Annotated in this window: 858 protein-coding genes, 14 tRNA genes, 1 other RNA gene, 19 pseudogenes and 4 riboswitches (2 of these 896 running past the window's edge); of the genes and pseudogenes, 357 read left to right on the top strand and 535 right to left on the bottom strand. The window is 72.9% G+C overall.

Annotation, left to right across the window (positions count from 1 at the left end):
* Positions 1–967, bottom strand: partial view of a peptide chain release factor 2 gene (gene prfB, locus ACQP0T_RS05115; protein ID WP_433871527.1) — the 5' portion only. 140 nt of this gene lie to the left of the window's left edge; the window shows 967 of its 1,107 coding nt (coding positions 1–967); it begins with the start codon at positions 965–967; its stop codon lies beyond the left edge, outside the window.
* A gap of 89 nt (positions 968–1,056) precedes the next feature.
* Complete coding sequence (locus ACQP0T_RS05110) at positions 1,057–1,554, bottom strand: PadR family transcriptional regulator (RefSeq protein ID WP_345364359.1); 498 nt, start codon at positions 1,552–1,554, stop codon at positions 1,057–1,059.
* A 321-nt stretch (positions 1,555–1,875) separates the two neighbouring features.
* On the opposite strand from ACQP0T_RS05110, the gene ACQP0T_RS05105 reads away from it, so the two are divergent.
* Positions 1,876–2,094, top strand: coding sequence for a hypothetical protein (locus ACQP0T_RS05105; RefSeq protein ID WP_345364357.1), 219 nt, complete (start codon positions 1,876–1,878; stop codon positions 2,092–2,094).
* Positions 2,095–2,361: 267 nt separating this feature from the next.
* On the opposite strand, the gene ACQP0T_RS05100 is transcribed toward ACQP0T_RS05105, so the two are convergent.
* The 3 genes from ACQP0T_RS05100 to ACQP0T_RS05090 form a co-directional block, all read right to left on the bottom strand.
* Positions 2,362–2,438, bottom strand: a tRNA-Met gene (locus ACQP0T_RS05100).
* 176 nt (positions 2,439–2,614) lie between these two features.
* A tRNA-Met gene (locus ACQP0T_RS05095) sits at positions 2,615–2,691 on the bottom strand.
* 153 nt (positions 2,692–2,844) lie between these two features.
* Positions 2,845–5,751, bottom strand: a complete 2,907-nt coding sequence (locus ACQP0T_RS05090) for a UPF0182 family protein (RefSeq protein WP_433871526.1) — start codon at positions 5,749–5,751, stop codon at positions 2,845–2,847.
* A gap of 198 nt (positions 5,752–5,949) precedes the next feature.
* On the opposite strand from ACQP0T_RS05090, the gene ACQP0T_RS05085 reads away from it, so the two are divergent.
* Entirely contained in the window at positions 5,950–6,483 is a 534-nt protein-coding gene (locus tag ACQP0T_RS05085; RefSeq protein WP_433871525.1) for a PPA1309 family protein, read from the top strand.
* Between the two features lie 34 nt (positions 6,484–6,517).
* On the opposite strand, the gene ACQP0T_RS05080 is transcribed toward ACQP0T_RS05085, so the two are convergent.
* The gene (locus ACQP0T_RS05080; protein ID WP_433871524.1) at positions 6,518–7,543 is read right to left on the bottom strand and encodes a YlbL family protein; all 1,026 of its coding nucleotides are present in this window, start codon (positions 7,541–7,543) and stop codon (positions 6,518–6,520) included.
* Positions 7,544–7,649: 106 nt separating this feature from the next.
* Between ACQP0T_RS05080 and ACQP0T_RS05075 the strand changes: the two genes are divergently transcribed.
* Complete coding sequence (locus ACQP0T_RS05075) at positions 7,650–9,035, top strand: zinc-dependent metalloprotease (RefSeq protein WP_433871523.1); 1,386 nt, start codon at positions 7,650–7,652, stop codon at positions 9,033–9,035.
* 162 nt (positions 9,036–9,197) lie between these two features.
* On the opposite strand, the gene ACQP0T_RS05070 is transcribed toward ACQP0T_RS05075, so the two are convergent.
* Positions 9,198–9,737, bottom strand: coding sequence for a M48 metallopeptidase family protein (locus ACQP0T_RS05070; RefSeq protein WP_433871522.1), 540 nt, complete (start codon positions 9,735–9,737; stop codon positions 9,198–9,200).
* Positions 9,738–9,932: 195 nt separating this feature from the next.
* Here ACQP0T_RS05070 and ACQP0T_RS05065 point away from each other — a divergent pair, with 195 nt between their 5' ends.
* Positions 9,933–10,082 carry a DUF5679 domain-containing protein gene (locus tag ACQP0T_RS05065; RefSeq protein ID WP_010693945.1) on the top strand — a complete coding sequence of 50 codons (150 nt, stop codon included), beginning with the start codon at positions 9,933–9,935 and terminating at the stop codon, positions 10,080–10,082.
* A gap of 157 nt (positions 10,083–10,239) precedes the next feature.
* Positions 10,240–11,550, top strand: a complete 1,311-nt coding sequence (locus tag ACQP0T_RS05060) for an ABC1 kinase family protein (protein WP_433871521.1) — start codon at positions 10,240–10,242, stop codon at positions 11,548–11,550.
* 188 nt (positions 11,551–11,738) lie between these two features.
* On the opposite strand, the gene ACQP0T_RS05055 is transcribed toward ACQP0T_RS05060, so the two are convergent.
* From ACQP0T_RS05055 to ACQP0T_RS04995, 13 genes are all read right to left on the bottom strand, one after another.
* On the bottom strand, positions 11,739–12,611 hold the full coding sequence (locus ACQP0T_RS05055) for a class I SAM-dependent methyltransferase (protein ID WP_433871520.1): 873 nt from the start codon (positions 12,609–12,611) through the stop codon (positions 11,739–11,741).
* Positions 12,612–12,670: 59 nt separating this feature from the next.
* Positions 12,671–12,883: a hypothetical protein gene (locus ACQP0T_RS05050; RefSeq protein ID WP_433871519.1), complete on the bottom strand. Its 213-nt coding sequence runs from the start codon at positions 12,881–12,883 to the stop codon at positions 12,671–12,673.
* Positions 12,880–13,257 carry a WhiB family transcriptional regulator gene (locus tag ACQP0T_RS05045; protein ID WP_433871518.1) on the bottom strand — a complete coding sequence of 126 codons (378 nt, stop codon included), beginning with the start codon at positions 13,255–13,257 and terminating at the stop codon, positions 12,880–12,882. Before ACQP0T_RS05045 ends, ACQP0T_RS05050 begins: the two co-directional genes overlap by 4 nt.
* Before the next feature lie 129 nt (positions 13,258–13,386).
* On the bottom strand, positions 13,387–13,575 hold the full coding sequence (locus ACQP0T_RS05040) for a hypothetical protein (protein WP_345364338.1): 189 nt from the start codon (positions 13,573–13,575) through the stop codon (positions 13,387–13,389).
* Between the two features lie 314 nt (positions 13,576–13,889).
* Complete coding sequence (locus ACQP0T_RS05035; protein WP_433871517.1) at positions 13,890–15,968, bottom strand: ATP-dependent DNA helicase UvrD2; 2,079 nt, start codon at positions 15,966–15,968, stop codon at positions 13,890–13,892.
* 159 nt (positions 15,969–16,127) lie between these two features.
* The gene (nudC, locus tag ACQP0T_RS05030) at positions 16,128–17,054 is read right to left on the bottom strand and encodes an NAD(+) diphosphatase (RefSeq protein WP_433871516.1); all 927 of its coding nucleotides are present in this window, start codon (positions 17,052–17,054) and stop codon (positions 16,128–16,130) included.
* Positions 17,055–17,070: 16 nt separating this feature from the next.
* On the bottom strand, positions 17,071–18,438 hold the full coding sequence (locus tag ACQP0T_RS05025) for a M16 family metallopeptidase (protein WP_433871515.1): 1,368 nt from the start codon (positions 18,436–18,438) through the stop codon (positions 17,071–17,073).
* Positions 18,435–19,742, bottom strand: coding sequence for a M16 family metallopeptidase (locus tag ACQP0T_RS05020; protein ID WP_433871514.1), 1,308 nt, complete (start codon positions 19,740–19,742; stop codon positions 18,435–18,437). Before ACQP0T_RS05020 ends, ACQP0T_RS05025 begins: the two co-directional genes overlap by 4 nt.
* A 92-nt stretch (positions 19,743–19,834) precedes the next feature.
* Positions 19,835–20,647, bottom strand: coding sequence for an ESX secretion-associated protein EspG (locus tag ACQP0T_RS05015; RefSeq protein ID WP_345364326.1), 813 nt, complete (start codon positions 20,645–20,647; stop codon positions 19,835–19,837).
* Between the two features lie 22 nt (positions 20,648–20,669).
* Complete coding sequence (locus ACQP0T_RS05010; RefSeq protein ID WP_433873600.1) at positions 20,670–22,142, bottom strand: PPE domain-containing protein; 1,473 nt, start codon at positions 22,140–22,142, stop codon at positions 20,670–20,672.
* Positions 22,143–22,169: 27 nt separating this feature from the next.
* A complete protein-coding gene (locus ACQP0T_RS05005) occupies positions 22,170–22,328 on the bottom strand; it encodes a hypothetical protein (RefSeq protein WP_433871513.1) in 159 nt (52 codons plus the stop codon).
* A gap of 255 nt (positions 22,329–22,583) precedes the next feature.
* Complete coding sequence (locus ACQP0T_RS05000; protein WP_433871512.1) at positions 22,584–23,108, bottom strand: DUF3558 domain-containing protein; 525 nt, start codon at positions 23,106–23,108, stop codon at positions 22,584–22,586.
* Positions 23,105–23,524, bottom strand: coding sequence for a hypothetical protein (locus ACQP0T_RS04995; RefSeq protein ID WP_433871511.1), 420 nt, complete (start codon positions 23,522–23,524; stop codon positions 23,105–23,107). The genes ACQP0T_RS05000 and ACQP0T_RS04995 overlap by 4 nt, the downstream gene beginning before the upstream one ends.
* A 318-nt stretch (positions 23,525–23,842) precedes the next feature.
* Here ACQP0T_RS04995 and ACQP0T_RS04990 point away from each other — a divergent pair, with 318 nt between their 5' ends.
* A complete protein-coding gene (locus ACQP0T_RS04990; protein ID WP_433871510.1) occupies positions 23,843–24,937 on the top strand; it encodes a neutral zinc metallopeptidase in 1,095 nt (364 codons plus the stop codon).
* Between the two features lie 13 nt (positions 24,938–24,950).
* Here ACQP0T_RS04990 and ACQP0T_RS04985 read toward each other — a convergent pair whose 3' ends face one another.
* Positions 24,951–25,379, bottom strand: coding sequence for a hypothetical protein (locus ACQP0T_RS04985; RefSeq protein WP_433871509.1), 429 nt, complete (start codon positions 25,377–25,379; stop codon positions 24,951–24,953).
* Between the two features lie 58 nt (positions 25,380–25,437).
* Positions 25,438–26,547: a potassium channel family protein gene (locus tag ACQP0T_RS04980; protein WP_433871508.1), complete on the bottom strand. Its 1,110-nt coding sequence runs from the start codon at positions 26,545–26,547 to the stop codon at positions 25,438–25,440.
* A gap of 245 nt (positions 26,548–26,792) precedes the next feature.
* Between ACQP0T_RS04980 and ACQP0T_RS04975 the strand changes: the two genes are divergently transcribed.
* On the top strand, positions 26,793–27,326 hold the full coding sequence (locus ACQP0T_RS04975) for a hypothetical protein (RefSeq protein WP_433871507.1): 534 nt from the start codon (positions 26,793–26,795) through the stop codon (positions 27,324–27,326).
* A gap of 271 nt (positions 27,327–27,597) precedes the next feature.
* Here ACQP0T_RS04975 and ACQP0T_RS04970 read toward each other — a convergent pair whose 3' ends face one another.
* From ACQP0T_RS04970 to ACQP0T_RS04960, 3 genes are all read right to left on the bottom strand, one after another.
* Entirely contained in the window at positions 27,598–28,203 is a 606-nt protein-coding gene (locus ACQP0T_RS04970) for a hypothetical protein (RefSeq protein ID WP_433871506.1), read from the bottom strand.
* Between the two features lie 107 nt (positions 28,204–28,310).
* Positions 28,311–31,715, bottom strand: coding sequence for an ATP-dependent helicase (locus tag ACQP0T_RS04965; protein WP_433871505.1), 3,405 nt, complete (start codon positions 31,713–31,715; stop codon positions 28,311–28,313).
* Positions 31,712–34,882 (bottom strand): ATP-dependent helicase, encoded by a 3,171-nt coding sequence (locus ACQP0T_RS04960; RefSeq protein ID WP_433871504.1) that lies wholly within the window; start codon positions 34,880–34,882, stop codon positions 31,712–31,714. The genes ACQP0T_RS04965 and ACQP0T_RS04960 overlap by 4 nt, the downstream gene beginning before the upstream one ends.
* Positions 34,883–35,074: 192 nt before the next feature.
* Between ACQP0T_RS04960 and ACQP0T_RS04955 the strand changes: the two genes are divergently transcribed.
* Both ACQP0T_RS04955 and ACQP0T_RS04950 read left to right on the top strand, forming a co-directional pair.
* Complete coding sequence (locus ACQP0T_RS04955; RefSeq protein WP_433871503.1) at positions 35,075–36,043, top strand: chitinase; 969 nt, start codon at positions 35,075–35,077, stop codon at positions 36,041–36,043.
* A 151-nt stretch (positions 36,044–36,194) separates the two neighbouring features.
* Positions 36,195–36,482, top strand: a complete 288-nt coding sequence (locus ACQP0T_RS04950; protein ID WP_433871502.1) for an MGMT family protein — start codon at positions 36,195–36,197, stop codon at positions 36,480–36,482.
* On the opposite strand, the gene ACQP0T_RS04945 is transcribed toward ACQP0T_RS04950, so the two are convergent.
* The 6 genes from ACQP0T_RS04945 to ACQP0T_RS04920 all read right to left on the bottom strand — a co-directional run bounded on the left by ACQP0T_RS04945 (position 36,464) and on the right by ACQP0T_RS04920 (position 42,788).
* The gene (locus tag ACQP0T_RS04945; RefSeq protein WP_433871501.1) at positions 36,464–37,297 is read right to left on the bottom strand and encodes a uroporphyrinogen-III synthase; all 834 of its coding nucleotides are present in this window, start codon (positions 37,295–37,297) and stop codon (positions 36,464–36,466) included. The two genes, ACQP0T_RS04950 and ACQP0T_RS04945, sit on opposite strands and share 19 nt — an antisense overlap.
* A gap of 77 nt (positions 37,298–37,374) precedes the next feature.
* Positions 37,375–38,565: an erythromycin esterase family protein gene (locus ACQP0T_RS04940; protein ID WP_433871500.1), complete on the bottom strand. Its 1,191-nt coding sequence runs from the start codon at positions 38,563–38,565 to the stop codon at positions 37,375–37,377.
* A 3-nt stretch (positions 38,566–38,568) separates the two neighbouring features.
* Positions 38,569–39,366: a TIGR02569 family protein gene (locus ACQP0T_RS04935; RefSeq protein ID WP_433871499.1), complete on the bottom strand. Its 798-nt coding sequence runs from the start codon at positions 39,364–39,366 to the stop codon at positions 38,569–38,571.
* A 97-nt stretch (positions 39,367–39,463) separates the two neighbouring features.
* Positions 39,464–40,636: an adenylyltransferase/sulfurtransferase MoeZ gene (gene moeZ / locus ACQP0T_RS04930; protein WP_433871498.1), complete on the bottom strand. Its 1,173-nt coding sequence runs from the start codon at positions 40,634–40,636 to the stop codon at positions 39,464–39,466.
* A gap of 207 nt (positions 40,637–40,843) precedes the next feature.
* Positions 40,844–41,773, bottom strand: coding sequence for a DUF3152 domain-containing protein (locus ACQP0T_RS04925; RefSeq protein WP_433871497.1), 930 nt, complete (start codon positions 41,771–41,773; stop codon positions 40,844–40,846).
* Between the two features lie 145 nt (positions 41,774–41,918).
* A complete protein-coding gene (locus tag ACQP0T_RS04920; RefSeq protein ID WP_433871496.1) occupies positions 41,919–42,788 on the bottom strand; it encodes an alpha/beta fold hydrolase in 870 nt (289 codons plus the stop codon).
* 230 nt (positions 42,789–43,018) lie between these two features.
* Between ACQP0T_RS04920 and ACQP0T_RS04915 the strand changes: the two genes are divergently transcribed.
* Positions 43,019–43,636 carry a TetR/AcrR family transcriptional regulator gene (locus tag ACQP0T_RS04915; protein WP_345368069.1) on the top strand — a complete coding sequence of 206 codons (618 nt, stop codon included), beginning with the start codon at positions 43,019–43,021 and terminating at the stop codon, positions 43,634–43,636.
* Positions 43,637–43,739: 103 nt separating this feature from the next.
* On the opposite strand, the gene ACQP0T_RS04910 is transcribed toward ACQP0T_RS04915, so the two are convergent.
* The 3 genes from ACQP0T_RS04910 to ACQP0T_RS04900 form a co-directional block, all read right to left on the bottom strand.
* Positions 43,740–44,207, bottom strand: coding sequence for an Imm1 family immunity protein (locus tag ACQP0T_RS04910; RefSeq protein WP_433871495.1), 468 nt, complete (start codon positions 44,205–44,207; stop codon positions 43,740–43,742).
* Between the two features lie 248 nt (positions 44,208–44,455).
* On the bottom strand, positions 44,456–45,367 hold the full coding sequence (locus ACQP0T_RS04905; protein WP_433871494.1) for an alpha/beta fold hydrolase: 912 nt from the start codon (positions 45,365–45,367) through the stop codon (positions 44,456–44,458).
* Entirely contained in the window at positions 45,364–46,263 is a 900-nt protein-coding gene (locus ACQP0T_RS04900) for an AurF N-oxygenase family protein (RefSeq protein WP_433871493.1), read from the bottom strand. The genes ACQP0T_RS04905 and ACQP0T_RS04900 overlap by 4 nt, the downstream gene beginning before the upstream one ends.
* 98 nt (positions 46,264–46,361) lie before the next feature.
* On the opposite strand from ACQP0T_RS04900, the gene ACQP0T_RS04895 reads away from it, so the two are divergent.
* Complete coding sequence (locus tag ACQP0T_RS04895) at positions 46,362–47,102, top strand: TetR/AcrR family transcriptional regulator (protein ID WP_345356441.1); 741 nt, start codon at positions 46,362–46,364, stop codon at positions 47,100–47,102.
* A gap of 28 nt (positions 47,103–47,130) precedes the next feature.
* Positions 47,131–47,436, top strand: a complete 306-nt coding sequence (locus ACQP0T_RS04890; RefSeq protein ID WP_433871492.1) for a DUF4873 domain-containing protein — start codon at positions 47,131–47,133, stop codon at positions 47,434–47,436.
* Between the two features lie 45 nt (positions 47,437–47,481).
* On the opposite strand, the gene ACQP0T_RS04885 is transcribed toward ACQP0T_RS04890, so the two are convergent.
* Together ACQP0T_RS04885 and ACQP0T_RS04880 are read right to left on the bottom strand one after the other, a co-directional pair.
* Positions 47,482–47,706 (bottom strand): DUF3107 domain-containing protein, encoded by a 225-nt coding sequence (locus ACQP0T_RS04885; RefSeq protein WP_345356435.1) that lies wholly within the window; start codon positions 47,704–47,706, stop codon positions 47,482–47,484.
* A 71-nt stretch (positions 47,707–47,777) separates the two neighbouring features.
* The gene (locus ACQP0T_RS04880) at positions 47,778–48,455 is read right to left on the bottom strand and encodes a ferritin-like fold-containing protein (protein ID WP_345356432.1); all 678 of its coding nucleotides are present in this window, start codon (positions 48,453–48,455) and stop codon (positions 47,778–47,780) included.
* Positions 48,456–48,914: 459 nt separating this feature from the next.
* On the opposite strand from ACQP0T_RS04880, the gene ACQP0T_RS04875 reads away from it, so the two are divergent.
* Complete coding sequence (locus ACQP0T_RS04875) at positions 48,915–50,519, top strand: DEAD/DEAH box helicase (RefSeq protein WP_433873599.1); 1,605 nt, start codon at positions 48,915–48,917, stop codon at positions 50,517–50,519.
* A gap of 39 nt (positions 50,520–50,558) precedes the next feature.
* A complete protein-coding gene (locus ACQP0T_RS04870; RefSeq protein ID WP_433871491.1) occupies positions 50,559–51,782 on the top strand; it encodes an Rv3212 family protein in 1,224 nt (407 codons plus the stop codon).
* 13 nt (positions 51,783–51,795) lie between these two features.
* Here the strand turns inward: ACQP0T_RS04870 and ACQP0T_RS04865 are convergent, their stop codons facing one another.
* The 5 genes from ACQP0T_RS04865 to ACQP0T_RS04845 all read right to left on the bottom strand — a co-directional run bounded on the left by ACQP0T_RS04865 (position 51,796) and on the right by ACQP0T_RS04845 (position 54,868).
* Entirely contained in the window at positions 51,796–52,239 is a 444-nt protein-coding gene (locus ACQP0T_RS04865) for a hypothetical protein (protein ID WP_433871490.1), read from the bottom strand.
* Between the two features lie 35 nt (positions 52,240–52,274).
* On the bottom strand, positions 52,275–53,108 hold the full coding sequence (locus tag ACQP0T_RS04860) for a RecB family exonuclease (RefSeq protein ID WP_433871489.1): 834 nt from the start codon (positions 53,106–53,108) through the stop codon (positions 52,275–52,277).
* Positions 53,109–53,163: 55 nt separating this feature from the next.
* Positions 53,164–54,045, bottom strand: coding sequence for a PHP domain-containing protein (locus ACQP0T_RS04855; RefSeq protein WP_433873597.1), 882 nt, complete (start codon positions 54,043–54,045; stop codon positions 53,164–53,166).
* A gap of 65 nt (positions 54,046–54,110) precedes the next feature.
* Complete coding sequence (locus ACQP0T_RS04850; protein ID WP_433871488.1) at positions 54,111–54,680, bottom strand: PH domain-containing protein; 570 nt, start codon at positions 54,678–54,680, stop codon at positions 54,111–54,113.
* Positions 54,681–54,706: 26 nt separating this feature from the next.
* Positions 54,707–54,868: a hypothetical protein gene (locus tag ACQP0T_RS04845; RefSeq protein ID WP_345356414.1), complete on the bottom strand. Its 162-nt coding sequence runs from the start codon at positions 54,866–54,868 to the stop codon at positions 54,707–54,709.
* Between the two features lie 145 nt (positions 54,869–55,013).
* Between ACQP0T_RS04845 and ACQP0T_RS04840 the strand changes: the two genes are divergently transcribed.
* The 3 genes from ACQP0T_RS04840 to ACQP0T_RS04830 all read left to right on the top strand — a co-directional run bounded on the left by ACQP0T_RS04840 (position 55,014) and on the right by ACQP0T_RS04830 (position 57,239).
* On the top strand, positions 55,014–55,442 hold the full coding sequence (locus ACQP0T_RS04840) for an NUDIX hydrolase (protein ID WP_433871487.1): 429 nt from the start codon (positions 55,014–55,016) through the stop codon (positions 55,440–55,442).
* Between the two features lie 370 nt (positions 55,443–55,812).
* Positions 55,813–56,889 (top strand): magnesium/cobalt transporter CorA, encoded by a 1,077-nt coding sequence (gene corA, locus ACQP0T_RS04835; protein WP_433871486.1) that lies wholly within the window; start codon positions 55,813–55,815, stop codon positions 56,887–56,889.
* Positions 56,890–57,053: 164 nt separating this feature from the next.
* Complete coding sequence (locus ACQP0T_RS04830) at positions 57,054–57,239, top strand: hypothetical protein (protein ID WP_345356405.1); 186 nt, start codon at positions 57,054–57,056, stop codon at positions 57,237–57,239.
* Between the two features lie 346 nt (positions 57,240–57,585).
* On the opposite strand, the gene ACQP0T_RS04825 is transcribed toward ACQP0T_RS04830, so the two are convergent.
* Positions 57,586–58,623: an NlpC/P60 family protein gene (locus ACQP0T_RS04825; protein WP_433871485.1), complete on the bottom strand. Its 1,038-nt coding sequence runs from the start codon at positions 58,621–58,623 to the stop codon at positions 57,586–57,588.
* 106 nt (positions 58,624–58,729) lie between these two features.
* Between ACQP0T_RS04825 and ACQP0T_RS04820 the strand changes: the two genes are divergently transcribed.
* Genes ACQP0T_RS04820 through ACQP0T_RS04810 form a run of 3 tightly spaced genes read left to right on the top strand, consistent with a single transcriptional unit; the run spans position 58,730 to position 60,555 of the window.
* Positions 58,730–59,164 carry a hypothetical protein gene (locus ACQP0T_RS04820; protein WP_433871484.1) on the top strand — a complete coding sequence of 145 codons (435 nt, stop codon included), beginning with the start codon at positions 58,730–58,732 and terminating at the stop codon, positions 59,162–59,164.
* 30 nt (positions 59,165–59,194) lie between these two features.
* Entirely contained in the window at positions 59,195–59,560 is a 366-nt protein-coding gene (locus ACQP0T_RS04815; RefSeq protein WP_433871483.1) for a BlaI/MecI/CopY family transcriptional regulator, read from the top strand.
* Positions 59,557–60,555: a M56 family metallopeptidase gene (locus tag ACQP0T_RS04810; RefSeq protein ID WP_433871482.1), complete on the top strand. Its 999-nt coding sequence runs from the start codon at positions 59,557–59,559 to the stop codon at positions 60,553–60,555. Before ACQP0T_RS04815 ends, ACQP0T_RS04810 begins: the two co-directional genes overlap by 4 nt.
* Here the strand turns inward: ACQP0T_RS04810 and ACQP0T_RS04805 are convergent.
* The 10 genes from ACQP0T_RS04805 to ACQP0T_RS04760 all read right to left on the bottom strand — a co-directional run bounded on the left by ACQP0T_RS04805 (position 60,548) and on the right by ACQP0T_RS04760 (position 71,769).
* Positions 60,548–61,711, bottom strand: coding sequence for an ABC transporter ATP-binding protein (locus tag ACQP0T_RS04805; protein WP_433871481.1), 1,164 nt, complete (start codon positions 61,709–61,711; stop codon positions 60,548–60,550). The two genes, ACQP0T_RS04810 and ACQP0T_RS04805, sit on opposite strands and share 8 nt — an antisense overlap.
* Before the next feature lie 5 nt (positions 61,712–61,716).
* Positions 61,717–62,562, bottom strand: a complete 846-nt coding sequence (locus ACQP0T_RS04800) for a carbohydrate ABC transporter permease (RefSeq protein ID WP_433871480.1) — start codon at positions 62,560–62,562, stop codon at positions 61,717–61,719.
* Positions 62,562–63,455, bottom strand: coding sequence for a carbohydrate ABC transporter permease (locus ACQP0T_RS04795; RefSeq protein ID WP_433871479.1), 894 nt, complete (start codon positions 63,453–63,455; stop codon positions 62,562–62,564). Before ACQP0T_RS04795 ends, ACQP0T_RS04800 begins: the two co-directional genes overlap by 1 nt.
* Positions 63,455–64,699, bottom strand: coding sequence for an ABC transporter substrate-binding protein (locus ACQP0T_RS04790; RefSeq protein WP_433871478.1), 1,245 nt, complete (start codon positions 64,697–64,699; stop codon positions 63,455–63,457). Before ACQP0T_RS04790 ends, ACQP0T_RS04795 begins: the two co-directional genes overlap by 1 nt.
* Positions 64,700–65,114: 415 nt before the next feature.
* A complete protein-coding gene (locus tag ACQP0T_RS04785; protein WP_345356378.1) occupies positions 65,115–65,627 on the bottom strand; it encodes a general stress protein in 513 nt (170 codons plus the stop codon).
* 290 nt (positions 65,628–65,917) lie between these two features.
* Positions 65,918–66,046: a hypothetical protein gene (locus ACQP0T_RS04780; RefSeq protein ID WP_345356375.1), complete on the bottom strand. Its 129-nt coding sequence runs from the start codon at positions 66,044–66,046 to the stop codon at positions 65,918–65,920.
* 219 nt (positions 66,047–66,265) lie between these two features.
* Entirely contained in the window at positions 66,266–69,688 is a 3,423-nt protein-coding gene (locus ACQP0T_RS04775; RefSeq protein ID WP_433871477.1) for a patatin-like protein, read from the bottom strand.
* Between the two features lie 146 nt (positions 69,689–69,834).
* Positions 69,835–70,791 carry an HpcH/HpaI aldolase/citrate lyase family protein gene (locus ACQP0T_RS04770; protein WP_345356501.1) on the bottom strand — a complete coding sequence of 319 codons (957 nt, stop codon included), beginning with the start codon at positions 70,789–70,791 and terminating at the stop codon, positions 69,835–69,837.
* A gap of 98 nt (positions 70,792–70,889) precedes the next feature.
* A complete protein-coding gene (locus ACQP0T_RS04765) occupies positions 70,890–71,276 on the bottom strand; it encodes an NUDIX hydrolase (protein ID WP_345356369.1) in 387 nt (128 codons plus the stop codon).
* A 4-nt stretch (positions 71,277–71,280) separates the two neighbouring features.
* Positions 71,281–71,769, bottom strand: coding sequence for a MarR family winged helix-turn-helix transcriptional regulator (locus tag ACQP0T_RS04760; protein WP_345356366.1), 489 nt, complete (start codon positions 71,767–71,769; stop codon positions 71,281–71,283).
* A gap of 141 nt (positions 71,770–71,910) precedes the next feature.
* Between ACQP0T_RS04760 and ACQP0T_RS04755 the strand changes: the two genes are divergently transcribed.
* Positions 71,911–73,050, top strand: a complete 1,140-nt coding sequence (locus tag ACQP0T_RS04755; RefSeq protein WP_433871476.1) for an Mrp/NBP35 family ATP-binding protein — start codon at positions 71,911–71,913, stop codon at positions 73,048–73,050.
* Between the two features lie 270 nt (positions 73,051–73,320).
* On the opposite strand, the gene ACQP0T_RS04750 is transcribed toward ACQP0T_RS04755, so the two are convergent.
* A complete protein-coding gene (locus ACQP0T_RS04750) occupies positions 73,321–73,902 on the bottom strand; it encodes an O-methyltransferase (protein ID WP_433871475.1) in 582 nt (193 codons plus the stop codon).
* A 398-nt stretch (positions 73,903–74,300) separates the two neighbouring features.
* Here ACQP0T_RS04750 and sigE point away from each other — a divergent pair, with 398 nt between their 5' ends.
* The 4 genes from sigE (at position 74,301) to tatB (ending at position 78,312) form a co-directional block, all read left to right on the top strand.
* Positions 74,301–74,882 carry an RNA polymerase sigma factor SigE gene (sigE, locus tag ACQP0T_RS04745; RefSeq protein WP_345356498.1) on the top strand — a complete coding sequence of 194 codons (582 nt, stop codon included), beginning with the start codon at positions 74,301–74,303 and terminating at the stop codon, positions 74,880–74,882.
* Positions 74,879–75,661 carry a zf-HC2 domain-containing protein gene (locus ACQP0T_RS04740; protein ID WP_433871474.1) on the top strand — a complete coding sequence of 261 codons (783 nt, stop codon included), beginning with the start codon at positions 74,879–74,881 and terminating at the stop codon, positions 75,659–75,661. Before sigE ends, ACQP0T_RS04740 begins: the two co-directional genes overlap by 4 nt.
* Positions 75,662–75,789: 128 nt before the next feature.
* On the top strand, positions 75,790–77,460 hold the full coding sequence (locus tag ACQP0T_RS04735) for a S1C family serine protease (protein WP_433871473.1): 1,671 nt from the start codon (positions 75,790–75,792) through the stop codon (positions 77,458–77,460).
* A 474-nt stretch (positions 77,461–77,934) separates the two neighbouring features.
* Positions 77,935–78,312 (top strand): Sec-independent protein translocase protein TatB, encoded by a 378-nt coding sequence (gene tatB, locus ACQP0T_RS04730; RefSeq protein WP_433871472.1) that lies wholly within the window; start codon positions 77,935–77,937, stop codon positions 78,310–78,312.
* On the opposite strand, the gene ACQP0T_RS04725 is transcribed toward tatB, so the two are convergent.
* The gene (locus ACQP0T_RS04725) at positions 78,233–79,447 is read right to left on the bottom strand and encodes an MFS transporter (RefSeq protein WP_433871471.1); all 1,215 of its coding nucleotides are present in this window, start codon (positions 79,445–79,447) and stop codon (positions 78,233–78,235) included. The two genes, tatB and ACQP0T_RS04725, sit on opposite strands and share 80 nt — an antisense overlap.
* 95 nt (positions 79,448–79,542) lie before the next feature.
* Between ACQP0T_RS04725 and ACQP0T_RS04720 the strand changes: the two genes are divergently transcribed.
* Positions 79,543–80,463, top strand: coding sequence for a LysR family transcriptional regulator (locus ACQP0T_RS04720; RefSeq protein ID WP_433871470.1), 921 nt, complete (start codon positions 79,543–79,545; stop codon positions 80,461–80,463).
* Here the strand turns inward: ACQP0T_RS04720 and ACQP0T_RS04715 are convergent.
* Positions 80,453–81,966 (bottom strand): annotated as a pseudogene (locus ACQP0T_RS04715) (leucyl aminopeptidase family protein). The gene ACQP0T_RS04720 and the pseudogene ACQP0T_RS04715 sit on opposite strands and share 11 nt — an antisense overlap.
* Before the next feature lie 237 nt (positions 81,967–82,203).
* A complete protein-coding gene (locus ACQP0T_RS04710; protein ID WP_345356340.1) occupies positions 82,204–82,371 on the bottom strand; it encodes a DUF3117 domain-containing protein in 168 nt (55 codons plus the stop codon).
* A gap of 383 nt (positions 82,372–82,754) precedes the next feature.
* Here ACQP0T_RS04710 and ACQP0T_RS04705 point away from each other — a divergent pair, with 383 nt between their 5' ends.
* The gene (locus ACQP0T_RS04705; RefSeq protein ID WP_345356337.1) at positions 82,755–83,543 is read left to right on the top strand and encodes an enoyl-CoA hydratase-related protein; all 789 of its coding nucleotides are present in this window, start codon (positions 82,755–82,757) and stop codon (positions 83,541–83,543) included.
* Here ACQP0T_RS04705 and ACQP0T_RS04700 read toward each other — a convergent pair.
* The 4 genes from ACQP0T_RS04700 to ACQP0T_RS04685 all read right to left on the bottom strand — a co-directional run bounded on the left by ACQP0T_RS04700 (position 83,537) and on the right by ACQP0T_RS04685 (position 85,331).
* Positions 83,537–84,115, bottom strand: a complete 579-nt coding sequence (locus ACQP0T_RS04700) for a DNA-3-methyladenine glycosylase I (protein WP_433871469.1) — start codon at positions 84,113–84,115, stop codon at positions 83,537–83,539. The two genes, ACQP0T_RS04705 and ACQP0T_RS04700, sit on opposite strands and share 7 nt — an antisense overlap.
* The gene (locus tag ACQP0T_RS04695; RefSeq protein ID WP_433871468.1) at positions 84,108–84,557 is read right to left on the bottom strand and encodes an SRPBCC family protein; all 450 of its coding nucleotides are present in this window, start codon (positions 84,555–84,557) and stop codon (positions 84,108–84,110) included. Before ACQP0T_RS04695 ends, ACQP0T_RS04700 begins: the two co-directional genes overlap by 8 nt.
* 36 nt (positions 84,558–84,593) lie before the next feature.
* The gene (locus ACQP0T_RS04690; protein WP_345356328.1) at positions 84,594–84,926 is read right to left on the bottom strand and encodes a DivIVA domain-containing protein; all 333 of its coding nucleotides are present in this window, start codon (positions 84,924–84,926) and stop codon (positions 84,594–84,596) included.
* Positions 84,927–84,998: 72 nt separating this feature from the next.
* Entirely contained in the window at positions 84,999–85,331 is a 333-nt protein-coding gene (locus tag ACQP0T_RS04685) for a PadR family transcriptional regulator (RefSeq protein WP_345356325.1), read from the bottom strand.
* A gap of 229 nt (positions 85,332–85,560) precedes the next feature.
* Between ACQP0T_RS04685 and ACQP0T_RS04680 the strand changes: the two genes are divergently transcribed.
* A complete protein-coding gene (locus ACQP0T_RS04680) occupies positions 85,561–85,845 on the top strand; it encodes a hypothetical protein (protein WP_345356322.1) in 285 nt (94 codons plus the stop codon).
* A gap of 15 nt (positions 85,846–85,860) precedes the next feature.
* Here the strand turns inward: ACQP0T_RS04680 and ACQP0T_RS04675 are convergent, their stop codons facing one another.
* From ACQP0T_RS04675 to dapE, 3 genes are all read right to left on the bottom strand, one after another.
* Positions 85,861–86,418 carry a TIGR00730 family Rossman fold protein gene (locus ACQP0T_RS04675; protein WP_345356319.1) on the bottom strand — a complete coding sequence of 186 codons (558 nt, stop codon included), beginning with the start codon at positions 86,416–86,418 and terminating at the stop codon, positions 85,861–85,863.
* Positions 86,415–87,200 carry a TIGR00730 family Rossman fold protein gene (locus tag ACQP0T_RS04670; RefSeq protein WP_433871467.1) on the bottom strand — a complete coding sequence of 262 codons (786 nt, stop codon included), beginning with the start codon at positions 87,198–87,200 and terminating at the stop codon, positions 86,415–86,417. Before ACQP0T_RS04670 ends, ACQP0T_RS04675 begins: the two co-directional genes overlap by 4 nt.
* Before the next feature lie 250 nt (positions 87,201–87,450).
* Positions 87,451–88,527, bottom strand: coding sequence for a succinyl-diaminopimelate desuccinylase (gene dapE, locus ACQP0T_RS04665; protein WP_433871466.1), 1,077 nt, complete (start codon positions 88,525–88,527; stop codon positions 87,451–87,453).
* Between the two features lie 99 nt (positions 88,528–88,626).
* On the opposite strand from dapE, the gene ACQP0T_RS04660 reads away from it, so the two are divergent.
* Genes ACQP0T_RS04660 through dapD form a run of 5 tightly spaced genes read left to right on the top strand, consistent with a single transcriptional unit; the run spans position 88,627 to position 92,433 of the window.
* On the top strand, positions 88,627–88,938 hold the full coding sequence (locus ACQP0T_RS04660; protein WP_433871465.1) for a hypothetical protein: 312 nt from the start codon (positions 88,627–88,629) through the stop codon (positions 88,936–88,938).
* A 3-nt stretch (positions 88,939–88,941) separates the two neighbouring features.
* Complete coding sequence (locus tag ACQP0T_RS04655; protein WP_433871464.1) at positions 88,942–90,627, top strand: alpha/beta hydrolase; 1,686 nt, start codon at positions 88,942–88,944, stop codon at positions 90,625–90,627.
* Positions 90,624–91,079, top strand: a complete 456-nt coding sequence (locus tag ACQP0T_RS04650; RefSeq protein ID WP_433871463.1) for an LppA family lipoprotein — start codon at positions 90,624–90,626, stop codon at positions 91,077–91,079. Before ACQP0T_RS04655 ends, ACQP0T_RS04650 begins: the two co-directional genes overlap by 4 nt.
* The gene (locus ACQP0T_RS04645) at positions 91,076–91,399 is read left to right on the top strand and encodes a hypothetical protein (RefSeq protein WP_433871462.1); all 324 of its coding nucleotides are present in this window, start codon (positions 91,076–91,078) and stop codon (positions 91,397–91,399) included. The genes ACQP0T_RS04650 and ACQP0T_RS04645 overlap by 4 nt, the downstream gene beginning before the upstream one ends.
* Positions 91,400–91,443: 44 nt before the next feature.
* Positions 91,444–92,433, top strand: coding sequence for a 2,3,4,5-tetrahydropyridine-2,6-dicarboxylate N-succinyltransferase (dapD, locus tag ACQP0T_RS04640; RefSeq protein ID WP_345356300.1), 990 nt, complete (start codon positions 91,444–91,446; stop codon positions 92,431–92,433).
* 99 nt (positions 92,434–92,532) lie between these two features.
* On the opposite strand, the gene dapC is transcribed toward dapD, so the two are convergent.
* The 7 genes and pseudogenes from dapC to typA form a co-directional block, all read right to left on the bottom strand.
* A complete protein-coding gene (dapC, locus tag ACQP0T_RS04635) occupies positions 92,533–93,648 on the bottom strand; it encodes a succinyldiaminopimelate transaminase (protein WP_433871461.1) in 1,116 nt (371 codons plus the stop codon).
* On the bottom strand, positions 93,645–93,965 hold the full coding sequence (fdxA, locus tag ACQP0T_RS04630) for a ferredoxin (RefSeq protein ID WP_433871460.1): 321 nt from the start codon (positions 93,963–93,965) through the stop codon (positions 93,645–93,647). Before fdxA ends, dapC begins: the two co-directional genes overlap by 4 nt.
* 139 nt (positions 93,966–94,104) lie before the next feature.
* Positions 94,105–94,872 carry a hypothetical protein gene (locus ACQP0T_RS04625; protein ID WP_433871459.1) on the bottom strand — a complete coding sequence of 256 codons (768 nt, stop codon included), beginning with the start codon at positions 94,870–94,872 and terminating at the stop codon, positions 94,105–94,107.
* A gap of 4 nt (positions 94,873–94,876) precedes the next feature.
* Positions 94,877–95,242 (bottom strand): hypothetical protein, encoded by a 366-nt coding sequence (locus tag ACQP0T_RS04620; protein ID WP_433871458.1) that lies wholly within the window; start codon positions 95,240–95,242, stop codon positions 94,877–94,879.
* A complete protein-coding gene (gene mshB / locus ACQP0T_RS04615; RefSeq protein WP_345356280.1) occupies positions 95,239–96,150 on the bottom strand; it encodes an N-acetyl-1-D-myo-inositol-2-amino-2-deoxy-alpha-D-glucopyranoside deacetylase in 912 nt (303 codons plus the stop codon). The genes ACQP0T_RS04620 and mshB overlap by 4 nt, the downstream gene beginning before the upstream one ends.
* 234 nt (positions 96,151–96,384) lie before the next feature.
* Entirely contained in the window at positions 96,385–98,088 is a 1,704-nt protein-coding gene (locus tag ACQP0T_RS04610) for an ABC transporter family substrate-binding protein (protein WP_433871457.1), read from the bottom strand.
* 406 nt (positions 98,089–98,494) lie between these two features.
* A pseudogene (gene typA, locus ACQP0T_RS04605) lies at positions 98,495–100,410 on the bottom strand (translational GTPase TypA).
* Between the two features lie 285 nt (positions 100,411–100,695).
* On the opposite strand from typA, the gene ACQP0T_RS04600 reads away from it, so the two are divergent.
* Entirely contained in the window at positions 100,696–100,893 is a 198-nt protein-coding gene (locus tag ACQP0T_RS04600) for a hypothetical protein (protein ID WP_345356271.1), read from the top strand.
* Here ACQP0T_RS04600 and ACQP0T_RS04595 read toward each other — a convergent pair.
* From ACQP0T_RS04595 to ACQP0T_RS04585, 3 genes are all read right to left on the bottom strand, one after another.
* Entirely contained in the window at positions 100,890–101,210 is a 321-nt protein-coding gene (locus tag ACQP0T_RS04595; RefSeq protein WP_345356268.1) for a YciI family protein, read from the bottom strand. The genes ACQP0T_RS04600 and ACQP0T_RS04595 overlap by 4 nt on opposite strands.
* A 338-nt stretch (positions 101,211–101,548) precedes the next feature.
* Positions 101,549–102,388, bottom strand: coding sequence for an NUDIX domain-containing protein (locus ACQP0T_RS04590; RefSeq protein WP_433871456.1), 840 nt, complete (start codon positions 102,386–102,388; stop codon positions 101,549–101,551).
* Positions 102,389–102,486: 98 nt separating this feature from the next.
* Complete coding sequence (locus tag ACQP0T_RS04585) at positions 102,487–103,065, bottom strand: TetR/AcrR family transcriptional regulator (RefSeq protein ID WP_433871455.1); 579 nt, start codon at positions 103,063–103,065, stop codon at positions 102,487–102,489.
* Positions 103,066–103,206: 141 nt separating this feature from the next.
* Between ACQP0T_RS04585 and ACQP0T_RS04580 the strand changes: the two genes are divergently transcribed.
* Positions 103,207–104,166, top strand: a complete 960-nt coding sequence (locus ACQP0T_RS04580; protein ID WP_433871454.1) for an alpha/beta hydrolase family protein — start codon at positions 103,207–103,209, stop codon at positions 104,164–104,166.
* Between the two features lie 97 nt (positions 104,167–104,263).
* On the opposite strand, the gene ACQP0T_RS04575 is transcribed toward ACQP0T_RS04580, so the two are convergent.
* Both ACQP0T_RS04575 and ACQP0T_RS04570 read right to left on the bottom strand, forming a co-directional pair.
* A complete protein-coding gene (locus tag ACQP0T_RS04575) occupies positions 104,264–105,808 on the bottom strand; it encodes a GMC family oxidoreductase (RefSeq protein ID WP_433871453.1) in 1,545 nt (514 codons plus the stop codon).
* A gap of 307 nt (positions 105,809–106,115) precedes the next feature.
* Positions 106,116–107,663: a trypsin-like serine protease gene (locus ACQP0T_RS04570; protein WP_433871452.1), complete on the bottom strand. Its 1,548-nt coding sequence runs from the start codon at positions 107,661–107,663 to the stop codon at positions 106,116–106,118.
* A 403-nt stretch (positions 107,664–108,066) separates the two neighbouring features.
* Between ACQP0T_RS04570 and ACQP0T_RS04565 the strand changes: the two genes are divergently transcribed.
* Both ACQP0T_RS04565 and ACQP0T_RS04560 read left to right on the top strand, forming a co-directional pair.
* A complete protein-coding gene (locus tag ACQP0T_RS04565) occupies positions 108,067–109,437 on the top strand; it encodes an arylsulfotransferase family protein (protein ID WP_433871451.1) in 1,371 nt (456 codons plus the stop codon).
* Between the two features lie 97 nt (positions 109,438–109,534).
* Positions 109,535–110,923: a sulfatase family protein gene (locus ACQP0T_RS04560; protein WP_433871450.1), complete on the top strand. Its 1,389-nt coding sequence runs from the start codon at positions 109,535–109,537 to the stop codon at positions 110,921–110,923.
* 277 nt (positions 110,924–111,200) lie between these two features.
* On the opposite strand, the gene ACQP0T_RS04555 is transcribed toward ACQP0T_RS04560, so the two are convergent.
* On the bottom strand, positions 111,201–111,623 hold the full coding sequence (locus ACQP0T_RS04555; RefSeq protein WP_433871449.1) for a hypothetical protein: 423 nt from the start codon (positions 111,621–111,623) through the stop codon (positions 111,201–111,203).
* Between the two features lie 103 nt (positions 111,624–111,726).
* Here ACQP0T_RS04555 and ACQP0T_RS04550 point away from each other — a divergent pair, with 103 nt between their 5' ends.
* On the top strand, positions 111,727–112,038 hold the full coding sequence (locus ACQP0T_RS04550) for a hypothetical protein (RefSeq protein WP_433871448.1): 312 nt from the start codon (positions 111,727–111,729) through the stop codon (positions 112,036–112,038).
* A gap of 111 nt (positions 112,039–112,149) precedes the next feature.
* On the opposite strand, the gene ACQP0T_RS04545 is transcribed toward ACQP0T_RS04550, so the two are convergent.
* The 3 genes and pseudogenes from ACQP0T_RS04545 to ACQP0T_RS04535 form a co-directional block, all read right to left on the bottom strand.
* Positions 112,150–113,163 carry an ABC transporter ATP-binding protein gene (locus ACQP0T_RS04545; RefSeq protein WP_433873595.1) on the bottom strand — a complete coding sequence of 338 codons (1,014 nt, stop codon included), beginning with the start codon at positions 113,161–113,163 and terminating at the stop codon, positions 112,150–112,152.
* A 329-nt stretch (positions 113,164–113,492) separates the two neighbouring features.
* Positions 113,493–115,075 (bottom strand): annotated as a pseudogene (locus ACQP0T_RS04540) (ABC transporter permease).
* The gene (locus ACQP0T_RS04535) at positions 115,075–116,109 is read right to left on the bottom strand and encodes a thiamine ABC transporter substrate-binding protein (RefSeq protein ID WP_433871447.1); all 1,035 of its coding nucleotides are present in this window, start codon (positions 116,107–116,109) and stop codon (positions 115,075–115,077) included. The pseudogene ACQP0T_RS04540 and the gene ACQP0T_RS04535 overlap by 1 nt, the downstream one beginning before the upstream one ends.
* A gap of 28 nt (positions 116,110–116,137) precedes the next feature.
* Positions 116,138–116,247: riboswitch (TPP riboswitch) on the bottom strand.
* Positions 116,248–116,328: 81 nt separating this feature from the next.
* On the opposite strand from ACQP0T_RS04535, the gene ACQP0T_RS04530 reads away from it, so the two are divergent.
* Positions 116,329–116,622 (top strand): 4a-hydroxytetrahydrobiopterin dehydratase, encoded by a 294-nt coding sequence (locus ACQP0T_RS04530; protein ID WP_433871446.1) that lies wholly within the window; start codon positions 116,329–116,331, stop codon positions 116,620–116,622.
* Between the two features lie 235 nt (positions 116,623–116,857).
* Here the strand turns inward: ACQP0T_RS04530 and ACQP0T_RS04525 are convergent, their stop codons facing one another.
* Positions 116,858–117,814 carry an FAD-dependent oxidoreductase gene (locus ACQP0T_RS04525; RefSeq protein WP_433871445.1) on the bottom strand — a complete coding sequence of 319 codons (957 nt, stop codon included), beginning with the start codon at positions 117,812–117,814 and terminating at the stop codon, positions 116,858–116,860.
* 135 nt (positions 117,815–117,949) lie between these two features.
* Between ACQP0T_RS04525 and ACQP0T_RS04520 the strand changes: the two genes are divergently transcribed.
* Positions 117,950–118,699: a pyrimidine reductase family protein gene (locus ACQP0T_RS04520; protein WP_433871444.1), complete on the top strand. Its 750-nt coding sequence runs from the start codon at positions 117,950–117,952 to the stop codon at positions 118,697–118,699.
* Here ACQP0T_RS04520 and ACQP0T_RS04515 read toward each other — a convergent pair.
* Both ACQP0T_RS04515 and ACQP0T_RS04510 read right to left on the bottom strand, forming a co-directional pair.
* Positions 118,680–119,048, bottom strand: a complete 369-nt coding sequence (locus ACQP0T_RS04515) for a hypothetical protein (protein ID WP_433871443.1) — start codon at positions 119,046–119,048, stop codon at positions 118,680–118,682. The two genes, ACQP0T_RS04520 and ACQP0T_RS04515, sit on opposite strands and share 20 nt — an antisense overlap.
* A 17-nt stretch (positions 119,049–119,065) precedes the next feature.
* Complete coding sequence (locus tag ACQP0T_RS04510; protein ID WP_433871442.1) at positions 119,066–120,442, bottom strand: helix-turn-helix domain-containing protein; 1,377 nt, start codon at positions 120,440–120,442, stop codon at positions 119,066–119,068.
* Between the two features lie 159 nt (positions 120,443–120,601).
* On the opposite strand from ACQP0T_RS04510, the gene ACQP0T_RS04505 reads away from it, so the two are divergent.
* From ACQP0T_RS04505 to ACQP0T_RS04495, 3 genes are all read left to right on the top strand, one after another.
* Positions 120,602–121,003: a hypothetical protein gene (locus ACQP0T_RS04505; RefSeq protein ID WP_345356217.1), complete on the top strand. Its 402-nt coding sequence runs from the start codon at positions 120,602–120,604 to the stop codon at positions 121,001–121,003.
* A 46-nt stretch (positions 121,004–121,049) separates the two neighbouring features.
* Positions 121,050–121,619 (top strand): Uma2 family endonuclease, encoded by a 570-nt coding sequence (locus ACQP0T_RS04500; protein WP_433871441.1) that lies wholly within the window; start codon positions 121,050–121,052, stop codon positions 121,617–121,619.
* A gap of 71 nt (positions 121,620–121,690) precedes the next feature.
* Positions 121,691–121,834 carry a hypothetical protein gene (locus ACQP0T_RS04495; RefSeq protein WP_433871440.1) on the top strand — a complete coding sequence of 48 codons (144 nt, stop codon included), beginning with the start codon at positions 121,691–121,693 and terminating at the stop codon, positions 121,832–121,834.
* 97 nt (positions 121,835–121,931) lie between these two features.
* Here ACQP0T_RS04495 and ACQP0T_RS04490 read toward each other — a convergent pair whose 3' ends face one another.
* Entirely contained in the window at positions 121,932–122,213 is a 282-nt protein-coding gene (locus ACQP0T_RS04490; protein ID WP_433871439.1) for an AbrB/MazE/SpoVT family DNA-binding domain-containing protein, read from the bottom strand.
* Positions 122,214–122,336: 123 nt separating this feature from the next.
* On the opposite strand from ACQP0T_RS04490, the gene ACQP0T_RS04485 reads away from it, so the two are divergent.
* Together ACQP0T_RS04485 and ACQP0T_RS04480 are read left to right on the top strand one after the other, a co-directional pair.
* Positions 122,337–123,785, top strand: coding sequence for a glycosyltransferase family 39 protein (locus tag ACQP0T_RS04485; protein WP_433871438.1), 1,449 nt, complete (start codon positions 122,337–122,339; stop codon positions 123,783–123,785).
* A 92-nt stretch (positions 123,786–123,877) separates the two neighbouring features.
* Positions 123,878–124,114, top strand: a complete 237-nt coding sequence (locus ACQP0T_RS04480; protein ID WP_433871437.1) for a hypothetical protein — start codon at positions 123,878–123,880, stop codon at positions 124,112–124,114.
* Positions 124,115–124,430: 316 nt separating this feature from the next.
* On the opposite strand, the gene ychF is transcribed toward ACQP0T_RS04480, so the two are convergent.
* Both ychF and ACQP0T_RS04470 read right to left on the bottom strand, forming a co-directional pair.
* A complete protein-coding gene (gene ychF / locus ACQP0T_RS04475; RefSeq protein WP_433871436.1) occupies positions 124,431–125,510 on the bottom strand; it encodes a redox-regulated ATPase YchF in 1,080 nt (359 codons plus the stop codon).
* A gap of 131 nt (positions 125,511–125,641) precedes the next feature.
* Entirely contained in the window at positions 125,642–125,902 is a 261-nt protein-coding gene (locus ACQP0T_RS04470) for a hypothetical protein (protein WP_433871435.1), read from the bottom strand.
* 108 nt (positions 125,903–126,010) lie between these two features.
* Here ACQP0T_RS04470 and ACQP0T_RS04465 point away from each other — a divergent pair, with 108 nt between their 5' ends.
* Entirely contained in the window at positions 126,011–127,474 is a 1,464-nt protein-coding gene (locus ACQP0T_RS04465; RefSeq protein ID WP_433873594.1) for an AlkA N-terminal domain-containing protein, read from the top strand.
* Positions 127,471–127,974 carry a methylated-DNA--[protein]-cysteine S-methyltransferase gene (locus ACQP0T_RS04460; RefSeq protein WP_433871434.1) on the top strand — a complete coding sequence of 168 codons (504 nt, stop codon included), beginning with the start codon at positions 127,471–127,473 and terminating at the stop codon, positions 127,972–127,974. The genes ACQP0T_RS04465 and ACQP0T_RS04460 overlap by 4 nt, the downstream gene beginning before the upstream one ends.
* A 240-nt stretch (positions 127,975–128,214) precedes the next feature.
* Here ACQP0T_RS04460 and ACQP0T_RS04455 read toward each other — a convergent pair whose 3' ends face one another.
* From ACQP0T_RS04455 to ACQP0T_RS04445, 3 genes are all read right to left on the bottom strand, one after another.
* Entirely contained in the window at positions 128,215–128,577 is a 363-nt protein-coding gene (locus ACQP0T_RS04455; protein WP_433871433.1) for a DUF4440 domain-containing protein, read from the bottom strand.
* A gap of 144 nt (positions 128,578–128,721) precedes the next feature.
* Positions 128,722–131,664: an AAA family ATPase gene (locus ACQP0T_RS04450; protein WP_433871432.1), complete on the bottom strand. Its 2,943-nt coding sequence runs from the start codon at positions 131,662–131,664 to the stop codon at positions 128,722–128,724.
* Positions 131,661–132,839, bottom strand: coding sequence for an exonuclease SbcCD subunit D (locus tag ACQP0T_RS04445; RefSeq protein WP_433871431.1), 1,179 nt, complete (start codon positions 132,837–132,839; stop codon positions 131,661–131,663). The genes ACQP0T_RS04450 and ACQP0T_RS04445 overlap by 4 nt, the downstream gene beginning before the upstream one ends.
* Positions 132,840–132,978: 139 nt before the next feature.
* Between ACQP0T_RS04445 and ACQP0T_RS04440 the strand changes: the two are divergent.
* Positions 132,979–133,907, top strand: a pseudogene (locus ACQP0T_RS04440) (DNA recombination protein RmuC).
* Positions 133,908–134,157: 250 nt separating this feature from the next.
* Here ACQP0T_RS04440 and ACQP0T_RS04435 read toward each other — a convergent pair.
* From ACQP0T_RS04435 to ACQP0T_RS04425, 3 genes are all read right to left on the bottom strand, one after another.
* On the bottom strand, positions 134,158–135,087 hold the full coding sequence (locus ACQP0T_RS04435) for an alpha/beta hydrolase fold domain-containing protein (protein WP_433871430.1): 930 nt from the start codon (positions 135,085–135,087) through the stop codon (positions 134,158–134,160).
* Positions 135,088–135,354: 267 nt separating this feature from the next.
* A complete protein-coding gene (locus ACQP0T_RS04430) occupies positions 135,355–136,866 on the bottom strand; it encodes an FGGY-family carbohydrate kinase (protein ID WP_433871429.1) in 1,512 nt (503 codons plus the stop codon).
* Between the two features lie 36 nt (positions 136,867–136,902).
* The gene (locus ACQP0T_RS04425; protein ID WP_433871428.1) at positions 136,903–138,318 is read right to left on the bottom strand and encodes an L-fucose/L-arabinose isomerase family protein; all 1,416 of its coding nucleotides are present in this window, start codon (positions 138,316–138,318) and stop codon (positions 136,903–136,905) included.
* A 194-nt stretch (positions 138,319–138,512) separates the two neighbouring features.
* Here ACQP0T_RS04425 and ACQP0T_RS04420 point away from each other — a divergent pair, with 194 nt between their 5' ends.
* Positions 138,513–139,505 carry a LacI family DNA-binding transcriptional regulator gene (locus ACQP0T_RS04420; protein ID WP_433871427.1) on the top strand — a complete coding sequence of 331 codons (993 nt, stop codon included), beginning with the start codon at positions 138,513–138,515 and terminating at the stop codon, positions 139,503–139,505.
* Positions 139,506–139,539: 34 nt separating this feature from the next.
* Here ACQP0T_RS04420 and ACQP0T_RS04415 read toward each other — a convergent pair whose 3' ends face one another.
* The 4 genes from ACQP0T_RS04415 to ACQP0T_RS04400 all read right to left on the bottom strand — a co-directional run bounded on the left by ACQP0T_RS04415 (position 139,540) and on the right by ACQP0T_RS04400 (position 145,930).
* Positions 139,540–141,975, bottom strand: coding sequence for a DUF2961 domain-containing protein (locus tag ACQP0T_RS04415; RefSeq protein ID WP_433871426.1), 2,436 nt, complete (start codon positions 141,973–141,975; stop codon positions 139,540–139,542).
* A 339-nt stretch (positions 141,976–142,314) separates the two neighbouring features.
* Positions 142,315–143,319 carry a substrate-binding domain-containing protein gene (locus ACQP0T_RS04410; RefSeq protein WP_433871425.1) on the bottom strand — a complete coding sequence of 335 codons (1,005 nt, stop codon included), beginning with the start codon at positions 143,317–143,319 and terminating at the stop codon, positions 142,315–142,317.
* A 20-nt stretch (positions 143,320–143,339) separates the two neighbouring features.
* Positions 143,340–144,368, bottom strand: a complete 1,029-nt coding sequence (locus tag ACQP0T_RS04405; RefSeq protein ID WP_433871424.1) for an ABC transporter permease — start codon at positions 144,366–144,368, stop codon at positions 143,340–143,342.
* Positions 144,365–145,930 (bottom strand): sugar ABC transporter ATP-binding protein, encoded by a 1,566-nt coding sequence (locus ACQP0T_RS04400; RefSeq protein WP_433871423.1) that lies wholly within the window; start codon positions 145,928–145,930, stop codon positions 144,365–144,367. Before ACQP0T_RS04400 ends, ACQP0T_RS04405 begins: the two co-directional genes overlap by 4 nt.
* Before the next feature lie 231 nt (positions 145,931–146,161).
* Here ACQP0T_RS04400 and ACQP0T_RS04395 point away from each other — a divergent pair, with 231 nt between their 5' ends.
* On the top strand, positions 146,162–147,124 hold the full coding sequence (locus ACQP0T_RS04395; protein ID WP_433871422.1) for a DUF6542 domain-containing protein: 963 nt from the start codon (positions 146,162–146,164) through the stop codon (positions 147,122–147,124).
* A gap of 71 nt (positions 147,125–147,195) precedes the next feature.
* Here the strand turns inward: ACQP0T_RS04395 and ACQP0T_RS04390 are convergent, their stop codons facing one another.
* Complete coding sequence (locus ACQP0T_RS04390) at positions 147,196–148,212, bottom strand: 4-hydroxy-3-methylbut-2-enyl diphosphate reductase (RefSeq protein WP_433871421.1); 1,017 nt, start codon at positions 148,210–148,212, stop codon at positions 147,196–147,198.
* A gap of 218 nt (positions 148,213–148,430) precedes the next feature.
* Between ACQP0T_RS04390 and ACQP0T_RS04385 the strand changes: the two genes are divergently transcribed.
* The 4 genes from ACQP0T_RS04385 (at position 148,431) to ACQP0T_RS04370 (ending at position 151,005) form a co-directional block, all read left to right on the top strand.
* The gene (locus ACQP0T_RS04385) at positions 148,431–148,889 is read left to right on the top strand and encodes a lipid droplet-associated protein (protein WP_433871420.1); all 459 of its coding nucleotides are present in this window, start codon (positions 148,431–148,433) and stop codon (positions 148,887–148,889) included.
* A 28-nt stretch (positions 148,890–148,917) separates the two neighbouring features.
* Positions 148,918–150,147 carry an exodeoxyribonuclease VII large subunit gene (xseA, locus tag ACQP0T_RS04380; protein WP_433873592.1) on the top strand — a complete coding sequence of 410 codons (1,230 nt, stop codon included), beginning with the start codon at positions 148,918–148,920 and terminating at the stop codon, positions 150,145–150,147.
* A gap of 130 nt (positions 150,148–150,277) precedes the next feature.
* Positions 150,278–150,721, top strand: coding sequence for a hypothetical protein (locus ACQP0T_RS04375; RefSeq protein ID WP_433871419.1), 444 nt, complete (start codon positions 150,278–150,280; stop codon positions 150,719–150,721).
* Positions 150,722–150,762: 41 nt separating this feature from the next.
* Positions 150,763–151,005 carry an exodeoxyribonuclease VII small subunit gene (locus tag ACQP0T_RS04370; protein ID WP_433873590.1) on the top strand — a complete coding sequence of 81 codons (243 nt, stop codon included), beginning with the start codon at positions 150,763–150,765 and terminating at the stop codon, positions 151,003–151,005.
* A gap of 16 nt (positions 151,006–151,021) precedes the next feature.
* On the opposite strand, the gene ACQP0T_RS04365 is transcribed toward ACQP0T_RS04370, so the two are convergent.
* On the bottom strand, positions 151,022–151,615 hold the full coding sequence (locus ACQP0T_RS04365; protein WP_433871418.1) for a DUF4245 domain-containing protein: 594 nt from the start codon (positions 151,613–151,615) through the stop codon (positions 151,022–151,024).
* Positions 151,616–151,780: 165 nt separating this feature from the next.
* Between ACQP0T_RS04365 and glpX the strand changes: the two genes are divergently transcribed.
* Together glpX and ACQP0T_RS04355 are read left to right on the top strand one after the other, a co-directional pair.
* Positions 151,781–152,824 carry a class II fructose-bisphosphatase gene (gene glpX / locus ACQP0T_RS04360; protein WP_433871417.1) on the top strand — a complete coding sequence of 348 codons (1,044 nt, stop codon included), beginning with the start codon at positions 151,781–151,783 and terminating at the stop codon, positions 152,822–152,824.
* Between the two features lie 326 nt (positions 152,825–153,150).
* Entirely contained in the window at positions 153,151–153,897 is a 747-nt protein-coding gene (locus ACQP0T_RS04355) for a S1 family peptidase (protein ID WP_433871416.1), read from the top strand.
* A gap of 281 nt (positions 153,898–154,178) precedes the next feature.
* Here ACQP0T_RS04355 and ACQP0T_RS04350 read toward each other — a convergent pair whose 3' ends face one another.
* Positions 154,179–155,264, bottom strand: a complete 1,086-nt coding sequence (locus ACQP0T_RS04350; RefSeq protein ID WP_433871415.1) for a GNAT family N-acetyltransferase — start codon at positions 155,262–155,264, stop codon at positions 154,179–154,181.
* 410 nt (positions 155,265–155,674) lie between these two features.
* The gene (locus tag ACQP0T_RS04345) at positions 155,675–156,649 is read right to left on the bottom strand and encodes an NAD(P)/FAD-dependent oxidoreductase (protein WP_433871414.1); all 975 of its coding nucleotides are present in this window, start codon (positions 156,647–156,649) and stop codon (positions 155,675–155,677) included.
* Between the two features lie 175 nt (positions 156,650–156,824).
* Here ACQP0T_RS04345 and ACQP0T_RS04340 point away from each other — a divergent pair, with 175 nt between their 5' ends.
* The gene (locus ACQP0T_RS04340) at positions 156,825–157,598 is read left to right on the top strand and encodes a S1 family peptidase (protein WP_433871413.1); all 774 of its coding nucleotides are present in this window, start codon (positions 156,825–156,827) and stop codon (positions 157,596–157,598) included.
* Positions 157,599–157,819: 221 nt separating this feature from the next.
* Positions 157,820–159,214 carry a class II fumarate hydratase gene (locus ACQP0T_RS04335; RefSeq protein WP_433871412.1) on the top strand — a complete coding sequence of 465 codons (1,395 nt, stop codon included), beginning with the start codon at positions 157,820–157,822 and terminating at the stop codon, positions 159,212–159,214.
* Positions 159,215–159,350: 136 nt separating this feature from the next.
* On the opposite strand, the gene ACQP0T_RS04330 is transcribed toward ACQP0T_RS04335, so the two are convergent.
* Positions 159,351–159,803, bottom strand: a complete 453-nt coding sequence (locus ACQP0T_RS04330) for a DUF4442 domain-containing protein (RefSeq protein ID WP_433871411.1) — start codon at positions 159,801–159,803, stop codon at positions 159,351–159,353.
* 61 nt (positions 159,804–159,864) lie between these two features.
* On the opposite strand from ACQP0T_RS04330, the gene ACQP0T_RS04325 reads away from it, so the two are divergent.
* The 3 genes from ACQP0T_RS04325 to ACQP0T_RS04315 all read left to right on the top strand — a co-directional run bounded on the left by ACQP0T_RS04325 (position 159,865) and on the right by ACQP0T_RS04315 (position 163,308).
* Complete coding sequence (locus ACQP0T_RS04325; RefSeq protein ID WP_433871410.1) at positions 159,865–161,352, top strand: ATP-dependent DNA ligase; 1,488 nt, start codon at positions 159,865–159,867, stop codon at positions 161,350–161,352.
* Between the two features lie 12 nt (positions 161,353–161,364).
* Positions 161,365–161,784 carry a DUF4288 domain-containing protein gene (locus ACQP0T_RS04320; protein ID WP_345356106.1) on the top strand — a complete coding sequence of 140 codons (420 nt, stop codon included), beginning with the start codon at positions 161,365–161,367 and terminating at the stop codon, positions 161,782–161,784.
* A gap of 84 nt (positions 161,785–161,868) precedes the next feature.
* The gene (locus ACQP0T_RS04315; RefSeq protein ID WP_433871409.1) at positions 161,869–163,308 is read left to right on the top strand and encodes a GuaB1 family IMP dehydrogenase-related protein; all 1,440 of its coding nucleotides are present in this window, start codon (positions 161,869–161,871) and stop codon (positions 163,306–163,308) included.
* Between the two features lie 499 nt (positions 163,309–163,807).
* Here ACQP0T_RS04315 and ACQP0T_RS04310 read toward each other — a convergent pair whose 3' ends face one another.
* Positions 163,808–165,046, bottom strand: a complete 1,239-nt coding sequence (locus ACQP0T_RS04310) for a PhoH family protein (protein WP_433873588.1) — start codon at positions 165,044–165,046, stop codon at positions 163,808–163,810.
* A gap of 902 nt (positions 165,047–165,948) precedes the next feature.
* On the opposite strand from ACQP0T_RS04310, the gene ACQP0T_RS04305 reads away from it, so the two are divergent.
* Positions 165,949–166,197: a hypothetical protein gene (locus ACQP0T_RS04305; RefSeq protein ID WP_433871408.1), complete on the top strand. Its 249-nt coding sequence runs from the start codon at positions 165,949–165,951 to the stop codon at positions 166,195–166,197.
* Between the two features lie 310 nt (positions 166,198–166,507).
* A complete protein-coding gene (locus tag ACQP0T_RS04300) occupies positions 166,508–166,756 on the top strand; it encodes a hypothetical protein (RefSeq protein ID WP_433871407.1) in 249 nt (82 codons plus the stop codon).
* A 61-nt stretch (positions 166,757–166,817) separates the two neighbouring features.
* Here ACQP0T_RS04300 and ACQP0T_RS04295 read toward each other — a convergent pair whose 3' ends face one another.
* A complete protein-coding gene (locus tag ACQP0T_RS04295) occupies positions 166,818–167,594 on the bottom strand; it encodes an isoprenyl transferase (protein ID WP_433871406.1) in 777 nt (258 codons plus the stop codon).
* 108 nt (positions 167,595–167,702) lie between these two features.
* Between ACQP0T_RS04295 and trhA the strand changes: the two genes are divergently transcribed.
* Positions 167,703–168,380, top strand: a complete 678-nt coding sequence (gene trhA, locus ACQP0T_RS04290) for a PAQR family membrane homeostasis protein TrhA (RefSeq protein ID WP_369774539.1) — start codon at positions 167,703–167,705, stop codon at positions 168,378–168,380.
* 92 nt (positions 168,381–168,472) lie between these two features.
* Here the strand turns inward: trhA and ACQP0T_RS04285 are convergent, their stop codons facing one another.
* Positions 168,473–170,515 carry a thioredoxin domain-containing protein gene (locus ACQP0T_RS04285; protein WP_433871405.1) on the bottom strand — a complete coding sequence of 681 codons (2,043 nt, stop codon included), beginning with the start codon at positions 170,513–170,515 and terminating at the stop codon, positions 168,473–168,475.
* Positions 170,516–170,584: 69 nt separating this feature from the next.
* The gene (locus ACQP0T_RS04280) at positions 170,585–170,854 is read right to left on the bottom strand and encodes a helix-turn-helix transcriptional regulator (protein ID WP_345356089.1); all 270 of its coding nucleotides are present in this window, start codon (positions 170,852–170,854) and stop codon (positions 170,585–170,587) included.
* Between the two features lie 86 nt (positions 170,855–170,940).
* On the opposite strand from ACQP0T_RS04280, the gene map reads away from it, so the two are divergent.
* Positions 170,941–171,759, top strand: coding sequence for a type I methionyl aminopeptidase (map, locus tag ACQP0T_RS04275; protein ID WP_433871404.1), 819 nt, complete (start codon positions 170,941–170,943; stop codon positions 171,757–171,759).
* 58 nt (positions 171,760–171,817) lie between these two features.
* Here map and ACQP0T_RS04270 read toward each other — a convergent pair whose 3' ends face one another.
* Both ACQP0T_RS04270 and mca read right to left on the bottom strand, forming a co-directional pair.
* Entirely contained in the window at positions 171,818–172,159 is a 342-nt protein-coding gene (locus ACQP0T_RS04270) for a hypothetical protein (RefSeq protein ID WP_433871403.1), read from the bottom strand.
* Positions 172,156–173,037 carry a mycothiol conjugate amidase Mca gene (mca, locus tag ACQP0T_RS04265; protein ID WP_345356080.1) on the bottom strand — a complete coding sequence of 294 codons (882 nt, stop codon included), beginning with the start codon at positions 173,035–173,037 and terminating at the stop codon, positions 172,156–172,158. The genes ACQP0T_RS04270 and mca overlap by 4 nt, the downstream gene beginning before the upstream one ends.
* 238 nt (positions 173,038–173,275) lie before the next feature.
* On the opposite strand from mca, the gene ACQP0T_RS04260 reads away from it, so the two are divergent.
* Positions 173,276–173,716: a DUF4307 domain-containing protein gene (locus ACQP0T_RS04260; RefSeq protein WP_345356077.1), complete on the top strand. Its 441-nt coding sequence runs from the start codon at positions 173,276–173,278 to the stop codon at positions 173,714–173,716.
* 183 nt (positions 173,717–173,899) lie between these two features.
* Positions 173,900–174,388: a transcription elongation factor GreA gene (greA, locus tag ACQP0T_RS04255; protein WP_433871402.1), complete on the top strand. Its 489-nt coding sequence runs from the start codon at positions 173,900–173,902 to the stop codon at positions 174,386–174,388.
* Positions 174,389–174,769: 381 nt separating this feature from the next.
* Here the strand turns inward: greA and ACQP0T_RS04250 are convergent, their stop codons facing one another.
* Positions 174,770–175,258, bottom strand: a complete 489-nt coding sequence (locus tag ACQP0T_RS04250) for an Lrp/AsnC family transcriptional regulator (protein ID WP_433871401.1) — start codon at positions 175,256–175,258, stop codon at positions 174,770–174,772.
* Between the two features lie 197 nt (positions 175,259–175,455).
* On the opposite strand from ACQP0T_RS04250, the gene hppD reads away from it, so the two are divergent.
* Positions 175,456–176,601, top strand: coding sequence for a 4-hydroxyphenylpyruvate dioxygenase (hppD, locus tag ACQP0T_RS04245; RefSeq protein ID WP_345356480.1), 1,146 nt, complete (start codon positions 175,456–175,458; stop codon positions 176,599–176,601).
* Between the two features lie 99 nt (positions 176,602–176,700).
* Here the strand turns inward: hppD and ilvA are convergent, their stop codons facing one another.
* Entirely contained in the window at positions 176,701–177,912 is a 1,212-nt protein-coding gene (gene ilvA, locus ACQP0T_RS04240; protein ID WP_433871400.1) for a threonine ammonia-lyase, read from the bottom strand.
* 114 nt (positions 177,913–178,026) lie between these two features.
* On the opposite strand from ilvA, the gene ACQP0T_RS04235 reads away from it, so the two are divergent.
* Positions 178,027–178,278, top strand: coding sequence for a hypothetical protein (locus tag ACQP0T_RS04235; RefSeq protein WP_433871399.1), 252 nt, complete (start codon positions 178,027–178,029; stop codon positions 178,276–178,278).
* A gap of 108 nt (positions 178,279–178,386) precedes the next feature.
* Here the strand turns inward: ACQP0T_RS04235 and ACQP0T_RS04230 are convergent, their stop codons facing one another.
* The 3 genes from ACQP0T_RS04230 to ACQP0T_RS04220 form a co-directional block, all read right to left on the bottom strand.
* Complete coding sequence (locus tag ACQP0T_RS04230) at positions 178,387–179,526, bottom strand: cystathionine gamma-synthase (RefSeq protein ID WP_433871398.1); 1,140 nt, start codon at positions 179,524–179,526, stop codon at positions 178,387–178,389.
* 97 nt (positions 179,527–179,623) lie between these two features.
* Positions 179,624–180,907 carry a hypothetical protein gene (locus ACQP0T_RS04225; protein ID WP_433871397.1) on the bottom strand — a complete coding sequence of 428 codons (1,284 nt, stop codon included), beginning with the start codon at positions 180,905–180,907 and terminating at the stop codon, positions 179,624–179,626.
* 101 nt (positions 180,908–181,008) lie between these two features.
* On the bottom strand, positions 181,009–182,376 hold the full coding sequence (locus tag ACQP0T_RS04220) for a cystathionine beta-synthase (RefSeq protein WP_433871396.1): 1,368 nt from the start codon (positions 182,374–182,376) through the stop codon (positions 181,009–181,011).
* A gap of 252 nt (positions 182,377–182,628) precedes the next feature.
* Between ACQP0T_RS04220 and ACQP0T_RS04215 the strand changes: the two genes are divergently transcribed.
* Positions 182,629–183,555: an SGNH/GDSL hydrolase family protein gene (locus tag ACQP0T_RS04215; protein WP_433871395.1), complete on the top strand. Its 927-nt coding sequence runs from the start codon at positions 182,629–182,631 to the stop codon at positions 183,553–183,555.
* A 115-nt stretch (positions 183,556–183,670) separates the two neighbouring features.
* Positions 183,671–184,891: an acetyl-CoA C-acetyltransferase gene (locus ACQP0T_RS04210; protein WP_433871394.1), complete on the top strand. Its 1,221-nt coding sequence runs from the start codon at positions 183,671–183,673 to the stop codon at positions 184,889–184,891.
* Positions 184,892–185,724: 833 nt separating this feature from the next.
* On the opposite strand, the gene ACQP0T_RS04205 is transcribed toward ACQP0T_RS04210, so the two are convergent.
* Entirely contained in the window at positions 185,725–186,528 is an 804-nt protein-coding gene (locus ACQP0T_RS04205) for a Bax inhibitor-1/YccA family protein (RefSeq protein WP_433871393.1), read from the bottom strand.
* A 435-nt stretch (positions 186,529–186,963) separates the two neighbouring features.
* Here ACQP0T_RS04205 and ACQP0T_RS04200 point away from each other — a divergent pair, with 435 nt between their 5' ends.
* Both ACQP0T_RS04200 and ACQP0T_RS04195 read left to right on the top strand, forming a co-directional pair.
* Positions 186,964–188,349 carry an MSCRAMM family protein gene (locus tag ACQP0T_RS04200; protein ID WP_433871392.1) on the top strand — a complete coding sequence of 462 codons (1,386 nt, stop codon included), beginning with the start codon at positions 186,964–186,966 and terminating at the stop codon, positions 188,347–188,349.
* A complete protein-coding gene (locus tag ACQP0T_RS04195) occupies positions 188,346–188,996 on the top strand; it encodes a class F sortase (protein ID WP_433871391.1) in 651 nt (216 codons plus the stop codon). The genes ACQP0T_RS04200 and ACQP0T_RS04195 overlap by 4 nt, the downstream gene beginning before the upstream one ends.
* Before the next feature lie 51 nt (positions 188,997–189,047).
* Here ACQP0T_RS04195 and yidC read toward each other — a convergent pair whose 3' ends face one another.
* From yidC to ACQP0T_RS04175, 4 genes are all read right to left on the bottom strand, one after another.
* On the bottom strand, positions 189,048–190,097 hold the full coding sequence (yidC, locus tag ACQP0T_RS04190; protein ID WP_433871390.1) for a membrane protein insertase YidC: 1,050 nt from the start codon (positions 190,095–190,097) through the stop codon (positions 189,048–189,050).
* 188 nt (positions 190,098–190,285) lie between these two features.
* Complete coding sequence (locus ACQP0T_RS04185) at positions 190,286–191,032, bottom strand: hypothetical protein (protein WP_433871389.1); 747 nt, start codon at positions 191,030–191,032, stop codon at positions 190,286–190,288.
* Positions 191,033–191,490: 458 nt separating this feature from the next.
* Complete coding sequence (locus tag ACQP0T_RS04180; RefSeq protein WP_433871388.1) at positions 191,491–192,171, bottom strand: SAM-dependent methyltransferase; 681 nt, start codon at positions 192,169–192,171, stop codon at positions 191,491–191,493.
* Positions 192,129–192,272, bottom strand: coding sequence for a hypothetical protein (locus ACQP0T_RS04175; RefSeq protein WP_433871387.1), 144 nt, complete (start codon positions 192,270–192,272; stop codon positions 192,129–192,131). Before ACQP0T_RS04175 ends, ACQP0T_RS04180 begins: the two co-directional genes overlap by 43 nt.
* A 155-nt stretch (positions 192,273–192,427) precedes the next feature.
* On the opposite strand from ACQP0T_RS04175, the gene ACQP0T_RS04170 reads away from it, so the two are divergent.
* From ACQP0T_RS04170 to ACQP0T_RS04160, 3 genes are all read left to right on the top strand, one after another.
* Entirely contained in the window at positions 192,428–193,267 is an 840-nt protein-coding gene (locus ACQP0T_RS04170; protein WP_433871386.1) for a metal-dependent hydrolase, read from the top strand.
* Positions 193,268–193,446: 179 nt separating this feature from the next.
* Positions 193,447–194,541: a metallophosphoesterase family protein gene (locus ACQP0T_RS04165; protein WP_433871385.1), complete on the top strand. Its 1,095-nt coding sequence runs from the start codon at positions 193,447–193,449 to the stop codon at positions 194,539–194,541.
* Between the two features lie 301 nt (positions 194,542–194,842).
* Positions 194,843–195,331 (top strand): hypothetical protein, encoded by a 489-nt coding sequence (locus ACQP0T_RS04160; RefSeq protein WP_433871384.1) that lies wholly within the window; start codon positions 194,843–194,845, stop codon positions 195,329–195,331.
* A gap of 192 nt (positions 195,332–195,523) precedes the next feature.
* Here the strand turns inward: ACQP0T_RS04160 and ACQP0T_RS04155 are convergent.
* From ACQP0T_RS04155 to ACQP0T_RS04135, 5 genes are all read right to left on the bottom strand, one after another.
* A tRNA-Leu gene (locus ACQP0T_RS04155) sits at positions 195,524–195,600 on the bottom strand.
* 102 nt (positions 195,601–195,702) lie between these two features.
* Positions 195,703–196,782 (bottom strand): ATP-grasp domain-containing protein, encoded by a 1,080-nt coding sequence (locus ACQP0T_RS04150; protein ID WP_433871383.1) that lies wholly within the window; start codon positions 196,780–196,782, stop codon positions 195,703–195,705.
* 308 nt (positions 196,783–197,090) lie between these two features.
* Positions 197,091–198,413: an NAD(P)/FAD-dependent oxidoreductase gene (locus ACQP0T_RS04145; protein ID WP_433871382.1), complete on the bottom strand. Its 1,323-nt coding sequence runs from the start codon at positions 198,411–198,413 to the stop codon at positions 197,091–197,093.
* A 278-nt stretch (positions 198,414–198,691) separates the two neighbouring features.
* Complete coding sequence (locus ACQP0T_RS04140; protein WP_433871381.1) at positions 198,692–199,282, bottom strand: DUF4937 domain-containing protein; 591 nt, start codon at positions 199,280–199,282, stop codon at positions 198,692–198,694.
* A 66-nt stretch (positions 199,283–199,348) separates the two neighbouring features.
* Complete coding sequence (locus ACQP0T_RS04135; protein ID WP_433871380.1) at positions 199,349–199,564, bottom strand: hypothetical protein; 216 nt, start codon at positions 199,562–199,564, stop codon at positions 199,349–199,351.
* A gap of 32 nt (positions 199,565–199,596) precedes the next feature.
* On the opposite strand from ACQP0T_RS04135, the gene ACQP0T_RS04130 reads away from it, so the two are divergent.
* Positions 199,597–200,406 (top strand): ArsR/SmtB family transcription factor, encoded by an 810-nt coding sequence (locus ACQP0T_RS04130; RefSeq protein ID WP_433871379.1) that lies wholly within the window; start codon positions 199,597–199,599, stop codon positions 200,404–200,406.
* A 41-nt stretch (positions 200,407–200,447) separates the two neighbouring features.
* Here ACQP0T_RS04130 and ACQP0T_RS04125 read toward each other — a convergent pair whose 3' ends face one another.
* From ACQP0T_RS04125 to ACQP0T_RS04115, 3 genes are all read right to left on the bottom strand, one after another.
* Positions 200,448–200,852: a type II toxin-antitoxin system VapC family toxin gene (locus ACQP0T_RS04125; protein ID WP_433871378.1), complete on the bottom strand. Its 405-nt coding sequence runs from the start codon at positions 200,850–200,852 to the stop codon at positions 200,448–200,450.
* The gene (locus tag ACQP0T_RS04120) at positions 200,849–201,133 is read right to left on the bottom strand and encodes a FitA-like ribbon-helix-helix domain-containing protein (protein WP_433871377.1); all 285 of its coding nucleotides are present in this window, start codon (positions 201,131–201,133) and stop codon (positions 200,849–200,851) included. The genes ACQP0T_RS04125 and ACQP0T_RS04120 overlap by 4 nt, the downstream gene beginning before the upstream one ends.
* A gap of 124 nt (positions 201,134–201,257) precedes the next feature.
* Positions 201,258–202,022 carry a GNAT family N-acetyltransferase gene (locus ACQP0T_RS04115; RefSeq protein WP_433871376.1) on the bottom strand — a complete coding sequence of 255 codons (765 nt, stop codon included), beginning with the start codon at positions 202,020–202,022 and terminating at the stop codon, positions 201,258–201,260.
* 140 nt (positions 202,023–202,162) lie between these two features.
* On the opposite strand from ACQP0T_RS04115, the gene ACQP0T_RS04110 reads away from it, so the two are divergent.
* From ACQP0T_RS04110 to ACQP0T_RS04100, 3 genes are all read left to right on the top strand, one after another.
* On the top strand, positions 202,163–202,408 hold the full coding sequence (locus ACQP0T_RS04110; RefSeq protein ID WP_433871375.1) for a FitA-like ribbon-helix-helix domain-containing protein: 246 nt from the start codon (positions 202,163–202,165) through the stop codon (positions 202,406–202,408).
* On the top strand, positions 202,405–202,824 hold the full coding sequence (locus ACQP0T_RS04105; RefSeq protein WP_433871374.1) for a type II toxin-antitoxin system VapC family toxin: 420 nt from the start codon (positions 202,405–202,407) through the stop codon (positions 202,822–202,824). Before ACQP0T_RS04110 ends, ACQP0T_RS04105 begins: the two co-directional genes overlap by 4 nt.
* 249 nt (positions 202,825–203,073) lie before the next feature.
* Positions 203,074–203,550 carry a PIN domain-containing protein gene (locus ACQP0T_RS04100; RefSeq protein WP_433871373.1) on the top strand — a complete coding sequence of 159 codons (477 nt, stop codon included), beginning with the start codon at positions 203,074–203,076 and terminating at the stop codon, positions 203,548–203,550.
* On the opposite strand, the gene ACQP0T_RS04095 is transcribed toward ACQP0T_RS04100, so the two are convergent.
* Positions 203,531–204,316, bottom strand: coding sequence for an alpha/beta fold hydrolase (locus tag ACQP0T_RS04095; RefSeq protein WP_433871372.1), 786 nt, complete (start codon positions 204,314–204,316; stop codon positions 203,531–203,533). The two genes, ACQP0T_RS04100 and ACQP0T_RS04095, sit on opposite strands and share 20 nt — an antisense overlap.
* A 75-nt stretch (positions 204,317–204,391) precedes the next feature.
* Entirely contained in the window at positions 204,392–205,105 is a 714-nt protein-coding gene (locus ACQP0T_RS04090; protein ID WP_433873586.1) for a uracil-DNA glycosylase, read from the bottom strand.
* A gap of 101 nt (positions 205,106–205,206) precedes the next feature.
* On the opposite strand from ACQP0T_RS04090, the gene ACQP0T_RS04085 reads away from it, so the two are divergent.
* Complete coding sequence (locus ACQP0T_RS04085; RefSeq protein WP_433871371.1) at positions 205,207–206,691, top strand: S10 family peptidase; 1,485 nt, start codon at positions 205,207–205,209, stop codon at positions 206,689–206,691.
* A gap of 43 nt (positions 206,692–206,734) precedes the next feature.
* On the opposite strand, the gene ACQP0T_RS04080 is transcribed toward ACQP0T_RS04085, so the two are convergent.
* The gene (locus ACQP0T_RS04080; protein WP_433871370.1) at positions 206,735–207,664 is read right to left on the bottom strand and encodes a DMT family transporter; all 930 of its coding nucleotides are present in this window, start codon (positions 207,662–207,664) and stop codon (positions 206,735–206,737) included.
* An 80-nt stretch (positions 207,665–207,744) separates the two neighbouring features.
* A complete protein-coding gene (locus ACQP0T_RS04075; RefSeq protein ID WP_345355969.1) occupies positions 207,745–207,900 on the bottom strand; it encodes a hypothetical protein in 156 nt (51 codons plus the stop codon).
* 305 nt (positions 207,901–208,205) lie between these two features.
* On the opposite strand from ACQP0T_RS04075, the gene ACQP0T_RS04070 reads away from it, so the two are divergent.
* Positions 208,206–209,912, top strand: coding sequence for an amidohydrolase (locus tag ACQP0T_RS04070; protein ID WP_433871369.1), 1,707 nt, complete (start codon positions 208,206–208,208; stop codon positions 209,910–209,912).
* Positions 209,913–209,980: 68 nt separating this feature from the next.
* Here the strand turns inward: ACQP0T_RS04070 and ACQP0T_RS04065 are convergent, their stop codons facing one another.
* From ACQP0T_RS04065 to ACQP0T_RS04030, 8 genes are all read right to left on the bottom strand, one after another.
* Entirely contained in the window at positions 209,981–210,982 is a 1,002-nt protein-coding gene (locus ACQP0T_RS04065) for an ABC transporter ATP-binding protein (protein WP_433871368.1), read from the bottom strand.
* The gene (locus tag ACQP0T_RS04060; RefSeq protein ID WP_433871367.1) at positions 210,975–211,985 is read right to left on the bottom strand and encodes an ABC transporter ATP-binding protein; all 1,011 of its coding nucleotides are present in this window, start codon (positions 211,983–211,985) and stop codon (positions 210,975–210,977) included. The genes ACQP0T_RS04065 and ACQP0T_RS04060 overlap by 8 nt, the downstream gene beginning before the upstream one ends.
* An 11-nt stretch (positions 211,986–211,996) precedes the next feature.
* Entirely contained in the window at positions 211,997–212,953 is a 957-nt protein-coding gene (locus ACQP0T_RS04055) for an ABC transporter permease (RefSeq protein ID WP_433871366.1), read from the bottom strand.
* The gene (locus tag ACQP0T_RS04050; protein ID WP_345355957.1) at positions 212,946–213,872 is read right to left on the bottom strand and encodes an ABC transporter permease; all 927 of its coding nucleotides are present in this window, start codon (positions 213,870–213,872) and stop codon (positions 212,946–212,948) included. The genes ACQP0T_RS04055 and ACQP0T_RS04050 overlap by 8 nt, the downstream gene beginning before the upstream one ends.
* 65 nt (positions 213,873–213,937) lie before the next feature.
* The gene (locus ACQP0T_RS04045) at positions 213,938–215,572 is read right to left on the bottom strand and encodes a peptide ABC transporter substrate-binding protein (RefSeq protein ID WP_433871365.1); all 1,635 of its coding nucleotides are present in this window, start codon (positions 215,570–215,572) and stop codon (positions 213,938–213,940) included.
* A gap of 203 nt (positions 215,573–215,775) precedes the next feature.
* Positions 215,776–216,729 (bottom strand): exopolyphosphatase, encoded by a 954-nt coding sequence (locus tag ACQP0T_RS04040; RefSeq protein ID WP_433871364.1) that lies wholly within the window; start codon positions 216,727–216,729, stop codon positions 215,776–215,778.
* A 64-nt stretch (positions 216,730–216,793) separates the two neighbouring features.
* Positions 216,794–216,937: a hypothetical protein gene (locus tag ACQP0T_RS04035; RefSeq protein WP_433871363.1), complete on the bottom strand. Its 144-nt coding sequence runs from the start codon at positions 216,935–216,937 to the stop codon at positions 216,794–216,796.
* Complete coding sequence (locus ACQP0T_RS04030) at positions 216,931–218,154, bottom strand: lytic transglycosylase domain-containing protein (protein ID WP_433871362.1); 1,224 nt, start codon at positions 218,152–218,154, stop codon at positions 216,931–216,933. Before ACQP0T_RS04030 ends, ACQP0T_RS04035 begins: the two co-directional genes overlap by 7 nt.
* Before the next feature lie 213 nt (positions 218,155–218,367).
* Here ACQP0T_RS04030 and ACQP0T_RS04025 point away from each other — a divergent pair, with 213 nt between their 5' ends.
* Positions 218,368–220,014 carry an acyl-CoA dehydrogenase family protein gene (locus ACQP0T_RS04025; protein WP_433871361.1) on the top strand — a complete coding sequence of 549 codons (1,647 nt, stop codon included), beginning with the start codon at positions 218,368–218,370 and terminating at the stop codon, positions 220,012–220,014.
* 402 nt (positions 220,015–220,416) lie between these two features.
* On the opposite strand, the gene ACQP0T_RS04020 is transcribed toward ACQP0T_RS04025, so the two are convergent.
* Genes ACQP0T_RS04020 through eno form a run of 3 tightly spaced genes read right to left on the bottom strand, consistent with a single transcriptional unit; the run spans position 220,417 to position 222,752 of the window.
* Positions 220,417–220,923: a DUF501 domain-containing protein gene (locus ACQP0T_RS04020; RefSeq protein ID WP_433871360.1), complete on the bottom strand. Its 507-nt coding sequence runs from the start codon at positions 220,921–220,923 to the stop codon at positions 220,417–220,419.
* Between the two features lie 2 nt (positions 220,924–220,925).
* On the bottom strand, positions 220,926–221,462 hold the full coding sequence (locus tag ACQP0T_RS04015; RefSeq protein ID WP_433871359.1) for an FtsB family cell division protein: 537 nt from the start codon (positions 221,460–221,462) through the stop codon (positions 220,926–220,928).
* 3 nt (positions 221,463–221,465) lie between these two features.
* The gene (gene eno / locus ACQP0T_RS04010) at positions 221,466–222,752 is read right to left on the bottom strand and encodes a phosphopyruvate hydratase (protein WP_433871358.1); all 1,287 of its coding nucleotides are present in this window, start codon (positions 222,750–222,752) and stop codon (positions 221,466–221,468) included.
* A gap of 222 nt (positions 222,753–222,974) precedes the next feature.
* Here eno and ACQP0T_RS04005 point away from each other — a divergent pair, with 222 nt between their 5' ends.
* Positions 222,975–223,358, top strand: a complete 384-nt coding sequence (locus ACQP0T_RS04005) for a tetratricopeptide repeat protein (protein ID WP_433871357.1) — start codon at positions 222,975–222,977, stop codon at positions 223,356–223,358.
* A gap of 364 nt (positions 223,359–223,722) precedes the next feature.
* Here the strand turns inward: ACQP0T_RS04005 and ACQP0T_RS04000 are convergent, their stop codons facing one another.
* The 6 genes from ACQP0T_RS04000 to mfd all read right to left on the bottom strand — a co-directional run bounded on the left by ACQP0T_RS04000 (position 223,723) and on the right by mfd (position 233,049).
* Positions 223,723–224,538 carry a lytic murein transglycosylase gene (locus ACQP0T_RS04000; protein WP_433871356.1) on the bottom strand — a complete coding sequence of 272 codons (816 nt, stop codon included), beginning with the start codon at positions 224,536–224,538 and terminating at the stop codon, positions 223,723–223,725.
* Between the two features lie 36 nt (positions 224,539–224,574).
* Positions 224,575–225,363: a lytic murein transglycosylase gene (locus ACQP0T_RS03995; RefSeq protein ID WP_433871355.1), complete on the bottom strand. Its 789-nt coding sequence runs from the start codon at positions 225,361–225,363 to the stop codon at positions 224,575–224,577.
* A 103-nt stretch (positions 225,364–225,466) separates the two neighbouring features.
* Positions 225,467–226,489: a MazG family protein gene (locus ACQP0T_RS03990; protein WP_433871354.1), complete on the bottom strand. Its 1,023-nt coding sequence runs from the start codon at positions 226,487–226,489 to the stop codon at positions 225,467–225,469.
* 54 nt (positions 226,490–226,543) lie between these two features.
* Positions 226,544–227,458, bottom strand: coding sequence for a SurA N-terminal domain-containing protein (locus tag ACQP0T_RS03985; protein WP_433871353.1), 915 nt, complete (start codon positions 227,456–227,458; stop codon positions 226,544–226,546).
* Between the two features lie 72 nt (positions 227,459–227,530).
* Complete coding sequence (locus ACQP0T_RS03980; RefSeq protein WP_433871352.1) at positions 227,531–229,282, bottom strand: BCCT family transporter; 1,752 nt, start codon at positions 229,280–229,282, stop codon at positions 227,531–227,533.
* Positions 229,283–229,458: 176 nt separating this feature from the next.
* Positions 229,459–233,049, bottom strand: coding sequence for a transcription-repair coupling factor (gene mfd, locus ACQP0T_RS03975; protein WP_433871351.1), 3,591 nt, complete (start codon positions 233,047–233,049; stop codon positions 229,459–229,461).
* 135 nt (positions 233,050–233,184) lie between these two features.
* Between mfd and ACQP0T_RS03970 the strand changes: the two genes are divergently transcribed.
* On the top strand, positions 233,185–234,363 hold the full coding sequence (locus tag ACQP0T_RS03970; RefSeq protein ID WP_433871350.1) for a PQQ-dependent sugar dehydrogenase: 1,179 nt from the start codon (positions 233,185–233,187) through the stop codon (positions 234,361–234,363).
* A gap of 364 nt (positions 234,364–234,727) precedes the next feature.
* On the opposite strand, the gene ACQP0T_RS03965 is transcribed toward ACQP0T_RS03970, so the two are convergent.
* Together ACQP0T_RS03965 and ACQP0T_RS03960 are read right to left on the bottom strand one after the other, a co-directional pair.
* Positions 234,728–235,327 (bottom strand): TetR family transcriptional regulator, encoded by a 600-nt coding sequence (locus tag ACQP0T_RS03965; protein ID WP_433873585.1) that lies wholly within the window; start codon positions 235,325–235,327, stop codon positions 234,728–234,730.
* Between the two features lie 173 nt (positions 235,328–235,500).
* Positions 235,501–236,469, bottom strand: a complete 969-nt coding sequence (locus ACQP0T_RS03960) for an acyl-CoA desaturase (protein ID WP_433871349.1) — start codon at positions 236,467–236,469, stop codon at positions 235,501–235,503.
* A 418-nt stretch (positions 236,470–236,887) separates the two neighbouring features.
* Here ACQP0T_RS03960 and ACQP0T_RS03955 point away from each other — a divergent pair.
* From ACQP0T_RS03955 to ACQP0T_RS03940, 4 genes are all read left to right on the top strand, one after another.
* A tRNA-Gln gene (locus tag ACQP0T_RS03955) sits at positions 236,888–236,958 on the top strand.
* Positions 236,959–237,095: 137 nt separating this feature from the next.
* The gene (locus tag ACQP0T_RS03950; protein ID WP_433871348.1) at positions 237,096–238,772 is read left to right on the top strand and encodes a GGDEF domain-containing protein; all 1,677 of its coding nucleotides are present in this window, start codon (positions 237,096–237,098) and stop codon (positions 238,770–238,772) included.
* Between the two features lie 322 nt (positions 238,773–239,094).
* Positions 239,095–240,537, top strand: a complete 1,443-nt coding sequence (glmU, locus tag ACQP0T_RS03945; RefSeq protein WP_433873583.1) for a bifunctional UDP-N-acetylglucosamine diphosphorylase/glucosamine-1-phosphate N-acetyltransferase GlmU — start codon at positions 239,095–239,097, stop codon at positions 240,535–240,537.
* 11 nt (positions 240,538–240,548) lie between these two features.
* Positions 240,549–241,520 carry a ribose-phosphate diphosphokinase gene (locus tag ACQP0T_RS03940; RefSeq protein ID WP_345355910.1) on the top strand — a complete coding sequence of 324 codons (972 nt, stop codon included), beginning with the start codon at positions 240,549–240,551 and terminating at the stop codon, positions 241,518–241,520.
* A gap of 95 nt (positions 241,521–241,615) precedes the next feature.
* On the opposite strand, the gene ACQP0T_RS03935 is transcribed toward ACQP0T_RS03940, so the two are convergent.
* Complete coding sequence (locus ACQP0T_RS03935; protein WP_433871347.1) at positions 241,616–242,227, bottom strand: malonic semialdehyde reductase; 612 nt, start codon at positions 242,225–242,227, stop codon at positions 241,616–241,618.
* A 79-nt stretch (positions 242,228–242,306) separates the two neighbouring features.
* Positions 242,307–243,599, bottom strand: a complete 1,293-nt coding sequence (locus tag ACQP0T_RS03930; protein WP_433871346.1) for an Nramp family divalent metal transporter — start codon at positions 243,597–243,599, stop codon at positions 242,307–242,309.
* A 323-nt stretch (positions 243,600–243,922) separates the two neighbouring features.
* Between ACQP0T_RS03930 and ACQP0T_RS03925 the strand changes: the two genes are divergently transcribed.
* Positions 243,923–244,534 carry a 50S ribosomal protein L25/general stress protein Ctc gene (locus ACQP0T_RS03925; protein ID WP_433871345.1) on the top strand — a complete coding sequence of 204 codons (612 nt, stop codon included), beginning with the start codon at positions 243,923–243,925 and terminating at the stop codon, positions 244,532–244,534.
* 83 nt (positions 244,535–244,617) lie between these two features.
* Entirely contained in the window at positions 244,618–245,193 is a 576-nt protein-coding gene (gene pth / locus ACQP0T_RS03920; RefSeq protein WP_433871344.1) for an aminoacyl-tRNA hydrolase, read from the top strand.
* On the opposite strand, the gene ACQP0T_RS03915 is transcribed toward pth, so the two are convergent.
* The 14 genes from ACQP0T_RS03915 to metG form a co-directional block, all read right to left on the bottom strand.
* The gene (locus ACQP0T_RS03915) at positions 245,182–246,834 is read right to left on the bottom strand and encodes a fatty acyl-AMP ligase (protein ID WP_433871343.1); all 1,653 of its coding nucleotides are present in this window, start codon (positions 246,832–246,834) and stop codon (positions 245,182–245,184) included. The genes pth and ACQP0T_RS03915 overlap by 12 nt on opposite strands.
* A 480-nt stretch (positions 246,835–247,314) precedes the next feature.
* Entirely contained in the window at positions 247,315–248,181 is an 867-nt protein-coding gene (locus ACQP0T_RS03910; protein ID WP_433871342.1) for a proline iminopeptidase-family hydrolase, read from the bottom strand.
* A gap of 118 nt (positions 248,182–248,299) precedes the next feature.
* Positions 248,300–249,907 (bottom strand): ABC-F family ATP-binding cassette domain-containing protein, encoded by a 1,608-nt coding sequence (locus ACQP0T_RS03905; RefSeq protein ID WP_433871341.1) that lies wholly within the window; start codon positions 249,905–249,907, stop codon positions 248,300–248,302.
* Between the two features lie 623 nt (positions 249,908–250,530).
* Positions 250,531–252,309 (bottom strand): ABC-F family ATP-binding cassette domain-containing protein, encoded by a 1,779-nt coding sequence (locus ACQP0T_RS03900; RefSeq protein ID WP_433871340.1) that lies wholly within the window; start codon positions 252,307–252,309, stop codon positions 250,531–250,533.
* Between the two features lie 94 nt (positions 252,310–252,403).
* Complete coding sequence (locus ACQP0T_RS03895; protein ID WP_433871339.1) at positions 252,404–253,360, bottom strand: 4-(cytidine 5'-diphospho)-2-C-methyl-D-erythritol kinase; 957 nt, start codon at positions 253,358–253,360, stop codon at positions 252,404–252,406.
* A 148-nt stretch (positions 253,361–253,508) separates the two neighbouring features.
* Positions 253,509–254,324, bottom strand: coding sequence for a MetQ/NlpA family ABC transporter substrate-binding protein (locus ACQP0T_RS03890; protein WP_433871338.1), 816 nt, complete (start codon positions 254,322–254,324; stop codon positions 253,509–253,511).
* A gap of 75 nt (positions 254,325–254,399) precedes the next feature.
* Positions 254,400–255,083 carry a methionine ABC transporter permease gene (locus ACQP0T_RS03885; RefSeq protein WP_433871337.1) on the bottom strand — a complete coding sequence of 228 codons (684 nt, stop codon included), beginning with the start codon at positions 255,081–255,083 and terminating at the stop codon, positions 254,400–254,402.
* On the bottom strand, positions 255,080–256,099 hold the full coding sequence (locus tag ACQP0T_RS03880) for a methionine ABC transporter ATP-binding protein (RefSeq protein ID WP_433871336.1): 1,020 nt from the start codon (positions 256,097–256,099) through the stop codon (positions 255,080–255,082). Before ACQP0T_RS03880 ends, ACQP0T_RS03885 begins: the two co-directional genes overlap by 4 nt.
* 70 nt (positions 256,100–256,169) lie before the next feature.
* Positions 256,170–256,331, bottom strand: coding sequence for a hypothetical protein (locus ACQP0T_RS03875; protein ID WP_433871335.1), 162 nt, complete (start codon positions 256,329–256,331; stop codon positions 256,170–256,172).
* A gap of 4 nt (positions 256,332–256,335) precedes the next feature.
* Positions 256,336–256,425, bottom strand: a riboswitch (SAM riboswitch).
* Between the two features lie 174 nt (positions 256,426–256,599).
* Positions 256,600–257,454: a 16S rRNA (adenine(1518)-N(6)/adenine(1519)-N(6))-dimethyltransferase RsmA gene (rsmA, locus tag ACQP0T_RS03870; RefSeq protein WP_433871334.1), complete on the bottom strand. Its 855-nt coding sequence runs from the start codon at positions 257,452–257,454 to the stop codon at positions 256,600–256,602.
* A gap of 93 nt (positions 257,455–257,547) precedes the next feature.
* Positions 257,548–259,089 (bottom strand): transglycosylase family protein, encoded by a 1,542-nt coding sequence (locus ACQP0T_RS03865; RefSeq protein WP_433871333.1) that lies wholly within the window; start codon positions 259,087–259,089, stop codon positions 257,548–257,550.
* Positions 259,090–259,649: 560 nt separating this feature from the next.
* A complete protein-coding gene (locus tag ACQP0T_RS03860; protein WP_433871332.1) occupies positions 259,650–260,000 on the bottom strand; it encodes a transglycosylase family protein in 351 nt (116 codons plus the stop codon).
* A 162-nt stretch (positions 260,001–260,162) separates the two neighbouring features.
* The gene (locus ACQP0T_RS03855) at positions 260,163–260,999 is read right to left on the bottom strand and encodes a TatD family hydrolase (protein ID WP_433871331.1); all 837 of its coding nucleotides are present in this window, start codon (positions 260,997–260,999) and stop codon (positions 260,163–260,165) included.
* Positions 261,000–261,002: 3 nt separating this feature from the next.
* Entirely contained in the window at positions 261,003–262,796 is a 1,794-nt protein-coding gene (gene metG, locus ACQP0T_RS03850; protein WP_433871330.1) for a methionine--tRNA ligase, read from the bottom strand.
* Positions 262,797–262,961: 165 nt separating this feature from the next.
* Here metG and ACQP0T_RS03845 point away from each other — a divergent pair, with 165 nt between their 5' ends.
* The gene (locus ACQP0T_RS03845; protein WP_433871329.1) at positions 262,962–264,218 is read left to right on the top strand and encodes an aminodeoxychorismate synthase component I; all 1,257 of its coding nucleotides are present in this window, start codon (positions 262,962–262,964) and stop codon (positions 264,216–264,218) included.
* Between the two features lie 314 nt (positions 264,219–264,532).
* Here ACQP0T_RS03845 and rsmI read toward each other — a convergent pair whose 3' ends face one another.
* Entirely contained in the window at positions 264,533–265,390 is an 858-nt protein-coding gene (gene rsmI / locus ACQP0T_RS03840) for a 16S rRNA (cytidine(1402)-2'-O)-methyltransferase (protein ID WP_433871328.1), read from the bottom strand.
* A 74-nt stretch (positions 265,391–265,464) separates the two neighbouring features.
* Between rsmI and ACQP0T_RS03835 the strand changes: the two genes are divergently transcribed.
* Entirely contained in the window at positions 265,465–267,042 is a 1,578-nt protein-coding gene (locus ACQP0T_RS03835; RefSeq protein WP_433871327.1) for a dolichyl-phosphate-mannose--protein mannosyltransferase, read from the top strand.
* An 88-nt stretch (positions 267,043–267,130) separates the two neighbouring features.
* On the opposite strand, the gene ACQP0T_RS03830 is transcribed toward ACQP0T_RS03835, so the two are convergent.
* Both ACQP0T_RS03830 and ACQP0T_RS03825 read right to left on the bottom strand, forming a co-directional pair.
* On the bottom strand, positions 267,131–267,829 hold the full coding sequence (locus ACQP0T_RS03830; protein WP_433871326.1) for an ABC transporter permease: 699 nt from the start codon (positions 267,827–267,829) through the stop codon (positions 267,131–267,133).
* Positions 267,829–268,725, bottom strand: coding sequence for an ABC transporter ATP-binding protein (locus tag ACQP0T_RS03825; protein ID WP_433871325.1), 897 nt, complete (start codon positions 268,723–268,725; stop codon positions 267,829–267,831). The genes ACQP0T_RS03830 and ACQP0T_RS03825 overlap by 1 nt, the downstream gene beginning before the upstream one ends.
* A gap of 79 nt (positions 268,726–268,804) precedes the next feature.
* Between ACQP0T_RS03825 and ACQP0T_RS03820 the strand changes: the two genes are divergently transcribed.
* Positions 268,805–270,049 carry a sensor histidine kinase gene (locus tag ACQP0T_RS03820; protein ID WP_433871324.1) on the top strand — a complete coding sequence of 415 codons (1,245 nt, stop codon included), beginning with the start codon at positions 268,805–268,807 and terminating at the stop codon, positions 270,047–270,049.
* On the top strand, positions 270,046–270,639 hold the full coding sequence (locus ACQP0T_RS03815; protein ID WP_433871323.1) for a response regulator transcription factor: 594 nt from the start codon (positions 270,046–270,048) through the stop codon (positions 270,637–270,639). Before ACQP0T_RS03820 ends, ACQP0T_RS03815 begins: the two co-directional genes overlap by 4 nt.
* A 136-nt stretch (positions 270,640–270,775) precedes the next feature.
* Here the strand turns inward: ACQP0T_RS03815 and ACQP0T_RS03810 are convergent, their stop codons facing one another.
* The gene (locus ACQP0T_RS03810; RefSeq protein WP_433871322.1) at positions 270,776–271,318 is read right to left on the bottom strand and encodes a TetR/AcrR family transcriptional regulator; all 543 of its coding nucleotides are present in this window, start codon (positions 271,316–271,318) and stop codon (positions 270,776–270,778) included.
* 79 nt (positions 271,319–271,397) lie between these two features.
* Between ACQP0T_RS03810 and ACQP0T_RS03805 the strand changes: the two genes are divergently transcribed.
* Positions 271,398–272,900, top strand: coding sequence for an MFS transporter (locus ACQP0T_RS03805; RefSeq protein ID WP_433871321.1), 1,503 nt, complete (start codon positions 271,398–271,400; stop codon positions 272,898–272,900).
* Here ACQP0T_RS03805 and lat read toward each other — a convergent pair whose 3' ends face one another.
* Positions 272,901–274,253, bottom strand: a complete 1,353-nt coding sequence (gene lat / locus ACQP0T_RS03800) for an L-lysine 6-transaminase (protein WP_433871320.1) — start codon at positions 274,251–274,253, stop codon at positions 272,901–272,903.
* Positions 274,254–274,466: 213 nt separating this feature from the next.
* Here lat and ACQP0T_RS03795 point away from each other — a divergent pair, with 213 nt between their 5' ends.
* Complete coding sequence (locus ACQP0T_RS03795; protein WP_433871319.1) at positions 274,467–275,111, top strand: hypothetical protein; 645 nt, start codon at positions 274,467–274,469, stop codon at positions 275,109–275,111.
* Here ACQP0T_RS03795 and ACQP0T_RS03790 read toward each other — a convergent pair.
* Positions 275,074–275,421 (bottom strand): hypothetical protein, encoded by a 348-nt coding sequence (locus ACQP0T_RS03790; RefSeq protein WP_433871318.1) that lies wholly within the window; start codon positions 275,419–275,421, stop codon positions 275,074–275,076. The genes ACQP0T_RS03795 and ACQP0T_RS03790 overlap by 38 nt on opposite strands.
* Before the next feature lie 354 nt (positions 275,422–275,775).
* On the opposite strand from ACQP0T_RS03790, the gene ACQP0T_RS03785 reads away from it, so the two are divergent.
* The 5 genes from ACQP0T_RS03785 (at position 275,776) to ACQP0T_RS03765 (ending at position 281,124) form a co-directional block, all read left to right on the top strand.
* Positions 275,776–276,684 (top strand): LysR family transcriptional regulator, encoded by a 909-nt coding sequence (locus ACQP0T_RS03785; RefSeq protein ID WP_433871317.1) that lies wholly within the window; start codon positions 275,776–275,778, stop codon positions 276,682–276,684.
* A gap of 144 nt (positions 276,685–276,828) precedes the next feature.
* Positions 276,829–278,007 carry a CaiB/BaiF CoA transferase family protein gene (locus tag ACQP0T_RS03780; protein ID WP_433871316.1) on the top strand — a complete coding sequence of 393 codons (1,179 nt, stop codon included), beginning with the start codon at positions 276,829–276,831 and terminating at the stop codon, positions 278,005–278,007.
* Complete coding sequence (locus tag ACQP0T_RS03775) at positions 278,007–278,759, top strand: crotonase/enoyl-CoA hydratase family protein (RefSeq protein WP_433871315.1); 753 nt, start codon at positions 278,007–278,009, stop codon at positions 278,757–278,759. The genes ACQP0T_RS03780 and ACQP0T_RS03775 overlap by 1 nt, the downstream gene beginning before the upstream one ends.
* A 25-nt stretch (positions 278,760–278,784) precedes the next feature.
* Complete coding sequence (locus ACQP0T_RS03770) at positions 278,785–279,969, top strand: acyl-CoA dehydrogenase family protein (protein ID WP_433871314.1); 1,185 nt, start codon at positions 278,785–278,787, stop codon at positions 279,967–279,969.
* Between the two features lie 72 nt (positions 279,970–280,041).
* The gene (locus ACQP0T_RS03765; RefSeq protein ID WP_433871313.1) at positions 280,042–281,124 is read left to right on the top strand and encodes a sulfite oxidase; all 1,083 of its coding nucleotides are present in this window, start codon (positions 280,042–280,044) and stop codon (positions 281,122–281,124) included.
* Positions 281,125–281,407: 283 nt separating this feature from the next.
* Here the strand turns inward: ACQP0T_RS03765 and ACQP0T_RS03760 are convergent, their stop codons facing one another.
* From ACQP0T_RS03760 to ACQP0T_RS03740, 5 genes are all read right to left on the bottom strand, one after another.
* On the bottom strand, positions 281,408–282,259 hold the full coding sequence (locus ACQP0T_RS03760; protein ID WP_433871312.1) for a hypothetical protein: 852 nt from the start codon (positions 282,257–282,259) through the stop codon (positions 281,408–281,410).
* On the bottom strand, positions 282,256–282,426 hold the full coding sequence (locus ACQP0T_RS03755; RefSeq protein WP_433871311.1) for a hypothetical protein: 171 nt from the start codon (positions 282,424–282,426) through the stop codon (positions 282,256–282,258). The genes ACQP0T_RS03760 and ACQP0T_RS03755 overlap by 4 nt, the downstream gene beginning before the upstream one ends.
* Before the next feature lie 140 nt (positions 282,427–282,566).
* Positions 282,567–283,994: an alpha/beta hydrolase gene (locus tag ACQP0T_RS03750; RefSeq protein ID WP_433871310.1), complete on the bottom strand. Its 1,428-nt coding sequence runs from the start codon at positions 283,992–283,994 to the stop codon at positions 282,567–282,569.
* Positions 283,995–284,035: 41 nt separating this feature from the next.
* Entirely contained in the window at positions 284,036–284,749 is a 714-nt protein-coding gene (locus ACQP0T_RS03745) for an ABC transporter permease (RefSeq protein ID WP_433871309.1), read from the bottom strand.
* Between the two features lie 13 nt (positions 284,750–284,762).
* A complete protein-coding gene (locus ACQP0T_RS03740; RefSeq protein ID WP_433871308.1) occupies positions 284,763–285,647 on the bottom strand; it encodes an ABC transporter ATP-binding protein in 885 nt (294 codons plus the stop codon).
* 166 nt (positions 285,648–285,813) lie between these two features.
* Between ACQP0T_RS03740 and ACQP0T_RS03735 the strand changes: the two genes are divergently transcribed.
* Both ACQP0T_RS03735 and ACQP0T_RS03730 read left to right on the top strand, forming a co-directional pair.
* Positions 285,814–286,971 (top strand): sensor histidine kinase, encoded by a 1,158-nt coding sequence (locus ACQP0T_RS03735; RefSeq protein WP_433871307.1) that lies wholly within the window; start codon positions 285,814–285,816, stop codon positions 286,969–286,971.
* The gene (locus ACQP0T_RS03730; RefSeq protein WP_345355794.1) at positions 286,968–287,570 is read left to right on the top strand and encodes a response regulator transcription factor; all 603 of its coding nucleotides are present in this window, start codon (positions 286,968–286,970) and stop codon (positions 287,568–287,570) included. The genes ACQP0T_RS03735 and ACQP0T_RS03730 overlap by 4 nt, the downstream gene beginning before the upstream one ends.
* Before the next feature lie 9 nt (positions 287,571–287,579).
* Here ACQP0T_RS03730 and ACQP0T_RS03725 read toward each other — a convergent pair whose 3' ends face one another.
* Together ACQP0T_RS03725 and ACQP0T_RS03720 are read right to left on the bottom strand one after the other, a co-directional pair.
* A complete protein-coding gene (locus ACQP0T_RS03725; RefSeq protein WP_433871306.1) occupies positions 287,580–288,053 on the bottom strand; it encodes a LysE family translocator in 474 nt (157 codons plus the stop codon).
* A 59-nt stretch (positions 288,054–288,112) separates the two neighbouring features.
* Positions 288,113–288,718, bottom strand: a complete 606-nt coding sequence (locus ACQP0T_RS03720; RefSeq protein ID WP_433871305.1) for a TetR/AcrR family transcriptional regulator — start codon at positions 288,716–288,718, stop codon at positions 288,113–288,115.
* An 82-nt stretch (positions 288,719–288,800) separates the two neighbouring features.
* On the opposite strand from ACQP0T_RS03720, the gene ACQP0T_RS03715 reads away from it, so the two are divergent.
* The 3 genes and pseudogenes from ACQP0T_RS03715 to ACQP0T_RS03705 all read left to right on the top strand — a co-directional run.
* A complete protein-coding gene (locus tag ACQP0T_RS03715; RefSeq protein ID WP_433871304.1) occupies positions 288,801–289,970 on the top strand; it encodes a thiolase family protein in 1,170 nt (389 codons plus the stop codon).
* A gap of 20 nt (positions 289,971–289,990) precedes the next feature.
* Complete coding sequence (locus ACQP0T_RS03710; RefSeq protein ID WP_433871303.1) at positions 289,991–290,383, top strand: Zn-ribbon domain-containing OB-fold protein; 393 nt, start codon at positions 289,991–289,993, stop codon at positions 290,381–290,383.
* A gap of 40 nt (positions 290,384–290,423) precedes the next feature.
* Positions 290,424–290,672, top strand: a pseudogene (locus ACQP0T_RS03705) (CoA transferase); the annotation flags it as partial.
* A gap of 114 nt (positions 290,673–290,786) precedes the next feature.
* Here the strand turns inward: ACQP0T_RS03705 and ACQP0T_RS03700 are convergent.
* From ACQP0T_RS03700 to ACQP0T_RS03685, 4 genes are read right to left on the bottom strand one after another with little or no spacing between them, the layout of a single operon-like run.
* Complete coding sequence (locus ACQP0T_RS03700; RefSeq protein WP_433871302.1) at positions 290,787–291,266, bottom strand: hypothetical protein; 480 nt, start codon at positions 291,264–291,266, stop codon at positions 290,787–290,789.
* The gene (locus ACQP0T_RS03695; protein ID WP_433871301.1) at positions 291,263–292,708 is read right to left on the bottom strand and encodes an ATP-binding protein; all 1,446 of its coding nucleotides are present in this window, start codon (positions 292,706–292,708) and stop codon (positions 291,263–291,265) included. The genes ACQP0T_RS03700 and ACQP0T_RS03695 overlap by 4 nt, the downstream gene beginning before the upstream one ends.
* Positions 292,702–293,376 carry a response regulator gene (locus ACQP0T_RS03690; RefSeq protein WP_433871300.1) on the bottom strand — a complete coding sequence of 225 codons (675 nt, stop codon included), beginning with the start codon at positions 293,374–293,376 and terminating at the stop codon, positions 292,702–292,704. The genes ACQP0T_RS03695 and ACQP0T_RS03690 overlap by 7 nt, the downstream gene beginning before the upstream one ends.
* Before the next feature lie 11 nt (positions 293,377–293,387).
* Positions 293,388–293,789 carry a phosphatase PAP2 family protein gene (locus ACQP0T_RS03685; protein WP_433871299.1) on the bottom strand — a complete coding sequence of 134 codons (402 nt, stop codon included), beginning with the start codon at positions 293,787–293,789 and terminating at the stop codon, positions 293,388–293,390.
* Positions 293,790–294,195: 406 nt separating this feature from the next.
* On the opposite strand from ACQP0T_RS03685, the gene ACQP0T_RS03680 reads away from it, so the two are divergent.
* The 3 genes from ACQP0T_RS03680 (at position 294,196) to ACQP0T_RS03670 (ending at position 296,468) form a co-directional block, all read left to right on the top strand.
* Positions 294,196–294,627 carry a catalase-related domain-containing protein gene (locus ACQP0T_RS03680; RefSeq protein WP_433871298.1) on the top strand — a complete coding sequence of 144 codons (432 nt, stop codon included), beginning with the start codon at positions 294,196–294,198 and terminating at the stop codon, positions 294,625–294,627.
* On the top strand, positions 294,624–294,923 hold the full coding sequence (locus ACQP0T_RS03675) for a hypothetical protein (RefSeq protein WP_433871297.1): 300 nt from the start codon (positions 294,624–294,626) through the stop codon (positions 294,921–294,923). The genes ACQP0T_RS03680 and ACQP0T_RS03675 overlap by 4 nt, the downstream gene beginning before the upstream one ends.
* Positions 294,924–295,148: 225 nt before the next feature.
* Positions 295,149–296,468: a pyroglutamyl peptidase gene (locus tag ACQP0T_RS03670; RefSeq protein ID WP_433871296.1), complete on the top strand. Its 1,320-nt coding sequence runs from the start codon at positions 295,149–295,151 to the stop codon at positions 296,466–296,468.
* A 295-nt stretch (positions 296,469–296,763) separates the two neighbouring features.
* Here ACQP0T_RS03670 and ACQP0T_RS03665 read toward each other — a convergent pair.
* The 5 genes from ACQP0T_RS03665 to ACQP0T_RS03645 all read right to left on the bottom strand — a co-directional run bounded on the left by ACQP0T_RS03665 (position 296,764) and on the right by ACQP0T_RS03645 (position 300,744).
* Positions 296,764–296,836: transfer RNA gene (locus tag ACQP0T_RS03665), tRNA-Ala, on the bottom strand.
* A gap of 70 nt (positions 296,837–296,906) precedes the next feature.
* Positions 296,907–297,674 (bottom strand): divisome protein SepX/GlpR, encoded by a 768-nt coding sequence (gene sepX / locus ACQP0T_RS03660; RefSeq protein ID WP_433871295.1) that lies wholly within the window; start codon positions 297,672–297,674, stop codon positions 296,907–296,909.
* Positions 297,675–297,917: 243 nt separating this feature from the next.
* Positions 297,918–298,580: a GNAT family N-acetyltransferase gene (locus ACQP0T_RS03655; RefSeq protein WP_433871294.1), complete on the bottom strand. Its 663-nt coding sequence runs from the start codon at positions 298,578–298,580 to the stop codon at positions 297,918–297,920.
* Between the two features lie 4 nt (positions 298,581–298,584).
* Entirely contained in the window at positions 298,585–299,808 is a 1,224-nt protein-coding gene (glp, locus tag ACQP0T_RS03650; protein WP_433871293.1) for a molybdotransferase-like divisome protein Glp, read from the bottom strand.
* Between the two features lie 33 nt (positions 299,809–299,841).
* Positions 299,842–300,744 (bottom strand): UTP--glucose-1-phosphate uridylyltransferase, encoded by a 903-nt coding sequence (locus ACQP0T_RS03645; RefSeq protein ID WP_433871292.1) that lies wholly within the window; start codon positions 300,742–300,744, stop codon positions 299,842–299,844.
* A 35-nt stretch (positions 300,745–300,779) separates the two neighbouring features.
* Between ACQP0T_RS03645 and ACQP0T_RS03640 the strand changes: the two genes are divergently transcribed.
* Entirely contained in the window at positions 300,780–301,376 is a 597-nt protein-coding gene (locus ACQP0T_RS03640; RefSeq protein ID WP_433871291.1) for a 5-formyltetrahydrofolate cyclo-ligase, read from the top strand.
* A gap of 76 nt (positions 301,377–301,452) precedes the next feature.
* Positions 301,453–301,614, top strand: a pseudogene (locus tag ACQP0T_RS03635) (FmdB family zinc ribbon protein); the annotation flags it as partial.
* A 14-nt stretch (positions 301,615–301,628) separates the two neighbouring features.
* Here the strand turns inward: ACQP0T_RS03635 and ACQP0T_RS03630 are convergent.
* Positions 301,629–301,850, bottom strand: a complete 222-nt coding sequence (locus ACQP0T_RS03630; protein ID WP_433873890.1) for a hypothetical protein — start codon at positions 301,848–301,850, stop codon at positions 301,629–301,631.
* 195 nt (positions 301,851–302,045) lie between these two features.
* Between ACQP0T_RS03630 and ACQP0T_RS03625 the strand changes: the two genes are divergently transcribed.
* Both ACQP0T_RS03625 and mscL read left to right on the top strand, forming a co-directional pair.
* Positions 302,046–302,681 carry an SAF domain-containing protein gene (locus tag ACQP0T_RS03625; RefSeq protein ID WP_433871290.1) on the top strand — a complete coding sequence of 212 codons (636 nt, stop codon included), beginning with the start codon at positions 302,046–302,048 and terminating at the stop codon, positions 302,679–302,681.
* Positions 302,682–302,760: 79 nt separating this feature from the next.
* Positions 302,761–303,261: a large conductance mechanosensitive channel protein MscL gene (mscL, locus tag ACQP0T_RS03620; RefSeq protein WP_433871289.1), complete on the top strand. Its 501-nt coding sequence runs from the start codon at positions 302,761–302,763 to the stop codon at positions 303,259–303,261.
* 219 nt (positions 303,262–303,480) lie between these two features.
* Here the strand turns inward: mscL and ACQP0T_RS03615 are convergent, their stop codons facing one another.
* Together ACQP0T_RS03615 and ACQP0T_RS03610 are read right to left on the bottom strand one after the other, a co-directional pair.
* The gene (locus ACQP0T_RS03615) at positions 303,481–303,918 is read right to left on the bottom strand and encodes a VOC family protein (RefSeq protein WP_433871288.1); all 438 of its coding nucleotides are present in this window, start codon (positions 303,916–303,918) and stop codon (positions 303,481–303,483) included.
* A 105-nt stretch (positions 303,919–304,023) separates the two neighbouring features.
* Entirely contained in the window at positions 304,024–304,194 is a 171-nt protein-coding gene (locus ACQP0T_RS03610; RefSeq protein WP_433871287.1) for a hypothetical protein, read from the bottom strand.
* A 139-nt stretch (positions 304,195–304,333) separates the two neighbouring features.
* On the opposite strand from ACQP0T_RS03610, the gene ACQP0T_RS03605 reads away from it, so the two are divergent.
* Positions 304,334–304,567: an antitoxin gene (locus tag ACQP0T_RS03605; protein WP_433871286.1), complete on the top strand. Its 234-nt coding sequence runs from the start codon at positions 304,334–304,336 to the stop codon at positions 304,565–304,567.
* Between the two features lie 95 nt (positions 304,568–304,662).
* Here the strand turns inward: ACQP0T_RS03605 and ACQP0T_RS03600 are convergent, their stop codons facing one another.
* From ACQP0T_RS03600 to ACQP0T_RS03570, 7 genes are all read right to left on the bottom strand, one after another.
* Complete coding sequence (locus ACQP0T_RS03600) at positions 304,663–305,163, bottom strand: MogA/MoaB family molybdenum cofactor biosynthesis protein (RefSeq protein WP_345367151.1); 501 nt, start codon at positions 305,161–305,163, stop codon at positions 304,663–304,665.
* Between the two features lie 259 nt (positions 305,164–305,422).
* Positions 305,423–307,006: a trypsin-like peptidase domain-containing protein gene (locus ACQP0T_RS03595; RefSeq protein ID WP_433871285.1), complete on the bottom strand. Its 1,584-nt coding sequence runs from the start codon at positions 307,004–307,006 to the stop codon at positions 305,423–305,425.
* A gap of 72 nt (positions 307,007–307,078) precedes the next feature.
* Complete coding sequence (galT, locus tag ACQP0T_RS03590) at positions 307,079–308,152, bottom strand: galactose-1-phosphate uridylyltransferase (RefSeq protein WP_433871284.1); 1,074 nt, start codon at positions 308,150–308,152, stop codon at positions 307,079–307,081.
* Complete coding sequence (locus ACQP0T_RS03585; protein WP_433871283.1) at positions 308,149–308,940, bottom strand: DeoR/GlpR family DNA-binding transcription regulator; 792 nt, start codon at positions 308,938–308,940, stop codon at positions 308,149–308,151. Before ACQP0T_RS03585 ends, galT begins: the two co-directional genes overlap by 4 nt.
* Before the next feature lie 172 nt (positions 308,941–309,112).
* Positions 309,113–310,564: a HAMP domain-containing sensor histidine kinase gene (locus ACQP0T_RS03580; protein WP_433871282.1), complete on the bottom strand. Its 1,452-nt coding sequence runs from the start codon at positions 310,562–310,564 to the stop codon at positions 309,113–309,115.
* Positions 310,561–311,250 (bottom strand): response regulator transcription factor, encoded by a 690-nt coding sequence (locus ACQP0T_RS03575; protein WP_433871281.1) that lies wholly within the window; start codon positions 311,248–311,250, stop codon positions 310,561–310,563. The genes ACQP0T_RS03580 and ACQP0T_RS03575 overlap by 4 nt, the downstream gene beginning before the upstream one ends.
* Positions 311,251–311,322: 72 nt before the next feature.
* Positions 311,323–311,586 (bottom strand): type B 50S ribosomal protein L31, encoded by a 264-nt coding sequence (locus tag ACQP0T_RS03570; protein WP_345367163.1) that lies wholly within the window; start codon positions 311,584–311,586, stop codon positions 311,323–311,325.
* A gap of 171 nt (positions 311,587–311,757) precedes the next feature.
* On the opposite strand from ACQP0T_RS03570, the gene bluB reads away from it, so the two are divergent.
* The 3 genes from bluB to ACQP0T_RS03555 all read left to right on the top strand — a co-directional run bounded on the left by bluB (position 311,758) and on the right by ACQP0T_RS03555 (position 315,210).
* A complete protein-coding gene (bluB, locus tag ACQP0T_RS03565; protein ID WP_433871280.1) occupies positions 311,758–312,414 on the top strand; it encodes a 5,6-dimethylbenzimidazole synthase in 657 nt (218 codons plus the stop codon).
* Between the two features lie 30 nt (positions 312,415–312,444).
* Positions 312,445–313,929, top strand: coding sequence for a diguanylate cyclase (locus ACQP0T_RS03560; protein WP_433871279.1), 1,485 nt, complete (start codon positions 312,445–312,447; stop codon positions 313,927–313,929).
* 150 nt (positions 313,930–314,079) lie between these two features.
* Positions 314,080–315,210, top strand: coding sequence for a hypothetical protein (locus ACQP0T_RS03555; protein WP_433871278.1), 1,131 nt, complete (start codon positions 314,080–314,082; stop codon positions 315,208–315,210).
* Here ACQP0T_RS03555 and ACQP0T_RS03550 read toward each other — a convergent pair.
* Complete coding sequence (locus ACQP0T_RS03550; RefSeq protein ID WP_433871277.1) at positions 315,200–317,275, bottom strand: NB-ARC domain-containing protein; 2,076 nt, start codon at positions 317,273–317,275, stop codon at positions 315,200–315,202. The genes ACQP0T_RS03555 and ACQP0T_RS03550 overlap by 11 nt on opposite strands.
* A gap of 140 nt (positions 317,276–317,415) precedes the next feature.
* On the opposite strand from ACQP0T_RS03550, the gene ACQP0T_RS03545 reads away from it, so the two are divergent.
* Positions 317,416–317,488: transfer RNA gene (locus tag ACQP0T_RS03545), tRNA-Arg, on the top strand.
* A 113-nt stretch (positions 317,489–317,601) separates the two neighbouring features.
* Here the strand turns inward: ACQP0T_RS03545 and ACQP0T_RS03540 are convergent.
* Together ACQP0T_RS03540 and ACQP0T_RS03535 are read right to left on the bottom strand one after the other, a co-directional pair.
* A complete protein-coding gene (locus ACQP0T_RS03540) occupies positions 317,602–319,689 on the bottom strand; it encodes a putative bifunctional diguanylate cyclase/phosphodiesterase (protein ID WP_433871276.1) in 2,088 nt (695 codons plus the stop codon).
* Between the two features lie 761 nt (positions 319,690–320,450).
* Positions 320,451–320,825, bottom strand: coding sequence for a cupin domain-containing protein (locus tag ACQP0T_RS03535; RefSeq protein ID WP_433871275.1), 375 nt, complete (start codon positions 320,823–320,825; stop codon positions 320,451–320,453).
* Positions 320,826–321,096: 271 nt separating this feature from the next.
* Between ACQP0T_RS03535 and ACQP0T_RS03530 the strand changes: the two genes are divergently transcribed.
* Positions 321,097–322,674 carry an alkaline phosphatase D family protein gene (locus ACQP0T_RS03530; RefSeq protein ID WP_433871274.1) on the top strand — a complete coding sequence of 526 codons (1,578 nt, stop codon included), beginning with the start codon at positions 321,097–321,099 and terminating at the stop codon, positions 322,672–322,674.
* Between the two features lie 52 nt (positions 322,675–322,726).
* Here the strand turns inward: ACQP0T_RS03530 and ACQP0T_RS03525 are convergent, their stop codons facing one another.
* The 9 genes from ACQP0T_RS03525 to ACQP0T_RS03485 all read right to left on the bottom strand — a co-directional run bounded on the left by ACQP0T_RS03525 (position 322,727) and on the right by ACQP0T_RS03485 (position 335,210).
* Positions 322,727–324,610, bottom strand: coding sequence for an FAD/NAD(P)-binding protein (locus ACQP0T_RS03525; RefSeq protein ID WP_433871273.1), 1,884 nt, complete (start codon positions 324,608–324,610; stop codon positions 322,727–322,729).
* Entirely contained in the window at positions 324,607–325,908 is a 1,302-nt protein-coding gene (locus ACQP0T_RS03520) for a cytochrome P450 (RefSeq protein WP_433871272.1), read from the bottom strand. Before ACQP0T_RS03520 ends, ACQP0T_RS03525 begins: the two co-directional genes overlap by 4 nt.
* Positions 325,905–326,837, bottom strand: coding sequence for an ACP S-malonyltransferase (locus tag ACQP0T_RS03515; protein WP_433871271.1), 933 nt, complete (start codon positions 326,835–326,837; stop codon positions 325,905–325,907). Before ACQP0T_RS03515 ends, ACQP0T_RS03520 begins: the two co-directional genes overlap by 4 nt.
* A gap of 38 nt (positions 326,838–326,875) precedes the next feature.
* On the bottom strand, positions 326,876–327,871 hold the full coding sequence (locus ACQP0T_RS03510) for a DUF4429 domain-containing protein (protein WP_433871270.1): 996 nt from the start codon (positions 327,869–327,871) through the stop codon (positions 326,876–326,878).
* A 117-nt stretch (positions 327,872–327,988) separates the two neighbouring features.
* Positions 327,989–328,189 (bottom strand): hypothetical protein, encoded by a 201-nt coding sequence (locus tag ACQP0T_RS03505; protein ID WP_345367196.1) that lies wholly within the window; start codon positions 328,187–328,189, stop codon positions 327,989–327,991.
* Between the two features lie 148 nt (positions 328,190–328,337).
* The gene (locus ACQP0T_RS03500; protein ID WP_433871269.1) at positions 328,338–329,858 is read right to left on the bottom strand and encodes an MFS transporter; all 1,521 of its coding nucleotides are present in this window, start codon (positions 329,856–329,858) and stop codon (positions 328,338–328,340) included.
* A 3-nt stretch (positions 329,859–329,861) separates the two neighbouring features.
* A complete protein-coding gene (locus ACQP0T_RS03495) occupies positions 329,862–331,337 on the bottom strand; it encodes an MFS transporter (RefSeq protein ID WP_433873581.1) in 1,476 nt (491 codons plus the stop codon).
* Positions 331,338–331,894: 557 nt separating this feature from the next.
* Positions 331,895–334,531 (bottom strand): class III lanthionine synthetase LanKC, encoded by a 2,637-nt coding sequence (gene lanKC, locus ACQP0T_RS03490; RefSeq protein ID WP_433871268.1) that lies wholly within the window; start codon positions 334,529–334,531, stop codon positions 331,895–331,897.
* 28 nt (positions 334,532–334,559) lie between these two features.
* Positions 334,560–335,210, bottom strand: coding sequence for a GNAT family N-acetyltransferase (locus tag ACQP0T_RS03485; protein WP_433871267.1), 651 nt, complete (start codon positions 335,208–335,210; stop codon positions 334,560–334,562).
* Positions 335,211–335,947: 737 nt separating this feature from the next.
* Between ACQP0T_RS03485 and ACQP0T_RS03480 the strand changes: the two genes are divergently transcribed.
* The 9 genes and pseudogenes from ACQP0T_RS03480 (at position 335,948) to ACQP0T_RS03440 (ending at position 347,288) form a co-directional block, all read left to right on the top strand.
* Positions 335,948–336,904, top strand: a complete 957-nt coding sequence (locus tag ACQP0T_RS03480) for a ribonucleotide-diphosphate reductase subunit beta (RefSeq protein WP_433871266.1) — start codon at positions 335,948–335,950, stop codon at positions 336,902–336,904.
* 54 nt (positions 336,905–336,958) lie between these two features.
* Positions 336,959–339,655 (top strand): aldehyde dehydrogenase family protein, encoded by a 2,697-nt coding sequence (locus ACQP0T_RS03475; protein ID WP_433871265.1) that lies wholly within the window; start codon positions 336,959–336,961, stop codon positions 339,653–339,655.
* Positions 339,648–341,255: pseudogene (locus ACQP0T_RS03470) on the top strand (thiamine pyrophosphate-binding protein); the annotation flags it as partial. The gene ACQP0T_RS03475 and the pseudogene ACQP0T_RS03470, both read left to right, overlap by 8 nt.
* A 100-nt stretch (positions 341,256–341,355) precedes the next feature.
* Positions 341,356–342,621, top strand: a complete 1,266-nt coding sequence (gene fabF / locus ACQP0T_RS03465) for a beta-ketoacyl-ACP synthase II (protein WP_433871264.1) — start codon at positions 341,356–341,358, stop codon at positions 342,619–342,621.
* A complete protein-coding gene (fabG, locus tag ACQP0T_RS03460; RefSeq protein ID WP_433871263.1) occupies positions 342,618–343,322 on the top strand; it encodes a 3-oxoacyl-ACP reductase FabG in 705 nt (234 codons plus the stop codon). Before fabF ends, fabG begins: the two co-directional genes overlap by 4 nt.
* 18 nt (positions 343,323–343,340) lie before the next feature.
* On the top strand, positions 343,341–344,105 hold the full coding sequence (gene fabI / locus ACQP0T_RS03455) for an enoyl-ACP reductase FabI (protein ID WP_433871262.1): 765 nt from the start codon (positions 343,341–343,343) through the stop codon (positions 344,103–344,105).
* A gap of 43 nt (positions 344,106–344,148) precedes the next feature.
* On the top strand, positions 344,149–345,279 hold the full coding sequence (locus ACQP0T_RS03450; protein WP_433871261.1) for a 50S ribosomal protein L11 methyltransferase: 1,131 nt from the start codon (positions 344,149–344,151) through the stop codon (positions 345,277–345,279).
* 107 nt (positions 345,280–345,386) lie between these two features.
* Positions 345,387–346,106, top strand: a complete 720-nt coding sequence (locus ACQP0T_RS03445; RefSeq protein ID WP_433871260.1) for a serine aminopeptidase domain-containing protein — start codon at positions 345,387–345,389, stop codon at positions 346,104–346,106.
* Between the two features lie 408 nt (positions 346,107–346,514).
* Complete coding sequence (locus ACQP0T_RS03440; protein WP_433871259.1) at positions 346,515–347,288, top strand: YoaK family protein; 774 nt, start codon at positions 346,515–346,517, stop codon at positions 347,286–347,288.
* A gap of 15 nt (positions 347,289–347,303) precedes the next feature.
* On the opposite strand, the gene ACQP0T_RS03435 is transcribed toward ACQP0T_RS03440, so the two are convergent.
* Positions 347,304–348,041 (bottom strand): alpha/beta hydrolase, encoded by a 738-nt coding sequence (locus tag ACQP0T_RS03435; protein ID WP_433871258.1) that lies wholly within the window; start codon positions 348,039–348,041, stop codon positions 347,304–347,306.
* Between the two features lie 29 nt (positions 348,042–348,070).
* On the opposite strand from ACQP0T_RS03435, the gene ACQP0T_RS03430 reads away from it, so the two are divergent.
* The gene (locus tag ACQP0T_RS03430) at positions 348,071–348,259 is read left to right on the top strand and encodes a hypothetical protein (protein WP_433871257.1); all 189 of its coding nucleotides are present in this window, start codon (positions 348,071–348,073) and stop codon (positions 348,257–348,259) included.
* 5 nt (positions 348,260–348,264) lie between these two features.
* Here ACQP0T_RS03430 and ACQP0T_RS03425 read toward each other — a convergent pair whose 3' ends face one another.
* Together ACQP0T_RS03425 and ACQP0T_RS03420 are read right to left on the bottom strand one after the other, a co-directional pair.
* Positions 348,265–348,444 carry a hypothetical protein gene (locus ACQP0T_RS03425; protein ID WP_433871256.1) on the bottom strand — a complete coding sequence of 60 codons (180 nt, stop codon included), beginning with the start codon at positions 348,442–348,444 and terminating at the stop codon, positions 348,265–348,267.
* Between the two features lie 13 nt (positions 348,445–348,457).
* Positions 348,458–349,321, bottom strand: coding sequence for an SAM-dependent methyltransferase (locus tag ACQP0T_RS03420; RefSeq protein ID WP_433871255.1), 864 nt, complete (start codon positions 349,319–349,321; stop codon positions 348,458–348,460).
* 191 nt (positions 349,322–349,512) lie between these two features.
* Here ACQP0T_RS03420 and ACQP0T_RS03415 point away from each other — a divergent pair, with 191 nt between their 5' ends.
* The gene (locus ACQP0T_RS03415) at positions 349,513–349,863 is read left to right on the top strand and encodes a hypothetical protein (protein ID WP_433871254.1); all 351 of its coding nucleotides are present in this window, start codon (positions 349,513–349,515) and stop codon (positions 349,861–349,863) included.
* Between the two features lie 36 nt (positions 349,864–349,899).
* Here the strand turns inward: ACQP0T_RS03415 and ACQP0T_RS03410 are convergent, their stop codons facing one another.
* A complete protein-coding gene (locus tag ACQP0T_RS03410) occupies positions 349,900–350,052 on the bottom strand; it encodes a hypothetical protein (RefSeq protein WP_433871253.1) in 153 nt (50 codons plus the stop codon).
* Here ACQP0T_RS03410 and ACQP0T_RS03405 point away from each other — a divergent pair.
* Entirely contained in the window at positions 350,051–350,227 is a 177-nt protein-coding gene (locus ACQP0T_RS03405) for a hypothetical protein (protein ID WP_433871252.1), read from the top strand. The genes ACQP0T_RS03410 and ACQP0T_RS03405 overlap by 2 nt on opposite strands.
* A gap of 46 nt (positions 350,228–350,273) precedes the next feature.
* Here the strand turns inward: ACQP0T_RS03405 and ACQP0T_RS03400 are convergent, their stop codons facing one another.
* Positions 350,274–350,834 (bottom strand): sigma-70 family RNA polymerase sigma factor, encoded by a 561-nt coding sequence (locus ACQP0T_RS03400; RefSeq protein ID WP_345367236.1) that lies wholly within the window; start codon positions 350,832–350,834, stop codon positions 350,274–350,276.
* A gap of 62 nt (positions 350,835–350,896) precedes the next feature.
* On the opposite strand from ACQP0T_RS03400, the gene ACQP0T_RS03395 reads away from it, so the two are divergent.
* Positions 350,897–351,616: a zf-HC2 domain-containing protein gene (locus tag ACQP0T_RS03395; protein ID WP_433871251.1), complete on the top strand. Its 720-nt coding sequence runs from the start codon at positions 350,897–350,899 to the stop codon at positions 351,614–351,616.
* Positions 351,617–351,653: 37 nt separating this feature from the next.
* On the opposite strand, the gene ACQP0T_RS03390 is transcribed toward ACQP0T_RS03395, so the two are convergent.
* From ACQP0T_RS03390 to ACQP0T_RS03380, 3 genes are all read right to left on the bottom strand, one after another.
* Entirely contained in the window at positions 351,654–352,274 is a 621-nt protein-coding gene (locus ACQP0T_RS03390; RefSeq protein WP_433871250.1) for a DUF5134 domain-containing protein, read from the bottom strand.
* Positions 352,271–353,641 carry a PepSY-associated TM helix domain-containing protein gene (locus ACQP0T_RS03385; protein ID WP_433871249.1) on the bottom strand — a complete coding sequence of 457 codons (1,371 nt, stop codon included), beginning with the start codon at positions 353,639–353,641 and terminating at the stop codon, positions 352,271–352,273. The genes ACQP0T_RS03390 and ACQP0T_RS03385 overlap by 4 nt, the downstream gene beginning before the upstream one ends.
* Positions 353,642–353,728: 87 nt before the next feature.
* Positions 353,729–354,820: an FAD-dependent oxidoreductase gene (locus ACQP0T_RS03380; protein ID WP_433871248.1), complete on the bottom strand. Its 1,092-nt coding sequence runs from the start codon at positions 354,818–354,820 to the stop codon at positions 353,729–353,731.
* Positions 354,821–354,931: 111 nt separating this feature from the next.
* Here ACQP0T_RS03380 and ACQP0T_RS03375 point away from each other — a divergent pair, with 111 nt between their 5' ends.
* Together ACQP0T_RS03375 and ACQP0T_RS03370 are read left to right on the top strand one after the other, a co-directional pair.
* Positions 354,932–355,438 carry a hypothetical protein gene (locus ACQP0T_RS03375; protein WP_433871247.1) on the top strand — a complete coding sequence of 169 codons (507 nt, stop codon included), beginning with the start codon at positions 354,932–354,934 and terminating at the stop codon, positions 355,436–355,438.
* Positions 355,439–355,520: 82 nt separating this feature from the next.
* Positions 355,521–356,726 (top strand): DUF418 domain-containing protein, encoded by a 1,206-nt coding sequence (locus ACQP0T_RS03370; protein ID WP_433871246.1) that lies wholly within the window; start codon positions 355,521–355,523, stop codon positions 356,724–356,726.
* 76 nt (positions 356,727–356,802) lie between these two features.
* Here ACQP0T_RS03370 and ACQP0T_RS03365 read toward each other — a convergent pair whose 3' ends face one another.
* The 9 genes from ACQP0T_RS03365 to ACQP0T_RS03325 all read right to left on the bottom strand — a co-directional run bounded on the left by ACQP0T_RS03365 (position 356,803) and on the right by ACQP0T_RS03325 (position 364,449).
* A complete protein-coding gene (locus ACQP0T_RS03365; RefSeq protein ID WP_433871245.1) occupies positions 356,803–358,179 on the bottom strand; it encodes an NADH-quinone oxidoreductase subunit N in 1,377 nt (458 codons plus the stop codon).
* Positions 358,176–358,988, bottom strand: coding sequence for a complex I subunit 4 family protein (locus ACQP0T_RS03360; protein WP_433871244.1), 813 nt, complete (start codon positions 358,986–358,988; stop codon positions 358,176–358,178). Before ACQP0T_RS03360 ends, ACQP0T_RS03365 begins: the two co-directional genes overlap by 4 nt.
* Complete coding sequence (locus tag ACQP0T_RS03355) at positions 358,907–359,632, bottom strand: proton-conducting transporter transmembrane domain-containing protein (protein ID WP_433871243.1); 726 nt, start codon at positions 359,630–359,632, stop codon at positions 358,907–358,909. The genes ACQP0T_RS03360 and ACQP0T_RS03355 overlap by 82 nt, the downstream gene beginning before the upstream one ends.
* Positions 359,626–361,395, bottom strand: coding sequence for a proton-conducting transporter transmembrane domain-containing protein (locus ACQP0T_RS03350; RefSeq protein ID WP_433871242.1), 1,770 nt, complete (start codon positions 361,393–361,395; stop codon positions 359,626–359,628). The genes ACQP0T_RS03355 and ACQP0T_RS03350 overlap by 7 nt, the downstream gene beginning before the upstream one ends.
* 2 nt (positions 361,396–361,397) lie before the next feature.
* Positions 361,398–361,703 (bottom strand): NADH-quinone oxidoreductase subunit NuoK, encoded by a 306-nt coding sequence (locus tag ACQP0T_RS03345; RefSeq protein ID WP_345367256.1) that lies wholly within the window; start codon positions 361,701–361,703, stop codon positions 361,398–361,400.
* The gene (locus ACQP0T_RS03340) at positions 361,700–362,230 is read right to left on the bottom strand and encodes an NADH-quinone oxidoreductase subunit J (RefSeq protein WP_433871241.1); all 531 of its coding nucleotides are present in this window, start codon (positions 362,228–362,230) and stop codon (positions 361,700–361,702) included. Before ACQP0T_RS03340 ends, ACQP0T_RS03345 begins: the two co-directional genes overlap by 4 nt.
* Complete coding sequence (locus ACQP0T_RS03335) at positions 362,230–363,018, bottom strand: NADH-quinone oxidoreductase subunit H (protein WP_433871240.1); 789 nt, start codon at positions 363,016–363,018, stop codon at positions 362,230–362,232. Before ACQP0T_RS03335 ends, ACQP0T_RS03340 begins: the two co-directional genes overlap by 1 nt.
* A gap of 97 nt (positions 363,019–363,115) precedes the next feature.
* Positions 363,116–364,108 (bottom strand): hypothetical protein, encoded by a 993-nt coding sequence (locus ACQP0T_RS03330; protein WP_433871239.1) that lies wholly within the window; start codon positions 364,106–364,108, stop codon positions 363,116–363,118.
* Positions 364,099–364,449 (bottom strand): NADH-quinone oxidoreductase subunit A, encoded by a 351-nt coding sequence (locus ACQP0T_RS03325; RefSeq protein WP_433871238.1) that lies wholly within the window; start codon positions 364,447–364,449, stop codon positions 364,099–364,101. Before ACQP0T_RS03325 ends, ACQP0T_RS03330 begins: the two co-directional genes overlap by 10 nt.
* Before the next feature lie 539 nt (positions 364,450–364,988).
* Here ACQP0T_RS03325 and ACQP0T_RS03320 point away from each other — a divergent pair.
* The 4 genes from ACQP0T_RS03320 to drmB are packed head-to-tail and all read left to right on the top strand — an operon-like array spanning position 364,989 to position 376,231.
* The gene (locus tag ACQP0T_RS03320) at positions 364,989–369,728 is read left to right on the top strand and encodes a sacsin N-terminal ATP-binding-like domain-containing protein (protein ID WP_433871237.1); all 4,740 of its coding nucleotides are present in this window, start codon (positions 364,989–364,991) and stop codon (positions 369,726–369,728) included.
* On the top strand, positions 369,725–371,242 hold the full coding sequence (locus ACQP0T_RS03315) for an NERD domain-containing protein (protein ID WP_433871236.1): 1,518 nt from the start codon (positions 369,725–369,727) through the stop codon (positions 371,240–371,242). Before ACQP0T_RS03320 ends, ACQP0T_RS03315 begins: the two co-directional genes overlap by 4 nt.
* Positions 371,243–371,268: 26 nt before the next feature.
* Positions 371,269–374,421, top strand: coding sequence for a helicase-related protein (locus ACQP0T_RS03310; RefSeq protein WP_433871235.1), 3,153 nt, complete (start codon positions 371,269–371,271; stop codon positions 374,419–374,421).
* Positions 374,402–376,231 carry a DrmB family protein gene (drmB, locus tag ACQP0T_RS03305; protein ID WP_433871234.1) on the top strand — a complete coding sequence of 610 codons (1,830 nt, stop codon included), beginning with the start codon at positions 374,402–374,404 and terminating at the stop codon, positions 376,229–376,231. The genes ACQP0T_RS03310 and drmB overlap by 20 nt, the downstream gene beginning before the upstream one ends.
* 173 nt (positions 376,232–376,404) lie before the next feature.
* Here the strand turns inward: drmB and ACQP0T_RS03300 are convergent, their stop codons facing one another.
* The 7 genes from ACQP0T_RS03300 to ACQP0T_RS03270 all read right to left on the bottom strand — a co-directional run bounded on the left by ACQP0T_RS03300 (position 376,405) and on the right by ACQP0T_RS03270 (position 383,336).
* Positions 376,405–377,544 carry a DNA cytosine methyltransferase gene (locus tag ACQP0T_RS03300; protein WP_433871233.1) on the bottom strand — a complete coding sequence of 380 codons (1,140 nt, stop codon included), beginning with the start codon at positions 377,542–377,544 and terminating at the stop codon, positions 376,405–376,407.
* A gap of 102 nt (positions 377,545–377,646) precedes the next feature.
* A complete protein-coding gene (locus tag ACQP0T_RS03295; RefSeq protein WP_433871232.1) occupies positions 377,647–378,075 on the bottom strand; it encodes a very short patch repair endonuclease in 429 nt (142 codons plus the stop codon).
* Between the two features lie 452 nt (positions 378,076–378,527).
* Positions 378,528–379,232, bottom strand: a complete 705-nt coding sequence (locus ACQP0T_RS03290; RefSeq protein ID WP_433871231.1) for a hypothetical protein — start codon at positions 379,230–379,232, stop codon at positions 378,528–378,530.
* A 10-nt stretch (positions 379,233–379,242) separates the two neighbouring features.
* Positions 379,243–380,001: a helix-turn-helix domain-containing protein gene (locus ACQP0T_RS03285; protein ID WP_433871230.1), complete on the bottom strand. Its 759-nt coding sequence runs from the start codon at positions 379,999–380,001 to the stop codon at positions 379,243–379,245.
* On the bottom strand, positions 379,998–380,957 hold the full coding sequence (locus ACQP0T_RS03280) for a nucleoside hydrolase (protein WP_433871229.1): 960 nt from the start codon (positions 380,955–380,957) through the stop codon (positions 379,998–380,000). The genes ACQP0T_RS03285 and ACQP0T_RS03280 overlap by 4 nt, the downstream gene beginning before the upstream one ends.
* A gap of 31 nt (positions 380,958–380,988) precedes the next feature.
* On the bottom strand, positions 380,989–381,531 hold the full coding sequence (locus ACQP0T_RS03275) for a hypothetical protein (protein ID WP_433871228.1): 543 nt from the start codon (positions 381,529–381,531) through the stop codon (positions 380,989–380,991).
* A complete protein-coding gene (locus ACQP0T_RS03270) occupies positions 381,528–383,336 on the bottom strand; it encodes a DEAD/DEAH box helicase (RefSeq protein WP_433871227.1) in 1,809 nt (602 codons plus the stop codon). The genes ACQP0T_RS03275 and ACQP0T_RS03270 overlap by 4 nt, the downstream gene beginning before the upstream one ends.
* 201 nt (positions 383,337–383,537) lie before the next feature.
* Here ACQP0T_RS03270 and ACQP0T_RS03265 point away from each other — a divergent pair, with 201 nt between their 5' ends.
* From ACQP0T_RS03265 to ACQP0T_RS03250, 4 genes are all read left to right on the top strand, one after another.
* Positions 383,538–383,810 (top strand): YiaA/YiaB family inner membrane protein, encoded by a 273-nt coding sequence (locus tag ACQP0T_RS03265; RefSeq protein ID WP_433871226.1) that lies wholly within the window; start codon positions 383,538–383,540, stop codon positions 383,808–383,810.
* Positions 383,811–384,048: 238 nt separating this feature from the next.
* Positions 384,049–384,156 (top strand): lasso RiPP family leader peptide-containing protein, encoded by a 108-nt coding sequence (locus ACQP0T_RS03260; protein WP_433871225.1) that lies wholly within the window; start codon positions 384,049–384,051, stop codon positions 384,154–384,156.
* Positions 384,157–384,264: 108 nt separating this feature from the next.
* Positions 384,265–384,375: a lasso RiPP family leader peptide-containing protein gene (locus tag ACQP0T_RS03255; protein WP_433871224.1), complete on the top strand. Its 111-nt coding sequence runs from the start codon at positions 384,265–384,267 to the stop codon at positions 384,373–384,375.
* 211 nt (positions 384,376–384,586) lie between these two features.
* Positions 384,587–384,691: a lasso RiPP family leader peptide-containing protein gene (locus ACQP0T_RS03250; RefSeq protein WP_433871223.1), complete on the top strand. Its 105-nt coding sequence runs from the start codon at positions 384,587–384,589 to the stop codon at positions 384,689–384,691.
* A 114-nt stretch (positions 384,692–384,805) separates the two neighbouring features.
* Here the strand turns inward: ACQP0T_RS03250 and ACQP0T_RS03245 are convergent, their stop codons facing one another.
* The 3 genes from ACQP0T_RS03245 to ACQP0T_RS03235 form a co-directional block, all read right to left on the bottom strand.
* Entirely contained in the window at positions 384,806–384,919 is a 114-nt protein-coding gene (locus tag ACQP0T_RS03245; protein ID WP_433871222.1) for a lasso RiPP family leader peptide-containing protein, read from the bottom strand.
* A gap of 272 nt (positions 384,920–385,191) precedes the next feature.
* Positions 385,192–385,545 (bottom strand): hypothetical protein, encoded by a 354-nt coding sequence (locus ACQP0T_RS03240; protein ID WP_433871221.1) that lies wholly within the window; start codon positions 385,543–385,545, stop codon positions 385,192–385,194.
* Positions 385,542–385,769 (bottom strand): zinc finger protein, encoded by a 228-nt coding sequence (locus tag ACQP0T_RS03235; protein WP_433871220.1) that lies wholly within the window; start codon positions 385,767–385,769, stop codon positions 385,542–385,544. Before ACQP0T_RS03235 ends, ACQP0T_RS03240 begins: the two co-directional genes overlap by 4 nt.
* 135 nt (positions 385,770–385,904) lie before the next feature.
* Here ACQP0T_RS03235 and ACQP0T_RS03230 point away from each other — a divergent pair, with 135 nt between their 5' ends.
* The 3 genes from ACQP0T_RS03230 (at position 385,905) to ACQP0T_RS03220 (ending at position 387,855) form a co-directional block, all read left to right on the top strand.
* Positions 385,905–386,747 (top strand): helix-turn-helix domain-containing protein, encoded by an 843-nt coding sequence (locus tag ACQP0T_RS03230; RefSeq protein WP_433871219.1) that lies wholly within the window; start codon positions 385,905–385,907, stop codon positions 386,745–386,747.
* A 15-nt stretch (positions 386,748–386,762) separates the two neighbouring features.
* The gene (locus tag ACQP0T_RS03225; RefSeq protein WP_433871218.1) at positions 386,763–386,960 is read left to right on the top strand and encodes a DUF397 domain-containing protein; all 198 of its coding nucleotides are present in this window, start codon (positions 386,763–386,765) and stop codon (positions 386,958–386,960) included.
* A gap of 169 nt (positions 386,961–387,129) precedes the next feature.
* Positions 387,130–387,855 (top strand): dienelactone hydrolase family protein, encoded by a 726-nt coding sequence (locus tag ACQP0T_RS03220; protein ID WP_433871217.1) that lies wholly within the window; start codon positions 387,130–387,132, stop codon positions 387,853–387,855.
* Between the two features lie 128 nt (positions 387,856–387,983).
* On the opposite strand, the gene ACQP0T_RS03215 is transcribed toward ACQP0T_RS03220, so the two are convergent.
* Entirely contained in the window at positions 387,984–388,715 is a 732-nt protein-coding gene (locus ACQP0T_RS03215; protein WP_345367299.1) for a decaprenylphospho-beta-D-erythro-pentofuranosid-2-ulose 2-reductase, read from the bottom strand.
* 538 nt (positions 388,716–389,253) lie between these two features.
* On the opposite strand from ACQP0T_RS03215, the gene ACQP0T_RS03210 reads away from it, so the two are divergent.
* Positions 389,254–390,066, top strand: a complete 813-nt coding sequence (locus ACQP0T_RS03210) for an SAM-dependent methyltransferase (protein WP_433871216.1) — start codon at positions 389,254–389,256, stop codon at positions 390,064–390,066.
* A gap of 48 nt (positions 390,067–390,114) precedes the next feature.
* On the opposite strand, the gene ACQP0T_RS03205 is transcribed toward ACQP0T_RS03210, so the two are convergent.
* The 4 genes from ACQP0T_RS03205 to ACQP0T_RS03190 all read right to left on the bottom strand — a co-directional run bounded on the left by ACQP0T_RS03205 (position 390,115) and on the right by ACQP0T_RS03190 (position 394,523).
* Positions 390,115–390,738, bottom strand: coding sequence for a GTP-binding protein (locus ACQP0T_RS03205; RefSeq protein ID WP_369774887.1), 624 nt, complete (start codon positions 390,736–390,738; stop codon positions 390,115–390,117).
* On the bottom strand, positions 390,719–391,186 hold the full coding sequence (locus ACQP0T_RS03200; RefSeq protein ID WP_345367305.1) for a DUF742 domain-containing protein: 468 nt from the start codon (positions 391,184–391,186) through the stop codon (positions 390,719–390,721). Before ACQP0T_RS03200 ends, ACQP0T_RS03205 begins: the two co-directional genes overlap by 20 nt.
* A 76-nt stretch (positions 391,187–391,262) precedes the next feature.
* Positions 391,263–391,682 (bottom strand): roadblock/LC7 domain-containing protein, encoded by a 420-nt coding sequence (locus tag ACQP0T_RS03195; RefSeq protein WP_345367307.1) that lies wholly within the window; start codon positions 391,680–391,682, stop codon positions 391,263–391,265.
* A 39-nt stretch (positions 391,683–391,721) separates the two neighbouring features.
* On the bottom strand, positions 391,722–394,523 hold the full coding sequence (locus tag ACQP0T_RS03190) for a nitrate- and nitrite sensing domain-containing protein (RefSeq protein WP_433871215.1): 2,802 nt from the start codon (positions 394,521–394,523) through the stop codon (positions 391,722–391,724).
* Positions 394,524–395,189: 666 nt separating this feature from the next.
* Here ACQP0T_RS03190 and ACQP0T_RS03185 point away from each other — a divergent pair.
* The 3 genes from ACQP0T_RS03185 (at position 395,190) to ACQP0T_RS03175 (ending at position 397,839) form a co-directional block, all read left to right on the top strand.
* On the top strand, positions 395,190–395,609 hold the full coding sequence (locus ACQP0T_RS03185; protein WP_345367311.1) for a DUF485 domain-containing protein: 420 nt from the start codon (positions 395,190–395,192) through the stop codon (positions 395,607–395,609).
* A complete protein-coding gene (locus tag ACQP0T_RS03180) occupies positions 395,606–397,198 on the top strand; it encodes a solute symporter family protein (RefSeq protein WP_433871214.1) in 1,593 nt (530 codons plus the stop codon). The genes ACQP0T_RS03185 and ACQP0T_RS03180 overlap by 4 nt, the downstream gene beginning before the upstream one ends.
* Positions 397,199–397,494: 296 nt before the next feature.
* Positions 397,495–397,839, top strand: coding sequence for a hypothetical protein (locus tag ACQP0T_RS03175; RefSeq protein WP_345367315.1), 345 nt, complete (start codon positions 397,495–397,497; stop codon positions 397,837–397,839).
* On the opposite strand, the gene ACQP0T_RS03170 is transcribed toward ACQP0T_RS03175, so the two are convergent.
* Together ACQP0T_RS03170 and ACQP0T_RS03165 are read right to left on the bottom strand one after the other, a co-directional pair.
* The gene (locus ACQP0T_RS03170) at positions 397,836–398,111 is read right to left on the bottom strand and encodes a YrhK family protein (RefSeq protein ID WP_433871213.1); all 276 of its coding nucleotides are present in this window, start codon (positions 398,109–398,111) and stop codon (positions 397,836–397,838) included. The genes ACQP0T_RS03175 and ACQP0T_RS03170 overlap by 4 nt on opposite strands.
* 61 nt (positions 398,112–398,172) lie before the next feature.
* On the bottom strand, positions 398,173–399,828 hold the full coding sequence (locus ACQP0T_RS03165; protein WP_433871212.1) for an FAD-binding dehydrogenase: 1,656 nt from the start codon (positions 399,826–399,828) through the stop codon (positions 398,173–398,175).
* A gap of 224 nt (positions 399,829–400,052) precedes the next feature.
* Here ACQP0T_RS03165 and ACQP0T_RS03160 point away from each other — a divergent pair, with 224 nt between their 5' ends.
* Complete coding sequence (locus ACQP0T_RS03160; protein WP_433871211.1) at positions 400,053–400,493, top strand: peptidase inhibitor family I36 protein; 441 nt, start codon at positions 400,053–400,055, stop codon at positions 400,491–400,493.
* A gap of 64 nt (positions 400,494–400,557) precedes the next feature.
* Here ACQP0T_RS03160 and ACQP0T_RS03155 read toward each other — a convergent pair whose 3' ends face one another.
* The 4 genes from ACQP0T_RS03155 to ACQP0T_RS03140 are packed head-to-tail and all read right to left on the bottom strand — an operon-like array spanning position 400,558 to position 405,497.
* Positions 400,558–402,222, bottom strand: a complete 1,665-nt coding sequence (locus ACQP0T_RS03155; RefSeq protein ID WP_433871210.1) for a glycosyltransferase family 4 protein — start codon at positions 402,220–402,222, stop codon at positions 400,558–400,560.
* Positions 402,219–403,322: an alpha/beta fold hydrolase gene (locus tag ACQP0T_RS03150; protein WP_433871209.1), complete on the bottom strand. Its 1,104-nt coding sequence runs from the start codon at positions 403,320–403,322 to the stop codon at positions 402,219–402,221. Before ACQP0T_RS03150 ends, ACQP0T_RS03155 begins: the two co-directional genes overlap by 4 nt.
* A gap of 1 nt (position 403,323) precedes the next feature.
* Positions 403,324–404,559, bottom strand: a complete 1,236-nt coding sequence (locus tag ACQP0T_RS03145; protein WP_433871208.1) for a glycosyltransferase — start codon at positions 404,557–404,559, stop codon at positions 403,324–403,326.
* On the bottom strand, positions 404,556–405,497 hold the full coding sequence (locus tag ACQP0T_RS03140) for a hypothetical protein (RefSeq protein ID WP_433871207.1): 942 nt from the start codon (positions 405,495–405,497) through the stop codon (positions 404,556–404,558). The genes ACQP0T_RS03145 and ACQP0T_RS03140 overlap by 4 nt, the downstream gene beginning before the upstream one ends.
* 829 nt (positions 405,498–406,326) lie before the next feature.
* Here ACQP0T_RS03140 and ACQP0T_RS03135 point away from each other — a divergent pair.
* Positions 406,327–407,358, top strand: coding sequence for a copper resistance D family protein (locus ACQP0T_RS03135; protein WP_433871206.1), 1,032 nt, complete (start codon positions 406,327–406,329; stop codon positions 407,356–407,358).
* A gap of 16 nt (positions 407,359–407,374) precedes the next feature.
* Here the strand turns inward: ACQP0T_RS03135 and ACQP0T_RS03130 are convergent, their stop codons facing one another.
* Positions 407,375–408,169 carry a GH25 family lysozyme gene (locus ACQP0T_RS03130; protein ID WP_345367333.1) on the bottom strand — a complete coding sequence of 265 codons (795 nt, stop codon included), beginning with the start codon at positions 408,167–408,169 and terminating at the stop codon, positions 407,375–407,377.
* 295 nt (positions 408,170–408,464) lie between these two features.
* Between ACQP0T_RS03130 and ACQP0T_RS03125 the strand changes: the two genes are divergently transcribed.
* From ACQP0T_RS03125 to ACQP0T_RS03090, 8 genes are all read left to right on the top strand, one after another.
* Entirely contained in the window at positions 408,465–409,133 is a 669-nt protein-coding gene (locus tag ACQP0T_RS03125; RefSeq protein ID WP_433871205.1) for a DUF4232 domain-containing protein, read from the top strand.
* A 66-nt stretch (positions 409,134–409,199) separates the two neighbouring features.
* Positions 409,200–410,003 (top strand): alpha/beta hydrolase, encoded by an 804-nt coding sequence (locus ACQP0T_RS03120; protein WP_433871204.1) that lies wholly within the window; start codon positions 409,200–409,202, stop codon positions 410,001–410,003.
* Between the two features lie 424 nt (positions 410,004–410,427).
* Complete coding sequence (locus tag ACQP0T_RS03115) at positions 410,428–410,772, top strand: PRC-barrel domain-containing protein (RefSeq protein ID WP_433871203.1); 345 nt, start codon at positions 410,428–410,430, stop codon at positions 410,770–410,772.
* Between the two features lie 56 nt (positions 410,773–410,828).
* The gene (locus ACQP0T_RS03110; protein ID WP_433871202.1) at positions 410,829–411,665 is read left to right on the top strand and encodes a hypothetical protein; all 837 of its coding nucleotides are present in this window, start codon (positions 410,829–410,831) and stop codon (positions 411,663–411,665) included.
* 103 nt (positions 411,666–411,768) lie between these two features.
* The gene (locus tag ACQP0T_RS03105) at positions 411,769–412,029 is read left to right on the top strand and encodes a hypothetical protein (protein ID WP_345367343.1); all 261 of its coding nucleotides are present in this window, start codon (positions 411,769–411,771) and stop codon (positions 412,027–412,029) included.
* Positions 412,030–412,032: 3 nt separating this feature from the next.
* Complete coding sequence (locus tag ACQP0T_RS03100; RefSeq protein WP_433871201.1) at positions 412,033–412,284, top strand: hypothetical protein; 252 nt, start codon at positions 412,033–412,035, stop codon at positions 412,282–412,284.
* A 97-nt stretch (positions 412,285–412,381) separates the two neighbouring features.
* Positions 412,382–415,144, top strand: a complete 2,763-nt coding sequence (locus ACQP0T_RS03095; protein WP_433871200.1) for an FtsK/SpoIIIE domain-containing protein — start codon at positions 412,382–412,384, stop codon at positions 415,142–415,144.
* Positions 415,137–415,511 carry a hypothetical protein gene (locus tag ACQP0T_RS03090; protein WP_433871199.1) on the top strand — a complete coding sequence of 125 codons (375 nt, stop codon included), beginning with the start codon at positions 415,137–415,139 and terminating at the stop codon, positions 415,509–415,511. Before ACQP0T_RS03095 ends, ACQP0T_RS03090 begins: the two co-directional genes overlap by 8 nt.
* A gap of 253 nt (positions 415,512–415,764) precedes the next feature.
* Here ACQP0T_RS03090 and ACQP0T_RS03085 read toward each other — a convergent pair whose 3' ends face one another.
* Both ACQP0T_RS03085 and ACQP0T_RS03080 read right to left on the bottom strand, forming a co-directional pair.
* Entirely contained in the window at positions 415,765–415,959 is a 195-nt protein-coding gene (locus ACQP0T_RS03085) for a DUF397 domain-containing protein (RefSeq protein WP_433871198.1), read from the bottom strand.
* Positions 415,956–416,807 carry a helix-turn-helix domain-containing protein gene (locus ACQP0T_RS03080; RefSeq protein WP_433871197.1) on the bottom strand — a complete coding sequence of 284 codons (852 nt, stop codon included), beginning with the start codon at positions 416,805–416,807 and terminating at the stop codon, positions 415,956–415,958. Before ACQP0T_RS03080 ends, ACQP0T_RS03085 begins: the two co-directional genes overlap by 4 nt.
* Before the next feature lie 191 nt (positions 416,808–416,998).
* On the opposite strand from ACQP0T_RS03080, the gene ACQP0T_RS03075 reads away from it, so the two are divergent.
* The 5 genes from ACQP0T_RS03075 (at position 416,999) to ACQP0T_RS03055 (ending at position 422,303) form a co-directional block, all read left to right on the top strand.
* Positions 416,999–417,733, top strand: coding sequence for a GNAT family N-acetyltransferase (locus ACQP0T_RS03075; protein ID WP_433871196.1), 735 nt, complete (start codon positions 416,999–417,001; stop codon positions 417,731–417,733).
* A gap of 249 nt (positions 417,734–417,982) precedes the next feature.
* On the top strand, positions 417,983–419,446 hold the full coding sequence (locus ACQP0T_RS03070; RefSeq protein WP_433873579.1) for an FAD-dependent oxidoreductase: 1,464 nt from the start codon (positions 417,983–417,985) through the stop codon (positions 419,444–419,446).
* An 87-nt stretch (positions 419,447–419,533) separates the two neighbouring features.
* On the top strand, positions 419,534–420,109 hold the full coding sequence (locus ACQP0T_RS03065; protein ID WP_433871195.1) for a hypothetical protein: 576 nt from the start codon (positions 419,534–419,536) through the stop codon (positions 420,107–420,109).
* Positions 420,110–420,189: 80 nt separating this feature from the next.
* Positions 420,190–421,131, top strand: a complete 942-nt coding sequence (locus tag ACQP0T_RS03060) for an ABC transporter ATP-binding protein (RefSeq protein ID WP_433871194.1) — start codon at positions 420,190–420,192, stop codon at positions 421,129–421,131.
* The gene (locus tag ACQP0T_RS03055; protein WP_433871193.1) at positions 421,128–422,303 is read left to right on the top strand and encodes an ABC transporter permease; all 1,176 of its coding nucleotides are present in this window, start codon (positions 421,128–421,130) and stop codon (positions 422,301–422,303) included. The genes ACQP0T_RS03060 and ACQP0T_RS03055 overlap by 4 nt, the downstream gene beginning before the upstream one ends.
* A gap of 182 nt (positions 422,304–422,485) precedes the next feature.
* Here ACQP0T_RS03055 and ACQP0T_RS03050 read toward each other — a convergent pair whose 3' ends face one another.
* From ACQP0T_RS03050 to ACQP0T_RS03040, 3 genes are all read right to left on the bottom strand, one after another.
* Entirely contained in the window at positions 422,486–423,790 is a 1,305-nt protein-coding gene (locus tag ACQP0T_RS03050; protein ID WP_345367365.1) for a citrate synthase, read from the bottom strand.
* A 374-nt stretch (positions 423,791–424,164) separates the two neighbouring features.
* Positions 424,165–425,088 carry a carbohydrate kinase family protein gene (locus ACQP0T_RS03045; RefSeq protein WP_433871192.1) on the bottom strand — a complete coding sequence of 308 codons (924 nt, stop codon included), beginning with the start codon at positions 425,086–425,088 and terminating at the stop codon, positions 424,165–424,167.
* Complete coding sequence (locus ACQP0T_RS03040) at positions 425,085–425,702, bottom strand: TetR/AcrR family transcriptional regulator (protein WP_433871191.1); 618 nt, start codon at positions 425,700–425,702, stop codon at positions 425,085–425,087. The genes ACQP0T_RS03045 and ACQP0T_RS03040 overlap by 4 nt, the downstream gene beginning before the upstream one ends.
* Positions 425,703–425,817: 115 nt before the next feature.
* Between ACQP0T_RS03040 and ACQP0T_RS03035 the strand changes: the two genes are divergently transcribed.
* Together ACQP0T_RS03035 and ACQP0T_RS03030 are read left to right on the top strand one after the other, a co-directional pair.
* Positions 425,818–426,963, top strand: coding sequence for an acyl-CoA dehydrogenase family protein (locus ACQP0T_RS03035; protein WP_433871190.1), 1,146 nt, complete (start codon positions 425,818–425,820; stop codon positions 426,961–426,963).
* A gap of 460 nt (positions 426,964–427,423) precedes the next feature.
* Positions 427,424–428,356: a LysR family transcriptional regulator gene (locus tag ACQP0T_RS03030; protein WP_433871189.1), complete on the top strand. Its 933-nt coding sequence runs from the start codon at positions 427,424–427,426 to the stop codon at positions 428,354–428,356.
* 259 nt (positions 428,357–428,615) lie between these two features.
* Here the strand turns inward: ACQP0T_RS03030 and ACQP0T_RS03025 are convergent, their stop codons facing one another.
* Entirely contained in the window at positions 428,616–429,185 is a 570-nt protein-coding gene (locus ACQP0T_RS03025) for a TetR/AcrR family transcriptional regulator (RefSeq protein ID WP_433871188.1), read from the bottom strand.
* A 105-nt stretch (positions 429,186–429,290) separates the two neighbouring features.
* On the opposite strand from ACQP0T_RS03025, the gene ACQP0T_RS03020 reads away from it, so the two are divergent.
* Positions 429,291–431,717 carry a beta-glucosidase family protein gene (locus ACQP0T_RS03020; protein WP_433871187.1) on the top strand — a complete coding sequence of 809 codons (2,427 nt, stop codon included), beginning with the start codon at positions 429,291–429,293 and terminating at the stop codon, positions 431,715–431,717.
* Positions 431,718–431,724: 7 nt separating this feature from the next.
* Here the strand turns inward: ACQP0T_RS03020 and ACQP0T_RS03015 are convergent, their stop codons facing one another.
* The 10 genes and pseudogenes from ACQP0T_RS03015 to ACQP0T_RS02970 all read right to left on the bottom strand — a co-directional run bounded on the left by ACQP0T_RS03015 (position 431,725) and on the right by ACQP0T_RS02970 (position 441,641).
* On the bottom strand, positions 431,725–432,639 hold the full coding sequence (locus tag ACQP0T_RS03015; protein WP_433871186.1) for an aldose 1-epimerase family protein: 915 nt from the start codon (positions 432,637–432,639) through the stop codon (positions 431,725–431,727).
* A gap of 45 nt (positions 432,640–432,684) precedes the next feature.
* Entirely contained in the window at positions 432,685–434,085 is a 1,401-nt protein-coding gene (locus tag ACQP0T_RS03010; RefSeq protein ID WP_433871185.1) for an APC family permease, read from the bottom strand.
* A 157-nt stretch (positions 434,086–434,242) separates the two neighbouring features.
* On the bottom strand, positions 434,243–435,547 hold the full coding sequence (locus tag ACQP0T_RS03005; RefSeq protein ID WP_433871184.1) for an MFS transporter: 1,305 nt from the start codon (positions 435,545–435,547) through the stop codon (positions 434,243–434,245).
* A 228-nt stretch (positions 435,548–435,775) separates the two neighbouring features.
* On the bottom strand, positions 435,776–436,429 hold the full coding sequence (gene pdxH / locus ACQP0T_RS03000) for a pyridoxamine 5'-phosphate oxidase (protein WP_433871183.1): 654 nt from the start codon (positions 436,427–436,429) through the stop codon (positions 435,776–435,778).
* A 210-nt stretch (positions 436,430–436,639) separates the two neighbouring features.
* Positions 436,640–437,407, bottom strand: coding sequence for an urease accessory protein UreD (locus ACQP0T_RS02995; protein ID WP_433871182.1), 768 nt, complete (start codon positions 437,405–437,407; stop codon positions 436,640–436,642).
* Positions 437,404–438,099, bottom strand: coding sequence for an urease accessory protein UreG (gene ureG / locus ACQP0T_RS02990; protein ID WP_433871181.1), 696 nt, complete (start codon positions 438,097–438,099; stop codon positions 437,404–437,406). Before ureG ends, ACQP0T_RS02995 begins: the two co-directional genes overlap by 4 nt.
* Positions 438,089–438,790, bottom strand: coding sequence for an urease accessory protein UreF (locus ACQP0T_RS02985; protein ID WP_345367393.1), 702 nt, complete (start codon positions 438,788–438,790; stop codon positions 438,089–438,091). Before ACQP0T_RS02985 ends, ureG begins: the two co-directional genes overlap by 11 nt.
* A gap of 381 nt (positions 438,791–439,171) precedes the next feature.
* Positions 439,172–440,895 (bottom strand): annotated as a pseudogene (locus ACQP0T_RS02980) (urease subunit alpha).
* Positions 440,892–441,260, bottom strand: coding sequence for an urease subunit beta (locus ACQP0T_RS02975; RefSeq protein ID WP_433871180.1), 369 nt, complete (start codon positions 441,258–441,260; stop codon positions 440,892–440,894). The pseudogene ACQP0T_RS02980 and the gene ACQP0T_RS02975 overlap by 4 nt, the downstream one beginning before the upstream one ends.
* A gap of 78 nt (positions 441,261–441,338) precedes the next feature.
* The gene (locus tag ACQP0T_RS02970; protein ID WP_345367399.1) at positions 441,339–441,641 is read right to left on the bottom strand and encodes an urease subunit gamma; all 303 of its coding nucleotides are present in this window, start codon (positions 441,639–441,641) and stop codon (positions 441,339–441,341) included.
* A 243-nt stretch (positions 441,642–441,884) separates the two neighbouring features.
* Here ACQP0T_RS02970 and ACQP0T_RS02965 point away from each other — a divergent pair.
* The 3 genes and pseudogenes from ACQP0T_RS02965 (at position 441,885) to sepH (ending at position 446,060) form a co-directional block, all read left to right on the top strand.
* Positions 441,885–442,993: pseudogene (locus tag ACQP0T_RS02965) on the top strand (citrate synthase 2).
* A gap of 567 nt (positions 442,994–443,560) precedes the next feature.
* The gene (serC, locus tag ACQP0T_RS02960; RefSeq protein ID WP_433871179.1) at positions 443,561–444,700 is read left to right on the top strand and encodes a phosphoserine transaminase; all 1,140 of its coding nucleotides are present in this window, start codon (positions 443,561–443,563) and stop codon (positions 444,698–444,700) included.
* A 439-nt stretch (positions 444,701–445,139) separates the two neighbouring features.
* Entirely contained in the window at positions 445,140–446,060 is a 921-nt protein-coding gene (gene sepH, locus ACQP0T_RS02955) for a septation protein SepH (protein WP_433871178.1), read from the top strand.
* 348 nt (positions 446,061–446,408) lie between these two features.
* Here sepH and ACQP0T_RS02950 read toward each other — a convergent pair whose 3' ends face one another.
* Positions 446,409–446,996: a DUF2537 domain-containing protein gene (locus ACQP0T_RS02950; RefSeq protein WP_433871177.1), complete on the bottom strand. Its 588-nt coding sequence runs from the start codon at positions 446,994–446,996 to the stop codon at positions 446,409–446,411.
* Positions 446,997–447,000: 4 nt separating this feature from the next.
* Positions 447,001–447,803, bottom strand: a pseudogene (locus ACQP0T_RS02945) (TrmH family RNA methyltransferase).
* 276 nt (positions 447,804–448,079) lie between these two features.
* Here ACQP0T_RS02945 and ACQP0T_RS02940 point away from each other — a divergent pair.
* The 3 genes from ACQP0T_RS02940 to ACQP0T_RS02930 all read left to right on the top strand — a co-directional run bounded on the left by ACQP0T_RS02940 (position 448,080) and on the right by ACQP0T_RS02930 (position 451,940).
* Positions 448,080–449,333 carry a multidrug effflux MFS transporter gene (locus ACQP0T_RS02940; protein WP_433871176.1) on the top strand — a complete coding sequence of 418 codons (1,254 nt, stop codon included), beginning with the start codon at positions 448,080–448,082 and terminating at the stop codon, positions 449,331–449,333.
* Positions 449,334–449,381: 48 nt separating this feature from the next.
* The gene (locus tag ACQP0T_RS02935) at positions 449,382–450,314 is read left to right on the top strand and encodes an aldo/keto reductase (RefSeq protein WP_433871175.1); all 933 of its coding nucleotides are present in this window, start codon (positions 449,382–449,384) and stop codon (positions 450,312–450,314) included.
* 129 nt (positions 450,315–450,443) lie between these two features.
* Positions 450,444–451,940, top strand: a complete 1,497-nt coding sequence (locus tag ACQP0T_RS02930; RefSeq protein ID WP_433871174.1) for a glutamate--cysteine ligase — start codon at positions 450,444–450,446, stop codon at positions 451,938–451,940.
* Positions 451,941–452,188: 248 nt separating this feature from the next.
* Here ACQP0T_RS02930 and ACQP0T_RS02925 read toward each other — a convergent pair whose 3' ends face one another.
* From ACQP0T_RS02925 to ACQP0T_RS02915, 3 genes are read right to left on the bottom strand one after another with little or no spacing between them, the layout of a single operon-like run.
* Entirely contained in the window at positions 452,189–452,947 is a 759-nt protein-coding gene (locus tag ACQP0T_RS02925) for an ABC transporter ATP-binding protein (RefSeq protein WP_433871173.1), read from the bottom strand.
* A complete protein-coding gene (locus ACQP0T_RS02920) occupies positions 452,944–453,966 on the bottom strand; it encodes a FecCD family ABC transporter permease (RefSeq protein ID WP_433871172.1) in 1,023 nt (340 codons plus the stop codon). Before ACQP0T_RS02920 ends, ACQP0T_RS02925 begins: the two co-directional genes overlap by 4 nt.
* Complete coding sequence (locus ACQP0T_RS02915) at positions 453,963–454,910, bottom strand: ABC transporter substrate-binding protein (protein WP_433871171.1); 948 nt, start codon at positions 454,908–454,910, stop codon at positions 453,963–453,965. The genes ACQP0T_RS02920 and ACQP0T_RS02915 overlap by 4 nt, the downstream gene beginning before the upstream one ends.
* Positions 454,911–455,294: 384 nt before the next feature.
* Between ACQP0T_RS02915 and ACQP0T_RS02910 the strand changes: the two genes are divergently transcribed.
* Entirely contained in the window at positions 455,295–455,921 is a 627-nt protein-coding gene (locus ACQP0T_RS02910) for a superoxide dismutase (protein WP_433871170.1), read from the top strand.
* 142 nt (positions 455,922–456,063) lie between these two features.
* Here ACQP0T_RS02910 and ACQP0T_RS02905 read toward each other — a convergent pair whose 3' ends face one another.
* A complete protein-coding gene (locus tag ACQP0T_RS02905; protein ID WP_433873577.1) occupies positions 456,064–457,323 on the bottom strand; it encodes an MFS transporter in 1,260 nt (419 codons plus the stop codon).
* A 42-nt stretch (positions 457,324–457,365) separates the two neighbouring features.
* Positions 457,366–457,794, bottom strand: coding sequence for a MarR family winged helix-turn-helix transcriptional regulator (locus tag ACQP0T_RS02900; protein WP_433871169.1), 429 nt, complete (start codon positions 457,792–457,794; stop codon positions 457,366–457,368).
* Positions 457,795–458,025: 231 nt separating this feature from the next.
* Here ACQP0T_RS02900 and ACQP0T_RS02895 point away from each other — a divergent pair, with 231 nt between their 5' ends.
* Complete coding sequence (locus ACQP0T_RS02895; protein ID WP_433871168.1) at positions 458,026–458,475, top strand: hypothetical protein; 450 nt, start codon at positions 458,026–458,028, stop codon at positions 458,473–458,475.
* A gap of 287 nt (positions 458,476–458,762) precedes the next feature.
* On the opposite strand, the gene ACQP0T_RS02890 is transcribed toward ACQP0T_RS02895, so the two are convergent.
* Entirely contained in the window at positions 458,763–460,226 is a 1,464-nt protein-coding gene (locus ACQP0T_RS02890) for an NCS2 family permease (protein WP_433871167.1), read from the bottom strand.
* 80 nt (positions 460,227–460,306) lie between these two features.
* Here ACQP0T_RS02890 and ACQP0T_RS02885 point away from each other — a divergent pair, with 80 nt between their 5' ends.
* The 4 genes from ACQP0T_RS02885 to ACQP0T_RS02870 all read left to right on the top strand — a co-directional run bounded on the left by ACQP0T_RS02885 (position 460,307) and on the right by ACQP0T_RS02870 (position 462,577).
* Complete coding sequence (locus ACQP0T_RS02885) at positions 460,307–460,603, top strand: DUF2530 domain-containing protein (RefSeq protein ID WP_345367431.1); 297 nt, start codon at positions 460,307–460,309, stop codon at positions 460,601–460,603.
* A 78-nt stretch (positions 460,604–460,681) separates the two neighbouring features.
* Positions 460,682–461,473 carry an ESX secretion-associated protein EspG gene (locus tag ACQP0T_RS02880; RefSeq protein WP_433871166.1) on the top strand — a complete coding sequence of 264 codons (792 nt, stop codon included), beginning with the start codon at positions 460,682–460,684 and terminating at the stop codon, positions 461,471–461,473.
* Between the two features lie 181 nt (positions 461,474–461,654).
* Positions 461,655–462,020: a hypothetical protein gene (locus ACQP0T_RS02875; protein WP_433871165.1), complete on the top strand. Its 366-nt coding sequence runs from the start codon at positions 461,655–461,657 to the stop codon at positions 462,018–462,020.
* A gap of 29 nt (positions 462,021–462,049) precedes the next feature.
* On the top strand, positions 462,050–462,577 hold the full coding sequence (locus tag ACQP0T_RS02870; protein ID WP_433871164.1) for a DUF3558 domain-containing protein: 528 nt from the start codon (positions 462,050–462,052) through the stop codon (positions 462,575–462,577).
* Positions 462,578–462,579: 2 nt separating this feature from the next.
* Here the strand turns inward: ACQP0T_RS02870 and ACQP0T_RS02865 are convergent, their stop codons facing one another.
* Positions 462,580–463,143, bottom strand: coding sequence for a hypothetical protein (locus ACQP0T_RS02865; protein ID WP_433871163.1), 564 nt, complete (start codon positions 463,141–463,143; stop codon positions 462,580–462,582).
* A 68-nt stretch (positions 463,144–463,211) separates the two neighbouring features.
* Between ACQP0T_RS02865 and ACQP0T_RS02860 the strand changes: the two genes are divergently transcribed.
* Positions 463,212–463,925 carry a hypothetical protein gene (locus ACQP0T_RS02860; protein ID WP_433871162.1) on the top strand — a complete coding sequence of 238 codons (714 nt, stop codon included), beginning with the start codon at positions 463,212–463,214 and terminating at the stop codon, positions 463,923–463,925.
* A 70-nt stretch (positions 463,926–463,995) separates the two neighbouring features.
* Here the strand turns inward: ACQP0T_RS02860 and ACQP0T_RS02855 are convergent, their stop codons facing one another.
* The 3 genes from ACQP0T_RS02855 to ACQP0T_RS02845 are packed head-to-tail and all read right to left on the bottom strand — an operon-like array spanning position 463,996 to position 464,726.
* Positions 463,996–464,196, bottom strand: a complete 201-nt coding sequence (locus ACQP0T_RS02855) for a hypothetical protein (protein ID WP_433871161.1) — start codon at positions 464,194–464,196, stop codon at positions 463,996–463,998.
* The gene (locus ACQP0T_RS02850) at positions 464,193–464,465 is read right to left on the bottom strand and encodes a hypothetical protein (protein WP_433871160.1); all 273 of its coding nucleotides are present in this window, start codon (positions 464,463–464,465) and stop codon (positions 464,193–464,195) included. Before ACQP0T_RS02850 ends, ACQP0T_RS02855 begins: the two co-directional genes overlap by 4 nt.
* A 30-nt stretch (positions 464,466–464,495) precedes the next feature.
* Positions 464,496–464,726, bottom strand: coding sequence for a zinc finger protein (locus ACQP0T_RS02845; RefSeq protein ID WP_433871159.1), 231 nt, complete (start codon positions 464,724–464,726; stop codon positions 464,496–464,498).
* 131 nt (positions 464,727–464,857) lie between these two features.
* Here ACQP0T_RS02845 and ACQP0T_RS02840 point away from each other — a divergent pair, with 131 nt between their 5' ends.
* Positions 464,858–465,709 (top strand): helix-turn-helix domain-containing protein, encoded by an 852-nt coding sequence (locus ACQP0T_RS02840; RefSeq protein ID WP_433871158.1) that lies wholly within the window; start codon positions 464,858–464,860, stop codon positions 465,707–465,709.
* A 12-nt stretch (positions 465,710–465,721) separates the two neighbouring features.
* Positions 465,722–465,904, top strand: coding sequence for a DUF397 domain-containing protein (locus tag ACQP0T_RS02835; protein WP_433871157.1), 183 nt, complete (start codon positions 465,722–465,724; stop codon positions 465,902–465,904).
* Here ACQP0T_RS02835 and ACQP0T_RS02830 read toward each other — a convergent pair.
* Positions 465,901–468,876 (bottom strand): sacsin N-terminal ATP-binding-like domain-containing protein, encoded by a 2,976-nt coding sequence (locus tag ACQP0T_RS02830; protein ID WP_433871156.1) that lies wholly within the window; start codon positions 468,874–468,876, stop codon positions 465,901–465,903. The genes ACQP0T_RS02835 and ACQP0T_RS02830 overlap by 4 nt on opposite strands.
* Positions 468,873–469,691, bottom strand: coding sequence for a DUF3027 domain-containing protein (locus tag ACQP0T_RS02825; protein ID WP_433871155.1), 819 nt, complete (start codon positions 469,689–469,691; stop codon positions 468,873–468,875). Before ACQP0T_RS02825 ends, ACQP0T_RS02830 begins: the two co-directional genes overlap by 4 nt.
* Positions 469,692–469,910: 219 nt before the next feature.
* On the opposite strand from ACQP0T_RS02825, the pseudogene ACQP0T_RS02820 reads away from it, so the two are divergent.
* Both ACQP0T_RS02820 and ACQP0T_RS02815 read left to right on the top strand, forming a co-directional pair.
* Positions 469,911–470,620: pseudogene (locus ACQP0T_RS02820) on the top strand (glutaminyl-peptide cyclotransferase).
* Positions 470,621–471,429: 809 nt separating this feature from the next.
* Positions 471,430–471,903: a DUF2771 family protein gene (locus ACQP0T_RS02815; protein WP_433871154.1), complete on the top strand. Its 474-nt coding sequence runs from the start codon at positions 471,430–471,432 to the stop codon at positions 471,901–471,903.
* A 425-nt stretch (positions 471,904–472,328) separates the two neighbouring features.
* Here ACQP0T_RS02815 and ACQP0T_RS02810 read toward each other — a convergent pair whose 3' ends face one another.
* A complete protein-coding gene (locus tag ACQP0T_RS02810) occupies positions 472,329–472,724 on the bottom strand; it encodes a cold-shock protein (protein ID WP_433871153.1) in 396 nt (131 codons plus the stop codon).
* Positions 472,725–473,052: 328 nt separating this feature from the next.
* Between ACQP0T_RS02810 and ACQP0T_RS02805 the strand changes: the two genes are divergently transcribed.
* The gene (locus ACQP0T_RS02805; protein ID WP_433871152.1) at positions 473,053–473,256 is read left to right on the top strand and encodes a hypothetical protein; all 204 of its coding nucleotides are present in this window, start codon (positions 473,053–473,055) and stop codon (positions 473,254–473,256) included.
* Between the two features lie 161 nt (positions 473,257–473,417).
* On the opposite strand, the gene ACQP0T_RS02800 is transcribed toward ACQP0T_RS02805, so the two are convergent.
* Positions 473,418–473,996, bottom strand: a complete 579-nt coding sequence (locus tag ACQP0T_RS02800; RefSeq protein ID WP_433873576.1) for an HAD family hydrolase — start codon at positions 473,994–473,996, stop codon at positions 473,418–473,420.
* A 203-nt stretch (positions 473,997–474,199) separates the two neighbouring features.
* Here ACQP0T_RS02800 and ACQP0T_RS02795 point away from each other — a divergent pair, with 203 nt between their 5' ends.
* Positions 474,200–475,171, top strand: coding sequence for a R2-like ligand-binding oxidase (locus ACQP0T_RS02795; RefSeq protein WP_345368116.1), 972 nt, complete (start codon positions 474,200–474,202; stop codon positions 475,169–475,171).
* Positions 475,172–475,174: 3 nt separating this feature from the next.
* Here ACQP0T_RS02795 and ACQP0T_RS02790 read toward each other — a convergent pair whose 3' ends face one another.
* Positions 475,175–475,465 (bottom strand): hypothetical protein, encoded by a 291-nt coding sequence (locus ACQP0T_RS02790; protein ID WP_345368117.1) that lies wholly within the window; start codon positions 475,463–475,465, stop codon positions 475,175–475,177.
* A gap of 320 nt (positions 475,466–475,785) precedes the next feature.
* Here ACQP0T_RS02790 and ACQP0T_RS02785 point away from each other — a divergent pair, with 320 nt between their 5' ends.
* The gene (locus ACQP0T_RS02785; protein WP_433871151.1) at positions 475,786–477,411 is read left to right on the top strand and encodes an AMP-binding protein; all 1,626 of its coding nucleotides are present in this window, start codon (positions 475,786–475,788) and stop codon (positions 477,409–477,411) included.
* Between the two features lie 306 nt (positions 477,412–477,717).
* Here ACQP0T_RS02785 and ACQP0T_RS02780 read toward each other — a convergent pair whose 3' ends face one another.
* From ACQP0T_RS02780 to ACQP0T_RS02755, 6 genes and pseudogenes are all read right to left on the bottom strand, one after another.
* Positions 477,718–478,482, bottom strand: a complete 765-nt coding sequence (locus ACQP0T_RS02780) for an HAD-IIA family hydrolase (protein WP_433873574.1) — start codon at positions 478,480–478,482, stop codon at positions 477,718–477,720.
* 26 nt (positions 478,483–478,508) lie between these two features.
* A complete protein-coding gene (locus ACQP0T_RS02775; protein ID WP_433873573.1) occupies positions 478,509–478,751 on the bottom strand; it encodes a TOBE domain-containing protein in 243 nt (80 codons plus the stop codon).
* Positions 478,752–479,114: 363 nt separating this feature from the next.
* Positions 479,115–479,540, bottom strand: a pseudogene (locus tag ACQP0T_RS02770) (ATP-binding cassette domain-containing protein); the annotation flags it as partial.
* 53 nt (positions 479,541–479,593) lie between these two features.
* Positions 479,594–480,382, bottom strand: coding sequence for an ABC transporter permease (locus ACQP0T_RS02765; RefSeq protein WP_433871150.1), 789 nt, complete (start codon positions 480,380–480,382; stop codon positions 479,594–479,596).
* A complete protein-coding gene (gene modA / locus ACQP0T_RS02760; protein ID WP_433873572.1) occupies positions 480,379–481,134 on the bottom strand; it encodes a molybdate ABC transporter substrate-binding protein in 756 nt (251 codons plus the stop codon). Before modA ends, ACQP0T_RS02765 begins: the two co-directional genes overlap by 4 nt.
* Entirely contained in the window at positions 481,134–481,535 is a 402-nt protein-coding gene (locus ACQP0T_RS02755) for a TOBE domain-containing protein (protein ID WP_433871149.1), read from the bottom strand. Before ACQP0T_RS02755 ends, modA begins: the two co-directional genes overlap by 1 nt.
* 140 nt (positions 481,536–481,675) lie before the next feature.
* Here ACQP0T_RS02755 and moaA point away from each other — a divergent pair, with 140 nt between their 5' ends.
* From moaA to ACQP0T_RS02740, 3 genes are all read left to right on the top strand, one after another.
* On the top strand, positions 481,676–482,728 hold the full coding sequence (moaA, locus tag ACQP0T_RS02750; protein WP_433871148.1) for a GTP 3',8-cyclase MoaA: 1,053 nt from the start codon (positions 481,676–481,678) through the stop codon (positions 482,726–482,728).
* A gap of 4 nt (positions 482,729–482,732) precedes the next feature.
* Entirely contained in the window at positions 482,733–483,026 is a 294-nt protein-coding gene (locus ACQP0T_RS02745) for a MoaD/ThiS family protein (RefSeq protein WP_433871147.1), read from the top strand.
* A gap of 722 nt (positions 483,027–483,748) precedes the next feature.
* Positions 483,749–483,909: riboswitch (cyclic di-AMP (ydaO/yuaA leader) on the top strand.
* Position 483,910: 1 nt separating this feature from the next.
* Positions 483,911–484,552 (top strand): transglycosylase family protein, encoded by a 642-nt coding sequence (locus tag ACQP0T_RS02740; RefSeq protein WP_433871146.1) that lies wholly within the window; start codon positions 483,911–483,913, stop codon positions 484,550–484,552.
* A gap of 171 nt (positions 484,553–484,723) precedes the next feature.
* Here ACQP0T_RS02740 and ACQP0T_RS02735 read toward each other — a convergent pair whose 3' ends face one another.
* The 4 genes from ACQP0T_RS02735 to ACQP0T_RS02720 form a co-directional block, all read right to left on the bottom strand.
* The gene (locus tag ACQP0T_RS02735) at positions 484,724–485,638 is read right to left on the bottom strand and encodes a molybdenum cofactor biosynthesis protein MoaE (protein ID WP_433871145.1); all 915 of its coding nucleotides are present in this window, start codon (positions 485,636–485,638) and stop codon (positions 484,724–484,726) included.
* Between the two features lie 84 nt (positions 485,639–485,722).
* Complete coding sequence (gene moaC / locus ACQP0T_RS02730; RefSeq protein WP_433871144.1) at positions 485,723–486,202, bottom strand: cyclic pyranopterin monophosphate synthase MoaC; 480 nt, start codon at positions 486,200–486,202, stop codon at positions 485,723–485,725.
* A gap of 438 nt (positions 486,203–486,640) precedes the next feature.
* Positions 486,641–488,095 carry an NAD-dependent malic enzyme gene (locus tag ACQP0T_RS02725; protein ID WP_433871143.1) on the bottom strand — a complete coding sequence of 485 codons (1,455 nt, stop codon included), beginning with the start codon at positions 488,093–488,095 and terminating at the stop codon, positions 486,641–486,643.
* Between the two features lie 212 nt (positions 488,096–488,307).
* On the bottom strand, positions 488,308–488,484 hold the full coding sequence (locus ACQP0T_RS02720) for a hypothetical protein (protein WP_433871142.1): 177 nt from the start codon (positions 488,482–488,484) through the stop codon (positions 488,308–488,310).
* A 248-nt stretch (positions 488,485–488,732) separates the two neighbouring features.
* Here ACQP0T_RS02720 and ACQP0T_RS02715 point away from each other — a divergent pair, with 248 nt between their 5' ends.
* Positions 488,733–490,979, top strand: a complete 2,247-nt coding sequence (locus ACQP0T_RS02715; protein WP_433871141.1) for a helicase-associated domain-containing protein — start codon at positions 488,733–488,735, stop codon at positions 490,977–490,979.
* 120 nt (positions 490,980–491,099) lie between these two features.
* On the opposite strand, the gene ACQP0T_RS02710 is transcribed toward ACQP0T_RS02715, so the two are convergent.
* The 4 genes from ACQP0T_RS02710 to ACQP0T_RS02695 are packed head-to-tail and all read right to left on the bottom strand — an operon-like array spanning position 491,100 to position 496,108.
* Entirely contained in the window at positions 491,100–491,684 is a 585-nt protein-coding gene (locus tag ACQP0T_RS02710; RefSeq protein ID WP_345368131.1) for a GTP-binding protein, read from the bottom strand.
* 10 nt (positions 491,685–491,694) lie between these two features.
* Positions 491,695–492,417: a DUF742 domain-containing protein gene (locus ACQP0T_RS02705; RefSeq protein ID WP_345368132.1), complete on the bottom strand. Its 723-nt coding sequence runs from the start codon at positions 492,415–492,417 to the stop codon at positions 491,695–491,697.
* Between the two features lie 32 nt (positions 492,418–492,449).
* Entirely contained in the window at positions 492,450–492,857 is a 408-nt protein-coding gene (locus ACQP0T_RS02700) for a roadblock/LC7 domain-containing protein (protein WP_345368221.1), read from the bottom strand.
* 20 nt (positions 492,858–492,877) lie between these two features.
* Positions 492,878–496,108, bottom strand: a complete 3,231-nt coding sequence (locus tag ACQP0T_RS02695) for a nitrate- and nitrite sensing domain-containing protein (RefSeq protein WP_433871140.1) — start codon at positions 496,106–496,108, stop codon at positions 492,878–492,880.
* 663 nt (positions 496,109–496,771) lie between these two features.
* Between ACQP0T_RS02695 and ACQP0T_RS02690 the strand changes: the two genes are divergently transcribed.
* From ACQP0T_RS02690 to ACQP0T_RS02675, 4 genes are read left to right on the top strand one after another with little or no spacing between them, the layout of a single operon-like run.
* Positions 496,772–497,785, top strand: coding sequence for an ABC transporter substrate-binding protein (locus tag ACQP0T_RS02690; protein ID WP_433871139.1), 1,014 nt, complete (start codon positions 496,772–496,774; stop codon positions 497,783–497,785).
* Positions 497,786–497,803: 18 nt separating this feature from the next.
* Positions 497,804–498,571: an ABC transporter permease gene (locus ACQP0T_RS02685; protein ID WP_345368135.1), complete on the top strand. Its 768-nt coding sequence runs from the start codon at positions 497,804–497,806 to the stop codon at positions 498,569–498,571.
* The gene (locus tag ACQP0T_RS02680; RefSeq protein ID WP_433871138.1) at positions 498,568–499,374 is read left to right on the top strand and encodes an ABC transporter permease; all 807 of its coding nucleotides are present in this window, start codon (positions 498,568–498,570) and stop codon (positions 499,372–499,374) included. The genes ACQP0T_RS02685 and ACQP0T_RS02680 overlap by 4 nt, the downstream gene beginning before the upstream one ends.
* A gap of 7 nt (positions 499,375–499,381) precedes the next feature.
* Positions 499,382–500,221 carry an ABC transporter ATP-binding protein gene (locus tag ACQP0T_RS02675; RefSeq protein ID WP_433871137.1) on the top strand — a complete coding sequence of 280 codons (840 nt, stop codon included), beginning with the start codon at positions 499,382–499,384 and terminating at the stop codon, positions 500,219–500,221.
* 72 nt (positions 500,222–500,293) lie between these two features.
* Here the strand turns inward: ACQP0T_RS02675 and mdlC are convergent, their stop codons facing one another.
* The 3 genes from mdlC to ACQP0T_RS02660 all read right to left on the bottom strand — a co-directional run bounded on the left by mdlC (position 500,294) and on the right by ACQP0T_RS02660 (position 503,263).
* Positions 500,294–501,889, bottom strand: a complete 1,596-nt coding sequence (gene mdlC, locus ACQP0T_RS02670; protein WP_433871136.1) for a benzoylformate decarboxylase — start codon at positions 501,887–501,889, stop codon at positions 500,294–500,296.
* Positions 501,890–502,008: 119 nt separating this feature from the next.
* The gene (locus tag ACQP0T_RS02665) at positions 502,009–502,383 is read right to left on the bottom strand and encodes a hypothetical protein (protein WP_433871135.1); all 375 of its coding nucleotides are present in this window, start codon (positions 502,381–502,383) and stop codon (positions 502,009–502,011) included.
* 211 nt (positions 502,384–502,594) lie between these two features.
* A complete protein-coding gene (locus ACQP0T_RS02660) occupies positions 502,595–503,263 on the bottom strand; it encodes an LppU/SCO3897 family protein (RefSeq protein WP_433871134.1) in 669 nt (222 codons plus the stop codon).
* 171 nt (positions 503,264–503,434) lie between these two features.
* Between ACQP0T_RS02660 and ACQP0T_RS02655 the strand changes: the two genes are divergently transcribed.
* The 3 genes from ACQP0T_RS02655 to ACQP0T_RS02645 all read left to right on the top strand — a co-directional run bounded on the left by ACQP0T_RS02655 (position 503,435) and on the right by ACQP0T_RS02645 (position 506,910).
* The gene (locus ACQP0T_RS02655; protein WP_433871133.1) at positions 503,435–505,096 is read left to right on the top strand and encodes a DNA repair helicase XPB; all 1,662 of its coding nucleotides are present in this window, start codon (positions 503,435–503,437) and stop codon (positions 505,094–505,096) included.
* Between the two features lie 201 nt (positions 505,097–505,297).
* Positions 505,298–505,891: a suppressor of fused domain protein gene (locus ACQP0T_RS02650; RefSeq protein WP_345368142.1), complete on the top strand. Its 594-nt coding sequence runs from the start codon at positions 505,298–505,300 to the stop codon at positions 505,889–505,891.
* A 26-nt stretch (positions 505,892–505,917) separates the two neighbouring features.
* Positions 505,918–506,910, top strand: a complete 993-nt coding sequence (locus ACQP0T_RS02645) for an o-succinylbenzoate synthase (protein WP_433871132.1) — start codon at positions 505,918–505,920, stop codon at positions 506,908–506,910.
* Positions 506,911–507,146: 236 nt separating this feature from the next.
* Here the strand turns inward: ACQP0T_RS02645 and ACQP0T_RS02640 are convergent, their stop codons facing one another.
* The 7 genes from ACQP0T_RS02640 to ACQP0T_RS02610 all read right to left on the bottom strand — a co-directional run bounded on the left by ACQP0T_RS02640 (position 507,147) and on the right by ACQP0T_RS02610 (position 515,492).
* Positions 507,147–507,911 (bottom strand): SRPBCC domain-containing protein, encoded by a 765-nt coding sequence (locus tag ACQP0T_RS02640; RefSeq protein WP_433871131.1) that lies wholly within the window; start codon positions 507,909–507,911, stop codon positions 507,147–507,149.
* 357 nt (positions 507,912–508,268) lie between these two features.
* Entirely contained in the window at positions 508,269–509,123 is an 855-nt protein-coding gene (locus ACQP0T_RS02635; RefSeq protein ID WP_433871130.1) for an FAD binding domain-containing protein, read from the bottom strand.
* A complete protein-coding gene (locus tag ACQP0T_RS02630; protein ID WP_433871129.1) occupies positions 509,120–511,546 on the bottom strand; it encodes a xanthine dehydrogenase family protein molybdopterin-binding subunit in 2,427 nt (808 codons plus the stop codon). Before ACQP0T_RS02630 ends, ACQP0T_RS02635 begins: the two co-directional genes overlap by 4 nt.
* Entirely contained in the window at positions 511,543–512,085 is a 543-nt protein-coding gene (locus ACQP0T_RS02625; RefSeq protein WP_433871128.1) for a (2Fe-2S)-binding protein, read from the bottom strand. The genes ACQP0T_RS02630 and ACQP0T_RS02625 overlap by 4 nt, the downstream gene beginning before the upstream one ends.
* Positions 512,086–512,175: 90 nt before the next feature.
* On the bottom strand, positions 512,176–513,294 hold the full coding sequence (locus ACQP0T_RS02620; protein ID WP_433871127.1) for an XdhC family protein: 1,119 nt from the start codon (positions 513,292–513,294) through the stop codon (positions 512,176–512,178).
* Positions 513,295–513,510: 216 nt separating this feature from the next.
* Positions 513,511–514,554, bottom strand: coding sequence for a vWA domain-containing protein (locus ACQP0T_RS02615; RefSeq protein WP_433873570.1), 1,044 nt, complete (start codon positions 514,552–514,554; stop codon positions 513,511–513,513).
* A 53-nt stretch (positions 514,555–514,607) separates the two neighbouring features.
* Positions 514,608–515,492 carry an AAA family ATPase gene (locus ACQP0T_RS02610; RefSeq protein ID WP_433871126.1) on the bottom strand — a complete coding sequence of 295 codons (885 nt, stop codon included), beginning with the start codon at positions 515,490–515,492 and terminating at the stop codon, positions 514,608–514,610.
* Between the two features lie 201 nt (positions 515,493–515,693).
* On the opposite strand from ACQP0T_RS02610, the gene ACQP0T_RS02605 reads away from it, so the two are divergent.
* Together ACQP0T_RS02605 and ACQP0T_RS02600 are read left to right on the top strand one after the other, a co-directional pair.
* On the top strand, positions 515,694–516,251 hold the full coding sequence (locus tag ACQP0T_RS02605; protein ID WP_345368150.1) for a suppressor of fused domain protein: 558 nt from the start codon (positions 515,694–515,696) through the stop codon (positions 516,249–516,251).
* A gap of 104 nt (positions 516,252–516,355) precedes the next feature.
* Complete coding sequence (locus tag ACQP0T_RS02600) at positions 516,356–516,574, top strand: PspC domain-containing protein (RefSeq protein WP_433871125.1); 219 nt, start codon at positions 516,356–516,358, stop codon at positions 516,572–516,574.
* A gap of 16 nt (positions 516,575–516,590) precedes the next feature.
* Here the strand turns inward: ACQP0T_RS02600 and ACQP0T_RS02595 are convergent, their stop codons facing one another.
* The 6 genes from ACQP0T_RS02595 to ACQP0T_RS02570 form a co-directional block, all read right to left on the bottom strand.
* Entirely contained in the window at positions 516,591–518,579 is a 1,989-nt protein-coding gene (locus tag ACQP0T_RS02595) for a beta-N-acetylhexosaminidase family protein (RefSeq protein WP_433871124.1), read from the bottom strand.
* A 67-nt stretch (positions 518,580–518,646) separates the two neighbouring features.
* Entirely contained in the window at positions 518,647–519,309 is a 663-nt protein-coding gene (locus ACQP0T_RS02590) for a copper homeostasis protein CutC (protein WP_433871123.1), read from the bottom strand.
* Positions 519,310–519,550: 241 nt separating this feature from the next.
* Positions 519,551–521,182, bottom strand: coding sequence for a chaperonin GroEL (gene groL / locus ACQP0T_RS02585; RefSeq protein ID WP_345368155.1), 1,632 nt, complete (start codon positions 521,180–521,182; stop codon positions 519,551–519,553).
* A 222-nt stretch (positions 521,183–521,404) separates the two neighbouring features.
* Complete coding sequence (locus tag ACQP0T_RS02580; RefSeq protein WP_433871122.1) at positions 521,405–522,733, bottom strand: serine/threonine protein kinase; 1,329 nt, start codon at positions 522,731–522,733, stop codon at positions 521,405–521,407.
* Positions 522,734–522,858: 125 nt separating this feature from the next.
* Positions 522,859–523,062: a cold-shock protein gene (locus tag ACQP0T_RS02575; protein ID WP_345368157.1), complete on the bottom strand. Its 204-nt coding sequence runs from the start codon at positions 523,060–523,062 to the stop codon at positions 522,859–522,861.
* Between the two features lie 197 nt (positions 523,063–523,259).
* Positions 523,260–523,943, bottom strand: coding sequence for a TIGR00266 family protein (locus tag ACQP0T_RS02570; protein ID WP_433871121.1), 684 nt, complete (start codon positions 523,941–523,943; stop codon positions 523,260–523,262).
* 89 nt (positions 523,944–524,032) lie between these two features.
* Here ACQP0T_RS02570 and moeA point away from each other — a divergent pair, with 89 nt between their 5' ends.
* The 5 genes from moeA (at position 524,033) to ACQP0T_RS02545 (ending at position 531,961) form a co-directional block, all read left to right on the top strand.
* On the top strand, positions 524,033–525,277 hold the full coding sequence (moeA, locus tag ACQP0T_RS02565; protein WP_433871120.1) for a molybdopterin molybdotransferase MoeA: 1,245 nt from the start codon (positions 524,033–524,035) through the stop codon (positions 525,275–525,277).
* Positions 525,278–525,339: 62 nt separating this feature from the next.
* On the top strand, positions 525,340–527,307 hold the full coding sequence (locus tag ACQP0T_RS02560; RefSeq protein ID WP_433871119.1) for a M48 family metallopeptidase: 1,968 nt from the start codon (positions 525,340–525,342) through the stop codon (positions 527,305–527,307).
* 759 nt (positions 527,308–528,066) lie between these two features.
* Entirely contained in the window at positions 528,067–528,786 is a 720-nt protein-coding gene (locus ACQP0T_RS02555) for a phosphatidylserine decarboxylase (protein ID WP_345368161.1), read from the top strand.
* Entirely contained in the window at positions 528,783–529,721 is a 939-nt protein-coding gene (gene pssA, locus ACQP0T_RS02550; protein WP_433871118.1) for a CDP-diacylglycerol--serine O-phosphatidyltransferase, read from the top strand. Before ACQP0T_RS02555 ends, pssA begins: the two co-directional genes overlap by 4 nt.
* 32 nt (positions 529,722–529,753) lie before the next feature.
* Positions 529,754–531,961: an AAA family ATPase gene (locus tag ACQP0T_RS02545; RefSeq protein ID WP_433871117.1), complete on the top strand. Its 2,208-nt coding sequence runs from the start codon at positions 529,754–529,756 to the stop codon at positions 531,959–531,961.
* 505 nt (positions 531,962–532,466) lie between these two features.
* Here the strand turns inward: ACQP0T_RS02545 and ACQP0T_RS02540 are convergent.
* On the bottom strand, positions 532,467–533,087 hold the full coding sequence (locus tag ACQP0T_RS02540; protein ID WP_433871116.1) for a LytR C-terminal domain-containing protein: 621 nt from the start codon (positions 533,085–533,087) through the stop codon (positions 532,467–532,469).
* Positions 533,087–533,362, bottom strand: coding sequence for a DUF3263 domain-containing protein (locus ACQP0T_RS02535; protein WP_345368223.1), 276 nt, complete (start codon positions 533,360–533,362; stop codon positions 533,087–533,089). The genes ACQP0T_RS02540 and ACQP0T_RS02535 overlap by 1 nt, the downstream gene beginning before the upstream one ends.
* Positions 533,363–533,701: 339 nt before the next feature.
* Here ACQP0T_RS02535 and ACQP0T_RS02530 point away from each other — a divergent pair, with 339 nt between their 5' ends.
* From ACQP0T_RS02530 to ACQP0T_RS02515, 4 genes are all read left to right on the top strand, one after another.
* The gene (locus tag ACQP0T_RS02530) at positions 533,702–534,280 is read left to right on the top strand and encodes a peptide deformylase (protein WP_433871115.1); all 579 of its coding nucleotides are present in this window, start codon (positions 533,702–533,704) and stop codon (positions 534,278–534,280) included.
* Between the two features lie 462 nt (positions 534,281–534,742).
* Entirely contained in the window at positions 534,743–536,248 is a 1,506-nt protein-coding gene (thiC, locus tag ACQP0T_RS02525) for a phosphomethylpyrimidine synthase ThiC (protein ID WP_433871114.1), read from the top strand.
* A 152-nt stretch (positions 536,249–536,400) separates the two neighbouring features.
* On the top strand, positions 536,401–537,249 hold the full coding sequence (gene thiD, locus ACQP0T_RS02520) for a bifunctional hydroxymethylpyrimidine kinase/phosphomethylpyrimidine kinase (protein WP_433871113.1): 849 nt from the start codon (positions 536,401–536,403) through the stop codon (positions 537,247–537,249).
* Positions 537,250–537,429: 180 nt separating this feature from the next.
* Entirely contained in the window at positions 537,430–539,415 is a 1,986-nt protein-coding gene (locus ACQP0T_RS02515; protein WP_433871112.1) for an FUSC family protein, read from the top strand.
* A 258-nt stretch (positions 539,416–539,673) separates the two neighbouring features.
* Here the strand turns inward: ACQP0T_RS02515 and ACQP0T_RS02510 are convergent, their stop codons facing one another.
* The 3 genes from ACQP0T_RS02510 to thiO all read right to left on the bottom strand — a co-directional run bounded on the left by ACQP0T_RS02510 (position 539,674) and on the right by thiO (position 541,746).
* Positions 539,674–540,432, bottom strand: coding sequence for a thiazole synthase (locus ACQP0T_RS02510; protein WP_433871111.1), 759 nt, complete (start codon positions 540,430–540,432; stop codon positions 539,674–539,676).
* Position 540,433: 1 nt separating this feature from the next.
* A complete protein-coding gene (gene thiS, locus ACQP0T_RS02505; protein ID WP_345368170.1) occupies positions 540,434–540,634 on the bottom strand; it encodes a sulfur carrier protein ThiS in 201 nt (66 codons plus the stop codon).
* Complete coding sequence (thiO, locus tag ACQP0T_RS02500; protein ID WP_433871110.1) at positions 540,622–541,746, bottom strand: glycine oxidase ThiO; 1,125 nt, start codon at positions 541,744–541,746, stop codon at positions 540,622–540,624. Before thiO ends, thiS begins: the two co-directional genes overlap by 13 nt.
* Positions 541,737–541,838: riboswitch (TPP riboswitch) on the bottom strand. It overlaps the preceding gene by 10 nt.
* Before the next feature lie 87 nt (positions 541,839–541,925).
* Here thiO and thiE point away from each other — a divergent pair.
* Positions 541,926–542,594 carry a thiamine phosphate synthase gene (thiE, locus tag ACQP0T_RS02495; protein WP_433871109.1) on the top strand — a complete coding sequence of 223 codons (669 nt, stop codon included), beginning with the start codon at positions 541,926–541,928 and terminating at the stop codon, positions 542,592–542,594.
* A gap of 156 nt (positions 542,595–542,750) precedes the next feature.
* On the opposite strand, the gene ACQP0T_RS02490 is transcribed toward thiE, so the two are convergent.
* The 4 genes from ACQP0T_RS02490 to ACQP0T_RS02475 all read right to left on the bottom strand — a co-directional run bounded on the left by ACQP0T_RS02490 (position 542,751) and on the right by ACQP0T_RS02475 (position 547,949).
* A complete protein-coding gene (locus ACQP0T_RS02490) occupies positions 542,751–543,893 on the bottom strand; it encodes a S1 family peptidase (RefSeq protein ID WP_433871108.1) in 1,143 nt (380 codons plus the stop codon).
* A gap of 356 nt (positions 543,894–544,249) precedes the next feature.
* Positions 544,250–545,374 carry a hypothetical protein gene (locus tag ACQP0T_RS02485; RefSeq protein WP_433871107.1) on the bottom strand — a complete coding sequence of 375 codons (1,125 nt, stop codon included), beginning with the start codon at positions 545,372–545,374 and terminating at the stop codon, positions 544,250–544,252.
* Positions 545,375–545,649: 275 nt separating this feature from the next.
* Complete coding sequence (locus tag ACQP0T_RS02480; protein ID WP_433871106.1) at positions 545,650–546,813, bottom strand: GDSL-type esterase/lipase family protein; 1,164 nt, start codon at positions 546,811–546,813, stop codon at positions 545,650–545,652.
* A gap of 380 nt (positions 546,814–547,193) precedes the next feature.
* Positions 547,194–547,949 carry a GntR family transcriptional regulator gene (locus ACQP0T_RS02475; protein ID WP_345368176.1) on the bottom strand — a complete coding sequence of 252 codons (756 nt, stop codon included), beginning with the start codon at positions 547,947–547,949 and terminating at the stop codon, positions 547,194–547,196.
* Between the two features lie 446 nt (positions 547,950–548,395).
* Here ACQP0T_RS02475 and ACQP0T_RS02470 point away from each other — a divergent pair, with 446 nt between their 5' ends.
* From ACQP0T_RS02470 to ACQP0T_RS02455, 4 genes are all read left to right on the top strand, one after another.
* Positions 548,396–549,556: an extracellular solute-binding protein gene (locus tag ACQP0T_RS02470; RefSeq protein ID WP_433871105.1), complete on the top strand. Its 1,161-nt coding sequence runs from the start codon at positions 548,396–548,398 to the stop codon at positions 549,554–549,556.
* An 82-nt stretch (positions 549,557–549,638) separates the two neighbouring features.
* Positions 549,639–550,511 carry a carbohydrate ABC transporter permease gene (locus tag ACQP0T_RS02465; protein ID WP_433873569.1) on the top strand — a complete coding sequence of 291 codons (873 nt, stop codon included), beginning with the start codon at positions 549,639–549,641 and terminating at the stop codon, positions 550,509–550,511.
* Positions 550,508–551,323 (top strand): carbohydrate ABC transporter permease, encoded by an 816-nt coding sequence (locus ACQP0T_RS02460; RefSeq protein WP_433871104.1) that lies wholly within the window; start codon positions 550,508–550,510, stop codon positions 551,321–551,323. The genes ACQP0T_RS02465 and ACQP0T_RS02460 overlap by 4 nt, the downstream gene beginning before the upstream one ends.
* A 43-nt stretch (positions 551,324–551,366) precedes the next feature.
* Complete coding sequence (locus ACQP0T_RS02455) at positions 551,367–552,407, top strand: SIS domain-containing protein (protein WP_433871103.1); 1,041 nt, start codon at positions 551,367–551,369, stop codon at positions 552,405–552,407.
* 226 nt (positions 552,408–552,633) lie between these two features.
* On the opposite strand, the gene ACQP0T_RS02450 is transcribed toward ACQP0T_RS02455, so the two are convergent.
* Complete coding sequence (locus ACQP0T_RS02450) at positions 552,634–553,473, bottom strand: amidohydrolase family protein (RefSeq protein WP_433871102.1); 840 nt, start codon at positions 553,471–553,473, stop codon at positions 552,634–552,636.
* Between the two features lie 69 nt (positions 553,474–553,542).
* Positions 553,543–554,289 (bottom strand): SDR family NAD(P)-dependent oxidoreductase, encoded by a 747-nt coding sequence (locus tag ACQP0T_RS02445; RefSeq protein WP_433871101.1) that lies wholly within the window; start codon positions 554,287–554,289, stop codon positions 553,543–553,545.
* 107 nt (positions 554,290–554,396) lie between these two features.
* Here ACQP0T_RS02445 and ACQP0T_RS02440 point away from each other — a divergent pair, with 107 nt between their 5' ends.
* Complete coding sequence (locus ACQP0T_RS02440; RefSeq protein WP_433871100.1) at positions 554,397–555,329, top strand: N-acetylglucosamine kinase; 933 nt, start codon at positions 554,397–554,399, stop codon at positions 555,327–555,329.
* Between the two features lie 93 nt (positions 555,330–555,422).
* Here ACQP0T_RS02440 and dapA read toward each other — a convergent pair whose 3' ends face one another.
* From dapA to ACQP0T_RS02420, 4 genes are all read right to left on the bottom strand, one after another.
* Entirely contained in the window at positions 555,423–556,265 is an 843-nt protein-coding gene (gene dapA, locus ACQP0T_RS02435; RefSeq protein ID WP_433871099.1) for a 4-hydroxy-tetrahydrodipicolinate synthase, read from the bottom strand.
* Between the two features lie 255 nt (positions 556,266–556,520).
* Positions 556,521–557,207 (bottom strand): DUF3159 domain-containing protein, encoded by a 687-nt coding sequence (locus ACQP0T_RS02430; RefSeq protein ID WP_433871098.1) that lies wholly within the window; start codon positions 557,205–557,207, stop codon positions 556,521–556,523.
* An 80-nt stretch (positions 557,208–557,287) separates the two neighbouring features.
* The gene (locus ACQP0T_RS02425; protein WP_433871097.1) at positions 557,288–558,013 is read right to left on the bottom strand and encodes an ESX secretion-associated protein EspG; all 726 of its coding nucleotides are present in this window, start codon (positions 558,011–558,013) and stop codon (positions 557,288–557,290) included.
* An 82-nt stretch (positions 558,014–558,095) separates the two neighbouring features.
* Positions 558,096–560,384 (bottom strand): hypothetical protein, encoded by a 2,289-nt coding sequence (locus ACQP0T_RS02420; protein ID WP_433871096.1) that lies wholly within the window; start codon positions 560,382–560,384, stop codon positions 558,096–558,098.
* Between the two features lie 710 nt (positions 560,385–561,094).
* On the opposite strand from ACQP0T_RS02420, the gene ACQP0T_RS02415 reads away from it, so the two are divergent.
* A complete protein-coding gene (locus ACQP0T_RS02415; RefSeq protein WP_433871095.1) occupies positions 561,095–561,871 on the top strand; it encodes an SGNH/GDSL hydrolase family protein in 777 nt (258 codons plus the stop codon).
* A 309-nt stretch (positions 561,872–562,180) separates the two neighbouring features.
* On the opposite strand, the gene ACQP0T_RS02410 is transcribed toward ACQP0T_RS02415, so the two are convergent.
* Entirely contained in the window at positions 562,181–565,033 is a 2,853-nt protein-coding gene (locus ACQP0T_RS02410) for a BTAD domain-containing putative transcriptional regulator (protein ID WP_433871094.1), read from the bottom strand.
* Between the two features lie 307 nt (positions 565,034–565,340).
* On the opposite strand from ACQP0T_RS02410, the gene ACQP0T_RS02405 reads away from it, so the two are divergent.
* The 3 genes from ACQP0T_RS02405 to ACQP0T_RS02395 all read left to right on the top strand — a co-directional run bounded on the left by ACQP0T_RS02405 (position 565,341) and on the right by ACQP0T_RS02395 (position 568,144).
* On the top strand, positions 565,341–566,384 hold the full coding sequence (locus tag ACQP0T_RS02405; protein WP_345368193.1) for an ADP-ribosylglycohydrolase family protein: 1,044 nt from the start codon (positions 565,341–565,343) through the stop codon (positions 566,382–566,384).
* Positions 566,385–566,636: 252 nt separating this feature from the next.
* Positions 566,637–567,737, top strand: a complete 1,101-nt coding sequence (locus ACQP0T_RS02400; RefSeq protein WP_433871093.1) for an alpha/beta fold hydrolase — start codon at positions 566,637–566,639, stop codon at positions 567,735–567,737.
* Entirely contained in the window at positions 567,734–568,144 is a 411-nt protein-coding gene (locus ACQP0T_RS02395; RefSeq protein WP_433871092.1) for an alpha/beta hydrolase, read from the top strand. Before ACQP0T_RS02400 ends, ACQP0T_RS02395 begins: the two co-directional genes overlap by 4 nt.
* 132 nt (positions 568,145–568,276) lie before the next feature.
* Here ACQP0T_RS02395 and ACQP0T_RS02390 read toward each other — a convergent pair whose 3' ends face one another.
* Entirely contained in the window at positions 568,277–568,483 is a 207-nt protein-coding gene (locus ACQP0T_RS02390; RefSeq protein WP_433871091.1) for a DUF397 domain-containing protein, read from the bottom strand.
* Between the two features lie 10 nt (positions 568,484–568,493).
* The gene (locus ACQP0T_RS02385; RefSeq protein ID WP_433871090.1) at positions 568,494–569,231 is read right to left on the bottom strand and encodes a DUF5753 domain-containing protein; all 738 of its coding nucleotides are present in this window, start codon (positions 569,229–569,231) and stop codon (positions 568,494–568,496) included.
* A 60-nt stretch (positions 569,232–569,291) separates the two neighbouring features.
* Between ACQP0T_RS02385 and ACQP0T_RS02380 the strand changes: the two genes are divergently transcribed.
* Both ACQP0T_RS02380 and ACQP0T_RS02375 read left to right on the top strand, forming a co-directional pair.
* Positions 569,292–570,893 carry a molybdopterin-dependent oxidoreductase gene (locus ACQP0T_RS02380; RefSeq protein WP_433871089.1) on the top strand — a complete coding sequence of 534 codons (1,602 nt, stop codon included), beginning with the start codon at positions 569,292–569,294 and terminating at the stop codon, positions 570,891–570,893.
* Positions 570,860–571,600, top strand: a complete 741-nt coding sequence (locus tag ACQP0T_RS02375) for a molybdopterin oxidoreductase family protein (RefSeq protein ID WP_433871088.1) — start codon at positions 570,860–570,862, stop codon at positions 571,598–571,600. Before ACQP0T_RS02380 ends, ACQP0T_RS02375 begins: the two co-directional genes overlap by 34 nt.
* Here the strand turns inward: ACQP0T_RS02375 and ACQP0T_RS02370 are convergent.
* Positions 571,555–571,800, bottom strand: coding sequence for a hypothetical protein (locus ACQP0T_RS02370; RefSeq protein WP_433871087.1), 246 nt, complete (start codon positions 571,798–571,800; stop codon positions 571,555–571,557). The genes ACQP0T_RS02375 and ACQP0T_RS02370 overlap by 46 nt on opposite strands.
* Before the next feature lie 35 nt (positions 571,801–571,835).
* Here ACQP0T_RS02370 and ACQP0T_RS02365 point away from each other — a divergent pair, with 35 nt between their 5' ends.
* Entirely contained in the window at positions 571,836–572,060 is a 225-nt protein-coding gene (locus ACQP0T_RS02365; RefSeq protein ID WP_433871086.1) for a hypothetical protein, read from the top strand.
* Positions 572,061–572,418: 358 nt separating this feature from the next.
* Here the strand turns inward: ACQP0T_RS02365 and thpD are convergent, their stop codons facing one another.
* From thpD to ACQP0T_RS02340, 5 genes are all read right to left on the bottom strand, one after another.
* Positions 572,419–573,321 carry an ectoine hydroxylase gene (gene thpD, locus ACQP0T_RS02360; RefSeq protein WP_433871085.1) on the bottom strand — a complete coding sequence of 301 codons (903 nt, stop codon included), beginning with the start codon at positions 573,319–573,321 and terminating at the stop codon, positions 572,419–572,421.
* A 185-nt stretch (positions 573,322–573,506) separates the two neighbouring features.
* Positions 573,507–573,914: an ectoine synthase gene (locus ACQP0T_RS02355; protein ID WP_433871084.1), complete on the bottom strand. Its 408-nt coding sequence runs from the start codon at positions 573,912–573,914 to the stop codon at positions 573,507–573,509.
* A gap of 67 nt (positions 573,915–573,981) precedes the next feature.
* Complete coding sequence (gene ectB, locus ACQP0T_RS02350; RefSeq protein ID WP_433871083.1) at positions 573,982–575,229, bottom strand: diaminobutyrate--2-oxoglutarate transaminase; 1,248 nt, start codon at positions 575,227–575,229, stop codon at positions 573,982–573,984.
* Between the two features lie 112 nt (positions 575,230–575,341).
* On the bottom strand, positions 575,342–575,821 hold the full coding sequence (ectA, locus tag ACQP0T_RS02345; RefSeq protein ID WP_369775648.1) for a diaminobutyrate acetyltransferase: 480 nt from the start codon (positions 575,819–575,821) through the stop codon (positions 575,342–575,344).
* 356 nt (positions 575,822–576,177) lie between these two features.
* Positions 576,178–576,918: a S1 family peptidase gene (locus ACQP0T_RS02340; protein WP_433871082.1), complete on the bottom strand. Its 741-nt coding sequence runs from the start codon at positions 576,916–576,918 to the stop codon at positions 576,178–576,180.
* A gap of 156 nt (positions 576,919–577,074) precedes the next feature.
* Between ACQP0T_RS02340 and ACQP0T_RS02335 the strand changes: the two genes are divergently transcribed.
* Complete coding sequence (locus ACQP0T_RS02335) at positions 577,075–577,824, top strand: VOC family protein (RefSeq protein ID WP_433871081.1); 750 nt, start codon at positions 577,075–577,077, stop codon at positions 577,822–577,824.
* Between the two features lie 251 nt (positions 577,825–578,075).
* On the opposite strand, the gene ACQP0T_RS02330 is transcribed toward ACQP0T_RS02335, so the two are convergent.
* The gene (locus tag ACQP0T_RS02330; RefSeq protein WP_345368209.1) at positions 578,076–578,378 is read right to left on the bottom strand and encodes a DUF3099 domain-containing protein; all 303 of its coding nucleotides are present in this window, start codon (positions 578,376–578,378) and stop codon (positions 578,076–578,078) included.
* 145 nt (positions 578,379–578,523) lie between these two features.
* Between ACQP0T_RS02330 and ACQP0T_RS02325 the strand changes: the two genes are divergently transcribed.
* A complete protein-coding gene (locus ACQP0T_RS02325; RefSeq protein WP_345368210.1) occupies positions 578,524–578,724 on the top strand; it encodes a hypothetical protein in 201 nt (66 codons plus the stop codon).
* Between the two features lie 19 nt (positions 578,725–578,743).
* On the opposite strand, the gene ACQP0T_RS02320 is transcribed toward ACQP0T_RS02325, so the two are convergent.
* On the bottom strand, positions 578,744–579,283 hold the full coding sequence (locus tag ACQP0T_RS02320; RefSeq protein ID WP_433871080.1) for a hypothetical protein: 540 nt from the start codon (positions 579,281–579,283) through the stop codon (positions 578,744–578,746).
* A 131-nt stretch (positions 579,284–579,414) separates the two neighbouring features.
* Here ACQP0T_RS02320 and ACQP0T_RS02315 point away from each other — a divergent pair, with 131 nt between their 5' ends.
* The 3 genes from ACQP0T_RS02315 to ACQP0T_RS02305 are packed head-to-tail and all read left to right on the top strand — an operon-like array spanning position 579,415 to position 580,845.
* Positions 579,415–579,720 carry a type VII secretion target gene (locus tag ACQP0T_RS02315; RefSeq protein WP_433871079.1) on the top strand — a complete coding sequence of 102 codons (306 nt, stop codon included), beginning with the start codon at positions 579,415–579,417 and terminating at the stop codon, positions 579,718–579,720.
* 17 nt (positions 579,721–579,737) lie between these two features.
* The gene (locus tag ACQP0T_RS02310) at positions 579,738–580,457 is read left to right on the top strand and encodes a hypothetical protein (RefSeq protein WP_433871078.1); all 720 of its coding nucleotides are present in this window, start codon (positions 579,738–579,740) and stop codon (positions 580,455–580,457) included.
* Positions 580,458–580,461: 4 nt separating this feature from the next.
* Positions 580,462–580,845, top strand: a complete 384-nt coding sequence (locus ACQP0T_RS02305) for a hypothetical protein (RefSeq protein ID WP_345368214.1) — start codon at positions 580,462–580,464, stop codon at positions 580,843–580,845.
* A 62-nt stretch (positions 580,846–580,907) separates the two neighbouring features.
* Here ACQP0T_RS02305 and ACQP0T_RS02300 read toward each other — a convergent pair.
* A tRNA-Thr gene (locus tag ACQP0T_RS02300) sits at positions 580,908–580,983 on the bottom strand.
* Between the two features lie 284 nt (positions 580,984–581,267).
* Here ACQP0T_RS02300 and ACQP0T_RS02295 point away from each other — a divergent pair.
* From ACQP0T_RS02295 to ACQP0T_RS02260, 8 genes are all read left to right on the top strand, one after another.
* Complete coding sequence (locus ACQP0T_RS02295) at positions 581,268–582,719, top strand: threonine/serine ThrE exporter family protein (protein ID WP_433871077.1); 1,452 nt, start codon at positions 581,268–581,270, stop codon at positions 582,717–582,719.
* Between the two features lie 216 nt (positions 582,720–582,935).
* Entirely contained in the window at positions 582,936–584,375 is a 1,440-nt protein-coding gene (locus ACQP0T_RS02290) for an alpha,alpha-trehalose-phosphate synthase (UDP-forming) (RefSeq protein ID WP_345368216.1), read from the top strand.
* 132 nt (positions 584,376–584,507) lie between these two features.
* On the top strand, positions 584,508–587,063 hold the full coding sequence (otsB, locus tag ACQP0T_RS02285) for a trehalose-phosphatase (RefSeq protein ID WP_433871076.1): 2,556 nt from the start codon (positions 584,508–584,510) through the stop codon (positions 587,061–587,063).
* Between the two features lie 507 nt (positions 587,064–587,570).
* Positions 587,571–588,191, top strand: a complete 621-nt coding sequence (locus tag ACQP0T_RS02280) for a DUF4178 domain-containing protein (protein ID WP_433871075.1) — start codon at positions 587,571–587,573, stop codon at positions 588,189–588,191.
* Positions 588,188–588,628, top strand: coding sequence for a DUF4247 domain-containing protein (locus tag ACQP0T_RS02275; protein ID WP_433871074.1), 441 nt, complete (start codon positions 588,188–588,190; stop codon positions 588,626–588,628). The genes ACQP0T_RS02280 and ACQP0T_RS02275 overlap by 4 nt, the downstream gene beginning before the upstream one ends.
* Positions 588,625–589,593: a hypothetical protein gene (locus ACQP0T_RS02270; protein WP_433871073.1), complete on the top strand. Its 969-nt coding sequence runs from the start codon at positions 588,625–588,627 to the stop codon at positions 589,591–589,593. Before ACQP0T_RS02275 ends, ACQP0T_RS02270 begins: the two co-directional genes overlap by 4 nt.
* Positions 589,594–589,635: 42 nt before the next feature.
* Positions 589,636–590,061 carry a DUF350 domain-containing protein gene (locus ACQP0T_RS02265; protein WP_345358804.1) on the top strand — a complete coding sequence of 142 codons (426 nt, stop codon included), beginning with the start codon at positions 589,636–589,638 and terminating at the stop codon, positions 590,059–590,061.
* 13 nt (positions 590,062–590,074) lie between these two features.
* Complete coding sequence (locus ACQP0T_RS02260) at positions 590,075–591,667, top strand: polyamine aminopropyltransferase (RefSeq protein WP_433871072.1); 1,593 nt, start codon at positions 590,075–590,077, stop codon at positions 591,665–591,667.
* Between the two features lie 105 nt (positions 591,668–591,772).
* On the opposite strand, the gene ACQP0T_RS02255 is transcribed toward ACQP0T_RS02260, so the two are convergent.
* Positions 591,773–592,873 (bottom strand): LacI family DNA-binding transcriptional regulator, encoded by a 1,101-nt coding sequence (locus tag ACQP0T_RS02255; protein ID WP_433871071.1) that lies wholly within the window; start codon positions 592,871–592,873, stop codon positions 591,773–591,775.
* A gap of 186 nt (positions 592,874–593,059) precedes the next feature.
* Between ACQP0T_RS02255 and ACQP0T_RS02250 the strand changes: the two genes are divergently transcribed.
* Positions 593,060–594,154: an ABC transporter ATP-binding protein gene (locus ACQP0T_RS02250; protein WP_433871070.1), complete on the top strand. Its 1,095-nt coding sequence runs from the start codon at positions 593,060–593,062 to the stop codon at positions 594,152–594,154.
* 71 nt (positions 594,155–594,225) lie between these two features.
* On the opposite strand, the gene ACQP0T_RS02245 is transcribed toward ACQP0T_RS02250, so the two are convergent.
* Entirely contained in the window at positions 594,226–594,966 is a 741-nt protein-coding gene (locus tag ACQP0T_RS02245) for a DedA family protein (protein ID WP_433871069.1), read from the bottom strand.
* Positions 594,967–595,264: 298 nt separating this feature from the next.
* Here ACQP0T_RS02245 and ACQP0T_RS02240 point away from each other — a divergent pair, with 298 nt between their 5' ends.
* Positions 595,265–596,254: an endonuclease/exonuclease/phosphatase family protein gene (locus tag ACQP0T_RS02240; protein WP_433871068.1), complete on the top strand. Its 990-nt coding sequence runs from the start codon at positions 595,265–595,267 to the stop codon at positions 596,252–596,254.
* On the opposite strand, the gene ACQP0T_RS02235 is transcribed toward ACQP0T_RS02240, so the two are convergent.
* From ACQP0T_RS02235 to ACQP0T_RS02210, 6 genes are all read right to left on the bottom strand, one after another.
* The gene (locus ACQP0T_RS02235) at positions 596,229–596,534 is read right to left on the bottom strand and encodes an antibiotic biosynthesis monooxygenase family protein (RefSeq protein ID WP_433871067.1); all 306 of its coding nucleotides are present in this window, start codon (positions 596,532–596,534) and stop codon (positions 596,229–596,231) included. The genes ACQP0T_RS02240 and ACQP0T_RS02235 overlap by 26 nt on opposite strands.
* Before the next feature lie 299 nt (positions 596,535–596,833).
* A complete protein-coding gene (locus tag ACQP0T_RS02230; protein ID WP_433871066.1) occupies positions 596,834–598,774 on the bottom strand; it encodes a YhgE/Pip family protein in 1,941 nt (646 codons plus the stop codon).
* Complete coding sequence (locus tag ACQP0T_RS02225) at positions 598,771–599,430, bottom strand: ATP-binding cassette domain-containing protein (RefSeq protein WP_433871065.1); 660 nt, start codon at positions 599,428–599,430, stop codon at positions 598,771–598,773. The genes ACQP0T_RS02230 and ACQP0T_RS02225 overlap by 4 nt, the downstream gene beginning before the upstream one ends.
* A 470-nt stretch (positions 599,431–599,900) precedes the next feature.
* Complete coding sequence (locus tag ACQP0T_RS02220; RefSeq protein WP_433871064.1) at positions 599,901–600,401, bottom strand: 2'-5' RNA ligase family protein; 501 nt, start codon at positions 600,399–600,401, stop codon at positions 599,901–599,903.
* Positions 600,401–601,300 (bottom strand): A/G-specific adenine glycosylase, encoded by a 900-nt coding sequence (locus tag ACQP0T_RS02215; RefSeq protein ID WP_433871063.1) that lies wholly within the window; start codon positions 601,298–601,300, stop codon positions 600,401–600,403. Before ACQP0T_RS02215 ends, ACQP0T_RS02220 begins: the two co-directional genes overlap by 1 nt.
* 38 nt (positions 601,301–601,338) lie before the next feature.
* Positions 601,339–601,815 (bottom strand): beta-class carbonic anhydrase, encoded by a 477-nt coding sequence (locus ACQP0T_RS02210; RefSeq protein WP_345358837.1) that lies wholly within the window; start codon positions 601,813–601,815, stop codon positions 601,339–601,341.
* A gap of 265 nt (positions 601,816–602,080) precedes the next feature.
* Here ACQP0T_RS02210 and ACQP0T_RS02205 point away from each other — a divergent pair, with 265 nt between their 5' ends.
* The gene (locus ACQP0T_RS02205; protein WP_433871062.1) at positions 602,081–602,680 is read left to right on the top strand and encodes a hypothetical protein; all 600 of its coding nucleotides are present in this window, start codon (positions 602,081–602,083) and stop codon (positions 602,678–602,680) included.
* On the opposite strand, the gene disA is transcribed toward ACQP0T_RS02205, so the two are convergent.
* From disA to ACQP0T_RS02190, 3 genes are all read right to left on the bottom strand, one after another.
* On the bottom strand, positions 602,671–603,735 hold the full coding sequence (gene disA / locus ACQP0T_RS02200) for a DNA integrity scanning diadenylate cyclase DisA (protein WP_433871061.1): 1,065 nt from the start codon (positions 603,733–603,735) through the stop codon (positions 602,671–602,673). The genes ACQP0T_RS02205 and disA overlap by 10 nt on opposite strands.
* Positions 603,732–605,117: a DNA repair protein RadA gene (radA, locus tag ACQP0T_RS02195; RefSeq protein ID WP_345358846.1), complete on the bottom strand. Its 1,386-nt coding sequence runs from the start codon at positions 605,115–605,117 to the stop codon at positions 603,732–603,734. The genes disA and radA overlap by 4 nt, the downstream gene beginning before the upstream one ends.
* Positions 605,118–605,434: 317 nt before the next feature.
* Positions 605,435–606,016, bottom strand: a complete 582-nt coding sequence (locus ACQP0T_RS02190) for a hypothetical protein (protein WP_433871060.1) — start codon at positions 606,014–606,016, stop codon at positions 605,435–605,437.
* A 275-nt stretch (positions 606,017–606,291) separates the two neighbouring features.
* Between ACQP0T_RS02190 and ACQP0T_RS02185 the strand changes: the two genes are divergently transcribed.
* From ACQP0T_RS02185 to ACQP0T_RS02150, 8 genes are all read left to right on the top strand, one after another.
* A complete protein-coding gene (locus ACQP0T_RS02185; protein ID WP_009947449.1) occupies positions 606,292–606,780 on the top strand; it encodes a CarD family transcriptional regulator in 489 nt (162 codons plus the stop codon).
* Between the two features lie 5 nt (positions 606,781–606,785).
* Entirely contained in the window at positions 606,786–607,475 is a 690-nt protein-coding gene (gene ispD, locus ACQP0T_RS02180; protein ID WP_433871059.1) for a 2-C-methyl-D-erythritol 4-phosphate cytidylyltransferase, read from the top strand.
* Positions 607,472–607,984 (top strand): 2-C-methyl-D-erythritol 2,4-cyclodiphosphate synthase, encoded by a 513-nt coding sequence (gene ispF, locus ACQP0T_RS02175; protein WP_433871058.1) that lies wholly within the window; start codon positions 607,472–607,474, stop codon positions 607,982–607,984. Before ispD ends, ispF begins: the two co-directional genes overlap by 4 nt.
* 64 nt (positions 607,985–608,048) lie before the next feature.
* Positions 608,049–608,246 carry a hypothetical protein gene (locus ACQP0T_RS02170; protein WP_433871057.1) on the top strand — a complete coding sequence of 66 codons (198 nt, stop codon included), beginning with the start codon at positions 608,049–608,051 and terminating at the stop codon, positions 608,244–608,246.
* 421 nt (positions 608,247–608,667) lie between these two features.
* Positions 608,668–609,351: an HAD family hydrolase gene (locus tag ACQP0T_RS02165; protein WP_433871056.1), complete on the top strand. Its 684-nt coding sequence runs from the start codon at positions 608,668–608,670 to the stop codon at positions 609,349–609,351.
* A 62-nt stretch (positions 609,352–609,413) separates the two neighbouring features.
* Complete coding sequence (cysS, locus tag ACQP0T_RS02160; RefSeq protein ID WP_433871055.1) at positions 609,414–610,805, top strand: cysteine--tRNA ligase; 1,392 nt, start codon at positions 609,414–609,416, stop codon at positions 610,803–610,805.
* A 2-nt stretch (positions 610,806–610,807) separates the two neighbouring features.
* On the top strand, positions 610,808–611,767 hold the full coding sequence (rlmB, locus tag ACQP0T_RS02155; RefSeq protein WP_433871054.1) for a 23S rRNA (guanosine(2251)-2'-O)-methyltransferase RlmB: 960 nt from the start codon (positions 610,808–610,810) through the stop codon (positions 611,765–611,767).
* 223 nt (positions 611,768–611,990) lie between these two features.
* Entirely contained in the window at positions 611,991–613,424 is a 1,434-nt protein-coding gene (locus ACQP0T_RS02150; protein WP_433871053.1) for an MBOAT family O-acyltransferase, read from the top strand.
* Positions 613,425–613,485: 61 nt separating this feature from the next.
* Here ACQP0T_RS02150 and ACQP0T_RS02145 read toward each other — a convergent pair whose 3' ends face one another.
* Genes ACQP0T_RS02145 through ACQP0T_RS02135 form a run of 3 tightly spaced genes read right to left on the bottom strand, consistent with a single transcriptional unit; the run spans position 613,486 to position 614,982 of the window.
* Positions 613,486–613,965, bottom strand: a complete 480-nt coding sequence (locus tag ACQP0T_RS02145; RefSeq protein ID WP_433871052.1) for a GNAT family N-acetyltransferase — start codon at positions 613,963–613,965, stop codon at positions 613,486–613,488.
* Positions 613,962–614,252, bottom strand: a complete 291-nt coding sequence (locus ACQP0T_RS02140) for a hypothetical protein (RefSeq protein WP_433871051.1) — start codon at positions 614,250–614,252, stop codon at positions 613,962–613,964. Before ACQP0T_RS02140 ends, ACQP0T_RS02145 begins: the two co-directional genes overlap by 4 nt.
* Positions 614,253–614,277: 25 nt before the next feature.
* Complete coding sequence (locus ACQP0T_RS02135; protein ID WP_433871050.1) at positions 614,278–614,982, bottom strand: GPP34 family phosphoprotein; 705 nt, start codon at positions 614,980–614,982, stop codon at positions 614,278–614,280.
* 202 nt (positions 614,983–615,184) lie between these two features.
* Here ACQP0T_RS02135 and ACQP0T_RS02130 point away from each other — a divergent pair, with 202 nt between their 5' ends.
* Entirely contained in the window at positions 615,185–615,322 is a 138-nt protein-coding gene (locus ACQP0T_RS02130) for a hypothetical protein (RefSeq protein ID WP_433871049.1), read from the top strand.
* Positions 615,323–615,827: 505 nt separating this feature from the next.
* The gene (locus ACQP0T_RS02125) at positions 615,828–617,102 is read left to right on the top strand and encodes an alginate O-acetyltransferase AlgX-related protein (RefSeq protein WP_433871048.1); all 1,275 of its coding nucleotides are present in this window, start codon (positions 615,828–615,830) and stop codon (positions 617,100–617,102) included.
* A 96-nt stretch (positions 617,103–617,198) separates the two neighbouring features.
* Here ACQP0T_RS02125 and ACQP0T_RS02120 read toward each other — a convergent pair whose 3' ends face one another.
* On the bottom strand, positions 617,199–617,378 hold the full coding sequence (locus ACQP0T_RS02120; protein WP_433871047.1) for a hypothetical protein: 180 nt from the start codon (positions 617,376–617,378) through the stop codon (positions 617,199–617,201).
* 111 nt (positions 617,379–617,489) lie between these two features.
* On the opposite strand from ACQP0T_RS02120, the gene ACQP0T_RS02115 reads away from it, so the two are divergent.
* Positions 617,490–618,005 carry a hypothetical protein gene (locus ACQP0T_RS02115; RefSeq protein WP_433871046.1) on the top strand — a complete coding sequence of 172 codons (516 nt, stop codon included), beginning with the start codon at positions 617,490–617,492 and terminating at the stop codon, positions 618,003–618,005.
* A 21-nt stretch (positions 618,006–618,026) separates the two neighbouring features.
* Here the strand turns inward: ACQP0T_RS02115 and ACQP0T_RS02110 are convergent, their stop codons facing one another.
* Genes ACQP0T_RS02110 through ACQP0T_RS02100 form a run of 3 tightly spaced genes read right to left on the bottom strand, consistent with a single transcriptional unit; the run spans position 618,027 to position 620,818 of the window.
* Positions 618,027–618,905, bottom strand: coding sequence for a metal ABC transporter permease (locus ACQP0T_RS02110; protein WP_345358896.1), 879 nt, complete (start codon positions 618,903–618,905; stop codon positions 618,027–618,029).
* Complete coding sequence (locus ACQP0T_RS02105; RefSeq protein WP_433871045.1) at positions 618,902–619,711, bottom strand: metal ABC transporter ATP-binding protein; 810 nt, start codon at positions 619,709–619,711, stop codon at positions 618,902–618,904. The genes ACQP0T_RS02110 and ACQP0T_RS02105 overlap by 4 nt, the downstream gene beginning before the upstream one ends.
* 3 nt (positions 619,712–619,714) lie before the next feature.
* A complete protein-coding gene (locus ACQP0T_RS02100) occupies positions 619,715–620,818 on the bottom strand; it encodes a metal ABC transporter solute-binding protein, Zn/Mn family (RefSeq protein WP_433871044.1) in 1,104 nt (367 codons plus the stop codon).
* Between the two features lie 919 nt (positions 620,819–621,737).
* On the opposite strand from ACQP0T_RS02100, the gene ACQP0T_RS02095 reads away from it, so the two are divergent.
* A complete protein-coding gene (locus ACQP0T_RS02095; RefSeq protein ID WP_433871043.1) occupies positions 621,738–622,100 on the top strand; it encodes a hypothetical protein in 363 nt (120 codons plus the stop codon).
* Between the two features lie 564 nt (positions 622,101–622,664).
* Here ACQP0T_RS02095 and ACQP0T_RS02090 read toward each other — a convergent pair.
* The 13 genes and pseudogenes from ACQP0T_RS02090 to ACQP0T_RS02030 form a co-directional block, all read right to left on the bottom strand.
* On the bottom strand, positions 622,665–625,217 hold the full coding sequence (locus ACQP0T_RS02090) for an ATP-dependent Clp protease ATP-binding subunit (protein ID WP_433871042.1): 2,553 nt from the start codon (positions 625,215–625,217) through the stop codon (positions 622,665–622,667).
* A gap of 242 nt (positions 625,218–625,459) precedes the next feature.
* A complete protein-coding gene (locus ACQP0T_RS02085) occupies positions 625,460–626,296 on the bottom strand; it encodes an ABC transporter ATP-binding protein (RefSeq protein ID WP_433871041.1) in 837 nt (278 codons plus the stop codon).
* Positions 626,293–627,372, bottom strand: coding sequence for a FecCD family ABC transporter permease (locus tag ACQP0T_RS02080; RefSeq protein ID WP_433871040.1), 1,080 nt, complete (start codon positions 627,370–627,372; stop codon positions 626,293–626,295). The genes ACQP0T_RS02085 and ACQP0T_RS02080 overlap by 4 nt, the downstream gene beginning before the upstream one ends.
* A pseudogene (locus tag ACQP0T_RS02075) lies at positions 627,369–628,435 on the bottom strand (FecCD family ABC transporter permease). The gene ACQP0T_RS02080 and the pseudogene ACQP0T_RS02075 overlap by 4 nt, the downstream one beginning before the upstream one ends.
* A gap of 190 nt (positions 628,436–628,625) precedes the next feature.
* A complete protein-coding gene (locus tag ACQP0T_RS02070) occupies positions 628,626–628,985 on the bottom strand; it encodes a histone-like nucleoid-structuring protein Lsr2 (RefSeq protein WP_433871039.1) in 360 nt (119 codons plus the stop codon).
* A 182-nt stretch (positions 628,986–629,167) separates the two neighbouring features.
* Entirely contained in the window at positions 629,168–630,679 is a 1,512-nt protein-coding gene (lysS, locus tag ACQP0T_RS02065; RefSeq protein WP_433871038.1) for a lysine--tRNA ligase, read from the bottom strand.
* 323 nt (positions 630,680–631,002) lie between these two features.
* Positions 631,003–631,782 (bottom strand): type III pantothenate kinase, encoded by a 780-nt coding sequence (locus tag ACQP0T_RS02060; RefSeq protein WP_433871037.1) that lies wholly within the window; start codon positions 631,780–631,782, stop codon positions 631,003–631,005.
* A gap of 10 nt (positions 631,783–631,792) precedes the next feature.
* A complete protein-coding gene (panD, locus tag ACQP0T_RS02055; RefSeq protein WP_345358929.1) occupies positions 631,793–632,248 on the bottom strand; it encodes an aspartate 1-decarboxylase in 456 nt (151 codons plus the stop codon).
* A gap of 130 nt (positions 632,249–632,378) precedes the next feature.
* Positions 632,379–633,284, bottom strand: coding sequence for a pantoate--beta-alanine ligase (gene panC / locus ACQP0T_RS02050; protein WP_433871036.1), 906 nt, complete (start codon positions 633,282–633,284; stop codon positions 632,379–632,381).
* On the bottom strand, positions 633,281–634,171 hold the full coding sequence (locus ACQP0T_RS02045; protein ID WP_433871035.1) for a Rossmann-like and DUF2520 domain-containing protein: 891 nt from the start codon (positions 634,169–634,171) through the stop codon (positions 633,281–633,283). The genes panC and ACQP0T_RS02045 overlap by 4 nt, the downstream gene beginning before the upstream one ends.
* Before the next feature lie 123 nt (positions 634,172–634,294).
* Positions 634,295–635,536, bottom strand: coding sequence for a PrsW family intramembrane metalloprotease (locus tag ACQP0T_RS02040; protein ID WP_433871034.1), 1,242 nt, complete (start codon positions 635,534–635,536; stop codon positions 634,295–634,297).
* 57 nt (positions 635,537–635,593) lie between these two features.
* Positions 635,594–636,511, bottom strand: a complete 918-nt coding sequence (locus tag ACQP0T_RS02035) for a DUF6779 domain-containing protein (protein ID WP_433871033.1) — start codon at positions 636,509–636,511, stop codon at positions 635,594–635,596.
* A gap of 111 nt (positions 636,512–636,622) precedes the next feature.
* On the bottom strand, positions 636,623–637,108 hold the full coding sequence (locus ACQP0T_RS02030) for a DUF3180 domain-containing protein (protein ID WP_433871032.1): 486 nt from the start codon (positions 637,106–637,108) through the stop codon (positions 636,623–636,625).
* 103 nt (positions 637,109–637,211) lie between these two features.
* On the opposite strand from ACQP0T_RS02030, the gene ACQP0T_RS02025 reads away from it, so the two are divergent.
* Positions 637,212–638,201 carry a MerR family transcriptional regulator gene (locus ACQP0T_RS02025; protein WP_433871031.1) on the top strand — a complete coding sequence of 330 codons (990 nt, stop codon included), beginning with the start codon at positions 637,212–637,214 and terminating at the stop codon, positions 638,199–638,201.
* 104 nt (positions 638,202–638,305) lie between these two features.
* On the opposite strand, the gene folK is transcribed toward ACQP0T_RS02025, so the two are convergent.
* The 9 genes from folK to dacB form a co-directional block, all read right to left on the bottom strand.
* Positions 638,306–638,800 (bottom strand): 2-amino-4-hydroxy-6-hydroxymethyldihydropteridine diphosphokinase, encoded by a 495-nt coding sequence (gene folK, locus ACQP0T_RS02020; RefSeq protein ID WP_433871030.1) that lies wholly within the window; start codon positions 638,798–638,800, stop codon positions 638,306–638,308.
* Between the two features lie 10 nt (positions 638,801–638,810).
* Positions 638,811–639,200 carry a dihydroneopterin aldolase gene (gene folB / locus ACQP0T_RS02015; protein WP_345358950.1) on the bottom strand — a complete coding sequence of 130 codons (390 nt, stop codon included), beginning with the start codon at positions 639,198–639,200 and terminating at the stop codon, positions 638,811–638,813.
* Between the two features lies 1 nt (position 639,201).
* On the bottom strand, positions 639,202–640,044 hold the full coding sequence (gene folP / locus ACQP0T_RS02010; RefSeq protein ID WP_433871029.1) for a dihydropteroate synthase: 843 nt from the start codon (positions 640,042–640,044) through the stop codon (positions 639,202–639,204).
* Positions 640,044–640,718, bottom strand: a complete 675-nt coding sequence (folE, locus tag ACQP0T_RS02005; protein WP_433871028.1) for a GTP cyclohydrolase I FolE — start codon at positions 640,716–640,718, stop codon at positions 640,044–640,046. Before folE ends, folP begins: the two co-directional genes overlap by 1 nt.
* Before the next feature lie 61 nt (positions 640,719–640,779).
* Positions 640,780–643,344, bottom strand: a complete 2,565-nt coding sequence (gene ftsH, locus ACQP0T_RS02000; protein ID WP_433871027.1) for an ATP-dependent zinc metalloprotease FtsH — start codon at positions 643,342–643,344, stop codon at positions 640,780–640,782.
* A gap of 546 nt (positions 643,345–643,890) precedes the next feature.
* Positions 643,891–644,448 carry a hypoxanthine phosphoribosyltransferase gene (gene hpt / locus ACQP0T_RS01995; RefSeq protein WP_433871026.1) on the bottom strand — a complete coding sequence of 186 codons (558 nt, stop codon included), beginning with the start codon at positions 644,446–644,448 and terminating at the stop codon, positions 643,891–643,893.
* Positions 644,449–644,491: 43 nt separating this feature from the next.
* Positions 644,492–645,466 (bottom strand): tRNA lysidine(34) synthetase TilS, encoded by a 975-nt coding sequence (gene tilS / locus ACQP0T_RS01990; protein ID WP_433871025.1) that lies wholly within the window; start codon positions 645,464–645,466, stop codon positions 644,492–644,494.
* Positions 645,467–645,509: 43 nt separating this feature from the next.
* The gene (locus ACQP0T_RS01985) at positions 645,510–646,622 is read right to left on the bottom strand and encodes a zinc-dependent metalloprotease (RefSeq protein WP_433871024.1); all 1,113 of its coding nucleotides are present in this window, start codon (positions 646,620–646,622) and stop codon (positions 645,510–645,512) included.
* Between the two features lie 40 nt (positions 646,623–646,662).
* Positions 646,663–650,184: a D-alanyl-D-alanine carboxypeptidase/D-alanyl-D-alanine endopeptidase gene (dacB, locus tag ACQP0T_RS01980; protein ID WP_433871023.1), complete on the bottom strand. Its 3,522-nt coding sequence runs from the start codon at positions 650,182–650,184 to the stop codon at positions 646,663–646,665.
* A gap of 146 nt (positions 650,185–650,330) precedes the next feature.
* On the opposite strand from dacB, the gene ACQP0T_RS01975 reads away from it, so the two are divergent.
* Positions 650,331–650,819, top strand: coding sequence for an inorganic diphosphatase (locus ACQP0T_RS01975; RefSeq protein ID WP_433871022.1), 489 nt, complete (start codon positions 650,331–650,333; stop codon positions 650,817–650,819).
* A 118-nt stretch (positions 650,820–650,937) separates the two neighbouring features.
* Here the strand turns inward: ACQP0T_RS01975 and ACQP0T_RS01970 are convergent, their stop codons facing one another.
* The 5 genes from ACQP0T_RS01970 to ACQP0T_RS01950 all read right to left on the bottom strand — a co-directional run bounded on the left by ACQP0T_RS01970 (position 650,938) and on the right by ACQP0T_RS01950 (position 654,166).
* Entirely contained in the window at positions 650,938–651,396 is a 459-nt protein-coding gene (locus ACQP0T_RS01970; protein WP_433871021.1) for a MarR family winged helix-turn-helix transcriptional regulator, read from the bottom strand.
* The gene (locus ACQP0T_RS01965; RefSeq protein ID WP_433871020.1) at positions 651,345–651,548 is read right to left on the bottom strand and encodes a hypothetical protein; all 204 of its coding nucleotides are present in this window, start codon (positions 651,546–651,548) and stop codon (positions 651,345–651,347) included. Before ACQP0T_RS01965 ends, ACQP0T_RS01970 begins: the two co-directional genes overlap by 52 nt.
* 201 nt (positions 651,549–651,749) lie before the next feature.
* Complete coding sequence (locus ACQP0T_RS01960; RefSeq protein WP_433871019.1) at positions 651,750–652,337, bottom strand: hypothetical protein; 588 nt, start codon at positions 652,335–652,337, stop codon at positions 651,750–651,752.
* A gap of 163 nt (positions 652,338–652,500) precedes the next feature.
* Positions 652,501–653,307, bottom strand: a complete 807-nt coding sequence (locus tag ACQP0T_RS01955) for a DUF4231 domain-containing protein (protein ID WP_345358986.1) — start codon at positions 653,305–653,307, stop codon at positions 652,501–652,503.
* 274 nt (positions 653,308–653,581) lie between these two features.
* Positions 653,582–654,166 carry a M23 family metallopeptidase gene (locus ACQP0T_RS01950; protein ID WP_433871018.1) on the bottom strand — a complete coding sequence of 195 codons (585 nt, stop codon included), beginning with the start codon at positions 654,164–654,166 and terminating at the stop codon, positions 653,582–653,584.
* A gap of 430 nt (positions 654,167–654,596) precedes the next feature.
* Between ACQP0T_RS01950 and ACQP0T_RS01945 the strand changes: the two genes are divergently transcribed.
* Positions 654,597–655,250: an isochorismatase family protein gene (locus ACQP0T_RS01945; RefSeq protein ID WP_433871017.1), complete on the top strand. Its 654-nt coding sequence runs from the start codon at positions 654,597–654,599 to the stop codon at positions 655,248–655,250.
* Here ACQP0T_RS01945 and ACQP0T_RS01940 read toward each other — a convergent pair.
* Positions 655,247–655,567: a nucleotide pyrophosphohydrolase gene (locus ACQP0T_RS01940; protein ID WP_433871016.1), complete on the bottom strand. Its 321-nt coding sequence runs from the start codon at positions 655,565–655,567 to the stop codon at positions 655,247–655,249. The two genes, ACQP0T_RS01945 and ACQP0T_RS01940, sit on opposite strands and share 4 nt — an antisense overlap.
* 253 nt (positions 655,568–655,820) lie before the next feature.
* On the opposite strand from ACQP0T_RS01940, the gene ACQP0T_RS01935 reads away from it, so the two are divergent.
* On the top strand, positions 655,821–656,207 hold the full coding sequence (locus ACQP0T_RS01935; RefSeq protein ID WP_433871015.1) for an Imm1 family immunity protein: 387 nt from the start codon (positions 655,821–655,823) through the stop codon (positions 656,205–656,207).
* Between the two features lie 142 nt (positions 656,208–656,349).
* Here ACQP0T_RS01935 and ACQP0T_RS01930 read toward each other — a convergent pair whose 3' ends face one another.
* The 3 genes from ACQP0T_RS01930 to ACQP0T_RS01920 form a co-directional block, all read right to left on the bottom strand.
* Positions 656,350–657,474 carry an LPXTG cell wall anchor domain-containing protein gene (locus ACQP0T_RS01930; RefSeq protein WP_433871014.1) on the bottom strand — a complete coding sequence of 375 codons (1,125 nt, stop codon included), beginning with the start codon at positions 657,472–657,474 and terminating at the stop codon, positions 656,350–656,352.
* Between the two features lie 113 nt (positions 657,475–657,587).
* Positions 657,588–659,189 (bottom strand): VWA domain-containing protein, encoded by a 1,602-nt coding sequence (locus tag ACQP0T_RS01925; RefSeq protein WP_433871013.1) that lies wholly within the window; start codon positions 659,187–659,189, stop codon positions 657,588–657,590.
* Complete coding sequence (locus ACQP0T_RS01920) at positions 659,176–660,258, bottom strand: hypothetical protein (RefSeq protein WP_433871012.1); 1,083 nt, start codon at positions 660,256–660,258, stop codon at positions 659,176–659,178. Before ACQP0T_RS01920 ends, ACQP0T_RS01925 begins: the two co-directional genes overlap by 14 nt.
* A gap of 213 nt (positions 660,259–660,471) precedes the next feature.
* Here ACQP0T_RS01920 and ACQP0T_RS01915 point away from each other — a divergent pair, with 213 nt between their 5' ends.
* Positions 660,472–660,948, top strand: a complete 477-nt coding sequence (locus tag ACQP0T_RS01915) for a hypothetical protein (protein WP_433871011.1) — start codon at positions 660,472–660,474, stop codon at positions 660,946–660,948.
* A gap of 141 nt (positions 660,949–661,089) precedes the next feature.
* Complete coding sequence (locus ACQP0T_RS01910; protein WP_433871010.1) at positions 661,090–661,200, top strand: lasso RiPP family leader peptide-containing protein; 111 nt, start codon at positions 661,090–661,092, stop codon at positions 661,198–661,200.
* Positions 661,201–661,364: 164 nt separating this feature from the next.
* Here the strand turns inward: ACQP0T_RS01910 and ACQP0T_RS01905 are convergent, their stop codons facing one another.
* From ACQP0T_RS01905 to ACQP0T_RS01895, 3 genes are all read right to left on the bottom strand, one after another.
* Entirely contained in the window at positions 661,365–661,619 is a 255-nt protein-coding gene (locus ACQP0T_RS01905) for a hypothetical protein (RefSeq protein ID WP_433871009.1), read from the bottom strand.
* 536 nt (positions 661,620–662,155) lie between these two features.
* On the bottom strand, positions 662,156–662,347 hold the full coding sequence (locus tag ACQP0T_RS01900) for a DUF397 domain-containing protein (protein WP_433871008.1): 192 nt from the start codon (positions 662,345–662,347) through the stop codon (positions 662,156–662,158).
* 240 nt (positions 662,348–662,587) lie between these two features.
* Positions 662,588–662,800, bottom strand: coding sequence for a DUF397 domain-containing protein (locus ACQP0T_RS01895; protein WP_433871007.1), 213 nt, complete (start codon positions 662,798–662,800; stop codon positions 662,588–662,590).
* 272 nt (positions 662,801–663,072) lie between these two features.
* Between ACQP0T_RS01895 and ACQP0T_RS01890 the strand changes: the two are divergent.
* Together ACQP0T_RS01890 and ACQP0T_RS01885 are read left to right on the top strand one after the other, a co-directional pair.
* Positions 663,073–664,221, top strand: a pseudogene (locus tag ACQP0T_RS01890) (IS30 family transposase); the annotation flags it as partial.
* A 52-nt stretch (positions 664,222–664,273) separates the two neighbouring features.
* Positions 664,274–664,369, top strand: a pseudogene (locus tag ACQP0T_RS01885) (IS5/IS1182 family transposase); the annotation flags it as partial.
* A 33-nt stretch (positions 664,370–664,402) separates the two neighbouring features.
* Here ACQP0T_RS01885 and ACQP0T_RS01880 read toward each other — a convergent pair.
* Both ACQP0T_RS01880 and ACQP0T_RS01875 read right to left on the bottom strand, forming a co-directional pair.
* A complete protein-coding gene (locus tag ACQP0T_RS01880) occupies positions 664,403–664,597 on the bottom strand; it encodes a DUF397 domain-containing protein (protein ID WP_433871006.1) in 195 nt (64 codons plus the stop codon).
* A complete protein-coding gene (locus ACQP0T_RS01875) occupies positions 664,594–665,079 on the bottom strand; it encodes a DUF5753 domain-containing protein (RefSeq protein WP_433871005.1) in 486 nt (161 codons plus the stop codon). The genes ACQP0T_RS01880 and ACQP0T_RS01875 overlap by 4 nt, the downstream gene beginning before the upstream one ends.
* An 89-nt stretch (positions 665,080–665,168) precedes the next feature.
* Here ACQP0T_RS01875 and ACQP0T_RS01870 point away from each other — a divergent pair, with 89 nt between their 5' ends.
* Positions 665,169–666,182 (top strand): DddA-like double-stranded DNA deaminase toxin, encoded by a 1,014-nt coding sequence (locus tag ACQP0T_RS01870; RefSeq protein ID WP_433871004.1) that lies wholly within the window; start codon positions 665,169–665,171, stop codon positions 666,180–666,182.
* The gene (locus ACQP0T_RS01865; RefSeq protein ID WP_433871003.1) at positions 666,179–666,637 is read left to right on the top strand and encodes an Imm1 family immunity protein; all 459 of its coding nucleotides are present in this window, start codon (positions 666,179–666,181) and stop codon (positions 666,635–666,637) included. Before ACQP0T_RS01870 ends, ACQP0T_RS01865 begins: the two co-directional genes overlap by 4 nt.
* A 78-nt stretch (positions 666,638–666,715) precedes the next feature.
* Here the strand turns inward: ACQP0T_RS01865 and ACQP0T_RS01860 are convergent, their stop codons facing one another.
* The 3 genes from ACQP0T_RS01860 to ACQP0T_RS01850 form a co-directional block, all read right to left on the bottom strand.
* Positions 666,716–666,829: a lasso RiPP family leader peptide-containing protein gene (locus ACQP0T_RS01860; RefSeq protein ID WP_433871002.1), complete on the bottom strand. Its 114-nt coding sequence runs from the start codon at positions 666,827–666,829 to the stop codon at positions 666,716–666,718.
* 81 nt (positions 666,830–666,910) lie between these two features.
* A complete protein-coding gene (locus ACQP0T_RS01855; RefSeq protein ID WP_433871001.1) occupies positions 666,911–667,024 on the bottom strand; it encodes a lasso RiPP family leader peptide-containing protein in 114 nt (37 codons plus the stop codon).
* Between the two features lie 320 nt (positions 667,025–667,344).
* Positions 667,345–667,418 (bottom strand) — tRNA-Thr (locus ACQP0T_RS01850).
* A gap of 127 nt (positions 667,419–667,545) precedes the next feature.
* On the opposite strand from ACQP0T_RS01850, the gene ACQP0T_RS01845 reads away from it, so the two are divergent.
* The gene (locus tag ACQP0T_RS01845) at positions 667,546–668,967 is read left to right on the top strand and encodes a hypothetical protein (protein ID WP_433871000.1); all 1,422 of its coding nucleotides are present in this window, start codon (positions 667,546–667,548) and stop codon (positions 668,965–668,967) included.
* Positions 668,968–669,101: 134 nt separating this feature from the next.
* Here ACQP0T_RS01845 and ACQP0T_RS01840 read toward each other — a convergent pair whose 3' ends face one another.
* The 6 genes from ACQP0T_RS01840 to ACQP0T_RS01815 form a co-directional block, all read right to left on the bottom strand.
* Positions 669,102–669,215 (bottom strand): lasso RiPP family leader peptide-containing protein, encoded by a 114-nt coding sequence (locus ACQP0T_RS01840; protein WP_433870999.1) that lies wholly within the window; start codon positions 669,213–669,215, stop codon positions 669,102–669,104.
* Between the two features lie 95 nt (positions 669,216–669,310).
* A complete protein-coding gene (locus ACQP0T_RS01835; RefSeq protein ID WP_433870998.1) occupies positions 669,311–670,513 on the bottom strand; it encodes a DNA polymerase III subunit delta' in 1,203 nt (400 codons plus the stop codon).
* A 254-nt stretch (positions 670,514–670,767) separates the two neighbouring features.
* The gene (topA, locus tag ACQP0T_RS01830) at positions 670,768–673,653 is read right to left on the bottom strand and encodes a type I DNA topoisomerase (protein ID WP_433870997.1); all 2,886 of its coding nucleotides are present in this window, start codon (positions 673,651–673,653) and stop codon (positions 670,768–670,770) included.
* Positions 673,654–673,949: 296 nt separating this feature from the next.
* Positions 673,950–674,444: a hypothetical protein gene (locus tag ACQP0T_RS01825; RefSeq protein ID WP_433870996.1), complete on the bottom strand. Its 495-nt coding sequence runs from the start codon at positions 674,442–674,444 to the stop codon at positions 673,950–673,952.
* 11 nt (positions 674,445–674,455) lie between these two features.
* On the bottom strand, positions 674,456–675,436 hold the full coding sequence (locus ACQP0T_RS01820) for a hypothetical protein (RefSeq protein WP_433870995.1): 981 nt from the start codon (positions 675,434–675,436) through the stop codon (positions 674,456–674,458).
* Between the two features lie 157 nt (positions 675,437–675,593).
* Entirely contained in the window at positions 675,594–677,897 is a 2,304-nt protein-coding gene (locus ACQP0T_RS01815) for a sodium-translocating pyrophosphatase (RefSeq protein WP_433873567.1), read from the bottom strand.
* 603 nt (positions 677,898–678,500) lie between these two features.
* On the opposite strand from ACQP0T_RS01815, the gene ACQP0T_RS01810 reads away from it, so the two are divergent.
* On the top strand, positions 678,501–680,831 hold the full coding sequence (locus tag ACQP0T_RS01810; protein WP_433873566.1) for a DEAD/DEAH box helicase: 2,331 nt from the start codon (positions 678,501–678,503) through the stop codon (positions 680,829–680,831).
* Positions 680,832–680,921: 90 nt separating this feature from the next.
* Here ACQP0T_RS01810 and ACQP0T_RS01805 read toward each other — a convergent pair whose 3' ends face one another.
* The 9 genes and pseudogenes from ACQP0T_RS01805 to ssd all read right to left on the bottom strand — a co-directional run bounded on the left by ACQP0T_RS01805 (position 680,922) and on the right by ssd (position 687,790).
* A complete protein-coding gene (locus tag ACQP0T_RS01805; RefSeq protein ID WP_433873888.1) occupies positions 680,922–681,107 on the bottom strand; it encodes a hypothetical protein in 186 nt (61 codons plus the stop codon).
* A 35-nt stretch (positions 681,108–681,142) separates the two neighbouring features.
* Positions 681,143–681,565: pseudogene (locus ACQP0T_RS01800) on the bottom strand (bifunctional DNA primase/polymerase); the annotation flags it as partial.
* Between the two features lie 260 nt (positions 681,566–681,825).
* Positions 681,826–682,173, bottom strand: a complete 348-nt coding sequence (locus ACQP0T_RS01795) for an Rv3654c family TadE-like protein (RefSeq protein WP_433870994.1) — start codon at positions 682,171–682,173, stop codon at positions 681,826–681,828.
* 170 nt (positions 682,174–682,343) lie between these two features.
* On the bottom strand, positions 682,344–682,916 hold the full coding sequence (locus ACQP0T_RS01790; RefSeq protein WP_433870993.1) for a TadE family type IV pilus minor pilin: 573 nt from the start codon (positions 682,914–682,916) through the stop codon (positions 682,344–682,346).
* Positions 682,916–683,278 (bottom strand): DUF4244 domain-containing protein, encoded by a 363-nt coding sequence (locus ACQP0T_RS01785; protein WP_433870992.1) that lies wholly within the window; start codon positions 683,276–683,278, stop codon positions 682,916–682,918. Before ACQP0T_RS01785 ends, ACQP0T_RS01790 begins: the two co-directional genes overlap by 1 nt.
* 714 nt (positions 683,279–683,992) lie before the next feature.
* Complete coding sequence (locus ACQP0T_RS01780; RefSeq protein ID WP_433870991.1) at positions 683,993–684,712, bottom strand: type II secretion system F family protein; 720 nt, start codon at positions 684,710–684,712, stop codon at positions 683,993–683,995.
* Positions 684,709–685,515 (bottom strand): type II secretion system F family protein, encoded by an 807-nt coding sequence (locus tag ACQP0T_RS01775; protein ID WP_433870990.1) that lies wholly within the window; start codon positions 685,513–685,515, stop codon positions 684,709–684,711. The genes ACQP0T_RS01780 and ACQP0T_RS01775 overlap by 4 nt, the downstream gene beginning before the upstream one ends.
* Positions 685,509–686,690 (bottom strand): TadA family conjugal transfer-associated ATPase, encoded by a 1,182-nt coding sequence (locus tag ACQP0T_RS01770; protein WP_433870989.1) that lies wholly within the window; start codon positions 686,688–686,690, stop codon positions 685,509–685,511. Before ACQP0T_RS01770 ends, ACQP0T_RS01775 begins: the two co-directional genes overlap by 7 nt.
* The gene (gene ssd / locus ACQP0T_RS01765; RefSeq protein ID WP_433870988.1) at positions 686,690–687,790 is read right to left on the bottom strand and encodes a septum site-determining protein Ssd; all 1,101 of its coding nucleotides are present in this window, start codon (positions 687,788–687,790) and stop codon (positions 686,690–686,692) included. The genes ACQP0T_RS01770 and ssd overlap by 1 nt, the downstream gene beginning before the upstream one ends.
* A gap of 386 nt (positions 687,791–688,176) precedes the next feature.
* Here ssd and ACQP0T_RS01760 point away from each other — a divergent pair, with 386 nt between their 5' ends.
* From ACQP0T_RS01760 to ACQP0T_RS01735, 6 genes are all read left to right on the top strand, one after another.
* The gene (locus ACQP0T_RS01760) at positions 688,177–689,016 is read left to right on the top strand and encodes an HAD family hydrolase (RefSeq protein ID WP_345359105.1); all 840 of its coding nucleotides are present in this window, start codon (positions 688,177–688,179) and stop codon (positions 689,014–689,016) included.
* Positions 689,017–689,457: 441 nt separating this feature from the next.
* The gene (locus tag ACQP0T_RS01755; protein ID WP_433870987.1) at positions 689,458–691,242 is read left to right on the top strand and encodes a glycoside hydrolase family 3 protein; all 1,785 of its coding nucleotides are present in this window, start codon (positions 689,458–689,460) and stop codon (positions 691,240–691,242) included.
* Positions 691,239–692,465, top strand: a complete 1,227-nt coding sequence (locus ACQP0T_RS01750) for an exo-beta-N-acetylmuramidase NamZ family protein (protein WP_433870986.1) — start codon at positions 691,239–691,241, stop codon at positions 692,463–692,465. Before ACQP0T_RS01755 ends, ACQP0T_RS01750 begins: the two co-directional genes overlap by 4 nt.
* A gap of 35 nt (positions 692,466–692,500) precedes the next feature.
* On the top strand, positions 692,501–694,213 hold the full coding sequence (locus ACQP0T_RS01745) for a serine hydrolase domain-containing protein (RefSeq protein ID WP_433870985.1): 1,713 nt from the start codon (positions 692,501–692,503) through the stop codon (positions 694,211–694,213).
* 266 nt (positions 694,214–694,479) lie between these two features.
* Entirely contained in the window at positions 694,480–695,397 is a 918-nt protein-coding gene (locus ACQP0T_RS01740; protein ID WP_433870984.1) for a MurR/RpiR family transcriptional regulator, read from the top strand.
* Positions 695,398–696,306, top strand: coding sequence for an N-acetylmuramic acid 6-phosphate etherase (locus ACQP0T_RS01735; protein WP_345359119.1), 909 nt, complete (start codon positions 695,398–695,400; stop codon positions 696,304–696,306).
* 101 nt (positions 696,307–696,407) lie between these two features.
* Here ACQP0T_RS01735 and ACQP0T_RS01730 read toward each other — a convergent pair whose 3' ends face one another.
* Both ACQP0T_RS01730 and ACQP0T_RS01725 read right to left on the bottom strand, forming a co-directional pair.
* Entirely contained in the window at positions 696,408–697,337 is a 930-nt protein-coding gene (locus ACQP0T_RS01730) for a nucleoside hydrolase (protein ID WP_433870983.1), read from the bottom strand.
* A gap of 1 nt (position 697,338) precedes the next feature.
* Positions 697,339–698,088 (bottom strand): oxidoreductase, encoded by a 750-nt coding sequence (locus ACQP0T_RS01725; protein WP_433870982.1) that lies wholly within the window; start codon positions 698,086–698,088, stop codon positions 697,339–697,341.
* 225 nt (positions 698,089–698,313) lie between these two features.
* Between ACQP0T_RS01725 and acs the strand changes: the two genes are divergently transcribed.
* The 3 genes from acs (at position 698,314) to ACQP0T_RS01710 (ending at position 702,223) form a co-directional block, all read left to right on the top strand.
* The gene (gene acs, locus ACQP0T_RS01720) at positions 698,314–700,296 is read left to right on the top strand and encodes an acetate--CoA ligase (protein ID WP_433870981.1); all 1,983 of its coding nucleotides are present in this window, start codon (positions 698,314–698,316) and stop codon (positions 700,294–700,296) included.
* A 147-nt stretch (positions 700,297–700,443) separates the two neighbouring features.
* Positions 700,444–701,643 carry a Na+/H+ antiporter NhaA gene (gene nhaA, locus ACQP0T_RS01715; protein ID WP_433870980.1) on the top strand — a complete coding sequence of 400 codons (1,200 nt, stop codon included), beginning with the start codon at positions 700,444–700,446 and terminating at the stop codon, positions 701,641–701,643.
* Between the two features lie 79 nt (positions 701,644–701,722).
* Positions 701,723–702,223, top strand: a complete 501-nt coding sequence (locus tag ACQP0T_RS01710) for a phage holin family protein (protein WP_345359131.1) — start codon at positions 701,723–701,725, stop codon at positions 702,221–702,223.
* 143 nt (positions 702,224–702,366) lie between these two features.
* Here the strand turns inward: ACQP0T_RS01710 and ACQP0T_RS01705 are convergent, their stop codons facing one another.
* From ACQP0T_RS01705 to nth, 4 genes are all read right to left on the bottom strand, one after another.
* Positions 702,367–703,551, bottom strand: a complete 1,185-nt coding sequence (locus tag ACQP0T_RS01705) for a MarP family serine protease (RefSeq protein ID WP_433870979.1) — start codon at positions 703,549–703,551, stop codon at positions 702,367–702,369.
* A gap of 107 nt (positions 703,552–703,658) precedes the next feature.
* Positions 703,659–704,342 carry an NUDIX hydrolase gene (locus tag ACQP0T_RS01700; RefSeq protein WP_433870978.1) on the bottom strand — a complete coding sequence of 228 codons (684 nt, stop codon included), beginning with the start codon at positions 704,340–704,342 and terminating at the stop codon, positions 703,659–703,661.
* Complete coding sequence (locus ACQP0T_RS01695) at positions 704,339–704,989, bottom strand: TlpA family protein disulfide reductase (RefSeq protein WP_433870977.1); 651 nt, start codon at positions 704,987–704,989, stop codon at positions 704,339–704,341. The genes ACQP0T_RS01700 and ACQP0T_RS01695 overlap by 4 nt, the downstream gene beginning before the upstream one ends.
* Positions 704,986–705,813: an endonuclease III gene (nth, locus tag ACQP0T_RS01690; RefSeq protein ID WP_433870976.1), complete on the bottom strand. Its 828-nt coding sequence runs from the start codon at positions 705,811–705,813 to the stop codon at positions 704,986–704,988. Before nth ends, ACQP0T_RS01695 begins: the two co-directional genes overlap by 4 nt.
* Before the next feature lie 112 nt (positions 705,814–705,925).
* Between nth and ACQP0T_RS01685 the strand changes: the two genes are divergently transcribed.
* The 5 genes from ACQP0T_RS01685 (at position 705,926) to dnaN (ending at position 710,252) form a co-directional block, all read left to right on the top strand.
* Positions 705,926–706,180, top strand: a complete 255-nt coding sequence (locus ACQP0T_RS01685; protein WP_029535541.1) for a hypothetical protein — start codon at positions 705,926–705,928, stop codon at positions 706,178–706,180.
* A gap of 94 nt (positions 706,181–706,274) precedes the next feature.
* Positions 706,275–706,949 (top strand): Crp/Fnr family transcriptional regulator, encoded by a 675-nt coding sequence (locus ACQP0T_RS01680; RefSeq protein ID WP_345359145.1) that lies wholly within the window; start codon positions 706,275–706,277, stop codon positions 706,947–706,949.
* A 318-nt stretch (positions 706,950–707,267) separates the two neighbouring features.
* The gene (locus ACQP0T_RS01675; protein WP_433870975.1) at positions 707,268–707,456 is read left to right on the top strand and encodes a hypothetical protein; all 189 of its coding nucleotides are present in this window, start codon (positions 707,268–707,270) and stop codon (positions 707,454–707,456) included.
* 394 nt (positions 707,457–707,850) lie between these two features.
* Complete coding sequence (locus ACQP0T_RS01670) at positions 707,851–709,086, top strand: MFS transporter (protein ID WP_433870974.1); 1,236 nt, start codon at positions 707,851–707,853, stop codon at positions 709,084–709,086.
* 83 nt (positions 709,087–709,169) lie between these two features.
* Complete coding sequence (gene dnaN, locus ACQP0T_RS01665; RefSeq protein ID WP_433870973.1) at positions 709,170–710,252, top strand: DNA polymerase III subunit beta; 1,083 nt, start codon at positions 709,170–709,172, stop codon at positions 710,250–710,252.
* Between the two features lie 224 nt (positions 710,253–710,476).
* Here dnaN and ACQP0T_RS01660 read toward each other — a convergent pair whose 3' ends face one another.
* Together ACQP0T_RS01660 and ACQP0T_RS01655 are read right to left on the bottom strand one after the other, a co-directional pair.
* Entirely contained in the window at positions 710,477–711,262 is a 786-nt protein-coding gene (locus ACQP0T_RS01660; RefSeq protein WP_433870972.1) for an MBL fold metallo-hydrolase, read from the bottom strand.
* Positions 711,262–712,107, bottom strand: a complete 846-nt coding sequence (locus ACQP0T_RS01655; RefSeq protein WP_433870971.1) for an NUDIX hydrolase — start codon at positions 712,105–712,107, stop codon at positions 711,262–711,264. Before ACQP0T_RS01655 ends, ACQP0T_RS01660 begins: the two co-directional genes overlap by 1 nt.
* Before the next feature lie 159 nt (positions 712,108–712,266).
* On the opposite strand from ACQP0T_RS01655, the gene ACQP0T_RS01650 reads away from it, so the two are divergent.
* Positions 712,267–713,247 (top strand): Gfo/Idh/MocA family protein, encoded by a 981-nt coding sequence (locus ACQP0T_RS01650; RefSeq protein ID WP_433870970.1) that lies wholly within the window; start codon positions 712,267–712,269, stop codon positions 713,245–713,247.
* Here the strand turns inward: ACQP0T_RS01650 and ACQP0T_RS01645 are convergent.
* From ACQP0T_RS01645 to ACQP0T_RS01630, 4 genes are all read right to left on the bottom strand, one after another.
* Positions 713,232–714,392 carry a hypothetical protein gene (locus ACQP0T_RS01645; RefSeq protein ID WP_433870969.1) on the bottom strand — a complete coding sequence of 387 codons (1,161 nt, stop codon included), beginning with the start codon at positions 714,390–714,392 and terminating at the stop codon, positions 713,232–713,234. The genes ACQP0T_RS01650 and ACQP0T_RS01645 overlap by 16 nt on opposite strands.
* 11 nt (positions 714,393–714,403) lie before the next feature.
* Complete coding sequence (locus ACQP0T_RS01640) at positions 714,404–715,006, bottom strand: hypothetical protein (RefSeq protein WP_433870968.1); 603 nt, start codon at positions 715,004–715,006, stop codon at positions 714,404–714,406.
* Positions 715,007–715,566: 560 nt separating this feature from the next.
* Positions 715,567–716,025, bottom strand: a complete 459-nt coding sequence (locus ACQP0T_RS01635) for a RidA family protein (RefSeq protein WP_345359172.1) — start codon at positions 716,023–716,025, stop codon at positions 715,567–715,569.
* A gap of 2 nt (positions 716,026–716,027) precedes the next feature.
* Entirely contained in the window at positions 716,028–716,186 is a 159-nt protein-coding gene (locus tag ACQP0T_RS01630; RefSeq protein WP_345359175.1) for a hypothetical protein, read from the bottom strand.
* Positions 716,187–716,281: 95 nt separating this feature from the next.
* Here ACQP0T_RS01630 and ACQP0T_RS01625 point away from each other — a divergent pair, with 95 nt between their 5' ends.
* Together ACQP0T_RS01625 and ACQP0T_RS01620 are read left to right on the top strand one after the other, a co-directional pair.
* A complete protein-coding gene (locus ACQP0T_RS01625; RefSeq protein ID WP_433870967.1) occupies positions 716,282–717,283 on the top strand; it encodes an ArsA-related P-loop ATPase in 1,002 nt (333 codons plus the stop codon).
* On the top strand, positions 717,280–718,413 hold the full coding sequence (locus ACQP0T_RS01620; protein ID WP_433870966.1) for an ArsA family ATPase: 1,134 nt from the start codon (positions 717,280–717,282) through the stop codon (positions 718,411–718,413). Before ACQP0T_RS01625 ends, ACQP0T_RS01620 begins: the two co-directional genes overlap by 4 nt.
* A gap of 72 nt (positions 718,414–718,485) precedes the next feature.
* Here ACQP0T_RS01620 and ACQP0T_RS01615 read toward each other — a convergent pair whose 3' ends face one another.
* Entirely contained in the window at positions 718,486–718,785 is a 300-nt protein-coding gene (locus ACQP0T_RS01615) for a WhiB family transcriptional regulator (RefSeq protein WP_433870965.1), read from the bottom strand.
* 318 nt (positions 718,786–719,103) lie between these two features.
* Here ACQP0T_RS01615 and ACQP0T_RS01610 point away from each other — a divergent pair, with 318 nt between their 5' ends.
* Positions 719,104–721,395: a penicillin-binding protein gene (locus ACQP0T_RS01610; RefSeq protein ID WP_433870964.1), complete on the top strand. Its 2,292-nt coding sequence runs from the start codon at positions 719,104–719,106 to the stop codon at positions 721,393–721,395.
* A 161-nt stretch (positions 721,396–721,556) separates the two neighbouring features.
* Complete coding sequence (locus ACQP0T_RS01605; RefSeq protein WP_433873565.1) at positions 721,557–722,333, top strand: siderophore-interacting protein; 777 nt, start codon at positions 721,557–721,559, stop codon at positions 722,331–722,333.
* Between the two features lie 353 nt (positions 722,334–722,686).
* Here the strand turns inward: ACQP0T_RS01605 and ACQP0T_RS01600 are convergent, their stop codons facing one another.
* On the bottom strand, positions 722,687–723,157 hold the full coding sequence (locus ACQP0T_RS01600; protein ID WP_345359190.1) for a GatB/YqeY domain-containing protein: 471 nt from the start codon (positions 723,155–723,157) through the stop codon (positions 722,687–722,689).
* A 64-nt stretch (positions 723,158–723,221) separates the two neighbouring features.
* On the opposite strand from ACQP0T_RS01600, the gene ACQP0T_RS01595 reads away from it, so the two are divergent.
* Positions 723,222–724,184: a metallophosphoesterase gene (locus ACQP0T_RS01595; RefSeq protein WP_433870963.1), complete on the top strand. Its 963-nt coding sequence runs from the start codon at positions 723,222–723,224 to the stop codon at positions 724,182–724,184.
* Between the two features lie 50 nt (positions 724,185–724,234).
* Positions 724,235–724,308, top strand: a tRNA-Pro gene (locus ACQP0T_RS01590).
* Positions 724,309–724,475: 167 nt separating this feature from the next.
* Here the strand turns inward: ACQP0T_RS01590 and ACQP0T_RS01585 are convergent.
* Together ACQP0T_RS01585 and ACQP0T_RS01580 are read right to left on the bottom strand one after the other, a co-directional pair.
* Positions 724,476–725,069, bottom strand: a complete 594-nt coding sequence (locus ACQP0T_RS01585) for a dihydrofolate reductase family protein (protein ID WP_433870962.1) — start codon at positions 725,067–725,069, stop codon at positions 724,476–724,478.
* A gap of 288 nt (positions 725,070–725,357) precedes the next feature.
* Complete coding sequence (locus tag ACQP0T_RS01580) at positions 725,358–726,218, bottom strand: mechanosensitive ion channel family protein (protein WP_433870961.1); 861 nt, start codon at positions 726,216–726,218, stop codon at positions 725,358–725,360.
* A 242-nt stretch (positions 726,219–726,460) separates the two neighbouring features.
* Between ACQP0T_RS01580 and ACQP0T_RS01575 the strand changes: the two genes are divergently transcribed.
* The 5 genes from ACQP0T_RS01575 (at position 726,461) to ACQP0T_RS01555 (ending at position 733,480) form a co-directional block, all read left to right on the top strand.
* The gene (locus tag ACQP0T_RS01575) at positions 726,461–726,667 is read left to right on the top strand and encodes a hypothetical protein (protein ID WP_433870960.1); all 207 of its coding nucleotides are present in this window, start codon (positions 726,461–726,463) and stop codon (positions 726,665–726,667) included.
* Positions 726,668–726,745: 78 nt separating this feature from the next.
* A complete protein-coding gene (locus ACQP0T_RS01570) occupies positions 726,746–728,587 on the top strand; it encodes a S9 family peptidase (RefSeq protein WP_433870959.1) in 1,842 nt (613 codons plus the stop codon).
* A gap of 286 nt (positions 728,588–728,873) precedes the next feature.
* Complete coding sequence (locus ACQP0T_RS01565) at positions 728,874–731,783, top strand: FAD-binding and (Fe-S)-binding domain-containing protein (RefSeq protein WP_433870958.1); 2,910 nt, start codon at positions 728,874–728,876, stop codon at positions 731,781–731,783.
* A gap of 96 nt (positions 731,784–731,879) precedes the next feature.
* On the top strand, positions 731,880–733,220 hold the full coding sequence (locus ACQP0T_RS01560) for a TRAP transporter large permease subunit (RefSeq protein ID WP_433870957.1): 1,341 nt from the start codon (positions 731,880–731,882) through the stop codon (positions 733,218–733,220).
* Between the two features lie 17 nt (positions 733,221–733,237).
* On the top strand, positions 733,238–733,480 hold the full coding sequence (locus tag ACQP0T_RS01555; RefSeq protein ID WP_433870956.1) for a hypothetical protein: 243 nt from the start codon (positions 733,238–733,240) through the stop codon (positions 733,478–733,480).
* Positions 733,481–733,491: 11 nt separating this feature from the next.
* Here the strand turns inward: ACQP0T_RS01555 and ACQP0T_RS01550 are convergent, their stop codons facing one another.
* Positions 733,492–734,235 carry a GntR family transcriptional regulator gene (locus ACQP0T_RS01550; protein ID WP_433870955.1) on the bottom strand — a complete coding sequence of 248 codons (744 nt, stop codon included), beginning with the start codon at positions 734,233–734,235 and terminating at the stop codon, positions 733,492–733,494.
* A gap of 145 nt (positions 734,236–734,380) precedes the next feature.
* On the opposite strand from ACQP0T_RS01550, the gene ACQP0T_RS01545 reads away from it, so the two are divergent.
* Entirely contained in the window at positions 734,381–735,487 is a 1,107-nt protein-coding gene (locus tag ACQP0T_RS01545; protein ID WP_433870954.1) for an NADH:flavin oxidoreductase/NADH oxidase, read from the top strand.
* A gap of 136 nt (positions 735,488–735,623) precedes the next feature.
* Here the strand turns inward: ACQP0T_RS01545 and ACQP0T_RS01540 are convergent, their stop codons facing one another.
* Positions 735,624–736,121 carry a Dps family protein gene (locus tag ACQP0T_RS01540; RefSeq protein WP_345359242.1) on the bottom strand — a complete coding sequence of 166 codons (498 nt, stop codon included), beginning with the start codon at positions 736,119–736,121 and terminating at the stop codon, positions 735,624–735,626.
* Between the two features lie 90 nt (positions 736,122–736,211).
* Positions 736,212–736,772: an NADPH-dependent FMN reductase gene (locus ACQP0T_RS01535; RefSeq protein WP_433870953.1), complete on the bottom strand. Its 561-nt coding sequence runs from the start codon at positions 736,770–736,772 to the stop codon at positions 736,212–736,214.
* A 162-nt stretch (positions 736,773–736,934) separates the two neighbouring features.
* Here ACQP0T_RS01535 and ACQP0T_RS01530 point away from each other — a divergent pair, with 162 nt between their 5' ends.
* Positions 736,935–737,996 carry an alpha/beta hydrolase gene (locus ACQP0T_RS01530; RefSeq protein ID WP_433870952.1) on the top strand — a complete coding sequence of 354 codons (1,062 nt, stop codon included), beginning with the start codon at positions 736,935–736,937 and terminating at the stop codon, positions 737,994–737,996.
* A gap of 232 nt (positions 737,997–738,228) precedes the next feature.
* On the opposite strand, the gene ACQP0T_RS01525 is transcribed toward ACQP0T_RS01530, so the two are convergent.
* Together ACQP0T_RS01525 and ACQP0T_RS01520 are read right to left on the bottom strand one after the other, a co-directional pair.
* Positions 738,229–740,676 (bottom strand): LuxR C-terminal-related transcriptional regulator, encoded by a 2,448-nt coding sequence (locus ACQP0T_RS01525; RefSeq protein ID WP_433870951.1) that lies wholly within the window; start codon positions 740,674–740,676, stop codon positions 738,229–738,231.
* 20 nt (positions 740,677–740,696) lie between these two features.
* Positions 740,697–742,058, bottom strand: a complete 1,362-nt coding sequence (locus ACQP0T_RS01520; RefSeq protein ID WP_433870950.1) for an Hsp70 family protein — start codon at positions 742,056–742,058, stop codon at positions 740,697–740,699.
* A gap of 280 nt (positions 742,059–742,338) precedes the next feature.
* Between ACQP0T_RS01520 and ACQP0T_RS01515 the strand changes: the two genes are divergently transcribed.
* From ACQP0T_RS01515 to ACQP0T_RS01505, 3 genes are all read left to right on the top strand, one after another.
* Positions 742,339–743,640, top strand: a complete 1,302-nt coding sequence (locus ACQP0T_RS01515; protein ID WP_433870949.1) for an IniB N-terminal domain-containing protein — start codon at positions 742,339–742,341, stop codon at positions 743,638–743,640.
* A 160-nt stretch (positions 743,641–743,800) separates the two neighbouring features.
* Complete coding sequence (locus ACQP0T_RS01510; RefSeq protein ID WP_433870948.1) at positions 743,801–745,612, top strand: dynamin family protein; 1,812 nt, start codon at positions 743,801–743,803, stop codon at positions 745,610–745,612.
* Positions 745,609–747,060: a dynamin family protein gene (locus ACQP0T_RS01505; protein WP_433870947.1), complete on the top strand. Its 1,452-nt coding sequence runs from the start codon at positions 745,609–745,611 to the stop codon at positions 747,058–747,060. The genes ACQP0T_RS01510 and ACQP0T_RS01505 overlap by 4 nt, the downstream gene beginning before the upstream one ends.
* 21 nt (positions 747,061–747,081) lie before the next feature.
* On the opposite strand, the gene ACQP0T_RS01500 is transcribed toward ACQP0T_RS01505, so the two are convergent.
* The gene (locus ACQP0T_RS01500; protein WP_433870946.1) at positions 747,082–748,221 is read right to left on the bottom strand and encodes a Clp protease N-terminal domain-containing protein; all 1,140 of its coding nucleotides are present in this window, start codon (positions 748,219–748,221) and stop codon (positions 747,082–747,084) included.
* A 279-nt stretch (positions 748,222–748,500) separates the two neighbouring features.
* Here ACQP0T_RS01500 and ACQP0T_RS01495 point away from each other — a divergent pair, with 279 nt between their 5' ends.
* Both ACQP0T_RS01495 and ACQP0T_RS01490 read left to right on the top strand, forming a co-directional pair.
* Positions 748,501–749,898: a sensor histidine kinase gene (locus ACQP0T_RS01495; RefSeq protein WP_433870945.1), complete on the top strand. Its 1,398-nt coding sequence runs from the start codon at positions 748,501–748,503 to the stop codon at positions 749,896–749,898.
* On the top strand, positions 749,895–750,548 hold the full coding sequence (locus tag ACQP0T_RS01490; RefSeq protein ID WP_433870944.1) for a response regulator: 654 nt from the start codon (positions 749,895–749,897) through the stop codon (positions 750,546–750,548). The genes ACQP0T_RS01495 and ACQP0T_RS01490 overlap by 4 nt, the downstream gene beginning before the upstream one ends.
* Before the next feature lie 460 nt (positions 750,549–751,008).
* Here ACQP0T_RS01490 and ACQP0T_RS01485 read toward each other — a convergent pair whose 3' ends face one another.
* From ACQP0T_RS01485 to ACQP0T_RS01475, 3 genes are all read right to left on the bottom strand, one after another.
* On the bottom strand, positions 751,009–752,454 hold the full coding sequence (locus ACQP0T_RS01485) for a catalase (RefSeq protein ID WP_345359275.1): 1,446 nt from the start codon (positions 752,452–752,454) through the stop codon (positions 751,009–751,011).
* Positions 752,451–752,939, bottom strand: a complete 489-nt coding sequence (locus tag ACQP0T_RS01480) for a Fur family transcriptional regulator (protein ID WP_345359278.1) — start codon at positions 752,937–752,939, stop codon at positions 752,451–752,453. Before ACQP0T_RS01480 ends, ACQP0T_RS01485 begins: the two co-directional genes overlap by 4 nt.
* 584 nt (positions 752,940–753,523) lie before the next feature.
* Positions 753,524–753,757, bottom strand: a complete 234-nt coding sequence (locus ACQP0T_RS01475) for a hypothetical protein (protein WP_433870943.1) — start codon at positions 753,755–753,757, stop codon at positions 753,524–753,526.
* A gap of 593 nt (positions 753,758–754,350) precedes the next feature.
* Between ACQP0T_RS01475 and ACQP0T_RS01470 the strand changes: the two genes are divergently transcribed.
* Positions 754,351–754,734, top strand: coding sequence for a hypothetical protein (locus tag ACQP0T_RS01470; protein ID WP_433870942.1), 384 nt, complete (start codon positions 754,351–754,353; stop codon positions 754,732–754,734).
* Positions 754,731–755,171, top strand: coding sequence for a hypothetical protein (locus ACQP0T_RS01465; RefSeq protein ID WP_433870941.1), 441 nt, complete (start codon positions 754,731–754,733; stop codon positions 755,169–755,171). Before ACQP0T_RS01470 ends, ACQP0T_RS01465 begins: the two co-directional genes overlap by 4 nt.
* 67 nt (positions 755,172–755,238) lie before the next feature.
* Here the strand turns inward: ACQP0T_RS01465 and ACQP0T_RS01460 are convergent, their stop codons facing one another.
* On the bottom strand, positions 755,239–756,708 hold the full coding sequence (locus ACQP0T_RS01460) for a gluconokinase (RefSeq protein ID WP_433870940.1): 1,470 nt from the start codon (positions 756,706–756,708) through the stop codon (positions 755,239–755,241).
* A gap of 229 nt (positions 756,709–756,937) precedes the next feature.
* Here ACQP0T_RS01460 and ACQP0T_RS01455 point away from each other — a divergent pair, with 229 nt between their 5' ends.
* On the top strand, positions 756,938–759,661 hold the full coding sequence (locus ACQP0T_RS01455; RefSeq protein WP_433870939.1) for a M48 family metalloprotease: 2,724 nt from the start codon (positions 756,938–756,940) through the stop codon (positions 759,659–759,661).
* Between the two features lie 5 nt (positions 759,662–759,666).
* Here ACQP0T_RS01455 and ACQP0T_RS01450 read toward each other — a convergent pair whose 3' ends face one another.
* The 3 genes from ACQP0T_RS01450 to ACQP0T_RS01440 form a co-directional block, all read right to left on the bottom strand.
* Entirely contained in the window at positions 759,667–760,182 is a 516-nt protein-coding gene (locus ACQP0T_RS01450; RefSeq protein ID WP_433870938.1) for a hypothetical protein, read from the bottom strand.
* 301 nt (positions 760,183–760,483) lie between these two features.
* On the bottom strand, positions 760,484–761,548 hold the full coding sequence (locus ACQP0T_RS01445) for an aspartate-semialdehyde dehydrogenase (protein WP_433870937.1): 1,065 nt from the start codon (positions 761,546–761,548) through the stop codon (positions 760,484–760,486).
* Complete coding sequence (locus tag ACQP0T_RS01440; RefSeq protein WP_433870936.1) at positions 761,548–762,813, bottom strand: aspartate kinase; 1,266 nt, start codon at positions 762,811–762,813, stop codon at positions 761,548–761,550. Before ACQP0T_RS01440 ends, ACQP0T_RS01445 begins: the two co-directional genes overlap by 1 nt.
* A 357-nt stretch (positions 762,814–763,170) precedes the next feature.
* Between ACQP0T_RS01440 and ACQP0T_RS01435 the strand changes: the two genes are divergently transcribed.
* The 3 genes from ACQP0T_RS01435 to ACQP0T_RS01425 all read left to right on the top strand — a co-directional run bounded on the left by ACQP0T_RS01435 (position 763,171) and on the right by ACQP0T_RS01425 (position 766,599).
* Positions 763,171–764,334, top strand: coding sequence for a mannosyltransferase family protein (locus ACQP0T_RS01435; RefSeq protein ID WP_433870935.1), 1,164 nt, complete (start codon positions 763,171–763,173; stop codon positions 764,332–764,334).
* Positions 764,335–764,719: 385 nt separating this feature from the next.
* Entirely contained in the window at positions 764,720–765,331 is a 612-nt protein-coding gene (locus ACQP0T_RS01430) for a nitroreductase family protein (protein WP_433870934.1), read from the top strand.
* 176 nt (positions 765,332–765,507) lie between these two features.
* The gene (locus ACQP0T_RS01425) at positions 765,508–766,599 is read left to right on the top strand and encodes an aminotransferase class V-fold PLP-dependent enzyme (protein WP_433870933.1); all 1,092 of its coding nucleotides are present in this window, start codon (positions 765,508–765,510) and stop codon (positions 766,597–766,599) included.
* On the opposite strand, the gene ACQP0T_RS01420 is transcribed toward ACQP0T_RS01425, so the two are convergent.
* The 5 genes from ACQP0T_RS01420 to ACQP0T_RS01400 all read right to left on the bottom strand — a co-directional run bounded on the left by ACQP0T_RS01420 (position 766,580) and on the right by ACQP0T_RS01400 (position 768,532).
* Positions 766,580–766,822, bottom strand: coding sequence for a hypothetical protein (locus tag ACQP0T_RS01420; protein WP_433870932.1), 243 nt, complete (start codon positions 766,820–766,822; stop codon positions 766,580–766,582). The genes ACQP0T_RS01425 and ACQP0T_RS01420 overlap by 20 nt on opposite strands.
* Positions 766,823–766,854: 32 nt before the next feature.
* Positions 766,855–767,010, bottom strand: coding sequence for a DUF6131 family protein (locus ACQP0T_RS01415; RefSeq protein WP_433870931.1), 156 nt, complete (start codon positions 767,008–767,010; stop codon positions 766,855–766,857).
* Positions 767,011–767,218: 208 nt separating this feature from the next.
* Complete coding sequence (locus tag ACQP0T_RS01410) at positions 767,219–767,788, bottom strand: hypothetical protein (protein ID WP_433870930.1); 570 nt, start codon at positions 767,786–767,788, stop codon at positions 767,219–767,221.
* Between the two features lie 108 nt (positions 767,789–767,896).
* Positions 767,897–768,217 (bottom strand): hypothetical protein, encoded by a 321-nt coding sequence (locus ACQP0T_RS01405; protein WP_433870929.1) that lies wholly within the window; start codon positions 768,215–768,217, stop codon positions 767,897–767,899.
* Between the two features lie 33 nt (positions 768,218–768,250).
* Positions 768,251–768,532 carry a hypothetical protein gene (locus ACQP0T_RS01400; RefSeq protein WP_345359337.1) on the bottom strand — a complete coding sequence of 94 codons (282 nt, stop codon included), beginning with the start codon at positions 768,530–768,532 and terminating at the stop codon, positions 768,251–768,253.
* Positions 768,533–768,801: 269 nt separating this feature from the next.
* On the opposite strand from ACQP0T_RS01400, the gene leuA reads away from it, so the two are divergent.
* Positions 768,802–770,595, top strand: coding sequence for a 2-isopropylmalate synthase (leuA, locus tag ACQP0T_RS01395; protein WP_433870928.1), 1,794 nt, complete (start codon positions 768,802–768,804; stop codon positions 770,593–770,595).
* A gap of 315 nt (positions 770,596–770,910) precedes the next feature.
* Here the strand turns inward: leuA and ACQP0T_RS01390 are convergent, their stop codons facing one another.
* On the bottom strand, positions 770,911–772,188 hold the full coding sequence (locus ACQP0T_RS01390) for an ATP-grasp domain-containing protein (protein ID WP_433870927.1): 1,278 nt from the start codon (positions 772,186–772,188) through the stop codon (positions 770,911–770,913).
* A gap of 620 nt (positions 772,189–772,808) precedes the next feature.
* Here ACQP0T_RS01390 and ACQP0T_RS01385 point away from each other — a divergent pair.
* Positions 772,809–773,060 (top strand): hypothetical protein, encoded by a 252-nt coding sequence (locus tag ACQP0T_RS01385; RefSeq protein WP_433870926.1) that lies wholly within the window; start codon positions 772,809–772,811, stop codon positions 773,058–773,060.
* Positions 773,061–773,104: 44 nt separating this feature from the next.
* On the opposite strand, the gene ACQP0T_RS01380 is transcribed toward ACQP0T_RS01385, so the two are convergent.
* Entirely contained in the window at positions 773,105–774,004 is a 900-nt protein-coding gene (locus ACQP0T_RS01380) for a LysR family transcriptional regulator (protein ID WP_345359349.1), read from the bottom strand.
* A 72-nt stretch (positions 774,005–774,076) separates the two neighbouring features.
* Between ACQP0T_RS01380 and ACQP0T_RS01375 the strand changes: the two genes are divergently transcribed.
* Positions 774,077–774,997: an EamA family transporter gene (locus ACQP0T_RS01375; RefSeq protein ID WP_433870925.1), complete on the top strand. Its 921-nt coding sequence runs from the start codon at positions 774,077–774,079 to the stop codon at positions 774,995–774,997.
* Here the strand turns inward: ACQP0T_RS01375 and ACQP0T_RS01370 are convergent.
* The 7 genes from ACQP0T_RS01370 to ACQP0T_RS01340 all read right to left on the bottom strand — a co-directional run bounded on the left by ACQP0T_RS01370 (position 774,994) and on the right by ACQP0T_RS01340 (position 781,632).
* Positions 774,994–775,125 (bottom strand): hypothetical protein, encoded by a 132-nt coding sequence (locus tag ACQP0T_RS01370; RefSeq protein ID WP_345359355.1) that lies wholly within the window; start codon positions 775,123–775,125, stop codon positions 774,994–774,996. The genes ACQP0T_RS01375 and ACQP0T_RS01370 overlap by 4 nt on opposite strands.
* A gap of 275 nt (positions 775,126–775,400) precedes the next feature.
* A complete protein-coding gene (locus ACQP0T_RS01365; protein ID WP_345359358.1) occupies positions 775,401–776,447 on the bottom strand; it encodes an ABC transporter ATP-binding protein in 1,047 nt (348 codons plus the stop codon).
* Positions 776,444–777,436 carry an ABC transporter ATP-binding protein gene (locus ACQP0T_RS01360; RefSeq protein ID WP_433870924.1) on the bottom strand — a complete coding sequence of 331 codons (993 nt, stop codon included), beginning with the start codon at positions 777,434–777,436 and terminating at the stop codon, positions 776,444–776,446. The genes ACQP0T_RS01365 and ACQP0T_RS01360 overlap by 4 nt, the downstream gene beginning before the upstream one ends.
* A gap of 13 nt (positions 777,437–777,449) precedes the next feature.
* The gene (locus tag ACQP0T_RS01355; protein WP_433870923.1) at positions 777,450–778,361 is read right to left on the bottom strand and encodes an ABC transporter permease; all 912 of its coding nucleotides are present in this window, start codon (positions 778,359–778,361) and stop codon (positions 777,450–777,452) included.
* Between the two features lie 4 nt (positions 778,362–778,365).
* Positions 778,366–779,376: an ABC transporter permease gene (locus ACQP0T_RS01350; protein WP_433870922.1), complete on the bottom strand. Its 1,011-nt coding sequence runs from the start codon at positions 779,374–779,376 to the stop codon at positions 778,366–778,368.
* 79 nt (positions 779,377–779,455) lie between these two features.
* Positions 779,456–781,141: an ABC transporter substrate-binding protein gene (locus tag ACQP0T_RS01345; RefSeq protein ID WP_433870921.1), complete on the bottom strand. Its 1,686-nt coding sequence runs from the start codon at positions 781,139–781,141 to the stop codon at positions 779,456–779,458.
* A gap of 278 nt (positions 781,142–781,419) precedes the next feature.
* Positions 781,420–781,632: a hypothetical protein gene (locus ACQP0T_RS01340; RefSeq protein WP_433870920.1), complete on the bottom strand. Its 213-nt coding sequence runs from the start codon at positions 781,630–781,632 to the stop codon at positions 781,420–781,422.
* A 2-nt stretch (positions 781,633–781,634) separates the two neighbouring features.
* On the opposite strand from ACQP0T_RS01340, the gene ACQP0T_RS01335 reads away from it, so the two are divergent.
* Together ACQP0T_RS01335 and ACQP0T_RS01330 are read left to right on the top strand one after the other, a co-directional pair.
* Positions 781,635–781,961: a Scr1 family TA system antitoxin-like transcriptional regulator gene (locus ACQP0T_RS01335; protein ID WP_433873564.1), complete on the top strand. Its 327-nt coding sequence runs from the start codon at positions 781,635–781,637 to the stop codon at positions 781,959–781,961.
* Between the two features lie 2 nt (positions 781,962–781,963).
* Positions 781,964–782,146 (top strand): DUF397 domain-containing protein, encoded by a 183-nt coding sequence (locus ACQP0T_RS01330; RefSeq protein ID WP_433873562.1) that lies wholly within the window; start codon positions 781,964–781,966, stop codon positions 782,144–782,146.
* A 47-nt stretch (positions 782,147–782,193) separates the two neighbouring features.
* On the opposite strand, the gene ACQP0T_RS01325 is transcribed toward ACQP0T_RS01330, so the two are convergent.
* The 3 genes from ACQP0T_RS01325 to ACQP0T_RS01315 are packed head-to-tail and all read right to left on the bottom strand — an operon-like array spanning position 782,194 to position 783,726.
* Complete coding sequence (locus tag ACQP0T_RS01325) at positions 782,194–782,769, bottom strand: uridine kinase family protein (RefSeq protein ID WP_433870919.1); 576 nt, start codon at positions 782,767–782,769, stop codon at positions 782,194–782,196.
* The gene (gene recR / locus ACQP0T_RS01320) at positions 782,766–783,362 is read right to left on the bottom strand and encodes a recombination mediator RecR (RefSeq protein WP_345359376.1); all 597 of its coding nucleotides are present in this window, start codon (positions 783,360–783,362) and stop codon (positions 782,766–782,768) included. Before recR ends, ACQP0T_RS01325 begins: the two co-directional genes overlap by 4 nt.
* A 7-nt stretch (positions 783,363–783,369) precedes the next feature.
* On the bottom strand, positions 783,370–783,726 hold the full coding sequence (locus ACQP0T_RS01315) for a YbaB/EbfC family nucleoid-associated protein (protein WP_433870918.1): 357 nt from the start codon (positions 783,724–783,726) through the stop codon (positions 783,370–783,372).
* 141 nt (positions 783,727–783,867) lie between these two features.
* On the opposite strand from ACQP0T_RS01315, the gene ACQP0T_RS01310 reads away from it, so the two are divergent.
* Positions 783,868–785,688, top strand: coding sequence for an alpha/beta fold hydrolase (locus ACQP0T_RS01310; protein WP_433870917.1), 1,821 nt, complete (start codon positions 783,868–783,870; stop codon positions 785,686–785,688).
* A 342-nt stretch (positions 785,689–786,030) separates the two neighbouring features.
* On the opposite strand, the gene ACQP0T_RS01305 is transcribed toward ACQP0T_RS01310, so the two are convergent.
* The 5 genes and pseudogenes from ACQP0T_RS01305 to ACQP0T_RS01285 all read right to left on the bottom strand — a co-directional run bounded on the left by ACQP0T_RS01305 (position 786,031) and on the right by ACQP0T_RS01285 (position 789,513).
* Positions 786,031–786,750, bottom strand: coding sequence for a hypothetical protein (locus ACQP0T_RS01305; RefSeq protein ID WP_433870916.1), 720 nt, complete (start codon positions 786,748–786,750; stop codon positions 786,031–786,033).
* 68 nt (positions 786,751–786,818) lie between these two features.
* A pseudogene (locus tag ACQP0T_RS01300) lies at positions 786,819–788,270 on the bottom strand (DNA polymerase III subunit gamma and tau); the annotation flags it as partial.
* Positions 788,271–788,386: 116 nt separating this feature from the next.
* An RNA gene (ffs, locus tag ACQP0T_RS01295) (signal recognition particle sRNA small type) lies at positions 788,387–788,481 on the bottom strand.
* A gap of 64 nt (positions 788,482–788,545) precedes the next feature.
* Positions 788,546–789,172: an HAAS signaling domain-containing protein gene (locus ACQP0T_RS01290; protein ID WP_433870915.1), complete on the bottom strand. Its 627-nt coding sequence runs from the start codon at positions 789,170–789,172 to the stop codon at positions 788,546–788,548.
* Positions 789,169–789,513, bottom strand: coding sequence for a PadR family transcriptional regulator (locus ACQP0T_RS01285; RefSeq protein ID WP_433870914.1), 345 nt, complete (start codon positions 789,511–789,513; stop codon positions 789,169–789,171). The genes ACQP0T_RS01290 and ACQP0T_RS01285 overlap by 4 nt, the downstream gene beginning before the upstream one ends.
* 313 nt (positions 789,514–789,826) lie before the next feature.
* Here ACQP0T_RS01285 and ACQP0T_RS01280 point away from each other — a divergent pair.
* Positions 789,827–789,912, top strand: a tRNA-Ser gene (locus ACQP0T_RS01280).
* Positions 789,913–789,971: 59 nt separating this feature from the next.
* Here ACQP0T_RS01280 and ACQP0T_RS01275 read toward each other — a convergent pair.
* From ACQP0T_RS01275 to ACQP0T_RS01260, 4 genes are all read right to left on the bottom strand, one after another.
* Positions 789,972–790,157 carry a hypothetical protein gene (locus ACQP0T_RS01275; protein ID WP_433870913.1) on the bottom strand — a complete coding sequence of 62 codons (186 nt, stop codon included), beginning with the start codon at positions 790,155–790,157 and terminating at the stop codon, positions 789,972–789,974.
* A gap of 317 nt (positions 790,158–790,474) precedes the next feature.
* A complete protein-coding gene (locus ACQP0T_RS01270) occupies positions 790,475–791,326 on the bottom strand; it encodes a lysophospholipid acyltransferase family protein (RefSeq protein WP_433870912.1) in 852 nt (283 codons plus the stop codon).
* Positions 791,323–792,150 carry a lysophospholipid acyltransferase family protein gene (locus tag ACQP0T_RS01265; protein ID WP_433870911.1) on the bottom strand — a complete coding sequence of 276 codons (828 nt, stop codon included), beginning with the start codon at positions 792,148–792,150 and terminating at the stop codon, positions 791,323–791,325. The genes ACQP0T_RS01270 and ACQP0T_RS01265 overlap by 4 nt, the downstream gene beginning before the upstream one ends.
* Entirely contained in the window at positions 792,147–793,004 is an 858-nt protein-coding gene (locus ACQP0T_RS01260) for a lysophospholipid acyltransferase family protein (RefSeq protein WP_433870910.1), read from the bottom strand. Before ACQP0T_RS01260 ends, ACQP0T_RS01265 begins: the two co-directional genes overlap by 4 nt.
* 364 nt (positions 793,005–793,368) lie before the next feature.
* Between ACQP0T_RS01260 and ACQP0T_RS01255 the strand changes: the two genes are divergently transcribed.
* Entirely contained in the window at positions 793,369–794,727 is a 1,359-nt protein-coding gene (locus tag ACQP0T_RS01255; RefSeq protein ID WP_433870909.1) for an SWIM zinc finger family protein, read from the top strand.
* The gene (locus tag ACQP0T_RS01250; RefSeq protein ID WP_433870908.1) at positions 794,724–797,399 is read left to right on the top strand and encodes a DUF6493 family protein; all 2,676 of its coding nucleotides are present in this window, start codon (positions 794,724–794,726) and stop codon (positions 797,397–797,399) included. Before ACQP0T_RS01255 ends, ACQP0T_RS01250 begins: the two co-directional genes overlap by 4 nt.
* A gap of 77 nt (positions 797,400–797,476) precedes the next feature.
* On the opposite strand, the gene nhaA (ACQP0T_RS01245) is transcribed toward ACQP0T_RS01250, so the two are convergent.
* The 3 genes from nhaA (ACQP0T_RS01245) to ACQP0T_RS01235 all read right to left on the bottom strand — a co-directional run bounded on the left by nhaA (ACQP0T_RS01245) (position 797,477) and on the right by ACQP0T_RS01235 (position 799,868).
* On the bottom strand, positions 797,477–798,694 hold the full coding sequence (nhaA, locus tag ACQP0T_RS01245) for a Na+/H+ antiporter NhaA (RefSeq protein WP_433870907.1): 1,218 nt from the start codon (positions 798,692–798,694) through the stop codon (positions 797,477–797,479).
* A 474-nt stretch (positions 798,695–799,168) separates the two neighbouring features.
* Positions 799,169–799,360, bottom strand: coding sequence for a hypothetical protein (locus ACQP0T_RS01240; protein ID WP_433870906.1), 192 nt, complete (start codon positions 799,358–799,360; stop codon positions 799,169–799,171).
* A 34-nt stretch (positions 799,361–799,394) separates the two neighbouring features.
* Positions 799,395–799,868 carry an NUDIX hydrolase gene (locus ACQP0T_RS01235; RefSeq protein ID WP_433870905.1) on the bottom strand — a complete coding sequence of 158 codons (474 nt, stop codon included), beginning with the start codon at positions 799,866–799,868 and terminating at the stop codon, positions 799,395–799,397.
* Between the two features lie 209 nt (positions 799,869–800,077).
* Here ACQP0T_RS01235 and ACQP0T_RS01230 point away from each other — a divergent pair, with 209 nt between their 5' ends.
* Both ACQP0T_RS01230 and ACQP0T_RS01225 read left to right on the top strand, forming a co-directional pair.
* Positions 800,078–800,824: an SAM-dependent methyltransferase gene (locus ACQP0T_RS01230; RefSeq protein WP_433870904.1), complete on the top strand. Its 747-nt coding sequence runs from the start codon at positions 800,078–800,080 to the stop codon at positions 800,822–800,824.
* A gap of 224 nt (positions 800,825–801,048) precedes the next feature.
* Positions 801,049–801,558 (top strand): hypothetical protein, encoded by a 510-nt coding sequence (locus tag ACQP0T_RS01225; protein WP_433870903.1) that lies wholly within the window; start codon positions 801,049–801,051, stop codon positions 801,556–801,558.
* A 121-nt stretch (positions 801,559–801,679) separates the two neighbouring features.
* Here ACQP0T_RS01225 and ACQP0T_RS01220 read toward each other — a convergent pair.
* From ACQP0T_RS01220 to ACQP0T_RS01205, 4 genes are all read right to left on the bottom strand, one after another.
* A tRNA-Ser gene (locus ACQP0T_RS01220) sits at positions 801,680–801,764 on the bottom strand.
* A gap of 43 nt (positions 801,765–801,807) precedes the next feature.
* On the bottom strand, positions 801,808–802,386 hold the full coding sequence (locus ACQP0T_RS01215; RefSeq protein ID WP_433870902.1) for an RNA polymerase sigma factor: 579 nt from the start codon (positions 802,384–802,386) through the stop codon (positions 801,808–801,810).
* 118 nt (positions 802,387–802,504) lie between these two features.
* Entirely contained in the window at positions 802,505–802,963 is a 459-nt protein-coding gene (locus ACQP0T_RS01210) for a nucleoside deaminase (RefSeq protein ID WP_345359435.1), read from the bottom strand.
* Complete coding sequence (locus ACQP0T_RS01205) at positions 802,960–803,448, bottom strand: tRNA adenosine deaminase-associated protein (protein ID WP_433870901.1); 489 nt, start codon at positions 803,446–803,448, stop codon at positions 802,960–802,962. Before ACQP0T_RS01205 ends, ACQP0T_RS01210 begins: the two co-directional genes overlap by 4 nt.
* Before the next feature lie 127 nt (positions 803,449–803,575).
* Here ACQP0T_RS01205 and ACQP0T_RS01200 point away from each other — a divergent pair, with 127 nt between their 5' ends.
* Complete coding sequence (locus ACQP0T_RS01200) at positions 803,576–804,547, top strand: prephenate dehydrogenase (RefSeq protein ID WP_433870900.1); 972 nt, start codon at positions 803,576–803,578, stop codon at positions 804,545–804,547.
* A 242-nt stretch (positions 804,548–804,789) separates the two neighbouring features.
* On the opposite strand, the gene ACQP0T_RS01195 is transcribed toward ACQP0T_RS01200, so the two are convergent.
* Complete coding sequence (locus tag ACQP0T_RS01195) at positions 804,790–805,026, bottom strand: antitoxin (RefSeq protein ID WP_433870899.1); 237 nt, start codon at positions 805,024–805,026, stop codon at positions 804,790–804,792.
* A gap of 192 nt (positions 805,027–805,218) precedes the next feature.
* Between ACQP0T_RS01195 and ACQP0T_RS01190 the strand changes: the two genes are divergently transcribed.
* Together ACQP0T_RS01190 and ACQP0T_RS01185 are read left to right on the top strand one after the other, a co-directional pair.
* A complete protein-coding gene (locus ACQP0T_RS01190) occupies positions 805,219–805,899 on the top strand; it encodes a TetR/AcrR family transcriptional regulator (protein ID WP_433870898.1) in 681 nt (226 codons plus the stop codon).
* Positions 805,900–805,931: 32 nt separating this feature from the next.
* Complete coding sequence (locus tag ACQP0T_RS01185; protein WP_433870897.1) at positions 805,932–807,113, top strand: cytochrome P450; 1,182 nt, start codon at positions 805,932–805,934, stop codon at positions 807,111–807,113.
* Here ACQP0T_RS01185 and ACQP0T_RS01180 read toward each other — a convergent pair.
* Positions 807,076–808,305, bottom strand: a complete 1,230-nt coding sequence (locus tag ACQP0T_RS01180) for an MFS transporter (protein WP_433870896.1) — start codon at positions 808,303–808,305, stop codon at positions 807,076–807,078. The two genes, ACQP0T_RS01185 and ACQP0T_RS01180, sit on opposite strands and share 38 nt — an antisense overlap.
* 479 nt (positions 808,306–808,784) lie before the next feature.
* Here ACQP0T_RS01180 and ACQP0T_RS01175 point away from each other — a divergent pair, with 479 nt between their 5' ends.
* Together ACQP0T_RS01175 and ACQP0T_RS01170 are read left to right on the top strand one after the other, a co-directional pair.
* Complete coding sequence (locus ACQP0T_RS01175) at positions 808,785–808,997, top strand: hypothetical protein (protein ID WP_433870895.1); 213 nt, start codon at positions 808,785–808,787, stop codon at positions 808,995–808,997.
* A gap of 135 nt (positions 808,998–809,132) precedes the next feature.
* Positions 809,133–809,333 (top strand): hypothetical protein, encoded by a 201-nt coding sequence (locus ACQP0T_RS01170; protein ID WP_345359460.1) that lies wholly within the window; start codon positions 809,133–809,135, stop codon positions 809,331–809,333.
* Positions 809,334–809,573: 240 nt separating this feature from the next.
* Here ACQP0T_RS01170 and ACQP0T_RS01165 read toward each other — a convergent pair whose 3' ends face one another.
* The 4 genes from ACQP0T_RS01165 to ACQP0T_RS01150 form a co-directional block, all read right to left on the bottom strand.
* Positions 809,574–810,368, bottom strand: a complete 795-nt coding sequence (locus tag ACQP0T_RS01165; RefSeq protein ID WP_433870894.1) for an SDR family NAD(P)-dependent oxidoreductase — start codon at positions 810,366–810,368, stop codon at positions 809,574–809,576.
* A gap of 51 nt (positions 810,369–810,419) precedes the next feature.
* Complete coding sequence (locus tag ACQP0T_RS01160) at positions 810,420–811,085, bottom strand: O-methyltransferase (protein WP_433870893.1); 666 nt, start codon at positions 811,083–811,085, stop codon at positions 810,420–810,422.
* A 259-nt stretch (positions 811,086–811,344) separates the two neighbouring features.
* A complete protein-coding gene (locus ACQP0T_RS01155; protein WP_433870892.1) occupies positions 811,345–812,049 on the bottom strand; it encodes an SRPBCC domain-containing protein in 705 nt (234 codons plus the stop codon).
* A gap of 39 nt (positions 812,050–812,088) precedes the next feature.
* Positions 812,089–813,882, bottom strand: coding sequence for an ABC transporter ATP-binding protein (locus ACQP0T_RS01150; RefSeq protein ID WP_433870891.1), 1,794 nt, complete (start codon positions 813,880–813,882; stop codon positions 812,089–812,091).
* A gap of 78 nt (positions 813,883–813,960) precedes the next feature.
* Here ACQP0T_RS01150 and ACQP0T_RS01145 point away from each other — a divergent pair, with 78 nt between their 5' ends.
* Positions 813,961–814,533, top strand: a complete 573-nt coding sequence (locus ACQP0T_RS01145) for a TetR/AcrR family transcriptional regulator (RefSeq protein ID WP_433870890.1) — start codon at positions 813,961–813,963, stop codon at positions 814,531–814,533.
* Between the two features lie 217 nt (positions 814,534–814,750).
* On the opposite strand, the gene ACQP0T_RS01140 is transcribed toward ACQP0T_RS01145, so the two are convergent.
* Complete coding sequence (locus ACQP0T_RS01140; RefSeq protein WP_433870889.1) at positions 814,751–815,578, bottom strand: alpha/beta fold hydrolase; 828 nt, start codon at positions 815,576–815,578, stop codon at positions 814,751–814,753.
* 321 nt (positions 815,579–815,899) lie between these two features.
* Between ACQP0T_RS01140 and ACQP0T_RS01135 the strand changes: the two genes are divergently transcribed.
* Together ACQP0T_RS01135 and ACQP0T_RS01130 are read left to right on the top strand one after the other, a co-directional pair.
* Complete coding sequence (locus ACQP0T_RS01135) at positions 815,900–816,184, top strand: hypothetical protein (protein ID WP_433870888.1); 285 nt, start codon at positions 815,900–815,902, stop codon at positions 816,182–816,184.
* A gap of 96 nt (positions 816,185–816,280) precedes the next feature.
* Positions 816,281–816,871: a TIGR03086 family metal-binding protein gene (locus tag ACQP0T_RS01130; RefSeq protein ID WP_433870887.1), complete on the top strand. Its 591-nt coding sequence runs from the start codon at positions 816,281–816,283 to the stop codon at positions 816,869–816,871.
* 145 nt (positions 816,872–817,016) lie between these two features.
* Here ACQP0T_RS01130 and ACQP0T_RS01125 read toward each other — a convergent pair whose 3' ends face one another.
* From ACQP0T_RS01125 to ACQP0T_RS01085, 9 genes are all read right to left on the bottom strand, one after another.
* A complete protein-coding gene (locus ACQP0T_RS01125; protein ID WP_433870886.1) occupies positions 817,017–817,616 on the bottom strand; it encodes a hypothetical protein in 600 nt (199 codons plus the stop codon).
* A 184-nt stretch (positions 817,617–817,800) separates the two neighbouring features.
* Positions 817,801–818,211 (bottom strand): SRPBCC family protein, encoded by a 411-nt coding sequence (locus ACQP0T_RS01120; protein ID WP_433873881.1) that lies wholly within the window; start codon positions 818,209–818,211, stop codon positions 817,801–817,803.
* Positions 818,211–818,525: an ArsR/SmtB family transcription factor gene (locus ACQP0T_RS01115; RefSeq protein ID WP_345359495.1), complete on the bottom strand. Its 315-nt coding sequence runs from the start codon at positions 818,523–818,525 to the stop codon at positions 818,211–818,213. Before ACQP0T_RS01115 ends, ACQP0T_RS01120 begins: the two co-directional genes overlap by 1 nt.
* A 65-nt stretch (positions 818,526–818,590) precedes the next feature.
* The gene (locus tag ACQP0T_RS01110; RefSeq protein WP_433870885.1) at positions 818,591–819,349 is read right to left on the bottom strand and encodes a methyltransferase domain-containing protein; all 759 of its coding nucleotides are present in this window, start codon (positions 819,347–819,349) and stop codon (positions 818,591–818,593) included.
* A gap of 38 nt (positions 819,350–819,387) precedes the next feature.
* Positions 819,388–820,131 (bottom strand): SDR family NAD(P)-dependent oxidoreductase, encoded by a 744-nt coding sequence (locus tag ACQP0T_RS01105; RefSeq protein ID WP_433870884.1) that lies wholly within the window; start codon positions 820,129–820,131, stop codon positions 819,388–819,390.
* Positions 820,132–820,293: 162 nt separating this feature from the next.
* Entirely contained in the window at positions 820,294–821,205 is a 912-nt protein-coding gene (locus tag ACQP0T_RS01100) for an Abi family protein (protein WP_433870883.1), read from the bottom strand.
* Positions 821,206–821,655: 450 nt separating this feature from the next.
* Positions 821,656–821,728: transfer RNA gene (locus ACQP0T_RS01095), tRNA-Arg, on the bottom strand.
* A gap of 43 nt (positions 821,729–821,771) precedes the next feature.
* Positions 821,772–821,861 (bottom strand) — tRNA-Ser (locus ACQP0T_RS01090).
* A gap of 106 nt (positions 821,862–821,967) precedes the next feature.
* The gene (locus ACQP0T_RS01085; RefSeq protein ID WP_433870882.1) at positions 821,968–822,657 is read right to left on the bottom strand and encodes a dienelactone hydrolase family protein; all 690 of its coding nucleotides are present in this window, start codon (positions 822,655–822,657) and stop codon (positions 821,968–821,970) included.
* A 196-nt stretch (positions 822,658–822,853) separates the two neighbouring features.
* On the opposite strand from ACQP0T_RS01085, the gene hisC reads away from it, so the two are divergent.
* Positions 822,854–823,906, top strand: a complete 1,053-nt coding sequence (gene hisC, locus ACQP0T_RS01080; protein WP_433870881.1) for a histidinol-phosphate transaminase — start codon at positions 822,854–822,856, stop codon at positions 823,904–823,906.
* A 385-nt stretch (positions 823,907–824,291) separates the two neighbouring features.
* Here the strand turns inward: hisC and ACQP0T_RS01075 are convergent, their stop codons facing one another.
* Positions 824,292–824,783: a hypothetical protein gene (locus ACQP0T_RS01075; protein WP_433870880.1), complete on the bottom strand. Its 492-nt coding sequence runs from the start codon at positions 824,781–824,783 to the stop codon at positions 824,292–824,294.
* A 59-nt stretch (positions 824,784–824,842) separates the two neighbouring features.
* Positions 824,843–825,610, bottom strand: a complete 768-nt coding sequence (locus ACQP0T_RS01070; protein ID WP_433870879.1) for a L,D-transpeptidase family protein — start codon at positions 825,608–825,610, stop codon at positions 824,843–824,845.
* Positions 825,611–825,933: 323 nt separating this feature from the next.
* Here ACQP0T_RS01070 and ACQP0T_RS01065 point away from each other — a divergent pair, with 323 nt between their 5' ends.
* Positions 825,934–826,629, top strand: coding sequence for a hypothetical protein (locus ACQP0T_RS01065; RefSeq protein ID WP_433870878.1), 696 nt, complete (start codon positions 825,934–825,936; stop codon positions 826,627–826,629).
* 29 nt (positions 826,630–826,658) lie between these two features.
* On the opposite strand, the gene ACQP0T_RS01060 is transcribed toward ACQP0T_RS01065, so the two are convergent.
* Entirely contained in the window at positions 826,659–828,122 is a 1,464-nt protein-coding gene (locus ACQP0T_RS01060) for an MFS transporter (protein WP_433870877.1), read from the bottom strand.
* 72 nt (positions 828,123–828,194) lie between these two features.
* Between ACQP0T_RS01060 and ACQP0T_RS01055 the strand changes: the two genes are divergently transcribed.
* Entirely contained in the window at positions 828,195–829,106 is a 912-nt protein-coding gene (locus ACQP0T_RS01055) for a LysR family transcriptional regulator (protein ID WP_433870876.1), read from the top strand.
* A 3-nt stretch (positions 829,107–829,109) separates the two neighbouring features.
* Here the strand turns inward: ACQP0T_RS01055 and ACQP0T_RS01050 are convergent, their stop codons facing one another.
* From ACQP0T_RS01050 to ACQP0T_RS01040, 3 genes are all read right to left on the bottom strand, one after another.
* Complete coding sequence (locus tag ACQP0T_RS01050; protein ID WP_433870875.1) at positions 829,110–829,955, bottom strand: hypothetical protein; 846 nt, start codon at positions 829,953–829,955, stop codon at positions 829,110–829,112.
* Between the two features lie 171 nt (positions 829,956–830,126).
* Entirely contained in the window at positions 830,127–830,972 is an 846-nt protein-coding gene (locus tag ACQP0T_RS01045; protein ID WP_433870874.1) for a lysostaphin resistance A-like protein, read from the bottom strand.
* Between the two features lie 28 nt (positions 830,973–831,000).
* Positions 831,001–831,885 carry an alpha/beta hydrolase family protein gene (locus ACQP0T_RS01040; protein ID WP_433870873.1) on the bottom strand — a complete coding sequence of 295 codons (885 nt, stop codon included), beginning with the start codon at positions 831,883–831,885 and terminating at the stop codon, positions 831,001–831,003.
* A gap of 65 nt (positions 831,886–831,950) precedes the next feature.
* Between ACQP0T_RS01040 and ACQP0T_RS01035 the strand changes: the two genes are divergently transcribed.
* Together ACQP0T_RS01035 and ACQP0T_RS01030 are read left to right on the top strand one after the other, a co-directional pair.
* Positions 831,951–832,481 (top strand): helix-turn-helix domain-containing protein, encoded by a 531-nt coding sequence (locus tag ACQP0T_RS01035; protein WP_433870872.1) that lies wholly within the window; start codon positions 831,951–831,953, stop codon positions 832,479–832,481.
* A 65-nt stretch (positions 832,482–832,546) separates the two neighbouring features.
* Complete coding sequence (locus tag ACQP0T_RS01030; RefSeq protein ID WP_433870871.1) at positions 832,547–833,164, top strand: cysteine hydrolase; 618 nt, start codon at positions 832,547–832,549, stop codon at positions 833,162–833,164.
* On the opposite strand, the gene ACQP0T_RS01025 is transcribed toward ACQP0T_RS01030, so the two are convergent.
* From ACQP0T_RS01025 to ACQP0T_RS01015, 3 genes are all read right to left on the bottom strand, one after another.
* Positions 833,154–833,423: a hypothetical protein gene (locus tag ACQP0T_RS01025; protein WP_433870870.1), complete on the bottom strand. Its 270-nt coding sequence runs from the start codon at positions 833,421–833,423 to the stop codon at positions 833,154–833,156. The two genes, ACQP0T_RS01030 and ACQP0T_RS01025, sit on opposite strands and share 11 nt — an antisense overlap.
* A gap of 148 nt (positions 833,424–833,571) precedes the next feature.
* Entirely contained in the window at positions 833,572–835,122 is a 1,551-nt protein-coding gene (locus ACQP0T_RS01020; protein ID WP_433870869.1) for a serine/threonine-protein kinase, read from the bottom strand.
* Between the two features lie 125 nt (positions 835,123–835,247).
* On the bottom strand, positions 835,248–835,628 hold the full coding sequence (locus ACQP0T_RS01015) for a hypothetical protein (protein WP_433870868.1): 381 nt from the start codon (positions 835,626–835,628) through the stop codon (positions 835,248–835,250).
* Between the two features lie 927 nt (positions 835,629–836,555).
* Between ACQP0T_RS01015 and ACQP0T_RS01010 the strand changes: the two genes are divergently transcribed.
* Positions 836,556–837,590: a VOC family protein gene (locus tag ACQP0T_RS01010; RefSeq protein ID WP_433870867.1), complete on the top strand. Its 1,035-nt coding sequence runs from the start codon at positions 836,556–836,558 to the stop codon at positions 837,588–837,590.
* A 301-nt stretch (positions 837,591–837,891) separates the two neighbouring features.
* Here the strand turns inward: ACQP0T_RS01010 and ACQP0T_RS01005 are convergent, their stop codons facing one another.
* From ACQP0T_RS01005 to ACQP0T_RS00985, 5 genes are all read right to left on the bottom strand, one after another.
* Positions 837,892–839,178, bottom strand: a complete 1,287-nt coding sequence (locus tag ACQP0T_RS01005; protein ID WP_433870866.1) for a glycosyltransferase family 87 protein — start codon at positions 839,176–839,178, stop codon at positions 837,892–837,894.
* Between the two features lie 377 nt (positions 839,179–839,555).
* On the bottom strand, positions 839,556–840,095 hold the full coding sequence (locus ACQP0T_RS01000) for a VanZ family protein (RefSeq protein WP_433870865.1): 540 nt from the start codon (positions 840,093–840,095) through the stop codon (positions 839,556–839,558).
* 571 nt (positions 840,096–840,666) lie between these two features.
* Positions 840,667–840,751, bottom strand: a tRNA-Ser gene (locus ACQP0T_RS00995).
* A gap of 45 nt (positions 840,752–840,796) precedes the next feature.
* Entirely contained in the window at positions 840,797–841,267 is a 471-nt protein-coding gene (locus ACQP0T_RS00990; protein ID WP_433870864.1) for a MarR family winged helix-turn-helix transcriptional regulator, read from the bottom strand.
* A gap of 19 nt (positions 841,268–841,286) precedes the next feature.
* Positions 841,287–841,562, bottom strand: a complete 276-nt coding sequence (locus tag ACQP0T_RS00985; protein ID WP_433870863.1) for a cold-shock protein — start codon at positions 841,560–841,562, stop codon at positions 841,287–841,289.
* A gap of 73 nt (positions 841,563–841,635) precedes the next feature.
* Between ACQP0T_RS00985 and ACQP0T_RS00980 the strand changes: the two genes are divergently transcribed.
* Together ACQP0T_RS00980 and ACQP0T_RS00975 are read left to right on the top strand one after the other, a co-directional pair.
* The gene (locus ACQP0T_RS00980) at positions 841,636–842,622 is read left to right on the top strand and encodes an ABC transporter ATP-binding protein (RefSeq protein ID WP_433870862.1); all 987 of its coding nucleotides are present in this window, start codon (positions 841,636–841,638) and stop codon (positions 842,620–842,622) included.
* Positions 842,619–843,389: an ABC transporter permease gene (locus tag ACQP0T_RS00975; RefSeq protein WP_433870861.1), complete on the top strand. Its 771-nt coding sequence runs from the start codon at positions 842,619–842,621 to the stop codon at positions 843,387–843,389. The genes ACQP0T_RS00980 and ACQP0T_RS00975 overlap by 4 nt, the downstream gene beginning before the upstream one ends.
* A 36-nt stretch (positions 843,390–843,425) precedes the next feature.
* On the opposite strand, the gene ACQP0T_RS00970 is transcribed toward ACQP0T_RS00975, so the two are convergent.
* The 11 genes and pseudogenes from ACQP0T_RS00970 to ACQP0T_RS00920 form a co-directional block, all read right to left on the bottom strand.
* A complete protein-coding gene (locus ACQP0T_RS00970) occupies positions 843,426–844,163 on the bottom strand; it encodes an AAA family ATPase (protein ID WP_433870860.1) in 738 nt (245 codons plus the stop codon).
* Between the two features lie 93 nt (positions 844,164–844,256).
* Positions 844,257–844,421 carry a hypothetical protein gene (locus tag ACQP0T_RS00965; protein ID WP_433870859.1) on the bottom strand — a complete coding sequence of 55 codons (165 nt, stop codon included), beginning with the start codon at positions 844,419–844,421 and terminating at the stop codon, positions 844,257–844,259.
* On the bottom strand, positions 844,418–844,582 hold the full coding sequence (locus tag ACQP0T_RS00960) for a hypothetical protein (RefSeq protein WP_345359655.1): 165 nt from the start codon (positions 844,580–844,582) through the stop codon (positions 844,418–844,420). Before ACQP0T_RS00960 ends, ACQP0T_RS00965 begins: the two co-directional genes overlap by 4 nt.
* A 98-nt stretch (positions 844,583–844,680) precedes the next feature.
* Positions 844,681–845,145 (bottom strand): Imm1 family immunity protein, encoded by a 465-nt coding sequence (locus tag ACQP0T_RS00955; RefSeq protein WP_433870858.1) that lies wholly within the window; start codon positions 845,143–845,145, stop codon positions 844,681–844,683.
* Between the two features lie 49 nt (positions 845,146–845,194).
* Positions 845,195–845,437 (bottom strand): annotated as a pseudogene (locus ACQP0T_RS00950) (DddA-like double-stranded DNA deaminase toxin); the annotation flags it as partial.
* Positions 845,434–845,802: a hypothetical protein gene (locus tag ACQP0T_RS00945; protein ID WP_433870857.1), complete on the bottom strand. Its 369-nt coding sequence runs from the start codon at positions 845,800–845,802 to the stop codon at positions 845,434–845,436. The pseudogene ACQP0T_RS00950 and the gene ACQP0T_RS00945, both read right to left, overlap by 4 nt.
* A gap of 92 nt (positions 845,803–845,894) precedes the next feature.
* Positions 845,895–846,197 carry a hypothetical protein gene (locus ACQP0T_RS00940; protein WP_433870856.1) on the bottom strand — a complete coding sequence of 101 codons (303 nt, stop codon included), beginning with the start codon at positions 846,195–846,197 and terminating at the stop codon, positions 845,895–845,897.
* A 173-nt stretch (positions 846,198–846,370) separates the two neighbouring features.
* Positions 846,371–846,568 (bottom strand): Imm1 family immunity protein, encoded by a 198-nt coding sequence (locus ACQP0T_RS00935; protein ID WP_433870855.1) that lies wholly within the window; start codon positions 846,566–846,568, stop codon positions 846,371–846,373.
* 442 nt (positions 846,569–847,010) lie between these two features.
* On the bottom strand, positions 847,011–847,520 hold the full coding sequence (locus ACQP0T_RS00930) for a hypothetical protein (protein ID WP_433870854.1): 510 nt from the start codon (positions 847,518–847,520) through the stop codon (positions 847,011–847,013).
* Complete coding sequence (locus ACQP0T_RS00925; RefSeq protein ID WP_433870853.1) at positions 847,517–847,729, bottom strand: hypothetical protein; 213 nt, start codon at positions 847,727–847,729, stop codon at positions 847,517–847,519. The genes ACQP0T_RS00930 and ACQP0T_RS00925 overlap by 4 nt, the downstream gene beginning before the upstream one ends.
* The gene (locus tag ACQP0T_RS00920) at positions 847,726–848,013 is read right to left on the bottom strand and encodes a zinc finger protein (RefSeq protein ID WP_433870852.1); all 288 of its coding nucleotides are present in this window, start codon (positions 848,011–848,013) and stop codon (positions 847,726–847,728) included. Before ACQP0T_RS00920 ends, ACQP0T_RS00925 begins: the two co-directional genes overlap by 4 nt.
* Positions 848,014–848,148: 135 nt before the next feature.
* Here ACQP0T_RS00920 and ACQP0T_RS00915 point away from each other — a divergent pair, with 135 nt between their 5' ends.
* Positions 848,149–849,231, top strand: coding sequence for a helix-turn-helix domain-containing protein (locus ACQP0T_RS00915; protein WP_433870851.1), 1,083 nt, complete (start codon positions 848,149–848,151; stop codon positions 849,229–849,231).
* A gap of 38 nt (positions 849,232–849,269) precedes the next feature.
* On the opposite strand, the gene ACQP0T_RS00910 is transcribed toward ACQP0T_RS00915, so the two are convergent.
* The 3 genes from ACQP0T_RS00910 to ACQP0T_RS00900 form a co-directional block, all read right to left on the bottom strand.
* A complete protein-coding gene (locus tag ACQP0T_RS00910; protein ID WP_345359685.1) occupies positions 849,270–849,527 on the bottom strand; it encodes a hypothetical protein in 258 nt (85 codons plus the stop codon).
* Between the two features lie 37 nt (positions 849,528–849,564).
* Positions 849,565–850,710 (bottom strand): endonuclease/exonuclease/phosphatase family protein, encoded by a 1,146-nt coding sequence (locus ACQP0T_RS00905; protein ID WP_433870850.1) that lies wholly within the window; start codon positions 850,708–850,710, stop codon positions 849,565–849,567.
* A gap of 167 nt (positions 850,711–850,877) precedes the next feature.
* Complete coding sequence (locus ACQP0T_RS00900; RefSeq protein WP_433870849.1) at positions 850,878–852,389, bottom strand: M28 family peptidase; 1,512 nt, start codon at positions 852,387–852,389, stop codon at positions 850,878–850,880.
* A 194-nt stretch (positions 852,390–852,583) separates the two neighbouring features.
* Here ACQP0T_RS00900 and ACQP0T_RS00895 point away from each other — a divergent pair, with 194 nt between their 5' ends.
* Positions 852,584–853,561: an NAD(P)H-quinone oxidoreductase gene (locus tag ACQP0T_RS00895; RefSeq protein WP_433870848.1), complete on the top strand. Its 978-nt coding sequence runs from the start codon at positions 852,584–852,586 to the stop codon at positions 853,559–853,561.
* A gap of 323 nt (positions 853,562–853,884) precedes the next feature.
* Here the strand turns inward: ACQP0T_RS00895 and ACQP0T_RS00890 are convergent, their stop codons facing one another.
* Complete coding sequence (locus ACQP0T_RS00890) at positions 853,885–855,084, bottom strand: cysteine desulfurase-like protein (RefSeq protein WP_433870847.1); 1,200 nt, start codon at positions 855,082–855,084, stop codon at positions 853,885–853,887.
* 139 nt (positions 855,085–855,223) lie between these two features.
* Between ACQP0T_RS00890 and ACQP0T_RS00885 the strand changes: the two genes are divergently transcribed.
* From ACQP0T_RS00885 to ACQP0T_RS00860, 6 genes are all read left to right on the top strand, one after another.
* Positions 855,224–855,736: a bacterial proteasome activator family protein gene (locus ACQP0T_RS00885; RefSeq protein ID WP_345359703.1), complete on the top strand. Its 513-nt coding sequence runs from the start codon at positions 855,224–855,226 to the stop codon at positions 855,734–855,736.
* A 152-nt stretch (positions 855,737–855,888) separates the two neighbouring features.
* Complete coding sequence (gene wzm / locus ACQP0T_RS00880; RefSeq protein ID WP_345359706.1) at positions 855,889–856,740, top strand: galactan export ABC transporter permease subunit Wzm/RfbD; 852 nt, start codon at positions 855,889–855,891, stop codon at positions 856,738–856,740.
* A gap of 20 nt (positions 856,741–856,760) precedes the next feature.
* Positions 856,761–857,579: a galactan export ABC transporter ATP-binding subunit Wzt/RfbE gene (wzt, locus tag ACQP0T_RS00875; protein WP_433870846.1), complete on the top strand. Its 819-nt coding sequence runs from the start codon at positions 856,761–856,763 to the stop codon at positions 857,577–857,579.
* Positions 857,576–858,490, top strand: a complete 915-nt coding sequence (gene glfT1, locus ACQP0T_RS00870) for a galactofuranosyltransferase GlfT1 (protein WP_433870845.1) — start codon at positions 857,576–857,578, stop codon at positions 858,488–858,490. Before wzt ends, glfT1 begins: the two co-directional genes overlap by 4 nt.
* A gap of 561 nt (positions 858,491–859,051) precedes the next feature.
* Positions 859,052–862,324, top strand: a complete 3,273-nt coding sequence (locus ACQP0T_RS00865; protein ID WP_433870844.1) for an arabinosyltransferase domain-containing protein — start codon at positions 859,052–859,054, stop codon at positions 862,322–862,324.
* A gap of 206 nt (positions 862,325–862,530) precedes the next feature.
* Positions 862,531–862,800, top strand: coding sequence for a hypothetical protein (locus ACQP0T_RS00860; protein ID WP_345359718.1), 270 nt, complete (start codon positions 862,531–862,533; stop codon positions 862,798–862,800).
* Positions 862,801–863,007: 207 nt separating this feature from the next.
* On the opposite strand, the gene ACQP0T_RS00855 is transcribed toward ACQP0T_RS00860, so the two are convergent.
* On the bottom strand, positions 863,008–863,445 hold the full coding sequence (locus ACQP0T_RS00855) for a GtrA family protein (protein ID WP_433870843.1): 438 nt from the start codon (positions 863,443–863,445) through the stop codon (positions 863,008–863,010).
* Between the two features lie 144 nt (positions 863,446–863,589).
* On the opposite strand from ACQP0T_RS00855, the gene ACQP0T_RS00850 reads away from it, so the two are divergent.
* From ACQP0T_RS00850 to ACQP0T_RS00835, 4 genes are all read left to right on the top strand, one after another.
* Entirely contained in the window at positions 863,590–864,954 is a 1,365-nt protein-coding gene (locus ACQP0T_RS00850; RefSeq protein ID WP_433870842.1) for an FAD-binding protein, read from the top strand.
* A complete protein-coding gene (locus ACQP0T_RS00845; RefSeq protein ID WP_433870841.1) occupies positions 864,951–866,309 on the top strand; it encodes an FAD-binding protein in 1,359 nt (452 codons plus the stop codon). Before ACQP0T_RS00850 ends, ACQP0T_RS00845 begins: the two co-directional genes overlap by 4 nt.
* On the top strand, positions 866,306–867,061 hold the full coding sequence (locus ACQP0T_RS00840; protein WP_345359730.1) for a decaprenylphospho-beta-D-erythro-pentofuranosid-2-ulose 2-reductase: 756 nt from the start codon (positions 866,306–866,308) through the stop codon (positions 867,059–867,061). Before ACQP0T_RS00845 ends, ACQP0T_RS00840 begins: the two co-directional genes overlap by 4 nt.
* A 276-nt stretch (positions 867,062–867,337) precedes the next feature.
* Positions 867,338–868,594 (top strand): hypothetical protein, encoded by a 1,257-nt coding sequence (locus tag ACQP0T_RS00835; RefSeq protein ID WP_433870840.1) that lies wholly within the window; start codon positions 867,338–867,340, stop codon positions 868,592–868,594.
* A 167-nt stretch (positions 868,595–868,761) separates the two neighbouring features.
* On the opposite strand, the gene ACQP0T_RS00830 is transcribed toward ACQP0T_RS00835, so the two are convergent.
* On the bottom strand, positions 868,762–870,270 hold the full coding sequence (locus ACQP0T_RS00830; RefSeq protein WP_433870839.1) for a hypothetical protein: 1,509 nt from the start codon (positions 870,268–870,270) through the stop codon (positions 868,762–868,764).
* A gap of 169 nt (positions 870,271–870,439) precedes the next feature.
* On the opposite strand from ACQP0T_RS00830, the gene ACQP0T_RS00825 reads away from it, so the two are divergent.
* From ACQP0T_RS00825 to ACQP0T_RS00810, 4 genes are all read left to right on the top strand, one after another.
* Positions 870,440–873,475 (top strand): arabinosyltransferase domain-containing protein, encoded by a 3,036-nt coding sequence (locus tag ACQP0T_RS00825; RefSeq protein ID WP_433870838.1) that lies wholly within the window; start codon positions 870,440–870,442, stop codon positions 873,473–873,475.
* A 120-nt stretch (positions 873,476–873,595) separates the two neighbouring features.
* Positions 873,596–874,603: a glycosyltransferase gene (locus ACQP0T_RS00820; RefSeq protein ID WP_433870837.1), complete on the top strand. Its 1,008-nt coding sequence runs from the start codon at positions 873,596–873,598 to the stop codon at positions 874,601–874,603.
* A complete protein-coding gene (locus tag ACQP0T_RS00815; RefSeq protein ID WP_433870836.1) occupies positions 874,590–874,979 on the top strand; it encodes a GtrA family protein in 390 nt (129 codons plus the stop codon). The genes ACQP0T_RS00820 and ACQP0T_RS00815 overlap by 14 nt, the downstream gene beginning before the upstream one ends.
* Positions 874,976–876,250, top strand: coding sequence for an NAD(P)/FAD-dependent oxidoreductase (locus ACQP0T_RS00810; RefSeq protein ID WP_433870835.1), 1,275 nt, complete (start codon positions 874,976–874,978; stop codon positions 876,248–876,250). Before ACQP0T_RS00815 ends, ACQP0T_RS00810 begins: the two co-directional genes overlap by 4 nt.
* 309 nt (positions 876,251–876,559) lie before the next feature.
* On the opposite strand, the gene ACQP0T_RS00805 is transcribed toward ACQP0T_RS00810, so the two are convergent.
* The 4 genes from ACQP0T_RS00805 to glf all read right to left on the bottom strand — a co-directional run bounded on the left by ACQP0T_RS00805 (position 876,560) and on the right by glf (position 881,624).
* Positions 876,560–877,519 (bottom strand): decaprenyl-phosphate phosphoribosyltransferase, encoded by a 960-nt coding sequence (locus tag ACQP0T_RS00805; protein WP_433873879.1) that lies wholly within the window; start codon positions 877,517–877,519, stop codon positions 876,560–876,562.
* A 280-nt stretch (positions 877,520–877,799) separates the two neighbouring features.
* Positions 877,800–878,384, bottom strand: a complete 585-nt coding sequence (locus tag ACQP0T_RS00800; RefSeq protein WP_433870834.1) for a phosphatase PAP2 family protein — start codon at positions 878,382–878,384, stop codon at positions 877,800–877,802.
* Between the two features lie 29 nt (positions 878,385–878,413).
* Positions 878,414–880,306: a glycosyltransferase gene (locus ACQP0T_RS00795; protein ID WP_433873877.1), complete on the bottom strand. Its 1,893-nt coding sequence runs from the start codon at positions 880,304–880,306 to the stop codon at positions 878,414–878,416.
* 127 nt (positions 880,307–880,433) lie between these two features.
* Positions 880,434–881,624 (bottom strand): UDP-galactopyranose mutase, encoded by a 1,191-nt coding sequence (glf, locus tag ACQP0T_RS00790; protein WP_433870833.1) that lies wholly within the window; start codon positions 881,622–881,624, stop codon positions 880,434–880,436.
* A gap of 339 nt (positions 881,625–881,963) precedes the next feature.
* Between glf and ACQP0T_RS00785 the strand changes: the two genes are divergently transcribed.
* Positions 881,964–883,190, top strand: coding sequence for a glycosyltransferase 87 family protein (locus tag ACQP0T_RS00785; RefSeq protein ID WP_433870832.1), 1,227 nt, complete (start codon positions 881,964–881,966; stop codon positions 883,188–883,190).
* Positions 883,191–883,394: 204 nt separating this feature from the next.
* A complete protein-coding gene (locus tag ACQP0T_RS00780) occupies positions 883,395–884,507 on the top strand; it encodes an N-acetylmuramoyl-L-alanine amidase (RefSeq protein ID WP_433870831.1) in 1,113 nt (370 codons plus the stop codon).
* A 1-nt stretch (position 884,508) separates the two neighbouring features.
* Here ACQP0T_RS00780 and ACQP0T_RS00775 read toward each other — a convergent pair whose 3' ends face one another.
* The gene (locus tag ACQP0T_RS00775) at positions 884,509–885,318 is read right to left on the bottom strand and encodes an HAD family hydrolase (protein ID WP_433870830.1); all 810 of its coding nucleotides are present in this window, start codon (positions 885,316–885,318) and stop codon (positions 884,509–884,511) included.
* A gap of 271 nt (positions 885,319–885,589) precedes the next feature.
* Between ACQP0T_RS00775 and ACQP0T_RS00770 the strand changes: the two genes are divergently transcribed.
* Entirely contained in the window at positions 885,590–886,462 is an 873-nt protein-coding gene (locus ACQP0T_RS00770; protein WP_433870829.1) for an LLM class flavin-dependent oxidoreductase, read from the top strand.
* A gap of 320 nt (positions 886,463–886,782) precedes the next feature.
* Here ACQP0T_RS00770 and ACQP0T_RS00765 read toward each other — a convergent pair whose 3' ends face one another.
* Positions 886,783–887,367: a helix-turn-helix domain-containing protein gene (locus ACQP0T_RS00765; protein ID WP_433870828.1), complete on the bottom strand. Its 585-nt coding sequence runs from the start codon at positions 887,365–887,367 to the stop codon at positions 886,783–886,785.
* 95 nt (positions 887,368–887,462) lie between these two features.
* On the opposite strand from ACQP0T_RS00765, the gene ACQP0T_RS00760 reads away from it, so the two are divergent.
* Complete coding sequence (locus ACQP0T_RS00760) at positions 887,463–888,128, top strand: endonuclease (protein WP_433870827.1); 666 nt, start codon at positions 887,463–887,465, stop codon at positions 888,126–888,128.
* Between the two features lie 283 nt (positions 888,129–888,411).
* On the opposite strand, the pseudogene serS reads toward ACQP0T_RS00760, so the two are convergent.
* The 3 genes and pseudogenes from serS to ACQP0T_RS00745 all read right to left on the bottom strand — a co-directional run bounded on the left by serS (position 888,412) and on the right by ACQP0T_RS00745 (position 891,892).
* Positions 888,412–889,673 (bottom strand): annotated as a pseudogene (gene serS / locus ACQP0T_RS00755) (serine--tRNA ligase).
* Positions 889,674–890,056: 383 nt separating this feature from the next.
* Complete coding sequence (locus ACQP0T_RS00750; RefSeq protein ID WP_433870826.1) at positions 890,057–891,223, bottom strand: glutathionylspermidine synthase family protein; 1,167 nt, start codon at positions 891,221–891,223, stop codon at positions 890,057–890,059.
* A gap of 3 nt (positions 891,224–891,226) precedes the next feature.
* A complete protein-coding gene (locus ACQP0T_RS00745; RefSeq protein WP_433870825.1) occupies positions 891,227–891,892 on the bottom strand; it encodes a hypothetical protein in 666 nt (221 codons plus the stop codon).
* A gap of 123 nt (positions 891,893–892,015) precedes the next feature.
* Between ACQP0T_RS00745 and ACQP0T_RS00740 the strand changes: the two genes are divergently transcribed.
* The gene (locus tag ACQP0T_RS00740) at positions 892,016–893,011 is read left to right on the top strand and encodes a septum formation family protein (RefSeq protein WP_433870824.1); all 996 of its coding nucleotides are present in this window, start codon (positions 892,016–892,018) and stop codon (positions 893,009–893,011) included.
* A 20-nt stretch (positions 893,012–893,031) separates the two neighbouring features.
* Entirely contained in the window at positions 893,032–893,382 is a 351-nt protein-coding gene (locus tag ACQP0T_RS00735) for a metallopeptidase family protein (RefSeq protein WP_433870823.1), read from the top strand.
* Between the two features lie 121 nt (positions 893,383–893,503).
* On the opposite strand, the gene ACQP0T_RS00730 is transcribed toward ACQP0T_RS00735, so the two are convergent.
* Together ACQP0T_RS00730 and pheA are read right to left on the bottom strand one after the other, a co-directional pair.
* Positions 893,504–894,139 (bottom strand): histidine phosphatase family protein, encoded by a 636-nt coding sequence (locus tag ACQP0T_RS00730; RefSeq protein WP_433870822.1) that lies wholly within the window; start codon positions 894,137–894,139, stop codon positions 893,504–893,506.
* Positions 894,136–895,053 carry a prephenate dehydratase gene (pheA, locus tag ACQP0T_RS00725; RefSeq protein ID WP_433870821.1) on the bottom strand — a complete coding sequence of 306 codons (918 nt, stop codon included), beginning with the start codon at positions 895,051–895,053 and terminating at the stop codon, positions 894,136–894,138. The genes ACQP0T_RS00730 and pheA overlap by 4 nt, the downstream gene beginning before the upstream one ends.
* A 198-nt stretch (positions 895,054–895,251) precedes the next feature.
* Here pheA and ACQP0T_RS00720 point away from each other — a divergent pair, with 198 nt between their 5' ends.
* From ACQP0T_RS00720 to ACQP0T_RS00700, 5 genes are all read left to right on the top strand, one after another.
* Positions 895,252–895,863, top strand: a complete 612-nt coding sequence (locus tag ACQP0T_RS00720) for a macro domain-containing protein (protein WP_433870820.1) — start codon at positions 895,252–895,254, stop codon at positions 895,861–895,863.
* A 159-nt stretch (positions 895,864–896,022) separates the two neighbouring features.
* A complete protein-coding gene (locus ACQP0T_RS00715) occupies positions 896,023–896,553 on the top strand; it encodes a DoxX family protein (protein WP_433870819.1) in 531 nt (176 codons plus the stop codon).
* Positions 896,554–896,602: 49 nt separating this feature from the next.
* Positions 896,603–897,244, top strand: a complete 642-nt coding sequence (locus ACQP0T_RS00710) for a response regulator (protein ID WP_433870818.1) — start codon at positions 896,603–896,605, stop codon at positions 897,242–897,244.
* Between the two features lie 161 nt (positions 897,245–897,405).
* Positions 897,406–897,744 carry a hypothetical protein gene (locus ACQP0T_RS00705; RefSeq protein WP_433870817.1) on the top strand — a complete coding sequence of 113 codons (339 nt, stop codon included), beginning with the start codon at positions 897,406–897,408 and terminating at the stop codon, positions 897,742–897,744.
* 16 nt (positions 897,745–897,760) lie between these two features.
* Positions 897,761–898,396, top strand: coding sequence for a class F sortase (locus ACQP0T_RS00700; RefSeq protein WP_433870816.1), 636 nt, complete (start codon positions 897,761–897,763; stop codon positions 898,394–898,396).
* Positions 898,397–898,399: 3 nt separating this feature from the next.
* On the opposite strand, the gene ACQP0T_RS00695 is transcribed toward ACQP0T_RS00700, so the two are convergent.
* Both ACQP0T_RS00695 and ACQP0T_RS00690 read right to left on the bottom strand, forming a co-directional pair.
* Positions 898,400–899,548: a GAF domain-containing protein gene (locus tag ACQP0T_RS00695; RefSeq protein ID WP_433870815.1), complete on the bottom strand. Its 1,149-nt coding sequence runs from the start codon at positions 899,546–899,548 to the stop codon at positions 898,400–898,402.
* Between the two features lie 314 nt (positions 899,549–899,862).
* Complete coding sequence (locus tag ACQP0T_RS00690; RefSeq protein ID WP_433870814.1) at positions 899,863–900,282, bottom strand: MarR family winged helix-turn-helix transcriptional regulator; 420 nt, start codon at positions 900,280–900,282, stop codon at positions 899,863–899,865.
* Between the two features lie 82 nt (positions 900,283–900,364).
* Here ACQP0T_RS00690 and ACQP0T_RS00685 point away from each other — a divergent pair, with 82 nt between their 5' ends.
* Positions 900,365–901,189, top strand: a complete 825-nt coding sequence (locus ACQP0T_RS00685; RefSeq protein ID WP_433870813.1) for an SDR family NAD(P)-dependent oxidoreductase — start codon at positions 900,365–900,367, stop codon at positions 901,187–901,189.
* A gap of 94 nt (positions 901,190–901,283) precedes the next feature.
* Here ACQP0T_RS00685 and ACQP0T_RS00680 read toward each other — a convergent pair whose 3' ends face one another.
* The 5 genes from ACQP0T_RS00680 to ACQP0T_RS00660 form a co-directional block, all read right to left on the bottom strand.
* Positions 901,284–902,126 carry a nucleotidyltransferase domain-containing protein gene (locus ACQP0T_RS00680; protein ID WP_433870812.1) on the bottom strand — a complete coding sequence of 281 codons (843 nt, stop codon included), beginning with the start codon at positions 902,124–902,126 and terminating at the stop codon, positions 901,284–901,286.
* A 156-nt stretch (positions 902,127–902,282) separates the two neighbouring features.
* Positions 902,283–902,396 (bottom strand): lasso RiPP family leader peptide-containing protein, encoded by a 114-nt coding sequence (locus ACQP0T_RS00675; RefSeq protein WP_433870811.1) that lies wholly within the window; start codon positions 902,394–902,396, stop codon positions 902,283–902,285.
* A gap of 78 nt (positions 902,397–902,474) precedes the next feature.
* Entirely contained in the window at positions 902,475–905,726 is a 3,252-nt protein-coding gene (gene cydD, locus ACQP0T_RS00670) for a thiol reductant ABC exporter subunit CydD (protein ID WP_433870810.1), read from the bottom strand.
* Entirely contained in the window at positions 905,723–906,733 is a 1,011-nt protein-coding gene (gene cydB / locus ACQP0T_RS00665) for a cytochrome d ubiquinol oxidase subunit II (RefSeq protein WP_433870809.1), read from the bottom strand. The genes cydD and cydB overlap by 4 nt, the downstream gene beginning before the upstream one ends.
* A 12-nt stretch (positions 906,734–906,745) precedes the next feature.
* On the bottom strand, positions 906,746–907,175 hold the 3' portion of the coding sequence (locus ACQP0T_RS00660) for a cytochrome ubiquinol oxidase subunit I (protein ID WP_433870808.1). Its footprint extends 1,070 nt past the window's final position; 430 of the gene's 1,500 nt are visible here — the last part of the coding sequence; the start codon falls outside the window, past its right edge; the stop codon is at positions 906,746–906,748.

The following is a 907,175-nucleotide window of genomic DNA, read 5'->3' as shown; positions in this document are numbered from 1 at the left end:
CGTAGGAGCGCATCTGGTTGCCCCAGCTCGACCCGCTGTCCTTGAGGGCGTCGAGCTCGGCGCGCTCCTCCTCGCGCTTGCGGGCCAGCAGCTTGGACTGCAGCACGCGCATCGCGGCGGCCTTGTTCTGGAGCTGCGACTTCTCGTTCTGGCAGGACACCACGATGCCGGTCGGGCCGTGCGTGATGCGCACCGCGGAGTCGGTGGTGTTCACGCTCTGCCCGCCCGGACCCGAGGAGCGGAACACGTCCACCCGGATGTCCTTCTCCGGGATCTCGACGTGGTCGGTCTCCTCGACGGAGGGCAGCACCTCGACCCCGGCGAAGGAGGTCTGCCTGCGGCCCTGGTTGTCGAACGGCGAGATCCGGACCAGCCGGTGGGTGCCCTGCTCGACCGACAGCGTCCCGTAGGCGTAGGGGGCGTTGACCCGGAAGGTGGCCGACTTGAGCCCCGCCTCCTCCGCGTAGGAGGTGTCGTAGACCTCGACGGCGTACTCGTGGCGCTCCGCCCAGCGCAGGTACATGCGCATCAGCATCTCGGCGAAGTCCGCGGCGTCCACCCCGCCCGCCTCGGCGCGGATGGTGATCATCGCCTCGCGGTCGTCGTAGTCGCCGGAGAGCAGGGTGCGGGTCTCCAGCGCGCCGAGGTCCTTGCGCAGCCGGTCGCGCTCCTCGTCGGCCTCGCTCAGGCCCGAGTCGTCGCCCTCCGCCTCGCTGAGCTCGTAGAGCACCTCGAGGTCCTCGACCCGCTGCCGGAGCTCGGTGACCCGGCGCAGGTCGGACTGCCGGTGCACGAGCTGGCTGCTGACCTTCTGCGCGTGCTCGACGTCGTCCCAGAGGTCGGGCTTGGCCGCCTCGGCCTCCAGGTCCGCGATCTTCGCGCGCAACGCGTCCACGTCCATCACGGCCTCGATGCCCTCGAGGGTGTTGGACAATTCCTTGAGCTCAGCGGCGACGTCGGGATTCACGGTGCTCAGCGTACTTCACCAGGTGCCGCCCGCGACGAGGACGGCACGCGCGGGCGATCGCGACCCCGCCGGGACCGCCCGCTCGCCGATCACTCGGGGATGGCGTCCAGCAGCTTGATGATGGCCCGGTTGTAGGCCACGGTGAAGTCGGCCGCCGCCTTCTCGTAGGGGTCGGTGGTGGCCTTGGCCCCGGTCCTGGCCTCGTCGAGCTTCACCGCATACTGGGCGCGCGCGGACTCCACCAGGTTCGCCCGCTGCTTCGGCGTCAGCGAACCCGAGTAGACCAGTCGCAGGATGAGCGGACTGCGGACGTTGTCCGGCCCCGGCTCGGTGTTCAGCCACGACTTGAAGGCGCGCTTGCCCGCAGCCGTGATCGCGTACTGCTGGCTGGAGCGCGGACCCTGCTTGCCGAGGCGCAGCAGTCCCTCGTCGGTCAGCGCCGGCAGCTCGCGGTACACCTGGCTGCGCGTCACGCTGAAGAACCCGCCGAAGCGCTCGGTGGCGGCAGCGACAAGCTGGCCACCGGTCTTCGGCCCTTCGTGCAGTAGCCCCAGCAGGGCTGCGGAGGTCGCATTCAGCTCGGTCACACCCCAACGGTGCCACGTCGGCGGAATGCTGTCCACAGTGGTCCGGGTTTCTGTCCACTGTGGTTGCAGTCGACTGGTCCGAGTGGACGAACGATTGGGCCATTGGCGCGAGGTCCGGCGGCAGGCGGTCGCGGAGCGTGTCCGGCCGGGGGTCCGAACACGGAGGGCGACCACCGGGCGACGACGTCGCCTGTCCGGGGGTTCTTCCGCGCGCGAAGAGGTGCTATCACGGGTTGGGGGCTGCCTCGACGGGCCCGTGCCACTGCACCCTGCACACGGGCCGACCGACCGGCGGCCCGCGTGCGAACAGGAGGTGCGAGCGTGCATCGCAGTTGGCTGCGGACCAAGCTCTCGGCGAGCAGGACGAAGGTATCCACGAAGGTCACCGCCCGGGCCAAGTCGTTGGTACCCGCGCAACTCGACGTCGAGACGGACGCGTGCATGGTGTGCGGCCGGTCGATGCGGCGGCACGGCGTGGTGCGCGGCGACGGACGGGTGTGCTCGCCCGGCTGCGCGCGCCGCTGGGCCGAAGGCCTCTGAAAGCGCAGCGCCGAAGGCCTCTGGAGCGCGGCACCGGAGGTCCCTGAAGCTCCTGCGCCGGAGGTCTCCGAGCGCCTGTCCCCCTAACGAGGTCCCGGACCGCAGGAGCCTGCCGCAGGCCGATGGTCCGGGACGTCCTCGCGGGGACCTGCTGAGCACCCGCGGCGGTGGCCCTGCGGTCGCGAGCCGCTCCGCGGACCGAAGGCAGGGACAGCACCCCTGAAAATGCGCAACGGCGGTGTGCCGGAAGCACACCGCCGTTGACGTTGGTAGCGGGGACAGGATTCGAACCTGCGACCTCTGGGTTATGAGCCCAGCGAGCTACCGAGCTGCTCCACCCCGCGCCGTGTTTTTCTGTTGTGCCGTGAACTCTACACGCCCGGCCGAGGCCCTTCGCAGGGGGGTCGGTTTCGGTGATCATCCCCGCTCGGCGGCCTCGTCACCGCCGCGCGGCCTGGCCGCCTGGGCCACCCCGGGAATGCGCAACGGCGGTGTGCCGGAAGCACACCGCCGTTGACGTTGGTAGCGGGGACAGGATTCGAACCTGCGACCTCTGGGTTATGAGCCCAGCGAGCTACCGAGCTGCTCCACCCCGCGCCGTGTTCTGCTGTTGTGCCACCACTCTAGCGAACCTAACCAGCCTAGTGCAAATCGCCTGGTCGCGGAAGGTGCGCGGCCGTCGACCACCCGAACGGCCGCAGGGCGGTGGTCGCCTCGCGACCACCGCCCTGGCACCTCCGCACCGGCCGGTCAGCCGCCCGCGGCGTTGAGCTCCTCGAAGCGGCGGATCGCCGCGTCGAGCTGCTGGTAGGCGGCGCCGAGATCGGCGAAGTTGCCGGACTGCTGGCCCTGCCGGACCCGCTCCAGCGCCGCGTCGATCTGCTCCACCGCCGCGGACATCTCCGGCGAGCCCTGCCCCGGGGGCTGCTGCCCGGGCGGCTGCTGCTGCCCCGGGTCCTCCGGCGGCTGCTGCGGTCGCTGGTTCGGATCCTGCGCTGCCTGCCCGGCGCCCTGGCCGAAGACCTCGTCCAGCGCGCCTTCCAGCGTCTCGTGGAAACCGACCCGGCCGCCGAAGGAGACCAGCACGCGGGCGAGCTGCGGGTACGACTCCGCCTCGTTGCGCTGGATGTAGATCGGCTCGACGTAGAGCAGACCGCCCGCCACCGGCAGCGTGAGCAGGTTCCCGAAGATCGCCGTCACGTTCGGGTTGTTGAACAGCGTCCGGTTCTCGGTGACCTCGGGTGTCGACTCCATCTGGTTCTGCACCTGGTTCGGACCCGGTGTCTGGGTGTTCGTCGGCAGTCTCAGCACCGTGAGGTCGCCGTAGTTCTGCGGGTCCGAGGACGCCGTCACCCAGGCCGCCAGGTTCTGCCGCCGCAGCGCGGTCAGCGCGCTGGTGATCTGGAACGTCGGCTGGTCCTGGCCCGGGGTCTGGGCGAGGACGTAGTACGGCGGCTGGTCGGCCGCCTCCGGCGCGCCGGGCCCGCCACCGCCGGTCGGGTCGCCGGGCACCTCCCAGAACGTCTGGTTGGAGAAGAAGTCACCCGGGTTGTCGACGTGGTACTCGGTGAGCAACTGGCGCTGCACCTTGAACAGGTCCTCCGGGTAGCGGAAGTGCTCGCGCAGCTCCGGGCTCACCGCGCTGGCCGGCTTCACCACCCCGGGGAAGACGCCCTGCCACGCCTTGAGCACCGGATCGTTCTCGTTCACCGCGTAGAGGTCCACGGTGCCGTCGTAGGCGTCGACGGTGGCCTTGACCGAGTTGCGGATGTAGTTGACCTGCTGGTTGGGCTGCCTGGCGACCCCGGTGAGGGAGTCGTTGGTGGCCTCGCCCAGCGAGGTCAGCTCCGAGTACGGGTAGTTGTTCAACGTGGTGTAGCCGTCGATGATCCACTTGATCCGGCCGTCGATCACCGCCGGGTACGGGTCGCCGTCGAGCTTCAGCCACGGCGCCACGTTCTGCACCCGCTCGCGCGGGTTGCGCTCGTAGATCAGCTTCGAGTTCTCCCCGATGACCCCGCTGAACAGGAAGTTCCGCTCGCCGTAGTAGGCGGCGAACACGGCCCGCTGGAAGAGGTTGCCGATCGGGACGCCGCCCTCACCGGTGTAGGTGTACTGCCGGGTGTCGGTGTCGTACTCGCGCGGCGCCTCGCCCGGCTCGCTGCCGACGATCGCGTAGTCCGAGACCAGTTCGCCGTAGTACACCCGGGGCTGCTCGACCGGGATCGCGCCCTGGCCGTTGTTGGCCACGTCGCTGATCTCGAAGACCGGGTAGCCGCCCTGGGAGGCCCCCTCGTCGAAGGTCGAGTCCACCCGGTCGGCGGGCGCGGCGATGAAGCCGTTGCCGTGGGTGTAGACGGTGTGCCGGTTCAGCCAGTTCTGCTGGTTGGCGGCCAGCCCGTCGGTGTTGATCTCGCGCAGCGCCACCAGGTAGTCCTGCAGCTGGCCGTTCTCGTCGCGGTAGCGGTCGACGTCCAGCTTCTCGGTGAAGCCGTAGAAGTTGTACTGCTGGGTGAGCTGGGTGAACGTGTCGGACAGCACGTTGGGGTCCAGCAGTCGGATGTTCGGGATGGTGCCCTTGTTGTCGGCGACCGCGGCGGGCGCCAGCTCGGTGCGGCCCGGGTAGTCGACGAAGTCGACCTTGTCGTCGTTGATCCCGAAGGCGTTCTTGGTCGCCTCCAGGTTCCGCTCGATCGACTGGGCCTCGCGCTGGTTGGCGTTCGGCCGAACCGAGAACTGCTCCATCAGCGCCGGCCACACCGCGCCGAGCACCACGCTGGACAGCACCAGCAGCACCGTCGCCAGCGCCGGGATCTGCAAGTTGCGGAAGAAGATCACCGCGAAGAACGCGATCGCGCAGAACACCGCGATGAACACCAGGATCAGCTTCGCGGGCATCACCGCGTTCAGATCGGTGTAGCTGGCACCGGTGAACAGGTTGCTCCGGTTCGACAGCAGCAGGTCGTACCGGTCGAAGAAGTAGTCGACCGCCTTGAGCAGCACGAACAGACCGGCCAGCACCGCGAGCTGGATCCGCGCGGCGGTGGAGAGCTGCCCGGAGCGCCCGGCCAGCCGGATGCCGCCGAAGATGTAGTGCACCACCAGCGCCCCGATGAAGGACACGGCCACCGCGACGAACGCCCAGGTCAGCAGGAAGCGGTAGAACGGGAGCTGGAAGGTGTAGAAGCTGATGTCGTTGCCGAACTCGGGGTCGGTCCGGCCGAACGGCACGCTGTTCACGAAGAGCTGGAAGGTCTGCCAGTCCGCCTGCGCGGCGAGGCCGGCGACCAGCCCGACGAGCACCGGTACGCCGATGGCGAACAGCCGGGAGCGCTCGGTGAGCACCGTCCGGTACCGCGCCAGCGGGTCCTCCGGCCCGCTGACCGGCACGAACACCGGCCGGGCCCGGTAGGCCAGCCACAGGCTGAGGGCGAGCACGCCGCCGACGAAGATCGCGGCCCCCGCGCCGAGCCCCAGCCGGGTCAGGATCTGGGTGGTGAACACCCCCCGGTACCCGACCTCTCCGAACCACAACCAGCTGACATAGGTGCCCAGCAGCCGTGATCCGGCGATCAGGGCGACCAGCACTATGCCGCCCAGGATCAGCAGGATTCGGCTTCGCCGGGACAGTTTCGGCATTCCGACCGGGGGCCGCATGGCCACAGCGCACGCTCCTGGTGACGTTCATCGGGCCTGGGCGGCCGTACCATCCCGGCAGCCCACGTGATGTTCAACTCTACGATGCCACCCGGAAGTTCCCGGAAGCGCCATCGCGAAATGGAAGAAGCGGACAAAGCCGCCCGGAATCATCCCTGGTCGTGGCGCCTGCACCGGTCCCGAGGCGCTGCTGGGAGCATGGCGCCCATGACAACGGAGAGCCCCGCGGAGCTGGTCGAAGCGCTGCCCGCCGCCGCCCGGGAGATCGAGGACTTCGCGCACACCGGCGGCTGGGACCAGCCGACCCAGGTGTTCGCCCTGGTCGCGACCGGCGACCTGCTGGCGGCCGAGCCGGGCCTGGCCGACCAGGTCGACCCCGACGCCCCGCTCACCCCCATCGCGCAGGAGTCGCTGCCGAGCGGGGACCTGGCCGAGGCGCTGGCCCAGCTCGAATGGCCGGACCAGGTCACCGGCTGCGCGCTGGTCCAGGAGATCGTGGTGCTGCCGCCGGAGGCCGAGGCCGGACTGCCCGACGACCCGGAGGCGGCGCGAACCGCGGCCGCGGAGCACCCGGACCGCCGGGAGGCCCGGCTGGTCGCGGCGGTGCTGCGCGGCGGCGGCGAGGCCTGCGCGATGCGGCTGCGCGGGACCGGCGACGGCGAGGACGACCTGGTCCAGGGCGCCGAGATCGCGCCCAACCTGCTGCACGCCCTGCACGCCACGTTCGACTGACCGCTGCCGCGCGAGGCCGGGTGCCGCCCGGGGGTCAGCAGCCGGCGGGCTGCTGACCGTTGCGCAGGGCCTCCAGGGCGGCCAGGGCCTCGTCGAGGGTGCCGACCTTGGCCAGCTGCAGGCCCTCGGGGGCCTGGGCCGCGGCCTCGGCGCAGTTGCCCGCCGGGACCAGGAAGGTGGTGGCCCCCGCCTCGCGGGCCTTGGTCATCTTGAACGGGATGCCGCCGATCGGGCCGACGTCGCCGGCGGCCGAGATCTCGCCGGTCCCGGCGACGAACCGGCCGCCGTTGAGCTCGCCGGGGGTGAGCTTGTCGATGATCGCCAGCGCGAACATCAGCCCGGCGGACGGACCGCCCACGTCGGCGAGCCGGATCCGCACGTCGAAGTCGACGTCCGCGCGCTCGGCGGCCGCCACCCCGAGGAAGCCCTGCTGGTCGCCGGTGGGGTTCTCGCCGAGCCGCGCGGTCACCGTCCGCGGCTGCTCGTCACCGCGCTGCACCTCGATCGGGACCTCGGTGCCGGGCGTGGTGCCGGTCAGCGCGGTCCGCAGCGCCGCCGCGTCCGGCACCGGCTTGCCGTTGGCCGACAGGACGCGGTCGCCCGGGGCGAGCAGGCCCTCGGCCGGGCTGCCCGGCACGATCCGGTCCACCACGACCTCGGTCGGGTAGCCCAGGTGGCTGAGCGCGGCGGTCTTGGCGACGGTCTGCGAATCGCTGAACGCGGCGGTGTTCTGCTGCTCGATCTCCTGCTCGGTCTTGTCCGGCGGGAAGTACAGCTCGCGGGGCGCCAGCGCGTAGCGACCGCTGACCCACAGCCCGAGCGCGCCGAACATCGACAGGTGGTCGGTCACCGACACCGTCGTCATGTTCAGGTGCCCGGCGGTGGGGTAGGTCCGCTCGCCTTCGACCGAGATCACCGGAGCGCCCCCGTCCGACCCCAAGGTGTTGAAGGTCGGGCCCGGGCCGAGCGCCACGTACGGCACCCGGACGAACGCACCGAGCAGCCCGAATGCGGCGACCAGTACGACACTCGTCAGCAGCGTCCACGTGCGGCGATTCACGAGGCGACAGCCTACGTGTTCGCCCTCGGCGATGTTGGGGCCGCCGGGGGCCGCCACCGGCCCGGACACCTTCAGCAGAGCGCCCCGGGCCGCGTACGGTGGTGTTATGACCAACTTGCCGTTCGGGTTCGGCCCGCAGGACCCCGACGACCCCGACAAGGGCAACTCGTCCGAGGGCGGCTCCGGGGACAAGCCCGGCTACGGATTCGGCGGCATGCCCGGACCCGGCGGCATGCCGAACTTCGACCTGGGCTCCCTCGGCCAGATGTTGACCCAGCTCGGCCAGGCCCTCAGCCACTCCGGGGCCGGTGGCGAAACGGGCCCGGTGAACTACGACCTGGCCAAGCAGCTCGCGGTGCAGCAGCTGCACTCCGGCAACCGCACCGAGCGCCCGAGCCAGGAGCAGGTGCGGGCGGTCGAGGACGCGGTCCGGCTCGCCGAGCTGTGGCTGGATCCCACCACGTCGCTGCCCGCCGGGGTGCGCTCGGTGCAGACCTGGTCGTCGGTGGACTGGGTGGAGAAGACGCTGCCGACCTGGCGACGGCTCTGCGACCCGGTCGCCCAGCGGATGTCCAACGCCTGGCTGGAGGCGCTGCCCGAGGAGGCCAAGCAGGCCGCCGGACCGCTGCTGTCGATGCTCGGCCAGATGGGCGGCATGACCTTCGGCTCGCAGCTCGGCAACAGCATGGCGCAGCTCGGCGGCGAGGTGCTGACCTCGACCGACGTCGGCCTGCCGCTGGCCCCGACGGGCACCGCGGCGCTGCTGCCCGCCAACATCGAGCGCTTCGTCGAGGGCCTGGACCGGCCGATCAGCGAGGCCACGGTGTTCCTGGCGGCCCGGGAGGCGGCGCACCACCGGTTGTTCACCCACGTGCCGTGGCTCGGGCAGCGCCTGCTGGCCACCGTCGAGGAGTACGCGCGCGGCATCCACGTCGACACCTCGGCGCTGGAGGAGCTCGCGGGCAAGGTCGACCCGACCAACCCCGAGTCGATGCAGGAGCTGATGGGCTCCGGGATGCTGGAGCCGAAGAACACGCCCGAGCAGCAGGCCGCGCTGAGCCGGCTGGAGACGCTGCTCGCCCTCGTCGAGGGCTGGGTGGACGTGGTCGTCGCGGACGCGATCGGCGAGCGGCTGCCCGGGGCGAACGCGCTCGGCGAGACCGTGCGGCGGCGCCGCGCCACCGGCGGGCCGGCCGAACAGACCTTCGCCACCCTCATCGGCCTCGAACTGCGCCCCCGGCGGATGCGCGACGCGGCGAACCTGTGGCGGCTGCTCACCGAGCGGCACGGCCTGGAGAGCCGCGACCGGGTCTGGGACCACCCGGACCTGCTGCCCGGCAGCGCCGACCTGGACGAGCCGCTGGACTTCGCCGACCGCTGGGAGTCGGGTTCGGCGGACCTGGACGACCCGATCGCCGCGATCCGCCGCGCGGAAGCCGACGAGCGGGCTCGCGGCGAGGAGGACGACCAGCGCCGCGACGACGAGAGCTGAGGCGAGCGGACCGCTGCCCGGCAGCGGTCGCCGGGTTCGCGGCGGCCCGTGGGCCGATCCCGGGTCTCGCGCCGGAGCGGTCGGCCCGTGCCTGCGCGCGCAGCTCGCACCGCCGCGTGGGTTCGGGCTCGACGGCGGGCCGCTGAGGGGCGCGCGGGGTGCTCAGTCCTCGTCCGCGTCCAAGGCGAGGTCGAGGTTGGCGGCGGCGGAGAGCCCTTCGAGGTAGCCGATGGCCCGCTCGGTCTTCGGGTAGCGCCGGACCCACTTCCAGAAGTCCGCGCCGTGGCCGGGGACCAGCAGGTGCGCCAGCTCGTGCACGAGCACGTAGTCCAACACCCATCCGGGTACATCTCGGAGGCGTCGGCTGACCCGGATCGTTCCCTCGCTCGGGGTGCACGACGCCCACCTCGTGCGCATCGGCGCCACCCACCGCACCCCGCTCGGTTCGGCCCGCCCGTCGAGGTACCGGGCGGCCAGTTCGCGGCACCGCCGCACCAGCGCCTCGTCCGACTCGCGGGCGGGTGAGCGGCGGCGCGTCTCGCTCCGCTGCAACCGGCTCAGCATGTCCGCCACCCAGCGCTTTTCCTCCGCGCGGGACATCCGGGCCGGGAGCAGGACGACGATCTTGTCACCGTCCCGGTAGGCGCTCACCGTCTGCCGACGTCGCTTGCTGCGGCGCACCTCGACCTGGGGTTCAGCCACGATTGGCGACCCTAGCGAGTCGGCCCGACATTGGGAGCCCCCTGTGATCCCCGCCTCAACGCGCGCGGGCTCCCGATGACTCCATTCGGCCCAACTCGCGGTGATCTCAATGCCTGCATATGCCGTAGGCCACAGGTACCGTTCCCCACGCCCACCCGGAGTAGGTCCGGAGGCGCGACACGAAGGAGGGGAGCCGTGGCCGAGACGTACAACGGCTACTGCGTCAAGTGCCGTGAGAAGCGCGACTTCTCCGGCGAGGTCTCGGAGACCAACGGTCGCCGGATGGCCAAGGGGACCTGCCCGGTCTGCGGTACCAAGATGACCCGCATCCTCGGCAAGGCGTGACCGGCCCGCGGGTGGGCAGGCGTCGGGCCGCCCACCCGCCTCGGCCGAGGCGGCGATCAGCACCCACGACGCCGCCGCGAACCTCTAGCATGTGACCGGGTGGTTCGGTTCGAATACCTCTTCGGACGTCGAGACCCGCGCGCATCAAGGAGGACTGGTGGCCGAGATCCCCCGCCGGGCGGCGCGCCGCACCGCCAAGCTCGCCAGCCTGCCCCTCGGCGTCGCCGGGCGCGTGGCCGCGGGCTGGGGCAAGCGCCTCACCGGTCAGGACGCCGAGCAGATCAGCGCCGACTTCTCCGCCCGCACCGCCGAACAGCTCTTCGGCGTGCTGGGCCAGCTCAAGGGCGGCGCGATGAAGTTCGGCCAGGCGCTCAGCGTGTTCGAGGCGGCCGTGCCGGAGGAGATGGCCGAGCCGTACCGGGAAGCGCTCACCAAGCTCCAGTCGGCGGCACCGCCGATGCCCGCGGCCGACGTGCGCCGGGTGCTCGACGAACAGCTCGGCACCACCTGGCGGACCCGGTTCGCCGAGTTCGACGAGACCCCGGCCGCCGCGGCCAGCATCGGCCAGGTGCACCGGGCGCGCTGGCACGACGGCCGCGAGGTCGCGGTCAAGGTGCAGTACCCGGGTGCCGACGAGGCGCTGCGCGCCGACCTGCGCCAGCTCCTGCGGTTCACCCGGCTGTTCCAGTCGCTGGCGCCCGGCACCGAGATCAAGCCGCTGCTCACCGAGCTCCAGGACCGGATGGTCGAGGAGCTCGACTACCGCGCGGAGGCCGACAACCAGCGGGCCTTCGCCGCCGCGTTCGACGGCGATCCGCGGGTGCTGGTGCCGAAGGTCGTGGCCAGCGCCCCGAAGGTCCTGGTCACCGAGTGGGTCACCGGCACCCCGTTCTCCCGGCTCATCGTCGACGGCACCCGCGAGCAGCGCGACGCCGCCGGTGCGCTGCTCGCCGAGTTCCACTTCTCCTCCCCCGCGCGGTCCGGCATGCTGCACGGCGACCCGCACCCGGGCAACTTCATGCTGCTGCCCGACGGACGGCTGTCGGTGATCGACTTCGGCGCGGTGGCCCGGCTGCCCGACGGCCTGCCCGTACCGATGGGCCGGATGCTGCGGCTGGCGGCGGAGGACCGCCCCGACGAGCTGCTCGACCTGCTGCGGACCGAGCGGTTCGTGCGGGCCGACCAGGAGGTGACCGCCGACGAGGTGCGGGCCTACCTGGCTCCGTTCGTCGAACCGGCGCGCACCCCGGTGTTCCACTTCACCCGGTCCTGGCTCCAGCGGCAGGCCGAACGGGTCGGCGACCTGAGCGGGCCGGACTTCCGCACCGGCCGGTCGCTGAACCTGCCGCCGGAGTACCTGATGATCCACCGGGTGACCTCGGGCGCCACCGGCATCCTCTGCCAGCTCGACGCCGAGCTGCCCGCCCGCGAGATCATCACCCGGTGGCAACCGGGCTTCGGCGACTGATCCCGCCCACCGGCGACCCCGAGCGGAACACGCCCGCGAGGCGCCCAGGACGTCCACCCCGACCAGGTGATCCGCTCGCAGGTGTGGGGCACCTTCATCCGGCGTAGTCGGATGAAGGTGCCCCACACTCATCGCCCTTCCGGGTGGTCCGGCGGTGCGTGCCGCGGGCCCGAGCGGCTGCGGTGCGTTCAGGCCGGGCGGGTGGCGAGGTGCACCGTGTTGGCGTTGAGGTAGTACACGTCGTCGCGCTTGCCGACGTAGTGCGGTCCGGCGGGGTCGAGGAGCTGCGCCAGGGTGTCCAGGTCCGCCGGGTCGGCGCGGTCCTCGCCGTCGGCGTGCAGCCAGTCGAGCCGGCGCAGCACCGCGTCGAGCACCACGTCGTCGATCGGCGCGGGCCGGTCGATCAGGTAGCTCCAGGTGCGGACGTCGGTCAGCCCGGCGTCGCGCAGCGCCCGCGGCCAGCCGGTGCCCAGCCGCACCGAGCCCGCCATCTCGGCGCGCATCTCCCGGAACCACGCGTCGCGCGCGGCGGTCAACCGCGCTTCGAGTCCGGGCTCGCCGAGGCCGAGGTCCCAAGGCAGCACCCGCGGTTCGAGGCCGAACTCGACGAGCACCAGCCGCCCGCCCGGCCGGACCAGCTCGGCGAGCCTGCGCAGCCCCGCGAGCTGGTCGGGCAGGTGGTGCACGACGAAAGCCGCGAAGACCAGGTCCGCCGTCGTGCCGACCGCCGCCGCGAGCCCGTCGTCGGCCGCGTCGGCGAGCACCGTGCGGACCTCCACCTGCCCGAGACCGGCCTCGGTGGCACGGGCACCCGCCTCCTCCAGCAACTGCGGGGCGCCGTCGACGAGGGTGAGCTGCCCGCCGGAGCGGGACAGGGCGGCGGCCAGCGCCGCCGAACCACCGCCCGCACCGGAGCCGATCTCGATCACCGCGCGGTCCTCGGCGCCCAGCACGGCACCGACGAGCTGCGCCGTCTCGGGGGCGGTCAGGTCGTCGGCCGCGCGCAGCTGCTGCAACCGCGTGTCCCAGTCGATGTTGTCGTGCGAATGATGATGTGCCACAACGGAACACTGTACGGCGCGCGACCCCGGACGACCCGCCGTCCGAGGCCGCGCACCGGTCAGCGCGCGACCCGCTCGGCGCGCGCCGCGGCGTACTCGGCGATCCGGCGCCACCACCTCCCGGCGGTGAGGTCGCGGGCTATCCGATGTCGGTGCGCCTCGGCCATCAACTCGCGACTTCGGATCTCGTGCAGGTGTTCGGGCAGGTACATCTGGATCTCGCTCCCGTGCGTTCCGGTGGTGCCGGTGGTGGTGTGCCGGATGTCGGTCATGCCGCTCGCTCCTGACGTCGTGCGGCGGCCGGCTCCACCGGTGCCGCGTTCTTGCGGGGACGGCCGCGCGGCCGCTTGCGGGCGATCACCGCACCGCGTTCCAGGATTTCGCCGCCCCAGACGCCCCACGGCTCGCCTCGGGACAGGGCGCCGGCCAGGCAGGCCGAGCGGATCGGGCAGTCGGCGCAGCGGGCCTTGGCCAGCTCCAGCTCCTGGGGGCTCTCCGCGAACCACAGGTCGGGGTCGGCGCTGCACGGCAGCTCCTCCCCCGCTCCGATCGGCGCCGTCAACAAGGACGCGACCGACTCGGTTTCCTGCTCCGCGTCGTCGTGCGAGGAACCCGACCCGGCTGTCGGAACACTCGCGGTCAACATACGACTTCCTCCTGTGATCGTGCTGGGGCCTGTTGTTGTGCTGTCGCGATGAGGAGGGTTCGAACGACGACGAAAAGGCCGCGAACCCGATGGCTGGGTCCGCGGCCTTGGTGAGCCTGGAGGCGTTGCCTAGATCAGTGGATCGAGGACACGCCGGCGCGCGGACCAGCGCAGACCCGGAACGGTCTGCCAGAGCGCGTAGAAGGAGCGCGGCTTGGCCGCGCGGAAGCGGATCGAGAACGCATCAGTTGCCGGAGACATTCCGATGCCCCGAACCACGAGGTGGCCCGGGTACCCGAAGTCGACGATCTTCTTCACCGGAGCCACCTCCTTCCTGGGGATTCGGGCCGCAGTCACTCCGCGGCCCCACGCTCATGCAGGTTATTCGGCCCGGCACACCGGCCGCAACGCATTTTTCGAAGATTTCCGGCGGTCACCCGAAAGACGGGCGTGAGCTGCGACAACGCGGCTCAGAGTTCGCGTGGAGAGGGGCTGCCGTTGCGAGCGGTGTCCACGTGGATGAGCCGCAAGGCGGAGGAAGGAGTCGCAGCGGAGCTGCGGCGACTGACGACAACGCAGCGGATCGCCGCGTGGACACCGCGCAGCAGGCTCCGCCCTCTCCGCGCGGACTCTCAAGGCCGCTCGCCCTGCACCAGCGCGAGCACGTCGGCGCCGAACTTCTCCAGCTTCGAGGCCCCGATCCCGGAGATCCCGACCAGCGATCCCACGTCCGCCGGCCGCTGCTCGGCGATCGCGGTCAGGGTGGCGTCGGTGAACACCACGTAGGCGGGCACCTTGAGCTGCCGGGCCCGCTCGCCGCGCCACGCCTTGAGCCGCACCAGCAGGTCTTCGTCCACATCGGACGGGCAGGTCGAGCAGCGGCCGAGCTTGATCTCCAGCGTGCCCGACAGCGCGGACTCGCACATCCGGCACCGCGGGGTGGTCGCCTTGGCGCGCGGCTGCGCCTCCTGCTGCTGGCGACCGCGCACCGGCAGCGCCGCCGGGTGGTCGTCCGGCACGAGCCCGTGCAGGAACCGGCTGCGCCTGCGGAACCGGCGCCCGCCCGCGCGGGCCAGCGCCCACGACAGGTGCAGGTGCTCGCGGGCGCGGGTGGCCCCGACGTAGAGCAGCCGGCGCTCCTCCTCGACGGCGGCGTCGGTGTCGGCGTGCTGGATCGGCAGCGTGCCCTCGACCAGGCCGACCAGGAACACCGCGTCCCACTCCAGGCCCTTGGCCGCGTGCAGCGACGCCAGCGTGACGCCCTCCACCGTCGGCGGGTGCTGCGACTCCGCCCGGCCCGCCAGCTCGGCGGCGTAGCGCCGCAGTCCCGCCTCGGGCACCGCGGCCACCAGCTCCTCGGCCAGCTCCACCAGTGCGATCAGCGACTCCCAGCGCTCCCGCGCCGCCCCGCCCGCGGGCGGCTCGTCGGTCAGGCCCACCTCGCGCAGCGCGTCGCGCACCGCGCCGGGCAGGTCGTCGACCTCGTCGTCGGCCGCCGCCGCACCGCGCAGCACCACCATCGCCTGCCGGACCTCGGGGCGGGCGAAGAACCGCTCCCCGCCGCGCACCTGGTACGGGATCTCCGCGTCCGACAACGCCTGCTCGTAGACCTCGGACTGGGCGTTGACCCGGAACAGCACCGCGATCTCGGACAGCGGCACCCCGCGCCCGGCCAGCGCGGCGATCTTGCGGGTGATCGCCGCCGCCTCCTCGGCCTCGTCGTCGTACTCGGCGAAGTCCGGGCGCGGGCCGTCGGGGCGCTGGCCGACCAGCTTCAGCCGGGTGCCCGCCGGGCGTTCCCGGGCGGCGCCGATGACCCGGTTGGCCAGCTCCACCACCTGCGGCGTGGAGCGGTAGTCGCGTTCCAGGCGGACCACGGCCGCCTCCGGGAACCGGCGCGCGAAACCGATCAGCCAGCGCGGCGAGGCACCGGCGAAGGAGTAGATGGTCTGGTTGGCGTCGCCGACGACGGTGAGGTCGTCGCGGGGTCCGAGCCAGGCGTCCAGCACGCGCTGCTGGAGCGGGTTGACGTCCTGGTACTCGTCGACGACGAACGAGCGGTACTGGGCGCGGAACTCCTCGGCGACCTCGGGCTGGTCCTCCAGGATCGCCGCGATGTGCAGCAGCAGGTCGTCGAAGTCGAGCGACTGGGCGCGGTTCTTCAGCGCCTCGTACCCGGCGAAGACCCGGGTGAACTGCGCGGGCACCACCGGCGGCTCCCGGCCGGCCCGGGCGGCGGCCTCCGGGTACTGCTCGGGGCTGATCAACGACGACTTGGCCCACTCGATCTCACCGGCGAGGTCGCGCACGTCCTCGCGCTCGGTGGACAGCCCGAGCTTGTTCGCGGCGTTGGCGACCAGCCGGAACTTGTTGTCCATGAGCTGCCACATGCCGGTGTCGTGCACCCGCGGCCAGAAGTAGCGCAACTGCCGGAAGGCCGCGGCGTGGAACGTCTGCGCCTGCACCCCGCCCGCCCCGAGCGCGCGCAACCGGGTCCGCATCTCACCGGCGGCCCGGGCGGTGAACGTCACGGCCAGCACCTGCCGGGGGACGACCAGTCCGCGCTGCACCAGGTAGGCGATGCGGTGCGTGATCGTCCGCGTCTTGCCGGTGCCCGCCCCGGCCAGCACGCACACCGGCCCGCGCGGTGCGGCGACCGCCTGCCGCTGCTCCGGATCCAGTCCTTCCAGGAGTCGCGGTTGCTCGGCCATGCCCGGCATCCTCGCAGATCCGCACCGCCCGGCCGACCGCACACCCCGTCGGCGGCCCTCCCCCGCACTTCACCCGGAAGGGTCATGAGTGAGGGGCACCTTCATCCGGCTCACCCGGATGAAGGTGCCCCTCACCTGGAAAAGATCACCTGGTCGGGGCTACTTCCAGATGGCCCAGCCGCGGATCATGCGGTGCGCGATCGACACGCTCGGCGGCAACCGCAGCCCCTCCACGGCGTCGCCCTCCGAGTCCAGCGCCGCGAGCACGACGTCCCGGTGCACCCAGCGGGCGTCCTCGATCTCCCCGTCGGCGGGGGTGATGGCGGCGTCCCGGTCCGCGGTGGCGGCGAAGCCGAGCATGAGCGAACGCGGGAACGGCCAGGGCTGGCTGCCCAGGTAGCGCACGTCGGTGACCGGGACCCCGACCTCCTCCAGGGCCTCCCGCTCGACGCAGGCCTCCAGCGACTCGCCGACCTCGACGAACCCGGCGATGACCGAGTACCGCTCCGGCGGCCACACCGGTTGCCGGGCCAGCAGCACGTGGTCCGCGCCGTCGTGGATCAGGCAGATCACGGCCGGATCGGTGCGCGGGTACTCCTCGCGGTCGCAGCCGGTGCAGGTGCGGGCCCACCCGGTGCGCACCGGGACGGTGGCCGCGCCGCAGATCGCGCAGTAGCGGGCGCTGTCGTGCCAGCCGAGCAGCCCGACGGCGGTGGTGAGCAGCCCCGCGTCGGTGTCGGACAGCAGCGCGCCGCCGCTGCGCAGGTTGATCCAGCCGTCCTGGGCGCCGTCGTGCTCGGTGCGCATCGCCCAGTAGCTGGTGCCGTCCTGGACGCCGAGCAGCACCGAGTGCGGCGCCGGGCCGTCGCCGAAGTCGACCGCCGGTTGCAGGTCGAGCCGGGACTCCGCGTCGATCGGGGTGCGGCCGCGCGCGTCGACCAGCAGCATCCGCCCGGACGTCCACATCTCGGCCCCGCCGTCCGGCGTGTCGCGCAGGCCCTCCCGGCGGTCCACCGTGGACCGGGACAGCAGCGGTGCGGCATCGAGCGGGAAGCTCCCCGGCCCGGCTGTCGCGTCACGGCTCATCGGTCACCTCGCGCGCTCACGGCAGCTCCACCCCGCCCAGCATCCGGAGCTGGTCGGCCAGCACGTCGGCGTCACCGACCACGATCCCGGTGAACGCGGTCGGGGCGAACAGCGCGGCGGCCTCGGCGATCTGCTCGACGGTGACCGCGCGCAGCCGGTCCGGGTGCGCGCCGAGCCAGTCGGCGCCGAGGCCGGAGGCGGCCAGCGCCATCAGCATCGAGGCCATCCCGGACTGCGACGACGTCGAGGTGAGCAGCCCGCCGATGGCGTACTGCCGGGCCGATTCGACCTCCTCCGGGGTCGGCGGGGTCAACGCCATCCGGGCGAACTCGTAGCGGATCTCCAGCAGCGCCGCCGCGGTGACCTCGCTGGCCGTGTCGGCGTCCACCAGCAACGTGCCGTTGCCGGGGGTGAACTCGAACGACGAGTGCGCGCCGTAGGTGTAGCCCTTGTCCTCGCGGATGTTCTCGACCAGCCGGGACGAGAAGTAGCCGCCGAAGACCAGGTTCGCGACCTGCAGCGCCGGGTAGCGCTCGTCGGTGCGCGGCAGGGCCTGCGCGGAGAACCGGAGCTGCGACTGCACGGCGCCCGGCCGGTGCACCAGCCGCACCGGACCGCCGGTGACCACCGGCAGCGCGGGCAGCTCGAAGGCGGCGCCCGGGGAGTCCCAGGCGTCGAAGGCGCGCGCCACGTCGGCCACGGCCCGCTCCGGGTCGATGTCGCCGACCAGCACCAGCACCGACCCGCGCGGCAGCACGGACTCCCGGTGCAGCCGCCGGACCTCCTCGGCGGTGACCGCGGCGACGTCGTCGGCGTCGGGCACCTCGCGGACGAACGGGTGGTCGCCGTAGCGGTGCCGCTGCAACTCCTCGCGGGCGATGGTGCGGGGCTGCGAGCGGGCCACCGAGATCCGCTCGACGAGCCGGGTCCGCTCGCCCTCGACCTCCTCGTCGCGGTACACGGCGCCGGTCAGCGCGTCGGCGAGCACGTCGAGCAGCGTGTCCAGGCCGTCGGCCAGCGCGTCCCCGCCGATGCTCAGCCGCTCCGGGTCGACGACCGCGTGCAGGTCGGCGCCCGCCTCGGCCAGGTCGGTGTCCACCTGGAACCGGTCCCGCCGCTCGGTGCCGGTGAGCAGCGTCTCGGCCAGCACCTCGGCGCGGGCCGGGTGCTCCGGGGCCTGCCCGGCGAACGGGATGCGCATCCGCAGCTCGACCATCGGGACCACGCCGTGCCGGGCCGCGATCACCCGCAGGCCGTTGTCCAGCACGGTGTCCACGGCCTCCGGGGTGCGTCCCGGGGGCGGTTCGGCCAGCGGCGGCAGCGGGCGCGGGCCGAGCTCGGTGCGGCCGATCTCCTCGGCGCTGCGGTGCGTTGCGCGGGTCATGCCGCCCCTCCCGTGGGTTGGATCTCGAGCACCGCGCGGGCGTCGGCGCGCATCGCCTTCGCCGCGGCGGCCACGTCGTCGGCGCTGATCTCACCGATGCGGGCGGGCAGCTCGGAGATGAGCTCCGCGCGCCCGTGCAGCAGCTCGGCGCTGCCCAGGTCGAGGGTCCGCGAGATCACCCGGTCGTGCTCCCGGTACAGGCTGGCCGACCAGCGGGCGGTGACCCTGGACAGCTCCTCGGCGGCGGGGCCGTGGGCGGCGAGGTCGTCGAGCACCTCGTCGATGGCCCCGATCACGCGCTCCACCCCGACGTCGGGGGTGTGGATCGCGGTGAAGGTGAAGGTGTCCGGGTCGCGGGCGTCCAGCGGCGCACCCATCAGCCCGGCGCCGGCGTGCACGTCGACCACGAGCTGATCGCGGAAGACGAGCCGCTGCTGCAACCGGGAGGCGTCGCCGTCGGAGAGGATCGCGGCCAGCACCACGTTGGCGAGGTAGGCGTCGAGCTCACCGACCGGGTCCGGCAGCCGGTAGCCGAGGGCCACCGCGGGCAGCGGGGCGTGCGGGTCGGAGTGCGCGCCGCGCAGCTCGGTGGCGGGCGCCGGCTCGGCGAACGACGGGCGGACCGGCACCTCGCGGGCGGGCACGTCGCCGAAGTGGCGGTGCACCAGCTCGACGGTCCGGTCGACGTCGAGGTCCCCGGCGACGGTGAGCACCGCGTTGCCCGGCGCGTAGAAGGTGTCGAAGAACGCGGCGCAGTCGTCGACGGTCGCCTGCTCCAGGTCGGTGAAGTCGCCGTAGCCGTTGTGCGCGTTGGGGAACGTCGAGTACAGCACCGGCGGCAGCAGGATCCACGGGAACCCGCCGTAGGGGCGGTTCAGGACGTTGAGCCGGATCTCCTCCTTGACCACGTCGACCTGGTTGCGCAGGTTCTCCTCGGTGATCTTCGGCGCCCGCATCCGGTCCGCCTCGAGGAACAGCCCGCGCTCCAGCGCCTCCGACGGCAGCACCTGGTGGTAGTCGGTGTAGTCCTGGTGCGTCGAACCGTTGAACGTGCCGCCGGAACCCTGGACGTGGCGGAAGTGCGCGAGCTTCTCCAGGCTCTCGCTGCCCTGGAACATCAGGTGCTCGAAGAGGTGCGCGAAGCCGGTGCGCCCTTCCGGCTCGGAGCGGAATCCCACGTCGTAGTGCACGCTGACACCGACCACGGGAGCCCGGCCTGCTCGTTGGCCCGCCGCCGAGTCCGGTGCCAGCACCACGCGCAGCCCATTGGGCAAGGTGACGCGATGCAGCTCTGGTTCGACCATGCGTGCAGCCTACGTGCGTCCGGGCCCCCGGCGCCCGCCCCCTTCCGGACGCCGCGGGCGCTTCCGCCGATGGCCCGGACCGCGGCGGCGGCTCAGCGCACCTGGTCGATCAGGGCCCGCACCCGCGCCCCGACCGACCGGGCGTCGGCCGGGCTGATCAGGTACAACCGCTCGCCGGAGGCACCGGGTTCGGCGTAGTCGAGGTAGCGGCCGTCGGGTTCGGCGTTGTCGAACCAGCGCAGCACGGCCGAGCGCGTGGTCCGGCCGTTCGGGTCGCGCAGGTTCGCCGCGATCTGGCCGAGCCGGACGTGCGGCGCCTTGCCGATCTCCTGGTACCGCGCGAACTCCCGGTCCCCGCTGGTGGTCCGCTTCGGCCGCTCCATCACGTCCCACTCGTCGGCGTCGTCCGGGTGGTCCACGCGGAACGAGCTCGCCGGCACCTGGACCGCACCCCGGTTCCCCGGCGGGGCGGGCGGCAGCGTGGGCAGCAGCACCTGCGGCAGCGGCACGCCCTCGTGCACCTCGACGGTGAGCATCCCGCCGTACCGGCTGGACTCGCCGGGCGGCTGCACGCCGAGGACCACCCGGTCGCCTTCGGTCTGCACCGCCAGCGCCCGCCAGCAGTGGTCCTCCCCGACCTGCGGGAACCACAGCGAGTCCACCCACAGGTACGGGCGGGCCAGCACCCGCAGCGCCTGCGCGAGCCGCGGCTCGATCTCGTCGGCCACCACGATCCCGGCGGCGACCAGCCCGGGCTGCTCGGCGCGCACGATCGCGGCGAACTCCTCCCCGGTGCGGCCGTAGGACCGCGCGCCCAGCGGCAGCGTCAGGCCGTCGATCCCCAGGTACTTCAGCACGACGTCCAGCTGCACCGGCGTCAGCCGCCACCGACCCGACACGCTCACCGCTCGTCCTCCCCGACCGCGTTCACTCGCCCAGCACCGGCGGTGCCGTCTTGGGCATGTCGTCGAGCCACACGTCGTCCTGCTCCTCCAGCCAGGACGGCCGCTCGTGCTCCTGGTCCTCCCCGCCCTGGCCGCGCTGACCGGCGCCCATGCCGCCGCCCATCATGCCGCGACCGGCGCTCGACCCACCGCGTCCGGCAGCGCCCGCGGCACCGGCTCCGGCGGGACCGCCACCGGTGCCCACCGGCCCGGCCCCGGCCCGGCCACCCGCGGTCATGCCGGAACCCGCGCCACCACCGGCGCGCCCGACCCCGCCCGCGCCGGCGCCGCCGGCACCGCGCACCCCGCCGGCACCGCCCGCGCCGCCGCCGAGGCCGGGCACCATCCCGGCCCCGCCGCCACCGCCACCACCGCCGCCGGAGGGCGGCGCGACGGCACCGGGCCCCGGGGTGGGACCGGGCGCGGGGGTGTTCCAGGAGCTCTCCGTCTCATCGGGCCCGTCGGAACCGCGACCACCGCCGCGACCGCCGTCGGAACCGCGGGATCCGTCGGAGCTGCCGTCCTGGCGGGGGTCCGGCGGCACCTCGCCGCCACCGCCCGGCGACTCGCGCCAGGGCACGGCACCGCCGCCGCCCGGGGCGGGGTACGAGCCGCCGCCACCGCCACCGACCTCACCGCCGCCACCGGGCCCGGGCGGACGCACCAGCGTGCCCCACCCGGTGTCCTGGTGCGGGCGGCGCGGGCTCGGCGGTTCGGCCGGGGTGCCGTCGGGCTTCTGGAAGGCGGGCATCCGCGCGTCGACGTCGGTGAGCGTCGGGCTGTAGACCCGCGCCATCATCTCCTGCGCCTGCTTCTCCGCCTCGCGCTGCTCCCGCATCTGGGAGACCACGTCCGCCGTCACCCCCGGTCCCCCGGCCAGCGCCGCGACCGCGGTGCGGCCCCAGCGGTAGCCCTCGGGCTCCGGGATCGCGCTGCGCACCTGACCCGCCCCGGACGCCGCGGTCTCCAGGTTGTTGCCGGTCATCTCGAAGGCCGCACCGCTGCCCTCCATCCAGTTCCGGACCGGCGCGCCCATCCGCTGCGCCTGCTCGGCGGCCTCGCCCCGCCAACCGGAGCTGATGATCGCCCGCAGCTTCGAGTCGAACGGAACGGCCCGCGCGCGCAACGACTTCCCCAGGTCCTGCCAGGCCCGCGCGGTCTCGACCGCCTTGCCCTCCTCGATCGTGTCCTGGTTGGTGTTGTAGATCTGCTCGTGGTCGAAGGCCGTCCAGTTCACCGACGAGGAGATCCCCGGCGAGTCGAAGCCGGTGACCTCATCGGCCAGCGCCCGGTTCTCCTCGGCGATCTGGGCCCGTTCCTCGGTCCCCGCGCGCGCCGCCTCCTGCGCCTGCTGCTGCGCTTCCTCCTGGGCGTAGGTGTCGTACCCGAAGAGACCGGCCCCGGTGTCGTGCACCGCCCGCCAACCCTGATCGGCCTTGTTCGAGGCCCACTCCATGAAGCCCACGCGTTCCTCCCGCCCCCATCACTCCGGAAGCCTCGACGCCGTCCGCTCGGCGATCGCCTCCACCTCGCCGCACGCGTCGACCGCCGACCCGAGGGCCGCCGTGATCCCGTACAGCACGACACCCCCACCGGTGTCGACGACGGCGTTGCACACCCCTTGGCCGGTGCCCCCGCCCACGATCGCGATCGCCGCCGTCCGGCCCGCCAGCGTGGTCCGCCGGTAGTCGTCCCAAGTGCCACCACCCAGTGCACGGGTCGAATCCCGCCAGCGCGGGAGCCTCCTCGGTCGGGCTCGGCTCGGTACCCGTCGCCCCGGGACCGGCCGAACACGCCGAAAGCCCGGTAAGCCCCAGGCCGACGACGGCCACGACGAGGGGACGGGGTCCGCTGATCGGAGACCCCGTTCCGCGCCAGGAACGACGTGCCGCCGGCATCACGCCGGAAGCCTCGGCTCGATCTGCCGCGCGACCTGTTCGGCCTCACCGCACGGATCCGGCACCGCCGCCATGTCGTAGGCGGTCACGTTGACATCCACGATCCCGCCGCCCGCGTCGAGGATGACGGAGCAGATGCCGTTTCCGCCCGATCCGGCCGTGACCGCGATAGCTGCTCGTCGACCGTTGATGTCAATCTCATCGAACCGTTCGAAGTTGTTCTTCCCGTATTCGGCGAAGCCCTCGGTCTGGTTCTTGGTCAGGGAGAGCAGGACGTCCTCTCCCTCGTAATCGCACCCCGGCTGCGATGCCACGGCGTCGACCTTCTCGGGCGGACCGGTGACACCTGCGGTCGCGAGGTCTTCCTCGGTCAGGAAGGCGCACGGATCGAAGTCGGCCAACCCGGCGCCCGGCTCCGCCGACGGCTCGGCAGGCGGTTCGCCCTGGCCGCTCGAGCACCCGACCAGCGCCATCGAGGCGACGAGCGCCATCGCCACGACCGAGCCATGGGAAATGCGGTTCACTGAATACCTCGCTGCAAGTCCTCGGTGATCTTCTCTTCGGTCGCCTGGTAGTCGCGCGCCGCATCCCGGTAGGACCGGGCGAGGGACTCCAGCTCGGAGATCATCTGGCGGAGGAGTGGGATCGCCCCCGTACCTCCTGCGGATGCCTTGTCGACGAAGCGCTGGGTGAGCTCCTGCCCGTCCGGGTAGTCGCCGAGCCCAGACAGACGCGTGATCATGTCCGCATCGCGCAGCATCTTGGTGAGCTCGCGTGCCTCGTCCTCGCAGTGCTTCGCGGCGTTCTCCGCCGCGTCCGGCTCGAGGGCGAGCTTGCCCGCGCCGACCGCCTTGCCGATCCAATCGCGCTCCGCGGCGACGGCCTTCAGGCCGATCGCCGCACCGGCGAATCCCGCTCCACCGCCCACCGCGCTGGTCATGGCCATCCCTCCGGGCTCCGGTGATCCATCGCTCAGCCGGGAACCACTGTAGTCCCGACGAACGGGTCATCGGGGCGGTTCCCGGCAAAGCTGGCGGAGCGCCCGGAATTCACCCGAACGGCTCCTGCCGCAGGTGTTCACGCGCGAGCGGGGCGGGAAGTTGCCCGGTGCGGGCGGCGCGCCCGTTCGGTCAACACCGCCCGCGCCCGAAGGTCGCCCCGCTAGGCTCGGAGGCGCCACCGTCGCACCGAGGAAGTCACCGGACATGACCCACCGCCGGGCGCCCGCCGTCCACCCCCGACCCGCGCTGGCCGAGGCATGACCGGGCCGCCCTGGCAGCAGCCTCCCGGCCCCGGATGGGGCGGACCGCACGGCGGGCCCGATCCGCGGTTCGGGCCGCCTCCCGGACCCCCACCTCCCGGACCGCCGCCGCACCTGCCCTGGGGCGAACCGCCGCGACCGCCGAAGCGCGGTGGCGGACCGCTGCTCGCGCTGCTGCTGGTCGGCGCGGTGCTGGTCACCATCGGGGCGGTGGCGATCGGCGTCGCGCTCACCTCCGGCGACGCGTCGAACGCGGGCGCCACCGCGACCAGCAGCACCGAACCACCGCCGACCTCGACGACCACCACCACGAGCAGCAGCGCCACCACCAGCGCACCGCCGACCAGCAGGGCGCCCGGGGCCGAGACCGCCCCCGGTCCGCGAGCGGTCGTCGCGCTCGGCGACCACCCGATCAACGTCGCGGGCAACGGCGCGGTCAACACCTCGTGCTCGCTGCCCACGTTCAGCACCGACGTCGCCGCGCAGGACGCCTTCTACCAGGCCGCGCTGCCGTGCCTGGTGGAAGCGTGGACACCCGCGCTGGAGGAGGCGGGCCTGCCGGTGGAGACGCCGACCGTGGTCACCACCGGGACCGACGTCGAGACCCCGTGCGGCGTGCGCGGGTGGGACGAGACGGCGATGTACTGCCCGGGCAACCACACCATCTACATGACCGCGCGGTACTACTCCGAGGTGGAGGGGATCACGCAGGCGGGCGCCTACCTCGGCCAGTTCGTCCACGAGTTCGGCCACGCGGTGCAGGGCATGGTCGGCATCCAGACCGCCTACGGGCAGGCGAAGCAGGACGCGGGCGAACCCACCTCCCCCGCCGCGCTGGAGCTCACCCGGCGTTCCGAGCTGCAGGCGACCTGCTTCGAGGGGATGACGTTGGCCGCGCTGCAGAACGGCGGCCTCAGCAACGACTACGTCTTCCCGGCGCTGGAGGACTCCTCGAACCGGGGCGACGAGTACAACGTCCACCGCGACCACGGCAGCGTGGCGACCAACCGGGCGTGGGTGGAGCAGGGCTTCTACAAGAACGAGGTCACCCAGTGCAACACCTGGTTGGCCGCGGCCTCCGACGTCGACTGACGCCGGTGCGCGCTCATGGCCGCCGGATGCGCAGCATGACGGCGTAGCAACCGCCGCTGACGGCGGCGAGGGTGAGCAGCACCCAGTTCAGCCGGTCGGCCAGCGCGCCGCGGTCCGAGGTCGGTCCGCCCGCGGGCAACGCGGTGAACTCGCCGGAGGGCTCGACGGGCACCAGCACCTCCAGCCGCTGCCCGTCGACGTGCCCGCAGCCGTCGTAGCGCACCCGGTGCGGCCGTCCGTCCACGACGACCTCGACCAGGTCGCCCCGGGTGCTCCGGGCGCACGGCTCGGGTTCCAGGACGGTGGCGGTGGCGCGGCGGAGCTCGGCGCGGGGACCGGCGGTGAGCTGCGGCCACATCGACGCGGCCAGCACCGCGATCCCGAGCAGCCCCAGCACCAGAAGGATGGGCCCGACCGCCACGGCCCCGCGTTGCCTCCGCACACCCTGGATCGTCCCAGAAACGACTCACCCGGTCGTGCGCACTCGTGGCACCGCCGGATCACGGTTCGGCAGGGGTCACCTTGCGGACGTAGAGCAGCCGGTCGCCCGCCTCCACGGCGTCGGCCTCCGGCGCGTCCACCCGGTAGAGCTGCCCCTCGCGGACCACGCCGAGCACGATGTCCGGCAGGTGCCGGGGCGAGCCGCCGACCTCCTTCGGATCCACCTCGCGCTCGGCGATGGCCAGGCCGACGTCCGGGGTGAGCAGGTCCTCGAACATCTCCACCACCGACGGGGTCGAGGTGGCCATGCCGAGCAGCCGGCCCGCCGTCTCGCTGGAGACCACCACCGAATCGGCGCCGGACTGGCGCAGCAGGTGGACGTTCTCGGCCTCCCGCACCGCGGCGACGACCTGCGCCTTCGGGGCGAGCTCCCGCGCGGTGAGGGTGACCAGCACGGCGGTGTCGTCGCGGGCGGGCGCGACCACGATGGCGCGGGCGCGCTGCACGCCGGCGACCCGCAGCACGTCCGAGCGGGTGCCCGAGCCGTTCACCGTGACCAGGCCGAGCGAGGACGCCGCCTCCAGCGCGGCCTGGTTGGTGTCGACCACGACGATGCGGCCGGCGTCGATGTCGTCGCCGAGCAGCGCCGTCACCGCCGACCGCCCCTTGGTTCCGTATCCGATGACCACGACGTGGTCGCGCACCTTGGACCTCCAGCGTTGAATGCGCAATGCCTGCCGGGAGCGCTCGGTGAGCACCTCCAGCGTGGTACCGACCAGCACGATCAGGAACAGCACCCGCAGCGGCGTGATGACCAGGACGTTGACCAGCCGGGCCATCGGGCTCACCGGGGTGATGTCGCCGTACCCGGTCGTCGACAGCGACACCGTGGCGTAGTAGACGCAGTCGAGCAGGCCGAGCTCACCGCCCGCGCTGTCCTTGTACCCGTCGCGGCCGAGGTAGACCAGCACGACCGCGATCGCCAGCGCGATCCCGGCGCCGATGACCCGGCGGATGATGGACTGCGCCGGGCTGACCCCGGGGCCGGGCATCCGGATCACGCCGACGAGGGTGTGGTCCGGCCGGTTGGTCAGCCCGTCGGTGAGCTCCTCCTTGTTCCTGCTGCCGACGAACGGGTGCGCCAGCCGGGCGGCGCGGCGGGGGCTCATGGCACGTGCTCCTGGTGAAGGGGTGCGGGACCGGCGGGCGGCGGTGGCTCGGGGACGCGAGCGGTCGCCGCTTCCGCCGGAGGCCGAAGCGGTGTCGTCGACGGGCACCGACCGCTCACGGCGATGACGGTAACCCGCGCGGAGCGGCGCGCCGCGGCACACCACTGCGCTGTTTCAGTAACAGGTGCCACACGGTGTCCAGATGACCTTGTCCAGTACCACGTAGGGCGATTTACCATGCTCCGGTGCAGCGATTCGAGCACGCGGCCCGCGCCGTCGGCTGGAACGGCGACCTCGTCCCGGACGTCGACGTGCTCGGCGCCCGCTTCACCGCCGTGGCGCGGTTGCGCCCGGAGGTCCACCGGTGGCGCACCGACCACGGCTGGGTACCCGAGCTCGACCCGCACCGCTTCCGCCCTTCCGCCGACGCGCACCCGCACGACCAGGTGCCGGTCGCGGCCGTGGACCTGGTCGGCATCCTGGTCCCGGTCTCCCGCGCGCGGCACGCGTTGCGGGCGTGCGGCACCCTGATGACCCTGGCGCCCTGCACGGTGGTCCTGCCGCCGAACTACCCGTACCGGGCGTGGTCGATGCTGGAGCTCGACTACTACGGCATCGGGGTGGTCAGCGGCGGCCAGGACGACCCGGCCGATCTGGTGGTCCGCCCGGAGGACCGGTCCGCCGAGTTCGGTTCCTCCACCTTCGGGCGCTGGCTGCTGGAAGTCCTCTACTCCCGACTCCTGGAACACGACCGGGAACGCACCGAAAACCCCACCTGACCGGCCACCCCCAACCCGACCGGACCTGTCAGGCACGGGGCCGCCAGCCGAACCTGCACTCACCAGCCACCGTCAGGCAAGCGGCGAAGCCGCTTCCGCCTTGCCCCACCCTCGCCACCGGCACCGCCGCGGGTTCTCAGCGGTCTTCTCGCGAGGACGCCCTGACGCCGTGCACGTGGTGGGTACATGAGGAAGGGCGCCCGGAGCGAGCAGGCCGCTGAGGTTCCGCCACCCGCACCGCCACGCAAAAGGACCACAACACCAGAAGAACTCAAGCCACCACGTATTCGTGCCAATTGAGGGCTTCTGAATTCCACCGCATCCCGCGGCCGTCCTTGAGCGAGCGCAGCGCCTGCATGCAGTGCGGCCAGCGGCGGATCACGTTGGCCACGGCGACCGGGGTCATCATGTCGGCGGTCCGGTGGTGCTCACCGGGGCCCAGCAGCGCGATCCCGCCCGGGGTGTGCAGGATGTCGCTGAGCGTGACCTGCCCGGACAGGGCGGCCTGCTCCACGCTCACGATGCTCTGCGGTTCCAGGTCCGCGGGCCAGGCGCGCCGGTCGATGTCGCTGGCGACCGGCTGCTCGCAGCCACCGCACTTGCACTCGAACTCCGAGGCCCAGCCGTGCTGTCGCCAGGACCAGATCACGGCCCCGCCGCTGTCGAGCTCGGAGAGCGCGGCGACGTGCGGCCACGCGCCGACCACGGCGCCCAGCACCGTCCTCTTCGACGCCGTGGCCGCGCCGGGCCCGTCGAACGACCAACCACCGGTGTCGTCGCGGTGCACGCGGACCAGCGGGGCGCGCATCGCCAGCACGTCCTCGTCCACGTCCACTTCGGTTTCCGGCGGTGCCTTGAGCTTCCAGTCCGTGTTCATCGCGGGCATGTTCTTCCGCCGAGGACCGGCAACTCAAGCCAGTTAACTCGAAGGTGTATTCATGCCAGCGGTTCCGGTGATCGTGGCCGAGTCCCGGCGACGGTCGGCTACCGGGCCTCGGGCACGGCGCTGATCAGGTCCCGCAGCCCGTCTGCGTCGAGCAGGTCGGTGGGCCGCAGCGTGCGGTCGTGCCGGACGTAGTGGAAGGCGGCGCGGACCCGCTCCACCGGCGTGCCGGACAGCTCCGCCCAGGCCAGCCGGTACGCCGCGAGCTGGACCGACAGCGCGGGCAACCGCTCGTCGGGCGGCACCGCGCCGGTCTTCCAGTCCACCACCGTCCAGCCGCCGTCGGCGTCGGCGAACACCGCGTCCATCCGGCCCCGGACCACCACCCCCCGCACCTGCGTCTCGAACGGCACCTCGACGCGGTGCGGCGCGCGCTCCGCCCAGGACCCGGCCAGGAACGCCCGGCGCAGCGCGTCCAGGTCCTCCTGCGGCGGGGCGGATTCGTCCGCGGCGCCGGGGAGTTCGTCGACGTCGAGCAGCGCGTGGGAGGTGAACCGGTGTTCCAGCCAGGCGTGGAACGCGGTGCCGCGCCGGGCCATCGGGTTCGGCGGGAAGGGCAGCGGGCGGCGCAGCCTGCGGGCCAGCGCGTCGGGATCATCGGCGAGTTCGACGAGCTGGCTGACCGACAGGTGATCGGGCAGCCGGACCTGCTCCCGGCGCCGCGCGGCGGCGTCCCGCTCGGCGAGCAGCACGTCCACGTCCCGCGCCCAGGCCTCCGCCTCCTCGTCGAGCTCCGCCTCCTCGTCGGGCTCCGCCGCGCCGTCCGGGGGTGCGGCCAGCGCCGCGCGCACCAGTTCGGCGCCTTCGGTGACCGCGGACCGCCTGCCCGCCAGCGGGTCGGCGGGCCAGCTCGCCGAGCGCACCGCTTCGGCGAGCGGGTTGGCCGCGTCCTCCTCGGGCTGCTCGGCCCAGCGGTCGATCACCCCGGCGCCGGAACCGCGCAGCGTCTCGGCGAGTTCGAGCAGGAACTCCGACGGCCCCTTCGGCTTGGTGCCGCTCTCGGACCACCAGTGCCCGGACAGCAGCAGGGTCCGCTCGGACCGGGTCACCGCGACGTAGAGCAGCCGGCGCTCCTCGGCCAGCCTGCGCTGCTCGAACCCCTCCTCGTGCGCGTCGAGTTCGGCGGTGAGCTCCTTGCGGTCCATCCCGGCGAGCCGGTCCAGGTCCAGCGCGGGCAGGTCGCGCGCGTCACCGCGCAACCCGGCGGGCAGTTGGGTCACCGAGCGCAGCCAGCTGGAACTCTTCTTCCTGCCGGGGAACACCTCGCGCACCAGGTGCGGCACCGCGACCACGGCCCACTCCAGCCCCTTGGCGGCGTGCGCGGTGAGCACCTGCACCCGGTCCTCGGCGACCTCCACCTCGCCCGGCTCCAAGCCGTCCTCGGCCTGCTCGGCGGCCTTGAGGTAGTCCAGCAGCGCGGGCAGCGTGGCCGACGGGCTGGCGGTGGCGAACTCGGTGACCACGTCGGCGAAGGCGTCGAGGTGGATGCGTCCGGTGCTGGTGGGCCGGGCCAGGCTCTCGATGTCCAGCAGCAGCGAGCGTTCCACGTCGGCGACCAGCTCGGGCAGCGGCTGGTCGAGGCGGCGGCGCAGCGCGGCGAGTTCCTTGCCGAGCCGCCGGATGCGCTGGGCGCCCGCGGCGGAGTACCGCTCCGGTTCGCCCGGGTCGTCGAGCGCGTCGACCAGCCCGGCCTGCTCGGCGGCCTCCCCGGGCAGCGCCTCGGCCACCGGGGAGTCGCCGCCCGCGGGTGCGCCCTGCCCGCCGAGCTCGCGCGCCCGCTCCCACAACGCGGCGAGGTCGGCGGCGCCCAGCCGCCAGCGGGCACCGGTGAGCAGCCGCATCGCCGCGGTGCCCGCCAGCGGGTCGACCAGCACCCGCAGCGCGCTGACCAGGTCGCGGACCTCGGCCTCGTCGAGCAGCCCGCCGATCCCGACCACCTCGACGGGCAGCCCGCGATCGCGCAGCGCGGCGGCCACGTCGGCCATGTCGGAGCGGCGGCGGACCAGCACGGCGGCGGTCGGCGGCGAGCCGGTCCCGTCGAGCTCGGCGTGCCACTGCGCGGCGACCTGGTCGGCGACCCAGTCCCGCTCCTGCCGGACGTCCTCGGTCAGGGCCAGCCGGATGTCCCCGGCCGCAGCGCCGTCCCGGGCCCGCAGCTCCTCGACTTCCAGGAGGCCACGCGGAGAAGGCGGAGCCTGCTGCGCGGTGTCCACGCGGCGACCCGCTGCGTTGTCGTCAGTCGCCGCAGCTCCGCTGCGACTCCTTCCTCCGCCTTGCGGCTCATCCACGGGGACACCGCTCGCGACGGCAGCCCCTCTCCGCGCGGCCTCCGGGCCGAGCTCGCGCAGCGGCGCCGACACCGCGTTGGCCAGGTGCAGCACCTCGGGCGGGTTGCGGAAGCTGGTGAGCAGCCCGTAGCGCCGGGCCGGGCCGTCCTGGCGGGGGAAGTCGGTGGTGAACCGCGGCAGGTTGGCCGCGCTCGCCCCGCGCCAGCCGTAGATGGCCTGGGCGGGGTCGCCGACCGAGGTGACCGGGAGCGCCGCGGCCTCGCCGAACAGCGAGCGCAGCAGCACCCGCTGGGCGTGCCCGGTGTCCTGGTACTCGTCGAGCAGCACCGCGCCGTAGCGCTCCCGCTCCCCGGCCACGACCTCCGGGTGCTCGCGGGCCAGCAGCGCCGCCAGCGACATCTGGTCGGCGAAGTCCATCGCGCCCTCGCGCCGCTTGTTGCGGGCGTACTCCTCGACCAGCGGCAGCAGCGCGGTCCGGAGCCGCTGCGCGGCGATGACGTCGGTGAGCTCCTTCGGGATCTTCGCGGCCTGCCGCTTGGCCGGGGGCGCGTCCTCGATCTCCCGGCACAGCCGCGCGGCGTGCTCCCGCAGCGCCGCCGGTTCGACGAGGTGCTCGGCCAGCTCCCCGGCCAGCGCGAGCAGGTGGCCGGTCACCGTGGCCGGGACCTTGTCGGTGTCCAGGTCCTCGGTCCAGGTCGCCACCACGCGGTGCGCGAGCTGCCAGGACGCGGTGGCGCTGAGCAGCCGCGCGCCCGGTTCCACCGGGATGCGCAGGCCGTGCTCGGCGACCAGCCGCCCCGCGTAGGCGTGGTAGGTCAGCACGGTCGGTTCGGCGACCGCCACCTCGGCGCGCAGCTGCCCGCCCGGGTCGACCTCGTCGAGCAGCCCCGATCCGGCGAGCCGACGCAGCCGGGCGCGGACCCGGTCGGCGAGCTGGCGGGCGGCCTTGCGGGTGAAGGTCAGGCCGAGGACGCGTTCCGGGGTGACCACCTGGTTGGCGACCAGCCAGACCACCCGGGCGGCCATCGTCTCGGTCTTGCCCGCCCCGGCCCCGGCGACCACCAGCGCCGGTTCGGGGGGCGCGGCGATCACCGCGGCCTGCTCCGGCGTCGGCGGGTGCAGGCCGAGGGCCTGGGCGATGCGGTGCGGGGTGATCACCGGCCCACCTGCCTGCCCGCCGGGTGCACCGGGCAGCTCGTCCGCGCCGGGCAGCGCCCGCAGTCGCTGTTCTCGGTGGCCAGGTAAGCCGGTCCGACGCTGTCCGCGGCGGCGGAGTGCACCACGTCCAGCCACACCTCGATCCGGTCCTCGTCCAGCGCGGCCTGGCCGCGTTCGGTCGCGGCGCCGTGCTTGTCGGCCTTGGCGACGTAGAGCAGCCGGGCACCGCCGGGCTCGGTGCCCTCGGCGTCGCCGAAGGCGCCCAGCGCCGCGGCGAGCTGGTACACGGCCAGCTGCGGGTGTTCCTCGGCGTCCTTCTTGGACACCGGCTGCTTGGCGGTCTTGACGTCCACGACCACCGGGCGCCCCTGCGCGTCGACCTCCAGTCGGTCCACCCGGCCGCGCAGCCGCAGCCACGGCCCGTCGTCGCGGGGTGCCACCTTGAGATCGAGGTCCCGTTCCACCCCGGCCTGGGTCAGTTCGCCGCGCGAGGAGCCGAGCCAGCCGAGGAACGCCTCCAGCATCCCCTGCACCCGCACCCGCTCCCGGCGGGAGAACCAGGGCGCGCCCGCGTCCACCGACTGCCACGCCTCGTCGAGCTCGCGGCGCAGCTGCTCGGCGTCGGCGCCCTCGGCCGCGCGCTGCACCAAGGCGTGCACCAGGGTTCCGGTGATGGAAGCGAGTTCGGCGGTGTCCTGGCCGCCGTGGCGCTCCAGCATCCAGCGCAGCGGGCAGGTGCTCAGCGTCTCCACCGTGGACGGCGACACCCGCACCGGCTCGTCACCGGCGAACAGCGGGGTGGTGGTCGAGCTGTCCGGCAACCCGTACCAGGTGCCGGGGTCGGCGCCCGGCACGCCCGCCTCGGCCAGCCGGGCGAGCTGCGCGGCGGCGCGGCGGCGGCGCCCGGGGTCGGACTCCGCATCGCACACCACCCGCCGCAGCTCGCCGACCAGGTCGGCCAGCGACAGCCCCCGTTCCGGCGCGACGACCGGGCGTTCGGCGGTGTCCGGGTCGCTGACCACGCCTTCGAGCTCGTCGAGGAACCGGGACGGCTGCTCGTCCTCGCCGCGCACCGCGCTGACCAGCAGCGACCGCCGGGCCCGGCTGGCCGCCACCAGCAGCAACCGGCGCTCCTCGGCCAGCAGCGGGGCGGTCGCCGAGACCCGGGCGTCCACTCCGGACAGCACGTCGACCAGCCGCTCCACGCCGAGCAGCGAGCCGCGCGAGCGCAGGTCCGGCCAGACGCCCTCCTGCACACCGGGGATCGCCACCACGTCCCACTCCTGGCCGGTGGCGGCGTGCGCGGTGAGCACCGCGACCGCGTTGTCCCGGGGGGCCTTCGGCGCCAGCGAATCCCCGGCGATCTGCTGGCCTTCCAGGTAATCGGCGAACACCGCCACGTCGGCCCCGGGCAGCCGGTCGACGTGCTGCGCGGCGGCCTCGAACAGCGACACCACGGCGTCGAGGTCCCGATCGGCCTGCGCCCCGGCGACGCCGCCGCGCTCGCTGGCCGCGACCCAGCGCCGTTCCAGCCCGGTGGCCTTCCACACCTGCCACAGGACCTCCTCGACGGAGCGACCGTCGCGGGCGGATTCGGTCGCGGTGCGCAGCAGGCTCGCGATCCGCCGGGCCGGGGCCGCGGCGGCGTCCTCCAGCGCGGCCAGCTTCTCGTCGGTGCGCAGCGCCTCGGCGAGGAGTTCACCGCTGGGCCGGTCGCCCCCGGCGGCCACCTCCAGCCGCCGCAGCCCGCGCCGCAGCCTGCGCAGCGCCAGCGGATCGGCGCCGCCCAGCGGGGAGGACAGCAGTTCGGCGGCGGACTCGGCGTCCAGCGCTTCCGGCCGGGCCGCGCAGCGCAGCAGCACCAGCAGAGGGCGGATCGCGGTGCGCTGCGCCAGCGGCACGTCGTCCACCGGCAGCGCGATCGGCACCCCGGCGGCCAGCAGCGCGCGGCGCAGCACCGGCAGCGACAGCCCGGTGGAGCGCACCACCACCGCCATCCGGGACCACGGCACCTCGTCGATCAGGTGGGCGCGGCGGAGCTGATCGGCCACCCAGGACGCTTCCTGCGCCTCGGTGGCCAGCAACCGGACCTGCACCGAGCCGTCGGCGCCGTCCTCGGTCGCCCGCAACCGGCGCTGCGGTCCGGTGGCGGGCAACCGCTCCGCGAGCCTGCGCACCGCGTCCCGGACCGCGCCGGACATCCGGTGGTCGACGGTGAGGACCTCGGTGCTGGTCCCGCCCGGGTCGGCGTCGAGCAGCTGGCGCGGGTCGGCGCCGCGGAAGCCGAACACGGCCTGGTCCGGGTCCCCGGCCAGCACGCACTCGGCCGCCGTCTCCCCCAGGCGCCGCACCAGCCAGAACTGCTGCGGGTCGAGGTGCTGGGCGTCGTCGACGAACAGGTGGCGCACCCGCTGCCGCTCGGCGGTGAGCAGCTCGGGGTCGCCGTCGAAGGCGAGCAGCGCGGAGCCGACGAGCTCGGCGGCGTCGAGCGCGGCGGCCTGCGCGCCCCCGGCCCCGCGCAGCAGCGTGACCTCCTCGTACTGCCGCCCGAAGCGCCCGGCGGCGATCCACTCCGGACGGTCGTGGCGCTCCCCGAGTTCGATCAGCCCTTCCGGGCCGATGCCGCGTTCGGCGGCGCGGGAGAGCAGGTCGCGCAGCTCCTCGGCGAACCCGGGCACGGTCAGCGCCGGGCGCAGCGCTTCGGGCCAGTCCGCGGCGCCGAGCTCCACGTCCCCGGCGAGCAGTTCGCGGATCAGCACGTCCTGGTCGGGTCCGTTGAGCAGTTGCGGCGGCGGCAGCTCGTCGCGCGCGGCCTGCAGGCGCAGCACCGCGAAGGCGTAGGAGTGGACGGTGCGGACCAGCGGTTCGGCCGCCGTGCGCAGCGGCCCGTCGTCGCCGGTCAGCCGCCGGGTGATCGCGGTGCGCATCCAGGCCGCCGCGCGGCGGCTCGCGGTGAGCACCAGGACGTTCTCCGGCGCGACGGCACCGCGCTCGATGCGGCGGGCGACGGCCTCGGCGAGCAGCGTGGTCTTGCCGGTGCCTGGTCCGCCGAGCACGCGCAGGAATCCCGAGGAGCGCTCCAGCACGCGCTGCCCGGCGGCGTCCCAGCTCAGCCGCGCCGGGATCGGGTCGCGGCGGACCAGTACGGGGGCGGTCGGGGCGGGCACGACGTCGATGGAACCACGTGCGCCGGACGCGCTGGCGCAGGGAGGGCGGCGGTTCGCGATCGGGCTCACGTCCTCCGTTTGGTGGTTTAAACCAATTCCCGGGCTCTGGGACTCTTCAGCTCCGCGGGTCGCTCCCCCCGACGGCCCGGTCCCCCACGGCGCGCGACCGCGCGCCCCCGCAGGAGGTCCACGGTGAAGAAGCTCCGCACGACCTTGCTGGCCACGATCACCGCCGCGTGCGCGCTGGTCGCGACACCCGCGCTCAGCGCGGCCGGCCCGACCGCGGCGCCGAGCCCGATCGGCGCCTCGCCCTACCTCTACAACGGCTGGGCCAGCCCGCCGAACCCGGTCGAGGTGATGAACGCGACCGGAATCCGGGATTTCACCCTCGCCTTCGTGCTCTCCGACGGCACCTGCAACCCGGCGTGGGACGGCACCCGGCCGCTCCAGGGCGGCGTCGACGCCGCGACCATCGACGCCATCCGCGCTGCGGGCGGTGACGTGATCCCGTCCATCGGCGGCTACAACGGCGCCAAGCTCGGCGAGGTCTGCCCGGACGCGACCTCGCTCGCCGGGGCGTACCAGGAGGTGATCGACGCCTACGGCTTCAACTCCATCGACATCGACATCGAGGCCACCGAGTTCACCGACCCCGCCGCGCAGGACCGGGTGCTGGAGGCGCTGCGCATCGTCGAGGCGAACAACCCGGGCCTGCGCACCGTGGTCACCTTCCCGACGCTGATCAGCGGCCCGAACCAGGCCGGGGTGCGGATGATCCAGCGCGCCGCCGAGCTCGGCACCGACGTCGACGTGTGGACCCAGATGCCGTTCAACTTCGGCGGCACCGACATGGCGGCCGACACCATCACCGCCACCGAAGCGCTCAAGGACCTGCTCAAGAGCACCTTCGGCTACAGCGACGCCGAGGCCTACGCGCGCACCGGCATCTCCTCGATGAACGGCCGGACCGACACCGGCGAGATCGTCCGCCCCGCCGACTTCCAGCGGATGGCCGACTACGCCACCGCCAACGGGCTCGGCCGGTTCACCTTCTGGTCGGCCAACCGGGACCGGCCGTGCTCCGGCGACCCGTCCGCGTGCAGCGGCATCGACCAGCAGCCCTGGGAGTTCACCCGCATCGTCGCGGCCTTCGCGGGCTGACCACTGCCCTATCGGAGTGAGGGGCACCCTGGTCCGAGTTGCTTGGGCAAGGGTGCCCCTCACGCAGGACGCGAACGGGTGAGGGCGCGGTCGCCGTCGGCGGCCGGGCGCTTCGGTCGGCGGCCACCGGCGATCCGGTAGGTTCGGCGGCGTGGACGAGGAGATCTGGGAGCGGGTGCGGTCGGTCGTCGCCTCGATCCCGCCGGGGCGGGTGCTGAGCTACGGCGACGTCGCCGAACTCGCGGGCATCCGCTCACCCCGCCTGGTCGGGCGCATCCTCGGCGAGGACAGCGCCGACCTGCCCTGGTTCCGCGTGCTGCGCGCGAGCGGCACCACCGCCGAACCCGTCCGGCACCGGCAGCTCGAACTGCTTCGGGCCGAGGGCGTGCTCGCCGACGGCGGGAAGGTGGACATGCGCCGCTACCGCTGGAGCGGGTAGCGCGCGGGCAGCTCGTCGACGACCAGCTTCACCAGCGCGGCGGTCCGCGACCGCGGCGGCACCACGTGCGGCAGTCCCTCGTCGGCCCACGGCGCGGCGGTGACCGGTCCGACGCAGGCCACCAGCACCCGGTCGCGCACCGCCCGCCGCAGCTCCTCCCCGCGACCGGTGCGGTCGGCCCGGCCGAGCACGTTGGCCGAGGCGGCGGCGCTGGTGAACGGCAGCGCGTGCACCGAGCCCGCGATCGCCGCATCGATCACGGCGTCCAGCGGCGCCAGGTCGGCCGGGTCGGTCCAGCGGTAGACGGGGACCGGCACGACCTCCGCGCCGGCGGCGGTGAGCGCGTCGCGGAACCCGTGCATCGGTTCGCCGTGGACCTGCACCGCGATCCGCTGCCCCGCCACCCCGTCGGTGAGCAGGTGGTCCAGCACCTCGGCCGACTCCTCGGAATCGGCGGTCCAGCCCTCGGTCAGCCCGGCGCCGCGGACCGCACCCCGGGCCTTCGCCCCGCGCGCCAGGACCTCGGCGGACCGCAGGTGCGCCAGCAGGCGGTCGCCGACGCCGCGCTGCGCCGCGGCCTCGATCCAGCCCCGGAAGCCGACGCCGGTGATCGCCACCACCCGGTCCACCGGCGCGGCCAGCACCGCGTCGGTCGCGGCGGCCAGCTCGCCGTCCTCCGGCAGCGGCACCGTGCGCAGCGCCGCGCCGAGCCGCACCTCGGCGCCCCGGCGCCGGAACACCGCGGCGATCTCCTCGGCCTTGCGCTCGGCGGTCACCCCGACGGTGAACCCGCGCAGCGGCTCCTGCTCGTCCACCCCACCATCCTCACACCCCGATCACCCTCCCCGCCACGAGCGGGGAACGCCGGCAGCGAGGGGAGCCGGCAGCGTCCTCAGCCGAGCAGCGTCGACGGGGTGATCCGCTCGACGAGGGCCAGCCCGTCGTAGTCCTCGGCCAGCACGGTCGGGGTGTACCCGAGCCGGTAGAACGGCGACTCCACCGCACCGTGCTGCCTGGTCCACGTGCGCGACCGCAACCACTCGGCCGCGGCGGGCGGCGGGTCGTCGTCGCGCAGGTCGACGAGGTGGTCGCCGGGATGCGCGGCGGCCAGCCGGCCTTCGGCGGTGACCGGCGGGGCTGGGCCGCGGCGGTGCTCGACCGGCCGCGTCGGGGTGCGCCGCGACCACCGGGCGCGGCGGGCCCAGAAGCGGCCGGAACCGAACACCAGACCCAGCGCGTAGTACTCGGCGCCGAACCGGCGGCGCAGGTGCGCGCCCATCGGCAGCACACCGTCCACCGCGGACCCCGAGCGCAGATGCCCGTTGTGCGCCCAGACCGCGACCGGACCCGAGCCGGCCGCCTCGGCCACCGCTTCGGCCATGAGGCGGTCGCGCACCGCGTACACCGAATCCGGTCCCGACCGGTCGGCGGTGGCCAGCCGTGCGGCGCGGACCAGGTGCGCCGCGTGCTCCCGGACCGGCTCGGGCGCGGATCGCGCGTGCACGGTGCCGGCGACGTCCTCGGCGGTGCGCAGCACCGACGGCGGCAGCACCGGACCGGTGATCCGGCTGCCCGCCACGGCCTCGAGGTCGTCGGCGTGCCGTGCCGCCGACTCGGGCGCCGTGGCGGTCAGGAAGTCCCGGACGGAGTCGACGGCGACCCGGGCGGTCGCGGAGCTCCCGGGCAGTTGCGGGTCGATACCGGTGAACCGGACCCGCTGCGGGAGGTCGCGCGCGGCGTTGTGCGCGCGCAGCCACTCCAGCAGTGCCAGCACCTCACCGGTGTTCCAGGTCCAGAAACCGAGCCCGGCCAGCACCTCGGCGGGGTCGCCCACGCCGCGCACCACGTAGTCGTCGACGGCGCGCGCCGCCGATCCGGCGGCCTCCATCGCCACCACCCGGATGCCGAGCTCGGTGACCAGGAACTCGATCAGCCGGTGCTTGCGGGCGAAGAACTCCCCGGCGCCGTGGACGGCCTCACCGAGGCCGAACACCCGGACGCCGTCCCAGATCCGCCGCAGCGGCGCCGGATCGGCGTCGAGCGCGACGGCGCGGTCGGCCAACCAGGAGCGGACCTCGGGCATCGGTCAGAGGACTTCCAGGACCATCTGGGAGGCGCGTTCCAGCCCGGTGAGCGAGGACGACGTGGAGCGCGGGTGCAGCGCGTGCACGGCGAGCCGGAACAGCAGCGCGCGCAGCAGGACCTGCGGCCACTCCGAGAGGTGGGACCAGCGCTCGACGATCGCCGCGTCGGCACCGCCCCAGGCCAGCGCGTCGAGGACGGCGACCGCGGCGGCCCACTCGGCGGGGCGCCAGTACGGGGTGAAGTCGATGATCCCGGGCGCGCTGCCGTCGCTGAACAGCACGTTGCCGAACAGGTCGCCGTGCACCACCTGCGCCGGGAGCTGGACCTCCCGCCGGGAGCCGGCGAGCACGTCGTAGAGCCGCCCGCCCTTCTCCTCGGGCAGCACGTATTCCTCGTCGCCCCAGGCCATCCGGTCGGCGAGCGCGTAGATGTCCTGGCGGGCGGCGAGGAAGCGCGGCCGGGCGAGGAAGCGGCTGGCGGCGTGCAGCCGCAGCGAGGCGGCCACCACGTCGTCGTGCCGGGGTTCCAGCCTGCCGTCGAGGTTCCGGCTGGCGGACCACCCGGACACCACCCACCGCCCGTCGGTGGACCGGACCGGACGCGCCACCCGGACCTCGTCGGGTTCGAGCAGGTCGAGCGTCTGGGCGACCCAGGCCGCCTCGGCGGTGTTGACGGCGGGCTTGAGCAGGATCTCGCCGCAGCGCCAGGCGACCCCGCCCGCGAGCAGCTCCGGGTCGTCGACGCGCGCACCGAACGCCGCGCGCACGTGCGGCGGGGGCGGCTCCGGCGTAGGACTCACGGGGCAGACGCTACCCCGATCGATCGGGAATCCACAGCAGGCACTCCGCGCGCGGCGGCGGACGGGCGCCGCTCTCCCGTCCGCCGCCGACCCGCGATCAGTAGGTGGGCAGGCTCTGGTCGACCTCGTTGGCCCAGCCCAGGACACCGCCGCCGACGTGCACCGCGTCGGAGAACCCGGCCCGGTGCAGCGCGGCCAGCGCCTCCGCCGAGCGGGCACCGGACTTGCAGTGCAGCACGAGCTGCCGGTCCTGCGGCAGTCCGGCCAGCGCCTCGCCGGAGAGGATGCGGTCCTTCGGGATCAGCGTCGAGCCGTCGATCTTGACGATCTCGTACTCGTGCGGCTCCCGGACGTCGATCAGCTCGAACTTCTCGCCCCGGTCGAACTTCTCCTTGAGCTCGCGCGGGGTGATGGTGCTGCCGATCGCGGCCTGCTGCGCCTCGTCGGAGACCACGCCGCAGAACGCCTCGTAGTCGATCAGCTCGGTGACCTTCTCGGCGTTCGGGTCCTTGCGGATCTTGACGGTCCGGTAGGACATCTCCAGCGCGTCGTAGATCATCAGGCGGCCGAGCAGCGTCTCACCGATGCCGGTGATCAGCTTGATCGCCTCGTTGACCATGATCGAGCCGATCGACGCGCAGAGCACGCCGAGCACGCCGCCCTCGGCGCACGAGGGCACCATGCCGGGCGGCGGCGGCTCGGGGTACAGGTCGCGGTAGTTCGGGCCGTGCGCCTCCCAGAACACGCTGGCCTGGCCCTCGAACCGGAAGATCGAACCCCAGACGTAGGGCTTGCCGAGCAGCACCGCGGCGTCGTTGACCAGGTACCTGGTGGCGAAGTTGTCGGTGCCGTCCAGGATCAGGTCGTAGTCGCGGAAGATGTCGAGCGCGTTCTCCGAGGTCAGGTGCGTCTGGTGCAGGTTGACCTGGACGTACGGGTTGACCTCGGCGACGGACTCCTTCGCCGACTCGGCCTTGGACCGCCCGAGGTCGGACTGCCCGTGGATGACCTGGCGGTGCAGGTTCGACTCGTCGACCTCGTCGAACTCCACGATGCCGAGCGTGCCCACCCCGGCCGCGGCCAGGTACAGCAGCGCGGGGCTGCCGAGCCCACCGGCACCGACCACCAGCACCTTCGCGTTCTTCAGCCGCTTCTGACCGTCCATCCCGACGTCCGGGATGATCAGGTGACGGCTGTAGCGCGCGACCTCTTCCTTGGTCAGCTCCGCCGCCGGTTCGACCAGCGGTGGCAGCGACGTTGCGCCGGACATTCCCAGCTCCTCCTCGATGGTCGGGACCGCCGCGCGAAGCCCGGGACGCACCCGGCGCGGCGGCGGGACCGAAGCGTCCTGCCGGGCACCCGCTCACGCGGGCCCGCACGGAATCTCAACGCAAGAGTGGCCGACAACCTTCCGGGACCCAAACCACTCCCACCATCCGGGAGGGGGAGATCCGCCCCACAGCAGCTCGGCGACTGCTCAGGTCCCGCCGTCGACGATCGGGAACGGCCACGCGTTCGGCTTGCACACGAACCCGTCGGCGGGGATCGCGGTGCCCTGGTCGGCGATCTTGTTCAGCTCGTGCAGCTCGTTGTTCGCGACGCTGAAGGTCTGCTGCATCATCACCGGCGCCAGCGCGCCCGGCGCCGGGCAGGCCACGTGCGGGTTGCCGAAGACGTGCCCGACCTCGTGGTTGATCGCGTACCGGCGGTAGTCGCCGAAGTTGCCCTGGAACGACACCGCCCCGCGCACCCAGCGGGCGGCGTTGATGTAGACCTGATCCCCCATCCGGCAGGAGCTGTCGAACGGGACCCCCGCGCTGTAGTCGCACGCCTCCCGGGCGGTCTGCCTGCTCACCAGGATCACCCGGAAGTCCGGGCGCCCGGAGTCGACCCGCTGCAACGAGATCCCGCCCGCCTGCGGGTTGGTCCAGCTCCGCGGGTCCGACAGCGTCTCCTGCACCAGCCTGCCGAAGGACTGGTTGCCCTCGGCGAGGGTGACGCCGACCTCCACCTCCACCGTGTAGCGGTACAGCTCACCGGAACCGACCACCGGGGAGGTGCCGGGCAACACCTCGTAGGTGCGGGCCCCGGCCTCCGGGATCGGTCCGCCCTGCGGCAGTTCGGCGGAGAACATCTCCGTCGGGTAGGTCTGGCCGGCGGGCGCCTCGGTGACGATCGGCTCGTCCTCCGGGGTCGCGCCGGACGCCGCCCGGGGCTGCTCGGCGGGCCGACCACCGGGCGTCACGGTCTGGAACACGGCCAGCGCGCTGATCACGGCCAGCAGCGGCACCGCGTAGATCCGCCAGCCGTAGCGGGAGAAGATGCCGCGCCGCCGCGGTTCCTCCGGCTCGGGCACCGGGCGCCACGACGCCGCGAGCGGTTCCGCGCGGTCGGGTCGCGGTGGCACCACGCGCGTCCGCCCCGGGCCGGGATCAGGACCGGGAGCGGGCGGACGAGGTCGGCGCGGACGGCTCACGCCGTTCAGGGTGCCACAGCGCTCCGATCTTCCCGCCGAGCAGTGGGCACTCCGCGTGATCACCGCACGCGGCGGGTCACCAGGAGTCGCCGGTCCGGACGAGCCCCCAGAGCGCGCGGGCCACCATGCGGGGGCGTTCGAGCTGGGCGACGTGACCGGTCCGCGGCAGCACGAGCAGCCTTCCCCGGGGCAGCGCCCGAGCGGTGCGCGGCGCCTTGCGGGCGCTGATCACCGCGTCCTCGCTGCCCCACACCACGAGGGCGGGCGCCGGGACGCGGGTCAGGCTCCGCCACAGCGACGGCGGCTGCACCCAGGACCGCACCAGCTCGGAGGTGGTGCGGTTGAGCGCGGTCCCGGCCCAGTGCAGCACCTCGCGCTCGCGCAGCTCCTCGACGACTTCGGCGAGCCGGTGCGGCGGCACCACCTCGGGTTCGGCGAAGACGAGCCGGACCAGCCGCTCCGCCCGCTCCCGCGCGGTGACCTCGGCCAGCCGCCGCCGGGCGCGCGCGCCGATCACCGGCAGCGCGGCGGCGATCAGCCTGCGGTCGGAGATGCGGGACGGGCTCGGGCGCAGGTCCGGCACCGCTGGTGAGATCAGCACGAGCCCGGCCACCAGGTCCGGTCGCCGGGCCGCGACCTCGGCGGCCACCGCGCCGCCGTAGGAGTTGCCCGCCAGGTGCACCGGCTCGCCGATCCGGTCGAGCAGCGCGATGAGCACCTCGGCGTGCTCGTGCCGGTCGAACCGGAACCCGTCGGGCGGCTCGGACCAGCCGAAGCCGGGCAGGTCGACGGCGACGCCGCGGAGGTGCCCGCGCAACACGTCGGCGAGGTCGGTCCAGTTCGTCGAGGACCCCGCCAGCCCGTGCAGCAGCACGGCGATCGGCGCGCCCGGCGGCCCGGGCGTCTCGCGCACGTGCACGCGCAGCGGTCCCCAGCGGGTCAGCACCTCGGCGAACCGGCCGGGGGCGGGGTCGCGGAAAGATCGACCTGCCCGACACCGTCGTCCGGCAGCGGTACTCTCGTCAGTTCGCGTGCCCCGAGCGGCACCGCGGGCGATGTCGTGGTCACCCGTCCAGCATGACGCGCATCGCGCCGGGATGCCGGTGGCGCCTTCTACCGGCGAGTAAAGTCTGTCGGACGGCCCGCAGCAGGGGAAGGAACCGGGTGGAGGCACGGATGACCGAGACCGCGCAGCCGAACCGCGGAGTGCGGCTGCCCCGCGACGCACGCCGAGCGCAGCTCCTGGAGGCGGCGCAGCACGTGTTCGTGCACAACGGCTACCACGCCGCGGCGATGGACGACATCGCCGAACGCGCCGGGGTCAGCAAGCCGGTCCTCTACCAGCATTTCCCGGGCAAGCTGGAGCTGTACCTGGCGCTGCTGGACAAGCACGGCACCGAGCTGGTCACCCGGGTCCGGGAGGCGATCGCCTCGACCCCGGACAACAAGCAGCGGGTGCGCGCGGCGATCAGCGCGCTCTACGAGTTCATCGGCGGCGAGGGCCAGGCGTTCCGGCTGGTGTTCGAGTCCGACCTGCGCGGGGAGCCCGCCGTGGAGAAGGCGGTGGACGCCTCGCTGGCCGGGTGCATCGACGCGATCACCGACGCGGTGACCGCCGATGCGGGGTTGGACGCCGAGCGGGCCCGGCTGCTGGCGGTGGGGCTGGTGGGCCTGAGCCAGACCACGGCGCGCTACTGGCTCGACTCGCCGCACTCGATCAGCCGGGACGAAGCCGTGAGCCTGATGTCCTCCCTGGCGTGGAAGGGCCTCGCCGGCTTCCCCATGCAAAGCTGACCACCCGATCGAGTGCTTCACGCTGAGTGAGGGGCACCCTTGCCCAAGCAACCGGGACAAGGGTGCCCCTCACTCAGCACACTTTCGGGTGAAGTTCCGCGGGCTAGCACCAGTGGCCTGGGCGCCACTGGACCGAAGTGGGCCGGGTCCCGGTGCGGGTGTACTCCTCGACCGCCTCGCCGACCCGGGCCAGCGGCAGCGACGCCGTGCGCGGGAACCACAGGCCCTCGCCGTCGAACCGGAGCCGGGGCGTGCGCTCGTCGGCGTCCGGGTTGAAGGAGTCGACGACCTCGCCGTCCACCGCTCCGGGGCGGGCGTCCGCCCAGTTCAGCGCGCCCCACCCGAGTTCCGGGTACGAGGCGACCCGCAGGCGCACCAGCGGAGCCGCCGGGCCGCCCGGATCGCGGTTCGACAGGCACGGCCGGTCCCACACGTGCACGTAGATCACCGGATCGAGCGGCGCCTCGACGATCCGGTGGACCAGCGCGCCGATCTCCCCCGGCGTGCGCGCGTACCGGTAGATGTGCTGGAACACGACCGTCACCACGGTCCCCGTCCCCGTCGCGGTCAACTCCCCGCTCCTCCTCCGAGCTCGACCGGTGCCGCCCCTCGATCGCGGGGCGAGCGGGATCGCGGGACGAGCGGCCCCGGCCGGGCGGCGCGGGGTTCCCGGGATTGTCCAGCACGACCGACCCGGGGACCGGCCCCCACACCCACCCCAACAGCCACCCGAAAGGGTGAATCATGCCCAGGTGAGGGGCACCTTCATCCGACATGGCCGGATGAAGGTGCCCCTCACTCAGCACCCTTTCGGGTGGTTCAGCTTCGGCGGTGGGCGGTGACGAGTTCGGCGATCCGGTCGGTGACCTCGTCGGAGCGCTCCAGCGGCACCATGTGGCCCGCCCCCGCGTAGACCAGCAGCCGCGCCTCGGGCAGGGCCTCGGCGATCCGGCGGGCGTGCCGGTACGGGGTGAGCCGGTCGGCGAGCCCGGCCAGGACCACCGTCGGCACCCGGCGGAGCACCGCCAGCGCCGCGATCCGGTCGTGTTCGGCGAGCGAGTCGCGGTACCCCGCCATGTTCGCCGGGTGGCAGCCGGCGACCCACTCCGCGGCGGCGACCACGTCCTCGGTCCGCGGTCGCTTGCCGAACAGCAGCCAGCGCAGTCCCGGCCGCAGCGGCGCCGCCCGGGGGCTGAGCCGGTGCCCGCCCGCCGCGGCCAACCGGGTGCGGACCCACCGCTCGCCCCGGTTAGCCAGGGCCGCGACCGGACCGGGCAGCCCGAGGTCCGGGGCGCGCAGGTCACCGCAGGAGGTCGCGACCAGGGCGACCCCGACGATCCGCTCCTCGAACAGGTCCGGCCGCTGCTCGGCCAGCGCCATGATCGTCATGCCGCCCATCGAGTGCCCGGCGAGCACCACCGGACCGGCGACCCGCCGGTCGAGCAGCTCGGCGAGGTCGTCGGCGCACTGCCGGATGGTGGCACCACCGGTCGCCGCGGCCTCGCTGCCGCCGTGGCCGCGCAGGTCGTAGCGCAGCGTCCGCACCGGTCCGCCCGCCGCCCGCGGCAGGCCGGCCGCCACCCGGTCCCAGGTCTGCCGGGCGAGCGTCCAGCCGTGCACGAACACCGCGGTGACCGGTGCGTCCGGGGAGCCGCCGAACTCCAGCCGCAACCGGGTGCCGTCGGCGGTGGTGAACACGTCCTGATCGTCGAGCTCCGTCGTCGCGGTCATCGGATCAGGAACGCTTTCTTCCACCAGCGCATCCCGGGGCGGCCGACCAGGCCGACCTCGTCCAGGAACGCCATGATCTTCTCCCCGCCCCAGTGCAGGGTGTTCTGGAAGTGCGGGTTCGACCAGGCGGCCCGGTGCGCGTCCCGGGGGCGCAGCCCGACCGCCTTGTAGACGTGCGGGTTGATCAGGCTGAAGCAGATGGCGTAGCTGACCAGCGCGGTCCAGTACTGGTGGTAGGCGCGCTCGGCGGCGTTGCACTCGGCCATCCGGCGCACCACCTCCTCGCGGGCGAAGGTGACGTGCCGGGCCTCCTCGAGCACGTGGATGCGGTTGACCATGCGCACCAGCGGCTGCACGTCCGCGTCGTTCATCTGGTCGCGCTGGAACCGGTCCAGCACCTCCTCGGCGACCAGGATCGACGCGTACGCCGAGGGCCCCTTGAGGGTGGTGGGCAGGATGCGCCCGCCGTTGCGCAGCAGTGGCAGCGGACCGTAGGCGGGGGCGCCGACCTTGTTCACCGCCTTGGCGAACATCGTGGAGTGCCTGCACTCGTCGGCGACCTCGGTGAGCGCGTACTGGGCGTGCTGGGTGCGCGGGTCGGAGTCGTAGAATTCCTTGAGCAGCATCTGCATCAGCAGCACCTCGAACCACAGGCCGTTGGAGGCGATGCTGGCGAACTCGTGCTTGGTGAGCTCGATGCGCTGGTCCTCGCTGAGCCGGTCCCACATCGCGGTGCCGTACAGCGAGCTGCGGTGGAACGGGATGAAGGGCTTGCCCTCCTCCAGCGGCGCGTCCCAGTCCAGGTCGACGTCGGGGTCGTAGCTGTTGCGGGCCGTCGATCTCAGCAGCCGGTCGGCCGTCTTCTCGCGGTCTCCGACCTGCAAGGTCCTGCTCATCGGCGTGATCACCTCGATGGTCTCCGGTGCGGGCGGCCCGGGACTTCCCGGGATCTCCGGATTGCGTGTTACCTCAAGTAACAGTTACCTTGGGTAGCGTGAGCCACACCTCCCGCCCTGTCAAGGCCGTACCGGCGGACAAGCCCGACGCCCGGCGCGAGCGCTGGCGCGAGCACCGCCAAGCCCGGCGCGCGGAGTTCGTCGAGGCCGCCGTCCGCGCGATCGGCAAGCACGGCGCCGAAGTGGGGATGGACGAGATCGCCGCCGAGGCCGGGGTCAGCAAACCCGTGCTCTACCGGCACTTCAGCGACAAGAGCGATCTCTACGTCGCCGTCGGCGAATGGGGCACCGAGCTGCTGATGCAGCGGCTGCGGCCCCTGTTCCGCGACTCCGGCACCCCCAACCAGCGCATCCGGCGGCTGATCGACGGCTACCTCGGCCTGATCGAGCAGTACCCCGACCTGTACCGGTTCGTGGTGCAGCGCACCTTCGCCGACCGGCCCGTCCACGACGACCCGGTGTCGGCGGAGAAGACGGTGATCGCCAACTCGCTGTCCCGGGTGCTCGGCGAGTACCTGCGGCTGCTCGGGCTGGACTCCGGCGGCGTCGAGGTGTGGAGCCACGGCGTCGTCGGGCTGGTGCAGTCCAGCGGCGACTGGTGGCTGGAGCGGCAGTCGATGAGCCGGGGCGACCTCACCAGCTACCTCGCGCAGATCATCTGGCACGCCATCGACGGCCTGCTGCGCTCCGGCGGCATCGTGCTCGATCCGGACGAGCTCATCGAGCTCGACGGCGGGCTGCACCTCGTCGAGGACGACGCCGAGGAATCGGGGAGCTGACCCCACCCGCGACCGAGGAGGAGCGGACATGGACGAGGACGACGACTACCGGGGCGCGGCCACGCTGCTCGGCGCGGACCGCGAGGTGGCGGTCGAGGTGGTGCTGCGCGGGCACTTCCAGCCGATCGACGGCCGCTTCCACTGGTACGGCCGGATCGCGGCGCACCCGGAGGTCCGGGAGATCGCCGACGGGCGCGCGAAGGCGGTCGTGCTGCGCACCCCGCAGGGCGAGGCGGTCGGCAAGCTCTCCGATCCCGATCCGTGGGGCCGGTTGCGGATCACCGGCACCGGCAGGCCCCCGTTCGAGGTCGAGGGGTTCGAGGTCGAGGGCTGATGACCGGGTCTTCCGGGACGGTTCCCCGGAAGACCCGGTCCCCGCTCAGCCGACGCCGAAGCCGACGCGCGGCGACTCGACCGCGCCGATCTCGATGTAGGCGATCTTGGCGGACGGCACCAGGAACCGCCGGCCCTTGTCGTCGGTCAGGGCGAGCACGCCACCGTCCCGCAGCGCGTCGGCGACCAGCGATTCCACCTCGGCCGGGGTCTGCCCGCTGGACATGGTGAGCTCGCGCGAGCTGTCCGCGACGCCGATCTTGACCTCCACGCCGAACCTCCGTTGCGACCTGTTGCTTCCGGTTGGTGCGATCAGGCTATCCGAGCCGCGCAGCGGGCGCGTCAACCGAGGCCGAGCCGGTCCATCCGCTTGGTGTGGTTGTTCTGCAACCGGCGGAACATCGCCGCGATGCCCGTCAGGTCGCCGGACCCCCGGATGATCAGCTCGGCCAGCGCGTCGCGCTCGGCGACCACCCGCTGCGCCTGGGTCAGCGCCTCGCCGAGCAGCCGCCGCCCCCACAGGGTCAGCTTGTCCCGGACGGTGCGGTCCTCGGCGCAGGCCGCCGGAATTTCGCGTTCGGCGAACGCGGCGTGCCCGGTGTCGGCGAGCACCGCGAGCACCAGCTCCCGGGTCTCGGCGTCGAGCCACTCGGCCACCTCGCGGTAGAAGTCCGCAGCCAGCCCGTCACCGACGTAGGCCTTGACCAGCGACTCCAGCCAGGAGTGCGGGGCGGTGGAGGCGTTGAACTCGGCGTAGGGCGACTCGAACGGCCGCATCACCTCCTCGACCTGCACGCCCTTGGCCGCCAGGTGCTCTTCCAGCAGGCGGAAGTGGCCGATCTCGGCGGCGGCCATCCGGGCGAGCGCGGCGTGCCCGGTCAGGGTGGGCGCGGTGCGCGCGTCCTCGGCCAGCCGGTCGAACGCCGACAGCTCGCCGTAGGCGAGCGCGGCGAGCAGGTCGATGACGCCCTCCTGGTACCGCTCGTCGATCACCGTCGCGCCGCCGTCCGCCTCACTCATGCAGGCGAGGGTAGCCGCCGTGACCGCTCCCACCGCAACGACCACGCTCCAGCGGGTATCCTCGGCAGCGGAGGAAATACGGCGTCCTGCGGTGCGCTGCACTCCGACGGCCGGCTCCCGACCTCGACGGGCCTGGGTGAGCGGCCGGAGGAGGGTGGCAACGACCTCGACGCGGACGCGGCACACGGCGTCCCGGCCGGCCCGACCGGCGTCCGGGAAGCCCGCCGCCGTCCGGCGCACCACCGACGCCGACCGAGAACGAACCGGCAGCGGAGCATCCGCTGAGCGAACAAAGGCGCGCACCATCACGTCGGTGACCTTGAGCACTGCCCGCGGCCGCGAGACGGCGGCCGCCGTGCCGGAGGGACGTCACGACGCCATCGTCCGCGGGACGCGTTGCGCGCAGGTACGAGAGAGGCGATCACCCTGACGTTCACCAACAGCCAGGCCCCGGACGGCCTGGACACCCGAACCGACGACGCGGCGGACCCGGAACAGGGGACGACCGCGTCGCTCGGCCCGACCTTCACCGAGCTCGACGTCCACCCGGAGATCGTCCGGGCGCTGAACGACTCGGGCATCGAGCGCACCTTCGCCATCCAGGAGCTGACCCTGCCGCTGGCGCTGCGCGGCGAGGACCTGATCGGCCAGGCCCGCACCGGCACCGGCAAGACCCTGGGCTTCGGGGTGCCGCTGCTGCAGCGGCTGACCATCCCCGGTGACGGCACCCCGCAGGCGCTGGTCGTGGTCCCGACCCGCGAGCTGTGCCTGCAGGTCACCCGCGACCTCACCGAGGCGGGCAAGCACCTGGGCATCCGCACCGTCGCCGTCTACGGCGGACGCCCCTACGAGGAGCAGATCAGCGCCCTGCAGAGCGGCGTCGACCTGGTCATCGGCACCCCCGGCCGGCTGCTGGACCTCGCCGAGCAGCGCCACCTGGTGCTGGGCAAGGTCCGCGGCCTGGTGCTCGACGAGGCGGACGAGATGCTCGACCTGGGCTTCCTGCCCGACATCGAGCGCATCCTGCGGATGGTCCCCGAGCAGCGCCAGACGATGCTGTTCTCGGCGACCATGCCCGGGCCGATCCTGACCCTGGCCCGCACCTTCATGACCCAGCCCACCCACATCCGGGCGGAGCAGGCCGACGAGGGCGCGGTGCACGAGCGCACCCGGCAGTTCATCTACCGGGCGCACGCGATGGACAAGAACGAGCTCATCGCCCGCACCCTCCAGGCCAAGGACCGCGGCCTGGCGATGATCTTCACCCGGACCAAGCGCACCGCGCAGAAGCTCGCCGACGACCTCACCGAGCGCGGCTTCGCGGCCGGTGCGGTGCACGGCGACCTCGGCCAGGGCGCCCGGGAGAAGGCGCTGCGCGCGTTCCGCTCCGGCAAGGTCGACACCCTGGTCGCCACCGACGTCGCCGCGCGCGGCATCGACGTCGCCGGGGTCACGCACGTGATCAACCTGCAGTGCCCGGACGACGAGAAGACCTACGTGCACCGCATCGGCCGGACCGGCCGGGCCGGGCGCGAGGGCGTGGCGATCACCCTGGTCGACTGGGACGAGGAACCGCGCTGGAAGCTGATCAGCGACGCCCTCGGCCTGGACAAGCCGGAACCGGTCGAGACCTACTCGACCTCGGCGCACCTGTTCGCCGACCTGGAGATCCCCGCCGACGCCACCGGGCGGCTGCCGCTGTCCCAGCGCACCCGCGCCGGGCTGGACGCCGAGGCGGACCCGGACGACGAGACCCGGCGCCCGGCCCGCGGGCGCCGCCGCAGCCGCGGTGGTGGCGGTGAGCAGAAGAAGTCGGGCGAGGCCGAGGCCACCCGCGAGGGCGGCACGGAGAACCGGCCCGCCGGACGCGCCCGCCGCAGGCGCACCCGCGGCGGCGTGGACGCCGGCTCCGCCCAGGCGCCGGAGTCCGCCGCCTCCGCCCAGGACGGCGAGGGACGTCCCCGCCGCAGGCGTCGTCGCAGGCGGGGTTCCGCCGAGGGCGCCTCCGGTGCTCCCGGCGACGCGACCGCCCGTCGCAGCGGTGCGGAGGACGGCGCCGCGTAGGCTTGTCGGGGCGCACGGCGAGCTGAACGGGGAGTGGGCGTGGTCCGGCCGGAACGACGCAGGAGGTCCGACCTCGTCACCGCGGTCGTGCTCGTGGTGCTCGTGGTGGCCGGCGGGGCGACGCTGTGGTTGCGCAGCGACGCCCGGGCCACCGTCTCCGACACCGCGGCCGAGCCGCTGCCCGAACTCCCGGCGGCCACCGACGTGCCCGCCGCCCTCCAGGAGGCGTGGCGGGCGCCGAGCCCGGTCACCCCGCAGCCGGTGGTGACCGACTCGGCCGTCGTGACCGGGCGGGGCGGCGAGGTGCTCGGGCACGACCCGCTGACCGGCGAGGTGCGCTGGCGCTACGCCCGCGACCTGCCGCTGTGCACGATCGGCGCGGAGTGGGACCGGGCCCTGGCGGTGCACCGCAAGTCCCACAACTGCAGCGAGGTCACCTCGCTGCGGGGCGCCACCGGTGAGCGCGGGCCGCAGCGCAACTCCGACGCCGAGTTCGGCACCCGGTTGCTCGGCGACGGCACCTACGTCACCGCGACCGGCACCGAGAGCGTCGAGACCTGGCGCTCCGACCTGGTCCGCACCCAGCAGTACGGCATCCCACCCGCGCTGAAGAACCCGGACAACAACATCGAACGCCCCGAGTGCAGCTACTCCTCGGTCGCGGCGGGCGAGTCCCGGGTCGCGGTGGTCGAGGAGTGCCCGCGCGAACCCGGCGACCGGGTCACCGTCCTGGAGGCCAAGCCGGAGGACGACGAGGAACCCGAGGTGCTGCTCACCCGGGCCCTGGGCGGCGAGCACGCCTCAATCGTCGCGGTCACCGAGACCCGGGTCGCGGTCGCGGAGCGGGACCGGGGCGAGGTGACGGTCTACAACTTCGGCGGCATCGTCACCGGCAGCTTCCCGGTGCGCTTCGGCGAGCCCGACACCTCCGGCAACGTCGCCGTCGAGCGGGTCGACACCGGCGACGACGAGCGCTCCCGCCTGTTCTGGCACACCGGCGTCGACACCGTCGCGCTGGACCCGCTGAACCTGATGCCGGTGTGGACCGCCCCGGACGCCCTCGGCCCGGGCGTCGACCACGGCGGCCGGCGGCTGGTCCCGGTGCCCGGTGGCCTGCTGGTGCTGGACCCGGTCAACGGGGCCCGGCAGGGCTTCCTACCGGTCGACCGCGGGGATCACCGCGGACCGGTGCGGATGAGCTCGGTCGGGCAGGTGCTCCTGGAGCAGCGCGGGGACACCCTGGTCGCGCTGCGCCCGCGCTGACCCCGGCGGGCGGTCACCACCACCAGAACCACAGCGAGCCGAGCACCAGGGCGAGGGCGCCGGCCGCGAACAGCGCGCCGACGCGGTCCCGGCGGCGGTCGGCGATCGACTGGGCGAACAGCGCCACCAGGGCGACCAGCGACTGCGACACCACCGAGGCCGCGCCCGGCCCCCGGTAACCGTGCTGGACCGCCCAGATCTGCACGCCGATCAGCGCCAGCGCGAGCAGCAGCGAACCCAGGGCCAGCGATCCGCTCAACCCGCGCAGCAGCCGCCCGAACCGGGTCGTCGACCGGCGCGGCGGACCGGCGGGCTGCGGCCGGATCGGCTCCGGGTCGGGCACGCGGCGCGGCCTGGTCTGCTGCTCCGGCACGCGGCGCCGCGGCGGCGCCCGGTGCGCGCCGCGCGGGCCCGCCTGCGCTTCGCTGGTACGTGCTCGGTGCTGCCTGGGCGGCATCGGACCTTCTTTCCGCCGGTCCCGTCGATCGCATGTCAGTCCCCCAGCAGGCCCCACGGCGGGAGGTCGGGGGCGGCCTCCCGGCCCTCCGGGCAGTGCGCCCGGAATTCGCACCACGAGCAGTGCCGCCCGGTGCGGGGCGGGAACAGCCGCTCGGGATCGCCACCGGCGTCCAGCGCCGCCACCGCGTCCTGGAACTCGCCCGCGAGTTCCTCCGCGCGGGCCCGGATCGCCGCCAGCGACTCGTCCGCATGGTCCCACGCCGCGACCCCTCCGGTCGGCAGGTGATGCAGCTCCACCCGCCGGCACGGGCGGCGGAGCCGGGCTCCGGCGGCCAGCGCGTAGAGCCCGAGGGCGAGGGAATCGCGGGCGTCGTCGACGCGCAACCCGTGCCGCCCGGTCTTGTAGTCCACCACGACGAGTTCGCCGCCCCGGTCGTCGAGCCGGTCGATCCGCCCCTCGGCGATGATGGTGCCCAGCGGGGCGGAGACCCAGCGCTCCACGGCGACCGGCGTGAACTCCGGGTCCAGCGCCGCGACGTAGTCGCGGACCCACCCCTGCGCCCGCCGCAGGTACTCGGCGGCCTGGGCGGCGTCGGCGAACCCGTCGCCCTTCCAGTGCTCGCGGACCAGCGCGGCCGCGCGCTCCGGGCTCCGCCGCGCGGGGCGGAGGCCGAAGTGGGCGCGCAGGGCGTTGTGCACGACGGCGCCGAGCGTGCTGTTCGCCCAGGCACCGCCCCGGCTCGGCGTCGGCCGGTCGACGTAGGTCATCCGGTACTTCCGGGGGCACTTCGCCCAGTTCGCGAGCCGCGCCGGAGTCACCCGCACCAGTTCGGCCGGAACGCCCTCCAGGCTCAGCTGACCTTGCACGCCCACCACAGTACGCACGGAGCGGCACGCACCGCGTGCGCCCCCGCGGCGCGGATCAGCCCACGACGGCCGCGCCGACCGCTTCGGCGACGAGCCGGTCGAAGGCCTCCGGCGCGGTGGTCTCCTGGCCGATCCCGATGGTCTTGTTGGTGCCGTGGTAGTCGCTGCTGCCGGTGGGCACCAGGTCCAGCTCGGCCGCCAGCTCCCGGGTCCGCGCCCGGGTCGCCGGGTCGTGGTCCGGGTGGTCGACCTCGATCCCGGTGAGCCCATGTTCAGCCAACTCGGCGACGACCGGAGGAGTGACGTCCTGGCCGCGGCTGGTGGCGAACGGGTGAGCCAGCACGGTCACCCCACCGGCGTCGGCGATCATGTCGATCGCGCGGTGCACCGGGGTGTCGGTGCGCGGCAGGTAGTACGGGCAGGTCGCGCCGAGGTAGCGGGCGAACGCCTCGTCCACCGAGGCGACCCGCCCGGCCCGGACCAGCGCCCGCGCCAGGTGCGGGCGACCGCCGGGCGAATCCGGCGGCAGCCCGGCCATGATCGCGTCCGGGTCGACCGGGAAGCCGTCGGCGGCCATCCGGGAGGCCATCTCGCGCAGCCGGGCGCGGCGCTCGGCGCGCAGCCGGGACTGCTCGGCGACCAGCGCGGGGGAGGCCGGGTCGAAGAGGTAGGCCAGCAGGTGCACGGTCACGTCGCGCCCCCGCCCGTCCGGGCTGGAGCAGGACAGCTCGGCGCCCGGGACCAGCCGGAACCGACCCGAGGGCGACCGTTCCCGCACGGCGCGCTCGGCCTCCGCCCAGCCCGCCGTGGTGTCGTGGTCGGTGAGCGCGATCACGTCCACCCCGGCGTCGATCGCGGTGGCGACGAGCTCCGCGGGCGTGTCCGTCCCGTCGGACTCGGTGGAATGGGTGTGCAGATCGATTCGCACACCCATCAGTGTGACCGATGCCCGGCGGGCCCGCGGATCCGCACCGCCGTGCGGGGCGGATCCGCGGCCAGGTCTCAGGAGACCTTCTGCGCCTTGCGCTTGCCGACCGCCGCGCGCCGCGCCTTGAGCATCGAGAACCGGTCCTGCTGGTTCTTCTTGTCGCCGAAGACGAGGTGGGAGATGGCGTCCTCCACCTCGTCGGGGTTCGGGACGTACTCGATGCGGTTGAGCGCCTGGATCTGACCGGCGGACTCGACCACGAGCGTGCCGTAGCCGAGCACCCGGCCCAGCAGCGTCCGCGCGAAGGTGAGGTCGGTGACCTTGGTGATCGGCATCATCGCCACGTTGGTGGTGAAGATGCCCGTCGTCATCAGGAACCGCTTGTCCGTCACGACGATCCGCTCCACGTACCAGTCGAGGATCTGGTAGGTGAACCGGACGAGCACGACCAGACCGGCGTACCAGAGGATGTTCTGGAACACCGCGTTCTCCTGCGGCAGCAGGTACGACACCATCACGAGCCCGACCAGCAGCCCGACCGCTTCGAAGAGGTCCCACACGAGGCAGGCCCAGTGCCGCCGGACGCGGATCACCCGGCGCTCGGAGTCCAGCAGGTACTCGTCGGGGTCCTTGGGGTGGAACACGGCACCCGCCTCCCGCGGCTCGGCGCTTACACGAAGAGGTTCTGCATGAACGTGATGACGGCTTCGGCCGCCGAGCGCAGGCTCGCCAGGATGCCTGTCACCACGTTGCTGGCCTGGTCGGGAGAGGAGATCAAGAAGAACAGAAGGAACGCGACCAAGGTCCAGGTGAGGATCTTCTTCAAGTTCACTGTGACGCACCCCGTCCGAAATGCCACTGATTAGCGCAGGCGCCTGCTGATCCGTTGTACCGTACTTCGCCGGTTTACGGCAGCTTTGTACCGCACTTGGGTCAGTCGGTTCCGGGCGGCCCCGGATCAACTACGTTCCGTGGCGATGATCGTATCGGAGAACTCCCCGATCCGCTGCGTCGGCGCGGTGGTGCACGATTCCCGCGGCCGGTTGCTGCTGGTCAAGCGCGGGCGCCCGCCCGCGGCCGGGAAGTGGTCGCTGCCCGGCGGCCGGGTGGAGCAGGGCGAGTCCGACCACGCGGCGGTGCGTCGCGAGCTGCTGGAGGAGACGGGCCTGTCCGTCGAGGTCGGAGCCTTGCTGGGGACCGTCCTGCGGCCGGGGCTGGGCGGAACGTACGAGATCCACGACTACGCCTGTCGGAGCAACGGCGCTGCTCCGTCCGCGGGCGATGACGCGGACGCGGCGGCGTGGGTGGACGGTGCGACTTTCACCACATTGGACCGAGCGGGTGAACTCACGGAAGGCCTGGCGGAAGTCTTGCGCTCGTGGGGTGCAGAACCCACGACGGGGTGACACCCGAAAGCCGCAAAACGTCCCCGGCGCGCACTTTCGGCGAGAACCCCATAGTAATCCGTTTCGCCCTGCGCACAATTCACCGCGTTCCGCCGTTGGTGACGTTCCCCGCCATCCGGTGCCGCGGCGCCGTCCGGGCGGAGTACGCTGAGCCGTTGGCCGAGCCGACCACCCGCGGCGGTGGATGACCTCCAGGAGGTGAGGGATCGTGGACAGCAGTGCCGACAGCGCGCCTCCGAGTAGTACCGGCCGCATCCCCGCCGGGAAGGTCCGTCGCCGCTAGCGACGCACGCGGTGCCGACGCACCGGCCGGGATGCGCGCCCAGCGAGACGATCCGCTGCCCGCCTTCCCGGACCCCGGAGGTTCGCCGTGCCCAGCCTGCCCTCCCTCGGCCTGCGTTCCCGCAACGGCCGCGCCCGCACCCCGCACCGCACCCAGACCCCGCTGTCCGCGTCGGTCGTGGACTGCGCCGTCTACGTCGACGGCAGGCGGCTGCCCGGCACGTGGACCCACGACGAGGCCGTCGAGGAGGTGCGCGAGCGCGGCTCCGGATTCGTCTGGATCGGCCTGCACGAACCGACCGCGGACCAGATCAACGGCATCGCCGAGACCTTCGGGCTGCACGAGCTGGCCGTCGAGGACGCCGTGCACGCCCACCAGCGGCCCAAGCTGGAGCGCTACGACAGCACGCTGTTCATGGTGCTCAAGACCGTCCGCTACCTGGCCACCGAGCTGCGCTCCGCCGCCGACGACCTGGTCGAGACCGGGGAGCTGATGGTGTTCGCCGGGCGGGACTTCGTGATCACCGTCCGGCACGGCAGGTACAGCGGGCTGGCCACCGTCCGGGGCCGGCTGGAGGCCGACCCGGAGCAGCTCGCGCTGGGCCCCTCCGCCGTGCTGCACGGCATCGCCGACCACGTCGTCGACACCTACCTGGAGGTCACCGAGGCCTTCCAGGAGGACATCGACGAGATCGAGGCGGAGGTCTTCGCCCCGCGCACCAAGATCGACGCGCCGCAGATCTACCTGATGAAGCGCGAGGCGATGGAGCTCAAGCGGGCGGTGATGCCGCTGACCAAGCCGTTGCAGCGGCTCGCCGAGGGCTACCTGCCGATGGTGCCCGACGAGGTCCGCTCCTACTTCCGCGACGTCGAGGACCACCTGGCGAAGGTCTCGGAGCAGGTCGGCTCGTTCGACGAGCTGCTCACCACGCTGGTCGACGCGACGCTGGCCAAGATCACGCTCCAGCAGAACACCGACATGCGCAAGATCTCGGCGTGGGTCGCCATCATCTCGACGCCCACGATGATCGCCGGGATCTACGGGATGAACTTCGACCAGATGCCCGAGGTGCACTGGAAGTTCGGCTATCCGCTGGTGCTGCTGGTGATGCTGCTGGCCTGCGTCGTGCTGTTCCACATCTTCCGGCGGAACAAGTGGTTGTGACCCGGTGTAACGATTCCGATCGGGTCGGCGATAGCCTCCACGGGGACCGCGCCGCTGCCGGTCCCGGCGGATCCCGCCCCGCGCCCCGACGTGGTGGCCCTCGGCCGATCGGGTACTCACCCACCGCCTTTTCCGCGACATCGCGAGCACGTGAGGAGGTCGTCATGCACTGGACGTCGCCGCTCCTCGGGCGCCGCCACCACCGGCGCGCCTCCGCGGCGCTGCGCCGGACACCGGTCTCGCACCGGCACGTCGCCGAGCAGCAGTTCCGGCACACCGCGTGGATCGAGCGAAAACCCGGCGCGATGCGGCAGGCGACCACCGCGCCGCGCGCCGTCGACGCGCGCTGAGGCCCCCGGTCGCCGACCGCATCGTGGAGCGAATCCCCCGCAGGCTTCGTACTTCACGCCGGGAGGCGCCGTCATGACCCGCTTGATGACGAACAAGCTCACCGTGCTGGTGACCCTGATCGCCGGGTGGATCGTCACCCTCTTCGTCCTCATCGCCCAGGCCTGAGGACTGCTCTCAGAATGGATCTGCGTGGCGGTGCGGGTGGCGGAACCTCAGTCGCCGCCTCGCTCCGGGCGCCCTTCCTCATGAAAGCGGCTCCGCCGCTTTCTGCACGGACCCCTGAGGACTCCCGGGGACGAGCCCCGGGATCGCCCGGCGCGGCGACACCGCGCCGGGCGCGCGAGGTCAGCCGGTCATCCGCCGGATCGAGTGGACGTCGCCGATGTAGTCGTACTTCTCGACCTTGACGTTCTGGCCCTCGGTCGGCGCGTGCACGACGTTGCCGCCGCCGATGTAGATCCCGTTGTGGCTCGCCGAGTCGTAGAAGAAGATCACGTCGCCCGGCTGGAGCTGGCTCTCGGTCACGCTCGTGCCGGTCGAGACCTGCGTCCGGGTCGAGGCGGGCAGCGACAGGCCGGCCTGCTCGAAGGACCACTGCACCAGCCCCGAGCAGTCGAACTGGTTCGGCCCCTTGGCGCCCCACACGTAGGGCGAGCCCTGCTTGCTCAGCGCCGCGTTCACCGCGGCGATCGCCGTGCCGCTGCCGGAGACCGGGCCGACGTCGGTGTCGTCACCGGACAACGCCTCCTGCTCCTGGGCGCTGAGCTGGTCGTACTGCTCCTTGACCTCGGCGACCCGGGCGTCCATCTCGTCCTTGCGGACCGCGAACTCCTGCTGCAGGCGCGCTGCTTCGGCCTCGGCCCGGGCGGCGCGGGCGCGCTCCTCGGCCGCGCGCCGCTGCGCGGATTCCGCCCGCCGGGTGGCGGTGACGACCGCGTGCACGGCCTGGTTGTTGTCCCGGGCCAGCGCGTCCAGCGCCGAGGCGCGGTCCAGGAACGACTCGGGCGACTCGGCGGTGAGCAGCGCGGACAGCGTGTTCATCCGCGCCCCCTGGTAGGACGCCGCGGTCAGCTGGTCGACCTCGCCGCGGAACCGCTCCTCCTCGCGCCGGGCCTGCTCGGCGGCCTGGTCGGCGCGGTGCGCCGCCGCGGTGGACGCGTCGAGCTCCCGCTGCCGGGCGGCGTGGTCGTCCTGGACCTTCTTGAAGTCCTCGGTGACCACCTCGGCCTCCCGGGACAGCTCGCGGAGCCGCTGCGCGGCGTCGGACGCCGAGCCCGGTTCCTCGGGTTGGGCCGTGGCGGGCACTCCCGCGATGAGCGCGGTGGAGAGCGCGGTCGCGGCTACCAGCGCGGTGTTCGTCGTGCGGGTGGTGCGGTTGCGCATGCTCGTGTCCTCACTCCTCACCGGTTCTTCTAAGCAAGGTAGTAGATCTCCTACGGGCGATAGTAGAGTGGTCCGCGCACCCGGTCCCCGGAGGAAGTGAGGCACCGTGCGGAGCTGGACGGCACGCCACTGGCTGTGGGCCACCGTCGCGGCGGTGGCCATCGCGGCGATCACGGGGACCGTCGCGGGACTCATCCCGAATCCCCTCTTCACGCGGATGATCGAGGCGCCGTGGTGGAGCTACCCGGTCTGGCTCGCCGCCGCGGTGCTCTCCGGGCTGCTGGTGGCGACCTACGCGGGTCCCCGCACCGAGCAGCAGCGGACCCGCCGCGGAGTCGTCGGGACGGTGCTGTCCTTCCTCGCCATCGGCTGCCCGACGTGCAACAAGCTCGTGGTGCTGGCGCTGGGCACGAACGGGGCGCTCAACTGGTTCGGCCCGGTGCAACCCGTGCTGGCGATCGGTTCGCTGGCGCTGCTCGGGTTCGCGCTGCGCGCCCGGTTGCGCACCACCTCCGCCTGCCCGTCCCCGGTCGCGGCATGATCAGCTCTGCGACGCGAAGGGAGACAGCCGGTGCACAACCTCGGTCCGCTGGAATCGGCGGTGATGGCCCTGCTCTGGGAGGCCGACGACGCCCTGAGCGTGCGCCAGGTGGTCGAGGGCCTGCTCGATCGTGACCTCGCCTACACCACGGTGGCCACGGTCCTGGACAACCTGCACCGCAAGCGGTGGGTCGACCGCGAACGGCTCGGCCGCGTGTGGTTCTACCGGCCGCGGGTGCAGGCCAGCGAGCACGCCGCCGCCCTGATGCGGGAGGCGCTGGCGACCAGCGGCAGCCCCCGCGCCACGTTCCTCAAGTTCGTCGGCGAGATCAGCGAGGAGGACGCCGCCGTGCTGCGCGAGCTGCTCGACGAGTCCGCGCGGCCGGAGCGGCGATGACCCCGCTGCTGGTGGTGCTGTCGCTCTACGCCGCGATCGTCGCGGTGCTGGGCCCGCGCCTCGTGCGCGCCTGCCGGCGCTGGGAAGGCGCCGCGCCGCGGCTCGGCCTGGCCCTCTGGATCGCCCTGCCGACCTCGTGGGTGGTCGCGGTGTTCAGCCTCGGCCTCGCCGCCATCGCCGCGCTCTCCGGCGGTCTGGGGCTCGCCGGGCTGCTGCACGCGTGCCTGCACGCGGTGCAGGTGATCCTCGGCGTGCACCACCCGTCCGACGTGCCCGCCGCGCTCGCCCTGATCGGTTCGCTGGCCTTCCTGCTCCGGCTCGCCGCGGTCGCGGCACGCCACGCCCGCAGGACCCGGCGGCACCGGCGGGCGCACCGGCGCGCGGTCCGCGGGCTGTCCCGGAACCTGCTGCACCACGGGCGGTGGATCACCGTCGTCGACGCGGCGGAACCCGCGGCGTACTGCCTGCCCGGCCGCGTCCCGGCCATTGTGGTCACCAGGGGCGCGGTGCGCCGCCTCCGCCCGCCGGAGTTCGCGGCCGTGCTCGCCCACGAGGCCGCGCACCTGCGCGGGAAGCACCACCTGTGCGCCGGGTGGGTCGCGGTGCTCGCGCAGTCCTTCCCCTTCGTGCCCGTGCTGCGGGCGGCGGTGCCGGAGGTCGCGCGCCTCGTGGAGTGGATCGCCGACGACCGGGCCGGTCGCGACCACGGCAGCCGCACCGTCGCCCGGGCGCTCGCCGCGATGGCCACCGCCGCCCACCCGCGGGCACCGGCCCCGCGGGCGGCGCTGGCCGCGGCCGGATCGGACGTGCCGGAGCGGGTCGAGCGCCTGCTGCGCCCCCGGCCCCCGGCGCGGTCGGCGCACTGGCGCATCACCGTCGCGCTCGCGCTGCCGCTGCTGGCGCTCACCGCCGCGACCGCGTTGGTGGTCCCGTCGGCCACCGCCGACCCGACCCCGTTGTGCGCGGGACCAGGCGTCGTCGCCGAGCTCAGGTGAGGACGCGGCCGGTCTCCGGGTCGAACAGGTGGATCTTCGCCAGGTCGAACCGGACGGAGAGCCGCTCGTTCTCCCGGGCCGCGGACCGCGCGGCGAGCCGGGCGACGACCTGGCCCGCGGCGCTGGGCACCTCCGCCGCGCCGCTGGCGGCGGCGAGCTCGTCGAGCCCGGCGCCGCGCGGTTCGCCGTCGTCGAGGGTGAAGTAGACGTACTTGTCCGAACCCATCGCCTCCACCACGTCGACCTCGTGGGTGAAGGTGACGCCGGTGGCGTCGTCGGCGAGCGCGGCGTCCTCGAAGTGCTCCGGGCGCAGGCCCAGGACCAGCTCGCGCGGCGCGTCGGCCCCCTCCAGCGCGCGCCGGACCCGGTCCGGCGGCGGGAACGACCCGAGCGCCGAGGTGATCCGGCCGTCCTCGACCCGGGCCGGGACGAAGTTCATCGCCGGTGAGCCGATGAACCCGGCGACGAACAGGTTCGCCGGGGTGTCGTAGAGCTCTTGGGGCGGGCCGATCTGCTGCACCTCGCCGCCGCGCATCACCACCACCCGGTCGCCGAGGGTCATCGCCTCGGTCTGGTCGTGGGTGACGTAGACCGTGGTGGTGCCCAACCGCTTCTGCAGCTTGGACACCGAGGTGCGCATCTGCACCCGCAGCTTGGCGTCCAGGTTGGACAGCGGCTCGTCCATCAGGAACGCCCGGGGGCTGCGCACGATGGCCCGGCCCATCGCAACCCGCTGGCGCTGCCCGCCGGACAGCTGCGCGGGTTTGCGGTCGAGGTGCCGGTCCAGGTCCAGCACCGCCGCCGCCTCGGCCACCTTCGCGCGCACCGCGGCGGCGTCCACCTTCGCCAGCCGCAGCGGGAACGCCATGTTCTCGAACACCGTCATGTGCGGGTAGAGCGCGTAGGACTGGAACACCATCGCGATGTCCCGGTCCTTCGGCGCCCGCTCGTTCACCCGCTGCCCGCCGATGCGCAGCTCCCCGGTGCTGATGTCCTCCAGCCCGGCGATCATGTTCAGCGTGGTGGACTTGCCGCAGCCGGAGGGGCCGACGAGGATGACGAACTCGCCGTCGGCGATCTCCAGGTCCATCTCCCGCACCGCGAGCGAGCCGTCCGGGTACCGCTTGGTCACCCCGTCCAGGACGATGTCGGACACGTCGGTCACCCCTTCACTGCGCCCGAGGTGAGCCCCGAGACGATTCGCCGTTGGAACAGCAGCACGAACACCACGATCGGCACCGTGATCACGACCGCCGCCGCCGAGATCGAGCCGGTCGGGTCCTCGAACTGCGAGTCGCCGGTGAAGAACTGCAACGCGACCGGGACGGTCCGGGACGCCTCGGTCGAGGTCAGCGAGATCGCGAACAGGAAGTCGTTCCAGCAGAAGATGAACACCAGGATCGCGGTGGTGAACACGCCCGGCGCGGCCAGCGGCGCGATCACCTTGGTGAAGGCCTGACCGGGGGTGGCGCCGTCCATCGTGGCGGCCTTCTCCAGCTCCCACGGGATCTCCCGGAAGAACGCCGACATGGTGTAGATCGCCAGCGGCAGCGAGAACGTGGTGTAGGGCAGGATCAGGCCCGGCCAGGTGTCGAACAGCCCCAGCACCCGCTCGATCTCGAACAGCGGGGAGACCAGCGAGACCTGCGGGAACATCGCGATCAGCAGCGAGGCGCCGACCAGCAGCCGCTTGCCGGGGAAGTCCAGCCGGGCGATGGCGTAGGCGGCCATCGCGCCCAGCACCACGGCGATGGCGGTGGCGATCAGCGCGATGCCGATGGAGTTCACCAGCGCGCGGGTGAACTCGTCGGTGCTGAAGATCGTCGCGTAGTTCTCCAGCGTCCACTCGCGCGGGATGAGGTGGCCGTCGCCCAGCGTCGCCTCGGTCTTGAACGACAGCGAGGCGATCCACAGCACCGGCAGCAGCGCGTAGACCACCACGACGACGTCCAGCACCGTCCACTTCGCCTTGCGCGCCCGGGTCGCGGCGCCGCCCACGTCCGCCATCAGCGCCTCCCGCCGTCGTCGCCGCCCGGCGCGGCGGTGCCGAACAGCTTCACGAAGATCCAGGCGATCAGCGCGACCGCGAGGAAGATCAGCACCGACATCGTGGAGCCGATGCCGAGGTTGAGCCCCTTGATCAGGTTGTTGTAGGCCAGCACCGACACCGACGAGGTGTCCTGCGCCCCGGAGGTGAGCACCACGATGTGGTCGAAGACGCGGAACGCGTCGAGGGTGCGGAACAGCAGGGCGACCAGGATCGCCGGCTTCATCACCGGCAGCATCACCTTGACGAACCGCTGCCACGGCCCCGCGCCGTCCATCGCCGCGGCCTTGAGCAGGTCCTCGGGCACCAGCGCGAGCCCGGCCATCAGCAGCAGTGCCATGAACGGCGTGGTCTTCCAGATCTCGGCGACCATGATGATCGCCAGCGAGCTGCCGGTCCCGGTCAGCGGCGCACCGCCGGGCGTGATCAGCTCGGCCAGGTAACCGGTGTCCGGCGTCCAGGCGTAGCGCCAGCTGAAGGCGGCGACCACGGTGACGATGCCGTACGGGATCAGCGTCACCGTCCGGACCAGCCCGCGCCCGACCAGCGCCCGGTGCATCACCAGCGCCAGCGCCATGCCGAGCACCAGCTCGATCGCCACCGATACCACGGTGATCAGCACCGTCACGCCGAACGCGGTCCACCAGTAGCCGTTGCCGAGCACCGTGAGGTAGTTGTCCAGCCCGACGAACTCCCGCTGGTCCGGGTACTTCAGGTCGAAGCGCTGGAACGACAGCCACACCGCGTAGAGGATGGGCCAGCCGGTGACCGCGAGCATCACCAGCGCCGCGGGGGCGCACAGCAGCCAGCCCAGCCGCCGCTGGGCGCGCTCGCCCTCGGTGGCCGCGGCCATCACGGCATCACGCCCTTCGAGTCGAGCGCGTTCTGCACCTCGGTGCGCATCCGCTCGGCGGTGGCCGCCGGGTCGATCTCGGCGACGGGCGCCAGCAGATTGGTCAGCACCGTGGAGACGTTCTGCGCCGCCGGGGTCACCGGACGCACCCCGGGGTCCTTGAGGGCCTCCAGGATCGCGTCCTTCATCGGGTACTCCTCGGCCATCGACGGGTGCTCGTAGACGGATTCGACGGTCGGCGGCACCCCGTCGTTGATCGCCGAGAAGAGCTGGTGCTCCGGGCTGCGCAGGCACAGCGCCGCCTCGAACGCCAGGTCGGGCTTGGTGGAGTGGCTGCTCACCGCGAGGTTGTAGCCGCCGATGGTCGACTTGCTGGGCACCCCCGGGACCACGGCGGGCAGCCGCGCCCAGCCGACGTCGCGGGCCAGCTCCGGGGTGTTCTCCTGCAACGACGGGTAGACGAACGGCCAGTTGAGCTGGAAGGCGGCCTGGCCGCTCTCGAACTCCCGGCGCGCGTCGTCCTGCATGGCGTTGTTCATCGCCGCGCTGGTGACCCCGGCGGTGCCGAAGTCGCGCAGCACCTCCAGCGCCCGGACCGCGCCGGCGTCCACCACGGCGCGCTTGCCGTCCTCGCTGACGATCCGCCCGCCCGCCGATTCGACCAGCGAGTTGTAGTGCACGAACAGCCCTTCGAACTGGGCGCCGCTGAACGAGATCCAGTGCGGTTCGCCCTCGCGTTCGAGCCGCTGCGACTCGGCGATCATCTCGTCCCAGGTGGCGGGCGGCTCGGGCACCAGGTCCTTCCGGTACCAGAGGAGCTGCACGTTGGTGTTCTTCGGCGCCGCGTAGAGGCGGCCTTCCCAGGTCGCGGTCTCCAGCGGACCGCTCAGCGTGCCCGCCGACGCCGTCCGCTGCGCCGCACCGGTCCACTCCCGGATCCACCCGGCCTCGGCGAACTCGGCGGTCCAGGTGACGTCCAGGCCGAGCACGTCCATCCCGCCGTCCCCGGCGGCGAGCCGGCGGACCATCTGCTCGCGCTGCCCGTCGGCCTCGCGCGGCAGCTTGTGGTAGACGATCCGGTACCGCCCGGCGGCCTGCTCGTTGCAGCGGTCGACGACCGCCTGCAGGTTCTCCTCGGGCGCGTAGTACAGGTTCACGGTGTTGCCGTCCGGCGGCGGCGCGCACGCCGCCAGCACCGACGCGCACACCGCTCCCAGCACCGCGACCGCGCGAGCCTTCCGCACGTCGAGCCCTCCCCCGTCGCTGACCGCGGCGAGGACGGGAAGGATGCCGCGCTCCGTCGCACCGCCACCACCGGCCGTCACCGGCGACCGGTGCAGGCGAACCTAGGCGCGCCGGACACGCCCGGGCAAGACCGGTGCGAAGCTTGTTGCCAATACGTGAACTCAGGCGACATGCCAGCAGCGCGGGAGCCAGCGGCGACACCAACCGGACACCCGACCACCGTCAGGCAAGCGGCGCAGCCGCTTCCGCTTCACCCCACCCTCGCAACCGGCACCGCCGCGGGTTCTCAGCGGCGCCCTCGCGAGGACAGCCGCGACGCCGTGTACGCGCTTGGTACATCAGGAGCGGATCCCGCAGCGAGGGGGCCGCTGAGGTTCCGCCACCCGCACCGCCACGCACAACGGGCCCAACACCCTACTGAGGGCGCATGGCCAGTCTGGCCAGCATGTCCCTGCCCTGCTCCGCGTGCCTCGGCTGGGTGAGGACGTCGTAGCGGCCCGCCACCAGTTGGCTGGCCGAGGAGAAGTCGCGGCGGCCCCGGGTGGAGGCGTAGCCGACCGCGGCGAAGATGAGCCCGAAGAGCACGCCGGTGCCCAGGCCGACCAGGACCGGCCCGAACCAGTTGCCCTGGGGTGTGAAGATGCCGAGGACCAGGCCCACGAACAGGCCGAACCACGCGCCCGAGGCGGCGCCGCCGCCGAGCACGCGCCCCCACGAGAGCCGTCCGGTGACCCGCTCGACGAGCATCAGGTCGACGCCGACGATGGTCACCTCCTGCACCGGGAACTCGTTGTCGGCCAGGTGGTCGACGGCGCGCTGGGCCTCGGCGTAGGTCGTGTAGGACCCGATCGGCCAGCCGGTCGGCGGGGTGGGCAGGCTGGGTGCGCCCGGCGTCGCTCGGCCGGAGCCGGTGAATGGACTGGACACCGCTGACACCTCCAGTGGAACGTGCACTCCCGGTCGACCGCGCCGCGCGGCCCGGTTTCCGACCGGTTGTCCCTTCAAGGTTACCCGTCTGACCCGGCGGAGATCATGTCGCCCGCCGGGCGGCGCGCACCCCGCGACCCCACCGCGGGACCGCGCGGCGCACCACCGCGAACGTCAGGACAGCACATCCGGGCGCGGCCAGCGAGAGCAGCGCGAAACCCCAGGTGAGCAGGCCGGGATCGCCGCCACCCGCCCGGACCCGGCGGGGCGGAACCCGCCCCGCCGACCGTTCACCCCCGGAGCCCGCAACCGGTCGGCAGTTCCCGGCCGCGCCCCGGCACCGGAACGCGATGCCGGATGCCGTGCCCGAGGTGGATCCCGGCGACGAAATCGCGGACGAGCCCGAGAAGTTCCCGCATGAGCTCCACAGCACCCTCCATTACACTGATCTGTAAAGTTCCACCTCGGACCATAAGTTCACAGACCTGTGAAATCAAGAGTTCCGCGAGCTTCGTCGATCACGCCCGGAGCCGACGAGCCGCACGGCCACCCGGGAGGTTCGCGAGTGAGGGGCACTTTCATCCGACATAGCCGGATGAAGGTGCCCCTCACTCAGTTCCCGAACGGGTGCGGGCGGGTCAGGCCGTGGTCACGCCTCGGGGGCGGGGGCGCGGGGCCAGCACGTCGACGGTGCCCAGCAGGACCATGTGCGCGTAGGCGGTGACCACGATCGCGAAGGTGATCCAGTTGCCGCCGATGGCCACCAGCGGGCCGCCGAGCCAGAGCGTGATGATGAACGAGACCAGGGTGACCAGCACCGCGACCACCCGCACCGGGGTGCGGTAGACCACCGCCGCCGGCCAGGTGAGCGCAGCGGCCACCAGGGCGAGACCGAGCGGGCCGAGCCGGACCTCGTAGGTCAGGCCCCAGAACAGCAGCCCGAGCAGGCCGACGACCACCGCCAGCGCCGGGGCGATGCGGGCCCGGCCGCGCCCGAACGCACCGCCGACCCGCCAGCCGAGCCAGCAGGCGAACACCACCGCGAGCAGTCCGCCGACGAGCGCGCCGAACCCGGCCGAGGCGCCGCCGAAGTCGAGGATGGTGGTCCACGCCAGCGGATCGACCACCTTCACCGCGGTGGTCCAGCACAGCACGTACCCGTCCTCGGTGCCGCCCCCGCAGTCCTGCCGCGTCGTCGTCGGGGCGTTCTCGCCCCACAGCGGCGCGGCGGAGATCTCCTGGTCCGGCAGGTGCGGCTCGCGCGGTTCCTCGAAGCCGGTGAACGCCATCGCGGCGGCGCCGAGGAAGGCCACCGCCGCCGTCCGCCGGGGTGCCGCGACCGCGTAGCCGATGAGCAGCAGCAGCGGTTTCAGCAGCGTCATGAACCGGCGGCCGAGCCAGGGCAGCGCACCCCGCCCGGCGGGCCGGGCGGCCCGGTAGGCCAGCAGCCCCAGCCGGGTCACCACCGACAACCTGCGCCGCTCCCCCAGGTCCGGCAACCGCTGCCTGCCGACGTCGTAGCGGCGCACCTCGGCTTCGAGCCGCTCCGGCTCCGGCACCGGCGGTCTCGCGCCGTCCTCGGGATCGGCGCCCACCGGGACCGTCGCCACGAACGGGATCTCCTCGGCCGCGATCGTCCACTGCAGGCGCTCGGTGAGCAGGGCGCGGGTCCTGGGCAGCCCGTGCCGGTCGTCGGGCGCGGCGAACAGCGCGTCGAGCTCGGCGCGGACCTCGGCGGCGTGCCGGGCCCACAACCCGGCCAGGAATTCCCGCCAGCGGGCGGATTCCCGCTCGTCCAGGTCCCCGAGCTCGGCGGTCGTCGGGCGGCTCACGATGGCCTGCAACGCATCGCCCAGCCCCTCCGAGCCGCCGTGCCGCCGGGACAGCCGGACCGGATCGGTGAGCAGCCCGACCAGGCTCGCCGCCGCGTCCATGCGGCCCCACATCCAGTCGTTGGCGCGCCACTTGGCCGACAGGAACGCGCCGAAGTTGTTCAGCTCGACGCCGCGGATCTTGTCCCGGATGCGCAGCGGGGCGTCCGGGGAGCGGCGCAGCGCGTCGAACGGGAGCGGGCTCTGCTCGTCGCTGGCCACGCGCAGGAAGTTGATCCGCGAGCCCGGTTCCCGGCAGACGTCCAGGGGCGCGCTGAGCACCACGAGCTCGCGCAGCACCTCGGCCCGGCGGCCGGAGCGCTCCAGCAGCGCGAAGCCGAGCTGCTCCGGCTCGGTGGCCTCGGTGCGCGGCGGCGCCACCGCCGCGAGCCGGTCGGCGACGCGGTGCAGCACCTCGGTCCCGCGCGCCACCGCATCGACGCCTGCGGCGCCGGGCGCCGCGTCGGCCCCGGAGGAGTCCACCGTGGAGCGCAGTTCCCGGGCGAACTCGACGAGCGCCTGCTGCAGGTCGGTGCCCTGCTCGACCGCGGTGAGCACCTCGCCCAGCAGCGGGTCGATCGGCGAGGGCAGCGCGTGCTGCAACCGGTGCCTGCGGGCCAGCACCCGGCGCACCCAGTCGTCCAGCTCGGCGACCTGGACCAGCGGTTCCAGCACCGCCCCGCTGATCCAGTACCGGTCGGTGTGGCCCTCCAGCAGCTCGCCGAAGGTGCGCAGCCGGTACAGCACGGCCTTGCAGCGGCCGATCTCGGCGGTGTCGGCGGCCCGCCGGTCCAGGTCCCACGCCCACTCCAGGCAGAGCTGGATCCCGGCGAGCAGTCCCCGCACGTCGTCGAAGACCTCGCCGGTGGCGGCGGCCGACAGCCCCGCCGACAGCCGCTCCGGCAGTTGTTCCCGGGCCTGCGCCGACCAGCCCGCCAGCGGGTCGCCGACCGGCGGCGGCAGCAGCGTGCCCGCTTCGATCCCGGCGGGTTCGGTGAGCAGCCGGTGCACCGCGAGCGCGTCGAGCTCGGCCCGCACCACCGCGTGATCGGCCTCGACCATGTCGACCAGGCGGTCCAGCAGCGCCGGCCGCCCGGCCTCCGGCTCCGCGTGCAGCGGGGCGAACAACGCCTTGCGGCGCAACGAGTTCCGCTCCACCACCCGGTTGTGCGCGTCCAGCGCCCGGATGTCCTCCAGCAGCGATTCCTGCGCCATCTTGGTCTGCAGCGCGGCGGCGGCCACCGGCACCGCCCGGGCCGCCTCGGGCGGGCGGCCCTGCGCCACCGCCGGATCCGGGTTGAGGTACAGCAGCCAGCGGCAGGTCGGCCGGTCCGCGGGCGCCTCGGCGATGGCCCGGACCGCCGCCTCCACCGGGATGTTGTCCAGCAGCCCGCCGTCGATCACCCCGTACGGCCCGTCGCCGGATTCGGAGAACAGCCCGAGCATCGCGGGTTCGCCCGGCGGCGGTGCCTGCTCCCGCGCGTGCACCTGCGCCGGTTCGAAGACGAACGGGAACGACGAGGTGGCGCGGGCGGCGTGCGCCAGCTTCAGCGCGGTGTCCGGCAGGTCCTCGCCCGCGCCGAAGTCCGACATCGGGTCACCGGCCCGCCCCAGGTGCCGGAACCGGAACCACGCCCGCCTGCGCTCCTGGAGCATCGAGCCGGTGCGGCCGTCGAAGTGCTGCTCCACCACCGGGTCGAGCAGCGTCGCGGTGAGCAGCAGCTCCGCGCGCGACGGCGCTTCGGCGTCCTCGCGCCCCGGGGTGTCGGTGAGCACCTTCACCATCTCGTCGCGGAAGTAGCCGTCGCCCTCCAGCAACGACGGCGGCGCCTGCTGCCAGAACCGGGGCAGCGGGCGGGCCAGCGCCTCGACGTCGGCCAGCCGCACCCACATCCGCCGGGTGCGTTCGAACGGGCGGTCGTAGATCAGCGCGGCGGACAGCAGCGTCGCGTTCACCCCGCCCGCCGAGGCCCCCGCGATGACGTCCACGGTCACCGAGTCGAAGCCCGCCAGCCGGGCCAGCGCCGCCCACGGGTGGGTGGCCCGCGCGTCGTCGTTGCCCGCCATCGCGGTGCGCAGGTGCTCGATCTCGGCGACCGCGCCGCCGATCCACACCGCCATGCTGGTACCGCCGCGCATCGCCAGCGCCAGCCGCAGTTCCTGCTCGTTGTCCGCTCCGGCAGCGGTCACGTCGCCCCTTCGGTCGGTCTCGCCGGGTGCTCCCGGAAACTACCGTGCTGACCGGAGGCGCGGACCCGGATCCCCGCAGGGCGCACCACAGGCACGCGCCGGTCCCCGCCGCGGAACCGGCCGCTCCTGGAAAGGCGGCGGACCGCTCAGGCGGGCGGGGTCCAGCGGTCGGTGCGCGACATCCCCGCCGCGCGCCCCTTGCCCGCGATCACCAGCGCCATCTTGCGCGACGCCTCGTCGATCATCTCGTCGCCGAGCATCGCCGCGCCGCGCGCACCGCCCGCCGCCGAGGTGTGCCAGTCGTAGGCGTCCAGGATGTTCTCGGCGTGGTCGTAGTCCTCCTGGCGCGGCGAGAACAGCTCGTTCACCGCATCGACCTGCGCCGGGTGCAGCACCCACTTGCCGTCGAAACCCAGCGCCGCCGAGCGGCCGCCCACCGCCCGCAGCCCGTCCACGTCCTTGATCTGCAGGTAAGGACCGTCCACCGCCTGCACGCCGTGCGCGCGGGCGGCGATCAGCAGCTTCATCAGCACGTAGTGGTAGGCGTCGCCGACGTCGTAGCCGGGCGGCTGGTGCCCGACCACCAGCGACCGCATGTTGATCGAGGCCATGAAGTCCGCCGGCCCGTAGACCAGCGCCTCGACCCGGGGGCTCGCGGCGGCGATGGCCTCGGCGGCGGCGAGTCCGGCGGCGTCCTCGAGCTGCGGCTCGATGCCGATCCGGCCGACCTCCAGCCCGGTCGCGCGCTCGATCTGGGTCAGCGTCAGGTCCAGCCAGCGGACGTGCTCCGGACCGCTCGCCTTCGGCAGCACCAGGGTGTCCAGGTTCGCGCCGGCGCCCTCCACCACGTCCACCACGTCGCGGTAGGTCCACTCGGTCGTCAGGTCGTTGACCCGCACCGACCGGGTCTTGCCCGCCCAGCCGCCCTCGTTGAGCGCGGCCACGACCCGCTCGCGCGCCTCGGCCTTGGCCAGCGGCGCGACCGCGTCCTCCAGGTCGAGGAAGAACTGGTCCACGGCCAGGCCGCGGGCCTTGTCGATCATCTTCGCGCTGGAGCCCGGCACCGCCAGGCAGCTCCGGCGGGCGCGTTGCCGGTCGACCACGATCTCCTCCTCGACAGCCGGGGGCCGTGCAGTGTCTACCACGCTGATCGCTTCCCGGAGCCCGCACGTGCGCGGCGGCACACGACCGGCGGTGCGGCTCAGCCCAGGTCCGCGTACAGCGCCACGATGGCCGGGGCCGTCGCCCGCTGGTCCAGGTACTCCGCGCGGGACATCCAGGCCAGCTCGGCGATCTCGGCGGCGGGCGCCGGGGTGCCGACCAGCTCGCCGGTGTAGCAGTTCAGCCCGACCCGCACGCCCTCGCCCTGCCCGACCGCGTCGGCGACGTAGCGGTCCAGGAACCGCACGTCGCGGACCCCGGTCCCGAGCTCCTCGCGGACCTCCCGGTGCAACGCCTGCTCGTGGGTCTCACCCGGGTCGATCTTGCCGCCGGGCAGGTAGAACGCGGTCTGGTAGTCGGCGCGGACCAGCAGCAGGCGACCCGCCTCCCAGCGGACCAACGCGACGACCTCGATGGTTTCGGGCACCCGCTCATGCTTGCGCACGGCTGCCCGGGGGCGAGGGCACACCCCCGTCGGCGAGCCGCTGGCAGGTGCGCACCAGGGCCTCCAGCTCCTCGGCGGTGGCGGCCAGGAAGTACCGCGCGATGCCGTTGCGGTGGGTCGCCGCGGCCGTCCGCAACCGCCGCTCACCACGCTCGGTGATCACCGCCTGCACCCCGCGCCCGTCGGAATCGACCCGGACCCGCTGCACCAGCTCCAGCCGCTCCAGCCGGTCGACCAGGCGCGTCACCCCGGAGCGCGAGAGCAGCACCGCATCGGCCAGTTCGGTCATCCGGAGGCGGCGGCCCGGCGCTTCGGCGAGCGCTTCGAGGACGTCGTAGGCGGCCAGCGTCAACCGCTGTTCGGCGATCAGGTCGCCCTCCAGGCAGCGGGTCACGCGTGCGTGCGCGCGGAGGAAGCAGCGGTACGCCAGCAGTTCGCTCCTGGTCGGTAATCGCTCAAGCCCCGTGTCGGCCACGCCGCGGGATATTACGGTCCGCGTTCATCCGACCGCGCAGCGCCCCCGGCTCGGCGTGGAGCGCACCTGTTCGCGCCCCGCTACCGGTCCGTAGCATGGTGTGGCGCAGCGCCAGCGCAGAAAGGTCGGTGTCAGGCAACTGTGACCAGCACGCAGTCCACCCCAACCGAAGAGGCCGTCCGCGAGGCCCTCACCCAGGTCGAGGATCCCGAGATCCACCGGCCGATCACCGAGCTGGGCATGCTGAAGTCGGTGGCCGTCGGCGACGGCGGCGCGATCCAGGTCGAGGTGTACCTGACCGTCCAGGGCTGCCCGATGCGCGAGACGATCACCCAGCGGGTGACCGACGCCGTCGGCGCGGTCGACGGCGTGACCTCGGTGTCGGTCGAGCTCGACGTGATGAGCGACGAGCAGCGCACCGAACTGCGCCAGAAGCTGCGCGGCAGCGCCGAGGAACCCCGCATCCCGTTCGCCGAACCGGGCTCGATGACCCGCGTGTACTGCGTCGCCTCCGGCAAGGGCGGCGTCGGCAAGTCGAGCGTGACGGTCAACCTGGCCACCTCGATGGCGCGCCGCGGGCTGTCCGTCGGCGTGGTCGACGCCGACATCTACGGCCACTCGGTGCCGCGGATGCTGGGCGCCGACGGCCGTCCCACCCAGGTCGAGAAGATGATCATGCCGCCGCAGGCGCACGGCGTGAAGGTCATCTCGATCGGCATGTTCACCCCGGGCAACACCCCGGTCGTCTGGCGCGGGCCGATGCTGCACCGCGCGCTCCAGCAGTTCCTCTCCGACGTCTTCTGGGGCGACCTCGACGTGCTGCTGCTGGACCTGCCGCCCGGCACCGGTGACGTGGCGCTGTCCACCGCCCAGCTCATCCCGAACGCCGAGATCCTGGTGGTCACCACCCCGCAGCAGGCCGCCGCCGAGGTCGCCGAGCGCGCCGGGGCGATCGCCATGCAGACCCGGCAGCGGGTGGCGGGCGTCGTGGAGAACATGTCCTGGATGGAGCTGCCCGACGGGCAGCGGATGGAGGTCTTCGGCTCCGGCGGCGGGCAGATCGTCGCCGAGTCGCTGAGCCGCTCGATGGGCACCGACGTCCCGCTGCTCGGCCAGGTCCCGCTGGACCCCCGGCTGCGCGAGGCGGGCGACAGCGGGACCCCGCTGGTGATCGAGGACCCGGAGTCCCCCGCCGCCGCGGTGCTCGACGGCATCGCCGGACGGCTGTCGAAGCGGGCCAGGGGCCTGGCGGGCAAGCTCCTGTCGGTCTCCCCCGCCTGAGGACTGCTTTCGGCAATGGCCTGCGTGGCGGTGTCGGTGGCGGAACCTCAGCGGTCCCCTCGCTGCGTCGATCGCCTCCTGATGTACCCACGACGTACCCGGCGTCACGGCTGTCCTCGCGAGAAGGCCGCTGAGCGGTCACGTCCGAGCACGGACCGCGGTGCCGGCTGACGGCCGCACCGCATGCGGCTCCGCCGCATTCTGAAAGCGGTCCTTACTTGGGCAAGGGTGCCCCTCACTCACGTCCCGAATGGGTGAGTGCTCGGGCGGTCAGCGTTTGGTGACGGCGAGCAGTCCCGGACCGACCGGCAGGGTGACGGCGATGAGGTCCTCGTCCGCCTGGACCACCCGGACCAGCTCGCGCAGGCTAAGCGCGGTCGCGCTGCGCTGGTCGCGGTCGGCGTCGGGGCGAACCCCGGCGAAGACGATCACGCCGCCGGGCCGCAGCAGCCGGGTGCCCAGGGCCAGGTAGGTGGCGTGGTCGGTGGTGGCGCTGGCCACCACCACCATGTCGTAGGCGCCCTCGGCGAGCCGGGGCAGCACCTCGACCGGTCGGCCCGCGATCAACCGGGTGCGCGACGCGGGCTCCCCCGCCTCCCGCAACGCCTCCCGGACCTCGCGCTGCGCCATCTGGTCGACGTCGATGGAGGTCAGGACCCCGTCCGGGACCATCCCGCCGAGCAGGTGCAGCGCGCTGCCGCCCGAACCGGTGCCGACCTCGACGACGGCCTTCGCGCGCAGCGCCGCCGCCAGGAAGCGCAGGACGTGCAGCGGTGCCGCCGCGATCGAGGCGTCCACGGGACCGCCCGACGAGCGGTGCGCCTCGTCCTGGCCCGCGGGACCGTCGCCCAACGGGGTCTCGGGTATCACAACGCGCAAGGTTATCGGCGGCGCCGCGCGGGGTGGACGGCAAGGCCGAATTCGTTAGGCGCCCGTTTCCAGCGCCGCGCGGTTCTCAGCGAGTTCTCAGGCGCCTATCATCCCCACCTCACCAGCGGCTACCACAGTGGAAGCGTCAACAGGAGTACCCAAGTCAGGAACACCGCGAACCGACGAACCCCAGCGATCTTCCCACCCCTCGGGAAATCCGTCCCGGCGACTCCGCCCTCCAGGCGGGAGGCAGCCGGTCCGGACCTCGAGGAGCAGCCACGGGCGACGCCGCCCACGGTCGGGAACAACCGCCCCCGGTCGTTCGTTCAACAGGTGCAACCACGCAGGAGGTGGCTTTTCGCCCGATGGCAACTCAGCCGATGAGTGTGGTCCCCACCGAACAGCAGACCACCGTCCCCGCGGCCGGGGAAGCACCCTGGACCCCGCCGTCCTGGGATGAGGTGGTCCGCCAGCACGCCGATCGCGTGTACCGGCTGGCCTACCGGCTGACCGGCAACCAGCACGACGCCGAGGACCTCACCCAGGAGACCTTCATCCGGGTGTTCCGGTCGCTGGCGTCGTACAAGCCGGGCACGTTCGAGGGGTGGTTGCACCGCATCACGACCAACCTGTTCCTGGACATGGCCCGCCGCAGGTCGCGCCTGCGGATGGAGGGCCTGCCCGAGGACACCGACCGGCTGCCCGGCGGTGGCCCCACCCCGGAGCAGGTGTTCCACGACACCCACCTCGACCCCGACCTGCAGGCCGCGCTCGACGAGATGCCGCCGGAGTTCCGCGCGGCGGTCGTCCTGTGCGACGTCGAAGGTCTCTCCTACGAGGAGATCGGGGCGACTTTGGGGGTGAAGCTGGGTACTGTGCGCAGCAGGATCCATCGCGGTCGGCAGATGCTGAAGGCCACCTTGGAAACTCGTCGCAAGCAGACCCAGGAGGTTCGCGGATGACGGTTCTGCGAGGCTGGTCGCTGCCCGAGCAGCACCTGGCCCTCGAGGCGATCGTGGCGTTCGTGGACGGCGAGCTGGGCCCGAGCGCGCGGGATCGCGCGTCCGCCCACCTCGCCGGGTGTCCGGCCTGCGCGTCGGACGCGGCGGCGCAGCGGCAGGCCCGCGCGGCCGTCCAGGCGGCGGGCACCCCGTCGGTCTCGCCGTCGCTGCTCCAGGCGTTGCAATCGATCCCGTCGCACGCCGAGATCCCGGCGCAGCCCGACGGGCTGGCGCTGACCGAGGACGGGCAGCTCGTCGCGATGTCCCGGCCGAGCCGGGCCCGCTTCGGCACCGGACCGGTGCTGGGCAGCAGCCGCCCCCTCGGGGGTTCGCAGCAGCCGCTCGGCAGCTCGGTGCGCGGCACCCTCGGCGGCTCCCGGCCGCTGGGCGACCCGGCCGCCCTCGGCGAGTCCCCCGAGGAAGCCGCGCCGCCGCGCGAATCCCGCGGTGTCGGCCGCCGCACCCGCCAGGGAGCCGGAGTCGTGTTCTCCGGCCTCGTACTGGGTGCGCTGGCCTTCATGAACCTGCCCACCTCCGAGGAGGACTGGCCGCAGGACACCACCGCCCCTCCGCTCCCCGGCGGTGGCGGCAGCGGCGTCATCCCGGCGTCCGTCGCGGGCACGCTGCCCGCCGAACCCGCCCCGAGCGGGGACGTCTCGGCGGTGCCGGAACCGCTCCCGTCGACCTCCGCGTCACCCACCCCGCTGGCCACCAGCCCGGCCGCCGCGCCGCTGCCCTGATCCGGGGCCGCACCGGAGGCCACGCGGACTTCACCCCCGGCACGGCACAATTGGCCCGGCGCCGGTGACCCGGTGCAGCGAAACGTGTGATCCACTCGGGGAGTGACGAGCCGCATGACCGGGGAGCGATGAGCCAGCAGCCAGGAACGCCCGCGCCGGGTCCCGGCGCCGGCGAGGACCCGTCCGCGCGGCGCGAGCGGTACCCGGGCGAGGAGCAGGGCCGCACCGCGCCCGCACCCGGCAGCGCGCCCGCACCCGGCAGCGCGCCCGCACCCGGCAGCGCGGCCGCTCCGCGCGGGGCGGCACCCCGCAACGGCGAACCGCCGCGCCTCCCGCCCCGCCCGCTGCACCGCCCGTCGGTCGACCCGGCGCAGGCCACGGCCTTCGGCCGGCCGCGCGGGGTCCGGGGCAGCTTCGACGCGCACTCGCGTTCCGGACTCGCCCCGCGCGGCATCCAGCAGCTCCCGCCGCCGCCCGAGTCGCTGAACCAGGCGTTCGGACGTCCGGCGGGCAGCCGCGAGGTGCTGCAACGCACTCCCGGCGAGCCGGAACCGACGCCCGCACCCGCCGACGACCCGGTGCTGTGGGAATCCGGTTCGGTCCGCGATCCGTGGCGCGACCCGTCCGCCGCCGCGGTGCTCGGGCCGCCGGCGACCACCGCGGCCGAGGCCTCGGCCGCCACCTCGCCGCCCACCGCGGGCCCGCTGCTCAGCGCCCGCGAAGTGCTGTTCGGCCGCCGGGTGCACCCGAAGGCGTTGGCGCTGCTGGGCGTCGCGGCGCTGGTGGTCAGCATCGCGGGCGGGTTCATCGGCCGGGTCACCGCCGAGGAGGGCAACCCGCTGATCAACCCCGATGTCACGCTCGCCGAGGTGCAGGCGGGCGCGGACCGGCCCGACGGCAGCGTCGCGGCGGTCGCGCAGCGGGTGGTGCCCGCGGTGGTGTCCGTGGAGGTGCGGGTCGGCGCCCAGGGCGGCAGCGGCTCCGGGGTGGTGATCGACGGCAACGGCTACGTGGTGACCAACAACCACGTGGTGTCGATGGCCGTGGACACGCCCAACGCGGAGATCTCGGCGGTGTTCCACGACGGCACCCGGGCCCCGGCGCGCATCGTCGGCCGGGACGTGAAGACCGACCTCGCGGTGCTCAAGGTGGAAGTGGCCAACCCGACGGTGGCGCAGCTCGGTGACTCCGACAGCCTCGCCGTGGGCGACCAGGTCATCGCGATCGGGTCGCCGCTCGGCCTGGCCGGGACGGTCACCACCGGCATCGTCAGCTCGGTGCACCGCCCGGTGCGGCTGGCGGGCGAGGGCACCGACACCAACGCGGTGATCGACGCCATCCAGACCGACGCGGCGGTGAACCCGGGCAACTCCGGCGGCGCGCTGGTGGACGGCAACGGCGCGGTGGTCGGCATCAACAGCGCCATCCGCACGCTCGGCGCGGGCGGGGAAGGCGGCTCGATCGGCCTCGGGTTCGCGATCCCGATCGACGACGTCCGCCGCATCGCCCAGGAGCTGATCCGCACCGGCCACGTCCAGCACGCCGACCTCGGCGTCAACGCGAAGTCGGTCAGCGACGGCCTCGCCGACGGCGCCCAGGTGCAGAACGTGCAGGACGGCAGCGCGGCGGCCAGCGCGGGCATCGCCGAGGGCGACGTGATCATCGAGGTCGGCGACCGCGAGGTCCGCAGCGCCGACGAGCTGATCGTCGCGGTCGACCGCCACCGGGTCGGCGACACGGTCCCGGTGACCCTGGTCCGCCAAGGCCGGGAACTGGTCCTGGACGTCACCCTCCACTGACCCACCGCCACCCGCCCGGGCGACAACCGCTCGACGTGGCTCCTGAGTGAGGGGGACCCTCGTCCCGGTTAGGGGTCCTTTCAGAATGCGGCGGAGCCGCATGCGGTGAGGCACGCAACCGGCACCGCCGCGGGTTCTCAGCGGTCTTCTCGCGAGGACAGCGCCGACGCCGTGTACGAAGTGGGTACATCAGGAGGCGATCGGCGCAGCGAGGGGACCGCTGAGGTTCCGCCACCCGCACCGCCACGCAGATCATTGGCGAAAGCGGTCCTCACTTGGTCAAGGGTGCCCCTCACTCAGCTCACCATCGGGTGATGGCGGGTGCTGGTGGGGCCGAACGGGTGACGTGGTGGTGTCCCCGGGGTGTCCGACGTGGGTCGGCGACCGCACGGTGGGCGTCACCCCTCCTCGTCGCGCCGGGCGGTAGGTAGTGTGGACGCCGACGAGCGGTGTCCTGGGACCGGAGGTAGTCGGGTGTTCGACAGCATCGGCTGGGGTGAGATCCTGGTCCTGATCGTCGCCGGCCTGTTCATCCTCGGGCCCGATCGGCTGCCCGAGGGGGCGGCGTGGCTGGGCAGGACCGTCCGCAAGGTCCGCGACTACGCCACCGGGGCCCGCGAACAGATCAAGTCCGAGATCGGCCCCGAGTTCGACGACCTGCGCAAGCCGCTGGAGGACCTGCGCGAGCTGCGCAACTTCAACCCGCGCACCGCGGTCACCCAGCACCTGCTCGGCGACGACGGCGCGCAGCAGAGCGCGAACCCGAACCAGTTCACCCCGCCGTCCGCCCCGCAGCAGCACCGCCCGCTGGAACCGAACGAGCGCCCGCCCTACGACCCGGACGCGACCTGAGCGCGGCCAGCGCCGCCAGCAGCAAGAACCCGGTGAGCAGCGCCGTGGTCGCGGTCCACCCCCACGTCCCGTAGGCCGCGCCGCCGAGCACCCCGCCGAGGCTGGTCCCGACGTAGTAGGTGAACTGGTAGACCGCCCCGGCCTGCCCGCGCGCCGCTTCCGGCGCCCGGGCGCCGACCCAGGCCCCGGCCACCGCGTGCGCGGCGAAGAACCCGCCGGTGAACACCACCAGCCCACCCAGCACCAGCGCCAGCACGTCGGCGAGCATCAGCCCGAGCCCGGCACCGCACAGCACCAGCCCGCCGAGCAGCACCGGCAGCCGGCCCCAGCGGTCGGCGACCCGGCCGGCCAGCGCGGAGGTCGCCGTCCCGGCGGTGTAGGCGAGGAACGCCAGGGCCGCCAGCGCGGGCGGCACCAGGAACGGCGGCGCGGTCAGCCGGAACGGCAGGGCGGTGAAGACAGTGGCGAACGCGCCCGTGCCCAGCAGCGCGATCGCGTAGGGGCCGCGCAGCTCGGGGTCGCGCAGTGCGGCCCCGAGCCCGCCGAGCAGCGGTCGCCAGCGCAACGGCTGCCGCCGGTGGTGGCGCTCCGGGGGCAGCAGCGCGACGAACAGCGCCGTGAACGCGGCCGACAGCGCCGCCACGGCGAGCAGCCCACCGCGCCAGCCCGCGAGGTCGCCGACGACCCCGCCGACGATCCGCCCGGTCATCCCCCCGAGCGCGGAACCCGCCACGTACAGCCCCATCGCGGTGCCGATTCCGCGCCCACCGGACTCCTCGGCGAGGTGCGCGGTGGCCAGCGCCGCGACGCCGGCGACGGCCACGCCCTGCACCAGCCGGACGCCGACCAGCAGCGGGAAGGACGGCAGCCACGGCAGCACCAGCGCCAGGGCCTCGGCGAGCAGCACCGCACCGATCATGATCCGGCGGCGGCCGACGGCCTGCGCCACGGTGCCCAGCGGGACCGCCGCCACCGCGAGCCCGAAGGTCGCCGCCGAGATCACCAGCGCGGCGGTGCCGGGAGCGAGCCCGTGCTCCTCGGCGAGCCGGGGCAGCAGCGGCTGCGGCGCGTACAGCAGCGCGAACAGGGCCAGCGCCCCGCACAGCAGGGCGCCCCGGAGCCGGGCGTCGTCCACGTCGCCGAACCTAGGCAGCGACCGACCGATGCGTCCAATGCTGGATACCGCACGATCCATGCGGCATCGCATGGATCGCGGGCAGAATCGGTCCCGTGCTGCCCGACGCCGAAGACGACGCCGCCCGACTCGCCCAGCACCTCGCGCCGACGCTGGCGGCGCTGCGGGCGGTCGCCGCCGAACAGCACCTCACCCGCGCGGCGCAGGTGCTCGGCGTGCCGCAACCGACGCTGAGCCGCGCGCTGGCCCGGCTCGCCGAGCGCGTCGGCGCCCCGGTGATCGCCAAGCGCGGGCGGGGCATCCGGCTCACCCGGACCGGGGAGCTGCTGGCCGAAGCAGCGGCGGCCGCGCTGGGGCCGCTGGAGGCGGGGTGCCGGGCCGTGGTCGCGGAGGTCGACCCGGAGCGGGGCCGCGTCGTGCTCGGCTTCCAGCACACGATGGGCGGCACCCTGGTCCCGGAGCTGCTGCGCGGCTTCGGCCGGTCGCACCCGCACGTGCGGTTCGAGCTGGTGCAGGGTGCCCGCGACGAGGTGCTGGCCCGGATGCGGTCCGGCGCGGTGGACCTGGGCCTGGTGTCCCCGCCGCCCGGGCCGCCGTGGCGGCACGCGGTGCTGCGCACCGAGCCGCTGGTCGCGCTGCTGCCCACCGGGCACCCGCTCGCGGGCCGCGCCGAGGTGGAGCTGGCCGCGCTCGCCGGCGAGGGGTTCGTCGTGATGCGCAGCGGCTACGGGATGCGGGGGATCTTCGACGACCTCGCCGCGCGGGCCGGGTTCGCGGTCCGGGTCGTGTTCGAGGCCGAGGAGATCCACACGGTGCGCGGGCTCGTCGCGGCGGGCCTCGGGGTGGCGGTGCTGCCGCCCGACGACCGGGGGCCGGTGCCGGGCACCGCCGAGGTGCCGCTGCGGCCCGCCGCGCACCGCGACATCGCGCTGGCCTGGCCCGACGCGGCACCGACGGCGCCGGCCGTGCGCGCGTTCCGCGAACACGCGCTCGGCCGGCGGTCGGTCAGCGGCTGAGCCCGGTGGCGAGCTCGACGAGGGTGCGGGCCGCGAAGCCGGTGGCCCCGCTGACGACCTCGGCGTAGTCGCGGTCCGCGCGGGCCGGTCCGGCGATGTCCAGGTGGGCCCACGGCAGCCCGCCGGTGAACTCGCGCAGGAACAGCGCCGCGGTGATCCCGCCCGGCCCGGGCGGGGCCTGCTTGACGTCGGCGAGGTCGCCGCGCACGTCCTCGGCGTGGTCGTCCGGCAGCGGCATCCGCCACCAGGACTCGCCGACGTGGCGACCGGCGGCGGCGAGCTCGTCGGCCAGCGCGTCGTCGGAGGCGAACAGGGCACCGGTGCGCAGGCCCAGCGCGACCTTCATCGCGCCGGTGAGGGTGGCCACGTCGACCAGCAGGCCGGGTTCGAGCTGGTCCACGGCGTAGGCGAGGGCGTCGGCCAGCACCATCCGGCCCTCGGCGTCGGTGTTGGCCACCTCCGTGGTGGTGCCGCCGTAGTGGCGCACCACGTCACCGGGCCGGTAGGCGCTGCCGGAGACGTGGTTCTCGGCGGCGGGCACCAGGCCGGTGACCCGGATCGGCAGCCGCAGCCGGGCGATCGACAGCAGCGCGCTGATCACCGCCGCTCCCCCGGCCATGTCGGTGCGCATCAGGTGCATCCCGTCGGCGGGCTTGATCGAGATGCCGCCGGTGTCGAAGGTGATGCCCTTGCCGACCAGCACCAGGTGCGGGCCGGTGGCCTCCGCCGGGTGGTGGTGCAGCTCCAGCAGCCGGGGCGGGCGCGCGGAGCCGCCGCCGACGGCGAGGACGCCGCCGAAGCCGCGGTCGGCGAGCCACTTCTCGTCGCGGACCACCGCGTGCAGACCGGGGACCGAGGCGGCCAGCTCGGCGGCCTTGCCGGTGAGCCACGCGGGGTCCTTGACGTTGGACGGCGCGTTGGCGAGGTCGCGGGTCAGCGCGGTGGCCGACGCCCACTCGGCGGCCCGCCGGACGCGCTCGCGCAGCGCCTCGGCCTCCGCGCCGGAGGTGACCAGCAGGACCTTGCGCAGCCGCACGGGCGCCGGGCGCCCGGTCACCCGGAACCGGTAGCCGCCCAGCGCCAAGCCCAGCGCCAGCGAGCGGACCTGCTCGGGCTCGGCCCGGCGGGCAGCCGGAACTGCAGGTAGTCGGCGTCGGAGGCATCGCCGAGGTCTTCGGGCTCGTCGACGTCCTGGCCGGACTCGTCCAGCCGCGCGCGCACCGCGCGGGCCAGCCCGGCCCCGGCGGCGCGCCACTGCTCGGGGCGTCCGGCGCCGACGCCGACGAGCCAGCCGTAGCCGCCGTCGGGCAGCGGCAGCGCCCGCACGTCACCGGCGCCCGCCGAGGCGCCGACCGCGCGCAGGACCGCGATGTCCACATCGAACGGTTCGGCGGCCGCCGCCAAGTCCGGGCCGTCCGCGCCGTCGAACACGGGCACCGCGCCGGGCACGCCGTCCAGCCACTTCGTCGCGACGTCCACTTCGACCGGCGACTGCGGGATCACGGGGAGTGCCGATTCCTCGGCCGGGGGTTGCTGCGGGGAGCGGAACACTGACGCACCGGGCACGAGAAGACCCTTCCTGCACGGGTTCGCCACCCGCACGATCGGTGGAGCCGACAGCGGCCCCGGCACGTGCGCGCCGGGGCCAGTCGGCGTCTGCGTTGCCGCCTCCGCGACCGGAGGCGGCTCCTCGGCGACCGGCAGTGCGGCGCTGGAGCCCGCCGGTCGCCGCTGGCGACCTCAGCCGGTGGCCGTTCCCAGGGCGTCGCCCAGGTTCTTCGCCTCCTCGACCGACATCTCGACGACGAGCCGCCCACCGCCCTCAAGTGGGACGCGCATCACGATGCCGCGCCCCTCCTTCGCCACCTCGAGGGGACCGTCACCGGTCCGGGGCTTCATGGCCGCCATAGCGTGCTCCCTCCGTGGATCTTCCCCCGCTGGTCGCCACAACCAGCTCGGGTCCTCCCCATTCTCCCCCATCCCGAGGCGGGGACGAAACCGAACCGATCAACTCGCCTCCGCCGTGCGCTGGTCGAATGCCGTCAGGAGCTGGCAGACTCGGGCTCCGTGCGGGCATTTCCACGGCTACCGCGGGGCCGGTTCCGAGGCCCCCGATCGGGCTGGTGCCCCGGCGTGTTGCGCGCCGGGGGGCGGGCTGATCGCCGGGCGCGGCGGCTACCAGCCACAACGCCGTCCACCCGGGACCGCGCCCGCACCGCGACGTCCACTGTGGAAGAACTGCGGCGGCCCGCGGGCCCACCGCAGCGGACTCCGAGCGAAGGAGCGCCCGAGTGACCGACGTACTGCTGATCGACGACGCTGGTGGTGTGCGCACGCTCACCCTGAACCGCCCCGAGTCGTACAACTCGCTCAACGCCGAGCTCAAGGAGCGGTTGATCGCGGCGCTGCGGGAGGCCGCCGCCGACGACGCCGTGCGCGCCGTGGTCATCACCGGCGCCGGCAAGGCGTTCTGCGCGGGCCAGGACCTCCGGGAACACGCCGGGCTGCTCGACTCCGGCGATCCGGCGCCGCTGCGCACCGTGGAGGAGCACTACAACCCGATCGTGCACGCGGTCACCACCATGCCCAAGCCGGTCATCGCGGCGGTCAACGGCTCGGCGGCCGGGGCGGGCGCCTCCCTGGCCTACGCCTGCGACCTGCGGATCGCCGCCTCCGGGGCCAGCTTCCTGATGGCCTTCGCCAACGCGGGCCTGTCCAGCGACTCCGGGGCGTCCTGGACGCTGCCGCGGCTGATCGGCTACGGCCGGGCGATGGAGATGCTGCTGCTGGCCGAGCCGGTGGCGGCCGAGGACGCGCTGCGCATCGGCATGGTCAACCGGGTCGTCGACGACGGCCAGGCCGCCGACGCCGCCCGCGAGCTGGCCGGGCGGATGGCCACCGGCCCCACCAGCGCCTACGCCCGGATCAAGGAGACCATGCTGGCCGCGGCGTCCGAGGGGCTCGCCGAGGCGCTGGAGGTCGAGGCCGGGGCGCAGGCCGAGGCGGGCGCCACCGCCGACCACCGCGAGGCGGTCGGCGCGTTCGTCGAGAAGCGGTCACCGCGCTTCACGGGTCACTGAGCGCGGAAGCAGTCCACCAGGTGGTCGTCGACCATCCCGGTGGCCTGCATCAGCGCGTAGCAGGTGGTCGGGCCGACGAAGGCGAAGCCGCGCCGCTTGAGGTCCCGGGCCATCGCCGTGGACTCGGGCGTCGTGGCGGGCACCTCGGCGTGGGTGCGCGGCCGGGAACCGGTGCGCGGCGGGGCGAAGGACCACAGCAGCTCGTCCAGCGGCCGGTCCAGCGCCACCGCCGCGCGCGCGTTGCCGATCGCGGCGTCGATCTTGGCCCGGTTCCGGACGATGCCCGCGTCGGCCAGCAGCCGCTGCCGGTCCGCCTCGCCGAACGCCGCGATCCGCTCCGGGTCGAACCCGGCGAAGGCGGTCCGGAACGCCGGGCGCTTGCGCAGGATGGTCAGCCAGGACAGCCCGGACTGGAACGACTCCAGGGTGATCCGCTCGAACAGCGCGTGCTCGCCGCGCAGCGGCACCCCCCACTCCGCGTCGTGGTACTCGAGGTAGTCCGGCGGCCCTGCTCCCCACGGGCAGCGCGGCCGGCCGTCCGGCCCGGGCACGGCGGCTCCGGCGTCAGCCACGATCGCCCTCGGCCCGGCACAGCTCGGCGAAGGTGCGCAGCGAGCGGCGCAGGCCCCAGCGCAGCGCCGGGCGCACCGCGGGCCACAGCGGCCCGGTCCCGGTGGGCAACTCCAGCCGCTCCCACCACGCGAAGGTCGAGGCGAGGTTGCCGCACCGCACCACCTCGAACCCGCCCTCACCGACGATCAGCCCGCCCTCGTGGCGGACCCGGCAGATCCGGGGCGGCTCGAACTCCACGACCCGCATCCGGTCCACCGCGCCGACGCCCCGGTACCCGGTGACGGCCAGCAGCTCGGTGCCCGTGCCGCCGGAACCGCCCAGCACGCTGACCTCGGTGCCCAGCATCCACTCGCCCTGCCGCGGCCAGTCGGTGGCCACCGCCCACACCGTCTCCGGGTCGGCCGCCACCGGCACGCTGACCCGCACTTCCGCTCGTCGCACGTTCGACAGGCCCCTCTCCGGCCGAAGCCGGGGCATCTAGTCCTGGTCCCTGGTGCGCTGGAGCTGTTCGCCCGCCGCGTCGAGCTGCCGCTCCAGCACCGCGATCCGGCCGCGCAGCTCGTCGAGCTCGGTGGCCACCCGGTCCAGCGCCCAGTCGACCTCGGCGGCCTTGTACCCGCGCACGACCTGCTGGAACCGCAGGGCGCGCACGTCGGCGCCCTCCACGTCCGCCGGGGGCAGCCGGGTCGGGGTCGATCCGGGCGGCAGCGGTTCGAGCTGCTCGCCCCGCCCGAAGACCAGGGAGGCCAGCAGGTAGACCACCGCACCGACCAGGAGGACCACCAGCAGGTAGATGAGCGCACTAGCCACGCGGCCAATCGTGGCACGCGCCCGGAAGCGCCGTCCCCCGAGTGCCCGCCTCCGGCCGGGAGCGGGCGGGGCCTAGGCCCGCGAGGCCGTGCCCGCCAGCACGCCCTCGATCGCCGCGGTGAACTCCCGCCAGGCGATCCGCTCGGCCTGGAGGGCCCGCTCGCCCGCGGCGGTCAGCCGGTAGGTGCGGCGTTGCCTGCCGCCGACGGTGCTCCAGGCGCTCTGCACGCAGCCGGCCTCGTCGAGCCTGCGCAGCGCCGGGTAGACCGTGCCGGTGGGCAGGTCGAGGGCACCACCGCTGCGTTCCTGCAGCGCCTCGATGATCGCGTACCCGTGCATGGCCTTGCCGTCGAGCGTCGCCAGCAGGAGGGCGTCCAGGTGACCGCGGAGCGCATCAGCCTTCACGGGTAGTGACTCTACTGGTATTCGCCGGAGCTGTCACCGATTTCCCGCAAGGGGACCAAGGTCCTGTCCCGATCCCGACGGCGATGAGGTGCGTCACAAGTCGCTGCCGGTTTTCCCAGTTGTCTGCGCCTTTCGGGTGAGTTCGGCTCCACGTCCGCCCCGCGATCGAGCGGACCGGACACACTTCTGAACCGTTGTCGTCCGCACGAGCAGTCAGGAGCCGGTTGACGTGGCCAACGATCCCGAGGTCGCCACCGATCGCGCGCAGGCGCTGGAGGAGCTGCGCTCCTACGCCGCCGTGCTGCTCGACGTGGTGCGCGAGCACCCCGAGCCGAGCCTGGAGCGCGACGAGGCGCAGTGGCGGATGGAGGAGCTCGTCGAGGAGCTGGACCGGACCCCGCCGAGCGCGCCGCGGGTGAAGTCCCGCTGGCTGCGGTTGGCCCCGGTCCTCGGCGAGGTCCGCCCGGACGTGCCGATCCAGCGGCTCGACGAGCTGATCAACGCGGCGGTCTGAACACCCCGGCGGGGCTCAGGGGGCGCAGGCGTCCAGCGCCTCCCGCACGTCGGTGGCCACGATCAGCGCCTCCAGCGAGTGCCTGCTGGCGAAGCCGGTCCCGGCCAGCTCCTCCAGCCAGTTGAGCAGCCCCTCGTAGTGCCCCTCGGGGTCGAGCAGCACGACCGGCTTGGCGTGCATCCCGATGTAGCGCGAGGTCCACACCTCGAACAGCTCCTCGCAGGTGCCGATGCCGCCGGGCAGCGCGAGGAACGCCGAGGCGTGCGCGTCCATCAGGCCCTTGCGCTCGCGCATGGTCTCGACGACGAGCAGCTCGTCGGCCTCGGTGTCGGCGACCTCGTGCTCGACCAGGGCGCGCGGGATGACGCCCACGGTGCGCCCGCCGCCGCGGCGGGCGGCGCGCGCCACCTCGCCCATCATCGAGACCCGGCCGCCGCCGGAGACCAGCGTCCAGCCGCGCTCGGCGATCCCGCGCCCGACCTCGGCGGCCAGGTCGAGGTGCTGCTGCGGCACCGGGCGGGACGCGCAGTACACGCAGACCGCGACGTCGGCGATGGTCGGTTCGGGGCTCAATGCGTCGCCTCCCACGCCTCGTAGGCCTCCCGGACGATGCTCACCGCGTCGTCCACGTCGTCGGTGAGGTGCAGCAGCGCGAGGTCCTTGTCGCCGATCTTGCCCTCGGCGTGCATGGTGTCGCGGACCCAGTCGTAGAGGCCCCGCCAGTAGGAGCTGCCGAACAGCACGATCGGGAACTTGGTGACCTTCTTCGTCTGCACCAGGGTGAGCGACTCGAACAGCTCGTCCATCGTGCCGAAACCGCCGGGCAGCGCGATGAACGCCTGCGCGTACTTGATGAACATCGTCTTGCGGACGAAGAAGTAGCGGAAGTTCACGCCGAGCTCGACCCACGGGTTCAGGCCCTGCTCGAAGGGCAGCTCGATGCCCAGCCCGACGGACAGCCCGCCCGCCTCGGAGGCGCCCCGGTTGGCGGCCTCCATCGTGCCCGGCCCGCCACCGGTGATCACCGCGCAGCCGGCCTCGGCCAGCGCGGCCCCGAGCTCGACGCCCATCGCGTACTCGGGGTGGTCCTGCGGGGTCCGCGCGGAGCCGAACACGGTGACCGCCTTGGGGACCTCGGCGAGCGCGCCGAAGCCCTCGACGAACTCCGCCTGGATGCGCAGCACCCGCCACGGGTCGGTGTGCACCCAGTCGGTCGGGCCGCGCGAATCCAGCAGTCGCTGGTCGGTGGTGCTCGACTCCCGCGAGCGGGACCTGCGCAGCACGACCGGACCGCGCTGCTCCTCGTGCGAGGGCGGCTCCTCGCCCCCCGTCCTCGGCTGGCCTTCGACTGTCATGCGCCCGAGCGTACGCAGCCACCGTCCGCGCCCGATCGGCGACCACCCGTCGCTCCTCGGTGGAAAACCCCAGTTCACGCCCGGTTCACGACGCGCCCCACCGCCGTCGCCGACCCGGTGCACGAGCCCGCACCGACGCCTCCCGCCCACCCCCACTTCACCCGGAAGGGTCGTGAGTGAGGGGCACCTTCCTCCGAGCAAGCCGGATGAAGGTGCCCCTCACCTGGTCGAAGATCACCCGTTCGAGCGGTCAGGACAGGAAGCGGTGGAGGACCTCGGCGCAGCGGCGGATGTCGGCGGCCCGCACGTTCTCCTGCTGGGTGTGCGCCAACGCGGGATCCCCGGGGCCGAAGTTCACCGCCGCCATCCCCCGGGCGGCGAACCGGGCCACGTCGGTCCACCCGAGCTTGGCCACCGGCTCGGCACCGGACGCGGCCACCAGCTCGGCGGCGGCCGGCGCGGTCAAGCCGGGCAGCGCGCCCGCCGACCGGTCCACGGCGACCACCTCGAACCCGTCGAAGATCTCCCGCACGTGGGCCTCGGCCTCGGCCAGCGACCGGTCCGGGGCGAACCGGTGGTTCACGGTGACCACGCAGGAGTCCGGGACGACGTTGCCGGCCACTCCCCCGGAAATCCGCACCGCCTGCAGGCCCTCGTGGTACTGGAGGCCGTCGATGACCGGCTGCCGGGGGCCGTAGTCGGCGAGCCGCCGCAGCACCGGCTCGGCCGCGTGGATCGCGTTGTCGCCCATCCACGCCCGCGCGGTGTGCGCCCGGACGCCGGTGGTGCGCACCTCGACCCGGAGGGTGCCCTGGCACCCGGCTTCGACGGCTGCGTTCGACGGCTCGCCCACCACGGCCAGGTCGCCGTCCAGCCACTCCGGGATCTCCCGCTCGATCCGGGTGAGCCCGTTGCGCTCGGCCTCGACCTCCTCGCAGTCGTAGAACACGAAGGTCAAGTCGTGGCGCGGATCGGTGAGCGCGGCGGCGGTCGAGAGGAGCACCGCGTCGCCGCCCTTCATGTCGACGGTGCCGCAGCCGTGCAGCACCTCGTCGGCGCCGGACCCGGTGCGCCGCAGCGGGAGGTTGTCGTTGACCGGCACCGTGTCCAGGTGCCCGGCCAGCACCACCCGGGATTCCCGGCCCAGCGCGGTGCGGGCCAGCACCGCGTCGCCGTTGCGCAGCACCTCCAGGTGCGGGGCCTGGGCGCGCAGCGCGGCTTCCACCGCGTCGGCCAGCGCCCGCTCGGCACCGGAGACGCTGGGCAGGTCCACCAGCGCGGCGGTGAGCTCGACGGGATCGGCGGTGAGGTCCAGCGGTGCGGTCACGGGGGCACAGGTTACTCGCGCGCGGTGCCGGGAACCGGAAGCGGCACGGCGACGTCCCAGCGGAGCCGACGAGATCGGACCAGGGAGGTGGCCACGGCGATGGGATTCACGGCGGACCCCGAGGCGCTGCGGAAATCGGGGAAGAACGCGACGTCGGCGGGTGAGGTGGCCGGCGGCGTCCGGCTGGCACCGCCGACCGGGGAGATCGCCGGGGCGATGCCCGGCGGCGAGGCGGCGCCCGCCGCGGAACGGCTCGCGCAGGACTGGGCGAAGGAGCTGGCGGACTGGGCGCGCGACGCCCGCGCGCACGGGGAATCCCTGCGCAGCAGCGCCGACGAGTACGAATCCGGGGACGAGAGCAGCGCGGCCGGGATCGGCGCCGCCGGTGCCGGACTGGGCGAGGGGGTCTGATCCATGGTCTCGCTGAGCGAGGTGCGCCGGTGGCAGCCGGGCGCGCTCGACCAGGTCCACCGGTCCCTCGGCGCCCGGCAGCAGGAGCTCGTCGGGCTCGATGACGAGCTGGCGGGGGCGCGCAATCCGGACGGCTGGTCCGGTGAGGCCGCGACCGCCTCGGCGGAGCGGCACCGCGCGCTGGTCGACGGGATGCGCCGGATCGTCGCCGAGATCACCGGGGTGCGCGGCGCCGTCGCCCGCGCCTCCGACGAGGTGGAGGCGATCAAGCGCAAGCTCGCCGAGGCCGACGAGCTGGCCGGGGGCAGCGGGTTCGCGATCACCGAGGACGGCGGGGTCAAGGACGTCGCGCCGCCGGAGAACGTGCCCGCCGACGAGCTGGAGTCGGTCAAGGCCGAGCGCCGCCAGACCCGGGACCGGATCTCGCAGCTCGTCGGCGAGGTGCTCGACGACGCCGAGGACACCGACGCGGCGCTGGCCAAGGCGCTGGTGGCGGCCGAGCAGGACAAGAGCGACCCCGGCCAGGGCAGCACGCTCGCCTCGGCGGCCTCCGCCGAGGTGCAGCGGCCCGAGGACGGCGGCCCGGAGGAGAACGCCGAGTGGTGGCGCTCGCTGTCCGACGCCCAGCGCGCCGCGCTGCTCGCCGACCCGCCCGCCTGGCTGGGCGGCATGGACGGCATCCCGGCGGAGGTCCGCGACACCGCCAACCGCGCCCGCATCGACGACGAGCGGACCGCGCTGGAGCAGGAGAAGGCGGAGCTGGCACGCGGCGGCATCACCGGCGACGAGCAGGACGCGATCGACCGGATCGACGCCAAGCTGGACTCGATCGACGCCGTCGAGGAGACCATCGCGCGCGAGGACCCGCCGCGCCAGCTCCTCGTGCTCGACACCGGCGGCGAGCGGGTCAAGGCCGCGGTCGCCGTGGGCGACGTGGACACCGCCGAGCACGTCTCGGTGTTCACCCCCGGCTTCACCACCACCGTCGACGGCACCCTCAAGGGCATGGACGCCGAGATGGCCGCGCTGGTCGCCGAGTCCGAGGAGGAGCTGTCGCGCTCCGGTGGGAAGGGCGAGGTCGCGGCGGTGAGCTGGATCGGCTACGAGGCCCCGCAGCGCGACATGTCCATGCTGGACCCCGACGAGTCGGTCGCCTCGGCCGATCCGGCGAAGGAGGGCGGGGCCGCGCTGAACAGCTTCTACCAGGGCATCAACGCCTCCCGGGAGGACGATCCGCACCTCACCGCGATCGGCCACTCCTACGGCTCCACCACCACCGGCTACGCCTTGCAGGGCGGCGGGCACGGGGTGGACGACGTGGTCCTGTACGGCTCGCCCGGCATGGGGACCGAGGAGGTGTCCGACCTCGGCGTGCCGGAGGGCAACGCCTACCTGCTGGAGGCCAAGAACGATCCGGTCGCGGACTTCTCCCGGTTCGGCGGTGATCCCTCGCACATGGACGGGTTCACCCAGCTCTCGACCGAGAAGTCCGAGCACGGGTCGGCCGTCACCGGGCACAGCGACTACCTGGACGGCGACACCACCAGCCAGCACAACGTCGCCACCGTGGTCGCCGGCGTGCCCGAGCAGGCCGTCACGGGCGATTCCGACGGCGCGGGCGATGTGATCTCCTGGCTGCCGCACCAGGGCCAGCAGGCCGCCGACGCCATCCAGGAGTTCTTCTCATGAGCCGACCGTCCGACGGGAGCACCGTGGAAGACCCGCGAGCCGCGCTGCGGCAGCGTCCGACCATGTCCGAGATCACCGGCCGCTACGAGCGGATGCAGCAGGAGGTGCGGGACCGGTTGGCCGCCGAGCTCGGCCTCGGCGACTGGGGCAGCGAGGGCGCGCCGGTGCGCTCCGCGTGCGTGCGGCACCCGGAGGTCGCCGACGCCGAGCAGCGCAACCTGGTGCGCTGGAGCCGCCCCGGCATCCCCGACGAGCAGTGGCCCGAGGCGGTGCGGATCGCCGGGACGGTCGCCGCCGAGCACGGCTTCTCCGAGCTGGAGGTGATCGCCGACCGGGCGGGCGACCACAAGGTCGCGATCCGGGACGGCTTCGGCGGGCGGCTGCACTTCGGCACCGCCGCGCGCACCGTGCTGGCCGTGCGCACCGGCTGCCACCTGGTGGTGGAGCCGTGAGCGGGGCGCGGATCACCTCGCTGGTCTTCGCCGTCCTCGGCACCTTGCTCGCGTTGCCGCTGCTGGCGTTCCTGGCCTTCGTCGGGATCTGGTCCTTCGCCGTGCCGTGCACGCCCGGCGGCGACGGCACCTGCGGGCCGATGGGCCTGGCCACGGCCGTGTCCTGCGCGCTGGTGCTGATCGGCGCGGTGGCGCTGTGGTTCCCGGTGGCCCGGTCGCGCGGGGTCGGCCGCGCGGTGCTGGTCGGGGTGCTCGGGGCGGTGGTGGCGCCGCTGCTGGCGCTGGCCGTATTCCAGATCACCACCTCCGCCGTGGGCTGACCCTCGGCTGCGGGCGGGCGGCGCGCCCGATTACCGTTTGCGGTATGAGCAGCACGCAGATCCCCGACCCGCAGGCCACGGGCGCCCACGGCGTGGGCCTGGCCACCGTGACCGACGACGGCACCGTCCTTGACACCTGGTTCCCGATCGTGAAGCTCGGCGACGCCGGGACCGGGGCGGGCTCGGTGCGGCTGACCGCCGAGGAGGCGGCCGAATCCCTCGGGGCGGCCGGTGCGGCTCTGCTCGGCCGGGACGACGCCCGGGAGGTGGAGGTCGTCGCGGTCCGCACCGGGATCGGCCGGCTCTCCGACGCGCCCGCCGACGCCCACGACGTGTACCTCCGGCTGCACCTGCTGTCGCACCGCCTGGTGCGCCCGCACGGCCAGAACCTCGACGGGATCTTCGGCCTGCTGTCCAACGTGGTGTGGACCAACCACGGCCCGTGCCCGGTGGAGGGCTTCGAGGCGACCCGGCTGCGGCTGCGGTCGCGCGGCGCGGTCACCGTCTACAGCGTGGACAAGTTCCCCAGGATGATCGACTACGTGGTGCCCTCCGGGGTCCGCATCGGCGACGCCGACCGGGTCCGGCTGGGCGCGCACCTGGCCGCGGGCACCACGGTGATGCACGAGGGCTTCGTGAACTTCAACGCGGGCACCCTCGGCGCCTCCATGGTGGAGGGCCGGATCTCCGCCGGGGTCGTGGTCGGCGACGGTTCCGACGTCGGCGGTGGCGCCTCGATCATGGGCACCCTCTCGGGCGGCGGCAAGGAGGTGATCTCCGTCGGCGAGCGGTGCCTGATCGGCGCCAACGGCGGCGCGGGCATCTCGCTCGGCGACGACTGCGTGGTGGAGGCCGGGCTCTACGTCACGGCGGGCACCAAGGTCACGCTGCCGGACGGCACCATCACCAAGGCCCGCGAGGTCTCCGGTTCGAACGGCGTGCTGTTCCGGCGCAGCTCCACCACCGGCGCCGTCGAGGTGACCCCGCGCACCGGCGACAAGGTCGAGCTCAACGCCGCCCTCCACGCCAACTGACACCACCCGCCAGGGTGATCTCCACCCAGGTGAGGGGCACCTTCATCCGGCATAGTCGGATGAAGGTGCCCCTCACTCCGGACGTGAACAGGTGGGCGGTCAGTCCGCGAGGCGTTTCGCCGCTGCCGCGATCCGCTCGTCCGAGGCGGTCAGCGCGATCCGCACGTGCCGGGCGCCCGCCGGACCGTAGAAGGTGCCCGGGGCGGCGAGGATGCCGCGCTCGGCGAGCAGGCGCAGCGTCTCCCACGCGTCCTCACCCCGGGTGGACCACAGGTAGAGCCCGCCCTGGGAGTGCTCCACGGTGAACCCGGCGTTCTCCAGCGCGGGCCGCAGCATCGCGCGCCGCCCGGCGTAGAGCTCCTTCTGCACGCGCACGTGCACGTCGTCGGCGAGGGCGGCGGTGACCGCCTCCTGCACCGGGCGCGGCACGATCATGCCCGCGTGCTTGCGCAGCTCCAGCAGGCGGCGCACCAGCTCGGGATCACCGGTGATGAACCCCGCGCGGTACCCGGCGAGGTTCGACGTCTTCGACAGCGAGTGCACCGCGAGCAGACCGGCGCGGTCGGTGGTGACCGACGGGTGCAGCACCGACACCGGCTCGGCGTCCCAGCCCAGCGACAGGTAGCACTCGTCGGAGGCCACCACGGCGCCGACCGCGCGGGCCTGCCGGACCGACTCGGCGAGCTGCTCGGCGTCGAGCACCCGGCCCGTCGGGTTGGACGGGGAGTTCAGCCACACCAGGGCGGTGCCCGCCGGGGGCGCCTCGCCGGGAGCGAGCCGGACCACCTCGGCCCCGGCCAGGGTCGCCCCGACCTCGTAGGTCGGGTAGGCCAGCTCCGGGATGGCGACCACGTCACCGGGGCGCACGCCCAGCAGCGTCGGCAGCCAGGCGACCAGCTCCTTGGACCCGATCGTCGGCAGCACCGCCGCCGCAGGCACGTCCGGCACGCCGAAGCGGCGGTCCAGCGCGGCGACGGCGGCCGCGCGCAGCTCCGGGGTGCCGTGGGTGGCCGGGTAGCCCGGCCGGTCGGCCGCGGCCGACAGCGCCGCCTGCAGGTTCGCGGGCACCGGGTCGACCGGGGTGCCCACGGACAGGTCGACGATGCCGTCCGGGTGCTCCCCGGCCGTCGCCTTGAGCCCGGCCAGCGAGTCCCACGGGAAGTCCGGCAGCCGCGGCCCGGGCGCGTCGGCGCCCGGGCTCCCGCCGGGGCTCATTCGCCCTGCGGCGGGAGGCTGGTGACGGGCTCGACGTCCTTGTTGACCTTGCCCACCTTCGCCGCACCGCCGGGCGAGCCGAGGTCGTCGAAGAAGTCCACGTTCGCCTTGGTGTAGGGCGCCCACTCGTCCGGGACGTCGTCTTCGTAGTAGATGGCCTCCACCGGGCAGACCGGCTCGCAGGCACCGCAGTCGACGCACTCATCCGGGTGGATGTAGAGCATCCGTCCACCCTCGTAGATGCAGTCGACAGGGCATTCTTCGATGCATGCCTTGTCGAGCACGTCGACGCAGGGCTCGGCGATCACGTAGGTCACGGTTGCTCTCCCGCTCGAAGCGTTTGTCCTGCGCCGGGAATTTCCCGGCGCGACTCCTCACAGTATCCCTCTTCGAGCCGCGCAGCCGTAACCGGTCCCACAGCCCGAGAGCCTTGTTGACAACCGCGCCCTGCGGTAACTACCGCCGAGTACGCAACCAGCGCACCCCCTGCCGGGCGATCCGGCGCAGCGCCGAGCGTTCGCCCAGGTAACCGCCGACCACGCCGATCACCGGCACCGAGCCGACCAGCTCGTGGTAGAAGCGGCCCTGCGGGCGCTTGTCCAGCTCGGAATCGATCTCCCACAGCGCCCGCGCCATCCGCCACACCGTGCGCGCCACCGCCTTGGGCGTGGCCCGGCCGTGCTCCCGCTCGGCGGCGTCGAGGTCCTCGGTGAGCTCGGCGGCGCGCTCGTCGTCGGCCTCCGGGTCGGGGCCCGCCGCGACCTCCGGCGACAGGTCGCGCTCCAGCAGCACCGCGGCCAGCAACCGCACCCGCACCACCGGGTCGGTCACCCCCAGCTCCCCCGCGATGGCGCACAGCACCAGGCCCTGCCCGGTGATGCCCAGCGCGTTGCGGATCGGCAACCGCGAGGTGATCACGCCGCCGAAGCGCGGCAGCCCGGCGATCAGGGCGAGCACCCGGCCGACCCGCTGCGCCCACCAGTCGCAGCGCTGCTCCACGCTCATCGCGTCCCACGCGGTGCTGCCCGGGAGCTGCATGGCGTCCAGCTTCCGCAGCGCCCCGCGCAGCGCGCCGACCTCCGACTCCGGCACGCCGGCGTCGTCGAACCGGCCGCGCAGCCGCAGCGGATCGCCCTCCCGCAACGCGACGAGCAGGGGGCCGGTCGCCCGCACGAACGGCCGGAGCACCCCGGCGATCCGCTCGTCGGTCAGCACCTCGGCCACGCCGTCACCCCCGCGCCCGCCGGGCCAGCACGATGCCCAGCATCATCGCTCCGGGCAGGGCTCCGCCAACGATCAGCAGCAGGGTCCGCCAGTCGTTGCCGGGCAGCACGATGTCGCCGCCGGGCCCGAACATGCCGACCGCGAACACGGTGGCGAACCACACCAGCAGCGGCGCCGAGGCCACCCCGCGGTGCGGCGCGAGCCGCCCCGCCTCCGCGACCAGCAGCGGCGTCGTCACCGCCGCCACCGCCGCGGTGATCGGGAACTGCACCGAGCCCAGGTACGACGGCAGGAACAGCAGCTCGATCAGCGCCAGCAGGAAGGCGTCGAGCAGCAGGAACCCGAGCACGAGGCGGTCCGCAGCCCTCAACGGGCGGCCACCGGTTCGGTGCCGAACACCCCGAGCCCGCCGAACAGGTCGGACTCGCAGCCCGCCGGATCACCGGCGGCCAGCACGTAGTGCTCGGTGCCGACGAGCGGCTGCGCGACGCCGTTGGACAGCGCGTAGGCGGCCAGCCCGGCGCCGTTGTCCCAGCGGTCCAGCCAGGTCTTGACCTGGGTGCCGTGCGCGCGCAGCGCGCTGATCTTGGCGGGCAGGTGCTCGGTGATGTCGATCACGGTGCTGATCGCGGTGTCGTCGACGTGGGCCAGCTCGTCGACCTCCGGCAGCGCGAACGGCTGGCCCCCGTCCTCGGCGAGCTCGGCCAGCCCGGCGCGCAGCGTCTCCCGGGACGGCACCGCGTGGAACACCCGCTGCACGTCCGGGACGGTCGCGGTCGCCGCCGCGGTGATCTCGTGGGCGCGGACGTGATCGGGGTGGCCGTAGCCGCCATCGGCCGCGTAGGTCACCACGACCTGCGGCTTCACCTCGTGCAGGACCGCCTCCAGCGCCTCGGCCTGGGCCGCCCGGTCGCCGGTGGCGAAGGCCCGCGGGTGCGCCTCCGGCAGCGCGCCGGCCCGCCCGGGCTCCTCCCAGAGCATCCCGGAGTCCCGCCAGCGCCCGATGCCGCCGAGGAACCGGTGGTCGGCCACCCGCAGCGCGGCGCAGGCCGAGCGCAGCTCGCCGACCCGGTAGCCGCCGAGCTGATCGGCCTGGTCGGAGGCGAGACCGCGCAGGCTCTCCGGGATCACCTCGCCCTCCTCGCCGAGGGTGCAGGTCACCACGACCACCTGCACGCCGCGCGCGGCGTAGCGGGCGATCGTGCCACCGGTCCAGAGCGTTTCGTCGTCGGGGTGCGCGTGTACCAGCAGCAACCGCGGTGGGGCCGTCAGCGTCACCAGACCAGCGTAATCGCCACCTCGGCCCTCCCGGCGGACGGTAGCCGCGATGCCCCGAATGCCCGAAACGACCGCACCACCACCCGCACCACCCAGCCCGACCGAACAGCTCACCCGGAAGCGTGGTGAGTGAGGGGCACCTTCATCCGGCATAGTCGGATGTGGTGCCCCTCACCTGGCGGGCGTCACCCTGATGGGTCGGCGGAGCGGTTCCGGAGCGCCGGTGGTGCCGGCTCAGTAGCCGTAGGAGTCGGCGGGGGTGCCGACCCACTGGCCCGCGCTGGAGAACGGACCGGCGAACCCGTGGCCGGGCGAGACGCCCTGCACGTCGCTGCTCACGGCCAGCACCTGCGCCTGCTGGTACAGCGGCAGCGCGATGGCCTCGCGCCAGATCCGGGCCTCGACGGCGGCGGCGGCCTCCGGGTACGGGACGGCCCCGGCGAGGGCGGCGTCGATGGTGGGCTGGAGCAGCGGATCGCAGTAGCCCGCGGCGTTGTACGGGAACGGCTGCTCGCCCTCCTCGACCACGGCGGGGCAGCCGTAGTTGGCCGCCATCATCGCGGCCGGGTCCCCGCCCGCGGCCCGGGGCGCGACGACCATGTCGACGGTCCCGGAGGCGCCGCTGTCCGAGGAGAGCGGGTTGGCGGCGAGCATCTCGCCGAAGAGCTGGTCGCCGGTGGGCGTGATGACGGTGGCCTGGATGTTCTGGGCCCGCAGCTGCCGGGCCGCCTCCTCGGCGATCCGGACGTAGTTGTCGTTCTCGAACGGCGCGGCGATGACCAGGTTCAGCGGTCGGCCGTCGCGCACCCAGGCCCCGGCGGAGAACTCGTACCCGGCCTCGCCGAGCAGCCGCTCCACCTCCGCCGGGTCGGGCCCCGGCGGGCTCGGGGGTTCGGTGGGCGCGTAACCGGGTTCGGAGGGGGCGAGCACCTGGGCGTGCGCGGGGAACTGCTGCGCCGGGCCGCCGCCGGTGCCGACGGCGATGAGCTGCTGCCGGTCGAGCGCGGCCAGCACCGCCTCGCGCACCCCGACCTGGTCGAGGTCGCGGCTGTCCGGGCGCAGCAGCAGTTGGGTGGTGGCGGGCCGGGGCAGGGTGGTCACCCGCACCTCGTCGCCGAGTGCGCGCAGCGACTGGTGGGTGGCGGCGTCGGCGTCGATGACCGCGAGGTGGGTGTCGCCGGAGCGCAGCGCGTCGACCTGCCGGGTCTCGTCGGCGGCCCGGAGCACCACCCGGTCCGACGCGGCCGGGGCGCCCCAGTAGCGGTCGTTGCGCTCCAGGATGATCTCGCCGCGGTCGAGGTCGACCTGCCGGATGGCGAACGGCCCGCCGGAGGCGGGGTAGCCGTCGTCGAGCGCGGTGGCCCAGCCGCTCGGGTCGTCGCGCAGCAGGTGCGCGGGCAGCAGGTTGGCGAACAGCGTCCGCCAGCCGTCGAAGGGTTCGCTGAAGGTCACCTCGACGGTCTTGCCGCCCTGGCCGGAGGTGACCTCCTCGATGAGCTGGTAACCGGCCGGGTCGGAGACGCCGGGCTGGGAGCGCAGCTGCTCCCACAGGTAGACGAAGTCCTCCGCGGCGATCGGGGCCCCGTCGGACCAGCTCGCCTCGCGCCGGATCTGGTAGCGCACGGTGAACTTCTCGGTGTCCGGCAGCACCTCCGCGGACTCCATCAGCGTGGTGTCGAGCTGCAGCGTGCCGTCCTCGGCGGGCCGGAACACCGAGGGCAGCATGAGGTTGGCCAGCGCCGAGCTCGTCGGCGACAGGTCGGCGAGGGTGTGCGGGTTGAACCCGCCGTCGAGGTCGTCGACGCCGACGACGACCTCGGTGGGCATCGGCGGGATCGGCTGCGCGGAGCTGGAGCTGGGCGGCGGCGCGGGAGTTTCCTCGACCAGCGGCGGCGGAGGCGCGTTGGTGCAGGCCGCCGCCAGGACGGCGGTGGACATCAGCAACGGGACCGACGTGATTCGACGGCGGCGTCGCTGGAGCACGCCGGACCTCCCCTCACCGTGGAACCCGCCCCCGGCGGGGCGCGGTAGGCCCTCCATCGTTGCGCCTACCGCTAGGAGCAGCGACACCGGGGGGCCACTCCACCCCCGATACCGCAAGCGGCGAAAGCCGCTTCCGCCGCACGCACGCGCCGATCGGCACCACCGTCAGGCAAGCGGCGCGAGCCGCTTCCGCACTACCCCACCCTCGCAGCTTGCACCGCCGCGGGTTCTCAGCTGTCTTCTCGCGAGGACGCCCTGATGCCGTGTATTGGCGATCCATCAAGAAGGGCGCCCGGAGCGAGAAGACAGCTGACGTTCCGCTACCGGCACCGCGTCGCAAAGCGAGCCCGAAACCAAAGAATCAGGCGTTGTTGTCTCGGGCCTTTGCCTTGGACCTCTCCCGCCCGCGCAGGTTGCTGTCCAGGGTCATCTTGCGGACCCGGATGGCGTTCGGCGCGACCTCGACGCACTCGTCGGCGGAGCAGAACTCCAGCGCCTCCTCCAGCGCGAGCTTGTGGGCGCGGGCCAGCCGCTCCAGCTCCTCGCCGGTGGCGGAGCGCATGTTGGTGAGCTTCTTCTCCTTGGTGATGTTGATGTCGAGGTCCTCGGCGCGCGGGTTCTCGCCCACGACCATGCCCTCGTACACCTCGTCACCGGGCTCGACGAAGAAGGTGCCGCGGTCGGCGAGCTGGGTCAGCGCGTAGGTGGTGGCCGAGCCGGAGCGGTCGGCCACCAGCGAACCGCTGTGCCGGGTGCGCAGCTCGCCGACCCACGGGAAGTAGCCCTCGAAGACGTGGTTGGCGATGCCGGTGCCCCGGGTCTCGGTGAGGAACTCGGTGCGGAAGCCGATCAGCCCGCGGGCCGGGATCACGTAGTCGAGCTTGATCCGGCCGGTGCCGTGCCCGTCCATCGTCTCCATCCGGCCCTTGCGCCCGGCGAGGAGCTGGGTGATGGCGCCGAGGTGCTCCTCGGGGCGTCGATGCTCAGCCGCTCGAACGGCTCGCAGAGCTGCCCGTCGATGACGCGGGTGACCACCTGCGGCTTGCCGACGGTGAGCTCGAAGCCCTCCCGGCGCATGGTCTCCACCAGCACGGCCAGCGCCAGCTCGCCGCGGCCCTGGACCTCCCAGGAGTCCGGCGCCTCGGTCGGCACGACCTTCATGCTGACGTTGCCGATCAGCTCGGCGTCCAGGCGGCTCTTGACCTGCCGGGCGGTGAGCTTGGTACCGCCGCCGCGACCGGTCAGCGGCGAGGTGTTGACGCCGACGGTCATCGAGATGGCCGGGGCGTCGACGGTGATCCGGGGCAGCGGGTCCGGGTTCTCCGGGTCGGTGAGGGTGTCGCCGATGGTGATGTCCGGGATGCCCGCGATGGCGACCAGGTCACCGGCCGAGGCTTCGGCGCAGGGCACCCGGTCCAGGTTCTCGGTGATCAGCAGCTCGGTGAGCCGGACCTTCTCGACGCTGCCGTCCTCGCGGCTCCAGCCGACGGTCTGGCCCTTGCGCAAGGTGCCGGAGTGGATCCGGCACAGCGCGATGCGGCCCAGGAAGGACGAGGCGTCGAGGTTGGTGACCAGGGCGCGCAGCGGGGCCTCGACGTCGGCGCGCGGGGCGGGGACGTGCGTGAGCAGCACGTCGAACAGCGCGTCGAGGTTCTCGTCGGCGGGCAGCTCGCCGTCGGCGGGGCGGGTGGTGCTGGCCCGGCCGGCGCGCGCGGAGGCGTAGATCACCGGCAGGTCGAGGATGGCCTCCATGTCCAGCTCGACCTCGCCGTCGAGGTCGGTGGCCAGGTCCAGCAGCAGGTCGTGGGTCTCGTCGACGACCTCGCCGCAGCGCGCGTCGGGCCGGTCCACCTTGTTGACGACCAGGATCACCGGCAGCTTCGCGGCCAGCGCCTTGCGCAGCACGAACCGGGTCTGCGGCAGCGGGCCCTCGCTGGCGTCGACGAGCAGCACGACGCCGTCGACCATCGACAGGCCGCGCTCCACCTCGCCGCCGAAGTCGGCGTGCCCGGGGGTGTCCACCACGTTGATGGTGACCGCCCCGTCCGGGGTCTCCCGCCGGATCGCGGTGTTCTTGGCCAGGATGGTGATGCCCTTCTCGCGCTCCAGGTCGTTGGAGTCCATCACCCGGTCGACGAGCTCGGCCCGTTCGGAGAAGGCACCGGACTGCCGCAGCATGGCGTCCACCAGGGTGGTCTTGCCGTGGTCGACGTGCGCGACGATGGCGACGTTGCGCAGGTCGCTGCGGATCGGAGTGGTGACGCTGGTGACGGACAAGCGGGGGCTCCCGGGTAGACGAAGAAAGATGGCACGGCGGTCCGTCGACGTTCCGCCGCGGCTCCGCCTGCCGCTCGCGGCGGAACTCTCAGGTGGCGCTCCGGCGTGGCACCGGGCGCGCGGTCGACGCGCGGCTCCTCCCAGCCTAGTGCAAGCACCTTCACGTCCGGCGGGCACGTGCTGAGCGCAACACCGGGCGCGGTGCGTGATTGATCAGGTTGGACCCGGAAGTCAGGGTTGCCTAACCTGAGCGGAGGACCTGTCCCGACGGCGGAGACATCAGGCGTGGGCAAAGACTACATCAAGGTCAAGAAGAAGTGCTGCCGCTCGACGCCGGCCTGCAAGAGCTGTCCGATCGTGGTGCTGCGGAAGGCGTTGAAGGAGGCCAAGGCCGCCGAGGTGAAGGAAGCGGAGAAGAAGGCCCGCAAGGCGGCCAAGAAGGCCGCCAAGAAGGAGCGGGAGCGCGCCGAGCCCGCCGGCTAGCCGCGGGGGCGTTCGTCCGCGGCGGTCAGCGGGTCGGCGTAGTTCGCCAGCTCCGGGATCGTCCGCAGCGCGTGGAACTCGATCACCTCGTGGCGGACCAGCCGGTCCACCGCGAACGGGTCGCTCGCCAGGATCGCGTCGAGCTTGCCCCGGGACATGGCGCGGGTGATGATCACCGACCCGGTGCGCGGCTGGCGGTTCCCCGCCGCGATGAAGTCGCCCGCGTCGTAGTGCCTGGTGAGCCAGTCGTAGTGGTCCACCATCCGGGCTTCGATGTCGGCATCCGATGCGGTGTAGTGCAGCAGAACGACGAACATCTCCCCACGGTAACGCCGCCCGGAGGCCGGTGCCGAGCGCTCACCACGCCAGCCCCCACCGCGAAGCCCAGGGCCCCCACCCGTCGACCAGAGCCACACGAGCAACCGCACACGCAGCGGCAACCGCGCACACACAACGGCACCACCGTCAGGCAAGCGGCGAGAGCCGCTTCCGCTTTGCCCCACCCTCGCCACCGGCACCGCCGCGGGTTCTCAGCGGTCTTCTCGCGAGGACGCCCTGACGCTGTGCACGTGGTGGGTACATGAGGAAGGGCGCCCGGAGCGAGCAGGCCGCTGAGGTTCCGCCACCCGCACCGCCACGCAAGACGAGTCCGGTTTCAACAAAGCTCTCGCAAAGAATGCGTGAGGACTTTGTCCGCTTCCAGCCAATCCAACCCCTCCACCTCCTCCCGCCCGACCCAGCGCAGGTCGCGGTGTTCGACGGGCCGGGGCACGGCTTCGGGGTCGACCAGCTCCGCGGTGTGCACCCGCAGCAGCATGTCGTCGCGCAGCGGGACGTCGGAGCCGACGCGGCCGGTGGGGCGCACCTCGACGTCGAGCTCCTCGCGGCACTCGCGCACCACCGCGTCCCGCTCGTCCTCGCCCGGTTCGACCCGGCCACCGGGCAGTTCCCAGCGCCCCGCGTCGGCCGCCGGGTACCGGCGCTGCTGGGCCAGCAGCCTGCCGCGGTGCACGAGGGCGGTGCCGACCACGACCTTCCGGGCCGCCCAGCCCTCGGCGAGTTCCCGGACCCCGGCCGTGCGGGCCGCCAGCACCCGCAGCACGAAGCGGCGCACCACCGCGACGTCGACGAGGCGGCCGAGCGGACCCAGCGGCGTGGTCCAGTGCAGCGAGTCGGTCAGCAGGGTGCGCGGCCCGGCCGCGGCGAGCACGGTCTCGTGGCGCAGTTCCGGCAGCGGTCCGGAGACGAGCACGGAGGACAGCGCGTCGGCGTCGGCGCGGACGACCCGGGTGGTCAGGCGCACCGGCAGCCCGGCCAGCCGGAACCGGAAGGCGATCTCGTCGCCGGGCACCAGCAGCGGGGACGGCCGGGTGGCGGCGTGGCCGTGGGCGCCGAGGGCGCGCAGCCCGCGCTCGGCGAGCCGGGTGTCCCGCAGCGCCGCGCCCACCGTGGCGACCGGCGCGTCGATCAGTCCTGTAGTCCGCAACACCGACACGTGCGGGCATCTTGCCGCACCTCCGGTCGAGCCGGTCGGCCAGCACCTCCGCGATCGTCGCGAGGTGGATCAGCCCCGGGGGAGCCGCGCGCTCGGCGTCAGGACCGGAGCCCCCGGAGGAGCAGGTCGACCAACCGGCGGGGGTCGTAGCGGGGGTCGCTGCCGATGCAGAGGTTGCCGATGCCGCGCATCAGTTCGTACGCCTGCGCACCGGACCTGATCTCACCGGCGTCGGCCGCGGCGTCGAGCAGTTGCGCGCAGACGGGCACCAGGCGGTCGAGGAAGTAGGCGTGCAGCTTCTCGAAACCGCCGCTGTCCGATTGCAGCGCGTCGGCGAGCCCGTGCTTGGTGACCAGGAAGTCGACGAAGCGGTCGGCCCACTCGCGGAGCGCGGCGAAGGGCGAATCCGCTTCGGCGAGCAGGCGCGGACCCGCCTCGGCGCAGGCTTCGACCTGGTGGCGGAAGACGGCGACGACGAGGTCCGCCCGGGTCGGGAAGTGGCGGTAGATCGTCCCCATCCCGACACCGGCCGTGGCCGCGATCTCCCGGATCGGCGCGTCGACGCCGGAGGTGACGAACACCTCGGCGGCCGCGGCGAGCAACCGCTGCTCGTTGCGCCGCGCATCGGCCCGCTTGCCCCGGGCCGGGACTTCCCCGGACTGGTCCGCAGTGGTCACCGCGCTCTCCTCCCGATGGTCGTTGACAAACCGGAACACTGTTCCGTATGTTTCCGGAACAGCGCTCCGCTTCTTCCGGAGCATTCCAGCACCCCCGCTCGCCCAGAACGACGGCGCAGCCCTCGAAAGGGAACCCACATCATGAACGCACCGACCTGCGCATCCGGCGCCCCCGCTCCCGTTCCGGCCCTGTCGGTCGGCCCGGTGGTGCTGCCGACCCCCGACCGCGCCGTGGACCTCCAGGTGCGGGTCACCGCGCCCGTCACCGGCGGCGCACTGCCGATCGTCCTGCTCTCGCACGGCCAGGGCCATTCCCACCACCTCTCCTCGCTGAACGGCTACGCCCCGCTCGTCCACGCCTGGGCGGCGCACGGCTTCGCCGTCATCCAGCCCACCCACCTGAGCTCGACCACGCTGGGCCACCTGGACCTCGACGCCCCCGACGCCCCGCTGCACTGGCGATCGCGGGCCGCGGACATGACGCGCCTCCTCGACCGGCTCGACGAGATCGAGGCCGCCGTTCCCGTGCTCCGCGACCGCCTGGACCGCGGGAAGGTCGCCGTGGCCGGGCACTCGATGGGCGGGCACACCGCGAGCCTGCTGCTCGGCGCCCGGCTCACCGATCCCCACGACGGAGCCGAGGTGGACCTGACCGACCCGCGGATCGGGGCGGGCGTGCTGCTCGCCGCACCCGGCAGGGGCGGTGCTGCCCTCGTCGAGGCCGTGGCGCGGAACTGGCCGTTCCTGGCCACCACCGACTTCTCCGCGATGAGCGCACCCGCGCTCGTGGTCGCCGGGGAGAAGGACACCTCCGGCCACCTGACGACCCGGGGTGCGGAATGGCACGCCGACCCGTACCACCTCGCCCCGGGGCCCAAGAGCCTGCTCACCCTGTTCGACGCGGAGCACGGCCTCGGCGGCATCTCCGGGTACGACGTCGCCGAGACGACCGACGAGAACCCCGAGCGGGTCGCCGCGATCGGGCGGCTCACCTCGGCCTACCTCCGCACCGCGCTCGACCCCGGGGACCCCGCCTGGCAGGCGGCGCGCGACGCCCTGGCCGCCGACCCGCACCCGCTCGGCAGCGTCACGTCCAAGTAGCCCCGACGACGGGCCGGGCGTTCCGGGACGGGAACGCCCGGCCCGCGCGCCGCCGACGCCGTCGGCGACCGGCACGTGCGGGCACCGCGCCGCACCCTCAGCCGAGCCGGTCGGCCAGCACCTCCCCCACCGCGATCGTCGCGAAGTTGGTGTTGGCGCGGGGGCAGGACGGCAGCACCGAGGCGTCGGCGACGTGCAGCCCTTCGGCGCCGAGCACGCGGCAGTCCGGGTCCACCACCGCGTCCGGGTCGTCCGGGGCGCCCATCCGGCAGGAGCTGCTCAGGTGCTGGGCGTCGGTGGCGGTGCGCAGCAGGTGCTCGTCGAGCGCGCGGTCGTCGTCGAACGCCGCCAGCAGGTCCGCGTTGACCTCGTCGAACGTGCCGTCGGTGAGGTCCTGGACGCGGTCTCCCCGGGCCAGGTCGAGCAACGCCCGCACCCCGGTGCGCAGCCGCTGCCGGTCGCGCGGGTCGGACAGCATCCGCTGCTCCAGCGCCGGTTGGGCCAGCGGATCGGCCGAGTCGAGCAGCACCTCGCCGCGCGAGTGCACCTGGTTGCCCCACACCAGCAGCGCCCCCGCACCGTCCCGGCCGTCCGCGCGGGACAGGGCCAGCACGTTCTGGTTGCAGGCCACGAACATGAGGTCGCCGGGCGCCGCACCGCTGCTCCACCGGACGCAGACGTTGGTGTGGCGTTCGTCGGACCCGGCCGCCCAGCGCGGCTGGAGCGGCATCCCGACGAAGGCGGACGGGTGGTCCTGGAGCCCGCGACCGGCGGGCAGGTCGGCCACCACGTCGACGCCGAGCGCCCGCAGCCGCTCCGCCGGGCCGAAGCCGGAGCGCTGCAGGATCGCCGGGGAGTGCACCGCACCCGCGCTGAGCACGACCCGGTCCGCGAACTCCTCGGTCATCGCCCCGTCGACGAGCACCCGGACGCCGACCGCCCGGCTGCCGGACAGCAGCACGCGGTCGACCACCGCACCGCAGCGGACGGTCAGCTCCGGCAGCGCCCGCGCCGGTTCGAGGTAGGCGTCGCAGGTGGTCACCCGCCGCCCGTCCCGGGAGTTGACCGGGTACGGCGAGGCGCCGGCCGCCCCGGGCGCGTCGAGGTCGGGCGCCCAGCCGTACCCGGCGGCGACGGCGGCGTCGCACAGCGCCGCGTCCACCGCGCCCCACCGCTCGCGCGGGGTGCGGTGCACCGGGATCGGACCGCCGCGACCGTGCCACGGCGCGTCCCCGAACTCCTCGTCGTCCTCCATCTCCCGCAGGTGCGGCAACACGTCCTCCGGCGCCCAGCCGGTGCACCCGGCGGCGGCCCAGTCGGTGAAGTCGGCCATCGGCGGGCGGATCGCGATCTGCCCGTTGATGCTGGAGCTCCCGCCGGTGCCCCGGCCCTGGAAGTACGGCGTCGCGGCTTGCGCCTCGGTGCGGCGGGACAGCAGTCCGCGTTGCAACAGGTGCGTCCCGGCCGCCGGATCGCGCAGCGCGCGCACCGGGTTCGGCGACCGCCACACCTCCGGCAAGGTCGCGGGCCGGACGTCCGGCCCCGCTTCGAGCAGCAGCACGCGGTGGCCGCGTCCGGCCGCGCGGGCGGCCACCACGGCCCCGGCCGATCCGGCCCCGACGACGATCAGGTCCCAACCCATCGAGTCTCCTGAGAACAGCGCGCGCCCCGGGGCGCGCGGTGCCGAGCGCGGCGCGACCGGGCGGGTCGCGGACGCGCGGGACGACCGGTGGCAGGCCGCGCGACGGTCAGGCCACCGGCGGGGGCGGGGTCAGGATCTGGACGCCTCGGGACTCGACATGCGGGCAGGCTAACCGGGCGCGATCACCGGAAGCCAGCGATTTTTCCCGGCTCACCCCGGAACCTCCCGGTCACGGCAGGTCCCCACGACGAGCTGGCCCAGGCCCACCGCGGTGGTGGGCCTGGGCCGGCCGGTGGTGCTGATCAGGTCAGCGCGCGCCGGTCGCCCCGGTGAGGGTGCAGCCCTGGCGGGACAGGTCCAGCCGCGACCCCTCGGTCAGGCAGCCCGCGATCCGGTGCACCTGCTGGCCGTAGGCACGGCCCTGCACGGCGGTCTCGTTCCCGTCCGCGTCCACCTCGCAGGGGTTGTTGTCGGTGCACTGCTCGCCATCGCGGTTGTGGGTGTTGTGGATGCCCACGACCGTCCCGCCGTCGGGGGACAGCAGCGCCGAACCCGAGGTGCCGGGGAAGGGGGCGCAGTCCTCGGTGGTGGCGTAGCGGATCGAGTCGTCCTGCTGGTAGCCGCCTTCCCGCAGGTGCGGGACCACGGCTTCGGCGGTGCAGTCGAAGCGCCGGCTGGTGTAGGCGAGGCTCAGCGGGTCGCCCGCACGCACGGGGGTGGTGGTCAGGTCGAAGACCTTCGCGCCCGCCTCCGCCAGCTGGCCGTAGGTCCGGTCCAGGCGGTAGAGCGCGACGTCGGTGCCGGTCATCGTCGCGTACACCAGCCGCTCGGCGCGGGCGGTGACCTCCGGGTAGCCCTGGGGGCCGACGATGGGCGCCTCGCGGTCGGCGGGCTGGTCGACCAGCGCCTCCCCGGGCGCGGGCCGCTGCCCCTGCACGCAGTGGCCGTTGGTGAGCATCAGCGCCGGGTCCTGCGGCCGGGAGCCGGCGGTGCGGACCACCGAACCGGTGCAGCCTTCGAGCTGCACGGCGCCTTCCACGTTCGGGATGACGCTGTCGGGCGGCACGTCGGTGCCGGACATGATGCCGTTGATCCAGTCGGTGTAGCGGGTGACGTCGGTGAACCAGGTCGGCTTGTCGGTGCCCGCGGGGCCGCTGACCACCCCGGCCGCGGCCCACCCGTCGCCCTCGCGGACCAGCGCGGGCCCGCCGGAGTCCATGTTGCTGGAGGCGACGCTGCCGTCGGGGCTGCCGATGCACAGTTCCGTCTCGCGCGGGTCGGACGAGCACGTCGTGGCGGGTTGCACCTCGGTGTCGGCCTCCCGCAGCCGCGTGGTGAAGCAGTCCGGGTTCGCGCTGTTCCCGCACGTCATGCCCCAGCCCATGATGCGGACGGGCGTGCCGGCCGGCGGTGTGGTCGAGGCGATCTTCACGGGCTCGGCCTGGACCGGGGTCTTCAGGTGCAGCAGGGCGATGTCCTTGCCCCAGAAGCCGCCTTCGTCGTGGACGGTCGCCAGCCGGTAGTAGTGGTCGACCTCGGCGACCTCACCGCCGGAGCCGGTGTCCAGCGACCCGACCCGCACCTTCCAGCCCTGCGGGACGCCCACCTTCGCATCGGTCGGGTTCTTGCCCGCGCAGTGGCTGGCGGTGAGCACCCATTGCGGCGCGAGCACCATCACCCCGCAGCCGTGCCCGTCCGGGTGCGGCGACTCCGGGTAGGACGGCTGGAACGAGCCCATGAACGGATATGCCCGGGTTGACTCGGTGCCGCCCAGGACGGCCTGCGCGGGCAACGCCCCCAGCAGGGGCGCGGTCAGCGCCAGCACGGCACCGAGCAGCAGAGATCGACTTCGCATGCACCCACCGTGCGCGGCCGAGGTCGTCATCCCTCGATCACCGCGTCACCGTTTCGCTACGACGACCTCGGCGACCGCACGTCGTCCCCACCACATCGCGCGACGACGAGGCCGCGGTCCGGTCGAGCGGTACCGCGGCACCGCGCCGGGTTTGTCCGGTCGCTGGCGGGAATCGTGAGGCACCTCCGTCCATACACCCGTTCGTGCGACCATCGTTCGGGTTAAAGACGTCCGCCGAAGTTGCATGGAGTGAGCTATGACGGCCGTACCGGCACGGGCTGGGGCGTGGAGCCGCAGGAAGGTCCTGTCCCTCGGTGGACGTCTCCTCGCCGGCGGTGCCGCCGCCGGGGTCGTGGGCACCGCCACGGGGTGTGCCCCGGCACCGGACAACGGGCACCGCTTCGTGACGCGACCCGACCTGCACCCGCCGAAGCTCCGGATCAGCACTCCGGCACGGGGCACCGGACCCGGCCGGATCCTCATGGGCCCGATGGTGCCGAGGCCGGAGCAGGCGGAGAACGTGCCCCAGCCCGGTCGGTTGATCGCCGACGACCGCGGCGAGCCGGTGTGGTTCGCCCCGGATCCCCCCGGGACCGTGAGCATGGACCTCAAGGTCCAGCAGTACCGCGGCGAGCCCGTGCTGACCTGGTGGAACGGGGAGATGATCGCGCCGCCCGGCTACGGGAAGGGGCAGTGGTACATCGCCGACCGCTCGTACCGGACCATCGCCACCGTCCGCACCGGCGCCGGTCTGCACGCGGACATGCACGACCTGGTGATCACGCCCCAGGACACCGCGCTGCTGATGAGCTACCACGAGGTCCGGGCGGATCTCGGCCCCATCGGCGGTCCGCCCGACGGGGCCGTCCTCGAGGGAGTGATCCAAGAGGTCGACATCGCCACCGGTGCGGTGCTGTTCGAGTGGCACAGCCTCGACCACGTCGGGGTGGAGGAGGCCCTGGAGGCTCCCCCGCCCGACCCGAACCAGCCGTGGGACTACTTCCACGTCAACTCGGTGGAACCCGAAGCCGACGGCACCCTCCTGATCTCGGCCCGCAACACCCACGCGGTCTACAAGATCCGGAAGGACACCGGGGCGGTGGTCTGGCGGCTCAGCGGCAAGTTCACCGACTTCCGCATGGGACCGGGCACGCTGTTCGAATGGCAGCACGACGCGCGGCGGCGACCGGACGGGACGATCAGCATCTTCGACAACGGCGAGGCCGCCACGGGCGAGGACCGTTCGCGGGGGCTCGTCCTGCGGGTCGACGAGGCCGCGCGGACGGCGGACCTGGTGCGCGAGGACCGCAGGCCGGAAGCGACGCTGAGCCCGAACATGGCCAACTACCAGCTTCTCGACAACGGGCACGCGTTCGCGGGCTGGGGCGGTGCCGACGGCTTCACCGAGTTCGGTCCCGACGGTTCGGTGCGCCTGGACGGCAAGCTGCCGGAGGACATGGCTTCGTACCGCACGTTCCGGATGCCGTGGACGGGCGAGCCCGCGGACGCCCCCGCCGTCACGGCGCGGCCCGGGCCGGAGCGGACCACGGTCGTGCACACCAGCTGGAACGGGGCCACCGAGGTCGCCGCCTGGCGGGTGCTGACCGGACCGGACCCGCGGACGCTCCGACCCGCGCGGGAGGCGGCCCGTGCGGGGTTCGAGACCCGGATCGAGGTACCCGACCGGGTGGGCCACGTCGCCGTCGAAGGGCTGGACGGCACGGGCCGCGTGCTGGGCACCTCGCCGGTGGTGCCGGTGTCCGAAGCGGGGTGAAGCGCGGGCGTCCGACTTGACCTGGGGGCTGCGGACGGTACGAGTGGTTCAGCGCACGTCGATCGACCCGAACCCGAGATGACGAGGCGAGCGAGCATTGAGCACTGTTCCGGGCGGCGCGGAGCCGTGGACCCGCAGGGGTGTCCTGTCCTTCGGTGGACGCCTGCTGACCACCGGAGCCGTCGCCGGCCTGGGAGCCGGCGCAGCGGCCTGCAGCCCCGCTGATCCGCCCCGGCGCACCGCGCCGGATCCCGGCCCCGCGCCGCGGCGGTCCGATCCGCGCCCCAACATCGTCTTCGTGATGCTGGACGACGCCGGGTACGGCGACTTCGGCCCGCACGGCACGTCGGCGATCCGCACCCCGCGCATCGACCAGCTCGCCCGCGAAGGGATGACCTTCAACCAGATGTACGCGGGCGCAGCGGTGTGCACCCCGTCCCGCGCGGCGTTGCTGACCGGGCGCTACGGCGCCCGCGTCGGACTTCCCACGGTCCTGCACCCCTGGCAGGGCGAAGGGTTGCCGGACTACGAGCTGACCATCGCCGAGCTGCTCCGCGGAAGCGGTTACCGCACCGGACTCTTCGGCAAGTGGCACCTGGGCTCGCGCCCGCAGCACAACCCGACCCGGCACGGCTTCGAGGAGTACTTCGGCCTGCTGCACAGCAACGACCAGGAACCCGTGGACCTCCACCGGGGGCGGCAGCGGCTCCGCGAGGAAGTGGACCAGGGCCAGCTGACCCGCCGCTACACCGACGAGGCGATCGGCTTCATCGAACGACATCGCGACGAGCCGTTCTTCCTCTACCTCCCGCACACGGCACCGCACGTCCCGCTGCACCCGGAACAGCGATTCGCGGGCAGCTCCGCCGCCGGCGAATACGGCGACGTCATCCAGGGCGCCGACTTCCACATCGGGCGGGTGCTCGACGCGCTCGACGAACACGACCTCGCCGACAACACGATCATCATGGTCACCAGCGACAACGGACCGTGGTTCGTGGGCAGCACCGGCGGGCTGCGCGGCCGGAAGATCCAGTCGTACGAGGGCGGCGTCCGGGTACCGTTCTTCCTGCGCTGGCCGAGCCAGGTGCGCGCGGGGTCGGTCTGCGACGCCCCCGCCTCCTTCCTGGACATGGTGCCGACGCTGCTGCGCCTGGCCGGTACCGCCCCGCCCGGCGACCGCGCCATCGACGGCATCGACATCAGCCCGGTCCTGCACGGCGGGCCCATGCCGCCCCGCGAGGCGCTGTACTACTTCGAGGGCTGGTCCCTGCGGGCCGTGCGATCCGGCCCGTGGAAGCTCCACCGACCGAAGCGGCGCGGCAGGCGGGGCACGCTGTTCAACATCGAGCAGGACCCCGCCGAAGAACACGACCGGGCCCGCGACAACCCCTCGATCGTGCGGCAGCTCGAATCCCGCGCGCACCGGTTCGCCCGGGAGATCTCCGCGCACCGCCCCCGGGCGATCCAGCGGACCAGGAACTGACCGCGGGGAAGATCAGGGCCCCGCGCCGCGGAATGCGGAAGACCTCGCCCCGCAACGGGTCCGGACGCATGCCCTTCGCGCGCGTGACCATCGCGGACCCGGTTCAACGGCAGCAGCACGACGCCGCGCGCGGCACGGCACATCGGATGGGGATCTCGCGCGGCAACGACCGCTAGCGTCCGAGCACGGGTGCGAGGTGCCGGAGCACGTACGCGCCGCACCACCGGCTTTCGGTGTCCCTCGGGTCGACAGCCTCCTTGGCGGCCCTGCGGGCGAGCTACTTCGGGTCCGGGTGCGACCCGATGTCGTCCGCCACCCGCAGCGCGGTCCTCCAGTCGGCCTGGGTCAAGCGGGCGATGTCCGACGCCAGGCACAGGCGACGAACCTTCCGGTCGTCCTCCAGCACTTGGACCACGAGATCCGCGTTCTCCCGGCCGGGGAGCTTGACGATCACGCTCAGGGAGTTGGTCCGCAACGTCGCCGTCGCGCCCTCGGTCATCCACCGCCGGAACTGGCGGACACCATCGGGATCCATCCGGGACCCGACAGCGACATCGGTCGCATGGGCGGTGGGCTGCTCACCGAACGCGCCGGGATCACCCACCTGCACCGATCGGACGAGCGCCGCGAGCCGTTGGGTTCCCTTGACCCGCAGCAGCCCCGGGTGCGTGATCTCCTTGCGCCACATGTCGGCCCCCAACACCCGCTCGTAGGGCCTTCACGATTCCGCGCCGGACGGCCGCACCGAACCGCGCCGACCGGCCGAGGTCCCGCGCGAGCGCAGCGCGACCACCGTGCTCTGGGTGAGCTCGCCGGACCAGGCGCGGGTGCACCTGAGCGCGCACCTCGACCGGGCCCGGTGCGGCCACCCGTTGCGCGGGAACTGGACTCGATCGACCGGCTTGGCCGCCATCCGGCCCGGTACGCACGTGGCGTGCGAATCCTGCGTGGCCGTCGGCGGGACGCAGCGGCACTCCGCGCAAGCCGTCGAAGCCTCGGGCCGCCCCGAACCCGCCGAACGGGCGACCCGGCTGCCGGATCCGTCGACCTGGCACACCGACCAGCTCCCCGCGCTGACCACGCCAGCCGCGCGGCGCACCCGGCTCCGCGCGTAGCGGAGCACGACCCGACCCGTCGCCGACCGCACGCGCTGCTCGGCGACGGGTCGCGGCCGACCGGCGATCCCCTTCCCCGACACGATCGCCGGTCGGCCACCCACCGCCGCCTCAGCCGATCAGCGCGATGCCGTCCGGGTCGAGGCCCAGCCGGACCGGATCGCCGACTCCCGGGGCGGTGGCGGTGCGCGCGGTGGCCTCGACCGGCTCGGGCAGCTCCGGGGTCTCGACGGTGAGCCGGACGTGGTCGTGCCGGTGGACCCGTTCGCGCACCACGCTCGCGCCGTCCGCGTCGGGTTCGGCCCGAACCCCCGACGCGCGCAGCCCCAGCCGGGCCGGTCCGTCCGGGGCCGCGACGGGGACCGCGCCGAGCGCGCAGGTCGCGGTCCCGCCGCGCACCTCCGCCTGGAGCACCGCGGTGCAGCCCAGGAAGGCGGCGACCTCCTCGTCGGCCGGGTGCTGCCACAGCCGCTGCGGGGTGTCGACCTGCCGGAACCGGCCGCCGGTCATGATCGCCACCCGGTCGGCCAGGGTGAACGCCTCGTCGTGGTCGTGGGTGACCACGATCGAGGTGGCGTCGTCGGCGGCCAGCAACCGGGCCAGGTCGACGGCGAGCTGCTCGCGCAGCGTGCGGTCCAGCGCGCTCAGCGGTTCGTCGAGCAGCAGCAGCGCGGGGTCGGCGGCCAGCGCGCGGGCCAGCGCGACCCGCTGCGCCTCACCGCCGGAGAGCTCGGTGGCCCGCCTGCGCTCGTAGCCGTCGAGGCCGAGCAGCGCGAGCAGTTCGGCGACGCGTTCCCGGCGCCGCGCCCGGTCGGCACCGCGCATCCGCAACCCGAACTCCACGTTGCCCGACACGTCGCGGTGCGGGAAGAGCTGCCCGTCCTGGAAGACCATGCCGAACCGCCTGCGGTGCACCGGAACGCGCGCCAGGTCGGCACCGTCCCAGCGGATCTCCCCCGCCGACGGGCTTTCCAGCCCGGCCACCGCGCGCAGCAGCGTGGACTTGCCGCAACCGGACGGCCCGAGCAGGGCCAGCACCTCGCCGTCCGCCACCTCGAAGTCCACATCGGACACGGCAGCCACCGCGCCGTACCGCACCGAGAGCCCGGACACCCGCAACGCCATCTCATCGCCCATCCGTCGAATACCCCGCCCTCACCCGGAAGTGTGCTGAGTGAGGGGCACCCTCGTCCGAGTTAGGGGTCCTTTCAGAATGCGGCGGAGCCGCATGCGGTGAGGCTGTCAGCTTGCACCGCCGCGGGTTCTCAGCGGTCTTCTCGCGAGGACAGCCGTGACGCCGTGTACGTGTTTGGTACATCAGGAGCGGCTCCCGGAGCGAGGGGACCGCTGAGGTTCCGCCACCCGCACCGCCACCCAGATCATTCTGAAACAGGTCCTTACTCGGGCAAGGGTGCCCCTCACTCGGAAAACCCCACCCGGACGTGCGAGCCGCATCAGAACTCCCCCAGCGATCCGCCGCGCACCCGCAGCCGCTCGACCGCCAGCACCACCAGCACCGTCACCAGCATCAGCAGCGCGCACGCCGCGTAGGCGAGCTGGATGTTGAGCTCGCCCGGCCGCGAGATCAGCCGGGCGATGGCCACCGGCAGCGTCGCCGCCTCGGGCCGGGCCAGGAAGCTCGTCGCGCCGAACTCGCCCAGCGCCACCACGAAGCCGAACCCGGCCGCCGCCCCACCGAGCGCAGCGCCAGCGGCAGGTCGATCTCCCGCCGCACCCGCCACGGCCCCGCGCCGAGGGTCGCGGCGGCCTGCCGCAGCCGGTCGTCGATGGCCCGCAGCACCGGCAGCACCATCCGCACCACCAGCGGCGTCACCACCAGCGCCTGCGCGAACGGCACCAGCAGCGGCGAGGTCCGCAGGTCGCCGGGCAGCAGGTGCAGCGTGATCAGGTACCCGAACCCCAGGGTCACCGCCGACACCCCCAGCGGCAGCATCAGCGCGGCGTCGAGCACCTCGGCGAACCGGCGGCGCGCGGCGACCAGCACCGCCGCGGCCAGCAGCCCGACCAGCAGCGCCAGGCAGGTGGCGTCGAACGCCGCGCGCACCGAGTTCAGCGCCGCCTCCAGGCCGCTGACCTGCAACGTGCCGTCCTCGCCGGTGCCGAGCAGGCCGCGCCACCCGGCAAGGCTCCACCCGTCCCGGCCCGACACCGAGCGCAGCAGCAGCCCGACGATCGGCGTGAGCAGCCCGGCGACGACGAGCCCGGTGAGTCCGACGACCAGCCACTCCGCCCCGCGCGGCGGCCGGGTCGTCTCCTCGGCGGCGCGCAGCCGCAGCGCCGCCTCCCGCCTGCGCCGGGCCACCGCCGCCAGCAGCAGCGCGGCCAGCACCGCGGCGACCTGGAGCAGCGACAGCGCGGCGGCCCCGGACAGGTCGAGCAGCTGCACGGTGCGCAGGTAGATCTCGGTCTCCAGGGTTCGGTACCGGCCACCGCCCAGCACCAGCACCACGCCGAAGCTGGTGGCGCAGAACAGGAACACCACCGCCGCCGCGGACCCGAGCGCGGGCATCAGCGCGGGCAGCGTCACCGAGCCGAAGGCCCGCAACCGGGAGGCGCCCAGGCTTCGGGCGGCGTCCTCGGCGCGGCGGTCCAGGTGCGCCCAGAGCCCGCCGACGGTGCGGGCCACCACGGCGACGTTGAAGAACGCGTTGGCCAGCACGATCGCCCACACCCCGGCGTCGGCGCCCAGCACCGCGCGGAACGCCATCCCGACCACGATCGTCGGCAGCACGAACGGCACCGCGATCAGCGCCCGCAGCACCGGTTTGCCCGGCACCGCCAAGCGGGCCAGCAGGTAGGCGACCGGGAGCCCGGCGAGCAGCGCGACCGCGGTGGCCGCGGCGGCCTGGCCGAAGGTGAACGCGACCAGCCGCCACGTCCCCGGCTCGACCAGCACGTCGGCGAAGCCGCCCGCGCCCAGGCCGCGGCCGACGATGGCCACCACCGGCCACAGGAAGAACACCCCGAGGAAGCCGAGCACGCCCGCACCGACGACCCCGAGGGCGACGCGCCGCATCACCCGCGCACGACCTCCCGCCACTCCCGCACCCAGCGGTCCCGGTTGCGCTCGACCTGCTCGGGCGGCAGCTCGGCGGAGCGCTCCGGCAGCGGGGCGGTGCGCTGCCAGCCGTCCGGCAGCGGCACGCCGGTCACCGCCGGGTAGACGTACATCCGCTCGGCGACCTGGGCCTGGAACTCCGGCGAGAGCAGGAAGTCCACCACCTGACCGGCGGCGTCGGGATCGTCGGTGCCGCGCAGCACCCCGGCGTACTCGACCTGCCGGTAGCAGGTGTCCAGCAGCGCCTTCGTGCGCGGCGTCCCGTCCGGGCGGACCTCGGCGGCCGGGGAGGAGGCGTAGGACAGCACGATCGGGCGCGGTCCCTGCCCGGTCGACCCGGAGAAGTCCTGCCCGTAGGCCTCCTCCCAGCCGGAGGAGAGCTTCGCGCCGTTGGCCATCAGCGCGCGCCAGTAGTCGGCCCACCCGTCCTCGCCGAACTCGGCGACGGTGGCCAGCAGGAACGCCAGCCCGGGCGAGGACGTGGACGGGTCGGGCACCGCGAACAGGTCGCGGTAGCGCGGGTCGGTGAGGTCGCGCAGCGTCGCGGGCGCCGGGATGCCGCGCTCGGCGAACCACCCGGTGTCGACGTTGACGCACACGTCGGCCACGTCCACGGCGGTGAGCCGCTGCCCGTCGCCCAGCGCGTAGCGCTCCGGGCCGGTGGCGGTGGTGGGGTGTGGCGCGAACACGTCCGCGCGCAGCGCGCGGGAGGCGAAGGTGGAATCGACGCCGTAGGCCACGTCGCCGATCGGCGCGTCCTTGGTCAGCACCAGCTCGTTGGTGAGCTCCCCGGCGTCACCGCTGGGCACCACCCGCACGTCGATGCCGGACTCGCGTTCGAACCGCGCCAGCAGCGCCTCGTCGACGGCGAAGGAGTCGTGGGTGACCAGCGTGACCGAGCGCCCCGCGGACTCCTCGCCCCCGATCAGCGAGCACCCCGTGGTGAGCGCGACCAGCGCGGTCGCACCGGCCAGCAGCCGTGAACGTTTCAACGATCCTCCCGATGCGCACGCGCGGCAGCAGGCTGATCGCTCGCCTCCCTGCGCCGGCATGATCCGGTTCAGGTGCGGACGGTCGAGGGGCTCGCCCCTCCTCTCAGCCCAGCGCGCTGGACTCCCGTGGCACCCCGGAGTCTACGTGCCCGCATCCGGCGATCAACCCGCACGGCGCGGGACCTCGCGATCGGCGGCGGCACGCGCCACCATGGGGCCATGACGGAACTGCTCACCGACGCCCAGGTCGCCGAGGCGCTGCAGCACCTGCCGGAGTGGCGCCAGGCCGACCAGGCGCTCGTCCGCGAGATCCGGTTCCCGAGCTTCCCGGTGGCCATCCAGGCGGTCACCCGGGTCGCCGAGATCGCCGAGACGGAGAACCACCACCCGGACATCGACATCCGCTACCGCACGGTCACCTTCTCCTGCACCACCCACTCCGCGGGTGGGCTGACCGCGAAGGACACCTCGCTAGCCCAAGAGATCGACGCGGTTGCGGATGAGCTTGGTTAGTTTTTTGGCTTGCGTAGCGGTGCCGGTGGCGGAACCTCAGCGGCCTTCTCGCTCCGGGCGCCCTTCCTCATGTACAACCACGTACACAGCGTCAGGGCGTCCTCGCGAGAAGACCGCTGAGAACCCGCGGCGGTGCCGGTGGCGAGGGTGGGGCAGAGCGGAAGCGGCTTCGCCGCTTGCCTGACGGTGGCCGGGTGAGGCTGGCGGGTTCGGCGCTTGCGTGGGCGGCCTGGGGTCAGCCGATGAGCTCGGCGACCTCGAAGGCGCAGCCCCAGGAGAGGGCGACCCCGCTGCCGCCGTGCCCGTAGTCGTGCACCACCCTGGCGCCGTTGAACTCCTCGGCCTCGACCCGCACCCGCTCGCGACCGGGCCGGAGACCGACGACGTCACCGGAGACCTCGACGTCGGCCAGGCGGGGTTCGACCTCGGCGCAGCGGTGCAGGATCGCGGCGCCGACGTCGGGGCGCGGGGCCCTGCTCCACTCGCCGTCGACGGCGATCCCGCCGAGGACCAGGCGGTCGGCGTGCGGCATCCAGGAGACGAACTCGCCGCCGCGGGAGAGCTCGATGAAGTAGTCCTGCACGCCGGGGTTGCGGACCACGACCTGCTGGCCCCACACCGGCTGGACGCCGGGGTCGCCGACCAGCTCGCGGGCGCCGACGCCGGTGCAGTTGACCACGACGTCGGCCTCGGCCGTCGCGTCGGCCAGCGACGGCACGCCGCTGAGGACGATCTCACCGCCCGCCGCGCGGAACCGTTCGACGAGGTAGGCGAGGTAGCCGGGCATGTCGATCAGCGGCAGGGTGCCCGCGTAGCCGTCGACGAACCCGGCGGGCAGTTCCTCCCGGTCGCAGCGGCGCAGGTCCGGGATCAGGTGCACCTCCGGCGGCAGCGCCTCGCCGAGCGGGTGGCGGGCGGCCATCCGGCCGGGCACCAGCCGGACCCCGGTGCGCTCGTCGCGGGCCAGCGCGGTGAACTCGGCGTGCGAGCGGGTGACCCAGTGCAGCACCTTGTCGGCGGGGCGCAGCAGCGCCGGTCCCCACAGCGCCCCGGCCGCCGCCGAGGTGGTCTCCCCCGGCCGTTCGGCGGTCCGGATCCGCACGGCCCGGCCCTGCTCGGCGAGCACCACCGCCGAGGTCAATCCCTGCACCCCGGCGCCGATCACCAGCACCGGTTTCGCGGACGCGGTCACCCCACCGACGGTAGCAGCCGGACGTGACGGCGGACACGTCCGCGCGGGCCGGTGGTCCGCGGGCCGCGCGCGGGTAGGCTCGCCCCGTCGCCCGCCGGCGCGGGGGAATGCGACACCGACCCAGGGGATTGCGCGATGCACCGGATCTGGCCGCCGGAAGCGGCGGGCGAAGTGGACCAGCACGAGCTCGAACGCCTCTACGGCTACCCGGACCGCGAGAAGTGGGTCGCGGTGAACTTCGTGTCCAGCGCGGACGGCGCGGTGCACATCTCCGGGCGTTCCCGGGGCCTGTCCAACCCGGTGGACCGCGAGGTCTACCCGCTGGGCAGCAACCTGGCCGACGTGGTGCTGGTGGGGTCCAGCACGGCCATCACCGAGGAGTTCACCGGGGTCAAGCCCAGCGCCGAGGTCGCCGAGCTGCGCGCCCGGCACGGGCTGGCGCCGGTGCCGCCGATCGCCATCGTCACCTCCGGCCAGTCGCTGCCGCCCGCGCCGCCGGTGCTCACCGACGTGCTGACCCCGACCATCGTGCTGACCTGCTCGGCCGCCCCCGCCGAGCGGCGGCGGGCCTGGGCCGAGGCGGGCGCCGAGGTCGAGCTCCTCGGCGACGGCGAAGTGGACCTGGTGGGCGCGGTCGACGCGCTGGCCGCGCGCGGGCTGGGCCGGATCCACTGCGACGGCGGGCCGGAGCTGTTCGGCGCGATGCTGCGGGCCGGGGTGGTCGACGAGCTGCGGCTCACGCTGTCCCCGCTGCTGGTGTCGGGCACGGCGGGCCGCATCGCCAGCGGGATGCACCTGGAACCCGAGCGCCTGCACCTGGCCTCGGTGCTGGCCGAGGACGACACGCTGCTGCTGCGCTACCTGCTCACGAACCCGGCGAGCTGACCTCGCGCTCGATGCGCTCGAAGATGTCGGAGTCGGTTTCCCGCTGCCACTCCGGCAGATCCGCCCAGTCGGCCACGTAGGACGGCTTGGGATCGGGGACGTGCCGGTAGATCTGGCCGGTCCAGCACAGCGCGACGAACCGCCCCTTCTGCTCCCGGGTGAGCCGGGATGCCGCACCACCGGTGGCGCGCAGGAAGTCGCGCACCTGGCCGAACACTGCCGCGGCGCTCTCCCGCTCCCACGTCGGCGTGTCCTCCCACGGCACGACGTAGCCCGGTTTCGGCTCGCCCGGGTAGTGCGCGCGCACCCCGGCGATCCAGGCCTCCCGGAAGACCTTCCCTCCGTCCACGACTGCTCCTCTCGGTGTCACTGCTCGGGCGCGGCTGCCGTGACCGCCCGGATCTGCTCGTCGAGGAAGCGCACGTGCCGGTTGCCCAGGAACGGCACCAGCCGACCGCGCAGGTCGTCGAGCTTGCGGCCGACGTAGCCGGCCGAGGCGGTCTGGCGGACGGTGTCGAGCGCGGCGGCGCCGTGCAGCAGCAGCTGGTCGACGTCGCGGCGCTGCGCCCCGACCACCGCCAGGTCGGTGAGCACGCCGCCGCGGCGCCGGGTCGAGATGTCGGCCCGCAGCAGCGCGTGGAGCGGCCCCTCCGCCAGGTCCGGCCGCCCCAGCGCGACGAAGCAGGAGGCGCGCTCGCCGTCGAGCCGGGAGCTCTCGAACCGCAACCAGCCGGTGTGCTCGGGCGCGGGCAGGTGCACCACCTCCTCGGCCTCGTCCAGGGCGCGGCGGCACGCCGCGAGCTCGCCCAGCCCGGCGCTGGCCTGGGCCCGCACCGCGGCCACCCAGTACCGGGTGGCGCGCCCCGGATCCCCGCGCTCGGCCAGCCGGGCCGCGCCGTCGAGCAGCGGCACGGCGCTGCGGTGCTCCCGCTCGTAGATGCTGATGAAGGCGTGCCGGGTCATCGCGCAGGCCCACAGGTCGTACTCCCGGGCCTCCTTGCTGGCGTGCGCGGCGATGGAGTAGCAGTGCGCCGCGTCGGCGTACCCGCCGCCGTCGAAGAAGATCTCGCCGCAGAGCTGGAACACGTCGCCGGCGAGCCGGCACAGGCGGCGGCGGTCCTCGGCGCGCTGCGGCTCGTCGAGGCACTTCTTGAGCAGCGCCACCTGGCGGCGGGCCAGCGGCAGCACGTCGCGCTTGGTCCGGGTGCCGGAGTAGGTCCGCCACAGCGCCGCGTTGAGCCGCTCGTACTCGGTGAGCACCACCGGGTCGAGGCGCCGGGGGTGGGCGGCGGCGTGGGCGACGCGCTCGGCGTCCAGCGCCGACGCCGGGATCGCGAGCAGGGTGCCGGTCAGCGTCATCAAGCGGATCAGTTCACGGCGGTTCACGTCGTCACGTCGCCAATCGTCGTCGCGCGGTGGGGTCCCCGGCGGCTCCCCGCCGTCCCGCGACGCGCCCCGCAGCTCAGCGATCTTCCACTGCTTCTCCTGCCGGCAGACGCGGTCGTAGTGGGCCAGCAGCGCACCGCGCGCGTCGAGCCGGCGGTCGGCGGTGGACCAGAACTCGCGGCCGGGGAACTGCCGACCCGCCTCGATGTGCGCGATGGAGGTCCGGGAGTAGTGGGTCAGGCGGCCGAGGTCGCCCTGCTTGAGCGGGACGCCCTCGCGGTAGGCGGCCAGGGAGGCCCCGAGGGCGCGGCGGAGCTCCACTTCAGCCACCGACCTGCGCCCCATGAAGGTCCCCATCGTGTCAGCAGACGTATCCGCTCGGTCATCAAGAGTAACCACGAGCGCTCAACAGGTGAACGGTCCGCCGTGTGGGACTTCCTCCCACACCCTTACCCACCTCGCCTCCACACGCTTTCGTGATCGGTGAATCACTGTGCGGAGTCGAAGGGGGCGGCGATGGCCGACCATCCGCGCGCCGGGCACGTCGACGAGCTGCTGACCGAACTGCGCCGCCGCCGGTGGGTGCTCTACGTCTTCGGACCGAGGCGCGCGCCCGAGGTCGTCGCCGCCACCTTCCACTGGACGACCTGCGCCGACGTGGTGCTGCTGCGCGCCGAGGACGACGCCAGCGCCTACCGCGCCCCGATCACGCCCAGCACCGACGTGTTCGCCCCCGACCTCGTGAGCTGGCAGTACCGCGCCCCGGCCGCCTGGACCCTGCGCGCCGTGCTCACCCTCGCTCCCCCGGGTGAACCGGACGCCCCGCTGGCGGTGCTGCGCCCCGAACCGGGCTGCCACGTCCCGATGGACCTGCGCCGCCCGGTCACCATCCGCCCCACCTCCCTCACCGGCTGCTGAGCGGTGCGACGTAGGCGCCGCGCCCCCGAGTCGCTACCGTTGTGGCATGACCGCGCTGCCCGACTGGATGCGCCCACCGCGCGCGGAAGGCTGGTTCGCGGAAGACCTCGACCACCTTCCCGAGGCGCCGCGCCACACGGAGCTGATCGACGGAGCGCTCGTCTTCATGACGTCCCCGCAGCGGTCGTGGCACGGTCGCCTCGTCACGTCGCTGACGTCCGCCCTCATCGAGCAGGCTCCCCGGGGCATCGAAGTCGAGCGCGAGATGACCGTCCGCCTCGACGCGCGCAACCGGCCCGAGCCCGACCTGCTGGCCACCACCGCGCCGTACGATCCCGACCGCACCTGGTACGCACCGCAGGACGTGGTGCTGGTGGTCGAGGTCGTGTCGCCGGAATCCGCGCACCGGGACCGCACGGTCAAGCTGCGCAAGTACGCAGAAGCCGGGGTCCGGCACTGCTGGCGGATCGAAGCCGAGGGAACGTCGCCCGCCCTCCACGCGTACGAGCTGGACGGGCCGACGGCCGCCTACGCCCCCGCGGGAATCCTGCGGGGAGCGACGCGGCTGCGGCGACCGTTCCCGATCGACCTGGACCTGGACGCACTCCTCCCCTGAGCCGCATCACTCCCCTGCGTGTCACGCGAACAACTGATGTGTCAGACACCTGGATTCGACATGCTGGGTTCGTGACGAGCGGGCAAGGCCAGGTGAGCACCCCAGCGGATATCCGCCGCGAGATTGCCCAGCAATGGACCGGCACCGGCTCGGTCGTCGACGAACTCGCCGACGACCGCCGTTCCGAGGCGGCCCGCGAACAGAACCGGGCGTGAACGCGGTGCTCGAAGCGTCCGCGTCCTGGCGTGGTTGCGCGAGGAGGACAGTGCGGAGCCGTTGACGCCCCGGTCCGCTGCCCCGCGACCGGCGCCGTCAGCCCTGCTCGTCATCGGGGCGCTCCGGGCGGACGTGGCCTTGGATCTGCTCCAGCAACGCCGACGAGCCTTGCAGGTTGCGCATCAGGGCGTCGATCGTCATGAGGGCGAGGCCCTGCTCCGGATCGCCGAGGACGAGCAGCTTGGTGCCCGCCTCGATGCCCAGGTCGCGCCGCGCCTGCGCGGGGAGCACGACCTGCCCGCGCGCGCTCACCGTCACCGCCCCGTAGAAGCCGCGACCGCCGGGGCCGTAGTGGGGTTCGTCCGCACCTGAAGCCATTGCGCCATCCTCGCACACGCATGGCATGTATGATTTGCTTTGCATTTCATACCTCGCGCGACGGCCGAACCGCGCCCGCGGTCGTACGGTCGGTTCGCGAGACCTCTCACCGGGGAGAACGCCATGACGAGCACCTGGCCGAGCCCGCCGCCCTTCGCGCGGTGGGCGGTGCTGCCGATCGCCGCCGCCGTCGCGGTGGTGCAGCTCGTGGCCGCGACGCGCAGCGGGTACTGGTTCGACGAGGTCTACATGCTGGCCATCGGCCGCAACCACCTCGACTGGGGATCCGCCGACCAACCGCCGATGACCCCGGCGCTGGCCTGGCTGATGGACGCGATCGCCCCGGGGTCGGTGCTCGCACTGCGGCTGCCCGCCGTGCTCGCCACCGCCGCGGCGGTGGTCGTCGCGGCCCTCATCGCCCGCGAGCTCGGCGGCGACCGGCGGGCGCAGGCCATGACGGCGGGCGTGCAGGCCACCGCGCTGTGGATCACCCTCGCCGGGCACTGGCTGACCCCGTACACCCTGGAACCGGTCCAGTGGCTGCTGCTGCTCTGGCTGCTGATCCGCTGGATCCGGCTGCGCGACGACCGCCTGCTGCTCGCGCTGGGCGCGGTGGCCGGGATCGCGGCGATGACCAAGTTCCAGGTCGTCCTGCTGTGCGCCGCGCTGCTGCTGAGCGTGCTGCTGCTCGGGCCGCGCGAGCTGCTGGCCCGGCCGCTGCTGTGGGCCGGCGTCGGGATCGCCGGACTGCTCGCGGCGCCGACCCTGGTGTGGCAGGCCGTCCACGGCTGGCCGCAGCTGCGGATGAGCGGCATCGTCATCGCCGAGGCCGAGGCACTCTACGGCGGACGCCCCGGCGTCGCGTTCGGGATGATCGCCGTGGCCGGGCTCGCCGGGACGGTGCTGTCGCTGTACGGCCTGTGGCGGCTGGCGCGGACCGACGACCTCCGGTTCCTCGCCCTGACCACCGCGCTGCTCTACGCGCTGTTCGTGATCGCCCCCGGCCGCCCCTACTACCTCGGCGGGCTCTACGCGGTGCTCGCGGCGGCGGGTGCGCTGGGCCTGCAACGACGGCGGGAGGCCGGGAGCGGGCGGCGGCGGTGGGTGGCCTGGCCCGCCTTCGCGCTCAGCGCCGCCCTCGCGGCGGGCATCCTGACCCTGCCGGTCGCCGACGTCTCCGACCGGATGGGCGACGCGCTCGCCCGCCGCGCCGCCGACGTCTACCACGCGCTGCCCCCGGAACAGCGCGAGCGCACCGCGCTCATCGGCGATCCCTACATCGCCGCCGCCTACCTCGACGGGTACTCCACGCGCTACGACCTGCCCCCGGCGCACAGCACCAACCGCGGCTACGGCTACTTCCCGCCACCGCCGGAGAGCACCGACGCGGCGGTCTACGTGGGCGCCGACCCGAACGAACTCCGCCCGTACTTCACCGACGCGCGCCTGATCGCCCGAGGCACCCCGACGAACACCGTCTGGCTGGTCACCGGCAGGCACACCCCGTGGACGCGCATCTGGACCGACCTCCGCACCCTCGACGTCGAACACCACGGCACACCACCCCGTTGAGGTGTCCAGGATTTTTGGGCGCGCAACCTTCCTCGGGGCGGCCATGGTCGGTCAGCAGGGAACAGGCGGAGCGTGGTGGGTAGCGTAGGACCGTGCGCATCACGCGGGACGAGCTGCACCGCTTGGTGGACGAGGTGCCTCCGGAGGAGCTGGAACAGGTCGGTGAGTACCTGCGCCACCTGGTTGGCCATCGCCGTGGCTCGGGCCAGGCGCGGCCGCGTCGGGCGTTCCGCTTCGCGGGTCTGGGTCAAGCCCCGCCCGGCACCGGGGGCCAAGCCGAAGAGATCGCTCGGGACGAACTCGGTGGCCGTGGTAGTACCGCCGAGTGATCGTCCTCGAAACCGGTCCGCGCATGGCCGACAGCGCGGACGCGGAGCATCAGCGCTGCTAGCTGCCCGGCCCTGCTGCTATCTGAACCGCTGCTCGGCGAGGTCGGGCCCTGCTGACGACGCCGCTCGGTCCACCGCACCGCCGGAGGGACCTGCCCGCCGTGGCGATGTCGCGGCAGCTGCGAAGACCGGCCCGGGGCACCGCGCAGCGTCCCGGGTCGGCTCCGGTGCTGCGCGGGGCCGGAGCTGTGCGGGTCCGGAGCTGCTGCCGAGCGCCGGTCACCGGCGAAGCGGTGACCGGCCCGAACGGACCGGATCAGACGTTGAAGCGGAAATCCACGATGTCGCCGTCGGACATGACGTAGTCCTTGCCCTCCATGCGGACCTTGCCCGCCGACTTGGCGTCGGCCATCGAGCCCGCGGCGACGAGGTCGTCGTAGGAGATGATCTCGGCCTTGATGAAGCCGCGCTCGAAGTCGGTGTGGATGACGCCCGCGGCCTGCGGGGCGGTCCAGCCCTGGCGGATCGTCCAGGCGCGGGCCTCCTTCGGCCCGGCCGTGAGGTAGGTCTGCAACCCGAGGGTGTGGAACCCGGCGCGGGCCAGCGCGGCGAGCCCCGGCTCGGTCTGGCCGATGGACTCCAGCAGCTCGGCGGCGGATTCCGCGTCGAGCTCCACGAGCTCGGCCTCGACCTTGGCGTCGAGGAACACCGCGTCGGCCGGGGCGACCAGCTCGCGCAGCTGCGCGCGCCGGGACTCGTCGGTGAGCACGCCCTCGTCAGCGTTGAACACGTAGAGGAACGGCTTGGTGGTGAGCAGGTTCAGCTCGCGCAGCTCGGGGTCGTCCTTGCCGATACCGGCGGCGAACAGCGTCCGGCCCTCGTCGAGGATCTCCTTGGCCCGCTGCGCGGCCTCCAGCGCGGGGCGGCGGTCCTTGTGGGTGCGGGCTTCCTTCTCCAGCCGGGGCAGCGCCTTCTCCAGCGTCTGCATGTCGGCGAGGATCAGCTCGGTGTTGATCGTCTCGATGTCGCTGGACGGATCGATCCGGCCGTCGACGTGCACCACGTCGGGGTCGTCGAAGACCCGGATGACCTGGCAGATCGCGTCCGCCTCGCGGATGTTGGCGAGGAACTTGTTGCCCAGGCCCTGCCCCTCGGAGGCACCCTTGACCAAGCCCGCGATGTCGACGAACGACACGGTGGCGGGCACCGTCTTCGCCGAGTCGAACATCTCGGCGAGCCGGTCCAGCCGCGGGTCCGGCAGCGGCACCACGCCCACGTTGGGTTCGATGGTCGCGAACGGGTAGTTCGCCGCGAGCGCTTCGTTGCTGGTCAAGGCGTTGAACAGGGTGGACTTGCCGACGTTGGGCAGTCCGACGATTCCGAGGGTGAGGCTCACACCCCGAGTCTAGGTGCTGGCCCGAGCCCCTCCCGGCCCCGGTCGCACCGGCCCCGCACCACCCGTCCGGGACGTGGGTGAGGGGGCTCCTTCATCCGGCCATGTCGGATGAAGGAGCCCCCTCACCTGGTTCAGTCGTCCTGGCCGCCGCCGTCGTCCTGGCGGTCATCGTCGTTGTCCTGCTGGTCGTTGCGGTCGTCCTGCTGGCCGCCGTCGTCGTCCGGCGCGTTCGGCGGTGGTTGCTCCTGGTCCTGCCGCTGTTCCTGCTCCTGCTCCTGGTCCTCGGGCGGCGGAGCCGGGTCGTTGCACCCGGCCGTGAGGGTCACCGCGAACGCGGCCGCCGCGATGCCTCCCGCGAGTCGGAATCCGCGTGCCTTCCTGATCAGGGTCATACCGAGACGATAGGGACGAACGGCCGCCGCCGCACTACCAGGTGACGCCGCACGATGTCCGATATCCGCTAGAACCGGGCCCGGGGCGCTGGCAGCATCGATGTCGTGATGGTGGGAATCGAGGAAGCGTACCGGGCGGTGAGCGCCCGGGACCCGCGCTTCGACGGCTGGTTCGTGCACGCGGTGCGCAGCACGGGCATCTACTGCCGCCCCTCCTGCCCCGCCCGCACCCCCAAGCGCGCGAACAGCGCCTTCTACCCCACGGCCGCCGCCGCGCAGGGCGCCGGGTTCCGCGCCTGCCTGCGCTGCCTGCCCGACGCCGTGCCGGGGTCCCCGGAGTGGGACCTGCGGGCCGACCTGGCCGGCCGCGCGATGCGGCTGATCGACGACGGCGCGGTCGACCGGGACGGCGTGGCCGGGCTCGCCGCCGCGCTCGGCTACTCGCCGCGCCACCTCACCCGGGTGCTGACCGCCGAACTCGGCGCCGGGCCGCTCGGCCTGGCCCGCGCGCACCGGGCGCACTCCGCCCGCGTCCTGATCGAGACCACGCCGGTGCCGTTCGGCGACGTCGCGTTCGCCGCCGGGTTCGCCAGCCTGCGGCAGTTCAACGAAACGATCCGCGAGGTCTTCGCCACCACGCCCACCCTGATGCGGGCCCGCGCGCGCCGCCGCGGCGGCCCACCGCCCGCTCCCGGCGCGATCCGGCTGCGGCTGCCGTTCCGGGCGCCCTACGACGCCGCCGGTGTGCTGGCGTTCCTCGGGGCGCGCGCCGTCGCCGGGCTGGAGGACGTCGGGCCCGGGCACTACGCGCGGGCGCTCCGGCTCCCGCACGGCACCGGCACCGCGACGCTGCGGCCCGAGTCCGACCACGTGTCCTGCACGCTGCGGCTGTCCGACCTGCGCGACCTCGGCAGCGCGGTGTCCCGGCTGCGCGGGCTGCTGGACCTGGACGCCGATCCGGTGGCGGTGGCCGAGGTGCTCGGCGCCGATCCGCTGCTGGCCCCGCAGCTCGCCCGGCATCCCGGGGTGCGGGTGCCGGGCAGCGTCGACCCGACCGAGATGCTGGTCCGGGCGGTGCTCGGCCAGCAGGTCTCGGTCGCCGCCGCGCGCACCACCACCGAACGGCTGGTCGCCGCGCTCGGCGAACCGCTCGCCGAACCGGACGGGGCGGTGACCGCCCTGTTCCCCACCCCGGGGGCGCTGGCCGAGCACGCCCGCGACGTGCTGCCCGGTCCGCGCCGCCGCGCCGAGGCGGTCCGCGCGATCGGCGAAGCCCTCGGCGGCGGGCTCGCGGTGCACCCGGGTCGCGACCACGACGAGCTGCGCCGGGACCTGCTGGCGCTGCCCGGGGTCGGGCCGTGGACCGCCGACTACGTCCTGCTGCGCGTGCTCGGAGCACCGGACGTGCTGCTCGACGGCGACCTCGCCCTGCGTCGCGGCGCCGCGGCGCTGGGGCTCCCGGACGAACCCGCCGCCCTCGGCGACCGCGCCCGGCGGTGGCGGCCCTGGCGCTCCTACGCCGGGATGCTGCTGTGGACGGCGACCGCGCCACGAATCGGAGGAACGACATGATCACCTGGTCCACCACCGGAACTCCCGCGGGGCCGTTCACCGCCGTCGTCGACGGCGACGGGGCGGTGCTGGCCTCCGGCTGGACCGACCGGCTCGACGCCCTGCTGCCGCAGGTCTCCCCCGCGCTGCGCGGGGACTGCACCGAGGTCGCCGATCTCGGCGCGGTCACCCGAGCCGTGCACGCCTACCACGACGGCGAGATCGGGGCGGTCGACGGGGTCCCGGTCCGGCAGCGCTCCGGCGCGTTCCTGGAGCACGCCTGGGACGTGCTGCGCGAGGTGCGCGCCGGGGAACCGGTCAGCTACGCCGAATTCGCCGCGCTGGCCGGACGTCCGGCCGCCGTGCGGGCCGCCGCGTCGGCCTGCGCCCGCAACGCCGCCGCGCTGTTCGTGCCCTGCCACCGGGTGCTGCGCACCGACGGTTCGCTCGGCGGCTTCCGCTGGGGCCTCGACGTCAAGCGCTGGCTCCTCGCCCACGAAACCCGCCCGGGACGTGAGTGAGGGGAACCCTCGCCCAACATAGGACCGCTTTCGCCAATGGCCTGCGTGGCGGTGCGGGTGGCGGAACCTCAGCGGCCTTCTCGCTCCGGGATCGCCTCCTGATGTACCCACTTCGTACACGGCGTCGGCGCTGTCCTCGCGAGAAGACCGCTGAGAACCCGCCGCGGTGCCGGTTGCGTGCCTCACCGCATGCGGCTCCGCCGCATTCTGGAAAGACCCCAACTCGGGCAAGGGTGCCCCTCACTCAGTTCCCGTCCGGGTGACGACGGTGCCTTGGTGGAAGCGGACCTGCCAGCCGTCGGGGGTCCGCTGCCAGAGGGTCGCCCGCTGGGTGAGCCGGTCGCCCTGGCGCAGCGCGTAGGTGAGCAGGTGCAGGCCCGGCGCCAGTTCGCGGCGGCGGAAGTCGTCGGTCTCCCAGCGCTCCGGCACCGGATTCCGGAACCGCTCGGCCAGCACCGCGATCACGTGCTCCCGGGAGTACGTCCGGCCGGAGGCGCCGATCTCCCGGAAGTCCGGCGCGATCAACGCCTCCACCTCGGGCAGCGTCGTGCCCCGGTGGAACAGCAGCTCCAGTTCGGCGAGTTCGGCGAGCACGGGGTCCATCCCGCAGTGGTAGCACGCGGAACTTCCGATCGGCGCGGGGTTTTCGGGCGCCGTGGCGTGGTGGTACCGGAAGCGCCGCCGATGCCGAGAACGCCTCACGCCCTGCGTCCGCACCGCGTCGTGGTGGGCGGTTGGGGATGGCGCTCAGGTCTGGAGTTCGAGGGTGGATCCGGTGCGGGACTTGCGGACCCGGAGGCGGACGCCGATGCGCTGGCGCATCTCCTCGACGTGCGAGACGAGGCCGACGACGCGGCCTCCGGCGCGCAGCTCGTCGAGGGTGTCCATCACCAGGTCGAGGGTGTCGGCGTCGAGGGTGCCGAAGCCCTCGTCGATGAACAGCGTGTCCAGCAGCACGCCACCGGATTCGGCCGCGACCACGTCGGCCAGTCCCAGCGCCAGCGACAGCGAGGCCAGGAACGACTCGCCGCCGGAGAGGGTCTTGGCCGGGCGGACCTTGCCGGAGTAGTCGTCGAGCACGTCGAGGCCGAGCCCGCCCCGGGTGCCGCGCGCCCCGGCCGCGTCCGAGTGCACGAACGAGTAGCGCCCGCCGCTCATCCGCTGCAACCGGCGAGTCGCGGTGATGGCGACCTCCTCCAGCCGCGCGGCCAGCACGTAGGAGCGCAGCGACATCCGGCGCCGGTTCTGGCCGCGCCCGTTGACCACGTCGGTGAGCGCGTCGAGCTCGCGGTAGGCGGTCTCGACGGGTTCGAGCCGGGTCCACGCCTCGCGCAGCAGCTCGCCGAGCCGGGCGATGTCGGCGTGCTGCTGCTCGGCGCGGTGGGCCCGGGCGGCGGCGTCCTCGGCGGCGGTGCGCGCGGTGGCCGCGGTCCCGGCGGCGCCGTCGACGTCGACCTCGGTGTCGGCGTCGACGCCGAACAGCTCCGGATCGGCCAGGGCGGCGCGGGCCCCGGCGGCGCGCTCGGCCACCCCGTCGAGGAACTCCGCGAGCGCGGCCATCCGGTCCTCGTCGCGGCGCGCGGCCAGCGCGGTGTCCACGTCGTCGAACCCGGCCGCGGTGGCGGCGGCGGTGAGCGCGTCGCGCTGCTCGGCGACCCGCTGCTCGGCCTCGGCGTGGGCGGTGCGGGCGGTGACCAGCCCGTCCAGCGCGGCGGCGGTGTCCAGCAGCGCCGCGCGGTGCTGCTCGATGCCGTCGTGCTCGCCGCGCGCCGCGCGCAGCCGTTCCTCGCGGTCGGCGATGGTCGCGCTCAGGGCGTCCCGCTCGGCGCGGCGCCGCGCCAGCCGGGTGCGCAGCTCGCCGAGTTCGCCGGTGAGCCGTTCGGACTCGGCTTCGAGGTCGGCCAGCGCGCGCTCCCGCTCCGGCAGCGCGGCGACCAGGTCGCGCAGCGCGGCGTGCTCGGCGGTGCGCTCGTCGACCTCGGCGGCCAGCCGCTCCTCGGTGTGCTCGCCGAGGCGTTCGGCGAGCCGATCGTGGTGCTGGCGGGCCTGGTGCAGCGCGGTGGCCAGCTCGTCGCGGTGCGCGGCGGCGCGCTGCTCGGCCTGCCGCGCGCGGTCCTCGTCCTCGGCGCCGACGGCGTCGGCCACCGGTTCGGCTGGGGCCGGGTGCTCGGCCGCCCCGCACACCGGGCACGGCCCGCCGGCCAGCCCCGCGGCGAGTTCGGCGGCCATCCCGGCGAGCCGTCGTTCCCGGAGTTCCTGCGCCCGGTCGCGGGCCCGCTGGTGCTCGTCCACGGCCCGCTGCGCGCGATCCTCGGCGGTGCGCAACGCCTGCCGCGCGGCCGGGAGTTCCCGCGCGGTCCGCAGCAGCGCGTCCAGCTCGGCCAGCCGGGCGGCCAGCGGGTCCAGCTTCGGCTGCGCCTGCCTGGCCTCGTCGACGGCGGCGCGGGCGGCGGTGATCCGCTCCGGGAGCGCGGCCTGCCGGTCGAGGAGTCCGGCTTCGGTCTTCTCGTCCTCGGTGGAGCCGCGCTCCAGCGCGGCCAGTGCGGCGCGGTCGGATTCCTGCTGCCGCGCCTCGGGGAGGAGCTGGGCGAGCGCCCCGGCGCGTTCGCGGGCGCGCCCGGCCCGCTCGCGCAGCTCCGCCACCGGATCGTCGGGACCGGTGCACCGCGCGGCGGCCTCGCGGAGCCCTCCGGCGGCCTCCTCGAATCGGGATTCGGCCCGCCGCAACGCCGTTCGCGCCGCGAGCACCGGTTCCGCGCGATGCGCGGCGTCCTGCTCGGCCCGGCGCGCCTCGACGTCGGCGGCCTGGTCGTCCACTTCGGACAGCACCGCGCGGGCGTCCCGCACCCGGCGCACCTTGTCGGCGAGCCCGCGGCGCTCGGCCAGCACCGCCTCGGCCGCGTCGCGTTCGCGGCGCAGCCGGGAGTGCTCGGCGCGGGCGTCCTCCAGCTCGCGGACCGCTTGCTTCTGCGCCGATTCCAGCCAGTTGCGGTCGTCGTCGTCCACCGGCTCGTGGCCGACGACCTGCGCCAGCCGCGCCCGCAGGTCCCGCACCCGCAACGACTGCTGCTCCAGCTCGCGGTGGCGTTCCCGGCGGCGCTCGACGAACCAGCGCTCCACCTCGCCGAAGCGCTGGGTGCCGAACAGCTTCTCCAGCAGCTTCTCCCGCTCCCCGGTGTCGGCCCGGAGGAACTTCGCGAAATCGCCCTGCGGCAGCATGACGACCTGGGTGAACTGCACCGCGGTCATCCCGAGCAGGCGCTCGATCGTGCGGGCCACCTCGTCGATGCGGGTGAGCCCGTCCGGGGACTCGCCGGTCGGCGCCCCCGAGACCCAGGTCAACGACGCCTTGGCCTGCTGGGTGGTGAATCCTTCGCCGCGCTTCTTCGGCCGCTGGTACTCGGGGCTGCGCACCAGGCGCAGGCGCTGGCCCTGCACCGTGAGCTCCAGCTCGACCTCGGTGGGCGTGCCGGGACCGGCGGTGTCGCAGCGCAACCGCTTGGCGTCGTCGCGGACCCCGGGCACCTGGCCGTAGAGGGCGAACGCGATGGCGTCGAGCAGCGTGGTCTTGCCCGCGCCGGTGTCGCCGTGCAGCAGGAACAGCCCGTCGGCGCCCAGCGCGTCGAAGTCCACCACCTGCTCGTCGGGATACGGGCCGAAGCCGCTCAGGCGCAGCGAGTGCAGCCTCATCGGGCCACCTCCGCGCTGCTCGCGGTGCGCAGCGCCGCGGCGAGCAGCGCGCGTTCCCCGTCGCCGGGCTCGCTGCCCCGGCAGTCCGCGACGAAGCCCGCCGCGAGCTCGTGGTCGTCCCGGCCCCGGGTGATCTCGGCGTAGCGGAGTTCGGCGGTGGCCCGGCCGCCCGCCGGCTTCCACTCCAGGTGCACCGCGTGCGGGAAGCGCTCCTGCAGGCGGCGCATCGGGTCCAGCGGGCGGACCTCGTCGGTCAGCGTCACCGACAGGTAGTGGTCGGTCACCGCGTCGTGCTCGGGCGCGTCGAGCAGCGCCGCCAGCTCGCCCTCGATCGCGGCCAGCGGACGCGGCACCGGCAGCTCGCGGCGCCGCACGTCGGCGAGCCCGTCGGCGTCGAGGTCCACCAGCCAGACCGATTTCCGGTGCGCCGCCTCGGAGAACGAGTAGGCCAGCGGGCTGCCGGAGTAGCGCAGGTGCTCGGCGAGCCGCTGCGCGCCGTGCAGATGGCCCAGCGCCGCGTAGTCGACGCCGTCGAACACCGCGCCGGGCACCTGCTCCACCCCGCCGACGGCGATGGTGCGCTCCGAATCGCTGCCCGTCCCGCCGGTGACGAAGGCGTGCGCGAGCACCACGGACCGCGCGCCGGGGCGGGTGGCGAGGTCGGCGCGCACCCGGTTCATCGCCTCGGTGAGCACGCCGGTGTGCCCGCGCGGGACCTCCGCGCAGGCGCCCGGCACGTCGGTGCGGGCCCGCAACGCCTGGCGGGCCGGATCGGGTTCCAGGTACGGGATGCCGTAGAAGGCCACCGGACCGTGCTCGTCGTCGAGCAGCACCGGTTCGTGCAGCTCGGCGGGGCTGGTGCGCAGGTGCAGGCCGCCCGCCGCCGCGAACTCGCCGAAGGCGCCGACCCGCGCCGCCGAGTCGTGGTTGCCGGAGGTGATCACCAGCCGCGCCCCGGCCCGGCGGATCGCCGAGAGCACCCGCACGCAGGTCTGCACCGCCTCCCCGGAGGGCACCGCGCGGTCGTAGAGGTCCCCGGCCACGACCACCACGTCGACGCGCTCCTCGACGACCAGGTCGGCCAGCCCGGTCAGGACTGCCTCCTGATCTCCGAGCAGGTCACGTCCGTGGAAGGTCCGGCCCACGTGCCAGTCGGAGGTGTGCAGCACCCGCATTCCGGTCACGCTAGCGAGGACCGGAGATCACCAGGACGACCCCCCGCGTGTCGGGCGCGGCGATCACGCGCGGTGCCCCGCGCGATCACGGGCAGTACCGGATTCCCCCGCGCCGCAGCGGATCGGCCATCATGGTGCGGTGGGTACCGGGCTGCTGATCGCCGTCGTCGTCGTGCTCGTGCTGCTGTGCGCCGGAGCGCTGCTGCTGCTCTGGCGGCTCTACACCGACAGCGCGCGACGCGCCGACGACGCGCTGCGCATGGTGGAGGCCGAGCGCTCCCGCGGCGCCGCGCAGCAGGCCGCGCTGCGCCGCTACGAGGTCGCGTTCGCCTCGATCACCGGGCGCGGTGAGCTCGGCGAGCAGGTGCTGGTGGAGACCGCGCGGTCGCTGGGGCTGCGCGAAGGCGTCCACTTCACGCTGCAGACCGACCTCGCGGGCGGCGGAGCGGCCCGACCGGACCTGGTGCTGTCGGTCGGCGGCGGGCGGCAGGTGCCGGTCGACGCCAAGGCGAGCCTGGCGGTGTGGGCCGAGGCGGTCGAGACCGACGACCCGGCCGAGCGCGCCGACGCGCTGCGCGTCCACGTGCGCAACATCCGCTCCCGCGCGACCGAGCTCGCGGGGAAGGGCTACCAGCGGTGGGCCGACGCGATCTACGGGACGATCATGTTCGTGCCCTCCGACGCCGCCGTCGTCTCCGCCCTGGACACCGACCCGCAACTGCTGTCCTGGCTGCTGGACAAGCGCGTCTTCCTGTGCGGCCCCACCGGATTCGCGGTGCTGGCCTCGGCGGCCCTGTTCGCCGCCACCGAGCGCACCCTGGCCGAGGACATCGAGCAGGTCCGGGCGCAGGCGGTGCGGGCCCAGCGCGCGGCCGGGGCGCGGTGGAGGCGGTGAACCTCTCCAGCACCCACCTCCAGCGCTTCGTCTCCGCCCGGCGGCGCGAACTCGACGCGCTGGAGACGTTCCGCAACGCGGTGCAGCCGCTGGCCGAGACAGCGGGGAGTGGGTCGGTGGGGGCAGTGCGCCGAGAAGACGACGCAGCGCTTCCGGAGCCTCAGCAGTCTTAGGCAGTCGTGGTCATGTTGCTTGGCGGTGCGGGTGGCGGAACCTCAGCGGCCTGCTCGCTCCGGGCGCCCTTCCTCATGTACCAAACACGTACACAGCGTCAGGGCGTCCTCGCGAGAAGACCGCTGAGAACCCGCGGCGGTGCAAGCTGCGAGGGTGGGGCAGAGCGGAAGCGGCTTTCGCCGCTTGCCTGACGGTGGTTGGCTCGTGTTCGGGCGTGCGCGGCTTCGCCGCTTCGGTTCCGGTGACCGGTCAGACGTGGGTTTCGACGAAGGCGATGAGGGCGTCCACCGCGAGTTCGGCCTGCCGTCCGCGGCCGAAGCCGTGGTCGACGCCCTCGTAGGGGTGGAGCTGGACGGTGGTGCCGCGGCGGCGGAGTTCGGCGGCGAAGTCGAGGCTCTGCTCCAGCGGCACCAGGGAATCGGCGGTGCCCTGCTGGATCAGGAACGGCGGCTCGGCACCGGAGACGCCCTCGATCGGGCTGGCCGCCGCCGCGCGCTCCGGGCATTCCGCGGGCAGGCAGCCGAGCAGCCGAACGATCACCTTTTCGGCGTAGGGCGTCAGCTCGGCGTACTTGGCCTGCGCCTCGGCGCTGAGGTCGGTCGGCCCGAACCAGTCCAGCACCGCGCGGATCCCGGTCAGCCCGCCGCCCGGCACCGCCGGATCATCGGTCGCCACCCCGAGCTGCGCGACGAGGTGACCGCCCGCCGACGCGCCCCACAGCGCCACCCGGTCCGGATCCAGCCCCCACCGGTCGGCGTTGCGCTGCAACCAGCGCACCGCGTCGCTGACGTCGAACACCTGCGCCGGGGCCGGGGCGACCGTGGTCAGTCGGTAGTCCACGGTGGCCACCGCGTACCCGCGCGCCAGCAACCGTTCGGCGGCCAGCGCCTCGGCGGTGCGCCGATCGGCGTCGAGGGTGCGCTCGCCCGCGTCCCAGCCGCCGCCGTGCGCGTAAACCACCAGCGGCACCGGTTCGCCGCTCGCCTCGGGCAGGAACAGGTCCAGCGCCAGCGGACCGGAGCCGCGCTCGGCGTAGACGGCACCGCGCACGACCTCGGCGGCACCGAGGTCCGCGGCGGCGGTGCGCGGGGCCGGGACGTCGGCGCTCGACGCGCGGGAGCACCCGGTGGCGACCAGCACGGCCAGTCCGGCGCACAGCGCCACCACCCGCCTCAGCACCACAGCACTCCCCGACCCGAGATTCACCCGATCAAGTGAGCTTAACAAGATCAGGATGAGCCCCGGGACGGTTTCGGCACGCCCGCCCGCAGCAGTCTCGACCCGACGGAGAACCGACGCCGACGCTCCCGTCACCCGTCCGTGAACTGAGTGAGGGGCACCCTTGTCCGAGTAACTTGGGCAAGGGTGCCCCTCACCTCGTCAACGCCGTCTGAAGCGGCTGACGTGCACCTCCCCGGTGCCGCTGGGGTTCCGCCGCCCGCACCGCTACGGCAGGCGAGCCGCCGAACCCCCGTCCGCGGCGTGTTGTTCCGCTGCCAGGAAGTGCGCCGTCCTGGCGGTCGCCTCGTAGAGGTCGCGGTAGTGCTCGTAGAACCGCTCGTAGCGCTCGCTGCGCTCCGGGTCGGGGCGCACCACCGAGGTCACCGGGTTCCAGCCGTCCGGGTCGATGGCGCTGCCGGTGGCGATCCCGGCCAGCAGCGCGTCACCGTAGGCGGCACCGACCGTCTCCGCCGGGATCTGCTGCTCCCGCCCGGCGATGTCGGTGACGATCTGCGTCCACAGGCCGCCCTGGGTGCCGCCGCCGACGGCGACCAGCCGGTCCGCCGCGCCGCCCGCCTCGGCCATCGCCTCCAGGTTGTGCCGGACGCCGAAGCCGATGCCCTCCAGCGCCGCCCGGTACAGCTCGGCCCGGCCGTGCGCGGTGGTCAGCCCGGCCAGCACGCCGCGGGCGTCCGGGTCGAAGATCGGTGTCCGCTCCCCCGCGAAGTAGGGCAGCAGCAGGAGCCCGCGGCTGCCCGCCGGGACCTCGCCCGCATCGGCGACGAGCTGCGCGAAGTCGCCGTCGAACAGCCCGCGCAGCCACTCGGTGACCGCGCCGGAGGTGGCCATCCCGGCGGCCAGCGTGTAGGTGTCCGGGAACGCCCCGCAGGTGCCCCACAGCGCCGGGTGCGGCCGGGGATCGGTGAGCACCTGGACGAAGAACATCGTGGTGCCGTACATCAGCATCACGTCGCCGGGCGCCCGGACGCCGACGCTGGTGGCCTCCGCCCAGGCGTCGATGGTGCCCGCGGTGACCGGCAGCCCCTCCGGCAACCCGGTCTCGGCCGCCGCCTCGGCACCGACCCGGCCGACCACCTCCGTGGACCAGACCAGCTCCGGCAGCGGCAGGTCGGGGGCGACCTCCGGCGCCCACTTCGCCGACCAGGTCCGCTCGTGCAGGTCGTAGAGCGGATCGCACTGGCTGGCCGAGTGGTGGTCGAGCACGTACCGGCCGGTGAGCCGGTGCACCAGGTAGGAGCTGCACATCAGCAGCATCTCGGTGCGCCGGTAGACCTCCGGCTCGCGCTCGGCCAGCCAGCGGATCTTCGGGCCGACGGCCTGGCTGGTCAGCGCCGAACCGCCGCGCCGCAGGATCTCCTCGGCGCCGAGCTCCTCGGTGAGCGCGTCGATCTGGGCGGTGGCGCGGGTGTCCACCCCGTAGAGGACGGCCGGGCGCAGCGGGTTCCCCGCGCCGTCGGCGGGCAGCAGCACCGGACCGATGCCGCTGACGCCCAGCCCGGCCAGCTGCCTGCCCTCCGCGGCGGGCAGCAGTTCCCGCACCAGCGCGACGAAATCGGCCCACCACACCGACTCGGCGTCGTGCTCGACCCAGCCGGGATGCGGGTAGGAGGTCTCGTGCGGTCGGCTCGCCCGGGCGATGATCCGGCCGTCCGCGGCGACCAGCACCCCCTTCGAGCTCGACGTCCCGATGTCGATGCCGAGCAGCACCTGGTCCATCCGCCCCGCCTCCTCGTCGTCGTCGCGGACAGCTTTTCAGCCCCGGGTCCACTCGTCGAGGCGGATGTCGAGCTGATCCGCGACCGCCCGCAGCGCCTCGCGGTGATCACCCGGCACGGCGTGGATGTGGTTGGCGCCGAACTTCGACAGGAACAGCTCGCCGGGCGCGTCCAGCCGGGCGAACGCGTGCGGCCACTCCGGGGTGGACTGGTCGACGAGCTCCTGGTTGGTCGCCGCGTCGTAGCTCTCGAAGTCGCCGAGCATGAGCTGGAGCCGGTAGCGCCCGTCCTCGCGGGTGAGCCGTCCCAGCGTCATCTGCCCGGGCGCGGCGATGTGCTGCACCGAGGCACCGCCCGCAGGGAAGAAGAACACCTCCGGGTAGAAATTCACCTTCGCCAGGTTCTCCGCCGGGTCGTCGCTGCGCGCGGCGTACCAGGTGGCGTGCTGACCGGAGTTGCACAGGTCCCAGATGTCGCGGTCGGCGTGGTAGTGCCGGACGTCGGCGAACAGCACCGGGGTGCGCGCCACGGACTTGAACAGCTGCATGGTCAGCGCGCCGTCCATGTCGGCCTCGGTGGCGCAGACGTGCGGTTCCTTCGGGCCGTTCCAGTCGTAGGGGTCGTTGAGGAACGCCTCGGTGACGTCCATCGTCGCGAAGTTCTCGGTGAGCTCGGGCTGCGCCTTGATCCCGGAGAAGTCCAGGTTCCGCTCCGCGATGACGTCCCGGATCGCCAGGTAGGAGCGGATCTGGCGCTCCAGCAGCTCCGGGGTGAGCTTCGCACCGTCGTAGTGCACCCCGGCGGCGTGCCGCTCGATCCACTCGCGGGCCGCCCGGGCCTCCGCGGCGTCGGCCTTCTCGGCGCGCAGCACCAGTTCGTACTGGTCGATCTCCTCGACGTCGATGCCGAAGGTGCGCATCCACTGGTCGGTGTTGGCGACGGCGGTGTTCATGCCCATCGGACGACCGCCGAAGCGCCCGAAGGTGGACCCGCGCAGCGCCGAGACGGCCGCGGCCGCGGTGGCCCGCGCCCCGATCCGCCGGGCCAGCTCGGCGTCGTCGGGGGCGCCCCAGGCGCGGACGTGGCTGCGCCCGATCTGGTCCAGCGCGCCGCCCGCGGCCAGCATCCCGACCAGCCCGGGTTCGGTGGGGTCGGTGGAGGCCACCAACACCAGCGGGCTCCGGGTGGCATCGGCGGCGAGCATGGTGAAGTGCGGGAACGCCCAGACCGCGTAGTACAGGACGGTGACGTCCACGTCGGCGGCGGCGACCTCCCGCGCCACCGAGGTCGCCAGGTCGTTGGTGGCGACCAGCTCGCGGCCCACCACCACGTCGTGCCCGGCGGACCGCAGCGAGGCCACGAGTCCGTCCTGCTTGGACTGGATGAAGGACGCGTTGCGCGCGTGCACGTGGTCACGACCGTCGGAAATGCTGATGACACCGATGCGGGCCACGGTTCCTCCCTGGATCTGCGACAGACGGCGTTGGCTGCTGGGGACGTCCGCGGCGTGCTCGAGGCCGGCTCGCCGCAGTCGTGGAGACGCCACGACGGGAGTATGAGCAATCGTTTTCCCGGACGCTATTCTGGTCTGGCGTGGAGTGTCAAGGCGGGCGGGCCGCGATCACGCGGCCAGCGGAGGAGGACAACGTGGCCACCATCAGCGATGTCGCGCACCGCGCGGGGGTGTCGACCGCGACCGTGTCCCGCGCGCTCAACGGCAAGAGCACGGTGGACCCGGAACTGGCGGCGCGGGTGCAGTCCGCCGCGGCCGAGCTCGGCTACCGCCCCAACGGGCCGGCCCGCAACCTGCGCAAGCAGGCCACGGCGGTGCTCGCGCTGATCATCTCCGACGTGGAGAACCCGTTCTTCACCGCGGTCGCGCGGGGTGTGGAGGACGTCGCGCACGCCGCCGGGTACTCGCTGGTGCTGTGCAACTCCGACGACGAGCCGGCCAAGGAGCGCGAGTACATCGACGTGGCGCTCCAGGAGCGGGTGGCGGGCATCCTGCTCACCCCGACCGGGGACGCCGACAGCGCCGAGCTGCTCGCCCGGTACGCGCTGCCGGTGGTCGCGGTGGACCGGCCGCTGCCCGACTCGACGGGGGACGCGGTGCTGGTGGACAGCAGGCGCGCCGCCGAGCAGGCCGTGCTGCACCTGGCCGAGCAGGGCTACCGCCGGATCGGCTGCCTCACCGGTCCGCGCGGCGTGCTCACCGCCGACGACCGGCTCGCCGGTTACCGGGGCGGGCTGCGCGCCGCCGGGCTGGCCGGGTCCGACGAGCTGGTGCGGCGTTCGGAGTTCCGGGCGACCGGAGCCGAGGCCGCGGCCCGCTCGCTGCTGGCCGAGGCCGCGCCGGACGCGCTGCTGGTGGCCAACAACGCGATGGCCGTGGGCGTGCTGGCGGCGCTGGCCGAACTGGGTCGGCGGCCGGGGCGCGACGTCGGCGTGGTCGCCTTCGACGACGCGCCGTGGACCACGCTGATCGATCCGCCGCTGACCGTCGTGGCCCAGCCCGCCTACGACATGGGCGCGCTGGCCGCCCGGCTGCTGCTGGACCGGATCGCGGGCGCCCGCGGCGAGGTCTCCACCAGCACGCTGTCCGCGCACCTGGTGCCGCGCGGGAGCAGCACGCGGGGGTGAGCGCCGGTCGGCACCCACCCCCGCGATCAAGCGGTCAGCGATCGCGCCACCCGAGCTGCTCGCGGATCGCCTCCGGCATCCACCGGTCGGCGTCCTCCGGCACCTGGGGCCCCGGGCCCGGGGTCGGCGCGGTACCGGACTGCGGCTCGGCCGCCGGCCGCTCGGTCGAGGCCCCCTGCTCCGACGGGACCTGGCCCGATGGCACCGGCACCGACGGCACCTGCTCCGACGGGCGCTGCTCGGTCGGCACCTGCTCCGACGGGGCCTGCGGCGGGATCGGCGACTCCGGTGCGGGCGGGGCGGGGTCCGGCACCCGCTGCGCCGGGAACCCGCCGTACCAGTAGGCCGTGGAGCTGTAGATCCCCGGCTCGTCGTTGCCCGGCCCGTGCTCGATGCCCGCCCGCAGCGCGGTGCGGAACGGCACGGCGTCGTTGATCAGCAGTCGGTAGGTGCCGGTGCAGTCGTACTGGCAGCCGTCGTTGGCCATCTCGTGCGACGGGTTGCCGATCAGCGGCATCGAGAACGTGGTGCCGAACCGGAAGTACCAGCCCGACTCGTAGAAGTCCTCGGTACCGGTGCCGTGCCAGGCCGGCTCGGACGCGCCGTCGACGTAGAACCGCTCGTCGCCCTCCAGGTAGTTGCGCTGGTTGGCGGCGCGGGGCTGCGCGAGCGTGCCGGGCCGCTCGTCCGACAGCGGCCGGCTCGTCTGGGGAGTGGCGTTCGGCGGGATCAGCCCGCGCATGCTGTGCGTGACCCCGTAGAAGGTGCCCGCCCCGGTGGCGTCCAGGAAGTTCCAGTCCTGCCCGGGCACGGTCCGGCCGTGGTGGTGCGTGGCGTGGAAGTAGCCGGTGTCCGGGCCGACCTGCGTCGGCGCGCTGGTGACCTCGACGGTGGCGCCCTGGATCGGGACGTCGCTGCCGTTGACGATCTCGACGGTCGCGCCCTGGCGGAACGGCATCGGCCACCAGGAGGTGTACCAGCCGTCCATGCCGGGGTCGATCGAGCTCATCAGGCTGCGCACGTCGTGCTCGCCGAGCCCGGAGCCGAAGAACTCTCCGATCGGCGCGTCCACGGTCGTGCGGCCGTCGAAGCTGATCCGCAGCCGGGCGCCTTCGAGCACCGCGTCGGAGGCGGTGACGTCGCGCTGCGCGGTCGGGTAGCGCCCGATCAGCTTGGTGCGCTCGAACACCCGGTTGTCGATCCGGTAGCCGTGCGCGGCCTGCTCACCGGGGTGCGAGGGGCCGAGGTCGAGCACGTCGGTGCGCTCCCACTCGCCGCCGACCCGGCTGTGCACGTCGTAGCGGAACTCGTTGACGTCCACCGCCGCCGAGACGAACCGGTTGTCGATGGTCACCTCGGACTTGCCCGCGGTGATCGTGCCGGGCACCTCGATGATCTCCACGCCCCAGCGGCCCGGGGCCGCCGCGCCGCTGCGCCACTGGCCGACGTGCACGCCGTCCACCCGCACGTCCGCGACCTGGTTGGCGACCTGCGGGTCGAAGCGGCGGATCAGCCGGATGCCGTCGTTGGCCGGGTCCACCCGCATCCGGAACGAGCTGCCGCCACCGGGACCGTAGGCGTAGCCGTCGTCGACGACCTGCGGGCTGGCCACCACCTGCGGGAGCCGCACCCGAAGCTGGTCGATCGCGGCGGGCCCGGTCAGCTCGGCGACGGTGGTCGAGGCACCGGGCGCGAGGTCGAAGTCGCGCCGGACCGGCACGGACCCCGGGGCCGCCGGCTTCGGGTCCGAGACGCCGAAGGCGCGCAGCCGGTCGAGCACGTCGCGGGCCGGATCGCCCGGGTCGAAGGTCTGCACGCCGCTGGCGTCCGGGAAGGTCCGGTAGCCGACGTGGTAGAAGTACGGGTTGTTCTGCACGGTCACCCGCATGGACTCGCGGTAGGGCATCGGCACCTTGATCACCGCGCCGCCCGCGGTGTCGTCGGCGTTGCCGACCAGCGGCCAGGCGAACGGCGCCCCGAGCCGACCGCTGACCACGTCGACCAGCGGTGCGTCCAGCACGACCCGGCCGTCCAGCTCGATGATGATGTTGCCGGTCGCGGTGACGTCGCCGAGCGGTTCGCGGGTGAACCAGATCGACGAGATCTCCCCGGCCCCGGTGTGCTCGGCGATCACGCAGCCCTGGCCGGACTGCCGCAGGCACGAGTAGGTGCCGTTGAAGCCGTCGTCGTTGCCGCCGGTGCGGTCGTAGCTGGAGAACTGCAACGACTCCTCACCGGTGCGCGACCGGGCCAGTCCGTCGAGGTCCCGGTAGGTCTCCCAGCCGACGGGGCCGCGGGCGCGTTCGGCCGCGGCGCCGCCCGGCGGTTCGGCGGGCTGCTGCCCGTGGGCCGGACCCGCGGCGATGAGGCCGACGGCGAGCGCCGCGACCCCCGCTCCCGCGCCGAACCGGCGCCACGGAATTCGGCGTCTCCGGTGCGATGGACCGCGCCGATCACCATTCCTGAGCATCGATGCTCGCCTCCCTGCGCACACCACTTGCCGCTGCGGTCGGGGAATTCATTCCGACAGCGGTTCACGATTACAATTCCGATTTCGCGATCACATCGCGTGGAGAAACCGACTCGATGTTCGCAGGCGAAAATGTGAAGAGTCGGCACTCCGAGTCGTTCGGGCGTGTCGTGCGATTTGACGGGTTCACCTGATCAGATGGTCACCGAAATTCCCGGCCTCGACTACCCCCATCCAGGTGGCGTTGCGGTGGCACTCGAGTCCACTTCGGATTAGTCGCGCGCAGCGGTGCGGGCGGCCCCGGCCGGAATGCCGGGGCCGCCCGCGTCGACGGCCGGATCAGCCCTCGTTCAGCCGGGCGTAGACCGCCGCGGCGTTGTCCTTCGTGATCAGCTCGGTCGGCAGGGTCTGCGTCTTGGGCACCTCGGTGCAGTCGATCAGCAGCGCCTTCGCGGCGGCGACCGCTTCCTCGCCGCCGGTCGGGTACAGGTTCGTCGCGTCCAGCCGGCCGGCCTCCACGGCCTTGATGCCGCCGGAGGGGATCGGCAACCCGTCGATGCCGACGAACATCAGGTCGTCGCGGCCCGCCGCCTGCGCCGCCAGGAAGGCACCTTCGGCCATCGGGTCGTTGTGCGCGTACACCGCGCGCACGTCGGGGTGGGACTTCAGCAGCGCGTCCGCCTTCTCCTGCGCCACCGAGCGCTCCCACTCCCCGTCCGCGGTGGCGACGATCTCGATTCCCGAGCCCTGGATTCCCTGCCGGAAGCCGTCGGCGCGCTCCTTGGCCGGAGTGGATCCGGAAAGTCCCTGGATTTCGAGGATCTTCCCGCCTTCCGGCAGCAACGTCCGGGCGAAGTGCTCACCGGCCTGCCTGCCGATCGCGACGTTGTCGGCTCCGATGTAGGTGGTGTAGGCGTCACCTTCGATCTTGCGGTCCAGCAGGATCACCGGCACGCCCCGGTTGTATGCCTTGGTGACCACATCGGTCAGCGGCGCGGCCTCGTTGGGCGAGATCATCAGCAGGTCCACCTGCTTGGTCAGGAAGTTCTCCACGTCCGTGACCTGCTTGGAGTTGTCCTTGGCCGCGTCGGCGAATTCCACTTCGAACTGCGGGACCTCCGCCGCCGCCTTCCGGATGTCCTCGTCCATCCGCACCCGGTACGGCTCGGCGAGGTTGGCCTGGCTCATGCCGATGGTGTACTGCCGGTCCGGACCCCCGCAGTGCGCGGACTGGTCCTGCGGCTGCGCCTGCCCGGTGTTCTCGCTGGTCGTGCCGCACCCGGCCGCGCCGAGAGCCGCGACGGCGCACCCGATGGCGAACAATGACCTCGTCGTCTTGCGCATGGTGCATCCCTTCCCAGTCGCTACGGCGCGGGCCGCAACCGCTGCAGCGCCGCCGCCGCGACGATCACCAGCCCCTTGATGAGCAGTTGCAGATCGGTGTTCACGCTGTTGAGGCTCAGGATGTTGTTGAGGATGCCCAGCAGCAGCGCCCCGGCGATGGTGCCGATCACCGATCCCCGGCCGCCCGCCAGGCTCGTCCCGCCGACCACGACGGCGGCGATGCCGTCGAGTTCGTAGGCGATCCCGTCGTTGGGGCTGCCCGCGTTGAGCTGCCCGGCGTGCACGATCCCCGCCAGCGCGGCGCAGAACCCGGCGATGCCGAACGCGATGATCTTCGTCCGGTTCACCGGCACGCCGGACAGCCGCGCCGCCTTCTCGTTGCCGCCGATGGCGTACAGGTGCCGGGAGAACGCGCTGCCCCGCAGGAACAGCACCGCGGCCACCGCGACGGCCAGGAAGATCAGCGCCGGGATCGGCACCACCCCGCCGAAGGTGCGCTCGCCCAGCAGCGAGAACAGCATCGGCGCCTGCCCCGGCCCTTCGCCGTAGGAGATCTGCACCGTCTCGCCGCCGGACCACATCCGGGCCAGCCCCCGGGCGATCTGCAGCCCGGCCAGCGTGACGATGAACGCCTGCACCCCCAGCAGCGCGACCGCGGTGCCCTGCAACAGCCCGAACACGATCCCGACCGCCAGCACCAGGACCACCGCGCCGAACACGCCGACGCCGTCGTGGACCATGAGCACCGCCGAGCCGACCGCGGCCAGCCCGAGCACCGAGCCCACCGACAGGTCGATGCCGCCGATCAGGATCACGAAGGTCAGGCCGATCGCGATGATCCCGATCTCCGAGACCGCGCGCACGATGTTGAACAGGTTGTCGCCGGTGAGGAACAGGATCTGCCCCTCGTCGCCGCGCGGCGAGAACACGATCGCGGCCAGGAAGACCGCCACCAGCCCGAAGAAGCTCTGGAACCGGAACAGCGTCTCGGCGACGCCCGGCCGCCTCGGTGGGCCCCCGGTGCGGGGTTCTTCGACGACGTCGCTCATGGCGCACCTCCGCTCCCGACCACCGGGCCCGGATCGTCCGGGTGCACCGGCTCCCCCATCGCCGCCGCCAGCAGGTCGGCCTCGCCGACCTCGGCGGTGTCGAACTCCGCGACGCTGCGCCCGGCGCGCAGCACCACCACGCGCCGGCAGAGGCCGACGAGCTCGGGCAGCTCGGAGGACGCCAGCAGCACGCCGATGCCGCGCGCCGCGATCTCCCGGAGCAGCTCGTAGATCTCCGCCTTGGCACCGATGTCCACGCCGCGCGTCGGATCGTCGAGCAGCAGCAGCCCGGGTTCGGTGAGCAGCATCCGGCCGAACACGACCTTCTGCTGGTTCCCGCCGGACAGCGTGCCCACCGGATCGGCGATGTGGCCGAGCTTGACCTTGAGCCGCCGCACGGTCCGCTCGGTGGCGTCCACCTCGGCGCGGCGCCGGACCAGCCCGGCCATCCCCAGCTCGCCGAGGATCGACAGCACCGCGTTGGCCCGCACCGAATGGCCCAGCACCAGCCCGGAGGTCCGGCGGTCCTCGGGGACGAAGGCGATGCCCTGGCGCAACGCCCGGCGCGGACCCCCAGACCGCACCGGACGTCCCGACAGGGTCGCCGTCCCGTGCCACCGCCCGGGCGGACCGGCGCCGAACAGCGCTTCGAGCAGCTCGGTGCGCCCGCTGCCGAGCAGGCCGCAGAGCCCGACGATCTCCCCGGCGCGCACGGTCAGGTCGACCGCCGCCGGTTCGCGGCGGCCGACCCGCGGGCGGCGCGGGGTGATCCCGAACCCGGCCAGCGCCAGCAGCTCCGGCCCCGGCTCCGGGTGCTCGGCCGCCAGCAGGGCGGGCACCGAGCGCCCGACCATCGCCTCGGCGGCCTGGGCGGCGGTCAGCTCCCGGGCGGCGAACTCGGCGACCACCCGGCCGTTGCGCAGCACCGTGGCGCGGTCGGCGACCCGGCCGATCTCGTCCATCCGGTGCGAGATGTAGACGATGCCGGTGCCCGCGCGCCGCAGTTCGGCGATCACCCCGAACAACCGGGTCACCTCGGCGTTGGACAGCGCGGAGGTCGGCTCGTCCATGATGAGCACCCGGGCGTCCAGGGCGAGCGCGCGGGCGATGGTGACCAGCTGCTGCTCGCCGACGCGCAGGCCGCCGACCGGGCGCTGCGGGTCGATGTCGATGCCGGTGCGCCGCAGCAGCTCCCGGGTGCGCGCGGCCATCCGCCTGCGGTCCACCACCCCGTAGCCGGTGCGCGGCTCGCGGCCGAGGTAGAGGTTCTCGGCGACGGTGAGCCCGGGGACGAGGTCGAGCTCCTGGTGGATCATCGCGATCCCGGCGCGCTGCGCGTCGACCGGCTTGGCGAAGGAGACCGGGCGGCCGTCGACGGTGATCGTCCCGGAATGGTCGGTGACGTCCCCCGAAAGGACCTTCATCAGGGTCGACTTGCCCGCGCCGTTCTCGCCGAGCAGCGCGTGCACCTCGCCGGCCGCCACCGAGAGGTCCACGTCGTCGCAGGCCAGGACGCCGCCGTAGCGCTTGGTGATGCCGCCCATCTCGACCAGTGCGCTCATCAGGCCTCCCGTCCCGCTGCCGCGAGAAAACGATTGCCCGGACGCTAGGACGGGTGGCCGTCCTGTGTCAAGGCTCACATCCCGGGCTCCAGTGAAGCGGCATCCGGTCGGCCGCACCAATCGAAGGGGCGATCCGCCGTCGCCCGAAGTGCCCGGAATTCACCCGCTCCGGACGCCGAAGTTCCGGAGAGGTGGCTCGGCCTCCGGTCCAGACCGTTACCGTGGGAACCTGTGACCGCTACCCGCGAGAGCCGAAGCGCCCCTCACCCCGGCCACGGTGCGCCCCGCTGGTCGGCACGCTCCGCCTTCGGCACCAGAGGATTGCCGCTGTGGGGGGCCGTGCTCGTCCCCGTCGGAGCGACCGCCCTCGGGACGCTGCTGGACGTCCTGATCTGGTCCAAGCCCGGGCTGCTGTTCAACACCCTGTTCGTCGTGGGGAGCCTCGCCGCGGTCGCGATGGTGCGGCGCCGGGGCGTGTTCGGGCCGATGGTGCAGGCGCCGCTGGTGCTCGTGCTGGTGATGCCGATCGTCATGCTGCTGGTCGGCTCGGGCGGAGGCGGCGGGCTGGCCGGGATGGCGCTGGCCGTGGTGAACCCGCTCATCAGCAGTTTCCCGATCATGGCCAGCACCACCGCCATCGCCCTGGGTATCGGACTCGTTCGCATGTTCGTTACAGAGCGGGAATCCGCGCGCGAACCCGCCGAGATCGCCGAAAGCGACGCGGAGACCAAGAAGCGGCGCAAGCCCGCGAAGCGCCGCGACGACAGCGGCGAGGAACGCCCGCGCCGGCGCGACCCGGACGCCCGACCCGCCAAGGCCCGCGCCGAACGCCCGCAGCGGGGCGAGCGGTCGGCCAAAGGCGAGCGCGCCGCCAAGCCGGACCGGTCCTCCCGGGAACGCGCCCGCCCGGCCGAGGCCGAGCGCGGGCGCTCCCCGCAGGGGCGCTCGCGCGGCGAGTCCCGCGCCGCCGAGGAGCGCCCGCGCCGCGCCCAGCCCGGTCGCGGGCAGCCCGAGCGCGGCAAGCCGGAGCGCGCGCAACCGGAACGCGGTCGTCCCGAGCGCCCCCAGCCCGAGCGCGGCAGGCCCGCCCCGGGTCGCGGCGCGGCGCCGAGGCAGACGCCCGGCCGCCCCCGCCCGCCCGAATCGGACCCGCGCCAGCCCCGCCGACCGCGCCGCGACGGCCCGCAAGGCTGACCCGAGACGACGAACGGCCCCGCGACCGCAGCTGGTCGCGGGGCCGTCGACGTCTCGCGGCGAGTTCGGCGTCAGCGCACGCCCTTGGGGTTGCGCGGGTTCTCGTCCAGGTCCTTGCGCAGCTCGCGGGGCAGCGCGAAGGTGACCTTCTCGTTGGCCGTGGTGACCTCGTCCACGTGCTCCCAACCGCGCTCGGCGAGGAAGTCGAGCACCTGGAACACCAGCACGTCCGGCACCGACGCACCGCTGGTCACCCCGACGGTGCCGACGCCGTCGAGCCACGCCGGGTCGACCTGGTCGGCGTAGTCGACCAGGTACGAGGCCGTCGCGCCGGCCTGCAGCGCCACCTCGACCAGCCGCTTGGAGTTCGACGAGTTCTGCGAGCCGACCACGATCACCAGGTCGCACTCGGCGGCCATCGCCTTGACCGCGTCCTGCCGGTTCGAGGTGGCGTAGCAGATGTCGTCGCTGGGCGGCGCCTGCAAGTCCGGGAACCGGCCCTTGAGCTGGTCCACCCGCTCCATCGTCTCGTCCACGCTGAGCGTGGTCTGGGACAGCCACACGACCTTGTTCGGGTCGCGGATCTCGACCTTGTCGACGTCCTCGGGCTTGTCGACGAGCTGCACCCGCTCCGGCGCCTCGCCCGCGGTGCCCTCGACCTCCTCGTGCCCCTCGTGGCCGATCAGCAGGATGTCGTAGTCGTCCCGGGCGAACCGGTTGACCTCCTTGTGGACCTTGGTCACCAGCGGGCAGGTCGCGTCGATGGTGCGCAGGTTGCGCCGCTTCGCCTCCTCGTGCACCGCGGGCGACACCCCGTGCGCGGAGAAGACGACCATCGCGCCTTCCGGCACCTCGTCGGTCTCGTCGACGAAGATCACGCCGCGCTCGCGCAGCGTCTCGACGACGTGCTTGTTGTGCACGATCTCCTTGCGCACGTAGATCGGTGCGCCGTAGGTCTCCAGGGCCTTCTCCACGGTGATCACCGCGCGATCGACACCAGCGCAGTACCCGCGCGGCTTGGCCAGCAGGACCCGCTTGGTCGGCTGGGTTCCCTGATCGGCGTCGGTGGCCTGGGGCGAGGTCGTCATGGCATCCAGGGTACGGACCACGCCGGTTCCGGTCAGCCCAGGCGTCCCGGCGGTCCCGCAGCACGTCAGCACTGGTCGCCGCGCAGCGGTCGGCCCCCGTCGACCGGGGGTCACCGCCGGTTCACCCGGACGGCGGGAAGACTTCCCCAGCCCGGACGGCCGGGCTGCTTCCGGACACGCCCTGGGCAGGTGGCCCCCGCGTGCGGCAGGCTGGGTCCATGCGATCGCTCCCCCTCCCGCTCCGGGTCGCCGCCGGTGTCGCGGCCACTGCGGTCGAGCAGGCCCGCGCCCTGCCCGGGCACCTGGTCGGACTGCCCGTCACGATGGCCAGCGAGGCGCTCCAGCTCTCGATGCGGGTCCAGCAGCAGGTGACCGAGCTCGCGATCAAGGGCGACACCGCGCTGGCCGGGTTCCGGCGCGCCGAGGAACAGCCGTCCTGGGCGACCTTCGACGAGGACGAGACCGAGGAGCCGGCGGAGGAGCCCGAGGTGCTCTCCTCGGAACTCGACGTGCTGCCGGAGTACGACAACCTCACGCTGCCCCAGCTCCGGGGCAAGCTGCGCGCCTTCGGCCCCGACGAGCTGGAGCGGCTGCTCGCCCACGAGCAGGCGCACGGCCGGCGCCCCGAGTTCGTCCGGATGCTGTCCAACCGGCTGGAGCGCCTACGCTCGCGGTGATCCCGCCGGACCGAATCGAGGAGTCGAGCTGAGTTCCCCCACCAGCCCCGAGGAGCCGTGGCCGGTACGCACGGTCGCGCGCAAGATCGCCGAGTGGATCAACCGGCTCGGCGCGCTGTGGGTGGAGGGCCAGATCACCCAGATCTCGCTGCGCCCCGGCGCCGCCACCGCCTTCCTCACCCTGCGCGATCCCTCCGCCGACGTGTCGCTGACGCTAACCTGCTCGGCGGCGATGCTGCGCCGGATGGACCCGCCGCTGGCCGACGGCAGCCGGGTCGTGGTGCACGGCAAGTTCTCGTACTTCGTCAACCGGGGCACGCTGAGCCTGCGCGTCGACGAGATCCGCGCGGTGGGCATCGGCGAGCTGCTGGCCCGGATCGAGCGGCTCCGCAAGCTGCTCGCCGCCGAAGGGCTGTTCGACGCCGCGCGCAAGCGCCCGCTGCCGTTCCTGCCGAACCGGGTGGGGCTGATCACCGGGCGGGCCTCGGCCGCCGAGCACGACGTGCTGACCAACGCGCGGCTGCGCTGGCCCGCGGTCCGGTTCGAGGTGCGCAACGTCGCCGTGCAGGGCGCCTCCGCGGTGCCGCAGATCCTCAGCGCGCTCGACGAGCTGGACCGCGCCCCCGAGGTCGACGTGATCGTCCTCGCGCGCGGCGGCGGCAGCGTCGAGGACCTGCTGCCGTTCTCCGACGAGGCGCTGTGCCGGGCGGTGTCGCGCTGCCGGACGCCGGTGGTCAGCGCCATCGGCCACGAACCGGACAGCCCGGTCGTCGACCACGTGGCCGACGTGCGCTGCTCGACGCCCACCGGGGCGGGCAAGCGGATCGTGCCGGACGTGGCCGAGGAGACCCAGCGCGTCCACCAGCTCCGGGACCGGGCGCGGCGGGCCCTGCACGGCTGGGTGGACCGGGAGCGCAGGCTGCTCGACGCGCTGCGCAGCAGGCCCGTCCTCGCCGACCCGCACGGCCCCCTGGACCAGCGCGCTGAGCAGGTCGAACTGCTCCGCGACCGGTCCCGCCGGGCGATCACCGCGGTGCTCACCGCCGAACAGCAATCCCTGGCCGCGACCAGATCGCGCTTGACGACCTTGGGCCCGGCGGCCACGCTGGCCCGTGGCTACGCGATCGTGCAGCGCGTCGACGGGGTGGACGGCGTGCTCCGGTCGGTCGACGACGCGCCCCCGGGCACCCGGCTGCGGGTGCGGGTCGCCGACGGCGCCGTCCACGTGGTCGTCCCCGGGCAGGCCGACGAGGACTGAGGACCGCCCCGGTAGCGGATGCGCGGGTACCTCGGACGCTCCGGCGCCCTCGCGAGGCGACGACCCCGGCGGCGGTGCAGCCGAGCGCCCACCGCGAGCGGCTCCGCCGCTTCCCGAAAGGACTGAGGCAGTGCACCCGACGCCGGAACCCGCGTTCCTCCCGCTGACGATCGGCGTGTCGCGGACGGCGGCGTCCGCGCCCGAGGATCCCGGACGCGTTCGCGCGGGTGAGGTCCGGCGGTGCGCCGAGGCCGCCGACACCGCCGCGGCGGGCTGCTGGGCCGCGCTGCTCGGCGGCTGCCACCCGGCCGAGCGCGCGGAGCTGCCGTCCCGGCTGCGGGCGCTGGCCGAGGCCGCCTCCTGCTACACCGGCCGCACCTGGTGGCTCGGCGGCGGGTCGGCGCACCGGCGTAGGGTCACCGAAGCCCAGCTCCGCATCAACGACGCGGTGCGCGAGGGCGACGGTGCCGAGTTCGCCGAGGCGTTCGTCGGCTACGACCAGGCGCTGGCGACCGCCGTGGTGTCGGTGCGCAGTGCTCCCGAACGAGAACGGCTGGAGAGTCCCACCCCGTGACCACGAGCGACCGGACCGGTTCCGACGAGCACTTCGACCCGGTGGCCGACCACCCCGACGTGGCCGAGCTCGGCTACGAGCAGGCCCGCGACGAGCTGGCCTCGGTGGTCAAGCGGCTCGAAGCGGGCGGGTTGTCGCTGGAGGACTCGCTGGCGCTGTGGGAACGCGGCGAAGCGCTCGCGGCGGTCTGCGAGGGCCACCTCGCCGGGGCCCGGGAACGCGTCGAGCGCGCGCTGGCCGCCGTCGAGGACGACGACGAGGACGGGGAAACCGACGGCGACTGAGGTTCCCGGCCGCTCCCTACGGCCGGACCAGGGGCGCGGCGACGGCGGCCTCGGCGAGCGTGCGGAACTCCGCCTCGGTGCCGTTGCCGGTGATCAGCAGCCGGACGCCGGCCCGCTCGCCGACCCACGCCTGCTCGTCGCGCACGCTGCGGTAGACCACCCAGTCCAGCCCGGCGGCCCGCACGACGCCCTGCGCCGCGGGCTGCCGCCGGGTCTCGGCGGCGACCAGCTCCGCCTCGGCGGCGGTGGACTGGGCCAGCCGCAGGTAGTGCGCCTCGCCGGTCAACCAGCCGACCCGCACGACCTGGGCCTTGGACGCCAGCGTCGTCACGTTCGCCGAGTTCGCCCGCCATTCGGGCGGCAGCGCGGGATCCACGACCGGGAACCCGGCGCGATCGGCCGCCTGGTCGAGTTCGGCGGCCACGTCGACGGTCGGCACCGAGGCACCGTCCACCGAGGGCCCGCCGGGGCTGAACGACCACTGCGAGATGAGCCCGGCCGCACCGAGGGCGACCAGCACCATCGGCAGGATGGCGAACACCATCGCCGACGGGGTCCGCTTGCGGAGCTGTTCCGGTAGCTGGTTGCGCGGTTCGGCCACGACTCCCATGCTCTCACCAGCACCGGGAGAGCGGCGCGGGCGGCCGGGGTGCAGTGGGCTGCCCCACGTGGGACCGCCGAACGCACCGCCGGGATGCGAAGATCGGGCCGACGAGCCCGAGCGCGGACCCGCTCCGCCGGACTCGGGCGACGAGGCCCACTACCGGGAGGCGCGATGAGCACGTCCACCACCGACCAGCAGCACGAGGCGCCGGACCGCAACCTCGCGATGGAACTCGTCCGGGTGACCGAAGCGGCGGCGATGGCCGCCGGGCGCTGGGTCGGGCGCGGCGACAAGAACTCCGGCGACGGGGCCGCGGTGGACGCCATGCGCAGGCTGATCGGCAGCGTCTCGATGCGCGGCGTGGTGGTCATCGGCGAGGGCGAGAAGGACGAGGCGCCGATGCTCTACAACGGCGAGGAGGTGGGCAACGGCGAGGGTCCCGAGGTCGACGTGGCGGTGGACCCGATCGACGGGACCACGTTGCTGAGCAAGGGGATGCCGAACTCGCTGGCGGTGCTCGCGGTGGCCGAGCGGGGCACCATGTTCGACCCGTCCGCGGTGTTCTACATGGAGAAGATGGCCGTCGGCCCGGAGGCGGCGGGCAGCGTGGACCTCGACGCCCCGATCGCCGAGAACATCCGCCGGGTCGCCCGGGCCAAGCGGATCGACGTCTCGGACGTGACGGTGTGCATCCTGGACCGGCCGCGCCACGAGCGGATCGTCACCGAGGTGCGCGAGGCCGGCGCCCGGATCCAGTTCATCTCGGACGGCGACGTCGCGGGCGCCATCGCCGCGGCCCGCCCGAGCAGCGGCGTCGACATGCTGCTGGGCATCGGCGGCACCCCGGAAGGGATCATCACCGCCTGCGCGATGAAGTGCCTGGACGGCGAGATCCAGACCCGGCTGTGGCCGCGCGACGACGAGGAGCGCGCCCGGCTGCGCGAGGCGGGGCACGACCCGGCGCAGGTGCTCACCACCGGCGACCTGGTGCGCGGGGACAACGTCTTCTTCTGCGCCACCGGCATCACCGACGGCGCGCTGCTCAAGGGCGTGCACTACCGGGCGAACCGGTGCTCGACGCAGTCCATCGTGATGCGGTCGAAGTCGGGCACGGTCCGGGTGGTCGACGGCTCGCACCGGCTGGCCAAGCTGCGCGAGTACTCCGATGTGGACTTCGGCGAGCCGGACAGCCCCCGCCACGGCCTGCTCCCCTGACCCCACCGCCAGACTCCCGTCCAGGTGAGCTTTCGCCTGGTGAGGGGCACCTTCATCCGACATAGCCGGATGAAGGTGCCCCTCACTCCGCACCCATCCGGGTGCTGTTGCGCGGGGCGGACCGGGGCGGGGTCGCCGGGTTCGCGGGGGAATTCCGGGAAAAACCGGTGGCACGGCCGGAACGCCCCAGCGCGCTGGGGTTTTCCGCCCGGCGTGGTGCGCACCGCCTTCGTGCTCATGCTTTCGTGGGTACGCCTTTCGAGTGATCGCCGTTACCTTCCGTACCGGTCGGCCGTCGGAGCCGACCCACACGGAGGGAGTTCGACGTGCGGAAGCGATCGGTTCTGCTCGCGACGGCCGCGGCGGTCGGCGCGTTCGTCCTGCCCGGCCTCGCCGCCCCGGCGGTCGCGGCGCCCCCGCCCGAGGTGAGCCCGCTCATCGTCGGCGGCCACGACGCCACCGAGGAGTACTCGTTCGTGGTGTCGCTGCAGCAGCAGGGGCAGCACGCCTGCGGCGGCTCGCTCATCGCCGCGGACCGCGTGGTCACCGCCGCGCACTGCGTCGGCGGCTCCGGGTACACCGTCCGGGTCGGCAGCAACGACCACACCTCGGGCGGCGAAGAGGCCGGGGTCGCCTCGATCCGGACCCACCCGACCGGCGACATCGCCGTGCTGACCCTGGACCGCCCGGTGTCGGCCACCCCGATCCCGATCGCCGACGACTCCGGCGACCCCGGAACCGCGACCCGGATCATCGGCTGGGGCCAGACCTGCGCCGAGCCCGGCTGCGGTCCCGCCCCGCGCACGCTGCAGGAACTCGACACCCAGGTCGTCCCCGACGCCGACTGCCTCGGCATCGACGGGGCCAACGAGATCTGCACCGACAACCCCGGCGGCGACTCCGGCGCCTGCTACGGCGACTCCGGCGGCCCGCAGATCAAGGGCACCCCGGGGAACTGGGAGCTGATCGGCGCGACGAGCCGCGCGGGCAACGAGAACCCGACCTGCGCCACCGGTCCGTCGATCTACGCCGACGTCGTCGCCTACGCCGACTGGATCCGCACCGCCGCCTGACCCCCGGTCGTGTGGTGAGTGAGGGGCACCTTGTCCCACTTGGGCAAGGGGCCCCTCACTCACTTCGGGGTCCTTTCCGGATGCGGCGGAGCCGCATGCGGTGGGGCACGGACCGGCACCGCAGCCCGTGCTCGGACGTGACCGCTCAGCGGTGCCCTCGCGAGGACAGCGCCGACGCCACGGCGGGTACGTCAGGAGGCGATCGGCGCAGCGAGAAGGCCGCTGAGGTTCCGCTACCCCGCACCGCCACGCGGGCCATCGGCGCAAGCGGCCCCGAGGCGTCAGACGCCGAAGGCCGCCGGGTAGCGGATCGTGCCGGTCGGCACCGGGCGCGACGGGTCCAGGGCCAGCGCCATCAGGTTCTCCGCCGGCACCTCGAACCCGGCCCGGATGCCGAACCCGGCGGCCGGGGTGAACCCGAACCGCGGGTAGTAGTCGGCGTGCCCGAGGACGACGACGAGGTTCTCGCCGAGCTGCCGGGCGGCGTCCAGCGCCCCGCGGATCGCCGCCGACCCGGCACCCCGCCGCTGGTCCTCCGGCCGCACCGCGCACGGTGCGAGCGCCAGCGCGGGCGCCCCGCCGACCTGGCACCGGGTCAGCAGCGCGTGCCCGGCGATCCGGCCGTCGGCCGAGGTCGCCACCCAGGACAGCCCGGGGATCCAGGCGTCCGGATCGGCGCGCAGCGCGTCCACCAGGTCGGCCTCCGCCGCCCCGGGGAACGCGGTGAGGTTCACCGCCCGGACCCGCGGCCGGTCGGCGTCGACCTCTGCCCGCGCCGTCCACGGCGGACCGGGCCGCGGCGAGGTCGGGCGGAGCACGTACCCGGTGTAGCGGTAGTCCTCCGGGTGTTCGCGCCGGAGCCGGATCTCGGCGCTGGTGCGCGCCACCGCCTCCGGCATCCCGGGGCGGTCCAGGTCCGCGCTCCCGACCCGCTCGGCGAGCGGTCCGTAGTACTCGTCGAACCAGTCGCGGTCGGGCAGCGGCAGCACGGCTTCCACGTCGTAGCCCGCGGTCCGCGCCGCCGCGACCGTCCCGGCCGCGGTGCGCAGCCCGCCGTGCTGCGCCCAGAACTCCCGCGCCGCCGCCGAGGGCTCGGCGACGGCCCACTCCGCCTCGGTGACGACCAGCGCGCCGCCCGGGGCGAGCAGCCGGCGCCACTGCCGCAGGGCCTCGGCGAACCCGATCAGGTAAGCCGACCCCTCCGCCCACAGCAGGTCGAAGGAGGCGTCCGGGTGGGGCAGGTCCGCCATGCTGCGGCAGGTGGTGCGGACCGGCAGGCCGCGCGCCGCGGCGGCCTCGGCGAGCCGGTCGAGGAACGGCCGGTGCACGTCGAGGGCCAGCACGTCGGCCCCGGCGTCGGCGAGCACCAGCGACGCCCGGCCGGGCCGCAGCCGAGGTCGAGCGCGCGCGGGCGCGCCGGGATCGGTCCGGCCAGCTCCAGCAGCCGCCGGGTGGTCGCGTCGGAGCCGGGCCCCTGCCTGGGCAGGTCGCGGCCGAGCGCGAAGAGGGATTCGAGGACATCGTCGGTCATCGCTGAGGAGGTCACCCTTCGAGGTGAGGGCCCTGATCAGCCGAGGGGAGCACCGCGCGCGGCGGTGCCGGGTCAGACCAGGGCCGGGCAGGTGGGGACGAAACGGTCGCCGAGCACGGCGGCACTCCGCGCAGTCATCAGCCCACCTCCGCAGCACATCGCGCCCCGACGTGAGGCGCCCGGCCAGGCTAGCACCGGCGCCGCGGCCGGGTCGCGCGGTTTTTTCCCCGGGGACCTGCCGCCGGGTCAGCCCGCGTCGGAGGAGTGGCCGGGGAACAGGTGGGCGCCGGGGTCGAGCGCGACGGCGATGTTGTTCACCGCCGTGGCAGCCTCGCCGAACCCGGTCGCGATCAGCTTCACCTTCCCCGGGTAGGACGCCACGTCGCCCGCGGCGTACACGCCGGGACGGCCGGTGCGCATCGTGCTGTCCACCGGGATCGACCGCTTCGCCACGCCGAGGCCCCAGTCCTCGATCGGCCCGAGGTCGGCGGTGAAGCCGAGCGCGGCCACCACCGCCTGCGCGGGCAGCACCCGCCGCTGCTCGTCGACCTCGATCTCCACCTCCCGCACGCCGCGCTCGTCGCCGCGGACCTCGACGACCTTGGCGGGCGTGATCAACGGCACGCCCAAACCGGCCACTTCGGACACCAGCCCGGCGTGCGCCCGGAACCGCGAGCGCCGGTGCACCAGGGTCACGCTGCGCGCCACCGGGTGCAGGGCGACGGCCCAGTCGAACGCCGAGTCCCCGCCGCCGACCACCACCACGTCCTGACCGCTGTGGACGGACAGCTCCGGGATGAAGTGCACCACTCCCCGATCGAGCCATTCCGCGCCCGCGGGCAGCGGTCGCGGGGTGAACTCCCCGATCCCCGCGGTCACCAGGACCGCCCGGCAGCGCACCGATTCCGCCGCGCCGATCCCGACCCGGAAGCCGCCGTCCTGTTCGGACAGATCCGCCGCGGCGCGGCCGAGCAGGTAGTGCGGCTCGTAGCGCTCCGCCTGCTCCACCAGCCCGCCCACCAGGTCCCGGCCGCGCACGGCGGGGAATCCCGCGACGTCGAGGATCATCTTCTCCGGGTACATCGCGGTGATCTGCCCGCCGGGTTCGGGCAGCGCGTCGACGACGGCGACCGACATCCCCCGGAATCCCGCGTAGTAGGCGGCGAACAGCCCGGTCGGCCCGGCCCCCACGATCAGCAGGTCCACCTCGTGCGACGTCATCGTCCACCACCTCGTCTCGGCGCCCGTGGACGCATACCAGGCTAGTCGGGCGAACCGGCCGCGAATCGCCCGAACGCTGCGCCGGTTCACCCAGTCCGCCTCCGCAGACGGCGGTACCGGTCCCCGATGGGCGCTCCTACCGTCGCCGCAACGCAGTTCGGGGAGAGGGGATGCAGTGAGAACACGAGCCGCGATCGTCGGCGCCGCCGCGGCGCTGCTGCTCGGCGCGACCGCGACGACGGGGGCGGCCCAGGCCGCCGACGACCCGGGCGCGCTCATCGTCGGCGGCCACGACGCCACCGAGCAGTACGACTGGATGGCCTCCTTGCAGCGCTCCGGGCAGCACAGCTGCGGCGGCTCGCTGATCGACGAGCGCTGGGTGCTGACCGCCGCGCACTGCGTGGACGGAGCCGACCCGGCCGCGCTCGGCCTGCGCATCGGCAGCCCGGACCACACCACCGGCGGCACCGAGGCGGGGGTGGCCACCGTGGTCGTCCACCCGGACTACGCCACCGGCGCCCCGAGCGGCGACATCGCGCTGCTGGAGCTGGACCGGGCCGTGCCGAACGAGCCGATCGAGCTCGCCGAGACCTCGGGTGAGCCGGGCACCGCCTCGCGGATCATCGGCTGGGGCCTGACCTGCCCGGTGCGCGGTTGCGGGCAACCTCCGGTGCAGCTCCAGGAGCTCGACACCCAGGTGGTCCCGGACAGCATGTGCACGCTGGGCTTCGTCGACGGCGGCACCGAGATCTGCACCGGCGGCGGGCTGCTGGCCAACGCCTGCTTCGGCGACTCCGGCGGCCCGCAGTTGGAGGGCACTCCGGGCGACTGGCGGCTGACCGGCGTCACCAGCAGGCTCGGCAGCCTGGTCCCGGCCTGCGGCACGGCACCGTCAATCTACACCGACGCCACCGCCTACGCCGACTGGATCCAGCAGCACACGGGCTGACCCCGCGTCGACGCGGCCGCCCCGCTCCCCGCGAGCGGGGCGGCCGCGCGTCTTTTCGGATCCGGTGCCCGGGCAGCCGCGACGCCGGGCACCTGCATCGCCGAGCAGCTCCCGCAACCGCTGGGATTCCGCCACGCGGCAGCGGTCTTCATCGATCCAGCACCCGACGAGTGGGGCGGCCCATACTGACCCGCCCACCGCCGAAGCGGGACACTTCTGCCATGGCTGAACAGGACTACCGGATCGAACACGACACGATGGGCGAGGTCGAGGTGCCCGCCCACGCCCTTTACCGCGCGCAGACCCAACGGGCGGTGGAGAACTTCCCGATCTCCGGGCGCGGGCTGGAGCGGGCGCAGATCCGCGCGCTGGGCCTGCTCAAGGCCGCGACGGCTCGGGTCAACGGTCGGCTGGGCATCCTGGACGCCGACGTCGCCGAGGCCATCGCCGAAGCCGCCGACCAGGTCGCCCGGGGTGAGCACGACGAGCACTTCCCGATCGACGTCTTCCAGACCGGTTCGGGCACCTCGTCGAACATGAACGCCAACGAGGTCATCGCCACCCTGGCCACGCGCGGCCTCGGCCGCGACGTCCACCCCAACGACGACGTCAACGCCTCCCAGTCGTCCAACGACACCTTCCCGACCACGATCCACGTCGCGGCCACCGAGGCCGTGCTGGAGGACCTGGTCCCGGCGCTGGAGCACCTCGCGGACACCGTCGAGGCCCGCGCCGCCGAGTGGACCGAGGTGGTCAAGTCCGGCCGCACGCACCTGATGGACGCGGTGCCGATCACGCTGGCCCAGGAGGCCGGGGCGTGGGCGTCGCAGATCCGCTTCGGCGTCGAGCGGCTGCGCGGCGGCCTGGGCCGGCTCGGCGAGCTGCCGATCGGCGGCACCGCGGTCGGCTCCGGCCTCAACGCCCCCGAGGGCTTCGGCGCGGCGGTCGCCGAGGAGCTGGCGAAGGTCACCGGGCTGCCGCTGAGCGAGGCCCGCGACCACTTCGAGGCGCAGGCGGCGCAGGACTCGGTGGTGGAGACCTCCGGCAACCTGCGCACCGTGGCGGTCAGCCTGAGCAAGATCGCCAACGACGTGCGCTGGCTGGGCTCCGGTCCGCGCACCGGGCTGGCCGAGCTGGCGCTGCCGGACCTCCAGCCGGGTTCGTCGATCATGCCGGGCAAGGTCAACCCGGTGATCCCGGAGGCGACGCTGCAGGTCGTCGCCCAGGTGATCGGCAACGACGCGGCGGTGGCCTTCGCCGGGTCGCAGGGCAACTTCCAGCTCAACGTGATGCTGCCGGTGATCGCCCGCAACGTGCTGGAGTCGACCCGGCTGCTGGCCGCGGTGTCCCGCCAGCTGGCCGACAAGGTCTTCGCGGGCGTGCAGGTGAACGTCGACCGGGCGCGGGAGTACGCCGAGGGCTCCCCGTCGATCGTGACCCCGCTGAACCGCTACATCGGCTACGAGGAAGCCGCCGCGATCGCCAAGCAGGCCCTCAAGGAGCGCCGGACCATCCGCGAGGTGGTGCTGGAGCGCGGCCACGTCGAGCACGGCAAGCTCACCCTCGAACAGCTCGACGAGGCCCTCGACCTGCTCGGGATGGCCCGGGCGAAGTGACCGGCGCGGCGGTGACCGGCACGCCCGACCAGCACCCGTCCCGCTGGTCGTGATCGTGCGTGAGGGGCACCTTCGTCCGGCTCGCTCGGATGAAGGTGCCCCTCACTCGGCACCCCGCGGGTGCCGGTGGCCGGTCTCAGCGCTTGGGGCGGAGCGTCCAGCGCACCGTCATCTCGCCGGTGACCTGGTCCTGCTCGTCGCGGATCGTGCAGCGCACCGGGAACTCGGGGCGCTCGCCCGCGTCGAGCTCGGCGAGCACCGCCGCGGCCTCGCGCCCGAGCACCGCCTCGGCGGTCAGCGCGCCGAGCGCCAGCGCCCGGTAGTGCACCTCGGCGTCCACCACCAGCGGCGTGGTCCGGTCCAGCACCGCCGAGAAGGAGGCCAGCCCGACCGCGCCGGAGGCCGTCTCGGCGAGGCCGAACATCACCGCGGCGTGCGGTCCGCCGACGTGGTTGCGCTGCTCGGGCACGTCGGGCAGCGAGCACACCACCCGGTCGGCCTCGACCGAGACGAACTCGATCCCCGCCGTGGCCACCCACGGCACCAACTGCTTCATCCCGTCGGCCACCCAGCCGAATTCCGCGTCCACGCGACACAGGTTACTCGTCGGTAACCGGCGGTTCGGAGGTGGGATCGCCCACCATGGGGACATGGTGCCGCTCGCCGCCGTCGTCGAGGTCTCCGCCGAGGTCACCGGGACGCGTTCCCGCACCGCCAAGACCGCGGCGCTGGCCGCCCTGCTCGCCCGGCTCGACGAGGCCGAGGTCGCCCCCGCCACCGCGATGCTCTCCGGGGAACTGCCCGGCGGCCGGGCCGGGGTCGGCTGGTCGACGCTCGCCGCCTTGGACGTCGCACCCGCCGAACGGCCCGCGCTCGGCATCACCGAGGTCACCGAGGCCGTCGACGAGGTCCGCCGCATCGCGGGCAGCGGGGCCGGGCGCAGGCGGCAGGCCGCGCTCACCGCGCTGCTGGCCCGCGCCACCCCCGCCGAGCAGGACTTCCTGATCCGGCTGCTGGGCGGCGAGCTGCGCCAGGGCGCGCTGGAGGGCGTCATGGTCGAGGCCATCGCCCGCGCCGCCGAGGTCCGCACCGAGTCCGTGCGCCGCGCCTTCATGCTCTCCGGACGGCTCCCGGACACCGCCCGCGCCGCGCTGCACGGCGGCGAGGCCGCGCTGTCCGGCTTCCACCTCGAACTCGGCCGCCCGATCCGCCCGATGCTGGCCTCCCCCGCCGGAACGCTGGACCAGGCGCTCGCCGAGCTCGGTGCCGCCACCGTGGAGCACAAGCTCGACGGCGCCCGGATCCAGGTGCACCGCGACGGCGACGAGGTCCGCGTCTACACCCGCGCGCTGCGCGACATCACCGCGGGAACCCCGGAGCTCGTCGAACTGGTGCGCGCGATGGACTGCCGCCGGGTGGTGCTCGACGGCGAGGCGCTGGCGCTCGACGACCGGGGCCGCCCGCGCCCGTTCCAGGCGCGCGAGCCGAGTCCGCTGCACCCGTACTTCTTCGACTGCCTGCACCTCGACGGCGAGGACCTGCTGGACCGGCCGCTGCGGGACCGGCTGGCCGCGCTCGACCGGGTCGCCGCCGGGCACCGCGTCCCCGCCGAGCCGGAGCCGACCCCGGAGCGCGCCGCCGCCCTGTTCGACGACGCGCTGGCCGCCGGGAACGAAGGGCTCGTGGTCAAGTCGCTGGACTCGGTCTACGCCGCCGGGCGGCGCGGCCGGTCGTGGCGCAAGGTCAAACCCGAGCACACCCTGGACCTCATCGTGCTGGCCGCCGAGTGGGGCAGCGGGCGGCGGCGCGGCTGGCTGTCCAACCTGCACCTGGGCGCCCGCGACCCCGACGGCGGCCCGCCGGTCATGGTGGGCAAGACGTTCAAGGGCCTCACCGACGAGCTCCTGATCTGGCAGACCGAGGAGTTCCAGCGCCGCGCCACCGCCCGGGAACCGTGGGGCGTGCGGCTGGACGCCGGTCCGGTCGTGGAGATCGAGCTGGACGGCGTGCAGACCAGCACGCGCTACCCGGGCGGCGTCGCGCTGCGCTTCGCCCGGGTGCTGCGGTACCGCCCGGACAAGGACCCGGCCGACGCCGACCTCATCGAGGCGGTGCGCGCCCTGCTCCCCGGCGGGTGAGACCCTGGGGCCATGAGCAGCAACGAGTTCGACGAGGTCCCCTCGGTCAACATCGGTTCGGGCGGCATCGACCCGAGGGACTTCCAGGCCGGGGCGCACCCGGTCGAGCGGGAGCACTACGTCGCCGTGCTGCTGCTGGAATCCGCCGCGGAGGCCGCCGACTACCGCCCGCTCTACGAGGAGTCCTTCGTGCTGCTCAAGGCGGAGTCCGAGGAGGAGGCGCGGGAGAAGGCCACCGAGGCGGGCAAGCAGCAGGAGACCAGCTACCACAACGAGCACCAGGAGCTGATCACCTGGCGGCTCAAGCAGGTCGTGGAGGTCAAGCCGCTGGAGGACGCCACCTTCGACGACGGCAGCGAGCTCTACAGCCGGTTCTTCCGCAACTACGACGCGTACCGGAGCTTCGAGCCGCTGCTCTCCGACGACATCTGACGCACGCACGCCCCGCCTCACCCGAAGGGCTGCCGCCCGCGCGGAGCTGGGAGCGCCTCGCCGGAACCCGTAGGGTGGGATGACGTGCGGTTCTTGAACGGGCAGCAGCCCACCACAGACCTGACCTACGACGACGTCTTCCTCGCCCCCCGGCGCTCCGGCGTCGAGTCGCGCTTCGACGTCGACCTCGCCACCAGCGACGGCAGCGGCACGACCCTGCCGATCGTGGTCGCGAACATGACGGCGGTGGCCGGGCGGCGGATGGCCGAGACCGTCGCGCGCCGGGGCGGCCTGGTGGTCCTGCCGCAGGACGTCGACCCGCAGGCGGTCGGCGAGATCGTCTCCTGGGTCAAGCAGCGCCACCCCGTGTGGGACACCCCGCTGGTGGTGCACGCCGACGCCGCGGTCGCCGACGTGCTCAACCTGCTCCCCAAGCGCGCCCACGGCGCCGTGGTCGTGGTCGACGACGCGTCCCGGCCGGTGGGCGTCGTCGACGAGCACGCCTGCACCGGGGTGGACCGGTTCGCCCGGGTCGGCGAGGTCGCCGACCGGCATCCGGTGGTGCTGCCGCTGGAGACCGAACCGCGCCAGGTGTTCGAGCAGCTCGACAAGCAGGCCCGGCCGGTGGCGCTGGCGGTCGACTCCGACGGTGCGCTGGCCGGGATCATGACCGCCCGGGCCGCGCTGCGCGCCGAGATCTACTCCCCCGCCCTGGACGACCGGGGCGCGCTGCGGGTCGCCGCCGCCGTCGGCGTCAACGGCGACGTGGCGGCCAAGGCCTCGGCGCTGCTGGAATCCGGGGTGGACGCCCTCGTGGTGGACACCGCGCACGGCCACCAGGACAAGATGGTGGCGGCGCTGGGCGCGGTGCGGTCGGTCTCGCCGTCGGTGCCGGTGGTGGCGGGCAACGTGGTCACCGCCGAGGGCGTCCGCGACCTGGTCGAGGCCGGGGCCGACGTGATCAAGGTCGGCGTCGGCCCGGGCGCGATGTGCACGACGCGGATGATGACCGGCGTCGGGCGCCCCCAGTTCTCCGCCGTCGCCGAGTGCGCCGCCGAGGCGCGCCGGCTCGGCAAGCACGTGTGGGCCGACGGCGGCGTGCGCCACCCGCGCGACGTGGCGCTGGCCCTGGCCGCCGGCGCCTCGTCGGTGATGGTCGGCTCCTGGTTCGCCGGGACCTACGAGTCCCCCGGCGACCTGCAGCGCGACGAGCACGGCCGGGCCTACAAGGAGTCCTTCGGGATGGCCTCCAAGCGCGCCGTGTCGGCCCGGACCCGCACCGATGGCGCGTTCGACCGGGCCCGCAAGGCGCTGTTCGAGGAGGGCATCTCCAGCTCGCGGATGCAGTTGGACCCGCGCTTCCCCGGCGTCGAGGACCTGCTGGACCAGATCACCTCCGGGCTGCGTTCGGCCTGCACCTACGCGGGCGCCCGCACCCTGGAGGAGTTCCACGAACGCGCGACGGTCGGCATCCAGTCCGCGGCGGGCTTCGCCGAGGGCCGCCCGCTCCCGACCGGCTGGTGAGGCACCCGCCCCTCACCCGGAAGTGACCCAGGTGAGGGGCACCCTTGTCCCGGTTAGGGGTCCTTTCAGAATGCGGCGGAGCCGCATGCGGTGAGGCACGCAACCGGCACCGCGGCGGGTTCTCAGCGGTCTTCTCGCGAGGACAGCGCCGACGCCGTGTACGTCGTTGGTACATCAGGAGGCGATCCCGGAGCGAGAAGATCGCTGAGGTTCCGCCACCCGCACCGCCACGCAGATCATTCTGAAAGCGGTCCTTACTCGGACAAGGGTGCCCCTCACCTCGAAAAACACCACCCGAACGGTTCAGCCTCGACGACCCCGGGTGGTTCAGGCGAGCGGCGAAGTCGCTTCCGCCCCGCCCTCGCCGCGGGTGCTCAGCGAGCTTCTCGCGAGGACCGCTCCGACGTGGTGAACCGGCCTGATGTCGGAGATCCCGCAGCGAGAAGCCCGGTGAGGTTCCGCCACCGGCACCGCCCCGCCGCGGGACCACCGCACATCCCTACGCGATGAAGTCGCCTTCGAGCAGTTCGGTCACCAGCGCCGCGATCGGCGAGCGCTCCGAGCGGGTGAGCGTGACGTGGGCGAACAGCGGGTGCCCCTTGAGCTTCTCGATCACCGCCGCGACCCCGTCGTGCCTGCCCACCCGGAGGTTGTCGCGCTGGGCGACGTCGTGGGTGAGCACCACGCGGGAGTTCGCGCCGAGCCGGGACAGCACGGTGAGCAGGACGTTGCGCTCCAGCGACTGCGCCTCGTCGACGATCACGTAGGAGTCGTGCAGCGAACGGCCCCGGATGTGGGTCAGCGGGAGCACCTCGAGCATCCCCCGGTCCATCACCTCGTCGAGGACGTTCTCGCTGCACATGGCACCGAGGGTGTCGAAGACCGCCTGCGCCCAGGGCTGCATCTTCTCGTTCTCGGTGCCGGGGAGGTAGCCGAGCTCCTGACCGCCGACCGCGTAGACCGGCCGGAACACCACGACCTTGCGGTGCTGCTGGCGTTCGAGCACCGCCTCCAGCCCCGCGCACAGCGCGAGCGCCGATTTGCCGGTGCCCGCCCGGCCGCCGAGCGAGATGATCCCGACCTCGGGGTCCAGCAGCAGGTCCAGCGCGATCCGCTGCTCCGCCGAGCGCCCGTGCAGGCCGAACGCCTCCCGGTCGCCGCGCACCAGCCGCACCTGCTTGTCCGCGGTGACCCGGCCGAGCGCGCTCTGCGTTCCGGCCAGCAGCCGGACGCCGGTGTTGGCGGGCAGTTCGCGGGCCTCGTCGAGATCCGCGACGCCGTCCTTGAACAGCACGTCGACCGAGCCCGGCGGCACGTCGACGTCGGCCATCCCGGTCCAGCCGGAGGACACCACGTCCTGCGCCCGGTACTCCTCCGCGTCCAGCGCCACCGCGGCCGCCTTGACCCGCAGCGGCATGTCCTTGGTGACCAGGGTGACCCGGTGGCCGTCGGCGGACAGGTTCAGCGCGCAGGCCAGGATGCGGGCGTCGTTGGAGTCGGCGCGGAAGCCCGGCGGTAGGACCTGCTGGTCGGAGTGGTTGAGCTCGACCTGCAGGCTGCCGCCCTCGGCCGCCACCGGGACCGGGGTGTCCAGCCGCCCGTGGCGGAGTCTGAGGTCGTCGAGCGCGCGGAGGGCCTCGCGGGCGAACCACCCGAGTTCGGGGTGGTGGCGCTTGGCCTCGAGTTCACCGACCACCACCACGGGGAGCACCACGCGGTGCTCGGCGAAACGGGTCATCGCCCACGGATCGGACAGCAGCACCGAGGTGTCGAGGACGTACGTGCGGACCTCGGTCTCAGCACCAGCGACGGCAGCGGCCTCCGGGTGAACGGGGTCCGCGTGCGGCTGGGAACGTCGTGCGGTCACGGCTACTCCCTCGCGGGCGTGGCGAGCACACCCGCTCGTCGGCGGGCCGGGCCTGCCCCGCCGCGCCCGGGCCGGACCGGAGTCCGCCGGGGGCGACGTGAGGGCCGCGCACCGGCCCCCCGCGACCACGGTGGACGTTCTGGCGTCCGCTCCGGCCAACAGCCACGGTCAGGGCCTCCCCGGACGGGCCGCTTACGGAACTGGACGACCCGTCACCGCGCACGCTACCTGCGTGATCGGCGGGAGGCAGACGACCACACAGGTGATTCAGCGGATCGTCGCTCGCGCGTCACCTCGTGGCGCTCCCGCCCTGATCAGGGACTTGCCGCGGCGGTGCGGACCGGTCCGGGCGGCCGCCGGGAGGAACAGCGGAGCAGGTCAGCGGGGTGTGCCCGGGCGGGAGCCGACGCACCGCCGAGAAGCACGAGCGGTGATCAAACGGTCGACCGAACGAGTGATTCTCCCGCACGAAAGAATGGTCCGCCGATCACGGTGGAGAAAATCGCGTCCGACCGGAAGTTCATCCGTCGGCCGGGTTCGGCGGACCGCCGAACGGCAATTCCGGAAACAGCGCCACGACCCGCTCTTTTTGCCGTCGCAACGAAATCCGACCGGTCTCATCGAATATTACACACAATGGTGTTACTGAGCTGTCTTCTCGTTGGTCTTCTTCGCTATGTTTTCGCCCGGGTGCTTCCCTCAGCGAACCCTTGGTGTTCTCACCGAGCGGCGATCGCACTCAATCTCCGTCCCAAGAACAAGGAGTTACTCACGTGCTGAAGAAGGCCGCCATCCTCACCGGCGCCACCGCCGGCCTGCTCGCCCTGGCCCCGATGGCCCACGCCGACAGCGCGGGCAACGACGGCATCAACGCGCTGAACGACAACAACGTCAACGTGCTGCCGATCAACGCCTGCGGCAACAACGTCGCGGCGCTCATCGGCGTCATCGTGCCGATCGCCTCGCCGCAGGCCTCCGACTGCAACAACGCGGCGATCGTGGACCACCCGCACGTCGACTGACCTGGTTCGGTCGCACTGCGGACCACCGCCTCATCGAGGTGGTACCGCGCAGCGGGGCGCCGGTTCGGTCCGGCGCCCCATCGCGCGCACAGTCGCGCGCACAGCGGGAGCGCTGAGTTTTCCCGGTCGCCTTTTCGATCCCGCGACCGGCAATGATGTGATCGCCGATCACACGACAGTGGTAATCGCTGCGGCGAACCGGCGTGGCGGCGGTGGCGCATCGACCCTTTCGCGGTCGAATGCCCGCCACCGCGAGCCTTCCCTCGACGCGCCGGACGAGGACGCCGCGGCAATCGAAGGAGGAACCGGAATGCTGAAGAAGGCCGCGATCGTCGGTGGCGCCGCCGCCGGCATGCTCGCGCTCGCCCCGATGGCCCACGCCGACAGCGCGGGCAACGACGGCATCAACATCCTGAACGACCTCAACATCAACGCGGTGCCGATCAACCTGTGCGGCAACAACGTCGCGATCCTGGGCGTCATCGTGCCGGTCGCCTCGCCGCAGACCAGCGACTGCAACAACGCGCCGATCGTGGACCACCCGCACGTGGACAAGTGATCTGCTGATCCAGCGCGGGGGCCGGACCGATCGTGGTCCGGCCCCCGCGCTGCCGTCCGCGCTACCCGCCGAAGCGCCGGTGCCGCACCGCGTAGTCGCGGAGCGCGCGCAGGAAGTCGACCTGCCGGAACGCGGGCCAGTACGCCTCGCAGAACCAGAACTCCGAGTGCGCCGACTGCCACAGCATGAAACCGGACAGCCGTTGCTCCCCGGAGGTGCGGATCATCAGGTCGGGGTCCGGCTGACCCGAGGTGTAGAGGTGTTCGGCGATGTGGTCGACGGTGAGCACCTCGGCGAGCTCCTCGATGGTCGTGCCCGCCTCTGCGTGCCGCTGGAGCAGCTTGCGGACCGCGTCGGCGATCTCCCGCCGACCGCCGTACCCGACCGCCACGTTGACCTGCATCCCGCCGCGGCCCTCGGTGCGCAGCGCGGCGGCCGACAACCGGGCGGCGGTCTCGGTGGGAAGCAGGTCCAGCGCACCCACGATGCGCACCCGCCACGGCTTGGCCGGCCCGGTCAGCTCGTCGACCACCCCGCTGATGATCTCCAGCAGCGCCTTGAGCTCGTCGCTGCTGCGGCTGAGGTTGTCGGTGGACAGCAGCCACAGCGTGACGACTTCGACGTTGGCCTGCTCGCACCAGCCGAGCATCTCGGCGATCTTGCGGGCGCCCGCGCGGTGCCCGTAGGCCGCCTCCAGACCGGCTTCCTTGGCCCATCTGCGGTTGCCGTCGAGGATGACCCCGACGTGGCGCGGGTGCTGCAAGCCGTCGAGCTTGCGGCGCAGCCGCCGCTCGTAGATGTCGAGGATGAACTCCCGGAGCCGAACCTTGAGCGTCACGCTCGACGAGAGTACGCCGACCTGCTCGGGCGGCGAATTCCTCCCTGGCCCAACCGGTTACGACGAAGGTCACCCGCGCCCCGACCTACGGTCCCGTAACCTCGGGGTGTGACTAGCGCCCTGTCGGCCCGCCGCGCCACCGCCTTCGTCAAGCCGAGGATGCGCGGGTGGATCCACCTGTGGTCCCTCGTCGTCTCCGTGATCGCGGGCGCCACGCTGATCGCGCTGGCCGCCGCGACCGTGTCGGGCGAAGCGGCGCTCGGCACCTCGATCTACGTGGCCACCGTGCTCGGCCTGTTCGGCGTGAGCGCCCTGTACCACCGCAAGACGTGGAACACCCTCGGCGCCCGGACCTGGATGCGCCGGCTCGACCACTCGATGATCTTCCTGTTCATCGCGGGCACCTACACCCCGCTGGCCATGCTCTCGATGCAGCCGACGACCGGTGCGCTGGTCCTGGCGGTGGTCTGGGGCGGCGCCCTCGGCGGTGTGGTGCTCAAGCTCGCCTGGCCCAACGCACCCCGCTGGGTGGGCGTGCCCGTCTACATCGCGCTCGGCTGGGTCGCCGTGTTCGTGCTGCCCGACCTCCTGCACAACGCCGGGGTCGCGGTCCTGGTGCTGCTGCTGGTCGGCGGCGTGCTCTACACCGCGGGCGCGGTGTTCTACGCCACCCGCTGGCCGGACCCCTGGCCGAAGACCTTCGGCTACCACGAGTTCTTCCACTCGACGGTCTCGCTCGCCGCGTTGTGCCACCACATCGCCATCTGGCTCGCGCTCTACGCCTGAGCGCCGCGCACCCGACCGAGTGAGGGGCACCTGCATCCGACATGGCCGGATGCAGGTGCCCCTCGCTCAGGTGCTGAACGGGTGCGGCCGACTCAGGTCTCCGCCGGGCGGCGGAGGGCGCTGACCAGCTCGTCGACGTCGGTGACCGGGCGGTCGCACACGTAGCCCCGGCAGACGTAGGCGGCGGCGCTGCCGTCGACCAGCGGCCGGTCGGCCAGCAGCGGGACGCCCGGCGCCTCCGGGTCGGCGGCCAGCACCACGGCACCGCCCGGGGCGTCCCGGTGCGCGGCGGCCAGCAGGTCGGCGCGGTGCGAGTCGCCCGCGGGTCCGGCGATGGCGATCTGCAGCGGGCCGTGCTCGCGGGCTTCGGCGGCGGCCATCCAGTGCCCGGCGAAGCGCGGCGCGCGCTGGGCGATCAGCCCGGCCCGGGACAACGCCTGTTCGGCGGCCTCGCGGTAGCGGTGCGCCGCGTGCGGTCCGGCCAGCGCGGCGGCCGCGATCAGCGCCGAGGTGACCGCCGAGGCGCCGGACGGGCTGGCGTTGTCGGTCGGGTCGGAGGGCCTGCGCACCAGCGCCTCGGCGTCGGAGGCGGTGTCGTGGAAGCCGCCGGGCGCCTCGGCGTCGGCGAACAGCTCCAGCGCGGTGTCCAGCAGCCCGCAGGCGGCGTCGAGCCAGCGCGGGGCGCCGGTCGCCTGGTGCAGGGCGAGCAGTCCCTCCGCGAGGCAGCCGTAGTCGTCCAGCACGCCGGCCGCGGTGCCGACCACCCCGAGCCGGGAGGTGCGGCGCAACCGGCCGTCCACCAGGTGCAGGTCGAGCAGCAGCTCGGCGGTGCGCTCGGCGGCGGCGAGCCACTCCGGCTCGTCGAGCGCGGCGGCGGCCTCGACCAGCGCGACGATCGCCAGACCGTTCCACGCGGTGACGACCTTGTCGTCCACGCCGGGCTGCGGGCGGCGCACCCGCGCGTCGAGCAGCGCCTCCCGGACCCGCTGGAAGCGCGCCGGGTCGTCCGGGTCGCGGACCAGCCGCAGCGTCGAACTGCCCTGCTCGAAGGTGCCGGCCTCGGTGACGCCGAACACCTGGGCGGCCCAGTCGGCGTCTTCGGCCCCGAGCACCTCGCGGAGCTGGCCGGGGGTCCAGACGTAGGTCAGCCCCTCGACGCCTTCGGTGTCGGCGTCCAACGAAGCGGCGAACCCGCCTTCCGGGGTCCGCAGGTCGGTGAGCAGGAACCCGGCGGTCTCGCGGGCGACCCGCTGGGCCAGGGCCGGTTCGGCGCTCACCCGGCCCAGGTGGGCGTAGGCGCGCAGCAGCAGCGCGTTGTCGTAGAGCATCTTCTCGAAGTGCGGCACCACCCACGCCGCGTCGACGCTGTACCGCGCGAACCCGCCGGCGAGCTGGTCGTAGATGCCGCCCCGGGCCATCGCGACGCAGCACCCCTCGGCGAGCTCCAGCGCGGTGCGGCCGCTGCCCGGCGCGGCGGTGCGCTCGTGGTGCCGCAGCAGGAACTCCAGCACCATCGACGGCGGGAACTTGGGGGCGTCGCCGAACCCGCCGCGCTCGGTGTCGAACTCGGCGTGCAACCGGGACACCGCATCGGCCAGCACCGGGTGGTCCAGGGTGGACTCGGGCAGCTGCGGGCGCTGCTCGGCGAGGTGGCCCACCACCTTCGCGGCGGCGTCGCGGACCTCGTCGCCGCGCTCGGCCCAGGCGTCCCGCGCGGCCGCGAGGAGCTGCTGGAACGACGGCATCCCCTGCATCGGCCGGACCGGGAAGTAGGTGCCGCAGTGGAACGGCGCGCCGTCCGGGGTGAGGATGCAGGTCATCGGCCACCCCGCCTGCCCGGTCATGGCCTGGGTGGCCTCCAGGTAGACGGCGTCGATGTCCGGGCGCTCCTCCCGGTCGACCTTGATGTTGACGAAGCCCTCGTTCATCATCCGGGCCGTCTCCGGGTCCTCGAACGACTCGTGGGCCATCACGTGGCACCAGTGGCACGCCGCGTAGCCGACCGACAGCAGGACGGGGACATCGCGCCGTCGCGCCTCCTCGAACGCCTCCGGGCACCACGGCCACCAGTCGACCGGGTTGTCGGCGTGCTGGAGGAGGTACGGGCTCGTCGCGTCAGCCAGCCGGTTCGCCATGCCCCCAGTCTGGCACCGCGGCGGCGCCGCCTCGACCGCTACGGCCGCCGACCGGGTCCTTCGGGGCGGCTACGAGACCGCTTCGAGCGGGAGGTCGCTGCCGCGCCAGGCGGCTGCCAGGTCCTGCACCGGCAGGTCGAGCGCCTCGCCGAGGCGGACGATCGTGCCGAAACCGGGAGCGGGCAGCCGCCCGGTCTCGATCTTGCGCAGGGTTTCCGGCGAGACGCCGGCCGCGTGCGCGACCTCCGCCAGGTCGCGTCCCGCTCGCGCGCGGCGCAGCAGGGCGCCGAGACGCCTGCCTGCTTCGATCTGCTCGGGGGTGAGCGGTTGGCGGACCATGCCCCCAGCGTAGAGCTGGTATTACTATACCGGCAAGTGCTAGAGTGCCGGTATAGTAATACCACCACTCAGGACGCGAGGTATTCGTGATCGAGCTGAAGACGCCGGCGGAAATCCAGCGCATGCACGTGGCCGGGCGGTTCGTCGCCGAAGTGCTCACCGAGGTCGGCAGGCTCGCCGACGTCGGGGTCAACCTCCTGGAGCTGGAGCACCACGTGCGCGGCATGATCGAACGGCGCGGGGCCGAGTCCTGCTACTGGGACTACTCCCCGTCCTTCGGTAAGGGACCGTTCCGCAACGTCATCTGCCTCTCGGTCAACGACGCCGTCCTGCACGGCCTGCCGCACGACTACGCGCTGCGCGACGGCGACGTGCTCAGCGCGGACATCGCGGTGAGCATCGACGGCTGGGTGGCCGACTCGGCGCGCACGGTCGTCGTCGGCACCGCCGCCGAGGAGGACCTGCGGATCGTCCGCGCCACCGAGGAAGCGCTGGAGGCGGCGATCGAGGCGGCCCGCCCGGGCAACCGGCTGGGTGACATCTCGGCGGCGATCTGGGCGGTGGCCTGCGACTACGGCTACCCGGTCAACACCGAGTTCGGCGGCCACGGCATCGGCCGCACCATGCACGAGGAGCTCCACGTCTCCAACAAGGGCCGACCGGGCCGCGGGCTGGCGCTGCGACCGGGCCTGACCCTCGCGCTCGAGCCCTGGTTCGCCCGCACGACCGACCGGATCACCTACGACGCCGACGGCTGGACCATCCGGTCGGCCGACGGCTCGCGCACCGCCCACTCCGAGCACACCGTCGCCATCACCGAGGACGGCCCCCTGGTGCTCACCCGGCGCGAGTCGGAGGACCCCGCGACGAGGAGCGCCGGTCGGCTCGCCGCGCAGGACGCCTAGCGCGCGCCGCGGCGGCGGCTGTCGACCAGCCCGCCGCCGCGGTGCTCGAACGGGTGAACTAGGACTTGGCCGGACCGTCGCCCGCGGAATCGCCCGGCGGGCCGCTCTCGGCCTTGGCGAGCTCCTCGGCTTCTTCCGCCTCGCGGGCGGCCCGCTCGGCCTCCGCGCGCTTGACCCGGGCCGGGGCCGCTTCCGCGGCCTTGTCCTGGTCGAAGGCGACCGGAAGCTTCTTGAGGTGCTTGGTCATCGACCGGACCAGGAGGACCACGGCGATCCCGAAGACCACCAGCAGCAGCAGACCGACCGGCGAGGACTTGCCGAAGTCCTGCCCCTGCCCGCCGGTGTCCTCGGACGGCCCGAGGTACTGGGCGACGAAGTACGTGACCTCACCGGTGCTCATGCGCACACCTTCTCATCCACCCCGGAGAACAGGTCGTCCTCGGGCATCGTGGTGTCGACCAGCGAGCGGACCAGCTCGTAGTCCTCGGTCGGCCAGAGATCGCGCTGGATGTCCAGCGGCACCGCGAACCAGCGGCTGTTCGGGTCGATCTGGGTGGCGTGCGCCCGCAGCGCGTCGTCGCGCTGGTCGAAGTACTCGCCGCACGGCACCCGCGTGGTGACCCGGTCGTCCGGGTCGGGCCGCGACTCGTCCCACCGGCCCAGCCACTCGGCGAACGGCGACTCCATGCCGCGCTCCACCAGCGCGTCGTGGAAGAGCTTGAACCGCTGCCGCGAGAAGCCGTGCGAGTAGTACAGCTTCAGCGGCTGCCACGGCTCGCCCGCGTCCTGGTAGAGCTCCGGATCGCCCGCGGCGTCGAACGCCGCCATCGAGACCTCGTGGCACCGGATGTGATCCGGGTGCGGGTACCCGCCGTTCTCGTCGTAGGTGATCACCACGTGCGGCTTGAACTCGCGCATCACCGCGACCAGTTCGCGGGTGGGCAGCTCCACCGGCACCGTCGCGAAGCAGCCCTCCGGCAGCGGGGGCAGCGGATCCCCCTCCGGCAGGCCGGAGTCGACGAAGCCCAGCCACCGGTGCTGGACGCCGAGGATCCGGGCCGCCTCGGCCATTTCGGCCCGCCGGATCTCCGGCATGTCGGCCAGCACGTCCGGCCGGTCCATCGCCGGGTTGAGGATGCTGCCCGCTTCACCGCCCGTGCAGGTGACCACCATCACGTCGTGGCCCTCGGCCACGTACCGGGCGGTGGTCGCGGCCCCCTTGCTGGACTCGTCATCCGGATGCGCGTGCACCGTCATCAGACGCAGCTTGTCCGCCATCGCGCGGTCGTCCTTCCCGCTTGCAGCATCTTCTCGACTCGGATCGGCCCCCGCGTGCGGGCCGCAAGACTCCCCGGGGATACTCAACGTGGATGTCGGGTCCGATTGTTCCCCACGCCCCATTGTGGCTCCGGGTCCGACGTCCTCGGCGCCAGCCCCCGCGTCGGCGGACCGGTCGAGGCGAGGGCGTGCCGGAGTTCACACCAGCACGGGACATCGTCGGAAGGCTGTCGAGCCGGTGACGCACCAGCCATTACCCGAGGGCCGGTACGGCTCGCGCGCTCGAGCGCGAACGCCGCGGCCGGGACTGCGGTGGCTGTTCGGCGCACTCGCCGCGGTCGTCCTCGTCGGCGCCTCGGTGATCGGCTACCAGAACCTCGGCAGCGCACCCGTCGAGGGCGAGCACGTGGCCTACGACATCGTCGACGACCGGCACGTGCGGATCACCCTGGAAGTGCGCCGCGACGAGCCGCAGCGGCCGGCGGCGTGCGTCGTCCGGGCCCGCGAGAAGTCCGGCGCCGAAGTGGGCCGCGGCGAGGTCTTCATCCCGCCGGCCGACGGGACCGTCCGCCACGACGTGGTGCTCCGCACCTCGGCCCCTCCAGGCACCGGGGAGGTGTACGGCTGCACATACAAGGTTCCTGAATATTTGTCCACTCCCTCGCGGCCGATTGGGTGAAGACTGCCTTACCACGCCGGGCATCGAGGAAATTCCGGGCCCGGACGTGGTGATTCGTGTTATCGTCGATGCCAGCACGGCCCCGGGCGGGCCGTGTTTTTCCGTTCCCAGCCGTCGCTGCGCGCGAGGAACGCTGTTGGCCCGCGGTAGGCGCGGAGCCTCCGTCGACGAGGAGTGGTGACCGTGAGCGAGACCCAGGTGACCTGGCTGACCCAGGATGCTTTCGAGCGGCTCAAGACTGAGCTGGACGAGCTCGTGGCCAACCGCCCGGTGATCGCCGCGAAGATCAACGACGCCCGCGAGGAAGGCGATCTGCGGGAGAACGGCGGGTACCACGCCGCGCGCGAGGAGCAGGCCCAGATCGAGGGCCGCATCCGCCAGCTCCAGGAGCTGCTGCGGACCGCGCAGGTCGGCGACGTGCCCACCGAGTCCGGCGTCGCCATGCCCGGTTCGGTGCTGACCGTCCGCTACGACGACGAGGACGACACCGAGAAGTTCCTGCTCGCCAACCGCGAGGAAGGCGCGCACGGCGACATCGAGGTCTACTCGCCGGAGTCCCCGCTGGGCAAGGCCCTGCTCGACGCCAAGGAAGGCGAGACCAGGGAGTACGAGCTGCCGAACGGGGGGACCATGAAGGTCACCCTCGTCAAGGCCGAGCCTTTCAGTATGTGATTTTGTTCCGCTCGCTTTGCGACGCGGTGCGGGTGGCGGAACCTCAGCTGCCTTCTCGCTCCGGGCGCCCTTCTTGATGTATTCCAATACACGGCATCAGGGCGTCCTCGCGAGAAGACAGCTGAGAACCCGCGGCGGTGCCAGCTGCGTGCGTGGGGCAAAGCGGAAGCGGCTCGCGCCGCTTGCCTGACCGGGGTTCCGTTCGGCGCGTGCGTGGGCTGGAAGCGGCTTTCGCCGCTTGCCTGACGAGGGTTCCGGGTCGCGCGTGCGTGGGTGCTTCGCCTTCGGCCTCCGGGTGGGGTGGCTAGCGCCGTGGCTACGTCTTGGTGCCGTTGTTCCTGGTGCGGGTGCTCGGGTTTCGGGTGCCCGCACCGTTGTGCCTCAGCCCTGTTCGGCGAGGCGGACCAGGAGTGGTCGCACCCGGGGTGGGACCGGGGTGGACAGCGCGATGGACGTCGAGGTGCGGCGCACTTCGGGGACCGCGACCACCTCGTCGATCACCCGTTGCAGGTCGGCGTTGGAGCGGGCCACCATCCGGACGAACAGGTCGCCCTGCCCGGTGGTGGCGTGCACCTCGCAGACCTCGTCGATCACCGCCAGCCGTTCGGCCACCGCGGCCCGCTTGCCCTGGGCGATCTCCAGCGTCGCGAACGCGGTGAGCCCGAAGCCCATCGCGACCAGGTCCAGCTCCGGCGGGAAGCCGCGCAGCACGCCGCGCTCGGTCATCCGGTCCAACCGGGCCTGCACGGTGCCGCGCGCCACACCGAGGCGCCGCGAGCACTCCAGCACGCCGAGCCGGGGTTCGTCGGCGAGCAACAGCAGCAGCCGGGCGTCCAGCGCGTCGAGCCCGTTCGCGGCCACGGGCGCCACCTCCTGTTCATCCTGACCTGCTCAGGTCGGCTCAACCGCCCCCATGCTGAACAATCTGCGCAGCCGAAGCAACGTCTGTTGCTCAAGGTGCCCTACCGCGCGACCCTGTCGCCACCGCAAGCGGCGAGACTCGGGAGGACATCGTGACCGGCACCGTCAACCAGCAGGGCCAGCTCGACGACGTGACCTTCGAACAGATGCAGCGCCTGGTCGGCCTGGTCGAGCACGACGACACGCGCGACCCGTTCCCGGTCAAGGCGCTGGACGCCGTGGTGTTCGTCGTCGGCAACGCCACCCAGAGCGCGCTGTTCTACCAGGTGGCCTTCGGCATGGAGCTGATCGCCTACCACGGCCCGGAGCAGGGCAACCGCGACCACAAGGCGTACGTGCTCAAGTCCGGCTCGGCCCGGTTCGTGCTGCGCGGTGCGGTCGACCCCGCCAGCGAGCTGGCCGACCACCACCGCAGGCACGGCGACGGCGTGGTGGACATCGCCTTGGAGGTCGCCGACGTGGACCGGTGCGTCGAGCACGCGCGCGCCCAGGGCGCGACGGTGCTGGCGGAGCCGCACGAGGTCTCCGACGAGCACGGCACGGTGCGCACGGCCGCCATCGGCACCTACGGCGAGACCCGGCACACCCTGATCGACCGCTCCCGCTACAGCGGCCCGTACCTGCCCGGGTTCGTCGCCGCCCAGGGCGGCTACCGCAAGCCCGCCGACGCGCCGAAGCGGCTGTTCCAGGCGGTCGACCACTGCGTCGGCAACGTCGAGCTCGGCCGGATGGACGAGTGGGTCGCCTTCTACAACCGGGTGATGGGCTTCGTGAACATGGCCGAGTTCGTCGGCGACGACATCGCCACCGAGTACTCCGCGCTGATGAGCAAGGTCGTCGCCAACGGCAACCACCGGGTGAAGTTCCCGCTCAACGAGCCGGCCGAGGGCAAGAAGCGGTCGCAGATCGACGAGTACCTGGACTTCTACGGCGGCGCGGGCTGCCAGCACATCGCGCTGGCCACCGGCGACATCATCGCCACCGTGACCGCGATGCGCGCCAACGGCGTGGAGTTCCTGGCCACGCCCGACACCTACTACGAGGACCCGGAGCTGCGCGCCCGGATCGGCGAGGTGCGGGTGCCGATCGAGACTCTCAAGGAGCACGGCATCCTGGTCGACCGCGACGAGGACGGCTACCTGCTGCAGATCTTCACCAAGCCGATCGGCGACCGGCCCACGGTGTTCTACGAGCTGATCGAGCGGCACGGCTCGCTGGGCTTCGGCAAGGGCAACTTCAAGGCGCTGTTCGAGGCCATCGAGCGCGAACAGGACCTGCGCGGCAACCTCTGACCAGTTCGTGAACCGAGTGAGGGGCACCTTCATCCGACTGTGCCGGATGAAGGTGCCCCTCACCTGGTTCGACGTCACCCGGGTGGTGGTCGCCTGGGGTCAGCGGCGCTCGTAGAGGGCGTATCCGGCCGCCTCGAGCCTGGTGGTCACCCGCTCGCGGTGCTCCGGTCCCCGCGTCTCCAGGCTGATCTCCACGTCCACCTCGCCGACCGACAGCGCGCCGGTGACCCGGGAGTGCGCGATGTCGATGACGTTGGCCTCCAGCTCGCCGAGCAGCGACACCAGGCCGCCCAGCGAGCCCGGCCGGTCCGGCAGCCGCAGCCGCAGCGACAGGTACCGCCCCGCCGAGCTCATCCCGTGCTGCACGAGCTGGAGCAGCAGCAGCGGGTCGATGTTTCCGCCGGAGAGCACCGACACGATCGGTCCCCGGAACCGGTCCGGGTGCGCCAGCAGCGCCGCGACGGCCGCCACGCCCGCCGGCTCGACGACGAGCTTCGCCCGTTCCAGGCAGAGCAGCATCGCCCGGGACAACTGCTCCTCGCTGACCGTGATGACCTCGTCGACCTGCTTCTCGACGTGCGCGTAGGGCAGCGCGCCGGGCTCGGCCACGGCGATCCCGTCGGCCATGGTTTGCGCCTCGCGCAGCCGCACCGGGCGTCCCGCGGTCAGCGAGTCCGGCCACGCGGCGGCCTGCTCGGCCTGCACCGCCACCACCGCGACGTCCGGGTGCTCCTCCTTGATCGCCGCGGCCACGCCCGCGACCAGCCCACCGCCGCCGGTGGGCACCAGCACCGTCCGGGCCTGCGGGAGCTGCGCCATGATCTCGGTGCCGACGGTCCCCTGCCCCGCCACGATGTCCGGGTGGTCGAAGGGGTGGATGAACTCGGCCCCGGTGCGCTCGGCGTGCTCCCGCGCCGCCGCGAGCGATTCCTCCAGCACGGCACCGCGCAGCACCACCTCGGCGCCGTAGCCGGCGGTGGCCGCCAGCTTCGGGAGCGCGACCCGCTCGGGCATGTAGACGGTGGCGTGGATGCCGAGCAGCTGAGCCGCGAGCGCGACGCCTTGGGCGTGGTTGCCCGCGCTGGCCGCGACGACCCCGGCGGCGCGCTGCTCCGCGGACAGCCCGAGCAACCGGAGGTAGGCGCCGCGCAGCTTGAACGACCCGGTGCGCTGGAGGTTCTCGCACTTCAGGTGGACTTCGGCGGCGCAGAGCTCGCCCAGCACGCGGGAATGCTCCAGCGGGGTGACCCGCGTGATCCCGGTCAGCTTCGCCTGGGCGGCGCGGACGTCGTTCCCCTCGATCAACCGCATTCGTCCATCGTGCCACCGCGAACGCCGAGCGACGCGCGCGGCGGCCCGGGTACGCTGGCGAAAACCGACACCGGGCGCACTACCGCTCGGACCCGCCACGGTTGCGGAGGAAGCATGAGGCGGCTGAGCCCAGCGAGCGGGGCGGTCCCGCTCGTCACCGGCATCGTCGCGGCCACCGCCCTGTCCGGGGCCGCCGTCGTCGCCGTGCTGCGCTCGGGGTGCGACGACCCCGGCGTCTACGAGGCGCGCGACGGCGTCGTGGAGCTCATCGGCGGCTGCCTGCACCCCGACGACCTGCCGGTGACCACCCGGGACCCGGAGCAGCCGATGCCGCTCGGCGGCACCGAGCCCGCCCAGGCCCGCTGAGCACCTGCTCCTCCAGCGGTGGCCCGGCAAACCCGAACGGGCGAGCGGCGGCCCTGGAACCCCGCACGGGCGAGCGGCGAGGTGCCGCCACCCGCGCCGGGAACGAGCTCAGCCCAGGGCGGTCAGCAGGTCCTCCACCAGGTCGTCGGCGTCCTCGATGCCCACCGAGAGGCGGACCAGCTCGCCCGGCACCTGCAGCAGCGATCCGGCGGTGCTCGCGTGGGTCATCCGGCCCGGGTGCTCGATCAGCGACTCGACGCCGCCGAGCGATTCGGCGAGGGTGAACAGCCGGGTCCGGGAGCAGACCTCCAGCGCGGCCTCTTCTCCGTCGGCGTGCAGGAACGACACCATCCCGCCGAAGTGGCGCATCTGCTTGACCGCGACGTCGTGGTTCGGGTGCTCGGCGATGCCCGGGTAGAGCACCTTCGAGACCTTCCGGTGGCTCTGCAGCGCCGCGACGACCCGTTCGGCGTTGGCGCTGTGCCGCTCCATCCGGACCGCCAGCGTCTTGAGCCCGCGCAGGGTCAGCCAGGCGTCGAACGGCCCCGGCACCGCACCGGCGGTGTTCTGCAGGAACGCGATCCGCTCGTGCAGCGCCTCGTCGGAGGTGACGACCGCGCCGCCGACCACGTCGGAGTGGCCGCCGAGGTACTTGGTCGTCGAGTGGACCACCACGTCGGCGCCGAGCTCCAGCGGCTGCTGCAGGTACGGCGAGGCGAAGGTGTTGTCCACCGCCAGCAGCGCGCCCGCCTGCCGCGCCACCTGGGCCAGCACCGCGATGTCGGCGATGTTGAGCAGCGGGTTGGTCGGCGACTCGACCCAGATCATCTTGGTCTCGGGGCGGATCTCGGCGCGCACGGCGTCCACATCGGACAGCCGAACCGGGGAGAACTCGATGCCCCACCCGGTGAGCACCTTGTCGATCAGCCGGAAGGTCCCGCCGTAGGCGTCGTCCGGGATGATCACGTGGTCGCCGGGGCGCAGCACGGCGCGCAGCACCGCGTCGGTGGCGGCCATGCCGGAGGCGAAGGCCCGCCCGTACCGACCGCGCTCCAGTTCCGCCAGGCACTCCTCCAGCGCGGTGCGCGTCGGGTTGCCGGTGCGCGAGTACTCGTAGCCCGCCCGCATCCCGCCGACGCCGTCCTGGGCGTAGGTCGAGGTGGCGTGGATCGGCACGATGACCGAACCGGTGGCCGAATCCGCCTCTTGGCCCGCGTGGATCGCACGGGTAGCAAAGCCATCGCTCATGTGGAGCAGCGTACGGCCTGCGCGCCCCGACGCCCGGCAGGGGACCGGATGCGACACGGCCCCCGACCGGATCCGGTCGGGGGCCGTGCACGCTAGCTCACCACTGCGGCGGCTGCTGCTGCGGCGGCTGCTGGCCGGGCTGGCCGTAGGGCTGCTGGCCGTACTGCGGCGGCTGGCCGGGCTGCTGCCCCGGGGCCGGGAACCCGCCCGACGGCGAGGGTTGCCCGTAGGGCTGCTGCCCCGGAGCGGGGAACCCGCCCGAGGGCGACGGCTGCCCGTAGGGCGGCTGCTGGCCGAACTGCTGCGGCTGACCGGGCTGCTGGGGCTGACCGGGCTGCGGCGGCTGGCCGGGCTGCTGCGGCTGACCGGGGAAGCCGCCGGGCTGGCCGTACGGCGGCTGGCCGGGGTAGCCACCGGCGACCGGGGCCGGAGCGCCCGGGCCCGCCTCGACCCACTGCCGGGTGCCGGGCAGGAACGCCAGCACACCGATCGCGACGGCGGTCACCACACCGGAAACCCCGGTCGCGCCGGACCAGGTGATCATCATCCCGATCATGACGAGGGCCATCAGACCGGCACCGCCGACCCCGAGCAACGGCCCGAGCTTCTTGCGCACCAGGATCATGATGCCGCCCGTGCACATCACGCCGGCCGCCACCATGCCGAGCAGGTAGAAGATCAGCATCAGGCCGTAGGGCGGCAGGTCGGGCATCTCGACCTCGGGCATGTACTGCGAGAAGTCCGAGCCGAGCTGCTGGTTGAGCTGCTCCTGGGCCGCCTGCGCCTGCTCGACCGCCGCGTAGGCGCCATTGAGGGCGAACGTGCCGATCAGCAACCCGATGGCCCACAGGCCGCCGAGGATCGCGGCGACGTACCCGGCGGTCATCGCCAGGCCCTTGTTTCCCGGGCCCTGCTGACCGGGGCCGGGCGGCGGGTAGCCGGGCTGGCCGAAGCCCGCCTGCGGCGGCGGGGCGCCGAAGCCGCCCTGCGCCTGCGGGGCCGGGAAGCCGCCGCTGGGCGTGCCGGGCTGCTGGCCCGGGTAGGCGCCCGGTGCGCCCGGCTGCTGGTACATCGGCTGCGGCGGCTGCATCGACGGCGGGACCATCGCGGTGGCCGCCTCACCGCCCTGCTGCCCGGCCAGGCCGGGCTGCTCGTACATCGGCTGCGGGCTCTGCTGGCCCGGCGACGGGACGACCTGCGTCGAGTCCGAACCCGGCTGCTGTTGCTGCTGCGGGGGCTGGGCAGGTCGGACGACCTGCGTCGCGTCGGCTCCGCCCGGCTGCTGCTCGTTCTGCTGGCTGTTCGGGCCGCCGCCCGGCTGCTCGCCGGCTCCGTGCGGCTGTCCCTGCTGACCGCCATCAGGCGGCTGCGGAGAGCTCATCGGGTTCCTGACCCCCTCGGGCGTGAAGCATGATTTTGGGCATTCGTCGAGCACACGCTATCGGATGGGCGATCAGCGTAGTGCCGTTGCGTAACAACTCGTCATCGACCGGCGATGAATCCGAGCACGTCCTGACGCGTGACGACGCCGGCGGGCATCCCGTCGACGAGCACCATCGCGCCGTCGGCTCCGGCCAGCGCCGCCATCGCCGAGCTGATCTCCTCGCCCGCGCCGATCGTGGGCAGCGGCGGGGACATGTGGTCGGAGACCTGGTCGGCCAGGTTGGCGCGGCCCGCGAACAGCGCGTCGAGCAGGTCGCGCTCGTTGACCGCGCCCGCCACCTCGGCGGCCATCACCGGCGGCTCAGCGTTGACCACCGGCATCTGGGACACGCCGAACTCGCGCAGGTAGGTCACCGCGTCGGCGACCGTCTCCGTCGGGTGGACGTGCACCAGCTCGGGCAGCGTGCCGTCCTTGCGGCGCAGCACGTCGCCGACCGAACCCCCGCCGTGGTCGGGCGAGAGGAAGCCGTAGGAGGCCATCCAGGAGTCGTTGAAGACCTTGGTGAGGTAGCCGCGCCCGCCGTCCGGCAGCAGCACCACCACGACGTCGTCCGGTCCGGTCCGCTCGGCGACCTGCAGCGCGGCGGCCACGGCCATCCCGCAGGAACCGCCGACCAGCAGCGCTTCCCGGTGGGCCAGGTCGCGGGTGGTGGTGAACGAGTCGGCGTCGGAGATCGGGATGATCTCGTCGCAGATCTCCCGGTCGTAGGTGGTCGGCCAGAAGTCCTCGCCGACGCCCTCGACCAGGTACGGGCGCCCGTGGCCGCCGGAGTACACCGAGCCGACCGGGTCGGCGCCGATGATCTGCACCTTGCCGCCGGAGACCTCCTTGAGGTAGCGCCCGGTGCCCGAGATGGTGCCGCCGGTACCGATGCCCGCGACGAAGTGGGTGATCCGGCCCCCGGTCTGCTCCCACAGCTCCGGCCCGGTGCTGAGGTAGTGCGACTCGGGGTTGTGCTCGTTGGCGTACTGGTTGGGCTTCCAGGCGTCCTCGATCTCGGTGACCAGCCGGTCCGACACCGAGTAGTAGGAGTCGGAGTGCTCCGGCGGGACGGCCGTCGGGCAGACCACGACCTCCGCGCCGTAGGCCTTGAGCACGTTGCGTTTGTCCTCGCTGACCTTGTCCGGGCAGACGAACACGCAGCGGTAGCCCTTGCGCTGGGCGACCATCGCCAGGCCGACCCCGGTGTTGCCGGAGGTCGGCTCCACGATGGTGCCGCCCGGTCGCAGCTCACCGGATTCCTCGGCGGCCTCGACCATGCGCAGCGCGATGCGGTCCTTCACGCTGCCGCCGGGGTTGAAGTACTCGACCTTGGCCAGCACCGGCGTCGGGCCGCTGGCGACCGCGTTCAGCCGCACCAGGGGGGTGTTGCCGACAAGGTCGATGACGTGCTCGGCGTAGTCCACGGTCGGTCCTCGTTTCCCTCATCATCGCTGTTCGCCGCCCCAGGAGCCCGCCGCTCGTCCCGGCAGCGCTCCTTGCTCCGTCGAGCCTAATGCGCCGACCACCGGTCACCGCCGGTGGCCGGGCAACGACGCACCACCGGGTTGCGGATCGGCGCCGGGAAAGGCCGCCCCGGCATCGGGCGCCAGGTGGTAGATCAGGAAGGGGGCCGGTCCGACCGCCCCCGTTCCGACGACCTGGGGGAAGGACGACCGATGATCGCGGCGAGGGCGTTGCGGCTGGCACTGCTGGCGGCGGGAACCGCGGGCGGGCTTTCCGGGGCCGCGTACGGCCTGCTCAACGGGCAGTCCCGCCGGGCCCGCCAGGTGATCGGGCCGCCCGTCGCCGCACCGCTGCGCGGCGACGGCGTGCACCTGCCGGACGGCACCGGTCCGGTCCCGCGCTCGGAACTGCCCGAGGCGGTGGAGCCGCTGGAGTTCGTGGTGCTCGGCGATTCCTCGGCGGCCGGTCTCGGCGTGGACTTCCCGGACGACCTGCCGGGCGTCCGGCTGGCCCGCGGACTGGCCGCGGAGCTGGACCGGCCGGTCGCGCTGACCACCCGCGCGGTCGTCGGCGCGACCACGCAGGCGTTGGCGGCGCAGGTCGAGGCGACGGCGCCGCACCCGCCGACGCTGGTGCTCGTCATCATCGGCGCCAACGACGTGACCTCCCGCCTGCCGGTGGCGGCCAGCGCCGCGCTGCTCGGCGACGCGGTGCGGACGCTGCTCGACCGCGGTGTGCCGGTGGTCGCGGGCACCTGCCCGGACCTGGGGGCGATCCGGCCGATCCCGCAGCCGCTGCGGTCGCTGGCGAGCCGGTGGAGCCTCGCGCTGGGCCGGGCCCAGCGCGCGGCGGTGGAGGCCGCGGGCGGGCACGCGGTGCCGCTGGCCGACCTGCTCTCCCCCGAGTTCCTCGCCCGGCCGAGCGAGTTCTTCAGCCCGGACAATTTCCACCCGTCGGCGGCCGGGTACGAGGCGGCGTCCCGGATCCTGCTGCCCGTGCTGTGCTCGGCGCTCGGCGAGTGGCACGGCGGTCCGCTCCCCGCCGCCCCGGTGCGCTCGGCCGCCGCCGAGGCCCGGCGCCCGACCAGCCGGATCGTCGCCCGGATCAACCGCGGGCTGCACCGCCGCTCCGACGGGTGAGCCACGCTACATACCAGTCGGTCGGTCTTCCTCTTGTCGGCCCTCACCCCACCCGGTCAAGATGACCGGCGAGGCCACGGCGCCCGGCGCCACCCCGGCGAACGAAGGAGTTCCCATGCCCGAAGCAGTCATCGTCTCCACCGCGCGCTCCCCGATCGGCAGGGCGGGCAAGGGATCGCTGGTGGACTTCCGGCCGGACGACCTCACCGCGACCATCATCCGCGCCGCCCTGGACAAGGTCCCCGAGCTCGACGCGGCCGACATCGACGACCTGATGCTGGGCTGCGGGCTACCCGGCGGGGAGCAGGGCTTCAACATGGCCCGCGTGGTGTCGGTGCTGCTCGGCCACGACCACCTGCCCGGCACCACGGTCACCCGCTACTGCTCGTCGAGCCTGCAGACCACCCGGATGGCGCTGCACGCCATCAAGGCCGGCGAGGGCGACGTGTTCATCAGCGCCGGCGTGGAGATGGTGAGCCGGTTCGCCAAGGGCAACTCCGACAGCATCGAGGACACCCGCAACCCGCTGTTCGCCGACGCCCAGGCCCGCACCGACGAGGTCGCGCAGGAAGGCGCGGACACCTGGACCGACCCGCGCGAACAGGGCCTGTTGCCCGACGTCTACATCCCGATGGGCCAGACCGCGGAGAACCTGGCGCGGCAGCAGGGCATCAGCCGCGACGAGATGGACGACTTCGGCGTCCGCTCCCAGAACCTCGCCGAGAAGGCCATCGCGGACGGCTTCTTCGCCCGCGAGATCACCCCGGTGACCACCTCGGCCGGCACCGTCGTCGACACCGACGACGGCCCGCGCGCGGGAGTCACCAAGGAAGGCGTGTCCGGGCTCAAGCCGGTGTTCCGCCCGGACGGCCGGATCACCGCGGGCAACTGCTGCCCGCTCAACGACGGCGCCGCCGCGCTGGTCATCATGAGCGATACCAAGGCCAAGCAGCTCGGGCTCACCCCGCTGGCCCGGATCGTCTCCACCGGCGTCACCGGCCTGTCCCCGGAGATCATGGGGCTCGGTCCGGTCGAGGCGTCGAAGCAGGCGCTGCGGCGCGCGGGCATGTCGGCCTCCGACATCGACCTCGTCGAGATCAACGAGGCGTTCGCCGCGCAGGTCATCCCCTCCTACCGGGAGCTCGACATCCCGCTGGAGAAGGTCAACGTCAACGGCGGCGCGATCGCCGTCGGCCACCCCTTCGGCATGACCGGCGCCCGGATCACCACCACCTTGCTCAACTCGCTGCGCTGGCACGACAAGCAGTTCGGCCTGGAGACCATGTGCGTCGGCGGGGGGCAAGGAATGGCAATGGTCCTCGAACGGCTTAGTTGATTTTGTGGTCCCGTTGCGTGGCGGTGCCGGCAGCGGAACCTCAGCGACCTTCTCGCGGTGAAAGGTGTTGTGGTCCCGTTGCGTGGCGGTGCCGACAGCGGAACCTCAGCGACCTTCTCGCTCCGGGCGCCCTTCTTGATGTATGCCAATACACGGCATCAGGGCGTCCTCGCGAGAAGGTCGCTGAGAACCCGCGGCGGTGCCGGTGCCGTGCGTGGGGCAAAGCGAAAACGGCTGCCGCCGTTTGCCTGACGGTGATTGCGGTGGCGCGATCGGCGCGGAAATGGCTTCGCCCGCTTGCCTGACGATGGCGCCTGTGGCGCGGTCGGTGCGGAAGCGGCTTTGCCGTTTGCCTGAGTGGTTGCGGTGGCGCGGTCGGTGCGGGAATGCTGCGCCCGCTTGCTTGGGTCTCGGGGTCGCCGCCCGCCGGGTCCGGTTGGCTGCGGGAGGTTCTCGTCGGTCGGTTCAGGTGGCGTTGACGAGGTGAGGGGCACCCTTGCTCGAGTTGGGGTCCTTTCAGAATGCGGCGGAGCCGCATGCGGTGAGGCACGAAACCGGCACCGCGGCGGGTTCTCAGCGGTCTTCTCGCGAGGACAGCGCCGACGCCGTGTACGTCGTGGGTACATCAGGAGGCGATCCCGGAGCGAGAAGTCCGCTGAGGTTCCGCCACCCGCACCGCCACGCAGGCCGTTCTGAAAGCAGTCCTTACTCGGGCAAGGGTGCCCCTCACTCATGTCACGGACGGGTGCGGTGGGCCTGGAACGTGAAGAAGCGGTGCCGACCGTGGTGGTCGGCACCGCTTCCCGGCGGTCGCGCCCTGGAGCGTGGTGGGGCTAGTCCTGGTTGAACATCGCGAACAGCCGCAGGAACTCCAGGTACAGCCACACCAGCGTGGTCATCAGGCCGAAGGCGATGTACCAGGAGAACTTCGAGTCCACCCCGGAGCGGATCGCGTGGTCGGCGGCGTCGAAGTCGAGCAGGAAGCTGAACGCCGCCACGCCGATGCACAGCAGGCTGAAGGCGATGCCCAGCGGGCCCGCCTCGCGCAACCCCAGGCCACCGGCGACGAAGAAGCTCGCCACCAGGTTGACCAGCATCAGGATCGCCACGCCCGCGACGGCGCCGATGATCCACTTGGTCAGCTTGGGGGTGACCCGCACCGCACCGGTCTTGTAGACGACCAGCATCGCGGCGAACACGCCGACCGTGCCCAGGATGGCGTTGAGCACCAGCCCGACGCCCATTCCGGTGGCCATGGCGAAGGCGTAGCTGATGGCGCCGAGGAACACGCCCTCGACGATCGAGTACGCGACGACCAGCGCCGGGCTCGGCTTCTTCTTGAAGATGATGACCAGCGAGAGCACGAACCCGACCAGCAGCGCGGGCAGGGCGAGCGCCATCGCGGGCGGTCCGGCGAGGTAGGTCACCGCACCGGTGATGACCGCGAGGCCGAGGGTGATCGCGGTCTTGGTGACCACGTCGTCGATGGTCATCGGACGCGCCGTCTTGGTGGGCGCGGCCGAGGACTGCCCGAGGGGAGAGCCGAAGCCGCCGGCCTGCCCCTGGGCGTAGTTGAAGTTCGCGTGCCCGCCCGAGGTGGGCAGGTTCTTGAACGCGGGGTTGCTCGTTGTGCGCAACTCATCCTCCTGGGCGTGCTGGCGCCGTCATGGGGAACAACGACCGGGGCAGCCGATGAGTTCCCGCTCGGTAAAAGCGACTTTACCGGCATCCGGTCGCCGGACCCAGCACCCACCGACGACGTCACCGCGACGATCCGCCGATGCGGGTAACGATCACGTCGCGTCGCCAACCCGCGGCGCCCGTTGCGACCGGTGAGGACCGCGCGCCGCCGTTCCGGTCGCGCTGCGCCCGTCCGGGTGACTCATCCCTCACCGGAAGTGCCTGGAACACACCGAGGAGTAGCCGCCAGCTTCGACCCTTTGGAGTCTTGTAGATACCGAGGGTGATCGGAAGGATCACCTCCGGCGTCCGTTTTGCTCCCGGTCGGGGCGCGCACGCGCGCGAGCGAGCAGGTGACGTCTCTTTCCCCTCCACTTCGAAGCGGAGCTTGCATGCGCATGGTCAGAAAATGGGTCGCGGCGGCGCTCGGCACCGCCCTGCTCGCCGGGGCGGGAGCGTTCGCCGTTCCCGGAGCGGCGCTCGCGGCCGTACAGGAAGGTGTCGGTCACGAGGTCACCCCCGGTCAGCCCTACGGCGGCGTGAGTCGGGACCGGGACTGGCTCGGCTCCTACATGCTCCAGGGCCAGCACGTCTGGTGCGTCCAGTTCGCGCTGACCGCACCGGACAGTGGGCAGGAGTACCAGCCCGGCGATCCGCTGGGCACCAAGTGGGGCGATCCGCTCGCCCCGGAGATCGCGGCGAACATCTCGTACCTGCTGCTGCGCTACGGCGACACGCAGTCGGACCACGAGGCCGCCGCGCTGGCGCACCTCCTGCACTCCTGGACGGCGGCGCCGCGCACTCCCGCCGACCTGGACTCGGGCAACTCGTTCACCGAGATCGCCTACGACATCGACTTCCACTACGACAAGCTGCCCGCCGAAGCCCGGGAAGCGGTCGAGCGGCTGCGGGCCGAGGCGGAAGCCAACCGGGGCCCGTGGGAGGCCGAGCTGACCGCCCCGGAGGGCGAGCAGACCATCGGTGAGACCGCGGAGTGGACGCTGGCCGTCACCCGGGCCGAGGACCAGGGCGTCGGCGGCGTCCCGGTGCGGATCACCGCCACCGACGCCGAGGTCGCCGGGCTCACCGACGGCGTGGCCACCACCCCGGCCGACGGCAGCCCGCTGGTGCTGGAGGTGACGCCCACCGGGCCGAACCCGACGATCACCGGCGAGCTGGCGGCCCCGGCCGACCGCCCGTACGTGCGGCAGGCGGTCGACGCGCCCGACACCACGCAGCGGGTCGTCTCCACCGGTGGCGAGCAGCAGCTCACCGTCGAGGCGACCACGACCGCGGTGACCGCGCCCGGGCAGGTGCGGATCACCAAGGTCGACGAGCAGAGCCAGGCCCGGATCAGCGGCGTCGCGCTGCGGCTGTCGCTGCCGGACGGCTCCCCCGCGCTGCGCCAGGACGGCACCCCGCTGGTCGGCCCGGACGGCGAGCCGGCGGTGCTCACCACCGGCGCCGACGGCACCGCCGTCATCCCGGACCTCAAGACCCCGCAGGAGGTCATGATCACCGAGGTCAGCCCGGCTCCCGGCTACGAGGAGGCGTTCGACCCGGCCAACCCGCCATCGGTGACCGGAGTCCTCGAACCGGGGCAGACGCTGGAGCTGGTGGTGTCCAACGTGCCGAACACGCCGACCGTGCCGATCCGCATCCCGGCCGGTGACGATCCCGGTGTGAACCTGGGCCTGCTCGGCCTGGGCGGCATGGCGCTGGTGGGCGCGGTGGCCGTCGGCGGCTACGCGCTGCGCCGACCGGAGCGCCAGCGGTGACCTCGCGGCGTCGGCTGCTCGTGCTGGTCTCGGCCGGGGTCGTCGCGGTGGCGGCGGTGATCGCCATCGCGGTGGCCCTGGTCGGGCCCGCGGCGCCGAGCACTCCGAGCGCCGCGGCGGGCGCCCCGGACCGGCACCAGGCCCGCACCGAGGTCGTCGAGGACGATCCGGCGGCGCTGCCGGTGCAGCCGATCCACGTGCCCGCCGGTCAGCCGCCGGGCACCATCCGGCTGCCCCAGGGCGGGACGGCGGAGCTCGTGCGGGACGAACTGGACCGCTCGGGCACCCTGCCCGTCCCCGACGGGGTGGACGAGGCGACCTGGTGGGGCGCCGGCCTCGACGCCCCCGGCGGGGCGACGGTGTTGGCCGGGCACGTCAACTGGGAGGGCGCCGAGGGCCCGTTCTCCGAGCTCTGGGACTCCCGGACCGGTGACCGGGTCACGGTGGTCGACGACGCGGGCGTGCAGCACGACTACCAGGTCACCGAGGTGCTGACCCTGCACAAGGACGAACTCCCCGGCCGCGCCGAGGAGCTGTTCAGCCAGGGCGGTGCGCACCGGCTCGTGCTGGTGACCTGCGGTGGCCGCTACGTCGGCGGCGACATGGGCTACGACGAGAACCGGATCGTCATCGCCACGCCCGTGTGATCGAACGAGAAGAAGGGCCGGTGGTCACCCGACCACCGGCCCTTCTCCCGTTCAGCGCTTCTTCTTGCCCTTCTTGGCCGAGGCCGCCTGCTTGCCCGGCCGGTTCTTCTGCTGCCCCTTCTTGCCGCCGGGGCGACCGCCCCCGCCACCGGAGCGCTGGGACTTCGGCCGGTTCTGCTGCTGCGGAGCACCGGAGCGCTGCGCGGGGGCCTCCTCGGTCTCCTCCTCGGTCTGCACCGCGCCCTCCTGCGGGCGGTTCGGCTTCTGACCGGGCTTGGGCCGCGGCGCCGCCTTCTTGGCCTCGATCTCCTTCTGCCGCGCGCGCTCCTGCTCGCGGTCGATCTTGTTGGTCAGCAGGTGCTGCTGGCCGAGGGTCCAGAAGTTGTTCGCCAGCCAGTACAGCAGCACCGCGATGGGCAGGAACGGGCCGGAGACGATCGCACCGATCGGCGCGACGTACATCATGAACTTGCCCATCATGGCCGTCTGCGGGTTGGCCATGGCCGCCTCGGTCTGCCGCTTCATCGACATCCGCATCGTGAAGTAGGTCGCGACGGACGCGACCAGCATCAGCGGGATGGCGACGATCATCATCGAGGTCCGGTCGGTGCCGAACGCGGCGAGTTCCTGGGCGGGCTGGGTGACCCAGTTCGACAGCTTCGCGCCGAAGATGTCGGCCTGGATGAACGACTCGACGCCCTGGGCGTCGAAGATGTAGTTGCTCTGCGCACCCGGGGTGAAGTTGCGCAGCACGGTGAACAGGCTCAGGAACACCGGGACCTGCAGCAGCGCGGGCAGGCAGCCGCCGAGCGGGTTCACCCCGTGCTCGGACTGCAGCTTCTGCATCTCCTGCGCCATGCGCTGCTTGTCGTTCTTGTACTTCTCCCGCATCTTCTGCATGTGCGGGGCGAACTTCTGCATCTGCCGGCCGGACCGGATCTGGCTGATCGCCGGCTTGAGCAGCACCAGCCGCAGCGAGAACACGAGGAAGAACACCGAGAGCGCCCAGGCGAACCCGTTGTCCGGTCCCAGCACGAAGCCGAAGATCTTGTGCCAGAACCACAAGATGGCCGACACCGGGTAGAGGATGAAGTCGAACACTCAATCACTCCTGGTCATCGCCCGGTCGTCATCGCCACCGGGGCGCACCTGCGCAGCCGCACCCGCGCTGTGTCCGCAGGTCAGCCCTACCAGGGTGCCATGCGCCCGAGCGGCCGGTGTCGACCCCCCGCCACTCGGGCGTGACCGGCGCCACGCGGGCCTCTCGGGCGGGCGCCGGTCCGCGACGGCTACCGCTTCAGCGCGCGGGCCACGATCCGGCCGAGCACCAGGTAGATGAGGGCGGCGAGGCCGTAGTTGAGCACCACGCCGATGGTCGCGTCCTCCGGGGTGAACACGTCGCCGAGCCCGAACACGAACACCCGGGCGACCCCGTAGGAGAACGAGACGAAACCGTTGTCCTGGCTCGCCCCCGTGACCACGAACACGATGTGCAGCACGAACACCAGGGCGATCAGCGCGGTGACGAGCTGGATGATCCGCCCGATCGCGTCCGCGCTCGGCCCGACCCGGTCGCGCTGGCGCGGCGGCTCCCGGTACGGCTCGGGTTCCCGGTAGGGCTCCGGTTCGCGGCGGCGCTCGCGCGGGCGCTCCCGGCGGCGCGGCGGCTCGTCGTCGTAGTCGTCGTAATCGTCGTAGCGGTCGTAGTCGTCGTAGTCGTAGCGGTCCGGCGGCGGTTCGCGGCGGGCCCGGGGCGGCTCCCGGCGGGGCGGCTCCGGCTCGGGTTCCGAGTCGCCGTACCAGTCGTAGGACTCCCCGGCGTAGGGGTCCCGCACCGGTTGCATCAGCGTCGGCTTCGGCTGCGGCGGTGGCGGTGGCGGCGGGTTCGGCTGGACGCTCTGGGTGGGCGGCTCCGTTCCCGGGGGCGGCGGTGGCCCCTGGTGGCCGGGCGGCGGCACCGGCTGTCCCGGCGGCATCTGGCCGGGCGGCGGCGCCTGACCGGGCGGTGGCGGCGCCTGCTGCCCGGGTGGCGGCACGGGTTGACCCGGAGGCACGGGCTGCCCCGGAGGCACGGGCTGCCCCGGAGGCACGGGCTGCCCCGGAGGCATGGGGGGCCGCTGCTGGCCGGGCGGCGGCACGGGTTGACCGGGAGGCACCGGCTGACCGGGAGGCGCGGGAGGGGGCTGCTGGCCCGGTGGCGGTGGCGGCTGCTGCCCCGGCGGACGAGGGGGCGGCCCCTGCGGGGCGCGCTGGGTCGGCTGCTCCGGGCCCGGCGGCTGCGGCGGACGGCCCTGCTGATCAGGCCCGGGCGGTGGTCCGCCGGGGGGCTGTGGTCCGCGCCGCGGCGGGTTCGGCTGCCGATCTGGGCGCTCGTTGGCCATGGGCGCGCATTGTGTCGGTGATCAGCTGGCGGTGGAAGACCCACCCCCCGCGGACCACACCATGAGACGCCCCACACCGGCGCGCGCCAGGCCCGCCACCGCAGGCGCCCGGGTCACGGCTTGATGCCGACCCCAGCCAGGCCGGTGAACCGGCTCGGGTCGCGCTCCGGGTCCTCCGGCCGCCACTCCGGCAGGAACACGACCCCGGGTTCGACGAGGTCGAAGCCCTCGAACAGCGCGGTCACCTCGGCGTGCGAGCGCATCGTCATCGGAGTGCTGGTGCGCTGCCGGTACAACCCGGAGTGCGACTCGGCCAGGTCCGGCCGCCCCTCCTGGCTGGCGTGCGAGAGCACCAGCGGGCTGCCGGGCGCCAGGGCGTCGCGGTAGCGGGCCAGCACCTCGGCGGGGTCGTCGACGAAGTGCAGCACCGCGACGACCATCAGCGCCACCGGCCGGTCCAGGTCGAGGAGGTCGCGGACCTCCGGGGCGCCGAGGACGGAGTCGGGATCGCGGAGATCGGCCTGCACCATCGCGGCGTCCGGGTCGTCCCGCAGCATGCTCCGGGAGTAGGCGGCGGCGACCGGCTCCTGGTCCACGTACACCACGCGCGCACCCGGCGCCCGCTCCTGCGCCACCTCGTGCACGTTGCCGACCGTCGGGATGCCCGAACCCAGGTCGAGGAACTGCCGCACCCCGAGCTCCGCGCAGTAGCGCACCGCGCGCCGCAGGAAGGCGCGGTTGGCCTGCATGATCAGCGGCAGGTCCGGCCACAGCTCGATCGCGTCCTCGGCCATCCGCCGGTCGGCGGCGAAGTTGTGGTGCCCCCGAGGTAGTAGTCGTAGACCCGGGCGGCGTTCGGCCGGGACAGGTCGATGCCCTCCGTCGGGTCGCTCACCGCGCCTCCTCGCCTCGCCCGGTCCGCCCGATCCTAGCGGTGGCCCGGTGATCCGGGGCGGAACTCCGCTGTGATCATGGGATCAGCCGTCCGGCGGTTCCGCCGCGCGCGCGGATGCGGTCGGCTGGCGCGCACAACGCGAGAGGGGGAGCTGCGTGGAGGCCGGTGGACACGCGTGCACGGGTGCGGTGGCGGGGGCGCTGTCGTCCTCGGCGATCGGTGCGGCGACCGGAGCGGAGCTGGGGGCGGCCGGCACCGCGGTCGGGGCGCTGCTGGGCGCGGGCGCGGCGCTGCTGCCCGACCTCGACGCCGACGGTGCCACCGCGTACCGCTCCGGCGGCCCGCTGACCGCGTTCGTCGGCGAGGCGTTCCAGCGGCTCGCGCGCACCGCCTACGGCGCCACCCGGCTGCCGCACGACCCGGCGGGCGACGGCGAGCACCGCGGTCTGGTGCACACCCCGGTCTTCGCGGTGGGGCTCGGCCTCCTGGTCGGCTCGGGCGCCCTCCTCACCCCTTGGGTCACGACGCTGGTGCTGGTCCTGGTGCTGGCGCCGGGGATCAGCGCGCTGTCCCGCTCCGGTCCGCGCTGGGTGCGCCGCAGGCTGAAGACCCACCGCGACGCCGGGGCGATGCTGACCGCGGTGCTCATCACGGCGGCGCTGTTCGTCTCCGGCGCGATGGACGAACTCGGCTGGTACGCGGGCGCCAGCGTCGCCATCGGGATGATCGTGCACTCGATCGGCGATTCGGCCACCCGCAGCGGCATCCCGTGGAGCTGGCCGCTGCGCCGCCGCTGCCCGAAGTGCCGTCCCAGCGCCCAGTGCCGCGGCTCCCGCTGGCGCCGCTCCCACGTGCTCCCCGAATCCCTGCGCTGGCGCGTCGGTTCCCGCTCCGGCAAGCGCATCGAGCGGATCATCGAGGTCGCCTGCCTGGTGGCCCTCGTCCTGCTCATCCTCCCCGACGTCGTCGGCCTGTTCCTGCCCGCCACGACCTGACCGGCGCCGCCGGTGGGCAGCCACCCTTCCGCTCCGGTTCGGGCGGGGTTCACGTGCGGGCCACCGCGGCGGCCCATGATCCTGTCATCTCCGTGCGAAGGGTGTGGGCAACCGTGTCGAACAGGCCAGGTGTGGCTCGGCGGAACGTCTTCAGGGCCGGTGGGGCCGGAGCGCTGGCGATGGCGTTCGGCTCGTCCGGCCGCGCGGCCGGGGCGGGTACCGCGAACGCGCCCCTGCGCTTCAACCCGAACGGCCGGTTCAAGATCGTGCAGTTCAACGACACCCAGGACGACCACCGCATCGACCGGCGGACCATCGAGCTCATGGACCGGGTGCTGGACGCCGAACAGCCCGATCTCGTGGTGCTGGTCGGCGACCTCATCAACGGTGGACCGCGCACGGAGCTGGAAACCAAGCAAGCGCTCAACAACGTCGTGCAGCCGATGGAGCGGCGCGGCGTCGCGTGGGCGGCGACGTTCGGCAACCACGACGAGGATTCCACCGCGGCGACCGGGTTCGACGAGAAGGACATGCTGGAGTTCTTCCGGGGCTACCGGCACAACGTCAACGAGCCCGGCCCCGAGGGCATCACCGGCACCGGCAACATGAACCTGCTGATCAACGGATCGCGCGGGGACGCACCGGCCTTCGCCGTGTGGCTGATCGACAGCGGCCGGTACGCGCCCGAGCGGATCGCCGGGCAGGACTTCGAGGGCTACCCCGACTGGGACTGGCTGCGCGGCGATCAGGTCGGCTGGTACCTGGACACCTCCGCGGCCCTGGAACAGCGCGCCGGATTCCCGGTGCCGGGCCTGATGTTCCTGCACATCTGCCTCTGGGAGCACCGGTTCATGTGGTTCGCCAGCGTGGACAGCCGCACCGGAGCCGACCACGAACGCGCGGTGCGCAAGCACGGCATCACCGGCGAGCGCAACGAGGACGAGTGCCCCGGTCCGTTCAACTCCGGGATGTTCTCGGCGATCCAGCACCGAGGTGATGTCCGGGGCGTCTTCGTCGGGCACGACCACATCAACACCTACCAGGGCGACTACTACGGCGTGCTCCTCGGATACGGGCCGGGCACCGGATTCGGCGCGTACGGGCTGGGCGGCGAGGACAACCACCGGCTCCGCGGCGCCCGGGTCTTCCACCTCGACGAGAACGCGGAAGGCGTCCTCGTCGAGACCCACAACGTGTTCGCCCGCGACTACGGGATCGACCTCTCGAACACCGACCAGAGCACGGACCCCCAACCCCTCCCACCCGGACGCTGAACGCCGGTCCGCGACCGCGCGTTCCACACCGCCCGGCTGGGAACGGGCGTGTCGCCGCGGTGACGTCGTTCGGCGCTCTGGAACGGCGTCGGGTTGCCCGAGACCGGGCGACCGTGGCTCAACGGCTCCTGCGGAGCTGCCAGCGCGTGCGGCGGTGATCGGCGGCGGTGCGCCGACCGGACCGCCGGGCGCCCGGAAAGCGCCGGTCGCCGGAATCGGTGGCCGTGCCGGGCCTACCTGCGATTGGGTGAACTTCAACGGGGGGAGTTGCTTTTCCGCACAGCCGAAGGAGACGCCCAACGTGTGCCAGTTCCCCGGTGACCCGGAACGGTCCCGGATCGCCGACCAGCTGCTCGACCTCGCGACCAGGCTCGGGATGAGCGAGCCCCAGGAGTACCGCGTCCGCCGCGCCTCCGCCCCGAAGGATCCGCACGTGCACCGCATGCCGCCGACCCCTGGCTCCGCGGTGTTCACCGGACCCGTCTACGGCCCCGTCACCGTCGGTGGCGGGCACGCGCCGGAGGATCCGCTGGCCGGGCAGGTCGCCGCCGCGCTGCACCAGGTCTTGGCCCGGCTCCCCGAAGCCGGCTTGGAGACCGATGCCGCCCGGGCGGTCCGCGAGGAGGCCCAAGCCGCGCTGGAGACGACCCGGCGCGAACCCGGGCAGCGCAGGCGGCTCCGCACCGCGGTGTCCCGGGTCTGCCAGGCGCTGGTCACCGGCGCGGCCTCGGGCACCGCGAACCCCGTGGTCGCCGAGCTCACCCACCAGTTGCTGAACCTGCCCTACTGACCGCGGCGAGGTCCCCGCGGGTCAGGTCCTGCGGGGGCCTCGGGCACGGCGGTCGACGCGGCACGAGCCGGACTCCGCCGCCCACGTCCGCTCGACATGCCAGGTACAGGGGTCCATCGGATCGCCCGGCAACGGGCCGCGATCCGGTTCCGAGGGCCACGCCGCCGTCGAAGGCGACCGCCTGGAGTCCGCTGGTGCCCCCGGTCGGACTCGAACCGACACTCTGACGAGTTTAAGTCGTCTGCCTCTGCCAATTGGGCTACGGGGGCTGATGATCGTCGCGGTGGGTGGTCACCGCAGGTTCGACGCACTGACTCTGCGCTCGGTTCCCCGGATCGGGAAACCCCCGAACAGAGCAACGCGGCGGTGGGTCACCACCCGGTCGTGGCGGTCGCCGCGGCGAAGCGCTCCCGCACCGAGCGGTGCACCGCGTCACTCACCTCGGTGCCGCCTGCGCGCTCCTCGAACCACCGCCAGTCGCAGTTGACGTTGACTTCGAGGAAGTACCAGTCGTCCGCGACGCGGAGTAAGTCGAAGGCGGCGACGTGCAGCCGCCAGTGCCTGCGCAGCGCCCGGAGCTTCGCGGCGAGCGCGTCGGGGACCTCGACCGGCTCCACGGTCACCGCCTCGGGGTCGACCCAGAGCTGCGCCGGGTCGAGCTTGCGCACCCGGTAGGCGATGAGCCGGTCGTCGACGGCGAACACCCGCAGCTCGTGCTCGGCGTCGAGGTGCTCCTGCACCAGCACCGGGGCGGGCTCGCGGCCCGCACCGCTGCGCCGGACGTCCAGCGGGCGCGGGAACAGCCCGCGCAGCGCACCCGGGCGCGGCTCCAGCAGGTGCCGTCCCGCGGTCTTGACCACGCACCGGCCGCCGCCGGGACGGGACCGGCCGGGCATCGTGGTGACCACGCTGCGGGGCACCGGCAGGCCGAACGCCCGGGCGTCCCGGAGCTGCGTCATCCGGTCCAGCCCGCGCGTCGGGTTGATGTGCTCCCAGTCCGCGCGCGAGGTCAGCCAGCCGGACACCGCCGCCCACTGCTCGCGGACGTAGGCGCCGTGCGCGGTGGTCGGGTCGACCGGCAGCGCGGTGAGGTCGAAGTGCCGCTCCCACACCAGGATCGGGCGCAGCAACCAGCGGCCGAGCTCCAGCAGCGGGGCGTCGTGGTAGACGGTGAGCGCGAGGTCCAGGCAGCGGTCCGCGTCGATGCGCACCATCCGCACGTCGTGCTCGGCCAGCGCCAGCGACAGCGCGTTCATCTCCATGTCGGCCGCGCGGGCCAGCACCAGGACGCAGGGCACCGGATCACCGGGCGCGTCGGCGACGAGGTCGGCGGCGAACATCCGCTCCTGGAAGTCCAGGCCGGTGGTGGCGGACCGGTAGGCGTAGTCCTGGCCCTGCAGCAGCAGCGGCACCGGTTCCACCGCGGATCCCGCGCTGCCGACCGCGGCCATCCTCAGTCGTCCTTCTTGTGCACGTGGCGGGCGGCTTCCCCGTAGTCGGCGGCGAAGTCGGCGAGCGGTCCGTCCACGACCTCTCCGCTGCGGAGCAGTGCGACCAGCTCCTTCAACGTCAAGGGTTCCACCACTCCCCCACGCACGACTACACCTTCCGAGTGATCATCAAGAACAGTCTTCGTTCACCCACTACGGAATGTCAAGAATAGCGGCCCGCGATGTCGCCTGCATGGAGCATCGCGGAAACCGTTCGGACAAGAAGGCCGCGTGCCCACCGGGCACGCGGCTTCGTTGCGCAGCGCGGGTCAGCTCGCGGCGGCCCGTTCGAAGGCGTCGCGCGGGTTGTGGATCTGCCCCATCGACACCGCCTCCCGCTTGAACAGGAACGCCAGCGTCCAGTCGATGACGATGCGCATCTTGCGGTTGAAGGTGGGCATCCGGCTCACGTGGTAGCCGCGGTGCATGAACCAGGCGACGAAACCCTTCGCCTTGAACCCGTAGACGTCGGCGACGCCCTTGTACAGGCCCATCCCGGCGACCGAACCGGCGTAGGCGTGCCGGTACTCCTTGGTCTGCTTGCCGCGGAGCGTGGCGAGCAGGTTCTTGGCGAGCTGGTCGGCCTGGCGCACCGCGTGCTGCGCCGACGGGGCGCAGGTGGCGGTGGGGTCGTCCTCGGCCTTGGACAGGTCCGGGACCGCGGCGCAGTCACCGGCCGCCCACACCTGCGGCAGCCCTTCCACCTGGAGGTGCGCGGTGGACCGGACCCGGCCGCGCTCGTCGAGCGGCAGGTCGCTGCTCTTGAGCACCGGGTTGGCCTTGACGCCCGCGTTCCACACCAGGGTGTCGGAGTCGAACTCGGTGCCGTCGGAGAGCACGGCGTGCCCGTTCTCCACCGACTTCAGGAAGGTGTTGAGGTACACCTTGATGCCGCGCTCTTCCAGCGCCTTGACGACGTAGACGCCCATCTTCTCGCTGACCTCGGGCATCACCCGGCCGGCCGCTTCGACGAGCACCCAGGACATGTCGTCCGGGCTGATGTTGTCGTAGTAGCGCGTGGAGTAGCGGGCCATGTCCTCCAGCTCGGCCAACGCCTCGACACCGGCGAAGCCGCCGCCGACGAAGGTGAACGTCAGCAGCCGCTTGCGCAGCTCCTCGTCGTCGGTGTTGGCCGCGGCGTCCATCTTGGCCAGCACGTGGTTGCGCAGGTAGATGGCCTCGCCGACGGTCTTGAGCCCGATGCCCTGGTCAGCCAGGCCGGGGATCGGCAGCAGCCGCGACACCGAGCCGAGGGCGACGACCAGCGCGTCGTACTCCAGCGTCTCGGCCCCGGTCTGCGGGTGCTCGACCGTGACGGTCTTGTCGCTATGATTGATCTCCGTGACGGCAGCGGTGATCACATGGCACCGCTTCAACACTCGTCGCAGTGGCGCTACCACGTGGCGCGGTTCGATCGAACCCGCTGCCGCTTCCGGGAGGAAGGGCTGGTAGGTCATGTGCGGCTGAGGATCGACGACCGTGACGGAGGCTTCACGGCGACCCAGCTTCTTCTGGAGCTGCAGTGCCGTGTACATGCCGACGTAACCGCCGCCGAGGATGAGAATCCGCGTGGGATCGGATTTACCAGCCATGACTTCATGGTCGCACCACCGACCGAGCGCGCGCTGCGGCGACCCCCCTTAATGTGACGCCAGTCGCGGGTGGCGTCGATCACGGTCGACGCGGTGTGCGCGGTCGAACGCACTGCGTACGCGTCGCGCACGGCGGCCCGTGGCGAGTGACGGCTGGACGGCGTCGCCGATGATGTCGCCGACGGTGTCACGGGTGGCTGGTGCCGCCACACTATCGAATAGCGTCAAGTCGCGCCCGCCCCAGTTGCGATCTTCGTTGTGACCTCGACCTCCGCCGATCACGACCGCGGTGGTGCGACCTCCCAGCCCGGTTCGACGTCGACCAGGTCGGCCTCCTCCTCGGCCGGATCGTCGCCCGCCTGCCCGAGCAGCACCGGGAAGCGTTCCGCGCGGTAGCGGGCGTGCGCGAGCGCGGAGCTCCACCGGGTCAGCACCAGGAACTCGGCCGAGCGCCGCGCGACGACACCACCGAGCAGTCCCGGCGCCACCGCGGTGCCCGGCACCCACACCGCATCCAGCACCGCCGCGGCGCGCTCGGCCCGCTCCGGCGCCACCCGGCGGTGCCGCAGGTGCGCCGCACCGGCACCGGAGGTGTCCGGCAGCGGGCTCCCGATGTCGGCGCGCCGCTCGAACAGCAGCACCCGGCCGGGTTCCTGCCCGGCGGCGAACACCTCGCGGAAGCCCGCCGAGAACCGGTCGTGCGCGAGCCGGTCGGCCCAGAAGGAGAAGACGTGCGCGGTGCCGCGACCGCTCCACCCGCCGAACCGGCCGAGGAAGCCCGGCAGGTCCCGCAGCCCGCCCCAGGACCGCTGGCCGTGGTCGAACCCCGCCCGATCGGCGACCGCGCAGCGCTCCCACTCCACCAGCACCGGACCACGGTAGCGAGCCCGGACCCGCGTCGGCGGATTTCGACTTCCGCTGCGCGGAACGCCGCCTCAGTCGCCTCCGGCCCAGTAGCGCTGCATCCGAGCGGCCGCTTCGTCCTTGGTCATGCCCGCCACCTCGGCCGCGTCGAGACCGACCCGGGAGATCAGCAGTGCACGAGGTCGGCGGGCACCGCGGTCCTCGGCGGTGCGGGCGCCGCGGGAAGGCGGTGGGCGCGGCGATTGACATGCACCCTCGCGGCTGACGATCGTTTCATGCAGCCGCACGGCTGCATGAACCGATCGTCAGCGTAGGGACCATGGACGAGGTCTTCAGGGCGTTGGCCGACCCGAACCGGCGTCGGCTGCTCGACAGTCTCAACTCCCGCAACGGGCAGAGCTTGCGCGAACTGTGCGCGGGCCTGGACATGGCCCGGCAGTCGGTCAGCAAGCACCTCGCGGTGCTGGAGGAGGCCAACCTGGTCACCACGGTCCGCCGTGGCCGGGAGAAGCTGCACTACCTCAACGCCGTGCCGATCCACGCGATCGCCGATCGCTGGATGCAGCAGTACGACCGGCGGCGGGCGGAGGCGCTCGCCGACCTCAGACGAGCATTGGAGTCGGCACCGATGGGCGCCCCCGCTTACGTGTACACCACCTTCATCAAGACCAGCCCGGAGCAGCTGTGGCAGGCCCTCACCGACCCGGCGTTCACCCGCCGGTACTGGGGCGTCACCTTCGAGACCGACTGGCGCCCGGGGTCGCCGATGACCTGGGAGGAAGGCGGAAGCCGCATCGTCGACCCGGAGCAGGTCGTGCTGGCGGCCGAGCCGCACCGCCTGCTCTCCTACACCTGGCACACGCCGACGCCGGAGTGGGCCGCCTCCGTCGGGATCGACGAGGAGGTCCTCGCCACGCTCGCCGCCGAGAGCCGGTCCAAGGTCACCTTCGAGATCGAACCGCTGGGCGAGATGGTCAAGCTCACCGTGACCCACGACGACTTCCCCGCGGACAGCACCATGCGGCAGATGGTCAGCACCGGCTGGCCGCACCTGCTCTCCGACCTGAAGACCCTGCTGGAGACCGGCGACACGCTGCCGCTGCTCCCGGAGGAGCCCTGGCGGAGCTGACACGCGCGGCGCTCGGGCGGGATCGCGGGACCGTCCGACCGTCAGGCCCCGGGAGAAACGAGTTCCACCCGGCAATGGTTCGTCGCCGCCCGCGCGAGCCGCGCGTCGGAGGTCACGAGCGGGATGCCGCGCGCCTCCGCGAGCGCCACGCAGGCGGCGTCGTACCCGCTGATTCCGGCGCGGAGCTGCCACATCCGGGCGAGCAGCTCGTCGAGCGGGACGTGCTCGACGCCGAGCAGCGGGAGGCGTTCGATCGCTCGGACGGCTTGCTCCTCCTTGATCTTGCTGCCGAGCGCGAGCCCGCGGACGACCGAGAACACCTCCGCCTTCCAGTGCTCCGGGGCGGCCCACTCGACATCCCTGCCCAGCACCGCCCTCGCCCGGCGCCCGCGCTCGTCCGCGTAGAGCAACACGTTCGCCAGCACCGAAGCGTCGACGACGATCACGCCACGCCACCCGCCCCGAACCGTCCGGCGCCACCATCCGGATCATCGGGCCGCGCTTGCTCCAAGAGCGCCGCGGCGTCCGGCGCATCAGCCTCGGCGCCACCACCCTCCGCGAGATCGCTTTCGATCTCCGAGAGGAGCTGCCGGTTGCGGCTGAACGCCGCCTGCCGCCGCAAGACGCCCAGCAGGAAGGCCTGCAAGGACTGCCCGCGCTCGCGCGCGTCCCGCGCGAGCGCGTCCTTGACGTCATCCGGCACGTCCCGAATCGTCAACACCGCCATGACTGCATTTTGCAGTCATACTGAATGCACAGTCAAGTCGCGTTCCATCGCCTCGCGGAAGGCGCTCGGTGTGAGCGGTCCGCCGACCGAGGCGGCCCGGCCTGTCGCGGACGGCCTGCTCACCTCAGCCCCGGCTCGCCCTCGGCGCGGGATGGACCCGGTAGTGGTAGCGGGAGAAGTCCGCGAAACCGACGCGCTCGTAGAGGGCCAGGGCGGCGGCGTTGTCGGCGACGACCTGCAACCAGGTGTGCCGCGCTCCCCGATCGGCGGCGCCCACGAGCAACGCGCGGAGCACCTCCGTCGCGTGGCCACGACGACGGGCATCGGGGCGGACCGCCATGCAGTAGATGCCCGCCCACCGGCCCACCAGCGAGACCCGACCCACGGCAGCGGGCCCGGCCTCGTCGCGCCGCAACGCGTACCACGCGGATCCACCGCCGAGGATGTCCCGGGCGACCGCCCGGGCATCGGCACCGCCGCGACCGTCCACCGCCCACCACAAGCCCAGCCAGTCCTGACCTGGCGCGTCGTGGACGTCGACAGGCGCGGGGGAAGGCGGCAACCGGCGCAGCACGTCCTCGACCGCGGCGACCCGGACCTCCGTGTCACCGCGCAGCTCGTAACCCCGGTCGGCCAGGACCTGGTCGAGTTCCGCGGGCCGTGCGGCCGGGCTGATCTGGAAGCAGGGCGGCAGGCCCTCCTCCTGGTACAGCTCCTCCACCCTGGTGATCGCGGCCGCCAGGTCGGCCGGCGCGGAGACCGGGAGGACGGAGTTCGCCCGCTGGGTCACCCCGCTGGACCGCCGGACGAGCCACCCGTCGACGGCCACCTCGGAACGGGCCCGCCAGCTCCGGTTCATGCAGTCGTCGAGTTCGCGCGCGGAGATCACCGGCAGAGGGTTACCACATCGCGCCGGCTCCTTTCCCGTGTTCCGGGACGCCGCGCAACAGCGCTGGGCCGAGTGGTGCGGTATCGCTCACGTGCTAGCATTGCTGTCAACGACTGCGTTCGAAGAGGTGGGTGGTCATCATGTCGACCTTGACGATTCGCGGGCTGGATGACGAGACGCACGCGCGGCTCCGCGTCCAAGCGGCGCAGCACGGGCGCTCCATGGAGGCCGAGGTCCGGGAGATCCTCCAAACCGCGGTAGCACCGCCCCCGCCCAGCCGTGGCCTGGGCAGTCGCATCCGCGCCCGGTTCGCGGGTCTCGGCGAACCCGAGCTCGAACTTCCCGCCCGCGGCGAACGTCCCCGTGCTGCGGACTTCGACTCGTGATCGTTCTCGACACCAACGTCCTGTCCGAGATCACCCGTCGATCGCCGGACCCCCGGGTAGTGGCGTGGCTCGACTCGCTCCCCACCGCCGAAGTCGCAACGACAGCGATCACCGCCGCCGAACTTCTGTACGGCGTGACACGACTGCCCGACGGACATCGGAAGTCATCGCTGACCGCGGCGATCCACGCGCTGATCAACGAGGACTTCCACGGACGGGTCGAGTCCTTCGACGCGCCTGCTGCCGCCGAATACGCCGCCGTGGTCATCGAACGGGAGAGGCTCGGTCGCCCCATCAGCGCCGCGGATGCTCGGATCGCCGCGATCTGCCGTGCCCGCCGGGCGGTGCTGGCCACCCGCAACATCGAGGATTTCGACGAGACCGGCATCGAACTCGTGAACCCCTGGAGCGGTTGAGCACTGCCGACCCGCGATGGTCGTGCGGCGTCAGCCGACTGACGTGCGCGGAGGCCCTCGGCGTGGACGACGTCAGGCCGAGAGCGGCTGGATGCGAGCCAGCGTGGCCGCCAGGCGGTCCTTCTCCCCGTTCCAGGTCGTATCGGGACTGCAGGTTGAGCCAGAACCGTTCGGACGTGCCGAAGAAGCGCGCCATCCGCAATGCGGTGTCAGCCGACATTCCGCGCTTCGCGAACTCGGGGACCGCTAGTGCTGGTGGTGGACGCATCGGTGCCGGCCGACGCCTTGCTCGACGACGGCCCAGCGGGAGACCGGGCCCGTGCCGGGCTCGCCGCCGATGACCGATGGGCCGCGCCCGACCACATCTTCGTCGAGGTCATGTCCGTGGTCCGCGGTCGGCTGCTGGGCCGGGAGATCGCGCTCGAACGAGCCGAAGATGCGGCAGCCGCCTTGGTCGACGTGGCGGTGGACGCGATCGGCCCCGCGCGACTCGTTCCCCGGATCGGGGAGCTGCGGAGCAACGTGTCGGCGTATGACGCTGCCCACGTGGCGGCAGCGGAGATGTGGGGATGCCCGCTGTTGACGGGGATCGCAGGCTGGCACGCGTGCGCGGGGTCCGCTGCGAGGTCCGGTCGATCTTCGACGCGTAGCGCCCGGCCACGCGCGTTCCGGGACGCCGCGCAGCATCGCCGGTGCCGGGCGGGGTTCACGGGACCGCGGTGCTGATCTCCGCGGCGAGCGCCTCGGGGCCCTCGACGTGCGCGAGATGCCCCTGGTCGACCAGGCGAACGACCTTCGCGCGGGGCATCGCCGCCGCCACGGAGTCGAACACCGTGCCGTACGGGGGAACGCCGTCGTTGCGGTCACCGAGGATGAGCGTGGTCGCTACGTCGAGGGCGGCGTACCTCTCGAAGCCGGGCTCGTGATCGTTGATCACCGCGAGTTCTTCGGCCGCGGCGGCGGCCAGCGGGCGGAGCACGGCCCACAGCTCCGAGGCGCGGAGCTCGGCGACCTCGGCCGCGGGCACCCGGGCGATGTCCACGTTCACGATCTCCAGTGCCGCGTCGAGGTCCCCGCGGCGCACGGCTTCCCGCATCGGCGCCATGGATTCGGGGCCGAACGGACGGACGACGGGTTCGTAGAGCACCAGGGCGCGCACATCGCCCCGTTCCGTGGCCGCTTCCTGCGCGATGAGGCCGCCGTAGCTGTGCCCGAACAGCACCGCGGGTTCACCGAGCGAGTCGAGCACGTGGTGGAGATCGTCGATCTCGGTGCGCAGCGAGTACCCGTCGCCGAAGGGACCGCTCGGCGCGCGACCGCGGCGGTTGACCACGACCACCGGATTGGGCAACTCGATCGCGTCGACCACCTGCTGCCAGGCATCGGCGTCGGCGAGGGCGCCGTGCACCAACACCAGCGGCGTGCCCTCCCCGGGTCGTGTCCTGGCGACCAGCTCGATGCCGTCGGGGCGTTCGAAGCGCAGCTCGTTCATGGCGATCCCTCCGGTGATCAGCTCCGCCCCAGGCCAACCCGCCTCGGCGCGGGAGTATTCCGCGCCGACGGCTCGTCACCCGTCCGCCAGCTCCTTCGCGCGTTCCAGGACGCCGCGCAGCATCGCCGGGGTGAGCCTGCCGGTGAAGGTGTTCTGCTGGCTGACGTGGTAGCAGCCGAGCAGGTGCAGGTCCGCGCCGCCGTCCTCGGCGGGCAGCGGGACGTGCGCCTCGTGCCCGAACTTCGGCCGGGGCCGGGGGACGTCCCACACCGAGGCCGCCAGCACCGGCAGCAGCGCCTGCCAGCCGAAGGCGCCGAGCACGACGATCGTCCGCAGGGTGGGCCGCATGAGGTCGAGCTCGGCGGTGAGCCAGTGGCGGCAGGTGTCGCGCTCGGTCGGCGTGGGCTTGTTCTGCGGCGGGGCGCAGCGGACCGGGGCGGTGATCCGCACGTCGCGCAGCTCCAGGTCGTCGCCGATGTGCTCGGCGACCGGGGAGGTGGCCAGCCCGACGTCGTGGAGCGCGCGGTAGAGCACCTCGCCGGAGCGGTCACCGGTGAACATCCGGCCGGTGCGGTTGGCGCCGTGCGCGGCGGGGGCCAGCCCGACGATCGCGATCCGGGCGTCGACCGGGCCGAACCCCGGCACCGGTCTCCCCCAGTACTCCTGGTCGCGGAAGGCGGCGCGCTTGGTGCGGGCCACCTCCTCCCGCCACCGGACCAGGCGGGGGCAGGCCGTGCAGCGCACCACCACCTCGTCGAGGTCGGCGATCGAGGACTGCTCCGGGGCGATCGCCGCGGGATCGCTGACCGGGTCGTGCACCAATCGGGAAAGCTCATCGCTCACCCCTCCAACCTGGCAGAGATCCACCGGCGCGGCAGTACTGTGTGGCCATGGCAGCCAGTGCAGACAAGACCGAAGAGGCCCAGCAGGAGTCGTCCGCCGCACCGGCCGAGCCGGTGGACGACTTCGTCAGCACCCACCACACGATCGCCGCGCGCGGTGGCGAGCTCTCCTACACCGCGACCACCGGCCGGGTCGTGCTGCGCGAGGAGGTCTACACCGACGGCAAGTTCGAGGGCCACAAGCCCACCGCCGAGGTGTTCCTGACCTCCTACGTCGCCGACGCCGAACCGGGCAGCCGACCGGTCACCTTCGCCTTCAACGGCGGGCCGGGGTCGGCGAGCGTCTGGCTGCACCTGGGCGTGCTGGGACCGCGGCGGGTGGTCTCCGGTGACGCGGGCGACCTCGCCGCGCCGCCGTACGGCGTGGTGGACAACGCCGAGACGCTGCTGGAGCACAGCGACCTGGTGTTCATCGACCCGGTCTCCACCGGCTACTCCCGCGCGGTCGAGGGCGGCACGCCCGGTGAGTTCCACGGGTTCCAGGGCGATGTCGAGTCCGTCGCCGAGGTGATCCGGTTGTGGACCACCCGCAACGGGCGCTGGCTGTCGCCGAAGTACCTGGCCGGGGAGTCCTACGGCACGCTGCGGGCGGCGGCGCTGGCCGAGCACCTGCAGGGCCGGTACGGGCTCTACCTCAACGGGCTGCTGCTGATCTCCTCGGTGCTGGACCTGGGCACGGTGTTCTTCAGCGAGGGCAACGACGTCCCGTACGCGATGTACCTGCCGACCTACGCCGCCATCGCGCACCACCACGGCAAGCACGGCGACCGGCCGCTGCGCGAGGTGCTGGACGAGGCCGAGGAGTTCGCCTCCGACGACTACCCGCGCGCGCTGGCCCGCGGCGCCCGGCTCAGCGCCGAGGAGCGCGCCGAGGTGGTGCGCCGCACCGCCGCGCTGACCGGCCTGTCCGAGGACTACGTGGACCGGGCGGACCTGCGCATCGAGCACCTCCGGTACTTCACCGAGCTGCTGCGCGACCAGCGCCGCACGGTGGGCCGGATGGACGGCCGGTTCCTCGGCTGGGAGCCCGACGCGGTCGGCGAGAAGTTCACCGACGACCCCAGCATCTCCGGCATCCGGGGCGCCTACTCCAGCGCGATCAACCACTACCTGCGCGAGGAGCTGGACTACGCCAGCGACCTGCCCTACGAGCTGCTGACCAGCCGGGTGCACCCGTGGTCGTACAAGGAGTTCGAGGGCACCCGGGTCTCGGCGGTGGGCAGGCTCAGCGCCGCGATGCGCACCAACCCGCACCTGCGCATCCACGTCGGGTGCGGCTACACCGACGGCGCCACGCCGTACTTCGCCGCCGAGCACGTGCTCTCCCAGCTCCGGATCCCGGAGCAGCTCCGCGACAACATCGACGTCCGGTACTACGACGCCGGGCACATGATGTACGTCCACGAGCCGTCCCGGCTCGCCCAGTCCGCCGACCTCGCGGAGTTCATCACCGGCACCCGGCCGACGTACTGACCGCGGCGGGCGGGACCCTCGCGCGGGTTCCGCCCGCCCGGGCCTAGCGGGCCGCCGGCTCGGCAGCGGCGCGCGGGGTCAGGCGGCCGTGCGCCGCCACGATCCCGAGGACCACCAGCGCCGCGCCGACCGGTTGGTTCCAGACCAGCGGCTCACCGAGGAGCACCACGCCCAGCACCACACCGACGACCGGGGTCAGGTAGGTGACCGCCGCACCGTTGGCCGCGCCCCACGCCGTCACGACGGTGGTGTTCCAGACGTAGGCCAGGCCGGTGCCGAACGCGCCCAGCGCGACCATGCTCAGGACCACGGGGGCGCTGAGCCGGTCGACCGGCTGGTCCGCCACCCACGGCGCCGCGAGCACCATGATCAGCGCCCCGGTGAGCACCTGGACGAACGCGACGCTGGTCGCGGGGATCCTGCGGCCGGTGACGAAGCGGCGCAGGTAGGCGAACGCGAGGCCGTAGCACGCGGTGGCCCCCACGCACGCCGCCTGGGCGAGCAGGTCGTGCTGCGCGCCCAGCCCGCGCCACGGGCCGATGATCACGACCACGCCCGCGAAACCGAGGCACAGGCCGGTGAACCGGTCCCGGGTGATCCGCTCGCCGGCCACCACCAGCGCGGCGAAGGCCATCGCGAACAGCGGTGTGCCCGCGTTGTACATGCTGGCCAGGCCCGAGGGGATGTCCTGCTCCGCCCAGGCGAACAGCGTGAAGGGCACGACGCACAGCAGCATCGAGACGACCGCGAGGTGACCCCAGATCCGCGGGTCGCGCGGCAGCGGCCGGCGGGTGATCGCCACCAGCACGCCGAGGGCCAGCGCGCCGAACACCATCCGCGCCAACGTCACTTGGGTGGGTGAGAGCTGGCGCAGACCGATCTTGATGAACAGGAAGCTCGATCCCCACGCCAGCGCCAGCAGCGCGAACTGCGCGACGACCCTGGTCTGCGCCTTGCCCGATCCGGTGCCCACGCCGTCCAGTCAACGCCGCGGGCGAGGCCGCGGGCCAGCGGATTCCGGACCTCGTAGCGCGCGGGACCGGCGGGCCGCCGCTAGTCGCCGCTGCGCTGGATCGGCAGCACGTTGCGCAGTTCCGCCCAGGCCGCCTCGATGAGCAGCCGGGACGTGGTCGGGCCCTCCTCGAACCAGCCCGCGGGCTGGTCGGTGGTGGGCGCCTCGTTCGAGCAGTCCTGGACGTGATCGGCCATGTCCGTCTCCTGGGTGACCGCGGCGCAGGCACCGGGCCTGCGCGGGATGTACGACCGGATGGGCACCGGGGACTGCCCGTGCCACCGGCACCGCGGGTGCCTTGCTTACCACGGTCCGGCCCGCCTGTACAGCGCCGGACCGGCCGCACCGGTGACGCCGTTTTCGCGGGATGTCACTGTACCGCAACCTGTTTCGCGATCCGGCGGGTCGGCTCACGACCGGCGCGTCCATTCGGGTTCACCTTCTTGACCCGTTCCGGACAGCCGCCGAAGGCTGATCGTGATCACCAGGTTGGGAGGCCGACGTGTGCGATCTGCACCACAGCGACCACGAACGCACCGCCCCGGACAGCGGGCTGAACCGGCGCCAGGTCATGCAGCTGCTGGCCGCGGCGGGCGTCACCACCGGCATGGCAGCGGGCGCGGGCGCGGCGGCGGCCGAGCCGGAGCCCGGCGCACCGCGCACCGGCCTGGCCAAGGACACCCCGGCCAAGCGCACCGCGCTGTCCTGGATCGACCGCCACGCCGGCGAGGTCACCGGGCTCAACGACGAGATCTGGGAGCACGCCGAGCTCTCCCTGCGGGAGTGGAACTCCGCGCTGGCCGAGGCGGAGTTCCTGCGGCGCGCCGGGTTCGAGATCGAGTGGGGCACCGCCGGCTTCCCCACCGCGTTCACCGCGACGTTCCGCAACGGGCGCGGTCCGGCGCTGGGCTTCAGCGGGGAGTACGACGCGCTGCCCGGCCTCTCCCAGCGCGCCGGTGCGGGCACCCACGATCCGCTGGTCTACCACCACGACCCGTTCGCGCCGTCCTACGGCACCGGGCACGGCTGCGGGCACTGCGCACTCGGCGCCGCCGCCGCGGGGGCCGCCGCGGCCACCGCCGAGGGCATGCGCAGGCACCGCGTCGGCGGCACCGTCAAGTTCTTCGGCTCCACGGCCGAGGAACTGATGATCGGCAAGGCGTACGCGGTGCGCGCCGGCGTGTACGACGGGCTCGACGCGTTCCTCGACTGGCATCCCGCGGCCACCACCGCGACCGGCTGGGGGACCACCAGCGCGATGAACGCGGTGACCTTCACCTTCCTCGGCGTCGCCGGGCACGGCGGAGACCCGCTGGGCAACAAGAGCGCACTGGACGGCGCCGTCATGCTCGCCACCATGACCGAGTTCCTCCGCGAGGAGCGGCTGGCCCCCTCCGGCCGGCTGAACTACGTGATCAACCAGGGCGGGGACGCCGCGAACGTCACCCCGGAGATCGCGCAGATCTCCTTCTACGTCCGGGAGGGCAGCCCGGAGCGGGTGCGGGTGCTGCTGGACTCGGTCATCCGCTGCGCCGAGGCCGCCGCGCAGGCCAGCGGCACCACCGTGCGGCACCGGGTCACCGCGTCGGTGTGGCACAAGCTGCCCTCGCGCTCGGCGGCCGAGCTGCTGCACGAGAACATGGTCCAGCTCGGCCCACCCCGGTTCACCGACGCCGACCAGCGCTTCGCCAAGCAGGTGCAGTCCTCGCTCGGCCTGCCCGAGGTGGGCATGTTCTCCGAGATCGCCGAGCTGGTGCCGCCGAACCCGGTGTTCCTCGGCGGCGGTTCGACCGACGTCGCCGACATCAGCTGGCAGGTGCCCACGGTCAGCCTCGGCACCGCGGTAGCCCCGATCGGCGCCAAGACGCACAACTGGGCGTTCACCGCCGCCGCCGGATCGGGCCCCGGGCACGCGGCGCTGCTGGCCACGGCCCGCTACCTGTCGGCCACCGCGATCGACCTGCTCACCCAGCCGGAGCGGCTGCGGGAGCTCGGGGCGGAGTTCGCCCAGCGCACCGAGGGCACCGAGTGGCGCAGCCTGCTGCCTGACGACTACGAACCGCCGATGTACGAGCCGCCGGAGTGGTTCCTGCGCCGGACCGGCCAGAGCTGGCCGCCGGACAACATCACCTGGCCGCCGGAGCGGGTGGTCTCGAAGGAGGAGTTCGCCTCCCTCGGCCCCGCACTCCCCCGGTCGAGTGACGAGTGAGGGGCACCTTCATCCGGCGTGGTCGGATGACGGTGCCCCTCACCAGGCAACGGCAGGCGCCCCGGGCATCACGACACGAGGTGCGGGCGTTCCTCCGCGAAGTGGCAGGCCGCCGGGTGCTCGCCGTGCCGGATCTCCAGCTCCGGCGCCTGCTCGGCGCAGATGTCCTGCGCCTTCCAGCAGCGGGTGCGGAACCGGCAGCCCGAGGGCGGGTTCGCCGGGCTCGGCACGTCGCCGGTGAGCCGGATGATGTCGCGCTGGCCGCGCAGGGTCGGGTCCGGGACCGGCACCGAGGACAGCAGCGCCTGGGTGTACGGGTGCTGCGGGTGCTCGTAGATCTGCTCGTCGGTGCCGACCTCCACCATCTTGCCGAGGTACATCACCGCCACCCGGTCGGACAGGTGCCGCACCACACCCAGGTCGTGCGCGATGAAGACGTACGACAGCCCGAACTCCTGCTGCAGCTCGCCCAGCAGGTTCATCACCTGTGCCTGGATCGACACGTCGAGCGCGGAGACCGGCTCGTCGCAGACGATCACCTTGGGCTTGAGCGCCAGCGCGCGGGCGATGCCGATGCGCTGCCGCTGCCCGCCGGAGAACTGGTGCGGGTAGCGCTGGATGTGCTCGGGGTTGAGCCCGACGACCTCCAGCAGCTCCTGCACCTTGCGCCGCCGCTCGCCCTTGGGCGCCACCTCGGGGTGGATCTCGAACGGCTCGCCGACGATGTCGCCGACGGTGCGCCGCGGGTTCAGCGAGGTGTACGGGTCCTGGAGCACGATCTGCATGTCGCGCCGCAGCTTGCGCAGCTCGGCGCCGCGCAGCCCGAACATGTCCCGGCCCTCGAAGGTGGCGCTGCCGCTGGTGGGCTTCTCCAGCCGCATCAGGACCTGCGCCAGCGTCGACTTGCCGCAGCCCGATTCACCGACGACGCCGAGGGTTTCGCCCTTGTGCAGGTCGAACGAGACGCCGTCGACGGCGCGGACCTGCCCGATGGTGCGGCGGAACAGCACGCCCTGGGTCACCGGGAAGTGCTTGACGAGGTCGCGCACCTGCAGGATCGGCTCAGCCACGGGTCATCAGCTCCTCGGCGAAGTGGCACGCGCTGGCCCGGCCGAGGCCGAGCTGGCGGTAGCCCGGCACCTCCTCGCGGCAGCGCTGTTCGGCGCGCGGGCACCGGGGGTGGAACGGGCACCCCGGCGGGATCGCCATCAGGTTCGGCGGCAATCCCTTGATGGTCTCCAGCTCCTGCCCCTTGAGGTCCAGCCGCGGGATGGACCGCATCAGGCCCTCGGTGTAGGGGTGGCCGGGCTGCTGGTAGAGCGCGTAGGCGTCGGCGGCCTCCACGATCCGACCGGCGTACATCACCACGATCCGGTCGGCGACCTCGGCGACCACCCCGAGGTCGTGGGTGATGAGGATCAGGCCCATGCCGCGGTCCCGGCGCAGCTCGTCGAGCAGGTCCATGATCTGGGCCTGCACGGTGACGTCGAGCGCGGTGGTCGGCTCGTCGGCGATGAGCAGCTCCGGGTCCAGCGCCAGCGACATCGCGATCATGGCGCGCTGCCGCATCCCGCCGGAGAACTGGTGCGGGAACTCCTTCACGCGCTGCTTGGCGTTCGGGATCTTGACCTGGTCGAGCAGCTCCACGGCGCGCTTCATGGCGTCCTTGCGGGACATCCCGCGCCGGGTGCGGAGCTGCTCGGCGATCTGGAACCCGACGGTGTAGACCGGGTTCAGCGCCGAGAGGGCGTCCTGGAAGATCATCGACATCGAGTCGCCGCGCAGCTCCCGCCGCCGGTCGTCGGTGGCGGTGAGCAGGTCCTCGCCCTGGTAGCGGATCGTGCCGCCGGTGATGAACCCGGGCGGCATGTCCAGGATGCCCATCACGGTCTGCGCCGTGACGCTCTTGCCGGAGCCGGATTCGCCCAGCACCGCGAGCGTCTCCCCGGCGTCGACGTGGTAGCTCACCCCGTTGAGGACCTTGGCCACGCCGTCCCGGGTGCGGAACTCCACGTGCAGGTCCTCGACCTCGAGCAGCCGCTCCGCCGCGCCCTTGTCGTCCACAGTAGACAAAGCGGTTCCTCCTACTTCTGCTTCGGGTCGAGCGCGTCGCGGACGGCGTCACCGAGCATCACGAACGCCAGCACCGTCACCACGAGGAACCCGGCCGGGAACAGCAGCAGGTGCGGCGCGACCTGGATGTAGTCGCGGGAATCGGCGATCATCACGCCCCAGGACACCACCGGCGAGCGCAGCCCGAGCCCGAGGAACGACAGCGTCGCCTCGGCCCCGATGAACCCGCCGAGCGCGATCGTGGCGTAGACCAGCACCGGCGCCAGGCAGTTCGGCAGCATGTGCCGGAAGATGATCCGCACCGGACCGGCCCCCAGCGCCCGGGCCGCCTTGACGTAGTCCTGCTGCCGCGCCGAGATCGCCGCCGAACGCATGATCCGCATCGCGATCGGCCAGGACAGCACCGAGATCGACAGGATCACCAGCCCGATGATGCGCGTCGGGTCGGGGATGCCGGTCGCCGGGTTCAGCGTGGTCAGGATGACGATCGCGCCGAGCACGAAGGGCAGCCCGAGGAAGATCTCGCTGAACCGGGACAGCAGGTTGTCCAGCCAGCCGCCGAAGTACCCGGCGACCAGCCCGAACAGCGAGCCGATCAGCACGGTGGCCAGGGTCGCCAGCACGCCCACCACGATCGAGGCGCGGGCGCCGTAGATGGTGCGGGCGTAGATGTCGCGGCCCTGGGTGTCGTAGCCGAACCAGGCCTCCGCCGACGGACCCTGCCGGGAGCGCTCCAGCACCTGGTGGTTCGGGTCGATCGAGGTGAACAGCTGCGGGAACAGGGCCATCACCAGCAGCACCAGGATGATCCCCACCGAGACCAGGAACATCGGCCGGCGGCGCAGGTCCCGCCACGCGTCGGACCACAGGCCGCCGCGCCGCTCCTTGCGCGGCGGGGGCGCGGCCTCGGACGTCGGTTCGCCCATCGCCACCGCCGCGCCGTCGGTGGGCTCAACACGGTCAGTCATAGCGGATCCTCGGGTCCAGGACGGCGTAGAGCAGGTCCACGAGCAGGTTCATCAACAAGTACACCAGGACCAGCAACGTCACGATGCCGGTGACCGTGGCGCCTTCCTTGGTCAGGATCGAGTCGTAGATCAGGCCGCCGATGCCGCGGATGTTGAAGATGCCCTCGGTGACGATCGCCCCGCCCATCAGCGCGCCGAGGTCGGTGCCGAGGAACGTGACGACCGGGATCATCGAGTTGCGCAGCAGGTGGACGCCGACCACCCGCTTGGGCTCCAAGCCCTTGGCCGTGGCCGTGCGGATGTAGTCGGCGCGCTTGTTCTCCATCAGGCTGGTCCGGGTCAGCCGCGCCACGTAGGCCATCGACAGGCTGCCCAGCACGAAGCCCGGCACGATCAGCTCGCCCCAGGTGCCCTCGGAGCTGACGCTCGGCCGGATGATGCCGAGCTCGGTGCCCAGCACCACCTGGAGGATGAAGCCGGTGACGAACACCGGCAGCGAAATCAGGAACAGCGTCGACATCAGGACCAGGTTGTCCAGGAACCCGCGGCCGCGCAGGCCGGTCAGGATGCCCGCCAGGATGCCGATGACGGCCTCGATGACCAGCGCGACGATGGCCAGCCGGATGGTGATCGGGTAGGCGTCGGCGAGCAGCGTGCTGATCTCGATCCCGGCGAAGGTCTCGCCGAAGTCGCCGGTGAGCAGCTGCCCGAGGTACTTGAAGTACTGCACGATGACCGGGTCGTCGAGGTTGTACTTGTCGGTCATCTCGGCGATGTAGGCGGGCGGGCAGGCCCGGTCCCCGCAGCGACCGGCGAACGGATCACCGGGCAACGCCCACACCAGGGCGTAGATGATGAACGTGGTCCCGATGAACACCGGGATGAGCTGCAGCAACCGCCGCAGTACATAGCGCCCCACGCGAACCTCCTCCAGGACGCACGCCGGGTCCGGTCCGCGCGCGGACCGGACCCGGGCTCACGCGATCAGGAGACCAGCTTGACGGTCTCGAGGTTGAGCTGCCGGTCGAAGGACACCTGCACGCCTTCGAGGCGTTCGGACCAGCCGACCACGGCGTTCTGGTTCCACAGCGGGATCGACGGCATGTCCTTGGCCAGGACCTTCTCCGCCTCGGCGTAGAGCCGGTTGCCCTCCTCCTCGGTCGGCGCCCGGTCCGCGCGGTCCATCGCCGCGTCGAACTCGGGGCTGGAGTAGCGCATGTAGTTCGACGACGCGCCGGTGCGGTAGATCTTGCCGAGGAAGGTCTCGGCCGCCGGGTAGTCGCCCAGCCAGCCGAAGCGGAACGGCCCCTGGTGGGCGTTCTCCTCGTGCATCTTCAGGAACTCGGCGAAGGTCGGCACCGGGTTGAACACGCAGTCCAGCCCGAGGTTGTTCTTGAACTGGCCGCAGATCGCCTCGATCCACTCCTTGTGCCCGCCGTCGGCGTTGGAGGTGATGGTGATCGGGCCCTGGAAACCGGACTCGTCGAGGAGCTGCTTGGCGCGCTGCGGGTTGAACTCGCAGAACTCACCGCAGGCACCGGGCTCGTAGCCGGGGATGGCGTCGCCGGGCACCCAGCCGTTGGCGGGCGTGTAGGCGCCCTGGAAGATCGTCTCGGTGATCTGCTGCCGGTCGATCGCCATCGACAGCGCGTGCCGCACCCGCACGTCCTGGTACTTCGGGTCGTACAACGGGAGCTGCAGCGCGTTGTTGCTCAGGATGGGCTTGACCATCCCCCGGTCCTGGAGGTCGGCCTTCCACTTGTCCCCGACCAGCGCCGACGGCGGCAGCTGGTTGACGAAGTCGAGGTTGCCCGACACCAGGTCCTGGTAGGCGGTCTCCAGCTCGTTGTAGACGCGGAACTCGACGCCGTTGATCGACGGCTTGTTCTGGCCCGCGTACTGCTCGTAGGTGCTGAGCGTGATGTGCGCGTTCGGCTGGCGGGAGTCGAACTGGAACGGCCCGTTGCCGATCGGGTGCGCCTCGAAGCCCGCCTTGTCGGCGAAGAAGCTCTCCGGCATCGGGGAGAACGCGGTGTAGCCGAGCATGGTCGGGAACGTCGCGAACGGCGCGTTCAGGGTGACCTCGAAGGTCAGGTCGTCGATGACCTTCAGGCCGGACATCTCCTGCGCGGTGGGCGCGGGTGCCTGCGCCGGACCGTTCTCACCGTCCGGGTCGGCCGGGTTGACCTGCTCGTACCCGGCGACGTGCTCGAAGAAGGACGCGCCCGACTGGCCGTTGGGACCGTAGGCGGCGTAGTTCCAGGCGCGCACGAAGCTGTTGGCGGTGACCGGGCTGCCGTCGTGGAAGGTCCAGCCGGGCTTCAGCTTGATGGTGAAGACCGTGTTGTCGGGGCTCTCGATCGACTCGGCCACCGCGTTGTACGGCTCGGATGTCTGCTCGTCGTAGGCCACCAGTCCGGTGAACATCGCGTCGAGCACATCGCCGCCGCCGGTCTCCGTGGTGTTCGCCGGGACCAGCGGGTTCTGCGGCTCGGTGTGGCTGACCGAGACGATCCCGTCCGCGGCGTCGCCGGCCCCTGCTCCGCCGCCGCAGCCGGTGGCGAGCAGGCCCACCGCCAGCGGGGCCGCGATCCACGCGGCCAAGCGTCGTTTACGCATTCCGTCCTCCTGTATGCACGCGCGGCCCCAGCCGAGATTTCCGGGGACACCACGCCCGGCAGTATTCACCGCCGCGACAGATGAGCGTAAACATAAGTGAGAACCCGTTCAGGGCAATGCGATGTCACAAAGCCGTCACTTTCTGGCTCGATCCAGCACGGGTTTCACCCAGTTGGTGGAACGCAACGTCCACATGATGAGAACTAGCTGATAGACAGCGCGATACCGTCCAGAATGTCGTGCTCACTCGCTGTCATCCCCGCGATGTCCGCGCGCTGCGCCAGCTCGTCGGCGAGGACCTTGACGACCAGCGCCCCACCGCCGATCACGTCCACCCGACCGGGGTGCATCGAGCCGATCGCGGCCCGCTGGTCGTGGTCCATTCCCAGCAGATCACGGGCAATGCGCTCGATCTGGCTCCGGGAAATACGGGAAAGATGAATTGCCGTCGGATCGTATTCGGGCAGGTCCTGCGCGATCGCCGACAACGTCGTCACCGTTCCCGCGACCCCGACCCAGGTCCGGGCCGCCGAGGTGTCCACCGCCGCGAAGGCGTCGTCGAGCACCTCGCGGGCCACCGACTCCGCCCCCGCGATCTCCGCCGCGCTCGGCGGGTCGCCGGGCAGGCAGCGCTCGCTCAGGCGCACGCACCCGATGTCGGCCGAGTGCGCGGCCGCGATGTCGGCGCGCACCCCGTCCCAGTCGCCGACCACCACCTCGGTGGAACCGCCGCCGACGTCGGTGACCACGAACGGGCCGTCGGCCGGGTCCAGATCGCCCACCGCGCCGGTGAACGACAGCCGGGCCTCCTCGTCGCCGGTGATCACCTCGGCGTCCACGCCCAGCGTCCGGCGCACCATCTCGAAGAAGTCCTCGCGGTTGGCGGCGTCCCGGGTAGCCGAGGTCGCCACCATCCGGACCGCCTCGACGCCCTTGCGGCGGGCGATCGCGGCGTAGTCGACCAGCGCCGCGCGGGTCCGCTCCAGGGAGTCCTCGGCCAGCCGCCCGGTCGCGTCCACGCCCTTGCCGAGCCGCACGATCCGCATCTCCCGGTGCACGTCCCGCAGGTCGCGGCGGCCGTCGTCGTGCACCGCCACGTCGGCGACCAGCAACCGGATCGAGTTCGTCCCGCAGTCGATCGCCGCGACCCTCGACATGAACCGTCCTCCTCAACGCGTGGAACCCTCGGCTCCACGCTATCGGGCGGGCCGCGCCCACCGCTCACGGCGACGGGCTGAAGTCCTCCGGGACCGTGCAGCGCTCGCCGCCGGCGAGGTGCACCGCCGTGCCGGGCAGGGCCGCGGCGGGGTCCCCGCCCACCGGCTCCGCGCCCGGCCGCAGCGCGAACTCGCCCCGGTTCAGCACCGCCGGGTCGCAGTCCGGGGCGGTGCCCGAGGTGCTGCTGCCGGGCGTGCTCGGCGTGCTGCTGCCCGGGGTGCTGCTGCCCGGGGTGGTGCCCGGGGTGCTGGTGCCCGGGGTGCTGGTGCCGGGCGTGCTCGGGGTGGTCTGGCTGCTCGTGCCGGGCGTGCTGGATTCCGGTGACCCGGGGGTCTCCGAGCTGCTCGGCGGCGCGGTCGTGGGCGGCGTCGTGATCGGCGGGAGCGGTTCCGCGCCGGTGGTCGGCACCTCCAGCGGCGGGAAGCTCGGCGCGGGCGGCTCCGGCAGCGGCACCGGGACCGGGTCCGGGAGCCTGCTGGCCGCGAGCACGTCCTCGTCGGCCCCCGCATCGGCTCCGCGGGCGTCGGCGTCACGCCTTCGGCGTACGCGCGGGCCCAGGCCAGCACGGTGCGCACGTACTCGTCGGAGTGGTTGTAGCGGAAGACGGCCCGGGCGAGTTCCCGCTCATCGCCGAGGTCGGCACCGCCCGAGCAGAGGAAGCGCCCGGCCGCCGCCACCGCGTCGTGCACGTTGTGCGGGCTGCGCGCGCCGTCGTCGTTGCCGTCGGCGCTGAACTTCGCCCAGGTGCCCGGGATGAACTGCATCGGCCCCACGGCGCGGTCCCACACCGGGTCGCCGTCCAGCTCCCCCCGGTCGGTGTCCGGCACGGCGGCCACCCCCGGCCCGCCGGACAGCCGCGGTCCCAGGATCGCCTCCACCGTGGTCCCCTCGGCGTCGAGCCGACCGCCGCGCGCGTGCCCGGATTCGATCCGGCCGATCGAGGCGAGCACCGACCAGTGCAGGCCGCAGCCGGTGCCGGACAGCCCGTCCGCGCCCTCGCGGTAGGCCGCCAGCACCGGCGCCGGGATGCCCAGCGGGCCGTCGGGCACGGCGACCTCCGGCCCGGCCCCGGTGCCGAAGGGCCGCCGCTCGGCGGCCCGGTCGAGCAGCTCGGGGCTCGGCGCGGGTGCGGCGGGCAGCCGTCCGGTGACGCCCACGTCGCGCAGGTCGGGAGCCGCCGGGCGCGGCCGATCCGGCTCCTGCGGCGGAGTCGCCAGGTACGACGCCGAGGCACCGACCAGGGCTCCGGCCAGCACCAGCGTCGGGGTCAGGGCCGTGGCGGCCCACCACCTCCTGGTGCGGTGCCGGACCGGTTCCGGCCGACGCGCGTGCCTGCCCCCATGCCGTCCTCCACGAGCCGTCACTGATCCTCCTGCCGCGTCGAGCGACATCCCCCCTGCTGGACCGTCCGGCGACACGCGCCGCGCTCCCTGGATACACCAGGCGCGCCGGGCGCGCCGGATGGCGGAGCACCGCCATCACTCGGCCGAACGGCTGTCCGAACTCGGCCGATCGGCCGAGAGGGTCGGCCCGCAGGCCGATGTCCCCGGTGTTCCCGCCGACCTACGCTCCGGAACATGACGCTCAATGAGGAGCCCGCCCCCGCCAAGGCGGCACCGCCCACCGAGCCGCCCACCGCGGCGACGCACGCGGTGACCAACCAGCCACCACCGCTGGCCGGTCACGACCCGCTGGCCTCCGACCCGGCGCTGCGCGCGGTGCTGGACCGGCACGGCATCGACGACCTCGGCGACCTCGCCCGCGAAGCGTGGTCGGAGGAGGCGCGCGAGCACGGCAGGCTCGCCAACGAGCACCCACCGGTGCTGCGCACCCACGACCGCTACGGCCACCGCATCGACGAGGTCGAGTTCCACCCCTCGTGGCACTGGCTGATGGAGCGCGCGATCGGCCACGGGTTGCACGCCGCGCCGTGGCTCGGCGGTCCCGGCGCGCACCTGCGCCGCGCCGCCGGCTTCTACCTGTGGTCGCAGGCCGAGGGCGGGCACGGCTGCCCGATCTCGATGACGTACTCGGCGGTCCCCGCGCTGCGCTCCTCGCCCGAGCTGGCCGACCGGTACGTGCCCGCGCTGGCCGCCACCGGTTACGAGCCCGGCCTGCGCGACCCGGCGACCAAGGGCGCGCTGCTCGCGGGCATGTCGATGACCGAGAAGCAGGGCGGCTCGGACGTCCGGGCGAACACCACCGCGGCGCAGCCGCTCGGCGGCGGGGAGTACCGGCTCACCGGGCACAAGTGGTTCACCTCCGCGCCGATGAACGACCTGTTCCTCACCCTGGCCCAAGCGCCGGGCGGGTTGAGCTGCTTCCTCGTCCCCCGGGTGCTGCCCGGCGGCGAGCGCAACGGCATCCGCCTCCAGCGGCTGAAGGACAAGCTCGGGAACAAGTCGAACGCCTCGGCGGAGCTCGAGTACGACGGCGCGGTCGGGCTGCTCCTCGGCGAAGAAGGGCGCGGCGTCCGCTGCATCATCGAGATGGTGTCGCTGACCAGGCTGGACTGCGTGCTGGGTTCGGCGGCGAACATGCGCGCGGCGCTGTCCGAGGCGGCCCACCACGTGCAGCACCGCAGCGCGTTCGGGCAACGGCTGGCCGACGCCCCGCTGATGCGGCAGGTGCTCGCCGACCTGGCGCTGGAATCGGAAGCGGCGACCGCGCTGGCGCTGCGGCTGGCCGAGGCCGTGGACGCCGGGGAGCAGGAGCTGCTGCGGCTCGCGCTCCCGGCGGCGAAGTTCTTCGTCTGCAAGCGCGCGCCCTACGCCGTCGCGGAGTCGATGGAATGCCTGGGCGGCAACGGCTACGTCGAGGAATCGGGCCTGCCCCGGCTCTACCGGGAGTCACCGCTGCTGTCGATCTGGGAGGGGTCGGGCAACGTCACCTCGCTGGACGTGCTCCGCGCCCTCGAACGGCAACCGGCGGCGCGGGAAGCGCTGTTCGCCGAGCTCGACGCGGCGCGCGGCGCGGACACCCGCTACGACGCGGCGGTCTCGGTGCTGCACGGCGAGCTGGACGCCGCCGCACCGGCCCGCGCCCGGCACCTCGCCGAGCGGATCGCGCTCACCCTCCAGGCGTCGCTGCTCCTGCGCCACACCCCGGCGGAGGTCGCGGACGCCTTCACCGCCACCCGCCTCACCACCTCGGGCCGCACCTTCGGCAGCGACCTGATCCCCGGCGATCCCGGCGCCCTGCTGTCCCGCATCACGCCCCGCTGACCGAAGGAGGAACCCACCCCGACCCCGCACCGGACGAACGGAGCTCAGTCACGAAGAACCACCCCCGGCCGCTGATGCTCGATGGCCGTCTGCGGCAATCGGGAGGAGGCCGTCCGCCACTACCGGCGCACCTGCTGCCCGTCCCACGGACCAGCACGCACCCCCCGCGAGTCGACACGCGTCCCCCGGTACCCGTCGCCCGGGTGACGTCGCGAGCCCGAGAACGAACCGCTGCGACCGGAAGGAGAGGTGATCGCTACTCGACCCGCGCGACCGATCGCCGAGCGCGGAGCCGTCGCGCGCGGCTCCGTCCGCCTGACGTGCACCGCGCCGCGCGGCACCCGCACCGCCTGCCCCGAGCCGCTCCGGCACGCCGCTCAGGTGCGGAGGCAGGCACGCAGCTCAGGCGCGGTTGATCAGCGGCCGGTGCTCCGGCCAGCGGTCGGCGATGATCTCCAGGACCTCGTCACCGACCGGGTTGATCCCCGGTCCCGCCGCGAGCGCGTGGCCGACGTGCACGTGCAGGCACTTGACGCGATCGGGCATCCCCCCGGCGCTGACCCGGGTGCCGAGCGACTCCAGGGCGTCGCGCTCGGCGAGGTAGGACTCGTGCGCGTTGCGGTAGCGCTCGGCGAGGTCGGCTTCGTTGTCGAGCCGGTCGGCGAACTCGCGCATCAGGCCCTCGGCCTCCAGCGTGGAGCACACCGCCACCAGGCCCGGCGCGGTCAGGTAGTAGAGGGTGGGGAACGGCGTGCCGTCCTCCAGCCGGGGGTGGGTCTGCACCACGGTCGGTTCTCCGCCGGCGTCGCGGGCCACGATGGCGCGGAGGCCGCGCGGTGGCCTGCCGAGCTGGCGGGCGACGGCCTCCCGATCGTCATCGCCGACCGGCGCGGTCTCCCCGGAGTTCACCCTCACGAATCCTTCCCCACGACCGAATTCCACAACTTCTCGTACCACGGTGCCGAATCGTCCTCCGGTTTTGGGGGCCGCTCCGGCTCCCGCTCCCCCGGCAGATGCACGATGTAGGCCGTCTCACCCGGGCGGACGTAGCCGAGCCTGGCCCGCGCCTCGGCCTCCACGTGGGCCGGGTCGGAGAGCTGCTGCCTGCGCTCCTCGAGGTTCCGCACCTCCTCGGCGAGGCGCTCCTGCTGCTGTTGCTGCTCGGCGAGCTCCGCCCGCTGGCTCAGGTAGGTGCGCAGCGGCACCGCCACGCTGAGCGCCAGGACGCACACCAGCATGGCCAGCGCGGCGGCGCGGCGCGTCGAGGAGAGCTTGAACGCGCCACCGGTGCTGGACCGGGGCCGCGACCGGGCGGTCTGACCGCCCGGTCGCCTGCCCTTCGCACCGGCGCCCCGGCGGGCGCGCTCCGCCCGGCGCGTCGGTTGGCGGGGCTGCTCGCCCTCGCTGCGCCGACGACGCCGATCCGGCGAAGCGCGTCCCACCGGCATGCCTCAGCCCTCCGGGGTGTAGCGGGGGAACGCGAGCTCACCGGCGTAGCGAGCGGCCTCCCCGAGGTTCTCCTCGATGCGCAGGAGCTGGTTGTACTTGGCGACCCGCTCGCTGCGGGCCGGGGCACCGGACTTGATCTGACCGCAGCCGGTGGCGACCGCGAGGTCGGCGATGGTGGTGTCCTCGGTCTCGCCGGAGCGGTGGCTCATCATGCTCTTGTAGCCGCAGGAGGTGGCCAGGTTGACCGCGTCCAAGGTCTCCGAGAGCGTGCCGATCTGGTTGACCTTGACCAGCAGCGCGTTCGCGGCGCCCCGGCTGATGCCGTCCTCCAGCCGCTCCGGGTTGGTGACGAACAGGTCGTCGCCGACGAGCTGCACCTGGCCGCCGATCTGCTCGGTGAGCTGCACCCAGCCGTCCCAGTCGTCCTCCGACAGCGGGTCCTCGATGGAGACCAGCGGGTAGGCGCTGAGCAGCTCGGCGTAGTACTCGGCGAGCTGGGCGGCGCTGCGCTGCGTCTTCTCGAACGAGTAGGAACCGTTCTCGTAGAACTCGGTCGCGGCCACGTCGAGCGCGAGCACGATGTCGCGACCCGGCTTGTACCCGGCCTTCTCGATGGCGGAGGTGATCAGGTCCAGCGCTTCGCGGTTGTTGGCCAGGTCGGGGGCGAACCCGCCCTCGTCGCCGAGGCCGGTGGCCAGGCCCTTGGCCTTGAGCACCGACTTCAGCGCCTGGTACGTCTCGGCGCCCCAGCGCAGCGCCTCGGAGAACGACTCCGCACCGATCGGCGCGATCATGAACTCCTGGATGTCCACGCCGGTGTCGGCGTGCGCACCGCCGTTGAGGATGTTCATCATCGGCACCGGCAGCACGTGCGCGTTCGGTCCGCCGACGTAGCGGAACAGCTCCAGCCCGGAGGTCTCGGCCGCCGCCTTGGCCACCGCGAGCGACACGCCGAGCACGGCGTTGGCGCCGAGCCGGGACTTGTCCGGCGTACCGTCCAGGTCCACCAGCTTCTGGTCGACGACCCGCTGCTCGGTGGCGTCGGTGCCCGCGAGCTCCGGACCGATCTCGTCGAGGACGGCCGCGACAGCGTTCTCCACGCCCTTGCCGCCGTAGCGGGCCGCGTCACCGTCGCGCAGTTCGACGGCCTCGTGCTCGCCGGTCGAAGCGCCGGAGGGGACCGCCGCCCGGCTCAGGGTGCCGTCCTCCAGTGCCACTTCGACCTCGACGGTGGGGTTCCCGCGGGAGTCCAGGACCTCGCGGGCGCCGACCTGCTCGATGATCGCCACGTGTGCTCCTAACCAGCATTTGAACTACGGACGTTGCGCACCGCCCCGGCGTTCCCGCACGCGACGGGACAAGCCCGACGACCGGGTACGAGCCTAACGGGACCCGCGGAACGGCTCACGCAGACTCGCGCGGTCACCGGACGTGGCCGGGGAGGTGCGGGCCCACACCATCCGGTCGGACCCTCGAAGAGCGCGCGGATGGCACGTAACGTGGGAGGTGCGATGACGACTGACGCAACCTTGGAAGCGTTCCGGCGGGCGGAGGACTTGGTCGCCCGGCGGAGGCCGTGGGAAGCGCTCCGGGCCCTCGAGCCCGTGCTCGACATCGCGGAGGACAAGCCCAGCGTCCAGCTCCTGCTCGGGCGCGCCTACTTCTTCTCCGCGCAGCTCCGGCGGGCGGAGAACGCCTTCCTCCGCGTCCTGGACGCCGATCCCACCGATCACTACGCACGGCTGGTCCTCGGCCGCACCCTCCAGCGGCAAGGACGGATCAAAGAGGCCCGGGCCCAGATCAAGATGGCCGCCACCATGTACCCGGACCCGGCCTACCAGGAAGCCCTGGGCGAGATCAACGCCTACCTGGCCACGCACCCGGAAGCAAGCTGACACCGACGCCGCTGGAGCTCGACGCGGCCCCGGACCACCGGCGAGCCCGTGCCGCGGGCCGACCCGGACGAGCTCCACCACCGCCGGACCCGAGCGACCCCCACGGACGCTCCGGCCCGGTGCGACGCCCTGCCACCGCCGAAAGTCCTCAGGTGAGGGGCAACCCCGCCCCAGTTGCCCGGACAAGGGTGCCCCTCACCTCGACGAACACACCCGGACAGGGCAGCACGCTCGCACCCGGACCGGCTCCATCACCCGAAAGGGTTATGAGTGAGGGGCACCTTCATCCGGCTATGTCGGATAAAGGTGCCCCTCACCTGCTCCTGCCGCACCCGATCGCTGGTTCGGCGCACCGCGGGGCGGGTCATTCCCGGAGGCCGCGGTTGCCCGCTTCGGCGTAGCTCTCGGCCAGGGCGAACACCTTCTGCCCGTACTCGACGGAGTTGTTGTACGACATCACCCCGGCCCACCAGCCCACGCCGGTGGTCATGTCCCGCCCCCCGGCGCAGAGGTAGCGGGCGGCGGCGATGGCGGCGTCGTCGAGGTTCTGCGGATCGCCGATCCCGTCGCCGCTGCCGTCGCTGGCCCACTTGCGCCAGGTGCCGGGGATGAACTGCATGGGCCCGACGGCGCGGTCGTAGGTGGTGTCGCCGTCGAGGACGCCGCCGTCGGTGTCGTGGATGGCGCGCACCCCGGGGCGGCCGTCGAGGGGGATGCCGATGATCGGTTCGGAGGGCACCGCGTCCTCGGTGAGGGTGCGGTGGGCGTAGCGGCCGTGATCGGACTCGACGCGGCCGATGCCGGCGAGGGTGGCCCAGGAGACGCGGCAGCCGGGTTGGTGCTCGCGCATGGCGAGGTCGGCGTGGGCGTAGGAGACGACCGCGCGGGCCGGGATGTCGACGACGGCGGCGACCTCGTCGGCCCAAGCGCGCAGCGGGTCGGGCTCGGGTCCGGGTGCGGCGAGCTGTTCGGGGGGTTCTTCGACGGGCGGCGCGATGGATCCCGGGGACACCGGCGCCCGTTCGAGCACCGGTTCGGGCGGCGGTCCGGCGATCGGGGCCCGCGGCGGCGCGCTGAGGTGGCCGGTCAGGCCCACACCACCGGCCACGGCCGCCAGCAGCCCGGCGGCGACGGCCAGCCGGCCGACCGCGGCCAGCGCGGTCGAAGTGGGCGAGATCACCGGAACAGGCTACTCGGGGAGATCGCCGGTGAACACCTACTCGACGGCCACCGTCTTGCTGGTGCGGCCGAAGTGGTCGGCGAAGTCGAGGACTTCCTGCACGTAGGAGCGGCTCTCGTTGTACTCGAGCAGCGAGGCCCAGAAGTCCTCGGGATCGCGCAGGTCGGCGCCTTCGGAGCAGACGTAGTGCGCGGCGGCGAGGGCCGCGTCGTCGATGTCGTGCGGATCGGCGACGCCGTCGCCGTCGCCGTCGACCGCCCACTTCTGCCAGGTCGTCGGGATGAACTGGAGCGGCCCCACGGCGCGGTCGAAGACGGTGTCGCCGTCGAGTTCACCGCCGTCGGTGTCCTCGATCCGCTTGACCCCCTCGCTGCCGTCCAGCGGCAGCCCGATGATGTCCTGGCTCGGCCGTCCGGTGATGTCGAGCTTGGCGCCGCCGTGGCGGCCGTGGCTGGACTCGACGGCGCCGATCCCGGCGAGCACCGTCCAGCTCAGCCCGCAGCTCGGGTCGGTCCGCTCCAGGGTGCGCTGGGTGAACCCGTAGGCCTGGAGCGCGGCGCGGGGGATGTTGAGCTCGTCGGCCAGCGCTTCGGACCACGCGGTGAGTTGCCGCTGCGGGCGGTCCTCGGGGGCCAACACCGGGCCGCCGGTGGCGAGCAGCTCCACGACGGGCGGGGCGATCCCGGGGTCGGGCGGGGCGGTGGCGGTGGGCAGTTCCAGCGGGACGATGGGGTCCTCCGGGGGCGGCCCGGAACAGGCCACGAGACCGGTGACCGCGGCGAGCGCGGGCACCCAGTGCAACCAGGATCGACGCCGCACGGCCATCCCTCCCCCTTCGACACGCTCGTCACCGTCCACGCGGGGTTGTCCGCGACGCGCTCGGCAGCGACCGCCGCACCGGTCGGGCGCGCGGTCAGCCCAGTGTGGGTCACGCCTCCGACCGCGTTCCGGCCGGGTGGGGCGAATCGGACAACAACGACCGCCACTCGTCGGCGGTGAGCCGCTGCGGATCGCGGCCGGTTTCCCGGGCCCGGCCTTCGGCGGACCGGATGCGCTCGGCGACGTCGAGCGCCACCGCGCGCAACTGGTCCTCCGGATCGTCCCCGGCGATGCGGGCCGCGGCGGCGATGCCGAACAGCTCGGCGCCGGGGGTCCCGCCGCTGGGCAGCACGTCGGCGGGGATGCCCGCCCGCTGCGCGCGCTGCACCAGCTTGGCGGCCAGCGCCGCCGCGGGCTGACCCAGCGCGACACCGTCCACGATGGACTCGCGCTGCTTCTCGCGCTGCTTGAGCTCCTCCCACCGGGCGTGCTGGGACTCGGCGTCGAGCAGCGCCCCGTCCTCGGCGAAGACGTTCGGGTGCCGGGACACCAGCTTGCCGACGAGTTCGGCGGCGACCACGTCGATGCCGAACGGGTCGGTCGGGTCCTCGGCGGCGACCCGGGCGTGGAACAGCACCTGCAGCAGCACGTCGCCGAGTTCCTCGCGCAGCGCCGCCCGGTCGCGCTGCTGGATCGCGTCGAGCAGCTCGTAGGTCTCCTCCACGAGGTACTTCCGCAGCGTGTCGTGGTCCTGCGCCGCGTCCCACGGGCAGCCGCCGGGCGAGCGCAGCCGGTCCATCACGGTGACCGCGTCGAGGAGTTCGGCGCCGGGCGGGGCGGGCGCGGCGATCAGCGGCGCACCGGCGGCGCGCAGCAGCGCGGCCTCCTCGGCGTCGGGTTCGCCGACGACGACCACGACGGGTTCGCGGGCGGCGGCGGCGCGCAGGTCGTCGAGCGGCGGCAGGTCGGTGGCGCCCAGCTCGGTCCGGGCGGCGGCGGACAGCCCGGTCCCGGCGTGCACGGCGGTCGCGGTCCGCAGCACCGGGACCGCGGCGGCGGGGAGCACCTCGCCGAGCCGGTCGTCGACGACCACGACGGCACAGCCGTCCACCGCGCGGAGCTCAGCGTTCATGTCCCCATTGTGCCAAGGTCGCGGCGCGGCTCCCGAGCTGCAACGACCGGGCCGTCACGACTGCCGGTCCGCGGGTTCGATCCGCCAGCCGGTGGTCTGTCCCTCGCCGGGCGCGGCGGTGAGCGCGATGGAGTCCCACACGCCGTAGCGGGGGCTCAGCTCCAGCCCGGCCCGCTGGGCGGTGTGCCCGAGCAGGTTGAACCCGAACTGCTGGAGGAGCTGGTCGTCGGCGCCGCTGGGCGGTCCGGTGGCCTCGGTGCTGCGGTGGTCGATCCGGGCGATCAGCCACTGGCCGCTGTTGGGCTCGGGCTCGAAGGCCAGCACGGTGCCGGGTTCGGCGCCGAACAGCGGGGTCATCGCGGCGAGCTGCGGGCTGTCGGCGGCGCGCAGCCGCTGGTCGGCCACGGCGGGGACACCGGTCCGGCGGTCGGCGGCCACCAGCGCGGTGGCCTGTTCCGGGCCCTCGGCCATCCGCTCGGCCTTGCGCTGCGCGTCGGCGCGGGTGGTGGCCTGGGTGTAGTCGATGGTGACCGCGAGCCGGTCGAAGTACTTGCGGCCGAGCTCGGTGGCCAGCAGCTGGGCCCGGACCACGTCGCGGACGTTGCCCTCGGTGTAGATGCCGCCCTCGGTGGCGGCTCCCGGCCCGCCCATCCGGTCGATCCGGGCGTTGACCTGCTCCGGGGTGACGGCCAGCGCCTCCTCGCGGGCGGCGTGCGCGGCCAGCTCCTGCACCACGAGCTGGGACGCGAGCTGCCTGCCCAGGTCGTCGAGCTGGTCCTGCTGCTGGAGCTGCGCCGTGGCGGCGGGCTCCTTGCGCATCACCTCGTCCATCCAGGACTGCACGTCGGCGACGGGGATGCGGGTGTCCCCGATGATCGCGGCGGCCCCGGCGTGGCTGGGACCGGAGCAGCCGACGAGCAGCGCTCCGGCGGTGGCGAGCAGAGCGAGCAGGCGCCCTCGGCGCGGCATGGCGGACCTCACAGCCGACACCCTCTCACGCCGGTGGCGCTGGGTGAAGGACGTTGACCGTGCGGGGTCGGCTCAGCCTCGCGAGCCCTCCGAGCCGCCCTCGTCGCGCCCGGATTCCTCGCCGGGCTCCTCCTCGGTGTCCTCGGCCGCGCTGATGTCGAGCTGGAAGTCCCCGCCGTGCAGCTCGGTGCCGCTGATCACGGCCTGTTCCAGCACCTGCGCGCCGAGTTCCTCGCGGCGCGTCATCGGGTCGTCGCGCAGGTCCTTCACCAGCGACACGCACAGCAGGATCATCACCACCGCGAACGGCACGGAGGCGATGAACGTGAGGTTCTGGATGCCGCTGAGCGCGTCCTCCCCGCCGACGATGAGCATGATCGCCGCCACGCCACCGGTGGCCGCACCCCAGAACACCACCACGGCCCGGTTCGGGTCGATCGACCCGCGCTGGGACAGCGTGCCCATCACCACCGACGCGGCGTCGGCGCCGGAGACGAAGAAGATCGCCACCAGGATCATCACCAGGACCGTGGTGATCGTGCTGATCGGCAGCGTCTCCAGCATCGCGAAGGTCTGCGCCTCCTCACCCCCGGAGCCGAAGATGTTCACGCCCCCGGCCTGCGCGTTGATGGCGCTGCCGCCGAGGATGGCGAACCAGATGATGCTCACCACGCTGGGCACCAGGATCACGCCGCCGACGAACTGCCGGATCGTGCGCCCCCGGCTGATCCGGGCGATGAACATGCCGACGAACGGCGTCCAGGAGATCCACCAGGCCCAGTAGAAGATGGTCCAGCTCGACAGCCAGTCGTTCATCGCCGCGCCGCCGGTGGCGCCGGAGCGGGAGACCATCTCGCCGAAGTCGCGGACGTAGTCGCCGATCGCCAGCGGCACCAGGTCCAGGATGAACACCGTCGGTCCGACCACGAACAGGAAGAACGCCAGCAGCGCGGCGAGCACCATGTTGATGTTCGACAACCACTGGATGCCGCGGGCCACCCCGGACACCGCCGAGACGACGAAGCAGATGGTCAGCACCACGATGATGAGCACCAGCATCGTGGTGCCGACGCTGCCGATCCACCCGGCGGCCTGCATCCCGCTCTGGATCTGCAGGGTGCCCAGCCCCAGCGAGGCGGCCGAGCCGAACAGCGTCGCGAACAGCGCGAGGATGTCGATCAGCCGGCCGATCGGCCCCTCGGCGCGCTTGGCGCCGAGCAGCGGGGTGAAGGCGGCGCTGATGAGCTGCTTGCGCCCGCGCCGGAAGCTGCCGTAGGCGATGGCCAGTCCCACGACGGCGTAGATCGACCAGGGGTGCAGCGTCCAGTGGAACAGCGAGGTGGCCATCGCGGTCTCCACCGCGTCGTCGCTCAGCGGCGGGGCGGAGCGGGGCGGCGGTTCCACGAAGTGCGAGAGCGGCTCGGCGACGCCGAAGAACATCAGGCCGATGCCCATGCCCGCGCTGAACATCATCGCGATCCACGAGACGGTGCGGAACTCCGGTCCTTCGTCGTCCGCGCCGAGCGGGATCGCGCCGTAGCGGCTGAACGCCAGCCACAGCGCGAAGATCACGAAGCCGGTGGCGGCGAGCACGTAGCCCCAGCCGATGTTGGTCACCAGCCAGGACAGCGCGGCGTTCGCGGCGGTGCTCAGGGTGTCGGTGGAGGCCACGCCCCACGTCACGAGGAACACGGTGATCAGGGCCGTGACGCCGAAGACGACGATGTCCGTGCGGCCCTTGGCCTCGGCCTCCCGGGCACCGAGCTCGGGTTCGCCGGTGGTCGGGTCGTCCCCCTGCTCGTGCGGCTTGTCCGGCTCCGTCATGCTGTCGCGCCCTCCCGGTGACGGCGGTGTCCGCGCAGCGCGGATCCCAGCACGTCAACGGTCAACCCGGCACGGGAGATCGGCAACTCAGACCGGCACCGGAGCCCCTGTCGTGGTCGGCGCGCGAAGCGGTGCGGAGGGCGGAACCCCGGCGCGGGGACCGCCGCCCGCGAACGTCACCCGGTGGGGGCAGGGGCGGGCTGCAACGACTCCAGCAGGTTCGCACACCACTCCAGCAGCGCGCTGTCGCGCAGCGGCGGCGCGCCGATCCGGCCCCCCGCGGCGCCCTCGGTCGGGCGCGGCACCGACACGGTGCGCACCGCGGGCTTGTAGACGGACTTGGGGTGCAGCCGCTTGAGCCGCATCTGCTGCGAGTCGGCCAGCTCCACCGGTGCCAGCCGCAGCGAGTTGCCCTGGAGGGTGACCTCGGTGACGCCGTGGTCGCGGCAGACCTGGCGGAACCTGGCGACCTCCAGCAGCCGCTCCACCGGGTCGGGCAGCGGGCCGTAGCGGTCGACCAGCTCGGCGCGGATCGCGGCCAGCCCGTCGGGATCGGCGGCACTGGCGATCTTGCGGTAGGCCTCCAGCCGCAGCCGCTCGCCGGGGACGTAGTCGTGCGGGATGTGCGCGTCCACCGGCAGGTCCACCCGGACGTCGACGAGCTCGGCGGCGGGTTCCTCCCCGGATTCCCGGCCGAACGCCGCGCGGTAGCTCTCCACGGCCTCCCCGACCAGCCGCACGTACAGGTCGAACCCGACGCCGGCGATGTGCCCGGACTGCTCGGCGCCGAGGATGTTGCCCGCGCCGCGGATCTCCAGGTCCTTCATCGCCACCGCCATGCCCGCGCCGAGCTCGGAGTTCTGCGCGATGGTGGCCAGCCGGTCGTGCGCCTGGTCGGTCAGCGGCTTCTCCGGCGGGTACAGGAAGTAGGCGTAGCCGCGCTCGCGGGCCCGGCCGACGCGCCCCCGGAGCTGGTGCAGCTGGGCCAGGCCGAGCATGTCGGAGCGGTCCACGATCAGCGTGTTGGCGTTGGAGATGTCCAGGCCGGTCTCCACGATCGTGGTGCACACCAGCACGTCGTGCTCGCGCTCCCAGAAGCCCTGGATGATCTTCTCCAGCCGCTCCTCGTTCATCTGCCCGTGCCCGGTGACGATCCGCGCCTCGGGGACCAGTTCGCGCAGGTGGCGCGCGGTCTTCTCGATGTCGTGCACCCGGTTGTGCACGAAGAACACCTGGCCGTCGCGCAGCAGCTCGCGGCGGATCGCGGCGGCGACCTGCTTCTCGTCGTAGGCACCGACGTAGGTCAGGACGGGGTGGCGCTCCTCCGGCGGGGTGAGGATGGTGGACATCTCCCGGATGCCCGCCATGCTCATCTCCAGGGTCCGCGGGATCGGCGTGGCCGACATGGTCAGCACGTCGACGTGGGTCCGCAGGGCCTTGATGTGCTCCTTGTGCTCGACGCCGAAGCGCTGCTCCTCGTCGACGATCACCAACCCGAGGTCCTTGTACCGGATGCCGGTCTGCAGCAGCCGGTGGGTGCCGATCACGATGTCCACCTCGCCGTCGGCGAGGCCCTTGGTGGTCTGCTCGGACTCCATCGGATCGGTGAACCGCGACAGCCCCTTGACCCGCACCGGGAACGAGCGCATCCGGTCGGTGAAGGTGCCCAGGTGCTGCTGCGCCAGTAGCGTGGTCGGCACCAGCACGGCGACCTGCTTGCCGTCCTGCACCGCCTTGAACGCCGCGCGCACCGCGATCTCGGTCTTGCCGTAGCCGACGTCGCCGGAGATCACCCGGTCCATCGGCACCGCCCGCTCCATGTCGGTCTTGACCTCGTCGATCGCGGCGAGCTGGTCGCCGGTCTCGGTGTAGGGGAAGGCGTCCTCCAGCTCCCGCTGCCACGGGGTGTCGCCGGCGAAGGCGTGCCCGGGAGAGGACTGCCGCGCGGCGTAGAGCTGGACGAGTTCGGCGGCGATCTCCTTGACCGCCTTGCGCGCCTTGGCCTTGGTGCTCTTCCAGTCGGAGCCGCCGAGCTTGTTCAGCGCGGGCACCTCGCCGCCGACGTAGCGGGACACCTCGTCGAGCTGATCGGTGGGCACGAACAGCCGGTCGCCGGGCTGGCCGCGCTTGCTGGAGGCGTACTCCAGCAGCAGGTACTCGCGGGTGGCCCCGCCGACGGTGCGCTGCACCATCTCGACGTACTTGCCGATGCCGTGCTGCTCGTGCACCACGTAGTCACCGGCCTTGAGGGCCAGCGGGTCCACCGCGTTGCGCCGCCGCGACGGCATCTTGCGCATGTCGCGGGTCGAGGTACCGCCCCGGCCGCCGGTCAGATCGGCCTCGGTGAGCACCACCAGGGCGATCTCCGGCGCGGCGAAGCCGTCCTCCAGCCCGCCGCGCACCACGGTCACCACCCCGGGCTCGGGTTCACCGGTGAGCCCGTCCTCGGCGAACGCGGCGGGCAGCTCCCCGTCGCGCAACTGCTGCACCGCGCGCTGCGCGGTACCCGCACCGGCCACCACCAGCAGCGCCGCCCCGCCGGACGCGGTGTGCGCGCGCAGGTCGCCGAAGGCCCGCTCGACCTCGCCGCGGTAGGACTCGACCGGCTTGAGCGCGAGCCGGACGACCTCGTCGCCCTCCTCCTCGGCCTCGCTGCTGAGCTGGGTCAGCAGCCACCAGGGGCGGCCGGTCGCGGTGGTGTGCTCGGCGACCTCGCCGAGCCCCCGGTACGCGGAGGCGCCGAGGTCGATCGGGGCCTTGCCGCCGTCGGCGGCGACCATCCAGGACGCCTCCAGGAATTCCTGGCCGGTGCGCACCAGGTCGGCGGCGCGGGCCCGGACCTTCTCCGGATCGGCCAGCAGCACGTGGGTGCCCTCGGGGACGAGCTCGGTGAGCAGCCGCATCTCGCCCTCGCACAGCGCCGGGATCAGCGCCTCCATGCCCTCCACCGGCGCGCCCGCGGCGATCTTGCCGAGCATTTCGTTGAGCTGGCCGTCGGCCTGGTGCTGCTCGGCGAGCCCGGCGGCGCGCTCCTGCACCCGCTCGGTGATGAGCAGTTCGCGGCAGGCGGGGGCGAACAGCTCGGTGTTCTCGGCCTCGGGCAGCGAGCGCTGGTCGGCGACGGAGAACGGGCGGACCTCGGTGACCTCGTCACCCCAGAACTCCACCCGCAGCGGGTGCTCCCCGGTCGGCGGGAAGACGTCCACGATGCCGCCGCGCACCGCGAACTCACCGCGCTTCTCCACCATGTCGACCCGCTCGTAGGCGAGCCCGGCGAGCTGCTCGACCAGCTCGGCGAAGTCGTGCTCCTCGCCGACCGCGAGCCGCACCGGGCGCAGCTCGCCGAGGCCGGGGGCGATCGGCTGGATCAGGCTGCGGACGGTGGTGACCACGACCCGGGGCGCGCCGGCCGGGTGCTCCTCGGGGTGGGCCAGCCTGCGCAGCACCGACAACCGGCGGCCCACCGTGTCGGCGCGCGGCGAGAGCCGTTCGTGCGGCAGCGTCTCCCACGACGGGAAGACCTCGATCGCCCGCGGTTCGAGCAGGTCGGACAGCGCGGCGGCGGCCTCCTCGGCCTCCCGGCCGGTGGCGGTGACCAGCAGCACCGGGCGGTCCGCGGCGGCGAGCGCGGCGGCCACCAGCGGGCGCGCCGCGGCGGGGCCTTCCATCACCAGGCGTTCGCGACCGGCGGAGTCGGCGACCCGGCGCAACGCGGGATCGCGGAGCACGACGTCGAGCAGCCCGCGCAGGGGGCCTGCCTGGATCATGGAGGTACCTCGCAGCGAGAAGAATGCGGACGCGCCTCGGGCCTGGTCCGAAGGTGTTCGTCCAGCCTACGACGCACGGGTGACGTGTTCCTGGCACCCCGTCCCGCGCCGTGCCGGATCCCACACACTGTGCTCATGGCCACCCTCAGCCACCGCCTCGCCGCCCTGTCACTGCTCACCGCGACCGCCGCGACCGCCGCGTGCGCCCCCGAACCCGGCCCCGCCCCGACGACCCCGACCTCGGCACCGGAGAACGCGCTGCGGGTGGAGGTGGTGGCCTCGGGTCTGGAGAACCCGTGGGACATCGGCTTCCTGCCCGCCGGGCGCGCGCTGGTCACCGAGCGCTCCGGCGGCCTGACGCTGCTCGACGGCCTCACCCCCGGTGCCACCGCCACCCCCGTGCAGGCCGACTTCGGCGATCTCGCGGTCGGCGGCGAAGGCGGCCTGATGGGCCTGCTGCCGCACCCGGACTTCGCCACCAACCGCCTGTTCCTGACCTGCCAGAACCACGCCGAGGACGTCCGGGTGATCACCTGGCGGCTCGCCGAGGACGGCTCCCGCGCCGACCGGGTGGGCGAACCGCTGCTCACCGGGCTGCCGGTGAACCCCAGCGGACGGCACTCGGGCTGCCGCCCGGCGCTGGCCGAGGACGGCGCGCTGCTGCTGGCCACCGGCGACGCCGCCCGGCCCGACGTCCCGCAGGACCGGACCTCGCTGGGCGGCAAGGTGCTGCGGATGGACATCGACACCGGTGCGCCGCTGCCGGACAACCCCTTCGCCGACTCGCCGAACCCGGCGGAGCGGCTGGTGTACAGCTACGGCCACCGCAACCCGCAGGGCGTCGCGGTGCGGCCGGGCGGCCAGGTGTTCATCGCCGAGCACGGGCCGGACGTCGACGACGAGATCAACCCGCTGCGGGCCGGCGGCAACTACGGCTGGGACCCCTCGCGCGGCGGCACCGAGGACTCCTACGACGAGTCGGTGCCGATGACCGACCTGGACCGGTTCCCGGACGCGGTGCCGGCGGTGTGGTCCTCCGGCTCGCCGACCGAGGCGATCGCCGGGGCGGGGTTCCTGACCGGACCGCAGTGGGGCGCGCTGGACGGCGTGCTGGCGGTCCCGGCCCTCAAGGGCAGCAAGCTGCTGCTGTTCCGGCTGGCCGAGGACGGCCGCGTCGAGCAGGTCAGCGTCCCGCCCGAGCTGGACGGCACCCACGGGCGGCTGCGCACCCTCCGCCAGGGCCCCGACGGCGCCGCCTACGTGACCACCGACAACGGCACCGACGACGAGGTCCTCCGCATCACCGCGAACTGACCGCACCGCTCGATCGAGGTGAGGGGCACCTTTGCCCGAGTAAGGAACTGTTTCAGAATGATCTGCGTGGCGGTGCGGGTGGCGGAACCTCAGCGGCCTTCTCGCTCCGGGAGCCGTTCCTGATGTACCAACCACGTACACGGCGTCACGGCTGTCCTCGCGAGAAGACCGCTGAGCGGCACCGTCCGAGCACGGGCGGCGGTGCCGGTCGACGGCCGCACCGCATGCGGCTCCGCCGCATTCCGAAAAGACCCCTGACCGGGACGAGGGTGCCCCTCACTCATGTCCCGAACGGGTGAGGGCAAGGGGCTCGCGGCTCGCCGGCGGGTGGCCGCTCAGGTGCCGAAGAGCGCGGCGGCCGACGTCAGCCGCGCTTGGTGCCCAGGCGGGGTTTGTGCTCCAGGTGGGACAGGCCGTTCCAGGCGAGGTTCACCAGGTGCGCGGCGACCTCCTCCTTCTTCGGCTTCTTCGCCTCCAGCCACCACTGGCCGGTCAGCGCGACCATCCCGACCAGCGCCTGGCTGTAGAGCGGCGCGAGCTTGGCGTCGTAGCCGCGCGCGCTGAACTGCAGGCCCAGGATGTGCTCGACCTGGCTGGCGATGTCGTTGAGCAGGCTGGAGAAGGTGCCGCTGGTGCTGGCCACCGGGGAGTCGCGAACCAGCACCCGGAAGCCGTCGGTGGAGTTGTCGATGTACTCCAGCAGCGCACCCGCGGCCTGTTCGAGCAGCTCGCGGGGGTGCCCGGCGGACAGCGCCGAGACGATCAGGTCGAGCAGGTGGCGCATCTCGCGGTCCACGACGACCGCGTAGACGCCCTCCTTGCCGCCGAAGTGCTCGTAGACCACGGGTTTGGAGACACCGGCGCGGTGCGCGATCTCCTCGATGGAGGTGCCGTCGAAGCCCTTCTCCGCGAACAGCGCGCGTGCGATGTCCAGGAGCTGCTGGCGGCGCTCCTTGCCCGTCATCCGGACCCGGGCGGCCCGCGCCGGGGGGCCGCTGTCCGGGTCGGTGCCTCGCCCTCGTCGCCGTCCTGCCACTCGCGCAAGCCTAAGCCGTGGCCGGTCGCAGGTGACCGACCGGTCCCCTGACGTGCACCGGCGCCCGCCGGGAGCGGCGGGCGCCGGTGTGGTCGCGAGGATCAGGACTTGTAGTCGGTCACCGCGATGCGGGCGAGCCGCTTCTCGTTGGGCCACCGGACCTTCCAGGCCCAGCCGACCTTCTCCAAGGCCCAGATGAGCCGCGCCGAGATGTCGAGCTGGCCGCGCAGCACGCCGTGCCGGGCGCAGGTCGGGTCGGCGTGGTGGGAGTTGTGCCAGGACTCGCCGAACGACAGGATCGCCAGCGGCCAGAAGTTGGCGGCGCGGTCCCGGCTCTTGAACGGGCGCTCGCCGATCATGTGGCAGATGGAGTTCACCGACCAGGTCACGTGGTGCAGCAGCGAGACCCGCACCAGCCCGGCCCAGAAGAAGGCGGTGAACGCGCCCCACCAGGACCAGGACACCAGGCCGCCGATGAGGGCGGGCGCGAGGAAGCTGACCAGCGTCCACACCGGGAACAGCTTGTTGAGCCGGACCAGCGCCCCGTCCTTGACCAGGTCCGGGGCGAAGCGGTCGACGTTGGTGACGTCCCGCTCGAACAGCCAGCCCATGTGCGAGTACCAGAAGCCCTTGGCCAGCGCCCCGGCCGAGGACCCGAAGCGCCACGGCGAGTGCGGGTCGCCGTCGCGGTCGGAGTAGGCGTGGTGCCTGCGGTGGTCGGCGACCCAGGTGATCACCGGCCCCTGCACCGACATCATGCCGCCGATGGCCAGCGCGGCCTTGACCGCGGCGTTGGTCTTGAAGGCCCCGTGCGTGAAGAAGCGGTGGAACCCGGCGGTGACGCCCAGCCCGCTGATCACGTAGAACACCGCGGCGATCGCGATGTCGGTCCAGCCCAGTCCCCAGCCCCAGGCGAACGGCACGGCGCCGATGAGCGCGAGGAACGGCACGATGACGAAGACGTAGACGAGCGACTGAGCGCCCGTGGAACGGGAGCCCTCAGTCAGCGGCTTCGGTCCACCGGAGGCGCCCGCCGGTGGCGGCGCCGCCTGTTCGGTTGCTGCGGTCATACTCACTACCTCTGCTGGTTGGGAGGTGGAAAACGGCGATCAGCTCCGCTGGTCACGGCCCCGAACACCTCGACCTACGGCACCGTAACCTACGCCAGCGTAAGTTCTTCGATGCCAAATCGTCACCCCGGGGGTCGGAATCAGCGGCGTGTCGCTAAACCCCGGGCGTGTCCCGCACCGCGCCGGTCCAGCACCACATCACCCGTTCGGGCCGGTGGCGCGGTGAAACCGGCACCCCCCGCGCCGCGTCGCACCGACGTGCCCGCCCGCGCAGCCGCTGCCGCCCGCCCCGGCCCCGAGCCGGGCGGCGGCCATGCCACGATGTCCGCGAGCCAACATCGGCTTCCGCACCGAACCGGTAAGCTCGGGCGGCGGCTCCGGCGACGGACCGCCGGTTCCGGAGGGCGCCGACGCGCGATCCGCCGTGGTGTAAAGGCAGCACCTCGGATTTTGGTTCCGATGGTCCAGGTTCGAATCCTGGCGGCGGAGCGGACGACCCTCCCGGACCCGCGGTGGTGACCGCGGGCCCGGCCGGTGGCGCCGACCGGCCGGGACGAACGGGGAACAGGGGGTGTGCGCCGCTGCGCGACGACACGACCGCCGTTCAGGACGAGGCGGCGACCGCGTTGCACGAGGTGTCCGACGCCTGGTTGGTCGGTCGCGCTCGGGAGCTCAACGCGGTCGGACAGCACTCCACCACCGCCGGGCAGCACGCCACCATCCGCGAAGCCGACCAGCTGCTCGCCGAGGCGCAGCGCCGTGGCGAGCCCCGGATCGTCTCCCAGCTCCTGCGCCACTGCGCCGCGATGCGGCTGACCACCCAGGACGCCGTCAGCACCGCCGATCCGCTGCTCGACGAACTGCTCACCCACACCCGCAGGCACGGCCTGGTCGTGCTGCAGGCCGACGCGCACGCGCTGCGCGGCAGGCGCGCGCTGCTGGGCGGCGCCGAGGACAACGCGCTGACCGAGGTCGCGCACGGGCTGGCCATGCTCGACGACGAGCTCGTCCCGGACCGCACCCTGGGCCGCCGCTCCTGGGAACGGCTGCTGGCCACCGCGCTCACCGACATCGGCCTGGTGCTCACCCAGCTCGGCGTCTACGAGATGGCCGACGAGGTGATGGGCCGCGCCCACCACCGCATCCGGGAGAGCGGCGGTCCGCACGAGATCGCCGTGCACATGATCAACCGCTGCCGGATGCTGCTCGGCTGGGGCCTGCGGCTGGAGCGCATCGGGCAGCAGCGCGACGCCGCGACCCGGTTCGCCACCGCCTCGGCCATCGCGGTCGCCGTGGAGGGCCCGTGGCGCGAGTCGCTGTTCCCCCGGGTCTCCGACCGCCCCGCCTCGGAGCAGATGCCGGTGCTCGGCGCGGCGCACGCGCTGGCCCAGCCGCACGCCGAGCACATCCCCCGGCTCGACGTGCTGCGAACCCTGGACCGGGCGATCCACCCCCGCGAGAAGATCATCGTGGCGATCGCGCTGTCCCGGTGCCTGGTCGAGTCCGGTCGCGGCCCGCAGGCGGTGCGGCTGCTCGGCAACACCCGCGAGGAGCTGACCCAGGACACCTCCGAGCCCACCCTGCGGATCTCGCTGGCCCGGGAGTACGCGCAGCTCACCGAGCTGGACTCCGCCGACACCAATGCGGCGCTGCGGGACTACGCGATCGAGCTGGAGGCCGAGCTGTGGACCACCCGGCAGGTCCGCTTCTCCACCCTGCTGACCCGCCTGGAGAACTCCCGGCTGAGCAACAAGCACGACGCGATCACCCGGCAGGCGCTCCAGGACCCGCTGACCGGGCTGTCCAACCGACGGGCCCTCGACGACCGGCTGGAGGCGCTGCTGAGCACGCCCGACGTGCAGCCGCTGGCGGTGGCGCTGGTCGACCTCGACGGCTTCAAGGGCGTCAACGACAAGTGCTCGCACGCCGAGGGCGACGACGTGCTGCGCACCATCGCGGTGACGCTGCGCGACACGCTGCGCACCGACGACTTCGTGGCCCGCTACGGCGGTGACGAGTTCGTCGTGCTGCTGCCGGGGGTGACGCTGGCCGCCGCGGAGTCGGCGTTGCGGCGGACGGTGCAGGCGGTGGACCGGTTGCCCGGCGAGCTCTCCCGCGGCGTGACGCTGTCCATCGGCGTGGTCGCCATGCGCCCGCAGGAGTCCGCCGCCCAGGTCCTCGCCCGCGCCGACGCCGCGATGTACCGGGCCAAGCGGGACGGCGGCAACCGGGTGGCGGCCTTCGCCGCCGCCGAGGACACCGGCGAGGTCACCCCGGTGTGGATCCCGCCGGACCCGCGCTGACCCGACAAAGATCACAAAACCCCAGGTGGAGCGGGGGTGTCGGAGCGAACCTCGCGCGTGCGGCGGGTAGGATCGCCCGCACCGGCGGAGCCGGCAGGGGCACCGCTCCTCCCGGGATCACCGTCCGGTTACCCTTCACCCGCTTGGACGAAAGGTGCCGGACCCCCGGGTTCCCGGTCCCCGGACCGGCGAGCAGCTTCTAGATCAAGGGAGAGCGCTGATGCTCCAGGGCGACACCGCCCAGCCCTCCTCCCGCGGCGCCGACGGTGCGCCCGCCGACCGCATCAGCACCGTCGTGCTCGCGGCGGGCGAAGGCACCCGGATGCGCTCGGCGACTCCGAAGGTGCTGCACCGGCTCGGCGGGCGTCCGCTGGTCGAGCACGCGGTGCGCGCCGCGGCCGGAGTCGATCCGGAGGACCTCGTGGTCGTGGTCGGCCACGGGCGGGAGGCGGTCGGCGAGCACCTCGACGGGGTGGCCGCGGCGCTGGGACGCGAGGTCCGCACCGCGGTCCAGGAGGAGCAGCTCGGCACCGGGCACGCCGTGGCCTGCGGGTTGTCCCGGCTGTCCGCGGCGCGGACCGGGACCGTGCTGGTCAGCTACGGCGACGTGCCGCTGCTGGACGCCGCGACGCTGCGCGGGCTGCTCGCCGAGCACCGCGACGCGGGCAACGCGGTGACCGTGCTCTCCGCCGAGGTCGCCGACCCGACCGGCTACGGCCGGCTGCTGCGCGACGCGCACGGCCAGGTCACCGGCATCGTCGAGCAGAAGGACGCCACCGCCGAGCAGGCCGCGATCACCGAGGTCAACTCCGGGGTCTACGCCTTCGACGCGGCGGTGCTCGACGACGCGCTGCGCCGGCTGTCCACCGACAACGCCCAGGGCGAGCTGTACCTGACCGACGTGCTGGCGATCGCCCGCGAGGACGGCCGCCGGGTCAGCGCGCTGGTCTGCCCGGACCCGTGGCTGGTCGAGGGCGTCAACGACCGGGTCCAGCTCTCCCGGCTCGGCGCCGAGCTCAACCGCAGGCTGCTGCTGCGCTGGATGCGCGCGGGCGTGACCATCACCGACCCGGGTTCGGTGTGGCTGGACTGCGACGTCGAGCTGGACCGCGACGTGGTCCTGGAACCGGGCGTGCAGCTGCGCGCCGGGACCACCGTCGGCGAGGGCGCCGCGATCGGCCCGGACACCACGCTGACCGGCTGCGCGATCCGCCCCGGCGCGACCGTGGTGCGCAGCCACGGCGAGGGCGCCGAGGTCGGCCCGGGCGCCTCGGTGGGCCCGTTCGCGTTCCTGCGGCCGGGAACCTCGCTGGGCGCCGACGGCAAGATCGGCACCTTCGTCGAGACCAAGAACGCCGCGATCGGCGCGGGCACCAAGATCCCGCACCTGAGCTACGTCGGCGACGCCACCATCGGCGAGCGCAGCAACATCGGCGCCGCCACCGTCTTCGTCAACTACGACGGGGTCGCCAAGCACCACACCACGATCGGCTCGCACGCCCGCACCGGCGCGGACAACATGTTCGTCGCGCCGGTCGAGGTGGGCGACGGCGCCTACACCGCCGCGGGCTCCGTGATCGTCCAGGATGTCCCCCCGGGCGCGATGGCGGTCGCGCGCGGGAGGCAGCGCAACATCGAAGGCTGGGTGGCCCGGCGCCGCCCTGGTACCGCCGCCGACCAGGCCGCGGGAGCGGCTCTGGCGGATGCAGAACCGACCGCCGACCAACGACGTCCGACGACGGACGTCCCACGGGAGGGACGATGACCGTGAGTGCTATGTCTGCGACCCCGAAGAAGAGCCTCAAGCTCTTCTCCGGGAGCAGCCACCCGGAATTGGCCGAGGAGGTGGCCAAGCAGCTCGACGTGACGGTCACGCCGCAGGCGGCGTACAAGTTCGCCAACGGTGAGATCTTCGTCCGCTACGACGAGTCGGTCCGGGGATGCGACGCGTTCGTCATCCAGTCGCACTGCAGCCCGCTCAACGACGCCATCATGGAACAGCTGATCATGGTGGACGCGCTCAAGCGGGCCAGCGCCAAGCGGATCACCGTGGTCATGCCGTTCTACGGCTACGCGCGGCAGGACAAGAAGCACAAGGGCCGGGAGCCGATCTCGGCCCGGCTCATCGCCGACCTGTTCCGGACCGCCGGCGCGGACCGGATCATGGCGGTGGACCTGCACACCGACCAGATCCAGGGCTTCTTCGACGGCCCGGTGGATCACCTGATGGCGCAGAAGCTGCTGGCCAGCTACATCCGGGACACCTACGCCGGCGAGGAGATCACCGTGGTCTCCCCCGACTCCGGCCGGGTGCGGGTGGCGGAGAAGTGGGCCGACGACCTCGGCGGCACGCCGCTGGCGTTCATCCACAAGACCCGCGACCCCAGCAAGCCGAACCAGGTCGTCGCCAACCGCGTGGTCGGTGACGTCGAGGGGCGGCTGTGCGTGCTGGTCGACGACATGATCGACACCGGCGGCACGATCACCAAGGCCACCGAGCAGCTCCTGGCCTCGGGCGCCAAGGACGTCATCATCGCGGCCACGCACGCGGTGCTGTCCGGCCCGGCGGTGGACCGGCTGTCCAGCAGCGGCGCGAAGGAGGTCGTGCTGACCAACACGCTGCCGATCCCGGAGGAGTACCGGTTCCCGACGCTGAACGTGCTGTCCATCGCGCCGCTGGTCGCCGAGGCGATCCACCAGGTGTTCGAGGACGGCTCCGTCACCAGCCTCTTCGACGGCCAGGCCTGACGACCGGGAACACCCCTTCGAGATGTAGGTGAGGGGCACCCTTGTCCGAGTTGCTTGGGCAAGGGTGCCCCTCACTCAGTTCACGACCGGGTGACTCAGGCCGTGGTGATGACCTGGTCGTAGTCGAGCCGCGGCAGCCGCTCCATCCAGGCGTTCTCGCCCGGCTTGCCGATGTTGACCACGACGAGCACCTGCCGGACGCCCTCCGGGAAGAACTCGGCGTTGATCCCGGCCGCGTCGAAACCGGTCATCGGTCCCGCGGCCAGACCCGCCGCGCGCACGCCCAGCAGGAAGTAGCCCACCTGCAGCGAGGCGTTGAGGTGGGCGTTGCGGGTCCGGAAGCCCTCCTCGGCGAAGATCTCCTTGGCCTGCGGCGCGTGCGGGAACACCTCCGGCAGCTTCTCGTGGAAGTCGGTGTCGGCGGCCAGGATCGCCACCAGCGGCGCCTGCTCCGTCTTCGCCCGGTTGCCCTCCATGAGGTGCGGCAGCAGCCGCGCGCGGGCCTCGTCGCTGCGCACCAGCACCGCGCGCAGCGGCTGCTGGTTCATCGACGTCGGGCCCCACTTGACCAGGTCGTAGATCGCACGCACCTGCTCGTCGGTGACCGGCTCGTCGCTGAAGGTGTTGGCCGTGCGGGCCTCGCGGAACAGCAGGTCCTGCGCGTCTTCGGACAGGCTGAGGCGCTGGGCGTGCTCGGTGGTGGTCATCGGGGGCCTTTCTCGGGGAATCCGCGTACGGTTCCGGCAACGATCATTGATGCTTCAACAATCCCGGGTGTGCCGCACATCACCCCAGGGTGTCGATGAGCTCGTTCGCCGCGACGCCGACGAACAGCAGCAGGCACAGCCCCAGGGCGGTGTTGGACACCCAGCGCGAGCGGTGCTCGGCGGGCATCATCGTCTTCGAGTTGAGCAGCCACAGCAAGGTCCCCGCCAGGAACGGCATGAACAGCGCGCCCAGCACCCCGTAGACGATGGTGATCTGGAACGGCTTGCCGAGGAACAGCAGCAGCATCGGCGGGAAGGTCAACCACAGCAGGTAGAACCGGTACGCCGGGGACCTCTCCCCCGCCGCGTGGTCGTAGTCCGCGGCCGTCTCCGGCGGCGCCGACTTCGGCATCCGCCAAGTCCGCCACCAGTCGGCGAACAGCAGGCTCACGCCGTTCCACACCCCGATCACCGAGGTGAACGCGACGGCGAAGAAGCCGACCAGGAACGGGATGCGCGCCCACTGCCCGTAGTCGGTGGCGAGGGCGTCGCCGAGCTGGAGCAGGCCGGTGTCCCCGGCGGTGAGGTTGGCCCCGCGCAGCATCCCGGCGCCGACCACCAGCATCGCAGCCACGAAGATGGCGGTGGTGATGTAGCCGACGGCGTTGTCGGTGCGCATGAACGGCAGCCACTTCGGCGAACGCCAGCCCTTGGCGAAGGTCCAGTAGCCGTAGGCGGCCATCGTGATGGTGCCGCCGACGCCGCCCATCAGGCCCAGCACGTAGGCCACCGAACCGTCCGGCAGGCTCGGCACCAGCCCGGCGCCCAGCGCGGGCAGGTTCGGGCCGACCAGGATCGCGGTGCCGACCACGGTCACGAACATGATCCCGACCAGCACCGTCATCAGCTTCTCCAGCAGCCGGTACCGGCCGAACCAGACCAGCGCCAGGCCCACCAGCCCGCACACGATCCCCCAGCCGGAGACCGGCAGCACCGGGAACAGCGCGTTGAGCGGCAGCGCGGAGGCCGACATCGCGGTGGCGCCGTAGATGAAGCCCCAGATGACGATGTAGATGCCGAAGTAGGTCGTGGCCCAGCGGCCCAGCGTGCGCCAGCCCTGGAGCATGGTGCGGTGCGAGGCCAGGTGCCAGCGCCCCACCGCCTCGCCGAGGGCGAGCTTGAACACCGCGCCGAGCACGACCGCCCAGAACAGCGCGTAGCCGTACCGCGACCCCGCGACCATGGTGGCCACCAGGTCACCGGCGCCGACCCCGGTCGCCGCAGCCATCACGCCCGGTCCGACCTGCTTGAGCCGGGCCTTCCAGGTGGCCTCGGGGACGGCGACGTCCTCGGGCTTGGCGTCTGCAGACATGCCGGGAACCTAACCTCGGGTGGACGGAATCCAGCGGGCGCGCGATCAAACCGTGACGTCGCGATCCGGCCGGAGGCAACCCGTGCGGACACGTCCCGGTGGCGACCGTTTAAACTGTTCTGGTTGCCTCGGCGAGGTCGGGTCGTTCGCCCGGCGTGATCGACGTGGTGGCTGGGCGCAGCCGACCCCGGGTCGGCCTTCTGCCGCCACCGGTGTGCCGCTCTTTCCGGCACCGAGTCGTCCTCACGCCTGCTGCGCGCCCCCGCCGCCGGAGGCCAGCGACCTAGTCACGTTCCGCCCGACGCCACGAGGAGTGCACCACCGTGTCCGAGGTACGTCTTTCCGTCGAACAGCGCACCGAGTTCGGCAAGGGTGCGGCCCGCCGCACCCGCCGTGCCGGCAAGATCCCCGCGGTCCTGTACGGCCACGGCTCCGACCCGAAGCACCTGTCGCTGCCCGCCGTGGAGTTCGCCCGCGCCGTCCGCGACAACGGGCACAACGCGGTGCTGACCCTGGAGGTCACCGACGGTTCCAGGGAGCTGGCGCTGACCAAGACGATCACCACCCACCCGATCAAGTCCTACATCGAGCACGTGGACCTGCTGCTGGTCAAGCGCGGCGAGAAGGTCACCGTGCAGGTGCCGCTGGCCATCACCGGCACCGCGGGCCCCGGCACCGTCGTCAGCCAGGAGACCACCGAGATCGAGGTCGAGGCCGAGGCGCTGCACATCCCCGAGCAGTTCGAGCTCTCCATCGAGGGCGCCGAGGTCGGCACGCAGTTCCACGCCTCCGACATCGTGCTGCCCCGCGGCGTGACCATGCAGTCCGACCCGGACACCCTGGTGGTCAACGTCGTCGAGGCGTCGGCCCCGATGGACGAGGCGGAGGCCGAGGCGCAGGCCGAGGAGGCCGCCGAGGAGTCCGAGCAGAGCTGACCCAGCGTCGGGCGCGGCACGCGCCGTCCCGCTTCGGCGGCGGGGCGGCGCGGCGGCCCGCCCACGAGCCACCAGGAGACGTCGTGACCAGCCCGGACGCACCGGCGCTCATCGTCGGACTCGGCAACCCCGGCCCGCGCTACGCGGGCAACCGGCACAACATCGGCTTCCTGGTCGCCGACGAGCTCGCCGACCGGATCGGCGGCTCGTTCAAGGCGCACAAGTCCGGCGGCGAGATCGTCGAGGGACGGCTGCGGGACCGGCGGGTGGTGCTGCTCAAGCCCCGCTCGTACATGAACCTCTCCGGCGGCCCGGTGTCCGGCGCCGCCAAGTTCTTCAAGACCACCCCGGATTCGGTGGTGGTCGTGCACGACGAGCTGGACCTGCCGTACGGCACGATCCGGCTCAAGCGCGGCGGCGGGAACAACGGCCACAACGGGCTGCGGTCCATCAGCAAGTCGCTGGGCACCAAGGACTACCTGCGGGTGCGGTTCGGCATCGACCGCCCGCCGGGCCGGATGGACCCCGCCGACTACGTGCTCAAGGACTTCTCCGGCGCCGAGCGCAAGGAGCTGGCCTACTTCGTCGACCGCTGCGCCGACGCCACCGAGGCGCTGGTCACCGACGGCCTGGAGTCGGCGCAGAACTCATTCCACTGAGCCCACGTGCGCGGCGGTGGCCGCCCGCTGGAGCTTGCCCGAGGGCGTCTTCGGCAACGTGCCCGGGGCCAGCACCACCACCGCGAACGGTCGCACGCCCACGGCGTCCACCACCCGCGCGGCGACCTCCTTGCGCAGCCGCTGCTCGGCGTCGGCGTCGCCGGCCAGCTTCGATTCCAGCACCACCGCGAAGCGCTCGCGGCGGCTGCCCGCGTCGAGCCGGACCGCGGCGGCGTTGCCGGGCCGCACGCCCTCGACCGCGCCGACCGCGCGTTCGACGTCCACCGGGTACAGGTTGCGCCCACCCATGATGATCACGTCCTTGCGGCGACCGCAGATCACCACCTGCCCGTCCACCAGGTAGCCCTCGTCGCCGGTGTCCAGCCAGCCCGCCTCGTCCTGGGCGGCGCGCGGCCCGTCCACCGCGAGGTAGCCGGGGGTGACCGCCGCGCCCCGGACCCGCAGCCGCCCCACGCCGCGCTCGCCGAGCCGGGTGCCCGCGTCGTCGACCACCTCCACCTCCAGTCCGGGCAGCGGCGCACCGAGCAGCGCGAACTCCCGGGACCGGCCGGTGCTCGCCGGTTCGGCCCGGCCGCGCCCGAGCTCGTCGGGGTCCACGACGTCGACCTCCAGCCCCCGGTCCCGGGGCGCGATGGACACCGCCAGCGTCGCCTCGGCCATCCCGAAGGCCGCCACCACGCAGGACTCCCGCAGCCCGAACCGGGCGCCCGCCTCGGTGAACCCGCGCACCGCGTCGGGGTCGATGGGTTCCGCGCCGTTGAGCGCGAAGCGCATCGTGCTCAGGTCGAACACGCCGTCCTCGGCGCTCCCGAGCCGGCGCCCGACGACGGCGTAGGCGAAGTTCGGCGCCGCGGTGATGGTGCCGCCGTAGCGGGTGATCAGCTCCGGCCACAGCAACGGCCGGGCCAGGAAGTCCGCCGGGGTGACCTTGACGACCTCGATCCCGGTGGCCATCGGCACCGTCAGCAGCCCGACCATGCCCATGTCGTGGAACAGCGGCAGCCAGGAGACCATCACGTCGGTGGCCGGGTCCAGCGCGGCGGATTCGACCATCGCGCGCATGTTCGCGTGCAGGTTGCCGTGGGTGATCCGGACCGCCTTGGGGGCGGCGGTGGAGCCGCTGGTGAGCTGGAGCAGCGCGGTGGCGTCCTCGTCGACCGGCACCGGCCGGGGCAGCGGCGTGGCGTCGGTGGCGGCCAGCGCGGCGAGGTCGCGGTGGGCGATGCCGTGCTCGTCGAGCACCCCGGCCAGCTCGTCGAACGGCGGTCCGAGCAGCACCAGGTGCGCGTCGATCATGCGCAGGGTGCGGACGGTGTCCTCGGCCCACTGCCCGAGATCGGTGCGGGCGGTGGGCTGGTGCAGCATCGTGACGCTGCCACCGCCGAGCCAGGTGGCCTGCACGGCGGCGGCGATCAGCGCGGGGTCGGCGGCCAGGATCGCCACCGAGGCGCCGGGGCGGAGGTCGTCGCCGAGCGCTCCGGCCAGCCGCAGCGCCTCGGCGTGCACCCGGCCCCAGGTGCGGCGCACCGGTCGGTCGGGCTCACCGGTGGTGATGCCGCGTGCGCCGTCCCCGGCGTTGTCGAGCGCCGTCGCCACCAGGGCATCCACGAACCGACTCATACGGGCAGCTTAAGCGCGCAAAGTCCACCCGTCAGGATGACGCGGAGGTCGGGGTCGACGCAGTCCGTCGAGAACGCGCTCCCGGAGTTCCGCCGATGGGGCAGCGGGGTCACCGCACGGCGGGACGGGGGGCGTGCCCGAGAACTCGCTCCGGTAGCCGACGAGCGACCCTGGCCCAGCGGGGCGGCGCCGCCGACCCGGGCGCGTCCGCCAGCAGATCACCCCGGCACCACGCGACCCGAACCCCGCGCATCACCCGAAATCGCCATAGGTGAGGGGCACTCCCCGGTGTCGGCTGCGGCGCGGCGTCTCGCCGGTGCCGACGCGAGGTCGTGAGCTGGTGGTGAGTGAGGGGCACCTTCATCCGGCATGGTCGGATGAAGGTGCCCCTCACTCAGTTCCCGGACGGGTGGCGCGGCGGAGGCCGGTTCCGGCTCTGCGTGGGTTCGGGCGGCGTGGTGGCGATCGCGGACCCGGCGCTCACGGGCGGGATTCGATCCGCGCCAGGTAGTCGCGGATGATCGCGAGGTACTCGCCGCGCAGCGGTTCGGCTTCGAGGTAGCCCATGTGGGCCGCGCCGGGCTGCGTGACGTGCTCGGCGTCCGGGATCCGGCGGGCGATGTCGGCGAGGTGGGCGGGAACGCATTCGTCGAACTCCCCGCCGAGCACCAGGGTGGGCACCCGGATCCGGTCGAGTTCGTCGAAGACGTCCCACTCCCGGAGGGTCCCCGTGACGTGGTAGTCCGCGTGCCCGACCAGCGTCCGGAACGTCGTCGCGCTCATGCGCGCCGGGTCGAGGTGCACCGCGGCGGTGCGCACGACGCAGGCGCGCAGGTACTCCTCCTGCGCGACCCGGTAATCCGGGTCGTCGGTCGCCCCGCGCAGTTCCCGGCCGAAGGTGCGGTCCAGCACCTCGCCGGGCAGCGCGGCCAGCAGGTCGCGGACCTCCCGCTGGAACCGGGGCACGCTCGCCACGCCGTTGGCGCAGACGAGGCTCGTCCAGTCGGGCGCCCGCTGCGCGGCGAACTGGAGACCGAGCATGGCTCCCCAGGAGTGGCCGTAGACGTGCGGGCGGTCCAGGCCCAGGCCGTCGACCACCGCGCCGAGCTCGTCGAGGAAGCGATCCACCACCAGAAGCGAGGGCTCGTCGATCGGGTCGGAACGCCCCACCCCGAGCTGGTCGTACCAGATGACCTCGCGCTCCCGCGCGAGCGGCTCGAACGCCTCGAACAGCGGATCGCTCGGATAGCCCGGTCCACCGTGGACGAGCAGGAGCGGCACGCCGCCACCGCCCATCCGGCGGTACCAGACCTCCCCGCCCGGCACCCGGACCTTGCCTTCGACCACGTTCCACCTCCCCGGCCGGCGCGATCCCGCGCTCGATGATCAGGCTAGGGAGGCGAGCCGCCGAGGACGAGTCTTGTCCTGCCGGGCGGCTTCCGGCAGGCGCCGAGGTGCGCTCGGATCACCCCGCCTCGTGGAGGTGGCCGTCGGCGAGGTGCAGGCGGCGGGTGATGCCGATCCCGGCGAGGAAGCGCTCGTCGTGGCTGACCACGACGAAGGCCCCCTCGTAGGCGTTGAGCGCGCTCTCCAGCTGGCCGACGCTGACCAGGTCGAGGTTGTTCGTCGGCTCGTCCAGCAGCAGCAGTTGCGGCGCGGGTTCGGCGTGCAGGACGCAGGCGAGGGTCGCCCGCAGCCGTTCGCCGCCGGAGAGCACGCCGGCCGGCAGGTGGATCCGGTCCCCGCGGAACAGGAACCGGGCGAGCAGGTGCCGCCGCCGCGTGGCGTCCAGCTCCGGGGCCGCGGCGTCCAGGTTCTCCGCGACGGTGCGGGTCGGGTCGAGCAGGTCGAGGCGCTGCGACAGCGACGCGATCCGGCCGTCGACGCGGGTCGCCGCCCCCTCCTCCGGCTCGCGCTGCCCGCCGATCAACCGGAGCAGGGTCGACTTCCCCGCGCCGTTCGGGCCGGTGAGCGCGATCCGCTCCGGCCCCCGGATCGCCAGGTCGCCGGTGAGCAGGTCGCGCCCGCCGCCGCGGAGGCGCAGGTCCTCGCCGAGGAATACCGTGCGTCCCGCCGGGACCCGGGTCCGGGGCAGCTCCAGCGCGAGCCGGTCGTCCTCCCGCGCCGCCCGGTCCGCCTCGTCGCGCCGCGCCTGGGCATCGACGACCCGCGCCGAGTGCACGTCGTCGGCCTTGCCCGCCGACTCCTGGGCGCGCCGCTTCATGGCGCCGGCGACGATCTTGGGCAGCCCGGCGCTGGCGATGTTGCGCGCCGCCGTGCCGGACCGCCGCTGGGCCCGCTCGCGGGCCTGCTGCCGCTCCCGCTTCTCCCGCTTGAGGTCCTGCTCGGCGTTGCGGAGGTTCTTCTCGACCACCTCCCGCTCCGCGCGCACGGCCTCCTGGTACTCGGTGAAGTTCCCGCCGTAGGTGCGGACACCGTCGCGGGAGAGCTCGGCGATGCGGTCCACCCGGTCCAGCAGCTCGCGGTCGTGGCTGACCACGAGCAGGCAGCCGGTCCAGTCGTCGAGCGCCGCGTGCAGCCTGCGCCTGGCGTCCCGGTCGAGGTTGTTGGTCGGCTCGTCGAGCAGCAGCACGTCGGGCCGCTTGAGCAACTGCGCGGCGAGCCCGAGCGAGACGACCTGGCCGCCGCTGAGGGTGTCGAGCCGCCGGGTCGGCTCGACGTCGCCGAGGCCGAGCCGGTCGAGCTGGGCGCGGGTGCGCTCCTCGACGTCCCAGTCGTTGCCGATCGCGGTGAAGTGCTCCTCGGCGACGTCACCGGATTCGACCGCGTGCAGCGCGCGGAGCACCGGGGCGATGCCCAGCGCCTCGGCGACGGTCAGATCGCCGTCGAACGGCAGGGTCTGCGGCAGGTAGCCGACCACACCGGTCGCCGACACCGACCCGCCCCGGGGCCGGAGCTCCCCGGCGATCAGCTTGAGCAGCGTGGTCTTCCCGGCACCGTTGGGCGCCACCAGGCCGGTGCGGCCGACGCCCGCGGTGAAGGTCAGGTCGTCGAAGACCGGGGTGTCGTCGGGCCAGGAGAAGAAGAGGTTCGAGCAGATGACATCGGACATGCGAGAGCCCTCGGGTGCGATGCGGGCGCGCCGGAGCCGCCCGGGAGGAACAGGAGATGTGCGGCGAGGAGGCCACGGCGGCTGCGCTCAACGCGCGCCTGCCTGCGGCCGGACACGTCCGGGCTCACCCGGAGATGTCGTCGTCTCCCAGCACGTCGGCACTCCCTCATCCGGAACCACTCGCACGGCGACGCTACCAGCCGCCCACCCCAGCGCTCGAACGGTTTTCCGCCGACCCGACCACCGCCGACCACCGAACCACCGCGCTTCACCCATCGGGACCACGAGTGAGGGGCACCCTTGCCCAACACACTGGGACAAGGGTGCCCCTCACTCACGGCACAACCACCCGAACGGGCAACAACGCCCCAACCACACCCGGACGTCAAAGACGAAGGGCTGCGCGCCAAGCACGCCGGAACCCCGTCAGGCAAGCGGCGCGAGCCGCTTCCGCACTACCCCACCCTCGCAGCTTGCACCGCCGCGGGTTCTCAGCTGTCTTCTCGCGAGGACGCCCTGATGCCGTGTATTGGCGATCCATCAAGAAGGGCGCCCGGAGCGAGAAGGCCGCTGAGGTTCCGCCACCGGCACCCCCAAGCAACGGGACCACCACAAAGAACAGATCAACCGAGGGAGTCTGCTAGTTCCATCCAGCGCGACTCCACCTCGTCCTTCTCCTCGCCCAGAGCTTGGAGCTGGGAGTTGAGCTCGGGGAGGCGGTCGGGGTCGGTGGCGGCCTCGGCGAGGCGCTGGTGCAGTTCCTGCTCGCGTTCGGCGAGCTTGTCCAGCCGCCGTTCGCAGCGGGCCAGCTCCTTGCGCGCGGCGTGCTCCTCGGCGCCGGACAGGCCGGTGGGCTTGACCGCGTCGGAGGCCTGCTTGCCCGAGGACGCCGCGGCCGCGAGCAGCGAGCGCCGCCGCTGGAGGTACTCGTCGATGCCGCCGGGCAGGTGGGTGAGCCCGCCGTCGCCGAACAGCGCGTACACGCTGTCGCAGACCCGCTCCACCAGGTAGCGGTCGTGGGAGACGACCACCAAGGTTCCGGCCCAGCCGTCCAGCAGGTCTTCGAGCTGCTGGAGGGTGTCGATGTCGAGGTCGTTGGTCGGTTCGTCGAGCACCAGCACGTTGGGCTCGCCCATGAGCAGCCGGGCGAGCTGCAACCGGCGCCGCTCGCCGCCGGAGAGGTCGCCGACCGGCGTCCACTGCCTGCCCTTGCCGAAGCCGAAGCGCTCGCCGAGCTGCGACGCGGTCAGCTCGTACTTGCCGAGGGTGGTGCGCTCGGCGACGTCCTCGATCGCCTCCAGCACCCGCCAGTCGCCCGGCAGGTCGTGCAGTTCCTGGGTGAGGTGCGCCAGCCGCACGGTCTTGCCCTCGATGCGCCGCCCGGCGTCCGGCGCCCGCTCCCCCGCCAGCAGCCTGAGCAGCGTGGTCTTGCCGGAACCGTTGACGCCGACCAGGCCGATGCGGTCACCCGGCCCGATCCGCCAGGTGAGGTCGCGCAGCAGCGTCCGCCCGGCCACCGACACGTCGACGTTCTCGAGTTCCAGCACCGTCTTGCCGAGCCGGCGCTTGGCGAACGACACCAGCTCCACGGTGTCGCGGGGCGGCGGGACGTCGGCGATCAGGGCCTCGGCGGCCTCGATCCGGAAGCGCGGTTTGGAGGTCCGCGCCTTGGCGCCGCGCTGCAACCAGGCCAGCTCCTTGCGGGCCAGGTTCTGCCGCTTCTCCTCGGCCTGCTGGGCCAGTCGCGCGCGCTCGGCGCGGGCGAAGATCCAGTCCGCGTAGCCGCCCTCGTACTGCTCGACCTGCCCCCGGGTGACCTCCCAGGTGCGATTGCAGACGGTGTCCAGGAACCACCGGTCGTGGGTGACGATCACCAGCGCGCAGCGGCGTTCCAGCAGGTGGTCGGCCAGCCAGCGGACGCCCTCCACGTCCAGGTGGTTGGTGGGCTCGTCGAGCACCAGCAGGTCCAGGTCGCGCACCAGCGCGGCGGCCAGCGCGACCCGGCGCCGCTCCCCGCCGGAGAAGTCGGCGACCGGCGTGTCCAGCCCCAGCCGGGTCATGCCGAGGCCGTCGAGGACGTTGCGCACCTTCGGGTCTGCGGCCCACTCGTGCTCGGCGGCGAAGCCGTGCGGGTCGAGCACGGCGTTGCGCACCGTGGCGCCGTCGGGGAGTTCGGTGCGCTGGGTCACCACCGCCATCCGCAGGTCGCGGGAGTGGCTGACCCGACCGGTGTCCGGTTGCTCCAGCCCGGACAGCACCTCCAGCAGCGTCGTCTTGCCGCCGCCGTTGAGCCCGACGACCCCGATGCGGTCCCCTTCGCCGACGCCCAGCGAGACGGCGTCCAGCAGCGGCCGGATGCCGTAGCTCTTGCTCACCGACTCCAGATTGATCAGATTCGCCATCGCGGGGTCGTTCTCTCCATCGCTGGGGGTTCTTCCAGGGCGCACCGCTGCCGGCGCGGACCTCGGGCGGGTCCGCGCTCCCGGAGCGGTGCGGTCAGGCGTGCACCTGGGGCGGTGTCGGCTTGTCGGCGCGGTCGTCGGAGACCACGCGGGCGCCGGGCACCGGCCCCTGCGCCACCCGCACGGTCCGGCACACCCCGGCGCCGGAGAGCTCGGCGGCCACCCGGACCGCGGCCTCCCCGTCGGTGCACAGGAACGCGCAGGTCGGGCCGGAACCGGACACGATCCCGGCCAGCGCACCGGCCTGCACCCCGGCGCGCAGCGTCCGGCGCAGTCCCGGGCGCAGCGACACCGCCGAGGCCTGCAGGTCGTTGCCCAGCAGCAGGGCGAGCTGCCGGGGATCACCGGAGGCCAGCGCCTCCAGCAGCGGCTCCACCTCGCCGACCCGGCTGTGGCCGGACTCGCCGCGCAGCCGGTCCAGTTCGCCGTAGACGGCGGGGGTCTCCAGCCCGCGCTTGTCCAGCGCGATCACCCAGTGGAAGGTGTGCCGGGCCAGCACCGGGACCAGCCGCTCGCCGCGCCCGGTGCCCAGCGCGGTGCCGCCCTGCAAGGAGAACGGCACGTCGCTGCCCAGCTCGGCGGCCAGCGCGCCGAGCTCGTCGCGCCCCATCTCCAGGCGCCACACCGCGTTGAGCGCCAGCAGGGTCGCGGCGGCGTCGGCGCTGCCCCCGGCCATGCCACCGGCCACCGGGATGCCCTTGTTGATCGTCAGCGCGACGCCGGGCTCCTCCGGATCGCGGTCGCTGCGCTCGGCGAGCAACCGGACCGCCTTCCAGGCCAGGTTGCTCGGACCGGTGGGCACCGAATCAGCGCCCTCCCCGTGCACTTCGATCGTCGGTTCGTCCGCGGGGACGACGGTGACCTCGTCGGTCAGCGACAACGCCTGGAAGACGGTGACCAGCTCGTGGTAGCCGTCCGGCCGGGCGTCACCGACCGCCAGGTGCAGGTTCACCTTGGCCGGGACTCGGACGGTGATGGGTGTTGGAACCACGGAGAGCACCCTTGCAGCGTACGTGTCCGGGCCAGCCCGGTGCCGACTCAGTGGACAACGGGCGCGGTGCCGGTGGCGAGGCCGCAGCGGCCCCCTCGCTCTGGGCATCCTCCCGAGGGGCCGCCGTTGCCCGCGGTACCGCGGGCGATCAGCGGGCGGGGACGACCGCCACGCCGCCGTACTCCTGGTCGATGAACTGCTCGACCTCCGGCGACCGCAGCAGCTCGGCGAGCTTGGCGATCCGCGGGTCGTCGGCCATCCGCGGGCTGGTCACCAGGCCGTTGGCGTACGGGCTGCCCTCCGCCGACTCCACGAAGACCGGGTCCTGCAACCCCGCCTTGACCGCGTAGTTGCCGTTGACCACGGCGGCGGCGGAGTCCTCGACGGTGCGCGGGAGCTGGTCCGGCGAGAGGTCCTTGAGCTGGAGCTGCCGCGGGTTGTCCGCGACCGCCTCGGCCAGCCGGGTGCCCACCGCGGCCTCCGGCTTCAGGGTGATCAGGCCCGCGTTCTCCAGCAGCTTCAGCGCCCGGAACTGGTTGGCCGGGTCGTTGGGCAGGGTGATCACCGAGCCGTTCGGGATCTGCTCCGGGGTGTCGTGGTCCTTGGAGTACATCGCCAGCGGCTCCAGGTGGACCGGCTCGACCCACACCAGCTCCGTCCCGCCGTGCTGCGCCTGGTAGTTCTCCAGGTACGGCTGGTGCTGGAAGTAGTTCGCGTCCAGCTCGCCGTGCTGCAGCGCCTCGTTCGGGCGGATGTAGTCGTTGAACTGCTCGATCTCCAGGTCGATCCCGGCCTGCTGGGCGAGGTTGTCGTCCACGTACTCCAGGATCTCGCCGTGCGGCGTCGGGCTGACGCCGACCTTCAGCGGGGCGTTGGGGTCCTCGGCGGCCTCGGTGCCGCCGCCCCCGCACGCGGTCAGGGCCAGGGCCGCACCGGCCACCAGGGCGACGAGTCGTACACGCATCAGGGTTGTCCTTCCGGATTCGGGGGTTCGAGGCGGGCCGGGATCGCCGGCCGCGCCCCGCGGGTGACCGCGCACTCAGCCGATGGCGGTGCGCCTGCGGTCGACGGCCTTGGCGGTGATGTCGGTGGCGAGCTGCATCGCGAAGGCGAGCACCCCGAGGACCACGACCGAGCCCCAGAGGAGGCGGTCGTCGAAGCCCTGGTAGCCGTCCTGGATCGCGGTGGTGCCCAGCCCGCCGCCGCCGATGGCGCCGGCCATCGCGGCGTAGCCGATCAGCGCCACGGCGGTGACCCCGACCGCGCCGACCAGCGCGGCCCGGGCCTCGCCGAGCAGGACGGTCCACACGATCCGCAACCGGCCCGCGCCGGTGGTCACCGCCGCCTCGACCGCGGTGAAGCTCACCTCGCGCACCGCGTTCTGGGTCAACCGGGCGAAGAACGGGACGGCCCCGATGGTCAGCGGCACGATCACCGCCGTGCTGCCGATCGAGGTGCCGATCAGCAGCCGGGTGAACGACGCCAGCACCACCAGCAGCACCACGAACGGCACCGACCGGACGACGTCGACGATCACGCCGAGCACCCGGTACAGCCCGGGCTTCGGGTTCAGCCCGACCGGTGAGGTCAGGTGCAGCAGCACGCCCAGCGGCAGTCCGCCGAGCACCGCCAGCACCGTCGAGACCGCCACCATGTAGAGCGTTTCGACCGTCGCTCCACCCAGGACTTCCAGGACCTCCGACCAGGGGGTCGCATCACTCACGCCGCAGCAACTCCGTCAACGCTCACGGGGGCGCGGCGCACGTGCGCATCGCGCTCCACCATCCACTTCAGGGCCTGCTCGGCGCGCTCGCCGGTCAGGCCGACCTTGAACTTGGCGACCGGGGTGTCGCCGAGCCGGGTCAGGCCGCCGCCGAGGATCGACAGCTCGACACCGAACCGGCTGGATGCCTCGGGCAGCAGGGCGCCGACCGCGGCGAAGCCGACCAGCACGACCTCGGCCACCACGTCGTGCCCGGACCCGGGCTTGAGGGAACCGGCCTGGTCGGTCTCCGGCAGCAGCGAGGAGCTGATCCGGCTGCCGGGCTCGGAGACCAGGTCCAGCACCTTGCCGTGCTCGACCACGCGACCGTCCTCCAGCACCGCGACGTCGTCGGCGATCCGGCGCACCACGGCCATGTCGTGGGTCACCACGAGCACCGTGACGCCCAGCTCGGAGCGCGCCCGGTCCAGGACCGCGAGCACCGAATCGGTGGTGGACGGGTCCAGCGCCGAGGTCGGTTCGTCGGCCAGCAGCACCGAGGGCTTGGCGGCCAGCGCGCGGGCCACCGCGATCCGCTGGCGCTGCCCGCCGGAGAGCTGGTCGGGGTAGACGCCTGCCTTGTCGCTGAGCCCGACAAGGTCCAGCAGCTCGGCGACGCGGGTGCGGCGCTGCGGCCCGGAGACCGCGGAGGCCTCCAGCGGCAGCGCGATGTTGCCCGCCGCGGTGCGCTGGCGCAGCAGTGAATCGCCCTGCGGCACCACGCCGATCTGGCGGCGCGCGGCGCGCAGCGCCTTGCCGTCCAGCGCGACGAGATCGGTGTCCTCGACCCGGATGGCCCCCGAGTCGGGCTTCTCCAGCAGTGCGATGCACCGCGCCAGGGTCGACTTGCCCGCGCCGCTGGCACCGACGACGCCGCACACCGCCCCGGACGGCACCTCCATGGACACGCCGTCGAGGGCCCAGACGGTGCCCCCGTTGTGCTGGAAGGACTTGGTGAGGTTCTCGACAGTGATCACGATTCGACTCCACATCAGCTCACGTCGCACGCGGCAACGAGCGGGGAAGGACGAGAAGACTTGCGCTGGGTCACATCTCGCGACGACAGGCGCTGGTGGTGCGGCGCCCGTGGTCGATGACGCGGCGCTGGGTCAGCAGCATCCGGATGTGGGCGCGCCGGGATCGCGACCGCCGGGCCGGGCGGGCCGGGCTCAGGGCGGCGGGCAGGCTTGGCGAGACCAGGTTCAGCACGATGGCTCCATCGGTCCTGGCGTTAGCACCTGCCCCATCGGGGTGGTTGCTGCGGCTTCGACGAGCCAGGTCTCTCGGCCGCTCGGGATGGATTTCCCGAATAGTAGAACCCATCGGTGGAGCCGAGGGCAAGTTGATATCGGTCACTATCCGAAATCGTCAACAGGATCACACCCCGGTTCGAGCGGGAATTTTTCCGCTCGAACCAGCGTTGTCGCTCACTCCGCGTAATGGATCTGCCGCCCGGCGCACACCGCTGAACGAGTGATCAGGCGCGGGACGCTTCGACGAGCCGGACGAAGTCGCCGATCCGCAACTGCTCCCCGCGCGCGGCCGGGTCGATCCCCGCGGCGCGCAGCAGCTCCTCCGCCCGGGGCGCCGATCCGGCCCAGCCGGACAGCGCCGCGCGCAACGTCTTGCGCCGCTGGGCGAACGCCGCGTCGACCACGCGGAAGACCTCTTCCCGGGGGATCGGCGACGGCGGCTCGACCCGCTCGAACGACACCAGCCCGGAATCCACGTTGGGTACCGGCCAGAACACCGATCGGGGGACCGGACCCGCGCGGCGCACGTCGGCGAACCACGCCGCCTTGACGCTCGGCACGCCGTAGACCCGGCTGCCGGGATCGGCGGCCATCCGGTCGGCCACCTCGGACTGCACCATCACCAGCCCGCGCCGCAGCTCCGGCAGCTCGGCCAGCAGGTGCAGCACCACCGGCACCGCCACGTTGTAGGGCAGGTTCGCCACCAAGGAAGTCGGCGGTTCGGCGAAGTCGCCGGCGCGCACCTTCAGCGCGTCCGCCCGCACCACCCGCAGCCGGTCGGCCAGCGCCGGGGCCTGCTCGCCGACCGTGCGAGGCAACCGCTCGGCGAGCACCGGGTCGATCTCCACCGCGGTGACGGCGCGGACGGCGGGCAGCAACCCCAGCGTCAGCGAACCGAGCCCGGGACCGACCTCCAGCACGACGTCCTCGGCACCGAGCCCGGCCGCGGCGACGATGCGCCGCACCGTGTTCGGGTCGTGCACGAAGTTCTGCCCGAGCTTCTTGGTCGGCCGGATGCCGAGTTCGCCGGCCAGCCGACGCACGTCGGCCGGGCCGAGCAGCGCCGCCTGCTGGTCCACCCGGAAAACGTACCCGGACCCGGCAACCCACCAACCCCGGGATCACACGGTGGAAGGTGTGGTGGCCGCTTTGCGTAGATGAGGGAAATACCCCTACAGCCCGAGCTGGCCGGAGCAGCTTGGCCAGGCCCCGTAGCCCCCGCGCGCGTCGCGCATCTTGGAGGCCACGGCGATCTGCTGCTCGCGGCTGGCCTGGTGCGGGTACTGCGCGTACTGGTCGCCGCCGTAGGCGTCCCAGGTGGACTTGTTGAACTGGAGCCCGCCGTAGTAGCCGTTGCCGGTGTTGATCGACCAGTTGCCGCCCGACTCGCACTCGGCCAGCTTGTCCCACACGCCGCTGTTCGGCGGTTCCTTGCCGCCGACCCGGACGACCCGGGGCTCGGCCTCCTTGATGACCCGCTCACCGACCACCTCGCGGTCGACCACCTCGCCGTTGCGGCTGGTCTCGCGGGTGAACACGACCTTCTCGCCGGGCGAGCCGGGCTTCTCGACCCGCTCCTCGCCCTTGAGCATCGAGTTGTCGACGATCTCCTCGACCGGCGGCGGGATCGGGACGGTCACGTTGACGACCGCGCTGCCCATCCGGTCGATGCGGATCTCGGCGCCGTCGGTGATCTTCTGGTCGCCGCCGGGGGTGATCCGGTCGTCCGGCCCGATCTTGAGGTTCTGCTCGCGGGCCAGCTCGTCGACGGTCACGGCGGTGGTGGTCAACTGCCGCGGCTGGTTGGCCCCGTCGAGGATGGTGATCTGCTTGGCGGTCTTGACCACCAGCTCCATGCCGTCGGCGGGCACCGCCATCGAGCCGCGCGCGGAGATCCAGGAGCCGTCGGTGGGCACGCCGAGCTGGCGCAGCGCCTGGTCGACGGTGACCGACCGGACCCATTCCTGGCGCTGCTCGCCGTCGACGGTGAGCGTGAGCTGGCGCCCCCGGTCGAGGGTGATGGTGTCGCCGTGGCCGACCTCGGCCTGCGGCGAGGGACTCAGCGCGTCGTGCTTGCCGACCTCGATGCCCTCGTCGGCCAGGACCTCGCCGACGGTGCCCTCGTAGGTGCTGACCGTCCGCTCCTTGCCGTCGACCTCGACGGTGACGGACTTGTCCATCGCGGCGGCGGCACCACCGGTGCTGGTCAGCGTGAGCAGCACGCCCGCGACGGCACCCTTGAGGAAGCGGCGCTTCCAGGTGGTGACGGCCTCGACGAGCTCCGGCTCGGGGAGCTGCTCCTCGCCTTCGGCCTCCGGCAGCACCAGCGGCGGGAGCACGACGGTCTCGGCGTTGATCAGCCGGATGACCTCGTCGACGTCGACCTCGGCCGTGGCCAGCATGTCCTCGGCGTCCGGGCCGAGCGCTTCGTAGATGTCCTCGGGCGTGATGTCCAGCGCGCCCGGCGGCAGGGTGGAGAGGTCCGCCGCGGGGAACTCGCCGGTCGCGTCACCGGGGTATCCGCCGGAGAAGTCGTGGAACGCGGTGCCGTCGGTCTCCGGGCGCTCCATGAGCCCGACCGCGGTGCGGGGTTCGGGCTCGCGCACCGGCGTGAACCAATCGGTGGCCGCGTCGAAGGGATCGGTCCAGTAGCCGTCGCTGGGGGCGCGGTGCGCGCCCCGGCCGGCATGACTGGGCTCGCCGAGTCCGTTCACAGGGTCGTTACCTCCCGAAGGCGGAAGTCGTGTCCGCGCGTTGATCGGCGGAGGGGGCGGGCGCACTGTTGTCGCGCACGTCCCTCCACTTCCGCGCGGCACGGAACCTTCGTGCTTCGCGTCTGCATCCGACTCCCGTAGCCGGCGCCGTCCTAGCGGACCGCGGAGCTCCGTTGCCCCGGTCCACTTCCCCGACGTACACCAGCGGCGACTAGCGGGCGTTCCCGTGACTGGCTTGTCATCGGTTACGAGGCCGAGACTCTAGCGTGATCAAACGGGCGGAGCCAAGGCCCCCGATCAGGGCTGTGACGTGAGTTACCCGCGAATGCCGAGCAACTCACCACGTTCGGTCACCGCGAAGCGGACGGTTGCTCCATTGGTGGCACGACGCCGGATTCGGCCGTTCCGAGCTGCCGCGGGCCCGCGAACGGCCCATTCCGCGGTGGCGGCGTTGCTGCTCGTGGACGACACCCGGCCCGCGCGCCCACGGCGCGCGGGCCGGTCGGCGCCGACTGCGCAGCGTGAACATCGACACTACCGAGCGGTGAACATCACATCCGTCAGCGCGGCAATCCGAGTTCCCGCGCGCACGCGGGCCAGGCGCCGTAACCGCCTTCCGCGCCCAGCAACCGCTCCGCGATGGCGATCTGCTGCTGGCGGGTGGCGCGGTGCGGGTAGTGCGCGTGCTCCGCGCCGCCGTAGGCGGACCAGGTGCCGCGGCTGAACTGGAGGCCGCCGTAGTAGCCGTTGCCGGAGTCGAGCGCCCAGCGGCCACCGGATTCGCACTCGGCGAGCCGGTTCCAGACGCGGTCGGGAGCGGGGGCCTGGGCCTGGGCTTGGGTGGTGGCGGCGGCGCCGGCGCACACCAGCAGCGCGGCCGCGGCGGCGGACCGTCGAACACGAGGGATCATCGTCGTCCTGACTGCCGTACCTCCGGGCGGCAGGACCTCCACGGGGGTGGAGTTCGGGGTCGCGTCCCGCGTCCCGGCTGTCGCCAGGGACGGTCGCCGACGGCTCCGGCAGCCGCAAACCGGCCCCGCGCCGACCGCGCTACCAGAAAACGTTCGGTGATCTCAGGCGGCCTCGGGGGACACCTGATCGAGGCGGAACACTCGCTCGGCCGTGGCGGACGTCGCCACGGTCAGTTCTTCGAGGCTCACACCGCGGAGTTCCGCGAGGTTCCGCAGGGTGTAATTGACGCAGTACGGCTCGTTCGGCCGACCGCGGTGCGGGTGCGGGGTGAGGAACGGCGCGTCGGTCTCCACCAGCATCTGCTCCACCGGCACCACCGCCGCCGCCGCGCGGACCCCCGCGGCGTTGCGGAAGGTCGCGGTGCCCGCGAAGGACAGCACGTAGCCCTCGGCCACGCAGGCGCGGGCGAACTCCTCGTCCCCGGAGAAGCAGTGGAACACCACGGTCTCCGGCGCGCCCTCCTCGGCCAGGATCCGCAGCACGTCCTGGTGGGCGTCCCGGTCGTGGATCATCAGCGGCTTCCCGCTGCGCTTGGCCAGGTCGATGTGCCAGCGGAACGCCTCCTGCTGCGGCTCCGGCGGCGAGAAGTCCCAGTAGTAGTCCAGCCCGGTCTCGCCGACCGCGACCACCCTCGGGTGCTCCACCAGTTCCGCCAGCACCGCCCGGTCGGCGTCGTCGAAGTCCTTGGTCCGGGTCGGGTGCAGCGCGACCGCCGCGAAGACCCGCTCGTCCCAGTCGGCCGCCCGCACCGCCCAGCGCGCCGAGTCGATGTCGTCGGCCACCGTGACCACCCGGCCGACTCCGGCCGCTTCGGCGCGGTCGACGATGGCGCGCACCGAGTCGGCGTCGGTGGCCCCGCAGGCGTCCAGGTGCGTGTGCGCGTCGACCGCCGGGACGGGCAGCGCCTCGGGCACCGGCGGCAGTTCCTTCTTGCCCACGTCTCAGCCCTCGATCGGCGCCCACTCCGGGCCGGTCTCGCCGAGCGCCGGGTCGAGCTTGGAGAACACCGGGCTGGGCTTGCTCAGCGGGCGGCCGACCTCGACCTCCACCGACCGCCACGCCGCCTGCTCCGCGGCGTAATCGCCCATGAGCACCGGGTATTCGATCGCCGGATCGTCCAGATCGGACACTTCGCGGATCTCCGGCTGCGCCGACCAGGTGCCGGTGCCGCCGAGCAGCTCGTGCACCCGCTGCGCCGAGTGCGGCAGGAACGGGGTCAGCAGCGCGTTGGAGTCGGAGACCACCTGCAGCGCGGTGTGCAGCACGGCGTCCCGGCGGTCCGGGTCCTCCTTGAGCTTCCACGGCTCCTGGTCGGACAGGTACTTGTTGGCCGCCGAGACGACCCGCATCGCCTCCTGCGCGGCCTGCTTGAACCGGGACCGCCGGAGGTGCCCGCCGACCACGTCGAACGCGCCCCGGGACAGGGCCTTGAGCTCCTCGTCGGCGGGGGCGGGCGCGGTCGGCGCGGGGATCGCGCCGTTGTTCTTGGCCGCCATCGAGATCGACCGGTTGACCAGGTTGCCCCACTCGTTGGCCAGCTCGAAGTTGGTCCGGCGGACGAACTCGTCCCAGGTGAAGTCGGTGTCCTGGTTCTCCGGGCCCGCCACCGAGATGAAGTAGCGCAGCGCGTCCGGGCCGAACTCGCGCAGGAAGTCCCGCACGTAGATCACCGTGCCGCGCGAGGTGGAGAACTTCGAGCCGCTCATGGTGAGGAACTCGCTGGAGACGATCTCGTCGGGCAGGTTCAGCCGACCGAACGGGCCGACCTCGCCGCCCTTGTCGCCCTGCCCGTTGTGCCCCATCAGCAGCGCGGGCCAGATCTGGGCGTGGAAGGTGATGTTGTCCTTGCCCATGAAGTAGTAGCCGGTCGCCGACGGGTCGGTCCACCACTGCTTCCAGGCATCCGGGTCACCGCTGCGGCGGGCCCACTCCACGCTGGCCGAGAAGTAGCCGATCACCGCGTCGAACCAGACGTAGAACCGCTTCATCGGGTGATCGCGCCAGCCGTCCAGCGGGATCGGCACGCCCCAGTCCAGGTCGCGGCTGATCGGGCGCGGGCGCATGTCCTCGACCAGGTTGGTGGCGAACTTCAGCACGTTCGGCCGCCAGTCGGTGCGGGTGGACAGCCAGCCGCCCAGCGCCTCGGTGAACGCGGGCAGGTCGAGGAACAGGTGCTCGGTCTCGACGAACTCCGGCTTCTCGCCGTTGACCCGGGACACCGGGTTGATCAGGTCCGCCGGGTCGAGCTGGTTGCCGCAGTTGTCGCACTGGTCGCCGCGCGCGCCGTCGGAACCGCACAGCGGGCAGGTGCCCTCGATGTAGCGGTCGGGCAGCGTGCGGCCGGTGGACGGGCTGATCGCCCCGGTGGTCGTCTTGGGCACCACGTAGCCGTTGCGGTACAGCGCCAGGAACAGGTCCTGCACGATCCGGTAGTGGTTGCCGGTGGTGGTGCGGGTGAACAGGTCGTAGGACAGCCCGAGGCCCTGGAGGTCCTCGGTGATCACCCGGTTGTACTTGTCGGCGAGCTGGCGGGTGGAAAGCCCCTCCTTCTCGGCCTGCACCGAGATCGGGGTGCCGTGCTCGTCGGTACCCGACACCATGAGCACCCGGTTGCCCGCCATCCGCTGGTAGCGCGAGAAGACGTCGGAGGGCACACCGAAACCGGAGACGTGGCCGATGTGCCGAGGACCGTTGGCGTAGGGCCAGGCCACAGCGGTCAACACAGAGGCGCTCATGGGTCCAGCCTACGTTCGCGCTCCCACGCGGTGCCGCCGGTCCCCGGCCCGCCGCGGCCGGTCGGGTCGCGGAAATCACCCCAGCCCCCGCGTTCTCGACATCGCCGCAGCGCACAGCCCCGCGAGCGGCGGATCCGGGCGCTTCGGGCGGACATACTGGACCCCATGCAGATCGTCCCCCTGGAAGGTGGCGCACCGGCCGAGGAGGTGCTGCGCGCGCTGAGCGCCCGCGCGCGCAGCCGGGACCTGCCGCCGCCCGCCGCGCTCACCGGCGACTGGTTCGGCGGCTCCGCGGTGCTGGCGCCCTCGGTGCGGATCTCCCCGGACGTCGACGCGCCGCCGGATCTCGACCCGGTCGACGCCCCGCCCGGCGCGGTCGGCGGCGGCTGGATCGGCTACCTCGGCTACGGCCGCACCGACCCCGGTCGGCACCCCGAACCCCGGGTGCTGCCCACCGCCGCCTGGGGCTGGACCGACCACGTGCTGCGCCGCGACCCGGCGGGCCGGTGGTGGTTCGAGTCGCTGACCGGCGCCGCCGGCGCGCTGGTCGACGAGCTGGCCGAGCTGGTGCGCGGCGGCGCCGAACCCGCCGCGGCGTGGACCGCCGGACCGGTGCGGGCGCCGGATCGGGAGCGGCACGGCAAGGCGGTGCGCGGCTGCGTCGCCGAGATCGGCGCCGGTGAGGTGTTCCAGGCCAACATCTGCACCCGGTTCGAGGTGCCGTTCGAGGGCGATCCGGTCGCGGTCTTCGCCGCCGGGAGCGCGCGGTTCCACCCGGCCCGCGCGGCCTTCCTCGCCGGGGGCTGGGGCGCGCTGGTGTCGCTGTCGCCGGAGCTGTTCCTGGCCCGGCACGGGCGCTCGGTGCGGACCGGTCCGATCAAGGGCACCCTGCCGCGCCGGGGACCGGCCGACGACGGCAACGCCGAGCGGCTGCGCGCCTCGGTCAAGGACGTCGCGGAGAACGTGATGATCGTCGACATGGCGCGCAACGACCTCGGCCGGGTCGCCGAGGTGGGCTCGGTGTCGGTGCCCGCGCTGCTGGACGTGCAGCCGCACCCCGGCGTCTGGCACCTGGTTTCGGACGTGGTCGCCGAGCTGCCGCCGGACCTGCCGGACTCGGCGCTGCTGGCGGCGACCTTCCCGCCCGCCTCGGTCACCGGGACCCCGAAGGTCCGCGCGCTGGAGCTGATCGCCGAGCTGGAGGAGCACCCGCGCGGGGTCTACTGCGGCGCGATCGGCATGGTCTCCCCCGCCGCCGGTTTGGAGCTCAACGTCGCCATCCGCACCCTCGAACTCGCCCCGGGCGGCGTGTTCCACCTGGGCGTCGGCGGCGGCATCACGGCGGACTCCGACGCCGACCGGGAATGGCAGGAGGTCCGCACCAAGGCAGCCCCGCTCCTCGACCTGCTCACCCGGTCGTGAGCGGAGTGAGGGGCACCTTCGCCCAAGTAAGGACCGCTTACAGATTGGCTTGCGTGGCGGTGCGGGTGGCGGAACCTCAGCGATCTTCTCGCTCCGGGATCGCCTCCTGATGTACCCACGACGTACACGGCGTCGGCGCTGTCCTCGCGAGAAGACCGCTGAGAACCCGCCGCGGTGCCGGTTGCGTGCCTCACCGCATGCGGCTCCGCCGCATTCTGAAAGGACCCCAACTCGGGCAAGGGGCCCCTCACTCACAGTCGCGTTCGGAGTACGCCCCCCGGATGAGCGCCCAGTGTCCCTGACCGGGCGTCGGCTCACTCGGATGTGGCTCTTGCGGCGAGGACCGCGTCGTAGAGCTCCTTCTTGCGGACCCCGGCGAGCTCGGCGACCTCGGCGACGGCGTCCTTGAGCCGGACCCCGGCGGCGGCGCGCTGCTCGACCTGCCCGACCAGCTCCGCCGGGTCGGCGGGGGCCGCCTCGGCCGCGCCGTCGAGGACCACGGTGATCTCGCCGCGCACCCCCTCGGCCGCCCAGTCCGCCAGCTCCGCGAGCGGGCCGCGCCGCACCTCCTCGTAGGTCTTGGTCAGCTCCCGGCACACCGCCGCCCGGCGCTCGCCGCCGAGGACCCGCACCGCGTCGGCCAGGGAGTCGGCCAGCCGGTGCGGCGCCTCGAAGTACACGCAGGTCCGCTGCTCGGCGACCAGCCGCCCGTACCAGCGGCGCCGCTCCCCCGACTTGCGCGGCGGGAACCCGTCGAAGCAGAAGCGGTCCGACGGCAGCCCGGACACCGCCAGCGCGGTGGTCACCGCCGACGGACCGGGCAGGCAGGTCACCGGCAGCGCCTCGGCGATGCACGCCGACACCAGCCGGTACCCGGGGTCGGACACGCTGGGCATCCCGGCGTCGGTGACCAGCAGCACGGTGCGCCCTTCGCGCAGCGCGTCCAGCAGCAGGGGCTCGCGGGCCGCCTCGACGCCCTCGTAGTAGCTGACGACGCGCCCGGCCGGGGTCACCTCCAGCGCGGTGGCCAGCGCGCGCACCCGCCGGGTGTCCTCGGCGGCGACGACATCGGCGGTGCGCAGCGCGTCGACCAGGCGCGTCGAGGCGTCGCGCACATCGCCGAGCGGGGTGGCGGCGAGCAGCAGCGAGCCGGGTCCGGCGGGGGCGTCCATGACCGCACAGCGTATTTCGGCCGAGCTTCGGGGCGCGGCCCGGCCACCCGGTCCCCGTCCTACGATCTGGGGTTGTGAGCGTCCTCGTCCCCCGACCCGGCGGCCGCGCCGACAGCGACGAGCTCGTCCGGGTCGGCCGCACACCCGCGGCCCGCAGGCCGGGGGAGACCGACCCGCGCCGCCTGCTCGACGTGGCGATGCCGCAGGACCGGATGCGCGCCTGGCTGATCACCCTCGGGCTGGGCCTGATCGCCGCGGTCGTCCGGTTCCAGAACCTCGGGCGCGCCACCCACGAGGGCACGCCGATCTTCGACGAGAAGCACTACGTCCCGCAGGCGTGGCAGATGCTGCGCAACGGCGGCTACGAGGACAACCCCGGCTACGAGCTGGTCGCGCACCCCCCGGTCGGCAAGCAGCTCATCGCCGTCGGCGAGTGGCTGTTCGGCTACACCCCGCTGGGCTGGCGGGTGACGGCCGCGCTGGCGGGCACGGTGATGGTGGTCCTGATCATCCGGATCGCCCGCCGGATGACCCGGTCGACGCTGCTCGGCGCGCTGGCCGGGGTGCTGCTGATCTGCGACGGGCTCAGCCACGTGCAGGCCAGGGTCGGGATGCTCGACATCTTCCAGGCGGCGTTGCTGCTCGGCGCGTTCGCCTGCCTGCTGGTGGACCGCGACCAGGTGCGGGAGCGGATCTGGCTGGTGGTCACCGAGGCCCGCATCGGCGACAGCGCGTGGGGACCGCGGCTGGGCTTCCGCTGGTGGCGGTTCGGCGCCGGGCTGCTGCTCGGGCTGGCCTGCGGGGTGAAGTGGAACGGCGTCTACTACATCATGGCGTTCGGCCTGCTCAGCGTGTTCTGGGACGCGCTGGCCCGGCGCTCGGCGGGCGTCCGGCGGCCGTGGCGCGGAGCGCTGCTGCGCGACACCGCGCCCGCGCTGGCGTCGCTGGTGGCCCTCCCGCTGCTGGTCTACTTCGCCACCTGGGCGGGTTGGTTCGCCAGCGAGACCGCCACCGACCGGCACGCGACGCTGGTCAGCGACGACGTCGGCTTCGCGTTCCTGCCCGACCCGCTTCGGTCGCTGCTCTACTACCAGCTGAACGTGCTGGAGTTCCACACCGGCCTGACCACGCCGGACGATCCGCACCCGTGGGAGTCCAAGCCGTGGACGTGGCCGATGGGGCTGCGCCCGATGCTCTACTACTACGAGTCGGGCATGCCCGGCTGCGGCCGGTCGAACTGCGTCGAGGCCATCATGCTCGTCGGCACGCCCGCGATGTGGTGGCTGGCGCTGCCGGTGGCCGCGTGGGCGCTGTGGCGCGCGGTCACCCGGGTGGACTGGCGCTACGCGGCGGTGCTGGTCGGCTACGGCGCCGGTTACCTGCCCTGGTTCGTCAACCTCGACCGGCAGATGTACTACTTCTACGCCACGCCGCTGGCGCCGTTCCTCGTCCTCGGGCTGGTGCTGGTGCTCGGCGAGGTGCTGGGAACCGCCCGGGACCACTTCGAGCGCCGCCGCACGGGACTGCTCGCGGTGGCGCTCTACACGGGCCTGGTGGTGGCCAACTTCGTGTGGCTGTGGCCGATCCTCAACGGCGAGCCGGTCACCCAGGAGCGGTGGCAGGCCGAGCTCTGGCTCCCCTCCTGGCGATGACGTCCGTTCTCCCGAGTGAGGGGCACCTTCATCCGACCATGCCGGATGAAGGTGCCCCTCACTCAGCACACTTCCGGGGGAACCGCGGTCAGCGCGGGGACCAGCGGAAGGTGCGGGTGGCCAGCACCGCGAGCACCGCGGTCCAGGCGAGCAGGACTCCGGCGGCGGGGAGGGCCGCGGCGAGGTCGTCGGTCATCGCCGCGCGGATGAGGTCGACGAGCGCGCCGCTGGGGTCCACCGGCGCGGGCAGTCCCGACCAGACGAGTCCGCCGACCAGCAGCAGGAAGAACGGCACGGTGGTGATCTGGGCGTGCTCGGAGCTGCTGGTCCAGGCGCTGGTGACCGCGCCCGCCGCCACGCACAGCGCGCTGCCGAGCAGCACCGCGAGCAGCAGCACCTCCGGCCGGGCGGGCAGCGGCGCCCCGGCCGCGACGGCGATCGCCACCAGCACGGCCGACTGGAGCAGGCTGAGCAGCACCAGCGGCAGCAGCAGTCCGGTGAGGATCGCGACGTCGCCCTGCTCCCCGCTGCGCAGCCGCTTCAGGTAGCGGTCCTCGCGCCGAGCGGTGAGCGAGGCGGTCGCCCCGAAGTAGACCGTGAACCCCAGCACCATCAGGACCTGCACCCCGATGACCGTCGACCAGACCCGGACGTCGCTCCCGCCGGGGAACGCGAACGCCAGGTAGGCGCCGGCGGCCAGCGGCAGCGCCAGCGCGCTGACCGCGACGGCCCGGTTGCGGACCAGCAGCTTCAGCTCGACCCGGCTCAAGGCCGGCACCGCGGACATCACACCAGCACCTCCTCGCGCACCGAGTGGAAGACGTCGTCGAGCGAGGCGTGGTGCGCGCGCAGCCCCGCGAGTTCGACACCGCGCTGCCCGGCCCACTCCAGCAGCACCCGCAGGTCCCGTTGCAGCGCCGGGGTGCGGATCTCCACCCGGGTGCCGGTGAACTCGGCCGAGCCCGCCAGTTCCGGCAGCACCGCGCCGGGGCCGGGGTCGAAGCCGATCCGCGCCCGCTGGGTGGCCAGCACGTCCAGCAGCGTCCCGGCGACGGCGATCCGGCCCTGGTGCATGATCGCCAGCCGGTGCGCGAGCCGTTCCGCCTCCTCCAGGTAGTGCGTGGTGAGCAGCACGGTGGTGCCCCGCGCGCGCAGCGACTGCACGACCTGCCACGCCGCGCGGCGGGACTCCGGGTCGAGCCCGGTGGTCGGCTCGTCGAGGAACAGCAGCTCGGGATCGCCGAGCACCGCCAGCGCCAGGTCCAGCCTGCGCCGCTCGCCGCCGGACAGGCCCTTCACCCGGACGCCGAGCCGGTGGTCCAGCCCCAGCATCGCCACTGCGGCGTCCACATCGGACTTCCGGCTGGTCAGCGCGGCGCCCAGCCGGAGCGTCTCCAGCACCGTCAGCTCCCCGGCGAAACCGCTGTCCTGCAGCACGACCCCGGTCCGGCGCCGCACCTCGGCCCGGTCGGCGCGCGGATCCAGCCCGAACACCCGCACCGCGCCCTCGTCCGGCGCCCGCAGCCCTTCGACGGTCTCCACCGCCGTCGTCTTGCCCGCCCCGTTCGTGCCGAGCAGCGCGAACAGCTCGCCGCGCCCGACCTCGAAGTCGATGCCCCGCACCGCCTCGAACTCCCCGTACCGGCAGCGGAGCCCGCTCACCTCGATCACTGGTTCTGCCATGCCACCAGCCTCGGGCGCGGACCGCCGCGCCGGTAGGACGATCCGTCAGCGCTTCCGGGGCCCGATGTCAGTGCCGCCGATGACAGTTGTCATCACCGGCGGATCCGCCCTCCCGCGCGCGGGGGCCATCGACGATGCTGGACCGGTGAGCTCCTCGCCCCGGCACCAGCAGCGGCTGCACCGGCTGCGCCGCTACACCTGGTGGACGATCGTGCCGACGGCACCGGTGTTCGCGCTGATGACCGTCCTGATGACCGTGCTCGGCGGGGGCGACTACTCGGCGTGGCACCTGGCCGTCCTGCTCCCCGGGCTGGTGCTGGTCGCGGTGCAGGGCACCCGGTTCTCGCTGGAGATGATGCGCGGCCTCGGCAGCCGCGAGCACCGCGCGGAGCAGGCCGTCACCTTCGGGGGCGCGGTGGCGCTGGTGGTGTACGCGGTGGCGCTGGACCCGGTGCTGGTGATCTGGTGGATGTTCCTGCCCGGGCTGCTCGCCGGGACCATCGTGGCGGCGACCCCCACCGGTCACCGCTGGGGACTGGGCACCGCGCTGTCGGTGCTGCTCGCGGTGGTGTGCGCGGTGGCGAACCAGTTCCTGGGCGCCCCGGTCGCCACCCCGAGCGTGGCGCTGTACGCCGGGCTGATCACGGCGGTCATCATCATGACGGTGGTCGCCCAGGCCTGGATCTGGGACGTGGCGCTGGAGCTGGACCGAGCCCGCGAGGTGGACTCCGAGCTGGCCGTGGCGCAGGAGCGGCTGCGCTTCGCCGCCGACCTGCACGACATCCAGGGCCACCACCTCCAGGCCATCGCGCTGAAGGCGGAGCTGGCCGAGCGGCTCGTCGACCGCGCTCCGGAGGCCGCCGCCGCGCAGTCCGCCGAGATCGCCGAGCTGGCCCGCACCGCGCTGCGCGAGACCCGCGCGCTGGTGCACGGCTACCGGCGCGCGGACCTGGTCACGGAGTGGGCCAACGCCTGCGAGCTGATGCGGGCCGCCGGGATCGAAACCACCGTGGACGGTGACGCGGCCGAGGTGCCGCCGCCGCTGCAACCGCTGTTCGGCGCGCTGGTGCGGGAGGGCACCACGAACGTCCTGCGGCACTCCCGGGCGGCGGCCTGCGAGCTGCGGATCGAGACCGCCGACGGCGGCATCCGGGTGGCGCTGCGCAACGACGGCTCGCAGCCCGGCCGGGAGGGAGCGGGCTCCGGACTGGACGGCCTGCGCCAGCGGTTCGCCGCCCTGGGCGGCCGGGTCTCGGCCGAGCACCGGGCCGGCGGGTGGTTCGAACTCGTCGGCAGCGCCGAGGAACCGGGGAGGATCGCGTGATGCGCGTCGTGCTGGCCGACGACGAGGACCTGATCCGGGGAGCGCTGGCGGCGCTGCTGGACCTGGAGCCCGACATCGAGGTCGTCGCCCAGGTCGGCAACGGCCTCGACGGGGTCCGCGCCGTCGAGCGGCACCGCCCCGACGTGGCCGTGTTCGACCTGGAGATGCCCGAGCTGGACGGGGTGGAGGCCGCCCGGCGGCTCACCGGGGTGCAGATCGTGCTGGTCACCCGGCACGCCCGGCCCGGCGTGCTGAAGCGGGCGCTGGCCGCCGGGGTGCGCGGGTTCGTGCCGAAGACGACCCCGGCCACGAAGCTGGCCGCGATCCTGCGCGACGTGCACGGCGGCGGGCGCTACATCGACCCGGAGATCGCCGCGAGCGCGCTCACCGAGGGCGCCTGCCCGCTCACCGACCGGGAGCTGGAGCTGCTCCGGCACACCCTGCGCGGCGGCACCATCGCGGCGATCGCGGCCGAGGTCCACCTCGCGCAGGGGACGGTCCGCAACTACCTCTCGCACGCGATGGCGAAGCTGCACGTGACCACCCGCCACGAAGCGGCCCGCCGCGCCTGGGAAGAAGGCTGGATCTGACCACCGGCCGATCTGGTGCGGGCCTCACCCGGAGGCCACCGACCCCGCCGCACCACACGCCGACGTCACCCGTCGTCGTCATGGGTGCGGGGCACCCCGCACCACGTCACCCGGTACAGGGCGCCCCTCACCCACTTCACGAACGGACTTGGGCCACCTGGTCCTGGAGGCGCTGGAAGACGCCGCGCAGGAGTTCCGGGTCGGGGCGCGGCAGCCCGGCCAGGGCGCTCAGGTAGAGGCCGTCGCCGACCAGCCGCACCTGCTCGGCCAGCACCGGGTCGCCGATGTAGTCGGTGAGCAGCTTCGACCACTGGCCGAAGACGCCCGCGAGCAGCGCGGCGTCCTCCTCGCCGAGCTCGTCGGCCCCGCGCAGCGCCGCGAACACCGACCAGTACAGCGCCAGCTCCTTGTCGGACTGCGGGAACGAGGTCTCCAGGAAGTACTCGACCACGTCGGTGCCCTCTTCCTGGGCGTGCGCGAACTCCGCCGCGGCCTCCTCCGCGAGCCGGCCGACCAGGCCGTGCAACATCGCCTGCTTGGAGCGGAAGTGGTAGAGCAGTCCGCCCTTGGAGACGCCCGCGGTGGCGGCGACCGATTCGAGGGTGACGGCACCGGCTCCCTTCGCGACGAGGATGTCCTGCAACGCGTCGAGGATGCGGTCCCTGGTGTCCGTGGCCACGGTGGCACCGTACCGCCCGCGGCGTGTACTGTACCGTCCGGACGGTTTACTATACCGTCTGGACGGTATAGAAATGATGATGACGCGACTTTCCAAGACGACCCCGACCACGACCCCCAAGCCCACCTCCCCCAAGCAGTGGGCGGCGCTCGGCGCCCTGCTGCTGCCGGTGCTGCTCGTCTCGGTGGACAACACCGTGCTCGGCTTCGCCGTGCCCGCCCTCAGCAGCGACCTGCGGCCCACCGCCGACCAACTGCTGTGGATCGTCGACAGCTACTCGCTCGTGCTGGCCGGACTGCTGGTCACGATGGGATCGCTCGGCGACCGCATCGGCCGCCGCAGGCTGCTGCTGCTGGGCGCCACCGGGTTCGGCGCGGCCTCGCTGCTGGCCGCCTTCGCCCCCACCGCCGAGGTGCTCATCGCGGCCCGCGTGCTGCTGGGCGTGGCGGGCGCGACGCTGATGCCCTCGACGCTGTCGCTGATCCGCAACGTCTTCACCGACCGGCGCGCCCGCACCACCGCCATCGCCGCCTGGACCGCGACCTTCGCGGCCGGAGCGGCGATCGGCCCGCTGCTCGGCGGCTTCCTGCTGGAGCACTTCCGGTGGGGCTCGGTGTTCCTGATCAACTTGCCGGTGATGGCGTTGCTGCTGGTGGTGGGGCCGCTGCTGGTCCCGGAGTCGCGCGACTCCGCGCCCGGCCGCTTCGACCTGCCCGGCGCCGCGCTGTCGCTGGGGGCGATGACCGCGCTGGTGCTCGGCGTGAAGTCGATCGGCGGGCCGGTCCTGGTGCCGCTCGGCGCGCTGGCCGCCGCCGCGCTGCTCGGGTGGCTGTTCGTGCGCAGGCAGCGGCGGACCGAGGCACCGCTGCTGGACCTGCGGCTGTTCGCCGACCGCGGGTTCAGCGCCTCGGTGGTGAGCAACCTGCTCGTGGTGTTCGTGATGGTGGGCGGGCTGTTCTTCCTCACCCAGCACCTCCAGCTCGTGCTCGGGATGAGCCCGCTGCTCGCCGGGCTGGCGCTGCTGCCCGGCGTGCTGCTGACGATGGCCGGTTCCGCGCTGGCCGTGCCGCTGCTGCGGCGGGTGCGGCTGGCCGACCTGCTCGGCTGCTCGCTGGTGTGCACCGCGGTCGGCTGCCTGCTCCTGGTCGGGCTGCGACCCGAGGGCGGGCCGTGGCTGCTGGTGGCGGCGTTCATGGTGATCGGGCTCGGCGCGGGCGTCACCGAGACGGCCACCAACGACCGGATCGTCAGCACCGTGCCGCCGAACCGGGCGGGTGCGGCCTCGGCGATCTCCGAGACCGCCTACGAGCTCGGCGCCGCGCTCGGGGTGGCGGTGCTGGGCACCGTGCTCACCACCGCCTACCGGGCGGGGCTGCCCGAGGAGGTGCTGCCGGTGGCCGGGGAGACCCTCGGCGGCGCCTTGGCCACGGCGGCGGAGCTGCCCGGCGACGGCGGTGCCGCGTTGCGCGAGACCGCCGTCGCCGCGTTCACCTCGGGCGTCCACCTCACCAGCCTGATCGGCGTCGCGTTCCTCGCGATCGCCGCCGCCCAGGCCTGGTGGGCGCTGCGCCACGAGCGCTGATCAGGCCAGCTCGGCCAGTGCGGCCCGCAGGGCGCCGACGGCGTCGGCGATCTCGTCGGGGCGCACCGCCAGCGGCGGGCGGCAGCGCAGCGAATCGGTCCCGGAGGGCAGGAACAGCGTCCGCTGCCCCTCCCGGGCCGACCGCAGCGCGGCGTCCCGCTGCTCCGGGGCGTGGAAGCCCACCGCGCACATCAGGCCGCGCCCGCGCGCGTCCCGCAGCACCGACGGGAACTCCTGGGCCAGCACGCGCAGTTCCCGGAGCAGCAGGTCGCCCATCCGGGCGCTGTGCGCGAACAGGGCGTCGCGCTCGACGACCTCCAGCACCCGGGTGGCGCGCACCATGTCGGTCAGCGAGCCGCCCCAGGTGGAGCTGATCCGGCTGGGCTCGCGGAAGGCGTTGTCGGCGACGTCGAGCACCCGGCGCCCGCCCATCACCCCGCAGACCTGCATCCGCTTGCCGAACGCCACCAGGTCGGGTTCCAGCCCGAGCGCCTCGTGCGCCCACGCCTGCCCGGTCAGCGCCCCGGTCTGCACCTCGTCGGCAACGGTGAGCACGTCGTGCTCCCGGCAGAGCTCCTGCACCGCCTGGAGGAACCGGGGGCGCAGGTGGCGGTCGCCGCCCTCGCCCTGGATCGGCTCGTAGACGAAGCAGGCGATCTCCCGGCCGTAGCGGCGCAGCGCGGCACCGGCGGCCTCCAGCGCCACGACCTCCTCCGGCAGCAGGTCGTCGACGTCCCAGCGCGGGCCGGGCTCGATCGCCGGGCTCGGGATGCGCGGCCAGTCGAACATCGGGTAGTCGCGGACCTTCGTCGGGTCCGTGTTGGTCAGCGACATGGTGTAACCGCTGCGGCCGTGGAAGGCGCGTTCCAGGTGCAGCACGCGGGAGCCGCGCACCCCGATCCCGGCGCGCGCGTTGACCTTCGTCTTCCAGTCGAACGCCACCTTGAGCGCGTTCTCCACCGCCAACGTCCCGCCGTCGATGAAGAACAGCAGCGGCAGCTCGGGGACGCCGACCACCCGCGCGAAGGTCTCCGCGAAGCGGGCCTGCTGGACGGTGGCGAAGTCCGGGTTCGACGGCTTGACCCGCGAGACCCGCAGCAGCTCCGCCTCGAACTCCGGTTCGCGCAGCGCGGGGTGGCCGTGCCCGAGCGGCGCCGAGCTGAAGTACATGGTCATGTCGAGGTATTCGGTGCCGTCGCGCAGGTCGCGGAGCCGGCACCCGGCCCCCGCGTCGAGGTCGACGACGATGTCGAGCAGATCGCCGGTCACGCGTTCGCGCAGCGCGCCCACGGCCGACCCGGATCGCGGGTCGGGCACCGCTGCGGCGCGGACGGTTTCCTTCGGAACGGTCATGTCGTCCTCCCGGATCAGGCAGCACCTGTCGAGCAATAATTACAGCACTTCAGCTATTACGCACAAGATCCTCACGGATTCACGACGTGACACAAAAGATTTTCTTCTCCGAGCCCCAGCGACGCTGATCCCCTCCGCGCCTTCGGCGGAACGTCCCGCCGCCGCTCGGGTGATCCGTAAGATCCGGGCCCATGACGCAGCCACCGGCCGGAGGTGCCCCGTGGGGCGCCCCGCAGCAGCCGCACCCCGCACCTCCCCGCCGGGCCGCACCAGCAGCACCCGCAGTACCAGGGGTTCCCACAGCCCCCGCAATACCCGCAGCCCGGGCCGTTCCCGCAGCCGGGCCAGCAGCCGCCCCGGGGCAGCGGGCCGTGGACCCGGCCGGGCTGGGGGCTGATCCCCTCCGCGCTGGGCCTGGTAGTGGCCTCGATCGGCATGTTCGCCCTGGAGTGGGCCGACGGAGCCGGGATGTTCGACCTGGCCCGCGCCTACGGCGCCGCGATCGACCGGGGGCTGATCACCGGCAGCACGCTGCTGCGCATCCACCTGGAATTCGGCACGATCCTCCTGGTCGTGCTGATGGCGCTCTACAGCATCGCGTGGAGCGCGGGCGCCGTGCGCGGCAGGAAGACCGCCCTGCTGGTCCTCGGGAGCACGGGCAAGTCGGTGCGGGCGGGCAAGCTCACCGGGATGCGGATCATGGTGGCCGGCTGCGAGCTGGTCGTCGGGGTGATGTACCTGCTGCTGACGCTGCAGCTGTTCGACTTCGACGCCGCCCTGCTCGGCCCCGGGGTGTGGACGGTCTTCGCCGGATTCCTGCTCATGGCAGCGGGTTCGGCGATCGGTCCGCGCCGCTGACGACCTCGGCCCGCGCCAGGTGGTCGTGGACCTCCGCGTGCCGGAACTGGTGCACGGGCCAGGACAGCCAGCGCGCCGCGTCCTCGGCGTCCCAGCACCGCCGCCCCGGCGGGGACGTGCCCAGCAGCGCCCCGACGAGGTGGTCGAGCAGGTGCCGGGTGATGTCGGCGGCGGCCGGGAACCGCGACCGGTCGGTCAGCTTCCCCGGGTCCGCGCCGGTTCCGACGTAGACCTGCCGCAGCGACCACAGGTCCAGCGGTGTCCGCACGGCGCCCGCGAGCGGGGCGTCGGCGGCGAGCTCGGCGACCACCCGCTCCCACCCCGACCCCCAGGTGCAGCGCCGCAGGTGCCGCGACCGCGTCGCCGGGTTCGAGGGGCGGCGTGGTCACCGCGGGACCGGCGGCGGGGCGCTGCGCGAACAGCGGGATGACGGCCACCACCAGCGGCAGCAGCTGCGCCCACGACGCCGCGCTCTGCAAGCCCTGGACGCGCAGCACCCACGCGAGCCCGGAACCGCACGCAATCAGGCCCAGCACCAGCACCGCGGTCCGCCACCGCACCCGAGCACCCGCCACGACGATCCATCATGGCAGGGATCCGAACGCGTTTCCCGGGTTCGCGGCGAAGTTCCGCCCGGCCCCGCCGCCGGTAACCTGGGCCGTTGATGGAGATGTTGCACCTGCGGTACTTCGTGGCCGTCGCCGAGCACCTGAGCTTCTCGGGGGCGGCGCGGCGGTTGCACATGGCGACCTCGCCGCTGAGCCGCCGGGTGCGCGATCTCGAACAGGAGCTCGGCACCGCGCTGTTCGAACGGGATTCGCACCACGTGCGCCTCACCGACGCCGGTGCGGCGCTGCTGCCGATCGCCCGCGACGTGGTGGGCCGGTTCGACGACCTCCCGTGGCGGCTGCGGGAGGCCGTCCGGCCGCCCCGCCGGACCGTCCACATCGGCACCCCGCCCGGGCTGCACCCGCGGTTGCGGGAGCGGATCAAGGAGCTGGAGCGGCGGTGCGCCGCCGAGTGCGACGTCAAGCGCTGGCCCGGTTCCAGCAGCGACCTGCTCGACGCGGTGCAGCGCGGTGCGCTGGCGATGGCGCTGGTGCACCTGCCGGTGCACGCCGAGGGCGTCGAGGTGCACGAGGTGCTGCGCGAGCCGCTGGGCGCGGTGCTGTCCGCGGCCGAGTTCGGCTCCCGCACCTCGGTGTCGCTGTCCGAGCTGGTCGACCACACCTACGTCTCGCCGGCGCCGGAGCTCCTGCCCGCCTACTACGACGAGCTCCAGGGGCGGCTGAAGGCCGCCGGGATCCGCCGGAAGGTGACCCTGAGCACCGGCGACTACGGCAGCACCGGCGAGGTGGTGGCCAACGGGTCCGCCTTCGCGATCTCGAAGCTGGCCCCGGGCAGCGGGATGGGCAAGTACCGGGACGACAACGTCGTGGTGCTGCCCTTCGAGGACTTCGACCCGGAGCTGCCGACCGGCCTGATCTGGCGCGCGGACCGCGCCGCGGCGCAGTCCGGGCTCGACGCCCTGCTCGCCGCGGCGCGGCGGGTGCTGGACGGCGCCGGGGCGTGACCGCTGCGGTCACGCCGACGTTCGCGGATCGGTGACGCTGATCGTTTGAACTCCCCGGGAACGCGGACCTAAAGTAGTTAGCGAATCAAACGAATTGCGCCGTTGCAACCCGGCCGGCGCGGCTTCCCTTCCCCAGGAGTGGTGATGACCTCCGCCGCGAACGAACCAGGACCGCTGGCAGGCGTCCGCGTCATCGACATGGCGACCGTGGTGATGGGCCCGTACGCGGCCCAGATCCTCGGCGACCTCGGCGCCGACGTGATCAAGATCGAAGCACCGCGGGATTCGGTGCGCGGTGGCGCCCTGTACCGGAACACGCCCGGCATGACCCCGCTCAACCTCGCGGTGAACCGGAACAAGCGCAGCGTCGCGCTCGACCTCAAGGACGACGCCGGGCGCGCGCGGGCGCTCGACCTCATCGCCGGCGCCGACGTGCTGATCACCAACATGCGCATCGACGCGCTGCGGCGCCTCGGCGTGGACCACGACAGCCTCGCCGCGAGCCACCCGGGGCTGGTCTACGCGCACGCCCAGGGCTTCCGCCCCGACTCCGACCGGGCCGGGCTCGCCGCCTACGACGAGACCGTGCAGGCCGCGTCCGGGCTGGTCGACGTTGCCGACCGCGCCGGGGACATCGGCGCCCCCGTGGTGCTGCCGAGCATCCTCGCCGACAAGGTCGCCGGGCTGACGATCGCCTACTCGGTGCTCGCCGCCCTGCTGCACCAGCGCGCCACCGGCCGGGGCCAGCTCGTCGAGGTGCCGATGGCCGACACGCTGCTGGCGTTCAACCTGGTCGAACACCTGCAAGGCCGGACCTTCGAGCCCCCGATGGGGCCGACCGGGTTCACCCTGTCGATGAACAAGGGCCACCGGGCGCGCCCGACCAAGGACGGCCTGGCCATGATCGCGCCCTACACCGCGGGCAACTGCCGCGACCTGTTCCGCGCCGCCGGGCGACCGGACCTCGCCGAGGACCCTCGGGTGGCGGGCGACCGGATCGACAACCGCACCGACGGCGAGGCGATCGCCGAGCTGATCGAGTCGGTCACCCCGAACCTCACCACCGCCGAGTGGATCGAGGTGTGCACCGAGCGGAGCATCCCGGTCGGGCCGGTGCTCCGGCTCGACGAGGCCGCCGAGGACCCGTACGTGCGCGACGGCCACCTGCTCGACCTCGCCGAGCACCCCAGCGAGGGCAGCTACCGGTCGATCGGCGTCCCGATCGGCTTCTCCGCCACCCCCGCATCGGTGCGCAGGCACGCCCCGCTGCCCGGGGAGCACACCGCGGAGGTCCTGTCCGAACTCGACGCCGAGGAGCGGTGATGACCACGTCCGTGCGGACCGAGACCGCGGGCAGCGCCCTGGTCATCACCATCGACCGGCCCGAGGCGCGCAACGCCGTCGACGCCGAGGTCGCCCGCGGGATCGCCGCGGCGATCGACGAGCTGGAGTCCGACGCCGCCCTGCGGGTGGGCGTGCTCACCGGAGCGGCGGGCACGTTCTGCGCGGGCATGGACCTCAAGGCCGCCGCGCGGGGCGAATCCCCGGCGGTGGCGGGCAAGGGGTTCGCCGGGCTCGCCGAAGCCGCGACCACCACCCCGCTGATCGCCGCCGTCGAGGGCTACGCGCTGGGCGGCGGGTTCGAGCTGGCCCTGGCCTGCGACCTGGTCGTCGCCGCCGAGGGCGCCACGTTCGCGCTGCCCGAGGTCAAGCGCGGCCTGATCGCCGCGGGCGGCGGCGTGCTGCGGCTGCCCAGGCGCATCCCGCACCACGTGGCGATGGAGGCGCTGCTCACCGGCCGGTCGATCACCGCGTCCCGCGCCCACGACCTCGGCGTGGTCAACCGGCTGACCGCCGAAGGCGCGGCGCTGCCGGTCGCGCTGGAGCTCGCCGCCGAGCTCGCCGCGAACGCCCCCCTCGCGCTGGCCGCGGCCAAGCGGCTGGTCCGCGAGGCCGAACCCGAACCCTTCGACCTGCACCGCGCGGAACTGCGCGCGCTGCGGGAATCCGCCGACTTCGCCGAAGGGGTGCGCGCCTTCACCGAGAAGCGCGCCCCGCGGTGGACCGGCCGCTGAACCAGAACCCCAGGAGGCAACACCGATGCCCAGGACCGCCCAGACCGACCCCGACTTCTTCGGCTACGCCGAACTGCTCAGCGACGCCGAGCGCACCGAGCTCGCCGAGATCCGCGACTACCTGGAACGCGAGATCAAGCCGGTCGCCAACGCGGCGTGGGAGGCCGCGGAATTCCCGTTCGAGGTGATCCCGAAGTTCGCCGAGCTGCGGCTGGCCGGCTACCACTACCCGGAGTTCGGCGACGGACGCCCGCGCAGCCCGCTGTTCAGCGGCTTCCTCAGCCTGGAACTGGTCCGCACCGACCCGTCGCTGTCCATCTTCTCCGGCGTCCACACCGGTCTCGCGATGGGCAGCATCAACGGCGGTGCCGACGAGGAGCAGCGCAGGCGCTGGATGCCCGGCATGGCGGCGATGGACACGATCGGCGCGTTCGCGCTGACCGAACCCGAGGGCGGCTCCGACGTCGCGGGCGGGATGCGCACCACGGCCCGCCGCGAGGGCGACGAGTGGGTGCTGCGCGGCGCCAAGCGCTGGATCGGCAACGGCACCTTCGCCGACCTGATCGTGGTGTGGGCCCGGGACGTGGCCGACGACCAGGTCAAGGGATTCGTGGTCGGCAAGGGCGCGCCCGGTCTCACCGCGTCCAAGATCGAGGGCAAGATCGCGCTGCGCACCGTGCAGAACGCCGACCTCGTGCTCGACGACGTCCGGGTCCCGGAAGCCGACCGGCTCCAGCGGATCAACGGCTTCCGGGACACCGCCAAGGTGCTCGCCGCCACCCGCGGCGGCGTCGCCTGGTCGTCGCTGGGGGTGGCGCTGCGCGCCTACGAGCTGGCCCGCGACTACGCGGTGCGCCGCGAGCAGTTCGGCAAGCCCATCGGCTCCTACCAGATGGTGCAGGACCTGCTGGTCAAGATGCTCAGCAACATCACCGCGATGTTCGGCATGGTGGTGCGGCTCAACGAGCTCGTCGCGCAGGGCCGCGCGGGGGCCGACCGGGCCGCGCTGGCCAAGGCGTTCACCACCACCCGGATGCGCGAGGTCGTCGCCTGGGCGCGCGAGCTGTTCGGCGGCAACGGCATCGTGCTGGAGCACGAGGTCGCCAAGTTCTTCGCCGACGCCGAGGCGTTCTACTCCTTCGAGGGCACCCGGGAGATGAACACCCTGATCGTCGGCAAGTCGATCACCGGGCTGAGCGCTTTCGCGTGATCGCCGCGTGCCGGTGGGGCCGGGGGCGACCACACTGCGGGGAGGCCGAACCGGAGGAGGTGCCGCCGTGGCGTGGGGCAAGCGGGCGGACGTGATCGTGCACGAGCGGGAACCGTTCAACGCCGAGCCGCCCCGCGCGGCGCTGGCGGCGGCGCACCGCACCCCGCTGGACACCTGGTACGTCCGCAACCACGGCCCGGTGCCCGGGATCGACCCGGCGGGCTGGCGGCTCCGGGTGGGCGGGCGCGTCGCCCGACCGCTGGAGCTGTCCCTGGGGAGCTGCGCAGCCGGTTCACCGCCCACGAGCTCGTCGCGACCCTCCAGTGCGCGGGCAACCGCCGGGCCGGGCTGGCGCGGGTGCGCGACATCCCCGGCGAAGCCCCGTGGGGTCCGGGCGCCACCGCCACGGCGAGCTGGACCGGGGTGCGGCTGGCCGACGTCCTGGCCGCCGCCGGGGCCGACCCGGACGCCGGGCACGTCGCCTTCGAGGCCCCCGACGTGTCCCGCATCGCCTCGCCCCCGCAGCGGTTCGGCGGCTCGATCCCCGCGGCCAAGGCGCGCGGCGGCGAGGTCCTGCTCGCCTGGGCGATGAACGACGAGCCGCTGCCCGCCGTGCACGGCGCCCCGGTGCGCGCGGTGGTGCCCGGCTACATCGGCGCCCGCAGCGTCAAGTGGCTCGACCGGATCACCGTGCAGGACCACCCGTCGGACAACTTCTTCCAGGCCACGTCCTACCGGCTGCTGCCACCGGAGGCCGACCCCGCCGCGGCCGGGCCCGGGGACGGGATCTCGCTCGGGCCGCTCGCCCTGAACTCCGACATCCTGCTCCCCGAGGACGGCGCCCAGCTGCGCGCCGGACCGGCGACCGTGCGGGGGTACGCCCTGGCCGGTGACGACCGGGACGTCGCCCGCGTCGACGTGTCGGCGGACGGCGGGCGCACCTGGACCCAGGCCGAGCTCGACGGCCCGTCCGGCCCGTGGACGTGGCGGCTCTGGCGCACCTCGCTGGACCTGCCGCCGGGGCCGGTCACCCTCACCGCCCGCGCGTGGGACACCACCGCCGCCGCCCAGCCCGAGCACGCCGCCCACCTGTGGAATCCCAAGGGGTACGCCAACAACGCCTGGGCCCAGGTCCACGTCACGTCGAGCTTTTAGGGTGCTGTGGTCGTTTTGCGTGGCGGTGCGGCTGGCGGAACCTCAGCGGCCTGCTCGCTCCGGGCGCCCTTCCTCATGTACGAGCGCGTACACAGCGTCAGGGCGTCCTCGCGAGAAGACCGCTGAGAACCCGCGGCGGTGCCGGTTGATCAGGTGGGGCAAAGCGGAAGCGGCTTCGCCGCTTGCCTGACGGTGGCCGGGTTTGGCGCGTGCGTGGGTGCAAGCAGCTTCACCGCTTGCTTGACGGTAGTTGCGGTGGCGAGCTAGGGGTCGGCGTGGCCGCTCACACTCCACTTAGGACTGATCGGTAGCCCTCCCTGTAGGTGGGATATTGGAACTCGAAGCCGGTTTCGCGTAGGCGGTTGTTTCGGCAGCGCTTGCCCTGGCCGCGTGGATGCTCGTCGTCGGCGACGGGCGGGTGCTCGACGCCGAGCTCGTCGGCGAGGAAGCGGAGCACCTCGCCGCGTTCGCACGGCTCGTCGTCGACGCCCAGGTAGAGCGGGGCGGGAGGGGTGGCGCGGGTGCTGAGGTGCGCGAGGGCGGCGGCCGCGTCGTCGCGGTGGATGCGGTTGGTGAACACCGGGGTGCGCGGGAGGGTCGCGGTGCGCTCGGCGACCGAGGTGAGCAGCGGGCCGCGCCCCGCTCCGTAGAGCCCGCCCAACCGCACCGCGCTCGCGGTCGGCAGCCGCTCGTGCAGCAGCTCCTCGGCTTCGCACAGCACCGCCGCCGTGGCGGTCGGCGGGTCGGCCGGGGTGCGCTCGTCGATCCAGCTCCCGTCGGCGGTGCCGTGCACGGCGGTGGAGGACGCGAACAGGGTGCGCGGCGGCGCCGGGAGCCCGTCGACGGCGTCCAGCAGGTTCCGCAGGCCCGCGACGAAGGTGTCCCGGTAGCCCTGCTCGGTGCGCTCGCCCGGGGTCAGCGCCACCACGAGGACACCGGTGTCCGCGGGCAACCGGGGCACCTCGCGGCCGAGGTCGACCGCGCGCCCCTCGATCGGCGCGGGAATCCGGTCCGGCCGCCGCCGGAGCCCGAGGACCCGGTAGCCGCTCGCGGCGAGCCGCACACCCACCCGGCCGCCCAGGTCACCGCAGCCCGCGAGGACCGCGGTGCCGCTCGTCGTCGACTCGTGGTTCATCGGTCCAGGATGCCCGAGGCCCGGTCGCGCGCCGCCCGCACCTGCGCGGCCGGGGCGCCGACGCTGAGCGCGCTGGGCGAGATCGGCCACGGCGCGGCGATGTCCGGATCGGGGTTCGCGGGCGCGCTGCTCGGTGACCGCACCGACCGGGCTGCGCATCCCGCCACCCGTTCACCCGGTAGAACACGAGGTGAGGGACACCCTTGTCCAAGTTGGGCAAGGGTGCCACTCACTCAGCTCTCAACGGGTGAGCCTCACCCGGAAGGCTGATGAGTGAGGGGCACCCGTCAGGCACCACGGCGGTGCGTCAGGCCGGTCCGGAGCCGCAGGCCAGGTCGTGCTCCGGGCGCTGCCCGTCGACCAGGAAGCGGGTCACGACCTCGTCCACGCACGGGTTGTCGAAGTAGAGGTAGGCGGGGTGCCCGCCCTGGTCGGCGGCGACCATCCGGGCCCGGTCGCCGAGGGCCTGCCGCATCCGCCGCGCGCCGGCCAGCGGCGTCGCCGGGTCGCGGAGGTTCTGCAGGAGGAGCACGTTCGACGGTCCCCGGTCGGTGATCTCCACCGGGGGCTCGGTCGGCTCGGACGGCCAGAACGCGCAGGGCGTGATGTTGGCCGCCGCCGCGCCGAACATCGGGTGCTCGACCCGGTCGCTCGCCACGTTGCGCTGGTAGGTGCGGACCGACTCCGGCCAGTCGGAGTCGTTGCAGATCACGTGGAGCTGGCTGGCGAGGTAGTTCTCCGGGCTCGGCATGGTCTCCGGCGGCGGAGCACCGGTGTCGAGCGCCTGCCAGGTCGCGGCGAGGTTCGGGAACGCCGCGTCGTAGTAGAGGTTGCCGAAGGTGAGCTGCCGGAACTGCTCGCCGTCGATGCCTTCCGGGCTCGGCCGCGCGTCCAGCCGCGCGGCGAGCTCGAAGTACGTCGCCCGCACCTGCTCCGGTGTCTCGCCGAGGCCGTAGTCCGGGTGCGCGGCGGCGAACTCCGCGAAGTCCGGGAAGCGGTCCTCGAAGCCCCGGCCGAACGACCGCGACAGGGTGACGTCCCAGCCGCCGGGACCGGTGGCGCTGTCGAGCAGGAACCGATCGCTGCGGTGCGGGAACAGCGTCGTGTACACCGCACCGAGGTAGGTGCCGTAGGACGGCGCGAAGTAGGACACCTCCGATTCGCCCAGCGCCGCCCGCACCCGGTCCATGTCGCGCGCGGTGTTGGCGGTGGTGATGTGCGGCAGCAGCGCCGCGGTCCGCGACGAGCCGCACCGCTCGGCGACCTCGGCGACCTCCCCGGCCCGCTCGGCGACGTCGGCCGCGTCGAGCGCGTGCGGCGGGATGTTGCTCCGGTACTCCGGCGGCAGGTCGCAGGTCACCGGCGTGCTGCGGCCGACACCGCGCGGGTCCATCCCGATCACGTCGTAGCTGTCCAGCACGCTGCGCGGCAGCCCCATGTCCCGGAGTGCGGCCGGGAAACCCAGCCCCGGCCCGCCCGGACCGCCGGAGTTGGTCAGCAGCACGCCCCGGCGCTGCTCCGGGTTCGCGCTGGCCAGGCGGGAGATCGCGAGCTCGATCGTGCGCCCGCCGGGATCGCGGTAGTCCAGCGGGACGTCGAGCGTCGCGCACTCCAGACCGGTGCCGACGCCCTCCGGGCACGGGCCCCAGTCCAGGGTGTCCGGTGCCGCCGCACCCGCCACCGGGACCGACGAGGCCACCACCGCGGCGGCGAGAGCGGTCAGGAATGTGCGCATCCGGATTCCTCCTCGGGATCGGCGCGAGCAGCCGGTCGCGGTCATCGGCGCGGCTCCCAGCGGAACAGCCGGAACGCCAGCGCGACGGCGACCACGGCCCAGCTCGCGGTGGGCACCAGCAGGACGAGCGAGTCGGCGGCGCCGCCGTTCCAGGCGTCGACGACGAGTTCGGTGGCCGAACCGCCGGGCAGCAGCCGCTTGAGCAGGGTGAACTCCTCGGTGCCGGTGATCCCCACCCAACTGGCCACGGCGATGGTGCCGAGGCTTACCGGCAACGTGGTCACCTGGGCGTGCTCGGGCGAGTTCGTCAGCCCCGCGGTGGCCAAGCCCAGGCCGAGCAGCATGATCAGCGCCGCGAGGACCGCCACCGCCAGCAGCAGGACGTCGGCGGGCTCGCCGGCCACCGCGGCCAGCACGGCCAGGATCAGCACGAGCTGGACCAGCGTGATGGCGGTGATCGGCAGCAGCAGCCCGGACAGGATGCCCGCGTCACCCGCCGCGGTCGAGCGCAGCCGTTTGAGGAAGAGGTTCTGGCGGCGCGCGGCCAGCGTGGTCACCGCGGTGGTGTAGAGCCCGAAGGCCCCCACCGTGAACACCACCACCGCCGCGATGTACCCGAGGCTGCCCAGGGCCGTGAACACCTCGTGCTGCTGGACGAAGAAGGCGCTGACCGCCACGGGCATGACGAGGCTGGTGAGCAGCACCAGCCGGTTCCGGAAGAGTTGGACGAGTTCGCTGCGCGCGATCGAAAGCATGGCGGAGGTCCTTTCAGGAGGTGCCGACGGCGCGGAAGACGTCGTCGAGCCGGGTCGGTCCGGCTTCCAGGTCCCGCAGTTCCACGGCGTGCTCCCGCGACCAGTCCAGGAGGGTGTGCAGGTCCTGCGGCAGGCGGAAGGTCCTGACCAGCACCGCCCCGTCCCGCCCGCGGTCGGCGGGCAGCGGCAGCGGTGGGGCGGCGGGCGGGAGGGTGCAGCGGATGGTGGCGGGCAGGGTGCGCGTCAGTTCGCCGACGGTGCCTTCCCGGTGGAGGGCGCCCTCGTGCATGAGCCCGATGCGGTCGGCGCGCTGCTGGGCCTCCTCCAGGTAGTGCGTGGTGAGCACGACGGTCGAGCCGTCCTCGCGCAACCGGTCCACGGCGGCCCACAGGTCGTCCCGGGACTGGACGTCCAACCCGGTGGTGGGCTCGTCCAGGACGATCAGCTCCGGCGTCCCGTACACGGCGGTGGCGAAGTCCAGGCGTCGCTTCTCGCCGCCGGAGAGCTGCGAGACCTTCGTCCGGGCCTTGCGGGTGAGGCCGACGATGTCGAGCACCCGCCCGACCTCGTCCACGCGCCGGGTGAGCCCGCCGATCAGCCGGACGGTCTCGCCCACCGCCAGGTCCGGGGAGAACCCGCTCTCCTGCAGCATGACGCCCATCCGGGGCCGCACGGCGCGGCGGTCGCGCGGGTCGCCGCCGAAGACCCGGACCGAACCCGAGGTGGCGGCGCGGTGACCTTCGACGACCTCCAGGGTCGAGGTCTTGCCCGCCCCGTTCGTGCCGAGCAGGGCGTAGAGCTCCCCGCGGCGCACCTGCAAGGACAGGTCCCGCACGGCGTGGAAGTCCCCGTACGCGACGTTGAGGTCTTCGACGTCGACGACTGGTGCTGTGGTCATGCGTCCATCACAGCCGCCGCCGCGCCCGTCCGGCAGTGCGGCGACGTCACCACTTCCCCATGACGTCGCGCGGGGTGGACCCGTGACGTGGTGTCACTGGTGGCCCCGGGCGGCGGGCCGGATACTGGGCGCCGAACCCGCTGCTCGACCCCTCGGAGCGCCGCACATGGACACCGCGCACCGGCCCGCGACGCCCGGTCGGCGGTCCGAGTACACCGAGGCGACGCGGGGACGGCTGCGCCACCTCAACCTCACCATGCTGCTCCCGACGCTGGCCGTCACCGGGGTGGTGCTGCTGGCGGTCGACGCCCGGTCCTGGTGGGAGGCCGTGCTCCTGGCGCTGGGCGCGGCGATGCCGGTGGTGGCCTTCGTGCGGTGGGCGGCGGGCGAGCTGGCCCGCGTCGCGCTCCCCTGCCTGGTCGTCGCGGCGGCGGTGTGGGTCGTCGGGATGCTGGTGGGCAGCCACACGGCGTTCTACGGCATCTCGTTCGTGGGCCCGCTCGTCGTCCCCCGGCTGCCGCGCCACCGCGGCGCGGCGGCCCTGGGGCTGTGCGCCTTCGTCGCCGGGGTGGGCGCGGTCCGGCTCCTGATCGAGCAGGGTGACGTCCGCGGCGTGCTCATCGCCTACGTCCTCGTCCCCACGGCGGTCACCGTGGTGGTGACCGGGCTGATGTTCCCCAACCAGCGGTTCTACGACGTCGTCGCGGACCTGGAGGAGGCCCGGGAACGCGAGGCGGAACTGGCCGTCGCCCGCGAGCGGATCCGCTTCGCCAGCGAGCTGCACGACATCCAGGGCCACACGCTGCACGTGGTGAAGCTGAAGGTCGCGCTGGCCCAGAAGCTCGTGCGCGGCGACGTCGATCGGGCGGCGGAGGAACTGCGCGAGGTGCACGCCCTCGTCTCCGACACCATCGCGCAGACCAAGGAACTCGCCTACGCGCAGCGGCGGCTCAACCTCGCCGCCGAGCTGGAGAACGCGAAGAACCTCTTCGAGGCCGCGGGGATCCGGGTGCGCGTCGACCGCGAGGCCGAGGTCGATCCCCGCGCGGGCGAGCTGCTCGGCCAGGTCCTCCGGGAGACGACGACCAACATCCTGCGGCACGCCCGGGCCGAGGAGGTGCGGATCACCCTTTCCGCGGCCGGTATCGCCATCGTCAACGACGGCGTGCCGAGCGACCCGCTCCCCGAGCTCAGCGGGCTCGCCACCCTGCGACGGCGGGTGGCCGACGGCGGCGGGGAGCTGACCGTGGCGCAGGAGGGCGGACGTTTCCTGACGGCCGCGCGGTTCCCCGAGTTCGGCCCGGTTCGGGAGGACGACCGATGACCACCGTGGTGCTCGCCGACGACGAAGCCCTCCTCCGCAAGGCGCTGGCATCGCTGCTGCCCCTCGAAGGCGAGATCACCGTGCTCGCCGAAGCCGGGGACGGCGAAGCGGCCGTGCGGGCCACGCTGGAGCACGAGCCCGACGTGCTCGTCATCGACCTGGAGATGCCCGGCGTGGACGGGCTCGGCGCCGTCGCGGAGATCCGGCGCGCGCGGCCGGACCAGGTTGTCCTCATGCTGACCCGGCACGCCAGGCCCGGGGTGCTGCGCAAGGCGCTGAAGCTCGGCGTCCAGGGCTTCGTCAGCAAATCGGCGGAACCGGAGCACATCTCGTCGGTCATCGCGGCGCTGCACGGGGGCAGGCGCTGGGTCGATCCGGACGTCTCCGCGCTCGCCGTGGTCGACGACTGCCCGCTCACCGACCGCGAGCTCGACGTGCTGCGGGTGACCGGCGAGGGGTACTCGGTCGCCGACATCGCCGCCCAGCTCCACCTGGCGCAGGGCACCGTGCGCAACTACCTCTCCAACGCGATGCAGAAGACCCAGACCCGGACCCGGCACGCCGCCGCGCGGTACGCCCGCGAGCACGACTGGCTGTAGCGGGCTCCGTCACTCCACGGCCATCTTGATGCCGAGGCCCAGCAGGACGCCCGCCGTGATCCGGTCCATCCAGCGGCGCACCCGCTGCCGCGGGAAGAAGGTCCGGGCCCGACCGGCCGCCCACACCAGGCCGGGCAACCACACCAGGGTGAAGGTCAGGTGGATGGCCACCAGCACCGCGCCCCAGGCCGCCGACTGCGACTGCGCCGGGATGAACTGCGGCAGCAGGCTCATGTAGAACACGCCGACCTTGGGGTTGAGCAGGTTGGTGACCAGCCCCGACCGCAGCGCGGCGAGCCGTCCACCGGCGACCACGACGGCCGCCGGATCGCTGTCGACCCGGTTGCGCGGCAACGACTTCCAGAGCGCGGAGCCGCCCAGCCAGATCAGGTAGGCCGCGCCGAGCACCCGCACCACGTCATAAGGCGTGACCACGCCGAAGAACGCCACGACGACGAAGGACCACAGCGCTGCGCTGCTCACCGCGCACCACCTCGCGAAGGAAGCGGGAACCTCCGACACGGTACCGCCCCGACCGGCGTTCAGGCCGTGGCGCGAACGCCCGCGACGACCGCGTCGACCAGCGCGGCCACGTACTCCGCCGACTCCGCACCGGCCTGCTCGCGCAGGTGCGGCGGGGTCGCGCCAACGTGGTTGGTGACCCCGCCCGCGACGAGGTCGGCGACCAGGGCGACCGAGGTCCCCGGCGGCAGCTCACCCCGGTCGATGCCGCGGCGGACGATCGCGCGGGTGGCCCGGACGTGCTCCGGGTATGGGTCGCCGGCCAGCACGTCCTCGAGCTGCGGCACGCGGTGGGCGTCGACCGAGAGCCGGCCGACGAGCTTGCCGTCGTCGGTCCGCAGGTACGCCATCCAGCGGGTCGCGAACTCGATCAGGTCCGAGCGCAGCTCGCCGGTGTCGATCTCGGCGATGAACCGGGTGCGCGCCCGCACCGCTTCGACCAGGAGAGCGGCCTTGGACGGCCAGCGCAGGTACAGCGACCCCTTGCCGACCCCGGAGCGCCTGGCGACCTCGTCCAGGGTGAAGCCGTTCCAGCCGCGCTCGGCGTAGACGCTGCGGGCGGCCAGGTGGGCGCGGCGCTCCAGCTCGGGATCCCTCGGTCGTCCTACTCGTCGGGTCTCGGCCATGCCGCACATCTTTCCACCACCGCACTATTTACGACGATAACCGTCCGCAATAGGATGCGACCTGGGAGCACCAGGAGGCGACATGGACGTCCCCGACGTGGCGATCGCCGGACTCGGCATGACCGAGATGGGCAAGGTCTACGACCGCAGCGCGGCGCAGTTCGGCGTGGACGCGATCAGGCTGGCCGCCGCCGACGCCGGGATGCCGGTCGCCGAGATCGACGGGCTGCTGGTCAACCCGGGCATCAGCGGCGGCATCGACCTGGGGATCCAGCGCGCCCTGGGGTTGCGCGACCTCGGCTTCGCCGCCCAGGTCCAGGCCTACGGCTCCTCGGCGGGCGCGATGGTGGCGCAGGCGTCGCTGGCCATCGCCGCGGGCATGGCCACCGCGGTGGCGTGCGTGTTCGCCGACGCCCCGCTGAAACCGCAGGTCAGCACCGGCGCCGCCTACGCCGACCCGGCCAGTCGGGTGCGGCCCGGCTTCGCGGGCCTGGCCGCCGCGGGCGGCGCCCTCGGCCCCAACGCCGGGTACGCCCTGGCCGCGCGCCGCCACATGGACACCTACGGAACCACCAGCGAGCAGCTCGGGGCGATCGCCGTCAGCACCCGGGAGTGGGCGCGGCTGAACCCGCTGGCCCAGATGCGCGAGCCGATCACCGTGGCCGACCACCAGAACTCCCGGTGGATCGTGGAACCGCTGCACCTGCTGGACTGCTGCCTGGTCTCCAACGGCGCCGTCGCGGTCCTCGTCACCGCCGGACCCCGGGCCCGCGACCTGCGGCGGCCCGCGGTGCACGTGCACGGGTGGGGGCAGGGCCACCCCGGCCGCACCGACCGCGCGGGCAGCGATTTCGGCTTGGTCACCGGCGCCGCGCGCTCCGGCAGGGCGGCGATGCGGATGGCCGGGGTGCGGCCGGAGCAGATCGGCGTCCGGGAGATCTACGACTGCTACACCTACACCACCCTGGTGACCCTGGAGGACTACGGCTTCTGCGCCAAGGGCGAGGGCGGCGCGCTCGTGGCCGACGGCGCCCTCGGGCCCGGCGGTGCGCTGCCCACCAACACCGGCGGCGGCCAGCTCTCCGGCTACTACATGTGGGGCATGACCCCGCTGTCCGAAGCGATCGTCCAAGCCCGCGGCCAGGCCGGAGCGCGCCAGGTCGAACGCAACGACCTGGTCCTGGTCAGCGGCAACGGCGGCGTCCTCGACCACCACTCCACCCTCGTCCTCAGCCCCGCACCGCGGACCTGATCCGCACCGGAGGAGGCCCGATGCCGGTCCACCCGTTGCAGCGCGATCCCGAATCGGCCCCGTTCTTCGACGGCACCGCCGAGGGCAGGCTGCTGATCCGCCGCAGCCCGAGCACCGGCGAGCACCTCCCGCCCGCCGCGCAGACCGGCTCCGACGGCTCGACCGACCTGGAGTGGGCCGAGGCGAGCGGGCGCGGCCGAATCGCCACCTGGGCCGCCGTGCACCGCAAACCCGACGCCGAGGGCCGCACGCACCCGGTCGTCATCGCCATCGTCGAGCTGGACGAGGGCCCCTGGCTGCACGCCCGGATCGTCCGCGCCGCGCCGGAGGACGTCCGCAGCGGCCGGGAGGTCACCGTGGAGTTCGAGCGCCCCGAGGGCGGCGAAGCGATCCCGGTCTTCGCCCTCGCCTGAGGACTGCTTTCGCCAATGGGGTGCGTGGCGGCCGCGGCACGGCGCGGAGCTGACCGCCGAGCTCGACGCCGTGTTCGCCACCCGCGACGCGGCGGACTGGGTGGCGGACCTGCAACGCGCCGGGCTGATGTGCTGCGAGGTCGAGTTCTGGTCGGAGGTCGTCCCATCCGCGCTGTTCGCCGAGAACGAGCTCGCGGTCACGGTCACCGAGGGGGAAGGCGCGGAGACGGTCGTCCGGACGCCCGCCCGCTACGCCGGGTTCACCCCCGCCGCGGCCCGTCCCGCTCCCGGGCTCGGCGAGCCGACGCGCAGCTCGGGGTGCGGTCACCGATGCCACCGCGACCCCGGGGCCCGGGCCGTCCCCGCACCACCGATCGAGCGGACTGAGGACACCGCCGCCGGATCAGCCCGGGCAGTGCCCGGTCGTCCGCGCGGACCCGGCGCCCAGCAGCTCGACCCGCGTGGTGCCGCCGGGGTCGGTGGCCGCCGCGGTGCACACGATCTGCTCGACGGCCGTGCCGGGCAACCCGGCGGGCGGCACGGCGGCGGTCACCAGCATGCGACCGGACGAGCGCCGGGTCACCGAGAACGGGGCGGCCTCGGGCGGGACCTCGCTGCCGAGGCCGCGGGCCCGCTCCTGCTCCGTCGGGCCCGCCGCGAGCAGCGCCAGGACGTCGGCCCGCGCGAGCGGCGGACCCGGCCGCCGGACCGCGACGAGCCGGCCGTCCGAGACGAAGTGCAGCGTCGTCGCGGTGCTGGGCTCGACCGGCCCGCTCGGTGGGGACGCGCCCCGGATGACCCCGCTGGGCTGCACACCACACCCCGCGAGGCACCCCGCGAGCAGCACGAGCCCGAACGCCCAGACCAGCGCGGACCACCTCATCCGTCCTCCTCGCACCGGGCGCGCCGGGGCAGGCGCAACGTGAACACGGCCCCGTCCGGACCGCCGTCGGCGACCAGGGTGCCTGCCCGCTCGCCGTCCCGGTGCAGCCGGGCGTTCTCCCGCGCAATGGCCAGGCCGAGACCGCTGCCGCCGGACCGCGCCCTGGCCGCGTCGGCCTTGTAGAAGCGGTCGAACACGTGCGGCAGCACGGCCGGGTCGATGCCCGGCCCGTGGTCGCGGACCTCCAGCACGACCCAGTCGGGGTCGTCGTCCAGCAGCCGCACCAGCACCGGGGGCTCGCCGTGCCGCAGCGCGTTGCCCACCAGGTTCGCCACCACGACGTCGACGCGGCGCGGATCGAGCCGGGCCGTCGCCCCGGGCGGGAGCTCGGCGTCGACCTGCTCCGCCCAGCCCCGGGAGCGCAAGGTGGTGCGGACCAGCGCGGGCACGTCGACCTCGTCCAGCGCGAGCGCCGCCGCCCCGGAGTCGAACCGGCTGATCTCCAGCAGGTCCTCCACCAGCCGGGTCAGGTGGTGGGTCTCCCGGCTGACCAGCCGGGCGGCCTGGCCGGTCTGCGCGGGCAGGTGCGGCGCCTCCTCGTCGAGCACGTCGGCGACGGCGGTCAGCGCCGCCAGCGGCGTGCGCAGTTCGTGGGACACGTCGGCGGCGAACCGGCGGGCGTCGGCCTCCATCGCGCGGAGCTGGTCGACGTGCCGCTCCAGCTCGGCGGCGGTGGTGTTGAAGGTCCGCGCCACCTCGGCCAGCTCGTCGGAGCCGCGCACCTGGATCCGGGTCCGCAGGTGGCCCTCGCCGAGCCGCTGCGCCGCCCGGCCGAGCTCGCGGGCCGGCCGCAGCACGCCGCGCGCGGCCAGCCAGGCCAGCAGCAGCGCGAACACCAGGGCACCGCCGCCGACGCCCCAGGCGGTGACCGCGAGCCGGGTGATGCTCTCCTGCTCGGCCAGCAGGCTCCGCGACGCGTACACCTCGATGCCGGACGGCCGGGGCGCACCATCCGGTCCGACGACCAGCAGCGGCACCCCGATCAGCAGCACGGGACGGCCGCCGAGCACCTGGCGCTGCCACGCGGGGTCGCCGTCGCGCACCGCCGCGCGCAGCTCCGGCGGGACCACCTCGGGTGCCAGCCCACCGGACGAGCGCGCGTCGCCGCGCACCGCCACCGCCGTGCCGTCGCGGTCGATGGCGGCGGCGGCGATCTCGTCGAGCTCGGCGGGCCCCGGTGCGCGATCGCGCAGCGGGTACAGGGCGACCAGCTGGTCGGTCACCTCCCGCACCGCGGCGTCCTGCGCGCGTTGCAGGATCGCCGTGCGGGCCTGCGCGTACATCCCCCCGGCGACGGCCGTGGTGGTCACCAGGCACAGCACCGCGAACGCGAGCGACAGCCGGGCGCGCAGGCCCAACCGCTCGCCGAGCCGCGTCAGCACGGACCGAAGCGGTAGCCGAAACCGCGCACCGTCTGCACGTACACCGGGCTCGCCGGCTCGTCCTCGATCTTCGCCCGCAACCGCTGCACGCACGCGTCCACCAGGCGCGAATCGCCGAGGTAGGCGTAGTCCCACACCGATTCCAGGAGCTGCTGGCGGCTGTGCACCCGCCCCGGCGCACCGGAGAGCTCCAGCAGCAGGCGCAGTTCGGTCGGCGGCAGCCCGATCGGCACCCCGCGCTTGGTGACCACCAGCCCGGCCCGGTCGATGGCGAGGTCGCCGTGCCGCTCCTGCTCGGCCTGCTCCCGCCGGGTCCGCCGCAGCACCGCGCGGATGCGGGCCTCCAGCACCCGGGGCCGCACCGGCTTGACCACGTAGTCGTCGGCGCCCGCTTCGAGCCCCGCCACCACGTCGAAGTCGTCACCCCGGGCGGTCAGCATGATGATCGGCAGCTCGCCGCTCGCGCGGATCCTGCGGCACACCTCGAAACCGTCCAACCCGGGCAGCATGAGGTCGAGCACCACGGCATCGGGCGGATCGACGCGCAGCCGCTCCAGACCGCGCTCGCCGGACTCCACCGCGCACACCCCGTGACCCTGCCGGGTGAGGGCGAGTTCGAGCCCCTCCCGCACCGCCGGGTCGTCTTCGATCAGCAGGATCCGCGACATGCCGCCGAGTATCACAGCGGGCTCCGGGCGCCGGCCCCGAGGCGGCCCACCGCCCCGGCCACCAGCACGGCACCGAGCGCGTCGCCGGGCCGGTGCCACCCGGCGAGCACGGTCGACGCGGCCACCAGGACCACCGCGACCACCCCTGGCACGACGCACCACCAGCGCGCCCCGCGGGGCATCACGAGCAGCAGGGCGACCACCAGTCCCGCGACGGCGGCGACGTGCCCGCTGGGGAAGCTGTTGTGCGCGGTGGCGCCGACCAGGTCGAACTCGGGACGCGGCAGCAGCACCTTGAGCAACCGGGCGGCGACCACCGTCCCGACGACGACGCCGGCGGCCAGCAGCGCGTCCCGGAACCGCCCCCGCACCACCGCCACCAGCACCACTCCCACCAGCAGCGCACCCAACACCACCGGATCCCCGGAGAACCCCAGCAATTCCCGGGGGAAACCCCCGGGATCCGTCAGCGACCCCAACCAATACCCGTCGACCCGCTGCCCCACAGGAGTCCACACGAAGAACCCGAAGCTCAACCCGAGCGCGACCAGACATCCCGGGACGCCGGGGAACCGAGGACCTGCGCCGAGCGCGCGACGCACGTTCGGGGGCACCGGAGCAGCAGCATTCATCACCACGCCACCAGCCTCACCCGCAGGTGTCCCCGCACCATCCCCACCAAGTCACGACCACGTCACCAGAAGAGCAGGAAGCAGGCGAGCGCAAGGGCCAAGCCACGCCACGCCCAACCCGCACAAAGAACCCGAGCCGCACGACAAACCGAAGCCATCCGCGATGCCCAGGGACAGCCTCGGGCGGGTGACGCCCGATGACCAGCACTCCATCCACGTCGAGCACGGCTCCCGATCGATCCGCGAGCCGAGCCAGGCCGTGGGCGCGGTCGCCGACCGGTTCAACTTCCGCGAGGACGACGACAACTACTTCGAGCAGCCCGACAACCTGTTCCGGGGCATGTCCACCGAGCAGCAGCAGGTGCTGTTCGAGAACACCGCCCGGGCGATCGACGGTCCTTCGGAAGCCACCATCGAGCGGCACATCCACAACTGCACCCAGGCCGACCCCGCCTACGGCGCGGTCCGCAAGGCGATCGAGGCGCTGGCAGCCGGCCAGCTCCGAGGTCCGCCGAACGCAGCTCCGCAGGCTTCGCCCTGTGAACGACTCCCCGGCGTGGTGCGCGATCAGGTGCATCACGCCGGGGATTCGCAACTGATCAGGAGAACGCATCCATGAGCGACGGCGGACTGACTCCGGAGCAGACCGAGCGCGTCGTGGCGATTGCCATGGACCTGGCGCGGGAAGGGACCTGCGCAACGCGCGCGATCACCGGCGCCCTGTTCAAGGGCGCCAAGGACGTCGTTGCCGTGCTCCGCGAAGCGGGCGCGGACCTCGACGCGGGCACGCCCACAGCCCGAGCCGCCCGCCACCATGTTCGGCCAGGAACACCTGCTGGCCGACTGAAACCACCGGGCTCAGGTGGTGTCCATGTCGAAGACCAAGCGGTAGCGCACCTCGTCGCGGGCCGGTGAACTGGCGGATCGGCTTGTTCAGGTCGGCTGACGATCGACGGGAAGCATGTCGGCGATCCCGCGAACCTGCGGTACTCCACTGAGGACTCCCGGCTCCGACCAGGCGCTGCGCCGCGCCGAGCACCGACTGCCCGCTTTTCGTGAACTCGCCAACGCGAAACGTCCTGCGAGCGCCCGATGTGGCATAGGCTCGATCCGGTTCCACTGGCTCCTGGGAGGTTCGACTTGCGCCTCGGTGTGCGCGGCGTCTGCGCCGCGGCGGTGTTCACCCTGCTGGCCAGCGGGTTTCCAGCCACCGCCGGTGCGGTCGGTTCGTGCTTCGACCCGAACGCGCCGACGACCGTCGAACAACGGCGGCTGGACGACGACGTCGCCGGCGAGATCCTGCGGCGGAGCGGTTTCGACCGGATCGCCGAGGAGTTCCAGCAGGAGCTGTGCGGCATCGACGACCACGACGACGCGAAGCGGTTCGTGCGATCAGAGGGCAAGCGGCTGTGGGAGACCACCGTCGCCCGCGCGCAGGGCCGCTTGCCCGCGATGGGTGACCTGCCCGCGGACGACGACCGTCCGCTGTACTGGGCGCGGCTGCACATGACCAGGTCGCTCGCCCGCTGGCAGCCCGGTTTCGAGCTCGGCCCGGCCGAGCGCGCCGAGCTGGTGGCGTCCTTCGAGCGCGGCTCGCGCGGCCAGAGCAGCGTCAAGGCGCCCGCGGGGGTCAAGCGAGTGCTGGTCAGCGGCTTCGACCCGTTCCAGCTCGACACCGACATCCGCCGCAGCAACCCGTCCGGCGCGGTGGCCCTCGCGCTCGACGGCACCGTGCTCGACACGCCTTCGGGCCCGGCCCGCGTCGAGACCGTGATGTTCCCCGTGTTGTGGGAGCCGTTCGAGCGGGGCGTCGTCGAGCGCACCTTCCTGCCACACGTGCGGCCAGGACCGGAACAGGTCGACCTGTTCGCCACGGTCAGCCAGGGCAGGCCGGAGCGGTTCGACATCGAGCGCTGGAACGGGCGCTGGCACGAAGGCACCGACAACAACCGCGAGGTGCGCGGCAGCGTGATCACCGTGCCGCCGGAGCTGCCGACGCTCGACCCACCGCCGGAGTTCGTGCCGACGACCCAGCCCTACGCCGAGATCGTCGCCGCCGACACCGGCCGCTTCCCGGTCTTCGACAACACCGAGGTGACCGAGATCCCGCGCGGCGAGACCGAGCCGGTGATCCGGCCCGACGGCCCGACACCCGGTTCGCAGGCCCGAGCGGGCGGTGGTGGCAGCTACCTGTCCAACGAGGTCGCCTACCGGACGACGCTGCTGCGCGACGCGGTGGGCGCCGAGATCCCCGGCGGGCACGTGCACACGCCGATCCTGGAGTTCGGTCCGGGCAACACCACCGAGATCACCGACCCGGTGTTCGAGGCGAACCGGCGCGACATCAACGCCCAGTTCCGCACCATCCTCACCGTCGCGGTGGGCGCCGGAGCCGCGGGCGATCCGTTCCAGCAGTCGGTCACACCGAGATCCGGTCCGCTGCCGCCGCCGTCGATGTGATCAGCTCACGAAGCGGGACCGAGCCCGGCCAGCAACTCGCCCGGCCGGGCAACCCACCATCGTCAGCGCCAGGTTCGCCGGCGACGACTGGTGCACGGCGGTGTCGGCGGTGGCCACGCAGCCGGCGACCACGTAGGTGGTGAGGCCGACGATGAACCATCGGCAACTCGTGAGTTCGTGTCCTCGGGACAGCAAAAAGGCCACCCGCATTGCGGGTGGCCTCGTATGCCATCAGACATCGACGTACTACTCCAGCGCCTTCGACCAGGCACATGTTCCAGTAGCACCTCTAGGGTGGAGCTGAGGGGAATCGAACCCCTGACCTTCTCGATGCGAACGAGACGCGCTACCAACTGCGCTACAGCCCCTTGCTGTTCGGTGAGTACACCTTAGCAAGGCCGCAGAACGGCCCGTCAGGCACCCCCTCCGAACGCATCGCTACTGGCCGGAGGCCCTGCGGTAGGGCTGCCAGGTGCGCTCGTCGAGCTCGTCGAACACCGGGTCCTCGTCGTCGATCTCCACCGGGACGGCGTGGTCGTCCGCGCGGCGGCGGTCGTCGGGGCCCTCGCGCCCGTGCTCGTACTCGTCGATGAGCTCGTCGTCGTACTCGACGTCCTCGTCGTCCTCGCGGCCGTTCATCCGGGCCAGCCGACGGTCGCGGATGTCCTCCTCGATGCGGACCTGGCGGCGCAGGTAGGTGAGGTACCCGATGAGCGCGAGGTCGGCGATCGCGTGCAGCCACCACACCGCCGGCCACACCAGCCAGCCGATGACCGCCGTGGTGACCGCGGCGAGCAGCATGGTGAGGACGGTGCGCTGCCGCCGGGAGTACTTGGCGCGCGCCGCGAGCGCGGCGGCCTCCGGGTCGTACCCGCCGCGGCCCGGCCGGTACCGCCGCCCGGCGCGCACGTCGTCGCTGTGCACCGGCCGCCACGAGTCGGCCTGCTCGTCCTCGAACTCCTCGACGGCGCCGTCCCGGTCGGTGTCGGGCATCGGGTACGCCTCCTCCACCTCGTCGGTTGTCGTGGCACGGGTAGTCGTGACTCCGGGCCGCGCCGGACGCCGGCCACCGCCCCGCCGGACCACGCGGGCGGCGAGCGCGCTGTCGGTGGTCTTGGAGACCTCCTGGCGCCGGCGGGCGAACATCGGCACCAGCACGACCAGCCACGCCACCGCCAACGCGGCGAAGATCAACGAGCTGGGCATGCCCCGCCACCTCCCCCTGGCCACCGGCAAGCACGCGCGTGCTGTCCTCACGCTAGCCACAACGGCCACTTCTGTCTCGCAGGCACGCCGATCGCGTCCGGAACGTCCGGATCAGCAGGGCCCACCAACGGCGCAACCATCGTCGGCGACGACTTCGGCGTGTCGGGGATCACCGGACGGAGCGGCGCTGAATTCACCCGATCGGCCAGGTCCGGTCGGTGGGACGGCGATCACCGCGGGTGATCAGCTCCGGCGGACCCGGCCGGAGCGCACCAGCCCCGCCACCACGCCGGGGCCGACCTCCTCCGCGGTGAGCCCGTAGACGTAGTGGTCCCGCCAGGCCCCGGCGACGTCGAGGTAGCGCTCGAACAGGCCCTCGCGGCGGAACCCCACCTTCTCCAGCACCCGCACGCTGGGCCGGTTCTCCGGGCGCACGGTGGCCTCCAGCCGGTGCAGGCCGACCGGGCCGAAGCAGTGGTCCACCACCATCCCGACCGCCGCGGTGGCCACCCCGCCGCCGGCGACCTCCTCGGCCACCCAGTACCCCACCCAGCCGGAGCGCAGCGCGCCCCGGACCACGTTGCCCACCGTGAGCTGCCCGGCGAACTCGCCCTCGACGGTGATGGTGAACGGCAGCGCCTCGCCCCGGCGCCCCATCCCGCGCAGCGTGCTCCACTGGGCGGGCCACGCGCCGGTGGCGTTGCGCTCCTCCCAGCCGCCCGGCGATGTGGGCTCCCAGCGCTGGAGGTACTCGCGGTCCCGCAGCCGGGCCCGGCTCCACGACTTCGCGTCGCGCAGCCGGGGCGGTCGCAGCACCACCGAGCCGCCCGCGGTGATCAGCGGCCCGAGGACGACCGGCCAGCCGGGGTGGCGTCCGACCGGCTGGGGTTCGCTCCCCGGTGCCATCCGCTCAACCGCGCTGGGACAGGAACTGGACGGACACGTCCTCGCCCGCGGCGACCTCGTCGACGTCCTCGTCCACCACGATCAAGCTGTTGGCCTCGGCCAACGACGCCAGCAGGTGCGTGCCCGAGGTGCCCAGCGGCTGCACCAGGTAGTCGCCGGTGTTCGGATCGCGCAGCAACTGGCCGCGCAGGAAGCCGCGACGACCCTTCGACGACGAGATCGGCGAGAGCAAGCTCGCCGAGACGGTCCGCCGGTGCGGGTTGGTCTTGCCCAGCGCCGCGCGGATCAGCGGCCGGACCAGCACCTCGAACACGACCAGCGCGCTGACCGGGTTGCCGGGCAGCACGAACGTCGGCACCTCGTCCGGCCCCAGGCGGCCGAAGCCCTGCACCGAGCCCGGGTGCATCGCGACTCGGGTGACGTCGATCTCGCCGAGGTCGGCCAGCGCGGAGCGGACGCCCGCACCCGCCGAACCGCCCGCCGCACCGGCGATCACCACGATCTCGGACAGCAGCAGCCGTCCCTCCACGACCTCGCGCAGCCGCTTCGCGTCCCCGCCGACCACGCCGACCCGGGCGACCTCGGCCCCGGCGTCGCGCGCGGCGGCGGCCAGCGCGTAGGAGTTCACGTCGTAGACCTGGCCCTGACCGGGCGTGCGGTCGACGTCCACCAGCTCGTCGCCGAGGGACAGGACCGACACCCGCGGTCGCGGGTGGACCAGCACCTTGCTCTTCCCCACGGCGGCGAGCAGCCCGACCTGCGCCGAGCCGATCGGGGCGCCGCGCCGCACCGCGATGTCACCGATCTGCACGTCCTCGCCGGTGCGGCGGACGAACGCCGCCGACGGCACCGACTCGCGGACCGCCACCCTCGCCGGGTGCTCGTCGGTGTAGCGCAGCGGGACCACCGCGTCGGCCAGCGTCGGCAGCGGCGCGCCGGTGTCCACCCGGACCGCCTGCCCCGGCTGCAACCGGCGGGGCTGGCGGGAGCCGACCGGGACCTCGCCGACCACCGGCAGCGCGCACTCCTGCTCGCCCGCCGCCTGCACGTCGACGCTGCGCACCGCGTAGCCGTCCACGGCGGCCTGGTCGAACCCCGGCATCGCCTGCTCGGCGACGACCTCCTCGGCGCACAGCAGTCCCTGCGACTCCGAGATCGCCACCCGCACCGGCGCGGGTCGGACGGCCGCCGTCAGCACGCGCGCGAGCTGCTCGTCCACAGACCTCATGGTGTCGCCCCTCTTCCGCCGCCCTCGTCGGGCTCAGCTCCTGCTCATCCGCTCCACGAGCCACTCCCGCAGGCCCGGCCCGTGCTCCGGGTCCTCCAAGGCGAAGTCCACCGCAGCTTTGAGGAAAGCGCCAGGATTTCCCAAGTCGTGTCGGGTACCTCGGTGGACGACGACGTGGACCGGGTGGCCTTCGGAGATCAACAACGCTACGGCATCGGTGAGCTGGAGCTCACCACCGGCGCCCGGCTCGATCCGGCCCAGCGCCTCGAACACCGCGCGGTCCAGCAGGTACCGCCCGGCGGCGGCCAGCGAGGACGGCGCGTCCTCGGGCGCGGGCTTCTCGACCATGCCCCGCACGCCCTTGACGTCGGCGTCCTCGGTGTCGTCGACCTCGAAGACACCGTAGGAGGAGACGTTCTCCCGCGGCACGTCGAACGCGCACAGCACGCTGCCGCCGTACCGGGCCCGAACCTCGGCCATCCGGGTGAGCACCCCGTTCGGCAGCACCAGGTCGTCGGGCAGCAGCACGGCCACCGCCTCGTCGTCGGCGGTGAGGTTCGGTTCCGCGCACCCGACCGCGTGGCCGAGGCCCAGCGCGCTGCGCTGCAGGGCGATCTCGGCGCTGATCAGCTCCGGGCCGCGGCGGACCTTCTCCAGCAGGTCGTCCTTGCCCCGGTCGGCCAGCGTCCGCTCCAGTTCGGGCTGCGGCTTGAAGTAGTCGGCGACCGCCTCCTTGTCCGGCGAGGTCACGATCACCAGTCGTTCCGCTCCGGCTTCGGCCGCCTCCGCGGCGACCAGCTCGATGCCCGGCGTCGCCACCACCGGGAGCAATTCCTTGGGCACCGCCTTGGTCGTCGGCAGGAAGCGGGTTCCCAGCCCGGCGGCGGGCACGATGGCGGTGCGGAAAGCGGGGGGCGTGCTCGTCGCGCTGCTCATGACGGGAGCCTATCGGGCTTCTTTAAGGTGGGGCTGTGAGCTCGCTGGAGGAACTGCACGCGTCCAAGGACGAGTGGCGGCGGGCGCTGCTGCGACGACGTGCCGAGGTCCCGGAAACCACCCGTTCGGCGGACGCCGCTGCGCTCCGCGACGCCGCTCTGAACTGGGCCGATGAGCGCGGCACCGGCGTCGTCGCGGCCTACGTGCCGGTGACGTCGGAGCCGGGTTCGCTGGACCTGCTGGACGCCCTGCGCGCGGCCGGACGCCGGGTGCTGCTGCCCGTCGTGACCGGGGCCCGCCCGCTGGATTGGGCGGACTACACCGGTCCGGAGTCGCTGGCACCCGCCCGCTTCGGCCTGCTCGAACCGGTCGGCCCGCGGCTCGGCGCCGAAGCCGTCGGCGCCGCCGGGGCCGTGCTGGTGCCCGCCCTCGGCATCGACCACCGCGGCGTCCGGCTGGGCCGGGGCGCCGGGCACTACGACCGCTCGCTGCCGCTGACCGCGCCGGGGGCGGTGCTGATCGGCGTGGTGCGCGATCCGGAGTTCGTGCCGGAGCTGCCCGGCGAACCGCACGACGTGCGGATGACCGCCGTGCTCACGCCGGGCTCCGGGGTGCGCGGGCTGCCGATGTGACGTAGGCGTGTTTGCGCCGGGACGGTGACGTACCGCATCATCGTGTTGGCACTCCCGCCTGTCGAGTGCCAACACGATGACGTCGGAGGTCACGGCCGTGCCCACTTACCAGTACGCCTGCACCGCGTGCGACCACCGCTTCGAAGCGGTGCAGTCCTTCAGCGAGGACTCGCTCACCACGTGCCCGGAGTGCCAGGGCCGGCTGCGCAAGCTGTTCAACGCCGTGGGCATCGTCTTCAAGGGCAGCGGCTTCTACCGCACCGACAACCGCTCGTCCGCCGGTTCCTCGTCGTCGAGCTCGTCCGCGTCGTCGGACTCGGGTTCCGGCTCCGGCTCCGGCGAGTCGTCCGGGTCCGGCTCCGGCTCCGGCGAGTCGTCCGGGTCCGCGTCGAAGGACTCCTCCTCGTCGAGCTCGTCCGGCTCCGGCTCGTCGAGCTCCAGCAGCACGTCGTCCTCGACCCCGGCGAGCAGCACCGCCTCCTGATCGCGCCACCCGATCGCCGGCCGCCGCCATGCGGTCGGCGATGACGCATGTCCGGGCCGCGATGACGTTTCCGGAAAACGTTGTCCACAGGCGTCCGAGTTGTCCACAGATTTGACAATCGAGCTTTCCGCCCGGTTCGCCGCCTCCCTACCGTTGATCTCGACGGATCGACCTCGGGAGGGACAATGACCAGGCACTCGGCCGCGTGGTTGCGGGACCGGATGGGCGCGCTGCGGCTCAGCGGGCGCGCCGCACGACTGCTCCTGCTGCGCCGCGTCGCGGCGGTGCTGCTGCTCGCGCTGGCCGCCATCGCGGCGGTGCGCCCGGGCCACGGGCCTGCCGAGCGGACGGTGCCGGTGCTGGTCGCCGCCGCGGACCTCGCACCCGGCCACGTGCTCGACCAGGACGACCTGGTGCTGCGCGAGATGCCCGCCGACCTGGTGCCGACCGGCGCCCTGCACGAGCACCGGTCCGCCGCGGGGCACGTGCTGGCCACCGGTGCGGGGCGGGGCGAACCGCTCACCTCGCTGCGCCTCGCCGGTCCGTCACCACCGGGCGACCTGGCCTCGGTCCCGATCCGGTTGGCCGACCCCGAGGTCGCGGAGTTCGTGCGGCCCGGGCGGCGGGTGGACATCGTCACCTCCGGTGCCGACGGCGGCGGGGCGCGCGTGCTGGCCGAACGCGCGCCGGTGATCACCGTGCCGCCCGACGCGAGCAGTACCGACCAGGACCGGCTCATCGTCGTGGGGTTGCCCGCGGCGGACGCCGCCGAGGTGGCCGCGACGGCCCTCACCCGATCGGTGACCGTTACGCTCCGCTGAACAATCCACGACGCGCTGATCAGCGGCGCGCCGGAATTCGGGGACCATGCCCCGGCACCGAGGAGAGAGGAGCGCGGACGTGCTCAAGGGCTTCAAGGACTTCCTGATGCGCGGCAACGTGATCGACCTGGCCGTCGCGGTGGTCGTCGGCAGCGCGTTCACCGCTCTGGTCACCGCCTTCACCACGAGCATCATCAAGCCGATGATCGCGGCCGCGGGCGGCGGGAATGTCACGGGCCTGACGGTGCAGCTCCGCGAGGGCAACGCGGCGTCGATGATCGACATCGCGGCGGTGATCAACGCCTTCATCACCTTCTTCATCACCGCGGGCGTCGTCTACTTCCTCTTCGTCATGCCGATGAAGCGGATCCAGGACCGGCGCAAGAAGGGCGAGGACGAGGGCCCGGCCGAGCCCACCGACGTGGAGCTCCTCCTGGAGATCCGCGACCTGCTCCGCCGCCAGCAGGGCCTGCCGGAGATCTCCGGCCTCGCCTCCGAGGAGGACGACGACCACCAGCAGCAGAAGACCACCGCCGGGGCCACCAGCGGCAACGGCAGCAGCAACGGCGACCGCTCCTGACCCACCCGGCGCGACCTCGGGACCGGACCACCACCGCCCGACACCGCGGAACGCGGGACGGCACCCGAGGTGCGCGCCACCGTGCCCGGCGCGACCCGCCCGGGGCGTGGGGACGGCGGTGCCGGGGGACGGAGGTTCGCGTCGCCGGGGCGCGGCTGGACGCCCAGCGCGGGCGGGAGCAGCCTGGTGGGATCCTTCGCGCCGGTGCTGCCGGACCGGTCAGTCCAGGCAGAACTCGTTGCCCTCCGGGTCGGTCAGCACGATGAACCCGAGCTCCATGGGCGGGGCGGGGTCGACTCGGCGCTGCCGACGCGCACCCAGCTCGACCAGCCGTGCGCACTCCGCCTCCAGCGCCGCCATCCGCTCCTCCCCGACCAGCCCCGGCGCTGCCCGGACGTCGAGGTGCAGCCGGTTCTTGACGGTCTTGGGCTCGGGCACCCGCTGGAAGAACAACCGCGGGCCGGAGCCCGCCGGGTCCACCACGGCCCACCGCTGGTTCTGCTTTTCCGGGGGCAGCGTCGCCGCGAACTCCTCCCAGGAGTCGAAGCCCGGCGGGGGCGGCGGGACCGCGTACCCCAACGCCTGGCTCCAGAACGCCCCCAGCGCTCGCGGGTCGGCGCAGTCAAAGGTCACCTGGATCGCGCGCACGTCAACCATGGACCGAAGGTAGAGCCCCGCACCGACGTCCGGCCCGCTCGCGGCGCCGACACCGCCCGGAGCGGTGCCCCGGCGGCGCGCGGCCCGTCCCCGGCGCGTCCGGTCCTAGTGGGAGCCGTGGTGCGGCGGCCGGTTCTCGCGGTACCAGCGCTCGCGGTCGTCGCCGCCCGGGCGTTCCTCCGCGCGCTCATCGGAGGTGGTGTCCGGCAGGACGTCGCCGAAGACCTCGGCCAGCCTGCGCCGACGCTCCCAATCGGGCTTCTGTTCTTCCGCCACGTCCCCGATTGTCCTCCGGGGCGAACCGTCCCGGCCACGGCGGTTCCGGCGGCCCTGCCCGATTCGCGGCTAAGGTGGAGGGGGAGGCCGGGTGATCGCCGGGCTCGGCGATCACCGTCGTCGACACCGGAGGATTGAGATGGGACTGTTCGACAAGGCGAAGGACCTGGCCAACCAGGCGATGGACAAGGCGGGCCCCGGAGCCTCCAAGGGCTTGGACGCCGCGAAGACGCGTCTCGACGAAGCCACCGGTGGCAAGTACCACGACAAGATCGAGAACGTCAGCGGCAAGGTCGAGAAGGCGATCAACCGCGACGACAAGGGCGGCGGGACCGAGGGCCCGGGACCGGACCAGCCGAACCGCCCGAGCTGACGTCCCCGGCACACGAGGGGTGCCTCCCACCGGCCGGTGGGAGGCACCCCTCGTTCGGTTCGACAGGCCACCCGACGGGGCGGGTGGCGCGGCGGTCAGGGCGTGTCGAGCCCCGAGAGCTGTTCGATGACGTGGGCCACCAGCGGGCTCAGCGTCGCCATGCCGTCGCGGACGGCCGAGCGCGACGGCGCCAGGTTCACCACCAGGGTGCTGCCGGACACGCCGACGAGGCCGCGCGAGACCCCCGCGTCGACCGCCCCGGCGGCCAGCCCGGACGCCCGCAGGGCCTCCGCGATGCCCGGGATCGGCCGGTCCAGCACCCCTGCCGTCGCGTCGGGCGTGACGTCGCGCGGCGAGACACCGGTCCCGCCGATCGTGATCACCACGTCCACGCCGCCGATGACGGCGGTGTTCAGCGCGTTGCGGATGTCGACCGTCTCGCCGGCCACCGCCACCGTGCCGTCGACGATGAACCCGGCCTCCTCCAGCAGTTCGGTCACCAGCGGACCGATGCCGTCGTCCTGTTCCCCCTGGGCGATGCGGTCGTCTACCACGACCACCAGAGCCCGCCCCAGTCGCTGCGCGCTGCGTTCCATGCCGGTAACGGTAGTAGCAAGCGCATCGGCGGTCAGATCCGTCGTGCCACCCGGCTCGACGGGGCCGTTCAGGTCGAGCAGCCTCGGCACCCGATCCGGTACGGCGGAACGTGTCATGTCGGACATGCTTCGCATTTCTCCTCACGAGCTGGTCGGCCGGTCCGCCGCGGACCGGCCAGAGCCGCGCCCCGACCGCACCGCCGGGGCTCCCGGGCGGCGCGGTCGAGGAGGCCCGCGACGACCGCGGGCCGATCCCCCATCACTGCCCGCTCAGCGTGACCTCGGTGGTGCGTTCCCCACCGGGCCCGCTGACCGTGACGGTCACCTTCTCCCCCGGCGCGTGGGAGCGCACCGCCGCGATGAGCGCGTCCGGGTCCTGGATCGCCCGGTCGTTGATCTTCGTGATCAGGTCGCCGCCGCGGATTCCCGCCTGCTCGGCCGCGCCCCCGGGGGTCACGTCGACGACCAGCGCACCGGGCGCCTGACCGGTGGTGATCCGCACGCCGAGGGTGGTCTGCGACGCCTTGCCGGTGTTCTTCAGCTCCTCGGCGATGCGCTTGGCCTGGTCGATCGGGATCGCGAACCCGAGCCCGACCGAGCCCGCCTGCTGCTGGCTGCTGCCGGGGCTGTAGATCGCCGAGTTGATCCCGACCACGCGGCCGTCCATGTCCACCAGCGGACCGCCGGAGTTGCCGGGGTTGATCGCGGCGTCGGTCTGCAGCGCGTTGAGCACGCTGGACTCGGCGCCGCGCTCGCCGCCCGCCCGCACCGGGCGGTCCTTCGCGCTGATGATCCCGCTGGTCACGGTGCCGGAAAGGCCGAAGGGCGAACCGATCGCGACCACCGGGGCGCCGACCGGGAGGTCGTCGCTGCGGCCGAGCTCGGCGGGCTGCAACCCGGTGATGTCGGCCTTGACCACGGCGAGGTCGGAGTTCGGGTCGGTGCCGACGATCCGCACCGGGGCGGTGCGGTTGTCGTGGAACAGCGCGGTGGTCTGGCCGTTCGCGCCCGCCTCGACCACGTGGTTGTTGGTGAGGATGTAGCCGTCCTCGCTGAGCACGATGCCCGACCCCTCGCCGGAGCCCTGCATCGAGGACACCTGGAGCTGCACCACGCTCGGCAGCACCTTGTCGGCCACCGCCTGCACCGAGCCCTGCGGCGCGGTGCTCGCGCTGCGGGCCGGGCGCTGCTGGTCGAGCGAGGTGACGCTGGAGTCGCCGGAGCCGCCGAACTGGTACCCGACGTAACCGCCGACGCCACCGCCGACCAGGGCCGCGACCAGGGAGGCCGCGATGAGGCCCACGGCGATCCCGCGCGGCTTGCGCGACGTGCGCTCCGCGGCCTGCACCGGCGCCATCCCCGGGTACTGCTGGTAACCCTGCTGGTAGCCGGGCGCCCACTGCCCGCCCGGCTGGGCGAACTGCTGGGTCTGCTGACCGGCCTGCTCCGGGTGCTGGGCCTGGCCCGGGTGCGGCACCTGCCCAGGGTGCTGCGGCTGGCCCTGGTATTGGACCTGTTCGGGGTGCTGCGGCTGCCCCGCGTACTGGCCCTGTTCGGCGTACTGGGCCTGTTCGGGATAGTGGGGCTGCTGGTAGGGGTTCGTCGGCTGGTACGGGCTCCGCGCCGCGGGGTCACCCGCCGCGTGCTGCCCGGCGCCGGAGTCGCCCGCCGGGGGCTGTCCGAGTCCGGGCTGCTCCCCCGCCTGGGCCTGGGACGGCTCCTGCGGTCCCGGCTGGTCGGCGGCAGGCGGCACCCCGGCAGGATTCGCGCCGCCCGCGGGCGTGCCCTCGTGCTGCGGTTCCTCCGGCTTCCTGCCGGACGATCCCGGGGTCTGGTCGTTCATGTCCTCCACTTTCCACGCCGGGTCTGAGAAGCGCCTGAGATCCGCCTGGGAGGTACCCGGGAAACGCCCCGGTCATCGCAACCGGTCGGCCATCTGCTCCGGCGTCACGTCGTTGATCCACACTCCCATGCCGGACTCGGAACCCGCGAGGTACTTCAGCTTGTCCGCGGACCGCCGGATGGAGAACAGCTCGAGGTGCAACCAGGCCAGGTCGCGGCCGGTGCGCACCGGCGCCTGGTGCCAGGCGGCGATGTAGGGCAGCGGCCGGTCGTAGAGGCCGTCCAGCCGCCGCAGCACCTCCAGGTAGGTCGCGGCGAAGTCGTCCCGCTCGGCGTCGTCGAGCGCCGGGAGGTCCGGGACCCGGCGGCGCGGGGCGAGGTGGACCTCGACGGGCCAGCGCGCGGCGGCGGGCACGTAGGCGGTCCAGTGCTCGGAGTCCAGCACGATCCGCGTGCCCTCGGCGCGCTCGGCGGCGAGCACGTCGCCGAGCAGGTCGCGGCCGTGCTCGTCGCGGTAGCGCTCGGCGGCCCGCAGCTCCTTGCCGGTCCTGGGCGTGACGAACGGGTAGCCGTAGATCTGGCCGTGCGGGTGCGAGAGCGTGACGCCGATCTCCTCGCCCCGGTTCTCGAAGCAGAAGACCTCCTCGACGCCGGGGAGCCGCCCCAGCGCCTCGGTGCGGTCCGCCCACACGTCGACGACCTGCCGCGCCTGCGCCCGGCTCAGGGCCCCGAACTTCGAATCGTGGTCGGAGGTGAAGCAGACCACCTCGCAGCGGCCGGTGGCCGGGGCCGCGGGCACCATCGGCATCCCCGCGACCGTCCCCGCCGTCCCCGGGATGTCCTGGGCCAAGGACGGGAACTGGTTCTCGAACACGACCACGTCGTAGTCGTCCTCGGGGATCTCGGTGGGCCGGCCGGGGCGGCTCGGGCACAGCGGGCACAGCTCGACCGGCGGCTTGTAGGTCCGCGACTGCCGGTGCGCGGCGATGGCGACCCACTCGCCGGTGAGCGGATCCCGCCGCATCTCCGAGGCCGGGGCCTGCGGCGGGAGGTCGCGCTGGTCCTCGGCGTCCCGCCGCGCGTCCGGGTCGGCGTCGAAGTAGATGATCTCGCGGCCGTCGGCCAGCCGCCGGGCGGTGCGCTTCACGCTTCCTCCTCCTGCTCGGTGACCTCGGCGAGCAGCAGCTCGATCTGCTCGGACAGCGCGGTGCGGGCCTCGGCCGGCAATCCGTCGTCGCTGATCAGCAGGTCGGCCTCGGCGAAGTCGACGATGGTGGATATGCCCACGGTCGACCACTTGGAGCTGTCGGCGACCACCACCAGGCGCCCGGCCGCTTCGGCGAAGGCCCGGTTGGTCTCGCCCTCGTTGAGGTTCGGGGTGGTGAAGCCGGCGCGCGGCGCCATCCCGTGCACGCCGAGGAACACCAGGTCCAGGTGCAGCGAGCGCAGCGACTTCACCGCCACCGGCCCGACCAGCGCGTCGGAGGGGGTCCGCACGCCGCCGGTGAGCACCACCGCCCGGTCGGTCCGACCGCGCTGCTGGAGGGCGTCGGCCACCCGCACCGAGTTGGTGACCACGGTCAGGTCGGGGATCTCGTCGAGGTGCCGGGCCAGCGTCCAGGTGGTCGTCCCGGCGGTCAGGCCGATGGCGGTGCCGGGCCGGATCTGCTCGGCGGCCAGCCGCGCGATGGCCTCCTTCTCGGCGAGCTGGCGCACCGACTTGGCCTCGAAGCCGGGCTCGTCGGTGCTGCGCCCGATCATCGAGGTCGCCCCGCCGTAGACCTTCTCCACCAGGCCGCGCCGGGCCAGCGCGTCGAGGTCCCGGCGGATCGTCATGTCCGAGACGCCGAGCCGCGTGACCAGGTCGCTGACCTGCACCGCGCCGGTCCGCCGGATCTCGTCGAGGATCACGTCCTGGCGTTGCCGTGCGAGCACACCCACCTCATCCGTGCGCGGACCCCGCCGGATCCGCGCCGTCGTCGGAGCCCCTCCGGCCAGCAGCGACCGAAAGCACTCCTTGCACCGTCAAGTCAACACGAACCAACAGTACCCGCACACCCCAACAGGGATGTACGGCTCCTTGTTGATCACGATGCGTATCGGATGTTCAGTGCTGTTGGATATCCGGGACACGACCGGGGAGTGTCATGCGCAGCAGCGCGCCACCCTCCGGAGCCTCCCCGGCCCACACCGCACCGCCGTGACGCTCGGCGACCTGCTTGACGATGGACAGCCCGAGCCCCGAACCGGGCAGCGTGCGGGCGTCCGAGGACCGGTAGAACCGCTCGAACACGTACGGCCGGTCGCCCGGCGCGATGCCCGGACCGGCGTCGGCGACCTCCAGGACGGTGTGCCGGGCGCCCGGGTCCGGCCGCAGCTCGACCCGCACGGTCGCCCCGTCCGGGCTCCACTTGGCCCCGTTGTCCAGCAGGTTGAGCACCGCGCGCTCCAGCGCGGTGGCGTCGCCCATCATCCGCCACGGGTGCAGCCGGACGTCGAACTCGACCCGCTGGGCGCGGCGCTGCGCCCGGCTCAGCGCGCGCTCGACGACCTCGACGAGGTCCACCGGCTCGTGCACCACCTGCGGGGTGTCCTCGCGGGCCAGCTCCACCAGGTCGCCGACCAGCGCGGACAGCTCGGTGACCTGGGCCTGGACGTCGGCGAACATCTCGTCGCGGTCCTGCTCGGACAGCTCCGGGGCGTCCGGCCGGGCCGAGGCCATCAGCAGTTCGAGGTTGGTGCGCAGCGAGGTCAGCGGGGTGCGCAGCTCGTGCCCGGCGTCGGCGACCAGCCGCCGCTGGCGCTCCTGCGATTCGGCCAGCGCGCCGAGCATCCGGTTGAAGCTGGTGGTCAGGCGGGCCAGTTCGTCGTCCCCGCTGACCGGGATGGGCCGCAGATCCCCGGTGAGCGCGACCCGCTCGGTGGCGGCGGTGAGCCGCTGCACCGGGCGCAGGCCCGCCCGCGCGACGGTGGTGCCCGCCGCGGCGGCGAGCAGGATGCCCGCCCCGCCCATCACCACCAGGACCACGCTGAGCTGCGCCAACGTCTGCTGCGTCGGGCGCAGCGAGGTGGACATGACCACGGCCGCGCCGCCGGCCCCGGTGGGCACCGCGACGATCCGGCTGTTGGTGCGCTCGTCGGTGCGCAGCGACTCCGCGATCTCGCCGCGGGCGACCGCGAGCTCCTGGTAGCTGGTGGGCGGCCGGCTGCGGCTGTCGACGTCCGGCGGGTGCACCTCGGTGCCGTTGGCGAACAGCACGCTGATCTTGAAGTTCGCCGCGTTGTAGAAGGCGACCGGCACCTGCTGCAGGTCGGGGGTCCGCACCAGCGGGCCGTGCGCGGCCTCCACCGCGCGCTCGGTGAGGTTGTCGTCCACCTGCTCGTAGAGGCTGTCGTGCACGGTGAGGAAGGCCGCCACCGACACCAGCGCGACCGCGCCCGCCACGCAGATCGCGGCGAGCCAGGTCACCCGGTTGCGCAGGGACACCCGCTGGAGCCGGCTGTTGCCCGGTCCGTCGGGGGCCAGCAGGTCCGGCGGCGGCGGTGCGGAGCTGGTCACGGCGGCGTCTCGCGGAGCACGTAGCCCACCCCGCGCACGGTGTGGATCAGCCGCGGCTCACCCTCGGCCTCGGTCTTGCGCCGCAGGTAGCCGATGTAGACCTCCAGGGCGTTGCCCGAGGTCGGGAAGTCGTAGCCCCAGACGTCCTCCAGCAGCCTGCTGCGGGTGAGCACCTGCTTGGGGTGCGCCATGAGCAGTTCCAGCAGCGCGAACTCGGTCCGGGTGAGGCTGATCGACCGCTCGCCCCGGCGGACCTCCCGGGTGCCCGGGTCCAGCTCCAGGTCGGCGAAGCGCAGCGGCGCCGGACCGCCCCCGTCCTCCGGCGGCGCGGCCCGGCGCAGCAGCGCGCGCAACCGCGCGAGCAGCTCCTCCAGCGCGAACGGCTTGGGCAGGTAGTCGTCGGCGCCCGCGTCCAGGCCCGCCACCCGGTCGGAGACCGCGTCGCGGGCGGTGAGCACCAGGATCGGCAGGTCGTCACCGGCGCTGCGCAGCCGCCGGGCCACCTCCAGGCCGTCCAGCCGGGGCATCATCACGTCGAGGACCAGGGCGTCCGGTCTGCTGCCCGCCAGGGAGTCCAGGGCCTGTTGACCGTCCGCGGCGAGCTCGACCTGGTAACCGTTGAACTGCAACGACCTCCGCAGGGACTCGCGCACGGCTCGATCGTCGTCGACGACGAGGATGCGCATGGGCCCAGTCTTACCCGAAGCCCTGAGAACGAGCTGAGAGCCCGCCGCGGTGCCGGTGCCGGAGCCCGGCGGTCAGCGCCTCGGCGGACGGGCCCGGTCGCCGTAGCGGCGGCGGAACTTCTCGACGTTGCCCGCGGTGTCCAGCAGCGTGCTCTTGCCGGTCCAGAACGGGTGCGAATACGCGCTGATGTCCACCACGACCAGCGGGTAGGTGTTGCCGTCCTCCCACTCGACGGAATCCCGGGACGTCTCGGTCGAGCGGGTCAGGAACTGCTCGCCGGTGGCGCGGTCCCGGTAGACGACCGGGTGGTAGTCGGGGTGCATGTCGCGCTTCACCGCGTCTCCCCTCCGGTGCCCCGCAAGGCACCTGATGTTGATAACCGTTTTCACCTGACACCGTACCGGCGGCGTCCACCTCCCCGGCTACCCGGCCGCCCGGACCGGCGAACCCGAGGTGCGGCGGAGATCACCGGCCGGGCCCCGGGGCGCTGCGGCAGGATGGGCCGGATGAGCAGCGCGACCCCGAACCCCTCCGACCTCTACGACGTGATCAACCGGCGCCGCGACGTGCGCTCCGAGTTCACCGGCGGACCGGTCCCCGACGACGTGCTGCACCGCGTGCTCACCGCCGCCCACCGGGCGCCCAGCGTCGGCCTGTCCCAGCCGTGGGACTTCGTGCTGGTCCGCTCCGAGGCCACCCGCCGGGCGTTCAAGGAGCACGTCCTCGCCGAGCGCAGCGTCTTCGCCGCCGACCTCACCGGCGAGCGGGCCGACACCTTCTCCCGGATCAAGGTCGAGGGCATCGTCGAGTCGTCGCTGGGCGTGGTCGTCACCTACGACGCCGAGCGCGGCTCGCCGCAGGTGCTGGGCAGGCACGCGATCGCCGACGCCGGGCTGTACTCGGTGTGCCTGGCGATCCAGAACCTCTGGCTGGCCTCGACCGCGGAAGGGCTCGGCGTCGGGTGGGTCAGCTTCTACCGCGAGGAGTTCCTGCGCAGGCTGCTGGACATCCCCGGCGGGGTGCGCCCGGTGGCGTGGCTGTGCCTCGGCCCGGTCCGCGAACTCGCGACCGCGCCGGACCTGGAGCGGCACGGCTGGCGACGTCGACTGCCGCTGGAAGACGTGGTTCACTACGAGACGTACCAGCGCGGTCACGTGCGGTGATCGCGCTCACCCGAACGCCGCGGGGGCGTGGTGCCGCAGGACGTACCGCTGTTGGCCGGGCACCTGCCGGCCCAGGACCGGCAGGTGCGGCTGCTGCTGGACGCCGGTCGGCTCTCCGCCGCCGACATCGCGTTCGACCAGCTCATCGCCGCCGGGCAGGACCGGGTCGCCGAGCAGTGGAACCGCTCCACGGTGCTGGTGAACCGGGCCCTGCTGGCCTGGCGGCTCGGGCGGGTGGCGACCGCGCTGGAACTCGCCGCCGACGGCTGGACCGAGTTCGACGTCGACCACCCGCCCGGCCCGGCCGGCGCGCACACGACCAGCATGCTCGGCTGGTTGATGGAGGTGATCGGGCACCGCGGGCCGGCGCTGGACCTGATGGTCCTCGGCGTCCAGCAGGCGCGCGGGTGCCATGACCCGGACGCCCTCGCCCACTGCCTGTGCCGGGAGGGCATCGCCCGGATCTTCCGCGGCCTCGACGCCGACCCCGCCGAGCACTTCGGGCGGGCCCGGGAACAGCTCGCCGAAGCCCACGAGCTGGCGTCCCCGGGCCAGATCAAGCGGACCTCGCTGGCCGGGCTGGCCCGCGCGCTGGCCGGCACCGGTGAGCCGGTGGCGGCCGAGCGCTGCGCCGAGCGGGCCCTGGCCCGCGGCGGCTCCGCCCAGCACTGGTTCACCACCGCGGTGGCCGACTGGGTGCTGGCGGTGGTCGCCCGCGACCGCCACGAGCTGCGCGACGCGCGGACCTACGCCAGCCGGGCGCTCGACGGGGCCGAGCGCATCCGGGACACGCTGCTGATGCGGCGGTTCGCCGCGGAGCTCACCGGGATCTGCGAGCTGCTGGAGGACCCCGTCGGGGAGACCGCCGCGCTGCGGCGCAGCGTCGCGGCGGGCGCGATGGCCGTCGAGGCGTTGCAGACCGGGCTCGGTCAGGCCCTGGAGCAGCGGCGGGTCGCGGCGCACGCGCAGCGGATGGCGATGGCCGCGCACGAGGTGGCGGTGCGCGATCCGCTCACCGGGACGGTGAACCGGCGCGGGTTCGAGCGCTTCGGCCCGCCGCTGCTGGAGCGCGCCGAGGGCGACGGCCTCGGCATGTGGCTGATCATGCTCGACGTGGACGGGTTCAAGGAGATCAACGATCGCGGCGGCCACACCTCCGGTGACGTGGTGCTGCAGGAGCTCGCCGGGCTGCTGCGGGCGGTGGCGCGCACCGACGACCTGATCTGCCGGTGGGCCGGGGACGAGTTCGTCGTGCTGCTCGCCGACGACGACCACCGGCGGCGGGCGGGCCCGGTGCTGGCCGAGCGCATCCGCGACGCCGTGCACGCCCACGACTGGCAGCTCGCCCTGGGCCGGACCATGGAGCCGCCGACGGTGAGCATCGGCGTGGCGGGCGGTCCGCGAGAGCTGAAGCACCTGTTCGCCGCGGCCGACATCGCCCTGTACCGGGCCAAGCGCGGCGGCCGGGACCGGGTGGAGATCGACACCAGCACCTCCCGCCCCACCATCGAATGAGAACTACACTCCTCCGGTGCCTTCCGGACCGTCGAGCGAACCGCTAGGGTCCACCCTTCCCGGAACCCGGAACCCGGAACCCGGAACCCGGAACCCGGAACCCGGAACCCGGAACCCGGAACCCGGAACCCGGAAGCGCCGGTGGGCGGCATGAGCAGGTGGGACACCGTCCGGCCGGAGCGCGCGGTGCTCGGGGTGGTGCGGACGCTGACCGCGCTGGACCGGCTGCTCGACGTGCTGCCGGTGCTCGCCGACGACCTGCGGGTGGAGACGCGGTTCGCGGTCGCGGCCGGATCGCCGTTCGGCGCGGACCTCGGCACGGCGTTGCGCGCGGCGGGCGTCCCGGAGGTGGCCTGGTCGCAGGCGGGGCGGTTCGACCTCGCGCTCTCCCCGAGCAGCAACGGTGCCCTGCACGAGCTCGGCATCCCGCTGGTGACGCTGCCGCACGGCGCGGGCCACGCCAAGCTCCGCGCCACCGAGCACGGCCACTCCCCGGAGGTCTCCGGCCTCTCGCGGACGCAGCTCCTGCACCGCGGCCGGGTGGTGCCCACCGCCGTCGGCCTGGCCCACCAGGACCAGGTCGCCGTGCTGCGCCGGAGCTGCCCGGAGGCGGTGCCGCGCGCGGAGGTGGTCGGCGATCCCTGCTACGACCGGCTCGCCGCGAGCCTGCCGATGCGCGAGCACTACCGGCGCGAGCTGGGCACCGGGGATCGCACGCTGGTGCTGCTGGCCTCCACCTGGGGCGAGCACTCGCTGTTCGGCGCCCGCGGCGGGCTCGCCGCCGAGCTCGTCGACCTGCTGCCGCCGGAGCGCTACCAGGTCGCCCTGGTGCTGCACCCGAACGTCTGGACCCGGCACACCCGGATGCAGCTGGAGCTGTGGACCAGGCGGGCGCGGGCGGGCGGCCTGCTGCTGGTGCCGCCGCTGCGCGCGTGGCAGGCGGCGATGGTCGCGGCCGACGTCGTCATCTCCGACCACGGCTCGCTGACCTGCTACGCCGCCGCGCTGGGCAAGCGCCTGCTGCTGGGCGCGTTCGGCGGGCACGAGCTGGTACCGGGCTCGTCGGCGGAGCTGATCGGGCGGCGGGCCGAGCGCCTGACCACCCCGAGCCGCGCGGCCGTCGACGCCGCCGCCCCGCTGCCCGGGCACGGCGAGCTGGCCGAGCGGACCTTCGGGCCGCGCAGCGCCGCCCGGCTGCGCGCCCTGCTCTACCGGCTGCTCGACCTGCCCGAACCGGACTGGCCGGTGCGGACCGAACCGGTGGAGCCGTTCAGTCCGTGAGCCGCTGCCGCACGCGCTCGGCCTCGGCGCTGCCCGCCTGGTCGTAGATCGTCAGCGCCTCCTCCAGCAGCGGCCGGGCTCCGGGGCGGCCGAGCGCGGTCAGCGCGTCGGCCAGCAGCACCAGCGGTTCGGCGAGGTCGAAGGAGGCACCGCGGCCGCGCACCGACGCGATCGCGGGTTCCAGCGCGGCCAGCGCCTGCTCGTGCTCGCCCCGGCCCAGGTGGATGCGGCCGATGGCGGTGGAGATCCGCGCCGGGGTGCGCCGGTCGTCGGGGAAGGCGGTGAGCCGGTCCAGGGCGCCGCGCAGCGAGTGCAGCGCCTCGTCGTCCCGCCCGAGGCGGTGCAGTGATCGCCCGATCAGGTACTCCTGGAGCGCCACCCCGCGCGGACGGCCCATCCCGGCGTTGAGCTCCGCGGCCCGCTCGAACAACCCGATCGCCTCGGCGTGCTCCCCGCGCGCGGCCCGCACCTTGCCGTGGAACTCCAGCGCGGAGGCCAGCACCCGCCGGTGCCCGGCGCGCTCGGCGATCCGGCAGGCCCCGGCCGACTCCTCCTCCGCGGCCACCGGATCACCGGATTCCACGAGGAGCTGCGCGCACAGGCTGCGCAGCCGGGCCTCGGCGGCGGACAGCCGCGCGCGCTGGGCGGCCTCGACGCCGAGCCGGAAGGCGCGCACCGTGTCGGCGTAGTGCTTGTGCTGCTGGTGCAGCGCCCACAGCGGACCGTCGCAGAGCGCGATCACGTCCTGGTACCAGCCGCGGTCGTAGGAGATCCGGAGGACGGCGAGCAGGTTCAGCCGTTCGCGTTCCAGCCACTCCAGCGCGGTGACCTCGGTGTAGGGGTTCTCCCCGGAGACGTCGTCGTCGGCGATGCGCAACCGGCTGGGCTCCATCACCTTGCGGTCGCAGTAGGCGCCGTGCAGCCGGTACCAGTCGACGAGCCGGCGCAGCGCGTCCGCGCGGTGGTCGGCGGACAGCAGCGCGGCGTGGGCCTGCGCGTGCGCCCGGATCAGCGCGTGGAATCGGTACTGCTGCCGGTCGTCCTGGGTGAGCAGGCCGATGTCGTGCAGGTCGTCGAGCCGGTCGGTGGCGTCGCGGACGGTCAGCTCGGCGAGCACCGCGACCGCCTCCGGGCAGAAGTCCTCGCCCGGGAACAGCCCGAGCACCTGGTACAGCTCGCTCTCGGCTTCGGGCAGGTCGTCGAAGACGAAGTCCAAGGCCACGCGCACCACCGGTTCCTTCCGCAGCACCATCCGGTCCAGGCGGGTCCGCTCCTCGGCGAGCTCCTCGACCAAGCGCTGCACCTGCCTCCGCCGCCGATGGTTCAGCCGACCGGCCACCACCCGCAACGCGAGCGGCAACCGACCGCACAAACGGATCAACTCGGCGACCGCCGCGGGTTCCTCGTCGACCTCGACGCCGCACCGCCGGAGGTACTCCAGCGCGTCCTCGTGGGCGAGCAGTTCCAGCGCGACGGGCACCACCCCGTCCCCGATCAGCTCCTCGGCGCGCTCGTTCGTGGTCACCAGCACCATCCCCGAGCCGGTCCGCAGGTCCAGGAACTCGGCGGGGTCCGCCGCGTCGTCCACGACCACCAGCACCGGATCCCGCGCGGTCCGGGACCGGAACAGCGCGAGCGCGGTGCCGGGGTCGTCGGGAACGTCGCGCTCCCCCAACGACCACAAGCACCGCCGCACCACGGCGTCCAGGCCGAGCCGGCTGACCTCGCGGGGGCAGAACACGTCCCCGCCCGGGAACCGCTCCCGCACCGCGTTGCCCCAGTGCGCCGCCAACGCCGTCTTCCCGACCCCGCCGATCCCGCTGATCACCGCGAACCCGGACTCCACCGCGTCCAACGCCGCCACCGCCCCGACCCGGTCCACGAAGTGCGGCGGCGCGGCCAGCAGCTCCCGAGGCACCGCGGGCTCCGACGGCACGTGCACGTGCACGCCCCCGGACACGCTCCCGGCCTGCACCAGCAACCGCGCGTCCCCGGAATGCACGTTCACCGCACCACCCGCGGCGGTGCGGTCCTCGTCGCCCCGGGCATCCCTGTCGTCATCCACGGTGTCCACCCCAGCCAGCACGTAACGGCGCCCTGACCCTACGCGACCACCCCCAGCGCACGGCCCCGTTCCGGCACCCCGGCACCGCCTGTCCCACCCCACCCCGCCAGCAGGTACCCTCCAGGAGGTCGCACGACCACGCCCCCGTAGCTCAGGGGATAGAGCACCGCTCTCCTAAAGCGGGTGTCGCAGGTTCGAATCCTGCCGGGGGCGCTCTCCACCACCAGCACCGACCTGCGGCGGAAGTCCTCCACGGAGCGGCTTGGGCATCGATGTCCGCGTGGATGACGTCCGTGATCCCGCCCCGGGCCGCGCGCCGGTCCCGCCTACCGCGGGCCCTCGCGGAGGAAGGTGCCGAACTCGTCGGCGGGCAGCGGCGCGGAGAACAGGTACCCCTGGTAGGCGTCGACACCCACCGCGCGGAGCAACTGGTGCTGCGTGGTGGTCTCGACGCCTTCGGCGATGCAGAACCGCCGCAACGTGCGGACCAGCTCGGTCATGGCCCGCGCGATGCCGAGGTCGTCGGCGTCCGTGCCGACGCCCGCGACGAACCCCCGGTCGAGCTTGACGATCTGGGTGGGCAGCTCCTTGAGCCGGGTGAGCGAGGAATAGCCGGTGCCGAAGTCGTCCACGGCGAACCGCACGCCGGCGTCGACCAGCTCGGTCATCGCGTGGCGGGGTTCCGGCCCCATCGACGCGAGCACCGTCTCGACCATCTCCAGGACGACGTCCTCCGTGGAGGCGCCGAACTCGTCGAGCAACGACGAGATCGTGTCGACGAAGCCCGGTTGTTCCGGCCGCAGCCCGGCCAGGTTGACCGCGACGCTCACCCGTCGGCCGTCCGGCCGGATCCAGCCGGCCGAGTCGCGCAGCGCCGTGCGCAGCACGCAGCAGTCCAGCGCGGCCAGCATCCTGCCCTGCTCCGCGACCTCGAGGACGACGTCGGGGGTGAGCGGGCCGAAGTGGGGGTGCTGCCACCGCAGCAGCGCCTCGGCCATCACCACGTTCCCGCCGTTGTCGACGATGGGCTGGTAGTGGAGGTCCACCTCGTCGCCCTCGATCGACTCGCGCAACGTCTCCTCGATCGCGAGCTGGTCGCTGGCCGCCCGGGTGCGGTGCGCGCGTCCGTGCACCACGTTGATCCCCTCCTGGTCGCGCACCCGGTTCTCGAGCATCGCCGCTTCGGCCGAACGCAGCAGCTCGCTCGTGGTCGTGGTGGGTTCGCCCACCACCGTGGCACCGACCGACGCGGACAGGTGGACCCGCCGGTCGTGCAGCGCCACCGTCATGCGGAAGAGCTCGGCGACCTCGCCCACCAGCGCTTCGATGCCCGACACGGCGTCGAGGTCGGAGCACACGACGAGGAACTCGTCGCCGTAGAAGCGCGCGGGCGTGCAGTTCGGCGGCAGGCCGGCGGCCAGCTGCCGGGCCACCTCCACGAGCAGCTCGTCACCCGCCTCGTGACCGAGGGCGTCGTTCACCCGCTTGAAGTTGCTCAGGTCGCAGAACAGCACCGCGATCTGCCCCGGGGACGCGCGGAGGAGCAGCGAGGAGACCAGTTCGTCGAACCCGCGGCGGTTGAGCAACCCGGTCAGGTCGTCGTGGGTCGTCTGGTGGCGCAGCGCCTCGGTGTGCCGGACCTGCGCGGTCACGTCGTGGAAGATCACCAGCCACGAGCGGTTGCCGTCGTCGCGCACCGACGCCGCCCTGTGGAGCTGGCACAGCACCGGTTCACCGTCGAAGCGGGACAGCACGTGGTACGGCCACGGTCCGCCCGTCCGCCCGATCACCGAGTCGGGAGGACGGGGGATCAGCCCACCGCTCTCGTCGTCCGGGTGCAGCACGTCGCGGTCGCTGCGTTCGCGGAGCTCCTGCAGCCGGTATCCCAGCAGCTCGCACAGGGCGCCGTTGGCGTCGAGGAAGCGGCCCGACTCGTCGAACAGGGCGATGCCGGTCGAGGCGAGCTCGAACAGGTCGGTGAACCTGCGTTCGGAACGCTGCTGGCGGGCTTCGGCCTCGCTCTCGTCGCGGACGACCTTGATGAAGCCGTCCAGCGCGCCGCCGGGACTCCGCTGCGCCGTGATCACCACGTGCGCCCAGAAGCGCGTCCCGTCCTTGCGCAACCGCCAACCCCGGTCGATGAAGAACCCGTTCGCAGCGGCCTGCTGCAGCTCCCACTCCGGGTATTCCGCAGCGACTTGCTCCGAGCGGTAGAAGATCGAGAAGTGCTGACCGATGATCTCCTCGCTGCGGTAGCCCTTCAGCCGCTCGGCACCGGCGTTCCAACTGGACACGCGGCCCTGCGCGTCGAGCGAGAAGATCGCGTACTCGCGCATGTCCTCCGCGGCGAAGATCTTCGCAGCCCCGAGCTGCACGGCCTCGCTCCGGTGATTTCCGGTCCCGTGGTGGTCCATCCAGGCTTCCCCGCGTTCGGACGTGGCGCGGCGCTCGTCCGACGAACGTAAGCCGCGACCACGGGCGGGGCAACTCCGCCGGGCACCGCTCACCCGCAGCGGCGTCGACCCGGTCGAGGTCGCGCGGGACGATGCCCAGGGTCGACCGGGCGAGGAGGTCGCTGCTCTCGAAGGCCGTCCCGGCCGCGTGCACCCCTGCCACGTACTGGCCGACCGCGAACCGCCTCGGGTGCGCGCGACCGTCCGCGTGCAGCAACCTGCGGTCGCTCGCGCGAACGCCGATCGTGCCCGTGGTGTAGCCGACGCCCTACTCTCAGCGCGTCCGCGGTGAAGTACCTCGGCAGCGGCTGCGGATCCGCGGGCAGTGCGTAGCCGAACTTGGCGTGGTACGGCAGTCCACGCCGGGAACCCACGAACAGAACCGGCTCCCGCCCGCTCGGGCGGTAGGCCAGGCCGTCCTCGGTCTGCTCGAACCGGCCGCCCCTGCCCTCGCACAGCAGCGCCATGCAGTCCAGAACGTGAGGACGAGGTGAAGCCAGAAGGGCCGAGGCACCGCCGCTCGCACCGCGAACGTTCGAGGAGAGCGATGGGCACCACGACCTACACCGCACCCGGATTGACCGAGGTGGGCGAGTTCGGCACCGACACCCTCGGTGGTTTCGGCGACGTCTCCGACTTCGCCGGCTTCTACAACTAGGACACCCCGTGCTGCGTCCCGCGCCTGGTGACGGCGCGGGACGCAGCACGGGTCGTCGGCGCGGTCAGGCTCGCTTGGCGTAGTCGGTGGCGCCGTACCAGTCGACGAGGACGACGTCCTCGTCGCCGACGACCCAGGCGTCGTGGCCCTGGGGCAGGGAGCTGATCGAGCCCGGTCCGACGTCGAACTCGTCTCCGTCGGACATCCTCACGCGCAGCTTCCCGGAAACGTGGTACTGGAAATGGGGGGCTTCGCACCACTCGGTGCCGACGATGGGCTTGACGTCCCGGCTCCACTGCCAGCCGGGGTGCAGCACCAAGCGCCCGATGGCGCCGTCGGCCATGTTGAGGACCTCGGCCCGCCCATGTTCGAATTCCCGGATCTCATCCGGGGCGTCGAACCCTCGGTGTTCGACGGTCTGCCGGTGCTGTGTGGTCATGGTCCGCTCCTCTCTGGTGACCGCCTCCGCCATTGTTTTCCCGCCAGGACCGCCCCGGCCAGGGGCTTTCTGCCCGGCCGCCGACCAGCGCAGCCCGCGTCACCGCGCGTCACCGGCACGTGACCGACCGCATCGCACCTGCGCGCTCCCCTCGGGCGGCCGGGCTTCCTCGGTCCGGGGCGCGGGGGACGTTCGTGCTGTTCATCCGGTGCTCACGCGGATGGCGGTACGCCTTCACCGTTCTGGCTGAGAGTGGGGTGGTTCCCGAACGATGGAGGTCGTTGTGCCTGAGTTTTCGCGGCGTAGCGTGCTGCTGAGCGGCTCCTTGGCCGGTGCTGCGGCGCTGTCCACCGCGGCCGCGCTCCCGGTGGCCGCCGCACCCGGAGCGGGGGCGGCGCGGCGCGGTGAGGTTTTCACGCTGGGCGTCGCCTCCGGTGACCCGGCCCCGGACGGCGTGGTGCTGTGGACGCGGCTGGCGGCGGACCCGCTGGCCGAGGACGGCATGGGCGGGATGCCGGGCAAGGCGCTGCCGGTGCAGTGGGAGGTCGCCGAGGACGAGCGGTTCACGCGCATCGTGCAGCGCGGTGAGGCCCAGGCGGCCCCGGAGCTGGGCCACAGCGTGCACGTCGAGCTGACCGGTCTGCGCCCGGACCGCGAGTACTTCTACCGGTTCCGCGCGCAGGGATCGCTGTCGCCGACCGGCCGGACCCGCACCGCGCCGCTGCCGGGCGCCCTGACCACCTTGTCGATGGCGTTCGCGTCCTGCTCGCAGTACGAGCACGGGTACTTCACCGCCTACCGCCACCTCGCCGAGGAGCACCCCGACCTCGTGCTGCACCTCGGTGACTACGAGTACGAGTACGAGGCCGGGGATTACGTCGCGCCGGGCGGGAATCCGCGCGACCACCGGGGCCCGGAGACGGTGTCGCTGGCGAACTACCGGCAGCGGCACGCCCAGTACAAGACCGACCCGGACCTGCAGCACGCGCACTCGGTGGCTCCCTGGGTGGTCGTGTGGGACGACCACGAGGTCGACAACAACTGGGCCGACGAGGTCCACGAGAAGCCGGAGATCCCGCAGCCGGACTTCCTGGCGCGCCGCAAGGCCGCTTTCCAGGCGTACTACGAGAACATGCCGCTGCGCCGCGCGCAGATCCCGAAGGGGATCGACCTGCGCCTGTACCGCCGCGTCCAATGGGGACGGTTGGCGACGTTCCACATGCTCGACACCCGCCAGTACCGCGATGACCAGGTCGGCGGCGACGAGTCCCCGACGCAGGACCCGGCCCGGTCGGACCCGAAGCGCAGCTTGACCGGCGCGGAGCAGGAACGTTGGCTGCTGCAGGGCCTGCGGTCGTCCGGCGCCCGGTGGGACGTGCTGGGCCAGCAGGTCATGTTCGCCGAGATCGACCTGCAGAACGGGGCGGAGAAGGGCTACAACCCGGACGCCTGGGACGGTTACGTGGGTTCCCGGCAGCGCGTCATGCGGGGCTGGCAGCAGGCGAAGACCCGCAACCCGGTGGTGCTCACCGGCGACGTCCACAAGCACTGGGCCAACGACGTCCACGATGGTGACCGGGTGGTCGCCACCGAGCTGACCACCACGTCGATCACCAGCGGCGGTGACGGTTCGCCGGAGCTGACCGCCGAGGAGCAGGCGTACCTGCGGGAGAACCCGCACGTGAAGCTGTACGCGAACCAGCGCGGCTACATCCGCACCACGTTCACCGAGGGCGAGGTGCGCGCGGACTACCGGGTCGTCCCGTACGTGACGAAGCCGGGCGCTCCGGTGGAGACCTTGGCGTCGTTCGTCATCGAGGACGGCAAGCCGGGGCTCAACCAGGCGTGACGGCCGGGCGGCGTGCTGCTCGGTGCCCGGGCCGCACGCCGCCCTTCCCGGGTCACACCGGAGCGGGCTCCGGCGACGCGACGACGCCCAGGGCCGACCGCGCGAGGAGGTCGCTGCTCTCGAAGAACCCGGACGCCACCGGGCCGTCCCCGGCCGCGTGCACCCCTGCCACGTACGGGCCGACCGCAAACCGCCGCGGATGCGCACGACCGTCCGCGTGCAGCAGCCTGCGGTCGCTCGCGCGGACGCCGATCGTGCCCGTGGTGTAGCCGACGCCCTCCTCCCAGCGCGTCCGCGCCGTGCATTCACCGCGGTCCCGGAGCCGACGCAGCAGGTCGTCACCGGTGTCGGGCAAGGTCGGCGCGCGCAGCCGCGACTCGATCAGGCAGCGGGCTTCGACCACGTCCGGGACCACCGGGCTGGCGGCGCGGAAGATTCCCCGCTCCGGGTCCGCGGTGATCGCCACGTCGGGACCGAGGAACCGGACCAGCCCGGCCCGCGAGAGGGCGAGCAGCTCGGCCAGCCGCCGAGGGGGCGGTCCGCTGGTCACGAAGCTCACCAGCGGCAGGAACCCGTTCTCCAGCTCCAGCACGAGGGAACGCGCGGACAGGGCGTCCGACTCCACGAGCTCGATCAGCACCTCGACCGCCGCGAGCAGGCCGTTCACCGCGGCGAGCTGCGGGCTGTGCGCCGGGTCGCAGCGGTGCCGCAGGTCGTCGTCGATGTACTGGCGGATCTCCCGCTGCAAGGCTTCGGCGTCGCCCCACGTCCCTTCCAGTTGCCCGTCGAGCAGGTCCCAGGTGAACCGGTCGGACTCCGCGGGCACGCTCCTCGCGACCAGCTCGTCCCATTCCCGGCCGCCCCAGTCGAGGTCCGCCAGCGCGGCGGCGAAGTCGGTCCAGGTACCGCGGACCCGGTCCGGGCGCGCGCGGAAGAACTCGCGGTAGTACGCCGCAGCGACCTCCTTCGACAGCAGCGGCCACAGGTCGCGGCCGAACTCCAGCGGCGCACCGCGCGACCGCGCCGCGTCCGCGGTGAAGTACCTCGGCAGCGGCTGCGGATCCGCGGGCAGTGCGTAGCCGAACTTGGCGTGGTACGGCAGTCCGCGCCGGGAACCCACGAACAGGACCGGCTCCCGCCCGCTCGGGCGGTAGGCCAGGCCGTCGTCGGTCTGCTCGAACCGGCCGCCCCTGCCCTCGCACAGCAGCGCCATGCAGTCCACGAACGTGAGGCCGAAGCCGCGCAGCAGGACCGGTTCGCCGGCGGGCACCTCCTGGAGCCGGTCCTCGTCGACGTAGCCGGAGGGCAAGTACCGCAACCGGTGCTGATCGGCGAACTCGGTCAGCCGCCGCTCCTCGGGAGTGGCCCGCGACTCGAAGTTCCCCTGGGCGAGGACGACCTGGTCGACCACCAGGCGGGACCGATCGGCCAACGTCACCACCTGCGAGCCGTCCGGACCGTCGGCGATGTCGGTCGCCCGCGTCCGGTGCACCACGATCCGCACCGACTCGGGAGCAGTCCCGACGACTCGGTCGAACACCCAGGTGAAGTACTCCCCCACCAGCGGCCGAGGCGCGAAGGAGTCCCCGGTCAACCGCTGCGCCGCTGCCGCCTGCGCCGCGGGGAGTTCGTACGGGGCCACCGCCGACAGCCACTCAGCGAACGAGGGCAGCGGGCCGGCGGGGCCGTGCACGGCGGTCTCCGGACCGGTGAACATCCGCACGGCGGCGACGGTGGAGTTCATCCGCAGCAGGTCGGACTGGGCGCGCCGCCAGATCCGCCCCGGGCCCGGCGGGAACGGATCGACGACGTGGACGTCCAGGTACCGCCCCGTCGGCCGGTGCGCTGCCCAGGCGCACAACCGCTCCAGGACCGAGGTGCCGCGCGGGCCCGCCCCGACCAGGCAGATCGCCCGATCCCGGTCGGCGGTGCTCATGCCGCACCGCGCAGCCGCCGGACGACCACGGTCGCCGCCCGGTCCGGTACCAGCGTCACGTGCCGCCGCACCGCCGCTTCCCCGGGGGCGTCGGTGATCTCGAACTCGAATCGGCGCAGCAGTTCCCGGAGCACCACGCGGGATTCCACCTGCGCGAACGTGGCGCCGAGGCAGCGCCGGTTGCCGATGCCGAACGGGATCCAGTCCGCCACCGCACCCTTCTCCAGGAACCGCTCCGGGCGGAAGCCCGCTGGTTCGGGGAAGGATTCCGCCGACCGGTGGAGCAGGTCGATGCTCGGCCACAGGTTGGTGCCCGCGGGCATCCGGTAGCCCGCGAACTCGGCGTCCCGCGACAGCTTCCGGCCGATCTCCGGGACCACGGGCCGGCTGCGCAGCGTCTCCTTGATCACCGCGTCCAGGTAGGTGTCGTCGCCCGAGTCGGCCGCGGCCCTTGCCCGGGCCAGCACCTCGGGGTGGCGGACCAGCCGTTCCAGGCACCACGCGAGTCCGGTCGCGGTCGTCTCGTGCCCGGCCAGCAGCAGGGTGACGAGCTGGTCGTGGATCTCCTCGTCCGACATCGGCCCGTCCTCGACATCGGCCCGCAGCAGCATCGACAGGACGTCGGTCCGCTCGTCGAGCCGGGGATCGCGGCGGTGCGCGGCGATCTGCTCGCCCAGCAGCGCATCGGTGCTGGCGCGCATCCGCTTGCGGCGCAGGCGGGCCGGGTGGCGGGCGAAGCGGACCTGCCCGGGCAGCGCGTCGAACCACGATCCGGAGTAGAGCAGCCGCAGGACCGAGCGCTGCACGCGCTCCTTCAGCACGGCGTCGTCGATGCCCATCACGTTGCGGGAGATCACTTCCAGCGAGATGGCCTGCATCGCGGGCAGCGCGCGGACCGGCTCGCCCACCGGCCACTCCGCCAGGTTCGCCGCGGTGATCTCGCGCATCAGCTCGACCTGGTCGCGCACCGCCTTCCCGTGGAACGCGGGCATCATCAGCGCCCGGCTGCGGGCGTGCTCGGCGTCGTCGGTGACGAACACCGACCTGCGGCCGAGGACGACGTCGCCGAAGCTGTTGGCCTTCCCGGCCTGGAAGACGGCCGGATCGGCGCGCACCAGCGCCTTCACGTCGTCGCGGTCGGCGAGGAAGACGATCCTGCCGAACGGCCACACCCGGACGGTGAACCTGGTCCCGTACTCGGCGCGGCACCGCCGGACGTAGTCCTCCGGGTCGTTCCAGTAGCGCAGGGTCTGCACCAGCGCCGGGGTCGACGGGCCAGGTGGTAATCGGGTTCTCATGGTGTGCTCACCTCGCGGGCGCGTTCGCGGTCGGCGACCGTCTTCGGCGTGATCACGTCGGTCGGCAACGCGTTGTTCGTGATCCGGGAGAACATGTTCCGGGGGCCGACGATGTGCGCGTGGTCGGCGCGAGCGGTGCGCATCCCGTCGACCACGGTGCTCCAGTGCACCGGGGTCACCCAGCCGTCCAGCAGGTCCCGCTTGATCTCCTCGGGGTCCGACAGCAGTCGCCCGCTGACGTCGGAGAGCATCGGCCACCTCGGTGCGCGCCAGCGGACCTGGTCGTAGACCTCGGTTTCCAGCCGGTCGCGCAGCGGGCGCACGCTGGCGCAGTGCTCCGACCGGTTCATCGTGTAGAACGGGTGGCCACCGGACTCCCGGATGCGCTCCGCCAGCGGCTCCAGGTCCGCCAGCGGGCCTGACACGGCGTGCACCGAGTCGTCCAGGTAGATCGACACCTCGACGTCGCGCCCGGCCGCGCGGAACTCGGCGACGAGGTCGTCCACCTGCCGGGAGTTCAGCCGGTAGAAGAACAAGCAGCCCAGGGGTTCGGCCAGCGCGTCGAAGTAGTCGACCTCCACCGCCGCGCTGCCGCGGACCAGCGCCAGTCCGTCCTCGTAGGACAGCGCACCGGAGAACACGGCGGCGATGATGGCGCCGAAGCTCTGGCCGCCGCACAGGACCGGGTCGATCTCCACGTGGTCGAGGGCCCAGTCCGCGAGTGCCAACGTGAGCACCAGGAAGCCCGACTCGTAGACCTCCCAGTCGTAGACCTCCGCGGTGGCGTAGGAGTCCACGAGGGAGTAGCCGAGGAACTCGTCGGCCACCGAGATCCGGCTGCGCGCGTAGTCGTTGGTCCGGAGGAAGCCCTCGACCGCCGAGAACTTCGTCGGCACGAGACCGGGGAAGTAGAGCGCGTCACGGCGCACCGAAATTCACCTTTCTCCGTTGCGGGGCGGGACCGCGATCAGATCCGGTCGAGCAGTTCGCGCTTCTTCTGCTCGAATTCCGCGCTGTTCAGGATGCCCGCCTGGTGCAGCTCGCCGAGTTCGCGGATCGTCGCGAGGATGTCCTCGCGCGACTCCCGGGGCGGCTGCGGCGCGGCGGGCAACGCCGGGCGCCCGTCCGCGTTCCCCGGGTCGAGCGCTTCGGGTCGCGCCGCCTGGATCGCGGCCAGCACGGCCGCGGCGAACGGCAGCGAAGCGGCGGTGCCGCCGTAGCCGAAGCCGAACATCAGGGCCCGGGCGTTGTCCTCCGGCGGCGCGTCGGCCCGCTCGCCGTGCGGCACCAGCAGGAGGTGGCCGGAGGCCAGCCCGGGCTTGGCCCACTCGACGCCGGCGAGTTCGGCCACCGGGTGCTGCCGCCGCGGCGCGCGGTGCTTCGCGCTGGAGGCATCCGGGTGCCACTGGAACTCGACCGCGGAACCGTCGAAGAAGGCTTCGCCATCATAGCCCTTCAGCCGCCGCTGGGACCGGTCGACTTCGACGAGGAAACGCGGTGCGGGTGCGGCGGAATCGGGGTTCAGCGCGCAATGGTCGTTGACGTGGTCCGCGTAGTAACCGGCCAGTTCGTGCTGGTTCTCCGCCAGTTCGATCCGATGCGGCTCGGTGTCATCGGAAAGCTGCCCGGCCGCGACTTCGGTCAACGGATCGGCGCCGACACGCAGGTGGAGCACCAACTGCGGGTTCCCATCGCCGCCGGCCGCCGTGGCCCGCGAAATCGCCTGGTAGGGAATCGTCCGGTGCCGCAGCTTGCGCAACAGCCGAGGGTGCCCGAGTCCGCTCGAATAATTGATCTCGATGCGATCGTGCTCGAATACCCACGTGGCATTCGCCCCCACCAGCTCCAACCCCAGTCCCATGCGGTGAACGTACCAGGGCGGAAAAACCACCGGCAAGCGAACGGCGGAATTCATCCGCACCCCGGCAATTCGGCGAAGCTCGGTGGCCGCCGCGACGGCCACCGACGCTCCCGACGCCCGATCCAGTCCCGTTGGTCCAGATCAGCGCGTCGGACACCCCCAGGATGCCCAACCCGGCACAGCGAGCTCGAACCTGGTCCGGCCGACTCGCGGACCGGCTCAGTCGAGCTTCTTGTTCTTCCCCGGAAAGAAGACGTAGGCCAGGGCGACGACGATTTCAACTCCCCCGATGATGGCCACCACGTTCCCCACCGTCTGCAATTCGAACGGGCCGATCTCGGTATCACCCCCGTAGAACCGCAGCACGAGTCCGACAACCACCATGACCACGCCGATGGCTATTGTCTTGACGTTGGACATAATTGCTTCACCTCCATATCCGATAGGTGTTCATGATCTTACCAGAGCACCCGCGCGCACCACGCGGTTTTTTCGTGATATCGCCGCACCGAGCCCGCGGCGAGCGCGGAACCGGTTGCGACGGCAACGGTCACAAAATGCGACATTCTCATCGAATCCTCCGGACCGGCGCTCGGCGCCCTGCACCGATGCGCGGGAGCGGCTGGGTCGGCGCCGCGTCCTCGGCGAGCACCCGTGCCCGTCTGCTCGGCACCGCATCGGGAATTCTGGGAATGGGTTGGGTCATCGACACCGCGTCGAACACCCGCGGGATCGGCTGGGTGACCGGCGCGACGTCGCGCACCCGCGGCAGCGGCCGCGTCACCTCGGCGTCCTCGGCGGCCCCGGCCGTGCCGCTCCGGGAATCGAGGCTGTGCAGGTGCCGGACGAAGATCAGCCCGATGGCGAGCGCGAGGTAGCAGCAACCGAGCACCAGCATCGTCATCCGCACGCCGACGCTGCTGATCATCCCGGTCGCCGCCGAAACGGCCAGCGGCGCGGGCGCGGACATGACCGTGTTGGCGATGCTGACGACCCTGCCGAACAACCGCTTCGGCACGCGTTCCTGCAACGCCGCCATGTAGAGCATGTCCAGCGGACTCGTCACCACCCCGGCCAGCGCCATCACGACGAACGTCGGCACCACGCCGAGGCGCATCGACAGCAGGAGCACCAGCCCGGCGAAGGCGAGGTAGACGCCCAGGTACGTCCGGCGCTTCGGCATCCGGTGCCCGATGATCCCGTAGCCGACCGTACCGAGCAGCGATCCGATGCCGAAGGCACTGATCAACGCCCCGTACAAGGCCGGCTGGTGGAGGACTTCGGTCGCGTAGGCCGTCAGCCCGATGGAGGCGAAGCTGGTGTCGAAGGCGACGAACACCATCGTCGCCACGACCAGCGTGCGCAGCACCTTGTCGTGGAACAAGTAGCGGAGCCCGACGCGGAACCGCCGGTAGTAGCTCGTCCCGTCCTCCGGACCGGATCGCTGCCCGGGCGCGGCATCCGGCACGCGCGCCAGCAGCAGGAGCACCGACGTCCCGAGCATCCCGGTGCTCGCGTTGAGCAGGATCGTCCACTCGCTGCCCGCGAACGCCGCGATCCCGCCCGCGGCGAGCGGTCCCACCAGGTTCGACGAGGCGGTGACCGTGCGCAGCGTCGCGTTGGCGCGTTCCAGCGGCACCCCGGCCGCCCCCGCGAGCTGCGGCACCAGGCCGAACATCGCCACCCGGCCGGGTTCGTCGGCGATGCTGCGCACGAGCGCGAGCACCAGCAGCAGCGCCGGCGACAGCAGGCCGGCGCTGTGCAGCAGGTAGACCGCCAGGGTGGTCGTGGCGGCGAACGCGCTGGAACCGAGCAGGCTGGCGCGGAACCCGAGCCGGTCGACCAGGGGGCCCTGCAGCAGCCCGGTGACCACCGAGCCGCCGACGCTCACCGCCGCGATCCAGCCGGTGAGCGCGAGGTCCTGGGTGGTCTCCAGGACGAACAGCGGCAACGCGGCGGTGCCGGTCACATCCCCGATGACGTTGATCGAGGAGCCGGCGAGCAGCGTGCGGTACGGCTTCCGGTCCCCTCCCGGGACCGCCGGGATCCGGACCGTGGGCCGGTCCGCCGCCGCTCGATGCCGTGCCATGCCTCAGCCGCTGTTGTCGGGGGCCGTCTCGGAGTTCTCGGCGTTCTTCGCGGTGCGGGGGAACAGCGTGAAGAACAGCGCGCCCGCGGCGTCGACCAGGTACACGATGACCCAGATGCGCCCGACGGTGGTCAGCCACTCGGGACCGTCCAGCGGCGCCCCGAACCCGGCGGCCAACGACGAGGCGCCGAGCAGCCAGAGCACCCCGTGCCCGGCGACGAAGACGCCGCTGTGCCAGTACCAGTCGCGGCGGCGACGGCGCGAGTGCTCGCGGTCGAGGACCCGGGTGTCCGCGCCCCGCGCCGGGGACGCCGCCTCGGTGGTCAGCGCACGCCAGGCGCGCGGCACCACCGCAGCGGTGAGCGCCAGGCCGACCGCGGCCGCCGCTGCGGTGATCGCGATCCCAGCGCTCTGGTAGAGCGCTCCGACGCCCGCCGTCCCGGCGGCCACACCCGCCAGCTGCGCGGTCTCGTAGTAGCTGATGCGCTGCCCGATCCGCGCACCGGCGCGGTCCGCGACCGCGGATTGCTCGGCGGGCAACGCGATTCCCAGCGCCGCGGCGGCGAGGATCCACACCAGGCCGAGCACCCAAGGCTCGGGCTCCGTCGCGAGCGCGCCGGTGACCAGCGCGCTGGCCAGCAACGCCAGCACGACCGCGGTCCGCTTGCCGAGCCGGGCCAGCACGTGGTGCGCGAAGTTCGGCACGACGATGAACGCGATGAATCCGGGCGCCAGCACCGACGCGATCTCGTACGGGCCGTACTGGTGCTCGGTTTGCAGGTGCAGGATCAGCAGCAGGCTCATCCCGGCTTCCAGCGCCGCGGTCACGCCGCACACGACGAGGAACGGCAGCAGGCCCTTGGCCGCGGGCCGGTCCTCCCCTGGCCGGTCCTGCTCGGGCAGCGGCTTCCCGGCCGCGGCGCGCACGGTGAACCCGAGGAGCACCGCGGCGACCACGCCGGAGGCCGCACCGAGCGCGAAGACCGCCGGGTAACCCAGGTCTTCGAGCGCGACGAAGCACAGGACGTAGGCGATCAGCGCGCCGGTCCCCTCGAAGGAGAGCAGTCGGCCGAAACCCCGCCCGTCTGGGTCGGATTCGGCGCCGACCCAACTGCGGACCCCCACCCAGAAGAACGAGCCACCGATACCGCTCAGGGCCGCCATCGCGAATGCCGGGGCCAATCCGCCGACCCAGGCGAATCCGATCAGCGATCCGGCGTGCAGCAACGCACCGGCGGCGGCGACCGCGATCTTGTTGGCGCGGTCCACGAGAATTCCGCAGAGCGGCCGCGTCACCAATGCGGCTACCGCGCAGACCGCGACGAGCGCACCAATTTCGGCAGGAGACGCACCCAGGATCGCTCCGCTGTACAGCGGCAGGATGAATTCGAGCACCTCCATGGGACCGCCGGCGAAAGCGGCCGAATAGAAGACTCGTTCTGATCGCGGGAATCGCTGCCGATCGGCACTGTCGGTCATCATCGTTCCTGTTCCATCGGAGGAGCAGCGTGGAAAGAGCGGCGCGGGGCAGTATTGCACCCGCGCACCGCCGGGCGGCGACTCCGCCGGTCCAGCCGTCGGGCCGGACCGGCGGAACACCTGGTGGCGAACAGGACGTCGGCATCCCGGAGCGGATGCTCCGCCCTCCAGCGCATGTAGGTCGAAACCGAACCGCCCTACTCGCCACCCGGCGATCGCTCACGGCTGCTCCGCCGCGTTTTCCGCGGCGGCATCATCAGCAGCCGCTGCTCCAGGTGCTGCCGGGCACCTGGGCCTCGGCCGCGCTGGTCTCCAGCGCCTGCAGGTCAAGAATGGACACTAGTGGTCACCTCCTCATTTCCTCTCGCAGTTCTCCACCGCGCTTTTGGCGGCGGGGTCTCAGCAGTTGTAGCTGGCGGTGCTACCCGGCACCTCGGCCTCGGCCGCGGTGGTCTCCAGCGCCTGCAGATCAAGAATGGCCATGATGTGTCTCCATAGCTCGAAAATAGCGACCCCCGCGCCGCGGACTTCATCTCGACGCGGACAGTGGAAGAATATCAAGGACCACCCGGCCGTGAAGCCGTTCGGCGTATTTTCGCCGCATTTTCTCCGGTGTCGCGAACCGATTCACCGACAACGCTCCCGGGCGCCAGGAACGGCAGCGGTGCAACGCTCGGATCGTCCAGCGAGGCGAGCGCGACGAGCACCCCGGCATTCCCGGTGGCGAGATCCATGGCGAGCCGGAAATTGCCTTCGCCGGGAAATGCCAGGTGCCCGCGATAGCTCAGCGCGTGCCAGTGCAGCACCGCCAGGTGCGCGGCGACCGGTTCCGGCGGCTCCGCACCCGTGCCGTCGGCGAGCCGCGCCGACGCCGCCAGCAGTCCGGCCCGGCCGTTGAACAGACCGGACTGCACCACGAGCGTGCTGCGGCTGCTGTCGTGCAGGCCGGCCGCGCTCGCCGAGATCCGTTCGTCGGGCACGTGCCGCAGCACCTGCTCGGCGACCAGGCCGATGCCGGCCGACCCCACGTCGAGGTACGGCAGGACGCGGAATCCGCCGTCCACCTGGAGCGTTCCGTCCGGGCGCCGGACGCACAGGTCGAGGTCGCGGTGCAGGGCGCGCACCGCCAGATCGAGGTGCCGGCGCCGACCGGTCCGTTCGTAGCACCGGAGGAAGAACAGCGCCGGACCGGTCCACCCGCGCAGCAGACCCCCGCGGGTCCCGGCCTTCCTGAGCCCGGCGCGCTGCGCGGTGGAGTCGATCCCGTGCGGCCGCCCGCTCTCGACGGCCTCGGCGAGCCGGTCGGCGATCTCCCACGCGCGTTCGAGGTGCCCGTCGCCGGACAGGTGCAGGTGGTTCAGCCCGATGCCGGCCAATCCGCTGAACAGGCTGACGTCGCGCGTACTCGCCACGTCCCCGGCGGCTCCGGCGACGAGCTCGTCGGCGAGCTCGGGATGCCCGAGCAGGTCGAGGACGTGCGCGGCGCCGTGCGCGCCGTCGAAGAAGCCGGGGCGCTCCGCCGCCCGCCGGGCGCGGTCGACGAACCACTGCTCGTGCGCCGGGTCGACGGGCCGCCCCGTCGTCCGCAGCGCCCACAGCACTCCGGCCGCGCCGAAGGCGAAATCGGTGCCATCGTTGTGGAATCCCGGCACGTCACCCGGGAACAGCCGGTCGTCGCGCTCCGGGGTGGCGCTGGCCCGGATGGCCAGCGCCAGGGACTCGCACGCGGCTTCGCGACCCGGCGCATCGGTGAACCGGGCCTCCGGCGCCGTGGCGACCTCCGATCCCGGCGCGGGCGGACGTGCGCGGCCGCGGATCAGCCGGAGCACGTCCGGCGGCAGGTCGAAGTGATCCTCGGCGGCGGCGACCAGTTCGCCCGCCTTGCCCGGGGCGAGCGCGCTGAGGCTGGTCAACGGGACGAACAACCACAGCGCGAGGACGGCCAGGGCTTGCTCGTCGATCTCCGCGCCGCGCGCGTCCGGGTCCGTGAAGCCCGCGTAACCCATGTGCTGCCGCCGCGCTTCGGCGATGTTCGAAGTGGCCTCGAAGTCGACCAGCCCCACCTGGTCGTCCTCGTCGACCAGGATGTTGGCCGGGTGCAGATCGCCGAACACCACGCCGCGGTCGTGGATCCGCCGCACCAGGTCGACCACCCGGCGCAGGACCGCGACCGCGCGCTCGACGTAGGCGCGCTCGGCGCCCGGATCTCCCCGGGGACCGACCAGCGGGTGGTGCAGCGCGCCCCACGCCTGCAACGTCATGCCGGGGATCCGGTCCAGCACCGCGAAGCGGTGTTCCCACACGTCGACGACCTCGTGCACGCGCGGCACGCCCGGGACCTCCGCCAGCTTCCGCAGGGCGCGGACCTCGTGGTCCAGGCGGGCGATCGCATCCCGGCCCGCCGAATCCAGCCCGGCCATCGGGCGCGCTTCTTTGAGCACGACCTCGCGGCCATCGCCGGTGCGCTCGGCGAGGTAGACGCCGCCACCGTTGGAGAAGTGCAGCGCCTCCACGATCCGGTAGTCGAGCGCCGCCGACTGCGCGCGGCGCGCGGCCAGGTGCGGTGCCAGGAAGTCCGGGGTGGGCGCCCAGTCCGGCACCGCGAAGAACGGGCGCCGGTCGTCCGGTACCAGCGCCCCGTCCGGGCGCTCGACGGCCAGCACCTGCTCACCGTCCTCGGTGAAGCAGTACCGGGGCGCGAACCCGCCGAACCGCACGTACACGGGACCGTCGCCGATGCGCAGGTCGCTGAGGATGTACGGGCCGCGCTGGCCTGCCAACGCCTCCGACAGCGCGTCGACCGCGGTCTTCAGCTCCGCGTCGTCGACCGGGTACAGGGTGAGCAGCTTCCCGCTCGCCGAGCGCGGTGCGTACTTCAGGCTGTAGGCCGTCACCAACCGCTCGGTGCGCAGGAACTTGAACGCGATGCCCGCGCCGAAGCAGTACCGCGCGACCACGTCGAGCACGTGCTCCGCGTTCTCCGGGGTCGCCGAGATGTGGATCTTCCACCCCTGGTCCGGCAATTCCAGGTCCACCGGGCGGAACATGCACCAATCGCCGTTCCCACCGCGGGTCCAGCCGTCCCGGTCCCCGTTCTCGGCGCGGTCGAACGTGCTCTCCGCCGCCCGCCAACGCGAGGGCGCCTCGTAGAAGAAACGATCCGCGAGCGAATACAGTTCCAGGTCTTCACGCATGCGTGCTTCACCTCCAACCGAGCTGAGATCAGTACGAGCGCACGCGGCCGCTCCGCCGGTCGAAGTCGCGCAAGGAGGTCGGCGGGTCGTTCGCTAGGTATTCGCCGAGCAGTTCCCGCGCCTTCCGCTTGTCCTCCGCAGAAATCGCGTCGATCACCGGGAAGTGCTCGGCGTTCGCCGCCGCGTACTCCTCGAACTCCTCTCGAAGGATCGACCACACCGTGCGGTCGTAGTACATGCCGTCGAGGAAGTGGTAATCGCGCAGCACGCCTTCAAGAACGAACCCGCCCTTGGTCAGGATCTTCAGCGTTTCCTTGTTGTACGAGGCCGTGGAGAATTCGACGCGATGCGCGTTGAGCCCGTTGAACAGGTGCTCCACGACCAGCCCGAAAGCCTCCGCGCCGTAACCGCGGCTCCACTTCTTCCAGTCGCCGACCACGCCGCCGAGGCTGTAGGAGCCCGAACTGTTGACCGGCCGGTAGTTGACCGCGCCGACCCGTTCTCCGTCGCTGGTCAGAGCCATGAAGAAACGCACGTTGCCGTCCTCGTTCGCCGCCTTGACCTTGGCCGGCGTGAGGAACTCGCGAGTGTCCGCGGTCATCGCCGCGGCCGGCGACAGCGGTTTCAGCCAGCTCGCTATGAGGGCGTAGTCGTCGTCGGTCGCCCACTCGATGCGCACTAGTCTTCCCTGCATTGCCACCGTCTTCCCGGTTCGTATTTCCCCCGCGCACGACGGGTGCACGGGTCCGCTCGAAGCGTTTCCCGCATTTCCCGGTCGTCCGTAGTTGTTCGGCTATTCGTCGGCGCAGTGCCGCGTCGTCCGATAGCGGCTTCCAGTCGGCGCTCGGTCGAGCGCACATCCTGGTCGTCGCCGCCGACGGCGAAGCGCGGTCCCAGCGTGAACGTTCCCACGCTTTCGCGTTTTTCCCGGATCGGCATTGCGCGGCCTGCGTCAGTACCCCGGCATCCCCAGTTTTTCAGTACCCCAAGTCCCCAGTAGAGCTTGTCCCCAGTAATCCAGTCCCCAGTCCGGCCCGAGCGGTTCGTGTCCCCAGCACGAGGCCCTCCAGTCGCCGCGAAAGTTATAGCCGGGGCCGGAGCGCGTCAAGCCGAACGAGCAAACCGAGCGGTTCGATCGGGACACTACTGGGCCGTTCGGAGGACGACCTGGCTTGTTCTCGCCACATCGGTGGCTCCAAGTCGACAGAACCGCAGCATTTCGGCAATCTGCTTGACCCAGTCGGGGGGCACTGCTTCACTGTGGTCACTCTCCGCAATCGGAGCCTCTTCAGTCTCAGTCCCTGCGCGATCGCGCGTCCCCGCGGTGCGCAGGCCCTCCGTCGAAGTCTTGCGATGGGCCCACTCGTGCCGCGCGGCACGAATGGGTCCCGACCCGATGCTGTGCGAAGGATTGAGATGAGTCGTTGGACTCCGCTGCTCATGGACGAAGCGTCGCTCGGCGCGATGCCCGGACTGCCCCTCGACGAGGTGATGCAGCACGCGCACCTGGTGGCCGCCCAGCGGCTGAAGCCCACGGAGCTGTACGAGAGGTGGGAACGCCAGCAGTGGTCCGCTGTGGACATCCCGCTCGAGCGGGACCGGGAGAACTTCGACCGCCTGCTGCCCGAGGGGTTCCGCAAGGTCGTCTCCGAGTCGATCGCGACCTTCATCATCGGCGAGTACACCGGGCTGGACATGCTGGGCCCGATCATCAGCGGCTCACCGGACGAGCGGTACTCGGTCTTCCTCGGCACCCAGATCGCCGACGAGACCCGGCACACGCACCTGGTCTTCCGGCTCGGCGAGGAGATCCTCGGCATGGACGCCGACCCCGGGCGGATGCTCGCCGAGAGCTGGCGGCTCGCCGCGCCGGCGCACCGCGAGCTCAGCCTGCTGGAGGCGGGCATCGTCCGCGACCTCCAGCACCGACCGCTGGACTACCGGCAGTGGTTGCGGGCGGTCGCCCTGTTCCACCTGGTCACCGAAGGCGTGCTGGCCTTGGTCGGGCAGCGGGTCCTGGTCCGGGCGCTGCGCGACGTGGACCTGCTCGACGGGGTCAAGACCGCGTTCACCGCCATGTGCCGGGACGAATCGCGGCACGTCGGCTTCGGCCTGCACGCGCTGCGCACCGGGGTCCTGGAGGGCTACCACGACGACATCTGCGAGGTCCTGGAACTGGCCGTTCCGCTGGCGCTGCGCATCGACCAGGAGACCTCGGCCGGGACCAACCGCGACTTCCGCCGGATGAGCCTGGACATCCTGCGCCGGCACCTGCGGCTGGTCGGGATCGACGAGAAATTCCAGGAGCGCCTCATAGCCGACGCGACCGGTGCGGCGCGCACCGGCGCGGACGCGCACCCGACTTCGAGCTGAAACCGCCTACGACACCCGACATTCCCGCTCGCGGGACTAGGAAGGCGAAATGACATGGGGGAAAACGGAAACGGTGGCATCGTCACCGCCGACGGCGTGGTCACCCGCGACCAGGTGGCGTGGGACGCCGCGCTGCTCGCGTCCCGGCTGCGCGGGCAGGGCATCCGGTCCGGTGACCGGGTGGTGCTCTCGGCGGGCAACTCCGCCGAGTTCGTGGTGGCGCTGCTCGCGCTGATCGCGGTGGACGCCTCCATCGTGCTGGTCGACCACCGGCAGTCCGCCGGGGAGCTGCGCAGGAGCATCGCGCACGCGAAGGCGGGACGGCTGCTGTGCGATCGCACGGTGGTGCCCGACGCACCGGGGATCACGGTGATCTCGCTGGAGAACGTGCTCAGCGAGGTGCGGCTGAGCAGGCCGATCGACGCCTTCGCCGACGTGCAGGACGCGTTGTCGTTCGACGCCTGGTACCGCCGGGACGACGGGCTGGTCCTGTGGTCCTCGGGCACCACCGGGGAGCCGAAGGGCATCGTCCGGTCCGGTGGTTCGGTGCGGCGCAACATCGAACGGACCCAGCGGCGCATGGGCTACGCCGCCGACGACGTGCTGATGCCGCTGCTGCCGTTCTCGCACCAGTACGGCCTGTCCATCGTCCTGCTCTGGTGGTGGTCGGGATTCACCCTGGTGGTGAGCCCCTCCACCCGGCTCGACCTGGCGCTGGACCGGATCACCGAGCACGGCGTGACGGTCGTCGACGCGACACCGTCCAGCTACGACACCATGCTCGCCATCTGCAGCAAGCGGAACCGGTACCACGACGCGCTCGCCAGCGTCCGGATGTGGTGCGTCGGCGGCGCTCCGCTGCCCGCGTCGCTCAGCGGGCGCTTCCGGACGATCATCGGCAAGCCGCTGCTCGACGGGTACGGCACCAGCGAAGCGGGCAACATCGCCCTCGCGGTGGGCGAGGACCCGCGCGGGGTCGGCCGGGCCCTGGACGACGTCGAGATCGCGGTCGTGGACAACGACGGCGCTCCGGTGCCACCGGGTGAGCACGGCGAGATCGTCGTCCGCACCCCGGACTACCTGAACGCCACCCTCGGGCCCGACGGCGAGCCGGTGCCGGTCGAGGACCGCGAGTACCGCACCAACGACCTCGGCTGGCTCGACGACCAGGGCAATCTGACCGTGGTGGGCCGCAAGCAGGCCGTGCACCGCCTCGGGCACACGATCTACCCCGACGCGCTGGTGGAGAAGGCCGAGCGCTGCGGCTGCCCGGTCCGGGTGGTCCCCTTCGACAACGAGCGACTGGGCAGCGAGCTGGTGTTCGTGGTGGCCGACGAGCACGACCGCGACGCGCGGTACTGGCGGACCCGGCTCGCCGCGGAGCTCGCCGAGTACGAGCGGCCCAACCGGGTCGTGGTGGTGCCCGAGTTCCCGCTCAACCTCAACGGGAAGGTGGACGCGGAGGAATTGCGCGGGATCGCGCGCGGCGGTGGCGGGGACGCGCCCGGCACCTCGCCGATCCCGTACCCGGAGCGGTTGCGGGCGCTGCGCGCCGTCGTGGAGTTCCTGCACGCGCAGCGCGCCCAGGTGCACGAGCTGCTCACCGAGGTCTCGCACCACGCGACGGTGAACGGCGAGATCGACCTGTGCATCCGGACCTTGGAGGGCGCGCAGGACGAACTGCTGCGGCACCGGCCCAGGGCGCTGGAGGGCGCGGCGGTGTTCATGCCGTCGAACATCCCGCTGTACTCGTACGTGCTGTACCTGCTGATCCCGAGCCTGTACTGCGGGCAGGTCCGGTTCCGCGCCTCCAGCAAGGTGGCGGACCTGACGCGCAAGCTGCACGAGCTGCTCTCGCCCGCGCACAACCTGCCTATCCACGACTGCTCGATGACCCAGCGGGAGTTCCTCTCCGGCCCGGTGGCCGAGTCGGAACTGGTCGTGCTCACCGGGACCTACCACAACGCGGAGAAGGTCCGGGCGCAACTGCGGTCCGACCAGTTGTTCCTCTACTTCGGCCAAGGGGTCAACCCGTTCATCGTCGGTCCCGACGCGGACCTGCGCCGCGCCATCCCGGCGCTGATCGACGTGCGCATGATCAACTCGGGGCAGGACTGCTTCGGCCCGGACCGGATCTTCGTGCACGAGTCGATCGCCGACGTGTTCGTCCCCGCGCTGTGCCACTACGTCGCCAAGCTGCGCCACGGCGACAACCGGGACACCACGAGCGACTACGGCTCGATGTACTACCTGGACGCCTTCGCCGACTCCTTCGACTACCTCCGCCGCAACGCCCGGCACATCGTCTCCGGCGGCGAGGTCAACATCATCGACATGCACCTGCGGCCGACGGTCCTGGACCTGCCGCTGGACCCGAAGGCACCGGCCACCGAGATGTTCGCGCCGATCTTCAACGTGGTGCGCTACTCGACCCCGGACGACCTGCTGTCGGTGCTGGGCTCGCCGTTCTACGTCGACCGGGCGATGGGCGCGACCGTGTACGGCGACGTGCCGGAGGTCGTCGCGTTCCTGGAGAAGCGGCACCAGGTGACCACCGAGAGCACGCTGGTCGACCACGACGACGGCAACGTGCCGTTCGGCGGTCGCGGCATCGTCGCGAACTACGCGGCGCTCGGCGCCCGTCGCGTGGCGGAGCCGCTGCTGGTCTCCAAGGCGGTGGCCGACTACCTGGGCCAGACCGGTCCGGCGGCGCGCGGCCGCCGTCTCGTCGGGGCGGCCGGACATGCCTGAGCACGGGACCGGAGCGTGGGACGCGGTGCTCGAAGTGGTGCGGCAGAACGGGGTCCGCACCCTCTTCGGGTTGCCCGGCGACGACCTGGCGCTGCTCGCGGCGCTGCGGCGGTCGGCGGCACCCCCGCGGCTGTTGCTGTGCCGGGACCAGCGCAACGCCCTGTTCATGGCGACCGGCCACGCCGTGCAGACCGGAACGCCCGCGGTCGCGGTCGTGGGCAAGGGTCCGGCGGTGACCAATGCGACCACCGGTCTGCTGGAGGCCCGGTACTCGCACGCCCCGGTGGTGCTGATCGGCTCGGGAACCGGTGCGCCGCACCGCGGTGCGCGGGCGTTCCAGGAGCTCGACCAGCTCTCCGCGGTGGCGCCGCTGACCAAGTGGGCGCACCGGGTGGAGCACGCCGACCGGCTGGTCCCCGCGCTGCGGCGCGCGCTGCTGGTCGCGACGCAGGGCGCCCCCGGCCCGGTGTACCTGGAAGTACCGGATCACCTGCTGGAGGCCACCGTCGCGGTGCGCGGCGGCGGACCGGTGGTGTCCGGCGCGGTCCGCACCCGGCACGAGCCGTCCGCGTCGCAGCCGGTGCGGGAGGCGAGGCGCCCGGTCCTGCTCGTCGGCGGGGGGATGCGGCACCGCAACGGTGCGCGCGTCGTGGAGCGGCTGGCCGAGCGCATCGGCGCGGCGATCTTCTGCACGGCCTCCGGGCGCGGCGCGGTGGACGAGGACCACCCCCACTTCCTCGGGTTGTCCGGGCTCTACGCCACGTCCTCGACCGCGTCGCTGTGGTCCACCGCGGACTGCGTGGTCAGCCTGGGCAGCAGGCTGGAGGAGACCGCCACCCTCGGCTGGCCGGAGACGATCGGCGACACCACGCCGGTGGTGCAGGTCAACATCGCGGGCGACGAGTTCGCCGCCGACTTCTCCGGGCCGTGCCTCACCGGGGATGCCGCGGGGGTCGTCGAGGAGTGGCTGGCCGACGACCTGGGCACCCCGGAGAGCCGGGCGGTGTGGACCCGGCAGGTCACCGACGCACGGCGGCGGCTCCACGACGCCCACCGCGAGGCGCTCGACCGGTTCGCCGGTTCGGGCGGGCCGCTCCGCGTCGCGGAACTGCTCGCCGCCGTGCAGCGGGTCGTGCCGGAGCACCGGGTCCTGGTCCAGGAGAACGGGTTGCAGGACATGTGGTCCTACTTCTTCCCGGTCTACCGCTGCGGTCGCGCGGGCGGCTCCGTGGTGCCCTCCGAGCAGACCAGCCTCGGCTTCGGCGCGGCGGCGGCGGCCGGGGTGAAGCTCGCCGAGCCGCACCGCCCGGTGCTCGCCCTCGTCGGGGACGGCGCGTTCGGCCTCTTCGCCGCGGACCTGCGCACGCTCGTGCGGGAGCGGATCGGGGTCTGCTACCTGGTGCTGCGCAACGGCGGCTACGGCTGGTTGCAGCAGCAGGCCGACCAGCACGACCCGCCGCTGACCGGGTTCGCCTTCGCCGGCGGCGAGGAACCGCTGGCCCGCACGCCCGGCGTGCACCACGTGGTCGTCGAGCGGCGCGCGGAGCTCGACGACGTGCTCGCGGCGGCGGTGGCCGCCGCCGCCGGTGGAACGCCCGGTGTGGTGGAAGTCCCGGTGTCCCTGGACGACGCGGCCCTGCGGCCGGAGGGGATGCCGGCACCGCCGAGCCGTGGCCGCGGCCCGAGACCGACAAGGAGCGATGATGCTGTCCGAACAACTCAGGAAACTGCGCCGACGAGTGGTCGTCACCGGGGTCGGCGCCGTCACCCCGGTGGGCCTGACCTTCGACGCCACCTGGGACGCCTTCCTCGCGGGACGCAGCGGGGTGGCCCAGATCAGCACGTTCGACACCGACGACCTGCCCACCTCGATCGCCGGGCAGATCAAGGACTTCGACCCCGCCCCCTACCTGCCGCGCAGCGTCGCGCGGCGGATGGACAGCTACGCCCAGTACGCCATGGCGGCGGCACTGCAGGCGCAGCAGTCGGCGAAGCTGACGATCGACGAGAGCAACGCCGACCGGGTAGGCGTGCTCATCGGCAGCGGCTACGGCGCGGTCAACTCGATCGACGAGTTCTCCGTGACGATCCGCCGGAAGGGCCCGCGGGCGATCAGCCCCTTCGCCCCGATCACCGGCGCGATCGACAGCGCCGCCGGTGAGATCAGCATGGCGCTGACCGCGCGCGGCCCGAGCCGGGCGATCAGCAGCGCCTGCGCGACCGGGACGGACGCGTTGGGCGAGGCCGCCCGCTGGATCCAGTTCGGCATGGCCGACGCCGTCGTCGTCGGCGGCGCGGACAACTGCGTCACCCGGGTCGACCTCGCGGGCAGCGGCAACGCGCGGGCCTTGTCCCGCCGGGTCGACGCACCGGAGGAAGCGTCCCGACCGTTCGACGAGGACCGGGACGGGTTCGTGATGAGCGCCGGGGCCGGCGTGCTGGTCCTGGAGGACGCCGAGCGGGCCGAGCAGCGCGGGGCCACCGTCCTGGCCGAGGTGCTCGGGTACGGCTGCTCATCGGACGCCTACCACTGGACGGCACCGCAACCCGAGGGCCTCGGCGCCAAGCGGGCGATGCGGGCCGCGCTCGCCGACGCCGGGATCCGGCCGGAGCAGGTGGACCACGTCAACGCCCACGGCACCGGCACCAAGCTCAACGACGCCTCCGAGGTCGCCTCGCTGCGCGAGGTGCTCGGCGAGCGCGCCACCCGCATCCCGGTCTGCTCGATCAAGTCGATGACCGGGCACATGATCGGCGCGGCGGGGGCCGTGGAGGCCATCACCGCGGTGCGGACCATCCGCACCGGCATCGTCCCGCCGACGATCAACTGCCACCGGCCGCTGGACCCGGAGTTCAACTTCGTGCCCGGTGAACCGCAGACCCACGACGTGCGCGTGGCGATGAGCAACTCCTTCGGCTTCGGCGGGCACAACGCGGTGGTCGTGCTCGGCGCCTGGGAGCGGTGACCGTGGCGGCGCTCGTGACCGGTGGCAACCGGGGGATCGGCCTGGCGATCGCGCGGGAGCTGCGCGCGGCCGGCGAAGAGGTCGCGGTCACCCACCGCGGCTCGGACGTCCCGAGCGGACTGCTCGGCGTGCGCTGCGACGTCACCGACTCCGAGCAGGTCGACGCCGCGTTCGACCGGGCGGAGGCCGAGCTCGGCCCGATCACCTCGGTGGTGGCCAACGCGGGCATCACCGACGACCGGCTGCTGCTGCGCATGGACGAGCAGCGGTTCACCCGGGTCCTCGACACCAACCTGACCGGCGCCTACCGGGTCGCCAAGCGCGGCGTGCGCACCATGCTGCGCCGACGCCGCGGCAGGCTGATCTTCGTGTCGTCGGTGGTCGGGTTCCGCGGCGAGGTGGGCCAGGCCAACTACGCCGCGAGCAAGGCGGGGCTGCTCGGCATGGCCCGGTCCCTGGCCCGCGAGCTCGGTCCGCGCGGCATCACGGCCAACGTGGTGGCACCGGGACTGATCGACACCGACATGTCCGCTGCCCTCCCCGCGGAGCGCAAGCGGGCAGTCCTCGACGGAATCCCGCTGGGGCGATTCGGCGATCCGACCGAGGTCGCCGCCCTCGTCGGCTGGCTGGCCTCGGAACGGGCCGGATACGTCACCGGGGCGCTGATCCCGGTCGACGGCGGTGCCGGCATGGGCAACTGATCGGAAGAGGTGCACCACATGGCCGGATTGCTGGCCGGAAAACGAGTCCTCGTCACCGGAGTGCTCACCGAGTCCTCGATCGCCTTCCACGCGGCGAGGACCGCCCAGGAACAGGGCGCGCGCGTCGTGCTGACCGGCTACGGCCGGCTCGGCCTGGTCCGGCGCATCGCGAACCGGCTGCCCGATCCGCCGCCGGTGATCGAACTGGACGTGACCGACGGGGACCTGCTCGACGGGCTCGCGGAACAGCTCCACCAGCACGTCGACCGGCTCGACGGGGTGCTGCACTCGGTCGCCTTCGCGCCCGAGTCCTGCCTGGGCGCGGACTTCACGGCCGCACCGTGGCGGGACGTGGCGACCGCGCTGGAGGTCTCGGCGTACTCGCTGTCCTCGCTGGCCGTCGCCTGCCGCCCGCTGCTGCGTCCGGGCAGCTCGATCGTCGGCGTGGACTTCGACGCGCGGGTGGCCTGGCCGGGCTACAACTGGATGGGCGTGGCGAAGGCCGCGCTGGAATCCACCACGCGCTACCTGGCACGCGAACTCGGCCCCGAGGGGATCCGCGTCAACCTGGTCGCGGCCGGACCGCTGCGCACCGTCGCCGCCCGCTCCATCCCCGGCCCGGACGACCTCGAGGACGCCTGGCGGCGGGCGCCGCTGGGCTGGGACAGCGGCGACCCGGGCCCGGTCGGCAAGACGATCTGCGCGCTGCTGTCCGACTGGCTGCCGACGACCACCGGGGCCGTGGTGCCCGCCGACGGCGGCTTCCACGCCATCGGCCGCTGAAGCCCCGAACCGACACGACGAACGACCGAGGATGGGAAAGACCGTGACCGAAGTGCAGTCGACGCCGATCACCGCGCCGGACGGCGCCGCCGTGCGGATCAACGCGGCGGCGGTCCTGGAACCCGACCACTGGAACTTCAGCGTCGATTACGCGTTGTTCCCCTCCGTGGGCGAATACCCCGTCTACGACGACCCTATGTACGACGCGATGGCCGCCGACGAGGTGCGCAACACCGCCTACGCGGAAGCCATCGACCGGCTCGCTCCCGGCCGCACCGCGGTCGAGATCGGCACCGGCAAGCACGCGCTGTGGTCCGTCGCGGCGGTCCGGGCCGGCGCCGAGCACGTGTACGCGATCGAGGCGCTGCCCGCCTACGCCGAGCTGGCCCGGGAGACCATCGCGCAGGCGGGGCTGTCGGACCGGATCACGGTGCTGGACGGGCTTTCCACCGAGGTCGAGCTCCCGGAGCGGGTGGACCTGTGCATCTCCGAGATCATCGGGTGCATCGGCGGCTCGGAGGGCACCGAAGCGGTGCTGGCCGACGCCCGGGACCGCTTCCTCAAGCCCGACGGCCGCTCCGTCCCGCACCGGTGCGTGACCACGGTCGCCGCAGTCGACGTCCGGGGCCGGTTCCTGGACGACACGCCCGCCGTGGTCGACGTGACGGTCCCCTACGTGGAGCAGATCTTCCGGGCGTACGGGCGTCCCTTCGACCTCCGGATGTGCCTGCACGGCGACGTCGGGAAGGTCGCGCTCACCGACGAGGACGAGGTGGAGGCCCTGGAGTTCAACGGGGAGCCGGGCACCGGCGAGCCCGACCGCGGGACGCTCCGGGTGACCAGGGCGGGCACGCTGACCGGCCTGGCCCTCGGCGTCCGGCTGTGGACCGCGCCCGGGGTCGCCCCGATCGATACCGTCCGCCAGGAGACCAGCTGGCTGCCGATCTACGCCCCGCTCTCCCCGGACGGGATCGAGGTCGTGCCGGGCGACCGGATCGACTACGAGTTCACCCGGTCGTTGAGCGACGACGAGGTGCACCCGGACTACGCGTTCACCGGCACGCTGCACCGGGCGGCGGGCGGCGACCCGGTGGAGCTGGCGTGGGACTCGCCGCACCACCCCGAGGCCTTCCGGGGCACCACCTTCTACCGCGACCTGTTCCCGGCGGGCTGAACGCGGCGCTCGCGGAGTCCGGAGACCGCGCCGTCCGGGCCGGACGGCGCGGTCCGATCCGGCCGAACCGCTGGTCCCGTCGCCGCCGTTCTGGTCGGATGGCGGGCATGACCGAGTCGGGCGCAGTGCCGTTCTTCCACGACGTCGAGCCCGTCCAGCGGGTCCGCGACGACCTCCTGGACGTCCACTTCACCGGGGCGTCGACGGACCGGCGTCCTGCCGTGATCTTCGTGCACGGCATGGCGGAGGACACCGACCCCCGGCCGCGGGACTGGGACGTCTTCCGCGGCTACGGAGCTCTGGCGGCGGCGTCCGGGCTGGTCGGCGTCACCTTCGACCACCGCCTCCACTCCGGCGGGCACTTCCCGCACGCGGCGGCCGACGTCGCCGCCGTGGTCGAGCGGACCCGCGCGCTGGAGGTGGTCGACGGCGACCGCGTCCTCCTGTGGTTCTTCTCCCTGGGCGGCGCGCTCGCCGCGTCGTGGCTGCCGGAACCGCCGCCCTGGCTCCGCGGCATCGCCCTGACCTACCCCGTGCTCGCCCCACCGCCGGACTTGCCCGGCGACGTCGCCCGCTTCGACGCCGTCGCGGCGGTGTCGGCGCACCCCGGCCTGCCCAAGCTCCTCGTCCGCGTCGGTGACGAGATCGAGTGGCTCGCCCGCACCCAGGACGCGTTCGTGGCGCGAGCCCGCGACGCCGACGCCGCACTGGAGGTCATCGAGCTCCCCGACGCCGCCCACGGTTTCGAAGGGCACGGGCACGACCCCGCCGCCCGCGCCGCGGTCGACCGCGCGATGCGCTGGGCCGCGGACGCGCTGACCAGGTGACCGGCACGGAACGTCCGGACCGATCGGCGGCAGCCCCGGATTCAAACGCCGCACTCGATCGGGTGAACATCGAGCCGGGGTGCGTTCACCGCCGCGTTGCACCGCTGGGCGCCGGTACCCAGCGCGGCGAATGGTGTTCGGACCGCGGATGACGAATGCGGGTCGTCGCGGTGAAAACGGCCGCTGACTGCTCCAGAAGCGGCACGCGGACGTCACATCGCGCGAGGCCGAACGGCGCCGTCCGCCCTGGTAGCGTCGTGCCCGGAGCAGCGACAGGAATCGTGAATTCGCCGAAGCCCGGTCGGTCCGCACCCGATCTTCGCCCGCGCCGACCGGTCATTCACCCCCGCGCTCGCCAACGCCGACGGGCCACCGCCACCCCCGCGTTGATCGTGCGAAGGAGTCCTGGTGAACACCACGAGCACGGCGGACGACATCGGCACCGGACCACCCGCCGGACCGGCGCGACGAGCGCCCGACCGGGGCCTGCCCACCGTCCTCATGGGACTGACGTTGCTCAGCGGCATCATCGACGCGGTGAGCTACCTGGGGCTCGGGCAGCTCTTCCTCGGCAAGATGACCGGCAACCTCATCGTGCTCGGCATCTCCCTCGGCCCGGCCACCGGGTTCGCCATCGGCGCTGCCGCGGTGGCGCTCGCGGCGTTCCTCGCCGGGGCCGTGCTGGCCGGCCGCCTGCACACGATGATCGCCCGCTTCCGCTACCGGTGGATCAACACGGCGCTGGTGATCGAGGCCGCGCTGCTGGTCGCCGCCGCGGTCGTGGCGGTGCGCGGCGCTCCCACGACGTCGACGCCGAAGACCATCACCCTCATCGTGCTGATCGCCGTCGCGATGGGCTTCCGCAACGCCACCGTCCGCAAGATGGCGATCCCGGACATGACCACGACGCTGGTCACGCTGACGCTGGCCGACCTCGCCTCGGACTCGTTCCTCGCCGGTCGCCGCAATCCCCGGCTGCGCCGCCGGATCGGCGTCGTCGCCGCCATCTTCGGCGGTGCGCTGATCGGCGGGTTCCTCGTCGCCGTGCACGGCCTGGTGGTGCCGCTGGTCGTCTGCGCCGCGCTGGCGTGCGCGCTCGCCGTCGGCTACCCCGCCGCGCACTGGTGGTGGGCACGCCCGCGGAAGGCGCCCTTCGTGCCCGCGCAGCGCAGGAAGAGGTGACGCCCGCGCGCCGCGTCACCGGCCCGCGGTGTCGACCCGGTGGAGGTGGTGGAGGGTGGCGGCGATGATCCGCTCCTGCGCTCGCCGCCTGCTGGTGGCGGGACGGCCGTCACCGGGTTGTGGGCCGTAGTCGCCGAAGTGGGCGTGGATCGCGCCCGGGACGGCGACGAATTCGGTGGTCGGGGGCAGCGGCGCACCGAGGACGTCGGGGACCGCGGAGAGCCCGTCGCGGGTGCCGTAGACCGAGGTGGCGGCGAGGTCCGCGCCGCGCAGGTCGATGTCCGGGTAGGACGCCCACAGCAGCAGGCCGCGCACCCGCTCGGGGTGCGCGGTGGCCAGGCGGGCGGCGGTCGGTCCGCCCAGGGAGTGCCCGCCCGCGACCCAGCGGTCGGGGCCGCGGCTGATCGCCGCCGCGCCCTGCTGCGGCTGGAGGATCGCCATGCCGAACGGCGCTTTGCGCACGACGACCGGGTATCCGGCCTCGGCGACGGGGCGCAGCAGCGGCACGTACGCGCGGGAGTCGACCTTGGCGCCGGGGTGGAACACCAGGCCGGTGCCCCGCACCGGCCCGCGCGGGCGGAGCTCGATGCTGGTGGCGCGGTCGTGCACGGCCACCTCGGCGTCCGAGCGCATCGCCGCCAGGGCGGAGGGCTCGGCGCCGCGCGGGTAGGCGTAGAGCAGCGCCGCGCACACCACCAGCGCGAGCACCGCGATCAGCAGGCGGCTCGGCCATCGGCGGGACGGTGCGGGCACGGCTGCTCCGGGATGTCTAGTCTGGGCCGATGGCCGAGGTGGGTGCGCGGGGCAGGTGGTTCCTGCCCTCGGTGTCGTTGGTCGTGCTGCTCGTGGTCGCGGCGATCGCCGCGACCGGTGGGCCGACGATACTGGCGATGCACCCGGCCTACGCGATCGCGCTCGGCGTGGTCGGCGCCCTCGCCCTGGCCGGGGTGGCCACGGCGCTCCGGCGCTGACCGAGTCACCGCGCCCGGGCGTAGCGCCGCCACCACACCCACCCGATGCTGCCCCACAGCAGGAACCACACCGCCGCCATCACGGGGTCGGCCTGCCACAGCGCGGCGAGCGGGAACAGCACTGCTGCCGCGGTGTAGACGATGGCGAGCCCGAGGTATCGCCGCCGCGGCCTGCCACCTGCCATCGTCCCGCCCCGGCTACGGCTTGCGGGCCAGCGCGCCGTACATCCCGACGTCGGCGTCGTCGATGGTGCCGATCTCAGCCGGGTCGGGGTGCCAGTGGTGCACCTGGACCAAGCCGGGTTCCACCAGGTCGAGGCCCTCGAAGAAGGCCAGCGACTCCTCGGGGTCGCGCAGCCGCATCGGCATCCCGCGCGCCGCGTACTCGCGGGCGACCCGGCCGATCTCGTCCGGGGCGCAGTCGGCGGTGCCGATGGACATGGCCAGGTAGCTGCCGGCGGGCAGCGGGTCGAGCAGCTGCCGCACGAGCCCGACGGCGTCGTCCTCGTCGAGCATGAAGTGCACGATGGCGATCACGCACAGCGCGATCGGCTCGGCCGGGTCGAGGGTGTCGCGGAAGCCCGGGGCGTCGAGGATGGCGCGCGGATCGCGCATGTCCGCCTCGACGTAGGCGGTGCTGCCCTCCGGTGTCCCGGCCATCAGGGCGCGGGAGTGCGCGAGCACGATCGGGTCGTTGTCGACGTAGACCACGCGGGACTCGGGAGCGACCGCCTGCGCGACCTCGTGGAGGTTCGGGCTGGTGGGGATGCCGGTCCCGACGTCCAGGAACTGCCGGATCCCGGCCTCCTCGGCCAGGTAGCGGGCCGCGCGGTGCATGAAGTCGCGGTTGGCGCGCATGTGCACCGGCAGCGCGGGCCATTCCCGCAGCATCGCGGCGGCGGCCTCGCGGTCGACGGCGTAGTTGTCCTTGCCGCCGAGGACGGCGTCGTAGATCCGCGCCGAATGCGCCTCGTCCGTGCGCAGGTCGAGCGAGCGCAACCCGTCCCCGCCCGCAGTCCCGCCGACGACCATCCCGTCCACCCCCGACCGAGCGAAGATCACCACCCGCGACGGTAGCACCGCGCCACCGCAGGTCCCAGGCGTGTTCCCGGCTCGCGAGGTGGTGCAGTCCGTTCACCTCGCGGTGCTGGCGCGACGGCACTCGGGACCGCCGCGAGAATCCGGGAGGCGGAGGGATGTCCCCGTCCGCCGAGGTTCCGCCCGAGGCGCGCACGACGATAGGTTGTGCCCTCGTGCTGGACGTGCTGGACAAGTTGGGGTCGGTGTTCTCCGCCGCGTTCGCCCTCGCGGGGCTCGTGCTGACCGGCTACGGCCTGCGGCGCGACCGCCGACGCGCCGCACCGCAGGCGCCTCCGGTGCCCCCGCCGCCGGTCGAGGGCAGCGGGCCCGGCCTGGTCGTGCCCGACCGCACCGAGTGGGTGCCGGACCCGTCGCACCTGCCGGAACCGTCCGGCCCGCACCACGGCGGGTACGGCACGCCGACGCCGCTCCCGGCAACGCCCGGCCGCCGCGGCCCGCTCCCCCTCGGGGTGGCGCTGCTGGTCGTCGGCATCGTGCTCGGCGTCGTGACCGCCCTGCTGTAGCGGGAAGCTCCGCCCGCCGTCGCGCGCGGGACCCGGCTACCGGGTGAGGTCCTCCGCGACGGCCGATTCCTCCGCCGGTGCCCGCGGTTCCACCCGCTCCGGTTCGGGCGGGAGGCAGTCGCCCGCGGTGAGCGCGCTGGCCCCGCCCGCGGCGACCAGCGCCGCCCAGGTGGCGATCGTGCCGCCCATGCCGTCCTCCCTCGTCCACGTCCCCCGAGCCCACCAGCCAGGACGTCAGCGGACCAGCGCCCTCACCCGGTCGGGGCGGGTCGGCCGAGGCTGGGACCCGTTCATCCCCACCCGAGCGGAGGAGCGCTCACCCGTCGCCGAGCAGCGGGCCCGGCCGGGCGAGGTGGCGTGGTAGCCGTGGTCGTCGACGGCGCGGGCCCGCCCGTCGGAGCGCAGCGGACCTACAGCGCCGGACCGCGCCGGAGGCCGGGTTCGCGGTCGTCGCAGGCGGCGATCAGCGCTTCGCGGGCGCGCGCGACGCGGGAGCGCACGGTGCCGATCGGGCAGCCGCAGACCTCGGCGGCCTCGGCGTAGGTGTAGCCGAGGACCTGGGTCAGCACCAGGGCTTCGCGGCGGTCCTCGGCGAGCCCGTCGAGCAGCAGGTGCAGGTCCACCACGCCCTCGAAACCCGGTCCGGCGAGCTCCACGTCGTCGGCGCGCGCCGCGCGGGCCGGGGCGCGCCGCAGGTGGTCGGCGACGACGCGGCGGGCGATCGACAGCAGCCAGGTGCGCGAGGACGACCGCCCGGCGAACCGGGGCAGCGAGCGGACCGCCCGCAGGTAGGTGTCCTGGGTGAGGTCGTCGGCGGCGGCGAGGTCGGTCAGGTGCGCGGTGAACCGCCAGACGTCGGCCTGGGTCGAGCGGACCCAGGCGTCGAGCGCCCGCCGATCGCCGCGCGCGGCGGCTAGCGCCAGCTCGGTGATCCGCGCGTCGTCCCGTTCCGCGAAGCCACCCCGTTCCACGAAGCCGCACGGTAGCCGATGTCGCGTGGAACTGTTTCCGGCATTCGGGCGACCATCTAGTCGTGGACTGCTCAACCTTCCGCGAGGCGCTCTCGGCACGGCTGGACGGCGAAACCGGCCCCGTGCCCGACGAGGCGCTGGACCGCCACCTGCTCCGCTGCCCGGACTGCCGGGCGTGGGACGAGCGCATCACCGGGTTGCGCCGGGGGATGCTGGTGCGCGAGGCACCACCGGTGCCCGACCTCACCGAGCGCATCACCGCCGCCGCGCGGCCGAAGCGCGGGCACCTGCTGCGCGGGGCGCTCGGGGTGGTCGCGGTGGCGCAGAGCGGGTTGGGCATCGCCCAGCTCCTCGGCGCGGCAGGTGTGCACGGCGCGCACAGCACGCACCTGAGCAACGAGAGCGCCGCGTGGAACCTCGCGATCGGCATCGGGCTGCTGTGGGCGGCGCTGCGCCCGCGCGCCGCGGGCGGCCAGCTCCCCGCGTTCGCCGGGTTCACCTTGATCATCGGCGCGGTCTCGGCCGCGGACCTGCTCGGCGGTCACGTCACCGCCGGACGGGTGTTCTCGCACGTCCTGGTGGCCATCGGCGTGGGCCTGCTGATCGTGGTGCACCGGCGGCTGGGCCGCGATCCGCACCCGACCCCGAGCACCGCCGACGACCGCGACACCCACCGCGACACGCCCGACCTCACCGACCCGGACCTCCCGAACCCGGCCCACCCGTCACCGCACCGCGCACCCCACCGCCGAACCGGCCACCAAGGCCACCGCGCCGCCTGACCCCACGTCCGGGTGGTCTTGACCAGGTGAGGGGCGGTCACAGGAGGCCGAGGAAGGCCGCTCCCATGCCGAAGCTCATGGCGCCGTGGCAGGCGTGATCGAGCGCGCGGCGTCCGGCCGGGCCGGTCGGTGCCGGGAGGGTCCGGCCCAGGTCGAACGCCGTGGACAACCACGGCAGGCACGACAGCACGAAGTAGCCCGCGAGCACCGCGGTCACTGCCGTGATCGCCGCGGGCACGGCGGCGGCCTCCGGCGCGAGCGCCACCTGGGTGCCGGCGGCGTGGTGGTGGTGTCCGCCGCCGGAGCTCGCGCGCATCAGGACCGGCATGGTGGCCGCCATCCACACCATCGCGCCCATCGTCGCGGCGTGGTGCAGGTGGGCGATCCGCGGGTGCTGGAACTCGTCGCGCCACCGCGGGCCGACCAGCGCCCGCACCGCGAACCACAGCGCGGCGATCGCGAACGCGACGACCTGCGGGAGCACCGGGAGGTGCACCCACACCATCGCCAGCATCGCCGCGCCCATCCCGAGGTGGCACAGCGCGCTGATCCGCTCCGCCGGTCCGATGCGCGCCGCGACGAGCCGGGCGACCGACCACGCGGCCGTCCCGGCGAACAGCGCGGTGAGCGCCCATTGCAGCAGCGGTGACGCCATCATCGGGCAACCTCCTCGATCCCCGCGCGCCGACGCGCGCGCCAGCCCAGCAACAGGTCCAGCAGCAGGAAAGCCAGCAGCGACAGCCCCATCATCGGCAGGAAGTAGCCGACGAGCGCCACCACCACGACGATCGGGGCCAGCACCCGACCGGGCACCCGCCGCCACGCGCCGCGCTCCGGCGGTCGGCCGAACGCGCGGGAACCCGGACGCGACCACCACATCCGGTAGCCGGTGGCGATCAGCGTCAGCAGCCCGCCCATCAGCACCACGAGCACGAGCTGGTTCGGCAACCCGAACAGCAGCCCCATGTGCGCGTCGATGCCCCAGCGGGCCAGCTTCGCGGCGAGCGGGTAGTCGGCGAAGCGCTGCACGTCGACGACCGCGCCGGAGGCCGGATCGACGGCCACGGCGTCCTGCTGCGACGGCCAGGACCGGCCGGTCTGCTGGACGCCGTAGGCCTGGCCGGGCCCCGCGGGCGGGACGATCTCGACGGCGCCGGTCACGTCGCGGGCGTGCGCGGCGGCCAGCACCCGGTCGTAGCCCACGTCGCCCTGCCGCGCCGGACCGCTCAGCTCGGTGGACACCACCGGCGTCTCCCAGGACAGCGCCGAGCGCAGCTCGGTGACGTTGCCCCCGGCGTGCTGCGACCAGGTCAGACCGGTGGCGGACAGGAACAGCAGCCCGATCGAGATCCACAGCCCGGTGGCGCCGTGCCAGGACAGCAGCCGCCGCCGTCCGGAAGCGCGGGGCTCGGGCAGCACCAGCGAGCGCCGGTTCCGGCGGCGCCGCCCGATCCACAGCGCGATCCCGCCGAGGGCCACCACCCACATCCAGCTCGCGGCGAGCTCGCTGTAGAGCCGCCCGGCGTCACCGAGGTGCAGTCCGCGGTGCAGGTTGTCGACCCACGCGCGGATCGGCAGCGCCTGCCCGCTGCCGTAGGTCTCCAGCACGCCGCGCACATCGGCGGTGTAGGGGTCGACGAACGCGGTCCGCCGGTAGCTCGCGGGCAGGTCCGGCGCCTCGAAGATCACCTGGGTGGTGTCGGTGGCGGTGGGCGCCGGGCGCACCGCCATCAGCTCGTCGCCCGGTCGCGCCGCCCGCGCCGCCGCGATCTGCTCGTCCAGCGGCCGGGCGGGTTCGGTGGCGGCCGCCACGTGCAGCTCGTGGTCGTAGACCACCTCGTCGAGCTGCGGGGTGAACACGTAGAGCATCCCGGACAGCGCGGCGATCACCAGGAACGGCGCGATGAACACGCCCGCGTAGAAGTGCAGCCGCAGCACCAGGGGGCGCAGTGCCGACCACGTCGACCCGCGTCGCCGGACGTCCTCCTGCTCCGCTCGCAGGTCCACCGGATCCTCGACGGCCATGCCGGTCCTCCTCGCTGTCGTCCACCACAGGAGTCGGCCGGACGGGCGCGGAAGTTCCCGGCGTCGGGGCGATCACACCCGGATCGATCAATCCAGCCGGTCGGGCCAGGACAGCGACCCGGCGAGGGCGGCGTCGTCGACCTCCGGGAACCCGGCGCAGCGCTCGGCGAGCCGCGCCACCTCCGCCGGGCGTTCGGCGTGCGGACCGGCGCTCATCCGGGCGCTGGCCAGCACGTTGCGCTCGACCCGGGGACGGCGGTGCCGTTCGTAGCGGTCCAGCGCGGTGTCCGGATCGGGGGCGTCGCGCAGCGCTTTGGCCAGCACGACCGCGTCCTCCAGGGCCATCGAGGCGCCTTTGCCGGTGGCCGGGGCGGCGGCGTGCGCGGCGTCGCCGACGAGCAGGCCCCGGCCGAGCCGCCACCGGGACGAGCCGGCGAGGTCGTGGGCGTCGGTGGACAGCACCTCGTCGGTGGCCTCGACGATCCGCGCGGCCGGGGTGGCGTCCGGGCGCAGCGCGGCGAGCAGGTCGGCGTCCGGGGACGCGGCGGGCACCGGGAGCCGGGCGAACCAGTGCACCACCCCGGACGGGGACACGGCGTAGCCGAACGCGGTTCGGCCGCCCCGCAGCATCTCGATCCGGCCCGGCTCGTGCGGCGGCGCGATCCGGTCGGTGTAGCCGTAGTACACCCGCTGCCCCGCGTACCGCTTCCGCGCGGCGGGGTCGATCACCGCGCGCAGCGCCGAGTTGACGCCGTCCGCGGCGATCAGCAGGTCACCGCGCACCACCCGCCCGTCCGCGAACCGGGCCACCGCGCCGTCGACGCCCGTGCACCGGCTGCCGGTGCGGACCTCGATGCCGCGCCGCTCGGCCTCCTCGCGCAGCGCCGCGCACAGCTCAGCCCGGCGCAGGCAGCGGTAGTCGCGCAGCGGTGCGGCGGCCACCTCCGCGCCGGTGGCGTCCACGACCCGCATCGCGGTGAGCGGGAAGCCGCCGACCCGGTCCACGCCGAGCTGCCGCAGCGCCAGCATCCCGGTGTCGGCGAGGGTGAGGAACGCCCCCGGATCGGCCCCGCCGGACGGGTGCGCCTCGTGCACCTCGACGCCGAAACCCGCCTGCCGCAGGGCCAGCGCCGCCGCCGTACCCGCGATCCCCGCACCGATGACGACGATCCGATCCACCCGCTGATCCTCCCAGGGCCCGTCCCCCGAACGCACGCTTTCCGCCGACGTCCGCCATCGGACGGCGATCGCCGGGGTACCCGGGGTGGAGCCGACCCCGAGGAGGCACCGATGACCGGCACCACCACCGCACTGCTGCGGCACTTCGCCGACCTGCGCGACGGCACGCACGGCCACGCCCCGGCCCCGCACGAGCGCGACCGCGCGGCCAAGGAGCGGCTCTTCGAGAGCAGCGCCGGGCTGCTCGACGGCTACGCCCGCGCCGCGCTCATCGAGATCAACACGGCGCTGCTGCTGGACACCGGCCTGATCAGCACGACCGGGGTGCGGCGCGACGAGGACGGCGGCCTGGAGGCGCGCTGGGAGCTGACCTGGCCGGAGCAGCGCGACGCGGGCGTCGATCCGATCCGGCTGCACGCCCACTACGGCGCCGCGTTCCACCACCCGCACCTGCGCGGCGCCACGGTCGGCGACTGGCCGCTGAACGTCTTCACCGACGAGCAGGCCGCCGAGGAGCTGCCGGTGCTGCGCGCCATCGCCGCGGCCGACCTGCACAACCTGGTCTTCCGGTGCGGCTACCGGATCGTCCCCGCGGTCGTGGAGGGCAGCGAGCGGTGAGCGCGGAATTGGCCGGAAGTAGTACGTCCGGTCGGCCCTTCCGCTGATTCGCCCGCGGCCCGCGGCGGCGAGCATCGGAGGCATGATTTCGACTACCGCTGCGGCGGGACCCGCCGCCCCACCGGTCGCCCCACCGGCCTCCTCGGGGACCGCGAGGCTGGTCGGCCTGGACGTCGCGCGCGGGCTGGCCGTGCTGGGGATGTTCGCCGCGCACTCCACCGTCCCGCTCCCGGGCAACGTGCTGTACGAACTCGTGTCCGGGCGCTCGGCGATCCTGTTCGCCGTGCTGGCGGGCGTGTCGATCGCGCTGCTCAGCGGCGGCGCGCGGCCGGGCTCCCAACGGCTCTCGGCGCCGGTGCGGATCGCGGTGCGCGCGGTGGTCCTGTTCGTCCTCGGCCTGGCGCTGACGACCATGCAGGTGCCCGCGATGGTCATCCTGACCTCCTACGGCGTGCTGTTCCTGCTCTCGATCCCGCTGCTGCGGCTGCGGACCACCGCGCTCGCGGTGCTGGCCGCGGTGTTCGCGGTCGGGGCGCCGCTGGCCTCGTTCGCGCTCCGCAGCGCCCTGCCGACGCCGGACGTGATCGGCTACACCCCGCGCTTCGCCGACTTCACCTCGCTGGACGGGCTGGCCAAGGCGGCCGAATCGGTGCTGCTCACCGGCGCGTACCCGGTGCTGACCTGGATCCCGTTCCTGCTGGTCGGGATGGCCCTGGGCAGGCTGGACCTGCGGGCCGTGCGCGGTCGGCTGGTGCTGGTCGGAACGGCGCTGGGGCTCGTCGGCTACGGCGGTTCGTGGCTGATCATGCACGTCTTCGGCGGCTACGAGCGGATCGCGGCGGTCTACGCCGGGATCATGCCGCCGGAGCTGCTGCCGATGGTGCTGTCGTCGAACTACGGGACCGTGCCCACGATGGACCCGGTGCTGCTGCTCACCGCGGGCGCGCACAGCGGAACCCCGTTCGAGATCATCGGCGGGACCGGGGTCGCGCTCGCCGTCATCGGGCTCTGCCTGCTGGCCGAGCGGCTCCGCGTGGTGCTCGCCCCCGTCGCGTCGGTCGGGGCGATGGCCCTGACCGCCTACGTCGGTCACCTCCTCGCCCTGAAGGCGGTCGGCCCGGACAACCTGGGGCGGATGATGATGGAACAGCCCTACGCCCCGTGGCTGATCCTCTGCGCCGCGACGATGGTGCTCACCCTGGCGTGGCGCCTGCTGCTCGGACGCGGCCCCCTCGAGTGGCTGCTGCACCACCTCTCCGCCCTGCCCGCCCGCCGACGCCCGGCCTGAGCGACGGCTGAATCGCGCGAACGCAGCGAGAACTACACCCGGGTGTGGTTTTCGCTGCGTTCTCCGCGTGCGGTCCTCAGCCGAGCAGCGGGAGGACGAGTCCGCCGCCGAGGCCGAGGACCAGCGACAGGGCTCCGGCCGCGCAGGCGACGAACCCGGGGCCGGGGGCGGGCTCGTCGCCGGTGGTCGGGAGGAACGCGGGCAGGATCCAGCGCAGGTAGTAGAAGAGGCTGACCGCCGTGTTGAGCACCGCGACCACCGCGAGCCAGGCCAGCCCCCCGTCGAGGGCGGCGGTGAACACCTCCAGCTTGCCGAGGAACACGCCGGTGGGCGGGGTGCCGACGAGCCCGAGCAGGCACACCACCAGCACCCCGACCAGCAGCGGTCGCCGCCGCGCCAGCCCCCGGTACGCCGCGAGCGAGGTCCGCTCGGGAACGCGGGCCACGACCGCGAACGCGCCGAGGTTGGTCACCGCGTAGGCGGCCAGGTAGAACAGCACGGCGGGTCCGGCGAGCTCGGTGCGGCCGGCGACGGCCACCGCCACCAGCAGGTAGCCGACCTGGCTGATCGTCGAGTACGCCAGCAGCCGCTTCGGGTCGTCCTGGAAGAACGCGGCCAGGTTGCCCAGCGTCATCGACGCGGTGGCGAGCACGGCGAGCAGCAGCGCCCAGTCCACGGCGGTCGTCGTGATCACCTCGGCGCCCAGCCGGTGCAGCGCGAGCACGCCGCCGATCTTGGGCACCGTGGTGGCGAACGCGGCCACCGCGACCCCGGAGCCCTGCGCCACGTCGGGCACCCAGAAGTGCGCGGGCACCGCGCCCACCTTGAACAGCACCCCGGCCAGCACCGCGATCAGGCCGACCCCGACCAGCGCGGGCGAGGCGGTGGGCAGCGCGGCGGCCAGCTCCGGGTAGCCGGTGCCGCGCCCGGCCGCGAACAGCGCGGTGACGCCGACCAGCAGGACCACCCCGAGCAGCGCGCCCATCAGGTAGTACTTCAGCGCCGCCTCGGTCCCCGGCCCGTCCCGGTCCAGGCCCGCCAGCGCGTACAGCGGGATCGACGCGAGCAGGTATCCGGCCACCAGCAGCAGCAGATCGGTCGTCCCGGCCAGCACCAGCGCGCCGAGCGCGGCGAGCTGCACCAGCGCGCAGAACTCGGTCTCGCGCGGTCCGCCGCCGGTCGTCATGCCCAGCACCAGCAGGGTTGAGGCGAGCACGACGACGCGCCCGACGCCGGTGCCGGTGTCCACCGCGAACGCCCCGTCGAACACCACCTGGTCCGGTCCGGCCAGCCCGATCCCGCTCGCCACCAGGCCGACCGCGCAGGCCACCGCGGCCAGCACCCGCACCCGCCACTGCGCGCGGCGCGGCGTCCACGAACCGAGCAGCAGCCCGCACACCGCTCCGGCGAGCAGCGCGAGCTCCGGGACCAGCGCGGCGGGGTTCTCGTTCACCGGACCACCAGCCCGGTCAGCGCCGCCGCGGCGGGTTCGATGACGTCGAGCAGCGGTCGGGGCAGCACGCCGAGGAGCACCACCAGCACCAGCAACGGCACGATCGAGGCCGTCTCCACCGGTCGGAGGTCGGTGAACGGCGCCGGTGCCCGCAGCGGTCCGGTGAGCACCTGGTGCAGCGCGCGCAGGAACAACCCGGCGGTGATCAGGATGCCCAGCAGCGCGAGCACCGTGGCCACCGGTGCCGAGGCGAAGCTGCCGGTGAAGATCTGGAACTCGGCGATGAACCCGGAGAAGCCGGGCAGCCCGAGCCCGGCGAAGGCGGCGAGCCCGGTCGCCGCCGCGAACACCGGGGCCGGACCGGCCAGCCCGCCGAAGTCGCGCATCCGGTAGCTCCCGCAGCGGTCGTGCAGCACCCCGGCGAGCAGGAACAGCGCGGCCGTGATCAGCCCGTGGCTGACCATCTGGGTGACCGCGCCGGTCACCGCCAGCGACGCCGGACCCGCGTCGGTGGCCAGCCCGGCGGCCCCGACGGCGAGCACCACGTAACCCATGTGGTTCACCGAGGTGTAGGCGACCATCCGCTTGAAGTCGGTCTGCGCCAAGGCGACCAGCGCGCCGTGCAGCACCGAGACGACGCCGACGACGACCACCAGCCAGGCCCAGTCCCGCCACGCCGCCGGCAGCAGCGGCATCGCGATCCGCACGAAGCCGTAGGTGCCCATCTTCAGCAGCACCCCGGCCAGGATCGCCGAGCCCGCCGCGGGCGCGTCGGTGTGCGCGGGCGGCAGCCAGGTGTGGAACGGCACGGTCGGCGTCTTGATCGCCAGCCCGAGGCACACCGCCAGCAACGCCCAGCCCCGGCCGTCGGCGAGGCGGCCAGCTCCAGCACGTCGAAGGTGCGCGGCCGGGCCGACAGCGCCAGCCCGATGAAGCCCAGCAGCAGCGCCAGCGAGCCGATGAAGGTGTAGAGGAAGAAGGTCAGCGCCGAGCGCTTCGCCGCGCCGCGCCCCCACCCGGCGATGACGAAGTACATCACCGCGATGGACAGGTCGAAGTAGACGAAGAACAGGATCAGGTCCAGCGCGGTGAACAGCCCGAGGCTCACCGTCTCCAGGAGCAGGAACAGCATCGCGAACGCCTTCACCCGGTGGGTCCGGCGCAGCGAGTGCACCGCGCAGGCCAGGAACAGCACCGCGGTCATCGCCACCAGCGGCAGCGACAGCCCGTCCACCCCGACGTGGTAGCCGACGCCCGCGCTGGGGATCCACCGCAGGTGCTGCTCGTAGGCCAGGCCGCCGTCGTAGCCGAGCCAGGCGATCACCACCAGCAGCAAGTCCAGGGCCGTGATGCCGACCCAGCCCCAGCGGAAGATCCCGCGCCCGGCCGATTCCGGCACCGCGGCCAGCAGCGCGGCGCCGAGCACCGGGACGAACACGATCCAGCTCAGCACCAGGCCACCACCACGACAAGCCCGGCGAGCACGGCGAATCCGACGGCGGCCTGGGCGTAGTACTGGTGGAGCTGACCGGTCTGCGGGCGGCGGGCGTACCGGCCGAGCCGCCCCGTCGACCGCGCCACCGCGTCGACCGCGCCGTCCAGCGCCGCCTCGGCGCGCCGCACCGGGCCGCGCGCCCACCGCAGGACCCCGGCGGGTGCCGCCAGCACCGCCCGGCCCAGCGCGTCATCGGCGGCGGCCAGCCGGTCGGACGCCCGCAGCACCGGCCGGACCAGCACCGCCCGGACGCCCCGCTCGACGTCCAGCCAGTCCCGCAGCACCCGGGGGCTCCGGCGCGACGGCCACCACCACGCCGCCCCGGCGGCGACCAGCGCGAGGCAGCCGGTCAGCGCCAGCTCCCAACCGGCGGGCACCACGTCGACCACCGGCAGCAGCGCGATTCCGAGCACGGCGGCGGCTCCGCTGAGCAGCGCGAGCACCACCAGGCCGACGCGCGGCGCGGCCTCGGCGGGCTCCTCGTCCCGGTCGCCGCCGACCAGGCACCGGACCGCCTTGGCGCTGTAGGCGGCGGGCAGCACCCCGGCGACCACGCCCACCGCGTAGAGCGCGGGGTCGCGGACCAGCGCGGCGGCCAGCACCGCGTCCTTGGTCAGCCACAGCGACAGCGGCGGCATCCCGGCCAGCACCGCGGCGGCCAGCACGAACACCGCGCCGAGCGCGGGGAACCGCCGCGCCGCCCCGCGCAGCGCCGCCAGCGATCCGGCGCCGACCGCGCCGAGCCACGCCCCGGCGGCCAGGAACAGCGCGGACTTCGTCGCCGCGTGCGCCACCAGGTGCGCGATCCCGCCGCCCGCGCCGCCGACTCCGGCGGCCAGCACCACGAAACCCAGTTGCGCCGAGGTCGAGGCGGCCAGCAGCTGCTTGAGGTCGGTCTGCGCCAGCGCGACCAGCCCGAGCGCCACCGCCGTCAGCGCCCCGGCCCACGCGACCAGCGGCGCGGCCCAGCCGGTCGCGGCGAGCAGCGGGTGCAGCCGCAGCAGCAGGAAGGCCCCGGCCGCCACCATCGTCGCCGAGTGCAGCAGCGCCGACACCGGGCTCGGACCGGCCATCGCGCGGGACAGCCAGAAGTGCAGCGGGAGCTGCGCGGACTTGCCCAGCGCGGCGACCACGATCCCGGCGGCGACGACGTCGAGCCACGGCCGCGGCAGGGCGGCCAGGTCCACCAGCGCCAGCGAGCCCGCGCCCGCCAGCGCCGCCCCGGCCGCCACGTACAGCCCGAGGTCGGCGGCGCGGGTGGTCAGGAACGCCACCCCTGCCGAGTCCACCCGGTCCGGTTCGCGCCACCAGAAACCGATCAGCGCCCAGCTCGCCGCGCCCATCACCTCCCAGCCGACCAGCAGCGGGGCGAGTCCGGTGGCGGTCGTGGTGAGCAGCATGGCCCCGCTGAACAGCAGCACCAGCCCGGTGAACCGCGCTCCCCCGGCGGTGGGGACGAGCACCGCGAGGGTGACCGCGGCGGTCGTCACGACCAGCAGGGCCTCGATCCCGCCGACCGCCACCCCGGCGTCGATCCCGGCCAGCAGCGGCAACCGCGCCGCGGGCCGCAGCAGCGCCGCCGCCACCGCGAGGACCAGCACCGCACCCGCGGTCCCGACGCCGACGCCCGGCGCCGCGCGGTCCGCCCGGCGCCCGGCCAGCGCCAGCCCCGCGCCCACCACGACGGGCAGCGCGACCAACGACCACAGCCAGGCGTGCACGATCACTCCCGGAGGTCCGCGGCCATGTCGGTCAGGTCCGCCTCCCGGGCCCGGAACAACGCGGTGACCACGGCGAACCCGACCGCCATCTCCACCGCCATCACCGCCACCGCCAGCAGCACGAGCACCTGGCCCGCCGTCGCGCCGGGCGCGAGGAAGTGCCAGCAGGCCGCCGCGGCGACGATCACCCCGGCGATCATCAGCTCCAGACCCATCATCAGCATCACCACGGACTGCTGCGACAGCGCGCCGAACAGCCCGATGGCCAGCAGTCCGGCGGCCAGCAGCAGGAACAGCTCCAGGGTCATCGCCGCGCCCCCCGGAGGTCGTCGCCGAAGCGGTCGTAGCGCCCGCGCGGGGCGGCCAGCACGACGGCGGAGATGATGGTGGCGAACAGCGCGACGCCCACCACGATCATGGTCAGCATCTGCGGGCCCATCAGCGCCTCGCCGAGCACGCGGGTCGGGTCCGGCGGTGCCGCTCCGGTGCGCGCCGGCCAGTCCACCAGCCAGATCCCGGCCGCGAGCACCGCGAACGTCCCCACCGAGATGACCAGCGCGCCGGACTTGTTGTGGTACATGGACATCGGCATCAGTCCGGCCGGATTCATCATGTACATCACCATGAAGACGGCCATCACCACCATTTCCATGATCATCATGAGCACCACCAGCACGCCCAGGTAGGCCAGGCCGAGCAGCACCACCTCGGCCCCGACGAACAGGAACGCGCCCAGCAGCGCGAAGGTCACCCGGGCCATCGAGTCCAGCCGGAACACCAGGAACCCGCAGACCAGCGCCCCCACGGCGAACACCCAGGCCAGCACGTCGCCCATCACACCCCCACCGCCACGACCAGCAGTTGCAGCAGCACCAGCGGGATCAGCACGATCCACGCCCACGGCACGAACCGCTCGACCCGCAGCACCGGCACCCGGCGCCCGAGCCACACCACCGCGGCCAGCACCAGCGCCGTCTTCAGCAGCGTCCACGCCCAGCCGGGCAGCACCGGTCCCGCGCCGCCGCCGAGGAACAACGGCACCGCCATCGACGCGGCGACCACCAGCAGCAGCCACCGCCCGCCGAGGAGCAGCAGCCGGTCCACCCCGGACACCTCGACGGCCGCGCCGCCCGCGAGATCCGGCCCCAGCGCGGTGCCCAGCGGACCCCAGAACGCCATCGCCGCCGCGCTGAGCAGGTACACCGCGAAGGCGACCGGCATCCACACCACGAACCACAGGTCCTGCTGCGCCTCGACGATGCCGCCGACCCGCAGCGTCCCCGCCCCGGTCGCCGCGCAGATCAGCGCGAACATGTGCGGCAGCTCGTAACCCAGCCCCTGCGCCACGAACCGGTACCCGCCGACCAGCGCGAGCACCGAGTTCGGCCCCCACCCGGCCAGCCACACCGCGGCCCAGCTCAGGATCTCCATCGCGTTGAACCACACGACGCCGACCGCCGGATCGGCCACCGCCGCACCACCCAGCGGCAGCACCAGCGCGGCCAGCAGCGCGGCCACCGGCACCAATCCGACGCCCAGCCGCCACAGCAGCGAGTCGGCGGCCGTGGTGGTCCGCCGCTGCCCCACGAGCCCGCGCGCGACCTCCCGGGCCGGAGCCGCCACCGCGCCCCCACCGGGCTCCCGGCCAACGCGCGGTCGAAGGTGACCATCGCGGCGGTCGCCAGCACCAGCAACCCGAACAGCACCCCGATCGCGGCCATCACGGCTCCCGGTCCAGGTCGGGTCCGAGGCTGGCCACGATCAGCCGGACGGCGCCGAGCTCGTGCCCGCGCACCAGGCCGGGCAGGACGTCCAGCGCCCGGGCGTGCCGAGGAGCGGTGCGGTGGCCCTCGATCTCGTCCAGCCACGCCACCCACCGCGCGGTGACGTCACCACCGCCGATCTCGCCGATCCCCGAGGTGAGCCACCGCAACGTCCGGGACCGCCGGACCCGCCGGGTGAACCGCCGCAGCCGGGCGTCGTCGACGACCCCGGCGAGCACCGCCGCCCGCAACCGGCGCGCCCGCAGCACCGCGTCCGGCCACCCCGCGACGGCCAGCAACCGGGCCAGCGCGTCCAGCAGCACGACGCGCGGATCCACGTCCGGCACCGGGGACCCGGCGTCCCGCCGCGCCGCGGCCTCCTGCACCACGTCGCCCTGCAACGCCAGCTCCAGCACCAACCCGGCGGGCCAGTCGACCAGCACCGGCCCCAGCACGACGTGCAGCCGGTCGAGCGCGAGCCCGTCCCGGTCCGGCGCCCGCTCCGCCATCGCCAACCCGGCCACCACCCCGCCGTGGTGGTCGTGCCCCCCGCCATGACCGCCGCCGTGGTCGGTGCCGTGGTCGTCGTGGTCGTCGTGCTGGTGGCCGGTGCCCTGCTGCGCACCCGACAACGCCTCACCTCCGACCGCCAACCGCGCCACCGCATCGGAGAGCACGTCGGGAACGGCGCCGGGATCGTCGACCACCACCCGGACCCGAGGCGCGGGCACCTGCCCCCACACCAGCTCGATGGCCTCGGCGGGCACCGAATCCCCGGGCCCGGCCAGCACCACCAAGTCGGCATCGGCCGGGCTTAAGGCGGTGACCCACCCGCGGCTGACCACGAGGTCTTCCACGGCCCACCGCACAGCGGCCCCACCGGCCACCTCGACGACGAACACGTGCGGCGCGCCGGCGGCGAAGCGGAGCAACCACCCGCTCACGTCCATTCGAACGCCCCCTCGCGCCAGGCGTAGAGGACACCCACCACCAGCACCCCGAGGAAGAGGAACATCTCCACCACGGCAGCCGCCCCCATCGAGGACACGACCAGCGCCCACGGGTACATGAACACCATCTCCACCTCGAACGCGAGGTAGATCATCGACACCACGTACCACCGCACGTGGAACCGCGAAAAGGCGTGCTCCCCAGGCGCGGCACCCCCCTGGAAAGCAACCACCGGCGACCCACCGGCCCCCACCGCGACCACCCGGGCGACCGCGTACAACCCCACCACCACGGCCACGCCCACCAGCAACAACGCCCCAGCAGCCGCGAACCCGCTCACGGTCACCTCCGGGATCGACCGACGGACCACCCCCAGCCTGACCCACTACCCCACACCCCGCCCGCCCACACGTCATGGAGGCGGAGGGGAGCGGGCATCGTAGGCGTCGTTTGCGATGCGATGTCCCGAAGCTCCGATGACGATCGATCTGGCTGGCGACGTGTTACTGCAGCACGCATACGGACGCCTGAGTCCTACACAGAAGCCATACGCGGCCCAGGGTACGAACCGCGAAACTAGACCCGGTTCGTTCACGTCGTTGTATCAGAGCGCTCTTCATGGTTCCGCACACCTGGAGCACACGATCGAGTACAGTACGTCACCGGCCGCGTAAGATTCGTAAAGGGGAAATGCGTGAGGGCTCTGAAGCGGTACCTGCCCAGCGCGCATCAGCGTTCCGTAGTGTTGGCCGCTTTCGGCATGGTGGCCCTTGCAGCACGCAACACTCCGTCGCTGGCGTTGACGCTGGAGGTCCCCTCGGCGCGTCAAGATGGTTGGCAGCAGTGCAGTGCAGCCTCAGCAACCGAGGGGGCCTCGGCATGACAGCGAGCGAATGGACCCCGGACAGCTCCCTTGTCCGTGAGCTGGACGAACTTTTCGGCCGAGCTATCGAGGCGTACCGGGCGAACCCCAACCTTGTTGCAGAGCACGCCAACCACGAGGAGTCGATCCGTGTTGGTGGCTACGCCAACAGGACGCTCCTGGAACTCGTGCAGAACGCCGCCGACGCGATGGCAGGTACGGCGGAGACCGGAGGAGCGGCAGGGCGTGTCGAGATCGTCCTGGATCGCAACACTGAGACGCTTTACTGCGCCAACGCAGGGCGTCCTTTTTCGCGGAGCGGTCTGACATCCCTTGCTCACGCGCACCTCAGCGGGAAGCGAGGTGACGAGATCGGTCGGTTCGGCCTCGGGTTCAAGTCGGTACTCGCCGTGACTGAAAAGCCACAAGTATTCAGTCGGTCGATCTCGTTCGAGTTCAACTCCCCGAAGGCCACTGCATCACTGCGCGGGGTCGGCTCCACGACTAAAAGGTTTCCCATCCTCAGGACCGCAACACAGATCCCGAATGTTGACGTTCAGTTTGCCGAGGACCCCGTCCTCGACGAGCTCGGAGAGTGGGCATCGACCATCGTGCGTCTGCCACACGCTGAACGACTTGATAACCTCGAAAAAGAGATCAAGGCGTTTCGCTCGGAGTTCCTCCTCTTTGTTGACGCGGTCCGGGAAATTTGTCTGCGTGTAGTAGGACCGGACGGAACCTTTAAGACGAGCCACGTTTCACGCGCCATGGGAGACGGAAAATTTCGAATCGAGCGCCCCAACGGCGAAGACCGCATGTGGTATGTGGCGAACCAGATGCACAAGCCGACCCCTCAGGCTCGCCGTGAGGTCGGCGAGGCGGTGTTACGCGATCAAGTCAAGGTATCCATTGCGTTGCCTGAACGCTACAGCCACCTCCAGACGGGAAATTTTTGGTCGTACTTCCCGCTCCAGGACGAGACCACCGCGTCCGCGCTCTTCAACGCACCCTGGAGCGTCAATGACGACCGCACGACACTTCTAAAGAACGGCTACAATCGTGAGATCCTCACGACGCTCTCGAAAATGTTCGTCGACCTCCTGCCCCGTGTCGTAACGAACGATGATCCTGCGGCACACCTGGATTTCATGCCCGCACGTGGCCGCGAACTTCTCTCGTTCGGCGACGAAGTTGTGTCTGCGCACATTCCACGACTAGGATCTCAGGCGGCATTAATTCCCGATGCCACGGGAGCGCTTCGAAAGCCGAACGATATACGCCCGCTAGACTTGTCCATGGGACGGGAGGTGGTTAGCGACACTGAACACGAGGCATGGATAAACTCTCCAAATACAAGCGACGATGTTCCCCACTGGCGCTGTTACTCGACAAATCGCCGCCTTACCAGACTTCGACAGCTTTACATGCATAACGCTGATCCGAACCTGATGGGCCCTCAAGGCCGGGACGCGGAGACCGCACTCTCGAAAGTTCGCGTGAGGGGAATCTTGTCGTGGCTGCGCGAATGGGCCGATGGCGACTACAACTCTGCGGCGCAAGCATTGCGCTTCGTACTTCTCCACCCCAAGATCGGCGGCATCCGTAACGCGAAAGTAATACCTAGCACTGGCGGACTAAAATCCCTCGCGAGCTGCGGCGAGGTATTTTTGAGGAACGTCGACGACGACATCGATGACGAGGGTGCCGAGTTCGTAGTACCGGAATTCCTTGCGATCGAGGGAATCGAGAAGGCTCTCCGAGAAAAGGCCAACTTCAGAAACCTGGACCCGATCGCGGTTCTCCGTGCACGACTTGGGAAGCTCTCTTCTGCGTCCGAAAATGAGGCGCATGAAAAGTTTTGGGACGCCGTGATGGACGTCCGCCTCACGGATGCTGAGCGGACTATCAAGGCCGGGAATACCGGGAATATCAAGGTCCCCACACGTGACGGCGGTTGGGCTGAGCCGCGGTCCGTGCTCGATGTCGACGGCCTCGGCGATGAGATTAACGAACGTCGACTCGATCGTGATCGTTGTCAAGCGCGTGTCGCTCGGGCAGCCGGCGTAATTCACCAGCCAATCCGCTCATATTCGTTCGAGGACGAAATCTGCGCCAATCGATACTGTGACTTCGTACGTGAGAATTTGAATGGACTACTCGGCCCGGGGGAACGCCCGATCGAGAACATCGAGTTCGACCAGTACCTCGGCGCCGGCCCGTTCTCGGCCCTCCTTCTGATGGCCGAGTCCGGTGCACCAGAATCGACCCGCGCAGAGTGGACCCACAAGCTCCTGGAGCTCGACAAAGACCCTGCCTGGACCTGCGAGGACGTCGATACCAAGCAAGTACGAAAAGTGCCCTCGCCGGTTCGTTGGGCTATTTCCTTTGCCGGTCTGTTGGCTTCAAGCCAGGGTTTCCGTGCACCCGAATGGGTCGTCTCTTCTGCGTTGATGGAGTACCAGGACCTGCTTCCTATCTACCGAGGGCCCAAGTCACTTGAGGAGAGGCTGGATCTCCCACGTGAGCTCTCCGAGATCCCGGCCGCGGTGCTGAAGGCTTCCCTGGCGCCAGATTCCTTCGCACCGACGATCAAGGATTCGATCCTCGCGAAGTTCGTGCTGGCCGCGAGCGAGAAGGCGCACCCGGACGGCCACCCGGCACAGATCCCTGCACGAGTCGGGCGTGCCATCGAAGGGCGTCGTCCCGGTACTGTTTACCTGGCGACGACTAACGAGCAGCAACTACTCCTGAGCCAGAAGATGAAACCGTACCTGCGCGTCGAGGCGGAGCACGTCGGTAACTTCGTCGAACAGGTCGGTTGCAGGCGATTCGAGGACAGCTTCTCCTTCTCGACGATCATCGAAGGCCGTCAGGACCCGGAGCCCGTCGTTGACCTGTACCCGGGTCTCCAGGAGACCTTGGCCTTCGCGAGCGAGACGGTAGCGCACGCCTCCATCGCTAGAGCAATCTACATCGCCAAACGCGTCACCACCGAGGACGGTGTGGAGGACCAGGCGCTCGACTGGTATCTCGACGGATTGACACTCATAATCGGCAAAGATCTCACTGACCGTCAGGCTCTGGAGACCGTCAGCAAAGCGTTCGACCTTCGCCTGTCCAACGCCGACCTCGACAACGTTGAGCAGGCTGCTCTTGATCAGCAGCGGGAAGAACAGCGCCAAGAAGCACGCGCGGCAGCCAACGATGCCGAGCGGCTCGAGGTCTTCTTCGGTGAGGACACCCTCAAGGAGAATCTCCCTCGCGGACTTTGGCAGGCGTTGGAGGCGCAAGGACTCGTCGACGACTCGACGTCTGTCCCCACTCTGTTTCTCACAGTGTACGGGAGCGACTCGATAAGGCAGCTCGCAGAGCAGTTTCGCGTCGAGGGCTACACCGATGTGCCGACTCAGTGGGCGGGCGGTGGCCAGACGATCGACTGGCTTCGGAAGATGGGATTCGCGACAAAGTACGCGGGGCGACGCGCCGAGTCGCATCCGAACGAATTCGTCGTTCCGGGAGCGGTCAAGCTCGATGACCTACACTCGTACCAGAAGCGCATCAGCGAGGATCTGCGCACGGTGCTCACACAGCCGTCGGACAAGGGCCCCGCGCAGAAGGGAATGGTCGAGCTCCCGACCGGCGCGGGCAAAACCCGCGTGGCCGCCGAAACCGTACTCAAGCTCTTCAAGGACGAAGTCCTCAGCGGGACCATCCTGTGGATCGCCCAGTCGATCGAGCTCTGCGAACAGGCCGTGCAAACCTTCAACGCGATCTGGCGCTACCTCGGCGACGAGCGCCCACTCATGATCGGTCGTCTGTGGGAGAACAACACCGTCCATGAGCCCGACACCGACGTGAGCATCGTTGTCGCGACCGATGCGAAACTCGAGGCGATCCTCGTCCAGCCTGAATACGAGTGGCTAAGCCACGCTACAGCCGTCTTCATTGATGAAGCCCACAGGGCTGGAGGTTCGAGTCGCTATACCCGAATCCTTAGGTGGCTGGGCATCGACGGCTACAATTGGGAACGACCTCTGATCGGCCTCTCCGCAACCCCGTTCAAGGGCAAGGTCGAGGACGGACAGCAGACAAGGGAATTGGCCGCCCGGTTCGGCACCAATAGGCTCACTATGCAATTCGAGGGGAACGCGTACAGGGAACTGCAGAAGCTGGGAGTCTTGGCGCGCGTGGAGCACGATGTCCTCCCTGGTATCGAAGTTGCCCTTACCCCGGACGAACGACGTCAGATCGAGTCGAAGCGCCGCGTCGACCGCCCACTGCTGGACCGCATCGGCCAAGACCAGGCTCGTCTGAAGGTATTGGTGGACCACATCCTGTCCCAGGATCCTGAGTGGCCGATTCTGGTATTTGCACCGAGCGTGTTGTCGGCACAGGTACTGGCGGCGACACTGCAGTACCGAGGGAAAATCTCCTCTGCTGCGGTCAGCGGACAGACCGGCCGACAGGAACGTCGTGACGTCATCGAGCGGTTCAAGAAGGGTGAGGTCCGGGTCCTAGCGAACTGTGATCTTCTGGTACAAGGATTCGACGCCCCCGGCGTGCGTGCCCTTTACATCGCCAGGCCGACCTTCAGCCCTAGCTCGTACATCCAGATGGCGGGGCGTGGTCTGCGTGGCCCCAAGAACGGCGGTAAGGAAGAGTGCCTCATCGTTGACATCGCTGACAACTTCGGTGCAATGAACGACTTCCTCGGGTACCGCGAGTATGAAGGCCTGTGGAAGGAGCAGTCCGCGTGATTCTTGTTCCCCATCTTCGCGACATCGAAGTCTCGGGCGCCAGCAGAGCCGAGATCGGACTGGCGCGGATGCTGCAGCAGGTGAACGGCCCCACGGAGGCGGTGGCGTTCCACTCGGTCAAACTGCGCAGCCACGCGATGAAGCAGCAGGCCGAGGCCGACTTCGTCGTGCTGTGGGACGGCGTGGTGATCGTGCTCGAGGTCAAGGGCGGTGGCATCCGCAAGTACGAGGGCAACTGGTACACGATCGACCGCCGTGGTGATTGGCACAGACTACGTGACTCGCCCATGAACCAAGCGCAGACCGCGATGTACGCGCTGCGCGATATCCTACAAGAGGACGGGGCAGGGTGGTTCGCATGCGAGGCGGTCACTGTCACGCCGGACATCGAATCGCCTCCACCTGCCATCGAGTGGAAGACCGACCACTGGTGGGGCAAGGAGACGATGAGCGTCGCGGACCTGACCGCGGCCTTCACCGAAATCGTCAAGAAGGCGCGGAAGGCTCCTCCCCGCCAAAGGATCGCGCGTGCGGACGAGTTGCGGACCCGGCTGTTCGGCGAGTTCACCCGCATGCCGGCTATCGACGCACAACGCGGCGCAGTCATTGAGGAGCAGAACAGGGCGACGGAAGGGCAGGCGCAGGTACTAGCGGCTCTCGCGCTCAATCCGCGCATGCTCGTGTTCGGTGGCGCCGGAACCGGAAAATCCCTCGTACTGGCCGAGGCTGCAAAGCAGGAGGCCGGAAGCGGCAAGTCAGTGCTCGTCACCTTCCACTCGCCCTCGTTGGTTCGATTTTTTCATCCTCTGATCGAAGGTCGCGACATCGACCTGCTACCGTTCAGTGAGCTCTCCTATGGCAAGCAGTATGACGTGGTGCTCGTCGACGAGGCCCAAGACCTTATGAACGCCGACGGCATGGACGCTCTTGATAAAGCGATCCGTGGAGGCAGGGCTGAGGGACGTTGGAGGATGTTCCTCGATCCCAACAATCAAGCGCACGTCGACGGCGAGTACGATCCCGAAGTTTATGATCTCGTCAAGACTGAGGCGACACAACTACAGCTCCAAAAGAACGTTCGGAACACTCGCGCGATCGTGCACGTCGTGCAGGACTACTTGGGCGCGGACGTCGGAGATCCGGGCATCGTCAATGGGGACCGCGTCTACTGGCACGCCACTGAGAAGGAACCCGACGTTTCCGCAGCAGAGCAAGTCGCACGAGATCTGATTTCCAAGGGTGCGCGCCGAAACGACATTTGGATCATCAGTGCGACATCCGACGAGCCGCCCGCTCTGAGCGACGCGAATATCGTCGTAACGAGCCCACGCTACGCCAAAGGGCTTGAGGCCGAACATGTAGTCGTGTGCGGCCTCCCGGAGCAGTACGACGAACGCGGCACGGCCGCTTTCTATGTCATCGTCACCCGTGCAAGAGTGACGCTGCACATCCTTGCTTCTGCGGAGGACAAGAGGCGACTCCAGGAGCTGGTCCGAAGGCAGGTCGGAAAGTGAATCTAACGGGAGCACAGAAGCTTGCCTTGGAGCACCTGCGCAATGCCTATGTCGGCCCTGAGGGCGGCCAGTATGAGATCGCATCCAACCCACCGCATCGACAGTACGCCGTCGGAATGCTGTTTCCTCGGGACGATAACAGCCACTCACGTCCTGCCGAGCGTAAAAGACCGCCAAGCGAGGATGTCGAGCCGGATGTCGCCGAAGGCGATGTCGAAGAAGATGGCGCGAGTGTCCCGCTGGCTGAGGATTGGCGACCGTCCTCGGTAGCGATCTCGTTCATCACGGACAGCGAAAGTGTCGTCGTCGACTTCTCGTGCGGTACCTACGTCAAGTACGAGGTCGACGGACCACCTCGCTGGAAGCGCACGCCCCATGCATTCGATGGCCTGACACTGCTCAAACAGCAGGGCCCCGAGCGGACCACAGTCGGTGAGGTGCCGGTCGAGATCGGTGCGCGCTGGCGCGACTTCAAGGGATCCCATCTGGTAACCGTGCACGTTCGATTGCTCACCGACACTACAGGTGACGAGCGCCTGGATATCCCGCTAATGCTCTTCCAGGTCCGGCTGGCTGTGGCTCCCGGCGACGGGGCCCGCATCCTTGAGTACGACACCACCCGGTCGTTCGACTCCGACCCGGAAGCCGCCGAACTGCGCGTGCGTTATCGCAACAGAAAGGTTTACGCCGTCGGTCATGGCATGGCCGCTGACTGGGAGCTGACCGACGACGGGTCCTTCCGCGCGTTCCTGGACCCCGTACCTGCCTTCATTGTTCCTGCGGTGGAAACGACCGGCTTTGACGAGGGAACGGCTGAGGCACGGGCGCTTGAACTGCGGCACCTTGCCCTGATCGATGAGAAGGGACCCGAGGTACTCGCCTCACTCCATGCATTTGTCGATGCCTTCTCCGAGTGGTCGAGCAGGCAAATGACCCGAGCCGAAGGCTTTGGGAGTGATGCCGAGGTCGCGATCCGAATCGCCAAAAGGTCCGCGGTCGCCGCGGCCAGGATGCGCGAAGGTGTCGAGCTCCTGGGAGCAGAGGATCAGGGGCAGGTACGGACTGCGTTCGCCCTCGGCATGGAGGCGATGCGGCTACAGATGCGTCAGTCCGGTCGGTCCAACGGGACTCCGGCGGAACAGATCAGCGAACCACGTTGGCGGCCCTTCCAACTGGGATTCCTGCTCATCGCGCTGACTTCGTCCGTGAACCCTGAGCACGACGACAGGGACCTGGTCGACCTCATCTGGTTCCCGACCGGTGGCGGGAAGACCGAAGCATACCTCGGACTGGCAGCCGTCGAGATCTTTCGCCGTCGGCTAGCGTACGGGCTCGCAGGCGGCGGTACTGCGGTGATCACGCGCTACACGCTGCGCCTTCTGACCTCGCAGCAGTTCCAACGTGCTGCGGCGCTGGTGTGCGCCATGGAGCTAATGCGCACGGACCACCCCAAGGTCAAGGGCATGGCCCCGTTCTCCATCGGTCTGTGGGTCGGCAACGACATCACGCCCGGGACGCGAAGGGATGCCATTGCCGCTCGCGACCGTCTCACGAAGGCCGCCCGGCCCGAGGAAGTTAACAAATTTCAGGTTGAAAGCTGCCCGTGGTGCTTGACTCCACTGGTGCCCAGGCGCAAGAGCAACAAGGCATCCGACTACGGTGCGCGGCGCGAAGGTTCCGATGTCGTCCTGCATTGCATCGCCCCCGACTGTCGGTTCCACGAGCGACTGCCGCTCACTGTCATCGACGAACGACTGTACGAAGAGCCGCCGACGATCCTCCTGGCGACCGTCGATAAGTTCGCCAGGCTGCAGTTCAAACCGGAGGCCGGGCGTCTCCTCGGTATCGGCACGATGTTCAAACAGCCGTCGCTGATCATCCAGGATGAATTGCATCTTTTATCAGGCCCGCTCGGGACCACCGTCGCTGTGTTCGACGCGGTAATCCAGGTACTGCTCAGCCGCTCGGGCACACTGCCGAAGATCATTGCTTCGACCGCGACGATCCGTGCATCCGATGAGCAGGTCCAGGGCTTGTACGGACGGTCAGTCGCGCTGTACCCGCCATCTGGGCTCGATGATGACCGGACATTTTTCTCGAAGCCCCTTGAGAACGGCGAAGGCCGACTCTATGTCGGCCTGATGCCTCAATCGGTGTCCCAACCGTCCGCAGTGATCTCAGCGGTCACACCCATGTTCGAGATGCCCAATGCACTGGCCATGCAAGGCTCGGATGCCCCGCCACGAGATGCCTACTGGACGCTCGTCATGTACCACAACAGCCTTCGTGAGTTGGGCCGTTCAAGCGCGCTCGTCGTCGACGACGTCAACGGCCGCCTGGAACCGCGATCGAATCGTCTGGGAATCCCGTTCCGCCGGGTGCGCGCCGTACTAGAACTCACCAGCCGCAGAGGTGCCGACGAGCTTCCCAAAGATCTCCGCGCTCTGCGCGTGAGCGCCGACGATTCCGACGAAGCAGTCGATGTCGTGTTGTCATCGAACATGCTATCCGTCGGTATCGACATCCCACGCCTTGCGCTGATGCTCATGGTGGGACAGCCGAAGACCACCGCCGAGTATATTCAGTCGACCAGCCGTGTCGGCCGTGGAGACACACATGGCGTCGTGGTCACGTTGTTCCGATCGAGCCGAGCTCGCGACCGCTCCCACTTCGAGACTTTCCGTGGTTACCACGAAGCGCTCTATCGGAGTGTCGAGCCGACGAGCGTAACTCCTTGGTCACTGGCGTCTCGGAAACGGTCCCTGGCAGGCGCTCTCGTTGCACTTCTGCGGCAATCGCTTGTCCCGCTGGCGGACAACGAGTCCGCCGTCAAGCTCGATCTCGAGGACGCGCGAATACGCGATGCTGTGGAGTCGCTGGTCAAGAAGTTCCTCCACTACGTCTCTCGATCCGAGCCCTTCGAGTTGCACGAGACGGAGAGCCAAGTCCGGAGGCTGCTTCGGGACTGGGATCATCGTGCTGCCCGAGCACGGGAGGCCAGTGAAGGGCTGTACTACGAGCGCCGGGCAAATTCCGAAGCCGGTGCATTGCTCAGGCGATTCGACCAACCCGGCAAGGGCTGGCTGGTCGGAGACTCAATGAGGTCCGTCGAGCCGAACGTCGCCATCGAGGTCCAGGAACCGCAGGAGGAAGGGCACCATGGAGAAGATCAGGCATGATCTGCGGCTTTCCGAGGCGATCACACCGTTCGGCGTCGGTGCGATCACCGATCTCCGGGAGGAGTCGCTCATGGCCCCCGACACGTCGTGGTGGGATACAAAGTCCGCACCGGAGATCCACTGCGCACGGCTTATGGCGAGGCTTGGAGCGGGAGTGCTGCGCCAGCCGCCCACTCACTCAGGTCCGGCAGGCAAGGAAACAGCAGCGCTCCCGTACTGGAGATTCCCAGCGTGGCGCTTCTGTGAGCGTTGCGACAAGCTCTCGAAACTGACCGGACGCAAGAAGGGGAAGTGGGACAACCATTGCGGATGTGGTGGGCTACTCGTTCCGATGAGGTTTGTGGCGGTTTGTGAGAAGGGCAGCCACATACAAGACGTCCCGTGGTTCCAGTGGGTACATCGCGGCCACGAAGCCAGTCGACGGGAAGAAGTCCGAGTCTGCCGGGCATACAATGAACTTCACTTCCGAAAGACCGCATCACACGGTGAGGGCCTCGGCTCCCTCACTGTAAAGTGTCATGGTTGCGGCAACTTACGCCCGCTCTCCGAGCTGGCTGGCAAAGGAGCGCTCCACCGGGATGGCATTCGTTGCGCTGGCCGACAGCCTTGGGAGCCGGAGGAACAGTCCGGGAAGGAACCGTGCCCTCACCGGCTCGTTGCCGTGCAGCGAGGTGCGACGGGAAACTATATCGCAGAGCAGATCTCTGCACTCGACATTCCTGAAGAACGCCCACAGTCGACCGTGATCGCGGACAATATCCGAGGCCATCGCTTCTTCGACAAGGTCGTCGCCGACAATGGTGGCCCGCAATCCGAGATGGTCGCGGGGTGGATCGCCGAAGAGCTGGGGGCCACGGCTGAGGTCGTGCTTGCGATAGCGGCAAGCAAGGAAGCATCGGCTGACGAATTGCTGCTCGATCTTAAGGACGGCGAGTGGGCGGCCTTTCTCAAGAAGTTGCAGGACGGGCGGGACCACAGTGGGGGCGACTTCGTCGTCGACGGGAACACTCTCGACGAGACCCACGGCCCGAACAGCTTATTGCAATCCATTAGCGGAATCGGACAAGTCCGACGCGTCCGTGAAGTGCGAGCGCTTCGCGGATTCCAACGGTATGACGCCAATGCCGCGACGATCCGGGCGGACCTTGGCCCCAACCAGTATCGCTACCCAACCTACCCATCCGTCGAGATGTTCGGCGAAGGAATCTTCATTCGATTCGACGAAAGTAAGCTCGCGGAATGGGAATCCCTTCCAGATGTCCAGGACCGAGCAAGCATTCTGAAGCGGCGGCGCGCAAATCTTGACTGGGCCTCCAATCGACTCGACGCTCCCGAGCCCCGGTATATCGCCCTGCACACACTGTCGCACCTTCTGATCCGTCGGCTGGCCTTCGAAAGCGGATACGCATCGGCTGCCCTACAGGAACGCATCTACGCGAACCCTGACCGGACGGACAAAACAGCGGGCATCCTCATCTACACCGCCGCTGGCGACGCACAGGGAACGTTGGGCGGCCTGGTTCGGCTCGGCGAGCCTAAGAAACTGATCGACTTACTGGTATCAGCCCTTGAAGACGCGGACTTCTGCTCGAATGATCCGGTCTGCATCGAAAGTGACAGCCAGGGTGCGTCGCAGTTGAATCTGTCTGCTTGCCACGGCTGCTCCCTCGTCAGCGAGACTTCATGTGAGACCGCCAATCGCCTGCTTGACCGCCAGCTCGTGCTCGGCGGCAGCGATGTGCATGGGTTGCTCCATGGTGCGTTGAGGGAGATCCGAACCGTGCCAACCGAAAGGCAAGAATTGGTTTGAACCGAACAAATGCTCGACGGGTCACCAAGGGCTTCCATCACAGGTTTTTGCGAAATGGCGCCATCGTTTCCTTCACAATCAGCGATCATTCGGTCGCAATCAATTGCAAGATACGACCCGACTTTACCGCCTATCGGCTCAGGCCACGACTCTTCGGGATTTTTAGCAGACCTTTAGAGTGCGGCACGCTGACGCCGAGCAGGAGTATTGCTTGCTTTCGCAAATCGCACATGCTCGTCGCGCGGATCAGCAGCAGGGAGACACCAACCTTCGTTCAGCCGCACATCGAGATCGCCGGGATCCAGCGCGATACCCAAAGCGGCCGCCAGGACGTGGGCGGCGAGACGTGGCGGGATAGCGTTGCCTATCTGCTGCGCTACATCGTTCCCACTCCACGGGTAATCAACAGGAAACGTCTGCAGCTTTCCCGCCTCGGGCGCAGTCAAGCGGCCGAGATCGTCTCCATCGGGAGTCACCAGTCGGTTCCGTGACACTTTCCCGGTCACCGTCGCCGACGGCTGTCCTGATGTGCGCCGACCTCGATTCTTTGGATCGCCTCCCGTTCCATAGTTCGAGACAACCACGAATGGTTCATGTCGACCGAGCGCATCGCCCATGGAAACCCATGGCAGCAACGCCGGGTCACCTTCCGAGCTCGATTTGTTTCTGATATATCTTCGATGAGTCGGCTTGGGAAGCTCGGGATGCCGTCCACGACAGGCGATGAGAATCGCGCGCCTGCGCGTCTGCGGAACTCCGAATTCCTCGGTGCGCAGCACACCGGACGCGACTTTATAATCATAGGCCTCCAGCGCTTCGCCCATCGCCTCCCAGATCGGAAGAACTGCCTGGACCTGCTCGAGAACGATCACGTCGTACGGATTGCCTGAGTCGTGGGCCTCGAGAGCCCACCGGAGCGGCTCCACTACGAGCCGGGTCCGCAGTTCAGCCAACGCGGCAAGAACCTCGAACCTGCGGTCATCTCGTGCCGCCATATGCTTGATCAGAGTCAGCACATGGTCAAGATTCCGTCGCCCATCACCTGATCCCGCAACCGTGTACGTCTGACACGGTGGCCCGCCGACGAGGACATCTGCGTCCGGGAAATCAGCGGGCCCGAGGGCTGCCACATCGCCCTCCACCGTGGGGAGGCAGGCTTTGGCCCTCGTCAGGCAGGCGTTCTTGTCCCACTCGATACCGACTGAATCAAGCCCGAGCCATCGAGCCGCCACGTCCAGCCCGCCAGGACCGGCGAACAGATCGACGATGCGCTTCCGCGCAGGTCGGCGCTGGTCGGGTCGAGCGAGGTCCATGCCGACGATCTTAACGGTCTCCGGCCCGTCAGTCGCTGATGCGTTCGCAGTGTTTCGACGAGCGCCTGCATCCGCGGGCAACAGGATAGAATGAGATCGACCTCAAGGTCGGCCCTCCTCGACCGCCACCCGCACCCGCTCCGCTGCCTCACGGGGATCTTCGTGCTCCCACACTCGGACCGGGTTCCAGCCCGCCGCACGTAGCAATCCGTCGGTTTCCCGGTCACGCTCAACATTGCGGTTGATCTTCTCGTCCCAGTACTCTCGATTGGTCGCAGGGCGTGTGCGGTGCTGCTCGCACCCGTGCCAGAAGCACCCGTCGAGAAAAACCGCCACTTTCGCTCGTGTGAAGACCAGGTCCGCCGTTCGCCGTACTGTGGGTAGCGGGCGCACCGACACGCGGTAGCGGAGCCCCATTGCATGCGTGGCTCGCCGGAGGGCAAGCTCTGGCTTGGTGTCGCGTCCACGGTTCGCCTGCATGCTCTTGCGATTGCCTTCGCTGGAGGCGGCAGTCGGTCTGCGCGCGGCCATACAGGAGATCCTACGACTTCGTCCACCGGACTCTCCTACCGACTATCCCGAGGTCGCCCTGAAACGTCCGAGCACCGGCAGGACGTCGGTGAAGTTCACAAGCTTCGATATCTGCGCGAGTGCTGGTGGGGCGTCCCCGACTAGAGCACGCAGGGTTCGGGCCGACCATCCTGGTCGATAGCGATGCACGTGCGTGCGGACTTTGCGGAGGACACGCCTCGTTGAAACGTCTTGCAACTTGATACTCGGGGTTTTCCGGTGCCTGATACGAAGAGGAGCTCGATGTCGACCTGCTCGTCGCGATCCCATCGATTTCCACCCGACTGGTATTCCCACGGGAAGGAAGACATCACGGCACCGGGAGATCGGCCATGCCTTTCCTCCCAAGGACGGCGGCCGTGGGAAAATAGAACAAATATGAATTGCTCGGCTAAGCGACGTCCTCACCTTCCTCAACCCGCGGTGCCGAGGAAGGTGAGGGTGCCGAGGGCTGCGAGGGTCGCCACCGTCGCGGCGGCGAGGCGGCTGGGTGGGGGCCAGGGGCCGGTGCGGAGGAGGGTGGTGCCGAACGGGACGAGGGCCGCTGCGAGGGCTGCTGCGGCGAGGATCGAGGTGGGGTCGGTGCCTTTGAGGACGCCGATCATGAGGATCGACGTGGTGGCGAGGGCGAGGGCGCGGAGGGGGCCGAGGACGCCTGCGCGGAACGCGCCGACCGCCAGGACGATCCAGCCCGCCAGGCACAGCGGTGTGGCCGGCGCGAGCGGGTGGGGGACGGCGTAGGTGTCGGCGATCGCCTGGTGGGCCGCTTCCGGTCCGAGGGCGTCGATCATGCGGAACGCCAGGTGGTCCTGGCCTGCGTGGAAGAGCCGGACGCCGAGGCCGGCGGTGGTGAGCAGGGCGCCCCAGCGGGCCCACCGGGGGTGGCTCGGGGCGATCGCCGCGGCCAGTGCGAGGACCGCGGGCACGAGCAGCAGGACGCCGATCGCGAACGCGCCGTAGGACACCGACCACCGCACCGGGTGCCGGGCGTAGGCGGCGAGCTGTTCGGGGAAGAAGAAGTCGACGTCGGCGCGGAGCAGGATGCCGGCCAGCAGGGCCGACGGTCCGAGGAGGCAGCTCAGGCCGCCGATCCAGCGACCGGGGAGGGCAGTGCGCATGGCGGCGACGCTAGGGCTCGCCGGGACCGCCGGTCTTGGACGAAACGCCCGCGCCCGGTAGGCCGGGGACCCGGGCGCGCAGCCACTCGGTCGGGGTGCTGCCCGCGTAGCGGCGGAACGCCCGGTTGAGGTGCGCCTGGTCGTAGTAACCACCGGTGGCGGCGATCTCGGTGAGCGGTGCCGCGCCGAGCAGCCGGGTCGCGCGGTGGAAGCGCATCAGGCTCGCGGCGGCCTTGGGGGTGAAGCCGGTCTGCGCCGCGAACCGCCGCACCAGCCGGTTCCGGCTCCACCCGGTTTCGGCGATGACCTCGGCGACCGGGGTTCCCGCGCGCAGCATGGTCCAGGCGTGGCGGACTTCCGGGTCGGGTTCGGGGCCGCGGTGCGCCGCCTCGGTGAGCGCGGCGGCGAGCGTGGCGAGCCGGTCCGGTGCTTCGGCGAGCCGGTCCGGCAGGCCCGGCGGGAGGATCGCGTCGAGCGGCACCGGATGCCCGGCCAGGTCGCCGAGCGGGCCGAAGAGGCGGTAGGCCGTGGTCGGGGGCAGGCGAGCCTGGACGTGGTGGGTGCTGCCGTGATGTGCGAGCACCACGGGCGCCCTCGGGCTGAGCACGGCGGCCGGCGGCAGGTCGTCGACCGGCGGGTCGCCGAGCCGGACGAGCACCACCACGTGCGGGACCGGGAGTTCCCAGCGCACCACTGGGAATCCCGGGTCCTCGCGGTATTCGGCGCAGCGCAGCCCGCCGCGCACCAGGGTCGTGGACCGCCAGCTCATCCGGTGAACGGTCGGGCGGGCTCGACCGGGGTGCTGAGCAGGTCCTTGAGGTAGCCGAAGAACCCGGGGGCGTCGACGTCCTCCACGACGGTGGCGTTGGGCGCCTGGCCGTGCACGCCCCAGGACATCGCGGCGTAGCCGCGGGTGATCCGGCCCTCGGTCTCGACATCGACGTGGTAGTCGGCGCTGCGCAGCACGAGTTCGGGGTGCAGCACCAGCGCCGCGGTGAGCGAGTCGGGGTGGGTGGTGCCGTCGATGCCGACGCTGCGGTCGAATTCGAGGGTCTGCGCGCAGATCCGGTCGAAGAAGCGGGACACCGGGGTGCCCAGGGCGGCGATCTCGTCGAGCCGGGCCGGGCCGAACACGGCGCGTTCCAGGGTGATCGGCGCCCAGGGCACCACGGTGACGCGGAACCCGGCGTCGAAGACGATCCGCGCGGCTTCGGGATCGACCCAGAAGTTGAACTCGGCGGCGGCGGTGATGTTGCCGCGCCCGTTGTTGGACCCGCCCATCACGTGCAGTGCCCCGACGTTGCGCGCGAACGACGGGTCGCGGCGCACGGCGGTGGCGATGTTGGTGAGCGGGCCGATCGCGACGACGGTGAGTTCGCCGGGGTTCTCGGCCGCGAGCCGGATCAGCGCGTCCACCGCGTGCTCGTCCTCCGGCGCGCATCCGGTGAGGTCCATCCGCAGCCCGCCGACGCCGTCGCCGTGCACGTCCTGGGCGCCTTGCCACGGCCGCTCCAGCGGCTGCCTGCACCCGAGGTGCAGCGGGACCTCGCCGAGGCGCCCGGCGACGTTGCAGGTGAGGAAGGCGTTGTGCACCTGGTCGTCGAAGCCGACGTTGCCCGCGACCATGGTGATCGCGCGCAGGTCGGCGCGGGGGTCGAGCAGGCCGATCAGCAGCGCGACGCAGTCGTCCTGGGCGGTGTCGGTGTCGATCACGAGCGGGGTCATGGCCCTCCTGCCCTCGGCGGTGCCGTCGAACCTAGCCCAACGCCGCGGGGCTCCGGTAGAAGTCGGCCGGGTCGAGGTCGGCGAGCGGGATGCGGTCCGGGGGCGGCGCGGCGACGGGCGGGTGCGCCAGCCGCAGTTCCACGGCGAGCAGCGGGCGTTCGTCGACGTGCTGGGCGAGCGCGTACAGGGTGGCCAGCACGTGCGCGCAGCGCGGGGCGCGGGTGCGGCAGGAGCAGGTGGGGTGCTGCTGGTCCGGCGGCGGGGCGATGCCGTGCGTGGGGCGCAACCGGTCGACGAGCTCGTCGGGCAGGTCGCCCGCGGCCAGTCCGGTGGTGTCGGCCTCGGCGACGAGCCGATCCGCTCCGGGCTCCCACAGCGGGAACCCCACGGCGACGCGGTGCCCGGCGACCTCGGCGCTCACCCGGCCCGGCTCGGTGGTGAGGCCGGTGACGGCGCCCTTGCGGGCGAGGCTGCGCGCCCGGGGCAGCGCCGGGTCGGGACGCGAGATCGCGGTGGTCTCGACGGTGCGGACCCACGCCGCGCCCCACGCGGTCGCGCCGAATGTCGGGATCACACGTCACCTCCGAGGTCGAGCACGGCGTGCAGTTCGTCGTCGGAGAGCTCGGCCAGCGCCGTCGCCGGATCACCGGAGACGACGTCGGCCAGCGCCCGCTTGGTCTCGTGCATCCGGGCGATGTGGTCCTCGATCGTGCCGCCGGTGACGAGGGTGTGGACGGTGAGCGCGCGGTGCTGGCCGATCCGGTGGGCGCGGTCGGTGGCCTGGTCCTCGACTGCCGGGTTCCACCAGCGGTCGTAGTGCACGACGTGCCCGGCGCGGGTGAGGTTCAGGCCGAACCCGGCGGCGCGCAGGCTCAGCACCAGCACCGGGTGCTCGTCGCGCTGGAACTCCTCGACGAGCCGGTCACGCCGGGCGCCGGTCAGCCCGCCGTGCAGGAACGGCACCGGCCGCCCGAGCAGCTCGCCGAGGTGCCGGACCAGCAGGTCACCCATCGCGCGGTACTGGGTGAACACCAGCGCGCGGTCGTCGTCGGCGGCGATCTCGGCGAGCATCTCGGCGGCGCGGTCGAACTTGCCGGAGCGCCCGGTCAGCGGTCCGTCGTCGCCGAGCCGCTGGGCCGGGTGGTTGCAGATCTGCTTGAGCGCGGTCACCAGCGCCAGCACCTTGCCGCGCCGTTCCCGGCCGCTCCCGAAGCCGGTGTCGAAGGCCTCCCGCACCGCCTCCCGGTAGAGGTGGGACTGCTCGGCGGTGACGGTGCAGGCGACCGTGGCGTGCTGCTTGGCCGGGAGTTCGGCGGTGACCTCGGCTTTCGTCCGGCGCAGCAGGTGCGGGGCGACGAGCTGGTGGAGTCGGGCGGCGGCGGTGGTGGACCCGCGCTGCTCGATCGGGACGGCGAACCGCTGCCGGAACCGGGCGCGACCGCCCAGCAGGCCCGGGTTGGTCACGCGCAGGATCGACCACAGCTCGTCGAGCCGGTTCTCCACCGGGGTGCCGGTCATCGCGATGCGGGTGGCGGCGGTGATCCGGGCGGCGGCCTTGGCCACGCGCGCGTCCGGGTTCTTGATCTGCTGCGCCTCGTCGAACACGGCGATGTCCCAGTGGCGGGCGGCCAGCGCGGTGGTGTCGGAGCGCAGCACGCCGTAGCTGGTCAGCACCACGCCCGGCTCGTCGGGCAGGGCGCGGCGCGGACCGTGGTAGCCGTGCACCGGCAGGTCGGGGGCGAACCGGGCGAGTTCGCGGCGCCAGTTGCCGACCAGCGACGTCGGGCAGACCACCAGGTGCGGGCCGGGTCGGGTGGCGAACGCGCAGATCGCCTGGACCGTCTTGCCCAGCCCCATGTCGTCGGCGAGGACGCCGCCGTCGCGCGAGCGCAGCCACGCCACGCCGTCGGCCTGGTAGGGGCGCAGCGACACGTCGAGCCGGGCGTCGCGCAGGGCTTCGCGGGTGGCGAGCACCTCGCGGAACCGGCTCAGCAGGGCCGGCGCGGCGACGATCGCGTCGCCGTCGAGGACGGCGTGCGCGGCGGGCGGCATGGTCCGGGCGAGCGCGGCGAAGGCGTCGTCCCCGGCCCCGTCGCGGGCGAGCCCGGCCGCGGTGCGCCAGGCGCGGACCGAGGCGTCGCCGTCGGCGTCGAGGGCGCTGACCGGGTCGAGCAGCCGGGCCGGGACCTCGGCGGGCACCACCCGGTCGTCGACGACGGCGGCCAGCGCGCAGGTGCCGGCGCGGCCTTCGGGCAGTCCCCGGGCGCGCAGCGCGGCGGGCACGTCGTCGACGCCCCACCACGCCAGCGCGCCTTCGGCGGGCACGAAGGTCGCCTGCAGGCGTCCGGGCAGCGCCGCCGGAGGCAGCGGTTCGGGCACAGCGGTCCTCCAGTCGCGATTCGGTGGCTTTTCGACGCTACCCGCGACGAATCGTTTCCGCCAATTCCGCAAAAGCGCTTGACAAATTCCGGGGCACTGCGTCCACGATTCGCTGACCTGCTGGTTCGCCGATTTGCGGGTATTTCTGCTCATGCGCCTCGGGGCGCTGTCGGGAACAGTGGTTCCATGCAGAATTCGCCGATGTCGACCGCGTTCTTCGTGCAATCCGTGCTGTCGTTCGCGATCGCCCTGGGGGCGGCGGCGCTCAGCGTGGTGTTCCTCCCGGTGGGCGGCTGGGTCCGCGCGTTCCTGGCCTTGGCCCTGCTCTACGTGGTCACCTCCACGTTCTCGTTGGCCAAGTGCGTGCGGGACCGGCAGGAGGCGGCGAGCGTGGTCAGCCGGGTGGACCAGGCGCGGCTGGACCGCTTCCTCGCCGAGCACGACCTGCTGATCGGGTCCAAGGCCGACGGGTAGCCGCTTTCCGGAAACTCCACGCGGTTCCTCCGCGTTGCGACCGAAATACGCTGCCCCCCAGTCGTTTCCGCACGACCGCGCACCACGACAGCGGGACGAGCGACGCCGGGACGGGTGGCCGCGGTGCGGGGAAAGGGTGATCGGGCACCGCGACCGTTGATCGATCCAGCGCCACCCCGCGACAGTAGCGGTGCGGGTCGCACGGGCCCGCGAACCCCGGATGATCGAGGAGAACACGATGCAGGACTACATCGTTCCGGAGCTGACCGAGGTCGGCGAGTTCAGCGACGACACCCTGGGCGGCTGGGGCCACGGCTGGGACTGGAACCACCGCCAGTGGCTCTGATCCGCCTCGGCTGACACCTTCCACACCGGTGCGGTGTCGCCGGGAGGCGGACCCCGGCGGCACCGCCCGTCTCGACCACGGGCCACCCTCACCGAAGAGGAGAGCACCATGCAGGACTACGTCGTTCCCGAGCTGACCGAGGTCGGCGCGTTCAGCGACGACACCCTCGGCCACGGCGGCCACGGCTGGGACCACAACCACCGCTTCGGCTGGTGGTGACCGCGGCGAGCGCCGTCCACCAGCGGTGCTCGCCCGGGCCGGGGTTCGCTCCGGCCCGCACCTGGAAACGAGGAGTGCACCGTGCACCACTACATCGGGCCGCGGCTCGCCGCAGTCGGTGATTTCGCGGCCGACACGGAGGGGATCGGCCGGATCGCCTTCGACCTCGTATTCCCGCTGTTCACCTGAGCACGCGTCGAAAGGACATCCCGTGAACGACTACATCGCGCCGGCGCTCGCCGAGGTCGGCGAGTTCAGCGAAGACACCCTGGGCTGGGGCAACACCTACTGGGACAACGCCACGGAACAGATCTGATCCCGGGCATCGAGCACGTCGGCTTCCGCGTCGGCGTGCTCGGTTCCGCGGCGGGACAACGCCGCCGGGTCCGGACACCCGCGAGCGTCCGGACCCGTTCTTGCCGTGGATGGATCAGGCGAGGAAGTAGCCCCACCAGTCCACGTGGAGCGGCAGGAGTCCGCCGAGGGTGTCGGCGCTGAACTCGCCGACCTCCTCCAGCTCAGGAGCCGTGTACTGGGTGTCCATCACAACCTCCTTCGGTGCTTCCGTTGGGCCGCAGCGATCGCTACGAGTCCAGTTTGACCGATTGTTTCCGCTGGTCAACGGCGCTGTTCGGCGACCACCCGCATCCCGCAGTGGCCTCACCCGAACCAGCTACACCGGGGCTCACCAGGTCAGCGCGGTAGGCGCATCCCGTTGCCACCGCGAGGGAATCGTCCGCACGCCGGTTCCGAGAGATCGGTATCGGCGACGATTTCCCAGCACCAGGTCCGAGTTCTCGTCGGTCGGCGCGAAAGTCACCCGGATGCCCACCGCGCCCTCCGCTCCCGGATGCCGCCGAAGCCGTGGGCGCCTTCAGATCCGGTGGAGTCCGTCGAGCACCCGGACCAGCAGTTCGGGATAGGGCGCGCGGGGCGCCGGGACGCGCGGGTGGGCTCGTCGGCGAGCGCGTCGGCCAGATCGCCGCGCATCGTGATCCAGCGCGGCGGCCGGGGCGCCGGCGCGGGACGGCACTGCTCGATGACCTGCCAGGCCGAGGTCGCTCCGACCCCCGCGCCGCCGTGGCGTCCGCCGGAGCAGCGGCGCAGGGCCCACATCCCGGCCAGCGCGGCCACCGCCAACCCGGCGGTGAGCCAGCCCGCCGCGTTCACCAGGCACCGGCCTTGCGCTGCCGGACGATCTTGTGCGCCTCGGTGTTGCACGGCGCGCAGGTGCGCCACAACCAGGCGAGCTCCGAGCGGTCGGTCTTGACGACGACCCCGCACAGCGTCTCGACCTCCGCCTGCTCCCCGCACTCGCAGCACCGAGGAGCGGTGGTGGCGTGCCGGGCACCGTCCCCGGGCACCCACCGGAACGGATGTGGTTGGTACGTCATGGTTCCCCCACTCCAGAGCACATCCAATCTGACTCTTCGTATGACACTTCAGAAGATATTGTTGATAGTGTCAGGACGACAAGACGCCCAGTAGGGTGAACAGTCAGTTTGGTGCCTGGCTCTAGGCTGATCGCCATGTCCACTGCACGTCGGCGTCAGCTCGGGTCCTGGCTGGTCAAGCTCCGCAATCGCGCGGGCCGGGACGTGGACGAGGCGAGCAGCGCCCTCGGGTGCTCCGCTTCGAAGATCCGCCACCTCGAAGCCGGACGGTCGAAGATCCGCAAGGCGGAGCTGAACATCCTGCTCGACTTCTACGGCGCACCCCCGGATGTGCGCGCGCAGTTGGAGGAAACCCGGCAGCAGGCCGAAGAACGCGGGTGGTGGCAGTCGTACCGGGTACCGGAGTGGTTCGCGCCGTTCGTGGACTTCGAGTCGTTCGCCAGCGAAGCGATCAACTTCGAACTCGATCTCGTACCCGGCTTGCTGCAAACCGAGCGCTACGCGTACGAGATCCACCGCGCAGGCCGCTACACCACGAACCCGCAAGACCTCACTCGACGCGTGAAGGCCCGCATGGCACGACAAGCGCGGCTCACCGACGAGCAGCCGATCCAACTGCGCGCCGTGATCGGCGAAGCCGCCTTGCACCGCGAGGTCGGTGGTCCCGAGGTGATGCACGAGCAGCTCGACCGGCTCATCACCTGGGGCGAGCGACCGAACATCATCGTTCAGGTGCTGCCGTTCGAAGCGGGTGCGCACGCTTCACCGAGCGGCGCCTTCGTCGTCCTTTCCTTCGACCGCCCGGAAGATGAGCCGATCGGCTTCCTGGACACACCGCTCGGCGGTCACACCGTTGACCGCGGTGAGGACGTCGCCGCTCTCCGATACGTCTTCGACGAGCTGCGCTCGGTGGCTCTCCCTGCACCGGCTTCGATGGAGAAGCTCATTACGATCCGGGAAGCACACCGACCGGCGTAAGCGAAAGGTGCGGACATGGATCTCCCCCAGGCGAGCTGGCGGAAGTCGTCACGCTCGAACTCCGGTGGCAACTGCGTCGAGGTCGGGTTCGGCCGCGACGGTGCGCGAGCCGTCCGCGACACCAAGGACCGCGCCGCCGGGCACTTCACCACCACCGGCGCGCAGTGGACCTCGTTCCTCACCGCCGTCAAGACCGGACGCTACGACACCTGAGCGTCACCCACCGGGGACCCGAGTGAGGGGCACCCTTGTCCAACATACTTGGGCAAGGGTGCCCCTCACTCAGATCAACTTCACCCGGAAGGCGCAGCGGGCTCCGTGTCGCATGAGACGACGATCACAGGCACAGTGGGTGGAACCGCGCAACCCGAGGGGAGCCCGCATGGCGCAACTGATGTCGGAGCCGGTGAGCATCGCGTTCGACGGACACGCCCTGGACGGTGATCTGGTCATCCCGGAGGCGGCGAGATCGGTGGTGCTGTTCGCGCACGGTTCGGGCAGTTCCCGGCACAGCGGCCGGAACCGCTCGGTGGCCGAGGCCCTGCAGGGTGCCGGGTTCGGCACCCTGCTGATGGACCTGCTCACCGAGGACGAAGCCCGCCTCGACCAGCGCACCCAGCACCTGCGCTTCGACATCGACCTGCTCGCCGGGCGGCTCGGCGCCGCGCTCGACGCCCTGGGCGAGTGGGACGCCACCCGGTCGATGGGCGTCGGGCTGTTCGGGGCGAGCACCGGGGCCGCCGCGGCGCTCAAGGTCGCCGCGCGCCGGGACGGGCGGATCGGCGCCCTGGTGTCCCGAGGCGGTCGGCCCGACCTCGGCGGCGCGGAACTCTCCGACGTGCGGGCCCCGACGCTGCTCATCGTCGGCGGCTCCGACCGCGAGGTGCTGAACCTGAACCGGCAGGCCGCCGAGATGCTGACCTCCGCGCGGATCGAGATCGTGCCCCGCGCGACGCACCTGTTCGAGGAGCCCGGGGCCCTGGAGCAGGTCTCCTCGCTGGCCGCCGGGTTCTTCAAGGAGCACCTGGGCGCGAGCGTGCCGCGCCCCACCGGCCCGGACGGCGGCCACTTCAAGCCGCCCGAACCGCGCCGCCGCCCACCCCGCTGAGCAGGTCCTCGCGGCACACCGCCGGACGTACCGCGCGCACCGACGAGCGGGGGCGGGCGAAGCCGTCGGAGCCCGGACCACCGCGGTCCGCGGATGCGTTCGGGCACCGACGAGCGGGCGCGGGTGACCTACCGGGGCATCCGCCGCCAGATCGGTTGCGGGACGAAGCGCATCGCGGCGAACACCCAGCGCAGGATGCCCGGCACCCACACCTCGCGGCGCCCGCGTTCGATGGCCCGCACCGCCGCGTCGGCCACCTGGTCCGGCGTGCTCGACCACGGCGCGGGGTCCATCCCGGTGGTCATCCGGCCGATCACGAAGCCCGGCCGCACGGTGACCAACCGGACCCCGCTGCCGACCAGCGCGTCGGCCAGCCCGCTGGCGAACCCGTCCAGCCCCGCCTTCGCCGAGCCGTAGACGTAGTTCGCCCGGCGCACCCGCACGCCCGCCACCGAGGAGAACACCAGCAGGGTGCCACTGCCGCGCTCGCGCATCCGCTGGGCGAGCAGGGTCAGCACGTTGACGTGCGCGAGGTAGTCGGTGTGCACGATCCGCACCGCGTGCGCCGCGTCGGATTCCGCGCGCGCCTGGTCGCCGAGGATGCCGAACGCGGTCACCGCGACGTCGACCGGTCCCGCCTCGTCCAGCACCCGCGCGTGGTCGTCGAGGTCGTCGGCGTCGAACTCGACCCGCGACACCTCGGTCGCCCCCGCCGCCCGCAGCCGCTCCGCGGGCTCGTCGAGCTCACCGCTGCGGCGCGCCGCCAGCACCACCTTCCGGTGCCCGCGCCGCACCAACCGCAGCGCCACCTCCAGGCCGATCTCGCTCCGGCCGCCCAGCACCAGCACCGTCCCGCTCATCCCGGCAGTGTCCCAAGCCGCGACCACCGCGCCCGACGCAGCCCGCACAGCCCAGCCACGACCGGGCGTCACCCGCCGTAGCACCAGGTGAGGGGCACCCTTGTCCAACATAGGCCGCTTTCGTCAATGGCCTGCGTGGCGATGCGGGTGGCGGAACCTCAGCGGTCCCCTCGCTGCGCCGATCACCTCGTGATGTACCCACGACGTACCCGGCGTCGGCGCTGTCCTCGCGAGAAGACCGCTGAGCGGTCACGTCCGAGCACGGGCCGCGGTGCCGGTTGACGGCCGCACCGCATGCGGCTCCGCCGCATACTGAGAAGACCCTGGCTCGGGCAAGGGTGCCCTCACTTTGGGAAGAACCACCCGGGCGAGTGCCCCATCGGCATGTCGGATCGGGAGCGCAGGCGGTCGCCCGCCCGGCCGTGCCGCGCCGCGCCGCGGAAACCATCTGAAAACCATGATCAAAAAGGCTCTTCCTCTGCGCCGCGGCGGCATCTAACCTTGTTGCCGACTTCCCTCCCGACCCGAACGGACCACGATGGCACGCACCGAGCCGACGATCGACACGACCAAGCCAAGCATCGCCCGCGTCTACGACGCGTTCGTCGGCGGCAAGGACAACTTCGAGGCCGACCGGGAGGTCTACCACCAGGTCCTGCGCCTCGCGCCGGAGGCCGCGGAAGTCGGGCGGGATTGCCGCGCCTGGCTGATCCGGGTGGTGCGGTTCCTGGCCGGGCACGCGGGGATCGACCAGTTCCTCGACCTCGGCTCGGGGCTGCCCACGGCGGAGAACACCCACCAGGCGGCGCAGCGGCTCAACTGCGAGGCGCGGGTGGTCTACGTGGACAACGACCCGTCGGTGGCCGCGCACGGCCGGGCGCTGCTGGAGGAGAACGAGAACACCCGCTTCGCGGTGGCCGACCTGCGCAACCCGGAGGAGATCCTCGCCGATCCCGTGGTGACCCGGCACCTGGAATTCGACCGGCCCATCGGCCTGATCCAGTGCAACACGCTGCACCACGTCACCGACGACGAGCGGCCGGCCGACCTCATGCGCACCTACGTCGACGCGCTGGCGCCGGGATCGTTCGTGGCGATCTCGCACCTGCACAACCCGGGCGACGGCAGCAGGCGCGCCGAGCTCGCCGCGGAATCGCAGGAGAAGTTCAACGCGCTGATGGGCAGCTGCTACTACCGCAGCCGCGAGGCGATCGAGGCGATGTTCCACGAGCTCGAACTGATCGAGCCCGGCTTGGTGCATCCGTTCGAGTGGTGGCCGGACGGTCCCCGGCTGACCCCGGCATCCGACGGCGCGCACCTGCTCCTGGGCGGCGTCGCCGTCAAGCGCTGAGCACCGTCGGGCGGGGCCTCGGTGAGCGGGCCCCCGCCCGACAGGAGGTCACTGCGGCTGCCTGCTGGTCCACACCCGCATCGCGTGCTCGACGAGCCCGATCAGCGTCCGCTTGGTCGATTCCCGGTCCCGCGCGTCGCACGGACCGATCGGCACCTCCGGCCCGATCGCCATCGCCTCGCGGATCTGCTCCACCGAGTGGAGCATCTGGCCGTCGAAGCAGTTCACGCCGACCAGGTAGGGCAGCCCGCGGTCCTCGAAGAAGTCGATGGCCGAGAAGGAATCGGCCAGCCGCCGGGTGTCCACCAGCACGACCGCGCCGATCGCGCCCTTGACCAGGTCGTCCCACATGAACCAGAACCGCTGCTGCCCGGGGGTTCCGAACAGGTACAGGATGAGGTCCGAGGCCAGCGAGATGCGGCCGAAGTCCATCGCGACGGTCGTCGTCTGCTTGTCCGGTGTCGCGTCGAGGTTGTCCACGCCCCGGCTCGCCTCGGTCATCACCGCTTCGGTGGTCAACGGCACGATCTCCGAGACGGAGCCGACGAACGTCGTCTTGCCGACGCCAAAACCACCGGCGATCACGATCTTCGCCGAGGTGGTGCCACCCCGACTTTCCGCCTGCGGCGGCACCGGGCCACCGCGCGACGCGCTAAAGCCGACGGAGTCCACTCAACACCCTTTCCATCAACACCATGTGTGGTGCGCTGCCGCTTTCGCTCACGGTCTGGTGCACGATCACCAGACCCAGTTCGGCCATGTCCGCCAAGACCACCCGCGCGACGCCGATCGGAACCGACAGCAGTGCCGCCACCTCGGCCACCGAGCGCGGCTGCCTGCACAGCTCGGCGATCGACTGGTGCTCCAGCCGGACCGCGGCCCCGTGCCAGTAGGCATCGCCGGTGCTGACCAGGGTTTCGATTTCCAGCGCGTAGTTCGAGCGGGTCCGGCCACCGGTCCAGGTGTAGGACCGGATGCTGGAGGCGACTTCGACCTCGTCCTGGCGCGGATCGGTCTCGGACCGGTCGGCCGGAGCGGACTCCGCGCTCCGGTGGCGGTCGTCCGCCTGGTCCTCCCTCCGCTTCCTGCGTTTGCTGCCGAACGTGAAGCCGTTGAGCACTTCGGCGAAAGCGTCGTCCCCGGATCTGTCCGAGTCACCACGCCCCGATGGATTCGCGCGTCTGCTCATGGTGGCCTCACACCAGATGGCTCTGCAGGTGCGAGCGGAGCTCTGGGGTGAGCATTTGCCCGACCCGCTCGACCAGCATGGTCATCTCGTAGGCGATCAACCCCATATCGCACTGCGGCGCGGCGAGGACCGTGAGGCACGAACCGTCGCTGATGCCCATCTGCAGCAGGGTACCCCGGTCCATTTCGACGACCGTCTGCACGACCTCCCCCGCCTCGAAGCAGGTCGCCGAGCCCTGGGTGAGGCTCAGCAGACCCGAGGCCACGGCCGCGAGCTGATCGGCGCGATCACCGGGCAGCCGCGCCGAGGAGGTCAGCAGCAGGCCGTCGGCGGAGACCACGACCGCGTGCGCCACGCCTGCCACGCGCTCGGTGAAGTCGGTGATCAGCCAGCCGAACCGGCGGGACATCATCTCCTGGGCAGTCATGCAACCTCCTGTTCATCGCCGGGACGGCCTAGGTCGTGCTCATTCGGCATCTGTCGCCCGGTGTCGGCCTCGGCTGGAACCGCTCTGGAAATCCGCCAGCCGCCCCCGCATCTGCTCCGGATCGCGCTGGAAGAGGCTGCCGGAACCGCCGCCGGAGCCCGTGCCCGAGCCCCCGCCGACGCTGCCGGGCACCAGGTGCGCCTTGGGAACCCGGCGGGGCAGCCCGGCGTTGGTGAACTCGTCCGGCTGCGGGTTGGCCGCCGCCTCCGCCGCCTGCCGCGCGTCGTCGGCGGCGAAATTCCACGCGTCCAGCCCGAAGGATGCGGGCTCCTCCGCGGCGGGTTCCTCCGCGGGGGGCTGCTCGGCGCCGTTGAGGCGTCCGAAGTGGACGCCGTTGTTGGCTTCGGCGATCTGCTTGCTGATGTCCCCGGGACTGCGGGAGTCGCGCGGTTCCCGCTGCGGCAGGCCCGACTCGGTGCGCTGCTCGTCGGGCTGGTCGGTCGGCCACTGGAAGTCGCCCTCGGACGCCGGCATCGCGGGCTGGAACCACTCCGAGGTGCTCGCCGGCGGGGCCGGGGCGCGCGGCGGCTCGGGCCGCGGCTCCGGCTCGGGCTGCGGCTCCGGTTGCGCGCTGGGCCACGCGGGCGCCGCGTCGATCGGAGCGTCGAACAGGTGCGCCGTCGGGCTGTCCTGCACGTCCGGGGGCACCGACGGCGCGAAGAGGTCGTTCCTGGGTTCGGGTTCCCGCCACGGCGATTCGACGCCGTCGTAGCCGTTCGTCCGCCCCTGGTGCGTCGGTTCCGGGGCCGACACCTGCGGGAACGCCGGGAACGCGGGCTCCGGCGCCTGCTGCGTCGGGACCGACGGCGTGCTGAACAGACCGAGCCCCGGCATCGACGGGATCGAGCGCTCGGCCGCCCCGGCAGGCGGGTTCTGGGACATCACGTGCTCGGCGGGGATGACCACGGTGGCCCGCACGCCTTCGACGTCGCTGCCGCCGTGCAGCTCGATGGTGACGCCGTGCCGGGCGGCCAACCGGCCGGCCACGAACAGCCCCATCCGGCGCGAGGACGCGATGTCGTCCTCGTCGACGTCGGCGAGCCGCTGGTTGGCCGAGTCGATGGCCTCGTAGGTCATGCCGATGCCCTCGTCGAGCACGTCGAGCACGACGCTGCCGTCCCCGGCCTGGTACCCCGACACCGTCACGGAGGTCTCCGGCGAGGAGAAGTTCGCCGCGTTGTCGAGCAGTTCGGCGACCAGCCGCACCAGGTCGCTGGCGGTGTTGCCGCGCAGCAGGATCGACGGCGGCGGCTGCACCACCACCCGCGGGTACTGCTCGATCTCCGACACCGCGGCCCGCAGCACGTCGGCCAGCTCAGTGGGCCGGCTGAACCGCCGGGCCAAGTCGCTGCCGGAGAGCACCATCAGGTTCTCGTTGTTGCGCCGCATCCGGGTCGCGAGGTGGTCGAGCTGGAACAACCGGCTGAGCTGGTCGGGGTCCTGCTCGTCCTGCTCCAGCTCCTCGAACAACCGGAGCTGGCGTTCCAGCAGGCTCTGGCTCCGCCGGGAGACGCCGACGAACACGTCGCTGTAGCCGCGGCGCAGCTCCGCCTGCTCCGAGGCGAGCCGCAGCGCCTGCGCGTTGACCTGGTCGAACGCCCGCGCCACCTGGCCGACCTCTTCGCTGGTGGTGACCGGCACCGGGGTGACCGCCGCGGTGCCGGAGCCGCCGTGCCGGATCGCGACGACGGCGTCGGGCAGCTCGTGCTCGGCCGAGTCCAGCGCACTGCGCCGCAGTTGGCGCAGCGAGCCGAGCAGCTGCCTGCTGATCAGGACGATCATCGCGGTGGCGGCCAGCAGCGCCGCGAGCAGCCACACGGAGTCCCACCCGGCCGCGTCGCTGGCCTCGTCCTCGAACTGCGCGGCCAGCTCCCGGACCTCGGCGGCCAGGTCGTCGTGACCGTCGTCGATGAGCGCGACCGAGTCCTCCGAGCGCTGGTTCCACTGCTCCCGGGTGACCGAGAAACCACCGGTGAACTCATCGTCGGAGCTCTCCCCGATGATGCGCGCCAGCATCGCGTTGCGGTCGGCGATGGCGGGACCGGCCACCGTGGCGTCCAGCCGCTCCTGCCAGCGCGCGGCGACGGTGGCGCGGGCCTCGCTGATCTTGTTCAGCAGCCGGGCGCGCGAGCCGAGCAGGGCGTTGAGCGCGTCCGGGCGCATCGTGCCGTCGGTGAGGCCGGTCAGCACCCAGGCCTGCTGGATGCGGACCTCCTCCATCATGGCCAGCACGTCCTGCAGCGCGGTCGCCGAGCTCGACAGCCGCGGGTCGGCCACGGTGCTGGTCAGCGCCCGGTCCAGGGACATCACGCCGGTGACCACCGCGCTGTACTGGCCGATCACCTGCCCCGGGTCGATCTGCCGCTGCGCCACCCGCTCGCGCAGCGCGCCCAGCCCGTCGAGCATCGGCCGCAGTTCCTCGTAGCGGTCGCCGACCACCGGGCTGAACTCCGCCGGGCCCGCGAAGACCTGGTGCAGTTCGGCTTCCGCGCGGTCGGAGGCGGCCACCAGCTGCTGCGCCGAGGGGGCGTCACCGACCAGGTACTCGACCGACCGGGTGCGCTCGCGCTGCAACGCGAGCAGCATCGGTTCGATCCGGTCGACCGCGTCGAGCACCTGGGCCACCCGGTCGAATTCGGCGGCCCGGTCGACCTGCCACCGGATCTGCCCGATGCCGAGGCTGATCGCGAAGATCACCGGCACCAGCACCACGGCGGCCAACTTCGTCGGCAACGACCAGTTCCGCCATTGCAGCAGCGCATCCCGGCGACGAGCGCTCACCGGCGGCCTCCCCACCGCACCGACGGCGCGGTGCTCGGCCGGTGCCTCCTCGTCGGGCTCATGGTCAACGAACGGCGCATGCGTGCGATCCCGCAATCGTCGTCTGGGTTGGTCTGGAACGAAATCCAGTCGCGATCGAGCCCCACAGCGCGGACTCGCCAGACGCGCCGCCGCGGCGCGGACGGGCATTCCGGACACACACGGTTGCCGTCGCCGGCCCTTCTCGATCCACCGACTGTCTTTCAGTGCCACGCACTATAGAGGCCCGGCCCGCGGAAAGCACCGGGGGCTTTTTCGGCATTCGCTTCCCCCGAACAGCCCACGTCACCATGTGTGGTCGGCCCGCGCGGTGTCGATCCGCCCCATTTTCACCCTTTCAGCCGCGCTACGGCCATTCGGACCAATGGCGGACCTGCGGAGATTCCGACGGGAGCCGGGTCCGACCTCGTGCCACGCTGTTGACCTGCCAGTACCGCACAGTAACCGAACGCGTTCGACGTTTCCGAATCGTGACCGACCCGGACGCCCGCGACGACCGAGCGGGAGGCAAAATCGGCGTGCGCTGGTGGCGATCACCACACTGTCGGGACGGCTCGCGAGGTGGTTAGAATTCCCCGCCGGCGGTCACCACCCTGTTGGTCAACCGTACACTTCCAGGAAGGATGCATGAGCAACGCAACGCAATCTGCGCTGCGCGGCAAGCCCCGTGACCAGGCCGGAAAAACGCGGACGACCTTCGGCGGAATCGACAAGAGCTCAGTGCGGCAGAGCGACGCACCGGTCGATTTCACCGCGATCCAGCAGAGCGCTGAATTCCAGGCGCTCCGGCGCCGGGTGAAATGGTTCGTTTTCCCCGCGACGGCGTTTTTCCTGATCTGGTACCTCAGCTACGTCGCGCTGGCCGCCTACGCTCCGGAATTCATGGCCACCCCGGTGTTCGGCGAGGTCAACGCCGGGCTGCTGCTCGGCATCGGCCAGTTCGTCACCACCGTGGCCCTGACGTCGCTCTACGTGGCCTTCGCCCAGCGCCGCGTCGACCCCGCGGTGGACGAGATCCGCCGCAACGCCGGTGGTGCCGACCGATGACCGAAACCACCGTCCTCCCCGAGGACAGCACGCTGCTCAACACCGTGATCTTCGCGGGCTTCGTGCTGGTCACGCTCTTCGTCGTCTACCGGGTGAGCAGTCAGCGCACCTCCAGCGACTACTTCGCCGCCGGCGGCCGGTTCACCGGTGCGCAGAACGGCATCGCGCTCTCCGGCGACTTCCTGTCCGCCGCCTCGTTCCTCGGCATCGCCGGGGCGATCGCGGTGCACGGCTACGACGGCTTCCTGTACTCCATCGGCTTCCTGGTGGCCTGGCTGGTCAACCTGCTGCTCATCGCCGAACGGGTCCGCAACACCGGCCGCTTCACGATGGGCGACGTGCTCAGCTTCCGGATGCGCCAGCGCCCGGTGCGGGCCGCCGCGGCGGTGTCCACGCTGGCCATCACCTTCGTCTACCTGATCGCCCAGATGGCGGGCGCGGGCGGGCTCGTCGCGCTGCTGCTCGGCGTGCACAGCACGGGCGGGCAGGCGATCGTGATCGCCGTCGTGGGCTTGGTGATGATGGCCTACGTGCTCATCGGCGGCATGAAGGGCACCACCTGGGTGCAGATCATCAAGGCCACCATGCTGCTGCTGGCGGTCGCGCTGATCACGATCTTCCTGTTCGGCAAGTTCGGCTACGACTTCACCGCCCTGCTCACCGAGGCCGCCGCGAACAACCCGAACGGGCGGGACATCCTCGGCCCCGGCCTGCTCTACGGCGGATCGGACCTGGAGCACCTCGACTTCCTGTCGCTGTCGCTCGCCCTGGTGCTCGGCGTCGGCGGGCTGCCGCACGTGCTGATGCGCTTCTACACCGTGCCCAACGCCCGCGAGGCCCGCCGATCCGTCGTGTGGGCGACCTGGTCGATGGCGGGTTTCTACCTGTGCACCCTGGTCATCGGCTTCGGCGCCGCCGCGCTGGTGGGCTCCGAGGCGATCGTGAACGCCCCGGGCGGCGAGAACTCCGCCGCCCCGCTGCTGGCCTACGAGATCGGCGGCACCGTGATGCTGGGCGTCATCTCCGCGGTGGCGTTCGCGACGATCCTCGCCGTGGTCGCCGGGCTGACGCTGACCGCATCGGCCTCCTTCGCCCACGACATCTACGCCAACGTGCTGCGCCGGGGCAAGACCGACTCGGACCAGACGGTCAAGGTGGCGCGGATGACCGCGCTGGTCATCGGGGGCATCTCGATCCTCGGCGGCATCCTGGTCAACGGGCAGAACATCGCGTTCCTGGTCGGGCTCGCCTTCGCCTTCGCCGCCTCGGCGAACCTGTCGACCCTGCTGTTCGCGCTGTTCTGGCGGCGGTTCAACACCACCGGGACGCTGTGGGGCATCTACGGCGGGCTCGGCGCGTGCCTGCTGCTCGTGGTGTTCTCCCCGGTGGTCTCCGGCGCACCGGAGGCGATCCTGCCCGATGTGGACTTCGCCTTCTTCCCGCTGAAGAACCCCGGCATCGTGTCCATCCCGCTGTCGTTCCTGTTCGCGATCATCGGCACGTTCGTCGGCAAGGAGCGGCCCGACCCCGAGCGGCTGGACGAGATGGAGGTCCGCTCGCTCACCGGGATCGGCTCGCGCGGCGCCTGATCCGGCCAGGGCCGGTGGCCTCCCGCGCCACCGGCCCTGTTCGGAGCGGGTCGATGTTGGCCGCGCTCCCCCACAGGAGCACCGCGTTCCCCCGCGCGGCGGGATTTCCCGTCGCGGCCGGTCACCACCGCGCCACCCACAAGCGCATTACCCTTCGGCGCACTGCGCTCGGTTTGCCCCCCGAATAACATCGGAAACACGCCCGATGCGGATCAACGCGATACCCGCGGAATTCGCTTCCGCGATCCATCGGGCACTGGGGGGTTCATAAAATGATACGTGTCATTCGGAACGGGTTGATCGCCGTCGCCATCGCCGCGGCACTGCCCACGACGGGCCTGGGCACGCAGGCGTTCACGCTGGCCATGGAGCTGAAGGAAGACATCGCCGCTGCGGCTGACCGGGTGGCGAGCAATTGGATCACGGACTTCACCGCACCCGGGGTGCGCCTTCGCGAAGCAGCCGGGACCGGATCGGCGATCGTCGGCCACGGCAATCCGGGAGACGGTCTCACCACGCACCAGAAGGTCATCGGCGAACCGGTGCGGTGCCCGGACGGAACCACCAATTCGGAATGGTTCGAAATCACCAATGCCCGCACGTCGGCGAAGGGATTCGCCTCGGCCTGCCACCTCGGCTAGAAGTCCTGCTCGGAGGCGTTCGGCCGGAACCGGCGCAGGTGCACGTGCCTGGCCAGCCGGATCACCGGCCGGATCGCCAGCTCCACGCTGCCCAGCAGGAACAGCACGGTCCCGGCGGTCGCGGTGGCCTCGTCGAAGAACAGGACGCTGCCCGCCGCGAACCACAGCGCGATCAGGAAGTCGTTGATGATGCTCAGCACCTCGTAGCGGCGCCGGATCAGCAGCTCCTCGTGGCCGATCCGGATCGTCAGCGAGTTCGCGGGCTCAGGCATCCACCGAGTGTCGGTGCGGGCCGGACCGCGCGCACGACGCACGTCGGCGCAGGTGGAGGGGTCAGGCTACGGAGCGGGCCACCGCGCGCCCGACCTGGCGGCCGGAGAACAGGCAACCACCGAGGAAGGTGCCCTCCAAGGCCCGGTACCCGTGCAGCCCGCCACCGCCGAATCCGGCGACCTCACCCGCGGCGTACACGCCCGGCAGCGGCGTGCCGTCGGCGCGGAGCACGCGCCCGTCCAGGTCGGTCTCCAGCCCGCCGAGGGTCTTGCGGGTCAGCAGCGACAACCGCACCGCGACCAGTGGTCCGGCGGCCGGGTCGAGCAGCTCGTGCGGCTCGGCCACCCGGATCAACCGGTCCACCGCGTACCGCCGGGCCGTGCGGATCGCGTTGACCTGCTCGTCCTTGCCGAGCCCCGAGGCGACCTGGCGGTCCCGCGCGCGGATCTGCCGCTCCAGCGCCGCCGGGTCGACCAGCTCCGAGCCGGCCAGCTCGTTCATCCCGCGCGCCAGCGCCGCCGGGGTGCGCCGGACGACGAAATCGAGTCCCTTGCGGAGGAACTCGGCGATCGGGCCGGGCGTACCGCCGCCGGCGCGCTGGGCCAGCAACCGCAGGCTGCGCCCGGTCAGGTCGGGGTTCTGCTCGGAACCCGACAGCGCGAACTCCCGGCTGATGATCTTGCGGTTGAGCACGAACCAGGTGTGGTCGTGGCCGGTCCCGACGATGTGCCGCATGGTGCCGAGGGTGTCGAAACCCGGGAACAGCGGTGCCGGCAGCCGCCGGCCGGTCGCGTCCAGCCACAGCGACGACGGACCGGGCAGGATGCGGATGCCGTGCTCGCTCCACACCGGGGAGTGGTTGCGGATGCCCTCGGTGTAGTGCCACATCCGGTCCGGGTTGATCACCAGGCCACCCGCCTCCGACACCACCTCCAGCATCCGCCCGTCGACGTGGTCGGGCACCCCGGAGATCATCCGGCGCGGCGCCGGACCGGCCTCGGTCGGCCAGTTCCGCCGCACCAGGTCGAGGTTGCCGCCGATGCCGCCGGAGGTCACCACCACGGCCTGCGCGCCCAGCTCGAAGTCCCCGACCACCTCGCGCGAACTCCGCTCACCGCGCGCGGCACCGCTGGGCGCCAGCACCTCACCGCGCACGCCGGTGACCACGCCACCGGAGGTGGTCACACCGCTGACCCGGTGCCGGAAGCGCAGCTCGACGAGCCCGCTCTCCTGCGCCGCGCGGACCCGGCGCAGGAACGGTGCCAGCACGCCCGGGCCGGTGCCCCAGGCGATGTGGAAGCGCGGCACCGAGTTGCCGTGCCCGGTGGCCAGGTACCCGCCGCGTTCGGCCCACTGCACCAGCGGGAAGAACCGCACGCCCTGCCCGGACAACCAGGCGCGCTTCTCCCCGGCGGCGAAGTCCACGTACGCCTCCGCCCACCGCCGCGGCCAGCGGTCCTCGGGGCGGTCGAAGCCGGCCGAGCCGAGCCAGTCCTGCCACGCCAGCTCGACGGAGTCGTCGACCCCGAGCCGCCGCTGCTCCGGGGAACCGACGAAGAACAGCCCGCCGAACGACCAGTGCGCCTGCCCGCCCAGGGAGGACTCCGGCTCCTGGTCGAGCACCACGACGCGCCGTCCGGCATCGGCCAGCTCCGCCGCGGCGACCAGGCCCGCGAGCCCGGCGCCCACCACGATGACATCAGCGATCCGCGCCATTGCCGACCCTCCGTCCTCGGTGACCGGGATCGACTGTACCCGGCGCGCACGCGCTGTTCCGAGGGCTTTTTCGTGCAGTTTTCGCGGATTTTTCGAGGAATTGCACCCGGTCGGGGTGTATCCGATGAATGTGCTGGCGCCGCGATCACGTCTTCGGGAATCTTGCCCCATCGGGCCCGTTCCGGTCCGTTCCGCGAAATCCCCGCTAGGGAAGGAGTTCCCGCATGTCCACGTGCGCCACGAACCAGGAGACCACCCGCCGCGCCGCGATCCGGGGGCACCGCTCGCCCGGCCTCGCGACCGGCCTGCGGCAGTTGCTCACCGCCCTGGTGCTCGCCCTCGCCGCCGTGCTGATCAGCAGTCCGACCGTCCACGCAGGACAACCGGAGACCCCCTGTCCCGCGCAGACGTTCTGCGCGTGGTCCGGGTCCGGGCACGTCGGGCGCAGCCATCACGCGGAGGTACCGGGCACGGTGCTGGAGCGGTGCGTCGCGCTGCCGAAGGAGCTCGAAGCGCAGTCGTTCATCAACAACACCGGTCGCCCAGTCACCGTCTACCAGGACCCCACCTGCGCGACGGAAGCGGAGTTCGCCACGTTCCCGACGGGCTCGCACGTGCCCGAAGCGTCGTACGTGGCCCGGGCGATCCAGATCTGGACGCACTGAGGACTCCGCCGGACCCGAACCGCTCGTGCGGGCGCGCATCGTTCCGGCGGTCCGGGGCCGGTGCTCAGCCGGCGAGCCGACGCATCAGCTCCAGCAGGCGGGCGGCGGACGACGCCCAGGTGAACTCCGCCGCCTGCCCGCGGGCCGACTCGACGAGCCGGTCCCGGACCTGCGGATCGACGACCTCGCGCACGGCGGCGGCGAAGCCCTCCGCCGAACCCGGGTCGAAGAACGCCGCGTGACCGCCGGTCACCTCGTGGAAGATCGCCAGGTCGCTGCACACCACCGGGGTGCCCGCGTTCATCGCCTCGATGATCGGCAGGCCGAAGCCCTCGTCCCGGGAGGCCGTGACCAAGGCCGCGGCCCCGCCGAGCAGCTCCAGGTAGTCGGCCTCGCTGATCCCGCGCCAGAACACCACGTCCGCACCGGCGGGCAGCAGCGCGCGCAGTTCCGCTTCCCGCCGGGGCACGATCCGGCTCACCAGGTGCAGCCGGTGGCCAGGAAGGAAAGCCATGCCCTCGATCAGGGTTTCCACGTTCTTGTACGGCATGAACGACCCCATGTACACGAGGTCGCACCGCTGCCCCGGCGCCGCGGCCTGGTCGCTCCGCTCGGCCGGAGCGCGGTCCACCGCCGTCGCGCCGGAACCGTCGCCACCGGCGGTCCGGGAACGCGCCCCGCCCCCGGACGACGGCGCGACGGCATCGGTCGGCCCGGCGCCCTCCGCTCGGGGTCCGGTCCCCGGCCCAGTTCGGGACGGCCCAGCGTCCATCAATTCAGCGCCCGTCGGCCCGGCGTCCGTCGGCTCGACGTCCGTCGGCTCGACGTCCGTCGGATCGGCGTCCGTCGGATCGGCGACTGCGGGGGCGTCGATCCCGGTCGGCGCGGCGGCGGTCAGGTCGTCGGCCTCCGGTGCCGCGACCGAGGTCGCGTCGTCGTCCGATGTGGACGGCGGGCTGGGTGCGTTGGGGACGACGGTGATCGGTCGGCGGGTGAGCCGGTGCTCGGCCATCAGCGTCCGGGTCGTCTCGCTCACCGTGACCACCGCATCGGCGCGGTCGAGCATCACGCGCTGCGGCCAGAACGCCTTGTGGTACAGCCGCCAGGCCAACCGCACCGGAGCGGGGAGGAAGCCCGGCGGATCAGGGTGCCGGTAGTAGATCAAGTCGTGGAGGGTGAGGATGAGCCGGTACCGGCGGCGGAAACCGCCGATGATCTGCAACGGGCTGAACACCACGTCGGCCCCGAGCCGGTTGAGCGTGCGGGACAACCAGAGCTCGCGCGGGGAGAACGGGCTGTTCACCTTGACGTGCGGCACCCCGCTGGGCAGCAGCGCGAGCTGGCGCTCGTCGTGGATCAGCATCGTCACGGGATGGAGGTGGTGCAGTGCCTCGATCAGGCTGGCGCCGTAGCGGCTGATGCCATCGTGGGTGTCGGTGCGGGTCCAGCGCGCGTCGACGACCACCGTCATCGTGTCGGCGCGGTCGGACGCCGCGTCGTCGGTCCCCGCGTCGTAGCCCGGTGCGCCCTCGGATGCCGTGCCATCGGAAGCCGTGCCACCGAGGGCCGGGTCGCCGAGGGCCGGGTCGCCGAGGGCCGGGTCGCCGGGCGCCGGGCCACCGGCCGGTGTGCGGTCAGGTCCCGGGTGGCCGACCGACGCATCACCGGGGGCAATGTCGTCGGAGGCCGGGTGCTCGGGCGGGGTTCCGCCGGGGGCAGCGCGGTTCATGCTTCTCCGAGGAACTCGGTGATGGCTCCGGCCGCCGCCTCGGGGGTCTCGTAGTGCACGAGGTGCCCGACGTCGGGCAGCACGACGAGCTTCCCGCGCGGGATGCGGGCGGTCAGCACCCGCTGCCCGTCCACCGGGGCGATGTCGTCGGTGGCCCCCGCGATCAGCAGCACGGGCATCCGCAGCGCGGCGGCGTGATCGGCGACGGTGTGCGACACGGAGGCGTCGAAGGTCTCGCTGAGCACCTCCGGGCTGTGGAAGCTGCTGAAGTGCTGGAGGTGGCTGCTGTCGATGAAGGCGCGCAGCCGCGCGTCCTTCGTCCGCGTCATGGCGCGGCTGGCGCCGAGCACGATCAGCCGGTGGGACAGCAGAGCGGTGCCCAGCCGGTCCGGCAGCGCCTTGCCCACCGCGTAGTAGCCCGCGGTGAGCTTGGACAGCAGCACCCGCGGTCCGCGCAGCGCGGGCGTCGCGATCGGGTTGACCAGGACCAGCCGGTGCACCAGCTCCGGATGCTCGGCGGCCACCCGGGCGGCGACGATCGAGCCGAAGGAATGACCCAGCAGCACCACGGGCCGTTCCCGCCCGCCGAGGTGCTCGATCAGCTCGGCGATCACCCGCGCGTACCCGGCCACGTCGTGCCGCCCGGTGGTCAGCGGGCCGGAGGCGCCGTAGCCGGGCAGGTCCGGGATCACCACGTTGCGGTCCGGCAGGCCGTCCGCGATCAGCTCGAGGCCGTGGTGGGTGCCGCGCAGGCCGTGCACCATCACGACCGGAGTCCCGTCCGCGTCCGGCGGGAGGTCGACGTCCGTCCGGGAGCCGACGTCCGGTGCCGCCGGAGCGGCGTCGCCGCCCGGGCGGCCGGGCGCGGTCGCCGCACCGTCCGCGGTCACCCCGCCCGCGGCCACGGGCGCCGTGACCTCACCGGACGGCGCGGCGGTGGCCCGGGCGCGCTCCGCAGGGCGCGGTGCCGTGACCTCGGCGTCGTGCCGGCGCACGTCGGTCGCCGGGCCGCCGGCCGCGAGCGCATCGCGGTAGCTCCAGTAGTGCACGTCCGCACCGCCGAGACGGCAGGTGCGCTCCACGGGATCGGAGGTGGTCATCTCAGCTCGCCAGTTCGGTGCGCAGCTCGTCGAGCTCGGCCATGTCGTCGGGGTCGATCGCGTGCCGGTAGATCGACTCGAACCGGCCGAGCACGACGTCGATGTCGTGCTGGGAGACGAGGTGCTGGCTCGCCGCGCCCATCCGGTCGATGGTCGCCCGGTCGTCGAGCACGTCGTCGATGGCGCTGGCCAGCGCGTGGACGTCGCGCGGCGGGTAGAGCCACCCGTTTTTGCCGGGCTTGACCAGGTGCGGCAGCGCCATCGCGTTGGCCAGCACCACGGGCGTGCCCGCGGACATCGCCTCCATGGTGGCGAGGCTCTGCAGCTCGGCGATGCTGGGCATGCAGAACAGGTCCGCGCGCGCATAGGCGTCCAGCAGCTCGTCCTCGTCGACGTACCCGGCGAAGTGGACCCGGTCGGCGACGCCGAGTTCGGCCGCGAGCTCCTCGAACGCGGCCCGCCGCGGACCGTCACCGACGATCTCCAGCCGGGTCGGGGCGTCGGTGCGCAGCAGCGACATCGCCCGCAGCAGGTCGTCGATGTGCTTCTCCTCGTCGAGGCGCCCGACGAACAGCACGGTGCGGGTGGTGCCGTCGGGCTGCTGCGCGCGGTAGGCCTCGGCGCGGCGCCGGTACAGCTCGACGTCCATGCCGCAGGACACCGGCACCGCCCGGTCGGTGAAGCCGTTGTCCTGCAGCAGCTGCACCGCGCGCGGCGTGGGCGCGGTGACCAGGTGCGCCTTGCGGTAGTGCTTGACCAAGTGGTCCCACAACAACCGGGCGGCGGCCTTCTGCAGCATGCCGGGCACCTTGAAGTACCCGAAGATGTTCTCCGGCATGAAGTGGTTGGTGGCCACCAGCCCGATGCCCCGCTTGCGCGCCGCGTTGATCAGGCCGCGGCAGATGAAGAAGTGCGACTGCACGTGCACCACGTCGGGCTGCAGGTCCTCGAGGAGCTGGTCGGCCTCGGCGGCCGCGCGCCACGGCGGGCAGAACCGGATCGCGGGGTGGACCGGCGTCCGGTACGAACCGACGCGGTGCACCGTGACCCCGTCCTCCACCTGCGTCGTGCTCTCACCGGTCGCCGAGTGGCAGATGACGTGCACGTCGTGGCCGCGCCGCGCCATGCCCACGGCGAGGCGGTGCCCGAAGTTCGCTGCCCCGTTCACGTCGGGCGGGTAGGTCACCGCGCCGACCACGATGCGGAGCGAGCGCCGGCTGAACGGTTGCGAAGTCAAGGGGAACTCCCGTCAGGACGATCTGTCGAACTCGGTCCGGACAGCCCACTGCTGCCGGCCACGGTGGCGGGTACTCGTCGTTCCTTGGTCTCGGGGTGGTACCTGGCGAGGGCGAACACGCCCAGGCAGGCCACCACCGCGCAGCCGATCTCGCCGACGGCGGTCCAGGTGCCGACCTCGTCGGCCTCCCCGAGCAGGCCGATGCCCAGGCCGACGGCCACCAGCGGATCGATCACGGTCAGGCAGGCCACCACCAGCTCGGGCGGCCCGCTGGCGTAGGCGTGCTGCAACAGCCAGCCGCCCAGCACCACCGCCACCGGGATGCCCAGCAGCGGGAGCGGGTTGATGTCCAGCAGCTCGATGGTCCGCAACTGCTGGCTGACCGCGCGCACCAGCAGCGACACGTACGCGTAGGCCACCGCGCACGCCGCCGCGAACAGGACGCAGCGGACCTTGGAGCGGGTCAGCGCCGCCAGCACGCCCAGCACGAGGACGGCGCCCGCCACCAGTTGGGTCGCCGTCATCTGGGCGTCCTGCGACACCGCGGTCGCCTTCGCGCTGCCCGCCGCGAGGAACACGAACGCGGCGACCCCGCTCGTAGCGGCCGCCACGGAGAAGAACACCTGGGCGTCCAGGTCGCGCACCCGGGTACCGGAACTCCGCAGGCTGAGCAGCACGGTGATCGGCAGCGCCAGCACGCCCACCGGTTGCACCACCGACAGCGGCGCCAGCCCCAGCGCCACCGCGTGCAGCAGGGTGCCGCCGCCCAGCGAGAGCAGCCCGAGCAGCCAGCGCGAGTTGCGCACCAGCCGCGCCTGCGAGCGCAGGCCGAAGCCCTGGTCGCCGATGGTGTCGTGGACCGCTCCGTGCTGCATGCGGGCGCCCGCTGCTTGCCCGATGGCCCCGAGCGCGGCGAGCAGCACCGCCAGCGCGGTCATCGCGGACCACGCCCGGCGTCGGGCGATCGGTGGAGCACGGTGGGGTCAGCCCTCTTCGGCGTACGGCGGAATCGTCCGGCTGCCGAACACCCTAGTGCGTGGATCACGGCGCTCGTCGAAACCGAACCCGATCGCGGGCCGCCCCGCCCGGGTCGGCGACGCGCCTCTGGGCCGTTCACCGGCGTCACTCGCCTTCGCTGCTCGTCCACACACATCAATCTCGCGTCTCGTACGGGGTACCCACATCCGGGGATCGACCCCTGATTACCCCGAGACGTTCCAGGGGCCGCCCCGGGACTACCCGGGCTCGCGCTGACCGGCGACGACGGCACGACCGCACCGCGCTCACCTCCCAGCACCGGGCACCGAGCCGGCACGCGGGCCAGGGTGACCCCGCTCGATGAACAGGAGCCGACGTCCCGCCGAATCGGCGCGGAAGAACCCGCGCTGGACCACCGCGTCGACGCACGGCGCGCCGGACGCCACCGCGCGTGCGTGCGCGCTGCCCGCCGGATACACGTGCCCGACTCTAGAACAACGGTGCCGCCTGCTTTTCACGGAATGCACAAACGCCACTCCCTGTCCCTCCACCCCGAGGATATGCGGAGCGCGGCTTTCCCCGGCCCTTTCCCGCGAAACCGCTCCGAACAGCGGTATGGCGAAAAAGAAGATCAACTCGATGCGGTGACCGAAACGACATTCGTCGGGAACATCACCCCGCCGGACTTCCTCGCCGAGCGGAACACCACGACTACGACAGGTGAGCCGCCGCGCGAAACGACCGGCCCGCCGCGCCCGGCAGCGCATCCGCCGGTGGGACCATGCCCGGGTGGCCACCGACTCCGACGCAGCTCGGCGCACGTCCGCGCGCAGCCCGAAGGCGCTCGCCGTGGTCGCCCTGCTGGGCGGCGCGCTGCTGGCCGCGCTGCTCGCGACGCCGTCCGCCGGGACGGTCCCCGGCCTCGCATCGCCGGACCCCGCCGTGCGGCTCGGCCTGCCGGTGGCCAGGGTGCTGCTCGACGTCGCGGCCCTGGCCACCGCCGGGCTGGGCCTGCTGCCCCGGCTGCTCACCGGTGCCCGGTCGTCCCGGACGGGCCCGGTGCTGCTCGCCGCCCGGCGGACCGCCGCGGGCACCGCCCTGGCCTGGATGCTGTTCGCGCTGCTGTCGCTGGTGCTGCAGGCCGCCGAGCTCAGCCCCGGCCGACCGGTCAGCGCCGAGCTGATCGCCGACTACGTCGGCACCGTGCCCGCCGGGGCGGGACTGCTGGCCAGCGCGATCGCCGGGCTGCTGTGCGCGGGGCTGGCGCTCGCAGCGGTGCACCGCCCCACCTGGGTCTCCGCCGACCTGGCGCTGGTCGTCGCGCTGCTCGGGCACCTGCCGATCCCGCTGACCGGCCACGCGACCGACGCGCGGCTGCACCAGCTCGGCACGCTGGCGGTGGAGCTGCACGTGCTCGGCGCGGCCGTCTGGGCCGGTGGGCTGCTGGCGGTGGTGCTGTTCGTCGCGCCCCGGCGCGGGCTGCTGGCCGAGGCGATGCCCCGGTTCTCCCGCATCGCCACCGCCGCGCTGCTGGTCGTCGGCGCCTCCGGGCTGGTCAACGCGCTGCTGGAACTGCTCGCCGTGCCGGGCGCGGGGCTCGCCGGGCTGGTCACGACCGGCTACGGGCGGATCGCGCTGGTCAAGGTCGGCTGCCTGGTGGTGCTGGCGGCGATCGCGGCGCGGCTGCGGTTCCGGCTGCTTCCCCGGATCGCCCGGCACCGGCCGACCGCGCTGGTCGGCTGGGCCACCGCCGAGATCGCGGTGATGGGCGTCGCCTACGGCCTCGGCTCGGTCCTCGCCCGGTCGCCGGTCGTCCTCTGAGCGCGACGAGCCCGGGTTAGCGCGGGATGCGCAGCACCTGCCCCACGTAGATGAGGTTCGGGTCGGTGATGCCGTTGAACTCCGCGATGGCGCGCCAGTCGACGCCGAGCCGCTGCCCGATCTCGCTGAGGGTGTCGCCGGGCTGGACGACGTAGGTCTCGACGGGCGGTGGCGGCGGTGGCGGTGGCGGCGCGGGTGCCCCACCGGTGAGGACCGCCAGGTCGACCATCGAGACGTTGAGGTCGGTGTTGCCCGCGATCCCCGGCACCTGCCCCTCGGAGGAGTGCTGGTGCATCACCACGCGGTCGGTGAGGTAACCGGGTTCCCCGGGGGCGCGGCCGTAGTGGGCGACCCACAGCGACACGCCGGGGTCGATCCACGAGTCGGTGCCGAGCTTGCCGCTGAACCACGAGGTCGAGGCGTAGACGACGACCTCGTGCCTGCCGGTGTGGCCCCGGATGGCGTCGATGAACCCCTTGACCCAGCCCGCCAGGTTCGGCGCGTCGGTCTCGATGTCCAGGCACGGCGGGAGGTTCCCCGGCGCGCTGGAGCCGAGCCGGTGGAGCTGCGCGGCGAAGTCGGCGGCGTCCTGCTGCGGGGTGTTGGTGTCCGGGCGGGCGTAGTGGTAGAGCCCGGTGACCATCCCGGCGCCCCGCGCACCGGCGAGCTGGGCGTCGAGCGTCGGGCTGACGTAGCCGATGCCCTCGGTCGCCTTGATGTAGGTGAAGGCGTATCCCGCCCCGCGCACCGCACCCCAGTCCGGCTCGCCCTGGTACCGCGCCACGTCGATTCCCGGAATGCGCACTGCCATGTGGTACCCCCTGTGAACGGCGTCGTGCTGAGCCAAACTATCGAAGCCGAACAGTTCCGGACTCCCGCCGTTCAGGTCAAGATCCCCACCCGGTCGGTCGATTCCCGCGTGTTTTCGGTGTGTCTTCTTCATTTTCGTTCCCGGTTGATCCGCCGCGTCCGCTATGCCCGCCTCCACCCGGACGGCCCAGGGTTGACCACTCGTTCGGTGGGCAACCCCGGTGCTGGTCGCGCGTCTCCCGAACAGCAGAACCGCACAGGATCCCCGCAGGAGCGGGGAAGTGGAGGTGGTCCCGATGACCTCGCGACGTCCGACGATCTCGCGCCGACCGTTCCGGGCCGGCTGGTGCACGGCGGGAGCGCTGCTGCTGGCCGCCGCGGTGTCCGGATGCGGCGCCTCGTCCGGGGAGCTGAGCGGGATGAGCATCCCGCCCGCCGAACCCCCGCCCGCGCCGGAACCGGTGTCGGCGACCGCTCAGGAGCCGGAGACCGGGAGCACCCCGGTCACCGAGGACGACGCGGAGCAGCCGGCCCGCCCCACCGACGAGACCACCCGCTGCCACACCTCGATGCTCAGCGGCACGGTCGAGGAGGGCGACGCGGGCGCCGGTCAGCGCTACGCCGAGCTGGTGCTGCGCAACTCCAGCGGGCAGACCTGCACGCTCTACGGCTACGGCGGGCTGGAGCTGATCGGCCAGGACGGCGCGCCGCTGCCGACCGACCTGGAGCGGGTGCCGAACCCGGGCCCGGCGCTGATCACCCTGTCCCCCGGCGAGACCGCCAGCGCCACGCTGCACTGGACGGCCGTGCCGCACGGGGGCGAACCGGTCGACCAGCCGTGCCAGCCCACCCCGGCGCGGCTCGCGGTGATCCCGCCGGACGAGACCGACTCCCTCCGGGTCGACTGGCCGTTCGGCCCGGTCTGCGGCTTCGGCTCGATGGACGGCACCGCCTACCACCAGTGACACGGGCGCGGCCCGGTCGGCGGGGAGTGCTGGCCGGGCCGGGCGCGGTGTGCTGGGGTGGACGCCATGAGCGAGGCGACCGAGCAGGAGTTCAGCGTGCCCAGCGGCGAGCTGCGGGTGCGCACCTGGGAGCCGCACGACCCCGCGTGGATCGCGCTGGTCGTGCACGGGTACGGCGAGCACTCCGGCCGGTACGGGTGGGTGGCCGACCAGCTCGTGGCCGCACGCGCGGTGGTGTGCGCGCCGGACCACGTCGGGCACGGGCACTCGCCGGGCGAGCGGGCGCTGATCGAGCACCCGGGGACCGTGCTCGCCGACCTCGACGCGGTGCTCGACCAGGTCGTCGAGCGGCATCCGGGGCTGCCCCTGGTGCTCATCGGGCACTCGATGGGCGGCATGTTCGCGGTCCGCTACGCCCAGCTCCACCGGGACAAGCTGGCCGCCCTGGTGCTGTCGGCCCCGGTGCTGGGCACCTGGCACGTGCTGGACCTGCTGGAGCTGGAGATCATCCCGGAGACGCCGATCGACCCGGCCAGCCTGTCCCGCGACCCGCGGGTGGGCGTCGACTACGCGGAGGACCCGCTGGTCTGGCACGGCCCGTTCAAGCGGCCGACGCTGGAGACCGTCGACCGGTGCCTGGAGGACATCAGCATCAGCCCGGCGCTGGGGGTGCCGACGCTGTGGCTGCACGGCGAGGACGACGACCTGGTCCCGGAGGCCGACACCCGGCACGGCATCGACCAGGTGCGCGGCGAGGACTTCTTCGAGCACATCTACCCGGGCGCCCGGCACGAGCTGTTCAACGAGACCAACCGGGCCGAGGTGCTGGAGGACGTAGTGACCTTCGTCGGCAGAGCGCTGAGCCGCTGAGCCTGGTTGGTCCCGTTGCGTGGCGGTGCCGGTGGCGGAACCTCAGCGGCCGTGCAAGTTGCGAGGGGGGGGTAGTGCGGAAGCGGCTTTCGCCGCTTGCCTGACCGTGGTTGCTGGTGGCGCGTGCGTGGGGCAAAGCGGAAGCGGCTTTCGCCGCTTGCCTGACTGTGGTTGCTGATGGCGCGTGCGTGGGCACTTCGGCCTTGCCGCTTGCCTGACTGTGGTTCCGTTCGGCGCGTGCGGGGGCGTGCGACCTTCTCCTCCGGCTTTCGGACCTGGAAGCTGAACGGAGCCTGCGGAGGTGGTCAAGGAATACCTCTTCGGGTGAGGCGTGTCGCTTGCGGACTTGCAGGTCAGCGACCTGGGGGGCACGTTGGGGCCAGCGGCGGCTGGTCCGCGACCACGGCGAGCGAACGGGGGGGCCATGAAGGATGTCGAGCGCGCCCAGGACCTGATCGGCACACCGGTCTTCGACCGGGACGGTGCCCGGATCGGCCGGGTCGGCAACGTCTACGTCGACGACGTCACCCAGCAGCCCGAATGGGTGACGGTGCGGATGGGGTTGCTCGGCATCCGGGAGACCTTCGTCCCGCTCAACGGCGCCGCCGCCAGCGAGGACCGGCTGGACGTGGGGGTGTCCAAGGCGCGGGTGAAGAGCGCACCGCGGGTCGACGCCGAGCACGGGCACCTCTCCGACCGGGAGGGCACCAGCCTCTTCGCGCACTACGGCCTCGACGACGCCGACGAGCCGCGCACCGCGGACGCGTAGGGATCACCTGATCAACCCTTCGTGTTCCGGGCTCCGTGCGGGACAATGCTCGCGCGATGGTTGCCCACTCCGAACTCGAACTCCTGATCACCGTCGTCGCCGCGGCCGACGACGAGCCATCCGCGCACGCCGCGTGCGGTCCCCTGGTGGAGCGCGTCGGCGGCCGGATCGTGCAGTCCGGCGACTGCTCCGACGAGGAACCCGGCTGCTGGTCGGTCACGATCGCGCGGGACTGCGCGGGCACCGGCGGGCACGTCGCCGGGCTGTCCCGGGCGGTGCGCAACTTCCTGCGCGAACTCGGTCCCGAGTACGCCCGGCACCACGTGGCCTGCGAGCCGCCGACGGCGTGGACGGTGGTGGAGCATCCGGAGCTCGTCACCGCGCTGGTCCCCGGCGGTGAGCGGATCCTGGTCGAGGCGTGGTCGGACGGGCCGCTGCTGACGCCCGCGCGGCGGGCCGAGCCGGAACCCCCCGCCGCTGCGGAATCCGCTCCGGTGCTCGGCGAGCACGACGGGTCCGGCCGACCGCACCCCCGGCTCCGGCTGCGGGTGGAGGTGCGCACCGACCGGGCCGCCGGTGCCGAGTGGCCGGCCCGCGCCCTGGCCGCCCGGTTGTCCCGGACCGCCGAGCTGTTGAGCTCCCGCAGCGCCCCACCGGTGGTCCGGGTGGAGCTGGACCTGGGCCCGACGGCGGGGGAACCGGCGGAGATCGCGGGCTCGGCCGCGGTGGCGCTGGGCGGCGAGGGCTGGTCGACGCCGGAACTCGACGAGCGCGGCGCCGTCGTGCGGTGGTCCGCGCGACCGGTTCCGGCCCGCGGGGTGAGCGCCGTCGAGATCGTCGCCGCACGTTCCACAGTGGACGCACCAGCGGTCGCGGCGGGCGGCTCGCCGTGATCGGCCCGCCCGCACCGCCCTGGCTGCGAGCACGGGCGCCGCAGGCGCTAACTTGTTGATCGTTGCACCACCCGTCCCGCGAGCAGCCGGAGGGCCCAGAGACATGGCAGGCGTGGAAGAGGTTCGCGCAGGCATCGCGCTGGCCAACCAGAAGACGACCGAGAGCATCGCCGCGCTGCAACAGGCCGCGATGGGCCTGGAGGAGGCGCAGCAGGCCCTCGCCGAAGCGACCCAGGGCAGCGCGCAGGAGGAGATGCAGCACGCGCACGGATCGCTGGCCGAGGTGATCCAGACCCTCGTCGGCGCGCAGAGCATCCTCAACGCCACGATCGCCTCCACCGAGGGCTACGCGGGGCGGCTGTAACCCGTGTCGGCGCTGGGTGATGTCCTCGAAGCGCTGCGGCTGGTCGAGGAGCGCCTCGACGAGGCCCGCGGCCAGCTCGCCGGGAGCCGGGAACTGCTGGGGCAGGCGGTCACCGCGCTGACCCGGCTGGATCCGGAGAACCCGGAGTCCGTCGTGCCGCCGGGCTACGGCCGCGCGGACGACCAGATCGAGCGATCGCAGGCGGCGATCGAGCAGATCATGGACACCCTGCGCGATTTCGCCGCCCGTCTGTAACCACCGGAAATCCCGTCAGGTGGCCAGCGGACTGCTCGGACGATCTCCTGGTGGTACTTTGCTCACGGTCCGTGACGAAAAGTCCCCGAGGTGAGGTGTGCGCAAACGCAACGAGCGGCGGGTCCGCATCGAGGCAGCCTTCGACCGCCTGCGCACGAGCATCGCCGCCGCGCTCGGTGCCGCCGAGAACGAGCACGCCCGCGTCGTCGCCGATCGCGCCGAGCAGGAGTTCGCGCTGCGGATCGCCCAGCACGGGGTGGCCGCGGTGTGGCGCGATCCGGCGCAGGTCACCGAGCGGCCCGACGACCCGGCGTTCCGCGCCGCGCTGAACACCGCGCTGCGGGAACGCGAGGAGAACTACGCCGAGTGGACCGAGCGGGGCCCGGACGGGATCGGCGCGCTCGTCGACGCCGAGGCCCCCGGCTCGGCGGGTGAGCCGTGGCCGGACTGGCTCGGTCGGGTCGGCTCCGCGCAGACCCCACCCGGGCTGTGGCGGATCGGCACCGCGACCGTGCCCGACGCCCCCGCCGCGCGCCCGTTCCCCGCCGCCGTCCCGCTGCTCGACGAGTCGCACCTGCGGATCAGCACCGGCGGCTCCTCCGCCGACGTCGCCGAGACCCTGGTGCAGAACCTGCTGCTGCGGCTGCTCAGCCACTTCCAGCCCGGGATGGTCCGGGTCCACGTCTGGGACGTCGCGCAGCTCACCGGCACCTTCCCCGGGCTCTACCCGCTCACCGGCGCCGGCCTGCTCACCGTGCACGACCCGACCCGGCTCGACGAGATGCTGGAAGTGCTGTCCGACCACATCCGGCGCATCCACACCGGATCGCTGCTGGGCGGGCACACCTCGCTGCGGTCGCTGGCCGCCGAGACCGGGCACCGCAGCGAACCGTGGCGGATCGCGGTGCTGCTCGGCAACGGCGAGGCGCTGCGGGAGGAACAGCAGCAGCAGCTCCAGCGGATCGCCCGCAACGGCCTGGCCTGCGGCATCCAGCTCATCGCGGTGGACCTGACGATGACCGTGAACAGCGCCGTCGAATCCATCACGCTGCTCGACGGCGAGCACGCCCGCGCCAGCACGACCGGCCCGGACGCGCTGGTCCGGCTGGACGACGCGCCGCCCGGACCCGAGATCAGCAAGGCGTCCTCGGCGATCGCGGAGGTCTTCGAGGCCCGGCGCGCCCGGGTCCGCACCTTCGCCGACCTGGTGCCCGACCGGTTGTGGACGCAGCGCTCGACGGCCGGGCTGCACGCGCCGGTCGGCTTCGCCGAAGGCGAGCCGGTGTGGATCGGCCTCGGTGACGCCAGCCCGCACACCCTCATCGGCGGCCCCAGCGGCTCGGGCAAGACGAACTTCCTCTACGGGATGCTGGGCAGCCTCGCCGCCCGGTACTCGCCCGACGAGCTGGAGCTCTACCTGCTCGACTTCAAGGAAGGTGTGTCCTTCGCCCAGTTCACCCCAGGCCGCCGCGACCCGACCTGGCTGCCGCACGCCCAGCTCGTCGGGGTCAACGTCAACGCCGACCGCGAGTTCGGCCTGGCGCTGCTGCGGTTCCTGTCCGCCGAGATGCGCCGGCGCGCCGACGTCGCCAAGGAGCACGAGGTCACCAAGCTGGAGGAGCTGCGCGCCGAGGACCCCGACGGGCGCTGGCCCCGGATCGTCGCGGTCATCGACGAGTTCCAGTACCTGTTCGCCGAACGCGACGCCGTGTCCGCGCAGGCCACCACGCTGCTGGAGGACGTCGCCCGGCGCGGCCGGTCGCAGGGCATCCACCTGGTGCTGGCCAGCCAGGACGTCTCGGGCATCGAGGCGTTCTGGGGCAAGCCCGCGATCTTCGAGCAGTTCATCCTCCGGATCGCGCTGCCCAAGGCGCGGCGGGTGCTGGCCGAGACCAACCAGGCCGCGCTGGAGCTGCCGCGCTGGCACGCCGTGGTCAACCACGAATCCGGCGTCAAGCACGGCAACGAGATCGCCCGCGTCCCCGACGCCACCGCCCGCGACACCCTCGACGTGCTCCAGCGCAAGCTCTGGGAGCAGCGCGAACCCGGCGCCGCGCCACCGCGCCTGTTCGACGGCTCGAACCTGCCGGTGCTCTCCGAGCTCGCCGACTTCACCGCGCTGCGCGCCCCGGCACGAGCCCCCCGGGTGCTGCTGGGGCAGGTCATCGACGTCGCCGGGACCGCGGCGGCGGTGCGGCTGCCGCAGTCGCCGGGGCGCAACCTCGCGGTGATCGGCTCGGTTCGCGAGGACGCCACCAGCGTGCTCGGCGCCGCCGCGCTGTCCCTGGCCCGCCAGCACGCCCCCGGCGACGCCGAGTTCACCGTGGCCGGGCTGCTCGACGACGCCGCGGCCGATGCCACCGCCACCGCCGAGGCGCTGCGCGCCGCCGGGCACCACGTCGCGCTGATCGGGATGGACGGCATCGCCGCCGCGCTGGCCGACCTCGCCGCCACCGTGCGCGCCCGGACCGCGGCGCGACCGCACTACCTGCTGCTCTACGCCGCCGACGCGGCGCACACCGTGCTGGAGGAGAAGCCCGGACCGGGGCAGCCCAGCGGGATGGACCACCTGCGGACCGCGCTCAAGCAGGGTCCGGAGCTCGGCGTGCACGTCCTCGGCTGGTGGCGCAGCGTCCAGCGGGTCAAGACCAGCGTCGGGATGGGCCCGGTCGACGACATCGGTGCGTGGGTCGCCTTCGACGTGCACGGCTCCGAGCTGTCCCCGTTCGCCGCCGGGCAGGTCGTGAGCTGGTCCCCGCGCGCCCGCCGCGGGCTGTTCTTCGACCGCGCGACGCATTCCCGTCCCGAAGTGATCCTGCCGTTCGACCTGGCGGCAGCGCAGGAGGCGACCGATGGCTGAGCAGTCCGCCGCCGCCCGCTACAAGGAGCTGACCGCGCTGGCCACCGCCGCGGGCAAGTTCCAGCGCCGCCACGAGCAGGTCCGGGCCGTCGAGCTCGGCGAGGTCGTGGCCCAGGGCAGGCAGCGCATCGAGGAGTCCGAGGCCCACCGCGACGAGGTCGTCGCCGAGGTGCGCAAGCGGTGGAACGCCGCGATGGAAGCGCTCTGGGACGAACGCTGGTTCCGCGGCGAGGGGATGCCCGCACCGGACCGCGACGCCCCCGCCGCGCCGGGCGAGGAGTCGGTGCGCATGGTCCAGCTCGCGTTCCTCGGCCTGCACGAAGCCCTGGGCAAGGCCTCCCGCTTCTCCCGCCGCAACCGACGCTGACCCCGGACCCGACCACCGAGTCGGTTGCGGAGCGGTGCGGGTGGCGGAACCTCAGCGGCCTTCTCGCTCCGGGAGCCGCTCCTCGTGTACAAACGCGTACACGGCGTCGCGGCTGTCCTCGCGAAAAGGCCGCTGAGAACCCGCGGCGGTGCAAGCTGCGTGCGTGGGGCAAAGCGGAAGCGGCTTCGCCGCTTGCCTGACGGTGGTCGGGTTTGGCTCGTGCGTGGGCGGCTTCGGCTTCGCCGGTTGGCTGCTACGACCGAAACCGATCCCCACAGACGGCCTTGAGGAATTTTTCCCACTGCTCGCCTGAAAGCGCGAGGTGCCCGGCCCCGTGGTCCTTGCTGTCGCGCACGGCGGTGCGGTCCCCGAGGCGGCCGACCTCCACGCAGGAGTCGTTCGGGTTCGAGCGGCTCGACTTGTGCCAGACCGGTTCCGGTTCTCTCACGATGCGTGGCTCCTCTCCCACTGCTCGGCGATGCCCTCCATGAGCTCCACCGATTCCTCCGGCTGCAGGGCCGTTCCGTCCATGTTGACGAGCGCTTTGCGATAGGCCTCGACGTCCTTCTGGTCGTAGAGGAACGCGGGGCCCCGGTAGTGCTCCAGGTGCACGATCGGCGCCGCCTTCTCGAATTCGAAGAGGACGAACGATCCGTTGTGCGCCAGCGTCCACCGCTGGCCGCCGCGCGGGATCAGCCGGACGCGGACCTCCCCGCCGCGCGCGACGTCGATCAGGTGCCGGATCTGCCCGCGCATCACGGCGGGGCCGCCGAGCCCTTCGGCGAGCACCCGTTCGGCGACGATCGCCTCCAGCCGTCCGCCGGAGAGCACCGCCGCGCCGCGCGCCATCCGCAGCTCGACCCGGACCTCGCGCTCGTCGCCGGACACGATGGACATCACCTCGTCGGCGTACTCCCTGGTCTGGAGCGGTCCGGGCACCACGAGCGGCGCGACGTGCACGATGCGGTCGGCGGCCCGTTCGAAGGCCGCGATGTTGAGCAGGTGCTTGCGGGGGCCGGAACGGGATTCGGCGGTGTGGGCGCCCAGCGCCCGGCGCCCCAGCGCCATCAGCTCGTCGTATCGGCGGGAATCGATGCTCAGCGCGGTGAGCAGCCGACCGAGGATTTCCTCGGACGGCGTTCGGATGCCCGTTTCGTAGCGGGATACCGCGGCGGGCCCCAGCCCGATGACCGCGGAGAGCGCGCGAACGGTGAACCCGGCTTCGGTGCGGAGCTGGCGCAGTTCAGCACCGAGCAGCCGGGCCTGCGGGGAATGGTGCTCGACATCTCCGGCCATAAGACCAGGATAGGCTGAAATTCGCGGTTCTCGATCACTCGACCGGGGAATTGATCAGCGCAAATCCGGACGCCTTTTTTGATTCCGGAACTACGCGATCCCGCGTCGACACCCGCCGTTCACCTGTGCGCCGCCCGGCCCGGTGCCGACCTGGTGCCAGTTCGCGCGCCGCCGACGCCGATGATCGGGGGATGCGCGAGTTGCCGACCCCCGCCGCCGTGGCCGCCGCGACCGAGGACCCCCTGCTCCGCTGGGGAGCCCAGGCGCTCATGCCCGAGCACCCGCACGCCCGCGGGTCCGCGTGGTGCTCGGGCGCGGCAGTGGCCGTGCTGGCGCCCGGGCTCAACCGGGCGGACCGGCTGCTGTTCACCGGGCCCGCCGACGACGCGACCCGGCTGCTGGCCGCGCTGCTGCCGGGGCTCGGTCCCGGCCGGTGGCGAGTGACCGCCTCGACCGCCCTGGCGCACCGGGTGGCCGACCGGCTGGAGCTGCCGGTGCGGGGCACCTTCGGCTGGATGGACCTGCGCGCTCCCGCTCCGGCCGACGTCCCGGCCGGCGTGGGCTGGCTGCCCGCCGGGTCGGCCGCGGAGGTGACCGCCCTGCTGCGCACCGCCAACCCCCGCTCGTACCTGTTCCCGGACGATCCCGGCGCGGTGCGCTGGGCGGGGGTGCGCGGCGCGGACGGGACCCTGCTGTCGGTGGGCGCCGACGCCTGGCCCGCCCCGGACCTGCGCTTCATCGCGGGCGTGGCGACCCATCCGGCGAGCCGCGGCCAGCATCTGTCCACAATGGTCTGCGCGTTCCTGGTCCGGGAGCTGGCCCGGCACGGCGACGTGGCGCTGATGGCCGACGCCGACAACGCCCCGGCGCTGCGGCTGTACCGGGGGCTGGGGTTCGAGTACCGGTCGGTCACCGCACTGGGCTGATCCCGCACCGGGCTGATCCCGCACCGGGCTGCCCTCGCACCGGGCCGATCCCGGGCTGATCAGCACATCGGGTCGCCCGGGGCGCGGCGCGCGACGGATGCCCGCACCGGCTGCGCGGCAGTAGTGTGGGGACATGCGGTCCCACCTGCCGAAGCCGAGCCGACCGCGGTGAGCACCACGCCGCTGCCCGCCGGGTCGCTGCGCGCCACCTCGCTGAACGCCGCGCGTCGCGCCACCGAGCTGTCCACAATGGCCGACGATGCGGTCGACGTGCTGGTCGTCGGCGGTGGCGTGGTCGGCACCGGTGCGGCGCTGGACGCCGCGGCGCGCGGGCTGTCGGTGGTGCTGCTGGAGGCCGAGGACCTGGCCTGGGGATCGTCGCGCTGGTCCGGCAAACTGCTCGGCGGCGGGCTGCCCGCCGCCGGGACCTCCGCCGCCCACGTCCCCGCCGACCTGCGGCACGCCCGGGCGCGCGCGGTCGAGCGCCACGTCCTGATGACCCGCACCGCACCGCACCTGACCCGGACGCTGCCGCTGCTGACCCCGGTCCCGGCGGAGACCTCGCGGCGCACCGAGGCGCTGCGCACCGCGGCCCTGCACGCCGACGACGCACTGCGCCGCGCCGCGCGCACCCCGGCCGACGTGGTACCTCCGCCGCGGCGCATCCCGACCGCCGAAGCGCTCGCCCTGGTCCCCGGTCTGCGCACCGCGGACCTGCGCGCCGCGCTGCTCGGCTTCACCGGCCAACTGGTCGACGACGCGCGGCTGGTCGTCGCGCTGGCCCGCACCGCGGCGGCGTTCGGCGCGCGGGTGCTCACCCGGGTGCGGGTGCGGTCGGTCGACGCCGAAGGGGCCGACGCCGTCGACGAGCGCACCGGCGAAGCGCTGCGGGTGCGGGCCCGCTCGGTGATCAACGCCGCCGGAGCCTGGGCCGACCGGCTCGCCGAGGACCTGCGGCTCACCACCCGCCGCAGCGGCCACGTGCTGCTCGACGCCGACGCCGCCGGGCTCGCCGGGACCGGCCTGGTCGCGCCCGGCGGTCTGCTGCTGGTCCCGCGACCGGACGGCACCGCCCTGCTCAGCAGCGCGGAAGCCCCGGCCACCGGCGCCCCGGCCCTCCCGGAATCCGATGTGGACGACCTGCTGGCCGCGATCAGCGCGGTGCTGTCCCGACCGGTCGGCCGCGAGCACGTGCTCGGGACCTTCGCCGGGCTCGTCGCCCGCCCCGCCGACCACCCCGGCCCCGGACCGGTGGTGCGGACTTCACCCGACCGGGTCGTCACGGTGCTCGACGCGGAGCTGACCACCTACCGCAAGGCCGCGGCCGAAGCCGTGGACGCCGCCGTGCGGGCCGCCGCGCTGCCCGCGGGACCGTCCCGCACCACCGCCATCGCGCTGGTCGGCGCGACCGAGCGCCGCCACCTGGCCGAGGTGCCCGCCGACCCGCGGCTGGTCGCGAAGTACGGCACCGAGGCGGCGCGGGTGGCTTCGCTGGCCGAACTCGACCCGGACCTGGCCGAGCGCGTCGCCCCGGACGTCGCGCTCACCGCCGCCGAGGTGCTGTGGGCGGTGCGGCACGAAGCCGCGCTGGACGCCGAGGACGTGCTGGACCGGCGCAGCAGGATCGGCCTCGACCCCGCCCGCCGGGACGCCGCCCGGCCCGCGGTGACCGCGCTCGTCGAACGCGCCCTGCACGGGGTGCTCGCGGGGTAGCCGCCGCCCGGAGATGCGTTCACCCCCGGCCGCGGGCAGCATCGACGGCGCGGCGCAGGGGGCGCCGCGCGGAGACGGGGGGATCGGATGGTGCGACGGACTTTCGGCGCGGTGGGCGCCTTCGCGGCGGTCGTGGCGCTCGGCGGGACGGCGACGGCAGGTGCGGTCGGCGGCGCGGCGCTCGGCCCGGAGGGGTACCGGACGCTGCAGCTCGGGCAGAGCGAGCAGCAGGCGGTGGCCACCGGGTTGCTGGTGGACCGGCAGCAGCCCGGGGACTGCGTCTTCTACCGGCTGCGCTCCGACGAGGGCCAGGCCAACCCGGGCAGCGGCGTGTTCATCGACCCGCGGCTCGGCGTGGTGATGATCGGCGGCACCGACCGCATCCGCACGCCCGGGGGGATCGGGTACGGGTCCACCCTCGCCGAGGTCCGCGCCGCCCACCCCGACTTGGAACCGGAAGGCCCGACCGGATTCGTCCACGAGGCCGACGTGCCCGGTCACCACGCCAACGAGTACCGCTTCGCCTTCGGTCCGGACGACCGGGTCACCGACTTCGGCCTGGAAGGCCCGGAGCTCGGGGTGTGCGATTCGGACGACGACCCCGACACCGCGGACGTCGACCTGCACGACATCGATACCGACGACCTGCACGACGACGACTGACCGGGCACGCTCCACCACGGACGGTGGCGAACCGGACACTTTTTCGCGTTCGCCCCATCCGCCGGTTCTGACCAGGCACAATGGCGCCGAATCGGACCGAAGGAGCGAGTGTGGGAACCAGCGGGTTGGAGATCGACCGGATCTCCAAGCGCTACGGGGACGTCGTCGCGCTGCGCGAGATGTCGTTCACCGTGGACGCGGGCGAGATGTTCGGTTTCGTCGGCAGCAACGGCGCGGGCAAGACCACCACGATGCGGATCGCCCTGGGGGTGCTGGCGGCCGACTCCGGCGAGGTCCGCTTCGGCGGCGCTCCGCTGGACCTGCGGTTGCGCCGCCGGATCGGCTACATGCCCGAGGAGCGCGGGCTCTACCCGAAGATGAAGGTCGACGAGCAGCTCGCCTACCTGGGCGAGCTGCACGGCATGAGTCACCGGGACGCCCGCGCCGCCGCCCAGCGCTGGACCGAACGGCTCGGCATCGCCCAGCGCCGCCGCGACGCCGTCGAGAAGCTCAGCCTCGGCAACCAGCAACGCGTGCAGCTCGCCGCCGCGCTGGTGCACGACCCGGACGTGCTGGTGCTCGACGAGCCGTTCTCCGGGCTGGACCCGGTGGCGGTGGACGTGATGAGCGGCGTGCTGCGGGAGAAGTGCGACGCGGGCGTCCCGGTGGTCTTCTCCAGCCACCAGCTCGACCTGGTGCAGCGGCTCTGCGACCGGGTCGGCATCGTCCGCGCCGGTGAGCTCGTGGCCAGCGGCACCGTCGCCGAACTGCGCGACAGCGGTCCGGTGACGCTGATCGTCGACGCCCCCGACGCCGCACCCGGCTGGGCCGATGCGCTGCCCGGCGCCACCGCGCTGGCCACCGACGGCACCCGCACCACGCTGCGGCTGGAGCCCGGCACCGACGACCAGTCGGTGCTGCACGCCGCGCTGGCCACCGGACCGGTGCGGGAGTTCACCCGGCACCGCCCCGCCCTCACCGAACTCTTCCGCAACGTCGTCACCGAGGAGCCCGCCGCATGAACCCGATCTGGTTGGTGGCCAAGCGCGAGATCAGCACCCGGGTGCGGACCCGGGCGTTCGTGCTCGGCATCGTGGCCACCCTCGCCATCATCGGCGGTTACGTCGGGCTGATGACGTTCATCGGCTCGCAGGCCGGTTCCACGACCGTCGGCCTCACCCCGTCGGCGAGCGCCGTCGAGCAGCCGCTGGAGCGCAGCACCGCGGCCCTCGACGGTTCCCTCGAGGTCGGCGTCGTCGACGAGCGGACCGGGGAGCGCCTGGTCCGCGAGGGCGACCTCGACGCGCTGGTCACCGGCACGCCGGACGCGCTGCGGCTGGTCGTCGAGGAGGAGCCGGACGGCGCGGTGCGCGCCGCGCTGGACGCCTACGCCCAGCAGCGGGCGCTGGACGCCGAACTGCTCCGCGCCGGTGCCGATCCCGCCCAGGTGCAGGCCGCCGTCGCGGCCTCGGCGGTGACCGTGACCAGCCTGGAGGAGGCCGATCCGCACCGCGGCGAACGGCTCGCGCTGGCGATGGCCGCCGGGGTGCTGCTCTACATGTTCCTGATCATGGCCGTCACGATGGTCTCCCAGGGCGTCGTCGAGGAGAAGTCCAGCCGCGTCGTCGAGCTGCTGCTGTCGACGATCCGGCCCGTCCAGCTGCTCACCGGCAAGGTGCTGGGCATCGGCCTGACCAACCTGCTCCAGCTCGTCATCATCGGCGGCGCGGGCGGGGCCGTCGCGGCGTTCTCCGGCGTGCTCACCCTGCCCAGCTCGGCGGTCGCCGGGACCCTGGTGTGGGCGCTGGTCTGGTTCCTGCTGGGCTACGCGCTGTTCTCCGCCCTGGTCGGCGCGGCGGCCTCGCTGGTGTCCCGGCAGGAGGACCTGCAGAGCGTGACCGGCCCGGTGATGATCCTGCTGGTCGCGCCCTTCGTGGTCGGCGTCGCGATCCTGCCCGGCGATCCGGACAGCACCATCGGGACGTGGTTGTCGCTGGTCCCGGGCTTCTCGTCGATGCTGATGCCGATGCGCATCGCGCTCGGCGTGGCGACGACCTGGCAGATCCTGCTGGCGCTGGTGCTGTCCGTCGTCGGTACGGCCGGGGTGCTGGCCATCGGCGGCCGGATCTACGCCAACGCCATCCTGCGCACCGGCGCCCGGGTCAACCTCCGGGACGCCCTCCGCACCGCCTGACCACCCGTTCGAGGCATGAGTGAGGGGCATCTTCATCCGGCTTACTCGGATGAAGGTGCCCCTCACTCAGTTCCGTCCTCACCCGGACGGGTGGGGTGTGGAGCCGGACGAGGGCGGTGCCGGTCGGCACCGCCCTTCTGTTCGCGGCTGTCAGGCGTTCGCGGCTTGCGCGGTTCGCGGCCTCAGCGCTCGGTGATCGGGGCGTAGGCCCGCTCGCCCGAGCCGGTGTAGACCTGGCGCGGACGGGAGATCTTCCGGGCCGGGTCCTCCAGCATCTCGCGCCAGTGCGCGATCCAGCCGGGCAGCCGGCCGAGCGCGAACAGCACCGTGAAGAACTTGGTCGGGAAGCCCATCGCCTTGTAGATGAGGCCGGTGTAGAAGTCGACGTTCGGGTAGAGCTTGCGGTCGACGAAGTAGTCGTCGGCCAGCGCCTTCTCCTCCAGCCGCAGCGCGATGTCGAGCAGCGGGTCGTTGGAGCCGAGCCGGGTGAGGACCTCGTCGGCGGTCTTCTTGATGATGGCGGCGCGCGGGTCGTAGTTCTTGTAGACCCGGTGGCCGAAGCCCATCAGGCGGACGCCGGGCTCCTTGTTCTTGACCCGGTTGACGAACGAGTCGACGTCGCCGCCGTTGGCCTTGATGCCCTCCAGCATCTCCAGCACCGCGCTGTTGGCCCCGCCGTGCAGGGGACCGAACAGGGCGTTGATGCCCGCCGAGATGCTGGCGAACAGGTTGGCCTCGGACGAGCCGACCATCCGCACCGTCGAGGTCGAGCAGTTCTGCTCGTGGTCGGCGTGCAGGATGAACAGCTGGTCGAGGGCGCGGGCCATCACCGGGTCGACCTCGTAGGGCTCGGCGGGGAACCCGAAGGTCATCCGGAGGAAGTTCTCCACCAGGCCCAGGGAGTTGTCCGGGTAGAGGAACGGCTGCCCGACGGACTTCTTGTAGGCGTAGGCGGCGATGGTGGGCAGCTTGGCCAGCAGCCGGGCGGTGGACAGCTCCACCTGGTCCTTGTCGAACGGGTTCAGGCTGTCCTGGTAGAAGGTGGACAGCGCGGAGACCGCGGAGGACAGCACCGGCATCGGGTGCGCGTCGCGCGGGAAGCCGTCGAAGAACTGCTTGAGGTCCTCGTGCAGCAGGGTGTGCCGCTTGATGCGTTCGGCGAACTCGGCGTACTGCTGCTGGGTGGGCAGCTCGCCGTAGATCAGCAGGTAGCTGACCTCGATGAAGTTGGACTTCTCGGCGAGCTGTTCGATCGGGTAGCCGCGGTAGCGGAGGATGCCGGCGTCACCGTCGATGTAGGTGATGTCGGACTCGCAGGCCGCCGTATTGACGAAGCCCGGGTCCAACGTCACCAAACCGGTCTGGGAAAGCAGCTTGCCCAGGTCCACACCAGGGGCGCCCTCGGTGGGCTCCTTCACCTGCATTTCGTGCTCGCCGGCGTCATAGCGCAGCGCGACGGTACGTTTGGCGGTCACGTCGTCGGGCATTCGGGAACCTCTCGCGCTCATCGGGATAGCGCTGCCGGGCGACGAGCTGGGCGCACCGACCGCGGGCCGGGCCATGATGGTCGCTCGTGCGCTGGCCGGGGTGTCCGACCCGCCGCAGCACCACCCCGTTGGGGTCCTGTCAGTAGTCACGCTAGACCGCTGGGGGTGCCTCGCGCAGCAACCGCGTTTCGCCTTTTTGGCAGGTGGGACCACGATCACATCACAACGGGGCGCTCCGGCCGGGCCGCAATCCACTCTCCGGAGCCACCGAGCACCGTCAACGTGACCAGCGCTCGGCCGCCACCGGATGCAGCGGCGCGGCTCAGATCACAGGGTGTCGTCAAGCACCTGTCCAGGTGGTCTTCGACGGGCCCTCACCCGCCGGGGGCGAGTTCGGCGGACCAGGGCGGCTCGGCCCCGGGGCGCGACACGGTGATGGCGGCGGCCGCCGCGGCGTGCCGCAGGGCGCGGTGCCAGTCGAGCCCGGTGAGCGCGTCGGCGTCCAGCGCGCCTTCCCGGTGCAGCCAGGCCAGCAACGAGCCCTGCACGGTGTCGCCCGCGCCGATGGTGTCGGCCACGGCGGTGGCGGGCGCGGGCACGCTCACCGGCTCCTCCCCCGCCAGCACGAGCAGCCCGTCGCCGCCCCGGGTGAGCACCACCGCGCGCGGTCCGGCGTCCCGCCACCGGCGCACCGCGTCCACCACCGGCTCGTCCGGGCTGAGCCAGCGCGCGTCCTCCTCGGAGAGCTTGAGCAGGTCGACGGCGGGCAACCAGGACTCGAACCGGGCCCGGTAGGCGTCGGGGTCGGCGATCATGCCCGCCCGGACGTTGGGGTCCAGGGCGGTGAACCGGCCCTGCTCGGCGGCGCGGAACAGCGCCTGCTCGTAGACGGTCGCGCCGGGTTCCAGGACCAGCCCGAGGGTGCCCAGGCACAGCGCGGTGCAGTGCGCGGGCAGTTCGGCGGGCCGGACCAGCGGGGCGGCGGTGTCCCGGGTGTGGAAGCTGTAGCGGGCGCCGCCGTCGGCGGCCAGGCCCACCACCGCGAGCGTGGTCGGCTCCGGTCCGCGCTGCACCAGCTCGGTGTCCACAGCGGACTCGGTGAGCCGGTCCAGCAGCGCCTCGCCCAGCGGGTCGGTGGAGATCCGGCCGTGGAAGCCGACCGGAACCCCCTGTCGCCCCAGGGTGATCGCCACGTTGTACGGGCCACCGCCGAGCCGTGGGTGCAGCGGCGCGAGCGGACCGTCCGCTGTGGACGCGGGCACGAGGTCGACGAGCGCTTCGCCGCCGATGACGATCACTGCTGTTCCTCCTCCGGTTGGCCGGCGGTGAGCCCGCCGATCAGGAACCGCGACAGCGCCTCGAACGCCGCCGCGTCGGACAGCCCGGTGCGGGCGCCGATCTCGCCGCGCTGGATGCCCGCGATGGTGCGGCCGACCATCTCGGCGACCAGCGCCGCGTGGACCTCGCGGAAGGCGCCTTGGCGGACGCCCGCGCCGATGAAGCCGCGGATGCGGTCGGCCGCGGCGTGCGCGTTGGCCTCGTAGGTGGCGCGGGTGGCCGGGTTGGCCGCCATGTCGTCGATGAACTGGCGGGAGGCCGGTCGCAGCGCCGCCGCGGCGGCTTCCAGGTAGAGCCGGATCCGGGCGGCCGGAGCGTCGACCTCGGCGACGGCGCCCTCGATCTCCTCGGTGGCGCAGCGGAAGTAGTGCGCCACCACCCGCACGGCGAGCTGCTCCTTGCTGCCCGCCAGGGTGTAGAGCGTCGACTTGGAGCAGTGCAGCCGGGCGGCGAGCTCGCCCAGCGTGAAGTGCGCGAACCCCTCGGCGAGGAAGAGGTCGCGGAGCCGGTCGAGCAGCTCGGCCCGCCGGGCGCGCACCGCTCGGGGCGCACTCGGGTGGTCGGGGTTGGTCACCGCCCGAGCTTGCCACAACGGGGGACACCCCTTCGGTGGGTTCCCGGCCGACCACCCGACCGGTACTCTGAGCCGTCCCGCAGTACCGCCGCGAGTACCGAGGAGCCGCCGCACCATGCCCGCAGACCGCATGCCGCCGTCCCCGGAAGCCGCCGACCTGCTGGCCCTGACCAGGGACATCGCCCGCGGTGAACTGGCCGACCGGGCGGCCGAGGACGAGGCGGCGGAGAAGTTCCCGCGCGACGTGTTCGCCCTGCTCGGCGAGACCGGCTTCCTCGGGCTGCCCTACCCGGAGCGCTTCGGCGGCGGTGACCAGCCGTTCGAGGTCTACCTGCAGGTGCTGGAGGAGCTCAGCAGCGCCTGGATGACCGTCGGCGTCGGGCTGTCGGTGCACACGATGGCCTGCTACCCGCTGGCCACCTTCGGCACCGAGGAGCAGCGCGAGCGGTGGCTGCCGGAGCTCATCAGCGGTCGGCTGCTCGGCGGCTACGCGCTCTCCGAGGCGCACGCGGGCTCGGACGCGGCGGCGCTGAGCACCCGGGCCACCCGGGAGGAGGACGCCTACCTGGTCAACGGGACCAAGACGTGGATCACCCACGGTGGCGTGGCCGACTTCTACGCGCTGCTGGCGCGCACCTCCGACGACGGTGCGCGCGGCATCAGCTGCCTGCTCGTCGACGGCACCACCTCGGGCCTGGCGGCGGCGCCGCCGGAGCGCAAGATGGGCCTGACCGGCTCGCCGACCACCGAGCTGCGGTTCGTCGACGCGCGGGTGCCCGCCGACCGGCTGATCGGCGCCGAGGGCGACGGGTTGAAGATCGCGCTGTCCGCGCTGGACTCCGGCCGCCTCGGCATCGCCGCCTGCGCCGTCGGCCTCGCCCAGGCGGCGCTGGACCTCGCCGTCGACTACGCCAAGCAGCGCACCCAGTTCGGCAAGCCGATCATCGAGTTCCAGGGACTGGAGTTCCTGCTCGCCGACATGGCCACCGCCGTGCACACCGCGCGCACCGCCTACCTCGACGGGGCGCGCCGCCGCGACGCCGGACGCTCCTTCGGCTTCCAGGCCTCGGTGGCCAAGCTGGCCGCGACCGACGCCGCGATGAAGGTCACCACCGACGCCGTCCAGGTGCTCGGCGGGGCCGGCTACACCCGGGACTTCCCCGCCGAGCGGTTCATGCGCGAGGCCAAGGTGCTGCAGATCTTCGAGGGCACCAACCAGATCCAGCGGATGCTCATCGGCAGGCACCTGGCCAAGTCCTGACCCGGTCCAAGTCCTGACCCGGGGGCCTCCCGCTGCGCCGGCACCACCCCCAGTCGATGCCGGCGCAGCGGGAGGCGCCGGTCGGCCAGCGCTCCCGGGCGAACGCCGGAGTCCGCCCTCGAAGCCGCTCAGCCCGCGCAGGCGGGCGGCGGAACCAGCCCTGCGCCCTCGCCCGGCAAGGCACGCCGGCGATGCCCGCACCTGCGAACCGGCCGACGCGAACCCGGCGCCGGACATCGCGAGCGCCGCGGCCCCCACCACGACGGCTCGGCTGACGCCTCGCCTGGCCCGGTTCCTCCTGCCCGATCGAGCCCGGCGATCCGGGCCCGCACCACCGGGATGTCCGCGCGCCCCGTCGACGTCGTCCACCGCGGGCGCGAGGACGAGTCTTCCACCGGCGAGCGCGGCACCGGAAGCGCTGGTTGATTCCCCGTCGAGCGCGATTGATAATTTCCACGTTATGAATGCCGCCGGAGGGATCCGCGTCGGGGACACCACCGAGCCGAGCATCCAGCAGCTCAGAATGTTCCTGCTGCTGGCCGAGGAACTGCACTTCGGCCGCGCCGCGCGCCGCGGCTACATCTCGCAGCCCGCGCTCTCCCGGCACATCAGGACGCTGGAGCGCAACCTCGGCGTCCAGCTCATCGACCGCACCACCCGCGCGGTCGCCCTCACCCCGGCCGGCCAGGACCTGCGCGAACCGGCCCGGGCCGTGGTGGAGGCCACCGCGGAACTGCGCGCCCGCGCCCAGCACGCCGCCGCGGCGGGAGTGGGCGACCTCGTGGTCGGCTCACTCGACGCCCTCACCTCGATCGAGCCCGCCTCGTCGATCCTCGACGCGCTGCGCCACCGCCTGCCGGGCGTGAACGTGCAGATCCAGCGGGCCGGATTCGACATCGCCACCGTGCTGCTCGAAGGTCTGGTGGACGCCGCCTTCCTGATCCTGCCCGTGCCCGACGGGGTCCAGTACGTCGCGGTGGACAGCGGCCCGCGCTGCGCGGTGCTGAGCGTGACCGACCCGCTCGCCGACCGGGAGGTCATCACCCTGGCCGACCTCGCCGACCACACCCACATCGGCTGGTCGCCGCGCGTTCCCGAGGTGTACCGGAACTACTGGGCCTGCGATCCCCGCCCCGACGGCAGCCCCGTCCGCTACAGCTCGCACCAGGCGGTCGACTACGAGAGCTCGCTGCTGGCCATCGTGCGCGGCGAGGGCATCCAGCTCCCGCCGGCGATCGCCGAGCAGCTCTACCCGCGGCCCGGCGCCGTCTACGTCGAGGTGGCCGACGTCCCGCCGTGGAGCATGGCCCTGGCCTGGCTCCCGTCGAAGCGCGACCACCCGCACGTCGCCGCGCTGCGCCAGGCGACCCACCAGGTCCTCGGCCACCGCTGACCCACCCCTACAGGTGAACCTGAACCAGGTGAGGGGCCTTTCCGGATGCGGCGGAGCCGCATGCGGTGAGGCACGCAACCGGCACCGCCGCCCGTGCTCGGACGTCACCGCTCCGCGGCCTTCTCGCGAGGACAGCGCCGACGCCGTGCACGAAGTGGGTACATCAGGAGGCGATCGGCGCAGCGAGAAGGCCGCGGAGGTTCCGCCACCCGCACCGCCACGCAAGCCGTGCCCCGCACCCACCTCCGAACGGGTGAGGTCAGGTGCGGACTAGGTCGGCTAGGAGCTCCAGGTGCGCGGCGACGTCGATGTCCGGGTCCAGCAGCCACTGGTTCTGCAGGCCGTCGGCGGCCGCGATGAACAGGCTCGCCAGCGCGGCCGGGTCGCGCTCGGTCGGGATGCCGCCCGCCCGCTGCTCCCGCTCGATCTCCGCGGCCAGCACCCGGCGCAGCAGCGGGTAGCGCGCCGCGAAGTACCGGCGCTGCTCGCTGTCGGCGTCGGCCGAGCCCGCCGAGCCCGCAAGCACCGAGTACAGCGCCACCAGGCCGGGGACCGAGGTGTTGGCCCGGAGCGCTTCGACGAAGCCGTCGAGGACGCCGTGCTCACCGCTGAGGACCTCGATCCCCTCGCGGCGGGCGAGCACGGCGGTGAGCAGCGCCTCCCGCGACCCGAAGTGGTAGAGCAGCCCGGCCTTGGTCATGCCGACGGCATCGGCGATCTCCTGCACCGTCGTCCCGGACAACCCGCGCTCGGCGATGATCCGCAGCGCCGCGTCGAGGGCCTGATCGCGGGTGGCCGCCGTCTTGGCGTACGGACCCCTGGCTGCCATGCGGGTCATGCTAGCGCCCGGCGAATTTCTACCACGGGTCAGAATTCGGTGCTAGAGTCCGGTCACCGCGCGGCAGCGGGGCCGCGCCGATCGCCGGAGGACCGCATGGCAGGCACGTTCGCCGACCTCGTCGACCGCCTCGACCTGGAGCGCAAGGTCGAACTGCTCACCGGGCAGGACTTCTGGAGCACGGTGCCGATCGAGTCGATCGGGCTGCGCAGCGTGGTCCTGTCGGACGGTCCGGTCGGCGTGCGCGGCCCGCGGTGGGACGAGCGCGAGCCCTCGCTGAACCTGCCGTCGGCGACCGCGCTGGCCGCGGCCTGGGACCGGGAGCTGGCCCGCGCCTGGGGCGCCGTCGCGGCGGCGGAGGCCCGGCGCAAGGGCGTGGACGTGGTGCTGGGGCCCACCATCAACCTGCACCGCTCACCGCTGGGCGGGCGGCACTTCGAGGCGTTCAGCGAGGACCCGGTGCTCACCGCCGACCTCGCCGCCGCCGTGGTCACCGGGCTCCAGGACAACGGGGTCGCCGCCACCCCGAAGCACTACGTGGCCAACGACTTCGAGACCGACCGGTTCACCGTCGACGTGCGGGTCGACGACCGGGCGCTGCGCGAGCTCTACCTGCTCGCCTTCGAGAAGGCCGTCGTCGAGTCCCGGGCGTGGGCGGTGATGAGCGCCTACAACTCGATCAACGGCACCACCGCCACCGAGCACGACCTGCTCACCGCACCGCTCAACGAGGAGTGGGGCTTCGACGGCGTGGTGGTCAGCGACTGGACCGCCGTGCGCTCGCTGGGCAGCGCCCGCGCCGCGCAGGACCTGGTCATGCCGGGGCCGTCCGGCCCGTGGGGGCAGCGGCTGGTGGACGCGGTGCGCGCCGGGGAGGTGCCCGAGGCCGCGGTCGACCGCAAGGTGGAGCGGATCCTGCGGCTGGCCGCGCGGGTCGGCGCGCTCGACGGGTACGAGGCCCCGGCCGCCGAGCCGGTGGGGCCGGAGCGGGCGCGGGAGTTCGTCCGGTCCGCCGCCGTCGCGGGCACCGTGCTGGTGCGCAACACCGGCCTGCTGCCGCTGGGCCCGGTGCGGCGCATCGCCGTCATCGGGCACGGCGCGACCCAGGCCCGCACCCAGGGCGGCGGCAGCGCGACCGTGGTGCCCGACCGGGTCGTCTCCCCGCTGGAGGGCGTCCGGGCGGCGTTCCCGGACGCGCGGGTCGACCACGCGCTCGGCGCGGTGGTGCAGCAGGGCGTCGGCGCGATCCCGGTCGCGGAGCTGACCAACCCGGTCACCGGCGAACCCGGGGTGCACCTGTCGCTGCTCGACGAGGCGGGCGCCGAGCTCCGCGCGGAGGAGCGCTTCGCCACCGAGTACGTGTGGCTGGGCGGCGACTCCGCGATCGACCGGACCGCGCGGCTGCGGGCGTCGACGACGTGGACGCCCACCACCTCCGGCGTCGTGCACCTCGGGTTCGCCGCGGTCGGCCGCACCGCGTTGCGGGTCGACGGCGCCGTGCTGCTCGACGAGCGCGCCGAGGTCGCTGCGGACCAGCAGCTCGGGGCCGCGTTCCTCGCCCCGCCCAGCGCCACCGCGCCCGTCGAACTCGTCGCGGGCGAGCCGCTGCGGATCGAGATCGAGCACGACCGCGGCCCCGACGCGATGCCCGGCGTGCTCACCTTCGCCTTCGGCACCGCCCCGGCCGACGACGATCCCGAGGGGCTGATCGCCGAGGCCGCGGAGCTGGCCGCCGAAGCCGACGCGGTGGTGCTGGTGGTCGGCACCCACAGCCGGGTCGAGAGCGAGGGCTTCGACCGGACCGACCTCCGGCTGCCGGGACGGCAGGACGAGCTGGCCCGCGCGGTGCTGGCCGCCAACCCGCGCACGGTCGCGGTGGTCAACTCCGGGGCGCCGGTGGAGCTGCCCTGGCGGGACGAGGCCGCCGCCGTGCTGCTGACCTGGTTCGGCGGCCAGGAGTTCGGCAACGCGCTCGGCGACGTGCTCGGCGGCGCCGCCGAACCCGGCGGCCGGCTGCCGACCACCTGGCCCGCCGCGGCGGCCGACGTGCCGGTGCTGTCGGTGACGCCGGAGGACGGCGTGGTGCGCTACGACGAGGGCATCCACCTCGGCTACCGGGCGTGGCTGCGCGCCGGGGCGGAACCGGCCTACCCGTTCGGCTTCGGCCTGGGCTACACGACGTGGGAGCTCACCGGCTGCGAGCTGCCCGGGGAGGTGGCGGCCGGGGACGGCCTCACCGCCCGGATCGCGCTGCGCAACACCGGCGAGCGCACCGGCAAGCAGGTCGTGCAGGTCTACGCCGCGCGGCCCGGTTCGGCCGTGGACCGGCCGGTGCGGTGGCTGGTCGGCTTCGCCGCCGTGACGGCCGCACCCGGCGAGGAGGTCACCGCCGAGGTCGCGATCCCCGGCCGCGCCTTCGCCCACTGGGACGCCGGCTGGCGTTGGGAACGCGGCGAGTACGTCCTGTCGGCGGGCACCTCGGTCCGCGACCTGCCGCTGTCCGCGACGGTCCAGGTCCGCTGACCCGCGCTCACCGGGCCCGCAGGCCCCAGCTCCCGGACCAGGTCTCGCCCGGCTCGACGTGCAGCAGGTCGATGCCGGAGTTGAGCGCGTCCGGCGGGCAGGTCATCGGCTCCACCGCGACCGCGCGCCCGCGCCCCGGGAAGTCGTCGGCGGTGTAGACCTGCACCCAGCCGAACACCGGGTCGGCCCACAGCTCGACCGCGGTGCCGTCGGGGGCGGTGATGGCGTGCCGGACGCGGTCGTCGCCGGGCGCCGGGGCCGCCCCGCCGAAGGCGGTGTCCAGCCACACCCCGGCCAGCGGTCGGCCGGTGCGGAAGTCCAGCTCGTCACCCGCCAGCGAGCGCGGGGGCCGGGCGGGCAGCAGCGTGTCGGCGTCCAGCGGCAGCACGCTGCTGGCGGCGAGCCGCAGCGTGCAGTCGTCGGTGGCCGCCGTCCCGGCGCGCGGGAACGGGTGCGCGCCGACGCCGAAGGGCGTCGTCCGGTCACCCGCGTTGCGGACCTCGTGGGTCACCCGCAAGTCCTCGTCGGACACCGCGTACTCGACCGCGACCACCAGCGGCACCGGCCAGCCGGGCTGGGACGCGACCGGGGCCCGCAGCCGCACCGACGCCGCGGTGCGCTCCTCGACCTGCCACGGCACGTGGCAGAGCAGGCCGTGCAGGGCGTTGCCGCGCGTCGGCTCGGTCAGCGCGAGCTGCTGCGGCTCGCCGTCGAGCACCCAGCGGCCCCCGGCGACCCGGTTCGGCCACGGGGCCAGCACCGCGCCCGCGCTCGCGGGCGGGCGGCGGTCCGCGGCGTAGGGCTCGGCGAACGGGACGCCGTCGACCTCGAACTCGCGCAGCGCCGCGCCGACCTCGGTGATGACGGCCCGCGCGGCGCCCGCGGTGATCTCGAACTGCTGACCAGAAGCCGGTTCGCGCATCCGGTCATTAGAGCACCGCGCCGGGGTCCCCGGCGCGGTGCCACCTCACTTGCCCAGCTTCGCCGCGTCGAAGTCCCGCTTCTCGCGGCCGTTGACCAGGTGGTTGATCCCCCAGAACAGCACGCCGATGGCCAGCAGCGCACCGGCGATCCCGTACTCCTCCACCGGGCGGCCGGACAGCGGGCTGGCGAAGAACGCGCAGGTGATCGCACCCAGCACGGGCACCCAGGTGGGCGCCCGGAAGTGCTCGTGCTCGACCTTCTCCTTGCGCAGCACCAGCACCGCGACGTTGACGATGGCGAACACCACGAGCAGCAGCAGCGAGGTGGTGCTGCCCAGCGCGGAGATCTCCAGCGTGCTGACCAGGATCATCGCGATGATGCTGGTGAACAGCACCGAGACCCACGGGGTCCGGCGGCTGCGGTGGATCTTGCCGAACACCGACGGGATGATCCGCTCCTGCGCCATGCCGTAGACCAGCCGGCTGGCCATCAGCATGTTGATCAGGGCGGTGTTGGTGACCGCGAACAGCGCGATGGCCGAGAACAGCACCGGCGGGAACCACGGCGCGGCGGCCTGCACGACCAGCAGCAGCGGCCCGTCGGAGGCGGCGAGCTCGTCGGTGGGCACCAGCGTCGAGGTGATCACCGCGATGATCAGGTAGATGGCCGCGGTGATGCCCAGGCCCATCAGCAGCGCGCGCGGGAAGTTCTTGGCCGGGTTCCGGGTCTCCTCGGCCATGTTCACCGAGTCCTCGAAGCCGACCATCGCGAAGAACGCCAGCGCCGTCGCGGAGGTCACGGCCAGGAACGGACCGGTGTCGGTGTTGAACTCCAGCAGGCGGCCCGGGTCCGGCGTGAGGGACGGGTTCGAGTTGAAGCCCGCGATCGCGATCACGCCGAACACGATCACGATGGCCAGGCCGAGCAGCTCGATGCAGGTGAGGACCACGTTCATCTTCACCGACTCGCCGACGCCCCGGAGGTTGATGCCCGCGAGCAGCAGCAGGAAGCCGATCGCCACCACCCAGGACGGGAACCCGTCGCCGAGGATCGCCTCCAGGTAGTCACCGCTGAAGGCCTGCGCGGCCGAGGACGCCGAGGTGATGCCCGAGCACATCACCGCGAAGGCGATGAGGAAGGTCAGGAAGTGCACGCCGAACGCCTTGTGCACGTACAGCGGCGCGCCACCCGCCTTCGGGTACTTGCCGACCAGCTCCAGGTAGCTGAAGGCGGTCAGGAAGGCGACGACGAAGGCGACCAGGAACGGGATCCAGAGCGCCCCACCGACCTTGCCGGCGACCTTGCCCGTCAAGGAGTAGATCGTGGTGCCGAGGATGTCGCCCACCACGAAGAAGAGCAGCAGTTTCGGGCCCATGACCTTTTTGAGGCCTGGCTCCTGCGCACCGCCCGGCGCCCCGTCGTTCACGGTCGTCTCGTTGGCCATAGCTGGAAAGTGTGCACTTCGGCTGATCGCGGTGTCAGCCCACCCCTCGACGAACTGCACCGGCTGGCCCGTGCCCGACCCGTCACACCGCCCAACGTGGACGGGGCGTGACGGATCGACCACCTACCGTGCCCGCCCGCACGCCGCGCGGCGGTTGTCAACCCACCGGGCGGTCCTCGGCGTCCGGATCGGTCAAGGGGTCCGCGGCGGTGGGCGCCCGGTAGCGCCAGAACGCCGGCAGGCAGCACGCGGCGGCCACCGCGCACACCACGACGAGCACCCCGCCGCCGGCCACCGCCGTCGAGGTGCCCAGCCCGGCGCCCGCGGACCCGTGCAGCACGTCGGCCAGCCGGGGCCCGCCGGCCACCACCACGGTGAACACCCCCTGGATCCGGCCGCGCATCTCGTCGGTGGCCGCCATCTGGAGGATCGAACTCCGGTAGACCATGCTCACCAGGTCCGCGCCACCGCCGAGCGCCAGGAAGACCACCGCGAGCCACAGCGAGTCCGACAGCCCGAAGCCGATCACCGCCACGCCCCAGGCCACCACGCCCAGCACCACGCCGACGCCGTGCCGGGCGAACCGGTGCAGCCACCCGGAGAACACCCCGAACGCGAAGGCCCCGAGCGGGATCGCCGCGTACAGCCAGCCCAGCGCCGCACCGCCGCCGGGCGGATCGCCGAAGGTCCGCTCGGCCATCTCCGGGAACAGCGCGCGCGGCATCCCGAACACCATCGCGATGATGTCCATCAGGAACGACGCCAGCAGCACCGAGTGCAGCGCCAGGTAGCGGAAGCCGTCGATCACCGCGCGCAGCCCCGCCCGGCGCGGCGCGCTCTCCCCCGGCGGCAGCGGCGGCAACCGGAGCACCGCCCACAGCGCGGCGGTCAGCGCCACGGCGTCCACCAGGTACAGCGTCGGCAGCCCCAGGAACGGCAGCAGCACCCCGGCCAGCAGCGGACCGACGATCGCGCCGAGCTGCATCACCGTGGAGCTCAGCGCCTGCGCCGAGGGCAGCAGCGGCAGCGGGATCAGCCGCGCCACCGCCGCCGCCCGGGCGGGCATGTTGATCGCGAAGAACGTCTGCTGGGCGGCGAACAGCACCAGCACCAGCCACACCGAGCGCACCCCGGCGGCCGACACCAGCCACAGCAGCACCGCGCTGAGCGCCAGCCCGCCGTTGCTCACCAGCATCAGCTTCCGGCGGTCCACCGCGTCGGCGATCGCCCCGCCCCACAGGCCGAACACCAGCAGCGGCACCAGCCCGAACAGCCCGGCCAGGCCGACGTAGGCGGAGGAGCCGGTGAGGTCGTAGAGCTGCTTGGGCACCGCCACCGCGGAGAACTGCGCGCCGACGGAGGTGACCACGTTGCCCAGCCACAGCCGCCGGTAGGCGGGGTAGCGCAGGGGCCGGGTGTCGAGGAGCAGCTTGCCGAGCGAGGACTTCAGGCTCCAGGACACCCGTGCAGCTTATGACCGCTGTCAGATTGGCTTGCGTGGCGGTGCGGGTGGCGGAACCTCAGCGGCCGTGCCAGCTGCGTGCCCCACCGCATGCGGCTCCGCCGCATTCCGAAAGGCCCCCTGAGAACCGCACGACCCGTTCGGGTGAGCGGACGTGAGTGAGGGGCACCCTTGCCCAAGTATCTGGGACAAGGGTGCCCCTCACTCATGTCACGTTCGGGTGAGGCGTCAGGGGGCGAGGCGTTCGACGGTCCAGAGGTCGTCGGTGCGGCGGAAGCGCAGCCGGTCGTGCATCCGGTCCGGGCGGCCCTGCCAGAACTCCACGACCTCCGGGCGGATCCGCCAGCCGCCCCAGTGCGGCGGCACCGGCACCTTCTCGTTGTCGGCGAACCGGCGCTCGATGCCGTTGAGCGCCGACTGCAGCGCCGGACGCCCGCTGACCACCTTGGACTGCGCCGACGCCCAGGCGCCGAGCTGCGAGCCGCGCGGGCGCACCGCCCAGTACTCGGCGGTCTCGTCGCCGGGCACCTTCTCGACGGTGCCGCGCACGTTGACCTGGCGCTGCATGGCCAGCCACGGGAAGGTCGCCGCCGCCATCCGGGTCGCGGTGAGGTCGTGGCTCTTCGCCGAGGTGTAGTTGGTGAAGAAGACCACCCCGCGCTCGTCGAAGGCCTTGCACAGCACCGTGCGCGAGGACGGCACGCCCTCGGCGTCGGCGGTGGCCAGCACCATCGCGTTCGGCTCGGTGACCTCGGCCTCGACCGCCTCGTCGAACCAGCGCTGGAGCTGCTCGTGCCAGGTCCCGGCGAGCGAGGTCTCGTCGAGCGCACCGGCTTCGTAGGACACCCGCATGGACGGCAACGCGACGTTGGTCTCCGACATCCGCTTTCCTTCCTCGCTGCGCGCACGGATCGGCGGCTCGCCGCCCTGTCGGTACGACGGTAATCCCGAAGGCGGGCAGCGCCGAATCGGCTGCCGCTCCCGATCGATCACGCAATCGATGCAGTGACGGGAACAACACCCGTTCGGCGCTGTGACCTGGCCCGATGGTGTTCGGTGCGCCCCGTCCGGTTCCTCCGGAACGCCCGCTGCTCACCAACGCGCGGGTGCCGCGAACCCCACGTCCGGGTGGTGGGCGACGGCCTCGGCCAACCGGCGCCCGGCGACCACCGCGTCCGGTCCCACGGCCGTCGCCAGGGCGCCCCCGGCGGCCAGCGGCGCCAGCGACCACCAGTCGCCGGACGCGGGCGCGGCGGGGTCGTCGGCGCCCACCAGGACCTCCGTGGCCAACACCCGCGCGCCCGCGAGGTAACCGGCGCTGGCGTCCAGCAGCGGATCGCCGATGTCGAGCCGCTGCCGCAGCAGCGGCACCCCGTCGCGCACCACGTCGGTCGCGGTGACCAGCCGCCCCGGGCGCTCCCCGGACCGGCCGAGCACCAGCACCTCGCGGCAGCGCAGCCGCGCGTCCGGCGCCAACCGGACCGACATCGCGGCCCGGTGGTCGGCGCGGGAGCTGATCACCGTCGGTTCCGGCAGGTAGTCCACGCTCGCCCCGGCGGCGACGTCGAGGTGCACCGCCGCGCTGCTCACCGCACCGTCGTGCCCGGGCAGCGCGACCGTGGCCGCCGTGCCGCGCAGCAGCAGCCGCGCTCCCGGCCCGACCCGCACCCGCAGGTCGACGACGTCCCCGCCCACCGGCGAGGTCGCCGAGCCGACCAGGTGGACCACGGCGGTGCCGTCCGCCGCGGTCGTCGCCGCCCGGCGGGGCACCAGCGTCAGCGGCGCCTGCGAGGCCAGCTCGCGGACCACGCTGCGCCCGCGCGCGCCGAGTTCGACGCCCAGCACCGCCTCGGCCCTCACCCGAGCTGCTCCCGGACCCAGGCCGCGACGTCCGGCGCCTCGGGCGTGCGGGTCAGCGACTGCGCGATCACCGGTAGATCACCGCGCATCCGGTGCGCGTCGGCGAGCATCACCTCCATGTCGGCGCCGACCCGCTCGGCCAGGTCCACCTTGTTGATCACGAGCAGGTCGGCCGTGGTGACGCCCGGACCGCCCTTGCGCGGCACCTTGTCCCCGCCCGCGACGTCGACCACGAACACCTGGGCGTCGGCCAGCCCGCGGCTGAACACCGCCGTCAGGTTGTCCCCGCCGCTCTCCACGATGACCAGCTCCAGGCCGGGGTGGCGCTCGGCGAGCCGGTCCACCGCGTCCAGGTTGGCGGTGATGTCGTCGCGGATCGCGGTGTGCGGGCAGGCGCCGGTCTGCACCGCCTCGATCCGGTCGGTGTCGAGCACGCCCGCCCGGCGCAGGAAGTCGGCGTCCTCGGTGGTGTAGATGTCGTTGGTCACCACGGCGAGCTCGACCTCGCCGCCGAGCGCGCGGCACAGCGCGGCGGTCAGCGCGGTCTTGCCGCTGCCCACCGGCCCGCCGATGCCCAGCCGGAACGGCCGCCCGGACACCTCGGGCGCCGGGTGCGGATCGGGACCGCTCTCGGTGGGGTCGAAGCCGACCGGGTGCTGGTGACCGTGGCCGTGACCGTGTTCAGGACGCAAAGAGACGCACCTCTTCCTGGTGATGGCGATCGTGCGCTTCGGCGAGCAGGTCCAGCGCCGGTGAGCCGGGGGCGGGCAGCGCGGCCGGGTCGTCCCCGGCCACCGCCGCCGCCTCGTCGGCGATCCGGTCCAGCTCGGTGCCCAGCTCGGCGACCGCCGCGTTGGCGGCGAACGGGTCGAGCCCGAGCAGCCGGACGGCGGCCGACGCGGCTCCGCTCAGCGCCAGGTACCCGGCGCTGAGCGCGGCGTCCCGCGGCGCGGCACCGGCCGCGGCGGCCAGCACGCCGAGCACGATCGGTTGGTGCGGCCGCGGGACCGCGGCCGTCAGTTCGGCGAGTGCCGGTGCGGGCCAGGCGGCCCCTCCGGCGCGCAGCATCCCCCGCCCCTGGGCGCGCGACGCGGCGCGCTGCGCGGGCGAGGGGGTGCGGGCGTCGAACTCGACGTCCAGCACCCGCCAGTGCTCCCGCGCGACGCCGCGCGCGGTCGCGTGGGCGGAGGCGGCGGCGAACACCGCCTGCGGCGCCCCGGCGCCGACCAGCCGTCCGCGCAGGAATCCGCGCAACTGCTCGGCATCGGTGAGCAGCCCGCGCGCGGCGGCCTCCTCGACGCCGCCGGAATGCACGTGCCCACCGCCCGGGAACCGGGCGTCGGCCAGGGCCAGCACGGCGAGCCCACCGCGCACCAAGACCACCTCCGCATGATTCTTCTTCCAGGTGAGGGGCACCCTCATCCGGCTATGTCGGATGAAGGCGCCCCTCACTCACCCCTCCTCCGAGTGACGAGCCCCGCGTGTCCGCACCACCGCACCCCCGCCAGGCAAGCGGCGCAGCCGCTTCCAGCCGAACCCGCCCGCTCACCCAGCCACCGCCAGGCAAGCGGCGCAGCCGCTTCCGCTTTGCGCCACGCACGCAGCTCGCACCGCCGCGGGTTCTCAGCGGCCTTCTCGCGAGGACAGCGCCGACGCCGTGTACGTGCCTGGTACATCAGGAGGCGATCCCGCAGCGAGAAGGCCGCTGAGGTTCCGCCACCGGCACCGCTCCGCAACCGGACCACGGCACGGCAACCGGACAGCTCAAAAAAGGAAGTAGCGCTGGGCCAGGGGACCTCTTCCACCGGGTCCGGCTCCACCAGGTCCCCGTCGATGTGCACCGCGAAGCTGTCCGGGTCGACCTGGATGTCCGGCGTCGCGTCGTTGTGCGGCAGGTCCGCCTTGGTGATCCGCCGGGTGTCGCCGACCGGGACCATCGGGGTGCTGAGCCCGAGCCGGTCCGGCAGCCCCGCGTCGATGGCCTCGGGCGCGACGAAGAACAGCCCGGAGGCGGCCGCGGCGCGCGGCTGGGCGCCGAACATCGGCCGGGCCAGCGACGGCTGCGGGGTCGGGATCGACGCGTTGGCGTCGCCCATCGCCGCCCACGCCGCGAAGCCGCCCTTGAGCACCAGGTGCGGCCGGACGCCGAAGAACTTCGGGTCCCACAGCACGAGGTCGGCGAGCTTGCCCACCTCCACCGAGCCGACGTGCTCGGCGATCCCGTGGGTCAGCGCCGGGTTGATCGTGTACTTGGCGACGTAGCGGCGGGCCCGGAGGTTGTCGGCCGCGCCGTCGCCGGGCAGCGCGCCCCGCCGCCGCTTCATCACGTGCGCGGTCTGCCAGGTGCGCATGACCACCTCGCCGATCCGGCCCATCGCCTGCGCGTCCGAGCTGACCATCGAGATGGCCCCGAGGTCCTGGAGCACGTCCTCGGCGGCGATGGTGGAGGGCCGGATGCGGCTCTCGGCGAACGCCAGGTCCTCGGGCACGGCGGGGTTGAGGTGGTGGCAGACCAGCACCATGTCCAGGTGCTCGTCGACGGTGTTGAGGGTGTGCGGGCGGGTCGGGTTGGTCGACGAGGGCAGCACGTGCGGCTGCGAGGCGATCCGGATGATGTCCGGCGCGTGCCCGCCCCCGGCGCCCTCGGCGTGGAAGGCGCTGATCGACCGGCCGTTGATCGCCGCCAGCGTCGACTCGTAGAAGCCCGCCTCGTTGAGCGTGTCGGCGTGCAGCGCGACCTGCACCCCGGACTCCTCGGCGATCCGCAGCGCGCTGTCGAGCGCCGCCGGCGTGGCGCCCCAGTCCTCGTGGATCTTGAACCCGCCGGCCCCGGCGCGGAGCTGTTCGCGCAGCGCCTCGCCGCGCATCGTGCTGCCCCGGCCGAACAGCAGCACGTTGACCGGCATGAAGTCCAGCGCCTGCATCGTCCGCTGCAGGTTCCAGGCGCCGGGGGTGACGGTGGTGGCCTTGCTGCCCTCGGCCGGGCCGGTGCCGCCGCCGATCAGCGTGGTCAGCCCGGTGGCCAGCGCCACGTCGATCTCCTGCGGGCTGATGAAGTGCACGTGCGCGTCCACCCCGCCCGCCGTGAGGATCTTGCCGGCGCCGGAGATGACCTCGGTCGAGGAGCCGATCACCAGGTCCGGGTGCACCCCGGACACCGCGTCCGGGTTGCCCGCCTTGCCGATGCCGACGATGCGGCCGTCCCGGACGCCCACGTCGGCCTTGATCACGCCCCAGTGGTCGAGCACCACGGCGCCGGTGATGATCAGGTCCGGGGTGCCCTCGGCTCGGGTCGCGTTGGAGTGGCCCATCGACTCCCGGATGACCTTGCCGCCGCCGAAGACCACCTCGTCGCCGGAGCCCTGCGGGCCCTGGCAGCGGTCCTCGGTGATCTCGACGAGCAGGTCGGTGTCGGCCAGCCTGATCCGGTCCCCGGTGGTCGGGCCGAACAGCTCGACGTACTGGGCCCGGTCGATCGATGCGCTCACCCCTGATGTCCTTCCCCGCGTTCGCCGTACTCCGGTCCTGCCGTGGCCGGGCCGCGCTCGTCGAGCGCCCCGGCGTGCTCCGAGCGCAGCCCCGGCACCAGCCGGGCCCCGCCGATGGGCACCAGGTCGACCTCCCGCGCCACGTTCGGTTCGAAGCGCACGGCGGTGCCGGCGGGCACGTCGAGGCGGTGTCCCCAGGCGGTCGCCCGGTCGAACTCCAGCCCGTCGTTGACGGCGGCGAAGTGGTAGTGCGAGCCGACCTGCACGGCGCGGTCGGCGCGGTTGACGACGGTGAGCCGGACGCGGGGACGCCCCGGGTTCAGCGGGACGGGGTCGGCGCCGGTGATGATCTCGCCGGGGCGCATGTCGGCTCTCCCCTCGGTGTTCCTGGTCGTTTGGTCCTCCTTCTTCCCATGGGCGGCAGGTCGCGCCGCTCGGGTCCTTCAGGTGATCGGGTCGTGGACCGTGACGAGCTTGGTCCCGTCCGGGAAGGTCGCTTCGACCTGCACGTCCGGGATCATCTCGGCCACCCCGTCGAGGACCTCGTCGGCGGTGAGCACCTTCCGGCCGCTGCGCATCAGCTCCGCCACCGTCCGGCCGTCCCGCGCTCCCTCGACCACGTGGTCGGTGATCAACGCGACGGCTTCCGGGTGGTTGAGCTTGAGACCGCGGGCGAGCCGTTCTCCGGCCAACCGCGCCGCGACGTGTACGAGCAATTTTTCGCGCTCGTGCGGGGCTAAGTGCATGGTTCCTTTATTAACACAACCTCATCTGACCAGGTCACGTCGGCCTTGGCGATTTACATCACCAGAACTGAACGGTCTCGCAGAATTGTCGGGGTTTCCGCTCCGCGAGAATTCGCAGCTTTCGCCACTCCCGTGATTTCACGTGATTTTTTCCTCGGCTAACTGCTTGTAGCAGGAAAAGCGGCGGTCCATCGTCGTTCCACCCGCCGGAGCCGCCGCGGTCGCCAGGAGAGGAGACGAGACATGAGCGAGTTCAGCCCGGGTCTGGAAGGCGTGGTGGCCTTCCGCACCGAGATCGCCGAGCCGGACAAGGACGGCGGGGCGTTGCGCTACCGGGGCGTCGACATCGAGGACCTGGTGGGCGCGGTCGGCTTCGGGGACGTGTGGGGGCTGCTCGTGGACGACCGCTTCGGCGCCGGGCTGCCCGCCGCGGCGGCCGAGCTCCCGGTGCGCACCGGCGACGTCCGCGCCGACCTGCAGGCCTCGCTGGCCGCGCTGGCCCCGGCGCTGGGCTTCGAGCCGCTGCTCGACACCACCGACGAGCAGGCCCGCGACCAGCTCGCCCGGACCAGCGCGCTGGCGCTGTCCTTCGCCGCGCGGTCGGCGCGCGGCACCGACCTGCCGCCGGTGCCCGCGGCCCGGGTCGAGGCGTGCTCGACGGTCGCCGAGCGGTTCCTCACCCGCTGGCGCGGCGAACCCGACCCGGCGCACGTGCGCGCGCTGGACGCCTACTGGGTCTCGGCCGCCGAGCACGGGCTCAACGCCTCGACCTTCACCGCCCGGGTCATCGCCTCCACCGGAGCCGACGTGGCGGCGTGCCTGTCCGGCGCGGTCGGGGCGATGTCCGGTCCGCTGCACGGCGGGGCGCCCGCCCGGGTGCTGCCGATGCTGGCGGAGGTCGAGCGCACCGGTGACGCCCGCGCGGTGGTGGAGTCGATCCTCGATCGCGGCGACCGGCTGATGGGCTTCGGGCACCGCGTGTACCGGGCCGAGGACCCCGGGCGCGGGTGCTCCGCGCGACCTGCGAGGAACTCGGCGCGCCGCGCTTCGAGGTGGCGCGGGAGCTGGAGCGGGCGGCGCTGTCGGTGCTGCGGGAGCGGCGGCCGGACCGGCCGATCGAGACCAACGTGGAGTTCTGGGCCGCCGCGGTGCTGGACTTCGCGCAGGTCCCGACCGCCATGATGCCCGCGATGTTCACCTGCGCCCGGCTGGCCGGCTGGTCGGCGCACGTGCTGGAGCAGAAGCGCACCGGGCGCCTGGTGCGCCCGTCCGCCGAGTACGTGGGTCCGGCGCCCCGGCCGCCGCGGCAGGTCGAGGGGTGGGAGTCGGTGCCCCGCCTCGCCGCGATCTGAGCCCGCTCCCCACCGCGAGACCGGGAGCCGGGGCGGGCGACCCCGACGCCCGCCCCACACACACCGGGTCGCGTCGCCGCCGGCGCGACCCGGGCCCGTCCGGACGCCGCACCCCCGACCGAACGGCCGTGCGCGGACCCGGCCGCCCGGCGCCGCGCGTTGCTCCCCGTCGGAGTGACCCGAGCCACCGCGCACGGCCCGGCGGCGCCGGTGCCGGCGCGGGGTGCGGCGGGTCGCGGCGGCCCTGCCCACGGCCGCCGATCAGCCCCGCACTACGCTCATCACCTGCACGAACGATCCAGGCGCGCGGTGCGGCCACCGGCCCGCGACGCGCCCTGCCGAGGCGGATCGCCGGACCCGCGGGGCGCGTCCCGTGCCGGTTCCGCCGGTGCTGGCCACGACGGGCGAGTCGCAGTAAGTTGCCGGACGGCTGACTGCCGCGGCCGCGATCCGCACGGTCAGCGACAGCGACCCGGCAACGGCGCCGGACGTCCGCCCAGGTCCGGCGCGCGAGCGACCCGCCCGCGCACGGCACCGCCATCACCAACAACGCCCGGAGGCGCCGGCATGACGCAGGCCGAGACCAACCCGACGACCCTGAAGCTGCCCGCGGAGCTCACGCCCACCGACGGCCGGTTCGGCTGCGGCCCGTCCAAGGTCCGCACCGACCAGCTCGCCCGGCTCGCCGCCGACGGCGCCGCCGTGATGGGCACCTCCCACCGGCAGAAGCCGGTGAAGTCGCTGGTCGGCCGGGTCCGGGAGGGCCTGTCGGAGCTGTTCTCGCTGCCCGAGGGCTACGAGATCGTGCTCGGCGTCGGCGGCACCACCGCGTTCTGGGACGCCGCGACGTTCGGCCTGGTCCGGGAGCGGTCGCTGCACCTGACCTACGGCGAGTTCTCGCAGAAGTTCGCCAAGGCCGCCGGGACCGCGCCGTTCCTCGGCGACCCGGTGGTCGTCTCGGCCGAGCCGGGCGACGCCCCGGAGCCGGTGTCGGACCCCTCGGTGGACCTCATCGGCTGGGCGCACAACGAGACCTCCACCGGCGTGATGCTCGCCCCGACCCGCCCCGCGGGCTCGGAGAACGCGCTGATCGCGGTGGACGCGACCTCCGGCGCGGGCGGCCTGGCGTTCGACCCGGCCGACGTGGACGTCTACTACTTCGCGCCGCAGAAGTGCTTCGCCTCCGACGGCGGGCTGTGGCTGGCGGCGATGAGCCCGGCCGCGATCGAGCGGGTGCAGGAGATCGGCGCCTCCGAGCGCTGGGTGCCGGAGTTCCTGTCGCTGACCACCGCGCTGGACAACTCCCGCAAGGACCAGACCTACAACACCCCGGCGGTGGCCACGCTGTTCCTGCTGGCCGACCAGATCGACTGGATGAACGGCCAGGGCGGGCTGGACTGGTGCGTGCGGCGCACCGGCGAGTCCTCGCGGCGGCTCTACGAGTGGGCCGAGGCCTCCGACTTCGCCACCCCGTTCGTCACCGACCCGGCCAAGCGCTCCCAGGTCGTCGGCACCATCGACTTCGACGACTCGGTGGACGCCGCGGCGGTGGCCAAGGCGCTGCGCGCGAACGGCATCGTGGACACCGAGCCGTACCGGAAGCTGGGCCGCAACCAGCTCCGGATCGGGATGTTCCCCGCCATCGAGCCGGAGGACGTCACCACGCTGACCAAGGCCGTGGACTGGGTGGTCGGCGCGCTGCGCTGAACCGTCCCGCCACTCGGGGCGCCGACCGCATCGCGCGGTCGGCGCCCTTCGTGCTTGGTGCGACCTCGGAAAATCACCCACCGTCACGGCATACTGCTCCAAACGAAGGGTTTTTCGCAGAACGCCCGCTAGATGCGACCCCTTCAGGCTAAAAATCGCCACGTTCCGTGTATGCGGTGAAATATGAGTGCTTTTACTCGGATGCCGAGACCGCGTTCATCAGGCAAGATCGGGCCGGGGCAACTGCGGTCGGCGACACGACGGGGTCGGCGCGCCTCCCGCGTCAAGGCGGCGCGCCGGGTTAGTGTCACAGCTTGGTGACATGTATCGGGAGGGACGCAACCTCACTCCCGCCCATGCGCCGTACGGGGTGCGGCCGTCACGGGGTGCGGATGGTGCACCCGGTGCGGGTGTCCCGCAAGACACAGGAGGCTGGCGTATGCGAGCGCTGCGAGTGGTCGGGCTCGACGAGGACGGTGAATCCGTCATCTGCGAGGACCCGGATAACGGCGAACGCTTCACCGTGCCCGCCGACGAACGGCTGCGGGCAGCGGCGCGAGGCGACCTGACCCGGCTCGGCCAGGTCCAGATCGAGCTCGAATCCCCGGTGCGCCCGCGCGACATCCAGGCCCGGGTCCGCGCCGGGGCATCGGTGGCGCAGATCGCCGCCTCCTCCGGCCTCCCCGAGCAGCGGGTCGAGCGCTACGCCTACCCCGTGCTGCTGGAGCGCGCGCAGATCGCCGAGATGGCCCAGCGCGCGCACCCGGTCCGCGAGGACGGCCCGGACGTGCAGACCCTCGGCGAGGTCGTCGCGCACACCTTCGGGATGCGCGGCCTCGACACCGCCGAGGCGAACTGGGACGCCTGGCGCGGCGACGACGGCAAGTGGGTCGTGCAGCTCCTGTGGCAGGCGGGCCGGTCGGAGAACGGCGCGCACTGGGTCTTCCACCCCGGCGCGCACGGCGGGACCGTCGCCGCTCTCGACGACCACGCCGCCGACCTGCTCGACCCGTCGCCGAACCGGCCGCTGCGCACCGTCCGGCCGGTCACCGAGCTGGCCCGCGAAGCGCTGGAGCTCGACGGACCGGAGACCGACGACCACTCGGTCCCCCCGCCGCGCCCGGAGGCCGCCCCGGTCGCCGAGACCCCACCGCCGGGTCTGGAGTCGACCGCGCCCCCGGAGCGGACCGCGCCGGAACGCCCGCTGGCCACCCCGGTCGGCGAGGTCACCTCGGTCGACGAGGACGCCGAGCCGGAGCCCGACGACGACGCCAAGGCCGAACCGCGCCGGGGCCGCAAGAACCACCCCATCGTCCCGTCCTGGGAGGACGTCCTCCTCGGCGTCCGCTCCCACCGCTGACCAGCGCCCCAGCGACTCACCCCTTCGGAACTGAGTGAGGGGCACCCTTGCCGACCCGCGGAGCGACCGCACCACCCACACGACCAGCTACGAAGACTCACCCGCACCCGGGGCCAAGCGCTGCGCAATGCACGCCACAACCACCGTCAGGCAAGCGGCGCGAGCCGCTTTCGCCTTACCCCACCTAAGCAACTCGCACCGCCGCGGGTTCTCAGCGGCCTTCTCGCGAGGACAGCCGCGACGCTGTGTACGGGGGTGGGTACATGAGGAGCGGCTCCCGGAGCGAGAAGGCCGCTGAGGTTCCGCCACCGGCACCGCCACGCAAAGCGACCACCACATAGGAAAGACTCACCCCAAAGTACTGAGGATGAGCACTAGCCAGGCCGCCCCGATCCCGGCCGCCGCGCCGTAGGCGATCCAGCGCCACACCGGGACGTTGCGGCCGAGCCAGATGGACGGGGCGAAGCCCGCCACCACGGCGAGGTTGACGCCGATGCCCAGCAGCACGCTGACGTCGGCCAGGCCGCGGGTGACCACGACGAGCGTGGTGGCGGCGATGACCGCGATGATGGCGCTGCTGGTGAGGCCGGGACCCCAGGGCGTCGGGAGGTCCTCCAGCGGTGCGACGCGGGTGGCGGCGTGGCGGCGGCCGACCCGGTCGAGCCGTCCGGAGAGCGGATCGCGGAAGTCGATCTCGCGGCCGGTCTCGACGCTCAGCCGCGCGGCGAGCCGGCGGCCGCGGTGGGCGAGCAGCTCGGCGGTGTCCGGTTCGGCCGTGCCGGGGGACAGCGTGTCGGCCACCCGGGCCCACTCGTGCAGCGCGGTGATCAGCGGCGCGGGCAGCGGCAGCCGGGCGGGGTCGACCTCGCGGCCGGTGTCGCGGACGAGCACCGGCCGCCCGGCGCGCGCGTGCAGTTCCCAGCCGGACGGCGGCATCGGGTCAGCACCCGCTCATGGCGTGGAAGGCAATCGCGCCGGCCGTGGCGACGTTGAGCGAGTCGACGTCACCGGCCATCGGGATGCGCACGGCGACGTCGGCGGCGGCGATGGCCTCCTCGGTGAGCCCGGGGCCCTCGGCGCCGAGGAGCACGGCGCTCCGGCCCCGGTGCAGCCCGGCCGCGTGCAGCGCCACCGAATCCGCCCGGGGGTGAGCGCGGCGACCCGGTACCCGGCGTCGCGCAGCAGCTTGAGGCCGTGCGGCCAGTCGGTCAGCGGCGCGGCGGGTACCCGGAGCACGTGCCCCATCGAGACCCGCACGCTGCGCCGGTACAGCGGGTCGGAGCAGCCGGGGCCGAGCAGCACGCCGTCGACGCCGAGGGCGGCGGCGTTGCGGAACAGCGCCCCGAGGTTCTCGTGATCGCCGATGCCTTCCAGCACCGCGAGGCGGCGGGAGCCGGCGATGAGGTCGGCGGCGTCGACGGCGGGCGCGCGGTCGGCGACGGCGAGCACGCCCCGGTTGAGGTGGAAGCCGACCACGCGCGCCATCACGTCGGCGTCGGCGACGTAGGCGGGCACGTCGAGGTCGGCGAGCTGCCCGGCGAGTTCGTCGATCCGACGCCGGACGCCGAACAGCGCGCGCACCGGGTACGGCGAGGCGACCAGCCGTTCGACCACCACGACGCCTTCGGCGATCACCAGCCCGCGCCCGCCGGGCCGGTCGGGGCGGCGATCCGCGCGCGACAGATCGCGGAAGTCGTCCACCCGCGGGTCTTCGACATCGCTGATCTCGACGTAGTGCGCCACCCCACCATTGTCCCATCCGGTCGCGCCGATCGGGCCACCCCGAGGGCGGCGACGTCGGCCCAGCGCAGGCCCGCGCCGACGCCCGCCGGTCGGCGCCGCGGCGGTCGCGACGAGGCGTAGATCTCACCCCGCCTTTCAGAATCGTTCGCGCTCCGGCTTTCTCGCCGTCCCACCACGGGATTCGGCGCGGTGACACCGATCTTCGAGACGAACACCACCGCCCGCGGGCAAGATCTCGGTCGCGCCGGGCGGTCCCGTCCGGCACGATGGCCCGACGTGGGCACCAGCGACGAAAACTCCGGACTGCGCAAGAAGATCCGCTTTGCGTTGATCTTCGGCGGACTGACAGCCTTCGGGCCGCTGTCCATCGACATGTACCTGCCCGCGCTCCCGCAGCTCACCGCGGAGCTCGGCGGCACGGCGACGCAGGCGCAGCTCACGCTGACCGCCATCCTGCTCGGCCTGGCCGCGGGGCAGCTCATCGCGGGACCGGTCAGCGACGCGGTGGGCAGGCGCACCCCGCTGCTGGTCGGGCTGGTCGTCTACGTGGTGGCTTCCGCGTTGTGCGCGATGTCCGATTCGGTGCTGGGGTTGGCCGCGTTGCGCGTGGTGCAGGGCTTCGGCGCCGCCGCCGGGATGGTGATCGCCCGCGCCGCGGTGCGCGACCTGTACTCCGGGATCGAGGTCGCGCGGTTCTTCTCCTCGCTGATGCTGGTCACCGGCCTGGCGCCGATCCTGGCTCCGGTGCTGGGCGGGCAGCTCCTCGAGCACACCACGTGGCGCGGGGTTTTCGTGGTGCTCAGCGGTTTCGGCGCGCTGCTGCTGCTGATCACGGCGTTCGCGCTGCCCGAGACGAAGCCGAAGCAGTGGCGCCAGCCCGCCCGGCTCGGTGCGACGCTGCGCACCTTCGGCCGGTTGCTGGCCGAGCCGTCGTTCGTCGGCAACGCGCTGACCGGCGGGCTGGGCATGGCGGCGATGTTCGCCTACGTCTCGGGATCGTCGTTCGTGCTCCAGGGGATCTTCGGGTTGTCGCCGCAGACCTACAGCCTGGTGTTCGGGATGAACGCGATCGGCATGGTGATCGCCGGGCAGGTCAACGCCCGCCTGGTCGGCCGGTTCGCCACCGAGACGCGGTTGCTGCGCATCGCGCTGAGCAGCGCCTCGGCCGCCGGGGCGCTGCTGGTCGGCGCGGTGCTGCTGGACCTGCCGCTGCCCGCCCTGCTGGCCGCGCTGTTCGTGATGATCGCCGCGCTGGGCTTCGTGATGCCGAACACGACCACGCTCGCCCTGGCCGAGCACCGCGAGATCTCCGGTTCGGCCTCGGCGCTGCTGGGGGTGAGCCAGTTCGTGGTGGGTGCGGTGTCCGCGCCGCTGGTCGGGCTGGGCGGCACCGGGTCGGCGTTGCCGATGGCGCTGGTGATGTTCGGCGTGGTCGTGGCGGCGCTGGTGGTGTTCAGCACCCTCGGCGGTGCGGCCCGCCGCGCGGTCCCCGCCGGGCAGGAGCACCGCCGGACCGACGCCCCGCTGTGAGGCCCGCCGCGGGCATGGGCCCCGGGGGTGCGCGGGTACGTTCTGGGCATGCGTCAACTCGGAAGCACCGATCTCACCGTGTCGCCGGTCTGCTTGGGCGGCAACGTGTTCGGCTGGACCGCGGGCCAGGACGACTCCTTCACCGTGCTGGACGGATACGTCGCGTCGGGCGGCAACTTCATCGACACCGCGGACGTCTACATGGCCCCCGCGCCGGGCAATTCCGGCGGCGAATCGGAGACCTTGATCGGCGACTGGATGCGCTCCCGGGGCAACCGGGACGACGTCGTCATCGCCACCAAGGTCGGCATGTGGCAAGAACGTCCGGGGCTGTCGGCGGACAACATCAAGGCGGCGGCGGAGGATTCGCTGCGCCGGCTGGGCACCGACCGGATCGACCTGTACTACGCGCACCTCGACGACCAGGAGACCCCCCTGGAGGAGACCCTCGGCGCCTTCGACGACCTGGTGCGCAGCGGCAAGGTGCGGCACATCGGCGCGTCCAACCACACCGCCGACCGGCTCGCCGAGGCGCTGTCGGTGTCCCGGCGGGAGAACCTGGCCCGCTACGAGGTCCTCCAGCCGCACTACAACCTGGTGGAGCGCGGGTTCGAGTCCGAGCTGGGTGAGCTGGTGGCCCGCGAGGAGCTCGCGGTGCTGCCGTACTACGCGCTGGCCAAGGGTTTCCTGACCGGCAAGTACCGGCCGGGCGACGACACCGGCGACTCCCCGCGCGCCGAAGGCGCCCGCGCCTACCTGGACGAGCGCGGCGTGACTGTTCTCACGGCGCTGGACGAGATCGCCACGCTGCGGGACGTCCCGGTGGCCGCGGTCGCGCTCGCCTGGCTGCGGACCCGCCCGATGGTGGCCGCGCCGATCGCCAGCGCCCGCAACACCGACCAGCTCAGCGCGTTGATCGACGCGGCCGAACTGGAGCTGACCGATTCGGAGGCGCAGCGGTTGACCGACGCCTCGGCGTGAGGCGGCGCCCGGTCCGCACGTCGCCACGCGCGGCACCGTTTTGGCCCCTGGCCACCGGGGTAACGATGTGCCACGGTGGTTTCCCCAGCGCTCGCGCTGTCGTGCTGCCGATCAACCCGGGGAGACGGCATGGGAAAGCACGTGACGGATCGGGTGTTCACGCCGGTGGACCGGCAACGCTACCGGGACAAGATGCAGCGGGGGCTCGACGCCCTGGCCCGGATGCTCGCCGACGGCAACTTCTCCTTCCCCGCGCAGCAGATGGGGCTGGAGATGGAGCTGTGCCTGGTCGACGAGCGGCTCGAACCGTCGATGACCAACGCGGTGGTGCTGGAGAAGATCGACGATCCGGCCTTCACCACCGAACTGGGGCAGCAGAACATCGAGCTCAACGTCGAGCCACACCTGCTCGCCGGGGACACCGCGCTGGACCTGGAGCGGCGGCTGCACAGCGCGCTGCGGCTGGCCGATTCCGGGGCGCACGACGCGGGGGCGAAGGTCGTGATGATCGGCACCCTGCCGACGTTGCGCAGCACCCACTTCGATCCGCACTGGCTGTCGCACCAGGTCCGCTACGCCCAGCTCAACGAGCAGATCTTCCTGGCCAAGGGCGAGGAGATGCTGCTCGACATGGAAGGCGTCGCGCTCGGCGACGGCCCCGCCGAGCACCTGCGCTCCTACGCCGACTCGATCCTGCCCGAATCGGCCTGCACCTCGGTCCAGTTGCACCTCCAGGTCCGGCCGGAGGACTTCGCCGCGCACTGGAACGCCGCGCAGTGCCTGGCCGGGGTGCAGCTCGCCATCGGGGCGAATTCCCCTTTCCTGCTGGGCAAAGCGCTGTGGCACGAGACCCGCGTCCCGCTGTTCCTGCAAGCCACCGACACCCGCCCGGAGGAGCTGAAGAACCAGGGCGTGCGGCCCCGGGTGTGGTTCGGCGAGCGGTGGATCACCTCGATCTTCGACCTGTTCGAGGAGAACGTGCGCTACTTCCCCGCGCTGCTCCCGGAACCGGTCGAGGAGGACCCGATCGCCGCGCTGGAGGCGGGGCGGGCGCCGACCCTGGCCGAGCTGCGGCTGCACAACGGCACCATCTGGCGGTGGAACCGGCCGGTGTACGACCTCGTCGACGGGGTGCCGCACCTGCGGGTGGAGAACCGGGTGCTGCCCGCCGGGCCGTCGGTGCTCGACACCGTGGCCAACGCGGCGTTCTTCTACGGCGCGCAGCGGGCGCTCACCGAGCAGGACCGTCCGCTGTGGACGCAGATGTCGTTCGAGGCGGCCGAGGAGAACTTCTACACCGGCGCCCGGCACGGCCTGGAGGCCCACCAGTACTGGCCGGGCGCCGGGTGGATCGCCCCCGAGGAGCTGGTGCTGCGGCGGCTGCTGCCGATGGCCCGCGAGGGACTGCGCGCCTGCGGCGTGTCCGAGGCGGTCGCCGACCGCTACCTCGGGGTGATCGAGCAGCGCTGCCTGCGCCGCCAGACCGGGGCGAGCTGGCAGCGCGACGTGGTGGCCCGGCTGGAGAGCCGCGGCCAAGACCGCTACACCGCGCTGAACGGGATGTTGCAGAGATACCAAGAGATGTCCAACAGCGGCGAACCGGTCCACAACTGGCCTGTGGAGTGATTTCTTCCAGGCTCGATTTGCATAGGAGTGCCGGTAGCGGAACCTCAGCGGCCTGCTCGCTCCGGGAGCCGCTCCTCATGTACAAGCGCGTACACAGCGTCGCGGCTTCCACGCGAGAAGACCGCTGAGGACCCGCGGCGGTGCCAGTTGCGAGGGTGGGGCAAAGCGAAAGCGGCTCTCGCCGCTTGCCTGACTGTGGTGGGGTTCGGCTGGTGCGTGGCGGGGAAGCGGCTTCGCCGCTTCGCGGGTCAGACCACTCCGTGGATGTTGAGTTCGGGGCCTGGGCGGATCGTTGCGCGGACGCCGAAGACTTGGGCGAGGAGCTGTTCGTCGAGCACGTCGGTGGGTGGTCCGCTGGCGCGCACCCGGCCTTCGTGCAGCACCGTGAGGCGGTCGCAGAACTCTACCGCGTGCCGCAGGTCGTGCAGGGTGAGCAGCACCGCGAGCCCGTCGGCGGCGAGCTTGCGCAGCAACGCCAGCACGCCGTACTGGTGCCGCAGGTCGAGGTGGTTGGTCGGCTCGTCGAGCAGCAGTGCGACCGGTCGCTGGGCCAGCGACCGGGCCAGCGCCACCCGCTGCCCCTCGCCGCCGGAGAGGGTGCGCACGTCGCGGTCGGCCAGCGCGTCGAGCTCGGCCGTGCGCAGCGCCTCGGCCACCGCGGCGCGATCCTCGGCGCGCATCCGGTCCAGCAGCCCGAGGTGCGGGGTGCGGCCCTGCTCGACGACCTCCCGGACGGTCAGCGCCGCGTCGTGCCGCTGCTCCTGCGTGGTGGCGGCCAGCACCCGCGCCAGCCTGCGGCGCGGGGCGTGGCGGGTGACCCCGGCGATCTCGACCTCACCGGTGCCGGGCTCGATCGCCCGGTGCAGCGCGCGCAGCACGGTCGTCTTGCCGCTGCCGTTGGGCCCGACCAGCCCGTGCACCTCGCCCGGCGCCACCTCGACGTCCACATCGGACACGACGCGGTGGCCGCCGAGGTCGGCGGTCAGCCCGCGCACCCGGATGCTCATCCCAGCTTCCTCCTCCGGCGCAGCATCACGAGGAACACCGGTCCGCCGACGAGCGCGGTGAGCACCCCGACCGGCAGTTCGGCGGGGGCGACCACGACCCGGGCGGCGAGGTCGGCGGCCACCAGGAACACCGCGCCGAGCAGCGCCGACACCGGCAGCACCCGCCGGGCGTCGGAGCCGACCAGGAACACCGCCGCGTGCGGCACCAGCAGGCCGACGAACGCGATCCCGCCCGCCAGCGACACCGCCACGCCCGCCACCAGGGACACCGCCACCAGCGCGGCGTACCGGAACGCCCGCGCGTGCAGGCCCAGCGCCGAGGCCGCGTCGTCCCCGGCGGGCAGCACGGTGAGCCACCGCCCCGCCGCCAGCGCCGCCACCAGGGCCACCAGCACCACGATCGCGGGCACCGGCAGCGTCTCCCAGCGCGCCGCCCCGAGCCCGCCCGCCGTCCAGAACATCACCTGCACGGCGTGGTCGGCGGTGGCGGCGGTGTGCAGCACCAGGGAGGTCAGCGCGGAGGCCACCTGCCCCACGGCGAGCCCGCCGAGCACCAGCGCCGTCGCCGAGCCGGGGCGGCCCGCGACGGCGAGCACCGCCAGCAGCGCCAGCAGCCCGCCGGCGAAGGCCACGGCGGGCTGGGTGAACGCGCCGAGCGCCCCGGCGCCGAACCCGAGCACGGTCAGCAGCGTGACGCCGAGCCCGGCGCCACCGGCCACCCCGAGCAGGTAGGGGTCGGCCATCGGGTTGGCGGTGACGAGCTGCGCCACCGCCCCGGACAGGGCCAGCGCGGCACCGACGACGACGCCGGTCAGCACCCGGGGCAGCCGGGCCCGCCAGACGATCGCCTCCCGCGCCGCCGACCAGTCCGCGTCGAGCCACGGCAGCGCCGGTTCGGCGATGATCCGCCACACCTGGCCCAGCGGCAGCCGCACCGAGCCGAACGACACCGCCAGCCCGCCGACCAGCACCAGCGCCGCCGCGAGGCCGAGGAGCACGGCGGCGGTCCGCGCCCTCATCGGCCGTGCAGGTCGCGGGCCAGCCGCTCCACCGCGTCCGGGAACCGGATGCCCTCGGTCAGCTCGACCAGCGGGATGGTGCTGAACCGGCCGTCGCGCACGGCGGGCGTGCCGGAGGCGAGCGGGTGGCCCTCCAGGTACGCCCGCTTGCCCGCCACCGGGGCGCCGAGGTAGTCGACCAGCACCACGGCTTCCGGCGCCCGCTCGGCGACCTGCTCCCAGCTCACCTCGGTGAAGCCCGCGGGCACGTCGGCGAAGATGTTGCGCCCGCCCGCCCGGCGCAGCGCGTCGTGGCCGACGCCGTGCCCGCCGAGGGTGAACGCGGCCTGCTCACCGGAGTCGTAGACGAACACGTCGACGGGTTCGACGCCCGCCAACCGCCGCTGCACCGCCTCGACCCGGCCGCGGATCTCCCCGGCCAGCCGGTCGGCGCCCGCCCGCAGCCCGAGCACCTCGCCGAACATCGCGATGTCGGCGAGCAGGGTGTCCATCCCGGCGGGGCCCTCGGTGCACGACTCGGACAGCAGCAGGGTGGGGATGCCCGCGTCGGCGAGCACGTCGCGCGCCCGGCCCTCGGTCTCGTCGAACGCGCTGGCGTAGCCGCCGACGACGAGGTCGGGTTCGGCGGCCAGCAGCCGTTCGAAGGACGGGTACTTCTCGGCCAGCAGCGGCACCTGGGCGTATTCGGCGGCGACCGGCTCCGGCGGGGCCTGGTCGTCGGGGTAGGCGGTGCCGACGAGCCGGTCGCCGAGCCCGAGCGCGATCAGGACCTCGGTGGCGTGCTGGTTGAGGCTGACCACGCGCTGCGGTGGGGCGGCGAAGGTCTGGGTGCGCCCGCAGTTGTCGATCCGGGTGCCGCCCGCGGCCCGCTCCGGCGCCGCCGGGGCGCATCCGGTGAGCAGCAGCAGTGCTGCCGCGACGAGCCAGGCCGCTGCGCTGCGCATCGTGCCTCCAGGTCGTGCGGCCTGGCGGCGGGCAGCACGGCGCGGCGGCGCGTGGTGACCGGCGACCGCAGACCGCGGCGGTCGTTCGGAGCCTTCGCGAGCGCACGGGTGATCGGGCTCGCCGCGCGGATGCGCGGCCTACCGTTGCGGGTCAGCGCCGGACTTCGACCGGACTTCCCCCGTTCGCTCGGCGGCTGATCCTTCCCGAACCGCCCGGCCCGGTCAACCGCCGCGACGGCCGAGCTTGCGCGCATCACCGCTGGTCAGCGACGGATCGCCGGAAACGTGGGTGAGATCGACGTCTCGACGGGTAGGCATATAGTTGCCAGATCCTTGCAACAGCTAGACGATGGCACGAGAACACGTCACGCGGAGGAGGCCTCGATGGCGCAGCGGTACGAGCTGCCGGAGCTGGATTACGACTACGCGGCGCTGGAACCGGCGATCTCGGGAGAGATCAACGAGTTGCACCACAGCAAGCACCACGCGACCTACGTCAAGGGCGCCAACGACACGATCGACAAGCTGGCCGAGGCGCGCGAGGCCGGTGACTTCGGGTCGATCGTGGGCCTGGAGACGACGCTGGCGTTCAACCTGGCGGGGCACTCGCTGCACCTGGTGTGGTGGAAGATCCTCTCCCCCGACGGCGGCGACAAGCCGACCGGGGAGCTGGCGGCGGCCATCGACCAGGACTTCGGGTCGTTCGACGGGTTCCGGGCCCAGATGGAGGCGGTGTCCACCACGATCCAGGGCAACGGCTGGGGCGTGCTGGCCTGGGACCCGGTGGGTCAGCGGCTGATCACCCAGCAGCTGCGGGACCACCACTCCAACCTGTCGATCGCCACCACCCCGCTGCTGGTGTTCGACATCTGGGAGCACGCGTACTACCTGCAGTACAAGAACGTGAAGGCCGACTACGTCAAGCAGCTCTGGAACGTCGTGAACTGGGCCGAGGTGGCCCAGCGCTTCGCCGACGCCCGCGCGGGCAAGAACGGCCTGCTGCTGCCTTGACCGGTCCCCGATCTCGACGGTGAGTGCTCCGACAAGCCCGCCGTCGACGGGATCAGCCCCCGGCCTGCCGAGAGGCCGGGGGCTGATCTGTTCCCGAACTGACTGCCGCTCCCACCACGAAGCGGACATGTATTAGGTTAGCCTAACCTGCCTGATCTGACAACCCCCGCTTCGCCAGCACCAGCGCCGCCACCACCGCCGCCCCAGCCGAGACCAACGCGCCGAGCAGCAGCGGCATCCGGGCCCCGAACAGCTCCGCCAGCCAGCCCGTGACCAGCGCGCCCAGCGGTTTGCCGCCCAGGAACAGCAGCATGTACAGGCCCATCACGCGCCCGCGCATCCCAGGTTCCACGGCCAGCTGCACGGTGGAGTTCGCGCTGGTCGTGAAGGTCATGACGGCGACGCCCACCGGGACCAGCGCCAGCGCGAACAGCTCGTAGGTCGGCATCAGCGCGGCCACCGCCTCCAGCAGGCCGAACGCCAGCGCCCCGAGCACCACCAGCCGCAGCCTCGGCCGCCCCCGGCCGCTGCGCCGCGCCGCCAGCGCGGCACCGGTCAGCGTGCCCACGGCCAGCGCGGTGATGAGCAGCCCGTAGCCCGCCGCGCCCCGGTCGAACTCGTTGCGGGCCAGCACGGCGAAGGAGTTCTCGAAGTTCATCCCGAAGGTGCCGACGCAGAACACCAGCACCAGCACCACGACCAGCTCCGGCCGCCCGCGCACGTAGCGCAGCCCGGCCCGCAGCCGACCGGACTCCTGGGCCGCCGCCGGTGCGCCCCGGTGCAGCGCGCCCGGGTCCATCAGCAGCAGCCCGCCCACCACGGCCGCCGAGCTCGCGCCGTTGAGCAGGAAGACCCAGCCGGTCCCGGTGGCGCTGATCATCACCCCGGCCAGCGCCGGACCCACGATGCGGGCCAGGTTGAACGTCATCGAGTTGAGCGCGACGGCGTTGGTGAGCTGCGCCGGACCGACCATCTCCACCACGAACGACTGGCGGATCGGCGCGTCGGCCGCGGAGAAGCAGCCGAGCACGAAGCACAGCACGTAGACCTGCCACAGCACCGCCAGCCCGGTGACGTCGAGGAGGCCGAGCACCACCCCGCACAGCCCGAGCGCGGTCTGCGTGGCGATCAGCAGCCGGCGCTTGTCGAACCGGTCGGCCAGCCCGCCCGCCCACAGGGTGAACAGCAGCGTCGGCAGGAACTGCAGGGCGATGGCGACGCCGAGCGCGGCCGGGCTGCCGCCGGAGAGCTCCAGCACCAGCCAGTCCTGCGCGGCGCGCTGCATCCAGGTGCCGGTGAGCGAGACGACCTGGCCGGAGGCGTAGTAGCGGTAGTTGCGCTCGCGCAGCGAGCCGAACATCGACGGCGGAGGATCGTGCTCCCCGCTGGGGCCTCGTTCCAGCCGGGTTCCGGATCGCTCCGCCACCTGTTCGCCTACCGCCCTTCAGCGCCTCGCCAGGCGATCGATGATCTCGGCCGCCTCGGACAGCACCTCGCGTTCCTCGTCGGTCAGTCCGGCGAGCTGGTGGTCCAGCCAGCGCTCGCGCGCCGAGACCTCCTCGTCGATGCGCGCGCGGCCCGCCTCGGTCAGCTCGACGATGGCCTGCCTGCCGTCGGTGGGGTGCGCCCGCCGCGCCATCAGCCCGGCGGTCTCCAGCGCGGCGATCACCCGCGTCATCGAGGGCGGCTGCACGCCTTCGGTCGCGGCCAGCTCGCCCGGGGTCATCGACCCGGCCTTGTACAGGCAGAACAGCGCCGAGAGCTGGGTGAGCGTGATGGTCGAGTCGGTGCTCTGCGCGCGCAGCCGCCGGTTGAGCCGGACCACGGCGAGCCGCAACCGGCTCCCCAGGGTGCGCTCGCTGATGTCGGACACGTCGTTAGCCTACCAAACAATCCAGGGGAATCGGACAAAGCACAGGTCGGCCCACCTTAGAGCGCCGCCCGCGGTGAGCGGTGCAGCGATCCGCGGAGCAGCGCGGCGGTGGCCCACAACGCTGGGACGCAGGGCCTCGCACCACCCACCGGACACTCCCCTGACATCGTCCCGAGACGCTGTGCTGCGATGGCGCACGACCCGAGCAGATCGTGACTGTCAGGAGCAGAGGTGGCCGCATCGTCCGATCAACCGAAACGCGGACGGCCAGCGTGGAAGACGATCCTGCGGAGCAGCCTCGACGGGGCCTTGATCGGCGCAGGTGCCGGGATCGCGTACGCCATCGTGGTCGCGCTCTACGGCGTTGTTGCCTCGGCGCCGAACGGGGAGGCAATCGCGGGGGTGGCGGCGGTGGCCAGTCTGGTCGCAGTGCCGGTGGGGATTGTTCTCGGAACGGTCTTCGGCACGGCGTTCGGCCTCGCCGCGTGGCTCGGACTTCGCCATCTCGCCTGGGTCGAGGGCGCGGTCGTCGCGGTCTTCGGCGGTCTTGTCCTCGCTCTCGTGATCACCGGATCCGGTCAGGTGAACAGCGGGACGCTGGTATGGGGCGCCGGACCGCTCGTGGCCGGGGTGCCGGCAGCGGCGCTGCACGGGTGGAGATTGCAACGCCGCGTTGCCTGACCGAGGCCTGCCGCCGATCCGGCGGAGTCCCAGTCAGGCAAGCGGCGAAGCCGCTTCCCGCCCGCGCACGCGCGGAACGGAACCCCCGTCAGGCAAGCGGCGTAAGCCGCTTTCGCCTTGCCCCCACCCTCGCCACCGGCACCGCCGCGGGTTCTCAGCGGCCTTCTCGCGAGGACAGCCGCGACGCCGTGTACGCGCTTGTACATGAGGAGCGGCTCCCGGAGCGAGAAGGCCGCTGAGGTTCCGCCACCGGCACCCCCACGCAGAACGAGCCCGACACCGAAAGATCAAATTCCGAGAGCCGCGCTCACCGGGCCTGCTCCGAAGTAGAGCAGGAACGCCGCCGACACCACCCACATCAACGGGTGCACCTGGCGGATCTTGCCGGTGGCGGCCTGAAGCACGGTGTAGCTGATGAAGCCCGCGCCGATGCCGTTGGCGATCGAGTAGGTGAACGGCATGACCACGATGGTCAGGAACGCGGGCAGCGCGATGCTGAAGTCGGCGAGGTCGATCTGCTTGATCTGCCCGATCATCATCGCGCCGACCACCACCAGCGCCGACGCCGCCGCCTCGATGGGGATGATCTGGTAGAGCGGCGTGAAGAACATCGCCGCCAGGAACAGCAGGCCGGTGATCACGTTCGCCAGGCCGGTCCGGGCGCCTTCGGCGATGCCCGAGGCCGATTCCACGAACACGGTGTTCGAGCTGGCCGAGCCGAGACCACCGGCGACCGCGCCGAGGCCCTCGACGCCCAGCGCCTTGCCCACGTTGGGGAAGTTGCCGTCCTTGTCGGCGAGCCCGGCTTCCCTGCTGAGGCCGGTCATGGTGCCCATCGCGTCGAAGAAGTTCGCCAGGACCAGGGTGAACACCAGCATCGCGGCGGCCAGCGCGGGCAGCCGGGTCCAGGCGCCGAAGGAGATGTCGCCGATCAGCGACAGGTCCGGCAGCCCGACGATCTGCTCCGGCAGCGCCGGGTAGCCGAGGTTCCAGCCGTAGGGGTTGCTGCCCTCCGACGGGCCGACCCGCACCAGCGACTCGACGGCGATCGCCACCACCGTGGTGATGCCGATGCCGATCAGGATCCCGCCGCGCGTCTTGCGCGCCACCAGCACCGCGGTCAGCAGCAGGCCGAACACGAAAACCGCGGTCGGCCAGGTGGCGATCGACCCGTCGATGCCCAGGCCGACCGGCACCGTGGTCCCCGCCGCGTCCGGGATGCGGCGCACGAATCCGGCGTCGACCAGCCCGACCATGGTGATGAACAGGCCGATGCCGACGGTGATGGCGGACTTGAGCGCGGGCGGCACCGCGTCGAACACGGCCTTGCGGAAGCCGGTGGCGACCAGGATCAGGATGATGATGCCGTTGACCACCACCAGGCCCATCGCTTCGGGCCAGGTCACCAGGGGCGCGATGCTCACCGCGACGAGCGTGTTGAGGCCGAGCCCGGCGGCGAGGGCGAACGGGAAGTTCGCGATCAGCCCGAACAGGATCGTCATCACCCCGGCGACCAGCGCGGTCGCCGCGGCGACCTGCGGCACCGGCAGGATGCCGCCCAGCACGTCCACCTTGGCGCTGGGCGAATCCGCCGAGTAGCTGCCGAGGATCAGCGGGTTCAGCACGATGATGTAGGCGATGGCCACGAAGGTGACGACGCCGCCCCGGACCTCCCGGACGACGCTGGAGCCCCGCTCGCTGATCTTGAAATACTTGTCCAGCGCACCCTTGCGCGCCTCGGGAGTCTCCATCACGCTTCCCATCACGACACACCGCGCGCGCACGACCTCCACGCACGCGACCTCGAACTACCGGGAGTAGCCTGCCTGACGTGGCACAGGACAGCGAACCCACCCCCTCCAGAGCGGGGCACCGACCGGTGCCGCAGCTCCCGCGCCGACTGGCCGATCCGACGCCGGTCGTGCTGGCAGGGACGCTGCTGTGGCTCGTCGGCGTCGTCTGGTTCGGGGTGGTGGACCTCACCGACGGGCAGTGGGGCATCGAGTTCTGGACCAGCGCCACCGGTTGCGGACTGGGGATCATCGGTTACGGAGTGTTCCGGTGGCAGCGTTCGGCGGCCCGGCGCGGTTCGCGCGGCGCCTGGCGGGGCCTCTCCGGGCTGGACTGATTCCGCCCCCGAGCGCTGGACCGGCGCGCTAGTCTGCTGGGTCGGAGGAACACCACTTCGCGCGGGGGATCACGACCAGTGCCGTCCAAGCTCGACGTCGACCGACTCGAATACGTCATTCTCGCCGGCTGGGCCGGCCTGACCCGGGTTCCCGGCGTGGCGTCGTTCAGCCACTACGGGCGGACGCCGGAGAACATCAACGCCGAACTGGAAGCCGCCGACCAGCGGTGCCGCGAGCGCGGCCTGGTCGACCGCGGCGATCGCGTCAACGACGCCGTGTGGGACCTGATGGGGGTCTACGCGCACTCCTCCGTCGAGTACGACCTGCGGTTCTCGCACACCAAGGGCACCGAGCTGCGGGCCTGCGTCACGGTGGCCGGGCAGGTCGCGGTGCGCACCACCATCGACGGCGACCGGTTCACCCTGGAGCGGGTGCGGCCGGACGAGGCGCTGCCCGCGCTGATGTCGCTGCTGCCCGAGCACCGCCCGCACAAGATGCGCGCGCTCGGCGTCGACCTCGCCGAACTCCGCAAGGCCCGGGCCGACCTGGAGCGCCGCGGCGAGACCGACGAGCGCGCCCTCGACCAGTTGCTGCGCTCGCGCGGGGTCAACATCGCCGACTACCGCCAGATGACCAGACTGCTCGACGGCAAGAAGCTCGGCGGCGGCGAGGTCGGCGTGACCATCTGGAACCGCCAGCGCAAGGAGTTCCGCGGCGAGCAGACGCTGCGCATCGTCGACCTCGAACAGGGCCGCGTCGCCGTCTACAACAGCGGCGGTCAGCGCATGGTCGCGGGCTGCGACGCCGGAACGGTCAAGCGGGTCCTCGGCGGCCTCGCCGCCGAAACCCAGCGCGCCGCGGCCTTCTGATGCTGCTCCGAACGGAGCATTCGTGACCGAATCGGGAACTTACGCCGCGTGTCGTGCGCCGAACTACTCTGTGGTCGGCGGCACGCACCTGGCAAGCTACACCTGAACACGCAGCACTGGAGGGAAGACCGTGTTAGTACCTGGGGTGGGCGGAGCAGTGGCGGCGGCAGGTCGCGCCGTCGTGCACACCGTCGTTAACACTGGTTCGGCCGGCGGCGGGGGTGCCGCCGCCACACAAGCCTCGTTCTCCGTCGACATCGAGCAGATCCCCGGCCTCATCGCCAAGTACCAAGAGGCACAGGACGAGTTGCGGGCGATCCAACGCCACGCGAATCAGCTCGCCAATCTCAAGATCGGCGCCGGAGACGACGAAGTGAGCGGGAAGGCCTCGGAGGCCTTGGCCAAGATGGCAGGCAATGACCGAGGAAACCTCGGCTGGGCGGTGACCCAGTGCATCGAACGGCTCCAGGGCCAGATTGATCAGCTTAAGGCAGCTCAAAGCGGCTACCAGTCCGCCGACGAAGCAGCCACCCCACGTCAGGTCTAAGGAAAAGCATCGTGCTACGACGAGCCAGTTTGACTGCCTTCTCCCTTCTCGCCACGCTCGGCATCGCCGCGTGCTCGACGTCCGATGGAGGAAGCACCACGCCTCCCACTCAAGCGACGTCCCAAGCGGAGACGTCCACGATCGAGAACCCGCGCGATCTCAAGGCAGTCGCGGACGCATGCACCTTGTTGACCCCGGACCAGCTCGCAGCGCTCGGAGGCGGCGGCCAGCCGGAGGCAAGCACGTCCGCATACCAGGAGCCCCAGTGCTACTGGCGCAACGACGCATTCGGTGTTGACGTCGCCATCAACACCGTCGCAGGCGGACTCGACGTGGCATTCAAGGAACCGGGGACCGAACGAACCGAGATCGCGAGCTTCCCTGCGGCCAAGTCGGGCGAAACGACGACCCTGTGCCACATTGCGGTCGTCGTCGCCGAAGACCAGCAACTCGAGATCGATTACACCAGGTTCGGCGGCGATACCCCGGAGATGCTCGACACCTGCGGAATGGCGGAAAAGCTGGCCGCCGAAGCAGTGAAGAACCTCCCCGCCTGACTTTAGAATTTCGGCCTATTCGAGGGGGACATCGAATGCCCATCCCATTGATACCGGTCATGATCGGCGCTGCTGGCGGATACCTCGCTTCGCCGAGCGATAGCGGCAACAGCAACGAGATCATGCAGGACGTCGGGTTCAATCACCCGCAGAAGTACCAGCAGATCACCGGTGGCCGGGGCACCGCCGCGATCGATCCGGTGATCGACGGCTGGCAGAATGAGATCTCCAGCAAGTTCCGCGAGGTCGCCAACAAGCTCGAAGAGGCCAATGCCAAGGCTGGTGTCGCCTGGGAAGGGCGCGCTGCTGAAGAGCACGGCAGCTCGCTTTCGCCGATGACGCAGTTCATCCACGATGCCGACACCATGTCGCAGGTCGTAGGCCGCACTGCCATGGAGCAGGCGAACAACTTCAGCACGGTAAAGAATTCCATGCCGGAGCCTGTGGAGGTTTCCGCGACCGATAGCTGGATAGAGAAGGGCGGCGCCTGGCTGGTTGGAGGTGAGACTGACCTTCAGCAGCAGGAGCGGGAAGCGCGGGAAAAGGCTGAAGAGGCGAAGCAGCACTACGACAACTACCAGCAGTCCTCGAACGCCTCGATCAACGCTCTTCCCATGTTCCCCGACCCCCGCAGATGGCCTACGAGCAGGGCTCTGAGCCCGGTGGTCAGGGCACCGCGGTGGGGACGCCGACGAGCCCGGGCAATGGCGGGAGCGCGCAGGGCATCGGCGGCGGTGGCGGCAGCATCGGCCGCGTCGGCGGCGGTGGCGGGCTGGGGCCGGATGGCCTCGGCAGCGTCTCGCCCGGCCCGGCCGGTAGCGAGTCGCAGTGGGCCGGTGGCGGCGGTGGCGGGTCGAACCCGCTGCCCGGCTACAACCCGTCGGTCCCGCCGGGTGGCGGGCCTGGCGGCCCCGGTGGCATCGGCGTCGTTCCCCCGGGCACCACGCCTCCCGGCACGGGTCGCGGCGGTCCGGGCGCGGGCGGCCGGGCCGGTGGTGCGGGTGGCGCCGGTGGGCGCGGGCTCGGCGCGGGCGGCGGCACGGGTGCCGGCCGCGGCGGCGTCGGCGGACCGGGCGCGGGCGGCGGAGTCGGCGCCGGTGGTCGCGCCGGAGCCGGTGGCCTCGGCGGTGTCGGTGGTGCCGCTGGCGGCGCCGGTGGCGCTGCGGGCGGACGCGGCGGTGCGGCCGGTGCCATGGGCGGTGCCGGTGCTCGCGGACGCGGCCAGGAAGGCGAGGACGACCTCGAGCACGAGAACAAGTACATGGTCGACACCGACGAGGCGTGGGACGAGCTGGGTCTGCCCAAGGTCGCCCCTGCCGTCTTCGGCGACTGGGGCAACGACCGCTGAGTCGTAGCCGAGCGGCCCGCACCGACCCCGGTGCGGGCCGTTTTCGCTCCCCACCACGAGACCCCCGGAGCTAGCCGAGCACGATCCGGCCCGCGCGGACCGCTGCGGAGCAGACCGAGCAGGTGGGGCGGCCGTCCGGCGCGGTCAGCTCGCCCGGTTCGGACAGCACCCCGCACAGCGCGGCGAGCAGCGGCGGGGTTTCCGAGCACGGCACCACGTGGTTCTGGTACCCGGCGGCCACCCACCGCCCCACCGGGACCTCTTCGCTCACGGCGCCGCCTCGGCGCGGAGGTGGTGGCGGCCCGTGGGTTCCGGTTCGTCGTCGTAGTAGTACGCGTCCGGGTCGTGGCACGGGAATCTCGGCGGCGGCGCGCAGTCGCGCTCGGCCTCGACGGCGGCGATGAGCTGCCAGACGGAGTAGCCGCCCTCGCCCGCTCCGGCGTGCTGCGCGGGGAGCGCGCGGCCGGTCATCGCGGTGCCGATCAGGGCGAGGAGCAGCACGTTGATGAGCACGAACGTGCTGATGTGGAGCCAGAACACGGGTCGGTCCTTCCGGTGGGTGCGGAGCGGTCAGCGCGGGCGCGGCTGCGGGTGGGCGAGATGGCGCCAGCAGTCCATGCAGGTGTCCTCGCGGATCCAGTCCAGCTCGGTGCGACCGCGGAGTTCGGCGGCGTCCGCCGCCACCCCGCAGAACGCGGTGACCAACTCCCCGCTCGGCTGATCACGCGCCTCGACGGCGAACGCATGCCGCCCACCCGTCACCGGCCGCCAGATGTAGTGAAGCTTGCTCGATCCGAACATCCCTGACCTCCTTCGATCACAGAGCGAGTTCTCTCAGTACGGAGAGTCCCAACAGGATCGATCAAGGTCAACGTTTCAGATCGGAAAATTTTCCGAATTAACCAGTTCGGGTGATCAACTAGGTTGGGGACATGACCAAGGGCACGGCGTCAACGGTGCGCAGACGACGACTCGCGGCGACCCTGCGCAGCCTCCGGGAGGCAGCGGAGATCACCCCGGAACAGGTCATGGACGAGATGGGCTGGTCCCGTTCGAAGGTGTCCAAGGTCGAGACAGCGAACATGGGCGTCTCGGTTGCAGACGTGCGCGTGCTCTGCGAGCTCTACGCAGCCGAGGACGGAGTTCGCGATTGGCTCGTGCGCACCGCCCGCGACGCACGCCGCACCCACTGGTGGGACGCCTACGACGAAGCGCTTCCCGAGCGATTCCGCGACTACCTAGAACTTGAGTCGGAAGCCACCGCCATCCACCACTTCGAGATCGACCTCGTTCCCGGCCTTCTTCAGACCAAGGACTACGCGTCGGCGCTGATGACCGCATACGCACGTGAGCTCGGCCCTGCTGCGACGGAAGCGCAAGTAGAGCTGAGGATGCAGCGCCAGACGAAGTTTCGCGAGGCTGGCATGCACTTGAGCGCAATCGTCGACGAGTCGGCCCTACTGCGCTGCATCGGGTCCGCATCGACACGCCGCGCTCAGCTTCGGCAACTGCTTGATCACCTCGACGATCCGCACACAGACCTCCGCGTGCTCCCGATGAGCGCTGGTGCACACGCCGCCAGCGGTTCGCCGTTCGGTCACCTCTTCTTTCAGGAACCTATCCCGAGTGTCGTCTTCCTGGACAACCTGGCAGGGAGCCTCTACATCGAGCGCGAGGAGGAAGTGGCCCAGTTCGGAAAAGCTTTCAGAACTCTTCGGCAGATGGCCAGTGATGCGGAAGAATCAGCGAAGCTGCTCCATGCAGCATTGATCGCTGTTGGCTGAAGAGGTGATCGCATGTACGACATCACGCGTTGGCGGAAGTCCAGCAGGAGCAACGGAAACGGCGGCATGTGCGTAGAGGTGGGCTTCGGCCGAGGCATCGTTGGAGCCCGTGATTCGAAGCTCGGCGAGGCAAGTCCGGTGCTCACCTTCGACCGCGAGCGCTGGACCGACTTCCTCGCCGCGCTGAAGGGCTAGCGCAGCAGCGTCGTCGCCTCGGGGTCGGCGAGCAGTGCGGCGAGGGCGAAGCGCTCGCCCCACTCCCCCGCCGACCAGGCGAGGGCGCGGGAGAGGCCGTCGGGGTTGCGCTCGGCGTGCAGAGTCCCGGTGGTGTCGACCCACCAGTGCACCCGCCGCTGCCCTTCGGCGGTGCTGACGTGGAGCTCGTCGTGCAGGTCGACGGCACCGCCCGGCAGCGCGACGCCGAGGAGCTCGCAGGCCGTGGCGACGCGAGCAACCTCGGTCCACGGGCGCTGCTCGCCCCGCCCGGCGACCCGCATGGTGTTCTCCTCGGAGGCCAGCGGCAGGTCGAGCAGTTCGGCGAGCGCCTCGGCGTCGAACCCGTCCGGGCTGCCGCCCGCGACGACCAGGGGCGCGTCGAGCACGCCGAGCATCCACGGTTCGTCGAGCACGACGGCGTTCGACGTGCTGACCACCGCGCCGGACACCGAGCGCACCTGCTCCGGCGGGTCGATCGCGGTCGGGTCGACGACCCCGCAGGCGACCGCCTCGGCCAGCGCCTCGTGCGCCCGCAGCGCGGTTCCGGGCCGCACCGCGCGCTCCGGGTCGCCGAGCCGTTCCAGCAGGTCGGCCGCGTCGTCGACGTCGAGCACCCGCAGTTCGGCGCGGATCCCGGCCAGTCGCAGCGCCGACTCGTCGACGCCCACGTCGGGGACCGGGTCGTAGAGTCCCGCGAGCCCTTCGGCACCGGGCAGCCGCCAGGCGCGCGGGGCAGCTCCGGCCAGCACCGCGTACCGGGCGATCCACCACGCCGGGTAGCCGCGCGGATCGCGCAGCGCGTGCGCCGTCTCCGGCTCGCCGACCAGCAGCCGCAGCGCCCTCGGCCAGGCGTCGTCGGCGACCAGGTCGAGGTCGCGGATGGCGGTGAAGACCGGCGGTGGCCAGTGGTCGGGCTGCGCGCTCTCCTGCTCGGACCACCACTCCCGCACGTCGGCGAAGTCGTCGTCCGGTTCGGTGGGGTCCTCCTCGGTGTGCACGGCGAACCCGTCGAGCACACCGAGGGAGCGCAGCAGTCCGGCCGGCCAGCGCCGGGCGAAGTCGTCGTCGAGCACCGCCAGCGCCGCGTCCTCGCCGAGGTTCACCGGATCGAGCAAGTCGAGCAGGGCCGCGTCGGGCAGCAGCAGCTCATCGGCGCGGCGCACGTCGCCGTCGCGGTCGGGCAGCCCGAGGGCACCCAGCCAGTCGCGCGGGCGGTCGCGCTCGACGAGCCGCAGCACGGCCTCGGCCAGCGGCAGCACGTCCATCCCGGCGCGGGCGTCGGAGACGCTGGTGCGCACGGCTTCGGCCAACGGCGGCGCGTCGAGCAGCTCGGCCGGACCGGCGCGGTGCGCGCCGAGCTTCTCCAGCAGCGGGTGCACCGCGTCGGGGTGGGCGATGCGCAGCCCCGAGATGTCCAGGTCGGCCAGCAGCGCGGCCGGGTCCGGGTCGGCGTCGCGGTCGCCGAGCAGCACGTCGCGCACGCCGCTGACGGTGCGCCCGTCGACCAGCGGGACGGGCAGCGCGGTGAGGTCCTCGCGCGCGGTCGGGTCGGCGGCGTCGACCACCGCCAGCGCCTCGTAGAGCTCGCGCCACCACTCCGGCGGGCGGTCGAGCCCGGAGACCGCCTCGACGACCTCGGCGGCACCGACGCGCGCGACCTCCAGGACGTGCAGCGGGCGGCGGTATCCCGGCTCGGACAGCTCGGCGTCGAGCAGCCCGGGGATCACCTCGCGCAGCAGCCGGGCCAGTTCCGGGGCGACGTGGTCGAGGACCGACGCCGACACCGGCGCGACCGCCTCGCCGTCGGCACCCGGCAACCAGGCCGCCACGCGCAGCCGGTCGGTGACGCCCCGCCGCAGCACCTCGTCCACGTCGGACAGCGGGAAGCCCGGCAGCGGGACCAGCGCGGGCCGGTGCCGGGGAGCAAGCTTGCGCACCAGCTCGGGGTAGTGCTCGGCGGCGCGGCGGAGCACCGCCTCGGCGGCCCCGGAGGTGGCGATGCGCCTGCGGTCGGGTTCCAGCGGCACGTCGGCCAGCAGCCGCGCGGGCAGCGACACCCGCTCCTCGGTCGGGGTGGGCGCGTGCAGCACGTCCTCGGCGAGCGCGATCGGCGTCCCGTCGTCGTCCAGCGGGACCGCCCAGCAGATCCGCCAGGCGGTCGCCTCCCGGGCTTCGGTGGCGAGCCCGGCCAGCTCCTCGGCACCGAGCGAACCGGACTCCCGGTGCACCAACCAGCGGTCGGAGCGGACGGGGCCGTGCACGACGACCTGGTCGGCGGACTCGTCGGCGCGCCGCCAGGTCCGGTCGTCGATCCGGATCTCGCGCAGCGCGGGCAGCGCCAGCAGCAGGCCGGGGATCTGGTCGGTGAACGACGCGAGCAGCTCGTCGGGATCGACGTCGGCGCGCAGAGGCAGCCGGACCTCGGTGGCGAAGCCCTCCGGCGGTGCGCCCTCGACCGGCCACGGCAGCCGCAGCACCGGGACCGCACCGCCGCGGGCCTCGGCCTCGCGCGCCGGTCCGGCCAGGTCGGCGATCTCGGCCTGGGTGCGCGACGCGGAGAACCCGACCCCGCCGGTGGTGGACACCAGCCGCGGCGCGTCGGAGACCGCGAGCACGGCGGCGAACCCGACGCCGAACCGGCCGACCGAGGCCCCGGTCCGCTTGGTGGAGGCCCGCAGCGACGCGAGCCCGGTGACGCCCTCGGGGGTCAGCGGCGCCCCGGTGTTGGCGACCCGCAGTTCGCGGTCGGCGACCGAGACGTGCAACGCCCCACCGCTGCCCGCCGCGTCGGCGGCGTTCTGGGCCAGCTCGACGAGGAGCCGGTCCCGGTAGCCGCCGAGCCGGAGGTCCTCCTCGGCGTTGGCGTCCTCCCGGAACCGGGTGGGCGAGTCGCGCCAGGAGCGCAGTACGTCCGCGCGCAGAGCGGCGGTGCCGAACGGATCGGTCGTCACTGGTTGCGCGGCTCGTATTCCACCGAGGTGTCGTCGTACACGATCTCGGCGACCGGGACCGTGGACGAGGTGTCGACCTCGACCTCGGAGTGCGCCCCGCAGCCGAACTCGACGTGCACCACCCGGCCGTCACCGGGCGAGACGTCGTTGGCGCAGACGCCGAAGGCGGCACCCATCGATCCGGCGATCTTCAGGAAGAAACCGCAGGTGCCGCAGGTCGCGGGGGCCATTTTGGCGATCTCGGACCGGGGCCCGAAGTCCCCGGCGTGCCAGCGGTCGGCCGCCTCCAGCCGCCCTTCGAGGCTGAGCACCCGCTTGCGGCCGAGGCCGAGCTCGGTGGCGACCTCGTCGAGCGCCGGGTCGTCACCGCCCGTGTACCCCGGCACCAACCGGGGGTCGTCCGGCTCGGTGGGCAGCAGATCACCCGCACCCAGATCGCCGGGCTGCACCCGATTGCTCCACGGCACCCAGTCCGGGGCGGTCAGGGCGTCCGGTCCGGGCAGCAGGACGACCTCGCTGACGGTCACCGGCTCGCCCGGCCCGACGCTGGCCACGGTCACCGCCCAGCGCCAGCCGACGTAACCGGAGTAGTTCGACTCGAAGAAGTGCGTCGCCGCGTGCGGACCCTCGGCTTCCACGCCGACGTGCGCACCGACCGGATCGGTGGTCTCCGGCTCGGCGCCGGGTTCCACCTCCTCCTCGGCTGCCGCGCGGGCGAGGGCCACCGCCGCTGCGAGTTCCGGATCCAGGTGCGCGGCATCGCCGCCCGGCTGCCCGGCGTCCTCGAACGGGGCACCCGCGCCTGGGCTGGTCATCGGAGCAGGCATAGGCGTCACGTGCCCGATTGTGCCGTACGGGGTCGTGACCGCCTGCGCCCGTGTCAAGCTTTCGGGGTGCGGATTCCACTCCAGACGGGTCGACGCGTGCTCTTCGGGTGCGTGGTGTTCGTGCTCGGCGCCGTCCTGCTGGCGTGCTCGCCGCAGGCACCAACGCAGCACGACGGCCAGGGCGACCGCGAGCAATCCGATCAGGGCATAGGGCACCCGGGAAGCCTGCCACACCTTCGAGCGGAGGTGATCCGCACGCTGCCGCACGATCGCTCCTCGTTCACTCAGGGCCTCGAACTCGCCGACGGGCTCCTCTACGAAGGCACCGGCACGCACGGCGGATCGGTGCTGCGCGCGACCGACCCGGCCACGGGTCACGTGCTGCGGGAGGTCGGGCTCCCGGGGAGTTCTTCGGCGAGGGCATCACCATCACCGGTGACCGTATCTGGCAGCTCACCTGGCAGGAAGGGGTTGCGTTCGAGCGCGACCGCAGGACCCTCGCCGAGCTGCGCCGGGTGGAGTACGAGGGCGAGGGCTGGGGGCTCTGCTTCGACGGCTCCCGCCTGGTGATGAGCGACGGCAGCGACGAGCTGACCTTCCGCGACCCGACGACGTTCGCCGTGCGCGGAACGGTCGAGGTCCGCGCCGGCGGCGAACCGGTGGACCTGCTCAACGAGCTCGAGTGCGTCGACGGCCAGATCTGGGCCAACGTCTGGGGCAGCGAGGAGATCGCCCGGATCGACCCGGCGTCCGGCCAGGTCACCGCGGTGGTGGACGCCTCGGGGCTGCTCTCGCCCGCCGAGCGCCGGGGCACCGACGTGCTCAACGGCATCGCCGCCGTGCCCGGCGCGGACGAGTTCCTGCTCACCGGCAAGTACTGGCCGCACGTGTTCCGGGTGCGCTTCGTCCCAGCCTGATCACCCGATCGGCGGAAGTAGCGACCGCGGGTGCATCAGGCGGCGGAGTGCGCGCCTCTTTTCCTCCGAGAACACCGATCGCATCGGGCGGTCGGCGACGGAGGTGGAAGCGATGAACGGGATCGGAACGGAACGCGGTCGGTGGACGTCGGCGGTCGGCGGCCTTCGGCCGGTGCGCGGGCTGATCGGCGCGCTGCGCCGGTGGTGGGCGCGGCGCGGGCGGCCGGAGCCCGACCCGGCGGCCGGGCGACCACGGCTGCGGCTCGTCCCCGACGGCGGACCCCCACCCGGGCCCGCTCCCCCGCCGACGCTCCGCGAACGCTGCCGTGCGGCCCTGGCGCGCTGCTGGGCGGGCGCGGCGGGCTGGTGTGCGGCCTTGGCGAGCCGGCACGCGTGCCACTGGTGCGCGGTTCGGTTCTCGCGCAGCGCGGTCGTGCGGCCGCTGCTGACGCGCTGCCGTGCGGTGCTCCGGCGTCGGCCCGGCGGCCGCGCCGAGGGCCGACCGCGCGCCGCCGGGCGGTTCGCCGCGGTGCTGGCGCGCGCCTCGACCCGGCTGCCGTTCACCACGACCGGCCCGCTGATCCCGCCGCGCCCGGCTCCCCGTCGCGACCGCTGGGGCCCGGATCGCTGCGAGCGCGGCGCGTGCGGTCGCGGTCGGCCCGATCACGCCGGTTCCGACCGCACCGGTCGCGGCGGGCCCGGTCGGTCCACCGGTGCGGCGGGGCGGTCTCCGCCGCTCGTGGTGGCGCGGCGGGCGGTGGTCACCACCGGGGCCGTTGACGGCGGAGCGCACGTCGTAGGCTCGCGTCGTGCATCGAGGATGGAAGTCGCTGCTGGCGGTCGGGGGCGTCGTGCTCGCCACCGGATGCGCCGCCCCGCACGAACCGCAGGTCACGTTCTACTCGCACGGGAACTCGACCGCGGTCGACCCGGCGCTGTTCTGCGACCCGACCGGCGAGGAGTGCGACACGGCCGAGGGGTCGGTCGGCAGGCTCCGCGTCCCGGACCACGCCCCGGTGCAGATCTCGGTGCCCGCGGAGGTGGCCAGCACCCCGTGGCAGGTGGTGTTCCTCTACCGCGACGCGGCCGGGCGCCAGCTCGACGGCCGCAGCGCGGTGTTCGCCCCGGACGAGCGGCACGCCTACACGCTCACCATGCCGAAGGACGGCGTCCAGCTCGAACACGTCGAGGTGCAGCGGTTTTCCGCGGTGCTCACCGCAGGCGCCAACGGCGGCGTGAACTTCGGCATCGGCGGCGCGTGGGTGCTCCAGACCCACGGCTGAGGCGCGGCACGTCCGCGCTCCGGGGTACGACGTCGCCGCCCCGGCCACCGCTCCGGGCGTGCCCGGGGCTGGGCGTGCCCGGGGCTGGGCGTGCTCAGGGCCGGTCGGCACAGGCGAAGTGCGCCCCCCGTGGCGAGCCGCGCGGGGACGCGCGGGCCGACGGCCGGGACGCCCTGCGGCGTCCGAACCGGACGTCGTCGGCGGCCACCGGCCGCGGACGACCGCGAGGGCAGCGCGGCGGTGCCGGTGGCGGAACCTCAGCGGTACGGGCTGCTCAGGTGATGGCCCCGGCTTCGCCGCGGCGGAAAGGGCGCTCCAGCGCTGCGGACCGGACGGGCCCGGTCACCGCATGCACGCCGCGGCTCGGCGGAGCGCGCAGGGCGCACCGCCGAGCACGTCGGATCGCTGGGCGTCGCGACGGTCGATCACGACCCGCCCGGGTCGAGCTCGCGGGCGACCGCGCGCACGACCTCGCCGATCCGCTTGGAGACCTTGCGATCGGGATAGCGCCCGCGGCGCAGGTCGGGCAGGACGCGGTCCTCCAGGAGTTTGATCATGTCCTCGACCATGCCGTGCAGCTCGTCGGCCGGGCGGCGACGCGCTTCCACCACCGACGGCAGCGGATCGACGAGCTGCACCCGGAGGGCCTGCGGCCCCCGTCGACCCTGCGCCATGTCGAACTCGACGCGCTGCCCGGTCTTGAGGGCTTCGACGCCCGAGGGCAACGCGGAGGCACGGACGTAGACGTCCTCACCATCATCCTGGGTCAGGAAGCCGAAGCCCTTGTCCGCGTCGAACCACTTGACCCTGCCGGTCGGCACTGTCCTCACCGTTCCCTGTCGAACCGCCCGTCTCCGGGCCCGCCTGTCCTGTCACCGTCCCACCGGCCGTGCCGGTGTTCCACCCGTCGGTCCGACCGACCAACCTGGCCGGTGACCTGCACCGGCGCGGCAGTCAGCCGACCGACCGCGTCGGCCGCCGCGCCGGGACGAACCACCCCCGCACGACGAAAGCGCCCCGAATACGCCACGCAGTCGGGCGCGCCGGGACGCGTCATCACCAGGGTACCCCGGGGCCCCGGGGTCAGGCCAGCCTTCTCCCCCGAGGCCCGTTGCGGCGGACCCGACCGCGCGGCCTACGCTGCTGGGCATGGCCAGTTCAACGCGCTCCGCGGTGCTGCCGGTGTCGATCGTCCTGTTCGCCGCCGGGCTGCTGTCCATCATCGCGATCTTCGGGTTGTACGCCTTGGGCCACCAGGACCTTCCGGTGTGGCTGAACCTGGCGACGCTGCTCGCGCCCGCCGGGTTCATCTTCGGCGTGGTCGCCACCGTGCTGCGCGCGCGCCGCCGGTAGTCCGCAGCACCCCCGTTGCCCGAAAGCGGCGGCAGGCGACGCCCGCGACCTCGCCGCCGCACCCGCTCAGCCGATCGCACCCGCTCGGCCGATCGCGGCCGACGTGGCGGACGGGCGCTCGGCGCGGTGGCGAAGGGCCGCCGCCGGAGCGAGGCGGGTTCTCACGCCCGGTGGCCGGCGAGCCAGTCCGGGAACGCCGTCAGGTCGGGCAGCACCACGTCGGCTCCCGCCGCCGCCAGCTCGTCGGCGTCGTACGGCCCGGTCGCCACGGCGACCGCGAGCGCATCGGCCGCCTTCGCCGCGGCGATGTCGCCGTAGTGGTCGCCGACGTAGATCCCGGCGCCTTCCTCGCGCAGCACGACGCCCTTGCCCGCGGCGAACACGTCCCCGGCGAGCCGGTCCACGGTCCACCCGCACGCCTGGAGGTGCAGCGCGGCGTTCGGCTCGTACTTGCCGGTGACCACCAGGGTGCGCCCGCCCGCCGCGCGCACCGCCGCCAGCGCCGACGCCGCCCCCGCGGTCGGCTCGGTCGAGCCGATCACCACCTCGGGGTAGATCTCGCGGAACCGGTCGACCAGCTTGCGGACCAGCGGCTCGTCCAGCTCGTAGCCGCGCAGCACGTCGGCCAGCGGCGGACCCAGGTTCGCCGCGAAGTGCGCACCGTCCAGCGCGGCGTCGAACTCCGCGTTCAGCACGTCGAAGGCCGCGACCATGCCGGGCCGCGGGTCGATCAAGGTCATGTCGAGGTCGAATCCGACCACCAGCTCTCCGGCCACCCGGCCAGCCTAAGCGCCTGCTCCCGAGGCCCGAGCGCCGCGCGGCGGGTCAGCGCGGTGCCCGGACGGCACCCGCCGACCGGGGCAGCTCCCTTGACGCGGAACTGTTCCGTACCGAAAATCGAGTTCGTAATCTCCCTCACATTTTCGGCGAGCTGGAGTCGGCCATGACGAGCACCACCGCGAACTCCGTCCACCGCGCAGGCTTCCACTCCTTGCGCGCCAACGGCTTCAACTGGGACTCGCTCCCGCTGCGGCTGTTCACCAAGGGCAACGCCAAGTTCTGGAACCCCACCGACATCGACTTCAGCCAGGACGCCGAGGACTGGCGCAACCTCACCGACGACGAGCGGCGCAGCGTCGCGGGCCTGTGCACGCAGTTCATCGCGGGGGAGGAAGCCGTCACCGAGGACCTCCAGCCGTTCATGGCCGCGATGGCCGCCGAGGGCCGCTTCGGCGACGAGATGTACCTGACGCAGTTCGTCTTCGAGGAGGCCAAGCACACCCAGGTGTTCCGGCTCTGGATGGACGCCGTGGGCCTCACCGACGACCTGCACGAGTACATCGAGGGCAATGAGGGCTACCGGGCGATCTTCTACGAGGCGCTGCCCGAGACGCTGCACGCCCTCCACGAGGACCCGAGCCCGGAGAACCAGGTCCGCGCCTCGGTCACCTACAACCACGTCGTCGAGGGAAGCCTCGCGCTGACCGGCTACTTCGCCTGGCAGAAGATCTGCCGCAGCAACGGCATCCTTCCCGGGATGCAGCAGGTCATCCGGCTCATCGGCGACGACGAGCGCAGGCACATGGCCTGGGGCACCTTCACCTGCCGCCGCCACGTCGCCGCCGACGAGAAGAACTGGGAGATCGTCGAGGACCAGATGCAGCGCCTGCTCCCGCACGTCATCGCCGAGGTGCAGTGGCGGCCGGACGACGCTCCCGACGTGCTGCCCTTCCAGCTCGACAAGGACGAACTCACCACCTACGCCACCGACCGGCTGACCCGGCGGCTCGGCGCGATCTCCAGCGCGCGCGGCGTGCCGCTGGCGCAGATCGACGTGGACGCCTCCCCCGAACACCTGGAGGACCAGTTCGGCAAGGAGGACGACGAGGCCTTCGCGCGGGCGTCCTCCGCCTGAACTTCACTCGGCGTGCGGGGTGCGGACACCTCGCACGCCGTCGGGCGGGGTCGCGGCGATGGCCGAGGTGACGTGGTTGAGCTCGTCGGCCATCCGCTCCGCGGCGTCGCGGAGGAGTTCGGCGCGGGCGCTCAGCGATCCGCTCCAGTGCCGCTGCGCTGCGGCGAGCCGGTCCACCAGGTCGGCCTGCAAGCGCAACCGCTCGACCTCCGCCCAGCTCGGGCCCTCGGTGGTCCGGCGGAACGCGCGTTCGATGGCCGCGGCGATCCGCTCCAGCTCCAGCTCGGTGATCAAGGGCGCCCCCTGGCGTGTGCGGTGCTCCGGCGTGGCGGTGCGGTGCGGCTCAGATCAGGAGTTCTCCGCTCAGGACGGTAACGGCTCGACCGCGCAGGGCCACGCGATCACCGCGCAGGACCGCGCGGACCATCCCACCGCGGGGTGAGCCCCGCCCCGGCCGACGTGGCAGCAGGGGAACCTTCCTATCACCGGTGACCGGAAGGTTCCCCTGCTGCCACCCCCGGAAGTCGGCACATCGGAACGCATCCGGGGGTGGAGAACGGGCGTTCGGACCACCAGGATGAGTGTCCTGCACCACTCTTTCTGAGGAGGTCGTCGTGGTGGAACCCGCACAGCCGAGCTACGCCTCGGGAATCTCCGACGTCCCGCTGCTCGGCGACACGATCGGCGCGAACCTGGACCGGACCGCCGCGCGGTTCGGCGGGCGGGACGCCCTGGTGGAGCGCACCTCCGGGCGCCGGTGGAGCTACCGCGAGTTCGTCACCGACGTCGACGCGCTGGCGCTCGGGCTGCTCGACGCCGGGATCGGCAAGGGCGACCGGGTGGGCATCTGGGCGCCGAACCGGGCGGAGTGGACGCTGATCCAGTACGCGACCGCGAAGATCGGCGCGGTGCTGGTGAACATCAACCCCGCCTACCGGGTCCACGAGCTGGAGTACGTGCTCGACCAGGCCGGGGTCCGGATGCTGGTGGCCGCGCGCGAGTTCAAGGGTTCCGACTACGTCGCGATGGTCGGGCAGGTGCGGGACGGCCGGGCGGCGCTGGAGCGGGTGGTCTTCTTCGACACCCCGGAGTGGGACGCGCTGGCCGGCGGCTCGGCGGACCGGGGGCGGCTCGCCGCGATCGCGGCGACGCTGTCCAGCGACGACCCGATCAACATCCAGTACACCTCGGGCACGACCGGCTTCCCGAAGGGCGCGACGCTGTCGCACCACAACATCCTCAACAACGGGTTCTTCGTCGGGGAGCTGTGCGGCTACACCGAGGCCGACCGGGTGTGCCTGCCGGTCCCCTTCTACCACTGCTTCGGCATGGTCATGGGCAACCTGGCCTGCACCACGCACGGCGCGGCGATGGTGATCCCGGCGGAGGGCTTCGACCCGGCGGCCTCGCTGGCCGCGGTGGCCGCCGAGCGCTGCACGTCGCTGTACGGGGTGCCGACGATGTTCATCGCGGAGCTGGCCCTGCCCGACTTCGCCGACCACGACCTGTCCTCGCTGCGCACCGGGATCATGGCCGGGTCGCCGTGCCCGGTGGAGGTGATGAAGCAGGTCATCGAGCGGATGGGGATGGCCGAGGTCTCGATCTGCTACGGCATGACCGAGACGTCCCCGGTCTCGACGCAGACCCGGGCCGACGATTCGGTGCAGCGCCGGGTCTCCACGGTCGGGCGCGTCGGACCGCACCTGGAGATCAAGGTGGTCGATCCGGAGACCGGCCTGGTCGTGCCGCGCGGGCAGGCGGGGGAGTTGTGCACCCGCGGCTACTCGGTGATGCTCGGGTACTGGGACCAGCCGGACCGCACCGCCGAGGTGCTCGACGCGGCGCGCTGGATGCACACCGGCGACCTCGCGGTGATGGACGCCGACGGCTACGTGGAGATCACCGGGCGGATCAAGGACATGGTGATCCGGGGCGGCGAGAACATCTACCCGAGGGAGGTCGAGGAGTTCCTCCACACCCACCCGGACGTGCTGGACGCGCAGGTCATCGGCGTTCCCGACCCGAAGTACGGCGAGGAGCTGATGGCCTGGGTGCGGCTGCGCGACGGCTCCCCCGAGCTGACCGCGCCCGCGCTGCGCGAGTTCTGCACGGGCCGGCTCGCGCACTACAAGATCCCGCGCTACGTCCACGTCGTCGACGAGTTCCCGATGACGGTCACCGGCAAGGTCCGCAAGGTCCAGATGCGCGCCGAGGCCAAGCGACTCCTCGGCCAGGACTGACCCCCACCGTCACCCGTCCGGAAAGTGAGTGAGGGGCACCCTTGTCCCAGTTACTTGGGCAAGGGTGCCCCTCACTCACTCCACGATCGGGTGGAGCCCCCTTATAGGAGTCCTTTCAGAATGCGGCGGAGCCGCATGCGGTGCGGCCGTCAACCGGCACCGCCGCGGGTTCTCAGCGGTCTTCTCGCGAGGACAGCGCCGACGCCGGGTACGTCGTCGGTACATCAGGAGGCGATCGGCGCAGCGAGAAGACCGCTGAGGTTCCGCCACCCGCACCGCCACGCAGACCATTGGCGAAAGCGGTCCTCAGGCCGAGAAGGGGTCCAGGACGTGGTCCACCAGGTCCGCCACCGAGGAGATCACCTTGGTGGGGCGGAACGGGAACAGCTCGGCGGTGTTGTCGCCGGAGATGCCGCTGAGCACCAGGATGGTCTGCAGCCCGGACTCCAGCCCCGAGCGCACGTCGGTGTCCATCCGGTCGCCGATCATCAGGGTGTGCTCGGAGTGCGCCCGCAGCGCGCGCAGCGCCGACCGCATCATCAGCGGGTTCGGCTTGCCCACGAAGTACGGCTTGTGGCCGGTCACCCGTTCGATGAGCGCCGCGACGGCACCCGTGGCGGGCAGCGTGCCCTCCCGGCTGGGGCCCTTCTCGTCGGGGTTGGTGGCGATGAACCGCGCCCCGCCCTCGACCAGCCGGATCGCCTTGGTGATCGCCTCGAAGCTGTAGGTGCGGGTCTCGCCGATGATCACGTAGTCCGGGTCGCGGTCGGTGAGCACGTAGCCGATCCCGTGCAGCGCCGTGGTCAGGCCGGACTCCCCCACGACGTACGCCGAGCCGTGGGGGCGCTGTTCCTCCAGGAACTTCGCGGTCGCCAGCGCCGAGGTCCAGATCTCGTCCTCCTCGATCTCCAGACCGGTCCGCGCCAGCCGCGCGCGCAGGTCGCGCGGGGTGTAGATCGAGTTGTTGGTGAACACCATGAAGGGGACCTCGTGCTCGCGGAGCTTCGCCAGGAAGCGGTCCGCGCCGGGGACCAGGTGCTCTTCGTGGACGAGCACACCGTCCATGTCCATCAGGTACGTCCAGGGAGCCAGCTCAGTCACGCCCCCGATGATCCTCCGAAGAGGGGGTGGATGGCCACTTCGGCCGCCTTCACCGCGAACCAGACCTCCTCGCCGGGCTCCAACCGCAGGTCGGCGACGGCGGCGGGGGTGACGTCGGCGGCCAGCGAGCGGTCCCCGACCGCGCCGCGCACCCGCACCACGTCGCCGCGCGGCTCCAGCGAGGACAGCCGGACGGCGAGCGCGTTGCGCGGGCTGCCGCCCGGCCGGTCCCGGTGCACCGCGACGGCCGCCGGGGCGAACACCGCGGCCGCCGGGTCGCCGGCGGTGAGCGGTTCGGCGGTCCGGCCGCGCAGCGGGGTGCCGTCGAAGACCAGCCCGGCCTCGTCCGCGGTGCCGGGCAGCAGGTTCAACCCGGCCAGCCGCGCGGTGAACGGCTCGCGCGGCCGGGACAGCACGTCGCGGGTCGGGCCCTGCTCGACGACCCGCCCGTCGAGCAGCACCAGCACCCGGTCGGCGAGCACCACGGCGTCGAGCACGTCGTGGGTGACCAGCACGGTGGGCCGCCGCTGCCGCCGCAGCACCCGGTGCAGCAGCCCGCGCAGGGCGGGGGCGGCGTCGACGTCCAGCGCGGCCAGCGGCTCGTCGAGCAGCAGCAGCTTCGGTTCGGCGGCCAGCGCCCGCGCGACCGCGACGCGCTGCTGCTGACCGCCCGAGAGCTGCTCCGGCTTGCGGTCGGCGAGCCCCGCGGCGTCCACTTCGGCCAGCCAGTGCGCCGCGGTCTCGCGGGCCGCGCGCTTGCCGACCCCGGCGGCCCGGGGGCCGAACGCGACGTTGTCGGCGGCGCTGAGGTACGGGAACAGCAGCGGTTGCTGGGCGAGCAGGCCGACGCCGCGCCGGTGGGTGGGCACGTCGATCCCGCGGGTCGGGTCCAGCCACGCCGCGCCGTCCAGCTCGACCCGGCCGCGAGGCGGGCTGACCAGCCCGGACAGCACCGACAGCAGGGTCGATTTGCCCGCGCCGTTGGGCCCGAGCACGGCGAGCACCTCGCCGGGGGCCACCGCCAGCGTCGCCCGCAGCGCGAACCCGCCGCGCTCGAAGTCGAGTTCCGCGTGCAGTCCGCTCACAGCCGTCCTTCCACCGCCTTGGGCCGGGCCACCACGATCACCACCAGCGCCAGCACCACCAGCAGCAGCGACATCGCCACCGCCGCGTCCACATCGGACTGCGCTTCGGTGTAGATGGCCAGCGGCAGCGTGCGGGTGGTGCCCTGGAGGCTGCCCGCGAAGGTGATCGTGGCGCCGAACTCGCCGAGCGCGCGGGCGAAGGTCAGCACCAGGCTGGAGCCGAGCGCGGGCAGCAGCAGCGGCACCGTGACCCGCCGGAACGCCAGCCAGGGACCGGCGCCGAGGGTGGCCGCGACCTGTTCGTAGCGCGCCCCGGCGGTCCGCAGCGCTCCCTCCAGGCCGACGACCAGGAACGGCATGGCCACGAACACCTGCGCCAGCACCACGGCGGTCGTGGTGTAGGGCAGCCGCAGGCCCACCGCGTCGAGGAGCCCGCCGACCGGACCGGTCCGGCCCAGCAGGTAGAGCAGCGCCAGCCCGCCGACCACCGGCGGCAGCACCAGCGGCAGCAGCACGACCGCGCGCACCACCCGCAGACCGCGCATCCGGGACCGGGCCAGCACCACCGCCAGCGGGCCGCCGAGCAGCAGCGACAGCGCGGTGGACAACGCCGCCGTCTGGACCGACAGCCGCAGCGCGTCCAGCGCGGCCGGGCTGAGCAGCAGCGCGGGCAGGCGCGTCGGGTCGACCCGGGTGAGCAGCCCGAGCACCGGCAGCACCACCAGCGCCAGCGCGGCCACCGCCGGGAGCCACAGCACCCGGGGGACGGCCGAGCGCGCGCTCACGGCGTGCCGAAGCCGTGCGCGGCCAGCACCTCGCGCCCGGCGGGCCCGCGCACGAAGTCGACGAACCGGCCGGCGAGCTCCGGGTTCGGCGCGTCGGCCAGCGCGGCGATCGGGTAGTCGTTGACCGCGCGCGCGGACTCGGGGAACTCGATGCCCTCGACCGAACCGGCCGCCGCCCGCACGTCGGTGCGGTACACCAGCCCGGCGTCGGCCTCACCGGCGACGACCTTGTGCAGCACGGACTTGACGTCGTTCTCCTCGCTGGCGGGCTGGATCCGCACCCCGGCGGCGCGCTCGACCTCCTCGGTCGCCGCACCGCACGGGACCTGCGGCGCGCACACCACCACGACGGCCCCCGGGTCGCCGAGGTCGGCCAGCGACCGGATGCCCGCCGGGTTGCCCGGCGGCACCGCGATGGCCAACCGGTTCGTCGCGAAGGTCGACGGCTGCCCGGCGGTCGCCCCGGTCCGCACGACCTCGGCCATGGTGGCCGGGTCCGCGGAGGCGAGGACGTCGGCCTGCCTGCCCTGCACGACCTGCTCGGCGAGGGTGGACGAGCCCTGGAAGTCGAAGCGGACCGACACGCCCGGGTGCTGCTGCTCGAAGCGGGCGGCGACCTCCTCGAACGACTCGGTCAGCGAGGCGGCGGCCAGCACGGTGAGCTGCTGGGAACCGGTGTCGGCCCGCTGCCCGCACCCGGCCACCGCCAGCACCGCGACCAGCGCCGCGACGAACTTCGGGATCCGGCGCATCATCTCTCCCCCGGTGTCTCCACCACGACGTTGGTCGACTTGACCACGGCGACCGCGAGCACCCCGGGGGCCAGCCCGAGGTCCTCGACCGCCTCGGTGCTCATCAGCGACACCACCCGGTGCGGACCGCACTGCAGTTCCACCTGGGACATCACCCGGTCCGACCGGACCTCGGTGACCAGCCCGACCATCCGGTTGCGCGCCGAGCGGCCCACCCCGGACGGATCGGGCGCGGCGTGCGCCTGCGCGCGGGCGAACTCGGCCAGCGCCGCCCCGTCCACGGCGAGGCGCCCGCCGCCGTCGCGGTCCGCGGAGAGCTGGCCGCCGTCCACCCAGCGGCGGACGGTGTCGTCGCTGACCCCGAGCAGCCCGGCGACTTCGGCGATACGGTAGTGCGGCACGAGGGGCACCATACCTCCGCAACTGCGGAACAGAAGAGGGAATATCTCCGAAAATCCGGAGATCGGGAGTGCGGTCGCGGCGGCAGGTGACTCCACCCGCTCGATCGAAATCCCGCACCATTTCGCGTTAGGGTCGTGGGGTGACGGACCTGGGAATTCCGGTCGTGCGCAGCGCGACCGACACGGCAGGGCGTCCCGACACGCCGCTCCTGGTGGACCGGTTCGGCCGGGTCGCCACCGATCTGCGGGTCTCCCTGATCGACAAGTGCAACCTGCGTTGCACCTACTGCATGCCCGCCGAGGGCCTGCCCTGGCTCAAGCGCGCGGAGCTGCTCGACACCGAGGAGATGAACCGGCTGATCCGGATCGCCGTCGAGGAGCTGGGCGTGACCAACGTGCGGTTCACCGGCGGCGAACCGCTGCTGCGGCAGGACCTGGTGGAGATCATCGGCGCCACCGCCGCGCTGCCGAGCCGCCCGAAGACCTCGCTGACCACCAACGGCATCAACCTCGGGAAGTTCGCCGAACCGCTGGTGGCGGCCGGGCTGGACCGGGTCAACGTCTCGCTGGACACCCTCGACCGCGAGGTCTTCCACGAGCTCACCCGGCGCGACCGGCTCGACGACGTGCTCGACGGCCTGGCCGCGGCCAAGCGGATGGGACTGGAGCCGGTCAAGGTCAACGCGGTGCTGATGCGCGGCCAGAACGACCACGAGGCCGCCGACCTGCTGCGCTTCTGCGTCGAGCGCGGCTACCAGCTCCGGTTCATCGAGCAGATGCCGTTGGACGCCCAGCACGGCTGGGACCGGGACCGGATGATCACGGCCGACGAGATCCTGGAGCGGCTGGGCGCCGAGTTCGAGCTGTCCCCGCACGAGGCGGAGCGGGGTTCGGCCCCCGCCGAGCGCTGGCTGGTGGACGGCGGCCCGGCGACGGTCGGCGTCATCGGGTCGGTCACCCGGCCGTTCTGCGCGACCTGCGACCGGACCCGGCTGACCGCCGACGGCCAGCTCCGCAACTGCCTGTTCTCCACCACCGAGACCGACCTGCGGGCCCCGCTGCGCTCCGGCGCCGAGGACGCGGAACTGGTGCGGCTGTGGCAGGAGACGATGTGGAGCAAGGCGGCCGGGCACGGCGTGGACTCCGAGGGCTTCGCCCAGCCGTCCCGGCCGATGAGCGCGATCGGGGGTTAGGGCGATGACGATCCCGGCCGAGCAGGCGGAGACCGTGGCCGTGCGGGTCCGGTACTTCGCCGGGGCCCGCGCCGCCGCGGGCGTCGCCGAGGAGACGGTGCGCGTGGTCCCCGGACCCGGCTGCCCCGCGACCGCCGCCGACGTGATCCAGGCGGTGCTGGAACGGCACGGCGAGGCCTTGGCCAAGGTGGTCGCGGCCTGCAGCTTCCTGCTCGACGGCGTCGCCGTGCGCGACCGGGGCGTCGCCGTGCCCGACGGCTCCGCGCTGGACGTCCTGCCGCCGTTCGCGGGCGGCTGAACCCGCGGTTCCCCGAGCCCCGTCGCAGGTCCTCGCGGTGGGGCCGTGCGGCGTTCCAGCGGTGTCCCCGGGATCGCGCGCGGCCGTGCGGCCCGCTGAGATCGCCGTGAGCGCGTCGGGGTACCCAGCGGGGTCAACGCCCCGCGATACGCCGCAGAGCGACTGAGAGCTCCTTCCCGCCCCTGCGCCGCACCTCTTCTATCCGCGCGCGCGGGCGCGCGCGTGCGTGCGAATACAACACGCGCCGGCGTGTCGTGGAGTCTCATCCGAGTGAATTCCGGGCGTCGTCAAGGGGGTGCTGCCCGGGCGCGTCGCGCGGCACCCCCTCGCGCGGGCGAGAAGCCCTCCATCCCGGCGAGCGAATCGGACACTCTGAGTGTTATTCCGATATCGTTCGGTGATCATGAATCGGGCGCGCGAAGGCCGCCCCACGAGCGTGGTGACGCGTTGGACGGGTGGGACGAGCCTTATCTGAGGGTGAAAACGAGGTGACCCACGCCTCACGGACGGTGATCGATATCGGCCAGGAAACGAACCGATAACAACGCTCTGATCAGCGAAAATACCCCGGATCGGCACACCCTTTCTGCTCGTTACCGTGACGACCGTCACATACTCCAAGATTTCCGATCTCCCCTTCGGTTACGTAGTGTCGCTCATCGGTCGGCCCCGAACCGATCAGCAAGGAGCGGGAAGTCCGCAGCGCCGAGCCCTGTCCGGCGGACTTCTCAACCCCGAAACGAAGGAAAACCGGACAGGGGCGGGGGACCCACCACCGGGCTCCCCGAAGCCCTAGGGGTGAAGCCGACTTCCCCGAGTCGGCCGGGCTGCCTCTCAGCCCGAACCCGACAGCTCACCTCGCAGGCGCGGCAGGAGAGAGGGACATGGCTCGCTATCACGGCAAGCACCGAAAACAGACCAACTCCGGTCGCACGCTGACCCGCGCCGCCGTGGCGGGCGCGGTGATCGCGACCCCGCTCGCCATCGCGGCCCCGACCGCGCAGGCAGCGGACTGGGACGAACTGGCCCAGTGCGAGAGCAGCGGCAACTGGAGCATCAACACCGGCAACGGCTACTCCGGCGGCCTGCAGTTCTCGCCGTCCACCTGGGCGGCCTTCGGCGGCACCGAGTACGCCTCCAGCGCCCACCAGGCCACCCGCGAGCAGCAGATCGCGGTCGCCGAGAAGGTGCTCGCCGCGCAGGGCGCGAACGCCTGGCCGGGCTGCACCGCCAAGACCAACTGGACCAGCGGGAGCTCCTCGACGAGCTCCTCGGAGTCCTCCAGCGACTCGCAGTCCAGCAGCAGCTCGGAGTCCTCCGAGTCCAGCAGCGAGTCCTCGACCACGTCGAGCTCGCGCAGCCAGGTCAAGGCCGGTGGCTCGGACTACACCGTCCAGCTCGGTGACACGCTGGGCAAGATCGGCGAGCGGTTCGGCGTGAGCTACCAGTCGATCTTCGAGCGCAACTCCGACATCCTCGACGACCCCAACCTGATCTTCCCGGGCCAGCAGCTCGACATCAGGTGATGAGCCGGCCGGTCGGCTCCGGTCGACCGGCCGGGAGCACGTGTCGTACCCCCCGACACGGCACGTGCTCCCCCCAACTCGGGCCCCCGCCGCACGCCCCCAGCGGCGGGGGTCCGTTCACGTCCGCAGGCGGGGAGCGGGACGGCCGCCGGAGCGGCGAACGGCGGACCGTCAGGGGCAGTTGACCCATTCCTCGGCGCCGTCGTCGAAGACCTGGCGCTTCCAGATCGGCAACCGCCGCTTGACCTCGTCGACCAGCTCGGAGCACGCGTTGAACGCCTGCTTGCGGTGCTCGGCGGCGACCGCGCAGGCCAGCGCCACGTCCCCGATGCCGAGCAGACCGATCCGGTGCGCCACCGCCAGCGACCGCACCCCGTCGAAGCGCAGCGCGATGTCCGAGGCGACCTCGGCGATCACCTCGTCGGCGCTCGGGTGCCCGACGTACTCCAGCTCGCGCACGCCCCGGCCGCCGTCGTGGTCGCGCACCACGCCGCCGAAGGTCACCACCGCGCCGGCCGCGCGGTGCTCGACCAGGCGGGCCAGCGCGTCGACGTCCAGCGGTTCGCCGGAGACCTCGGCGCGCAGCACGTCCGCCGGGGTGCGGGTCGGCCTCGGGTGGTCGCCGCCGTGGAGCTGGTCCACCGCGTGCTCCAGCACGCCGTCCAGGACGCCGAGCCCGTCCTTCACGCCGCCGCGCGAGCCGGGCAGGTTCACCACCAGGGTCCGCCCGGCGACCCCGGCCAGCCCCCGGGACAGCACCGCCGTCGGCACCCCGGGCAGGCCCGCCGCGCGGATCGCGTCGGCCAGCCCCGGGATCGGGTAGTCCAGCACCGCGGCGGTGACCTCCGGCGTGCGGTCGGTCGGGTTGATGCCGGTGCCGCCGGTGGTGATCACCACCTGCACGTCCTCGGCGATCGCGGCCCGCAGCTCCGCGGCGACCGGATCGCCGTCGGGCACCACGGCCGGGTCCGGGGCGTCGAAGCCGCGCGCCCGCAGCCAGTCGGCGATCACCGGACCGGTGCGGTCCTCGTACACCCCGGCCGCCGCGCGGTTGGATGCGGCGATCACCCGTGCCGTTCTCGTCATGCCCAGCCTCCCGGGGCTCAGAGCCTGCTCGTGCAGTCGTCGCGCCGCGTCCTGGAAAGCCGGTGGGGCTCCCCGCAACGGGCGTCAGCGGTCGCGGACCCAGGTGCCGGTCTTGCCGCCCTCCTTGCACTCGACGCGGACGGCGTCGAGCACGGCGGCGGGGTCCACCGCCTTGATCATGTCGTGCAGCGCCAACCCGGCACCGGTGACCGCGGTCAGCGCCTCCATCTCGACGCCGGTGCGATCGGTGGTGCGGACCGTGGCGGTGATCCGGACCTCGTCCTCGCCCGGTTCCAGCTCGACCCGGACCCCGGACAGCGCGATCGGGTGGCACAGCGGGATCAGCTCGGGGGTGCGCTTGGCGGCCATGATCCCGGCGATCCGGGCGGTGGCCAGCGCGTCGCCCTTGGGCAACCCGTCCCGGCGCAGCAGCGCGACGACCTCTGCGGTGGTGCGCACCACGCCGGTCGCGATCGCGGTCCGGGCGGTCGCCTCCTTCGCCGAGACGTCCACCATCCGGGCTGCCCCCGCCGCGTCGACGTGGGTGAGTTCGTCCTGCGCCATGCACCCGAGCCTAGTACCGAACCCGACCACACCTCAGACCCGATCAGGAGCCAGGTGAGGGCACCCTCGTCCAAGCAACTCGGACAAGGGTGCCCCTCACCTGATCAACGAAGCCTGAACCGACTGACGCGACCTTCCCGGCGGGGACCAAAAAACGCGACGCACCACGCGCGCGCCACCGCAACCACCACCAGGCAAGCGGCGAAGCCGCTTCCACCCCACGCACGCGCCAACCCAGCCACCGTCAAGCAAGCGGCGCCAGCCGCTTCCGCTTTACCCCACCCTCGAAACTTGCACCGCCGCGGGTTCTCAGCGGCCTTCTCGCGAGGACGCCCTGATGCCGTGTATTGGCATACATCAAGAAGGGCGCCCGGAGCGAGAAGGCCGCTGAGGTTCCGCCACCGGCACCCCACCGCAAAAAGACCACGGCACCGAAACCTAGAACTCCAGGTCTTCGGCCATTGCCCAGGGCAGCGACGTCCCCCCGCCCGGCGCGGGATCGCCGGCGCGATCGGCCAGCGCGGCCCGCTTCACCGCGTCGGCGACCGCCGGGGCCACGGCCGAGTCGAACACGCTCGGCACGATGAACGAGGCGTTGAGCCGTTCGCCGTCGACCACGTCGGCGATCGCGTTGGCCGCCGCGACCATCAGGTCGTCGGTGATCTCGTGCGAGTAGGCGTCGAGCAGTCCGCGGAACACGCCCGGGAACGCCAGCACGTTGTTGATCTGGTTCGGGTAGTCGCTGCGCCCGGTGGCGACCACGGTGGCGTGCTGCTGCGCCTCCAGCGGGTCGATCTCCGGGTCCGGGTTGGCCAGCGCGAACACGATCGCGTCGCTGTTCATGGACGCGACGTCCTCGGCTCGCAGCAGGTTCGGCGCCGAGACGCCGATGAACACGTCGGCGCCGCGCACCGCGTCGGCCAGCGTCCCGGTGCGGCCTTCGGCGTTGGTGGCCTCGGCGATCGAGCGCAGGTTCGGGTCGGTGTCGCCGCGTCCGGTGTGGACGATGCCGTCGACGTCCACCGCGACGATGTCGGCGGGCCCCTTGTGCTGGAGCAGCCGGATGATCGCCGAGCCGGCTGCGCCGACCCCGCAGACCACGATCCGGCTGTCGGCGATGTCCTTGCCGACCACCCGCATCGCGTTGCGCAGCGCGGCGAGCACCACGATGGCGGTGCCGTGCTGGTCGTCGTGGAACACCGGGATGTTCAGCTTCTCGCGCAGCCGCGCCTCGATCTCGAAGCAGCGCGGCGCGGCGATGTCCTCCAGGTTGATGCCGCCGTAGACCGGGGCCATCAGCTCGACGGCGCGGATGATCTCCTCGGTGTCCTGGGTGTCCAGGCACACCGGCCAGGCGTTGACCCCGGCGAACTTCTTGAACAGCGCGGCCTTGCCCTCCATCACCGGCAGCGCCGCCTCCGGGCCGATGTTGCCCAGCCCGAGCACCGCGGAACCGTCGGTGACCACGGCGACCGAGTTGCGCTTGATGGTCAGGCGCCGCGCGTCCTCCGGGTTCTCCGCGATCGCCGTGCAGACCCGGGCGACCCCGGGCGTGTAGGCGCGCGAGAGGTCGTCGCGGTTGGCCAGCGCCACCCGCGAGCTGACCTCGATCTTGCCGCCGAGGTGCACCAGGAACGTCCGGTCCGAGATCTTGCGGACGTTGACCCCGGCCAGCTCGTTGAGCAGCACGGTGAGGTCGTTGGCGTGGTCGGCGGACAGCGCGTTGCAGGTGATGTCGACGACGATGCGGTCGGCGTGCGACTCCACGACGTCGAACGCGGTGATCACGCCACCGGCCCGACCGATGGCGCTGGTCAGGTCACCGGCGGCGGTGGTCGACGGCGGCGCCTCGACGCGGACGGTGATCGAATAACCCGGACCTGGAACCGGCATGGCACACCCCTGTCGAGCGAACGGCTGTGAACTTGGCGGGTGCCGTTCTCCGGCGGTCGCGCGGACCGCCGGAGCAGATCGCCATCCGGGAGGCAACCCCGCGGGGCTGCTCAGCGACCGGAACTTCACCCAATACGAAAAAGGCTAGAACTTTCCCGAGTGTGAGCTACGCCCGGCCTGGTTACCGCCGAGTTCCCCTTGACAGCCGCGGATCACTTGTTCCGGCGAGTCTCCGGGTGCTCGTAGGGAACCATGTCGAGCGGGAAGGCCAGCTCGCCGAACGGCGACAGCGCACCCTGCTTGTCGGTGAGCAGCTCGGTGAACGGGTGCTCGCCTTCGGGCACCTTCGGCCACGCGGGGTCGATGCGGTCCTGCTTCTTACCGGCCACGTCATCCTCCTGAGTCGAGCTGGTGGGTTCCTGCCAGTTTGCCGGATCAGCGCGGACGGTTCATCGAAGGGTGTTCGCGAACACCACCGCCGGACCACTCCCCGGCGGTGGCGGGAGCGGCCGCTGTGACAGGAAGGTTCCCCTGCTGCCACCCGTGACAGGAAGGTTCCCCTGCTGCCATCCCGCCGCGCGGGACCGGGCCGGTCGAGGGGGCCACCGCACCGCGGCGGCTCGGTATCGTGGTAGGGATGCCTCCCCTCGCCGAGTGGCTGCGCGAGCGCAGCGACGACGACCTCGTCGCGCTGTTGCGCGCCCGGCCCGACCTGGCCACCCCGCCGCCCTCCGACACCTCGGTGCTGGCCACCCGCGCCGGGGTGCGTTCGTCGGTGGCGCGGGCCTGCGAAGACCTCGACTCCTTCGCGCTGTCCACCCTCGAAGCGCTGGTGCTGCTCGACGCCGACCGGGAGCCGGTCGACTCGGCCGCGGTCGCCGGGATGCTGGGCGCGTCGATCACCCCGCAGCGGGTGCGCCGGACGGTCCGCGAGCTGCGCGCGCTGGTGCTGGTGTGGGGCGAGGACGACGCGTTGAACCTGGTGCCCGCGGTGCGGGAGGCGCTGCCGACGTTCCCGGGCGGGCTGGGGCGCCCGGCCGACGACCTCGACGACCCGGCGGCGGCGCTGGCCGGGCTCGACGAGGAGGAGCGCGAGCTGGTCGGCAAGCTGGCCCGGGGCGCGCCGGTGGGACGGACCAAGGACGCCGCGAACCGGGTGCCGCTGGAGCGGGCGGCCAACCCGGTGCAGCGGCTGCTGGCCAAGGGCCTGCTGCTGCGCCGCGACGCGGAGACGGTGGAGCTGCCCCGGCAGTTGGCGCTGGCGGTGCGGGGTGACGAGCCGATGACCGGCGTCGTCGCCGAGGAGCCGGTGCCGGAGCTGACCGAGCCCGGTCAGGACGCGGTGGACGCGACCGCGGCGGGGGCGGCGCTGGAGCTGCTGCGGCACCTGGAGTCGCTGCTGCACGCGTGGAGCGACGACCCGCCGGACGTGCTGCGCTCCGGGGGGATCGGCGTCCGCGAGCTGCGCCGGACGGCGAAGGCCCTGGAGGTCGAGGAGCAGGTGCTCGCGCTGCTGGTGGAGCTGGCGGTGGCGGCGAACCTGATCGCCAACAGCGAGGAGTCCGATCCCCGCTGGGTGCCGACCTACCAGTCCGACACCTGGTCGGCCTCGATGCCCGAGCAGCAGTGGTCGGTGCTGGCGCAGGCGTGGATCGACCTGCCCCGGTTGCCGGGGCTGATCGGCGCGCGGGACGAGAAGGACCGGCTGATCGGTCCGCTGTCGGAGGAGCTGCGCCGTCCCACCGCCGGGCGCGAACGCCGCCGGGTGCTGTCCTACCTCGACGAGCTGCCGACCGGGCACGGGGCCGCGCCGGACGACGTCCTCGCGGTGCTGTCCTGGCGGGCGCCGCGGCGCGGCGGCCGGGCCCGCGACGCGGCGGTGCGCTCGACGCTGTCCGAGGCCACGGTGCTGGGCGTGGTCGCGCACGGCGCGCTGACCACGGCGGGACGGGTGCTGCTGGCCGACGGGCCGACCGGGGCCGCCCGGCAGCTCGCGTCCGCGCTGCCGGAACCGCTGGACCACGTGCTGGTGCAGGCCGACCTGACGGTGGTGGCCCCGGGACGGCTGGAGCCGGACCTGGCCGCCGAGATGAAGCTGGTCGCCGACGTGGAGTCCGCGGGCAGCGCCACCGTCTACCGGGTGTCGGAGGCGAGCGTGCGCCGCGCGCTCGACGCCGGGTACGGCGCGGAGGACCTGCACGCGCTGTTCCGGACCCGTTCCCGGACGCCCATCCCGCAGTCGCTGACCTACCTGCTCGACGACGTCGCCCGCCGCCACGGCAAGCTCCGGGCGGGTACGGCGGCGGCCTTCCTGCGCTGCGACGACCCGGTGGTGCTCGCCGAGGTGCTGGGCAACCCGGCCACCGCCGAGCTGCAACTGCGCCAGATCGCGCCCACCGTGCTGATCAGCCCGCTGCCGCTGTCGGACCTGGTCGACGCCCTGCGCGGCGCGGGGTTCGCCCCGGTCGCCGAGGGCCCCGACGGGACGGTGCTGGACCTGCGCGCGGCGGGCCCCCGGGTGCGCGGCAAGGCGCGGGCCACCGCGCCGCCCGCCCGGACCGGTCCACCGGAGGAGCAGCTGGGCGAGCTGGTCGGGCACCTGCGTTCCGGCGACCGCGCCCGGGGCGTCCGCCGGGGCAGCGCCGTGGTGCCCGAGCACGGGCGGCCCAGCGCCGAGGCCACGTTGCAGCTCCTGCGCGACGCCGCCCGCGAGCGGCGCGACGTCTGGTTGGGCTTCGTCGACTCCAACGGGACCCGCAGCCAGCACGTCGTCCGACCGGTGAGCGTCGGCGGTGGCGTCCTCCAAGGCCTCGACACGGGCCGCGACGAGCTGGGCCACTTCCCGCTGCACCGCATCATGTCGGTCGCCCTCGTCGAGGACTGAGCCGCGCCTCACCCGTTCGTGATGTGAGTGAGGGGCACCTCCATCCGGCACAGTCGGATGAAGGTGCCCCTCACACGTCGAAGAGGCCGGGAGCGCGGTCGGTTGCCGGGCTCCCGCGGATCACTGCCCGACCGCGGCCATGCGCTGCCGCATGGCGTGCTCGACGACCGTGATCAGCGCCTGCTTGGTCGACTCCCGGTTGCGGGCGTCGACCGTGATCATCGGCACCGAGGCGTCGATGGTCAGCGCCTCGCGGACGTCTTCGGGACGGTGGTGCAGCACGCCGTCGAAGGTGTTGACCGCGATGATGTAGGGCAGACCGCGGTCCTCGAAGAAGTCGATCGAGGCGAACGCGTCGGCGAGGCGGCGGGTGTCGACGAGGACGACGGCGCCGATGGCGCCCTTCACCAGGTCGTCCCACATGAACCAGAACCGGTGCTGGCCGGGCGTGCCGAACAGGTAGAGGATCAGGTCCGAGTCGAGGGACACCCGGCCGAAGTCCATCGCGACGGTGGTGGTGACCTTGCCGGGAGTGGACGTCAGGTCGTCGACGCCGACACTCGCCTCGGTCATCACCGCCTCGGTGGTCAACGGCACGATTTCGGAGACAGAGCCGACGAACGTGGTCTTGCCGACGCCGAAGCCGCCGGCGACCACGATCTTGGTCGAGGTCTTGCCGCCGCGGGCGTCGTTGTTGTCGCCCATCGCGCGGGGGTCAGAGCCTGCGAAGCCCACTGAGCACCCTTTCCAAGAACTCCATGGACGGCCGATCACCGACGACCATGCCACTTTCGTGAATCAGGACCAGGCCGAGTTCGGCCATGTCGCCGATCAGCACCCGCACCACCCCCAACGGGAGGCGGAGGTGAGCGGCCACCTCGGCGACCGATCGCGCCTCCACACACAGCTCCGAGATCGAGCGGTGCTCGGGCCTGGCCGGTGTCGATTGGGTGCGACCGCGCTCGCTGGTGGTCACCAGCGTTTCAATAGCAAGATCATAATCGGTGCGCGTACGACCCCGCGTGCGGGCGTAAGGACGCACCAGCGAGCCGCCGGAATCGGCCTCCTCCTCCGGCTGCTCGATGCGCGGGATCGCCGGCATGGAACCGGAGATCGACGGCATCGACTGCGAGATCGGTCCCATCGGCTGGGAGATCGACGGCATCGACACCGACGGCGGACCGTTCTCCTGCGGGCGCCGCCGGGGTTGCTCGCCGCTGTCGGCGGAGGAGTACCCGGAGCCGAACAGGTCGGCACCGGGACCGCCGAACAGCGCGCGGTCGTACCCGGCAACCCCTTCGGGACCGCCGAACGAATCACCGGAGCGCCCGGCATCGGAGTCGGAGGCGAAATCGTCCTGCCAGGACTCCGTGCCCAAGCGCTTGTTGTAGAGGCGGAACAGGTCACCGTCCCAGTCCGGCTCGGAACCGCTGTTCATGGCGCGCTCCCCTCAGCTCTCCGGGTCCGGGGTCACCGGCGTACCGTGCCCTGCAACTGGGCTCTGAGCTCCGGTGTGAGCTGCCGGCCGACCCGCTCGACGAGCAGGGTCATCTCGTAGGCGACCAAGCCGATGTCGGCGTTCGGCGCGGCGAGCACCGCCAGGCACGAACCGTCGCTGATGGACATCAGGAACAGGTAGCCCTGCTCCATCTCCACGACGGTCTGGGTGACCTCACCGGCCTCGAAGCACCGCGCGGCGCCCTGGGTGAGGCTGACCAGTCCGGACGACACCGCGGACAACTGCTCGGCGCGATCGCGGGGCAGTCCCTGGGATCCCGCGAGCAGCAAGCCGTCGGCGGAGACCACCACCGAGTGGGCCACGCCGGGCACGCGGCGGACGAAGTCGGTGATCAGCCAACTGAAGCTGTTGCTGCTCATCGGTTGCTGCACGGACCCGTTCACTCCTGCTCCTCGTGACGGCTGGAATTCGAGCTGGGCTGGTCGTTCTTGGCGTGCCGACCACGTCGAATGCCTTGCTGGAAGTTCGCCATCCTGCCCCGGACCGCATCGGCGGAGCGCGGTGTGGCGGGTTTCGGACGGGCCGGCTGCTCGGTGCGGGGAGCCGCCGAACCCGGGACCAGGTTCGACTTGGGCACCCGCTTGGGCAGTCCGGCGGAGGTGGTCGTCTCCTGCGCCTGCTGGGTCTGCTGGACCAGCGCCTCGGCGGCGGCCCATCCGTCATCGGCCGATCCCCAGCCCGGCTCGGGCGCGGGCAGCACGGGGTGCTGGCCGGTGCCCGACGATGCGGCCGGGGTCGCCTCGATCAGCTCCGTCTCGCCCTGGTCGGGCTCGGGGGCGCGATGACCGTTGGTGGACGTCGGTTCCTCCGAGATCGGTCGGGGAGCCGCCGGCGGCGGCGCGGCGGCGGTGGTGTCCGGCTCGTCCCCTTCGGATTCGCGGAACCACTGCGACAGCACGGCTTCGTAGATCGGCAGGCGCTGCGTCGGCGCGTCGTCCATGTCCCAGGTGGCCCCTTTCGCCTCGTCGTCGGCAGCCGCCGGCGGCCGTGGCGCGGCGGCTCCCGAGTCCGAGTCGGGTGCCGAGGCCGGTCGACGCCGGGGCAGTCCGGCGGCGCTCACCGAGTCCTGCTGCCCGTTGCGCTGGTAGCCGTTGCTGCGACCGGCGGGCTCGGGGCGGCCGGGGGGATCGTCGACGACGGCGGGGGTGTTCCCGGTCTTCTCCGCCTCGAAGGGGTTGCGGAACAGGTCCGCCCCGATGGCCGGGGCCGCGCAGGAGCTGTCCGCGAACTCCTCGGGGATCTCCTCGCTGGGCCAGTCCACGGCGCGGACCCCGTCGTCCGCGGGCGCCTGGTCCTCATCCTGCCACTGCGGGACGTCGGTGGCGCCGAACGAACTCCCGGAGGCCAGCCGCACCGAGTACTCGGCGGGCAGTTCCGGGGCGGGTTCGGCCGGCTCGTCCGGGACCTCCTCGCGCGCCGGTTCCTCGGGGCGGGAGCGGGTCGGCAGCGCGGCGCGTTCGGTCGGCGGCTCGGCGGAGCCGCCCCCGCGACCGCCCTGCCCGAAGGCGGCGGCCAGCCCCAGGTGGGTGCCGGTGTCGCCGGAACCGGACTCGCGGCGCTCCTCCGGCCCGCGCGGCAGGTCCGGCATCGGCACCGGGCCGTCCGGGGTGAGCTGCGCGACGTACTCGCCGGACAGGTGCACCGTGGCGGTGACGCCACCTTCGAGGTCGCCGTTGTTCTGCAGCTCGACGGTGATGTCGTGGCGGCGGGCGAGCTGCCCGACCACGAACAGGCCCATCCGGCGGGACACCGCGACGTCGATCTCCGGCGGCCGGGTGAGCCGCTCGTTGATCTCGTCGACGTCGGCGGAGTCGACGCCCACGCCCCGGTCGCGGATCTCCACCACGAGCTCCCGCCTGCGGTAGGCGGCGCGCACCGTGACCTCGGTGTCGGGGTTGGAGAACACCGTGGCGTTCTCCAGCAGCTCGGCGACCAGGTGCACGAAGTCGTTGACCACGCGGCCCTGGATGGCCAGGTCCGGGGAGTCGGCGACGGCGATGCGGGCGTACTGCTCGACCTCGGAGACCGCGGCGCCGAGGACCTCGGACAGCGGCACCGGCCGCATCATCCGCCGGGTCAGGTCGGTGCCGCCGAGAATCAGCAGGTTCTCGTTGTTCCGCCGCATCCGGGTGGCCAGGTGGTCCAGCTCGAACAGGCTGGAGAGCTGGTCCGGGTCCTGCTCGTCCTGCTCCAGCCGGTCGATCAGCGCGAGCTGGCGCTGCACCAGCGTCTGGCTGCGGCGGGCGAGGTTGACGAACAGGTCGTTGACGTTGGCCCGCAGCAGCGCCTGCTCGGAGGCCAGCCGCAGCGCCTGCTGGTGCACCGCGTCGAAGGAGCGGGCGACCTGGCCGATCTCCTCCTGGGAGTGCACCGGCACCGGCGGGACCGAGACGTGCCCGGCGCTGCCCGGATTGTCGTTGATCTTCGTGATCGAGTCCGGGAGGCTCTGCTGGGCGATCTCCAGCGCCCCGTAGCGCAGCGTCCGCAGCGGCCGGACGATCGACCGGGCGATGAACAGCGCGACGCCGAAGGCCAGCACCAGCAGCAGGATCACCAGCCCGGCGTCCCGGATCATGGTCCACTGCGCGGAGCCGGCGAGCTCGCTGGACTCGTCGTGGTACTGGCTGAGCAGGTCGGTCTCCACCGAGCGGACCAGGTCGGTCCGCACGCCCGACTGGGCGCCCCACTCCTGCGGGCTGACCCCGAGGCCGTCGCGGTCCTCCTCGGCGGCGATCAGGGCGGTCTGCAGGAGCTGCTCGGAGCCGTCGACCTCGGCGCCGGCGACGCGGGCCGAGTACAGCGCCTGCTGGGCCGGGCTCGCGGCGTTGACGAACTCGGCGTAGGCGGCCTCGAACTGGGCGTCGGCGGCCCGGATCGCGTCGGTCTGGCCGGTGAGGAACTCGTTGCGCAGCGCGGCGCCGAGCAGGATCGAGCGCTGCTGGGCGAGCTGCTCCTTGGCCCGGGCGATCGCCTCGGTGGCGCGGGCGGTGCCGGTCACACCGGTGTCCGCCGAGGAGGTGGCCACCGAGCGGCTCACCTGGAGCACGCTGTCGATCACCGAGCCGTAGGCGACCAGCGCCTGCGGGCTGGTGAACCGGTCGTTGATCGTGCCGCGCAGCGCGCTGAGGCTGTCCAGCCGGTTGGTGGCGGAGTCGTAGGCCTCGGCCACCTCGGGGACGAAGTCCTCGACGCGCCCCTCGAACGCCTCCAGCTGCTGCACCGCCTGGTCGACCCGCTGGATCTGGGCGTTGTAGTCGCCGAGGTCGTCGGCTCCGTTGCTGGTGGTGTAGACGACGGCGAAGTCGCGTTCCCGTTGCAGTTCGTGGGTCAGGTTCGCGGTGCGCTGGGCGAGTTCGACCTGCTCGACGATGGTGTTCATGCGAGCGGTCGTGGCCAGGCCGTCGTACACGCGGACTCCGCCGACGCCGAGCGCGGCGAGCGTCGGCACGAGCAGGACAGCGGCCATCTTGTACCGGAGGCGCCAGTTGCGCAGCCGCCACCACTTCGTCTGCTGAGCGGTGATCGGAGCACTCGAGTGGTGCTCCCCGGCTCGGGCTCCGGTCCCGGGGTCGTTGTTGAGCATCCCTGTTTCCTGCGCAGCGGCGGACATGTGCGGCACCGCCACGGCTAGCACCCTCTCCATGCCGAGGCGGTCTTGGTCATTGTGCTCGGAGCGTGCGCAGGTGCCGGCGTCCCGGGCCCGTGCTCGCACGGACCGGCCCGCAGCGCGACGACGGCGTTACCGGCTCCACCGGTCGGCCCCTCGCGGAGCCTGGCTCGGTCAGCCGGGCTTGCCATCACGCTCCCTGATCGCACATCCTTCTGTTCCCCCGAAGCAGAGGCAGGTCACCTCGACGGGCGAGACTATACTTAACTGCCCGTCACAAGTCAGGCCCCCAGAGCGAAGCGCCATCACTCGCAGGAGTGGTGTAGACAACAGTTGGGCCAGTTGTGTGACAACGAGCTAGTTACACCTGGTTGTTGCGTCTGAATTGACCTTCTACAGTTCGGGTGCACCCCCCGCGCCAGGTTCCGGGAGACACGATGCTCCGCCGCCCCGCAGCGGCATCCCCACCGGTCAACTCGGACAGTTCGAACATCCGCGCCCGTACCGGGTCGATCCGACGCGCCGGAAACCGCGCGCGCCGCATCGCACCGGGACGCTCCGGAGATCGAACCTGGCCAGGAACCGCACCCGGCAGCGCTGCCCAACCCGGGGCCAGCCACCCTGCCCGCGGAACCCCCACATCGCACCAGATGCAAGGAGGAAATCATGAGCCCCGTTCCCAGTGCGATTCCACGCCGGAATCTGCTCAAGCTCGCTGGTGGGGCGGTGACCGCCGGTGCGCTGATGGGCACCACCGGTTGCGGACTCCTCGGCGGCTCGCAGGGCTCTGAAGGCGGCAACGGCCGGGTCGAGAAGGCCAACCTGCGCGTCGGCGCGCTGCCCATCAACGACTTGGCCCCGCTGCACCTCGCGGTCAAGAACGGCTACTTCCAGCAGGAAGGGCTCAACGTCGAGATCATCACCGCCCCCGACGGCGGCGCGGCGCTGAGCGCCACGATCGGCGGTGACTACGACATCACCTACAGCAGCTACGTGCCGTTCTTCGCCGCGCAGGCCAAGGGCATCGCCCCGCTGAAGATCGTCGCGGACTGCGCGTCGGCGGCGCCGAACACCACTGTGATCATGACCTCACCGCAGTCCAGCGTGCGCACGCCGCAGGACCTCGCGGGCAAGACTATCGCGATCAGCGGCGCGGGCACGATCTCCGAGCTCCTGGTGAAGGCCACCATGGGCGCCCACGGTGTGAGCTTCGCCAACTCCGAGTTCCCGGCGATCCCGTTCATCAACATGCCCGCCGCGTTGCAGCGCGGGGACGTCGACGCCGCGATCCTCACCGAGCCGTTCCTCACCCAGGCCGCGCGGGACAGCGGCGCGGTGCCGGTGGTCGACACCGCGACCGGTCCGCTGGAGGACCTGCCGCTGACCGGCTACGGCGCCACCGCCGACTTCTGCGAGACCAACCCGAAGACCGTCGCGGCGTTCCAGCGCGTCATGATCCGCGCCGTCGCCGAGTCCCAGGACCGCAGCAAGATCGAACCGCTGCTGCCCGAATTCGCCAAGATCGACCCGGAAACGGCCGCGATCATCAGCCTGCTGAACTTCAACGCGCGGCCGGACGCCACCCGGTTGCAGCGGGTTCCGCGGCTGATGAAGGAGTACGGGTTCATCAATCGCGACATCGACGTCGCGAGCATGATCATCGAGCCGCCCAAGAACTGAATTCGACGCGACAGGGACATGAACAAACTGAGTCGGGGACTGATCGGCCTGCTGGGCTTCCTGGTGGTGTGGGAAGCCTTCAGCCGATCAGGATTCGTGCCCCAGAAGTACTTCCCACCACCGTCCACAGTGCTGCTCCGCCTGGGCGAACTGCTCACCCAGGCCGATTTCCTGCTCGAACTGGTCGCCACCGTGCTGGCCTGGGCCATCGCGCTGGGGATCTCCATCGCCATCGCGGTCCCGGCCGGGCTGCTGCTCGGCAGCGTCCGGCAGGTGCGCACCGCGAGCCGGGTGATCATCGAGTTCCTCCGCCCGGTGCCGTCCGTGGCGCTCATCCCGCTGGCCCTGGTCGCCGTCGGCTCCGGGCCGGAGACCAAGATCGCGCTGGCCGTGTACGCGGCGGTCTGGCCGATCCTGTTCAACACGATCTACGCGCTCGACGAGATCGACCCGGTGATGGTCGAGACCGCCCGGTCGTTCGGCTTCAGCCGCGTCCGGACCATGTTCACCGTGGCGCTGCCGCACTCCGCGCCCTTCGTGCTCACCGGCATCCGGCTGTCCGCCGCGGTGGCGCTGATCCTGGTGGTCAGCACCGAGTACCTGGCGGGCGGCGGCGTCGGCCTCGGCAACTTCGCGCTCAACGCCAGCACCGGCGCGGGCCGGATGGACCTGGTGCTGGCCGGCACCGTGGTGGCCGGGCTGATCGGCTACCTGATCAACGAGATCCTGGAGCAGGTGCACAAGCGCGGCCTGCGCTGGAGCGCGGTGGACCGGGAGGCGGCATGAGCACCAAGACCCGCGAATTCCTCAACCGCTGGCTGGTCTTCGCCATCGCGCTGGTGGCGTGGGAACTCGCCGCGCGGCTGGCGGGCAGCACCTTCTTCCCGCCGCCGACCCGCATCCTGCAGGCGATGGGCGAGAGCTGGTTCAACGGCCCGGCGTCCTCGCTGTTCCTGGGCGAAGTGGTGTTCCAGGACGTGCTGACCAGCATCGGCCGGCTCGCCGCCGGGTGGGCCATCGCGGTGGTGCTCGGCGTCGGGCTGGGCGTGCTGCTCGGCCGCACCCGCACCGCGATGGACTACGTCGGCCCGCTGTTCGCGTTCATGCGCGCCATCCCGCCGCCGGTGCTCGTCCCGGTGTTCCTGGTGCTGCTCGGCATCGACAACACCATGCAGATCACGGTCATCGTGTTCGGCGCGGTGTGGCCGATCCTGATGAACACCGTCGACGGCGTGCGGTCGGTGGACCAGGTCAAGGTCGACACCGCCCGGTCCTTCCGGATCCCGACGCCGCACTGGGTCCTCGGCGTGGTGCTGCCCGCCGCGACCCCGAAGATCTTCGCCGGGCTGCGGGTGAGCCTGTCGATCGCCCTGGTGCTCATGGTCGTCTCCGAGCTCGTCGGCGCCACCAACGGCATCGGCTACCGGCTGATCTTCGACCAGCGCCAGTGGGACTTCCCCGCCATGTGGGCGGGCATCGTCCTGCTCGGCGTCCTCGGATACGCGCTCAACACGGTGCTGCTCGCGGCGGAACGCCGGGCGCTGCGCTGGCAACCGTCGCAGGCCACGTCTGCCGGAGTGGGAGGCTGACCCCATCATGACCGAACCGAAGACCATGCTCGACGTGTCCGGTCTCGGGCACCGCTACGGCGGTCCGAACGGCCACCTCGCCATCGACGACCTGAACTTCCAGGTGGGCACCGGGGAACTGGCCTGCATCGTCGGGCCGTCCGGCTGCGGCAAGTCCACGCTGCTGCGGTCCATTTCCGGGCTGCACCGGCCGACCAGCGGGGAGGTGCGGCTGCACGGCGACCTGGTGCGCGGCGTGCCGTCCGACCTCGCCGTGGTGTTCCAGGACTACAGCCGCTCGCTGTTCCCGTGGCTGTCGGTGCGCTCCAACGTGGAGTTCCCGCTGCGCGCCCGGGGCGTCGGCAAGGCCGAGCGCCGGGAGCGGGCGGACGAGGTGCTGGAGTGGGTGGGCCTGACCGGCGCCGCCCGCAAGTACCCGTGGCAGCTCTCCGGCGGGATGCAGCAGCGGGTGTCCATCGCCCGCGCGCTGGCCTGCCGCCCGGCGCTGCTGCTGATGGACGAGCCGTTCGCCTCCGTCGACGCCCAGACCCGCTTCGAGCTGGAGGACCTGCTGCTGCGGGTGCGCACCCAGTTCGAGAGCACCGTGCTGCTGGTCACCCACGACATCGACGAGAGCATCTACCTCGGCGACCGGGTGTTCGTGCTGTCGAAGTCCCCGGCGTCCATCGTGGCCGACCTGGAGATCCCGCTCGGCGACGAGCGCGACCAGATCACCACCCGCGAGTCGGAGTCCTTCGTGCACCTGCGCAGCGAGGTCGCCCGCCTCCTCCGGGTCCGCACCGCCCCCGGAACCCCGGCCGACGAGCGGTCCGCCGACTCCAGGGAAAAGGCGAACGCCCACCGCTGACCGAGGTGAGGGGCACCCTTGCCCAAGCAACTTGGACAAGGGTGCCCCTCACTCGGTTCACCTGGTGGGACGTCAGTAGAGGTAGCGCTGGCCCGCGTCGACCGTGACGTGCAGCAGGCTCGGGCCGGTGCGGTCGGTGAACTCCTGGTCCAGCGCGGCGCTGAGCTCCTCGGGGTGCTCCACCCTGGTCGCCGGGCAGCCGAGGCTGGTGGCCAGGGCCGCGAAGTCGATGCCGCCGAGCTCGACGCCGGGGAGCTTGCTGCCGCCCGCGGCCTCGCCCAGCACGGCCACCGCCGCGTAGCGCGCGTTGTCCATGATCACGAACGTGACCGGCGCCTGCTCCCGCACCGCGGTCCACACCGCCTGGATGCCGTACATGCTCGCCCCGTCGCCGAGCAGCGCCACGGTGCGCCGGGACCGGTCCGCCAGCGCCACCCCGACCGAGGCGCCGATGCCGTAGCCGAGCGCACCCGAGAAGCCGGTGAAGAACCCGCCGTCGGTGGACCGGATCGGGAAGTGCTCGTGCAGGTCGTTGCGGTGGCTCGGGGTCTCCTCCACGACCACCGCGCCGCTGGGCAGCGCACCGGAGATCGCGTCGAAGACGTAGGCCGCCGACATCGGGGAACCGGCGGCGGGCTTCTCGGTCTCGGCCGGGCCGACCGGTTCGGCCCGGCGCACCTGCCCGACCTGCGCGTTGACCTGGCGGACCGCGTGCCCGAGGCCGCCGAGCACCCCGCGGCCCTGGCGGGCCCGGGCCAGCACGTCCGGGTCGTCGTGGACCAGGATCGTCTCCGGCAGCGCGGTCTCGGCCTCGCCCCGGTAGACGTGGTAGGTGAACGCCGGGGCGCCCCACACCACGAGCAGGTCGTAGCCGCCGAGGGCGTCGGCGACGGCGCGCTGCTCGGGCTGGAGGAACCCGGCGAAGCGCGGGTGGTCCTCGGGGAACGAGCAGCGCGGCGACATCGGCGCCGCCCACACCTCGGCCCCGGTCCCGTCGGCCAGCTCGACCATCTCGTCCACCGCGTTCTCCGCGTCGACCGCCGGGCCGACCACGAACGCGGGCCGGCGGCAGGAGCGCAGCGCCTCGGCGAGGTCGGCGACCGCCTCGGGGGCGGGAGCGGGGGGCGCGATGCGCGGGCGGGCGGCGACCGGCACGCCCGGCTCGTCCCAGTCGTCGGCCGGGATGGACACGAACACCGGGCCGTGCGGCGGGGTCGTGGCGAGCTGGTGGGCGCGCACCAGCGCGGCGGGCACGTCGGCGGCGCGCGCGGGCTCGTAGCTCCACTTCACGTAGGGCTTGGGGAAGGTGGTGGCGTCGGTCGCGCCCAGGAACGGTTCGTCGAACATCAGGGTGCGGGTCTGCTGCCCGGCGGTGACGATCATCGGCGTGCGGTTGCGGTACGCGGTGAAGATCGCGCCCAGCGCATGACCGACCCCGCCCGCCGAGTGCAGGTTCACCAGCACCGGCTCGCGGCGCGACTGGGCGTAGCCGTCGGCCATCGCCACCACGACGGACTCCTGGAGCCCCAGCACGTAGTGGAAGTCGTCCGGCCAACCCGTGAGGAACGGCACCTCCGTCGTACCCGGGTTGCCGAACACCGTCGTCAGCCCGAGCTCCCGCATCAACCCCCGGGTGATGTCACTGACAGTGCGCCCCTCGTCGCGCATCGCACCTCTCCCTCGTCTGCGCCGCCCCCGCTCACCTGCGCGGTTGCTTTACACGACACCATACGAGGTGCGCACTAGCCAGGACGTGTGCATCACTGGTCAACTGCGGCGCCGCGCGCTCACACCAACGCCGGGACGGCCTTGAAGCAGTGGGTCAGGGCCGCCTCCCCGTACACCCAGTACACCTCCGAATCCGGGGTGCAGGCGGACTCGCCGGCCGCGGTCGCCTCCACCGCGGTGACCAGCAGCGTCGCCGCGGGATCAGCGCAGCGGACCTTGGTGCCGAGGCCGAACGACGGCTGGTGGACGCAGTCGCCGACGCGCACGTCCAGGATCCCGCAGGCGATGGTGCTCCCGTCGAGCTCGAACAGGTCGTAGTCGGGGTGGCACCGCCCGTCGCGGGCGATGCGGTGGACCACCAGGTAGTCGGATTCGGGCGAGCCGCAGTCGACCACCCGGTGCCCGCCCCACGTCCCCCGGCGATGTCCACGCACTGCCCGGCGTGCACCGGCCGCTCGGCCGCGAGCCACCCGCCGACCGCGAACAGCAGCGCGGTCAGCAGCAGCGCCAGCGGGATCAGGACCGCGGCGATCAGTCGTCCGGGCGGCCGGGGTTCGGGACCGCCCGTCGGCGGCGGGGGCAACACTGCGCGGGGCCTCCTGTTCTGGCGGGCCCCACGCTATCGGCCCGGTACCCGGCCCCGGATCAGCGCCTCTGGACCTCGCCGAAGCAGACGGTCATGTTCGGGTTCTCGTAGGAGTACCAGCCGTGGTGCTCGGCGCAGACCTTCGTGTGGTCGGTGACGTCGGCGACCTTGACGACCTGGTTCTCGATGCCGCGCTGGGCGCAGTCGGCCTTGATCGGCAGCAGGTTCTCGTCGTAGGGCGTCAGGCAGTCGCCGACCGCGACGTCGAGCACCATGCAGTAGGTCTTGCCGTCGATCTTGTTGTACGCCTTGCCGGGGCACACGTCGTTGCGCTGGCCCTCGACGACCTCCACGACCCGGTAGTCCGACTCGCCGCTGCCGCACTCGGCCTCGCTCATCCGGCCGCCCTCCTGGCTGGCCAGCGTGATGCAGTCGTCGGCCACGACCTCGTCCTCGGCGGTGAACACGATGAACAGCGTGGCCGCCACGGCCAGCACCGCGACCACGGCGGCCACCAGCCCGATGATCAGCGGGGCGCGGCGCTTCTTGGGCAGCTGCGGTGGCGGCGCGCCCCCGGAGACGTGCCGCCAGAAGTCCTGCGAGTCACCCTGGTGACCCGGCGCGGGGTATGGGCCGGACTGGTGCGGGTCCGGCTGTCCCCAGCCCGGCTGCGAGCCGTACGGTCCCGGCTGCGATCCGTACTGCCCTGGATTCGGTGGGTAGCTCACTGCTCCTCCGGTGTCGCGTTCGCCTCATCCGGGAACATAGCGGACGCACCTCACCGGCGGTGCGGCCTCCACCAATCGCAACCGGTGGAATACTGGCGGACGACCGCGACGTTGCCCCCGCGACCACCACCACCTGCGCCTCCACCGTCCGACCCGAGGGAGCACGCACCCGTGACCGACGGCCCCCTGATCGTCCAGTCCGACAAGACGCTGCTGCTGGAAGTCGACCACGCCCGCGCCGAGGAAGCGCGCACCGGGATCGCCCCGTTCGCCGAGCTGGAGCGCGCGCCCGAGCACGTGCACACCTACCGCATCACCCCGCTGGCGCTGTGGAACGCCCGCGCCGCGGGCCACGACGCGGAGCAGGTCGTCGACGCGCTGGTCCGGTTCTCCCGGTTCCCGGTGCCGCAGCCGCTGCTGGTGGACATCGTCGAGACGATGGGCCGCTTCGGCAGGCTCCAGCTCGCCAACCACCCGGCGCACGGCCTGGTGCTGAACTCGCTGGACCGCGCGGTGCTCGAAGAGGTGCTGCGGCACAAGAAGATCAAGCCGATGCTGGGCGACCGGATCGACGACGACACCGTCGTGGTGCACCCCAGCGAGCGGGGTCGGCTCAAGCAGATGCTGCTCAAGATCGGCTGGCCCGCCGAGGACCTGGCGGGCTACGTCGACGGCGAGGCGCACCCGATCGCCCTGGAGCAGGACGACTGGACGCTGCGCGACTACCAGGCCCAGGCGGTGCAGTCGTTCTGGGCGGGCGGCTCGGGCGTCGTGGTGCTGCCCTGCGGTGCGGGCAAGACGCTGGTCGGCGCGGCGGCGATGGCCGAGGCGCAGGCCACCACCCTGATCCTGGTCACCAACACCGTCGCCGGGCGGCAGTGGAAGCGGGAGCTGATCGAGCGGACCTCGCTGACCGAGGAGGAGATCGGCGAGTACTCCGGGGAGAAGAAGGAGATCCGCCCGGTCACCATCGCCACCTACCAGGTGATCACCCGCAAGTCCAAGGGCGAGTACAAGCACCTGGAGCTGTTCGACTCCCGGGACTGGGGCCTGGTGGTCTACGACGAGGTCCACCTGCTGCCCGCCCCGGTGTTCCGGATGACCGCCGACCTGCAGTCCCGCCGCCGGCTCGGGCTGACCGCGACCCTGGTGCGGGAGGACGGCCGCGAGGGCGACGTGTTCTCGCTGATCGGCCCCAAGCGCTACGACGCGCCGTGGAAGGACATCGAGGCCCAGGGCTGGATCGCGCCCGCCGAGTGCGTCGAGGTGCGGGTGACGCTGACCGACGACGAGCGGCTGCGCTACGCCACCGCCGAGGCCGAGGAGCGCTACAAGGTGTGCTCCACGGCGCGCACGAAGGCGCCGGTGGTCAAGGCGATCCTGGACGAGCACCCCGGCGAACCGGCCCTGGTCATCGGCGCCTACCTGGACCAGCTGCACGAGCTCGGCGAGGCGCTGGAGGCGCCGATCGTGGAGGGCTCCACCAAGAACAAGGAGCGCGAGGCGCTGTTCGACGCGTTCCGGCGCGGCGAGATCAACCGGCTCGTGGTGTCGAAGGTCGCGAACTTCTCCATCGACCTGCCGGAGGCCTCGGTGGCCGTGCAGGTCTCCGGCACGTTCGGCTCCCGCCAGGAGGAGGCCCAGCGGCTCGGCCGGTTGCTGCGGCCCAAGGCGGAGCGGCGGCAGGCGCACTTCTACTCGGTGGTCTCCCGCGACACCCTGGACACCGACTACGCCGCGCACCGGCAGCGGTTCCTCGCCGAGCAGGGCTACGCCTACCGGATCGTCGACTCGGACGACCTGCTGGGCCCCGCCATCCCCGACGTCGGCTGAGGCCCGGGCGGGGTGCCGCGACCGCTCGGCGACTCGGGGGCGCGCCGTCGGCGGATCGGGTCCTCGCTCGGCCGTCGAGGGGATACCGTTGCGGCGACAGCAGTCCCGCCCCGCACGGATTCGTCGCCCACGCGCGCCGGGCGGTGCGAGCGCGGCACCGGTCGCCCGTCACCGGTGCCCCCGCACGACACTGGAGATCGGATGACCACCGAGCAGGAACGCACCGCGATGGGAGGGGCACACCGGTTCGTCGGGCTCGCGGAGAGCCTCGAGCGGCACGCGGGGACGCCCACCGGAGCCGAACCGCCGAACGTCCGGGGCAGCAACCGCGGCTACGGGCTGGTGTTCTTCCACCAGGCCGAACACCACCTGAGCACCGTGATCAGCAGCGGCCTGCGGTTCCAGCCGCTGGGCGCCGAACCGGCCCAGGAGCTCGCCTGCACCGTCTACAAGGAGCAGGCCGAGGCCGCGCGGCACCTGGTGGACCTCACCGCCGAACTGCTGGTGCGGGAGCGCACCTACCTGGTCCCCGACCAGATCGTGCCGAACGAGGCGCCGCTGCTGCCGGGCACCGAGTTCCACGGCGTGCTGGCCAGCGGGCACCCGCTGTTCCCCGCGGAGTTCACCCGCTTCACCGACGCCGAGGGCGTCGAGCAGCTCCAGGTGTTCACCCTGCTCCCGGTGACCCTCGGCGAGCTCAACTACATCCTCGACGAGGGCGTCACCGCGCTGCGCCAGCAGTGGGCGCGCTTCGAGGTCGACGTGTTCGACCTGGGTCGGCCCAGCGTGGCGTGACCACCGCGCAGTGACAGGATCGGGGCATGTCCTCGACCGAGCTCACCGACCTGGCGGAACTGGACGCGGTGCGGGTCTACGCGCTGCCGATGCGCAACCGCTTCCGCGGCATCGAGGTGCGGACCGGGGTGCTGCTGGGCGGACCGGCGGGCTGGGGCGAGTTCTGCCCGTTCGAGGACTACGACGACGCGGCGTCGGTGCCGTGGCTGCGCACCGCGCTGGAGTCCTGCGCCGGCGGCTGGCCCGCTCCGGTGCGCGACCGGGTGCCGGTGAACTGCACGGTGCCCGCGGTGGACGCCGAGCGGGCCGCCGCGATCGTCGCCCGCTCGGCCTGCCGCACCGCGAAGGTCAAGGTCGCCGAACCGGGCCGGTCCCCCGCCGAGGACCTGGACCGGGTGGCGGCGGTGCGCGACGCGCTGGGTCCGGGCGGGGCGATCCGGGTGGACGCCAACGCGGCCTGGGACGTCGACACCGCGGTCGCCCGGATCGCGGAGCTGGACCGGGCGGCGGGCGGCTTGGAGTACGTCGAGCAGCCGTGCCCGGCGGTCGAGGAGCTGGCCGCCGTGCGCCGCCGGGTCGAGGTGCGCATCGCCGCCGACGAGTCGATCCGCCGCGCCGAGGACCCGCTGCGGGTGGCGCTGGCCGGGGCCGCCGACGTCGCGGTGATCAAGGCGACACCGCTGGGCGGGGTGCGCCGGGCGCTGCGGGTCGCCGAGGCCAGCGGACTGCCGTGCGTGGTGTCCTCGGCGGTGGAGAGCAGCGTGGGGCTCAGCGCGCAGCTGGCGCTGGCCGGGGCGCTGCCGGAACTGCCCTTCGCCTGCGGTCTCGGCACGGTGGCGCTGCTGGAGGGCGACGTGGTCGCCGACTCGCTGCTGCCGGTCGACGGCGAGCTGCCGGTGCCCACCGCCGCGCCCGCCCCGGACCCGGCGCTGGTCGCGGCGGCCACCCCGCCCGCGCAGGTCCGGCACCGCTGGCTGGACCGCCTCCGCCGGGTCCACGCCCTGCTCACCGAGTCCTGACCAACCAGCCGGACACGCCCGCATCACCCGATTTCGCCATGAGTGAGGGGCACCCTTCACCCAGTTACTTGGTCAAGGGTGCCCCTCACTCAGCGGACTTCCGGGTGACCCCCGGTTGGGGCCGGGCGTGTTGGGCGGAGCCGGTGGCGCCGGTGGTCCTGGTGGCGCCGGTGGTCCTGGTGGCGCCGGTGGTGTGCTGGCCGGTGGTGTGCTGGCCGGTGGCGTGCGGCGGCGGGTCAGCTGTTGCGGTGCTTGCGGCGGCGGATGATGCGGAACAGCAGGGTGAGCGCCAGGAACGCGGCGGCGGCGGGCAGCACCCGCTTGACCACCGGGGCGCCCGCGGTGCCGAGCAGGTCGATCGCCTCGTCGTCCTGGGCGCGCTGCTGCTCGGGACCGGCGACCGGGGTGACCCGCCAGCTCGGCTCGGCGGACCGGTCCGCGGGCGAGGGCTGGGCGGGCTGCTCGGCGGGCTCGTCGGCCGCCGGGGCCTTCGGGGCGGTGCTGCCCTCGGCCGACTCGGCGGCGGGCGGACCCCCGGCGGTGGCCGGTTCGGCGGACTCGCCGGTGAGCTGTTCGGCGAGCCGGTCGGCGAACTGGCCGATGATCTTGCCGCCGACCTCCGAGATCAGGCCGCGGCCGAGCTGGGCGGGCTTGCCGGTCACCTTGAGGTCGGTGTCGACGGTCACCGCCGTCGTCCCGCCCTCGTCGCTGAGCACCGCGGTGACGGTGGCCGCCGCCGTGCCGTTGCCCCGGGAGTCCTTGCCGCTGGCGTCGATGACGACGCGCCGGCCCGCCTCGTCGATCTCCTTGAACTCACCGGTGCCCTTGTAGAGCAGGGTGACCGGACCGAGCTTGACCTTGACCGAACCCGTGAACTCGTTGCCCTCGACCCCGGTGAGGGTGGCGCCGGGCATGCACGGTGCGACGCGTTCCAGGTCCAGCATGGCCTTCCACGCCTGGTCGACCGGCACCGGGACGGTGAACTGATGCTGCATCTGCACGGGGGAGTCCTCCTGGTTCGACCGAACGCGGCTCCGCGGAGCCGTTGTCCTGCGCGGCCATCGTCGGACCCGGTGGGCGGGCCCGCGATCGCGCGGTGCCCCGGCGGGGAGCGGACTCCGCCGGCCGGGACGGGCGGCCCGGTGGACCGCCCGTCCCACTCTGCCAACTTTCCCCGCCGGGCGCGATGATCGCCGCCTCAGAGGCTCCGGCAAAAGGACTGCCTGCCTGCGCGGGGCCGGCGTGGCGGTCGGTGGCGTTGTCGTCAGTCGCCGCAGCTCCGCTGCGACTCCCTCCTCCGCCTTGCCGACCACCACGCTGCTCCCCGCTCGGCGACGGCGCCCCCTTGCCGGAGCCTCTCAACCGCCCGCGGCGGCCAGCACCGCGCGGCCGGTGAGCACCTCGGCGAGGTGCCGCCGGTAGTCCACGTCGGCGCCGGCGTCGGCGGCCGGGCTGGTGCCCTCGGCGGCGTGCCGGGCCGCCGCCCGCACCGCCTCGGCCGTCGCGGGCCCGCCGACCAGCGCGCGCTCCACCGCGGTGGCCCGCACCGGGGTCGGTCCCATGTTGGTCAGCGCGATCCGGGCCTGCTCGACGGTGCCGCCGTCGACCCGCACCGCCGCCGCCACCCCGACGATCGACCAGGCCTGCGCGACCCGTTGGAACTTCTCGTAGTGCGCCCGCCAGCCGGTCCACTTCGGCACCCGGACCTCGGTGAGCAGCTCGCCGTGGCCCAGCGCGGTGGAGAACAGGTCGACGAAGAAGTCCGCCGCGGCGACGGTGCGCCGCCCGGACGGTCCGTCGATCACGAACTCGGCGTCCAGCGCCAGCGCCGGGGCGGGCAGGTCCCCGGCCGGATCGGCGTGCGCCAGCGCCCCGCCGAAGGTGCCGCGGTGGCGGACCTGCGGATCGGCCACGGTCCGGGCGGCCAGCGCGAGCAGCGGCGCGTGCTCGGCGACCAGCGGATCGCGCAGCACGTCGTGGTGGGTGGTGGTGGCGCCGATGACCAGCGCGTCGCCGTCCTCGCGGATGCCGCGCAGCTCCTCGATCCGGCCGAGGTCGACGACCAGCCCGGGGTCGGCGAGCCGCATCCGCAGCACCGGCAGCAGGCTCTGCCCGCCCGCCAGCACCTTCGCGTCGTCGTCGGCGCGGGCCAGCACCCCGACCGCCTGGGCGATCGAGGTGGGCGCGACGTAGTCGAAGTGGGCCGGGATCATCGGGCATCCCCCCTCGTGGAGCCGAGACCGCCCCCGGCTTCCGGTGCGGTCGCCGCGCTCTCCCGCGCGCCGCTGATCGCCCGCCACACCCGCTGCGGCGAGCACGGCATCGGCACGTCGCGCACCCCGAGGTGGCGCAGCGCGTCGACCACCGCACCGACGACCGCCGGGGTGGAGGCGATGGTGCCCGCCTCGCCGACGCCCTTGACGCCCAGCGGGTTCGAGGTCGCCCGGGTCTCGGTGCGGTCGGTGACGAAGTCCGGCAGGTCCACCGCCGAGGGCACCAGGTACTCCGCGAGCGTGCCGGTGGTCAAGGTGCCTTCCTCGTCGTGCACGGCCTCCTCGTACAGCGCTTGGGCGATGCCCTGGGCGAGCCCGCCGTGCACCTGGCCCTCGGCGATCATCGGGTTCACCACGGTGCCGATGTCGTCGACGCAGACGTAGGAGCGGATGCCCACCCGGCCGGTCTCGGTGTCCACCTCGACCGCGCACAGGTGGGTGCCGTGCGGGAAGCTGAAGTTCTCCGGGTCGTAGCTGGCCTCGGCGTCGAGGTTGGGCTCCACGCCGTCGGGCAGGTCGTGCGCGGCGAACGCGGCCAGCGCCACCTCGCCGAGCGCGACCCCGCGGCCGGTGCCGCGCACCCCGAAGCTGCCCGCGTCGAACTCGACGTCGTCCTCCGCGCACTCCAGCAGGTGCGCGGCGATCCGCTTGGCCTTGGCCACCACCTTGTCGGCGGCCTCGACCACCGCCACGCCGCCGACCGCCAGCGACCGCGAGCCGTAGGTGTCCAGCCCGCGCGGCGAGCTCTGGGTGTCGCCGTGCAGCACCTCGACGTCCTCGAACGGCACGCCGAGCCGGTCGGCGACGAGCTGGCTCCACGCCGTCACGTGCCCCTGGCCGTGCGGCGAGGTGCCGGTGACGACCTCGACCTTGCCGGTGGGCAGCACCCGGATCGCCGCGTGCTCCCAGCCGCCCGCGCCGTAGGACAGCGAGCCCAGCACCCGCGACGGCGCCAGCCCGCACATCTCGGTGAAGGTGGACACGCCGATCCCGAGCTGCACCGGGTCGCCGCCCTCCCGGCGCCGCCGCTGCTCGGCGCGCAGCTCCTGGTAGCCGAACAGCTCTTCGGCCCGCGCGGTGGCGGCCTCGTAGTTCCCGGAGTCGTAGGTGAGCCCGGCGACGGTGTCGAACGGGAACTCCTCGTGCCCGATCCAGTTCCGCCGCCGCAGCTCCAGCGGGTCGGTGCCGAGCTCGGCGGCCAGCTCGTCCATCATCCGCTCGATCGCGAAGGTGGCCTCCGGCCGCCCCGCGCCCCGGTAGGCGTCGGTGGGCGTCTTGGTGGTGAAGACGTTGGTGCAGGAGAAGTGGTAGGCGGGGAACTTGTAGATCCCGTTGAACATGAACGCGCCGAGGATCGGCACGCCCGGCGTCACCAGCCGCAGGTAGGCGCCCATGTCGGCGAGCAGCTCCACCTTCAGCCCGGTGACCGTGCCGTCCCGCCGGGCCGCCAGGGACAGCTTCTGCACCTGGTCGCGGCCGTGGTGCGCCGAGACCATGCTCTCCGAGCGGGTCTCGGTCCACTTCACCGGGCGGCCGAGCTCGCGGGCCACCACGAAGGTGAGGACCTCCTCCGGCGTCACCTGGAGCTTGCCGCCGAAGCCGCCGCCGACGTCGGGGGCGATCACCCGGATCTTGGTCTCCGGCACACCCAGCGACATGGCCAGCATCAGCCGCAGGATGTGCGGCACCTGGGTCGCCGACCACACCGTCGTCTGCTCCCCGGTCGGGTCCACCACCACCGAGCGCGGTTCCATGAACGCCGGGACGAGCCGCTGCTGCCGGAAGGTCCGGTCGATCCGCACCTCCGCCTCGGCCAGCGCGCGTTCCACGTCGCCGCCGGTGCCCGCCTCGGCCGAGTCGAAGGTCCAGGTGGCGCTGCGGTTGGTGCCGAGGTCGGCGTGCACCGGCGGGGAATCCGGCGCGGCGGCCGACTCCAGGTCGAGCACCACCGGCAGGTCCGCGTAGTCCACGTCGATGGCGTCCAGCGCGTCGCGGGCCTCGGCGGCGCTGCGGGCCACCACCACCGCGACGGCCTCCCCGGCGAAGCGCACCTCGTCGACGGCCAGCGGCGGTGCGGCGGGCGCCAGCATGTCCTCGGTGACCGGCCACGCGCACGGCAGCGAACCCTGCACGTCGGCGAGGTCGCGGCCGGTGAACACCGCCCGCACCCCGGACATCCGGCGCGCCTCGGTGGTGTCGACGGCGGTGATCCGGGCGTGCGCGACCGGGCTGCGCAGCACCGCGAGGTGCAGCATCCCCGGCAGCACCAGGTTGTCGGTCCACCGGGTGCGCCCGGTGAGCAGCCGCGCGTCCTCCTTGCGGAGGCGGGCGCGGCCGAGTTCCGGTTCGGCGGTCGAGGTCATGAGCGACCCCCGGAGAGCTCGGCGGCCCGGTCGGCGGGCTCGCGCGGGGCCGGTGGCTCGACGTCGGGTTCGGCGGTGGCGCGCAGCCGCCCGGCCGCGTCCCGCACCGCGCGGACGATGTTCTGGTAGCCGGTGCAGCGGCAGAGGTTGCCCTCCAGGCCCTCGCGCACCTGCTGCTCGGTCGGGTCCGGCTCGTCGGCGAGCAGGTCGAGGGACTGCATGATCATGCCCGGCGTGCAGAACCCGCACTGCAAGGCGTGGTTGTCGTGGAACGCCTGCTGGACGGGGTGCAGCTCGCCGTCGGCCAGCCCTTCGACGGTCCGCACCTCGCAGCCGTCGGCCTGGACGGCGAGCACGGAGCAGGACTTCGCGCTGCGCCCGTCCAGGTGCACGGTGCAGGCGCCGCAGTTGCTGGTGTCGCAGCCGACGACGGTGCCGACCTTGCCCAGCCGTTCGCGGAGGTACTGGACGAGCAGCAGGCGCGGTTCGACGTCATCGGCGTACCGATCGCCGTCGACGGTGACGGTGATGCGCGGCATGGGGCCTCCTCGGCAACGAGTGCTCCACTGGGGTGATGGAGGTCACGTCGTCCCGAGCCTGCTACGCCGAACGAGTCCCGGCAATCGGACTCACGGGTGATGGTGGATCGGCCCGTCGGCCTCGCTCAGTCGCGTTCCGCGACCGCCCCAGCGCAGCGCGATCAGCTCCGCCGCGATGGACACCGCCGTCTCCTCCGGCGTCCGGGCCCCGAGGTCCAGCCCGATCGGCGAGGACAACCGGGCCAGCTCCGCCTCGGTGAGCCCCTGCTCGCGCAGCCGCCGCAGCCGGTCGTCGTGGGTGCGCCGGGAGCCCATCGCGCCGACGTAGCCGACGTCGCGCCGCAGCGCCTCCTCCAGCACCGGCACGTCGAACTTGGGGTCGTGGGTGAGCACCATGACCGCGGTGCGCTCGTCCAGCCGCCCGGCGGCGGCCTCCGCGGCGAGGTAGCGGTGCGGCCACTCCACGACCACCTCGTCGGCCTCCGGGAACCGGGTCTTGGTGGCGAACACCTGCCGCGCGTCGCACACCGTCACCCGGTAGCCGAGGAAGCTGCCCATCCGCGCCATCGCGGCGGCGAAGTCGATCGCGCCGAACACCAGCATCCGCGGCGGCGGCTCGAAGGAGTTGACGAAGACCTTCAGCCCCTCGCCCCGGCGCTGCCCCTCCGGGCCGTACTCCAGGACCCCGCTGCGCCCGCTGGCCAGCATCCCCCGCGCGTCGTCGATCACCGCGTCGTCCATCCGGGCCGAGCCGAACCCGCCGACCACCCGGTCGCGCCACACCAGCAGCCTGCGCCCGACCAGCCCGGCGTCCGGGTGCGCGACCACGGTGGCCACCGCCACCGGCACCTCGTCGCGCACCGCCCGCACCACCTCGTCGAGCTCCGGGAAGGTCTCCCGGTCGACCCGCTCGACGAAGATGTCGATGATCCCGCCGCAGGTCAGCCCCACCGCGAAGGCGTCGTCGTCGCTCACCCCGTAGCGCTCCAGCAGCGGCGGATCACCGCCGAGCACGGCACCGGCCCGCTCGTAGACCGCGCCCTCCACGCAGCCGCCGGAGACGCTGCCGACCGCCTCGCCGTCCCCGGTGACCAGCATCGCCGCCCCCGACTGCCGCGGCGCCGATTTGAAGGTGTCCACCACGGTCCCGAGCCCGACCGGCTCGCCCGCCTCCCAGCGCTTGCTCAACTCGTCCAGCACGTCACGCACAGCACACCTCCGGCTCAGGGGCCCTTCCAGGAAGCGGCGGAGCCGCTTCGCGGTGAGGCCGTCGACTTGCACCGCCGCGGGTTCTCAGCGGCCTTCTCGCGAGGACAGCGCCGACGCCGGGTACGAAGTGGGTACATCGCCGAGGGGCTCCCGGAGTGAGAAGGCCGCTGAGGTTCCGCCACCCGCACCGCCACGCAAGTCATCGTGAAAGCAGTCCTAACCCGTCCGCCGGACCCACGACCACACGTCCTCCAGCGAACGCAGGCTGTGTCCGGCCACCAACCGATCAACGTGCGGCAGGGCCGCGACAATCCCGGACTGCACCGGCTGGTACCCGGAATGCCCGGCGTGCGGGTTGGCCCACACCACCCCGCGCGCGAGCCGGCGCAATCGGTGCAGCTGCTCGGCCAGCAACGCCGTGTCCCCGCGCTCCCAGCCGTCGGAGAACACCACCACCGCCGCGCCGCGCGCGACACCGCGCTGCCCCCACCGGTCCAGGAACGCCCGCAGCGTCTCGCCGAGCCGGGTCCCGCCGCTGAAGTCCGGCACCGCGCGGGACGCCGCCGCCAGCGCCGCCTCCGGGTCGCGCTGCCGCAACTGCCTGCTCACCCGGGTCATCCGGGTGCCGAGGGTGAACACCTCGGTGCTCATCGGGGCCCGCCGCACCACCACGTGCGCGAACCGCAGCAGCGCGTCGGCGTAGGGCGTCATCGACCCGGACACGTCGACCAGCAGCACCACCCGGCGCGGACGGCGCGCGGTGCTGCGCCGGGCGAACCGGACCGGTTCCCCGCCGGAGCGCAGCAGCTCCCGCAGGGTGCCGCGCGGGTCCAGCTCACCCCGCCTGCTGCGGCGCCTGCGCAGCGCCGCCCGGGACGGCGGATCGGGCCGCAGCACCGCCAGCATCCGCCGGAGGTGCTCCCGCTCCGCCTCGCCCAGATCGCCGAGGTCGCGCTCCCGGAGCCGCTCGGCGTCGCTGGCCGCCGCGGCCAGCGGATCACCGCCGCCCTCCCCGTCCTCGCCGCCGTCCTCGGCCAGCGGCGCGATCCGCGCCGGGCGGGGCACCGGCGGGCCCGGCTGCTCCACCGGCAGCGGCTCGGCGCGGAACCACAGCGCGAACGCCGCGTCGTAGCGCGGCACGTCGTCGGGGTCGGCGCACAGCGTCACCCGGCCCGCCCAGTACAGCGCGCTCCGGTCGGCCAGCTCCACGTGCTCGGCGGCGGCGAGGAACGCCTGCACCCGCGCCGGATCGCAGGCCATCCCGGAATGCCGCAGCGCGCGGGCGAACCCCACCAGGCCGGTCAGCGGGCGGGTCACGGCACGAGGCCCGCGGCCCGCACCCGTTCGGCGTCCTCCCGGTACTTCAGCACCGCGCCGAGGGTGCTCGCGGCCACCTCGGTGTCCACCTCGTCCTGGCCGAGCGCCTGCAACGCCTGCGCCCAGTCCAGCGCCTCGGCGACCCCGGGCGGCTTGAGCAGCTCCAGCTCCCGCATCCGGCGCACCGCACCGGCCACCCGCTCGGCCAGCCGGTCGTCCAGCCCGGGCAGCCTGCGGCGCAGGATCGCCACCTCCCGCTCCTGGTCCGGGTGCTCCAGCCAGTGGTAGAGGCAGCGGCGCTTGAGCGCGTCGTGCACCTCGCGGGTGCGGTTGGAGGTGAGCAGCACGATCGGCGGTTCGACCGCCCGCACCTCGCCGAGCTCCGGGATGCTCACCGCGTACTCGGAGAGCACTTCCAGCAGGAAGGCCTCGAACTCGTCGTCGGCCCGGTCGATCTCGTCGACCAGCAGCACGCACGGCGCCTCCCGCAGCGCCCGCAGCAGCGGTCGCGCCAGCAGGAACCGGTCGGTGTAGAGCGAGGATTCGGCGGCGTCGGCGTCCAGCCCGCCGGTCGAGGCGGCCTCCAGGGTGCGCAGGTGCAGGAGCTGGCGCGGGAAGTCCCAGTCGTAGAGCGCCTGCGCCGCGTCGATGCCCTCGTGGCACTGCAACCGGATCAGCTCCACGCCCAGCGCCCCGGCCAGCGCCTGCGCCAGCGCCGTCTTCCCGGTGCCGGGCTCGCCCTCGCACAGCAGCGGACGGCGCATCCGCATCGCCAGGAACGCCGCCGTGGCGATGCCGTCGTCGGGCAGGTAGCCCGTGCCGTCCAGGGCCTTGGCCACCTCGGCCGGGGAAGTCAGGTCGTGCGCTCGGTCCACCGCCATGGGGCCGAGGGTATGCGAACGGAAGCGGTTTGTGAGGGCCCCGCAACCACCCGGTACCGGCGCCCCCGGGGTTCTGAGTGAGGGGCACCCCGCACCACGTGACTTGGTACAGGGTGCCCCTCACTCAGCTCCCGAACGGGTGACGGGCGCCGGAGGGGACCGCTTAGGATCGGGCGGGCGGTACTCGGCGGGAAGGCGGACATGGGTCGGTTCAGCGGATTCCCGGAGCACGTCGAGAAGCACGTGGGGCGGGTGCGCGGCGCGGACAGCCGGACCACCGGTGAGCGCCTCCGGTCCTACCACGTCGTGTACTGCGACCACTCCGACGGCGCGCACGTCACGCTGCTGACCAGCGGGCTGCGGGATCGCGTCGAGGGCGCCCCGCTGCCGCAGGAGCTGGTCTGCACGCTGCGCGCCGACCAGGAGCGCTACGCCAAGCACCTGCTCACCGTGCTCGCCGAACTGCTCGCCGAGAGCCGCAGCCGCGTCGGCTACGGCGCCCTGATCATGAACGACCGCGTCCTGCTGCCCGACACCGAGGTCGCCGGAGCGCTCGCCGCGCCGCACCCCTACCTCGGCGACGAGTTCGACGTGCTGCTCGACGCCGACGGGCAGCCGGTGCTCCAGCTCATCACGCTGGTGCCGGTGAGCCGCGCCGAAGCGCAGCTCGTCGCCCGGTACGGCCGCGACGCCCTCTACGACCGGTGGGAGCGGCACGGCAGCGACCTCACCGACGTGCACCGGCCGTCGGTGGCCTGAGCGTCCTCCCCCGACGAGCGGGCGGGCCGTTCCGGGGCCGGTTCCGGGTCGCTTAGGGGTCGCACCCGGAGGTCCGCGGCGCCCGGGCGGCGCAGGCTGGAACCATGACCGAGAACAGCTCCACCACCACCCGCAAGCTCCGCCGCAGCCGCGACGACCAGATGCTCGGCGGGGTGTGCGCCGGGTTCGCCGCGATGCTCGGCATCGATGCCGCGATCGTCCGCGTCGTGCTCGTCGCCGCCACCCTGCTCGGCATGGGCGCGGGCATCCTGATCTACCTGGCCTGCTGGTTGATCGTGCCCCAGGAATCAGCGCAGGAGTGAGTCAGCGCAACGTCGTTCAGCGCAGGGTCGGTGCCTGCCGGACGAACGCGTCGAGCACCCCGTCGGCGACCAGCACCGGAGCGTCCGGGCGGACCTCCTCCGGCGAGGACCGCACCGCCCCGGCCTCGGCGGCCAGCTGGGCCGCCGCGTCGAACCGCCGACCGGCCAGCGCCTCGTCGCCGTCGGTCCGCGCCCGCAGGCCGTCCAGCGAGGCCAGCAGCGCGTCGCCCCACAGGTCCGCCGCGGTCAGCCACGGCTGCGCGTCGGCGGTGAAGTTCGCCGGGGCGCCCGCCCGGATCCGCTCCGGCGCCTCGGCGACCACCCGCGCGTAGGCGTCGAGCCCGTCCACCGCGGCCCGCCGGTCCCCGGCCTGCCAGGCGCGGTGGAGCCCGTCGATCCGGCGGGACAGCTCCGGCGCCGGAGGCAGCCAGGTCTCGCCGCTGGGCAGCGGTGCCGCGTGCAGCAGGTCGAAGAACACGCCGAGGGCGTCGGCCGTCGCCGGATCGGCCACCAGGCCCGGGTCCGGAGCCGTCGAGCGGTCCCCGGCGAGGTGCTCGGCCGCCGCGCGCCACGCCCGCGCCGGGTCGAACGCCGCGTCGTTCCAGGCGAAGTCGGCCGCGCCGAACTCGACGACCTGGCTCGCCGCCGCCTGGTTCATCGGGTTCACCACGAGCCCGGTGAGCTCCTGCGACAGGCCGGGTTCGCGGTGCGCGTAGGGGCCGAGGAGCAACCGGCCCGCCGAACCGTCGAAGTCGTTGACCGGGTAGTTGTCCCACAGGAACAGGTCGCGGCCCCAGGTCTCGCCCGCCCTCCGGGCGTCGTCGACCGAGATGCCGTCGGGCACCACGCCGTCGCCGGTCCACATCACCTGCACCCGCGGGTCCAGGCCCGCGCGCAGCGCCGCCTTGTACGGCGAATCGTCCAGGTCGGAGTACTCGGTGGGCACGAACTGCAGCGGCGCCACGTCGGGATTGCGGTCGACGAACTCCCGCTGCACGCGGTTGAGCAGCTCGGTCTGCGCCCGCCCGGCGGCGGCCTGCGACGGCTCGCCGTAGACCGCGCGGTCCTGCGCGCAGTTCCACCGCGTGTAGCTGATGTCGTCCAGCGGGATCGAGAAGTCCCGCACGCCCGCCGCGTGCACGGCGGAGAGCTTGTCCACCAGCGCCTGGGAGTCGGCCGGATCGCTGTAGCAGATCGAGGTGCCCGGCGAGAGCGCGAAGGTGAACTTGACGTGGTGCGCGGCGGCCTGCCCGATCAGCTCCCGCACCTCGGCGAGCTCCGCCGGCGGGTACGGCTCGCGCCAGCGCTCCCGGTGGTACGGGTCGTCCTTCGGCGCGTAGATGTAGGTGTTGAGCTTGACGTCGCCGTAGAACGCGAGCTGCTCCATCCGCTCCTGGTGCGTCCACGGCGGGCCGTAGAAGCCTTCGATGGTGCCGCGCAACGGCATCGACGGCTCGTCCACCACGGCGACCCCGGCGATCCGGCCCGGCGAGGCGAGCTGCCGCAGCGTCTGCACGCCGTAGTAGGCGCCCGCCGGGTCGGAGGCCCCGACGAACAGCGCGTCGCCGCCGCGCCCGGCCAGCACGTAGCCCTCCGGCGGGAGCGGGGCGGGTGCGTCGACGCCGAGCTCCTGGAGGCCCTTGACCACGGTCGGCGACGTGCGGTCGCCGACCCGCACGCTCAGCGAGACGTCCCCGACCTCCTCGCCGGGCTGGCGGACCACGACCTCCTCGGCCCCGGCCTGGCTCAGCACCTGCCGGGCCAGGTCGCGCGTCGGCTCGTCGACCAGCGGATCCACCACCACCTCGACCCGGCCGCGCACCGCGATGTCGTCGCCGAGCCGCCGCATTTCCTTCGGCTGCGGCGTCACCTGGGGCAGTTCGACACCGGGCAGTGCCCCCGACTCGGGGGCGGCGGGCGCGGGCGGCGGCGCGTCGGTGCACGCGACCAGCGCGGCGGTGACGGCGACGCCGATCAGCGCCGCTCGACCTCGTCGAAGGACCATCGAGTCCCTGACCTCCTCCGGTGGGCTCCGGCCCCCAGGAGATCACACGCCGGTCACGGCGTTGCGGTCAGGCGTCGACCCGGCGGCGCCACTCCCGGACCCGGCCCGCGTCCACCGCCGCGCCGTCCAGGGCCGCGCGGCCGACGTGGAACGCGCGCACGCCCATGCCGAGCAGCTCGTCGACGTGGTCCGGCCGCAGCCCGCCGCCGACCAGCAGCGTGACGCCCTCGACGTCCTGCTGGTCGGCCAGGACCCGCAGCGTGCCGAGGCCCTCCTCGACGCCCTCGGCGGACCCGGCGGTCAGCACCGCGTCCGGGCCGAGCGACACCGCGTGGTCCCAGGCGAGCTGGTACTGCAGGGCATGGTCGACGGCGCGGTGGAACGTCCACGGGCAGCCGGCGAGCTCGTCGGCCAGGTTCCGCGTGGTGCCGACGTCGACCTGCCCGGTCCCGTCCAGGAATCCCAGGACGAATTCGGCGGCCCCGGCCTCGCGCACCGCCACCGCCTCGCGGCGCAGCGCCTCGACATCGCCCGCGGTGTAGCCCTCGCCGCGCACCATCACGCGCACCGGCAGGTCCGTGGCGGCCAGCACCTCGCGCACCACCGCCGGTTCCGGCGTCCGGCCGTCCGACGCGCGGTCCCGCACCAGCTCCAGCCGGTCCGCCCCGCCCTCCTGCGCGGCGGTGGCATCAGCGGCGTTCTCGACGATCACTTCGAGCAGCGCACCCATACCGGCACACCGTACCCACCCGCCCCGGCACCCACCCGTCCCCGAAAGCCCCGGTCGGTCCCAGCCCGGGGCGATCACCGGATCGGAACCGAGTGAGGGGCACCTTCAGCCGACCAAGCCGGAGGAAGGTGCCCCTCACCTGGGAACACTCACCCGAACGGGCGGATGTCGGGTGCGGCCCTGGAAATGCGAAGAACCGCCCCCGCCGGGGCGGGAGCGGTTCTTCAGCGGCTGGGGCGGATCAGAAGTCCATGCCGCCCATGCCACCGGTCGGGTCGGCGCCGGCACCGGCCTTCTCCTTCTCCGGCTTGTCCGCGACCACGGCCTCCGTGGTCAGGAACAGCGCGGCGATGGAGGCGGCGTTCTGCAGCGCCGAACGGGTGACCTTGGCCGGGTCGATGATGCCCGCGGCGATCAGGTCCTCGTAGTCGCCGGTCGCGGCGTTGAGGCCGGTGCCCGCCTGGAGGTTCTTGACCTTCTCGGCGACGACCCCGCCCTCGAGGCCGGCGTTGACGGCGATCTGCTTCAGCGGGGCCTCGACCGCCAGCTTGACGCTGTTGGCGCCGGTGGCCTCGTCACCCTCCAGCTTCAGCCCGTCGAAGGCGGCCTGCGCGGCCTGCAGCAGCGCGACGCCACCACCGGCCAGGACGCCCTCCTCGACGGCGGCCTTGGCGTTGCGGACCGCGTCCTCGATGCGGTGCTTGCGCTCCTTGAGCTCGACCTCGGTCGCCGCACCGGCCTTGATGACGGCCACGCCGCCGGCCAGCTTGGCCAGCCGCTCCTGCAGCTTCTCGCGGTCGTAGTCGGAGTCCGAGCGGTCGATCTCGGCGCGGATCTCGTTGACCCGGCCGGAGATCTGCTCGTCGTCGCCCGAGCCCTCGACGATGGTGGTCTCGTCCTTGGTCACGACGACCTTGCGGGCCTTGCCCAGCAGGTTCAGGTCGGCGTTCTCCAGCTTGAGGCCGACCTCCTCGCTGATGACCTGGCCGCCGGTGAGGATGGCCATGTCCTGCAGCATCGCCTTGCGGCGGTCGCCGAAGCCGGGGGCCTTGACGGCGACCGACTTGAAGGTGCCGCGGATCTTGTTGACCACCAGGGTCGCCAGGGCCTCGCCCTCGACGTCCTCGCAGATGATCAGCAGCGGCTTGTTGGACTGCATGACCTTCTCCAGCAGCGGGAGCAGGTCCTTGATGTTGGAGATCTTCGAGCTCAGCAGCAGGATGTACGGGTCGTCCAGGGACGCCTCCATCCGCTCCGAGTCGGTGACGAAGTAGGGCGAGATGTAGCCCTTGTCGAAGCGCATGCCCTCGGTGAGCTCGAGCTCGAGCCCGAAGGTGTTGCTCTCCTCGACGGTGATGACGCCTTCCTTGCCGACCTTGTCCATCGCTTCCGCGATGAGCTCGCCGATCTGGCGGTCACCGGCCGAGATCGCGGCGGTGGCGGCGATCTGGTCCTTGGTCTCGATCTCCTTGGCGCTCTTGAGCAGCTGCTCGGCGATCGCCTCGGTGGCCTTCTCGATGCCGCGCTTGAGCGCGATCGGGCTGGCACCGGCCGCGACGTTGCGCAGACCCTCGCGAACCAGGGCCTGGGCGAGCACGGTGGCGGTCGTGGTGCCGTCACCCGCGACGTCGTCGGTCTTCTTCGCGACCTCCTTGACGAGCTCGGCGCCGATCTTCTCGTAGGCGTCCTCGAGCTCGATCTCCTTGGCGATGGAGACACCGTCGTTGGTGATGGTCGGCGCGCCCCACTTCTTCTCGAGCACGACGTTGCGGCCCTTCGGGCCGAGCGTCACCTTGACGGCGTCGGCGAGGGTGTTCATGCCGCGCTCAAGACCGCGGCGGGCGTCCTCGTCGAACGCGATCATCTTGGCCATTGCGGTGTGGTCCTCCACCTGTCTGGACGCCGCGGCGGTGTCACACCCCACGGCAGGACTCGTGCTCGGCCAGGCTCGGTGCCCGCGACGGACGACCGCGGCGACGGCGCCGCCTGTGGCACCGCCGAGCACGGCCTCACCGTCCCGACCTGGCACTCAACCTCGCTGAGTGCCAACACCGTGTCTAGCACTCTCCCGGGTCGAGTGCAAGCGAACGCCGGCTCAGCCCCCGACCGTGGGAACCGTGGTGGGGATCTCGTTCTCGTTGTAGCTGGAGGTCTCGGGGACGTAGGTCGACCCCGAGCCGGTGTCGCCGGACGCGGTGGCCATCACGACGAACAGCACGATGATCGCCACCAGCGCGACCACGATCAGCAGCGGCACCAGCCAGCGCGCCGTCGAGCCGCCGCTGGACCGGGTGGCGAACGACGACGTGCCCGCGGGCATCGGCGGGCGCAGCCGGACGGGTTCCTGCTGCGGCGGCGGCACCGGCGGGTGCGGCGGCTGCTGGTACGGCGGCGGGCCGTAGCCGGGCGGCTGCTGCGCGGGCACCGGCTGCGACGGCGGGAACTGCTGCTGCGGGAACGGCGGCGGCCCGGCGGGCTGCTGGGGCCCCGGGGGCTGGGCCGCGGGCGGCGGTCCGGGGGACTGGGCGGCGGGCGGCTGGGGGCCGGCGGGCGGCGAACCGGCCGGGCGCGGGCGCGGCGGGCCTTCCCCGGCCACCGGCGACAGCGCGGCGCGCGCCACCGCGATGAGCTCCTTGCAGTCGTCGAAGCGCTGGTCGGCCTTCTTCGCCATCCCGCGGCGCATCACCTCGTCGATCCCGGGCGGCAGCACCACCAGCGAGGTCACCGGCGGCGGCTCGGCGCCGAGGTGGCCCTGGATCACCTCCTGCACCTGCCCCTGGAACGGCGGGCGCCCGGTCAGGCAGGCGAACAGCATGCAGGCCAGCGCGTAGAGGTCGGTGCGGCCGTCGACGGCCTCGCCGCGCAGGTGCTCCGGGGCGGCGAAGGTCGGCGAGCCGAGGAAGTCGCCGGAGGAGGTGCGGTGCCCGGTGGCGCCGCGCCGGGTCAGCCCGAAGTCGGCGAGGTAGACGTGCTCGTTGGCCGATTCGCGGGAGGTCACCAGCACGTTGGCCGGCTTGAGGTCGAGGTGCACGAGGTTGCGCTCGTGCAGCATGTCCAGCGCCTCGGCGACCTGGCCGAGCAGCTCCAGCGCGCGCTTCGGCGAGATCGGCCCGTCCTTGATCAGGCTGGCCAGGTCGGATCCGTCGACCAGCCGCATCGCGATGTAGAGCATCCCGTCGACTTCGCCGAAGTCGTAGAGCGGGACGATGTTGGAGTGGTCGATCGCCGAGGTGTTGCGGGCCTCGTCCACGAACCGCTCGCGGAACTCGGCGTCACCGGTGATGTGCTCACCCATGACCTTGAGCGCGACCTTGCGGCCCAGCCGGACGTCGGTGGCGCGGTACATCACGCTCATCCCACCGCGGCCGAGGACGGAGTCGATCTTGTAGTGGCCGAGGCGGCGCCCGGTGAGGTCTTCCGACACGTCCGGCAGCCTAACGCCCGGGAACGGCGCGCGTCCTCGGGTTCCGGCGGATCGACCCCGACGGACCGGTGGCCCGATTCCCACCGGAACCGGGCCACCGGACGACGAACGATTCCGCGGGGCTGTCAGACCTTCCGGACGCCGTCTGCCTGGGTGCGACCGTCCCGCCCGGCCTTCACCTCGAATTCGACCCGCTCCCCTTCGGAAAGGGTGCGAAAACCGGACATGTTGATCGCGGAGTAGTGCACGAACACATCGGGCCCGTCATCCGTCGCGATGAATCCGTAGCCCTTCTCCGAGTTGAACCATTTGACCGTGCCGACCGCCACGGCGTCCTCCTCTTGAAAGGTGATGCACGACGCTCGTGGCGCCGCTGGAGCAACGGTCACGCTACCCCAGAAGAAGACCCTCGTCGCCCGTTCTTCAATGCGACTTTTCCGCTAAATACTAGGCCGAACGGGTGTCGGACGCCGCCACGTCGAGTAATCACCACGGGAAGGGCGGGGGAATTCCCGCAATGCTCCGATCAGGATCGGGATCCGACGCCGTTGCTCTGCAACCAACCGATCAAGGAACGCGGATTGCGCGTCTGCGTCAGCACTCGTCCCGGTCCGGCGAAATCGAAGACGAGCCCTTCGCCGCTCTTGATCGATTGGGCGGCGCCCTGGTTCGCCTGGCGCAGCCGGGATTGCACCGCGTCGGCGTAGGCCACCACGTGCCCGGGATCGATCGTCACGTACTCGCCCGGTTGCAGCGTCACCACGTCCAGCGCGCCGTAGCAGCACACCACCACCGGGCCCTGCCCGGTCACGTGGGTGAGGAAACCGCCCTCGCCGCCGAAGAGGTTCCGGAAGCCGGCCCACTGCGGCTCCGCCCGCACCGTGCTCGCCGAGGCCAGCAAGCAGGACTTGGTGACGCACCAGCCGGTCCGGCCGTCGAGCTCGATCACGTTGAGGTCGCCCGGCAGGTTCGGCGCCACGTCCACCCACCCGCCCTGCTGCGGCGCGGTGTAGGCGGTGGCGCGCGCGGACTCGCCGCCGAGCGCCGAGCGGGCCAGCGACTTCAGCGCGCCGCCCGAGGAGCGCTGCTCCGCCACCACGCCGTAGCTCGTGGCCAGCATCGCCCCGGCCTCCACCCGCACCGGCTCGCCCGGCGCCAGCAGCAAGCGGGCCACCCCGTACGACGGCGTGTGGCGGGTACGGACCTGCAACGGGCACCTCCTCGGTCGGGCGGAATCGCAGTCTGCCACGGGGGCGGCCGCGCTCGTTGCGGAAGCCGGTGCGGACAGCGGGCGGGGGCATGACCGATGATCGGTGCGTGTCGCACGGAACTGGAACCCCCGACCTGATCCCCGTGACCCAGCACCGGGACGCGGTCGCCGCGCTGGTGGCCCCCACGCCGGTGCGGGCGGTGCCGCTGGCCGACTGCCTCGGCCTGGCCCTGGCCGAGGACCTGCGCTCGCCGATCCCGCTGCCGCCCTTCGACAACTCCGCGATGGACGGCTACGCGGTGCGCTCGGTGGACCTGGTCGAGGCGGACGCCGACGCGCCGGTGGCGCTGCCGGTGGGCGAGGACATCCCCGCCGGGCGGGTGGACGTGCCGCCGCTGCAACCGGGCACCGCGCACCGGATCATGACCGGCGCGCAGCTCCCGCCGGGGGCCGACGCGGTCGTCCCGGTGGAGCGCACCGACGGCGGGGTCCGCGAGGTGCGGATCGGCCTGGCCGCGCAGCCGGGCGCGCACGTGCGCCGCGCGGGCGAGGACGTCGGGGCGGAGGCGACCGTGCTCACCGCCGGGACCGCGCTGACCCCCGCCCGGCTCGGGGTGGCCGCCGCCGTCGGCGCCGCGGAGCTGCCGGTGCACCGGCCGGCGCGGGTGCTGGTGCTGTCCACCGGCTCCGAGCTGGTCGAGCCGGGCGAGCCGCTGCGCCCGGGGCAGATCTACGAGTCCAACGGGCTGATGCTGGCCGCGGCGGTGCGGGACGCGGGGGCCACCGCCCGGCTGCTGCGGTTCGTCCCGGACGACGTGGACCAGTTCCACGCCGCGCTGGAACCGGAGCTCGCCGGCACCGACCTCGTCCTCACCACCGGCGGGGTCAGCGCCGGCGCCTACGAGGTGGTCAAGGACGCGCTGGCCGGGCAGGGCGTGGAGTTCACCAAGGTCGCGATGCAGCCCGGGATGCCGCAGGGCAGCGGGCGCTACCGGGGCGGCCCGGCGGTGGTGGCGCTGCCCGGCAACCCGGTCAGCGCGATGGTCTCTTTCGAGGTGTTCGTCCGGCCGGTGCTGCGATCGGCCGCCGGGCACCGCGACGCGCACCGCCCGGTGCGCCGCGCCGAGCTGACCGAGCCGCTGCGCACCCCGGCGGGCAAGCGGCAGTACCGGCGCGGGCGGTTCGACCCGGTCAGCGGCGCGGTGGCGCTGCACGGCGGGCCCGGCTCGCACCTGCTCTCGGCCCTGGCCGAGGCCGACTGCCTGCTGGAGATCCCCGAAGAGGTGACCGATCTCCCAGTCGGTTCTACTGTGGACATCTGGTTGCTGGATTGACGGAGCACCGACCTCTCGCGAAGACTGCACCCTCGACCCCCACCTGACCGGAGTTCTGCACCGTGCGTGGCCCCTGGCGCGCCGCCGTGGCGCTGGCGTTGCACCTCGGCTTCTTCGCCGTACCCATCGCGCTGGTCCTCGGCCTGCTCGCGATCGCCCTCTACACGTTCCGCTACGACCGAGGTAGCGGTCTGGAAGCGGCGCTGGCCGCGCTCGTCGTGGGGGCGGTGTTCGCCATCGGGCTGCGCGCCGTGCTGTCCACCCGCGTCGACCCGCGCGGCGTCGCGCTGCGCCGGGACGAGCAGCCGCAGCTCTGGAAGCTCGTCTCGTCCATCGCCGACGCCGCGGGCGCCGAGCCGCCGGACGAGATCCGGGTGACCTCGGAACCGGGCATCGCGATCGTCGAGGACACCGCGCTGCTCGGGTTGCGGACCCGCGGCCGGTACCTGGAGATCGGGATGCCGCTGCTGGCCGCGCTCACCATCAGCGAGCTGCGCGCGCTGCTGGCCCGCGAGATCGGGATGCTCGGCGGCAGCGGCATGGCGGTGACCGCCCGGCGCTGCGCGCGGACCGTCGAGCGCACCGTCGCCTCGCTCACCAGCGGTCCGGTCAAGTGCCTGTTCGGCGGCTACGCCCGGGCCTACACCGCCGTGGCCGCGCCGGTGTCCTTCCAGCTCGAACCGGGCGCCGACCGGCTCGCGGTGCGGGTGGCGGGCAAGCGCGCCGCGATCACCGCGCTGCGCAAGCGGGTGGCCATCGAGCTCGGCTGGCGGGACTACGCCGAGGAGTTCCTCAGCATGGCGACCACCATCGGGCACGCCCCGGACGTGATACTGGGCTTCCGGGCGTTCATGGACCACCCGGCGCGCAAGCCCGCGCTGGCCGAGCGCGCCAAGCAGGCCATCGCCGAAGGCACCGACCGCACCGACGGCGGCCCGCCGACCAGGGACCGGATCGCGGCGATGAAGCAGCTCAAGTCCGCCGACCGGGAGCTCGACGACCGGCCCGCCTTCGGCGCGCTGCGCGAGCCGCGCACGAGCGTCCCGGCGTTGGAGGACGAACTGGTGGTCGAGGGGCTCGGCGCCCGGCTGCCGTGGCCGGAGCTGGTCCGCCTCGCCGGGGCGGCGCAGGCAGCCCAGCAGGCCGCGCAGCTCAGCTCCGCGATCGAGCAGAGCGGGTTGCAGATCGACCCGGCCATCGGCGGCGTGCTGGCCGCCGTCCACCGCGGCCAGGCCCGCGACCTGATCAACCCGGCGCTGAACCCCGGGCTGGACCCGGAGCGGCTCGACCAGGCCGCCGAGGACATGCTCGTCGAGCTGCTCGGCGGCGCGGTGGTGGACGCGCTGGTCTGCGCCCGGCGGGCGCACCACGAGCTCGACTGGGGCGGGCCGCCGCTGGTCCGGCTCGCCGCCGGCGGACAACCGCTGGACCCGGACCGGCTGGTGCGCCCGGCGGTGGCCGACCCGAGGCTGATCCCCGGGCTGCACCGCACCCTGGTCGACCTCGGGGTGCCGCTGAACCACCTGCGCCCGCCCGAGGCGGAACCGGAACCGGCGCTGGCCGGCATCATCAGCCCGGTGCAGGTGTCCGGCACCGGTTACGAGCTGCTGGTCACGGACCGTGGTCTGGTGCTGCTGCCGTCGCAGGCCAGCAGCACCAAGCGGTTGCTCTCCGGGGCGCTGGCCCGGTTGCGCAAGGCCGAGTACGAGCAGCTGGACGAGCTCGCCGCGACCCCGGTGGCGGAGCTGCGCGATCAGCCCGGGGCGCACTGGGTGGACACCCGCGACGTGGCCGCCGCACGCCTGGTGCAGCTGCGCGCGGGCTGGACGCTGCGGCTGGAGATGTACCTCGACGAGTACGCGGTGTCCGCCCTGCCTGCGGAGATCGTCGCCGACGAGGAGGGGGTCGCCGAGGTGGAGCTCAGCAGCACCGGCGACGCGATGGAGCACGGCGATCCGTACGGCGGGATCGGCGAGCTGATGGGCGCTCGCATGATCGTGGCGGACACGGCGTCGGAAGCGAACGAGTGACGGGTGAACCCCATTTGACCGACGTTTCGATGCGGAGAGTAGTTATAACGTCCTCCGATAGCGTCTACGGTCTCGCTGTGAACTCAATTACACTGGGAGCAGGTAACGAAACGTCGATCAACAACCTTCCCCCCACGTAGGCACCGCGCATCGGGCGCGGCGACTGAACCACAAGGGACCGTGCGCCGTCGGGGGGCGCACGGACCCGTTCGGGGGAGGCCGGGTGGCGTCAACGGGGAGACGCCTCTCGGCCGGGATGTCAGGGGCGGCACGGGCGCGTCGGGGGCGCCGGTGCCGCCCCTGACTCATGCCCACCCCGGCAGCCGCCCAACACGCCCACCCACCACCCGACCCGGCACTCCTCGCCCCAGGTGAGGGGCGCCCTTGCCCCATTCGGACTGCTTTCGCCAATGGCCTGCGTGGCGGTGCGGGTGGCGGAACCTCAGCGGCCCCCTCGCTGCGCCGATCGCCTCCTGATGACACCCACTTCGCGAGGGCGCGGACGGGGGCGGTGGTGGCCCCCGAAGGGGCCGTCGGGTACACCTGGACGGGTGACGCGGCAGCACCGCCGGAGGTGCTCGCGGGGCCGGGTCTGCGCAGGTCATCGCACTGCAATTGATCAGCTCCGCACCCTGTCGTCGTGCACCGCGCCGCGTCCGAGATGCTGTACCGACGACGGCCCCACCGCCGACCCCCGTCCCCGGGCGGCAGGTCGCGGTCGGCCGGACCAGACCACCGACTCAGGGGCGCAGTACCTCGATGAGCACCGAGACAGAACCGAAGAAGATGGCGGCGCACCTCGCCGGCCTCGCGCGCGACACCGTCCCGCCGATGCACCCCGCCGGCCGCCCGTTCGTCGCCGGAGCGGCGATCGCGACGCTGCTGCTGCGCAAGCTGTGGCGTCCGGCCGGGGTGCTGGGCGGCGTGCTGACCGCCTGGGTCGCGTGGTTCTTCCGCGAGCCGCGGCGCACCGCCCCGAGCGGTGAAGGGCTCGCGGTGGCGCCCGCCGACGGCACCGTGGCGCACGTCGAGGAGGTCGTGCCGCCCGCCGAGCTGGACCTCGGCACCGCCCCGATGATCCGGATCAGCGCGTTCCTCACCGTCTTCGACGTCCACGTGCAGCGCATCCCGCTGGCCGGCCGGATCGACCGGATCGCCTACCGCCCGGGCAAGTTCCTCTCCGCCGACCTGGACAAGGCCAGCGAGGACAACGAGCGCAACTCCCTGGTGATCCGCGCCGTCGACGGCACCGAGGTCGCCGTGGTGCAGATCGCCGGGCTCGTCGCGCGCCGCATCGTGTGCTCCGTCGAGGAGGGCGACCAGGTCGACGTCGGCAGCACCTACGGGCTGATCCGGTTCGGCTCGCGGGTGGACCTCTACGTCCCGGTGGGCAGCCGGGTGCGGGTCGAGCCCGGCCAGCGCACCGTCGGCGGCGAGACCGTCCTCGCCGAGCTGCCGCGGGGGAAGCGAACGTCATGAGCGTGCGGACCACCCCGGGCGTCCGGCTGCTGCCCAACGCCATCACGGTGTTGGCGATGTGCGCGGGGCTGTCGGCCATCCAGTTCGCGCTCAACGACCAGCTCGCCGCGGCCGTCGCGGCCGTCGCGGCGGCGGCGCTGCTCGACGGGCTGGACGGGCGCCTCGCCCGGCTGCTCGACGCCACCACCCGGATGGGCGCCGAGCTGGACTCGCTGTCCGACGCGATGTCCTTCGGCGTCGCCCCGGCGCTGACCCTCTACGCCTGGCAGCTCCAGGACAACCGGGTCGGCTGGGTCGTCGCGCTGATCTACGCGGTCTGCATGGTGCTGCGGCTGGCGCGGTTCAACACGCTGCTCGACGACACCGAGCAGCCGCCCTACGCCAAGGAGTTCTTCGTCGGGGTCCCCGCCCCGGCCGCCGGTCTGCTGGTGCTGGTCCCGCTGATGATCACCGCGCACCTCGGCCGCGAGGGCTGGTGGTCCGAACCCGCGGTGATCATGCTGTGGATGGCGCTGGTCGGCGGGCTGGCGGTGAGCCGGGTGCCGACGTTGTCGCTGAAGACCGCCAAGGTGCCGCCGCAGCTCGTGGCCCCGCTGCTGGTGCTGGTCGTGGTGGCGGCCGGGGGCATCGCGGTGTTCCCGGTGATCTCGCTGGTCATCGTGCTGCTGGTGTACCTGCTGCACATCCCGTACGCGGTGTACCGGCACCACTGGCTGGCCAACCACCCGGAGGCGTGGAGCGCACCCCCGCGCGAACGGCGCGCGATGCGGCGGCGCAGCCAGCGGCGGCTCGGCCTGCGCCCGCCGCTGCGGCGCCGGGTGGCCGGTGCCGCCCGCCGGGTCCGGCTCCCCCGCCGCGGCCAGCCGGACGGCCCGCGGCGCAGCTGGCGACGGCTGGAGCTCCGGCGGAACCGGGACGAGCAGGCTCCGCGCTGACCCACCGCGCGGCAGGTCCTAGGCTCGGGGCCGTGCCCGCCATCACCTTGACCGCACGCCTGTCCGCATCCGCCAAGGACACCCGGCGCGGGGTGGTCCGCCTGCACCCGGAGGTGCTCGACGCGCTGGGGCTGCGCCCGTGGGACGCGGTGCGGCTGACCGGGGCGCGGGTCACCACCGCGCTCGCGGCCGCCGCCGCTGCCGGCGATCCGACCGGCGTGGTGCTGGTCGACGACGTGGCGCTGATGAACCTCGGGCTGGCCGAGGGAGCCGAGGTCGGCGTCGCCCCGGTCGAGGTGGCCGCGGCGAAGCGGGTGTCGATCGCCGGTTCCCGGATGGCCCGCGCCACGGTCGCGCCCGAGACGGTGCGCCTCGCGCTGACCGGCAAGGTCTTCGGCACCGGCGACACCGTCTCGCTGCTGCCGCAGGACCTCGCCCCGGCCACCGCCGCCAACGCCGGTGAGGTGCGCCGCAAGCTCGCCAACGCGATCGGGCTGACCTGGACCAACGAGCTGATCACCGTCGCGGGCACCGATCCGGGCGGCCCGGTGGCGATGCGCCCGTCCACCGTCGTGGAGTGGCGGGAGGGCGCCGAACCCGGCACCGCCGCACCCGAGGCCGCCCAGGCCATCGAATCGCGGGCTCCGGCGGAACCGGCCGCTCCGGTCGCCGTCGCCGACCTCGTCGGCGCCCGGGAACCGGCGCGGCGGCTCGTCGAGTGGCTGCGGCTGTCCTTCGAGCAGCCCGAGCTGCTGCACCGCCTCGGGGCGTCGGCGGAGCTCGGCGTGCTGGTCAGCGGCCCGCCCGGGGTCGGCAAGACGACGCTGGTGCGGGCGGTGACCGCCGCGGTCGGCGCCGAACTGGTCGAGCTGTCCGCGCCGAGCGTCGCCGCGCTGGAAGCCGGCACCGCCGCGTCGCGGTTGCGGGAGGCGATCGAGCAGGCCACCGCGGCGATCCGCGACGGCCGGACCTGCGTGCTGCTGCTCACCGACGTCGAGGACCTGCTGCCCGCGTCCGAACCGCCGCCGCTGGCGACCGTCGCGCTGGACGCGCTGCGGGGCGCGCTCGGCACCGCCGGGCTCGCGGTGGTGGTGACCAGCGCCGAGCCGTACGCGGTCGATCCCCGGCTGCGCGAGCCGGGGCTGGTCGACCGGGAGCTGACCCTCGGACTGCCCGACGACGCCGCGCGCACCGAGCTGCTGCGCGTCCTGCTGCGCGGCACCCCGCTGGCCGCCGACGTCGACCTGGCCGACATCGCCGGCCGGGCACCGGGTTTCGTCGCGGCGGATCTCGTCGCGCTGTGCCGGGAGGCCGCGGTGAGCGCGGCGCTGCGGCACCAGGACGGCACCGAGCCGCAGGTGCGCCAGCAGGACCTCGCCGATGCGGTGTCCTCGGTCCGCCCGCTGTCGATGTCGGCGTCGGACAGCCTGCGCACCGGCGGGTTGTCGCTGGAGGACGTCGGGGACATGGTCGAGGTGAAGCAGTCGCTGACCGAGGCCGTGCTGTGGCCGCTGCAGTACCCGGATTCGTTCACCCGGCTCGGCGTCGATCCCCCGCGCGGGGTGCTGCTCTACGGTCCGCCGGGCTGCGGCAAGACGTTCCTGGTGCGGGCGCTGGCGGGCACCGGGCGGCTCAACGTGTTCGTGGTCAAGGGCGCCGAGCTGATGGACAAGTTCGTCGGCGAGTCGGAGCGCGCGGTGCGGGAGCTGTTCCTGCGCGCCGCGAACGCCGCGCCCTCGCTGGTGTTCCTCGACGAGGTGGACGCGCTGGCGCCGCGCCGGGGCCAGTCCTCGGACTCCGGCGTGGCCGACCGGGTGGTCGCGGCGCTGCTCACCGAGCTCGACGGCGTCGAACCGATGCGGGAGGTCGTGGTACTGGGCGCCACCAACCGCCCCGAGCTGCTGGACCCGGCGCTGCTGCGGCCGGGGCGCCTGGAGCGGCTGGTGCACGTGCCGCCGCCGGACGCCGAGGCCCGCGCGGAAATCCTGCGGTCGGCGGCGAAGAACACCCCGCTGGCCGACGACATCGACCTGCCCGCGCTGGCCGCCGACCTGGACGGCTACTCGGCGGCCGACTGCGCGGCGCTGGTCCGCGAGGCCGCGCTGACCGCGATGCGCGAATCGCTGGCCGCCGCCGAGGTCTCGGCCGCGCACCTGGCGGCCGCCCGGCGCGCGGTGCGGCCGTCCCTCGACGCCGCCCAGCTCGCCTCCCTCGAAGCCTTCGCCGCCGAGCAGCGCTGACCCACCACCCAGCAGCACCCGTTCGGGAACTGGGTGAGGCGCACCCTGTACCACGTGACGGGGTACAGGGTGCCCCTCACCCGTCCGAAAGCTGAGTGAGGGGCACCCTTGCCCAAGTAACTCGGACAAGGGCGCCCCTCACCTACATCCCGTTCAGGCATCCCCCGACACGGGCGAGCAACCGGCATCCCCGCCAAGCGAGCGGCGAAGCCGACGTGCTGCGCCACCCGCAACCCTCGTCAGGCGAGCGGCGAAGCCGCTTCCCCGCCGCGCACGCGCTGATCGGCACCCCCGTCAGGCAAGCGGCGAAGCCGCTTCCGCCTTGCCCCAAGCACGCAACTCGCACCGCCGCGGGTTCTCAGCGGCCTTCTCGCGAGGACAGCCGCGACGCTGTGTACGCGCTTGTACATGAGGAGCGGCTCCCGCAGCGAGAAGGCCGCTGAGGTTCCGCCACCCGCACCGCTCCCCAAGAAGACCACGGTCCGGACGACCACCCGCCAGACGTTCACTTGCCGGTGATGCCGCCTTGGTAGTCATTCGTGATGATGGCGATCAACCCCGGTGTGGCGTCCTGGATGCCGTCGAAGCGCGGCGCCACGCGGGCGCCGAGCGCCCGCGCGATCTCCTCGGCCTGCGCCTTCTCGCCGGTGCCCTCCCGGTAGTAGACCGTGGTGGTGGGCACGATGCCGCGCGCGTAGTTGCCGACGTCGGGGACCTCGTACCCGGCGGTGAGCAGGTCGTCGGCGGCGCGCTGGGCGAGGCCCTCGATGGTGCTGTTGTTGTAGACCCGCACCACGATCCGCGGCTGCGACTGCGGCGGCGGCGCGATGGTCTCCGGCGGGCGGTGCGGCGGCGCGGGCGGCTGCTGGCCCGCCGACGACGTGGGCGGCTCCTCGGCGGGCGGGTCCTCGGCGGCGGGGTCCCCGGGCGGGGGCGGTGCGGGCGGGTCTGCCTCGGCCGAGGAGGTGGCCGCCGCCGGGCGCGGCGGTTGGGCCGAATTCTCCGCCTGCCCGCCGGAAGCCAGCGTGACGACGCCGATGACGGCGGCGACCGCGCCCGCACCGATCAGCCCGTAGCCGGCGATCGTGTTCCTGGACGGACCCGTGGGGGGTTCGGCGGATGTCATCAGTGCAACTCGATTCCCAGTCGGTGCGCGGCCCGAGCCCGCTGCCTGCTCGCCCGCGCCTTGCGCAGTCGTTTGATCAGCATGGGATCCGCCTCGGAGGCGGCCGGATCGTCGAGGAGCGCGTTGAGGAGCTGGTAGTAGCGCGACGCCGACATGTCGAACAGCTCGCGGATGGCGCGTTCCTTGCTGCCGGAGTGCTTCCACCACTGCCGCTCGAAGGCCAGGACACCGCGTTCCCGGTCGTCGAGCTCGCCGTCGCGGCGCGGGGCGCGCAGCGGCTCCTCCGCGGGTTCCTCGACGATCCGCTCGATCGGCTGGGTGATCGGCTCGGCGAGGCGCAGCCGACGTCCCGCCGGTTGGACCTGTTGGAGGTGGGCGAGCTGCTCGCACTGGCGGGCGATCTCGTGCGCGGTCAGCATCTGGGCGGCGTCCATCGGTGCTCCTCGCCTTGGGCTGTCTCCTCGCGATCAGCGCTCTCGCGATCGGGGGTTCCCCGCTTCGACCGAATCACAGAGCTGTGATTCGGCACCCCCCGATTACACCACGGACTGATCGACTTCGTCCGCGCATCGGCCGCGCGCGAACAGGTCGTGGGCGACGATAAGGTCCCGGGCATGGCCGTTCATCCGATCCGCGTCATCGGCGACCCGGTGCTGCACAACGCCACCCGTCCGGTGGAGGACTTCGACGACGAGCTGCGCGCTCTGGTCGAGGACATGTTCGAGACGTTGGCAGCGGCCAACGGGGCCGGGCTCGCGGCCAACCAGATCGGCGTGGACCTGCGGCTGTTCGTCTACGACTGCCCGGACGACGAGGGCGTCCGGCACCGCGGCGTGGTGGTCAACCCGAAGCTGCGGACCTCGGAGGTCCCGGAGACCATGCCGGACCCGGACGCGGACTGGGAGGGCTGCCTGTCGGTCCCCGGCGAGTCCTTCCCGACCGGCCGCGCGGCTTGGGCCGAGGTCACCGGCTCCGATGTGGACGGATCGCCGATCACCGTGGAGGGCACCGGTTTCTTCGCCCGCTGCCTCCAGCACGAGACCGACCACCTCGACGGCCACCTCTACGTGGAACGGCTCGTCGGCCGCCACGCGCGCGCCGCGAAGAAGACCGTCAAGCGCAACGGCTGGGGCGTGCCCGGCCTGTCCTGGGACCCGGCCACCCACGGCGACCCCTTCGCCGACGAGGACTGACCCGGGGCGACCGCACTCCCGTTCACCCGTTGGACACCTGAGGACCGCTTTCGCCAATGGCCTGCGTGGCGGTGCGGGTGGCGGAACCTCAGCGGCCCCCTCGCTCCGGGAGCCGCTCCTGATGTACCCGCTTCGTACACGGCGTCACGGCTGTCCTAGCGAGAAGACCGCTGAGCGGTCACGTCCGAGCACGGGCGGCGGTGCCGGTTGCGTGCCGCACCGCATGCGGCTCCGCCGCATCCTGAGAGAACCCCTGAGTGAGGGGCGGGTGCGTCCGAACGGGCCACGGGACCGCCGGACCCCTAGGCATCGCCCGGCACGGGCGCTACGCTCGGGCTCGCAAACCTCGCGGGAGCTCGCACCTTGGCGGGCTGAGAGGGTGGCTCAACGGCGCCGCCGACCGCTGAACCTGACCGGATAATGCCGGCGTAGGGAGTGACGGCCGTGGCCGACTCGCGCACTGTGACCACCGGACCCATCACGGGTTCCCACAAGATCCACCTCGAACACGCCGGCCTGCGGGTGCCGCAGCGGCGGATCCACCTGTCCAACGACGAGCACCTCGACGTGTACGACACGTCGGGGCCTTACACCGACGAGACCGCGACCATCGACGTCCGCGCCGGCCTGCCCCGCACCCGGGAGACCTGGGACCGCGGGGAGCACCGCACCCAGCTGGGCTGGGCGCGGGCCGGCGTGATCACCCGGGAGATGGAATTCGCCGCGCTCCGCGAAGGCGTCCCGCCCGAGCTGGTGCGCGACGAGGTGGCGCGGGGCCGGGCGGTGATCCCGGTGAACCGCCGCCACCCGGAGTCCGAGCCGATGGTGATCGGCAAGGCGTTCCTGGTGAAGGTCAACGCCAACATCGGCAACTCCGCGGTGACCTCCTCGGTCGAGGAGGAGGTGGAGAAGATGGTGTGGGCGACCCGCTGGGGTGCCGACACCGTGATGGACCTGTCCACCGGCAAGCGCATCCACGAGACGCGGGAGCGGGTGCTGCGCAACTCGCCGGTGCCGGTGGGCACGGTGCCGATCTACCAGGCGCTGGAACGGGTCGACGGCGATCCGGAGAAGCTGACCTGGGAGCTGTACCGCGACGTCGTGATCGAGCAGTGCGAGCAGGGCGTGGACTACATGACGGTGCACGCCGGGGTGCTGCGCCGGTACGTGCCGCTGACCGCGCGCCGGGTCACCGGGATCGTCTCGCGCGGCGGGGCGATCATGGCGGCGTGGTGCCAGGCGCACCGCCGGGAGAGCTTCCTGTACGAGCACTTCGGCGAGCTGTGCGAGATCCTGCGCGCCTACGACGTCACGTTCTCGCTGGGCGACGGACTGCGCCCCGGCTCGGTCGCCGACGCCAACGACCGCGCCCAGTTCGCCGAACTGGAGACCCTCGGCGAGCTCAGCGCCCTCGCCCGGGACCACGAGGTGCAGGTGATGATCGAGGGCCCCGGGCACGTGCCGCTGCACCTGGTGGCGGAGAACGTGCGCCGCGAGGAGGAGCTGTGCGGTGAGGCGCCGTTCTACACGCTCGGCCCGCTGACCACCGACATCGCCCCCGGCTACGACCACATCACCTCGGGGATCGGCGCGGCGGTGATCGCCCAGGCGGGCACCGCGATGCTCTGCTACGTGACGCCGAAGGAGCACCTGGGCCTGCCCGACCGCGACGACGTCAAGACGGGCGTGATCACCTACAAGATCGCCGCGCACGCCGCGGACCTGGCCAAGGGGCACCCGAGGGCGCAGCAGCGGGACGACGCGCTGTCCCGGGCGCGGTTCGAGTTCCGCTGGCGCGACCAGTTCGCGCTGGCGCTGGACCCGGACACGGCGTGCGCCTTCCACGACGAGACGCTGCCCGCCGAACCCGCCAAGTCGGCGCAGTTCTGCTCGATGTGCGGGCCGAAGTTCTGCTCGATGCGGATCAGCCAGGACATCCGACGCGCCGAGCTGCCGCTCGTCGACTGAGGTCCCCGCGCCCGCCGACGTCGTTCCCGGCGTCGGCGGGCGCCCACCTCGATCCACCCCGGGCACCGAGGGGTTTGCGGCGGAGCCGCATGCGGTGAGGTTCCGCCACCGCCACGCACGCCATTGGTGGAAGCAGTCCTAACATGGACCCGATGCACCCGACCGGACCCGCCGACGACCCCGCCCCGCCGACCGCGCTGACCATCGCCGGGTCGGACTCGGGCGGCAGCGCGGGCATGCACGCCGACCTGCGCACCTTCTTCTCCTGCGGGGTGCACGGCATGACGGCCGTCACGGCGGTCACCGTGCAGAACACGGTCGGCGTGAGCGGTCTGGTGGAGATCCCGCCGGAGACCGTCGCGGCGCAGATCGACGCGGTGGCCGGCGACATCGGCGTGGGCGCGGCGAAGACCGGCGTGCTGGCCTCGGCGGCAACCATCGAGGCAGTGCTGGAGGCGTGCGACCGGCACGGCATCGGCGGCGGTGGACCGACGCCGTTCGTCGTCGATCCGGTCGCGGCCTCCCGCAGCGGGGAGCCGCTGCTGCGCGCCGACGCGCTCGACGCGCTGCGCCACGAGGCCTTCCCGCGCGCCACCCTGGTCACGCCGAACCTCGACGAGGTGCGGCTGCTGACCGGCATCGACGCCCGCACCCGCTCGGACCTGCTGGACGCGGCGAAGGCCGTCCACGACTTCGGCCCGCGCTGGGTGCTGATCAAGAGCGGCCACCTGCCGGACGACCCCGAGTGCGTGGACCTGCTCTTCGACGGCACCGAGGCGGTCCCGCTGTCCGCCCCGCGCTACGCCACCGCGCACACCCACGGCGCCGGTGACGTGTTCGCCTCCGCCATCACCGCCGCGCTGGCCAAGGGCGCCGCGATGCCGGAGGCGGTGCGGATGGGCAAGCGGTTCGTCACCCGCAGCGTGGAGCACGCCTACCCGCTGGGCGCCGGGATCGGTCCGGTGTCGACGTTCTGGCGGATCAGCCCGCGTTCGATCTGACCGTGCGCTGCGGCGACATCACCGGCTGTCCGAGTGATTTTCCTCGCCGACCTGTAACCGGGCGGGCGTGGCGCGGCGACAGGGAGGATGAGAAGCGCGTATGCCCTCCGAGCGATGCTCACGCCAACGCACGATTCTGGGAGAGCTGCGCGCCCGACGACGACAGGGGTTAGCGACAGCGTGGCTACATCGGTGATGACCAAGGTCCGCCAGCGGATGGCGACCGAGGCCGGTGCGCCCGATCCGAGGCAGCGCCAGTTCGCGGTGCTCGTCCTCGTGGCCGTGGTCGCGGGCACGGCGATCGGCTGGCTGTTCGACCTGCACACCCCGGCGCTGTTGGCCGGGCTCACCGCCGTGTTCGCCCTGGTCGCCTCCGGCGGCCAGTCGCTGCGCTCCGACCTGCACCGGTTCGCCTGGTTCACCCCCGCGCTGGTGCTGGTGATGGCGATCGGTCCGCTGGCCTCGGGCATCCCGGTGCTGGCCGGGCTGCTGGTGGCGGCCGTCGTCTTCGGCACCGGGATGCTGCCCGCGCTCGGCGAGTACTACCGGATCGGCGGGCAGACCTTCGCCGCCGCGACCATCGTCGCCACGACCACCGGCGTCGGCGGCGACCAGCCCGCCTGGATGCTGTTCGCCGCGGCCGGAGGCGGCGCCGCGTTCGCCCTGGTCCTGCGGGTCCTCGTCGGGCTCAGCGACCCGACCCGGGCCACCCGGGTGGCGGTGGCGCGGACGCTGCTGGAACCGGGGCCGGGCGTGGTCGAGCTGGCCGCCTCGGCGTGGCGGGCCGACGGGTCGAGCACCTGGCTCGGCCAGGTGCTGGCCGGGGCGTCCCGGTTCCGCGCAGCGCGGGAGACGCTGCTCGCCCAAGCCCAGCAGAGCGACCGGACCGAGGCGGAGCGGTTGCGCGCGATCGTGGCCGAGGCCGACGCGGTCGCCGCCGAACTGGCCACCGCGGTCCGCTCCCGCGCCTGCACCGGGCTGCCGCCGCAGGCCCGCCGCGATCCGGCGCAGGCGGTGCTCGCCCGCGGCGGCAGGCAGGACCTGCCCGCCGCGCTCCAGGGCGTCAACGAGGGCCTGGACCGGATCCGCGCGGCGGTGGTGCGGCGCGACGACACCGCGGCGACCCCGCCCGCCCCGGGCGCCCGGAAGGAACGGGTGCTCGGGGCGGTCCGGGCGCACCTGTCGCTGCGCTCCTCGCTGTTCCGGCACGCCTTGCGCTGCACCCTCGCGGTGTCGGTCGGCATGGTGGTCGTGCTGCTGATCGACGACCCGTCGGCGTCGAGCCTGCTGCTCGCGCTGTACGTGGTGCTGCAACCGGCGGCGCGGGACAGCATGACCGGCGCGCTGGAGCGCACCGGCGGCGCGGTGCTCGGCGTGGTGCTGCTGGCGCTGGTGATCACCACCGTGCCGGGGGCGTTCCTGCTGGTGCCGCTGGTCATCGGCGGGATGCTGATGAACATGGAGCGGCTGCGCACCGATTCCACGGCGCTGCTCGGCTGCCTGATCGTGGTGACCGTCGTGGACCAGGCGATGAAGCTGGACCGCGACCTGGTGAACGTGGCGATCAGCTTCGCGGCCAACACCGCCGTGGGCGCGGCGGTCGCGCTGATCGTCGGGTACGTGTCGTACCTGGTGCTGCCCAGCAGCATCCTGCCGGACGTGCGCGGATCGGTGCGCTCGACGGTGTGGTCGGTGTCGGAGCTGCTGCGCAGCGTGCGCGCCGCCGGGCGCGGCGTGGACCTGCGCGCCGCGTTGCAGTCGGCGCACGTGCTCGCGCTGCGCCGCACCCAGGACCTGCTCGGGATGCCCGCGCTGCTGGACGGCACCGGCGAGGAGACCGACGACGACCGCGCCACCCGCTCGGCGGCCATCGCCCTCGACGCGCTGCGCCAGGACGTCGCCACCCTCGCCTTCCGCCCCGAGGCGGAGCGGGCGGTGGCGGTGCCCGCGCTGCGCGCGGTGGACGACATGCTGGCGGGCAAGGCCACCGCGACCGTCCCGGACGTCCCGGCGGGCAGCGCCCCGGCGACCGAGCTGCTGGCCAGCTCGCTGATCGAGAACGCCCTCCACGCCCGCGCGGCCATCGACCGCACCCTGGGCTACGACAACCCGTGGAAGAGCTACACGATCTCCTTCGTCCGCACCGAACGCCTCCACATCCGCTGACCGCACCACCCCGAAGCGGCGCACGCTCACCCGCCCGTGACATGAGTGAGGGGCACCCTTGCCCAAGTAACTCGGACAAGGGTGCCCCTCACCTACTTCGACTTCACCCGAACGTGAGCGCCGGTTCCGACCCCCGCGAAGCGCTCACCCGGTTGGGAACTGAGTGAGGGGCACCCTGTACCAAGTCACTGGGTACAGGGTGCCCCTCACCTGGCGTCGATCCCCCGGGCGTGGTGGCCGGGCTGGATGGCCGGGCCGTCAGTCCGGGTCGGGGCTGGAGGCCTGGGCCCAGAAGCGCTGCGGGATGCGGCCCGCGCCCCGGGCCAGGCGGCCCGCGTCGACCGCGGCGCGCATCGCGGCGGCCATCCGCTCCGGGTCCTGGGCGCGGGTGACGGCGGTGGCCAACAGCACCGCGTCGCAGCCGAGCTCCATCGCCAGGGCGGCGTCGGAGGCGGTGCCGATGCCCGCGTCGAGGACGATCGGCACCCCGGCGCGGGCCACGATCATCTCGATGTTGTGCGGATTGCGGATGCCCAGGCCGGTGCCGATCGGCGAGCCCAGCGGCATGACGGCCGCGCAGCCGGTGTCCTCCAGCTTGCGGGCCAGCACCGGGTCGTCGTTGGTGTAGGCCAGGACGGTGAAGCCGTCGTCGACGAGCTGCTCGGCGCCGTCGAGGAGCTCCACCGGGTCCGGCAGCAAGGTGTCCTCGTCGGCGACGACCTCCAGCTTGACCCAGCTCGTGCCGAGGGCTTCGCGGGCGAGCCGGGCGGTGAGCACCGCCTCGGCCGCGGTGCGGCAGCCCGCCGTGTTCGGCAGCGGTTCGATGCCGAGCCTGCCGAGCAGGTCCAGCACCCCGGGGCCGCCCGCGGCGTCGGCGCGGCGCATCGCGACGGTGGTCAGCTCGGTGCCGGAGGCGATCAGCGCGCGCTCCAGCACCGACAGGTTGGTCGCCCCTCCGGTCCCCGTGATCAGCCGCGAGCCGAACTCGCGCCCGGCGATCACCAGCGGATCGTCCATGTCAGCCTCCTTGCACAGCGGTGAGGACTTCGATCACGGCGCCGGGGCGCAGCTCGGTCGCCGGCCAGGTGGCGCGCGGCACCACCGCCCCGTCGAGGGCGACGGCGACGCCCTTGTCGGCCACCCCGTAGTCCGCCAGCGCGTCGGCGAGGGTGCCGCCCTCGGCGATCGCGCGCTGCTGCCCGTTGATCACGACGTGCATGGGATACCTCCCGGTCGACGCAGGTCGGCGGCTCGTGCCTGCGGCGGTGGGTCCGCGCCGCGCAGCAGCGCGACCACCGCGTCGGCGGTGATCGGGGCCAGCAGGAAGCCGCCCCGGTGGTGCCCGGTGGCCACGACCAGCCCCGGTTCGAGCTCGCCGATCATCGGCAGGTTGTCCTCGGTGCCGGGGCGCAGTCCGGCGACGGCCTCGGCGAGCTCGTACTCGGCCAGCGCCGGGACCAGGCGTTCGGCGTCGGCGATGAGATCGCGGACGCCGCCGACGGTGACCCGGGTGTCGAAGCCGACCTCCTGCTGGGTGGCGCCGAGCACCAGTCCGTCGTCGCGCGGCACCAGGTAGGTCTGCCTGCCCCGGACCGGTCCGCGCACGGTGCGGCGCGGCGGCGGCAGTGCACCGGGCCGGGCCCGCAGCCGCAGGATCTCGCCCTTCACGGGGCGGAGCCGACCGCGCAGCAGCGGGTGCAGCTCGGCGGAGTGCGCGCCCGCGGCCAGCACCACCGCGTCGCAGTCCACGGTGGACCCGGCGAGCACCACCTGACCGGCGCGCACCTCCTCGGCCCGCGCGGCGAGGAACTCGACCCCGGCGGCGGAGGCGGCGGCGTGCAGCGCGCGCAGCGTCGCGCGGTTGTCCACGGCGAGGTCGCCGGGCACCTCCAGCGCGGCGCGCACCGAGGGTCCGAGGGCGGGTTCCAGGCGCCGGGCCTCGCGACCGGTCAGCGCGGTCACGCCCCGGCCGAGGCCCGCGAGGTAGTCGGCGAGGGCGCCGAGCTCGGCGCGGTCGGCGCTGTCCACGCCCACCACCAGGGTGCCTTCGCGGCGGAGCCCGGAGGGCAGCCGGGCGGCGGCGGCGAGGTCGTCGGCGAAGTCGGGCCAGCGGGCCAGCGAGGCCGAACCGAGGTCGAGCAGGCCTTCCTCGCCGGGCCACGCCTCGGCCAGCGGGGCGAGCATCCCGCCCGCCACGTGCGACGCGCCCGAGGCCGGTGCGGGATCGATCAACCGGATGCGGTGGCCGTCGGCGGCCAGCCGCCACGCGACGGACAGCCCGATGACGCCGCCGCCCACGACGGCGATCCGCTCGCTGCGCTGCTCAGCCACTCCACGCTCCCTGCGCCGGCATGACCCGGATCAGGTTCGACGGTCGGGGCGCTGCCCCCTCTCAGCCCGGTCGGGCTCCCGTGCTCACCACCCACCACCGTACCGGGTTCACCGGATGGTGTGAGCCGCGGCGGTCGAGGCGGTCCGGACCGGGACCGCCAGGAGCTACCCTCGGGCGCATGCCCGGATTGGACGGCCACGGCATTCGCGCCCGCCTCGACGAAGCCGCGTTGTACCTGTGCACCGATGCCCGCACCGAACGCGGTGATCTCGCCGAGTTCGCCGACGCCGCGCTGGACGGCGGAGTCGACATCATCCAGCTCCGCGACAAGACCGACGGCGCGCCGCTGGAGGCCCGGCAGGAGCTCGCCGCGCTGGAGGTGCTGGCCGACGCCTGCCGCAGGCACGGCGCGCTGCTGGCGGTCAACGACCGGGCCGACGTGGCGCTCGCCGCCGACGCCGACGTGCTGCACCTCGGGCAGGACGACATCCCGGTGGAGCTGGCCCGCCGGGTGCTCGGCGAGCACGTGGCGATCGGCCGGTCCACGCACGACGTGGTGCAGGCCGATTCCGCCGCCACCGAGCCGGGCGTGGACTACTTCTGCACCGGGCCGGTGTGGACCACGCCGACCAAGCCCGGGCGCCCCGCCGCGGGCCTCGACCTGGTCCGCCACACCGCGGGGCACCGCGGTCACGGCCGCCCCTGGTTCGCCATCGGCGGCATCGACGCGTCCACCGTCGACGACGTGGTGATCGCCGGGGCGAAGCGGGTCGTGGTGGTGCGCGCGATCACCGAGGCCGAGGACCCCCGCGCGGCGGCCCAGCACCTCCGCTCCCGCCTGCCCTGAGCGCACGACTCGCCCGGCCCAACGCCGCGGGTGTCACCTGTTCGGGAGATGAGTGAGGGGCACCCTGTACCCGGTGACGTGGTACAGGGTGCCCCTCACTCGGAGGAGATCACCCGGGTGGCGGGCCCGGACGGATACCGGGCCCGCCCGGTGCGATCACTGGGTGAGCAGTCGCAGGCCGTAGGCGTTGAGGATCTCGTTGACGGGCTGGAAGTAGGTGGTGCCGCCCCAGGTGCAGTTGCCGGAGCCACCGGAGGTGACGCCCTGGGCCTGGCTGCCGGTCAGCCAGGAGCCGCCGGAGTCGCCCGGCTCGGCGCAGACGTTGGTGCGGGTCAGGCCGTAGACGGTGCCCTGCGGGTAGCGCACGGTCTGGTTCTTGGCCTCGACCGTGCCGCAGTGCCAGCCGGTGGTGGAACCGGAGCGGCAGATCGACGAGCCCACGGCCGACTCGGTGGAACCGGAGACGCCGACGGTGCCACCGCGGTAGTTGTTCACCAGCGGACGCGGGGTCTCCCCGGCGCTGGTGCGGACGAAGGCGTAGTCGTTGCCGGGGAAAGAGGACCCGGCGAAGGTGCCGCTCGGCTGGGAGGTGGAGGAGCCGACCGAACCGCAGTGCCCGGCGGTGACGAAGCCGCCCTGCACCGAGAAGCCGATCGAGCACCGGCCGCCACCGCCGATGTAGTAGGCGTTGCCGCCGATCACGTCGGCCAGCGCCCGGGGCGCCTCCTCGGATTCGACGACGTCGACCGCGGTGCCGTCGACCTCGGCCGCCTCGACGAACCGCTCGGCCTCGGCCGCGGTGCCCGGCTTGGTGGTCAGCACCACGGTGTTCGCCGTGGTGTCGGCGTACCAGCCGGTGACGGAGGCGGGAGCCTGACCGCTGTCGGCGTTGAGCCCGTCGACGACGGCACCGAGGTCGGCGACGGTGTGGTCGACCAGGCGTGCCGCGGCGCCCGCGTCGCGGACCACGTCGAACTGGGCGGCGTCGGTGACGCCGACGACGAGCTTGCCCCGCTGGGCGTCGAAGTGCGATCCGCCGAAGTCCGCGCCGAGCGCCTCGCGCAACACCTCGTTGGCGCGGTTGGCGACGGCCTCCTGGTCGATCCGGGTCTGCGCCTGCTGCCGGTCGAGACCGAGGTCCCGCTGCATGGCGTCGAGCATGGTGACCGCGGGCGCGTCGGCCGTGGTGGGCGTCGGCGCGTCAGTCGTGGTGGCGGTGGCGGGCATCGTGGTGGCGATGACCGTCCCCGCTGCCAGCACCACGGACCCGGCGATCCGGGCCGCGAGCGTGCGTCTCATCTGCTGCTCCCTCTTTGTGAGATGGATCTCATCCCCCGTCGGCGAACCAGTATTCGGACGGGACAGCCCGCACACATCCGTCTTTTGCCGCAGACCACGCGAAATGCCGCCCGCTGCAGTGGTTTTCACCGCAGCGGACGGCACCTTCCGCAGGAACGCACTGCTCCAGCCGGACGCACGAGCCCTCGATCCACCCCGCGCCCACCACGGGGAGCCGCGACCACGCACGCCCGAGGTCCCGCGCCATCCACCCGTTCGAGAGCTGCGTGAGGGGCACCCTTGCCCGAGTAACTTGGGCAAGGGTGCCCCTCACCTGGATCAACACCACCCGGATGGCGCAGCGGGGTGGCCGGAGGTCACTCGCCGGTGCGGGGGATCAGCTCGCCCTGCCCGTCGAGACCGGCCGACGGCTCGTCCTGCGGCTGGGTCGGGGTCTGCTCCTGCGTCGGCGTCGAGCTCGGCTGCTGGGTGGGGGTCGGCTCCTGCGGGGTCTCCGAGGGCGCGGACGGCTCCCCGGTGCGGGTGGGCTCCTGGGTGCTGGTCTCGCCGCTCGGTTCCGGCTCGTCGGTCCCGGTCTCCTCGGTGGTGGTCTCGGGCACCACCGGCTCGACGGGTTCCGGTGGTGGCGGCGGTCCGGGCCGGACGACCTGGCCGATCGTGGTGCCGGTGCCGCCGGAGAGCGTGCGGCCGGTCACCCCCTCGAACCCGGTCACCACGATCATCCCGATCGCGAACACCAGCGCCGACGTGGCGGCCACCATCGTCCAGCGCTGCTTGGTGCGCCGCTTCGGCGGCGCGACGACCTCGGTGGCCTGCTCGCCGCCGACCGGGGCGACCACCCGGGTCGGTTCCGCGATGCGCTCGGTGCCGTCGTCGACGACCCGCTCGCCGCCGGGCCACTGGAGCCCCGGGGTGAGCGCGATGCGCTTGGTCCGGTCGGGGTCCGGCGGTGACTGCGGCGCGGCGGCGGGCGGCTCCGGCCGGTCCTCGCGCGCCTGCTCGATCGCCGCCGCCTGGCCCTTGACCTTCGCGTGGTGCAGCGCGGTCCCGCGCTTGCCGCGCGCCACCGCGGCCTTGGCCGCCGCCGTCTTGGCCTTGTCCCTGGCGTTCTCCAGCGACCGCTGGTAGAGCGTGCCGCCGACGGTGATCACCACGCTGGTCAGGGCGGCGCCGACGACGGTGCCCGCGACCCCGAGCTGCGAGCCGAGGAAGGCGGCGGTGACCGAGGCCAGCGCACCACCCGCGACCTGGGCGGTGTTGATCGCGGACTTCTTGTCGTCCTTCTCGTCCTTGCCGCCGTCCTCGTCCCGGTCGCGCAGGTCCCGGTCGCGCAGGTCGCCGGGGGCGTCCCGGTCGCGATCGGCCCGGGTCCGCTCGTCGTGGCCGTGGTCGACCCGCGGCACCACGGGTTGCATCCGGGTCCGCACCGCGTCCGCGCGCCGTCGATCACCCGACGGCCGACCGCTGTTGTCCTCAGGCATGTTCGCGCTGGCTCCCACGCATCTCGCCCCTCTCTCCCACCCGTACCAACGGGCCGGAAGGCGCGATTTCTCCCCGGAACGGGGCCATCGTGAGCATCCCCACGACCTGTAACGCCTGGTGAGAGGCTTAAAGCCAGCTTTCGGCGGGCACCGGTGCGGCGGCGCGCGGGCGCCCGCCGCGAGCCGCCTCGCCGGGCGTGACCAGCCCGGCGAGGCACCCCGGAGAGCGACGCGCCGCGCCCTCGTCGATCAACGGCGCCTCAAGCGGCGACCGCTCAGCCGGCGAACGGTCCGGCGAAGGCGAGCTCGGCGAAGCGCTCCCCGATGCGTCGGTGCGCGGCGGCGTCCGGGTGGAGCGCGTCGGGCAGCGGCAGCTCGGCGTGGTCGGCCTCGCCGTAGAGCTCCCGGCCGTCGAGGTGGTGCAGGTTCGGGTCGTCGGCCGCCCGCTGCCGGACGATCCGGGCGAGCTCGTCCCGGATCACGTTCAGGGTGAGCTTCCCGGCGGCGACCTCCGCGGGATCCCCGGTGGCCCGGAACCGCAGCTCGCCGGCGCTCAGGGCGTCGAGGTCGAAGGCGCCGGGCCCGGGGGTGTCCTCGTGGATCGGGCACAGGGTCGGCGAGACGACCAGCAGCGGCGCGGTGGGATGCCCCTCGCGGATCGTGTCCAGGAAGCCGTGCACCGCCGGGGTGAAGGCGCGCAGCCGCATCAGGTCGCCGCCGACCAGGTTGATCCCGATCTTGACGCTGATCAGGTCGGCGGGGGTGTCCCGCATCGCGCGGGCGGTGAACGGGTCGAGCAACGCGTTCCCGCCGAACCCCAGGTTGATCAGGTCGACACCGCCGAGGGTGGCGGCCCGGCCGGGCCAGGTCGTGCTGGGGCTGGCCGCGTTGGAGCCGTGGCTGATCGAGCTGCCGTGGTGCAGCCACACCCGGCGGTCCGCGCGCGCGGGCTCCACCGGGGCGTCGGTGCGCAGGCCGACCACCTCGGTGATCTCGTGCTGCGGCAACCAGATCTCCACGTCCTTGACGCGGTCCGGCAGGCCGGTGAACCGGACGGTGCCGACCGGGCCGGGCCGGGTCTCGGCGGCGGTACCGCTGGCCATGTCCAGGACCAGCTCGTTGCCGCCGGTCACGTGGGCCTGGTCGGCGAGTTCGCCGTCCACGAGCAGGTCGTACACGCCCTCCGGACGGCGCGGGGCGCCCTCGTAGACGACCACGGTGCGCAGGGTGTCCAGCTCGATGGCCGTGGCCCGGGTGCGCAGCGCCAGCCGCACCCCGGAGGGCTGGGCCTCCGGGAGGTCGAGCTGCCCGCCGGGGCACTGCGCGCGGGCCCAGGCGGGCAGCCGGTGCGGCAGCACCCCGTGCTCGGTCCGTTCGAGTTCGAGCGCACCGCGCAGCAGGTCGGCGGTGACGGGCGTGGTGGTCCAGGAGTCGTTCACACCACCCACCCTGTCAACCGGCCCCGCCACCCCACCACCCGATTTCCACCACCCACGATCAGCCAGCGGCGAAGCAACACCCGCGCCAACCCCGACCCCCGTCAGGCCACGCACGCGCCGATCGGCACCACCGTCAGACAAGCGGCGTCAGCCGCTTCCGCACTACCCCACCTGAGCAACTCGCACCGCCGCGGGTTCCCAGCGGCCTTCTCGCGAGGACGCCCTGACGCTGTGTACGCGTTTGGTACATGAGGAAGGGCGCCCGGAGCGAGAAGGCCGCTGAGGTTCCGCCACCCGCACCGCACCAACGCGACCACCACACCTCTTCCCGACGAGAAGCCCGCTGAGGTTCCGCCACCTGCACCGCTCCACAACACCAGCTACGCAGGCGGATTCAGCGTGGCTACGAATTTGTACCTGTCCCCTCGGTAGATCGACCGCACCCACTCCACCGGATTCGCCTCGGTGTCGAAGGAGTGCCGGGACAGCAGCAGCATCGGCAGCCCGACCTCGGAGCCGAGCAGTTCGGCCTCCTCGGGGCTGGCGAGCGCGGTTTCGATGGTCTCCTCGGCGTGCCCGAGTTCGAGCCCGTAGTGGTCGCGGAGCACCTGGTACAGCGAGCCGCCGGATTCGAGGCGGGCGGTGAGGCCGCGGAACCGGCTGAGGGCGAGGTGGGTGGTCTCGATCGCCATCGGTTCGCCGTCGGCCAGCCGCAACCGGCGCAGCCGCAGCACGGCGGCGCCGGGCTTGGTGCCCAGCAGGAGCGCGAGTTCGCGGTCGGCCGCTTCCTCGACGACCTCCAGCAGCCGGGAGGCGGGCTGCCTGCCCTGGGCCCGCATGTCCTCGGTGTAGCCGGTGAGCTGGAGCCGCTGGGCGACCTTGGGCTTGGCGGCGAAGGTGCCCTTGCCCTGCACCCGCAGCAGCCTGCCCTCGACGGTCAGCTCGGCGAGAGCTTGGCGCACGGTGGTGCGGGAGACGTCGAACTCGGCGGCCAGCGAGCGCTCGGTCGGGATGGGCGAGCCGGGGGGCAGCGACCGCAGCATGTCGAGCAGGTGCTGCTTGAGCCCCCAGTACTTCGGTTCGCGTTGCGCGCGCACCGGGGTGTCCGCGCCACCGGTCGCCGGGGTGTCGAGCATCGTTCCTCCTCCTGCCGCGAACCGTCGGGCGGACCGGAGCACCGGCGATCGCCCAGGTGTTCAGGATGCCCGAAACCGGTGCGGGCGAGCGCCGGACCCACCAGGTTCCCACCGCACGGCCGCACCGGTCCCCGACCCGCGTCACCCGAAGGGTCTTGACATCAGGTGTCCCGGGCCACACTCTTCATCGCATTGGTCTACACCAAAGTGCTCCACGGCGGAGCGGAGGGAAGGGGTTCCGGGTGCGAACCTGCTCCAGCAGACGTGCTTCCACGACGCGGCGACCGTCGCCGACCACCGACGGCGCCCCGGCGCGGTCCCGCCACCGGCGCCGAAGTCCCGCCCGGACCTGGCGAGCGCTCGCCGCCGGAGCGGTGCTGAGCCTCGCGGCGGCCGGGTGCGGCAGTGCCGGCGGCGGCAGCGACAACACCCTCACCGTCTGGCTGATGGACGGGTCCGCGCCGGACGCGCTCGTCGACGAGCTCAACGCGGAGTTCGAGAAGTCGCACCCCGGCATGACCGTCGAGTACCAGATCCAGCAGTGGAACGGCATCCAGGACCGCCTCACCACCGCGCTGACCAGCAACGACCCGCCGGACGTCATCGAGCTCGGCAACACGCAGAACCCGCAGTTCTCGGCCGAGGGCACGCTGCTGGACCTCACCGAGGACAAGGCCTCGATGCACGGCGACCAGTGGCTGCCGGCGCTGGCCGAGTCGGGCGCCTGGGAGGACCGCAACTACGGCGTGCCGTTCTACGCCGCCAACCGGGTCGTGGTCTACAACACCGAGCTGTTCCAGCAGGCGGGCATCACCGAGCCGCCCCGCTCCCGGCAGGAGCTGCTGGACGTGATCACCAGGCTGGAGCAGACGCACGGCGACGACCCCGACTTCCAGTCGCTGTACCTGCCGGGCCAGTCCTGGTACGCGCTGCTGTCGTTCATCTGGGACTCCGGCGGTGAGGTCGCGGTCGAGCAGGACGGGCGCTGGCGCGGCGCGCTGGACACGCCCGAATCCCGCGAGGGCGTGCAGTTCTACCAGCAGCTCGTGCAGCACTCCCGGACCTCCGCACCCGCCGACACCGACGAGGCCGAACCGCAGCAGGCCGAGATCTACGCCCAGGGCGACGTGGCGATGATGATCGCCCTGCCCTGGGAGGTGCAGACCGCCGCCGAGGTCAACCCGGACATAGCGGCGATCAGCTCCGCCTTCCCGATCCCCTCGAAGGACCCGGCCGGGACCGCGCCGGTGTTCCTCGGCGGCTCCACCCTCGCCATCCCGGCGGGCAGCGCCGACGCCGAGGCCGCGAAGGACTGGCTGCGGCTGCTCACCGAGCCGAAGTACCAGATCATGCTCGCCGAGTCGGGCGTGGTGCCCGGCGCCATGCAGGACACCAGCGCGCTGGCGACCGACCCGGTGAGCGCCGCGATGGCGACCGCGTCCAAGGCCGGTGCGGTGACCCCGCCGATCCCGCAGTGGGCCGCGGTGGAGTCCGGGCAGAACCCGCTCAAGGACATGATGACCGCGATCCTGACCGGGCAGAAGTCCGTGGTCATCGCGACCACCGACGCCAACCGGGCGATCACCGACCTGCTGGCGGCTCCCTGATCATGGCTCTGACCGACGAACGGGTGGTCCCGGGCGCGCCCCCGCCGCGCCCGGGGTCCGGCGCTCCCGCTGGGTCGAGGCCCTGCCCTACCTGCTGCTGGCACCGGCCGTGCTGGCCCTGGTCGGCCTGCTGGGCTGGCCCGCCGTGAACGTGATCATCACCAGCTTCCGGGAGCTGACCCTCGGCGAGCTGGTGCGCGGCGAGGTCGTCTGGGCCGGGTTCGACAACTACGCGACCGTGCTCTCCGACCCCGGGTTCTGGACGATCGCGCTGCGCACCGTGGTGTTCACCGCCTGCGTGGTGGCCGGCAGCATCGCGATCGCGCTGCTGCTGGCGCTGCTGATGCGGCACGTCCCGCCGGTCCCGCGGGTGCTGCTCCAGATCAGCCTGCTGCTGGCCTGGGCGATGCCGCAGCTCGCCGCGACCACGGTGTTCCAGTGGATCTTCGACCAGCAGTTCGGCATCCTGAACAAGACCCTGTTGCTGCTCGGCCTGGACTTCGACGGGCATTCCTGGTTCGCCACCGGGACCAGCACGCTGACCGTGGTCGGCATCCTCATCGTCTGGCAGGCGGTGCCGTTCGTGGCGATGACGCTCTACGCGGCGCTGCTCAGCGTGCCCGGCGACCTCTACGAGTCGGCCGGGATCGACGGCGCGGACGGCTGGCAGACGTTCCGCTCGATCACCTGGCCGCACCTCAAGCCGGTGCTGATGATCGTGACGTTCCTGTCGATCCTGTGGGATTTCAAGGTGTTCTCGCAGGTGTGGGCGTTCCGCGAGGGCGGCCCGAGCGGCGGCAGCACGACGCTGTCGGTGCTGCAGTACCTGGAGGGCATCGCCAGCAGCCGGTTCGGCGTGGCCGCGGCGGTGTCGGTGCTGATGGTGGTCGTGCTGGTGCTGGTGTGCGCGCAGTACGTGCGGTTGCTGCTGCGGTCCCAGGAGGGTGAGCTGTGAGGAAGACGGCGTTGTCCGCGCTGGCGCTGGCGATCGCGCTGCTGTTCGCGTTCCCGACGTACTGGATGCTGTCGAGTTCGCTGAAACCGCGCGGGGAGGTGCTGTCCACGTCCTACGACCTGGTGCCGACCTCGATCACCGCGCAGAACTACGTCACCGCGCTGACCGGCTCGGACTTCCTGCGCTACCTGGGCAACAGCCTGCTGGTGACGCTGACCGCGGTGGCCTGCTCGCTGGTCGCCGGGACGCTGGCCGCGCTGGCGATGAGCCGGTTCCGGTTCCGCGGGCGGAAGGGTTTCCTGCTGCTGGTGCTGGTCGCGCAGATGGTGCCGTTCGAGGCGCTGATGATCCCGATGTTCCTGTTCATGCGGGACCTGAACCTGCTCGACCGGCTGCCCTCGCTGGTGCTGGTGTACTGGATCTGCACGCTGCCGTTCACCGTCTGGTCGCTGCGCGGGTTCATCGACGGCATCCCGGTGGACCTGGAGGAGGCGGCGATGGTCGACGGCTGCGGCCGGGCGGCGGCGTTCCGCCGGGTGACGCTGCCGCTGCTCGGTCCGGGTCTGGTGGCGACCTCGGTGTTCGCGTTCATCACGGCGTGGAACGAGTTCCTCTACGCGCTGGTGTTCATGCGCGACGAGGACAACCGGACGCTGCCGGTGTTCCTCCAGACGTTCCAGAACGCCTTCGGCACCGACTGGGGCGCCACGATGGCGGCTTCGACGCTGTTCACGCTGCCGGTGCTGGTGTTCTTCCTGGTGGTTCAGCGCAACATGGTCTCGGGTATCACCGCCGGTGCGGTGAAGGGGTGAGCATCGGCTAGCATTGGTCTAGACCAAGAGACCGGGAGGGACGATGACCGAGGCCGCAGGCCGGCACATGGCCGCCGAGATCGACGAGCAACCCGACCTGTTCGCCGGACTGCTCGCCGAGCGCGCCGCGATCCAGCGCGTCGGCGAGCGGATCGCCGAGCACCGACCCCGCTTCGCGCTGCTCGCCGCACGCGGCTCCAGCGACCATGCCGCGCTCTACGCCAAGTACCTCATCGAGGTGCTGCTGAACCTGCCCGTCGGCCTGGTCTCCCCCTCGACCACCACCCTCTACGGCGCCGAACCCGACCTCGACGGCGTGCTGCTGCTGACCATCAGCCAGAGCGGCGGCTCCCCCGACCTGCTCGCCGTCACCGAATCCGGGCGCAAGCGGGGCGCCCTCACCGTCGCGGTCACCAACACCGCCGACTCCCCGATCAACGCCGCCGCCGAACTGTCCGTCGACGTCCGCGCCGGCCAGGAGCGGGCGGTCGCCGCGACCAAGACCTACAGCACCACGCTGCTGGCGCTGCACCTGCTCGTCGACGCCGTTCGCGGCGGGGACGGGTCGAGCGCGGCCGGCCTCCCCGAGCTCGCCCGCGCCACCCTCGACGATTCCGCCGACGCCGTCGAGGAAGCCGTGCGGCGCTACCGGTTCGCGGAGCGGATGGTCACCACCGGCCGGGGCTACTCGCTGGCCACCGCGCTGGAGGCGTCCCTGAAGCTGGCCGAGACCAGCTACCTCGCGGCCCGCGCCTACAGCGGCGCCGACCTGCTGCACGGCCCGGTCGCCGCGGTGGACGCCGACACCGCGGTCCTCGCGCTGTGCGGCGGCGGCAGGGGCGGCGACTCGATGCGCGAGGTGCTCGACGCGGTGGCCGAACGCGGCGCCGACATCTGCGCCATCGGCTCCGCCGCCGGGAACTGCACCGCGCGCCACCGCATCCCGCTGCCGCCGTGCCCGGAGGAGCTCGCCCCCGTCCTGGAGATCCTGCCGATCCAGCGCCTGGCCCTCGGCCTGGCCCGCACCCGGGGCCTGGACCCCGACCAGCCCCGAGGCCTCAACAAGGTCACCAAGACCCGCTGACCACCCCGCCCCAGCACACGGGCCCGGACCGGCACACCCGTTCGGAACCGGAGTGAGGGGCACCCTTGTCCGAGTTAACTTGGGCAAGGGTGCCCCTCACGCGGTCCACGTGGTGGGGTGTCGGGCGGGCGAACGGGCCCGGGAGTCGAGACCCGTCCCGCCGAGGGGGCTTGGCGGGACGGGCCAGCCCAGATTACTCCGACCGGCCCAACCGGCGTCGGCGCGGTCACAGTTCGTAGGTGCGCCGTGCCGTGCTGTCGAACACCGCTGCCCGCTCCGAAGCGCCGAGGTGGCCGGTGAGGTTCTTCGCCAGGCCCACGACCTGCGCGTAGTCGGTGGCGAGCAGGCACAGCGGCCAGTCGGATCCGAACATGACGCGGCCCGGGCCGAAGGCGTCGAGGACGACGTCGACGTAGCGGCGGAGCCGGTCCGGGTCCGGTTGGCGGGCCCAGTCGTCCTCGGTGACCAGGCCGGACAGCTTGCACAGCACGTTCTGGTGGGCGGCGAGCGCCCGCACGCGGGTGGCCCAGGGTTCCAGCTCCCCGTCGGCGATCGGGGGTTTGCCGCAGTGGTCGAGCACGAAGGTGAGCTGCGGGTACTGCCCGACGGCCTTGATCGCGGCGGGCAGTTGCCGCGGCCGGACCAGCAGGTCGTAGACCAGGCCGGTGTCCTCGACGGCGGCCAGCCCGGCGAGCACGTCGGGCCGCACCAGCCAGTCCGGGTCGGGTTCGGCCTCGACGGGGTGGCGCAGGCCCTTGAGCCACCGCGCCGAGGGGTGGGCCTGCAACCGGCCGATGCGTTCGCGCACGTCCCGCGCGGTGAGGTCGACCCAGCCGACGACCCCGGCGACGCGGTCCACGGAGTCGGCGAGCACCAGCATCTCCGGCGTCTCGTCGGGGTCGGCGACGGTCTGCACCAGCACGGTGGCGTCCACCGCGGCGGACTTGAGCGCGGCGCCCAGCTCGGGCGCGCGGAAGTCGCGGCGGATGGGGTCCATCGCCGCCGTCATCCAGGGTTGTTCGCGGACATCGAGGTCCCACAGGTGGTGGTGGGCGTCGACCGTCATTCGTCTCCTCCGAGGCGCCACCGGGCGCGGACCGTCCACAACGGACTGATCTGCTGCTCCGCCGCCCGGTCAGCTCGGCCGGACGCGCAGCCCGAACATCCCGCCGTCGACGGTCAGCACGGTACCGGTGACGCCACCCGCCCCGGAGCCCGCCAGGTAGGCGATGGCCTGCGCCACCTCATCGGCCGAGACGAGACGTCCGGACGGCTGACGGGCTTCGAGGGCGGCGCGTTCGGCGACCGGGTCCGGCGCGGAGTCGAGCAGCCGCCCGACCCACGGGGTGTCCACGGTGCCGGGCGCGACGCAGTTGACCCGGACGCCCTCGCGCACGTGGTCGGCGGCCATCGCCAGGGTCAGCGCGTGCACCGCGCCCTTGCTCGCCGAGTACAGGGCGCGCTGCGGCAGCCCGGCGAGCCCGGCGATCGAGCAGGTGTTGACGATCGCGGCGCGCTCCGAGCGGCGCAGCAGGTCCATCGCGGCGCGGCTCGCGCGGGCGATGCCGACGACGTTGAGGTCCAGCACCCGGTGCCACTCGGCGTCGTCGTTGGCGGTGACGTCGCCCTGCGCGCCGATGCCCGCGTTGTTCACCAGCACGTCCAGGCCGCCGAACTCCCGCCGCACGGTGTCCACCGCGGCGCGCACCGACCCGTCGTCGGTGACGTCGCAGGGCACCCCGAGCAGTCCGTCCTCGGTGGATTCGGCCACGTCCAGCACCGCCACCCGCGCGCCCCGGTCGCGCAGCAGTCGCGCCGCGGCCAGGCCGATGCCCGAAGCGCCGCCGGTGACCGCCGCGGTGGCGCCGTCGAAGTCGCCCATCGCTCTCCCCGACTGATCGATCGTTGCCCCGGATGTATAACCGTTCGCCGCGCAGGAATCCAGAGGCCGGTGGGTGCCGGATCGCGGTCGCGCGCTAGAAAGGGCGGATGCGTTGCCTCGTGCTGGGCTTGGACGTCGGCGGCACCTCCAGCCGGGCGCTGGTCGCCGACCTCGACGGCCGGGTGCTCGGCACCGGTTCCGCCGCGGGCGGCAATCCGCAGTCGCACCCGCTGGGCGAGGCCGTCGAGCAGGTGCTCACCGCCGCGCGGAGCGCGTTGGGCGGGCTGGACCCGGCCGAGGTGCGGCGCACCGCGGTCGGCCTGGCGGGGGTGAGCCGGTTCGCCGACCCGGCGGTCGCCGGCCGCTTCGACGAGGGCTGGCGGCGGCTCGGCCTGGGTGGGCCCGTGGCGGTGGTCGGCGACTGCGACGTCGCGTTCGCCGCCGGGACTCCCGCCGCGTCCGGGACGGTGCTCGTCGCGGGGACCGGGTCGATCGCCGCGCGCGTCGAGCAGCACCGGGTGACCGGCACGGCGGGCGGGCACGGCTGGCTGCTCGGCGACGAGGGATCGGCGTTCTGGTTGGGCCGCGAAGCGGTCCGCGCCGCGCTGCGCGCCCTGGACCGCGCCGAGGCCCCGGGACCGCTCGGCCGCGCGGTGCTGGACCGCTGGGCGCCGGAGCCGACCGACCGGCGGCGCGCCCTGATCACCGCCGCCAACGCGGGCCCGCCGATCCGGCTCGCCGAACTCGCGCCGCTGGTCACCACCGCCGCCGAGGACGACCCGGTGGCCGCCGAGATCCTGCGGCGCGCCGCGACGCTGCTGGCCGCGGCGGTCGCCGACGCGGGCGGGGACGGACCGGTGGTGCTGGCAGGCGGCCTGCTCGACGGCGGACCGCTGGACGCCGCGGTGCGCGCCGAACTCGCCGAGCGCGGCCGGACCGATCCGCGCGCCGCCGGACCGGGAGCGGCCGGAGCGGCGTGGCTCGCGGCGCGCGAGCTGGTCGACGACCCCGCCGCCCTCCACGCCCGCCTCCTGCCCTGACCCACCGCCTCACCCGGAAGTGTGCTGAGTGAGGGCACCCTTGTCCGAGTTACTCGGCGAGGGTGCCCCTCACCTGGTCAACTCGACGGGTGGTCAGCGGAGGTCGAGGGCGTCGAGGGCCTCGGCGATCACCGCGAGTTCGGCCTCGTCGGCCTCCACCAGGGGCAGCCGGAGTCCGCCGACGCGGCGCCCGGTCAGGTTCAGCGCGGCCTTGACCGGGATCGGGTTCGTGGTGGTGCCCAGCGCGCGGTAGAGCGGCTTGAGCTCGTCGTCGATCTCGGCGCGCCGCTCGGGCTCGTCGACCATCCGCCGCATCCGGGGGCCGACGAGGTGGCTGGCCACCAGGATGCCGCCGCAGCCGCCGAACTCCAGGGTCGGCAGGAAGGCGTCGTCGTTGCCCGCGTAGACGCCGAGCCCGTCGATCGGCCCCAGCGCGCTGTTGTCGGCCTGCTTGACGTAGTCCACGCGCTCGATCTGGGCGAGCTCGGCGAGCAGGTCGGGCGGCAGGTCGAGGCTGGTGCGGCCGGGGATGTTGTAGAGCACCACGGGCTTGTCGGTGGCCGCGGCGATCTCGCCGAAGTGCCGGACCAGCCCGCGCCGGTTCGGCTTGTTGTAGTACGGGGTCACCGAGAGCACGCCGTCGGCGCCGTGCTCGGTGGCCCGCTCGGTCATCTCGCAGGCGTGCCGGGTGTCGTTGGAGCCGGTGGAGGCGATCACGGTGGCGCCCTCGGGGCGCTCGGCGCAGGCCAGCTCGATCAGCCGCAGGTGCTCCTCGGCGGTCAGCGTCGGCGCCTCGCCGGTGGTCCCGCACACCACGACACCGTCCGAACCGGTGGCGATCAGGTGGTGGAACAGCGACACGAAGGCGTCCTCGTCGACCCGCAGGTCGTCGTCGAACGGGGTGATGATCGCGGTGAGCACGGCGCCGAGAGACATGGCCGCATTCTGCGCCCCGGCCGCACCCGTTGTCATGTCAGCCCCGCAGTGGTCACCTCCGCCGCCACGAAGCGCGGTCGGTGCCCGGACGACCGTGTCCGCGCGGGTTTCGCGGAGACAGCGCTTCGGGATGCCCTCGCGAAAAGAACCCGCGGGTGGCGAAAGCGGCGCCGCTCCCCCGACCGCGGGCGGCTTCAGCCGAGAGTGATGGAGTGAGGGGCACCCTGCACCCCGTTACGCGGTGCAGGGTGCCCCTCACTCACGTCCCGAACGGGTGGCGGGGGTGCGCGGGTGGCGCAGGCCGGGGTGGTCGTCGGGCAGCGCGCGGCGCAGCACCCACCAGCTCACCGCGACGCAGACCGCGACCAGCGGCCAGGTGAGCACCACCTGCGCGATGCCCAGCGGGATCACCAGCCCGGCCAGCCACAGCGGGATGAACACCACCAGCCGCACCAGGTACTGGCAGACCCACACCCAGCTCGCGCGGTTGTAGGCGCGCAGCAGTTCCGGATCGCGGCGCCAGCGCCTGCCCTGGCCGAGCACCGTGCCCAGCACGATGCCGAGGAACGGCCAGCGCACCACGATGCTCACCACCCAGGCCAGCGCGCTCGCGGCATTGGTCACCACCCGGACCAGGAAGAAGTCGACCGCGTCGCCGGTGCGCAGCGCGATGACCGCGCCGAGCAGCACCGCGAGCAGGCTCACCAGCACCGCCCCGGGGCGGGCGCCCCGGACCAGCCGCCACACCGCGATGATCGCGCTCACGGCGACGGCCAGCCCGCTGCCGAGCCCGATGGACTCGTCGCCGAGGTACCAGCCCAGCACGAACACGACCGGCGGCAGGCTGGCGTCGATCGCGCTGGTGCGACCGCCGAGCAGGTTCATCAGTGAGTCGCGCTCGGAGCCGTCCTCGGTGGTCGTGGTCTGGCGGTCGCGTGTCACACCACTGAGCCTGCCCTATCCTCGCCGCGCCGTGCACGCAGCGGTGGTGAGCGCCTCCCGGTGCCGGTGGCGGGCGGCGGTCACGCCGGGGCGAGGAGGTCGGCGAGCCGGCCCGCGATCGCCTTCTTGTCCGCCGGACCGCAGTTGATCACGTCCCGCCCGTCGACCCGCTCGCCGTGCAGGGCGAACCGGCCGAGGTCGTTGTCGAACCAGGTCAGGCCGGGTGCCCGCCGCCGGGCGCCGCGGCCGTCCGGGCCGGTGACCGCGAAGTGCCCGAGCCGGAACTTGGGCCGCGAGGTGAGCGCCCGCAGTTCGCCGAGCCCTTCGATGTCGGCGTCCGCGGGGTGCCCGTTGCTGCGGTCGGCGATCGCCCGGAGCATCGCGCCGCCGCCCTTCGGCGCGTCCGGCAGCAGGTCGGCGCAGGCCCGGGGCAGCTCGTCGGGGGCGAGGAAGCTCATCCGCAACCCGCGCCCGTCGAGCACGCCCACCACGCCGACCTCGCCGGTGGCCACCACCCGCGCGGCCAGCCGGTGCCCGGCGCGCACGTCGAGCAGGCCCGCCGCCGCGATCGCCACCTCCGAGGTGCACAGCAGGTAGAGGGCGTCCTCCACCTCCGGCTCGGGGCGCCCGGAGCGGGCCAGCCCGCTGGTCTCCAGCTCGCTCCACACCTGGTGGGCCAGCCGGTCGCGGTCCTCCGCCGACTCCCCGACGTGCGGTATCTCGAACGGGTACTGCCGCACGGTGAGGTTCAACCGCTCACCGAGCACGTCGACCGCGGGGATCGACAGCGTGATCGTCTCGACCATCACAGGCTCATTTCGGCTCGTGGGGGGGTCAGTGCCTGACTCGGAACCGGGACTTCCCGCACGAGGCGGGTCCGCGGGTTCCTCAGAAGTCCCGGTAGCTCGACGGCGCCTCGCCCAGCACGGGCGGTGCAACGAGCCGGCCGCCGCTGTCCTCCTCCTCGAACAGCTCGTCGGCCTCCACCAGGAACTGCGGCACGGCGCCGCCCTCACCGGCGCGGTAACCCCCGCCGTTGTGGAAGTCGCGGTCCTGCCTGCTGTCCTCCTTGAAGTCCTCCGGCGACCACTGCATGTTCCGGCCGTAGCTGACCTGCGCGCTGGCGCCGGACCAGCCGCCGCCCGAACCCTGCGGGCCGAAACCGCCGTCCGCGCGGGGCACGAACTTCGCGGCCCGCACGGGTGGGGACGCCGCCGGACGCGGTGGTTCCGGCGCCGACTCCGGCCGCTGCTGCTGGGGCGGCTGCTGGGTCTCGGGGCGCGGCGGCGCGGGAGGTGGCGGGCCGGCGGGCCCGCCCGGTCGCGGCGGTGCCCCGTGCGGCGCGGGCATCCCCCCGGGCGGCGACGGCGGACCCGGCGGCACCGGCTGCGGACCGCTCGGCGGGCCCTCCCGGCGCGGACCGTCCTCCGGACGCGGCGGGCCGTCGGGACGCGGACCCATCGCGGGTTGCGGTCCGCTCGGCGGCCCCACCTGGTGCGACGGCGCCCCCGCCTGGGGCTGCGGACCACTCGGCGGACCCTGGCGGCGCGGGTCCTCCCCCGGAGTCGGCTGCGGGCCATCGGGACGCTGTCCCATCGCAGGTTGCGGACCGCTCGGCGGCCCCGCCTGGGGCTGCGGTCCGCTCGGCGGACCTTCGCGGCGCGGACCGTCCTCCGGACGCGGCGGCGGGCCGTCGGGACGCGGACCCTGCGGACCGCCCGGCGGCACCGGCGAGGCGCCCTCCTCCGGGCCCGGACCCCCGTGGGGCGACGGACCGCTCGGCGGGCCCTGGCGGCGCGGATCCTCCCCCGGAGTCGGCTGCGGACCGCCCGGCGGCACCGGCGAGGGTCCTCCCTCCGGGCCGTGGCCGACCTGGGGCTGCGGTCCGCTCGGCGGACCTTCCCGACGCACGCCGTCCCCGGGAGTCGGGGGCGGACCATCGGGACGCGGACCCATCGCGGGCTGCGGACCGCTCGGCGGCCCCACCTGGGACTGCGGTCCGCTCGGCGGCGGCTCGCTCGGCGGCACCGGCGACGTGCCCTCGTCCGGACGCGGGCCCACGGCCGGTTGCGGACCGCTCGGCGGGCCCTCCCGGCGCGGACCGTCCTCCGGTCGCGGTGGCACCGGCGGCGGTGGCCCGGCCAGGTCGGGCCGCCGCGGCATCCCCTCGGGGCGCGGCGGTTCCGGGGGCGGCGGTCCGGCGGGGGCCTCGGCGTGCGGCGGTCCGGGCACCGCGGGGCGCGGACCGGTCTCCGGCCGCGGGGCGCCCGCGGGCGGCGGGCCGCTCGTCGGTCCCTCCGGTCGCGGCGCGTCGGGCGCACCGCCTCCGCGAGGAGCCGCCGGACCGCCGTGCGGTCGGGGCTCACCGGTCGCGGGCTCCGGCGGCGGGCCGTCCTGCGGGCGCGGCGCGGGCTCGGCGGTGTCCGCGGTGAACACGCCGCCGACCTGCTGCACCGGCAGCGGCCCGCTCGTCGGGGCTTCGGGGCGCGGCGGGAAGCTCAGCGGCGCGTCCATCGGCGGCGCGGCGGCCGGATCGGACGTGGGCGTGCGCACCTCGGGTCGCTGCCCGGCGGGCGGCATCGGCGGTCGGCCGGGCGGCGCCGGAGCGCCGCGGCGCGGCTCGTCGCGGGGCGGGCCGCCGGGGGCGAGCAGTCCGCCGCTGGTCGCGGCGGGCGGAGCGGGCGGCGTGATCAGCTCGGACTCCCCGGGAGCGTCGAGCGCACCGCCGAAACCGGTGGGGCGCACGGGATCGGCGTCCAGCGAGCCGGACATCCCGGTGGGGGGCTGCGGCGATTCCGCGCCGCCGAGGTCGCCGGAGAGCACGGGCACGCCACCGCCCGGCGTGGGCGTGGCGGAGTGCCTGCGCGGCTGCTGCGGGCCCTGCCGCCGCTGCTCGTGCTCGAAGCGGTCCGGGAGCTGCTCGATGCGCTCCCACAGCGCGAAGGGGTGCGGTTCGGCGGCCAGCGCGGCGAACTCGCCGCGCAGGTCGAAGCGGCGCGGTCCCGGGGCCGGGGCGCGCGGCGGACCGGCCGGTGGCGGACCGCCGGGCGGCGGGCCGGGTTCGGCGCCGAGCGAGCCGCGCAGCGGCGGACCGGCGGGCGGCGGGCCACCCGGTCCGGGTGCCCGTCGTGGACCCGCGGGCCCCGGCGCGGACGCCGGGTTCTGCGGTGACGTCACGATTCCCCCAGGTACTCGAAGCGTTCGGGGCGCGTCGGCTCCGGACGGTTCCGGGCGAACGCACTCACACCGACGCAGCAGGACATGCCGTCGTTCCCCACTCAGTAGATCGCGAGTGCGTCGACGGGGCGGTAGCGCCGCGCCCGCGAGGCCGCGGTACGTGCTGCCACCTGCGTCGATCGCGACATCACGAGCCCCCTCGTTGCTTTTGCTACCGCCGAAGGACACTAGCAGTTGAGGTTCACCCGTACCGGTGTTTCCACGAAGGACCACTCCCGGGAAGAACGGGCGCGGGACGGTGCGGTGCCACGACTTCCGGCCTCACCAGCCCCGATCGGGCAGCACCTCCACCACCCGGCGCGCGATCACCCCGCGCCGATCACCCGGACACCCTCCGCGAACCCGGGCGAGGGGCGGGCACCCGAACCGGCCACCCCCGGGCGCGTCCTCCGACCATGCCGGATGAAGGTGCCCCACTCGCGGGTCGGCGCGCACGCTCGGTGACGTCCCGCTCCGAGGCGGCCCGGATCACCCGGACGGCCCCGTTTTCCTAGACATCCGCGTGCCGTTAATCACGAAGTCCCGTACCGACGGTGGCGTAGGTAGAGGTCGGCGGACCACTGTGGTCCGGGTGCCGCCGCCCAGCGCCGGAGCGGGCGCTCCGACGGCGGCGGACCGAACCGAACTGGAGAGGGCGGAAAGGACTGGCAATGGGTGCGGGAGCGAAGTCGACGCGGTGGGACAGCCTGGTCGCGCTGGGTGACAGCTTCACCGAAGGGCTCGCCGACCTCCGGCCCGACGGCGGCTTCCGGGGCTGGGCCGACCGGCTGGCCGAGCACCTGGGCGAGCACGAACCCGGCCTGCGCTACGCGAACCTCGCGGTGCGCGGCAAGCTGCTCCGGCAGATCGTCGAGTCCCAGGTGCCGCAGGCCGTGGCGCTGCGCCCCGGCCTGGTGTCGTTCACCGCGGGCGGCAACGACATCATCCGGCCCGGCGGTGATCCCGACGAGCTCGCGGCGCTGTTCGAGGACGCGGTCGGCCGGCTGCGGGCCACCGGCGCGGACGTGCTGATCGGCACCGGCTTCGACACCCGGGACACCCCGGTGCTGCGCCGGTTGCGCGGCAAGGTCGGCACCTACAACGCGCACCTGCGCGCCATCGCCGACAAGCACGGCTGCTACGTGCTGGACCTGTGGTCGATGGGCGTGCTGCGGGATTCCCGGTCGTGGAGCGCGGACCGGCTGCACCTGGCCGCCGACGGGCACCGGCGCGTCGCGCTGCGGGCCTGCGAGGCGCTCGGCGTGGCGACCGCCGAGGACTGGCGGGATCCGCTGCCGTCGCTGCCGCAGGCGCCGTGGCGGGCCCAGCGCGCCCAGGACATCCGGTGGGCGCGGGAACACCTGGCGCCGTGGATCAGCAGGCGGCTGCGCGGTCGCTCCAGCGGCGACGGCCGCGGCCCCAAGCGCCCCGAGCTGGAACGGCTCTGAACGCGGCGGTCCCGCACCGAACGCGGACCGGCGAAGAAACGAAAGTGCGGACCTTCGGGGCTTCTCACATCCCCACCCCGAACCCGAAGGCCCGCACTCACCCCCACACGTCCACCCGGGACGGACACGCATCCCGGATGCCCCTCCCCCTTGCGGCCGTCCCGGCCGGATGACCCGACCGGGACGGCCGGGCGACCCGATCCCCCCTGTGGACTCCCCCAGCAGCCGCCCTAGGTGTGCGGATCGTGCACGGTTGACCCGCACGATGACCACGTTCCCAGGCGGCGCTAAGCCAGCGCTAAACGCTCGCTAAACGCTGTGCGCCCGGGGTGGTGGCGGGTCGGTGAGCTCGTCGAGCCGGGCCCGCACCTCGGTGGCGTCCGGCAGTCCGCTGGTCTCGAAGATGGCCAGCGCGGTCTCCCAGCGGGTTCGGGCCACGGCGAGGTCGCCGCGCAGCCGGGCGGCGTTGCCGAGCCCGCGGTGCGCGGCGGCCTGGCGGGTGGCCGAACCGCAGCGCAGCGCGACGTCCAGCGCCTCGTGGTGGTAGCGCTCGCCCTGCTCGGTGCGGCCGAGCTCGATGCTGACCTCGCCGCAGTTGTTCAGCACCATCGCCAGCGTTTCGAGGTCGTCGACCTCCCGGTAGATCGCCTCGGCCTCGCGCAGGTGCGCCAGCGCGGCGTCCAGCTTGCCGCTGACCTGCTCGACCTGGGCGAGGTTGTTCAGCGCCCCGGCCTCGAAGTAGCTGTCGCCGAGCGAGCGGTAGAGCCGCAGCGCGTCCTCGCAGTGCACCCGGGCCTCGTCGAAGCGCTCCAGTCTGATCAGCACCGCGCCCATGTTCACCTGCGACAACGCCTGCCAGGACGGATCTCCGGTGCTCACCGCGACCCGGTGCGACTCGGCGTAGTGCGCCAGCGCCACCTCCGGCTCGCCGGAGCGGGAGTAGACGACGCCGAGCCCGGCCATCATGAGCAGGTTGCCCACCGGGTCGGACACCGCCCGCGCCGAGGCCAGCCCCTCGGAGTAGATCCGGATCCAGTCCTCCCACGGGCAGCGCACCATCAGGTAGTTGAACTGCAACCGCACCAGCGGCCAGACCAGGTCGTGCAGCCCCTCGGCGCCGGCCGCGCGGATCGCCGCCACCAGGTTCGGCCACTCGGCGTCGAACCACTCCAGCGCCTCGGCCCGGCCGGTGATCGACGCGCACAGCGGCACCGAGCCGCGTTCGGCGGTGTAGTCCAGCTCGTCGCGGGCCGGGCGCAGGAACCGGCGGGCGTGGTCGGCGACGACGAGGTAGTGGTGCAGCAACCGGCGCAGCGGCTCGGTGCGGCCTTCCGGCGCGCGCTCGGCGAACAGCTCCCGGGAGTAGACGCGCAGCAGGTCGTGCATCCCGAAGCGGTCCGGTTCCGGCTCGGTGACCAGGTGCGCCAGCGCCAGGGCGCGGAGCCTGCGGTGCGCGCTGGGCACGTCGGTGGCGCACAGCGCGGCCACCGCGTGCGCCGTGAAGGTCAGGCCGGGGACCAGCCCCACCAGCCGGAACGCGTCGGCGTGCACCGGCGGCAGGCTGCGGTAGGAGATGTCGAAGGCGCGGCGGACGCTGGTGTCGGCGTCGTCGATGTCCAGCGCGTGCAGCCGGTTGTCCTCGTCGGTGAGCTCGGCGACCAGGTCGGACACCTCGCGCGCCGGGGTGGCGGCCAGCCGGGCGGCGGCGATCCGCAGCGCCAGCGGCAGCCCGCCGCACAACCGGGCCAGCTCGGCCGCCGCGCCGGGTTCCCGGGCGAGCTTGCCGGGCACGCCCGAGCGGTCCAGCAGCGCGATGGCGCTGTCGGTGGACAGCGTCTCCACCGGCAGCACCCGGGCGCCGCTGCGCACCACCAGCCCGTCCAGCCGCCGCCTGCTGGTCACCAGCACCACCGATTCGGAGCTGCCGGGCAGCAGCGGTCGCACCTGCTCGGAGTCGCGGGCGTCGTCGAGCAGCACCAGCACCCGGCGGTCGGCCAGCAGCGAGCGGTAGAGCGCGGTGCGGTCGTCGAGGTCCGGCGGGATCGCGTCGGCGGCCACCCCGAGGGTCTTCAACATGCTGGTCAGCGCCTCGCCGGGGGCCAGCGGCGCGCGTTCGGACTCGAACCCGCGCAGCGAGGCGTAGAGCTGGCCGTCCGGGAACTCCGCCGCGACCCGGTGCGCCCAGGTCACCGCCAGCGCGCTCTTGCCGACGCCCGCGGTGCCGGTGACCACGGCGAGCAGGTTCGCCGAACCGCGTTCCCGCTCGGCCAGCATCCGGTCCAGCGCGGCGAGTTCGCGGCGGCGGCCGACGAAACCGGCCGGCGCGGGCGGCAGTTCGGCGGGCACCGGGCGGCGCATCCCGATCGCGGCGTCCTGCCGCTGCTGCGGGTTGAGCAGCGCGTCGTCGTCGCGGAGCAGCCGTTCGTAGAGGTCCCGCAGCTCCGGACCGGGGTCGATGCCGAGTTCACCGGACAACCGGTGGCGCAGCGCGTGGTACCGGGCCTGCGCCTCGGCGCGGTGCCCGGCGCGGTAGTGGGCGAGCATGAGCTGCCCGGTGAGCCGTTCGCGCAGCGGGTACCGGTCGGCCAGCGCGGACAGCTCCAGCACCAGGTGGTGGTGCCTGCCGAGTTCGAGGTCGGCGGCCACCCGCTCCTCCAGGGTGAGCAGCCGCATCTCCTCCAGCGCGGGCGCGTGCATCCGGTGCAGGCGGGTGGTTTCCAGGTCGGCGAGGACGGGACCGCGCCACAGCTCCAGCGCCTCGGCGAGCACCGCCGACCGCTGCTCGGCGTCGAGCTCGCGGGCGCGGGCGATCAGCGCTTGGGCGCGGCGGACGTCGATGCGCTCGCCGGAGATCCGCAGCTCGTAGCCCGGTGGGCGGGTGATCAGCTCGGGGTCGCCGTCGCGGGCGGCGGCGAACAGCTTGCGCAGCCCGGAGATGTCGCCGTGCACGATGGTCCGCGCGGTGGCCGGCGGCTCGCGGTCCCACAGGGTGTCGATCAGACGGTCCATCGACACGACCTGGTTCGATTCCAGCAGCAGGCACGCCAGCAGCGCGCGCACCCTGCTGCTGCCCAGCGGGCGCGCCCCACCGTCGAGCCGCACTTCCAGCGGCCCGAGCAGGCGGAACTCGAAGCCCGCACCCGGAGCCTGGCGCGCCATCATCACCGACTTCGACCTCGTGAGCGGATTGTTGAGACGTCAAGTCTCGTCCACGGCGGTGCCCGGCGTCCATACCGCCGGGACCGACTCACCGTAGTGATCGCTCACTCGGCGGGGGTCGGCACACCCGGCTCGGTTCACCCTGATGGCGGTACGTCCGGACGGTACGAACCCGACCATCCGGTCGCACGCGGCGAGCGTCACGTAACCGGCGTTCGGCCGAGCGTCTCCCGACTTCCGGAGGGGCCAAGTAGAGTCACCCGCGACCGTGCAGCCGCCCGAGGCCACCGCAGAAGGAGCTCCAGACACCGTGCCCGAGCCGTCAGTGGTCGACCGCGCCGTCGCGTGCCTGCTCGGCGGAGCCCTCGGCGACGCGCTCGGACTGCCGGTGGAGTTCACCGCGCTGCCCGACATCCGCACCGAGCACGGCGACACCGGGATCACCGAACCGCCGCCGCAGGCGCTGCTCGGCGACTCGACGCAGCTCACGTTGTTCACCGGCGAGGGCTACCTGCACGCCTGGACCACCGGCAACAGCGGCGGGCCGTGGCGACCGGTCGAGTCCACCGCCGCCGCCTACCGCCGGTGGCTGCTCACCCAGCAGGAGCACAAGCCGGCCCCCGGGGTCACCGGGCTGCTCGCCGAGGCGGAGCTCTACGCCAACCGGACGCCCGGGCTGACCAGCCTGCGCGCGCTCCAGGAACCCGACCTCGGCACGCCGGAACGTCCGCGCAACACCTCCAAGGGCTGCGGCGCGGTGAACCGGGCGGCCCCGGCCGGTTTCGCCCCGACCGCCGAGATGGCCTACCAGCTGGCCTGCCAGTTCGGCGCGCTCACCCACGGCGGCACCGGCGGGTGGACCTCGGCCGGGGCGATGGCGGTGCTGGTGCACCTGCTCGCCGTGCAGGACCGCAGGCTGCCCGCCGCGGTGGACCAGGCCGCCGGGCGCGCGTTGCGGGAGGACACCGAGACGGCGATCGCGCTGGCCGAGGCGGCCACCCTGGCCCGGTTGGGCGCCGACCTCGGCCACGTCGAACGGCTCGGCAAGGGCTGGATCGGACCGGAAGCGCTGGCCATCGGGGTCTACTGCGCGCTGGCGCTGCCCAAGCCCGAGCAGTTCACCGACGCGCTGCGGCTGGCCGCGAACCACTCCGGGCACAGCGACTCGACGGCGGCGATCACCGGCAGCCTGCTCGGCGCCCGGCACGGCACCGCGGTACTGCCGCGCTCCTGGCTGGCCCGGCTCGAACTGGCCGACGTCGTCGAGCGCATCGGCCACGACCTCGGCGCCTCCTGCTGCGGCGCCCAGTTCAACCAGCGCCGCTACCTCGGCCTCACCGACCCCACCGCCTGACCTGGATGCGGGGCACCTTCACCCGGCCACGTCGGATGAAGGTGCCCCTCAGCTCGCCTCACCCGTCCGTGAAGTGAGTGAGGGGCACCCTTGCCCGAGTTACTTGGGCAAGGGTGCCCCTCACCTACGTCCCGAACGGGTGAGCGCGGTCGGACGTCGTGGTCGACCGGGCTCGACGCGTCGGCCTTGACCCTGCCCCGAGGGCACGGTGTGGAGTGCTCCACGACGAGACCGACCGGGGAGCGTGGACGGATGGAACGACGATGGGGTGCCGGCCGGAGTGCGGCCGTGCTGGCCGTGCTCGGCCTCACCGGGACCGCGGTCGGGATGCCCGCCGTGGCCGCCGAGCCGGGCGGGGAACCCGCGGCGCAGGTGCGGTGGGGCGCGTGCCCCGAGGGCGTTGACGACCCCGCCATCCCCTCGCGGTTGCAGTGCGCCACCGTGCCGGTGCCGCTCGACTACAGCGATCCCGGGGGCGCGACGATCGAGCTCACGATCTCCCGGCTGGCCAGCACCAACCCGGACCAGCGGCGCGGCGTGCTGCTGCTGAACCCGGGCGGTCCGGGCGGAACGGGGTTGGACCAGCCCGAATTCCTGGCCGCCCAGGGAATGCCGAACAGCGTCCTGGACAGCTACGACCTGATCGGCATGGACACCCGCGGGGTCGGGCATTCGACACCGATGAGCTGCGGATTCACCACCGATCAGGCGTACCTCGGCAACATCCCGCCGTACGCGGTCGACGAGGCGGCGGTCGCCGAGCAGGCGAAAATCGCCCAGGGGGTCGCCGAGCAATGCGCGGCGAACGACAGCCGGCTGCCGCACCTCTCGACGGCGAACATGGCCCGCGACCTCGACGAGATCCGGGCCGCGCTCGGCGAGGAGAAGGCCAGCTTCCTCGGCTACTCCTACGGGACCGCGCTCGGTGCCGCGTTCGCCTCGATGTTCCCCGAGCGCTCCGACCGGATCGTGCTGGACAGCAACATCGGCGACACCCACCTGACCCACGAGGGGATGCGCAGGTACGGCCGGGGCATGGAGGAGACGTTCCCGGACTTCGCGCGGTGGGCCGCCGCCCGGCACGGCAGCTACGGCCTGGGCCGCACGCCGGAGGAGGTGCGTGCGACCTACTTCACCCTCGCCGAGCGGCTCGACGAGACGCCGGTGGACGGGATCAACGGCGGGCTGTTCCGGCTGGCCACCTTCGCCTCGCTCTACAACGAGAAATCGTACGGGCAGATGGCGCAGACCTGGCAGTCGCTGCTCGACGGCGGAACGGCACCCGCGAACCTCCCCCGGCACCCGCGGCGCCCTCGCCGAACGACAACGCCTGGTCGGTCTTCCTCGCGGTGACCTGCAACGACGTCGAATGGCCCGAGGACGTCGGGACCTACCAGCGCGCCGTCGCCGAGGACCGCGAGAAGCACCCGCTCTACGGCGCCGCCGCCGCCAACATCATGCCCTGCGCCTACTGGCAGCAGGGGCCGAGCGAGCCGCCGGTGGCGGTGGACGACGACGGGCCGACCAACGTCCTGGTCGTGCAGAACCAGCGCGACCCGGTCACCCCGCTGCGCGGCGGGGAGCTGATCGACGAGAAGTTCGGCGACCGGTCCCGGCTGGTCAGCGTCGACGCGAGCGGGCACGGGGCCTACGTCCTGGGCGACAACCCCTGCGCGCTGAACGTCACCACGAAGTACCTGGTCGACGGCACGATGCCCGAACAGGACATGACCTGCGAAGCGGCCCCGAAGTCAGACTGATCCCCACGACGCCGAGCCCTGCGACGCCGTCCCACCACCTGAACTGAGTGAGGGACACCTTGTCACCACGTGACGTGGTACAGGGTGCCCCTCACCTACGTCCCGAACGGGTGAGCGGGCCGGAACGGGAGTTCAGCTCTCGAAGCGACCGGTCCTGATCGCTGCGACGAACCGCGACCACTGCGCACCCGTCGCGGTGAAGTATCCGGCTGCCCGGTCCTTGGTGTCGCGGACCCCGACGGCCTCACCGGAGAAGCCGACCTCGACGCAGTTGTTGGCGCCACCACTGCTGCGGCTGCTCTTCCGCCACGATGCGCCCGCCAGGTCTGGGTTCATCATTCCTCACCACTCACGACAGTCGAGCGATTGCCTTGTCCAGCACGGCGAGTGCCTCACGCTCTCCCAGAGCCGAAGCGCACAGCCGCGAGAACACCAGCTCGTACACATCTGTGTGGGAGCGCTTGTCCCAGAAGTCCGAGCTCGTCAGGTCTTCGAGGTAAGCGTACGTCGCTCCGGCTTCGTCGAGGTCGAGCAGCGTGAAGCCCGTTTCCAACGACGCGTGCTCTCCGGCCGCGAAGGTGAGCACCTGCAAGGTGACATTCGGCCGAGAGGCAGCTTCCCGAAGTGCCTCGACCTGGTTCAGCAGCACCGATGGACCTCCGACTTCCCGCCACAGAGCGGCTTCGCCCAGGACTACGTGCACTGCGGCGGCACGATTCAGGATTTCGCTTCGTGCGAGCCGGTTGTGCACGGACCGGTCCATCTCCGCTGGCGCAACAACGACAGAAGTGGATAGCACAGCACCGTCGAACTGGTCGCCCTCGGCAGGTGCCTCGCCCGCCACGCCCGCTGCGGGCGGCACGGCCGCGCGGGACCGGACGCCACCACCGTCGGCCAGCTCCTCGACCGGTGCCGCCCCGAACCTCCGGCGCCCCGACCGCCGCGCCGGGTCACGATCCGGGGCGACCTCGCCGGCGCCCTGGCCGACGAGCCCACTCGCCTGCTCCCCCGCGTCGAGCCGGAACCGGCCCGCGATCCCGAACTCCTGCGCCGCGTCCTCGCCGGGCTCCGCGCCCTCTGACCGCACGCATGTTTGGACCGACGATCACGTCGGTACCCCGGCGGCGGAGTGGAGAGGAGCTGTGCGGTGGCCGATCGAATCGCTGACGTGTGGGGGGCGCGCACCCCGTTCGGCCCGGGCGGCAGTTGGCCCGAGCGCGTCGACGAGCACCTCACCGTGCCCCGCGAGGACGTGCAGCGGTGGGTGCCGTCGGCTTGCGTGCTGTGCTCCAACGGGTGCGGCGTGGACATCGCCGTGGCCGACGGCCGCATGGTGGGCGTCCGCGGGCGCGCCGAGGACCGGGTCAACCGGGGGCGGCTCGGCCCCAAGGGCCTGTTCGGCTGGCAGGCCACCCACTCCGAGGACCGGCTGACCCGCCCGCTGGTCCGCGTCGACGGGGAGCTGCGGCCGACCGACTGGGACACCGCGATGGACGCCGTGGTGCGGCGCTCGCGGCAGGTGCTGGCCGAGCACGGACCGCTGGCGATGGGGTTCTACACCAGCGGCCAGCTCTTCGCCGAGGAGTACTACGCGCAGGCCAAGATCGTCCGGGGCGGGATCGGCACGCCGCACCTCGACGGCAACACCCGGTTGTGCACGGCGACCGCCGAGTGGGCGCTGGTGGAGAGCTTCGGCAGCGACGGCGATCCCGGCTCCTACACCGACATCGACGAGTGCGACGCGCTGCTGCTGGTCGGCCACAACGTCGCCGAGACCCAGACCGTCCTGTGGAGCAGGATGCTCGACCGGCTGCACGGCCCCGACCGGCCGGGGCTGGTGGTCATCGACCCCCGCCGCACGCCCACCGCCCGCGAAGCCGACGTGCACCTCGCGGTGCGGCCCGGCACCAACGTGGCGGTGCTCAACGCGCTGCTGCACGAACTCATCGCCCACGACCGGATCGACCGCGACTTCCTCGCCGCGCACACCACCGGGTTCGACGCGCTGGCCGAGGTCGTCGCCGACTACCCGCCGGAACGGGCCGCCGAGGTGTGCGATGTGCCCGCGGAGTCGATCCGGCGGGCCGCCCGGGTCATCGGGGACTGCGAGCGGCTGGTGTCGACGGTGCTGCAGGGCGTCTACCAGTCCCACCAGGCCACCGCGGCAGCCGTGCAAGTGAACAACATCAACCTGGTGCGCGGCATGATCGGCCGGCCGGGCGCGTCGGTGTTCCAGATGAACGGCCAGCCCACCGCCGAGAACACCCGCGAAACAGGGGCGGACGGGACGCTGCCCGCCTACCTCAACTGGCAGAACGACGCGCACGTGCGGCGGTTGGCCGAAGTCTGGAACGTCGAGGTGCCGCGGATCCCGCACTGGGGCCCGCCGACGCACGCCATGGAGATCTTCCGGCACTGCGAGCAGGGCACGATCCGGTTCCTCTGGATCACCGGGACCAACCCGGCGGTGTCCCTGCCCGAACTGCGGCGCATCCGGTCGATCTGCGCTCGGGACGGCCTGTTCCTGGTGGTCTCCGACGCCTTCCCCACCGAGACCACCGAACTGGCCGACGTGGTGCTGCCCGCCGCGCTCTGGGGCGAGAAGACCGGCTGCTTCACCAACGCCGACCGCACCGTCCACCTGTCCGAGCAGGCGATCGAACCCCCGGGCAGGCCCGCAGCGACTTCGCCGCGCTGCTGGACTACGCCGACCGGATGGGGCTCACCGACCGGGACGGCGCCGCGCTGATCGACTGGCGAGGGCCCGAGGACGCCTGGCGCGAGTTCACCGAGCTCACCCGGGGCCGGCCCTGCGACCAGTCCGCCCTGGACTACCGGGCGTTGCGGGAGCGTCCCGGCATCCAGTGGCCGTGCACCGACGACGCCCCCGAGGGCACCGCGCGGCTCTACGCCGACCACCGCTTCCCCACCGGCGTCGCCGAGTGCGAGGACTTCGGGCACGACCTGCTCACCGGCGCCCAGCACGAACCGGACGAGTACGCCGCGCACGACCCGGCGGGGCGCGCGGTGCTCAAGGCGGCGCACCACCACCCGCCGCACGAGCAGGTGGACGAGGACTACCCGCTCCGGTTGACCACCGGCCGCCACGTCCACCACTGGCACACCCGCACCAAGACCGCCCGGGTCGCGCCGCTCCAGGACGCCGCCCCGACGATGTGGGTGGAGCTGCACCCCGACGACGCCGCCCGGCTCGCCATCGCCGAGGGCGACCGGGTCCGGGTGGCGTCGCGGCGGGGCTGCATCGAGGCACCGGCCCGGCTGCGCGGCCACCGGCCGGGAGTGGTGTTCGCACCGTTCCACTACGGCTACTTCGACCAGGACGGCGGGCACGAGCGGGCGGCCAACGAACTCACCCGCACCGAGTGGGACCCGGTGTCCAAGCAGCCGCTCTACAAGGTCGCCGCCGTCCGCGTCAGCAAGGTGGAGCAGCCGTGAGGGGCCAGGTCGCCGCGCTGCTGGGCCAGTTGCACGACGCCGAGGCCGAGCTGGCCGCGGCGTTGCGCGAGGTCGCCGGGCGCCACGCCGACGACGCGGGCACCCACCACCCGTGCCGGACGCTGGCGGTGCAGTGCGACGAGCACGCCCGGCACCTGCGCGACCAGGCCACCCGGCTCGGCGAACCCCCGCCCGCGCACCCGGACCGGGTGCTCCCCGGCGCGGGGGCTTCCCGGTGGGTGGGCCCGGTGCGGAGCTGCTGGCCGACCTGCGCGAGCTGCACCTGCGGGCGCAGGACGTCAGCCTGCACTGGGTGCTCGCCGGGCAGGCGGCCCAGGCGGTCGGCGACCAGGGGTTGCTCGGGCTGGTGTCGGCGGCGCACGCCGAGACCCGCACCCAGGCCCGGTGGATCACGACCCGCCTCAAGCAGGCCGCACCCCAGGTCCTCGCCCGCGACTGACCTCCGTCCCACCATTTGAACCGGGTGAGGGGCACCCTGTACCACGTCACGTGGTGCAGGGTGCCCCTCACTCCATTCCCCTCACCCGTTCGAGACGTGAGTGAGGGGCACCCTTGCCCCAGTTAGGGGTTCTTTCAGAATGCGGCGGAGCCGCATGCGGTGGGGCACGCAGCTCGCACCGCCGCGGGTTCTCAGCGGTCTTCTCGCGAGGACAGCCGTGACGCCGTGTACGAAGTGGGTACATCAGGAACGGCTCCCGGAGCGAGAAGACCGCTGAGGTTCCGCCACCGGCACCGCCACGCAAACCATTCTGAAAGCGGTCCTTACTTGGACAAGGGTGCCCCTCACCTGGGTCCGGTCAGCGGCGCACCGGGTCTGCCGTGCGGGACGCGACGAAGCCCGGGCGTCGGCCGGTCGCGGCGAACGGCTCCACCGGGGCGTTGTCCACGCTGTTGAACACGATGAAGATGTTCGACCGCGGGTACGGCGTGATGTTGTTGCCCGAACCGTGCATCGAGTTCGAGTCGAACCACAGCGCCGAACCGGCGGGCCCGGTGAACTGCTCGATCCCGTGCTCGTAGGCGAGCTTGGTGATGTCGTCCTCGGTCGGGACGCCGATCTTCTGCTCCTTCAGCGACGACTTGTAGTTGTCGTCGGGCGTCTCACCGATGCAGGAGACGAACGTCCGGTGCGCGCCCGGCATCAGCATCAGGCCGCCGTTGAACGGGTAGTTGTCGGTCAGCGCGACCGACAGGCTCACGGCGCGCGGGCCCGGCATCCCGTCCTCGGCGTGCCAGGTCTCGAAGTCCGAGTGCCAGTAGAAGCCGGTCCCCCGGTAGCCGGGCATGTAGTTGATCCGGCTCTGGTGGACGTACACGTCGGACCCGAGCAACTGCCGCGCGCGGTCCAGCACCCGCGGATCGCGGACCAGTTCGTGCACCAGCTCGCTGAGCACGTGCACCTCGAAGATCGAGCGGACCTCGTTGGACTTCGCCTCGATCACGGTGCGCTCGTCGGCGCGGACCGAGTCGTCGGTGGTCAGGCGTTCGAGCTCCTGCCAGTACGCCTGGACCTCGGCCGGGGACAGCAGCCCCTCGACGATGTGGAAGCCCTTCGCGTCGTGCGAGGCCAGCTCCGCGCTGGTCGCCGGTCCGGAATCGACGCCCGGCCAGACCACCGGGTCGGTGCGGTCGAGCATGGCCGATTCGGCGCTCACTCGGGTCGGGTACCGATCCTGAGTGCTCACATCGGCGACGGTCATGGTTTGCGCCTCCTTGTCGAATTCCCGCCGGAGCGACTGGTGCCCGAAGCACCGCCGCCATTTCTCGGTTCCTCGTTCGGGTGGCCCAATTCCCCCGGCTGCGCGACCGGGGGAAGACCTGCCATGCACGTGGCGGGCAACCCCACCGGGGGATTACCCGCCACGCCACGGTCATAAGCGCCGCTTCAGTTGGCGGCCGGCTCGTCGGTCTCGATGATCAGCGGGTACACGCCGTGCTCGTCGTGCACCTCCCGGCCGGTGACCGGCGGGTTGAACACGCACACCGTGCGCATCTGGGTCCGCGGCCGGACCTGGTGCTTGTCGCTGTCGTTGAGGACGTAGATCGAACCCGGGGCGAGCTGGTGCACCTCGCCGGTGGCCTTGTTCTCCACCTCGCCCTCGCCTTCCACGATGAAGACGGCTTCGATGTGGTTGGCGTACCAGAAGTCGTTCACCGTGCCGGCGTAGAGCGTGGTCTCGTGGACCGAGAAGCCGATCTTGTCCTTGGCCAGCACGATCCGCTTGCTCCGCCAGTTCTCCGTCTTGATGTCCGCGTCGGAGTCCTCGATGTCGGTGAGGTGGCGAACGAACACAATGTCCTCCTAGTAGTTCTCCCGGCGGCTCCTCGGCCGCCCAATCAGTGCTCCGGGAACCGGCCGGTCAGGCCAGCACCTCCTGCACCGACTCCCGCACGATCCGCAGCCCCTGCTCCAGCTCCTCGTCGGAGACGGTCAGCGGCGGCATGATCTTGAGGACCTCGCTGTCAGGCCCGGAGGTCTCCATCAGGAGCTTCCGGTCGAACGCGGCCTTGGAGACCTTGCCCGCGACGTTGGTGTCCTCGAAGCCGAGCCCGCGGGCGAGTCCGCGGCCCTTGGCCACCGCACCGCCGTGGGTGTCGACGATCTCCTGCAGCACCTGCCCGACTCGCTCGCCCTTGGCGATGGTCGACTGCTCCAGCTTGTCATCGGCCCAGTACTGGCGGAACGCCTCCGAAGCGGTGACGAAGGCCGGGTTGTTGCCCCGGAAGGTGCCGTTGTGCTCGCCGGGCTCCCAGACGTCGAGCTCCGGCTTGATCAGCGTGGTGGCCAGCGGCATCCCGTACCCGCCGATCGACTTGGACAGGCACACGATGTCCGGTTGGATGCCCGCCTCCTCGAAGGAGAAGAACGGCCCGGTCCGGCCGCAGCCCATCTGCACGTCGTCGACGATCATCAGGATGCCGTGGCTCTGGCACAGCTCGTAGAGGCCGCGCAGCCACTCCGGACGCGAGGAGTTGATCCCGCCCTCGCCCTGGAGCGTCTCGACGATGACCGCGGCGGGCTCGTTGAGGCCGCTGCCGCTGTCCTCCAGCAGGCGCTCGAAGTACAGGAAGTCCGGGTACTGGCCGTCGAAGTAGTTGTCGTACGGCATGGGGGTGGCGTGCACCAGCGGGATGCCCGCGCCGCCGCGCTTCATCGAGTTGCCGGTCACCGACAGCGACCCGAGCGTCATGCCGTGGAAGGCGTTGGTGAAGCTGATCACCGATTCCTTGCCGGTGATCTTGCGCACCAGCTTCAGCGCCGACTCCACCGAGTTGGTGCCGGTCGGCCCGGGGAACTGCACCTTGTAGTTCAGCCCGCGCGGGGCGAGCACGTTCTCGTGGAAGGTGGAGAGGAACTCGGCCTTGGCCACGGTGGCCTGGTCGAGGCCGTGGACCACGCCGTCCCGTTCGATGTACTCCAGGAGTTTGCGTTTGAGCAGCGGGTTGTTGTGCCCGTAGTTGAGGGCCCCGGCACCCGCGAAGAAGTCGAGGTACGGGGTGCCGTCCTCGCCGTAGAGGTAGCTGCCCTGGGCGCGGTCGAACACGGCCGGCCAGGTGCGGCTGTAGCTGCGGACTTCCGATTCCAGGGTCGCGAAGATGTCGTTCACGCCAATCCTCCCCTTGTGCCGCGCCCCGACGTGGGGGCGGGCAATCACAATGGTCTTTTCCCACCCGCGTGGCCGGCCAAACATCCCGGCCGATCACGGTCCGGTAACGGACCTAGTTCGGCGCGAACGGCCCGATGCGGTAGAGGTCCTCGCCGAGGTGCGCGTCGGGGAACAGCTCCGCCGCGAACAGCTCGCTGCGCTCGACGTCGGCGCCCTGCCTGCGCGCGAAGGCGGTGAACAGCTTGATCGAGGGCTCGTTGTCGGGGGTGATGGTCGTCTCCAGGTAGCGCACGCCGCGGTCGAGCACCCGGTCCACCAGGGCGTCGAGCAGCTTGCCCGCGACTCCACCACCGCGCTGGGAAGCATCGACGGCGATCTGCCAGACCACCAGGGTGTCGGGCGCATCCGGCCGGAGGTACCCGGTCACGAAGCCCACCACACCGCCGTCGGTGCGAGCCACCGCTGAGGTGTGCGCGAAATCGCGGCACCACAGGAGGTACGCGTAGGACGAGTTCACATCGAGCACTGCCGAATCGCGTGTGATCCGGTACAGCGCGGGGCCGTCCGCGACGACCGGAGTGTCGATCTCCAACCCTCCGGCAGAACCGCCAGCACCATTCCGACTGTTGATCTGATGGCTCGGTTTATCGCCGGTCATGCTTCGCCAACTTAACAGAACATCACTAACTCGTCAGACATGCAGCCGTTTCCCGCCACGACTACCAGGCACAATGCGATTCAACACGTGAGAAGCACTACACGAACGTTGCCGCGCGCTGCGCGGCGGTGCTAACGAGACCCTCGATCTTGATTTCCGCGCGCGCTGACCTGCGGCGACGCCTGTCCGACAACATCGTTGGCAAATCGTTGGAAAAAGAGATCCGTTCATTTTTCCGGTGAAGCGCGAACGGCCCGCCCGGAGAACCGGACGGGCCGCCTGCCGAGGACTCACACGCCCGCGAGCGAGGAGATCCAATCGCGGTACTCGGTGATGTTGGTGTAGGCGGTGCGGGTGGCGCGGTCGCTCGTCGAGGCGACCCCGACCTGGACGCCGCCGGAGAACATCGGGCCGCCGGAGTCACCGCCGGCCGGGATGCCGTCGCCCCGGCTCGCGCAGACCGCGGTGCCGCCCCGGTAGTCGCTGCACCCGATGTCGGTGACCTGCACGTCGGCGACCTTGAGGATCTGCGACTGGCACTGGATCTCCGGCCGGTCGGTGCAGGTCGCGCCCCAGCCGTAGGTCTGCACGGTGTCGCCGACCGCGACGTCGCCGACCGAGCCCAGCGGCGCGTACTCGGTGTCGACCGCCTGGTCGATGTTCACCAGCGCCAGGTCGGCGGAGGGGTGGGTGTGCACGCCGCCGGGGACCTGCGTGACGTGCACGCCCTGGGTCTGGTCGACGTCGCCGACGTTGAAGCTCACCTCGCCCCCGGCCACGCAGTGCTCCGCGGTCAGCACCCACTCGGGGGCGATGATGCTGGCCGAGCAGTTCTCCTGGCCGTCGATGAACAGCCGGGCCGCCCACGGGGCGCTGTCCACCTCCCGGCCGTCGATGATGAAGGGCTGCACCGCGTCGGCGGGCGGGGCGGGGGCCTCCTGCGGCGCGGGAGCGGCCTGCGCGGGAGCGGTGAAGGCGAGCGCCGCGAGGACGAGCGCGGCGGCTCCGGAGAGGGTGCTGCGTACGGACACGCTGATCTCCTTCGGTCGTGGGGAACCGAAAGCGAGATTTCACTCGTTGGTGTGAAAAGTCCACCGAATGAGCACAAATCGCCACCGGAGATCGGATGCCCCGGGATGCTCTCCCGCCAAGAATGGTGCCGAGACCATTCGCCGGGGAGGCGCACCGTGGAGATCAGCGCGCACCCGCCGGGCACCCCGGCGTGGACCGACGTGACCAGTCCCGACACCGCCGCGTCGGCCGCCTTCTACTCCGGGCTGTTCGGCTGGGAGGTGCGCAGCGGAGGCCCGGCGGCGGGCGGCTACCGGATCTGCACCCTGCGCGGCGCGCCCGTGGCCGGGCTCGGCCCGCAGTTCGAACCGGGCGTGCCACCGTTCTGGACCACCTACTTCGCGGTCACCGACGTCGGGTCCGCCACCGAGGACGTCCGCGCCGCGGGCGGCGAGGTCCTGATGGCGCCGCGGGACGCGCCCGGTCAGGGCCGGGTGGCGGTGCTGGTGGATCCGACCGGGGCGGTGCTGGCGCTGCGGGAACCGACCGGCGGATCGGGCGCCGGACTCGTCGCCGAGCCGGGCGCCCCGGTCTGGCACGAGCTCGCCACCCGCGACCCGGACAAGGCGCGGGGCTTCTACGGGCGCGTGTTCGGCTGGGCCTCGACGGTGCACCCCGGGCCCGTCGACTACACCGAGTGGCTGCTGGGCGGCCGGGGCATCGGCGGGATGCTGCGCCTGGACGACAGCTGGGCGCCGGAGGTCCCGGCGCACTGGCTGGACTACTTCGCCGTCGACGACCTGCCGCGCGCCACCGCCCGGGTCGTCGAACTCGGCGGCGGCATCACCGCCGCGCCCCCGGACCGGCCCGTGGCCGTCGCGCACGACCCCTTCGGCGCCCACTTCGGCCTGCTCGCCCCCGGCTGAACCGACACGCCCGCGCAGCAACGGGACCCCACCTCGCCCGTCACCCGAACGAGGCTTGAGTGAGGGGCACCCTTGTCCCAGGTACTTGGGCAAGGGTGCCCCTCACCTGGTTCGTCTTCACCCGGACGGGGCGACGGCTTCACCCGGACGGGTTGTGAGTGAGGGGCACCTTCATCCGGGTATGTCGGATGAAGGTGCCCCTCACCAGGGACGGCATGTGCTCGTTCGGGTGGTGCTGTGGTCCGGACCGGTCAGCCCGGCGCCGCGTGCGGGCGGGAGCGGGGCGTGCCGTGCCTGCGCTCCCAGCGCCCGCCGCGCGGCTCCCGGTCGTTGGCGATGACCACCGCCACCCACGGCAGCAGGCCGGTCACCACCACCAGCGCGATCGCCAGCCACCACATCCCGGGCAGCAACCCGGCCGCCCCCAGCAGCCCGGCCGCCACGAACCCGGCCAGGTGCAGCACCATCAGCGCCGCGTACACGCGCTTGCGGTGCTTGAGTTCCGCGTCCCCGGTGCGTCCGCGCACCGACGGTCCGTTGCGCACGTCCTGCATGTCCCCACCTCCCGACCCATCGCGTACCCGGGGCCCGTCCGGTTGATGCGACCGGGCCCGCGCCCCGCCTTTCACCGCCCCGCCGTCTTCGGCAAGATCTGCGGGGCGGAGGCGCCGGCGGCAGGCAGGAGAGGACGACAGCGACATGGACGAGCGGATCGAGCAGCGCCTGGAAGAGGTGCGCCAGTTGGCCGAGGACCTGCACCCCGAGCAGATCGAGGTCGAGATCGGCCGCGCCAGGGTCGAGGCGTACCGGGACGGCATGAAGTTCGCCGCGGACTACATCGAGCACGGCCCGCCGCGTCCCAGCGGCTCCGGCCCGGTCATCCCCACCCCGCGGATCTGACGCGGCGGCCGGGCGCGCGCTACGGCGATCCCTCCAGCGCCGCGACGAACGCCGGGTGCGGGTCGGAGATGACGACCTCGGAGCCGTCCGCCGAGGTGCGGGCGCGGGTCACGCGCGGCAGCGAGCCCAGCGCGAACGGCACCGCGGCGACGAGCATCGCGAAGAACCCGAGCACCAGGGCGGCGCCGAGGACCCCGCTCGGCTGACCGGTCACCCAACGCCCCACCAACGCCCCGACGAGCAGCACCGCCCCGCCCCAGAAGGCGACCAGGGAGGCGCCGAACAGCAGCGCCCGGCGGCGGGCGCACGCCCGGCACAGCGGCCAGCCCCGCACGTGCGTCACGCGCACCGCGCGGGCCCGCTCACCGATCCGGCCCGCCGCGCCGAGGAGGTTGCCGCTGAGCAGGCGGGAACCCTGGACCTCGACCTTCGATTGCAGCGCGAAGTCGACCGACCGCGCCCGCTGCGCACCATGCCGGACGCACCGCGCGGGCAACCCGCCCGGCGCCCCGGCCAGCGCCGCCGGGATGCGCACCTCCGGTCGCCCGGGCTCAGGCATGACGATTACCCCCGAACGGGGGACATGGTGTCACTGGCATGGTAGGACCGTACCCCGGCGGCTGCCCGCATCGGCGGGCGTTCGCCGCGCGCCCGGGCACGGGCGGCGCGCGGAAACGGGAAAGGGAAGACATGGGGGAATTCAAAGCCGATCCCGCGAGCATCGGCGAATTCGGCGTGAAGCTCGAAGGAATGACCGGCGACGCCGAACAGGCGAAGGCGTACGTCGACAAGTGGATCAGCTTCGGCTATTCCGAGGGCCGGATGTTCGCCACCGCGGTGGAGGCGGCGGAAGAGGCGCGGACGATGCTCACCGAGAACTACCGGAAGCTCGCCGAGGTGCAGCGGGGAGCCGCCGAGGAGGTCGGCAGGACCGCGAAGTTCTACGAGCGGACCGACCGCGAGCAGGCAGAACGCCTCGACCGCAGCTACGACTGAGCAGGAAGGCCACCGCCATGAGCCGATCCCCCGCTTCCGTCCTCGTGGAGCCGACCCCGTCCGATCCGATCCCGGACCTGGTCGAGAACGTCCTCGGCGCCAGCCAGTACATCAGCCTCTCGTACTGGGTCGGCCAAGCCGCCGACATGGTGTGCGGGGTCAATCCGTGGGTGTGGGTCGCCGAGCAGTTCGCCGGTGATTGGGAGGTCGTCCAGAAGGCCGGAGTGGCGCTGGAGAACCTCGCCGAGTTCAACGTCGAATTCGCGCTCGGGACCAAGAGCGCGATGGAAGCCGCGGCGCAGGACTGGCAGGGAAACGCCGCTGATGGTGCCTCCGATTACTTCGCGAAGCTGAGCGAGGCGATCAAGGCGCAGGAGGAGACGCTGCGGGATCTGAGCCAGCAGTTCAAGGACATGGCCATCGGGATGTACGAGACGGCCAACTCCCTGAAGGGGCTGCTGGAGATGCTGCTCGACCTGCTGATCGCCATGGGCCTGGAGCTGGCCGCCGCAGCCGCCAGCAGTTGGACCGTCGTCGGGCCGATCCTGTCGGGCGCGGCCTTCGCCGCCACCCTGACCAAGGCCATGGGCGTCTGGGGCCAGGCGGTGCAGGCGCACACCCTCGCGTGGAACCTCTGCCAGGGCTTCGTCGGCGTCGTCGCGGGTTACGCGACGGCGCTGCGCGACATCGACGAGCACGCCCTGCCCGGCACCACCTACGACCACCCCGGAGCATGACACCGTGAACGCCAAGGACGAGGAACCCGTGCTCGACGTCGCCCGGGGCGACGCGGCCCTGTCGCAGCACCTCCGGAACTCCCTGCGGCTGCTCCGCGGCAAGGTCGACGACCCGCACTTCAGGTCGATGGTCGACGACGTCCTCGCGGGCGAGAAGGGCCTGCGCGACACCCTCACCTCCCCGCAGTTCGCCGCGGCGCTGGATCCGCTGGTCCAACGGGGGGCCGAGGAGTACTCGAAGCTGTCCGAAGCCGAGCGCGAGGAACTTGCGCGCACCGGCGAGGAGCAGTTCGAGGCGATGCGGCGACCGGACCCGCCCGCGGACGGCAGAGCACGGCCCGCCGAGGAGGAGGACGAGGACTTCAGCGACGAGGACTGGCTGCGCTGACCGCGCCCGCGACGCCCGCCGCGCCCGCACCGAGGTGCGGCGGGCGTTGTCGCGTTCGGGCGTGGAGCCGCTGAGGGGACTCGAACCCCTGACCATCCGCTTACAAGGCGGGCGCTCTACCGGCTGAGCTACAGCGGCGCGCACCCGCGCCGCGGGTGCGGGGACATCGTAAGCACCCCCGCCGGAGGTCCGGTGCGGCGGTGCTGGGAGCACCCCCGGCGCACCGCCCCCCGCACTCCTCGGCGACCCTCGGGGAACCGGCGATGACCTGCACGAATCACCGGGTGCGCGACGACACGCCCGCAGTGATGGACGCCATACGCCAGGCGTGCAACGGTCGAGCCATGACGTCCGATGCCCGAGGGGAAGATCATGCGTCCGGGCCCGCCCGAAAGGGGGGTCGGCAACGGGGGAGGCAAGCAGTGGGAATCTCGCACCGCGCTCGCGGTGTGCTTCGACGTCGCGAACCGGACGTGACCGAGCCGCCGGGCTCGCGCAGCGCCGTGTACGGCCCTGCCCTGCCCGAGGAATCCACGGTCCACCTCGTGCTCGACCTCGGGCTGCGCATCGGTGAGGTCCAGATGGCCAGCGGGGCGGGCGCGTCGGACGTGACCGCCACGATCATCGGCGTGGTCAACGCCTACGGGCTCCCGCACTGCGAGGTCGACGTGATCTACACGTCGATCACCGTCTCCTGCTACCGGGGCACCGACCTGCCGCCGATCACCTCGCTGCGGGTCGTCCGGAACCGCTCCATCGACTACACCCGGCTGGCCGACGCCGAAGACCTGGTCCGCCGGATCACCGCGGGCGAGCTCAGCGCCTCCGACGCCTACGCCGAGCTGGACAAGATCACCACCGCCGCGCACCCCTTCCCGCGCTGGGTGGCCACGGTGGCCTGGGCGGGCATGGCGGCGTCGCTGTCGGTGCTGCTGGCGGGCAGCAGCGCGTCCTGGGAGCTGCCGCTGGTCGCCGCCGCGGCGACCGCGCTGGTGGACCGGATCGGGCGGGTGCTGAACCAGCGCTCGCTGCCGTTCTTCTTCCAGCAGGCGGTCGGCGGCGCGGTGGCCACCAGCGTGGCGCTGGCCGCCTACGCGGTGGGTTTCCTGGCGGACCCGGCGCTGGCGGTGGCCGCGGGCATCATCGTGCTGCTGTCCGGGATGACGGTGGTCGGTTCGATGCAGGACGCGATCACCGGCTACAACGTCACCGCGGCCGGGCGGATCACCGAACTGGCGCTGATGTCGGCGGGGTTGATCGCGGGCGTGGTCTTCGCGCTCTACGTCGGGTTGCGGCTGGCCGGCGTCGACGACTTCGGCGGCGGCCTGGACGCGCAGGACATCGGCCGCGCGGCGGTCGGCACACCGGTGATCTACGTGCCGCTGCAACTCCTGGCCGGGGCTTCCACGTCGGTGTGCTTCGCGCTGGCCAGCTACGCCCCGCCGCCGCCGCTGCTGCTGGCCGGGGCCGGCGGCGCGATGGCCGCGGCGGTCCACTCGGTGCTCACCGGGATCACCGGCGTGCACACCGTGCTGGCCAGCGCCATCGCCACCACCCTGGTCGGTCTGGCCGGGGGTGTCGTGGCGCGGCGGCTGCGGATCCCGGCGCTGGTGGTCGCGGTGTCCGGCGTCGCGCCGCTGCTGCCGGGGTTGGCGACCTACCGCGGCCTCTACGAGCTTTCGGTGCTCGGCAGCCCGACCGGGCTGAGCACGCTGTTCCTCGCGGTGGCGACCGGGCTGGCCCTGGGCGCGGGCGTGGTCCTCGGCGAGTTCCTGGCGCAGCCGTTCCGGACCGGGCTCGGCCGCCTGGAGCGGCGGATCTCCGGCCCGCGGATGTCCGGACCGCTGCGGCCCACCGAACGCCGCCTGGACTGAACCCGCCGCGCGGGATTCGAAGCGAGTTCACGAACGGGCGACGTCGCCGGACGTCACCGGCATCACCCGTTACACCGGGCGCGCACTGGGTACTAGACCGGACGGGGAAAGAGGAGTGGTCAACGCTGCGCTGATCGACTCCAAGCGGACCACGCGAGCGCGGGCGGTGTTGACTAGCCTCGCAACAGGTGGACGCCACAGGCGGGAGGCTGACCGGTGAGCAAGGGCAACTCGCCCATCCGTGCTGATTTCGTGGTGGTGGCGAACCGGCTGCCGGTCGACCTGGAGCGCATGGAGGACGGCACCCAGCGCTGGCGGCACAGCCCCGGCGGCCTGGTCACCGCGCTGGAGCCGTTCCTGCGCGCCCGCCGCGGCGCCTGGGTCGGCTGGCCCGGCATCGCCGACTTCGAGGTGGAGCCGTTCGCCGACGACGACCTCCAGCTCTACCCGGTGCCGCTGTCGGCGGAGGAGTTCGCCGAGTACTACGAGGGCTTCTCCAACGCGACGCTGTGGCCGCTGTACCACGACGTGGTGGTCGCGCCGGAGTTCCACCGCGGCTGGTGGAACAGCTACCGGCGGGTCAACCGGCGGTTCGCCGAGGCGGCGGCCGAGGTCAGCGCCGAGGGCGCGACCGTGTGGGTGCAGGACTACCAGCTCCAGCTGGTGCCCGCGATGCTGCGGGAACTGCGCCCGGACCTGCGGATCGGCTTCTTCCTGCACATCCCGTTCCCGCCGGTCGAGCTGTTCATGCAGCTCCCGTGGCGGACCGAGATCGTGCGCGGGCTGCTGGGCGCCGACCTGGTGGGCTTCCACCGGCCGGGCGGCGCGCAGAACTTCCTGTGGCTGGCCCGGCGGCTGGCGGGCTTCGAACCCAGCCGGGGGCAGGTCGGGGTCCGCTCCAGACCGGGCGTGGTGCAGGTCGGCGACCGCACCGTGCGGGTCGGCGCGTTCCCCATCTCGATCGCCTCGGCCGAGATGGACAAGCTCGCCCGCACCAAGGAGATCCAGAAGCGGGCCAAGGAGATCCGCGCCGAGATGGGCAACCCGAGCCGGATCATGCTCGGCGTCGACCGGCTCGACTACACCAAGGGCATCGACGTGCGGCTGCGCGCGATGCACGAACTGCTCGACGAGGGCCAGATCCAGGCCGACGACGTCAAGCTGATCCAGATCGCCACGCCCAGCCGGGAACGCATCGAGCACTACAAGCAGATGCGCGAGGACATCGAACGGGCGGTCGGCCGGATCAACGGCGAGTTCGGCCGCGTCGGTCACCCACCCGTGCACTACCAGCACCACTCGGTCGACAAAAAGGAGCTCGTCGCCTTCTACGCCGCGGCCGACGCGATGATCGTCACGCCGGTACGCGATGGGATGAACCTGGTCTGCAAGGAGTACGTGGCCTGCCGCCCCGACCTGGGCGGGGCGCTCGTGCTGAGCGAGTTCGCGGGCGCCGCGGCGGAGCTGACGAGCGCGTTCCTGGTGAACCCGCATAACCTGGACGGGGTGAAGGACGCGATGCTCGCAGCCCTGAACATCGACGAGGCCGAGGGACGCCGTAGGATGCGCGCATTGCGTAGGCAAGTGCTCACGCACGATGTCGATCGCTGGGCGCGGTCGTTCCTCGAAGCACTGGGCACACCCCTCGCGGACTAGGTGCGAGCAGGCAGTTCACCCCACAACCGGACCGCACTGCGCGCCACGACGGGTCGGCGGCGGCGACCACCGACAGTGACGCGACGTCGATCCGGATCGATCTTCAACACCGACCCCACGCCCCAGAGGAGTATGGCGTTGACCGCCGAAGCCCTGCCCGCTGAGCTGCGCCGCGTCCTGGTGCAGCTGGCGCGGACACCTCGACTCCTGGTCGCCAGCGATTACGACGGCACCCTCGCGCCCATCGTGGCCGATCCGACGCAGGCGAGACCGCTGCCGGAGTCCGTGCACGCGCTGCGCTCCCTCGCGTCCCTGCCGTCCACCACCGCCGCGGTGATCTCCGGCCGGGCGCTGCGCGACCTCGCCACCCTGTCCCGGCTGCCCGCCGAGGTCTACCTCGTCGGCAGCCACGGATCCGAATTCGACGTCGGGTTCGTGCACCAGATGGACGCCGAAGCCACCCGGCTGCGCACCCGGCTCCAGGTCGCGGTGCAGGAGATCGTCGCGGGCAAGCAGGGAGTCACCCTGGAAGCCAAGCCCGCCAGCGTCGCGGTGCACGTGCGCCGCACCGAACCGGACGTCGCCGAGGAGGTGCTCGCCGCGCTCCGCGAAGGACCGGCGAGCTGGGACGGCGTCCAGGTCACCGACGGCAAGGCCGTCGTGGAGCTCGCCGTGGTGCAGACCGACAAGGGCAACGCGCTGGACGCGCTGCGCCACCAGGTCAGCGCCACCGCCGCGATCTTCCTCGGCGACGACGTCACCGACGAGAAGGCGTTCGCCCGGCTGCACGGCCCGGACATCGGCATCAAGGTCGGCGAAGGGGACACCCTCGCCACCTACCGGGTGACCGAGACCGAGGACGTCGCCACCGTGCTCGCGCTGCTCACCGAGGAGCGCCGCACCTGGCTCTACGGCGAGCAGGCCCCGCCGATCGAGCGGCTGACCATGCTGTCCAACGAGCGCAACATCGCGCTGGTCACCCCGGACGCCAAGGTCACCTGGATGTGCCACCCGGCGGCCGATTCGGCGGCGCTGTTCGCCGACCTGCTCGGCGGCACCAGCGCGGGCCACTTCTCGATCCGCCCGAAGTACGGGACCAACGGCACCCAGCGCAGCACGCTGCCGCTGGGCCAGCGCTACGTGCCCAACACCATGACGGTGGAGACCCGCTGGTCCCGGCTGCTGGTCACCGACTACCTGGCGCACGGCACCGAGCAGCACCGCACCGACCTCGTCCGGGTGATCGACGGCGGCACCCGCACCGAGGTCGAGTTCGCGCCCCGGCCGGAGTTCGGCCAGGTCGCGGTCCGGCTCACCCCGGAACCCAACGGGCTGCGCATCCTCGGCACCGCCGAGCCGATGGTGCTGTACTCGCCCGGCGTGCAGTGGGAGATCACCTCCGACGGGATGCACGAGTCGGCCCGCGCCGAACTCGACCTGACCGAGGGTCATCCGGTCGTGCTGGAGCTGCGCTGCGGCACCGAGGACCTCGAAGCCTCCGACCGCACCGAGGAGGAGCGCCGCGACGAGGCCGGCCGGTACTGGGCGGACTGGATGAAGACCCTCACGCTGCCCGAGGTGGAGTCCGAGCTGGTGGCGCGCTCGGCGCTGACCCTGCGCGGCCTGGTCAACCACGACACCGGCGGGATCATGGCGGCCGGAACCACCTCGCTGCCCGAGGAGATCGGCGGCGTCCGCAACTGGGACTACCGGTACTGCTGGCTGCGGGACGGCGCGATGACCGCGCAGTCCCTGGTCACCGTGGGCTCCACCGCCGAGGCCGAGGCGTTCCTGGACTGGCTGCACCGCGTCGTGGACACCATCCCCGGCCCGGAGCGGCTGCGCCCGCTCTACACCCTGCACGGCACCGGGCTCGGCCCCGAGGCCGTGATCGACAGCCTGCCCGGCTACGCCGGTTCGCGTCCGGTGCGCGTCGGCAACCTCGCCGACCAGCAGGTGCAGCTCGACGTGTTCGGCCCGGTCGTGGAGCTGATCACGCACCTCGCGCAGGCCACCGGGGGCATCCGGGACGCCGACTGGCAGCTCGTCAGCGCGATGGCCGAGGCGGTCGCGCGGCGCTGGTTCGAACCCGACCACGGCATCTGGGAGGAGCGCGACCAGCCCCGCCACCACGTGTACTCCAAGGTCATGTGCTGGGTGACGCTGGACCGCGCGGTCAAGCTCGCCGAGGCCTACGGCCGCCGGGTCGAACCGGGCTGGCCGGAGCTGCGCGACCAGATCTCCGAGGACGTGCTCAAGAACGGCTGGCACCCGGACGTCCAGGCGTTCACCACCGCCTACGAGGGCTCCGACCTGGACGCGGCCTCGCTGCACGTCGGCCTGTCCGGGCTGATCGACCCGTCCGACGACCGGTTCCACGCCACGGTCACCGCGATCGAGGCCGAGCTGCGCAGCGGGTCCACCGTCTACCGCTACCGGCGCGACGACGGGCTGCCCGGCGACGAGGGCGGCTTCCACCTCTGCGCGGCCTGGCTGATCGAGGCCTACCTGCTGATCGGCAGGCGCACCGAGGCCGAGGAGCTGTTCCAGCAGATCGTCGACACCGCGGGGCCGACCGGGTTGCTCTCCGAGGAGTACGACCCGATCGCCGAGCGGTCGCTGGGCAACCACCCGCAGGCCTATTCGCATCTAGGCCTGATCCGCTGCGCCCAACTCCTCTCCACGTGAGGGTTCTGCTCGTGGGACGCGGCTCGTTCTGCTTTGCGGTGCGGGTCGCGGAACCTCAGCGGCCTTCTCGCTCCGGGAGCCCCTCCTGATGTACCAAGCGCGTACACGGCGTCGGGGCTGTCCTCGCGAGAAGGCCGCTGAGAACCCGCCCCGGTGCAAGTTGTGAGGGTGGGGTACCGCTGAAGCGGCTTTGCCGCTTGCCTGACGGTTGTCGGCTCGGTTCGGGCGTTGGCTCGGAACCGGCTTCGCCGCTTGGCTGGCGGTGGTTCCGTCGGGTTCGCGGGTGCTGTTCTGGGTGCCCGGTCGGGCGGTCTTCGGTGGGTGAGGGGCACCCTTGTCCCAGTTGCTTGGGCGAGGGTGCCCCTCACTCGTTTGTCCATCGGGTGAACGGTGCGGGGACTCCGGACTTCGGTGCGGGGCGTCGCGGGTCACGTTTCGGCCAACCCGCCGCGGCGGATCGGGGTGCCGTCCTAGGGTCGGGCCCAGTCCAGTGAGGGAGGCGAGGACGTGAGCACTTCGACGGTGCTGACCATCGTGGTCGTGCTGCTGCTGATCATCGTGGTGATCGCGGTGGTCGTCGGGCTGCGGGCCCGCCGGTCGGCGCGTCCGGCGCAGACCTCGACCCCCGCCGATCCGTTCGGCACCGGCGACCAGGATTCGCTGCGCGGTGACCCGCGCGCGCTCAAGGCGAGCGACATCGTGGAGGTCCGGGGCACCACCTACACGGTGCGCGGCAGCCTGCGGTTCGACGAGGGCGGCTGGACCTGGGCCGAGCACCTGCTCGACGACGCCAAAGGCACCCAGGTGTGGCTGGCGGTCGAGGAGGACCCCGACCTCGAACTGTCGCTGTGGACCCCGGTCGAGGACGCGGGTGAACCCGGTGCGGCCACCGTCGAGGTCGGCGGCCGGACCTACCGCTCCGACGAGTCCGGCAGCGCGCGGTTCCGCAGCGAGGCCACCACCGGCCTCGCCGAGCAGGGGGCGATGCGCTACCACGACTACGAATCCGCCGACGGCGGGATGCTGAGCTTCGAGTCCTACGGCGAGGCGGACTGGGAGGCCAGCACCGGCGAGGAGCTGAGCCGCTACGACGTGCAGATCTACCCGAGCGCGGACGGTCGGCGATGAAGGGCAAGCTCTGGTTCGTGCTGGCCGCCATCGCCGCGGTGCTGGCCCTGATCATCGCGATCGTCGCGATCGCGTCGACCGGCACCGGTCCCCGCTCGCACATCGCGGCGACCTACACCCGCGCGGCGCACCTGGACCACCCCGGTGACGACGACAACGCGGCCTACACCAGCCGGAAGCAGCCCTCGGCCGTCGCCGACGACCTCACCCGCCGGTGGGAACCGCAGGCGCGTTCGGTGGACACCACCGGCATCTACCTCCGCTATCCCGACGACGCCGTGATCATCCACCCGCACCCGGGAGGTTCGTTGATCCACGTGATGGAGGTCGAGCGGGCCTACCGGCACTACCACGGCCACGTGAGCAGCGCGTGGGGCTGGTACGGCTACTCCCGCGGCGAAGGGTTCCGCGGCGGCGGCCCGGGGAGCGGGAAGTGAGCGCGCTCGCGCGGACCGTCCTGCTCCCGGCGGGACTGGTCGCGGCGCTGCTGGCCACCGGGGGAACCGCCCACGCCGACGGGCCCGGCTTCTTCGGCGACGACGACGTCATCCGGTACGACCGGACGTCGAGCTACAGCGGTCCGCTGCTGCCCCCGTTCACCCTGACCGACGGCCGGGAGCTCGCCGCCGAACTCGCCGAGGCCGAACGGGCGCACGGGATCTGCTTCGGCTGGGAGCTGCACGACGGCAACACCGACGACCCGCCGGAGCGGGGGTCCAGCCGGGGCCCCGACATCGATGCGGAGAGCTGCGCGCGGTGGGCCGAGGTCCGCGCCACCGTCGCGTGGGACCACCTCAACTACGACGGCGCGGTGGACCTCGTCGTCGCGGCCTCACCGGACCTGCGTCCGCTGCCCTCGGTGGAGGACTTCACCGGCGTCGGCGTCACCGGCGAACGGCTCGTCGAGCACCCGATCGGCACCACCGGGCAGGCCGCCATGGCGCTGCCGCTGCTGCTGGTCGAGACGGGCGCGCTGCCCCCGGCGCCGACCCCGGCGGCAGAACGCGGCGCGCCGCCCCGCCCGCTGCCCGAGATGGACGAGGCCGGGCCGTGGGGCTGGGTGGGCGGACTGGGCGCCTTCGCGGTGCTGGCCGTCGGCTTAGGCGTGCGGGGGCGCATCAAGCACCGGCAGGCCGCCGCGCCCCCGCCACCGCCGCAGGGCCCGCCGCCCGGGATGCCGCCGGGTCCGCCGCAAGGTCCGCCGCCGGGGACGCCGCCGCAGGGTCCGCCGTCCGGGATGCCGCCGGGTCCGCCGCAGGGCATGCCGCCGCAGGGCCCGTGGCCCGGCCCGCCTCCCAGCGGACCGTCCCCGCAGGGGCCCTGGCCCGGTCCGCCGCCCGGTGGCCCGCCGCAGGCGCCGCCCCCGTGGCCGCCGCCCCAGAACCCGCCGCCCCGGCACTGACCCCTCGACACGAGAAGCCCCTCGACACGAGAAGGAAACACCTTGCTCCAGGACCTGCTCTCCGGCCTGCTCGCCGCGGTCGCCTTCGGGGTGATCGGCGTGCTGATGATGGCGCTCGGCTACGTGCTGGTCGACCTGGCCACGCCGGGCCGCCTGCGCGACCTGATCTGGGTGCAGCGCAACCCCAACGCGGCCCTGCTGCTGGTGTCCGGCCTGCTCGGCGTCGGCATCGTGCTCACCACGGCCATCGCCGCCAGCGCCGACGACCTGGTCACCGGACTGGTCGGCACCCTCGCCTACGGCCTGCTCGGGCTGCTCATGATGAGCCTGTCGTTCCTGCTCATCGACGCCCTCACCCCCGGCAAGCTGGGCGACGAGCTCGCCTCGCCGAACCTGCACCCGGCGACCTGGGTGTCGGCGAGCGCGCACGTGGTGATCGCCGTGATCATCGCGGCGGCGATCTGGTGACCGCCCTCCCCCGATGAGCACCACCACCGAGGCGACCGGCGCCGACGACGCAGCGGCCCCGCGCTCCCCGCGCGGTCGGCCGAAGCGGCTGGCGGTGCTGGTCGCCGCGTTCGTCTGCGCGGCCTGCGGCCTGGTCTACGAGCTGGCCTTGGTCGCGCTCGGCAGCTACCTGATCGGCGACACGGTCGGGCAGGCGTCCATCGTGCTGTCGCTGATGGTGTTCGCGATGGGCGTCGGCGCGCTGGCCGCCAAACCGCTGCAGCGCTGGGCCGACGTCTCGTTCGCCGCGATCGAGCTGGCGCTGGCGCTGCTCGGCGGGCTCAGCGTGCTGCTGCTGTACGCGGCGTTCGCCTGGCTGAGCCTCTACATGCCCGCGCTGATCGTCATGTCGCTGGTGCTGGGCGCCCTGATCGGCGCGGAGATCCCGCTGCTCATGGTGCTGCTCCAGCGCATCCGGCGGCAGGACGCGGGGTCTGCGGTGGCCGACATGTTCGCCGCCGACTACGTCGGCGGGCTGATCGGCGGGCTGGCCTTCCCGTTCCTGCTGCTGCCGCTGTTCGGGCAGATCCAGGGCGCGCTGGTGGTCGGGATGCTCAACGCCGCCGCCGGGCTCGGCCTGGTGCTGACGGTGTTCCGGCGCGACCTGTCGCGGCGGGTCCGGCTGCTGCTCACCGCCGCCTCGCTGCTGGTCGGCGGGGTGCTGGTGGGCGCCTACGCGTTCGCCGACGACTTCGAGGTCACCGCCCGGCAGGCGCTGTTCGCCGATCCCGTGGTGCACGCCGAGCGCACTCCCTACCAGGAGGTCGTGCTCACCGAGGAGGCGTCGCTGAGCGGGAACCGGGACACCCGGCTCTACCTCAACGGCGACCTCCAGTTCAGCTCCGTCGACGAGTACCGCTACCACGAGGCGATGGTGCACCCGGCGATGAACGGGCCCCGGCGCAGCGTGCTCGTGCTCGGCGGCGGTGACGGGTTGGCGCTGCGCGAGGTGCTGCGCTACCCCGACGTCGAGGATGTCGTGCTCGTCGAGCTCGACCCGGCCGTGGTGCGGCTCGCCCAGGAGAACCCGCGGCTGCGCGACCTCAACGACGACGCGTTCGCCGACCCCCGGGTGCGCACCGTCGCCGCCGACGCCTTCGCCTGGCTGCGGGAGAACCGGCAGCGCTTCGACGTCGTGCTGGTCGACATGCCCGACGCCGACTCCACCGCCACCGCCAAGCTCTACTCCACCGAGTTCTACGGCTTGGTCCGGCACGCGCTGGCCGACGGCGGGCGCGCCGTGGTGCAGGCCGGATCGCCGTACTTCGCCCCCGACGCGTACTGGTGCGTCGAGGTCACCCTGCGCGCCGCCGGGCTGCGCACCACGCCGTACCAGGTCTCGGTGCCCAGCTTCGGCGAGTGGGGCTTCCACCTGGCGTCGGCGGGCGACCCACCGGCGCTGCGGCTGCCCGCCGACGCCCCACCGCTGCGCTCGCTGGACGCGCCGACGTTGCGGGCGGCGGCGAACTTCCCACCGGACCGGGACCGGCCGGCCGAGATGGAGCCGTCCACGCTGATGCACCCGACGATCCTGGAACACGCCAGGGTCGAGTGGCAGAACTACTGACCCGAAGCCCGGCGCCACGACCACCCACCCGGGTGAGGGGCACCCTGTACCCCGTTACGTGGGCCAGGGTGCCCCTCACTCAGGCCCCTTCCGGGTGAAGCGGGGTCAGGGGCCGAACCAGCGTTCCTCCGCGGAGCGGGGCGGGGCCGAGGTGGCGCCGAGGACGAGCTGGGTTTCGAGCAGCACGTGCCGGGGACGACCGGGCTCCGCGGACTCCAGCAGCATCCGGCCCGCCGCGCGGCCCTTCTCCAGCACCGGCTGGCGGACCGTGGTGAGCCCGACGCGTTCGGCGTCCGGTATCCCGTCGAAACCGGTGATGGTGAGGTCCTCCGGCACCCGCAGGCCGCGCTCGCGGGCCTCGGTGAGCGCGCCGAGCGCCAGGATGTCGGAGGTGCAGATGATCGCGGTGATCTCCGGGTCGAGGTCCAGCAGCTGCGCGGCGGCGGTCGCGCCGGAGGCGGTGGTGTGGTCGAAGCGCTCCACCACCGGCACCCGCGCCCAGTCCACCCCGGCCTCGCTGAAGGACTCGGCGAGCGCGGTCAGCCGGGACTTCTGCACGTGGAAGCTGGCGTTGGCCTGCCGGTGCACCGAGGCCGGGCCGTCGTTGCGCCCGCGCGCCAACCGCATGCACAGCACGCCGATGCGGCGGTGCCCCAACGTGATCAGGTGTTCGGCGACGGCCTGCATCGCCCGCACGTCGTCCGGGCCGACCCAGTCGAGGGCGTCGATGCTCGGCTGATCGCTGACCACCACCGGCAGCGGGCGTTCGAGCACCGCGGCCAGGTGCGGGTCGTCCTCCGGCACCGAGTACACGACGAACCCGTCCACCCCGGCGCGGTGCACCGCGGCGACGTCCTCGCGCTCCGGGCTCGCCGGGATCAGCAGCAGCCCGTGCCCGGCGTCCTCGCAGGCCAGCGCGAGCCCTTCGAGGAAGCCGACGGCGCCCGGGTCGCGGAACGCGTAGGACAGGTTCTCGGTGAGCAGCAGTCCCACCGCCCCGGCCTTGCGGGTGCGCAGCGACCGCGCCACCGGGTCCGGCCCCGGGTAGCCGAGCCGGCGAGCCGTCTCCAGGACCCGCTTGCGCAACTCGGGGGACAACTGGTCCGGACGGTTGTAAGCGTTCGAGACCGTGGTCCTGGAGACACCGAGCTCCGCAGCGAGCGAGGCGAGCGTCGCAGGCCGCCGGGCATTCGTTGACCGCGCCATGGAGGAACCGTAACGGTTCAGTACCCGACGGTGAAGCCACCATGATGCAGATCCCACTCGGCGCCGCGCGGTCGCCACGCCGACCGCGGCATGATCACCGGGTGAATTGGTTCATTCGACGGAATGAACTGAACTGGGTTAAGCGGCTACGGTCTCCTACACCGATTCGGGTGAAAGGTGTCACACATGGCCGAGGTCGCCTACGTCAACGCATCGCGCGTCTACCCCGGGACCCCACCGGTCCGCGCGGTCGACCGGTTGGAGCTCCAGGTCGCCGACGGCGAGTTCCTGGTGCTCGTCGGTCCCTCCGGCTCCGGGAAGTCCACCGCGCTGCGGATGCTCGCCGGGCTGGAGGAGGTGGACGAGGGCTCCATCACCATCGGCGGCCAGGACGTCACCAACACCCCGCCGAAGGCCCGCGACATCGCGATGGTCTTCCAGTCCTACGCGCTGTACCCGCACATGACCGTCGCCGAGAACATGGGCTTCGCGCTCAAGCTGCGCAAGACGCCCAAGGACGTGATCAAGCAGAAGGTCACCGAGGCGGCGGCCATGCTCGACCTGGAGAAGTACCTCGACCGCAAGCCCAAGGCGCTCTCCGGCGGTCAGCGGCAGCGGGTCGCGATGGGCCGCGCCATCGTCCGCGAGCCCAGCGTGTTCCTGATGGACGAGCCGCTGTCCAACCTCGACGCCAAGCTGCGCGTGGAGACCCGCGCCAACATCGCCGCCCTGCAGAAGCGGCTCGGCACCACCACGATCTACGTCACCCACGACCAGGTCGAGGCGATGACGATGGGCCACCGCGTCGCGGTGCTCAAGGACGGCCTGCTGCAGCAGTGCGCCACCCCGCGCGAGCTCTACGAGAACCCGGCCAACGCGTTCGTCGCCGGGTTCATGGGCTCGCCGGCGATGAACCTCAAAACGGTGCCGCTGCGGGCCGACGGCGCGGTGCTCGACGGGCGGACGATCCCGCTGCCCCGGACCGCGCTGGAGGCCGCCGGGTCCATCCCGGAGATCACCTTCGGCGTGCGGCCGGAGGCGCTGAGCCTGACCTCCGAGACCGAGGGCGGGATGAAGATGCTCGTCGAACTGGTGGAGGAGCTCGGCGCGGACGCGCTGATCCACGGCTCCATCGACGTGGACGGCTCGATGGAGCGGTTCGTGGTCCGCGCCGACGGCCGCACCCCGCCCGCCATCGGCCAGCAGGTCACCGTCGCCCTGCGCGACTCCGACGAGGTCCACCTCTTCCACCCGGAGACCGGCGCCCGCATCCCCGCCTGACACGAGTGAGGGGCACCCCGCACCACGCGACGTGGTGCGGGGCGCCCCTCACTCAGCTCAGGATCGGATGATCAGCGGAGCCGGTCGATCTCCTGGGTGGGCGGATCGGTCCGGTCGTCCCCGTCGACCCGGGCGAACTGGTCGGTCGGTAATTCACCGGCCTGCTGCTTCTCCTGGCGCACGCGCATGATCCGCTTGACGATGAACACGACGATCGCGAGCGCGCAGATCGCCACGACGGCCTTGGACAGGATGCCCGCGTACTGCTCCACCAGGTGCCAGTTCTCCCCGAGGAAGTACCCGGCGAGCACGAAGATCGTGTTCCAGACCAGGCTGCCCAGCGTGGTGAACAGGACGAACGTGGTGAGCTTCATCCGCTCGATGCCCGCGGGCAGCGAGATGAAGCTGCGGAACAGCGGGATCATCCGGCCGAAGAAGACCGCCTTGACCCCGTGCTTGGCGAACCACGCCTCGGTCTTGTCGATGTCCTCGATCTTGATCAGCGGGATCTTCGCGGCGATCGCCCGGGTGCGGCGGCGGCCCAGCGCGGCGCCGATCCAGTAGAGGACCAGCGCGCCCAGCAGCGACCCGAGCGTGGTCCACAGGATCGCGCCGACCACGCTCATGTTCCCCTGGCTCGCGGTGAAGCCGGCGAGCGGCAGGATCAGCTCGCTGGGGATCGGGGGGAACACGTTCTCGATGGCGATGATCAGCCCGGCGCCGGGCCCGCCGAGTGCCTCCATCACCGAGATCACCCAGGCGGTGAAGCCGGTCGGCTCGGCGGTGGTGGACGCTAACGGCAACAACGGCATGTGCGGCTCCGGAGTCGGGGTGTCGGTGTGTCCGTTGTACCTATGATTCCAGCGGCTGCGCTGCGAACCGCAACCGGCCGGGTGATGTCGGCCATGCTCACCGCCGAACGCACGCACGGCACCGGGTTTCACCTGGACGGCTGATGAGTGAGGGGCACCTGCATCCGGCCATGTCGGATGCAGGTGCCCCTCACCAGGGGCGGGATCGCTCGTTGGGGCGGTCGTGCGGGCGCGGGGACCGGGTGGTGGCGCGGGTCGCGGACGGGCGCTGGGAAGGTGTACCGCGGAGGTGGGGACGGTGCAGCAGGTGCGCGAGGAGGACCGGAAGCCGGGCGGTGGGGTGCTCACCGCGTTCGGCGCGCTGGTGACGGCGGTCTTCGTGGTGTGGGCGGTGCTGCCGCTGACCGGCTTGGACACCCACCGCTACGTCATCGCGCTGGTGTCGCTGACGCCCTACGCCGTGCCCTGCGGGGCGCTGCTGCTGGTGGTGGCCCTGATGCTGCGGCGCTGGCTGATCGCGCTGGTGGTGGCGTTGACCACCGCCGGGCTGGTGGTGGGCGTCGCGCCCCGCGCCCTCACCGACGAGCAGCCGGCGGAGGGCGCGCCGCTGCGGATGCTGTCGATCAACACCCACCTCGGCGAGGCGTCGCCGGAGCGGATCGTGGACCTGGTGCGCACGCACCGGGTGGACGTGCTCAGCGTCCAGGAGCTGACCCCCGGGCTGGCGGCGGCGCTCGACCGCGCCGGGCTCACCGACGTGCTCCCGCACCGCGTCTACCAGCCCGCGCCCGGCGGGGAGGGGACCGGCATCGCCTCCCGGTTCCCCGCCGCGCCGCTGTCGCTGGTGCCCGAGACCACGCTGAACCAGCCCTCGGCCCGGATCGACGTGCCCGGTGCCGGACCCGTCGAGGTGGTCGCGGTGCACCCGATCTACCCGGTGGGCGCCGACACGGCGGGCGCCTGGTCGCGGGAGCTCGCCGCGCTGCCCGACCCCCCGGCCGAGGACGCCCCGCCCCGGGTGCTGGCCGGGGACTTCAACGCCACCCTCGACCACACCCGCGTCCGCGCGATGCTCGGCCGCGGCTACACCGACGCGGCCGACGCCACCGGGAGCGGGCTGCTGCCGACCTGGCCGGACGGCTGGTTCCCGCCGCCGGTGACGATCGACCACGTGCTGGTCAGCGAGGACATCGGGGTGCGCGGTTACCGCACCTACGAGGTCCCCGGCGCCGACCACCGGGCGATCCTGGCGGACCTGGTGGTCACTCCGGGCGGGACTCCTGGATGAGCTCGAACTCCAGCAGGCTCGACCCGCTGGCCACCGGCTGCTGCCGCTCGCCCGCGTGCGCCTCCTTCGCCGAACCACCCAGCCACGCCTGGAAGTCCTCCTCGGACTCCCACTTGGTGTACACGAAGTAGCGGTCCTCGCCCTTGGTCGGGCGCAGCAGCTCGAACCCGAGGAACCCCGGCTGGCCGTCCACCGCGCCCAACCGGGCGGCGAACCGCTTCTCCAGCTCCGGACCAGCGCCCTCCGGCACCTCGATCGCGTTAATCTTCACAACAGCCATGTCGCCACCCTACGGCGCCCGCTGAGCCCCCAACCGGTGTCGCACCTCTCAGCAGCACCACCGCCAGGCAGGGGCGAAGCCGGGGCGCAGCACGCCCGAGCACGAGCTGGCCACCGCCAGGCAAGCGGCGAAGCCGCTTGCGCTTTGCCCCACCTCGCAGCTTGCACCGCCGCGGGTTCTCAGCGGTCTTCTCGCGAGGACGCCCTGACGCTGTGTACGTGGTGGTACATGAGGAAGGGCGCCCGGAGCGAGAAGGCCGCTGAGGTTCCGCCACCCGCACCGCCACCCAAGGTGACCCCTCACACCACAACAACAGGGTGGAGGCGTTTGAGGGTGTAGGTCCTCCTCCGGACCACCGCGAGCGTTGTCAGCACCAGCGAACCGACCAGGAACCCGGCCAGCACGATGAGGTCGCGCACCAGGTGCGCCTCCAGGCCGCCGGAGGTGGTCACCCGCAGCCCGTCGACCAGGTAGGTCATCGGCAGCAGCGGTTGCAGCGCCTGGAACAGCTGCGGGGTCGTCTCCACCGGGTACAGGCCGCCGCAGGCGGTGAGCTGGACGACGAGCAGCACCAGCGCGAGCAGGGCGCCGACCGCGCCGAACAGGACCCGCAGGAGCTGGCTGAGCGCGACGAACGCCCCGGCCCCCAGCGACACGAGACCCACCGCGGGCCACGGCTGCACCGGGTTCAGGCCGAGCCCGAAGGTCATCGCGCCGAGCAGCGCCAGCCCCCCGGCGACCCCGAGCACGGCGGCGGGCAGGTATCCGGCGATCGCGATGCTCAGCGCGCTCACCCGACCGGTCAGCGCCCGGGTGTTCAGCGGCTTGAGCAGCAGGTAGGCGATCAACCCGAACACCCAGAGGGCGAGGGCGAACAGCAGCGGAGCCATCCCGCGGCCGTAGACGTGGGCGGGGTGGAGGTTGCCGGTGCGCAGCTCGGTCGGCGAGGCGAGCACGTCGGCGGCCCGGGCGACCTGCGTCGGGTTGGTCTCCGGGAGCCGGCCGCGGGCGTCGTCGACGAGCCGCCGGAGCTGCTCGGCGCCGTCGGTGAGCTGGTCGGTGCCGTCGCGCAGCACCCCGCTGCCGGCGAGGATCGCGTTGAGCCCGCCGACCAGCCCGCCGCTGCCCCCGGCGATCTCGGCGCTGCCCGAGCGCAGGTCGTCCAGCGGCGCGGTGATGGAGCGGACCCGCTCCTGGAGCGGCCCGAGGCTCTCCCGCAGCCCGAGCGCCTGCGCCTGCGCGGCGCGCGCCGACTCCAGCGCCCGGCTCGCGTCGGCGTTGGCGGTGCCCGCCGCGTCGGCGACCGCGCGGGCCGCGGCCAACGCCCGCTGGTAGGCGGGGTCGCCGGCGAGCTCCGGGTGGTTGCCGCCGAGCTCGTCGAGCGCGCTGGCGCCCTCCCCGGCCCGCTGGTCGAGGAACGCCGTCGAGCTGCTGATCGCGCTGAGCCCGCCGACCGCCGCGCCGCTGGCCCCGACCACCGCGTTCACCGCGCCGGGGAGCTGGGCGGCGGTGAACTCGGTGACCGTGCCGAGCTGTTGGTCCAGCTTCGCGGTGGCCGAGGTGACGTCCTCCGCGCCCCGGTTGATCCGCTCGGTGCTGTCCCTGATGCCGCCGAGCCCCTCGGTGAGCGCTTCGGTGCCGCGCCTGCCCAGCTCGCTGCCTTCGACCAGCCGCCGCGCGGCGTCGGAGGCCAGCCGCAGCCGGTCCTTGGCCACGTCCAGCTCGCCGTAGAGGGCCCGCGCGTAGCTGGCGTGCGCGGCGGCGTCGACCTGCTGGTGGATCTCGTGCTCGGCGTGGTCGGCCAGCAGCCCGGCGAGGAACCCGTTGGCGTCGTTCTTGGTGATCCGCAGCTCGGCGCGCACCGGGTGGGGCTCGCCCGCGGTGGCCAGCCGGGCGCTGAAGTCGGGCGGCACCTCGACGGTGAAGTAGTAGTCGCCCGCTTCGAGCCCGCGGCGGGCCTCCCGGGCGCCCACGAAGTGCCAGTCGAAGATCCGCCGCGCCTTGAGCTGCTCGACGAACTGCTCGCCCGCGTTGATCCGCTCCCCGGCCCGGTCGACGGGCTGGTCGGCGTTGACCACCGCCACCGGGACGCGGCCGGTGCGGCCGTAGGGGTCCCAGTTCGACCACAGGAACAGCCCGCCGAACAGCAGCGGGACCAGCAGCAGCACCAGCGGCACCCAGCGGCGCCGCGGTCCGCGCAGCCTGCGCAGCTCCAGCCAGGCCAGGCGCAGCGCCCTCATACCCGGCTCCCGTGGCGCCGGTGGTGCGGGCGGGCGGGCAGGTGGCACACCTCGTACTCCTTCGACGGCGGATCCGTCGCGCTGGCCAGCACCGTGGTCCCGGTCGCGGCGACGCCGCGCAGCGCCGACCACACCCGGTGCCGGGAGGCCGGGGGCAGTCCGGCGTCGGCGTCGTCGACGACCAGCCCGGCGGGGGCGGTGGCCGCGGCGAGGGCGATCTCGAACAGCAGCCGGTCGGCCGGGTGCAGCTCGCGGACCAGCGCCCGCCGGTACGGGGCCAGCCCCACCAGCGCCAGCGCGTCGGCGATGTGCTCGGCCCGGACCCCGGAGATCATCCGTCGCTCGGTGACGGCCTCGGAGACGCGGTGCGAGCGCTCCAGCTCGCAGCCGGGGCGGAGCCGGGCGGGCCGGACCAGGCGGCGCACCGCGCGGGACTCCCCGGGCAGGACGTGCCCGGAGACGACGAGGTCACCGGTGATGACCCGCATCCGCCCGGCCAGCGCCAGCAGCAGCGAGGTCCGCCCGGTCCCGGCGGCACCGGTGATCACGGCCAGCGCGCCCGGCTCGACGTGCAGGTGGACGTTCTCGAAGGCGTTGCCCTCGGGGCCCCTCGCGGTGATCCCGCGGGCGCGGATCCACACCCCGTCGATGTCCATCCACACCACTCCTGCCGGGCCGACGCTGCGTCCAAAGTGGCCGCTCCAGCGGACCCGGGCAACTCGTGGTAGACGTCCACAGTGGAGCCAACCACCCGGACGGCCCAACCCACCCCACCCCGATCAGGTGATCAGCCGAGGTGAGGGGCACCCCTCGCCCCAGTTTCTCGGGCAAGGGCGCCCCTCACTCAACTCCCGAACGGGTGAGGCCACCCCGAAACGATCCGCACCCCCGGCAAGCGGCGAAGCCGCTTCCACAAGCGCCGATCGGCACCACCGCCAGACAAACGGCGTGAGCCGCTTCCGCTTTGCCCCACCCTCGCAACCGGCACCGCCGCGGGTTCTCAGCGGCCTTCTCGCGAGGACGCCCCGCCGCTGTGTATCGGAATACATGAGAAGGGGCGCCCGGAGCGAGAAGGCCGCTGAGGTTCCGCCACCCGCACTCCCAAGCAACGGGACCACGGCACCGCTCACAAGAACTCGACGTTGCCGGTTCGGGTTTCTGTGATCGCCACCCCGGCGACCCCGGCGCGGAGTGCGGGCGGCGGCAGCAGCGCGGCGAATCCCACGCCGAGCTGCTCGTCGGTCAGGCCGGTGGCCAGGGCGCAGTGCGGCAGCCAGCCGCCCGGGAAGTGGTAGGCGGACGGGTTCAGCACCTGCCCGGCGAGCACGTCGTGCACCGCGGAGTGCACCGCCAGCAGTTCGGCGTCGACCACCGCTCCGAGCAGCAGCGTCCGGTCCGCGCCGGAGCTGGCCCCGACGGTGGACAGCAGCAGGTCGGGGATCGACAGCAGCCGCAGCTCGGTGCGCAGCGACCGCCGCACCCGTTCCGGGATGCTGCCCGCCGCGGCCAGCGTGAGGTGCGGGCGTCCGGTCGCCACGGGCACCCCGGCGCCGGTGAGCCGCCGCAGCAGCGCCCGGACCTCCGCCTCGGTGGTGGCGTCGAAGTAGAGGTCCAGGGCGTCGGCCATCAGTGCTCGCCGGGCAGCGCGAAGCGGTCGTCGTCGGTCTGCTCGACCAGGCCGTCGACCAGCAGCGAGTCCAGGCAGCGGTCGCGCTGCCCGGCGTCGGACCACACCGCGTCGAGCTGCTCGCGGCGCACCGGACCGGGCGAGTCGCGGAGCACGTCGAGCAGCTTGCCGCGAACCTGCCGGTCGGTCCCGGCGAACTTCTGGACCTTCTTCGGCGGTCCCGCGTAGGCGGGGCGGCCCGCGTGCTGCCACGCGCAGTCGGCGGCGATCGGGCAGCGCTCGCAGGCGGGCGAGCGCACCGTGCACACCACCTGGCCGAGCTCCATCAGGGCCGCCGACAGCGCCGCCGCCGGGGCGTCCTCCGCGGGCAGCAGGGCGTCGACGTCGGCGAGGTCGCGGGTGGTCGACGGCGGGCCGGCGTCGCCCGCGCCGTGCACCGCGCGGGCGACCACCCGGCGCACGTTGGTGTCCACCACCGGCACGCGCTTGCCGTAGGCGAAGGCGGCGACCGCGCGGGCCGTGTAGGCGCCGATGCCGGGCAGCGCCAGCAGGGTGTCGACGTCGGCGGGCACCACGTCGCCGTGGTCGGCGGCGATGGCGGCGGCGGCCTGGTGCAGCCGCTGCGCCCGGCGCGGGTAGCCGAGCTTGCCCCAGGCGCGCAGCACCTCGCCCTGCGCCGCGGCGGCCAGGTCGGAGGGGCGCGGCCAGCGCCGCATCCACTCCTCCCAGATCGGCAGCACCCGGTTGACCGGGGTCTGCTGCAGCATCGTCTCGCTGACCAGCACGCCCCAACCGGTGACACCGGGGGCGCGCCACGGCAGCGGGCGGGCGGTGGCGGCGAACCAGTCGACGAGCGTCTCGCCGTCGATCGGCGCGGGGCGGGGCGGGGAGGTCGTCATGGCGCCGTCGATCCTGCCAGACGCACCGGGCCGGGCGATCAGACCTCGGTGAGCGCGCCGGTGGCGATGTCCTCGACGAAGCCCCGGACGCTGGTGGTCTCGGTGAGGAAGGGGCTGCGGCGGACCCGCTCCAGCGACTGCCGGACGTCCTGCTCGGTGTCCCGGAAGGTCTCCACCGACCACGCCGGGCGGACGCCGGTCTCGGTCTCCAGCTCGTCCTTGAAGTCCCCCTCGGTGAAGGTGCGCATCCCGCAGCCGGTGTGGTGGACCAGCACGATCTCGCGGGTGCCGAGCTTGCGCTGGCTGACCGCGAGGGAGCGGATCACGTCGTCGGTGACGGCGCCGCCCGCGTTGCGGATCACGTGCGCCTCGCCCGCCGCCAGGCCGAGCGACTCGGCCAGGTCGATGCGGCAGTCCATGCAGGTCACGATGGCCACCCGGAGGCCCGGTGCGCTCGGCAGGTCCGGTCGGGTGCGGCTGGTGTTGCGCTGGAGCAGCTCGTCGGTGGCGGTCACGGTCCCCTCCTCGATCCTCCGGCCTTCCGGCCGTGCACCCGATCGTATGACGCCCGCCGGTCCGCCCCACCGCTCGCCCCGCACCCGGCCGCGCGCCTCACCCGAACGGGACTGAGTGAGGGGCGCCCTGGCCCACGTAACGAGGTACAGGGCGCCCTCATCTGGTTCGGACCCCGGGGATGCTCACGGCGGGTGGTCAGGTTTGCGCCTATCGGGTGGTGTTCGGTTGGGCCGAATGGATCTTGTGCGGGGTTACCGTCGGACCGTGCTCGATCCTTCCGGTCCCCTGCCGCCCGCGGTGTACTGGCGCCGCCGGGCCCTCGCGCTGGGCGCCGCCGCGCTCGCGGCGGTGCTGGCCGGGTGGGGCGCGGTGGCGCTGCTCCACGGGCCCGCCGAACCTCCCGCACCGGTCGCCGCACCACCGCCGCCGCCCGAGGCGCTGGCCGCCGAACCCGCCCCACCGCCCTGCCCGGACTCCGCGCTGCGGATCGCCGCCGAGGTGGCCCGGCCGGAGTTCCGCGCCGACGAGCGCGTGGAGTTCACCGCGGTGCTGACCAACGTCGGCGACACCGCCTGCGTGCGCGACACCAACCGGATGCTGCGCGAGGTCGTGGTGCACACCGCCGAAGGCGAGCGCGTCTGGTCCAGCGCGGACTGCGCCATCGAGTCCACCAACGAGCTCCCGCTGCTGGAACCGGGCGGCGCCGTGCGCCACGAGATCACCTGGACCGGCCGCGGCTCGGTCCCCGGCTGCGCCGCCGCCGGCGAGCCGGTGCCGTCCGGCGAGTACCAGGTCACCGCCCGGCTCGACGGCATCACCAGTGCCCCGGCGCCGTTCCGGATCACGCCCGCCGCTCAGGCGTAGCGGTCCACGATGGACGTCTCGGCCAGCCGGGACAGCCCCTCCCGGACCGTCCGCGCCCGGTGCTCGCCGACCCCCGCCCGCCGCAGGTCCTCCGCCGAGGCGGCCAGCAGGTCCTGCAAGGAGCCGAAGTGCTCGACGAGCTCGCGCCGGGTGCTCGCGGGCAGCCGCGGCACCCGCGCCAGCAGCCGGTAGCCGCGCGGGCTCAGGTGCTGGTCGAGGGCGGTCGCCGGGTAGCCGAACGCCCGGGCGATCGCCGCCAGGTCCAGCAGCTCGGTGCCGTCCAGGGCGCGCAGCGCCGCGTCCACCTGCTCCGGCGCGGGCACCGCCCCGCCGGTCGGCAGGTACTCCCGCACGATCAGCTCGCGGTCCAGGTCCAGGCCGCCGACCAGCTCGTCGAGCTGGAGCGCGATCAGCCGCCCGTCCTCGCCGAGCTCCACCACGTCACCGGTGATCTCGTCGGCGATCCGGACCACCATCTCCATCCGCTGCACCACCGCCATGGCGTCGCGCAGCGTCACCGAATCCTCGATCTCCAGCGCCGAGAGCACCTGCGCCACCTCGGCGAGCCGGTCGGTGTAGCGCTCCAGGGTGGCCAGCGCCTGGTTGGCCCGGGACAGGATGTCCGGCGAGCCGATCAGCAGGTGCCGGTGTTCCCGCAGGTAGAGGCTGATGATGCTCATCGACTGGCTCACCGACACCACCGGGTGACCGGTGTGGATCGCGGTGCGCTCGGCCGTGCGGTGCCGGGTGCCGGACTCCTCGGTGGGGATGCGGGCGTCGGGCACCAGGTGGACGTTGGCCCGCACGATCCGGGTGGCGTCGGTGGACAGCACCACCGCCCCGTCCATCTTGGACAGCTCGCGCAGCCGGGTGGCGCTGAACTCCACGTCGAGGTGGAAGCCGCCGTCGCACAGCGCCTCCACCACCGCGTCGTAGCCGAGCACCACCAGCCCGCCGGTCCGCCCGCGCAGGATGCGCTCCAGCCCGTCCCGCAGCGCGGTGCCGGGCGCCAGCCAGGCCAGCGCGGACCGCAGTTCCTCGCTGCTGGGCGTCATCCCCGGCCCCGGCGCAGCACCGCGACGGCGTCCTTGATCGTCGCGACGGAGGTGGCCCGGATCCCGTCCGGCAGCGGCCCCGGGTCCGGCGGCACCAGCGCCCGCTCGAAGCCCAGCCGCGCCGCCTCGGCGAGCCGCCTGCCGACCCCGGTGACCCGGCGGATCTCCCCGGCCAGCCCGACCTCGCCCACCGCGACCAGGTTCGACGGCAGCGGCTTGCCCCAGCACGAGGAGGCCACCGCCAGCGCGACCGCGAGGTCGGCGGCGGGCTCGGTCACCTTCATGCCGCCGACCGTGGCGGCGAACACGTCCTGGTCGTGGGTGCCCACCGCGGTGTGCTTGTTCAGCACCGCGAGCATCATCGACACCCGCGCCGAGTCCAGACCGCTCACCGCGCGGCGCGGCACGGCCATCGTCGAGCGGGTCACCAGCGCCTGCACCTCGGTCAGCAGCGGGCGCTTGCCCTCCACCAGGACGCTCACCGCCGTGCCCTCGACCTGCTCCTGCTGCTCCCGGTTCACGAACAGCCCGGACGGGTCGGGCACCTCGGCGATGCCGTCGTCGCGCTGCTCGAAGCAGCCGACCTCGTCGGAGGGCCCGAAGCGGTTCTTCACGCCGCGCAGCATCCGCAGCGCGGAGTGCCGGTCGCCCTCGAAGTGCAGCACCACGTCGACCAGGTGCTCCAGCACCCGCGGCCCGGCCACCGCGCCGTCCTTGGTGACGTGCCCGACCAGCACCACCGGCAGCCCGCGCTCCTTGGCCAGCGCGACCAGCGCCGTGGTCACCGCGCGGACCTGCGTCACCCCGCCGGGGCTGCCCTCGGCCTGCGGCGACTGCACGGTCTGCACCGAGTCGACGATGAGCAGGCCGGGGCGCACCGCGTCGACGTGGCCGAGCACCGCGCCGAGGTCGCTTTCGGCGCCGAGGAACAGCTCCGGGTGGACCGAGTCGGTGCGCTCGGCGCGCAACCGGACCTGGCCGGCCGACTCCTCACCGGTGACGTAGAGGGAGGGGCCGGGCGAGGCGCCCGCGGCCCAGCGGTGCGCGACCTCCAGGAGCAGCGTGGACTTGCCCACACCCGGTTCCCCGGCCAGCAGCACCACGGCGCCGGGCACGATGCCGCCGCCGAGCACCCGGTCCAGCTCGGCGATGCCGGTGGACACCGAGCGGGCCGAGTCCAGGTCCACCTCGGCGATCGGCCGGGCCGGGGTGGACGGCGCCCCGGAGCTGACCTTGGACAGCGCCGGGCGCGGCGCGGCGACCTCCTCGATCGTGCCCCACGCCTGGCAGCCGGGGCAGCGGCCGACCCACTTGGCGACCTCGTGGCCGCAGTCGGCGCAGCGGAATCCGGGACGGGCGGCGCGGGCGTTCTTGGTGGGCACGGTCCGAGGCTAGCCGCCGCCCACGACCGCTCCTCGCGGCCCACGCGCCGGCGTGTCCGACCGGACACGCCGAGGGCCGCCCGCGACGTGCGCGGACGGCCCTCGGTGACATCGTTCCTCGCGGCGGCTCCACCCGGGAAGCCGCTCGCGCACCGAGCACGCCATCGGCACCGCCGCGGGTTCTCGGCGTCCTTCTCGCGAGGACAGCGCCGACGCCGTGCAGTGGGTTACATCCGGAGGCGATCCCGCAGCGAGAAGGACGCTGAGGTTCCGCTACCGGCACCGTCCCGCAAGGCGAGTCCGCGGCCGTTCAACGCTCAGTGGCCGGTCTGCTCCGGTCCGTGCTCGGGGCTGTTGTGCTCGGGGCGCGGCTCCACGTCCTGGCCGATCGGCACCTGCACCGTGACCTCGCCGGCCTTCTCGAAGGCGAAGGTCACCGGGATGGTGACCCCGGCGGTGATCTGCTCGGTGAGCCCGTTGACCGTGATGTTCACCGCACGCTGCTCCGGCGGGCGGACCTGGCCCGGGACGTGCAGGCCGTAGGCGTGCAGCGCGGTCCCGGACGGCAGCACCTGCTCGCCGGTGACCTGCACGTTCGCCGCGTACGGGCTGCGCACGGCGACCAGCCGGTCGTCCGGGCCCTCGTTGGCGATGACGACCTCCAGCGGGGCCGAGGAGCCCTGCGGGTAGGCGCTGCCAGCGGCGGGGAAGGAGAACTCCGCGTTGCGCACGGCGATCTCGCCGACGTCACCCGATCCGCCGTTGACGGCGGCGACCTGGGTGTCGGTCTCGGTGATCTGGCCGGCACTGCAGCCGGAGAGGGCGACGACGGCGCCGAGCCCGAGTGCGGCCGGGATCAACCGCAGGCGGCGGGCCTTGTGGTGCTGAGGGCGGCTCACGGTTGCAGCGTCCTTCCTGATTGCCGGACAACCGAGATGAGCTTAATCCCCGTGGCGGCGGAGTTCATCATCGGGCGTGCCGAGGCGGTCCCGCGGACGCCGCACAGCCGTCCACAGTGGAGGTTTGCAGGCTGCCGAAAGGCGCCGCCTTGCACGGCCGACAGCCGTTTGTCAAGCCCCGTCCGCGTCCTGACCTGCGAAGACGGACGGAGAGGCGGTCGAACTCCAGTTGCCCCCCGTGATAAACTGGTCGCAGCGAAAGGGGCAGAGGACACATGGTTTTCAAGGTCGGAGAGACCGTCGTCTACCCGCACCACGGTGCCGCGCTCATCGAAGCAATCGAGACCCGGGTGATCAAGGGCGAGGAGAAGCAGTACCTCGTCCTCAAGGTCGCCCAGGGCGACCTGACCGTGCGCGTTCCCGCCGACAACGCCGAGATCGTAGGCGTGCGGGACGTCGTCGGCCAGGAGGGTCTCGATCGGGTCTTCGATGTCCTGCGCGCTCCCCACACCGAGGAACCGACCAACTGGTCCCGACGGTACAAGGCCAATCTTGAGAAGCTCGCCTCCGGCGACGTGAACAAGGTGGCCGAAGTGGTGCGCGACCTCTGGCGACGCGAGAAGGATCGTGGCCTGTCCGCAGGCGAGAAGCGGATGCTGGCGAAAGCCCGCCAGATCCTGGTCAGCGAGCTCGCGCTGGCCGAGGGGACGGACGAGGGCAAGGCCGAGACCCTGCTGGACGAAGTCCTCGCCACCGCGGTGTAGCGCGGGTGAGCGTGGTGGCACTGGTCCCCGCCGCCGGTCGCGGGGTCCGTCTGGGTGCCGGCGTCCCCAAGGCGCTGGTACCGGTCAAGGGTGAATCGTTGTTGTCGCGCGCGGTCCGGGGTCTGCTCGACTCGGGCCGCGTTCGGCACGTCGTGGTGGCCGCTCCGGCCGATCAGGTGGATCTGGTCCGCGCCGAGCTGGCCGCCACCGAGTCCGCGCACGTGGTCGCGGGCGGCGCCGAGCGCACCGACTCGGTCCGCCGCGCGCTCGACGAGGCGCTGCGCGTGGTCCCCGACGCGAGCGTGGTGCTGGTGCACGACGCGGCCCGCGCGTTCACCCCGGCGAGCGTCGTCCGGGACGTGGTGGACGCCGTCGAGGCGGGCGCTCCCGCGGTGATCCCGGTGCTCCCGGTCACCGACACCGTCAAGCAGGTCGACGAGACCGGCGCGGTCGTCACCACGGTCGACCGGACCCGGCTGCGGGCGGTGCAGACCCCGCAGGGCTTCGCCGTCGACGTGCTCCAGCGCGCCTACGCCGAGTCGGGTGACATCGCCACCGACGACGCCGGGCTGGTCGAACGGCTCGGCGTGCCGGTGCGCACGGTCCCCGGCCACCCGGACGCGCTCAAGATCACCACCGCCTTCGACCTGGCGGTGGCCGAATCCGTGCTGGCCCCGGCAGGAGAACCCGCGTGAACGAGGTGCTGCCCCGCGTCGGCCAGGGCGTCGACGTCCACCCGATCGAGCCCGGCCGGGAGTGCTGGGTGGCCGGGCTGCGCTGGCCCGGCGAGGACGGGTGCGCCGGGCACTCCGACGGCGACGTCGCCGCGCACGCGCTGTGCGACGCGCTGCTGTCGGCCGCCGGACTGGGCGACATCGGCGGCGTGTTCGGCACCGACGACGACCGCTGGGCCGGAGCGCACGGCGCGGACTTCCTGGCCGAGGTCCGCCGCCGGGTGGCCGAGGCCGGGTTCCGGGTCGGCAACGCCACCGTCCAGGTGATCGGCAACCGCCCCCGGATCGGCACCCGCCGGGACGAGGCGCAGCGGGTGCTCGGCGAGGCCGTCGAGGCGCCGGTGTCGGTCGCGGGCACGACCACCGACCGGCTCGGCCTCACCGGCCGCGGCGAGGGCATCGCCGCGATCGCCACCGCGCTGCTGTTCCCGCTTGACCCGAACGGGTCCGCTCGTCGTAACGAGGGCTGACGTCAGGGAAAACTCGGGGATGCGGCTCTGGTGAACCGGGGTCGCTGCCCGCCATCCTCGGATCATGGTGATCGAGCGGAACCGGTGGCTGCGTCGTCTGCTCGTCGTGCAACCGGTGGTGTCGTGGCCGGTGGCGTGCCTGCTGTGGGCCGCGGGCGGCGGGGTCGGCCTCGCGGTGGCGGTGGTGCTGCTCTGGACGGGAACGCTGCTGTGCATCGCGGGCATCGTCGTCCCCCTGCGCAACGAAACCCGCCGCTGCTGACCACCACCCCACCCAAGGGCGACGACCGGCCCAAGCGCGCGCCCACCCGACGCCGTCACCCGTTGGGCACCTGAGTGAGGGGCACCCTTGCCCAAGTTACTCGGACAAGGGTGCCCCTCACTCAGGTCACGAACGGGCGAACGCACACCCCGCAGCCCCACCAGGCAAGCGACGAAGCCGCCTCCACCCCACGCACGCACCACCCACAACCACCGCCAGGCAAGCGGCGCGAGCCGCTTCCGCTCTACCCCACCCTCGCCACTTGCACCGCCGCGGGTTCTCAGCTGCCTTCTCGCGAGGACGCCCTGATGCCGTGTATCGGCATACATCAAGAAGGGCGCCCGGAGCGAGAAGGCAGCTGAGGTTCCGCCACCCGCACCGCTCCGCACAACGAGCCCGAGAAAGGATCTAGGCTGAGGGCGTGAGCACTGATGCTGTCCTGTTCGACTTCTCCGGCACCCTGTTCCGCCTCGAGGAGACCGCCTGGTCGCTCGGCGGGTTCACCGACTCGGGCGGGGAGCCGTTCGACGTGGCGGCGCAGGCCGAGATCATGCGCCGGATGACCGCCCCGTCCGGGCAGGTCGTGGAGCTGGAGCCGGAGTACGTGGAGGCCTGGGAGCGGCGCGATCTGGACCCGGTCCTGCACCGCAAGGTCTACCTGGAGGTGCTGCGCCGTTCCGGGCTGACGGTCCGGGAGCAGGCCGAGGAGCTCTACGGGCGGCTGATCGATCCGGGGTGCTGGACGCCGTACCCGGACACCGCCGGGGTGCTGCGCGGGCTGCGGGCGGCCGGGGTGCCGGTCGCGGTGATCAGCAACATCGCCTTCGACATCCGCCCCGCGTTCACCGAGCTGGGGGTCGCCGAGGACGTCGACGAGTTCCTGCTGTCCTTCGAAGAGGGCATGATCAAACCCGATCCGGCGGTGTTCCGCCTGGCCTGCGAGCGGCTCGGGGTGGCGCCGGAGCGGGCGTTGATGATCGGCGACAGCGAGGAGGCCGACGGCGGGGCCGCCGCGCTGGGCTGCCGCGTCGAGCTGGTCCAGCCGCTGCCCACCGACGAGCGGCCGGACGCGCTGCGGGCCGCGGTGGCGGGGCTGCTGGCCTGACCTGTGACGCGCCCCGCACCTGCGGTGATTCGGCGCGGCCGGGCACCCGTACCATCGGGGGCGTGAGCCTGCACCTGCACGACACCGCGACCCGCACCACGCGCGAGTTCCAGCCGCGCCGCGCCGGAGTGGCGTCGATCTACGTCTGCGGTGCCACGGTGCAGGGCGTGCCGCACGTGGGCCACGTGCGCAGCGGGCTGAACTTCGACGTGCTGCGGCGCTGGCTGGCGCACGGCGGCCTGGACGTCCGGCTGGTGCGCAACGTCACCGACATCGACGACAAGATCCTCACCAAGGCCGACGAGGCGGGCCGCCCGTGGTGGGAGTGGGCCGCGACCCACGAGCGGGCCTTCGAGCACGCCTACGACCGGCTGGGCTGCCTGCCGCCGTCGGCGCTGCCCCGGGCCACCGGGCACATCACCCAGATGATCGAGCTGGTCCAGCGGCTGATCGACGGCGGGCACGCCTACCCGGCGTCCGGCGACGTCTACTTCTCGGTGGCCTCGCACCCGGAGTACGGCCGGTTGTCCGGGCAGCGGCTCGACGACGTGCAGCAGGGCGAGTCGGCCGCCGGGGGCAAGCGGGACCCGCGCGACTTCACGCTGTGGAAGGGCGCCAAGCCCGGCGAGCCGAGCTGGCCGACGCCGTGGGGCGCGGGTCGGCCGGGCTGGCACCTGGAGTGCTCGGCGATGGCGACCTACTACCTCGGCTCCGAGTTCGACGTGCACGGCGGCGGGCTGGACCTGGTGTTCCCGCACCACGAGAACGAGCTCGCCCAGTCGCACGCGGCCGGGGACGGTTTCGCCCGGTACTGGCTGCACAACGCCTGGGTGACGATGAGCGGCGAGAAGATGTCGAAGTCGCTCGGCAACACGCTCTCGATCCCGGCGGTGCTCCAGCGGGCCCGGGCCAGCGAGCTGCGCTACTACCTGGTGACCCCGCACTACCGCTCGACGGTGGAGTTCTCCGAGGAGGGGCTGTCCGAGGCGGTGGCGACCTACCGCCGGATCGAGTCGTTCGTGCGACGGGTGGTGCAGCGCACCGGCGGCGTCGAGCGCGGCGAGGTGACCCCGGAGTTCACCGCCGCGATGGACGACGACCTGGGCACGCCGCAGGCCATCGCCGCGGTGCACGGCGCGGTCCGGGACGGCAACGCCGCGCTGGACCGGGGTGCCGACGAGGAGGCGCGCACCGCGGCGGCGGCGGTGCGGACCATGACCGACGTGCTCGGGCTCGACCCGCTGTCCGAGCAGTGGGCCGAGGAATCCAGCGCCGAGGACGCGGCGTTGGGCGCGCTCGGCGAGCTGGTCGAGTCGATGCTCGAGCAGCGCGCCCGGGCTCGCGCGGACCGGGATTTCGCCACCGCTGATCAGCTTCGGGATCGCTTGCTGGACAGCGGGATTGCCGTCGAGGACACCCCCGACGGTCCGATGTGGACTTTGAAGGACAGGTAGCTGTGGCAGGCAACGACAAGCGTCGCGGCGCGACGCGCAAGCCGGGGACGAAGAAGGGCATGGTGGTCGGTTCCGGCGGTCAGCGCCGCCGGGGGCTGCGCGGCAAGGGACCGACGCCCAAGGCCCAGGACCGAGTTCCGCACCCCGCCAAGAAGCGGGCCGACGCCAAGGCCAAGGCCGAGCAGCAGCGCGCCAAGCGCAAGGCCCAGTCCGAGACCACGCCCGAGCTGATCGCCGGGCGCAACCCGGTGGTGGAGTGCCTGCGCGCCGGGGTGCCCGCGACCGGGCTGTACGTGGCGCAGGGCCTCGACATCGACGACCGCGTCAAGGAAGCCGTCCGGGTGGCCGGGGACAAGGGCATCGCGGTGGTCGACGTGCCGCGCACCGAGGTGGACCGGATGACCGGCGGCGCGCTGCACCAGGGCGTCGCGCTCCAGGTGCCGCCGTACCGGTACGCGCACCCGGAGGACGTGCTCCAGGCGGCGCGGGATTCCGGGCTGCCGCCGCTGGTCGTGGCGCTCGACGGGGTCACCGACCCGCGCAACCTCGGCGCGGTGATCCGGTCGGCGGCGGCCTTCGGCGCGCACGGCGTGGTGGTGCCGCAGCGGCGCAGCGCCGGGATGTCGGCGGTGGCGTGGCGCAGCAGCGCGGGCGCGGCGGCGAAGCTGCCGGTGGCGCGCGCGGTCAACCTCACCCGCACGCTCAAGGACTTCCAGGCGGAGGGCCTGATGGTGGTCGGCTTGGACGCCGACTCCGACATCACCTCCGACGAGCTGGAGCTGGCCACCGGACCGCTGGTCGTCGTGGTCGGTTCGGAGGGGCGCGGGCTGTCCCGGCTGGTGCGCGACACCTGCGACCAGACGGTGTCCGTCCCGATGATCGGCGAGGTGGAGTCGCTCAACGCCTCGGTTGCCGCGGGCATCGTGCTCTCCGAGGTCGCCCGCCGCCGGCGCCAGCGCTGACACCCACCCGTTCGCGACTTGAGTGAGGGGCACCTTCATCCGGCTATGTCGGATGAAGGTGCCCCTCACTTGGCGAGGATTCACTCGTTCCGGGGTTATTGAACGGGCCGCTCGACTAGGGTGTGCGAGGCGGTGACACCGCCCGCCACCACGTGCGCGGCCCCGGTCCCGGGGTCGCGGTGAGATGGGGAGGCCCCGGGCCTCCTGAACCCCCGGGGCCCCGATGTCGTTCGCCAGTCCGCTGTTCCTGTGGTACTTCCTGCCCGCCGTGCTCGCGGCGGTGCTGATCGCGCCGCGCGCCGGGCGCAACGCCGTGGTGGCGGTGGCGAGCCTGCTGTTCTACGCCAGCGGCGCGGGGGGCACCACGGCCCTGCTGCTGGCCTGCATCGTGGTGAACTTCCTCGTCGGCAGGCACCTGGAACCCGACGAGTGGGACCTGAACCGGTCGCGTCGGCGCGGTCTGCTGATCGGCACCGTGGTGTTCAACCTGTCGATCCTCGCGGTGTGGAAGTACGCCGGGTTCGCCACCGCGCAGCTCGCGGTGCTCACCGAGTGGTTCGGCGGCGAGTTCCCGGTGCTGCAACTGGCGCTGCCGATCGGCATCTCCTTCTACACCTTCCACCACATCTCCTACGTGGTGGACATCTACCGGGGTGAACGGCCCGCGCTGCGCGACCCGGTCTCGTTCGTCACCTACATCTCGATGTTCCCGCAGCTCGTCGCGGGACCGATCGTGCGCTACCGGGAGATCGCCGACCAGCTCCCGCAGCACCGCTCCCACCGGCTCGACGACATCGCCGCCGGGTTCCCGCGCTTCGCCTGGGGCCTGACCAAGAAGGTCGTCATCGCCGACACCCTCGCGCCGATGGTCAACGCCTGCTTCGCCACCCCGGCCGAGGACATGACGTTCGCGATCGCCTGGCTCGGCGCGCTGGGCTACACCATGCAGCTCTACTTCGACTTCTCCGGCTACTCCGACATGGCCATCGGGCTGGGCCGGATGCTCGGCTTCCGGCTGCCGGAGAACTTCGCGCGGCCGTACTCGTCGGTGACCATCACGGAGTTCTGGCGGCGCTGGCACATGTCGCTGTCCCGGTGGTTCCGCGACTACGTCTACATCCCGCTGGGCGGCAACCGGCGCGGCACCGCGCGCACCTACCGCAACCTGGCGATCATCTTCGTGCTCACCGGGTTCTGGCACGGCGCCGCGTGGACGTACCTGGTGTGGGGGTTGTTCCACGGCGCGCTGCTCGTCGTCGAGCGGGCCACCGGCTGGGACCGCTCCCCCGCCGGCGCGCCCGCCCGGATCGCCCGCCGGGCCCTGACCCTGCTGCTCGTGGTGTGCGGCTGGGTGTTCTTCCGCGCGCCCGACCTCGGCACCGCGTTCATGGTGCTCGGCCACATGCTCGTGCCGGACCTGTCCGGGCTGACCGACGTGGTGGCGGCCTCGATGACCAACCAGCGCGCGGTGTTCCTGCTGCTGGCCCTGGTCGTGGTGCTGCTGCCCGCGAACTCCGGGACGGGCCCGTTCCTGGAGTCGGTGCGGTCCCGCCCCGCCAACGCGCTGCGCGTCGCGGTGCTCACCGTCGGCCTGCTCTACTCCGGCCTGCTGGTGGCCACCGGCTCGTTCAGCCCGTTCCTCTACTACCAGTTCTGAGCGGGCGTTCGCGGACCAGCCGCGGAGCCGGTCGGAGGGCGCGGGCCGGTGCCGGGAGGGGTCACGAGCGGTCGCCGACCGGCGGGAGCGCGCGGCCGAGGTGGACCGAGCGCGGGTCGTCGACGTGGCGGCCGAACGGCGCCACCCGGGTGTACCCGGCGGAGCGGTAGAGGGCGAGGGCCGGGGGATGGCGCTCGTTGGTCTCCAGCACCAGCTCCGCCACCCCACCGGCGGAGGCGTCGGCCTCCAGCCAGCGCAGCACCGCGCGGGAGTGCCCGCGACCGCGGTGCTCGTCGACCACGTACATCCGCTTGAGCTCGGCGCGTCCGCCGCCGAGGTGCCGCCAGCCGCCCATCGCGATCGCGGCGCCGTCGGCGTAGCCGACGCCGAAACCGCCTGCGGGCGGGGCGAACTCGCTCGCGTCGGTCGGCGTGTCGTCCGGCCCGCCGTAGATCCGGACGTACTCCGCTTGCAGCCGCTCGACGAGCGCGACGACGTCCGGGTGGTCGAAGCGGCGCGCGACGATCTCCAGCGCGCTCACGGCACGCTGCCCACGCAGTCGATGCAACGGCTGCCGGTGCTCAGGGCCGGGTTTCCGCCACCGGTGGCCGTCAGCGTCTCACCGTTGCCGATCCGCTCCCACGCGCGCACCACGCCGCGGATTTCGCCCCAGTCGCCCATGCCGGTGTCGTTGTAGTGGACGCAGCGGCCCGGCAGGTGGGCCTTCTTCCTGGGGCTGATCAGCACGACGTCGTGGTCGACGCGCGGGCGGGTGTGCTCGCACTGCCCCACCGGCAGGTCGCAGCGCTCGCAACGGCTCTCGGCCATGGTGTTCCGCTCCTCGGGTGGTTCGTCATTCGCCGCCGCCCCCGCCGTCGCCGCCGTCACCGTCACCGCCGCCGACCTCGAATCGGGTGCGCTTCGGCACGGCGGAGGCGAGCAGGAAGCTGGTGTCGCGCAGGTGCTCGGGGCGGAACGACCACCGGCCGATCCCGCGCTCGTCGTTCATCCGGTCGTCGCCCGGCTCGGGCAGCGCCAGGTCGCCGACCAGCTCGGCCGCCGCGACGAGATCGGACAGCAGGAGCCCGCGCTCGTCGACCCGCTGCCCGGCGGCGGCGATCCGCTGCACCGACACCCGGGCCAGCACCGGATCGGGCAGGTGGCGGTCCCGGACGAGCAGCCCACCCGGCAGGCGGCGCATCAGTCCGCGCGCGATCAGCACCTCGCGGTGGTGCGGGAGCTGGTCGCGCCGCACCACCCACGGGCGCAGCGGGATCGGCCCCGGACCTCGCCGCGCCAGCTCCGCCAGCACCCCGTCGGCCCACTCCAGGCCGATCCGCCCGGTACCGCGCGGCTCGATCTCGGCCCGGCGCACGAGCGGGACCTGGACGCCGCCCACCACGACCGGTCGGCTCCGGACCACGATCCGGCCGCGCAGCGCGAGTTCGGCGAGCTCCGCCGCCGCGCACGCCGCCGACGCCTGCCGCCGGGACGCCGGCGTCCCGCCCGCCAGGTGCAGCAGCAGCGCCATCTCCTCCGGCAGCGTCAGCACGGACATGGCCCCACCTTGCCCGAAAAGCGGGGCCGCCGACGGCTTTTCGACCAAGATGATCGTCCACCGCCAGTGCCCCCGGCCTCGGCCGCCAGGAACCACCTCGCGAGCGGTCCGGAACCGCACCGATACCCTGGGTGACTCCTGATCGGTCGACGGAGAGGGACATGGCGGAGGCGATCGGACGCGCGCCGGGCGGTCCCGCGCGGTGACACCCGCGGACTACACCACGTGGTTCAGCGGTGATCTGCCGGTCGACCCGCCGGAACTGCCCGACCGGTCGCACTGGGCCGAGCCCACCCGGGACCTGCTGACCCAGCTCGTCCACCACCTCGAGGAGCTGTAGGCCCGCTGTCGGTGCCCCGTGGGACCGTCGGGACCCCGACGACCGAGGGAGGCGCGATGAGCGCGGGCAAGATCGCCCGGGGCGGCAACGCCGCCCCCGCGCTGCGCTGGCTCACCCGCGTCGCGGTGCCGGACCTGCCCGAATCCCTGCGGCAGTCCGGCGAGCTCGGCAGCACCGCGCTCCGCCGGAAACGTTGCCGTCGATCTTGTTCTGTCGGTTTTCGAAGCGGCGAAGCCGCTTGCGACCACGTACGCAACCGGCACCGCCGCGGGTTCTCAGCGGCCTTCTCGCGAGGACAGCCCCGACGCCGTGTATCGGACATACATCAGGAGGGGCTCCCGCAGCGAGAAGGCCGCTGAGGTTCCGCCACCCGCACCGCCACGCGAAGCGAGTCCAAAGACAGGAACTGACCCGGCGGGCGCGGTGCTGGCGCTTATGCCGGATCCGGCGGGCTGAACGGGCGGTTCCACCCCGTTCGGGGGACTCCGCCGGATACGGTGGCGGGGTGTCGCAGCGGCAGGAGCTCCCCCCGGTCCACGAAGCGTGGTTGCCCCGGGAACACCCGCTGCACCGCCCCCGGCACGGGCGGCGGCAGCTCACCGCGCTGGTCTGCGCCCTGCTGTTCTTCAGCGCTCCGGCGGTGACGTGGCTGTTCGGCGCGCGCGCCGAGCCGCTGGAGAACCGGCCGCTGGCACCGTTCCCGAGCATCACCGAGGGCTGGGGCTTCTTCACCGGGCTCGGCCCGTGGGCCGCCGACCACCTGCCGTTCCGGCGGGACGCGGTGCACTCGGTGGACGCGCTGAGCCGCGGCCTGTTCGGCGAACCGGCCCGGCTGGACGGCGGTGCGCACGCCCCGCCGATCAGCGGCGGCCAGACCGACGCGGAACCGCAGCTCGACGAGAGCGCGTTCCCCAGCGTCATCGAGGGCGACCAGGGCTGGCTGTACCTCGGGCACGACATCTCCTACAAGTGCCTGCCGGAGCGCGACCTGGACCAGGTGATCGCGGGGCTGCGCCGGTGGCGGCAGGTGGTGGAGGCCTCGGGGCGGGAGTTCCAGCTCGTCATCGCGCCGGACAAGTCCACCGTCTACCCGGAGCACCTGCCCGACGAGTACGCCGGTCAGAACTGCGCCCGCGAAGCCGGGGAGGAGTTCTGGCGCCGGGTGCCCGCCGCCACCGGCGCCGTCGACATGCGCGCGGAACTCCGCTCCCTCGCCGAGCGCAACGGGCGGCCGATCTACCACGCCATCGACACGCACTGGACGCACGAGGGCGGCATCGCGATGACCTACCGGCTGGCCGAACGGCTGCAGCCGGGCGTCACCGGGACCTGGACGCTCGAACCGAGCCGCCGCTACGAGCACAGCGCCGACATCCCCGACCAGCTCGGTCAGGACCGCACCGTCGACATCCAGGCCTACGCGCTGGCCCCGGACGGCGGCGGCGACAACACCCGCTTCGTGCCCAGCGACTTCCACGAACCGCTGCGGCTCGACTCGCCCACGAAACCGGGCATGGTCGAGGCCCCGACCCGGATGATCGGCGACTCCTTCACCCAGTTCGCCAGCCCCTACCTCGCCGCCGCCTTCCAGGACCTCGCGATCGTGCACCCGGAGACGGTCGCCGAGGACACCGCCGCGACCGGCGCGCTGCTCGCCGAGGGCGAGGTGGTGGTCATGGAGCTCTCCGAGCGGTTCGTCGCGGGCGGGCGCTACGACCTGCTCGACCCGGCGGTGGCCGACCGCATCGGCGCCGTCCTCGCCGCCCACCCGGTCCCCTGACCCCGTTCGCGAGCCGAGTGAGGGGCACCTTCATCCGGCCATGTCGGACGAAGGTGCCCCGCACTCCGTTTCTCGGGACTCGGTTGCTCGGGCCGGTCAGGGCGGGACGTCGTCCTGCTCGTCCGGGGACTCGGTGGCCGGCTGCTCGTCCGGGGGTTCCTCGTTCTCCGGGGCACCGCCCTCGGCCGGCTGCATCCCGTGTTCGCGCGGCGGCTCCCCGTTCGCCGGGCCGCCCTCGGCCGGTTGCATCCCGTGTTCGCGCGGCGGTTCCCCCATCGCCCCTCCAACCTCGGCTTCGCCGGTACCACCACGCCATACCCCCGCCCGGGCGGCGGCAAACGACCGCGGCGCGGCATGGCCGATCACCTCGCGGGTACCCGCGAGGGCATGGAGAAGCGAGCACTCGGGGAAGGCTTGGTCGCCGGAGCGGCCGGCGCGGTGGCCATGACGCTCGGCGAGAAGATCGAGCAGCGCATCACCGGCCGCCCCAGCTCCCACGTTCCGGGCCGCACCGCGCAACGCGCGATGGGCTTGCGGGAGCGGCGCCGACCGCGCGCGGGCAACTGGGCCATGCACTACGGGCAGGCGGTGCTGCTGGGGCCGCTGCGCTCGGTGATGGCGCACGTCGGCCTGCGCGGCCCGTGGGCTTCGGCGCAGTTCACCGTAGTCCGGTTGACCAACGACCAGATCCTGGAGAACGCCACCGGCATCGGTGCGCCACCCGAGACCTGGCCCCGCGCCGAACTGGCGGTCGACCTGCTGCACAAGGCGGTGTACGCGTTCGCCGCCGGTGTGGTCGCCGACCGCCTCGCCGCGCGTTCCGGTTCCGGCCCCGGGCAGCGGCACGCCGCGCGTCGACCCGGGCGCCGCCCGCACGTGGGTCCGCTGCCCCGGAACCGGTGACGCCGGGCTCGCAGCCCAGGATCAGGCGGCGGCGGGCTCCCGGCTGGCCCGGGCCAGGCGTCGGGCGCCGACGACGCGGCACACCAGGTAGATCAGGAACGAGATGATCGTGACGAACGCGCTGACCGGGGCGCCCGGCGCCAGCGACAGCACGATCCCGCCGAGCACCGCGACCTCCGCGAACAGCACCGACAGCAGCGTCGCCAGCACCGGGCTCCCGGTCACCCGGGCCGCCGCCGCACCCGGCGTCACCATCAGCGCCAGGACCAGCAGCGCACCCACCGTGTAGACGCCGAGCGCCGTGGCGATGCCGACCAGCACGGCGAACAGCGGGGTGAGCACCCGCACCGGGACCGCCCGCGCCGCCGCCACCTCCGGGTCGACGCTGGCGAACAGCAGCGGCCGGTAGACCACCACGAACACCACCAGCACCGCCGCGGCCGAGGTGGTCAGCAGCACCACGTCCGAGGAGTTCACGCCGACGATCTGGCCGACCAGCAGGCTGAACTTGTTCGCGGTGCGCCCGGGGTTGAGCCACAGCAGCAGCACACCGACGCCCAGCCCGAACGACAGAATCGCGCCGATCACCGAATCCCGCTCGGACCCGCGCTGCCCCAGCAGCCCCAGCAGCAGCGCGGCCACCACCGCCCCGGCCAGCGCCCCGGCACCGACGCTCGCGCCGACCAGCAGCGCGGCGGCGGCCCCGGTGAAGGCGAGTTCGGCCGTGCCGTGCACCGCGAAGGACATCTTGCGCGCCACCACCAGCGGCGCCAGGCAGCCCGACACCAGGCCGAGCGCGGCGGCGGCGAGCAGCGCCTGCTGCACGAACGGGTAGCCGAGCAGGTCCGCGGTCACCGAGAAGTCGAACAGACCGCCCAGCGCGTCGATGAAGTCGTTCACGCGTCCACCTCGTGCACGTGGTGGGATTCGGCCCCGTCGGTCCCGGCGACCACGAGGCGCCCGCCGACCCGCGCGACCTCGACGTCGGTGCGGAACAGCTCGGACAGGGTCGCGGAGTTCATCACCTCGTCCGGCGTCCCGATCCGGAACCGGCCGTCGACCAGGTACAGCACCCGGTCGACCAGCGGCAGCACCGGGTTGATCTCGTGGGTCACGAACAGCACCGCCGCACCGGCCTCCTTGGCCTGCCGCGCGATCAGCGAGCTCACCTTGCGCTGGTGCGCGAGGTCCAGCGACAGCAGCGGCTCGTCGCACAGCAGCACCGCCGGATCGCCGACCAGCGCCTGCGCCACCCGCACCCGCTGCTGCTCACCACCGGAGAGCAGGCCCAGCGGCATCCGCGCGTACTCGGCGGCGTCCACCGCGCGCAGCGCCCGGTCGACGCGCTGCTTGCGCTCCCGGCGACCGCGCCAGCCGACGCCCCAGCGGTGCCCGTCCAGGCCGAACCCGACCAGGTCGCTGCCGCGCACCGTCACGGTGGCCTCCAGCGTCCGCTGCTGCGGGATGTAGCCGATGCGGTCGTTGCCGCGCCGCGCCGGTTCCCCGGCGATCCGCACGGAGCCCGCGGTGAGCTCCTGCATCCCCAGCAGCACCCGGAGCAGGCTGGTCTTGCCGGAGCCGTTGGGGCCCAGCACCGCGAGGAACTCCCCCGGTGCGACGTCGAGGTCCAGTCCGTCCCAGAGGGTGCGCGGGCCGTAGGACAGGGCGGCCCCGCGCAGGCCGACGGCGGGTTCGGTGGGGGTCATCGGTCAGCGGCTCCGGTTCAGCGCATCGTCGAGCGCGGTGATCTGGGCCCGCATCCAGGGCACGTAGCTCTGGCCCTCGGGCAGCGTCTCGGTCATCTCCACCACCGGGACCCCCTTGTCCTCGGCGGCGGCGCGGATGTTGCGGGTGACCGGGGACGCGGTCTGCGGGTTGTAGATCAGGGCGGCGGCGCGGCCGGAGTTCACCGCGTCCTGGATCTCGGCGACCGCAGCGGCCGACGGGTCCGATTCGGCCTCGACCGCGTTGACGAACGACTGCGGCGTGATGTCGCGCAGCCCGGCAGCCTCGACGAGGTAGTGCGCGATCGGCTCGGTGACCAGGACCTCGCGGCCCCGGTGCGCGTCGGCGAGCGCACCGACCCGGCCCTCCAAGCGTCCGACCTCGCTGCTGAACGCACCGGCGTTGCGGTGGTATTCCCCGGCGTGGGCCGGGTCCAGCTCGGCGAGCTCGACCGCGATCCGGCGCGCGACCTCGTGCATCACGTGCAGGTCGTACCAGACGTGCTCGTTGGCGTGGTCGTGCCCGGCGTGGTCGTGGCCCTGCTCGTCGTGGGCGGCGTGCTCGTCGTGGCCCTGCTCGGGCTCGGCGCCGTGCTCCTGCGCCGGGTGCTCGGCGCCGTGGTCCTCGTGGGCGTGCTCCGGCTGCTCGGCGCCGTGGCCTTCGTGGGCGTGCTGCTCGGCGCCGTGGCCTTCGTGGTCGTGGGCGTGGTCGTGCGCCCCTTCGGCACCGGTCCCCGCGACGGCCTCGACGACGGGCTTGCCCTCGGCCGTGGTGGACAGGATCTGCTCCATGAAGCCGTCGTAACCACCGCCGTTGAACACCACGAGGTCGGCGTCGGACACCTTGGCGGCGTCCCGGGGACTGCTCTCGTAGGAATGCGGGTCGGAGGCCGGATCGCTGATGATGGATTCGACCTGGACGCGCTGCCCGCCGACGGCCTCGGCCACGCTGCCCCAGGTGTTCGTCGAGGCCACGACCGTGATGCCGCCGCCGTCCTCGGCGGGCTGCTCGGTACCGCAACCGGCCAGCACCAGACCCGCGGTGGCGAGTCCGGCGAGTGCGATCGCGCGGCGACGGGGGACGGTCATGGGCGCACTCCTGTTCCTCGTGGGACGACGGCGTGGCGTACCGAGCGGCAGCAGCGGAGCGTGACGGCACTCTGCCCTCATCGGGTGGTATCCGGTCACGATCGGTTGCCATCGAGCCCGCTGCGGTAACGGAAACCGTTGTCATGTGCAGTTTAAGCCCACCCGGACCGGTGGTTCCACCGACCACCCCATTTCCACAGCGCGGAACCGCCCTCCCCGCGGCGGGACGGATGGGGCGACCGGCGAGCCGCGGACGAGGGGCGACGAGCCGCCCGGCCTCCCGCACGGGGACGCACGGGGCGCCGAGCCCCACGGCGAGGCCGAGCGTCCCCCGGCGCGGACGGCACCGCGACCCGACCGAACCCGACCGGAACCGCACGACCCCGGAGCCCGCCACCAGCGCGCCCTCGACGGCACCCAGCCCGCACCCACTTGCCCGCCGTCCCACACGCTCACCCATCACCCGTCAGCGCAGCGAGTGAGGGGCACCTTCATCCGGCTATGTCGGATGAAGGTGGCCCCTCACACACAACTCGATCGAGTGATCAGCTTCGGAGTGGCGTGCTCGAAGGGGTGGTTCCCGCGTCTCAATTCAGGAACGGCTTCACCGGAACGGAGCGGACCCCCGCGCGCGCCGAGGGCGTGCGGCGCGACACGCGAGGTTCATCCGTGCTGGTGAGACTGCGATGCCGCGGTCGAGACACGCCCGGCCGGGCCTATGATCACCTTGGGTAGTTCCTCGATCACGGAGCGGAAGGAGTGAGCAGGATGTGGGGCACGCGTCGTGGGGGTCGAGGTTCGTCGAGCTGGTGCGCGGGAGTGCGCGGGTAGCGCCGCAGGCGAGTTCCCGACCCACCACCCGCACGCCGGTCCCGCCGCCCCCTGGCCGGACCGCCCTCCCAGCACCCGAGGAAGTCCCATGGTCGCTCCTGCCTCCCCCGAGGAAGCCCCGCACATCTCCGCGCTCCGCAGAGCAGCCGAGGGCGGGTTCCGGTTCCGCCCGCTCCCCGGCCCCCCGGGCGCGGAGATCACCGCCCTGTACGCCGAGCGGCACGGGCTCGGGATCGTCGAGACCATCGCGGTCCGCGACATCGGCGAAGCCGTCGCGACCCGCACCCGCGCCTGCGACTACCCGACGGGCGACCCGCTCTGGCAGCGCATCGGGGCCGTCGCCGACGTGGTCCTGGAGCTGCTCGACCTGCCCCCGCACGACCAACCCGGCGCCCCGGTCCGCTGCCACCGCCCGACGACCTCCCTGTGGCTCCCGGGCGACCTCTGCTGACCTCACCCTTCGGGAGATGGGCGAGGGCCGACCGCTCGCCAATGGAGTGCGCGGCGGTACCGGCAGCGGAACCTCAGCGGCCTTCTCCACGCCGGGAGCCGCTCGGCCATGTACCAACCGGCGCGACGGCTGTACTCGCCAGGAGACCGCTGAGAACACCCGCCGCGGTGCCAGCTCCGCGCCCGACCGCACGCGGATCCGCCGCCTCCTGAGCGGACCTCACCCGAACGCGACGTGAGTGCCCTCACCTCGTCAACACCACCTGGAACCGCTGAAGCGCACCGCCGGTCGGAACCCCGGAACGCAACGCACGGCACGCCCGAACAGCACCACCGGGCAGGCTGCAAAGCCGCTTCCAGCCCACGCACGCAGCCGGCACCGCCGCGGGTTCTCAGCGGTCTTCTCGCGAGGACGCCCTGACGCGGGTGGTACATGAGGAAGGGCGCCCGGAGCGAGAAGGCCGCTGAGGTTCCGCCACCCGCACCGCCAAGCAACCGGACCACCACACCGACCACGAGCGGCCCCCGCATCGCGTGGATGCGGGGGCCGCTCGTGGTGTCCGGGTCACTCCGAGTCGGAGGAGCCCTTCGACTGGTCCTCACCGGAACCGGCGGACATGCTCACCGGCGGGGTGTCCGGGATCAGCGACGGCTGCTGCTCGCCGCGGAACGTGAAGGTCGCCTGGTCGTCGGGGCCTTCGCCGTCCCAGCCCTCGACGTCGACGATCACGATCTGACCGGCCTCGACCTCGCCGAACAGGATCTTCTCCGACAGCTTGTCCTCGATCTCGCGCTGGATCGTGCGGCGCAGCGGCCGGGCGCCCAGCACCGGGTCGAACCCGCGCTTGGCAAGGAGCTTCTTGGCCGTGGAGGTGAGCTCCATGGACATGTCCTTGGTCTTGAGCGCCTTCTCCACGCGGCCGGCCAGCAGGTCGACCATCTCGATGATCTGGTCCTGCGTGAGCTGGTGGAACACGATCACGTCGTCGATGCGGTTGAGGAACTCCGGCCGGAAGTGCTTCTTCATCTCCTCGTTGACCTTGCTCTTCATCCGCTCGTAGCCCGCGTCGGCGCCCGAGCCGGAGGAGAAGCCGAGGCCCACGGCCTTGGAGATGTCCCCGGTGCCGAGGTTCGAGGTGAAGATCAGCACGGTGTTCTTGAAGTCCACCGTCCGGCCCTGACCGTCGGTCAGGCGGCCGTCCTCCAACACCTGCAGCAGCGTGTTGTAGATCTCCTGGTGCGCCTTCTCGATCTCGTCGAACAGCACCACCGAGAACGGCTTGCGGCGCACCTTCTCGGTGAGCTGGCCGCCCTCCTCGTACCCGACGTAGCCGGGGGGAGCACCGAACAACCGCGACGCGGTGTAGCGGTCGTGGAACTCGCCCATGTCGATCTGGATCAGCGCGTCGTCGTCGCCGAACAGGAACTCCGCCAGCGCCTTGGACAGCTCGGTCTTCCCGACGCCCGACGGCCCGGCGAAGATGAACGACCCGGACGGACGCCGCGGGTCCTTCAGCCCGGCGCGGGTGCGGCGGATCGCCTGGGACACGGCCTTGACCGCGTCCTCCTGCCCGATGATCCGCTTGTGCAGCTCGTCCTCCATGCGGAGCAGACGGGTGGTCTCCTCCTCGGTGAGCTTGAACACCGGGATCCCGGTCCAGTTCGCCAGCACCTCGGCGATCTGCTCGTCGTCGACCTCCGCGACGACGTCCAGGTCACCGGCCTTCCACTGCTTCTCGCGCTCCTCCTTCTGGCCGAGGAGCTGCTTCTCCTCGTCCCGCAGGCGCGCGGCCCGCTCGAAGTCCTGCGCGTCGATCGCCGATTCCTTCTCCCGGCGCACGTCGGCGATCTTCTCGTCGAACTCGCGCAGGTCCGGCGGCGCGGTCATCCGGCGGATCCGCATCCGCGCGCCCGCCTCGTCGATCAGGTCGATCGCCTTGTCCGGCAGGTAGCGGTCGTTGATGTAGCGGTCGGCCAGGCTGGCCGCCGACACCAGCGCCCCATCGGTGATGGAGACCCGGTGGTGCGCCTCGTAGCGGTCCCGCAGACCCTTCAGGATCTCGACGGTGTGCTCCAGCGAGGGCTCGCCCACCTGGATCGGCTGGAACCGGCGCTCCAGGGCCGGGTCCTTCTCCACGTACTTGCGGTACTCCTCCAGCGTGGTGGCGCCGATGGTCTGCAGCTCACCGCGCGCCAGCATCGGCTTGAGGATGCTCGCCGCGTCGATCGCGCCCTCGGCGGCACCCGCACCGACGAGCGTGTGGATCTCGTCGATGAACAGGATGATGTCGCCGCGGGTCTTGATCTCCTTGAGCACCTTCTTCAGGCGCTCCTCGAAATCACCGCGGTACCGGGAACCGGCGACCAGCGACCCGAGGTCGAGGGTGTAGAGCTGCTTGTCCTTCAGGGTCTCGGGCACCTCGCCCTTGACCACCTTGGACGCCAGCCCCTCGACCACCGCGGTCTTGCCGACGCCGGCCTCGCCGATGAGCACCGGGTTGTTCTTCGTCCGCCGCGAGAGGACCTGCATGATCCGCTCGATTTCCTTCTCGCGACCGATCACCGGGTCGAGCTTGCCCTCCCGGGCGCTCTGCGTGAGGTTCCGGCCGAACTGGTCCAGCACCAGCGAGGACGACGGCGTGCCCTCGCCGCGGCCACCGGCCTCGGCCGGCTCCTTGCCCTGGTACCCGGACAGGAGCTGCAGCACCTGCTGCCGGACCCGGTTCAGGTCCGCGCCCAGCTTCACCAGCACCTGCGCCGCGACGCCCTCACCCTCCCGGATCAGGCCCAGCAGGATGTGCTCGGTGCCGATGTAGTTGTGCCCGAGCTGCAGCGCCTCCCGCAGCGACAGCTCCAGCACCTTCTTGGCCCGCGGGGTGAACGGGATGTGTCCGCTGGGGGCCTGCTGCCCCTGGCCGATGATCTCCTCGACCTGCTGGCGCACGCCCTCCAGCGCGATCCCCAGCGACTCCAGCGCCTTGGCGGCGACACCCTCACCCTCGTGGATCAAGCCCAGGAGAATGTGCTCGGTGCCGATGTAGTTGTGGTTGAGCATCCGGGCCTCTTCCTGGGCCAGGACAACCACCCGCCTCGCGCGGTCGGTGAACCTCTCGAACATTCGCACTCCTGACTGCTGCGCCGGCGGTCCTATGGCCGGGACACGGCTCGCCTGCAGCCGATGCCCGCGACGGGTTCAGCACTCTGGGGACCACTGTAGTAGCCCCGCCCGGTCGCGGTCCGTGCCCGCTTGCGGCCTGCTGCTCTCATTCTTCTACGACACCCCGGACAACGGCCCGCTGGCCTGCGGGATTCCGGTGGTCGCCCGATCCAGTGGGCTTGTCCGCTGTGCGCGAACACCTCCTAGCGGGCCCCTCGGCGACCGCCGACCGGCACCACCATCGGGGTCCCCGCGACCGGATCGGGGACCACCCGCGCATCGAGGTCGAACACCTCGCTGAGCAGGGATTCGGTCAGCACCTCCGCCGGTTCGCCCTCGGCCACCACGGCGCCGTCCTTCATCGCGACGAGCCGGTCGGCGTAGCGGGCGGCCAGGTTCAGGTCGTGCAGCACCATCACCACGGTCCGCCCGCCCCGGTCGTGCAGGTCCCCGACCAGCTCCAGCACGTCCACTTGGTGGGACAGGTCGAGGTAGGTGGTCGGCTCGTCCAGCAGCAGCAGGTCGGTGCCCTGGGCCAGGGCCATCGACAGCCACGCCCGCTGCCGCTGCCCGCCGGAGAGCTCGTCGAGCCCGCGGTCGGCCAGCTCCTCGATGCCGGTCAGCGCCAGCGCCTCGGCCACCACCGCCTCGTCGTCGGAGGACCACTGCCGGTACCAGGACTGGTGCGGGTGCCTGCCGCGGGCGACCAGGTCGGCGACCGTGAGGCCCTCCGGGGCGACCGGCGACTGCGGGAGCAGCCCGAGGACCCGCGCCACCTCCTTCGTCGGCATCTTGTGGATCTGCTTGCCGTCCAGCAGCACGTGCCCGCGCCGGGGCGGCAGCAACCGGCCCAGCGCCCGCAGCAGGGTGGACTTGCCGCAGCCGTTGGGGCCGATGACCGCCGTGATGGTGCCGTCGGCGACGTCGAAGTCCAGCCCGTCGACGATCACCCGCTCGCCGTAGGCCAGGCGCAGGTCGCGGGCGTGCAGCTGGTGCCCGGTGCGGGCCGGGGCCTCGCGGTCGCTGGTGGACGCGGTCATGCGCGGACCTCCCGGTGCCGGCGGATGAGCAGGTAGATGAGGTACGGGGCGCCGAGGATGGCGGTGACGATGCCCACCGGCATCTCCAGGTCGCCGAACGCGGTGCGGGACAGCACGTCGGCGCCGACGACCAGCGCCGCGCCCAGCACCAGCGAGGTGATCAGCGGGGGCCGGGCGCTGCCGGACAGCCGCAGCGCGATCTGCGGCACCGCCAGCGCGACGAACTGGATCGGGCCCGCCGCCGCGGTGGCCACCGAGGCCAGCAGCACCGCCGACAGCAGCAGGGCGCTGCGGGCGAGCTGCACCCGCACGCCCAGCACCCGCACCGTGTCCTCGTCGAACTGCAGCGCCCCGAGCACGTGCGCCCCGATCAGCGCCACCGGCACCAGCAGCACCAGCGCCACCGCCACCGGGGTCACGTGCTCCCAGCCGCGCGCGTTGAGGCTGCCGGTGAGCCACACCATCGCCCGGCCCGCGTCGTTGACGTCGCCGACGGTGAGCAGCCAGTAGCTCGCGTTGCCCGCCAGCGCGCTGAGCCCGATGCCCACCAGGACCATCCGGTAGGAGTCGACCCCGCGCCGGTAGGCCAGCAGGTAGACGGCCAGGCCGGTGCCCAGCCCGCCGAGCAGCGCCACCAGCGGCAGCCCGTAGGCGGCCAGCGCGCCGGTCAGCACGCCCGACGTGCCGCCGAACACGATCATCGCGACGGCCGCCGCGCCCGCGCCCGCGGTGATGCCCAGCATGTCCGGGCTGGCCAGCGGGTTGCGGGCCAGCGCCTGGGTGAGCGCCCCGGCCAGGCCGAGGGCGCCGCCGACCAGCAGCGCGGTCAGCGAACGGGGCAGCCGCAGCTCCCAGATCACGACGGTCTGGCCGCGGTCCCCGCCGCCGAACAGCGTGGCGAGCACCTCGGTCGGGGTGATCTGGTACTCGCCCATGCCGACGTTGAGCACGAACAGCGCCAGCAGCGCCAGCGCGGAGCCGAGCAGCGCGACCAGCGGGCGGATCCGGAGGACGCCCGAGAACGGCCCGGCCCGCAGCGGGGCCCGGCCGGCGACGCGCGGCGGGGTCTGGATCACAACCGCACCAACTTCCTCCGACGGACCAGGGCGATGAAGAACGGGGCGCCGACCACCGCCAGCATCACGCCCACCTGCACCTCGCCGGGCCGCGCGACCAGCCGGCCCGCGATGTCGGCGACCAGCACCAGCGAGGCCCCGAGGAGCCCGGCGAACGGCAGCAGCCAGCGGTAGTCCGCGCCGGTGAAGAACCGGGCCACGTGCGGCACGATCAACCCCACGAAGGCGATCGGCCCGCACACCGCGGTGGCCCCGCCGACCAGCACCGCGATGCCCGCGATGCCCGCGCGGCGGGCCCAGGCGACCCGGTGGCCGAGGGAGCGGGCCACGTCGTCGCCCAGCGACAGCGCGTTCAGGCTCGACGCGTTGGCCAGGCCGAGCACCAGCCCGGCGATCAGGAACGGCAGCACCTGCAGGATCACGCCGGTGTCGGTGACCGCGATCGAGCCGACCTTCCAGAACCGGTAGGTGTCCAGGGACTGCTGGTCGGACAGCACCAGCGCCGAGGTGATCGCCTGGAGGAGCTGGCTGATCGCCATCCCGGCCAGCGCCAGCGTCACCGGCGTCGGTCCGCCGCGCCCCATCGAGCCGATCGCGAACACCGCGAGCGCGCCCAGCAGGGCACCGGCGAAGCCGAACCAGATGAAGCCGTACAGGGTGGTGATGCCGAAGGTGTAGACCGACAGCACCACCGCCACGGCGGCGCCCTGGGTGATGCCGAGGATGCCCGGGTCGGCGATCGGGTTGCGGGTGTGGCCCTGCATCAGGGCGCCCGCCACGCCGAGGGAGGCCCCGGCGAGCACCCCGAGGACGGTGCGCGGGATGCGCAGCTCGCGGATGATCAGGTCGTTCTCGGTGCCCCGGGGGCGAACAGCGCGCTCCACACCTCGGCCACCGGGATCGTCTTGGCGCCCAGCGCCACGCTGAGCACCGCGCTGACCGCGAGCACGGCCAGCAGCACGAGCAGTCCGGTGAGGCGGCGGGCGCGGCGCTGCCGCAGCCGGTCGCCGGAGGCGGGACGCGCGTCGGGACCGGGGCGGTCGACGGTCACGCTGCGGCTCACGTCCCACTCCCTCACTGATCGAGTGTCCCCCGGGCGGGGGCATACTTAGGTTAGGACCACCTAATCACGACGACCAGACTGGCTCCCGATGTCCGTGGTCACAACCTCTGGGGGAGGCACCGCGGACGTGCGGAGGCGGACATGCCGAAGGGCGTCCCGGGAATCCCGGAACGCCCTTCCGCGCGAACTGTCAGTTCGCCTTGTGGTACTGCTCGACGATGTCGGCCGGGATCCGGCCGCGGTCGGAGACCTTGAGCCCGCGCTTGCGCGCCCATTCCCGAATGGCCTGGTTCTGCTCGCGGTCCGCGCTGGTCGAACTGCCGCTGGAAGAAGAACGGCCGCCGGACGTGGGGCGCGGTCCCGGCTTCTTGCGCCCGCCGGAACGGCGCGCGCTGGAGACGTAACCGGCCAGCGCGTCGCGCAGCTCTGAGGCGTTGTCCGCCGAAAGGTCGATCTGGTAGGCGACCCCGTCCAAACCGAACTCGACGGTTTCGTCGGCCTGGCCGCCGTCCAGATCGTCGACGAGGGTCACCGTCACCTTCTGCGCCATCGTGGAAGTCCTCCCCGGAGTTTTTGTGCAATACCGGGACAGCAACCACTCCCGGGAACACCGCATCCCTGCGAGTACGCCAATTGCCGTCACCGTGCGAATCTCAGGGTCAGGTTAGCGCAGCAACACCCACAACGCACTCATCCGAGGGAGAGAAACCAGTGCGGTGTTCCCTGATCGGGTCATTCCGGGCGGACCAGCGGGAACAGGATCGTCTCCCGGATACCGAGACCGGTCAACGCCATCAACAACCGGTCGATACCCATTCCGACGCCACCGCTCGGCGGCATTCCGTACTCGAGCGCGCGCAGAAAGTCCTCGTCGACCGGCATCGCCTCGGCATCACCGGCCGCCGCCAGCGCGGCCTGCTCCTCCAGGCGCTCCCGCTCCACCACGGGGTCGACCAGTTCCGAGTACCCCGTGGCGAGCTCGAAACCACGCACGTAGAGATCCCATTTCTCGGCCATCCCGGGACGGCTGCGGTGCTGCCGGGTGAGCGGCGAGGTCTCCAGCGGGAAGTCGCGGACGAACGTCGGCGCGGACAAATGATCGCCGACGAGCTGCTCCCACAGCTCCTCGACGAGCTTTCCGTGGCCCAGCGCCGGATCGGTCTGCAATCCGCGGGACTCGGCGTGCTCGCGCAACGTGGTCGCCGGTGTTTCCGGAGTGATCTCGGATTCCAGCGCCTCGGACAACGAGTCGTACATCGAGACCGACGCCCACTCGCCCGACAAGTCGTACCGGGTTCCGTCGAACCACGTCACCACCTGGGAGCCCGCGACCTTCTCGGCGGCCTCCTGGATCAGCTCCCGGGTGAGCACCGCCATGTCGTTGTAATCCGCGTAGGCCTGGTAGAACTCCAGCATCGCGAACTCCGGCGAGTGGGAAGAATCACTGCCCTCGTTGCGGAAGTTCCGGTTGATCTCGAATACCTTCTCGATCCCGCCCACGACGCACCGCTTCAGATACAACTCCGGCGCGATCCGCAGGAACAGGTCGATGTCGAAGGCGTTGGAATGCGTGACGAACGGACGAGCGGCGGCGCCGCCTTGCAGCGTTTGCAGCATCGGGGTCTCCACCTCGACGAAACCGCGCCGCTCGAAGGACGACCGCAGCGACCGCTGCACCGCCGCGCGGGTCCGCACCGTCTCGGCGGCCTGCTCGCGGACGATGAGGTCGACGTAGCGCTGCCGGACCCGGCTCTCCTCGCCGAGCTCCTTGTGCATCACCGGCAGCGGGCGCAGCGATTTCGCCGCGAGCCGCCACTCGTCGGCCATCACCGACAGCTCGCCGCGCCGGGAGGTGATCACCTCGCCGTGCACGAACACGTGGTCGCCGAGGTCGACGTCGGTCTTCCAGGCCGCCAGCGCCTCGTCGCCGACCTGGTTCTTGCTGATCATCGCCTGCAGCTCGGTGCCGTTGCCGGACCGCAGCGTGGCGAAGCAGAGCTTGCCGGTGTTGCGCAGGAACATCACCCGACCGGCGACGCCGACGTGCTCACCGGTGGCGGTGTCGGGCGCCAGGTCGGGGTGCGCCGCGCGGACCTGCGCGAGCTCGTGCGTGATGGGCAGCGCCACCGGGTAGGGGTCCACCCCGCCCGCCAGCAGGCGCGCCCGCTTCTCCCGCCGCACCCTGAGCTGTTCGGGCAGGTCATCGGCACTGTCAACGGGGTTCGGCTGGTCCTGGTCAGTCACGGCACCACAGACTACGTTCAGCGTTCCGGGGCGCTGTCACCAGGCAGCCTTTCGGCGGTACCCCACCCGCCGGACACCACCCCACGCAAGCGGCGAAAACCGCTTCCGCCAAACTCACGCGCCACCAGCACCCACCGTCAGACAAGCGGCGAAAGCCGCTTCCGCCTTACCCCACCCTCGCCACTGGCACCGCCGCGGGTTCTCAGCGGCCTTCTCGCGAGGACGCCCTGATGCCGTGTATCGGCATACATCAAGAAGGGCGCCCGGAGCGAGAAGGCCGCTGAGGTTCCGCCACCCGCACCGCTCCGCAAAAAGACCACACTTCAACCTATGTTCCGGTTGAAGACGAGTTTTAGTCCTTGCAGCGTCAAATCCGGCACGTGGTGGTCGATCATCTCCGACTCGGCGAGGACCAGCGGCGCGAGGCCGCCGGTGGCCAGCACCGCCGTCGGGCCGGGACGACTCGCCCCCAGCTCCTCGACGATCCGCCGGACCAGCCCGTCGACCTGTCCGGCGAACCCGTAGAGGATGCCGGACTGGAGGCATTCCACGGTGTTCTTGCCGATCACCGACCGGGGCGCGGCCAGCTCCACCTTGCGGAGCTGGGCGGCGCGCGCGGCCAGCGCGTCCAGCGAGATCTCGATGCCGGGGGCGAACACGCCGCCGAGGAACTCGCCGCGCGCCGAGATCACGTCGATGTTGGTGGAGGTGCCGAAATCCACCACCACGCAGTTGGTGGCGTGCAGGTGGTGCGCGGCCAGGGTGTTGATCACCCGGTCGGCGCCCACCTCCTTCGGGTTGTCCACCAGCAGCGGGACCCCGGTGCGCACCCCCGGCTCCACCACCACGCGCGGCAGGTCGTCCCAGTCGCGTTCGAGCATCACCCGCAGCTCCCGCAGCAGCGCGGGCACCGTGGACAGCGCCGCGATGCCGGTGATCCGCTCCGCGTAGTGGCCGATCAGGCCGCGCATGGTCAGCGACAGCTCGTCGGCGGTCATCCGCGGTTCGGTCCGCATCCGCCAGTCCCGGACCAGCTCGTCGCCCGCCGGGTCGTAGACGCCCACCGTGATGTTGGTGTTGCCGATGTCGATGGCGAGCAGCACCGCGGGTCCCCTAGTTCTCGGGCTGCTGGAGCAGCGCGTCGAGCTTGGCGGCGTCGTCGGTCTCGGCGCCGCTGACCAGGCCGGATCCCTCGGGGGCGGCGGCCGGGTCGGTGCCGCGCTCGACGATCCGGTTGTCCGCGTCGACGAACAGCACCTTCGGCCGCACCGAGCGCGCCTCCAGCTCGTCCAACACCCCGTAGGACATCAGGATGACCAGGTCGCCGGGGCTGATCAGGTGCGCGGCGGCGCCGTTGATCCCGATCACCCCGGAGCCGCGGGCACCGGTGATCGCGTAGGTCTCCAGCCGGGCGCCGTTGGTGATGTCGACGATCGCCACCTGCTCGCCTTCGAGCAGGTCGGCGGCGTCCATCAGGTCGGCGTCGATGGTCACCGAACCGACGTAGTGCAGGTCGGCCTGGGTCACCGTGGCCCGGTGGATCTTGGACTTCAGCATCGTGCGGAACATCGCGGACCTCCCTGCGCGCACGTGGGGCCTTCGGACACCGCGGTGGCGCCGCGACGTGGTCGCCCGGTACCGGTCGGCCCGGGGGCATTGTGGCCCACCCGTCCCGGCACCCGGCCGCGGACCCGGACGGTCACGACGGAACGCCCGGATCGCCGAGCAGCACCAGCGCGTTGTCGATCAGCCGGGTGCCGCCCACGGCGGCGGCGACGAGCAGCCGCGCCTCGCCCTCGGCGGGGACGGGCCCCAGCTCCGGATCGCGCAGCTCCAGGTAGTCGACCTCGACGAGCGGTTCGGTGGCCAGCACCTCGCGCGCGGCGGTCAGCACCGCGTCGGGACCGGCCGGGGCCGCGTGCGCCCCGGCGGTCAGCGCCGCCGACAGCACCAGCGCCGCCTCCCGCTGCTCGGCGGTGAGGTAGGCGTTGCGGGACGACAGCGCGAGGCCGTCGGGTTCCCGGATCGTCGGCACGCCCTGGACCGCCGTGTCCAGGTGCAGCTCGCGCGCCATCCGCCGGACCAGCACCAGCTGCTGGTAGTCCTTCTCGCCGAACAGCGCCAGGTTGGGCCGGACGATGGTGAGCAGCTTGAGCACCACGGTCAGCATCCCGTCGAAGTGCCCCGGCCGGGACGCCCCTTCGAGCTGGTCGCCCAGGTCGGCGACCCGGACGGTGATCTGCGGGTCGTCCCCGTACATCGCCCGCACCGACGGGGCCAGCACCAGGCCGACGCCCTCGGCGCGGCAGGCGTCCAGGTCGGCGTCCGGGGTGCGCGGGTAGCGCTCGAAGTCCTCGGCCGGGCCGAACTGCAGCGGGTTGACGAAGATCGACACGACCACCACGGTGTTCGGGTCGCGGCGGGCGCGGCGGATCAGCTCGCGGTGCCCGCGGTGCAGCGCGCCCATCGTCGGCACCAGCACCACGGTGCGCCCCGCGGCGCGCAGCGCGCGGGTGACCACGGCCAGCTCGGCGGGCTCGTGGTGGACGGTCAGCTCGCCCGGGGTGTAGCCGGGGCCCGCCCCGGCGAGTTCGGCGGCGGTCATCGCTCCTCCAGGGCGTCGCGCACCTCGGCGGCGGCATCGGCGCGCAGCAGCCCGGCCCGCTCGGCGCGCGCGGCCGTGCGCCGGGCCAGCGCGCGGTAGCCGGGCAGCGCCTCCGGATCGGTCCGGTCCAGCGCGGCGAGGTGGTCGCGGACGGTGCCCGCGTCCCCGCGCACCACCGGACCGGTGATCGCGCGGTCGCCCATCCGCAGCGCGTTGTCCAGGGACGCGGACAGGATCGGGGCCATCACCCGGTCGGCGGGCTCGATCCCGGCCGCGCGCAGCAGCGCCGCGCAGTCGTTGACCAGCGTGATCAGGTGGTTCGCGCCGTGGGTGAGCGCCGCGTGGTACAGCGCGCGGGCCTGCTCCGGCACCCGCACCGGCTCCATGCCCAGCTCCAGCGCCAGCGCCTCGGCCACGGCCCACCCCGCGTCGTCGGCGGCGGTGACCGCGGTGCAGGCGGTGGCCAGCCGCTCGACGTCCTCGGCGCGACCGGTGAAGGTCATCGCCGGGTGCAGCGCCAACGGCAGCACCCCGACCTCGGCAGCGGGGGCCAGCACCGCAACCCCGTGCGCGCCCGAGGTGTGCAGCAGCATCTGGCCCTGGCGCAGCGATCCGGTGGCCACCAGGCCCCGGACCAGCCCGGCGATCGCGTCGTCGGGCACCGCCAGCAGCACCAGGTCGGCCTGCGCGGCGACCTCGTCCGGCGGCAGCACCGCCGCTCCCGGCAGCAGCTCCTCGGCGCGGCGCACCGAGGCGTCGGACACCGCCGCCGCGGCGTCGACCTGATGACCCGCGCGGCGCAGCGCCGCGCCCAGCACGGCGCCCACCCGGCCGGCGGACACGACGCCCACCCGCAGCCGGGGACCCCGTCGCCCAGCAGAAACCACGTCGTCCTCCCTACCGTTCCAGTCCACTCCGGGTACCGGACAGCAGCGCGAGACTAGCCGGTCGACGCCGGTCCGACGCCGCCAGGTGGCGAGCGCCACGACCGGTCCCGGCGCGGCGGAGCGTCACTGCCGCCGGACCGGGCGCTTGATGTTGGCCCTGGTCAGCTCGTCGATCTTGATCCGCGCGGTGCGGATGGCGTGCTGGTTTCCGGTGGCCGAGCGGCGGGCGTGCTTGAGGTCGGCGATCAGCTTCTCCCGCCGGGCGCGGCGGGCGGCGCTGGTGGTGCGGCCCTGGGCGGCGCGGTGCTGGAGGAACGCCAGCTCGGTCACCGCGATCTGGTAGTCGCGCACCGCCTTGGCGGCCTCGGCGCCCGCGCCCCGGCGGACCTTGCGCAGCCAGCCGCGACGACCCGCCAGGCTGGCCAGCATCTCCACCTCGCTGCGCACGATGAGCCCCGCCCGCTGGAGCACCGGGAGCTGCTCGGCGACGATCCGCTGCTCGCGCTTGCGCTGCCACATCACCAGCCAACCGGTGCCGAAGAAGATCGGGACCATGATGAGGAAGTACATGTTGAGGAACTCGGTGCCGCCGAGCAGCGTGGAGGCGTTCCACACCGCGTGCAGCACCACCGCGGCCAGGTAGCCCAGCACCGGGTACAGCACCCGCATCCGCTTGTCCTCGGTGCGCGAGGCCAGCCCGATGCCGATGCCGATCATCGCGCTGAACAGCGGGTGCGAGAACGGCGCGAGCACCCCGCGGAGGATGAACACGGCGACGACCCCGCCGCTGACCCCGCCGAGGCCGCCCTCGGCGAAGGCCTTGCCGAAGTACAGGATGTTCTCGATGAAGGCGAACCCGGCGGCGGTCAGCGCGGCGTAGACGATGCCGTCGACCAGCCCGTTGAACTCCGAGCGGCGGCGGAACCACAGCGCGACGACGAACAGCGCCTTGGCGGCCTCCTCGACCACCGGTGCCATCAGGGCCATCTGGAAGAAGCGGTGGTCGGTCGGTCCGAGCAGGAGGTCGCCGAGGTTGGTGACGGCGTCGTTGAGCAGCAGGGCGCAGGCCGTGGCCCCGCCCGCCCCCCACAGGAACGCGCCGACCAGCAGCATCGGCGGCTCCGGCTCCCAGCGGTCGATCCACACGATCGCGGCGAAGACGACGGCGACCGGCAGCAGCGCGGCCACCGCCCCGACGGAAGCGGCCAGCCCGCCGACCCGCGAGGTGGTGACTCCCAGCATCACCAGCCCGCACATGCCGAGCACGATGAGCCCGGCGATCGGCCAGCCGACGGCGAGGTGCTTCCGGGTCTGGAGCCGCCGAGCACCGGAGAGGTCGGCGGCCTGAAGATCAGGAGAGGTCACGGGAGGAACCCTAGAGATCCCGCCGGGCGAACGCCGCCCGGGTGAGCGCGATCCACCTCACCCGCGACGGCGACGTCGCCGCTTGGTCTCCGTCCCGTAAGCCGCCAGCAACTCGTCGACCGAGGTGCCCTCGGCGTGCGCGCCCGCCGGGTCCTCCTCCGGGGCGGGGTTCTGGGCCGCTTGGCCCGGCGCCACCGCACCGGGCGCGGGCGGCTTCGGCGGCGCGGGATTCGGTGACGGCGGGTTCTGCGGCGCGGGGTTCTGGGGCGCTGGATTGGGGGGCGCGGGGTTCGACGGCTTCGGCGGCGCGGCGGCCGGACGGGGCTGGTTCGCCGCGGGCGGCTTCGCCGGGTGCTCGTACTGGCTGCGGTCCGGCCGCCGCTGCGGTGCCGACGGCGGCTCCTCGAACCGGCCGGACACCCGCTGCACCAGGTCCGTGCCGCCCGACCCGGACGTGGCGGGTGACCCCGGCAGCTCCCGCGACTCGCCCGGCGGCACGAACTCCGCGCCCTCCTGCAAGGACCGCACCCGGGTGGACTCGGCGCGCAGCGCGACCCGCTCGAACAGCACGTCACCGCCGAGCACCTGCTCCAGCGACGCCCGCAGCCGCTGCAACTCCGACTGCAAGGCGCGCAGCTCGCCCTCGGACTCCTCGGCGGCCTTGCGGCGGGCCTCCGCCTCGGCCTCGGCCTCGAACTCCTGGCGGGCGGCGATCTCCCGCTCCAGCTCCAGCTCGTAGATCCGCTGCCGCTCGGCGGCCTCCCGCTCCTTCTCCACGACCCGGCTGCGCAGCTTGGCGACCGCGAAAGCAGCCAGCAGCGCCGACCACAGCGCGGCGACCAGCCCCAACCGCAGCAGGCGCGCGTCGTCGCTGAGCACCAGGACGGCGGTGGCGGCGGCCGCGAGCAGCAGCGCCGCGGTCCACAACGCGCCGGAACGCCTGGGGGCGGAGTCGGAACCGCCGGAGTCGGACATGCCGTCCACGGTACCGGGCGGTTATGGGTTCGAGACCCGAAGGGAACTGCGGACCGCCGGTGATCCGCGGGGCGGTGCCGGTGGCGTGCCGCCGGGTGCTGGGCGGACCGCCTACTCGCGGTCGTCGGGCTCGTCCGGCTCGTCGGGGTTGCGCAGGCAGTGCTCCAGCCACAGCCCGGCGCCCACCAACGCCGCCGCGCTGATCAGGCCGACCACCGACGCCAGCGCGTCGCTCCGGGCGACGTCCACGGTCCCCCAGCGCTGCGAGAGGTAGGCCAGCAGGCCGATCCAGATCCCGCCCATCAGGGCCCCGGCCAGCGAGGACGCCTTGGCCAGCGCCACCGCCCGGGCGGCGGTGATCCGGTCGACCGGCTCGACGCCCTCCTTGCGGCGGATGCGCGGGCGCATCACGATCGCCAGCACGAGGTCGATCACCGCGACCACCAGCAGCGTCGCCCCCACCGGCAGCGGCAGCGGCGGCAGGCTCCCGTAGAACAGCTGCGTGCCCAGGAAGCTCACCAGCGCTCCGACCAGCGCGACCGTGAGGAGCTGGCGGGGCTGGGTGAAGGTCATGCGCTCGTCCTGCCGTGGTGCCACCCCACCAGGATGGCACCTCCGGACCCGCCGTTGAACTCGCCTCGCGACGACTTCGAGGTTCGGACTTGAGCCTCCACCGAGGGGAGGGCCGAAGGTGGCTCCCGTGGACGACGGAACGCGCTACACGATCGGCGAGCTCGCCCGGCGCACCGGGCTGAGCGTCAAGACCATCCGGTTCTACGCCGACCGCGGCATCGTGCCGCCCACCGACCGCACACCCGCGGGCTACCGGCTCTACGACGTCTCGGCGATCCGGCGGCTGGAACTGGTCCGCACCCTGCGCGAACTCGGCGCCGGGCTGGCGGAGGTGCGGCGGGTGCTGGGCAGCGAGACCAGCGTGGCCGGGCTCGCGCGCACCCACCTGGACCTGCTCGACGAGCAGCTCCGGGTGTTGCAGACCCGGCGAGCGGTGCTGCGGGCCGTCGTCAAGCTGAACCGATCGACGGAGGAAGTGAAACTCATGCACAAGCTCGCGCGCATGTCCGACGAGGAGCGCGACCGGCTCATCGACGAGTTCTGGAACGAGGTGACCGCCGGGCTCGACATCAACCCCGAGTTCGACGCCTGGATGCGGTCCGCCCGCCCGGCGCTGCCCGACGACCCGTCGGCCGAGCAGCTGGAAGCCTGGATCGAGCTAGCCGAACTCGTCCAGGAATCGGACTTCCGGCAGGCCGTCCGGGGGCTCCACCAGGAGCACTCCGACCGCCGCGACGACGGCGAGCCGATGGGCGTCCAGACGCCCGAGCAGGCCAAGCGGTGGTGGGCGGTCACCGACGAGGCCCGCGAAGCCGAGCAGGCCGGGGAGAGCCCGGACGGTCCCCGGGGACGGGCGGTGGCCGACCGGGTCGCCGAGCTCTCCACCGAGGACAACGGCACGCCCGACACCCCGGAGGCACGCCGGTCGCTGGCCGAAGACCTCGAGCAGCGCACCGACGAGCGGATCTCGCGGTTCTGGGAACTGCTGGCCACCATCAACGGGTGGCCCCAGCACCCCACCACCGCCGCGGCGACCCGCTGGCTCGCCGCCGCCCTCCGAGCCACCGCGCCCAGAGGGAACCACCCTGGCCGGACCCGGCCACCCACCCGATCGTGACCTGAGTGAGGGGCACCCTGTACCCAGCGACTTGGTACAGCGTGCCCCTCACCTGGGAAAGGTTCGCTCGGGTGGGTGGCGTGTGCGCCCGTTCTGGTGGTGGATCAGCGGAGGGGGAGGTCGTCCCGGCGGGTGACGCCGGCCTTCTCGGACTCCGGGAGGGCTCGGAGCAGGTCGCGGACCGGGCCGCGGCCCGGCAGGTCGGCGTCCGGGTCGGCTTGCAGCCACGGGATGAGGACCGTCGCCCGGGCCGGGGTGCCGGGGTGCGGCAGCAGGAGGTCCGGGTGGTCGCTGCGGACGTCGTCGACGGTGACCACGTCGACGTCGAGGGTGCGGGGGCCCCAGTGCCGTTCCCGGACGCGTTCGGCCCGCCGCTCCAGCTCCTGGCCCCGGCGCAGCCAGTCCCACTCGTCGCAGCGGTCGGACTCCACCACGATGATCGCGTTGAGGAAGTCCGGCTGGTCGGTGACGCCCCAGGCCGCCGTCTCGTACACCGACGAGGCGGCCACCAGCTCGTCGGCGAAGCCCGCCACCGCCAGCCGCAGGTGGGCCAGCCGGTCCCCGAGGTTGGACCCCAAGGACAGCACCGCTCGGCTCATCGCCGCCCCCTCAGGCCGGGACCACGCCGCCGCGCCCCCCGCGCCGCGACCGGCGCATGGTGACCGCCACGTCGGCGAAGGCCAGCGGGATCGGCGCCGTCGGCTTGTGCAGGGTGACCTCGGTGGCGTACACCCGGTCGTCGGTCATCACGTCGTCGGCGATCTCCCCGGCGACGGTCTCGATCAGGTCCCGCGACGGCCCGCCGACGATCGCCGCCGCGCGTTCGGCCAGCTCGCCGTAGTGCAGGGTCCGGGCCAGCTCGTCGGTCGCCGCGGCCTCGGCGAGGTCCAGCCACACCGTGATGTCGACCAGGAACTCGTGGCCGTCGCGCTTCTCCTCGTCGAAGACCCCGTGGTGCCCGCGGACCCGCAGGCCGGTGAGGGTGATCCGGTCCGCCACCTCAGCTCCCCCCTCCGGTCCGCCACGCCCGGGTCACCGCGACCGCGTCGAGCGACGCCCGCACGTCGTGCACCCGCACGCCCCACGCCCCGCGGTCGGCGGACAGCGCCGAGACCACGGCGGTCGCCGTCTCGCGGCCCGACGGGGGCCGCGGCTTCCCGTCGGCGTCGGCCAGCAGCCGCCCGAGGAACCGCTTGCGGGAGGCGCCGACCAGGACCGGGAAGCCGCTGCCGGTGAACACCTCCAGCCGGTTGAGCAGCTCCCAGTCGTGCGCCGCGGTCTTGGCGAAGCCGAGGCCCGGGTCGAGCACGATGGCCTCCTCCCGCACCCCGGCGGCCAGCGCGGCCTCGACTTGGCCGAGCAGCTCGTCGCGCACCTCGGCGACCACGTCGCGGTAGGTGGCCAGCGAGCCCATGTCCTTGCTGTGGCCGCGCCAGTGCATCAGCACCCACGGCATCCCGGTGTCGGCGGCGACGTGCATCATCTCCGGGTCGGCCAGCCCGCCGGAGACGTCGTTGATGACCACGCCGCCGACCTCGGCCGCCGCGGCGGCGACCTTCGCGCGGGTGGTGTCCACGCTGACCGGCACCCCGGCGGCGAGCAGCTCCCGCACCACCGGGACGACCCGCTCGGTCTCGGTCGCCGCGTCCACCCGCTCCGAGCCGGGCCGGGTGGACTCACCGCCGACGTCGATGATGTCGGCACCGGCCCGGAACATCTCCACGCCGTGCGCGACGGCGGCGTCCCGGTCCAGGTAGCGCCCGCCGTCGGAGAACGAGTCGGGTGTCACGTTGAGCACGCCCATCACGGCGCAGCGCTGCGGGTTCGGCAGCAGTTCGTGCATCACTTGCCCCTGATCAGTGCGAGGGCCTCGGCCCGGGAGGACGCGGAGCTGCGGAACACGCCGCGGACCGCGGACGTCGTCGTGGTGGCCCCGGCCTTGCGGATGCCGCGCATCCCCATGCACAGGTGCTCCGCCTCGACGACCACGATGACCCCGCGCGGGTCGAGCCGCCGGACCAGCGCGTCGGCCACCTGCGAGGTCATCCGCTCCTGCACCTGGGGGCGCCGGGCGTAGAGGTCGACGAGCCGGGCGAGCTTGGACAGCCCGGTCACCCGGCCCTGCTCGTTCGGGATGTAGCCGACGTGGGCGTGCCCGTGGAACGGCAGCAGGTGGTGCTCGCAGCTGGAGTAGATCGGGATGTCGCGCACCAGGACCAGTTCCTCGTGCGCCTCGTCGAAGGTCCGGTCCAGGACCTCGTCCGGGTTGGCGTAGAGCCCGGCGAACAGCTCGCGGTACGAGCGCGCGACGCGCGCGGGCGTGTCCCGCAGGCCGTCGCGGTCCGGGTCCTCACCGGTGGCGATCAGCAGCTCGCGGATCGCCGCCTCGGCGCGGGCCTGGTCGAAGGTGGCCGGGTGGTCGAAGGTGGCCGGGTCGTCGAAAGTGGCCGGATGCGAAGCGGGCCGGTCGTCGCGGGGGTCGTCCCCCGCGCCGACCGGCCCGTTGGTGCTGGACAATCGTTCGTTCCTCCACCGGCTGAGGCCCCCGCCCGGGTGGGCGGGGACCCCGACACCGGAGTCAGCGGTTCGTGGTGCCGTTGCCGTTGTCCGGCGGCCGCTCCGAGCCGCCCTCGGCCCCGGACTCCTTGCCGGTGTCGCCACCGGTCGTCGGCTCCGACCCGCCCGTGCCGTTCTGCTCTCCGGTCGGCGGCTGCTGCTGCCCGCGCTCCCAGGACGGCACCCAGTCGTACTGGTTGCCCTGGGCGGGCTGCTGCGGGCCGCCCTGCTGCTGGGGCTGGTACTGCCCGCCCTGCGGGTTGTAGTACTGGCCCTGCTGCTGCGGCGCCGGGTAGCCCGGACCGCCCGGCGAGGTCGCCGGGGTCCAGCCGGGCGGCGCCCCGTAGTTCGGCGGCACCGCGTGCGGGACCTGCCCGTACTGGGCCTGCGGGTTCTGGAACTGCACCGTGCCCTGGTAGGCGCCCGCCGGGGTCGGCTGCCCCTGCTGCGGGGGCTGGCCCTGCGGCTGCGGCTGCTGGCCCTGGGGCTGCTGCCCCTCGGGTTGTCCCTGCGGCGGCTGCCCCTGGGGCTGTCCCTGAGGCGGCTGGCCCTGGGGCTGCTGCTGCGGGTCGCCCTGCTGGGCACCGGCGGTGCCGTTGCCCTGGGGACCGCCGATCGGGGTCGGCGTCGGAGTCGGCTGCTCCTCGACCGGGGGCCACGGCTCACCGCGCTCCTTGGCGAGCTCGCCGCGGGTCTTGATCGGCGGCTTCTCCGACGGCGTGCGGCCACCGAAGTCGTTGAACGCGGTGATCCGGGGGCGCTTCTCCACGTCGGCGAAGATGCGCTCCAAGTCCTTGCGGTTCAGCGTCTCCTGGTCCATCAGCTCCAGGACGAGGTCGTCGAGGATGTCGCGGTAGGTGTTGAGGATCTCCCACGCCTCGGTGTGCGCGGCCTCGATGAGCCGGCGCACCTCCTCGTCGATCTCGTGCGCGACCTCCAGCGAGTAGTTCGGCTGCTGGCCGGCGGTGCGGCCCAGGAACGGGTCGCCCTCCTCCTTGCCGTACTTGACCGCGCCGAGCCGGGCGGTCATGCCGTACTCGGTGACCATCGCGCGGGCGATCTTCGTCGCCTGCTCGATGTCGCTGGAGGCACCCGTGGTCGGCTCGTGGAACACCAGCTCCTCGGCCGAGCGACCGCCCAGCGCGAACACCAGCCGGCCGATCATCTCCGAGCGGGTCATCATGTCCTTGTCGTCCTCGGGGACGACGAGGGCGTGCCCGCCGGTGCGACCGCGCGGCAGGATCGTCAGCTTGTACACCGGCTCCAGGTCGGGCATCGCCCACGCGGCCAGCGCGTGCCCGCCCTCGTGGTAGGCGGTGATCTTCTTGTCCCGCTCCGAGATGATCTTGCTCTTGCGGCGCGGGCCGCCGATCACGCGGTCGACCGCTTCCTCCAGCGCGGGACCGGTGATGAGCTGGCCGTTCTCCCGCGCGGTGAGCAGCGCGGCCTCGTTGACCACGTTCTCCAGGTCGGCGCCGGAGAAGCCCACGGTGCGCTTGGCCAGGCCCTCCAGGTCGGCGTCCTGCGCCAGCGGCTTCCCCTTGGAGTGCACCCCGAGGATGGCGCGGCGACCGCGCATGTCCGGCGCCGAGACCGGGATCTGCCGGTCGAAGCGGCCCGGGCGCAGCAGCGCCGGGTCCAGGATGTCGGGCCGGTTGGTGGCGGCGATCAGGATGATGCCGCCGCGCGAGTCGAAGCCGTCCATCTCGACGAGGAGCTGGTTGAGAGTCTGCTCCCGCTCGTCGTGGCCGCCGCCGAGCCCGGCGCCGCGCTGGCGCCCCACCGCGTCGATCTCGTCGACGAAGATGATGCACGGCGCGTTCTGCTTGGCCTGCTCGAACAGATCGCGCACGCGGGACGCGCCGACGCCGACGAACATCTCGACGAAGTCGGAACCGGAGATGGAGTAGAACGGCACGGCGGCTTCACCGGCGACCGCCCTGGCCAGCAGGGTCTTGCCGGTGCCCGGCGGGCCGTAGAGCAGCACGCCCTTCGGGATCTTGGCGCCGAGCGCCTGGTACCGGCCGGGGTTCTGCAGGAAGTCCTTGATCTCGTGGAGTTCCTCGACGGCCTCGTCGGCACCCGCGACGTCGGTGAACAACGTCTGCGGCATGTCCTTGGTGAGCTGCTTGGCCTTGGACTTGCCGAAGTTCATCACCCGGTTGCCGCCGCCCTGGACGTTGTTCATCATCCACATGAGCAGCAGCACCAGGATGCCGATCGGCACCAGGTACAGCAGGAGGGTCATCCAGATCGAGTCCTGGGTGACCTTGGTGTTCCACTGCGGGACGTCGGCGCTGCGGATCTCGTCGACGATCTGGTTGGTGGCTCCGGCGGGGTACTGCGCGATCAGCAGGGAACTGTCGGCGAAGGACTGACCTTCCTTCAGGGTCAGCCGAACCCGTTGCTCCTTGTCCTCGATGGTCGCGTCGGCCACCTTGCCCTGCGCGATCTGCTCCAGCGCGTCCGACGTCGAGACCTCGCGGTAGGCGCGGGTCTCGTCGAACAGCACGCTGAAGGCGTAGATCAGCAGGAACGCTGCAAGGATCCACAGCAGCGGGTTGCGGAGCAGGCGCTTTCGGTCCATTCACTTGCGGCCGGCGGGCGGCCTCGACCCTCCCTGACTGTCACTTCGGGCGACGGCGTGCTCGGCTTGACGAGGGTCGTCATGGCCGTCAACCCCTTCAGACCAGCGTACCGGCCCATGCGTCGGCACGACCATGCCGAGCGTTACGCGGAACACCGAGCGTACTCCCGCAGCGGTCACGGACCTGGACGCAGGGGCGGAATCCGGACACGCTCCGCCGAGGGCGAACACGCCCCCACCACCCCACCCGATGTGCCCGACCCCACCGGACCGGCCCCGATCAGCGACCACGCAACCGCCGTCCGGGCCGTTCGCCACCTGGGTGAGCGCGCCAAACGGAACCGCCGTCAGGCAAGCGGCGAAAGCCGCTTCCGCCTTGCCCCACCCTCGCAACTTGCACCGGAGCGGGTTCTCAGCGGCCTTTTCGCGAGGACAGCCGCGACGCCGTGTACGCGCTTGTACATGAGGAGCGGCTCCCGGAGCGAGCAGGCCGCTGAGGTTCCGCCACCGGCACCGCCACGCAACGGGACCACGGACACCGACTGATCAGACCCCAGACGTGTAGACCTTGGGGTCGAGGGTGCCTATGTACGGCAGATCCCGGTACCGCTCGGCGTAGTCCAGCCCGTACCCGACGACGAACTCGTTCGGGATGTCGAAGCCCACGTACTTCACCGGCACGTCGACCTGCACGGCGTCCGGCTTGCGCAGCAGCGCGCAGACCTCCAGCGAGGCGGGGCCCCGCGACTGGAGGTTCTTGAGCAGCCAGGACAGGGTGAGCCCGGAGTCGATGATGTCCTCGACGATGAGCACGTGCCGGCCGGCGATGTCGCGGTCGAGGTCCTTGAGGATGCGCACCACGCCCGACGAGGAGGTCGACGAGCCGTAGGAGCTCACCGCCATGAATTCGAGCTGCGCCGGCTGGTCCAGCGCCCGGGCGAAGTCGGTCATGAACATGACCGCGCCCTTGAGCACGCCGACCAGCACCAGGTCGCTGCCCCGGTCGGTCCCGTAGTCCGCACCGACCTGGTCGGCCAGCTCGCGGATCTTGTCGTTGATCTGCTGCTCGCTGATGAGCACCGATGCGATGTCGCCGTCGTACACGGCCCGGCTTCCCCTCTTCCCGACTCGACTCGTCCGCGGATGTTCAGCCATTCGCCACCCCGCGTTGCGCCGCTGTGAGCAGCAGCCTGCCACGTGTCCGGCGCAGCACAAAGTCGCCGGGCAGCGCCGGGCCGCCCTGCCCGGTCCAGTCGGCCACGAGGGCATCGGCCGCGCGGAGCTGGGCGTCGGTGATCTGCGGAACACCTCGCGCGCGCAACCAGCTCCGCAGCACCCGCCTGCGCAGCGCCCCGGGGTGCCCGGCCAGCGCCGCCGCGTCCAGTTCCGGACCCGCCGCGACCAGCGGCAGCAGCTCCTCGGCGAGCCCGTCGAGCGCGTCGACGTCCTCCCGGAGCTGCCGGGCGGTGCGGGCCAGCGAGGGCGCCACCCCGCCCTGGAGCACCTCCTCCAGCAGCGGCAGCACCGCTGTGCGCAACCGCACACGGGTGAACCGCTCGTCGGCGTTGTGCGGATCGCGCCACGGGACCAGGCCCTGCGCCGCGCAGGCCGCCTCGGTGGTGGCCCGGCGCACGTCCAGCAGCGGACGTCCCCACGGCGGGTCGAGCGGGCGCATCCCGGCGATCGACCGGGGTCCGGAGCCCCGGCCGAGCCCGAGCAGCACCGTCTCCGCCTGGTCGTCGAGGGTGTGCCCGAGCAGCACCAACCCGCCGGGGCGCGCGGCGTCCAGCGCCGCGTACCGGGCCCGGCGCGCGGCGGCCTCGGTCCCGCCGGGGCCGGTCACCTCGACGTCGAGCACCCGGACCTCGGCGCAGCCCAGCTCGCGGAGCTGCTCGGCGGCCCGCGCCGCCACCTCGGCCGAGCCCGGTTGCAGGCCGTGGTCCACCACCAGCCCGTGCATGTCGATGCCGCGCCTGGTCGCGACGTGCGCGCTCGCCGCGGCCAGCGCCAGCGAATCGGCGCCGCCCGAACAGGCCACCGCCACCGGACCGGTTCGGCGGGTGCGGTCGAGCAGGGTGCGCACGGCGACGCGCGTCGCGCTGACGGCGGGGTGGGGCGGCACCCGCCCATTCTCGCCGCCGCCGACGCCCCGGCGCGGGCGCGGGTCAGCCGTGGACGCGGCGCAGCCAGGCGGCGGGATCGGTGATCTCGGCGCGGGTCGGCAGGTGCTCCGGCGAAGCCCAGACCGCGTTGAAGCCGGACATGCCGACGGCGCCCACCACGTGCTCGGTGAACGCCGCACCCTGGGCGTACTGGCGGATCTTGGCGTCCACCCCGAGCAGGCTGCGCAACACCCGGTCCACCGGGCCGCCGCCGTTGCGGCGCTGGGTGAACCGCGCGCGGATGGTGGTCACGCTGGGCACCACCCGGGGCCCCACGGCGTCCATCACGTGATCGGCGTGGCCTTCCAGCAGCGTGGACAGCGCCAGGATGCGGTCCAGCACCTCCCGCTGCTCCGGGCCCTGCAGCAGCTCGACGACGCCGAGCACGCCCGGGCTGGCGTCGGCCGGGCGGCCGGACCGCACCTCGCGCAGCGCCGCGGGCAACCGCCCCAGCACCTCGGCCGCGCCGCCCTCCATCGCGCCGAGCAGTTCGCCGAGGTTGCGGGCGAAGTGCTCGCGCAGCCACGGCACCGCGTTGAACTGGAGCCGGTGGGTGGACTCGTGCAGGCAGACCCACATCGAGAAGTCCTCGGCGGGCACGCCGAGACCGCGCTGCGCGGCGACGATGTTGGGCGCCACCAGCAGCAGCCGACCGCGCTGGCCGGGCACCGGGGCCGCACCGTAGGGGTCGAACTGGCCGAGCACCTTGCTGCCCAGGTAGGCCAGCACCACCCCGGCCTGCACGCCCGCACCGCGGGCGCTGAGCCCGCCGAAGAAGTCCCCCGCCGGGCTCCGCTCACCGCCGTCCACGGCGGCCATGGCGTCCTCGGTGAGCAGGTCCAGGCCCTCGGCGGCGCCGCGCAGCCAGTCCCGCCGGTCGACCACGTCGCCCTCGGCGATGGGCAGGTCCTGGCCCAGCCCGGTCACCTCGCGGACGTGCGACTCCGCCTTGACGCTGAACCGGCGCAGGCCGCGCACCGCGCGCTCGGCCTCCGCGCGGGGCACCTCCGGACCTGGCTTGATCAGCCGGGAAGCCGTCGCGACGGCGACGTCCCAGTTCAGCGGGGCGGGAGCGGCGGCGTCCCGGCGGGGCGCCGCGGTGGGTCCGGCGTTCACAGCTCCGACGGTACCCGTGATCGGCGCGGCCGGACGGATGTCAGCCGCAGCCGCAGCCGCGCAGGGCGTCCACCACGTCGTCGAGCGCCGGGCGGGCCTCCTCCGGGCTGGTGCCGTTGGACATCAGCGCGAACACCAGCAATCGGCCGTCCTCGGTGAGCACCGAGCCCGCCAGGCTGTTCACCCCGCTGAGCGTGCCGGTCTTGGCCCGGGCCCAACCCTGGCCGGGGGTGCCCTGGAAGCGATCGTCGAGGCTGCCCCAGCCACCGGCCACCGGGATCCCGGGCAGCAGCGCGCGCAGCTTCGCGGCGCGCTCCGGCAGCCCGCCTTCGGGCGTGGCGGGGGCGTGGGCCGCCGCCAGCACCGAGCCGAGCACCTTCGGGTTCGCCCGGTCCGCCGTCGACAAGCCGCTGCCGTCGGCCAGCCGCACCCCGGTCAGGTCGAAGCCGTGGCGGGTCAGCACCTCCCGCACCGCCGCGGTGCCGCCGGCGAACGACGGCGGGTGCCCGGTGGCGATGGCGAGCTCGCGGATCAGCGTTTCGGCGAGCAGGTTGTCCGAGTGCCGGAGCACCGTCTCGACCTGCTCCCGCACCGTCGCCGACTCGACCTCGCCGAGCACCTGGGCGTTCGGCGGTGCGGTCCCGGCCGAGACCGACGAGGCGCCGAGCTCGGCGGCCAGCGCCTTGCCCGCCTCCAGCGCGGGGTCCGGCGGGCGCGGGCTGTAGTTCACCTTCGGGTCGGCCCGGCCGCCGTCCAGCATCACCGGCTGCACCGGGGCGACGTACCCGCCCGGGATGTCCTCGGGCAGCCAGCCCTCGGCCAGCAGCGGACCGGTGTAGCGGCTGGTGTCGACCCGCACCGAGGTCACCGGACCGCCGGTGGCGGCCCGCACCTGGGCGAGCAGGTCGTCGAACTTCGGCGCGTCCGGGTAGAACGACTCCTCGCCCGCCGGCAGCGCGGACAGCGTCACGTCACCGCCGCCGACCAGCACCACGCTGCCCGGCTCGGCACCGCGCACCACCTTGGTGCTGAACCGCTTGTCGTGGTCCAGCCCGAGCAGCACGGCGCTCATCGACAGGACCTTGCCCGTCGAGGCGGGCACCAGCGAGGTGCCCGCGTCGCGCTGCCACACCGGCTCGCCGGTGCTGGCGTCGAACACGATCCCGGCGAACTGGCCGAGCGCCGGGTTGGTCAGCGGTTCGGCGAGCGCCGCGTCGATCCCGGCCGTGCTCGGCGCCGACGACCCGCCGAGCGCGGTGATCTCCGGTTCCAGCCGGACCGGCGCGGGCGGTTCGGCGATCCGGGTGGTGCGCATCCACCCCGGCACGAAGATCACGCCGAGGACGAGCAGCACCACGGCGACCGCGGCCACCGCGATCAGCGGCCAGCGCCGCCGGGTCGCCGGGCGCGCCTCGGGCGGGGCCGGGGGCGGTTCCGGCGCGGGCTGCGGCGGCGCGGGCCGCGGTTCCGGTCGGCGCTGCGGCGCCGCCGGGGGCGGCGCGGGAGCGGGTGGGGCGGCGCCGGGTTGGTTCGCGTTGGGCTGGTTGGCGTTGGGCTGGTTGGCGCTGGGCACGCCCACCCCGGCGAAGTCCTCCGGGCGCGCGGTGCGCGGTGGTTCGGCGCCGAAGTCCGGGCGGGCGAACTGCTGCGTGCGCTCGACGTCGGACGGCGGCACCGCCGGGATGCGCGTGGTCGCCGGGCCCGGGTCGGGCGCCGGTCGCTGCTCGGTGGGCTCGACGCGCGGGATCTGCTGGGTCCGCTCGACCGGCGCGATCCCCTGGGACCGCTCGACGCGCGGCGGCTCCTCGACCCGCTGGATGAACTGCGTCGACTCCACCGGGCGGAACTGCTGGGTCCGCTCGGCCGGGCTCTCCGGCGGCGGCCCCGACGGCGGCGGAGTCGCGGGCGGAGGCGGTGCGGGCGGCTGGGCCGCGCCGGGCCCCGTGGGCCAGGGCGGCAGGGGCAGGCCGTGCGGCGGGGTCGGCGGCTCCTCCCGCTCCGCCGACGGGCTCCCGGGCTCCCGAGCCCCCTCGGCGACGTCCGCTGCCGCGCTCGCCGGTCCGGCCGCGTCGGAGCGATCGGCGGGCGCCTCCGGCTGTTCGGCGACCTCGGCCGGACGCTCAGCGAGCTCCTCCGGCCGCTCGGCGACCTCGGCCGGACGCTCGGTGACCTGCTCGTCGCTGCTCGGCTCGGCCGGGGCCGGTGCCTGCGGGGCCGGTGCCGCCTCGGCCGACAGCGCCGCCTCCGGCGCGGAGTCGTCCTGCGCGACCTGGGGCTCGGCAGGTCCCGCCTCGGCCGGAGCAGTCGCCCCGGTCGGCTCGGGCTCGCCGGACGGCTCGGACCCGGCCTCCCGGTCCGTCGTCACCCGGTCCGCCGTCTCCGCATCCTCCGCCGGTACGGCGTCCTCGGCGTGGTCCTCCGCACCACCGGCATCCGACTCGGCCCGCTCATTCTGGGCCGCCGGTTCGGCCTGCTCAGCCGATTCGGCCTGCTCGGCTCCGGATCGCTCGGCCGGTTCCGCCGAGTCGATGGCTGGTGCCGAGTCGGCGTGCTCGTCCTGAGGCACCGGTTCGGCACGCTCAGCCGATTCAGCTCGCTCGGCCGATTCGGTCCGCTCGGCCGGTTCCGCCTGCTCGGTCGGCTCATCCTGCCCAGCCGGTTCCGCCTGCTCGGCCGGCTCAGCCCGCTCAGCCGCTTCGGCCTGCTCGGCCGGTTCAGCCCGCTCGGCGGGTTCCGCTTCGGCCTGCTCGGCCGGTTCTGCCGGGTCGGTGGCTCCTGCCGACCCGGTCTCTTCGGCGCGCACGACCGCGCTGTCCTGCTCGACCTCAGCGGGCGCACCGGTCCGCGGAGCCGGTTCGGCTTCCCCGGCTTCCGCTGCGTCCTCGGCCTGCACCTGCTGTTCGGCTTCCGGCGCGTCCGCCGCTTGCGGAGGCTCCTCGGCCTTCGCCGCGTCGTCGGCCTGCGCAGGCTCCTCGGCCCGAGCAGGCTCCTCGGGCCGGTCGGCCGCTTCGGACGTCTGGGCGGTCGGCACCGCCGATTCGGGCTGCTCGGCCGATTCGGGCTGCTCGGCCGGTCCGTCCTCGTCCGCGGGTTCGGTCGGCTGGTCCGCTGCCGTCGGCTCGGCCCGCTCGGGCTCGTCGGTGGCGGCGGTCCGCTCGGCCGGTGCGTCGGCCGCGGAGTCCTCGGCGCGGTCGGTCGCCCGGTCTTCGGGCTGGTCGGACGAGGTGAGGTCGGCCGCCGCGCCGGGCTCGGCGCTCGGCGCCTCCCCGGGTTCGGCCTGATCGGAGCCCGTCGGCTCGGCGGTGGGGGTCGTGGCGTCGAGGTTGCCCGCGACCGGTCCCCACTTCGGTGGGCGCGCGGTCCCGCCGTCCCCGTCGGGGGTGGTGGTGTCCTCGGTCACGGTGGGCGGGGTGGACTCCGGTGCGGTGCTGACGGCGTGGTCGTCGGCGGGCCATTCCGGCTGCTGACCACCCGGTTTCGCCTCGCTCACCGGGTCCTCCGGCGATGACGCCCTGACGTCGGTTTCGGGCACCTCGCCCCCGGGCTTCTGGGGATCGGGCACGTGCTCCTCCTCGACGAGCTCCCAGATTGCCAGATGCGAGCTCCCGCACTGCGGTGGGGCCCGGGCAGCGGTCGTGGTCCACACTAGAACGTGGTCGCGGGCGCGAGCGCGCGACCGCACCCGACGCAAGACGAGTGAGGAACCGCGTGGACTTCGACGTCACGATCGAGATCCCCAAGGGGAACCGGAACAAGTACGAGGTGGACCACGAGACGGGACGCATCCGTCTCGACCGCACGCTGTTCACCGCCACCCAGTACCCGGCCGACTACGGGTTCATCGAGGAGACCCTCGGCGAGGACGGCGACCCGCTGGACGCGCTGGTGCTGGTCCAGGAGCCGACCTTCCCGGGTTGCCTGATCAAGTCGCGCGCCATCGGCATGTTCCGGATGCGCGACGAGAAGGGCGGCGACGACAAGGTCATCTGCGTGCCCTCCGACGACCCGCGCCAGGAGCACCTGCGCGACGTCCACCACCTCTCCGAGTTCTACAAGCTGGAGATCCAGCACTTCTTCGAGGTCTACAAGGACCTGGAGCCCGGCAAGAGCGTGGAGGGCGCGACGTGGGTCGGCCGGGACGAGGCCGAGAGCGAGATCAAGCGCTCCTACGAGCGGCACCAGGCCCAGGGCCACTGACCGCTCGCACCCCACCGGGCCCTCCCCGCTGCGTGCGGCGGGGGCCCTCGTCGTTCCCGGTGGAGTTGTCCACAGGGCTGTGGACAACCTCGGAACCTGTGGACAACTCGGTCCGGGATCAGTCGGCGTCGAGCTGCGCGCGCACCTCGGGCAGCCGCTGCTCGAAGTCCTCGACGAACCGGCCGAGCAGCTCGCGCAGCGCCTCGCGGTCGGCCGGGTCCCACTCGGCGAGCAGCATCGCCAGCGCCCGGTTCCGGCGGCTGCGGGAGGCGTCCAGGTGCTCCTGGCCCGCCTCGGTGATGCCCAGCAGCGTCGCCCGCGCGTCGGCCGGGTCGGCGGTGCGCCGCACCAGGCCGTCGTCCACCAGCCGCGCGATCTGCCTGCTGATCGTGGACGGGTCGGCGTGGGTGGCCTCGGCGAGCGCACCGGTGCGCAGCGGTCCCTCCCGCTCCAGGATCGCCAGCAGCAGATAGGTCACCCGGTCCGCGGCGGCCCCCAGCCTGCCGGTCGCCCGGCCGAGCCTGCTCAGCGCGTCGGCGACCGCTCCCGCGACGGACAGCGGTTCAGCGTCGGCCACAGCACCTCCGTTCGGTTGCCCGCGCGCAGCGGTCTGCGGGCGAGCTCCGCCCGGACCCGCGCCACCGCGCGCTCGCGCAGCACCCGCCTGCGCAGCGCCGGAGCGGCGCCGAGCGCGGCGAGCACCGCGATCGTCAGAACGCACCAGATCATCTCGTCCTCCCCCGCGGGGGACCGCACACCCGTGCGGCCCTGACGCGCGGGGGCCGAGGAACACCCGGACGGCCCAGTAGCTCAGTGGGCCAGGTGCTCCACCTGGCCGCCACCCCGAGCGCGCGACCGCACCGGACGCACCCGATGGCCCCCGCCGGGTCGAGCGGGGGCCATCGGGTGCGTCCGGTGCGGTCGGCGCGATCACCGGCCGAGCTGCATGTCCCCGCCGAGCGGGCCGTGGGTGAGCAGGTCGGTGACCGGGTCCAGCGCGCTCGCGCCACCGCTGCGGCCGTTCTCCGACTGGTTGATGGCGTTGTGCAGCAGCTGGTCGACGATTGGCACGCCGAGCGGCGGGAGAACGCCCTGCTCGGCGCGGCCCTGGGCCGCTCCGGTGAGCTGCTGGGCGGTGCCGGTGACCTGCTCGGCGGCACCGCCGACCACGCCGGTGACGGGGGTCAGCACCGCGGGCGCCTGGTCCATCGGGACCACCCGGCCGACCGGCAGCGGCTTGCTCAGGTCGACTTCGTAGGTGCCCAGGGTGTGCCCGGTGGTGGCGTGGGAGACCGCGTCGGTCACCGGCTTCAGGGAACCGGTCGTGCCGACCTCCTCGGCCAGCGCCACGACCTCGCCGACGGCCTTCGGGACCTTGTGCAGCACGTCGGAGGTGCGGCCGTCCAGCGGGACGGCGGGCTGCTCGGGCGCGGGGGCCGCGTGCGCGGCACCGGCCATGCCGACCACGCCGGCGCCGCTCGCCAGCACGGCGCAGGCCGCGGTGAAGGTGCGCTTCATCGTCTTGCTCCTCTCTGCACAGGCCGGATTGCCGTGCCCGGCGGAGATTACGGAAGAAAGGGCAACCACGATTCAGCGATCACACCCGGGGGAAAAGTGAACTCCGCGTGGTCGGTATCGAGTTCACCTTCCCTCTTCCCAGTGGCGACGACGCGAACCGCGGCTACTGCCCGAGCGCGTCCGCGCCCCGCGCGGTGCGGGACCGCTCCGACCGCAGCGCCTCGATCGCGTCGGCGAACTCGGCGTAGGCCTCGCGCTCGTCCTCGAACTTGCGGTAGCGGCCGACGCGGAGCTCCACCGACTCGTACTCCCGCTCCAGCCAGTCGGCGGTCTGCTGCCACGAGTGGCAGCGGTCCCGGTAGTGGGCGTATCCGGCGAACGCGGCGGCGACCGCGACGAGCAGGCACAACGCCACCGCGTACCAGCGGCTCGCGGCGAACGACACCGCGGTCGCCGACACCGTCGCGCCGACGATCGAGCCGCCGATCACCACGCCTTGCAGCGCGTTGTCCTTCCACCGGTTGCGCCGGGCCTCGCCCCGGTAGCGCTCGATGAGGGCGGGCAACTGGGCGCGGTAGCGCTTGTGCGCCGCGAGCAGGTCGCCGTACCCGAGTTCTTCCAGCAGGTGTTCCCGATGGGCGCTTTCCAGCGCGCGCAGTTCCGTCTCCACCGCGCGGACCTTAAAGTGCTGCCCGTACAGCAGTCGCGCCGACACGGCGAGCGACCCCACCGCGATCACCGCAACGGCACCCGTGATCCACGGCGATCGCCATAACACCTCGGCCCCGATCCCCAGCGCGCCGAGCACGGCGGTACCGGGCCCCGCCCACAGCAGGAGCAGGCGCCGCAGCAGCCGCCCCCGGTAGAGCAGTTCGGACCGCTCCGCGATCCGGCGCTCCCAGTCCTGCGGTCGCGCACCTTCGGTGAGCACCCCACCACCGACGATCCCCGCCGCGTCCACTCGCTCCATCACATCGATCCTTCCGGCGTCTTCGCGAATCGAAGTAGCTCCCGGAGCACGAAGACAATCGGCCAGCGGGGTGAAGGTCGGAGGGCCGAACGGCCCACGTCGTGCGCGCCGCGTGATCGTCCCTGCGCTGGGCCCTGGCACCCGCCGGTGCCCACCGCAGCGCCTCCGGCCACCACCCACATCCGGGGGTTGACACTGTGGCAGCGGCCGTGCGTGGAGTCACAACCGGGTGGCGGTTGGGGTCGGCGGGCCGGCGCGGGGGTCCGCGCCGGGTTCACCACCGCAACGACGCCCCCGCATCGCGGTAGAACAGGGCGGGGTCGACGGCCTGCCCGCGCACTTCGAGCTGGAAGTGCAGGTGGGGTCCGGTGGACTGGCCGCGGTTTCCCATGCTCGCGATGAGCTGGCCCCCCGCGACCCGTTGTCCGGTGGACACGAATGCGGCATTGATGTGGCCGTAGACGGAAACGGTCTCCGACCCGTGCGCAATTCTGATCCACCGGCCGAATCCGCGGGCCGGTCCGGCGGCCACGACGGTGCCGTCGGCGGCGGCGTGGATCGGCGTGCCGATCGCGTTCGCGATGTCCACGCCCTTGTGCATCGTGCCGCCGCGCGGACCGAACCCGCTGGTGATCACGCCGGTCGTCACCGGATGCACGGTCAACGCCGAAGCAGCAGGTGGCGCGGACCGGCGGGAGCCCGGGGAGGGGACGTCCGGGGCGCTCCCGACATGGGCGGAGTGCACATCCGCGACGGCCTGCGGGGCGGTGACCGAGCACAGCGCACCGAGCAGGGACAGGACCGCGAAACCACGGCTCGCGGGTTTTTCCGGAAATGCCATTGCGCTTTCCTCCTCCACGCCGCCGCGACTCGTCGCGGGTCGGCCGGGAGCGTCAACGGGGCCGGGGAAGAATTGTCGAACTAGCTCCGACTTCGGTGTGAAGGTAACAGCGCCGGCGCCGGTCCGCGCGGTTTGGCCGGGCGGTTTTGCGGCAATTCCGAGCATAACCCGACCGGGTAGTGGAATACCGGCTGGAATGGGCCGGGCGCACCGTCCGTCGCACCCGCCCGCGATTCTCGGTGAACCGGCTCCGCGGGGGATGTGACGTCCCCGGTGATCATCACGCACGGTGCGGATGCGCCCGCTTCCGGCGCCGGACGCGGAGTTCACCCGCCGGTAGCCACCCGATCGAGTGAGATGAGACGGCGCGCCGTCCCCGGCATGTCGGCGACGTGCGCTCCGCTCGGCACTGGGCCACCGTGAACCCACCGCGAGAAGGGACGTGCCGATGGAACCGACCGGCATCGGGGAGGCGGAGCCGAGCCGTCGCCTGCTCACCCCGCACGACCACGTGCTGCTGCTCGTCGACCACCAGAGCACGATGGGCGCCGCGGTGGGCTCGCAACCGGTGGAGCGCCTCGCCGAGGCGACCACCGGCCTGGCCCGGACCGCCGCGCTGTTCGGCATCCCGACGATCATCACCAGCGTCCTGCCGCTGGGCTCCGGCGGCGAGCTGGTCCGGGGCCTCCGCGAGGCGTTCCCGGACACCGAGCGGTGGATCGAGCGCACCACCCTGAACCCGTGGCAGGACGACCCCGTCCGCCGGCGCATCGAACGCAGCGGCAAGCCCAAGGTCGTCGTCGCCGGGGTCTGGACCGAGGTCGGCGTCCTGATGCCCGCCCTCTGCGCGGTCGAATCCGGCTACGACGCCTACGCGATCACCGACGCCAGCGGCGGGGTCAGCCCCGAGACCCACGACCGCGCGGTGCAGCGCATGGTCCAGGCGGGCGTGCAGCCGATGACCTGGCTGCAGTACCTGCTGGAGGTCCAGCGGGACTGGGCCCGCTCGGACACCGCGGGCGCCGCCGGCGACATCATGCGCGACCACGCCGGCGCCTGCGGCCTCGCCGCCGAGGACGTCGCGCAGCTGCTCGACCGCTAGTCCCCCGGGGCCGGGAAGCGGGTCTCGTTGCGCTGCACCTTCGCCTCGGCTTCGGCGAGCAGGTCGACGTCGAGGCGGTCGGCGAGGCGGACCAGGTAGATCAGCACGTCGGCGAGCTCGTCGCGGACCTGCGGGCCGAGCCGGGGATCGTGCGCGGCGGTCGCCGACTCCTGCTCGGTCAGCCACTGGAACAGGGCGGTGAGCTCGCCGACCTCGCCGCCGAGCGCCATCACCAGGTTCTTCGGCGAGTGGTGCTGCTCCCAGTCGCGGGCGGCGGCGAAGTCGCGGAGGCGGTGCGCGAGCCCGTCCAGGTCCATGCGAAATCCTTTCGGGAAGGCGGTTCCCCACCGTAGCGCGGCGACCGGGCGTGGCGGTTTTCACACGCTCCGCGACCAAGCCGCCCACCAGCGGTTCCGTCGCGAAAACGGCCACGCGCCAACCCCTTCGGGTGACGCGGCGACGAACATCGCAGTTCCAGGGGAATGCCTGCGGATCAGCGGTGCTGAACAATCGCGACCACGACGGCGGTGCCGCCGACGACAGATCGACGTTGAGCGGAAAGGCACGATCATGACGACCACCGAGACGGGCATCGTGGTGACAGGCGTCCTCGGCGACGACACCCGGTACGCGCGGACTCCGAGCGAGGTCGCGGAGCTGGTGCGGGCGCTGCTGACCACCCCGTACGCGGAACTCCGCGTCGGCCCCGAGGCGCACCACCTGGCCATCGCGACGACACCGGGATGGGGCGCGCTGACCTTCACCACCGCCGACGACCACGTCGACTCGCACAACCCCGACGCCCCGCCCGACGCGCCGCTCCTGCCGAAGGACGCCGCGGGCACCCGGCACTACCCGACCACCGCGTCGCTGCCGCTGGACCAGGTCAGCGAGGCCGTCGCCGAGTACTGCCTCACCGCGCAGCGCCCGGCCTGCGTCCTCTGGCAGCCGGCCTGAGCGACCACCGGGGAGCGGCTCACCCGTTCGAGCCACGAGTGAGGCCCACCCGATCGAGTGCGGCGACCGCACCACCCGCGCGCACCACTCGGAACGCGAACCGGACGACCGGGGCCGTCCGCGCCCGGGCGTTCGTTCGCGCTCAGGACCGGCGGCGAACGGCGAGCAGCACCAGCGGACCGAGCAGGAGCAGCGCCGCGGCCAGACCGAGCAGCGGGGCGACGGAGGTGCCGGTCTGCGCGAGCTGATCGGGATCGCCCGGTCGCGTCGGATCGTCGTCACCCGGCAGCCCGCCCGGTGGCTCCGACGTGCTCGGCGGTTCGGTGCCGGTGGTGGGCGGCTCCGTCGGCTCCGTCGGCTCCGTGGGCGTCGCGGTCGTCGTGGTCGGCGGGTCCGTCGGCTCCGTCGTCGTGGTCGGCGGGTCCGTCGGCTCCGTCGTCGTGGTCGGCGGGTCCGTCGGGTCCGTGGTCGTGGTGGGTGGTGGCTCCGGTGTCGTGGTGGGTGGGACGTCCTCGTCGGTGCAGTCGACCTGGACCTCGCCCGCGGTGAGCGACATCAGCGGGCCCTCGTGGACGACGTCGCCGTTCTCGTCGCGGAGCACGCCGCTGATCTCGATAACGATCGCGGCGCGCGCCCCGTAGTCCCAGGTCTCCTCGACGTGCTGGACGTTGATGGTCAGGTCGCCGCTGGCGACGCCGGGGATGCCGAGCTGGTCGCCGGTGACCGAGGCCTGGTTGTCGCCTTCGGTGAGCGGCCGGGTGACGTCGTCGAAGAGGTAGATCGCGTTCTCGTCGGTCCGCGCGTAGGCCTGCGCCGAGGGGGGCAGCGGCGCTTGGGTGCACCGGGCGTAGGTGTGCACCGAGCCGAAGCTGATCAGGTTGGGCGCTCCGGGGACCAGTCCGAGGCCGAAGCCGTTGCCCGCCGCTTCGGCTTCGCGCGAGCCCACGTCGTCGTTGACCAGGACCGTGCTGGTCGCCGGTGGTGCCGGGGTGCCGTACCAGCCGCCGACGTAGTCGAGCACGCCGTCGGGGTCGCTCTGGTCCCAGGTCACGACGTTGGTGCCGGGTCCGGAGGAGACGTCGCCGAGGGTCCCGCCGTACGACGGCACGTCGAGGCCCGGGATGCCGGGGATGGTGACCTGGAGCAGCGAGCTCTCCGCCACAGTGCCCTGCTGGGCCACCGCGCTCCACGGGGCGGTGAGCACCGCGGCGACGAGCGTCGCGCCCGCCGCTCCGGCGCCGAGCACCTGCGATCTGGAAAGGACCATGACCACGGACGGTAGGCAGGTCGATCACGATGCGTTCGGTGAGATCGGCTCCGCACGCCCAACGGGTGATCGCTTTCGCCGCATCGAGGTCTTCCCGCGGAGGGGGCGCGGCCCTACTGGTAGCCGCGGACTTCGGCGAACACCCGGGTCAGGGACTGGGCCCGGGCGTCGAAGACCTTCCCGCCGGTGGCGTCGGCGACCGCGCGCATCTCCTCGACGTTGCCCTCCCCGAACAGGATCGGGAAGACCGGCACGGGGGGCCGCGGGGCGGCGGTGAACTCCGCGAGGCTGCGGCCCCGGTTGTTCTCCCCGTCGGTCATCAGCACGATCGAGGTGAACCGGTCGGGGTCGGCGGCCCCCTGCTCGGCGGCGAGCGCGAACGCCGCCAGCAGCGCGTCGTAGAGCGCGGTCTCCCCGGACGCGCCCAGGCGCTCGCCGTGCGCGCGGATGTCGGCGAGCACCGGCCCGGGATCGCGTTCCGGGATGTCGAACGTCGCGGCCGGGCCCGCGGTGCTGTTGAACGGCAGCAAGGTGACCTGCTCCCGGTTGTGGAACCGGTCGAACCGCGAGGTCTCCCCCGCGCCGGTGAGCGAGCCGAGGGCGTCCTTGAGCGCGCTGAGCCGGTCGCCCCGCATCGACCCGGAGGTGTCGAGCACGTAGAGGGTGCGGGTCGGTCTGCGGAGCTGGTCGAAGTAGGCGAGGAGCAGCTCGTCGACGACGGCGGGCCGGGCGGGGAAGGGCAGCTCGAACATCGGGTGATCGCGCAGCTCCGGGGTCAGCTCCACCTGCGCGGTGATCGGCCGGCGGTGGGTGAGCTCCATGATCCGCTGCTGCACCCGGGGCAACCGCAGGTAGTCGGTGAGCCGCTGGTAGGCCGAGCGCGCCTCGTCGGAGGCGGAGCGCAGCAGGGTCAGCGGGTAGTCGGCGGTGGCGACCCCGTCGCGCGGGTGGATCGGCACCAGCCGCTCGTCCAGGTCCCCGGAGGCGTTCATCGACAGCAGGACCGACTCGTAGTTCACCAGCCCGTCGACGGGTTCACCGGCCGCGGAGCCGCGCCGCTGGTAGCTCTGCGACAGCCAGCCCGAGGACCCGGAGGTCAGCGTCTGCCCCGCGAAGAACCCGCGCAGCTCCGGCAGGGCGCGGCGCGCTTGGTCCACGTCGAGCGCCGATCCGGTGTCGGCGAGCGCGGTGGCGATGCCCACCAGCGCGGACATCCCGGAGTTGGACTTCGCGGGATTGGTCATGCCGAAGGAGAACCGGCGCTGCTCGGCCGCTTCGGCGATGTCCAGCCAGCTCGGTGCCGCGCGGTCCCAGCCGAGCTCGGCGGCGGTGGAGGCGCGCAGGCCCAGCAGCACCGGCGAGGACATGATCTTGGTGCTGTCCCCGCGCCGGTCCCGCGCCTCCGGGTACAGCGAGACGTAGCGGTCGGAGGCGAACCAGGTGGCGTCGTAGCGGCCGTCGGCGTGGCCGGAGCGCAGCAGTTCGGTGCCCTCCACGCTGCCGATCCCGGTGAGCTCGACCGACACCCCGGTCGCCTGCCGCGCCTCGTCGAGGATCGGGCGCATGTCGGCGAGTTCGCTGCTGCCGAGCACCCGCAGGGTGTGCGGGGCGCCCCGCAGGTCCGGCTCCCCCGGCTCCGGCCCGGTGCAGCCCGCGGCCAGGACCACCGCCAAGGCCCCGACGACCAGGGCGCGCAACCCGCTACTGGATGGCATCGATGAGTCCTTCCAGGGTGTCGTAGGCGGGCGCCTGGACCACGTCGAGCTGGCTGGGGACGGTGACGTCCTGCTCCCGGAGGACCTCGGTGAACGTCTCGGTCTTCAGCGGGCGGAAGCCGTGCTCGACGGCCAGCCGGATCAGTTCCGGGTCGTCGCCCAGCAGCCTGCCGAGCTCCTCGCCTTCCGGGCTGAGCGGGACGTAGGAGTGGTCGGCCACCACGGTCGGCGTCGGGTACATCAGCACCATGTCGTCGGTGATCCGCCCGGGGTCGGTGATGCGGGCGCCGATGAACTGCGCCTCGTAGAGCAGCACCATCGGCGCGCGGGACTTGCCCAGCGGGGCCGTGTAGACGTCGAACGGTTCCTCGCTGGTGAGGCCGGTGGTTCCTTGGGCGGCGAACAGCTTCTCCCCGATCAGCGGGGCCAGCCGGGGGATGTCCTCGGGCTGGGCGATGCGCCCGCCGTTCCACACGTTGCTGGTGATCGCGATGTACATGGCCGCGGAGTTCGAGGAGCGCGGGTTCGTGGTGGCGACCAGCACCAGGTTCCCGTTGCTCGCGGGCTGGCCCCGGACGCCGGGGATGTCCTGCCAGCGCAGGCCGGCCTGCACCTGCTCCAGGTACGCCGCGACGTCGAAGACCCACGTCCCCGGGCGGTCGCCGGGCCGCGCGATCCCGGCCTGCCGCAGCGCCTCGGCGAAATCGGTGTAGGTGGCCACGACCATCGGGGAGAAGAACGGCGATTCCCGCCGCAGTCCGGGCCGGTCGGCGATGATCCGCTCGGCGGCCAGGGCGCTGGACGGGAACGCCAGGTCGTACCCTTCGAGCTGGTCGTGCAGGTCGCGCGAGCCCTTCCCGGTGACCTGCACGTCGAGGCCGTGGTCGGCGAGGGCGTCGCGCACCCGGGGATCGGTGAAGAACGGGGTCTTCTCCGAGCCGGCGATCACCCGCACCTGCGCCTGCGCGCAGTTGGTGTTCGCGACGCAGAGCCGGACGTAGCCGGCCCCGCCCAGCAGCGCGGCGCACAGCACGGCGGTGAGCGCGATCGCGGTCGTGCGGATGGACACCGGTACCCCCTACCGGATGCGGCCCGCCGCGAGTCGGCGCGGATCCGTGGCGGCCATCATCACGCCGCGAAGCCCGGCGCCGCAGGGTTTTCCACCGTCGCGCGGATGAACAGCTCATGAACGGCGAGGTTTCATCGGCGTCGAGGGGAAAACCTGCGCGGCGGTTGGGCGAAAACCACCGCGCCCGCGGAATTCCGGCGCCATGATGCAGGAATGTCCATCGCGGATATCGCCAACCTGCTGACCGGTCTGGGCACGGTGATCGGCGGCGGTGCTTCGCTGCTGGCCGCGTTGCGGACCAGGGCGGCGGCGGGTGCGGAACCGGCGCGACGGCGCGGCCCCTCCGGCGGCCTCCGGACGCGGACCGGTGGCGCCGCCGTCGCGAGCGCGCACGAGCTGCCCAGGACCCCCACCGGGCTGTGCGCGCTCGGCGCGGTCGCCCTCGCGGTCACGCTGATGGTGATCACCGCGAGCCGCAACGGAGCCCCGGCGGGCACCCCGTCGCTGCTGCTGTTCAGCGGCACCGGCGTGCTGTTCGTCCTCGCGGGCATCCTCGGCACGAGCAGTTGGGCCAGGACGAAGGCCGTCGAACCGGAGAACGCGATCTACCCGATCCTCGCCGCAGCCGTCGCCGCGGCGGCCTGGCTCGCGGCCTGCCTCGTCATCTCCGCCGCACCGGCCTTGCCCTGATCGCGACGTCCCCGTTCCAGGTGTCCCGGCCGGTGCGGACAGGTGATGCGCGGTCAGCGCGGTTGAGCACGCCGTCCGCGCTGAGCTGCACTGGCGGCACGGCCACCGACCAGCGGCGGCAGGACGGAGAGGAGAACCATCGTGGAACCGACGACCTACACCGCGCCCGAGCTGACCGAAGCGGGCGAGTTCAGCGCCGACACCCTCGGCGGCCAGGGCTGGCTCATGGACGGCCAAGGCCACTTCTGGTGATCCGCCGACCGAAGCCCGGATTCTGTCGTTGCGGTTTCCGCCCGTGAGCCGGCGGCGTGCCGGGCGTGGTCGAGGCGGTGCCGACGGGCAGCCCGGCACGTACGGCAGTCGGCCCTCCCAGCACTGCGCGCCGGGGAGGGCCGACCTGTGCCACGCGTCAGGGATCAGCGGTAATAGACCAGGTAGGTGCCGGGCCCGCCGGGCCCGTCGCACCACACCTCACTGTAGCCCTGTTCCTTGGCGGGGTCGATCTCCGAGGCCTCGCAGTCCGACTTCGAGTCGTAGTGGAGGGCGCCGGGATTGTGCCAGCCGTCGCCGGGCGGGGGCTCGGCAACAGCGGTGGCAGCGGCCATCGGAAGGGTGGCCGCTGCGATGCCGGCGATGATGCCGACGCGGGCGCGGGAACGCCACGACTTCATGAATTCTCCTCCTGCGCACTGTATTCGTCCGCGCTTCCCCAGCCGACAGCCGTCCGGACGGCCGTCGAACCGGCCTGCGCGCAGTGTCGATCGGTGACACCTCCAGGGCCCGGAGCACACCGGCCCGTCCGCGCGCTAGCAGCACGTCAGGCGCCGCGCTCCTCCCCGAAGATCACCGTATCCCAACCCGGCGGCCGGTGACACCCAAGATCGACTTCGATTTGGCGGGACGCTTCTCGGGCAGGGACGATGAGGCGCACATCGACTGCCCGGGTCGCGGTTTCCAGGCATTCTCCGACGTTGTCGCCGCTACGCCCAACTATCGCGAATCTCCGCGATCCGCGGAACTGACGCCTCAAGGTCGAGCGCGCGTTCGCGCAGACGCTCGAAAGCCACGGTATGCGCCACGATCTCGTCTTCCAGCATCCGCGCAGCCGCCAAAGGGCGTGCGAGAGCTGCACGTTCCCGTTCCTCGATGCCCGGATTCCCGCAGCGAGAGCAACCGGAACGCCGGTCGAGGACTCCGTGGTCGCGGTTCAGCCGTCGTAACGGCCGGCCTTGACCGCATCGACGAACGCCGACCACTGCGCACCGGTCGCGGTGAAGTACCCGGCACCCCGGTCCTTCGTATCGCGAACCGCAGCACCATCACCGACGCGACCGACCTCGACGCAATTGGTCTGATTTCCGCTGTAGCTCGACGTACGCCAGCGGTCTGCCTGCCTCATGCCGCACGCTCCCGCCCCGTCGTCATCCCCGCGATGAGCACGGCCTCTCTCATCATCTCCGCCTGAGCGGACTTGCCCAGGCCCATCACGACGAACGCAGCTCGGACGCACGGAGTAGCGCGAAGCGGCTTGCTCAGCCCGAGATGCCCGCACCCCACAGCGGAGACCCCCGACCGAAACGCGGCCGGGGGCCTCCGTGGTCATGGTTCAGCCGTCGTCACGGCCGGTCTTGAGCCGCTCTCAGCGGGAGTCGAGATCCCCGCTCTTGAGGTCGGCGACGAACGCCGCCCACTGCCTGCGGTCGAACGCGAGGATCGCACCGCAGCCCCGCTCCTTGGAGTCGCGCACGCCAGCGAAGCCGTCCGCGGAGGCCGCCACCTCGACGCAGGCGTCCGCCGCATTGCTGCGCGTGCTCTTGCGCCAATTGGCGCTGGAAAAGGCTGGCGCCGACATGTCGTCACTCCTTGTCTCTACGCCCAGCCATCGCGAATCTCAGCGATCCGCCGAGCTGACGCCTCCGGATCGAGCGCTCGTTCGCGCAGACGCTCGAAGGCCAGGGTATACGCCTCAATCTCGTCTTCCAGTCCTTCGCGACGGGGTGCCCGCCGGGGCATGCGAGAGCTGCACGTTCCCGTCCCTCGATGCCCGGCTTCCCACAGCGAGAGCCCCCGACCGAATCGCTTGGGTTCTAGTGGTCGTTGCAACACCCGGGTTCCGGGGATGCGATGGACTTCGAGATCCGCAAGGACCGCAAGCCGCAGGGAGGCAAGAAGCTCCACGAGGAGCGGGCTGCCTATCTTGATCTTGTGCGGCAGGGGTTGAGCAACCGGCAGGCGTGCGCGCTCGTCGGTGTGAATGAGCGGACCGGGCGGGAATGGCGTCACGGGCGACCGGACGGACGTAAGAAGAGGCCACGGGTTCCGGCTGATGCGGCCGGTCCCGTGGCTCTTTCTCGTTCGGGCAGGTCGATCGAGGTACGCGGGTCCTCGCGCTACCTAGGCGAGGACGAGCGGGTTCACATCGCCGACCGGTGGCGGGAGAGGGCGTCGATCCGCACCATCGCCCAGGAGCTGGGGCGCGCACCGTCGACGGTCAGCCGGGAGATCCGCCGCAATGGGATGCCGCTGCGGGGCGATGCTCGCCGGTGGTCTTACCGGCCTCACTCAGCGCATCGACGTGCGAAAACGCGCCGCAAACGGCCCAAACCACGCAAGATCCACACGACTCCGCAGCTCAGCGCGGTCATTCAGGACGGGTTGAACCGCAAGTGGAGTCCGGAACAGATCGCGACCATGCTCCGCCAGGACTACCCGTATGACCAGGAGATGCACGTGGTTCACGAGACGATCTACCAGGCGCTCTACGTCCAGGGCCGCGGCGAGCTACGGCGTGAGCTGGCCAAGGCGCTGCGCACCGGCCGGGCGATACGCAAGCCCCACCGCAAGCCTGACCAGCGACTTCCCCGGTTCACCCATCCTATGCTGATGATCAGCCAGAGGCCGGCCGAAGTCGCTGACCGGGCCGTGCCCGGCCACTGGGAAGGCGATCTGATCATCGGCCGGGACAGCGGTTCGGCGATCGGCACCCTGGTCGAACGCAGCACCCGCTACGTCATGCTCATGCACCTGTCGGGCAGCCGCGACGCCGTGGCTGTTCGCGATGCCCTCATCCGCACCATGCGGCGAGTGCCTGAGCACCTGACCCGGTCGCTGACCTGGGACCAGGGCGTGGAGATGGGGTTGCACCGCGAGTTCTCCCTGGCCACTGGCATCCCGGTCTACTTCTGCGATCCGCACTCACCCTGGCAACGCGGCTCGAACGAAAACACGAACGGCCTGCTGCGCCAGTACTTCCCGAAAGGCACCGACCTCAGCATCCACAGCCGCGAGCACCTGGATGCCGTCGCCGCCGAACTCAACGGCCGTCCACGCAAAACGCTCGGCTGGAAAACCCCAGCCGAGCGTCTCGCTACGCTACTCACCAACACCAACTAGCAGCGGTGTTGCAACAACCCCTGGAATCCACCTCGCCGGTCGGGGGCTCCGTGGTCGCGGCTCAGCCGTCGTAGCGGCCGTCCTTGACCGCCTCGACGAACGCCGACCACTGCGGGGCCGTTGCAGTGAAGTACCCAGCGGCCCGGTCCTTCGTGTCGCGAACCGCTGCGCCGTCACCGACGCGACCGACCTCGACACAGCTCGTCTGCTGCTTCGAGCGACTCGACTTGCGCCAACCGTCCGGGTATTCCCTCATGGTCGTTTTCCTTCCAGGTTGTCAGCCATGCTGGCGATGAGTTCCACGGAGCGAATAGGGCTCATCGCCACTTCGAGAAGCGTAGTAATCGCTTCCCTGTAGGCTCTGGCCTCCCGCGCGCTGTAGATGAACATCGACGACGCGAGATGTTCCAGATGCACGATCGGCGCAGCCTTCGGGAACTCGAACACGAGGAAGGATCCTGCATGTGCAGGGTTCCACGTCGTTGTTCCGGACGGCACGACCTGAACCGCCACATTGGGCAGCTTCGCCATCTTCACGATGTGGCGTAGCTGCTCGATCAGTGCGGCGGTGCCACCGAGCGGTTCGTGCAGAACGTGTTCGCTGATCAGCGCTGTGAACTCTGGTGCGTCGTCACGCATGAGGACGTCGCGGCGACCAACGCGCATGGTGACCCGCGCCCCGAGGTCGGCTGCTGGGATCTCACCCATGACCGCCGCAGCGTAGTCCGCCGTTTGCAACAGTCCGGGTTTCTGTTAACCCACTCTGTTTCCAGAAACAACGTATCCGGTTGTCTTCCCGTATGCAGGGACGGAGTGAGGTGACGGGCATGAGCTCTCCGTTCAGATGGACTCCCGGCGCGGAGCAGCGGCACGCGACGACCGATCGGCAACGGCGCCATGACGAAGAGGTCGAGACGCTGTGCGGCGCGAACGTCGTGGTCGTCGACACCACTGAGGCGTGGTGGTGGCCGACGTGCGAGCCGTGCAACGTCGAGGCGCACCGGATCGCGGCGTACCGATGCCACGTGCCAGGCCGAAGCCGGTCCGGCGGCGGGCGGCGGGTGCGCGATGAGCGCGAAACTGGAGCGACTGCTGGTGAACATGCAGGCGGCGGTCCTCTCGAAGACCTGGCCCGCCGCATCCGAGACGTCGAAGACATGCTGAACCGCGCCCGCGAAGCACTGCTCGCAGCGCAGGACCGGCACGCCGAGTGCGAACAATCCCTGTGGCTGCTCGACGGAACCCACGACCCCGACGCCCTCGACGCACTCCAGGGGTACGCGGCCGGTGGTGCGGAAATGCTGCGAGCGTGGCAGATGCTCACGCCCATCATCGACGCCGTCGCCAACTACCGAGCACGCCTCGAAGTCACCGGAGCCGTCGAACGGACGCCACCCAGCGCATCGCACCCCTCGACCACCGGCCGGTTCCCCACCGACGCCGCCCACGACCGATCCTGGATCGACACCATCCGCGAACGCCTCCCACAACGGAAGCAAGGGCAAACGAGCGGAATCGTGCACGACCGCGACGGCAACGAGCACCTGATCATCATCGGACGGGAGGAGATCTCGGACCAAGCTCGGTTGATCTTACACAACGCTGACCGATTCCCCACCGACGACCGGGGTGAGCCGACCGTGACGATGCACGTTGAGGTGAAGTACGCGCTCATGATGCGTCGGTCCGGGCAGACTTGCGGTGTCGTGGTCATCAACAACGAACTGTGCCGAGGATGCGAGAAGGCGGTACCCGAAATCCTTCCGGAGGATTCGACACTCGTGGTGTGGCATCCAGGAACGCCTGAACAAATGACGTTGAGAGGACGGGCGAGACCGTGACCGCAGTCGAGACGGGCACCGTGGTGTCGGTGCTGTTCCGCCGCGACCTGCGCCACGCCTGCACCGGCGATGACCTGGACGCGTTGCTGCGCGAGATCACCGAGGAGCCGCCGCGCCCGGTGTGCGAGGTGTTCGTGTGGGACCGGCCCTGCCGCTTCGTCGCGGACGGTGATCCGCAATTCCCGGACGGGCGGCTGCTCGTGTCCAGTTCCCCGGAAACCGGTTGGGGTGCGCTGAACTACGTCAACCCGGGCGCCTCGGACGGCCGGGTTGTCGACTCCTTCAACCCCGCCGCAGCGGCGGACGCTCCAGCGCTGCCGCTCGACCCCGATGGCGCCGACTTCCCGCCCTCGGCGTCGTTGCCGCTGGCTCGGGTCCGCGAGGCCATCGCCGAGTATTGCCGCACCGGAGCACGCCCGACGTGCGTGCAGTGGCAGGACGGCTACTGGTACTAGTCGCGCGGAAACGCGGCCTGCGCGGGCGAGTCCCGCCGGTCTCCCCGCGAGGAGACCGGGCCGGGATGCGCGGCGAACTCAGGAGTACACGCGCAGCCAGTCGAACTGGTGGCCGAGCAAACCGCCGAGGGTGTCGGCGGCGAACTCCCCGACCTCGGCCAGCTCAGGCGTGGAGTAGGTGGTCTCGTCCATGGTTCTCCCCCGTCGTCGGTGGTGGCGCCGTGGTTTCCGGGGCGCGCGGCGCGAACAGCCGACCCGCCCGCCCCGGGAACGTCACCAGCGGATCACGTAGAGCACGTCGAAGATGTAGCCCCCGCCGCCCAGGGTTTCGGTGGTGAAGTCGCCGATCTCGGCCAATTCCGGGGCGGTGTAAGCGGTCTCGTCCATGGTGCTGCCTCCTCGCGTGGGTGGCGCCGTGGCTTTCCGGGCGCCTGTCCTGGTCTTCGGCAGCAAGCCCGTGGTGGCTGAGCACCGCTGACCTGGCACCACCCGCGTCCCGCACGCGATCACCCGGACCGGTCGGCCCCGGAGGGCCGAACGGTCGCGTGCACCTCGAACGGGTCGGCCGCGGACGCCGAAAGGAGGATCTGCGAGCCGTTCGCCTCGGCGCCGTGCCTGATGATCTGTTCAGTCCACGGCGCCGGCCGAGCCTCGATCGTAAGAGAAAGACCGCAGGCCACCGGGGTGGTCCTGCGGTCTTTCGAGCGAGCCGCCTGAGGGAATCGAACCCTCGACCTACGCATTACGAGTGCGTCGCTCTGGCCGACTGAGCTAAGGCGGCAGCGTCGTCATCGAGTGTAGCGGGTCGGCCTCGGCGGACCGCCGTGGGGGCGGGCGTCACCGGAACGGGGTCGGGTCGTTGAGCGTGCGTGACGTCGGTCACCCATGCCTGCCGGGGAGGAAGCCGGATGCATCCAGCCCGCCCGATCCGCCGATGGTCCGTCTGCGCCCTGGTGTCGTTGGCCGTGGCAGGGGTGTCCGCCCCCGCCGCGATCGGCCAGTCCGACGAGCCGTCCTCGCTGCCGACCACGCCGATCCCCGCCCACGAGGACCCGTCGCAGCCCCCGGCCTCGCAGCCCGACGACGCACCGGGGCCGATCGTGGCCGACGCGGGCACGCTGCTGGGGATCGTGCGGCTCCTGCCGAAGACGGTGCCCACCGGGACGATCGTCGACGACCCGGAGTTCGAGGAGGCGCTGCCACCGCAGTCCGTCGCCGAGGTCGGGATGGGGCGGGCGGTGGCGCAGGCCAACTCGACCTCCTACTTCGCGCACGAGCGGTCCGTCGCCGAGTCCTCGCCGATCGGGGTGTCGCTGCTGGGGCGGGTGCCGACGCTGCCCGGCGCGCTGGCGCAGACCGCGCTGCCCGACCACCCCGAGCCGGTGACGAACAGCTTCGTGCCCGCCACCCCGCTCGACCCGCTGCTGCGGCTCGGGCTCGTCGACGGCAGCGCGCACGCCCGGTGGGACGAGCGGACCGGACCCTGCGTCGGCACGATCTCGGACGCCTCGACGTCGCTGGGGAGCGTCTCCGCCGTCAACGCCCTGCCCGAGCTCCCCGAGGCGCCCGAGGTGCGGCGGCTCGGCGGACTCCTCGACGGGCAGCAGCCGGACGCCGACGGGCTGGGCTCGCTGCTGCACGTCCCCGACGCCCTCTCGGCGCGCTCGACGGTGCGGCTCGTCGACGTCCCCGGCCAGCAGGGCCAGGCGGTGCGCTCCACCTCGTCGGTGCAGGTCGCCAGCGTCCGGCTGTTCGCGGGCACCCCGGTCGAGCTGCGGATCGACGTGGTGAGCCGACCGACGCTCACCGCCACCGCCACCGGCGACCCGGCCACCTCCACCGTCGAGTACGCGGCCCCGGTGCTGCGGGTGTCGCAGGGCGGCCGGGAGCTCGGCGTGCTCGACGCCGCCCGGCCCGAGCTGGACGTGCCGCTCGGCGCGCTCGACCTCGGGCTGCTGCGGCTGAGCATCGGCGAGTTCGACCAGGCCACCGTGGGCACCGAGGTGCGCGGGGTGGCGCGGATGTTCGACCTGCAACTGCTGCGCGGCCACCCCGTCGGCATCGAGACCTCGCTGGTGCGGATCAGCTTCGGCGAACAGGTGGTGCGGGCGGGCGCCCCGGAAGGCGGGGTCGAGTGCGAGGCCGCCGCCCCACCCGGCGCCGCTCCCGCCGCCCCGGCCTCTGGTCCGACACCGGGCGGCGGGGCGCCCACCGGACCACCGCTGGCGGAGACCAGCGGGGCCTACCACGCCGTTCCGCTGTTCTGGACCGGCACGGCCCTCCTGCTGCTCGGCGCGGTGCTCGTCGCCGCCGTCCCCCGCCGCCGCTGATCACCCGGACGAGTGCTGAGTGAGGGGCACCCTGTACCAAGTCACTTGGTACAGGGTGCCCCTCACCTGGATAGAGATCACCCGGACGTGCGATGGCTCGCGTCGTTCCCCGGCGCTTCGGCGGGCGGGGCGGGTCAGAGGCTGAACAGGCCCACGTAGTCCAGGGCGTTGCCCAGCCCACCCAGGGTGTCGGCGGCGAACCCGCCGAGCTCGGTGAGCTCCGGCGCGGTGTAGGTGGTCTCGTTCATGGCGGCCTCCGCTTCGTGACGGCTCCGCCCTCCCCATCGGCTCGGTCCGGCGGTGTCCTGACCGACGTCACCCGGGTTGCGCAGCGCCTGGCGGATCAGCCGCCGTGCAGGGTGGCGACCATGGCCTCCACGGCGATGATCGGCTTGACGTTGCGGTTGAGGGCCTCCCGGCAGTCCAGGACGGCTTCGAGGCGGCGCAGCGCGGACTCCGCCGTCCACTCCTCGGCCGCCTTCGCCACGGTGCTGCCGAAATCGGGGTGGTTGAGCTCGGTGCGGGCACCGGAGCGGACGACGAGCACGTCGCGGTAGAACCCGGCGAGGTCGACCAGGGCGAGGTCGAGGGAGTCGCGCTGGGAGCGGGTGGCGCGCGACTTCTGCCGCTTCTCCAGCTCCTTGAGCGCGGCGTTGGCGCCCCGGGTCGCCGAGGCGGTGCCCTTGCCGGTGCCGCCCGCACCCATCGCCGTCTTGAGCTCCTCCTTCTCGCTCTCGTTGCGCTCCTCGTTGGCCGTGACCGCCTCGGTCTCGGCGAGCTTGACCAAGCCCTGCGCGGCGGTGAAGACGTCGGCGAACCGGCGCAGCCCCAGCGGGATGCGCAGCACCGATTCGCGGCGCTCGCGGGCCTGCTCGTCGGTGGCGAGCCGGCGCGCCCGGCCGATGTGGCCACCGCAGACCGACGCCGCCCATTCCGCGCGCTGCGGCTCTACGCCGTCGCGCTCGGCCAGGACCTCGGCGATCGCCGACGCGGGCGGGGTGCGCAGCGACAGCACCCGGCAGCGGGAGCGGATCGTCACCGACACGTCCTCGGGGTGGTCGGAGGGCGCGCAGAGCAGGAACACCGTCCGCGGTGGCGGCTCCTCGACGGCCTTGAGCAGCGCGTTCGACGCGCCCTCGGTGAGCCGGTCGGAATCCTCGATCAGCACCACGCGCCAGTCCCCCGTGGTGGGGCGCCGCGCCGCGGCCTGCACCAGCGACCGCATCTCGGCCACCGAGATGGACAGCCCCTCGGGCGCCACCACCCGCACGTCGGCGTGGGTGCCGGCGAGCACGGTGCGGCAGGCCGAGCAACGGCCGCAGCCGGGCAGCTCCTCGTCGGTGCACTGGAGTCCGGCAGCGAACGCCCGCGCGGCCACCGAGCGCCCCGAGCCGGGCGGGCCGGTGAACAGCCAGGCGTGGGTCATCGCACCGGGCGCGACCTCCTCGCCGCGCACCTGGCGGGCCGCCGCGGCCACCGCGCCCCGGAGGACGTCGACCGCCTCGGCTTGGCCGACCACGTCCGCCCAGGCGGAACCGGACCGCATCACGTCTCCTCCCGTCGGCGGATTCGTGCTCGCACTCTACGACCCCGCCCCGCCCCGCCCACCGCCCGGAAGGACACCGGGTGAGGGGCACCTTCATCCGGCCCAGGACCGCTCGTCCCATGAGCTGGGCGGCGGTGCCGGTGGCGGAACCTCAGCGGTGCCGGTTGCATGCCCCACCGCAAAGCGGCTCCGCCGCTTGGTGAACGAACCCTCGCTGGGGGCAAGGGTGCCCCTCACTCGGCAAAGCGCACCGGTCAGGAGGTCTTGGACGAGCTCGCCTTCGACTTGGAGCCCGACGACTTGGCGCCCGTGGACTTCGAGCCGGTCGACTTGGAGGTCGACTTCGACGCCGTCGACTTCGAGCCCGTGGACTTCGAGCTCGTCGACTTGGTGCTGGTGGACTTCTTCGCCGGGGCCTTCTTGGCGGGCGCCTTCTTCTTCGCCGGGGCCTTGGCCCGGCGCTCGGCCAGCAGCTCCACCGCGCGGTCCATGCTCAGCGAATCCACCGCGTCGCCCTTGCGCAACGACGCGTTGGTCTCCCCGTCGGTGACGTACGGGCCGAAGCGGCCGTCCTTGATGACCAGCGCCTTGCCGGTGTCCGGCGCCTCGCCCAGCTCGCGCAGCGGCGGCGCGGCGGCCCGCCTGCCGCGCTGCTTGGGCTGGGCGTAGATCTTCAGCGCCTCGTCGAGGGTGATCGTGAAGATCTGCTCCTCGGTCTCCAGCGAGCGCGAGTCGGTCCCCCGCTTCAGGTACGGCCCGTAGCGGCCGTTCTGCGCGGTGATGTCCTCGCCCGACTCCGGGTCGGTGCCCACCGTGCGCGGCAGCGACAGCAGGCTCAGCGCGTCGTCGAGGGTGATCGTGTCCAGCGACATGGACTTGAGCAGGCTGCCGGTGCGCGGCTTGGACTTGTCGCCCTCGGGCAGCACCTCGGTGACGTACGGGCCGAAGCGGCCTTCCTTGGCGAGCACCTCGTGCCCGGTCTCCGGGTCGGTGCCCAGGCTGCGCCCCTCCATCGGGGTGGCGAACAGCTTCTCCGCGATCTGCACGGTGAGCTCGTCCGGCGGCAGGTCGTCGGGCAGGTTCGCCCGCTGCGAGGACTCGTCGGCCAGCGCCCGCTCCAGGTACGGCCCGTAGCGGCCGACGCGGACGTAGACGGTGCGGTCCTCCTCGTCGGTGAACATGGGGATCGAGTTGATCTCGCGCGGGTCGATCTCCTCGACGCCGGAGCCGACCAGCTTCTTCAACCCGCCCGCGCGGCCGATCGAGTCGTCCGGCCCGACCTCGCCGCCGAAGTAGAAGCCGGACAGCCAGCGGGTGCGCTGCTGCCTGCCCTCGGCGATCCGGTCCAGCTCGTCCTCCAAGGCGGCGGTGAAGTCGTAGTCCACCAACCGGCCGAAGTGCTTCTCCAGCAGCCCGACCACCGAGAACGCCACCCAGGACGGGACCAGCGCGGAACCCTTCCGCCACACGTAGCCGCGGTCCTGCACGGTGCTGATGATCGACGCGTAGGTGGAGGGGCGGCCGATGCCCAGCTCCTCCAGCGTCTTGACCAGGCTCGCCTCGGTGTAGCGGGGCGGCGGGTTGGTGCTGTGGCCGTCCGCCGAGAGCTCCGGCGCGGTGACCGGCTGGTCCTGCACGAGCTGCGGCAGCCGCGACTCCGCGTCGTCTGCGACCCCACCGGCCTCCGAGTCCACCGACTCGACGTAGGCCTTGAGGAACCCGGCGAAGGTGATGGAGCGGCCCGAGGCGGCGAACGTGCACTCCTGGCCGTCGGCGGCGGTGCCGGTGATCCGCACCGACATCGTGGTGCCCTTGGCGTTGGCCATCTGGGAGGCGATGGTGCGCTGCCAGATCAGCTCGTAGAGCTTGAAGCCGTCGACGTCGCGGTCCAGCTCGGCGGCCACCTGGCCCGGCGTCCGGAAGCTCTCCCCCGCCGGGCGGATCGCCTCGTGCGCCTCCTGGGCGTTCTTCACCTTGCGGGTGTACTGGCGCGGCTGCGGCTCCAGGTACCGCTCGCCGTAGAGGTCGCTGGCCTGGTTGCGGGCCGCCAGCAACGCCGTCTCGGACAGCGTCGTGGAGTCGGTCCGCATGTAGGTGATGTAGCCGTTCTCGTACAGCCGCTGCGCCGTCTTCATCGTCCGGTCGGCGGAGAAGCGCAGCTTGCGGCCCGCCTCCTGCTGGAGCGTGGAGGTCATGAACGGCGGGTAGGGCTTCCGCGTGTAGGGCTTCTCCTCGACGCTGGAGACGTGCAGCCGCGCCTCGGCGAGCCCCTCGGCCAGCGCGCGCGCCGCGGTCTCGTCGAGCAGCCGCACCTCGTCGCTCTTGAGCCGCCCGTCCGGGCCGAAGTCCCGGCCGGTGGCGAGCTTCGCGCCGTCCACGCTGACCAGCCGCGCGCCGAAGCGGCGCGGTTCGGCGTCCTCGCCGGCGTCCATCGTCGCCGAGATGTCCCAGTAGTCGGCGGTGACGAACTTGATCCGCTCCCGCTCGCGCTCCACCACCACGCGGGTCGCCACCGACTGCACCCGGCCCGCCGAGAGCTTCGGCATGACCTTCTTCCACAGCACCGGGCTGACCTCGTAGCCGTAGAGGCGGTCGAGGATGCGCCGGGTCTCCTGCGCGTCGACGAGGTCGTGGTCGAGGTCGCGCGGGTTCGCGGCGGCGGCCTGGATCGCGGACTCGGTGATCTCGTGGAACACCATCCGCCGCACCGGCACCTTGGGCTTGAGCGTCTCCATCAGGTGCCAGGCGATCGCCTCGCCCTCGCGGTCGCCGTCCGTGGCGAGGTAGAGCTCGTCGACGTCCTTGAGGGCGTCCTTGAGCTCGGTGACGGTCGGCTTCTTGTCCGGGGGCACCAGGTAGAGCGGCTCGAAGTCCGCCTCGACGTTGACGCCGAGGCGGGCCCACGACTCGCCCTTGTACTTGGCCGGGATCTCCGCCGCCTTGCTCGGCAGGTCGCGGATGTGGCCCCGGGAGGACTCCACGACGTAGTCGGACCCCAGGAAGGACGCGATCTTGCGGGCCTTGACGGGTGACTCGACGATCACCAAGCGCCGACCCCCGGCACCCGCCCCGTTCGAGGCGCCAGAACCCGAAGCCCGGCCAGTACCGCCGTTCTTCTTCGTCCGTGTCGACCCAGCCACTCTTACCCGCTCTCTTCTCGTGGAGGCATCCGGTCCGCGCCCGCCACCAAGTTCCTCAGTGTGCCCCCTGCTCGTCCGATTTCACCGAGCCGGGAAGGCACAGGGTGGCACACAACACGCCCGCACTCGCAGCGCTCGTCTCTAACGAACGTATCGGGTGACGGTCGTGTTCCGTTGCGTGACCTGGCGTGACGTGGGTCAACCTGGTCAGGAGACCAGCGGCCACGTTCGCTCGATCGCACCATCGGGCATCGGACCGACCAGTTCGGCCAGCCTGGCCAGTCGGCGCCGCCCGGTCACCCGCAGCGCCGGCCCCCGGCCCGCTCGCCCACGACCTTCGCCGGCAGCCCGCACCGGTCCAGCGCCGCGAGCAGCGCCGGATGCGTCTGCGGCGCGTGCGGGTCCAGACCCAGCCGGTAGCCCGCCGGGTCGGCGCAGCCCGCGGCCAGCGCCCACAGCCGCAACGCCCAGCCGTCCGGGACGAAGTCCGCCGGGACCGCCTTCACCGCGCCCCGCAGCCACCGGGCGGCCAGCGGCGCGAGGTCCGCGCGGAAGGCCGTGCGGACCAGCGGGCGGCCTTCGTCGGACCGCCCCGGCACCGCCTCGACCCCGCGCTCCGCGCAGGCCAGGACCAGCGACCGCACCCGCCACTCCGCATCGAGCACCGCGGAGACCCGGGCCGCCGCACCCCGGCCGAACGCCACCGCCTGCCCCGGGCCGCACAGCAGTCCGGCGAGGTCCACCACGCGGGGCGTCCTGGCCTCGGCCGCGAAGAAGGACATCTGGCCCACGGCATCCAATGCTAGAACAACAGTTCGACCCTGACCAGGGCTTTCACTATTCCAGGTATTCGACTCACCTTGCTCAGCGGTGCGGGTGGCGGAACCTCAGCGGCCTTCTCGCTCCGGGCGCCCTTCCTCATGTACAACCACGTACACAGCGTCAGGGCGTCCTCGCGAGAAGACCGCTGAGAACCCGCGGCGGTGCAAGCTGCGAGGGTGGCGCAAGGCGGAAGCGGCTTTCGCCGCTTGCCTGACGGGGGTCGGGTTCGGCGCGTGCGTCGGCTGGAAGTGGCTTCGCCGCTTCGCGGTGCGAGGGTCGGGTGGTCCTCGCACCGCTCGGCGTCACCGCGGCGGTTGCTGCGGGGGTTGCTGCGGTTGGGGGGTTGCTGCGGGGGCGGCTGGACCAGCGCGGCGCATTCGGGGGCCTGCTCGGCGGCGGCCTTGAGCTCCGGGTTGGTTTCGAACTGGTGCGCCTCGGCGGCGAGCTGGAGCTTCTCGCCCTTGGCCAGCTCGGCCTGCACCTCGCCCATCCCGGCCTGGAACGCCTGCTGGTTGCTCGCGTCGACCCCTTCCGCCTTCTGCTTGGCGCTGAGCAGGATGTCGCGGGCCTGGACGAAGCCCTGCTCGAAGGAACCGCCGAGCTTCTCGGCACCGGCGACCGGCGTCGGACCCAGCTCGCGGATGCCGCGCAGCGTCTCGTCGGCGTTGGTGGCGGCGGTGTCGATCTGGCTGATCACCGACTGCTTGAACTTGCCGGTGCTGGAGCGGTCCACGCCGGGGAGCTGCTGCTGCGATGCGGTGAAACCGCCGACCAGGCCGCAGAGCTTGCCGGTCCACGCGACGTCCTCGGGAGCCGCCGCCTGGGGACCGGGCCGTTGCTGCTGCTGCTGGGGCGGCTGCTGCTGGGGCGGTGGCGCGGCCTGCTCCCCGCCACCGGCGCATCCGGCGAGCGCGAGCGGGACCGCGGCGAGCACGACGACGGACGCCGAACGGAACTTCATGCATCCTCCTGTGCCTGAGTGCGACACCCGGACGGTCCGGGACCGCCGACTCTCCCGCAACCCGCACCGGACGGTTCCCTCCCGGGGTATGCCCGGCGCGGACGGCGGTGGGGCACCCGGGCGGACCCGGATGCCCCACCGCGCGCACCGGCGACGATCACGCCGATCCGTTGACCATCTTGTCCTCGCTCGGCGATTCCGCGATGGCGGTGCTGCGCCGCTTCGACACCACGATGGCGCCGACGATCACCAGCACGGCGGCCACCGCGATCCCGGCCGAGATGCCGCGCGGCACGTCGTCGGGAACGGTCAGCGCCACCACCGCGGGGGCGATCAGCACCGACACCAGGTTCATCACCTTCAGCAGCGGGTTGATCGCCGGACCGGCGGTGTCCTTGAACGGGTCGCCGACGGTGTCGCCGATGACCGTGGCGGAGTGCGCCTCCGAACCCTTCCCGCCGTGGTGGCCGTCCTCCACGAGCTTCTTCGAGTTGTCCCAGGCACCGCCCGAGTTGGCCAGGAAGATGGCCATCAGGGTGCCGGTCGCGATCGCCCCGGCCAGGTACCCGGCCAGCGGACCGACGCCGAGGCCGAAGCCCACCGCGATCGGCGCCAGCACCGCGAGCAGACCCGGCGTGGCCAGCTCGCGCAGCGAGTCGCGGGTGCAGATGTCCACCACCCGGCCGTACTCCGGCCGCACCGAGCCGTCCATGATCCCCGGGTTGGTGGTGAACTGGCGGCGCACCTCGTAGACCACCGCACCGGCGGCGCGGGACACCGCGTTGATCGCCAGCCCGGAGAACAGGAACACCACGGAGGCGCCGATGATCACGCCGACCAGGACGTCCGGCGCGTAGACGAAGTACTCGTCCACGGCGAGCCCGCCCGCGATGCCGGTCAGCGCCTGCCCGATCGCGTCGGTGTAGGAGCCGAACAGCGCGGTCGCGGCCAGCACCGCGGTGGCGATCGCGATGCCCTTGGTGATCGCCTTGGTGGTGTTGCCGACCGCGTCCAGCTCGGTGAGGACCTTCGCGCCCTCGCCCTCGACGTCGCCGGACATCTCGGCGATGCCCTGCGCGTTGTCGCTGACCGGGCCGAAGGTGTCCATCGCGACGATCACGCCGACGGTGGTCAGCAGCCCGCAGCCGGCCAGCGCGATGGCGAACAGCGCCACCGCCAGCGAACCGGACAGCAGGAACGCGCCGAACACGGCCGCGCCGATGATCAGCGCGGTGAACACGGCCGACTCGAAGCCGACCGACAGCCCGGAAAGGATCACCGTGGCCGCCCCGGTCAGCGAGGACTTCCCGACGTCGCGCACCGGGCGGTGCTCGGTGGCGGTGAAGTAGCCGGTCAGCTTGAGGATCACCACCGCGAGCAGGATGCCGATGATCACCGCGACCAGCGCGATCAGCGCCGGGCTGCCCTCGGTCCGGCGGATCTCCTCGGAGACGCCGGTGAGCGAGGCGAACGAGCTGGGCAGGTAGATCACCGCGGCGGCCGCGCAGAGCACCGCCGAGATCCCGGCCGAGATGTAGAACGACCGGTTGATCGCGGTCAGCGCGCTCTCGCCCGCGCGGGCCTTGGTGATGTAGACGCCGATCACCGCGGTCACCACGCCGATCGCGGGCACGATCAGCGGGAACAGCAAGCCGTGCGCGCCGAACGCGGCGGTGCCCAGGATCAGCGAGGCCACCAGCGTCACCGCGTAGGACTCGAACAGGTCGGCCGCCATGCCCGCGCAGTCGCCGACGTTGTCGCCCACGTTGTCGGCGATCGTCGCGGCGTTGCGCGGGTCGTCCTCGGGGATGTTCTGCTCGACCTTGCCCACCAAGTCGGCGCCCACGTCGGCGGCCTTGGTGAAGATGCCGCCGCCGACCCGCATGAACATCGCCAGCAGCGCGGCGCCGAAGCCGAAGCCCTCCAGCACCCGCGGCGCTCCGCCCGCGTAGACCAGCACCACCAGCGCCGCGCCGAACAGGCCCAGGCCGACCGTGGTCATGCCGACCACCCCACCGGTGCGGAAGGCGACCCGCATCGCCTTCTCCCGGCCGCCCGCGGACTCCCGGGCCGCGGCGGCGACCCGCACGTTCGCCCGGGTCGACAGCCACATGCCGAGGTAGCCGATGGCCGCCGAGAAGGCCGCGCCGAACAGGAAGAAGATCGAGCGGCCGATGCGCTCCCCGGTGTTCTCGGCGGGCAGCGCGAACAGCACCAGGAACACCGCGACGGCGAAGATCGTCAGGGTCCGGAACTGCCGGTTCAGGTAGGCCGAGGCACCTTCCTGCACCGCCTTGGCGATGTCCTTCATCGAGGTGGTGCCCTGCCCGGCGGCGAGCACCTCCTTGATCAGGACGTAGCCGAACGCCAGCGCCGCCAGCGCGATCACCATGACCACGCCGACCACCGCGTAGTCGGCGCCGCCGAGCTCGATGCCGGTGACGTGCTGGGCGAGGTCCATCCGGGTCGAGCCCGGCGGTGCAGCGCCCTGGGCCCAGCCGTGCTGGACCGGGGTGAGCAGGGACATCCGTCCTCCAGGTTTGTGCTCGTTTCAAGGCCGTCGGCGGGCCGACGACGCGCGGTACGGCCTCGCCCGGGGTGACCGCGGCCACCCATGACGACGTCGTGGCCGCGCAGTCTATTCAGGCCACGAGTGGCTTACTTCACGGTGTGATACGCACCTCGTGTCGACGTGGGCTTTTGTTATGGGTTGATCGATTCATCCGACTACTTGATCACCCAAACGAGTCCATCTTGATTTGGCCCGAATGGGTGACGTGAGGTAGTGGGATCGCACTCCGCGACGAAAAGGGCGTCCGAGCCGCCGGACCGCGGGGCCGCCACCCGGCCGCTCGAATCCGCCCGATCGGACGACAGCGATCGGACATGCCGACGTGGGGGCACCCTCAGCAGGGCTTTCGCGCGCCTGTGCGACGCTCGATCGGTGACCGCAGCGGACCAGGGCGCCGACCGTCCGAGCGCCGACCAGCCGGGCGCCAACCAGCCGGGCGCCGGGCGTCCGAGCACCGGGTGCCCGAGCAAGGGGCGACGGCTGCTCGACCGCGTGCTGGCCGGGGTCGCGGCCGGTGAGACGCCGCTGCGCCACGCCGCCCACCTCCCCGGCAACCCCGGGCGCACCGCCGACTGGCCGGAATGGGCGCCGGAGCCGCTGGTCGAGGAGCTGCGCAAGCGCGGGGCCGAACGCCCGTGGAGCCACCAGGCCGCCGGTGCCGAAGCCGCCCGGGCCGGTCGCCACGTCGTCGTCGCCACCGGGACCGCCTCCGGCAAGTCGCTGGCCTACCAGCTCCCGGTGCTGGCACGGCTGCTCGACGACCCGCGCGCCACCGCGCTGTACCTCTCCCCCACCAAGGCGCTGGCCGCCGACCAACTGCGCACGGTGGAGGAGCTGGGGTTCCGCGAGGTGCGCGCCGCCGCCTACGACGGCGACACCCCGCGGGCCGAGCGCGACTGGGCGCGCGCGCACGGCCGCTGGCTGTTCACCAACCCGGACATGCTGCACTTCGGCGTGCTTCCCGGGCACGCCCGCTGGGCGCGGTTCTTCCGGCGGCTGACGCACGTGGTGGTCGACGAGTGCCACACCTACCGGGGCGTGTTCGGCTCGCACGTGGCGCTGCTGCTGCGCCGGTTGCGCCGGATCGCCCGGCACTACGGCGCCGACCCGGTGTTCGTGCTGGCCTCGGCCACCGTCGCCGACCCGGCGGAGCTCGGCGAACGGCTCGTCGGCGCGCCGTGCGAGGCGATCACCGAGGACGGTTCGCCGCGCGGCGCGCGCAGCGTCGCGTTCTGGGAACCACCGCTGCTCGGGGAGATCACCGGGGAGAACGGCGCCCCGATCCGCCGCTCGGCCGGTGCCGAGACCGCCCGGCTGCTGGCCGACCTGGTCGTCGAGGACGCCCGCACGCTGGCGTTCCTCCGCTCCCGCCGGGGCGTCGAGGTGGCCGCGCTGACCGCCCGCCGCGCGCTGTCCGAAGTGGACGAGTCCTTGGTGGACAAGGTCGCCGCCTACCGGGGCGGCTACCTGCCGGAGGACCGGCGGGAACTGGAACGCGCGCTGCTGTCCGGCGAACTGCGCGCGGTGGCCACCACGAACGCGCTGGAGCTCGGCGTGGACATCGCCGGGCTCGACGCGGTGGTCGTCGCCGGCTACCCGGGCACCGTGGCGTCGTTCTGGCAGCAGGCCGGACGCGCCGGGCGGGACGGCGCCGGGGCGCTGGTCGTGTTCGTCGCCCGGGACGATCCGCTGGACACCTACCTGGTGCACCACCCGGCGGCGGTGCTGGACCGACCGGTGGAGGCCACCGTGCTCGACCCGGTCAACCCCTACGTGCTGGAACCGCACCTGGCGTGCGCCGCAGCCGAGCTGGCGCTCACCGAGGCGTGCTTCGACGACTTCGGCGGCGACGCCGCGCGGCGGGCGGTGGCGGCGCTCACCGCCGACGGCGTGCTGCGCCGCCGCCCGCACGGCTGGTTCTGGACCGAGCGGGAGCGCCCGCACCGGTCGGTCGAGCTGCGCGGTGCCGGTGGGACGCCGATCGCGGTCGTGGAAGGGGATTCGGGGCGGCTGCTCGGCACGGTGGACCCGGACTCGGCGTGCGCGACGATCCACCCCGGAGCGGTCCACCTGCACCGGGGCGAGTCGTTCGTGGTCGACGACCTGGACCTGGAGTCGGGGCTCGCGCTGGTGCACGCGGAGAGCCCGGAGTGGACCACCTCGGCGCGCAGCGACGTGGACATCGCGGTGCTGCGCACCGCCGAGCAGTGGCATCCGGGGCCCGGCGTGACGGTGAACCTGGGCGAGGTCGAGGTGACCTCGCAGGTCGTCGGCTTCCTCCGGCAGTTGCCGACGGGCGAGGTCCTGGACCAGGTGCCGCTGGACCTGCCCGCGCAGACGCTGGTGACCCGGGCGGTCTGGTACACGATCAGCGACGAGCTGCTCAACGGCAGCGCACCGGGGGGCGCCGGGCTGGAACCGGCGCGCATCCCCGGTGCGCTGCATGCCGCCGAGCACGCGGCGATCGGCCTGCTACCGCTGTTCGCGACCTGCGACAGGTGGGACATCGGCGGGGTCTCCACCGCCGTGCACGCCGACACCGGGGAGGCAACGGTGTTCGTGCACGACGGTCATCCGGGAGGGTCCGGATTCGCCGATCGCGGCTACGCCGCGCTGGTCCCCTGGCTGGCCGCGACGCGGGAAGCGATCGCTTCCTGCGAGTGCCCGGCTGGCTGCCCGTCCTGCGTCCAGTCGCCGAAGTGCGGGAACGGCAACGAACCGCTGGACAAGGCGGGGGCGGTGGCGGTCCTCGACGCGCTCTCGGCCGTGTTCGGGGGAAGCGGTGCGGGACCGGCTGGGGCCGGCGAACGATCCGGGACGTGAGCACCCACGTGCCCGAGGGGCGTCCCGCCCGTCCGTCCGGCGACCCGGCGCGGTGCCGGTCCCGCGCGCTCGAACTCGACCGAGCAGCCCTCAGCGGGCTGCCGCGACGACTTCCGCCACGTTCTCGTAGTTCCCCCGACCCGCGCGCAGGGCGTCCTGCACGTAGGCCGAGCTGGGCAGTCGCCAGCCGCACACGTCGAGCCCGACCCGCCAGTGCACGGCACCGCCGGGGAAGGCGCTCGGGGCATGGGCAGCCAGCTTCCGGTGCTGTGCCACCGGATTCCGGGAACGTCGGCCAGTTCGGGGAGCATCGTCCGGCCGCCGGAGTGCAGGAAGTACCAGCGCCCGCGCGGTGTGGCGACGATCGGCACCGGAGCGCCGACCATCCGGATGACCCGGGCCGTGCGGCGGCCGAGCTCGGCGTCGACCTCGATCGCCTCGACCGCTCCGCCGGTGGCCACGAGCAAGCTGTAGGGCCGCTCGGACCACCACGACACGACCTGATCGGGGGTCGCGGTCGGTCGTGTCCGCCAGTCCGGGTGGACCGGTACCGGACCTTCGTCGTGGTGACCGGTCCAGCGGTCACCCTCGGGGTAGGTACCGGGCACCACCGACCAGCCCCGGGCGGCGAAGCCGATCGCCTGCACGCGCAGTTCGATCTGGCTGCTACCGAGCCCGGCGGGGTGCTCCGGGATGCCGTGGAAGGTGCTCGACGCCCTCGTCGACCCGTCCATGATGCTTCAGCCTCCTGTTCCCTGGTGAGCGCCGGACGGTGGCGGTTCGGGGCCGCCACCCGGTCCGCCGACCTCGTCGTCACCGGACCTCGGCATCCCGCGCTCACATCTCAACCAACGGCACGAGGGCGCGCCGAGTACACCCCCTATCGACGACCGGTAGCCCAGCCGCGACGAATGAAACCCCGGGGACAGAGCCACCGAAAGATCAACGTGCCGAACGGCGGTTCCGCCCCCGGTGAGCGACGACGTCAGGCCGATCACCCGACGACCGGCCCGGCGCGGGCCCGCGCCGTCACCACCGCCGCGCCGGGCAGTCCGGGCGGCGGCGGAGCCCGGACCTCGACCCGGGCGTGCGATCCGGTGATCGTGCAGGACACCACCGCGGTGCCCATCCCGCGCGCCACCTCACCGGCGCGACCGCACGCGATCGCCGAGCCGTGCGGCGCGTGCGCGGCGGCGGCCAGCGCCGCGAGGTCCGCCGCCCCGGCCGCCCGGTGCCGGACGAGCAGCGCGCCGCACCAGTGCAGCGCGAACCACCCGACCACCACCAGCGCCAGGCACAGGCCCGCCGACAGCGCGGTCGCCGCGCCCTGATCCCCGCTCACGGCACCGCACCGAGCGCTCGCACGGCGCCGGATCACGGCGCGGTCCCGGATCACAGCGCGGCTTCGGGTGCGGCTCCGGCTTCGGGCGCGGTCCCGGGTTCCGGAGCAGCCCCGGTTCACGTCACCGACTGGGCTTGTGGGACCGACTCGGGTCGCGGGGCTGCCCCGGCTCACGGCGCGCTCCCGGGTTCCGGCGCGCTCCCGGGTTCCGGCGCGGTCCCGGGTTCCGGTACGGCTCCGGCCTCCGGTGCCGCCCCGGGTTCCAGGATCGCGACGGCGGTGGCGTGGAGCGTTCGCCCGGGTAGCAGGTCGCCGGGGAACGGGACCGCCACCTCGACGTGGACCCGATCGGCCTCGGTGCGCACCAGCAGTGCGGCACCGGCGGGGGCCAGCGTCCGCACCGCCCTCTCAGCCGCCGGACGATCCCCGCGCGAGAGCAACCGGGCCGCCTCGACCGCCGCGTCCGTGCAGCGGAGCTGGCCTACCAGCATCACCATCCCGGCCAGCAGCAGGGCGAACACGACGGTCACCGTGGCGATGCCCATCGCCGCCTCCACCGTCACCGCGCCACGATCCCGATCGGCGGGCGGCTCCCGCCGGTCGGCATCGGGCTGACCCGCTCGCGGCGCGGCGCGGCTGGGCGCGAACCGGTGCGCAGCGGACCGATCCGGCGGCGGTCGGCGCGCCGGGCGCGGTGCGCCGCGCGCGGTGGCGGCTCCGGCCGGGGCGACGAGCGTCGGCATCACGAACCTCCGCCCTGGAGCCCGCGGTTGATGAGGGCGGCTAGCGCCTCCTTGACCGGATCGCTGGTCACCACGGCGAACAGGACGGAGGCGAAGGCGACCGCCGCGACGGTGCCCATCGCGTACTCCGCCGTGCTCATCCCGCCGTCACCGCGCAGGAGGGCGCGGATCCGCCGCGCGGACGGCATCCTCGGCTTCCGGACCGGTTCGACCGCGGCCGGTGCGCCACCGGTGGTGATGGACGAGGTGGTGGGCGGTCCGAGCCCGCCCGGCACTGGCGGCACCAGCAGCACGAGCAGCATCGCGGCCCCACGGCCGAGCATCGGCAGCGCGTCCCGCGCCACCGCGCGGAACCGCCGCACGACGGCGGTGAGCCACGGGCGCAGGAGGGCGCGGTGTTCGGCGGAGCCGCGCGCGGTCGCCGTGCTGCGACCCCTCGGCCGGACATCCCCGGGTGCGGCGGAGGAGGTGGCGCGAAGATCCCTCCGGCGCCCCGGGAACGTGGTCGGGAGGTGGCTCGCCCACCGCCACGGCGCTGCTCGGCGTCCCGCTCGGTGGTGGACGGTTCCACGTCCCGGCGGCCATCGGCGGGCGGCCCGGGCACGCCCGGGCGGCCGGACGTCCAGCGGTCCGGCCGCCGGTGCTCCGGACGCCCGTGCTCCGGTTCCGGGGAGCGGCTCCCCACCTGGGCGGAGCACGGGCAGCCGCGCCTCCGATGCGCCGGGCGTCGCGGTCCGCCGCTCGGCCGGTCGGTGTTCCCGCGCGGACTGGGCCGTGGTCGTGTTCGTCATGGTGTTCTCCGTTCGGTCGTCGATGCCCAGCGCGTTCGTCCCGCCGGGCGTGCGGTCGTCCTGCTCCGGACCGGTCGGTCGGAGCGGGCCATCAGTCGTGCGGACCGGCGTCTTGTGGTCGAGCCGGACAGGGCTGTTGGTCGTCGTGCCTCCTCGGTCGTCGGGAACGTGCGCTGTGGTCGAGCGGGGTCGGGCGGTCGGTCGTCGTGCCTCCCCTGTCGTCGGGGTCGTGCGTCGTGGTCGCGGTGGTCGCCGTGCCCGGGGCCGAGCGCGGAGCTGCTCCGGTCACCAGTGATCGGCCAGGCGGAGCACCATCCCGAGCACGACGGGCAGCACGCCGAGGCACAGGAAGGCGGGCAGGAAGCACAGTCCCAGCGGGGCCGAGATCCAGACCGACGTGCGCTGCGCCCGGGCCCGGGCCTGCTCCCCCGCCGTCGCGCGGACCCGGGCGGCGAGCTCCGCGGCGACCTCGGCGAGGCCGCTGCCGGTGCGCGCCGTGCGCCGGGCCGCCCGGGCGAGCTCGGCGGTGTCCGGGTCGGCCAGCGCCGGCGCCCAGGCCCGCACCGCGTCGGTGCCCAACGCCAGGTGGTCGGCGACCTCCTGGAGCGGGCGCCGCGCGGGTCCGGCGAGCTCCGCGGCGACCGCGCGCACCACCACGGGCACCGGCAACCCGGCGCGCATCCCGGCGGCGAGCAGGTCCCACGCCGCCGCGAGCGCCAGCGGATCGGTGCCGCGGCGGGTCGCGCGTCCGGCCCACCAGCGCGCCGCGACGGCACCGCAGGCACCGACGCCCAGTCCGGCCACGAGGTCGACGAGGACGGCCGCGGCGGTTCCCGAGGCGGCGACCGCGAGCCAGCACAGCGCCGGTCGGGGCGTTCCCCGCTCCGGGACCGCCGCTGCCGGGCCGCGGCCGTCCGCGGCCAGCGCCCGCAACCGGTTCCGCGCCGGGGCGGAAGGCAGGACCAGGAGCGCACCCGCCGCGAGGAGCAAGGACCAGGTGATCACGGCGGCACCACCGCCTCGGTCAGGCGCGTGGTCCAGGCGATCCCGGCCGCGAGCAGCCCAGCACCGGTGAGCAGCAGGAGCTGCCCGGGAAGGCCGTCGCCGAGGACGGCGAGCGGGGCGGTCCCGACTGCCTCGCCGAGCGCCAGGCCGACCACCGGCAGCGCGGTGAGCACCGCGGCCGTCGACCTCGGGCCGGCGAGCTCGGCCTCCACCTCGCGGCGGAACGCCGCCCGCCGGTCGACGTCCCGCCGCACCGCGTCGACGAGCTCGGCCAGCGCCACGCCGTGCCGATCGGCCAGCGCCCACGCGCGGGACAGCCTCGCCAGCGGGGCGGTGAGTCCGGCCGGGGCGCCGGACTCGGCGAGCGCCTTCGGGACGTCCCCGCCCCACCGGGCGGCGGTGGACATGGCCCGGAACGCGGCGCCGACCGCCGGGTCCGACTCCTGGGCGGCCCCGTCGGCGGCCACCGCGGGATGCGCCCCGGCGCGCAGTTGGGCGACCAGCAGCCGCAGACCCGCGGTGAGCTCGTCGGCCAGTTCCAGCCGGCGGCGGATGCCCCGGCGCGACCGCGCGTACCGCCGGGCGAGCGCGCCGAGCAGCAGCGCGGCGACCGCGCCCGCGGGGCCGAGCAGCAGGAACCCCAGCACCGCCGCGACCGGTATCGGCGCCCACCGCAGCAGGGGGACGGCCGGGCGGCCGGGGCCGGTCGCGCCGGACCCGGTGGCGGCGAGGCGGTCCCGGGCCCGCAGGTCCGGCCAGCACAGCAGGGCGAGCGCGAGGCAGATCGTCGCGGTGATCAGCACGGGGCACCTCCGCGCGACTCCAGCAGCGCCGCGAACTCCGCGCGCGCCGGACCCCACCCCCGATCGGCTTCCCAGACCGGGTTCACCCGGACCAGGTCGTCCTCGCGGCGGAGGAGGCCGATGCCGAGCAGCCGTCGCCCGCGCCCCGGGCTGCGCCCGGTGTGCAGGACGACCTGCACCGCCGCCGCGAGCTGGCTGTGCAGCGCGTCCCGGGGCAGACCGCCGAGCGCGGCCAGCGCCTCCACCCGGGCGGGGACCTCGCGCGGCGAGTTGGCGTGCAGGGTGCCGCACCCGCCGTCGTGGCCGGTGTTCAGGGCGGCCAGCATTTCGCAGACCTCAGATCCCCGGACCTCCCCGACGACGAGCCGGTCGGGACGCATCCGCAGCGCCTGCCGGACCAGGTCGCGCACCCGGACCTCGCCCACGCCCTCGACGTTGGGCGGCCGGGTGAGCAGCCGGACGACGTGCGGGTGCCGGGGGTGCAGTTCGGCCGCCTCCTCAACGCAGACGATCCGCTCCCGGCTGTCGACGGCGCCGAGCAGGGCCGCGAGGAGCGTGGTCTTCCCCGTCGCCGTGCCGCCCACCACGAGGAACGCCAGCCGGGCCGCCACGACGGCGCGCAGGGTCCGGGCGATCTCGTCATCGAAGGCACCGGCGCGGCGCAGCGAGTCGAGGTCGTGCGCGGCCGGGCGCAGCACCCGCAGCGAGACGCAGGTCCCCCGGTCGGCCACCGGCGGCAGCACGGCGTGCAGCCGCACCGCCGAACCGGTCCCGTCCCCCGGGAGCCAGGCATCGACCCACGGTTGCGCGTCGTCGAGCCGCCGTCCGCTGGCGAGCGCGAGCCGTTGCGCGAGCCGGCGCACCGCCTCCTCGTCGGGGAAGCGCACCGGTGCCCGGCGCAGCCCGGCGCCGCGGTCGACCCACACCTCGTCCGGTGCGGTCACCAGGACGTCGGCGACCTCAGGGTCGCGGAGCAGCGGGTCGAGCACCCCGGCGCCGACGAACTCCTGCTGGGCCATCCGGACCGCCGCCAGCACATCGGCGTCGGCGACCAGGCCGCCCGCCTCCTCCCGCACCGCCGTGGCCAACGCGGCCGAGGTGGGTCCGGCGCTGCTGCCGATGGTGCCGCTGCCGATCAGCCGGTGCCGCACCCGTTCGAGCAGTCCGCCGTCCATCACGCCACCTCCTCGGCCCGGACCGGGTCGCTCCGGTCGAGCTCGGCGAGCAGCCGGTGGGCGACCCGGCCGAGTGCGCTGCGGCCGGCGACCGCCCGCAGCCCGCCCCGGTCCAGCGCCCCGGGCAGGCCGGGGTGCGGCCGCAGGTGGGCCAGCGCGGGAACGCCGAGGGCGGCGGCGACGTCCGACGGGCGCAGCCCGCCCGGCGCCGGTCCCCGGACCACCAGGCGCAGCGGGCAGGCCGTGATCTCGCGGACCGAGGCGAGCACCCGGGCCGCCGCCGCGCAGGCGCGGACCTCGGCGGGCACGACCAGGACGACGAGGTCGGCGTGGCGCAGCGCCGCGGCGGCCGGTTCGGACGGCGCCCGGGGCAGGTCGCAGACCACGGTGTCCCCGGCCCGGCGTCCGGCCTCCAGGACGGCGCGGACCGCCTGCGGGGTCAGCCCGGTCGACGGCGCGTCGCGGTCGCAGGCGAGCACCGCGAGGGAACCGCCGCCGACCCGCCGACCGGGCAGGGCCTCGTGCAGCGCGCCCGCCGCGAGCCGTCCGGCCCGCACCGCGAGACCCGACCAGCGCAGGCCGCCGGTCCCCTCGGCGCCGACCGCGAGGTCGAGACCACCGCCCCACGGATCGCAGTCGACGAGCAGCGCGCCGCCGCCCCGGTGGGCGGCGCTGACCGCCGCCGCCCCGGCCAGCACGGACGCACCCGCGCCGCCGCGACCGCCGAGCACCGCGAGCACCCGGCCGTCCCGCGCCGGGGCCGCGTCGGCGGCTTCGGCGAGGAAGTCGATGACCGTCCGCTCGCCCTCGGGCAGGCGGACGACGTGGTCGGCGCCGAGCTCGAAGGCGGCCTGCCAGAGCTGCTCTGCCGGGCCCCGGCAGAGCACCAGGACGCCGCGTCTTCGGGGCGGTCCGAGCGCGGCGACCGCCGCGGCCGCGGCGCCGTCGAGCAGCACCGCGGAGGCGCTGCGCCAGGCGCCGCCGAGCGCGGCGGGATCGCGGGCGTGCTCGGCTTCGGCGCCCGCGGCGGCGGCCAGCCGGAAGACGTCCTCGGCGAGTTCGGGATCGGTGGTGACCAGCAGCGGACGTGCGGAAGACATGGCGGTACCTCGGAGTGTGAGTCGGAATCTCGCGCAGCGCCCTTTCCTCGCGGAATGGCGCTGTTCTTCCACAGTGGCGCGGTCCACTCCCGCCGCCAAGGATCAATTCCAGAATCTGTGGATAACTCCGGCACCTGTGGACAACTCAATCCAAAAAACATTCACGTTTACCAGGCCGGAAAGGCGACGACCCCCGCCAAGGGGGAGGGGCGGGGGTCGTCTTGTCCAGCTCCGGGGGGAGTGAGCTGAACGGTCCGGACAAAAAACCGAACCGTTCTCACCCTAACGCCGCGATCGTCCCCCTCGGGCCGCAATTCGCGAAATGGCACCCGCTTCCGCGGCCGGCCACCGGCGCGGAGCCGACACCACCGCGCCGCCCGGCTCGTATGCTGTGCGGCGTGACAGAGCCCGCGAACCCGACGGCATCCCCCGAACGCCGGGTGGCCGCGTTCTTCGACCTGGACAAGACGGTCATCGCCAAGTCCAGCACGCTGGCCTTCAGCCGACCGTTCTTCCAGGAAGGACTGATCAACCGGCGGGCGGTGCTCAAGAGCGCCTACGCCCAGTTCGTCTTCATGCTGGCCGGGGCCGACGCCGACCAGATGGACCGGATGCGCGCCCACATCACGTCGCTGTGCACCGGGTGGGACGTCGACCAGGTCGGCGCGATCGTCGAGGAGACGCTGCACGACATCGTCGACCCGCTGGTCTACAAGGAGGCCACCCAGCTCATCGCCGAGCACCGCGAGCAGGGCCACGACATCGTCGTGCTCTCCGCGTCCGGGGAGGAGGTCGTCGCACCGATCGCCAAGCTGCTCGGCGCCGCGCACTGGGCGGGCACCCGGATGGTCGTCCACGAAGGCCGCTACACCGGGGAGCTCGACTTCTACTGCTCGGCGGACAACAAGGCCACCGCCGCCCGCGAACTCGCCGCGGCGCACGGCTACGACCTCGACGGGTGCCACGCCTACTCGGACTCGATCACCGACCTGCCGCTGCTGGAGAGCGTCGGTCACCCCACCGTGGTCAACCCGGACCGCGCGCTGCGGCGGGAGGCCGTGCAGCGCGGCTGGCCCGCGCTGGCCTTCGAGCACCCGGTCTCGCTGCGGGCCCGGATCCCCACCCCCTCGCGCGCCGCCGTCACCGCGGCCGGGGTCGGGATGGGCGCCGTCGCGGCGGCGGGCGCGGCCTGGTGGGGAGTCCGCGCCTGGCGGCGGCGCGGCTGACGAATCCCCCGTTCCGGACCCTTGCGGTGACGCGCGTCACGGTCTACAAAGGGGGTACGGACCTCGGTCGGCCAGGGACGCCGCGGAGGAGAAGCGTCGTCCACCCCGCACCGGGCTCCGGGCGCGAACTCCGGGACACCCACGCGGAGCCGCACATAAGGCAGTCGTGCACAGGGTTGCGTCGCGGGACGCCGGACGCCTAGCCCGGAAGTTACGACAACAGGAGCACGCCTGGTACCCCGGGAGTTCGCGCGAGACCACGCAGGGCGCCCGCCGATCCGTCGGCGGGCGCCCTCGCCGTCGGTGACCCGGGGATTTCCGCCCGGGGCACGCCGATCGGCGGCGTTGACCGACCCCTCCCACGTGGGTAACTTGCGAAGCCGACCACCTCCGTGGTGAACCTTCCCCGTCGACGTGGCGGAATCCCCCGAGGAGGCCACCGTGGCCCGATCCGACCGTCCGCGACGCGCCGCCGCCGCCTTCGGCGTCGTCGCCCTCACCTCCGCCGCGCTGACCGCGGGCGCGGGAGCCGAACCACCACGCCCCTCCGGCATCGCCGACACCCTCGCCAAGATGACCTTGGAGGAGAAGGTCGGCCAGCTCTTCGTCACCTACGCCTACGGGGGCACGCCCGACACCGCGCACCCCAGCAACCGCGCGGAGTTCGGCGTGGACACCCCCGCGCAGGTGGTGCAGCAGTACCACCTCGGCGGCATCATCCACTTCACCTGGACCGACAGCCTGCACGAGCCGAGGCAGATCGCGGAGCTGTCCAACGGGTTGCAGCAGGCGGCGCTGTCCTCCGGCGCCGGCGTGCCGCTGCTGATCGGGACCGACCAGGAACAGGGCCTCGTCACCCGGATCGGCGAACCGGCGACCCAGTTCCCCGGCAACATGGCGCTCGGCGCCACCCGCAGCCCCGCCGACGCCGAGCTGGCCGCCGCCATCACCGGCCGCGAGCTGCGGGCGATGGGCCTGAACCAGAACTTCGCGCCGAGCGGGGACGTCAACGTCGACCCGGCGAACCCGGTGATCGGGGTCCGCTCCTTCTCCTCCGACCCGGCCCTGGCGGCCGAGCTCACCGCCGCGCAGGTCCGCGGCTACGAGGACTCGGCCGCCGCGGACCTCGCCGTCTCCGCCTCGGTCAAGCACTTCCCCGGGCACGGCGACACCAGCACCGACAGCCACACCGACCTGCCGGTGATCGACCACGACCGGCAGCAGTGGGAGCGGCTCGACGCGCCCCCGTTCCAGGCGGCCATCACCGAAGGCGTGGACTCCGTGATGACCGGGCACATCAAGGTCCCCAAGCTCGACGACTCCGGGGAACCCGCCACGCTGTCGCCGAACGTGATCACCGGAATGCTGCGGCAGGAACTCGGGTTCCAGGGCGTGGTGTTCACCGACTCGCTCAAGATGGACGGCGTCCGCCAGCAGCACCCGGACGCCCGCATCCCGGTGCTGGCGCTCCAGGCCGGGGTGGACATGATGCTGATGCCGTTCGACGTGCGGGCCGCCATCGACGGCGTGCTGGCGGCGGTGCGCACCGGCGAGCTGACCGAGGAGCGCATCGACCGCAGCGTCACCCGCATCCTGGAGCTCAAGGAGCGGCGCGGGGTGCTGGCCGACCCGTTCGTCGACCCGGCGGCGGTGGGTTCCGCGGTCGGCACGCCGGAGCACCTGGCCCAGGCGCAGCGGATCACCGACCGCTCCACCACCCTGCTGCGCAACGACGCGGGGGTGCTGCCGCTGGCCCAGCCGACGCCGCGGCTGCTGGTCACCGGGGCCGGTGACGGGGCGACCACCGCGCTGGCCGAGTCGATCGACCGGCGGGGGTCGCGGAGCACCGCGCTGCCCACCGGGTTGCGGCCGACGCCGCAGCAGATCGACGAGGCGGTCGCCGCGGCCGGGCGGCACGACCTCACCGTGGTGCTCACCAACGCCGCGTGGAGCGCCGAGAACGCCGCGCAGCTGGACCTGGTGCGGGCGTTGCAGCAGGCGGGCCGCCCGGTGGTGGCGGTCGCGGTGCGCGACGCCTACGACGCCGGGCACGTCGAGGTGCCGACCTGGCTGGCCACCTACTCGGACAAGGCGGTGGCGATGGAATCGCTGGCCAAGGTGCTGTTCGGTGAGATCGCGCCGACCGGTGCGCTGCCCGTCTCGGTGCCCGACCCCGGCCGTCCCGGCCAGGACCGGTACCCGTTCGGCCACGGGCTGACCTGGTGAGCGTGTCCCGGCGGGGGTTCCTCGCCGCCGCCGCGGTCGCCGCCCCCGCCGCCGGGGTGGTCGGTGCCGCACCGGTGGCCGACGGCGCCCCCGCGCGCTCCGGCGCCGACGTGCTGGCCGAGCAGGGGTGGCGGCGGCTCCGGGGGCACCGGATCGGTGTGCTGACGAACCCGACCGGCGTGCTGTCGTCGCTGGACCACGTGGTCGACGCGATGCACGCCGACGGGGTGGACATCGCGGCCGTGTTCGGTCCCGAGCACGGGTTCCGGGGCACCTCGCAGGCGGGCGGTTCGGAGGGCGACCACCGCGATCCGCGCACCGGCCTGCCGGTGTACGACGCCTACGGCGCCGGGGCCGACGAGCTGGCGCGGATGTTCCGCGACGCGGGCGTGGAGCTGGTGGTGTTCGACATCGCCGACGTCGGCGCCCGCTTCTACACCTACATCTGGACGATGTACCGGGCGATGCAGGCCGCGCAGCGGGCCGGGCTCGGCTTCGCGGTGCTGGACCGGCCGAACCCGATCGGATCGCGCACCGCCGGGCCCCGGCTGCTGCCCGGGTTCACCTCCGGCGTCGGCCTGCTGCCGATCGTGCAGCAGCACGGCATGACGGTCGGCGAACTGGCCCTGCTGTTCGAGCACGACCACCTGCCCGCCCCGCTGCCGGAGCTCGACGTGGTGCGGGTCGCGGGGTGGCGGCGGCGCACGGCGGCGACCGGTCTGCCGTGGGTGCCGCCGAGCCCGAACATGCCGACTCCGGACACCGCGGCGCTCTACCCGGGGACCGCGCTGTTCGAAGGCACCGCGCTGTCCGAGGGCCGGGGCACGACGCGGCCGTTCGAAACCATCGGGGCGCCGGGCATCGACTGGCGGTGGGCGGCGGACCTGGGCGCGCTCGACCTGCCCGGGGTGCGGTTCCGGGAGACCTACTTCGTGCCGACCTTCGGCAAGCACACCGGCAAAACCTGCGGCGGGGTGCAGGTGCACCGCACCGGTGAGGTCGACCCGATCCGCATCGCGGTGGCCATGCTGGTGACGGCGCGCCGCCGGTACCCCGAGGTCTTCGGCTGGCGGCCGGACCTGATGATCGACAAGCTCTTCGGCTCGGACCGGCTGCGCCGGATGGTCGACGCCGGAGCGGGCACCGCCGAGATCGTCGGCAGCTGGCAGGACGAGCTCGCCGACTTCCGCGACCAGCGGGAGCCGCACCTGCTGTACCGCTGAGCACCACCACGCACGACGAGCTCGGAGGAGACGTGATGGGCAGGACGATGCTGGTGCTCGCCGCGGTGTCGGTGGCCGCGCTGACCGGGACCTCGGCGGCGGCGTCCGGCAGCGGGTTCGAGCAGGGGCGGTTCGACCGGCCCGCGGTCGAGTTCGCCGATGCCGAGCTGCGCGGCGGACTGCCCACCGACGTCGGGCTGGCCCCGGAGCCGATCGCGGCGGCGGCCGAGCGGATCGCGCGCTGGACCGGGTCGGTGCCCGGCCGGGAGCACCCGATGTACGCGGGCGCGGTGAGCCTGCTCGCGCACGACGGCGTGGTGGTGCACCGGCGGGCCGTCGGCCACGCGCTGCGCTACGCCGACGGCGCGGGCACCGAGCTGCCGCCCGGGCAGCAGGTGCCGATGACCCCGGAGACCCGGTTCGACATCGCCTCGATCACCAAGCTGTTCACCTCGATCGCCGTGCTCCAGCAGGTCGAGGCGGGGGCGGTGCGGCTGGACGACCCGGTCGCCGCGCACCTGCCCGCGTTCGCCGCCGGTGGCAAGGGCGACATCACGGTGCGGCACCTGCTCACCCACACCTCGGGGCTGCCGGCGACCGTCCAGCTCTGGGAGCTGCCGCCGGAGCGGCGGATCCCCGCCGTGCTGGAACTGGCCCCCGAACGCCCGCCGGGCGGCTACACCTACTCCGACCCGAACATGATCGTGCTCGGGCTGCTGGTCGAGCGCACCTCCGGCACGCCGCTGGACCGCTACGTCGCGGAGCGGATCACCGGACCGCTCGGGATGACCGCCACCGGGTACAACCCCGATCCGTCGCTGCCGATCGCGGCCACCGAGTTCCAGAGCGACCCGCCGCGCGGCATGGTGCGCGGCGAGGTCCACGACGAGAACGCCTGGTCGCTGGGCGGGGTGGCCGGGCACGCGGGCCTGTTCTCCACCGCCGACGACCTCGCCGTGCTCGGGCAGGCGATCCTCAACGGCGGCGAGTACGGCGGGCAGCGCATCCTGTCCGAGCGCGCGGTGCGGTCGATGCTCGACCCGGGTGCCGCGCACGGTCTCGGGTTCGAGCTGGACCAGCGCTGGTACATGGCCGGGCTCAGCGCGCCGGGCACCGCCGGGCACACCGGCTACACCGGGACGTCGCTGGTGCTCGACCCGGCCTCCCGCTCGATCGCGGTGCTGCTGACCAACCGGGTCCACCCGTCCCGGGAGTGGGGCTCGAACAACCCGGCGCGGCAGGAGCTGGCCCAGGCGCTCGCCCGAGCGCTGGCGGTGCCGCCGTCGAAGGGCTCCGCCTCGTGGTTCGCCGATCCGGCGCGCGCGGCGACGCTGACCACCGATCCGCTCGGGCCGGTGGCCGGGCCGCTGCGGGTCTCGTTCGACGCCTTCGTGGACAGCCAGCGCGATGGCGACGGCACCGACCCGCTGGTCCTGGAGCACAGCGCGAACGGCGGACCGTGGCGGGCCGCCGCGCTGCGCGCCGACGGGCCGGGCGCCCCGGGCGGGGAATCGACGTCGCTGGCCGGGGCCGGGCACCGCGCCTGGTGGCGGGTGCACGCGACGGTGCCCGCGCGGCCGGGCGATCAGATCCGGCTGCGGTGGCGCTACGCCCCCGACGGGCGCTACGTCGGGCGCGGGGTCCACGTGGACCGGGTCCTGGCGCAGGACCGGGACGCGACGAGGCTGGACGGCGAACGCGAGCACGCCGCGCTGCACCCCGACGGCTGGACCTCGGTGCCCCGCTGACCGGCCCCCTCCGGACGACACGCCCCGACTGAACCGGGGGTCACCTGAACGCACCGCGAGTGAGGGGCACCTTCATCCGGCTTACTCGGATGAAGGCGCCCTCACTCAGGGATCGAAGGGGCGGTGTCGGCGTGTCGGTCGGGAGCCCGGCGGTGGCGGGTGGGCTGGTATGACGGAAGAGGTGACAGCCTTCACTCGTCCGGGTGGGGAGAACTCCGGGATGAAGTGCATTGACCTGCACATACGACGGTTAGTAAGTTTCCCACATGGCCACTGACGCATCCGGCTCCGATGCCGCCGGGCCGCTCGTCCGGATCCGGTCGTTGCTGCCGGGGCTGGCGCGGGCCGAGCAGCGGGTCGCGGGCATCGTGCTGGCCGATCCGGCGTCGATCGCGCGGCGCAGCATCACCGACGTGGCCGAAGCCGCGGGCACCAGCGAGACCACGGTGACCCGGTTCTGCAAGGCGATCGGCGTCGGCGGCTACCCCGACCTGCGGATCGCCCTGGCCGCCGACACCGCCCGCACCTCCGTCCGGGACCGCGAGCTGGGCAGCGACATCGGACCGCAGGACAGCACCGCGCAGGTCATCGAGAAGGTCGGCTACGCCGACGCCAAGGCCGTCGAGGAGACCGCCGGGCAGCTCGACGCGGAGGTGCTGGAGCGGCTGGTCGGCGCGGTCGCCGGGGCCCGCCGGATCGACGTCTACGGGGTGGGCGCCAGCGCTTTCGTCGCCCTGGACCTCCAGCAGAAGCTGCACCGCATCGGGCTCACCTGCTTCGCCTGGGCCGACACCCACAACGCGCTGACCTCGGCGGCCGTGCTGCGCCCCGGCGACGTGGCGATCGGCATCTCGCACACCGGCGCCACCGGCGAGACCGTCGAGGCGCTGCGGGAGGCCCGCAAGCGCGGGGCGGGCACCGCGGCCATCACCAACTTCGCCCGTTCCCCCATCACCGAGATCGCCGACCACGTGCTCACCACCGCGGTCCGCGAGACCACCTACCGCTCCGGGGCGATGGCCAGCCGCATCGGCCAGCTCACCGTGGTGGACTGCCTGTTCATCGGGGTCGCCCAACACCACCTGGAGCAGACCAAGGCCGCGCTCGAAGCGACCTACGAAGCCGTCGGCACGCACCGGCTGGACGCCCGCCCGGACCGCCGACGCCACCAGAAGGAGAGCTGAATGGGGCAGGACTCCGGGGAACCGGTGACCCGCATCGACGCACCGACCGAGCGCACCAACCCCCGGACCCGCGACATCGACCTGCTGCCGACCCTCGACGTGCTGCGGCTGCTCAACGCCGAGGACCGCACCGTGCCCACCGCCGTCGGCGAGGTGCTGCCGGAGCTGGCCCGCGCCGTCGACCTCGCCGTCGCCGCGCTGCGCTCCGGCGGGCGCATCCACTACGTCGGCGCGGGCACCTCGGGACGGCTGGCGGTGCTCGACGCGGCCGAGCTGATCCCCACCTTCAACGTGCCGCGCGGCTGGGTGGTCGCGCACCAGGCCGGGGGCGCCGAGGCGTTCCGGCAGGCCGTGGAGAACGCCGAGGACGAGTCCGGCGCGGAGGCGATCCGCGCGGAGGTCACCGCCGACGACTTCGTGCTCGGGCTCGCCGCCTCCGGGCGGACCCCGTTCGTGCTCTCGGCGCTGGCCGAGGCGCACCGGATCGGGGCGGCGACCGCGCTGGTCACCGCCAACCCCGACGTGCCGGGCGAGCCGGCCGACGTGCTGGTCGCGGTGGACACCGGGCCCGAGCCGATCACCGGCTCGACCCGGATGAAGGCGGGCACCGCGCAGAAGCTGGTGCTCACCTCGTTCTCCACCGCCGTGATGGTCCGGCTCGGGCGCACCTACTCCAACCTGATGGTCAGCATGGTGGCGACCAACGCGAAGCTGCGCGGGCGCACCATCAGCATCCTCAGCGAAGCCACCGGCGCCGACGAGCAGCGCTGCGCCGAGGCGCTGGCCGACGCCGACGGCGACCTCAAGACCGCGCTGGTGCACCTGCTCAGCGGCGCCGACGTGGAGCGCGCGGCGGCGGCGCTGGCGGTGGCGGGCGGGCACGTGCGCGAAGCCCTGCGCGCCCTCTAGGACCGCGGCTCACCCGATCGGGAGCTGAGTGAGGGGCACCTTCATCCGGCTATGTCGGATGAAGGCGCCCCTCGCCAGGTTCCGCGAGCGGTGCGGGCCGCTCAGCCCGGCAGGTGTTCGGCGACCCGGGTGAACGCCTCGGTCACCAGGTCCCAGAACCGGTCGGCCGCGAGGTCGGTGGCCACGTCGGTGTTCGGGTCCGGCGCGGCGAAGTCGGTGACGGTCATGCCGGAGGTGAACCGGCCCCACGTCTCCACGTCGACGCGGGCCGGGGCGGTGCGGAACAGCTCCGGGGCGATCGCGTAGGCCACCGCGCAGGCGTCGTGGATCGCCGGGCCGCCGTCCCGGTAGGACGGGTGCTGCCCGTAGAAGTCCAGGCACGGGCTGATCAGCTCGGTCTCCAACCGGCCCAGCCCGCAGAACCGGGTGCGCACCTCGGCGTTCGCCCGGGCCTGGTGGGTCAGGTCGAGGCCGATCATCACCGGCCGCCACGGGGCGTCGAAGGCCACCGCGGCGGCTTCCGGGTCGGCGGCGATGTTGAACTCGGCGGCGGGCGTGTTGTTGCCCCGCGTGTAGGAGCCGCCCATCACCACGAACTCCGCCGCCCACTCCGCGATCCGCGGCTCCTTGTGCAGCGCGAGCGCGATGTTGGTCAGCGGGCCGACGGCGACCAGGCTGATCTCCCCCGGAGCGGCGGCCAGCGCGTCGACGATGAAGTCCACCGCGTGCCGGTCGTCCGGCGGCGTGGTCGCCGGGGGCAGCAGCACGCCGCCGAGCCCGCTCTCGCCGTGCACGTCGCGGGCGGTGCGCGGGGCGCGCACCAGCGGACGCCCGGCGCCGCGCACCACCGGCACCACCAGGCCGTAGTAGTCGGCCAGGCAGCGGGCGTTCTCCGTGGTGCGGTCCAGGTCGGTGTTGCCGCCGACGGTGGTGAGCCCGACGACGTCGAGCTCCGGGCTGCCGTGGGCCAGCGCCAGCGCCAGCGCGTCGTCGATGCCCGGGTCGCAGTCGATCAGGATCCGCTTCGGCACGTCAGCCCTCCTGGACGGCATCGGCGATGGAGGTGGCTTCCCGCGCGCCGGTCTCCAACGCGCGGCAGCAGTAGGCGATCCACTCGGCCAGCCGGTCGGGATCGCCGTCGGCGTACCCGGCGGCGGCCGCGACGTACTCCGGCTGCCTGCGGAAGTAGGCGACCTCGGGGACCACCAGGCCCTTGGGGTCCAGGCCGCTGCCGATCACGCTCAGCCGCGCCGCCGCGCGGGCCACCACGCCGTCGGCGGTGCCGAACGGCGCCAGCGCGAGGAGTTCGCCGTGCACCACGGCGGCCAGCACCGGACCGGGCCCCCGCACCTGCGGGTCGGGGTCGGCGATGATCCCGGCGAGCACGTCCAGCCGCTGCGCCAGTTCCGGATCGGTGCGCGGGCGCCCCAGCGCGTCCTCGTCGTCGACCAGGTCGGCGGCGGCGAGCACGTGCAGCCGGGCCAGCGCCTGCCGCGGCGCCCGCTGCCAGGTCGGCAGCAGCGCGCCCAGCGCCTCGGCCGCCCGCAGCGATCCCGCCAGCTGCGGATCGCTGACCTCCCCGGTCTCCGGGATCTCGGTGGCGCCCCCGGCGACGGCCGCCGACGCGCGGGCCGCCCGCACCGACGCCTCCGCGGCGGTGGCGGGCCAGCCCCGGCGGTTGGCCGGATGCCGGTGCACCTCGTCGATCGCCGCGCGGGCCGCGGCGACCGCGTCGGCGACCCCGGGCAGCTCCAGCAGCGGCGACAGCGAAGGCTTGTTCACGGCTCGTGACGCTACCGCCCCGGGCACCGGCGACCGGTACCCGAGGCGATCGTGATGCACGTCTCCCCCGAGTGACGGGCGGCACCCCCGGGTACCCCGCACGTGCAGCTCAGATCCCCCGTTCGGTCGCTGACAACCGGACGCGGACCTCTTTTTCCGTGAGCCGGATCGCACTACGGTTCCATGAGCACACCGGCGTCCCACCAGCCAGGGAGGTTCCAGGCGATGAGCCAGCCCGACGGGCACAGCAGCACACTCGACAACCTGCTCAACGAGAGCAGGACGTTCCCACCGTCGGAGGAGTTCGCCGGCAAGGCCAACGCCACGGCAGCGCTGTACGACGAAGCCGCCGCCGACCGGGAGGCGTTCTGGGCCAAGCAGGCGGAGCGGCTGCACTGGGACACCAGGTGGGACACCGTCCTGGACTGGTCGTCGGCGCCGTTCGCCAAGTGGTTCGACGGCGGTCGGCTCAACGTCGCCTACAACTGCGCCGACCGGCACGTGGCGGCGGGCAACGGCGAGCGGGTCGCGATCCACTGGGAGGGCGAGCCCGGCGACACCCGCACCATCACCTACGCCGAGCTCCAGCGGGAGGTCTCGCGCACCGCCAACGCGCTGGCCGCGCTGGGCGTCGGTGCCGGTGACCGGGTGGCGATCTACCTGCCGATGCTGCCCGAAGCGGTGTTCTCGATGCTGGCCTGCGCGCGGCTCGGGGCCCTGCACAGCGTGGTGTTCGGCGGCTTCTCCGCCGAGGCGCTGCGCAACCGGATCAACGACGCCGAGGCCAAGGTCGTCATCACCTCCGACGGCCAGTACCGGCGGAACAAGGCGATGCCGCTCAAGGCCAACGTGGACGAAGCGGTGCGGGAGACGCCCAGCGTCGAGCACGTCCTGGTGGTCAAGCGCACCGACATCGAGGTCGAGTGGGACGGCGACCGCGACAAGTGGTGGCACGACGTCGTCGACCCGCAGCCCGACCAGCACGCGCCCGAGGCCTTCGACGCCGAGCACCCGCTGTTCATCCTCTACACCTCGGGCACCACCGGGAAGCCGAAGGGCATCCTGCACACCTCCGGCGGCTACCTCACCCAGGCCGCCTACACCCACCACAACGTCTTCGACCTCAAGCCGGAGTCGGACGTGTTCTGGTGCACCGCCGACATCGGCTGGGTCACCGGGCACACCTACATCGTCTACGGCCCGCTGGCCAACGGCGCCACGCAGGTGATCTACGAGGGCACGCCGAACACCCCGCACGAGGGCAGGCACTGGGAGATCGTCCAGAAGTACGGCGTGACGCTGTACTACACGGCGCCGACCACGATCCGCACCTTCATGAAGTGGGGCGCGCAGATCCCGGCCGAGTACGACCTGTCCACGCTGCGCGTGCTCGGTTCGGTCGGCGAGCCGATCAACCCCGAGGCGTGGATCTGGTACCGGGAGAACATCGGCGGCGGCCGGACGCCCATCGTGGACACCTGGTGGCAGACCGAGACCGGCGCGATCATGATCTCGCCGCTGCCCGGCGTCACCGCCGCCAAGCCGGGTTCGGCGCAGCGCCCGCTGCCCGGCATCTCGGCGAAGGTCGTCGACGAGGAGGGCGGCGAGGTCGGCAAGGGCGGCGGCGGGCTGCTCGTGCTCGACAAGCCGTGGCCGTCGATGCTGCGCGGCATCTGGGGCGACGACCAGCGCTTCGTGGACACCTACTGGGCGCGGTTCGCCGAGCAGGGCTACTACTTCGCCGGGGACGGCGCGAAGTACGACGCCGACGGCGACCTGTGGCTGCTGGGCCGGGTGGACGACGTCATGAACGTCTCCGGGCACCGCATCTCCACCACCGAGGTCGAGTCCGCGCTGGTCTCGCACGACAACGTCGCCGAGGCGGCGGTGGTCGGCGCCAGCGACCCGACCACCGGCCAGGGCATCGTGGCGTTCGTGATCCTGCGCGGCGGCGTGGACGACGCGGCGGGCGGCGAAGCGGCGCTCAAGGAGCTGCGCGAGCACGTGTCCAAGGAGATCGGGCCGATCGCCAAGCCCCGGCAGATCATGGTCGTGCCGGAGCTGCCGAAGACCCGGTCGGGCAAGATCATGCGCCGGTTGCTGCGCGACGTGGCGGAGAACCGCGAGGTCGGCGACGTCTCCACGCTGGCCGACTCGTCGGTGATGGACCTGATCTCGCAGGGGCTCACCTCGTCCTCCGACGACTGAGCGGACCCGGCGCCCGGCGCCGGACGGAGATGAATGTCATTCGCTTCGTCCGGCGCCGGACGCCGTCACCGGTGTTAGGGTCCGACTCGGTGTGCCGGGAAGTCTGGTCGGCGGTAGGTTCCTGCTGCCCGCGATCGGAGTTCCACCTTGTCCGAGTCCAAAGGCGCCCGCACGCTCGACTTCGGCGCCTACCTGCGCACCGAGACGGTCGGCGGCATGGTGCTGCTGGCCGCCGCCGCCCTCGCGCTGGTGTTCGCCAACACCCCGCTGTCCGGCTTCTACCAGGCCGTCCGCGACTTCGCCGTCGGCCCCGAGGCGCTCCACCTGCACCTGACCATCGGCGACTGGGCCAAGGACGGCCTGCTCGCGATCTTCTTCTTCGTCGCCGGGCTGGAGCTCAAGCGCGAACTCGTCGTCGGTGAGCTCGCCGACCGCAAGGCCGCCGCGCTGCCCGTCATCGCCGCGCTCGGCGGCATGGTGGTGCCCGCGCTGGTCGCCTTCGGCATCGGCCACGGCAACCCCGGCGCCTCGACCGCGTGGGCCATCCCGATGGCCACCGACATCGCCTTCGCCCTCGGCGTGCTGTCGCTGACCGGCTCCTGGCTGCCGACCGCCGCGCGGGTGTTCCTGCTCAGCCTGGCCGTGGTCGACGACCTCGGCGCGATCATCGTCATCGCGGTGCTGTTCACCGACGGGCTGAGCCTGCTCTGGCTGGTCACCGCCGTGGTGCTCTGCGTCGCGTACTGGTTCGCCCAGCACAAGCGGATCACCACCCCGTGGCTCTACGTCCCGCTGGCCATCGCGGTGTGGATCGCGGTGCACTCCACCGGCGTCCACGCCACCATCGCCGGCGTCGTCCTCGGCCTGCTCACCCGGGTCAAGCGCGATCCCGGCGAGGAGACCGCGCCCTCGGCCCGGCTGGAGCACCGGTTGCAGCCCTGGTCGGCCGGGGTGGTCGTGCCGGTGTTCGCGTTCTTCGCCGCCGGCGTGCCGGTCGACGGCGAGGCGCTGACCTCGATCAGCCAGGACCCCATTTCCATCGCCGTCATCGTCGGACTGGTCGTGGGCAAGGTGGTCGGCATCGTGGGCACCGCGATGCTCGGCGTCAAGCTGGGTCTCGGCAGCAAGCCCAACGGCGTGAGCTGGTGGGACTTGAGCGCGCTCGGGTTCCTCGGCGGCGTCGGGTTCACCGTGAGCCTGCTGATCGCCGAGCTCTCGCTGTCCGGCGACGCCGCCGAGCGGGCCAAGGCCGCGGTGCTCATCGCGTCCGTCCTGGCCTCGCTGCTCGGTTCCGCGCTGCTGCTCATCCGGGGCCGCCGGGCCCGGCGCGACCGGTCCGTCGCGTGAGCCGCTGCGCTGCGGCGGCCGTCACCCGCGAGTGGCAGTCGGCGACTCGTGCGGACGGGCGCTGATCCACCGTGGCACGATGGACGCCGTGAACAGCGCCCAGAAGAGCAACAACGGCAGCCGTGACGGCGCGGAGCAGACCGTCACGTCCATCCCGCTGTCCGAAGAGGCCACCGGTTCGGGCGACGGTCAGTCCATCGGCATGCTGGTCCGGGACGCGACCACGCACCTGTCCACCCTGCTCCGCGCGGAGGTGGAGCTGGCCAAGTCCGAAGTGGTCGGCGAGATCAAGAAGGGCGTGAAGGGCAGCGTCTTCTTCGTGCTGGCCCTCGCCGTGCTGGGCTTCAGCATGTTCTTCCTGTTCTTCACCCTCGCGGAGGGCCTCGCCCAGCTCGGCCTCTGGCGCTGGGCCGCCTTCGGCATCGTCTTCCTGCTGATGCTGGTGGTGGCGGGCCTGTTCGCGCTGCTCGGCTACGCCCGGGTCCGGCGCATCCGCGCCCCCGAGCGGACCATCAAGTCGCTCAAGGACACCAAGCAGCTCACCCAGCGCAAGCAGGCGGACACCTCGTCCACCCCCTGACCCGCTCACCCGTTCGGGCCGTGAGTGAGGGGCACCCTTGCCCAAGTAACTGGGACAAGGGGACCCCTCACTCGGTTCACCTCGCCCGGGTGCACCTGGTCGGGGGTCGCCCGGCGTGATTGGCGCCCGGGCGTGGGCCCGAGTCAGTTCGTGCAGGAGCCGGTGGAGACCGGGGTGTGCAGGGACGGGGCCGCCCGGACCTCGTCGGCCACCTCCTCGGCGGTGAGCGCGAAGCCGGTCTCCGGGTCGTCGGCCGCCGCGCCGAACACGACACCGACGACGCGGCCGGACGGGTCGATCAGCGGTCCGCCGGAGTTCCCGCTCTGCACCTGGCCGCGCACCGTGTAGACCTCGCGCAGCACGGTGCGGTCGTCGTAGATGTCCGGTCCGCGCAGGCGGATCTGCTCGCGGACCCGGCCGGCCGAGGCGGTGTAGGGGCCGTCGAGGGGGTAGCCGAGGGCGATCACGTCGTCGCCCGGGTCGGCCTCGGGCCGGGCGAAGGACAGGGCGTCGGCGGTGAGGTCGGGGACCGACAGCACGGCCAGGTCGGTGGCCGGGTCGAACAGCACGACCTCGGCGCTGAACTCCCCGGAGCCGACCTCGATGGCGACCCGGTCGGTGCCCGCGACCACGTGCGCGTTGGTCATCACCCGGTGCGGGGCGACGACGAAGCCGGTGCCCTCCAGCGCCCGCCCGCAGGACATGGCCTGACCGCGCACCTTGACGACGCTGGGCCGGGTCTCGCGGACCACCTCGCTGTCGGCGAGCCGCAGGTCGGGCGGCGCGATCCGGGCGACCGGGGTCTCGGAGAACGGTTCCAGGGCCTCCGGGAACCCGGCGACGCCGAGCATCCGGCGCAGCTCGTTGGGCAGCTCGCGGGCCGCGGTCGGCATCACGGTGTCGACGGCGCCGAGCACGTGCGAGCGGGTCAGCGCCGAGGCCAGGCCGGGCAGCGCGGACGCCGAGGTGAACGGCAGCGCGACCAGCCAGGCGACCACGAGCACCGCGAGGCCCTGCAGGACCGCGCCGAACACGTTGTCGATGCCGGTGAGCCGCGTCGAGGTGATCCGGTCGCGCAGCTCCCGCCCCGCCCACATGCCGAAGGTCTCGCCGAGCGCCACCAGCAGCACCACGATGCCGACGCCGAAGGCGAGCCGGGCCGCGGGGTTGTCGAGGCGTTCCAGCAGCAGCGGCGCCGCCTTGAGGCCGACGATGGCGCCGACGACCACGCCGAGGAACGAGAAGAACGCGGTGACCAGGCCGCTGCGCGCACCGGACACGGCCGCCGCCAGGGCCAGCAGCACCACGAGCACGTCGACCCAGTTCACCGTTCACCCGTCCTCTCCGGCGCTGCTCGCCGGTCGGCCCGACCCTCCACGGTCCCAGAGGGTGGCACACCGGACCCCGGGGGTCCCCGCGTTCGGCGACCGGGCGGTCAGAAGTCGTCGGCCTCCTCCGCCGCGCGCCACGCCTCGTCGAGCCCGCGCACGTCGCCGCGGTCCCAGTTCTGCGACCAGCCGCCCAGGTCGAGCAGGCCGGAGAGCAGCCCGGCGGTGAACCCCCACACCAGCATCCCGGGCACGTGGAAGCCCGGCGTCGCGGGCCGGTGGTCGAAGCGGATCCGGAACCGGTTGGCCGGGTCGGTCAGCCAGGCCAGGGGCACCCGGGCGACGGCGGCTGTCTCGCCGGGGTCGACGGGGGCCACCGGCGAAGGCTCCCGCCAGTGCGCCACGACCGGCGTCACCCGGAAGCCGCTGAACGGCAGGTGCAGCTCGGGCAGGGCGGCGACCGGCCGGATGCCCGCGGGCAGCACGCCGACCTCCTCGACCGCTTCGCGCAGCGCGGCGTCCACCGGTCCGGCGTCGCCGGGGTCGAGCGCGCCGCCCGGGAACGCGACCTGGCCGGGGTGGGCGCTGAGCGTGTCGGCGCGGCGCAGCAGCAGCACGTCGGGCCCGGACTCGCCCTCGCCGAACAGCACCAGCACCGCGGCGCGGCGGGCGTCGCCGGGCGGGGCCGAGCGCGGCAGGCCGAAGTGCCGGGGGTCGATCTCCGCGGCCCGCTCCACCAGGGGTGCGAGCCACTCGGGGACGTCGGCGGGGTCGACCAGCGGTCCGGTCACCGGGTGCCTCCCAGGGTCCGCCGCACCGCGTCGGACACCTCGTCGGCGGACTCGAACACCACCGGCGGATCGATCCGGCGCAGCTCGCCCCGCTCGGTGACGACGTAGCTGGCGGGCAGCACCGCAGGCACGCCGAGCGCGGACCGCAGCCGGTTGTCCTCGTCGTGCACGGTCGGGAACCGGACGCCGAGCTCGGTGAGCAGGTCGAGCCCGGACGCGGCGTCGCTGAGCACCTGCACGCCGACCACCGGGACCGAGCCGGGCCGCTCGGCGTAGCGCTGGAGCGCGGGCAGCTCGGTGCGGCACGGCGCGCACCAGGTGGCCCACACGTTGATCAGGGCCGGGCCGTCGCCGACCACGGCGCCGAGGTCGGCGCGGGTCCCGTCGGCGAGGCAGCTCCCGGTGGCCCCGGCGAGCTCGGGCGGCGGCGCTCCCTCGGCGGGCGCGCAGGCCTGGAGCCCGGCGGCGGCGCGCTGGGCGGGGTCGACGGTGCGGTCCGGGGCCGGTCGCGGCGCGGCGGTGCTCCCGGGCGCGGGCGGCTGCTCGGCCTCGCGGGGCCACAGCGCGACGACGCCGAGCACCGCGAGCACCACCACGACCACGGTCCAGCGGATCTCGGTGCGGTAGGCCCGCAGCCCGCCGCTCACGACGCGGGCTCCCGGTGCGCGACCTGCTCGACGGTCCGCTCCGGCACCTCGTCGACGACGCCCGCCAGCTCCAGCAGCCGCGGCGCCTCCGGGCCGCGCACCAGCTTCGCCGCTTCGAGGTGGTCGGTGGGCCCGGCGCCGTAGGACGGGCAGTCGCGGGCCAGCAGGCAGGCCCCGCAGGCGGGCTTGCGGGCGTGGCAGACGCGGCGGCCGTGGAAGATCACCCGGTGCGACAGCATGGTCCAGTCCGCCTTGGGGAACAACTCGCCGACCGCGTGTTCGACCTTGACCGGGTCCTCCTCCCGGGTCCACCCCCAGCGGCGGACCAGCCGGCCGAAGTGGGTGTCCACGGTGATGCCGGGCACCGCGTAGGCGTTGCCGAGGATGACGTTCGCGGTCTTGCGGCCGATGCCGGGCAGCTCCACCAGGTCGGCGAGCCGCCGCGGGACCTCGCCGCCGTGCCGCTCGACGAGCGCCGCGCCCAAGCCCATCAGCGAGGACGCCTTGTTGCGGTAGAAGCCGGTGGAGCGGATCAGCTCCTCCAGCTCGGCGCGGTCGGCCCCGGCGTAGTCGGCGGCCGAGGGGTAGCGCGCGAACAGCGCCGGGGTGACTTCGTTCACCCTCTTGTCGGTGCACTGGGCGGACAGGATGGTGGCCACGGCGAGCTGCAGGGGCGTGTTGAAGTCGAGCTCGCAGTGCGCGTCCGGATAGGCTTCGGCGAGCGACCGGTTCATCCGCCGGGCCCGCCGCACCAGGCCCAGCCGGGTCTCGGCCGAACGGGATCTGGCAGAGTGGGTGCGCTTGTCGCGGGTTTCGTCGACCACCCCACCAGGGTACGGACCGCATCGCAGAGGAGGGTGACCCACCGGACACGCGCGCGCGGAACCTACCCCCGGTTACACCTCACCCGAAGGCATGAGCGAGGATTCAATCATCATGGCTGCCTGGTTCGTCATCGTCGTACCGCTCGTGATCATGTTCTTCACGCTCTTCATGGAGCGCGTGGAGGCCCGACTCCGGCACGTGGCGGTGCAGGAGAACGAGGTGGAGGAGTTGCTGGAGAACGCCCGACCGGATGAGGTCAGGGCGCTTTTCCGCCAAGGCATTGGACGCGCGCTGGAGCTGTTCCAGCTACGCAGGGTGGGACGCGCCGGACGGCTGCGTACTCGCCGTTCCCGCGACCAGTCTTAGAATTCACTGGTAGTTCTCGGCGGCACACCGCCAGACGCGCAGGCGCGGGTCCGGCACGACAGACAGCCGCCGCGTCTCAACATGGAGGGACGAGGTGGACGAGACCCTGGCCCGGGCCGGCATCTTCCAAGGCGTGGAGCCGGCCGCGGCGGAGGCACTGGCCCAATCGTTGGAGCCCGCGGAGTTCCCGCGCGGCCACGTGATCTTCGCCGAAGGCGAACCGGGCGACCGGCTTTACATCATCCAGTCCGGCAAGGTCAAGCTCGGGCGCAAGTCGCCCGACGGGCGGGAGAACCTGCTGGCGATCATGGGCCCGTCGGACATGTTCGGCGAGCTCTCGATCTTCGACCCCGGTCCGCGGACGTCGACGGCGACCACGGTGACCGAGGTCCGGGCGCTGAGCATGGACCGCTCGGCGCTGCGGCAGTGGATCGCGACCCGGCCGGAGATCGCCGAGCAGCTCCTGCGGGTGGTCGCCCGGCGGCTGCGGCGCACCAACGGCATGCTGGCCGACCTGATCTTCACCGACGTGCCCGGGCGTGTGGCCAAGGCGCTGCTGCAGCTCGCGCAGCGCTTCGGCAGCCAGGAGGCGGGCCTGCTGCGGGTCACCCACGACCTGACGCAGGAGGAGATCGCCCAGTACGTCGGCGCGTCGCGGGAGACCGTGAACAAGGCGCTGGCGGACTTCGCGCACCGCGGTTGGCTCCGGCTGGAGGGCAAGAGCGTGCTCATCCTCGATCCGGAGCGCTTGGCGCGCCGGGCTCGCTGACCCGCACCGCACGCGCGTCGGCCGACGGGTCCGGGCATCCGCCCCGGGCTCCTCAGTCGACGCGCGTTTCGTGCGCTCCGGGCAACCGTCCGCGCCCGCCCGTCGTGTTACCCCTGATCGGCACGGTCGGAAGGGGCGACGCGTGGGGTGGCTGTTGGCGGGCGTGGGTGCGGCCGTGCTGGGCCTGCTGCTGCTCGCCTGGGTCGCGGGTCGGCTCCAGGCGCGGCGGGACGAGGAGGACGACGACCTCGCGTGAATCGGCCCCGGCCCCGGTCGCGGCGTCCTAGGCTCGTCGCCACGACGAGCGGAGGAGCCGAGATGAAGGTGTTCGTTCGCCTGGTGGTCGCGGTCACCCTGGGGACCGCGGTGGTCGGCGCGTTCGCGGCGGTGCGCCGCAGGCGCGAGCGGCGGCGGGCGGTCTCCCGACCGCTCGGCCCGGCACCGCTGCCGGTCCGGTTCGTCGAGGAGGACGAATCCGGCTGGGACTTCGCCGAGGACTGGGACTGACGCGTGCGCGCTCGTGCGGGTACCTGACGCAGCGAGAAGGGCCGATAACGTGAAGGGCCAATAACGTGAAGGGACTGGGCGCCACCCTCGACGCGGCGCGCCAGTCCCTTCACATCGCGTGGCCGGTCCCCCGACGACCAACCACGCTCTTTCCCCCTGCCTCCGCCTGCTTCGGCCCCGAACCCTCAGCATCGGAGGACGACCCGTCAATGGAAGGACGTAGCGGGCCCGCTCCCGGTTGCGTCGTTCACCCGAATCGAGCAATCCCCGCTCTTCCCAGGGTCCGCCTCGTTCGCCGGATCGCAAGTGCTCGCCCCTTCCGACCTGCCGAAACGTGAGGCGGAACACCGAAAATCAGTTGGTACGCAGGTACCACAATCCGCATAATCGCCGCGTGGCCCATTCCATCTCGCTCTCCGACTACCGCGCCGCGCTGACCGCGCCGGGCGCCCGCGCGCCCGTGGTGACCTCGCTGCTGGCGCGGCTGCCGATCGCGATGGTCGGGCTGGCCCTGATGCTCTACGTGCAGCGCGAGACCGGGTCGTTCGCCGCCGCCGGGCTGGTCTCGGCGGGTGCGCTGGTCGGCGTGGCCTGCGGTTCCGTCGCGCAGGGCCGGGTGATGGACCGGCTGGGGCCGACCCGCCCGCTGTACGTGATGTCGGCGGTGTTCGCGCTGCTGGTCGCGACGGAGATCTGGGTCATCGAGTCGCACGCGGCGGTGCCGGTGATGACCGGGCTGGCGTTCCTGGTCGGGTTGACCGAGCCGATGACCGGTCCCGCCTCCCGCGCGCTGTGGAACCAGCTCGTGCCCGCCGGGCGGGTCCGCGACGCCGCCTTCGCCTACGAGGCGATCAGCATGGAGGTCTTCTTCATCCTCGGCCCCGGCCTGGCCGGGCTGATGGTGGCGATGCCGTGGGCGGGCACCGGGGTCGTGGTCGGCGCGGCGTGCATGATCGTCGGCAGCGTCGGCTTCGCCTCCACCCGGGCGGCCCGGACGCACCGGCCCGACCCGCGGGACCGCGGGTCCGGCAGCCTGCTCGGCGCGCTGGCCGCGCCGGGGATGCGCACGCTGGCCGTGGCGGCGCTCGGCTTCGGCACGCTGATCGGGTTCATCGAGGTCGGCGTGCCCGCGGCGGCCACCCTGGCGGGCAACCCCAGCGCGGGCGGGCTGCTGCTCAGCCTGCTGTCGGTCAGCTCGGTGGTCGTCGGCGTGCTCTACGGGCTGCGCCCGTGGCCGCGGCCGATGCACCTGCGGCTGCCCGCGCTGCTGTTCGCCTTCGCCGCGCTGCTCACGCTGCTGGCGGTGCCGAGCACGCTGGTCGGGCTGTGCCTGGCGCTGCTCGTGGTGGGCAGCCTGATCACGCCGCAGTCCACGGCGCACTCGGCGGCCATCGAGATCGCCGCCCCGGCGGGCACCGCCACCGAGGCCTTCGGCTGGGTGGTGACCTCGGTGACCCTCGGCGCGGCGATCGGCCAGTCGCTCAGCGGGCAGCTCGTGGAGCGCAGCGGCCCGCCGCTGGCGTTCCTGGTCGCGGCGGGGATCGGCGTGCTGCTGGCCGCCGTGCTGTGGCTGCGCCGCCGGACGCTGCTGAGCACCCCGGACCGCGACGTCTCGCTCGCCGGGGTCTGACCGCGCCCGCCTCGCCCGCCGGTGGCCACCGTCGTGGAATGCGCGGGCGCTGATCGTCGGTGCCCGCGGCTACCGTCCGCGGCATGGATCTGACCGCCTCCCCGCAGGTGCTCGCGCGAGCCGCCGCCGACCTGCTCCGGCTGCTGCCCGGACGGACGCTGGACCCGGTGCTCAGCGGCGTGGTGCTGGAGGCCGACGCCGACGGCGTGGTGCTCGCCGGGACCGATCGCGAGCGCGGCGTGCGGCTGCACCGCACCGCCCGCGTCCACCGGGCGGGCCGGCTGCTGGTCCCGGCCCGACCGCTGGCCGAGGTGCTGCGCCACCTCGACGCCCCGGAGGTCCGGCTGGTGCTGGAGGGCAGTCGGCTCGCGCTGCGCACGCCCGGCGCCCGGTTCGCACTGCCGCTGCTGGACCTCGACGCGCACCCCGGGGTGCGGGCGGCGCCGCCCGCGCTCGGTTCGCTGGACACCGCGCTGCTGCCGCGGGCCGCGGTGGTGGCGGGGGCGGCGTCCCGCGACGACGCGCTGCCCGTGTTCACCGGCGTGCACCTGACCCGGCGCGGGGACCGGCTGGTGCTGGTCGGCACCGATCGGTTCCGGATGGCGGTGGCGGACCTGCCGTGGCGGCCGGTCGCCGAAGGCACCGACCTGCTGGTCCCCGCCGGGGTGCTGACCGAGGTGTCCCGGCAGGCCGAGGGCGCGGAGGTGGTGCTGCACGGCGACGCCGACCGCGCCGGGTTCGGCTGGCCGGGGGCCGAGGTCACCACCGCCGTGCTCGACGCACCGTTCCCGGACGAGTCCCAGCACCTCGCGGCGCCCTTCGACGGCACCGTCGAGCTGCCCGCCGCGGACCTGGCCGCCGCGCTGCGCCGGGTCGCCCCCTTCGCCGGACCGCAGGCCACCGTGCTGCTCGACGTCGGCGACGGCGAGGTCCGCCTCCGCGCCACCGGCACCGGTGACGCCGAGGAATCCGTCAAGGCCACCACCGGCGGCGACCGCATCAGCACCGGCTACCAGCCGCGCTACCTCGCCGACGCGCTCGGCGCCTTCGGCTCCGACCGGGTCCGCATCGGCCTGCGCTCCGGCCACCGCCGGGCCACCGTCCTCACCGCCGCCGACCCGACCGCGGCCCACCTCCACTACGTCGTCATGCCCAAGCGCCTCTGACCCTGCGTTCACCCGTCCGGCCCCGAGTGAGGGGCACCCTTGTCCGAGTTGCTTGGGCAAGGGTGCCCCTCACCTGGAAAACATCACCCGGACGGGAGCCGCGATTTCACCCGGGCGAGAGCCGCGACCCGCACCCGGGCGCGCGCCGCAGCCCAGCGCGCGTCTCCGCGCCGGAGCCGGGTGTTGGGGTGCGGGGGCGTCGGGGGCTGGGGCGGTTCGTGGGGTTACTGGCCTCGGAGGTAGGCGAGCTGGGCCTGGACGGTGAGTTCGGCGGCCGGCCAGACCGACCGGTCCACGTCGGCGTAGACCACCTCCACCACCTCCCGGGCGGACGGTTCGCGGGAGCAGCCGCGCACCACCTCGCGGACCTGCTCCAGCCGCTGCGTCCGGTGGTCCAGGTAGGCGGTGGCGGCAGCCGCCACGTCAGGGAGCTCGGGGCCGTGGCCGGGCAGCGCGCGGGTCCCGGCGGGCAGGTCCGCGAGCCGCCGCAGCGAGTCCAGGTAGGACCGGAGGTGGCCGTCGGGGTGGGCGACGACGGTGGTGCCCCGGCCGAGGACGCTGTCGCCGGTGAACACGGCGGGCTCCTCGGCGCCGTCGACGGCGAAGCACACCGAGTCGGCGGTGTGGCCCGCGGTGGCGAGCACCCGCAGCGGCACCCCGCCCGCTTCGACGACCTCGCCGTCGCGGAGCGGGTCGCCGCCGGAGCACAGCTCGGGGTCCAGCGCCCGCACCGGCGCGCCGGTGAGCCGGGCGAACTCGTCGACGCCGCCGGTGTGGTCGTCGTGGTGGTGGGTCAGCAACACCAGGGAAACCGGGCCCTGCGCGTCGGCGCGGCGCAGGTGGTCGAGGTCGTCGGGCCCGGGATCGATCACCGCGCGGTGCGCCGCGCCGGGCGCCCCGACGAGCCAGGTGTTGGTGCCCTCCAGGGTCATCGGTGACGGGTTGCGGCACAGCAGCACCGACGCGTACGCGGTGACCGGTCGCGGGGTGCCGTAAGCCGGGTGCTCCATCAGCGCGCCTCCTGGTAACCGGGTTCGCCGGGGAGCACGACCTCCCAGCGGTCGTCGACCCGGACGAGCTTGGGCAGCACCTTGGCGATGCCGCGTTCGGCCGCCAGCGCGGCCTCGATCCCGCCGCAGGCGTCGACCTCGGCGAGGGTGGTGCGGGTGGGCGGCAGGAGCCGGCTGCGGCCCGCGTCGGCGTCGGCCAGCGCTTCGGCCGGGGTCCGCCAGTAGGCTTCGGCGGCCTCGGTGGTGCGGGCGTCGGCGCGCTGGCCCCCGGGCATGGCGGCCAGGAAGAAGCGGGTGTCGTAGCGGCGCGGTTCGGCTTCCGGGGTGAGCCAGTTCGACCAGGGGCGCAGCAGGTCGGCGCGCAGCACCAGGCCCTCCGCGGCGAGGAAGGCGGCCAGCGACACCTCGCGGGAGATCAGCGCGGCGCGCGCGGTGCCGTAGGCGGCGGTGTCGGCGACCACCGACCCGGCGTCGGGACCGGCGAGCAGCACCCCGGACTCCTCGAAGGTCTCCCGGACCGCGGCGCAGACCAGCGCCCGGGCCTGCTCCGCCGAGCAGCCGAAGCGGTGCGCCCACCACCCCGCGTCGGGGCCGGTCCAGGACACCGAGGCGTCGGCGTCGCGGGGGTCGACGCCCCCGCCGGGGAACACGGTCATGCCGCCGGCGAACGCCATGCCGGTGACCCGGCGCTGGAGGAACACCTCGGGGCCGCGCGGGCCCTCGCGGAGCAGGACCACGGTGGCCGCGTCCTTCGGGACGGCAACCTCCGCGGGCTCCGGCGCGTGCTTCGGGGCAGTGGCATCCGCGCCGGAGGGCGGTGAGCCGTTCTCGGGCCGTCGCACCATGCCGGTCACCCTATGCCGCGAACCCCTCCCCGAACGAGAACCCGATTTCAGCAATCCAGGTGCAGCAGGCATGATCACCTCCCACGACGTTGCCCGTACGGGGCAACCCGGTACCCCCGTGCGCAGCACAAGGGATCACACGAAGGCACCATGACTGCTATGGAGGAAGCACTGCGCGTCGGAGTCGTCGGAGCCGGTCCCTGGGCGTACCGGATGCACGGTCCCGGACTCGCCGCGCACGAGTGCACCCGCCTGGCCGCGGTGTGGGCGCGCAGACCCGAGGCCGCCCGGGAGCTCGCCCAGCGGCACGGCGCGGCGGTGGCCCCGCACTTCGACGCGCTGCTCGACTCGGTGGACGCGGTGGCCTTCGCGGTGCCGCCGGAGGTGCAGGCCGAGCTGGCGCCGCGCGCCGCGCGGGCGGGCAAGCACCTGATCCTGGAGAAGCCGCTGGCCGCCGACCTGTCCGGGGCCCGCGAGGTCGCCGACGCGGTGCTCGACGCCCGGGTCGCCGGGCTGGTGGTGCTGACCCGCCGGTACTCCCCCGAGGTGCGGCAGTGGCTGGCCGGGGTGCGCGGCGCGCGAGGATGGCGCGGCGGCACCGGGCGCTGGCTGGCCGGCGGCCTGCTCGACGGCGACCACCCGGTCTCCCCGTGGCGCCGGGTGGAGGGTGCGCTGCTCGACGCCGGTCCGCACGCGATCGACCTGCTGGACGCGGCGCTGGGCCGGATCGAGCGGGTGCACTACGCCCACCACGGCGACGACGACCTGTGGCAGGTGGTGTTCGGGCACGCGGGCGGCGCGACGAGCACGTTGAGCCTGTCGCTGAAGCTGCCGGTGCAGCCCTCGGTGGTCGACTTCGCCGTCTACGGCGAGCACGGACACGCGCCGCTGACCGGCAGGCGGACGGCGGCCCGCGAGTGCTACGCGAGCCTGCTCGACGACTTCGTCGCGATGATCTACCACCAGGACCTCGAACACCCCTGCGACGTGCGGCGCGGCCTGCACCTGCAGCGGGTCATCACCGACGTCCGGGCGGCGGCGTGGCGCGCCACCGCACCGAGCGCCGCGGCGGCGCCGCACGGCGGTCCGGACCGACCGCTGGGCCGCCCGGTCCGGCGCCGGGTTCAGGAGCGCTGTTGACCCGAGTAGCCGGGCTGGTTCACCGGCGCGCCGATCGGCGGAAAACCGCCGGTGCCGCCGGGCATGGTGGTCGTCCAGGCGTCCTGGCCGCGGGCGGGCTGCTGCACCCCGGTGGCCACGGCCCCGGCGTCCGGGGCGCTCTGGCCGCGGGGCCGGTCCTGCTCGCGCTGGGCGAGCTCCTCGTGCAGCTTGCGCAGCAGGTTGCGCTCCCGGTCGGTGAGCTTGGCGTCGACCGCCGCGGGCACCCGCATGTTGCCCTGGTCGCCCTTGCCCGCCCGCTGCGGCTCGGCCGGTGCTTCGGCGCGCGGGGCGGCGGGCTCCGGCTCGGGCTCGGGGACCGGCTCCGGCGCGGGCTCCGGACTCGCGGGCTCGGCCCTGGCCGGTTCCTGCCTGGCGGGCTCCGGCCCGGCTGGCTCGGGGCGGGCTGGCTCGGGGCGGGCTGGCTCGGCGCGGACCCGCTCGGGCTCGGGCGGTTCCGGCGCGGCGGGGGCCTCCTCCTGGCGGCGCGCCGCGGTGCTCGCGACCTCGTCGAGGTGCACCCGGCGGGCCGCGGTGAGCGCTTGGCGGTGGTACTCGGGCAGCTCGGCGCCGCTGCCGAAGACGTCGACCGAGCAGTGCACCCCGGCCCGGCGCAACGCCTCCAGGAGCTGGTAGCCGACGGCGGCGACGGAGCCGTCGGAGCCGACCTCGGCGAGCAGCACCCGGCGCGGCACGGCGCCGTAGCTGGTGCCCGCCGGGGTGGACCGCTCGGTGCTCCAGACCCCGCGCACCCCGCCCAGCCGGGCGGTGATCGGCGCGAGCGCGGCGATCAGGTCGTCGTCGGCTTCGGTCCGCTCGGTGAAGCGGTGCTCGTCGGCGGACACCGACTCCACCACGTGCAGCCGGTCGGCGAGGGCACGCGGCGAGCGGGTCTCCTCCAACACCCGCCGCAGCTCGAACTGCTCGGCCGGGTCGACCGGGATGTCCCCGGCGATCAGGCAACCGCTCAGGAACTCGATCGCCGCACCCGGCTGCCCCATGCCGAGCAGCTCCCGGGCCGAGTTGATCGCGTCGTCGTCGACGCGTCCGGTCATCGTCAGCAGCAAGGCGTGCAGCCGGTCGCCCGGCCCCGCCTCGGCGGCGTCCACCACGTCTACCTCCGTCACAGCTCGTCGGCTCAACCCCGGTGCGGCGCCTCGGCACCGGTGCAGACCTGCACCGACTCGGCCAGCGCCGCGCGGTGGTACCCGGTCGGTTCCAGGTCGGGCGGCAGCACCTCGACGCAGGGCTCGGGCTCGCCCAAGGCGCGCACGATGCGCTGGATCTCCCCGGTCATCCCGATGTGGTCGGCGGAGCCGGTGACCAGCAGCACCCGCTTGGACCGCTGCCCGCCGCCGCTGCGCCAGGAGCTGCGCACCTCGCGGACGCCCGGCCTGCCGCGCAGCGTCGCGCCGAGGACCAGGGCCTCGGAGTCGCTGCCCGCCAGCGGGGACGCCGAGGTGAACCCGTACTCGGGATATCCGGCGCCGCCGGGCAGGATGGCGTCGACCACGGAACGGTCCGCGCCCAGCGGGAGCACCGCCTCGGAGAGCAACCGGTGGTCGGCGTCGTCGAGGGCCACCCGCTCGCGGAAAAGGGTGCCCGGCAGCGAGCGCGCGAGCACGTCGGCGGCTCCGCCCGCCAACCAGTCCCGGTAGCGCCACAGGTGTCTGTCGGGCAGCCGACCGGCAAGTCGCAGCAGCAGTTCGTGGCACAGCAGTTCGGCTTCGCGCACCGCCACGTCAGCCCCTCCCCAGGCTCGAACTCCGATGCGGGTATCCCCAGCCACAGTTGCACCCGTACGGGTGACTTTGTCGTGAGCCCTCCGAGCCAGCAAGCCCAGAGTGCCCACATGCGGCTACATGCGGGAATCACCGTCCCCCGTTCGGGTGCTCCAGCCCTTGAGCACCACAACAGGAAGTGACCGCAGCGTACTGGTCGCCGCGACCCCGGCGCGGGCGAGCCGCCGAAAACAGGGCGCGGCGCCACCCGGAAATCCGGATGACGCCGCGCCCGAACGCCCGAGATGACCGCCCGAAACCACCCCGCCCGATTCGGTGACCAAGCGGCGAAAGCCGCTTCCAGCCCACGCACGAGCCGATCGGCACCACAGTCAGGCAAGCGGCGGAAGCCGCTTCCGCTTTGCCCCACGCACGCAGCTGGCACCGGCGCGGGTTCTCAGCAGCCTTCTCGCGAGGACGCCCTGATGCCGTGTATGGGCGATCCATCAAGAAGGGCGCCCGGAGCGAGAAGGCCGCTGAGGTTCCGCCACCCGCACCGCTCAGCAAGGTGAGCCGAAACTCAACCCACTTCGACGATGAGTTCTACTTCCACTGGTACCCCCATCGGCAGCTCCGCCACGCCCACCGCCGACCGGGCGTGCACGCCCGCGTCGCCGAAGACCTCGCCGAGCAGTTCGGAGGCACCGTTGAGCACGCCGGGCTGGCCGGTGAAGCCCTCGGCGGAGGCCACGAAGCCGACGACCTTCACCACCCGGACCACCGAGTCCAGGCCGATCAGCCCGTGCACCGCGGCCAGCGCGTTGAGCGCGCAGGTGCGGGCGCACCGCTTGGCGTCCTCGGGGTCGACCTCGGCGCCGACCTTGCCGGTCAGCTCCAGCTCACCGCCGACGAACGGCACCTGGCCCGCGGTGTAGACGTGCGCGCCGCTGCGCACCGCGGGCGCGTACGCCCCGGCCGGGGCGGCGACCTCGGGCAGCTCGATGCCCAGTTCCGCCAGACGTGCGGTCCACCGCCCCATGGTCACTCGCCCTTCGGCCGCTTCAGGTAGGCCACCATCTGCTCGCCCGTCGGTCCCGGCAGCACCGCCACGAGCTCCCAGCCGTCCTCGCCCCACTGGTCGAGGATCTGCTTGGTCGCGTGGCTCAACAACGGAACGGTCGCGTACTCCCACTTCTGCATGGGATCAGCCTAAGGGGTCCCGCCCACCGGGCTCCGGCCCGGAAGGCGGAGCGCGCGGGCAGACAGCGGGCCGATCCGCCGCTTACGCTGATCGTGTGACCGATTGGGACCGGGAACTCAACAAGGCCCGACTGCACGTGGTCAGCGGCAAGGGCGGCACCGGCAAGACCACGGTCGCCGCGGCGCTGGCGCTGGCGCTGGCGGGTGGCGGTCACAAGGTGCTGCTGATCGAGGTCGAGGGCAGGCAGGGGGTGGCCCAGCTCTTCGACACCGCCCCGCTGCCCTACGCCGAGGAGTGGATCGCGGCGGCGCCCGGCGGCGGCGAGCTGCGGGCGCTGGCGATCGACGCCGAGGCGGCGCTGCTGGAGTACCTGTCGATGTTCTACAGCCTGGGCTTCGCGGGGCGGACGCTGCGCCGGATGGGCGCCATCGAGTTCGCCACCACGCTCGCGCCGGGCCTGCGCGACGTGCTGTTCACCGGCAAGATCAAGGAGTGCGTCGGGCGCACCGACGACCGCGGCAGGCACGTCTACGACGCGGTGGTGGTGGACGCGCCGCCGACCGGCCGGGTGGTGAAGTTCCTCGACGTCACGCGCGCGATGGCCGACCTGGCCAAGTCGGGCCCGATCCGGGACCACAGCGACGGCGTGGTGCGGCTGGTGCACTCGGCCGACACCGTCGTCCACCTGGTCACGCTGCTGGAGGAGCTGCCGGTGCGGGAGACGCTGGAGGCGGTGTCCGAACTGGACGCGGCGGACCTGCGACCCGGCGGCGTGTTCTGCAACCGGGTCCGGCCGGACCGGCTGCCGACGCACGCCGTGCCCGACGCCGCCGCGGGCGCGCTGGACGAGGCCGCGCTGCGGGCGGACCTGGCGGCCGCGGGCGTGCGGCTGGACGACGAGGCGTTCGGCGGGCTGCTCGACGAGGCCGCCGAGCACGCGGTGCGCACCGGGCTGGAGCAGCAGGCCCGCGAGCGGCTCGCCGGAACCGACCTGCCCACCCTCGCCCTGCCCGAGCTCACCGGCGGCATCGACGTCGCCGAGCTCTACGAGCTCGCGGAGATCCTCACCGACCACGGCATCCGGAGCCCCCGATGAGCCAACCGCTGCGCCCGGCGCAGTTCGACGTCGACGCCCTGCTGGACGATCCGGCCACCCGCGTCGTGGTGTGCTGCGGGTCCGGCGGCGTCGGCAAGACCACCACGGCGGCGGCGCTGGCGGTGCGCGCGGCCGAGCGCGGGCGCAAGACCGCGGTGCTCACCATCGATCCGGCGCGGCGGCTGGCGCAGGCGCTGGGCCTGCCGGAACTGGGCAACCAGCCGCGGCAGGTGGACGTCGCGGGCTTCGAACCGGCCGGCGACCTCAGCGCGATGATGCTGGACATGCGCCGCACCTTCGACGACATGGTGCTGGCGCACGCGGGCCCGGAGCGCGCCGAGCAGATCCTGGGCAACCCCTTCTACCAGACCATCTCCACGTCGTTCTCCGGCACGCAGGAGTACATGGCGATGGAGAAGCTCGGGCAGCTCGCGGCCACCGGGAGCTGGGACCTGATCGTGGTGGACACCCCGCCGAGCCGGTCGGCGCTGGACTTCCTGGACGCGCCGCAGCGGCTGTCCACGGTGCTCGACGGCAGGCTGATCCGGATGTTGTCGAGTCCGGCGCGGGCGGGCGGGCGCGGGCTGCGCAAGATCGTCGGCACCGGATTCGGGCTGTTCGCCAAGGCCGTCTCGACGATCATCGGCGGGCAGCTGCTGGCCGACGCCTCGGCGTTCGTGCAGGCCTTCGACTCGACCTTCGGCGGGTTCCGGGAGCGCGCCGACGAGACCTTCCGGCTGCTGCGCTCGCCGGGCACGGCGTTCCTGGTGGTGGCGACCCCGGAACCGGACGCGCTGCGGGAGGCGTCGTTCTTCGTCGAGCGGCTGGCCGGGGAGTCGATGCCGCTGGTCGGGCTGATCGGCAACCGGACCCATCCGGTGTTCTCGGGCCTGCCGGGCCCGCGGGCGGAGGCGGCGGCCGAGGAGAGCGCGGCCTCGGCGCCGCTGGCCTCGGCGGTGCTGCGGCTGCACGCGGACCGGGTCGCGGTGGCCGAGCGGGAGAAGCGGCTGCTGGCCCGGTTCACCCGGGCGTACCCCGAGGTGCCGCTGGTCGGGGTGCCCGCGCTGCCCGCCGACGTGCACGACATCGACGGGTTGCGCGAGATCGGCCGCAGGCTGGCCGGTGAATAAGCGGAGGCGCGGGGATCGCGATTGGCGGAATTGCCTTTGCGATACCCCGCGCCGTTCACCGAATGGCGAGCGTCAGCTCACCTGGTATTCATCGATGTCGGTATATTCCTGGCGGGCGGCCTCCAGCAATTCGCGCCAGCTCCGGACATCGGGACGACGGCGCAACAACGCACGCCGCTCCCGCTCCGTCATTCCGCCCCAGACACCGAATTCGATCTTGTTGTCGAGCGCCTCGCCGAGGCACTCGGTGCGGACCGGGCAACCGAAGCAGACCATTCGGGCCTTGCGCTGTTCGGCGCCGCGTACGAACAACTGGTCCGGATTCTGGTCGCGGCATGCCGCGCGAACCCGCCAGTCCCCCTGCTCGAACATATGAGTTCCCCCAGCTCCTCACTGGATCGTCGGCGACTCTTCTCGTCCGGAGCCCCCCGGCACCGGATGTCATGACCGCCTCGGGGGGCGGACATGACGATGCTGTCGCTGGACGTGGACGAACTGTAGAGCCCGCCGGTTCCACAACCAACCGACGGTTGTCGCTCCGTTATCTTCCGACCTCATCACATCGGGCGGTTCTCCGGCGTGACGCAGCGTCACCTTCCGACCCCGACTTACGCTGACGAGGTGCGTGTCCGGGACGGCTTGCTGAAGCTATTCGGCCTATGTGTGCTGGCTGGCGTCTTGGTCGCGGGAATGCTGTTCCCGGCCGTGGGATCACTCGGCGTGGTCTCCAACCGCGCCAGCGACGCCGTCAACAGCATCTCCGCGGATCTCATGACGCAAGAACCACCCCTTGTGACGACCGTCACAGATCGGGAGGGGAGCCCGATCGCCTACCTGTACGAGCAGGACCGGACGCCCGCCGCGCCGGACCAGATCTCCGATGCGATGAAGGCCGCGATCGTGGCCATCGAGGACCGCCGGTTCTTCGACCACCGCGGCGTCGACTGGGCCGGGACGATGCGGGCGCTGGCCACCAACCAGATGGCCGGCGAGATCTCGCAGGGCGGGTCCACGCTGACCCAGCAGTACGTGAAGAACTACCTGGTGCACGTCACCTCGGGCGGCGACCCGGTCAAGCAGGCCCAGGCGATCGAGCAGACGCACGCCCGCAAGCTCCGCGAGATCCGGATCGCGCTGCAGCTCGAGAAGCAGCTCGCCAAGCCGGAGATCATGGCGCGCTACCTCAACGTGGTGCCCTACGGCAACCAGGCCTACGGCATCGCGGCGGCGGCGCGCACCTACTTCGGCACCACGCCGGACCAGCTCACCATCGCGCAGTCGGCGCTGCTGGCGGGCATGGTCAACAGCCCCAGCGCGCTGGACCCCAAGGAGAACCCGCAGGAGGCGCTGGAACGGCGGGACCTGGTCATCCAGGCGATGCTCGACCAGCACCGGATCACCCCGGAGGCCGCCGAGGACGCCCGCAACGCGCCGCTGGGCCTGGCGGAGCCGCTGAACAAGATCCCCAACGGCTGCGTCGGCGCCGGACCGACCGACGGGTTCTTCTGCCGCTACGTCATCGACTACCTGGAAGCCGCCGGGTTCTCCGAGGAGCAGCTCAAGACCGGCGGCTACACCATCCGCACCACGCTGGACCCGGAGGCGACCCAGGCGGCCAAGCAGGCCACCGAGCGGCACGTGCCGAAGAAGACCGAGGGCATCGCCAACGTGATGAGCGTCGTCGAGCCGGGCGACGAGAAGCACCGGGTCCGCGCCCTGGTCGCCAACCGCGACTTCGGGCTCAACCCCGAGGAGGGCCAGACGGCGTACCCGCTGCCCAGCGGGGTGGCGAAGTTCGGCGCCGGGTCGATCTACAAGGTGTTCACCGCCGCTGCGGCGCTGGAGGAGGGGATGGGCATCTACGACACCATCCCGTCCCCGCCGACCTACACCTCGTCGGTCTACAAGAACGGCGTCGCGCCCTACACCGTCGGCAACGCCGAAGGCGTCGCCCCGGGTCCGCGGACCCTGCAGCAGGCGCTGGCCACCTCGCCGAACACCGCGTTCGTCGCGCTCCAGGAGAAGGCGGGGCTGGCCGACACGGTCGACATGGCGGTCCGGCTCGGGATGCGGCAGACCCTGCTGGGCTCCAACGCCTCCGGGCAGGCGCTCTCGCCCGGCGGCTCGAACGGGCCGTCGCAGGCGCAGCTGGTCAAGGACCGCAACATCGGCGCCTTCACCCTCGGCTACGCGCCCACCAGCCCGCTGGAGCTGAGCAACGTGATGGCCACCCTGCTCAGCGGCGGGGTGTGGTGCCCGCCCACACCGATCGAGCAGATCACCGACCGCAACGGCAACCCGGTGTCGATCACCGAGGAGCCGTGCGAGCAGGCGGTGGACGAGGGGCTGGCCGACGCGATGGCGGTCGGCATGAGCCAGGACGACGATCCCGGCGGCACCGCGCACCAGGCCGCCAGCGGAGCCGGGTGGAGTCGGCCCCTGGCCGCCAAGACGGGGACCACCGAGGCGCACCAGTCCGCGGGCTTCCTCGGCGGCACGCCGCAGTTCGCCGCCTCGGTGCTGACCTTCAGCGACGGTCCCCGACCGCAGGGCATCTGCGACACCACGCCGCCCTCGCTGTGCGGGGCCAACGGCGGCAACATCTACGGCGGCAAGGTGCCCGCGCGGACCTTCTTCGACGCGATGAAGACCATCCACGAGGGGCTGCCGGTGGAGCAGCTCCCCGACGTGAGCCAGCGCTACGCCAGCGGCGGCAACGAAAAGCAGGTCCCCAACGTCGTCGGGATGGAGCGGGGCGAGGCGGTCGAGCGGCTGCGCCAGGACGGCTACCAGGTCGAGGAGCGCTCGGTGAACTCCCAGCGCAGCCAGGGCACCGTCACCAGCCAGACCCCGCGCGGGGCGTTGCCGCACGGCGAGGTGGTGACGATCTCGGTGAGCACCGGTTACGTGCCCAACCCCGCACCGGTCGAACCACCGCCCCCGCCGCCGGGACGACGACCACCGGGGGACGGACCTCCCTGACGCACCGACGGCTCGGCGCCCGCACCCGCTGCGGGCGCCGAGCCGCGTCCGGGGCGGCACGTCGCCGAGCGGCCCGGCGCAGCGGGCGCACCGCCGACGTCCCGCCACCGCCACGCGGGCCAGCGCCGAAAGGGGTCTTAAACTCCGTGGTCGTGACGTCCATGCGGCCCCCCACCCGGCGCGGCCGGTCCCGCTACCGGCTGCTCGACGTGGTGCGCGTCGAGCGGATCACCCCGCGCACCGTCCGGGTGACGCTCGGCGGGGAGGAACTCGCCGACTTCGAGAGCAACGGCAGCGACCAGCGGATCAAGCTCTGCCTGCCGGAGCCGGGACGGCCGGTGCCGCTGGGCCGCAGTAGGGCGGAGGTCTTCGCGCTGCCCCGCGAGCAGCAGCCCAAGCAGCGGACCTACACGGTGCGCCGGTTCGACCCGGCGCGGCGGCTGCTCGACGTCGACCTGGTGGTGCACGACCACGACGGCCCGGGTGCGGTCTGGGCGCGCGAGGTGGCGCCCGGCCAGCAGATCGTCACCGTGGGCCCCAGCCCGGCGTACCGGCCGTCGCCGGACGCCGACCCGCTGGTGCTGGCCGGGGACGAGACGGCGCTGCCCGCGATGGCGGCGATCCTGGAGGAGCTGCCCGCCGGGGCGCCGGTGCGGGTGTTCGCCGAGGTCGCCGACGCCGCCGAGGAGCAGCCGATCGACTCGGCCGCCGAGGTCACCTGGACCTGGCTGCACCGCGACGGGGTCGCGCCCGGGGAGAGCGCGCTGCTGGCCGAGGCGGTCGAGAGCGCCGACCTCGGCCCGTCGCCGCACCTCTGGCTCGGCGCGGAGGCCGACGTCGTGCACCGGATCCGCGAGCACTGCCAGCACGCCCTGGGCCTGGACCGCCGGAGCCTCTACGCGCTGGCCTACTGGCGCCGCGGCCGAGCCGAAGCCTGACCCCCGGACGCACCACCGGTCCCGCGCAGCGGTCCAACGGCCCTGAACGGGTTCCGCGAAACGCGAACCGTTCACCCCAACGAGGACGGGGTGAGGGGCACCCTTGTCCCAGTTGGGGGTCCTTTCAGAATGCGGCGGAGCCGCATGCGGTGCGGCACGCAGCGTGCACCGCGGCCCGTGCTCGGACGTGACCGCTCAGCGGTCTTCTCGCGAGGACAGCCGTGACGCCGTGTACGAAGTGGGTGCATCAGGAGCGGCTCCCGGAGCCCGCACCGCCACGCAGGCCATTTCGAAAGCGGTCCTTACTTGGGCAAGGGCGCCCCTCACTCACCTCGCGAACGGGTGACGGGCGGTCAGCTCGCGAGCTCGGCTTTGACCGCGGCGGCGACCCGGCCGCCCTCGGCCCGGCCCGCGACCTTGGCGTTGACGGCCTTCATGACCTGGCCCATCTGCTTCATCCCGGGGCGCTCGCCAAGCTCGGCGGTCACCTCGCCGACGGTGTCGCGGACCAGCGTCGCGAGCTCGGCGTCGTCGAGCTGGGCAGGCAGGTAGCGGCGCAGGATCTCCGCCTCGCCGCGCTCGGCCTCGGCCTGCTCGGTGCGGCCGGCGGCGGCGAACGCCTCGGCGGACTCGTCACGCTTCTTCGCCTCCTTGCTCAGGACGCGCTGGATCTCCTCGTCGGTGAGCTCGCGCGCCTCCTTGCCCGCCACCTCCTCGGTGCCGACGGCGGCCAGCGCCATCCGCAGAACGCCGGTGACGACGGTGTCGCGCTGCTTCATCGCGCTGTTGAGATCCGCGCGGAGGGTGTCCTTGAGCTCGGCCATGCCCGGATTATCCCGCGCGGGGCGACGCGGCGGGAGGCCGGGATCTCGCCGTAGGGTGGGAGGGGTGAACAAGCTTGGGCGGACTTTGCTGGCCACCGGCGCGCTGGGCGCCGGAGCGCTGGGCTACGCGGTGGGGATCGAACGCACGCACTGGACGTTGCGGCAGGCCGCCCTGCCGGTGCTGGCCGACGGGGCGCGTCCGCTGCGCGTGCTGCACATCTCGGACCTGCACATGACGCCGAACCAGCGGTCGAAGCAGCGCTGGGTGGCCGCGCTCGACGAGCTGGAGCCCGACCTGGTCGTCAACACCGGCGACAACCTCGCGCACCCGCAGGCGGTCCCGGCGGCGCTGCGGGCGATGGGGCCGCTGCTGGACCGGCCGGGCGTGTTCATCTTCGGCAGCAACGACTACTACGGGCCCAAGCCGAAGAACCCGGCGCGCTACCTGCTGCCCTCGGCCAAGACCAAGCGGATCCACGGCGATCCGCTGCCGTGGCGGGACCTGCGCGCGGCGATGACCGAGCGCGGCTGGCACGACGCCACCCACCAGCACCTGGAACTCGACGTCGCCGGGGTTCCGGTGCACGCCGCCGGGGTCGACGACCCGCACCTCCAGCGGGACCGCTACGACCTCATCGCGGGCGGCACCTCGCCGGACGCGCAGCTCCGGCTCGGCCTCACCCACTCCCCGGAGCCCCGGGTGCTGGACCTGTTCGCCGCCGACGGCTACGACCTGGTGCTGGCCGGCCACACCCACGGCGGGCAGCTCCGCGTCCCCGGCTACGGCGCGCTGGTCACCAACTGCGAGCTCGACCGCCCGCGCGCCCGCGGCGCCTCCTCCTGGGGCGAGCACCTGCGCCTGCACGTCTCGGCGGGCCTGGGCACCTCCCCCTACGCCCCGGCGCGCTTCGCCTGCCCGCCGGAGGCGACGCTGCTGACCCTGCTGCCCCGCACCGCCGATCCCGCCGCCACCAGCGAGGACGCCGCAACGGGGGCCCCGTTCCGCACCGCTGGACGCATCCGCTAAGCTTTCTCCCGGCGGTCGGACGAGCACCCGAGATGTTCACCGCCGGAAGACGGGGTGTGGCGCAGTTTGGGAGCGCGCTTCGTTCGGGTCGAAGAGGTCGTGGGTTCAAATCCCGCCACCCCGACAAGGCAGAGGGCCTGGTCAGAGCCTCCACGCGGAGGTTCCGACCAGGCCCTCGGTCGTTCGCCAGGGGCGTGGAGTCGGCGGACGGGCATCGGGGCCGCGCCGTCGTTTCCGCCGCCCTCGTCGGCGGCATCGCGGTGATCTGGTCCGCAGGCCGTTGACGCGTGGTCACGTGCCTCGGGGTGCGAGCACGGTGGGGCGGTATTCGACCAGTTGGATGCGCCCGTCGAAGGTTCGGTTGTCGATCATTTCGAGGGCGACGTCCGGGTAGCCGTCGTAGATGCGCTCGGCTCCCGTGGCGCCGGTGATCACCGGGAACACGACCACGCGGAAGCGGTCGACGAGTCCGGCTGCTAGCAGCGACCGGGACAGGCTGAGGCTGCCGATCGTGCTCAGCAAGCCCGAGCGGTTCTCCTTCATCGCCCGGACGGCCTCGACCGCATCGTCGCGCACGAGCCGGGTGTTGGCCCAGGTGAGCGGCTCCTCGAGCGAGGCCGAGAAGACCACCTTCGGCGCTCGGGCGAGTTCGTCGAGGGAGGACCCCTCGTCATCGGAGAGCTCGTCCGGGTCCCATGGTCCCTGGCCGGCGGCGAAGCCCGAGAAGAGCCGGTAGGTGTTCGCTCCCATCAGGTAAGTGACCTCGGGCTGCTCGCCGAGCCAACCGAGGTACTCGGGTCCTTCCAGCCCCCACCACCCCGGCCAGCCCTCAGCCGACGCGCAGCCGTCGAGGGAGGTGATGAAGTCGACGAGGAGTTCGGACATGGTCGTGACCTTCCCGTTGCTGTTCGGCGGCGAAGCCGCGGTACCAGGTTGGACGGGCGGGGAGTGCAGAACTCATCGCTGCCGCGGACACCGACGACCGCGCGGCGCCGGGTGGTGGGGCAGGCGCGCAGGTCGCAGAGCACGCCATCACCAGCGTGGTGGGCCACGAGCGCCGCGTCCGGTTCTTCGCCGGGGTCGAGAGATCCCGCCCCCCGGCAGGGTTGAGGGCCTGGTCGGAGCCTCCACGCGGAGGTTCCGACCAGGCCCTCGGTCATTCCCGCTGCCCCGTCAGGTGGAGCTGGAGCCGCGGCCGTGTTCGGCGGGGGTGCGGCCGGCGTCCGCCTCGGCTTGCGTGCGGCGCTGGTCCTGCTCGGGGATCCCGCCTTCCTGCCGGGAGGTGCGCTGCGCGGCCTCGTCCTCGGCCCGTTCGCGCCCGGCCCGCATGTCGCGCTTGACGGTCTCCTGCTCCTGCTGCGCCCGGCGGTAACCGGAGTTGATCAGGTCCGCCGCCGCCTCCCGGCCACCGAGCCCGAAGGCCAGCGCCGAACCCAGGGCGAGCGCACCGATGAGCGCGACGTAGGTGATCGTCACGATCGTCGGCGCGATCTGCAGCTGGGTGAGGATCATGAACACGGCGATGGCCATCACCAGGGTCGGCGCGGCGGTGCGCACCACCCGGCCGGTGGGGGTGTCGCCCATCGTCCGGTGCGCCACGCCGCCGACCGCACCGGCCACGGCCGCGGCCACCAGGAAGATCAGCAGCGCCGCGACGACCCGGGGCAGGTAACCCAGCACGGTGTTCATGAAGCCGGTCAGCGCCGGGATCCCCAACGTGCCGATCGCCGAGGAGACCACGAAGAGCATGATCACCGCGAAGACCACGGTGCCGACCAGGCGGGCCGGGCTGCCGCGCGGGCTGAACCGCTCGACGTAGTGCCCGCCCTGGCTCGACGTCATCCGCTCGTCGAGCCGGAACTTGTTCAGCAACTTGGTCAGACCGGCCTTGATCAGCCGCGCGACGACGTAACCGATCAGCAGGACCAGCAGCGCGCCGATGATCTGGGGCAGGTAGTTGAGGAGCTGGGTGAAAGCGCTCTGCAGGCCTTGCAGCACGTTGAACCCTCCGCCCGGCTGCTGTGCGAGAAACATGGGTCGCTCTCCGCTCTACAACGGTTTCCGCTGGTCGGATAGGCCTTCCCGGGTGTTCACGCCGGTAAACGACCGTCCGTGCAAGCGCGACCACGTACTGCGTCCGACCGCCTCAGCGCCGGAGGGGCGGCGTTGGGCCGGTGCGGTGATCATCAGCACGGACTGTGGTGCCCCGGTCGCGAGCAGTGGTAGTCATGCCTCGACGGGCGTTTTGTCCGGACGATCACGACAAGAGGAGCACGATGAGCGACATCGCTGCCAAGGTGGACGCGGCCTACGAGGGCAAGAGCCTCGCCGACCTCGCGGATGCCCCGGTGGAGGCACTGCAGGGGGTCAGCGCCGGCGACGCGCAGCACCTCAAGGACGCCTTCGGCATCCGGACCATCCGCGACCTCGGCACCAACAAGTACTTCCTGTGGGCGCAGGCGATGACCCGCCTCGCCGACTGATCGACGCGACCGAGGGCCCGGTCCGCCGCGGCGGACCGGGCCCTCGGTCGTGCTCCCGGCGGATCGGGCAGGATCGGGGTGGTGAGCACCTATCCTGAGGCGCAGGTCCCCGAGAAGCTGTTCGACGACCCGGAGCGGGAAGCCCGGTGGCGCGCGCGGTTCAGCGCGCCTCGGGTGTCGTTGCCGGACTGGGCCCGGGACGCCCCGCAGCGCAGCCTGTACGTCTCCAACGCCAGCGGGACCTGGGAGATCTACGCCTGGGACCGGGACACCGGCGCGCGGCGGCAGGTCACCGACCGTCCGCAGGGGACGTTCCACGGCACGGTGTCCGCCGACGGCGAGCGGATCTGGTGGTTCGACGACACCGACGGCGACGAGTTCGGGAGCTGGGTGGCGCAGCCCTTCGCCGAGGGCGGCACCGCCGAGGACGCCGTGCCGGGTACGCACCCCGGCTACCCGGCGGGCCTGGAGCTCGGCTCGTCGGTGGTGGCGCTGGGCATGTCCACCGACGACGGCGTGACGGTGTGGGTCCGCGATGGCGGCTCGCCCCGCGTGGTGTACCAGCACGAGCAGGACGGCGGGCTGTCCGCGATGTCGTGGGACGAGTCGCTGCTGGCGATCTCGCACTCCGAGCACGGCGACTCCCGCCACCCCGCGCTGCGGGTGCTGCGGCTGGACGGCTCGCCCGTCGCCGAGAAGTGGGACGGGCCGGGCAAGGGGCTCGACGCGCTGGAGTTCGCGCCGGTCACCGGCGACCCCCGGCTGCTGGTGCTGCACGAGCGCCGCGGCCGCGAGGAGCTGCTGATCTGGGACGTGCTGGCCGACACCGAGTCCGAGATCGACCTGGACCTGCCGGGCGAGCTCTCCGCCGACTGGTACCCGGACGGCAGGGCGCTGCTCGTCGCGCACACCCACCACGCGCGCACCGAGCTGTTCCGCTACGACCTGACCACCGGTGCGCTCGCGCCGCTGCCGACCCCGCCGGGCACCGTCGTCGGCGCCTCCGTCCGCCCGGACCGCGCGGTGGAGTACGCGTGGTCGTCGGCGGCGACCCCGTCGCTGGTGCGCACCCTGCCGGAATCCGGTGAGGACGCGGTGCTGCTGACCCCGCCCGGGGACCGCGCGCCCGGATCGGCGCCGGTCACCGACGCCTTCGTGGAGATCCCGCACGGCCCGAACGACACCGTGCACGCGCTGATCGCCCGACCCGAGGGCGCCGGCGAGGGACCGCTGCCCACCGTGTTCAACCTGCACGGCGGACCGCACGCCGCCGACGAGGACCGGTTCTCGTCCTACCGCGCCGCCTGGCTGGACGCCGGGTTCGCGGTCGTCGAGATCAACTACCGGGGTTCCACCGGTTACGGCTCGGCCTGGCGGGACGCGATCGAGGGGCGCCCGGGGCTCACCGAGCTGGAGGACGTCGCGCTGGTGCACGACTGGGCGATCCGCGAGGGCTTGACCACCCCGGAGCTGAGCGTGGTGGCGGGCGCGAGCTGGGGCGGTTACCTCGCGCTGCTCGCGCTGGGCACCCAGCCGCAGCGGTGGGCGGGCGGCGTCGCGGGCGTGCCGGTGGCCGACTACGTCAGCGCCTACGCCGACGAGATGGAGCCGCTGCGGGCCTACGACCGGGCGCTGTTCGGCGGTGCCCCGGACGACGTGCCGGAGGTCTACCGGTCGTCCTCGCCGATCACCTACGTCGACGAGGTCCGGGCTCCGGTGCTGGTGCTGGCCGGGGACAACGACCCGCGCTGCCCGATCCAGCAGGTCCTGAACTACCTGGACCGGCTGGAGCAGCGGCGGATCCCGTTCGAGTTCTACCGCTACGACGCCGGGCACGGTTCGCTGGTGATCTCCGAGACGCTGCGCCAGGTGGCCGCCGAGATCCACTTCGCCCGCCGCGCGGTGGGCCTGCTCGACTGAGGTCCGCTCACCCCGGGAGGCGCAGCGCGTGCCGCAGCACGGCGCGGATCCGCTCGTAGCCGATCGGTTCCTCGCCGAGCAGCACGCGCGCGCCGATCCCGTCGGCCGCCGCGTCGACCGCCACCGGATCGGCGCGGAGGCCGGCGACCCCCCGACGACCTGCAGGAACCCGGAGGCGGAACCACTCCGGAGCGGCACTGTGTCGACGGTCACACCCGTTCAGGTGGTCTAACATGTTACAAATCCCCTGCCCGTGAGCATCGACACAAGAGGGAGGGCGGGGCGCGTGACCACCGTGGCCGGTACCGGGAGTCGAGGACCGTCCGGCACCGCGTACCCGCACATCGTGGAGCGGCTGCGCACCGACCGAGGAACGCTCGGCGGCTACGTCTCCGACGCCTCGATCTTCCGCCGCATCCCGGAAGCCGTTTTCGAGCCGCGCTCCCTCGACGAGGTGCGCGATGCCCTCGCCCTGGCCCGCGAGAAGGGCTGGCCGGTCACCATCCGCGGCGGCGGCACCTCGGTCGCGGGCAACGCGATCGGCGAGGGACTCGTCATCGACACCTCCCGGCACTTCGACCAGGTCCTCGCCATCGACGCCGAAGCGCGCACCGCGCGCATCCAGCCCGGCGTCATCTGCGACGCGCTCCGCGCGGCGGCAGCCCCCCACGGCCTCACCTACGGACCCGACCCCTCGACCCACAGCCGCTGCACCGTCGGCGGCATGATCGCCAACAACGCCTGCGGCTCCCACTCCCTGGCCTGGGGGACGGCTGCGGCCAACGTCGTCGAGCTCACCGTGCTGCGTGCGGACGGCGCGCTCGTCACGCTCGGCGAGGGCGGCACGAGCGATCCGGATCTCGACGCGGAGCTGCTCCGGTTCCGGGACGACAACCTCGCCCTGCTGCGCACGGAGCTCAGCCGCTTCCCCCGCCAGGTGTCCGGCTACGGCGTGCACCACCTGCTGCCCGAGCACGGCTTCGACACCGCCAAGGCGTTCGCCGGCTCGGAGGGGACGCTGGGCATCATCGTCGAAGCCGTCGTGCGCCTGGTCCCCGTGCCGAAGGCGAAGGCGCTGGCGGTTCTCGCGTTCCCCGAGGTCTTCGACGCCGCGGCCGCCGCCCCGCTCTCCCGCCGCCCGGGAGTGACCACGTCCGAAGGCATGGGCGGCGATCTGCTCGACACCCTGCGGACCAGCCAGGGACCGGCCGCCGGTGACCTCCTCCCGGGCGGTGCGGGCGATCCCCGCCCGGCGGGCGGCTGGCTCTACTGCGAGACCACCGGCGAGACCGCCGAGGAGGCCCGAGCCCGCGCCGAGGAGCTGCGCGCCGAATTCAGCTCCCACCCCGAACACCGCGCCGTCGACGCCGTCGTGGTCGGCGACCCCGACGAGATGCGGCAGTTGTGGCGGATTCGGGAAGCGGCCGCCGGTCTCGTCACCCGGCTGCCCGACGGCGGTGCGGCCTGGCCGAGCTGGGAGGACTCCGCCGTCCCACCCGAGCAGCTCGCCGACTACCTCCGCGACCTCTACCGGCTGCTCGACGAGCACGGTCTGCGCGGCATCCCGTTCGGGCACTTCGGCGAGGGCTGCGTGCACATCCGCATCTCCTTCGACCTCGACAGCGATGCGGGGCTGCGGGTCTTCCGCTCCTTCCTGGAGGAGGCCGCCGAGTCGGTCGCCCGCCACGGCGGATCGCTGTCCGGCGAGCACGGCGACGGCCGCGCCCGCTCCGAATTGCTCCCCCGCATGTACTCCCCGGCGATGCTGCGCGCGTTCGCGCACGTCAAGAGGGTCTTCGATCCCTCGGGCACGCTGAATCCCGGGGTGCTCGTCGACCCCGACCCCGTCGACCGCGGCATTCGGCCCGCGCCGGGGCAGCGACGCCTGGAGTTCGTCCCGCTCCACGCACTCAGCCGCGACCGCGGTTCCGTGGTCGACGCCGTCAACCGCTGCGTGGGGGTGGGCCTGTGCCGGTCCGATGACGGGGCGATGTGCCCCTCCTTCCAGATCACCCGCGACGAGGTGCACTCGACCCGCGGCCGGGCGCGCATCCTCTCCGAGCTGTTCCGCGGCGAGCTCTACCCCGAGGGCACCGGCTCCGAGGAGGTCAAGGACGCCCTCGACCTGTGCCTGTCCTGCCGGGCGTGCGCCTCCGAGTGCCCCGTCAACGTCGACATGGCCACGTACAAGGCCGAGTTCCTCCACCAGCACCACAAGACCCGCCGCAGGCCGCTGGCCCACTACTCGATGGGGTGGCTGCCGCTGACGAGCAGGCTGCTGCACGCCGTGCCGGGAGCGGCCCGGCTGGTCAACGCCGCCCTCGCGATCAAGCCGGTGGAGAAGGCGGTGCTGAAGCTCGGCGGCGTCGACCCCAGCCGGTCGATGGTCCGCTTCTCCCGCCGCAGCTTCCAGTCGAGGGCGAAGTCGACCGGGCGGCAGCGGTCCGAGCGGCCGAGCCGCGGCCGGGTCGTGCTCTGGCCCGACTCCTTCACCAACCACCTGGACAGCGACATCGCGGCAGCGGCCCACGCGGTGCTCGCCGCACTCGGCTACGAGGTCGTCGTCCCCGGGGGATTCGTCTGCTGCGGATTGACCTGGCACTCGACCGGCCAGCTGACGATGGCGCAGCGGGTCATCGGACGGACGCTCGGCGCCCTGGAGGAACACCTCGACGGCACGACACCGGTCGTCGTCCTGGAGCCCTCCTGCGCCGCGATGCTCGCGGATGAGGCACCGGAGCTCCTCCCGGCGGACCCGCGCACCGCTCGGCTCGCAGCGCAGGTCGTCACGCTCGGCGACGTCGTCGCCCAGCACACCGACGACGCGGACTGGCCCTTCGCCGAACTGGAGATCCCCGCGCTCTCCCAGGTGCACTGCCATGAACGCTCCCGCAGGGGGCACGGCGGGACGGAGGCCGTGCTGGCGCGCCTGGGCGTCGCCGAGGCGCAGGTCGAGACCGGTTGCTGCGGCCTCGCGGGCAACTGGGGTTTCGAGCCCGGCCACGCCGATCTCTCCCGCCAGCTCGGCGAACGGGAGCTGCTCCCCCGCATCCGCGCACTCGACGGGACGGCCGCCGTCCTCGCCGACGGCTACTCCTGCCGCACCCAGATTCGCGAGGGGCTGGCCGGTTCCGCGCACGAAGGCAGGCAGGGCCTGCACCTGGCGCAGCTCCTGCGCAGGGCCCTGCGGGCCTGATCCACGACCACCGAACCACCCCCCGGACCACCCCGCGCGCCGCCCCGACCGCACCCGCGTGCGCGCTGCACAGCATGGAAGAGAGGTGGGAACGCGATGGGCATCCTCGCGTTGCTGGTCTTCATCTCCGTCACCGTCGTGATGAACGTCCCCCTCAGGCGCCCGATCTCCGAAGCACTGCTCGTCGCCCTGTTCGCCACCGCACTGGTCGGCGGGGATCCCCTGCACCTGCTGGGGGTGGGGATCTGGGGCGCGCTCGACAACGACGTCACCTTCGCCGGCATGGCCTTCGTCTTCATGGGCGTCATCGTCGCCGCCTCCGGCCTCATCGAGCGCCTCATCGAGGTCTTCAACTCCGTCTTCGGCCGCCTGCGCGGCGGAGCCGCCTACGTCTCGACGGCGGGATCAGCCGCCATCGGGCTCGTGGCCGGCTCGACCGCGGGCAACGCCGCCACCGTGGGATCGGTGACGATCCCCTGGATGAAGAAGGACGGCTGGTCGAGCGCCCGGGCGGCGACGCTCGTGGCCGGCAACTCCGGCCTCGGCGTCTCGCTGCCGCCGAACTCGACCATGTTCATCATCCTCGCCACCCCGGCAGCGGTCGGGATCAGCGCGGGCGACGTCTACGTCTCCCTGCTCGTGGCCGGCAGCTACTGCGTGCTCTACCGCATGCTCGTCGTCTTCTACTGGACCCGCCGGGACGGCATCCAGCGCACCGGCTCCGGCCTCGTCCAGAGCTTCGGCCGGGCGCTGGCGACCGGCTGGCGCTCCCTGACGATCTTCGTCGGCATCCTCATCCCCGTCGTGCTCACCTTCGGGCCGCTCTTCGACTGGCTGGCCTCGGAGTCGCGCGTCGGCGCGGAGTCGATGGACACGATCTCCATCATCGTCTGGGTTCCGATCCTCATCTCGGCCATCGCCCTCATCGAGGGGCGCAAGCGGCTGCGCGGGCGGTGGGGTTCGGTGCGCCGGGCCATCCGCGCCGAAGCACCGCAGTTCGCCACCGTGGGAATCTCGCTGTTCGCCGCGCTGGCGGCCTCGGAGATCATGAGCGAGCTCGGCGTCGGCCCGCAGCTCTCCGCCGCGCTGGCGGAGATGAGCCTGCCCGCGCCGCTGCTCATCCTCGTCATCTGCGTCGTCGCCGTCGTCGTCGCCACCCCCCTCTCCTCGACCGCGACCGCGGCGGCGATCGGGGCACCGGCCGTCATCGCGATGGGCTCCGTCGACGTGCCCACGGTCACCGCGGTCTGCGCCGTCCTCGTGTGCACCTCCACCGAGGGCGCCTCGCCGCCGGTGGGCGCGCCGATCTACCTCGCCTCGGGCATGGCCGAGGTCAGTCCGAAGAGGACGTTCATCCCGCTCATCGTGTGGTTCGTCGTCCCCGTCATCGCCATCGCCTGGCTCATCGGCATGGGCTGGTTGCCGATCCCCGGCTGAGCCGAAAGGACACCGCAATGAAGAAGCTCGTCGAGGCCGTCTTCTGGATCTTCCTGGTCGCCTTCCTCGCGCTGGGCGCGCTCATCGTCTTCGGCCAGCTCCTGGGGGTCGTCCTGGTGGATCCGGTGATCGTCTCCGGCGCCGCCGCGCTGTTCAACTGGTCGGCGTTCACCTCCGCGACGATCTGCGCGCTCGCCGCCTTCGTCCTGCAATACCTCCCCGGGGAAGGCAAGGCGACGACGGAGTCGGGCACCGACTGAGCGGCTCCTGATCAGCCGGCGAACCCAGCGGTGAGCCGGTCCCAGAGCACACCGGGGTCCTCGTCGCGGCCGGCCCGTTCGAGCGCCTGCGCCACGAGCAGCACGCCGGTGGTGACGAGGTGAACGCGCATGGCCGCACCCGCCGCGGCAGCGGATCCGTCGCGGATCGCCGACACGACGGGGTCGTGTTCCTCGATGATGTCGGAATAGCCGCGCTTGTCCCCAGCCGTGGAGGCGCCGAGCAGCCGCGTCGACGTGCGCAGCTGGTCGATGAGGCGCCTGCTGCGGGGCATGGCCCCGGCATCGAGGATGAGCGCGTGCAGCTGCTGGTCGATCTCGAAGAACAGCTGCTGCTCGTCCCGTTCCGCGGCGGCGACCATCGCCGCGCGCAGTGCGGCGGCCTCCTGGGCCCAGCCCGGGGCGTTCGCGCGCGCCGCGCGCTCGGCGGCGGGCACCTCGAGGGCGATGCGGATGGAGAAGATCTCCGCGACGTCTTCCGGCGTGGTGGGAACGATGCGGAAACCGCGCCTGCGGACGAACTCGACGAGCCCCGCCTCCTCGAGCCGCAGCAGCCCCTCGCGCACGGGCGACCGGGAGATGCCGAGCTCCTCGGCGAGCTGGTAGGCGCTGTACCACTCCCCCGGGCGCATGCTGCCGTCGATGACGGAGGTGCGCACGTGGTCCATGACCGCTTCGGTGAGGCTGCCACCGCTCTCGGCCCGACCCCCCGGACGCAGCCTCGACGTCCTGGTCATGCGTGCCTCCGGCATTCCGCTGCGGGTCGCCGCCGCTCCGAACCGCGACAGTCCCCTGCGATCGTCGACCCATCGTAGTAGGGGCCGACTCCCGGGGCGGGGGCGCCGGTGACCGGAAGGCTCCCCGCCTCGCAGGTGTTGTGAGATGACCGACGAGTCGGAATCAGCGTGGCCGGGACCGCGTTGGTCGGTGGACGTGAGCCATCTTTTCGAACCGATCAAGATCCGGGACACCGAAATCCGCAACCGGGCGTGGGTGTCGCCGATGTGCCAGTACTCCGCGGTCGACGGGGCGCCCAACGACTGGCACCTGGTGCACCTCGGCCAGTTCGCCACCGGTGGCGCCGGCCTGGTGATCGCCGAGGCGACCGCCGTCGTGCCGGAGGGACGCATCAGCCCGGCCGACACCGGGCTGTGGAACGACGAGCAGGTCGCGGCGTGGCGCCGGATCACCGACTTCGTGCGGGCGCAGGGCGCCACCCCGGGCGTGCAGCTCGCGCACGCGGGTCGCAAGGCGTCCACCTCGGCGCCGTGGGAGGGCGACCGGTCCGTGTCCGCCGACGAGGGCGGCTGGCAGACGGTGAGCTCGACCGACGCCGCGTTCGGCGACCTGGCCGCGCCCCGCGCGCTCACCGAGGACGAGGTGGCCGCGCTGCCGCAGCGGTTCGCCGAGGCCGCGGGTCGCGCCGAGGCGGCCGGGTTCGAGGTCGTGGAGCTGCACTTCGCGCACGGCTACCTGGCGCACCAGTTCTACTCGCCGCTGACCAACGACCGCACCGACCGCTACGGCGGCGACTTCGAGGGCCGCACCCGGCTGCTGCTGGAGATCGTCGAGGCGGTGCGCGCGGTGTGGCACGGTCCGCTGCTGACCCGGATCTCCGCGACCGACTGGGTCGAGGGCGGCTGGACCGGGGACGACTCGGTCGCGCTGGCGAAGCTGCTCGCCGAGCGCGGGGTGGACCTCGTCGACGCCTCGACCGGCGGGGCCACGCCGAAGGCCTCGATCCCGGTGCGCTCCGGCTACCAGACCCCGTTCGCCCGGAAGATCCGCGCCGAGGCGGGGGTGGCCACCGGTGCGGTCGGCTTGATCACCTCGCCGGAGCAGGCGGAGGAGATCGTGGCTTCCGGGTCGGCGGACGCGGTGCTGCTGGGCCGCGAGCTGCTGCGCGACCCGCACTGGCCGATGCACGCGGCGGACCGGCTGCGCGGCGAGTCGCTCTGGCCCAAGCAGTACGAGCGCGCCCGCAATTGAGCACCTGACTGGGAACTCGCCTTGCGGCCGTGCCGACTGCGTACGTGGGCCAAGCGGCTGCCGTCGCTTGCAGAGTTCCCGAACTCCCTCTGAGCGGGTGGTGAGGGGCACTCCGGCGGAGTGCCCCTCACCCGCGTCAGTCCGCCGCGAGCTGGGCCTGCCACATCCAGTGCGACTTCTCCAGTTCCTGCGCGATGCCGATGAGCAGGTCCTGGGTGACCAGGTCGGTCTTGTCGGTCTCGCCGATCCGGATGCGCAGCGGGTGGATCACCGCGGCCAGCGAGTTCACCACGGCCTCGATCACGTCGCGGTCGCTGCGCCAGCCGAGCTCGAACTTGGGCACGTTGGAGCTCTCCGCGACCTTCGCGGCGGTCCCGTCCGGGGACACCCCTATGGCCGCGCAGCGTTCGGCGACGTCATCGGCGAAACCCCGGGCGGTGGACACCAGCTCGTCGAGCTGGAGGTGGACGTCGCGGAAGAACTTCCCGACGACGTTCCAGTGCGCCTGCTTGGCTACGAGGTGCAGATCGATCAGGTCCACCAACGTGCCCTGCAAGGTCTTGCCGGTGATGTCGCGGTCCGAATCGTTCAGCGCGCCGGTGATCGGCGCCTTCTGTGCGGTCTTCTGGGCCATTGCGGGCAAACCTCCCTCGTAGATGAGCAGTCCTGCCCAGCAGGGTGCTCGTCCCGGGTTACCCGTGCCGGCCGCCTCCGAAAACGCCCGTCAGCCCTGGCGGGCGGCGGCGAAGTCGACGACCTGGCGGCCGATGGTGCGCAGCACGGCGTCGGCCTTCTCGTCGCTGGTCCCGCCGTCGGAGTCGAACCGGGTCTCGGCGGAGTTGACCGCGCCGCCGAGCGGGGTCGGCCAGCCGCGCAGCGCGTGCACCACCGACCGCAGCGCCTGCAACGTGGTGACGGTGGCCTGCCAGCCGTGCGCGAGGCCGATGCAGCCCACGGCCCGCCCGTCCAGGTAGGGCGCGTCGTCCTGGCGCAGGTCCTCGACGTAGTCCAGGGCGTTCTTGATCAGCCCCGAGATGGTCCCGTGGTAGCCGGGCGAGGACAGGATCACGCCGTCGGCGCGGCGCAGCGCCTCGACGAGCGCGGTGGCGTTGCCGGTGCGCTCGGGCAGGTGCGGGTCGTAGAAGGGCAGGACCAGGCTGTCGCCGGTGATCGCGTGGACCTCGGCCCCCGCCTCGCGCGCTCCGGCCAGCGCGGTGTGCAGGGCGCGTTCGGACTGGGAACCGGCGCGGACCGAGCCGCCGATCCCCACCACGGTCACCGTCATGTGTCGATCCTTCCATCTCGGGGCGCTCCGCGGCAGAGCGCGACCAACCCACGCTACGACTTCGAGTTAGGTCGAGGGCAAAAAGTGAACGGGTGTCACCCACCACACCTACCTGCGGGTAACCTCGGCGCAGCCCCTGTTCAGCAGCCGCGGAGGATGCCGATGCCCACGTTCGTCGAACTCGTGCAGCCCAAGGTCGAGACGGCCGTCGCGCGCGGCCTGTTCGCCCTGCCCGGGCCGGCCAAACGCCTGCTCGCGGGGTCGCCCATCACCGTGGACGGCCAGCGGCTCGCGCTGGAGGCGCAACTGCTGCTCAAGCTGCAGCAGCTCGGCGGGCAGCACGGCCTGTCGGCGGGCAACGCCGAGGTCGCCCGGGCGGCGATGCGGCGGGGCAGCGGCCTGTTCGGCTCCGCCCGGGTGCCCGGCGTGGTCGTCGCCGACCGCAGCATCCCGGGACCGCACGGCGCGCTCAACGCCCGCGTCTACCGGCCGCGCGAGCTGACCGAGCCCGGTGACCTGCTGGTCTTCTACCACGGCGGCGGCTGGGTGATCGGCGACCTCGACACCCACGACGACCTGTGCCGGTTCCTGGCCCGGCACGCCGGGGTGCGGGTGCTGTCGGTGGAGTACCGGCTGGCGCCCGAGTTCCCGTTCCCGGCGGCCTACGACGACGCCCTGCACGCCTACCGGTTCGCCGTGGAGCACGCCGAGGAGCTCGGCAGCAGCCGGGAGCGGATCGCCGTCGGCGGCGACAGCGCGGGCGGCAACCTCGCCGCGTCGGTCGCCGTGCACGCCGCGACCGGCGGGCTCCCCCGCCCGTCGTTCCAGCTGCTGATCTACCCGGCGGTCGACGCCACCACCCGGCGCCCCTCCCGCGAGCTGTTCGGCAACGGGTTCCTGCTCACCGACGGTGACATGGACTGGTTCATGGGCCAGTACGCGCCGTCGGTGGACGAGCGCGGCGACCCGCGGCTGTCGGTGCTGCTCGCCGAGGACGTCAGCGCCGCGCCCCCGGCCCACGTGGTCACCGCCGGGTTCGACCCGCTGCGCGACGAGGGCGAGGCCTACGCCGAGCGGCTCGCCGGCGCCGGGGTGCCCGTGGTCACCCGCCGGTTCCCGGACCTGATCCACGGCTTCGCCAGCCTCGGCGCCGTCGGCGGGCGCTTCCGGGAGGCCCTCTTCGAGATCGCGGGCGCCCTCCGCGCCGGACTCGCCCTCCGCTGACCCGAACGTGGCATGAGTGAGGGGCACCCTTGCCCGAGCAAGAACCGCTTTCGCGGTGGTGTGCGGGACGGTGCCGGTAGCGGAACCTCCGCGGTGCGGGTTGCGTACCTCACCGCATGCGGCTTCGCCGCATTGTGCAAGGCCTCACCCGAACGTGACATGAGGGGCACCTTCATCCGACATAGCCGGATGAAGGTGCCCTCACCTGGGATAGTTCACCGGGACGGGTGGATCAGCCGACGAGTTCGCGGAGCCGGGTGAGCAATTCCTCCCGGCTGGCGCAACCGAGCCGGTTCTTCATCCGGCTGACGTGGTGCTCCACGGTCTTCGCCGAGATGAACAGGCGCTTGCCGACCTGCTTGTAGGTCAGCCCCGCGATCACCAGCTCGGCGACCTCCTTCTCGCGCTCGCTGAGCGGCTCCTCGCCGCCGCGCATCGTCCTCGGGCGCGGCGGCTTGCCCTGCAACGCGCGGGCGCACTCCAGCAGCGCCGTCATGGCGCGGCGATCGGTGGTGCGGATCGCGGCCTGCCCGGCGAGCCGGGCGCCGTCCCAGGCGTACCCGGCGGCGTGCAGGCCCCGCGCGGAGCGTTCGGCCTCGTCCCGGTCGACCCGACCGCCGAGCACCCGCAGCCAGGTGCCCGCGGCCTCGGCCAGCGCGGCGGCCAGCGGGTTGTGGTGCGCGAACGCGGCGAGCTCGGCGGCGTGCCGGGCGGCCCGGTCGTGCTCCTCCTGCACCACGGCCGCCTGGAGGCAGCGCCAGATCAGCGGCGCGCTCCACAGCGGCGGGTTGCCGAGCCGGTCGAGCAGCGCGCGGGCCTCCGCGAGGTACGGCGCGATCCACTCCTGGTCGCGCAGCCGGGCAGCGGCGACGACGAACTCGCCGAGCGGCAGCAGCGCGAACAGGTCCACCGGGTGCTCGGCGACGGCCTGGCGGGCGGGACCGCGCGCGGCGGTCAGCGCCGCCACGTCGTTGTCCCGGTTGGCGATGCCGATCTCGACGGCGGTGGCCAGCAGCCGGTCGCGGGCGGCGGGCTCGGTGCGGCCCTCGGTGGCGGTGGCGAGCTGGGTCCGGGCGGTGACCGTGTCGCCCTCCACCAGCGACAGCCAGGCCGCGAGCAGCCGGTGCCGGGTGTGCAGCAGCGCGCCGCCCGCCCCGGCGTCGACGGCCCGGCGCAGCGTGGCGCGGGCCAGGTCGAGCTCGCCGCAGTGCAGCCCGACCTGGGCCGCGACGGCCGCCGGGGTCTCCGGCACCGGCACCTCCCGCCCGATCGGCTCGGCCAGCGAAGCCGCCCGCACCAGCGCCGACATCGCGGCGGTGGCCGTGCCGGAGACCGACTCCCGCACGCCCTCGGCCAACTGCGCCGCCGCCCCGGACAGCGAGGTCGGCGGGCCGGGGTCGGGCGCGGAGCCCAGCAGCTCCCGGGCCTCGTCGAGCCGTCCGACGCCGAGCAACCCGACCGCGGCGTAGGCGCGGTCGCCCGGCCAGCGCAGGTGCTCGGCGGACCACCGGCACAGCTCCGCCGAGCGCGCGGGCAGTCCCCGGTGGGCCAGCACGCTGACCGCGACCCGCACCCCGAGCACCCGGTCGGTGGCGTCCTCGTCGACGAGCACCTGGTCGGCCAGCCGCAGCGCCTCGTCGAGCTGCCCGGCCACGGCCGCCGCGCGGGCCTGGCGCGCGGTCAGCGCGGCCGCCGGGGTGCCCGCCGAGACGGCCGCGTCCAGCAGCCGACCCGCCAGGTGCGGGGCGTCGCGCAGCGCCTCCTCCGCGGCCTGCTCGAAGGCCGCCGCCAGCGTCGCCTCCGGCAGCAGCGCGACCTCGGCGCCGAGCAGCGGCGCGACCAGGCCGAGCACCGGCCCGCCGCGCGCCCGCTGCACCTCCACGAGCCTGCGCACCACCTGCAACCGGCGTTCCCACGGGGTGAGCCGCAGCGCCGCCGGGCGCACCACCGGCACCAGGGCGTCGTCGGCGTCGACCAGCCCGGCCGCGCGGATGGCGGCCAGCGCCGCGACCGCCGTGCCCGGGTCCAGGTCGAGCACACCGGCGAGCAGGTCCGGGTGCGCGGCGGCGCCGGTGGCCAGCGCGGTGAGGCAGTCCCGGCCCGGCTCGCCGAGCTGCTCGAAGTCGGGCAGGAACTGGTCCAGCGCGCGGGCGGGCACCTCGGTGCGCGGCGGGCCCGGGGCCTGCGCCGCGAGCAGCCGGGACACCAACCGCGGCACTCCGCCGGTGATGCGCCGGGTCCACTCGACCCAGGCTTCGGGCACCGCGTCGTCGAAGGTGCCGCGCGCCCGAGCGCCGATCTCCTCCCGACCGAGCGCGGTGAGCAGCACCGGAGCGCCGAGTTCGTCGAGCAGCGCGGTCAGCGCGGCCGGACGCGGACCCGGCCGGTAGGTGACGACCAGCCGCGCGCCGGGACGGCGGGCCAGCTCCCGCAGCCGGTCCAGGGCGGCGTCGTCGAGCCGGTGCGCGTCGTCGACCAGCACCGCCCCGTCGCCGTCCTCGGCCGACACCGGGACCCCGGCGCCGCGGTAGGTCCGGGCGATCCGGTCGAGCAGCGCGGTCTTGCCGTAGCCGCCGGGCCCGAGGACCCCGGCGCGCAGGGGGGCGCCGGGGTCGGCGCTGATCGCGGCGAGCAGCCCGGCGGCGGTCAGGTCCGCGGCGGAAGCGGTTCGCTGGGGCATCGAAACTCCCGAGTTCGTCGTCACGACCGGAGGGCGCCGAACACCCCGCCGAGCGGGTCGCCGGGGTTGATGATGGTCAGCACGACGCCGAGCGCGATCAGCAGCGCCGCCACCACCAGCTTGATGATCTTGATCCGGCGCGCCCGCTCCTCGTCGGGCGGTTCGATCGGCAGCGGTGCCACCTCCACCGGGGGTCTCGGGGCGGCGGGGAGTTCGCGCTCGGGTCCGGAGTCCTGCTCGTCCGACCCCTCGATCCGCACCAGCACGCTGGTCTCCCCCGCGGCGGCCTGGTCGCGGTCGGTGGACAGCACTTGCACGGCGGCGCGCGCGGCCCCGGAGGCGGCGGCCATTTCCGGCACCACGTCGACCTCCGGCGTGCGTTCGAGCCGCTCGGCGACCAGCCGCCGCAGCAGCGGGACCCGCGCGGTGCCACCGGCCAGCACCACGGCGTCGAGGTCGTCGGCGGCCAGCGACGCCGACTGGACGGCTTGGAGCAGCAGCTCGGGCACCCGCTCCAGGTGCGGCCGGACCAGCTTCTCGAACCGGGAGCGCGACAGCGCGAACTCGGTCCGGCCGCCCGGCAGGTCCAGCCGCAGCAGGTGCCCGGGCTGGTGGGACAGGGCCTCCTTGGCCCGGACGCACTCCTGCCGGACCTGGGCGAGCAGCGCGCGGCCCCGCGGGTCGGCCGGGTCGACACCGGCCAGCTCCCCGGCGAGCTCCTCGCGCACCAGGTCGAACACCGCGTCGTCGAGGTCCTGCCCACCGGGGTGGTCGGTCTCCAGCGGCGGGCCGACGACCTCGAAGGCGGGGGCGCGGCGGCGCAGCACCGTGGCGTCGAAACCGCTGCCGCCGACGGTGCCGACGACCAGCGCGCTGTGCTCCTCGACGGTCTGCTTGCTCGCGTAGTCCAGGGCGACCGCGACGGGTTCGGGCACCATCGTCACCTCGCCGATCCCGAGGCGGGTGAGTTCCTGGTGGACCAGCAACGAGCGGTGCGGACCCCACGACGGGCTGTGCGCGATGGCGATGTGCTCGGGCGGGTGGCCCTGGCGGTGCGCCACGGCGTCGGCGACCCATTCGACCAGCACCGCGATCAGCCGCTGCGCGCTGACGAAGTCGTTGCCGACCAGCATCGGCAGGTCGTCACCGACCCGCCGGGTGAATCCCCGCACGGTCCAGGCGGGGTAGCCCAGCTCCTGCTGGCGCGCGTCCTCACCGGCCACGAAGGAGCCGTCCTGGACGCGGCACAGCACGGTCGGCACCCCGGGTGCACCGGGGCCCAGCGGCGCCGGGACCGCGGCGGCCCACCGGCTGCCCTCGCGCCGGACGACGGCGGCGGTGGTCGCCGTGGCGCCGAGGTGGATGCCGAGGACGTAAGGCATGCCTTCCTTTCGCGTCACCCCACTGCACCACCACTGAGGGGTCCACCGGTGGTGCAGAGTCGACACAATTTAACGCGGATCTGATTACACAGCGGTTCGGGACACCTCAACGCAGCCCCTAACGGGGCACTAGCCTGATCCCCTAATAGTGAAAGTTCTAACTAGGAGTCGTGCCCGATGGCATGGGGGCCGCAGCGCCCTACCGTGATCATCGGAAGTGAGGCCGGTACACGTCGGTCGACACCCGCCGAGTCCGTCGAGCAACGGGAGGCCCAGCGCGGTGAACTCTCATCCCGCTCCAGGTCCAGCCGAGCCCACCTCCACCCCCGGGCCCGAGTCCGCCGTCGGGGGCGACCAGCCGACGCTGCACGAGTTCCTCACGCGACTCGTCGGCGACCCCGCGGCGCGGTCGGCCTTCGATGCTGATCCGCACGGCGTGCTGAATCAGGCCGGATTCGGGGACATGAGCCCGACGGACGTGCTGCAGGCCACATCGCTGGTGCTCGACTACGCACCGGTGGACGTGGTCTCGGAGTACGACCGGTCGGTTCAGAGCAGCGTTGAGAAGTTCGCGGCCAGCAGCACGCAGCACGTCGCGATCAACCAGCTCCACCCGGTCCATCCACTCGACGAGCAGGAAGAACCGATCATGCTGAACAACAGCGCCCCGAACTTCAACCAGGACGGCGACGTCGACGCGCAGCTGCCGTCCACCCCGGCCCCGCAGGGTGGCGACATCAACACCAACATCGAGGTCGAGCAGACCGACTCGCACAACCTGGTCAACGTCCACGACGTGCTCAGCGGCAACAACATCGGCAACGTCGCCGTCGTGGGCAACACCGTGGGCAACGTGGTGGGCGACACCGTCGGCCCCGTGACCGGTGTGGTGGGCGACACCACCAACCTCGTCGGTGACCTGACCTTCGGCTCGGTCAACGTCGCGGGCGACCTGGCCTACGGCTCGGTCGAGAACGTCACCAACACCGTCGACAACACCGTCGACACCGGCGCCGACCTGGTCGGTGGCGCGGGCAACGTGGTCGCGGGCGGCGACGTGACCGGCATCGCCGGTGGCGTGGCCGGTGGCCTGCCCCTCGTCGGTGACGTGGCCGGCGGCCTGCCGGTCGACGACGTGGCCGGTGTCGCCGGTGGCGTCGCGGGTGACCTGCCGGTCGACGACCTGGTCGGCAACGTCGGTGGCCTGGCCGGCGGCCTGCCCGTCGACGACGTGGCCGGTGTCGCCGGTGGCGTCGCGGGCGACCTGCCCGTCGTCGGTGACGTGGCCGCCCCGGTCGCCGAGACCGCCTCGAGCCTGCCGGTCGACGACATCGCCGCGCCGGTGACCGAGACCGTCGAGGCGCTGCCGGTCGACGACGTGACCAGCTCGCTGCCGGTCGACGACATCGCGGGCGACCTGCCGGTCGTGGGCGAGGCCACCGAGGCCCTGCCGCTGGACCACGCCACCGAGGCGCTGCCCGCCCCCGAGGAGCTGCCGGTCGTCGGTGACGTCGCCGGTGGTGCGATCGAGGACGTGGCCGGCACCGCCACCTCCGCGCTGCCGCTGGACGGCCTGCTCTGAGCGAAGCGCTCCACGAGAATGCCGGAATTCGCGCACCCCGCGCGAATTCCGGCATTTCGGCCTTCCGAATTCGGGGTTTCCGCACGGAGTGCGCAGAGTGCCGATGTGAGTTCACCCCTTCGGGTTCCTCCGTGCACCGCAGCACGCCACAATGACCGGCGTGATCGAGACGTCGCTAGTGGAACTGATCGATCGCGCTACTGCCGAATGCGCCGAGCAGCAGCGCGCTGATCTGCACGGACGCCTGCGGCAGATCCGCACCCGCGTCCTGGACCCGACCCACCTGGTGCTGGTCGTCGGTGAACCGCAGCAGGGCAAGAGCGCGCTGGTCAACGCGATCGTCAACGCCCCGGTGTGCCCCGAGGGCGACGGCGGCAGCGGCGCGGTGCCGACCCTCGTGCGGCACGCCGACGAACCGAGCGCGCTGCTAGTCGAGCACGAACCCGCGCACGGTCCGGCCGCGCTGGAGCGGGTGCCGGTGCCCGTCGAGGAGGTCCGGGAGCAGGTCCGGCAGGCCGTCGACGCCGGGCGGCCGGTCACCCGCGGTGAGGTCGGCATCCCCCGGGCGGTGCTCCAGGGCGGGCTGGCCCTGATGGACACCCCCGGCGTCGGCGGGGTCTCCACCTCCCTGACCGCCACCACGCTCGCCGTGGTCGCCGAAGCCGACGCGTTGCTCATGGTCTCCGACGCGACCCAGGAGCTCACCACCAACGAGCTGGCGTTCCTCAAGCAGGTCACCGCGCTGTGCCCGAACGTCGCGCTGGTGCAGCCCAAGATCGACCGCACCCCGCACTGGCGGCAGGTGATGGAGGTCAACCGCAAGCACCTGACCGGAGCGGGCGTCTCGGCCAAGATCTTCCCGGTGTCCTCCGCGGTGCGGATGCGCGCGATGCAGGCCCGCAGTACCGACCTCAACGCCGAATCGGGCTTCCCGCCGCTGCTCGAATACCTCAAGAGCGAGATGGCGGGCAAGCACGAGCAACTCACCCGGCGGCTCGTCGCGCACAACGTGTCCGAGGCGCTGAACCAGATCACCACCGACCTGCGCGCCGAGCTGGCCGCCCAGAACCCGCGCACCGCGGCCCAGACCCTCGTGGAGCTGGAAACCGCGCAGCGCCGCGCCGAGGACCTCAAGCGGATCTCGAACCGCTGGCAGAAGACCCTCAACGACGGCATCTCGGAGCTGTTCACCGACATCGAGTTCGACTTCCGGGAGCGCACCTGGGCGGTGCTGCACCAGGTCAACGAGGCGTTCGAGGAAGCCGATCCGCTCGAGGTCTGGGACGAGTTCAACTCGTGGCTGGCCGACCGGCTCACCGACGCGATCAGCGAGACCTACGACTGGCTGGAGGACCGCAGCGCCCGGCTCGCCGAGCAGGTCGCCGACCAGCTCCAGCGCGACCACGCCCACGTGCTGCCCGAGCTGGAGCGCATCCGCCAGCCCGATCCGCTGGACGACGTGCCGCACCCGAAGCTGCCCAAGCATTCGGAGTTTCCCCGCTTCGACCAGGTCCTCACCGGGCTGCGCGGCTCCTACGGCGGCGTCCTGATGTTCGGGCTGATCACCACGCTGGCCGGGCTGCCCGTGATGAACGTGGTGTCCATCGCCGCCGGTGTGCTGCTGGGCAGCAAGAGCCTCAAGGAGGAGAAGGACATGCGGTTGCGGCGTAGGCAGACCGAGACCCGCAGCGCCGCGCAGCGGTACGTCGAGCAGGTGGTGTTCCAGGTGAACAAGGACGCCAAGGACACCATCCGCGGCGTGCACCGCGCGCTGCACGCGCACTTCAACCAGCTCACCGAGCACGCGCAGCAGGAGATCAGCCTGACCATCCAGGAGATCAAGCGCACCGCCGAGCGCAGCGCGGTGGACCGCGACCAGCGCGCCCGGGAGATCAAGCAGAAGCTGGAGGATCTCAACGCGCTGCGCCGCCGTGCCCAGATGCTCACCCAGAACCGGATCACCGCGGCATGAGCGCCGAATCCCTGCTGGAGCGCGCCCGTGCCCTGCTGGCCCGCACCACCACGTTCTACCGCGACGTGCCGCGCACCGCGACGTGGCTGCGGGAGCGGCTGGAGCGGCTGGACCAACCGCTGCGGATCGCGGTCAGCGGCCAGGTCAAGGCGGGCAAGTCGACGCTGATCAACGCGCTGGTCGGCACCGAGCTGGCCCCCGCCGACGCCGCCGAGCGCACCCAGGTGCCCACCCTCTACCGGTACGGGCCGGAGCCGAAGGTGCTGGTGCACACCCCGCACGGCACCGTGCAGAACGCGCCGGTCTCCACTGTGGACGCCGCGACCGTGCGCGATCTCCAGCACTGGCGGCCGGACGAGGTCGCCCGGTTGGTGGTGGAGTCGCCGACGCCCGGCCTCCAGGCCATCTCGCTGATCGAGACCCCGGGCGTCGCGTCGGCGGCGGTGCGTGAGACCGGTCGCTCGGCGCTGGCCCAAGTGCTCTCCGAAGCCGACGCGGTGCTCTACCTGACGCGGCACCCGCACCAGACCGACGTGCAGTTCCTGCAGTCCATCCACGAACTGCAGATCGCCCGCCGGGCGCCGATCAACACCATCATCGCCTTTTCGCGCGCGGACGAGGCGGGCAGCGGCGCGGAGGCCCTGGGCACCGCCGAGCGGATCGCCGACCGCTACCGCGCCGACCCGACCGTGCGGTCCTTCACCCAGCACGTCATCCCGGTCGTGGGCCTGCTCGGCCAGGCCGCGGCGACCATGACCGACGAGGAGTTCACCGCTCTCGCCCGGCTGGCCACGCTGAGCGAGGCCGACCAGGAGGCGCTGCTGCTGTCCACCGACCGGTTCACCCGCAGCACCGCACCGGAATCGGTGCCCGCCGGGACCCGCGCCGCGCTGCTGGGCCGGTTCGGCAGCTTCGGCGTCGAGCGGGCGCTGGCGGCGCTGCGCGGTGGGGTGCGCGAACCCGGTCGGCTGCGGACCGAGCTGCTGGAGCAGAGCGGCCTCACCGCGCTGCAGGAAGCGGTGCACCGGCAGTTCGTCGAGCGGCAGGAGGCACTGCGCGCCCGCAGCGCGCTCCTCGGGGTCGACATGGTGCTGCGGGCCAACCCGCGTCCCGGTTCCAAGCAGTTGCGCGGGGAGTTCGAACGGCTGATGGCCAACGCCCACGACTGGGACGAGCTCCGGCTTCTGTCCGCATTGGACTCCGGCCAGGTCCGGTTCCCCCGTCCGTTGCAGGCCGAGGCCAAGCGGCTGCTGGGCACCGCCGGGCCGGACCGCCGCAGCCGGCTCGGCCGCGACGCGCACTCCTCCGACCAGGATGTCGCCGACGATGCCTTGGCCGCCGTCCACCGCTGGCGCGACCAGCTCGTCAACCCGCTGCACGACCGCGCCCACCGCGATGCCGTCCGCACCGTGCTGCGCACCTGCGAGCAGCTCCTCGTCAACCCCTGACCCGGTCCCCCCGCGCATCGATCAGCATCCGAGGGCGTCGCGGAGTTCGCCGACGTCCACGCCCAGCGTCGACAGCAGCGCGGTCCCCGGGTCGTCGTCAGCCGCCAGCAACGCGATCAGCAGGTGGTTGGTCCCGGTGGCCTTGGCACCGCGCTCGGAGGCGATTTCGCGCGCGCGGTGCAGCACGCCTTCGACGCCGCTCGCCAAGCTCGGGTCGGTCGGCCGCGACCGCTCGCCCGACGGGGCCAGGTCGGCGACCGCGCCGGCCGCGGCGGCCCTCGCGACGCCCCGGTCGCGCAGCAGTTCCGCGCCCGCGTTGTCCACCGCGAACCGCTTGCGGAGCCGTTGTCCGGAGGTGGCGATCTGCTCGTCGACGACCAGCATCGCCAGGACCAGGTGCGCCGTGGTCACCTGCGGATGTCCGAACCGGACGGCCTGGCGCATGGCTTCGCGGCGGACGGTGAGCACCATCGGTGTCCCGAATCCCCCGCTGGACAGGGAGCGGGCCAGGCCGCCCCAGTACGGTCCCCGCTCGGTGAGCATGCCGAGGTGGCGCAGGCCGGTCACGCTGTCCCCGTGCCAAGGGCCGTCCTGCCGCGCGCTGGGGTGATCGGTCAGTCCGGTGCGGATCCCGCCCGGGTCCAGCCCCCGTTCGCGCAGCGCCTCACCGGCGCGGTTGGCCGGGTCGTGGAGCAGTCCCAGCAACAGGTGGGTCGCGCCCGCCCGGGCGACGCCGAGCTCGTGCGCGCCCAGCAGCGCCCGGCCGATCGCCGCCACGAGCGCCGACGTCGCCTGTGGACGCAGTTCGTCCGAACGCGACTCCCCCGCCACGTCGGTCTTCCGCTGCCACGCCGACCACTCCACCTCGCGCAGCAGCGCGCCGACCGCGAAGTGGTCGGCGAACACCACGTCGTCGGTCCCGTCCTCGCTGCCCCAGCGCGCGGCGTCCTTGGCCACGACCGCCAGCAACTCCTCAGCGCCCCTCCCACCGGGCACCAGCAGTTCCTTGGCCGCGGCATCGCCCCGGAGCAGCGCAGCGAGCAGGTGCTCGGTCCCGACGGCGGGGTGTCCTGCGCGGAGCGCCTGCCTGAACGCCTCGACCAGCAGCGTCGTCGCCTCGCCTGAAGCGTCGGCCGTGATGGGATGCGATTCCGTGCGCATGTCCGTCCTTCCTCTGCCCGATTCTGCTGCCGGACCTGCTGCCGGGCCGTTCACCGGCGCTGTCCTTCCACACCGGACCGAGCGGTACCGTTCCAGCGGCCGAGCCCGCTCCATCCGACGTGCTCCCAGACTAAGGAACCGCCGCCCTGCCGGGCATGGGCCGATCGGCCAGGCATCCTGGCCGATCGGCCAGGATGCTCGAGCCGATCGGCCGTGGTGGTGACGCCGGGCGCTCGGCGACGATGGAGCCGTCATCGAGTCGGAAGGGAGGTTCGCGACATGGCTTCGCTCGTCGGTCTCGTCGCCCGCGAGGCGCGGGAGGTCCGCGGTGCCGTGCGGTCGGCGTCGCGCCGCGTGCTGGTCACCGAACTGGCGCTGACCCTCGCGGTGCTCCTCCTCGGACTCGTACCGATGCCCGCGACCGAGCTCTCGCCCGGTCAACTCGTCGGGGCGGCGGCCCTCGCGTGCTGGACTGCGCTGCTGGTACCCGCCCGACGGCGGTGGCCGAGCGCGACGCTGCTGGCCACGGCACCCGTGTTCGCCTTCCACAACGTCTGGGTCCAAGCCGCGCTGCCGGCCATCACGTTCGCGGTGGCGCGGCGGATCGCCCCCGCGTGGCGACTGTGGACGGTGGTGTCGGCGACCGCCGCGGCGGATCTGCTGCTCATGCTGATCGTCACGCGCGCCGAGCCGTACGGGATCGGCCTGGCGATCGCCGGTTATGCGGGCAGCCTCGCGCTCCTGCTGCTGCTCCCCGCGCTGTCCGGCGCCCTGTTCGGACGGCGCCGCCCCCTGGTCCGGGTGCTGCGGGAGCGCAACGAATACCTGGAGCAGTCGCGGCTGCTCACCGCGGAGAAGGCGCGCATGGCCGAACGCGCGCACCTCGCCGCCGAGATGCACGACATGCTCGGGCACCGGCTCAGCTTGATCTCGATGCACGCGGGCGCGCTGGAGCTCACCGCCGCCCAGGAAGCGCCCCGGGTGAGCGGCCAAGCCGAGCTGCTGCGCACCACGGCGGGCACCGCGCTGAGCGAGCTGCGCGACGTCCTGGGCGTGCTCCGCGACACCACGGGCGATCCACCCGGTGCCGTCGGCGAGCGCAGCGGTACCCGGGAGGACATCACCGAGCTGGTGTCGGAGTCCCGGCGGGCGGGCGTGGACGTGGAGCTGACGTGGTCGGGCGCGAACCTCGACGACGTGGACCTCCGGATCCGCCACGGCGTGCACCGCGTGGTGCGGGAAGGCCTGACCAACGCGCACAAGCACTCACCGAACTCGCGGACCGAGGTCGCGGTCGGCTACGAGGCCGGGCGCGTCGAGGTGCGCGTGACCAGCGCTCCGCCGCCGGGCGCCCGGCCCCGCGCACCGGGTACGCGTCAGGGCTTGGTCGGCCTGGAGGAGCGGATCACCCTGCTCCGCGGGGCGTTCACCGCTGGTGCCACCGCCGAGGGCGGCTTCCGGATCGCGGCCGAACTGCCGGCGCATCCGGGATTGCCCGCGACCACCGGCGCTCGGCATCCTCCCGCGGGCCGGGAAGTTCCCGAACCGCTCGACGCCGAGGTGCTCACGCTGCCCCGAGCGCTGGGCGCCGGATGCCTCGGGCTGCTGGCGGGGGTGCCGGTCGTCACCGCGATGATCCTGTTGATCTTCATGCTGGTCTTTAGAATGACCCCGTGATCCGGACCCTCATCGCCGACGACGAGGCGCTCATGCGAACCGGCATCCGCCTCATCCTGGACAACGCCGACGACCTCGAAGTCGTGGCCGAGGCGCCGGACGGGCACGCGGCGGTGCGGGCCTGCCGCGAGCACGAGGTCGACGTGGCGCTGCTCGACGTCCACATGCCCGGCGGCGACGGCATCAGCGCCATCGCGGGCATCGCCCGGGAATCACCGCGCACCCGCGTCGCCATGCTCACCGCGTTCGGCGACGACCACAACCTCGCCGAGGCGCTCCGGGCCGGAGCCGTCGGCTTCCTGCTCAAGGACACCGGGCCCGTCGAGCTGATCCACGCCGTGCGGGTCGCCGCCACCGGCGAATCGATCCTGTCCCCGCAGATCACCCGCAGGCTCATCGAACGCCACGTCCTCTCCGGTGACGATCAGGCCGACACCGCCCGGCGCCGGCTCGACCGGCTCACCGACGCCGAGCGCGACGTGCTCCGGCTGGTCTCCACCGGGCTGTCGAACGCGGAGATCGCGCAACGGCTGCACATCAGCACGGGCACCGCGAAGGCGCACGTCAGCCGCATCCTCACCGCTCTCGACTGCGCCAACCGGGTCCAAGCCGCCATCCTCGCCCACGACGCGGGCCTGCGCGCCGACTAACGCCCCCGGCGGGCACCGCCCGCGCGACCCGCGCCCGCCGGGCCGCACACCTGCCGCGCCACGGCACCGCACCGGTGGTGCGGGTTCCGGCCCCGGAAGCGATGGCGGCCGGTCGAGCGGCACCGCTCCGGCGCGTCCGGGACCGCTGTTCCCGCCGCGGACCCGAGGTGGCGCGGCACCGGGCTCACCGGCGCTTGTCGTGGTGGGTGTAGTGGCCGGGCCCCGGGTGTCGATCGTGGTCGAGCGGTGCGTCATGTTGCGCGAGATCCGCCAGAACTTGAAGCCCCACGACGTGATCCGCCCGTTGTGGGTGTTGATGTAGACCGGCCCGAGCTTGAACCGCTTGTGCAGCCGGAACCCCATCGCCGCCTCCTCGGCTCGTCGTCCGCTTCCCCCATCCTGCCAGGAAAGCGATCGGACCCGGGAGCACGCGGCTCCCGGGTCCGGTCAGCGGTTCAGGTCAGCCCTGGACCTTCTCGGCGATCTTGTCGCCCGCGTCCTTGTCGACGTTGCGCCAGTACTCCAGCGCCCGCTCCAGGACCGGCGCGCTCACGCCGTTGGAGAGGTGGCCGGAGACGTTGTCGATGAACCGCGCGCGCTCCTCGTCGCTGAAGACCTCGCGGACCAGCGTGCCGGGCTGGCCGAAGTCATCGTCCTCGGAGTGCTTGGCGTAGGCCGAGCGCAGGACCTCCTGCTCGATGCCGGTGGCGGCGTCATCACCGGCGAACGAGCTGTCGGCGTGCGGGCCGCCGTAGGAGTTCGGCGCGTACACCGGGTCCTGGCCGAAGCTGTAGCGCATCGCTCCGTCCTTGGAGTAGCTGTTCACCGGCGACACCGGGCGGTTGACCGGCAGGTCCATGTAGTTGGCGCCGATGCGGTAGCGGTGCGCGTCCGGGTAGGAGAACAGCCGGCCCTGGAGCATCTTGTCCGGGGAGGTGCCGATGCCGGGAACCAGGTTCGACGGCTCGAACGCGGCCTGCTCGATCTGCGCGAAGTAGTTCTCCGGGTTCCGGTTCAGGACGAACCGGCCGACCTTGATCAGCGGGTAGTCGCCGTGCGGCCACACCTTCGTCAGGTCGAACGGGTTGAACCGGTAGTCCGCGGCGTCCTCGAACGGCATGACCTGGACGTAGAGGACCCAGCTCGGGTGGTCGCCGGCCTTGATGGTGTTGAACAGGTCGCGGATGTGGTGGTCCGCGTCCACTCCGGCCAGGCGCTCGCCCTCCTCGCCGGTCAGGAACTCGTGGCCCTGGTCGGTCTTGAAGTGGTACTTGACCCAGAACTTCTCGCCCGCGGCGTTGGTCCACAGGTAGGTGTGCGAACCGTAGAGGTTCATGTGCCGCCAGGTCCGCGGGAGGCCGCGGTCACCCATCAGCCAGGTCACCTGGTGCGCCGACTCGGGGCAGTGGGTCCAGAAGTCCCACTGCATGTCGTGGTCGCGCAGGTGGTTGTCGGCCCGGCGCTTCTGCGAGCGGATGAAGTCGGGGAACTTGATCGCGTCGCGGATGAAGAACACCGGCGTGTTGTTGCCGACGAGGTCGTAGTTGCCCTCGCTGGTGTAGAACTTGATCGCGGTGCCGCGCGGGTCGCGCCAGGTGTCGGGGGACCCCAGCTCACCCGCGACCGAGGAGAAGCGGATCAGGGTCTCGGTCCTGGTGCCCGGCTGGAAGACGGCCGCCTTGGTGTACTGGCTGACGTCCTCGGTGACCTCGAAGAAACCGAAGGCGCCGCCACCCTTGGCGTGCACCACGCGCTCCGGCACGCGCTCGCGGTTGAACTGCGCGTTCTTCTCGATCAGGTAGTGGTCCTGCAGCAGCACGGGGCCGTTGCTGCCCGCGGTCAGCGAGTGGTCGTCGCTGGCGACCGGGATACCGGCGTTGGTCGTCGTGGGTCGTGCCGACGTCACGATCGTCCCTCCTCATGGTGGTGGCTGGGTTCCTCGGCGACCGAGGCCCGACAGTCTGGGCAGAGGCCCCAGAACACGACTTCCGCCTCGTCCACCGCGTATCCGGCCAGGTCGCTGGGCGCCAGGCACGGCGCGGCGCCTCGGACGCAATCGACGTCCTCGGCCTTGCCGCACCTGCGGCACACGAGGTGGTGGTGGTTGTCGGCAGTTCTGGTCTCGAACCGAGCCGGATGCCCCGCCGGCTCGATCCGCCGCAGCAACCCGACGTGGGTGCATGCGTTGAGCACGTCGTACACGGCCTGCGTGGACACCGAACCGAGCTGTTCGCGCACCGCACCGGCCACCTGATCAGCGGTCGAGTGCGGATGTCCGGAGAGCCAACGCAGCACCGCGATCCGCGGCTTGGTGACTCGAAGCCCGGCAGCACGCAACCGCTCCCGCGGATCGCCCGCGTCGACGGCTGGAGTTTCGGGGGTCTGAGCCATAACGACCCCAGTATGCCACGACAAGACTGGAATCAGTCAAGAAAACCCAACCGCGTCCGGCGAGCCGCCGCTCACAGATCACCCCAGCGCTCCCCAGCATCCAGGCCGTCGGGACGCACGTCCAGACCGCGCCGGAAACTCACCCGGACCCGCCGCTCCGGCCCACCCCAACGGGTAGCGCTCGGCGGGCGGGGCCGCGCCCACGGGGCACGACCTCCGGCCCGCCCCCGGCGCGCCGAGCAACCGCCACGAGCTCGGGCGACCGCCTCGTGCCCTCCAGCACCACCACGGCCTCGCGGCGCTCGACGCCCCGCCGGACACTCCTCGCGACACCGGCGGACCGACACCGGCGGACCGACACCGGCGGACCGACACCGGCGGACCGACACCGGCGGACCGACACCGGCGGACCGACACCGGCGGACCGACACCGGCGGACCGACACCGGCGGACCGACACCGGCGGACCGACACCGGCGGGCACGCGGCGGCGCCGCGTGCCCGCCCCGGATCCCCGCCTGCGGCCCTCAGCGGCACGCGGGCCTGCGTCCCGGCGCCGGGGCGGCGCCGCCCGTCAGCCGCCGGTCACCGCGTTCGCCTGGGCGGTCCCAGGACGGCAGCCAGGCGCACCGAAGGAGGTTCCGCGCTGACCCGGCGGTTCACCTTCCGCAGGACCACCAGCGACAGGACGAGCGCACCGACGTCGACGAGGGACCACACCGACCAAATCTCGTGCGGGTGGCTGTGCGACCACAGCAGCACCGTCGCGACGAGTCCGCCGAGAACCGAGATCAGGGCGACCGTGCGCAGAGCACTCATGACATCCTCCGGGAAACCGTCGATCACCGCGCGACCGAGCCGACTTCAACGCCACCGAGCACTCTCCGCTACGGCTGTGAGCGCTTCGTGAGCACGAGGTGAGAGGCCCCTCATCCAAGATCACCTTGTCGGGTGACGCGCTCCCGCCCAGGTCAGCGACCGGAGGACTGGGCTGCGGCGGATCCCGCACCGCCCGAGGTGGTCCGGCCACCGGGCCGCGACGGCCGCGCCGGTGAGCCCACCACGCCGGTGCGACTTCGCCGGGCCAGGCGGGGAGAGCGCGCCTCGCGACGCGGAGCTGCGGGCACCGGAGCGGGACGTCCGGCCTGTTCGTCGCACCGACGCCCCTCGGCCGCACGCGAGGGAGGCGGTGCGGCTCGGGAGCGGCCGCGGTCGAGCGCGCTGCGGTGCGGCCCGTCCGGCGTCGCTCCGCCTCGGTGGTCCCGTGGCGGCGCCGACCGGCCTCCCGAACGGGTGACCACGGTCGTCGGTACGCGCCACGCCTTCGACGGGCCGGACGTCAGAACGCTTCCGGCGGCGCGTGCGAGCGCCACATCCTGTGCCTTCCGATTCGCCTTCGCCGGGGGTGGGCAGTGGTTTCCTCGATCTCGTTCTTCATCGCCGGGCACCAGGACGACGCGCTGCTGTTCCGCGGCGAGTTCCTGCAGACCGACGTGAACACGCCCGGCGCCCGGGTGGTGCACATCGTCACCACCGCCGGGGACAACGGCTGGCAGCCGTCCTGGTGGCAGGCGCGGGAGGCGGGTCTGGTCGCCGCGCACAACAGGGCCCAGGCGCCCGATCAGTACCCCACCGCGGTGCGGAAGAAGTTCCACAAGAACGTCACCGTCTACGACACCCCCGGTGGGCGTGCTACTTCCTGCGCCTGCCCGACGGCAACCTCCGGGGCCAGGGGTTCGCGCGCACCGGGTACGTCAGCCTGGTGTGGCTGCGCAACGACAAGAATCGGCGGATGAAGGCCATCGACGTCACCGGCAACGTCCCGGACTCGACCTACTCCTGGGCGGACGTCCAGGGCACGCTCCGGGCGATCATGAACCACGAACTGGCGAAGCTGACGCAGAACCCGCGTCCCCCGCAGTGGTTCAACATGGCCGACAACGTGGCGTCGACCAACCCGGGAGACCACTTCGACCACTACGCCACCACCCAGGCGGCACTGCTCGCCGGGGCCACGGCCCACCACCGGGTCTTCTGGGTCTCCTACGCCACCGCGGGACGGCCCGCCAACCTCCCCGCCGGCCTGCTGGCGGCCAAGCGCACCTTGTTCTACGCCTATGCCGACTCGGTGCACGCCGCGACCGGCATGGGCATGGACTACTTCCACAACGAGTGGCGGCAGTGGGGGCCGAAGAGCTACGCGCGGGTCGTCCGGGCCAGGGCGGCGAGCTGAGCCGCGGGGCGGCCCCGCCCGCGCCCCACGTCGAACCCGGTCGGCCCGTGCGCGTCCCGCCGCCCCGTCAGGCCAGGTCGCGGAGGAAGCTGTGGAGCTGGTCGACGAGCGGACGGCGCTTGGCCATCAGGAGCGCGGCCTGCGGATCGGGAGCGGCGGTGCGGTCGGGCTGGACCAGGTCCGCCGCGTGCTGGAGGTCCTCGATCTCACCGAGGGAACGCCAGCCGAGCAGCACCGCGCCCAGCCCCGAGCCACCGGTGCCCTCGGCCAGTTCGATCTCGATGTCCAGCGCGGAAGCGATCGAGTCGGCCCAGAGCGCGCTGCGGAAACCGCCGCCGGTGGCGCGCACCGCCTGCACCGGTGCACCGGAGTCGATCACGGCGTCGCGGACCAGCGCGAGCTGCTGGGCGACGCCTTCGACGACCGCGCGGGTCAGCTCGGCGCGGCCGTGGGAGCGGCGGAGTCCGACGAACGCGCCGGTCAGGCCAGGCTCCCACCACGGCGCCCGCTCGCCCAGCAGGTACGGCAGCGCGATGAGGCCGTCCGCCCCGGGCGCCACCTCCAGCGCCTCGTCGAGCAGTTCGGGAACCTCCACCCCGAACGCCTCCGACGCCCACTGCGCGACCACGCCGCCGTTGCTCACCGCCCCGCCGATCACCCACAGGCCCTCGCCGATCGCGTAGCTGAAGGTGCGGCACCGCTCGTCCACGCCCGGCTGCTCGCGGGTCACCCGCAGCGCGCCGCTGGTGCCCAGGGACAGCGCGGCGACCCCCGGGCGGACCGCGCCGACGCCGAGGTTGGCCAGCGGGCCGTCCCCGCCGCCCAGCACCACCGGCAGCCCCGCCGCCAGCCCCACCGCGTCGGCCAGCTCGGCCTTCAGCGGCAGCGAATCCGTGGGCGCGGCGATGCGCGGCAACTGGTCGGCCCGGATGCCCGCGACCTCCAGCGCCGGGGCGTACCAGTCCAGCTCGTGCATGTCCTGCAGCCCGCTGCCGGAGGACAGCGAGTACTCGGTGACGAACTCGTCGACGAACGCGCTCACCACGAAGTCCTTGAGCGCGCACCAGCGCGCCACACCGGAGGTCAGGTCGGCGCGCTCGGCGGTCAGCCACGCGAGCTTGACCATCACCGACTGGGTGTGCACCGGGGTCCCGGTGGCGCGGTGCAGCGCGGGCGATCCCGCGTCGGCGCGCAGCCGGGCCGCCACCGCCGCCGCCCGGGTGTCGCCCCAGGTGAAGGCGGGCGTCACCGGGGCGCCACCGGCGTCCAGCCCGACCAGGGTGTGCATCGCGGTGCTGAACGACAGCGCCCGGACCGGGTGGCCGTGCTCGGCCGCCCAGCGCACGCACTCGGCCAGCGCGTCGATCGCGGCATCGCGGACCTCGCGGGCGTCCTGCGTCGCCTCCCCGGTCTCCTCGGTGCGCAGCGGGTACGGTCGCTCGGTCTGGTGCAACACCTCCGCGTCGCTGGTCGCGGCCACGACCTTGGTCGCCGTGGTGCCGAGATCGATGCCGAGGACCACCGGGGCTGCGCTCATGCTCCCAACCTAGTCGCCGGAAATGCCGTTCTCGACGCCCCGTCCTGCCGGGCGTGAGTTCAGTCGCCCTCCGCCGCCCGCCACCACCGGGCGCGACCAGGATTGACGCCGCGAACCGTTCGCTGGTCAACTGTGCTGCGGTGGGCGCTCGTCGCTCCGGTCCGCGGACGCGATGGGGGTCGTCCGGGCAAGTCGGCGCCACCTCCCGGTTCACGGCTAGGGCGACGAGATGACCAAGTCGGTTCCACGGACACGACTCCACGACCGCAGCGCCACCGCGGGCACCACCGCCCGCTTCGCACTCCTGGCCGTGCTCATCCTGGCGAGCAGCGTCTTCATGGCGCGCATGGGCCTCGTCGCCGCCGGGCTCTCCGACGGCGGGGCCTGCCTCCTCGCGGGCGGGCACGTGCCGAACGCGGACCCACCGCCCGAACTGCTGCGCAGCCAGGCGTATCAGCGGTGCACCGCCCGGCACTCGCCCGCGCCGCCGTGGCTCGCCCCGGCGGCGCTCGCCGCCCTGCCGATCGCCGCGGGCGCGCTGTTCCTCCTCCTGCCCGCGTGGAAGGCGCGGCGCGGGCGGTTCGTCCCGCTGGCCGAGGTGGACGACGACGGCGCGATCCGCCGCGACCTGGAGCGGTTCGCGGAGCTCGCCGGGCTCTCCCGGCTGCCGCGCGTCGTGGTCGATCCCGCCGCGGTGTCGGTCGGTGCGGTGGTGTTCGGCCGCACCGGACGTCCGACGCTCTGCCTGCACGGCGGCCTGCTCGCCCGCCGGACCACGGCGCCGGAGGACTTCCGGGGCGTACTGCTGCACGAGCTGGCGCACATCCGCAACGGCGACATCACGCTCACCTACGCCACCGTGGCCTTGTGGCGGGTGTTCACCGGGCTCGTGCTCCTCCCGTACGCGGCCGGGTTCCTCGTGCTCATCGCCACCACGCTCAGCCAGGACGGGGCCCGCTACGTGGGTCTGCCCGCGGTGCGCGCCACGGTCCTCCCGCTGTTCCTCACCGCCCTGGTGCACCTGGCCCGGGCCGACGTGCTCCGAACCCGGGAGCTGCACGCCGACGCCACCGCCGCCCGCTGGGGCGCCGACACCCGGCGGTGGGGCGGCGCCGGGGACGCCGCGCCGCCGCCCGGCGCGCGCCGGGTCCTGGCACGGGTCGCGGAGCTGTGGTCGACCCACCCCGGCTGGCAGCGGCGCAGGGCCGCGCTCGGCGAACCCGCATCGCTGTTCACCCTGCCCGCGCTGCCGATGCTGCTGACCGGAGCGGCCACGACGCTGATCAACGGCAACCTGTGGGCGCACCTGGCCCTGGAGCTCCCCGGGGCCTGGCTCGGGCGGCTCGTGATGACGCTGGCCCCGGCCCTGCTGATCACCGGCGTCGTCGGCGTCGGCATCCGGCGGGCCGTGCTGCACGCCGCGCGCACCGGGCACCCGGCCCCGTCCGGCGCACGCGCCGGTCTGTGGCTGGGGATCGGAATGGCCGTCGGCGAGCTGTTCGTCAGCCGGATCGCGACGACCCGGTGGCTGCCCGGCCAGCCCGTCGTCGTGCTGCTCCTGGTGGCCGCCGGAGCGGTGTTCGGGTGGTGGGTGCACCAGACCACGCACCTGTGGCTCAGCACCCGGCCCGGGCACGCGCGCACCGGCGCCGTGCCGGTGCTGGTCACCGCCTGCCTGGGGCTGTTCGCCTGGTTCTGGTGGTGGGCGCACTCCGGTGTCGTCCTGGCCAACCTGGGCAACCTGCTGGGCGAGTGGTCCAGCGGCACGCTGGTGGCGCTCCAGACCGGCGACCACGCCGGGATCGTCGCCCCGTCGGTGGTGGTCTCGGCGCTGACCAACACCGTCCTGGCGACCCCGCTCGCCCTCCTCGCGATCGTGGCGGCGTGGGCGGTGCCGCTGTGGATCTGGGCCACCGGGCCGGCCGGGCCGAGCCGTCCGCCGCTGCGGCGCCCGCTGCTGGCCGGTGCGCTCGGTGGTGTGTTCTGCTGGGCCGGGATCGTCGGGACGAAGGCCGTGCTGCACGGCTGGTCGCCCCCGATCGGCCAGCGCGGGACGCCCTTCGCCCTGCTGTACCAGGCATGGACCTCGACCGCGCTGCTCGCGGGGGCGGTGCTGGCGGCCACCGTCGCGAGCGTCGCGGTGCCCCGCCACCGGTTGATCGCCGCGCTCATCGCGGCGCACACCGCGGTGCTGACCGGCTTCGCGGTGGTCTGGGTGCTCACCGCGGCGGACGGCTGCATCCCGCCGCTGGCCACGCTCGCGCCCGGCTGCCAGTGGCGCCCGGCCGCGGCGTGGCAGGGCTTCCAGTTCCAGCTGGCGGTCGACCTGGTGCTCAGCGCGCTGCTCGCCATCGCGGTCGCCGGGATCGTCGCGGTGCTCCGGGCCCGCGGTCGCGGCGCCGCACCCCCGCGACCGGCCGGACCGGGCCGCCGGAGCGCCCGCCTGATCTGCGCGGGCGTGCTGAGCGCGGTCACGGCGGGATTCCTCCTGGCCGACGCGGTCCGGGAGCGGCCGGACGCGGAGCACCTCGGCGAGGCGTTCCGGGCGGCCCAGATGCGCTCGTCGCAGACCACCGCCTGGTACACGCTCGGAGCGATGGAGGTCATGGGGCGCTACGGCGACGCGCACAACGGGCTCCGCGCCTTGGTGACCGAGATGCTCCGCGCCCCGGACGCCGCGGCGTTGCACTCCGGGATCCGGGCGGCGTGCACCGAGTTCGACCGCGCGGGCCGGGAGGGCCGGGCCTACTTCCCCGCTCCCGACCCGGCCATGGCCCCGCACTGGGAGGCCTTCGTCAGCCTGGCGGAGGCGGGCAGCCGGGACTGCCTGCGGTGGGTCCACCACGGCGACGAGGCCGCGCTGCGAGCCGGGCTGGACCGGATCACCCGGGCGACGCACACCCGCAACGCCCTCATCGAGCAGCTCAACGACGTGCTGGCGGAATTCCGGTAGCCACCTCAGCCCGCGGTGGTGTCGCCCTCGTCGGACTCCAGGGCCAGCCTGGCCACCACGGCGTCGGCGACCGCGATGGCGCGCTCCTCCGGCATCCCGCGCTGGCGGGCCGCCTCCAGCACCCGCTGCCGCACCTCGGCGAGCTGCTCGCGGGTCAGCGGCGGGACCTCCACCGCGGCGGGGCGCTTGCGGAAGACCTTCCGCAGACCCGCACCGAGCCCCTTGGCCGCACCGTCCACAGCGGACCCGACGACCTTCCGCGCCGCCTCGTCCAGCACCAGCCACACCACCGGCGTCACCATCACCACGAGATCGCCGAGGCCGAAGCCCAGCGGCTCGCGGCGACCGCGCTGGTCCCGCAGCCGACGCACCACCGCGTCGTCGTCGAGCCGGGACAGGCCGAGCACGACCGGCCGCTCCTCCGGCGCCACCGCGACGACCACGTCGTGGACCACGTCGCGCACCGCCGTGCCCCGGGTCCCGGGCGTGCGCTCCCCGGACGTGGTCGGCTCCGAACCCATCACCGTCTCCCCCAGCCGTTCCGCTCGCCGCGGCGGACCGACCGCCGCGCAGGTCACCAGCCTGGCCCCTGGTCGGCCACCGCGACGACGCCCGAACGGCTGAACGCCACCGGAGCACGACGCGCCACCAGCGCACGAGCCGACGGGCGAGCAGGCCCGCAGCGGTCGTCGAGAGGTCCATGCCTCCACAGTGCCCCGGATCGCACGCCAGTTCGAGGAGGTTCACCCGGCCGTGGAAAACACGAGGCGGGCGCCCCCTCCCGGACCGGGAAGGAGCGCCCGCCTCGTCACCGACCGGGGATCAGCTCGCGAGCGTCTCCGCGATCTCGTAGGTGTTCAGCGCGGCGCCCTTGCGCAGGTTGTCGCCGCAGACGAAGAAGTCCAGCGTGTTCGGGAAGTCCAGCGCCTGCCGGATCCGGCCGACGTAGGTCGGCTCCTCGCCCACCACGGCCGCCGGGGTCGGGAAGGCCATCCGCTCCGGGTCGTCCTGGAGCACCACGGTCGGCTGCGCCTCGAACACCCGGTGCGCCTGCTCCACCGGCACGTCCTGGGCGAAGGTCGCGTGCACCGCGAGCGAGTGGGTGGTCACGACCGGCACCCGCACGCAGGTCGCCGAGACCTTCAGCTCCGGGATGCCCAGGATCTTGCGGGACTCGTTGCGGACCTTGAGCTCCTCGGAGGTCCAGCCGTCGTCCTTGCGCGACCCGGCCCACGGCACCACGTTGAGCGCCAGCGGTGCCTTGAACGGGGTCTCCTCGGGCAGCCCGGCGGCGGTCAGCGCCTCGGCGACGTCACCGCTGCGCACCCCGACCTGCTTGCCCGCTACGGCGGCCACCTCGGCGTAGAGCCGGTCGACGCCCTCCTGACCAGCGCCGGAGGCCGCCTGGTACGAGGACACGACCAGCTCGCGCAGGCCGAACTCGTGGTGCAGCGCGCCCAGCGCGGCCATCATCGACAGCGTGGTGCAGTTCGGGTTGGCGATGATGCCCTTGGGCCGCTCGTGCACCTGCGCGGCGTTGACCTCGGGCACCACCAGCGGCACCTCCGGGTCCATCCGGAAGGCGCCGGAGTTGTCCACCGCGATCGCACCGCGCTCCACGGCGATCGGGGCCCACTCCGCGGAGACCTCGTCCGGCACGTCGAACAGCGCGATGTCCACGCCGTCGAACGCCTCCGGGGACAGCGCCACGACGGTGTTCTCCGCCCCGCGCACGGTGATCTTCTTGCCCGCCGAGCGCGGCGAGGCGATCAGCCGGATCTCGCCCCACGGCACCGAGCCGCGGCCGTTGATGATGTCGATCATGACGGTGCCCACCGCGCCGGTGGCACCGACGATCGCCAGCGTCGGCTTCGTTCCCAGGGTCATCAGCGACCACTCCCCGCGTACACCACGGCCTCTTCCTCGCCACCGAGCTCGAACGCGGCGTGCAGCGCGCGCACCGCGTCGTCGAGCTGGGTGTCGCGGATCAGCACCGAGATCCGGATCTCCGAGGTGTTGATGATCTCGATGTTCACCCCGGAATTGGACAGCGCCTCGCAGAACGTCGCGGTGACGCCCGGGTGCGAGCGCATCCCGGCGCCGACCAGCGAGACCTTGCCGACGTGGTCGTCGTAGACGACCTGCTCGAAGCCGAGCTCGGTCTTGATCTTCTCCAGCTCCGAGACGGCCTGCGCGCCGTTGCTGCGGGACACGGTGAAGGTGATGTCGGTGCGCCCGGACGAGGTTCCCGAGACGTTCTGCAGCACCATGTCGATGTCGATCTCGGCGTCGGCGACGGCCCGGAAGATGCGACCCGCGATCCCCTGCTCGTCCGGCACGCCGCGCACGGTGACCTTGGCTTCGGACCGGTCGTGCGAAACGCCGGTGATCATCGCTTGTTCCACGGAAAGGTCCTCCACTGAACCGGACACGATCGTTCCGGGCTTGGGCGAGTACGACGAGCGGACGTGCAGCGGCACCCCGTAGCGGCGGGCGTACTCGACGGCGCGCAGGTGCAGCACCTTCGCGCCGGTCGCCGCCATCTCCAGCATCTCCTCGTAGGTGATGCGATCCAGGTGCTCCGCGTCGGGGACGATCCTCGGGTCCGCGGTGTAGACGCCGTCGACATCGGTGTAGATCTCGCACACGTCGGCGCCCATCGCGGCGGCGACCGCGACCGCGGTCGTGTCCGAGCCGCCCCGGCCGAGCGTGGTGATGTCCTTGGTGTCCTGCGCCACGCCCTGGAAGCCGGCGACCAGCACGACCTGGCCCTCGGCCAGCGCCTCCTGCACGCGGCCGGGGGTGACGTCGATGATCCGGGCGTTCTGGTGCGCCGAGGTGGTGATCACCCCGGCCTGCGAGCCGGAGAAGGACCGCGCCTCCGCGCCGAGCGACTCGATCGCCATCGCCACCAGTGCGTTGGAGATGCGCTCACCCGCGGTGAGCAGCATGTCGAGCTCGCGCTCCGGAGCGGCCGGGTTGACCTGCTGGGCGAGGTCCATCAGCTCGTCGGTGGTGTCTCCCATCGCGGAGCACACCACGACCACGTCGTTGCCCGCCTTGCGGGTCTCCACGATGCGTTCGGCGACCCGTTTGATGCGATCGGCACTCTCGAGTGAGGAACCGCCGTACTTCTGGACGACGAGCGCCACCTGTAACCAAACCTCCTCGAGCCGTGCGGTCGTCCCGGGTGCGGGGGTGGTCCCCGCACTGACGCCGGGTGGACGAAGGACCCCGGCGCGCCGGGTACGGTGCGCCGGAGAGCCCCGCGACCGGTAGGCGGCAGCGTCGACCGGAATCCTGTCGATGACGCCTTCCACCAGGTCGCTCCGCTGCCCGAATAGCCTACAGAACTGTCACCGGCCGGACCCACCTCTGTGATTCGCGACTACCGTGTGGGACCGGATTGTCGACAAGGTCGGAGGAGCCGGTTGTCCCCCACCTCAGGAGCGGTCGGACCCCGCCCCGGGCAACCTGAGAGCACGGTCACTGCTCAGCGGAAACACCCGGTGTCGGAGTCGGGGACGGCACCGGATCCGATCCCCGCCCGCTACCGGGCGGCGGCGCGGCTGCTGGCTCCCGGTGTGGTCTACCTCGCAGTGCGGACGATCGGGCTGCTGGTGCTGGTGTGGCTGTCCGCCGCCAACGACGAGGACGTGCTGTCCAACCTGGCCGCCTGGGACGGCGAGTGGTACCTGGAGATCGCCGAGCACGGGTACGCCGGCGTCGACCCGAGCATGGTCGACGGCTTCGGCAACCGCTACCCCGAGACGTCGATGGCGTTCTTCCCCGCCTACCCGGTGCTCGTGCACGCCTTCTCGCTGCTGCCCGGGTTCAGCGCGCTGGGCGGAGCCGTGGCGGTGAGCCTCATCGCGGGCGTGTTCGCCGCCTACGGCCTGACCCGGCTGGGTGAGCGGGTCGGCGGCAACCGCACGGTGGGACTGCTGCTCGTCGTGCTGTTCGCGGCGGCGCCGATGTCGGTGGTGCTGTCGATGGCCTACTCCGAGGCGCTGTTCTGCGCGCTGGCGATCTGGGGGCTGATCGGCGTCCTGGAGCGCAACTGGGTGCTGGCCGGGTTGTGCTGCGCGGCGGCCGGGCTGGTCCGCCCCACGGCGGCGGCGCTGCTCGCCGTGGTCGGCCTGGCCGCGCTGATCGCGGTGGTGCGGCGGCGCGACGGCTGGCGGCCGTGGCTGGCGATGCTGCTCGCGCCGAGCGGGCTGGCGCTCTACATCGGCTGGGTGGCGACGCAGACGGGCGCGCTCAACGGCTACTTCGAACTCCAGCAGCGCGGCTGGTCGTCGGCCTTCGACGGCGGCCTGGCCACCGGCGAGTTCCTGCTGGAGTCGCTGGCGATGGACAAGTCGGTGCTGGAGACCTTCACCGCCTGGATCGTGCTCGCCGCGCTCGTGCTGCTGGTGCTGTGCGCCAAGATGCGGATGCCGTGGCCGCTGCTGGTCTTCGCGATCGCCGTGCTGGTGGTCGACCTCGGCTCCGACGGCCTGATGTACTCCAAGGTGCGGCTGATGCTGCCCGCCTTCCCGCTGCTCATCCCGGTGGCGATCGGGCTGTCCAAGCGCCGGCGCTCGACGGCTTGGGCCAGCGCGGCGCTGCTGGTGTTCTTCGGGTCGTGGTTCGGGGCCTACTCCCTCACCGCCTGGCCGTACGCTATTTGAGGGTTCGTGGTCTTTGTGCGGAGCGGTGCGGGTGGCGGAACCTCAGCGGCCTTCTCGCTCCGGGCGCCCTTCTTGATGGATCGCCAATACACGGCATCAGGGCGTCCTCGCGAGAAGACAGCCGAGAACCCGCGGCGGTGCCGGTTGCTTAGGTGGGGTGAAGCGGAAGCGGCTTTCGCCGCTTTCCTGACGGTGGTCAGCTTCGGCGCGTGCTTGGGTTGGAAGCGGCTTCGCCGCTTGCTTGGTTGTGGTGTTGCCTTGGCTTCGGGCCCCTCGGCCGGGTGTTGGACGGGTGCCGGCGTGGCTCCGGGGGTGCGCCGGGGGTGTGATCGGTGGAAGACTCGGTGGCGCACCGCACTGGCCGCGACCGCTGGAGGGACGCACCGTGACCGATGAGCTGCCCGTGACCAAGCCCGCCGACACCTCGGTGCCGGTGCACCCGCTGCTGGCCGAGCGGTGGAGCCCGCGCGCGCTGGACCCGACCGCCGAGATCGGCGACGACGCGCTGCGGGCGCTGTTCGAAGCGGCGCGCTGGGCCCCGTCGTGGGGCAACACCCAGCCCGCGCGCTACCTGGTGGGCCGCCGGGGCGAGGAGACCTTCACCCGGATCCACGCCGCGCTGTCGCGGGGCAACTCCGGCTGGGCGCAGTCGGCCGCCGTGCTGCTGGTCGGCGTGGCGCGGGTGGTCGACGAGGACGGCGAGAAGCTGCCCTACGCCGAGTACGGGATGGCGCTGGCCACCCAGAACCTCGTGCTCCAGGCCGTCGCCGAAGGGCTCGTGGCGCACCAGATGGCGGGCTTCGACCGGGACGTGGTGCGCAGCGGCTTCGAGGTCCCCGCCGAGTACCAGCCGATGGTCGCGGTCGCCATCGGCGGGCAGGCGCTCTCGCACGAGGAGCTGCCGGACCGGTTGCGCGAGAAGGAGCTCGCCCCGCGCACCCGCAAGCCGCTGTCCGAGCTGGTCTTCGCCGAGCGCTGGGGCCGCTCCCCGTTCTGAGCGGGGTCCGCGGAATTCACCTGGAGCCGCGGCGGAATCGTCCGAGTGCGCTGACGACGCGCCGATTCTTCGGGTATTACTTCCCTCGTGTGGACGAGCACGAGACCCGCTGCCGCGGCGTTGGACGACGCCGACGACCTCGCGTCGCTGCGCGCCCACTACCGCCTGCCGCCGGGGTGATCCACCTCGACGGCGGCGCGGGTGGACCGCAGCCGCGCACCACGCCCGCCCGGCTGCGCCGGTTCGTCGACCACCGGCCGGAGCCGAGGGCGCGCCGCGGCGACGGCGAGTGCCGCCGCGAGGCACGCGGGGCGGCCACCGCCCTGGCTCCGCTGATCGGCGCCGCACCGGAGGAGATCACCTTCGGCGAACCGTCCATCACGCTGTTCAAGGCGCTGCTGGCGGCGGCCCGGCTGCGCCCGCACCGGCGCATCCTCGCGCTCGGGCGCAACTGCTTCGCCGGGGACCACTACGTCGCCGAATCCGCCGCCCGGTTCACCGGCTGCACCCTGCGCCTGCTCGACCACGTCGACGAACTCGCCGACCTGCCCGCCGATCAGGTGGTGATCGTCGCGCTCGCCCACACCGACCCCACCGGGGCGGTGCGCGACGCGGCGGCCCTCACCTCGGCGATCCGGGAACGCGACGCCCTCGCCCTGTGGGACCTCAGCTACTCGGCCGGCGCCCTCGACGTCGACCTGGACGCCTGGGGCGTCGACTTCGCCATCGGCGCCGGGCACCGCTTCCTCGGCGGGGGCGCGGGCGCACCGTCGTACTGCTTCGTCGCCGACCGGCACCGCGCCCGGACCCGGGTGTGCGGCGGTGGCGTCGTGCTGCACCCGCTGTCCAGCGGCTTCGGCGATCCCTCCTCCGCGCTGCCGCTGGCCGAACTGCACGCCGGGCTGTCCGTGCTGCGCGACGTGCCGCCCGCCGCGCTGGCCGCCAAGACCCGCGGGCTGGTGTCGCTGTTCCTGCGCCGCCTCGACGAGCACTGCCCGGACGCCGGGATCGAAGTGGTCCCGACCCCGCCGGGGATGCCGCGGGGCGCGCAGGTGCTGCTGCGGCACCCGCACGCCCAGCGGCTCGGCGATGCGCTCTACAACCGGGGCGTGCTCGTGGAGGGCGTCGAGCCGGACCGGCTGCGGTTCAGCTTCGCCCCGTCCTGGCTGCGCCACGTCGACGTCTGGGAAGCCACCGACGAGCTGCACGGAGCCCTGCACGACATCGCGCTGCACGACGTCGCGGCGGTCAATCCTCCGCGACGCTGACCCGCGCCGTCTCCCGGGCGGGCGCCTGCTCCGGCAGCTCCACGCTGCCCCGGTTCGCGCGGTCCTCGCGCATCATCCCGCGGATCTCGTCGAGCACCAGCGTCTGGGCCATGACCGCCCAGTACAGCGCCTCGTCCTTGGGTTTGAGGTCGGAGACCGCCGAACGCGCGCGGGACAGCGCCTCGTCGGCATCGGTGACGGTCTTGTCCTTCTTCTTCGCCATGGTGCGACTCCTCCCGGTTGCGCCGCCGAGCGTCAGAACCAGTGCTTGCGACCGCCGATGGCGTGGCCCAGCCGGCCGGCCACCGCCAGGGCGAGGCCGACCACCACGAGGATGATGCCGATCGTCCAGAGGATCGATATGTTCGCCAGCAGTCCGATGAGGAGCAGGACGACTCCGAGGGTGATCATGTTTCCTCCGTTCCACGGGGAGTGATCGTCGGGGTGCCACGCGTGGGTACCCGCTATGCCCGCGGGAAAACCGGCGCGCCCGCGGGAAGACCGGCGCAGACCCGAGGCGGCTGGCGAGGACTGCGGGGTGAGGGGCGGCCGTCGCTCTGGCCGCCCCTCACCGGGGCCCGGTCGGCGGCGGGTCCGCAGCGCCTGCCGACCGGGAGCCTCAGGTGGCGACCTTGCGCACCAGGCGGCCGAGCATGGTGCCGGCGAGCAGCCAGAGCACCGCGGCGCTGCCGGAGTTGAGGACCAGCCCGAGGGCCGGGTCGGCGGGCTGGAAGAGGTCGTCGACCAGGGCGGTCAGCGGCGGCGCGAGCACCCCGGTGAGGTGCGCGACGGTGTTGTGCGGGTTGGCGCCGCCGACCACCAGCACGGCGTGCACGACGAGCAGGACGGCGATCGCCGAGCCGATCCACTCCAGGACCCCGGCGATCACCCGGGCCCGCCGCGCCCGGCTGCGCTCCCGCTCCTGGGCGAGGGCGGCTTCGCCGTCGAGCATGGCGATCGGCGGCACGGCGGGCACCGGGCGGGCGGGCGCCTCGGCCTCCTCCGGCCGGACCACCGGGCTCAGCACCGTCGGGGTGGCCGGTTCGAGCTCGGCACCGGCCTCCGGCGGCTCCTCGGGGTTCGCGGAGTGGCGCGGGGTGGACGGCCTCGGGCGGGACGTGTGCACCGAACCCAGGGCGTTGCGCGGAATCGTGACCACCTGCGGTTCGGCGCGGGTCGCGGTCTGCATGATCACGAGACTCGCACGGCGTGGCGGCGGGGTCAGCGACGTCGCCGCCCGGGATCCCCAGCCCGCGCTTTCCGCCGCGTTATCCGCGCCCTAAATCGTGCGAATCGGCTACGCCAGCGCCTGCAGGACGCGCGCCGCGAGCGCGGAGGCGAGCAGCCAGAACAGCGCCGCGGCCCCGTAGTTCAGCAGCACTTCCAGCATCGGGTCCGCGGGCATGAACAGGTCCTGGAACCCCAGCGCCAGCGGTTCGGCCCAGGCTGCGATGAACCGGGTGATGCCGTTGTCGGGGTTGGCGGCGGCGATGGTCAGCACCACGTGGATCGCCAGCACCGCCGCGAACACCGTCCCGACCCAGCGCACGACCGCGGTGAGGATGCCCACGAAGCGCGCCCACGTCCGGCGCAGCTCGCCGGTTCGCTCCTGCGTCACACCATCGAGTGTGTCATCCGACAAGGGGCGGCGTCAGCCGAAGATCCGCCCGAGCAGGCCCGCGACCAGCACCCAGAACACCGCGGCCAGCCCGTAGTCGGCCAGCACCTGCAGCGTCGGGTTGCCCGCGTCGAGCAGGCCGGGGAAGAACACCGCGAGCGGCTCGGCGGCCCGCGCCACCGAGGTGGTCAGCCCGTTGGTCGCCTCGAAACCGGTCAGCACGAACACCGCGTGCAGCACCAGTACCGCGGCGAACACGAAGCCCACCGCGTTGAACAAGGTCGAGATCCCCGAGCGCTTCGTCTTCGCAGCCATGCGATCAAGTCTGCCGATGCCCCGGACCGGTGTGCGAGCGACCACCGGGGCCAATTTCGGCCTCCGCCGCGACCTGCGACGACACCGCGCGGCATCTCACACTGTGGACCCGGTGGTTGCGTGGTGGACGGCCGGTGCGGTTAGCCTGGGTCCGTGGCTCGCGCGCTCCTGCTTCGCCGCCGCGACGGGGTCAACTGACCGGCCCCTCGTCGCGGGGTTCGAACGCGCCGGTCTTCCGGCCCACGAATACCGAGCAGGAGCAGCCCCGCATGAGCATCCCGTCCGAGCACCAGGTCCCCTTCGCGGGCCAGGTCCGCACGCCGTCCCGCCCCGCCCCCGCCGATCAGGCGCCGTGGAACCCGCAGCGCGGCAGCTCGATGCCGTTCCACCGCTACCGGCCGTTCCACGAGGTCGTCGAGGACGTCTCGCTGCCCGACCGGACCTGGCCGGACCAGCGGATCACCCGCGCGCCGCTGTGGTGCGCGGTGGACTTGCGCGACGGCAACCAGGCGCTGATCGACCCGATGTCCCCGGCCCGCAAGCGGCGGATGTTCGACCTGCTGGTCGGCATGGGCTTCAAGGAGATCGAGGTCGGGTTCCCGGCGGCGAGCCAGACCGACTTCGACTTCGTCCGCGAGATCGTCGAGGACGGCGCGATCCCCGAGGACGTGCGCATCCAGGTGCTGACCCAGTGCCGCCCCGATCTGATCGAGCGCACCTTCGCCGCGCTGGAGGGCGCGCCGAAGGCCGTCGTGCACATCTACAACTCGACGTCGATCATCCAGCGGCGGGTGGTCTTCCGCGAGGAGCAGGAGGGCATCAAGAAGATCGCCACCACCGCCGCCGAGCTGGTCAAGGAGTACGCGGGCAAGTACCCGGACACCGACTTCCGGTTCCAGTACTCGCCGGAGTCCTACACCGGCACCGAGCTGTCCTACGCCGTCGAGGTGTGCGACGCGGTGACCGAGATCTGGCAGCCCACCCCGGAGCGCCCGGTCATCCTCAACCTGCCCGCGACCGTCGAGATGGCCACGCCCAACGTCTACGCCGACTCGATCGAGTGGATGCACCGCAACCTGGCCCGCCGCGACTCGGTGATCCTGTCGCTGCACCCGCACAACGACCGGGGCACCGGCGTGGCCGCCGCCGAGCTGGGCTACCAGGCCGGGGCGGACCGGATCGAGGGTTGCCTGTTCGGCAACGGCGAGCGCACCGGCAACGTCGACCTGGTCGCGCTGGGCATGAACCTGTTCAGCCAGGGCGTCGACCCGCAGCTGGACTTCTCCGACCTGGACCACATCAAGCGCACCGTGGAGCACTGCAACCAGCTGCCGGTACCGGAGCGCCAGCCGTGGGGCGGTGAGCTCGTCTACACCGCGTTCTCCGGCAGCCACCAGGACGCCATCAACAAGGGCCTGGACGCGCTGCGCGTCGAGGCCGAGCGGGCGGGCAACGCGGTCGACGACCACCCGTGGGAGGTGCCGTACCTGCCGATCGACCCGAAGGACGTGGGCCGCAGCTACGAGGCGGTGATCCGGGTCAACTCGCAGTCCGGCAAGGGCGGCGTCGCCTACATCATGAAGACCGAGCACCAGCTCGAACTGCCCCGCAAGCTGCAGATCGAGTTCTCCAAGGCGGTGCAGCAGCACACCGACACCGCGGGCGGCGAGGTCAGCCCGTCCGCCATGTGGACCGCGTTCTCCCGCGAGTACCTGGAGGCGACCGCCCCGCTGAAGCTGGTCCGGCAGCGCTTCTCCGGCGGCGAGGACGGCACCGAGTCGATCACCGCGACCGTCGTCGTGGACGGCGAGGAGCAGGAGATCACCGGCACCGGCAACGGTCCGCTGTCGGCGTTCGTCGACGCGCTGAGCAGCATCGGCTACGACGTGCGCGTGATGGACTACAACGAGCACGCGCTCACCTCGGGCGACGACGCCCGCGCCGCGACCTACCTGGAGTGCGGCGTCGACGGCGAGGTCTTCTGGGGCGTCGGCATCGACACCTCGACGGTGACCGCGGCCCTGCGCGCAGCAGTCTCCGCGGTCAACCGAGCCCACCGCTGACCCGGCCGGGCCTCAGCTGAGGGGCGCCCTTGTCCCAGCAACTCGGGTGAGAGCGCCCCTCACCGCACCAAGACTTCCCCACAAGGCCCCGCACCCACACGCCATCCGCAACCACCGTCAGGCAAGCGGCGCCAGCCGCTTCCGCACTACCCCACCCTGGCAACCGGCACCGCCGCGGGTTCTCAGCTGTCTTCTCGCGAGGACGCCCTGATGCCGTGTATGGCGATCCATCAAGAAGGGCGCCCGGAGCGAGAAGGCAGCTGAGGTTCCGCCACCGGCACCGCTCCGCAACAGGACCACGGACACCCAAAAACCTCAGTCGTACTCGAAGTTGAGGGCTTGGCTGCACCTCCGGAACTTCTCCTCCAGGTCGGCCTCGTCGCGGGCGCCGATGAACACGTCGGCCAGCTCGTAGCTGTAGCTGTCCTGACCGGGGAGGTCGGACAGGCGGTCGCCTTCGGCGGGGATGATCGCGATGGCCGTCCCGGGCACGTCCCGCTGGACCTGCTCGATCTCCTCCGCGGTCGGCACCCGGCGCACCACGCCGTCGGCGAAGCGGCGCAGGAAGCACTTGCCCGCGAAGTCGTGCTCGCCCGCGCGGTGCGGCAGTTCCGGGTCCTCGCCGAGGGCGAGGCCGACCATGCACTGGTGGTTCGGCACGCCGTCGACGGCCTCGAACAGCCGGGCGTGGGACTGGGACAGCCGGGGATTGATCTCCAGCAGGTTGATCGCCCCGGTGTCGCGGTCCCAGAAGTACTCGATGTTGAAGGTGCTCTCGTCGAGCCCGATCCGCTCCAGCACCCGGGTCGAGATGTCGATCAGCCGATCGGTGACCTCGGCCGGGAGCCGCGACGGGTACTGGTAGCGCAGGAAGCTCGACGTGCCTTCGTAGTTGAGCGAGTCGATCACGCCCTGCACGCGGACCTCGCCGCGGTGCACGTAGCCCTCCACGGTGGCCTGCTCACCGCCCACGGCGGCCTCCGCCAGGCACGCCTGCCCGCCGACCTCGGCGATTTCCGGCGGCAGGTCGAGCATCCCGAGCACGTGGTCGAACGGCTGCCCGACCCGGCCGATGCCCGCCCGGATCCGCTCCACGGCGTCGGCGAACTCCGCCTCGTCGTGCACCTTGTAGGCGAGGTCGGAGGAGAACGACTTGACCGGCTTGAGCCACATCGGGAAGCCGACCTCCGGCGGCGGCTTCGGGTCGGCCTCCAGGTCGACGATGCCGAACGCCGGATGGGCGTCGGTGACCTTCTGCTGCTCCAGCCGGCTCCAGTACTTGTGCTCGCAGGTCACCACGGCCCGCAGCGAGGTGGTCGGCAGGCCGAGGCGCTCGCACAGGATCGGCACCATCGAGCTGACCGGGAAGTCCCAGTAGCCGATGATCGCGTCCACCGAGCCGTCGAACCCGTCGAGCTGCCGCTGCGCCTCGTCGAGCAGCGCGGGGAAGTCGATCTCGTCGGATTCGGTGAGATCGGCCACGCTCAGCAGCGGGTGGAACCGGTATCGCGACAAGTGGGGCAAGTCGTGCAGGGCGTGCAGGTTGACCTCGTCGAGGCCCAGGACGAACACGTTGGCCGGCAACCCAGCCACCTCCTCCAGCACAGGAACATCGCGCAGGCACGTGGCTGAACCTGGTCACCCGCCTAACTACCCAACTCGCCCCCGGTCTAGTCACCCACGTCGACCACGCCGACGGATCCGCCTCGGATGCGACATCCGGCGGTCGGAAATCAGCCCTGGATCGGGCACCGGACTCGACCAAAGACGGTAGTGCGGCGACCGCCCCGCTGTGAGACTGATGAGCACGTCGTGCGGACATCCGCTGCCCGCACGACCGGTCCGGGGGGACTCGAAGGGGGAGGCGGAGGGCGCGGCCCGGCTCCACCGCGAGCCGCTCACCCGCCCGCCCTCCGCCCACTTCCCCGACTCCCATCCACGGATTCCCACTCCCCGGACGTCCGGCCCGCGGACTCCCCGCTCCGCGCCACCCGGCCCCGCCCGCACCGAGCCGTCCGGCACGGAAGCCCTGAAGCCGCGCCACCCGTTCGATACCTGAGTGCGGGGAACCTCACTCGGATCAGCGCCCGCCCGCAGCGCGCCCGGGACAGGCGAAAGGTCCGGATCACCACTCGTTCGGAGCACCCGACTTGATGCCCCGCCCGCCGCGCGGTTCAGTCAAGCACCGACAACCCCGGTGCAGAGGTGTGACGATGTGGCCGACCGAAGATCCGACCGAACAGCTCCGGTGGCGCATCCCGTGCACCACCCCGCACGGCGAGCAGGGCACGGTGACCGTCCTGGTGATGGGCGACCGGATCGCGCTGGTGCTGCCGCCCGGTGACACGCTGGTGTTCACCGCCGACGAGGCCGTCGACGTCGCGAACCTCCTGGAGAACGCCGCCGGGCACACCATCCCCGTGCAGGCCGACGGCCGGACCGAACGCCCCCCGACGCCGACCTGAGCCGAACCCGGCTCGCGGGCCCGGCGGGACCGGGCCGCGGGCCGTCAGCAGGCGGTGACGTCGGCGGCTTCGGCGAGCAGCGCGTCGAGGACGACCCGGACGGCGGGCCGCTCGGTGGCGCCGCGGCGGGCGAGCACTTCGACGTTGCGCCCGGCGCGCACCCCGGCCAGCGGGCGCAGCACCAGCCGCGACCGGTCGGCGGTGTGCCGGGGCAGCAGGGCGACGCCGTGGCCGTCGGCGACCAGCGATTCGGTGACCCGGAAGTCGTTGATGCGCTGCACCACGGTCGGCCGGACCCCGGTGCGCACCGCGAGCGAGCGCAGCACGTCGTCGACCGGGAACCCGACGTCGACGCTGAGCCACGGTTCGGCGACCAGGTCGGTGAGCTCGACGCGCTCGCGGGCGGCGAGCCGGTGCCCCGGCGGCAGCGCCACGTCCAGCGGCTCGCGCAGCACCGGGGTGATCTCCATCCGCGCGTCGTCGAACGGCGGTGCGTGGTCGTCGCGGTGCGCCACCACCAGGTCGAAGTCGGCGGTGAGGCCGGGCACCTGCGTCGGGGTCATGTCCACGTCGCGGCACTCCAGCCGGACGGTGGGGTGCGCGGCCATCCGCCGCAGCAGTCCGGGCAGCAGCAGGTACGCCCCGGACGGGAAGATCGCGATCCGCACCCCGCCGCGCGGGGTGGCGCGGTAGGTGTTCAGTTCCGCCTCGGCGCGGTCGAGGGCGGCGAGGATCTCGTCGGCGCGGGCGGCCAGCGACCGCCCGGCGTCGGTGAGCCGCAGGCCGCGGCCGGCCGGTTCGGTGAGGGGCACGCCGACCTCGGCCTGCAAGGCGCGGAGCTGCTGGGACACCGCCGACGGGGTGTAGGACAGCGCGGCGGCGACCGCGGCGATGGTCCCCCGGTCGGCGAACTCGCGCAGCAGTCTCAGCCTCCGGACGTCCATGAAGGAACCCTACATGGACGGTGCACATACCGTCGCTTGTTCTTCACGGACGCAGGCCGCAGGCTCGATGCCGTGAACAGAGCCGACCGCTTGCTCGCCTGCGTCGTCGCCCTGCTGTGGGGGTTCAACTTCATCGCGATCGACTTCGCGCTGCGCCACTTCCCGCCGATCTTCTTCGCCGGGCTGCGCTTCGCCGTGCTGCTGGTCCCGGTGCTGCTGCTGGTGCCGCGCCCCCGGGTCGAGTGGCGGTGGCTGCTCGGCTACGGCCTGTGCTTCGGCACCTTGCAGTTCGTCTTCCTGTTCATCGCGATGGACGTCGGGATGCCGACCGGGCTGGCCTCGCTGGTGCAGCAGGCGTCCGCGCCGTTCACCGTGGTGCTCGGCGCGCTGCTGCTGCGGGAGCGGATCGGCGGTCGGCAGCTCGTCGGCATCGCGATCGCGGTGCTCGGGATGGCCGCGATCGCCTGGCACCGGGCGCAGACCGCCGCGCTGCTGCCCGTGCTGATCACCTTGTGCGGCGCGCTGTCCTGGGCGTTCGGCAACCTCTGCGCGCGCAAGGCCGCCGCGCCGAACCCGCTGCACCTGTCGCTGTGGATCGCGGTCGTACCGCCGCTGCCGATGTTCGCGCTGTCCGCCGCGATCGAAGGACCGTCGACCGGCTGGCACGCGCTCGCCACGGCGTTCACCAGCGTCGACGGACTGGCCGCGCTCGGCGGCCTGGCCTACACCGCCGGGATCGCCACGGTGGTCGGCGCCGGGTTGTGGACGGTGCTGATGAACCGGCACCCGGCCAGCTCGGTGGCACCGTTCGCCCTGCTGGTGCCGGTGGTCGGCTTCGCCGCCGCGTGGCTGGTGCTCGGCGAGCGCCCGCACCCGGTGGAGCTCACCGCCGGGGCGGTGGTGGTGCTCGGCGTGCTGTTCGGCAGCCTCCGGCGCCGCCCGCCGGAGCTCCGGTCCACCGGTCCGCGCGAACCCGTGGCCGCCGAGCCCTAGTGGGCGCGGGTCTGGGAGCTCTCGAAGTCCGGATTGCACACGTGCAGGCCGTCGCCCTCCGGGCAGGCGTAGACGACCAGCACGCCGCCCGACCCCTCGACCAGCCGCCGCGCCGTCGGTTCGTCCAACAGCGCTCGGAAATCACAGCCAGAGCAACGTGGTGCACTGCTGTATCGCACTAGGTCAACGCCTCCCGGTCGAACGCGGCACTCCGGTGAGCGACCAACCTACTCGGTCGAAGATCACCCCGGGTCCACTTCGGCCCGACCCGCCCGGACCGGCGGACCTCCGGAGCGCGGTGACCGGAAGGTTCCCCCACCGCACCGACCACGAGCCCTCACCCGTTCGAGAGCTGAGTGAGGGGCACCTTCATCCGGCATAGTCGGATGAAGGTGCCCCTCACTCAAGCGACGGTGGTGGGCGCGGCGGGGTCGGCGGTGGTGGGGGTGAGGCTGCCCGCCTCGATCTCCTCGGCGTAGTGGCAGGCGACGCGGTGGCCGGGGCGGAGTTCGCGCAGCACCGGGCGTTCGGTGTCGCAGCGGGACTGCTGGCGCCACGGGCAGCGGGTGTGGAAGCGGCAGCCGGTCGGCGGCGCCGCCGGGGACGGCAGGTCGCCGGAGAGCAGGATCTGCTCCCGCTCGTCCTCCACCACCGGGTCCGGCACCGGCACCGCGGACAGCAGCGCGCGGGTGTAGGGGTGCAGCGGCGCGGCGTAGAGGGAGTCGGAATCCGCCTCCTCCACCACCCCGCCCAGGTACATCACGCCGACCCGGTCGGCGATGTGCCGCACCACGGCGAGGTCGTGCGCGATCACCAGGTAGGTCAGGCCGAATTCCTGCTGGAGGTCCTCCAGCAGGTTCACCACCTGGGCCTGCACCGAGACGTCGAGCGCGGAGACCGGCTCGTCGGCGACGATGAGGTCCGGTCCGACCGACAGCGCGCGGGCGATGCCGATCCGCTGGCGCTGACCGCCGGAGAACTCGTGCGGGTACTTGCGCAGCGCGGTGGTGGGCATCCCGACGGCGTCGAGCAGTTCGCGCAGCCGCTCGTCGGTGCGCTGCCGGTCCTGGTCGAGCCCGTGCGCCCGCAGCCCCTCGACCAGCAGCGACCGCACGGACTGGCGCGGGTCCAGGGAGGACAGCGGGTCCTGGAAGACCATCTGCATCCGCCGCCGCATCCGGCGCAGCGGCTCGCCCTTCATCCCGGACAGGTCGGTGCCGTCGAACACCACCCGGCCCCCGGTCGGCTTCTCCAGCCGCAGCACGGCGCGGCCGAGGGTGGACTTGCCGCAGCCGGATTCGCCGACCAGCCCGTAGGTCTCGCCGCGCCGGATGCGCAGCGACACCCCGTCCACCGCGTAGACGTGGCCGATGGTGCGGTCCAGCACCACGCCGCGCTTGATCGGGAAGTGCACCGCGAGGTCGTCGACCTCCACCAGGGTCTCGGTCATGACAGCTCCACCATCGGGTCTTCCCGCACCGGGTTGTGGCAGCGCAGCAGGCGGGAACCGACGTCGACGGAGACGTCCGGGGTGACCTGCTCGCACCGCTCCAGGGCGTTCGGGCAACGCGGGCAGAACGCGCACCCGGTGTCCCACGGGATGTTGTCGGCCACCGAGCCCCGGATCGTGGCCAGCCGCTCACCGCGCGGCGCGTCCAACCGGGGCACCGAGGCCAGCAGGCCCGCGGTGTAGGGGTGGCGGGGCCGGGCGAACAGGTCGTGCCGGGCGGCCCGCTCCACCACCCGGCCCGCGTAGAGCACGTTCACCTCGTCGCAGAGCCCGGCGACCACTCCGAGGTCGTGCGTGATCATGATCAGCGCGGTGTCGGTGCCCGCGACGAGTTCGGCGAGCAGCGCGAGGATCTGCGCCTGGATGGTGACGTCCAGCGCGGTGGTCGGCTCGTCGGCGATGAGCAGCCGGGGGCGGCAGGCCAGCGCCATCGCGATCAGCGCGCGCTGCCGCATCCCGCCGGAGAGCTGGTGCGGGTACTCCTTGAGCCGCCGCGTCGGGTCGGGGATGCCGACCCGCTGGAGCAATTCGGCGGCCTCGGGCATCGCCTTCTTGCGCGGCAGCCCGCGGTGCCGCTCGATGACCTCGGCGACCTGCAGGCCGATCGGCACCACCGGGTTCAGCGAGCTCAACGGGTCCTGGAACACCATGCCCAGGTCGCGCCCGCGCCGCTGGTCGAGCTGCTTGGGGCTCAGCCCCAGCAGGTCGGTGCCGTCGAAGCGCACCGAACCGGTGACCTCCGCGCCGTGCTCCGGCAGCAGCCCCATGATCGCCAGCGAGGTCACCGACTTGCCGCAGCCGGACTCGCCGACCAGCCCGACCGTGCGGCCGGGTTCGACGTCGAAGGAGATGCCGTCCACGGCGGTGGTCGGCGGTTCGCCCTTGCGCGCGAAGACCACCGACAGGTCGCGGACTTCCAGTAGTGCCATGGTGCTCCGTCCTTCAGCGCCGGCGCTTCGGGTCCAGCGCGTCCCGCAGCGATTCGCCCACCAACGTGAAGCCCAGGGCGACGACGATGATGCAGCCGGCGGGCCAGAAGGCGAGCTGCGGGTGCGAATCGATGATGTTCTGCGCCCCGCCGAGCATCTGCCCCCACTCCGGGATCGAGTCGTCGGCGGCGCCGAGGCCGAGGAACGACAGCGCGGCGGCGTCGATGATGGCCACCGCCAGCACCAGCGTGGCCTGCACGATCACCGGGCCGAGCGCGTTGGGCAGCATGTGGCGGAACACGATCGCGCCCTCCTTGATGCCCAGCGCCCGCGCCGCGAGCACGTGATCGCTGGACCGCTGCGCGAGCATGGTGCCGCGCAGCAGCCGGGCGAAGATGGGCACCTGCACGATCGCCACCGCGAGGATCACGGTGAACTGGGTCTGGCTGGCGAACAGCGCGCCGATCGACACCGCCAGCAGCAACGACGGCACCGACAGCATCACGTCGACCGCGCGCATCACCACCGAGTCCACCCAGCCGCCGAACGCCCCGGCGAGGATGCCCAGCAGCAGCCCGCCGCCGAGCCCGATCACCGTCGCCAGCACCGCCACCAGCAGCGTCTGCTGGGAACCGAGCAGCAGCCGGGAGAACAGGTCCCGCCCGTACTGGTCGCCGCCGAGCGGATACCCGTCCTGCGGCGGCGGGATCACGTTGTCGGCGCGCGAGACCTGGTCCTCCAGCAGCCGCAGCGCCGGGTCGTGCGGGGCGAGCAGCGGTGCGGTCACCGCGACCAGCACGAACAGCCCGATGATCGAGGCGCCGACGAGGAACACCGGGCTGCGCTTGAGCCGCCGCCAGGCCGAGGCGGTGAGGCTCACGCCGGAGTCGGAGAGCGCGTCGATCCGCTGGGTCTTGGTCACCATGCGATCACCGGGTCCGGAGTCGGGGGTCGATCAGCGCGTAGGTCAGGTCGACCAGCAGGTTGACCAGCACGTAGACCATCGCCGCGGCCAGGATCACCACTTGGAGCACCGGGAAGTCCTTGCGCTGGAAGCCGATCGCCACCGCCTGCCCGATGCCGGAGATGTTGAAGACGCGCTCGGTGAGCACCGCCCCGGCCAGCAGCGCGCCGGTCTGCAGGCCGATCGTGGTGACCACCGGCAGCATCGCGTTGTGCAGCACGTGCCGGGTGCGGACCACCATCGCCGACAGGCCCTTGGCCCGCGCGGTGCGCACGTAGTCCTCGTCGACGACGTCGAGCACCGCGGCCCGCGTGATCCGGAAGATCACCGCGAACGGGATGGTGGCCAGCGCGATGGCGGGCAGCACCAGGTGCACCAGCGCGTTCCACGCCGCGTCGAACTCGCGGGTGAGGATGCCGTCGAGGATGTAGAAGCCGGTGACCCGGGTGGCGTCGATCCCGGTGTCCTGGCGGCCGGAGACCGGCAGCACGCCCAGCTCGATGGCGAACACGTACTTCAGCAGGAACGCCGAGAAGAACACCGGCACCGCCACGCCGACCAGCGACGAGGTGATGGTCAGGTTGTCCAGCCAGGTGCCGCGGCGGCGGGCGGCCAGGTAGCCGAGCGGGACCCCGACGGCCACGGCCAGCAGCAGCGCCAGGATGGACAGCTCCAGCGTCGCCGGGAAGCGGGTCAGGAAGACCTCCAGCGCCGGGGTGCCGCGCTGCACCCCGGTGGAGGTGCCGAAGTCACCGCTGATCGCGCGTTCCAGGAACTTCCAGTACTGCACGATCAGCGGCTGGTCCATGCCGAGCTGGGCCTCCAGCTGGGCGCGGGCCTCCGGGGTGGCGCGGTCCCCGAGCAGCGCCGACACCGGCCCGCCGGGCAGCAGCCGCAGCCACCCGAACAGCAGCATCGACAGCACCACGACGACCAGCACGAGCTGGGCCAGCCGTCGAACCGTGAAGCGGAGCACTGATCCCCCGTCGAAGTCGTCCCGGCGGTCGCACCCGGTGCGGTGCGACCGCCTCCCGCCGTCCCTCAGGCCCCGCCGATCACCCCGAGATGCTGACCGAGGCGAACTCCTCGGCGGTCAGCGGCGAGGGCACCAGTCCCTCGACCTCGGGGCTGACCACGATGGCCGGCGGCGAGTGCGACAGCGGCACCGCGGGCAGGTACTCCGACAGCAGCCGCCGGTTGATGTCCTGGTACATCGCGTTCCGCCGGTTCTCGTCGGGCTCGCTGTCGGCGGCCCGGAGCTGGGCGGCGAGGTCCTCGCCCCACGGCGAGGAGGCGGTGTGGAACCGGTTGGTGGTGGTGCCGAAGAACGTGCCGATGAAGTTGTCCGGCGTGTTGTAGTCACCGGTCCAGCCCAGCAGGAACAGGTCGGCGCGGGCGTTGTCCACGTCGTCGATGTAGCCGCCGTTCCACGGCTTGCTCACCGGGTTGACCGTGATGCCGACGGCGCGCAGGTCCTCGGCGAGGCTGTTGTAGATGCCCTGCGGGTCCGGCATGTACGGCCGGGTCACCTCGGTGGGCCAGTAGAAGTTCACGGTGAGGTCCGGGTGGCCGGCCTCGGCGAGGAGCTGCCGGGCGCGCTCCGGGTCGTGCGGGTACTTCTGCACGTCCTCGGCGTAGCCGTCGACGGTGTCCGGGTAGAACTGGGTCGCGACCTCGGCGCCGTCCGGCAGCGCCGCCTGCACCAGCGTCTCGCGGTCCACCGCGTAGGCCAGCGCCTGCCGCACCCGCAGGTCCTGCAACGCCGGGTTGTTCTTCTGGGTGATGCCCAGGTACATGATGTTGAACGGGTCGCGGACCATGACGTTGTTGCCCGCGTCGCGCAGCGACTGCAGGTCGGCGGCGTTGGGGAAGTCGTAGCCGTCGATGCTGCCCGCCTGCAGCTCCTGCTTGCGGACCGTCTCGTCCGGGATGATCCGGAAGATCAGCTCGTCGAGCTTGGCCTTCTCGCCCCAGTAGTCCTCGTTGCGGCTCAGCGTGATGGTGCCGTTGCCCTGGTCGTAGCCGGTGAAGGTGAACGGCCCGGTGCCGGTGGGGTGGGCCTTGGCGTACTCGGGGTAGACGAAGCTGTCGCCCTGGGCGCGCACGTCGTTGGCCCGGTAGGTCTCCATCGCGGTCGGCGACTGCATGGAGAACGACGGCAGCCCGAGCAGGTCGGGGAACTTCGAGGTCGCCCGGGTGAGGTGCACGATCGCCGTGGTCGGGTTCGGCGCCTCGCAGGACTCGTAGAGCGAGGGCTGCTGCCCGTCGGCGAAGCCGCCGAAGTTCTCGATCCAGTAGTACGACAGCGCCTGGTTCTGGCCCGCGCCGGTCTGGTGGTACCAGCGCTCGAAGTTCGCGCAGACCGCCGCGGCGTTGAAGTCGGTGCCGTCGTGGAACTTCACGCCCTCCCGGAGCGTGAACGTCCAGTCGAGACCGTCCGGGCTGTGCTCCCACTCGGTCGCCAGTTCCGGCTCGACGTCGGCGGTGCCCGGCTTGAACCCGACCAGGCCCTCCATGATCTGCCGGGTGACGCGGAAGGTCTCGCCGTCGGAGGCGTAGAACGGGTCGAACAGGTTCGGCGCGCCCGCGGCCCCGAAGGTCAGCGTGCCGCCCTCACCGCCCCCGGCGGCGTCGCGTTCGGACTCCGCGCACGCGGCCAACGACACGGTCAGCGCGGCGGCGAGGCCCGCTGTCACGAACCGGCGCCGCGCACCGCGACCGGTCGACGGAGCTCTACTCATCGGTGCACCTCGGGATGTGGCTCAGGTCTCAGAGTGCTCGTGAGAGTAGCCCGCGTTCCGGCCCGTTCCAGGCCACCGAAGGTTACGATCGAGATACTTAGGGTCACCTAACACAACGTCGCATCCGCTCAGCTCACGCCACTGGTCGCCACCCGTACGGATGCATCGCTGGTCACACCCCCGATGATCGTCCACACCGGACTCCCGCAGGCGCGCGCCGAAGCCGCCGGGCGCTCGCCGAGTTGGCGCAAATACGACAACCCCGACCGACCCGGACGTCAGAGCCGCCGAAGGCCGTCGAGGACGCGCCGCAGCACCACGGCGTCGCGGGAGCACCCGACCTCGACCAATTCGTAGCGCGGCGCGGGCACTCGCGGGAGTACGCGAGTGGGCTCGTCGGCGAGCGCATCGGCGAGATCACCGCGCAGCGTCAGCCGCCGCGGAACCCGCGCGGGCCGCTCCGCCCGAGGACTCCGGCCAGCCCCGGTCACGGCTGCGGCTTCGTCCCGACACCGCGCGATCACTGCGCCACCTGACCACGCTCGCGGAAGCGGACAACGTGGTGATCCGCGTGATCCCGATGGGCTTGCAGCGGTGGACATTGGCCCACGAAGGAACGTTCGCGCTCTACTCGTTCGCGAAAGCCGCTCCCATCGTGCAGTTGGAGCACTTCCAGGGTCCGGCCTTCGTCCACGACAAGAAGGATTTGGACCTCTACCGCAAGGCCGTGGATACGCTTCAGAGCGAGGCCATGAGCAACGTCGAATCGACCGCGCTCCTGGCCACCACCGTCGAACAACTCGAAGGGGGCCGGCCGTGACGATGCCGACAGGGTGGAGGAAGGCGAGCTACTCCGGGCAGAACGCGGGATGCGTCGAGGTCGGCCGGGTCGGTGGCGGCGCCGCCGTGCGCGACACCAAGGACCGCGCCGCCGGGTACCTCACCGCCACCCGCGACCAGTGGGCCCGTTTCATCGAAGCGATCAACACCGACCGCTACCGCTGACCCCATCGTGAACTGGGTGAGGGGAACCCTGTAGTACAGGGTGCCCCTCACTCGGATCGATCGGTCAGGTGCGGGGCGTCGACGACGAGGTCCGCGCGGGCTCGGGTGTCGTCGGTGGTGAACCAGCGGCGCTCGAAGTGCTGCCAGCGGCGCAGCTCGGCGCGGGTCTGCTCGCCGTCCCGGGCCACCGCGCGCTCCAGGCGCAGCGCCGGGTCGGGGAGCTCGACCCAGATCGCGAGGGAGAGGTCCGGCGCCACCTCGCGGCGGGCCGCCGACATGCCCTCCACCACGAGCACGTCCGGGACCGGCACCGCCACCCGGGCGCCGGGGCGCGGTCGGCCGTCCGGCCACTCGATGCGCCGGTAGCCGCCGGGCTCGCCGCGCCGCAGCGGGTCCAGCACGCCGGTGGCCAGGCGCGGCCACCAGTCCACCGGGTCGTCCCAGGTCGCGAAGTCGTCGGTGGGCACCAACGCGACCGCGAGCCCGGTCAGCTCCGCGACCAGCCGCCGGGCGAAGACCGTCTTGCCCGAGCCCGACGGCCCGTCCACCGCCACCAGCCGCACCCCGCCGAGCCTCGGCGGCGCGGCCCGGACCAGCTCCGCCGCGCGACCGGCCGCGCTCACACCGCGCGGCGGCCGGACAGCGCGCGGGTCAACGTCAGCTCGTCGGCGAACTCCAGGTCACCGCCCATCGGCAGCCCGGAGGCCAGCCGGGTGACGTTGAGCCCCGGGAAGTCCCGCAGCATCCGCACCAGGTACGTCGCGGTCGCCTCGCCCTCGGTGTTCGGGTCGGTCGCGATGATCACCTCGGTGATCCCGTCGCTGCCGATCCGCGCCATCAGCTCGCGCACCCGCAGCTGATCGGGCCCCACCCCGGACAACGGGTCCAGCGCCCCGCCGAGCACGTGGTAGCGGCCCTTGAACTCGCGGGTCCGCTCCACCGCGAGCACGTCCTTGGGTTCCTCCACCACGCACACCACGGCCGGATCGCGGCGGCTGTCGCCGCAGATCCGGCAGGTGGTCTCCGCCGAGACGTTGCCGCAGACGTCGCAGAACACCACACCTTCCTTCACCTTCTGCAGGGACTCCTGCAACCGGGTGACGTCGGCGGGCTCGGCCGCCAGCAGGTGGAAGGCGATGCGCTGCGCGCTCTTGGGACCGACGCCCGGCAACCGGCCGAGCTCGTCGATCAGGTCCTGAACGGGTCCTTCGTACACCCGGCGCTCACAGCCCCGACATGCCGAGACCACCCAGGTCCGGGCCCGCACCGCCGCCGAGCGCATTGGTCATCGGGCCCATCTTCTCGGCCTGGAGCTCCTGCGCCGCCCGGTTGGCGTCCCGCACCGCCGCGACGACCAGGTCCGCCAGCGTCTCGGTGTCCTCCGGATCGGCGGCCTTCGGGTCGATCGACATCGACTTCAGCTCGCCCGCGCCGCTGACCACGGCCGTGACCAGCCCGCCACCCGCCGTGCCGCTCACCTCCGCGGACTGCAGCTCCTGCTGCGCGGTCATGAGCTGCTGCTGCATCTTCTGCGCCTGCTCCATGATCTGCTGCATGTTCGGCTGGCCACCAGGTTGCACCGTGGTCCTCCTCCGGCTCCGGGCGCCCGCAGCGCCTGCACGGGTTACCCCACCAGCCTAGACGTGCCCGCCGACCGCTCGTCCGCACGGCCACCGCGCACGACGTTCCGGACCGGCCTCCGGCGTGACAAGGTGGCTCCCATGGGGCTGGACATCGTGCGGTTGCTGGAACTGACCGGCTGGCGGGCCTTCGACGTCGACGACCGGGGACGCGTGCTCGCCGGGTCGGACGAAACCGGCTCGGTCCAGCTCGTGGAGCTCAGCGGCGAGGCGCGCACCCCGCTGACCGAGCTGACCGGCGCGGTCAGCGGCCGCTACCTGCCGGGCGAGCGCGCGGTGGTGGTGCAGCACGACACCGACGGCGACGAGCGCACCCAGCTCTCCCTGCTGCGGCTCGACGAGGAACGCACCGGGCCGGCGACGCTCGACGACCTCGAACCGGTGGTGCGCGACCCGGAGCACGTGCACCGGCTGGTCGGGGTGCTGCCCGGCCGCATCGTCTACGCCACCAACCGGCGCGACGACGTCGACTTCGACGTGGTGATCCGCAACCTCGACACCGGCGAGGAAGCCGTCGTCTACGACGGGGGCGGGATGGTGCTCGACGTGGCGCTCTCCCCGGGCAGCCGCTACGTCGCGGTCACCATCCCGGCGGTGCGCGCGCTGTCCGACCAGCTCGTCGTGGTCGACACCATGCCCGCGACCGCCTCCGGGCGCATCAGCCCGCTCACCGAGCGCACCGAGCACGCGCGGTTCACCACCCCCGGCTGGCCGGACGACGAGACGCTGATTGTCACCAGCAACGCCGACCGGGACCGCACCGGCATCACCCGGATCGACCGGCGCAGCGGCGAGCGCACCTGGCTGATCACCGCCGAGGAGCACGACCTCACCGGCTGGCTGTCCCCGGACGGCACCGCGCTGCTGGTGCACGCCAACGACGACGGGGTGAGCCGACTCGCGCTGCACGACGCCACCACCGGGGAGCTGCGGCACCGGGTCCCGCTGCCCCGCGACGGGTGGTGCGGGTTCCCGCTGCCCGCACCGGTCTGGTCCCCCGACTCCCGGCACATCGCGCTGTCGTTCTCCGCCCCCGACGTGCCCGGCGACGCAGTGGTGGTCGACGCCGCCACCGGCGCGGCGCGCCCGGTCACCGACTCCACCGCGCAGCTCGCCGACGCCGACCTCGCCGTCCCCGAGGTCCACCGGGCACCGAGCCGGGACGGCCAGCGGATCCCCTGCTTCGTCTACTCCCCCACCGACCCCGACCCGGAACTGGCCGGATCGAGCGTGCTGGTGATCCACGGCGGGCCGGAGAGCCAGTCGGTGCGCGCGTTCAGCCCGATCGTGCAAGCGCTCGTCGGGCGCGGCCACCACGTGCTGGTGCCGAACGTGCGGGGCTCCACCGGCTACGGCAAGCGCTGGTACTCCGCCGACGACGGCCGCGACCGGCTCGAATCCGTCGCCGACCTCGCCGACCTGCACGACTGGCTGGCCGAACTCGGGCTCGACCCGGACCGCGCCGCGCTGTGGGGCGGCTCCTACGGCGGGTACATGGTGCTCGCCGGGCTGGCGTTCCAGCCCGAGCGCTGGGCCGCCGGGGTGGACATCGTCGGCATCTCGTCGCTGGTGACGTTCCTGAACAACACCGCACGCTACCGCCGCGCCCACCGCGAGCGGGAGTACGGCACGCTGGCCACCGACGCCGACTTCCTCCAGCGGGCCTCCCCGCTGAGCCGGGCCACGGCGATCGCGGCGCCGCTGTTCGCGCTGCACGGCGCCAACGACCCGCGCGTCCCGCTGTCCGAGACCGAGCAGATCACCGAGGCGGTGCGCGCCAAGGGCGTGGAATGCGAGCTGCTGGTCTACGACGACGAGGGGCACGGCCTGGCCAAGCGCGCCAACCGCCTCGACGCCTACCCCAAGGCGCTGGCCTTCCTCGCCCGCCACCTCGCCCGCTGACCCCCGGTACGCAGGCGAGGACCGCCTTTCACCGATGAGCTCCGCAGCGGCGCCAACCGGTGCGCGGGAAGCCGCTCGACGACGTACCGGGCACGGCCACGGCGGCGCGGCCGTCCCGGCGGGAATCCCGCCGATCCGCCGCGGTGCGAGCTGGGCGCCGCACCGCGCAGCGCCTCCACCGTCCTCCGCAGGGAGCCCTCACCCGAACGTGACCTGGGTGAGGGGCCCCTTGTCCCAGTTACTTGGGCAAGGGTGCCCCTCACTCGGTTCCCGAAAGGGTTAGGCGGGGTCTTTCGTCACCCGGAGGGGTTTTGAGTGCCCCTCACTCGGTTCACGGACGGGTCAGTCGTCGACCTTGCGGGCGCCGAGCTCCCGGGAGAGGAGGTCGACCGCTTCCGCCTCGACGTCGCGGGCGGGCGCCACCGGGCCGTCCACCGGGGAGGACCCGGCCAGCATCGCCTCCGCGTCCTCCTCCTCGTCCGGGACCTCGGGGACCGGGGCGGGTGGTTCCGGTGGCGGCGGGATGTCGTCCGGCGGCGGTTCCTCGTCCGGTGGCTCCGGCGGGGGCGGGATGTCGTCCGGTTCCGGCGGGCGCGGGACCGTGGCGCGTCCGGCGGTCGCCCTCGCGCCGTTGCCGTTCTGGCCCGCGCCGGGGCTGCCGGTGTTCGGCTTGGCGTGGCCGTTTGTGCTGTGGCTGTTGGTGCTGTTGCCGTTCGCTTGGCCGTTGCCGTTCGCGTTGCCGTTCGCTTGGCCGTTCTGGGAGCGGCGTTGCGGGGGTTCCCGGCGCGGGGCGGCCTGCTTCGGGGCGGGCCGTGCCGGGGCGGCGCCCGCCTCGACGCAGTGCACCTCCCAGTCGCCCTCGCCGAGGACCGAGGCCAGCGCGGCCTTGACGAACTCCAGCCGCCGTTGCTGGGCGAGCTGCTTGACCAGGCCGGACGTCGGCATCGACAGCACCAGGGTGGTGTCCTGGAGGTCCTGCACGGTGGCGTTGAGCAGCAGCGCCTGGGTCGGCCGGTTGCGCTCGGCGACCGCCCGCAGCACCTCGGTCCAGACCCGGCGCACCTCGGCGGCGTCGGCGCCCGCGGTCGATGCGGCGCCCGCGGTCGATGCGGCGGGCTCGGTCGCGGCGGCCGGCTCGGGAGCCGGAGCCGGGCTCGGCTGCTGCCCGTTCCCCGCGGAACCGTCCCGGGCCGCCGCCGGGGCCTGCGGGCTCGGCGTGCGGGATTCCGGCTGCGCGGCTTCCTCCGGCGCCTTCTCCGCCTGCTCGGGCTGCCGCTCCGGTTGCTGGGCCGCCGGTTGCTGGGGAGCTGGTTGCTGCTGCTCCGGTTGTTGGGGGGCCGATTGCTGGGGGCCGGGGGCTCGGCGGCGGGGGCCTCGGGCTCGGCGGTCTGCGCGGCGCGCTCGTGGGGGCGCTGGAAGACGCGCTTCGGCTTCTGCTCACCGGCGGGCGCGGGCTCGCCGGGCTCGGCCGCGGGCGTGCCGGGCGCGATGGTCATCCGGTTCTCGACCCGCTCCAGGCGTTGCAGCACGGCGACGTCCGCGGCGGACACGGCGGGCAGCAGCATCCGGGCGCAGAGCAGTTCGAGCAGCAGCCGGGGCGCGGTGGCCCCGCGCATCTCGGTGAGGCCGGTGTGCACGATCTCCGCGCAGCGGGTCAGCGTCGCCGCGCCCAGCCGCTCGGCCTGGCTGGTCATCCGGGTGAGCTCCTCGCCGGAGACGTCGACCAGGCCGCGCTGGGCCGCGTCCGGGACGGTGTGCAGCAGCACCAGGTCGCGGAGCCGGTCGAGCAGGTCGGAGGCGAAGCGGCGGGGATCGTGCCCGGCCTCCACCAGCCGATCCACCGTGCCGTACACCGCGGCGCCGTCCTCGGCGGCCAGCGCGTCGACCATGTCGTCGATCAGCGCCACGTCGGTGACCCCGAGCAGCGCCACCGCGCGCTCGTAGGTGACGCCCTGCTCGCCCGCCCCGGCGACGAGCTGGTCCAGCACGCTGAGGGTGTCCCGGGCCGAGCCGCCGCCCGCGCGGATGAGCAGCGGGTGCACCGCCGGTTCGATCCGCACGCCCTCGTCCTGGCAGATCCGGTCCACCAGCTCGCGCATCACGCCCGGCGGCATCAGCCGGAACGGGTAGTGGTGGGTGCGGGAGCGGATGGTGGTGAGCACCTTGTCCGGCTCGGTGGTGGCGAAGATGAAGATCAGGTGCTCGGGCGGTTCCTCGACGATCTTCAGCAGGGCGTTGAAGCCCTGCGTGGTGACCATGTGGGCCTCGTCGATGATGAAGATCCGGTACCGCGACTGGGCGGGGGCGAAGAAGGCGCGATCGCGCAGCTCGCGGGTGTCGTCCACGCCGCCGTGGCTGGCCGCGTCGAGCTCCACCACGTCGACGCTGCCCGCGCCCTCGGGCGCCAGCGCCGCGCAGGAGTCGCACTCGCCGCACGGATCGGCGGTCGGCCCCTGGGCGCAGTTCAGCGAGCGGGCCAGGATGCGGGCGCTGGAGGTCTTGCCGCAGCCGCGCGGGCCGGAGAACAGGTAGGCGTGGTTGATCCGCCCCGAAGCCAGCGCGGTCCGCAGCGGCTCGGTCACGTGGTCCTGCCCGGCGACCTCGGCGAAGGTCGCCGGCCGGTACTTGCGGTAGAGGGCGAGCGCCACGGTGGAAACCCTACGCGGTGCGGCGGACAGGACTGGTCGACCCCAGGAAAGTAAGGGGACCCCGTGCACCCGCCAGAGCCCGCTTACCCTTGCTGCCTTCCGGCCCTGGGGGAGTTCACAGGATGGACGCCGCACGAGGTCCGCGTTCAGTGTACCCATGCCGCGGGCGGGCACGACACGGGGCCCCGATCGCCCGAGTCGTCGACCGCTCAGCCCCGGGCGGCGAACCAGAGCTTGCCGATGGCCACGACGTAGAGCAGGCCGAGGACGCCTTGGACGCAGAAGGAGACGAGGTTGACCGTGAAGTAGACGTCTCCGGTGGGCAGGTAGCAGAGTTCGCACACCACCAGCGCCACCGGCCAGGACGCGAGCAGCAACACCTTCTGCCGCCCCGACCACGAGCGGTTCAGCGCCACCAGCGCCGAACCGCTGATCCACGCCATGGCCGAGAGCAGGACGGCGGCGAAGTGCGCGGCCCCGGGCACCGACCAGTCGGCGTTCTCGTCGAAACCGGCCGACAGGCTGACCAGGCCGCCCACCAGGAAGGTGAGGGCCCCGGCACCCGCCAGCAGGGCGCAGGCCACCGCCGCGGCCAGGACGGAGCCCTGGCGAGCAGATCCGGTCTCGACCCCCGCCTCGGCGGCGATCGCCTCGGGGGTGCCCATGCGGGCGAGCGCGGCATCGACGGTCGCGGCGTCCGCGTCCGGACCCACGCTGGCATCGAGGTGTTCGTGTGCCCCGGCTAGCACGTCCCTGCGCACGGCGGCAGGGGCGTGCCGCAGCCGCTTGTCCAGCTCGTCGAGGTAGGTGGTCACGCGAGGATGGGTCTTGGTCACGGCTGGCCTCCTGTCATCGCGGAGTCGACGGCGCTGCGGAAGGCGGACCAGGTGGAGCGGAAGGTCGCCAGCGCCGCCCTCCCTTCGGCGGTGAGCGAGTAGTAGCGACGCGGTGGACCGGACGAGGACTTCACCTGGCTCGTCTCGACGAGCCCTTGCCGCCGGAGGCGGGCGAGCAGGGGGTACAGCGTGCCCTCGCTCTGCAGCAGGACGTCGTGGGCGCCGAGCTTGCGCGCGATGTCGAGCCCGTAGAGCGGCTCGGTCTCGATCATCGCCAGGATGCAGTGCTCCAGCACACCACGACGCAGGTGGGTGAGCACCGCACTCCCGTCCAGAACCATGCCTCGCAAGGTACCGGCAAGATCATCGGGCCGCAACGGCGTCGGGTCCCACGGCGCCGGGATGCGGACGCCCGGCCGCGGCACCACCGCACTTCCACACCGGCCCAACTGAGGACGCGCGAACCGCCGAAGCGGTTCCACGCGACCGTTCCGCCCCCGGCGAGCCGCCCGGCCGATCCGGCCGCGGGCGCGCTCGTCGGCCGCACGCACCGGCACCGTCGCCGAGCGCCGCGCCGGATCACCGCGCCACCCCGTCGCCCCAGCTCACGACCCATACCCGCTGCTCAGAACGCCCTCTGCTAGGCTTCCGCACGGAGGATTGGCCGAGCGGCCTAAGGCGCACGATTGGAAATCGTGTTGGGTTAACAGCCCTCAGGGGTTCGAATCCCCTATCCTCCGCTCGCGGAACCCCGGAGCGCTATTCGAGCGCCCGGGGTTCTTCGCGTTCGGCGGTGGGGTCAGCGCCCGCAGGCGAGCACCTCGGCGTTGAAGCCGTCGAGGTAGCCCTGCGCGTACCAGTGCTGCACCTCGCCGCCGTGCTTCACGGGGATGTTCCGCCCGGTCCCCCGCCGGCGATCATCGAGCCCGTCCTCGCGGCCCTCGATGTAGGCTTCCTCGAATTCGTCGGGCGGCACGTCGATCACTTCCCTTCCTGCACGCCCCCCGCACGGATTCCGCCGCCCGACCCGGAAACGGATCCGCACGGCGACGACCCGGCAATTATTAATGGCTTTCACTTCTTCGCCGCAAGTCGCTCCCGGGGCGTTGGGCCTGTTTTCACTCCTTCGTGTCGAAACGCGGCGCGATTTCCCCGATCCTCCGAGGTCGACGACGCGCAGCGGCCGCACGGGAACGATTTCCGAAAGCGCTCGGGAATTCCGCGGGCACCATGCCGCACCGCGCGAATCGCGCCCGGCGAAAACAACTCCGCGAGAAAGGGATGAAACGGGGAAGCGCGGAATCAGCACCTCGCTCGTTCGTCGGCCGTGACGCAATCGGACGGCAGCGGACCGGTGCGGTCGACGAGCCGGTGCCAGGCCGTCCGGGCCAGCTCGCGCCGATCGCGGGCGTTCGCCGACTCGACGGGAGGCAGCAGGGTGATGCGGAGCTCCAACCCGCGCATCCGGAACACGCGGTCGAGCATGGAGCCCACCTCCTCCGCCCCCGTGTACCAGGAGGCCCGCGCGGTGGGCGTCCCGTCGCGCAGGACGCACCGGGTGAGCACGGGTTGCACCGGAACGCCCGCGTCGAGGGCCGCTTGGAACACCGCGGGCCGGAACGGACCACCCGGTTCCCGGCAACGCGGCGCGCCCTCCGGGTACACCAGCACCGACTCGCCCGCCGCCAGCTCCGCCGCCACGTCCCGCACCATGCCCGGGATCGCGGCGCGGTCGGTGCCGTCCACGAAGACCACCCCGCCGCGGGTGAAGAGCCTGCCGAGCACGGGATTGCTCCGGCTCTGGTGCGTGCCGACCCCGATGAGGTGGGGGTGCGCGGCCAGCATCGCCAGCCCGTCGAAGAAGGACACGTGGTTGGCGACCACCAGCGTGGGCCCGGGCTGCTCGCCGACGCCGTCGAACCGGACCCGGATCCCGGCGGCGCGCAGCGCGCTCCGGCTCCACAGGCCCATCAGCCGTCGCGCTGCGGCCGGCCGCAGCGCCGCGGCCACGAGCCCGAGGACGTAGGCGAGAGCGCAGGACGCGGCGAACGCCAGCCGCCGGGCGGCGCGGCGCAGCGGACCGACCTCCGGCGGGCGGTCGTGGTCCGGAACGCAGTCGAGCCGGCACGCGTGGTCGACGGTCACGGCGGTCATGGGCCGACCTCCTGGAGTCCGGTGCGGTGCGCGGCGCACGTCCCAGGCACCGGCGGTGCGGCGTCGGCGACGGCCCGGTGCGCCCGTCGCGCCAGCTCGGTCCGCCCACCCCGCGGTTCGAGCGCGTCCAGCGCGGCGATCCGCATCACCAGCCCCCGGGCCTCGGTGATCCGCCGCAGCGACCGCGCCAGCGGTTCGGTGCCGATCCACGTCGCGCGCGGGGTGACCCGCCCACCGGGCAGCTCCCACCACAGCGCGACCGGGACCACCGGGGCGCCCGCGTCGAGCGCGGCCTGCACGGCCGAGGGCCGGAAGTCGCCGCCCGGCGGCAGGCAGCGGACCCGCCCCTCCGGGAACACCACCACGCTGTTGCCGCTGCGGAGTTCGGCGGTGATGGCCTCGACGAGGGCGCGGACCCCGGCGAGGCTGCCCTGGTCCACGAAGATCGTCCCGGCGTTGCGGGACAACCGCCCGAGGAACGGGTGGTCCGCCAGTTCCCGCCGCGCCACCGCGACGGCGGGCCTGGTGGCGAGCACCGCCATCGCGTCCAACGAGGACACGTGGTTGGCCAGCAGGAGCGCTGCCCCGGGCCTGCGCTCACCGGTGGCGGTGAAGCGCGCACCGGTGGCGCGGGTGTAGAGCGCGGTCCACCACCGCAGCAGCCGCCGCGCGCCGCCGCGCGAGCACGCCGCGGACAGCACGCCGAAGACCCAGCAGAGGGCGATCGCCGCGCCCACCGCCGCGGTGCGCCAGGCCCGCCGCAGCCGACCCACCCGCGCGGCGCCGTCGTCGGTGGCCAGGCAAGCCTCGTCGCACCGGTTCACCGGACACCTCCTCGGGCCAGCGCCGGACCGCTGATGCAGGTCTCCGGCAGGTGCGCGCCCGCTTCCGCGAGGGCCGCATCGGCGCGCCGGGCGAGCTCCGCGCGGCCGAGCCCGGGGTCGAGGTCCGGCAGGACCTGGACCCGCACCGCCGCGCCGCGCATCCGCTGCACCCGCCGCAGCGAGTCGTGCAGCCCCTCGTCGCCGAGCCAGGACAGGCGCGACGTGGGGCGGCCGTCCGGGCGCTCGCACCACAGCAGCACGGGGCGGACCGGGACACCGGCGTCGACCGCCGCCTGCAGCACCGTCGGGGCGAACGCCCCGCCCGGCGCCGAGCACCGGATGCGCCCCTCCGGGAAGGCCACCACGCTCCGCCCCGAGCGCAGCTCCTCGGCGACCTCGCCGACGAACCGCCGCAGCGCCGACAACCGGTCCCGCTCCAGGTAGATCGTCCCGGCCGCGCTCAGGAAACGGCCGAGGAAGCGGTCCGCGCGCATGTCGTGGGCCGCGGTGATGGTGCAGGGGCGGCCGGCGACGAACACGAGCGCGTCGAAGTAGGACACGTGGTTGGCGATCAGCAGCACGGGATCGGACCCGAGCTCGCCGCTGATCCGCACCCGCACGCCGGAAGCGGCCAGCCACGCCCGCGCCCACCAGCGGAACAGCGCGGCACCCGCCGACCGGGGCAGCGCCGCGCCCAGGACGCCGGCGCACCAGCCCGCCGGGTAGAGCGCGCGCATCACCAGTCGGCGCAGGAGGAAACGGACCTCGCCCACCTCCTCGACCTCGTCCTCGTCCTCGGGAAGGCACCGCAGGTCGCACGGATGCTCCGGGAAGTACTGGTTCGTCTTGTTCATGCCTCACTCGGATTCACGCCAGGGATCGACGTCCGATCCGCCGGACGAGCCCGCGCGGCACGCCGCGATGCGCGGAGCCGGTGCCAGAACGCGCGGAGGACCGACGCCACCAGGCATCGAAGGATCTTCGCGGTGTTTTCCACGCTAGAGAGAGACGCGACCACCCGGCAATGATTCGGACGTCGCACCTTCGTGTGATCAACACGCCCCTGAAGTGTGATGATTCATCCGTCCGCGCGCGGGCCTCGGCGGGTTCGGTCCGATGCGGACCCGATCGCCGCGCGCCGGTGGGAGCCGCCCGGTGCCGACCTCGAATTCGGGCGAACCGCCCGGATCTGTCGGTGATCATCCGTACGGTGCGCGCATGGCAACAGCAACGCAGTCCTACGCCTACGTGCGGCCGTCGGCCGTGCACGGCTCCGGCGCCGGACGTTCCCTCGCGCTGGAGACCTCCGGCGGCGCCACCCCGGACGGCGCGGTGGAGAATCCCCGGTTCTTCGACGGTTTCCTGACCGCGCCGACCGCCGCGGCGGCGGCCCTGCTGGCCGTCGCCGAAGTGGCCTCCGCGCGCTACTTCCAGCGCAGCGCGGCCCGTTCGCTGGACCCGGTGGTGACCGCCAACGGCGACCGGCTGCGGATGGAGTCGTTCTCCGGCTGCGGCGGGGTCTACGCGCGCCTCGACGTGCTCGCGCCCGGGCTCGACGGCGGCGAGATCGGCCACGGGACGACCAATGTGGACATCAACCCGCCGCTGCGGCGGGCGCTGGCCGCGCTCGGCGGGCTGGACCCGCTGCACCTGGCGGTCGGCCCGGACGAGCTGGCGGTCGCGACCCTCGACGGCCGGTTCGTGGAGAAGAAGGTCCCGCTGCCGGAGCGCTGGGTGCGCGGCTTCGCCGAGGCCCAGGTGCTCGGGGCCGGTTTCGAGCTGCGCGCGGAGGTGCCCGCGGCGGAGGCGGCGGCCCTGCTGCGGTCGATGCCGCGGCCGACGCAGCGGTCCGGCGCCCGCACGACGCGCTGGGTGATGCCCGCCGGGCGGACGTTGCGCCCGGTGACCAGGCCCGGCCCCGGCGCCGTCTGCCTGCCCGGTCCGGAGCGGCTGATGGCGCTGCAGCAGGTGCTCCCGCACGCCGACGCGCTGCGGGTGCACGCCCCGGCCACCGGGGAGAGCACGGCGGTGGCGTGGGAGGTCGCGCTGCCGCACATGCGGCTGACCCTGATGCTCTCGCCGGAGGCCTCGCGCGGGTTCTCCGGCGAGGGCGGCGTGCTGCACGACCTCGCGGGCGGCGCGGCGGCCGAGGACGCGGACCTCGTCTCGGCGCTGCTGGCCTGGGAACCGACGGTCGACGTGGCCGCGCTGTCCCGGCAGGCCGACCTGCCGCCGGAGCGGGTGCGCGCGGCGCTGACCGTGCTCGGCACGTCCGGCCAGATCGGCTACGACCTCGCCGAGCAGGCCTACTTCCACCGGTCGCTGCCGTTCTCGGCGGGCGCCGTGGAGACGCGCAACCCCCGGTTGCGGCGCGCGCGGGCGCTGGTGGCCGAGGGCGCGGTCCGGCGCGAGGGCGCGGTGTTCTCGGTGGGTGCGGAGGACCACGCGCACTTCGTCCGCGGCGACGACGCGGGAGCGCTGAGCTGCACCTGCCTGTGGTGGGCGAAGTACCGAGGCGGGCGGGGGCCGTGCGCGCACGTGCTCGCCGCCGGGATGATCCTGGAGGAGACGCGGTGAAGTTGCTGGAACTCGTGGAAGCGGCCGATTTCGACGGAGTGCTGCGGGCGCTGCCCGACCTGCCGCCGGAGGAGCGCGACACCGCCTGCGGTGACCGGCTGCTCGCCGCGCGGACGACCGCCGAGCAGGAGGGGACCTGGGCGATCGGCTGGAACATCGAGAAGAAGCAGACCTGGCTCGCCGCGACCCTGGGCTGCGGGATCGCACCGGGGACCGCGGCGGACCTGCTCATCCCGTTCCGCGCCGTGCCCGACGGAGGGCGCTGGCTGACCGCCGTCGCGGACCTGCACCCGGTCGCCTGGCGGACCGAGTTCGTCGAGCGGTTGCGGGACGGGGCGCGCAGCCACGACGACCACTGGTTCCCGGTGGTCGAGCACGTCGTGGACACGACCGGGATGCCGATGCCGACCTGCGACGCGTTCCTCACGGCCTGGCTGGCCAAGCACATCAGCCTGCCCAACACGTACTTCCCCGCACCGGACGAGGACGTGCTGGCGGGGCTGCGCGCCGACGAGCGCACCGCGTCGCTGCTGCCGCTGGCCCTGGAACGGCCCGGCGTCGACGTCCGGGCCTGGCTGCGCAGGTTCGTCCGGTTCGCCGCGGAGGGGCTGGTCGACCGGGGGCTCCTGGTCCGCCGGATCATGGCCGACCTGGTCCGGGACGCGCAGGCGGAGAACCGCTTCCTCGCCAGGGTGAACGTGGGCCAGTTCGAGCTGCTCGCCCTCACCGCCGAGGAGCGCGTCGCACTGGCCGATGACCTCACCGCGATCATCGACGCCCAGCTCACCCGCCTCTTCGACGACGGCACGCGGATGGAGACCGAGCCCGCGCTGACCTACCTGCGCGCGCTGCTGCCCACCCCCGCCGACAACGCCCCGCGCACCCGCGAGCACCTGGCGCTGCTGGACCGGTCGCTGCCGGTGGCCACCCACGCCCAAGAGGTGCTCATCGGCTTGGACGGGGCCGGACTGCTGGCGCCCGAGGACTTCTCCGAATCCTGCCGGCGGGTCCTGCCGCGTCCGGAGAAGAAGCTCGTCCGCGCCCAGCTCTCCTGGCTGGACCGCATCGCCAAGCGGGAGCCGGCGCGGGTGGCGCAGGTGGTGCGCGACGCGGCGCTGACCTTCCACAACCACGAGCCGGTGCTCCAGGAACGCGCGCTCGCCCTGGTCGCCCGCCACCTCCGCAAGGCCGGGGACGCGGTGCTGCCGGAGCTGCGCACCGCCGCCGGGGCCCTCGGCGCGAGCCTGGCCCCCCGCGCCGCCGAACTCCTCGGCACCGAGGACACCACCGAGCCCTACGCCGAGGTGCTGCCGCCGGTGCCGGAACCGCAGCCGGTGCCCGGACCGCTCGGCACGCCCCTCGACGTCGCCGAGGAGGTCGCCGCCGTCATCGCCGACAACTGGGACGTGGTGCCGTTCGAACGCGCCCTCGACGGGCTCGTCCGGCACGCCGCCCGCGACCGGGCCGCCCTCGCCGCGGCCCTGGAACCGGTCGTGCGCCGGGACCCGCGCAGCATCGGCGGCACCCAGAGCGACGTCTACGACGTCGCCCGGTTCGTGCGCGGCGACGAGCCGAGGGAATGGGCCGTCCAGTCCAGGGACCACTGGGCCTACCGCTACAACTTCGGCGACGACAACCAGGCCAAGGCCATGCTGGCGGCGCGGCTGGTCGAGGCGATGCGGATCGTCGAGTCCGGTGCGCAGCCCTTCCTGCTCGCGGTGCCGACGCTGTCCACCGGCGCCCTCGACGCCGGGGTGCTGGTGGAACGGGTGGCGGAGTGCGAACGGCTCGACGTGACCCCGGCCGAGGTCGACTTCGGCCAAGCCCTCCTGCGCGTCACCCCGACCGCGGACGAGCAGGTCCTGCGCGCCGCCGAGGAGCTGCGGTCCGAGTCCGGGCGGCGGCTCGCGCGGTGGCTGCGCGACGGCGGGCTGCCGCACCAGGACTCGACACCGCCGTGGTGGGCCGATTTCGACGTGGCGAAGGACGAGACCTCCTACCGCGAGCGGTGGTGCGACGCGGCCCGCCCCGGGGTGGAGCCGGAACCGCCGCTGCCCCCGGTCGCGGCGGACCTGGTCGGGCCGAATGCCCGGGCCGGCGAAGGGCCGCCCGCAACGTTCTGGGTCGCCCAGCTCCCGCACCACCGCGATGAGCTGGCCGCCCGCGGCTACCTCGAAGGGCTCGGCCACGGGGTCCGCCGGTGGCCCCGGCTCCTGCCGCACCTCGCCGAGTCCGGCGGCCCGGCGGGGTTCGCGGTGCACTGCGCGGTGGCGCGGAGCATGGCGACCAGCTTCGAGCAGGACCGGACCGCGACGGTGGACGCCCTGCTGGTGCTGGCCGCGCGGGAGCAACTGAACGCCGGGCTGCTCGGGAAGCAGCTCGCGGTGCTGCTGCGCGGGCTCGGCATGGCGAACCGGGTGCACGAGACGTTGCGGGCCGCGGCCGAGACCGGTGCCCACCGCACCACCTGGTCGATCCTCGCGGCCGCCCTGCCCGGGCTGCTCACCGGCACCCCGGTGCGCGGCGCGGGAACCCTGCTCGCGCTGGCCACCGAATGCGCCGCCCGCTGCGGCGCCACCGGAGAGCTCCCCGCCGTCACCGAGCTCGCCGCCCGCAAGGGATCGAGCCAGCTCGTGAAGAACGCCCGCGCCCTGCGGGACGTCCTGAGCTAGCGCGCCGGGTCGGGTCCGCGACCGCGGGCCCGACCCGCTGCGCCCCCGGCGGGAGCCGACCGGGTCGACCGCGCCGGTCATCCCGTCTCGTCCGGCACCCCGTGCCTGCGGTAGTGGGCGCTGCGGGCTCCGAGCACCACGGACGCCAGCACCGTGGCGAGGAAGGAGGCGAGCAGCACCGCGCTCTTGGCGTGCTCGAGCATCGCGGGAGCTCCTTCGTAGGAGAGCTCGCTGATCAGCAACGACACGGTGAAACCGATCCCGGCGAGCAACGAGACCCCGGCGATGTCGAGCCACCGCAACGCGGGGTTGAGCTGCGCCCCGGTCAGCCGGGTGGCCAGCCAGGCTCCCCCGGTGATCCCCACGAGCTTCCCGCCGACCAACCCGGCGATGATGCCCAGGGCGACGGGCTCGGACAGCGTGCTCGTCCAGCCGCCGACGGCGACACCGGCGGAGAGCAGGGCGAACACCGGCAGCGCCACGCCCATCGCCCACGGCCGGAGGGCGTGCTCCGCACGGCTGCTCGGCGACTCCTCCTCGCCCGAGCGCGTGCTGGTGCGCATGAGCAGCCCCATCGCCACCCCCGCGATGGTGGCGTGGATCCCGCTCGCGTGCACGAGCACCCAGATGGCGCACGCGAGCACGGCCCACAGCGCCCACCGCACCCCGCGCCACCGGCCCAGCGGACCGGGGAAGCCGCGGCGCTGGAGGTGGGCGAACACCAGCAGCAGCGCCACCGCGGCCAGCGCAGGCGGCAACGACAACGCGTCGGTGTAGAACACCGCGATCACCGCGATGGCCACCAGGTCGTCGACGACCGCCAGGGTCAGCAGGAAGGTCCGCAGCGCGGGCGGCAGGAACCTGCCCACCACGGCGAGGATGGCGATCGCGAAGGCGATGTCGGTCGCCATCGGGATGCCCCAGCCCCGGACGGCAACCGGGTCCTCCAGGTTGATCGCGGCGAAGATCGCGGCGGGCACCAGCGCACCGCACACCGCGGCGATGATCGGCACCAGCGCGCGCTTCGGGCGGCGCAACTCGCCGTGCACGAACTCCTGCTTGAGCTCGTTGCCGACGATGAAGAAGAAGAGGGCGAGCAAGCCGTCGGCGGCCCACGCTTCGACCGGCAGGTGCAGGTGCAGCGCGTGCGGCCCGAACTCGGCGGAGCGCACCGCCTCGTAGGACCGGCTCCACGGCGAGTTCGCCCACAGCAACGCCACGGCGGCCGCGCCGATCAGCAGCAGGCCGCCCACGGTGTCGCGGCGAAGCGCGGCACCGATTCCGGACAAGGACATTCGACCAACCCCAAGATGCCGGGCCTCGTACCCGGGTCCGGCGGACGCGGGCACGAGGCTTCGCGGAAGGAGAACGAGGGTTCACGATGGCGCTGACGAGCCGTCGCCGCACCGCAGGACGGTGCGGGTTCCGAGGTCAGCCCTGGACCGGCGGTGGGCATCCCGCCATCTCGCCGTGGGCGTTGGTCCCCCATGAGCTCAGCCACCCGTTGGTCCCGGAGTGCCGCATGACGCCTTCGGGCCGGGTCGGCTCCCATCGGGCGGGGCGGTTCCCCGGACCCGGCGGAGGCCCGGGATCGAAGCCCGCGCGCGACGCGCCGCCCCGCGCGCGGCGAGGCGGCAGGTGCGGGTGGCGGCGGACATGGCCCGACCGTACCCGCCCGCCCGCCCGCCGACCACAGCCAGGACATCGCGCTCATCACAGGTACCGCCACCTGATCAGGTTCCGCGACCGCGCACCGGCCGGGGTGGTGTTCAGCGGTCGAGCAGGCGGTGGATCGTCGTGATCACCCCGGCCGCGCCGTCCTCCGCGGCGACCTGCCCGGGTGCGCAGGCGGGGTTCGCCGGTGGCCTGGCGGACCAGCTCGGGAGCCGGGGGGCGTCCAGCCGCTTGCAGGGCAGCGACCCGGGGCTGACGCCGAGCTGGTGCAGCCGGTCGCTCCACATCGGCTGGTCGGCGATGACCGGGCCGATGGGCGCCTCAGTGCCGGATCAGGTCGCCGACCGGGACGGCAGCGACGTGGCCGGTCGCCGGGAGGTCCCGCGCCAGGGCGAGGCCCACGTCGACCAGCGACGACCGGCGCAGGCGGGCGACCTCGGGGATCGGGGTCCGGGCCGGCTCGACGGTCGCACCGCCCGGCTCGGGCCGGAGCGCGCCGCCGGTGATGCGCACCTGGTAGAAGACGCCGACGTTCTGGTGCTCGACCCCCCGGCGCGCCTCGGCCGCGGGGATCACCCGCGAGTCCACGCCCAGCAGGCGTTCGACCACCGCATCGCAGCCGGTCTCCTCGGCGAACTCCCGGACGACCGCGTGGAACGGGTCCTCCGCGTGCTCGACCTCACCGCCCGGCAAGGACCAGTCCCCCGACGCGTGGCGGACGAGCAGCACCCGCCCGTCCTCGACGCACACGGCGTACGCCGCCAGCCGGAAGCTCCCCCGCCGCGTTCCGTCCATCGGCTCATCATGGCCCACGCCACGGCGCCCCCGTGCGGTCGGCGAAAAATCGGTGGACGCGCAGGCCCGGAGGGTTCTAACTTCACCTGCGTTCGAGGTACGCGCGTTCCAGCGAGGTGAGTTGATGACGGCCCGGGCAACGGCGGTCGACTGCGGTCGACTGTCCTCCGCGAGCGCCATGACCTCATCGAACGCAAGGAATGCGCACTGTGGACCTGCCACGCATCTTCACCATTCGCGAAAGCAGCCACCACATCCACAACCCGTTCACCGGTGACCAGCTCGCCACCCTCGGCCGGGCGCTGAGGCTCGCGCCCGGGACGCGCGCGCTCGACCTGGCGAGCGGATCGGGCGAGTTGCTGTGCACCTGGGCGCGCGACCACGGCATCACCGGGACCGGGGTGGACATCAGCACGGTGTTCACCGAGCACGCCCGAGCCCGCGCCGCCGAACTGGGCGTCGCCGACCGGGTCGACTTCGTCCACGGCGATGCCGCCGGATACGTCGCGGACGCACCGGTCGATCTCGCCGCGTGCGTGGGCGCCACCTGGATCGGCGGCGGCGTGGCCGGCGCGGTCGAACTGCTGGACCGCAGCCTCCGACCCGGCGGGCTCATGCTGATCGGCGAACCGTACTGGCGCCTGGACCCGCCCGACCAGGACACCGTCGAAGGCTGCGACGCCACCCGCAAGGACGACTTCCGGCTGCTCCCGGAGCTGATCGAGCAGTTCGGCGACCTCGGCTACGACGTCGTGGAGATGGTGCTGGCCGATCAGGCCGGCTGGGACCGCTACCGGGCGGCGCAGTGGCTCAACCTCCGCACCTGGCTCGACCAGAACCCGGACGACGAACTGGCGGCCGAGGTGCGGGCCGAGCTCACCACCGCCCCCGCCCGCTACGCGCGGTACGGGCGCGACCACCTCGGCTGGGGAGTCTTCGCCCTGATGGCGCGCTGACCCCGGTGGCGACGCGCGGGACCGGCCCCCGGACCCGCGCGTCGCCACCAGGCACGAGCACACCTCGAGGCTGAACGCCCGCGACCGCGACGAGGGCCGAAGGGCGCGGCCATCGGGTCCGGGATGCCCCTTCGGCCGGCCCAGGACGGAAAGTTTCCCGAATTGCCGTTGACGGCACCCGGATCTCCGTAATCTCTTCGCCGGGTGGACTCACTGGGGGCGGCGTGGAGGACGACAGCAGGAAGGCCGTGGCATGGCTCGGCATCGCCGGGTCGGTCCTCGCGGTGCTGGCGTTCTTCGGGATCAACAACATCGAGGACGTGCAGCGGATCTTCGCCACGCCTCCGGAGGAGTCCGCCCAGCCCACGGCCGACACCGCCTACGCAACCCCCACGTACGACTACAGCCCGGACCACACCACCGAGGAGTCGGCGACCGAGGACCCCGGATGCGACGCCGCGTCGGACACCATCCACGCGTACATGGACCTCATCCCCACCGACAACGATCAGGGGACGGCCGCCGGGATCTTCGCGGACATGGCCTCGGCGTTCGCCTCCGACTCCACCGAGGCGCAGGACTCCGACGTGGAGGCGGCGCTCGACGCCCTGGCCGCCGATTCCAGGGCCCTGAGCAGGGCTACCAACCAATCCGACGTGGCCTCCTACCGCGTGGCGTCGGACCAGCTGAGCGCCGACCTGGACGATCTGAACGCGGCGTGCGGGTGGTCGTGAGCTCACTGGCCCGAACCAGCACATGGCCCCGGACGCCCGTCTGAGCGGCCAACTGAGACTAGAAATGAGACCGGACGCAAGAAAGCCGGGCCCCGCTGCTGCGGGACCCGGCTCTCACCTGCGGTAGCGGTGGGATTCGAACCCACGGAGGCGTTAACCTCACGCGCTTTCGAGGCGCGCTCCTTAGGCCGCTCGGACACGCTACCGCCGACAAGCGTAACGGACGCTTCGCTCGATCCGGGGAGGGGGTCAGCGCCAGGCGCGCATCAGGTCGGCGAGCCGGCTGCGGGCCCGGGACAGCCTGCCCCGGACGGCCTGCTCACCTGCGCCGACGCGGCGGCCGATCTCGCCGGAGGACAGGCCGTCGACCTCGGCGAGCAGCCAGACGTCGCGCTGGCCGCTGGGCAGTCCGGCGAGCGCGCGGCCCAGGGCGCCGACCCCGGCCCCGAGCTCGGCGGCGCGCTGCGGGTCGGGCACCGCTCCCCCGGCGACCACCGCCCGGTGCTCGGGCAGGGCGTCGACCGGCACGGTGCGCCGGGTCCGCCGCCTGCGCAGCACGATGAGGCAGTGCCGCCGGGCGATCTGGAACATCCAGGCGCGCAGCGCGCCGGGCTCGGCGAGTTCGCCCACCCGGCGCCAGACGGTCAGGAACACGTCCTGGACGACGTCCTCGGCCTCGGCGCGGTCGTCGAGCATCCGCAGCGCCATCGCGAGCACCCGGCCGGAGTACCGGGTCACCAGCCGCTCGAAGGCGACGGCGTCGCCCCCGGCGATGGCCGCCGCGAGGACGGCGTCGGGCGGGCCCGCCTCGGGATCGGTCGGCTGCACGCGCACCCCCTGATGTCCGACGGCTGATGTCCGACGGGCCCGCGCCCGGCGGACCCCTGCATCGTCATAGCCCGGGTTCCCGCTTCCACCGTGGACAAGCCACTCGACGGGGTGAAAATCAGCGGTGATCGTCGAAGAATTCCGCGAGCGCGGCCGCGCACTCGTCGGCGAGCACCCCGCCGACGACCTCCGGGCGGTGGTTGAGCCGCCGGTCCCGGACCACGTCCCACAGCGAACCGACCGCGCCGGTCCTCGGCTCCCAGCAGCCGAACACCACCCGGGACACCCGGGCCAGCACCAGCGCCCCCGCGCACATCGTGCAGGGCTCGACGGTCACCGCCAGGGTGCAGCCGTCCAGCCGCCAGCCGTCGCCGTGCGCGCGGGCGGCGGCCCGCAGCGCCAGCACCTCGGCGTGCGCGGTGGGGTCGGCCAGGTCCTCGCGCCGGTTGTGCGCGCGGGCCAGCTCGCGGCCGTCGGCGTCGACCACCACGGCCCCGATCGGCACGTCCCCGGTGGCGGGCGCCCCCTCGGCGGCCACCAGCGCGGCCCGGACCAGGGCCGCGTCGTCGGACCTCACGTGTCCAGCTTCTCCAGCACACCCGCTAGCTGGTCGCCGAAACCGCAGCGCTGGGCGATCATCTCCAGCTGCTCGTCGGGGTAGAGGTCGACCTCTTCGATGATCACCAGCAGCTCGCCCTCGGGCAGGCCCAGGTCCTCCAGCATCGCCAGGTTGCCCTCCGGCCACACCTCGTCGTCGTCCTCGTCCGGCGGCTCGATCCGCAGCAGGTCGAGCACGTCGGCGGCGATGTCGTAGTCGAGCGCGGCGGCGGCGTCGGACAGCAGCAGGTCGGCACCGCCGGGCACCGGCCGGACCAGCACGAAGAACTCGTCGTCCACGTTGCACATGCCGAAGCACGCGCCGGGCGACCGCAGTCCGCGCAGGGCCGTGATGGTGGCGTCGACGCCGGTGAGCACCGGCCGGTCCAGCGGGCTGCAACGCCAGCGCCCGTCTTCACGCACCACGGCGACGGCGAATCCCGCAACCGGGTCCTGCACGGTCATGGCACCACCGTAGAGCGTGGCAAGGCCACCCGAAAGCACTAGTGCCCGCTCGTCACCAAGCTGGGACCGGATTCACGCCCGTCCGGGTGCGCGCGAACTCCGGCGCGGATTCGGGCAGGATGGCCGAATGCGTGCCGTGTGCGTGATCGGACTGGGATTGATCGGCGGATCGGTGCTGCGGGCGGCGGTCGCCGCCGGGCGCCCCGGCTGGGGGGCGACGACGTCGGCCGCCGACGCCGAAGCGGCCAGGGCCGACGGCTACGACGTGGCGGAGTCCACCGAGGACGCGCTGCGCCGGGCCGCCGAGCAGGACGCGCTGGTGGTGCTCGCCGTGCCCCTGACCGCGGTCCGCGACGTGCTCCGGCTGGTCGCCTGGCACGCCCCGGAGGTGTGGTTGACCGACGTGGTGAGCGTCAAGGACCCGGTGGCCGCCGAGGTGCGGAGCCTGGTCCCCGGCGCCCGCTACGCGGGCGGGCACCCGATGGCCGGGACCGCCACCTCCGGGTGGGACGCCGGGTCGGCGGAGCTGTTCACCGGGGCGTCCTGGGCGGTGGTGGTCGAGGAGGAGACGACGCCGGAGGCGTGGCGGGAGGCCGCCGCGCTGGCGCTGGACTGCGGGGCGCAGGTGGTGCCGACCTCGGCGGGGCTGCACGACGCGGCGGTGGCCCGGGTGTCGCACCTGCCGCACGTGTTCGCCGCGATCCTGGCCGCGGTCGGCTCCGACGGCGGGGCGCTCGCGCTGTCGCTGGCCGCCGGGTCGTTCCGGGACGGTACCCGGGTCGCCGGCTCGCCGCCGGACCTGGTGCAGGCGATGACCGAGGGCAACCGGGTGGCGCTGCTGGACGCGGTGGACGACGCGCTGGGCCGGCTGGGCGCGGCGCGCGGCTCGCTGGCCTCCAGCGGATCCCTGAAGTCCACGGTGGAAGCCGGGCACGCCGCGCGCACCGCGCTGACCGGGCTGGGCGCCGAGCGGCGCGGGCGGCGGCAGCACGCGGTCGACGGCACCGAGGCGCTGGCCGAGCTGCGCGAACTGGGCGACCGGGGCGGCCGGGTGGTGGCGCTGGAGGGCACCGGCGCCACCGTCGAGGTCCCGGAGTGAGCGCGCGCCCCTGACGGGACCTTCCGGCATGCGGTGCCGGTGGCGGAACCTCAGCGGTGCGAGCTGACGGCCGCACCCGCGTGCGGCTCCGCCGCGCAGGCCGTGGTGCTACCTCGGGGTTGACGTGCGGAGGGGCCGCCCCCGTGCACGAGGCGGCCCCTCCCCGGGCCCGCTGCGGCCCCTGTCGCGCGGGACGGCCCTCATCCGACCCGGTCGCGCCAGCCCCGGCCCAGCGGCGGAACTCAGCGCGGCGGCGGACCGCCCTCCGGCGGCGGCTGACCACCTTCGCCCCGCTGCTGCGGCGGTGCGTCGGGGCCCCGGAACTGCTCCTTGCCCTTCTCCGCGGCCTTGTCGATCTGCTCACCGTGGCCGAAGCGCTCCTTCGCGGCGCCCGCCGCCCGGTCCACGCCCTGCTCGGCCTGCTCCGGGTGCTGGCGCCCGAGGTGGGTGAGCTTGTCCTTCAGGTCTTTGAGCTTCACGACCGCTCCCTCCTCGCTCGTCGACTGGTGTCGCCCCCTGAAATTAGCTCCGATCCGGTGACAGCGCCCGCCGAGCGAACTTCCGGGTGATCCCTTGTCACCGCTCCAGGCGGAGCGCTACCTTCCGATGACCAGATTTGAAAATTGGTCACCAGTCACCAGTCATCAGTCATGAGTCAGGAGTGCCACCGCATGACCCGTGCCCGCGCCGACCGGATCCTCGACGCCGCCGGGGAGCTGCTGCTCCACCACGGCCACCGGAAGGTGACCGTCGAGGACGTCGCCGAGCGGGCCGGCGTGGGCAAGGGCACCGTCTACCTGCACTGGCGCACCAAGCGGCGGGTGTTCGAGGCGCTGATCCTGCGCAGCGCGGGCGAGGTGATCGACGAACTGGTGAAGGCGCTGGAACAGGACCCGGGCGAGGTGCGACCGCACCGCTTCGCGCGGCGCACCTACCTGGCCATCCAGCAGCGACCGCTGATGCGGGCGGTGGTCCTCCGCGACGCGGACCTGATCGGTGCGCTCAAGACCGGCTCGATGCGCCAGGAGCAGATCTTCTACGGGCAGCGCTACTTCACCCTCATGCGGGACCACGGCCTACTGCGCGAGGACTTCCCCGACGCCGAGTACGCCTACGGCGCCGTCGTCGGCGGCTTCTTCACCGTCGACACCCTCGCGCCCGACCCGCACGACCTGGACGAGCACCGCAAGGCCGACGCCCTGGCCCGCACGCTGCGGCGGGCCCTCGAACCCACCACCGATCCCGAACCGGAGGTGGTCCGGCACGCGGCGGCCGAACTCGCCGCGCTCTACCGGGAGGTCGCCGACCTCCAGCACGAGTGGATCTACGGAACCGACGAGGGGGACGGCTGATCCCGCCCTCCGCAGCAGAAGGGGCACCCACCATGACGAGCCTCGCCGACACCTGGGGGTTGCACGATGCGCAGTTCTGGCTGCGCGGCGAGCGACCCGAACGACCGGTGGAGTACGACGCGGCCACCGGCGTCTGGAACGTCTACGGCTACGCCGAGACCGTCGAACTGCTCTCCGACCACGCGACCTTCTCCTCCGACACCGGGCGGCTGATCCCCGAGGCGGCCGGGTTCACCGAGGGCAACCTGCCCCAGCTGGACCCGCCGGAGCACCAGAAGCTGCGCAAGCTGGTCTCGCACGCCTTCACCCCGAAGGTCGTCGCCGACCTCGAACCGCGCATCGCCGAGGTCACCGCCGAACTGCTCGACGGCATCACCGACCGCACCGAGCTGGTCAACGACCTCGCCTACCCGCTGCCGGTGATCGTCATCGCCGAGCTGCTCGGCGTGCCCACCGACGACCGCCACCTGTTCAAGCGGTGGGTGGACGCGATGTTCGCGCAGACCCAGAAGATCTCCCTCGTCGACCGGTCCGAGGAGCAGACGCGGCAGTTCGAGGACGCGCTGGAGCAGGTCGGCCACCTCACCGCCTACCTCGGCGAGCACGCCGCCGAGCGCCGCCGCGCCCCGCGCGAGGACCTGCTCAGCAAGCTGGTCACGGCCGAAGTGGACGGTGAGCGGCTCACCCACGCGGAGGTGGTCAACTTCGCGATGGTGCTGCTCATCGCCGGGCACATCACCACCACCATGCTGCTGGGCAACACCGTGCTGTGCCTGGACGCGCACCCGGAGCAGGGCGCCGAGGTGCGGGCCGACCGCTCGCTGGTGCCCGCGGCGATCGAGGAGTCGCTGCGGTTCCTCAGCCCGTTCGCGGCGGCCTCCCGGGCGACCACCCGGGAAGCCGTCCTCGGCGGACAGGTGATCCCGGCCGACCAGGTGGTGCTGCCGTGGCTGGCGGCGGCCAACCGGGATCCCGCGCAGTTCGCCGACCCGGACACCTTCGACGTGCACCGGCACCCGAACCCGCAGCTCGGCTTCGGGCGGGGCATCCACTTCTGCGTGGGCGCCCCGCTGGCCAGGCTGGAGGGCCGGGTGGCGCTGAACATGCTGTTCGACCGCTTCCCGGCGCTGCGCTGCGACCCCGAGGACCGCCCGGAGTTCCTGGGGAGCCCGAACCTCACCGGGGTGCGTCGGCTGCCGCTGCTGACCCGCTGAGCCGAGTCGACTCCCGGGTCGACTCCGGGGTCGGCTCCGCGGCCGGCTCCGGGGTCGGCGCGGCGCGCAGCACCAGGTGGCCGAACAGGGCCAGTGCCAGCACCGCGACGGCCCCGGACGCCGGGCCCAGGGCACCCCAGCCCCACTGCCCGGCGACGGCGCCGCCCGCCATGCCGCCCAGGCCCATGCCCAGGTACAGCGCCGAGGAGTTCACCGCGATCAGCACCGAGGCCGAAGCGGGCGCGGCGTCGAGCAGGCGGTGCTGCACGGCGGGCATGATCCCCCAGCCGCCGAGCCCCCACAGCACCAGCACGACGACCGTGGCGACCGTCGACCCCGCGGCCACCGGGAGCAGCACCAGCCCGGTCGCCAGCGCGACCAGCGAGGCGACGATCCCGACTCCCGAGCCGAACCGGTCGGTCAGCCGCCCCACCACGGCGTTGCCCATCGCCCCGGCCACGCCGTAGCCGAACAGCAGCGCGCTCAGCGCCCCGGCACCGGCGCCGGTGAGCTCGGAGAGCATCGGCGCGGCGTAGGTGTAGGCGGCGAAGTCGGCGAGCGAGGCCAGCGCCGAGACCGCCAGCACCAGCCGCACCGTCCGGCCGCGCAGCACCGCCAGCCGCTTCCCGCCGTCGACCGGGGCGGGCGCGGGCACCTCCGGCAGCACCCGAAGCAGCACCGCGGCCAGCAGGCCGAGCACCGCGACGCACCAGAACAGCCCGCGGTAGCCCAGCAGCGGCTCGCCCAGCACGCCCAGCGGCACGCCGATCACCGTGGCCAGCGTCAACCCGGCCAGCACCATCGACACCGCACGCCCGCGCCGCTCCAGCGGCACCAGGTCGGCGGCGATCACCACGGCCGTCGGGGTGAACAGGGCGGCGCCCAGCGCACCCAGCACCCGCGCGGCGGTGAGGCTGCCGAAGTCCGGGGCGAGGGCGGTCGCGATGTTGCCGACCACGAACAGCGCGAGCGACAGCAGCAGCACCCGTCGTCGTTCCACCCGACCGACGGCCGTGGACAGCAGGGGCGCGCTGATCGCGTAGGTCAGCGCGTGCACGGTGACGAGCTGGCCCGCCGTGGTGACCGGCACGTCGACCTGCCCCGCGATGGCCGGGAGCACCCCGGCCACCAGGTACGAGCCGGTGTTGATCACGAACGTGCCGACGGCGAGCACGAGCAGCCGGAAGGACAAGGAGATCCCCTCGGTGGAAATGGCCGGGAAGCGGAGAACCGCCCACGCGGACGCGGTGGGTGTTCGGTTGGCGGTGGCGTCGGACGGCCGGTCGAGAGGACCAGACCCGGGGCGGCCACCAGGCACGGCCGCGACGGGCCGCACCCGGAGTTTCGTCTCGCGCGGGCGCGCCGTTACGCCGTACCCGGAAACGGCTCGCCGCAACCGGATCCAGCGGTCGGCCCGCGGCGCGGGCCCGCCGAGCCGGGGCGGTGGTCGAGTCCCCACGGGCCGCCCGCAGCCTCGCCTTCGCGGCCGGAGCCGCCGCTGGTGGCCGACGGTTCGTGGGCGCCCGGTGGCGCGGCTCGACGTGCCCGCGATCCGCCGCGCCACAGGTGCTCCGGCCGCGACCGGGCAGCGGAGTCGGACCGATCGGGCACCCGGGTCCGATCCGGACGGCCCATCCGGAGGTGTGGGCGGGTGCCGGAATCGAGCGCGCGATGGCGGTGCGGACCACCGGTGGCACGCCGCAGGCGGTCGCGATTCCGGTTGCGGGAACCGAGTCGGTGATCACCTTCTCGAATGGCGCGGTCGCACATTCCTCCACGCCCACCCAGGAATTCGAAATCCTTTCAGGACAATGGCACCCGCACGTGGTCCGGCCAACGGGTCACACCATGACGCACCGTGCGAAAACGGTGCCCGCCACCTGAATTCACCGGAGTGAACACCTTGAGGTGAAAGGGGGTTCCGCGCACGGCGGGGAAATCGGCGGGGCGGTAGACAGGGTTCTGCGGTGATCCTGATCGCACCGCAGCATTGGTGATATCTCGACGAAAGGAACGCACATGCGTCCGCTTTCCCGTGCCGCTCTCGTCGGCGCCCTCGCGCTGCCCCTCGCCCTGTCCTCCGCTGGTCTGGCCTCCGCGTCCGGGGGATGGGACTGGACGAACACCGAGATCTGCAAGATCCTCTCGTGCAACCACCTGAACCACGAGCACAGCGAGAACCACGAGCACGAAGAGGTCAACATCGCGGGCATCAGCTGACGCGAAGGACCTGTCCGGCCCCGCCGCCTCCCCGGGCGGCGGGGCCGGACCGCGTCCGGACCCGGCACGGCCGCCCGAGCGCTTCACCGGAACGGGTCATGGGTGAGGGGCACCTTCATCCGGCACAGTCGGATGAAGGTGCCCCTCACCTGGGCTACCTCGTTCCTACGTCACCTGTTCGTGTTCGGTAGTGGCGGCCCTGGCCCGACGGGGCTCGGTCCGGCAGTTGTGCGGGTGCCGTCAGAGGGAGGGGTCGAAGCGGCCGTCGATGGCCGTCCAGCCGCCGTCGACGTGGTGCAGCGTGCCGGTGACGTAGGAGGAGGCGTCCGAGGCCAGGTAGACCACGGCCCCGGCGATCTCGTCGGGCGCGGCCCAACGGCGCAGCGCGGTCTTGTCGGCGTAGGCGCCGTACCAGGTGGGGTCGGACTTGATCTGCGCGGTGAGCGGGGTCTCGAACGGCCCCGGCGCGACGGCGTTGACCCGCACGCCTTGGCCGCCGAGCTCGGCGGCCAAGGCCTTGGTGAGCTGCACGACCCCGGCCTTGGTCGCCGCGTAGATGCCCTGGCCGGGCTCGACGACCTCGGCGCGGAAGCTGGCGAAGGTGATGATGCTGCCGCGCCCGCGCACCGCCATCCGGGCGCCGAAGTCGCGGACCAGCCGGTAGGTGCCCTTGAGGTTGACCTCGACGACGCGGTCGAACTCCTCGTCGACGGTGTTCACCAGCCGCTTGCGGACGTTGATGCCCGGGGTGATCACCAGGACGTCGGCGGTCGGCTCGGCCTCGGCGAGCGCGGCGATGCCCGCCCCGTCGCGGATGTCGAGCTCCCGCGCCGTCGCGGAACCACCGGACGACTCGATCTCCTCGGCGGTCCGCCGCGCGCCCTCGGTGTCCAGGTCGGCGATCACCACCCGGGCCCCGCACCCGGCCAGCCCCAGCGCACCGGCCCTGCCGAGCCCACTGCCGCCGCCGACGACGACCGCGGTGCGCCCGTCGAGCCGGAACAGGTCGGCCGCTGCGCCGCCCGCGATCCCCATGCTGACCTCCTGCCGACGGCCGCCGCCGCTGCGAGGCGGCCACTGCGCCGATCATCGGTCAGCGGGCAGCACCAGGGCAAGGGTGAAACCGTCGTAACCCTTCGCCCCCACCGTCTGCACCGTGGTGGCGAGCAGCCCGGGTTCCTCGGCGAGCAGGTCGTGCAGGCGGCGGACCCCGGCGACCGCCTCGTCGGTCGAGTCGGCATCGGCCAGGGCACCGCCGCGCACCACGTTGTCCACGACGATCAGCGCGCCCGGCCTGCTCAGCGCCAGCGCCCACCGGACGTACTCCGGGATGGTGGCCTTGTCGGCGTCGATGAAGGTGAAGTCGAACGGCCCGGACAGCTCGGGCAGCACGTCCAGCGCCCGGCCGACCCGCACGTCGACGACCTCGGCCAGCCCGGCGCGGGTGAGGTTGCCGCGCGCGACCTCCGCGTGCACCGGGTCGGCCTCCACCGTGGTCATCCGGCCGCCGGGCGGCAGCGCGCGGCCGAGCCACATCGCGCTGTACCCGGCGAGGGTGCCGATCTCCAGGATCGACCGGGCCCCGACGGACGTGGCGAGCACCTGCAGCAGCTTGCCCTGCGCCGCCGAGACCGCGATCGGCGGCAGCCCCGATTCCGCCGCCGTCCGCAGCGCGGCGTCCCGCGCCTGGTCCGCAGGCGCCAGCCGCTCCGCGATGTAGGTGTCGACCGCGGTCCACTGCTCCTGGTGCATCCCGACCTCCCGGCTCGTCCCCCACCACCATCGCAGGCGCAGGCCGCGGTGCGCTCGGCGACGCGGGGAGTTCGCGCGGAGCGGGACTGCCGTCGTGAGCGTGCCCGTCGGAGCGTGCCCGTCGTGGGCCTGTTCGTCGTGGGCGCTGTCCACGTGGAGGAGCCGCGAGGCGGAGCAAGGAGTCGCAGCGGAGCTGCGGCGACCGACGACAACGCAGCGGCTCGCCGCGCGGCAGGCGTCGCCCTCTCCGCGCGGACTCTCAGTCCACGTGGAGATCCGCGGTGGGCCGCTCGCCCCGAGCCTGCTCCGGGACGATCCGGCCCGACCAGCTCAGCACCGGGTCCCGGCCCACGAGGTCCGGCGTCCACTGCGCCGAGGCCGCCCGCAGCGCCTCGGCGATGGCGTCCCCGTCGGCGGTGCCGGAGGAGCCGATCACCGCCACCCACGAGCGGATCATCTGCTGCGAGAACCGCTGGCCCTCCTCGCTGCGCTGCCAGCGGATCGGGTCGACCACGGGTTCCCCGCGCAGGTGCAGGTCCAGCGCGAGCAGGGTGGCGTCCCAACCGGGTCCGGCGAACAGCGCACCGGCACCGCTGCCCGCCACCGCCAGCGGCACCGAGTGCTCCAGCTCCAGCGCGGTGGTGTCGTCGCACTGGGACAGCCGGAACTCCAGCACGCTGTCCTCGGAGCCGAACAGCACCTTGAGCCGGCGCGGCGGTGCGCACTTGAGGATGCGTCCTCCCGCGTTGCCCTCGAGCTGGAACCAGCCGCCGACGCGGAAGTCGCCGTGGACCGGCAGGAACCAGCTCCGGAGCCGTTCCGGGTCGGCCACCGCATCCCAGACCTCCCGGAGCGGCGCCGCGAACCTGCGCCGGAGCAACATGCTCACCCGCTCGTCGTCGCCGAAGGTCTGCTGGTGCACCTGGCGCCGGGTGGCCGCTGCCTCGCCGGAAAAGTCGATCATCGGTGGTCCCCTCTCGGTTCGGTGGCTCACCTCCCAGGGTCACCGGAGTTCGGCGGATGCGCTGACCGGAACGGGCTCCGCGCCGGAATCGGCGATCCGCAGCGCCTCCACGAGTTCCCGGTACACCGGGTCGGCGGCCACCAGCTCCTCGTGGCTGCCGCGGGCGCGGACCTGACCGTCCTCCAGGACGACGATGGTGTCGGCGTCGATCACCGTGGACAGCCGGTGCGCGATGGTGACCACCGCGCCCGAGGCCGCCCGGGAGCGGATGCAGTCGTGGATCGCCGCCTCGGTGCGGCCGTCGACCTGGGCCGTGGCCTCGTCGAGCAGCAGCACGTCCGGGGTCCGCAGGATCGCCCGCGCCAGCGCGATCCGCTGCCGCTCACCGCCGGACACCGACGTCTCGCCCAGCGGGGTGTCCAGGCCTTCCGCCAGCGCGGCGATCTTGTCGTCGAGCCGCACCTCCCGCAGCGCGGCGTCGATCTCCTCCTCGGTGGCGTCGGGGTGGGTGAACAGCAGGTTGTCGCGAATCGTGCCCGGTACCACCGGCGTCTCCTGCTCGACGTAGGCCAGCCGCTCGCGCACCTGCCCGTGGCCCAGCTCGGGGTAGGGGTGGCCGTCGAGCAGCAGCTCCCCCCGCTGCGGTTCGAGGAAGCGCAGCAGCAGCGAGAAGATCGTCGTCTTGCCCGCACCGGACGGCCCCACGATCGCCGTGTGGCCGCGGCGCGGGATGGTCAGGTCGACGCCGCGCACGGCGGGCGCCGCATCCGGCCCGTACGCCGCCGTGACGCCGCGCAGCTCCAGCACCGGACTGTCCGGGACCGCTTCCCGGCGGGCCGCGGCACCGCCCTCGGGCTCGACCGCCAGCGCGCTCACCTCGCGGATCCGGCCGGCCGCGGCGACGCCGGACTGCAGCGCGGTGACGTTGTGGCTCAGCTCGGTGATCGGGTCCATCAACCCGAAGGCGTAGAGCAGGAAGGCGATCAGGCTGGAGACCTCCAGCTCGCCCGCGCCGACCCGCCACGCCCCGACGCCGAGGATCAGGATGATCGCGAGCTGGATGCCGGTCCACGCGATCGTCCAGGACGCCGCGGTGCGGCGCACCGCCCGGATCGCGTTGCGGGTGGACTCCCGGGCGTGCGCCAGGACCCGCTCGGCCTGGCGCTCCTCCGCCCGGCTGGCCTTGACGGTGCGGATCGCGCGCAGCGTGCCTTCGAGCGCGCCCCCGAGCGCGCCGACGTGCTGCTGCGTCTTCTCCTCCGACTTGGCGATGGCGGGCATCAGCACGCCGAACAGCACCGCCACGACCGCCACCGCGGCGACCGTGACGCCGAGCAGCACCACGTCCAGCACCGCCATCAGCACCAACGTGCCGAGCAGCATGATCGCGCCGTTGATCAGCCCGATCACGCTGGACGTGGCGGCCTCGCGCAGCAGCAGCGTGTCGGACGTGACGCGGGTGACCAGCTCGCCGGAGGGGCGCGCGCCGAGCGCGGGCACCCGCGCGCGGAAGAACCGACGCACCATCGACTCGCGTGCGTCGAGCACCACCCGCTCCCCGAGCGTGCCGAGCATCGTCCACTGCGCGGCCCAGACCACCGCGCCGACCACCATCAGCACCAGCAGCGACGCGATCGGCCCGGCCAGCGAACCGCCCGCCCCGACCGAGTCGAGCACCCACTTGGTGACCATCGGCGTGGCCAGTCCCATGCCGGAGCCGATCAGCGCCAGGAGCAGCCCGAGCGCGAGCGTGCGCAGGTGCGGTCGCGCGAACGACCACAGCACGCCCAGCCGACCGGATCGGTCGGCGGTGTTTCCCTCCGAAGCAGCCATGACCGGAAGTGGAACACGCCTGTTCCACACCGGTCCAGCGATTTTCCAGAAGGGCACGCTCCACTAGGCTCCTCGACCATGAGCAGTGCGGAACGAGCCCTGGAGACCGCCACCCGCGCGCGCACCCGGCGCGCCATCCTGGACGCGGCGGTCACCGTGCTCTCCCAGGACCCCACCGCCTCGCTCGGCGACATCGCCGCCGCCGCGGGCGTCGGCCGCACCACGCTGCACCGGTACTTCCCGGAGCGCTCCGCGTTGCAGCACGACCTGGGCTCGGACGCGCTGGAGCGGATCGACGACGCGGCCGAGCGGGCGCACCTCGCGCGCGGTACCGCGCCGGAGGCCCTCGGTCGGCTCTGCCAGGAGCTGTTCGAGCTGGGCGACCTCCTCATGCTCATCTTCAGCGACCCGCAGTTCACCCAGTCCGCCGCGTGGACGGAATGCACCGCCTCCGACCGCGCGATCATCGAGCTCGTCGAGAACGGTCACCGCGACGGCACCGTCGACCCGGAGCTGCCGCCGGAGTGGGTGCAGAACCTGCTGTGGTCGCTGCTGTACTCGGCGTGGCAGCAAGCCAGCACCGAGCACGTCACCAAGCACCAGGCGCTGAGCCTCTGCCTGCGCACGCTGCGCAAGTCCATCGCCGCCTGAGGCTCATTTCAGGATGCGGCGGAGCCGCATGCGGTGGGGCCGTCAGCTTGCACCGAGGCCCGTGCTCGGACGGTGCCGCTCAGCGCCTTCTCGCGAGGACAGCCGCGACGCCGTGTACGAAGTGGGTACATCGCCGAGCGGCTCCCGGAGCGAGAAGACCGCTGAGGTTCCGCCACCCGCACCGCCACGCAGGCCATTGGCGTTCCCTAGCGGCGGGTCAGCTCCGCAGGAACTCCAGCAGGTCCTCGTTGAACCGCTCCTTGTCACCGGGGACCAGCGCGATGCCGTGCGAGCCGCCCTCGTACACCTTGAGCTGGGCGCCGCGCACCAGCTCGGCGGTCTTCCCGCCGCTGACCGAGTACGGCACCACCTGGTCGTCGTCGCCGTGCACGACCAGCGTCGGGACGTCGAACTTCGCCAGGTCCTCGGTGAAGTCGGTCCAGGCGAAGGCGTCCACGCACCGCACCCCGGCCTCGATGCTCTCCTGCATCGCCATGTACCAGAAGGCGTCCTCGTTGCCCCGGGTGGCGTTGCTGCCCGGGCGGTTGGCGCCGAAGAACCCGGTGGCCGTGTCCTTCCAGAACTGGGAGCGCTCCCCCAGGATACCGCTCTTGATGTCCTCGAACACCTGACCGGGCACCCCGTCCGGGTTCCGGTCGGTCTGGCCCAGCATCGGCGGGATCGCCGAGAGCAGCACCGCCTTGCTCACCCGGGCGGTGCCGTGCCTGCCGATGTAGCGGGCGAGCTCACCGCCGCCCATCGAGTGCGCCACGAGCGCCACGTCCTGCAGGTCCAGCGCCTGGATCAGGTCGTCGAGGTCGTCGGCGAAGGTGTCGAAGTCGTAGCCGCCCCACGGCTGCTCGGAGCGCCCGTGCCCGCGGCGGTCGTGCGCGATGCCGCGGAACCCGTTGTCGGCCACGAACTTCATCTGGTCCTGCCAGGCGTCGCCGTTGAGCGGCCAGCCGTGGCAGAACAGCACCGGAGGACCGCTGCCCCAGTCGTTGTAGAACAGCTCCACGCCATCACGGGTTCTCACGCGACCCATCGGTCCCCCCTCGAACGGAAATCGGCTCCGGGCACCACGAATCCGCGCCGCGGCGACCCGGACGGCACCTCCGACGCTAGGGCCGCCCCGGACCTCCCGCAAAAGGACGAACATCCCTTGCCCACGGGAAAACCCGAGCACACGCGGGAAGTTCGACGAGCTCGCCACCGGGGTGGGCGGCACCGGCCCGGGCGCGGACTCGATGAAAGCCCTCTCACGCGGCATTCAGCCGAAGATCATGGCCGCTTGACAGTCTTCAACCAGCCGCCGAGGAGAGCAGTGCGGCGGCCACCGGATACCACCGAGCGTTGAGGAGGACCTGTGCAGTCGACGGGACATCGAGTGCTGACCGTGGTGCTGGTGCTGGCGGGTCTGAGCATGGTCATCGGCGATCTGGTGCTCACCCCGGGCGGCGGGGCGAGCTGGAACGAGCTCGGGCTCGGACTGCTGTTCCTCGGCCTGATGTCGGTGAGCGCCGAGCTCAACCAGCGCGTCGACGTGCTGAGCGCGCCGACGGTCCCCGCCCAGCGCCCCGCGCCCGAGGAGCCCGCCCGCCGGCGCCGGCCCGGCAGCGCCGCCCGCCGGATCCCCGTCGCCCACCGCTGAGCCGGGGGCGGTCCGGGACCGAGGAGTTGCCGAGGTCGCCCGGCAGGGTGATGATTCTGCGCGCCGACATCCGACCACGATGCCGAGGTGACGACGATGCTCGATCTCGAACCCGCGGCCGTTCGACTCCGGGCGCTGGTGCCCGACGCGACGGGGCGGCTCACCGCGCCCACCCCCTGCGCGGGGACCTCGGTGGGCGACCTGCTCGATCACATCATGACCTTGGCGCTGGCCTTCCGGTACGCGGCGGACAAGACCGACACCGAGATCGTCAGGCAGCCCCCGCCGGAACCCTCGGTCTCGCGGCTGGACCCGTCCTGGCCGAGCCTGCTGCCGGAACGGCTGGACGCGCTGGTCGCCGCCTGGCGGGAGCCCGCCGCGTGGGAAGGCACGACCTGGGCGGGCGGGCAGAACTTCCCCGCCGCGGAAGCCGGTGCGGTCGCCCTCGACGAACTGGTGCTGCACGGGTGGGACCTGGCCAAGGCGCTGGGCCGCGGGTACCAGGTCGACCCGGCGAGCGCCGAAGCCGTGCATGCGTTCGCCTCGGCGGTGCCCGACGACCCGGAGGCGCGGGCGGGCCTGTTCGGCCCGGTGGTGCCGGTGCCGGCGGACGCCCCGCTGTTCGACCGGGCGCTCGGGCTGGCCGGCCGGAACCCGGCGTGGACACCACCGGATCGCGAGGGCTGATCCGTCCACCAGCGCCGAGCCGGGTTCCCTCGCTTCGGCGGAGACGTGGTGGGGGCGACGACCCGGATGCGCACGACCCGGATCGATCGGTGGCCGGTTCCGCAGCCCGTCGCGGCGCGGAGTCAGCAGCAGCCGGAGGGTCCGTTCACACCTCGATGTTCCAGCTCTCCACGTACCACCGGCCGTCCTTCTTGACGACGCCCAGGGACAGCGAGAACGAACTGGTGTCGCCGGACGAACCGATGAGTTCCAGCTCGCGCAGGCTCCGGCCGTCGAGGGTGATGGCCGTGTCCGGCACCTCGACCTTCTTGGCCTTCTTCTTGACCGGCACGTCGACCGTCACCTCCCCCTCCGGCGGCAGCTTCACCCCGGGCTTGGCCCACGCATCGTGCAGCGAGCCCATCGACTTGTGCATCGCCGGCTGCGCGCAGAAGACCGCGGGGTCCTGGTCGGGCGGCAGAACCGGCGCATTGCTCATGCACAACTCCGCGTAGTTCTCGGTCAGCACCTGCGTGACGAAGTTCTTCACGGCCTCGTCCGGCTTGGCGCTCCCCCCGGTCGGCTTGCCGGGGGTGGTCCGCTTCGAAGGCGGCGCGGTGCGACTCGTGCCGTCGCCCGAAGCAGTCGATGCGACGTCCTTGCCCGCCGTCGCGCTCTGCGAGCCGCAGCCCGCAACGCTCATCGCGAGCACGGGCAACGCCACCAGCCATTTTCTGCTGGACGTCAGAACGCTACCGATCTTCACCGGACTTCCCTTCTGGTTCGTTCACCGCGCCGAACGTGCCCGCGACCGACCGGACCATGCGCGGTTCCAGGTCGGCACAGACCGTGTCACACCCCGGAGGAGAAGCACGAAGCGCGGCGCCCGCGAAGGGGTTTCCCCGCAGCTACGGGGAATTCGAGGGCTGATCCGTCCACCGCCGAGGCGGTCAGCCGCCCGCCGGGAGCAGTTCGGCGAGCCGGGGCAGGACCCCGTCGCGCCAGCCGGGGCCCATCCGCTCGCACGCGTTGCGACCGCGCTTGTCGTCGAGGTCGAACCCGGAGTGGTCGAGCAGCAGCCGCGTCCCGCGCCCCTCCGGGACCAGCCGCCAGGTCAGCGTCCAGTCGCCGTTGAAGCTGTAGGCGAACCGCTCGTGCGGCCGGGATTCCAGCACCTCGCAGGGGATCGAGCCGAACCCGGGCATCTCGAGGTGGAACCGGTGGCCGACGTGCTCGGCGATGTCGCCGGGGGCCCACCACCGCGCGTGCAGTTCGGGATCGGTCAGGGCCCGCCAGACCTCCGCCGGCGGGGCGTCGATGAACTGGTCAACGGAGATGGTTCCGGTGCGGGCGTAGGCCATCACGATTCCTCCTCGTTCTCCACGACGTCGGCCAGGCTGCGCAGGCGCTCCCGCCAGAACCTCTCGAACGGGTGCAGCCACTCGCCGACCTGCTCCAGCGGCTCGGCCTCCAGGTGGTACAGGCGGTGGCGGCCGACCGGCTCGTCCCGGACGAGCGCCGCGCGGCGCAGGACCTGCAGGTGCTCGGCGACCGCGGGACGGCTCATCTCGAACTGGGCCGCCAGGTCACCGGCCGTCCGGGGACCGTCCGCCAGCAGCTCCAGCAGACGACGACGGGCCGGGCTGGCCAGCGCGAGGAAGACGTCTTCGGACACCGCCGCACGATACGTAAGCCGAACCCGACATGTCAACTGTTCCCGACATGTCAGCCGGTTGCTGCTCAGGCGGGCTTGCGAGCCTCGAACAGGGTGCGGGAGGAGTGCGCCACGAACGAGCCCTCGCGCTCGATGTGCTGGTGCAGCGCGTGCAGCGCGTCGCGGTAGCCCTCGACGGTGAAGCCGGGCACGGTCCAGATCACCTTCCGCAGGAAGTAGACGATCGCGCCGATGTCGAAGAACTCCATCCGCAGCCGCTCGCAGCGCACGTCCACGACCGCCAGGCCCGCGGCCTCGGCCTCGGCGCTCTCGTCGTCGGGGTGGCGCTTCCGCCGCGCTTCGGGCTGCGGACCGAGGAAGTGCTCCACCAGCTCGAACGCGGTGGCCGGTCCGACGTGCTGGGCGAAGTAGGTGCCACCGGGGGCGAGCACGCGCGCGATCTCGCCCCACCGCACGGTGGCGGGATGGCGGCTGGTCACCAGCTCGAACGCGGCGTCGGCGAACGGCAGCGGTCGCTGGTCCGGGGCCGCGACGACGACGACACCGCGCGGGCCGAGCAACCGCGTGGCCTGGGCGAGGTTGGGTGGCCACGACTCCGTGGCGGCCATCGCGGGCGGGAAGCGCGCCGCTTCCGCCAGCACCTCACCTCCGCCGGTCTGGACGTCCAGCGCGGCGGACGCCGCCGCGAGCCGCCGGCTCATCGACCGCTGGTAGCCCCACGAGGGGCGTTGCTCGGTGGCCCGACCGTCCAGCCAGGAGAAGTCCCACCCGTCCACGGCTGCCGAGTCGGCCTCGCCCAGGAGATCGTCGAACGCGCGCGCCATGCCCCCATTCTGGCGGCGGTGACCCTCCCCCGTCGGGGTCACCGGGGAGGCAGCGGTGGTCCGCCCTCCCCGGTGCGGCGGTCGGCGGGTGCGGGCGCTTGCGGACGTCGACCGCTGGCGAGCCGCGTGGCAGCGGTGACGACGGCGTGCTGCCACTCGGGCGGGACCACGGCGAACGTCCCGTCCTCGATCGTGGCCAGCGCCGCCGCGGCGATGTCGTCGGGCGGGACCCCCTCGCCGGACATGCCGGTCGCCACCAGGGCGGGGCACAGCATGCTGACGCCGATCGGGGTGTCGGCCAGCGCCATCGCGGCGTGCTCGGCCACGGCTACGACCGCGTGCTTCGAGGGACCGTAGGCACCGCCGCCGGGAAACGTCGCGGCCCCGGCCAACGAGCCCGTGATCAGGACGTGGGCCGACCGGTCCGCAGCCAGCAGTCGAGGCACGAACGCGCGCAGACCGTTGACGACACCACCGACGTTGACCGCGAACACCCGGTCCCAGTCGGCCGCGGCCACCTCCCACGGCGCGCCGAGGTCCGCACCCACGATCCCGGCGTTCAGGCACACCAACCGGGCATCGCCGGCGGCCCGGGCCAGCACCTCGACCGATTCCGGCGAAGCGACATCGGTGACGACCGCCTGCGCTCCCAGGGAATCCGCGACCTCGCCCAAGGCGGCGGCGTCGATGTCGGCCAGCACCAGGTCGGCCCCGCGCGCCGCCAGCGCACGGGCCAACGCCCGCCCGATCCCGCTGCCCGCACCGGTCACGACCGCCGTCATCCCGTCCACACCCGGGAAGCCTACCGAGCAGCACCGGCCCCAGATCACGCCGCGAGGCGCGCCGGCCTGCGGTCCTCGTGCGGACCGGCGCCCGCATCCACGCACGCACCCGGACGGAGACGGCGAAGTCGGCAGCGCATTCCGCACCATCGAGAGATCAGGTCAGGTACTCCACAACGTGCTGGTGCTCTGCCAGTCGCTCGCCGCACCCAGGTGCGTGATCGGGACTGCTCGAACAGACGGGAAGCTCTTCAGCACAGCAGGCAGGAGCGTCTTCCGCCCCACCTGGAGTCGATCGAGGAGGAACTGGATCAGCGTCAGCTGACCGAAGGTCCGGTTCCACTCCGCCACCGCCGCATCGAGGTCCGGATGCCTTCCCCACCTCGGCCGCTTCGGGGTGATCGCGTGGACGCGGTTGAACAGGCGGCCGTGGTGCGCGCAGGTGTTGCGCACGAGGTTCAGAGCCTTGAGCCAGGTCGTCAACTGCGGCGCGCTCAGCCCGCACGCATCGGCGACCTTGTCCTGGACGTCACGAGGCGCGAAGCCGTAGAGGTAGGTCAAAGCTCCCCAGCCGAGCAGCTCGACCGCGGCCCAGACCGGCAGGCGACCTCCGTACCTCTGGCGATGGTGATTGACGAAATCTTCGCGGGACTGCCGCAGGTCGGTCTCGTACCGATCGAGCCAACGGCCGTAACCGGGACCGCTTCGCGCGGTGGGCCCGAGCTTGCCGGGGTCGAGGTGCGCGCACGGGTCGACCTTTCCCAGCTCGTGACCGAGCAGCGCGCGGATTGCCAGCTCGATGGGGGCAAGCGCTGTGAAGGTGGCCGCACGGAGCCTCGCGTCGAAGTCGTAGAGCGAGACGACGTCTGCTAGCCGGGTCCCGGGGTAGAAGTCGTCCTGACGCCCCGCCGCGGCTTGCACGCGGAATGGGTACCAGTAGCCGCTGAGACGGTAGCAGTTGACTCGCCGCAGCATGGCGACGGCTTCATGCCGGTCCCCGACGTCCATCCCGCGCTGGGCGAGCAGACCGACCTGCTGGTCGTAGGGTCGGTACTCCTTGACTGCGCCGGCCAAGCACACCGTCCAGAAATAATGAAGACCGGCCCTGGGCCTACCGAAGCAGGCGGAACCGGTCGTAGTGACCACAAGTATAGCCTTGGGAGACGAAGCGCCGCAAATCTCGGTGCTGTTGGCCTGCATGGCCCGGGAAGGACCGGAGCGGGACGTTCACCCGGCCCGGGGCCTGGCGGTTCCTTCAGCGCGCACCTGTTGACCTGCTGCGGTGCTATCGTCCCACGCTGATCTTCGCCACTCTGACGACCGGCGGGCCGCAAGCGATTTTCCTACGCAGTGTTTCCACGAGCCGGTGAGCCACTACGGCAGCGGCACCGACGGTGCCAGGTCGAGGTTACCCGGTGACCACCTCAGCAGCGTGCCCACCCCGATGCGCCGATCCGTCGCGCCGACCTCCGGATAGCAAGAAACCCCCAGCGCACTGGGGGTTTCTGCTGTCTCGACCAGACGCGCGCCCGTAGGGATTCGAACCCCAAACCTTCTGATCCGTAGTCAGATGCTCTATCCGTTGAGCTACGGGCGCTTGCTATTCTCTTGTCGGCCCCCGCCTCTCGGCGGGGACTCTGCGGAGGCTCCGGGATTTGAACCCGGGAGGGGGCGTAACCCCCAACCGCATTAGCAGTGCGGCGCCATAGACCAGACTAGGCGAAGCCTCCCGGTAGTCCTCTTCGCGGCCACCGGAGACAAGAGTACACACCCCTCGCACCCCGTTGCGAAGGGGGGTCCCGGTCCCCGTCGTGGCCGTCCGACCTGGGCGTCGGCTCAGCGCAGGTGCAGGTCGAGCCAGTTCCTCGCGCGCTGCCACGCCTCGGTGGCGGCGTCCTCGTCGTGGTCGAAGCGGTGTCCGGCTCCCGGGTAGCGGACCACGTCGGTGACCACCCGGGCTCGCTCGGCGGTCTCCCGGAGCTTGTCCACCTCACCGGCCGGCACCTGCTCGTCGTCGCCGTAGAGGCCCAGCCACGGGCAGGTCAGCTCGCCGACCACCTCGACCAGCGGTGGCAGCGCCGCCGCGACCGGCTCGCAGATGCCGGGCCCGCCGACGCTGACGGCCGCGCCGAGGCTGCGGCTGGCGGCCACCACGAGCGCCGCCGACCCGCCGAGGTCGAAGCCGACGATGCCCTGCCGGTCGGTGTCCACGCCCTGCTCGGCCAGCCACACGAAGGCCGCGTCGGTGTCGGCCAGCAGGTCCTCGCCGGAGAGCCGCCGGACGTGCTCGGCGACCTCCTCGGCGGCGAGCTCGTCGGCGCCGTCGCGGTGGTAGAGGTGCGGGACGACGGTGAGCCAGCCCTCCTCGGCGAGCCGGGCGGCCAGCGCCCGGACGCGGTTCGTGACGCCCTTGGCCTCGTGCAGCACGACGAGGCCGCCGCGCACCACGGTCTCCGGCCGGGCCACCGTGAGGCGCAGTTCGGTGCCATCGGTGAGCGCGATCGTCTCGGCGCGGGTCTGCGTCATACCGTGCAGGTAACCACGGGGATGGCCCGTCGGGGCAACACGTCATCCGGTTGGCGGAGCGAGTTCCACTGACCGTCACCGATCGGAGGCATGGTGTTGGGCCGACCGTCGCAGGAAGCCTTTCCGCTGGTCCGGGCACGGCGACGCGGAGCGACCCGTTAACGTCGCAGTAGGCCGAGAGCATAGGAGTCTGCCGATGAGCGTGCGCACGCGTGCCGATCTCGACGAGCTGCCCGCCTACGTGGCCGGGCGGACCGTGCCCGGCGCGATCAAGCTCGCCAGCAACGAGGTCTCGGAAGGGCCGCTGCCCAGCGCCGTGGCGGCCATCCAGCAGGCCAGCGCCGAGATCCACCGCTACCCGGACATGGGGGTCGGCGCGCTGACCGCCGCGCTGGCCGAGCACTACGCGGTCGCCCCGGAGCGCGTCGCCGTCGGCTGCGGCTCGGTGGCGCTGTGCGAGCAGCTCGTGCAGGCCACCTGCACCCCGGACGACGAGGTGATCTTCCCCTGGCGCTCCTTCGAGGCCTACCCGATCATCACGCAGGTCGCCGGGGCCCGGCAGGTGCGGGTGCCGCTGACCGGCGAGCACGCCCTGGACCTGGAGGAGATGCTCGCCGCGATCACCCCCGCCACCCGGCTGATGTTCGTGTGCACGCCGAACAACCCGACCGGCACGACGCTGCGCCGCGAGGAGCTCACCGCCTTCCTGGACCGGGTGCCCTCGGACGTGCTGGTGGTCCTGGACGAGGCGTACTTCGAGTTCGTCACCGACCCCGCCGCGCCCGACGGCATGGAGCTGGCCCGCGAGCGGGACAACGTCGCCTCGATGCGCACCTTCTCCAAGGCCTACGGGCTGGCCGGGCTGCGGGTGGGCTACGCGGTGACCTCCGAGCCGGTCGCCGCCGCGCTGCGCAAGGTCTGCATCCCGTTCAGCGTCAACGCCCTCGCCCAAGCCGCCGCGATCGCCTCGCTGGAGGCGCAGGACGAGCTGCGGGCCCGGTGCGCCAACGTCGCCGCCGAGCGGGAGCGGGTGCACCGCGCGCTGGTCGACGAGGGCTACGAGGTGCCGGAGACGCAGGCGAACTTCGTCTGGTTGCCGCTCGGCGAGCGGACCGCGGAGTTCAGCGAGCACTGCCTGGAGCACAAGGTCGTGGTGCGGGCCTTCGCCGGTGAGGGCGCCCGGGTCACCATCGGCCGCCCCGAGGAGAACGACGCGTTCCTCGCCGCGGCGCGCGCCTTCCCGCGCTGATCCCGACCGCGCTGACCCCGTTCGGAATGCGGCGGAGCCGCATGCGGTGCGGCCGTCAGCCGGCACCGCGGCCCGTGCTCGGACGAGACCGCTCAGCGGTCTTCTCGCGAGGACAGCCGTGATGCCGCGTCGTGGTTGGTACGGGAAAGCGGTCCTCAGGTGCGCCGGGTCAGGACCTCCGGCTGGTGGTGTCCGGCGAAGAGAGGGGGGAGTACTTCGCCGGACACCACCGCCCTGGGGGTGTAGCCGCCCGCGTCCGGCGGCCACTGGAGTGCGCAATGATCTGCGCAGGTCCGCAATCTAGCTGCGTCGCGACGACGTCGATCGACGACGCACCCGAGGAAGATCCCATCGGGTGGTCGTGATCAACCGTCCGCATGATCGGTCAGCCGGTCACCGCGTGGTGGCCCTGGACGGAGACCGGGGCCGGCGCGGTCGGCAGCAGCTCCCCCGAGAAGGACACCTGGCGCTGGGGCTGCGCCTCGCCCCGGCCCAGGATCGGGTCGGTCGGCGCACCGGGCGTGCCCGGAGTGCCCGGCGTGCCCGGGTTCTGGGGCGTGCCCGGGTCCTGCGGCGTGCCCGGGTCCTCCGGGGTGCGCGGGGCCTCCGGCTCCTTCTCCTCCTCGCCGCCCGTGCTCGGGTGGTCGACGATCGGGGCGTTCTCGCAGTCGCTGCCGAGCGCCGAGGCGATCGGCGCCACCACGCCCAGGATGGCGATGTTGTTGCCGCAGAGGTTGATCGGCAGCACGTTCAGGTTGTTGCCGTTGCCGACGTTGGCGCCGTCGTTGTCGGCGGAGTCGGCGAACGCCGGGGATCCGGCGGCCAGCATTCCGGCGCTCGCCGCGACGACACCGGCGATGGACGCAGTCTTGCGCATTCGTCGCACTTCCTTTTCCTCGGTTGCCCGGGCGGTCGGCGCCCGGAGGTCTGGTCGAGTCACCGGAGCAGGACCACCGTGCCCAGCGGCAGGGTGGTGAGCAGCTCCATCGCGTCGGCGGGAACCCGGACGCACCCGTCGCTGGAGTCCTGGCCGAAGACGGCCGGGTCGGGCCACCCGTGCAGCGCGACGGTGCCGGGACCACCGCCGTAGCTGTTGAAGGTCTCCGAGTGGGTGCCCAGCGGCAGGATGATCGGGCTGAACGTGGTCACGGTCTCCTCGATCGAGGCCATGATGTAGGTGCGCCCGCGCGGGGTCGGGGAGGCGGGCTTGCCCACCCCCACGACCCATTCGCCGATCGGCGCGCCGTCCCGGCGCACCACCATCCGGCGGGCGTCGACGTCGACGTCCACGACGTAGGGCGAGCGCGCCGCCTGCAGGCCGCTCGCCCGGATCCACCCGACCGAACCGTTCGGCCGGGACGGCAGCATCACCTGCGCCCAGTCGCCGCGCTGGTCGATCACCGGGACCCAGGTGGGGTTGTCGAGCTGGGTGGCGGGCAACGTCGAGAAGACCTCGCCCTCCGGCGCGTCGTGCACGGCGAGGTCCTCGGCGACCCGGAGCACCACGCCATCGGTCTCGGCGCCCGGTTCCGGGTCCCGCGGGGCCCCGGTCAGCTCGGTGAAGGTGGTCGCCGCGGGGTGGCCCGCGACGGCCGGGGCCATCATGGCCATCGGCGGCGGCGCCGGAGCGGGACCGCAGCCGGCCAGCGCGCCCAGGGCGACGCCGAGGGCGGCGATCCCGATGCGGCGTGCGGCTGAACTCATGCTCGGCTCCCGGAGGCGGCGCGGCTCGGACACCCGCTGATCAGGTGTCGTCCGGACGCTAAACCCCTGCTGACTCGCGTAGCACCGCGATCCGGACCCCGATGAAGGCCGGTGCAGGCACCCTGACCAGGGGAAATGGTTCTCACGCCGGGTCCGGCGCCGCCCTTGAGCGAAGGTTGCCCACTCCTTCAGGTGGCGTTTTTCGCTCCAGCGGGTGAACTTTCATCAGCAGTGCAACGCCGTCGCGACGCGGTTCCGGACCGCGGCCGCCCCGTCACGCGATCGGCTGGCAGCCGGGTGCGCCCAGCGGGCACAGTGGAGGCATGGTCATCCGGATCCCCACCCCCGGCGACGTGCTCGGCTTCGCGAAGTCCACCGCGAGCTGGGCCGTCGACTCCGCCACCGCGCTCGCCGGTGCCCCGGCCCGCGCGCTCGGGCTGCTCGACGGCGCCGAATCGCTGCTGGCCCGCGTGCACGAGGTCGTGGGCCGGGTGGAGGAGCTGCTGGAACGCACCGATGGCCTGGTCGACGAGGCGCGCGGCACCGCCGAGGCCGCCGCCACCACCGTCGCCGAAGCGCAGCGCATCTCGGCGGCGGCCGAGGCGCTGGTGAACCGGGCCGCCGGGATCGCCGACGAGGCGGCCCGCTCCGCCTCCACCGCCGACCAGCTCCTCCAGGCCTACGCGCCGATCGCGCGGCGGGGCGCCCCGCTGGCCGACCGGTTCGTCTCGGAGATCTCGGACAAGGAGGTGGACGCGGCGATCCGGCTGGTCGACGAGCTGCCGGTGCTCACCGAGCACGTGCTCACCGACGTGCTGCCGATCCTGCGCACGCTCGACCGGGTCGGCCCCGAGATCCACGAGCTGCTGGAGGTCACCCACGACGTGCGGCGGGCCATCGTCGGCATCCCGGGCTTCCAGTTCTTCCGCAAGCGCGGCGAGGAGCGGGTCAGCGAGGAGGAGGTGGCCAAGCCGGAGACCGACCACTACGACCCCAAGCGCTCCGCCGAGAACACCTGAGGCCGCGGCGCAGGCGGGCAGCGCTCCCTTCAGACGCCTGCCGCGACGTCCTCGCGGGGTCGCTGCGGAGCCGGGGCGGTGCGGACGTGCGCGGCTCCCGGGTGCCGCCGGTGCGGGACCGGCGCGGCGGGTGCCCGGTCGACCCGGCGGTGCCCGATCCGGCGGTGTTCGACCCGGTTGTGCTCGACCCGGCGGTGTTCGACCCGGGGGGCGCCGAGGAAGCGCACCCGGGCGTCGACGACGGTGCGGGCCTCGGTGAGCACGGTCCGGACGAGCGGCCGGGTGGCAGGCGGCCGCCCGACCACCGCGGTGCGCAGGACGGCCAGGGCGACCAGCGGGACGAGCACCACCGCGGCGGCGCTGAGCCAGGAGGTCGCCGTGGTCAGGCCGAACCGGCCCGCCAGCAGGCCGACCGCCACCGCCGGTACCCCGGCGCCCAGGTAGAACGCCAGGTAGAGCGCGGAGGTGACCGCGCCGCGCCGGTCGTCGGCGGCGATGGCGGCGCTGGCCCCGCCGTAGGCGAGCCCGTGCCCGAGCCCGGTGCCCACCGCCGCGAGCAGGGTCACCGGCACCGAACCGCCCCCGGTGAACGCCAGCGCGGCCAGGCCGACCGCGAGACCGGCGAGCCCGGCGAGCTGCGCCCGCCGCGCGCCGAGCCGGGGGACGAGCGGCTGGGTGAGCGCGGAGCAGAGCAGCACCGCGGCCAGGACGCCGCCGACGACGGCCAGGTCGTCGACCCCGGCCGCCCGGCCGAGCGCGGCCGGGATGACCGCCAGGAACAGGCCCGCCGCGGTCCAGGCGAGGAAACCGGTACCGGCGGCGGCGGTGAACCGCAGGCGGCTCCCCCGGGGGATGCGCGGCAGCTCCGGCCGCCACCGCCCGGAGCGCGCCCCGGGCACGGCGGCCACCCGGTGCCAGGCGATCGCGAGCAGCGCCGCGTGCAGCGCGTAGGGCAGCACCCGCGGCGCCGGGGCGTGCTGCGCGAGCAGCCCCGCCGCGCTCGGCCCGGCCGCGGTGCCGAGCACGAACGCGATGCTGGCCAGCACCGAGGCCCGGCCCCGGTCCCGGCGGTCCGCGCACTCGGCGATCAGCGCGGTCGCCGCCCCGGTGCAGGCGCCGAGCGCCAGGCCCTGCGCCGCGCGGCCGACGAGCAACCAGCCCGGGTCCGCGGCGAAGGCGAAGCACGCGGATCCGACGGCGGCCAGCGCGATGCCGCCGCGCAGCACCGCGCGCTTGCCCAGCGCGTCGGACAGCGAGCCGAACAGCACCAGCACCGGCACGCTGACCAGCGCGAACATCGCGTAGACGAGGGTCATGGTGAGATCGCTGAAGCCGAACTCGCGCTGGTAGAGCGGGTACAGCGGGCTGGGCAGGTAGGCCCCGGCGGTGAGCACGACGAGCAGGTACAGCGCGGTGCGCGCCTCGCGCGCGCGGCCGGGGGCCCAGCGCACACCCCGAGGCGCACCGTCGTCGGAGATTCCCTTCAGCACCACGCCTCCAGCCTGGCGCGCCGGACCGCTGAGGAAAAGCGAACCTTTCCGAACGCGATCGTGCAAAATGTTCGCATGGTCGATCCGAAGCTGCGGGTGCTCCAGATGGTCGCCCACCACGGCACGGTCACCGCAGCGGCAGCGGCGCTGCACTACACGCCCTCGGCGGTCTCGCACCAGTTGCGCCAGCTCGCGGCGGAGCTCGGCGTCGAGCTGGTGACCCAGTCCGGGCGGGGCATCCGGCTCACCGCCGCCGCGACGACCGTGCTCCGGCACGCGGAGCTGCTCTACGCCCAGGAGGAACGGGCCCGCGCCGAACTGGCCGCCGCGGCCGAGGAGACCGGCGGCTCGTTCACGCTCTGCGGGTTCTCCACCGCCGCCTCCCACCTGCTGCCGCCCGCCGCGGCGGCGCTGCGGGACCACTACCCGCAGCTCGGCGTCCGGGTGATCGAAGCCGAGCCGACCCGCTGCTTCGACCTGCTGCTGGCCGGGGACGCCGATCTCGCGCTGGTGATCGCCACCGCCCAGACCCCGCCCAGCTCGGACACCCGGTTCGACCAGCGACCGTTGCTCGACGACCCGCTCGACCTCGTGGTGCCCAGCGGGCACCCGCTGGCCGACCGCGCGACCGCCACGCTCGCCGACGCCGCCGACGAGCCGTGGATCGTGGGGCGCCCGGGCAGCACCTACCACCACCTGGTGCTCACCGCCTGCACCGCGGCCGGGTTCACCCCGAACATCGCGCACTACGCCGACGAGTGGGAGACCGGAGCCGCCCTGGTCGCCCACGGGTTCGGCATCATCCTGGTGCCCCGGCTGGCCCGGCTGCACGCGAGCCGTCCCGTCGAGCGCATCCCGCTCCGCGGCGAACCCGCGCCGGTGCGCCGCATCCTCACCGCCAGCCGCCTCGGCAGCCGCGAGCACCCGGTGCTCATCACGGCGCTGTCGGCCATCACCGGCGCCGCCAGCGCCCTGCACCCGGGGTGAGGCTCACACCAGGTGCCGGGCCGGGAGCCGCGTCGGTCCGTCGCGGAACCGGTAGCCGGCCGAGCGCAGGTGGCGGTATTCGAAGAAGGCCAGCACCAGCGTCGAGACCAGCCCGCAGAGGTTCAGCCCCAGCCACAGCCAGTACGGCAGGCCCTTGGTGTCGCCCCCGTGGATCTCCAACCCGCTGACCACCAGCACCAGCCCCACCGACGCCACCGGCGCGAGCAGCGGGTGCAGCTCGCTCAGCCAGATGCTCGTCCGCGCGGCCCAGTAGAGCGTGCACGTCAGGAACACGCTGCTCCACAGGGCACAGAAGAGTGTCAACGCGATGCCCCCGAGGATCACCGCCAGCCGCAGCAGCGAATCGGTGTCGGTCCAGCCCTCGACCAGGGTGGCGAAGCCGTAGAAGGCGGCGAACCACACGATCGGCGACCAGATGGAGGCGAACCCGATCAGCGCGCGGCGCAGCAGCCGCGGCACCCGGGCGAGGAGCTGCCAGCGGTGCGCGGCGCGGGTCACCAGGAGCAGGACGAGGAACACCGCGGGCAAGCCGATCAGGGCGTACAGCCCGGTCTGCTCGGTCTTGTCCTGGACGTTGCCCAGCACTTCGCGAACGGTCTGGTGCTCGTGGCTGGCGAACACGACCACGGCCAGCCCGACCGCCGCGCGCCAGAAGGTGAGCCGGTCCAGCAACCGGCCTCGGGGATCGCGGCCCACCGCGGGCTTGTGCAGGAACTTGGCCGCCTGCCACGGCAGGAACACCACGGCCAGCACCCGCAGCGTCGTCCTCGGCGTGGTCAGACCACCGCCACCGCGCCGCCGGGACCGCTCCGGCTGCTGCACGACCACCGTCCGCACCCCCATGCCGAAGGAGCAGTGCCGAAGCCGCGAGCGTAGCGCCGCCCTCGCCCGCACGAGGCGGAAATCGGGGAACTCCGACGCCGCCGCCCGTGCTGGGGCGGCGGCGCAGGAAGCGGTGGGTCACCTCGGTCGCCCGCGGCGCGGGCGTGACCGGCGGCCTCAGCCGACGGCGGGCTGCGGCCGGACGGCGGGCTCGGCGGTCGGCCCGCTCCCCCGGCGCTGGGTGGTCAGCAGAACCGCGACGACGACCAGCTGGAAGCCGATGATCATCGCCTGCGCCACCGGGGCCTGCACGCCCAGCAGGACCATCGTCGTGTTGGTCGCGAAGTGCACCGCGATCGCGGCGAGGACCCCGGCGCGCTCGTAGGCGCAGCAGACCAGCATGGTCATCGGGATGGAGCTGACGGCGAAGAGCACGCCGCTCGGGCTCAGCAGGCCGAGCTGGTGCTGGACGGTCCCGTCCAGGAAGAACAGCGGCAGGTGCCACACGGCCCAGATGACGCCCAGCACCAAGCCGATCCGGAAGCGGCCCATCGACGCGCGCATCCGCGGGTAGGCGGTCCCCCGCCAGCCCGGCTCCTCGGCCAGCGGACCGGCCACGACCATGTTGACCAGGAACACCGCGAGCCCGCCCGAGCCCTGCACCGTGGCCAGCGCGCTCTGCGCGCTCACGCCGGGGCCGCCCGCCACGTGCGCCAGCAGCACGGCCCCCAGCACGGTGGCCGAGGCGAGCACCAGCAGCAGCGGCGCCCCGAGCAGGTGCGCCGGCCGGAACCGGACCGCGTGCTCGGGGACGGGTTCACCGCGCCGGGCGCGGCGGATCCGCAGCACCAGCGCGCCGACCATCGGGCCGAAGGCGCCGAGCAGGTGGGGCACGAGCGCGGCGGGGTTGGCCGCCGGGCCGCCGAGCGCGATCGCCACGGCCCAGGCCGCCCAGCTCGCGGTGAAGGTGACGGCCATGAACAGGATCAGGTCGCCGCGGTGCGGGTTCGCGGGTGCGGACATGTCAGGACTCCTGGTGGGTGGGAGGGGTTCACGCGGCGTCGAGCCGGTGGGCGAGCCAGGTGGTGACGAGCGAGAGCAGGTCGGCGTCGACCGGCTCGCGCAGCAGTCGGGGGTAGGAGCGCAGGGTGTGGCGCCCGGTGTCGCGGCGCAGCAGGTGGGTGAGGTCCGGGACGCAGTGGACCTCGGCCCCGTCCGGCACCAGCCGCCGCATCACGTCCAGGTCGGCCGGGTCGACCTGGAGGTCCTTGGCGCCGGTGACGGCCAGCACGGGCGCCGTCGCGGCGGCGAGGTCGTCGCGGGAGTCGTGCGCCAGGTTCTCGCGGAGCCAGCGGGAGTCGAGCGGGAATCCGCCGCGCTTGATCCGGGCGAGCACCCGCGGACCCGCCGCGCGCAGCGGGCGGCGCAGGAGCCGGACGGGGGCGGGCATTGTCCCGAGCAGCGAGCGGGCCTGCCAGCGCATCGCCTCCTCGCCCGCGCGGGCGTAGCCGGCCAGCAGCACCACCGCCCGCACGTCGTCGCGGGCGGCGAGGGCCATGGCGTGCAGGGAACCCTCGCTGTGGCCGACGACGGCGACGGCACCGGGGCGGATCTCGGGGCGGGCGGACAGGGCGCGCACCGCGGCGGCGGCGTCCTCGCGGTTGTCGGTGAAGCCGGTGGCCCGCGGGTCGCCGGGGGTGGCACCGACGCCGCGCCGGTCGTAGCGCAGCGTGGCGATGCCGCGCGCCGCGAGGGCGGCGGCCAGTTGCGGACCGAGGTCCACCCGGAGCTTCCGGGTGTTGCCGTCGCGGTCCAGCGGCCCGGAGCCGTGCAGCAGCAGGACAGCGGGGTGCGGTCCGGCCCCGGCGGGCAGGGTCAGGGTCCCGGCCAGCGGGGTCCCGTCGGTCGCGGTGACCGTCATGTCGATGTCGGACAAGGCTGCGCTCCACCTCTCATTGTTCTCAACGTTGAGAACGTTATCAGATGTGAGATCATGGGGGCATGGCAACCGCGGATCTCCTCCTCCACCCCGTCCGGCTGCGGATCCTGCAGACCCTGCTCGGCTCGGGCGAGCTCACCACCGCCCAACTGCGCGACCGGCTGCCCGACGTCGCCCCGGCCACCATGTACCGGCACGTCGCCGCCCTCACCCAGGCCGGAATCCTCGACGTGGTGCGGGAAACGCCCGTGCGCGGCACCGTCGAGCGCAGCTACCGGGTGCGCCAGGACGAGGCCCTCGTCGACGACGACGCGCGCACCACCATGACCAAGGACGACCACCGGCAGGCCTTCACCGTCTTCACCGGGGCCCTGCTGGCCGACTTCGACCGCTACCTCACCCGGGACGACACCGAACCCGCCCGCGAAGGCGTCCTCTACCGGCAGGGCGCGGTGTGGGTCACCGAGGAGGAGTTCGCCGAACTCGTCGACGAGCTCGAAGCCGCCGTCGAACGCCGCACCACCCCCGGCGACGGCCGCACCCGGCACGTCATCAGCCTGGTCCTCGTCCCGGACAAGGCCACCGAGGGCTGAGGCCGCGAGCCGCCCGTTCGCCGGATGCCCCGCCGAACGGGCTCGGGCTGCGGCAGACTCGGCGCATGGACGGGAGCAGGTGTGCCGTGCTGGCACTGCACTGGCAGGTCAACGTGATCGAACCCGAGGGGTTCTTCGGCGGCATGCTCGCCGAGCCGGTCGCCCGCAGCGGCGTGGTGGAGCGCGCGGCGCGGTTCCACGCCGCCGCGGCCGAAGCGGGGGCCGAGCTGGTGTTCACCCGGTTCACCGTGCCCGCGGGCGGCGGCGAGCTGGTGCGCAACACCGGGTTCATGCGGGCGGTCGACGACGCCCGCGAGTCGTTCCGGCCGGACTCGCCGGGAACGGCGCTGATCGCCGCGATGGCGGACCAACCGGACCTGGTGGTGGACAACCAGAAGCTCTCCGGGATCGCGGGCAGCGACCTCGCCGACCGGTTGCGCGCCCGGGACATCGGGACGCTGCTGATCACCGGGGTCGCGACGAACCTGACCGTGGAGCAGACCGCCCGCCACGCCACCGATCTCGGGTTCCACGTCCACGTCGTCCGCGACTGCGTGGCCGCCGCCGACGAGACCGCGCACGAGGCGTCGCTGGCCGACCTGGAGCTCACCACGGCCGGGTGCCTCACCGCCGACGACGCCGTGCGGCTGCTCGCCGCGGGCGACGTGCCGCTCATCCGGTGAGCACCTCGGCGCGGTCGTGCGCCCGGTGCGCGTTCTCGCCCCGCAGCGCCAGGACGCAGCACGGCCCGGCCACCGCGCACGCGGCCCCCAGCAGCGCGTTCGAGGCGTGGGTGGGCAGGACGACGGCCAGCAGCGGTCCCGCTGATCGGCCCGCGAGCAGGAAGCTGTTGGCAGCGCCCACGCAACCGCTGCGACGTTCCTCCGGGGCGTGCTTGCCGAAGTGGAAGAACAGCGACTGGGCCAGCGCGGCGAAGCTCACCCCTGCACGGTCCGCAGCGCGACGGCGTCCAGCACGGATTCGTACGTCAACGGAACCGACCGCGATTTCGGCGCGGGCGGTGAACGGAGAACGGATTCCCGACCGGCTTCGCCCGGGCCGTGATGCGCCGCACCGCCCGACCGGAAGGCTAATTCTCCTCGCCCTTCTTGTCCTTCTCGCCCTTCTTGTCCTTCTCGCCGCGGCCCTCCTCCTCGCCGCGGCCCTTCTTCTCCTTCTCCTTCTCGTCCTTGTCGGGCGCGGGCCGCTCGATGATCACCGGAGGCGGGGGCGGTGCCGTCGTCTCGCTGCGGACGACGGTGTCGGACTCGATCAGCGGAGTGCTGGCGTTCGGGGTCATGCCGAGCCGGTGGAACTCGCGGACCGTGCTGCCGTCGGCCATGCGCAGCTCGACTCCGACGTGGACGTCGTGGCCGGTGGCCCGCGGCGGATCGATGACCCCGACCGCGTGCACCGCGTTCCACCGGTCCTCGTAGTCGCTGTGACCCCGGGCCCGCAGCGCGGGGCCCAGCCTCGTCCACGCATCGCCGGGACGTTCGGGCAGCAACGCGTAGTACTCGGCCACGACCCGCTCCAGGTCCGCGGGTGCCGCGACCGGCACAGGCCGAGGCGGGGGGTCGTCGCGCTGCGGGACCAGCACGAGCGCGAGAACGACGGCCGCGAGCACCGCGCCCAGGACGGACAACGGCGTGCGGTGCCGCCGGACCGCAGCGCCGGCCGACGCCGCGGTGACCTCCCGGGCACCGGTCGGGTGCTCCGCGACCCGCGTGCCGCTGTGCCGGGCGAAGGCCGCTTCGTCGAACACCGGTAGCGGCTGGGTACGGGCCTCCGGCGAGCTGTGCTCGGTCGCCGTCGGCGATCCGTCCGCCACGGAGCGGAGGAACTCGCCCGCCTGCTGCGGCGTTGGCCGGGCCGCGGGGGCGTTGTGCATCATCCGCGCCAGCAGCGGGAGGAGGGCGCCGGCGCGCTGCGGTGGCGGGACCTGCCCCGCGGCGGCTTGGTGCAGCACGGCCAGCGAGTTCTCGGTCTCGTCGCCGAAGGGAGGACGCCCTTCGAGGGCGGCGTAGAGCGTGGCGCCGAGCGAGAACACGTCCGAAGCCGGTGTCGGCTGCTGCCCGCGGGCGATCTCCGGTGCGAGGAAGGCGGGCGTGCCGTTGAGCATCCCGGTCTGCGTCACCGACACGTCACCCGCGGCCAAGGAGATCCCGAAGTCGGTGAGCTTGACCGTGCCGTCGTCGCCGAGCAGCACGTTGCCGGGTTTGACGTCCCGGTGGATGATTCCCGCCCCGTGCGCCGCGGCCAGCGCGGACGCGGCTTGCGCGCCGATCGTCGCCGCCGTCCCGACCGCCATCGCGCCCGACTCGGCGAGCACGTCGGCGAGGCTGCGCGAAGGCAGGTACTCCATGACCAGGACGGGAAGGCCGTCGTGCTCCACCACGTCGTGCACCGCGACGACGTTCGGATGGTGCAGCCGCCCCGCGATGCGACCCTCCCGCATCGCGCGCTGCTGGGCTTCCTCGGAGCGCGCCGGATCGAAGCCGGTCTGCACGATCAGCTGCTTGACGGCCACGGGCCGCCGCAACCGCTCGTCGGTGGCGAGCCACACGACGCCCATGGCCCCGCTGCCGAGCCGACGTTCGAGCCGGTACCGGTCGGCGAGCAGGTTGACCACCTGGCTCACGATCGTCCCTCCTCCCTGGGGCCGACCTCGGCTGCCCGGGAGGGCACGAGGCCACCGCGACCTGAGCACCAGCATCCCGACCGGACCGAGCGCCCCGGGACGGGGGTCGCCCCGGGGCGCGCTGCTCAGCGCCGCAGGGCCTTGATGACCAGCTGACCGATGACCAGGTACACCAGCGCGGCCAGCCCGTAGTTGAGCACCAGGCCGAGCAGTGCGTCGTCCGGCGTGAACACGTCGCCGAGGCCGAGCACGAAGACCTTCGCCGCCCCGTAGACGAACGTCACGAAGCCGTTGCCCTGGTTCGCGTCGAAGACCACGAACAGGACGTGCAGCACGAAGATGGTGACGATCGCGCCGATCACCACGCGCACGACGCTCGCGACCGACTCCGAGTCCACCCGCTCGCGATGGCGCTCGCCGTCGCGATCGCGGTAGGGCGGCTGTTCTTGCGGTGGGTAGTGGGGCTGATCGCGCGGGGCGCGGGGGCCCTGGGGGTGATAGCTCATCGCGGGCAGTTTCAAATGCCGCGTTCGGATTTGCAACACCACTCGGGCGTCACTTTTGAGAGCAGCGCCACAACCGTCTTATGTGAAATTAATTCATACCCTACTCCTGGCACCCGAGAACAATCCGCCGCACCCATGTCCGCGATGTGCGAAATCGCCGAATCGGGCCCCTTTCGCGCTGGCTGGTCGGATCGCCATCACGGTGACCACGTTCTGCGGACGCCGTTTCCCCAGGTAGAGCAGGTCCGCGGAGGGGCACCGGCGGTCACCGCCCACCATTCGCGTTGGGCGACCGTCCAGGAATCGGGGATTTCCGCGGTGGGCTCAACCGCTTCTCACGCCCATTGGTGAATGCCATCGAACGACCGCGAATGCAACCACCGGCGGCGACCCCGGTGAGCGCACGGCCAATCCGCAACGCGAACGGACGCGCGTTCACCGACTCCGCCACGCTGCGATTTTCGCCGGCGCAGCGGTGCGACCGCACCGTGAACGGCAGCATCCGCATTGGCCATCGTCGAGTTCCCCTGGGGGTTAATTGACAGGACCGCAGGCACCCGCCCACGCGAAGGCCCAGGGAAAAACGTGCGAATGCGGCAAGCAGGACGCCAAGAACCAGAAGCATCCGAAAGCCACTTCAGCGCAGGAGAGCGGTTATCGATCCGGCCCGCACCGATCTCATCCGCCCCGGCCGCGTACTTCGCGTGCGCGTGCGGCCGCCGCGCGTTGCGGATCGCTCATGTCCCGGGGGCGTCCGAAGGCCGTGCGCATCGGATGATGACCGTGCACCACCGGCGCACCGGACCGCTCGCGATCGGGCGCGGTGAGGTGGGCGGGAGTTCTCCCGGGGACATCGCGGATCGAGGGATCTCCCGCTCCCCACGCGCGATCGGCGCCGACGGCGGACCGCGCGCCGACCATGGGATCGTGAGTGCGAACCACCCCGTCGCGGTGCCCGAGTGGCAGCAGTTCCTCCGCGACTACAGCGACGAATACCTGCGGACGGCCACGGACGAGGACTTGGCCTGCGTCGACGCCCGCCAGCGCGAGAACCGTTGGATGGGCTACGAAGCGGCCACCGAGGAAGCGGTCCTCGCCACCGAGGAACGGCTCGGCGTGCGGCTCCCGCCGAGCTACCGCAACTTCCTGCTCGTCAGCAACGGCTGGCGGGACGTCGACCCCGAGATCGGCGAGCTGCTCGGCGTCGACGAGGTCCAGTGGTTCGCGGAGCGGGACGCCGACCTGCTGGAAGCCTGGGCCGACGCGGAGCTCCACGAGATCATCGAGGTGGTCAAGCCTTGCCTGGTGGTGAGCGACCACTCCGGTTGCGCCGTCCACTGGCTGCTCGACCCGACGAAGATCGGGCCGGGCGGGGAAGCGACCGCGTACGAGTGGGCGACCGGCGACGGCTCCGATCCCGAGCCGTTCCCCCACTTCAGCGCACTCGTGACGAGGGGCCGGGCCGCCAACGCGCATCGCGCGGCGACCGGCGCGACCGTGAAATCGGGGCCCGAGGAGCCCGCGGCACCGGCCGACGCGCGCACCGCCGACGCGCGGGCGAACGGGAACACCAGCGCCACGCGCATCGACCGGCTCGACAACCTGGTCCTCGACGTCGCGGACCTGGACGCCACGATCGACTTCTACACGCGGGTGCTCGACGTCGACGTGGTCGCGCACGAGGACCGCACGGCGCTCGCCTTCGGCGACACCCGGATCGACCTCCGCGTGGCCGGGCTGGACGCGGAGCGCTCCGGGGCCGCCCACCCCGCTCCGGGCACCACCGAGCTCGGCTTCGTCGTCGAAGAGCCGGTGCTCCTCCTGATCGACAAGCTCCAGGACCGCGGCGTGCGCATCGAGGCGGGCCCGGTCAGCCGCACCGGCGCACGCGGCACGCTCCACAGCCTCCACCTGCGCGACCCCGACGGGAACCTGATCAAGCTCGGCAACTACCTCGACTGAGCGCGGGGAGCGGTCGTCACCGGGCCCGGCGGACGTGCGGGCAGCCGCGACCAGGTGGGCCACGGCGGCGGGCACGTGCCGACGGTGAGCACCGGGTGCCTGCGACGGTCGGCGGGCGTCCGCCCTCCCGTGCCGTTCGCGGGACGACCTGCGCGGCCCGCACCAGGCCGTCCCGACCAGGCGCTCGGCGCACCGGGGCTCGGGCCGACCGAACCCGCGAAGGCATCGCGCGGGTGCGAACTCGGCCGCACCGCCCTGCTCCCAGGGCGGAGGCACCCGCTCGACCGGAGCACCGGCGCCCTCATCGACGGGTCCTGGTGGCCAGCGCGATCCACACCAGCGCGACGACGGCGGTCAGCACGTAGGTGTTGCCGACGAGGTGCTGCACCGGTGTCCAGGTCAGTTCGGCTCCCCCGACGCTGGGCGGGAAGTGCCACGGAGCCGTGATGGCGACCAGCGCGGTCGCGACCACCGGCAGGTAGCCGCACCGGTGCCGGATCGCCGCGCCGCACAGCAGCAGCAGGCCGGGCGCGGCCCACACCCAGTGGTTCGACCAAGAGGTCGGAGAGACGAGCACGGCGAACAGGCCGACGGTGACGAAGGCGGTCGGAGCGCTCACCCGGGGCAGGATGCGGGCGGTCAGGACGAGCAGGCCGAGGCACAGCAGCGCCCACCCGGCGTGCTGCGCGAGCGGTGGCAGGTCCAGGCGGCTCAGCGCGCCCGACACCGACTGGTTGCTGTTCAGCACGTGTCCGGCGACGTCGGCGGCCGGGCCGTGGCGGAACCAGTAGTCGACCGACGCCGTGAAGTCGACGGCGAAGCCGATCGCGGTGCACCCGGCCGCGGTGATCACTGCGGTGAGGGCGGCGCGGTAGTCCTTGCGGAGCAGGAAGAACAGCAGGAACGCCGCCGGGGTCAGCTTGATGGCGGCGGCGATGCCGACCAGCAGCCCGCGCGGCCAGCGCGGCGCGCGGGCCAGGCAGTCGAGCGCGACCAGACCCATCAGCGCGATGTTGACCTGGCCCTGCCCGAAGCAGGCGTGCACGGGTTCGAGCAGGAAGGTCAGCGGCAGTCCGGCCGCGGCCACCGAGAGCGCCCCCCGCGTGCCCGCGCTCGGCCACGCATGGCGGGTGACCAGGTAGAGCGTCGCGCCGAGAGCCAGCACATCGACGACGTTGAGCATGCTGAGACCGACCGTCGAGGGCACCACGGCGAAGGGCGCCAGCGGTAACAGCGCGAACGGCGGGTAGACCCACGGCAGCGGATCGGGGTTGCGGACCGGCGACCTGGTGTTGATGAAGTCGCCGCCCGCAAGCCAGGTGTGCACGGCCCACCGGTAGACCTCGAAGTCGCCCCAGAACGAGTACAGCGACACCAGCGTCCCCAGGCAGCAGGCGAGCGCCAGTGCGGACACCACCAGGACCAGGCGAAACCTGCGCTCGATCCACGGCGGAGCCGCTCGCGGCAGCGTCCGCTCGGCCTCGTCGGTCCTCGCGGCGCCGTCCGGACCCGCATCGCCCGGCGTTCCGGCATTCCGCGTGCGCGCCCCGCGGCTCTTGCCCGTTCGGGCACCGGCGGCGGTCTCCATGCTCTTCCCCATTCCTGATGTCGCAGTTCCACCGAGCGGGCGTCCTGCTCGCTCGCTCACCACCGCACTGGCGCCTCCGCCCGGCGCCCCGGCGGGTCAGGGCGGCAGCGGGTCGCCGGTGCCGCCCTGCACGGTCGTCACCGAGCCCTGAGCAGGCGCGTTCGAGCTGATCCTTCGTCGCTGCTCGTGGAGCCCCGCCGGTCGAGACCGAGGCGGACGTGTCGTGACCGCCCGCGAAGGCGTCCAGTCCGGGATGCGCGGGTCGTGATCACGAGTGCTGCTGGATTTCCTCTGCGCGGAGAGCGCGGCCGCCAGCGCACCGGTGTTCTCCACGCACCTGCTGCTCCGCCACCGACGAGGTGACGGGACCGTGCAGGTCAGCGGGCGGGCATGGCTGCCTCCCTGCCCCGGCGGCGGGTCAGCAGCGCCGCGACCGCGGCGGCGACCACCGCACCGACGACGTTGTTCAGCAGGTCCTGCGTCTCGCACACACCTCGGTTCGCGATCTGCTGCACGAGCTCGATCACCACGCCGAGCCCGATGGCCGCAGCGAGCACGGGGAGCGGCCTGCGCGTGGCGAGGACGGCGAAGAACACCAGCGGCACGAACAGCAGCACGTTCGACAACTCGTTGCCGCCCATCATCGAGAACCCGTTCAACTGGCAGAACGGTTCCTCGATCACCCGCACGCCGGGCATCGAGGCGTAATCCGGCCGGGTGCGGGAAAGCGTCACCCCCAATACCGCACCGAGGCTCATCCCGGCCAGCACCGAGGGCACCGGCCGCCATCCCCAGCGACGCGCCGCCACCAGCCCTGCGGCGCCCAGCAGGACCACGCCCACGAGCATTCCAACGAGGATGAGCGGGTTCGACAACGTGTTCTCCACGGTCGAGAACACCGATTCCAGACTCAGCACAATCGCACTTCTCATTCGTCGTCGACTGCGTGTACGAATGAAAGGTAACGACGACTCCCGGGAAAATGGTGCTCCGAACAAGCAAAGGAGCCGCGGAGCCGATGTTTACGGCCGATCGACCATTTCATGTTGGTGAGGTCTGGCCGATTGACTGATGACACGGCAGCGGCATCGGCCGATCGGCCGATGCCGCTGCCGACGGCACGCGACAGCTTTCCGGCCCGGGGCAGCCCCCGACGGGCCTGGCCGCATTGGTGACCGCCCCGGACGACACCGGACCGGCTGCCTCGTGCGGACCGCTTTCGGAAATGGGCTCGGGTGGCGGAACCGCGACCACAGCCGCACGGCCATGCACGTGGTCGAACGCGTCGATGGCGAAGCGCTACATGCACGTGAACGGGACCGTGCTCGGATCGGTCGCCGACAAGATCGGACGGAGCCTGTGGGCGACCCGCCGGACGGAACCCAGGACGACGGCAACAAGGCCAGTTGAGATCAGAAATGAGACCAAGGGCGGCGCGATCCGGTGCGGTGGTGTCGTACCGGACCGCGTTCCTGCTGGTCAGCGGAGCGGAAGCGGGGGGATTCGAACCCCCGGTCCCTCTCGGGACGCTCGCTTTCAAGGCGAGTGCATTCGGCCGCTCTGCCACGCTTCCAGGGCGCAGCGTAGCCAATCCGGGCGGGCCGCGGGCCCGGCGGGGTCAGTCGTCGACGTCGTGGAGGTGGTCGAGGAGCCTGCTGAAGACGGTGGCGAGGACCTGCTGCTCGTGGGGTTCGAGCAGGTCGATCAGGTGCCTGCGGACACCGGCCACGTGCATCGGTGCGGCGCTGCGCAGCTTGGCCATGCCCTTGTCGGTGAGTTCGGCGAGGACGCCGCGGCCGTCGCTGTCGCACTCCACCCGGCGGACCAGGTCACCGGATTCCAGGCGGCGGATCTGGTGCGAGACGCGGCTCTTGGAGTGCGCGACGTCCTTGGCCAGCTTGCTCATCCGCAGCCGGCGGTCGGGTTGTTCGGCGAGCCGGACGAGGATCTCGTAGTCCGCGATCGACAGTCCGTGCGCGGCGTGGAGCTCCTTGTTCAGGCGGTGTTCCAGCAGAGCGCTGCCGTCGATGTACGAACGCCACGCGGCCATTTCGCCTTGGTCGAGCCATGCGGCTTGCCGTTCGTTCACCCGACCAGATTACCCGTCCTCACTCGGAGTGGCCTGTCCTTCGGCGAACGGACCAGCGGCCCCGGCGCCGCTCCGGCAACCGGCGGACCCACGTCGCGCGCCAGCGGTAGCCGTCCTGCTCGGCCGCTTCGACGCGCAGCCGCACCCGGTCGCCCTCGGCCAGCTCGCGGAAGCCGGTCGCCGCCAGGCGCGAGAAGTGCGCCCAGACCTCCTCGCCCCCGACGTCGACGACGCCCCAGCCGTCCTCGGTGTGCCACACCCGCACCCGTCCGACGTGCTCACCCTCGGTGTCCACGTCGGCACCGTAGTCGACTCGCCGGGCGGAATTCCGGTTGCTCCGGGACGGGTGCCGCGGGTTACCGTCTGGCGTGCCCGAAGCCACTGTCGTCGTCAACGAGCTGGTGAAGCGGTATCCCAAGAGCCGGACGAACGCCGTGGACGGGATCAGCTTCCGGGTGCCGCCCGGTGAGGTGTTCGGCCTGCTCGGCCCCAACGGCGCGGGCAAGACGACCGCGGTCGGCATCCTCACCACCCGGGTGCTGCCGACCAGCGGCGGCGCCGTCGTCGCGGGGGTGGACGTGGCCGCCGACCCGGTGGGCGCGCGGCGCAAGGTCGCCGTCGTCCCGCAGCGCAACAACCTGGACCGCTCGCTCAACGCCCGGCAGAACCTGATCTGGCACGCGACCTACCACGGCGTGCCGCGCGCCGACCGGCACCGGCTCGCCGACGAGCTGCTGGACCGGATGGGCTTGGCGGCCAAGGGCAAGTCGCAGGTCGACGACCTCTCCGGCGGGCAGGCGCAGCGGCTCATGATCGCCCGCGCCCTGATCCACCGCCCCGAGGTGCTGTTCCTCGACGAACCGTCCACCGGGCTCGACCCGCAGGCCCGCCTGTTCGTGCACGACCGGATCGCCGACCTGCGCGCCCAGGGCGTCACGATCGTGCTCACCACGCACGACATGGACGAGGCCGAGAAGCTCTCCGACCGGGTCGGCGTCGTCGACCACGGCAGGCTGCTCGCGCTCGACACCCCGCGCGCGCTGATCGGCACGCTGCCCGCCAGCGGGACCATCGACGCCTCGGTTCGGCCCGACGGGCTCGCCCCGGAGCGGGTGCCGGAGCTGCTGCGCGGGGTGGCGGGCGTGTGCGGCGTCGAGGAGGTCGGCGTCACCACCGCCGCCGACTGCGTCACCGAGCACCGGCTGCGGCTCTACGTGGACCGCGAACCGGCGTCGCTGCTCGGACCGGTCGCCGGGCTGCTGGACGAGCACCGGGTGGCGCTGACCGGTCTGTCGCTGGGGTCGGCGACGCTGGAGGACGTCTTCATCGGACTCACCGGGAGGGAGCTGCGATGAGCTCGGCACGGGCGTTCTTCGCCGTCCTCGGTCGCGACGTGTTCGTCACCGGCCGCGAGCTGCCCAGCTTCCTGGCGCAAGTGCTGGTTCAGCCGGTGGCGCTGCTGTTCATCTTCGGGAAGGTCCTGGGCGAACTCGGGTACGTGCAGCCCGGCTACGCCCAGATCCTGCTGCCCGGGATGGTCGCGCTCAACGCCTTCCTGGTGTCCCTGCAGAACACCTCGTTCCCGCTGGTCCTGGACTTCTCGTACTCCCGCGAGATCGAGGACCGGCTGCTCGCACCGCTGCCGATCAGCGCCGTGGCCGTGGAGAAGATGCTGTTCGGCGCCCTGCGCGGGCTGGTCGCCGCGCTGCTGATGGTCCCGATCGGGTTCTGGATGCTCGGCACCGTCACCTGGGACCTCGCCGGACTGCCGTTCGCGTTCCTCTGCATGGTGCTGGGTTCGCTGTGCGGCGGGGCGGTCGGCCTGACCGTGGGCGCCGCCGTGCCACCGCGCCGCATCAACATCATGTTCGCGGTGATCCTCGCCCCGCTGATCTTCACCGGCGCCACCCAGTTCCCCTGGATGCAGCTCGACGACCTGCGCTGGTTCCAGGTGATCTGCGCCTTCAACCCGCTCACCTACGTCAGCGAGGGGATGCGCGGCGCCCTGCTCCCCCACGTCCCGCACCTGCCACCGTGGGTCTGCGTCCTCGCCCTCGTCGGCTCCGGACTCCTCTTCGGCGCCCTCGGCATCCACTTCTTCCTCCGCCGCGCCCTGGACTGAACTGCCGCACCCCTGCTCGGCGCGGGGTTGCGGGCATCAGCCGGTGATGTGGCGCAGGTACAGGCTCGGGTCGGTGAGGTAGCGGCGCCAGTGGTCGACCACGTCGAGCTCCTCCCAGGTGACGCGGCGGCTGCCGTGGTCGCCGACCTCGACGATGTCCGCGCCCGGGGCGGCGGCCAGGATCGGTGAGTGCGTCGCGCACACCACCTGGGCCCCGGTGCGCCCCAGCTCGTGCAGCAGCGCGACCAGCCGCAGGCAGGAGTCGAACGACAGCGCGGCCTCGGGCTCGTCGAGGACGTAGAAGCCGCGGTCGCGGAACATCGCGTCGAACACGGTCAGGAAGCCCTCGCCGTGCGACATGGCCGAGGTGTCGTCCTGCCAGTAGCCGTAGCCGCCGTTGACGGCGTTCATCAGCCCGAACGCGGTTTCGGCGCGGAGGAAGAACCCCTTCTTCCGCAACCGGGGGCCGGACCGCATCCGCCCGCCGGCCGGGGTGGTCTCCAACGCGATCACCTCGCCCAGCGGCGTCTTCGGGCGGTCGTTGGCGTACTTGCGGCCGGCGCGTCCGCCGTGCGCGTCCAGGTCGAAGCCCTCGGCGATCGCCTCGACCAGCGTCGACTTCCCCGATCCGTTCTCCCCGACGAGCATGGTCACCGGGGCGGTGAAGGTCAGACCGCGCTCGGCGAGCTCCGCCACGCAGGGCACCGTGTAGGGCCACGCGTCGAACGCCCCGGGACGGCGGGACTCGGGGATGTAGGCGCGGCGGACGAGCATCGACCTTCCCTCACAGCAGAGCGGATGTGCCGAGGGTCGCACACCTCCTCCGCCGCCCCCGCCGGGCGTCGCGGCTTTCGAGGCCGGACCCGGCTACCGCTCGGCCAGCACCGCGCGCAGCGCCTCGACCTGGTCATCGTCGAGCTCCGACCGGGGCGGCGCCGGGTCGTCCAGCGCCCGCCCGAGCGCGTCCGCCGCGAGGTACAGCAGCCCGCCCGCGATGCCGAGCAGCACCAGGACGTTCCCGAACCGGCTCACGACGCGGCTCCCGGCGGGACGGTGCGGTGGTGGGCGCGCAGCAGCACGACGAGCGCGTCGGCGAGGTCGGGCCACGAGTCGCGCAGCTCCTTGAACCGGTCGGGCGCGCTCTCGACGGCGTGGAGCACCGCGGCGGTCGAGCTCGGGGCGTACGGGGTCACGGAAGCTCCTCGCTGCTCGGGCGGCTTCATCACCTGGCGTGCTCGGTACATTACCGTCCGTTCCCGACCGCCGAGCACGCCGCCCTCGCCCGGCGCGCTCAGAACCACTCGCCCGGCTGCCACCGCACGCACGTCGGCCGCGCCCCGGTCCGGCAGAACTCCGCGACGGCGTCGCGGACCTGGTCCAACGGCAGCGACGCCGAGCGGGGGAACTGGATGCCTCCTTCGGGATCGAAAGGCACGACCGGGGTGGTTTCGTCCGCGTCGGGGTTGAACGAGTCGACGAGTGCCCCGTCGTCCTGGGTGCGGTGGACGTAGTTGAGGGCGCCCCACCCGATACCCGTCTCGCTGGTGACCCGCAGGCGCCCGTCCGGGAACGCCGGGCCGTCCGGCTCCCGGAAGGACAGACACGGCCGGTCCCACAGGTACACACCGCAGGTCCGTCCGGGCGGGTCGGTGACGATCTGATCGATCAGCTCGTCGATCTCCGCCGGTGTGCGCGCGTAGCGGAAGATGTTGCGGAAGACGACGGTGATCACGGTCGTGGTCTCGATCGCTGTCATGGCCTCGCTTCTCCGTGGAGCACGATGGGGTGGTGGCTCCGGGCTCCCGGATGACGAGCGTGGAGCCGCGGGGCCGGATGGCGCGCACCGTTGCGCCGCAACCGTCGTCGAGGCTGCACACCGTGCGGTCCAGCACGACCACGCCGCAGTCCTGTCCGGCCTCGCGCACCATCGCGGCGAACTCGGTCTCGACATGGGTAACCATCGGCGGCGCCCCCGCATCGCTGTAGGGGTGAGGCTGTCCGAGTTGTGCGGGGTCAGCCGTGCCCGTGCGGGCCAGGTTCGTCGTCATCCATCCGAGGAGAACAGAAATTTCCCCGCTTCAAGAATGTCGTCAATACCCGTGACGCCCAGGAACGCGAACACCGAGGCAGCAATGCCGGACAGCACAGTCCAGTACACTTCCCAAGGCATCCTCCCCCGCTGCACTTCTTTGCGGAACTGATCTGCGATCAAACCAAGGACCACCGCCGGGCCGAACATGCAGGCAAGCATCAACATCCCCTGCGACAACGGCAATTCTTCGTCGCGGGCAACTCCGAGAAATTGAATGTACTTCGCCGTCAGGGCCACCCCGGCGACAGCCCCCAGGATCCACCAGATCACGTCTATGTCGCCGTTGATCTCGTCCTTGTTCTCGCCATTGCCATCCGTCATGCGCCCACTCCCCTCTTCGGCTTGATCACGCGGTATGCCAAGACGTGCGACGTACGTCGAGGGCCATGCGGCCAGGGCGGCGGCTACCGTGATCACGAGGTTTGCTGGCGGCCGGTGATCCGCCGACGAGATGAGAGCCCTGAGGCGTTGTCTCCACGTCCCTGATCCTGGCGCAACGCACGTGGCGGCAGGGGATTTCCGCGAATGTGAGCGCTACGGCCGTCGAGGCCGCACACCGTGCGGTCCAGCACGACCACGCCGCAGTCCTGTCCGGCCTCGCGCACCATCGCGGCGAACTCGGTCTCGACACGGGTAACCATCGACGGCGTACCCGCATCGCTGCAGGGGGTGAAGCTGTCCGAGTTGGGCGGGATCAGCCGTGCCCGTTCGACCACGTGCCCGTCGGCTGGTGCGGCCCCGCGCGCGGGCTCGTCCGGGAGGTGGCACGCTGCACCATTCCGCGATCAGCAGCAGCCGTGCTGGTCGGGCAGCTTCATCGCCTGGCGCACTCGGGACATCGCCGTCCGTTCCGAGCACGCCGCCCCCGCTCGGCGCGCGGCGTCGCGGCTCAGGACCACTCGCCCGGCTGCCACCGCACGCACGTCGGCCGCGCCCCGGTCCGGCAGAACTCGGCGACGGCGTCACGAACCTGCTCCAGCGGCAGCGACGCCGAGCGGGGGAACAGCAGCCCGCCCCTCGTCGTCGAACAGCAGCACCGGCGCGGACTCGTCGGTGTCGGGGTTGAACGAGTCGACCAGGTCACCATCCGGAGTGCCCGGATGCATGTAGTTCAGCGCGCCCCATCCGTTCTCGCGGTCGGTGGTGATGCGCAAGCGTCCCGGCGGGAACTCGTGAACCGTGCCGTCCTCGGACTGGCGGCACGGCCGGTCCCACACGTAGACCTGCGCGAACTGCTCCGGTTCTCCGTAGAGGATCGCGTCGACCAGATCCCGCGCATCGTCCGGCGTCCAGGCGTAGCGGAACTCGTGGCCGAGGATTCCGGTGATCACGGACCGCGCCTGCGTTGTCGTCATGGTCTGGCCTTTTCGTGGATCTCGTGCGGCCGGTCGCTGCCCGGTGTCCACACCGCAAGCACCGAGCCTCGGGGCAGGATCGCGGACGCGGTTCAGCATGTCTTCAACGTCTTGGAGGCGCCGGGCCAGGTCTTCGATCGCCGACATGGCGCGCTTCTGCCTGGTGCCGAGGGCTCAGGGTGCGGGGATGACCGACCGGTGGGCGCGACCCCGCGCAGTGCTCGTGGTCGGTGTTCGTCGTGCGGCGTCGAGGTAGGCGGTGATCAGCGGGAGTTCGTCGGTGGTCCAGGTCGACGGGGGCGGCAGCGGCCGTGCGGTTTCGGCGGGTTCGGGTGGGCCGGTGGCGTTCGCGGCTTGGTAGAACTCGCGCTCGGTTCCGCGGGTGGCGACGCAGGATTCGCACGGCACGTGCTCTCCGGGGCGGATCGCGTCGAGTCGGGGGGTGCGGGCCCAGTCGCCGCGCAGCGGGTGTCCGCACACGGCCAGGCCGGGCAGCGTGCTCAAGTGGCACCGCGTCTGGTCCGGTGAGATCACCCAGTGCGCGGTGGCTCGTTCCGGTTCGGCCGCGTGCCCGGCAGGCGGTGCGCCCCTGGGCGGGGGCTCGTCCTGGAGGTGGTGCTCGGTCATGCCCAGCACGATCGCGATCAGCAGCAGCAGGCCGTCGAAGAACAGCAGGCCGCTCATGGCCGCACCGGGTCGCTGTCGATGACCAGCGGGCCGCCGGTACCGGCGGCCTCGTGCAGCCGGGCCGCCAGCAGTTCGGCGGTGCGGGCCTGTTCGGTGAGTTGCGCGGCCGTGGGCCGGTGGCCGCGTTCGAGGTTCTGGGCCATCGCCCCGAGCCCGATCACGGCCGCCTGCATCGTCAGCAGCAGGCGCCGCAGGTCGTCGCTCACCGCGCACCCGCCCACCGCAGGGCCACCACCGGGCTGCTGCCCGGCATCGGCACCCCCGCCAGCTCGTGCGCTTTCACGTCGCACCGCGGGCAGGTCCACCACAACCACGCCTCCGCCGAATCGACCGCCGCCACACCCGCCCCGCACAACGCCACGACCCGCTCACCGTGGCACCACCCCGACGCCGCCGTCGCATGCCGCTGCCCCGCAGCAGGAACCCAGCTGAACGGATAAGGCCGCCATGTCGCCGAACGGTCGCCTGGACTGCTGTGAACTCTGCTCATGCCGACACACCTCGCCGATCTGTTCCAGGTGGGGCGTCGGTCAACCGGAAGGATCCCCACAACCCGTAGCTTCGGGAATACTCGTCGTGAGATATGGAGTTCTGGTGTTCACACGCGTTCACAGCGGGAGCCGGGATGGTGCGGGGGTGGGATCTGCGGGCCGCCCGGGAGGCGGCCGGCTTGAGCCTGGGCCGGATGGCGCAGCGGACGCACTTCGCCCGCTCCTACCTCAGCATGATCGAGACCGGGAAGCGTCCGGTGGTGCGCGATGTCGTCCTGGCCTACGAACAGGTGCTCGAGGTGCCGTTGGCGGACGCGCCGGGTGAACCGCTCCGCGTGGCGCACGAGTGGTTGCTCGCCGAGCCCCCGTCCGGCCGCGCGGGTCGGCGCATCGGTGGTTCGGACGTGGCCGGGCTGGAAGCGCGCGTGGTCGAGCTGCGGCACCTCGACGACGTGGTGAGCAGCGCCGACCTGCTTCCCGTCATCACCGGCGAGCTGGCCCGCGCCGAACGGCTCGCCGACGACGCGTCGTGCACCGAGTCGATCGGGCGGCGCCTGTTCACCGCGCTCGGCGAGTTGTACCAGCTCGCCGGATGGGTGGCCGACGACGCCGGGAACCACGCCGACGCCCGGCGCCACTACCTGACCGGGGTCCGGGCCGCGAACAACGCGTGCGATCGCGTCCTCGGCGCCCAGCTCCTGTCGAGCCTGAGCTACCAGATCGCCAACCTCGGCGACCCGGCCGACGCGTCGCTGCTGGCGCGCACCGCGGTGCGCGGCGCGGACGGGGCCACGCCCGTGGTGCGCACGCTGCTGCTCGAACGGGCCGCGTGGGCGGCGGCGCGGTCCGGCGACGCGGAACTGACGTGGCGCACGCTGGACGCGGTCGACGACACCTATGACCGGCGCGGCGGCGACGAGCCGGAATGGACCTACTGGCTCGACCGCGGCGAGATCGACGTGATGGCCGCTCGCTGCATGGTCGCGCTCGGGCGCCCGCGGGACGCCGCGCCGCTGCTCGCCCACGCCATCAGCGGCTACCCCGCGGAGCACGCGCGGGAGGTCGCCCTCTACCTGACGTGGCTCGCCGAGTCCCACGCCCGCGCCGGTGACCTCGACGCCGCGCGCAGCACCCTCGCTGAAGCCCGGCGCCGCGCGGCGGCGATGCCGTCAGCCCGGACGGCCGCCCGCATCCGGGACGTGCACCGCCTGGTCTGACGCGCGGCCCCGCAGCTCGTCAGGCAGCGCCGCGGTGGTCAGTCGGCTCCTTCCGGGTAGCCGTCCTTCTCCTTCCACAGCTCGGGCCGGTTGCCGGTGAACTCGTGCACGTACCCGCACCGCGCGCAGATCAGCCCCATGGCGGACTGGTTCGCCCACGCCACGTTGAACAGCTCGGCGCCGGTGGAGTTCAGCTTCACCTCCCGGGACGAGAACCGGGCGTGCCCGCACACCAGGCATCGGAACGCCCGCCCCAGCACGGTGGCGAGCTTCGGCTTCTCCTCGAACAGGCCCACGGCACCGATCATGCCAGCCCGGCGGGTCCGCCGGTGCTCAGCCGAGCACGTCGACCCACACCAGGCGGTGGTCGGAGGCCTCGGCCAGCCTGCCGGACGGCCAGAACACGCCGGAGCGCAGCGGGAGCAGCGAGGGCAGCACGTAGTCCACCCGCAGGTTGCCGGGGGCCTCGTCGGCGAAGTCGGCGGTGTCGAACACGGGGAGCCCGCGGTGCTGGTCGTTGGCACCGCCCTGCTCCTGGCTGGCGCGGGCACCGCCGAGGCTCGCGGGCAGCGGGTCGATCACCCGGGGCGCGCGCAGCAGCTCGCGGATGCCGGTGCTGCCGCCGTCGAACGGATCGGAGTTCTGGTCGCCCGCGACGACGAACCGGGCGCCCGGTGCGAGCCCGCCGCGCCGTCCCTCGTCGTCGTAGACGTGGCCGGACCGGCCCGGCGTGACGTAGTCGGCCCAGAACCGGATCTCGTCGGCGTTGCGCAGCCCGTTGCGGTCCTCCGCGCCGTCGAAGCTCGGCGGCGTGGGGTGCGAGACCAGGAAGTGCACCGGCTTCCCGCCGACCCGCACCGGCACGTCCCAGTGCGACTTGGAGGACAACCGCAGCACCCGCTTCGCCTCGGGCGAGTACCAGTCCCCCGGCTCCGGCGTCGCCGGGTCGTCCGGCCAGGACGCGCCGGGCAGGTCGGCCCAGCGGAAGTGCTGGAAGGTGCGGACGTCGCCGAGCGGGTACTTCGACAGCACCACCATGCCGTACTGGCCGGGGAACCGGCCGAAGCCGTGCGCGTCGTCGGGGCCGCCGACCTCGCCGTCGCGGTTGAGGTCCACACCGGACTGCACGCCGGTGTTCACCGGTGCGGTGAAGGCGTGCGGGTAGTGGATCGGGTCGGCGCCGCGCTGGCCGACGGCGAGGTAGTTGCGGCGGAAGGCGTCCACCGCCGCGCCGCCCGCGACGTGGTCGAACTCGTTGAGCAGCAACACGTCCGGGCGGGTGCGCTGGACGACCTCGGCGATCGCCCGGGCCTGCTCGTCGTCCGGTGTGGACAGGTCCGCCAGGAGTTCGCCTTCGGCGGGGCGGTTCAGCGACGCGTTGAACGTCGCGAAGCGGATCGGGTCGGTGGCCGCCGCCGGGGCGGCGGGGACCAACGCGGTCGCGGTGACCGCGAGGGCGGCGAGCAGGGCGCGGCGCACGGGTGCTCCTCGTTCGGTTGTGCCGTCGGACCTCGTCCGGAGTCCGCCCGGGAGCGGCCGGACCGCCCGTTCCGCAGGATCCCAGCGGCCCCCGCACCGGGACAACGCCGACGTGGTGAACAGCAGGTGCACGTCGGCGCGCCCGCGGCGCGGGGGCCGGGTCCGGATCAGGACAGGTGGTGCCCGTGCGGGACCTTCGCGGTGTCGTGCTGGGCGGCCATCAGCGAGCCCTGCGCGGCGCGCAGCTCCGCCCGCTCCGCCCGGGTCCGCATCCCGTTGACCCCCTCGGTGCTGCGGGCGTAACCGGCGACGACGTCGGCCAGGCCCTTGGTGTTGAGCTCGAGCGCCCGCCGGTCGACGTTGCCCAGGTCATCGTCCGCGGTGTGGTAGTGCGGGTCGTAGGCCTCCCCGGCGGTGCCGCCCCACAGGGCCGCCTCCTCCTCGGTCTTGACCCCTTCGGCCCCGGTGAACAGACCGCCCGCCGGGATGCCGACCGCGATGAACTCGCCGTAGTCGGAGCGGCCGTTGAAGTCGGTGCCGCGGAGCTCGACGCCGCGCCGCGCCATCGCGTCGATGAAGTCCTGCTCGATCTGCGCCGAGCCGTAGGGCCCCTCGCCCGCGCCGACGCCGTCGGAGTCGTCGCCGTCGAAGGTGAAGTAGCCGGCGTTCGGCGAGCCGATCATGTCGAAGTTCAGGTACAGCGCGATGTCGAGCTGCTGCTCGAAGCCCAGCCCCTGCACGTACTTCGTGGAGCCGACCAGGCCGGATTCCTCGGCGCCCCACCAGGCGAACCGCACCGCGTTGTTCACGTCCGGGCTGCCGCCCATCTCCAGCGCGGCGGCCAGCAGCCCGGCGCTGCCGGTGCCGTTGTCGTTGATGCCCGCGCCGTCCGGCACGCTGTCCAGGTGGGCACCGGCCATCACCACGTTGTCGGTGCGGCCGGTCCGGGTCTGGGCCAGGACGTTGCGGGTGGTCACCGACTCCAGCCGGGACTGCACGTCGACGGTCACCTCGGTGCCCGCCCGCCCGGCGAGCTGCTCGCCGACCTGCCGGGTCACCCCGGCCGTCGGGATGGTGGCCGCCGCCGGGTCGCCGAGGGTGCCGTTGAGCGGGCCGTCGACGTTGTTGTAGATGATCGCGGCCTCGGCGCCCAGCTCGGAGGCCACCCGGGACTTCTCGGAGAAGTTGCACGCCCCGCGCTGCACCAGCACGACGGTGCCCGCGATGTCGGTGCCCGCGTAGTCGGCGGCCTCGCAGCCCGGCGTGTCGTCCACCGGCGCGACCGACAGCGACGCCGTCACGCCGCCGGGCGGGGTCGCCGGGGAGTACTCCAGCGCGTCGCCCTCCACCGGCTGCCCGCCGGCGCTCAGCGCGAACGAATCGAGGAAGTACGCCTGGTAGGTGAACTCCGGCGTGCTCACGTCGAAACCGGCCGCCCGGAGCTTGCCCGCCACGTAGTCCACGCTCGCCTCGTAGCCGGGATGCCCGGAGGCGCGGTTGCCGTGGATCTCGGCGATCCGCTGGAACGCGATCAGGTGACGGTTGACCTCGTTGACGCCGATCCGGTCGCCGAGCTCCCGGTCCGGTGCCGCGGCGGCCGGGGCCGCGGCCCCCAGCACGGCGACGAGTGCGATCGCCGTGGCGGCGCCGCGACGGGATCTGATGGTTCGAAGACTCATCGTGCTCCCCGATTCGGGTGGGTTCTGTGGTGGTCGTCAGCCTTGGCAAGGTCACGCAGCGGCGTCAAGCACTTACCCGGAAGAGTTATTTTTCGGGAACCGATTCCCGTTTTTGCCGGTTTGGGCGATCTCGGAGGAGTCTGCTCCTGACGCGCCGCGCCCGCCATCCCGCCGCGGCGCATTACGGTCGGGGCATGTACGCGATCGCGATCCGAGAGCCGGGCGAGCCGGACGTTCTGGAGTGGACCGAGCACCCCGACCCGCGACCGGGTCCGGGCGAGGTGCTGATCGACGTGGCCGCCAGCGCGGTCAACCGCGCCGACCTCAACCAGCGGCAGGGCAACTACCCACCGCCGAAGGGCGCCAGCGAGGTCCTCGGCCTGGAGTGCTCCGGCACCATCGCCGAGCTCGGCGCCGACGTCACCGGCTGGCAGGTCGGCGACGAGGTCTGCGCGCTGCTCTCCGGCGGCGGCTACGCCGAGCGGGTCGCCGTGCCGGCCGCGCAGGTGCTGCCCAAGCCCACCGGGGTGGACCTCGTCGAGGCGGCGGGCATCCCGGAGGTCGCCTGCACCGTGTGGTCCAACGTCGTGATGGAGGCCGGGCTCGCCGACGGGCAGCTCCTGCTGGTGCACGGCGGTTCCGGCGGGATCGGCACCTGCGCCATCCAGATCGGCCGCGCGCTGGGCGCCCGGGTGGCCGCCACCGCCGGTTCCGCGGACAGCCTCCGGCTCTGCCGGGAGCTCGGCGCCGACCCGGCGATCAGCTACCGCGACGAGGACTTCGTCGCGGTCGTCAAGGAGCTCGGCGGGGCGGACGTCGTCCTGGACAACATGGGCGCGGCCTACCTCGACCGCAACCTCTCCGCGCTGGCCCCCGACGGGCACCTCGCGGTGATCGGGATGCAGGGCGGGCGCAAGACCGAGCTCGACATGGGCAAGATGCTGGTCAAGCGGCTGCGGATGTCGGTGCTCGGGCTGCGCGGCCGTCCCCTCGGCGGACCGCAGGGCAAGGCCACCATCGTCGCCGACGTGCGCAACCGGCTGTGGCCGCTGGTCGAGTCCGGACAGGTGCGCACCCTGGTGCACGACCGCGTCCCGATGGCCGAAGCCGCCCGCGCCCACGCCACCCTCGAAGCCGGCGGCGTCCACGGCAAGATCCTGCTCGTCCGCTGATCGCCCCTTCGGGGCGTGAGTGAGGGGCACCCTTGACCGAGTTGGGACCACTTTCAGATTGGCTTGCGTGGCGGTGCGGGTGGCGGAACCTCAGCGGTCTTCTCGCTCCGGGATCCGTTCCTGATGTACCGAACACGTACACGGCGTCACGGCTGTCCTCGCGAGGGGACCGCTGAGCGGCACCGTCCGAGCACGGGCGGCGGTGCCGGTTGACGGCCGCACCGCATGCGGCTCCGCCGCATACTGAAAGGACCCCTTACTGGAGCAAAGGTGCCCCTCACCTGGAAAAGTTCACCCGGACGTGGGCGCGGGGACGGCGGGGGTCAGGCGAGTTCGGCCACCGCTCTGAGGAGTTCCTCGACCTCGTGGGCGTTGGTGTAGTGGGCCAGGCCGACGCGCACCGCGCCGCCGACCTCGCCGACGCCGAGGACGGCGAAGACGCCGTGGGTGCCCGGGTCGGCGAAGGCGCAGACGCCCCGGTCGGCCAGGTGCTCGACGGCGTCCTCCGCCTTGACGCCGTTGATGGTGAACGCCATCGAGGGCACCCGGCGCATCGCGTCCCCGATGACCATCACGTGCCCCATCCGGCGCAGGCCGCTGGTGAGGTGGGCGAGCAGGCCCGCCTGGTAGGACTTGACCGACCCCATCGAGGTGAGCAGCCGCTCGCGGCGCGGGCCGAGCGCGGCGTCGTCCAGGCCCGCCAGGTAGTCGACGGAGGCCACCAGCCCCGCCAGCTGCGCGTAGGCGTGCGGGCCCAGCTCGAAGCGCTCCGCCCCGCGCGCGCCCGCCTCCAGCGCCACCGACGGGAGCTGGTCGAGCATCGCGGGGTTGCGGAAGGCCAGCGCGCCGACCGGCGGCCCGCCCCAGGACGTCGCGTTGACCGCCACCACGTCGGCGCCCATCGAGGTGATGTCCACCGGCATGAACGGCGCGGCGGCGGAGGCGTCCACCACGACCAGCGCACCGTGCTCGGCGGCGGCCGCCGCGGCCGGGCGCACGTCCGGGCGGGTGCCGACCGCCCCGGAGGCCGCGGTCAGCGCCACCACCTTGGTGCGCGGGGTGATCAGGTCCTGGTACTGCCAGGTGGGCAGCTCGCAGGTCTCGATGTCGACCTCGGCCCACCGGACGCTGCTGCCCGAGCGCTGCGCGGCGCGCTGCCAGGGCGCCACGTTGGCCGGGTGGTCCAGGCGGGAGACGATCACGTCGTCGCCGATCATCCAGCCGTCCCCGAGCGCGTCGGCGAGCCGTTGCAGCAGCACGGCCGAACTCGGGCCGAGCACCACCCCGGCCGGGTTGGCCCCCACCAGGTCGGCGATGGCCCGACGGGCGGCCTCCACGATGGCCTCGGCGCGCTGCGACGCGGGGAAGACCCCGCCCGGCCCGGAGACCGGCGCGCGCATCGCGGTCGACACCGCGGTGGCGACCTGCTCGGGAACCTGCATGCCCGCCGGGGCGTCGAGGTGCACCCACCCGTCGCCGAGCGCGGGGAACAATCCGCGGACCGCAGCGACGTCGAACGCCATGAGTCCACCGTACGGAGCCGCACCCCCCGATCTCGCCGCCGGGTGGTCTCTATCGCATCACGGATCGGCGACGGCCCCGCGCGACACGCGAGGGCGTCCCAGGCTCCCGCCGCGCGCGCCCACGCGCCAGGATGGAGGCATGAACGGCGATCGGAACGAGGAGAAGCCCTCGGTGTTCGTGGTCGGCGAGGACGGCTCGCCGGTCGGTGCGGCCTCGGGCGAGGGCGCGGAGCACGGCGAGGCCATCGGGGACCTGGTCGAGCAGCCCGCCAAGGTGATGCGGATCGGCACGATGATCAAGCAACTGCTGGAGGAGGTGCGGGCGGCGCCGCTGGACGAGGCCAGCCGCAGCAGGCTCAAGGAGATCCACCAGTCCTCGATCAAGGAGCTGGAGCAGGGCCTGGCGCCCGAGCTGATCGAGGAGCTGGAGCGGCTGTCGCTGCCCTTCGCCCAGGACACGCCGTCCGAGGCGGAGCTGCGGATCGCCCAGGCCCAGCTCGTCGGCTGGCTGGAGGGCCTGTTCCACGGGATGCAGACCGCGCTGTTCGCGCAGCAGATGGCGGCCCGGGCCCAGCTGGAGCAGATGCGCCGCGGGCTCCCGGCGGGCAGCGGGGAGTCGGAGCCCCCGCAGCGCGGCGGCCAGTACCTCTGAACCCGCGCGCCCGCCCGCGCCCGGGAGCGGGCCCGCCGGGCGGGCGCCCCCGGCCCGGCCGCCACGGGGGGTCGTGCCCGTTTTGCGGCAAACCCACGTCGAGTGACGCCCAGCCCTCTGCTGCCTACCGACGGTCGGTACTCTGACGCACTGTGCAGGCCACGAGCACGCTAGACCGACCGTCCGCGCCGGCTGAGAGTTCGTCGCGGAGCTGGCGCAAAGCGTTCAAGGACATCACTGAGGGCCTCTCGCAGCGGCAGTTGTGGGCGCACCTCGGTTGGCAGGACATCAAGCAGCGGTACCGGCGCTCCGTGCTGGGCCCGTTGTGGATCACGATCGGCATGGGCGTCACCGCCGCCGGTCTCGGCATCATGTACTCGACGATCTTCGGGCAGGACCCGAGCGAATACGTCCCGTACATGACCACCGGGTTCATGATCTGGTACTTCATCCAGGGCTGCCTGACCGCGGGCACCGAGGTCTTCATCCGCAACGAGGGCCTGATCAAGCAGCTCCCGGCGCCGATCACCGTGCACGTGCTGCGCACCGTGTGGCGGGAGTTCCTGCTCTTCCTGCACAACCTGGTCGTCTACCTGGCGATCCTGGCGATCTTCCTGCCGCCGGTGAACTGGACCCTGGTGCTGATGGTGCCGGGCCTGGCCCTGCTGCTGTTCAACGGCGGCTGGGTGATCATGCTGCTGGGCGTGGCGAGCACCCGGTTCCGGGACATCCCGCCGGTGGTCACCAGCTTCATGCAGCTGCTGTTCTTCATGTCGCCGATCGTCTGGCCGATCGAGCTGCTGGAGCAGAACGCCGGGCCGCGGGCCGCGCTGGCCCAGATCAACCCGATCTACCACTTCGTGGAGATCCTGCGGGCCCCGATGCTCGGCGAGCCGATCGCGTGGCACCACTGGTACGTGGTCATCGGCTTCACCGTCGGCGGCTGGCTGCTGGCGCTGCTGGTCCTGCGCAACTACCGCGCGCGCGTCGCGTACTGGGTCTGAGCGGGGAGGCTGAGAGACTCATGGTGAGCATCGACGTCTGGAACGCGGCGGTCGACTTCCCGATCTTCGACGCGAAGTCCCGTTCGATGAAGAAGGCCGTGCTCGGCAGGGCGGGCGGCCGGATCGGCACCGACAGCAAGGTGCCGATCATCGAGGCCCTGCACGACATCGACCTGTCGCTCAAGCACGGCGACCGGGTGGCGCTCGTCGGCCACAACGGCGCCGGCAAGTCCACGCTGCTGCGCCTGCTCGCGGGCATCTACGAGCCGACCCGGGGCAGCGCCCGGGTGGTCGGCAAGGTGGCGCCGGTGTTCGACCTCGGCGTCGGGATGGACCCGGAGATCTCCGGTTACGAGAACATCATCATCCGCGGGCTGTTCCTCGGCATGAACCGCAAGCAGATGGAAGACCGGATGGACGAGATCGCCGAGTTCACCGAGCTCGGCGACTACCTGGAGATGCCGCTGCGCACCTACTCCACCGGGATGCGGGTGCGGCTGGCGATCGGCGTGGTCACCTCCATCGACCCGGAGATCCTGATCCTGGACGAGGGCATCGGCGCGGTCGACGCCGACTTCCTGGAGAAGGCCCGCACCAGGCTGCACGACCTGGTCAAGCGCTCCGGCATCCTGGTGTTCGCCTCGCACTCCGACGAGTTCCTGGTCGAGCTGTGCGACACCGCGCTGTGGATGGACAAGGGCAGCATCAAGGAGCAGGGGCCGCTGCGCACCGTGCTGACCCACTACAAGGGCTACGACCCCTTCGAGAACCTCAGCCAGGAAACCCTGGCCCGGATCGGCGAGTCCGCGGCCACGATCGGGAGCAACGAGAGCCCATGAACGCAGACTCCGCCCAGCAGCTTCCCGCCGGCTCCGTGGTCGCGGTGATCGTCACCAGACATCGGCGCGAGCTGCTGGCCGAGTCGTTGAAGGTGATCGCCACGCAGACCCGCCTGCCCGATCATCTCGTGGTCGTGGACAACGGCCCGGACCAGTCGGCCCGCGATGTGGTGGCCGACTGCCCGATCCCGTCGACCTACCTGCCCTCGCAGCGCAACCTCGGCGGCGCGGGCGGGTTCGCGCTGGGGATGCTGCACGCGCTGTCGATCGGCGCCGAATGGGTGTGGCTGGGCGACGACGACGGCCGCCCGGCCGACGAGCAGGCGCTGGAAACCCTGCTGGAGGTCGCCGAGAAGCGCCGGCTGGCCGCCGTGTCGCCGGTCGTGGTCAACATCGACACCCCGGACGTGCTGGCCTTCCCGTTGCGCCGCGGGCTTACGTGGAAGCGCCGGGTGAGCGAGCTCGGCGAGGGCGACTTCCTGCCCGGGATCGCCTCGTTCATGAACGGCGCGCTGTTCCGCGCCGCCACGCTGGACGTGGTGGGCGTGCCGGACTACCGGCTGTTCTTCCGGGGCGACGAGGTGGAGCTGCACCGCCGGGTGGTGCGCTCCGGACTGCCGTTCGGCACCACCTTCCGCACCCGCTTCCTGCACCCGGACGGCTCCGCCGAGTTCAAGCCGATGCTCGGCGGCCGGTTCCACGCCCAGGACCCCTCCGACGACACCAAGCGCTACTACACCTACCGCAACCGCGGGTACCTGCTGTCCCAGCCCGGGATGCGCAAGATCGGCGCGCTGGAGGTGCTGCGGTTCGGGCTGTACTTCGTGGGGCAGCGCAAGGACCCGAAGGCGTTTCGCGAGTGGTTGCGGTTGTTGAGGCAAGGGCAAAAGGAACACTTCTTCCGGCGGTGAGGTGGTCCTTTTGCGAGGCGGTGCCGGTGGCGGAACCTCAGCGGCCTTCTCGTCGGGAAGGTGTTGTGGTCCCGTTGCGTAGGGGTGCCGGTGGCGGAACCTCAGCGGCCTTCTCGCTCCGGGCGCCCTTCCTCATGTACAAACGCGTACACAGCGTCAGGGCGTCCTCGCGAGAAGACCGCTGAGAACCCGCGGCGGTGCAAGCTGCTTGGCTGGGGCAAAGCGGAAGCGGCTGCGCCGCTTGCCTGACGGTGGTCGGGGTTTGGCGCGTGCGTGCGGTGCCCCGGCTTCGCCGCTTGCCTGAGGGTGGTTGTGGCGTTTCCTCTGTGGACTGGTGCTCTGGGTGCGGGTGGGTCTACGGGGTGTCTCCGGGAGATCACTGCGCGGTCTCGGGATGCTGAGACCCGCCTGAGAGGCTGCTGAGTTGCCTGCTCACAGCACTCGTGTCGCGGGCCGTCGGCGGCGGTACGGAATGCGCCGGAAGGCCCGGGACCTGGGGATACTATTCTCGCCTGCGTGCTCAACGGCCACGGAGATAACCGCCGATCGGGCGATGGCGACATGGCATCGAACGACGATCCGGCATCCACCGGAACGACACCGCGCCCGTCGGCGACGCGGCTGAAGGTCTTCGCGTCGGTGCTGGGACTGCTCGGAACGGTCCTCGCGCTGTCGATCCCGTTCCTCCCGGTCCACCACGACATCACGACGTTGCGGTGGCCGACCGCCGAAGGCACCAAGTCGGTCTCCGCGCCGCTGGTCGCCTACTCCCCGGTGTGGCTCGACGCCGAGGTGCCCTGCGCCGCGGCGCGCAGCCTCGACGAGCGCACCGAGGGACCGGCCGTGCTGCTGAGCACCAACCCGCCGTCCTCGGACTACGGCCACCTCACCGGGCTGATCCTGCAGGTCGACGGCGGCCAGCTCACCATGATGAACAAGGGCCAGCAGGTCGGGACCGTGCCCTTGCCCGCGGGCGACTGCACGATCTCGGTGCACTCCGACGGCTACGGCTTCAAGGCCAGCGTCGGCGACCAGTCGCTGGCCAACTTCGCCGGTGACGCCCGCCCGCAGGTCACCGGCATCTACTCCTCGCTGGACGAGAACATCGACCCGGTCAGCGGGCTGTCCTTCGAGGCCCGCGTCGACAACCGCTACGAGAGCTACCCGACCGCCCTGAAGATGGCCGCCATCGTGCTGGCCATCGCCGCCTTCATCGGCTCCGTGGTGTGCCTGCGGCGGCTGGACGTGCGCGCCGGGCGGCGCCCCCCGAAGCTGGTGCCCGCGGGCTGGTGGAAACCCACGTTCCGCGACGTAGCGGTCATCGGCGCCCTCGCGATCTGGTGGATCATCGGCGCGATGACCTCGGACGACGGGTACATCCTGAACATCGCCCGAGCGCGCGAGAGCGCGGGGTACGTCAGCAACTACTACCGCTGGTTCGCCGTCCCCGAAGCCCCGTTCGGGTGGTTCTACGAGCTCTACGCGCTGTGGGTGCAGATCTCCACCTCGACACCGTGGGTGCGGCTGCCCGCGCTGCTCATGGGCATCGTGTCCTGGCTGCTGCTCAGCCGCGAGGTGCTGCCCCGGCTCGGCCAGCAGGTGCGGCGCAGCAACGCCGCCGGGTGGGCCGCCGCCGCCGTCTTCCTGGCGTTCTGGCTGCCCTACAACAACGGCCTGCGCCCCGAGCCGGTCGTGGTGCTGTTCTCGCTGCTGGCGCTGTGCGCGGTGGAGCGCGCGGTGGCCACCGGTCGGCTGATGCCCGCCGCGCTCGGCCTGGTGGTGGCGGCGCTGTCGGTCGGCGCCAACCCGCACGGCCTGGTGTCGGTGCTGCCGTTCGTCGCCGCGATCAAGCCGCTGTTCCTGCTGGTGCGCAAACGCGCCCAGGAGTTCAGCTGGACATCGGTGCTGGCGCCGATCTCGGCCTCCGGGTTCGTGATCCTCACCGTGGTGTTCGCCGACCAGACCTGGCAGTCGGTCATGGACGCCACCGACCTGCGCACCGACCTCGGCCCCAGCCAGAGCTGGTACGAGGAGCTGAGCCGCTACAGCCTGCTGTTCAGCCCCACCGCCGACGGCTCGATGACGCGCCGCTTCCCGGTGCTGCTGGTGATCCTGTGCCTGGCGGTGTGCGCGGTGGTGCTGCTGCGCCGGGGCCGCATCCGGGGCGCCGCGCTCGGCCCGAGCCGGCGGCTGCTGGCGATCACCGCGCTGTCCTTCGTCGTGCTGATCATGACCCCGACCAAGTGGTCGCACCACTTCGGGATCTACGCCGCGATGGGCGGGGCGCTGGCCGCGCTGACCGCGCTGGCCACCAGCAGCACCGTGCTGCGGTCCAGGCGCAACCGGGCGATCTTCTTCGCCGGGCTGATGATGATCCTGGCCTTCGCCGCCACCGGGCCCAACGCCTGGTGGTACGTGTCCGGCTGGGGCGTGCCGTGGTTCGACAAGGCACCGCAGCTGTCCGGCTACCACTTCAGCACGCTGTTCCTCGTGATCGCCGCCATCGCGCTGATCGTGGCGTTCGTCGAGCACCTGCGCATCGACGAGAACAACCCGAAGGTCGTCGACGAGCGACCGCTGGAGAAGCGCAGCCGGGCGCTGCGGCTCGGCACCGCCCCGCTGTCGATCCTGTGCGCGCTGCTGGTGGTGTTCGAGCTCGCCAACTTCGGCAAGGTCATCCAGGAGCAGTGGGGCAGCTACAGCCTCGGCGCGGACAACATCAAGCAGCTCGTCGGGTCGAGCTGCGGGCTGTCCGACTACATCTACGTGGAGACCAACCCGCAGAGCGGGATGCTGCGGGTCGCCCCGGAGCAGCCGGTCACGGCCGCGCCGTCCCGGGATCCCGACATCGGGATGCCGCCCGAGCGCCTGGAGGGCCGGGAGAACGCCGACGAGTACCTCGGCGCCAAGCTGGTCGGCTTCAACCGGCCCGGCCTGCCGCCGGGCGACGGCTCCGACCCGCAGGAACCCGACTGGAAGCCGCCGCACCAGTTCGGCACCGACGACGCGCCGGTGTGGGGCAGCTACGACCCGGCCGGTGCGGGCACCGGTGAGCTGCGCACCCAGTGGTACGAGCTGCCGGAGCGGGCGATCAACGGCGAGGTGCCGATCGTGCTGTCGCTGGCGGGCGCCGAGCTGGGCGCCAACTCGCTGGCGCTGGAGTTCGGCCGGGACACCGAGGAGGGCTTCGAGGTCATCGGCAGGCACTACGTCACCCAGGGTGCCGCGCCGCCGTGGCGGGACTACCGCTACACGATCTCGGGCAAGTCCGAGGAGGCCACCAAGATGCGGGTCGTGGCCACCGACAATTCGCTGGGCCCCAACGGCTGGCTCGCGGTGAGCGCGCCGCGCGCGCCGCAGCTGGTCAACATGACCGACTTCGTCGGCGACCAGACCGCCTTCGTCGAGTGGACCGCCGGGCTGGTGCACCCGTGCCTGAACATCCCGGGCATCCACAACGGCATCGCCGAGATCCCGAAGTTCCGGGTGCAGGCGGGCGCCGAGGTCCGCGACATCGGCCAGGGTTGGTCGTCGCCGGACGCGGGCGGGCCGTTCGGCTGGCTCAACGTGTCCACCAGCATGCGCGAGCTGCCGACGTACCTGCGCAACAACATCCACCGCGACTGGGGCTCGCTGTACGCGGTCGACCAGTACGAGCCCGACGCGCTGCCCGCGCAGGCCGCGATGGAGGTGCACACCGAGACGAAGTGGGGCACCTGGACACCGGGACCGCTGACCAAGACGGTCCAGCTCCCCGGTGACGTGCCGAGCTCGGACGACCGCAACGACGTCCGCGTCTTCGAGAGCCCCGAGGAAGAGGGCACCGAGGAGTAGCACCCCGACCCGTCCGGGTGGTTCTCGCTGAGTGAGGGGCACCCTGTACCCCATGACGTGGTACAGGGTGCCCCTCACTCATCTCCCGAACGGGTGAGGTTCTCCTGGTGCGGTGGCGCGGGGTGGGATTGCGCTGTGGGCGGATCCCGGTCCGCCGTGGGCGAACCGGGGTGTCGCGGGGAGCCCGGACGTGGTGCTCTCGGAGGATGACGAGTGAGACGCGCCCAGGACTGGTACTGCACCTCGCCGGCGTCGACCAGCCGGTGACCGTCGCGCTCGCCGCCGCGGAAGCGGAGGCGCTGCGGGACGTGCTCGCCGAGCTGATGGCGGCCGGCCAGACGAAGTCGTTGGCCACCGCCGACGGCGGTCACTTCGCGATCAACTTCGGGCACGTGGCGACGGCGCACATCGAGACGACCCGTTCGGAGTCGAACGCCTACGGGGCACCGTCGCGGCAGACCGGGTTCCGCCGGTAGCCCACCGCGGGCGCGGGGACGCGGCCACCCCGCTCCCGCGCTCAAGAGCGGTTTCGCCGATGACCCGCGGTGCGGAACCTCAGCGGCCTGCTCGCCCCGGCGCCCGCCCAGCACCGGGCGTCCTCGCGAGGGGACCGCTGAGAACCCGCGGCGGCGCGAGCCGCGTGCCACACCGCGACGCGGCTCCGCCGCACCCGGCAGAACCCCTCAGTCGCGGAAGATCAGCAGCTTGAGCATCACGAAGTTGATCGCCGTCCCGAGACCCTGCGCGATCACCCAGAACAGGGTGAACTGCCACGGCTCGGTGGCGTCGAAGATCTGGACCAACGCCTCGTTCGAACCCATGTTGACGAAGAACGTCGTGGTGTAGAGCACGGCGAAGGCTCCGGCCCGGGCCTTGGTGTTGCCCTTGCTCGCGCCCTGGAAGGTGAACTTCCGGTTGATCACGTAGGACGCGGTGGTGCCCAGGATGAACGAGATCGACTTGGCCAGCCAGGACGGCCAGCCCACCGCGCCCAGCAGCAGCGAGTAGGTGCCGAAGTCGATGAGCGCGCAGCCACCACCGATGAGCCCGAATCGGATGAGCTGGTGCACGAGGCCCAGCCGGGCGGTCTGGGTCGCAGCGGCGGGTTCGGCCACGGTCACTGATTCACCTCGGGCGGTCGGCACCACAGGGGCCCCCGGGCGAACCGGGTCCACCGGAAGTGTAGCGATGACCCACCGCACATCGCCGGAGACCGGCCGCTACCCGCCGGTACCCACCGGTCCGGCGCGGATAGACTCGGCTGGGTGGGATCGGTAAAGGACGAGCTTCAGACGCTGACCGGTTGGGGGCGCACCGCGCCCACCCGGGCGCGAGTCGTCAGCACCCCGGACGTCGAGGAGATCGCGCGGGCGGTCCGCGAAGCCGGTGACCGGGGCGTCATCGCCCGCGGTCTCGGGCGCAGCTACGGCGACCCGTCGCAGAACGCCGGCGGCACGGTCATCGACATGACCGCGCTGGACCGCGTGCACAAGGTCGACGTGGACGAGGCCACCGTGGTGGTCGACGCCGGTGTGTCGCTGGACACCCTGATGCGGCGGCTGCTGCCCTACGGCCTGTGGATCCCGGTGCTGCCGGGCACCCGCCAGGTCACCATCGGCGGCGCCATCGGCTCGGACATCCACGGCAAGAACCACCACTCGCAGGGCTCGTTCGGCAGCCACGTGCTCGCGCTCGACCTGCTCACCGCCGACGGCCAGGTGCGCAGCCTCACCCCGCGGGGCGAGGGCGCCGAGCTGTTCTGGGCGACCGTCGGCGGGATGGGCCTGACCGGCATCATCCTCAACGCGACGATCCAGCTCAAGCGCGTCGAGACAGCTTACTTCGTGGTCGACAACGTCCGGACCAAGAACCTGGACGAGCTGATCGAGCACTTCACCGACGGCTCCGACCAGAACTACGTCTACTCGGTGGCCTGGTTCGACTCGCTGGCCCGCGGCGACCAGATGGGCCGCGCGCTGCTCACCCGGGGCAACTCCGCGAAGCTGGAGGACCTGCCGAAGAAGCTGCGCAAGGACCCGCTGAAGTTCAACGCCCCGCAGCTCATGACCGCACCGCCGGTGTTCCCGAACGGCCTGGTCAACAAGTACACCATCACCGCGTTCAACGAGGTCTGGTACCGCAAGGCGCCGACGAAGTACGGCGCGGTGCAGAACATCACCCAGTTCTTCCACCCGCTCGACCTGGTCGGCGAGTGGAACCGGATCTACGGCCCGAACGGGTTCCTCCAGTACCAGTTCATGGTGCCGTTCGGCCAGGAGGACATGTTCCGGCGCTCGATCGACAAGATCAGCGCGTCCGGCCACGCGTCGTTCCTCAACGTGCTCAAGACCTTCGGCCCGGGCAACCAGGCCCCGCTGTCCTTCCCCCGGGAGGGCTGGACGCTCACCGTCGACATCCCGATCACCCCCGGGCTGGACCGGCTCTGCCAAGAGCTCGACGAGATGGTGCTGAACGCGGACGGGCGGCTGTACCTGGCCAAGGAGTCCCGCACCAACGCCGAGATGATCGAGCGGATGTACCCGCAGATCGACCGGTGGCGCGAGGTCCGCGCCGCGGTCGACCCGGCCGGGGTGTTCCGCTCCGACCTGGCCCGGAGGCTGAACCTGTGACGACGACCGTCCGGAACCTGACCGGCTGGGCCCGCACCGCGCCCTCCCGGGCGCGGGTGCTCAGCACCACCGACCTCGACGAGATCGCCCGCGCCGTGCGCGAGGCCGATGAGCGCGGGGTCGTCGCCCGCGGCCTGGGCCGCAGCTACGGCGACGTCGCGCAGAACGCGGGCGGCGTGGTCATCGACATGACGCGGCTGAACCGGATCCACGAGATCGACCCGGACACCGCGATCGTGGACGTGGACGCCGGGGTCAGCCTGGACCAGCTGATGAAGGCGGCGCTGCCGCACGGCCTGTGGGTCCCGGTGCTGCCGGGCACCCGCCAGGTGACCATCGGCGGCGCGATCGCCAACGACATCCACGGCAAGAACCACCACAGCGCGGGCAGCTTCGGCAACCACGTGCTGTCGATGGAGCTGCTCACCGCCGACGGCCAGGTGCGCACCGTGACCCCGGACGGCCCGGAGTCCGAGCTGTTCTGGGCCACCGTCGCGGGTGTCGGGCTGACCGGCATCGTGCTCCGGGCGAAGATCCGGATGACCCGGACGGAGACCGCCTACTTCCTCGCGGACGTGGACCGGACGGCCGACCTGGACGAGACGATCGCGCTGTTCGACGACGGCTCCGACGACAGGTACACCTACTCCTCGGCGTGGTTCGACTCGATCTCCACCGGCCCGAAGCTGGGCCGCGCCGCGTTCGGCCGGGGCTCGCTCGCCACGGTCGACCAGCTACCGCCGAAGCTGCGCGCGAACCCGCTCAAGTTCGACGCCCCGCAGCTGCTGACGCTGCCGGACGTGTTCCCGCCGCGGCTGGGCAACAAGCTGACGTTCAGCGCGATCGGTGAGCTGTACTACCGGAAGACCCCGAAGCGCGGCCGCGGCCTGGTCCAGAACATCAGCGGCTTCTACCACATGCTCGACCTCGTCGGCGAGTGGAACCGGGCATACGGCTCGCAGGGCTTCGCGCAGTACCAGTTCTCCGTGCCCTACGGCAAGGAGGAGGACCTCAAGCGGATCATCCGCCGGATCGCGCACTCCGGGCACGTCTCGTTCCTCAACGTCATCAAGAAGATGGGCGAGGGCAACCGGGCCCCGCTGTCCTACCCGCACCCGGGTTGGATGGTGTGCCTGGACTTCCCGATCGTGGACGGGCTGGGCCGGTTCTGCACCGAGCTGGACGAGGACGTCCTGGCGCTCGGCGGTCGGCTGTACACCGCGAAGGATTCGCGGACCGCGGCGGAGACGTTCCACCGGATGTACCCGCGCGTCGAGGAATTCCGCAAGATCCGCCAATCCGTTGACCCCGAAGGCATTTTCGCCTCAGACATGAGCCGGAGGCTTGAGCTGTGATTGACGCAGTTGGAAACCCGCAGTCCTTGCTCGTCCTCGGTGGGACCTCCGACATCGCCCTGGCCACGGCCGAGAAGTACGCCGCGCAGCGCCCGCTGCGGATCGTGCTGGCCGCCCGCGGGTCGGACCGGCTGGAGGCGGCGGCCGAGCGGCTGCGCGCCACCGGCAGCACCGTGACCACGCTGCCGTTCGACGCCCGCTCCCCGGAGACCCACGGCGAGGTGGTCGACAAGGCCTTCGCCGACGGCGACATCGACGTCACGCTGGTCGCCTTCGGCGTCCAGGGCGACAACGAGCAGGGCTGGACCGACGTGGAGGCAGCCCGCGAGGTCGCCGAGATCAACTACGTGGCGCCGATGACGCTGGGCGTCCGGCTGGTCGAGAAGCTGCGCAAGCAGGGCCACGGCCACCTGGTCGCGATGTCCTCCCCCGCCGCCGAGCGGGCCCGCCGCTCGAACTTCGTCTACGGCTCCTCGAAGGCCGGGCTGGACGCCTTCTACACCGGGCTGACCTACGCGCTGAGCGGTTCCGGCGTGCAGGTCACCGTGGTGCGGCCGAACTTCGTGCACACCAAGCTCACCGAGGGCCTCAAGCCCGCGCCGATGGCGCAGACCCCGGAGCAGGTCGCCGACGTCATCGTCGACGCCGTGCGCAAGGGCAAGGAGCAGGTGTGGGCGCCGGGCCAGATGCGCTGGGTGATGACCGTGCTCCGGCACGTCCCCCGCGCGATCTTCCGCCGCCTCCCCTTCTGAGCCCGCTCGCCCCGGAACGGCGCCGGTGGCGGCCAGACCGACCACCGCGTCACCCGAAAGTTTCGTGAGTGAGGGGCACCCTTGTCCCAGTTGCTTGGGCAAGGGTGCCCCTCACTCATGTCCGGCCGGGGACGGGGCTCGTCCGTTCGGGTGAGGGAAACCCGGACGTGCTGCTCCAATGCAGCGAATCGGTAACAACGGGCAACCTTCCGGGCCCGCCGCGCGATCACGTGGTGGACGCGTCCGAAAGGGGAAGTTGTGAGGATCAAACGACACATGGGAGCGGTCGTCGCCGCCTCGGCGGTGCTCGCCCTGACCGCTGCTCCGGCGCTCGCCCAGGAGACCCCGGGCAGCACCGAGCCGCCGACCAGCTCGTCGGCGCCCGTCGACCCGCCCACCAGCACCACGACCGAGGAACCGGCACCGGAGCCCACCGACCCGCCGGAGAGCTCGCAGCCCGAGGAGCCCGAGCCGACCGACCCGCCGGAGGAGCCCGAGGACCCGGAGCCGGGTGCGGGCGCCATCCAGGAGCGCTACGAGGCCCTCACCCCTGAGGAGCGCGAGCAGCTCGGCGCGCCGCAGGGCGAGGAGGTCGTGGAGAGCGACTCGCTGCGCTGGCAGACCTACGCCAACGGCCGCTTCTACTGGACCCCGGAGCGCGGCGTCACCGCCGTCTACGGCGGGATCTACGTGCACTTCCTGTCGCTGGGCGCGCACGGCACCCTGGGCGTGCCGGTGGCCGACGAGCAGGTCGGCGAGGGCGGCAGCCGCTACAGCGACTTCGACGACGACGGCGCCCTCTCGGCGATCTACTGGACCCCGGCGCACGGCGCGCACCTGATCAGCGGCCCGGTGCTGGAGCACTACCGCGCCCTCGGTGCCGACCTCGGCTTCGGCGTCCCGACCACCGACACGGCGGCCACCCCGGACAGCCGCGGCACCTACAACCACTTCGTCACGCCGTCGGGGCACGGCGCGTCGATCTACTCGACCGGCGAGACCGGCACCCACGCCGTCCAGGGCGCGATCCGGGACAAGTGGGCCGCCTCGGGCTGGGAGCAGGGCCCGCTGGGCTACCCGACCACCGACGAGACCGACGCCGGTGACGGGGTCGGCAAGTACTCGATGTTCTCCGGGGACGGCACCTACCCCGCGGGGATCGTGTGGAGCCCGCAGACCGGCGCGCACAGCGTGCAGGGCGTGATCGCGGAGCGCTACGTCGGGCTGGGCGGTCCGGCCGGGATCCTCGGCTACCCGACCACCGACGAGACCGCCACCCCGGGCGGCACCGGTCGCTACAACCACTTCACCGGCACCGGCGGCGCCTCGATCTACTGGTCCGCGGGCACCGGCGCCCACGAGGTCTACGGCGGCATCCGCGCGCACTGGGCGAACCTCGGCTGGGAGCGCTCCTACCTGGGCTTCCCGATCAGCGGCGAGCACGACGTCGAGGTCGGCCGGGCCGTGGAGTTCCAGGGCGGGATCATCACCTGGAACCGGGAGACCGGTGAGGTCGTCGACACCCCGCGATGACACGGATCGGTAACGCGAGCAACCCGCGAGGGGGTTCGCACCGACCCTGACACGGGAAGGCACCCGGCGCGCGCCGGGTCGATGACGGGCGTCGCCCCGCGGAGTGGGGTCCGCGGGGACCGCCTCGGGCCGCGGGTCCTCGATGCGCCGAGGACCCGCGGCCGTTCCTACCGGGGCCCGGGCACGCTGTGTTCGGGCGACCGGGGTTCGAGCACGAAGTGCGAGGTGCCCGACCACGGGGAGCCCACCGTCCACCTCGGATCCGGCCCCGGTCCCGGCGCCCGGCGCAGTACGAGGTCCACCGGCCGGGGCTCGGTCGGCTCGAAGTGCCGGTGGTTCCACGCCAGCAGCGTCCGCTCCAACGACCCCGCCCGGTCGAGCCGCTGCCGGAGCCGCTCGTCCAGGTAGCCCCGGTCGGAGAACTGGTCGACGATCCGGCACCCGCAGAAGTACGCCAGCGTGCCGATCTCCCCCGGACTGGCCACGGTGCGGTCGCCGACGACGCGGCCCAGCTCGGTGCCGATCCGGGCGTACTCGGCGGGCGCCGCCCAGTTGGTCGTGATCGCCGCGGAGCGCCACGGCATCCCGTGCTGAACCGCGAACGCCGCCGAGACCGCGAGCACCCCGACCGCCGCCACCAGCGCGGGCACCACCGCGAAGCGGTGCGGGGCCATCGCGCCGATCCCGCCGGCCAGCAGCAGGCAGAGCCCGACGACCGCCGGCGCGTAGTACCAGTGGTACGGCGGCACGCCGAGCAGCGTGTAGGCGTAGTGGTGCAGCACCGCGCCGACGCCGAGCAGCGTCCACGGCCACAGCTCCGGCACCCGCCCCCGGATCCGCAGCAGCACCAGGAACACCGCGAACCCGGCCCCGGTGTAGGCGGGCACCGCGGACAGCAGCACCGCCGCCGGGAAGAAGTCGACGTAGAGCGCGATGCCGTCGCGCACCGTCCAGCCGCCCCAGGACTCCTGGAGCTGCTTGATCAGCAGCGTGTCCGGCACCGCCGAGCCGAAGTGCAGCCAGCTCCACAGGAACCAGGGCAGCGCCAGGGCGGCGATCGGCAGCCACCGCGCCCACCCCCGCCACAGCGCGGGCCGCCCGAGCAGCACCACGACCGCGAACAGCAGCAGGTCCAGCCGCAGCAGCGCCAGCGCCCCGGTGGCCAGCCCGAACAGCACGGGGCGCGGGCGCACCGCGCTGAGCAGCAGCACGCCCAGCAGCGCGGCGGCGGGCGCCACCTCCAGCCCGGCGCTGGAGAGCACCAGCGGGTTGAGCAGCACCAGCCCGGCGCCGAGCGCCCCGGTCCAGCCGGGCAGCCCGGTCTCCAGGGCGGCGCGGCGCAGGCTCAGCGCGAGCACCACCGCCGAGAGCACGAACAGCACACCGAGCGCGGCCACCGGACTGCGCAGCAGCGCGGTCCCGGCGGCCAGCAGCAGCACGTTGAGCGGGGCGGTCGCGGTGTTCGCGGTCTCCTCGGCGATCAGGCCCCAGTGCCCGTGGAAGGCGAGGTTGCGGGCGTAGCCGAGCGTGATGTAGCCGTCGTCGATCAGCGCGTCGTGGACCAGCCAGAACAGCGCCGCGGCGAGCAGGCCGACCCCGCCGGGCAACAGGAACGACGTCGCGGTGCGGGTGCTGGGCGGGATTTCACCAGAGCGGGTGAGCGCGTCGACGGCCATCCGGCACCATCCGGGTCGCGGGCGGCGCACAACAGTCCTCAGTGGAGGGTTGTGCCGGGATGCTCCGATGGTAGGGCGGCGCGCGGCGTCCGGCGCTTCGTCGGCCAGCGCCGGACCCCCGATCCGGCGACCATGACCGGCAGCACGCGAACGCGGTCGGGGAGCGCCGGTGGACAGGTGGAGCAGCCCGGCGCCGTCGGCGTCGACCACCGACGCCGGGCGGAGCCGGAACCGCAGGTGGGCGGCCTGGTGCTGGCACCTGCTGGCGCTGTGCGCCGGGCTCGCCGGGATCGGCTGCGCGGTGGCGCTGCCGTTCGCCCCGGTGTGGGCCGAGCGCACCGAGGTGCACTGGTCGGGCGAGTCCACGACGGCGCTGTTCGCCCCCTACCGGCCCGCGGAGTTCACCGCATCGGTGCCGTGCCCGGCGCTGCGCGGGGCCCCGGACCGGCCGACGACGGTGCTGAGCACGGTGCCCGAGGGCAGCACCCGGGACGGCCTGGTGCTGACCACCCGCGACGGCGAGCCGCACCTGGTGCTCGGCCAGCGCGAGGTGCCGCTGCCCGCCGGGACGTGCGGGCTGCGGATCGAGTCCGGCGCGGACGGCACCGCGGTGCGCACCGGGGGCGCCCCGCCGATCCTGCTGCCCGAGGTGCCCGCCCCGGAGATCTTCGCCTTCCGCACCGACCTCGACCCGGCGGCGGGGGTGTCGGTCACCGCGCGGCCGTACTCCTGGTTCGACACCGCGCCGACCCGGGGCAAGTCGGACCTGGCGGTGACCGCGGTGGTGCTGGCCGCCGCATCGCTGCTGCTGCTGGCCGCGCACGGCCCGCGCGCGCCGGCCGCCGCGCCGCGGTGGCGGTCCGGACTGCGGCTCCCGGTCGACCTCGCGGTGGCCGGGGTGCTCGCGCTGTGGCTGCTCATCGGGCCGAACACCGAGGACGACGGCTTCGCGATGATGACCGTCCGCAACTACGAGGTCGACGGCTACATCGGCAACTACTACCGCTGGTTCAACGCCGCCGAGGCGCCGTTCACCCTGGTCCAGCACCTGATGCGGGCGGTGGCCGAGGAGGGCCCCGCGGTGCTTCGCGCGCCCAGCGTCGTCGCCGGGCTGCTCACCTGGCTGCTGCTCAGCCGGGGGATCGTCGCGCCGCTGTGCCGGGGCAACCGGGCCGCGGTGCCGCTGGCGGCGGTGTTCTTCCTGGCCTGCTGGCTGCCGTTCGGGCTGGGCATCCGCCCCGAACCGGCGGTCGCGCTGGGGCTGACCGCGACCGTCGCGGCGCTGTTCAAGGCCGACCGCTCGGCGGTTCCGGCGGGCTGGCTCGGGCTCGCCGCCGCGTCGGCCGGGCTGACCGTCGCGGTCACGCCGACCGGGATCGCCGCGCTGGTCGCGGTGGCGGCGTTCGCACCCCGGGTGGTGCGGCTGCTGGCCCGCCCCGGCGCGGTGCCCCTCCCGCTGGCGGTGCCCGCGCGGCTGGCGGCGCTGGGCTGCCTGGGCTGCCTCGGGCTGGTGGCGATGTTCGCCGACTCCACCTGGACCGGGGTGCGGCGGGCGACGCACCTGCACGAGGCGTTCGGGCCGAGCCTGGGCTGGTACCAGGAGCTCAACCGCTACGCCTCCCTGCTGTCCACCGGGCCGTGGGGCTCGGCGAGCAAGCGGCTCGCGGTGTTCCTGGTCCTGGTGGCCGTGCTGCTGGCCGCGGCGTGCGCGCTGCGGCGGTTGCACTGCGCCCCCGAGATGCACTGGGCCCCCGAAATGCACTGGGCCCCCGAAATGCCAGGGGGCACCGGGATTCCCGGGCTGCCGCCGCTGCTGGGCTCCGTCGTCGGGGTGTTCGCCGTGCTGGTGGTGGTCCCGTCGAAGTGGACGCACCACTTCGGTGCGCTGGCCGGGGTCGGCCCCGCACTGCTGGCGGTGGTCGTGGTGCTGCTGGCGCGGGTCGGCGCGCTGGAGCGGGCGCGGCGGGAGGCGCGGCTGCTCGGGATGGTCGGCGGGCTCGCCGCGGCCGGGGCGGCGGCGCTGGCGTTCCGCGGCCCGAACGCCTGGCCGTTCCCGGGCGAACTCGGGCTGCCGTGGGCCGACACCCCGGTCCGGCCGCTGGACAGCCCGCCGCTGTGGCTGGCGATCGGCGCGCTGGCCGGGCTGGGGACCTGGGCCGCGGTCCGGCGGCGCGGCGGTCCGGGGTGGACGGCGATGCCCGGCGCGGTGCTCGGCTCGGCGGCGCTGGCCGGGGTCCTCGTGCTGCTCGGCTCGTTCCTCACCGCGCGCGACGACCGGGTCTCCGCCGCCGACTGCGGGCTCGCCGACGCCGTCGAGGTGCTGCCGCTGGGCGCCGCGCTGCACCCGGTCCCGGGCAGCGCCGCCGAAGCGGACGGCTTCACCCCGACCGACGTGCCGCTCGAACCCGCGCCGCCCACCGCGTCGGCGGCGGTCGAGGCGGTGCGGGCCACCCCGCACGCGTGGGCCTCCACCGCGCCGGGCACCGGATCGCTCAGCACGCCGTGGTTCGCGCTGCCCCCGGTGCCCGACGGTCAGGTGGTCGCGCTGCGGGTGGCGGGCCGACCGGGCGACGGCACCGCGCTGCGGGTGGAGTTCGCCGCCGGGGACCGGACGCTCGGCACCCGCGAGCTGCGCGATCCGCCGCCCGCCGCCCTCCCCTACGACGACCCGCGGCGCGGCCGACCGGCCCCGGCGCGCGCGGAGTGGCGGGTGTTCACCCTCGACGCCCCGCCGCCGGGCGCCGACCGGCTCCGGCTGCGGGCCGAGGACCGCAGCACCGCGGCGGACGGCCGGCTGGCGGTCAGCGGGCCGGTGCTGCGCGAGGTGGTGCCGCTGCACCGGGTGCTCGCCGGTTCCGGGCCGACGCTGGTCGACTGGCCGCTCAGCTTCCACTTCCCGTGCCACCGGGCGTACCCGCGGGTCGGCGGCGGGACCGCGGCGAGCCCGCGCGCGCTGATCACCCCCGCCGCCGGGGAGGACTCGATGGCCTACGACCCGACGATGGGCGGCGTGTTCGCCGGGGTTCCCGCGCTCGCCGAGCGGTACGAGGTGCCGAGCCGGTTGCGCGGCGCGCCCGGCGCGGTGTGGGGCCACCTGCTGCTGGCGTCCTACGGCGACCTGGCGCGGGACGCCTACGCGACCCGCGTGCACCGGGAGCGCATCGGCGGCGCGGCGGGCGATCCGCCTTACCCGTTCGGCGGATGAGCCGAGCGGCTTCACCGCGCTGACCTCGGACGGTGCGGATACTCTCGGTGTCCGGGTGCCGGCGGCGTGGGGGTGCCGCCCGGCTGAACCCGAGGAGCCGGATTGGCCTGGGGGTGCGCCATGTCCGACATGCTGGGGACCGAGGTCCCCGTACCCGTCCCGGTGCAGGCGAGCACCGAACCGGCGGAACCACCGCTGGTGTCCTACGTGCTGCCGGTCTACGACGAGATCGGCGCCATCCGGCGGTTCCACGAACAGCTCGCCGGGGCGGTGGCCGAACGACCCGAGTTCGACTACGAGTTCATCTACGTCAACGACGGTTCCACCGACGGTTCGCTGCGCGCGCTGCACGACATCGCCAAGAACGACGAGCGGGTGCGGGTGGTCGACCTGGCCCGCAACTTCGGCCACCAGATCGCCATCACGGCGGGCCTGGACCACGCCGACGGCGACGCGGTGATCACCATGGACACCGATCTGCAGGACCCGCCGGAGGTCAGCCTCGAGCTGCTCGACGAATGGCTAGACGGGGCCGAGATCGTCTCCGCCCGGCGCGGCACCCGGCAGGACTCGAAGTTCAAGCGGGCCACCGCGCACGCCTACTACCGGGTGTTGCGGCGCTGCGCCGACGTGAAGATCCCGCTCGACACCGGCGACTTCCGGCTGCTGGACCGGCGCGCCGCCGAGGAGCTGCGCGGCTTCCGGGAACGCAGCCGGTTCATCCGCGGGATGGTCGCGTCGATGGGGTTCGAGCAGTCCGAAGTGGTCTTCGACCGCGACGAACGGGTCACCGGCAACACCAAGTACCCGCTGCGCAGGATGCTGCGGCTGGCCGCCGACGGCGTCACCGGGTTCTCCACCGCACCGCTGAAGCTGATCACCCGGATCGGCTTCGCCGGGCTGGTGCTCTCCGCGATCGGCATCCTCTACGCGGTGGGGATGCGGGTGTTCATGCCCGAGGTGACGGTGTCGGGCTGGACCATGCTGATGGTGGTGCTGCTGTTCGTCGGCGGGGCGCAGATGCTGTCCCTCGGCGTGATCGGCGGCTACATCGGACGGATCTACCACGAGGTGCAGCAGCGTCCGCTCTACATCGTGCGCGACGTGGTCCGGTATGACGCGGACTGAGGTGCGCGTCCCGCGCGCCCTGGCGCTCTACGGCGTGATCGGCGTCAGCGGGGTGCTGCTGGACTACCTGGTGTTCCTGCTCCTGCTCGGCCTCGACGCGCTGCACCCGCAGGTGGCCAACGCGATCAGCACCACGGTCGGGATCACCAACAACTTCCTGCTCAACGCACTGCTGAACTTCCGCACCCGGGACCGGGTCGCGGTGCGGTTCCTGCGCTTCTACGCGGTCGGCCTGACCGGGCTGGCGCTGACCTTCGCCGTGCTCCAGGTGTTCTCCGGCTGGCTGGGCCTGGACCCGAGGTGGGTGAAGGGCGGCGCGCTGCCCGTCGTGGTGTTCCTGCAGTACACCGTGAACAAGAAGTGGAGCTTCGGATGAAGCTGGGCATCGTGGGAGCGGGGGCGACCGGGCTGACGGCGGCGCACGACGCGGTCAAGGCCGGGCACGACGTGACGGTGCTGGAGGCGGCGGACGAACCCGGCGGGCTGGCGTCCTCGATCGAGGTCGCCGGGACCCCGCTGGAGCGGTTCTACCACCACAGCTTCCGCACCGACCGGGCGCTGATCGAGCTGGTCGAGGAGCTCGGCCTCGGCGACCGGCTGCGCTTCCACCGCCCGAGCACCGGGGTGTACCGGGACGGCGCGCTGCACCCCTTCGGCACCCCCGGCGAGATGCTGCGGTTCCCGGGGTGGTCGGTGCCGGACCGGCTGCGCTTCGCGGCGTCGGCCGCCGTGCTCAAGGCGGTCCGGGACGGCTCGCGGTTCACCGAGGTGCGCGCGCTGGACTGGATGCGCCGCTGGGCCGGGCCGCGGGTCACCGAGACGATCTGGGAACCGCTGCTGACCGGGAAGTTCGGCGCGCACGCCGCGGACATCTCGATGGCCTGGTTGTGGGCGCGGATCCACTGCCGCACCTTCGAGCTCGGTTACCTGCACGGCGGCTTCGAGCTGCTGTACCGGGCGCTGCTGGACGCGGTGACCCAGCGCGGCGGCAAGGTCGAGACCGGCAAGCCGATGACGGCGATCGAGCAGGTCGGCGCCGAGGTCCGGGTGCGCACCGCCGACGACAGCGGGTACCTGTTCGACCACGTCGTCGTCACCGTCCCGCAGCCGGTGTTCGCCGAGGCCGCCGGGATCGGTGCCGACCACGTGCTGCGGCGCAACCGGTACCTCGGCGCGACCTGCTTCGTGCTGGAGTGCGACCGGAGCCTGATCCCGCACTACTGGCTCAACATCAACGACCCGGCGTTCCCGTTCCTCGCGGTGGTCGAGCACACCAACCTGGTGGACCCGGCCGAGTACGGCGGCAGGCACGTCGTCTACGTCGGCAACTACGTGCCGTGCGAGGACTGGCGCTTCACCGCCGACCCCGCCGCCGTGCTGGCGCACTACCTGCCGTGGCTGCGGGCGCTGAACCCGGACTTCGAGCGGTCCTGGATCCGCGACTGGCACTTCTCCCGGGCCCCGTTCGCGCAGCCGATCGTCACGCCCGGGTACCGCGCGGGCATCCCCGGCCACCGCACCCACCTGCCGGGCGTCACGCTCGCCACCATGGCGCAGATCTACCCGCACGACCGCGGCCAGAGCTACGCGATCCAGATGGCCCACGACGTCATCCGCGACCTCGGCCTCCACCACCCGTCCGGGTGACGGCACCGGGTCGGGACGTGAGTGAGGGGCACCCTTGTCCCAGTTAGGACCTGTTTCAGAATGATCTGCGTGGCGGTGCGGGTGGCGGAACCTCAGCGGTCTTCTCGCTCCGGGAGCCGCTCCTGATGTACCAAGCACGTACACGGCGTCACGGCTGTCCTCGCGAGAAGACCGCTGAGAACCCGCGGCGGTGCAAGCTGGCAGCCTCACCGCATGCGGCTCCGCCGCATTCCGAAAGGACCCCTTACTCGGGCAAGGTGCCCCTCACTCAGCACACGTCCGGGTGATGTGGGGGTCGGGTGGGTCCGGCTAGAGGTAGAAGGCCAGGAAGAGGAATCCGGCCAGGACGGCGCCGAGGACCATGAGGACCTTGTCCTTGAGGACGACCTCCTCCGGCTCGCCCGCGACGCCCTTGTCGATGTCGACCGCGTAGCGCAGTATCGCGATGACCATCGGGATGATCGAGATCAAGCCCCACCGGGACTCCTCGACCGTGCGGATGTCGTAGGCCCACAGCGCGTAGGACATGATCGTGATCGCCGCCGCGATCGCCCACACGAAGCGCAAGTAGGACGGCGAGTACGCCTTCAGCGACTTGCGGATCTTCGCGCCGGTGTCCAGCGCCAGCTTCACCTCGGCGTAGCGCTTGCCCGCCACCATGAACAGCGAGCCGAACGCCACGATCAGGTAGAACCACTGCGTGATGACCAGTCCGGCGGCGGCACCACCGGCGATGGCGCGCAGCAGGAAGCCGGAGGCCACGATGCACAGGTCGATCACCGGCTGGTGCTTCAGCCCGAAGCAGTAGCCGAGCTGCACCGCGATGTAGACCGCCATCACGGTCAGCAGCGGCACGCTGGTCAGCGCGGAGATCAACAGCGAGCCGCCGAGCAGCAGCACGCACACCGCGTAGGCGATCGGCACCGGGATCAGCCCGGCGGCGATCGGGCGGTTGCGCTTGGTCGGGTGCTGCCGGTCGGCCTCGACGTCGATGGCGTCGTTGACGAAGTAGATGCCCGAGGCGGCCATCGAGAAGACGATGAAGGCGATCACCGCGTCCAGCAGGATCGCCGGTTCCAGGATGTGGCCCGCCGCGAACGGCACCGCCAGCACCAGGACGTTCTTCACCCACTGCTTCGGGCGCAGCTCCTTGACCAGCCCGGAGACCAGACCGGCCGGCGTGCCCGCCTTGGCGGTGACCTTCGCGTGGTAGGCATCCGACGACTTGTCCTTGACGTCGTCCGAGGCCTCCGCGCCGGGCTCCAGCACCTCGTCGCCGAACTCGGCGCCGATGCTGCCCTCCGAGTCGGTCTCGACCTCGGCCTCTTCGCGCTCCAGCTCGGTCCGCCGCGACGCGCTTCCGTTCACCGAGGCACCGTCCTTCGAGGCACCGTTCTTCGAGGCACCGCCGTTCGAGGCGTCGTCGTCCGTGGCGTCGTTCTTCGCGGCGACGCCGTTCGACGACGCGTCGGCGGTCGCCCCCTCGTCGTCGGTCTTCGCAGCGGTGTCGACCTGGACGTCGTCCGGCCGCTGCTCCTGCTCGTTCTTGTCAGGCACGGTTCCTCCGCCGTGTCATGAATCGCCGGACGCCCAGCGCAACGGCCCCGCCCAGCGCGGACCCGGCGACCACATCGCTCGGATAGTGAACCCCCAGGACAAGACGGCTGACCATCATCGGCGGCACGAGCACCGGGGTCAGCTTCTTGCCCGTCAACCCGCCGTAGAGCACCGCGGCCGCCGTCGTGGAGGTCGCGTGCGAGGACGGGAAGCTCAACTTGCTCGGCGTGCCGACCAGGACCCGCACGCCGGGGTCGCCCGGGCGGCGGCGCCGGACCACCCGCTTGACCGCGATCGACGCGGCGTGGGCGGCGGCGACCCCGGCCGCGGCGGTGAGCCACTCGGCGCGGCGCGGGCGGTCGGCGACGGCGCCGATCGCGCCGATCGCCAGCCAGCCGCCCGCGTGCTCGCCGAACAGCGACATCGCTCGCGCGGCCTTCACCACGGGCGGCTTGGCCAGGGCGTCCTGCACCGAGCGCAGCGCCCGGGTCTCGGTGGTGACCTCCGGCGCCGGTTCGTCGTCGGGCACGGCGACCGGCACGTCGGGGGCGGTCGCCGAGGTCAGCTCTGCAGCCACTTCATCTCCGGGGGGGTTTCGGGGCCGGGTCACTTCTGGTCGAAGACCTGCTTCCAGGACTCGGCACTGGTGAGCTCGGGAAGCGCGGCGCGGTACGCCGCGCGCAGCCGGGACCACTCCTGGCCCAGCTTCTTGTAGTTGGCCATCGCCCGGAGCCCCAGCCGCCGGAACTCCTCGGGGTCGCGACGGCGGAAGGCCACGCCGCTGCCGTCGGCGTTGGACACGGTCGCGCTGTCCAGGTTGCCGAGCAGGAACCAGCGGGCGCTGGCGGCGGGCACGTTGAGCTGCGGCCGGTCGGAGGCCTCGCCGGAGGGCTCCTTGAGGTTGTGCAGCAGCGCCTTGGACGCCCGCGCCGCGATCACCGCCGGGTTCACCGGCGGCTTGAGCAGCCCCTCGGCCATCACCGGGTCGGCGAAGGGCTGCGGGAACTCGCGGGCCGAGGGCAGCGTCCGCGCGTCGTCGTAGTCCTTGCGCAGCTCGCGAACCTCCGGCAGCGCCGTGCGCAGGCTCTCGAACAGGCCCTCCGGTCCGGCCATGAAGTCCTCGATGGCCCGCTGCTGCACCGCGACCGTGGAGTACTCCATCGACAGCAGGTGCCGCAGGGTGAGCTTGAGGCCCTGCTTGACGATGCCGGTCTTGACGTCCTCCGGGCTGTGCAGCGCGGCCAGGATCAGCCGGTTGCGGGTGTGGAAGTACGCCGTCCAGTCGGTCGCGTCGTTCTTGTCGGTCCACGGCATGTGCCAGATCGCCGCGCCCGGCAGGGTGACCGTCGGGTAGCCGTGGCCGCCCGCGCGCAGCGAGTACTCCGCGTCGTCCCACTTGATGAACAGCGGGAGCGGCAGCCCGGTATCCTCGATGACCTCGCGCGGGAACAGGCACATCCACCAGCCGTTGTAGGTGGAGTGGATCCGCGGGTGCAGCTTGGGCGACTTGCGCAGCGGCTTCTTGGCGAAGTCGTGGTCGGTGACCGCGCCGGGCGCCGCCCGCCACATCGCCCCGCCGAGGTCGACGACCTCGCCCATGGTGTGCAGCCGGGACCGGGCCTGCAGGTTGAGCATCTGGCCGCCGACGATCACCGGCTGGGAGGCGGCGCGGGCGAACGCGTTGGCCCGCAGCACGCCGTCCGGCTCCAGCGCGATGTCGTCGTCGATGACCATGACCTGCTCGGCGTCGGAGTGGTAGACGCCCTCGTACATGACGCGGGTGAACCCGCCGGAACCGCCGAGGTTGGCCTGCTCGATCACGTGGAGCTTGTCGCCGAGCCGCTGGGCGGCCAGGTCGAAGCCCTCGGTGTCGCGGATCTTCTGCGGCCCCTGGTCGGCCACGATGACGCGCTCGACGACGTCCATCACCTGCGGGTCCTCGCCGAGGGTCTGCAGCGCGAGCACGCAGTCGGCGGGCCGGATGGTGGTGGTGCCGACCACGACCTGCTGCTTGGGCAGCTCCAGGTCGGTGGTCCAGGAGCCCTCGTCGATCTCCAGCGCGGCATCGTTGGTGAAGACGTCGAACCAGATCCAGCCGCCGTCCTCGAACGGGGTCAGCGCGACCCGGAACTCCAGCGACTTCCAGGACTTCGGGCTGGACACCGGCGCGCCCTGGAGGTGGACGCTGTCGCCGTTGGGCTTGGAGCGGTAGACGTCGAGCCGACCGGCGCCCTTGACCTTCAGCCGGAGCACGACCTCCTCGACCTTCGTCCAGCGCTTCCAGTAGCTGGCCGGGAAGGCGTTGAAGTACGAGGCGAGCGAGATCTTGCTGTTGGCCGGGACCTTCAGCGAGCGCCGCGAGAGCACGGTGGCCGCGCTGCTGCGGGCCTCCGGCTCGTCGAGGTACAGCGCCCGCACGTCGAGGGGGTCCTCGCCGCGCGGGAACACGATGCGCTGCAGCACCTGCTCGGCGGCCACCGCGCCGGTGCCCGCGCGCATCGACGTCGCGTCGCTGATCTTGCTCTCGCCGACCGCGGGTCCCTTGGCGGGAGCGGTCCTGGTCGCGGCGCGCTTGCTCGCGGCCTTGGCGGCGCCGGGGTCCTCGGGGGCGGTCCGGTCGGTCACGTCAGTCCTCCAGGGAGCCGTCCAGCGAACGTCCCTCGGTGAAATAAGGGGCGATCTTGTTGTCGAACATGCTCAGCGCCGAACCGATGGCCATGTGCATGTCCAGGTACTTGTACGTCCCCAGTCGACCACCGAAGAGCACACCGCGCTCCGCGGCCTCCTTCTTGGCCAGCGCGCGGTAGGCCTCCAGCTTGCGCCGGTCCTCCGGGGTGTTGATCGGGTAGTACGGCTCGTCCCCGCTCTCCGCGGCCCGGGAGTACTCGCGGACGATGACCGTCTTGTCCGACGGGTAGTGGCCGCGCTCCGGGTGGAAGTGCCGGAACTCGTGGATCCGGGTGTAGGGGATCTCCTCGTCGGCGTAGTTCATCACCGGGGTGCCCTGGAAGTCGCCGGTCGGCACGACCTCGCTCTCGAAGTCCAGGGTGCGCCAGCCCAGCTCGCCCTCGACGAAGTCGAAGTAGGCGTCCAGCGGGCCGGTGTAGACGACCGGGACCTCGGCGGGCAGCTCGTCGCGCACGTCGAAGTAGTCGGTGCTCAGCCGCACGTCGATGTTGTCGTGCTCGGCCATCCGGGTCAGCCAGGCGGTGTAGCCCTCGACCGGCAGGCCCTCGTAGGTGTCGTTGAAGTAGCGGTTGTTGAAGGTGTAGCGGACCGGGAGCCTGCTGATCGTGGCGGCGGGCAGTTCCTTCGGGTCGGTCTGCCACTGCTTGGCGGTGTAACCGCGCACGAACGCCTCGTACAGCGGGCGCCCGATCAGCGAGATCGCCTTCTCCTCGAGGTTCGCCGCCTCGGCGGTGTCGATCTCGGCGGCCTGCTCGGCGACCAGCTCCTTGGCCTCGTCCGGGCTGAACGCGCGGCCGAAGAACTGCGACAGCAGGCCGAGGTTCATCGGGAACGAGTACACCTGCCCCTGGTGCTTGGTGAACACCCGGTGCTGGTAATCGGTGAAGTCCGTGAACTGGTTCACGTACTCCCACACCCGCTTGTTGGACGTGTGGAACAGGTGGGCGCCGTAGCGGTGCACCTCGATGCCCGTTTCGGGCTCCGCCTCGGAATAGGCGTTGCCACCGATGTGGTCACGACGGTCCAGCACCAGCACCCGCTTGTCGAGCTGGGTGGCGGCGCGCTCTGCGATCGTGAGGCCGAAGAATCCGGAACCAACGACGATCAGGTCATAGCCTGCGAAGCTCACGGCGACGAGGGTAGCTGGGGCGGCGCGACGCTCCGAAACCGCGTTGACATTAGCGGAGGGACATCGTTACCCGTAGTGGTGATATCGCCGCGTTGCGGCGGACGAGAACCGCGTGTCCTGCAATTTTGTCCACCGTATCGAGTGACGAACCGCGCACTCCCCGAAGCGACCGCGATCAATCCTGACCGGGCCGGATGACCAGGCCGGCGAGTTCGCATTGGGTAGCATCGCGGCGGCGCGACCCCCGGGGTGATCCGCATCGTCCCGCGATATCCGATTCGCCGGTCCATCCGGTCGGTGGGCGCGCCACCGGGACGCGGGGAAAGGTGATCTAGGAGCGTGACTTCCGCACGCGCGCGATCTCTGCTGGCCGTGGCGATCGTGCTGGAAGTGGTGGCGATCTGGTTCGTGCACTGGATCGACACCCGGGGATACATGGACGCCGAAATTTACCGACTCGGCGCTCGCGCGTGGCTTCGCGGCAACGAGATATACGGCGGTGACCTCACCCCGGAAACGCCGGATTCGGGCACCCTGCCGTTCATCTACCCGCCGTTCGCGGCGATCCTGTTCACCCCGCTGACGTGGTTGTCCACCGAGGGCGCGGTGGTGGTCGTCTCGGTGCTCTCGCACCTGGCGATCCTGGCCACCGCCTACGCGCTCGCCCGGTCCAGCCGCTACCTCGCGCCCCGGGCGGGGCAGGTCGCACTGGCCACCGCGCTGCTGCTGCCGTGGTTCACCGTCCTCGAACCGGCCCGCGACACCATCAACTACGGCCAGATCAACCTGCTGCTGATGGGCCTGGTCGCGCTGGACTGCCTGCTGCCCCGCACCCCGTGGCCGCGCGGCCTGCTGGTCGGCCTGGCCGGGGCGATCAAGCTGACCCCGCTGGGCTTCCTGCTGCTGTTCCTGCTGCGCCGCGACCTGCGCGCGATGGCGGTGACCGGGATCACCTTCCTGGCCACGGTGCTGATCGGGCTGCTCGCCGCGCCGCGCGACTCCGCGGTGTGGTGGCTGGAGGAGATGGTCGCGACCGGCGACGAGCACGGCCTGGTCTACGCGGGCAACCAGACGCTGCGCAGCCTGCTGGCCAAGCAGGAGCTGACCGACGCCGCGCTGAACGTGCCGTGGCTGCTGGGCTGCGCGCTGCTGCTGGTCGTCGCCGTGCTCGCGATGCGCTACGCGCTGCGCACCGCCAACGTGCCGCTGGCGCTGATGTTCAACGCCGTCCTGGTGCTGCTGGTCTCGCCGATCTCCTGGTCCCACCACTGGGTGTGGGCGGCCCCCGCGCTGGCGCTGGTCGGCGCGATGGCGGTGCGGCACCGCTGGTACGGCGTGCAGCTCACCGTCGGGCTGTGCGCGCTGGCGGTGGCGATCGGACCGCACTGGTACCTGCCCTACACCAACGACCGGGAGCTGGACTGGACGTTCTCGCAGCAGGTGGTCGGCAACTCCTACGTGCTCATCGGGATCGGCTTCCTGATCGCCGGGGCGATCGGCCACCTGCGGTTCACCCGGTACCGGCCGGCGGCGGCCACCGAGGCGCCGACCTACGGCAGAGCGTGAGCCACGTCCGCCGCACCGGCGACGGCGGCACGTCACCCGGAGGGCTCGACGTTCACCGCAAGGCGCGGTGATCCACCCGTCCGGGTCAGCTTCGTTCGCCTGATCAGCGGGACGCGGCACCATCCGAACGGAGGGCGCCCCATACTCGGCCGCACCCCCGACCGAGCACCGCCGCCGCGGTGCGCTCTGCGCAGCGAGGTACCCATGCGCCGCCGGCTCGTCCTGCCGCTCGTCCTGCTGGCCACCGCCGTCCTGGCCCCCGCCGCCTTGGCCCCCGCGGCCACCGCCGTCGAGCCCGGCCCGCGCGTCGAGCACATCGCGCTGGGCGCGGTGCCGACCGCCCGCGACGCCAGCCGCGAGGTCCGCACCGACCGGCCGTTCTCGATGCTCGGCGTGCGCTGGACCGGCGCCGCGCCCGACGAGGTCGCGGTCCGGGCCCGCACCGACCGGGGCTGGCGGCCGTGGACCCCGCTGGAACCGGCCACCGACCGGGCCAGCGAACCGCTGTGGACCGGGGACGCGCGCGCCGCGCAGGTCCGCGCCACCCGCGACGGCCGCGACGTCACCGCCGAACTCCAGCTCATCGCGCTCGACCCGGGCCCCGCCCCCGCCGCCCGGCAGGCCCCCGCCGCCGGGCCGGGCGGACGGCCACCGGTGGTCGAGCGCGCCGGGTGGGGCGCCGACGAGAAGCAGACGACCTGGGCCGGGCAGGCCACCACCACCCGCGCGGTCGCCGTGCACCACACCGCCGGGAGCAACGACTACCGCTGCGCCGTCTCGGCGTCGGTGGTGCGCGGCCTGTTCCACTACCACGCCGTCGAGCTGGGCTGGGGCGACATCGGCTACCACGCGCTCGTCGACAAGTGCGGCACCGTCTTCGAGGGCCGCCGGGGCGGGCTCGACGGCGACGTCATCGGCGGGCACGCGCTCGGCTTCAACCACGAGACCTTCGGGGTGGCGATGCTCGGCAACCTCGAACAGGTCCGGCCCAGCCCCGAGACGCTGGGCGGCGTCGCCCGGATCAGCGGCTGGAAGCTGGACCGCGCGGGCGTGCCCGCCGACGGCACCGTCGTGCTCACCGGCCGGGGCGGCTCGCTGCACGCGGCGGGCGCGCGAGTCGCGCTGCCGACGATCTTCGGGCACCGCGACGTCGGCCGGACGCTGTGCCCGGGGCGGTTCGGTCACGCCGCGCTCGGCGAGATCCGCTCCCGGGCCACCGCCGCGCAGCATCCACCCGCTCAGGACCCGCCCGCCCAGGAGCCGCCCGCCCAGGAGTCACCGGCCGAGGAGGACGACACCGCCCAGCAGGCGCTGTAGCTCACCACCAGCGCTCCAGCACCGCGGCCACCCCGTCCTCGGCGTTGCTCGCCGCCACCTCGTCGGCGACCGCGAGGACGGCGGGATGGGCGTTGCGCACCGCGATCCCGCGCCCCGCCCAGCGCAGCATCGGCACGTCGTTGGGCATGTCGCCGAAGGCGATCACCTCGCCGCGCGGCACCCCCAGCTCCTCGGCGACCTCCGCCAGCCCGGTCGCCTTGTCGACACCCGGCGCGGACAGCTCCAGCAGACCCGAACCCGTCGAGTAGGTGACGCCCAGCCGCGCGGCGAGCACCTCCTCGGCCGCCGGGGCCATCTCGGCGCTGGTCAGCTCGTCGTGCACCACCAGCAGCTTCACCGCGGGCTTGCCGGTGAGCTCGTCGGGCGGGGCCGTCCGCACGTCCACCGCCCAGGACCGGCGGAAACCCGGTTCGGCGAGGAACTGCGCGGCGGTCGTCCCCCGCGCCCGGTCGCCGACCCGCTCCACGGCGAAGGTGCACCCCGGCAGCTCCTCGCGCAGGTCGTGCACCGCGTCGTGCAGCACCAGCGGGTCGATGAGGTGGCTGCCCAGGATCCGGTCCGCCGCCACGTCGTAGCGCACCGCCCCGTTCGCGCAGACCGCGAACCCGACCCCGCCGAGCTCGTCGACCAGCGGCCCCAACCAGCGCGGCGGACGGCCGGTGACCAGGACGAACGGGACTCCGGCCGCGGTCGCCCGGCGGACGGTCGCGGTGGTGCGGGCGGTGAGGCGTTCGAGCGGATCGAGCAGGGTGCCGTCGACGTCGGAGGCGATCAGGCGAGGAGGGCGCATCGCTGCATCCTCCCCCGGCCGCGGGACGCCGAGCCGTCCGTCCCGGAAAGCCCCGCGAGCCACCCGCGCGGGTGATTGGTCGCTGCGTGAGGGGCACCTTCATCCGAGTAAGCCGGATGCAGGTGCCCCTCACTCACCAGCCCTTCGAGGTGCGGCGACGGACGTACCGGGCGGTTTCGCCCGCCCGAGCGATTGCGTCCCGGGCACCGGCGCACATCACGTTGGCGTCATCGGGTCGATCCCCCGGGCGCGTACCGATACGGTCGGAGCCGTGCGAGTTGGGATCGTGATTCTGCCCGAACACCGGTGGTGGGCCGCCGAGCCGCTGTGGCGGATGGCCGAGGAGTACGGCTTCGCCCACGCCTGGACCTACGACCACATCGGCTGGGGCGAGCTGGTGGACAAACCGTGGTTCGACGCGGTACCGACGCTCACCGCCGCCGCCACCGTGACCACGACGATCCGGCTGGGCACGCTGGTGGCGTCGCCGAACTTCCGGCACCCGGTGCACTTCGCCCGCGAGCTCACCGCGCTCGACGACATCAGCGACGGGCGGCTCACCCTCGGCATCGGCGCCGGGGGCCCGGGCTTCGACGCGGGCGTGCTGGGCGCGCCCGAGCTCACCGCCGGGCAGCGGACCGACCGGTTCGCCGAGTTCCTCGACCTGCTCGACCGCATCCTGACCTCGGACCGCACCGACTACCAGGGCGAGCACTACGCGGCCGTCGGGGCGCGGCGCAGCCCCGGCTGCGTGCAGGTGCCGCGACTGCCGTTCGTCGTCGCCGCCAACGGCCCGCGCACGATGCGGCTCGCGGCCCGCTACGGCAAGGGCTGGGTGACCACCGGCCGCCCCGCCGACGACGTCGAGTCGTGGTGGCGCTCGGTCGCCGACCTGTCGCTGCGGTTCGCCGACACCCTCGCCGAGCACGGCCGCGAACCGGCCTCGGTGGACCGCTACCTCCAGATCGACGCCGGACCGGCCTACGCGCTGTCCAGCGCCGAGCACTTCCGCGAGGTGGTCGGCCGCGCGGCCGAGCTCGGGTTCACCGACGTCATCACGCACTGGCCGCGCCCCGAGGAGCCCTACATGGGTTCGGAAGCCACGGTCGAAGAGGTCGCCTCCGAGGTCCTGCCGGAGCTCTAGGTGTCCGGCTCACCCGGCGGAGCGGTGCGGGTGGCGGAACCTCAGCGCCCGAGGGGTTCGGCGGTTCTTGAAGCGGCGCGGCTGCTCGTCGCCACGCACTACCGTCAGACAAGCGGCGCCCGCCGCTTCCGCCTTGCCCCACCTGAGCAACCGGCACCGCCGCCCGTGCTCGGACGTTAGCGCTCAGCGGCCTTCTCGCGAGGACAGCGCCGACGCCGTGTACGAAGTGGGTACATCAGGAGGCGATCCCGCAGCGAGAAGGCCGCTGAGGTTCCGCCACCGGCACCGCCACGCAACCGGACCACGGCACCACCAAAGCATCACTCGGCGAGGGTGGCTCCTACCGCGAGGAACTCCGCGGGTTCCCGGCCCACCGCCGAGAGCCGGTGCGGCACCCGGGAGCTGAAGCTGACGCTGTCGCCCGCCCGCAGCGTCGTGGAGTCCTCGCTGAACTCGACCAGCAGCTCGCCGCTGAGCACGTACAGCCAGTCGTGCCCGACGTGGCGCACCGGCCGCACGCCCTCGGCGGTGCGGGTCAGCCGGTAGCGCGCCGCGTACATCCCGGGGATCACCGCGCGCGGCGTGAGCACCTGGAGCACCAGGCCCTCGTCGACGACCGTCCTGGCCTCGTCGCCGCGCAGCACGACCACCGCCGGGCCCGGCTTGGTGTCGGTGAACAGCTCGGAGAGGTCGATGTCCAGCGCGTCGGCCAAGCGCGCCAGCACCTCCAGCGCGGGCGTGGGGCCGCCGCCTTCCAGGTCGCCGAGCTGCGCGGTGTCGAGCCCGGCGCGTTCGGCCAGCGCCGCCGGGGCGAGGCCGCGCTCCTCGCGCCGGCGGCGGACCCGGTCGCCCAGGCCCTCCAGGGCTTGCCCCGGGGGCTCCGGCCCGTCCGCTCGATCAGCCACGCCCCCACCATAGGACGGCCGCGCCCGCTCCGCCGCGACGTCGGGTGTGCGCTGGTCGGACACCGGGTAGACCGACGGCCAGGAGGTGATGGCCGATGGCCACGAAGCAGGCGAAGCGCACCGCGCAGGTCCCGGCGCAGCGCGGCGGCACCGGGACGACGGCTCGGCGGCTGCTGGAGCGCGCGGGCACCACCTACGCCGCGGAGGCGGGCATCACGCTGGCCGACAAGCCCTCCCCCCTGTACCGGCTGCTGACCATGTCGGTCCTGCTGTCCACCCGGATCAAGGCGGGCATCGCGCTGTCGGCGACCCGCGAGCTCAAGGGCTTCGGCACGCCCCGCCGGATGCGCGAGGCCACCTGGCAGCAGCGGGTCGACGCGCTGGTCCGGGGCCACTACCGGCGCTACGACGAGAGCACCGCCACCGCCCTCGGCCAGGGCGCCGACCTGATGCACCAGCGCTACGGCGACGACCTGCGCAAGCTCCGCGCGGAGGCCGACGGCGACCCGCGCGCGGTGCGGCGGCTGCTCCAGGAGTTCCCCCGGCTCGGTCCGGTCGGCGCGGACATCTTCTGCCGCGAAGCGCAGGGCGTGTGGCCGGAGCTGCGGCCCTACTTCGACCGCAAGGCGCTCCAGTCCGCCGAGCGCATCGGCCTGCCCACCGACCCGGACGGGCTGGCGAAGCTGGTACGCGCCGACGACCTGGACCGCTTCGCGGCGGCGCTGATCCGCGTCGACCTCGAACCGGACCTGCTCGGCTGACCCGCCCTTCACCCGTCCGTGAGCTGAGTGAGGGGCACCTTTGCCCGAGTTGGGCAAGGATGCCCCTCACTCACGTCACGTTCGGGTGGAGGCCCCTTCGGAGCGCGGCGGAGCCACTGCGCGGTGCGGCTACCCGGTCGGCACCACGGCGGGTGCTCAGCGGATCGCGAGGACTGTCGCGACGCCACTTGCGTCGTGGGCGAGCGGCTCCCGGGGTGCGGGGAAACGCTGAGGTCCCGCTGGCCCGCACCGCCACGTGGGTCCCGAGCCCTGAGCGGGGCACTCAGCCCTTCGGCTCCAGGACCTCGACACCGCCGAGGAACGGGCGCAGTGCCTCGGGCACCCGCACCGAGCCGTCGGCCTGCTGGTGGTTCTCCAGGATCGCCACCATCCAGCGGGTCGTGGCCAGCGTGCCGTTGAGCGTGGCGCAGTGCTGGGTGCGGCCCTCGTCGCGGTGGCGGACGTTGAGCCGCCGCGCCTGGAACGTGGTGGTGTTCGACGTCGAGGTCAGCTCGCGGTAGGTCTGCTGGCTCGGCACCCACGCCTCGCAGTCCAGCTTGCGGGCCGCGCTCGCGCCGAGGTCACCGGCCGCCGTGTCGATGACCCGGTAGGGCACCTCGATCTTGGCGAGCATCTCCTCTTCCCACGCGAGCAGGCGCTCGTGCTCGGCCTCGGCGTCCTGCTCGGCGCAGTAGACGAACATCTCCAGCTTGTTGAACTGGTGGACCCGGATGATCCCCCGGGTGTCCTTGCCGTACGACCCGGCCTCGCGGCGGAAGCAGGTCGACCAGCCCGCGTAGCGCAGCGGTCCGCCGGAGAGGTCCACGATCTCGTCCGCGTGGTAGCCGGCCAGCGGCACCTCCGAGGTCCCGACCAGGTAGAGGTCGTCCTCCTCCAGCCGGTACACCTCGCCGGCGTGCGCGCCGAGGAACCCGGTGCCGTCCATGATCTCCGGGCGCACCAGCACCGGCGGCACCACCAGGTCGAACCCGGCGGCGGTGGCCTGGGCGGCGGCCATGTTCAGCAGCGCCAGCTCCAGCTGCGCGCCGACGCCCTTGAGGAAGTAGAACCGGGCGCCCGAGACCTTCGCGCCGCGCTCCATGTCGATCGCGCCGAGCCCGGTGCCCAGCTCCAGGTGGTCCTTGACCGGGAAGTCGAACTCGCGGGGGTGCCGACGTGCTTGAGCGTGACGAAGTCGGCCTCGCCGCCGGCCGGCGTGCGCGGGTCGATGACGTTGGAGATCCGGCGCTGCGCCGCGAGCAGCTCCTCGTCGGCCGCGGACTGCTCCGCCTCGGCGGTCTTCACCCGCGCGGCGAGCTGCTTGGCCTCGGCGAGCAGCCCTTCGCGCTCCTCGCCCTTGGCCCCGCCGACGAGCTTGCCCAGCCGCTTCTGCTCGGCGCGCAGCGTGTCGGCCTGGGACACCGCCGACCTGCGACGCTCGTCGGCGGACAGCAGCGCGTCCACCAGCGCCGCGTCCTCGCCCCGGGCGCGCTGCGAAGCGCGCACCGCTTCCGGATCCTCGCGTAGCGTCTTCAGGTCGATCACAGCAGGTCAGCGTAGCGGCCCACGCACCCCCGACGGCCATCGGGTGCCACTGGACAGCCGCGCCCGACCCACCACCGGTTTCACCCGGAAGTGAACTGAGTGAGGGGCACCCTCGCCCGAGTTGTTGGGAGTCGTTTCGGAATGCGGCGGAGCCGCATGCGGTGCGGCCGTCAACCGGCACCGCTGCCCGTGCTCGGACGGTGCCGCTCAGCGGTCCCCTCGCGAGGACAGCCGTGACGCCGTGTCCGTGTTCGGTACATCAGGAACGGATCCCGGAGCGAGCAGGCCGCTGAGGTTCCGCCACCCGCACCGCCACGCAGGCCATTGGCGAAAGCGGTCCTCGCTCGGACAGGGTGCCCCTCACTGGGGAAAGCGCCACCCGATCAGGAGCCGGGGATGCGGTGCGGGACGAAGGCGGCGCCGTCGTCGGTGATCAGACCGGCGGTCTCCCGGATGCCCAGGCCCGCCGAGGAGTCGCCGACGATCCAGGCGCCCAGCGCCGGACGCATCCCGTCGAACTCGGGCAGCGGGTCGAACGCCTGGTAGACGTAGCCCTCCTCGCCGTAGACGCCGCCGGTCTCGGTCTCCCAGCCGGGGGCGACGACGGTGATGTTGCTGCCCTCGCGGCCGAGCCGGGGCTTGCGCACGTACTCGGTGAGCAGGCCGGGCTGGTCGAGGAACGTGGGCAGCAGGTTCGGGTGGCCCGGGTGCATCTCCCAGAGGACCGCCAGCAGCGCCTTGTTCGACAGCAGCATCTTCCACAGCGGCTCGACCCACTGCGTCTTGGGCAGCGCGCTCACCGCGTGCTTGCCGAACTCGTCGTCGACCATCCACTCCCAGGGGTAGATCTTGACGGCGGTGTTCAACGGCGCCTCTTCGAGGTCGACGAACCGCTCCAGCAGCGAGTCCCAGCCGATCTCCTCGATGGGCAGCCCGACGGTGTCCATCCCCGCCTCGGCGGCGGTCTCCTGGAGGTAGGCGGCGGTGAGGTTGTCCTCCCCGGAGGTGTCCGAGGACGACCAGGTGAAGTGCACCTCGCGGGTGGCGAGCTGGTCGCTGATCTCCTCCCAGCGCTCGACCAGCTTCTCGTGGATCGAGTTCCACTGGTCGTCGCCGCCGTGCACCTCGGTCAGCCAGTGCCACTGCACGACCGCCGCCTCCAGCAGCGAGGTCGGCGTGTCGGCGTTGTACTCCAGCAGCTTGGCCGGGCCGCTGCCGTCGTAGCGCAGGTCGAAGCGGCCGTAGAGGTGCGGGTCACCGCGCCGCCACGACTCGGCGATGTGCGGCCAGACGTACTCGGGGATGCCGAAGTCCTTGTACCGCTCGGTGGTGATCACGTGGTCCACCGCGTCCAGGCACATCGAGTGCAGCAGCTCGACGTCGGCCTCCAGCGAGAGCACCTCGTCGAGGCCGAACTCGTAGTGCACGCCCTCGTCCCAGTAGGGCCGGGCGGTGCCGTCGGCCTCGCGCGCGGGGGTGCCGAAGACCAGCCCCAGCTCCTCGACCTTCGCCTGCCAGTCCGGCCTGCGCTGACCAGTCCTGCGTCGCACCCGTCAGCTCCCGCTTCCGCCCTTGTTGGTGATGCCGAACCCGCCGCGCTGGATGGTCTGCCCGCGGGTGTTCTTGATCTGCGAGTCGGTCGGCTTGGTGAACGAGGAGCCCTGCACGGTCTGCCCCGGAGTCGGCGCCGGCGCGCCGGGCTGGGTGTAGCCGTAGCGGTACTGCGGCACCGGCTGGCCCATCATGCCGCCCGGCAGGATCATCGGCATGAAGAACATCCCGCCGCTGACGTAGCCGCCCTGCGACTCGGCGTACTCCGGGGTGCACTTCTCCGGGTCCTGCGCGACCGGGTTGTTCGGGTCGTTCGACGCGCAGAACTCGGTGACGGCGGTCGCCTCGTTGCGGTACTCCGAGGCGGAGTACATCGCGGCGACCAGCGCCACGACGCCCACCGTCGCGCCGCCGCCGATCATCACCCGGCGCCGCTTCCTGGTCTTGTCCGCGGCGGCCTGCACCTCCGCCTGGCGCTGCTCCTCCTGCCGCTTCTCGGCGGCGATCCGGGCGCGCTTCTCCGCCAGCGTGGGTTCGCGAGGTGTCGTCGTCTCGGCGTCCTGGTAGCGGATGCGCCCGCGGCGGGCCTCGTCGGCTCCCGCCTCGGACTCCTCCGGGACCCCGTTCGGCTGCTCGTCGTCCCGCTGCGGCCGGTCGTCATCTGCCACTGCTAGCCATCTTCCCTCGTAGCCACTCCCGGTAGCCACATTACCCATCCTCACCAGCGCGCGGGTCAAGAATCGGTTCCGAGGTGCCGCGCGGCGCCGCGGGCGAACGGGCATGATGTTCGTGTGGCCGAGTCAGCTCCCCCTCCACACCAGCGCCGGAAGAAGCCCGACACCCGGCTCGTGATGATCTCGGCGGCGCTCGGCGCGCTGCTGATCCTGGTGGTCAGCGCGCTGCTGAACTGGCCGACCGGCGGTGGTGGCGGCGGCTCGAACCGGTTCGGCGCGAACCCGGCCCCGCCCGCGGTGTTCGACGCCACCGCGGGCACCTGCCTGACCTGGCGGTCGGCCGACGCCTCCGACATCGGCAAGATCGGCTGCGAGCGCCCGCACCTGTTCGAGGTCACCGGCAAGGCGGACCTGGCCGCGCAGTTCCCGCCGAACGCGCCGTACCCGCCCACCGAGCAGTGGCAGCAGCTCAAGATGGACCACTGCACGCAGGTGGCGCGGAACTTCCTGGGCGGGCGCTTCGACCCCAACGGCAAGTTCGGCGTGGGCGCGTTCACCCCCAGCGAGGAGAGCTGGCGGCGCGGCGACCGGACCCTGTTCTGCGGGCTCCAGCAGCCCGGGCCGTCCGGCAGGCTGCACCCGATCACCGGCGACGCCGCGCGGATCGACCAGTCCAACACCTGGCCGGTCGGCACCTGCCTGGGCATCAACGGCACCGAGCCGTGGGACCCGGTGGACTGCGCCCAGCCGCACTCGCTGGAGATCACCGGGCTGGTCAACCTCGCCGAGCAGTTCCCCGAGGGCTACCCGCCGGTCGAGGAGCAGGACGGCTTCCTGGCCACCCGCTGCGAGGAGATCACCGCCGAGTTCGCGGGCAGCCCGACCGCCGCGCGGGACAAGGGCCTGGTCGTGTCCTGGGACACCCTGGCGCAGGAGAGCTGGGACGCCGGATCGCGCGAGGTGAACTGCAAGGTCGGCGCGACCCTGCCGGACGGCAGCGGGCTGGCCCCGGTCACCGGCAGCGTCAAGGGCGAGGTCGAGGTCGGCACCGAACCCGCGCCGGTGGACCCCACGCCGCCGCAGCCGGGCGCTCCCGCCACCGAACCGCGCTGACTTCCGGTAGAACGGGAACCATGCCGGTGGAGATGACCCGGGGGCGCTTCGAGGAGCTCGTGGGCGACGCGCTGGACCTGGTGCCCGAGGAGTTCCAGAAGGCGCTGAACAACGTCGTGGTGCTCGTCGAGGACCGCAACCCGCAGGAGCCCTCGCTGCTCGGGCTGTACGAGGGCATCGCGCTCACCGAGCGGGACAGCACCTACAGCGGCGTGCTCCCGGACCACATCACCATCTACCGCGAGGCCCTGCTGGAGATCTGCGGCAGCGAGCAGCAGGTCGTCGACGAGGTGGCGGTGACCGTGGTGCACGAGATCGCGCACCACTTCGGCATCGACGACGACCGCCTGCACGCCCTCGGCTGGGCCTAGCGACCGACGCGCCGACGCACCACCCGTCCAGGACCGGGTGAGGGGCACCCTTGCCCGAGTTACTTGGGCAAGGGTGCCCCTCACTCGGCTTGCGATCGGGTGCACCCGTCCAGGTGCCGGGCTACAGGTCCAGGCCGTCCCAGGTGGTGCAGGTCCAGCCGGTCGCGGCGTCCGGGTCGGCGTCGAGCACGATGAGGCCGGTGTTGGGCAGGTGGACCGCGTCGGCCATCTCGCCGGTGACGTTGGCCGCCAGGTGCTGACCCACCATCCGCAGCATCGCACCGTGGCTGACCAGCACGATCGCACCGCCGGACACCCCGTCGAGGGTGCTTCGGGCCGAGTCGAGGAATCGGGTGAGCACCTCGCGGCCGGTCTGGGCGCCGGGCATCCGGACGTCCAGCTCGCCGAGCTGCCAGCGCCGGTAGACGTCCTCGAAGACGCCCATCGCCTCCGGATCGCCCCGGCCCTCGTAGTCGCCCGCGCCGATCTCGTGGGTGCCCTCGGCGATCTCCACCGGCAGCCCGAGGCGCCGGGCCAGCGGGGCCGCGGTCTCCTGGGCGCGCCGGGCGCGGCTGGCGTGGATCGCCGCGATCTTCTCCTCGCCGAGCCGCTCGGCCAGGGTCAGGGCCTGCCGGGTGCCCAGTTCGGTGAGCCCCGGTCCGGGCGGCAGGGTGTCGAGCACGTGGTGCACGTTGGCGATGGTCTGGCCGTGCCGTGCCAGGACGAGCCGCGCGCCCGCCGGTGCTTCCAGGTTCATCCGATCGCTCCCGCTCGCAGGTCGTCCACCCACTGCGCCGAGTGCCGGAACACCTGCTCGGAGGCGGCGGGCCGGACGGTGGCGGGCGACCGGTCGGCCTTCGGGTAGGACCCGAGGAACCGGACCTCGCTGCACCGCCGGTGCAGGGCGCTGAGCGCGTCCCCGATCCGGGCGTCGGCGATGTGGCCGTCGAAGTCCAGGAAGAAACGGTACTCGCCGAGGCGGTCCTTGGTCGGCCGCGATTCGATCCGGCTCAGGTTGATGCCGCGCAGCGAGAGCTCGGCGAGCAGTTCGGTGAGCGCGCCCACCTCGTCGCCGACCACGGCGGCGATCGACGTCCGGTCCGCGCCGGTGGGTTCCGGCGGGACCCCGGGCCGGCGCAGCAGCAGGAACCGGGTCACCGCGTCGGGCAGGTCGGCGATCCCCTCGGCCAGCCGCACCAGCGACGAGTACTCCTCGATCGCCGTGGGCGCGGTGACCGCGGCGTCGTGCTCACCGGCGAGCACCTCGGCGGCCGCGGCGGCGGTGGACCCGCTGACCCGCACCTCGGCGCCGGGCAGGTGCTCGGCGAGCCAGCCGCGCACCTGCCCGAGGGCGTGCGGGTGGCTGGCGACCGAGCGGACGTCGCGGGTCCCCGGCCGCACCAGCACGTCGAACCGGATCGGCAGCATGGCCTCGCGCACCGCGACGAGCGGGTCGCCGGCGCTGAGCGCGTCGAGGGTGGCGGGCACCGAGCCTTCCACCGAGTTCTCCACCGGGACGGCCGCCGCGAGCACCTCGCCCGTCCGCACCGCCCGCAACGCCTGCGACACCGCGTCGAACGGGACCAGCTCGGCGTCGAAGTCGTCGGTGAGGCAACGGGAGGCCTGCTCGGTGAAGGTGCCTCGGGGGCCCAGGTACGCGACTAGTGGCACCTGCACAGCGTACGGCGCGGCGCCACCGCACCCGCCGACGGCGCTCGCCCCCGGGTTCACCCGGACGGGGCGGCCGACCGGGTGACGTTGGTGGGGCCGGTGTTGTGCGCGGCACGTCGGTGCGTTCTCATCGCTGGTCGGAGCGCGCCTCCGAACGGGTGTGACCTACCCGATGCCACGCCCGCGGACATTCCTGCGATGCTGTCAGGCGTGACCGCAGACTCGGAGCGCTCCACGACAGGGGCGGAGCCGGAGCTGCGGCTCGTCCTCTGCGCCGTGGACGAGCCGCTCGCCGCGGCCTGGCACGAGATCGCCGACCACCGCGAGGGTCTCGCCGTCCACCGGGGTTCGGTGCTGGACCTGCGGATCGACGCGGCGGTGAGCCCCGCGAACTCCTACGGCTGGATGCGCGGCGGCATCGACGCCGTGTACGCCGCCGCCTTCCCCGAGGTGGAAGGGCAGGTGCGCAGCGCGGTGCTCGCCTACCACGGCGGGGAGCTGCCCGTCGGCGAAGCGCTGCTGGTGCCGACCGGCGTCCCCAACCCGATCTGGCTGATCAGCTCGCCCACCATGCGCCAACCCGGCGAACAGCTCCCGGCCGACACCGTGCACCCCTACCTGGCGGCGCGCGCGGTGCTGCGGCTGTGGGCCAGCGCGATCCTGGAGAACGGGACGCCGGTGCGCCACGTGGTGCACTCGATCGCGATGCCCGGGATGGGCACCGGGATCGGCGGGGTGGCGCCGGAGCTGTGCGCGCGGCAGGTCGCCGCCGCCTGGGACGAGGTCTTCGCACCGGTCGACCACCGCTGACCGGCACCTCCCGCCGACCGCATCGGAGCAGCTCAACGGGCCTGGTGCGGCCGTTCGGCGGGCACCCCCGGGTGCTTTCGGAGCAGCGGTGAAACCGGGCGGAGCGGCGGTGGAGTGCGTACCGTCGGGCCCACCGGCCGACCACCGAGGAGGTCACAGATGCTCGTTCGCCGACTGGCCCGCCCGATGCTCGCCGCCGTGTTCATCTACGGCGGCATCGGGGTGCTGCGGGACGTGCGCAACCACGCGAAGGCCGCGTCGCACCTGATGGAGAAGGCGCCGTCGTCGGTGCAGGACTCGGTTCCCGAGCAGGTGCCGTCCGATCCGGAGACGCTGGTGCGCATCGACGGCGCGGTGAAGATCGGTGGCGGCGTGCTGCTGGCGCTGGGCAAGTGCCCGCGCTTCGCGGCGCTGCTGCTCGCGGGCAGCCTGGTGCCCACGACCCTGTCCTCGCACGCGTTCTGGGAGCTCGACGACCCCGGCGAGCGGGCGGGCCAGCAGATCCACTTCCTGAAGAACGTGGGACTGCTCGGCGGCCTGCTGATCACCGCGGTGGACCACGAGGGGCGTCCCTCGGTGGGCTACCGGGCGCGGCACCGGGCCGACCGGGTGGCCGCCCAGGCGCACCAAGCCAAGGGCGCCGCGAAGCTCAGCGCCGAGAAGGGCAGGCGGAAGGCGGGGCTGAAGTAGGCCGACCCTCGCGCGACCTGCTCCGGAGCCGGTCAGTAGCGTGGAGGCCGTGCCGGTGCGGGTGCTGTTGGTCGACGATCACGAGGTGGTCCGGCGAGGTCTTCGCGACCTGCTGGATACCGAGCCCGACGTGTCGATCGTGGCGGAGGCGGGCGGCGTCGACGAGGCCGTGGTGCGCGCGCAGGCGGGACGGCCCGACGTCGCCGTCGTCGACATGCGGCTGCCCGACGGCGACGGCCTGGAGCTGTGCCGGCGGCTGCGCGCCCTGCCCGACCCGCCGCGCTGCCTGGTCCTCACCGCCTTCGACGACGAGCAGGCGCTGGTCGGCGCGATCAACGCGGGCGCGTCCGGTTACCTGCTCAAGCAGGTGCGCGGGCAGGACCTGGTGAACGCGGTCCGCGAGGTCGCCGCCGGGCATTCGCTGCTCGACCCGGTGACCACGGCGCGGGTGCTCGACCGGCTCCGGCAGTCCGCCAACCCCGAACCCGACGAGCTGGCGGCGCTGACCGAGCGGGAACGCCGCATCCTGGAGCTGATCGGCGAAGGGCTCACCAACCGCCAGATCGCCGAGCGGCTCTTCCTCGCCGAGAAGACGGTGAAGAACTACGTCACCTCGGTGCTGGCCAAGCTCGGCATGGAGCGCCGCACCCAGGCCGCCGCCTGGGTCGCGCGCAGGCAGAACGACGCCTGAGGCCCCGGGCCCGGCGTGGATGAACGGGTCCTCACGTCCACCTCATCGGATCTCCACCGTCCGGCTGCGATGCTGCACCGGCCGAGAAAATCGTTCTCCGACAACGGTTTTCCGCTCCTCGGCGACATCAGTGCCACACTTCCCACGGAAGGAAGCCGGACATGTCGACCCTCAGCAGGAAGTTGCTCGCGGCCACGCTGCTCACCGGCGCGGTCACCTTCGCCACCGCGGTCCCCGCGCTCGCCGCCGCCCCGCCCGCGGTGCACGTCCTGGCCGACGACGATGACGACGACCGCGCCCCCACCGGCGGCATCGAAGCAGGCGGCGGCGGCACCGCCAACGACGACGATGACGACGACCGCGCCCCCACCGGTGGCGTCGAAGCGGGCGGCGGCGGCACCGCCGAGGACGGCGGCCTGCTCCCGCTCGGCTTGGCCGGGGGAGCCGCGCTGGTCGTGGGGTTCGCCGCGCGCAAGCGGTTCAGCGGCGCCCGCGGCTGAGGTCCAGGAACATCCGGTGACCTCATCGCGCACCGGCGGTCGCGGGCCTCTGCGGTCCGCGGCCGTTCTCGCCCTGTGCGCCGCGCTCACCACGACCTCGGCCGCCTGCGGCGGCTCCGGCGCTCCGCCCGGCGGGGTGGTCGTCGCCGAGAGCGACCTGCGGCTGCCGCCCCCTGCCCCCGCGGTCGCGGCGGAGGCGTCGGCGCAGGTCGCCGACCCCGTGCGGGTGCGGATCCCGGCGATCGGGGTGGACGCGCCGATCGACCCGCTCGAAGTGGACGAGAACAACGTGCTGCCACCACCCGAGACCAACGAGGGCACCGGCTGGTGGCGGGGCGGGCCCGAACCGGGTGAACGCGGTCCCGCGGTGATCGCGGGCCACGTCGACTCCTACCGGGGCCCCGCGGTGTTCTTCCGGCTCGGCGACCTGCTCCCGGGGCAGGAGATCCACGTCGACCGCGCCGACGGCAGCACGGCGACGTTCGTCGCCGCGCGGATCGAACGCCACGACAAGAACGCCTTCCCGACCGAGGCCGTCTACGGCGACACCCCGACCCCGACGCTGCGGCTGATCACCTGCGGCGGCGATTTCGACGAGGCGGACCGCCGCTACCTCGACAACGTCGTCGTCTTCGCCGAGCGCGCGTCGTGACGCTCAGCCCAGCGGGACCTCCCAGGTGATGGTGGTCCCGCTGTCCGGCGAGGAGGTGATGGCGCACTGCCCGCCCGCCGCCGTGGCCCGTTCCTCCATGTTGCGCAGCCCGCGCTTGCTCACGTCGCGCGGGATGCCGCAGCCGTCGTCGACGACCTGGAGCCGCAGGCCCCGGTCGGAGCGGCGGACGCGGACCAGGACCGAGCGGGCCCCGGAATGCCGCACCACGTTGGACAGGGCTTCGCGCAGGGCCGCGCGGGCGTGGTCGGCGACGGCGACGGGCACGTCGGTGAGGTCGCCGGACAGGTCGAGCTTGGCCGGGCGCCCGAGGAGCTCCCCGGCGATGCGCACCTCGGAGCGCATCGACTCGTCGAGCGCCGGGGCCTGCGCGGAGGCTTCGGGGTCGGCGGAGCGCAGCGTGCGGGCGGTGGCGCGGACCTCGGCGATGGCCTGGTCGATCTGCCCCATCGTCTCGGAGAGCCGGTCCGCGTCGGTGCCGTCGAGCCGCCCGGACAACCGGCGTTCCAGCACCTCGAGCTGTACCCCGGCCGCGTAGAGCCGCTGCACGATCACGTCGTGCAGGTCGCGGGCGATGCGCTCGCGCTCCTGGTAGACGGCGATCCGCTGGCGGGCGGTCGAGCCCTCGGCGAGCACCAGGGCGAGCCCGGCCTGCGCCGCGAACGAGGTGAGCACGTCCACCGCGACGCGGGTGAAGGTGCTCGCCCCGCGCCGCCGGTACACCGCCAGCGCGCCGAGGCGGCGCTCCCGGGTGCCGAACGGCGCCACGGCGAACGGCCCGTACACCCGCAGCGACGGCGGCACGTACGGGGCGGTCAGCGGATCGTCGATGAGGTCGTCGACCACCACCGGGACGCCGCTGCGCGCCACCCGGGCGGCGGCCGAGCGCGACGACAGCACGGTGCCGACCGGATCGGCCAGCGGTCCGGTGGCCGACGGGGCGCCGTAGGTGGCCTCGACGGCGACGCGGCCGTCGTCGGTGCGCACGGTGACCAGCCCGAGGTCGGCCTCGGCGAGTTCGGCGGCGCGGCGCACCACCAGCGGCAGCACCGCGTCCGGGTCGTCGGCGGACAGCGCGACCCGGGTGATCTCGGTGGAGGCCGCCAGCATCCGCTTGGCGAGTCTGGGTTCCATCTCCCCTCCGAGGCTAACCGCGCCACCACCCCACCGGGTGAGCTCCGGACGCAGCTCACAGCCCTGGCAGACTCGCCGGGCGGACGGTCCTGGGCTTGGACGCGGAGGCTGCCCGCCCGCCAGGGCGGGATCACCAAAGCCGATGCGGAGGCGTGGGAGCGCGCGGATGCCGTGGTCGAGGCGATGCCCCGCAGCGCACCGGGCGCGTTGCGCGCCGACGCGATTGCGGGATGCCGGGGAACCACCCCGTTCGGACCATGAGATCCGTCCGGCCGGATCACGAGGGGGACGGCGCGCCTGCGTGTCGTGCCCGGTCAGCCGGGGTGGAGGGCTCGGCCGAGCAGGGTGGTGAGCTGCCGCAGTTCGGCGTCGGTCAGCACCGCCAGCGGGGTGCTCCGGAGGGCGTCCCGGACCACCTCGTCGCGGACCCGGCGGCCTTTGGCGGTCAGGACCAGCACTCGGGACCGGCGGTCGGCCGGGTCCACGGCGCGCTCCACCAGGCCGCGGTCGACGAGCTGGTCGGTCATGAAGGTCAGGTTCGGGGCGTTGCAGTACAGGCGCTCGGCCATCGCCTTCATCGAGGGTGGCGGCTCGGCCGGGTCGATCACCCACAGCGCCTGGAACGTCGCCGGGGTCAGGCGGTGCCCGGCCAGTGCCGACCCGGTCTGATCGACGGTCCGCATCCAGACGTCGTAGGTCGCGGCGAGCGCCGCGTGGAGATCGGGCGCGGTCATGCCGCCATCCTACCGTTAATTCGAGTGTCGAAGTACTATGCTGGTGTCGATGCTTCGAGACTCGAATCAATAGGAGGTTGACGTGGGAGAGGGCTATCGCGGTGTCACCGCACTCGTCACCGGCGCGTCGAAGGGGCTGGGGCGGGCGTACGCGCTGGAGCTGGCCCGCCGGGGAGCGCGGGTGATCCTGCTGGCCCGCTCGGAGGGCGACCTGCGAGAGCTCGCCGCGCACATCCGGGAACAGCACGGCGGGCCGGACGCCGAGGTGATCGTCGCCGACCTCGCCGCGCCGGACGGCCCGGAGCGGGTCCTGCGGGAGCTGCGCGACCGCGGCCTGTCCGTCGACCTGCTGCTCAACAACGCCGGTACGGGCAGCGCGGGCCCGTTCCTCGGCCGTCCGCTCGAACCGCAGCTGCGTTCGGTCGCGCTCAACGTCGACGGCCTGATCGCGCTGACCCACGCGATCGGCGCCGAACTGGTCAGCCACGGTCGCGGCGGCATCATCAACGTGTCCTCCACCGCGGCCTTCCAACCCATGCCCTACCAGGCCAGCTACGCCGCGACCAAGGCGTTCGTGCTCTCCTTCACCGAGGCGCTGGCCGAAGAACTGCGCGGCACCGGGGTGCACGTCATGGCCGCGCATCCCGGCCCGATCGCGACCGGCTTCTTCGACGGCACCTCCGCCACGATCAACCCGGTGGCGGACACTCCGGCCACCGTCGCGGCCCGGACCCTGGACGACTACGCCCGGCGGCGCGCGGTGTCCTACCCGGGCCGGGCCGTCACCCGTGCCGTGAACCGGGCCCTCACCTGGCCCGCGCGCGTGCTGCCGCGCACCGTCGTCGCGCGGGTGGCCGGTGCGTTCAACCGCCGAATGCGCCTGCACGAGGTCGTCGACCTCGCCTGATGCACCACCGGCGCAGCTCACAGCCCGTCCCGACCGGGTGATCGTGACCAGGTGAGGGGCACCCTGTCCCCGGTTACTCGGGCAAGGGTGCCCCTCACTCAGTCCCGGACGGGTGACGCGGGTGGGGGTCGAGGCGGTGGGTGATCCGGGCGTGGAGGTCGTGCGGGACGGCCACGCCCCAGCGCTGCTCGGCTTCGCCCGCGAGTTCCCGGCTCCAGCGCCAGCTCTCCCGCGCCGCCGCGCGGATCGCGTCCGGTTCGGCCGCGGCGGTGGTGGTCGTGTAGCGGACCTGGTCGGCCGCGGGCAGGTCGGCCTCCAGGGCCCGCGAGGGCGTGAGCCAGTGCCGGGTGCTGTCCCGGAGCAGGCGGCAGAGCTGCAACTGGTGCGGCGCGACCAGCGTGGTCAGGGCCGCGTGCGCGCGGGCGGTCTCGCCGCGGTCGAGCAGGTGGGCCAGCATCAGCGTCCAGTTGGTGAGTTCGTCGACGCGCTGCCGGGCGGTGCTGCCCGGTTCCGGCGGCACGAATTCGGCCAGCCGCGCGACCTGCTCGGTGAGCCGGCCGCTGCGGTCCAGCAGCACCGCCCGCTCCGGCTCGGGGAAGTGGACCAGGCCGCGCCAGCCCGCCATCGCCTCGATGCCCGGCCCCGCCGCTCCGAAGTGGAACTCGCCGCGCATCAGGTCGTCGAAGATCACCGCGCGCACGCCGAAGGAGTTGGTGCAGGCCAGCGCCAGCGGCGCGACCCGGGCGAGGAACGCGTCGCCGTCGAAGTCCGCGGCGTGCTCGTCCCGGACGAAGACGTAGGCCTCGACGTCGGAGTGCTCGTCGGCCTCGCCGAGGGTCCACGACCCGTACAGCAGAACCCCGTCCAGCCGGGGTTCGGCCGCGGCGACCTCGGCGAGCCGGTCGATGCGCGCGGCGAGCGCGGGGGCGCGGTTCATGGTCCTCCTCGGGTCCGGGGGTGCCCATCCTCCCGGCCCCGGCACCCCGGTCCCCACCCGTTCGACACCTGAGTGAGGGGCACCTTCATCGGGCCATGTCGGAAGAAGGTGCCCCTCACCTGCCCGGGAACCGGTCACGGTCACCCGGTCGGGCGGTCAGGAGAAGAACCCCTGGTAGTCGTAGACCCGGTTGCCCCCGCCGCCCAGCGTGTCGGTGCCGAAGCGGCCGACCTCGACGAGTTCCGGTGCGATGTAGTCGTGCCCGTCCATCCCGACCTCCTCACCAGTGCGCGGCCGGATCGCCGCTGATCGCAGCATCAGCGGCCGACGGCGGCGGTGCAACGCCGCTCACCCGGTTCCCGCACCGAGTTCCGCCCGATCGGTGAGCAGGCCGCGCTCGACGCGCAGCACCCGGTCGGCGTGCCGGGCTTCCGCGGGCCGGTGGGTCACGTGGACCACGGTGCGGTCCGGCAGTTCCGCGCGCAGCCGGTCCAGCAGCGCCTCGGCCGTCGGGACGTCGAGGTGGGCGGTCGGCTCGTCGAGGACCAGCACCGGGGCGTCGGGCAGCAGCAGCGCGCGGGCCAGCGCGAGCCGCTGCGCCTCCCCGCCCGAGACCGCCGCTCCCCCGGCCCCGACCACGACGTCCAGGCGGTCCGACCAGCCGGGCAGCCCGGCCAGCCGCAGCGCCTCGGCGAGGGCGGCGTCGTCGGCGTGCGGGTCGGCCAGCCGCAGGTTCTCCCGGACCGTGGTGGACACCAGCTGCGGTTCCTGCGGACACCAGGCGACCCGGCCGGGCAGCCGCACCGTCCCGGATTCGGCGGGCAGCAACCCGAGCAGCACCGCGACCAGGGTGGACTTGCCGCTGCCGGACGGGCCGACGACCGCGACGTGCGAACCCGGCGGGACCTGCGCCGACACCTCGTGCAGCGCCGGTCCGGCCGAGCCCGGCCAGCGCGCGGTGACCCGGTCCAGCACCAGCTCGGGACCGGTCTCCGGGCGCGGCGCGGGACGCTCCGGGACCGCCAGCAGCGGGGCCACCCGGTCGTGCGCGGCGCGCAGCGACCGCCACTGCTGGGCGGCCGGGGGCAGCAGCCCGATCGCCTCGGCGGTGGCCAGCGGGACCAGCGCGAGCAGCGGCGCCAGCTCCGGCGCCAACCGGCCCTGCGACACCGCCAGCGAGCCCAGCACCACGCCGCCGACGACCGCGACGCCGACCAGCAGCGTGCTCACCGCCGTGGCCGCCCCGGCCCCGAACGCGGCCCGCCTGGCCCGGGCGGCCAGCAGCCGGTCCTGCTCGGCGAGGTCGTCCCGGCGGGCGCGGTGCGCCCCGAAGGCCAGCAGCTCGGCGGCCCCGTCGAGCAGCGCCAGCACCCGCTCGGCGACCCGGCGCCTGCCCTCGGCGACCGCGCTGCTCGCGCGCCGCTCGGCGGCCACCGCGACCAGCGGGGCCAGCACCAGCGCCGCGCCCAGCGCCACCGCGGCCACCAGCCCGGCCGCGGGCAGCACCACCGCGAGCAGCACCACCGAGGCCAGCACCACGACGACCGCGACCAGCGGCGGCACCAGCACCCGGGGCACCAGGTCGCGCATCTCGTCCACGTCGTCGACGAGCCGGCTCAGCCCGTCGCCCCGGCGCAGGCCCGCGGCGCGCACCGGGCCGAGCCGCACCAGCGCGTCCCACAGCCGTTCCCGCAGCCCGCCGGAGAGCCGGAACGCCGCGTCGTGGGTGACCAGCCGCTCCAGGTAGCGCAGCAGGGCGCGGGACAGCGCGAAGGTGCGCACCCCGACCGCGGCCACCGACAGCGACAGGATCGGCGGCTGCTGCGAGGCGCGGGCGATCAGCCACGCCGCGGTGGCCGTGAGCGCGATCCCGAACAGCAGGGACAGCGCGCCGAGCAGCACGCCCCACCCGGTGCGCCGGGTGATCAGCTCGCGCAGCCGACCCCGCACCGCGGGCAGTTCCGGGGCGGCGGCGGGCGGTTCGGCCGCGGTCTGCTCCGCCCGGTCCCCGGCACCCGCGCCCCGGTGGCTGGCCAGCACGACGGTGGCGCCGGATGCGGCGGCGCGGTCGACCGCCTCGCCGATCCGCCGCCCGGTGGCGCCGTCGAGGTGGGCGGTGGGCTCGTCGAGCAGCAGGATCGTGGCGGCGCCGCGCAGCCGCAGCAGCGCCCGGGCCACCGCGACGCGCTGCCGCTCCCCCGTCGACAGCTCGTCCACCCGGCGGTCCCGCAGGTGCCCGGCGGCGGCGTCGGCGAGCGCCTCGGCCCGCCACCGCGCGGTGCCCTCGGGCTGGTCGGCGACGGCGAGCAGCAGTTCGTCGGCGACGGTGCCGCCGCTGAACGTCGGCTGCTGCGGCACCCAGGCCAGCCGTCGCCGCCACCGCGCCGGGTCGAGCTCGGCGACGTCCACGCCGCCGCAGGTGACCGCACCGCCGTCCGGGGCGGTGAACCCGAGCAGCACCGACAGGGCGGTGGACTTGCCGCTGCCGCTCGGCCCGATCCCGTCGAAGCCGTCCAGTCGGAGGACCTCGCCGGGCCGCGCGGTGAAGCTCAGCCCGTCCGGGGCGAACCCGCCGCGCCTGCGCACCCGCAGCCCGGACACCCGCAGCACCGAGTCCGCGGGCACCGCGCGGGTCCCCGAGGTCGCCGGGGCGCGGTCGACCACCTCGTCCACCCGGCGGACCGCCTCCACGCCGTCCTCGCTGGCGTGGTGCGCCGCCCCGGCCGAGCGCAGCGGCAGGTAGCACTCGGGGGCCAGCACCAGCACCAGCAGCCCGGTGGCCAGGTCGAGCTCGCCGCCGACCAGCCGCACCCCGATGCTCACCGCGATCAGCGCCACCGACAGCGAGGCCGCCAGCTCCAGCACCAGCGCGGACAGGAAGGCGATCCGCAGCGTGCCCATGGTGGTCCGCCGGTGCGCCTCACCAGCCCGGCGCACCACCCGGCCCTGCGCCGCCGCCCGGCCGAACGCGGTGAGCACCGGCTGCGCCCGGATCAGCTCCAGGAGCTGCCCGGACAACCGCTGCACGGCGTCGGCGGCGCGCGCGGTGCGCTGCTCGGTGAACTTGCCGACCAGCCAGGCGAACAGCGGGATCAGCGGCACCGTGATGAGCACCAGCAGCGCCGAGAGCCAATCGGACAGCAGGATCCAGCCGCCCACCAGCAGCGGCACCACCGCGGCCGTGACCAGCGCGGGCAGGTACTTGGTGAAGTAGGCGTCCAGCGCGTCCAGGCCCTTGGTGGCCAGCGCGGTGAGCTCCGCCGGGCCCCGGCCGCGGATCCACTCCGGACCCCGGCGCAGCGACGAGTCCAGCAGCAGGGCCCGCAGCTCCGCCTTCGCCCCGGCCGCCGCGCGGGCCGACACCGATTCCGTCGCCCAGCCGAGCACCGCGCGGGCCAGCACCGCACCGGCCAGCCAGCCGACGTGGTCGGCGATGCGGTCCGGGTCGGCGCCCGCGGTGACCACCTCGGCCAGGCCGTGCGCCAGCGCCCACGCCTGCACGATCAGGGCGACCGCGTTGAGCACCGCCAGCCCGCCGGCCAGCAGCAGCGCCCGGCGGGCGGAGCGGGACAGCTTCGGGAGCGCGCCGAGCGGGTTCATGCGGGCGTGTGCACCGGCGGGATGTGCCGGGTCCCGATGCGCTTGCGGAACACCCAGTAGGTCCAACCCTGGTAGACCAGCACCGCGGGCATCCCGAACGCGGCGACCCAGGTGATGACGGTGAGGGTGTAGGGGCTGGAGGCGGTGCCGGCGATGGACAGCGACCACGCCGGGTCCAATGTGGATGGGATGACGTTCGGCCACAGCGCGCCGAACAGCGTCACCACGGCGGCGGCCAGCGCCACGCCCTGCAACGCGAACGCCTGGCCCTCGCGCCAGGCCGCCATCCGGGCCAGCGCGGCCGGCCCGGCGACCAGCACCAGCGCCAGCGGCACCCAGGTCCAGGCGTGCCCCTCGGTGAGCTGGGCGAGCAGCACCAGCGCGACCACCGGCGCCAGCAGCACCAGGCCGTAGCGGACGGCGAAGCGGTGCGCCCGCTCGCGGATGCCGCCCTCCGTCTTGAGCGCGAGGAACACCGCCCCGTGCAGCAGCGAGAACCCGAGCACGGCCAGCCCGCCGAGCACGCTGGGCACGGTGAAGATCTGCCACCAGCCGCCGACCCGGTCGCCGTTGGCGTCCAGCGGCAGCCCGAACACGTTGGCCGACAGCACCAGCCCGACGACGAACGGCGCGGTCCACGAGGCGATCACGATCACCGCGTCCCAACTGCGGCGCCACCGCGCGGAGTCGTGCTTGCCCCGGTACTCGAAGGCCACGCCGCGCCCGATCAGCACCAGCAGCAGCACCAGGAACGGCAGGTAGGCGGTGCTGAGCAGGGACGCGTACCAGCCGGGGAAGGCGGCGAACATCGCCCCGCCCGCCACGATCAGCCACACCTCGTTGCCGTCCCACACCGGGCCGATCGTGTTGATCAGCACCCGGCGCTCGGACTCCTTGCGGGCCAGGACCGGGCCGAGCATCCCGACGCCGAAGTCGAAGCCCTCCAGGAAGAGGTAGCCCAACCACAGCAGGGCGATCGCGCAGAACCACAGAGTCGGCAGATCCACCTCGGCTCCTCGTCAGTAGGCGAAGGACAGGGACTCGTCGTCCGGATCGCGGTCCTTCGGCTTCGGCGGCATCACGCCCTCGATGCCGCCGCGCACGAACTTCGCGATCAGCCAGATCTCGACGACGGCCAGCACGCCGTAGAGCGCGGTCAGGGCGATCACCGAGGTCAGCATCTCGCCGGCGGTGACCCCGGAGGACACCGCGCTGGCGGTGTACATCCACACCCCGTCGATGCCGGACGGATCGGGGTTGGGCGCCACCACGAACGGCTGGCGGCCGAGCTCGGTGAAGATCCACCCGAACGCGTTGCCCAGGAACGGGGTGGCGATGCTGGCGATGGCCAGCGGCGCCCAGTACCGGCCCTTCGGGAACCGGCCGCGCCGGGTCAGCCACAGCACCGCCACGGCGCCGAGCGCCGCCACCGAGCCGAAGCCGATCATG

The organism is Saccharopolyspora sp. CA-218241, from assembly GCF_050954615.1.
Classification (GTDB): domain Bacteria; phylum Actinomycetota; class Actinomycetes; order Mycobacteriales; family Pseudonocardiaceae; genus Saccharopolyspora; species Saccharopolyspora cebuensis.
This window is presented reverse-complemented; position numbering and strand designations above follow the sequence as displayed.

Coding starts and splice junctions, on each gene's coding strand:
- ACQP0T_RS05090 (WP_433871526.1), bottom strand. CDS start 5,751: ATGCGGCCCCCGGTCGGAATGCCGAAACTGTCCCGGCGAAGCCGAATC.
- ACQP0T_RS05085 (WP_433871525.1), top strand. CDS start 5,950: ATGGCGCCCATGACAACGGAGAGCCCCGCGGAGCTGGTCGAAGCGCTG.
- ACQP0T_RS05075 (WP_433871523.1), top strand. CDS start 7,650: ATGACCAACTTGCCGTTCGGGTTCGGCCCGCAGGACCCCGACGACCCC.
- ACQP0T_RS05050 (WP_433871519.1), bottom strand. CDS start 12,883: ATGACCGACATCCGGCACACCACCACCGGCACCACCGGAACGCACGGG.
- ACQP0T_RS05045 (WP_433871518.1), bottom strand. CDS start 13,257: ATGTTGACCGCGAGTGTTCCGACAGCCGGGTCGGGTTCCTCGCACGAC.
- ACQP0T_RS05035 (WP_433871517.1), bottom strand. CDS start 15,968: ATGGCCGAGCAACCGCGACTCCTGGAAGGACTGGATCCGGAGCAGCGG.
- nudC (WP_433871516.1), bottom strand. CDS start 17,054: ATGAGCCGTGACGCGACAGCCGGGCCGGGGAGCTTCCCGCTCGATGCC.
- ACQP0T_RS05025 (WP_433871515.1), bottom strand. CDS start 18,438: ATGACCCGCGCAACGCACCGCAGCGCCGAGGAGATCGGCCGCACCGAG.
- ACQP0T_RS05020 (WP_433871514.1), bottom strand. CDS start 19,742: ATGGTCGAACCAGAGCTGCATCGCGTCACCTTGCCCAATGGGCTGCGC.
- ACQP0T_RS05010 (WP_433873600.1), bottom strand. CDS start 22,142: ATGGAGTGGGCCTCGAACAAGGCCGATCAGGGTTGGCGGGCGGTGCAC.
- ACQP0T_RS04995 (WP_433871511.1), bottom strand. CDS start 23,524: ATGACCAGCGCGGTGGGCGGTGGAGCGGGATTCGCCGGTGCGGCGATC.
- ACQP0T_RS04990 (WP_433871510.1), top strand. CDS start 23,843: ATGACCGGGCCGCCCTGGCAGCAGCCTCCCGGCCCCGGATGGGGCGGA.
- ACQP0T_RS04980 (WP_433871508.1), bottom strand. CDS start 26,547: ATGAGCCCCCGCCGCGCCGCCCGGCTGGCGCACCCGTTCGTCGGCAGC.
- ACQP0T_RS04970 (WP_433871506.1), bottom strand. CDS start 28,203: ATGAACACGGACTGGAAGCTCAAGGCACCGCCGGAAACCGAAGTGGAC.
- ACQP0T_RS04940 (WP_433871500.1), bottom strand. CDS start 38,565: ATGCCCGAGGTCCGCTCCTGGTTGGCCGACCGCGCCGTCGCGCTCGAC.
- moeZ (WP_433871498.1), bottom strand. CDS start 40,636: ATGTCCGGCGCAACGTCGCTGCCACCGCTGGTCGAACCGGCGGCGGAG.
- ACQP0T_RS04915 (WP_345368069.1), top strand. CDS start 43,019: ATGACCGAGACCGCGCAGCCGAACCGCGGAGTGCGGCTGCCCCGCGAC.
- ACQP0T_RS04905 (WP_433871494.1), bottom strand. CDS start 45,367: ATGACCGCGACGACGGAGCTCGACGATCAGGACGTGTTCACCACCGCC.
- ACQP0T_RS04900 (WP_433871493.1), bottom strand. CDS start 46,263: ATGAGCAGGACCTTGCAGGTCGGAGACCGCGAGAAGACGGCCGACCGG.
- ACQP0T_RS04890 (WP_433871492.1), top strand. CDS start 47,131: ATGGACGAGGACGACGACTACCGGGGCGCGGCCACGCTGCTCGGCGCG.
- ACQP0T_RS04880 (WP_345356432.1), bottom strand. CDS start 48,455: ATGAGTGAGGCGGACGGCGGCGCGACGGTGATCGACGAGCGGTACCAG.
- ACQP0T_RS04865 (WP_433871490.1), bottom strand. CDS start 52,239: ATGCCGCCCAGGCAGCACCGAGCACGTACCAGCGAAGCGCAGGCGGGC.
- ACQP0T_RS04840 (WP_433871487.1), top strand. CDS start 55,014: ATGATCGTATCGGAGAACTCCCCGATCCGCTGCGTCGGCGCGGTGGTG.
- ACQP0T_RS04830 (WP_345356405.1), top strand. CDS start 57,054: ATGCACTGGACGTCGCCGCTCCTCGGGCGCCGCCACCACCGGCGCGCC.
- ACQP0T_RS04825 (WP_433871485.1), bottom strand. CDS start 58,623: ATGCGCAACCGCACCACCCGCACGACGAACACCGCGCTGGTAGCCGCG.
- ACQP0T_RS04810 (WP_433871482.1), top strand. CDS start 59,557: ATGACCCCGCTGCTGGTGGTGCTGTCGCTCTACGCCGCGATCGTCGCG.
- ACQP0T_RS04800 (WP_433871480.1), bottom strand. CDS start 62,562: ATGGCGGACGTGGGCGGCGCCGCGACCCGGGCGCGCAAGGCGAAGTGG.
- ACQP0T_RS04795 (WP_433871479.1), bottom strand. CDS start 63,455: ATGGCCGCGGCCACCGAGGGCGAGCGCGCCCAGCGGCGGCTGGGCTGG.
- ACQP0T_RS04780 (WP_345356375.1), bottom strand. CDS start 66,046: ATGCGGGAACTTCTCGGGCTCGTCCGCGATTTCGTCGCCGGGATCCAC.
- sigE (WP_345356498.1), top strand. CDS start 74,301: ATGAGTGTGGTCCCCACCGAACAGCAGACCACCGTCCCCGCGGCCGGG.
- ACQP0T_RS04740 (WP_433871474.1), top strand. CDS start 74,879: ATGACGGTTCTGCGAGGCTGGTCGCTGCCCGAGCAGCACCTGGCCCTC.
- ACQP0T_RS04735 (WP_433871473.1), top strand. CDS start 75,790: ATGAGCCAGCAGCCAGGAACGCCCGCGCCGGGTCCCGGCGCCGGCGAG.
- ACQP0T_RS04710 (WP_345356340.1), bottom strand. CDS start 82,371: ATGGCGGCCATGAAGCCCCGGACCGGTGACGGTCCCCTCGAGGTGGCG.
- ACQP0T_RS04670 (WP_433871467.1), bottom strand. CDS start 87,200: ATGACAGTCGAAGGCCAGCCGAGGACGGGGGGCGAGGAGCCGCCCTCG.
- ACQP0T_RS04660 (WP_433871465.1), top strand. CDS start 88,627: ATGGGATTCACGGCGGACCCCGAGGCGCTGCGGAAATCGGGGAAGAAC.
- ACQP0T_RS04655 (WP_433871464.1), top strand. CDS start 88,942: ATGGTCTCGCTGAGCGAGGTGCGCCGGTGGCAGCCGGGCGCGCTCGAC.
- ACQP0T_RS04650 (WP_433871463.1), top strand. CDS start 90,624: ATGAGCCGACCGTCCGACGGGAGCACCGTGGAAGACCCGCGAGCCGCG.
- dapD (WP_345356300.1), top strand. CDS start 91,444: ATGAGCAGCACGCAGATCCCCGACCCGCAGGCCACGGGCGCCCACGGC.
- dapC (WP_433871461.1), bottom strand. CDS start 93,648: ATGAGCCCCGGCGGGAGCCCGGGCGCCGACGCGCCCGGGCCGCGGCTG.
- ACQP0T_RS04610 (WP_433871457.1), bottom strand. CDS start 98,088: ATGTCCACCGCCGTCCTGGCGGCGGCCTGCACCAACGCGCCTCCGCCG.
- ACQP0T_RS04595 (WP_345356268.1), bottom strand. CDS start 101,210: ATGTTCGTCGTTCTGCTGCACTACACCGCATCGGATGCCGACATCGAA.
- ACQP0T_RS04580 (WP_433871454.1), top strand. CDS start 103,207: ATGAACGCACCGACCTGCGCATCCGGCGCCCCCGCTCCCGTTCCGGCC.
- ACQP0T_RS04575 (WP_433871453.1), bottom strand. CDS start 105,808: ATGGGTTGGGACCTGATCGTCGTCGGGGCCGGATCGGCCGGGGCCGTG.
- ACQP0T_RS04570 (WP_433871452.1), bottom strand. CDS start 107,663: ATGCGAAGTCGATCTCTGCTGCTCGGTGCCGTGCTGGCGCTGACCGCG.
- ACQP0T_RS04545 (WP_433873595.1), bottom strand. CDS start 113,163: ATGGCGTTGCGGGTGTCCGGGCTCTCGGTGCGGTACGGCGCGGTGGCT.
- ACQP0T_RS04530 (WP_433871446.1), top strand. CDS start 116,329: ATGACGGAACTGCTCACCGACGCCCAGGTCGCCGAGGCGCTGCAGCAC.
- ACQP0T_RS04520 (WP_433871444.1), top strand. CDS start 117,950: ATGCACCGGATCTGGCCGCCGGAAGCGGCGGGCGAAGTGGACCAGCAC.
- ACQP0T_RS04510 (WP_433871442.1), bottom strand. CDS start 120,442: ATGGGGACCTTCATGGGGCGCAGGTCGGTGGCTGAAGTGGAGCTCCGC.
- ACQP0T_RS04505 (WP_345356217.1), top strand. CDS start 120,602: ATGGCCGACCATCCGCGCGCCGGGCACGTCGACGAGCTGCTGACCGAA.
- ACQP0T_RS04500 (WP_433871441.1), top strand. CDS start 121,050: ATGACCGCGCTGCCCGACTGGATGCGCCCACCGCGCGCGGAAGGCTGG.
- ACQP0T_RS04490 (WP_433871439.1), bottom strand. CDS start 122,213: ATGGCTTCAGGTGCGGACGAACCCCACTACGGCCCCGGCGGTCGCGGC.
- ACQP0T_RS04485 (WP_433871438.1), top strand. CDS start 122,337: ATGACGAGCACCTGGCCGAGCCCGCCGCCCTTCGCGCGGTGGGCGGTG.
- ACQP0T_RS04470 (WP_433871435.1), bottom strand. CDS start 125,902: ATGACCCTGATCAGGAAGGCACGCGGATTCCGACTCGCGGGAGGCATC.
- ACQP0T_RS04465 (WP_433873594.1), top strand. CDS start 126,011: ATGGTGGGAATCGAGGAAGCGTACCGGGCGGTGAGCGCCCGGGACCCG.
- ACQP0T_RS04460 (WP_433871434.1), top strand. CDS start 127,471: ATGATCACCTGGTCCACCACCGGAACTCCCGCGGGGCCGTTCACCGCC.
- ACQP0T_RS04455 (WP_433871433.1), bottom strand. CDS start 128,577: ATGGACCCCGTGCTCGCCGAACTCGCCGAACTGGAGCTGCTGTTCCAC.
- ACQP0T_RS04450 (WP_433871432.1), bottom strand. CDS start 131,664: ATGAGGCTGCACTCGCTGCGCCTGAGCGGCTTCGGCCCGTATCCCGAC.
- ACQP0T_RS04445 (WP_433871431.1), bottom strand. CDS start 132,839: ATGCGGGTGCTGCACACCTCCGACTGGCACGTGGGCCGGACCTTCCAC.
- ACQP0T_RS04430 (WP_433871429.1), bottom strand. CDS start 136,866: ATGGACCAGGTGCTGCTCGGCATCGACATCGGGACGTCGAGCTCGAAG.
- ACQP0T_RS04415 (WP_433871426.1), bottom strand. CDS start 141,975: ATGCTCAGGAATGGTGATCGGCGCGGTCCATCGCACCGGAGACGCCGA.
- ACQP0T_RS04410 (WP_433871425.1), bottom strand. CDS start 143,319: ATGCGCAAGACGACGAGGTCATTGTTCGCCATCGGGTGCGCCGTCGCG.
- ACQP0T_RS04405 (WP_433871424.1), bottom strand. CDS start 144,368: ATGAGCGACGTCGTCGAAGAACCCCGCACCGGGGGCCCACCGAGGCGG.
- ACQP0T_RS04400 (WP_433871423.1), bottom strand. CDS start 145,930: ATGAGCGCACTGGTCGAGATGGGCGGCATCACCAAGCGCTACGGCGGC.
- ACQP0T_RS04390 (WP_433871421.1), bottom strand. CDS start 148,212: ATGACGACCTCGCCCCAGGCCACCGACGCCGATCAGGGAACCCAGCCG.
- ACQP0T_RS04385 (WP_433871420.1), top strand. CDS start 148,431: ATGCGATCGCTCCCCCTCCCGCTCCGGGTCGCCGCCGGTGTCGCGGCC.
- ACQP0T_RS04365 (WP_433871418.1), bottom strand. CDS start 151,615: ATGGGAGTCGTGGCCGAACCGCGCAACCAGCTACCGGAACAGCTCCGC.
- glpX (WP_433871417.1), top strand. CDS start 151,781: ATGAGCACGTCCACCACCGACCAGCAGCACGAGGCGCCGGACCGCAAC.
- ACQP0T_RS04345 (WP_433871414.1), bottom strand. CDS start 156,649: ATGACGTCGCACGAGGTGGACCTGCTGATCGTGGGGGCCGGGCCGACC.
- ACQP0T_RS04335 (WP_433871412.1), top strand. CDS start 157,820: ATGGCTGAACAGGACTACCGGATCGAACACGACACGATGGGCGAGGTC.
- ACQP0T_RS04325 (WP_433871410.1), top strand. CDS start 159,865: ATGGTGCCGCTCGCCGCCGTCGTCGAGGTCTCCGCCGAGGTCACCGGG.
- ACQP0T_RS04320 (WP_345356106.1), top strand. CDS start 161,365: ATGAGCAGCAACGAGTTCGACGAGGTCCCCTCGGTCAACATCGGTTCG.
- ACQP0T_RS04310 (WP_433873588.1), bottom strand. CDS start 165,046: ATGACCCGTTTCGCCGAGCACCGCGTGGTGCTCCCCGTGGTGGTGGTC.
- ACQP0T_RS04300 (WP_433871407.1), top strand. CDS start 166,508: ATGCTGAAGAAGGCCGCGATCGTCGGTGGCGCCGCCGCCGGCATGCTC.
- ACQP0T_RS04285 (WP_433871405.1), bottom strand. CDS start 170,515: ATGGCGAACCGGCTGGCTGACGCGACGAGCCCGTACCTCCTCCAGCAC.
- ACQP0T_RS04280 (WP_345356089.1), bottom strand. CDS start 170,854: ATGGTCCGCCAACCGCTCACCCCCGAGCAGATCGAAGCAGGCAGGCGT.
- ACQP0T_RS04270 (WP_433871403.1), bottom strand. CDS start 172,159: ATGAGCACCGGTGAGGTCACGTACTTCGTCGCCCAGTACCTCGGGCCG.
- mca (WP_345356080.1), bottom strand. CDS start 173,037: ATGGCGGACAAGCTGCGTCTGATGACGGTGCACGCGCATCCGGATGAC.
- hppD (WP_345356480.1), top strand. CDS start 175,456: ATGCAGCGCCTGGTCGGCCTGGTCGAGCACGACGACACGCGCGACCCG.
- ilvA (WP_433871400.1), bottom strand. CDS start 177,912: ATGCGGTTGATCGAGGGGAACGACGTCCGCGCCGCCCAGGCGAAGCTG.
- ACQP0T_RS04235 (WP_433871399.1), top strand. CDS start 178,027: ATGAGGCGGCTGAGCCCAGCGAGCGGGGCGGTCCCGCTCGTCACCGGC.
- ACQP0T_RS04230 (WP_433871398.1), bottom strand. CDS start 179,526: ATGAGCGATGGCTTTGCTACCCGTGCGATCCACGCGGGCCAAGAGGCG.
- ACQP0T_RS04225 (WP_433871397.1), bottom strand. CDS start 180,907: ATGAGCTCTCCGCAGCCGCCTGATGGCGGTCAGCAGGGACAGCCGCAC.
- ACQP0T_RS04215 (WP_433871395.1), top strand. CDS start 182,629: ATGATCGCGGCGAGGGCGTTGCGGCTGGCACTGCTGGCGGCGGGAACC.
- ACQP0T_RS04210 (WP_433871394.1), top strand. CDS start 183,671: ATGCCCGAAGCAGTCATCGTCTCCACCGCGCGCTCCCCGATCGGCAGG.
- ACQP0T_RS04200 (WP_433871392.1), top strand. CDS start 186,964: ATGCGCATGGTCAGAAAATGGGTCGCGGCGGCGCTCGGCACCGCCCTG.
- ACQP0T_RS04180 (WP_433871388.1), bottom strand. CDS start 192,171: ATGGCCGAGGACGCGATCGAGCTGTGGCCGGACCTGCCGCTGATCATG.
- ACQP0T_RS04165 (WP_433871385.1), top strand. CDS start 193,447: ATGGCGTTCGGCTCGTCCGGCCGCGCGGCCGGGGCGGGTACCGCGAAC.
- ACQP0T_RS04150 (WP_433871383.1), bottom strand. CDS start 196,782: ATGGCCGCGGTCGGCAGCGCGGGATCCGCGGTGGAACCGGTGCCGCTG.
- ACQP0T_RS04145 (WP_433871382.1), bottom strand. CDS start 198,413: ATGGCTGGTAAATCCGATCCCACGCGGATTCTCATCCTCGGCGGCGGT.
- ACQP0T_RS04130 (WP_433871379.1), top strand. CDS start 199,597: ATGGACGAGGTCTTCAGGGCGTTGGCCGACCCGAACCGGCGTCGGCTG.
- ACQP0T_RS04120 (WP_433871377.1), bottom strand. CDS start 201,133: ATGGCGGTGTTGACGATTCGGGACGTGCCGGATGACGTCAAGGACGCG.
- ACQP0T_RS04110 (WP_433871375.1), top strand. CDS start 202,163: ATGTCGACCTTGACGATTCGCGGGCTGGATGACGAGACGCACGCGCGG.
- ACQP0T_RS04095 (WP_433871372.1), bottom strand. CDS start 204,316: ATGAACGAGCTGCGCTTCGAACGCCCCGACGGCATCGAGCTGGTCGCC.
- ACQP0T_RS04085 (WP_433871371.1), top strand. CDS start 205,207: ATGGCAGCCAGTGCAGACAAGACCGAAGAGGCCCAGCAGGAGTCGTCC.
- ACQP0T_RS04075 (WP_345355969.1), bottom strand. CDS start 207,900: ATGGCCGATCACGTCCAGGACTGCTCGAACGAGGCGCCCACCACCGAC.
- ACQP0T_RS04055 (WP_433871366.1), bottom strand. CDS start 212,953: ATGACTGACCGTGTTGAGCCCACCGACGGCGCGGCGGTGGCGATGGGC.
- ACQP0T_RS04045 (WP_433871365.1), bottom strand. CDS start 215,572: ATGCGTAAACGACGCTTGGCCGCGTGGATCGCGGCCCCGCTGGCGGTG.
- ACQP0T_RS04040 (WP_433871364.1), bottom strand. CDS start 216,729: ATGTCGAGGGTCGCGGCGATCGACTGCGGGACGAACTCGATCCGGTTG.
- ACQP0T_RS04025 (WP_433871361.1), top strand. CDS start 218,368: ATGACGCTCAATGAGGAGCCCGCCCCCGCCAAGGCGGCACCGCCCACC.
- ACQP0T_RS04015 (WP_433871359.1), bottom strand. CDS start 221,462: ATGCCGGTGGGACGCGCTTCGCCGGATCGGCGTCGTCGGCGCAGCGAG.
- ACQP0T_RS04005 (WP_433871357.1), top strand. CDS start 222,975: ATGACGACTGACGCAACCTTGGAAGCGTTCCGGCGGGCGGAGGACTTG.
- ACQP0T_RS03995 (WP_433871355.1), bottom strand. CDS start 225,363: ATGGCCGTGCGGCGTCGATCCTGGTTGCACTGGGTGCCCGCGCTCGCC.
- ACQP0T_RS03990 (WP_433871354.1), bottom strand. CDS start 226,489: ATGAACGCTGAGCTCCGCGCGGTGGACGGCTGTGCCGTCGTGGTCGTC.
- ACQP0T_RS03985 (WP_433871353.1), bottom strand. CDS start 227,458: ATGCCGCGCCGAGGGCGCCTGCTCGCTCTGCTCGCCACCGCCGGAGCG.
- ACQP0T_RS03980 (WP_433871352.1), bottom strand. CDS start 229,282: ATGACGGAGCCGGACAAGCCGCACGAGCAGGGGGACGACCCGACCACC.
- mfd (WP_433871351.1), bottom strand. CDS start 233,049: ATGATCCAGGCAGGCCCCCTGCGCGGGCTGCTCGACGTCGTGCTCCGC.
- ACQP0T_RS03970 (WP_433871350.1), top strand. CDS start 233,185: ATGGCCACCCTCAGCCACCGCCTCGCCGCCCTGTCACTGCTCACCGCG.
- ACQP0T_RS03965 (WP_433873585.1), bottom strand. CDS start 235,327: ATGACGGGCAAGGAGCGCCGCCAGCAGCTCCTGGACATCGCACGCGCG.
- ACQP0T_RS03960 (WP_433871349.1), bottom strand. CDS start 236,469: ATGACCGCAGCAACCGAACAGGCGGCGCCGCCACCGGCGGGCGCCTCC.
- glmU (WP_433873583.1), top strand. CDS start 239,095: ATGCGCTCGGCGACTCCGAAGGTGCTGCACCGGCTCGGCGGGCGTCCG.
- ACQP0T_RS03940 (WP_345355910.1), top strand. CDS start 240,549: ATGTCTGCGACCCCGAAGAAGAGCCTCAAGCTCTTCTCCGGGAGCAGC.
- ACQP0T_RS03935 (WP_433871347.1), bottom strand. CDS start 242,227: ATGACCACCACCGAGCACGCCCAGCGCCTCAGCCTGTCCGAAGACGCG.
- ACQP0T_RS03930 (WP_433871346.1), bottom strand. CDS start 243,599: ATGTCTGCAGACGCCAAGCCCGAGGACGTCGCCGTCCCCGAGGCCACC.
- ACQP0T_RS03915 (WP_433871343.1), bottom strand. CDS start 246,834: ATGAGTCGGTTCGTGGATGCCCTGGTGGCGACGGCGCTCGACAACGCC.
- ACQP0T_RS03905 (WP_433871341.1), bottom strand. CDS start 249,907: ATGTCCGATGTCATCTGCTCGAACCTCTTCTTCTCCTGGCCCGACGAC.
- ACQP0T_RS03900 (WP_433871340.1), bottom strand. CDS start 252,309: ATGGCGAATCTGATCAATCTGGAGTCGGTGAGCAAGAGCTACGGCATC.
- ACQP0T_RS03890 (WP_433871338.1), bottom strand. CDS start 254,324: ATGCGTGTACGACTCGTCGCCCTGGTGGCCGGTGCGGCCCTGGCCCTG.
- ACQP0T_RS03860 (WP_433871332.1), bottom strand. CDS start 260,000: ATGATCCCTCGTGTTCGACGGTCCGCCGCCGCGGCCGCGCTGCTGGTG.
- metG (WP_433871330.1), bottom strand. CDS start 262,796: ATGAGCGCCTCTGTGTTGACCGCTGTGGCCTGGCCCTACGCCAACGGT.
- ACQP0T_RS03845 (WP_433871329.1), top strand. CDS start 262,962: ATGCAGATCGTCCCCCTGGAAGGTGGCGCACCGGCCGAGGAGGTGCTG.
- rsmI (WP_433871328.1), bottom strand. CDS start 265,390: ATGGACGCCCCCGCCGGACCCGGCTCGCTGCTGCTCGCCGCCACCCCG.
- ACQP0T_RS03830 (WP_433871326.1), bottom strand. CDS start 267,829: ATGTCCGCGGTGCCGGCCTTGAGCCGGGTCGAGCTGAAGCTGCTGGTC.
- ACQP0T_RS03825 (WP_433871325.1), bottom strand. CDS start 268,725: ATGGCAGAACCAGTGATCGAGGTGAGCGGGCTCCGCTGCCGGTACGGG.
- ACQP0T_RS03820 (WP_433871324.1), top strand. CDS start 268,805: ATGACAGTTGTCATCACCGGCGGATCCGCCCTCCCGCGCGCGGGGGCC.
- ACQP0T_RS03805 (WP_433871321.1), top strand. CDS start 271,398: ATGACGCGACTTTCCAAGACGACCCCGACCACGACCCCCAAGCCCACC.
- lat (WP_433871320.1), bottom strand. CDS start 274,253: ATGACCGTTCCGAAGGAAACCGTCCGCGCCGCAGCGGTGCCCGACCCG.
- ACQP0T_RS03785 (WP_433871317.1), top strand. CDS start 275,776: ATGGAGATGTTGCACCTGCGGTACTTCGTGGCCGTCGCCGAGCACCTG.
- ACQP0T_RS03780 (WP_433871316.1), top strand. CDS start 276,829: ATGACCTCCGCCGCGAACGAACCAGGACCGCTGGCAGGCGTCCGCGTC.
- ACQP0T_RS03775 (WP_433871315.1), top strand. CDS start 278,007: ATGACCACGTCCGTGCGGACCGAGACCGCGGGCAGCGCCCTGGTCATC.
- ACQP0T_RS03770 (WP_433871314.1), top strand. CDS start 278,785: ATGCCCAGGACCGCCCAGACCGACCCCGACTTCTTCGGCTACGCCGAA.
- ACQP0T_RS03760 (WP_433871312.1), bottom strand. CDS start 282,259: ATGAACCACGAGTCGACGACGAGCGGCACCGCGGTCCTCGCGGGCTGC.
- ACQP0T_RS03750 (WP_433871310.1), bottom strand. CDS start 283,994: ATGCGCACATTCCTGACCGCTCTCGCCGCCGCGGTGGTGGCCTCGTCG.
- ACQP0T_RS03745 (WP_433871309.1), bottom strand. CDS start 284,749: ATGCTTTCGATCGCGCGCAGCGAACTCGTCCAACTCTTCCGGAACCGG.
- ACQP0T_RS03740 (WP_433871308.1), bottom strand. CDS start 285,647: ATGACCACAGCACCAGTCGTCGACGTCGAAGACCTCAACGTCGCGTAC.
- ACQP0T_RS03735 (WP_433871307.1), top strand. CDS start 285,814: ATGGACACCGCGCACCGGCCCGCGACGCCCGGTCGGCGGTCCGAGTAC.
- ACQP0T_RS03730 (WP_345355794.1), top strand. CDS start 286,968: ATGACCACCGTGGTGCTCGCCGACGACGAAGCCCTCCTCCGCAAGGCG.
- ACQP0T_RS03720 (WP_433871305.1), bottom strand. CDS start 288,718: ATGGCCGAGACCCGACGAGTAGGACGACCGAGGGATCCCGAGCTGGAG.
- ACQP0T_RS03715 (WP_433871304.1), top strand. CDS start 288,801: ATGGACGTCCCCGACGTGGCGATCGCCGGACTCGGCATGACCGAGATG.
- ACQP0T_RS03710 (WP_433871303.1), top strand. CDS start 289,991: ATGCCGGTCCACCCGTTGCAGCGCGATCCCGAATCGGCCCCGTTCTTC.
- ACQP0T_RS03700 (WP_433871302.1), bottom strand. CDS start 291,266: ATGAGGTGGTCCGCGCTGGTCTGGGCGTTCGGGCTCGTGCTGCTCGCG.
- ACQP0T_RS03690 (WP_433871300.1), bottom strand. CDS start 293,376: ATGTCGCGGATCCTGCTGATCGAAGACGACCCGGCGGTGCGGGAGGGG.
- ACQP0T_RS03675 (WP_433871297.1), top strand. CDS start 294,624: ATGAGCGACGGCGGACTGACTCCGGAGCAGACCGAGCGCGTCGTGGCG.
- sepX (WP_433871295.1), bottom strand. CDS start 297,674: ATGCCCAGCTCGTTGATCTTCGCCGCGTTGGCGGTGGCGTGGCTGGTC.
- ACQP0T_RS03655 (WP_433871294.1), bottom strand. CDS start 298,580: ATGGCACCGGGGAGCGAACCCCAGCCGGTCGGACGCCACCCCGGCTGG.
- glp (WP_433871293.1), bottom strand. CDS start 299,808: ATGAGGTCTGTGGACGAGCAGCTCGCGCGCGTGCTGACGGCGGCCGTC.
- ACQP0T_RS03645 (WP_433871292.1), bottom strand. CDS start 300,744: ATGAGCAGCGCGACGAGCACGCCCCCCGCTTTCCGCACCGCCATCGTG.
- ACQP0T_RS03625 (WP_433871290.1), top strand. CDS start 302,046: ATGACCAGGCACTCGGCCGCGTGGTTGCGGGACCGGATGGGCGCGCTG.
- ACQP0T_RS03615 (WP_433871288.1), bottom strand. CDS start 303,918: ATGGTTGACGTGCGCGCGATCCAGGTGACCTTTGACTGCGCCGACCCG.
- ACQP0T_RS03605 (WP_433871286.1), top strand. CDS start 304,334: ATGGGACTGTTCGACAAGGCGAAGGACCTGGCCAACCAGGCGATGGAC.
- ACQP0T_RS03600 (WP_345367151.1), bottom strand. CDS start 305,163: ATGGAACGCAGCGCGCAGCGACTGGGGCGGGCTCTGGTGGTCGTGGTA.
- ACQP0T_RS03595 (WP_433871285.1), bottom strand. CDS start 307,006: ATGAACGACCAGACCCCGGGATCGTCCGGCAGGAAGCCGGAGGAACCG.
- ACQP0T_RS03575 (WP_433871281.1), bottom strand. CDS start 311,250: ATGCGCATCCTCGTCGTCGACGACGATCGAGCCGTGCGCGAGTCCCTG.
- bluB (WP_433871280.1), top strand. CDS start 311,758: ATGAGCAGCGCGACCCCGAACCCCTCCGACCTCTACGACGTGATCAAC.
- ACQP0T_RS03555 (WP_433871278.1), top strand. CDS start 314,080: ATGAGCAGGTGGGACACCGTCCGGCCGGAGCGCGCGGTGCTCGGGGTG.
- ACQP0T_RS03540 (WP_433871276.1), bottom strand. CDS start 319,689: ATGGACCACCACGGGACCGGAAATCACCGGAGCGAGGCCGTGCAGCTC.
- ACQP0T_RS03535 (WP_433871275.1), bottom strand. CDS start 320,825: ATGACCACACAGCACCGGCAGACCGTCGAACACCGAGGGTTCGACGCC.
- ACQP0T_RS03530 (WP_433871274.1), top strand. CDS start 321,097: ATGGAGGTCGTTGTGCCTGAGTTTTCGCGGCGTAGCGTGCTGCTGAGC.
- ACQP0T_RS03525 (WP_433871273.1), bottom strand. CDS start 324,610: ATGAGCACCGCCGACCGGGATCGGGCGATCTGCCTGGTCGGGGCGGGC.
- ACQP0T_RS03520 (WP_433871272.1), bottom strand. CDS start 325,908: ATGAGAACCCGATTACCACCTGGCCCGTCGACCCCGGCGCTGGTGCAG.
- ACQP0T_RS03505 (WP_345367196.1), bottom strand. CDS start 328,189: ATGTCCAACGTCAAGACAATAGCCATCGGCGTGGTCATGGTGGTTGTC.
- ACQP0T_RS03500 (WP_433871269.1), bottom strand. CDS start 329,858: ATGGCACGGCATCGAGCGGCGGCGGACCGGCCCACGGTCCGGATCCCG.
- ACQP0T_RS03495 (WP_433873581.1), bottom strand. CDS start 331,337: ATGACCGACAGTGCCGATCGGCAGCGATTCCCGCGATCAGAACGAGTC.
- lanKC (WP_433871268.1), bottom strand. CDS start 334,531: ATGCGTGAAGACCTGGAACTGTATTCGCTCGCGGATCGTTTCTTCTAC.
- ACQP0T_RS03480 (WP_433871266.1), top strand. CDS start 335,948: ATGAGTCGTTGGACTCCGCTGCTCATGGACGAAGCGTCGCTCGGCGCG.
- ACQP0T_RS03475 (WP_433871265.1), top strand. CDS start 336,959: ATGGGGGAAAACGGAAACGGTGGCATCGTCACCGCCGACGGCGTGGTC.
- fabF (WP_433871264.1), top strand. CDS start 341,356: ATGATGCTGTCCGAACAACTCAGGAAACTGCGCCGACGAGTGGTCGTC.
- fabI (WP_433871262.1), top strand. CDS start 343,341: ATGGCCGGATTGCTGGCCGGAAAACGAGTCCTCGTCACCGGAGTGCTC.
- ACQP0T_RS03445 (WP_433871260.1), top strand. CDS start 345,387: ATGACCGAGTCGGGCGCAGTGCCGTTCTTCCACGACGTCGAGCCCGTC.
- ACQP0T_RS03430 (WP_433871257.1), top strand. CDS start 348,071: ATGGCCGAGGTGGGTGCGCGGGGCAGGTGGTTCCTGCCCTCGGTGTCG.
- ACQP0T_RS03425 (WP_433871256.1), bottom strand. CDS start 348,444: ATGGCAGGTGGCAGGCCGCGGCGGCGATACCTCGGGCTCGCCATCGTC.
- ACQP0T_RS03405 (WP_433871252.1), top strand. CDS start 350,051: ATGCCGTCCTCCCTCGTCCACGTCCCCCGAGCCCACCAGCCAGGACGT.
- ACQP0T_RS03410 (WP_433871253.1), bottom strand. CDS start 350,052: ATGGGCGGCACGATCGCCACCTGGGCGGCGCTGGTCGCCGCGGGCGGG.
- ACQP0T_RS03390 (WP_433871250.1), bottom strand. CDS start 352,274: ATGATGGCGTCACCGCTGCTGCAATGGGCGCTCACCGCGCTGTTCGCC.
- ACQP0T_RS03385 (WP_433871249.1), bottom strand. CDS start 353,641: ATGGCCGTCGAGGATCCGGTGGACCTGCGAGCGGAGCAGGAGGACGTC.
- ACQP0T_RS03375 (WP_433871247.1), top strand. CDS start 354,932: ATGACCGGCACCACCACCGCACTGCTGCGGCACTTCGCCGACCTGCGC.
- ACQP0T_RS03370 (WP_433871246.1), top strand. CDS start 355,521: ATGATTTCGACTACCGCTGCGGCGGGACCCGCCGCCCCACCGGTCGCC.
- ACQP0T_RS03345 (WP_345367256.1), bottom strand. CDS start 361,703: ATGACCCTGGAGCTGTTCCTGCTGCTGGCCGCCGGACTGCTGGCCATC.
- ACQP0T_RS03340 (WP_433871241.1), bottom strand. CDS start 362,230: ATGGGCGACGTGCTGGCCTGGGTGTTCGCCGTGGGGGCGCTGGTCTGC.
- ACQP0T_RS03330 (WP_433871239.1), bottom strand. CDS start 364,108: ATGGACGTGAGCGGGTGGTTGCTCCGCTTCGCCGCCGGCGCGCCGCAC.
- ACQP0T_RS03320 (WP_433871237.1), top strand. CDS start 364,989: ATGACAGCGAGCGAATGGACCCCGGACAGCTCCCTTGTCCGTGAGCTG.
- drmB (WP_433871234.1), top strand. CDS start 374,402: ATGGAGAAGATCAGGCATGATCTGCGGCTTTCCGAGGCGATCACACCG.
- ACQP0T_RS03300 (WP_433871233.1), bottom strand. CDS start 377,544: ATGGACCTCGCTCGACCCGACCAGCGCCGACCTGCGCGGAAGCGCATC.
- ACQP0T_RS03295 (WP_433871232.1), bottom strand. CDS start 378,075: ATGGCCGCGCGCAGACCGACTGCCGCCTCCAGCGAAGGCAATCGCAAG.
- ACQP0T_RS03290 (WP_433871231.1), bottom strand. CDS start 379,232: ATGCGCACTGCCCTCCCCGGTCGCTGGATCGGCGGCCTGAGCTGCCTC.
- ACQP0T_RS03285 (WP_433871230.1), bottom strand. CDS start 380,001: ATGAGCTGGCGGTCCACGACCCTGGTGCGCGGCGGGCTGCGCTGCGCC.
- ACQP0T_RS03280 (WP_433871229.1), bottom strand. CDS start 380,957: ATGACCCCGCTCGTGATCGACACCGACACCGCCCAGGACGACTGCGTC.
- ACQP0T_RS03265 (WP_433871226.1), top strand. CDS start 383,538: ATGTCGACCGCGTTCTTCGTGCAATCCGTGCTGTCGTTCGCGATCGCC.
- ACQP0T_RS03260 (WP_433871225.1), top strand. CDS start 384,049: ATGCAGGACTACATCGTTCCGGAGCTGACCGAGGTCGGCGAGTTCAGC.
- ACQP0T_RS03255 (WP_433871224.1), top strand. CDS start 384,265: ATGCAGGACTACGTCGTTCCCGAGCTGACCGAGGTCGGCGCGTTCAGC.
- ACQP0T_RS03245 (WP_433871222.1), bottom strand. CDS start 384,919: ATGGACACCCAGTACACGGCTCCTGAGCTGGAGGAGGTCGGCGAGTTC.
- ACQP0T_RS03235 (WP_433871220.1), bottom strand. CDS start 385,769: ATGACGTACCAACCACATCCGTTCCGGTGGGTGCCCGGGGACGGTGCC.
- ACQP0T_RS03230 (WP_433871219.1), top strand. CDS start 385,905: ATGTCCACTGCACGTCGGCGTCAGCTCGGGTCCTGGCTGGTCAAGCTC.
- ACQP0T_RS03225 (WP_433871218.1), top strand. CDS start 386,763: ATGGATCTCCCCCAGGCGAGCTGGCGGAAGTCGTCACGCTCGAACTCC.
- ACQP0T_RS03220 (WP_433871217.1), top strand. CDS start 387,130: ATGGCGCAACTGATGTCGGAGCCGGTGAGCATCGCGTTCGACGGACAC.
- ACQP0T_RS03215 (WP_345367299.1), bottom strand. CDS start 388,715: ATGAGCGGGACGGTGCTGGTGCTGGGCGGCCGGAGCGAGATCGGCCTG.
- ACQP0T_RS03210 (WP_433871216.1), top strand. CDS start 389,254: ATGGCACGCACCGAGCCGACGATCGACACGACCAAGCCAAGCATCGCC.
- ACQP0T_RS03195 (WP_345367307.1), bottom strand. CDS start 391,682: ATGACTGCCCAGGAGATGATGTCCCGCCGGTTCGGCTGGCTGATCACC.
- ACQP0T_RS03185 (WP_345367311.1), top strand. CDS start 395,190: ATGAGCAACGCAACGCAATCTGCGCTGCGCGGCAAGCCCCGTGACCAG.
- ACQP0T_RS03180 (WP_433871214.1), top strand. CDS start 395,606: ATGACCGAAACCACCGTCCTCCCCGAGGACAGCACGCTGCTCAACACC.
- ACQP0T_RS03170 (WP_433871213.1), bottom strand. CDS start 398,111: ATGCCTGAGCCCGCGAACTCGCTGACGATCCGGATCGGCCACGAGGAG.
- ACQP0T_RS03165 (WP_433871212.1), bottom strand. CDS start 399,828: ATGGCGCGGATCGCTGATGTCATCGTGGTGGGCGCCGGGCTCGCGGGC.
- ACQP0T_RS03160 (WP_433871211.1), top strand. CDS start 400,053: ATGTCCACGTGCGCCACGAACCAGGAGACCACCCGCCGCGCCGCGATC.
- ACQP0T_RS03155 (WP_433871210.1), bottom strand. CDS start 402,222: ATGAACCGCGCTGCCCCCGGCGGAACCCCGCCCGAGCACCCGGCCTCC.
- ACQP0T_RS03150 (WP_433871209.1), bottom strand. CDS start 403,322: ATGACCACCTCCGATCCCGTGGAGCGCACCTGCCGTCTCGGCGGTGCG.
- ACQP0T_RS03140 (WP_433871207.1), bottom strand. CDS start 405,497: ATGACCGCGCTGGCGGTGCTGCTCGCCGCGCTCGGGGCCATCGGGCAA.
- ACQP0T_RS03130 (WP_345367333.1), bottom strand. CDS start 408,169: ATGGCAGTGCGCATTCCGGGAATCGACGTGGCGCGGTACCAGGGCGAG.
- ACQP0T_RS03125 (WP_433871205.1), top strand. CDS start 408,465: ATGACCTCGCGACGTCCGACGATCTCGCGCCGACCGTTCCGGGCCGGC.
- ACQP0T_RS03120 (WP_433871204.1), top strand. CDS start 409,200: ATGAGCGAGGCGACCGAGCAGGAGTTCAGCGTGCCCAGCGGCGAGCTG.
- ACQP0T_RS03115 (WP_433871203.1), top strand. CDS start 410,428: ATGAAGGATGTCGAGCGCGCCCAGGACCTGATCGGCACACCGGTCTTC.
- ACQP0T_RS03110 (WP_433871202.1), top strand. CDS start 410,829: ATGGTTGCCCACTCCGAACTCGAACTCCTGATCACCGTCGTCGCCGCG.
- ACQP0T_RS03105 (WP_345367343.1), top strand. CDS start 411,769: ATGGCAGGCGTGGAAGAGGTTCGCGCAGGCATCGCGCTGGCCAACCAG.
- ACQP0T_RS03090 (WP_433871199.1), top strand. CDS start 415,137: ATGGCTGAGCAGTCCGCCGCCGCCCGCTACAAGGAGCTGACCGCGCTG.
- ACQP0T_RS03080 (WP_433871197.1), bottom strand. CDS start 416,807: ATGGCCGGAGATGTCGAGCACCATTCCCCGCAGGCCCGGCTGCTCGGT.
- ACQP0T_RS03075 (WP_433871196.1), top strand. CDS start 416,999: ATGCGCGAGTTGCCGACCCCCGCCGCCGTGGCCGCCGCGACCGAGGAC.
- ACQP0T_RS03070 (WP_433873579.1), top strand. CDS start 417,983: ATGGCCGACGATGCGGTCGACGTGCTGGTCGTCGGCGGTGGCGTGGTC.
- ACQP0T_RS03065 (WP_433871195.1), top strand. CDS start 419,534: ATGGTGCGACGGACTTTCGGCGCGGTGGGCGCCTTCGCGGCGGTCGTG.
- ACQP0T_RS03060 (WP_433871194.1), top strand. CDS start 420,190: ATGGCGCCGAATCGGACCGAAGGAGCGAGTGTGGGAACCAGCGGGTTG.
- ACQP0T_RS03055 (WP_433871193.1), top strand. CDS start 421,128: ATGAACCCGATCTGGTTGGTGGCCAAGCGCGAGATCAGCACCCGGGTG.
- ACQP0T_RS03050 (WP_345367365.1), bottom strand. CDS start 423,790: ATGCCCGACGACGTGACCGCCAAACGTACCGTCGCGCTGCGCTATGAC.
- ACQP0T_RS03035 (WP_433871190.1), top strand. CDS start 425,818: ATGCCCGCAGACCGCATGCCGCCGTCCCCGGAAGCCGCCGACCTGCTG.
- ACQP0T_RS03030 (WP_433871189.1), top strand. CDS start 427,424: ATGAATGCCGCCGGAGGGATCCGCGTCGGGGACACCACCGAGCCGAGC.
- ACQP0T_RS03025 (WP_433871188.1), bottom strand. CDS start 429,185: ATGGCAGCCAGGGGTCCGTACGCCAAGACGGCGGCCACCCGCGATCAG.
- ACQP0T_RS03020 (WP_433871187.1), top strand. CDS start 429,291: ATGGCAGGCACGTTCGCCGACCTCGTCGACCGCCTCGACCTGGAGCGC.
- ACQP0T_RS03015 (WP_433871186.1), bottom strand. CDS start 432,639: ATGCGCGAACCGGCTTCTGGTCAGCAGTTCGAGATCACCGCGGGCGCC.
- ACQP0T_RS03010 (WP_433871185.1), bottom strand. CDS start 434,085: ATGGCCAACGAGACGACCGTGAACGACGGGGCGCCGGGCGGTGCGCAG.
- pdxH (WP_433871183.1), bottom strand. CDS start 436,429: ATGTCGGAGACCAACGTCGCGTTGCCGTCCATGCGGGTGTCCTACGAA.
- ACQP0T_RS02975 (WP_433871180.1), bottom strand. CDS start 441,260: ATGCGCCCCGGCGAGATCATCACCGGCGCCGACCCCGTCCCGCTGAAC.
- ACQP0T_RS02970 (WP_345367399.1), bottom strand. CDS start 441,641: ATGCACTTAGCCCCGCACGAGCGCGAAAAATTGCTCGTACACGTCGCG.
- serC (WP_433871179.1), top strand. CDS start 443,561: ATGACGCAGGCCGAGACCAACCCGACGACCCTGAAGCTGCCCGCGGAG.
- sepH (WP_433871178.1), top strand. CDS start 445,140: ATGCGAGCGCTGCGAGTGGTCGGGCTCGACGAGGACGGTGAATCCGTC.
- ACQP0T_RS02950 (WP_433871177.1), bottom strand. CDS start 446,996: ATGCCGCCGTCCGGCTGGGAACTGCACGCGCGCGCCGGGCGGCCGGTG.
- ACQP0T_RS02935 (WP_433871175.1), top strand. CDS start 449,382: ATGCGTCAACTCGGAAGCACCGATCTCACCGTGTCGCCGGTCTGCTTG.
- ACQP0T_RS02930 (WP_433871174.1), top strand. CDS start 450,444: ATGGGAAAGCACGTGACGGATCGGGTGTTCACGCCGGTGGACCGGCAA.
- ACQP0T_RS02925 (WP_433871173.1), bottom strand. CDS start 452,947: ATGAGCATCCGGGTGCGCGGGCTGACCGCCGACCTCGGCGGCCACCGC.
- ACQP0T_RS02920 (WP_433871172.1), bottom strand. CDS start 453,966: ATGAGGGCGCGGACCGCCGCCGTGCTCCTCGGCCTCGCGGCGGCGCTG.
- ACQP0T_RS02915 (WP_433871171.1), bottom strand. CDS start 454,910: ATGCGCAGCGCAGCGGCCTGGCTCGTCGCGGCAGCACTGCTGCTGCTC.
- ACQP0T_RS02910 (WP_433871170.1), top strand. CDS start 455,295: ATGGCGCAGCGGTACGAGCTGCCGGAGCTGGATTACGACTACGCGGCG.
- ACQP0T_RS02890 (WP_433871167.1), bottom strand. CDS start 460,226: ATGGAGACTCCCGAGGCGCGCAAGGGTGCGCTGGACAAGTATTTCAAG.
- ACQP0T_RS02860 (WP_433871162.1), top strand. CDS start 463,212: ATGGCCTACGAGCAGGGCTCTGAGCCCGGTGGTCAGGGCACCGCGGTG.
- ACQP0T_RS02845 (WP_433871159.1), bottom strand. CDS start 464,726: ATGTTCGGATCGAGCAAGCTTCACTACATCTGGCGGCCGGTGACGGGT.
- ACQP0T_RS02840 (WP_433871158.1), top strand. CDS start 464,858: ATGACCAAGGGCACGGCGTCAACGGTGCGCAGACGACGACTCGCGGCG.
- ACQP0T_RS02835 (WP_433871157.1), top strand. CDS start 465,722: ATGTACGACATCACGCGTTGGCGGAAGTCCAGCAGGAGCAACGGAAAC.
- ACQP0T_RS02825 (WP_433871155.1), bottom strand. CDS start 469,691: ATGACCAGCCCAGGCGCGGGTGCCCCGTTCGAGGACGCCGGGCAGCCG.
- ACQP0T_RS02805 (WP_433871152.1), top strand. CDS start 473,053: ATGGCCAGTTCAACGCGCTCCGCGGTGCTGCCGGTGTCGATCGTCCTG.
- ACQP0T_RS02800 (WP_433873576.1), bottom strand. CDS start 473,996: ATGACCTTGATCGACCCGCGGCCCGGCATGGTCGCGGCCTTCGACGTG.
- ACQP0T_RS02795 (WP_345368116.1), top strand. CDS start 474,200: ATGACGAGCACCACCGCGAACTCCGTCCACCGCGCAGGCTTCCACTCC.
- ACQP0T_RS02780 (WP_433873574.1), bottom strand. CDS start 478,482: ATGGACATGGACGGTGTGCTCGTCCACGAAGAGCACCTGGTCCCCGGC.
- modA (WP_433873572.1), bottom strand. CDS start 481,134: ATGCGCCGGATCCCGAAGTTCGTCGCGGCGCTGGTCGCGGTGCTGGCG.
- ACQP0T_RS02745 (WP_433871147.1), top strand. CDS start 482,733: ATGACGATCCCGGCCGAGCAGGCGGAGACCGTGGCCGTGCGGGTCCGG.
- ACQP0T_RS02740 (WP_433871146.1), top strand. CDS start 483,911: ATGGCTCGCTATCACGGCAAGCACCGAAAACAGACCAACTCCGGTCGC.
- ACQP0T_RS02735 (WP_433871145.1), bottom strand. CDS start 485,638: ATGACGAGAACGGCACGGGTGATCGCCGCATCCAACCGCGCGGCGGCC.
- moaC (WP_433871144.1), bottom strand. CDS start 486,202: ATGGCGCAGGACGAACTCACCCACGTCGACGCGGCGGGGGCAGCCCGG.
- ACQP0T_RS02725 (WP_433871143.1), bottom strand. CDS start 488,095: ATGCCGGTTCCAGGTCCGGGTTATTCGATCACCGTCCGCGTCGAGGCG.
- ACQP0T_RS02715 (WP_433871141.1), top strand. CDS start 488,733: ATGCCTCCCCTCGCCGAGTGGCTGCGCGAGCGCAGCGACGACGACCTC.
- ACQP0T_RS02710 (WP_345368131.1), bottom strand. CDS start 491,684: ATGGGCGACAACAACGACGCCCGCGGCGGCAAGACCTCGACCAAGATC.
- ACQP0T_RS02705 (WP_345368132.1), bottom strand. CDS start 492,417: ATGAACAGCGGTTCCGAGCCGGACTGGGACGGTGACCTGTTCCGCCTC.
- ACQP0T_RS02700 (WP_345368221.1), bottom strand. CDS start 492,857: ATGAGCAGCAACAGCTTCAGTTGGCTGATCACCGACTTCGTCCGCCGC.
- ACQP0T_RS02695 (WP_433871140.1), bottom strand. CDS start 496,108: ATGTCCGCCGCTGCGCAGGAAACAGGGATGCTCAACAACGACCCCGGG.
- ACQP0T_RS02690 (WP_433871139.1), top strand. CDS start 496,772: ATGAGCCCCGTTCCCAGTGCGATTCCACGCCGGAATCTGCTCAAGCTC.
- ACQP0T_RS02685 (WP_345368135.1), top strand. CDS start 497,804: ATGAACAAACTGAGTCGGGGACTGATCGGCCTGCTGGGCTTCCTGGTG.
- ACQP0T_RS02680 (WP_433871138.1), top strand. CDS start 498,568: ATGAGCACCAAGACCCGCGAATTCCTCAACCGCTGGCTGGTCTTCGCC.
- ACQP0T_RS02675 (WP_433871137.1), top strand. CDS start 499,382: ATGACCGAACCGAAGACCATGCTCGACGTGTCCGGTCTCGGGCACCGC.
- mdlC (WP_433871136.1), bottom strand. CDS start 501,889: ATGCGCGACGAGGGGCGCACTGTCAGTGACATCACCCGGGGGTTGATG.
- ACQP0T_RS02650 (WP_345368142.1), top strand. CDS start 505,298: ATGACCACCGAGCAGGAACGCACCGCGATGGGAGGGGCACACCGGTTC.
- ACQP0T_RS02645 (WP_433871132.1), top strand. CDS start 505,918: ATGTCCTCGACCGAGCTCACCGACCTGGCGGAACTGGACGCGGTGCGG.
- ACQP0T_RS02635 (WP_433871130.1), bottom strand. CDS start 509,123: ATGATCCCGGCCCACTTCGACTACGTCGCGCCCACCTCGATCGCCCAG.
- ACQP0T_RS02630 (WP_433871129.1), bottom strand. CDS start 511,546: ATGACCTCGACCGCCGAACCGGAACTCGGCCGCGCCCGCCTCCGCAAG.
- ACQP0T_RS02625 (WP_433871128.1), bottom strand. CDS start 512,085: ATGCCGCGCATCACCGTCACCGTCGACGGCGATCGGTACGCCGATGAC.
- ACQP0T_RS02615 (WP_433873570.1), bottom strand. CDS start 514,554: ATGGCCTGCGATCCGGCGCGGGTGCAGGCGTTCCTCGCCGCCGCCGAG.
- ACQP0T_RS02610 (WP_433871126.1), bottom strand. CDS start 515,492: ATGGCGGTGGACCGAGCGCACGACCTGACTTCCCCGGCCGAGGTGGCC.
- ACQP0T_RS02605 (WP_345368150.1), top strand. CDS start 515,694: ATGGGTCGGTTCAGCGGATTCCCGGAGCACGTCGAGAAGCACGTGGGG.
- ACQP0T_RS02600 (WP_433871125.1), top strand. CDS start 516,356: ATGACCGAGAACAGCTCCACCACCACCCGCAAGCTCCGCCGCAGCCGC.
- ACQP0T_RS02595 (WP_433871124.1), bottom strand. CDS start 518,579: ATGGTCCTTCGACGAGGTCGAGCGGCGCTGATCGGCGTCGCCGTCACC.
- ACQP0T_RS02590 (WP_433871123.1), bottom strand. CDS start 519,309: ATGGGTGCGCTGCTCGAAGTGATCGTCGAGAACGCCGCTGATGCCACC.
- groL (WP_345368155.1), bottom strand. CDS start 521,182: ATGGCCAAGATGATCGCGTTCGACGAGGACGCCCGCCGCGGTCTTGAG.
- moeA (WP_433871120.1), top strand. CDS start 524,033: ATGACCGATGATCGGTGCGTGTCGCACGGAACTGGAACCCCCGACCTG.
- ACQP0T_RS02555 (WP_345368161.1), top strand. CDS start 528,067: ATGAGCACCGAGACAGAACCGAAGAAGATGGCGGCGCACCTCGCCGGC.
- pssA (WP_433871118.1), top strand. CDS start 528,783: ATGAGCGTGCGGACCACCCCGGGCGTCCGGCTGCTGCCCAACGCCATC.
- ACQP0T_RS02540 (WP_433871116.1), bottom strand. CDS start 533,087: ATGACATCCGCCGAACCCCCCACGGGTCCGTCCAGGAACACGATCGCC.
- ACQP0T_RS02530 (WP_433871115.1), top strand. CDS start 533,702: ATGGCCGTTCATCCGATCCGCGTCATCGGCGACCCGGTGCTGCACAAC.
- thiD (WP_433871113.1), top strand. CDS start 536,401: ATGCACCCGACCGGACCCGCCGACGACCCCGCCCCGCCGACCGCGCTG.
- ACQP0T_RS02510 (WP_433871111.1), bottom strand. CDS start 540,432: ATGGACGATCCGCTGGTGATCGCCGGGCGCGAGTTCGGCTCGCGGCTG.
- thiS (WP_345368170.1), bottom strand. CDS start 540,634: ATGCACGTCGTGATCAACGGGCAGCAGCGCGCGATCGCCGAGGGCGGC.
- thiE (WP_433871109.1), top strand. CDS start 541,926: ATGCCCGGATTGGACGGCCACGGCATTCGCGCCCGCCTCGACGAAGCC.
- ACQP0T_RS02490 (WP_433871108.1), bottom strand. CDS start 543,893: ATGAGACGCACGCTCGCGGCCCGGATCGCCGGGTCCGTGGTGCTGGCA.
- ACQP0T_RS02485 (WP_433871107.1), bottom strand. CDS start 545,374: ATGCCTGAGGACAACAGCGGTCGGCCGTCGGGTGATCGACGGCGCGCG.
- ACQP0T_RS02475 (WP_345368176.1), bottom strand. CDS start 547,949: ATGCTCGACACCCCGGCGACCGGTGGCGCGGACACCCCGGTGCGCGCG.
- ACQP0T_RS02470 (WP_433871105.1), top strand. CDS start 548,396: ATGGACGGGTCCGCGCCGGACGCGCTCGTCGACGAGCTCAACGCGGAG.
- ACQP0T_RS02455 (WP_433871103.1), top strand. CDS start 551,367: ATGACCGAGGCCGCAGGCCGGCACATGGCCGCCGAGATCGACGAGCAA.
- ACQP0T_RS02450 (WP_433871102.1), bottom strand. CDS start 553,473: ATGACGGTCGACGCCCACCACCACCTGTGGGACCTCGATGTCCGCGAA.
- ACQP0T_RS02445 (WP_433871101.1), bottom strand. CDS start 554,289: ATGGGCGACTTCGACGGCGCCACCGCGGCGGTCACCGGCGGCGCTTCG.
- ACQP0T_RS02440 (WP_433871100.1), top strand. CDS start 554,397: ATGCGTTGCCTCGTGCTGGGCTTGGACGTCGGCGGCACCTCCAGCCGG.
- dapA (WP_433871099.1), bottom strand. CDS start 556,265: ATGTCTCTCGGCGCCGTGCTCACCGCGATCATCACCCCGTTCGACGAC.
- ACQP0T_RS02425 (WP_433871097.1), bottom strand. CDS start 558,013: ATGGTCGAGACGATCACGCTGTCGATCCCCGCGGTCGACGTGCTCGGT.
- ACQP0T_RS02415 (WP_433871095.1), top strand. CDS start 561,095: ATGGGTGCGGGAGCGAAGTCGACGCGGTGGGACAGCCTGGTCGCGCTG.
- ACQP0T_RS02410 (WP_433871094.1), bottom strand. CDS start 565,033: ATGATGGCGCGCCAGGCTCCGGGTGCGGGCTTCGAGTTCCGCCTGCTC.
- ACQP0T_RS02400 (WP_433871093.1), top strand. CDS start 566,637: ATGGAACGACGATGGGGTGCCGGCCGGAGTGCGGCCGTGCTGGCCGTG.
- ACQP0T_RS02390 (WP_433871091.1), bottom strand. CDS start 568,483: ATGATGAACCCAGACCTGGCGGGCGCATCGTGGCGGAAGAGCAGCCGC.
- ACQP0T_RS02375 (WP_433871088.1), top strand. CDS start 570,860: ATGGGGCTCACCGACCGGGACGGCGCCGCGCTGATCGACTGGCGAGGG.
- thpD (WP_433871085.1), bottom strand. CDS start 573,321: ATGACCGTCGCCGATGTGAGCACTCAGGATCGGTACCCGACCCGAGTG.
- ACQP0T_RS02330 (WP_345368209.1), bottom strand. CDS start 578,378: ATGCAGGACGTGCGCAACGGACCGTCGGTGCGCGGACGCACCGGGGAC.
- ACQP0T_RS02325 (WP_345368210.1), top strand. CDS start 578,524: ATGGACGAGCGGATCGAGCAGCGCCTGGAAGAGGTGCGCCAGTTGGCC.
- ACQP0T_RS02320 (WP_433871080.1), bottom strand. CDS start 579,283: ATGCCTGAGCCCGGGCGACCGGAGGTGCGCATCCCGGCGGCGCTGGCC.
- ACQP0T_RS02315 (WP_433871079.1), top strand. CDS start 579,415: ATGGGGGAATTCAAAGCCGATCCCGCGAGCATCGGCGAATTCGGCGTG.
- ACQP0T_RS02310 (WP_433871078.1), top strand. CDS start 579,738: ATGAGCCGATCCCCCGCTTCCGTCCTCGTGGAGCCGACCCCGTCCGAT.
- otsB (WP_433871076.1), top strand. CDS start 584,508: ATGGCGTTGACCGCCGAAGCCCTGCCCGCTGAGCTGCGCCGCGTCCTG.
- ACQP0T_RS02275 (WP_433871074.1), top strand. CDS start 588,188: ATGAAGGGCAAGCTCTGGTTCGTGCTGGCCGCCATCGCCGCGGTGCTG.
- ACQP0T_RS02260 (WP_433871072.1), top strand. CDS start 590,075: ATGAGCACCACCACCGAGGCGACCGGCGCCGACGACGCAGCGGCCCCG.
- ACQP0T_RS02255 (WP_433871071.1), bottom strand. CDS start 592,873: ATGGCGCGGTCAACGAATGCCCGGCGGCCTGCGACGCTCGCCTCGCTC.
- ACQP0T_RS02250 (WP_433871070.1), top strand. CDS start 593,060: ATGGCCGAGGTCGCCTACGTCAACGCATCGCGCGTCTACCCCGGGACC.
- ACQP0T_RS02245 (WP_433871069.1), bottom strand. CDS start 594,966: ATGCCGTTGTTGCCGTTAGCGTCCACCACCGCCGAGCCGACCGGCTTC.
- ACQP0T_RS02235 (WP_433871067.1), bottom strand. CDS start 596,534: ATGGCTGTTGTGAAGATTAACGCGATCGAGGTGCCGGAGGGCGCTGGT.
- ACQP0T_RS02230 (WP_433871066.1), bottom strand. CDS start 598,774: ATGAGGGCGCTGCGCCTGGCCTGGCTGGAGCTGCGCAGGCTGCGCGGA.
- ACQP0T_RS02225 (WP_433871065.1), bottom strand. CDS start 599,430: ATGGACATCGACGGGGTGTGGATCCGCGCCCGCGGGATCACCGCGAGG.
- ACQP0T_RS02220 (WP_433871064.1), bottom strand. CDS start 600,401: ATGGCCGACGCCCTGGACCTCTACTTCGACGCCACCACCGAGGCGGAG.
- ACQP0T_RS02215 (WP_433871063.1), bottom strand. CDS start 601,300: ATGACGACCTCCCCGCCCCGCCCCGCGCCGATCGACGGCGAGACGCTC.
- disA (WP_433871061.1), bottom strand. CDS start 603,735: ATGACGCCCAGCAGCGAGGAACTGCGGTCCGCGCTGGCCTGGCTGGCG.
- ACQP0T_RS02185 (WP_009947449.1), top strand. CDS start 606,292: ATGGTTTTCAAGGTCGGAGAGACCGTCGTCTACCCGCACCACGGTGCC.
- ACQP0T_RS02170 (WP_433871057.1), top strand. CDS start 608,049: ATGGTGATCGAGCGGAACCGGTGGCTGCGTCGTCTGCTCGTCGTGCAA.
- ACQP0T_RS02150 (WP_433871053.1), top strand. CDS start 611,991: ATGTCGTTCGCCAGTCCGCTGTTCCTGTGGTACTTCCTGCCCGCCGTG.
- ACQP0T_RS02140 (WP_433871051.1), bottom strand. CDS start 614,252: ATGGCCGAGAGCCGTTGCGAGCGCTGCGACCTGCCGGTGGGGCAGTGC.
- ACQP0T_RS02135 (WP_433871050.1), bottom strand. CDS start 614,982: ATGTCCGTGCTGACGCTGCCGGAGGAGATGGCGCTGCTGCTGCACCTG.
- ACQP0T_RS02120 (WP_433871047.1), bottom strand. CDS start 617,378: ATGGGGGAACCGCCGCGCGAACACGGGATGCAACCGGCCGAGGGCGGC.
- ACQP0T_RS02115 (WP_433871046.1), top strand. CDS start 617,490: ATGGAGAAGCGAGCACTCGGGGAAGGCTTGGTCGCCGGAGCGGCCGGC.
- ACQP0T_RS02105 (WP_433871045.1), bottom strand. CDS start 619,711: ATGACCCCCACCGAACCCGCCGTCGGCCTGCGCGGGGCCGCCCTGTCC.
- ACQP0T_RS02100 (WP_433871044.1), bottom strand. CDS start 620,818: ATGACCGTCCCCCGTCGCCGCGCGATCGCACTCGCCGGACTCGCCACC.
- ACQP0T_RS02095 (WP_433871043.1), top strand. CDS start 621,738: ATGGTCGCTCCTGCCTCCCCCGAGGAAGCCCCGCACATCTCCGCGCTC.
- ACQP0T_RS02090 (WP_433871042.1), bottom strand. CDS start 625,217: ATGTTCGAGAGGTTCACCGACCGCGCGAGGCGGGTGGTTGTCCTGGCC.
- ACQP0T_RS02085 (WP_433871041.1), bottom strand. CDS start 626,296: ATGACCGCGTCCACCAGCGACCGCGAGGCCCCGGCCCGCACCGGGCAC.
- ACQP0T_RS02070 (WP_433871039.1), bottom strand. CDS start 628,985: ATGGCGCAGAAGGTGACGGTGACCCTCGTCGACGATCTGGACGGCGGC.
- panD (WP_345358929.1), bottom strand. CDS start 632,248: ATGTTCCGCACGATGCTGAAGTCCAAGATCCACCGGGCCACGGTGACC.
- panC (WP_433871036.1), bottom strand. CDS start 633,284: ATGACCGCCGCCGAACTCGCCGGGGCGGGCCCCGGCTACACCCCGGGC.
- ACQP0T_RS02035 (WP_433871033.1), bottom strand. CDS start 636,511: ATGTCCGACTCCGGCGGTTCCGACTCCGCCCCCAGGCGTTCCGGCGCG.
- folK (WP_433871030.1), bottom strand. CDS start 638,800: ATGAGCCGAGCGGTGCTGTCCTTGGGGTCCAACCTCGGGGACCGGCTG.
- folP (WP_433871029.1), bottom strand. CDS start 640,044: ATGCACGAACTGCTGCCGAACCCGCAGCGCTGCGCCGTGATGGGCGTG.
- ftsH (WP_433871027.1), bottom strand. CDS start 643,344: ATGGACCGAAAGCGCCTGCTCCGCAACCCGCTGCTGTGGATCCTTGCA.
- ACQP0T_RS01965 (WP_433871020.1), bottom strand. CDS start 651,548: ATGATCTGGTGCGTTCTGACGATCGCGGTGCTCGCCGCGCTCGGCGCC.
- ACQP0T_RS01960 (WP_433871019.1), bottom strand. CDS start 652,337: ATGAAGCGCACCTTCACCGCGGCCTGCGCCGTGCTGGCGAGCGGCGCC.
- ACQP0T_RS01955 (WP_345358986.1), bottom strand. CDS start 653,307: ATGGAGCGAGTGGACGCGGCGGGGATCGTCGGTGGTGGGGTGCTCACC.
- ACQP0T_RS01945 (WP_433871017.1), top strand. CDS start 654,597: ATGGAACCGACCGGCATCGGGGAGGCGGAGCCGAGCCGTCGCCTGCTC.
- ACQP0T_RS01940 (WP_433871016.1), bottom strand. CDS start 655,567: ATGGACCTGGACGGGCTCGCGCACCGCCTCCGCGACTTCGCCGCCGCC.
- ACQP0T_RS01935 (WP_433871015.1), top strand. CDS start 655,821: ATGACGACCACCGAGACGGGCATCGTGGTGACAGGCGTCCTCGGCGAC.
- ACQP0T_RS01930 (WP_433871014.1), bottom strand. CDS start 657,474: ATGGTCCTTTCCAGATCGCAGGTGCTCGGCGCCGGAGCGGCGGGCGCG.
- ACQP0T_RS01925 (WP_433871013.1), bottom strand. CDS start 659,189: ATGCCATCCAGTAGCGGGTTGCGCGCCCTGGTCGTCGGGGCCTTGGCG.
- ACQP0T_RS01915 (WP_433871011.1), top strand. CDS start 660,472: ATGTCCATCGCGGATATCGCCAACCTGCTGACCGGTCTGGGCACGGTG.
- ACQP0T_RS01905 (WP_433871009.1), bottom strand. CDS start 661,619: ATGAAGTCGTGGCGTTCCCGCGCCCGCGTCGGCATCATCGCCGGCATC.
- ACQP0T_RS01900 (WP_433871008.1), bottom strand. CDS start 662,347: ATGAGGCAGGCAGACCGCTGGCGTACGTCGAGCTACAGCGGAAATCAG.
- ACQP0T_RS01895 (WP_433871007.1), bottom strand. CDS start 662,800: ATGTCGGCGCCAGCCTTTTCCAGCGCCAATTGGCGCAAGAGCACGCGC.
- ACQP0T_RS01880 (WP_433871006.1), bottom strand. CDS start 664,597: ATGAGGGAATACCCGGACGGTTGGCGCAAGTCGAGTCGCTCGAAGCAG.
- ACQP0T_RS01870 (WP_433871004.1), top strand. CDS start 665,169: ATGAGCTCTCCGTTCAGATGGACTCCCGGCGCGGAGCAGCGGCACGCG.
- ACQP0T_RS01860 (WP_433871002.1), bottom strand. CDS start 666,829: ATGGACGAGACCACCTACTCCACGCCTGAGCTGGCCGAGGTCGGGGAG.
- ACQP0T_RS01855 (WP_433871001.1), bottom strand. CDS start 667,024: ATGGACGAGACCGCTTACACCGCCCCGGAATTGGCCGAGATCGGCGAC.
- ACQP0T_RS01845 (WP_433871000.1), top strand. CDS start 667,546: ATGCATCCAGCCCGCCCGATCCGCCGATGGTCCGTCTGCGCCCTGGTG.
- ACQP0T_RS01840 (WP_433870999.1), bottom strand. CDS start 669,215: ATGAACGAGACCACCTACACCGCGCCGGAGCTCACCGAGCTCGGCGGG.
- ACQP0T_RS01835 (WP_433870998.1), bottom strand. CDS start 670,513: ATGCGGTCCGGTTCCGCCTGGGCGGACGTGGTCGGCCAAGCCGAGGCG.
- ACQP0T_RS01820 (WP_433870995.1), bottom strand. CDS start 675,436: ATGAAGTTCCGTTCGGCGTCCGTCGTCGTGCTCGCCGCGGTCCCGCTC.
- ACQP0T_RS01815 (WP_433873567.1), bottom strand. CDS start 677,897: ATGGACCTCGCCCAGCACGTCACCGGCATCGAGCTCGGCGGCGCCGAC.
- ACQP0T_RS01790 (WP_433870993.1), bottom strand. CDS start 682,916: ATGCCGACGCTCGTCGCCCCGGCCGGAGCCGCCACCGCGCGCGGCGCA.
- ACQP0T_RS01770 (WP_433870989.1), bottom strand. CDS start 686,690: ATGGACGGCGGACTGCTCGAACGGGTGCGGCACCGGCTGATCGGCAGC.
- ssd (WP_433870988.1), bottom strand. CDS start 687,790: ATGTCTTCCGCACGTCCGCTGCTGGTCACCACCGATCCCGAACTCGCC.
- ACQP0T_RS01760 (WP_345359105.1), top strand. CDS start 688,177: ATGCTGTGCGGCGTGACAGAGCCCGCGAACCCGACGGCATCCCCCGAA.
- ACQP0T_RS01745 (WP_433870985.1), top strand. CDS start 692,501: ATGGGCAGGACGATGCTGGTGCTCGCCGCGGTGTCGGTGGCCGCGCTG.
- ACQP0T_RS01740 (WP_433870984.1), top strand. CDS start 694,480: ATGGCCACTGACGCATCCGGCTCCGATGCCGCCGGGCCGCTCGTCCGG.
- ACQP0T_RS01735 (WP_345359119.1), top strand. CDS start 695,398: ATGGGGCAGGACTCCGGGGAACCGGTGACCCGCATCGACGCACCGACC.
- acs (WP_433870981.1), top strand. CDS start 698,314: ATGAGCCAGCCCGACGGGCACAGCAGCACACTCGACAACCTGCTCAAC.
- ACQP0T_RS01710 (WP_345359131.1), top strand. CDS start 701,723: ATGGACGCCGTGAACAGCGCCCAGAAGAGCAACAACGGCAGCCGTGAC.
- ACQP0T_RS01685 (WP_029535541.1), top strand. CDS start 705,926: ATGGCTGCCTGGTTCGTCATCGTCGTACCGCTCGTGATCATGTTCTTC.
- ACQP0T_RS01675 (WP_433870975.1), top strand. CDS start 707,268: ATGAAGGTGTTCGTTCGCCTGGTGGTCGCGGTCACCCTGGGGACCGCG.
- dnaN (WP_433870973.1), top strand. CDS start 709,170: ATGGATCTGACCGCCTCCCCGCAGGTGCTCGCGCGAGCCGCCGCCGAC.
- ACQP0T_RS01660 (WP_433870972.1), bottom strand. CDS start 711,262: ATGGAGCACCCGGCTTACGGCACCCCGCGACCGGTCACCGCGTACGCG.
- ACQP0T_RS01655 (WP_433870971.1), bottom strand. CDS start 712,107: ATGGTGCGACGGCCCGAGAACGGCTCACCGCCCTCCGGCGCGGATGCC.
- ACQP0T_RS01650 (WP_433870970.1), top strand. CDS start 712,267: ATGGAGGAAGCACTGCGCGTCGGAGTCGTCGGAGCCGGTCCCTGGGCG.
- ACQP0T_RS01635 (WP_345359172.1), bottom strand. CDS start 716,025: ATGGGGCGGTGGACCGCACGTCTGGCGGAACTGGGCATCGAGCTGCCC.
- ACQP0T_RS01630 (WP_345359175.1), bottom strand. CDS start 716,186: ATGCAGAAGTGGGAGTACGCGACCGTTCCGTTGTTGAGCCACGCGACC.
- ACQP0T_RS01620 (WP_433870966.1), top strand. CDS start 717,280: ATGAGCCAACCGCTGCGCCCGGCGCAGTTCGACGTCGACGCCCTGCTG.
- ACQP0T_RS01615 (WP_433870965.1), bottom strand. CDS start 718,785: ATGTTCGAGCAGGGGGACTGGCGGGTTCGCGCGGCATGCCGCGACCAG.
- ACQP0T_RS01610 (WP_433870964.1), top strand. CDS start 719,104: ATGCTGTTCCCGGCCGTGGGATCACTCGGCGTGGTCTCCAACCGCGCC.
- ACQP0T_RS01605 (WP_433873565.1), top strand. CDS start 721,557: ATGCGGCCCCCCACCCGGCGCGGCCGGTCCCGCTACCGGCTGCTCGAC.
- ACQP0T_RS01600 (WP_345359190.1), bottom strand. CDS start 723,157: ATGGCCGAGCTCAAGGACACCCTCCGCGCGGATCTCAACAGCGCGATG.
- ACQP0T_RS01585 (WP_433870962.1), bottom strand. CDS start 725,069: ATGTCCGAACTCCTCGTCGACTTCATCACCTCCCTCGACGGCTGCGCG.
- ACQP0T_RS01580 (WP_433870961.1), bottom strand. CDS start 726,218: ATGTTTCTCGCACAGCAGCCGGGCGGAGGGTTCAACGTGCTGCAAGGC.
- ACQP0T_RS01575 (WP_433870960.1), top strand. CDS start 726,461: ATGAGCGACATCGCTGCCAAGGTGGACGCGGCCTACGAGGGCAAGAGC.
- ACQP0T_RS01560 (WP_433870957.1), top strand. CDS start 731,880: ATGGGCATCCTCGCGTTGCTGGTCTTCATCTCCGTCACCGTCGTGATG.
- ACQP0T_RS01555 (WP_433870956.1), top strand. CDS start 733,238: ATGAAGAAGCTCGTCGAGGCCGTCTTCTGGATCTTCCTGGTCGCCTTC.
- ACQP0T_RS01550 (WP_433870955.1), bottom strand. CDS start 734,235: ATGACCAGGACGTCGAGGCTGCGTCCGGGGGGTCGGGCCGAGAGCGGT.
- ACQP0T_RS01545 (WP_433870954.1), top strand. CDS start 734,381: ATGACCGACGAGTCGGAATCAGCGTGGCCGGGACCGCGTTGGTCGGTG.
- ACQP0T_RS01540 (WP_345359242.1), bottom strand. CDS start 736,121: ATGGCCCAGAAGACCGCACAGAAGGCGCCGATCACCGGCGCGCTGAAC.
- ACQP0T_RS01535 (WP_433870953.1), bottom strand. CDS start 736,772: ATGACGGTGACCGTGGTGGGGATCGGCGGCTCGGTCCGCGCCGGTTCC.
- ACQP0T_RS01530 (WP_433870952.1), top strand. CDS start 736,935: ATGCCCACGTTCGTCGAACTCGTGCAGCCCAAGGTCGAGACGGCCGTC.
- ACQP0T_RS01525 (WP_433870951.1), bottom strand. CDS start 740,676: ATGCCCCAGCGAACCGCTTCCGCCGCGGACCTGACCGCCGCCGGGCTG.
- ACQP0T_RS01520 (WP_433870950.1), bottom strand. CDS start 742,058: ATGCCTTACGTCCTCGGCATCCACCTCGGCGCCACGGCGACCACCGCC.
- ACQP0T_RS01505 (WP_433870947.1), top strand. CDS start 745,609: ATGAGCGCCGAATCCCTGCTGGAGCGCGCCCGTGCCCTGCTGGCCCGC.
- ACQP0T_RS01500 (WP_433870946.1), bottom strand. CDS start 748,221: ATGCGCACGGAATCGCATCCCATCACGGCCGACGCTTCAGGCGAGGCG.
- ACQP0T_RS01495 (WP_433870945.1), top strand. CDS start 748,501: ATGGCTTCGCTCGTCGGTCTCGTCGCCCGCGAGGCGCGGGAGGTCCGC.
- ACQP0T_RS01480 (WP_345359278.1), bottom strand. CDS start 752,939: ATGGCTCAGACCCCCGAAACTCCAGCCGTCGACGCGGGCGATCCGCGG.
- ACQP0T_RS01475 (WP_433870943.1), bottom strand. CDS start 753,757: ATGAGTGCTCTGCGCACGGTCGCCCTGATCTCGGTTCTCGGCGGACTC.
- ACQP0T_RS01465 (WP_433870941.1), top strand. CDS start 754,731: ATGAAGGCCATCGACGTCACCGGCAACGTCCCGGACTCGACCTACTCC.
- ACQP0T_RS01460 (WP_433870940.1), bottom strand. CDS start 756,708: ATGAGCGCAGCCCCGGTGGTCCTCGGCATCGATCTCGGCACCACGGCG.
- ACQP0T_RS01455 (WP_433870939.1), top strand. CDS start 756,938: ATGACCAAGTCGGTTCCACGGACACGACTCCACGACCGCAGCGCCACC.
- ACQP0T_RS01450 (WP_433870938.1), bottom strand. CDS start 760,182: ATGGGTTCGGAGCCGACCACGTCCGGGGAGCGCACGCCCGGGACCCGG.
- ACQP0T_RS01445 (WP_433870937.1), bottom strand. CDS start 761,548: ATGACCCTGGGAACGAAGCCGACGCTGGCGATCGTCGGTGCCACCGGC.
- ACQP0T_RS01420 (WP_433870932.1), bottom strand. CDS start 766,822: ATGGCGAAGAAGAAGGACAAGACCGTCACCGATGCCGACGAGGCGCTG.
- ACQP0T_RS01415 (WP_433870931.1), bottom strand. CDS start 767,010: ATGATCACCCTCGGAGTCGTCCTGCTCCTCATCGGACTGCTGGCGAAC.
- ACQP0T_RS01410 (WP_433870930.1), bottom strand. CDS start 767,788: ATGCAGACCGCGACCCGCGCCGAACCGCAGGTGGTCACGATTCCGCGC.
- ACQP0T_RS01400 (WP_345359337.1), bottom strand. CDS start 768,532: ATGGCTGCGAAGACGAAGCGCTCGGGGATCTCGACCTTGTTCAACGCG.
- leuA (WP_433870928.1), top strand. CDS start 768,802: ATGAGCATCCCGTCCGAGCACCAGGTCCCCTTCGCGGGCCAGGTCCGC.
- ACQP0T_RS01385 (WP_433870926.1), top strand. CDS start 772,809: ATGTGGCCGACCGAAGATCCGACCGAACAGCTCCGGTGGCGCATCCCG.
- ACQP0T_RS01380 (WP_345359349.1), bottom strand. CDS start 774,004: ATGGACGTCCGGAGGCTGAGACTGCTGCGCGAGTTCGCCGACCGGGGG.
- ACQP0T_RS01365 (WP_345359358.1), bottom strand. CDS start 776,447: ATGACCGAGACCCTGGTGGAGGTCGACGACCTCGCGGTGCACTTCCCG.
- ACQP0T_RS01360 (WP_433870924.1), bottom strand. CDS start 777,436: ATGGCACTACTGGAAGTCCGCGACCTGTCGGTGGTCTTCGCGCGCAAG.
- ACQP0T_RS01355 (WP_433870923.1), bottom strand. CDS start 778,361: ATGGTGACCAAGACCCAGCGGATCGACGCGCTCTCCGACTCCGGCGTG.
- ACQP0T_RS01345 (WP_433870921.1), bottom strand. CDS start 781,141: ATGAGTAGAGCTCCGTCGACCGGTCGCGGTGCGCGGCGCCGGTTCGTG.
- ACQP0T_RS01330 (WP_433873562.1), top strand. CDS start 781,964: ATGCCGACAGGGTGGAGGAAGGCGAGCTACTCCGGGCAGAACGCGGGA.
- ACQP0T_RS01310 (WP_433870917.1), top strand. CDS start 783,868: ATGGGGCTGGACATCGTGCGGTTGCTGGAACTGACCGGCTGGCGGGCC.
- ACQP0T_RS01285 (WP_433870914.1), bottom strand. CDS start 789,513: ATGGTTCTGGACGGGAGTGCGGTGCTCACCCACCTGCGTCGTGGTGTG.
- ACQP0T_RS01270 (WP_433870912.1), bottom strand. CDS start 791,326: ATGACCGCCGTGACCGTCGACCACGCGTGCCGGCTCGACTGCGTTCCG.
- ACQP0T_RS01260 (WP_433870910.1), bottom strand. CDS start 793,004: ATGAACAAGACGAACCAGTACTTCCCGGAGCATCCGTGCGACCTGCGG.
- ACQP0T_RS01255 (WP_433870909.1), top strand. CDS start 793,369: ATGGCAACAGCAACGCAGTCCTACGCCTACGTGCGGCCGTCGGCCGTG.
- nhaA (WP_433870907.1), bottom strand. CDS start 798,694: ATGTCCTTGTCCGGAATCGGTGCCGCGCTTCGCCGCGACACCGTGGGC.
- ACQP0T_RS01240 (WP_433870906.1), bottom strand. CDS start 799,360: ATGTGGAGCGACCGGCTGCACCAGCTCGGCGTCAGCCCCGGGTCGCTG.
- ACQP0T_RS01235 (WP_433870905.1), bottom strand. CDS start 799,868: ATGGACGGAACGCGGCGGGGGAGCTTCCGGCTGGCGGCGTACGCCGTG.
- ACQP0T_RS01205 (WP_433870901.1), bottom strand. CDS start 803,448: ATGACCGTGCAGGACCCGGTTGCGGGATTCGCCGTCGCCGTGGTGCGT.
- ACQP0T_RS01200 (WP_433870900.1), top strand. CDS start 803,576: ATGCGTGCCGTGTGCGTGATCGGACTGGGATTGATCGGCGGATCGGTG.
- ACQP0T_RS01190 (WP_433870898.1), top strand. CDS start 805,219: ATGACCCGTGCCCGCGCCGACCGGATCCTCGACGCCGCCGGGGAGCTG.
- ACQP0T_RS01185 (WP_433870897.1), top strand. CDS start 805,932: ATGACGAGCCTCGCCGACACCTGGGGGTTGCACGATGCGCAGTTCTGG.
- ACQP0T_RS01175 (WP_433870895.1), top strand. CDS start 808,785: ATGGCGGTGCGGACCACCGGTGGCACGCCGCAGGCGGTCGCGATTCCG.
- ACQP0T_RS01170 (WP_345359460.1), top strand. CDS start 809,133: ATGCGTCCGCTTTCCCGTGCCGCTCTCGTCGGCGCCCTCGCGCTGCCC.
- ACQP0T_RS01165 (WP_433870894.1), bottom strand. CDS start 810,368: ATGGGGATCGCGGGCGGCGCAGCGGCCGACCTGTTCCGGCTCGACGGG.
- ACQP0T_RS01160 (WP_433870893.1), bottom strand. CDS start 811,085: ATGCACCAGGAGCAGTGGACCGCGGTCGACACCTACATCGCGGAGCGG.
- ACQP0T_RS01155 (WP_433870892.1), bottom strand. CDS start 812,049: ATGATCGACTTTTCCGGCGAGGCAGCGGCCACCCGGCGCCAGGTGCAC.
- ACQP0T_RS01150 (WP_433870891.1), bottom strand. CDS start 813,882: ATGGCTGCTTCGGAGGGAAACACCGCCGACCGATCCGGTCGGCTGGGC.
- ACQP0T_RS01145 (WP_433870890.1), top strand. CDS start 813,961: ATGAGCAGTGCGGAACGAGCCCTGGAGACCGCCACCCGCGCGCGCACC.
- ACQP0T_RS01140 (WP_433870889.1), bottom strand. CDS start 815,578: ATGGGTCGCGTGAGAACCCGTGATGGCGTGGAGCTGTTCTACAACGAC.
- ACQP0T_RS01130 (WP_433870887.1), top strand. CDS start 816,281: ATGCTCGATCTCGAACCCGCGGCCGTTCGACTCCGGGCGCTGGTGCCC.
- ACQP0T_RS01120 (WP_433873881.1), bottom strand. CDS start 818,211: ATGGCCTACGCCCGCACCGGAACCATCTCCGTTGACCAGTTCATCGAC.
- ACQP0T_RS01110 (WP_433870885.1), bottom strand. CDS start 819,349: ATGGCGCGCGCGTTCGACGATCTCCTGGGCGAGGCCGACTCGGCAGCC.
- ACQP0T_RS01105 (WP_433870884.1), bottom strand. CDS start 820,131: ATGACGGCGGTCGTGACCGGTGCGGGCAGCGGGATCGGGCGGGCGTTG.
- ACQP0T_RS01085 (WP_433870882.1), bottom strand. CDS start 822,657: ATGACGCAGACCCGCGCCGAGACGATCGCGCTCACCGATGGCACCGAA.
- hisC (WP_433870881.1), top strand. CDS start 822,854: ATGAGCGTGCGCACGCGTGCCGATCTCGACGAGCTGCCCGCCTACGTG.
- ACQP0T_RS01075 (WP_433870880.1), bottom strand. CDS start 824,783: ATGCGCAAGACTGCGTCCATCGCCGGTGTCGTCGCGGCGAGCGCCGGA.
- ACQP0T_RS01070 (WP_433870879.1), bottom strand. CDS start 825,610: ATGAGTTCAGCCGCACGCCGCATCGGGATCGCCGCCCTCGGCGTCGCC.
- ACQP0T_RS01065 (WP_433870878.1), top strand. CDS start 825,934: ATGGTCATCCGGATCCCCACCCCCGGCGACGTGCTCGGCTTCGCGAAG.
- ACQP0T_RS01055 (WP_433870876.1), top strand. CDS start 828,195: ATGGTCGATCCGAAGCTGCGGGTGCTCCAGATGGTCGCCCACCACGGC.
- ACQP0T_RS01045 (WP_433870874.1), bottom strand. CDS start 830,972: ATGTCCGCACCCGCGAACCCGCACCGCGGCGACCTGATCCTGTTCATG.
- ACQP0T_RS01035 (WP_433870872.1), top strand. CDS start 831,951: ATGGCAACCGCGGATCTCCTCCTCCACCCCGTCCGGCTGCGGATCCTG.
- ACQP0T_RS01030 (WP_433870871.1), top strand. CDS start 832,547: ATGGACGGGAGCAGGTGTGCCGTGCTGGCACTGCACTGGCAGGTCAAC.
- ACQP0T_RS01015 (WP_433870868.1), bottom strand. CDS start 835,628: ATGAGCTATCACCCCCAGGGCCCCCGCGCCCCGCGCGATCAGCCCCAC.
- ACQP0T_RS01005 (WP_433870866.1), bottom strand. CDS start 839,178: ATGGAGACCGCCGCCGGTGCCCGAACGGGCAAGAGCCGCGGGGCGCGC.
- ACQP0T_RS00975 (WP_433870861.1), top strand. CDS start 842,619: ATGAGCTCGGCACGGGCGTTCTTCGCCGTCCTCGGTCGCGACGTGTTC.
- ACQP0T_RS00970 (WP_433870860.1), bottom strand. CDS start 844,163: ATGCTCGTCCGCCGCGCCTACATCCCCGAGTCCCGCCGTCCCGGGGCG.
- ACQP0T_RS00955 (WP_433870858.1), bottom strand. CDS start 845,145: ATGACAGCGATCGAGACCACGACCGTGATCACCGTCGTCTTCCGCAAC.
- ACQP0T_RS00945 (WP_433870857.1), bottom strand. CDS start 845,802: ATGACGGATGGCAATGGCGAGAACAAGGACGAGATCAACGGCGACATA.
- ACQP0T_RS00935 (WP_433870855.1), bottom strand. CDS start 846,568: ATGGTGACCTGGTCGACTCGTTCAACCCCGACACCGACGAGTCCGCGC.
- ACQP0T_RS00930 (WP_433870854.1), bottom strand. CDS start 847,520: ATGAGCGGCCTGCTGTTCTTCGACGGCCTGCTGCTGCTGATCGCGATC.
- ACQP0T_RS00920 (WP_433870852.1), bottom strand. CDS start 848,013: ATGAGCAGAGTTCACAGCAGTCCAGGCGACCGTTCGGCGACATGGCGG.
- ACQP0T_RS00915 (WP_433870851.1), top strand. CDS start 848,149: ATGGTGCGGGGGTGGGATCTGCGGGCCGCCCGGGAGGCGGCCGGCTTG.
- ACQP0T_RS00900 (WP_433870849.1), bottom strand. CDS start 852,389: ATGAGTCTTCGAACCATCAGATCCCGTCGCGGCGCCGCCACGGCGATC.
- ACQP0T_RS00895 (WP_433870848.1), top strand. CDS start 852,584: ATGTACGCGATCGCGATCCGAGAGCCGGGCGAGCCGGACGTTCTGGAG.
- ACQP0T_RS00890 (WP_433870847.1), bottom strand. CDS start 855,084: ATGGCGTTCGACGTCGCTGCGGTCCGCGGATTGTTCCCCGCGCTCGGC.
- ACQP0T_RS00885 (WP_345359703.1), top strand. CDS start 855,224: ATGAACGGCGATCGGAACGAGGAGAAGCCCTCGGTGTTCGTGGTCGGC.
- wzt (WP_433870846.1), top strand. CDS start 856,761: ATGGTGAGCATCGACGTCTGGAACGCGGCGGTCGACTTCCCGATCTTC.
- glfT1 (WP_433870845.1), top strand. CDS start 857,576: ATGAACGCAGACTCCGCCCAGCAGCTTCCCGCCGGCTCCGTGGTCGCG.
- ACQP0T_RS00865 (WP_433870844.1), top strand. CDS start 859,052: ATGGCATCGAACGACGATCCGGCATCCACCGGAACGACACCGCGCCCG.
- ACQP0T_RS00860 (WP_345359718.1), top strand. CDS start 862,531: ATGACGAGTGAGACGCGCCCAGGACTGGTACTGCACCTCGCCGGCGTC.
- ACQP0T_RS00835 (WP_433870840.1), top strand. CDS start 867,338: ATGGGAGCGGTCGTCGCCGCCTCGGCGGTGCTCGCCCTGACCGCTGCT.
- ACQP0T_RS00830 (WP_433870839.1), bottom strand. CDS start 870,270: ATGGCCGTCGACGCGCTCACCCGCTCTGGTGAAATCCCGCCCAGCACC.
- ACQP0T_RS00820 (WP_433870837.1), top strand. CDS start 873,596: ATGTCCGACATGCTGGGGACCGAGGTCCCCGTACCCGTCCCGGTGCAG.
- ACQP0T_RS00815 (WP_433870836.1), top strand. CDS start 874,590: ATGACGCGGACTGAGGTGCGCGTCCCGCGCGCCCTGGCGCTCTACGGC.
- ACQP0T_RS00810 (WP_433870835.1), top strand. CDS start 874,976: ATGAAGCTGGGCATCGTGGGAGCGGGGGCGACCGGGCTGACGGCGGCG.
- ACQP0T_RS00795 (WP_433873877.1), bottom strand. CDS start 880,306: ATGCGCGCGGGCACCGGCGCGGTGGCCGCCGAGCAGGTGCTGCAGCGC.
- ACQP0T_RS00780 (WP_433870831.1), top strand. CDS start 883,395: ATGCGCCGCCGGCTCGTCCTGCCGCTCGTCCTGCTGGCCACCGCCGTC.
- ACQP0T_RS00775 (WP_433870830.1), bottom strand. CDS start 885,318: ATGCGCCCTCCTCGCCTGATCGCCTCCGACGTCGACGGCACCCTGCTC.
- ACQP0T_RS00760 (WP_433870827.1), top strand. CDS start 887,463: ATGGCCACGAAGCAGGCGAAGCGCACCGCGCAGGTCCCGGCGCAGCGC.
- ACQP0T_RS00735 (WP_433870823.1), top strand. CDS start 893,032: ATGCCGGTGGAGATGACCCGGGGGCGCTTCGAGGAGCTCGTGGGCGAC.
- ACQP0T_RS00730 (WP_433870822.1), bottom strand. CDS start 894,139: ATGAACCTGGAAGCACCGGCGGGCGCGCGGCTCGTCCTGGCACGGCAC.
- ACQP0T_RS00720 (WP_433870820.1), top strand. CDS start 895,252: ATGCTGTCAGGCGTGACCGCAGACTCGGAGCGCTCCACGACAGGGGCG.
- ACQP0T_RS00715 (WP_433870819.1), top strand. CDS start 896,023: ATGCTCGTTCGCCGACTGGCCCGCCCGATGCTCGCCGCCGTGTTCATC.
- ACQP0T_RS00705 (WP_433870817.1), top strand. CDS start 897,406: ATGTCGACCCTCAGCAGGAAGTTGCTCGCGGCCACGCTGCTCACCGGC.
- ACQP0T_RS00695 (WP_433870815.1), bottom strand. CDS start 899,548: ATGGAACCCAGACTCGCCAAGCGGATGCTGGCGGCCTCCACCGAGATC.
- ACQP0T_RS00690 (WP_433870814.1), bottom strand. CDS start 900,282: ATGACCGCGCCCGATCTCCACGCGGCGCTCGCCGCGACCTACGACGTC.
- ACQP0T_RS00680 (WP_433870812.1), bottom strand. CDS start 902,126: ATGAACCGCGCCCCCGCGCTCGCCGCGCGCATCGACCGGCTCGCCGAG.
- ACQP0T_RS00675 (WP_433870811.1), bottom strand. CDS start 902,396: ATGGACGGGCACGACTACATCGCACCGGAACTCGTCGAGGTCGGCCGC.
- cydD (WP_433870810.1), bottom strand. CDS start 905,726: ATGAACCCGCTCGGCGCGCTCCCGAAGCTGTCCCGCTCCGCCCGCCGG.